This is a genomic window from Eubacterium sp. 14-2 (assembly GCF_000403845.2).
Taxonomy (GTDB): Bacteria; Bacillota; Clostridia; order Lachnospirales; family Lachnospiraceae; genus Petralouisia.
In genome coordinates this window covers 1,316,283-1,978,885 of sequence record NZ_KE159567.1, presented here as the reverse complement: position 1 = coordinate 1,978,885, position 662,603 = coordinate 1,316,283, and the positions used below count along the sequence as shown (strand labels likewise).

Sequence of the window (662,603 nt, the reverse complement as noted above, 5' to 3'; positions counted from 1 at the left end):
GGAACACTGAAAACAGAAGTGAAAGAACTGAGAAAAGACGTAGATATATTAAAAGAAGATGTGGGAACACTGAAAACAGAAGTGAAAGAACTGAGAAAAGATGTGGATACATTAAAAGGAGACGTGAACACATTAAAAGAAGACGTAGATACATTAAAAGAGGATGTAGGTACACTGAAGGAAGACGTGGAAACGCTGAATACGGAATCCCGGATTCTGAAAAAGGGCATCCGGATTTTAAACCTGAAAATGGAGAATGACCTTTCACCACGTCTGCAGAATATCGAAGAATGCTATATTTCCACTTTTTATCGTTACAGAGACGGTATTGTACAGACAGAACAGATGCAGGCTGACATAGAGGTATTGAAAAGTGTGGTAAAAGACCACAGCAAAACGATACAGAGATTTTTAATTCCATAAAGCAACTCTAAGTAATATTATCAGAAAATCAACCGTTCATATTCCCGAAATAACCACATAGTCTGATACGCTGGCAGTCAGCAGATTTTTCCAGTATACTGAACTCCCAATAGAATTCACAGAGAACGTGAGTTTATGGAAGTGGAAAATCGAATTCTGAATAATATTCTTCATAAAAGTCAATAAAGTGTTCCAGAGATTTCGAAATTCGAGTATCTTTTCTGTAGGCAAAACCTATGTACCGTTTGGGAATGGAAGAACCACAGGGAATTTCCAGAAGAGTTCCGGTTTTCAGTTCGTTTTGTACAAAGTCCCGGATGACACAGCCTATACCAAGACTGATTTTTGACATTTCAATCAGGAGATCCATATTGGAGACTTCAATAATATCCTGAACTGGCAAATGACTGGTCTGAAAATAATTATCAATATATTGGCGTGTCATATTTTCACGGTCCAGAAGGAGAAGGGTGGAACTCTGCAGAAGAAAAGATCTTTCCACACCTCGGATTTTAAGGTTGTGCAGATAATCTCTGGTGGCTACAAAAATGTCTTCAATCTCCCGGATTGGATAGAAATCCATATTTTTCAGAAGTTCCGGTTTACCGACAAGGCCGATGTCCAGTTTTCCGTCTTCCAGAAGTTTCAGCGTCTGGTTGGTGGAATGGCAGGTAATGGAAATATTGATATGAGGATATTTTTTTATAAATTCCTTAAGGCAGGGAAGCAGAATATATTTACAGAGGGTAGAACTCACCCCAATAGCCAGATTTCCCACTCCAAGAGCAATGGAGCGGCGCAGCTTATCTTCTCCGAGGGTAAGGGTTTCAAAAGCAGATTTTACATGGGTATACAAAAGTTCTCCCTCTGAAGTCAGGACAACTCCTCTGGAGCTGCGCTCAAACAGTTTCACCCCGATATTTTCCTCCAGTTTCTGGACAGACTTGCTGATGGCCGGCTGACTGATATACAGTTCTTTTGCCGCTTTGGAAATATTTCCAGTATTGGCAACTGCATAAAAAATACGATAAGATGAAAGATTCTGTTCCATAATTATCAGTCCTTTCTTTTTTCTGCTGCAAGGGCTTTCCTACACTGTGTATATTCTGACATAACGTAAACAAAGTGAATGTGTCTGCCTGTTCTTTCAGGAAATGGTACTATAACTGTACATTATAATGATTATACTTAATATGTATTTCTATTATACTATGGAATATGTTAAAATAGCAAGCAGAAAGAAAGGAACAGGAGGATTGAAACATGGGAATGACGATGACACAGAAAATTCTTGCGGCAGCAGCAGGCCTTCCGGAAGTAAAGGCCGGACAGCTGATAGAAGCGAATCTGGATCTGGTGTTGGGGAATGACATTACTGCACCGGTTGCGATTAACGAAATGGATAAGTTTACAACGGAAGGTGTATTTCATAAAGACAAAATTGCTCTGGTTATGGACCATTTTGTGCCCAATAAGGATATAAAATCTGCGCAGCACTGTAAATGTGTCCGGGAATTTGCCTGCAGACATGAAATTACCAATTATTTTGACGTGGGAGAAATGGGGATTGAACATGCCCTTCTTCCGGAACAGGGGCTTACTGTGGCAGGAGATGTGATTATCGGTGCAGATTCTCACACCTGTACATATGGAGCATTGGGCGCTTTTTCCACAGGAGTGGGAAGTACAGATATGGCGGCAGGAATGGCCACCGGAAAAGCATGGTTCAAGGTCCCTTCCGCCATCAGGTTTAATCTTACAGGAAAACTGTCCCGATGGGTTAGCGGAAAAGATGTGATATTGCATATCATCGGAATGATTGGCGTGGATGGAGCATTGTATAAATCCATGGAATTTACAGGGGAAGGCATCAGCAGTCTGTCCATGGATGACCGCTTTACCATTGCAAATATGGCTATTGAAGCAGGCGGAAAGAATGGTATTTTCCCTGTGGATGAGAAAGCAATTCAATATATGAAAGAACATTCTGACCGGGAATTTAAGATATATGAGGCAGATGAAGATGCGGAATATGAAGAAGAATATACCATTGATTTAAGCACTCTTAAACCTACCGTGGCATTTCCCCATTTACCGGAGAATACAAAGACCATTGACCAGGTTGGTGAAATAGCCATTGACCAGGTAGTAATCGGATCCTGTACCAACGGGCGCCTTGATGACCTGCGCACAGCAGCAGAAATATTAAAGGGAAAGAAAGTGGCAAAGGGAGTGCGCTGTATTGTAATTCCGGCCACCCAGCAGATTTATCTGAAAGCAATGGAAGAAGGGCTCCTTAAGGCTTTTATAGAGGCAGGAGCAATTGTAAGCACACCAACCTGCGGTCCGTGTCTGGGAGGGTACATGGGTATTCTGGCAGAAGGAGAGCGCTGTGTATCCACCACAAACCGCAATTTTGTGGGACGTATGGGACATGTGGAATCAGAAATATACCTTGCAAGTCCGGCAGTAGCTGCAGCCAGTGCAGTGACCGGTAAAATTTCGGCACCAGAGGAACAGGAGGGAAAATAAAATGAAAGCCAGTGGAACAGTATTTAAATATGGAGACAATGTGGATACAGACGTGATTATTCCGGCAAGATACCTGAATTCTTCAGACCCCAAGGAACTGGCCACACACTGTATGGAAGATATTGACAAAGACTTTGTAAACAGAGTACAGGCAGGGGACCTGATTGTGGCAGATAAGAATTTCGGATGCGGTTCCTCCAGAGAACATGCCCCCATTGCCATCAAAGCAGCAGGTGTGAGCTGCGTAATTGCAGAGACATTTGCAAGGATCTTTTATCGGAATGCCATCAATATCGGCCTGCCTATTATTGAATGTCCGCAGGCAGCGAAGGGAATTGAAGCCGGAGATAAGGTGGAGGTTGATTTTGACAGCGGAATCATCACCAACAAGACAAAAGGGACTACCTTCCAGGGGCAGGCTTTTCCTGAATTTATGCAGAAGATTATCAAAGCGGAAGGGCTGATTAACTATATCAATCAGAAAGCATAAAAATAAATATGCCAGGCACAGGCAGAACATAACTGCATAAGTGCACTGGCGCGTCAAAGTGTGCAATTCCTTAAAATCCGGGGGATTGCACATTTTGTTCCAGATATTGTATATATTTTTCAGAAATTTTTGTCTGACTGTAAATTTCAGCATATTCACGGGGAGAGTAATGCTCCAGATAATTGGTCTGGAAATTTTTGGAGATTCCGTATTTTTTTGCCAGATCTGCAGCTTTATTGTAAGCAATTGCAGCCTCTTCTTCCTTGTGGTAGATTCCTACCATATAATTTCCATTGATATGTATCTGTACTTTATAACATTCTTCACCGGATGTGGCAATTCTTGTCACACCATAATATTTATTAACTACAATAATATTGGAATAGCGGTAATCTGTGGCATCTTCATTGGCAAAATAATAATCCCGTCCGGCCACGGCATAATTTTTAATGCCGTATCGGGAAAGAATATTAACCTGCATTCCATAGTCGCTCACAAAAAGATGGCCCTGCCGGCGCATGATTTTATGACTGGAATAGTAAAACAAATCATCAATATCAAATTTTAATTCGTCCCTTCTGGAAATATAGTAAATAAAATAATTATTCCTCAAATAAATAGGATTTTTAAAATAAATGAGATTATCCCGAAAATTCAACAAAGAAATCACTTTACCAAAACTTAAAATAGTTGGTAGTGAGAAGGCGTCTTCAAAGGAGACAGAAGTGTCCTGAAGAAGCTCGGAGGCTTCACAGTAGGCAAGATTAGCTTTCTCCTCGGTATCAAAGCTGCCCAGAGATATATGCTTACCATGATAAGTGATACTGGCGCGATAGTAAGCAGTTCCGTTTTTTTTGTAAGCAATATAGACACCTGGCAGCATAATACCCTCCATAAATCATATTTCCATGTATTTTTTCGGTAAAAAAATACAAAATAAGTATATCACAAAAATGCAGAAACGCAAGTTTTTGGGATACTGGAAAAGATATGGTAAATTATGGAAAAGTCAAATGGAAAAGAGGAACGATTATGTTGACAATTCAAAACTTACTAAAGAACGTATATTGTTGTATTCGAAATATATCCAAAAAGTCCTATCGGAATTGTGCAGTTCTTGTTTCCGGATTTTCGGTATTTGCAATGATTTCTCTGAATGCCCATGGATTTGGCGGTGCAGGAAAAAGCAGGAGTGCAGTGGAATGCAGCAGTATGAAGGGGCCCGAAGAGGAGATTCAGACAGAAAATTTTCAGGAACCGGAACTTCTGCTGCAGACTGAAAATACAGAAGAGACCGGGGTGCCTGCAGGAAATGGAAACTCCAAAGGAGCAGAGCCTGTGACAGCAGGAAATTTTGCGGCTTCCTGTAAACAGGCAATGGAATCAGAACAAAGCAAAATAAAGGAGGCACAGAAGGCCCGTATTGAAAAACGGGAAGTAGTGGCTGTATGTGCCAGTATTCAGCCGGTTCACAATGAAGTACAGCAGGTTCCGGTGAATCCCTATGGAGATATTATTCTTACAGAAGAGGACTATGACGCCCTCCTTCGCATTGTACAGGCAGAGGCAGGAGGAGAAGATGAACAGGGAAGAATTCTGGTGGCAGAAGTAATTCTGAACCGGGTTCTTGCAGAAGAATTTGAATCATCTGTCTATGAAGTGATTTTTGAGCGAAGCGGCGGCAGTCCTCAGTTTGCGCCTACTGCTGACGGAAGATACTATTCCGTGGAAGTGACCCAGACAACGGTGGATGCTGTGGACAAAGCCATATACGGAGAAGATTTTTCCCAGGGAGCATTGTTTTTTTCTGCCCGCAGGAAAGCCAATCCTTACGATATGGCCTGGTTTGACAACAATCTGACCTGGCTGTTTCAGTATGGCGGACATGAATTTTATACACTTCCCTGAACTTTCAGGCAGAGATTGACAGAGCAAAGGAAAACTTTTATAATGAGGGGTGTCCCGGAGAATTGCCGGGGCACCCCTGAACTGTTAATGACAATCAATAATGATAAAGGATGGAACAGAATATGTTATATGTAAGTACAAGAAATGACAATGAAAAAGCATCCCCTTCTCAGGCGATTTTAAAAGGGTTGGCAGAAGATGGAGGACTGTTTGTTCCGGAGCAGATTCCGGTATTGGATATACCGGTGGAAAAACTGGCAGAGATGACTTATCAGGAGACTGCATATGAAGTGATGAAGCTGTTTCTGACAGATTTTACGGAAGAAGAACTGAAAACCTGTATCAGAAACGCCTATGATGAGAAGTTTGACACAGAAGAAATTGCACCGCTGGTAAAAGCTCAGGATGTAAACTATCTGGAATTGTTCCACGGAGCCACCATTGCTTTTAAAGATATGGCTCTTTCCATTCTGCCCCATCTGATGATAACATCAGCCAGAAAGAATCAGGTGAAAAATGATATTGTGATTCTGACCGCAACTTCCGGCGATACAGGAAAAGCGGCTCTGGCCGGATTTGCAGATGTAGAAGGAACAAAAATCATTGTATTTTATCCCAAAGACGGCGTCAGTCCGGTACAGCAGAAACAGATGGTGACTCAGAAAGGGGATAACACCCTGGTAGTTGGCATTAATGGGAACTTTGACCAGGCTCAGACCGGCGTGAAACAGATGTTTTCTGATAAAGAGCTGGGAAAACTCATGAAAGAATCCGGATATCAGTTTTCTTCTGCCAATTCCATTAATATCGGGCGGCTGGTGCCACAGATTGTTTACTATGTGTATGCCTGTGCCAGAATGATAAAATCAGGAGAAATTAAAAACGGAGAGAGTATGAACGTGGTGGTTCCCACCGGAAATTTTGGAAATATTCTGGCGGCATTCTATGCAAAAAATATGGGGATCCCTGTTGGAAAGCTGATTTGTGCTTCCAATGAAAATAAAGTATTGTACGATTTTTTCCGTACCGGTACATATGACAGAAATCGGGAATTTATCCTGACTTCTTCTCCTTCCATGGATATCCTGATATCCAGTAATCTGGAGCGTCTGATTTATCGTATTGCAGGGAATGATGCAGAAAAAAACTCTTCCCTGATGAAAGAACTGCAGGAATCCGGAACATATGAGATAACAGAGGAAATGAAGGAAAGGCTTTCTGTATTTTACGGAAATTATGCCAGTGAGCCGGAGACAGCAGCAGTAATTCGGGAAATTTATCAGGAAACAGGATATATCATTGATACCCATACGGCGGTGGCAGCGGCCGTATATCAGAAATATAAATCAGAAACAGGAGATGACACAAAGGCAGTAATTGCTTCCACTGCAAGCCCCTATAAATTTGCCAGAAGCGTTATGACAGCCATTGACAGAAAATATGAAAACAGGCCGGATTTTGAATTAATTGATGAACTGGAAACAATATCCGGAGTAAAGGTACCTCAGGCCATTGAGGATATCCGGACAGCCCCGGTCAGACATAAAACAGTCTGTGAAGTGGAAGAAATGCAGTCCGTGGTAAAAAAATTCCTGAATATATAATTTGCCCAGGGGGCCGGTTGTAAAACAATCCATGCCATCTCTGCGAGATTCGTATGGGCTGTTTTATGCCACAGGAAAATCTTTCAGCTGAAAGATTTTTCCATACACAAAAAAGAATCCTGCAGTGCAGGATTCTTTTTTGTGTAATTTTATGATGTTATAGAGAAAATAAAATTAACAGTTCCAAAGGAATAAATTATCGGAAGCAGATAACAGGGAGATTCTGTTGCCAGCACCGTATTCTCATGAGCAGCAGGGGGCTGTAAATGTAATTCCAGTGTATAATCGTTTGACATATTTACAGAAAAAAGACCGTTATGTAAATTCAGAAAATCTTCCATGGAAGCACTGACATATTCGTCGAATTCTTCAAATTCTTCGTCCACATATCTGCTGGCAAAAGCGATTGACGTTTCTGTGTCCATGTCCAGTGCAGACATAAAAGCAAATGAACCGTCTACCATCTGTGAAACACAGAAGCTGGTGGGAACTTCAGGTAAAGTCATAATATTCAAAGGTGTGAAATCTTCCCCGATAAAGCGTACCAGATTATTAAAAAGGAGCGTAAGATAAGAAATAATATTCTGTGTGTTTGGCAGCTCCTCAGGAAGATAAAGGCTGGAAAGAAGTTTATCCACCAGGTTTTTCTGTTCTTCCATCATATCCAGTTCATAAATTTCATATTCAGATTTATACTCTGTAATCAGATTTTCCAGTTCAATATGTGTCAGGATTTTCTGATCTACCAGAATCTGTCCCAGCAACATATAGTTCGGGAGTTGAATGGTCAGCAGTTTGTCCACCTGTTCCGGAGTAAGATAACCCAGTTCCATGGCAAGTTCTCCAAAACGTTTATCGTAATGGGTCTGTGTAATATAGACGTCTGCGACTTCACTTGCTGACATATATCCGGAATGAATTGCCAGTGTACCGAATTTTTTGTGAGTAGAGGACTGAATTTTCAAAGCCTCTATCAGCTGTTCAGGAGTGATAACCCCTTTATTAAGCAAAAAATTACCAAAAAACTGCGTATGCATAACTCTTATCTCCCTTCAAAACGCCCTTTTAAAATTTCTGCAATCGCAGAAGAAGAGAAAGGCTTCTGTACAAAATCACGTGCTCCTTCTAAAATAGCATTTTTCAGCTGGGTCTGAGTACCTACAGAGGAAACAACCACAATATAGGCTTTGGGATCAAAACCGCGAATGTCGCGAATCGCTTCCACGCCGTCTTTTACAGGCATAACAATATCCAGAAATGCCAGATCCGGCTGTTCTTCCTTATACCGGTCAAATGCCTCCTGTCCGTTAGAAGCCTCTATAAAATTGTCATAGCCGCATTTTTTGATGATATCCTTTAACTGTTTTCGTGCCAGAACGGAATCATCGCAGATTAATATTTTTACATTTTCCATTCGAATCGCTCCTTGCTGATTGATTTATATATTATGATTCTACACCAACTGATGGTAAGTTTCAATCTTTTCTTTTAATAAATACCGTTTGCAATCCTTTTCGACAGCGTATATAATATTTTATTATTACCATTATATACTGATAAGAAGAGAAAAGCAACAATAAAGAAAGGAATTATACCATGTTGGTACTATTTGATGCAGTCATTTTCATTTATGGAGTTTATACGGTTTATTCTGCTGTCAATATGAAACAGACAGGGAAACTCAGCAGCTGGTTTACCGGCGGAACGGCTGTTTCCGCCATTCGGGACGAAAAGGGATACATAGATTATATTTACGGAAGAACCATCGTTATGGGGGCAATGGCGTCACTGTTTGGTCTTGCAGGATTCGTAAATGACTGTGTAACACCTGTTCCCGCTGTAATGCGTGCCATGATTCTGCTGTTTCTGACAGTATGTATCTGGTTTTATATTTCCATAAACCGGGCAAAACGCAGATTCTGGTAATCAGCGTTCCTTCATGGGAATGTAATCCCGGTGTTCCTGTACGTTTTTATAGGCAGGACGCATGATTTTACCATTGTAATTCAGTTCTTCCAGACGGTGGGCGCTCCAGCCGGAAATTCTTGCGATGGCAAAAATAGGGGTGTAGAGTTCCAGAGGAAGATTCAGCATACTGTAAGCAAATCCGGAGAAAAAGTCCACATTGGGGCTCACCCCTTTGTATATTTTCCGTTCTCTTGCAATGATCCGGGGAGCCAGACGTTCCACGGTAGAGTAAAGGGCAAATTCTTCCTCCCGTCCCTTTTCTCTGGAAAGACGTTCCACAAAAGTACGGAACAGTTCCGCACGGGGATCTGACAGAGAATATACCGCATGGCCCATACCATAAATCAGGCCCGCACGGTCAAATGCTTCTTTGTGAAGGAGTGCTGTCAGATAAGCGCCGATTTCTTCTTCATCATTCCAGTCATGAATATGTTCTTTCATATCTTCAAACATTTTTACCACCTTGATATTGGCACCTCCGTGTTTTGGGCCTTTCAGAGAACCAAGAGAAGCAGCAATGGCAGAATAGGTATCCGTACCTGAGGAAGATACCAGATGGGTGGTAAACGTGGAATTGTTTCCGCCGCCATGTTCCATATGAAGAATCAGTGAAATATCCAGAAGTTTTGCCTCCAGGGGCGTATAGTTACTGTCCGGCCGCAGAATATGCAGAATGGTTTCCGCTGTGGACAGCTCCGGTCCCGGTGTATGAATGAAAAGGCTGGCACCGTCGTGATAGTGGCGATAGGCCTGATATCCGTACACGGAAAGGAGCGGGAACAGACTGATCAGTTCCAGACACTGGCGCAGAACATTGGGAATTGAGATGTCATCTGCCCTGTCATCATAGGAATACAGAGTCAGGACGCTTCGGGCAAGAGTATTCATCATATCCTGGCTGGGAGCTTTCATAATAATGTCTCTGACAAAACTGGTGGGAAGAGAACGGTATGTTGCAAGCAATGTGCAGAAATCTGTCAGTTCCTGCTGAGACGGAAGTTTTCCGAACAAAAGGAGATATGTACTTTCCTCAAAACCGAAATGAGCGTTGTCAGAAAGGCCCCGGATAATGTCCTTCACATTATATCCGCGATAATACAGTTCTCCAGGTGCAGGAACAGATTTCCCGTTTTCCATTCTGGTGGAACATACGTCTGAAATTTCCGTAAGTCCTACCAGAACACCTTTTCCGTTTAAATCCCGCAGACCTCTCTTTACGTCATATTCTGAAAAAAGATCCGGATTGATGGTGGCGGCCTGCTGACTTAATTCTGCCAGACGGGCGATTTCCGGTGTGATTTCGCAAAAATTGTTTGTGTTCATAAAAGCCCCCTTTAAATGGTTTGTTAAAAAGTATTTTATTATCATATCATATATTTTTGTATTGAGACAAGAAAAATCCTGTAATTTACGAAAAATTCATAGTTTATTTAAAAAATTTATTTATTTTTGCGATTTTTTTTATGGATTTTACGGTAAAAATAGTTTAGAATAGGGATAGTCCGGCATGGACGGAAAGGAGAGCAGAATGGAGTATCGGGAACTGATTATTCAGGCAGTCGCAGCAAAGGAATCTGCCTATGCGCCCTACTCAAAATTCCGTGTGGGAGCTGCACTTCTGACAAAAAGCGGCAGGATCTTTACAGGCTGCAATATTGAAAATGTAAGTTTTTCAGCTACAAACTGTGCGGAACGCACTGCCGTATTCAAAGCGGTATCCGAAGGTGAGCGGGAATTTGAGGCCATAGTTATCACCGGGGACAATTATGATTATCTGGCCCCCTGCGGAATCTGCAGACAGGTACTGGCAGAATTCTGCGATTTTGACACATTTTCGGTAATTCTGGCCAATGACCAGGAAGATTACCGTGTCATGACCCTGGGAGAACTGCTTCCAGGTCCTTTTCGGAAGGAAAACCTGAAGCCGGGCAGATTCTGACAGCAGAAGCTGAGACTTTGCCTGTCTGTGAAACGGAACGGGAAAGGAACCCCAATGTAAACAACATTTTTTTACACAGAAAGACAAAAAAAGATTGACAGGGAATTGACAAAAGGATATGCTATATAGTAGTGAAGTTTAAATTTAAGGAGGAAATGAAACAATGGCAACAAAGGCATATTATCCAAGAACAGAGATCGGGCCCAATAAAGTTGGTTTTTCCAAGACCCGTTCTATTATTGAAGCCGCTTTTTACGGTAACAATGTAGTGAAGGTAAATACCCTGAAAGAAGCATATGAACTTGCAAAGAATTCTCCGGGAACTGTTGTAACAGACATGCCTGTATACAGAGGCGAGGAATTTGGTCTGGAGCCGGATGCAAAAGTATTGCTGCTTAATGACGGTTCTATCACAGGACGTTATGCGCCTGCAAGAAGAATCACCGGAAAACCGGGTGTTAATACCGCAGAACTGGATAAGATTCTGATGGATGCAGTTTATGATACCAGATGGAAAACCATGTATCATGCAGAAGTATATATCGGTCTTGATCCGGAATTTATGGTAAAAGCACATCTGCTGATTCCGGAAGGAGAAGAGAACCTCCTTTACTCCTGGATGCTGAACTTCCAGTACATGTCTGACAATTATGTTAAGATGTACAAATCATCCAAACTGTATGAAAATGAGCCGGATATTTACATTTTCTCTGATCCTCAGTGGGTTGGAACAGACAAGACCGACATTTCAGACCCGAACTGCCTGTGCTATTTCAATACAGATACCAACTGTGCAGGAATTCTTGGTATGAGATATTTCGGAGAACATAAAAAAGGAACTCTGACTCTGGCATGGGCACTTGCTAACAGAAACGGTTATGCTTCCTGCCATGGCGGACAGAAAGAATACACTCTGGAAGACGGTTCCAAATATGTTGCTGCTGTATTCGGATTATCCGGATCCGGTAAGTCTACTCTGACACATGCAAAACATAACAATAAATATCCGTCCATCAAAGTGCTTCACGACGATGCATTTATTATCAATGCAGAGACATGTTCTTCCGTGGCATTAGAGCCTACTTACTTTGATAAGACTGCAGATTATCCGACTGCATGTGAGGACAATAAATTCCTTCTGACAGCTCAGAACTGTTCCGCAACTCTGGATGAGGATGGAAAGGTAGTTCTGGTAACAGAAGATGTGCGTAACGGTAACGGACGTGCTATCAAGTCCAAATTATGGTCACCAAACCGTGTGGATAAGATTGAAGCTCCGGTAAATGCCATTTTCTGGATTATGAAAGACCCCACCATTCCGCCGGTAGTAAAATTAAAAGGAGCTTCCCTTGCTTCTGTTATGGGTGCAACCCTTGCAACCAAACGTTCCACCGCTGAAAGACTTGCAGCAGGTGTAGATCCCAACGCACTGGTTGTGGAGCCTTATGCAAATCCGTTCCGTACTTATCCGCTGGTGAATGATTATGAGAAATTCAAATCTCTGGTGGAAACCAAGAACGTAGACTGCTATATCATCAATACCGGTGAATTTATGGGCAAGAAAGTTCAGCCGAAGGATACTCTGGGCGTTCTGGAAGCTATCGTTGAGAAAAAAGCAGATTTCAAACCCTGGGGACCGTTCTCCGATATTGAAATCTTCGAATGGGAAGGATTTGTTCCGGATCTGTCTGACAAAGAGTATATTGAGCAGCTGAAAGCACGTATGCAGGACAGACTGAATTATGTGACAAACCTTGATGAAGCAGAAGGCGGATTTAACAAACTGCCGGAAGATGCTGCTGCCGCAATTAAGAAAGTGGTAGATGAGGCAAATACTTTATAAAAATCAGGATGTTTTTATAACTCCCACAGGATATTTATATCCTGTGGGAGAATGTGTATTAGAAGAAATGTATGTAAACTGTAAAGAAAATGTAACGATTCAGAAATGTGTTGGAGATTAAGAATGAAAAAAAGTAAGAGAATCATTTCGCTTATGCTTTGCTTTCTGCTGGCCGCTTCTCTTTTTACTGTGAATACCGGTGAGGTACAGGCAGCAGGAGCAGGAAATTACATATTACAGGTGAATAAAGGAACAAATGTGGTAACCGTTTATCGAAAAGACGGAACAGCAGAGCGGGCATTTATATGTTCCGTTGGAACTGCAACGCCCCTTGGAACCTTTTATACTCCTAATAAGTACAGATGGCATGAACTGGACGGACCTTCTTACGGACAGTATTGTACCCGTATAGTGAACGGTATTCTGTTCCATTCCGTATGGTATTACCGGAATGGAGATTATGCATCCCAGTCTTATGTACAGTACAATAAACTGGGTTCCACAGCATCCCACGGGTGTGTTCGTCTGACAGTAGCAGATGCAAAATGGATTTATGATAACTGCCCGCTGGGAACAGAAGTCAGGATAATCTATGGTTCTTCTGCCAATGACCCCCTTGGGAAGCCGGCATCCATTAAAGTACCAAATACCGGAACAGGCTGGGATCCCACAGATCCCATGTCAGGCAATCCTTACAGTTCGGCAATGCCTTCCATTGATACCAGCGGGGCCTCCAGAACAGTGTCCTATGGGAGTGATTTCAATCCTCTGACAGGAATTGTGGCAAGAGATTCCCTTGGAAATGATATCAGCGGCAATCTGGCCTATGCCGGAAAAGTAAATACAAAAAAACTGGGCGATTATAAAATCACCTATCGAATTACGGACGCTCTGGGAAGAACTGCCTATGCAGATGTGGTATATACCGTTGCTGATACCGGAAAGGCCAAAATCACCGGCGTGAAGAAAAATCAGACCAAAGAGTATAAATCAACACTTAAATTAAAGAAAAATATAAAAGCATCCACTGCATCCGGTAAGAATCTGACCAAACAGATTAAAATTAAAGTTATTTATCCGGGAAGCAAAAAAGAGAAGACGTATAAGAAGAGTACCCTGAAGCTGACGAAGCTGGGAACCTACAAGATTAATTACTATGTAACCCACCCGGATAACAAACAGGTGACGAAAGTAACTTCCACAGTTAAGGTAAGAGACACAAAGAAACCGAAATTCAGCGGTATTTCTTCACAGAAGACAATAGAATACGGTTCTGTGCTGAATCTGAAATCCGGCATCAGGGCGAAACTGGTGTCCGGCAAGAATATGACTTCAAAGATTGAAGTCAGAATCAAGGCGCCGAACAAAGAGAAGTTTAAGAAACTGAGCAGCAGCCAGTATAAAAATTACAGATTTATTCAGACAGGAGTTTATACGGTACGATATACCGTAAAGAATCCAAATAATAAGAAAGCCGCCGCTGTAAAAGAAATGACGGTAACCGTAGTTGATACAGCCGCTCCTGTAATTTCCGGAGTTACTGACCTGAGTGCGGAAATTGGAACTGCTCTGAATCTGAGAGCAGGTGTGACTGCCGCCCTGGTATCCGGTCAGGATGTAACGGCAGGTATCAGAGTGACAGTAACTGCTCCGGCAGGAAATTCCAGTGAATTTACCGGAACTGACTATACCTTTGACCAGCCCGGCATTTACACCGTAATGTATACAGCGGTAAATCCGGCTAACAGTCAGGCAGCCGTACAGGCCATAAGACGTGTTACAGTAACAGATAACCGGATTCCTGTGATCAGTATTGATGCCAATAAGCTCAAAGCTGTTGAAACAAATGTGCCGTATAATGTTTATGAAGGTGTCAGCGCTTTGGTTGGACAGACGACTGTTTCCGGTGTAACTGCTCAGATCACCAATGAAAGCGGACAGGTGCTTAATATCGTAAACGGGGCAGGAATGGCAGTATTTGCAGCACCTGGAACATATACCATCACATATACTGCAGCAAATCCCAATAATCCTGCAAAGACAGGAACTGCACAGTTTACACTTACGGTAACCAGTCCTGTAAACCCGGCAGGTGCTCCGGCAGCACCAGTCAGCGTGGAACCTGAAGCAGAAGGAGAAGTTCAGCCTGAACCTGAACAGCCGGAAGAGGAAACCGGTAATATTCAGACTCCAGACAATTCTTCAACAGGCGCGGATCCTTCCCGGTCACCCCTTGAAAATGAAAAACAGGGGCAGCCGGAGGCAGATTCTGAAAGGAATGACACGGAAGAAACAGAAGGATTTGGAGCTGAAATTTAACTTCATGGAAAATTTTGTGAAGGAAACATGAAATTAACATTAATTTTTAGTTGCGAATCAGGACATAATAAGGTATAATCAGTTTAGGTTTGAGAGTATTTCCTGGAATGTTCGATACCCTGCTATTTTGAACCTACATTTACTTTTATGGGATTCTTATATTGCCAATTGGATGCCAGGCCGTCATTGAGCAGCGGAAGGCAGAAGAGAGGTTGCGGTTACCCACCTGGCTTTGCTAGGAGTCAAAATTGCAGGAAACGGCATTTTGGGGTACTTTCAGAAAAAAATTTGAATGTACAAAAGAATTTTACAAAAGCGGATAAGCGCATAAGTTTCAAAAGAAAACAGTGCTCACTTTTACGGAAGTGGCTGTTACAAAGTACGAAGGACAGAAAATAACAAAAGATTCCTGGGGTACGAAAGATAAAAGTACAAAAGAGGAAGGGCTGCTTTGGAGAAAGGCAGCCTTTTCGCTTGAAGGCAGTTATTTTTGAATGAAAAAAGGGACAGGAAATGTTACATGGAAAAAAGATATTCTGTAAATAAAAAGAGTCTCAGGAAAGCAGTTCTGGCGCTGCTGATGCTGATTCTGGCAATTATTTTTATCCGGTTTGCAGCCAGAGAAAGAGTCATTCTGGAATACAGCAGTGAATATGTGGCAATGGCGGAACTGCCTTCTCAGCTGAGTTTTACATATTATGAAGAAGCAGAATGGAAAGATAAAATAACAGAGATAAACGGAGGAAAGAATCTGAATGGGAAACTCACTGTGGGAAAGCTGGAAAAGCTGTTGAAGCAGCTTTCTGTTCAGGAGTATGTGACCTGCCCGAAAGGATTTTTCTGGAAACAGGTCTCACGTTCCGAGTGGAACGACGTTTACGAACAGATACTGGATTTGCTGGATACGGAAGGACGCGTATCTGCAACGAACCTGATATTTCTCATGGATGAAAAAGAAGAACCGAATGAAAACGGAAGTTCCAAAAGACTGACTCAGAAGGGCTATTATGAGGTGGCCCAGGGCATTAATTATTTTCATGTCTGTGACATGTATCAGGTCTATGTTATGGAAAACCGGATGATAGGAATCAGCAGCAAATGCAAAGGCCCTCTGATGCTGAAAAATGTATTTGTACATACCACCAGCGAAGGAAAAGCAGAGCTTTTGTTTGAACGACAGAAAATTTCTCTGGACATTGCCGGACTGAAGGAAAAAATAACAAATACGATCTGCGACCTGGAATGGACAGAAGGACGGGTAACAGCAATCTATAAAAAAGAAGATATGATTTCTGGCAAAGTTCTCAGTTTTAATGAAGAACAGATTGAAATATCCGGATATGGGACACTGGAGCATACCGGAGCATTGAAAATATATAAGACTTATGGTACGGTGGAAGAACTGGATGAATCCAAGCTGGTAATTGGAAATCTGCAGGCAGATTTTGTGGTGGCTGAAAAACAGGTGTGCGGTATTATTCTGAAAGAGCCCGCCTCCATTGAAATTGTCCGGGTTCTTCTGCTGAATGAAGGCGGAACACCTTACCATGAAGACCCGGTATTTGTGACAGATTTCAATGGAACACTGACGATTGGGGAGAACACGCAGCCGGTAGAAGCCGGGCAGCCTGTGAAAGCAGCAGAATTTTTTAAAAAGGATTCTGATTATCTGAAAATTGCGCTGGATGATGAAAAGGGAAATATATATTTTTCTGATACAGCAGGAGCTTATACTTCTCTGGGATATAAGGGAACCATGGAAATTCGGAAATACCCGGAAGGATACGGAGTGGTCAATGAACTGTCCCTGGAACAGTATCTGTACGGAGTGGTACCCAGTGAAATGCCATCTTCCTATGAGCGGGAGGCATTATGCGTTCAGGCAGTCTGTGCCAGAAGTTATGCATGTATACAGCTGATGAAAGGTGATTATGCCGCACTGGGAGCTCATGTGGATGACAGTACCAGTTATCAGGTATATAATAAGCAGGAAGGAAACGAACAGACAAAACTCGCAGTGGACGATACCGTAGGGGAAGTGATAAAATATCAGGGAGAAGTTGCAGAAGCCTACTTTTTTTCCACTTCCTGCGGTCACACAGGAAATATGGGCCTGTGGAATACGGAGGAAGGCGGAAAATACGGATATCTGCAGGGAATATCTCTGCTGACAGACGGCAGTGAACCCGTTCTGGAAGGAGAGGAAGCATTTTCAGAATTTATCCGGGACGGAGCGGTGAATTCCTACGATAAAGACAGTCCCTATTTTCGCTGGCAGGCGGAAATATCTTTAAGCAAAAGTGAGGAAGCCATAAGTAAGGCAGTGGCAGAACGGGTTCAGGCCAGTTCAGGAAATGTACAGATTCTGAAACAGGACGGTTCTCAGGGAACCGGTTCGGATCTTGCAGCTTTCGGCAAAGTAAAAGGGTTTTCCGTAGGAGAACGGGGAGCCGGAGGAGGAATTCGGACCCTTTGCGTGTCTTTTGAAAAAGGGACTGTAAATCTGCTGACGGAGTATAACGTACGCTGCGTACTTGGAGCCGCCGCCGGAAGTTTAAAAAACCAGAACGGGGAAAACCTGGATATGCAGCTTCTGCCCAGTGCTTACTGTACCCTCACTCCCACCGAAGACGGATATACGCTGTATGGAGGAGGATATGGCCATGGGATCGGTATGAGCCAGAACGGTGCCAACGGAATGGCAAAAGAAGGTATGAGTTATATTGAAATTTTAATGAAGTTCTATCAGGATATTACCATAGAAAACATATATAATGAGGAATAGACATGTTTTGGAAGATAATAGCAGGAATAAAAGCCTTTCTGGAGGAATGCAGAAAAGATAATATCAGTGCATATGCGGCTCAGTCGGCATTTTTTATTATTATGTCCCTGATTCCCTTTGTGATGCTGTTCATATCCCTGATACAGTATACGCCGGTGACAGAAAGTATGGTGATGGAAACCATAAACCGGCTGATGCCTGATTATATTGCTCCCTTTCTGATTGGAATTATCCATGAAGTATACAGTAATTCTGTGGGAATTGTATCTGCAGCGGCAGTGATGGCAGTCTGGTCTGCAGCCAAAGGACTCCAGTGCCTGACCAACGGGCTGAACAGCGTATATGATATTGAAGAAACCAGAAACTGGCTGTTACTGCGGCTCCGTGCGATACTTTATACTTTAATGCTGGTGGTTGCCATTGTAGTATCACTGACACTGATGGTATTTGGAAACAGCCTGCAGCATCTGATTGTGAAATATCTGCCTATTGTGGCAGACATTACGCAGGGAATTTTAAAACTCCGCTCCCTGATTCTGCTGGCTGTTCTGATGCTGTTTTTTGCAATGCTGTTCAAGATGCTTCCCAACCGGAAAGCAGAAGTGAAAAATCAGCTTCCAGGCAGCCTGATTGGAGCAGTGGGCTGGTCCCTGCTGTCTTTCGGCATCTCGGTGTATGTGGACTATTTTAACGGATTTTCCATGTACGGCAGTCTGACCACCATTATTCTGTTAATGCTGTGGCTCTATTTTGGTGTATACATTCTGCTTGTATGTGCAGAACTCAACAAAGTCTATGAAGAATATCAGATACAAAAGAGGTAATGACATTTCATTCCAGATGTGATAGACTATAAAGAACGACAGTTTGGGAGGAAGTCATATGGCGTCAAAACCAAAAAATACGACAAAAAGAAAATCAGACGGAGGAAAGACCGCATCGGGAAAGAAAAACAGCAGCCAGGAGGTATCATTTGGAAGTGAAGTGGTCCTTCTGGTTCTGTTGGCTGTCTGTATCATATTGTTTATCAGCAATTTTGGAATCGGCGGTTTCATTGGAGAAAAAGTAAGCGCTTTCTGTTTCGGTCTGTTCGGAATGATGGCCTATCTGTTCCCGGTATGTTTTTTTATGGGAGCAGCCTTTTTTGTGTCCAACCGAAATAACAGAATTGCTGTCATAAAACTTACGGCAGGTGTGATATTTGTACTGTTTTTATGCCTGTTTATGGAACTGGTTGCAGGAGAATCCGGTGAATACCAGATTGGTGCGTCTTTCCAGTATGCGGCAGAACATAAAAGCGGCGGAGGGGCACTGGGCGGACTTCTGGCTGTACTGCTCTGTCCTGCCATCGGCAAACCGGGAGCTTATATTGTGGATGTCATTGCTCTGATTATCGCTCTGGTGCTGCTTACAGAACGCTCTTTTCTGAGCGGTGTAAAAAAAGGAAGCAGGAAAGTATATGATACTGCAAGAGAGGATGCTGCAAGGCGCAGGGAACAGAAAGAACTGCGCCGGGAGGAAGAGAACCGGAGACGGACGGACCGGAAAGTGGAAGGGGTCGCTCTGGATACCAGGATTCTTCCGGTGTCCCCGGAGCGTTCTGATAATATCAGCGAACTGAAGCTGCCAGTGGAAACCGAAGCCTTTTCCAGAGAATTAAAGGAGAAGCTGTTTTCTGACAGGGGAAAGGAAAAACAGGGAAAAACCACATCTTATTCCGTTTTGCCAGGAAACAGTTTTTCGGACCATACATCTTTGGATGAAGAAGTTCACAGTAATCCCGTCAGAAATGTGGTGGGATGGGATTCACAGGAAGCGCCTTCTTCAGCTTCTGTTCTGGAAATGCCTGTAAAAAGAGAAACGAAACAGCCCCAGGAGCTTTTTTCAGAACCAGTGGTGGTGGAAAAAATTCACCGAAGTCCCAGAAGAAGCAGAAAAGTATCTGAAATACCGGAATCACCTGAAATTATGAAAATCATGGAACAGAACGACCAGACAGATACAGGAGCCGGAGAAATACTGTATACAGGCGAAGAACCTCTGGTGATTAATTCTGAGCCATCTTTCACAGATGAAATATTTGCAGGACTGGAGTCTGCTATTATATCAGAGGCTTCTCAGGAAGCAGAAGACAGTATGATTTCTAAATCACCTGTTTTAGAAAAAGAACAGGAACCGGAAGAAACCATACCGGAACTGAAAGATATGGCAGAATTGCTGCAGGCAGATTCCATGGCTGAAAACCTGGCGTCCCCGGAACCGGAACATATACCGGAATCCGTCACAGCTGCAAAGCCTGTAACGGAAGCACCTGCGGCAGTAACGATACCGCCCAGGGAAACGGTTCCTCCGGTCAGAGCAACTGTTCCGGCGCCTCCTGCTCCCCCGAAACCGGAATATGTGTTTCCTCCGGTTTCTCTGCTGAAAAAAGGGACCGGAAGCCAGGGAGATTCCCGCAAACATTTACAGGAAACGGCCCTGAAATTACAGCAGACCCTGAAAAATTTCGGCGTCAATGTAACCATCACCGATGTAAGCTGCGGTCCCAGTGTGACCCGATATGAAATGCAGCCGGAAATGGGTGTAAAAGTCAGCAAGATTGTAAATCTGGCGGACGATATCAAATTAAATCTGGCAGCTGCGGATATCCGTATTGAAGCACCCATTCCCGGAAAAGCGGCAGTGGGCATAGAGGTACCCAACAAGGAAAATGTCATGGTACGGTTCCGGGATATGATAGAGACGCAGGAGTTTCAGAATCATACTTCCAGTATCTGCTTCACTGCCGGAAAAGATATCGGCGGACAGGCTGTGGTGGCGGATATCGCAAAAATGCCCCATCTGCTCATTGCCGGGGCAACCGGTTCCGGAAAATCTGTGTGTATCAATACCATAATTATGAGTATTCTTTACAAAGCAGACCCGGAGGATGTAAAACTGATTCTGATTGACCCGAAAGTGGTGGAATTAAGTGTGTATAATGGAATACCTCATCTGCTGATTCCTGTGGTTACAGATCCGAAAAAAGCTGCCGGCGCCCTTCACTGGGCAGTGGCGGAGATGATGGACCGATATCAGAAATTTGCAGACTGTCAGGTCAGGGATCTGAAAGGCTATAACCAGAAAATCGCCGCCATAGAGCATGTGGAAGATGAGACAAAACCCACAAAACTGCCCCAGATAGTGGTGATTGTAGACGAGCTTGCAGACCTGATGATGGTGGCCCCTGGGGATGTGGAAGATGCTATCTGCCGGCTGGCACAGCTTGCCAGAGCCGCGGGTATCCATCTGATTATCGCCACTCAGCGGCCTTCCGTGGACGTTATTACCGGACTGATTAAGGCAAATATGCCTTCCCGGATTGCTTTTTCCGTATCTTCCGGTGTGGATTCCAGAACCATACTGGATATGAACGGAGCGGAAAAGCTGCTGGGCAACGGCGATATGCTGTTTTATCCACAGGGTTATCAGAAGCCCCTGCGTGTCCAGGGCCCTTTTGTGTCGGACTCTGAAGTGGAAGAAGTGGTGGATTTTCTGAAAAAACAGGGTACCGTAGTATATAATCCTGAAGTGGAGGCAAAAATGAATACAGTTTCTGCGGGCTCCGGAACCGGATCCGGCAGCGGAAATGAAAGAGACGCCTATTTCCTGGAAGCAGGAAAATTTGTAATCGAAAAAGAAAAAGGTTCCATCGGAATGCTGCAGAGAATGTTCAAAATCGGCTTTAACCGGGCGGCAAGAATTATGGACCAGCTGGAAGAAGCCGGCGTGGTAGGGCCGGAAGAAGGCACAAAACCGCGGAAAGTACAGATGACTATGTCAGAATTTGAAACATATGCAGAAGAACACATATAGAAATTACGGGAGGAAAACATGAAAACAGATATTCAGATTGCACAGGAAGCAGAAATGATTCACATCAGAAATGTGGCAGCCACACTGGACATTCCGGAAGATGACCTGGAGCTGTATGGAAAGTATAAGGCAAAGCTGTCGAATGAATTAACAGAAAAAGTAAAAAATAACAAAGACGGAAAATTAATTCTTGTGACGGCCATCAATCCCACTCCGGCAGGAGAAGGCAAAACCACCACCAGTATAGGTCTGGGCCAGGCATTTGGAAAAATGGGAAAAAAAGCGGTTCTTGCACTGCGGGAGCCTTCCCTTGGGCCCTGTTTTGGCATTAAAGGAGGAGCAGCGGGAGGCGGATATGCCCAGGTAGTTCCCATGGAGGACTTAAACCTTCATTTTACCGGGGATTTTCATGCCATTACCTCTGCCAATAACCTTCTTGCAGCTTTGCTGGACAACCATATTCAGCAGGGAAATCCTCTGAACATAGACCCCCGGCAGGTAGTATGGAAACGCTGTCTGGATATGAATGACCGCGTACTGCGCAACATTGTGGTAGGCCTTGGAACGAAAATGGACGGAATGGTGCGGGAAGACCATTTTGTCATTACCGTGGCTTCCGAAATTATGGCCGTATTATGTCTGGCAGAAGATATGGCAGATCTGAAAAAGCGTCTGGGCAGAATGATTGTGGCCTATACATTTGAAGGAAAACCTGTGACAGCAGATGATATTCAGGCCACCGGCTCCATGGCGGCTCTGTTGAAAGACGCTTTAAAACCCAATCTCATTCAGACACTGGAACATACCCCGGCCATCGTGCATGGAGGACCCTTTGCCAATATTGCTCATGGCTGCAACAGTGTCCGTGCTACAAAGACAGCCCTGAAACTGGCCGACTATGTGGTAACGGAAGCAGGATTCGGCGCTGATCTTGGCGCAGAAAAGTTTCTGGACATCAAATGCCGTATGGCAGGTCTGAAACCGGATGCTGTGGTACTGGTGGCAACGGTCCGGGCCCTGAAATATAATGGCGGTGTTCCAAAATCCTGTCTTTCCGAAGAAAATCTGGAAGCACTGAAAAAAGGAATCGTAAACCTGGAAAAACATATTGAAAATCTGCAGAAATATCATGTACCCGTAGTGGTAACCTTAAATTCCTTTGTTACGGATACCCCGGCAGAGACAGAATATGTGGAACAGTTCTGCAAAGAACGGGGATGTGAGTTCGCCCTGTCAGAAGTATGGGAAAAGGGCGGAGAAGGCGGAATCGCTCTGGCGGAAAAAGTGCTGGAAACACTGGAAACAAAAGAAAGCAGTTTCCGGCCTCTGTACGAGGACAGCCTTTCACTGAAAGAAAAAATAGAAACCGTTGCAGGAGAAATTTACGGTGCTGCGGGAGTTACTTACTCCCCGGCGGCAGAAAAAGAATTAAAACGAATTGAAGAACTGGGGATGGGAAATTTCCCGGTATGTATGGCAAAGACCCAGTATTCCCTGTCGGATGACCAGACAAAACTGGGAAGGCCCACAGGATTTACCGTAAATGTCCGTGAAGTATATGTGTCTGCCGGAGCCGGATTCGTAGTGGCAGTTACGGGAGCTATTATGACCATGCCGGGACTCGGAAAAACCCCGGCGGCATATCAGATTGATGTGGACAATCAGGGAGTAATCACCGGATTATTCTGAGGCAGTCCCGTCCGGAGAGAATTTATACGTCAGTAAAAGAAAGGAAGAAGCATGGCAGTAATTATAGATGGAAAAAAGATTTCTCAGCAGATAAAGGATGAATTAAAAGAAAAAGTACAAAAACTGCGGGCGGAGGGGAAACACGGAGCCCTTGCAGTGATTCAGGTGGGAACAGACCCTGCTTCCGGTGTCTATGTACGAAACAAGAAAAATGCCTGTGCCTATATCGGTATTGATTCTCTGGCTTATGAACTTCCGGAGGAAACCGGAGAAGAAGAACTGCTGGGGTTAATTGAAGAATTGAATCAGAAAGAAGAAGTAAAAGGCATTCTGGTACAGCTTCCCCTTCCTGAACATATCTGTGAAGACAGAGTGATACAGGCCATCAGCCCTGAAAAAGATGTAGATGGTTTTCATCCCTGGAATACAGGAAAACTTACAATCGGAGAGCCGGGATTCGTGTCCTGTACCCCGGCGGGCATTATACAGCTTTTGAAACGCTCCGGTGTGGAAACAGAAGGGAAAAACTGCGTGGTCATCGGACGAAGCAATATTGTGGGAAAACCCATGGCCCTTCTGATGCTGCGGGAAAATGCCACTGTAACCATTGCCCATTCCAGAACCAGGAATCTTCCAGAAATCTGCAGGCAGGCAGATATTCTGATTGTGGCAGTTGGAAAACCTCAGCTGATTGGCGCGGAATATGTGAAAAAAGGCGCTGTGGTAATCGACGTGGGAATTCACCGGGATGAAAATAACAGATTGTGCGGAGATGTAAAATTTGATGAAGTGGAGCCTCTTGCTTCTGCCATTACCCCTGTTCCGGGAGGCGTAGGGCCCATGACCATTGCAATGCTGATGAATAACTGCGTACAGAGCATAGAAACGGGGCAGGAAGGATGAAATGTGCAAATTGCGGTGCAGAACTGAGAACCGGTTGTGTATACTGTTCTGTATGCGGGGCAGAGGCTCAGATTGTGTCAGATTACAATCTTCTGGAAGATGACTTTCTGCGGGGATTGCTGCAGGAGAAAAAGAAAAAAATACAGAGCCATAAAGCAGCGGGAAACGGAAAACAGAAAACAGCAGGAAAAAGCAAATCCGCCCCTTCCGGAAAAACAAAATCCGGACGAAAAAAGAAATATCCCACCTGGGCAGTCCTCGCCCTGGTAATTCTGGCAGTTTTACTGGCAGGAATTGTGCTGCTTGTAACGTATGCCCGGAGTAATTCCTACGAATATCAGATGAAAAAGGCGGATGATTACCAGAGCAGAAATGACTACCGGAAAGCGGAAAAATATCTGCGGCGGGCATTAAAGCTCCAGACAGACAGCCTGGATGCCCGTATGCGTCTGGCAGAAATTTTCCTGGCACAGGAACAGAATGACAGTGCACGGAAATTTCTGTTAGAGGTACTGAAACTGGATGAAGATTATTCTGCGGCCTACGAACAGCTGATTCAGATTTACGCAGAACAGCAGAATTATGGAGCCATTCAGAAATTAAGCGGACAGGTAACGGATGAAGATATCCTGGAACTGTTTGATGAATATCTTCCAAAGCCTCCCCGTTCTGATCCCAAAGGCGGCATTTACCAGGGAGAAACCTTTGTGGAACTTACCGGAGAAGGGGATTGTGAAATCTATTATACCACCGATGGCACAGACCCGGTACAGGGAAGAAAATATCATACTCCCATTCTGATGGAACCGGGAAAAAACACCAGGCTTCGGGCAGTTGCCCGCAATCAGTTCGGCCTGTACAGCCAGGAAACGGAAGAAGTTTTTCAGATAAAAAAGCAGAAGCCCAATCCTCCTCAGGTAGCTCCTTACGGCGGGAATTTTTACACCCCGGAAACCATTGTGGTCCATATTCCGGAGGGATGTACGGTATATTATACCTGGGATGACACGGTGCCCACGCAGGAATCTCAGCAATACAAAGAGCCCATACCAATACCGGAGGGCAATAATGTGCTGTCTCTGATCCTGGTAGATAAATATGACATGGTTTCTGACGTACTGCGGTGCAACTATATTTACATGCCGGAATAAACCCTGTAAAAGCCATGGCTCTTTTTCAGAAAGAGCCATGGCTTTTTCCATGAAAATACAGATACAAACTTGCCTTTAAGGCTCAGTTGTTATATGATAATTATATACTTTGATGAGGAAGTGGCATATGAAAGATTTAAGTGAAATTCGGGAAGAAATAGATAAAATTGACCGTCAGATCGTGGCATTGTACGAAGCACGGATGAAGCTGACCACAGAGGTTGCAGAATATAAAATATCCACGGGAAAACCGGTGCTGGACAAAATACGGGAACAGGAGAAACTGACAAAGATAAAGGAGCTGGTTCATACAGAAGAGAACCGTTACGATGCAGGGGAGCTGTTTGAACAGATTATGGCTCTCAGCCGGAAACGTCAGTATCAGAGGATGATTCAGCACGGACAGGGACTGGAAACTGGCTTTGTCCAGGTGGACAGGCTGCCCTTTACCAGCCATAAAGTGGTATATCAGGGAACAGAGGGTGCCTACAGCCAGATTGCCATGAAGGCCTATTTCGGAGAAGATACGGACAGTTACCATGTGGAGACCTGGCGGGACGCCATGGAGGCCATCCGCAGCGGAGAAGCAGACTATGCAGTCCTTCCCATAGAAAATTCCTCTGCCGGAATTGTGGGAGAAAACTTTGATTTGCTGGTGGAATACGGAAACTACATTGTGGCAGAGCAGACCATCAAAGTGGAACACGCACTGCTTGGGCTTCCGGGCAGCAGCCTTTCTGATATTACCCATGTGTATTCCCACCCTCAGGCCCTTATGCAGAGCGTGGACTTTCTGGACGAGCACAGGGACTGGAAACGGGTAAAGGCAAAGAATACCGCTATGGCTGCCAAAAAGATTCTGGAAGATGGCCGAAAAGAACAGGCTGCCATAGCAAGCACTGTGACTGCGGACATTTACGGACTTAAAATTCTGAAAGATCATATCAATTACAGTGATGAAAACAGCACCAGATTTATTATTGTTTCCGGCAGAAAAATCTGTCAGAAGGGAGCAGATAAAATCAGTATCTGTTTTGAAATATCTCATGAAAGCGGCTCCCTGTATCACATGCTTTCCCATATGATCTTCAACAACCTGAACATGGTAAAAATTGAATCCAGGCCTGTTAAGGACAGGAGCTTCGAGTACCGCTTTTTTGTGGATATGGAAGGAAATCTCAGAGACGGCGCTGTGCAGAATGCCCTGAAAGGGCTGCAGGAAGGAGCCCTTTCCATTAAAATACTGGGGAATTATTAGCAGCAGGAGGAAGAAAAATGACAAATACGGAAAAACTGATTTTATACCGGGAATTTGAACAGGGGAAAATTCTTGCAGATTTTACCTGGATCATGGAGCATTACAGAGATAAGGACTGTTCCAGGACAGAACTTCTTTCTCTGAGCTATGAATGCATCCATCATCTCACAGAACTTTCCGTCAGTCATGGGTTTGAAGGAAATCTCTGGCAAAATTATCTGACATTCCTTCTGGTGAATCATGAAAATGCCTACAGCACATCCTGCGAAATCAAAGGCAGAATTACCGGGAGCATTAACGAACTGGCGCTCCATGATTTCGCCATCTTCAAGGAACTGTTCGACTTCGACTTACTGGAACTTCAGAAAGAACTGGAACTTCCGGAATTTGCCATCCTGAAAGATTATAAGAGGGCCCACCGGGGAGGAAAAGTCTTCAACCATCGGATCCGGGACAGAATCTGTGCCTTAAGCGTCCGCCTGGAGCAGACAGAAACAGTAGAAGAGTTTAAGGATGAAGTGACAGAATTTTACCGGGAATTCGGTGTGGGCAAACTGGGTTTACATAAAGCATTTCGCGTGGAACATGAAGATCGTCAGGTGAAAATTGTACCCATTGCCAACATTGCCCATGTACATCTGGACGATCTGGTAGGCTATGAGACTGCAAAGCAGAAACTGATTGATAATACCGAGGCCTTTGTTAAAGGCAGACGGGCCAATAACTGTCTGCTGTTCGGGGATGCTGGTACGGGCAAGTCAACCAGTATAAAAGCAATCATCAACCAGTATTATGAACAGGGTCTTCGAATGATTGAGATTTACAAACACCAGTTCCAGGATTTGAATGATGTAATCGGAAGGATTAAGAATCGAAATTATAAATTCATCATATATATGGATGACCTGTCTTTTGAAGAATTTGAAATTGAATACAAATATCTGAAAGCAGTCATCGAAGGAGGGCTGGAGAAAAAACCGGACAACGTGCTGATTTACGCTACTTCCAACCGACGACACCTGGTACGGGAAAAATTCAGTGATAAAGCAGAACGCGACGATGAACTTCATACAAACGATACGGTGCAGGAAAAGCTGTCTCTGGCTTCCAGGTTTGGCGTTACCATTTATTTTGGAAAACCGGATAAAAAAGAATTCCAGGAGATTGTGCAAAGGCTGGCCCGGAAACATCAGATCCCCATGGCAGCGGAAGAACTGCTGGCAGAGGCGAATAAGTGGGAACTGAGCCACGGAGGGCTTTCCGGCAGAACCGCCCGGCAGTTTATTGATTACCTGCTGGGAAAGCAGTGAGTCAGAAGCCGGGACCAGAGAGATCCGGCAGAAAGGAACAGGTATGAAAATTACGACATTTGCAGCAATTTACATCGGCTCTTATGAAGTGAGCCTGAAAATATTTGAAATTTCCGCAAACCGGAAAATACGTCCCATTGATTATATACGCAGCCATGTGGAACTGGGCCGGGACGCTTTTGGCAAAGGCGTGATCGGATATGAACTGGTGGAAGAACTCTGTCAGATTTTAAAAGAATTCCGCTCCATTATGGATGGGTATAAGGTTGACGATTATGAGGCCTGTGCGGGAAATGTATTTCGGAATGTAAGCAACGCCCCCTTTATTCTGGATCAGATCCGCCTCCGCACCAGAATCGAAGTAATGGTACTCAGCAATTCCGAACATCGGCTGATGGATTATAAATCCCTGGCAATCCTGCCGAAATTTGAAAAAATGATTCAGAAAGGAGCAGCGGTAGTCAACGTTGGAGGGGGCAGTATGCAGATTACTCTGTTTCGGAAGGGGACAGCCATTACCACCCAGCATATTGAACTGGGTATTATGCGCATTCGGGAAAAACTGTCTAAAATTGAAAATCTGGTTTCCCACTACGAAACCCAGATACAGGAGCTGATTGACAAGGAGCTGGAAATTTTCAAACGTATTTACCTGCAGGAGCGGGAAATGAAATATGTAATTATCATGGGAGATTACATTGAGGAAATGACGAAGGGATTTTCCAAAAAAGAAGAGGATGGAACCATAGAAACCGAGCGTTTTATCAAAATGCTGAATAAATGGTACCGGAAATCTGCGGAAGAAATTTCTCTGGAATTAAATCTGGCCAACGAACACGATCCTCTGATTCTTCCGTCGGTGGTGCTGTACAAACGTCTCAGCGAGGAGCTGAATGCAAAATATATCTGGGTGCCCGGGGTAAATATCAGCGACGGCATTGTCTGCGCCTATGCGGAAAAAAAGCGCATGATTTATTTTGAGCACGATTTTGAGGAAGACGTACTGGCCGCCGCCCGGAATCTGGCAGAACGCTATCAGGGCTATTCCAGCCATACGGAAGCCGTCCTCAATATGACAGTCTCGATCTTTGACGCCATGAAGAAAGTTCATGGTATGGGCAAACGGGAACGTCTGCTGCTGCAGGTGGCTGCCATCCTTCACGACTGCGGCCGCTATATCAGCCTGGTAAATCAGGCGGAATGTTCTTACCAGATTATCATGGCCACTGAGATTATCGGCATGACCCACATAGAGCGGGAAATTGTGGCAAACGCCGTAAAATACAATTCTCAGCCTCTGCAGCCTTACAGCAGCGTCAGCGATAAAATGGATCAGAAAGGCTATATGACGGTATCAAAGCTCACAGCTATTCTCAAAATTGCCAATGCCATGGATCGAAGCCACAGGCAGAAGTTCCGGAATATCAAAGCGGCTCTGCAGGACCGGGAACTGGTGATTACCGTGGAATCCTCAGAGAGCATTGTACTGGAAAAAGGACTTTTTTCCGCTTATGCCAATTCCTTTGAAGAGGTTTTCAGTGTAAAACCAAGAATCAGAGAAAAGAAAGTGTTTTAAGGGAGGATATAAAATGGACAAAGAAAAGGATTATCTGAAACCGGAATATTATGAAAACCGGGAACTGAGCTGGCTGAAGTTTAATTACCGGGTGTTAAATGAAGCCAGAGATAAAAATATTCCCCTGCTGGAACGGTTAAAGTTTGTAAGTATTACCTCATCGAACCTGGATGAATTTTTTATGGTGCGGGTAGCTTCCCTGAAAGACATGGTCCATGCGGGATATAAAAAGACAGATATTGCAGGAATGACGGCAAAAGAGCAGCTTGAAGCCATCAATAAAGATACCAGAGCTCTGGTGGAGATGCAGTACAGTACCTATAACCGTTCTCTGGTACCCCTGCTTCACAACCACGGAATTGAAATTATTTCCGCCTATGAAGAACTGGATGAGGTCCAGGGTGAATATGTGGACCGTTATTTTGAGGAAACCGTATACCCGGTACTGACTCCCATGGCTGTAGACGCTTCCCGGCCTTTTCCGCTGATTCGGAACAAGTCTTTAAATATTGCAGCTCTGCTGAATAAAAAGGGAGACAGGAAAGAAGAACTGGAATTTGCCACAGTGCAGGTGCCCTCGGTACTTTCCAGAATTGTGCAGATTCCCTCTCAGGATGAAGGCAGCAAAACCTTTATTCTGCTGGAACAGATTATTGAACGCAACATTCACCGGCTGTTTCTGAATTACCATGTGGTATGTGCCTGGCCATACCGGATTATGCGGAATGCAGACCTGACCATCGACGAGGACGAGGCAGAAGACCTGCTGCAGGAAATCCAGAAACAGTTAAAGAAGCGTCAATGGGGAGAGGTTATCCGGCTGGAAGTGGAAGATAAAATGGATAAGCGGCTTCTGGGAATTCTGAAAGAAGACCTTCATATTGCACAGGAGGATATCTTTAAGATTAACGGGCCTCTTGATCTGACCTTTTTGATGAAAATGTATGGAACAGAAGGGGCAGACGACCTGCGCTACGAGCCTTATCAGCCCCAGCGTGTGCCTCAGATTGTACCGGGAGAAGATATTTTTGCCGCGATCCGAAAAGGGGACATTCTGCTGCACCATCCTTACCAGACCTTTGACCCGGTGGTGGATTTTATCCGACAGGCTTCCCTGGATCCGGACGTGCTGGCCATCAAACAGACCCTTTACCGTGTCAGCGGCAATTCCCCCATTATTGCCTCTCTGGCTCAGGCTGCTGAGAATGGAAAACAGGTATCCGTACTGGTGGAACTGAAAGCACGGTTTGATGAGGAAAATAACATTGTATGGGCAAAAAAACTGGAAAAAGCAGGCTGCCATGTGATTTACGGACTGGTAGGGCTGAAAACCCACAGTAAAATTGCACTGGTGGTCCGGAAAGAGGAAGACGGAATCCGCAGATATGTTCACCTTGGAACGGGAAACTACAACGATTCCACAGCTAAATTGTATACGGATCTTGGGATGTTTACCTGTTCCGAAGCCATTGGGGAAGATGCCACCGCCGTATTCAACATGCTGTCGGGATATTCCGAGCCCCCTTCCTGGAACAGGCTGGCAGTAGCTCCCATCTGGCTGCGCAAACGGTTTCTGAAACTGATTAAACGGGAAATAAAACATGCGCAGGCGGGCAGAGAAGCATTTATCAGGGCAAAAATGAACTCTCTCTGCGACCGGGACATAATCGGGGCGCTGTATGAAGCCTCTGCAGCCGGGGTGAAAATAGATCTGGTGGTGCGGGGAATCTGCTGTCTGAAGGTGGGAATTCCCGGAATCAGCGATAATATCACTGTGCGTTCCATTGTGGGAAATTTCCTGGAACACAGCCGCATTTTCTGGTTCCACAACGATGGGCAGGAAGAAATCTACATGGGAAGCGCAGACTGGATGCCCCGGAATCTGGACCGCAGAGTGGAGATCCTCTTCCCGGTGGAAAATGAAGCGCTGATGGACCAGGTACGACATATTCTGGGAACCCAGCTTGCGGACAATATGAAATCTCATGTTCTGCAGCCTGACGGCAGATACGAAAAAATAGATAAAAGAGGGAAAAAACTGGTAAATTCACAGCAGCAGTTTTGCGAAGAAGCGAGAAACGCGCTTCCCAAAACAGTCAATGTTTATCAGGAAAGGGTATTTATTCCGGCTGAACCGGTGGTATAAAAAAACAATATAACGTTTTATTCCCGGCTTATTGTCTGCGGGAATAATTTCAAGGAGAGAGTGGAGGAGATCTTATGAAACATAAAATTTTGTTTACAGATCTGGATGAAACATTATTAAATCATGACAAAAGTATTTCAAAAGAAAATCGAGCGGCCATTGCCAGAATGCTGGAACTGGGCCATGATTTTGTACTGATGACAGGACGCCCCATTGCCACAGGGCGCCTTGCAGTAAAAGAGCTGAATCTGTCTTTTCCCAGATGCTATATGGTAGCTTATAATGGAGCGGTGGTTTACGACTGTGTGGCAGACCGGGTACTGGCGGAGCGTACTCTTCCCATGGAAGTGGCAAAGGAAATCATTCTGGAGGCGAAGAACGCTGATATTTATGTGCAGACTTATGAACAGGATACCATTCTGGCAGAACGCCATAGCAAGGAACTTGATTTTTACCTGCGCAATGCCAGGATGAAATACCGGCTGGTAGATAATGTCTTTGTAAGGCTGGAACAGGAACCCCATAAAGTAATGCTGATTAATGTGGATCAGCCGGAAAGGCTTCTGCAGTTTCAGGAAGAACATCCGGAACTCAGAGAACGAAGCAACTGCTTTTTCTCCTACAATGAATATCTGGAATACTGTCCAAAAGATACAGATAAGGGCAGCGGCCTGAAATATATCAGCAAATTCCTGAATGTTCCCATTGAAAATACCGTTGCCGTGGGAGATGAACGCAACGATATCCCCATGATTCAGGCGGCCCATGTGGGAGTAGCTGTGAAAAACGGCCATGAAGACCTTAAAGATGCGGCAGATTATGTGACAGAACATGATAATGAACATGGAGCAATAGCGGAAATCATTGAGAAATTCATCTTAAGCGAATCAGCTTAATCCCAAAAGGGGGTTTTTGGATGAGGTATTTGAAAAAGAACATGCTATGCTTTGCGGGGTTTTTCCTGTTTTTTTGCGCGCTGTTTCTGAATATGGGGATTCTGACACACGCAGCGGGAAGCAAAACCATAAGGGCAGGCGAACAGCTTACCTTAAGAGCCGGCAGCAGCAGTTCTTCCTACCGGTGGCAGGTCAGTGATACATCCGTACTTTCGCCGGGAGAAAACGGAAAACAGTTTTGTAAAATTTCAGGATTACGGGCCGGAACAGCCACGGTTACAGTAACTTATTCCAAAATGGAATGGGACAGCAGCAAAGCGGATATATGGGGTAATATTACAGGAGACTTTGTAACCAGGCGAAAAACCGAAAGCTGGAACGTTACCGTACTTGCTGCAGGCAGCGGTGGAAGCAGTGACGCAGCACCGGTCAAAGACTGGCCGGACCCTGTCACCAGTCCGATGGGGACTGTGGGTGAACATGTGGCCGGAACCCTTGAGGACAGCTCTCTGAACCGAAGGACAAACTGGAATAATCAGGGCCTGCTGGCGGTAAAACGAAACGGCCTGTGGGGATATGCAGACAGGAACCTGAATCTGGTCATTCCGTTCCAGTTTACAGACGCATATGATTTTGAAGGCAGTCATTTTGGAAAAGTGAAGGCAGGAGGCCAGTTCTATTACATCAATGAAAAGGGAGAATACATTATCCGCCTTACACCAGGAGTATTTTACAATACGGAAGTAAAAGATACGGTAATCCGCCTTGCAGCTCCTGCCGGTATGAATTCCGGGGCCAGTATCCCTACGGAATACTATGACTGTACGGGCCAGAGGATTACAGAAGAAGAATATAACAGCGCAGCATATGCCTGCAGTGAGAAACTGGCTACAGCCGGCGGCCTGACCCGCTACCGTGAAGGGGACACAGCCGGAACCTGGGCTTTTACCAGAAGCAACGGAGACGGAACTGCGGTAAAATGGACCATGCCGGCCCCTGCAGGCATGGATGCCTCCGATAATTCCTCCCGTAATTTTCGGGAGGGCCTGCTGGTAGTGGAAAATTCCGAAGGCCTGAAAGGTGCGGTAGACAAAAAGGGAAACTTTGTGCTGAACTGTGAGTACCTTTTACTGTGTGATTCTTCCGGAGGCTGGCTGGTGGGCCGAAAAGAGGGACAGACCAGAGCAGAATTTACTGTTGTGAGAAACCCTCTGTATCCCAGGGTTACCGTAAGAGGCATGGAAGCCGCATCCCCTTCCGGCAATGCAGATACCAATTTCTCCATATCCCGGCTTATGTCAGCAGCTTCTCTGCCCGCAGCAGCGGAAATTCAGATTTATGCAGACAGAGCAGAAGGACTCACTTTCTCTTCTCCTGTTTCTGCAGACGGCGGAAGAACCTGGTCTTTCATTGCCGCAGACTCTGCAGCAATGCAGACCACATACCTTATTGAAATGACAGAGGTACTGGAAGGAGTTACACTGGACAACACCAGTCTTACACTGGAAAAGGGGACAGGCCATACGCTTCATGCAGCATGTTCTCCGGCGGAAATTACCGGGACAGCATTTACATGGACCTCCTCCGCACCCCAGGTGGCGTCTGTATCCCCGGAAGGTACCGTCAGTGCAGTGAGCAAAGGAACAGCTGTGATTACTGTGAACTGTATGGGACTGACTGCTTCCTGTGAAGTGACGGTTGCAGAACCGGAACCTGGAGAAACCGGTGACAGCAGGCAGGAAACAGAGCCGGAGGAAGAAACAGAAGAGAATGATTCTCCCGTTCAGAAAAAGCCAAAAGACGGAGACCTGGTAACCACAGGGAAGATAACCTGCAGGATTATCAGCACGAAAAAGAAAACCGCAGAATACAGAAAAACCTCTGTTACCTCCGGCAGCATCTCCATTCCAAAGACAGTTACCATTGACGGAATGAAATATAAAATCATAAAAATCGGGGACAACGCTCTGAAAGGGAAAAAGAAAATCACGAAAGTCAGTATCGGAAGTAATGTGGAAATCATCGGAAAACAGGCCTTTTATAACTGTACCGGATTAAAATCCGTCACACTCCCGGCAAAACTTACCGCCATAGGGGACAAAGGATTTTATAAGTGTACGTCTCTTGGCAGCATTGTGATCCCTTCCAAAGTAAATAAAATCGGAAAATCAGCCTTTTACGGAAACAGGAAACTGAAGAAGATTACTGTAAAGTCCACAAAACTTACAAATAAAAATGTGGGTGCCAATGCATTTAAAGGGACAGACAGCAAAGCCACTGTCCGGGTTCCGGGGAAAAAACTGTCTTCCTACCGGAAACTGTTCAAATCAAAGGGAATGAGTGGAAAAGCAGTATATCGGAAAAACTGAAAATTTTTATCCAAAACAGCAGGCTGTACAAAACATGTACAGCCTGTCTGCAGATACCTTACATTCAACTGAAAGCCTGTTTTATTTTTTCAAGCAGTTCATAAGGAATCTGAAGGTTTCCTTTTCCGGTACCCAGATGAATGTATGGCTTGTTACTGCCATGGAAATCAGAACCGCCGCTGATTAAAAGGCCGAATTCCTCCGCAAGTTTCAGAAGAGCCCGTTCATCCCCCGGTTCATTCATGGAATAAACTGCCTCGATCCCGGACAGACCGGACGCTTTCAGCTCCCCGATAAAAAACCGCAGCCTGTCCCGGTTCATATGGCACAGAATCGGATGGGCAAAAAACGCAAGTCCTCCGCCTGTCTGAATCAGACGGACAGCCTCAAAAGGAGTGATTTTTTCACGAGGCACATAGCAGCGGCAGTTATCCCCCAGATATTTACGAAATACCGTTTCCCGGTCTCTGACGAACCCGTGTTCCACCAGATATCTGGCAAAATGAGCCCTTGTGATCACGCTGTTTGGATTTTCACGATAAAGATCTTCCATGGTAATGTCAAATCCCTCTTTCTGAAGGAGCGCGGTCATTTTTTCATTCCGACTGTCCCGGCTGTCTACGAATTCCTGCAGTTTTGCAGCGAATTCCGGATTATTTTCGTCAATGTAATAGCCCAGAATATGAACCTCCGTACCGGAGTAATCGGTGGAGAGTTCTATGCCGGGAACCAGCTCTATACCAAGATCCTCTGCCAGCGGACGGGCCTTTTTTATACCGCCTGTGGTATCGTGGTCCGTAAGGGCAATGGCAGAAAGCCCCGTTTCTTTCGCGAGTTTCATCAATTCTTCCGGTGTAAGGGTCCCGTCTGATTCTGTGGAATGGGTATGCAGGTCAATCCTGTCTGTACGATAATCAGCCATAATAATGTTTTCCTCCAAAAAATATACTGCAGAATGCTTTTATTGATTGTAACAGAGAAGCGGAATTTTTAAAAGAGCTGATTTGCGTATTGATTCGGAAAAATTTGAAAAACCCCTTGACGGAATTGCCGAAACGTGATAAAGTTACAGAGTTGTAAGAAGAAAGTAGAGTATCCGCTCTCACCTTAGCACAATTGGGTGACTAATGGTCTATATTTGAAATCAGTCATATAATTTCCATGGCTGTGGTGTTTGAATATAATTGAAGTGGATAGTCTGTCCACTTTTTTAGTATGTAAATTAATTTTTGGAGGTGCGCGGCCATTAGTGAATTAATGATTAATGAACAAATCAAGGATAAGGAGATTCGTCTAATCGGAGAAGACGGAGAACAGCTTGGCATTATGCCGGTCAGGGAAGCCATGAAGATTGCTCAGGAAGCAGAGCTTGATCTGGTGAAAATTGCCCCGACTGCAAAGCCGCCCGTATGTAAGATTATCGACTATGGTAAGTATAAATACGAGCTGGTAAGAAAAGAAAAAGAAGCCCGGAAGAAGCAGAAGACTGTTGAGATAAAGGAAATCCGTCTGTCACCCAATATTGAGGCAAACGATCTGAATACAAAAATTAATGCAGCCAGAAAATTTATTTCAAAAGGTAATAAAGTAAAAATCACTCTGCGGTTCCGCGGCAGGGAGATGGCACATATGCAGAGCAGCAGACATATCCTTGATGACTTTGCAGAACATTTAGCAGAAATTGCTACAGTGGAAAAAGCACCAAAACTGGAAGGACGCAGCATTAGCATGGTACTGACAGAAAAGAAATAACCGGATATTAAGGAGGAAGTTAAAATGCCAAAAATGAAAACAAGCAGAGCAGCAGCAAAACGTTTTAAAAAGACAGGAACCGGAAAATTAAAAAGAAATAAAGCCTATAAGAGCCATATCTTAACAAAGAAATCTCCCAAGAGAAAGAGAAATCTGAGAAAATCAGCTATCACAGACGCTACCAATGTTAAGAATATGAAAAAGATTTTACCGTATTTGTAAGAATGAGTTAAGGAGGAAGCAGACATGGCAAGAATTAAAGGCGGCTTAAACGCCAGAAAAAAACATAACAGAGTATTAAAACTGGCAAAAGGATACAGAGGAGCACGTTCCAAACAGTATCGTATAGCAAAACAGTCTGTCATGAGAGCCCTGGCAAGTTCTTATGCAGGAAGAAAAGAGAGAAAAAGACAGTTCCGTCGTCTCTGGATTGCACGAATCAATGCTGCAGCCAGAATTAATGGAATTTCCTACAGTCAGTTTATGCACGGACTGAAACTGGCAGGGGTGGATGTAAACCGCAAAATGCTGGCAGAGCTGGCAGTAAATGACGCAGAAGGATTTAAAACTCTGGCAGAACTGGCAAAAAGCAAAGTAGCATAGTGTTATTCATACTGTGAAAGTTATCACTTTTCTGTTCTGTGTGCCTGTCAGGAATGCAGAACAGAAATTTACTTTACAGGCACAGCTGCCTGTGATATAATGTTTCCCGGTGGGTTCAGAAAGCCTGCCGGAATTTTGAGAGAGCCCATATTCAGTAACCGGATGACTCCGACCCTTACTTAATATCTCACAGACGGACTTTTTGAATGTTCAGAACCGGAAAGGGCGATAATAATATTTGAGGAGGTTATCATAAGATGATAGCAAAAGAAAAGAAACAGGCAATCATTGCAGAATACGCAAGAACACCGGGAGATACCGGTTCACCTGAAGTTCAGGTTGCAATCCTGACCGCAAGAATTCAGGAATTAACAGAGCATCTGAAAGAGAATCCCAAAGATCATCATTCCAGACGCGGACTGTTAAAAATGGTAGGTCAGAGACGTGGTATGCTCAGCTATCTGAAAAAGACAGATATTGAAAGATACCGTAATTTAATTGAACGTTTAGGAATCAGAAAATAATTCCTTTTTCGAGATAGAGCGGTTATCCGCTCTATTTTGTCTTACAGGAAGACCTTTACACACTAAAGTGTGAAAGCGTCTTCCTGTAAGACAGTAAACAGGGATGCGCACGCAAATGCAGAAAACCATGCCCCTTTGGGACGCATTTGCAGCGCAGAATCTCGCATTGCGAAATTCTTTTTTATCTGAATTAAAGGAGAAAAATATGTTTAAACAGTTTACCATGGATTTGGCAGGAAGAACCCTGCGTGTAGATATTGGACGAGTTGCGGCCCAGGCAAACGGTGCGGCATTTATGCATTACGGTGATACCGTTGTATTGTGTACTGCCACCGCATCGGACAAACCCAGAGAAGGAATAGATTTCTTCCCGTTAAGTGTGGAATATGAAGAGAAGCTGTATTCCGTTGGGAAAATTCCCGGAGGATTTAACAAGCGGGAAGGCAAGGCTTCTGAAAATGCAATCCTGACTTCCCGTGTGATTGACCGTCCCATGCGTCCCTTATTCCCGAAGGATTACCGGAATGATGTGACACTGAACAATCTTGTTATGAGCGTGGATCCCCAGTGTCGTCCGGAACTGGTGGCTATGCTGGGTTCAGCCATCGCTACCAGTATTTCCGATATACCTTTTGCAGGCCCCTGTGCAACTACCCAGATAGGCATGATTGACGGAGAATTTGTGGTAAATCCTTCTCAGGAACAGTGGAAAAACGGCGATCTGAATCTGACGGTTGCCTCCACCAGCGAAAAGGTTATTATGATTGAAGCCGGAGCCAATGAAATTCCGGAAGATAAAATGCTTGAGGCAATCTACAAAGCCCATGACATTAACCAAACTATCATTGCTTTTATCAATGAGATTGTGGCGGAAATTGGAAAAACAAAGCACGAATATACAAGCTGTGCCGTACCGGAAGAACTGTTTTCCGCTATCCGGGAACTGGTGCCGCCGGAAAAAATGGAAGAAGCGGTATTTACGGATGAAAAGCAGGCACGGGAAGAAAATATCCGGAAAATAACCGAACAGCTGGAAGAAGCATTTGCAGAAAAAGAAGAATGGCTGGAGGTTCTGGGAGAGGCAATTTACCAGTACCAGAAAAAGACAGTCCGCAAGATGATTTTAAAAGATCACAAAAGACCGGACGGTCGTGCCATTGATCAGATTCGTCCTCTGGCAGCAGAAATAGATCTGATTCCCAGAGTCCATGGTTCCGCCATGTTTACCAGAGGTCAGACTCAGATCTGCGATGTGGTAACTCTTGCACCTCTGTCTGATGTTCAGCGTATTGACGGTCTGGATGAAAATGAAGTAAACAAGCGTTACATGCATCACTATAACTTCCCTTCCTATTCCGTAGGGGAGACAAAACCCAGCAGAGGTCCGGGACGACGGGAAATCGGCCATGGCGCACTGGCAGAACGTGCACTGATACCAGTGCTTCCCACAGAAGAAGAATTTCCCTATGCAATCCGCGCAGTTTCAGAAACCTTTGAATCCAACGGTTCCACTTCCATGGCCTCCACCTGCGCTTCCTGTATGGCGTTGATGGCTGCAGGCGTACCCATCAAAAAAATGGTGGCTGGTATTTCCTGCGGTCTGGTAACCGGCGATACCGATGATGATTATATTGTACTGACAGATATTCAGGGCCTGGAAGATTTCTTCGGCGATATGGACTTTAAGGTGACCGGTACGCACGAAGGTATCACAGCCATCCAGATGGATATTAAGATTCACGGACTGACCAGACCTGTTGTGGAGGAAGCCATCCGCAGAACAAAAGAAGCCAGACTCTACATTATGGATGAAGTAATGTCCAAAGCCATTTCCGAACCCCGGAAAGAGGTGGGAGAATACGCACCCAAAATTGTTCAGGTTCAGATTGACCCGGCGAAAATCGGTGACGTGGTGGGCCAGAGAGGCAAAACCATCAATGCCATTATTGAGCAGACCGGCGTAAAAATTGACATCAGCGATGAAGGCGCTGTATCCATCTGCGGCACAGACCGGGAGATGATGGATAAGGCAGTAAAACTGATTGAGATTATTACCACAGACTTTGAAGCCGGACAGATTTTCGTGGGAAAAGTAATCAGTATCAAGGAATTCGGAGCATTTCTGGAATTCGCCCCAGGAAAAGAAGGAATGGTTCACATTTCCAAAATTTCCAGAGAGCGGATTAATCGGGTAGAGGATGTGCTGACCCTGGGCGACATGGTGAAAGTAGTCTGCCTTGGCAAGGATAAAATGGGAAGAATCAGTTTTTCCATGAAGGATGTACCGAAAAATAAATAAGTATTTTCAGAGCAGTCATTTTTCATATTTGTGAAAGGTGGCTGCTTTTTTATCTTATAGGAAAGACCTTGTCACGCTAATGCGTGAAAGTATCTTTCCTATAAGATAAAAATAATATGCGCACTCGCACAAGAGGTAAAATATTGCTTCGCAATTGTGCTCGGCGCAGCAAACCGTCCAGGTCCCTCATGAGTGAGGGATTCAGGGATTTGAAGCGGACCTGTCCGCTTTGTTCTTATTGCCGGAATACTATCCCATATGCCCCGAAGAAATGTTCAAAAAGAACGTAGATTATCCTGGTAATCTGTGGTAATATATAGCCGAATGAAAACAGAAAGAAAGAGAAAACATAACAATGACTGTAAGTATGAAATTTACAGCACAATACAAGCATGGGAGGACATTATGGGAAAAGAAGATTACAGAAAAGCACTGAAAGCAGGAAAGAGAGACTATCAGGCCAGGCTGCTTCGGGGAGAAAAGCCGATTTTAAAGGTGCTGGATGATTTTCTTCCGGAACGGGGGTCTTATTCGGAAACACCTCTTGGTCTTGTACAGGTTCCCATAGATCAGATTGAAGGGACAAAAACATTTGGAAGAAGCAGCTCTTTTGCGGGAAACTTTATGCCTATTCTGCGAGAGGACACCGAATTTGCCGCAAAATGGATAAAGTTACTTGATTCTCATGTGGAAGAAGGCATACGTGAGCCAATCAAAGTTTACGAATACATGTATAAATTTTATGTGGTGGAGGGAAACAAACGGGTCAGCGTCATGAAATATTCCGGCGCTGTCTCCATTCTGGGAAACGTGACCAGAATTATCCCAAAACGCAGTGAAGAAAAAGAAAATAAGATTTATTATGAATTTCTGGATTTCTACCGTCTGGCTCCTGTGAATTATATCTGGTTTACCCAGGAAGGCGGATATGCAAAACTGCAGGAAGCGGTGGGGAAGGAACCGGATGAAGTCTGGACCGAAGAAGACCTTTTGAAATTCAGCTCCATTTATACCAGATTTACAGCTGAATACCGGGCAAAAGGCGGAAATAAACTGAAGAATTCACCAGGAGATGCATTTCTTTCTTTTATTATGCTCTACGGCTATGATGTAATAGAGGACAAAACAACCAGTGAAATGCAGGAACTGGTGGCAAAGAGCTGGGAAGAATTTGTACTTCTGGGAGAAGAATCAGAGATTGACCTTAAGATGAAACCCAATCAGAAGAAAAAGTCATTGCTTGATATTCTGCACCTGCCGGCCCTTGCTCCGGGAATATTGAAAATAGCCTTTATCTATGAAAAAACACCGGGAACTTCTGCATGGACCTATGCCCATGAACTGGGCAGGCTGCATCTGGAACAGACATTTCCGGAAGAAGTACAGACCATCTGTTACGAAAACGGAACCACGGAAAATATTGATGCGCTGCTTGACGAGGCCATTCAGTCAGAATGCGACCTGATTTTCACCACCACGCCTCCATTCGCTCAGGCCAGTGTAAAAGCAGCAATTAACAATCCTAAAGTCCGGATTTTGAACTGTTCTCTGAATACATCCCACCGATATATCCGGACTTATTATGCCCGGATGTATGAGGCAAAATTTCTGATGGGTGCCATTGCCGGAGCCATGGCGGAGAACAATCGGCTGATGTATATTGCAGATTACCCCATTTATGGATCTATCGCAAATATCAATGCCTTTGCCACAGGGGCAAAAATGACCAATCCCTGGGCTAAAGTATACCTGGAATGGTCTGCCAAAAAAGATATGGACATTGAAGAACGTATCCGGGAGAGCGGTTCTTCCTGTGTTTCCGGACGGGATATGGTAATACCGGAGGAGGCCTCCAGATTTTTTGGACTTTATCATATTAATAATGGCAGTCCAAGAAATTTTGCCATGCCTCTGTGGCACTGGGGCAATTTCTATGAACAGCTGATCTGGGCAATTATGGACGGAACCTGGAAATACGATGATGACCCTTCCACAAAAAAAGCCATCAATTACTGGTGGGGAATGGAAGAAGGGGTGGTAGATGTGGTATTTTCCAAATATCTGCCAAATGAACTGAGACGTCTGGCAGGACTGTTAAAATCTGCTATCTGTTCAGAAGTATTCAATCCCTTTTCCGGCATTTTATACTCTCAGACAGGCACCGTGCTGAATGATCCTGACGGAAGCCTTTCTCCGGAGGAAATTATGACCATGGACTGGCTGGCGGATAATGTAATCGGCTCTATTCCCAAAAAAGAAGAACTGAAGGAACAGGCTGAGCCGGTAATGAAACAACAGGGTGTAAAAAAGAAAGAAGGTTAATCTCAGAATGAAAATACTGGCAATTGCAGATGAGGAGTCAAAAAGTTTATGGGAATTTTACGACAGAAGTAAACTGGAGGATGTGGAGCTGATTATTTCCTGCGGAGATCTGGACCCGCACTATCTGTCTTTTCTGACTACGCTTTCTTCTGTGCCGGTGCTGTATGTACATGGGAACCACGATGGAAAATACGACAGAGTTCCTCCGGATGGCTGTATCTGTATTGAAGATCAGATTTATGTTCACAATGGCATACGGATTCTGGGACTGGGAGGCTCCATGCGTTACAATGCGGGAAAACATCAGTATACGGAATGGCAGATGAAACAGCGGGTGGCAAAGCTCCGGTTTCAGATTTTCCGGAAGCGGGGCTTTGACATCCTGGTAACCCATGCCCCGGCCTACCAGCTCAATGACGGACGGGATCTTACCCATCAGGGATTCCAGGTGTTTCGGAATCTGATAGAAAAATATAAGCCGAAATACTTTCTCCATGGCCATGTACATTTGTCTTACGGGGGAAATCATAAGCGTTACGACAAATATCAGAACACCCATATCATCAATGCATTTGAGAAGTGTATGTTTGAATTTGAGGCAGAGAATCCAAAGGATTCTCTGTCCGGATTTTGAAAAAGTTAATTCAATCTCTTGAATATGAAAAAACAGAAGGCGTAAAATCAGCAACAGCTTATGCAGAATAAAGCAGCAGGACCATATCCCGGTAAGATGATCCTGCTGCTTTATTCTGTCTTCCGTACAGATAAGATTCCTCTTGCAATATACCCCCATAGGGTATATAATGATTCTGAAAGGAGGGAATGATGATATGGAAGAAGAAAAAGAACCATGCAGCTGTCACAAAACAAAAAAACGTTCCGGAAAAGAATATAAAGATTTAATCAACCGCTTAAACCGGATAGAGGGCCAGATCAGGGGAATCAGAGGGATGGTGGAAAAAGACGCTTACTGTCCTGACATTCTGATTCAGGTGGCAGCTGCCAATGCAGCTTTAAACAGTTTCAATAAAGTTCTGCTGGCGAATCATATCAGAACCTGCGTCATAGATGATATTCGAGAAGGCCGGGAGGAAACTGTGGATGAACTGCTGGTTACCCTGCAAAAACTTATGAAATAAGGTGATAAATATGGAACAGTATACAGTAACAGGTATGAGCTGCGCAGCCTGCAGCACCCGTGTGGAAAAGGCAGTTTCCAAAGTACCAGGCGTCAGTTCCTGTGCAGTCAGCCTTTTGACCAACTCCATGGGTGTGGAGGGAACAGCTTCAGAACAGGACATTGTAAAAGCAGTGGCAGAAGCCGGATACGGCGCCGCTCGTAAGGGAACAGCATCCGAAAAGGGACAGACCGGACAGAGTTTTTCAGGAGAAGAACTGCTGAAAGACCGGGAAACACCTCTGTTAAAACAGCGGCTTCTGGCTTCTCTTGGATTTTTGCTGATACTGATGTATCTGTCCATGGGACATATGATGTGGAACTGGCCTTTGCCGGCAGTTCTGGCGGAAAATCATGTGGCAGCAGGACTTATGCAGCTTTTGCTCACTGTGATTATAATGGTAATCAATCAGAAATTTTTTATCAGCGGATTTAAAAGTCTCCTCCACAAATCTCCAAACATGGATACCCTGGTTGCCCTTGGGGCTACGGCAGCCTTTGGCTACAGTACCTGGGCCCTGTTTGCCATGACCGCTGCCCAGCAGAAGGGAGACATGGCAGGTGTAATGGCATATATGCATGAATTTTATTTTGAATCTGCAGCCATGATTCTGACATTGATTACCGTGGGTAAAATGCTTGAGGCCCGCTCCAAAGGAAAAACAACAGACGCATTAAAAAGCCTGATGAAACTGGCGCCCAAAACAGCCACCATCCTTCTGGATGGGAAGGAGACAGAGGTTTCCATTGAACAGGTAAAAAAAGGTGATATTTTTGTGGTACGTCCCGGTGAAAATATCCCGGTGGACGGCATAATACTGGAAGGCAGCAGCGCTGTAAATGAAGCGGCATTAACGGGAGAAAGCATTCCATGTGACAAAACAGCCGGAGACAGCGTATCGGCCGCCACCTCCAATCAGTCCGGATTTCTGAAGTGCCAGGCTTCCAGGGTGGGCGAAGATACTACCCTGTCTCAGATTATCCAGATGGTAAGCGACGCGGCAGCCACAAAAGCTCCCATTGCCAAAATAGCAGACAACGTATCTTATATATTTGTACCGACGGTAATCGGAATTTCCCTGCTGACCCTGCTGGTATGGCTGCTGACCGGCGAATCCCTGGGATTTGCACTGGCCAGAAGTATTTCCGTGCTGGTAATCAGCTGTCCCTGTGCCCTGGGACTTGCAACACCGGTGGCCATTATGGCCGGCAGCGGGATGGGTGCAAAAAACGGTATCATGTTTAAAACAGCCGTATCTCTGGAAGAAACCGGAAAAATGGAAATTGTGGCTCTGGACAAAACAGGCACCATTACCAATGGAGAACCGAAAGTTACAGATTTGATACCTGCCAGGGGGATTTCAGAACATGAACTTCTTACCGCTGCCTGCGGACTGGAACAGAAAAGCGAACATCCTCTGGCCAGAGCTGTGCTGGAATATGGAAAGGAACAGAACATTCAGGCTCCGGAAATATCCGATTTCCAGGCACTGCCGGGAAACGGTCTTTCAGGCACCTGGAACGAAGATTTTATCTGCGGCGGAAATTACAGTTTTATCAGCAGTCAGGCTGAAATTCCTGATACATTAAAGCAGCAGTCCGAAGAACTGGCAGAAAGTGGAAAAACACCCCTCTTTTTTACCGGAAACGGACGGATAATCGGTATGATTGCCGTTGCAGATGTGATGAAAGAAGACAGCGCTCAGGCTATCCGGGAACTGAAAAATATGGGCATACACGTGGTAATGCTCACCGGGGATAATCAGCGCACCGCTCAGGCAATTGGCCGGCAGGCAGGAGTGGACGAAGTAATTGCAGGCGTTCTTCCTGACGGAAAAGAAGCTGCCATCCGCAGTCTTCAGAAAAAAGGAAAAGTTGCCATGGTGGGAGACGGCATTAACGATGCCCCGGCCCTGACCAGAGCAGATATGGGAATTGCCATCGGCGCAGGAACGGATATTGCCATTGACGCGGCAGATATTGTACTGATGAAAAGCCGCCTCAGAGATGTTCCCGCCGCCATACGTTTAAGTCGGGCAACTCTGAAAAACATCCGGGAAAATCTTTTCTGGGCATTTATCTATAATATAATTGGTATTCCTCTTGCAGCAGGCATATGGATTCCGGTATTTGGGTGGCAGCTCAACCCCATGTTTGGAGCAGCTGCCATGAGCCTGTCCAGTTTCTGTGTGGTAACAAATGCACTGCGCCTGAACATGCTGCGGATTCATGATTCCCGAAAAGACAGGCCTCTCAGGAAAAAAGGGTCAAAAAAGTCTGAAAACCACACCCCGGTTACAGACCTGAAAGAAACGGAACATCTTAACACAACCAGAAATATAAAGGAGGAACAGAACATGGAAAAGACAATGAAAATCGAGGGAATGATGTGCGGACACTGCGAAGCAGCCGTAAAGAAATGTCTGGAAGCATTTCCGGAAGTATCAGAGGCAAAAGTAAGTCATGAGTCTGGTACGGCAGTCATAATACTGACCGGAACCGTTTCAGACGAAGCGCTGATAAAAGCAGTGGAAGAAAAAGATTATAAAGTAATTTCCTTACAGTAATCAGCAGCTTTTCCTGCTAATCTGGTGCCATGGGGCCTGTCTTCTGACAGGTCCCATGATTGCCTTATTGCAAAATCCGGAGATTTATCGTTAAAAATGCACAAAAACAGTCTATCTGTCCCTTGTACTTTTTACTGAAAATAAATTTTTTCCATAAAATTCCTGACAAAAACCGAAAAAAATGGTAAAATAGTACCATAAAATCTGCTGTAACAGATGACTAAAATCAGACAAGGGGTGATCAGGATGAAATCATTAGTCAACGAAACCGTTTCCCATGACAAATTTGGCACAGGAAAAATTGTGGAAGAAACTGCCCTCAAAATACGGGTGCAGTTTTTCGGGACAGAGCAGCCCAAAATTTTCGCTTTTCCCATTGCTTTTGAAAAATTCCTTGTACTGGAAGATACAAACCTGCAGGAGGAATGCCGGAAGCTGGCTCAGAAAAAACGGGAAGAACTGGAACAGGCAGAAGCTGAGCGTCTCGCCAAAATCAGGCGTATTGTGGATGAAAACCACAGGGAGCGGATGGAAGCGCTGAAAAAGAAACGACAGCCGGGCAGAGGCAGACCTAAAACCATCGGAACCGCCGCAGCTGAACCGAAGAGCGATACGAAAAAGTAAAATATGCACATAACATCGGAAAGAGAATCCTGCTTTTCAGGATTCTTTTTTTATTGCTTTTCTGCCGCTGAAAGGGTTATAATAAAGGAAATGTTAAAAATCAATACAGGCAGTAAAAGAAAATGCCGCAGTTTCAGCCGAACAGAGGAGCAGTTTTATGGATGACAGGGCGCGTGAGAACAAAATCCGGGAACAGGAGATGTTACTGGAAAGTATTTATGATACTATTGAATTCGGAATTATCCGCTACGTGGTAAAAAATGGGAACGATTGTGAAATATTGTCCATGAATCAGGCAGCATTGCATATGCTGGACTATGAGACAGTACAGGAGTGTGTAAATGATGGTTTTTACGGAGTGGCAAGCCATGTGTCAGATGAGGACAAACCCAAAATCCTGTCTCTGACAAATTCTCTGGGAAAACCTGGGGATATGGTAAAATTTGAGTATCAGGCCAAAAGTAAATCCGGAGACAGCCGTTGGATATCTGCCAGTTCAAAGCTGCTGAAACTGGATCAAAATCAGAATCCGGTGATTCAGCGTACCATGACGGACATTACAGAAAAAAAAGAACTGGAACTGCAGCTTCGGCAGGAGCGGGAAGTCTACCAGCTTGCTCTGGAAAGCAGCGCGGATATTCTGTATGAATACGATATGACAAAAGACTGTCTGATTATGTATATGCCTTATACAGATAGTTATGGCAATAAACATACCAGACAGGAAATTATTGCAGATTACCGGAACAAGGTAATCGCCGGGGAATCTGTCCGGGCAGAAGACGTTTCCAAACTGAAAAAACTCTTCACAGGCAGTATGGAAGACAATATGGAGATTCAGCTCAAAACAGAGGAAGGCGTCCGCTGGTACCGGGTATTCGGAAAGAAAGTATTTGAAAATGGCCGTGCCATCAGAATTGTAGGCACCATGCACGATATTCATGAAGTCAAAGAAGTTCAGCGGGAAAACCAGAATAATCTGGAAGAACTGAGAATCAACCGTCTGGCTATCAATTCTCTGAGTAATTCCTATACGGGCATTCATTATGTAAATCTCCGTTCAAACACTTACTATGCAGTCCGGATACCCGGACATTTAAAAAGCATGATTCCCAAACGAGGCGATTACACGGATGTGATTTATCACTATATCGAAACACAGGTGGCGTTTGAAGACAGAGGAAAAGTGAGCAAATTTGTAGATCCCGAATATCTGATCAGGCAGTTAAGTCCCAGAAACAGCCATATTGAGACAGAATTTCGCTGTGTCAGAAAAGAACAGAACCATCCTGTATGGAACCGCCTGGAAATCAATCTGGTTTCCTGCAAAAACAATATACCGGAATATGTCACCATCAATTTTCTGGATATTACCGGCGAAAAGCGCCGCGCCCTGAAACGTCAGTACGATAATGCCCTGCTGGGATATGCAATTTCCGATTCCTATGATTCCATTTTTGAAATCGGTCTAGAGCACGATACTGTTTACCGGGTAATTTTTGACGGAAAAGAAGTTTCAAGAAAAAAATACGCCCGGCATTTCACTGATATGGTACAGGAAAATCTTCAGCATCTTATACATCCGGATTCCAGAGAAGAATATCTCCTGATGATGAATCTGGAACGTCTGCGTACTCAGACCGGGGAAAATTACAGTGAACTGCTGATTCAGAACGAAGAAGGCAGTTACGAATGGATTTCCCTCACTCTGCGTACGGTCGTCAGAGACAACAGTAAAAGAATGCTTCTGTTTACCAAAAATGTGGATGCCCGGAAACGGAAAGAACTGGAAACCCTGGAACGGGAACAGAAAAGCCGGGAAGCCATTATGGAGGCCTGTGAAGCAGCCAATCGTGCCAATGAAGCCAAAAGCCAGTTTTTATCCAGAATGTCCCATGATATCCGAACGCCTCTGAATGCCATTATTGGAATGACAGCCATTGCGGGAACCCATCTGGACGACAGGGACAGGATTCAGGACTGTCTGGGAAAAATTTCCTCTTCCGGAAAACTCCTTCTGAATCTGATTAATGAAGTTCTGGATATGTCAAAAGTGGAAAACGGAAATATTTCACTGAATGAAGAAGAATTTAATCTTTCCGATATTATTCAGAATATCCTGGAAGTGATAAAACCCAACCTGACAGAAAAATCTCAGGAAATCAAAGTGGATATCAGGTCTCTGCAGCACGAAGAAGTTGTGGGAGACACCCTGCGGCTGCAGCAGGTATTTATGAACCTTCTTTCCAACGCCATCAAATATACACCGGAAGGGGGCAGGGTAACGCTTCATATCCGTGAGCGGAAATCCACTGTGAGCAGCGCAGGCTGTTATGAATTTATTTTTGAGGATACCGGAATCGGTATGGCTCCGGAATTTATTCCGAAGCTGTTTGAGCCCTTTGAACGGGCAGAAGACTCCAGAGTCAGCAAAATACAGGGTACCGGCCTTGGAATGGCAATTACCCAGAGTATTGTACATATGATGAACGGCACTATTCATGTGGAAAGTGAACTGAATCAGGGCACCCGCATTACCGTCACCATTTTTCTCAGACTTCAGGACAGGGAACTGGAATCTGTGGCAGAACTGGAAGACTTATCCATACTGGTGGTAGATGATGATCCGGACATCTGCGAACATACCTGCGTCATGCTGAAAAATATCGGTATGCGGGGAGAAAGTGTCTGCTCCGGTGCCGATGCAGTGTTAAGAGTGGAAAATGCCCATCAGCGGGATGATGATTATTTTGCAGTGATTATGGACTGGAAAATGCCGGGGATGGACGGAATTGAAACCACACGGGCTATCCGGAGTCTGGTGGGACCGGAAGTACCGGTCATTATTCTTTCCTCCTACGACTGGTCTGAAATCGAAGCAGAAGCAAAGGAAGCAGGGGTAAACGGATTTATTTCAAAGCCCCTGTTCCGTTCCAGACTGGTATATGCCCTGAAAAAATTCCTTCCAGGCAGCGAAACGGAACATACTGTTGAAACAGAACAGATTCATTTTGAGGAAAAACGGATTCTGCTGGTAGAAGACAATGAACTGAACCGTGAAATCGCAGAAGAAATCATCGGAGCAACAGGTGTGACAATTGAATGCGCTGAAAACGGAAAAGAAGCGACAGATCTGGTAAGTTCCAGACCGGAAGGATATTATGACCTGATATTTATGGATATTCAGATGCCGGTTATGGATGGATATGAGGCCACAAAGGCCATACGTGAGCTGGAAAAACAGCGGCAGCAAAGTGTTCCTGTCATAGCCATGACTGCCAATGCCTTTATGGAAGATATCCAGAACGCCAGGAAAGCGGGCATGAATGCACACCTGGCAAAACCCCTGGACATCCGCCAGTTAATGGAAACATTGAAAAAATGGCTGGCTCCAAAGGAAAATGGACGCAATTAAAAAAGGAATTTTAATATTTCAGAAAAAGATTCTGTTTTTTTCTGAAAATGCATAGAATATAAGTTGTATATTCTGGATATTATATCAAATATACAAAAAAAAACTTCTATTTTTTCGCATATTTTTAATGTAATTTTTGAAAAATGTGTTACAATAACTTATAGCGATGCTTAAAATACCGGGGAGGTCCGTACATGGAAGAGAATGCAGCCAGTGGATTGCGTGAGCAGCAGTTAAGACGAAAACGAATTAAAAAAATAAAGTCGACGATTGTTACAGGAATCGTAATCTGGATTTTAACAACGAGCATATTGACGGTTACCCTGTTTGTTAAACTGCTTCATATGGAAGACAGACTGGACGAGCTTGCAAAGTCCGTGATTTCCGTGGAGCAGGTTATGGAAAACCAGCAGGAAAAAAGCGCAGCTTCTCCAAAAGAAAATGCGGAAACTCTGGACACGGTAAAGAACGGGGCGGAAGAAGATAATCTGCTGAAGGAAGGTCAGACACAGAAGGTTTACCTGACTTTTGACGACGGCCCAAGCGAAAGTACCGCCCGGATACTGGATATCCTGAAAGAGAAAAATGTCAAGGCAACTTTTTTTGTAATTGGACAGGAAGACGGGGAATCAAAAGAACTGTACCAGCGGATTGTAGCTGAGGGGCATACGCTGGGAATGCATTCTTTTTCACATAAATATAATGTAATTTACGAATCTCTGGAAGCATTTTCAGAAGATATGGCACATCTGCAGTCCTATCTGGCAGAAGTTACGGGAGTCACACCGGAGATTCTGCGCTTTCCGGGAGGAAGCAGCAATCAGGTGAGCAATACGGATATGAAAGAATTTATCCGTTTCCTGAAAGAAAAAGGGATTACCTATTATGACTGGAATGTGGCCAGCGGAGACGCTACCAGTCATGCCTATACACCGGAAGAACTGGTGCAGAATGTTATGAATGATGTGGGAAGATATGAGACATCCATCGTGCTGATGCATGATTCATCTGCAAAATCCGGTACCGTGGAGGCGCTGGCGCCGATGATCGACCAGCTGAAGGAAATGGGTGCAGAACTGCTCCCCATTGACGAAAATACAACGCCCATACAGCAGATACCTGCTGACAGCGTTGATTAACAATAATTTATGGAGGTACATATATGAGCTTTTTTAAGGAATTTAAAGATGACTTATCTCAGGCAGTAAACGAACTGCTTCCGGGAGAAGAAGAGTTAAAAGCAACGGTTCCTGAACAGCCGGATCTGGTGGTGAATACTCTGGAACAGGAAGTGGACGTACAGTCTGAATTAAAAAAATTAGAGGGCCTGTTTGAAAAAGTAGATGAAACTGCAGCCAGACGGTCAGAAAAGCCTGTTGTTCCCCCGGTGGAAAAACCTGCCGAGGTACCAGCCCCCGCCATACAGGAAGCAATTCAGGAAAAACAGAAAGAAACAGTAAAGCAGAAACCTGCAGTAGCAGAGAAGCCGGAACATAAGGAGGAAACGATTGTGAGTACAGAAGCTGTGAAAGAAGAAAATGTAGTAAATGCTGTAAACGGAGCAGAAGAATTAATTGCAGAATCAAAAGGCATTGGTTCTCTGTCAGATGAGATATCAGATGAAGTAACGGTAATCACAGAGGGAACATCTCTGAAAGGTGATCTGGAATCTATCGGTTCCTTTGAACTGAGAGGAAAAATTGACGGAAATGTCCGCTGCAACGGCAAAGTAACAATTACCGGAAGCCTCAAAGGAAATGCAGAAGCATCTGAATTTTTCGCAGACGCTGCAAAAGTGGAGGGAGAGATTTCCACCAGCGGAACTGTTAAGATTGGCCTTGGCTCCGTAGTAGTTGGAAATATTACAGCAAGCAGCGCTGTAATTGCAGGCGCTATTAAAGGTGATATTGACGTACAGGGACCCGTTGTTGTAGATACCTCTGCAGTTGTAATGGGCAATATCAAATCACGTTCCGTACAGATTAACAACGGTGCGGTAATCGAAGGTTTCTGCTCTCAGTGTTATGCAGATGTGGATATGGAGACTTTTTTTGAAAAAAAATAAGGAAGGCATCCGATGAAGAGAATATTATTAAAGTTAAGCGGGGAAGCACTGGCCGGTGACAAACATACCGGATTTGATGAAGCTACTGTTATGGTAGTGGCAAAACAGGTAAAACAACTGGTGGATTGCGGCACAGAAGTGGGAATCGTGATTGGCGGCGGCAATTTCTGGCGGGGAAGAACCAGTGAAAATATCGACCGCACCAAAGCAGATCAGATCGGTATGCTGGCCACAGTGATGAACTGTATTTACGTGTCTGAAATTTTCCGCTCTGTGGGAATTATGACACAGGTTCTGACACCTTTTACCTGCGGCGCTTTTACGAAACTGTTTTCCAAAGACAGAGCCGGTAAATATTTTTCAAAAGGAATGGTCTGCTTTTTTGCAGGCGGAACCGGGCATCCTTATTTTTCAACGGATACCGCTACCGTACTGCGTGCCGTTGAAATTGAGGCAGAGGGAATTTTCCTTGCAAAGGCCATTGACGGTGTATATGACAGCGACCCGAAGATCAATCCTGCTGCTGTAAAATATGATGAAATTTCTATTCAGGAAGTGATTGACCGGCAGCTTGCTGTGATAGATCTGACAGCATCCATCATGTGTATGGAAAATAAAATGCCTATGTATATTTTCAGTTTAAATGAGGAAAACAGCATTGTAAAAGCAATCAGTGGGGAGTTTTCCGGTACAAAAGTTACAGTATAGCATAAAATTGGGAGGGTTCTTATATGGATGAAAGGTTACAGCAGTACAACAATAAAATGCAGAAATCTTTTGATAATCTGCTGAAGGAATTTGGTTCTGTTCGTGCAGGCCGCGCCAATCCTCATGTGCTGGATAAGCTGAAGGTGGATTATTACGGAACGCCTACCGGTCTTCAGCAGGTGGCAAATATTTCAGTTCCGGAGCCAAGAATGCTTCTGATTCAGCCCTGGGAAGCAAATATGGTGCGTGTAATTGAAAAAGCGATTCTTACGTCTGACCTGGGAATCAACCCTTCCAATGACGGTAAGGTGATTCGTCTTACATTTCCTGAACTGACAGAGGAACGAAGAAAAGAACTGGCAAAAGATGTGAAGAAAAAAGGTGAGGCCGCAAAAGTTGCTGTTCGCAATATCCGCAGAGATGCTAATGATTTTCTGAAAAAATCAGGCAAATCCAGCGATATTTCAGAAGATGAAATCAAAGAACTGGAAGAAAAAGTTCAGAAACTGACAGACAAATATGTGGCTGATATTGATAAAGCAGTAGAAGAAAAATCAAAAGAAATTCTTACAGTATAAATCCGCCTGCGAGAGAGTTCGCAGGCGAACTCTTTTTTCTGTGAAGTGTAAAGTACATGACTTTCCTGTAAGGATAAAGCGTATAGGAGGTAATTATGGAGGTTCCACAACATGTAGCAATTATTCTGGACGGAAATGGAAGATGGGCAAAGCAGCATGGCATGCCCAGAAATTACGGACACACTCAGGGAGCCAAAAATGTGGAAACCATCTGCCGGGAAGCCTGGAATATGGGTATCAAATATCTGACTGTTTATGCATTTTCAACAGAAAACTGGAGCCGTCCCAAAGATGAAGTAGGTGCCCTGATGAAGCTGCTGCGAAATTATATGAAAAACTGCATGAAAACTGCAGAAAAAAATCACATGCGTGTAAGAGTTATCGGAGATATTTCCAGACTGGAACCGGATTTGCAGGAGAGTATTCACAGACTGGAAGAATTTTCTGCAAATCAGGACGGACTGAATTTTCAGATTGCCATCAATTACGGCAGCCGGGATGAAATGCTGCGGGGAATGAAGCAGATGCTGTCAGATTATGGAGAGGGAAAATTTGACTTAAAGGATCTGGATGAAAAAATGTTTGAAAATTATCTGGATACCAGAGGCATTCCCGCTCCGGATTTACTGATTCGCACCAGCGGGGAACTGCGGCTTTCGAATTATCTCCTCTGGCAGCTTGCATACAGTGAACTCTATTTCACAGATGTGGCCTGGCCTGATTTTACAAAAAAGGAATTAGAAAAAGCTGTTCAGGACTATAATAAAAGAGACAGACGTTTCGGCGGTGTGACAGATCCTGTATCCAAACCTGCAAAAACAGATAAAGGAGGAACAGAAGGTGTTTAAAACACGGTTGTTGAGTGGAATCATTCTGGTAATTGCCGCACTTGGCCTTATTATTACAGGGGGAACCGTATTGCTTCTGGGACTTACAGCTGTTTCACTGATTGGATTATATGAGCTTTACCGGGTATTTCATATGGAAAAATCCCTTCTGGGGCTGGTGGGATACGCAGCAGTGCTTCTCTATTACCTGGATTTGTATTTCCCCTTTATTCCGGAATTGGACGTATTTGTCCTGGGGCTTCTGATTCTGCTGATGGCAGTTTATGTTTTTTCATTTCCAAAATACCAGGCCAGTCAGGTGTTTGCCGGATTTATCGGGGTATTTTACGTCGCGGTAATGTTATCCTGTATTTACCAGACCAGGGAACTTCCGGCAGGGGCCTATATTGTCTGGCTGATTTTCCTCTGTTCCTGGGGATGCGACACCTGTGCTTACTGTGTGGGAGTGCTGATTGGAACACATAAAATGGCGCCGAAACTGAGTCCGAAGAAATCCATAGAAGGGGCAGCAGGCGGCATTGTGGGAACCATCCTGCTTACCCTCCTGTACGGCAAAGTATTTCAGGAGCAGATGCAGCTTTCCTCGGCACATATTTTTATTCTGGCCGGAATTACCGCTGTGGGCGGCCTGATTTCCATGATTGGAGACCTGGCAGCTTCTGCTGTGAAACGCAATTATGAGATTAAAGACTATGGAAAGCTGATTCCGGGACATGGAGGTATTCTGGACCGTTTTGACAGCGTTATTTTTACCGCTCCCATTATTTATTATATGGCGCGGTTTCTGATATAAAGATTGCCAGGTGAAAGAGGTAGTTTATGAAAAAAATTGCAATATTAGGCTCCACCGGTTCCATAGGGACGCAGACCCTTGACATTGTCCGGGAGCAGAAAGATATTCAGGTGACAGCACTGGCCGCCGGGAAAAATATCCGGTGTCTGGAAGCACAGATTCGGGAATTTTCTCCGGAAGTAGCCGCTCTCTGGGGGGAAGCAGACGCCCGTTCCTTAAGAGAACTGGTGAAAGACCTTCCCGTCAGAATTGTATCCGGTATGGAGGGGCTTCTGGAAATAGCCACAATGCCCGGAACAGAAATTTTGGTCACAGCCATTGTGGGAATGCTGGGAATCCGGCCCACCATTGCGGCTATTGAAGCCGGAAAAATAATTGCCCTTGCCAATAAAGAGACACTGGTGACAGCCGGCCATATTATCATGCCCCTGGCCAGGGAAAAACATGTCTCCATTCTTCCGGTGGACAGTGAACACAGTGCCATTTTTCAGTCCATGAACGGAGAACGGGAACATGGAAATGAAATTCACAAAATTCTTCTGACAGCCTCCGGCGGACCATTCCGGGGAAAAAAGCGTGAAGAACTGAAACAGATGCGGGTGGAGGATGCATTGAAGCATCCCAACTGGTCCATGGGGAAAAAGATTACCATTGACTCTGCCACCATGGTAAACAAAGGACTGGAGGTTATGGAGGCAAAATGGCTCTTTGATGTGGAACCGGAACAGATTCAGGTAGTGGTACACCCCCAGAGTATTATTCATTCCATGGTGGAATATAAAGATGGTGCAGTGCTGGCACAGCTTGGAACTCCGGATATGCATCTGCCCATCCAGTACGCTTTATATTATCCCCAACGCAGAAATTTATCCGGAAAACGTCTTGATTTTTATCAGCTTTCCGGCCTCACCTTTGAAAAGCCGGATATGGAGACATTTCCCGGCCTGAAACTGGCTTTTCAGGCCATGGAGCGCGGAGGAAATCTGCCCACCGCCTACAACGCGGCAAATGAAAAGGCAGTGGCTCTGTTTTTAGAGCGAAAAATTTCTTTTCCGGAAATTCCGGAACTCATAGGTATCTGTATGGAACAATGTAGATTTGCAGAGAATCCTTCCGTGGAAGAAATTCTCGCAACGGAAGCAGAAGCGTATGCGCTGATAGAGAGCAGGTGGTAATATGAATATCATAATCGCAATTATCATTTTCAGTATTATTATTTTATTCCATGAACTGGGCCATTTCCTGCTGGCTAAATGGAACGGAATCAGAGTCAACGAATTCTGTCTTGGCATGGGGCCCACACTGGCAGGATTTACCAGAGGAGAAACGAAATATTCCCTGAAACTGCTGCCTTTTGGTGGAGCCTGTATGATGGAGGGGGAAGACGGAGAAAGCCAGGATGAAAAATCTTTCAACAGCAAATCCGTTCTGGCCCGAATCAGCGTAGTGGCGGCAGGACCTGTTTTTAACTTTATCATGGCATGGATATTCGCATTGATCGTAGTGGGAATCATAGGATATGACCGGCCGGTACTGTCCGGCGTTATGGAAGGATTTCCCGCAGAAGAGGCAGGCCTCCAGGCAGGAGATGAAATCATTTCCATGAACGGCCACCGCACCCATTTTTACCGGGAAGTCAGCCTGTATTCCGGATTCCATCCGGGAGAAGAAGTAGATCTGGTCTATGAGCGGGACGGAAAACGTTATGAGGTAACTTTATCTCCCAAACTGGACGAAGAATCCGGCAGAGAACTGATTGGTCTCAGCGGCCGGCCCCTGGACCGGGAAAAAGGAACGGTATTCCAGGTAGTGCAGAACAGTTTTTACGAAGTACGGTACTGGATCTGGAATACACTGGAAAGTCTCCGTATGCTGTTTACCGGCAAAGTGGGAATGAAAGATCTGTCCGGCCCGGTGGGACTTGTAAAAATGATGGGAGATACCTATGATAACAACCAGACTTACGGGGGAACCGGGCAGGCCATACTGAGCATGGTGAACTTTTCCATTTTCCTGTCTGCAAACCTTGGAATCATGAATCTTCTGCCCATTCCCGCACTGGATGGAGGCCGGCTGGTATTTCTGGTAATTGAGGCCATCCGCAGAAAGAAAATTTCGCCGGAAAAAGAAGGCATGGTGCATTTTGTGGGGCTTATGGCATTGATGGCGTTGATGATATTTGTTATGTTCAACGACATTAAAAATCTGCTGTAATACAGAAATTTTTCTGAGATTCCTGTACGAACAGACATCAGAGGAGAGCAATTATGAACGAAACTGTCATTCGAAAACAGACCAGAGAAATCACCATTGGAAATAAGGCAATCGGTGGAAAGAATCCCATTCTGATTCAGTCCATGACAAATACCAGAACAGAAGATATCAAAGGAACCATTGCACAGATTCAGCGTCTCACAGCCGCAGGATGTGAAATAATCAGATGTGCGGTGCCCACCATGGAAGCCGCAGAAGCTCTGGCAGAAATCAAAAAGGGAATCACCATTCCTCTGGTGGCCGACATTCACTTTGATTATCGTCTGGCCATTGCAGCCATGGAACACGGGGCTGACAAAATCCGTATCAATCCCGGAAATATCGGTTCCGGAGAACGGATTCGGGCAGTAATTGATGTGGCGAAAGAACGGAATATTCCTATCCGTATCGGTGTCAACAGCGGTTCTCTGGAAAAAGAGCTGGTGGAAAAATATCACGGTGTAACAGCGGAAGGCATTGTGGAAAGCGCACTGGATAAAGTGCATATGGTGGAAAATCTGGGATATGACAACCTGGTAATCAGCATCAAATCTTCCGATGTACTGATGTGCGTCCGTGCCCACGAACTGATTGCAGAACGGACGGATTATCCCCTTCATGTGGGAATTACGGAATCCGGTACCATAACCAGCGGAAATATCAAATCTGCCCTGGGGCTGGGCCTGATACTTAGCCAGGGCATCGGCGATACCATTCGGGTATCTCTTACCGGCGATCCACTGGAAGAAATCAAATCCGCTAAAATTATTCTGCGGACCCTTGGATTGCGAAAAGGCGGCATTGAAGTAGTTTCCTGCCCCACCTGCGGAAGGACCCAGATTGATTTGATTTCACTGGCAAATCAGGTGGAAAACATGGTCAGCGACATTCCTCTGGACCTGAAAGTGGCTGTGATGGGCTGCGTGGTAAATGGGCCCGGAGAGGCCAGAGAAGCAGATATCGGAATCGCCGGAGGGATTGGAGAAGGCCTCATCATCAAACATGGAGAAATCATAAAAAAAGTAAAAGAAGAGGAGCTGCTTTTGGCTCTCCGGGATGAATTACTGCATTGGAGTGAATAAATATGAGCAAGCTGTTTTTTGATGTGTTTCCGGATTTAAAGGTTCCCTCAGAAATGGAAAAACTCATGACAGGAGTGGAAGTCACAAAAGTTTCTTCCAACCACCGGAGAGACCGGCTTCGGGTTTATCTTCTCAGCAGCAGGCTCATTGGAAAATCCAATATTTACCGCCTGGAATCAGACATTCGCAAACAGCTTTTTCCAAACCATGAGCTTACCATAAAAATCATTGAGACATTCCGGCTTTCCGGTCAGTACAGTCCCAGAAAGCTGATGGATGTTTACCGTGAAAGTATTCTGGAAGAATTCCGCTCTTACAGCCTGTTAGAATACAATATACTGCGCATGGCCAGAATGGAATTTCCGGAAGAACAGAAGATGCATCTTGTTTTTGAAGATTCCGTCATTGCAAGACAGAAATCAGAAGAAATCGTGGAAATTCTGGAAAAAATCATCTGTGAGCGCTGCGGGCTGAGCGTGGATATCCAGGTGGATTATCGGAATCCGGAAGCGAAAAAACACCGGAAAAACAGTGATTTACAGATTCAAAACCAGGTGGAACATATCCTTAACCATGCTGCCCGGGAATCTGCAGCCCTGTCCCATTCCCCGGAAACAAACCTGCCGGAGTCTGTACCGGAATCCCGGCAGAAACCTGCCGAACCCGGCGTAAAAAAATCTTCTGTCCTAAAGAAAAAAGAAAGTTTTTCCGGAAATGTTCCATCAGGAAGAAAAGGAAATTCCTATGGCGGATTTAAGAAATCGGACAACCCGGATGTAATATACGGACGTGATTTTGAAGATGAAATAATTACCATTGAACAGATTGCGGGAGAGATGGGTGAAGTAGTTGTCCGGGGAAAGGTGCTGAGTCTGGATACCAGGGAAATCCGTAATGAAAAGACCATTATTCTCTTTTCCATTACAGATTTTACCGATACCATCATGGTAAAAATGTTTTCAAAAAATGAAGCGGTGCCCGATATTACCTCAGAGGTGAAAAAGGGAGCTTTCCTGAAAATCAAAGGTATTACCACCATTGACAGATTTGACGGTGAACTGACCATTGGCTCCGTTGTGGGAATCAAAAAAATACCGGATTTCACTTCAATTCGTATGGACACCAGCCCTCAGAAACGGGTGGAACTCCACTGCCATACAAAAATGAGTGATATGGACGGCGTCTCTGAAGTGAAAGATATTATCAGACGAGCCATGAAATGGGGCCATAAAGCCATTGCCATTACAGATCACGGTGATGTGCAGTCTTTCCCGGATGCCAACCATGCCGTTTCTCCGGAAGATGATTTCAAAATAATTTACGGCGTGGAAGCCTATCTGGTGGATGATTTAAAGCAGATTGTGGAAAATCCAAAAGGCCAGGACCTGGACGATACCTATGTGGTATTTGATCTGGAGACCACCGGATTTTCTCCCATAAACAATCGAATTATAGAAATCGGCGCTGTAAAGGTATCCGGCGGGAAGATTGCGGAACGGTTTTCCACTTTCGTAAATCCACAGGTACCCATTCCCTTTAAAATTGAGGAACTGACCGGAATCAGAGACGACATGGTATTAAATGCGCCTGTCATAGAAAAAGCATTGCCGGAATTTCTGGAATTCTGCCGGGGTGCCATTATGGTTGCCCACAACGCCGGATTCGATATGAGTTTTATCAGTAAAAACTGCCAGCGCCAGAAACTTCCCTGTGAATATACGGTAATTGATACGGTGGCACTGGCGCGGGTACTGCTGCCTCATCTGAATCGTTTCAAGCTGGATACCGTGGCAAAGGCTCTGAAAATTTCTCTGGAAAATCACCATCGGGCCGTGGATGATGCAGCCTGTACTGCTGAAATTTTTGTAAAATTTGCAGAAATGCTGAAAGAGCGGGGAATTTCCACGTTAGAAGATGTAAACGCACTGGGCAGTACCTCTGTGGAAAACATCAGAAAGCTCCCCAGCCATCATGCCATTATTCTGGCCGCCAATGATACCGGAAGGATTAACCTGTATCGTCTGGTATCGGCAGCCCACCTGACTTATTTCCACCGGCAGCCAAGGATTCCCAAAAGCGAATTTCTCAAATACCGGGAAGGACTTCTGATTGGCTCCGCCTGTGAAGCGGGAGAACTGTATCAGGCCATACTGCGGGGACGTTCTGAAGAAGAAATCGCAAGGCTTGTGCGCTTTTACGATTATCTGGAAATCCAGCCTCTGGGAAATAATGAATTTATGCTGCGCGGAGAAGAACCGGCAGTTGCTTCTGAAGAGGAATTAAGAGATATCAACCGCAGAATTGTAACGCTGGGCGAAGAATTTCACAAACCGGTGGTGGCAACCTGCGATGTACATTTTCTGGACCCGGAGGACGAGGTATACCGCCGGATTATTATGGCAGGCAAGGGCTTTAAAGACGCAGACAATCAGGCGCCCCTGTACCTGCGCACCACAGAGGAAATGTTGGCGGAATTCGATTATCTGGGCAGTGAAAAAGCGGAAGAAGTTGTCATTACCAATCCAAACCGTATTGCCGACATGTGCGAAAAAATTTCTCCGGTGCGTCCGGACAAATGCCCCCCTGTGATTGAAAATTCTGACCAGATGCTCCGGGATATCTGTTACAATAAGGCCCATGAAATTTACGGGGAAGAGCTTCCGCCCATTGTACAGGAACGTCTGGAGCGTGAATTAAATTCCATCATATCCAATGGATATGCGGTGATGTATATCATTGCCCAGAAACTGGTGTGGAAGTCCAATGAGGACGGCTATCTTGTGGGTTCCCGTGGCTCCGTGGGATCGTCTTTTGTGGCAACCATGGCGGGAATTACCGAGGTAAACCCACTTGCTCCCCACTATTACTGCAAAAAATGCCATTACTGTGATTTTGAATCAGAAGAAGTCAGAACATATGCCGATGCCGGACGGGCCGGCTGCGACATGCCGGACAAAAACTGCCCGGTATGCAATGAACCTCTGATGAAAGAAGGGTTCGATATTCCTTTTGAAACATTTCTGGGATTTAAGGGAAATAAAGAACCGGATATTGACCTGAATTTCTCCGGAGAGTACCAGAGCAAGGCCCATGCCTACTGTGAAGTGATTTTCGGGTATGGCCAGACTTACCGGGCCGGAACCATTGGAACACTGGCTGACAAAACGGCATTCGGATATATCCGAAATTATTACGAAGAACGCGGCGTGCGGAAGCGAAACTGTGAAATCGACCGGATTGTCCAGGGATGTGTGGGCATCCGGCGTACCACCGGACAGCATCCTGGAGGAATTATTGTGCTTCCTCTGGGGGAAGAAATTCATTCCTTTACCCCGATACAGCATCCTGCCAATGATATGTCCACCGATATTGTGACCACCCATTTTGATTACCATTCCATTGACCACAACCTGCTGAAACTTGATATACTGGGACACGACGATCCTACCATGATTCGTATGCTGGAGGATCTGACCGGCATTGACGCCAGGAAAATTCCTCTGGATGACAAAAATGTCATGTCTCTGTTTCAGAATACTCAGGCCCTTGGCATTACACCGGAGGATATCGGCGGCTGCCAGCTGGGTTCCCTTGGAATTCCGGAATTTGGTACGGAATTTGTTATCCAGATGCTGATTGACACTAACCCCCAGTCTTTTTCCGACCTGGTACGGATTTCCGGCCTGTCCCACGGAACAGACGTATGGCTTGGAAACGCCCAGACCTTAATCCAGGAAAAAAAGGCAACCATTTCCACAGCAATCTGTACCCGTGACGATATTATGACCTACCTGATTGGTATGGGAATGGAAAGCGAGCTGAGTTTCACCATTATGGAAAGTGTCCGCAAAGGCAAAGGCCTGAAACCGGACTGGGAACAGGCCATGACAGAACATAATGTGCCGGACTGGTATATCTGGTCCTGTAAGAAAATCAAGTACATGTTCCCCAAAGCCCATGCAGCAGCTTATGTTATGATGGCATGGAGGATTGCCTACTGCAAGATTTTTTATCCCCTGGCCTATTACGCAGCGTTTTTCAGTATCCGGGCCACTTCTTTCAGCTATGAACTGATGTGTCAGGGAAAAGAAAAACTGGAATATTTTATGGCGGATTTTGAGCGCAGAAAAGATTCTCTGACCAAAAAGGAACAGGACACCGTAAAAGATATGAAGATTGTACAGGAAATGTATGCCAGAGGTTTTGAATTCCTGCCTCTGGATCTGTTTTCCGCACAGGCCCACATTTTCCAGATTGTAGACGGAAAGCTGATGCCTGCTCTGGACAGTATTGAAGGGCTGGGTGACAAGGCGGCGGAAGCAGTGGTGGAAGCAGCCAAAGACGGGCCTTTCCTGTCGAAAGATGACTTCCGCCAGCGCACCAAAGTATCCAAAACAGTGATTGATCTGATGGGAGATCTGGGAATTCTTGGAAATCTGCCGGAATCCAATCAGCTTTCATTATTTGATCATTTCTCATAAGGAGGTAAATTATGACGTATGAAGAATTTTTTTCAAAGGTAAAAGAAACTTTTATGGATGCAGATGTAAGCAATATCACGGAACATCTGGCTTATCAGTTTAACATCACAGGAGAAGCAGAAGGGATTTTTTATGTGGAGGTAAAAGAAGGTAAATTGTACGTGGAGCCTTATGACTACCATGACAGAGATGCCATGTTTACCTGTTCAGCGGAAAATCTGATTAAAATTGCACAGGGAAAACTGGACCCTATTCTTGCAGTGACCTTAAAAAAACTGAAAGTAGATGGAAATATTGACAAGGCCCTGAAGCTGAAAAGCCTGATTGGCGGAAAAAAGAAATAGCCGGCTCAGAACTCTGTGACAAATTCAGAACAGGCAGAAACAGAACACATGAGATTTTTCCTAAAGGAAAGAAAACCGGCTGATCTGTATAAAAAAGAATGCGCTATGCGCATTCTCCGCGCGAGCGGATTGCGCAGCAATAAACATCAACCCCGCGAGCTGCGCATCATTGTTTTTCAAACCGGTAAAGATTACGCTTTAAATTCAATATAATTTTCTGCCATTTTTGCAATGCGGGCCAGCGCATGGACTTCAATTCCCTGTGCTGTGAGTTTTTCCCGGCCAGGCTGGAAAGATTTCTCGATCAGAACGCCCAGTCCGGCAATGGTGGCATGGGACATGCGTATCAGCCGGATTGCAGCGGTAGCCGCTTCTCCGTTTGCCAGAAAATCATCCACAAGGAGCACATGGTCGTCAGCTGTAATATATTTTTTGGAGAGAGTCAGTTCATAATTCGTCTCTTTGGTAAATGAAGTCACCACAGTCTGGTATAAATCCTGATTCAGAATCTTGGAAGGCTGTTTTTTCAGGATTACCATGGGAACCCCCAGAGCAAGGGAAGTCATAATGGCCGGAGCAATTCCGGAACTTTCGATGGTGGCAACTTTGGTAATGCCTCTGTCCTTAAAATGTTCTGCGATTTCTTTTCCCATTTCCTGCATTAACGCCGGATCTACCTGATGATTGATAAAACTGTCCACTTTTAAAATATGTTCATTTACGGCAATACCGTCCTGTCTGATTTTTTCTTCCAATAATTTCATAATAAGTTCACCTCTGAAAATTAGTATCTGTATGTACTGGGTAATTTATATGGATTCTTTGAAAATTCGAAGCTCAGAATATATTATAAAGGAAAAAGCGCTATATTACAACAAAAAGGAGAGCATAACGTGAAAATAACTCTGATAGCAGTAGGAAAAATTAAGGAAAATTTTTACCGGCAGGCCATTCTGGAATTTCAGAAACGCCTTGGCCGGTACTGCAAGCTGGAAATCATTGAAGTGGCTGATGAGAAAACGCCGGACCATGCCAGTGCCGCTGAAGAAATCCAGATAAAAGAAAAAGAAGGCCAGAGACTTATGAAGCATTTCCGTGAGGACGCCTGGATCTGTGCACTGGCAATCGAAGGAAAGATGCTGGATTCTGTGGAACTTTCTGAAAAACTGGAAAGTCTGGGAGTATCCGGAACCAGTCACATCATATTTGTCATCGGCGGTTCCCTGGGACTGGCAGACCAGGTTCTGAAACGAGCGGATTACCTGCTGAGCTTTTCAAAAATGACATTTCCTCATCAGCTGATGCGGGTGATTCTGCTGGAACAGATTTATCGGAGCTATCGTATTCTTATGAAGCAGCCATATCACAAGTAGGTAAAAAAGAACGTATGTTAGTAAAAATTAAAAAATAAGAATCGTATTTAACCCCATGGAAGTGTGTGCTTCCATGGGGTGTGTTGTCTGATGGAATATATTTTAACAGGGAAAGATGGATATGAAGCGGTGCAGTGTGCGTGCAGAATGCTTCCCCAACAAGCTGGTTATTTTGGAAGAATAAAACCACAAAAGCAACGTGTGGAATGATTGTAATTTGGCGGGGGAGTGTGTATAATAATATATGACGTTGTCAATGCGTGACCAGGAGGATATCCCAATGAAAAAGACAAGTATTTTTAAGCAGCTTCTTTTGCCTATGATACTGATTGTATGTGTACTGGCATTATGTTTAACAGGAATTGTTGTAACTATTTTTGTAAAATCCTATGAAAGGCAGATATACGGCAGGAGCCAGGACAAGTCTCAGCTGGTATCCGGAGAGATTGCCATGTTTTTGGACGGTGCCTATGGAATTACAGAAGAATTATCTGTTAATCCCAGTATTCTCACCATGGAAACTGATATACAGACACCGATTCTTGAAGATTGCGTCAGACGTAATTCTTATCTGGAACTTCTTTACATACAGGGAACAGACGGCATGCAGACAGGCCGATCTTCAGGTGAACTGGCAGACCGTTCCGGCAGATGGTGGTTTCAGCAGACTGTGGAAGAACAGAAACCGTTTATCTCGAAATCTTATTATTCCGTAAATACCGGAATGCCATGCGCTTCCATCTTTTTTCCCATGTATCGGGAAAATATGTTTACCGGAATTTTTGCAGTGGATTTAAAACTGGATTACCTGCAGAGTCTGACAGAAGAATTTTCCGATACGGAACATGGAGAGTATTCCTTTGTTATTGACGGAGAAGGCGTTGTGGTGGCCCATCCGGACAGCACCCAGACAAAAGAACTTTACAATTATAAACAGATGACGAAAACTGTTTCCGGTAAAGATAAGAACGGACAGCCCATGGTTGACCCGGAAGGCAATATTGTAACCGAGGAACAGGCCATAACGATTTCCGAGGATTATCAGAAAATCATCACAGAGGTTATGGCAGGAAATACCGGAAGCGGCAAAATTACAAATGAAGGCGAAGATTACATTGTAAGCTATGCATCTGTCCCGCTCAAAGGGGCATCTGATACCTGGTCTGTGATAACTCTTTATAAAGAAAAATCAGTAATGGCTCCGGTATATCGAATGATTGCAGTTGCGGCAGCAGTGGCTCTTTTTATTATCGCAGCCGCAATTTTGGTGACTGCATTGCTGGCACGCAGACTGACCAGTCCGATTGTGTCTGTTACTGAACTGATTCAAAACGCTTCGGATGGTGATTTTACTGTTCAGGCAGAAGAAAACAATAAGAATGAAATCGGCGTATTGTCAAAAATTTTTAATAAAATGACAGAAAAAATATCGGGGATTCTGAGGAAAAATGCGGTGATTGCCGGAGAAGTTGTGGAAAGTGCCGGACATTTAAAACAAATTGAAACAGATATAGAGAAAACCAGCCAGGCAGTCCGGGAAATACTGGACGGCTCACAGGCACAGGATGAAGATGTGAAGGAAGTCCTCATACAGGAAGAACTGTTAGGCGCGAATTTTGAGCATTTACGGGAAAAGAGCAGACTCCTTCTGGAAAATGCACACAATACCATTGTTTCCAGTGAAAAGGGAATTGAAGATGTTGCAAAACTTCAGAAACAGAACAGGGAGGCTTCCAGGGGAATGGCGGATGCCTATGATAAGATTATGGCACTGGAAGACCAGTCTCAGAAGATTTCAGGAATCTTAAATACAATCAACCATATCTCTTCTCAGACAGAACTGCTTGCCCTGAATGCCTCTGTGGAAGCTGCACGTGCAGGAGAGCATGGCAAAGGCTTTTCCGTAGTGGCAGAATCCATCGGAAGACTTGCGGCAGATTCGTCGGAAGACTTGCGGCAGATTCGTCGGCAGCAACTGATGACATAGAAAAAATCATTGCAGAACTGTGCAGTGAAATCTCTGATGTTGTTGCAAATATCGACTCTATCCGTGCAGGTGTGGATGGACAGACTCAGGCGGCAAAACAGGTACAGGGAACCTTTGCAGATTTCCGTATGCTGGCAGAACAGACAAAAGAATCCGTCAGCAGCATGGAAGAACTTGTGGAAAAAATGCATCAGTGTGACCGTACAGTGGTGTGTGCTGTAGAAAGAATACAGAATATCTCCGCAAACACAGCAGGATTTACCGAACAGGTGGCAGAATCCATAGAGGAGCAGGTAAAAGGCATTGCCAAAGTAGCCATGTGTATTGAAAATTTATCAGAAGTTTCTCAGGAAATGAAACAGGAAATGACAAAGTTTAAAATATAGAAGAAATCTTTGCAATACCATATTTTTCGTTCATACAGACAATGGGGCCATCATTGTCTGTATGAATCAGGCCTGCATTTTAAACGGAAATAAACTTTCCCGTTGCTACCTGAAAGATTTTCCTGTATAATAGTTTACTGAGAAATATCGTCAACAAAAGTAGTCGTTACAGACAGGAGGAACAAGAATGTCTCAGAGAAAAGATATCCACAAAGTGCTGATTATCGGTTCCGGTCCCATTGTCATTGGACAGGCATGTGAATTTGACTATTCCGGTACACAGGCGTGTAAGGCACTGAGAAGTTTGGGTTATGAAATCGTATTGGTAAATTCCAATCCTGCCACCATTATGACAGACCCGGAAACTGCCGATGTTACTTATATTGAACCTTTGAATGCAGAACGAATGGAACAGATTATTGCAAAAGAGAGACCGGATGCATTGCTGCCAAACCTTGGCGGGCAGTCGGGTCTTAATTTATGTTCAGAACTTGCCAAAACAGGAGTTCTGGACAAATACAATGTGCAGGTGATCGGCGTACAGGTGGATGCCATTGAACGAGGCGAAGACCGGATAGAATTTAAAAAAACCATGGACAGCCTTGGCATTGAGATGGCAAGAAGCGAAGTAGCCTACTCTGTGGAAGAAGCCATGGAAATTGCAGACAAACTGGGATATCCGGTGGTCCTGCGTCCGGCCTATACCATGGGCGGCGCAGGAGGCGGTCTTGTATACAATGTGGAAGAACTGAAAACCGTCTGTGCAAGAGGACTTCAGGCCAGTCTTGTTGGACAGGTACTGGTGGAAGAATCCATTCTGGGCTGGGAAGAACTGGAACTGGAAGTAGTCCGGGATGCGGACAACAACATGATTACCGTATGCTTTATTGAAAATATTGACCCCCTTGGCGTGCATACGGGAGATTCTTTCTGTTCCGCCCCCATGCTCACCATATCCGAAGAAGTACAGAAACGGCTGCAGGAAAAATCCTATAAAATTGTGGAATCCATTCAGGTTATCGGCGGCACCAATGTACAATGGGCCCATGATCCCAAAACAGACCGGGATATTGTAATTGAAATCAATCCCAGAACCTCCCGGTCCTCCGCACTGGCCTCCAAAGCCACCGGATTCCCCATCGCACTGGTATCTGCCATGCTGGCCACGGGGCTGACCCTTTCGGATATTCCCTGCGGAAAATACGGCACACTGGATAAATACGTGCCGGACGGAGATTATGTGGTAATCAAATTTGCCCGCTGGGCTTTTGAAAAATTCAAGGGCGTGGAAGATAAGCTGGGCACCCAGATGCGTGCAGTGGGAGAAGTCATGAGCATTGGAAAGACTTTTAAAGAAGCCTTCCAGAAAGCCATCCGCAGTCTGGAAACCGGCCGCTACGGCCTGGGACACGCCAGAGACTTTGACAAAAAATCAAAAGAAGATTTATTAAAACTCCTGATTACTCCCTCCAGCGAGCGGTATTTCATTATTTATGAAGCATTGCGGAAAGGAGCCACACCCGAGGAAATTCACGAAATCACCAAAGTAAAACATTATTTTCTGGAGCAGATGAAAGAACTGGCAGAGGAAGAAGAAGCCCTGGCAGCAGAAAAAGGCTGTCTTCCTTCTGACCACGCTTTGATTAATGCCAAAAAACATGGATTTTCAGATAAATATTTAAGCCAGATTTTAGAAATACCGGAGGCGGACATCCGGGAAAAACGAATTTCCCTGGGTGTGGAAGAAGCATGGGAAGGCGTACATGTCAGCGGAACCAAAGACAACGCCTACTATTACTCCACCTACAACGCAGAAGATAAAAACCCCGTTTCAGAAGGGAAACCCAAAATCATGATACTGGGCGGCGGCCCCAACCGGATTGGACAGGGGATCGAATTTGATTACTGTTGTGTCCATGCCTCTCTGGCATTGAAAAAACTGGGATTTGAAACCATTATTGTAAACTGTAACCCGGAAACTGTTTCTACCGATTACGACACCTCCGACAAACTCTATTTTGAACCGCTGACTCTGGAGGATGTGCTGAGTATCTACAAAAAAGAAAAACCGGCAGGCGTAATTGCCCAGTTTGGCGGCCAGACTCCTCTGAACCTGGCGGCAGATCTGGAGAAAAACGGTGTGAAGATTCTGGGCACCGCCCCCTCTGTGATAGATCTGGCAGAAGACCGGGATCTGTTCCGGGCCATGATGGATAAACTGGAAATTCCCATGCCGGAATCCGGAATGGCAGTCAATGTGGAGGAAGCGCTGCACATTGCAGAAAAAATCGGTTATCCTGTTATGGTGCGTCCTTCTTATGTGCTGGGCGGACGCGGTATGGAAGTGGTATACGATGCCGACAGCATGGAAGGCTATATGAACGCCGCTGTGGGCGTAACTCCCGACAGGCCCATTCTGATTGACCGTTTTCTGGGACATGCAACGGAATGCGAAGCAGACGCCATCAGTGACGGAACACACGCCTTTGTACCGGCAGTAATGGAACATATCGAGCTGGCCGGGGTACATTCCGGTGACTCCGCCTGCATTATTCCATCCAGACATATTTCAGAAGAAAATGTGGCAACCATTAAGGAATATACACGGAAAATCGCAGAAGAAATGCATGTACAGGGACTGATGAACATGCAGTACGCCATTGAAAACGGAAAAGTGTTCGTACTGGAGGCCAACCCAAGAGCATCCCGAACCGTACCTCTGGTGTCCAAGGTATGCAATATCCGCATGGTACCCCTGGCCATCGACATAGTAACTGCAGAACTGACCGGAAATTCCTCTCCGGTACCGGAACTGAAAGAAACAAAAACCGGCTATTACGGTGTAAAGGAATCGGTTTTCCCCTTTAACATGTTCCAGGAAGTGGACCCGGTATTAGGACCGGAAATGCGTTCTACAGGAGAAGTCCTGGGGCTTTCCGAATCCTACGGAGAAGCATTTTTCAAAGCTCAGGAAGCTGCTCAGATGAAACTCCCCCTGGAAGGAACCGTGCTGATTTCCGTCAGTGACCGGGATAAGCCGGAGGTAGTGGACATCGCAGGAAAATTTGCAGAAGCAGGATTTCATATTATCGCCTCCAAAAATACCTGCAGGCTCATTCGGGAAGCAGGCATTGAAGCAGATATGGTTCATAAACTTCAGGAGGGCAGACCAAATATGCTGGATCTGATTACCAACGGCAAAATTGATTTAATTATCAACACGCCCATTGGCCAGGAGCGGAAAACGGATGACAGTTACCTGAGAAAAGCCGCCATTAAGAAAAAAATTCCCTACATGACTACCATGGCAGCAGCAAAAGCCACCGTCAGCGGAATTCTTTCTCTGAAAAAACATGGCAGCAGTGAGGTACGGTCCCTGCAGCAGCTCCATGGAAATATGAAATAAAAAGAATCCTGATTGACTAATTATGGGAATTGTTTTATAATACATTCATCTATGCATACAGGAGGCTCTTATGATAAAAAGCATGACCGGCTTTGGACGCTGCGAGCTTGCAGACGAGGCCCACAGGGTTACGGTAGAGATAAAGTCGGTAAATCACCGGTATCTGGATCTTACTGTCAAGATGCCGCGGAAAATGAATTTTTTTGAAAATAATATCCGCAATCTCCTGAAAAAACATATCCAGCGGGGAAAAGTGGATGTTTATGTTACCTGTGAAGACTGCACGGAAAACCAGATTTCTCTAAAATATAACCAGGAGCTGGCAGAAAAGTACGTGGAATACATCCGGCAGATGGGAGATGCTTTCTCTCTGCCCTGTGATCTGAGTGCCGGAGAACTTTCCCGATACCCGGAAGTCCTCACCATGGAAGCTCAGGCAATGGATGAAGAAGAACTGTGGAAACTGCTGGAACAGGCCGTCACAGAAGCTGCCCGGCAGTTTGTGGCAGCCCGCGTTCGGGAGGGAGAACTGTTAAAAGAAGATTTACTCAGGAAGCTGGAACTGATGTCTGAATATGTGGAACAGATTGAACAGCGTTCCCCGGAAATTCTCACCGAACACCGGCAGAAACTGACGGATAAAATCCGAGAGCTGATGTCTGATGCTCAGATAGACGAAAACAGAATTCTTACGGAAGTCACCATTTTTGCAGACCGAATCTGTACGGATGAAGAAACAGTTCGTCTGAAAAGCCATATCAGCAGCACCAGAGATACACTGACAGAAGGCGGAAGCGTGGGAAGAAAACTGGATTTTATTGCCCAGGAAATGAACCGGGAAGCGAATACCATTCTTTCCAAAGCCAACGACCTGACTGTTTCCGACATCGCCATCAATCTGAAAACAGATATTGAAAAAGTACGGGAGCAGATTCAGAACATAGAATAAAAGGAATTGCATGTAATGAAAAGAAGCAGGAAAACAGGCATTTTGACTGTGGTATCCGGATTCTCCGGCTCCGGAAAAGGAACTATTATGAAGCAGCTTCTGGAAAAGTATCCGGATACCTACGCACTGAGTATTTCAGCCACTACCAGGACTCCCAGACCGGGAGAAAGCCATGGAAAAGAGTATTTCTTCGTGTCAGAAGAAGAATTTCTGGCCATGATAGAAAATCACGCACTGTTAGAATACGCACAGTATGTAAACCATTATTACGGAACACCTGAAGCATATGTGAGGCAGCAGCTTGACCAGGGGAAAGACGTCATTCTCGAAATCGAGATTCAGGGCGCCCTGAAAGTCAGAGAAGCCCATCCCGACACGTTACTGCTGTTTGTAACGCCTCCAAACGGGGAAGAACTGAAGAACAGGCTGACAGAAAGAGGAACGGAGACAGAAGAAGTAATCCGTTCCCGTTTAAGCCGTGCCTGGCAGGAAGCCCAGGGAGTGGAAGCATACGACTACCTGGTAATCAACGATAATCTGGATGAATGTGTGGAACAGGTACACACCATCATACAGAACGAACATGCCCGTGTGGCCGGAAACCATGAATTGATTGAAAAAATCAGGGCTGAGTTAAAAGGCTTTGCGAAAGGAGAATGATATTATGATGCTGCATCCGTCTTACACAGACTTAATGAAAGTGGTAAACAGCAACGTTGAGATTGGAGAGGAACCGGTAGTAAACAGTCGTTACTCCATTGTACTTGCAACCGCAAAAAGAGCAAGGCAGATTATCGGAGGGGAAGACCCGCTGATTGACAACCCTTCCAATAAAAAACCTTTTTCCATTGCGGTGGAGGAATTATACAGCAGTAAGGTGAAAATTGTGGGCGAAGAAGACAGTGAGGATTCAGAAGTCTGAATACGCTCCGGCAAAGTTACCACATTGTTCTGTCAGACGACAGAATGGTGTGGTAATCTTTATAAAGGAAATGGAGAAGAACATGAGAATTTTATTTGTTTCTCTGGGATGTGATAAAAACCTGGTAGATACAGAGTATATGATAGGAACGCTGAGAGAAGCCGGCCATACTTTTACTGATGAGGAAGAACAGGCAGAAGTGATTATCATTAACAGCTGCTGCTTTATCAATGACGCAAAAGAAGAAAGTATCAATACCATTCTGGAACTGGCGGAATATAAAGACGCGGGAACCTGTCAGGCCCTGCTGGTAACAGGCTGCCTGGCAGAACGGTACCGGAAGGAAATTATGCACGAAATTCCCCAGGTGGACGCAGTGCTGGGCACCGGTTCCGGCGAAAAAATTGCAGCGGCTGTGGAAGAGGTGCTGAAAGGGAAAAAATACGAGTCTTACCAGCCTCTGGAAAATCCCCCTTTCTCTTCCGGAAAACGTTTTCTGACCACCGGCGGGCATTATGCCCATCTGAAAATCGCAGAAGGCTGCAATAAAAACTGCACTTACTGTATTATTCCAAAGATCCGGGGCCGCTATCGCAGCGTACCCATGGAAGAACTGCTGACCCAGGCCAGGGAACTTGCCGCTCAGGGAGTAAAGGAACTGATTCTGGTGGCCCAGGAAACCACTTTATACGGCCTGGATTTATATGGAAAAAAATCATTGCACATCCTTCTGGATGAACTGAACAGGATTTCAGGTATCCAGTGGATTCGTATTATGTACTGTTATCCGGAAGAAATTTACGAAGAACTGATTCAGTCCATAAAGAGAAATAAAAAGGTCTGCCATTATCTGGATATGCCCATCCAGCATATCAGCAATGCAGTCCTGAAACGAATGGGTCGGAAAACCACCAGAGAAGAACTTACGGAAAAACTGGCACATCTGAGAGCGGAAATTCCTGACATTACACTCCGCACTACCCTGATTGCCGGATTTCCGGGTGAAACCCAGGAAATGCACGAAGAACTCATGTATTTTCTCAATGAAATGGAATTTGACCGGCTGGGTGCATTTTCCTATTCCCAGGAAGAGAATACACCAGCGGCAGAATTTCCGGATCAGGTAGAAGAATATCAGAAATCCATCTGGAAAGAAGATATTATGGAACTGCAGGAAGAAATCATTTTTGACAAAAATGAAGAAATGAAAGGGCAGGAACTGTGGGTCATGATCGAGGGAAAAGTGGAGGGAGAAAACGTCTGCATCGGCAGGACTTACCGGGACGCACCGGAGATTGACGGCTACATCTTTATCAATACGGAGGAAACACTGATGACCGGAGACTTTGTGAAAGTAAAGGTGACCGGAGCACATGAATATGATTTAACAGGAGAGGTGATTGTATGAACTTACCAAACAAATTAACGATTTTACGAATGATTCTGATTGTGCCTTTTGTAATCTGCATGCTGGTTCCCGGTCTGGGCGAGGCAGGCATGTATGCATCCGTTGTACTGTTTATCATTGCCAGTCTGACAGACCTGATGGATGGAAAAATTGCAAGAAAATATGATTTGGTGACAAATTTCGGGAAATTTATGGACCCTCTGGCTGATAAACTTCTGGTAGCGTCTGCATTGATCTGCCTGACTGCAAACGGAAGCCTTGCAGCCTGGATTTCCATTATCATTATCAGCCGGGAATTTATCATCAGCGGATTCCGTCTGGTAGCCTCCGACAACGGAATCGTAATTGCGGCAAGTTACTGGGGAAAATTCAAAACCACCTTTCAGATGATTATGATCGTAATGCTGATTTTAAATTATGACAATGATATTTACCGGATTTGCGCAGCCATCATCACTTATATTGCGCTGATTCTGACCCTTGTGTCCTTAATTGATTATATTGTCAAGAATAAAGACGTTCTGAAAGAGCAAAAATAATGTTACTGTTTACGAAACGTATGTATCGTAACAAAACAATAACTGTTTACAGCCAATGATTTTTATTTGCTGTGATTTTCAGAGAAAAGGATGAAGGACAATGACAGTAGAATTAATATGCGTGGGAACAGAATTACTTCTGGGAAATATCGTAAATACCAACGGCGCTTTCCTTTCGGAACAGTGCGCCATGCTGGGGCTTTCCATGTATTATCAGAGCGTGGTGGGCGATAATGCCGGACGTCTGGAACAGCTGCTTCACACAGCAAAAGAACGTTCCGATGTGATTATCCTGTGCGGAGGGCTCGGCCCTACCAGAGATGACCTGACCAAAGAGACCGCTGCAGAAGTTATGGGCAAAAAACTGGTGGAGGATGCAAGAGCCAGACAGGAAATCCGGGAATTTCTGGAAAAAAGAGGACATGAAATTACGGAAAACAACTGGAAACAGGCATTGGTACCGGAAGGCTGCAAGGTGCTGTATAACAGCAACGGTACCGCCCCCGGCATCATTATGGAAGATGAAAATACCTGCATGATTCTTCTTCCGGGACCGCCAAACGAGCTGATCCCCATGTTTGAAGAACAGGTATATCCCTGGCTGCGCAGCCTGCAGCCGGAAGTGATCTGCTCCAGAATGGTCAAGTTCTGCGGCATAGGAGAAAGCGCGGCAGAGACAAAGATACTGGATTTAATTGACGCACAGAAAAATCCCACAGTGGCACCTTACGCCAAAACGGGAGAAGTACATCTGCGTATTACTGCAAAAGCAGTGACAGAAGAAGCGGCCTTTGACCTGATTGCGCCGGTGGAAGACGCCCTGAAACAGCGGTTCGGAGATCTGATTTACACAGACGATCCCCAGGTAACCCTGGAACAGGCCATAGCAGAACTGCTGAAGGAACACCACCTCACCATTACCACAGCAGAATCCTGTACCGGGGGACTGCTGGCAGGAAGGCTGGTGAATGTTTCCGGCATCTCGGAAAACTTCAAAGAAGGCTATATTACCTATTCCAATGAGGCCAAGGAAAAACTGCTGGGTGTTTCCCATAATACGTTAAAGAACCACGGGGCTGTCAGCCCTGAAACTGCAGAGGAAATGGCCAGAGGCGGACGGAAAGCGGCAGGGGCAGATATCTGCGTGGCCGTAACCGGTATTGCAGGACCGGAAGGCGGTACTGCTGAAAAACCGGCAGGACTGGTCTATATCAGCTGCTGCTGTAAGGGAACAGTTTATACCGAAAAAAATCTGTTCAGCGGAAGCCGCAGCAAAATCAGGGAATATTCTGTGGCAAGCGCACTGACCCTTCTTCGAAAAGCAATTTTAAACGAGGTGAAAAAATGAGAATCATAGCAGGAAGCGCCCGGAGCCTTCCCCTGAAAACCCTTTCCGGCATGGAGACAAGGCCCACATCAGACCGAATCAAGGAAACCTTATTTAATATGCTGAACCCGGAACTTCCGGGCAGCAGGTTTCTGGATCTGTTTGCCGGAAGCGGACAGATGGGCCTGGAAGCCGTCAGCCGGGGAGCTCAGGCGGCGGTTTTCGTGGAAAACAATAAAAAGGCAGCCTCCTGTATTGAGGAAAATATACGGTTTACCAGATTTACAGACCAGTGCACGCTGTTGGTAAAGGATGTCATTTCAGCAATCCGATGGCTGGAGGGCAGAGAACATTTTGACCTTGTATTCCTGGACCCGCCATACAGAAAACATCTGGAAAAAGACGTTTTGCAGGCTCTGGGAGAATCATCGCTGATTACTGAGTCATCACTGATTGTAGTGGAAGCAGCTCTGGATACGGACTTTTCCTGGGCAGAATCCATGGGCTATACCATTACAAAGGAAAAAACTTACAAAACCAACAAACATGTATTTCTGCGGTTGATGTAAGAAGCTACGGGGGAAACAGATGAAAAGAGCAATTTATCCGGGCAGTTTTGACCCGGCAACCTTTGGACACATTGATATGATAGAACGTTCTGCGCAGATTGTGGATGAGCTGGTGGTGGCAGTTTTAATCAATAGTGCAAAAAATCCATTGTTTTCTGTACAGGAACGTGTTAGTATGTTAGAAGAGATTACAGGCCATATTCCAAATATCAGAATTACATCCTTTAACGGTCTTCTGATTGATTACGCCAGGGAAGCAGATGCTTCCATTATTGTCCGAGGTCTCAGGGCTGTCACTGATTTTGAATATGAACTTCAGATTGCCCAGACCAACCGTATTGTAAATTCCCGGATTGACACGGTATTTTTAACTACCAGTCTGGAATATGCCTATCTGAGCTCTACCATCGTGAAGGAAGTTGCTTCTTACGGGGGAGATATTTCTCATTTTGTACCGGAGCAGCTTATAGACAGAATTTATGCAAAATATAGCTGAATGTAAGGAGCGTTACATATATGAGTAACAAAATTGAGCAGATTATCGACGAAATAGAAGACTATATCGAAAACTGTAAATACCAGCCTTTTTCCAACAGCAGAATTGTGGTGGACAAAGATGAAATCGAAGATTTGTTATCAGAACTCCGCAGAAGAATGCCCGATGAGATTAAACGTTATCAGAGAATGATCAGTAATAAAGAAGCGATTCTGGCAGACGCACAGGCCAAGGCTGATGCCATTATCGCTCAGGCAGAAGTACATACCACGGAACTGGTCAGTGAACACGAAATTATGCAGCAGGCATATGCCCAGGCCAATGAGGTGGTATTAATTGCCACCAACCAGGCACAGGAAATTCTGGATAACGCCACAAATGATGCAAATAATATCCGTATGGGAGCCATCCAGTACACGGACGATATTTTAAAAGGCCTGGAAAGCATTATCGGACACGCCATAGACAGTACCAGAGCCCGGACAGACAACCTTTTAAATTCCCTGCAGGAATGCTACACTGTGGTGAATACCAACCGTATCGAGCTGTCGCCGGCAGGTGGAGATCCGGATTCCGGAACCAGTGAAAACGAATCTGTTCCGGAACTTCAGGTTACAGAAATATAACCCTTAGCGGACAAACAGGAAGGCCAGAATAAATGCAGTAACTGTTCCGAAAAGTTTCATCCGGACATAGGGAACCATGGAAAATCCGGTTCCTTTTACCATGGAAGCCGTCTGGGCAAAGCCGGAAAGACCGCCGAACGCGGTAAATGCCATCATCAGAGGATATGCTGTCTGAATCGTCATATTCTGTTCTGCTGTACAGGAAATTCCGTTGGTAATTTCCGTAAATCCAATGAAGATGCATTTTAAAACCGGATTTGACAGGGGCAGCAGCATGGTCATCTGTGCCAGGATGGCAAAGAGCATAATGTAGCCTCCCAGTTTTGCCAATGTTTCAAATCCGTTCATAATGCCGGCATCTATGATTTGAAAGCTCATGGATGTCGTTTTTTTTGGAAAATTACCATTCACAGGAGAGGTAAAACTGCGGCGGCTGTTCATAAGCATATAGAGAATCAGCGGCGGCCCGTACAGAATCAGATAACTCGTCGTTCTTAAATCCGGTCTTCCCAGACAGTCATTTAAGATAAAGCTGCTGATAAACATGGGACTGATGTTGTTGCAGACACAGAAGAGACGCTGTCCCTCCTCCCTGGTTATTTTTCCTGCAAGAACCAGCTCCGAGGTGATTTTGCTGCCCATGGGAAATCCAAACAGCAGTCCGGCCACCAGCGGATAAATACCGGCGCTGCTTACCGGAAACAGATGTTTCAGAACTCTGTGCAGCATAAGCGTAAATCCGTCCAGTATGCCGGAATGAATCACCAGATAGGACAGAATGGAAAAGGGCAGCAGAGTCGGCAGCATCTTTTCATACCACAGGTTCAACCCCAGCGCCGCAGCGCTTACCGATTCCTGGGGAAATATTAAAATGTAAAATAAAAATCCGGTCAGAATAATAATGTACATGATTTTTTTCATAGTTTATTCTATGAACCAATAAAATAAATATACCAAAGCAGGAGGCGAATATGAGAGTTTGTGAAAAGCTGAAACCAGAAAGAGTTTTTGCATATTTTGAAGAAATCTGCCAGATTCCCCATGGCTCCGGAAATACAAAAGCCATCAGTGATTACTGTGTATCTTTTGCCAGAGAGCATGGTCTGAGATGGATACAGGATGACAGCAATAACGTGATTATGTTCAAAGACGGTTCCGAAGGTTATGAAACGTCCGATCCCATTATCATACAGGGCCATATGGATATGGTATGTGAAAAAGAAAACCATGTGGACATTGATTTTGAAAAAGAAGGCCTGCGGCTGTATGTGGAGGGAGATTTCCTGAAAGCAGAGGGAACCACCCTGGGCGGAGACGACGGAATCGCTCTGGCTTATGCCTTTGCCATTCTGGAAGATGATACGCTGCCCCATCCGCCTCTGGAAATCGTCATTACCGTAGACGAAGAAGTGGGTATGCTGGGTGCAGAAGCCATTGATCTTTCCATGCTGAAAGGAAAAAAACTTCTGAATATTGACTCCGATGAAGAAGGCATCTTTCTTACCGGATGTGCAGGAGGCCTTCAGGCAGACTGCATACTTCCCATATCCCGGCAGCAGGTACAGGGAACCCTTTATGAAATCAGAGTAACAGGACTGCAGGGCGGACATTCCGGCAGTGAAATCCACAAAGAGCGGGGAAATGCCGCTGTGCTCCTTGGGAGAATTTTAAAGGGAATACGGGAAGAACTTCCCTTTTATCTGGAAACACTGGAAGGCGGGTTAAAAGACAATGCCATTCCGCGGGAGGCTGTATGTACCATTCTTATACCGGAAGACTGGAAAGGGCCCAACCCGGAATCACTGGTTTCCTCCTGGCAGGAAGTGCTTCGTCATGAATACCGCAGTTCTGACCGACAGGTCAGCGTTCTTTGCAGCGAGCCGGTAAAAAAACAGACAGAAGTTCTGGACGCCGCTTCTCTGACCAAAGTGCTGTTTTTCCTCCGTACCATGCCCTGGGGCGTACAGCATATGAGCCCGGAACTGGAAGGACTGGTGGAAACTTCCCTGAATCCCGGTATTATGAAACTGGAAAAAGACACTTTTTCTCTGTGCTTTTCTGTGCGAAGCAGCGTTACCAGCAGAAAATATGAAGTCACAGACCGGCTGACCTTTTTAACAGAATTTCTGGGAGGAGAAGTCACCATAAGCGGTGATTACCCGGCCTGGGAATATCGGGCAGACTCTCCCATGCGTGAACGGATGGCAGACGTCTACCGGGAATTATTTCAGAAAGAACCAAAGATTCAGGCTATCCATGCAGGACTGGAATGCGGTATTTTTTCCGGTAAAATAGAGAACCTGGACTGTATTTCCTTTGGCCCCGACAATTTTGATATCCACACGCCAAAAGAAAGGTTAAGCATTTCCTCCACGGAAAAAGTGTGGAAACTGCTCCTGGAATTCCTGAAACGCTCCAAATAATACCCATAAAGGAAGATTATGAAAAAGCAGGTATGTATATGGTTACTGATTCTTACAGCAATGGTCTGCCTGATTACGGTCCTGACCGAACAGATCCGGCAGGTTGCGAAGATTACCCACCTCCTGGTGGCAGAAGATACCAGAGAACTCCTGCGGCAGCAGAAGGTTCCCCCGGAACAGTACGAGGCCTTCTGCAAGTTTGAGAAAGATACGGATTACACCCGTTACGATTATCTGCTGGGTTATCTTTTTACAGAAAAAAAGAAACAGAGTGAACTGGAAGATTATTTAAACCTTCTGTATGAATATCAGCCTCAGAAAATCCAGGCGCTGAAACAGGCCGAACAGGCTGTCTGGGAAGATGTAAAATATTTTCCTGTTCCTCTGTCAGCACAGGACAGTTCCCTGACCACCTCCTTTGAAAATTCCTGGATGTTTGACCGGAATTTCGGCGGAGACCGGGGCCACGAAGGAACGGACATTATGGCCTCCTGTAATCAGCGGGGACACTATCCCATAATCAGCATGACAGACGGAGTAGTGGAAAAAATCGGATGGCTGAAACTTGGAGGGTACCGGATTGGAATCCGTTCTCCCCACGGCGGTTATTTCTATTATGCACATCTCCATGATTATGCCAGAGACTTTCAGGAAGGGGACGAAATAAAAGCCGGAGAACTTCTGGGCTTTATGGGAGACAGCGGCTATGGGGAAGAAGAGGGCACCGTGGGCAAATTCCCGGTCCATCTTCACATGGGTATTTACATTGACGGGGAGACAGGCACGGAACTCAGCATTAACCCCTACTGGATTTTAAAGTGGTTAGAGGAAAAACGTCTGAATTATCAGTTTTCATGATAATTTCTGCTCCCTGACTGTAATAAAACCTGTTCTTTTACCGGAATTTAAAAGTTCTTCATCAGAGAAACAGAAAGGAACCGCCATGGAGATCAGACTGGACAAATATCTTGCCGACATGGGAATCGGATCCCGCAACCAGGTAAAACAATACATACGAAAAAAACAGATTCTGGTAAACGGAAACCGTCCCACAGGACCGGAACAGAAGATAACACCGGACACGGATACGGTATCATTTCAGGGACAGGACATCGGTTACACCAGATATGAATATTACCTGTTTTACAAGCCAGGCGGCTGTGTCAGCGCAGTGACAGACAGGATCCACAAAACAGTTCTGGACTATTTTCCAAAAAATCGCAGAAAAGGCCTGTTTCCTGTGGGCAGGCTGGATCTTGACACGGAAGGGCTGCTTCTGATTACCAACGATGGCACACTGGCCCATAACCTGCTCGCACCTGGAAAACATGTGCCGAAAACCTACTACGCCGAAGTTTCAGGCCATGTGACAGAAGACGATGTAGAGCAGTTTTCTCAGGGCCTGGACATAGGAGAAGCCAGGCTTACCCGGCCGGCAGAGCTGAATCTTCTGCCTGAAAATCACCCGGAAATTTCCAGGATTACCCTGACCATCACCGAAGGGAAATTTCATCAGGTCAAACGCATGTTTGAAGCAGTAGGAAAAAAGGTGCTGTATTTAAAACGTATTTCCATGGGCAGCCTGGAACTGGACGATTCTCTGCTGCCTGGGGAATATCGTCTGCTGACCCCGGAAGAATTGCAGACAATCACCGAACACACAGGACCATCCCGGAAAGGATGATCCGGAAACAGGAGGAAGTCATGAAAAAAATTGGAGTAATCACAGACAGCCACAGCGGAATTACGCAAAAACAGGCAGAAGAACTTGGTATTATGGTACTGCCCATGCCTTTTTATTTTGACGATACATGCTATTACGAGGATGTGAACCTGTCCAGAGAAGAATTTTTTCGGAAACTGGACTCCGGCAGTGAAGTTTCCACTTCTCAGCCTTCCCCGGCGGAAGTTATGAAATTATGGGATAAAGGCCTTGAACGATACGAACAGATTCTGTACATTCCCATCAGCAGCGGACTGAGCGGCTCCTGCGGAGCAGCCCTTGGACTGGCTCAGGAAGAACCCTATAACGGAAAAATCTTTGTGGTAGACAACGGAAGGGTTTCCACAGCCCTGCACCGCTCCGTACTTGATGCACTGGAACTTATTGAAGAGGGCTATACCCCGCCGGAAATCAAAGAAATTCTGGAAGCATCCAGAGATAAAATGGTTATCTATGTGGGTGTGGAGACACTGGAGCACTTAAAGAGGGGCGGAAGGATTTCTCCGGCCACAGCGGCCCTTGGCACTGTGCTGAACATCAAACCGGTACTGAAATTTGACGTGGGAACCCTGGATACCTTTAAGAAATGCCACGGGACAGCCAGAGCAAAAAAAGCCATGATTGAGGCCATGCAGCATGATCTGGAAACCACATTCCGGGAGTGGCAGGAAAAAGGCGAAGTATATCTGCTGGCAGCCTCCAGCGCCTCAGAAGAAGCTACGGAAGAATGGCTGAAAGAAATCCGGGAAGCCTTTCCGGGTATGGAAGTATTGTGCGATAACCTTTCCATGGGCGTTTCCTGCCATATCGGTCAGGGAGGCCTTGGAATCGGATGTTCCTGCCGGCCCGGACGACCTTAAGGAGAACAACACTATGTTAAAAAATATACGATCCGTAATATTCGACCTGGACGGAACCCTGGTGGATTCCATGTGGCTGTGGCACGATATAGACGTGGAATTTTTAGAACAGCGCGGACTTACTCTGCCGGAAACCTACCAGCACGATATTGAAGGAATGAGTTTTACGGAGACCGCTGTTTACACCAGAGAATTATTTCATCTCTCCGAGAGTGTGGAGGAATTAAAGGAAATATGGAACCGGATGGCCATTGAGAAATATACATATGAGGTACCCTTCAAACCCGGCGCGGAAGAATTTCTGAAACACTGTAAAAAGCAGGGAATTTCTGCCGGTATCGCCACCAGCAATTCCAGAGAACTGGTGGCTGCAGTAGCAAAATCCCTCCATCTTGACCGTTATATTCAGGAGATCGTCACAGCCTGCGAGGTAAAACACGGAAAACCTGCGCCGGACGTGTATCTGGAAGCGGCAGAACGTCTGGGAGTAAAACCGGAGCACTGTCTGGTATTTGAAGACGTACCCATGGGAATTATGGCAGGAAAAAATGCCGGAATGCGGGTATGTGCCGTAGAAGATAAATTTTCATCTGCCCAGAGACAGGAAAAACAGGCTCTGGCAGATTATTATATCCACAGTTATTATGACATTTTTTCACCATCCCAGGAAGCAGAACCGGGCATTTTCATGGCTGCACTGGATGCATAGAACAGGAGACAGCATGGAACGGGACTTTTTACCAGTTTGCAGAGAAGATATGCAAAAGCGGGGAATTGCACAGTTTGATTTTGTATATGTAATCGGAGACGCCTATGTGGATCATCCCTCTTTTGGACATGCTATTATCAGCCGTCTGCTGGAAGCCCACGGATACACCGTGGGCATAATTTCCCAGCCGGACTGGAAAAAGAAAGACAGCATTGCCATCTACGGAGAACCGAGACTGGCTTTCCTTATAAGCGGCGGAAACATGGATTCCATGGTAAACCATTACAGTGTCTCCAGGCACCGCCGTAACCAGGATGCCTTTACCCCTGGCGGAATTATGGGAAAGCGGCCGGATTATGCCACCATTGTCTATGGAAATCTGATCCGCCAGACTTATAAAAAAACACCTGTTTTAATCGGCGGCGTGGAAGCCAGCCTGCGCAGGCTGGCCCACTACGATTATTGGAGCAATAAAATCAGACGTTCCATTCTTCTGGACAGCGGCGCAGACATTCTGATGTACGGCATGGGAGAACACAGTATCCTGGCGCTGGCAGAAGCACTGGACAGCGGACTGCCCCCGGAACAGATTACCTTTGTAAATGGTACGGTATACAAAACCAGGAAAAAAGAAGACATCTACGACGCGGTATTCCTGCCGGAATTTGAAAAAACCGCACAGGATAAAAAGGTTTATGCCAGGAGTTTTTACCTGCAGTATTCCAATACAGATCCCTTTTCGGGCAGACGTCTGGTGGAAGAATACCCCAATCAGGTATACGTGGTACAGAATCCTCCGGCCCTTCCTCTGAGCAGACAGGAAATGGACGACGTCTATGCGCTGCCCTATATGCGCACATACCATCCCTCTTATGAGAAAGCAGGGGGAGTACCTGCCATCGCAGAAGTAAAATTCAGCCTTACCAGCAACCGCGGCTGTTTTGGCGGCTGTAATTTCTGTGCCCTGACGTTCCATCAGGGACGGATTATCCAGTCCAGAAGCCAAGAATCACTGCTCAGTGAGGCAGAACTTCTGATAAAAGACAGAGATTTTAAGGGATATATCCATGATGTGGGCGGACCCACCGCCAATTTCCGTTTTCCCGCCTGCGAAAAGCAGCTGACAAAAGGGGTATGTACCGGCAGACAATGCCTGTTCCCGGAACCCTGCAGGAACCTGAAAGCAGACCACAGAGATTACCTTTCTCTGCTTCGGAAACTCCGGAATCTTCCCGGTGTGAAAAAGGTATTCATCCGTTCCGGAATCCGTTTTGACTATCTGCTGGCAGATTCTGACCGTACTTTTCTGAAAGAACTGTGTCAGTATCACGTAAGCGGACAGCTGAAGGTGGCGCCGGAACATATTTCTGACCAGGTACTGCAGTATATGGGAAAACCCAAAGCAGCTGTGTACCGCAGGTTTGTCCGGGAATACGAGAATATGAACCGGAACCTGAAAAAAGACCAGTATCTGGTACCTTATCTTATGTCTTCCCATCCTGGTTCCACCCTGAAGGAGGCTGTGGAGCTGGCAGAATTTCTCCGGGAACTTAACTATATGCCGGAACAGGTACAGGACTTCTACCCGACGCCCTCCACCATTTCCACCTGCATGTATTACACAGGACTGAATCCCTGTACCATGGAACCGGTGTATGTCGCCCGTAATCCTCATGAAAAAGCCATGCAGCGGGCGCTGATACAGTACCGGGACCCGAAAAACCATGATCTGGTCAGAGAAGCACTGGTAAAAACCGGCAGGCAGGATTTGATTGGTTTCGCAAAAAACTGCCTGATAAAACCCCGGAAACTGTCAGAACACAAAGATGGAAAGCAGGGCAAATCCAAAAAGAGAACACACAAGAATACCGGAACCATCCGAACGATACACAAAAGCAGAAAGCAGGAGAAAAAAACATGAAAGAATTTCAGATCGGAAACAACGAGAAAAATCAGCGTCTGGATAAATACCTGAAAAAACTCCTGTCTCAGGCCCCTGGAAGTTTTATTTATAAAATGCTCCGGAAAAAAAATATTACCCTCAACGGCAAAAAAGCAGACGGCTCCGAGAAACTCCAACTGGGAGATGAGGTTAAATTATTTCTGTCTGAGGAAACCTGGACAAAATTTTCAAAAGCCCCGGCCAGAACCTATCCCCGGATTTCGCTGGACATTATTTATGAAGATGAAAATATCCTGGCCATCAACAAACCGGCGGGAATGCTTTCCCAGAAAGGAAAACACTCGGATATTTCCGCCAATGAATATATCATTGGCTATCTGCTGGGAAAACAGGAGCTGACAGAAGAGGAGTTAAAAACCTTCCGGCCTTCTGTCTGCAACCGTCTGGACCGAAATACTTCCGGCCTCCTGATTGCCGGAAAGAGCCTGAAAGGCCTGCAGGAACTGGGAGCACAGTTACAGAGCCGCTCTGCGGAAAAATATTATCTCTGCCTTGTGAAGGGAAAAATTTCCGAATCACGTTTGCTGGAAGGATGGCTGTCAAAAGATGAAATCCGAAACCAGGTAAAAGTAACCCAAACAGAAGTTCCCGGCAGCAAACATATCCAGACAGCCTGTATGCCGGTGGAAACTTTTACCGTGGAACAGCAGGGAGATTTTACCCTCCTGAACGTACGCCTGATTACCGGACGTTCCCATCAGATCCGGGCCCATCTGGCCGCCCTGGGGTATCCGGTACTGGGAGATCACAAATACGGAGATAAACATATCAATACCTGGGGATATCGGGAACTTGGCATCCAGTCCCAGCTGCTCCATGCCTCCCTGATAAAACTGGCGGACGGCAGAACACTGGAAGCACCGGTCAGCGGAATTTTCCAAAAAACACTCGACTTCCTCAGAACACACAGATAAGGGAGAAGCTATTATGGCAACATGGAACTCCAGGGGCCTGCGCGGTTCCACTCTGGAAGAATTTATCAATCTTACCAATGAAAAATATGCGGAACACGGACTGGCCCTTATCCAGAAAGTCCCCACCCCGATCACACCTGTTCGGATTGACAAAGACAGCCGGCACATTACCCTGGCCTATTTTGATCAGAAAAGTACCGTGGACTATATCGGAGCAGTACAGGGAATCCCGGTATGCTTTGACGCAAAGGAATGCCATACCGATACCTTTCCCCTGCAGAACATCCATTCCCATCAGATTCGGTTTATGGAAGAGTTTGAGGGCCAGAAAGGAATTTCCTTTCTGCTGATTTTTTACTCACACAGAAATGAATTTTATTATCTGCGCCACAAAAAACTCATGGAATTCTGGAATCGGGCCGAAGCAGGAGGAAGAAAAAGTTTTCGCTACGAGGAACTGGAACCGGATTTTTTCCTCTCTTCCAAAGGCGGAATCCTGGTGCCTTATCTGGAGCTGATGCAGCAGGACCTGGAAAAACGAAGTTGACAAAAATACAGATTTCTTATATAATATTATTGTTTTATCGTGGTAGCATGGTAGCATACTAAAGTGCCGGTATATCATGGAATCTGCTGAATCAGCTTCAGAAACAGGAAGATTTCCATATACAGATGAAAGGACAGATTATGAGACAGAAATTATTACATACCCCGGAAGGAGTGCGGGATATTTACAGCAGTGAATGCGCACGAAAACAGGTTTTACAGAATAACCTCCATGAACTGCTGAAAAAGTACGGATATCATACCATAGAAACTCCGACTTTTGAATTTTTTGATATTTTCAGCCAGGAAATCGGAACAACACCTTCCAGAGATTTATATAAATTTTTTGACCGGGAGGGCAATACACTGGTGCTCCGTCCGGATATTACCCCCTCTGTCGCAAGATGTGCGGCAAAATACTACGGAGACGAAGAATTTCCGGTCCGCCTCTGTTATATGGGAAATACCTTTATCAACAACAGCAGCTATCAGGGCAGGCTGAAAGAAACCACCCAGTCCGGAGCAGAGTTAATCGGCGATAATTCCGTAGCTGCCGACGGAGAAATTCTTGCCCTTGTGGTAAACGCGCTGAAAGTGGCAGGTCTGCAGGAATTTCAGATTGGAGTGGGCCATGTGGACTTTTTCCGGGGACTGGCCGAGGCCGCAGGCCTGGAAGAAGAAACCGAACAGGAACTGGTGGAACTCATATCCAATAAGAATTTTTTCGGTGTGGAAGAACTTCTGGACGCCCTTCATTTACCGGAAGATTTGCGGGAACTGTTTTCCATGCTGGGAAATACCTGTATGTCAGAAGAACTGCTGCTGCGGGCAAAAAAACTGTCTGCCCCTTATCCGGTGATTCTCCATGCACTGGAACATCTGGAAGAACTGACCCAGGTATTAAAGTATTACGACGTGGAAAAATATGTTTCCATTGAGCCCGGTATGCTGAGTACCTATCACTATTATACCGGAATCATTTTTTCCGGCTACACGTTCGGAAGCGGGGAACCGGTGGCAAAGGGCGGACGTTATGACAAACTGCTCACCTTTTTCGGAAAAAATGCCCCAGCCATCGGATTTGCAGTGGCAGTGGACCAGCTTCTGGCCGCATTATCCCGTCAGAAAACAGAGATTCCTGTCAGCCACAATGGAATTCTCCTGGTGTATCAGGAACAGAAACAGGAAGAAGCCATCCGGCAGGCAATTATTATGCGGGAACAGGGACATCAGGTTTCCCTTGTCAAATGGCAGGAAACAAAAACACAAAAAGATTATCAGTCCTATGCCAGACGCATGAATATGACAAAGATTCAGTTTCTGTGTTAAGGGGCCCGTTTCCATATTGACTGAAATGTAAAGAGAAAGGATATAACATGGATACCATAGAGGAACAGAGATATTTAACCTTTGCACTGGGAAAAGGCAGACTGGCAAAGCAGGCGCTGGCCGCCTTTGAAAAAACAGGGATTACCTGCCAGGAAATGAAAGACAAAGATACCCGGAAACTGATTTTTGTCAATGAAGAACTGAAACTGAAATTCTTTCTGGCCAAAGGCCCCGATGTGCCCACCTATGTGGAATACGGAGCGGCAGATATTGGAATTGTGGGAAAAGACACCATTCTGGAAGAAGCCCGAAACATTTATGAAGTGCTGGACCTTGGATTTGGCAAATGCAGGATGTGCGTCTGCGGACCAAAAGAAGCAGAAGAACTTCTGAAACATCATGAGCTGATTCGCGTTGCCACCAAATATCCCAGAATTGCCAAAAATTATTTTTACAACAGAAAACACCAGACGGTGGAAATTATCAAGCTAAACGGTTCCATTGAACTTGCCCCGATCGTAGGACTGTCCGAAGTTATTGTAGACATTGTGGAGACGGGTTCCACCCTGCGGGAAAATGGCCTGCATGTGCTGGAGGAGGTATGTCCTCTCTCTGCGAGAATGGTGGTAAATCAGGTCAGCATGAAAATGGAACATGAACGAATCACACGATTAATTCAGGATTTAAAAGAGGTTTTATAATATCAATTTATATTTTAACATGAAGTTCATAATATTAATTTATGTTTTAACATGAAATTCATAATATTAATCCATATTTTAACAGTATATATAGAATACAGACTTGATTTTTTATTTTTACCGCAGATTGTTTTTTATATAATTCAGAATTAACTTTTATAAGATTGCTTCTGTACAGGGTGTCAGGGAGGAATATTAATGAGAATATTAAAATTAACAGATGATACAAAAACAAATCTTCTGGAAGATTTGTTAAAGCGAAGTCCCAACAACTATCAGCAATACGAAGCAAAAGTCAGTGAGATTATTGCTCAGGTGCGTGAGAAAAAGGATGAAGCGCTGTTTGCATATACAAAACAGTTTGACGGCGCAGATCTTACTCCGGAAAATATCCGGGTAACAAAAGAAGAAATTGAAGAAGCCTATGGTCTCACAGATGCAAAACTTCTGGACGTAATGAAAAAAGCGTTGGAAAATATCCGGGCCTATCACGAAAAACAGAAACAGTACAGCTGGTTTGACAGCCGGCCGGACGGGGTACTGCTGGGACAGAAAGTAACAGCCATCTCCCGTGTGGGCGTATATGTACCGGGAGGAAAAGCAGCCTATCCCTCTTCTGTTCTTATGAATATCATTCCGGCAAAAGTAGCAGGAGTGGAAAAAATTGTGATGACAACCCCCTGTAACCGGGACGGAAAGGTCAATCCTGCCACCCTGGCAGCCGCAGACCTGGCAGGTGCGGATGAAATATACAAAACAGGCGGAGCCCAGGCTGTGGCGGCCCTGGCCTTTGGTACAGAATCCATACCAAAAGTGGACAAAATTGTGGGACCTGGCAATATTTATGTGGCTCTGGCCAAAAAAGCAGTATTCGGCCATGTAAGCATTGATTCCATCGCCGGCCCCAGCGAAATCCTTGTTCTGGCAGACGAAACGGCCAATCCCCGGTATGTGGCTGCTGATTTGTTATCTCAGGCAGAGCACGACGAACTGGCCAGCGCCATCCTGATTACCACCAGTGAAGCACTGGCCAAACAGGTTTCCCGTGAAGTGGACAGCTTTACCGCCGTTCTTTCCAGAAAAGAAATTATTGAAAAATCCCTGGAAAATTATGGATATATCCTGGTTGCGGAAACCATGGAAGATGCTGTGGAAACCGCCAGTGAGATAGCTTCCGAACACCTGGAAATTTTAACAGCCAATCCCTTTGAAACCATGATGAAGATCAAAAACGCCGGAGCCATTTTCCTGGGCGACTACGCCAGCGAACCTCTGGGCGACTATTTTGCCGGGCCCAATCACGTGCTGCCCACCAATGGCACAGCAAAATTTTTCTCTCCTCTGGGTGTGGATGATTTTATCAAAAAATCCAGTATTATCTCATATTCCAGAGAGGCGCTGGAACCGATTTACAGAGATATTGTACAATTTGCTGCCTCGGAACAGTTGACGGCGCACGCAAATTCGATTAAAGTAAGGTTTGAGGATTAAAATAAATTCATTTCTGATGAATACAAAAAGGAGAATGTTATGCCTGGAGACAGAACTGCCAAACAGCACCGGAAAACAAAAGAAACAGATATCAGTCTGAACCTGAACCTGGATGGCAGCGGAACTACCCAGCTGAACACGGGAATCGGTTTTTTCGACCACATGCTGGATGGATTTGCCCGCCATGGTTTTTTTGACCTGAGAGTTCAGGTTACCGGCGATCTGATTGTGGATACCCACCATACCATTGAGGACACGGGGATTGTGCTGGGAAACGCCATACGGATTGCACTGAGGGACAAAAGGGGAATCAGACGCTACGGAAGCTGCATCCTGCCCATGGACGAAACGCTGGTACTCTGCGCCATAGATTTAAGCGGAAGACCGTATTTTTCTTTTGAAGGCGAATTTACCGCAGAACGGGTAGGCTATATGGAAACAGAAATGGTCCGGGAATTCTTTTATGCCATTTCCTACAGCGCAGGCATGAACCTGCACATGAAGCTCTTAAACGGCTCCAACAACCATCACATGATCGAAGGGCTGTTTAAGTCTTTCGGAAGAGCGCTGGATGAAGCCACCTCAAGAGACCCAAGAATTAAAGATATTATGTCAACGAAAGGTAGTTTATAGGTGAAGATATGGAACATAAGAACCTGATTGCCACCATGTACCTGAAAAACGGCATGGCAGTCAAAGGGAAAAAAAATCCGGAATGTGCCGGGGACTGGAAAAAACTGGCCAGAATATATAACGACAGCGGTGTGGATAAACTTTACATCTTTGATTTGTCAGAAACAGACGAAGAGCATGATACCAACCTCCACACCATAAAAGAGCTGAGCCGGCTTGTGGAAATTCCCATTTACGGAGCCGGAACCATTACAAGACTGGAAGACATTAAGAAATTACTTTATGCTGGCTGCAGAGGAACTATTTTAGACAGTTCCAGATATGAAACAGTCCAGCTTGCAGAGGACGCCGCTCAGCGGTTTGGCCGGGAAAAACTGCTGATTTCCATGGAAAACGTGGATTTAATGTTTAAACATAAAAAAGAAGTAGAAGAACATGTTCACAAACTGGTTGTACTGAATGAAAACATTATTGAATCTCTGGAAAATATTACAGACCTTCCTTTCAGTGTCCTTGTGGAAGGTTACAACAAAGACCACTGGGTGGAAATTCTGAAAAAAGACTGTGTCACAGGAATCGGCGGAGATTATATCAGCAATCCCGACACCTATATCACAGAACTGAAACAGACCCTGGCTGCAGAGGGAATCGAAACCAAAAAATTTGAATCCTCCATGGACTGGTCTGAATTTAAGCTGAACAGCGACGGGCTCCTTCCGGTAATCGTCCAGGACTACCGGACAGCGGAAGTGCTGATGATGGCCTATATGAATGAGGAATCTTTTAATACCACCCTGTCTCTTGGCAAAATGACCTACTACAGCAGAAGCAGGAAAGAACTCTGGATTAAAGGAGAAACTTCCGGCCATTATCAGTATGTAAAATCCCTGACCATTGACTGTGACAAAGACACTCTTCTGGCGAAGGTCTCTCAGGTAGGAGCAGCCTGCCATACAGGTAATACGACCTGCTTTTTCCAGGAACTTGTCAAAAAGGAGTTTACCACCAAAAATCCTCTGAGAATATTTGAAGAGGTCTATGAGGTCATTCAGGACCGTAAAGCTCATCCTAAAGAGGGTTCCTATACCAATTACCTGTTCGACAAGGGGATTGACAAGATCCTGAAAAAAGTGGGAGAGGAAGCTACAGAAATTGTCATTGCAGCAAAAAATCCGGAAAAAGAAGAGATTAAATACGAAATTTCAGATTTACTGTATCACATGATGGTACTGATGGTGGAAAAAGAAGTAACCTGGGAAGATATTGTAGAAGAGCTGAACCAGCGCTAGAAGTCCGAAACCATGGAACCTGACTGACTTAAAGAAAATTATGCACACTTGTGCATGGAAAATATCACTGCGTAACCGCACCCGGCGCAGCAAAGTGGCCGGTTCCCTCCAGACTGAGGGAACCGGCCACTTTGGATTATCGTTTTTTCTCTCCTGTTCATTGCCTCTTTCTTTGCTTTATTATACCACAAAAATACGTTTTTTTCCAGACTTGAGATGACAAAATATCCATGTTATATTATACCACGTTACTGTTCACAGGGCACTTGTGAACATATTACCCATCAGCTGACAAGGAGGAACTGCCATGGATCATAACAGTAAACGGAACCTGATGGAATATTTCATGGAATCAGGCAGAAAAATGCAGATATCACAGGTACTGGAAACCAATCAGTATACGGAAAAATTTGGCCTTACACTGACACAGGAAGAGGTGGAACTGCTAGTCACGGAACAGAAACAGACCCTGAAAGAGCAGAAACGCGTGGAATTATCCGGCAGCATCCTTCCGAAAATCATTTATGAATTCTGTGACTCCGACTATATTACAGCAGATAATTACACCGACACACTCATTCACCTGCAGGAAATCTTTTATCAGTGTAAAAACGAAATGCTGGATGAGATTACTGACACAGAACTTCTCCATTTCATGAAAGAACAGTTTGAAACTGTCTGTTCCGGGGATCTGGAGTACCTGGAAGGCACCTGCCTGAATGTCTTTGCTCAGGCTGTCCGGGCAGGTTACCATGGATACGAAAAAAGCGACGGTTATGGAGAGTATCAGCAGTTCGACGAAGTACAGCGCTGGGACAGAGAAGTATATCTGGACACACTGTACAGTCTTCTTTCCTGATATTTTATCTTATAGGAAATACCTTGCCACGCCAAAGCGTGAAAGTGTCTTTCCTATAAGACAAAAAATAATATGCGCACTCGCACAAGAGGTAAAATATTGCTTCGCAATTGTGCTCGGCGCGGCAAAATGTGCAAGCCCCTCATGAGTGAGGGGTTAGGGGAGTTGAAGTGGGCTTGCCCACTTTGTTCTCGAATCAGAATATAAAAACTATCTGTTTAACTGTTTTATCAATGAATGGAGAAAAATTATGTGCAGATTAAATTTTGAAATGGAAGAGCTGATTCCAATTGTGGCAGAACTGGCAGGACAGTATACAGGCTTTGAGAGTACCTCTGTCACCTATGAAAGAGCAGAGCAGCTGATGGAAGCTGTGCTGTACTGTATCCGGGAATACGAAACTGCCGGAACCGGAACGCTTATGGCAAACCATATCACAGCCAGAGAGGCTTATGAGCATGGCTGTCGTCTCGTGAGAGAAAAAGCAGAAGCTCTGCGAAAGCTCTATAATTCCCTGACACCTTTCTTCCGGTGGTACGGAAATATCTGCCTGCAGGATACCATATTAAAGGGAATCCCGGAATTTCTGAAATGGTATGATATGAAATATGCCCCCATGGATACGATTATCATGCTGGATTATCCCGTTCCTGCAGATCTCAGCGCATATTCAGGTGTGGATGCGGTATACAAATATCTGAAAATCCTTTATCAGGAACAGCGCTTTTTACAGGAGCTGGAGCCCTCCTATATCAGAACGGTACTGGAAGATTCTTTCGGAAACTCCGAAGACAGCATGGAAAATCTGGGGAATCCCATATTTTTAAACCTGATGGTCCATATTATGCTGAAAAAACCCCTGGATACAGCAGGATTTACCGAATCCGAACGTCGTCAGACGAAAGCCATGTGCGAATCCCTGACTTACGATGAACTGGCGGCACAACTGGAAAAAGTCACGGTAAAATTTGCAGAAACATACTGGCAGAATGATTCAGATATTGTGGAATATCTGAAATGCCATGTGAGAGACGCAGCTGTACGGATAAAAAACGGACAATTCTGAAAAAACATGTATTTTTCCAGTGGTTTTCAACTAAACTGTAACAAAGAGTTTTTCAGGAGAAGCCATGACAAAATCTATGAATGAAACTGTTGCAGAACGAAGAGACTATGTGAACCGAATCCGGGAATCTTTTTACCGGGAGGATTCGGACAGGAGAAAAGGCGCCCCAGCGGGAGAAGAACGGCAGGAAGAAATTCATTTTTCCAGTCTTGGCCTGCGGACCATGATAGCTGTCCTGATTTTTGCGGCTTTTGTCTATTGCGACCGGAAACAGATTACTTTTCAGCAATATAAGACTCAGGATGTCTGGAAACAGCTGGAATGGAACCCCCTTCCGCTGGAGGAACTGGAAGAGGTTTTCCATGTCGGTATGGAAAAAATGCCTTCCGAATCCAGATAAAAAGCAGATAATATCGCTAAGCCCCCGGACTTTTCTGTTGCGAAAAGGAAAGGGGATTGCTATAATGGTCTGAGTGACATACTCTGAAAAGGAATGAAAAAATATGAGACAATTAGCACTGAGCGATGAAATACTGATGAACATTGACAAACCTGCCCGATACATCGGCAACGAAGTCAATATGGTCAGAAAAAATCCAAAAGCCGCGGCCATCCGTTTTGCCATGTGTTTTCCGGATGTATACGAAATCGGCATGTCCCACCTGGGCATCCAGATTTTGTACGATATGTTTAACAGACGGGAGGACGTATACTGCGAGCGGGTCTATTCTCCCTGGAGCGATCTGCACAAAATCATGAAAGAACAGCAGATTCCGCTGTTTACACTGGAAACCCAGTCACCGGTCCGAAACATGGATTTTCTTGGTATTACCATACAGTATGAAATGTGTTACACCAATATTCTGCAGATTCTGGATTTAAGCCAGATTCCCTTTCTGGCAGAAAACCGTACCGGAGAACATCCCATTGTAATCGGCGGCGGCCCCTGCACGTATAATCCGGAACCGCTGGCAGATTTCTTTGACCTGTTTTACATTGGAGAAGGGGAAACACGTTACGACGACCTGTTTGATTTATACAAATCCATCAAATCCCAGGGCAAAGGCCGCCGGGAATTTTTGCGCGCCGCCAGCCGTCTGCCGGGAATCTATGTGCCTTCCCTTTATCAGACAGAATACGGAGCGGACGGAACCATTTCAAAATTCTGTCCAAAATATGAAGATGTTCCCGCCACTGTGAAAAAAGAAATTCAGATGGATTTAAGCCACACCCATTATCCCCGTAAGCCTCTGGTTCCTTTCTTAAAAGCAACCCAGGACCGGGTGGTACTGGAAATCCAGCGGGGCTGTATCCGGGGCTGCCGGTTCTGTCAGGCAGGTATGATTTACCGTCCCACCAGAGAACGGGACGTGAATATGTTAAAGGAATGCGCCCGTGAAATGCTTCAAAGCACCGGACATGAAGAAATCTCTTTAAGTTCGTTAAGTTCCAGTGACTACAGCCATCTCCCTGAACTGATCCGTTATCTGATGGACGTCAGAGAACAGGGCGTCAATATTTCCCTGCCTTCCCTGCGGATTGACGCATTTTCTCTGGAAGTTATGAATAAGGTTCAGGATATTCGAAAAAGCAGCCTGACCTTTGCACCGGAAGCAGGCTCTCAGAGGCTGAGAAATGTAATTAACAAAGGCCTCACCGAAGAAGTGATTCTGGAAGGGGCAGGTCTTGCTTTTACTGGAGGATGGCAGAAGGTGAAATTATACTTCATGCTGGGTCTGCCCACCGAAACGGAAGAAGACCGAAAGGAAATCCCCAGACTTGCAGATAAAATTGCCCGGCAATATTATGAAATACCAAAAGACCGGCGCAAAGGCAAATGCCAGATTACCATCAGCACTTCCTTTTTTGTGCCGAAGCCCTTTACGCCTTTTCAATGGGCGCCCATGCTGAAACAGGAAGATTATCTGGCCTGTGCCAGAACAGTCAATGACGAGGTAAAGGAACAGCTGAACCGGAAGAGCTTAAAGTACAACTGGCATGAAGCTGACGTTACTGTGCTGGAAGGGGTATTTGCCAGAGGAGACCGGAGAGTGGGACAGGTTCTGTTAAAGGCCTATGAGAAAGGCTGTATTTTCGATGCCTGGAGTGAATTTTTTGACAGTCAGAAATGGATGGAAGCCTTTGAGGAATGCGGCATTTCCATTGATTTTTATAACCTGCGCACCAGAAATACCGAAGAAATCCTGCCCTGGGATTTTATCGACTGCGGCGTTTCAAAGGAATTTTTGAAAAAAGAGTGGGAACGGGCGCAGACAGGGGAAGTGACGCCAAACTGCAGACAGCAGTGCAGCGGCTGCGGCGCTGCCGCATGGAAAGGAGGTGTCTGCTTTGAACATCAGAATTAAGTTTCAGAAATACGGAGTCATGAAATTTGTGGGACATCTGGATATGATGCGTTATTTCCAGAAAGCCATCCGGCGGGCAGGGATTGACATTGCCTATTCCGAAGGCTACAGCCCTCATCAGATTATGTCCTTTGCAGCGCCCCTGGGCCTGGGAGTTACCAGCGACGGTGAATATTTTGATATCGCAGTAAAGTCCTCCAAATCCAGCCGGGAATCCCTGGAAAATTTAAACCGTGCAATGGTGGAAGGCATCTCTGTTCTGGAATACAGAAAACTGCCGGATACAGCCAAAACCTCCATGTCCCTTGTGGCGGCCGCCGATTATCTGGTATACGCCAGAGAGGAACATAACGCTCTTTTTTCCTCCCTGGAAAACTTAAAATCACAGATTCATGATTTCTATGAAAAGCAGCCGGAAATCCTGATTACCAAACAGACAAAAAAAAGCCGGATGGAGTTAAACTTAAAGCCCTTAATCTATGAGATGAAGGGGGTAAACCTCAGAGAAGAATACCCGGATCTGAAAGAGTCTCCCGCCGGCCACCTGGGAATTTTCCTGAAGGTATGCACCGGAAGCAGCGACAATATCAAACCGGAACTTGTACTGGAAGCCTTCTGCAGATTCTGCGGCCTGGATTACGAACCTCTGAGCTTTCAGGTACACCGCCTTGAAGTTTATGCAAAATCGGAGGAAATTCCTGTAAAAGGGGAACAGGAGCGGAAAGCATATGAAAATTACCTGAAACAGTTAAAGCAGTCCCATGCGGAAAAAAAGACAGCATTTCCGGAATTTTTAACGCTGGGAGAACTGGGCGAGGACATTATTTATGGGAACGACATTACTGATAACCCGACTGCAGTGGAATAGCAGAACTTATATTGCAACTGCACTTTATCAGGATAAAAAAATACTGGAGCTTCATCTGGAACCGGATGGGCAGCAGAGTATTCTGGGAAATATTTATGTGGGACGAGTGAAAAATATCGTAAAAAATCTGAATGCCGCTTTCATCGAGATTGCACCGGGCATTCCCTGTTACTATCCGCTGGAAGAACTGAAACAGCCCCTTTATGTAAAGAAAATCAACAGCCCAAGGCTGGTACAGGGGGATGAACTTGTGGTTCAGATAGCTCAGGAAAGCAGCAAATCCAAACCACCCAAAGTTACCACCAACCTGAATCTCACCGGAAATTATCTTGTTCTGACCAGCGAGAATACCACCCTCGGAATTTCCAGAAAACTGGACGAAAAAAAGAGGCAGGAATTAAAGCAGGATTTGACTTTTGAGGAAAACAGTGATTATGGTATTATTGTACGCACAAATGCAGCATTTGCTTCCAGACAGGAGATTTTAAAAGAGTATCAAAAATTAAAGGAAGAATTTATACATCTTAAGAAAACTGCCCCCTGCCGCACCACTTTTTCCTGTCTGAAAGAGAGTACGCCGGAATATCTCCATGTCCTTCAGGGACTGAACCGCTCCTTACTGGAAAAGGTAATTACCGATGATCCGGAACTCTTTGAAAAAACAGCCCTTTATCTTAAACATATGCAGCCGGAAGAAAAAGAGAAACTTACCTTTTATGAAGATAACCTGTTAAGCCTGAACAAACTTTATCATCTTGATATCCGGCTGAAAGAGGCCCTTCAGGAAAAAGTGTGGCTGAAGTCCGGAGGCTACCTGATTATCCAGCCCACAGAGGCCTTAACGGTAGTAGACGTAAATTCCGGAAAAAGTATTTCCGGAAAACAGGCGCAGGAACATTACCTTAAAATTAATCTGGAAGCTGCCGAAGAACTTGCACATCAGCTCAGGCTCCGCAACCTTTCCGGTATTATTATTATTGATTTCATTGATATGAAGTCCACCCAATCTCAGGAACTGCTGATGCAGACTCTGCGCAGCGCTGTCCGCTCAGATTCCGTTCCCGTTCAGGTAGTGGACCGGACAAAACTGAACCTTGTGGAAATAACACGGAAAAAAGTGAAAAAATCTCTGGCAGAACAGGTAAAAAGCCATTGACTTGTCATCGTTTTTATGCTATTCTCTATGAGTATGCCGCACAGTGAGGTTTAAAAGACTGCAATTGCAGCACCATAACTGGCGAGTAATGATAAATAGGAGGTGCCATATGTACGCAATTATAGCAACAGGTGGTAAACAGTACAAAGTATCCGAAGGCGATATCATTACCATTGAAAAACTTGGTCTGGAAGCTGGTGAGAAAGTTACTTTTGACGATGTACTGGCAGTAAACGACGGTTCTTTAAAAGTTGGAACAGACGCAGCAAATGCAACAGTTGAGGCTTCTGTAGTGGAAAACGGAAGAGGAAAAAAAGTCATCGTTTACAAGTATAAGAGAAAAACCGGCTATCACAAGAAGAACGGTCACAGACAGTCCTTCACCAAAGTAAAGATTGAAAAGATTAATGGTTAAGTGACAGGAATATTATGATCTGTATCACGGTTTATAAAAACAGAGAACAGGATTACACAGCATTTCGCTGTATGGGGCATGCGGGATACGCTGTCTCAGGAGAGGATATTGTCTGCGCCGCAGTTTCAGTTCTGGTAATAAATACCATCAACTCTGTGGAACAGCTTGTATCAGACAGGTTCCGGCTGGTAACAGACGCCGATACGGGACTGATTGATTTTTCCCTGAAAGAGGGATATTCCGAACACTCCCTGCTGTTGCTCCGTTCACTGGTTTTGGGTTTACAGGGAATACAGAAAAATTACGGCAAAAAGTATGTTTCGCTTACATTCGAGGAGGTGTAGAACATGTTGAATATGAATCTTCAGTTTTTCGCTCATAAAAAGGGAGTTGGTTCTACCAAGAACGGCAGAGATTCCGAATCTAAACGGTTAGGTGCAAAAAGAGCTGACGGACAGTTTGTTAAGGCTGGAAATATTTTATACAGACAGCGCGGAACCAGAATTCACCCTGGAGTGAATGTTGGAAAGGGCGGAGATGATACATTATTCGCCAAGGTTGACGGCGTTCTGAGATTTGAAAGAAAAGGAAGAGACAAAAAGCAGGCTTCCGTATATCCAGTAGCAGGCAACGAACAGTAGATTGCATGATACGACTGATAGACTCGACTGAATAGCCGGGTCTATTCTTTTCATTCGGCCAAAATTTTTCTTAAAAATGAAAAGTTGTTTATCACAATTATGAGGTATAAATCATGTTTGCAGACAGTGCAAAAATAATAATAAAATCAGGGAAAGGCGGCGATGGACACGTCTCTTTCCGGCGGGAAAAATACGTTCCCAACGGCGGGCCTGACGGAGGCGACGGGGGCCACGGAGGAAACCTGATTTTTCAGGTGGATGAAGGTCTGAATACCCTTACCGATTTCAGACACAGACGAAAATATGCGGCTGAAAACGGAGAAGACGGTAAGAAACGCAACTGCCATGGAAAAAACGGAGAGGATCTTATTGTAAAAGTACCTGCCGGAACCATTATCCGTGACGCGGAAAGCGACAGGGTAATTGCAGATATGTCCGGAGAGAACAAACATCAGATTATTCTAAAAGGCGGAAGAGGGGGGCTTGGAAACCAGCATTTTGCCACTGCCACCATGCAGGCGCCGAAATACGCCCAGCCCGGACAGCCCGGCATAGAGTTGGAAGTTCGTCTGGAACTGAAAGTAATTGCAGATGTGGGACTGGTAGGATTTCCAAATGTGGGGAAATCCACGCTGCTGTCAAGAGTAACCAATGCCCGGCCCAAAATTGCAAATTATCATTTCACCACATTAAATCCCAATCTGGGCGTGGTAGACCTGGAAGGCACCGGAGGATTTGTGATTGCAGATATTCCCGGATTAATTGAAGGTGCTTCAAAAGGAGTGGGGCTTGGTCATGCTTTCCTGAAGCATATTGAACGTACCAGAGTTATGATTCACATGGTAGATGCCGCTTCTGTCGAAGGAAGAGATCCTGTGGCAGATATTTATGCCATCAACCAGGAGCTGGAAAACTACAATCCGGAACTGTTAAAAAAGCCCCAGGTCATTGCCGCAAATAAAACAGACGCCATCTATGATGAATCAGAAAGTGCCATTCCCATATTAAAAGAAGAATTTGAATCCCAGGGAATCCGGGTTTTTCCCATATCTGCTGTCAGCGGGCAGGGATTAAAGGAACTGCTGTACTATGTAAATGAACTTCTTTCCGGTATGGATGATACTCCCATCGTCTATGAGCAGGAGTTCTTCCCTGAGACCGTCATGCTGCAGGAAGAAGCATATACGGTGGAATACAGTGAAGAAGACGATGTCTATGTGGTAGAAGGTCCGAAAATCGAAAAAATGCTTGGATATACCAACATTGATTCAGAAAAAGGATTTCTGTTTTTCCAGAAATTTCTGCGGGAACAGGGAATTCTGGAAGATCTGGAGAAAGCCGGAATTTCAGAAGGAGATACCGTACGGATGTACGGACTGGAATTTGATTACTACAAATAAGACCTCAGAAAGGATATGTCATGAATATTACAAGTAAGCAGCGCGCGTATTTAAAAGGCCTGGCCAACAGCAGAGATGCTATTTTTCAGGTGGGCAAATCAAGTCTGACGCCGGAAATGGTGACTGCGGTGGACGAAGCACTGGAAAAAAGAGAACTGATAAAGCTCTCCGTATTAAAAAACTGTTTCGACAATCCCAATGAAATTGCTGACACCCTGGCAGAACGCACCCACGCTCTGGTGGTCCAGGTTATCGGAAAGAAAATTATATTATACCGTCCCGCAAAAAAGGAGCCGAAAATTCAACTGCCGAAATAGCAGGGGTGTATTATGAAAAAAAACACAGTACAAAGAATCGGGATTATGGGCGGAACCTTTGACCCCATCCATTACGGCCACCTGATGATTGCAGAAAATGCCAGAGAACAGTTCAATCTTGAAAAAGTATTATTTCTGCCTACAGGCCATTCCCCCCACAAGCAGGAACAGTATGTGACCGATTCCCTTCACCGCTGCCGGATGGTCTCTCTGGCTATTGCCGACAACCCTGTATTTTCACTGAATAAGATGGAAGTGGAATCTCAGGAAACCAGTTACACCTATGTTACCATGCAGAAATTAAAGGAAGCTTATACAAATGCGGAATTATTTTTCATTCTGGGTGCAGATTCACTCTTTGATTTTGAGCTTTGGCGGAAACCAGAGGAAATCCTGAAAAGCTGCCGTATTCTGGCGGCCTGCCGCAAACACAGGCAGGAAGAAGGATTTTTCCGGCAAATTGCATACCTGAATGAAAAATACCAGGACAGATTTTTTCCGCTGGATACTCCCAATCTGGAAGTATCTTCTCAGGATATCCGCAGGAGACTGCAGTATGGCCGAACCATCCGATATCTTGTTCCGGAAACAGTAGAATCTTATATCAGAAAACATCATTTATATGAAGGGGAGGAAGCAGAAGTTGAAACGAACGGAAATCGAGAAGAAACTGAAAAAGGAACTGGATAAGGAACGGTTCACACACACCCTTGGCGTGATGTATACCGCCGCAGCACTGGCAATGGCATACCATGCCGATCTGGAGCAGGCCATGTATGCAGGACTGTTGCACGACTGTGCAAAATGCGTTTCCAACCGGGACAAATTTAAACTGTGCAAAAAATATGATATCCCCATTTCCCCTTCTGAGGAGAGAAGTCCTTTTCTGCTTCATGCAAAGCTGGGAGCTCTTTTTGCGCAAAAATACTACGAAACAGAAGACGCAGATATCCTTCATGCCATTCAGGTGCATACAACCGGAGCGCCGGAAATGAACATGCTGGACAAAATTATTTATATTGCTGATTATATTGAACCAAACCGGGACAAAGCGCCGCATCTGGAAGAAGTACGGAAAATGGCATTTGAAGATCTGGACCGGACCATGCTGAAAATCCTTTCCGATACGCTGGACTATCTGAAAAGAAAAGGCGGTGAACTTGATCCCATGACCATAGAGGCTTATCAGTATTTTAAAAATCAGGCAAAACAGGAGGACATATAATGGATATTTCCCGTGAAATGGCAAAGGCTGCCTGCCATGCATTAAGTGAAAAAAAGGCAGAAGAAGTACGCGTAATTGACATCAGCGAAATTTCTCCGCTGGCTGATTACTTTGTAATCGCAACCGGAGGAAATGTCAACCAGATTCAGGCTATGGTGGATGCTGTAGAGGAAGAGTTGGGCAAAGCCGGCCATACACCGAAACAAATCGAAGGCAACCGCAGCTCCAGCTGGGTTCTCATGGATTACCGCGATATTATCGTTCATGTATTTTCCAAAGAGGATCGTCTGTTTTATGACCTGGAACGAATCTGGACAGACGGCAAAAAGATTGCAGCAGAAGATTTATAAAATATAGAAGGAACTGTCCTTGCAGCAGCAGGACAGTTTTGTCTTACGGGAAATACTTTCACACATTAGCGTGACAGGGTCTTTCCTGTAAGATAAAAAGAATGCGCCATGCGCATTCTTTTTTATTCAAAAAAACGAAATACTCCAAATACCTTTCCAAGAATAGAGCATTCTTCTACAATAATTGGCTCCATGGAATCATTCTCCGGCTGAAGGCGGTAATAACCGTCCTCTTTATAAAAGGTTTTCACAGTGGCAGAATCATCCACCAGTGCAACTACCATATCCCCGTTGGATGCAGTGGACTGACGCTGGACCAGAATATTATCACCGTCAAAAATGCCTGCATTTATCATGCTTTCTCCCTTTACACGAAGCATAAAACTTTCCTCATTGGGCATATATTCCGAAGGTACGGGAAAATAGGCTTCAATATTCTCCACTGCCAACAGCGGCTGTCCGGCAGCAACACGTCCCAGAAGGGGCACATTCACCACTTCACGGCGCACCAGATTAAAGGTATCATCTATAATTTCAATCGCTCTTGGCTTGGTGGGATCTCTCCGGATATAACCATTCTTCTCCAGTGTTTCCAGATGAGAATGAACAGAAGATGTGGACTTCAGATGAACAGCTTCACAGATATCACGCACTGCGGGCGGATAGCCCCGATTCAGAATTTCGCTCTTGATATATTCCAGGATTTCTTTCTGTTTCTCACTTATTTTACCATATGCCATAATCGTACCTCCCAAACTTTAACTGTTTTTATCTTAACACACATTTCTCTGAAATGCAAACACATATTCCGAAAATTTGTTCTCAAATTCTCTTGACAAATGTATGTTCGCAATTTATAATCAGTGTAAACAAACGTTCTGAAAATATGTTCGCCCGGAGGAAAATACAATGAGATACCATAATACAGATAAAGGGATATCAGAAAGATTTGATCTGTACATCAGAATTTGTCAGTTCATGAAAATTTATCAGTATAAGAAGGCTCTGTTTCTGACAGGAATGATTCTTATCTGCTGTATTTTTGCAGGAATTCTTCTGTTTCACCGGAAAACGCCGGCAGCAGCAGAAGCAGACACCGGTTTCAAATCCTATACAAGTATTGAAATTAAATCCGGTGACAGTCTCTGGAGCATTGCTTCAGAATATATGACGGAAGATTATGACAGCGTTCAGGAATATGTGAGAGAGATTAAGTCATTAAACGGCCTTGGCGGCGACGAGATTCATGCGGGAAAGTTTTTGCTTATACCATATTATCTCCAGCCATAAAAAAGTACCGGCATTCAGCTTTTTCTTTCCGGAACAGAATAAAATTCAATGTAATTTCTTGTGTTTTTCATTTAACAGGACTATAATAAAAAGGATATATACACACTGAAATTTTTGGAGGCATTTATGCGATTTATGATTCAGCGCGTCACAGAAGCGCAGGTAACCGTAGAACAGGAAATAATTGGAAAAATTGGGAACGGATTTCTGGTATTTATCGGAATCAGCCATCAGGATACCCGTGAAATTGCAGATAAGATGATTCGGAAACTGATCGGAATGCGGATTTTCAGCGATGAAAACGGGAAAACAAATCTGTCCCTCCAGGATATTTCCGGAGAATTATTATTAATTTCACAGTTTACATTGTATGCTGACTGTAAAAAAGGCAATCGTCCTTCCTTTACAAAAGCCGGTCATCCAAAACTGGCAGAAGATTTATACGAATACATTATTTCTGAATGCAGAAAACAGATTCCCGCAGTGGAAACCGGGGCCTTCGGCGCTGATATGAAAATTTCTCTGCTAAACGACGGACCCTTTACCATATTACTGGATTCAGAAGAAATAGTACACAGCGCTTCCCGACATATCAGTTCGCGAAATGTTGATTTTACGAACTGATATGTTAGAAAAGCAAACTGCTCACAGGATTCCCCAGCTTTTGAAGGAACGGAAAAGAAAGGATTTTTTTCATGGATTATGTTGAAAAAATTAATCTGGAAAACAAACGAAAATTACAGGGCCTGTTAAAGGAACTTCCAAAATTCTGCGGAGATTTTTTCCGGTACCTGGATACCAGAAATACAGCATCCAGAACCAGATTATCTTATGGATATGATATTCGTATTTTTTTTGAATTTATACAGGAAAATAATCCCGTATATGCCAGAATGCCCATGCATGACATTCCCATATCCGTACTGGATGAAATGACTCCGGTAGATATTGAGGAATATCTGGCCTACCTGTCCTATTACGAAAAAAGAGACGGACAGGCTGTTACCAATGGTGAAAAAGGGAAGTCCCGAAAACTTTCGGCCATCCGTACCATGTATAATTACTATTTTAAAAAGGAATTTATCAAAACAAATGCTCCTTCCATGATAGAAACCCCGAAAAAGCATAAAGAAAATATTATCCGTCTCGACAAGGATGAAGTTGCAGAACTGATTTCCACAGTGGAAAACGGAAGTTCTCTCACTGCGAAGCAGCTTGCCTCCCACCAGAAAACAAAATATCGGGATATTGCCATTCTGACTCTGCTGCTTGGAACAGGCATTCGGGTATCGGAATGCGTGGGACTGGATATCAATGATGTGAGTTTCAAACATTATGGTATGCGGGTTGTACGAAAAGGCGGAAATGAGTCCATGGTTTACTTTGGAGAGGAAGTAAGCAATGCATTACTGGATTATCTGGAACTGGAACGTCCCATTTTAGCAGAAAAAGCCTTGCCGGAACATGAAAATGCACTGTTTCTCTCTCTGAAATACAGCCGGCTTACTACCCGTGCTGTGGAAAAACTGGTAAAGAAATATACGGACGCTGCAAAAATCAATAAAAAAATTACGCCCCACAAGCTGCGAAGCACTTATGGGACGAATCTTTATAAAGAAACAGGCGACATTTATCTGGTAGCCGATGCACTGGGCCATAAAAGCGTCGAAACAACACGCCAGCACTACGCAGCCATTGACGATGAACGCCGCAAACTTGCAGGAAAATTTTCCGGAAGTATCTTTCAGGAAGATAACTGAATTGCCCCTCCTCTTCGTCGGCGGCATGACGTCGCCTGCATTTTAATTCGGCTTCGCCGATGCAGCTTCCTTTTTTGTATTGCCCCCTCCCTTCGTCGGCGGCATATCAGTCGCTGCATTTTAATTCGGCTTCGCCGATGCAGCTTCCTTCTGGTATTTTTTTCGAATATCCATATAGTTCAGAATTATCTCACCGCAACCCTGAAGTCCAAGCTGGCTGCTGTCCAGTGTTAAATGATAGCTTCTGGAATCGCCCCATCTTTTACTGGAATAATAGTTATAGTAACTTGCACGTTTCTTATCCGTTTTATGAATCATATCCGTGGCCTTTTCTCTTGAAAGGTCGAAAGTTTTCATAATATGGTCAATGCGGAATTCCATATCTGCATGGATGAAAACATTAATGCAGTTTGGATGCTCAGCCAGTGCATAATCTGCACAGCGGCCCACAATAATGCAGGATTCCTTTTTTGCAAGGTTCTTAATGGTTTCAAACTGCGCCAGAAAAACTTTATGATTCAGGGGCATATCCAGAAAAGGTGCAGAGGCATACCCGCTGACAGAATAAGTATCCATAACCAGCGAATAGAGAAAACTGCTGGTTGGCTTTTCATCATGATTTTCAAAAATTTCCTGACATAATCCGCTTTCTTTTGCAGCCATGGAAAGTAATTCCTTGTCATAGCACTTTACCTTTAATTTATCCGAGAGCATCCGTCCTACGTCAAGACCGCCGCTGCCAAATTCCCGTCCAATGGTAATTACAAATTGTTCCATACATATACCACCTTTCCATCTGTTCTGTCATCAGTCTGATATGTCATTTTTCCTGAGCAGAAGCCTTCCCATAACTCGGATGATTCGTTAAAGAAAGGACTCTCCTTAAAAATATTATACCACAGTCCCTTCAAAATGTATATACGGTTTCAAAGAGGGTTCTTCTCCAGAAGCTGCCTGAAATACTCAGGCAGCGGAGCTGTTACTTCAAGATATGCTCCGGTGGTGGGATGAATGAATCCTATGACTGCAGCATGCAGTGTCTGGCCCTGCAGGTGCCAGGGGTTCTTTCCGTTTCCATAGAGACTGTCTCCCAGAAGAGGATGCCCCATGCCCGCCATATGAACACGAATCTGATGGGTACGTCCTGTTTCCAGCTTAAATTCCATATAAGTGTGTTTTGAAAAGCGCTGCAGGACCTGATAATGGGTCACTGCTCTCCTGCCATTTGCCACATTAACTGCCATTTTTTTGCGTTCAACGGGATGCCGGCCAATGGTGGTTTCAATGGTACCCGTATCCTGTTTCACAATTCCTTTTACGATTCCAAGGTAACGCCTCGTAACAGAATGCTCCTTAATCTGTTCTGCAATCCTGATATGGGCATTGTCATTTTTGCAGACAATCAGAGCTCCGGTGGTATCCATGTCAATCCGGTGTACAATACCAGGCCGTATATGGCCGTTGATCCCGGAAAGGCTGTCCCTGCAGTGATACATCACTGCATTTACCAGAGTGCCGGAGCTATGACCTGCCGATGGATGTACCACCATGCCTTTGGGCTTGTTTACCACCAGAAGGTCAGCGTCCTCATAAAGAATATCCAGAGGAATCGGTTCCGGAAGAATTTCCGGCTCCTGCGCCGGAGGAACTGTAAGCTGTATCAGATCTTTTTCAGACACCCGGTAATTGGATTTCTGAGATTTCTGATTAACAAGAACCTGGCCTTCTCTTATCAGTTTCTGAAGAAAGGAACGGGAGGAATCTTTACAGACTTCAGAGAGAAATTTGTCCAGACGCTCTCCGCTCTGCTCCGGATTTACCTGATATTCCTGTATGCTGCTCTGTTCCTGTTCCCGGAACGGATCTGAGTCCTGCGCCTGATTCTCCTGCAAATCCCCTTCGAATTCCTCTTCCCATATTGCATCCGTATTTTCAGAAAAAAAGTCCTCCACTGCTCTGCCTCCTGTTACTCCTGTCCTTCTTCTGGCTCATGTTTCCTTTTGCGGAAAGGCCAGAGCACCTCCAGTTCTTCTTCCTTATAATAAAAGAGAACCAGTATCAGCAAAAGCGCCATTCCCACAGTGACATAGATGTCAGCCACATTAAAAATCGGAAAGTTAATCAGTTCAAAATAAAAGAAATCTATTACATAATTCAGCCGCAGCCGGTCAATCAGATTTCCCAGTGCCCCTGCGGTTAAAAGAACCAGTATAAACCGGAGCCAGCGATACTTTTTATCCATGGGAATCCGGAAATATACCAGAACCATCAGCATAAGCATAAGCAGCGTACTGATTACAAACCACAGCTTCTGACCCTGCATAAGGCCAAATGCCGCACCCTGGTTTTCCAGATAATGAAGCTGGAAAACATCCGGAATCAGTATAAGAGAACTGCTGTCCTTCAAATGGATGACTGCCAGATATTTTGTAATCTGATCCAGCATCAGCAGCAAAATGGTACTGACTGCATAGATGATACAACTGTTTCGCTTTTTTATATTCATAAAATATATCTTATCCCTTCTAAAATTTCAGAATCTGTCAGTTCCTTCGTGATATAAGATTCTCCCAGGGCGTTCAGCAGGATGAATTTTATTTTTCCGGACTCCATCTTTTTATCCAGTTTTGTAGCTGCCAGAATTTCTTCCGGGCTGTGAGAAAAACCCTCAAGAGATGTGGGTAATCCACAGCTTTGCAGAATTGTTTTCAGTTCTTCCAGCTGTTCCTGGGAAACAGTTCCTTTCAGACAGGAGATATAACCGGCGCTTACCATGCCAAGGGCCACACATTCTCCATGGCACAGGGAAAAATCCGACAATTTTTCAATGGCATGTCCAATGGTATGTCCAAAATTCAGCAAAGCGCGTTCTCCCTGTTCCTTTGGATCGCGTTCCACCACAGCTCCTTTAATCCGGCAGCTTCTGTAAATCATTTCCTCCATAACAGAATAATCCTGTGCCAGGATTTCCCGGCTGCGGCTGCGGATAAAATCCGTATAATTGCGGTCTTTGATAAATCCATGTTTGATTATTTCCGCCATACCTGCAGTGAACTGACGTTCCGGTAATGTTTTCAGGGTAGAAATATTCATATAGACCAGTTTCGGCATGTAAAAGGCCCCTACCATATTTTTATACTGCTGAAAATTCACTCCGGTTTTTCCTCCAATACTGCTGTCCGTCTGTGCCAGCAGAGAAGTGGGAACCTGTACAAAATCAATGCCCCGCAGGTATGTGGCTGCCGCAAACCCGGTTAAATCTCCCACCACTCCGCCGCCCAGAGCGATTAACACATCTTTACGATCAAAGGAATTCTGAATCAGATGACGGTAAACTGCTCCTACGGTATCTGTATTCTTGCTGGCCTCTCCTGCCGGAAAACAAAAAGAAGTACAGCAGGAAAAAACTGGCTCCAGAAGTGATTTCAGCTCTTCCAGATACCATTTTTCCACATTGGATTCGGTGATGATACATGCCCGGTTCCTGCCGTATCCAAGTCCCTTTAACTGTTCCGCAAGCATACTGAAGTCCGGCTGAATTTCAATATTGTAACATGGTTTTCCCTCATAAGAAACTGTTATTGTTTTTCCCATAATCATTCCTCAATTCAGATATATTTTTCATACTGTATTTTCATACGTCCTTTCCGTGTCTCTCCCCTGCAGCCCAGAAACCGGAACCGCCCCAGGGAACGCACGGAAATCAGTTCCTGCTCTTTACATTCATAAGTGGTCTGAAGAATTTCCCTGTTATTGATGAACACCCGCCCGCCCCGAATCCACTGGCTGGCCTGAGAACGTGATATTTTACAGAGACATGCAATGATACTGTCCAGACGGTTGGAAGTTATAATTCCCTCCCCGGATTCTTTTTTCGGCTCCAGGGAAATTTCCCCTGGTTCAGCCAGTTTAGTACAAACTGTGGTATGACGTATTCTGGTAAGTTCTTCCATAATGTATTTTGCATTCTTTTCATGGCAGAATACATAAATCGCATGTTCATCCACCAGAATATCCCCCAGCCTGGAACGCTCAAGTCCCAGATTCATCAGGCTTCCAAGCACATCCCGGTGACTCAGTTCCTCTGCAAATTTTTTATTTACAGGTGTGACTTTCAAACAGGAAACCGGAAATTTCCAGGTATAACAAAGAGCATCAGGTAAAAATGCAATCATCTGACGCTCACTTAATTCATATCCGCCGGATAATACAAAGTCGCAGCAGAGTTCAGGACCCTGGCGGCGGAAAATATTCAATTCGTTTAAATTTAAAAATTCACTGAATACAACGATGTTTTTCTGCTGTGCCTGTCTGGATAAATCAATAAAACGTTTCGCCAGTAATTTTTCGTCCCTTGTCATCTCTGCCATTTTCTAAAAATCCCTCTGAATGGCAGGTACGTCAAAGGCATCCATAATATTGGCAAAATCACCGGAAATATCCACGCTGGGCGGAGTAATGATAAATATGTAATTGGAAATTTTCTGAAGATTGCCGCTGATGGCAAAACAGGAACCGGAAGTGAAATCTATGATACGCTGGGCGATATCCACGTCCAGACCCTCCACATTTAATACAACTGTCCGGTTCAGCAGCAATGTCTCTGTGATTTCCCGTGCATCTTCCACTGTGGTGGGCTTTATTACACATACTTCCATACCGTTTGCCTGTCTTTTGGAAGGGCGCATGGGCGTCACTTTCGGCGTTTTTACCGGACGAGGACGCTTTTCTTCAAAATCATCTTCTTCGTCTTCTGCTTCTTTTTCTTTCAGAAAACTCTTCCGTTTGGGCTTTTCTTCTTCATAATCATCATCATAGAAGTCGTCGTCATAAAAATCGTCATCATCTGAATTCAGCCTCATAACATCTAAAAATTTATCCAGCATTCCCATAATAGTCTCCCTTTAATCAGTTTCACAGGTCTTCTGATAATTCCGTTCACCAAAAATACCTGTGCCAACGCGAACCATGGTGGCTCCTTCTTCTATGGCTACCATGTAGTCACCTGTCATGCCCATGGAGAGCACAGACATACTTACATTATCAATGTTTTTCCGCATTATGTCAACAGATAATTGCCGGATTTGGCGAAAATATTCCCGATTATCTTCCGGATTCTCCACAAAAGGAGCAATTGTCATAAGGCCTTTGATGTGAATATGGGGAAGCCTGGCAATTTCTTCCACAAGACAAAAAGCCTCTTCCCTGGAAGTACCAAACTTACTTTCTTCCTGAGCAATATTGACTTCCACCAGAATATCCGCTTCCACCCGTTTCTTCTTTGCCTGTGCACTGATTTCCTCTGCCAGACGAAAGGAATCCACAGAATGAATCAGACATACTTTATCCACAATATATTTTACTTTATTTCTCTGGAGATGTCCAATCATATGCCAGTGGATGTCAGGTGGCAGAACCGGATATTTATCCATAATTTCCTGTACTTTATTTTCTCCGAATTCCCGGCTTCCGTCTTCATATGCTTCTTTCAGCATGGGAACGGGCTTGGTTTTACTGACGGCAATCAGCGTTACCTCCTTCGGATTCCTTCCGGATTTTTCACATGCCTTCCGGATATTTTCCTGTACCTGCAATAAATTTTCTTTTACCATAATATATCATCCTCCTGAGGTAACTTATCGAATAATTTCATTTTCTTTAATTAACGAGGCATCCAGCGCAATGTGGTCATAAAGAGAAATGCCGTAACTGGTTCCCGTATCCACAATGGTATATTCCTGATTCTGAAACAGAATCTCCACTTTGCGGAATACCGCATACCCTCTGTTAATATTGAACACTCCCGGCAGAGATTCCGTTTCCGACAGAGTAAATTTGTCACTGGAATCTGATTTTATCAGAATATCCCCCTTACTCAGAGCAGAATTTGCAATATAGTATCTGTCTTCTGTTTCTTCCGCAACCGTAACTTCCGTAAATTCCATAACAGTTTTGCCCTCGTCGTCCTTATACTGGCGTGTAACACCGCTGTTCCCGTCATCCCCGCCTTTGGTGAGAAAATCTTTTGGTATGAGAAAGAAATCTTTTTTCGTCAGGGCCTTATTTGGTATTTTCAGTCCATTCGTATCTGACAGCAGCAGTTTCACGTCCAGATAGCGGTCTGCAGCAAACCGGACAGCGGAATTCTGGAAGGTCAGTATCAGATACCAGTCATCCTCCTGATTTAAAATCCGGGAAACTCCCCAGGCAGTGGAATTGTCTTTTTTGAACTCCACCTGGATATTAGACTCCCTGGCCAGATCGTTAGCCAGTTCCTGTTCCACCGGAACGACCAGATTCCAGATTTCACTGGTAATCATCTTATATGCAGGTTCTCCGGCAGTTACCTGCTCTCTGGAAATCAGATTTTTTTTCTGATGGGCAGAGGCGTCAAAAATATCTTTTGTAAAATTTTCCGTCGTCACATTTTCCAGACCGTCTGTATTATATACCACTATGCCAGGCTCTGAAGCCTGATGGATATGGAATCCGGAAGTCCCCTCCTGGTAATGGTCCAGACTGGACAAAGCATTGGCGCTTATGGCTTCCATCAGCTCCGCTTCCATATCATACTGAAACGTGTATACCTTATAAAAGTCCTCGTTGGAATAATCCAGCACAAAATTTGATGCTGTTTTCTCCAGTTCATCATAGGAACCTTTTTCGGAAAAAAGCTGCCCGTCGTTCTGACTGGTAATTTCCTTATAAAAATCTCCGCTTTCATCCACAGAATACACATAGGTATTAACACTGACCTTCGCAGCATCCCGGTTATAATAATTGATATAACCGGAATTCTCCGCCTGAAACACTTTTTCTTCCCGCAGAATAACGCCGGTATACGTGTGATTCTGAGTAATGGTTCCCTGCGTTACCTCATAGACTGCCACCTGTCCTGCAGTAAAATACTGGAAAATATTGTAAACCATATATACAAAAATAATAAGAAAAACAACAACACCTATATTGAAATGAGATGCTCTGTGAAATTTTACAACTTTTTTGCTATTTTTTTTTGCCATAAATGTTAAGTCCTGTTTCTGTGGTTGTACCTAATGGAAAGTTACAGATATTCTATCATTTTGAAAGCACAAACTCAAGTACCATGAATTTCCAACATGATTTTTTTTCGTCTGGAAATACTAAATTCATGTAAAAGGAGGAATGCATATGAATACCAAAGGTTTGGATTACACACTGCTGGCGCTTGTGATTATAGGCGCAGTCAATTGGGGACTGATCGGTTTATTCCGTTTTGACCTGGTATCATTTCTGTTCGGCGATATGAGCTGGCTCACCCGGATTATCTATGGAATCGTAGGAATCGGCGGTCTGTATCTCTGCAGCGTTTTTGGACGTATCCGTTCCATCAACGAAGCCTGACATCAGGCAGAATTTTCTGCAGGAAACGAATATATTTTCAATCAAAGGGGTTATCGCTGCGTACTCGATAACCCCTTTTGTATATGTTCTTCATGTGGATGCGGACCTGTCCGCTTTTTCTGATCGTTCTACAGAGACACGATTACCTTACCTTTGGTACATTCAGGCAGGTCTCTCTCATTCATGGAAATGCTTAAAACAAAATTAACACGGAATTTATCGCTGATAGAGTCCAGCTTTGCGATAGCATGGCTGATATCGCTGCCCTCTAACATTGCAATGGTAAGGAAACTGTCTAAATACATTTCTTCCAGATCGTGATCCTGAGAGATAATCCCACAGAGGAATCCCAGAAATTCATCACAATTTGAAATCATATAATCCGAAACATTAATCAGACGAACTTTATTACTCAGCTCATACATATGCTTCTGGCTTTTATCCAGATACACGATATTACCGGTGGCAGATTTTACCGATTCGTTTACCCTCTCCAATAAATGTTTTGTCTTACCTTTTCCCTTTTCGCCAGCTATAATTTGTACCATGACAATCTCCTCCTAGTCTCAGCCGAATTTATGCAAAATAGATAACTCCCTCCCCAAAATTTCAAAGTTCATTCTCAATTTTGCATGACAATAATGCTTTTAATATGGTAATTATAGTATATATTTACAGGAAATTCAACTGCTAATTCAAATTTCTTTTAGTAATTCTGTCATTTCTTCATAAAGGCCGTCTGCATTATCCGCCTTGAAAACAATGGAAATAACAGGAATCTCTCCTTTCCTGCTGAAGAGCACCAGACAGGAGCCTGCATCACTGGTGGTCCCTGTTTTTCCTCCGACAATCTGAATCCCTTCCGGTACCTCTTTTTCTCCGTTCAGAAACTTGTTGGTACTCTTCCATTCTTTTGTAACAGCCTGACCGGAAGCGTCAGTCAGCTCTCCGGTATGGGAAGAAGCGCTGATAATTTTTACAAATTCTTCCTTTTGCATGGCCCCCTGAAAAATCAGATACATATCGTACACGGTGGTATAATGTTCTTCATTCTGCAGACCATGGGCATTTACAAAATGGGAATTGGTGGCGCCCAGAGCCTTTGCCTCTTCATTCATCAGCTTTGCAAATTCTTCCGTGCTTCCGGAAACCAGATCTGCTATGACATTTGCAGCGTCATTTCCGCTGCAAAGAATCAGGCCATACAGTAAATGCTCCAGTGTGGTGGTTTCTCCCACCTTCAGCCCGCAGACAGATGATCCCGGCTCCAGCTGAAGTTCCGCTTCCGTCACCGTGGCAGTATCTGTCAGGTTCCCATGCTTTATAGCCACATAAGCAGTCAGAATCTTGGTGGTACTTGCCGGATACAGCCGCTCATGCACATTTTTTCCAAAAACCATTTTATTTTCTTCTAAATTAAACAGCCCGGCAGCCTGAGAAAGAGAATCTGTCACGTTTTCACTTAAAATATTCTCATTGCCTGCCACACAGAGTTCTTCTGCAAAAAAGGTACTGGATGATACGGCGCCGCTGTCACTTTCCACAGTAAGTCCGTATATTCCGGGACTTTCCGCAATGTCATAGGCATGTTCAACCGTTACCTTTTCCCCGCAGCCGCAAAGCAGTGCCAGGGACAGCATAAACCCCGCAATTCTGACTGATTTTTTTCTATTTATACATTTCACGCCACTCTAAATCTCCTCTGTCCAGTGATTTGATTAACAGTTCTGCTGTGGCAAGGTTGGTTGCCAGTGGAATATTATGGGTATCACACAGATGAACCACATTATTGACATCCGGCTCATGTGATTTCGGCGTCAGAGGGTCTCGCAGAAAAATTACAAGATCAACCTGGTTATGCTCTATCTGGGCACCAAGCTGCTGGGCACCTCCCAGATGTCCTGCCAGATATTTGTGTATCGAAAGATTCGTTACTTCTTCAATAAGCCTTCCGGTGGTTCCTGTTGCATACAGCTCATTTTTACAGAGTATCCCCCGATACGCAATGCAAAAATTCTGCATTAATTTTTTCTTCGAGTCATGTGCGATTAATCCAATATTCATTCTAAAAACCCTCCATTCTGTATTTTAGAGGCTGAAGCCCTACATTCAATACAAGTCCAATCCCAATAAACAGGCTCACCAGTGAGGTAAGTCCGTAGCTGACAAAGGGCAGCGGCAAACCGGTATTCGGCATCAGTCCGGTTACCACACAAATATTAACGAACGTCTGAAATCCAACCCAGGCAGCGACTCCGCCGCAGATCAGCCGGCCGGACAAGTCTTTTGCCTTTCTCCCAATTAAAATGCATTCGATTACGATTAACAGCAGCAGCAGCAATATGGCGGCTCCTCCCACAAATCCCAGTTCTTCTCCGGCAACTGCAAAAATAAAATCTGTCTGAGGCTCCGGAATATAATTTCCATTTTTTACCGAAAAGGCCGTATCATTGTTCAGTCCCTTCCCCCACAGCTGTCCGGAACCGATAGCCATAATGGAATTCTGCTGCTGATATGCGTCTTTCGCGTATTTTTCCGGCTGCAGCCAGGCCATAATACGCCGCCACTGATAATTATCAAGAATTTGCTGATTCGGCTGCAGAATCAGGTAAATGAACAGCGTTCCGGCCGGAACCAGCACCGCCAGCACGCCTGCTATTATTTTATAACTTAATCCGCCCAAAAACAAGAGTGCAATAAAAATTATTGCCACAACAATACTGGTTGACAAATCCGGCTGCTGCTCAATCATGACCCAGGGAATAAAAATCAGAACTCCGGAAATCAGAATCACAGGCAGTGTATTGAGTTTCTCCTGATACTTCGAAAAAAACCAGGAAAAAAACAGAATCAACAGGATTTTTGACAGTTCAGAAGGCTGGAATCGAAAACCTGCTATCTCAATCCAGCGTCCTGCTCCTCCGGCCTGATGTCCGAATACATGAAAGGTAATCAGCGAAAGAAGCCCTATATTGAAAAAATAAATCAGCCAGTTGAAACGCAGAATAAAGGAATAATCAATCATGGAGACAATCACCATCACAAACAGTCCCAGCAGAAGTCCGAACACCTGTTTCGACTGCACCGCTTTCTGGGCGCTTCCAATTACACTGATTCCAAGCATGGTAAGCGCCACCACATAAATTACCAAACGAAAATTGTAGTTTTTAATCTGATATTGTTTCAACATAATTCCGGTCCTTTATCCAAATTTCTGCATTCTATTACTGGGAATTATTGGGATGCTTCATATCCTTAATAGGAATATTGGCATACAGTGCAGGTACATTCCCGTTGTTCCCCTCTGATTCTGTCTGGGTGATCTGAATATCCAGTCCGTCTGCATCAATCTCCATATACTTTGAGATTACCTGGATAATATCATTTTTTATCATTTCCATCACATCCGGAGAACAGTTTGCGCGGTCGGAAACCAACAGTAATTTTAATCGGTCTTTGGCAATATCCCCGGAGGTTTTCTTCTTAAATAAATCCATTAAACCCATACTGGTTTCCTCCTAATTTTTTTTGAAAATTTCTTTCAGTTTCCCCCATACGCTGGATTTAATTTCCAAATCCAGAAATGGTACTTCCTCTCCCAGAATCCTGTGGCAGATATTGGCAAATGCTTTTCCTGCCAGACAGTCTGAACCCACCAGCGGTTCTCCCTGGTTTGTGGAAATAACAATCTGTTCGTCATCCGGCACTGCGCCAATCAGATCTATGGCGAGGATATCCGTCACATCATTGATATTCATCATATCCCCCCGTTTTACCATATCCATACGCAGACGGTTGACAATCAGCTCTGTTTTCTTCACCTCATTGGCTCCCAGAAGGCCGATAATGCGGTCTGCATCGCGAATGGCGGAAACCTCAGGCGTGGTAACCACCAGCGCCCGGTCTGCCCCTGCAATGGCATTTTTAAATCCCTGTTCAATTCCCGCCGGGCAGTCCAGCAGAATATAGTCAAATTCCTCTCTCAGTTCTTCAATCAGCTTAATCATCTGTTCCGGCGACACGGCAGATTTGTCTCTGGTCTGGGCAGAAGGCAGCAGAGAAAGATTGGGATAACGCTTATCCTTAATCAGAGCCTGCTTCATACGGCAGTTTCCTTCCACCACATCCACCAGATTGTAAACAATGCGGTTTTCCAGCCCCATAACCACATCCAGATTCCGAAGTCCGATATCGGTGTCAATCAGCACTACTTTTTTGTCCAGCTGTGCCAGACCTGTTCCCACATTCGCTGTAGTGGTGGTTTTTCCAACTCCGCCCTTGCCTGATGTTATAACAATTACTTCACTCATCCTACTATATCCTCCTGCTTTTTATATATTATTCAAAAGACCCTTTGTAATCGGCTCGATGTAGATATTGCCGTCTTTTACGATGGCTACCTGAGGTTCCGACACAACTTTCTGCTTTTTCAGACGTCTTTTTCCGGTTACCTTATCGGCGCTCCTTCCCATTACATCCCCGATCTTAATCTGAATGGGGTCCATATCCAGAGCGGCCACAAAGGCCTGTTCATTGCCGTTCGCCCCCGCGTAGGCATTGCCTTTCAGCGCCCCCAGCACCACAATATTTCCTTTGGAAATCACTTTTGCCCCCGGATTGATATCCCCAAGGATAACAATACTGGTCTCACAGTCCAGAACCTGGCCGGAACGAAGGGTTCCCTTGTAAAATTCTCCGGTTTTTCCCGCCTGTTCATCCTCAAAACGCTCAATTTTCTGGCGAATCAGTTCCTCTTTCAGCGCATCGTTGTCCAGAATACAGATAATATTGATGGATGTATGATCCGTAATGGTTTCCACAATGCGAAACTCTTCCTCCTGCGTCAGTTTTCTTCCCTCAAAAGAAATGGCCATTTTGGCATTTTTAAAAAATCCTTCGGAATCTTTAAACCGTTCCCGAATACAGTCCAGCAGCGACTCAAAATCCATGCTGTCATCCAGAATCAGATTGATTCCGTACTTGTTACTCTTCAATACCACTGGCTTTGACAAATTCATCCCTCCAAACTCTAATCTGCAAATCCGTTTGCTGTACTTTCGATGTCTTCCGCCTGTCCGTTCAGCAATGTGTCTTTATCTGCAAGTTTAAAATAATATTTCAGGATATTGCTGGACACTTCCACTGCATTGGCGGAAGAATATCCGTAAGCTATCCTTGTAGTGATGGCGATTTCAGGATTTTCAAAAGGCGCATATCCAATAAACAGCGCATGATTGGGCCTGGTTTCAATCTGCTGGGCAGTACCTGTTTTTCCGGCCACTGCAATGGGGAAATCTTTGAAAACGTCATTTTTTTCCGCTACCATCCGCATACCGTTCTGGATAGCGCTCCAGGAAGACGCGGATACCTCCGTAATATTCCGTATAATTTCCGGCTTAAATTCTTTCACCAGTGTTCCGTCTGAAGTGGTCTCCTTATCCAGAAGGGTCAGCTTATAAATATTTCCGCTGCTGGCCACTGCAGCCAGATATCTGGCAATCTGAGTGGTGGTAAAGTTGTGATTACTCTGTCCGATAGACGCAGTAATCGGATATTCATCTGCAATATGAGGCTTATTTTCCGGTATTTCAATCCCTGTATTTTCATCCAGCCCAAAAAGCGCCGCATATTTTTCTATGGTGGAAATTCCGCGGTTTTCATTGTAAGTGCCACCGGCAGAACTCATACGATAACCCAGCTCATAGAAAAAGTAGTTGCAGGAATCGCGGATTGCCTCGGAAATATTGATGGAACCGTGGGTGTTTCCCGGATAAATCCAGCATTTTGGAGAAGGATTGATTTCCGTGTATTCTCCTTTTGTAGCAATCTGTTCGCCTGTGCTGACCGCCCCCTCCGCCAGCGCTGCCGCTGCAGTAATGGGCTTGAAGGTAGACCCCGGCGCTGTCTGCTGCTGCGTGGCATTATTGTACTGAGGAATGGACAAATCACTCTGAAGGCTTGAAAAATATTCCGAATCCACCGTATTGGCAAGCCGGTTGGTATCATAGCCCGGATAAGTCACACAGGCCAGAAGCTCTCCCGTTTTCGGATTGATCAGGACACAGCTGGCAGTACAGGGGTCCAGAGCAAGCTGCGCAGGTGTGAGTTCCAGATTTTTAATCTTATCCCGTATAAAATTATAGGCGCTGAGACTGCCGTTCTGAAGGCCGCTTAAATCCCCCTCATTCTCCTGCAGTACCCCCTGCTCAAACAGCAGCAGACAAATCTGTGTACCCGAAATTAATTCCTGATTTATCATAAATTTGTATATTTTCTTGTTAAATTCCCGGTCTTCTTTTAAAGATTCCATAATATAATTTACAAGAGCATTATAGATTTCCGTGGAATCTGAGTACCTGGACTCCGTATCAAATTTCGTAATATCAATCCAGTTCATGGAAATGGCACGCCGCAGATATTCACAGAGACTGACCGTATCATTCTTCCATCCCTTGTAGACCTCATCCTCCGTATCTACCTCTTCGGACAGAAAAATATCATCTTCCTCCAGCATGGCGAGTATATAACTCATGTAATTCTTCTGTTCCCGGTCCAGTTCCTCGAAAGGTATGGGGGAAGCAGATGCAAACTGCTGGCGCAGGCCTTCAATCACAGCATTCTGTTTGTTCAGAAATGCGCTGTACACCTGCTGTTCCGTCTCTCTGGCGTCTTTTTCACTTAAATGGTCGATATTGATAATATTATTGTTAATCAGTGCAAAAAACACGTCATCTATCGGTATCTTAATGTCAGAAGCTGTACCGGAACTGGTATCATACTCCTTGATATTTTCAATATTGGCGTAAATAATACCGGCCAGTTCCTGTTCCAGCATACCGTAAACTGCTTTCTGCAGCTCCCAGTCTATGGACAGATAAATATCATTTCCGGAAGAAGCGTCTATCTTCTCTATCATTTCCGTAATCCGGCCCACACTGTCTGCATAGAACTTTTCCGTTCCCTTTGTCCCCTGCAGTTCCTGGTCCATGACCTGTTCAATACCGGATTTGCCAATCACGTCATTTGGCGTATAGGAATCGCTTTTTTTGGAAAGTTCATCGTATTCCGCCTGAGAAATTTTACCGGTATAGCCAATAATATGGGAAAAGTAAATACTGTCCTCATATTTGCGGATACTGTCTTCCATCACGTCAATTCCCTGAAGAATTTCAGAATTCTCCTTAATGACGGCAACGGTCTCATCACTGACATTCTGAGCAATGGTGGTCTGAACATACCGCTGATAGCTGTTCTGAGAAATGGCATACCGCAGAAGGGTAATTTTGTATGCATCGTCTTCCTCATAAAATACCGTATCCTTCGGCGCTTCATCCTTATATTCCCTGCCCTCCACATAGATGCCGAATCCCTTCTGCAGGTATTCCATTACCTGCTCCGGTGTGGCGGACCCTTCATTATAGCCTAACTTTTTATTGTATTTTAAATCGTCTGTCTTTGTATGTCCGTAGACGTCTGCAAGAAAACGTTTCAGCGCTTTCCCCGTCAGTCCAAATTCATATTCTCCTCTGTCGTTTTTCAGAATACTGAAGGTATTGGTAATGGTATCCCCCTTATCTTCTATCATATGGATAACCGTATGCAGTTCCTCGTTCATCTTCCTGTTCTTTTCATCGGTAGTGCTGTAAACTCCATTGTCCTCTATGGTAACCGAATAGGAAAGCTCATTGTAAGCCAGAAGTTTGCCGTTGCGGTCAAAAATACTCCCTCTGGTTCCGGAAGTAATCCGCTCTTTCTGAATGCGCAGGGTATAATTGTCCAGATATTCCTCTCCGTTGATAATCTGAAGTACAAAAATCCGCTGAAACAGCACAGCAAACAGCCCAATCATAACCACGCTGAGCACAAATAATCTGGAATTTATCAATTTTTTCATGAACTTTTTTAAAAACTCAAACAAATTTACCTGCACTCCTTCTTTCACTGACTTCCAGTTTCTGATTTATTTTCAGAATCACAAAATAGAGAATAATGGTTACCAGAATCGTATATACCAGCTCCGGCAGCATAATATGAATCAGATAATAGGGAAACCGAAACTTTCCTCTTAAGAAAAACAAAAACAGATACACCAGTATGTTATAGGAAAAGTCACTCATTGAAATCAAAATCAACGGCAGCTTAATATCGTCCGGGAAAAATATTTTGCGGAAAAATCCGTTAATGTAACCCAGATATGCATAGATCAGCGCATAAAATCCAATCACGCTCCCAAAAAATATGTCCAGCAAAAGGCCGCAGATCAGGCCAATCCACATGCCTTCTTTCCGGCCCCGCATAAAACCAAAGGAGGAAGTGACCACAATCAGCAGATTGGGCGAAATGGAGGCAAAGGCCAGCGCCTGAAACAGCGTGCACTGCAGCAGGAAACATATGCCGATTATTACAAATACCACCAGCTTGCGTCTCAGTCTCAGCTTCATGTTATGACTCCTCCTGGTCTTTTTGGATATTTTTCTTATCCAGAATCACCAGCACTTCCTGCAAATGCTGAAAATCCACGGCCGGCGTAATCGTACCGGAATACGTCAGGTTATTGGAATCACGCTCAATGGTGCTGACATAACCAATCAATATCCCTTCCAGATATTTATCGCTGATGTGGGAAGTTACAATCTGTTCTCCGATTGCCACCGCATTGTCTTCACATTTTAAATCCGAAAATTCAATGACCTGATTTTCATTCATGGTAGCCAGATTTCCATTGATGATACACCGGTCTGCCGTTGACAGAGCCATGCCGCTCACATTGCTGGCGTCGTCAATAACAGAACGGACCTTGGCATAATTTGGCCCCGTATCAATTACGATTCCAACCAGACCGCTTCCTGCAATCACATTCATGTCCTTTTCAATGCCGTCCCTGGTTCCCTTGTCAATCAGGAAAATATTAAACCAGTTTCCCCCGTCAACTCCAATTACCCTGGCAGCCACCTTTTCATAACTGGGATACTTCTGATCCAGGTCCATCAGTTCCCGGAGGTTGTCCAGCTCATACTGCTCCAGCTTTATGGTATTCAGTTCCTGGGTGAGCTGATCCACCTGTTCCTGCAGTTCCCTGTTTTCCTGCATCACATCCCGCAGGGATTTCAGATCATCCGCTCTGGACATAAACCAGGTACCCACAGAGTTGATTCCTTTCTGCATGGGCACAAATATATATCCCGCCACTGTGTTCAGAGGGCCTCCGGACAGATTCAGGGTAAAACTCACAAACATGACGATAACACAGACGCATGTGAGAATCAGAAGTGTGTATTTGGTTGGTATCGAATGTTTTGTTGATTTACGTCTCATAAACAATTACACCTTTATTTGTAAATTCTGGTCTTCATGCTGAATGCCAGTTTCCGCAGTTTCTCCTCGGAAACAATCTTGTTCAGCCCCCGTACAGCGCTCTCTTCCGGCAGTTCACAGGTGTTTACCCGAATATTGGTAATCTGAGTAAACAGCTCGTCCAGACGTTTGATTTTGGAAGATCCTCCGGTAATATAGATACCGGAATGAATAATGTCCCGTGCCAGTTCCGGCGGCGTCTTCTCCAGAATCATTTTGATGGAGTTGCAGATGGAATTCAGGTTGTCCTTAATGGCCTCATACACTACGGAGGAAGATACTTCCATCTCTATGGGCAGTCCGCTCACCACGTCCCGTCCCACAATTACCGCACTCTGCTCCTCTTCTTCCGGCAGGGCGCAGCCCAGGGTTTCTTTTAAATACATGGCTGTCTTCTGTCCAATCACCAGGCTGAAATTCCGTTTCAGGTGGTTGATAATGGATTCATCAATTCGCTTTCCGCCAAATAAAAGGAGATCGCTCAGTACCAGTCCTCCCAGAGAAATCACGGAAATCTCTGTGGTATCCGCACCGATATTTACAATCATAAATCCGGTGGGAGAACTTACGTCCAGTTCCAGTCCCACTGCGTCCGCAATGGGTTTTTCGCAGAGAAGCACGCTCTTGGGCTTGAATCTGCTCTTGTAAAACAGGTCAAAAAAGGCTTTTTTCTCCACTTCCGTAATATCTGTGGGCACAGCCACGATAAATTCTGCTCCTTTGATATGGTTTTTCACATGCTTGTCCAGAACCTCGCCGATCATGGTCTGCATATTGTTATAATCTGCAATCACTCCGTTTACTACCGGAAATGACACCTGAATGGAGTCCGGCGCTTTCTCATACATGGCATATGCATCGTCTCCAAATGCATACAGCTGGTTCTTGTTTACTATGGCAATGGTATTTTTCTCATTGATCACCTTACCGGTTCCCTTACAGAATATTTTCAGATTGTAAGTACCCAGATCAATTCCATAAACATTTGCTGACATAATTACGTTCCTTTCCTCAGCCTAACAGGCCATTTTCTCTCAGGCTTATATATCTGTTATCACCAATAATAATATGATCCGCAAGTGCAATCCCCAGAAGATTTCCGCTGTCCTGCACCCGCCTGGTCACTTTAACATCGGCCTCCCCCGGAGTGGGGTCTCCGCTTGGATGGTTATGGAGCAGTACAATGTGAACTGCCCGGTACTCCAGCGCTTTCAGAAAAATTTCCCTTGGAGAGGCCAGTGAGCAGGTCACGGTACCCACTGAAATTATCTCATCCCCTAAAAGATTGCTTTTGGCGTCAAACATGGCCAGTAACAGTTTTTCTTTTGTTTCATGCCGAAGGGGCTCCATGTAATAGGCCGCAATGCTGGCAGGCTCACTCAGCCTCACATTTTTAATCCTGCTGGTCTTTGCAATGCGTCCGGCGAGTTCGGCCACACATTTTAACTGGGCCGCCTTCACCTGTCCGATTCCTGGAATCTCCTGCATTTCCTCCATCTGCATACTGTTCAGATTCAGAAGATTTCTGTCCTTTCGTGCCAGAAGAAGCTGGGCAAGCTGCAGCGCGGTCATATGTTTCGTGCCGCTCCTTAAAATCACTGCCAGTAATTCAGCATCAGACAGTACCTGTGCTCCATAACGGAAACATTTCTCCAGAGGCTGCTCGGACTCCGGCATTTCTTTCATGGTAATATGTGTATTCATACTTTTCCTTTCCCTCTCTCAGACAGGGGAAAAAGTTTTACATTTTATTTTAGCACAAAAGGGCACCCATGTATACTAATATATTGTTAAAACTTCATAAAAATATCATAATATTACCAGTCCGGCTTCATACAGTTTCTGCAGAGACATTAAAATCCCCAGTTTTCCGTGATACCAGGTCAGACCTCCCTGAAAATAGGCGGTATAGGGTTCCCGGAGGGGCCCGTCCGCGCTCAGTTCAATGGAAGAACCCTGTACAAAGGCGCCGGCGGCCATAATCACTTCATCATCATAGCCTGGCATTACCCAGGGCTCCGGCGTTACGTGGCTGTCCACCGGCGCTGCCGCCTGGATGCCTTTGCAGAAAGCAATCAGCCCTTCCGGAGATTTTAAGGTCACTGCCTGAATAATGTCATGGCGGCTTTCCCTGCTGTCAGGAATCACCGGAAATCCCAGGCTTTCGTAAATATTTGCGGCAAAAATGGCGCTTTTTAATGCAGAAGCTGTCACTGTGGGCGCCAGAAACAGTCCCTGGTAAAAAGACTGAATCACGCCGAGGGAAGCCCCCACTTCTTTGCCCAGCCCCGGAGAGGTCAGCCGGTAAGCGGCGTTATCCACACATGCTTTTTTTCCCACAATATAACCGCCGATGGGCGCAAGGCCTCCTCCCGGATTTTTAATCAGGGAGCCCACTATCATGTCTGCTCCCACCTCCAGAGGCTCTCTTTGTTCCACAAACTCTCCGTAACAGTTATCTACCATGCAGATGACATCCGGCTTTATCTTTTTTACATAAGCAATCAGTTCTCCAATCTGAGCCACTGACAGGGTGGGCCTGGTCTGATAGCCTTTGGAACGCTGAATGGTAATCAGTTTTGTCCTTTCATGAATGGCTTTCCGTATTCCTTCCAGGTCAAAAGTTCCGTCTGAAAGCAAATCCACCTGCCGGTAAGTGATTCCGTACTCTGCCAGAGAACCTTTCGAAGGCCGGATTCCGATTACTTCCTCCAGGGTATCGTAAGGCTTTCCCACCGGAGAGAGAACTTCATCTCCCGGACGCAGATTTGACATAAGGGCAAGGGCCAGCGCATGGGTCCCGCAGGTAATCTGAGGGCGCACCAGTGCGGCCTCTCCGTGAAAACATGCGGCGTACACTTCTTCCAGCGTATCTCTTCCCATATCATTATACCCATATCCGCTGCTGCCCATAAAACATTCTGCGCTTACTCTGTGGCTCTGCATGGCATGAATCACCTTTAACTGGTTATATTCGGCCGTCCTGTCAATTTCTTCAAACCGTTCTTTTAATTCCCGTTCAAACTTCTGGCCATAGAGAAAAACTTTTTCGTCAATCCCCAGTTTCTGATAGATGGCTTCCATAACTTCCTCTCTTTCTGCCGGAACACTTAAATAATCTGTTTCTTTTTCAGTTCTTCTGTCATAAATGTTAAAATTTTATCATTGTCACAGTCAAAATCCTGTTTCTGAATCCAGGTGACTTCCCGCTCCCGGCGAAACCAGGTAAGCTGGCGTTTGGCAAAATGCCGGGTATCGCGTTTTATCCGGTATATGGCTTCCTCCAGAGTACAGCCTCCTTCCAGATAATCCAGGATTTCCTTGTAGCCAAGGCCCTGCATGGACACCATGCGCCTGTTGTATCCCATCTGCTTCAGGCTGCGGACTTCTTCCACCAGTCCTTCTTCCACCATCCGGTCCACCCGCAGGTCAATCCTCCTGTACAGTTTTTCCCTGTCGTCGTTTAAAACGAAATAGCAGAACTGGTAGGGAGATTCTCGCCGGCGTTCTTCTTCGTTGTGTTCTGATATTTTTTTCCCGGACAGATGGTAAAATTCCAGTGCCCGGATGACACGTTTTACATTATTTTCATGAATGGCTTCGGCAGATTCCGGATCTGCTTCCGCCAGCATTTCATGGAGCACATGGGCCCCCTGCTCTCTGGCTGTCTGCTCTAACCAGCTGCGGTAACTTTTATCCTCCGGTTCGTCTCTGAACTCAATATCATAAAGCAGCGCCTGAATATAAAACCCTGTACCGCCCGCCACAATGGGCAGCCTTCCCTCTGCCTGAATTTCTTCCATACACCGTCTGGCATATTCCTGAAACCGGACCACATGAAATTCCTCGTCCGGTTCCAGAATATCCACCAGATAATGGGGAATCCCCTGCATTTCTTCTTTTCTGATTTTGGCAGAACCAATATCCATACGGCGGTATACCTGCATGGAATCGGCAGAAATTACAGAGCCGCCAATCTTTTGTGCCAGGGCAATGGAAAGTTCCGTTTTCCCCACCGCTGTGGGACCTGTTAAGATAATCAATGGCTTTTTCATTACAACACCCGCTTAAATTTCTTTTCCAGTTCATGTTTTGACATGGAAATCACCGTAGGTCTTCCATGGGGACAGTGATATGGATTTTCCAGTGTCAGCAGTTCCCCGATCAATGCTTTCATTTCTTCCTCTGACAGCTTCTGATTTCCCTTCACCGCACCTTTGCAGGACATGGAAGCTATTTTTTCCGTAATCATCCGGGGCGTCTCCTTCCCCTGAAACCCGGCCAGACTGTCCAGAATCTCGATCATCAGTTCTTTTCCATTCAGGCTGAACAGGTTGGCCGGAACAGCAGTTACCGCATATTCCTTTCCGCCGAAATGTTCTATTTCATAGCCCAGCTGCTGAAAATAGCTCAGATATTTTTTCAGCAGCCCTTCTTCCTGCATACTCAGTGTGAGAAGTACAGGCGGATAGACAGACTGAGAGGTAAAATCTCTGGTTTCCAGAGAGGCCAGCATACGCTCATACAGCACCTTTTCATGGGCGGCATGCTGGTCAATAATATAAAGCTGACTGTCAAACTCCACCAGCCAGTAAGTGTCAAAAAGCTGCCCGATTATCTTATGTTCTTTCCGGGAAGATATATCCAGAAGTTTCCGTCCCCCGGCTGTTTCTTCTTCCTGTTTCAGGGGAAATGCTGCGGTCTCCTCCGGCTTCCCTGCGGCAAATGTCAGGGTTTCCTGTACCTGCTCCGGCTGTTCTTTCACAGATTCTGTTTTCTGTACCTGTTTCGGCTCTTCCCTGGCAGATTCTGCTTTCTGTGCCTGTTTCGGCTCTTCTTTCGCAGATTCTGTCTTCTGTACCTGTTTCGGCTCTTCTGCAGCAGGCGCCGTTTCCTGTATCTGCCTGTCCCTGTTCTGATATCTGGCCTCATACGGGCTGTCTTTCCGGATGGCACGCTTCACCGCTTCCAGGCGTTTCGTCTCAAAGGGTTCCGGCGCCTGTCTGCCTGACTGGAGATATTTTTGTTTTTCCTGTTCCCGGCGGGCCTTTTCTTCCCGCTCCTGCTCCAGATTTACCTGATACACCAGTTCGCTCTGGTTGATGGCATTTCGAAGCAGTTCTGTCAGAAACCGAAAGATGGCTTCTCCTTCCCGAAACCGCAGTTCCATTTTGGAGGGATGGACGTTTACGTCCAGAAGGTTGCCTTTTACAGAAATCTGAAGGACGGTAAAAGGGTATTTATGCTGCATTACAAAGGACTGATAGGCTTCCTCAATACTTCGGGCAATCAGGCTGCTTCTGATATACCTGCCGTTGATAAAATAATTTTCAAAATTCCGGTTCCCTCTGGATATCAGCGGTTTGCCGATAAATCCGTCAACGGAAATCAGCTCATTTTCTCCGTGCACCTCTATCAGATTAGAGGCAATATCCCGTCCGTACACATGGTAAATAATTTCCTTCAGACTGGAATTGCCGGAGGTGTGGAGTTTCGGCTGATTATTTACGATCAGCTTAAAAGAAATCTCCGGATGGGACAGGGCCAGCCGCTCCATCAGATCTCCGATATAGCTGGCTTCCGTATGGGGCGTTTTCAGGAATTTTCTGCGGGCAGGGGTGTTGTAAAAGAGATTACGCACCAGAAACGTGGTTCCCTCCGGCGCTCCGATTTCTTCCAGAGACTTTTCTTTTCCCCCTTCAATCACATAACGTATGCCGCTCAGACCGGAAAGGGGTTTGGTAATCAGTTCCACCTGAGACACCGCGGCAATACTGGACAATGCCTCTCCCCTGAATCCCAGGGAAGATACCGTAAGTAAATCCTCCACATCCCGGATTTTACTGGTGGAATGGCGCAAAAATGCCAGATTTACCTGGTCCTTTTCAATTCCGCATCCGTTATCTGTAATGCGGATAAAGGAAATCCCTCCCTCTTTAATTTCCACGGTAACAGCGCTGGCTTTGGCGTCTATGGCATTTTCCACCAGTTCTTTTACCACGGAAGAAGGGCGTTCCACCACTTCTCCGGCTGCAATTTTATCAATGGTCTGCTGATCTAAGATTTCTATTTTGGGCATGTCCGCTCCTTTGTTTATAATTCTGATTAGGGTGTCAAAAGGGTGCGTAGCACCAAAGGTGCTTTTGACACCCTAATCTGATTCTGCAAATACTTTATGGAGTTCTATAAAGCAACCGTCCAGAACATTGACTTTGGCCACATCATTCTGTCCGTAACAGCCGGTTCCTGTCGCACACCACAGTAATATCCGGCTCCACCACGGTTTTCACGTCTTCCGGCCTGTCCTCTTTTCCTGCAAACAGACGAACCGCAAAAGGAGCCGCATAGACCCTGCACTTGCGAGATAATCTGCAAATGTAGCGCAGTTTTTTCTTCAGGCAATGCCATAATGCTTCTTCCTTTTCTCTTTGCTTTTCTTTTTTTAGTTTACATAATAATATTATGTAAACTACCAGCGGTTTCTGATTTTATTCTGAAGCTGATACAGTTTATTCAGAGCGTCAATGGGCGTCAGATTTCCCAGATCCAGGTCTGTCAGCTCCTGTATAATATCATCGTCTTTTACTGTATCAAAGAGAGACATCTGTGTCAAATCCACTTCATCCAGTTTTTCCGGTTTTTTCCGGTGTACGTTCCGTTCTGTAATGATGGAACCGGTCAGCTCTGCAATGTCATGGGCGCTTAATTCTTCAGAAATGGCTTTCGCCCGCTCAATCACGCTTTCCGGCACACCGGCCAGTTTTGCCACCTGAATCCCGTAACTTTTATCTGCGCCGCCGGGAACAATTTTCCGCAGAAATACCACATCATCCCCCTTTTCCTTTACAGCGATACAGTAATTGTTTACATTGTTCAGCTTTCCTTCCAGTTCTGTCAGTTCATGATAATGGGTGGCAAACAGTGTTCTGGCTCCCAGCAGTTTTGGATTACTGATATGCTCCACCACCGCCCAGGCAATGCTAAGTCCGTCAAAGGTGCTGGTTCCCCTTCCGATTTCGTCCAGTACCAGAAGGCTTTTGCTGGTGGCATTTCTCAGGATATTGGCCACTTCTGTCATTTCCACCATAAAGGTGCTCTGTCCGCTGGCCAGGTCGTCGGAAGCTCCCACTCTGGTGAAAATCCGGTCCACAATTCCGATTCTGGCATGTTCCGCCGGAACAAAGCTGCCAATCTGGGCCATCAGCACAATCAGCGCTGTCTGACGCATATAAGTAGATTTTCCTGCCATATTTGGGCCGGTAATAATGGAAATACGTTTTTTACTGTTATCAAGGTAAGTATCATTTGCAATAAACATATCGTTGTTTATCATCTGTTCCACCACCGGATGACGGCCGTTTCTGATATCTATCACACCATTTTCGTTGATGGAGGGACGACAGTAATGGTTCCGTTCCGCCACCAGGGAAAGGGAGGCCAGCACATCGGTTTTTGCCACAGCTTTGGCAGTCTGCTGAATCCGCAGTACCTCTCCGGCAATCTTATCCCGAATGTTCCGGAATATTTCGTATTCCAGCATCACCAGCTTATCTTCCGCCCCTAAAATAATATCTTCCAGTTCTTTGAGTTCCGTTGTAATATAGCGCTCCGCATTGGCCAGAGTCTGTTTTCTGGTATAATAGTCGGGCACCAGATTCTGATAGGAATTGGTAACTTCCAGATAGTAACCGAAAATTTTATTGTATTTGATACGGAGATTTCGAATCCCTGTCTTCTCCCGCTCCCTGGCCTCCAGTTCCATAAGCCAGGTCTTTCCTTCCGTCTTGGCCTGACGCAGTTTGTCAATTTCCTCATCATATCCTTCTTTGATGATACCTCCGTCCCGGATGGAAATGGGCGGATCATCCAGAATGGAAGATTCTATCAGCTGGCAGATATCCTCCAGGCTGTCCAGTTCCCCACGAATTTCCTGAATCAGAGGCGCCTGAAATTCCCGGAGCAGTCCCTGAATATGAGGCAGCATTTCCAGTGAAATTTTAAATGCTGTCAGGTCCCGCGGATTGGCCGTCTGATAGGTCACCCGGCTGATTAACCGCTCCATATCATAAATGGGATTCAGGTATTCCCTGATTTCTTCCCGCACCATGGCATTTCGGTTAAAGTCTTCCACCGCATCCAGACGCCGCTCCATTTCCTGTTTGTCAATCAGAGGCTGTTCCACATATTTTCGGAGCATTCTGGCTCCCATGGCTGTTTTTGTTTTGTCCAGCACCCACAGCAGAGAACCACGTTTCTGCTTTTCCCGCAATGTTTCCACCAGCTCCAGATTTCTTCTGGTGGAACTGTCAATAATCATATATTTTCCGGTAATGTATAACTGCAGGGACGTCATGTTGGCCAGGCTATTTTTCTGGGTTTCGTACAGGTATTTCAGCAATGCTCCCGCCGCAATGGTTCCCCATTCATAATCTTTAATGCCAAGTCCCTGAATATCTGACATTTTAAAATGTTCCAGCAGTGTGGTTCTGGCAGTTTCATCACTGAAATACCAGGAATCCAGGTCGTAGACAGCAATGCCGAGCCTCTGTTTTAAGTCCTCGAAATCCATCCCTGTCATGTAAAAGGCCTCGTTGCAGATAATTTCCGAGGGTACGAATTTATGTATTTCATCCAGCAGCTTCTGTTCCTGGTCCACCTCTGTTACATAATAATCACCGGTGGTAACATCCGCAATGGAAACACCATAGCGGTCCTCCATATATACCACGCACATAATATAATTATTTTTCGTTTCATCCAGCGCCTGGGTATCCAGATTGGTTCCCGGCGTCACAATCCGCACAACCTCCCGGCGCACCAGCCCTCTGGACATTTTTGGTTCTTCCACCTGCTCGCAGATGGCCACTTTATATCCTCTGGAAACCAGCTTGTTCAGATAACTTTCCACAGAATGATAAGGCACGCCGCACATGGGCGCCTTTTCCTCCTGGCCGCAGTTTTTCCCTGTCAGAGTAATTTCCAGCTCTTTTGAGGCGGTTTTTGCATCCTCAAAGAACATTTCATAGAAATCACCCAGACGGTAAAAAAGAATACAGTCCGGGTAATCCTTCTTTGTTTCCATATATTGCTGCATCATTGGTGTAAATTCTGACACGTTGTTACTTCCCTCCTGTTTTTCCTCTGTATTTTCGGGCGATGGCTTCCGCAATCTTCATCCCGTCCATGGCGGCGGACATAATGCCGCCTGCATATCCTGCCCCTTCTCCGCAGGGATATACCCCCTGTTTATTGCTCTCAAATCCCTCATTTCTCGTAATTCTCACCGGAGAAGAAGTTCTGCTCTCCACCCCGGATAAAATGGCGTCCTCCCGGTCAAATCCTGGTATATACTCTGCAAACCGGTGAAATCCCGCACAGAAAGATGCTCTGAGTTCTTCCGGAAAAAGCTGATGCAGGGGGCCGAATGCATGATGACCTTTTATGGCTGATGAAAAAGCCCCGTAAGAAGCAGACATTTTTCCTTTCTCAAAATCACCGAACAGCTGCTGGGGCACTGCCCCATTGCCCATATTATAAGCTGTCTCTTCCAGCCTGCGCTGAAATTCCACCCCGGCCAGAGGACCGGAATCTGGAAAATCCTCCGGGGTTACTGTTACAATAATGGCGCTGTTGGCATTTTCTCCGCTCCGGCCGCTGTAGCTCATACCGTTTACTGCAATCCGTCCCGGTTCGGAAGATGCATTTACCACATAACCACCAGGACACATACAGAAAGAATACACACCCCGGCCATTTTCCAGATTTGCCGTAAGTTTATAGGAGGCTGCAGGCAGAACCTTTGCAGCTTCAGCCCCATACTGGATTTCGTTGATTACTGACTGGGGATGCTCTGCCCGAAGCCCCACGGCAAAAGATTTTGCTTCCATCTGCAGCCCGCGTTTCTGCAATACCTCAAAGGTATCTCTGGCGCTGTGGCCAATGGCCAGCACTGCAAGCTCCGTCTCCAGGGAAAAGCTCTTTCCTTCTCTGACACACTCCAGTGAAGTAAGGCTGTCCTGCCAAAAATGCAAATCTGTCACACAGGTTTCAAACAGAAAAACAGCGCCCCATTCCTCCATCTGCCTGCGCATATTTACAATAACCTTCCTGAGTACATCGGTTCCAATATGAGGTTTGCTCTGATAACCAACCGATTCCGGCGCTCCGTTTTGAATAAAAATATCCAGTACAGCCTGATTTCTCCCTTTTATATCTTTCACCAGTGTATTCAGTTTCCCGTCGGAAAAAGTACCGGCCCCGCCTTCTCCAAACTGTACGTTGGATTCCGGCTGAAGACGGTTTTCCTGCCAGAACAGTTCCACATCTTTTGTCCGCGCTTCCATCTGCCTGCCCCGTTCCAGGATAATGGGTTCATATCCATGCCGGGCCAGCAGCCAGCCGCAGAACAGTCCTGCCGGGCCGCTTCCGATAATCACCGGAGGATGGGCCAGCGCCTCTGTTCCGCTGACGGAAAATTCATAGGAAATGTCTCCTGCTGAAGAAATCTGACTGCTTTTTGCTTTTTTCAGAACAGCAGCCTCTTTCTGTACTTTCACATCTGCCGTATAGACATAGGACACCTGTTTTTTCCTGCGGGCGTCCACAGACTGTTTTCGAATCCGGTATTCCAGAACTGCCTGGGGCCTGATACCCAGCATTTTTGCTATTTTCTGTATCAGTTCTTCCTCTGTATGGGAAACGGGAAGTTTTAACTGTTGAATTCTTATCATTTTTTCACCCTGTTTCGGCTTTTATGCCCTCCCTGTATGCTTTTTCTTTTACGGTATTCTGCGGCGGATTTTCCTGCCACGTATCCGCTGGACCATGCCCACTGAAGATTGTAACCGCCGCACATGCCGTCAATGTCCATCACTTCTCCTGCAAAAAAAAGTCCGGGCACCAGTCTGGATTCCATGGTTTTTGGACAGATCTCCCCGGTATCCACTCCGCCTGCCGTCACCTGTGCCTGTTCAAATCCCCTGGTTCCGGTAATATCCACTCTGAGATGACGAATAAGAAAAGCCAGACGGTCCAGCTTCTGCTTCCTGCACTCAGAGGCTTTTTCATCCGGTGAAATACCGCTTTCTTTCAGCAGTACCCGGTTGAGTTTGGCAGGAAACAGGCCGATTAAGGATTCTTCTGCCGTTTTCCCCTCTCCATAGATGACAAAGCGCTCCCGTAGCAGTTCTTTTGTCTGTTTATCCGAATAATCCGGAAGGAAATTCAGACTGACCATGACCTGCTTTCCCTGTAGAAGTCCATATGCGGCATAACGGCTGATCTGAAACACGGGAATTCCGGACACCCCTGTTTCGGTCAGCTGAAGTTCTCCCAGATCTTCTGCAATTTTCTCGTGATTTATGTAAAGTTCTGCCAGAGCTTCTGCACGAATTCCTGCAATTTCTCTCAAAAATGACTGTTTACCCTGCAACTGAACCAAAGCAGGAACAATATCTGTCAATTTATGTCCAAATCCCACAATATATGGAAATCCGCTTCCGTCACTCCCTGTTTTTCGGGCAGCTTTTCCTCCGGTGGCAATGATACAGGCTCTGCCTGTGTATTCTCCCTGTTTCGTCCGGAACAGAAAAAATTCTCCCTGTTTTTGGATGGACCGGATTCCCACGTCACAGGCAATGGTAACGTTCCGTCTCCGGCATTCCATCAGCAGCACTTCCCGGACAGAAGCAGCCTGCCCGCTGGCCGGATAGTAATAACCATCCCGTCTGCTTTTCGGTAAAATCCCCAGTTTCCGGAAAAAATCCAGGGTTTCTCTCAGGCCGAACTGTTCCAGCGCAGGCAATACAAAGGCAGGGTCCTTGCCTCTGTAATATGCAATCCCCTGCTTTTCATTGGTAAAATTACATTTTCCGTTTCCTGTTGCCAGAAGTTTTTTCCCGGCCCTGTCCATATGTTCCAGAATCAGAACTTCCGCACCATGTTCTGCTCCATGAATTCCGGCAGCAAGCCCTGCTGCGCCGGCGCCCACAATAATGATGTCAAATTGTCTGTTCATGAATATCTGTGGTCTCCTCCTGTATCTTCTCCCTTTCAGGGCTCCTCAAAACAGATTATACCACGCAAAATTCGGGGTTTCAAGGGCTCTAACTGGAGTAACTTTCCAGAAAATTATAGAGCTGCGCCTCCGTTTCAATGCCTTTTCCTTCCCGGATTTCTTCCTGCAGTTCTTCCGGCAGATCTGAAATACGGATATCTGTAGAAGAAAACAATGTCTCCCGGTCTCCCCGGTACACTGCCACATAGCCGTCCTCTTCCACCAGTATATAGGCCCAGGGTTCCACCATTTTCAGGCTTTCTGCCAGATTCTGTTCCTTTCTGTCCGCAGTCTGCCTGGCAAGCAGATCTTCGTTCTGCTGTTGTAAAAGCACAATGCGTTCTTCATATGTTTCCCAGCTTTTATGGGTTCCGGCGAAAAATCCGGCGCTGAGGCTGAAAGCTGCGCTTATGATAATTCCAAACAAAAACAGGCGGATACTACATTTCTTTTCCATTTCAATCTCCTTTTTCTGGTAGTATCTGCTGTTTTTGGTATTTTATACATTTCTGAACTGCCGATGTTTCTGAAAAATACAGAGCAAAAGGCTGCTTTCCGCAAACATATCAATCGGTTACGACAATAAACGCATTTTTTTTGCAATCCGGATAATCAGGTTCCCCATGGGAAAACTGCGCAGCTCCTGTTCCCGCAGCCCCCGCAGGAGAAGCAGCACCATTCCATACACCAGAACGCCCACCACAATGGAAAGAATGGTGGAGACACTGTTGATTTTTATGGTCTTCATCATAAAATAATAGCTTCCGTAAACTGCCGCCCCCATTACCCCGGCGGAAATTCCGGGAATAATAAAAGTCCGCGCTATCTCCTGACGATACCGCAGATATTTGCGGATTGCCATTCCATTCAGAATACACATCAGAAAAGAGAAAAAGGTGTTGGCCCATACCACTGCATAAATATTCAAATCCAGCCCGTACATCAGGGCCGCCAGAACTCCGATATGTAAAAACAGCGCCAGCAGCGCATTTTTCACCGGCACATTCATACGATTAATGCCCTGCAGAATCCCGTTACTTAAAGTAGACAGGGAATAAAATACAATGGAAACCGCTCCAATCTGCATCATTCTGGCAGGCAGCTCCCTGCTGTCACCGAACAAAAGCTGCAGAATCGGAGACGCCAGCACTCCCATTCCCACTGCACAGGGAATGGCAATTACCATAATAAAGCGGATGGAATATGCCACTTTTCGTTTCACCTGCGGAATATCTCTGGCTGCAAAAGCCGTGGACAGACTGGGAACACTGGAAGCAGATACGGAAGACGCTATGGCAATGGGAACATTGATTAACACCTTATATTCTCCCACATATACGCCCCACATGGTACTGTAGTCTTTTGCCTTATATCCCTGGAATGCCGCAATCTGTTTGAAGACGCCCAGATCCAGAAAAGAAGTAATATTGTAAATCGTGGTGCTCAGCAATACCGGGATAATGGTCATAATCAGTACATAAAATATGGTACGGTAGCTTTCCACATTTCTGCTCCGGTCACGATCTGTCATTTTCCGGAACACCGGGCGGTAAATCATAAACACAAATATGGTAAACAGCAGAGCTGCCAGAGCTCCTGCTCCGGTTCCGATGGTTCCCCCGGCAGCCCCGTATGCCTCTGCGTAAGTGGCAGGATTTCCCAGTACCGCGCCAATTTTCGTACCGTACTGAAACAGCATGTAAGCGCTCCAGACACTGATTACCGCATTGATGACCTGTTCAATGAGCTGAGATACCGCGCTGGGCATCATGGTACCCATCCCCTGGAAAAATCCGCGGATGACCCCCAGCACAGCCACCACAAAAAGTGTGGGCGCCAGTACCTTCAAGGCAAAAATACTCAAAGGAGTCCGCACAATATAAGTTGTGATAAAATCTGCACCAAAATAGACAATAAGGCTGGCAGCGGCACCGGACACAAAGGCAAACAGCAGCGCGCCCCGGAAAATCCGGTATGCATTTTTCCGCTGCCCCTTTGCCATTCTGGTGGAAACCAGTTTGGAAACGGCCAGAGGAAGGCTGTAGGAAGAAATCAGCAGCAAAATGCTGTAAATTTCCATAGCCGTTCCATAATAGTCGTTTCCAATATCTCCAATGATGGATTTTAACGGAATCCGGTAAATCAGACCTATGATACGGCTGATAATGGAAGCGACTGCCAGAATAGAGCCCTGTACCAGAAAATTCGATTCATTTTTCTTTCTTTTACTCATATGCTTTCCTCAATACTTCCCTTCCATCTGCAGCGTATCATCCAGTAAATGCACTCTGTCCGCAGCGCCTACTGTTCTGTGGCTCTTGCCGCTGACAGTTCCTCCTGAGTTGCATAGACGCCGAAACGGTCCATATAATCTTTTCTTGCAATGCAAACCCATGTTTTTCCCTGATTCAGGGTAATTTCATCTCCTGATTCACTGTAATAACGTGCCGGAGAATCTTCGTTGTCTTTTGTCCAGGTTACTTTTTCCATTTTTCCGTTGGTGATATAGATTCCTTCGCCTCCGGATGTGGTATTGATGTCCATGTAACCGTTTTCATCCAGTTTTGACCAGTCACAATACTGAATCAGAATATTTTTTACCGCAAGCTGACTGTCGGTGGCAGCATCAATCTGTCTGTCTTTAAATTCATAGCGATAATAAAGGCCGTCTTCGCTGTTGTATACAAACCAGGGCTTGTTGACAAAATATCCGGGGCTGACCACCAGAGCGTCCTCTCCCGTCAGCATTACCGGCGCATCATCTTCTGCAAACTGATAATGTCCGCTGTAAGATTCGGAAAGTTCGGTGCGGTATCCCTTTTTCTCAATGCCCGCATTGATGCCCTCTTCACTGATAAATGCATTGTGAGGCGCTTTGCGGTTGGTATCACGGTAGAACATAATCGTTTCAATGGAAGAATCCATACCGCTCAGATTGTGTACGTCTTCTCTGTCCAGAACCGGCTCCGCATAAACTGCCTGTCCGTAATGGGTGTAAATAGCGTCAAATTCCCTTGCAAAATAAATAAAATAGTGACGGCAGCTGCGCACGGAACCAATTTTTTCAAGTCCGGCATAATTCTGGAAAATCGCCATCAGACGTGTGTAGGAACCCTCCACCGGAACTTCATAGATAATGTCCGCAGATGAGATCCCGTACTGAGGCAGAGCATCGGAAGTATTGCCGATCATCACAGCCAGAGGCCGCTTCCTGGCCAGCTCCTGGTCAATCCATTCACCGGTCAGATAACTTCTTGCCATTCCTTCTGGCGTGGCAGGCGCTTCCGGCACTTCCTCCGGTTCCTCTTCCGGTTCCTTTTCCACCGGTTCTTCCACCACCGGTTCCTCTTCCACAGGTTCTTCCTCTTTCTTGCCGCAGCCGGCAGATATGCTCAATATCATTGCCGCCAGCAACAGCCATACCATACGTTTCTTCATGATTCATTCCTCCAGGTTTTCTGTGATATGCAGCCCTTCGGGACTGCTGAAATAAATTTATCTTAAAATATCCATCTGATTCAGGAGCTGTCTCTGCTTCTCTTCCATTACCGCAGCTTCCTCCTTCGTCATATGGTCATATCCAAATAAATGCAGCATACTGTGCAGAATCAGGAATGCATATTCCCGCCTTTCACTGTGGCCGAATTCCTGAGCCTGTTCCGTGACCCGGTCCACACACAGCACAATATCACCCAGCAGCGCCTCTCCCGTATCCGGATTGAAATTATCCTCATCCTGCTCCAATTCGGAAAAATCTCCCGGTCTCTCATACTGTATCATGGGAAAGGAAAGTACATCTGTGGGCGCGTCAATCTGACGGAATTCCCGGTTCACCCTGCGGATTTCCTCCGCAGAAACAAGAAGCAGGTTTACTTCCGCCTCAAAGGGAAATGCTTCCGCCTCTGCTGCCTTTCGTATCACTGCCTCTGCCAGTGTCCTGTAATCAAAAGGGAAGTTCACTTCCACTTCTTCTTCGATACTCACAGTCAAAACAGATTAGCCTCCTTTATAAGATAATCCCTGATTTTCAAAAACATATTCATGCTGAATCCGGATTTGTCATAAAGTCCGGAAGCTGAATTTTCATTCAATGTCTGATACACCAGAATATCCTGATTCCAGGAGCTGGAAAGGGTGGTTTTATCCAGCACGTCAAACTTTGCCACCACACTGTCCACAATATGCACGATGGCAGATTCCAGTGTGGAAGGCAATGCCTGTTCTCCATTATATTCCCGCAGTATTTCAATGACTTCCATGGGCAGACGGTTGCTTTTCGCAAGGGCCACTCCATTTTCCACATAAGGCTCCCCGGCCATCCTGCCCAGCCGGTAATAAAATCCCGCTGCCGCTGCCAGATCCGGGTCGGCCCCTGCAATTTTAGCACAGTTCTCTGAAATGATGGAGACTTTAATGGCATGGTTATAATCCATTTTGGAAAATTTCTGTACTTCCTGCACCAGACCAAAATCATCCCGCACAATCCGCTCCAGTTCCTGTTTTCTGGAATTCTGAGGATAGGAATATACTTTCCGGTATAAAATGCCAGCGCCCACAGAGGAAAAAATACCGTTGCACACTCCATAGATTAACACATCCCACTCCAGTTGGCCAGTCCGTGCAAAGGAAAAAATCAAAACACTGCCAAAAGTGTAGAGAAACAGAAATACAATTTCATGGCTCTGTTCTTTGATGTCCTGCAAAACAGAGGCCGCCATACAGCCTGCAATCAGCAGAAAAATGTCGCACAGAAGCACATGGACATTTGCCTGTCCGCACAGACAGAATACCGCCGCATGAAAAATACCCGCTGCCAGTCCGAAAAAATTGCTGGTAACAACTGTCATACCCAGGGACAAAAGCAGCACCGGCCTGGCAAATTCCGGAAGAAATCCAAACAATACTCCGGCTCCGCAGAAAATCCAGTACCATCGGGCAATACTTCTGTAATTCGCCGCTTTTTCATAAAACCAGTCTTTCTGCAGGCGATAGAGTTCCATTCCCGCAAAAAACACCACCGAATACAGAATGCCAAAAAGGACCAGTATCACCATCCGGTCTGTTTTCTGATGGCTCAGAATCCCGGACAGCACACATTCCAGAATACCGGCTCCTGCCATACTGCCCAGCATAAAATTCCTGCCTGACCGCTCAGTGTCTTTCAGGACGCCGAACTTTTTTACTTCTGCTCCGTTCTCTGCTGTTGTTTCCGCTTCCTTTTCTCTCATGTTTCTCATACTCTTCATAAGCCTTTACTATTTTTTGTACCAGCGGATGGCGCACCACATCACTGCTGGTCAGTGTACAGATTCCTATGTCCTCCACCGGCTTCAGTACCCGCAGCGCCACATCCAGTCCGGATACCGCTCCCGGCGCCAGGTCTTTCTGGGTAGCGTCCCCCGTAACCACCACTTTGGAGCCAAACCCGATACGGGTCAGGAACATTTTCATCTGGGCCGGCGTGGTATTCTGGGCTTCATCCAGAATGATAAAGGCATTGTCCAGCGTTCTTCCTCTCATATAGGCCAGCGGCGCCACTTCAATCAGGCCCTTTTCCATATTCCTCTGGAAACTGTCCGCTCCCATAATCTGATACAGGGCATCATACAAAGGCCGCAGATACGGATCTATCTTGCTCTGCAGATCTCCTGGCAGAAACCCCAGCTTCTCTCCTGCTTCAATAGCAGGCCGGGTCAGGATAATCCGGTTCACTTCCTCTTTCTTAAAAGCTGTGACTGCCATGGCCATGGCAAGATAGGTTTTCCCGGTTCCTGCAGGCCCTGTGCCGAACACAATCATTTTATCGCGGATTTCATCCACATACTTTTTCTGCCCCAGGGTTTTGGGCTTCACCGGTTTCCCGTTCACCGTATGGCAGATTAATTCCTTATCAATTTCCAGGATTGTGGATTCCTTTTCCTCAAAAGTCAGAGAAATGGCATAATCCACGTTCTGCTCTGTAATCTGACTGCCCCGTCTGGACAGTTCAAAAAGCTGCGTAAAAACTCTGGAGGCTTTCTTCACGTCACCCTCGTTCCCCAGAAGTTTCATTTTATTATCCCGCATTACCACCGTAACACCAAACGCACGCTCTATTTTTTTCATATATGCATCAAACTGCCCGAAAACATTGGACATGTGTTCTGCGGGAATATCAATTACTGTTTCCATCAGACTCATCTTCTATCAGCCCTTCCTGCGGTATGTCTGTTAATACAGTTTCCTTTGGCGTACCAATGGGTTCTATTACTTTTATGGTACCGGAAGCTGTACAGTTTTTCCCATCCGTTACTATCATAACATTATTTTCTATAATTTGAACCCCTTTTTGTGTTAATTCTTCACAAAATTCGTTCAATTTCTCTTTTGCCGTCTGTTCGGCCTTCGGCTTTGTATATTGCTTTTTCTCCCTCTGATACTCCCGGTAAACCTCTTTCGTAACACTAAACGGCAGATAAAAACTTTCTCCCAGCTTTACATCATATTCATCGGTAACAGTGTCGTAATCTGAAAATTTCCGGGAAATATGGGGCAGTTTCATCCGCAGTCCAAACAGCCGCAGTCCATATGACTGACTGGTTCTGCCTGTAAAATGCTTCTCCTCGTACCACATGGAAAAATGATCTTCGTAAGGGTATTCCGTAACTCCCAGAATATCCGCGTCGGAAACGCAATACTGATAGGAAACAATTTCTTCACTGTCATTCATAACAGGATTTTTTCCTTCCACCAGAATGTCGCCGGGATGAACCTCTGCTCCTTTTTCCACCTTCGGCGTTCCCTGACGGGTCAGTATGCTGTAAATAACAGCCTCTTTCTCCGCCACCAGATCCCTGGGCGTTCCGTCTTCCTGCGTCCGGTCCTGTGCCTGCTGGTTGGTGGCCAGGTTTTCCTGCACGTCAATAATCAGCATGGTGCCTTCCAGCTTTGCGGAAGCCCAGATAATATCCCCGTAACCTGCCCGGAGCTTTTCCTCGATTTCCTCACAGTTTATTTTGCTTTTTAACAGTCCGTGATATACCTGATTTTCTTCCAGAAATTTCAGAATATTGCTGTCTGTCTCATGGAGGTTTCCATGCACCTCAATTTTCCACACAAACAGGGACATGGTATACAAAATCCCAAAACAGAGGAAAATTCCCGCAAAAAACAGTTTTCGTTTCCGGTAGCGGCGCATCAGAAAGGGAAGTCCGGTGCGTTCCAGTATCACAAACTTTGTCCCCGTTTTTTTCAGTATGGGTTTCAGCCTTTTTAAACCCTGAACACTGATGCAGAATACATAGTGGTCCTCCTCATACTCCAGATTCCATATCAGAATATTGTGATTGCTGCACAGATTCAGAAAACGCTCCGGTGCATACCCTGAAAGTTTAATTTTAACATACCCCTGCAAATATTTCAATTTATCAATCAACAATTTTTTACCCCTTATGAGTCATATAATATTCCCTGAATGTAACCGGTAATTTTCATTTCCTCATTGGTGTAATATTCTACCAGCAGACGCTTTCCCTGAATGGTCACCTGGCAGGTTTTGGTCTGCAGACGGATTTTTTCCTGGGTATATTCAATGATTCCCTTATAATTTTCCACCAGAACCTGATTGCGGCCCATGGCGGTAAGAATCACTGCCCCATACATAATATCCACAGGCAGTTCCAGAGACTCCACAATATTTGATTTTACATTTTCCTTTACCCGGCTTAATTTCGTTCGTTTTTCTCTTCCCATACTGCAATATATGAAGAACACCGCCGGTTTATTCCCGCAGGCGCCGGGTAAAACAGCCTTATTATCATGCTGTCTGACGAACACCCGGATTTTTGCACCTCCGGCAGCCGCAGGACTGGCTTGCCTGTATCTTTCTATCGGATAATTCCCTTTATCATGGGAACTGTTTCCGGCCGGTCAGGCTGTATCCGGTAAGCCCGTACAATTTTCCCATAGGCCTCTTTGGCCTGTTCCATATCAGCGGCATATACCGTTGCCAGGATTTCACCAGGCATAAGAGCATCCCCGCGTTTTTTATGAAGCAGAATTCCCACGGACAAATCAATCACGCTGTCTTTCGCCGTCCGGCCTCCGCCCAGAATCAGATTGGCCAGACCAATTTCCTCCGCCTGGATTCCGCCCACAAATCCGTGTTCCGTATTCATTACCTGAAGCTGAATTCCGGCAGCAGGCAGAAGTTCCGGCTGGTATACAAAACGCTTTTCCCCTCCCTGGGCTTCCACAAATTCTGCAAATTTATCCAGTGCGGTTTTCTTCCGGATGGTTTCTTTCAGCATGGCTTCTGCCTCTAAAGGATCGTCTGCTTTTCCTGCCGCCAGCACCATTTCTGTGCCAAGGGCATACACCACTTCCATAAAATCAGCGGGGCCGAGACCATTCAGTGAAAGAACTGCTTCCTTCACTTCCAGAGAATTGCCCACTGCATTGCCCAGAGGCTGGTCCATATCCGTCACCACAGCGGAAATCTTCTTTCCGGCATTTTTTCCAATCTGCACCATTTCCCGTGCAAGGGCAAACGCATCATTTTCTGTTTTCATAAACGCACCGCTGCCTGTTTTCACATCCAGTACAATGGCGTCTGCTCCCGACGCCAGTTTCTTGCTCATAATGCTGGAAGCAATCAGGGAAAGCTGGTCCACGGTAGCGGTCACATCCCGCAATGCGTACAGCTTCTTATCGGCCGGAGCAAGCTCTGCGGTCTGTCCCATAATGGCCATTTTAACCTGATTTACATTCTGGTAAAACTGTTCTCTGGAAAGCCCTGTGGTAAATCCCGGAAAGCACTCCAGCTTGTCGATGGTTCCTCCCGTATGTCCCAGCCCCCGGCCTGACATTTTGGCAACAGGTATCCCAAGAGCAGCCACCATGGGAGCCAGCACCAGGGAAGTTTTATCACCAACGCCGCCGGTACTGTGTTTATCTGCCTTTATTCCGTCAATCCGGGATAAATCCAGCACTTCCCCGCTGTCCCGCATGGACAGGGTCAAAGCCAGGGTTTCTTCCTCATTCATGCCCTGAAAACAGATTGCCATCATCATGGCAGACATCTGGTAGTCGGGAATTGCTCCTTTCGTATAGCCTTCCACCATAAACCGGATTTCTTCCGGTGACAGAGCATTTCCCCTTTTCTTCTGATTGATGAGATCATACATCCTCATGCAGGCTATCCTCCAACTTCTTTATATAATAATCGGTTCCGTTGCGACGGTCAAACTTTTGGGCAGTCTGTTTCGCTCTTGCATAATAAAATTCATACAGATCCATAATTTTGTACTGGCAGTCCTCCCGGTACAGAGGAAATGCAGGGTCATAGCTGATTTTTACCGTATCTCCCTTCCTGGCTTTTTTCAGCTGTTTCAGAAAAATGCAGATACTTTTTTCCGTATCGCAGATATCCATGGGACAGCGGAGATTCAGCCATTCCTTCCAGTGCTCCTTATAGATTTTCAGGGCTTTGCCTATATTGGTATGTGCATGGCACACCAGAAAATCACTCCAGCATTCATACTCTGTCTCCCCGTTCATATAACGTTCCACCAGCCTGGCATAACTCTGAGCCTTTTCATACTCTCCATGATCCATATAATAATTCATATATGCAATTTTCATCCGAAGCCAGGCGCTCCGCTTCTCATTGCTGCCGCAGGTCAGCCGGAAATTCTCAATATCCTTTGACAGCTGTTCTGCTTTTTCCAGATTATCCCTGTCCAGATAAAACCGGATTTCCATATTCCGCTCACAGGCTTTGCAGTCGCTGTGTGCGTCCCTGGGCTGTTTTTCATATTTATGAAAACATTCCTCTGCAAATTCCTCGTCAATCTGCCAGTAAAATCCATACATGGCAGCATAGTAATTCCGCAGGCTCAGTCCCATACTGACGCAGCGGTTCCGGTAATCCTCAAAGAATTTCCGGCAGTCCTCCATGGAAATCTGATAGAAATCCTCGCAGTTGTCCAGAATCCATTTATAGACCCACATCACATGTTCTGCTTCGGTATCAAAGACAAAGCGAAAATTTCCCGGCTGCTGCGGATATTTATCTGAAAGGGCCAGAAGTTCCGGAAAAGTCACCAGAAGTTCCAGACCGTCTCCGTAAAAAGTGGATTCCCGGCAGAACTGAATACGGAACAGAAACATCCAGGGTACATCCTGATGGCGGTCTGCTTCCTGAATGGCCTGGCGCAGCACTTCCATGGCGGGTTTTCCATGTTCTGTTTTTTCCAGAAGCTCATCCATAATCCATTCCGGATCATAATTTTCCAGCCAGTCAGCCATCGGACAGCCCCCTCTCCATCAAAGCCAGAATATTGCGGTTCTGCATGGCCATTTCGTTGTTGTGAAGGGGAAACCCTCCAATCTGCAGAGCCTGCACATATAAAATTTCTATAAATATCTTCAGCACAGACTCTTCTTCGATTTCCACCATTTTTTTCACAATGGGATTTTGGTAATTAAAATACAGTGTGGCTGCCGTATCATTGGGAAGTTCCGCCGCAAAAGCGTCCAGCATATTAAAAAACATAGAGTCCGCCTGAGCTCTGGAAGCTGCAATCTGCCTGCTTAACATGGTATTTTCATCTATCAGGTAAAAAGTGGGCTGATGAACCGGAGAAAAATATTTCAGTTCCGCCCGGCAGTCGTGATTTTTCAGAATACGGTTTGCCGCTTTCAGGAAATCAAAGCCTTCGTCCTGATCTGCCAGAGACAGCTCTTCCATCAAATCCTCAATATCCCATTCTTCCACAGGGCTGACTTTTTTCTCAAATACCCTGCCAAGCTGTACCAGAAGATCCAGCGCATGTACATAGGAAACATTAATCAGCAGCTGATCCTGGGAGAAAAACAGCTGAGACAGCTGCTTGTATTTCTCTCTGGTAGGGGCATAGACCAGAGGCTCCGGACACATCCGCAAATCATATCCGGTCATGGTTCCTCTGGTTGTCTCAAATTCAAAATAATCAATCAGGCGCACAAACAGTTTTGGCGTTGTCAGCGCCAGCGACATCAGCGTAAGGTGATGAATCTGGAAAAACCGCACAAACCGCTCCGGTTCTTCTTCTGCCAGCGTGTCAATATAACGAATCAGGCTGTCCTCGATAACTTCCCTGGCAGATTCCAGTGTTTCATCCACATAAAACCCTTCTCTGGAGGCGGTAGGCCTCAGATCTGTGGCATGGACAATGCATTTGGTAAACACTGCCCAGTCCGGTATCAGATTATCTCCTTTTTCTGTCAGCATCATATGCTTTAAATAAATCCGGTGAAAGGATTTTGCAGAAGGCAATACGGTATAATTCACGATATAGGCCACCCCTGACACATTCCCCTCTTCTGAGCGAAACGTCACACAGTCAAAAAACGGTTCTCCGAACAGCATCTGCCCAAACAGCAGAAGTTCCTGTTTGTTGGTGGTACGCCCTTCCCAGGGCAGGTAGGTGGGATTGATCTGTTTTTCCTCTCCCTGCCGGCGGACCAGAATGGGAAAAGGCAGCAACAGGCCATAATAAGTCAGAAGTTCCTCAATGGTTTCTCCGGTAAAATATTGCTCCATCCCTTCTTTTGCATTCAGTATTACTTTTGTTCCGGGAGACGTCATCTGTTTTACCTGGGACTCTTTTCTCCCCTGTCCCGCTTCTTCCTCCTTAAGATTTTGTATGGTATAAGTTCCATCCGGCTTTCCGTTCCACTCAAGCACTGGGGCGTCCTCACTCCGGCAGGATTTTGTCACCATACAGATTTCATCGGAAACCATAAAACAGGAAAGGAGGCCGATACCGAATCGTCCGATATAATCTGTACGCAAATCCTTATTTTCCAGTTCCCGTTTGGAAGATTCTCCGATAATGGCCAGAAACTGATGAATTTCTGCTTCTGTCAGCCCCTGTCCGTTATCGGTAAATATCAGCTGCTTTCCTTCTGTGATTTCCAGGGTGATTTCCCCTTCCGTCTCTGTCCCCTGCAGTTTCCGCCTTCCCGTAATGGCGTCGGCAGCATTCTGCAGCAGCTCCCGGATATAGACATCCGGGCTGCTGTAAAGATGGTCGGATAAAATTTCAATCATTCCGCCCAGATTCACTTTAAAACGAAAATCTTCCATGATTTGTAACCTCCTGTTCACGAAACAGCGATTGAACCACTGTTTCATACTTCCGCAGAGATTCTGCTTTTCTGATTTGTTTTGCATAGGGCTCATAGCCGGAAAAAGACTGTATCATATAAGACCAGAATTCTTTCATTTTATAAAGTACGCTGCGTTCGCCGCTTAAAATTTCCTGATAATCCTCATAAACCAGTGCATGGAACTGCTGAAACTGCTGTTTCTTCTTTTTCTCCGGTTCCCGTTCCGTTTTCCCGTCCTGTCCGGTGTCTCCCTGCCGGGCAGGAACCCTTTCCTTACATTCACCCAGCAGGTTCGGATTTGCAATGATTCCGCGCCCTAACATTACAGCGGAAAGATTCGGAAATTTTTCCTTCAATCCTTCAAAATCCTGCGGACTGAATATATTCCCGTTATAACAGACCGGATTCCGGCTCTCTTTCATGGCTGCGGCAAATGCTGAAAGACGGAGCGGATTTCTGTAATAATCCTCCCGAACCCTTGGATGGATAATCAGTTCTTCCAGCGGGTACTGATTAAATATTTCCAGAAGCTCTCCAAATTCCTCCGGTTCTTCCATCCCGATTCTTGTCTTAATGGAAATACGCAGAGAAAGATTTGCGAACACTTCTTCCAGAAACCGGTTCAGTTCCTGAGGATGCGCCAGAAATCCGGCGCCTTTTCCTTTGGAAACCACAGTACCGGAAGGACAGCCCAGATTCAGATTGATTTCTTCATATCCATATTCCGTCAGTGTCCTGGCTGCCCGGATAAAATCTTCTGCCCGGCTGGTCAGAAGCTGAGGTACCGTATAAAGCCCCGGATTGTGCTCCGGCAGAATATCATTTCGTTCCCGGCTGCTGAAACTCTTTTTCTGCCTGGGCACAAGAAAAGGGGTGAAATATTTATCTGCCGGAGTAAAAATACGGTGATATGCATTACGGTAAATATAAGTGGTAATGCCCTCCAGAGGGGCAAGATAATATTTCATAAGGCTGCTCCTTGCTTCTTCTGTCATACAGGATTCAGTATTTTTTCAATTTCTGCAATCAGTTTGTCTTTTACCGCCGGTTTCAGAAAATATCCTGCCGGCTTTAATTTCAGCACCGCCTCAATGTTTGCCCGGTCGTTCACCGCAGTCAGAAAAACCACGGGGATATCTTTCATTTCCTCATCGGCCCGTATCATTTCCAGCGTCATTCTGCCGTCGCAGACCGGCATTTCATAATCCAGAAGAATCAGATCCGGACGTTTTTTGCCGATGGAAGTCATAGCCTGGGCGCCGGATATGGCAATGGCCACCTCATAATGGTCTTCCAGCATGGCTTTCATGGTTCGAAGTGTGGTCCCATTGTCATCCACCACCAGAATCCTTTTTTTATTGCCGATTTCTGTTTTCTTCTCTGCTGCCGCTTCCTGTTCCACTTTCAGTTTATCCAGACCCAGCCTGCGGCAGACCGCATTCATAATCACTGTATTTTCCACCGGACGGACAAGATTTTCAAACTGGCTTTCTTCATAATATTTCAGAAATGAACTGCACTCTTCCTTTGTGCCGATGGTCAGAACCGGAATATGGGCGTACTGGTCGCTTAACAGGAAAAACATGGACGTGTCAATATCGTATGCGCCAATCAGGCTGACAATCACCAGATCCGGGTTTACGATTTTCATCATCCCTTCCAGAACGCCTGCATTTTCTGAACAAAGCTGTACATGGAAAAACTGTGACAAAAAGGCATTTGTCTCTTTTACCACACTATTCAGTTTCCCAATCAGTAATATTTTTCTCATTTCTCTGTTTCTCCTCCAATCTGCCTTCCCATCTGTTCAATCAGCAATGCCCCAAAACGGTCTGCTTCCTCTCCATCCAGATTTGTCACTGCCTCCGCCAGTTTCCGGATATTCCGGTTCAGCTCTTCCGGATAATCATAGGACTGCAACTGACCCATGAACTGATCCGCCTGGTCAATATCCATTTCCTGCATACTTACCCGCACCATTTCCACCAGAGCCTGCAGCACAGAATAATCTGTTACTTCCATTCCGGGACCATCTTCCAGACCGAACACTCCCTGCAGCTTCTGACGATAACTGCGCCATTCTTCCAGAAAGGGTTCCGTCATGTTTTTTATTAAATCTGTTCTGCCGTCTCTGGCCGCATATTCCAGCAGTTTTGCCAGTCCCGCAAGGGGTACGATTCCAATAGTTGCCGCAAGGCTCTTCATGGCATGTACCTGTATCCGGTAAGCATCTGACTGGCCGGGGCTGTCAATCTGGCTGTAAGATGCTTCCAGCGTGTCCGCAGCAGTATCAATCTGGCTGTAAAATTCCTTAACCGTATATTCCAGCAGTTCCTCGTCCGGCAGATGAAGCCATGCATAATTCCAGTCCAGCCCGTCCACCTGAGGAAGTTCTTCCAGGGAATACTCCGTCTGCCGGGGAGAAGAATCTCCTGCATGATCCGCTGCTTCCCGAACCAGTTCCTCCGGCAGCATTCTTCTTATCATATCCTCCAGTTTTTCCGGTACAATGGGCTTGGACAGAAAATCATCAAACCCTTCCGCCAGATACTTTTCCTTTGCTCCTGATACCGCATTGGCGGTCAGTACAATAATCGGTGTATCCTGACAGGGATAATCTGACAGGCCTTTCATGCGCCGGAACGTTTCCATTCCATCCATTTCCGGCATCATGTGGTCAAGAAATATCAAATCATAATGTTCTTTCTGAACCAGTTCCAGACATTCTGCCCCGCCACCGGCGTCCGTTACCAGTATCTGTGTCTCTTTCAGAAGATTACGGAATACTTTGCGGTTGACCGCATTATCATCCACCACCAGCACCTTTGCCTCCGGCGCCAGAAATCCGGTGCCGTGGCTGTAATTCTCCGAAATCTGACGTACCCTGGATTCAAAATCTCCAATGGGAGTGGCGTCCACAATTTCCTGCTCCAGCTGAAAATAGAATTTTGATCCCTTCCCGTAATCACTTTTCATCTGCAGTTTGCTGCCCATCAGATTAAGAAGCTGGATCGTAATGCTCATGCCAAGTCCGGTTCCCTCAATATTGCGGTTCCGGTCCTCCTCAATCCGTTCAAATTCCGCGGAAAGTTTGGGCAAATCTTCTTCTTTTATTCCTATCCCTGTATCTTCCACTTCTACCCACAGCACTGCCGGGCCTTCCGATTCCAGACTCCGCATCCGCAGCCAGACCGTCCCTTCCGGCGTGTATTTTACCGCATTGGTAAGAATATTGGTAATTACCTGCCGGATTCTAACGTCATCTCCCCACAGCCGGGAAGGAATTCCCTGGTCCACTTCCACCTCAAACCGGATTCCCTTCTCTCTGGCCCTCTGGGAAGCCATATTGGTCAGGTCATGAATCAGACTGCTTACATCATATTCTACCGGCACAATTTCCATTTTTCCGGAGTCAATTTTGGAAAAATCCAGAATATCATTGATCAGGGACAGCAATGTCTGGCCTGCCATATAGATATCCATGGCATAATCCCGAATCTGGGGCTCTGTGGATTCCCGCAGTATCATTTCATCCATACCCAGCACCGCATTGATAGGTGTCCGTATTTCATGGGACATGTGGGCCAGAAACTTGCCTTTTGCCTCATTTGCCGCCAGAGCCTCCTGTCTGGCAGCCTCCGCATCCTGTTTTGCCTGGGCCAGCTGTATATTCTGCTGCTCTGCCGCCTTCACTTCTTCACTCAGAAGACGTGCACTTTCCTCTGCATTTGCCCGGTATTCCCTTGATATCTGCAGTGTGTGCATGGCTGCCATCATTATGCTGAACAGTACCATACTGTACTGACCGGCCGTATTTCCATACAACTCCTGAAAAAAAGTATTGATCATCACATTTGCAATGCCTCCGGACAACAGCACCAGCATGGACAGCACGGAAAGCAGGGCCTGATAATGTCTGTTTCTGAAGTCAAACTGTATCAGACTCACAATGGCAATTATACAGACAGCCCCGATAATGGCTGCGGTAATATTGACCATTTCCGCAAGATTTTGGATACCCAGAAGTTCCAGGGAAATCTGTATCACCGCATTGATAACGGTGAACAAAATCAGTATGGAAAACCGGTAAGGATATATGCTGTGCAGGTTCCATTCAAAGTACATCGCCAGAAACAGAGGCATCAGCAGCACCAGATATTCCTGCATCTCGTAGGCTTCCTGCACATTATAAAAAATACTCAGCGTATCTGTTCTGATAAAACAGTAAATTCCGGCCGCCAGTCCGGTCAGTCCAAGAAACAGTTCTCCACGGGCAGGCTGCCGGGTATAGAGACGTATCATTGCCAGAACAAACATGATAATGGACATCAGTATAATCAGCAGACAGCAGCCGATATCTGCAATATTATTTCCCACCAGGCCAATAACCACGGTACTTCGTGTTTCCACCTTCATGCTTCTGAGCTCTGCCGCTGTATCCGGATCAGGAGAAGTAAGTACAACCCAGAGTTCTCCCGCATGAAAAGCATTCGGAACATCCGCATAGTGCTCCATGGTTCCAGACACATCATCCTCTTTTTCTCCACCGTACTGATATATTAACTCATCGTCCAGGAATACTTCCACAGCGGCGCCCGCAGTGGAAAAATTTACAGTCATTCCCGCGTAATCCTCCGGCAGTGTATTTTTTAATACAACAGTATTTCCGTCACGGCTGTTTCCTGTAAAGGGCAAAGTCACTTTCTGCCACTTCTTCTCTGCCAGATCTTTTCTGAGCATTTCCAGCCTGTCCTCTCCGGCTGCCGCCTGGCTGTTCAGCACAGCCGCCTCCCAGTCTTCATCAAAATTATATTTAAACTGATAGGGCAGCGCTGATGACTCTCCATCACTCTGGAATCGAAACAACGCAAGTACCATAAAAAAAAGTATTAATAAAATGGAAATCCCTGCTATTTTTCGTAAATTCTTCATTTTCTTCCTTTCTGTCTGTAAAACAGGAGAAGTGAAGGAAAAAGACAGTATTGTACAGCTTTTTCACTCTCTTCATTACTGCCAATATATAACAGAAGTATAACATTTCCTGTATCATAAAGCAATATTCCAATCACTGCACCATTTCCCCTCTTTTTCATATTGTATTAAAAAGCAATTTTGTAAAAAAGAAAGGATTACCATTATGGCTAATTATCATACAGCACCCGACTGCGGCTGCAGTCAGAACCGTACCAGACAGCCTGTGCCGGAAAAACCGTGTCCGGCTGACATGAGCGGACGCCAGATGATGCACAGACCATGCCCAGCGGATATGTCCGGACGCCAGATGATGCCAAAACCATGTCCGGCAAACATGAATGGACGCCCTATGGTGCCAAAACCATGTCCGGCGGATATGTCCGGACGCCAGATGATGCACCGGCCATGCCCAGCTGATATGCCTGGACGCCCCATGATGCCAAAACCATGTCCGGCGGACGTACCTGCCTGCCCGAACACAGACTGCCCGCCCATGACCGGAATCTGCCCTCATAAAGCTGATCCGCTGGCTGGCATGCCTGTTGCCATGGCCTATGTTCCCTGGCAGTTTTTCCATGAGACCTTTGAACCTGACAAAGCCCTGCAGTGCGGGACCATTTTCCCTGAACTGAGCAAACCATTCTGCGGGAAAGGAGGCTGCCCGAAATGAAAGGAAATCAGATGGAACAGATGAAGTTATTTCAGTGGATTAATATGGTAAGTTTCGCGGTAAACGATATTGTCCTCTACCTTGACACTCATCCAATGGACCAGGAGGCAATCGCTTACTTTAACCATTTCCGTGAAGTGCGTATGAACGCGCTGAAAGAATATGAAGACTGTTATGGGCCTCTTACCATCGACACTGCAAAACCAGATCAGAAATGGCTGTGGGCAATGCAGCCCATGCCCTGGGAAGGAGGCTGTTGTTAAATGTGGAATTATGAAAAAAGATTACAGTATCCGGTAAACATCACTCAGACCAATCCCCAGATTGCTCAGGTAATCATCAGCCAGTTCGGCGGACCTGACGGGGAACTTTCCGCCTCCATGCGGTATCTGTCTCAGCGGTATACCATGCCTTACCGGGAGGTTGCAGGGCTTCTGACCGATATCGGTACAAAAGCCCCTGAAATGTTCCCAGGGAGCCGCCAGACCACCTTCCGGTATTTATCATTGGAATGCCAAACCTTCCTATAGAATAAAAAAGCCTTACGGCACTTTATGAGCCGCAGGCTTGTCTTGATTCGATATTTAACTGTTAATACAAATTAAAACCGTTTATACTGTACCGCTTAATCTTGTTTTTTATTTCTTCTGTTCTTCTCTTATTGATATCCTGCTTTTCATAAATATCATCCAGCAGTAAGTCAATATTTTTCTGCATCAGCATATTGCTATGTACCATATTCTCCATAATATCAATTGCATTTCTGGGATTACTTCTGATGAACTCTTCCAGGGAATCCTTTGTAATACGCATCAATAATACATCGTCATAAGCAACAACTGTATAAATACCGGGCTGGCTGGAAAGCACATTTGACTCACCGAAACATTTTGGGCTGGAATAAATCCCAATCAAATACTCTTCTTTTTCTCCATACCGAATATATACCGCCACAGAGCCAGATATAATTTTGTACATTTCCTCATAAATTTCGTTCTCTTTCATAATAATATCGTCTGCATGAAATTTCAGCATTGTTGCCTTCTCCATTTAATTTCTGCTCCTTTTTTATATACTTATCATAAAATGATTTACCCCATCCTCAAACTTGTGCTCCATCCCTTTAGATACCCCTTTTATCATCCTGCAGGACAAATCTTCCTCACTGTCAAAAGGATAAAAGGAAGGCCCGCTATAAGAAAACCGCATCTGTACCAGATTCTCCCGCTCGTTGTATTCCACATCCAGAGAAATATCCGCTTTGCCTTCTTTTTCTGTTGCAGGCAGGAGTTTCATCATCAGCAATTCCTCTGCCACCAGCTGCATAGCATAAATCTGTTTCTGGGAAAGCTGCTGTTTCCGCCCAAATTCCTCAAGCTGAGTGATAAAGGCCGGAAAGTCAAAATCGCATGAGATTTTATCCACATGGAGCACTTTAAGCTGCCGGACAAATATTCGGGTCCTCTCCCTCTTCGGATGTTCAAAAATCTGTTCCGGCGTCCCATCCTCGTAGATTTCCCCCTGATCCATATAAAATATCCTTGTGGATACGTCCTTTGCAAACTTCATTTCATGAGTCACAATCATCATGGTCATGCCCTGGCTGGCCAGCCTGCGGATAACCGAAAGAACTTCTCCTACCATGGTAGGGTCTAACGCAGACGTTGGTTCATCAAAGAGAATGATTTCCGGCTCCATGGCCACCGTCCTGGCAATGGCCGCACGCTGTTTCTGTCCCCCTGAAAGTTCATCCGGGTAAGCAAGGGCTTTATCTGCAAGCCCTATGGTACGAAGCAGTTCCATTCCTCTGTCATAGGCTTCCTGGCGGCTTCTTCCAAGAAGGTCAGTCTGTCCCATCATGATATTTTCAATAATGGTTTTATGGGCAAACAGGTTAAAAGACTGAAACACCATGCCCATCTTCTGCCTTACCAGATTTACCTTACATTTCTTATCTGTTATTACCACCCCGTCAACTGTAATCTCGCCTTTTGTCGGTTTCTCCAAAAGGTTCATGCAGCGCAGCAAAGTTGATTTCCCAGTACCGGAAGGCCCTATAATGGAAATCACCTCACCTCTTTTAATCTCCACACTTACATCCCGCAGGGGGACTACATTTGGATACTCCTTGCACAGGTGCCGGATAGATATCATACTTGTTTCCATACCATCTCCAGGATAAACCTTCTGATTCTCATACATATCTGCCATTACATGCACACCCCCTTTATCCTGCGTTTATTCCGCTTTGGCGCTGCTTTTCTCTCTGCCAGGGACAGAGCCATCGTCATTATATTTGCAACGGCAAAATATATCACTGCCGTCATTATTAACGGGAAGAACGCCTCCATAGTCCGTGAACGGATAATATCTGATACTTTCGTCAAATCCTGTACGGCAATATACCCTACCACAGAAGTCATTTTTACCATGGAAATAAATTCACCTTTCAGTACAGGTATAAAATTCCTGGCCGCCTGTGGAAATACAATCTTAAAAAATGTCTGGCTTTTCGTATAACCCATGGCAAGAGCTGCCTCGCTCTGTCCTTTATCCACCGTTTCTATTCCCGTCCGCATCATTTCTGATGAATAAGCTGCAAAATTAATAGAAAAACCAATCACTGCAACCAGAATTTCGGAAATGTCCACCGAACCGAAAATCCCATAATATAAAATCATCAGAAAAACTACAATGGGCATCCCCTGAACCACACGGACAAAAACCGCCCCGGCTAACTGAACTGACTTATAACCTGTCCTCCGCAGCATACATATTAAAAAGCCAAGGCACAGGCCGAAAATTCCCGACAAAACAGAAATCAGTATGGTGACGCCAAGCCCCTGTAAAATCAGCCGCCATCGTCCCTCCACGATAAAGGTGCTTCGGAAGCTGTCCTTCAAACCCGACCAGAAACCTTCCTTTTGCACTTCACCATCCAGGTCACGTACCAAAAGCACCATAGCTGACTCATAGTGGGTATCCGCAAAATCTATCCGCTTCTTTCTCTCTTCCGTAATAGACATACTTCCGCTGGCCACATCTGCCTTCCCGCTCTCCAGGGCAGCAATTAACGAAGCAAATTCACATGTTGTCATCTCTACCTTCATATCCAGCTCACGGGCAATCAAAAGCATCAGATCTATCTCAAGCCCCAAAGGCTCACCGCCGCTTCCAACATACGTCATAGGTTCATGGGTACTGTCATAGTAATATCGGATGGTTCCTTTCTCCCCTGGCCAGTCCTGCCCTGTTAATTCTTTCACGCTCTCATCTGCCCCAAGCCATTTTTCCTTCAAAGATGCAATGGTCCCATCTTCTTTAAACTTTTTGATGGCTGCATTAAACTGTTCCCGCAAAGGGCTTCCTTTCGGCAAAGCATATCCATATTCATCCAGGACAACCGGTTCCTCAAAGATTTTCAAACCCTCATTCTTCGCCACCGCAAGCTGTGCCAGCGGCTCATCCAGCGTCCCTGCATCCACACGGCCTGCTTTGAGAGCCGCAACGATATCAGGAACCGAATTGTAATAAGAAAAATCCTCTGCATCTGCAATCACTTCCTGCAGGAGCTTATCGTAAACCCCTCCGCTTAATGCGGCAAACCTCGCCCCGGCAAAATCAGAAAGTTCCTTATATGTTTCTCTGTTCTGCCCTTCCTGACCTGACCGTACCATAACGGCAGTTTCTGAAGGATACACGCAATCTGAAAATTCAATATGCTTCCGTCTTTCTTCGGTGGCGTTTAAGTTCGCCATAATACAGTCTATGTCACCAGCCTCGGCTGCCGCAATAATCCCATCATAGTCATAAATTTTAATTTCTACTTCCGCATTTAACCATACGCCAAAACGGTAGATCAGCTCCACATCATATCCCGTAAGCTCCGTCCCCTCATAGTAACTAAAAGGCTGAACCGTCCCTGTAGTTCCAACTTTAATCTTACAATCCGGCGCCTGGGGCACAGGTATTTCCGGCATGGTTTTCTCCGCCTTGCTTACCCAGCGATCGTACATATCATCCAAAGTCCCCTCTGCCTTTGCATCTGCAAGAAACAGGTTCACCTTATCCTTTAAATTACTAATCTGGCTCTTGGGTGAAATCCCCACAGCCACATCCATACTTTCTCCCAGGTTTTCCTCTAAAAGCTCCACATTCTCAAGACCGCTGGCAATGGCAAATTCCATCATTACCCGGTCATAAACAAACCCGTCCAGTTTTCCCTGGGAAATGGCAAGATATCCCGATGTGTTGCCGGAAAATGTTTTGTGCTCCGCTTCCGGAAGATATTTCTCCGCCATATACATCCCTGCCCCGCCTTCCGGAACACCAATGGTACAGGCAGGTTCATTAAGCTGCTCTATCGAGGTGATTTTTTCATCCTCCTGCTTTTTGCACCCTCCGCAACAAAATATTACAAAGAGGATAACTGTCAAAAACAATGTTCTTTTTTGCAATACCATTTTTTCCTCCCTTTCCGTCCGCCATAATTTCTCTGTCCTTTAACAGAGCTTCCATGTCCCTGTTCTATTATTTCATTCCCCTACAGCCAGATTATTATAACAAATATTATTTTTGATTTGAGTCGTATGTCATGGTTCGTATTTTTTCCAGTACAATTTGCTGTTTTTTCTCCGGGTCAATGTCCATCTGCTTCGTTGCCTTCAAAAGGCGTATGTCCACTTTGGAAGGGGTGTACGGACTTCGCATCCCACTCGAACCCCAATGATCTGTAAAAACAGAAAATCAGGCTCCCAAAGTGGATTTTCCCACCTGAAAAGCCTGTTTTTTTGTTTTTTCACCCTGTTAAATTGTATTAATCCATGGTCCTACACATCCGCAAAGATCCCGTAAAGCTCCCAGTCAGGATTATGCTCAATATACTGCCTGAAATAACGCTGCTGGTTTTCAAAAGAATTCGCCTGATCTTCAGCAACAGGCACCTCCTTCATCCTCAATGTATGAGCCAGTGTCTGTACCATATAACCTGAATATCTGCAGTAACCTTCTTTCTGTTATTGATTCTTTATCTTAACATAAATTCCTGTAAAACAGGTATACGGTTTAATAATTGTTTCAAAATACTGCCTGTCATCCAGTGCAAATTTATTCTCTGTTTCAAGCCAGTCATTCCACGCTTCCCTGAAACAATCCATTTCCCATGTTTTTACCAACTGGATTCTGTCACTGCTGCCAATCAGTTCTTTCCAGAGTTTCGGACTTTTAAACATGGCGGCATCCTCTCCGACCCAGTCAGAAAGAAGTTCTTTGGCATGACCCGCATATTCATCTTTCAGACCGGGAATTCCAATCAAAACTTCTCCATTCTCTTTCACAAACGGCAAAATTTTTTCCTGAAAAAAAACTTTGCTTCCTGCAAAATAATGATAAGAATCAATACTGATCACAGCACGGAACTGCTTTTTTTCAAAATGAAGCATGCTGGCATCTTCACAGACAGGCGTTACCTGCTCTCCAACACCCCATTCAGCGAACCGTTTTCCGTTTTCTTCTGCACTTATCCATAAATCATTTGCAAAAACTCTCGCTCCCGTTTCTTTTGCAATGATAAGACTTGTCAGTCCCGTCCCACAGCCCAAATCGAGGATCATGTCATCGGAATCGGTCTGTAACGGGTATTTTTCAAGCAGCTCTGCCAGTATCCTTACGCTATTGGGCCCCATCATGGTCTCTGCCGAAACATATTTTTTATAGTCAATGATATTCATATACTCTCCTTCCTTCTGATTTGATTATTTTTCCCTTTCCTGCTCTCTGTACCTTCCGTACAGCACAGATGTTTCAAAAATTGTACCTCATAGTATAACACAAACCCGCAGAAGCTGTGAACTGATTTTTATACAGGATAGTTACTTTATTACTTCCATCAGACTTTCATTTTATTCCACTGAAAATCTTTTAAAAATATTCCCTGCGTTAATGGCAATGATAAGCGATACGACACCTGAAAATAAAACAACCGCATACTCATATCCTCTGCAGATTTCAAACAGGATACCATAAAAGGCATTGCCCAATGGCTGTGCACACATGGAAACGGTAAGAACCACCGCTATCACCTTTCCGATTAAATATTGCGGGGTTTCTGTTTGTATAAAGGACATCATCTGCACGGCAAAAAGTGTTGAAAATACCATAATAACGAAACAGCATATGGTCAGGACCATGTAATTAATAATTGCAGAGGAAAACAGGATCAGTGAAGCACTCACAGGAAACACACATACCGCACAGGCGATTATCAGATTACCTGATTTATGAATTGCCAGTTTATCTGCAAATATGCCTGCTCCGATACCTCCTGTCAGTCCGCCTGCCGCCAATGCTCCCTGCGCAAATCCATACAACCTGTTTGCCTGTGAGGCTTCCAGGTCTAATACTTCCGTTATCAGATAGGGAAGCGCAACAATAATCATTGTAGAAAGGAACAGATTTACTCCGCAGACTACAAGGACAGCTTTTCCAATCACAGGCTTCTCCTTTCGGATAAAGCGGATACTCTCCGTAAAATCATTTTTTGCTGTCTTTAAAATGCCGCCCTCTGAAACCTGTTTCTGAAAGGGTATTTTAATGAAAATTTCCATAACTGCCGAAATCACAAAGCATAAAAGGCAGGCCCACAGTACAGGCTTCAATCCATATGCACTGTATAAAATACCTCCAAGTACAGGACCTGTCAAAGACGAAAAAGAACTGACTGTATTGATCACAGAATTTGCCGCCATAAAATTATCCTGACTGGTAAGCGCGGGGATACTTGCCTGCACTGATGGCTGATACGCTCCCGCAATACCATATAAAAGCATCAGTGTAACCGTCAGAAGAAGAATGAGATTCCCCTCATTCATAAGCAGAGAAAAAGCCAGGATAACTGCCGCCGTAAAAAAATCCAGAATTACCATAATATTTCTTTTATTCACTCTGTCTGCAACAATACCCCCAACAGGTGACAGCAAAATGGCAGGAATAAACGCACACGCGGTAACCGTTCCGTAAAGTGCAGATGAGCCTGTCAGATTCAGCAGATACAGCGGCAATGCGAACCTTATTGCTGCATTGCCAAACAAAGAGATAATCTGGCCGATGACAACTAACGTAAAATCCTTTGAAAACAGTTTTTGATTCATTTTTTAACCTCCGTTTTTTCTATGATCTCTGCAAAACACGATACGCAAAATCAATTTCAGCAGAATTTATATGAATTCTGTTATATGATAATACCGCATGACGGTATGTATAAATGTTAGCATACCACTGGTATGTTTGTCAAGAAGTTTATATATGTAAAAGGTGTAAACCGTTGTAAAACAGTCAGCTGTTCAAATTATTTTTTTAAGCAGAATTCCCATTCACATATGGTATATAAACAGCACTGAATTTTCTGATTACCTGCCTGGATAATCCTGCAACTGATATAAGTAATATTCTATCTGTAAGTTATCTGCCTGTCAAACATCAATATGAAAAATCTGACAAAAATACTGACTTTACAGCAACCGACCAATCTGAAGAACGTTCATCCGTTCAGTGGAATATTTCAGGGGCCCTCGCTTTTTTTCACCCAGTGTGCGGGGAATCTTCCAGTGGATGCTTTCCCGTGAGCGGTCTGCCCTGCGGACAGTTTACGCTTTTTGCAACCGTGTAGCTCCATTTGAGAGGGAGCAGGTTCAAATACACATCAATATGGTCTTTATCATTCACAACCATTTTATCTAAGATTTCTTTGTAAAAATCAGCTTCATATTCTACACCATTTATAAGCTCATTCATCACTTCTGTAATTTCAGCAACAAGTTCCTTCTGTTTTGAGGGTCTTTCCCTTTGTTTGTCTATGCTGTCTATAACGGATTGCAGTTCAGCAATCTCATTCTCACATTTTGCCCTTGCTGCTGAAAATTCATCTCTGGTAATGTCACCAGATGTATAAAGGTCAATAAGGTTTGTGCGTTTTTGCAGGGTGGCTTTCATCTGTGATTTTAGTTTCTCACTGTCTGTACCTGCAGTATCCATTGCCGCGCCTTGGGGGCATACCTTTATGCCATACGGCAAATCAGAAGAAATAACAGACTTGATAATAGCAAGCAAATTGTCAGTAATTTTCTCCTTATTATATTTTAAACTACTCGTGACAAGATACATGATGTGAGTTGCATCTTCGTTGCGTATGCTAAGTCCCCTGCATCCAACTTGATTCCCTGCTTTGTCCACATGGGGACTTCCATGCCTTGCAGCTTCAAGACACCGCCACGCCTTATAGCGGCTTCCATTTTTTCGGGTTTTATATCTCGCCACATAACCCCTGCCGCAGCATCCGCATTTGATTTTCCCGGAAAACGGATAACGGTTGCTGTGTTTTGCTTTGCCCTCCTGTGAAAGCGATTTTTCATCCAAAATGCGGTTTGCCTTTTCAAACAACTCACGAGAAATAATCGGTTCATGATGGTCTTTGATAATCACAAATTCCTCTTGTCCGAGGTTTACTTTCTTTTCATGGGATAAAAAGTCTGGCGTATAGGTTTTTTTCTGCACCAAATCACCGCAGTATTTTTCATTGCGGATAACACGAAGAATAACTGTGTTTTGCCATTCTTTTCCCCGCATGGGCTTAATGCCCTCCTCCCGAAGCTCACGGGCAATCACATGAGTTCCTTTCCCCTCATTTACAAATTTGTGAAAGATAAGACGGACAACTTTTGCCCCATCCTCATTAATATACATTTTGCCGTCTTTCACATCGTAGCCAAGCATACTCCGTCCGAACACAACTCCCTGCTCCATCTGGCGTTTCTGCCCCCATTTCACACGCTCGGAAGTCTTACGGCTTTCCTCCTGTGCAATCGAGGACATAATGGCAAGGCGAAGTTCCGCATCGCCTTCTAAAGTATTGATGTTATCATTCATAAAGATAACACCCACGCCGTGCTTCTTGAGGTCACGGGTATAGAATATACTATCAAGGGTATTTCTCGCAAAACGGGAGATTTCTTTTGTTACAATCAAATCAAAATCACCGTTTTTCGCACACGCAATCATGCGATTAAATTCTTTACGTTTTTTCGTATTCGTACCAGAGATACCTTCATCTATGTAAACGCTGTCTTTGATACAATTCGATTTTGCCTTTAACCTTTTGATTTTGGCATACTTTTTGATTTTGCCTCGTAGGGGGAGGGTTCAAATTGGCTGAGATAGCACAGTAGAAATGTTCATATTTATATGATATAATAAATTGGGTAAGTTAGAATTTGGGAGAATCCAGAAAATAAATCTGCTTATATAATGCCGACAGGAACTGGCTGACCAACGAAATCAAATCAACTTCGGAAGATATAAATTTGTGGGTTACGGTTATATGCCAATTATAAATGCTTTAACGAACAATAGAAACCATGTAGAAATGAAACATACAATTCAAAAATTTTATATGTAGGAGAGCGAATTTATGCGAATAGAAAAGTGGGGATTTTTGCTATCATATGCAGTATATTTAGTTTTTTGTATCGTTTTTTCATTTGTTAGCGAAGATATAGATGCCATTAATTCAATGATTTTTGCTATTACCATTGCCAGTACAGCTTTCTCGATATCAGATCTTTTATTTACAAAAATTGATATTGACAAAAAGGAAAGGGAATCCTTATTTGGGCTATATTACTTAACTGGTCGAGCAAAAGAGTTTTATCTTAATAAGATTGAAGTCAAATATGGTCAGAAAGCAGAGAAAATGGTTTCGATGCTAATGGAATTATTTGATAAAAACGAAGATGAAATCGTAAAATTTTTTGAGGGAAACCTCTCACCACAAGAAAAAGAGCTTTTTCTGAACAAAGTAAAAGCATATTCTAATGATGAACTCACAAAATTTGTAATAAGTTTCTCACAAACAGATAATTCTGACATTAAAGAAATGGTTTCTGAACACGAAAATAAAGATATAAATATTTATAAGTTATTAAATAATCAGAAAACAAAAGAACTAATTTATTACAAAATAGCTTCAATTATTGCAGTTTTGGGACTTGTTTCTTTGTTAATAATATTGACTCTTCGGATTAGTGCAATGTCTTATATAAATAATACGCTCACAGTAATCGCATTCCTGTCTGTGATTATTAACCTACTCTTAAAGGATTATTACAAGGCAAACTCATTAAAAAAGATTGAACATCAAAAGAAGCAGCTAATTAAAAATTTGGAAACACATAATAATAGCTAAATTATTGTATGCTTAAAAAATCCCCTACGGACACAGGGGATTTTTTACACTTTGAGCTCCGTCCCATCCTTAAAGGTGAAGCGGACATCTTCTTTATTAAAAACTGTGACAAAGTCAACCAGGCTGTACCATTGCTCTTCATCAAACTCCGTGGCCACGCCATCCTGCCGTTCCAGTTCTGCAAGGAACCTTTCTATCTGTTCCTTTTTCGCCTGCTTCTCCGTGATGGCATTGCCGACCTCGTTCAGCCGTGCCTTCGTCCGGTCGAACCGCTCCGCCAGCCCATCATACCTTGCCTGGTATTCCGTCTGGTCAAGGGCGACATGGGCGTTCTCCCTCACGCACTGCTGTATCAGCTCCGCCACCACATTCAGTTCTTCCTGAAGCCGTGACTGCTCGGCTTCCAGTTCCGCCGTACTGAAAAGCTGCCCTTTGATGGCCTGGAAGTTTGCGGCAATCTCATCCTTTTCTGTGGTCAGGATATTCACCGCTTTTATGAAAAGTCCCTTAATGGTTTCCTCATCCAAATGTGGTGTGCTGCACTTCTCGCCGCCGTCAAATTTGTGGTTGCACTGCCAGATTACCCGGCGGTATTTATCGTTGGAATGCCACACCTTCGAGCCGTACCAGCTTCCGCAGTCGCCGCATTTTATTTTGCTGGAAAAGATGCATACGCTGCTCTGTCGGTTCGTTCCCGTCTGCCGGACGGCCATCTGTTTCTGCACCGCCTCGAACACGGCAGGCTCTATGATGGCATCGTGGTTATGCTCCACATAATACTGCGGGACCTCGCCCTCATTGACCTTTTTCTTTTTGGAGAGGAAATCCACCGTGTAGACTTTCTGTAGAAGCGCGTCCCCTTTGTATTTTTCGTTCGTGAGGATGCTCCTGATCGTGCTTCCCGACCAGTTTATCTTGCCGCCCGGAGTCGGGATGCCTTCCTCCGTCAGTGCCTTTGCGATTGCAAATGGAGACCGCCCCTGCAGGAACATCCCATAAATCCTCCGAACAGTCTTCGCCTGTTCTTCGTTAATGACAAGGTTTCCATCCTCGCCTCGGTCATAGCCAAGGAAACGCTTGAACGGAACCGTGACCTTGCCGTCTGCAAACCGCTTCCTCTGCCCCCATGTGACGTTCTCCGAAATGGAGCGGCTCTCTTCCTGCGCCAGCGAGGACATGATGGTCAGGAGCAGCTCGCCCTTGCTGTCAAAGGTCCAGATATTTTCCTTTTCAAAATAACACTCCACTTTGTGTTCTTTCAATTTACGGATAGTGGTCAGGCTGTCTACCGTGTTCCTTGCGAAACGGCTCACCGACTTCGTGATGATGAGGTCAATGCGGCCGTCCAGGGCATCCGCCACCATTTTGTTAAAACCGTCGCGCTTTGTCGTGGAAGTCGCACTGATCCCTTCGTCCGTATATACAGAAACGAACTCCCAATCTTCGCGCCCCTTTATATAGTTTGTGTAATAATCCACCTGCGCCTCGTAGCTGGTCTGCTGCTCCTCATGGTCGGTGCTGACGCGGGCATAGCCTGCAACCTTCCTCTTATCCCTGCTGTTGATTGGAGCCGCTGTATATCTGCTCCGTGTAGCAGGTATCGTGATCACCTTTGCCATCGCTCTGCCCTCCCGTCATAAAAGTGGATTTCCAGGCTGCCGTCCGGAAACGCCGTGACATAATCTACCGTTCCATTGAACGCTTCCGCGTCAAATTCCTCCATGCCCATCATGTAGGCGGAAACCTTACGGATGTCCGAATCCTGAAAATCCCGGCCGCTGCATTCCGTCCTGACCTTTGACTTGCCGCTGCACCGCCAGTATGTGTATTTTCCATAGCAGCAGTATCTGTGGTAAAGGTTGCCGCAGGAGGCGCATCTGATTTTTCCGGTAAATTCATCCGTTGATGTGTTCTCATGCCTGTTACTCCGGAGTTTCAATGTTTCGTAAGCCTTAACCGTGCCGTCCTTCAGATGGAAATCAATGCTCCCTGTCTTCTGCACCACCATCCGCTCCACGGTTTCCGTGAAAAAGCCTTCATCGAATGCTTCCAGCCCCATGACCATGCAGAAGATTTCCTTCATCTCCGAATCCGGATAATTCACGCTGTCGCAGGTTACCCCATGATGGCTTTTTGCCCTGCAGTACCAGTAAAGGTGCCTGTCTTTGCTTTCACTGACTGCCCTGCCGTACCGTCTGCCGCACTGCCCACAGAATATCTTCCCATCAAAGAGATGCGCAGGTCTTTTCTTCATCGGCTTGTCAGGCACTTTCGCGGGCTTCGGAGGCATCTCCCACCGCTTTATCTGTCCGTCAAAAAACTGCACCTCAAGGCTGCCGTCCGGCAGTGCCGAAATGAGCCTGACTGAGCTTTCAAAAGCCGTCCCGTCAAAACTGTCCGTCCCCATCAGCTTTGCGCATATCTCCATGAGGTTCTGCTCTGAATAATTGCGGCTTGTGCAGGTCATCCCGACTTCCTTTTTCGCCCTGCAGAACCAACTGACATATTCTTTCCCTTTGGTGGTTCCTTTCCTGCGGGTAAAGCTCTGGCCGCATATGCCGCATTTTATCTTTCCCGTAAAAGGGTAGGTAGGATTGACAAGCCCTGCCCGCCGTTCCATCTCCGCCTGGACCTTTGCATAAGTCTCACGGTCAATGATGGCTTCATGGCAGTCTGCCATGTAATACTGCGGCAGCTCCCCGCAGTTTTTCACCTTCGTTTTTGTGATCGGGTCTGCCATGTAGCATTTCTGCCGCCGGATATCCCCGGCATAGACCTCGTTGAAGATAAGCTGCCGCACCGATGCTTCCTGAAAGTCATTCCCAAGCGTGGTGCGGATGCCTGCACTGTTCATGCTCTCCGCAATCCCCCGCAGGGGAACCCCGTCAATGTACATCTTGAACATCCAGCGGACTGCTTCCGCCTCTTCCGGTATGATGACATATTTTTTCTCATCCTCATCATACTGGTACCCAAGGATGTGCTTGTTTGCCGCCCCGATTTCCCCGGACTGGAACCGCTTCCTGACTCCCCATTTCACGTTTTCCGAAATGCTCCGGCTCTCCTCCTGTGCAAAGGATGCGAGGAGGGTGAGCATCAGCTCGCCGTCTTCCGAGAGCGAATGGATATGCTCTTTTTCAAACCGCACCTCGATGCCGAGGTTCTTCAAATGCCTCACCGTCTCCAACAGGTCAACCGTGTTTCTTGCGAAACGGCTGATGGATTTTGTCAGGATGATGTCAATTTTCCCTTCCTCACAGTCTGCCAGCATTCTTAAGAATTCACCGCGCCTGGATGTGTCCGTGCCGGATATACCCATGTCCGCATATACCCCTGCATACTCCCATTCGGGGTTTTTCTGTATCAGAGTACTGTAATAGCTCACTTGCGCGGAAACGGAATGCATCAGCCGCTCGGTGTCCTTGGAAACACGGGCATAGGCGGCGACCTTCTTCCGTGCCTGGATAACCGGCAGCTTTGGCTCTATCTTGCTGATTTTCCGCATGAAATCAACTCCTTTCCGCTACTATACATCACTCTAAAACGCAATTATATCAAGGGTTTTCCGGCTAATAATGTACCCAAAGTTGGCCGGTATTTTTTAAGCAGGATTGTATCAATTTCCGCAAATTCCTTCTCTGAAATGACGCCCTTCTGCAACATGGATTTTGCCACGGAAAGAGACATAAGATAGAGCCGTTCAGCCCTGAACTGTTCTTTACTCACCTCCATCACCGCCTTTGAAACGGTTCCTGACATAGCATTCGTGGGAGCAGTATTTCCGTTTGGAATTGCCGTAAGCCGTGAATGCTTTTCCGCAGCCGGCACAGGTAAAAGAATAGACCGCCCGCTGTTTTATTTTCTCCGGATGCTCATGCCACCACTTCACCCTGCATTCACCGCAGCAGAACACGCGGGGCTTCATCCCTGACCTCTGCTGCAGGGGCTTTCCGCACTCCCTGCATCCCGGAACCTGCGTTTCCGCAGACACCGCCATTTCCCCCGCCAGCCCGTTCCTCCTGCAGAAGCTCTTGACCGTGTCTTTTGAAATCCCGACTTTGTTTGCAACCGCCGTATATCCACAGCCTTTCTTCCGAAGGCGTATGATCTGCTTTTTCTGTTCCTCCGTCATGGAAAGCACCTCCTCACTATACGGAGATTTGGAGGGCTTTTTGATGGGGTGTTTTTTGAAAAAAATACAGAAAGCCGTCCATGGCATTTTATGAAATACCGGCTTGTCACTATTCCCCATCCATTTTTAAGTTGATAACCTGCAGATTCAGAGTTAATATGCACCACTGAGGAAAGGAGGGATTCTGCCATGGATAAGGATTCCGTATTGTACCTGCTGATGGATATGCGGGTAAACGGCATACTGGACCGCATCCTGGAAAAGGATGAAGAATACCAGGAAATTGCCCGGAAGTCAGGGGAATATTTAGACCGGCTGGAGGCTATGGACCTGCCGCAGGAGGCACGGTCGCTGATTGACCTGCACTCCTGCGAACAGAACGCACTTGGCGCACGTTACGGCGCTCTTGCTTATCTGCTCGGCTTTTCGGACTGCGTGGAGCTGATGACGAAGCCGATGCACCTGTCAGCCGCACCAAGGAAAACAGATTAAAACCGCAGAACGCAAAACAAGCCCGCAGCATCGTTTCAAATGCCGCGGGCTTGTTTTTCTGTCCTCCAATATTCAGTTACACTCTCTGTGCATAATCCAGACTCACCCATCCATTTCGTCCGCTCTGATAGGATTTCAGCAGCCCCCACCTGGATGCGCCTTTTCCGTCTGCCTCTTCCACAATCGTAAAAGTGCCGGCTCCCGTATATTTCCCGGTCTTTGCATGGTCAGTGCCTGGGCCTTTCCGGATGTTAAGGTCGGGGATGGACACCCGCACCAGATACGGCTTGAACGCTGCCGCCTTGGTGTACACCGCTTTCCCGGATTCATCAAAAACGGAATAGCCGGGGTTCTCATCCACACATTTCTTTGCGTTCTCTAATACTTTAAATGCCCCTTTCTGTGAGGATGCATCTGCCCAGGTCTTCCGGACGCGGTACCAGACTTCCGTTTCTGCAGGCGCGGAGGCAGATGCCCCTCCCACCGTGCCGAGGATGCCTTTTAGGATCGTGAGGATCTTCTCCCCATAGCCAGCGCCTGTCGCCCATCCCTTTCCAGCAGGGTTTTCCTTCTGCCCAAGCCACTCCACATATTCCGCACAGCCCCTCGTAACATACTTGAACCGCGGGTCAATGCAGGCATTCTTCAGTGCCTCCGTGGAAGCATAGGCTTTCAAATGCTGCACCTGCGCCTGGATGCCGAGCTGCGGCGTGTCAAAGGAATTCCCCTTTACCCCGTTAGAAGTCACGCCCATGCCGCAGAAGTTATTCTGTGAAAGCGTGACCGCAGAGCCGGAAAAGGTGAAATTCCCTGTCTCAAGGCAGGACTGCGCAAAAGCAATGTCACCCCGCACCCCTTCCTCTTTTCCTTCCGAAAGGTACAGCGGAACCATGTCGAGGACAGGCTGTGCCACGGATGGGTTCTTTGCTTTAAGGTATACCTTCATCTGCTCCGCCGTTGCCATGGCATTCCCCATGATCTTCGTGTATCCGCCTGTGCCGGAGGATGCGCCACCCATCGCCGCCTTGACCGCCCTGCGGAACCCGTCCATGGTGTACCCCATGCCAAGCTGCGTCCATAAATGCTCCGGGTCGCCGTGGTTACTGGCAATACCCCGGCTACACCCTTCCTTATGGCTGATGATGACGCCATCCGCAAGCGGATCAAGGCTGTACTTTTCACAGAGCATGGCGAACAGCTCCACCGCCGTCTCATAAGTCCGTTTCGCCACTGCTTTTGCCGTAGCCGTGTCGGAGCAGGTGAAATTGCTGCCCGATGTGTATTTGATACACGCCGGTTCGCACATCTCCACCCCGATGTGGGTATTGTTGCCGCTGCCCTTGCTGCCGGAGCCACAGTGCCATCCCCTGTGGTTCCACGGAAGCGTCTGGTACGCCGTACCGTCGTTGCCGTCAATGAAGCCATGGACACAGGCGCTGTCATAGGACGCGCTGTTCCAGCTATTGATGAAAGCGGATGCCTTCGGCTGCGGACAGCCCACGGAATGGAGCATCAGCCCCTTTACCGTGATCTTTCTCCCTGCCGTATAGCAGGGATTCCTTGTCAGAATACTTTCTACCAGCTTCATGCTTATTCATCCTCCTTCCCGTTTTCTGCCCTGTCATGGAGCTGTTCCAGAATCTCACGCAGCTTCTCCGGGATGGGCAGCCCCAGGTGTCCGGCATTCTCCAAAAGGCTCACGCCCTCGTTGGAGATATAGAAAAAAATGATCGCCGTGCGTAACACACTGCCCGTGCCGATGACCTGCACATCGAGGATGTTGGCAATCCCCACAAGCAGGAAGATCAGCACCTTCTTTGCAATGCCTTTAAAGCCCACCTCGCTGGACAGCTTCTTATCCGCTGCGGCACACATCACTCCTGTGATATAATCCACCACGACAAAAGCAATCAGCGCATACAGCAGGCCGTCACAGCCGCCGAGGAAATAGCCGAGCCACCCTCCGGTGGCAGTGAAAATGAGTTGGATCGTGTTCCAGAATTCCTTCATAGTGAAACCCTCCTTTAAATGATTTTTGTGTATGAAAAAAGCGGCTGCCCGCTGTGGACATCCGCCAGTTTCCAATAGGAAATATTAAGTTTTTATATCTGCTTTGGAAGCCACTCCCAAAGCCTCATGTCCTCCTGCCCAAGCGACCACATACACATCCCCCGCAGCTTCCAGCGGTACGCCGCCTGGTTCGCCCAATAGACGAGGGAGTCCACGTCCTGGTAATAGAGGATGGAGAAGCCGTCCGCGTCCCCTAAAAACAGCCGGGAAATCCAGATATTGATGTCCCTCGGAGTGACCTCTGCCGTGTAGTTGTTCCCGCAGGATATCTTCATCAGCTCCGAATGGAAAAAATCATAATCCATCGAAATGTCCTCATTTCGTGTGGCGCTTTCCTCCACATCGGCGGTCAGCGTGAACACCTGGAATTCCTCATCCCATGCCGCATTGCTTCTGCTGATCCGGCCGAAGGATTTAAAACTGCCGTCCGGCATCCTCACGTCAAACCGCTCGTAAGGCTCATACGTCCATGCGTCCCCAAGCCTCATCAGTTCGCAGACGGTGCGGTTATCGGAGCGGTACCCTGCATAACCGCCGGAAAATCCACTGATTGTCGCCGTGAAACGCAGCGTGTAGGATGCGCCGGAATAGACGCGCACCCTGTTCCCCCGGATACGCATTTCAATAGTGTACATGGTTGGATTCCCACGCAGGTCTGCATTCGCCGTCCGGCTGATCGTCTGGCTGTAACTGCCAAGGAGGGCGGAGCCCTTGTAAAGCTCCACCCTCTGTGTATCATAATTTAAGCAGCAGAATACATCCCCGCAGAACACCCCTGCCTTCCCGCTGCCGTCTGCCGGGAACGCCAGCCTTGCCCGCAGGTGCAGTTCCTTAAATCCGCTGTACTTCCATGCAAGCTGCCCGCTCCCCTCAAGCTGGGAGTACGGCCGGTTCTCGTAGCCCTCCCGCCACACCTCCCATTTGCCGGAGAGCGTCGTCCAGTAGCTTTCCGGCAGGGGGTTCTCATCCCGGAAGTCCTCGTACCAGATGAGTGCCGAGTCCGGCTTCCTGCGGAGCATCTCCAGCGTCAGCTTGAAGCCTTTGTCCGGCTGCGCCATGTTGCCGTCCACGTCCTTGAATTTCCGCGGCGCAAGCGTATAGACCGCTTTCCCCGCAGACGGATATTCGAAAAAAGAGCCGCAGACACGGAAACCATAAAACTGCACGCCCTTCATGTCCACGGATATTTTGATGGTATGCGTCCCCGCCGAAAGCGATATTCCCTTTGCAAGCATCGTCCAGAAGGAAGTCCTCCAGTACGGCCACCACAGGCGGCTTTCCGTGAAATGCGATGTCGTCCCATCAAGCGAAATGTAGATGCTATTCTTATCCCAAAACGGATAACAGATACGCACCGCCACATCATAGGTTCCCGCCGAAGATACACTAAATTGGTACGTTGCCGAACCTTCATCCCCAAGCACCGCCACGCCGTTTTCAATGGAAATAATGCCTGCCGCATTTGACGGATTATCTGCGCTCCGGTCAACAAGGATATTTTCAAATTCCGTCTTCTGCTCCTTGCCATAAGCGGTAAGGTAATGCCTGCGGTTGTATGTGCCGGAAAGCAGCGGGTATTCATAGGAAACTGCATCCCGCCCCTCCATGTAGTCGTACACATGGGGAAGCGCCCACGGCACTTTGTCGTAGTCGTCCCAATAGGCCACGATGGGGATGAAGGGCTGCGGCGGCTTGTCATCCGTGAAGTTATAACCGCCCGTCATCCAAAGCTGTGCGGCATAGTAGGTGTTGGAAGTCCCCCGGTAGGTCACGCCCATATTTTTTTGTGTATCGTGTATCCTCCAGTTCCACCCGTAGGCGGGCATCCCCAAAAACACCTTATCCGGGTTCATCACTTTTACGGCGTAATCATAGATGCCCTCCAGCCATGAGCGGGGAGATACCGGCCCCGGCGCGCTGCCCGCCCATGCCATGCCGTAGCTCATGATGGAGGCCGTATCGCAGTATTGATTAAGGTCGCCGTAGACGCACCAGTTCTCTCCTCCAACAGATCCGTTGATGCTGTCCATCCCCGGCAGGCAGATGTTCATCAGCTTTGCGGGGTTGTAGGACTTCACAGTGTTGTAAATATTGCGGAACATGGCGGTTGATTTTGCCGCCGTGGAATAATCGTCCCCTTTCTCCAGGTCGATGTCCACGCCGTCACACCACGGGTACTTTTCCATGATCCGCACAAGCTCCGAGAGGAACTTATCCTGCGCCCCGTCCGTGTTCTCCCGCAGTGCCTTGAAGATGCTGTTCGTGCCGTCATTCGCCACGGTCAGCAGCCACTTGATGTGCGGCCATTTGCTGATATACGTCCGCATGGTGGAGCCTGCCGCAATGGAAACGCCGCTCTCATAAATTTCCCCGGTCGCCCTGACCTTGAAGGAAAAAAGCCCGATCTGGCTGATGCGGTCGCCGTAGTCCCGGAGCGCCTGGTACATCCTCGTATTGCCCATGAATGTCCATACCATGATCTGCTTTCCTTTGAGTGCGTCCATCAGAATGTCCCGCCCCCTTCCTGCATCTCCTGCATCGTAAATAACAGCCTCGCCGTTTTCCCGCCCTCCAGCATCACCTTATGCTTGGAATCCCATGCGGCGCTGTACTGGTAGAACCCTTCCTTTTTCTCCGGAACCCCGTTCTTCGTGCATTCCCTCGTACTGGCAAGCAGCGCGATATCATCCTCCGCATTCACGGAATTTGGGAACACCATCCTCTGGCCGCCCACGCCCTGGGCGAGCCGCACCGTCCCCGCCGCCATATCGGATTTCGGGTAGATGTGGATATCTAACGGCGCGGAGGTCTTTCCCAGGTTGAAGAGGATGACCGTCTCCTCCGAGCGCACCACGCCGTTGAACCACACGGGAGCCTTTATCCCGCCATCCTCCCGGAACTTCTGCAGGCAGGTTTCCGTGTGCGGGGCATATCCCGTAAGACCCGGCCCTTCCTGCAGTTGGAGGTCGGTAAACCAGATGCGCCCGGAGCAGTCGGCAATGGTGGGGACCACCGTCACGCTCACGACGCGCATATCCTTTTTCTTATTGACCACTTCCGCAAGCCTAACAAACTCAGCCATCCAGCGTCCACCTCAGTTCCGAGGGATGCCCCACCCATCCCATTGCCACCGGCCCTCCCTGCAGGAGGATATCCGTGATATAGAAATCACCCGTGCAGTCTGTGATACAGACGCGGACGGTGACGGATTTCAGTCTTTCGGATGAGAAGTTTTCCGGAGTGATTTTTGCTATTGTCCTTGAAAAATATGCCATGCTGACCTCCCATCAATACAGGTCGATAAACCTTGACTCCGTGCTGCCGTCCTCATATTCCAGCACAATCTCAATGCCGACCTGCGAATTCCCGCTCAGTTTCTTAAGGTTCTCGGACGCGATCTGCGCCGAGATGGTGTAGCTGTCACGGTTGGCGGGATATACCGTCTGCGACAGGCTCTTGGTCATGCCTGCTACTCCTTCCGCCTTAAAAGAGGCTGTGCCGCTCGCCCCGTTTTCCCCGTCTGCTTCGAATCCGGAGGACACCCAATACGCAAGCCCGTCATCGGCACGGGAATTTCTAAGGAGGTTGAACGGCACCAGCTCTGCGATGTCCTCGCTGGACACCACGCTGACGCCCTCTAAGGAATCGGCGGCATTGTCCCACTTGCTCGTGGAGCTGCCCAAGTTCTTAAGCACCGTGGAAAGCTCCAGCACCGTGTTCCACGGTTCCTGCAGGTTGTATTCCCTTCTTACAATCCTCGTGGTGACCGAAAGCCCCAGATCCTTATCCTCCACCCGCACATAATCCCCAAGCTCCCACGCCTCATGCTCATATCCCGTCAGCACAGATAAATCCATGGCGTTCAGCACATAGGACACGGTCGCTTTACAGTAATCCGCAAGCCTCATGCGGGTAAATTCAAGCATCTGGTAAGGATTGGTGAATGCGGAGCAGTCCAGGGAGGAAACACGGATTTCTTTGGAATAAGTAAAATCCTCCACATAAGGCTTCCCGCCGTTGATGCTGGCAAAGGTCATGCCGTCCGCACCGACCGCATAAAGTCTCGTGACAAGTCCCGTGGTGTCCACCGTCCGCTCGATGTCCTTCATGTTCTTCCCGTACATGAACAGCGCGCCGCTGTCCTTTCCGTTTAAGATGAGCAGATGCACCAGCCGGTTCGGGCAGTCAAACACCAGGTCGCCGCCGTGTAAATCCGCAACATTGCGGAGGATGGAAAGCGCATTCTTCTCCGTGGAGGTCCATGTGCGTTTCGTGGTGACCGTGACCGTGCCGACTTTCCATTCCGTGCCGGAAAGGGCATAAGCCATGGCCGCATCCGCCGTCTCCGCGTCAAAGGCTTTCTCCTCCTTCCGGACGGAATAGGCAAGGTTGTAAAACTCCGCCTCGGCATACACCTCTGTCACGGCGTTGCCGGAGGCGTCCTTGCTGTCCGTGACCGTTCGGATGATGTACACGTCATCCACGATCTGGATTTTCTTCTCGTTGTCGATATATCCCCGCTTGGCATCGGCAAAGGGAATTTTGAAATTAAGCGTATCCTCGCCATTGATCTCCCCCGTCACAATGATATCATAGGCGTTTTCCAGCACCGCCTCCCATGTGCCATTAGAATCCAAAACCACGGGGCGGGCATAGCCGATTTTCTCGTAGGGGGATTTCGGTACGTCATAAATCCGGATGTCCGTCAGCTTCGGTGTCCTTGCCGTGTCCGCTGTCGTGAGCGTTACCCGGAAACGGATGTATGTGCGGGCAGGGGACGGCATTTTTCCATCCGCGCCCACCGCCACCCAATCGCTCCAGCTAATGAGGTCATTGCTTGTGGAGGTTTCCACAAGGGAAATGTCCGTCACGCCGGGTACGCACTCGCTTGAGACAGATATTTTTCCTGCGCTGGACAGCCCGTATTCCACGGCACGGGTATACAGCACACCGCTTTCCGGGTACGCACCGTTACTTCCCTTCCGCAGCGTCACGCCATCTGTGACAGAGAGGGCATCCACATCCCCTACAGTATCGCCGCCGTTGGCAAAGGCCGTGGCGCGGAAATAGTCTGCAAGGTCATCTGCGGTCAGTTCTGAATCGCAGTCCAGAAACCAGTCATCAAAACCTCCCGCAAACCAGTAGGAACCGGCGTGCATCCCCATGATGAGGTCTGCCGTGCAGGAGCGGTTCAGCTCCCCCGTAAAGGAGAGCGCCGCCGAAACCCACACCGCCCCGCTTTCTTGGTCGCCTATGACATACTGTACCTTTTTATTATCAGGCTCTATCACGCAGGCAATGAAGTACCACCTGTTATTCGCAAAAGCAAAAGGCGGCGTCACCGACTCATCCAGTATCAGGGTACCGGAGGAATTATAGAGCATGATCCTCGGTTTCCCCCGGATAAGGGAAAGATAAAAAATCGGTTGCCCCGGCCCCTGCCTGGTATTGAAAATCGGCGTGTAGGTGTTGCCCACGGAATAGGTGGTGGGGTTCATCCAGCCGCCCACAACAATCCGCTCCCCAAGGCTCTGGAAAATGGAGCCGTCATTCGTTACCTTCAGATAGGTTTTCTCCGAAGCGGGATTCGTGATGTTCATGCGGAAATGCCGCCCTTTCTGCCCGTTGCGGAAACCGGCGCTCGTACCCGACCAGCCAGAAATAAACATCTTCCTGCCTTTGCCGGACGAATCGATTAGCATGGTGTCCGCATCCGGGGCGGAATCATTGAAACGCCACAATCCGTCCTTTGCATACTCCGCAGGGAATTCCCCCGTGAAATCCGTCTGTGTATTCAAAATTACCTGCAAGCCCATAAAACATCACCTCCAGCGGCTCTTTGCCTGTATTTCAAGTTCCGTAAAGGTGGCGTTCGATACTGCCACCTCCACCGTGTTCAACCCCGCGTCAAGCGTGGGGAAGTTCAGTTCGCTGATATACGGCAGGGCGTTGCGGAGCGTGTTCCCCTCCACGTCCTCCACCCATGCCGTCATTTTCGCTGTATCGATTACCAGTGTTTCCGATGCGGATAAAACCGCATTTGATATTTTCAGTTCCATGCCATTTGTGGTGATGCTGATATACCTGCCTGCCCCGGAAGCCAGGATGCCTTTCAGCCGATAGACGGGATTGGAGTACAGATTCCCAAGCCTCCGCCTCACCGTGTGGCTCCCCACTGCCGTGACGGTAAAAACCTCATCCTCCGCAGCATAGCCGAATGGGTCAGGGCAGAAAAAAGTGAGGTCAAATGTCGCCGCCAGCCTCACCACCCGCTCAAAAGTCACACCCTCCTGGAGCCTTGCGTAATACACCCGCCCCGGCTCCGTATCCAGTTTCAGTCCGCACACGCCTTTGTCCGGGCTCAGCCAGCTTACGATTTCATCCTTGCACTCAAGCAGCTCCGCCGCCGTCCGCTTTGGAGGGATGAAGCAGGATATCTCTATCACCCGTTCGGAAAGGGACGCACCCAGGTCAACAAGGCCGTCCCTGCCCGCCATGGAAATGGTGCGGTTTTTCAGTTCCGGCACCCGGTTCTCCGTGGCCATGCGGCTTGCAATCCCCATGCTTTTTGATGTGACGCCGTCAAAAGAAAAACCCATCTGCCTGCCTCCTTTCCTACGAATATCCGTTTGCCCGCCGTCCCTGCTGGAGCTGCCGGTAAAGCTGCTGTGAGATTTTGCGGATGTCCTCCTCGCTCCTCACGTTCATTTCCTTCACCTCGATCAGCGGCCCGTTTATGGAGCCGCCCTGTGACGGTCCGTCCCCGCCATTTCCAGATACAGAAATCTCCTGCACGGCTGCGGAAGGGTTCAGCACCATATCCGCCGCCACGCCGTCCACTGCCTTTGCCACCATGCTCTTGCTGTCCTCGATGCCCTTTGCCAGCCCCTTCATGAAGTCCGGCATCCAGCTCTCGTAATCGGTCAGCGGCCCTTCGTCCGGCACGGAGAAGTGCAGGAAGGACTTGATCTTGTTTGCCACGCTGCTCACAGCATCTCCCACAGCCCCGATACAGCTCTTAATGCCGTTCACGATACCCATGATCATGTCCTTGCCCCACTGCAGGGCTTTGGACGGTAGGCTCGTGATGAAGCTGATGGCGTTGTTAAAGCCGCTCTTTATCACAGATACGATATTGCCCATCGTGCCGCTGATGGAGGACTTGATGTTATTGAACACTGTTGAAACTGTATTTTTTATCCCGTTTACCACGGTGCTGACCGTGCTTTTTATCCCATTCCAAACGGTAGAAATTACAGTCTTTATGGCATTTACCACAGTCGTGACAGCAGTTTTTATTCCATTCCAAACCGTGGTGATGACCGTCTTTATCGCATTCAGGACTGTAGTGACTGTATTTTTGGTGGCGTTCCATGCCGTGGTGATAAAGGTCTGGATTGCCGTCACTACCGTGGTAACCACGGTTTTTATCCCATTCCAAATGGTTGTGAATACCGTCTTTATCGCATTTAAGACCGTAGTGATAATGGTCTTGTAAATATTGAAATAAGTGGTGATGATGGTTTTAATCACTTCCACCACTGTGCTGAATATCGTTTTTATCCCTTCCCACAGCCCGGAAAAAAAATCCTTTATCCCGTTCCAAACAGCCTGCGCTGTGGACGAGATGGCCTCCCATGCCGCCGCAAAGAAGTTTTTGATTGCCTCCCATACGGCAATGGCGACTTCTTTCACATTCTCCCAAAGGTTAATCCAGAACTGCCGGAAATCCTCATTCGTGTTCCACAGATAAATAAAGGCCGCCACCAGTGCCGTGATTGCCGCTATGATTAAGAAGATGGGGTTCGCCAGCATGGTGGTGTTTAAGGCAGCAAAGGCAGTCTTTACGGTATTGATGACGCCTGCCACTTTCGGGACAATCGTCATGATTGTGCCGACCGCAGACACCACTTTCCCAACGACAATCAGCACCGGCCTCAAAGCCGCCGCCAATAGTGCGACCGTGGTTATGACTTTCTTCGTCCCCTCGTCCATGCCGTTCAGCCAGTCTACGAACTGCTGCACCCACCCCACAATCATTTTGATGGCGGGCATCAAAAGCTCCCCAAAAGAAATAGCCAGCCCCTCTAAGGCTGACTTTAAAATAGTGATCTGCCCCTGCAGGTTGTCAAGCTGTGTGTCCGCCATCTGCTGCGCCGCACCGCCGCTGTCGATGATGGACTGCTGCAGGTCATCCCAGGTAGTCCCTGTATTGGCAAGCAGGGCGTTCACGGAAGACAGGTCGGTCTTGTTGAAAATCTGCCCGATGATATTGGACTTCTCCGCCGCCGTCATGCCGTCCATGCTCATGTTCAGGTCACCCAGGATGTCGTTTAAGGAGCGCATATTCCCCTCGGAATCGTAAACATCCAGGCCAAGCTGCTCCATACAGGCAGCCGCCTTGTCGGTCGGGTTCTGTAATGACAGGATGACATTTCGGAGGTGTGTGCCGCCCTCCGCGCCCTTGATGCCGTTGTTGGCGAGGATGCCGAGGGCCGTGTTCAGCTCCGCCGTGCCGCCTTTCACGGTCTTGGCAGTCGCACCGATGGTGAGGATGCCCTCGCCAAGCTGCGCCACAGATGTGTTGGTGGTGGAGGCGGTCTTCGCCATCTGGTCAACCATCGTCCCCGCCTCATCCACGCCCATGCCCAGGGCGGACATGGCGTCCGTCACCATGTCCGATGCCGCCGCAAGGTCGATGCCTCCCGCCGCCGCAAGATTTAGGACGGTGGGGAGCGTGTCGCACATCTGCTGTGTGTCATAACCGGCAAGGGCGAGGTAGTTCAAAGCCTCCGCACACTCGCTTGCGGAGAATGCTGTCTCGCTGCCCATCTTCTTTGCCAGTGCGGAAAGCGTATCCATCGTGTTGACGCTCTCGCCGTTGACCGTGGACATGGCATCCTTCGTGATTCCCATCGTTGCCTGCACCTGCGACATGGAGCTTTCAAAGTTTGCCGCCGTGCTGACCGCCGCCGTGCCGAGGGCAGTCACGCCTGCCGTGACGGGGAGCAGCTTCTGCCCGGCGGAGGAAATGTTATCCCCGACAGTCTTCAGCTTTTCACCCGTGGCGGCGATTTTCTGTAATGCCACAGCGGACTGCCCTGCCTGCCGCTCCAGGTCACGCAGATTGTTTTCCGTTTCGATGATCTCCCTCTGGAGGGCATCGTACTGGTCCTGTGAGATTTCCCCATTGGCAAGGGCCGTGTTTGCCTGCTCTGCGGCGGTCTTTAGGGTCTCCAGCTTTTCCTTCGTCCCCGCCACCGCCTCGCCCAAAAGCCTGTGCTTCTGTGCCAGCAGCTCCGTGTTGCCGGGATCTAATTTTAAGAGCTTCTCCACATCCCGTAGCTGCGACTGCGTATCCCGGATGGAGGAATTGACTCCCTTTAATGCGGTCTGTAACTTGGTGGTATCCCCGCCGATCTCAACAGTGATACCCTTGATTCTGTTCGCCACGGCGGACACCCCTTCCTGTTAAAATGCAAAAATATGCCCAGGGGGACGCCGCCTAAAAGCGGTCGAAATCCTCCTGGGTAGCGATTTCCTTATAGCCCTTGTATTCGTCATTCCTGCTCTCCGCGAACATATCGTTGACCATCCCGATGGTGAGAAGGTCAAGGTCACGGATGGAGAGCCCAAGCTGTACGCACCGGAGCAGGAACAGCGGCGTTGTCATTTCCCGGTCAGTCGGGCGAAGTTTTTTTTAGACTGGACATCCGTCTGCACGTTCAGCCCCCAAAGCTGTATCAGCTTGGGCAGCACCTGATAGATGGAGAAGGTGTTGAATTCATCCAGCCACTCCTCCGGGCTGTCCGGGATATCCGGGTCTGCGTGTTTCGCCATTACATAGGCGATATTCTCAAACATCTCCAAAGAGAATAAATCCAGATTGGAACTCTCCTCGTCCCCGTCACCGATGGATTTCTCAAGGCTCCTTAAATCCTTATAGATGTCCCGGTGGAATTTCATCCGGTAAATGCGCGGTATGGCTGCGGATGCCCTGAAAGGCACCTGCTTCCCGTCAATCTCGATATTCTGCTTCATGCTCATAGGTTATCCCTCCCCTTCCGTATCAACAGTGCCGCCGGTATCTGTATCTGTATTCCCGCCCGCTGCCGCATCCGGCAGGTACACGCTCTTGTACCAGTTCTGGTAAACTTCATCCGTGGTGGCGTCCCCGGTCTTCGCCTTCACATAGCCGCTCGCCAGGGGCGCAGCCGTGATGGACAGCGTCTCGGTCTGCACCTCGATCTCCTCCTCGTTGGTCTGGGACTCAATGGTCGGGCGCGCTGCCGAGCAGTTGTACAGCACATGGCGGATTTTCCGCACATCGCCGTCAAACTCGAACAGCAGGGCGAAGTTCTCCGTCTCCGCGTTGGCGTTCTCTAAAAGCACTTTATTCTCATCCAGCGACTCCTTCAGCACGTCGGTGCGGAAGCTCTCCGGCACCATGGCAAGCTCCAGGTCGCCCTCGTAGCCCATGTTGTTGCTGACCGTGTAATAGGCGTACCCGTCAGCGTAAAAGTTGCTCGGCTCGCCGTTGGGGTCGAGGGAAAGGGAGACGGCGCCGGGCATCGCAACGGGCGTGCCAAAGGACACCGCCCCGTCCGTCCCCAGCGTCAGCAGCGCGTAATGCACGTTGCAGATATTGAATTTCACTTTATTCTTCTTCGGCATCGTAAACCACCTCCATGTCAAACTGGTAGAGGACCTCGTACAGCTTCTCGCTGTCAATCCAGACCTCCGACTTGTTGTAGAAGATGCGCCGCTTATCCAACGCGTCCTCCAGTTTCTTCTCCACCGACGGGTCCTTGGTGTCGGTGTACAGCTCTATCTTCACGCCGCTCGCCTTGAAGTACACCATGCCGTCAGCGGCGAAATTGTCGCTCTGCGGCAGGAGGTAGCAGACAAACGGCGGTTCCGGCGACTCGCCCTCCGCAAAATGGTCATAGGCGAAGGGGATGCCGGTTTCCTTCAAAAGCGCCAGTAATGTTTTCACAATTTATCCCTCCAATGCTTTCTGTATCTCTTTTTCAAGCTGCTCTATGCCGGCCTCTTCCGCCGCCGCGATATGCGGCTTTGCCGGGACGCGCCCGCCGCCCCGCTTGGCGTGGCCGTGTTCCAGAAGGTGCGTCAGTTGGTAGCGGTTCCTGGAATGCACCGTCACTTCCAGTGAATTGGACGTTTCCTTTGTGGCCTTCACCGCCCATGACTTTGCATACTTCCCGGTGTCTTTCGGCGCGTTGGCTTCAATGTCCTTCCGCACCGCAGTCCCGGCTTTCTTCACCGCCTTTTTCACATCCTCCGTGGCAAGGTCCGCATATTCGGTTAGCCCCTTCATGATCTCCTCTGCCATCTGGTCAATTGATACGCCGTTTGCCATTATCACCGCCTCGCTTTCCTGCACTTGAATTTCAGGCATTTCTTTTTATAGTTCATGTGGTCGATGGCGAGGATGTCGTATAGTTCCCCGCCAAAAACCACCCGGTATCCTGTGGAATCAATCACGGACGCCTTCCTGCACCAGCGGACAGTAAACGAAACATCCGATTCATCCGCCACAGTCCCGGCCACATCTGTCTCACTGGTCTGATTCCCGGCCTCACCGCTTACTGTAGCATGGCAGGAATAATAATCTGCCCATGTGTTTGTGTGGTTGCCGATGCCGTCCACCTCCACGGCATTCTTCTGAAAGGTGATGTGGACATTCAAAAGGGAAACCTCCATCAGAACGCCTCCTTCCGGCTGCCGGAAAGAAGCGCACGGAGCGTCAGCATCATGGCATGGTGGTCGGCATCCTCCCGGTGTTCATACAGATAGGCGGCCGTATACTGTACTGCTATTTCTGCATTTTCCACTGCGTAAAATTCCTGCGTGTCATCCATCCTCGCCACATCCATGCAGATTTTTTCCGATGCCCGGATAATGCTTTCAATCAGGGTATCATCGTCATCGTAATCCACACGGAGATAATTTTTCATTTCTTCCAGCGTCACCACCATGCCCGCCGCCCCCTTCCATTAGCCTGCGGATGCCGCTTTCTGCACCAGCACCTTCACCGCTTCCGCAAGGATCATCTTCCCGTCCACACGCTGCGAAGCGAGGAATCCCACCTGCCCGGTGGCCGCGAACAGCTCGTTCAGGCGCTTGAAGCTGCGCCCCTGCCGGTCGGCAATCCAATAGTAGCTGAAATCACCGAAGGCGATGGTCTTTGCACCCGCGGCAATGGCCGGCATATAGGCAGAAGTCTTGATGGGACGGCCCAGGATCATGTCCGGCGCCCCTGCCGTCAGGGAAGGCTGCCATAAATACTGCCCGTTATTGTCCTTCAGCTTGCGGATGGCCTTGATGGTGGAATCATTCAGCACCCACACGGATTTCTTGCGGTACGGGGATTTCAGCGAGTAATATAAATCCATCAGCTCATCCGCCGTCACTGCCGTGGCGGACGCTGCGGTCACGCCCGTTTCTGCACCGCCGGTTGCCGCCAATACACCTAACGGCTTGCCCTTGCCGTCCCCCGTGAAGAACGCCTCCTCTTCCTTCGCCCCGATGCGGCGGGCAAACTCGCGGGAGATATAGGACTGTAGGTCAAAGACGCTGTCGTTTAACAGCTCTTCGGAAACCTTGATCATGGTGCCCAGCTTATACGCCCCGATGGAAACCTGCCCGAAGGAGTCGTCACTCTCCGGGTATGCGCCCTCCTCGTCAATCCAGGATGCCGTACCCTTGGACGCAACAACGGGAATCTTGCGGTCGCCGCTGGAGGTCTTTATCACCTTCGCCATCTGCCGGAAGATGTTCTCCTCCTCCAGAGCCTCCACCAGCGTCCTCTCGTATTCATCCGGCACCAGGTAGCCGCCCTCGGAGTCCGTGCCAATCTGCAGGGCATTGGTGACCGCGGGCATCGGAACCTTGGAGCGCATGGCGTTCCAGAAGTTCTTCCGGTAATCATCGGAGGCGCGCCCCGTCTTATCCTCCCCATCGTCCGCGTCCGCCCTGCCGCCCGGCTTCCCCGTGAGGGGCTTGTTTACCGGGCGGTTCAGCTCTGCGTCCAATGCCTCCTGCCGCTCCAGCCTTGCGATCTCTTTCCCAAGGTCGGTGATCTCCTGCTCCATCTTCGTGTATGCGGCGTCATCCTCTGCGGAAAGGACTCCGTTCTCCTTCCTGTGGGAATCCAGAAATGCCTTTGCCGCCTCCCATGCCTTTGCGCGTTTCTCGCGCAGTTCCAGAATCGTCATAATGAAATCCTCCTTCTTATCGCTTTAATAAATTAAGCCGCTCCATGAGTGCGTCCACGGAACGGCCGGTTTCTGTATCCGCAGCAGGGATTTTTGCCTGCGCCTGGATATCCGCCTTCGGTTTTTCCCCGCCATATTTGGCGGCCAGTTTATTTAAAAGGGCGTTGTTTGCCGCCCTGCGGGAGAACAGCATGGAGCTTGGAGCGGGAGGGAATTTCTTTTCTTCTTCCTCCCCGTCCGTATCCCCCTCGCCTTCCTCCTGCTCCTTTTCCGGCTCTGCCTTTGCCCGCGTCATGATCTCATCCGCAAAGCCAAGCTCCACCGCCTTGTTTGCATCCATCCATGTTTCCGCATCCATCAGGTGCGACAGCTTCGGCCGGGACAGCCCCGTCTTTAGCACATAGGCATTGATGATGGATTCCTTCACTTCGGAAAGCATATCGATGGCCTTCTGCATCTCCGCATGGTCGCCCCAGGCGATGGTGGCGGGATTGTGGATCATCAGCATGGAGACCGGGGATACCAGGACCGTGTCGCCCGCCATGGCAATCACACTGGCGGCGCTTGCGGCGATGCCGTCTATTTTTACAGTCACTTTGCCCTTGTAATTGGTGAGCATATTGTAAATCTGTGCCGCCGCCACGCAGTCGCCGCCCGGCGAGTTGATCCACACGGTAATGTCACCCGTGCCGCTGTTCAGTTCATCTTTGAAAAGCTGCGGCGTGACATCATCGTCAAACCAGCTTTCCTCTGCGATGGTGCCGTTCAGAAACAGAGTCCTCTCCTCCGGAGCCGTCCCCGCCTCCGCCTGGTTCCTCCACTTCCAGAACTTCTTCGTTTTCATTGGATTCCTCCTTCCCTTTCTGGTATGCCGCCCCTGACATTGAAAGCGGCATCATGTTCCCATTGATAAGGTATAAGTCGCCGCCCAGTTCCTCCGGGATGCGGTCAAGGTTCTCCAACTCCCGGATGTCGTTTGCGGACATCCACCCGTTCTGCCGCCCCACGGCGTACCCGTTCATGCGGCTCTGGTAGTCGCCCCGGAGCAGGCCGTCCACGTTGAACTTCACAAAATACTGCTTCTTTTCCTCCGGTGTCAGCAGGGACCTCGCCATGGACTGCTCCCACCTCGACACCCACGGGTCGAGAGTGTATTTTACAAATTCCAAAGACTGCTGCTCGATGTTGGAGAAGCTGCTCTTTTCCAGGTCGCCCACCATGTGGGGAGGCACACGGAAAATCCTTGCTATCTCATTGATCTGGAACTTCCGCGTCTCAAGGAACTGCGCCTGTTCCGGGGAAATGGAAATCGGTGTATATTTCATCCCCTCCTCCAAAACAGCCACCTTGTTGGCATTGTGGCTGCCGCCGAAGGTGGACTGCCAGCTCTCCCTTACCCTTGAAGGGTCTTTCAGCGTCCCCGGATGCTCCAGCACGCCGCTCGGCTGCGCGCCGTTGGCGAAGAACTTCGCCCCGTATTCCTCGCAGGCTATCGCCATGCCGATGGCGTTCTTTGCCATGGCAATGGGGGAATAGCCCACCAGCCCGTCAAAGCCGAGTCCGGGGATGTGCAGCACCTCCGTGGGCGGCAGGATGACCGTGCTGCCCTTCACCGTGGGTGCGTCATCCATGCTCACCGTGTATTCGTAATAAAGCTGCCCCTTGGAATTCCGCTCCACATTCATCCTGTCTGGCATCAATGGGTACAGCGCGATAACTTCCCCCTTGCCGTTGCGGATGATCTGTGCGTAGGCGTTGCCCCAGAGGAGCAGGTGCGTCATCAGCGTTTCCCGGAACACAAAGGAAGTCATCTCCGGGTTCGGCTCGTCATGGAGTAAAAAATACAGCGGGTGGTCTGCCGCCTTTTCCTTCCCGCCGTTATCCGTATATCTGTAGAAATGCAGCGGAAGCCCCGCCACCGCCTCGGAAAGAATCCGGACGCAGGAGTACACCGCCGTCATCTGCATGGAGGAACGCTCATTTACCCTTTTCCCGCTCGTGCTGCCGCCCATGAAAAAACTGTAGGCGCTGCCGGAAGTCCTGTTCTGAGGGGCATCCCTCGCCCTGAACAATCCGCTGAATAATCCCATAGGAACCACTCTCCTTTCTGAAAACGGACAGCAGAAAGGCACCGCAAAAGCGATGCCCGTCTTAATCCCTGTCTTATGTTTTTATTTATTATTTTCCCTGATCTGCTTTATCAGCCTGTCAAGGCTCACCCCGTCCCGGAACCCTGCACGGTAGTAATATTCGGTTTCCCGTGTGGCTTCCGAATTTGTTACATCCTCGCACAGCTCCATCATTTCCCGCTGCTCCGCACTTAACTGCTGGAACAGCAGCTCGTGTGCCCGGCCTGCCTTTTCTGCTTCCGCGGCCTGCTCCTCCGTAGGGGGATGCTCTTTCTTAAAGTTATCATGGTGCATCCCCATCCGTTCCGAAATGATAAGCTCAAGGAAATCCTTATCGTCCATCCTTCCACCTCCTTCGCCAGACAGCATAAAGGAATGCGGGAAAAATAGCCATACAAGGAACCACCAAAGATTCCGCACACAACCCTGTAAAATGTTAAAATACCAACAAGCCGCGGGAATCATAGACGCTCTCCGAAGTTTCATTCCCGCAGCGGATGGCACGGTCAAGCCCCATGATGGCGGCCACTGCCCCGTCAATCTTCTCCGTGGACTTCTCCTTATCTGCCTTTATATTTCCTGCAGGGTCGGTGCGGATGAAGATGTTATCCATCATCCACCGCAGGACCGGATGCCCGCCGTGGGCAATCATCTGCTCCAGCACCAGCTTCATCAGCTCCTTGGTGGGCGGGGACATATCCTTGAAGCCCTGCCCGAACGGGACCACCGTGAATCCCATCCCCTCAAGGTTCTGCACCATCTGCACAGCGCCCCACCGGTCAAAGGCGATCTCCCGGATGTTGAACCGCTCACCGAGCCTCTCAATGTATTTCTCAATAAAGCCGTAATGCACCACGTTCCCCTCCGTGGTCATCAGCTTCCCCTGCCGCTCCCACACATCATAGGGGACATGGTCGCGCCGCACCCGCAGCTCCAGCGTCTCCTCCGGCACCCAGAAGTACGGCAGGATGCAGTATTTGTCCTCCTCATCCAGCGGCGGGAACACCAGCACGAATGCCGTGATATCCGTGGTGGAGGATAAGTCCAGCCCGCCGTAGCAGACACGCCCCTCCAGCCCATCCTCCGAAACCGTGAAGGCACAGGCATCCCATTTGTCCATGGGCATCCACCGCACCGCCTGTTTCACCCACTGGTTCAGGCGGAGCTGCCGGAAACTGTTCTCTTCCCCCGGATTCTGCTTTGCCGACTCGCAGGCAGCCTCCACCTTATCAATGTCCACCGTGATGTTCAGTGAGGGGTTCGCCTTTTTCCACACCTTCGGGTCCGTCCAGTCATCCGCTTCATCCGCACCATAAATCACCGGGTAAAATGTAGGGTCAATCTTCCTGCCCTCTAAAATATCCGTCGCCTTCTGGTGCGTCTCATAGCAGATGGAATGGGTGTCCGTCCCCGCCGTGGTGATGAGGAAATACAGCGGCTGCATCCTGGCGTCCCCGGAACCCTTGGTCATGACATCAAACAATTTCCGGTTCGGCTGCGTGTGCAGCTCGTCAAACACCACGTCGTGGATGTTGAAGCCGTGCTTGGAATACGCCTCCGCCGAAAGCACCTGGTAGAAGGAATTGGTCGGCGTGTATATGATCCGCTTCTGCGAGGCGAGTATCTTCACCCTCTTGGAAAGCGCCGGACACATCCGCACCATGTCCGCCGCCACGTCAAAGACGATAGTGGCCTGCTGACGGTCAGCGGCACAGCCGTACACCTCGGCGCGTTCCTCCCCGTCCCCGCAGGTCAAAAGCAGCGCCACGGCCGCCGCCAGCTCTGACTTGCCCTGCTTCTTCGGAATCTCAACGTATGCTGTGTTGAACTGGCGGTATCCGTTCGGCTTTAACGTGCCGAAAATATCACGGATGATCTGCTCCTGCCAGTCGATCAGTTCAAAAGGCTTCCCCGCCCATGTCCCTTTGGTGTGGCACAGGCTTTCTATGAACATCACGGCAAAATCGGCGGCATCCTTATCATAGCGGCTGTCCTTTGCCTTGAACTTTGTCGGCTTATACTTTTTCAGTTTCCGCATTGCCATAGGCATCACCTCCAGAAGATGGCATGAAAAATAGCCTGCCAGTGGCAAGCCGTAATCTATCGGTACAAGATACAGAGCCTTCCGGCTCCGTTCTTGGATTTTCAGATTCACATTTTAGAAAAGTGCGTCAATTTTATCATACTCAGCTTTCAGCCTTGTGTATTCCTGTGCTATGCACTGCCTTCTAAATCCGTTTTTGCAGGCTTTCCCCTCTTTCCAAAGACGGTCAAGTTCTGCTTTCCTTCCTGCCAGAATCTCAATCCCGTTTCCTTCCTTTGCAGCTTTCAAATCCCGTTCAAATCTTGTCATGTCCATGCCCTCCGTTTTCTGTGTTTTCCCTTTCGGTAGTACACATATTCGCTCTTTCTGCCGGTAATAGCAAGCGGATTCAGAACATATCCTGCACAAATATCTGTAGGAAAATTTGTGTAGTTTACTCCCCGGATTCATCCCCGCCGTAATATTCTTCAATGTACTGCGAGCCGTCCTCATTGGTCACTACTGCGGGGAAACGCACCCTGATGCCGTGCCGCCCAAGGATGGATGCGGCACAGTCCGCAATCTCCCCGATAAAACTCATGTCCCATTCCAGTTCCGGGTTCTCCGACAGCATCCTGCAGAGGTCAAATACCCCGCTGTAAACCTCATCGTTCCTCGCCGCCTGCTCATCGTTCAGCTCCAGCTCTTCTTCCTGATTTATCTTTTTTGCATCCATAAAATTTTCCTCCTATTCGTTGGTTTCCGCATAATCCTGCGGGCGTATTTTATTGTGCTTCCTCGCTTTCCGCTTAAGGTTTCGTTTCCACCGGCGGATGGTCTCCGCCCGGTGGTGGTTCCTCGACCATGTGTAGTCCTCAAGGATGTATTTTCCCTGATGTTCCCGTTCACCATATGCTTTCATGGCCTTACGCCTCCTTTAGTTCTATCCGGATTGCCGGAATGACTGCCCGCTCCTGTGTCTGAAAGTCCGTATAGTTTGCCTTTACCTCGGTCAGCCCCGCCATCTGGAAGCCGTGCTTTGCAAATTCCGCAAGGGTCGGAATCAGGCTTGAAAAGGTGCTGCTGATGGTAAACTCACTGATGCCGTTCTCCTTCAGCGTCTTTGTAATCTCCTCAATGTCGCTGTCCCATATGGTCTCGCTGAAATCAATCTGACTGTTGCCCGCCGTGATACTGTTGCGGTACGCCCAGAACAGTGTCAGGTTGATGTCCCAATCCTTAAGGCTTGCTGCCTGCTCCGCAATAGCTCTTTCAAAAAGTTCAATTTTTTTCATGGTGTGTACCTCCGCTTTCTTTGTATTTTCCCTTTCGGTAGTACACATATTCGCTCTAAAAGGGGATAATAGCAAGTCAATTACAGGCATAAATTAAACAAATATCCACGGTGGGAATTGTGTAGTTTATGGCAGCTCACTCCCCGTCCAGTTCCTTCCGGATTTCATTTTTGGAATGCTGCCGCTCCGACTTTTTGAAAGGGCGCTCATACCGCTTCCGCCGCTGTCCCCGTTTTTTGCCGGAGGACGTCAGGGGAATCCCCGTGTGCATCTCATCCCCGTACTGGTGGTTCTCTATCCAGCGGAGGTTCCTCCCATATGCTTTCACGGCTCCTGCCTCCTTCCGTAGCATCTGTGGATGGCTTCCAGAATCTGTTCCTGCTCCTCCCCGTCCACTCCAATGCTCTCTAGCGCCTCCCTGGTGCCGCAGTCCGGGCAGAGCTGCGTTCTGTTGTCCGCCCGTGAGACTGCCGGCCTGCCGTGGTAGGTCTGCCCGCACCTGGGGCAGACCGAAATCCTCGCAATATTATCTGTTTCCTTCATCGTGTTTTCCTCCTGGTTCCGTGTTTTCCTTCCGAGGGGCGAGCGCCGCCTCCCTGCTGCGGAATATCCGTCCTGCGGATGCGCGGCAGCAGCTTCCCCTGCGGTTCTGGAGGGTGAAATACCTCCCGTCAAATCCCAGCACGGTGTAGCTGCCCGTGCAGCCGTTCTTCCGGTTAGTCACCAGGAAGCAGGCATCCCCCGTTTTCCACCCGCCCGGAAATTCCTCCGCGCTGTCGGCATACGCCTGTTCCAGAAATGCCTCGTCGAATCCGAACCTCCGGTATCCCTCCATGCAGGTCGCCATGTAGGATGCGCTTGGCAGACCAAGCGGGCGGTCCTCATGCATGATGTAGACGAAAACCTTCCGCCTGCGGACCTTGCCGGTCCTGATGCCCTTGATGGGCAGTTCCATCTCCTTTTTGTAGTAAAAGTGGGGGAAGCCCTCGTAGCGGTCGAGCGCCGCCTCGTTCTCCACATTTACCTCCCATGCCGCCACGGGGACGCTTGCACCCTCCTGCGGCTCGATGGTGAGGTAGGAGCCGGTTCTGCTCCCCTTGAACAGCAGCCGGTAGCCTTCCACCACCGAAGTGCCGATAATCCTCGCCCCAGGGCAGCGCATCCGCATCTGCCCGACATTCAGGTTCGAGCCGTAAGCAATGTAGTATCTCTTTTCCATTTTGAAATCCATCCTTTCCGAAGGGGGCACCCTTCTACCACCTTAAGACCGCCGTAGCGGTCCGCTGCCGTTTCCGCGGCAGGAAAGGTGGCAGGAGGCTACCTCCCGCGTTCCCTTCAAGCAGCCCTTCCGTTGCGGAAGGATGCGTCCCCTGCAAGCCTCCTTGTGAGGATGTCCCTTGCGGTCTTGAATTCGTCCCCGATGAAGCCGAGCCGGAGGAGCCAGGTCCTCATGGCGTATTTCGGGTTTTCATTCTGCTGCGGCTTCGGGCTTGCCGTTTTCACTTCCTTCGCCATCTGGCTCAGTGCGAGGCAGAGCTGGATGTAGCTTTTTAGCTGCCCTGCATGGAGGCCGCCCCTGCGCCCGTCTCCCGGCTCGTCGAACTGAAAGAGGCGGAACTCGACCGTGCCTTTGGTGAAAGTCGCGTGGTAGTTGAGCATATGGTAGCGGCTGTCGTTGTAGTGCTGGCTTCTACCGTAATTTGCGCCGTGGCTCGTGTACCAGATGTCCGCAAGGGCTGCCATCGTGGAAGGCTTCTTTCTGTTGACCTCCTCTAAGAACCGCGGGTCAACCGTGCGGCAGTAGCGGTTCATCCTCCAGCGGTCAAGGTTTAAGGCATCCGCGATAAGGCTCTCGTGGCCTGCCATGATGTTGGCAAGGTTGCGGAGCGTCTGCGGCGTGTGGCCCTTTGCCCCGATGTGGATGTGTACCCCGCAGCCCCTTCCCGCGTCGCTCTTCGCTCCGGCGTGCCGCAGCTGCCGGATGAGTTCCTGCAGGGTTTCCATGTCCGCGTAGGTAAGGATCGGTGTCACCATCTCGCATTTTTCGCTGTCCGGCCCCGCGATGCTCACGTCCTTCTGGAATTTCCACTCCCTGCCGTCTGCGTCCCATGCGCTCCAAGTGCTGTAGCCGTTCCGTGCCGCCGTGTTTTCGTACCTTCCTGTGCCGAAGAACTTAGCCGCAATCCTCGCCGCCCTGTCCCTTGCGATGCTGTTCATCTCCACCTCAACCCCGATGGTCTGCTTTTTCATTTCCTCAACCTGTCTTGCTAATTTTTCGTTCATGCTGAAATCCTCCGTTTTTGTTGTGTGTTTTCCCTTTCGGTAGTACACATATTCGCTCTAAAAGGGGATAATAGCAAGTCAATTCGGAGCATAATCTACACAATGTTCTGCCCTGTTTTTTGTGTATTTTATGGCTTTTTTACACTGCCCAGGGATGCCGCCGTAATCTGTGCGCCGAGCCGGAATCCGTCCTTGAACCCTTCGCAGATGGTCTTGCACTCAAGGTCGGAAGCATCGTCCAGAAGTTTCTCCAGCAGCGCCTTCCCCTCACTGTCCAACAGCCCTTTCAGGCGTTCAATCTCCCCGTCAATGCGGTCGGCGATCTCCACCATTTCCGGCGTCTTGTCGTTCCGGTTCTCCCACGGCACGATCTCCCCAAAATAAATCTGTTTCAGAATGTCCTGTTCCATCTAATCGTCCCCCTTGATTTTTCTCACTTCATCCTCTCCATAAATTACATGGAGGCGGCTGCCGTTGTCCCACGCCACCATGATGCTCGCCGTGTCATCCACGCCCGTCACGGTTCCCTTCGTTCCGATGGGCGGAGCCTGCACATCCTCCATCCGCACAAGCTCCACCCGTGTGCCTGCAGGGTACTCCCTGCGGACACGCTCCACAATCTCCCTACTCGGAAACTTCATTGCTGCCCGCCTCCTTCCTTTCGCCGTTTTTGAAGGCCGAGCTGCCGGAAAGGTTCTTCAGCAGGATTTTCCGCTCGCCCTTGTATTCCGCCCCGATGAATCCGAGCCGGAGCAGGAAACACCGGAAAGCGTATTTTTCATTCTCCACCTTTTTCTCGGTCGCCGTGATGCGCTTCTGGTTCCTCGCCATGTCGCAGAGGGCGGCAATGAAGTGGGTGTAGGCCGCTGCCGATTCGCTGTCCGTTTTGGAAAACCAGGGGAAAGAAACCTTCTCCCCGTCCGCCTCAATCTGGAGGCTTTCAACCGCCAGTGCCTTTTTGATGAGGCTGCCCTTGGCGTCCACCAGCTTCCGCAGGTTATCCAGTGCGGCATCCGTGAAAGAATCCCTCGGCATTGCCACCGTAAGCCGCACGTTCGCCTCCTGCGGCGCTGTTTCCGGCTCCTCCGCATGGTTTTCCGGCTCTGCGGTTTCTTCCGCCGTGCCGCCTTCCTGTGCCGTTTCCGCCGGGGCTGCAATGATCCCCCTCTCGGCAAGCCGCTCCATCAGGTTTTCAATCTCCTTGCTGTCCGCCCGGTCGTCGAACTCCATCGCACCAGTCTTGTCGATGTGGAAGTAATCCACCTCATAAGCCGCCGTGGGCATCCCAAGGTATCTCGGCTTCACCCCTAAAATCTCTCCCATCGCCTGCACCAGCGCTTTCCGCTCTGCCCCTGTCCTGTTGAATTCAAACCTCATTTTTTTGTACCTCCTTCGTTTTTCGGTACTACATTAATCACTCTGAACCGCAGAAATAGCAAGCGTTATGTGAGAAAAAATGTCACAATAAAAAGTCCGGGAACTGTGCATAGTACACGATCCCCGAAAGCACGAAATATACGTTCGGCAGTGCGACGCCGTTGCCCCACATTTTATACTCGGCACTATCGGAATGCGGATTCTTCAGCCATTTAATGATCTGCTTATCCGTCTTTGGCTTTGTGGAAGTCCCCACAATCTTCCGGTGGGTCTCAAAGACTTCCCGCCAGAACAACAGCTCATCCTCCGTGGGTTTCTCCGTCCCAAGCCCGCCGCACCACCAGTCCGGAAAGCCCTGCAGCCTCGCACACTCGGTCGGCGTCAGCCTGCGGACGATATACTCCGGCTCCACGATATGGTAATCCCCGCTGAACGCCTCCTGGTTCCCAAGCCACTGCTTGGAGCCCATGCTTGCCGAGAGTGTTCCGAACACCTCCTTGCCGGATGCAGTCTGCACATCATTGATGACGGGAGGGTCCTTATAATCCGTAGCCACCAGCGTGTTCGCCAGCTCCTTCTCTGCTCTCGTAAAATGGGAATTCTTGCTCGTGCAGTAGGTCGGCTGTGCCACGGCATGGCGGTCGGCTGCCGTGAGTGAAAAAGCTACATCCTCATTAATGCCGCTGCCCTGCGGACCGTTCCTGTCATCCCGCCCGATCATGGAGCCCTGCAAGACAAAGGTCTGCATCTGCATATTCCGGGTAGCCATCAGCGCCCCGGACTTCCCCTGCAGGTCGATGACTTCATCCCTCTGGTTGATATGGAATGCCGACATTCCCTCCGGCTCCACCACGGCAATGCCGCCCTGGTTGCAGGACGGATTCCCGCCGTTTCCATCCAGCGTCCGGGAGGTTTCCGCCTCATAGAATCCGCTGTGGGGATTGTCAGACTTCATGGCGTTACTGTCCTTGGAGCAGATGCCGTAAGCCTGCACCACCAGCTCATTGCAGCGGCTTTCCCCCACATCAAAAGTGTTCAGGGTGTTTGCCACCTTCCCGTCCTTCCAGGTCGGCGCATCCCCTTTGTAGTGGGCGCGGTATCCCTTGCAGAACGGCACGAACACCGTCTGGTCATTGTTGCAGGAGAGCGTCGCGGACTTGTCATCTTGTATGATCGCCCCTTTCCCGCCGCCTTCACAGCCGGAGCGGATTTTCAGCGTCTTGGGCGTTTCCACCACGAACGGCTGGTTGTTTCCGCCCATCCCATAAGTGGCATTGACGGTGGGTGCGGTATCCAGCGGCCCCGTGTATCTGGTATCCTGCGAATGGTTCTCATAGAGTGCCACCGCCGCCGGCACTGTTCCGGCACGGAGTGTGGGCGAGGTTTCCTCTTCATAGCCAATGCCCCGTGCCTTTGCAGAATGCTCCGTGCAGAAACCGGCCGATTCCAGCACACATGGGGGATGGTGCGCCTCTGCTCGCAGAGTGCAGGTCACCTCATCCGTCACATCCATCCGCTGCCCGCCCTGGTCGTTCAGGCAGATGCCGCTTGGCGCTCCAGAGCCTTCCGAAGCACCTCCGGCAGCTCCTTGCCACGCACGGAAGCCCTCCGCAGAATACCCAGACACGCCTTCGGACTCAAATAATACCTTTCCGGCACTCCCGCCTGCAAAATCTGCGACAAGGTAGATGCGTTTCCTTCGCTGGGGGACTCCCCAAAATTGCGCGTCAAGCACCCGCCATGCGAGGGAAAATCCGTCCCCCACGACAGTCCCGGCGTTTGCCCATTTCCCCTTTGGAGCTCCAGGTACAGAAACACTTTCGTCTTTGACGGAGCAGACCGCTTCGAGGACTGCCTTGAAGTCCTCCCCTTTGTTGGAGGAGAAGGCGCCGGGGACGTTCTCCCATACGATAAACCTTGGGTATTTTCCATCTGTTGCACACCTCATTTCCTTTATGATTCTTACTGCCTGGTAGAACAGGCACGACTGCCGCCCGTCCAGCCCCGCCCGCTTGCCGGCCACCGACATATCGGTGCAGGGCGAGCCGAAGGTGATGATGTCCACGGGGGCGATCTTTGCACCGTCCACCGTGGAAATGTCGCCCAAGTGCTTCACAAAGGGCAGCCGCTTTGTGGTCACCCGGATGGGGAAAGGCTCAATTTCTGATGCCCATAAAGGCGTGATGCCCGCAAGCAGCCCGCCGAGCGGGAATCCCCCGCTTCCGTCAAAAAGGCTTCCGAGTGTCAGCCGTGAATCCGCACTCTGCGGATTCGGTGTGTCTCCGCCGCCAGTGCCGGACTCCCTACTATGGATATATATAGCGTCCGCATTCATGCCGTCTCCACCTCCTTTACCAGTGCGGAGTACGAGATTTTTTCCCCGCTACGCACCACATACACATTTTCCGAATCCCCGGTGTCCTCCACATACCTCCGCAGGATGACGGATGCATACTTCTCATCCAGCTCCATCATGCAGCAGATACGGTTCGTCTGCTCACACGCCATCATCGTGGAGCCGCTGCCGCCGAAGGTGTCCAAAACGATGGCGTTCTCCTGAGAGGAATTGCAGATCGGGTATCCGAGCAGGTCGAGCGGTTTGGAGGTCGGATGGTTCTTGTTCCGCTTCGGCTTGTCGTAGTTCCAGATGGTAGTCTGCTTCCGGTCGGAATACCACGGGTGCTTGCCGTTCTTCAGAAAGCCGTACAGCACAGGCTCATGCCGCCACTGGTAGTCCGAACGTCCAAGCACGAGGGAATTCTTCACCCAGATACACACCCCGGCAAGGTGGAACCCTGCGTCCACGAAAGCCTTACGGAAATTCAGCCCCTCGGTGTCCGCATGGAACACATAAGCCGCGCCGCCACTTTCCAGATGCTCCACCATGCATGAGAACGAATTGTACAGAAATGTGTAGAATTCATCCCCCTTCATACTGTCGTTCTGGATGGTCAGCCCGCCGGAACTCTTGAAAGAAACTCCATAGGGAGGGTCTGTCACGATGAGGTTTGCTTTCTTCCCATCCATGAGCGCCGCCACATCTTCCGCACTTGTGGCATCGCCGCACATCAGCCTGTGCCTGCCCACCGTCCAGATGTCGCCCCGCTCCACGAACGCCGCTTTTTCCAATGCGGCGGAAAGGTCGAAATCATCATCCTTTACATCTTTTTCCCCATCCCCAGCAAAGAGGTCTGCAATCTCATCTTCGCCGAAGCCTGTCAGGGATACATCAAAATCCGCACCCTGCAAACTTTCAATCTCGATGCGGAGCAGTTCCTCATCCCATCCCGCATCAAGAGCCATGCGGTTGTCCGCAAGGATATAGGCTTTCTTCTGCGCCTCCGTCAAGAAGTCTGCAAACACACACGGCACTTCCTCCATGCCTTCCTCTTTCGCGGCGGCAATCCTGCCATGCCCCGCGATGACATTGAAATCCCGGTCGATGATGACCGGGTTGATGAAACCGAACTCCCGCAGGGATGAGCGGAGCTTCGTGAGCTGCTCCGGCGAGTGCGTCCGCGCATTGTTCACATACGGCACTAATTTGGAGAGTGGCACAAGCTGCATCTCGGTTGTCGTCTTTCCCATTTTTTATCTACACTCCTTTCCTCGCACGGAGCAGACGCTCCATCACGTCATCCTGGGGCGTGTTGCCCTGGAACTCTACCGAACAGTTCTCCTTCACGATCTGGTAAATCTGCATCCAGCAGTAATTGGTCTGTTTCATATAGGACTGGCTCATGGAAACATAAGGCGAAGCGATGGCGGCTCCTGTGGTCGGGTGTTTCGCTAAAAATCCAGTGGAGGAAACAATCTCCTCGCACTGAATCCAACGGGACACACTCATGGCATACTGCTCCACCATCTGCACAGTGACCAGCTTCTCGCAGCCCCTCGCTTTCAGCCATGCATACGTTTCGTTGTACACTTCCTCCGCCACCAGCTCCCGCCCGCTCTTCTGCGGGGACTTGAGGAAGTCCTTCACGGGCGGCACATCCATGCCCTCCAGCTCGGCAGGCTCCATCAGCACCTCTGCCGTCTTCCCCTCGCTGATCTTCTCTGTGAGCGCCTTGGGCTTGCGCCCTGCCCCCGGCCTTGCGCCGCCCCGGTTGCTGCCGTCTTTTGCCACCGTTTTCACCCCGTTTCTTTGATTTCGTTTGAAAAAATGCTGCGGAATCAAACACCGCAGCACCTAAAAATGCCCATGAAATATGGAAAATCAGAGCGGGGCAATCCCCCGTTTGATTTTCGGTTTTTATGCGTGACACCCCACGCCCGTTCCACAGAAAATATGCTGTAGAGATTCCGACCGCCCCTCCGGGTCAGCAGAAACCTCCACAGCATAAATCAACACAGCACTGATTCCCATAAAATAAATTAATGCTTATTCCACCTGTCACCGCGCTCCGCATGAATCCTCGCATGGCACGGCTGGCACAGCGACACAAGGTTTCCCTCGTCATGCGTCCCGCCCTCTGCCAGCGGCAGCTTGTGGTGTACCTCCTCAACAGGACGCAGCACGCCCTTCTTGTAGCACTCCTCACAGAACGGGTGCTTTGCGGCGTAGCGGTCACGGATTCGTTTCCATGCCCGCCCATACCTACGGCGTACAGCCGGGTCACGGTCGTACTTCTCGTAGCGGCGGTTCTCCTGCTTCCCATGCTCCTCACAAAAGCGCCCCTCTGTCAACTTGGGACAGCCGGGGAAGGAACACGGCCTCTTCGGTTTCCTTGGCATTGCTCTCACCTCCTCATGGCATAAAGAAAGCCCCCGCAGGAGAAGTTTCCCACGAAGGCCGTCTGTCTTTATGCAGTTTTCGATAATGTCAGTATACCACGCCATATGGCAAACATTTTACACGGAATTACTCATGTGCGTCCCCGCCCGTTTTTTCCCGCCAAATTTCATGTCTTTACAGACATTTGCAAATGACCGGTATGTGCCTGCCACAAGTTCCGACCAGTGTTCCAACTGCCCCGTCATGATCTCCATCTGCCGAAGCAGCTTGTAGATGTGGAAGTCCGGGTCGTAACTGCCGACATTCTCGTTGATGTCCAGGTTTTCAAACATCTTCTGCGTGTTCTCCAACGCCACGGCATTGAAGGTCTCCATGTTCTCCGCCATTGTCCCGATGATCAGCTTCTCCAGTTCCTCCGCCGTGCTGAATTCCTCAAACACCTCAAAGTAACGGTACTGGTCGTTGTACACATAGAAAAAGTTCGGACCTTTCCTGCCAATGGCGATGTCCGAATGCCACTCGTTAAAGTAATCGCTGTATTTCTCCGCCACCGCCATGATTTTTGAAACTTCATCCTCTTCTGCCATCCTGCACCTCCTCTCGTTTTGGTATGGTGCATATTACCGTCAATGGGGAAATATATCCACTCCTATTTTCATGAATTTCAGCTTTTCCCAAAAAGCAGGATGGTGAGGTGGTGCAGCGCGCGGTTCTTTTTGTTATAGGCGGAACTCTGCTCAATGTGGAAATGGTCTGCGATTTTATAAATGACGCTGCTGCCATATTCGTTGCCGTCGCCATAAAAGGCTTCCAGCACATACCGCTCATCCTCCGAAAGCTCCTCCCATGCCGGGAGGAACCACGCCATATATTCCACTGCCTGACGGTAACGCTCCTTCAGCACATCGATCTCCTCAATGCCCTTTATCATCCTGTCCTCCACAGCATGGGGATTGTGTGTGCGGGGCATCCCGTCAGACTGCGGGCTGCTGACACCGCCCATCTTCTCATATGCCGCCTTTATCTCATCATCCGTGTGTTCGATGATGAATTTCATGCTGCTGTAATCCTTCAGCGCATCCACGGCCGCTGACCGCTTGTCAAGATACTTCCAGATAATGCTCATAAGCCATGCCTCCAATCAAAATAGATTTGCTTCCCCCGGATTTTCAAAGATTGTCGTTGATTTTCATTGATTGGCTCAGATTTGCAATTTTGACTGGCGGCTTTTCTACTTACAGCCTCAAGTCTGCCTTCACCGCATCGATCAGTGCGGCCTGCGTGGTGTCCTTTTCGGAAAGCGCCTTCATGATCCGCTCGTCTATGGTGCCTTTCGTGATGATGTGCTGCACCACCACGGTCTCGGATGCCTGCCCCTGCCGCCACAGCCTCGCCACCGTCTGCTGGTATAATTCCAGTGACCAGGTAAGGCCGAACCACACCAGCGTGTTCCCACCGCTTTGGAGGTTGAGGCCGTGTCCGGCGGATGCCGGGTGGATCAGCGCCACCGGGATTTCCCCGGCGTTCCATTTCCGGATGCTGCTGTCGGTATCCAGCCGGGAACATGGGATTTTCAGTTTGTACAGCCGTTCCGTGATGCGTTCCAGGTCATGCCGGAACCAGTATGCCACAAGCACCGGCTTGCCGTTTGCCGCCTCGATGATGTCCTCCAGTGCGTCCAGCTTCCGCTCATGGATGGCGACCGTCTCCCCGGCATCCGTGTAGACTGCGCCGTTCGCCATCTGCGACAGCTTCCCGGAAAGGGATGCGGCATTGGCGGCTGTGATGTCGCCGTCCGGAAGCTGAAGGACGAGGTCTTTCTTCAAATCCGCATAGTGCGAATCCTCTTTCTCAGAAAGATACACCGTGTATCTGGAATTTATCAGTTCCGGCATCTGCAGGTGGTCGGTGGACTTCATGGAAATGGTGATGTCGGATATTTTGCCGTATATCTGTTTCTCCGCCCCAGGCAGCGGCTTGTAAGAAAACACCACCTGCCCGTTCTGCTTATCCGGCCGGAAGTAGGAAGTGCGGTACTGCCCGATGAACCTGCCGAGCCGCTCCCCCATGTCCAGCAGCCGGAACTCCGCCCATAAGTCCATCAGTCCATTGCTGCTCGGCGTTCCTGTCAGCCCCACGATGCGTTTCACCTTTGGTCGTACTTTCATCAGCGCCTTGAACCGCTTCGTCTGGTGGTTCTTGAAAGAGGACAGCTCATCGATCACCACCATGTCGAAGTCAAAAGGGATGCCGCTCTCAGTAATCAGCCACTGTACGTTCTCACGGTTGATGAGGTAAATGTCTGCCGGCTTTTTTAATGCCGCAAGCCTCTCTGCCGCCGTTCCGACCGCCACGCTGTATTTCAGACCTTCAAGGTGGTCCCATTTTTCAATTTCCGCCGGCCAACTGTAAGAAGCTACACGGATTGGTGCTACCACAAGCACCCTGTGGATTTCAAAGCTGTCAAACATCAGGTCATTGACTGCCGTCAGCGTGATGCTCGTTTTCCCTAATCCGCAGTCCAGGAAGATTGCGGATACCGGATGCGCCTCAATGTATTCTGCTGTAAATTTCTGGTATTCATGTGGACTGTATCTCATCAATGATCCCTCCAATCTGCGATTCGTCATCTAGCACATACACCTTAAACCCAAGCCGCCGCAGGAGCCGGTGCCGGGAAAGCTGCAGGGGGCGTGGCTTTTCCCCCGGAGCCTTGACCTCCACGAATGCCATCCTCCCGCTAGGGAGAAGTGCCAGTCTGTCAGGCACCCCATCAAAACCGGGCGATGCGAACTTAAGTGCCAAGCCCCCGGCGACCTTGACTGCCGCCCTGAATTTCTGCTCTATGGTTTTCTCTCTCATGCAAATGCCTCCAATCCCTTATTTTTCAATCATTCCAGCCTTTAGGGTGCAGGTCGGTGCAAGTCGTACCTAAAACTCCTCTATAAGTGATTTTTTGCTGAAAAAACTGCCCTAAAGGGGGTTTATACCAAGACCTGCACCGACCTGCACCTTTCCCCAAAGCATGGGCTTTCTCAGTCCTCTAAATCTTCCTCCTTTATCCGCAGCCCATACACGATAATGCCGGCCTTCGCCTTCCTTCGGGAAAAGCCGGCAGACTCCAGCGCGTTATAAAAATCGGCCGTGCTTCTGGTGTACTCGCCCGTCCGCATACAGTAGCTGCGGTATTCCTGGTACAGAACGCCGGACTTCTCCCGGTACGTTTTATCGGCCTCGCAGCACTCATGCAGGAAATGCCCAAGCCAGTCATTGTCCTCCCGGTATGATTTGATGGCTTCCTCCACGCAGGCAGGGGAAGGGATGTGGAAGTTCCGGCTGATTGCCTTTTGCGCGCCCTCAATGATCCACTTCATGACAGCCGGAGCCGCCTCCGAAACGAGGAAATCAGCATAATTCTTCACATCCCCTGCGCCCTCTATCCTGGCATGGAAGGGGATCACGATTAAGCGCCGCCACGTCCCAGGGTCATTTGCGCCCACCCTTGGTAGGTGGTTGGTATAAAGCACGAGGGTATGGCTTGGCGTGAAGGAGAACGGGTCCTTATACTTTTTCTCCGCAAAAATCTCATCCGTGGAACACATCTGCTTCACAACGGAAGTGTTCAGGCGCATCCCTTCCTCCAGCTCTGCGGCAATAATGAGCCGCTTGCCCTTCGCCTCGGCAAGTTCCGGCTTCACTCACGTTCCTCTTGCACCCGACCGTAAGTGTGTCGGCGGACATATTCCCGCTGTAGGTGCCAAGCACACGGGCTATCGTGTTCCAGAAGGTGGACTTGCCGTTCCTCCCCTCCCCGTAGGCAATGACCAGCGATTCCATGTAGACGCGCCCCACCGCAGCCATGCCCACGATCTGCTGCACATAATCAATCAGCTCCTGGTCTTTGCAGAAAATAGTGTTTAAAGAATCCTGCCACAGTTTCTCCCCTTTGTCACCGGGAGCTGCCGCCGTTATTTTTGTGATATAGTCCTCCGGGCTGTGGTCACGCTTCCCTTCCAGCCCATCCGGGAGGTAATAGGTGCCGTCCGGCGTGTTCAGCAGAAAGCCGTCTTTATCCAGGTCAGACACGCTGATCTCCAGCATCGGCTTTGCCGCCTGCAGTGCGGAAACCACATACTTCATGTCCCTGCGTTTCATCACGAACGCCTTATATGCCTGGGCAGACAGATACGCAAGGTAGGCGTCCATCTGCCCGCCGCTGATCTTCTTTTCCAGCGACTTGCCGCCGGAGGTGATGGCATCCTCCGAAATGCCGGTGTCCATGAGCGCCTGTTTCGTCCGGGCGATCTCATCCTTCGCGTCCGCAAGCTGGAGGTCTAAAAATTCCTCTGCAGCTCCCACTGCCTGCTGCTTGGACTCCACCCAATACTGCCCGCAGAAACGCAGGTAATCCGTGGCTGCCGTATAGCGCAGCTCCACGCCGTACTCCCTGGTCAGCACCTTCGCCTGCCCGATGTCGGAGTAATCGCCTGGTTTTAAAGACTCTCGCCCGAACTCGTCATTGTACGCATCCGGTGCCACATATCCCTCCTGCCCCTGCACTTTCTCCGCAAACCGGCAGGCGCTCTGCCAGATCATTGCAAGCTCCGCATCTTCCAGGGGCGGATTGCACTTTGCCGCCTCCTCCATGAAAATCTCCTGCGCCCGTTCCGTAGCCCCGTACCGCTTCACCACGCGCCCGGCAAAATGGGACATGGTGGCGTTGCGCTGCCCCTGCGGTATCTCCCTGCCGCCCTGGTGCTTCACGATGCAGTCAATGGTGATCTCGCCCTCGTGCCAAAAGATGGAGTCCGCAGGATGCCCAAAAATGAAACGGGCAGAATCCAGCGCCTTGGCATCGAAGAAAGGGAATTTCTGCTGTATGGCTTTCTTCAAAGCCGCACACGCCTCCCCATCTGTGATTGGATCATGCGGGAAGTACACATGGAACCTCGGCCTTGCGGACTTCCCCTCCTTCGGCTTCATATTGTTCCGGCTCGGCACCACAACAAACGCCACATCCTTCCCGATTTTTTCTTCCAAATCTTCCGGATGAATCCAGTCTGCCGGATTGTCGGAATGGGAATTGTCGCAGTCCATCACGTCCACATCGCAGGAGAGGAAATTGTCCCCGCTCCTGCGGCAGCCCTTGAATTCCGCGCACACATGGTCGAACGCTGCCACCTCCATGCAGTCATCCTCATTGTCAATGACACGCCTGTTGGGATAAAGGCTGTTCTTTGCGTTCCCCCTGCAGTTCGCCGTGTAAAATGTCATTTTCATAATTTACAGACCTCCTCGCAGTTTTCCGTAAAATAGCGGATTGGCATATCCCGCTTCTCCGCTTTCTCAATCTCCGCCGCCATCCCCGTGGATATGGTGCTGCCGAACACCCATAGCTGCTCGCACTTTCCAAGCAGCACCATCCCCATAAACATACCGATTGCCCGCTCCGCAGATTTCCCGTCATCCAAAAACTGCGGAAAGAGCAGGTGCGGGGCGAACGGAATCGCGCCGTTCTTTACCGCAAACCTGCTGTACCGCCTCGCCTTCTGCGTGTTGCCTGACCTGTCCCCGGCAAACGGGGAGCATATATAGACAAGCGGCCGGTATGCCCGCTTTGCCGCCCTTTCCTCCTTCCTGATCCCCGACAGCGCCACATGGCTTGTCGGGTCGCTGTATCCCTCACTGTTGTATCTGCTGATTCCCATAAAATCTACCTCCATCCTGCCTGCGCCGGCCTTCCCGGACTGTGTCCGCAGGCTTGTAAAACGGGCAGTCCCTCCCGCCAAAGTCATTGTCCTTTAAGCAGGTGCAGACGCCTCCCCTGTTTGCGAAACAGTCATTATGCGCCCTGCACCCCTGCATTGCCGCCCTGCTCATCCCTTTCCTCCTCCTGAAATCAATCTGATATTCCCCTCCATCCTTCTGCGGAGGGCTTCCGTCTTGTTGAACTGCGCCCTCCAGTGCCTCCGCTCCGGGGAATCCGCAGGAAGCGCCTCTTCTGTTTCTCTGTACATATCGCAGAGTGCCTTGTACCCGTCCGCCATCTCCCGCAGTTCCGAGAGCAGCTCCGCCCTTGCCTCATCGGTACAGTATGAATTGATGAGCCTTGCGGCCTTCCTCATCGCCGGCATCTTGCAGGGGAAGAACGCCTCCACGTTCAGCTCCATGTATCCCGTCCCGTATTCAATCCGCAGCCGTTCCATCGCACACCCCCTAATCTTTCTGATACCACTCACAAGAATATCCATCTGCCCGGAGCAGCAGCCCCTTTGCCCAGGACGGCGTTCTGCCCATCTGTTCACACACAGCCTCCACGGACATCCTCCTGTCCGCCTCGATGATGATCTCATCGTGGATGTGTCCGACAATCGCACAGTTTTTCAGTGTCTGCATGGCATGGCATAAGATGTCGCGGGCAATACCCTGCACAAGGTTCTCCACAAACTTTGCACCATAGCTTTCCAGACGTTCCCATTTCTTTGTGCCGCCCACACCCATGTAGGTGACGGACTCCCCGCCGAAACGGTTCGCCCCGATACGCGGCTTCACATAGGCGAGCCGTCTGCCCGATGGGAGCGTGGTGAACATCATGCCGCTCTGGTAATCAAACCTGATACCGTGTGTCTCTGTGGGCATCCTCTTTTTGATGCATTCCTTCGCGGCACGATCCACATCCCACCATAGCTGCACGATATTGGGGTTCGCCTCCCGCCAGCTATCCACGAGCGGCTGCAGCTCATCCTCCGTCATCCCTGCTTCCAGTGCGCCCATTGCTTTCAAAGCACCGACTGATCCGCCGTATCCACAGGACAGCGTAGCCTGCTTGCCTTTCTGCCTTAGTTCCGCATTTTCACCATGCTTCTCCACCCTGCAGTGGAACATACGGGCAGCAGTTTCACAGTAAATGTCACCGCCTTTTTCAAACACTTCTGACACCCACCGCTCCCCGGCAAGCCACGCAAGCACCCTCGCCTCAATAGCGGAAAAATCCGCCACGATGAACTTCCTGCCGTTCTGCGGCACAAAAGCCGTGCGGATGAGCTGCGAGAGCGTATCCGGGACATCCTCATACAGCATGGCAAGGGCATCAAAGTCCCCTGCTTTCACAAGCTCCCTTGCCTGGGCCAAATCGGGGATATGGTTCTGAGGCAGATTTTGCAATTGAATAATTCGTCCGCTATACCGGCCGGTCCTATTAGCACCGTAGAAAGCAAACATCCCGTGCGCCCGGCTGTCCGCACACACCGCATTCTCCATCGCCTGGTATTTCTTCACAGAGGACTTGGCAAGCTGCTGCCGGAGCGTCAGCACAGTTTTCAAAGGCTCCGGCGCACCCTCCAGCATTGCGGCCACCGCCTTTTTGTCCAGCGAATCCGTTTCCACCCCGTTCTCCAAAAGCCACCGCTTCATCTGCTGCACGGAATTCGGGTTTTCCAGTTCCGTCAGTTCCTTCATTGCAACCGACAGTTCCGCCTTGGATCGCCCATCCATGGCGATTGCCTGTTTGACCATCTCCATGTCCACCCCGATGCCCCGGTCGTTTATTTCCTGATCCTGCCGGTATTCCTCCCATATGAACTCCGGCACGGGGAATTTGGCAAGCCTCTGCTGTATCTGCATCTCTGCCTCTACATCACGGAGGTTGTATGCCTTGAACCGCTCCCACTTCTCCCTGTCGTGTTCGGGCAGGTTCCGCATCCGGCCGCCGTTTGCCTTGGTCGGCTTGCAGGGTACGCAGAAATACCGGATCAGCTCTTTCCCTTCGGACAGCTTCTGTTTCTCCAGCCCAAGCACCGCGCCCACATCCTCCAGCGACCGCGGGAGGCCGAGGTAAGCCGCCCACACCATCGTGCAGCGCCAGCTCCCAGGCTCGAACCATGTGCCGAAATAATTTGACAGACAGACGCGCTCGAAATTGTTATTGTAACTCCACTTAATGACGGAGTCATCCGAGAGCGCCGCCACGATATCTGCAGGAATTTCCTCACCACAGGCAAGGTCAACCACCCGTACTTCGCCGCTGTCCACGCTGTATCCGAATAAGAGGATGTCAAAATCCGGCGAAGAAGCATACCGGTAAACGCCGCATTTGGTCAGATCCACAGACGAAAATGTTTCCAAGTCGATTCCTAAAGACTTCAATTCCACCAGCTCCTTTCACCGCCTTAAGGGCGGCAGGGAAAAGGAAGATGCCCTCTCCCCGCCACCCGGCAGTGTGTTCCTGTTATGCCGTTAAGACAGGAAATCCTCATCATCCCCGGCATCATCCGCAAAGTCATCCTCCGCACGGGAACGCCCGCCCAAAGGCTCCCCGTCACGGATTTTCTGTAAATTGTTCAGGCCGCAGGCGATTCCCTTATTGCCATTGCTGTTGAAAGCATAGAAATTGATGCTCGCCCTGCCGTACACGCCGCTGTACACCTCGGAATGGTCTAAAATCGGCTGCCGGTCCGCATCCACAATCCCCGGAGCCGTGGAGCTGTTGGCGTTGACGAAATAGGAATCCGCATAGGCTTCATCATCCGGACGCTCCACATCCCCGTCACGCAGCGGGGTCTTCAGCACGGAAAGCGCAGGAACGCTCCTGCCGTTCCCCTTCAGCTTCGCCTCGCCCTCACGGTATGCCGCCTTGATTGCTTCCTCAATCTTGGCAATGGTCTTTTTATCCGACTTCGGGATGATGAGGGAAACAGAAAATTTCGGCGTGCCGCCCTGGATTGCCTTCGCTTCCCATGCGTTGCAGTAGCTCCACCGTGTGTTCGGGCCGGTGATTACCTTTGTTGGATTATTGGCTGTGTTTGACATATGATTTTCCTCCTGACTAATCTTCCTTGAAATCTTCCTGCGCCGTGTTCATCTCCGGGCGCTTGTCGCTCTCCGGGACTAACGCAGGCTTGCCCTGCGGCTTCTCCACAAGGCTCTTTAAAATCTCCGCAAACTTCTTCTTTCCGAGCAGTTTCTCCATGGCGGTAATTCCAAGCAGCTTTGGCTCATACGGGTCGAAGCCCGCCTTCTTCACGGTATCCGCCACAGCGTCCTCATCCGTGTACTTCCGGTTGGAACGGCCCTCAACAATTTTAAATCCGGCATACTTCACGCCGCTTAACGCCTGCTGCAAAGCGAACTCCTTCACGTCTGCCGCCCATGCCGCCAGCTCATCCGCCTTCACGAGGATCGCCGCGATTTCGTCATCCTCCAGCGTGGCGGGCATCTCGAAGTCATACTTTGCAAGCTCCAGGTTGTACTCGGCCCGCTTCCTGCAGGCTGCCTTCGCCTTGCAGAACCTGCAGTGTTCCCCGGCGCAGAACTCGCCCTCCCCGGCATAGGCCAGCTTTGCTTTTTCGGCAAGCTCACCCACCGCCCATATAAGAAGGTCATCCTTCGCCATGGCATACACGCTGACATTCTCCCGGCGCGGCTGGTAAATCGCCATGCGGACGGTGTCAATGTCATAGATGCCGTCGAACAGCTCCAATGCACCCAGGGCATACAGCATCATCTGCGGATTTCCCTCTGCGTAAACCTCCACGCCCTTGCCGTGCTTGTAGTCAATGATATACAAAGTCCCATCTGCGATGATGACGCAGTCGCCGGTGCCGAAGCCTTCCTCCACATACCGGGAGAAGTCCAGCCGCTGCTCAATCAGCACCACCGGGTCTTTGCAGTTTTTCTTGGCCTCCTCCACAAGGGAAAGGACATACTCCGCATAGCCGCAGGCACATTCCTCCATCTCTTCATCGTAGAAGGCAAGCCCCTCTGTAGGGTCTTTCGTTTCCATGCCCAGGGACAGCTTCAGCTTGTGTTCACACAGGCTGTGGGCATCGGTGCCTTGCTGCGCGTATTCGCTGCCCGTATCCTCGTAATTTTCACAGAGCCTTGCCGACGGCGGGCAGGCAAGCCACCGGTGGCTGGAGGATGCGGACAGTAATGCGTGTCTCCCCATCACAACACCTCCGCTTCCGCAAGCAGCGCAGGGTATTCCGCCGGGTCGATCTCTGACAGCTTATCCGCACCGTGCTTATTCAGCAACGCCCTCACTTCCTCCGTGTGTCCGGAGCGGGACTTCTCCGCCAGTACCGCCCGCACTTCCTCCAGCGTCAGCGGCTTCTCCTCCGGCTCCTGCTTTGCCGCCTTCGCATCCTTCTTCGCCATGTTCTTTGCGGATTTCACTGTCTTGCCCGCTTTCCCGGTCTCCTCCGGCTCCTTCGTGGTCGTCATCTCCGCCTCTGCCGCATCGTTGTCCGCCACCGCATCCGCAACGGCCTGCAGGCTGTCTGCAAGGGAACGTAAATCCCCGATGACGTCAAGCAGTAACTTCACTTTTCCCATGTACATTTCCTCCTTCCATGACTTCACTGACTGCCAGCTCCCGGACGGAACCGCCCGGAACGATGATGGTCAGCCTCTGTTTCTCCCCAAAGAGGAAGCGCAGGAAACGCTCCCTCACGGAGACATTGCGGCAGCTCACGATCCCTTCCGCCGCCGGTTCTTTTGAAACACTGATCCTCAATGTGTGCCTCACCTTTCCACCTCCGATTTCTAAAGGGCGGGATTTTATGCCCTTCACTATACGGAGATTTGGAGGCTGTTTTGATGGGGTGTTTTTCAGAAAAATTTTTTAAATTTTTTCCTTCCAGCCTCAACCGACTCATGCACGGTCCTGAAATTCGTGCCTTCCTGCCGTGCGATCTCCCGGATTGACATACCGCCCGCCAGCTTTAACAGCCTCCTCTGCTGCACCTTAGAGAGCTTATGGAAAGCCTCATATACACGTCTGTCCTCTTCCATGGCGGCAAGCATCGCTTCCGGCGTTTCTTCCGTGCCGTACTCCACACCCTCAAACTCCACGGCATCCAGCGAATGGCAGTGATAGCGTTCCTTCCTTGCAAGGTTGTCCTCCAGCCGCCTGTCCTCAATGATGACGGCACCGATGGATTCCTCCACCTTGATTTCCGACACTGTCCCATCTGCAAATTCATATTTAATTTTCACTTTGATTTCCTCCAGTCCTGAAATTTTTGAAAACAGAAAATTCAAGACTGGAAGGCGGCGCACGGGATTGATAAAATGTCAGAAAGAGCCTTTTTCCGACAACGAAAAAACGCACCCGCCGTAAGGCAGGTGCGCTCGTCTTAAAAAAGGTGGTGCATATTGGTGGACTTATGGGGATTGGCAGGGAATATGTCGAATGAAAAAATACCGCAATCCCCTCAAGGACTGCGGTATGTACAGAAAGCATATATTGTTTTGGTATGTAAGGCATGAAGCCTGTCCCTGCCCGTGGTAGATTCATGGCATCCCCTTTCCGGGGATACACAGCATATAATTCAGCCTTTCCCCAACAGCTTGTCAATGGGGAAATTATATAAAATGAAATAGTAGCGAAACGGTAATGAAACGATATCGAAACGATAAAAAAACGCAAGTTACGACACGAAAAATTAACAGAATGTAATCTGACATAAGATGTTATGAAAAGATAAAATATTCTCTCTGAAATAACATAGCAAGTACAAAGAAACAGTCTGATTTTCAGGTTTGGCAGAATAATTTGTGTAAGCAATATTCAACACAACGGCACAATCGCACAAAAAAAGTCCTTAAATTCTCTTGAGTACAAAAATTCCCCCGTGGAATAGCCATATGCACATATACAAATGTGAATATAGTTATTCCACGGGGAAACACTAAAAACAGTAAATTTTATGCGGTTCCAATTCTCAAACCGTCCTATGTAACACTTATTATAATTTTGTTTCAAGGCAATATCCAATACTACGAAAACATCGAATTATAAATGGAGTGTTCGGATATTCCTTATACAATTTTCTCCGCAGACTACGAACATGACAGCCCACTGAATTGTTTTCATTGCCAAGAGAATCTTGCCCCCATAGCTTTTCATAAATTTGTGTATAAGTAAGAACATATCCTTTATTAACTACCAAAAGGCAAAGAAGATCAAATTCCTTTGCCTTTAGTTCAATTTCCTTTCCATAGCAGTAAACCTTTCTACGGCCAGGATAAATTTCCAACTCCGAAAGACACAGAACCTCATCATTGCTTAACCACAGTTCCTCAAAAGCAGGATGGCGATTCACCGCACACACTATTTTTTCAACAGCATCTGAATCCTGCTCATTAAATTCTATTACTATGCGTCCGATGTCATCAACCTCCCTCACACTTTCCTATCTGGTTCATAAAGCCTGTAAAAACCTTGATTATATTACTTTATAATGATTACGCTCTTTACAAACGCGTTATCTATTAACATGATATCGAATCAGCCTCCTTACTTCGCCGGATGCACTTGGGAATACCCATTCCATGCAAACAGGGCTTCCTCCACTTCATTGCCATAAACCTGTTCTACATCACAAATATACAGGTAATGGTCACCAACCTCGTGATATTCTTTCATGCTACATACAATTGCCACACGGCTATGGACAGGAATCTTAATGTCACTGCCCTCTACTTCTGTAAGTTCAATACCAAATTGGGCAACTTTATCCGTATCGCGGCCTGTAGTACTTCCACAGCCCATCACTGCTTCGGCTATTTCTGTACCGGGAATTGTAAGGATAACTTTCTTATTATTCCGTACCATTTCTCCGCTGTAAGAAGTCTTTGCCATAGCATACCCGATCATGTTCGGATTGAAAGAAAGATATGTCCACCAGGACACTGTAGCAAGATTCGTGGAGCCATCCGGCTTTTGTGTGCATACAAGGCTTACCGGATTCGGAGAAGTCAGCTTTGCCGCCTGCGGTAAATTGATTTTATTCATAATTAGCATTTCCTTTCATTGAGTTATCAAATTGATTTTCCAAGCTCGTAGGCTTTTTGAAGTTCTGGTTTCCCTTCAATCTCACCCACATGCCCATTCCCTCCGGCAAGTACAGCCCCAAGGTTTTCCCATTTCAAATGTTCCATCAAATGGTCATAGTAAAGAAGCACATCATCGAAACCATTTCCTTCCGCAGCCATCAGCAGTGCCGAAGCCCTGCCATACCCTCTCAGGAGATTCCCATCGCCTTCCTCTAATGCAAACAGGCGGTCAATGGCAGTCCTAATCTGACCGCTCATATTCCAGTAATACAACGGTGTGGCAAGTACGACCACATCGCATTCTTTTACCGCAGGATAAATTTTATCCATATCATCTCTTTGGACACAAGGGCATTCCCTGCTGCTATGACCGCCAAAGCAGCCCTTGCAGCCATGGATATCCATACCGTCAAGGAAAAATTCTGTAACTGTATTTCCTGCTTCTTTTGCGCCTTTCGTAAATTCTGCTGTCAAAGCTGCTGTATTCCCCGCTTTCCTGGGGCTTCCATTTAGAATCACAATCTTCTTGCCCATATTCCCCTCCTTAAATCTCATCTGCTAAAGCCGCTGCCTTTTTGCAGCCATCCGTCTTGTCAATGTCACCCACATTCAGAACCCCAGGGATCAGAACCTCGCCAACCATTTTCCATTTGTTCAAAGCACACATACGCTCCATGGGGATACGGACTCCATCCATGACCGACATATCCTCTTCCTCGCAACAGGTGATCAGCGCACACTCCTTGCCAGAAATGTCTTTACCGCTTACTACGAAAGAGAATATCCGGTCTATGACACCCTTGATCTGTGCCGGGATAGAGTACCAGTAGACCGGCATCGTGAATACAATAACGTCTGCCTCCAAAATAGCTGGCGCTATCGTATTGAAGTCATCATCAAAGGTACATGCTTTCCCTGTGGAATAGCATGTTTCACAGGCACGGCATCCACCTACCTTTTTCAAGGCGGCATCAAAACGGGTAACTGTATGCCCTTTCTCCTCGGCGGCCTTGATAAACGCATCCGTCATGGCAAAACTGTTACCATTTTTGCGCGGGCTTCCTGTAATAACAACAATTTTCTTACTCATACAACGATTCCTCCTTTTTTCGTCCTTCTTGTTTTTTATAATAAGCCATACCAAAACCTATTCTTTAATCCGGCTTTCATAATCCTTTCAGCCATTCTGTCACCTGCTCCCTGCAATATGGTATATCGCCGCAGTATATCTCCAATGGTTCTTCCACAACTGTCCCGCTGCACACTGCTTTTATGTCCTCTATGCTTCTGCCTGCACCGCCTCCGCCATGGGTCACCACAGGTATGACAGATTTCCCTGAAAAGTCATAACGATTCAGGAACGCCTCTACAGGTTTCGGTATCGTATCCCACCATAATGGGAACACAAGGAATACCAAATCATACCCATCAATATTTTCCGGCATATCCACAAGCTCCGGCAGTTCCTGACGCCCCATTTCCTCACTTGCCGCCGATACAGTATCGGAATAGGAAGACGGGTAATGTTCTTTCGTGTTGATGGAAACAATATCCCCGCCTGCAGCATCCTGTATCATCTGCCCGATCACCTGGCTGTTCCCCAGGAATTCCTTTTTCTCATTGAGCAGCAGGGATGCCCCGGAGACTGCGTCCACACCATCAGCAAAGTCCGTATTGCCAACCCTCGTAAAATATACGGTCAGAATCTTTCTGCCGTTAAAATCTACGCTTTCACCTGAGATAGCCGTTTCCTGATCAACCTCAACTGTCAGAAAATGTCTCTTAACATAGGGCAGCAGCCATACATCCATAAGCACCGCCAGAAGGGAGATCAGTATTACCAGAGCAGCCGGAAGTACCTTATATTTCTTTTGTACGCGGCCAAATGTATGAACCAGTACATGGAACGCAATAAGCACAAATCCGGCCAAAGCTAAAACAGCATGTATCCGTCCAATACCCGCCATATGGATGCCTGTATGGAACAAGTATCTGGAATTGATAATGCCTGTCAACAAAATAGATGCCATATCTGCCGCTAAGGCAAAATTTACAGCAACCGCAATCTTTCTTTTCCTGTTATAAATACCTTTCTTTATCGCTTTATACCACTTTATGTTGATGATATTATGAATTATGGTCATTGCAATAAATACAATGCCAGCCACCTCATGGAAGGGAGCGCCTGTAAAGGAATACCCCAATAATGCTATAAACAGCAATCCCAATATGATATCAATGGCTTTTTTTACCCTGCCTGTGGCATTATATTTATCCATGTCTGACCATCCTTTCTTTACTCAATTCACGCCTTATTCTGGGATTGATTGCACCCCAAAACAATATCAGGCTGAATAAAGCACCCACCGCATCTGATATCGTCCCTGCATAAAAAACATATCGTATATCCAGAAACAACGGCAGAATGCAAAGGCATATCATATATACAATTTTACGAAACAGCGACAACGGAAGCGCATATTTGACCTTTCCCATTGCAGTCAGACCATCTACCAAGGCATACTGTACTGCAATACCAAGCAATGCAAACGTATACATACGGATACTGCCCGCGGTCAACTGTATTGTGCCTGACTCCTTCAAGAAAAATCCTGCAAACACCTCCGGTAATACCTGCACTGCAATTCCCAATGTTCCGATGTATACTCCGCATAATAAAAACACATAAAGGAAAGCCTGCCGGATCTTTGTATCATTTCCTGCCCCATAGTGAAAACTGAATATCGTTCCGCATCCTGTCGTGATCCCCTGTGCAGGACAGGCTACTATCGTCATAAAACTCTGGATAACCGTAGCACAGGTAATCAATAAATCCCCCTGCGAATCTCCGCCGTATTTCCGTAACGAAGTATTTAGAAAAATAATGATCAGGTTATCCAATATCGTAATCATGAATGACATGCATCCTATGGACAAGATTCTAAGTACAATCTTCTTTTGCAGCCTGCTTGGGCACAGGCGTACCGGAATAATCCTGCTGCGCAGAAAACAGATTACATAAACACAAGTACAGCATTGTGCAATAACAGTTCCCCATGCTGCACCCGCAATCCCCATACTGCACCCAAAAATCAGGATAGGGTCAAGAACCACATTTACCACAGCTCCAAGTGCCACTGAAAACATGCCCTGCCTTGCAAACCCCTGTGCCAGAATAAACTGGTTCATCCCACATCCAAGAAGCGATGCAAAAGTCCCGCAGACATATATTGTAAAATAAGTTTCTGCGTAAGGGTACATATCTTTGCTGCTGCCCAGCAAGTATAGTATTTTTTCCCGGTTCAGTAAAAGCAGGGGAGTTACTGCCGCCGATATAACTAAAATCATAAAAAAGGCATTTCCAATGATCTCCCGCGCCCTGCGCTCCTCTTTCCGCCCAAGGCTGATGCTCATATAAGAAGCCCCGCCAATCCCTACCATAAATGCAAAAGCCGTCAGGGCTGTCAATGCCGGCGCACAAACACCGATACTCGCAAGGCAGAGGCTTCCTGTTTCCGGTATTTTACCAATAAAAATGCGGTCTACAATGTTATATAAAATATTAAAAAGCTGACCGAACATTGCAGGAATCCCTAAACGGATGACCAAACGGCTTACGGGCGTCTCCTCCAACAATTCCTGCGTGGTTTTAAATCCAGACATATACAGCCACCTATAAAAGAACAGGCAAGGCTGCATTTCCGGCATACCCGCCTGTTCTCCACTTTCTCCACTGTTCTACTTGTGACGGTTATTTCTGAATGGTATCGGAATTCTGGTTATATGCCTTTGCAACGCATTTCCATTCGCCATCCATCTTCAACAGAAGCAGCACATCCGTAAAGTCAATGCGGTTGCCCCAGCCTTCTTCCAGCACACGTACAACAGCCAGGGATTCCTCAACCATCAGGACGTCCACACGAGCCTTGAAATTATCGCCGCCGGGTACGGTATCCACATTGTGGTAGAACTGATCAATAGAGCCATGCTCCAGCTTACCGTCCAGATAGCCGAACAAAACAGCTTCATCCGTGAACAGCTCCTTTGCATATGTGCTGTTTCCCTCGGCAACACTCTTGACAAACTTCATTGCAGCAGCCTCTACTGCCTGATATTCCTTTAATTCTGCTCTCATTGTAATAGCCTCCTTAAATTTTTTTGACATTATATAAAGCATTCTGCCTCATACCATAATGAATAGATTAAATATTGTTCCCTACTTCATAGCCGTCCCATACAGCATGAAGGATCGTGCTGACCTTCTGACCATCGCCAATCTCATAAACGGCAGCACCGCATCCTTGGAGCTCCTGCGCCATGGATGGAACTGGACGGAAACCGACTGCGATCACAACCGAATCTGCATCAAATGCCTTTTTCTGACCATCGCTCTCCAGAATAACCCTGCCATCTTCCACAGCAGAAAGACGGTGGTTCTCCAATACAGCCACATGATGATGTTCAAACAGATCCGGGATCATCTGGCCATTTGGAATCGGGGATGGGATACCTGCCGACAAAATCTTAGGCAGGGCTTCCACAACCGTAACCTCTTTGCCGTCCTGTGCATATTCTAATGCCATTTCACAGCCAACCAGACCGCCTCCGATTACCATGACTTTTTGCCCGACTTTTTCCGGATGTGCAAATGCTTCCATACAGTCAATTACCTTTTTATCATCTATTCCCGGCACTTTCGGCGTGACAGGGACGGAACCTGCTGCCACAATGATCACATCTGCATCCATATTGCGGAGCTGGTCAGCAGTAACAGCTTCCCCGGTATGGATCTCCACAGGCAGTACCTTTAATTCATTCTGATACCACGCATTTAATTCCCGTACCTCTTTTTTGAAGCTGTGGGAGCCGCCAGGAATCAGATTGCCGCCCAGAGACTCATTCTTTTCATACAAAGAAACTTTATGTCCACGCATGGCTGCGGTTCTGGCAGCCTCCATACCGGCAACACCGCCGCCCACGACCACAACCTTTTTCGGCTGTACGCAGGGACGGAGTGCATACCTCACTTCCCGCATTGCTGCCGGGTTTACTGCACAGGTAGGCTGTTTTCCCTGCTGGAGCCTTGTGATACACCCCTGATTGCAGGCAATGCAGGGACGGATCTTCTCCGTATGTCCGGTCAGCACCTTGTTTGGATACTCCGGATCTGCTAAAGCAGCACGCCCAAGGACAACTGCATCAATCTTACCATCCCGTATCGCCTTTTCCGCAATATCTGCTTCATTCATGCGGCCGCCTGCCAGAATCGGGATATTAACGGCTTCTTTTGCCTTCGCTGCCAGTTCCACCAGATACCCTTTCGGCATATACATAGGCGGGCAGGCATAGTAGAAGGAATCGTAAATACCTGTATCTACATTCAGACAGTCATAGCCATAGGATTCCAGCAGCTTCGCTATCTCAATCCCTTCTTCCAGTGTACGGCCAATTTCCTCCTCACCAGTCAAACTTGCCTGCTCAAATCCTTTTACAAAGGTTTTCAGTCCAAGACGCATACTGACTGGAAAATCACTGCCGCATTCCTGCTTAATACCTTCCAGAATTTCCTTTGCCGCCCGTAAACGGTTTTCCAGGCTGCCGCCATATTCATCAGTGCGGTGGTTCATCATGGACAGGGCAAACTGGTCAAGCAAATACCCCCAGTGGATGGAATGAACCTCTACGCCAGAGAAACCCGAATCCTTTGCAATTTTAGATGCCTTTACAACGGACTCAATTTTAGATTTGATCTGGTCACGGGTCAGTTCCGGTGAAACTTCCCCCGGATGCCGGAAAACATGTACAGAAGACGGTGCCGGAAGATTGGGGTAATTCCGCCCAAGTCCCATAGTAATCTGAGCAAACACCTTCGTACCGTAAGCACCGACCCGCTCATTTAGTTCTGTTGCTGTCATCTTAAATGCATCTGGATTCTGCAAGATTGTGGGCCCAACCCCGGTATACGGGTCAACGGTTCCATCGGCTGCGATTGCCCCGGTAAAAATCAGGCCAAAGCCACCTTTCGCCCTCTCTACAAGATATTGTATCGTTTCGTCTTTCAGACCACCTCCCGGAAGATGGTGCTGTCCGCCGCCAATTGGCGCCATACAAAACCTATTCTTAATGGTCAGTCTGCCAATCTGAAGCGGCTTTCCTAAATACTCATAGTTCTGCATGTCTGTGCCTCCTTTACCTGCAGGATTGACTTTTCCTGCTGTTGATATTATAATTATAGCAAGAATAAAACAGAAAACAAGTACGCACCTTTAAGTGCGATACTAACACGAAAGTTATATACTTACCTAAAGGAGAGTGTAAAAATGGGCGAACGCTGCATATCACAAGAATGCCTGGAAACAACAGGTTTTAGCTACACATTATCCCTCATCAATGGGAAATACAAAATGACAATTCTTTATACGCTTATGGAATTTGGTATTGTCCGGTTTAATGAAATGAAAAAATATATTGGGGAAATTTCTTATAAGACGCTTAGTTCTACCTTAAAGGAATTGGAAGCAGATCAGTTAGTACACAGAAAAGAATATCCCCAGATTCCCCCAAAGGTAGAATACAGCCTTACAGAGCGCGGAAAATCTTTAATACCAATTCTTGATGGAATGTGCGAATGGGGAGACAAAAATAGACTATAACCGCACTTAAACTTATACCCAATCCTACATTAAAATGACTGGGATTCAAATTCAATAGTAGGAAGGATTTATTCACCTACACCACGTTTCTTCTGAACAGTCCTAAATTAGTAAGGCTTTCGTTTTCATCTGATATAGCGAAAGCCTTTATTGCCGCTTTTTTCTTTCAAATATCCTATGCCTACTAATCAAAATAACGTACCTACATATCATTCTGCTTTTCTAAAAGTCTGATTCTATTTCTTTTTTTATTCACACTATAAGATACAAATAAAACATTTTGATTTTGCCTTTAGGGGGTTCAAATTTTTAGAAACAGAGGGTTCAAATTTCTGTGGGGAGGGTTCATTTACACCCTTACTTCCACACAACCATAAGATTATGCAAAAAAATAAAGAGCCTTCGGTCACATCCAATGTGCCGAAAGCCCTTTATTTCTGCGGTTTATCCGATATTCTGTTCTTTCCCTTTGTATCAATTAAGCGAGTTTTATTTCTGCGAACACTTCATAAAGCTCCCAGTCGGGATTACGCTCTATATATTGTCTGAAATAACGCTGTTGGCTTTCAAACGAATTTGCCTGGTCTTCGTTGTCCGTAGATACTCGGCAATATGCGGCAACCTTTCTTTTTGTGTGCTGTATTTTTCTTTCCTGATTTAGTGTTTCGTATTTATCTATTGACATAAGAATATCTCCTTTCCTTAATTTTTCCCGTTTTTACAGGGCATAAAGGTATACCCTTGCGGTGTATGTCGAACCGCACTGCTTCTATTATTTCATTTGACTATGTAAAAACGTCAAGCGGTTATGCCTGACGTTGCTTTTTCTGATTTATACGATATTGTTTTTCAAGCTCAAGCAAACAGCGTTCTCTCTGTGAAGCGGTCAATAAATTCCGTTTTTCCAATGATAAAAGGATTGACTTTTGAAAATTCATAAGAAATGCTGCGTGTTCCTGCTCATTCAATTCCGGAACAGGCTCGCCGACATAAATAAATTCTCTATGTTTCAATACAGGCAACACCTCCCTCATTCACAATGTATGAGAGAATGATTGTACCATATAACTTCATATCACAAAATTCTGGCGTATGTGGTGATTTAGCCATAAAAACACCTCCCAGGCAGATTTTGGTTATTTCCATTGTCTGCTTAAGAGGTATTATATCAGCTAAGACTGCCTGAATTATCAATAGCATGTTTGTCAGGATGTTTCATCATATATTATTTCGCGCAGAACTTTCAAAGCCTTTGTGTGAAGCAGCTTTACATAACTGTATGAAATATCCATTATTTCTGCGATACTTTTCAATGTTTTCCCGCTATAATAGTGCAGGATAATAATATCGCGCTCCCGCCGGGAGAGTTGTTCGAGGGCGTCCGCAAGACTATTGAGCGTTTCCTCGTTAAGCATTTCCTCATCAATGTTTCCCTCAAAGCAAAGTTCCTCCGGCAGCCCGCAAACAGACTTCGCCGTCCGATAATAGTCGATAACGGTATTCTGCGTTATCCTGTAGATCCATGTTGACAGGGAAGCCTTTGTCTCATCAAATCCCGAAAACCCCTTAAATACTTTGACGAACACGTCCGAGATCAAATCCTCTGCGTCGTGTTCGTTCGGTATTTTCCCATATATATATCGCGCCACCTTATCCTTAAACCTGGCATAAATCTGCTCAAATTCGGTGTTTTTGTGCAGTTCAATCATCGGAATTATCCTCCCGGCTTTCAAACGGGACAAATTCGCCCGCGGCATTCACCTGTTCCAGTTCTTCATCTGAAAGCGTCTCGCCGTAACGTTTCTCAGTTTCATCCTTCATTTCGGCAAGACGCAGATTTTCCGAAAATTTCTGAAAGTCAAACAGCCGCCGTAATTCCTCTTCCATCATTCGCCCTCCATAGGCGCCACATTTTTCCACCCCCGCAGCGTTTCCTCGATTTTCCTGTGCCAACCTTTTTGGAAAAACAGACATTTTGCAGGATCAATGCCAAATTTATCACCTGTAATCGCCAGTGCCAGCGCGCGGCAGCCACCCCCGCAGTGTTTGAAATAAGGACACACCGCGCAGGTTTCATTGTGCTCTGACAACTGCCCCAGTGTAGTGCAGACCTCCCTCAGATATCTCCCTTCTTGCAGAATTGTCTGCAATCCCTCTTTTTTAACATTGCCCAGGAAATTATTCTTCGCGCTAAAATACCCTGACATCTGCATACAAGGGTAAACATTTCCGTCTGCCGCAACCGCAACCATCCCTCTGTTCCCACGGCATACGGGCATACTGTCCCGGTACTCTCCTGCAGTGTATTCAACGGGGCGCAGGCGGTAAGATTCTGTTCGTGGAAACACTGTAAGAAACTGCCATATATCTATGATCATATTGTGTTTCTTTTTAACATATCTGTCGGCAAATTCCAACATACTTTCGTAATATTCCTCAACCTCCAGGCAGGAACCATCTGCATTTTCCTTCCAGCGCGGCGATTCTGAAGTGCGGATCACCCTCATTTCGTCCACACCCATTTCGTCTAACATTTCCGCTGTAGGCAACATGGATTCGATATTGAGCCGATGAACGTTCGTCTGCACTTTTACACGAAAACCCTTCTCCACGCACAGGCGAATTGCCAAAAGCGCGTCCGTCTCCGCCCCCTTGCGGTTTCTGAGCCAGTCGTGATGCCCGATTCCATCAAAGGATATTTTAATCAGCGGATTACAGCCGATTTTCCTGAATTGCTCCAATGCTGTCCCGTCAAGGAAAGAACCATTCGTGTTCAGATCCTCAAGGTGCATTCCGTGTGCATAAATACTCTCCACAATCTCAAAAAAATTCTTATGGAGCATAGGCTCGCCGCCTGTAATCGTAAAAGCATTGATTCCACACTTTTGCGCCTGCTCAATCAGCCTGTTTGCTTCCTCAGGCGTCCACTCATTCATTATGGGAGCGTTATCGGCAGCGTTGAAGCAGTGCAGGCAGTTATAATTACATTTCCCTGTTATCATCCAGCTGATTGCAGGAAAATAGCGGTTGTCACAGTCGAGGTGTTTTTGCCATTCAGACAGGTTACTCTCATCCTTTGCAGGAGCAATAAATCCCATATCCAAAAATTTTTCCGCAAGCGGCAGTTCTCCCTCAAGCTCCGTTTTACCGTCGCACTTCAAAAGGAATTCAAACTCTTCCTTTTTCAATCCTTTCGCGTAACGGACGCCCTTTCTGTAATATGCGTACGGCACCAGCCGCCATGAGCGCAGGGCGATGTCTGGATTTAATATGTACCGGCTCATCTCAATTCACTCCTTAACATTATTTGCGGAAACTGCCGCAAAATACGGATATTATCCTTAGTACTCCCACTGACCGCAGTATGGGCAAGTCAAATTTGGAGGATAAGTGTGTGATTCGACGGCGTTAAGGTCACCTCCGCAGAATTTACAACGATTGGGACGGCATCCGCCTCCTGCTACATTATCAAGCTCATCATCCGATAACTCGCCCGTCTTGTGAATCTTTCCAAAATAAAACTCTGCCTCCTTCTCGTCCACCGGATAACCATTTTCCTTTGCGAGAGCCATAAGCTCTTCGACAGAGTTTACCTGTTTTGCCTTTGCAATAAGTTCTTCGTCAATTTTTGTCTGTGTTGCCTTTGCAATAAGGTCTTTTTTTTCCATAGTGCCTTCCTCCTGAGATTAAGTTACCTTTACATTTTGTTACAGATTACAGTATAAAAACTGATAATCACAGACGTAATTCGCGCCTCTGTTCTTTTATACGAATCAAAACCGCCGAGAGCCAATAAATTTCCAAAAAATTTTCATGCCTTCAATTCTGCGGTATCGTCAACCCTTTGCCTGGCCACCAGTTCTGCGAAAAAACCTCCCCTTTGTATCAACTGGTCATATGTCCCGTCTTCGATAATCTTTCCCTGATCAAGCACCAGGATCCTGTCGCACTGTTTAATGGTAGAGAGCCTGTGCGCGATAACAATCCTCGTGCATTTCAGACTGTCCAGCGATTCCGAAACCGTTTTCTGCGTAAGATTATCAAGGGCTGAAGTCGCCTCGTCAAACATCAGTACTTTTGGTTTCGGCGCGATGGCACGGGCAATCATCAGCCGCTGCCGCTGCCCGCCCGAAATTCCGCCGCTGCCCTCGGAAATCATTGTGTGCATCCCCATCGGCATACGGCGAATATCCTCTGCAATGCCTGACAATTCGGCGGCATGCCAGGCATCATCCATAGTAAGCCACGGTGCAGATATGATAATATTCGAGAAAATATCTCCCGTAAACAACTTGCCATTTTGCATTACCACGCCGATCTTGCGCCTGAAAGACTTTAAGTCCACCGCCGCAATATCCTTGCCATCTACATAAACAGCACCCTTCTGCGGCGATTCAAAGCCCAGCATAAGCCGCAAAAGCGTAGACTTCCCGCACCCGGTTGCACCCACGATTGCCACATACTGCCCCGGACGGATTTTCAGCGAAAGATCGTCAATCACAAGGGGCATATTTTCGTTGTAACGGAAGGACACGTTATTCAGCTCAATGCTGCCCGAAAGCCGCGTAATCATCTGCTTTCCCTCGGAAATTTCGGGAACTGCCTTCAAAATCGGCTCTACCATATCCATAATTGGCTTAATCTGCGCCACAGTCAACGCAATTCCCGCAAGCGAGATAAATGCCCCGGAAACCATTCCGTAAGCAGTATTGAATGCATAGTAGTCCGCTACGGACACTCCTGACGATACTGCAATCCAATACATCATAAGCGTTCCTGCAAGGGAGATAGCGCTTGAAATAACGCTGTTTATTTTCAGAAACATCGGAGGGTTATAGGCAAGCCGCGCTTCTTCGGCATAAAGGTTTCCCCACCGTGCGAACGCACGCATTTCCGCTCCCGAAAGTTTAATCTTCTGCACGCCCGATATCAGCCCATAGGACATTCCGCTCTCTTTTGAGGACAGCTCCATCTTTTTTTGCTGACTTTCATCTGTACCAATGCCGATACCCCTGTAAACGCCACTGTAGCAAGCGTAATGATAAGGGACGGTATCACCAGCGCGGGCGCGTACACAAAGATCTGCGATATGTATACAAGTGAAAATACAGACGTAAGCCCGGTCGTCAGCGCTACAGACACCAGCATCTCGCACAGCGAATTGCTGCATTGCGCCCGCGCAGATAATTCTCCTGAACTGTAATTCTTGAAAAACCCTGCGGGCAGCGACATTAAGCGGGACATGATTGCAGCCTGAACCGAAATACTCATTTTAGTGTTTATCCGCGCTGTAATCAGCGACTTTACGCCGTTTATCAGCAGGGAACTGAGTGTCACGCAAATCATAAACACCGTAATCGCAAGCAAAATCTGTGTGCTGCCGTCCTCGATAACACGTGAAAACAGCAGATTATTAAGTTTCGGCGATAACATTCCGATCAACGCCACCGCCAGCGCTGATGCGCCTGTCATCACAAAATCAGCGGGGGAAAGCGTTCCCAGAATATACCGCATCAAATCCGAAATTCCAAGTGCTTTCAGCGGCAGCGGCCTGTAAAAAGCTATCGCTTCTTCCTCGAAAAGCTCCTGGTTTTTGCCGTTTATTTTCACCTGTTTTCCTGTTTCCATATCCCTGTAACGATAACCTGAAAATCCCGTGGGGATAAGCGCCACAACCATACCATCGCTTTTACGGATTCCCAGCATTGCTCCGATTGCATCTTTGTACCAGCCTTTCGAGAGCGTTACCGTGCGGCGCATGATTCCATGGGGGCGAAGCAAGTATTCAAGCTGTTCATTTCTGTCCGTGATATTGTCGGGAATATCTTTCGTATTTATATGATAAAATCTTAATATCTCGTCAAAGGCGTTTTTCATCTGCTGCCGCTCGTCATTGAGCGCGGCTGAAACATGACTGCCCATCACTGCGCCGGCAATGTTGATAAAAGCATCTGCAAAAACGTCCTGATCGTTTTGTTTCCGCTGTTTTATCTGTTCGTCAAACCATCCCATTATCTTATTTTCACCACCTTTATTCGTTTGTTACAAGCTGTGTGTAGATGCCGCCTCTTTCGTACAGATCATCATGTGTTCCGCGCTCTGCAACCTCTCCATTGTCAAGCACGATGATTTCATCGCAGTCACGTATGGTTGATAACCTGTGGGCCACAACAATACAGGTAATTCCACGGTCTTTTATGGATCTTACAACCTCAAATTCCGTTTTTGCATCCAGCGCAGAAGTGGCCTCGTCAAGAATGATGATGGTCGGATCCTGGGCTAACACACGGGCAATCTCCATTCGCTGCCGCTGGCCGCCCGAAAAGTCCTTGCCACCCTCGGTGATTTTGTAACTGTAGCCGCCGTCACGCTGCATAATATCCTCATGGAGCTGCGCATCCCGGGCTGCCATGATTACCTCAAAATCCTCTATCGAATCATCCCACATTTTGATATTGTTTGCGATTGTATCCTCAAACAAAATGATATCCTGATCCACCACCGCCAACGATCCGGTAAAAACACTTCTGTCAATTTTTTCTATGGGCTTTCCATCAAATAAGATTTCGCCTTCCCAGGGCTGGTAAAGTCCCGAAATCAACTTTGACAGCGTGGATTTTCCGCAGCCTGATGTGCCCACAAAGGCCACGCGGCTGCCAGTTTTGAGCGTTAAATTAAAGTCCCTGATCAGAGGCTTGGCAAGACGCGAATAGCCGAACGTGACGTTTTTAAGTTCCACGCTGCCCGATAATTTGCTGTACTCCGCATCCTCTAAAATCCCATCTCTGCTGCAATTCACATCCGTCGGGTATTCCATCACATCTTCAACGCGCTCCATCTGCGTGCGCATTTCCTGGAGCGTCTGTCCCGCCGAAATCAACGTCTGCGCAGGTTCGGTAAAAGAACCTAAAAAGCCCTGAAATGCCATGATCATGCCCACTGTAAATTTCCCATCTATTGTAAAATAAACTCCGAGTATCAGTACAGCGATATTAGCCAGTGACGCCACAAGCTCAGGAATCATGCCAAGATACTGATTCAGACGTTCAAAACGCACCTGTTGGGTATTCACGCTGGCCTGATAGCCCGCCCACTTCTCAAAAAATCCATTCTCTGCTCCGCTGGCCTTGATGGTTTCCACCATTTCAATCCCCGCCACGGTAGCTCCTGCGAGTTTTCCCGCATCACGCATCTGTACTCGGGTAATGTTCATGCGCTTATTGGATATAATCTTTGAGACCACAAGATTGATTACGACAGAGGCCACCCCCACCAGCGTCAGAATCGGGTTGTAGCGGAGCATTACAGCAAAATAAAACACCAGCATAACCGTGTTTAACGCCAACGGCGCGAAAGTCTCTGCCAATGACCGGGCAACCGAAGCATTCATTCCCTGCCTCTGCTGAATATCCCCCGCCATACGCTGGGAGAAAAATTCCATCGGCATCCGAAGAACCTTCCACATATAATCGGTGCTTCCCACCGCCGAAAGCTGACCGTTTATTTTCAGCGAATACACAGCTTTGATCTATTCCACAATAAGCTGTATCACGCTTATTCCTCCAAGTGCAAAAATAAACGGCAAAAACCATTCCGGGTTTTCACCGGTAAGCAGCCTATCCAGGAAAACCCGTGAGAATGCCGGGGTGATAATCCCCAACAGAGCGGTAATCAGCGTTGTCAGCGCCACAAATACCATTGCTGTTTTGGCCTCTTTCAGCCGTTTTTTCGCAAACTTCAGTATGCTTTTGGGGGCTCCGCCCGGCTCAAAGCTCTCTGAAGGCTCGAACATCAGGTAAATCCCCGTAAAAGACTTGTCAAATAGTTCCATGGGCACGGAATAACTCCCTTTTGCAGGGTCGTTCAGATATGCCTTGCTGCCCTTGAAGCCGTCCAGCACTACAAAATGATTGAAATTCCAATGAATGATACAGGGAAATTTTCCATTCTCTTTTAAACCCTCCGGCTCATAGCGATAGCCCTTTGCGACCAACCCATAGCTGCGTGCTGCTTTCAGGATATTTTTTGCGTTGGAACCGTCGCGCGATACGCCGCAGTCGGCGCGTACCTGCTCAAGAGGTATCCATTTCCCGTAATATGCAAGGATCATCGTGAGAGAAGCCGCGCCGCACTCCAGCGCTTCCATTTGCATTACCACAGGAACTTTCACCTTGCCGTTTCTGACAGGCTGCTTTATCTTTGTCGTACCCATCTTCAGACTCTCCTCTCAATTCAGTATAAACGACATCGGCGATACGCTTTCTGTCACGATTTCAGTCTTGTATGTACCGTCTGGAATATCCACATCTGCAATTATCTCATACATCCACGCACCCTCAGAAAAACCTCCGAGATGCATCAAATAAGGATCCATATCCGCGTCTACGGCGATGGGACTTTCGGCAATTTCAGAAACAGCGAAATCATTCCCATTTACCTTTACCAGCATTCCCGTTTTAATCTTAGCGGCTTCTTCCTCTGTAACATAACAGATAAAAATGCCGTTTTCACTCGTCCCCGCAGAAAGGATCTTACTTTCAAGACGCCCAAAAATCCCCCAGACGCATACCCCCGCCAGCAAAACAATCACCGCCGCCAGCATCATCCATACGCTCGGATTGGATACGCGGATATAATCGTTTAGCTGTTCAGGAGAAGAAACACGTTCAATACTTGATTTCCGAAAAATTTGTTTTTCATTGTACTTCATGTAAACCTCCAGCTTTTTATATTTTGGTATGATTGTATGCTTTTCTATAATATATCCGATTTTTCCCAAAAAGGCGACTTCGTAAAGCACACATGATTGAAATTGATGATGGTGTGATTTCTTACATAGCTTACAAAGCTATATATAGATAAGCTGAAGGTACCAGGCTTGTCCGCATAAGACTTAACCTGGAACATTTCTGAGCACAATGCAGGTACCGAAGAACTGGCCCACATGGAAATGATCTGCACCATTGTTTATCAGCTGACCAAAGACCTGACCCCGGAAGAAATCAAGGCTTCCGGCTTTGACAAATATTATGTGGATCACACGCTGGCACTGTGGCCTCAGGCCGCAGGAGGAATTCCTTTCAATGCCTGTGAATTCCAGTCCAAAGGGGATCCCATTACTGATCTGACCGAGAACCTGGCTGCAGAACAGAAAGCCCGCAGCACTTACGACAACATTCTGCGTCTGGTAAAAGACCAGGAAGTGGCAGATCCCATCCGGTTCCTGCGCGCCCGCGAAATTGTCCATTTCCAGAGATTCGGTGAAGCAAACCGGGAAGATTACAGTTTGCTGTCATTGTCAGTACGGTCTTCTGTATCATTGGCATTGTATTTAGAAAACCGATTTTACACGCAATGGGCGCAGATGAAATGCTGTATTCTCTTTGTGAAGCCTATGCCGTACCCATTTTTCTTCTGATACCGTTTGCAATGCTCAGTATTATTTTTGAGATTTTCCTTGTTGCAGCGGGAAAACCCGGTCCTGGCTTTGGGCTTTCCCTTACAGGCGGCATAACGAACATTATTTTGGATTATGTGCTGATTAAGGTAATCCCCTGCGGGGTGGCGGGCGCAGCCTACTGACTCTCGCGGCAGTCGCCAAATGTACGTGCAAGCACGTCCGCCTGGCTCGTTGCCCGCGGAATTTACGCTATTCCCGTATAGTGTACTTGCCACTTCTCATAAAATTCAGGGAAACCGTCAAAGGAGAAAGTTTAATATAAAAACTAATAACTCTTCTACACCCGATACCCAGATACGCAAAGATAAAATGAGGCTGACCGTTACCAACATCTACCCCGCCTTTCAGAAAAAATCAGAGCAGGAAACCCGACAGGAAATCGGGGCACGGCTCTATCAGATTTTTAAAAAATATGCGTAAGTCCTTTGCAAAACAATCATGGAAACGATATGATCGTTTTGTGGATATACTTCTTACGTTTTAGGAGGTAGATAAAATGTACGACGCATTATATGCAAGACAGTCAATCGAAAAAAAGGACAGCATATCCGTGGAAAGCCAGCTTGAGTATTGCAGATACGAAACCCACGGAGAAGCCTGCATTGAATATACGGACAAAGGTTTTTCGGGCAAGGACACCAACCGTCCCGGCTTTGAAAAAATGATGAATGATATTCGCGCAGGAAAAATCAAACGGGTTATTGTCTACAAACTCGACCGTATCAGCCGTTCCATTTTGGATTTTGCAAACATGATGGAGATATTTCAGAAATATCATGTGGAGTTTGTTTCTTCCACGGAAAAGTTTGACACGTCCACACCAATCGGCAGGGCGATGTTAAATATCTGTATTGTGTTCGCCCAACTGGAACGGGAAACGATACAGAAACGTGTAACGGACGCTTACTATGCACGGTGCAGGCGCGGCCTTTATATGGGCGGGCGTATTCCCTATGGCTACCGTCTGACAGGCACGGTCGTTGACAATGTGCGCACTTCCATGTATGAGGAAGTCCCGGAGGAAAGCGAACAGCTAAAGCTGATTTACTCCATGTATGCGGACACGGACAATTCACTTGGGGATATTGTGCGGTACCTGAATGAACATCAGATTAAAAACCTGCGCGGCACAAACTGGAATACCGCCCGTATCAGTGAAATGCTCCGTAATCCCGTGTATGTGCAAGCCGATATTGACGTGTATCAGTTTTTCCAGAGTCAAGGCGCAAACATCTATAATCCGGCAAGTGATTTTACGAGTTATAATGCCTGCTATCTCTATAAGGGTACAGTTTCCACTTCAAGAAAACAGAGCGACTTATCCGACAAAGAGATTGTGCTTGCACCGCATAAGGGTTTTATTCCCTCTAAGACGTGGCTTGCCTGCCGCATACGGTGTCTGAACAACAGACAGTCAACAAAAACCTGTAAACCAAAAAATTCATGGCTTGCAGGCAAGGTAAAATGCGGCAAATGTGGTTATGCGCTGACAATCCGTAAGGCGAAAACAAAGTGGGGACGTTACTTTGTTTGCAGCCAGTCGGGAAGCCGCGGAAGCAACTGCACCGGGGCAGGCTGTACGATTTACGCGGACGTTTTGGAAGAATATATGCTTGGTGCAATCAGGGAAAGACTGTCAGAATTTCAAAAACTCTCCTGCCTGTCTGACGCAGGAGAAGAACAATCACACATGACGAAAAAAATCCGTCTGACACAGATTGAGGAAGAAATCGAAGAACTTCTCTCCAAAGTATCCGGGGCAAGCGGCGTTCTGATGAAGTACATAGACGAAAAAGTATCAGAACTGGACGCAGAGCGGAAAGCCTTGCAGGAAGAAATCGTTACGGCTAATGTCACAGATACAGAGGGCAGATTGAAGCAGATAACCAATCATGTGAAAGCATGGGAAACGCTTTCTTTCGAGGACAGACAGGCGGTAGTCGATACGCTTATCAAAGTCATTCGGATTGCAGACGGAAACATTGAAATTACCTGGAACATTTAACAATTAATCACAAAAGTCTAAGACACACAGTTTTGAGGAAAATTTAATAAAAATCTGTTGATAAGCCAATACTATATACCGTATAATGTATAATAAAGAAAACAACCGAAAGGAAGTGATACTATGGCACCTGCAGCACAGGCAATCAGAAATCAGGAAATCCTTAAAACTGAATATTCCGAAAAAGCAGCCATAGGCGCATTATATGACGAACTCTCCAAGGGAATAGACAGCATGAAAAAAGGCGATGTCTATACGATTGATGAAGCATGGGAGGAAATTGACAAAATATAATGCCGGATATACCTAAAAAATACAAAATTGTGATTTCCAAAGATGCTCTCCTGGATATTAAGTCAACAAAAAAGTATATTCTTGACACCTTCAAATATCGGGAATATGCGGAAAATTTTTCAAAGAAGATAAAGAAGGCAATCAAAGAACTGGATTCCTTCCCCAAAGGCTATGAAGCTACGGGATATGTGATCGAAGGATTAAGCGTTTATTTCAAGCCTTACAGTACATATTTAATTTTCTTTGTTGTGGAGGATTCCACCATTACGGTAATCCGGGTCTTAAAAGACCGCATGTATTGGCAATCTATTATCAAGAAAATGCAAAAAATCAACAGATAATTTTACTTCAATCCTCCCGTTTCGGTGAAGGACTGCGCATTGTACAGGATAACCTGGATTCCAAAAACTTTTATGCGGCAAATCCGGCATTTGACTGCAGATAGCCGTATATTACCTGCTGCATGACCTGCTGCTCACAAAAGCAAACACTTTCTCACAAAACAGAGAGGCCTGCGCTACGCACAGCCTCTCTGTTTTATCTGTTTCTATTAATTTTTCCGGTTCCACAACCGGGCCAGAATATCTTTCAGCACCAGAAACGCATTTTCATCGCTGTACCCATACTCTGCTTTTAAAGCATTTCACATCTCCTGCAATACCGCATAGCAGTTCCTGACCAGTTCCACATGTTCAGCCAATGCCGCATATTTCATCCAGAGAATCCAGAATTTCCTTAATTTCCCGGCTGCCTCCCGGACGCCCTTTAACCAGACTTTCAATTTCTTTCCGGACATTGCGCATGTCTGCCACCTGATGTTCAATTCCGCCCCGCAGTTTCTGGCGTCGTACCAGAAGCTCATGTTTTACTTCCACCATTTCTTTCGGCTCCAACAGGGCTCTGGCCTGGTGAATCCAGATTTTGGCGTCATACAGTTTATATCGTTTCAGCTGGCGGATGAGCTTATCATTGAAATACTCCAGATCATCATTGGTGCGCTGGTATTTTTCCCGCTCTTTTACCGCCTCCAGATACTGATCCCAGAGATAACCCAGCTCATAAGCGTTTTTCACATGGTACTTCTCGCAGGCATAATCCACCGCATTGGTAACATTCACATATTTGAACTTCACTTTATTCATCAGTACAATGGCCCGGTTGATATTTGCCTGGGATTTCTTTTTTTCCATTCCGTCGTTCTGAAGCCGCCAGACCATAAGGCCCCCCACCGCTCCCGCAATCAGGGCTGCTGCAAAAAACGGCATGATAATGTCAAATTTCATAACGGTTCCCAGTATTACAATAACTGTTGCGGCCACTACAAACAGTCCCAGCAGCCCAAACAGCAGCCTGCGCAGAACCTTTTCCTCCTGCTCCAGAGATTCCTGGTAATAACGCCATTCCTCCCGTTCGCCTTCCAGATACTGCATATCCCGCTTCACTACAGTCTGATAAGACTCATTCTCCTGAAGGCGCCGGATAATTTCCGGCATTTCTGCTTCCAGCTGTTCCATCTGGGCAAACTGGCTGTCAGAAATAGTTTTGGCCTTATTCAGATATGCGTCTCTGGCCTCGTTCAGGTTCACAACATTCTGTGCTGTCTCCTGAATCTTTGCAAATTCCGGCTCCGGAAGATTCTCAATCATCTGAATATCTGTAAGATAATCGGTGACAATTTTATATTCCCGCTTGGTTTCCTCCAGGTTTTTTGCCGCGTCCTTAATCTGCTCACAGTAATCTGTGGCAATATTTTTCTTCGGCCCTTTTTGCTCTTTTGTCTTCTTTTGCGCTTCCTGTCTCCCTCTGGCAGGAATCTCCCCCTCAAATTCCAGTATTTCCTCTACATATTTTGGTTTTTTCTTTTTTCTGAATAATCCCATTTTTACTCACTTTTCCTGTATTCTAATCTAAAATTCTGCAGCAGGCGCTCTAACTGCTTCTCATACCCGGCCCGGTTTCCCGCCTGTTTCAGTTCCCTTAACTGCTGTCTGGCCTCTGCCAGGCTGTCCGCCTCACCGGTTATTGCTTTCCCATCCCTGCAGGCCAGCGCCAGAAGATAAGCCTCCCTGCTCTCTTCTCTTTTGCTTATTCCATAAGCAGTTTCATAACATTCTGCTGCCGGTGCAAACAACATCTGACGCACATATGCAGTACCCATATTGTGCCATATAAGCCCCGGCACCGGATCATCATCTGAATCTGCCTGTTCCAGGATTCTGCGGTACTCTGAAATGGCGTCCCGGTACTTTTCTGCCCTCAGCAGGCGGTCTCCCCGGAGTTTTGCCCGCTCCAGAGGCGTTTTCTGTTCCATACGCTCCGCTGTTTTAAGAACCTGTTTCAATTCTTCTGAACTGTAAAATCCTCCGGCCTTTAAAATCTGTTCCATACACCAGCAGCCGCTTCGTTCCTGCTCAATGCCCTGTCTGAGCTGGCGGGAAAGCTCTGTCTGCCCCACATCCTGCGCCAGCCAGAAGCAAAGCCTTTCATTAAAGAAGCTCTCTTCCAGCACTCCGGTATTCTGATACAGATAATAACACAATTCTTCAAAAGAGTACAGGTTCACCTTTTCTTCTTCCAGATAAAACGGATGTTCTGCCGTCACTTCCTCACATAACCATACTCGGCCCATAACGTTCCCTTTCCTGCTGTTTCACTGTTCTGCTGATTTGACGCCGCACCCTGGCACCTGTATGGGCGCTTCCGGGCACATATCCCCCATTATCCTATCTCATATTCCCATTCCCTGCCGCTTCCGGGCAAAAGTTCTCCCCATCCCATATCCCTTATATTCAAAAGGAGCTTTCCTTCCTCACCGGAAAAAAGAGACAGAGACAGACGAAACCGCTCCATATCTGATGAGGCAAGTTCCGGCAGTTCCAGACTCTCAATTTTTGCTTCCCGGCTTCCGGGTTTCTGCATCCATAAATCCAGAGTTCCTTCCCCCTCCAGAAGTATCCGCAGTTTCTTTTCAATCTGATGACGGTTGCAGCCTGCCTCCAACAAAGGATAAAATCCTGTGTCATCTCCGCTGGTCACTTTCAGAAATACATGTTCCTGTACTTTGTATTCACAGAAATAAACGGTGTCTGCCTCTTCCTGATGTACCTCCAGCATCCCGGCATAACAGGCTCCTTTGGTATAGAGGTTTTTCCCCTGAAAAGCCCGTTTGCCCCGGCAGATAACCTGCAGGGATTCTTTCATCCAGTTTCCTTCAAATCCGCTTCCAATCAGATAGACCGAAGATACAATTCTGCCGGACATGGCATTCTGCACCATATGGGCAAAGGTAATATCCCATTCCCGCACGTCTTCCGGCAGTCTGCCCAGACATACTTCTTCCACTTCCGCAATTTTAGGCCTGGTCTTTTTACCTAAAACCAGATGTTTCATCCAGATTTCCTCTCCGCTGCAGGAAAACAGCACCACATCATACTGCCACAACTCCGGTTCCTGGCAGACTGCATAGGCATAAAAACTTTCCCGCTGGTCCTGAATAACCAGCTGCCGGCTGGAGAGCCCCAGTGATTTTCCCATGTGGCGCAGCAGCGTTACCAGTTCGTCGGTTACCTCTTTTACCGAAAAGACACATCTGGTTACAGCCTCCACCCCCTTTGCAGGAAGTGCAATCCGAAGCACTTTTCTCAGAAACACCAGCAGCAAATCCTCCGCCCGATACTCCTTATCCAGAAGAATTGTTTCTTTTTTTAAAGCACGATTTAACAAATCATCCACATAAATACCCTCGCCGGTTTCCGCCATCCGGCTGGCTTCCTCACCAAAACACCATTTTCCGCTGATTTTACGCTTACAGATGGCTGTGGGAATCCGATACAGCTCCGTTCCCGCCAGGGTACTCCTGGTCTCCGGCTCCGTCAGGTTCCCATGGTAACAGCTTATCTGTGTCCATCTGCTTCCTGCGTCTATTCCTATGTACCATTCTCCTGCTGCCGGCTTCATCTCACGTACCTGCCTTTCATAAAATACCGAACTGTTCCCGTATCATTCCATCCAGTCGTCCATAAGTGTCCAGTCGCTCCAGAAGGGTTGCCTCGTCTTTTATCTGCCAGCTTACCATCATATCATTTAAAAGGTCATAACGGCTGCCCTCTGCATTCACGCAAAGCTCCTGTGTCTGCACCTGTCCGCTTTCCGTCACCATCCAGGTATCTTCTTTTTCTTCCTTTATATAGTAGGGAATCTTTTCCCCGTAAAACACCAGAAATTCCTTAACGAAAATTCCATCATACATTTCCTTCATCTGCAGTTCCGTATATTCTTCGCTTCCCACAGGAAGATAATAAAGCATCACCTTCCTGCCCGGAATGGTGCGATATTCCAGAAATACCCTGTCATGATACAGATATTTTCCGGCAAATTCCGTGGGGAGAGACTGGAAAAAAGCAAAACAGCGTTTCTGAGAAATGCACTCCTTCAGTATGTTTTCTGCACACTGCTTTTCTTCTAAAGACAGCTCCCGGCCAAACGCACACCATTTCAGAAATCCGATTCTGCACACCGGATTCAGTTCCTGCTTTTCCTGCAAAAGACAAAAAATCTTCTGAAAGACATAATCTGCCACCACTGCGTCTTTTGTGACATACTGGTGAGACATCCAGGAAAGATATGCAAGCACCACCGTTTCCCGGCCCAGGTTTTCCCCATAACTTTCAAATATTTTTTCCACACTCAGAGAAAAATCCTCTGTATAAAGGAACTGTACAATACAGCGCTCCTCCAGCCTGTAAGTGTCCAGTTCAAAGTCACAGGAAGCCTGCCAGAGCTGAATCATCTCATCCAAAGTCCCATGGAAAAACCTGCACATGTAATTCAAAATCCGCTCATTATATTTGCCCCGCAGAAAAACGCTCCGGCACAGTCCCAGCAAAAACTCATCTGCTTCGTCTTCCGATTCCAGATTCTCCATCAGATGGCAGATAACATGTACCAGTTTTGCAGCCGAAAGGTTATCGCAGCCATAAGACAGCAGAAGTTCATAGGCCCGCTGGTAATGGCGCCTGGCCACCAGCAATTCCATGATTTTCTCTCTGGCCAGCTTCTGCATTCCTTCAAAGGACAGAGACAGCAGAAATTCATCCAGTTCCGTACCGGTATAATTATAGTAATACCAGGAAATCATCTGAGGCCGCAGTTCTTCCCGGTACTCTTCACTGATTACTTCGGAATCTATCAGCATCTGAAGATATGGAAGGTCTTTTTTTTCATAAGTCTGCCATATTTTTTTCCCGTCAAAATATTTTAAAAGCCAGGGCAGCTTTTCCTCCGCACCGGAAATTCCCTTTTCCAGAAATTTCTCGCAGTTCAAAAGAGGAACTACTGTTAATTCCTCTTTCGGCAAAAAACGTACGCCCCTGGAATCCTCCAGCAGAATCTGGTATGAACTGCTGTACAGGTTCACATACCCGGTTCCATGATTCAGCGGAACCGTCAGTTCTTTTTTCAGGGGATGCTGACGCACCACCAGACGCAGTGCACCGTCATCTTTGCATTTGACTTTATGCACAAACAGAATTCTGGCCAGAGGTTCCACCAGTTCTTCCGTTATCAGTTCCGGGGTGAGAACCTCCTGGTAAATCACTGCCATATCCTGATCTATTCTTCCCGCACAAATCTGCTTTTTCACAAATTCTTCCATCATTTTCAGATAGTGCGGATAATTGTTTTTCCAGGACGTTTTATTCTCAATGATTGTCCGAAAAAGCATGGCCTGAGGATGATAAGCCAGATGGTTGTGGTACTGAAAATAGAGAACCGCAGATTTTGGTATTCTCTTTAACTGCTGTTTTCCTGCTGACAGGATCCATGCCTCATAAATTCCGGCAATACGCAGTTCCTCAATAATCCCCTGATGATACCATCTCCAGTAAGATTTCCCATAACAGTTCCATTTCATACAATAACTGCAGATGGCATGGAGCATATCCTTTTCCGGAAATACCCTGTAACATTCACAGAGAATCTGATACCAGACGGGATGATACTCCGGAATCTCCGGCGCAATCCTGCATACCTGTTCCGCCATTCCTCTGGTCAGGACTTCGTGTTTCACAGCCCAGCGCAGTACCTTCCGTTCAAATTCATCTGCCCGGTACATCAGAAAAGGCTCCCTTGCCAGAATCCGGTAAGCCTCCAGATAAAGCACAGGACTTTCCCCTCCCGCCTCAATCTGCTTCTCAATTACCTCCAGTTTTCTGCCCTTGCTGTAATTTAATTCTTCGTCCAGAAACAAAAGCATCCACAACAACAGGTTATTTTCCTGATTCCTGTGGTAAATTCTGCGGATTTTTCCTGTTAATTTATTCACATATACCGGCTCCGGTTCCCGCAGCGTGCACAGATACATATAGTAGGCATACAGCGGAGATTCCTTATCCACCTTATTCCTGGGAAATGCATCCAGCGCCCATTCTCCCTCCTGCCGCTGCCGGTTCACCAGAAATGCCTGCGCCTTCGTCAGCAGATACCAGAGATTGTCAGGCTCCAGCTCCATAAGTTCCTCTGTCTTCTTCACCGTCTGTTTCGCCCATTCTCCGGTTACGATTTTCTTTATCCCCATGTTAATATAAAGGCTGACCAGCTCCGACTGCTTTCTGCGGATTATCTGACGGGATGATTCCTGGTCTTTGGCTCCCTGGTCCACCACAAGTTCCACCTTCCTGGTCTGAAAAGGAGTCTGCAGAGTGATTCTTCCGAAATTCTTTCCTGCATGCAGGTATTCCGGTTCAATCATATATTCCACCAGTCCATGGTCTCCCACAAAATCTGCCGCAGTAATCATATTTTTCACCGGCAGCAGCCATGGGGCATCGCTTATCACCTCAATGGCAATGTAGCCCCATTCCTCCTTTTTCAGGGTAATATGCTCCCTTACTGTCTCATGGATACCGGAAAAATCCCGCCGGGCTTCCTCAATCCGAAATGTAACCCGGTTCTTTTTCCTGACAGCTATTAAAAATTCTTCCACCTGAGCCATGGTACATGGTTTACGTCTGAGCATCTGATAAATCAGCCGTTCTTCCGTCTCCTGAGGCTTAAAAACATGGATAAATTCCGGATGTCCGAAAACCTTCACGGCCTCTTCATAAGAATTTCCTGCCAGATTGGCAAATTCAAACAGGCTTTTTATTTTTCCCATGGAGCTGCCCGCATAATTACCGGAAACAGACACGGAAAAAGGAAGGTCATATTCCCCCTGATCACTGACAATATGAAAACTGCCCTTCTGAATATCCCCTTCTGTCAGACCTTCGCTGTGAAATTCAAATGTCTGCGTAATTTTTTCTCCCTGAAACTTTGGATTATGACACTCCATCCTTGGACTGGAGGAATAGATAATGCCGTTTACCGGCATCTCACTGGTGCTTTCCATGGTAAATTCACCTGTATAATTGGTTTCCTCCACCACTTCAAATTCCAGCTTTTCCACGGAAAACTTAAGGATGGAAGAATTGCTGCCGCAGTTCCCGGCTGCCAGTTCCTCTAATTTCTTCTGCAAATCGTCACCTGCTTTGTGGTTGCTTTTTTGTGAGTATTCGTTATAATATCAATTGTATTGATTATAAACCATTCAAACATTTGTGTAAATATTTTTGGAGGAAATTTATGTTACAGCATAAGGATCATTTTCACGGAAGTGATTTGGAAAAAATTGAACAGATTTACGGTATCCGCAGGGAAGAAATTACCAGTTTCAGCGCCAATGTGAATCCTCTGGGAATTTCACCTCTGCTGCGTGAAACTCTGGCCAGCCACATCGACGCCATCAGCACCTACCCGGATCGGGAATATCTCTCTCTGCGCAAATGCATCGGAGAATATCTGGATACCGATTACGAATCCATTATTATGGGAAATGGTTCCACCGAGCTGATTTCTCTGTTTATTCAGATTGAGCATCCCAAAAAGGCCCTGATTATCGGCCCCACTTATTCCGAATATGAGCGTGAAATTGCACTGGGCGGCGGCACCTGCCTCTATTATCCCCTGAAGGAAGAACTGGATTTCAAACTGGATGTGGAACATTTCACATCACAGCTCAACGAAAGCATTGATTTTCTGGTGATCTGTAATCCAAACAACCCCACTTCCGGGGCTGTTCCCCGCAAAATCATGCGTCAGATTCTGGATGTGTGCAAGCAGAATGATATTTTTGTGATGGTAGATGAGACCTATGTGGAATTTGCAGACAACTACGAAGAGATCACCTCTGTTCCCCTCACCGCGTTTTACAATAATATCGTCATTCTGCGGGGAACCTCCAAATTTTTTGCTGCCCCCGGCCTGCGGCTGGGCTATGCAGTTACCGGAAACCGTGACTTTATCAAAGCTGTCAATACCCGCAAAAACCCCTGGACCATCAATTCTCTGGCTGTCATTGCCGGGGAACTTATGTTTCGCGACAATGATTACATCCGGGAAACCAGAAGCCTGATTTCCACGGAACGGGCCCGGATTCACGGGATTTTTTCCGAAGATCCGCGATTCAGAACTTATCCTTCCAGCGGCAATTTCATGCTGGTGCGCCTTTTGTCGGACTCCATGACCTCCGGGGAACTGTTTGACCGGGCCATCCGGGAGAAAATGATGATTCGGGACTGCTCCACCTTCCCCTTTCTGGACAACCGGTATATCCGCTTCTGCTTTATGAGCCGTGAAATGAATGACAGGCTGGTGGAATGTCTGACAAGGTAACAACGGTTGGGTATCGGCTTTTTCCTCTCAGTTTTCTTTTGGTGCATGACAAATAAGCAACATGAGCTTTTATCCCTGCAGGTCATCCCATCTCCTTCGAGTTTTGTAAAAGCTGGATTGAGGAGTAATTGACTGTAAATTCATATTGCAACTGACAAAATAGCAGAATCATGCTATAATTTGAGAAAGAAAGGTATATTTATGCCAAACACAAACAGAACCATCCATCAATTAAACCTGGAGGACGATTTCCTTTTTGCTAAAGTAATGAGCGATAAGGAGATCTGCAGAAAAGTATTAGAAAAAATACTGGGCGTTTCCATACGGGAAGTTTCCGTACCTGCCACGCAGAAAACAATTGACATGCTCTATGACGGAAAAGGCATCCGGCTCGACGTATATCTGAATGACAACGAAGGCACTGTATATAATGTGGAAATGGAACGCGGAAAGCATAAAAAAGCCATTCTCCCCAAGAGATCGAGGTACTATCAGGGAAACATCGACCTTGACATCATTTCCACAGGGGAAGATTACAGGAAATTGAAAAAATCTTTTGTCATTTTCATCTGCACTTTTGATCCGTTCGGAGAACGTCGTCATTTATATACTTTTGAAAACAGGTGCGTGGAAAACCTCTCCCTTACGCTGGGAGATGAAACCACTAAGATTTTCCTGAATACCAAAGGTAACATGCACGATGTCGAGCCGGAAATGCAGGAATTCCTTTTCTATGTGGAAAACACAACGGATGACTTCGCATTGCAGGCAAGAAGCCCGCTCATAAAAGAGATCCATAAAAAGGTGATCGAAGTAAAAGAAAGCAAGGAAATGGAGGTTGAGTATATGACTTTATTACAAAGAGACCGGGAAAATATCGAATTAGGGCGCGAAGAAGGCAGCAACCAGATGGCTTCCTTAATCAAAATCCTTCTTTCTGAAAACCGCACGGATGAATTAAATCGTGCTTTAGAAGATCCTGATTTCAGGAACCATCTTTATGAGGAATATGACATTTTATAATAGCAGACATATTAACAGGGGAGGTATGCGCTTCCCCTGATTTTGCATATTGGAGATCAAATATATGACTTTATTACAAAGAGTTCGGGAAAATATTGAATCAGGGCGCAAAAGAAGGCAGTATTTCTGCCACTAAAATCCTCCTGCAAAATACGCCCTTGCAATCACATAGGATGGCTCAAAATATGCACTGCAGTTATAGTTATCTATCACATCACAGATTTCATGATTATAAACTCTGAAAATCCCTTCCACATAATCCTCATCCTGCATATATTATAATCACTTTTCCCCAAAACCACAATCAAAAACAGAATGAAACAGGAACCTCTCCCGACAGGCTCGCCATTTCATTCTGCTCTGTAAAATCATCTTAATTATAGTAAAGCGGTGATATTCTCTAATCCAACAACATTCCCAGATAGTTCAAAAGTATGATTCCGAAAAAGTTAATCAGCAATATCCCCATTCCTTTTAAAAGATCTTTTACAGTTTCTTCAATTACCCCTTTCATAAATTTCCCCCTTAATATGTTTTACTTGCACTTGCACAGGATATTTCTTCTCCGCCCACAGTAAAGATGGCATAAACACGGTAAGTCCCTCTGGTACTTAAAGCAAAAGATTTACTTAAAACTTTGGAACCTGCATTGGCTGATTCCACCCAGGAAGATACTGTATGCCAGGAAGTCCCTTCCTTCCGCTGCAGACGCATAACCACATTGATAAAACATACTTTTTTTGCTACCACATCAGAATAACAATAAGCTGTATTCCCTTCAATTATTAACCCGGCGCTGATTTTTGCAGTGTTTATATAATAAGGCTCTGCTGTTCCTCCTCCCCCTATGGCTGTGGGCTGCGCACCTGCAACTTCTGCTGCATAGCTGACAGTAGACAGATTCAGCAGTAAACACATCACTGCCAGCACCATTGATATTCTTCGCTTCATGACACCTCTCCTTTCATTTTTTCTTTTGTACAGTCGGCAGCAGGCATACTACCACCACTTACTATAACAATCGAAAATGGAGAAATATGACACTTTTTGTCAATTTTTTATACTTTTTTAATATCCGTCCTATCTACAAAAATTTTATCCAAGCCATTTCAACTTATTCTCTTATGGTTCATCTGCAAGTTCCAGATTTCCAGCCAATTCAATCAATTCATCTTTTGAATATGTGCCAAGTAATACCAATGTATAGACGCCATTGGAAAGAATCAGCGAGCCATTTTCTTTATCTTCTGCATAATATCCGGTAAATCCATTTACCTGCACATCTTCTAATGGTTCTGTATCAGACGTTATATTTTCTGGAAGTTCATCTTCCTGCCAAGTTTGCTGCAAATATAATACTTCCCCATTTTCTCCAACATAAGTAACATTATATCTTTGAAATTTTTCATCAAAATTTTCTGATTCCACAGAATATTTCTCTGATATCTCCGTCAACCGATACTTCCGAAACGTTCCTCTTTCTTTATCTTCCGATTCCTCGGTATTATCTCTCTGAATTTTCACATGGTCGTCATACTGGTTCACATAGTAATTGCACAACCAGCGGATGACTGGCTCTGTGGCAAAAGCGGTTCCCCCAAGCACCATAATAACCAGCAGAAGAATGACCATCCTCCGTTTTCTGGAATGAACGGAGCGATACAGTCCCATAAGAGAATGACCCTTTCCGTCTTCACGGGTTTCTTTCCCTGTTTTCATCTTCCGTAAAATCCGATGCATTTTCCAACGGAACTTCAGAGAAAACTTATGCTCCGGTATTACCTCCGGACGGTTTTCATATTCCTCTTTTGCAATTTCATCAAATGCCTGCCTTAATAGCTTATCCATATCAGCCATTTTTCCCCTCCTTAAATGTTTGATGGTAATTTATCTGTTTCTGGAATCTATTTTACCATATAATATAATAACAATCCACAATATCCTTTTATGACATATTACGATTAAATATACAAAAATAGTAACATAGTAGTATCTGACTACAGATTTTTCATAAAACATTGCCGCAGGCAAATTCCGGATACTGGAACTCTCCGAACTTTACCTGCAAAAAAAGGCTCCCGACACCAGTGGTATCGGGAGCAAGCTGATATATCAACTGAGGGGAAAGAGTGCTGATATATCGTAGCTATGGATATATAGTATCACTAATATACAGATTCGTCAAGATGTTGTGTATAATTTTTATTTTTCTTTTTTTACAAAATATGTTCCGGCACAAACTGAATATCTGCCCACCGGTGATTCAGCAGTTCAAAGGCGCAGCTTTTCGAAAAGAACTGCTCAGATAATGCCGAAAAGAGAACCTGCGTTTCTTTCCTCTCAGCATTTCCTGAAGCTGCCGGATCATCCGTTCCTTTTCCTCTGGGGAAATACACTCTTTCTCATACTCAAAAATATCTGTATCAACCCGGTTCAGCAAATCATACATGTTGCGGCAGGATATATTCCGGTTTTTCTTCCTGGTCTGTTCCGGTTCCTCCCCCACATAGAACCGATAAAACAGTTCCTGCTCCTGCTCATTCAGGCAGCTCACCATCATCTCTTTCTCTTCCAGAATTTCTTTTTCGATCAGCCATGCAATGGTGGCCTCATTCTGATGGGCGGCCAGATATTTCAGGCAGCGATACCGGGCCACAGAGCCAATCCAGTTTTCAAACTCATTTTCCCTGTCAAAACTGTCGATATGATTCCAGACAGTCACGAAAGTGTCAGTCAGACATTCTTCCTGCAGGTGCGGCAGGGTGAACAGATGTTTTCGGATGATGGATATCAGGCGTTCTCCATGTTCCATAACCAGAAATTCCAACGCCTTTTCATTATGAAGCTGTAGCTGTACGATAAAGTTTTCTTTTCCAATCCTCATAAAAACACCTGCCTTTCTCCATACCGTAATTCTCTTTTATTGTATTTTGATTCTATCACAATTATTTTCAATATTTCTTTCTCTAATTCTTAAGTTTTTCTTAGGATAATGAAGATTATTCCAGGCAAAAAGGCAGTTCCATTCCTTTTGAATGAAACCGCCCCTGATCTGAAATATGCTGCAAATCGGCCCAGCCTGCCGCACTTGCGGTCAGAATCCCGGCAGACCTGCCTTCGCCCTGCTGTAATCTGCCAGAGACTCCGGCCCTTCCAGCACATCACGTCCAATATAGACCATATTATCTTCCCGCACTTTCACACTCCATTTCACCAGAGAAATTGATCCGCGCTCCAGTTCCAGAGCGGTAATACAGCGGGGATGTACACAGCTTCCGTCATTAAAATAATACCCTTCTCCTGGTTTTGGAAATACCGGCCTGTGGGTATGGCCGGCCACCAGAAGAGTCTCATGCTTCTGGGCCCAGGCTGCCAGCCGCATTTCGATTCTCTCTTTTTTCTGGTAGTTTTTGGCTGCGCTGGTGGGATCATTGCCTCCGGCCAGCTCCAGCGGCCGCCAGAGATACCGCACAAGAAAGCGGGTGAACTTCCAGAGTGTATCGTTCCACAGATCTCCCTGATGTCCGTGAACCAGAAATAATTCCATTCCGCTGCAGGCATCCTGTAAACGGATGGCTTCATGGACTTTCATACCCGGAAACAGGGCCACCTCCTCATTTTCAGCCTCGCAGTAGTAGGAATTGCATTTATTCTTAAAATATTTTTCTTTCTCTTTTTTCCGGTCATGATTGCCATACAGCATATACATGCGATGATCCTGATAAAATTTTCCCATCATCCAGAACTGATTGCTGTGTATCCGTACAATTTCCTGTAAGTTGCGGTTTTCCCACAGTTCATCGCCGTCTCCCAGTTCAATATAAATAAATTTTCTGCGGTTGTAATACTGCAGCGCTGCAAAGTACAGGTTCTGGTTGGCCTGAAAATTATCTCCCCAGTTCCCCACGCCCCGATGGCAGTCACTCATAAGCACAATGCGGCTTCCCATGTGAACGGGAACGCACAAAGCCTCCCCATAGGCCTTATCCAGCCGCCTGGCAGTACGTTTCATGAGCCTTTTTTCTCCCAGGCAATTCTTCCGACGTTTGTTATCATGGCAAATATTCGGGGATATGCCAGCATCAGATAGTCCAGTTTATCCAGTGTTCTGGTAAAGTCCCTGGTTACCCGATGGTAAATTTTACAGTTATGACGGTTCTGCCATTGAATCAGTCTGCGAAACAGCCTGCCATAACGGAAATTCTGCAAATTTTTGGGCTGATAGAAAGAAAATGCCACCCGCTGGGCCCAGACATGAAGATCCTCCGGCTGATAACCTGCCTGATAACAGCCTTTCAGAAATGCTTCCAGCATTTCATGATTCCGGAATGTGATGGCAGTTTTCATCATCAGTTCTCCCGGCCAGGAGAATTCTCCAAGTTCAAATCCCGTCAGCCACCAGTGGTTTTCCTGTCTCTGGAATACCTTTCTGCCATTTTTGTAGAGGGTCATTTCCATGGGAAGTTCTTCTTCCTCTGATACGCATTCATAAAATACATCTTCCGGGTTTTTCTGATCGTCCCGTTCCCCCTCCACATAAATCCCGATCTCTGCCCCGGTGGTAATTCCGTACTGGCCTTTCCAGCACTCAATCATCCATCTTCTGTTATCATATTCAAAATAAATGGGCTCACAGTCAATAATCATATTCATAACGGGAGCCATTTCATCATATATTTTTCCATATCCAAATTTTCGCTGCCAGGCGTCTTTACGGGAATAAAAAATATTTTTCTGCTGGTCATAGACAAAGCCAAAAGGCGCCAGGGCCTGATTCAGCTCTGTAAGTTTTTCATAGTCGCTTCTGGTGTACACCAGGCGTTTTGCTTTCCGGCAACACTGGTATCTGTAACATATCCACAGACATAAAAGCAGTAAAAGGACTGCAATAATACCAATAATAATCCAATTAATACTCAAAACTCTCCAAATCCTTTCTTTTTTACTAATATATGTCAGAAAGGTTTGGAGAGTTCTTTTCATTCTGTCTGCTTTGTTCTTACTTCTTACCGGTTTCTGTCTCAAACAGCCTGTTTGCGTATCTTACGGAGCCCATGGCATCTCCGGAATAAAAATCTGCCCCGATCATATCTGCATAGGTCTGGGTCAGTACCGCGCCTCCCACCATGATTTTGCAGTCGGGCAGTTCTTTTTTCAGCATCCGTACCGTCAGTTCCATATTTGCCACTGTGGTGGTCATCAGAGCGCTTAATCCCACCAGTTTCACCTTCTGTTCTCTGGCTGCTTTTACCACCAGTTCCGGTGCAACATCTTTTCCCAGGTCTGTCACCTGAAAACCATAATTTTCCAGAAGCACTTTCACAATATTTTTTCCTATATCGTGAATATCCCCTTTTACCGTTGCAATCACAATGGTGCCTTTGGAGCCGGAATTGCCGCCCTGGGCTTTCAGGCGTTCCTTTACAGCGTCAAATCCTGCCTTTGCCGCCTCCGCACTCATGAGAAGCTGCGGCAGAAACACTGTCTTTTTCTCAAATCCCTGGCCCACCACGTCCAGAGCCGGTATCAGTTCTCTGTCAATAACTTCCAGAGGTTCTCTGGTTTCCAGTTCCCTGCGGGCCGCCTGTCCCGCGCTTTCTGAAAGGCCTTTTACCACTGCGTCAAACAGGGAAAGTTCTCTGGTTCCTGAGGGCTGTACCGGAGGCTGCTGCGCCTGTCCGGAATAACGTCTGATATAAGCCTCACACTGGCTGTCGCTGCCGTTCAGCGCACAGAAAGCATCATAGGCGCACATCATGGCCTCACTGCCCGGATTGATAATTCCGGCGCTGAGTCCCTGTGATAAAGCCATGGTGAAAAATGCTGTATTGACTTTTTCCCGCTGAGGCAGTCCAAAGGAAATGTTGGAAACCCCCAGTGTGGTATGAACGCCCAGCACATAGCGTACATGCCGCAGGGCTTCCAGGGTAATCCTGGCGTTGTCCTGTCCGGTACTGATGGTCAGGGTCAGCGTATCAATCAGAAGGTCTTTCTTGCGGATACCGTATTTTGCCGCCTCCCGGATGATTTTTTCAGCAATTTCAATTCTGCCCTGTACCGTGTCAGGAATTCCGGATTCATCCAGTGTCAGGCATACCACCATGCCGCCATATCTGGCCGCCAGAGGAAAGACGGTATCCATAGATTCCTGTTTGCCGTTGACGGAGTTCAGCAGAGGCCTGCCATTATAAAGGCGCAGCGCTGTTTCCATGGCTTCCGGGTCGGAAGTATCAATCTGCAGGGGAAGATCTGTGATTCCCTGGAGTCCGGTTACCACTTCTTTCATCAGTTCCACTTCATTGATTTCCGGAAGCCCCACATTCACATCCAGAATATGTGCGCCCCGTTCCTGCTGGTTCAATGCCTCTTTATAGATATATTCCAGATCCCGTTCCCGCAGTGCCTGCTTAAAACGGGATTTTCCGGTGGGATTGATACGTTCTCCAATGATTTTGGGATGATTTCCAAACACCACCGCATGGCTGTAGGACGAAACCACCGAGCGGTTTTTATCTGTGATTTTCAGAGGTTTCATTCCTCTGCAGGTTGTTACCAGCGCCCGGATATGTTCCGGCGTGGTACCGCAGCAGCCTCCCAGGGCAGAAACTCCGTCCTGGGCAATTTCTTTCATGACAGCGGCAAATTCTTTCGGCCCTACATGATAGGAAGTTTTACCGTCCACCACCACAGGAAGTCCTGCATTGGGATTCACCACAATGGGAACAGAGCATATTTCCCGCAGTTTTGGGAGAAATTTTTTCATTACATCCGGACCAAATCCGCAGTTCAGTCCCACTGCGTCCACCCGCAGCCCTTCCAGCATGGCTACTGCCGCCTCTATATCCGCTCCTGTCAGCAATTTCCCGTTTTCATCAAATACCATGGTGACCACCACCGGCAGGCTGGTATTTTCTTTGGCTGCCAGCACCGCAGCTTTCATTTCATAAGTGTCATTCATGGTCTCAATCAGGCACAGATCCGCTCCTGCCTGTTCTCCGGCCAGGCATACTGTCCGAAATGCTTCGTATGCCTCCTCAAAAGGCAGATCTCCCAGCGGTTCCAGCAATTTGCCAAGAGAACCTATGTCCAGTGCCGCATAAGCATCCGTTCTGGTCTCTGTAATCGCCCGCCTGGCCAGACGGACTCCCTTTTCCGTCAGTTCTTCGCAGGTATATCCGCTGTCTTTCATCTTAAAAGGATTGATACCAAAAGTATTGGCCTTTACTATGTTGCAGCCGGCCCTCAGATAGCTTTTATGAATATTCAGTATCACGTCTTCTCTGGTTACATTCCAGATTTCCGGCAGTTCCCCGGACTGCAGGCCCTGGGCCTGCAGCATGGTTCCCATGGCACCGTCAAAAAACAGCAGTTCCGTTTTCAACCGTTCCGTAAAATTCATGGTTTTCCCCCTTCCTTCTTTCCGTTATCGGGCACTGTGCTGTCGCCCTGGCTTACAATATTTTCTTCTGTCTTATTTTCCGACGTCCGGCGGAATTCGCAGTCTGTTTTCCCACACTGGCTGCAGTCCGCCCTGTGACAGGATTCTCTTTCTTTTGCAGTCAGTCCGATAATCGCTGTTACAGATTTGGAGGGCAGCATCAGATTGTCCTGTGTCAGCGTAATACCCACCCGCTTCTCACATTCCAGCATGGCAAAAATATCTTTCTGATACTCCAGTGAAAAATCTCCGTATCCCGGACTGAATCTGGGCCTCAGGTACAGTCCGCGCTTTTCCGCCTCCTGACGTATGGAATCTTCCACTTCATCCACATAGCTCTCCATACAGGCTGCCCCCGCTGCCTGCACAATTACAGCCCCTGCCAGATTTGTCACCGAATACTGCCGAATCATCAAATCTGCAGCCCGTCCAATGGTGGCTGCCAGAAGCACTGCTTTTTCACATCCTCTGAGATTTCCTGCCAGATTCCTGCTTGTGACGGTAAGCCCTCCAATAGAAACGGTACTGTCTGTAACCCTGCAGTCATACTCCCGGTATACGCTTCTGGGAGCACTGTTCTGCTCCAGTTTTGCACTTACTTTTTCCAGAAGTTCCTGTGTCTGACTGTCGATTTTCTGGCCCCGATACCCCAGGTAGCGCAAAGTTTCCGCTCTGTCTGCTTTCATATCTTCTGATTCCTTCCATCTTCCGGTTCCTGTCCCGGTATGTAAATTTCAGAAAGATTTTGAAATATAGCCCCCGCTACATCCGGTTTGTTCATGGTATAAATGTGTATGTTATTGACTCCGTTTGCGATTAAGTCAATAATCTGGTCTGTGGCATAGGCAATTCCTGCCTGCTTCAAAGCCGCCGGTTTGTCAGCAAACCGCTCCACAATAGCCCTGAACCGGGCAGGCAGTGCAGTGCCGGACAGAGAAGTAATCCGTTTAATCTGATTTGCATTGGTTACCGGCATAATGCCTGCAATCACCGGTACTTCGATTCCTTTTTTCAAAGCTCTGTACAGGAAATTGTAGAGAATATTGTTGTCAAAAAACATCTGGGTGGTGAGGAATTCGCAGCCTGCGTCCACCTTCTGTTTCAGATATTCAATATCCGCCTCCACAGAGTCCGCTTCCGGATGGCCTTCCGGGTAGCAGGCTCCGCCAATGCAGAAATCTCCGAATGCTTTGATTTCCTCTATCAGTTCGCTGGCATGATGATACTGGTTGGGCAGAGGAAAATCCAGATCCGCAGGAATATCACCCCGCAGCGCCAGAATATTTTCAATTTTCCGATTCTGCAATTCCCCCAGAACCTCCTGAATCTTGTCCCGGCCGGAAGACGCACAGGTCAGATGCGCCAGAGCCAGCACACCGTTTACATTCTGCACTTCATTTGCCAGATCTACCGTATGCTCGCTGATGCCGCCGCTGGCCCCATAGGTCACACTCATGAAAGCCGGCTTTACCCTGGCCATTTCCCGGACCACCTCATGGGCTTTCGCCAGCTCGGAACCCTTTTTTGGCGGAAACAGCTCACAGCTGATGGTTACTTCTTTTGTTCTTAATAATTCTGAAATTTTCATATTTTATGCCTCTGAATCCTTATAATTTTAAAACTGTTATTCTGAACAGCTGTTAATTTTTTATATTATAAGGATTTATCCTGTAAAAGTCAAATTGCAGGCTGCATAAAAATTGCTTTTTTCGTCATACTGTTACTGTAAGGAGGGATTTTATGAGTGAAATGGACAGAAAAAAAGACACCCATCCGGTGCCTGACCTGCATGATGAAAACTATGATTATTTAAAAGCAAGTTCTGCCATGGACTGTACCGGCGCAGTGCCCAGACCGCCCCAGACCAGTGCAGAGCTGGATTCTTATCTGGATGTTTATAACTTTCTTCCCCAGTGTGCCTTTGCCCACCCAAATGACGTGAAAATCGACATGCTGAACAATAACAAAACGGAGAAAGAACAGGTAAAATAAACAGGTCTTTTTATGGACGCTCTTTATCCGGCCACCCCATGTCATTTATATTCTGCAGGAAATTCAGAAAAATTTCCTGCAGAATATAAGCTGTTATGGCAGGGGCTCCCCGGCAAAGGGAAGGTATTACAGTTCACAAAACGCCCGTCCCAGGCAAAAACTCCTGCCATTTCTGCTGTTAAATACTGTAATCAAACCGGCTGCCCGCCCATGTTTCTTCTTCTGTTCTTATCTTATCTCCACAGGAAGACACAGCAGCATTAATTTTCCGAAGCAGCTCCTCCCAGGAAGAAGCTGTCACCGTAACGGTATCGTCATCTTTCTCTCTGAGCCCGTCAGCATATTTTTCTTCTGTCCGTTCCTGTTTCTCTTTTGCCTCAGTTTTCTTTCTGTCTTCTCTTCTCTGTTCCGCTTTTTCCTCAATCCTCTTTTTCTGGGCTGCCAGAGACTTGTCGACTACTGCAAAGAAAGAAGCGGTCCCATCATCGTTTACTTTCATACCGAAAGATTTCACAATATCAGCATTGCTTCCCAAATCGCTTTTCATCTGGGCAAACTGAGTGGTTGCGCCCCGCAGTACCTTTTCATATTTTTCCCGGTATGCCGGGTCTTCAGCCATTTTTTCGATTTTTTCCTCATCAATCAGCACCACAAGGCTCTTATTGTTTCCATACTTGCTGAGATTTGCCTGGGCTTCCTCTTTCTTATCTGCACTGACCAGAATAAAATCCATATTGGAAAATTTCTTCTGTAACTGCTCGTAATATTTCTGTGCTTTCTCGCTTAACTGCGGATTGCCAATCTCTTTCTGTCCGGCTTTTCCCGTCCTTCCGGTTTCCTTCGGCTTTGCTGCGGCTGCTGCCTGTGCATACGCATTTCCTATCCCATTGGTGATCATATCCATTTCCTCCCTGAAATATAACTTTGTACTCCATGTTACTGTTTATATCGGATAAATATGGAAAATGGTAACAGGATTTCCTAATTCTTCAGTTTAAATTTGTATACCAGTTCATGCAGACGTTTTGAGTGCTGTGACAGTTCCGTACTTGTGCCGGCGCTTTCCTGGGAAACGGTGGTATTATGCTGAACGACTTCCTCAATCATGTCCACACTTTTTGTCAGATCCTGAAGAATCATCTTCTGATTCTGGGAGGCAACGTTTATCTTGTTTGCCACATCAGTAATCTTTTCCGCACCGTCCACAACTGCGGAAAGGGATTTTGCCGTATCATCTGCGATGGCAGCCCCATTGCGCACTGCCCTGAAGGAATGCTCAATCAGCTCTGTGGTCTGTTTCACAGATTCTGCGCTCCTGGTTGCCAGATCCCTTATTTCATGGGCAACCACCACAAATCCTTTTCCTGTTTCTCCTGCCCGTTCCGCCTCCACGGAAGCATTCAGGGACAGCAGGTTTGTCTGTCTGGCAATGTCTTCGATTGTCCTGATTACCTTTTCAATGCCTGCAGATGAATTACGGATTTCTGTCATTGCCTCAATTAATTTTTTCATTTCATCGTTGCATTTTCCAATCCGCTCACTTACTTCTGTAACTGTTATATTCATTTCCTGAGCATCATCTGCATTGGCTGTAACATCTTCGGCCAGACTGTCAATGGAAGCCGCCAGCTCATTGACTGCCGCCTCCTGTTCCGTTGCGCCTTTTGAAAGGGTCTGGGCACCGGAAGATACCTGTTCCGAGCCGGATGCCACCTGGTCCGCGGAAATAATAATCTGTCCCAGGGTACGGTTGAGAGAATCTGTAATCTTCTCAATAGACGCCTGAATGGGAATGAAATCTCCAATATATTTCTGGTCTATTTTCACATCCATATTATTTTCAGCCATTCTGGATAACTGTCTGGAAATGTCATTGACATAATTATCCATAATAACGCTGATATGGTTGATGGCTTTTGCCAGACGCCCAAGTTCGTCATTTGTATTCACATCAATTTTGATTTTCAGATTTCCTTCTTCAAGCTGAGCGGCGCCTTTCATGATCTTTTTCACGGGAGCCAGGGAACTCCTGACAACGAAATAAATAATTGTCAGCAGTAGAACGCCGAAAAAGATTACCACCAGGGACAGCCGGAATGTGTCTTCCTTAATATTTCCGTCAAATTCACTTTTGTCAATGGCAATGTACAAAGACCAGATGTTTCCGCTGTTTAACTTCATAGGTACCAGGATGGAAAGCCCTGTTTTCCCGGTGGCAAAATTAACGGTTTTCTCATGCAGTATGTAATTGCTGTTGGAATATTTCCCTTCTTTCATGTTTTTCAGCTTCTCCGCGTCAGCCTGTACAGCGTCATACCCGGATTCTGAAGCTGATTTTCCCACACGGGAAGCATCGCTGCTGTCCAGCAGGATTGTTCCATCCTCTGAAAAAGCCATCATATGGGTGGATTTATAGCCTGTGGCCGCATACTGCCGGCTCTGCATATCCTGAAGCGCCACATCACAGCCGGCTACGCCCAGAAATTCTCCTTCTGCATCATAGATGGGAGCAATTACGCTTATCATCATGATATCTTTTCCCTGAAGCTGATAAACGTAAGGCTCCATAACATAGACTTCACCGGTTTCCCTGATGCTCACATAATAATCTTTTTCAAAATTGTCAAAAGCATCCTCATGCTTTTCAAATATAACGTTTTCTCCGTTCTCGTCCAGATAAGCTACCGCCTCATATGCAATGTCCTTTTTATGTACGCTGTAGGGCTGTCCGTTGGCGTCTGCAATGGCATTCTGCTCAAAATATGCAAATACCGTAGTAAAACTGTCGTCTCCTGTCAGAACCCCTGCCAGTGCGTAATCAATGGCGTCTCTCTGTTCTTCCGGAGGAAGGGCGGAAATGTTTTTCAGGGAATTGGCAAATCCTCTGGCCTGTCCATAGGCATTTTCAATCTCTTTCTCAATAATAAAAGCATTTTCATATGCAACCGATATCAGCTTATCATTGGTAATGGCCATCAGGGATTTCATGGAAATCCATCCGGATATCATTACAATCAGCAGGAACATAAATGCAACGATCAGGACAAGTTTTGCAATAATTTTCCCGCTCAGACTTTTAGCGGATGTTCTTCTGTTCTTTTTCTTTTCTGATGACATAAAACTAAAGTCCTCCTGTTAAAATTATTAAGTATAAATTTTAATCTTATATCATATTTCAGGGCAGTTTGCAAGAAAATATGCTTCTGCTTCTGCATTCCACAGGCCGTCATGTTTCTCCACCAGCGCTTTTAAAGCTGCTCCCAGCTCATCCTGCTCTGAAAATGCTCCCACATCGGTAATGGGATAATTTTTCTGTGAATACACAATCTTCTTTCCGCCGGGCAGTTCAGGAATCTGAAGAATGGACCGGCACACATCATTCAGGCCCATGATATGAGTGGCGATTTTGGCCAGATTGACTGTTTTCTGCTCTATACAGGCAATGGCGTCCTTCATATCCTGCGTATTGCTTCCGCTGGTACCCACAAAATGGGTGGCATTGTAGTGCAGATTATAAAAATTCATCCGTGCGGAAAATCCGGAATCCGCCGGACCTGCAAAGAAGTTCAGGCAGCCATCCGGCGCCAGAAGAGCTTCCGCAGCGGTAACCATGGATTCCTGGGCCACCATCAGGAAAATATCATCAAATCCCTGATTTCCAGGGGTCAGGGATTTTAATTCTTCCACAAAGTCACTTTCCCCCGGCGTACATACATAGTGAAGTGAAACACCGTATTTTTCTGCTTCTTTTGGAGGGTACAGTGCTTTGCTGCGCTCTAACTTCTCCTGAGTCCTTCCGGTTACCACCAGCACAGAAGGTTTCTTTTCTCCGTGAATGGCGTAATCCACAGCCAGAGAACCCATTGGGCCTGTTCCGCCCAGAATAACCATGGCTCCGCCCTCCCGGATTCCCATGGTGTGGTCGTATTCGTTCCGGTCTCTCAGATGGAAATTGGCTTTAAAGCCTGCAATCACGCAGGACAGGGGCTCTACCAGGGCCCCTTCAAAAAAACTCTCTCCCCGGTAGGGAAGCAGGCAGCCTTTCTCCATGGCCTCATTCATAAAAATAACCTTTGTTGCCTCACCGCCCACATAAGGGAAGGAATACCCCAGAGAGAACGTATCTGCCCGTCCCAGATTGGGCTGAGCCACAAATTTATCCCCCGGTTTGTAAAGATGCTGCCATTTCTTTCCCACAGCCTCAATTACACCGCAGAATTCATGGCCCATAATTACCGGATTCTCTGCCAGATTATCCGGCAGTTTTTTATGTCTGGCTCCCTGATTTGCCACTTTATATGTGGACATACAGAGGCTGTCCGTTATGATACGGGCCTGTATCTCATCTTCCCCCATAACCGGAAGCTCGAATTCTTCCAGCCTTAAATCTTTCACTCCATAAATACGCACTGCTTTTGTCTGCAAACGACTCACCTTTCCTTTCCGGTTTTCTATAACTGTCATAAAGACATTTACACCATTATACAGTATAATAAAAATACCGGATTCTGGCAAGTCGTTCTCCGTTAATTTAACAGTTCCAGCAAATCTTCCAGCCTCCGTCTGACGCATTCTTTTGTTACCTTGAAAATATCAGACAGATACTCCACTTTCCGGTCGTAATCTTCTTCCTCTTCAGACCTTGAAATGCTTCCTGCCAGCATTCTGCAGACGATCTGAAAAATATCCAGCGGCATTAAAATACTTCTGGCAAAATAATCTGCCTCCAGATCCTCCAGGCTGCTGCTTTCCCCGGTGTCCTTATGGGCAAATTTCTTTAAATCTTTTCTGTGCAGCATATAATGGCCATATTCATGGGCTGTAATAAACCGGCTCTTTTTCAGCTCCAGCCCCGCCTCATTTTCCGCACTCACAAATCCCCGATTAATCACAATCCATTTATGGCTTTCTGTCCCTTCAATAAATTCTTCTTCGTTGACTGCCAGAAAGCCCACGGTTTCCGGCGGAAGGTATACCTTCTGTACCAGAAATCCTTCCCATTTTGCTATGGAGACAATATCCACACCTCCGGACGCCTCCACGCCTTTCTCCTCCAGAAGCTCGCTTACCACTGCTTCTATCTTCTTTTTTCGTACTCTGGAAATATCTTTTCTTTTCACTCTTTTTGTATATTTCACGCCCGGAGGGCATTTTCTCTGGTAGTTCTGAAATTCAATAATATTGCTTTTCATACCTTACCTCGTCATTTTTTTCTGATAAATCCGGAAATTACCAATAATATGACATACTTTGCATATCTGCATTTGTAAAACGCTGTCGACAAAGCGGCCGATTTGCCGCTGGCCAGAGGCCGGAAGCCCTCTCCTGCTGATTTCAGACAAAAAAGAATGCGTCAAACGCATTCTTTTTTGTCTGAAATCAGCAGTTCTCCCCGTCATAAAGAAGGATACACTCGTCTATAATACTCTCCACCAGCCTTACCTGCCGGGGTGTGAGCCTGTCCAGCTTGTCTGACAACAACAGTTTATCCTTGTCAATAATGTCCCCGGTAAGGAGGTAATCCGTGCTGACACCCAACGCCTCTGCCATCTTCATCAGATTTTCAGGTCTCATGCCTCTCTTTCCGCTCTCTGCATAAGAAACAAACTGAGTAGTCAGATCACTTTTCTCAGCAAGGGCCTCCTGGGTCAGTCCCATGCCTTTCCTCCTTTCCATAATTCTCCTCCCCATTTCCTTCAGGCACAGTTCCACATCCATTATTCTCTCCACCTTTCTTTTTGATGTTAAATTATATCAACAATGTGCCTTGCTTGTAATCCTGCGTTGTTGACAAGTTACAACAGTATGATATACTTTATTAAGAAACCTGTCCCCCAGACTGTCTGTAAAATAAGCAGCCCCGTCAAAAATGTTATGATTTTCTCACAATAGAAAAAGGAGGTTTGTTTATTATGCCAGACACAATTCTGAAACCCATAAGTTCATGGAAATACCAGTTTGATTTTGGAAGTGATGAAATGCTGTATTCTCTTTCTTTTGAGGGCAATATCCTGCCGGAAGAAATCCGAAACATGCTGGAAACCGTGCAGATTCATTCATATCAGAGTATGGCCGGCGCCATCCGGGCATATCTTCTGCAGCATCGTCTGAAGCATTCAGGCTTCATTTCCTCAGAAATTCCCGCGGACCCCCATAAGACAACAGCGTCAGTCGATTCCATTCTGCATGACGGCTCATGCCAGATTCTGGAAAGGCTGTCTCAGAATGCGGATTTCTACTATGCGGCCGCAGACTGCCGGCAATATGGCCCGGATAATCAATGCAGCGGCTGCTATCTTGCAGCCAGGAAACTCCCGTCCGGAACCGGGCTGTACGAATACAATATCATTGGCCAGACATTTTTTTCTGATATGCCTGCTTTGGGCGAACATGGATGTTTTGCCATCCGAAAAGGCAGAAACGGCCGGCTGTACGATGTGGAACGCTCAGAAGGAGAATCTGTACTTCCATCCCTTGGCTGTGTGGATGTGGTGGGCCTGCTGCTGCATATCGAAACGGTCAGAAACAGCGAACAGGCAAAAAGGACTGCGGAAAAATAATTGTTTTTGTCTTACAGGAAAACATTTTCACGCGTTAGCGTGACAAGATTTTTCCTATAGAAGAACAAACCGGACAGGTCCGCAGGGGCTCCCTGAATCCCTCTCTCATGAGGGACCTGGACGGTTTGCTGCGCCGAGTGCGGTCACGCAGTGACATCTTCTATTCGCACGAGCGTGCATATTCTTTTTTATTCTACAGGAAAGATACTTTCGCGCTTTAGCGTGACAAGGTATTTCCTGTAGAATAAAAAAAAGATGCAGCGCCGCCGACTTTTCAGCCGCCGGTGCTGCACCTCATACTGTTTCAGAATTCCTGATATTCCACACTTCCGTCTGAATATGTTATCTCATAATATCCATGTCCGGAACCATCACAGTCATAGAAGGCCTTTTTCGATACCACCCCTCTCCCGGAACCGCCGGAGGAAAATTCTGCCTTTGTTCCCACTTTCACAACTTTATTTACCGGTTCTTTTGTGACCTTTTCGCTTACCACCTCTCTGGACTCTTCCGTTCCGTCCAGGTAAGTAACTTTATAAGTCACTTCTTTTTCACCGTTTTCTCCTTTCACGCTGACTTCTTCTTTCCCTTTTGCCAGGGAGCCGTCATCTTCATATACCGTTTCGTATTCCATTTCCTCTGTTTCCACAACAGTATCAAAAGTCACGCGGTTTACCACAATTTTCATACCTTCCGTCACTGCTTCTGTGGCTAAAGGAGTTACCCGGTCGTCTTCTCCCAGGGTGATTTTCAGCTCCTCCAGTACGTCGCCCACGGTTTCCGCCTCCATTTCCTGACTGTAAGTTTTCCCGTCGCACTGAACTTCCAGACTGAAAGAATAAGAAATTTTTACTTCCATTCCATCTTTCAGATATTCATCCAGATCATAATTCACATGCTGCTTTTCTCCCAGGGTGATTTCTTCCTGTTCTAATAAATCGCCCACCGTTCCTCCCACCATCACCACTTCCCTGGCAGTTCCGTCCATGGAAAGGCTGACGGTATTTTTTCTGGAAACCACAATCTCCTGTGCGTCAGATACTTTTGTATCTGATTTCGGACTGACTTCATCTCCCTCATTTAACGTAATCTCCGCTTCCTCCAGGGCCTGTTCCACTGTCTTTGAGGAAGAAACCTCCATCTCTGTCATAACGCCGCCATCGTTAATCTTAACGGTCACCTTCCCGCAGGCACACAGCCCCATCAGAAAAAAGATGGCCAGACCGGACATTATTATCTTTTTCATCATCTTCATGGCAGCAGTTCTCCTTCTTTTACTTTTTTCACCTGAACCGACCTGTAAATTCCCTGGTCCTCTGTCAGTACCTCAAGTTCCGCAGGCCAGGTCTGTATCTTTTCCTTTTTCACATAAAGTTCATAACCATTACATCCAATATGGTACGCCTTGTAATAAGTGTCGTTGATTCGTACCAGAATATCCGTCTCATCCCCCAGAAGTTCTTCATCCACTTTCCCGCTGATTTTGTAATAATTAAAATCGTAATCCAGGGATTTCACAGAAATTTCAGCATGGGATTCCACAGATTCCTCAATCCGGGAAATTTCCGTTTCCACCCCGGAGATAATCGGCGGCATACTGATATATTCCGAGAGATTACGCTCCACTTTTTCAAATATTACGGTGTCGGGATGATACTGTTCCATCAGGCTTTCCAGCCCATAGGGAACCTCTTTTGTAAACCATGCTTTTTCAAACTGATCTGCAATCAGAGGCAGCAGCGTGTTTCCAAAAGAGTCACGAAACATAAGCAGGGTACCGTTTCCGGTTCCGCCCTCTGTTTCAATCCATGGGTCTTCCACGCTTTCTGCCCCATTGGTACAGGTATATTTTTGCTCCATATCATATCTGTAATTCAGTTCTTTTTCCCCATACAGAGTATAGAGCATCCGATTCAAATCGCCGTCCTCGTCTTTTACCCGGCTCACAGGGGTGTCCCCATAATCTTCATGGACATAGCCCAGAGCGTCCATGATGCAGTTGTATGCCAGAACAGCTCCCTTCATATTCCAGTGGGAATCCCGTTTTAAATACAGTACCTCATTTTCACTGCGAAACAGCTCTGGCAAATCTGCACAGGGAATGCCCAGTTCCTGCAGCCTTACTGCCAGCAGATCCACATTGTGCGCCGGATCCACAATCCAGGAATCATAGTATGGCATATGTTCTCCGTACAATGTATTTTTATTGGGCGGAACTGCCAGAAGAAAATCACTTCCTGCTTCCTCCACATACTGCCAGACCAGTGAAAGATTATGGGCAAGGCTGTAAATCTGACGGTCCGTCATTCTGCCGGTTCCCAGATAGTCATCCAGCGTGGATGTATAATACAGCCATCCGTCTTTCCCATACGTTACGGTGTCCACACTGGAAACCTGGAAAAGGGAGGTCTGAATCACAGCATCTGCATAAACCAGTTCATTTCGGAATGCAAAATGCTCATTGAAATATTTCTCAAATTCCCGGAAAAACTCCTGATTCCATCCTCCATCCTCTCTCTTCAAATCCGGAAAATCAGACATTGCCCTGTTTTCTGTGCTCACCGTTGTGGGCCGCACAGCCATACCTGCCAGCGGCAGCAGACAGACCGCCATACAGGCCAGGATGAATATTAAACTTTTCTTCATATACATTCTCCTCTTTGCACAGACATTCCCCTGCTGATTATCCTAAAATCTGAAATAGATAAAAGGATTATAGGAACCTCCTGACAGTCTGATGATACACCACAAAAGCAGCACAAATGCAGCCAGGTACAAAATGGCCTGCACCGCGTTTTCTTTCGAAGTCATTTCCTCTTTCCCGGATACTTCTCTCAGTTTCAGGGTAAGACGCCGGACCGGAGCACATCCGATGACAGCTGCCAGTAATATGACGAGGAAAAATGGCGTCATTTGCCGGTATACAAAGGACATGGAAGATGCTGTAAATTCAAATCCTGTAAACATTTTTCCAATAAAGCCAAAAGCAAGGCCCAGGGTATCTGCCCGAAAAATCACAAACCCCAAGGTCACCACGGTCATGGTATATACATGCAGCAGCACGCGAGGCAGTTTTTTCAGGGATGGAACAAATTCTTCCAGAAAACTGAAGGCTCCATGAAACAGTCCCCATACCACAAAGGTCCAGTTGGCGCCATGCCAGAGTCCGGTCAGGAAGAATACCGTCATCTTATTGATTCCTGTCCGCACTCTGCCTTTTTGGTTGCCGCCAAGGGGAATATACACATACTCCTTAAACCAGGAGGACAGGGAAATATGCCAGCGGCGCCAGAATTCCTTAATGGTAAGGGAACCGTATGGATATTCAAAGTTTTCCCTGAAATGAAAACCGAACATCCGCCCCAGTCCGATGGCCATGTCACTGTATCCGCTGAAATCAAAGTAAATCTGCATGGTATAGGCAGCTGCGCCAAGCCAGGCTCCCAGGATATTCAGAGAATCCATCTCCAGGGCAAATACACGGTCGGCAGTCAGGGCCATGGTATTGGCAATCAGTATCTTTTTCGCCAGACCACAGATAAAACGCCTCAGACCGGCAGCCGCTTCCCTCAGATCCACCCTGCGGCTGTCTATTTCACAGGCAATGTCCCTGTATTTTACAATAGGCCCTGCAATCAACTGAGGAAAGAACGATATGTACAGCAGCACTTTGCTGAATTTCCTCTGAACCTCTACCTGCCCCCGCCAGACATCAATCACATAGGACAGCGCCTGAAAGGTAAAAAAGGAGATACCGATGGGCAGTGCAATCTGAGGGACTTCTATGTGTAAGTGCAGTGCACTGTTTATGGTGGTGATAAAAAATCCGGTATATTTGAATACGCTCAGCATACCGATATTGAGCGCCACTGCCCCGGCCAGCACAGCTTTCCGGTTTATTTTTTCCATAAGCATTGCGCACAGGTAATTGAGAAATGCACTTATCACCATTACAACCACATAAACCGGCTCGCCAAAAGCATAAAAAATCAGGCTCGCCAGAATCAAAAGCGCATTTCTCACCTTTATGGAAGGTATCACGCTGTGCAGACAAAATACAACCGGAAAAAATATGCATAAAAATACCAATGAACTGAAAACCATTTTTTCTCCTCTGTTCCAAAAATATTACGTTATTTCATCAGATTTTCACCCGCATCCAGGGCTTTCCGGCTCCAATGGCTCCCTTATATCCCTGGTCTGTGGGAGTATCATAGCTGAGCGCAAAATAGTTATAGACATGGTGCCATTTGCTCCACTCCGGATCATAAATCAGCCCGTCAATTTCAGCCCATCCATGGCCGCCGCTGTTGCAGCAGTACACTTCCTCGTACCCAATGGCTTTTGCCATATATGCAAATGCTGCCGCATAACTGCAGCAATTTCCGGCTCCGTTTACAAACATGTCATTTGCATAAATCACCGGCCAGTCCATTCCCAGATAATGGGGGATTCTTGGCTTGATTTCCGGATAAGCCGCTTTCACATAATCAAAGCATACTCTCAGTTTTTCTTCCCTGGTCATACTGTCATTTGTAATACCTGCCACAACTGCCTGGGCCCTCTGAAGGGTTGCCAGTGATTCGGGACTCATGCCCTCCATTGATTTTCCATTGATATACACGGTGGTTGCGGAAAGTGTCTGCATTTTCTTTGCATTCTGGCTGTAATAACCGGTTCCGGCGTTCAGGGTTGCAGTAATCAGAGAACAGGTTCCCTTATTTACACTGTACATAAGATTTCCGCTGTCCTGATAATATCCCGTGTACACTTTTCCATCCACATACAGTGTATCCTTTGACAGCTCCTGTGTTTTTCCCGCTTTATATCCATAATACTTAGTTCCTGACGGAAGGATTCCGGTTTCCGGTGTACCGGCTCCCTTTTTTACGCTGTACATCTTCTTTTTACTGTTCAGGTAATATCCCGTATAGACTGTTCCCTTCACATATACGGTTTCCTTTGACAGTTTCCGGGTCTTTCCTTCATTATAACTGTAATATCCGGTACCTTTTTTCATAATTCCGGTTTTCAGTGTACGGGTACCCTTTTTCACTCCGTACATTCTTTTTTTACTGTCCAGATAATTACCGGTATAGATTTTTCCTTTGACATACAAAGTTTCTTTTGACAGCTTCTGTTTCTTTTTTTCATTATAACTGTAATATCTGGTACCTTTTTTCACAATTCCGGTTTTCAGTGTGGGGGTACCCTTTTTCACCTGGTACATCTTCTTTTTGCTGTTATAATAATACCCGGTATATACTTTACCGTCCACATACACCGTCTGCTTCGGCAGGGTCATCATCCCATTGTCCGGTATACTGTAATATGCGGTTCCTGCACTGATGATTTTGCTTTCCGGCGCTGCCGCTCCATTGGTTACCGCATACAGAATTCCATCTGCCTCCAGATAATATCCGGTATAGATTTTTCCTGCAACATACACGGTACGGGCAGGGAGCGTTATCATCCCATTGTCCGGTATGCTGTAATACACGGTTCCAGCGTCCACAGTTCCTGTTTTTATTTCCGCTGCTCCATTAGTTACCAGATACAGAATGCCATCCGCTTCCAGATAATATCCGGTATAGACTTTTCCTGCAACATACACGGTCTGGACAGGGAGCGTTATCATCCCATTGTCCGGTATGCTGTAATATACAGTTCCTGCGCCCACAGTTCCTGTTTTCGCTTCTGCCCCTCCGTTGGTTACCAGATATAGAATGCCTGCGCTGTCCATATAGTAGCCGTTATAGAGCACACCATCCAGATAAATCAGTCCGTCGCTGCCTGTCTGTATTCCGGCTGCCGCTTCCTGGCTTTCCCCTGTTCCCGGCTCAGAAACTGCTTCCGGCTCCGCTCCCATTTCGGTTTCACCAACTGCTTTCTCTTCTGCTTCTGTTATATCAGAAGTTTCCACTTCTGATTCCGGTTCCATTTTGTCCGATTCAGCAGCTGTTTCTGTATCCTCTTCGGAAACGATTTTTTCATCAGCATTTTCTTCCATCTGCTGTTTATCCGTTACCGGTTCCTTCGATACTGAGGCCGCATATACAGGCAATGTATCAGCAACGCTGAGACTTGCTGCCAGTAAAAACGCGCAGAAACGAGCTGGAAATTTCCTTCTCTCCATAAATTTTTTCCTTCCTTCTTTTATTTTTTATATCTTGCATGTAAAATTATAACATATTGATGATATAAATCAACAATAAATGATGAAAAAGAGTCAGATATTATTCTGACATGATGTGTAACTAAAAGATGCAGGCGCCAGGCCTGCATCTTTTCATCTGCTTTATGGAAAATCAAATCCTCCGCCATTGATATTGCATCGTTTCAGACGGCTGATTCCTTTTTGCAATCCTTTCCTTAAACCGTATTTCTCAATGACAAGAAGCATGTACTCGGAACAGGATGGTTCAAACCGACATTTATTTCGAACGGAAGCCGGTGTATATCTTTGATAAATCTTTATCAGACAAATGGTGATTCGCTTCAAAGCGAAGATGACATCTGCCGCCAGAACAATTATTGTGAAAACAACAGATACGGCCACAGACAGGCCCAGGTATCTTAAGCCTGCCATAAATATTCCCAATCCAAAGAAATGGCTGATAAGGCGTATCATAATTCTGCTCCAGCTAACGGGCGGACGCTTCAGTTTTCTGACATACGCTGAACTCCGCGGGTCCTGTTCGTCCTGAAACAGAGCCCTGCCAATCTCTTCCGGACTGAGCAGCTGTTCTTCTGTAAAAATTACAGTTTTCAAACTATTCCCTCCAGACTGTATAAAATCTCACACACAAGTTCTGTCTTTTGTATTTTAGATATCTCTTACAAAGATCAACATATAATAGTTTATGGTGAAAGGCTTCTGCGTACAGCCTGGGTTTTCGGTGACACTGATGTTTTCCATGGAATGATATTCCCACCCTTCTGTTGCCTCACGATTGATGATTTCTGCAAACGTATCAAATGCGGCCTGAGAATCGCCTTTGGCAACACTGAAATTTTTTGGTCCTGCTACTGCTTTATACTGTTTCATATTATCCTTCGTCCTTTCCTGACATGCTTATGTGTGAGTTTTCATGTTACCGCAGAAAAACATCCCTTATACACACCCCTCCGAAACATTTCCTGCAGTTTCTCTGTGCCTGCCATGTTTCGCTTTCTTTTTATTTTAGCACGGTTCCTTCTTTCTTACAATAAAAATCAAAATAACTCTGTTACCGACAGTTTATTTTGATATTTTAATGCCGCTTCTGTCATAATACTGCTGCACAAAATGACAATGATCCCGTAAAAAACAGCAATACCATACGGAAACTGATAATTCAGATAACTCATCAGGCTGCTTTTCAGAAAACTGCAAACAGCATATCCAATGCCGCCGCCAATGGAAAGTGACAGGACAAGCCCCACAGATACCACAATCAGACTTTCGTAATGTACCATGGAGGAAAGCTGCTTTTCTGACATTCCCACAGAGCGCATAAGTGCAAACTCTTTACGTCTTGTTATAATACCCGTCAATATCGTATTCAGTAAATTCATCACTGAAAAACAACCTATGAATATGACTGCAGCTGCAAGCGCAAATTCTGTTCCCTGCAGGAAATTTTCGTTTTGGGCAACAGCAGACGAAAGGGTGACAGCATCCAAACGGGGATGTTCTGCCAAAATCTGTTCTATTTCTTTTTCCGCCTGCTGTTCAAACTCATCTCCCACACGGATTACATATTGATACGTTAAGTTACTGTCTGCAATCTTTTTCATGGAATCAACTGACAGTAATAACATATCAATTTTATCCCCATTGTTTCCCCTTTTAGTTTCATCAAGAACTGCCGCTATCTCAAATTGCATATTCTCACTGTGATTTCCGTCAAAAACCTTCAATGTAACAGATACGCCCACCTCTGGCTGTATACGGAAAGTTTCCTCAAAATCATCAGGCCTGCCGATAATAAGCTGATTCTGCGATACCAGATTCTCATAATCAGGAATTATCCCGTCTGAAATACAACTCTGCAGTAATTCCATATCATCCTGTACAAACCCCACAATTTCTGCATCCGACTCCGCTGCCTGTAAATCAACGGACACAGGAAGATGCCAGTCATCTGCAATTTCTTTTACACCGGAAACGCTGGCCAGGGCATGGTATATTTCATCCGTAAAGGGGCTTTCCGTCTGAACCTTCTCCAAAGGATTTTCCCGCAGTTCCTGACTGGTAAATCCTATCACAAACTGCCCTCTTGTAAAACCGGACAGAGACATCTCTCTGGCATCTATTGAAGAAAGGACAGATGACAGCCCCAGCAGCAATACTCCTGTCAGGATAAGGGAACTTATGGTCAGCATATTCTTTTTCCTGTAACGCAAAATTTGGATTTTTGCCAGTCATCCCCTCATTCCGGAAAACCGCCACATCATCCAGCCGTTTCCCTTTGGGAAGGATCCCTTCCTGCTCCAGCATCTGGTTGATCCCGTCTGTCCACTCCTTCAGATCCCCGCCGCAGCCCTGGAGGACCAGCCCCTCACGGCCATGCATCGTTCGGAGTTCCTCTTTTTCGATCTGTCTGATCATGTTATGCTACGCTCCTTTTCTTTCTGATCCGCTTTTGTCCGCCATGATGGACGGAATTTTTCAATCGTTCTGACATTCACTGACTCTGTACACCGCTACGCATGCGAGTCCGGCTATTCCGGCCAAAAGAATCCCTACTGCTGCTGTAATACCCAGTATCCATCCCATATCGCTTTCCCCTTTCGTTTTTTCCAATCCTTTACTGCATCCGGCACTCTGCCAGGATGGCTGCCTCCTCTTCCGCTACGTCCCTGCTTATAACCAGAATTTTCCCTGCTTCTCATATGTTCATCCTCTGATTTCATGTACCTCGTCTCCTTCTGGTCATTTTTTTCTATACGGCTTTTGTTCAAGCAATAAAAAAAGAAGGATACCTCCGATTATGGAAGTTCCTTCTATCTCATATACAAATATCTTTTTTCTAACCCAACTTCATTGATCCGCTCTGCACTTCTTCCCTATTTTTGACCTGTGTTGTCTTCAGGTTTTCTGACATAGGCTGTTTCTTAATCTGTATACTAAATAAGAATTTCGGAGAAAACATATTCCACATGTTCTAATGCTTTTTCTCCATCATTACCATTTAAAATCCCTTGTTCTTATATATTAATCATCTTACCCTCTCCACCAAAAACTCCCCCGCCTCATTCACCTTCCCCTCCATCCAATCATCCACCAGATAAGACAGACACAGCTCATCCCCTTCCTTCAGCCCCATTACTTTCACTTCCTCTTCCGGCAGCTGGATCATCCGGTTCTTCCCCATCACCACCATCATCTCAATCAATTCCATGCACTTCGTCCTCTCTTTCATCATTTTTTTCATTGCTTCCTTCGTAAAAAATCCCACTCGTTCCTTCTCTATAAAAAACCTGCAAACTTCGCCCCTTAAAAGTTGGTAAAAGATTTTACCAATTCCCGTACCAGTTTTTTACCAACTTTTCCGCAAAATCCTCTAATTTCCATCATCCCCAAATGACACCCCAGAAACGCAAAAAACGCTGGAACCTTGCGGGTTTCCAGCGTTTTGCTTCATCTTATGAAATTGGAATTACATTCCCATCTCTTTTGCTGCAGAATCAATCCTTATAGTGCCCTTACAGGATTTCACAATAATTTGGTTATCTGAAACCTCATAAACTAAACGATTGGCTTCATCGATTCGCCTGCTGAATGAACCGGATTTTCCATATTTCAGCGGCTCAGGCTTTCCAATTCCATGTAATACTCCATCTCTCTCTATGCTTTGCAATAACTGATTGATCCTTTTTAATATCTTTTTATCCTGTGTCTGCCAATAAAGATATTCACTCCATCCTTCTTCTGCAAAAGTGATTTTCATAAACTATTCCTCCATGGCCAGAAGTTCATCCATGGTTTTTGTTACCACCTGCCCGTTTTTGACCTGTTCATCTGCCCTGTTTAATTTTGCCAAATACTCAACATTCTTTTTGGCCTTTTCTAATTCATTGTACTCTGATTCTGATATAATAACCACATTCTTATTCTCTTTACGAGATACGATTACCGTCTCCCCGCTAAAAGCCATATCAAAATATTTTTTTATATTTGCTCTTACATCCATCTGTTTTGTCGCGATCATAGCGCACCCCTTCCAGTACTTAAAACCGTACTATTTATTGTACTAAATATTATATGTTAATTGGTACATATTAGTCAATAAAATATATATTTTTCTTTATTCCCCCATTTGCTTCAACTTTCTTCTGGCTGTTCTCCGATTTCTCCTCTTATATTTTCTATCAAATTTATCTTCGTAGAATAACTGTTTCCAAAATCCCTTCCGCATGATAATTGCCTCTTTCCAATTCTCATTCCTCTTTCAGAGCTATCTCCAATAATTCTGCCGCTATCTGAGCCGACCTAACCCTTATCAAATTGTCCCATACATCTTCCTTGCCAAGAAGGTTCATTCCGCCATGCCAGACAAGTTCATCATCCAGGACAGAAAAGTGCTCTTCCACATTTTCTTTTATGATAACATGAATACCACTTTCCCGCATAGTATCAATAAGTCTTTGGCAAAATTCCGGACTGCCATAGGCAATATTCTGCGGCTCTGTCGTAATTACCATAACTTTGCAGCCTGCTTCCTGCCTTGCTTTCACAAGACATAAAAAACGATCCACCTTGTCTTCGGTAATCTCCGGGCTGGACACGATAATCTTCTTCTCAGATTCTACAATATCCTGTTCGAATACATCCATATAGCTGCCGCTGTCATAAATTGCGTTCACGTTCTGCTTTGCCAAAACACCATTTGCAATCAGTTCAAAGCCTGTTCTCTTATAGGTACGAAGCCTTTTTACATACATATTGTCAAAAACCCGGATATGGGAATCAATATAATCGTAGACAATCACTTCCTTCTTTCCCTCATAATCCCGGTTTAGTCTGCCAATGTACTGCTCCAGCCTTCCCTCAAATGATACTGGAGCCGCCAACATCAGGGTATCAAGTCTTGGGTAATCGAATCCCTCGCCAATCTTCTGTCCCGTTGCCACCAAGATCAGGCTCTCATCCTCTGAAACTTCTTTAAGGCGCTGCCTTATGGATGAATTCTCTTTATCACTGTTATCTCCATAAAAGAGAAACACATGGTCTGCACCTTTTTGTAAATTCTCATACAAATATTTCGCCTGTTCCTTATATCTGGTCAAAATAACCGGAGTCCTTCCATCCTTAACACAAGCCCTGGTATCTTCAAGAATCATGTCATTTCTTACCGTGCTATTGCCAATCAATGCATAGGCTCCATTGATATCTCCCCTATCCTCTCTTGTATCTATTACCCTCGTATATCTCGGATACACATAATGACCGATCCCCTGCTCTATAGCCCGTTCTTTTGCCGTGTAGCTGTGCCGGACCGGCCCAAGCAGCATATGGATGATCTTCTCCAGATTATCGCCCCGCTTTGGAGTTGCAGTTACTCCATAAACATATCTGGCGTTTACCTTTTGCAGAACTTGGGTTGCAGTTGCGGAGCCTGCGTGATGGCACTCATCCATAATGACCATTCCATAGGAATTGATTCTTTTATTGAATTTTCCTTTGCTGTACATGGAGCCAATCATGGCTACATCAATAATACCCGTGAGAGTATTCTTGTTTCCATGCAGGATGCCGATCACACTGTCTCTTCGTTTCTCACGCCCTGTTTTCGTTTTATAAAAAGGCGGTTCCTCATCTATGGTCAGAAACTTATTCAGTTCTTCCACCCACTGTTCCAGCAGATCTTTACTTTGAAGCAGAATGAGCGTATTCACTTTTTTCTCCGATATAAGATAACTGCACACCACCGTTTTACCAAATGCGGTAGCCGCGCTTAAAACACCGTGGTCATAGGCAAGAAGCCTATGCGCTGCCAAATCCTGCTGTGTTTTCAAGTCTCCCTGGAAAGATACCCGGATTGGTCTTCCCTTTTCTCTCTGATCTTCTATCTCACATTCAATCCCCGCTTCTTTTGCGGACAAAATCAGATTGTCTCTCAAGCCCCGGGGAATGGCGATGTAGCCATCCACATCTTTTCCCATATACACAGCGCTGAAATTATTATAGTTGGAATAGCCTAACCGCTTATTTTTATAAAATATAGGATTATCGAAAGCCGCCATGCTCCTGATCTGGTTCTGAAGCCTGGGCATCAGATTCAGAGTGTCAACATAGATCCCGTCGCCCAGTACAATGTGCATTTTCCCTACAACATCGGACTTTATAAAACCGACTTTTTTCTTCCAGGGTTTCGGTCTGTTCTGTATCGTTACAGCAGCCGATATCCCCGTAGTTTGTGACAGTTCTCCCTGCCACTTTGCCATAAGACGCTCTATCTCATCATTTCCAAGCTTCTCTGTCCGATTTAACAGAACGTCCCATTGATCCGGATATGCATTCCAGTTCTTATCCACAAAAGCGCTGTTGCCGTTTTTAAGCGCCCCTCCCTGCAATGGCAGCGCGATCAGATTTCCAATACCACTTGCTGCGTCCTGAGAGGGATACATTCGGTCATAATAATGGAAAGACTTTAAATTGATGGAAGCAGAACCTTTGTCCAGTAACAAAAATCCAAAGTTTCTTGCCAAAGACGCAGATATGGGTTTCTTAAAAAAAATCCACACATGGGCCCCTCTCCCTGACCGGGATCTCTCTACCAATGGTGTAATGCCGTTAAGTTCACACATCATCCTGATGGCATCCACTTCCTCATGCCACTCCTCATCCATGTTTGCGAAATCTGTCTGCTCCGCGTCTTTTTCATGGTTGTCAAAATCAAATACAAGAAACCGGCATGTGCCATCTGCAAGAAGAGGATATACCCCTAACACATCAGAACCATCTTCTTTCATCCCAAGTAAATGGTTCATGAGTTTCTCCGGTGTAAGCTTTGTCCACTCCCTATGTTCACATACCTCGCAGCTTTGCTTCTCACCCTGCTGCTTTGGACAAAGGCGGTTATCCCAGCGATTATTACACTGCGGAAAATACCCGCCTTTCGCTCCTCTTTTTGCATATACATCGGTTCTGCCCCAGAACATGGAAAAATACCGGTTTGCCAGTTCCCGCGTGATAAATTGGTTCTGAATACGCCCTCCCTGATCCGGATCGTATTCCTGGGTGTTTTCTATTTTTCCCGCAAACATATTTTCCGTTTCATAGGGAATATTGGCTTTATCCAGCTGTTGTTTCAGTCTTTTATTTTCATCCTGAAGACTCCGTACTAATCTCCGAAGAGAATCCAGATTATATGCTTCTATATTCATGAAATCTACACCCCTGCAATGTGTATTTCTGTATTTTATCCCCAATCCTCTACTATTAATCCGTTCACTTTGACAAAGTCATCTATATGATTGCTCATCAATATTAACGTCTGATTTTTCACACACTGTAATCAATGCTTCCTATAGACTTATAGGTATCCTCTCTTCCTCAGCGGCTCTGCCTTCTCCCTGCCCAAACCTATGCTGTCAGGCTTCTGCCATTTTCAAATATTGGGGCTGTTGCCATAATGATCTGCTCCTTATGACTGCAATTATCAAAAATCGGAGAGAATTGCACTTAAGTTCTCCTCTCCGATTGCTTCCAACATGTCCCATATATTGACTACTCTGTATTCTTTCATTTTATCGAACCCTCTTGGACATCAAGCTCCGTATCTCGTCTATATTTGTCATCTGGCGACTCACCGGTGCGGATGGCTCTCTTTTGGGAGCATCTGCCAAAGCATCAAAATCTTTGATAAAAGATTCAATTTTTTCGAATCAGTAATCTTTACATTGGTCAGTATACTGGATGTAGCCATTCTATCGCCTCTTCTTCAACAAAACACTTGTTTTTCTACTTTTATTTTTATCTTATCATCTCAGGTCCCTTTTTTCAATCGGGTTATGCAATTTTCAGATTCTCAATCATTTGTTGTCACTTTGCGATTATTTCCTATTTTAATATATACACCTCACTGAAGCATCTACGCCATCCCCAAGTTGTCCAATTCTCCCAATTCAGCAACCTCCATAGCCTTTCCAAACTTTCCACTTTCTTCCTACTTCTCATCCGCCATATAAGTATAAATGTCAATTGTTGTATTGTAATGCTGATATTCTATGATACCCTGCACCACCTTTGGCTGCATATCTGCCTCAAAGCATCAGCGGCAGAATATGTGACATATGGCATGGAAATATAAATCCTCAGAATACAATGTTTTCATAGGATTGATTTACATATTCCGTCGTGAATACTGGATATTTTTAATTTCATACTGCTTCACTGTTTATTTTTCGGTCAAAATAATTTGTTTTTGAACTATTTTTCACAAATATTTTCTTGTGCTACAATCCAAATTCCAGTTTCATAAAAGAAAAGAGCCCCAGATCTCTCTGAAGCCCTTCAATCTTTACTATTAGATCCAAACAGACTATCTTACATAGCCCCCATCTGCTTTGCGAACTTTTTGATGGAATGTTGGATTTATGCGGGGTTGAGAGGGGTTCTGTTTTGAGTTTACCAGTTTTCGAGATGGTAAAGAATTTTTGCCTCTTATTTTCTTCCCTAAATCCAATGGTTTTAAAAATTGGTAAATCTGTTTTGGAAGTTGGTAAAATGCTGTTTCTTCTATATACAGAAGAAACAAGCGAAGTTTTCATCCCATCTGTCGTATACTATCCAATATCATCTATTCTGCTTCTTTCTATTCAAATTAAATTCTTCTTCTGCTAATTCAATACGCCTTTGGATCTCTTTCTCTGTAGGCAGTTGCTTTTTAATCTCCTCTAATCTGATATTATCAATAAGAGGCAACATCCATAGGTGTCTGGATTCCCTGAAATGCTTACTGTACCTCAGTTTAATTCTTTCGACTTTTCGTTTAATGGAGATGAAGGTAATCGGAGAGAAGACTCTGTAGTTCCTTCTCTCCGATTACCTTCATCCTATCCATTCCCAATCTGCAGATCAAAAGGCTCTAATCGTATCGAAAGACAGCTAAAAATCCTCCCATACCCTAGCTGCTTCCATATGATTCTAAATTTTACCTCATTTATAATTCCATCATCTTTCTAGTCAATTCCTGTGTCTCTCCAATCTGCTTCTCAAACATCAAATCCCAAATATCCAAACACCTTGAGGAAATATCTTCATCCTTATCCTCTTCAGAATTAGCTTCATCATAAAGCCCCCAGACTAATTTTATCAAATCTCTTTCAATCAACCACCTGTCCTGCCTGGTTATATCTGCATCTTCTAAAATATAGTAAGCCATTTTAAGGATTATGTCTGAATAATCCAATAAACTGCCATGCTTACTTATGTATTTTTCAAATGCAAACATCATCTTAGCCCCCAGTTCTGATGTCATTAGTTGCATCAGAAAATCTCTGTCCTGCGATAGGCATATCCTGCTTATATAGAATAAACCAGACCATGAATCGATTAGTTTCTCGTCATTATATTCAAGAATATGGCTTAATTCTTTTTTCGCTTTTTCATGATATTTATCAATTCCAAGATATACTATAAGCATTCCGACCATGGCTTTTTTCTGTTGTTCATCCAATAATGGAAAGGAATCAAATATATCATCAAAATCATCATAAATGAGATACATTTCAGCAATGGATTCACCACATCTTTCTTTTAGGACACCATCATCAGAACAGAATCCATTCCTTAACACATTCTGGACAATTTCTTTATCTTCGTTATACAGGGCAAAATGGATTCCCCTATCTGAAATACCTGCCAACCGAAAGTTTGAAAGAAACATTCTCCTAATCCTAGCTATCGCCCAGCCCCTGTCAATATGGTAAGCTGTCCATAAGGCATAGACACATGCATATCTCGATACAAAATCAACATCATCCACCAATTCATCAAATGGTGCCTTAAATTGTTCCAGTGCACTTCTATTTCCGAACAATATGCCTCCTATTGCCTGAACAGCAACCCCTACAACAGAATATAGCATTTTACTTTCCGCTTTTTCTACGGTCTCTTTCGAAGCCTCGGCATCCTCTGCTGATTTATCCTGAATAAACTCTCTACGCCTATGGATGATGCTGCACAGCATGTCCAAAGTAGATTCAGACCAAAGAATATCCTGTTTCCTTTCTATAATCTCGCAGTATTCCAATGCTACCCCTGTCCCATAATCATAAGGGTACTTCAAAAACAGTTCTTCTATGCTGCCATTGTCAACTTCATCATGTTTATTGCTATAAGCAATCCCTCTGGCCAATGCTCTGACAAAAACTGCATTTATCTCTTCCTCCATTTTCAGAATATTTTGTAAAAATTCAACTGGGGCGTCTGAAACTGCCTTTTGAAATTCTAATGCAAATGCTTCAAGGGAATTATCTATATACCTCCCGTTCTTTTCTTTAAATTCCCCGAATTTCCTTGAGGGCAGTTCATTATTCAAAAGTATTCTTTTCCAGTCATTAAAGTTCAGTTTTTTTCCGGCAATTGGGGAATTGACACCCCTGCCCTTACAATCTGCATTATATTGATATATTGAATCATTTTCGTATGATCTACCAAAAACCGTTTTTAATTCTTTAGCCTCTTTTCCCATACGGTCTAATGGTAGAATTCCCAGCAAATCATTTTGCAGATCCCCACAGAACTTGCAGTATGCTCTCAAATCCCCTTTCTTTTTTGTTTTGTTATATTCTATCCTGCGATATAATCGTTCTTTTGCATCCGGTGTCTTATAATGGATGATACAAAACTCCAATTCAGAATATGCTTCATCTGAACAAATCACGGCATTTTTTTCAAGCACTGCCTTTGCAAGCAGCAGTTTATCCCCATTTCCGCTTGTACATTCAAATATTCTCTCTTCAAAATCACCACACATATATTCCAAAATATAATCTGCATATAAATCCGGCAGATACTGAAAGGAATCCAGTATCAATTCATTATGCAGAGGAACCCCTGTACCTATATAGCACGAAACCTTTGACAGAAATAACTCAGGCTCATTTTGGGCAAAATGCCTATTCGCACTTTTTATAATCTGAATACATACCCTTTCCAAACTGTGTTTGCCGGAATATCTTGCAGACCACCTAGAAAAAACACCCTGATCCTCCATCGGTATAAAGGGCATCAATATTTCAAGGATATTTTTATATTGTGTTTTGAAGATATTTGCATCTTCTGATACACAGACTTCATCATAACGATAAAGGCTATCGTACCCTTCGTTCACGTGTTGTTCCAGCATCAATGCCACTAATTGAACTGAACGCAAATCCTTTATTTTTTCTCCCAGCAGAATATTCTTATATTGCTTAAAGGACTGAGGGAATTGTCTGTAATAGCTTAATTTTAGTTCAAAAAAGGCCTCACTGCCTTCATGGATATCCCTTACCAGACATTTTATCCATTCATCTGCTTTATCTGGATCTAATACATACTTCTGTAAAAATGCTATATCTTCCACGTTGCAGTTCGGAATAATACTGCGAAACAGCCCTGTTACATAGCTATATTTATCTTCATACTGCATCCATATATCCAGGTCACCACACTCACGAAGTTTTCTTACATATGCCTGCTTCCCTAAAACCACTATGCTCCTAAAGTGTTTTCCCCATCTATCATCCCACAGGAATCTTCGGACAAACTTGAACACTTTCTTATCCGGTTCTGTTATCTGGGAGAGGATTTCTATAAACACATATTTCACATTGTACCGCACATCCGTTAATTCTAATAGTCTTTCCCCGACAGCTAAAAAATCCTCTTCTGAATCTTCCAGCAAAAGCTGCAAGAACATCTGTACCTGATATCGCCTGCCCGGAGTCTGTCTGTCCTTTTCGCCTATAATATCTGAAAGGCTGACATCATCATAAAACTGATCCAACATATGCTCCGCAAAAAAACAATCCAAAATGGATTGATGCACCAATGACACCTTATCACCCATTAGTACAAAAAATCCATTCGACTGCAGAAAATTCCTGTAATCCTCTGGCATGTTCAGCCGGGAACAGCTTGCATACATCTTCCCGCTTCTGTCACAGTACTTTATGAAGTTGTCCTTTATCTTTTCCAATTTATCTGAATCGAAGCCATTCCTATCAGCCTTGCTCTTTAGCTGTCCCCACCATTCTCGCACAAGCTGCTGTTTTGTACATATTTCAACTTCCCGGTTGACATCCAGGTGCTCCCATATATACAGGTTGCTTGCCGTTGACAACAAATCCCTTGTCTTTGGGGATAGGGATTTATAAACAGAACCAACAACCTTTTCCACCTCTTCCTGGCTCAATTTATCCACCCGGATCCTTGCCCACTCTACCATGCAGCCCCGTCTCGCCGAATCTTTAAATAACCCTTGTATGTTATTGTCATTTTCCAAATCGTATGTGCGACATACCATAACAATTGAGATCTTATGCCTGCGCTCCTGATTCATCTGCTCAACTTCCCGTATTATTTTTCTGCATATGGCAAGAGACTCGCTCGAATGTGCCTGCGTCCATCGCAAAGCATCCAACTGATCGAAAATAAGGACTGCCCTTTTATCACACGACACAGCATTCAAGCAATGCGAAACAGATGCTGGCAATCCCATGCTTTGTCCCCATCTTTCTGCAGTTTCATGTGGTATTCTTTTGTCCAGCTTGACAGCCAGATACAAGGTCTCCGATTCCTTACAGAATTGAATAATGTTTTCTATACATCCACTTTTTCCCATACCTGCATGTCCATGGATGATTACTGACTTTCCATCCAATATCCACTGCCAGCAGCTTTTTGCCTCATTCCGGATAATATAGCCACTCTGAAACTTTATGAATACGGATTGATATTCTTCGTTTAAGTTCAATATAACTGGAAGTATTCTCTCATCCCTTGCCAAATCCCGAAAGACAATACCCGTATCCTTACAGTAATCTGTAATCATCAATGCATCTATCTTCTTTCCCCAAATGTCCTCTAGGAGAACAAATTTGAGGAGCTTTGAAAAAATCTCTTCCGCATCGCCAACAAATAATAGTTCAATTCTTTGTAGAAGAATTTCTCTCAATCCAAAGTTGCCAGGGTTTCGATAAAACGTTCTTGACATATAGTCAATCGTCGTTGCTATGCCCCTCTCTTCAGCAGGATTTATACCCATTGCATCACAGTAGTGATGAAAAAACTTTACCGTCTTTTTTCCTGACTTCCTTATCTGATATTCGTAAAAATTCCTCGGCTTTGCGGCGTCTGTATTCCTCGCCATCTGGGTTATGTCTTCCAATACATTAAATGCAAGCGGCGAAACTAGAGAAACCATATTTGCTTTGCTATTCTCAAGCTGAACCTTCCAGTTATCCCAGATTCCTTTTTCGTTCACCTCCCCATATGTCCAATATTCATTATTGCGGCACCGCCCTTTGCATTGCTGCCCTTCACGAGTCCCATCCTTATTTCCAATCCATAAATCCACTCCCCGCTCGTCGTCTCCGACTGCTTCTATGGTAAGATACTGTATTTTTTCATTCAGGACATCCAACATTTTGTTGATTGTCCAATTATACTCAAAACGATTTCCTGATTTATCTGCCCGTCCGCCTGCTTCGTATGCCATACTAGTCCCCTTTTATAAATCTGATTTACAGTATTAATTACGCACCATACAGGTTTTCCAAATTCTCTCTTTTCCAAAATCTTACCATATATAAGTTAACATATCAATGAAAGCTCACTCAAATGATATTACCGTATTCACATTCACATATTGTTTTAGTATTTTGTTTCGGACTTTCAAGTTCTCCATCCATCTGTCACATTTATCATGCATGACTCCGTGTAGTTATTGAGCTTCAACTTGTCCTACAGTCTTACCCTTATGCTTAATCTCTTATATGATTTCTGTTTGTCAAATCAGAGATTTGCCCGTAGGTTAGTGTATTCCCCACATCAGCTTCTTTCAGATCCCATCCCACAGTGGACACCCTTACTTTCGGCTATAGCCTTCCCACTACCGGGCGGATTCGAGAAATTTATTTGCATCAGCACTCTATTCTCCACTGCATATCTGACAATCATTTCAAACAATTCAAAATTACAGTAATCATCATCTCCATTTCCTCCGGCCTAGATTCAGCTACCATGATTGTTAAGGCTACTAATGTATGATCATCAATTAATTTCTTCCCATCAATAAACAAAACATCATTTTTATCCAGGAAATAGAGAAATATGGTTGCTGCAATACGTTTATTTCCGTCAGCTTATGTCAAGCATGGGACAAAATTTTTTTATTTCAATTAAATTGATTATCACAGCCAAACTCCTTTAACCTTAAACCTATTTGCTCTTGAAGTTCTTTATTATTTACACAATTTTTATAAGCTTTATTGTACCAATATAAAGTTTGCTCATTTGTCTGCATGCTTTCTGCTATCATAATATATATATTGGTTTCTACATTATTAGGCAACTTAATATGATTCTTTTTGAATTTATTCTTATTATACTTATTTATCTCTTTTATCATATCATCAACAGTCCAATCAATCTCTAAATAATCAAATTGTGTTATAGCGAAAATAAGTATATTGTATATGTTACATTCTGATATCATTTCCAAATACAATTTCAATTTACTTACCATTTTTTCTTTATACGCTTCGTCAAGACTACTTATTGATAATATGTATATCCAACATAACGCTAAAACGGCCGCTTTATTATTTCTTTTAATTTCACTAAAATGTGTTAAGTACCTTTCCACACACTCATTTATATTGGGTACATTTTTAGGATCCGATTGTATACATTGTAGTAACCCTTCAAGATTAGCAATACCTCTACTTCCGTCATTGTCTTTCGCTATTCCCAACCAAATTGTAGGTGATAACTTTATATTAACTGTCCCTGGCAATTCTGAATGCCAAGGATAATCCTCTTTCTCTACTTTTTCACACTTCTCAACAAAATTTATAATAATATGTCTGACTAACCTTATTAGCCCACCATATGTAAAAAAAATAGCATGCTCCCATTCAAACACATCACATTTGTCTGAAAAACTTCCAATTTGCAATTGCTTCATTATTGGTTTTAATTCATGGGCATATTGGGATCTGATACTATAAGCATTCTGCAAAGCATTTTCAAGTTCATCATAAGTAATACCTTTTCTACCCGTTACTTCAAAAAAATCATTTGTAACATTAGACAAAACAAAATTAACAAAACGTTTTGAAAGTTTTAAGTGTTTATCCTTAATAAGAATTTTTTTAATTTCATCAAACAAGTCATTATCATATCCAGACAAAATTTTTTCTAATTTCATCTTTATATCATAGTCATAATCATCCCATGTAGGAATATATTTATCATAATTTGACGATAAGGATTCTATGCAATATACTAACATGCTGTACGAAAGACTAATATCTTCATATAAAACTCTTATTGCTGAATAATATGCGCTTAAACATTGCATGATGATTTTATAATCTTCCCTTTTTAATCCTATCATTTGATTATAAAAAGAAATGCTATATTGAAGCTCATCATCGCTAATAAATTTATTATTACGAACTATTTCACCCAGAAATTGTTCTGATGTATCTCCTTGTGTAATATTCGTCCTAATTATTTTTTCAACAGCACTTTCATTTTCATCAAATATTCCATTCAGACTAAACGTCAAAATATATTTCATCTGACGAATAATTTCATCATCTCCTACTTTTACCAATATTTTAGTTGAATCAACTACCTCTAAATTATTATCAAAGTTTAATACATATGCAGGCATTCCTCTCTTCCAATCAATAGTATTCAATTCAATATTTTTATATTTAACACTTCCAAAATATTCCAAGTTAGAATAAAGCACTCCATAGCAGTCATTATGTCTTATTTCACCATTATCGCTAAAAAACTTACCTGATATAATTTGCAACATACTAAAACCTCACAAACAATCTTAAAAATTCTTTTGCTATCTCGGCTCTTATCAAACCACCCCAAAATTCTCAAACATAATTTGCAGGCTATCTATTCTCTTCTCCGTATGATAATGCCCGCAATACCACTTCCCATAATCCTGCCTATCCTCAATTCCGTCCAGCCATTCCTCCGTAGACTTATCCACCTTATTCTGATCCACCCCGGCCATAAACACCTCCGCCAGCTCATACTTCAACGGCGTAGTATGACTCAACACCACATCCACCCCAGCCTGTCCAGCCGGCTCTCCACATACCTCTTAACCTCATCCGAAAGCTGCTCATCCGGCCACCACCCATACATAAGCCGGACCATCTTATTTTTCTTTCCTGGCACTACACTCCGCATATTGGCATTGGCCCGGTCAAATTCCTCCTGGGTCACGATTCCCTCATGGGTATTCCTGAACGCTACGTCAATACCGCCCGTCTGCCCCATCCAGCATGGCGCTGTCGTACCCGTCATTCACAGAAATAACCCTTACCCCCCAGAAAGGGGAAATCCTGCTCCAGCAGGTTCCCCACCTCCACATAATTCCTCCCAAGCCGGGAAAGGTCCTTCACCACGATACACCTCACCTTCCCGGCACTGCCAATCAGCTCCTGAAAGCCCGGACGGTCCAGATTCCTTCCTGTGTATCCGTCATCCAGAAACTCCGCCACGCCAAACCCGACCAGATCCTCTCTACCGGAAATATACTTCCCTCTAAGAATACTCAGGAACACTCACGCCACAAAACCGTTCCATACGCATGGAACCGGCACCCTGGTATCACTCATTCGCCACACACCAGAACCTTACGCTCCGGCAGAACCAGCTTCCTGTCTACCCTGTCTATTCATCCAGCAAATTCCTGCCTTTTTCGGAAAGTAATGCCGCTCCTAGATTTTATACAACATCCAGATTATAGTATTCCATCATATGTGTTTGAGTTTTTCCGACTATAGCACCATACTGAGTGGTAGTTGCAAAATTTGCAACTACCACTTGCCCCCTCAAAATCTTCACACCTGGTATTTACAACAGGTTTCACTTTGCCGGATTTTCTCCAATATGATTTCCGCACCCTTACGGATATCCTCAATGATTTCTTCCGGATCCATCTGAACATGACGCAGAGAATTATACTCTCGTATCTTCCGAATGTCCTCCAGATTAAAAGACTTACTGACTACTGGTTTCATCATCGCTTCGTCATCCTTTCCCATCATTGCAGAATAGATTCTTAAAAAGATAAAAAGCAAATCTTTCCACTATTTCAAAATAATATCAAAAAATTAATTCTTCAGCATCCCCGCATACTTAACCTTATCCTCCTCTGGTACTTTCAACGCTTCCATTGCCTGTTCAGCAGTTAGCTTCAAAGTTTCCATCAAATTTCGGATTGCATTTAATGTTCCTATCTCCAAACCACGTTCTATGCCGCGCTCCAAACCCTGCTCCAGCCCAATCGCAATCCCTTTCTCTTCCACACCTTTACTCAGGTTACACATAGCCGTATATTAACTAATGTGTATTCTTTCATCTCATCAGAACCTTCTTTGCCATGAGTCTTCGTATCTCATCAATATTCGTCATCTGGCGGCTTACCGGAGTGGATGGCTCTCTTTTGGGATCATCTGCCGAAGCGTCAAGTGCTTTGATGAAGGATTCAATTTTTTTAGGATCAACAATCTTTACATTGGTCAGTATACTTGACATAGCCATTTTCTCGCCTCCTTTACAAACAAATATCCGTATCTTAGTTTCTAGTCATATTTTACCACCGCATACAGCGTTTTCAATTAATTTGTGCATAACGCCAGGACACAAAACCGAAAAAAAAGGGAAATGATATTTCTGCACCAACTTGGTGCAGTCTTTCTGCCTCATTATGTTCTTGAATTTTGCACCAATCTGCTATAGTTTTATACTGTCAGTCTTTAGTTTATCATCCATTGCATGAATCCCAATAATCTATCAGTTTTGAATAATCCCCAAAAGCAATCCATCTCCCTATCCTCATCCAAATGTCTGCCCCATTCCGAAACGCAACTCCTGTTCCGCCTCTTCATTCCCCATTTCTTCCGGTTCCATCGCCCTCCCAATTTTCCCAGCTTCTTCCTGATATTTGCTCTCCGACACATGGGTATAGATATCAATGGTTGTGCTGTAATGCTGGTGCCCCATAATGCTCTGCACCACTTTGGGGGCTGCATCCCTGCCTCAAAGCAGTGGCTGCAAAAAGTATGCCGGATCGTATGTGGATACATGAGTCACAAGTACAGATAGCATTCCGCAAAATCTATCCTTTCAACATCCCTGCATACTTAACCTTTTCCTCTTTTGGTACCTTCAATGCCTCCATTGCCTGCTCTGCCGTCAGCTTCAAAGTCTCCATCAAATTCCGGATCGCATTTAATGTTGTTGTTTCTATACCTCGCTCTAGGCCAATCGCAATTCCTCTCTCCTCTACCCCTTTACTCGGATTACACATAACTACTGCTTTCTCGCTTTCCAATTAGCTCTTCAACATCCCTGTATACTTAACCTTTTCCTCTTCCGGTACCTTCAACGCCTCCATCGCCTGCTCTGCTGTCAGCTTCAAAGTCTCCATCAAATTCCGGATCGCATTTAATGTTGCTGCCTCCAAACCACGTTCCAAACCACGTTCCATACCACGCTCCAAGCCAATTGCAATTCCTCTTTCCTCTACCCCTTTACTCAGGTTACACATAGCCGACACCTCACTCTCCAATGTCTTTGTCATCGCAATATCAAAATCTTCCTGCAGGATTTTCTTCTTCTCTTCCGCTTCTTTATCTGAAGATAAAAGCACATCCAGCAGCTTTAATATCCCTGTATAATTATCATCTCCTGCATGACCCAGGCAGATCATGACCACAGTTAACAGATCATAATTTTCTTTCTGTTCTAACACCTGGCCTACCAGATTTTCTTCCTGAACACAGTATCTGGTGATCGTATTCTCTCTCTTCTTCGGCGGATTGGGACATAGCCATATGGAATATACCTTCCTTATCTTCTCATAATGGGTTTCCGTAAATTCCGAACCGTACTGGGAAGAGATCATCCGGCTGCAATAATACAATGCTCTCTTAATGATCGGATATCCTGGATAAAAATCATTTTGCGCTTCTACGTTGATGATCAGACGGATCATCTCTCCGGTTCCCGGAACGATTGCCAGAAAACGGATATCATAAGTGATCGTTCCTTCCTGTATTGTACTGTCCTCGTTCTTCGCTCCCCGGATCTGTTCACTGCCCTCATATCCATCTTCATCCGGATTGACAGCTGCCTCTGCAATCTGAGGGATTCCCTCTATATATCTTTCCGCTATCTCATTGATACTATGGGCCTTATACTCTTCCATACAGCTTTTCATGATCCACGCCAGAATGACCTTATTGGCCAGGAGCCGTTTACATGCTGCATCATAAGCGGCCTTTTCACCTGCCGCTGTAATATTTTTTGCCAGTATATTCTCAATCTCCATAAAACAGGCTCCTTTCTGCTATCCCTATTTTAACATATGTATCTCTGATAAGCTATATTTTTCAATAAAACAGCTCATAAAAGAAAAAGGGAGATGGTTTCCCGTATAGTCCACCTGTCAGCATTTACGTTTCCACCCTTCTTCTTTTGCTGTTACATCCAATCATAGCTTATTACAGATTATTATTTTCTTAAATTATATGCAGTCAGCCCCCGAAAATCAATACATCCCCCTTAACCGAATGTCTGCATCATTCCAGGATCTGTGGTCTCCTCTGGTTCTTCCCCACTGCTACTTTCTTCCAGTTCCATTGCCCTCCCAAATTTCCCAACTTCTTCCTGATATTTGCTCTCCGACACATGGGTATAGATATCAATGGTTGTGCTGTAATGCTGGTGCCCCATGATACTCTGCACCACTTTTGGCTGCAGCCCCACTTCAAAACATCGGCTGCAGAAGGTATGACGAATCGCATGCGGGTACATGTCCTCAAAATAATGGGGTTCTCTCTGTTCCTGCACGGATTCAAATGCCTCCTGCTCATTGTTCTCCTTCACCACCTTTTTGATTTCCTTTTCCGCATGATAGCGGAGCACCGGGCTTCCCATGGTGGTGACAAATACCAGATCCGCATATTCACCGGTTGCCCTAAAACGGTTTCCCAGCGCTTTTTTCAGGCAGTCAGTCTTTGCTTTCTGCTGCAGGAGCATTTCCTCCGCCTCCCCGAAAAACGGAATCTTCCTGTAGGAATTATGGGTCTTGGGAGACAGGAGGCGCAGCATCTTTTTTCCATATTCGTACTGGCAGGAAAGGGATCGATTGATACGGAGACATTTTTCATTAAAATCTACATCTTTCCACATCAGGCCTCCTACCTCTCCGATCCTCATCCCTGTCAGAAACATCAAATAAAACATTTCCTTATACCAGCTATGCTCTACCGTCTTTAAAAATGTATTCTGTTCCTCCCTGGACAGAAAGCGGCGTGTCACCTGCCTGTTTTCCCAAGGAACACTGATCTCAAAGCAGGGATTGATCGAAAGGATCTGGTTATTCCTGGCAGATTCCATACATTCCCGCATTCTTCCAAGCGCCTCCCGCATGGACGAAACCGCCCGTCCATCGCTGCTCATTTGGTTAATGACACTCTGAATGTCAATATTGGTGATATCACACAGCTTTCTTTCTCCCAGATATTTGCCGAATGAACCGTAAAATTTATTTTTCATGGGATAAACACTGGTTTCTTTAACTACCGGAAGCTTATATGTCTGAAACCATTCTTCAAACCATTCATTCAGTGTTATATGTTTCCTTCTAAAATCAATGCTGTTCTGTGCCTCTTCCTTTAATTCCTGAAATTCTTTTTTCAGTTCCCGCAGATTGAATCCATAGATGCTGACATCACTTCCATTTATCTTTGTTCTGGCCTCATATCTTCCATCCTTTCGCTGATACAGACCCTTTCCCAGTTCTCTTCCCTTTAAATCTTTTCCCATTTTTGCACCCGCTCCATATAAACGCAGTTGACTTTACATCGTCATCTGCATTCCCATGCTGGATTCTTCCCTTTTTATTCTTCTATGAATTGTCCGCTTTTTCTCCACCTTATTGCCGCTGTTATGAGCGATCCACTTATCCAACTGAATTTTATTGGCATATACACGATTCCCGATTCGTACTGTAAAATTATTGTTTGTTTTTGTCAAAAGCTCTCTTGCCTTGGTCTCTCCTATCCCTAAATATGCACACACCTCTTTTACACTCAATAATGCCTTATCTACCTCTATTTTCTCCATATCCTTCTCCTTATCTGTCTTACATTAAGTTTCTTTTTAACTACTTTTAAAATTAATGCTTCATACCTGTCATCCCCTGGGATATATACGGATTTCTTCCTGATCCATCCTGCCTTTAGGAAGCAGTTTTTCACATCATCTGAAAGTCATTCCCTCTCATTTGCCGGCTGTCCCCTGGAGCCTCCAGAAGTTCCGATTTCTGAGCTAAGGATATCCATCCATAGTTCGTTTTCCTCATCCCCGCAGCGTCAAACCGGTTCATGCCGTATTCAGCAAAATCAAAATTCCGGAAAGCCGGGTCCGAGCAGTCCACCCCCCCCCAGATCCTCCAGGCATTTCCTGCCATAGTGTTCATAGCTGATCTGGCTGGGATCAAACACATAACAGTCCAGCCGCTCTGTCAGCAGCAGCGCCTCCTCTATATTTTTCCAGTTCTCAAACTGCAGCACAGCCTTATATTTTATCAGCTCTTTCTGTGGCATCTGCTGCAGCCTTTCAGCCAGTTCATTTAGCATCTCTACATCATCATAAAACTGGATCTTCTTTTCCAGGATGGGGACTGCGCTGCGGACCTCCCAGATCCTGCACTGTTCCAGGCTTTCCACATGAAGAGAAGCATATGTAGAAGCCATTCCCTCTGTGCTGCAGGGAAGAGAGAGCCAGACCTTTCCATGTTCCGAGTGCTTCCGGTTTTCAAGCCTGACGGACAGAATTGCATCCGACCCTGTTTCCTGCTCCGGCAGGTTCTGGCCATTATAGATTTCCTGCCATCCCTCCTTTACCCGGTAACAGTAGCCTTCTTTCGTAAAGACACCCTTTTCTGTTTCCCGCAGACAGGCTCCTACCTTTTCCTTATCCAAAAACGCCAGGACCTCATCCGGCAGCCCCTGTAACATTTGTACAGATCCCCCATTCACCGCGCTCTCTCCCAGATCCATATCACTCACAATCCATGGCAGAAATCCGAAATATTCCAGGTTGCCGGCAACATTGATCAGATCCTTTACCGAACACTCCCGGCCCCCGCGCTCAGACTCCACACAGCCAATCACTCCCTCATACCAGGGAATGCTCTCCCTGCCTATCTGATTGATCTTACCTGCCAGAACATTCACCCATCCTCCCAGTTTTCTCTTTTTACAAATATCCGCAATGCATTCCCTCCTCCCTACTGTAGCTGGATCCCCTGAGTATGTTCTTCTTCCATCTCCGGCGCTTCCTCTTTCCGCACCACAAGACCGGTCTGTGTATAAACGCAGCTGTGGGACGCATAGTATTCTTCCCCAATGCCATGATAATCCAGATAAGGCCACACCTTCCTGGGGAACTCCATGATGCCGTTCTCCACCACATATCCTCCCAGCTCCCGGCTGCAGGTCACACCGGGGATACACTCATACAGCTGCAGGCTGTCCGCCGCTTCCAGGACATCCCCGATGGTGGAGATGGATCGGCAGTCCAGGATCCCGGAAAACTTCATCTGCTCTTCCCTGTCCATCCTCCCGATCTTTTCTGCCAGGCAGCTGATCTCCTGGAACCAGCCATCCGCAGGCAGATACTGTTCAAGGCCGGGGATGGGGGACTCCACTTTAGTGATCCGGAAGGGAATGCTGCTCTTTCCCTCATGCCCTCTGGTCAGAGAGAGCATCTTCTGCTCCGGCTTCTCCCTGCCGGAAAGCGGAAAGGTGAGTAAGACCCGATTGACCGGCCTTATGGTATTTTCATACAGGATCTTTATGACGGGTTCTCTTTCTTCCACGATTGACTCCTCTCCATCCTGCCACTGTCAGGCAGCTATTCCATCTCCATCCCGCCCATCTCAGGTTCTTCTTTTCCTGTGATGGTGACGTACTGGTCGATGATGTTCAGTGCCTCATAATAGTCCTGGCATCCGCCTTCGGTGATGCGCTTCTCCATTTCCTCCGCCTTATCCTTCATCCCGTTTTCCCGCAGGGTCCGGGCTGCGATTCCCATCAGGTTGAAGATGTTCCCGTCCTCACCGATCAGCGCACAGTCCGGCTTCTCTGCCACGGCTTCATGTAGAAATCCTCCCAGCCGGTTATTTACATAGTCGGACATCCATGTGCCGCCGAACTGCAAATGTGTTTTAAGCCTCCAGACCGCCAGCTTTCCGATGTCCGGCTTTTCTTCCCCAAAGAAAAAGAGCAGGTTGGTCATCCCCTCATTCCGGAAAACCGCCACATCATCCAGCCGTTTCCCTTTGGGAAGGATCCCTTCCTGCTCCAGCATCTGGTTGATCCCGTCTGTCCACTCCTTCAGATCCCCGCCGCAGCCCTGGAGGACCAGCCCCTCACGGCCATGCATCGTTCGGAGTTCCTCTTTTTCGATCTGTCTGATCATGTTATGCTACGCTCCTTTTCTTTCTGATCCGCTTTTGTCCGCCATGATGGACGGAATTTTTCAATCGTTCTGACATTCACTGACTCTGTACACCGCTACGCATGCGAGTCCGGCTATTCCGGCCAAAAGAATCCCTACTGCTGCTGTAATACCCAGTATCCATCCCATATCGCTTTCCCCTTTCGTTTTTTCCAATCCTTTACTGCATCCGGCACTCTGCCAGGATGGCTGCCTCCTCTTCCGCTGCAAAGTATTCGTCCGCCGCCTCCCTGCTCACGGCCAGGATCTCCCCTGCCTCTTTTTCTCCCCTCTGGATCGGTGCCAGGAACTGGTTGATCTTCCTGCACAGTCTCTGATCCGGGCAGTTGTCCAGCGTCCCCTTTCTGCTGTCTGCCACCAGGCGGTCCAGAACATCGGTCACGGTGATCTGCCGGGTCTCCCCGCCCTTTCTGCCGATGAGACTGGCAAGGTTCTCTGCAGTCAGCGCAACCAGGTATTCTTCTCTTTTACCGCTGCCGCTGTCGTACACACTGGCATAACCCATGGTGTCGGTGTCCATGATCCGCTGGATCATCTGTTCATCTTCTGATTTCATGCATCCTCTCTCCCTTCTGCTAAAGTCTCTTCCTATATGGCTTTTGTTCAGGCAGTAAAAAAGAAGGATCCATCCGGTTATGGAAGTCCCTTCTGCCTCATATACAGATATCCTTTTTTCTAACTCAGCGTCATCCCTCCGCTCTGTTCCTCTTCCGGCGCATCTTCCCTGCCTTCGTCCTGCACACTCTTCAGGCTTTCTGATATCGCCGGTTTCTTTTCTGTATACTGGATAACGATCCCGGAAAAGTCATAGCCCACAGGCTCCAGTACTTTTTTCTCCATCATTGTCAGTAATGCCTCCGTATCAAACTTGGCCTCAAAATACAGATCCTTATCGATCTGGATCGGTACATCCATGCCTGCCGGATCCTTCCCCAGTATCGTCCGCTGCCTGCCGAATACCTTTCCCCTCAGCTGCATCAATCTTTCATGCATGTCCGGCTGCCCGTTGCAGTGCTTCAGGATGGTCTGGACTGCCTTTTTCCATGTGGGTGTTTCTATGGTCTCACCAGAAGCAAATGTAACAGAGACCGGCCTCTTCCCTTTGAGCATGGACGGGGAAGTACTCCCCAGGCGGCATTCCCTGCTCCTGATCTCTGAACGATTGTATGGTTCCCCATTCTGATACATCCGGATCATGTCATCGCATCTCTGATTCACAACCTGCAGCAGTTCTGCTCTTATTTCTTCAATCAGTTCTATATAATCCATCGAAACATCCCCTTCCTTAAGGCATAAAAAAAGAACCAGAACCTATCCCTGACTTAAGGATTTTTCTAATTCTCTTCCATGTAACGTCATATACATTTTTCTTTCTGTTTGTGTATGTAGTTCCTATTTTCAGCTTTTCCCTTACTCTATACACACCATACACAATTAAAACTATACTGTACTTAACATCTGCCAATACGATAGCCGGCTTTGTCACAAGGGCACGGGCAATGGCTACCCTCTGCTGCTGACCTCCGGAAAAGTTCCGGAAGATAAAACCAATGTTGCGGCGGCGGAAAACAGTAAGCTGTTCATCATTCATTTCTGCAAGTTCTTTCCCCCTGATGCAGACAGAACCGGAGGTGGGAATATCAAGACCTCCCATCATATGCAGCAAAGTGGATTTTCCGCTGCCGGAAGTGCCCACCACCGCCACAAATTCCCCCTGTTCCACCGAAAAATCCACCCCGTCAAGGGCTCTGGTAATGCCTGGCCCGGCTCCATAATATTTTTTCAAACCTGTTGTCTGTAAGATACTCACGCGAATACCTCCTTTCTTTTTCTGACAGACATATCATAAAATTAAAATGTAACAGAAATGTCCCAAATGCTATGGAAATATGATTTGAATTCTTTCAATTTCAGGACATTTTATTTTCGCGGCAGAAAAACGGAAAAAACAGAGCCATATCCAACACTGGAAGTAACCTGGATATAACCGCCCTGCATGGTAATAATCTCACGGGCAAGAAAAAGGCCGATGCTTATACCATCTATATCATGTACCGCTTCCTCCCGGTAGAAGCGTTTGAAAATTGCTGCCTGCTCTTTTTCAGGAATCCCCCTGCCTGTATCTGCAATATCAATCTTAAAATACATTTCCCATTCCTGCACGTTCACACTGATACTGCCATAAGCCGGGGTATATTTCACCGCATTATCCAAAATATTATATAACGCTTCTGCTGTCCAGCGGCTGTCATGAAAAAAAGTCAGATGATCCGGACAATGCACAGACAACGTAATCTGCTTTTTTTCAAGGAGTGCAAGAACACTGTTTAATGCAGCAGTGAGCGTATCTGTGAAAGGAACTGATTTCTTTTCCAGTGTAATAACGCCCGTTTCAAGCCGGGAAGTTTTTACCATTGCCTGAATCAGAAAATCCAGTTTATCCAGCTGGCTTCCTGCAGCCTGCAGAAACTCTTTCTGCTTTTCTTCCGTCATTCTCCTTGTCAGCAGAGTATCGTTTATCATTTTGAGATTTGAAATGGGTGTTTTTGTCTGATGTGAAATGTCTGACAACAGGGACTGCAGCTCTGCCTTTTCATCTTCTGCCTTATGACGGTTTATCTGCATGATATTGTAGAGCCGTTCCAGCCGGTGTGAAATGCGGGCAAACAAGGTTTCTGCCTCCAGGTCTGTAAATGTTCTTTCGTTTCCGCTTACCATATCGTCAAGCGTCCTGCATAAGCTGTCTGTAAATTCCGAAAGTCTTTTCTGAAAAAATTTCAGGAAAAAAATTCCCCACGCAAAAAAATAATGGTAAGAAACAATCCACAAAGTGTAAGAACGCCGCTGCCAGTAAAGAAATAAAAAATGAAAAGTAAAAAAACTGAAGTAGAAGCTACCCCCACGATCACTAACCGCAGAAATGCCCGGACTGATAAATTCTGAGAAAACCGTCCTCGTATACGTCATGACCTGGCCGATGCTGTTCTATGGTTTCAAATACAGCGGCTATTTTCTTACAAAGTACCGCTACCGAAAAAGGCTTTGTTATATAGTCAGCTCCACCTGCCTCATACCCCTTTAGCATATCGCTTTCCTTATCGTTGGCGGTTAAAAAAATAATGTAAGTTTCCGGATATTTTTCTTTTAAGATGCTGCAATAATCAAGCCCGCTTCCATCAGGCAGCCTGACGTCCAGCAAAGCAAGATGATACTCTTCCTTTAATAAACTGACCGCCATAGAATATGAATATGCAGAAACAACCTTATAACCATCTATATAAGATTATAAGCAAGGGTTTTATTTAACAAAGTATCATCTTCAACAATAATGATTTTTTTCATACATTTATGTCCTCTCCGTTGTTTTAAATGTATCATACTGTCCAAATGTTGCAGAATTGTCCTGAAATTTTTTTTCTTCTACAGGAAAGACCCTGTCACGCGAAAGTATCTTCCTGTTTGTATTCACGCCCTGCTTTTGGGGAGTGTTTTTGTAAGGATAAGAGCGCAGGCAACAGCAATTACAATCAGTTTAATTGTCTGCGCCTGTTTTTAAGCTGTCTGTCTGAAACTGTCAGCTTTCCATGATCCATCTCGTACACTTCATCGCACAGCACTTCTATATCCTCTTTGTTATGACTTGCCAGAATAATAGCTTTCCCTTCTTCCTTTAAATTTAAAAGGATTTCCCTGACATCTTCCACGCCCTGATTGTCCAGACCGTTCATTGGCTCATCTAAAATCAGAATATCCGGATTTTCCATAATAGCCTGTGCAATCCCAAGCCTTTGACGCATCCCCAGAGAATATTTTCCAACTTTCTTTTTACTGTCCGCATCAAGCCCAACTCGTTCCATGCTTTTCTTTATTTCTTTTTTCCCAATTATATTTTTAATACTGGCAAGATACTCAAGATTCTTATATCCACTATAAGAGCTGAGAAAACCTGGGGTTTCAATGATAATTCCTATATTATCAGCAAAATCTGTATCCTTGCCGATTTCTTTACCATCAACAATGACTCTGCCGCTGGAAGGTTTTAAAAATCCTGTGATTGTCTTAAATAAAACAGTTTTTCCAGAACCGTTCCTTCCAACGATCCCATAAATTTTTCCTCTTTCAAATTCTACGGAAACATTGCCAAGAGCAATATCTGAACCAAATTTTTTTATTACTTTATCAACTTTTATAATGCTTTCCATCATCTTAAACTCCTTCCATTTCTTTGCCTTTCAGCAAATAGCCGCCCAGCCGGTAACAAACAATCATGATTATGGCTTGCACAATAATTACGCTTATCACAGAGAAGCCATACATATCTTCATATAAATTACTTTGCACATACATCCCCCATGAGCCAAACATAAACCTTGCGCTCTTTCTAAAATGGAAACCGCTCAGAAATGTGAAGCCTTCTAATAACAACAACGCTGCCGGTATCATTTTTTTTATCCTTAAAGTTTCCAAAAAAAGAAATAATGATGACAAAGCCATGGCATGAACGGTCCATAAAACAAAAATCACTGATATTTCTTTCAGGTTTCCCGTAAACGCCTGGAATGCAAACAAATCAACCATCTGAAATAACGCCAATAAACTAACCGCTGCAAACGCCCCATTCCACAAGGCCCTCAGGAAATAATGCTTCCACCATTTCTGTATCCACCCACACCGGACAATAACAAAACGTCTATTTTGCTTATCCATGCCAAGCCTGTAACCAATTGCCAATAAATAAATCCCCATCGGAAATAGCCAGCATCCCAGAGGAACTAACGGAAACGTATCCATTTCATCCACAGGCACGCCTGCAAATAACCGAAAAAACAAAGTCATTCCCATTTATCCCTCCACCTCATCCTTAAAATCTACCCAGCCAATCAGCCAGAAAGAAATCAATGCCAAAATCAATATAATTGCACAAAACAAAACCAGGGCTTTCCATTGTCCGCCATTTCCATCTATGGCATATCCGGGAATTGCTTTTGCCATAAAAGATAAATGTGTAAACCCCTCCTGTTGTAATAGATATCCTGAAATCTGTATACTAAATACAATCAATATTCCATAAATTTCTTTTAACAAAAGATTGCACACATAAAGCAAAAACCCAACCAATACCAAATACAGGAACAGAAAGGCGAAAGTAACCATAAATGCCTGCGGCACTGTCATTGCCTGCATAACATTCGCCCATGGAAATGAAATATTATATTTCACTCCCAGATCATTCCCTGTATCCATTGCCAGATCATAAACCGGGCTGCTCCACATATTTCCAAAAAAACCATACAACAAACTGGCAGCTACCGATACAACAGCTATGCTGGCAACATATAGAAACGCCTGGGCCATAATATATTGCAGCATAGCTGATTCCCATTTTTTCCGGCTGCTCCTGTATAATGACAGATATGTGTTTCTTTTTATAAAAGGAGCATCTGATATAATCAATAACCAGCCAACGACAAGGAACAAAATACTTTTGTGATGATGCTCCACTACAATGAAGGCTTCCAGGATATTAACGGGTTCCCCCATATCTGATGCATACCGTAAAAATAAATTCAGCCAGTATCCAAACAATGCCATTCCCAGCAGGAAGCCCATGATTACCCGCTTATTGTGCCATTCTTCCAGAAAAGTAGTTTTCGTCATGTAAAAGATTTGTTTTAACCTACCCATTTTGGCACCTCCTTTTCAATCCCCACACGACCACAAATGATACCAGCAAAATATACATACCTTCGATAAACCCAGACAATGGATAACTGCCCAAATCATCCCCGCGCATAAGATAAATCGGATTCAGCGCCGAAGTTTCCCCTAATGCCAGCCACATAGCCTCATACAGTACAAACGGCGCAATCAACGCCACATATTTATTGGAAATCCATACTGCAAATGCAAGGCCTGCCAGCGCCCATAGACATCCAAACAGAAAACCTAATATTACTTTCCATAGAAAAACATACCACTCTCCATAGTTTTCTATATAAAAAAGCAATACTGCACCTTTTAGAAGCCCCTCGTCACTTCCCGCTGGTATACCAGGAATCCCGAAGCAATATGCCATACTTAAAACAATGATAAATGGAACCGCCAGCATCGTTCCGCCGGAAAGCGCGACTGTAACAATACGGGTAAGAGCAAATTTTCCCGGTAACATTCTGGAATAAATCATGTTTAAGTACCCACTGTTATACTCTTCACAAAAGACGGAGGCATAAGCAAGGCTCGGAAATATCGCCGCAAACGGTCCAAATCCTGACGCTGCAAATACTTCCGTTAGAATAAAATAACTGCTTCTGCTCCTGTTAAGCGGCGCATGGAATGCTGCCGACACTAAAATCCATGTGACTATTATAAGGCCTGCAAAGAAACCTCTGTTTAAGAAACTTCTTTTCAAATCATGTAAAAAGAACCCTTGCATATTACTCACTCCTTACGATTTCTCCCGATACTGCATTTATGCAAATACTCCATGTGGCGTTATTTTCCGCAACTGCTTCTGCGAATTCCTTCTTCTCCATCCATGCAGACATTGGCGTATAAATATGCCATACAGGAACCAGTTCTAATTTATTTTCATCTTCTTTAAAAACCGGATAATATAAAAACGCGGCTTCCGTCAGAACCGTCTGATTGCTTCCATTAATTTTTCCACTGTTCAGATACGTTTCCAAAATCTTTTCAATCTGCCCCCATGACAACACTGTCCCGCATTTTTCCTGTGTCTCCGCTTTTCCCAGGCAGGCGTCCAGACTTAAGGACGCAATACTTTCTTCACATATCCATGCTGTTCCTAACGGGAAAATTTCTCCTGACGCTACAGAGCCAAATTCATGGACAACCCCCATCCCCCCATAAGACGGGGTAAACTCAATTTCATAAAATGTAACGCTTTCGTGTTGATACTGCGTAATTTTATAAATATCAATTTCTGTCATACCAATTACGGAAATCTTTGCTAACAGTATTTTTTCTGCTTCCATATAAATAGTTTCACTGTCTGCTTCTTCTAACACAGTTTCATCTGCAGTTTTATAAACAGACGCACACTTTTCATATAAGAGTTCATCCTGATAATATGCACCTGTCCCATATGAAAAACCTGCTGTCTTTTGTCCATCCGACATCTTATAAACAGGAGCATTGCCAAAGATCGAAAATACTGCCCGTTCTTCTCCCTGTTGGTTTTCTGCCTCAGACTGTTCTGTTTCCTTTTGTGCTTCCTCTGATAAATCCTTAATATTCCCTGTTTCGCTTCCCAAAAATTCTGTCAAAACGTCTTTTGTAAGCGCCTCATTTTCACCAAGCACTATGGTTTTAACATTTTGTGGAACGTCCGGCATCTGTGCCTGAATTCTGATGGCATGATCTTTTGTACCAATAACACTGTTAATTTCCTGCATACCATGTTCCGTTTCACTCCCAGGCCCATCCACGATTGCGGCCACTTCATCTTCTGCGGAATCTTTTGCATGAAGAATATCCCCATGGATTGAACTTTCCGGAGCTTCCTGGCAGCCGCAAATGTCAGCCGCCATCAACATTGTTATCACTGCCAGTCTGAAAATTTTATTTCTCATAATTGCCTCCTGTACGATTTATTACTCACAGCATAGCTGTTCGTTCGCTTATGAAATCCATCTTTGCAGGCAGGTGAATTTCTTATAAGCCATATTATAAATACAATTTTTTTCATTTTCTTCTGTTTTGCGAAATCCGACTACATAATTGCCGAAATTAACCTAAAAGAACTGTTGCAAAATCATATCGCATCTTTCAGCATGAATTCGCAACAGCCCTCTTCTACATTTCTTTTATATACATCATAACATCTGTTTCCATAGAATCATTTTCATATAAAAACACCATATCTCCATGATACTTTTTCACAATACGACGGACGTTTTTAAGCCCTGTCCCATGATTTACTTTATCTTCTTTTGTGGTTTCCAAAAAACCCTTTCTTCCGTCTGCAATCCTCTGGCAGCTATTGCAAATATTTAAAAATAAAATTCCCTTATCCAGTTTTAATGTTATTTTCAGTTTCTTATCTTCTGTCTGCAAAGCAGCATCTGTTGCATTATCCAGCAGGTTTCCCAAAAGTACGTTCAAGTCAAAGGAACGCAGGTGCAGCTGTTCTGGTATGCTGATTTTTGTTTCTACCACGTTTAAAACCTCATTCGCCTTTTGTATCTTATAGTTCAGCAAACTGTCGACCATATCATTTCCTGTCTTCACATATTCCTCCGGATTGGTCATAAAATTCTTCATAGAATCTAAATATTGCTTCGTTTCCTCTGTCTCTTTCCTTTGTATTAAGGCCTGCAACGCTAACATGTGGTTTTGCATATCATGTCTTAAAGCACGAACTCGATTCCCGGATTCCATAATGACTTCTAACTGGTTTTGATATGCATATGTTTGTTGTTTATAGATGTCATTTTCCCTTAAATTTATATAATTTTCTATCATGATATTATATAGATAAAATACACTGATATTGATAATTAACATACAGCCGCTAATCAGGATCGCAAACATTTTCGGGAGGTCTTCTAGCATGAGCACGCTCAGGACAATCACACTCATTGCAGGGATCACCAGCAGCAATAATGTCTGCTTTCTGTCAAAAGCTGCCTCTTTTGCTTCGGGTGGATAAGAAATATGGCTGATAACCGTTGTACAAATCAGCATCAGCAGGGCCTGAATTGCTGGCTGCTGAAATTTTGCAGCGTCCCCAAAAACAAAAAGGACGATCAGGGAATTTGCCATATCCAAACTAAATAATACCAGTGATACCCATAATCTTTTTTTCCACAGTTCCTGATAAAAACAGGTAAGCCCTATGACCCCTAAACAATTACAAATCTCATACGGGGCAGATACCCCAAATATGCTATACACTGTTGTAGTCAGCAGGCAATATATCCCCAAACCAGCTTTTAATGATTTTTCCTCTATCTCATCTGCTGAAAAAAATACATCCATGGCTTTCTTTAACAGCAAAACTCTGAGAACATTTACAATTAACACAATGACAGGGCTATACGGTACCATCACTCATATTCGCTTTCTGATGCTGTATTATTTTACTTCTGGTTTCTTTTCTATATGGCTTACTGATATTTAAATTTTCTCCATCTGTCATTTTTACCATTTCATAGGAATATTCCCTTACATATGCCTGATTAATAATATATGACTGATGAATCATCAAAAAATCAGCAGGAAGAGTCTTTGCTATGTCTTTCAACTTTCCATAAAATTCTTCCTTTCCATCTTTTTTTACAATTATTATTTTCTTATCCATGCTCATAAAATAAGCAATGTCCCTTACCGGAACTCTGAAAACAGATTTTCCTTTCCGGTATTCAAAACAGGCATCCGCACTGCTTTTTTGCTTTACGCTCCTTATTAGCACTTCTCTTATATTTTCGGCAGAAATGGGTTTAATCAGAAAATCTAATGGCTGAACTTTAAACAGCTGCATGGCATAACTTTCCTTTGAAGAAATATATACGATATGCGTCTGCATATTCTCCATTTCGCCGCGAATAAAATTTCCTACTGCAATGCCATTCTTCCGGACTAATTCTATGTCAAGGAAAAGCAGGTCTAATTCTGTTCCCTTTTTCAAATCATTTTGTATGCTTTCCCCGGAATACCATACCTCAACCTCAGCTTTTATCCCTGTTTCTTTTGAAAGTTCGCAGATCTGTTCTTCCAAAACAGAGCATAAAATCTTATCGTCATCACAAATTCCAATCTTATACATGGCCATTTCCTTTCAGCAGACGCAGCGCCAGTCATTTCATTCATGGAAAAATCCCCTTTTCTTTTCTCCTGCCAGAAAAAAGGATTTTGTTCACAATTTATTTATTCGTGGGTTTGCCATGGGGCCTAATTCCCCTGATTATATACCCAATCCCGGAGAATGGGGTGTCAACTTTTTTATACCACATCATCTGTATGGTACCGTTGAAGCTCATGAAAAGGAAAGGTATAACAAAAATTGTTCGTTCTGCCTGCAATGGCTCATCCATCTGAATATCCATTCTCCTTATCATGTCTGAACATCAAGATATCTTCACCTGTCTTTTCTGTGTTTATCATAACATCAGAAAACCTATTCCGCAATATGAATCTTTCTCTGTCTGCCTTCTGTCAGCTATTTGTTAAAATTGGTTAAAAAAGAATGCGCTATGCGCATTCTCCGCGTTCGAGCGAATTGCGCAGCAATAAACATCACCCCCGCGAGCAGGTCCGCTTCAGCTCCCTGAATCCCTCCTCATGAGGGGCCTGGACGATTTGTGCGCCATTTGCGGTGCGTCAGAGCATACGCATATTATTTTTTCTTTTATAGGAAGACACTTTCGCGCTTTAGTGTGACAAGGTCTTTCCTGTAGAATAAAAAAATCCCCTGCTACTTTTTTATAAAGTAACAGGAGATTTCTATTTACAAATCCTGTGAAATAGTCAATAACCTGCAACAGATAGCCGCCTGCGCAGTGTTTATCGGTCAATGGTATACCATATACTGGTAATTTATTTTGCCATGCTGAAATGATTATAAGTCTTTCATTTTTTCCAGTTTCTTCTGAACTTCCCGCCCTCTTCTATTATAGTAATCCATTCTTTCCTTATCTGACATATGCTTTGTTATTTCATAATTGTATTCCCGCAATTCACACTTATTGAACTGCTAATGTTCAATAAGGTATGAATATCTTCGATTGTAAAATCAGGGCTTAAAACGGGTTTTTCCATAATCATCCCTTACTTTTTATCAAAAACAGACTAAAAATCTCTGACTATTTCTATATTTCCCGACTCTGTCTGTGATTCATAACTTTCTACAGATGAAAAACTAAAAATCTTCTCTGTAAATTCTGAATTCTTCTGATTTAGTATTAACTGGGTGTAGTATAGATCCCTGTCATACTTTATTTCCAAAACAGATGTATTTCTTTTTCTATTTAAAATTGAGTAGTCCATATGTTTAAACATTGTCGCGCTTAAAATCAGGTCACATCCAAAATTCCTGCCAAAAGAAGAAGCTATATACAAATTTTGAAATGTCAGAATCCCCTTTTCATCCTTAATAAAAAATTCAGGAATTTTATAAATATCAACAACTTCCGGTTTCCTTCCAAAACCGCTTAACAGAAATTTTTTGTCTGCTTTTTCTGTTTCAGGAAATACTATTTTTAACAGCCCTTCGCTTCCACACCATACAGGCATATCCGCACCTGTATCAAGCATACATTTAATCTGCTTATTCGCTGGCGTTATCGTTGTAAAAACAGGTTTTGCACTTTTATTGCTTAACTGCATACATAAAATTTTCGACATTTACAATTCCAACCCCGCTTTCTTCTGTAGTTCTTTCATAACTGATATTTTTGTTATCTCTATAACAGGAAATTACATATTCATCAATCTCTGTATCATTACACACACCAATCAACTTGCCTGACTTAATAAATCCGGCATCTGTTAATTCTGGATTTTCAACAACAATCCATTTATCTGGAAATTGTTCCACAAGCTCCTGCCAAGTGTAAACCCTTTCATCTACCATTAACATATGGAAACCTCCCTTTTATATATTTTCACTCAATCTGCAAATTATTTTCTATACTCTTTTTTATTGCCGCTTTTCTCCATGCGTCCTTTTCCTGCTTATTCAAATCCGGATATGCGTATTCAGGAAATCTTCCTGTTACTGATTCCCTGCTATCTGTTTCATTCTCTGAAAAACGATTCTTACAAACTTCTATATCTAACAAAACATTCGCCTACGAACATAATTCCATTTGTCTTACTCATCTTAATCATAACATTAGATATTTTTTCCCGCAATAAAATTTTCTGGTTAAATTCTTCCTCGCTTATGAGTCCTTTCTCTTTCAGGGACGCCAGTTTTTCAATCTGTGCAAAGACATCATCATACGAATGCTTTATGCCTTTCTTTTCCTATCCACGGAATTTATTCAGTATCTTTTTCTCCCTTAATAAATCTATCAGTTCATGGCATTTTTCAGCCTGCTTATAAATATTGAACCCTGTCAGCATTTCTATCCTTACCATCTGCTCCGTGCCTTCTCCATCCAGTGGCAAACAGGAATTTCTTTCTGCTGCATTACAACATAAAAAAATCCCCTGCTACTTTTTTATAAAGTAACAGGAGATTTCTATTTACAATTCCTGTGAAATAGTCAACAACCTGCAACAAACAGCAGTTGTTGACCCTCGCGGCGTTCGTCAAATATCCATGTAAACACGGCTATTTTCCTCATGCTCGCGGGAATAACCAATATCCTGTTTACGCAGCTTCCATTGTATTACTTCCGGGCGATAGCCGCCTGTGCGGTATATCGCGGTCAGTAAGATACCGTATTCTGGTAATTTATTCTGTAACACAAAAATCATTCCCACGCTATTTTACTTCAATCAGAGAGCTTCCTGAACTTGCCTCTTCTATTTCACGCTGAAATGCTCTTCCCGCCTTATTATAGCAATCCATTCTTTCCTCGTCTGCCATATGCTTTGTTATTTCATAATCATATTCCCTGAATGTATGAATATCATCTATCGTAAAATTTGGACTCAAAACAGGTTTTTCCATCATTATCCTTTTCTACAGGCTCAGAACACGTTCCTGAAACTTTTCCTTACTTTCGATAATTTCATAAGGTTCATATTCTCCATAGGCACTGGGGCGGCTGATCGTCACCAGCTGTACACCGTTCTCTCCTATCTGTTTTTGTAACTTTTCAGTAAAATCCGCCAATGCTTTACCATGCCTGGTTTTTACTGCAATGCAGCCCTTTTTATTAAATTCTTTCGCAATGAGATAACACATAACTTAGCACCTCCTCAAACTGCTGCTCGCTTAAAATTTTACCAATTTCATACTCACCCCGCAATATCCTGCCTGCAGAATCAGGATATTCCCTTTTATACAGATATTTATGCAGCCAATTATTCAACTGTCTGTCATAGTAAGTATTTGCTTGAATTTCTATCGGATAATGGAAGTGATAGGCTGAAAATAAATATGCACTCCTCGATAGCCGTCATCTTTCGCTTTTCCATGACTTATATCGACAATCCGTACTTCTTCCGGCATTTCCCCCTCTAACAAACTTGCATAACTGTCTGTCAGCATACGAAACCCTAAAATATCATTAAAAACTTTTTCCAATCGCATATCAGGATAGAATTTATTGTACTTGCGTATACAGGAATCCACACTTTTTATCCGGTAATCCAAATCCACTATATCCAAAATATCTGCTTCCTGATAAAATCTTATCATTTCAGAAACCTCCTGAAATAAGGTTTCTTTATCGAATTTCCGCAGGCTATTGACAAGACTTCTTTCCATTTTGCTTTTGTAAGACAATTCTCGAAGAATTTGAACAGATAAGCTATTTTTCTCTAATTCACTTAACAAACGATATCCTCCAAATGATTTTAGTATTTATCATTACAAATACATATACTGCTTTTATTCCATCACAGACATATTACCTTCAGCTTTCTTATGCTAATCATAACATCAGATATCATATCCTTCCAGAAGAACAACCTTCTTCTGGTTAAATATTCCTCCATGATAATGCTGCTTTCTTTCAATACTGCAAGTTTTTTAATCCACTTAAATAAATCCTCCCCGCCAGAAACATTATTTGACTGCTTAAGTTTAGTTCCCTTAAACTGCAAAGACCATTTCTCCTATTCCTGGATTCCTCTTTCAATAGCTGCTGCCAATGCTCTTAACCAATTAATTGTCTTTTCTACGCCTCTTAACATGTATCTCATATTTTCAGGAGATTCTTTTCCATCAGCCTTTTGCAAAATACCAATTTCCTCTCCGGCAAGGGTTTCAAATACATTGATTAACTCATCTAAGGATTGGGACTCATTTGAACTTCTTAATAACAAAAATATTACGAACAATATCACATTCATTGGCTTTCATCATCTCTCCAACAAACTGCATATTTGCATGAAGAATCCTGATAAAATCTAAATCGCTCCCCGTTTCCAACCATGCTTTTGCTGCTGGAGTTGCTACATATCTTATTCTCGTCAAACACTAAGGGTTAAAACCACGCCATCTTTCAATGGCATATTTGCCTGCATTCGTCTGGAAACTTCTCTGACCACAGCAAAAGGTCGCCAGTTTTGCCTCACTCCACCACCATCAAAAAAGAAAAACCTTTCTCTCCTCCAAAAAAGAAAAGAAGAGGACCTTGAAAGTACAGTCTGTCAAGGTCCTCGTTTTGATTCATTTCTATTGAGCTCTGGGTTCCGTCTCAGCAAAAAATAAATTTTGCGATGAAGAAAAAATTATTTTGCAAACTCATCAGCTTCCAGTGTATTACTTGCTGTTAATAGCCGCCTGTGCTGCTGCCAGTCTTGCAATCGGCACACGGAACGGTGAACAGGAAACGTAATCCAGACCAATCTTATGGCAGAATTCTACGGAAGAAGGATCTCCGCCATGCTCGCCGCAGATACCGATATGGAGTTTCGGATTAACCGGCTTGCCCAGTTTGATAGCTGTTTCCATTAACTTACCAACACCAGTCTGGTCAAGTTTTGCAAATGGGTCGTTCTCAAAAATCTTAGCGTCATAGTATGCTTCCAGGAATTTACCGGAATCATCACGGGAGAATCCGAAAGTCATCTGTGTCAGGTCATTGGTACCGAAGCAGAAGAAATCAGCTTCTTTTGCAATCTCGTCTGCAGTAAGTGCAGCTCTCGGAATCTCAATCATGGTACCAACTTCATACTCTAATTCAACACCTGCAGCAGCGATTTCTGCATCAGCAGTTTCCACTACTACTTTCTTCACATATTTTAACTCTTTGATATCGCCGATTAACGGAATCATGATTTCCGGTTTCAGCGCCCAGTCAGCATGTGCTTTCTTTACATTGATTGCCGCACGGATAACAGCGCTTGTCTGCATTTTTGCAATTTCCGGATAGGTAACTGCAAGACGGCATCCGCGGTGTCCCATCATCGGGTTGAACTCATGGAGAGAATCAATCAATGCTTTGATATCTTCTACAGATTTACCCTGAGCATCTGCAAGTTTCTTAATGTCTTCTTCCTCTGTGGGAACAAACTCATGCAATGGCGGATCCAGGAAACGGATGGTAACCGGGTTGCCTTCCAGAGCTTCGTATAATTTTTCAAAGTCTCCCTGCTGATACGGAAGGATTTTAGCCAGAGCAGCTTCTCTCTCTTCTACAGTATCTGCACAGATCATTTCACGGAATGCAGCAATTCTGTCTTCTTCAAAGAACATATGCTCGGTACGACAGAGACCGATACCTTCTGCACCCAGTTCACGGGCTTTCTTAGCGTCAGCAGGTGTATCTGCGTTGGTACGAACTTTTAAAGTTCTGTATTTGTCTGCCCATGCCATAATTCTTCCGAATTCGCCTGCGATGGTTGCGTCAACGGTAGGGATCAGACCATCATAAATATTACCTGTGGTACCGTCGATGGAGATAGGATCTCCTTCATGGTATTCTTTGCCTGCCAGAGTAAATTTCTTATTTTCCTCATCCATGGCAATGTCACCGCATCCGGATACACAGCAGGTTCCCATACCACGTGCAACAACAGCTGCATGGCTGGTCATACCGCCGCGGACAGTCAGGATACCCTGAGCGGCTTTCATACCTGTGATATCTTCCGGAGAGGTCTCAAGACGTACCAATACCACTTTCTCACCCTTATCTGCCCATGCTACAGCATCGTCAGCAGAGAATACGATTTTACCGCATGCAGCTCCCGGAGAAGCGCCAAGACCCTTGCCGGCCGGTGTTGCAGCTTTCAGTGCAGCAGCGTCGAACTGAGGATGCAGTAATGTATCCAGGTTACGGGGATCAATCATGGCAACTGCTTCTTCTTCTGTTCTCATGCCTTCATCTACCAGATCACAGGCAATCTTCAGAGCCGCCTGAGCAGTTCTCTTACCATTACGTGTCTGAAGCATATAGAGTTTTTCATTTTCAACAGTAAACTCCATATCCTGCATATCTCTGTAATGATTTTCCAGTTTATCACAAACTTCTGTAAACTGTTTGTATGCTGCCGGGAATTTTTCTTCCATCTGAGCAATCGGCATTGGAGTACGAACTCCTGCAACCACGTCTTCACCCTGAGCATTGGTCAGGAATTCGCCCATCAGTTTCTTCTCACCAGTTGCCGGGTCACGGGTAAATGCAACACCGGTACCGCAGTCGTCACCCATGTTACCAAATGCCATACTCTGTACGTTTACAGCAGTACCCCAGGAATATGGAATATCGTTGTCACGACGGTATACATTTGCACGCGGGTTGTCCCAGGAACGGAATACAGCTTTTACTGCTCCCATTAACTGTTCCTTCGGATCATCCGGGAAATCTTCACCGATTTTCTCTTTATATTCAGCCTTAAACTGAGATGCAAGTTCTTTCAGGTCTTCTGCTGTCAGGTCAACGTCCTGTGTTACGCCCTTGTCAGCTTTCATTTTATCAATCAGCTCTTCAAAATATTTCTTGCCGACTTCCATAACCACGTCAGAATACATCTGGATAAATCTTCTGTAGCAGTCCCATGCCCAACGGGCATTTCCTGATTTCTCAGCAATTACATTTACAACAGTCTCATTCAGACCCAGATTCAGGATGGTGTCCATCATACCAGGCATGGAAGCTCTTGCACCGGAACGTACGGATACCAGAAGGGGGTTCTCTTTATCGCCGAATTTCTTTCCTGTAATCTCTTCCATTTTGCCAATGTACTCGTTAATCTGTGCCTGGATCTCATCATTAATCTGACGTCCGTCTTCATAATACTGAGTACATGCTTCTGTTGTGATTGTAAAACCCTGTGGTACCGGAAGACCTAAGCTGGTCATTTCAGCAAGGTTCGCGCCTTTTCCTCCAAGAAGTTCACGCATACCTGCATTTCCCTCTTTGAAGAGATAAACCCATTTGTTTGCCATTTGAATTCCTCCTAATATTTACTTTGGTTTATTGTTATGCGAACATGGATTGCAGACCGGAACCTGTCCCATCTCCCACCATATTCTGCCATTACACAAATACGACTGTACACTTCACAAAGCGCACATATATATTCTAACATATTTTGGAATAATAGCAAGTCTGTTTTTTTGTTTTTTCACGAATTTCACGCCGCCTGATTTCTGCAAAAGCCGGGCCGGGAATTCTGTACTGACGTACAGAAACGGGAAGCAGAGAATCCGCAGTCATTCTCTGTTTCCCGTTTTTATGTTAAGAAACCGCGCAGGATCTGTCTCCGGCCAAAGGCTGATGACCTGCCCGCTCCTCCATCTTTTGAGTATTAAAAATCAAATTTGTCAGCAAAATATGCATCCAGTTCTTCAATCTTCACCCGCTCCTGTTCCATACTGTCGCGGAACCTTACGGTCACTGCATTGTCATTTTCCGATTCAAAATCGTATGTAATGCAGAAAGGTGTTCCGATTTCATCCTGTCTTCTGTATCGCTTTCCGATATTTCCTCTGTCATCAAATTCACAGTTATATTTTCCGGACAACTGTGTGAAAATCTTCTCCGCTCCCTCATTTAACTTTTTGGAGAGGGGAAGCACACCGATTTTTACAGGCGCCAGAGCCGGATGGAAATGAAGCACGGTCCGCATATCCGGTTTTTCTTCTGTACCCAGGTTTTCCTCATCGTAAGCGGCGCAGAGGAATGCAAGTACCACCCGGTCTGCACCCAGAGAAGGCTCAATGACATAAGGAATGTATTTTTCTTTTTTCTCATCATCAAAATAGCTCATATCCTGACCGGAAGTTTCCTGATGGCGGGTCAGGTCGTAATCGGTACGATCTGCAATCCCCCAGAGTTCTCCCCATCCAAAGGGAAACAGGAATTCAAAGTCTGTGGTGGCTTTGCTGTAGAAGGACAATTCCTCCGGGTCGTGATCTCTGAGACGAAGTTCCTCTTCTTTCATGCCAAGGCTCAGCAGCCAGTCACGACAGAAGCCTCTCCAGTACTGGAACCATTCCAGATCCGTACCTGGTTCACAGAAAAATTCCAGCTCCATCTGCTCAAATTCTCTGGTACGGAACGTAAAGTTTCCAGGTGTAATCTCATTCCGGAAAGATTTTCCTATCTGGCAGATTCCAAAAGGAACTTTTTTCCGGGAAGTCCGCTGTACGTTTTTAAAGTTTACAAAAATACCCTGGGCAGTCTCCGGCCTTAAATAAACGGTATTTTTCGCATCTTCCGTAACCCCCTGGAAAGTCTTAAACATCAGGTTAAACTGACGGATATCAGTAAAGTTATGCTTTCCGCAGGTGGGACATGGAATCTGATGCTCTTCGATAAAACTCATCATCTGCTCCTGACTCCACCCGTCTACGGTACCTTCCAGTTCAATTCCCTTTTCTTCCGCAAAATCTTCAATCAGTTTATCTGCCCGGAAACGCTCATGACATTCCCGGCAGTCCATCAGAGGATCGGAAAATCCGCCCAGATGTCCGGAAGCCACCCAGGTCTGGGGGTTCATCAGAATGGCACAGTCCACACCTACATTATAGGGATTTTCCATCACGAATTTCTTCCACCATGCCTGCTTCACGTTATTTTTCAGTTCCACACCCAGATTACCGTAATCCCAGGTATTTGCAAGGCCTCCGTAAATCTCAGAACCGGGATAAACAAAGCCTCTTGCCTTGGCCAGCGCCACGATTTTTTCCATGGTTTTTTCCATACTGTTACCTCTTTCTTTTCTATTTCTTTTACTGATAAATCACATACACAAGAGACGATTCCTCTCCGTCCTCCACTTCCTCCGGAAGCTGTACGGACACGGTATCCTTTTCTTTCATGGTGGTATATTCAGAAGAAACATACTGAATGGTTCCGTCCACCTTCACGTCCACCTTCTCGCTTAAAATAATGACCTTCGCGTCCAGATCCGTTACCGTTTTGCTGTCAGCTGTTCCGGCTGCTTTTCCGTCTTCAATCTCTGTAAATTCTCCGTCAAATCCATAACCTTCCGCCAGTGCCTGGGGAATGGTACCGGAAAATAAAGTCACACCGTTAAAATCCTCATAATCCTCACATCCTGCATATTTAATCAGCAGTTTTGCAACGCCTTCCTCCACAGAAAATTCTTCCACGCTGACGCTCTTTTTTCCATGTTCTCCCTGATAATCCTCCACACGCTCATCAATATACTTCTTCAGTTCTTCCTCATCATAATAATCTTTGTCAAAATCTGCGATAGCCGCACTGACTACTGTGCCTTTTTTCTGTACGTATACGGTATCACGATCCGCCTCCAAAGATTTTCCACATCCTGTCAACAGCCCGGCCAGTGCCAAACATACCAGACCGATGGAAAATATTTTTTTCATGCTCAACCTCCTCAAAGTCTTATACGTGAATCCCACATATTATACTCTTTTCCGGCGGTTATTGCAACTGTTGATTTTCATCCGGGTGTTCACCGGTCTTTCGGGAAACAGGGACAGAAGCCATCAGGCTGTCATTTTCCTCCAGAATCTGAAGGGCATGAAAGTTCCGCTCCACATATACTGCAAGATATTCATCCATGATTTTTTCAAGATTTTCAAGAATCTCCGGAGAAAGGATAAAAGTATAGAGTTTTTCAATGTCAGAGGTAATGATATACTGCATGGCATAAAGAGTGGAAGCATTCAGAGGCACCGCCGCTCCCTGCTGTCCGCAGCGGCCGCAGAGGGTGCCTCCCCGCCTGGTGGAAAACCAGTGCAGTTCTTCTTCCCTGCCGCAGTTCAGGCAGGAAAACACATTGGGATATTCCCCGTTTATCACCAGAGTTTTCAGTTCAAAAATCCGACGTACCAGCCGATTCTCCAGACTCTCTTTTTCCAGAGCCCTCAGGGACTGGTACAAAAGTTTTAACATATGTATTTCATCGGTATTTTCTCTGGCATAGTAATCTGCCAGTTCCAGAAAATAAAAACCATAACAGGCGTTGTCAAGATTCCTGGCCAGCTCCCGGAAATAGTTGGATATTTCCCCTTTTATCACCGTATAGGAGCTTCGGCCCTCATACACCTCAAACTGACCAAAAGAAAAGGGGCTGCAGGCCGCCATCATCTGGCTGCCTGGCCGTCTTGCCCTTCTGACAAAGGCTGATATCTTTCCTCTCTCCTTTGTCAGAAGGGTTATACGCTTATCATATTCTCCCACCGGGACTGCTGATAACACCATGCCCGTCAGCACTATGGTTTGCCCCATATTCTTTCACGCTCCCGCTAATATGTTCCCTGTCTGCCGCCATAAAACCCGTTGCATCCCCTGAGACGCCCGCCGGATTCCAGCAGCCTTTGTAGTTTAAGTAATCCTGAATACTTCCTGTACTTGCAAATTTCATCCATTCCTGTTCCACCATCCGGATTCCCCCTTTGTTCTTCTGTTCCTTTCCGCAGCAGTCAGTCATCCTGTGCGGATTCCATCGGGCCTTTCGGCCATCTTTCATTCATTAGGGTATCCTGTCAGCAGCACAGATATACTATATAAATTCTGGCAGAAAATCAGCTTTCCTCATCCTTCCGGTACCCGAAATTCTTAATCAGAAATTCACTGTCTCTCCAGTCTTTCTTTACTTTCACCCAGAGCTTTAAGTTCACCTGATGTTCCAGCATTTTCTCAATCTCAAACCGGGCGTTGCTGCCTATTTTCTTCAGCATGGCGCCTCTTTTTCCAATGATAATTCCTTTGTGAGAATCACGCTCGCAGATAATGGTTGCTTCAATATCAATGATTCCGCCTTTTTTCCGCTCCTTCATCTGTTCAATGGTCACAGCGATTCCATGAGGAATTTCCTCGTCCAGGGCATGCAGGGACTTCTCCCGGACAATTTCTGCCACAATCTGACGTTCCGGCTGGTCTGTCACCGTATCCTCGTCATAAAACATGGGCCCATACGGGAGATATTTGAAAATCAGATCCGGCAGAATCTCCGTATTTTCTCCCCGCAGGGCAGAAAGGGGCACAATTTCCGCAAAATCGTATTCTTTCCGGTAAGTATCAATATACAAAAAGACGTCTTCTCTTTTCACCGTATCCGTTTTATTGATAATGAGTATCACCGGCGTATTTACCTTTTTCAGCTTCTCCAGAATATGACGCTCTCCAGCTCCGATAAACGTGGTCGGCTCCACCAGCCACAGAATTACATCCACATCATGGAGTGTCTGTTCCGCCACATTTACCATATATTCTCCCAGCCTGTTTTTGGCCTTGTGGATTCCAGGGGTATCCACAAATACAATCTGCCCTTTCTCCTCATCTGTGTACACAGTCTGAATCCGGTTTCTGGTAGTCTGGGGCTTTTTGGACGTAATGGCGATTTTCTGTCCGATGAGATGGTTCATCAATGTGGATTTCCCTACATTCGGCCTGCCGATTAAAGTAACAAATCCTGATTTAATTTTTGAATTCATATCCTCTCCTTGCTGCTGATTCTTCTGTGATTTAATATAGATTTCTTTTCCAGGGAACATTTCATCTCTAATACAGATTTTTCAGTTCCATGAACAGTTCCTTTTCCTCTTTCAGCTTTTCCTCATTGCCAATGACACAGAAAGCATGTTCCTCCAGCACTGCTTTTACCAGACCGGAAAGATTTCGGATATCTTCCTGTCCTGCATTCAGGATTTCTTCCCGCTCTTTCTGCAGCATTTCTTCTGTAACGCCAGTAAGATATGCAGTGGCGCTGCGCCCGGTTTTCCCGGCCGGAGTCAGAGGTGCATCCACGCTGCTGAATGTTCCGATAATATATCTGGTCATTTCCTGTTCATCTGCCTGAAAATGCTCCAGGTATTCCGGGATTTTCTCATAAATCTCATTGGTTTTTCCCAGATTCGGATCCCGGTAAGAAGCAAAATAACCGTCGCCGCTTCGGGTAAATCCACTCATGCAGCCATAGGCGCCGCCTTTTACCCGCACATTTATCCAGAGATAATCATAACCCAGCAGGACCTTCAGAATCCGCAGAGCTCCTGTATACCGGTAGCCTGCTCCCTTATAATTTCCGGCCCGGGCCACATACTGAACCTGAGAAGCATCCAGAAATCCCTCGTTTTTCTTTTCCAGAGAAATGTCCGCATTCTTCTTTTCCGGAATTTCGGAGGAAAGGATTTCTTTTATGGACGGAATTTTCCGTTCCACCAGCTTCATGCCTTCCGGCTCTGCCCCCACGCTGAACATCAGATTATCAACGCGGAAAATCCTGTCTGTCAGTTCTTCCAGCCTTCTGCTCAGCTCATCCTTCTTTTCCTCAAAATGCTCTTCCAGATCTTTTACCACCTGATAGAACTCAATGCCCTGAGTCATATCCGTATACCTGGCGCTCTCTGAAAAATAGGACATGGCCCGCATGGCGGAGGTGGAATGGCCGGCGCTGTTTAAAGTCATCTGAAGCCTTGATTTTAACTGAGCCAGAATTTCATAAAGCCGCTCCTGTTTCCGGAAGTTGCTGCCGGAAAGGATTTCCCGTACAAGCTCCATGGTTTTTGGAATCTCATGGTACAATGTTTTGACTTTTATCTCATATTTCAGAAGAATGCTGTCCTGCTCTGCATGGGGATAAATGCCGAAATTACTGAAAATCCCTCCCGTATGCAGGTTGATTTCATTGGCAAGCTCCTGAAAACTGTAATGTTCTGTATCCACATAGCCCAGCACGGACTTCAGAATTCCAAGAAAAGGAAAATCTTCCGCCGGCAAATCCCCTGTATCAAACATCAGGCTGAAATATGCAATTCCGTTGGTATCAATATCATGGCAGAGCATCAGGGTGCCGTCCACCTGTTCCGGACGGATATACAGTTTTTCTCCCGTCTTTTTGATATCTTCTCTGGAAAGCATGGGGATTTTGGCCAGATCCTCCGGCGCAGAAGGCTCCTCCTGATATTTTTTCAGATGATGGGTAAAATCCACAATTTCCTGTCGTTCCGTGGTACTCAGCGATTCTCTGTATTTCGCAAGCTGTTCCTTTAACGCTTCTTCTTTTTCTCCATTCAGTCCGTATTTTGGCTCTGCAATTACCAGGGTACTGTGAGGATTATCCAACAGATATTTCCGAATCAGTTCCTCAAAATATCCCGTTTCTACCTGACTCTTTAAATACTCAATAACTTCCAGTTCCTCCAGGTGCAGGAATGGCTGGCTGTCATCATAAAGCCAGCTGTCCAGACATTTGATGCCCAATAGCAGTCCTTTGGGAAACTGGCCGTAATCTGCCTCCCGGTACCGGAATTCATAACTGTTGATGCCTGCACGCAGGGATTTTTGGTTAATTCCCCTGTCTGCCTGCTCTTTCAATACCGTTCGGATAATATGCAGAAATTCTTCTTTTTTCTCCGGATTGCTGTTTTTTGCCATAATGGTAAAGAAAGGCTGCAGGCTGTTGCAGTCAAAGGAAGCCAGAATATCCTTTCCGATTCCCCCATCCAGCAGAGCCTGTTTTAACGGTGCTCCCGGTGCGCTGAGCAGGGCATAATCCAGTATATCAAAAGCCACATACAAAGTTTTATCCAGTATGGTTCCGATACTTACATTATAAGTCAGATATGTGTTGTCCCTGGTACTTTCGCCTCCTGCTATATTGTAGAAAATCGTTTTTTCTCTGCAGGCTGCAAATGGCTCCTGTTGTCTGACTTCGGAATCCACAGAAATTTTCCCGTAAGCGCTGAGATATTCCCGGTCCATCCACTCCAGCTTTTCTTCCATATCCATATTTCCATAGAGATAGATATAGGAATTACAGGGATGATAGTATTTCTGATGAAATTCCAGAAACCGTTCACAGGTCAGTTCCGGAATATTTTCAGGATTTCCGCCGGACTCGAACGCATAGGAAGTGTCCGGATAGAGGCTGTTTAAGATTTCCCGCTCCAGAACCCCGTCCGGGGAGGAAAAAGCTCCTTTCATCTCATTATAGACCACTCCATTAATTGTAAGAGGGCTGTCCATATCTTCCATTTCATAATGCCAGCCTTCCTGGCAGAAAATTTCCTTATGTTTATAAATATCCGGATGGAATACAGCATCCATATATACTTCCATCAGATTCTGAAAATCTCTGTCATTGCAGCTTGCCACCGGATAAATGGTTTTGTCCGGATAGGTCATGGCATTTAAAAATGTATTCAGAGAACTTTTTTCCAGTTCTATAAAAGGGTCTTTTACCGGAAATTTCTCGGAACCGCAGAGTACGGAATGCTCCAGGATATGGGCGGCTCCTGTACTGTCCAGAGACGGTGTCCGAAATCCGATATAAAATACCTTGTTTTCATCTTCATTGGATATGAGGCTGATTCTTGCGCCGCTTTTTCTGTGTTTCAGCAGATAGCCCGTAGATTTAATGTCTTCCAGTTTCTTTTCTTCCAGTAATTCATATGCTTTACAGTTTTCCAGATTCATAATTTACCATTTCCTTCCCTTTCTGTCTTACAGTTTTCCCATACAGGAGTATCATAATTTTCCATAATTGTCAACATGTCCTGGTTACGGCCTGAGGGATACCGTCAGCTGATTATAAGGAATTTCGATCTGATGTTCATCAAAGATTTCCTTAATCTGTTCATTCAGACGCCATTTCACTTTCCAGTAGTCTTCTGCCGCCACCCAGATACGACAGCCCAGTTTTACACTGCTGTCCTCCAGGGCATCCACAAAAACAGACAGTTCCTCGTCCTCCAGCCTGGCTTTTTCAGAAAGAAGCAGCTCCATAAGAAGTTCCTTCGCTTTTCTGATATCTGCCTCATAGGAAATTCCCACAAATACATCCACCCGTCGTTTATCCTGCCAGGTTACATTTGTCAGACTGGAGTTGGCCAGCATTCCGTTGGGAATCACCACTGTCCGGTTATCCGTGGTAACCAGTCTTGTATAAAAAATCATAATTTCAGACACAGTTCCTTCATTCTGATGTGTATCTTCCATTATATAGTCTCCAACTTTAAAAGGTTTAAACAATAAAATCAATACGCCTCCTGCGAAGTTAGAAAGGCTTCCCTGTAATGCAAGTCCCAGTGTAAGTCCGGCTGAACCAAGGACTGCCATCACAGAAGTGGTTTCCACGCCAAGCTGGTTGACCACTGCTATAGCCAGGATAAAATACAGGATAATTTTGAAAAAGGAATCCAGAAACTGCTTCACTCCCTCATCCACACCGGAACGCTCCAGCGCCCGGCCCAGTACCTTTCGCAGCCATTTTATCATCCTTTTTCCAATAAAATAAATAACCAGAGCAATCAATACCCGCACTGCAAAACTTACCAGATAAGGAACCATGTCTTCCAGGTAGCTTTTCAGTACCCCCGGTTTTGCAACTTTCTGCAGTTCCTGCAGTTCTGCCAGATTATCTGTCCTGTTTTCTGCCAGAACGTTTCCACATATCAGATTTCTTTCCACATTCATAAAGCTGTTTTCCCTCTCATTGTTTTGTTCCCGCATATGGCAAACCAGTCATCCGCAGTGGGATTTTGATTGACACCCGGCTTTAAATTCACTATAATTATAGTATAATATTTACAATAGAAAGGCAAACAATTTTTCAAAATTGTACAATTAATTCAAAACTTTCAGTCCGGCTGCTCTTTTCCGGGCATGAAAATCTGAACCGTTTATTTACCGGAAATGGAGGTGTATATATGAACAGTTCCCAACTCATTAACATTGTGGATGTGATACGTCATTCCTTCTGCCATCTGGACCCGCGGCTGATCAATCACGGAGAACGGGTTTCATATATTCTTATGAAAATGCTGACAGATACCAGCTATTATACGAAACAGGAGAAACAGGACATTTTCATGCTTGGCCTGCTCCATGATATTGGTGCGTACAGAGAGGATGAGATTGACTCCATGCTCAGCTTTGACATGGACGACCCCATGGCCCATTCTGTTTTCGGTTATCTGCTGTTTCAGAATTTTTCGCCCCTTCCGGAATATGCCGATGTTATTTTATATCATCATCATTGTAATGCCCAGTATTACCCGGTTCCTGTCAGCAATTACCACAGGGATATTGCAAGGCTGATTTATCTGGCAGACCGCATTGATATTTTCTGTGTCTTAAATGACGCCCAGGAACTGAATTCTTTTCTGGACACAGACAACTACGCTGTATTTTCTGATTCCAATATCCGCTGGTTTCGAAATGCAGATGAAAAATACCATATTCTGGAACATATCCGTACCGGAGAATATCGGGAAGAGCTTACGGAATATATCAGAAGCCAGATTACGCTGTCTGAGCCACAGGTTCATGATTACCTTATGATGTTTATTTTCTCTGTGGATTTTCGGAATGAGTATACTGCGCTTCATACCAGCTATGCAGTACATCTGAGTGAACAGTTTGCCGATACGCTGCACCTGTCATCTATTTCCGGCAGGACTGTTCAGCTGGCGGCCATACTCCACAATATCGGCAAAATTTCTCTGTCTGCTCACGTTACAAATGTAAATGACTATGACCGTTATCTGAAAGAACTGTACCAAAATTCCACATTAGATGTGACCAGAAAAATTCTGAAAGATGCAGTGGACCCTCAGATTATAAAGATTATTGATGAATCTTTTCTGCTTCTGGAATACTGGTCGGAAGACAGAACTGTAACTTTTACACCTGCTCCTGCTGCTGAGATTGTGGCCCTCTCCTATCTCATCAGTAATATTCTGACACACAGTGCAGATTTTACCTATCATGCAAAATTATTTGTATTTTTGAAGAAAAAATACCAGAGTTGTCATATGGACGATGCCATTCTGCTGGCGCTGGAAAAATATTTCCAGCAGATTATGGAAAAAACCTTTTCTTCCTGTTCTTCCGTATACCGCAGCTACCACCATATGATGGATGAGAAGCATTTTCTGAATAATATTCTGCTTCATTATAATTCAAAATATCAGTAATTCTCCGCCTGCAGCGGACTGCCTTAACAATTATTCCTTTTTCCCTGCAGTGCGATAATTATTTTAATTTACAGGAAATACTCTCACACATCAGTGTGACAGGGTGTTTCCTGTAGAATGAAAAGCTGTTACACCTGTGGTTTTTCAACCACTGATGTAACAGCCTTTATTTTCTTCTATAGGAAATTCCGCTGGATTTCCTATAGAAGAACAAAACAATGATGCGCAGCTCGCGGGGTTGATGTTTATTGCTGCGCAATCCGCTCGCGCGCGGAGAATGCGCTATGCGCATTCTTTTTTATTTAATTACTCTTACTCTCAGAACACTTTCAATCTTCTTCAGCTGCTCAATGGCCGCTTCTGTAACAGGTGAATCAATATCCAGAAGAGAATAAGCAAAATTTCCCCGGCTCTTGTTGGTCATATCGGAAATATTGATGTTATTGTCTCCCATTACAGCGGTGTATTTTCCGATGATTCCCTTTTGATTTCTGTGAAGAATGGCCACACGTCCGGCTCCGGCACAGACACCCATGTCACATCTGGGAAAATTCACGGAATTACGAATATTTCCATTTTCCAGATAATCCATAACTTCTTCTACCGCCATCACTGCACAGTTGTCTTCCGACTCTTCTGTGGAAGCGCCCAGATGCGGAATCACAATACAGCCTTCTTTTCCTGCAGTGGTGCTGTTTGGGAAATCAGACACGTATTTTTTCACTTTTCCCTCTTTGATGGCTTCCAGGATATCTTCCTCATCCACCAGAAGATCCCGTGCAAAATTCAGAATTACCACGCCCTCTTTCATCTTTGCAAATGCTTCTTTATTCAGCATTTTTCTGGTGTCATCCAGAAGGGGCACATGGATGGTAATATAATCGCATTCCTGATAAATGTCTTCCACGTTATTGATATGTTTTACGTTTCGTGACAGATTCCATGCGGCATTGACCGAAATAAAAGGATCGTATCCATACACTTCCATACCCATATGGGTGGCTGCATTTGCCACTTTCACACCGATGGCTCCAAGGCCGATAACGCCTAATTTTTTACCGGCAATTTCACAGCCTGCAAATGCTTTTTTAGCCTTTTCCACATCTTTGCTGATGGTCTCGCTGTCCTGATTTTCCAATACCCAGCCGATTCCTCCGGTAATGTCGCGGGAAGCCAGCAGCATTCCTGCAAATACCAGTTCTTTCACACCGTTGGCATTGGCTCCCGGCGTATTAAATACCACAATTCCCTGCTCTGCGCATTTTTCCAGGGGAATGTTATTCACTCCGGCTCCGGCTCTGGCAACCGCGCAGAGGTTTTCCGGCAGTTCCATGTCATGCATGGCTGCACTTCTCACCAGAACTGCCTGTGCCTCGTTGATGTCGTCTGTCTTTTTATATTCCTGGCCGAACAGGTCCAGGCCCACATTTGCAATGGGATTTAAACAATGATACTGGAACATTTTAATTCTCCTCTTCAAATTTTTTCATAAACGCCACTAACTTCTCCACGCCTTCTTTGGGCATCGCATTATAAATGCTGGCACGCATTCCGCCTACGGTACGGTGGCCTTTCAGATTCACAAATCCTGCTGCCTCTGCCTCTTTGACAAATTTTGCATCCAAATCCTTATTTCCTGTTACAAAAGGAACGTTCATCAGAGAACGGTCTTCTTTCCTTACGGTTCCTTTGAACATGGTGCTGGAATCCAGAAAATCATAAAGGATTTTCGCTTTTTCTTCATTGCGTGCTTTCATGGCATCAAGACCGCCCTGCTTTTTCAGCCACTGGAATACTTTTCCACAGATATAAATGCCATAGGCAGGGGGTGTATTATAGAGAGACTCTGCATCTGCATGGGTCTTATATTTCAGCATGGTGGGCGTGCCAGGCAGGGTGTCTTCTGTAATCAGGTCTTCCCTGATAATCACAATGACTACTCCTGCAGGCCCGATATTTTTCTGAACTCCACCATAAATAATGCCGTATTTCGACACATCCACCGGCTCGGATAAAAAGCAGGAGGACACATCTGCTACCAGCGTATGGCCTTTGGTGTTGGGCAGTGTCTTATATTTTGTACCGTAAATGGTATTGTTTTCACAGATATATACATAATCTGCGTCTTCCGGGATATCCAGATTGGAGCAGTCCGGAATGTAGGAAAAGGTCTCATCCTCGGAGGAAGCCACTTTTACTGCCTCTCCGTAATTCTGCCCTTCCTGAAATGCCTTTTTTGCCCACTGGCCTGTTACAATGTAAGCGGCTTTCTTATTCTTCATAAGATTCATGGGAATCATGGCAAACTGCTGGGAAGCTCCTCCCTGTAAAAACAGCACCTTATAATTATCGGGAATCTTCATCAGCTCCCGCAAGTCTGCTTCTGCTGTCTTGATAATTTTTTCATATACTTTGGAACGGTGGCTCATCTCCATAACGGACATTCCGCTTCCCTGATAATCCAGCATTTCCTCTGCTGCTTCACGCAAAACTTCCTCCGGCAAAACGGCTGGTCCTGCTGAAAAATTATAAACTCTGCTCATTTTTTTCCTCCTTCATGTCTTCCTCACTGAATACTTCGCTGATGGCTGCTCCAGGAGCTACCATGGGCCACACTTTATCATCACTGTCAATCACACAGTCAATTACCACCGGCCCGCTGCTTTCCAGGGCCTGGGCAAAAGCCTGGCTGAATTCTTCCCTGGTGGCGGCACGAATTCCCCTGGCCCCAAGGGCTTCTGCCAGTTTTACAAAATCCACACTGTCTTTTAATACAGTTGCGGAATAATGCTGTTCATAAAATAAGGTCTGCCACTGGCGTACCATTCCCAGTACATGGTTGTTGACCACCACCTGAATCAGCGGCAGATTCTGACGCACTGCTGTGGCAATTTCATTCATATTCATACGGAAACATCCGTCTCCGGCAATATTAATCACCTGTTTCTCCGGATTGGCCATCTGCACTCCTATGGCGGCTCCCAGTCCATATCCCATGGTGCCAAGGCCTCCTGACGTAATCAGTGTACGCGGCTTTTTGTATTTATAGAACTGGGCCGCCCACATCTGATGCTGGCCCACTTCCGTCACTATTATGGCATCTCCCTTTGTCTGGCGGTATATTTCTTCCACAAGACAGGGGCCGTTTAATCCCGTATCATGATATTTCAGAGGATATTTATCCTTGTATTCCATGATTTTCTGAATCCATGCTTCATGATTCTGCTGTTCGACTCTCCCATTCAGACGCAGGAGAATTTCTCTGATATCTCCGATAATGTGAGCATCTGTCACAATGTTTTTGTTGATTTCCGCAGGATCCACATCAAATTGCAGGATTCTGGCATTGGGAGCAAATTTTTTCGCATTGCCTGTGACCCGGTCGCTGAACCGGACGCCCACCGCGATCAGCAGATCACACTCACTTACCCCGTAATTGGAGGTTTTGGTTCCGTGCATTCCCAGCATTCCGGTATAAAGACGGTGGCCTCCGTCAAAGGCCCCTTTTCCCATCAGAGAATCGGCCACCGGAGCATGCACTTTTTCCACAAATTCCAGCAGTTCCCGGCTGGCTTCTGAGATAACTGCTCCGCCTCCCACAAAGAAATATGGTTTCTCAGATTTCTGAATCATTTTCACTGCCTGTTCCAGAGCTTCTTCCGTAATTGTCTCATAACATCGTTTTTCCGGCTCTATGGCAACAGGCTGAAATTCTGTCCGGTTGGCTGTCACATCCTTTGGAATGTCCACCAGTACCGGTCCCGGCCTGCCTTTCCTGGCAATTCGAAAGGCTCGTCGTATGGTTTCTGCCAGTTTTTCCACTTCTTTTACAATAAAATTATGCTTGGTAATGGGAGTTGTGATTCCCGCAATATCAATTTCCTGAAAACTGTCTTTTCCCAGAAGGGAAACACCCACATTACAGGTAAGGGCCACCATGGGAACGGAATCCATATAGGCAGTGGCAATTCCTGTAACCAGATTGGTGGCTCCCGGACCGGAAGTGGCCAGACATACCCCCACCTTTCCGGTGGATCGGGCATAACCGTCTGCCGCATGGCTGGCTCCCTGCTCATGGGAAGTCAGCACATGCTTTATCTCATTACTGTGCTTATATAATTCATCATATACATTTAAAATGGCTCCTCCCGGATAACCAAAGACAGTATCCACGCCTTGCTCTTTCAGACATTCAATAACAATTTGCGCTCCTGTCAGCTGCATATTTTCTCCTCCTGTCAGTTTCGAATCTTTTCTGCAATCAGGTCGCCCATTTCCACGGTTCCCACCTGAGTCACAGATGTTTTTCGTTCTTCTTCCTGAGGCATAATATCTATGGTACGATAGCCTTCCTGCAGCACCTGTTTTACTGCAAGTTCCACTGCGTCTGCTTCTTTATCCAGATCCAGAGAGTACCGCAGAAGCATTGCAGCACTCAGAATGGTTGCAATGGGGTTGGCAATTCCTTTTCCTGCAATATCCGGCGCAGAACCTCCGCTGGGCTCATACAGACCGAATTTCGTATCATTCAGGCTTGCTGACGACAGCATTCCGATGGAACCCGTCACCATACTTGCCTCGTCTGATAATATATCACCAAACATGTTCTCTGTCAAAATCACATCAAACTGTTTCGGATCCTTTACCAGCTGCATGGCACAGTTGTCTACCAGCATATGTTCCAGTGTTACCTCCGGATATCCTTCTGCCACTTCTTCCACAACTTTCCTCCAGAGTCTGGAGGAATCCAGCACATTGGCCTTATCCACGCTGGTAACTTTTTTCCTGCGCTTCATGGCAATATCAAAGCCCCGTCTGGCAATTCTGCGGATTTCCTTTTCATTATATGTAAGGGTGTCTTCCGCAGTCATTACACCGTCGCGTTCTTCCGTTACCCGCTTTCCAAAATAGAGCCCTCCGGTCAGCTCCCGCATAATCATCATGTCAAATCCGTCCCCGATAATATCCTCCCGCAGCGGACAGGCTTCCTTCAGTTCCTCATAGAGATAAGCCGGCCTTAAATTTGCAAAAAGATTCAGGGATTTGCGCAGTTTTAAAAGTCCTGCTTCCGGTCTTAAATCCGGCGGAAGCTGATACCAGGGCGAGGTGCTGGTATTTCCTCCGATGGAACCCATCAACACTGCATCTGCTGCCTTTGCCTGTTCAATGGCTCCCTCGGTCAGAGGCACTCCTGTGGCGTCAATGGACACGCCCCCCATCAGTATTTCATCAAAGGAAAAAGTATGTCCGTATACTTCTCCCACTTTTTCCAGTATTTTTCTTGCTTCTCTTACGATTTCCGGCCCGATTCCATCCCCGGAAATCACTCCAATACGATAATCCATGCTCACTGTTCCTCCCTGCATTTCTATGATAACTGGCCGATTCCTGTAAATGGAAACCAGACTTTCTGACTTTCGTTACAGGCTTCGGATTCTTCTGGATTGACAAAAATTTATCAATACTACTATAGTATATTTATTCCTGAATTTCAACCGGAAAAGACATTTTTCTTTTTCATGGGTTCCATAATTCCAGGTTATGGCAGGATTGGTATATCATTATATTTTGGTATGGTTCTCACTCCCTCCAAAGCAGTATTTCATTTTTCCGCCTGGCAGGATAATTGTTTTTATCTTACCGGTAAGCCGAAAGAATTTCCGGTAAGACAAAAAGACACTCCCCGACTTCCGCCTGAGAATGCCCTCATTTTACTTACTTTCTTTTTCCACCGCTTCTTCCGGTTTCTCTACCATTGCAATGGCTGATTTCTGCATGGGAATACGGCAGTTCTTATTATTTCCAAACTCCATAATAACCGTATCTGCTGTAATATCAATGACCATTCCGTAAAAACCGCTGGTGGTCAGCACAGTGTCGCCTACTGCCAGTTCAGCCAGCATTGCATTCTTTCTCTTGTTCTCTTTCTGCTGCGGACGTATCATCATGAAATAAAGAGCTACCAGCATGACTAAAATCCAGATAATGGAAAATCCGGCCGCTGCCTCTGTTTGCGCTAAAATAGACATTTCTTTTCCTCCTAATTGTCCATGTTCCCGAAACCTGTAAATCTGTTCCAGGGTATTTTTCCTGCTATGCCTGTGCAGACACAGGCCTTTTCTCTGCGACAAAATTTTACGCATTTATACTATTGTACACAAAATGCCAGCCGAAAGCAAGCTATTTCTGCGGATTAATAAAAATTGCAGTTACAGTCCGTACCACCATCTATTGTAAATCACGGGATAATCTTCTTTAAAACTTCCTCTGCTCCCATTTTCCGTATTCCTTCTTTATCTGTAAGCAGCCCGGAATCCCAGCGCATTTGCCCGGAACCTGTCAGATAAGAAGCAGCTCTTGCACAGTCCGGATATTTTTTATACCAGTCCGGATAGTAAGTACGCATATAATGTTCTGCCAGTTCTGTGGCACGGCTGCTCCTTCCATCCGGAAGACGCGTTCCGCACAAAAGAACCCCCGGCGGACTTGCATGTAACAGCACCACGCTTCCATCCTCACACATACCCAGTGAAATCCATACATGTCCGCTCATACTCATAATATCCCCTGGTTTCCAGTTTTTCACATTACGGGCAGGCGTATAGCCTCCAAATCCTTTCATTGCCAGGCTTTCCGCCATACCGGAGGCTTTTTCCACATAACCGGTTCTTCCGCCGGCAGTTTCCATTACGTTGTATATCACCCAGCCCACATAGCCGGAGCAGTCCAGTCCGTCATGAATCTGGTATCTTGTATTTCTGTAATTGTATGAACTGTCCTGCATCTCATAAAATGCCCTCCAGCGGGGGCTTTCCCCAATACTTACCGCCTCTTCTCCCGCACCTGTATCTGCTTCGTTCCATCCGCCGCCCCAGACATACATCGTGTGGCCCAAAGGTATTTTTGCGGTGAGCAGCAGATTCAGCAGCGTCCGCTTTCCTGGCCGGGCTGTGGTCTGCAGCGGTTCTTTTTTCACCTTTCTGGCTATAACCTTACTGGCCTTTCCACAGACTTTTCTGTGATTGATGATTTTATATGCCTTTATCCTGATGTAATACTTCCTGCCTTCCGTAAGGCCTTTCAGGGTGGTTCCGGTAACGCTGTTTTTCCCGATTCTGATTTTTCCAACATGCTTTTTGAAATTTTTATCCGGGGCATATTCCACGATATATCCGTCTGCTTCTTTCTGTCTGACCCAGGATATGCCAAGCTGTCCGGGGGTTTTGTTATTTAAAGATTTCATCCGTGGTTTTCCCGGCAAAACTTTTATTGTAATTTTCTTTGAAGCAGATCTGTAATTACGATCCCCGGCAGTTACCGTTATCACTGCCTCACCGCATTTTTTCACAGATACCCTGCCCTTACTGTTCACGTCTGCAACCCTGGAATTGCTGCTTTTGTATCTGACCGGACTTCTGGCAGATGCCCCGATGGAAAAGGCCCGGTCTTTATATGTTTTCGTATAAGAACGTTCCGGTACCTTCAGCTTCGCATCGCCCTTCTTCACCCTTAACTGAATGGTCCTGACAGCCTCTTCATATTCCTCCGTAGCCGATGCGCGGATTGCAATCTGTGTAATCCCCACTCCGGTCAGTTCCACCTCTCCGGTCATCTCATTTATTTTAGCAGCCTCTTCATTACTGCTGGCGTAACTTAAACTGCCGTTCCCGTCTGTCTTTGCATCCAGAAAAAAATTCGGCCTTCCCATTTCTTCTGACAGGTCTGAAGCGGTAATTGTCTGAATCTTTTTTGTCAGTATTTCCGGTACCGGCTGGGCAGATACGGTCCGTAGAAAACGCGTTTCCAGCAGAAGTACGGACAAAACAAACAGAATCGTCATAAATTTTACATGTTTCCTTTTCATAATCCCGGATACTCTCCTGCAAACTGTTTTACGTTTCCGTCCCTGTATTGTCATTCCTGAAATCTCACTTCTGGCCCATTCCGTATAATTTCTCTTCTTTATAAGAATGAAACCGTTCCTGGTCCAGGGCCTCTCTGATTTCTTCCATCATGGTATTATAAAAGTACAGGTTATGAAGGACGCACAGCCGCATTCCCAGCATTTCTTTTGCTTTCAGAAGATGGCGGATATAAGCCCGGCTGTAGTGGCGGCAGGCCGGACACTGGCACCCTTCTTCTATGGGTCTGGAATCTCTTTCATATTTCTGATTGAACAGATTCATTTTTCCCTGATTCGTATACAGATGGCCATGGCGCCCGTTCCGGCTGGGATATACACAGTCAAAAAAGTCCACGCCCCGCTCCACCCCTTCCAGAATATTGGCGGGAGTTCCCACGCCCATGAGATAAGTTGGCTTTTCCAGAGGCAGGTGAGGCACCGTCACATCCAGAATATGATACATTTCCTCATGGCTTTCTCCCACTGCCAGCCCGCCGATGGCATATCCGTCCAGATCCAGTTCTGCAATCTGTTTCGCATGTTCCACGCGGATATCGTCAAAAATTGCGCCCTGATTGATACCAAACAGCATTTGCTTTCTGTTAATGGTGGTTTCCATTCCATTTAACCGTTTCATTTCCTTTTTACAGCGTTTCAGCCAGCGGGTGGTTCTGGCCACGGAATGTTCCACATAAGAGCGTTCTGCCACGCTGGAAGGACATTCATCAAAAGCCATGGCAATGGTGGAGGCCAGATTGGACTGAATCTGCATACTTTCCTCCGGCCCCATGAAAATCCTCCTGCCATCTATATGGGACTGAAAATATACGCCTTCTTCTTTGATTTTCCGCAGTCCCGCCAGAGAAAATACCTGAAATCCGCCGGAATCTGTGAGAATGGGCCTGTCCCATACCATAAATTTATGCAGGCCCCCCAGCTCCTTTACCACTTCATCCCCCGGACGTACATGGAGATGATAGGTATTAGACAGCTGCACCTGCGTTTTTATCTCCTGTAAATCCTGAGTAGACACCGCTCCTTTAATAGCTGCAACCGTGCCCACATTCATAAATACAGGCGTCTGAATAACACCGTGTACCGTATGAAATTCTCCCCGTTTGGCCCGGCCTTCCTGCTTTAACAGTTTATACATAAATATTTCCTTTCTTTGTACCGTTCAGTGATTTTGCTTTCCACAGATTTAATAACAGAAATCAGTATACCAGAATTCCATGTCTTTCTCAATAAAATACTTTCTTTTTTCTGAAAGATTGGATATAATGAAGCAAACGCCTCCCGCAGGGTGGGAGGCGTTTACAGGATTATCAACTCAGGAGGTTTTTATGGCAGGCTCAACATTCGGCACTCATTTTAAAATCACCACCTGGGGGGAATCTCACGGAAAAGGCATCGGTGTGGTAGTGGATGGCTGTCCCGCAGGACTCCCTCTGAAGGAAGCAGATATACAGACATTTCTGGACAGAAGAAAGCCGGGACAGTCCCGGTTTTCCACACAGCGGCAGGAAAATGACAAAGTGGAAATCCTTTCCGGCGTATTTGAAGGAAAAACCACCGGAACTCCCATCAGCCTTATGGTATTTAACCAGGATCAGCGTTCCAGGGATTACGGTGATATTGCCTCTTACTACCGTCCGGGACATGCAGACTATACGTTTGACATGAAATACGGATTCCGGGACTATCGGGGCGGCGGACGTTCTTCCGGTCGGGAAACCATTGGCAGAGTGGCCGCCGGGGCAATCGCAGCTAAAATCCTGGACCGGCTGGGCGTTTCCTTTCTGACTTACACCAGAACTGTGGGCCCGGTCTCCATATCCAAAACTCCAAAAGAGCTGCTCTTTGAAAATCCCAAACAGGTGATTTCCCGTATTCTCTCCAATCCGCTGTATATGCCGGAAGAAAACGCCTGTACAAAAGCTCAGGAATTTCTGGAAACATGTATGGAACGGAAAGATTCTGCCGGAGGCATTATTGAATGTATCATTACCGGTGTTCCTGCCGGGATAGGAGAACCTGTTTTTGACAAGCTGGACGCAAATCTGGCCAAAGCCATTTTTTCCATTGGAGCGGTAAAAGGCTTTGAAATCGGCGACGGTTTCGCTTCCGCCTCTGTCATGGGCTCTGAAAATAATGACAGTTTTGAAATAAGAAATGGCAGTCCCGCCCTTTCCAGTAACCATGCCGGAGGAATTCTAGGCGGTATCAGCAATGGGGCCCCCATTATTTTCCGGGCTGCTGTCAAACCCACCCCCTCCATTTCCACGCCTCAGAATACCATCAACAAAAATGGGGAACCTGTGGAAATTTCCATTCACGGCAGACACGACCCGGTTATTGTTCCAAGAGCCGTGGTAGTTGTGGAAGCAATGGCCGCACTGGCCATTCTGGATCTGATGTTAGAACACACAGGCAGTCAGATGGAAAGTCCGGAACAGTTCTACCGGAAGGACTGATTTCAGATACATCTGTATCTGCACGCTTTCTCATATTATTTATGATATGGCAGTACATACAAATAACCCCCATGAAACGAACTGTTTTCATGGGGGTTAAAATTACTGGGAAAGTTTGTGAATATGAATACAGTTGGGCTGGTCAATGGCAATGGGCCTGCCTTTCATAAGGAAATATTTCTTCTCATAATCCACATGGAATGTCATAATTTCGTTGGTGTCATGATTCAGACTTACAAAATGCTGTCCATCCGGGAAAACTGCAATGGACTTGGGGTAATCCCCGCTGATTTTGGAATCGCATATCATGGTCAGTTCACCATTTTCCTGATTGATGGCATAAATAATAACAGAATTGGCACCTGCGTTGGAACAGAACAGATATCTGCCGTCCTGGCTTACTTCCATACCGGAAGCGCCGCAGTTTATTTTCTCTTCTTCATCTACCGTGGGAACACTCTGGATTCGTTCAAATTCCGGCCCCTGAGGCGTACATGCATAAGTATAAACATCCACCTCATTGCTTTCCTCGCACAGTACATAAGCATAATTTCCATCTGGAGTAAACCGTATCATTCTCGGAGAAGATTCCAGATGTTCCCTCAGAATATCCGCAATTTTCATTTTACCTTTTTCATAGTCAATCTGATAAATCTTCACCTGATCCAAACCACCATCTACTGCACAGAGATAATACTGTTTCGGCGTCAGTTTTACACAGTTTACATGGGGACGGTAATTGCGTTCCGCAATACTTCTTCCCATACCCGTATGGAAAATTCCGTCTGCAATCTCACCGATGCTTCCGTCTTCGTTCAGTCTCATCATGGTGACCCGGCCGTCGTGATAGCCTCCCACAAACAGATAACGGTTTTCTCTGTCCACATCCACATAGCACCCGCGCATACCGCCAATCCATTTCTCATTTATGGCCTCCAGATCCCCGTCCGGAAGGACTTTAAATGCGGCAACACCTTCGTCTGCAATGGAATACAGGAATTTTCCATCTGCTGAAACGGTCAGGTGGGAAGGATTGTTAATGGGAATTACTTTTCGCTCCGTCATACTTCCCTCTTCCACGTCCACATCATAAATATGGATTCCTACGCTGGTTCCATGGGTATAAGTCCCCACATATGCTACATATCTGTCTTTATTCATCTGCCTGTTCCTCCTTTTCCTGTCTGCGCAGAATATCAAATTCTGCCAATGGCTGTCCTAAATCAATATATAACACCTGTCTGGGATGGGGTGCTGACTCCATCTCGTTTCCTTCTTCATCCTGAATAGATTTCACCGTTACCGGTATGTTATCTCCATTCGGCTTCATCACCTCAATCTGTTCTCCAACTGAAAACTTGTTTCTCTGTTCTATCCGGTATAATCCGTCCTGATTTCTTTCCCCGACGATTCCAAGATAGGTATATTCCTTCGTATAAGTATTGCTGTCATAAATCTGTGTCTGTTCATTCGGTTTTCCAAAGAAAAATCCCGTAGTAAAATGCCGGAAAGTACAATTGGAAATCTGCCCTGTATACCAGGGCATGTGCTTCCGGTAGGTTTCTTCCGAAATAAAATAGTCGTCAATGGCTTTCCGGTAGGTTCTTGCCGCTGAAGCCACATAAAGAGCTGTTTTCATTCGGCCTTCAATTTTGAAACTGTCAATTCCGGCCTCCACCAGCTCCGGAATGTGTTCAATCATACACAGATCTTTGGAATTAAAAATATAGGTTCCCCTCTCATTTTCATAAACCGGCAGATATTCTCCCGGCCTTGTCTCCTCCACCACCGCATATTTCCAGCGGCAGGGATGGGTACAGGCTCCCTGATTGGCGTCCCGACCGGTAAAATAATTGCTGAGCAGACATCTTCCGGAATAGGAGATACACATGGCGCCGTGAATAAACGTTTCTATCTCCATATCCTCCGGTATTTTTTCCCGGATTTCCAAAATTTCCTGCAAAGACAGTTCTCTGGCAGAAACCACACGTTTGGCTCCAAGTTTATGCCAGAACCGAAAGGTCTCATAATTGGTATTATTAGCCTGAGTGGAAATATGAAGTTCCATTTCCGGCAGCAGTTCTCTGGCAATGGTAAAAACACCGGGATCAGAAATGATCAGGGCGTCCGGACTCAGCCTTTTAAGTTCAGCAAAATACTCCCTGATTCCCTCCAAATCATAATTGTGGGCCAGGATATTCGCTGTCACATACACCTTCACACCATGTTCATGGGCAAACTGAATGCCCCGCTCCATATCCTCCATGGAAAAGTTTCTGGCTTTTGCACGCAGACCGAACATTTCTCCACCGATATACACCGCATCCGCACCAAAAATTACAGCCACTTTTAAAACTTCAAGGCTGCTGGCCGGCACCAGCAGTTCCGGTTTTTTCCTGTTCATTGCTCTCCTCCTTTACGCTGACTGTCACCCCGTCGCCAATGGGCAGTATGGAAGTCCTCAGACCTTCCATATGCGTCAGCTCATAAAGATAATCCCGCATCCGTTTATGTATGGTGCGGTTTCTTCTGGTAACTGCAAAACGGGACTGAATAATATCTCCGTCCTGCAGCACATTATCGGATACCAGCACGCCTCCTGTTCTCAGCAGGCGCATTACTTCCGGGAGAAAATGAATATACTGTCCCTTTGCAGCATCCATAAAAATAAAATCATAACTGCCGGTGAGTTCTTTCAGAACCTGGGCGGCATCCCCCTCTGACAATTTTATCACATTCTGCTTCCCTGCGCGCAAAAAATTTGCCTTTGCAACGGGAATTCTTTTTTCATAGTTTTCTATGGTGGTAATTTCACAGGGCACCGGATTGCTGTCTTCCATCAGCAAAGCGGAAAATCCCACCGCTGTCCCCACTTCCAGAATACGTTCCGGCCGGTTCATGGCCAGCAGCAGTTTTAAAAGGTTCTGTGTTTCCTTTCGGATCACAGGCACAAAGGTACGACGGGCCTCCTCTTCTATCTCTGCCAGCAGCCCGTCAGTTCCTCTGTCCAGAGAATTGATATAAGTAACAAGACGTTCTTCCACTATCATTCTTCTGTTTCCTCCAGGTCCTCACCTGCCAGAACCTGTATCAGTTCTTCCGGCGTCCAGGAAGTGTTCAGCGTATATTTCCCCTGCCTGATTTTATCTCCGCCGGCGAAAAGGCGAAGCTGTATGGCAAACACGATTCCGCTGTCCACCAGCCCTTTTTCCTCCAGCAGGCTCCCAAGTTCTGTAAGGGACATTCCATCATAGTACCGTACTGAAATATCTCTCCCCGGTTCCCGGTCCACGGCCGGCTCGGTAAAGATCCGATATCCCAGGTCATAGGCGGCATTTCCCGCCTTTAACACCACAAACAGAATCAGTACCAGGAGCAGGATGCTTAATACACTGTTTACTATATTCAGTACCACCTTGCTGCTTCTCATAACATTCCCCTTTTTTCCGGATGAACTTACTCAAATCCAAGATCAAACTCAATTTCTTCCATAAGACGGTAATTGATATGCTGCACCATGCGGCATACTGCGAGTTCTGCCGCAAGATATTCATTTACATAAGGTTCTGCCCGCAATGGAGCAAATTCCCGCTCCAGACGGTCCGTTTCCGTAAATAAATCCACATCTCTGCGCATATGCAGTTCAAAATTCCTTCTGCGGAATTCATGGATTGCCTTTTCTTTTTCCGGATCTGCATGAACCAGTTCCCGTATCCTTTGATATTCCGCATATTCCTGACTGTTTTTCACTGCATATACCAGTGCTTCCAGATTTTTCTCTATTATCCGATCCATACTGAACCTCCAACATGAACCTTCAGACTTCCATAATAATCGGCATGATCATGGGTCTGCGTTTGGTCTTTTTCCAGACAAATTCTCCCAGCTCATCCTTGATTTCCGTTTTAATCTTGCCCCAGTCCGTAATATTACGCTCCATGCAGTATTCCATGGCGCCGTCCAGCACTTTTTTGGCCTCGTCCATCAGACTTTCCGCACCTCGTACATACACAAAGCCCCGGCTGACAATATCCGGTCCTGCCAGCACCTGGCCGCTGCCGGATTCCAGTGTCATTACCACAATAATAATTCCGTCTTCTGCCAGATGCTGCCTGTCTCTGAGCACGATATTTCCCACGTCGCCCACGCCAAGGCCATCCACCAGTATAGATCCCACCGGAACCTGCCCGGTAACTTCCGCACCGTTTTCATCCAGCTCCAGCACATTTCCGGAGGAAAGGATGAAAATATCTTCCTTCTTAAAGCCAAGTTCTTCCGCGATCGTAGCCTGTGCACGCAGATGTTTGTATTCTCCGTGAACAGGAACTGCATACTTTGGCTTCACCAGAGAATAAATCAGCTTGATTTCCTCCCGACAGGCATGTCCGGATACATGGGCATCCTGGAAAATCACTTCCGCCCCTTTCATAAACAGTTCATTGATTACATTGGACACGGCTTTTTCATTTCCCGGTATGGGATTGGAACTGAAAATTATGGTATCTCCAGGTTTAATCGTTACTTTTTTGTGCAGGCTTGCCGCCATCCGTGACAAAGCTGCCATGGACTCTCCCTGACTTCCGGTGGTGATAAGCACCGTCTGTTCATCGGGATAATTTTTCAGCTGCTCTATATCAATCAGGGTATTTTCCGGTATCTGCAGATACCCCAGTTCTGTGGCCGTGGTAATAATATTTACCATACTGCGGCCCTCCACCACAACCTTGCGGCCGAATTTATAAGCAGAATTGATAATCTGCTGTACACGGTCCACATTAGAAGCAAAGGTTGCAATGATAATTCTGGTATTGGAATGATCTGCAAAAATATTGTCAAAGGTCTTTCCCACGGTACGTTCCGAGTTGGTAAATCCCGGCCGCTCTGCATTGGTACTGTCGCACATCAGCGCCAGTACGCCCTTTTTGCCGATTTCTCCAAACCGCTGCAAGTCAATGGCGTCACCGAATACCGGTGTATAGTCCACCTTAAAGTCTCCCGTATGCACTACAATTCCCGCCGGCGAATAGATTGCCAGCGCCGCAGCATCCTGAATACTGTGATTTGTCTTGATAAATTCCACCCGAAAACAGCCCAGATTGATATGCTGCCCGTATTTTACCACCTTGCGCTTTACTTTGGAAAGCATATTGTGCTCCCGCAGTTTGTTATCTATAATACCGATGGTCAGCTTTGTTGCATAAATTGGTACATTGATATCCCTCAGAATATAGGGAATGGCTCCGATATGGTCCTCATGGCCATGGGTAATAAAAAATCCTTTTACTTTCTCGATATTATTCCTCAGATAGGTAACATCCGGAATTACCAGGTCAATACCCAGCATATCATTTTCCGGAAAAGACAGACCGCAGTCCACCACAATAATACTGTCTTCGTATTCAAAGGCAGTAATGTTCATTCCAATCTGCTCCAGTCCGCCTAAAGGAATGATTTTCAATTTTGAATTATGTTCTTTTTTCAACTTGCACCTCCAAATGCTGTGCAGGTTCCCTCGCTTTTCACTGACATTCCTGTCCCTGTTTCAGACATGATTCACAATAGCCGTAAAACTTTACCTCATGGTTGATAACCTGAAAAGAAGCTGACTCTCTGATACGTTCCTCCAGCTCCTCTAACAGGTCGTCCCAAAAAGATATTACTTTTCCACATTCCAGACATATTAAATGATGGTGGCGGTGCGCCTCTTTTTCACCAATTTTTCCAATTTCATAACGCACGCATCCATCTCCAAGCTGCACACTTTCCACCAGGTCCAGCTCCGATAGCAATTGTATGGTCCGATAGACAGTCGCCAGCCCGATTTCCGGGAACTCTGCCTTCACTGTTTCATATATTTCTTCCGCAGTCAGGTGTTTATCCTCACAGGATGACAGTGCTTCCAGTACCAGAATTCTCTGCCTGGTCTTTTTCAATCCATGTTCCTTCAAAATCTTTTCAAAATCTTCCCGGAGCATCGCAACACCTTTCTGTAAAATTCATATTTTCAGATTCCTTCGTACTACATGGTCAGCTCCACGTCTTCCAGAATTTCGCCAAAAATTCTGGACATATATTCCAGTTCTTCCTCAGATTCCACCATTTCATACACGATATCTTCATTTTCTTCCTGTGATATTTCCTTTAAAATAAAGGCGTCACAGTCGCCGTCTTCCTCTTCTGTAACAAGCAGATAATTCACCCCATTAATTCTGGTCTGCTCTACCACATAAAACTCCATAGACTCCCCGCTGTGAGGAGCCTGAAATACTACTTTTTCCATTGATTCTGTCCTTTTATTCCAACTTTGCTGTTTCGTCTTTCCCTATTCTGAATTTCCTGATTTTTCCGCCTGAAATGCCCGCGCATCCAGATACCCCTGTAAAATCAGTACAGCGGCAATCCTGTCCACATGGCTCTTCCGGTGTTCTCTGCGCACGCCGCCCTCCATCAGGCTCCGCTCTGCTTCCACGGTAGTAAGCCTTTCATCCCACAGCACCACCGGCAGATTACAGCGCTTTTTCAGCAGTTCCTGAAATTCCAGTGTACTGCGGCAGCGTTCCCCTTCCGTATTATTCATATTCTTCGGAAATCCCAGTACGATTTCCTCCACCTGATATTCCTCTGTCAGTTCCTGAATCCTTGCAAGTGTCTGCCGGAGTTTTCCCGGCGATTTCCGCTGAATGGTTTCGATTCCCTGGGCAGTAACCAGTAATGCATCACTTATGGCAACACCCACGGTCCTGGAACCAAAATCAAGCCCCATAATGCGCATCCTGACCTCCTATCCCCAGGAGTTGCTCTGGATATACCGGCGCAGAATCTCTTCCACCAGCTCGTCCCGCTCTACTTTCATAATCAGGCTTCTTGCATTCCGATGGCTGGTAATGTAAGTAGGGTCTCCGGACATAATGTATCCCACAATCTGGTTCACCGGATTGTAGCCCTTCTCCCGCAAAGCACTATATACAATTTCCAGCACATCGTCAACCCTTATCTGCTGTTCCTTCTCCACTTTAAAATATTGAGTATTGTTTTTATCCTGCATCTTTTCACGCCCTTGTTGAATGTAATTACCTTTGTCCAAAACAATTGTCTGCTGTATCCACTTTTGTATTTGAACAAATGTAATTCCTTTCTGCTCTTTCGTTCTTAGAATATTTCTTTTATCTATTCTAATACAAATGTTCGGAAAATTCAATCCATATTTTTTTTTATTCCATTTTTCAGAAATTTGAGCTATACTGTTATAGTCTCGTATTTTCATGAAAAGGTTCAGGTACCGGCACATATGCGGCATAAAAGGCGCCTTTTGCACCTGAATGATAAAAAAGGAGAACTATCATGGCTTTTGACGGAATTGTTATTGCAAATTTAGTAAAAGAACTGAATGAAACAGTCAGAAACGGAAGGATCAGCAAAATTGCCCAGCCGGAAAATGACGAACTTCTGCTCACGATAAAAACTTCCAGAACAGAAGCGGCTGCAAAAAGCGGACAGGTGCGGCTGCTGTTATCCGCAAGTCCTTCCCTGCCCCTGATTTACCTGACCCAGGCCAACAAAACCAGTCCCCTGACAGCACCGAATTTCTGTATGCTGCTCAGAAAACATATTGCAAACGGAAAAATAACGGGCATTCACCAGCCCAATATGGAGCGTATCATCAATTTTGAAATTGAACATCTCAATGAACTGGGAGATCTCTGTCACAAAGTTCTCATTGTTGAGCTGATGGGAAAACACAGCAACATTATTTTCTGCGATGAAAACAAAAACATTATCGACAGTATCAAACATATTTCCGCCCAGGTCAGCTCTGTCCGTGAAGTGCTCCCTGGAAGAACTTATTTTATCCCGGAAACACAGGAAAAATCCAATCCTCTGACGGAAACACAGGATTCTTTCTATAAGAATGTATACGGCAGGCCCCTTCCGGTGCAGAAGGCAATTTACACCGCCTGCACGGGCATCAGCCCTGTGATTGCTTCTGAGCTCTGTTTCCGCGCTTCTGTAGACGGAGACCGGCCTGCGCAAGCGCTGTCAGAAGAAGAAAAATTCCATCTTTTCCACCACTTTTCCTGGATGATGGAGGATATACGGGAAGGAAACTTCCATCCAAACCTGATTAATAATGGAAAAGAACCGGTGGATTTTTCAGCAGTGGAACTGAAACAGTACGGAGATTTCACAAAAACAGACTGTACTTCCATCTCAGAAGTGCTGGAGACTTTTTACGCTGCCAGAAACGTATACACCAGAATCCGGCAAAAATCTGCAGATCTTCGCAAAATCGTGAACACTCTGTCAGAGCGGAGCCGAAAAAAATACGATTTACAGCAAAAACAGTTAAAAGATACGGAAAAACGGGAAAAATATAAAGTATACGGAGAACTCATCAACACTTACGGATACAATCTGGATGAAAATGCCCAAAAACTGGAAGCTCTCAATTACTACACAAATGAAATGATTTCCATTCCTCTGGACAATCAGCTTACACCTCAGGAAAATGCCCGGAAATACTTTGACCGCTATAACAAATTAAAGCGCACTTATGAGGCGCTGACGGAACTGCTAAAGGAAACGCAGGAAGAAATGCTTCATCTGGAATCCATTTCCACCTCCCTGGACATTGCCGTTTCCGAGGAGGATCTGACCCAGATAAAAGAAGAACTTGTACAGTTTGGCTATATCAAAAAGAAACACACCGGCAAAAAAGAAAAAATAAAAAGCCGGCCTTTCCACTATCTTTCCTCTGACGGTTATCATATGTATGTGGGAAAAAATAATTTTCAGAATGAAGAGCTTACCTTTAAATTTGCCCTGGGAAATGACTGGTGGTTCCATGCAAAGGGAATGCCGGGCTCCCATGTGGTGGTTAAAACCAACGGTGACGAACTGCCGGACCGCACCTTTGAGGAGGCGGGACGCCTGGCTGCCTACTATTCTGACGGACGCGGAACAGACAAGGTGGAAATTGACTACATTGAAAAAAAACATGTGAAAAAACCCAACGGAAGCAAGCCGGGATTCGTTGTGTATTACACCAATTATTCTCTGGTTGCCTCTCCTGACATTACTGATATCCAGCTGGTTGCCGACTGACGTTTCGTGGAATTTTCTGTTAAAATCGGAAAGAACTGCATGTCTAATCCTGATTTCTGTGCATATACTATCCTCGTAACCAACGGGTTACATTTTATCATCTGCGGATGATTCACACATGAAAAAACAGAAAATATTTCAGAAACAAAAGACAACAGGAGGTAACGATATGTCTAATTCATCTAACAGAGCGGTAGTACCGGAAGCAAAAAGTGCATTGGATAAGTTTAAATTCGAAGTTGCGAATGAAATCGGCGTGCCTTTAAAAGAGGGTTACAACGGAGACTTAACCTCTAAACAGAATGGTTCTGTCGGCGGTTATATGGTGAAGAAAATGATCGAAGCCCAGGAAAAACAGATGTCTGGCAGATAACAGGAAACTTCCGTTTATACTCAGACAATCAGAAAACAGGTGTCAGAATAATCTGGCGCCTGTTTTTCTCTTTACAAATTTACTGTTTCGGCCTGACGGAACAGATACCCCTGTATCTGTTCCCGGATTCTCTCATGTCCTGGCTGCATAAGCTGCCGGTCTTCTGCCAACAGCAGATTTGCCTCCTCCGATGCCTGTTTTAACAGATCGGCATTCTGATAAATATCACCCAGACGGAATTCCAGAAGCCCGCTCTGGCGGATTCCAAAGAAATCCCCCGGTCCCCGCAGTTTCAGATCTTCTCCCGCTATGAAAAATCCATCGTTGGATTTATTCAGGATTTCCAGACGTTTTTTTGCCTTCCCGGAGTCAGTAGTATTAATCATAATGCAGTAGGACTGTGCCTCTCCTCTGCCCACCCGGCCCCGAAGCTGATGAAGCTGGGCCAGACCGAACCGCTGAGCATCCTCTATCATCATCACTGTGGCATTGGGCACATTAACGCCCACCTCAATCACCGTGGTGGACACCAGCACCTGTATCTCATTACGGGCAAACTGCTCCATAATCAGATTCTTCCTGCCGGATTTCATTTTTCCATGCAGGGATTCCACCACAATCCCGGAGGGAAGCTGTTCCTGCAGAATTCTGGCGTAATCCGTCACATTTTCGGCCTCCAGGCCTTCACTTTCTTCCACCAGCGGACAGATAACATAAGCCTGATGCCCCATGGCAATTTCTTTTTTCAGAAAATCATAAGAAGTATTGCGGGAATTTTTTCCCACAACGCAGCTTTTTACCGGAAGCCTTCTGGCCGGTACTTCATCTATCACGGATATGTCCAGATCTCCATATAAAATAATAGCAAGGGTTCTTGGAATAGGGGTGGCGCTCATAACCAGAACATGGGGCTGGGAACCTTTGAGAAACAATGTTTCCCGCTGTTTTACTCCAAACCGGTGCTGCTCGTCTGTGATAACCAGCGCAAGATTGTCATAAAGAGCCTGCTCCTGTATCAGGGCATGGGTTCCGATAATCATGGCGTTGGCATACAGCTGCATCCGCTCATAAGCGTGGCGTTTTTCCTTTTTTGTCAGGGAACCGGTCAAAAGAATAACAGGAATCCGCAGCCCATGCTGTTCACAGAGTTCTGTAAAGGTCTGATAATGCTGCATGGCCAGCACTTCCGTAGGAGCCATCAGCGCCGACTGATAACCTGCCTGAGCCGCATCCAGCATGGCCAGAAAGGCAATAATGGTTTTTCCGGAGCCCACATCTCCCTGTACCAGACGCTGCATAACCTTCCTGCCTCGTAAATCCTGACGGATTTCCAGCAGAGTACGTTTCTGGGCTTCCGTCAGCTGGTAAGGAAGCTGCTCCATTACAGAATCAGCCCACAGCCTCTGTGACTCCACGGAAGATTCCGAAGCCTGCTTCTCTGACTCTGTACCTGATTCAGACAGTTCCAGCGGAAGAAAGGAAAATTCATTCAGCACTTCTTCCATCTGCTCTTTCTGTATACCTGCCGAAAGGATAAACTGGAAAAATTCATCAAAAATCAGTCGTTTTCTTGCCTGTTCCAACGCCTCTTCACTTTCCGGAAAATGAATATTCTCCAGGGCAAAATTATATTCTGCCAGATGACGCCGCATTCTGATATCCTCTGGCAGATAATCCCGCGACAAATCCAGTTCTTCCAGAGCTTTCCGGATGGTCTGTGAGAGCTTGTTTTTGCCAAGTCCCGCTGTCAGGGGATAGCAGGGCCACAGGCATTCCTGCATAGATTCGTATTTCTCCGGTAAAAGCACCTGCGGCTGTTCCATATGAAACTGACTGCCTTTTCTGGAAATTTTCCCCAGAAATACAAACCATGCTCCAGGTTTCAGGGTATTTTTCAGATAAGGCATACGAAACCATACCAGATCTGCTTTCACGTCCTGCTCCTGAAGAATCAGGGAGGTCACCTGCATACTGCGGGCTGCCCGCACTACAGGAGTTTTATCAATACGTGCCGCCACTGCGGCAGTTATCTCAGTTTCTTTTACAAGTTCCGGCAGTTCCGACAGGGGGGTAATGGGCGGCAGCTTCTCATAATCTCTGGGATAATGAAGGAGTATATCACCAATGGTGTATACTCCCAGATTATGAAATAACTGTTCTGTTTTCGCTCCAATCCCTTTCAGCGTGCCGATACCCGATGTTTTCTCCATGGGATTGCTCCTTTGCTGTTATTCTACGGAAATCACATAATAATAAACGGGCTGTCCACCGAAATGTACCTCCACTTCACAGTCAGGATATGTTTCCTCCAGTTCGGAGCCTAACTGCCTGGCAGTTTCTTCCTTGATTTCCTCTCCATAATAGATACTGATAATTGCTGACTCTTCATCCACAAGCTGAGCCACCAGCTCTCTGATTACCGCATCCATGTCTTTGCCCACAGAGAGGATGGAACTGTCGCCCATACCCATATAGTCTCCCTGTCGGATGGATTTATCATCAATCAGAGTGTCACGCACCGCATAGGTCACCTGTCCGGTTTTTACAGTGGAAAGTTCTTCTGTCATCCGCGCCGCATTTTCTTCCGGGCTGCTGTCCGGCATGAAATTAATCAGGGCTGTAATTCCCTGAGGTACCGTTTTGGTTGGAATCACAAATATATTTTTCTCTTCAATCAGAGATGCTGCCTGATTTGCCGCAAGTATGATATTTTTATTGTTTGGCAGGATAAAAATATTATCCGCATTCACATCCTCGATGGCATTGAGCATATCCTCGGTGCTGGGGTTCATGGTCTGGCCGCCGGCAATAATATAATCTACCCCCAGTCCTTTAAAAATCTCATTGATTCCCTCACCAATGGATACGGAAATAAAGCCCATGTCTTTTTTGGGCGCCTTCTGAGCCTCTGCAAGGGCGTCTTTCTCCGAACGTTTCTTCTCATCTGCCATTTTCTGTTCTGCTGCGGCTTTTTCTGCATCCTTAATCAGTTTCTCCTGATGCTCTTCCCGCATATTATCAATCTTCATCTTACTCAAAGAGCCATATTCCAATGCCCGCTGAATGGCAAGTCCCGGGTCATTGGTATGTACATGGACCTTTGTAATCTCATCATCTGCAACCACTACAATGGAATCTCCGATAGATTCCAGATACGCCTTGAAATCCATCTCTTCTTTCTCTTCCATGGGATGGTTTAATACAATGATAAATTCTGTACAGTAACCAAATTTAATATCCTGCTCTGTCTGCTGAGAAATTTTCACCACACCGCTTCCGGCAGATGGCGTCTCAATCGTATAGTCAATTTCTTTTCCCATCAATGCGTCATAAGCGCCTTTTAATACGGTAACCAGACCCTGTCCGCCGGAGTCCACCACGCCTGCCTGTTTCAGAACCGGGAGCATCTCCGGGGTCTGGCTCAGCACATAATCTGCATGTCTGATAACCTCATCCATAAACACTGCAAGGTCATCGGTTTCCCCAATCAGTTCCAGCGCCCTGTCCGCGCCTCCTTTGGCCACCGTAAGAATGGTGCCTTCCTTTGGCTTCATAACTGCCTTGTAGGCTGTCTCCACCGCCTTCTGCAGCGCGTCGCATAAAATAACCACGTCAATAACTTCATATTTGCTGATTCCTTTGGTAAATCCACGGAACAGCTGAGACAGAATAACACCGGAATTACCTCTTGCCCCCCGCAGAGAGCCGGAAGAAATTGCTTTGGCCAGAGAAGCCATATCCGGTGATTCTCCCAGATTGCTCACCTCTGTGGCTGCCGACATAATCGTCATGGTCATATTAGTTCCCGTATCTCCGTCCGGTACGGGAAATACATTCAGTTCGTTAATCCATTCTTTTTTCGCTTCCAGATTTTTGGCCCCGGCCAAAAACATTTTTGCAAGTAACGGTGCATCTACTGTAGTTATCGCCACTTTTCTTTCCTCCTTAATCAATCACTCTGACGCCTTCAACAAAGATGTTGATTTTCTCGATTTCCATACCGGTAAACTCTTCTACGCGATACTTCACCGTACTGATCAGATTATCAGAAACAGTAGAAATACTTACTCCATAAGAAACAATTACATGAAAATCCAGGGTAATCCTGTTATCTTTCAAAGTAACATTTATTCCATGATTCAGGTAATCCTTTTTCAGAAGTCTCACCAGACCATCTTTCATATTCACAGCAGCCATGCCTACAATCCCAAAACATTCCACTGCCACAGAACCTGCGTAAATTGCAATTACATCTGTATCAATCAACACTTTTCCGTATTGTGTGTCCACTTGTCCTTTCATAACATAACCTCCAACATTATTGAGTAACCGGAAATACCCTTTCAGGCTTAATTACCACGTATTTTTCCTCGTTAAACCATCAGAACCTCTTTCAGATTTTCATACTTCTGACTCGAAAAAACACTCCGTATTTTTCCTCGTTAAACCATAAAAAACTGTTTCACAGTTTTTTATGGTTTATATTATAACCGTTTTTACAGGAAAATGAAACAATATTTTCTCTTTTTATAAAAAATTCATTTTTCCCTTGCATTCTGTCCATCTTTCTGTTAGAATGACTTTGTTGTGAGTTCATACAGGATATGGCTTAATATAGCGCAGGGAGGTGCAATTATGGCAAAATGCAGTGTTTGCGGAAAAGCTGCACATTTTGGAAAAAATGTCAGCCATTCTCATAGAAGATCCAACAGAATGTGGAAATCCAATATTAAATCCGTAAGATGTAAAGTAAACGGAGCCTCTAAGAAGATGTATGTTTGTACTTCTTGCTTAAGAAGCGGAAAAGTTGAAAGAGCTTAGTTGTTCTTGCCTTCAGAAAGAATCTCACAAGTGGGATTCTTTTTTTATCTTACAGGAAAGACCTTGTCACGCTAACGCGTGAAAGGGTCTTTCCTGTAAGATAAAAATAATATGCGCACTCGCACAAGAGGTAAAATATTGCTTCGCAATTGTGCTCGGCGCGCCAAAGTGAACACTCTGCAATCTTTCAGCAGCAGAAAAGATTATATCCCAGCAACAGCAGTACAAGGATAATCAGTATTCCAAGCACTTCATTTGGCAGAAAAATCATAATTGCCATTCCCACCGCTATCCAGAACAGAATAAAACCAATCAGACGTTTCATGCCATCACCAAAAAGAGCATATATTACTTCTAATATATGCTCTCCGGTCAAAACAATTCCGGTGAAATTCACACGTTTATGCTTCTGTTTTCTCATCTTTTGGAATATTTAACTTTTCTGCCAGATCCTGAGCTGCTGCTTCCCTGGCCTCTTCTTCTGCTTTGGATTTTTTCCTGGCAGAATTTTTTTCCGTAAATTTATTTACCAGTTCCGGTACCATATCCAGAATTTTGGTAATGCTGTCCTGATTTTTAACATTTACCAGTTTGGTTACACCGTTCTGGATTACCAGTACAGCGCTTGGGGTAATTCTTCCGCCCAGTCCTCCGGCAGCATTATTCTTCTTATCATGGCAGAATGCCCCTGCTCCCACGCCGAACGAAACTTCTATCAGGGGAAGAATAATCGTATCTCCAATGTGCACTGCCTCTCCCACCACTGTTTTCGTGGTAATGAAACTGTCCATTCCTTTAAATAACGACTGTACCGTTGTGTTAAAATTATTTTCCTGCATGGTATAAAACCTCCTGTTATCCTCTTAGATTTGTTATTAGTTGTCGTATATTTTTATCTTTAATCATCCGGAATCCGGAAACCAGTACATGCAATGCCCGGACATGGCCTTTGACCGTGAGATTTCCTTTCAGATAAAAAACCTCTGACGCAAAATCCGGCGTCACAACAATTCTATATCTGCTCCATCCGGGAAAAAGGCTTATGGCGCCCAGCACTTTTCCTGTCTGATCCGGATTCCCCATGGCAAATCTTACCGTACCATATACCTTTTTGGGGGAATAATGGCGCAGCAGATATCGAAATTCACCCAGCAGAAGCCGGAAAGCATTTTGATTAGTTTCTTCCAAAATCATGTTTTTTATGTTCTCAATCTGCTCTTTCACCGTGGCGGCACCGGTTTTCACACCCTCTGCCCTCTGTCCTGGCCCCCGAAATCTTTTTTTCGCGCCTGAAGTTCCTGTCTTCCGTTTGCCGCGGGAACCTTTTTTCCGGCTCCATCCCTTTCTGGTCTGTTTTTTCTTTTCCTCTGTATCTGTTTCTTCTGACAAAAGCATGTCCGAATCCGGCAAAAGCTCCGTCTGTTCTGTCCGGACAGAATCGTTCGTATCCTTCTGTATTTCTTCCGGCAGAGAAAGAACTTCTGTTTTTTCGGAAAAAGATTCTCCTGTTTCTTCGGAAAAAGGTTCTTCTGTTTCCCTGTCACCGGATTCTTCCGATTTTTTCTTTTTCCTGTTATCTGATTTTTCTTTTTTCTTTTTATCTGGCTTTTCCTTATCAGTTGAAATGGGAATTCCCAGAATACGCAGCCGGAAAGAAATATCCTTCTGCCTGTAAAAAACCCGTATATCCACCAGATGAAACAGCCAGTGAATGACAGCTTTCCCTTCCGCCTCATCCTGCACTTTTATATTGAAACCATACCGGACCGGAACCGACAGGAATACAATAATCATCAGCAGCAGGAGAGCCAGAATAATTCCCAGTATCTTAAGAATCAGGAACAGGATTTCCATTTATGCCCTTTCCTGAGCTGCTCTCTGTGCTTTTCCAGAAAGTATTCTCTTACTTTGAAATCTCCGGTCTTCTGGTATACGTCCATTACAATCATTCCTGCCAGCTCCATGGCATTTTCATACCCCTTATCCACCCCTACAATCAAAAGCTCTGATTTGGGATAATATTTCTGCATCAGCTCCCAGGACGGAATAATATCCAGCAGGTTTCCGGGACTGCTGCTGACTGCAATCACATAAATCTCAATCTGACCTGCATGGTGGAGGATTTTCCATTTTATTCTTTCCTTTTTCCCTGCGATACTTTCTCCCGCATAATATTCCTTATACCAAGTCATGAATCTCTCCTAAAAAAGGCGCCCCGTTTCATGAGCACCTTTTCCTGTGTGTAACTGTCCGGCACATCATCACAAATGATGTACTAGAAATATTTTCTGTTGCCCCAAAGATTACTTTTTTTCAAATCCAGATATTCATTATATGCTTTTTCCAGTATCTGCTTCTCATTGGCAAACCGAAGCAGATGATAGGCTTCATGGAATTTATAGTATCCCGAATCAACAAAATATTCTTCCCGTTGTGGTTTGCTGTAATAACTGTCTGCCATCATAAGATACCAGTGGACATCCTTCTCCACCGTGTCGTCCGGAACAGTAAACGTGTACTGACTCTTTCCCACATATTTAATAATTGAGGCGTCCACCCCGGTTTCTTCCAGCACCTCTCTGGCCGCCGTCTCCCGGTATTCTTCTCCTGGCTCCACAGTTCCTTTTGGAAGTACCCATCCTTCATATTTGTTCCTGTAATTTTTATACAAAAGCAGAATCTTTCCGCGAAATATTACCACACCACCACAACTCGTTGCTTCAATCATTGCAATACCTCCTGATGTGGTTTATAGAACTTTGCAATTAGTATACCCCTTTTTCCAGTATCTTGCAAGATTTTTCTGCTATTCTCTCCTATTGGCCGAAATATCGGTCAAACACCTGTTTTGCTATGGGTACTGCCGTACTGCTTCCTGCGCCGCCTTTTTCCACAATTACCGTAACTGCAATGGTTCCCTTTTCCTCTGTGGAAGCATACCCGGTAAACCAGGCATGGCTCTCGGATTTATTGCTGCTGAACTCAGCGGAACCTGTTTTTCCGGCCGCCTGATAACTCTGTCCGCTTAATTTTGAACCGGTTCCCTCCTGAACCACCAGAGACATGAATTCCTGCAGCTTCGCCGCCTCTTCTTCCGATACAAGGGCGCCGTACCGGGAAGGTTTATATTCTTTTACCGTAATCCCCTTATAATTTTCCGTATGGTCAATCACATAGGGCCGCATCAGAACTCCCTCATTGGCTATGGCAGAAGTAATCATGGCCATATGTATGGGAGTAACCAGGGTTTTTCCCTGTCCAATGGCAGTCTGCGTTACTTCATCCGAATTGGAATCCTCCTTCAGCACAAAGCTGCTCTTGTTAAAAGGATAGGAAATGGGAAGGTTTTTCTGAAACAGCACGCTTTCACAGAGCTGCTGAAATGACTTTTTGTTCAGTCCCAGTCCGATATTGGCATAAGAGGTATTACAGGATTTCGCAAAGGAAGTCTCCAGATTCTCCGTTCCGTGAACTGCATGGTTATAGCAGTGAATTTCCGTATTTTCCATGGAAATACTTCCGGTGCATTCGTAAGTATAATCCTGATAATTCTCATGTTCCCGGAGGTATTCCAGCGTGGTGAGTATCTTAAAAGTGGAGCCTGGAGGATACAGGCCCTGCGTTACCCGGTTCACCAGTACGGAATTATCATCGTCCGTATCGGAAATAATGCTCTCCCATTCTGCCTCTATGGTATTCGGATCAAAATCCGGTCTGGAAACCATGGCCAGGATTTTCCCGGTGGCAGGCTCCAGCACCACAACAGCGCCGCGGTTACTTCCCAGAGCCTGATAAGCTGTTTCCTGCAGGCCAAAATCCAGTGTGGTAACAATATTGTCGCCTGGATTTTTCTGATTCTGAATACCGTTGAACACCTGCTCCAGGGCAAATGCATGGGAACGCAGCAGGCTGAAATTGCCAAAAGACTCAATTCCTGATTTTCCGTTGCTGTCATATCCCACCGCATGGGCAAACATGCTGCCGTAAGGATACTGTCTGGTTTCCTTTCCGTCTTCTCCCACTGCTGTCTGCGCCAGCACTTTTCCGTCTGCCGAAAGGATTTCTCCCCGCACCACATGCTCTGAAAATGTATTCTGTCTGGCATTATAAGGGCTGTTGATGAAATCCTCACTTCGAAACACCTGGAACCAGACGAAATACCCCATCATCATGATAAACATTCCCACAAACAGATAGGTGATAACAGCAAATTCTCTGTTTTTTTCCCGGTTAGTCGAAGTCCTGGATTTTCGTTCCGTGGATGGTTTCTTCATGGGATGAAATTCCTCCTTTCCTGCCAGGTCGTTTCTTCCCCTGTTTCTTCTTTTCTTTCCCGGTCTCCTCCAGTTCTGTTTCCTGCTCCGGCCGGGATTTCTTCTTTCCTTTCTTCCGCTCTGCCGGATTTCCTGAAGCCTCCCATTCATCCTGATCCCGTTCTCTCATAAGATACAGGCCCTGAATAATGGCAAAAATAATCAGGGTACTGAGCAGCGAACTGCCGCCGTAGCTGACCAGCGGGAGTGTTACTCCGGTGGAGGGAATAAATTTGATATCTCCGCCAATGGAAAGGAAAATCTGGAACCCGTAAATAGTCCCCAGTCCCAGAGCCACCAGTTTATAGAAGAAATCTTTCATCTGCATGGCAATATTTAAAAACATCAGAAAACAGCTTACGCATACCAGAATCAGGCAGATGGCAAAAATCCCGCCCAGTTCTTCCGCAATGGCTGAAAAAATAAAATCCTGTTTTACTTCCGGTATCTTATAGGGCATCCCCTGGTTCAGCCCCATGCCGAACCAGCCTCCTGTTCCGATGGCAAACAGGGAATTGGATATCTGATTTCCTTCTTTCTCAAACACTGCCAGAGGATCCTGCCAGGCCACCACACGCACCCGCACATGGTTAAACAGAAAATAGGCCACTACGGAAGCCGCGGCGCCGCAGAGCAGTCCTCCTGCAAAATAATACAGTTTTCTGGTAGCCACATACAGCATGACCATATAAGCGATAAAGAAAATCAACGCCGCCCCCAAATCTCTGGAGAGAACCAGAATTACCACATGCAGCGCCGCCACTACAGTGGCTTTCACAACCTGTATAAACTCCGTAGACTCATAAAACATGGAAGCCACAAAAAAAACAAATATAATTTTAATAAATTCCGAAGGCTGGACGGTAATGCCTGCCACAGAAAAGGACAGTTTTGCCCCTTTGGAAACAGCACCCAGCACAGCCACCACTCCCAGCATGGTAATGCCTGCCAGCGCATACATCCAGGTAAGGCTCCGGACAAATTTCCACCGGCTGATAAAATATGGAATCAGCATGGTAACAGCCATGGAAATAACAGCGATGGTAAACTGCTTCACCGCATGTTTACAGGACAGTCTGGTCAGAATTACAAATCCAATGCACATCAGCATACACATGTTATTTACCACAAGTCTGGAAACGCGCTTATAGAAAATGCCATAACAAATCTGCACCGCTGCAAAAAATACCACCTGTTCTAAATAGAATTTCAGCAGTTCCCGGTTTTCCGTGGACAGAAACAGAACTGCACAGGCATTCAGATGAAACAGGTACATGTAAATAACCTGCCTGCGAAACTTCCAGCTCTGTTCCTCTGCGTCCACATTCCGCTTTAATACGGAAAAGCACTGATAAGTATACAGTGCAAACAATATAATCATGGTATACCTGGATAATTCCGTAATTAAATGTACCATAAACTATTCGACTCCTCGTTTAAAATGACCGTTTGTATAATCCGCCGGACAGAGCTGTCTGCCGGAGTTTCCGGAACATGCCTGCCGAAAGAGGGCAAAAATATGTTCTGTTTCTTCCTGATCTTCTATTGTGAAAGACAGCCTCAATCCTGCCGGCCCCAGGGAAGAAATTTCTTTCATATGATGAAACAGCGCCAGCGGGCTGATATTGTAAATGACATTATAACAGTCCTGACACCGGTTTTTCACCGGAAACAGTTTTCCATACCGGTCTTTCAGATAAGAAATGGTTTCTTTTTTGCTGCATCCGGCAGTATTTTTATGTACACACTGGCTGCTCACCATCAGAGGCTGATGCCCATAGAGAATCATCTCGCCTCTGCTGCAGTCATTCTCCCTTAACTCCTGAAAGTTCAGTTCTGCAGGCAGGGTAAAATAATGTAAAGGAAGTTCTGAAACTCCCCGTAAGGCCTCGTTGGAATACACATACAGGCTGTAATCTCCCTGTATCCGCTCCGGCCCCACGCCCCGTTCTTTCAGAAACCGGATTTCTTCATAATTTCTTACCAGATACCCGTCTGCACCCGATGCCTCCAGCTCCCTCCAGCAGCTTTCAAACCGCCGGGCTGTTTCCATGCGGAAAATATAAGGCAGTGCAGGCCAGCATTCTTTTCCTGCTTTATGAGCCTGCGCCGCCAATACGGACACCTGCTCTGCTATTGCCTGTCCTGTCCGTCCCGGAAGTTCCGGATAAATTCTGGAAACCTCCCGCTGCTTCAGGGCAGCCTGAAACTGTTCCGGTGTTTCGGTCAATACACGGATTTCCGGAATCTGACGCCGGGGCTTTTTCTTCTGAACCGACACAGAAACCGCTGACTCTTCCTGTTCCGGTGCGGAGCTCGGAAAATCTGCAGGCACGGTTTCTCCCGGTTTTCGGGCAGATCTGCGGTATTTTTTCAGGATTTCCTCCTGCAGCTTCAACAGGCCTTCTCTCCGAATCTGGTTTAAGGCGCTTATGGTGACAAAGGCCTGTCCTTCCAGTTCCACCTGAAGCTCTTCAAAAACAAAAGGTGTATTTCCGGTCTTTTTCATTTTATCCAGTACGGTTTCCCTGGTCAGAGGCTGCTTTTGTGCCGGCTGTACCTGCTCTCCTGTCACTTCTGCCTGTATATCTTTATATCTTAACATAAGATAAAGGGGAGTTCCTGCAGAAACTCTTAAAAATCCCTTTATTTTTTCTTTATTTTCCTGCCGGAAAAGTTCCTGTCCCTGTTCTCTGTTCTTTTCATGAGAAGGTTTTAAAAATGTTATCATGTCTTTTCCGTTATGTCTGGTATAATATCCGTCTGTGAATCCGCAGCGGCTGCCCAGATTCCGCAGAATTGTTTTGTCCTCTCCGGACACCTCATACAGGTTTTTTGGATCATTTTCACAAATATCCAGATATTTCCGATACATTCCGGTGACGCCTGCGGCATACTCCGCCTGTTTCATCCGCCCTTCAATTTTAAAGGAATGTACTCCGCTCTGAATCAGTCTGGGAATCAGCTCCACCGCGCATAAATCCCTGGGACTGAGCAGATAGGTATCCTTCCGGTTCTTTCGGGATGATTCCCTGTTCCCGTCAGAATTCCGGTTCAGAATTTCTCCTCTGCTGCAGAGTTCCCAGGGCAGTCGGCAGGGCTGGGCACACCTGCCCCGGTTTCCGCTTCTTCCGCCGATCATACTGCTCAGGAGACATTGTCCGGAATAACTGTAACAGAGGGCCCCGTGAACAAAGCTCTCAATCTCTGCCCCTGTGGTTTCATAGATATGGGAAATTTCTTCCAGGGACAGTTCCCTGGCAGTGACAATCCGGCTGCACCCTGCTTCCAGCAGCAGTTTTGCTCCGTAAGCTCCTGTAATATTCATCTGTGTGCTGGCATGAATAGGAAGACCTGGAAAATGTTCCCGCACAAAATGCAGCACTCCCATATCCTGCACAATGACTCCGTCCAGACCTGCTTCATAAAGGGGATAAAGATAATCGTAAAGTCTTTCCAGTTCCCTGTTCTTTAACAGGGTATTAACGGTAAGATACAGGCGTTTTTCCTTAAGGTGAAGGTAATCCAGCCCTTCCAGCAGCTCCTTTTTTGTAAGATTATCTGCATAGGCTCTGGCTCCGAACTGCTGTCCTGCCGCATATACCGCATCTGCTCCTGCCAGAGCCACTGCTTTTAAGATGTCAAAGGAGCCTGCCGGGGATAAAAGCTCTGTCTTTTTTCCGGTTCTGTTCATCATATTTTTCTCCTTAAAAAGTTCACCTGCGATAAAAAGTGACTCAAACGACTTTGCCTGTCATGAGCCACCTTTTTTCAGACGGAATGATTTTCATTTTCTGTCTCTTCTTTATCCTCTGGTCCATCAGGCAGTTTTTCTTCTCCCCGATGTTTTTTTCTGTCTCTATGTACAGGTTCCGGCCCTTTCCTCTGTCCCCCTGACTCTCCTGTGCCGGGCGTCTTTTTCTGTCCCTCGGCCTCCCCTTCACCGGATGTTTTCTTCTGTCTGCCTGCTTCCCCTTCGCCGGAGGTCTTTTTCTGTCTGCCTGCTTCCCCCTCACCGGAGGTTTTCTTCTGTCCTCCCGGCTCTCCTTCCCCGGAGGTTTTCTTCTGCTTTCCTCTTTCTCCTGTGTCGGCCTGCGGTTCCGGAACAACCTGTCCCTTTACCTTGCCAAGGAGGGCGTCTTCCAGTGCAGATTCCAGCTTTGCCTTGTTCAAAAGGAGTCTGCGGTTTTCCTTTTCCAGTTCCGTGGTTGCCTTTTCACTGCTCTCGGCTTTGATTCTGAGAGAAATTAATTCATGTTTTAACTCATACAGTTCTTTTTCTTTCTCTCTCACATCCCGGTCCAGCTTTTCTGCCTGTTCTCTGGCTTTAAAATAATCGTCTGCAATATTCAGCTGTACCAGTGTGGATTTAGTTTCTCCTGGAAAACGCCGGAACTGTTCCATCTCATCAAATTCATTTATTTTATTATTGATATAATTTGCCACCCTCTGCAAATAGTCTTCGCTCTCGTAACCGCTTAAAGTGTAAATTTTTCCTCCAATTAAAACATCTGCACTTGTTTTTGCTGACATACATTCATCCTTTCCTCGCAACCCAAATATCATCCCGGTTCTTTCTTAATTATACCTGATTTCCGGAGAAAAACAATATTATTTTACAATTCCAAAGTGCCCGTAGGCAAAATCCGTCACCATTCGTCCTTTGGGCGTACGGTTAATAAAACCGTTTTTCACCAGATAAGGTTCGTACACGTCTTCAATGGTTCCGGAATCTTCTCCCAGAGAGGCCGCAAGGGTTTCAAGACCCACCGGACCTCCCTGAAATTTTTCTATCATGGTCATCAGAATATTCCGGTCGTTCTGGTCCAGACCAAATTTGTCCACTTCCAGCAAATCCAGTGCAAATACTGCCACTTCCATGGTAATTTTCCCATCGTACTTCACCTGGGCAAAATCACGCACCCGCTTTAACAGGCGGTTGGCCAGCCGGGGCGTACCTCTGGAGCGTCTTGCCAGCTCAAACGCCCCTTCTTCGTCAATTTCCACATCCAGCTTCCGGGCAGAATGGAGAATAATTGTTTTTAATTCCTCCGGATTGTAAAATTCCAGATGATGTACCACCCCAAACCGATCCCTTAAAGGCGCGGAAAGGAGTCCGGCCCGTGTGGTTGCCCCTACCAGGGTAAAATGGGGCAGATCCAGACGGATAGAACGGGCGCTGGCTCCTTTTCCAATCATTATGTCTATTACATAATCTTCCATGGCGGGATAAAGCACTTCTTCCACCTGCCGGTTCAGGCGGTGGATTTCATCCACAAACAGAATGTCCCCTTCCTGCAGGCCGCTTAAAATAGCGGCCATTTCTCCAGGCTTTCCAATGGCCGGCCCGGAAGTGATTTTCATATGTACTCCCATTTCATTGGCAATAATCCCGGCCAGTGTGGTCTTTCCCAGCCCCGGAGGCCCGTAGAAAAGTACATGGTCCAGAGATTCTTTCCTCTGTCTGGCCGCTTCGATATAAATTTTCAGCGTTTTCCTGGCTTTTTCCTGTCCAATATACTCCTCCAGCCACTGGGGCCGCAGACTGGTCTCTATTTTCAGGTCTTCTTCCTGAATCTGGGTGGAAATCACACGTTTTTCCATGAAAGATGTTCCTTTCTTATCAAACTGTCTTTATGTTCAACCGTCCATTCAGCAAACACAAAACAGGTGTTACTGTCAACATTCTTAAAAGATTTCCCGCTGAACCGCTACAGCAGCACCATTTGCTTTAAGGCAGACTTTAACACTTCTTCTACGGTAATGTCCGGCGTAAGTTCCACACTGTTCACTGACTTTAAGGCTTCTGATGAAGAATATCCCAGTGCAGTTAATGCCTGAACGGCTTCGCTCTTTACTCCGGAAAGGGACTCTGCCCGCTCCGGTTCCCTGTGAAGAGTTTTCAGTTCCAGGGCATCCTCTAACTTTAACCGGTCCTTTAATTCAAGAATTACCCTCTGTGCTGTCTTGCTGCCGATTCCAGGAGCCTTTGCAATAGCCTTTGCGTCCTCTCCCAGCACTGCAAAGCGCAAATCATCCGGCGTCATCACCGACAATACTGCCAACGCGCCTTTGGGACCTATCCCGCTGACTCCCAGCAGCAGGCGGAAGATGCTAAGGTCATCTCTGGTGAGAAACCCGTACAGCTCCATTAAGTCTTCTTTTACATGAAGGTAAGTATAAATTTTAACCCTCTGGCCGGTTCCGGTAAAATGGTCTGTCATACTGGCAGGAATATGGATCTCATAACCGATATCATGTACTTCTACCACAATAACATCATCCAGAATCTCAACCAGTTCACCTTTCAAATAAGAATACATAACCTTTTCTCCTCATTCAAACTGCGGGCTCCGAAAAGGATTCCACCATTTCTCCGTAAAAATAAAATCCTTTACACTCCTTTAATTTCACGTTTACGATTCTGCCCACCAGTTCACCGGTTCCAGGGAGATGTACCACAAAATTATTACTCAGCCTTCCGGTTACCAGTGTCTGATCCTGTTCATTCACTTCTTCCACCAGAACAGGCTCCGTGGCTCCGGTAAGAGCTCCCGCCTTTTGGGCGGCAGTTTCCTGCACTTCTTTCAGCAAACGTTCAAACCTGTCCTTTACCACCGCTTCCGGTACCTGCCGTTCCATGGACGCCGCAGGAGTACCGGTCCGTCTGGAATAAATAAAGGTAAAAGCACTCTCATATCCCACTCTGCGTACCACATCCAGAGTTTCCTGAAAATCTTCTTCCGTTTCTCCCGGAAATCCCACGATAATATCTGTGGTAAGGGCAAGATCCGGCACTGCGCTGCGCAGTTTATCCACCAGCGCAAGATATTTCTCCTTATCATAATGACGGTTCATTTCCTTTAAAATACGGCTGCTGCCGGACTGGAGAGGCAGATGAAGGTGTTTGCAGATCTTTTTCGATTTCCCCATCACCTCAATCAGTTCATCTGACAGATCCTTTGGGTGAGAAGTCATAAACCGAATACGTTTAATTTTTTCTATCTGCTCTATTTTTCTCAGCAATTCTGCAAAAGTTAAAGGTTCCTTCAAGTTCTTCCCATAGGAGTTTACATTCTGTCCCAGCAGCATTACCTCCACTACCCCGTCTTCTGCAAGCTGTTCAATCTCCCGCAGAATATCTTCCGGTTTCCGGCTCCGCTCCCGGCCGCGCACATAAGGCACTATGCAGTAACTGCAGAAATTATTGCAGCCAAACATAATATTAACTCCTGATTTAAAAAAGTATTTCCGTTCTACCGGCAAGTCCTCCACAATTTTATCTGTATCTTTCCAGATATCAATCAGCATTCCCTGCTGCTCAAAGGAAGCTGACAGCAGTTCCGCAAATTTATAAATGTTGTGGGTTCCAAAGACCAGATTCACAAAGGGATAACTCTTTTTTAACTTTTCAATCACTTCCGGTTCCTGCATCATACAGCCGCAAAGTACAATTTTTTTGTAAGGATTGCGTTTTCGTGAACCGTTCAGATAGCCCAGACGCCCCCAGACCTTATTGTTGGCATTTTCCCGCACCGTACAGGTATTGTAAAGCACCAGATCTGCTTCCTCGCTGTCTGCCCTCACATAACCTACAGTCTCCAGAATCCCCGCCAGTTTTTCTGAATCCCTGGCGTTCATCTGACAGCCGAAAGTCTGAACAGAAAACGTAAAGGAACGTCCCGCTCTTTCCTCCAGTTCCCGGAGGCTGCGGCGGCATTTCGCCATAAAATAATACTGCCTGTCCGGTTCTCCTGCAGGCGGCTCCATATCTAAATTTATCTTATCCAAATCTGTCTCGTTATACATTTTTCCTGTTCCTTCCTGTAAGATAAAAGAAAACCCCCGAATGTACCGCAAAATACTTCGGGGGTTCGATTCTCATATCTTACAGCTGCTCCTGAAATCCCGGTTTGTACAGGTGACGCGGTATTCCGTCTACCATAACCGGTGACACATCGCCCTGTATCAGCGGCTTTACATAAGTTACAAATTCATCTGTCACATAAGTGCCGTCTTTTGTCACCCAGTTTCTGGGCACCAGTTTTTCATCATTTGCAATCTTATGTACATCTTTTACGGCTGTGGTACTCTGGTAAGGATCGTCTGAAATACGCTCCAGCACTACCATTTTGCCTGTATCGCCTTCATCTGCCGCTTTCACAGCAGCACCGCCTACCTGGAATGCCTCAAGAATATCAATTCGGGAAGCAGAATGGGAAGCAGAACGCTGCAGAGTGCTCAGCTCAATGGCACGGGTCTTGCAGCCAATCTCTCCTGCTACAAAATTAGCCAGATATGCCGCTGTTCCGGAAAGCTGCTTGTGCCCGAAAGCATCTACAAAATCAACGCTGTTTCCCAGCTCACACACATATTTTCCATCTGCAACTTTAATACCCTCAGAAACTGCCACCACAACAGAAGATTTCTTTTCCAGCAGCTTGCGGATTTTGGCAATGAATTTTTCAAGGTCAAACTGCAGTTCCGGAAGATAAATCAGATCCGGGCCGGTACTGTCCTCTCCTTTTGCCAGGGCTGCTGATCCTGTCAGCCATCCGGCATTCCGTCCCATAATCTCGATAATGGTAACCAGTCCCTTATCATACTCCAGACAGAAACTGTCGCAGATAATTTCTTTTACGGAGGTACCGATATATTTTGCAGCGCTTCCGTAACCGGGCGTATGGTCTGTCAGCGCCAGATCGTTGTCAATGGTCTTGGGACATCCGATAAACCGTACGGTCTGTCCGGTAATGATGGCATAATCGGATAATTTCTTAATGGTATCCATGGAATCATTTCCGCCAATATAAATAAATGCCTCTATATCAAGTTTATTTAAAATCTCAAATATTTTCTCATAAACTCCCATATCCTCATGGATTTCCGGCAGTTTATAACGACAGGAGCCCAGATAGGCAGCCGGCGTGCGCTTGAGAAGCTCTGCATCCAGTTCATTTGTGATATGCTCGGAAAGATCAATATAGCGTTCCTGAAGAAGTCCCTGGATTCCGTGCAGCATTCCGTATACTTTCTTTGCCCCACGATCCTTTGCTGTTCTGTATACCCCTGCAAGGCTTGAATTAATGGCCGCAGTAGGACCGCCTGACTGTCCCACGATAACATTTTTTTTCATACTAACACCTCCGCGTTTATTTGTGCTTTTCGCAAACTCATAGATTATATTATACCAAAGAATCAGGGCCTGTACAAGTTCTATTTGGGAAAATTTTTAAAATCAAAAATGAAATGTAATATTGAATAAGTTAGATTTTCTTTCCGAACTGTGATAAAATAAAATCATCATTTAAAGTAGAGTTTGAAGGAGGCAGTCGTATGAATTTTAATACAGACAAATTAAAATGGACAGGAAAACCTGCGGATTACACCATCTCCCATGATAAAATTGAGATTACAACAAATCCTCACACAGATTTATGGCAGAGAACATATTATCATTTCAGAAACGACAATGCACCTGTTTTGCAGATGGAAACAGATGAAAAATTCTTTTCCTTTACTGTGAAAACAGAATTTGAAAGTAAGCACAGATTTGACCAATGTGGGATTGTGATGTACCTTGACAGTGAAAACTGGCTGAAAGGCTCGATAGAATACGAGAACGAAGCATTTCAGCACCTTGGAAGCGTTGTCACAAACAATGGCTATTCCGACTGGGCAACAACAGAAATAAACGCTTCTGTAAAGTCAATGTGGTACAGATTCAGCCGCAGGGAAGATGACTATTGTATTGAGTGTTCTGAAGATGGTGTTACCTTCCGGCAGATGCGTATCTGCCATATGTGGAATGGTAATGGAACAATACAGTTTGGAATTTATGCGTGCAGTCCCGAAGAATCATCTTTTAAGGCTGTGTTTACCCACATGGAAATAACGGAATGTAAATGGCCTGCCCATAACGGGCAACAGCCGGACTAAGAAAACATATCGTTGCCGGAGAATTGCGAGACGTTGCCTGACATAGTTGTGAAGAGCAGGCATGAAAGGAATGTTATGGAACTGAAATTCAGCGCAGTGATACTTCAAAATAAAGATACGGATACTGCTTATGTAGAAGTCCCTTATGATATCAAAAAACTTTTTGGTAAAGACCGCCTGCCGGTAAACGCTGCTTTTGACGGCATCCCATACAGGGGGCAGGTAATAAAAACGTGCACACCCTGTTACATTATTCGTGTTACCGGACAGATTCGCAGGCAGACCGGCAAAAATTTTGGCGATATTGTTGAAGTTGTTTTACAGGAAAGGGACAGTGAGAAGCCATCCATGTGGAAATGTCCAAAATGCGGAAGGGAATTTAAGAAAAACGGGCAGAGCCATTTTTGTGGTGAAAAGCCCAAAACGATTGATGAATATATCCTGGGCCAGGATGAGGATAAACAGGAAGAACTGCAGCATATCCGCCAGATCCTGCACAGGGCACTGCCGGAAGCGGAAGAACGTATTTCGTGGAGTATGCCAACTTATTGGAAAAAGCATAATATTCTCCATTTTGCCGCTTCAAAGAAACACATTGGACTGTATCCGGGACCTGAGGCCGTAATACATTTTTCGGAAGAACTTCAGGGTTACAAAACCGAAAAGGGAACTATCCGTATCCCTTATGGCAACATTGATGATGCATTGATTGAGAAAATCGCAAAGTGGTGCTGGCAAACCGGAAATCATGCGTGACCTGGAAGTCTGCTTATATTTCTCCTGAGGGTGTAAGTCTTAATCCGCTGGCATTATACAGATTGGCACTTTGATAAATATGCAAACATAGTACTATATAAGAAGGGAGATAATTACAGTGCCAAACGAAAAAAAATAATTGAAAAAATGAAGCAACAGCCAAATGGAATACGGCCCGAAGAAATAGACAAAGTTTTAGCCGCATATGGCTATATTCCGGCAAGGCAAAAAGGAAGCCACAAGCATTATCTGAATAAAGAAACCGGGGATTTGATAACAATAAAACAAGAAAATCCATTAAAAAAGGCTTATGTTGTGGATGTGCTGGGCAGGATAGGGGAATAATCCCCTTATCCTGGCATAACATAGCAAGCGGAAAGGAGCATGAAGGCATGGAAGTTAAAGATTATATGGGATTGCCCTATATAAGATTAGTGCAGGAAATAAACGATGAAAGCGGGCACTATTTCTATGGCAGAATTTTGGAACTTGACGGATGCCAGAGTACCAGTGATACACTGGAAGGATTATATGAAAACCTTAATGAAGCACTGGAAGGATATATTGAAATAAAGATTGAAAATAATCTCCCTATACCAATTCCTGAAACACCAAACAATTACAGCGGTAAATTTGTTGTAAGGCTTCCAAAATCTCTTCATCAAAGATTAGCCATTGAAGCGGAAAAAGAGGGGTAAGTCTTAATCAGTTAGCGTTATACAAATTGGCACTTTAATAAATATGCATATAAGGCAGGGGGATTCACGCCCTGCCTTTTCAAAAAATATTTATGCTGCCTGTGTGCTACGCGGCAAAATTTAAGGCTATCACTGACAACTCACATCAGCGATAGCCCTTAATTTTACGCCATTTCTTAGAACTTACCAGCCTTCGCTGCTTCCTCGATGGAAACTGCAACTGCAACGGTTGCTCCTACCATCGGGTTATTACCCATTCCGATTAAGCCCATCATTTCAACGTGAGCCGGTACGGAAGAAGAACCTGCAAACTGTGCGTCAGAATGCATACGACCCATGGTATCTGTCATACCGTAAGAAGCCGGTCCTGCTGCCATATTATCCGGATGAAGGGTACGTCCGGTACCGCCGCCGGATGCAACAGAGAAATATTTCTTGCCCTGTTCATTACATTCTTTCTTATATGTACCTGCTACCGGATGCTGGAAACGTGTGGGATTGGTGGAGTTACCGGTAATGGAAACACCAACATTTTCATGATGCATAATTGCAACACCTTCCTGAACGTCATCTGCACCATAACATTTTACAGTAGCGCGAAGTCCGTCAGAATATGGTTTTTCATAAACCACGTCTAATTTAGCTTCTTTGTAATCGTATTTTGTCTCAACAAAAGTAAATCCGTTGATACGGGAAATAATCTGTGCTGCGTCTTTTCCAAGACCATTTAAGATAACGCGAAGAGGTTTCTGGCGAACTTTGTTGGCCTTTTCAGCGATACCGATGGCACCTTCTGCTGCTGCAAAAGATTCATGGCCTGCCAGGAAACAGAAGCACTCTGTTTCTTCTTCCAGTAACATTTTACCAAGATTTCCATGGCCAAGACCTACTTTTCTGTGGTCTGCAACGGAACCCGGAATGCAGAATGCCTGAAGGCCTTCACCGATTGCTGCTGCTGCATCTGCCGCTCTTTTCGCACCTTTTTTGATTGCTATTGCTGCGCCTACCGTATATGCCCAGCATGCATTTTCAAAACAGATGGGCTGGATTTTCTTTACCTGCTCGTAAACGTCAAGCCCAGCATCTTTTGTAATTTTCTCAGCTTCTTCCACGGAGCTGATTCCATAATTATTTAACACAGAATTGATCTGGTCAATTCTTCTTTCATATGATTCAAATAAAGCCATTTGAAATGTCCTCCTATCTTTTTGAACAATGGTACTTAACTCTAAACAAACCGAAAGGGGTCTGTTTATTCATGACTACTCTGCTCGTGGGTCGATAATCTTAGCTGCATCTGCCACACGGCCATACTGGCCTTTTGCTTTCTCCCATGCGGTGTTAGGATCATCACCTTTTTTGATAAAGTCGGTCATTTTGCCAAGGCTTACGAACTGATATCCGATTACTTCGTTGTCAGCATCCAGAGCAATACCGGTTACATAGCCTTCTGCCATTTCAAGATAACGAACACCCTTTTCTTTTGTTGCATACATAGTACCAACCTGGGAACGAAGTCCTTTTCCCAGATCTTCCAGACCAGCGCCTACTGCCAGTCCATCGTCAGAAAATGCACTCTGGGTACGTCCGTATACAATCTGCAAAAACAGTTCTCTCATGGCTGTGTTAATTGCATCACATACAAGGTCCGTATTCAGTGCTTCCAGAATGGTCTTACCCTGTAAAATCTCTGCTGCCATAGCTGCGGAGTGGGTCATGCCGGAACATCCGATGGTCTCTACCAGAGCTTCCTCAATTACACCATTTTTTACATTCAATGAGAGCTTACATGCACCCTGCTGGGGAGCACACCAGCCGATTCCGTGTGTAAAACCGGAAATATCCTCAATTTTTTTGGAATGCACCCATTTTCCTTCTTCCGGAATTGGAGCTGGTTCATGTTTTGCGCCCTTGGCTACCGGACACATGTTTTCAACTTCCTTCGTGTAAATCATTTTAAGACTCCTTTCAATGTATACATTTATTATATGAAAGCTGCTGCTTCCATAGCTGGATGGCCGTGCACCCCGCGAAACGGGGGAAATCCACGGCACATGCTAACCATGTTAAATCATCTTTATGTATTTAACATTCTTATTCATATTTAATCATATTTTGCGAAAATAGTCCAGTATTTTCCTTACAAATTTTGCAATTATCCTTCGGTAAATCTGCCTGAAATTCCAGGTATTTCCCCTATATTTATACCCTGTGCATCGGCTGACTGATTATCTGCGGTTTTAATCCAGCACTTCCATTTTCGTAAAGGAAACAGAAGATACCGCGGCTCCTGCAAATGTTAAAAGACCCATTACCACAATCATAACCAGAAATCCTGCTTCCGCGGAAACCACAAGCCCTGCCACAACGGCAGCTGAAATTCCAATCATAATGGCAATTCCCTGAAACAGAACTTTAACCAGGGTGCGTCCTGTATTTCCAAGGATATTTCCAATCAGGGCGTCTGCCAGCATTCCATAGTAAAGACGATTGGCCTGCAGACAGACATACAGAAGTATGGTGAGAACCGTCAGCACCGGACCGATTCCAAATACCACCGCTCCCGGCAGAGTAATGAGAATGCCATCCACAACAGCACGGATATGCTCAATTTTTGTGGCATACCATACCTTTTTCAGAGGTGCATCCGGAATCAGGTAAGTATAGGGATTCTCCAGTTCCCTGGACCATTTGGTGGCGTATCCGCTGAAAATAAACACCACATAGCTGGCTACACCGGGAATAATAAAGATTTTTGCAGGCCCGAATTCACTTACCGCGTCGTTGAAATACCCTGCCACTCCAATCAGGATTCCAAGGCCCAGGCATAACAGTGTATTCCACCCGAAAATAAAGGTGGAATTTTTCTTATATTCCAGCATCTGCCGGAAATAAATGGCTTTGGCCCCGGTCCCTTTGTACTCCACGGAGGCCTGTCTGAACTTCCGGTGTTTCTCCAGCCAGGGAATCGAGGCAATGCCTTTTTTCTGCTTTGCCCGGCGTTCCTGATACTCATCTGCAAATTTCATGGCGTCCTCATAATAGGCTCCCGTACACCGCATCCGCCAGGCAGCGGCAAACATCAGTACGGCAGATACCAGAAACAGAACTGTTCCGGCGATATTTACCCCATCCGGCCCCAGAAAAATAAGTCTGGTCACTGCAACGTTCCATCCCACCACCGGAACCATCTGAATCATGGGCATGGAAAAAAAGTTCTGCAGCAGTCCAAAAGAGGGTTCTCTGGTAATCAGCAGAACAGCTGCAATACCCACCACAAACCCCATAAAGGCATACGCTGCAACCACAAGCCCTGTAAAAAATTTCTTCGGCAGTTTTTCATTTCCATAGCAGAAAATAATACAGGAAGCCTCCAGAATACTTTCAAATACCACAAAAAACAGGAAATACACCACTACCTGCAGCAGGCTGGTCTCAAACCACATGATACCTGCCAGTACAATGGCCAGCCCCACCAGGACATTTACTGCAAAAGATTTTATCCCGGCAAACATCAGCACCATTTTGGGACTGACCGGAGCGGAAAATACAAAATGTACCTCGCTGGGACGAAACAGCAGGCCTTTCCGCTTTGCATAGCTGATCAGATTTCCCGGAATCAGAAAGAAAATAATCATGGATAACATTGTTACCAGATTCTGGGGGCTGTTAAAATTCTCATCCCTCATCATGACATCAAAACTGTTGTAAATCATGAAAAGATAGAGCAGAATAAATACCGCCATAAAATAAGTAACCGGACGTTTCAGTGCCTTTCTGATTCGATTGATAATGGTTCTTTTATAAAGATATATCAGACCTTTCATTATGATTCACCGCCTCCCGTAATCTGGAAGAACAGTTCTTCGATGTCCGTATCTTCTGCCTGTTCTCTGGTAAAGGTTCCGACAATTTTCCCTTTTTCCATAATAAACATCACATCCCACAGTTCCTTCACCATTTCCAGCATATGGGTACTGATTAAAATGGTAACTCCCTGCTCTTTCAGTTCCAGCACCACTTCTTTCAGTTCCTTGATCGCCGCCGGGTCAAGGCCCACCATGGGCTCATCCAGAAGGATTACTCTGGGCTTTACAGCAAGGGCACAGCAGATACTTACCTTCTGCATCATACCTTTGGACAGCTCGTTTCCCAGCTTATCCTGTTTATCCTCCAGTTCAAACCGAACCAGAAGGTGTTCAATTTCTTCCTCAGTAACAGGGGAATCGTACGCTCTCCGCACATATTCAATGTGCTCCCGTACCGTCAGTGCGTCAAACATGGCCGGCAGTTCCGGTACATAGCCAAAAATCCGTTTGGCCTCCAGAGTCCTTGCCGGCATCTGATTAATTCCAACACCGCCCTGATAACGCAAAAGCCCGGCAATGCTTTTGATAATCGTAGATTTTCCTGCTCCGTTAGGCCCCAGCAAAATTCCCACTTTTCCACTGGGTACCGTAAAGCTCACGTGGTCTACCGCCAGATAATGTCCGTATTTTTTCGTCAGATCCTGAATTTCTAACATAACCCACTCTCCTTTTTGATATTCCGGACAGTTGTTTTTCATAATCCGAAAAACCTGTCCGTAAAACGCCATATGTTGCTCTGTATTACTTGTATAATACAATAGTACATATGGCGCTTTTTGTCAACTATACTTCATTCTGTTTTTCCACAATATCATTTTTCTGTTTGTAAATGGATTTTGCAGGTACCACGCCTCTTACCATGGAAAGGGGATAGATATTGCTGTTTCTTCCTGCCACGGTTCCAGGATTCAGTACGCTGTTGCAGCCTACTTCCACTTCGTCTCCCAGCATGGCTCCGAATTTTTTTAAGCCCGTGGCCATTTCCTGCCCTCTGTCTTTCACCACCACCAGGGTTTTGTCTGACTTCACATTGGAAGTAATGGAGCCTGCGCCCATATGAGATTTATAGCCCAGAATGGAATCTCCCACATAATTATAATGGGGCACCTGTACTTTATTGAATAATACCACATTTTTCAGCTCTGTGGAATTGCCCACAACGGCTCCTTTTCCCACAATGGCATTTCCGCGGATAAAGGCACAGTGACGGATTTCCGCCTCCTCGTCAATAATAGCAGGCCCGTTGATACTGGCTGTGGGGGCAACCTTTGCATTTCTGGCAATCCAGATCTGTTCCCCCCGCCGCTCATATTTTTCCGGGTCCAGGGATTCACCCAGCCTGCAGATAAACGCGCTGATTTTCGGCAGTGCCTCCCAGGGATAAGTAAGACCCTGAAATAATTCTGCCGCCAGGGTTTCTGACAGGTTATAAAGACTGCTGATTTTACATGTTTCCATTTTTCTTTTTTCCTCCTTTTTGGGCCGATGGCTTTTCTGATGATTTCTCAGATGATTTATAAAAAGCCGAAGCATACTGAAAATATTCCCGCAGAGCATACTGGTTATTCAGGCCCAGTACGCCGTTGGTCCGGCTTCGGATAAAATGCTCCAGTTTTTCCATGTATTCCTGAGGCGTAATACTTCCTTCCGCCACATAGGTGAGCCCCTTTTCCCAGCTGGCTGTTAATTCGGGATTTAACAAAGAGCGGATAGAGGCATTTACCACGTCGTATATCATTTCTCCCAGCAGAGTGGGCGTAATAATCTGACTCTTTTTGTTCAGCGCAAGATATTTGTTGTTCACCAGTTTTTTCAGAATTTCAGCCCTGGTGGCGCTGGTGCCGATGCCGCTCCCTTTTATCTGGGCCCGGAGCTCCTCGTCCTCAATCAGCTGGCCTGCATTTTCCATGGCCAGGATCATGGAACCGGAATTGTAGCGTTTGGGAGGGGAGGTCTCCCCCTCTTTGATATCCAGAGACTTTACCGGAAGTTCCATTCCCTTTTTCAGGGAAGACAGAAGTTCCATAAAAGGAAGATCACAGGCGGTATCTCCCACGCTGTCCCCTTCTGCGCCCTTTTCTTCCGGCTGCTTATCTTCTTTCTTTTTTCGGAATGAATATTCCATGACTTTCAGATATCCCGGCTCTGCCAGCACTTTAAAAGAAGCAAAGAATTTTTCCGTCCCCTTTGGACTGCCTTCCCTGTCCATGGAAGTTACCAGACTGATTTTCTGGTAGACTGCCGGCGGAAAGAAAATGCCAAGAAACCGCCGCACAATGATTTCGTACACGTGCAAAGATGTTTTGTTCAGGCTGCGGATCGCTGAAAACCCCTGACCTGTGGGTATAATGGCATAGTGGTCCGTAATCTGTTTATCATTGACATAACGGCTTTTTACTATCTTTTTATAACTGCCCTGGTTCAGGATTTCTTCTGCGAATTCCTTTACGGAAGGAACAGCCTTTAAACCTCCGATATTTTTCTGTATTTCCCTGGCCACCGCAGAGGACAGCACACGGGCGTCTGTTCTGGGGTAAGTAACCAGTTTCTTTTCGTACAGTTCCTGTACCACCTTAAGGGTCTGGTCCGGGCTGATTTTAAAGAATCTGGAGCATTCGTTCTGCAGTTCCGCCAGATTATAAAGAAGCGGCGGATGCCTGTTTTCCTTTTTCTTCTCCAGCGAAAAAACGGATGCTGCTGCCTCAGCTTCTGCATGAGAATTTTCCGGATGCCGCTCTTTTGCTCCGGATGCAGAAATTAAATCTGCAATTAACTGTTCTGCCTCTTTCTTTTCTTTAAATCCGTTTTCTTTGTACAGTTTGGGTGACTGAAAATAACCGGAGCCTTCCACCGCCCGCCATTCGCCTTCAATGGCTGTTCCCCGGATGTCCAGCATACTGACCACCCGGTAAAAAGGCGTCTTTACAAATTCCCGGATTTCCCGTTCCCGGCGTACCACCATGCCCTGTACACAGGTCATCACCCGGCCCACGCTGACCACCGTATATCTGGTTTTCAGGAAACCGGATATGGCATTGCCGTATTTCAGTGTCAGCAGCCGTGAAAAATTAATTCCCATCAGGTAGTCCTCTTTTGCCCGCAGATAGGCGGATTCACAGAGATTGTCATATGCTGACAGCTCTTTCGCCTCCCGGATGCCCCGCAGAATTTCCTCTTCTGTCTGAGAATCAATCCAGACCCTGCGCCGGTCCTTACCCCGGACTTTCGCCTGCCGCTCCACCAGACGGTAAATATATTCTCCTTCCCGCCCGGAGTCTGTGCATACATAAATGGTACTTACATCCGAACGGTTCAAAAGCTCCGCCACAATCCGGTACTGCTTCTCCACTGCCGGAATTACCTCATACTTAAATTCCTCCGGCAGAAAAGGCAGGGTGGCCAGACTCCATTTTTTCAGTTTTTCGTCATAGGCCTCCGGATAACTCATGGTTACCAGATGGCCCACGCACCAGGTAACAACCCCTTCCCCTGATTCCATGTAACCGTCATGATTTTTAAAATCCTGTTTTAATGCTTTGGCAAATTCCCTTGCCACACTTGGTTTTTCTGCTATGTATAAAGCCTTCGCCATAAATTTCTGTCCTGTTTTCCCTTTCCGTTCCGTTTTGCCGTTTTCCGTAAACAAGGTATCCGGATTACATCCTGTTCATATTTACCAGCACAATACGGCTGTCCTGTTCTACCACCCGCAGCAGCTGTTTGTCAAAGGATTTGGCGGTAAAGAGATAGTAATAATTTGCGGTAATTCTGGCCTGCTCCATGCTCTGGAATAACTGCTGGCACATTTCAAAAGTCATTGCCGGTTCTGACCAGTTGCAGAGACATATAATATTTTCCCGTATACTGTTCTGGGCAATAATGTCAATATGACCTTTTTTCCCGATCCAGGTGCCCATTTTATGAATTTTCAAAGGCAGTTTTCCAACCAGATCCTGCAGTTCCAGATATTCCATGCACACATTTACAAAGTATCGCTTCAGATAGCCTTCCAGTCCTGGGGCTATGTGCTTCTCATAAAAGTCTTCCGGCGTCATCTGCCGCAAATCCGACAAATGGGGGTATACAAATTTAAACCAGAAGTTAATAAAGGTATCTTTAATCTGATACAGCCCTTTCTGAGCGTTCTGCCAGCCTCCGGTCTCAAAGGAATACACTTTCTCCACCACGTCAAACTCCATCAGATTTTTCAGATATACACTGATTTTCGCTCTGGAAAATCCCGTAGTCTGATAGATATCGTTCAGTTTATGCTTTCCGGAAGCCAGAACCTCCAGAATCGTATTGTATACGGAAAGCTCCCTTAACTGGGTCCGGATAATTTCTTCCGCCTTTCCGTGAAGAAACCCTGTTTCTGCCAGAATATGGGTGCAGATATTGGTGCGGATATCTTTCGTGTCGTCCCAGCCCTTCATATATTCCGTTACGCCGCCGATTACCCCAAATGCTTCCACACTCTCTCTGACACTGTAATTCGGGAAATTTCGCACCAGATCCAGAAATTTCAGTTCTTCAAATTTTACAGTTCCGTCCAGCTTCCTGGCTGCGGCCCCCAGAACCTGGGGCAGTTCCTGCTCCACCCAGAATATGGATGAACTGCACAGCAGAATCATCACCGGCCCCGGATACAGTTTCTTCCCTTTCAGCTTCAGAATACTTTCCAGAAACTGACTGTCTTTTTTCATAATATACTGGACTTCGTCTATTACCAGTACCAGCTTGCTGCTGTCCCCGCTTTTTACCCGTCTGAAAAAGGTATCATAGGAATCCTCGGAAACTGTCACCTGATAATGCTCTGCAATTTCCCTTCCCATCCGCTGTTTCTGTGACTGAGGGGAAATCTCCGGTGCACAGTAATAAAAGAATTTTTTGTTTCTCAAAAATTCCTGCACCAGTTTCCTGCCCTCATGCTCTTTTCTCCCGTACAGTACCAGAAGCTGATTTCCGGTCTGATGGTACATCTGTTCCAGATACTGCAATTCTGTTTTTCTCCCTGCCATAGCCAAACTCCCATTCCTGCTCATCCATAAGGTATACTGTGATTCCTTTGTGATATTTCACCTGTATCATATCACGATTTAACTTTTTTTACAATAATGTTTCATTTTTTTCAGATGGAACTTCCTGCAGCAGGAACAGGCAGCAGCAGGGCTGCCTCATCAGAATCATGAGACAGCCCTGTGTGCCTTTAGCTTTACCGCTCTTTCAATTTTTGATGCAGATCTTCCTGTGTGCCTTTCATTTTTTCATGGCCCAGTCGTAGTGACTGGAGTTAACGCTGACAAAGTAAGATCCTAACGTGCTTCCTCCCACCCATGAAAAAACGCCTTTGGAAAACAGTTCTTTTCCGTTTCTGGCATTATCAAGTTTAAACATCTCCTTATAATTTTCCGCAAGCTGCTCCACTGCTTCTTTTTCCATGTCAGCGTCACTCGTTTCTCTGGCTGCCATAAATTTCTTGTAAATTTCAGCATTTTTGTCCCGCTCCTGCTTCCATTCCCTGACATCGCCAGTTGACTGCATCATAGCTTCCATTGCCTTTTCTTTACTGCCATACCATTTAAAAACATCCGCAATCGCCTGTTCATTGGAAAAGCCTGCTGCCAGATGCTCCCGGTATTTTTCCTCGCTCCCATATTTTTCTATCTGTTGTTTCAGTGATTCTTCTGACATACTATTATAAGCAGATCTGCACCCGTTCCTATATCATTACTGCAAATCTTTCTCTGTCTTATTACTTCGCTGTAATATATCCCTGGGCTTTCAAAAGCTCTGCACAGAGCACTGCGCCTCCTGCAGCTCCCCGCACGGTATTATGGGAAAGCCCGATAAATTTCCAGTCATAAACGGTATCTTCCCGCAGACGTCCCACACTGACTCCCATACCATTTTCGTAATTCACGTCTTCCGTTACCTGAGGACGGTTATCCTCTTCCAGATACTGGATAAAATGCTCCGGCGCGCTGGGAAGGTTCAACTCCTGAGGCGCTCCGCTGAAAGTTCTCAGCTTTTCAATCAGCTGTTCTCTGGTGGGTTTCTTGCGGAACTTCACAAACACTGCCGCAGTATGTCCGTTCAGCACCGGAACACGGATACACTGGCAGGTAATCACCGGACTCTCCGCCGGGACAATCACACCGTCTTTTATTTCGCCCCAGATACGGAGGGGTTCTTTTTCTGATTTTTCTTCCTCGCCGCCGATATAGGGAATAATATTTCCTTCCATTTCCGGCCAGTCCTGGAATGTCTTGCCTGCGCCGGAAATCGCCTGATAAGTGGTGGCTACCACCTCAAAGGGTTCAAACTCTTTCCATGCGGTAAGCACAGGAGCATAGGACTGAATGGAACAGTTTGGTTTTACTGCCACAAATCCCCGTTCTGTTCCCAGACGTTTTTTCTGAAAATCAATCACCTTCATATGTTCCGGATTAATCTCCGGCACCACCATGGGCACGTCAGGCGTCCACCGATGAGCACTGTTATTGGATACTACCGGAGTTTCCGTTTTTGCATAGGCTTCCTCAATCGCTTTAATCTCCTCTTTGGACATATCCACGGCGCTGAACACAAAATCCACTCTGGAAGCCACTGCCTCCACTTCATTTACATTCATAACCACAATATCTTTCACTGCCTCCGGCATGGGGGTATCCATTTTCCAGCGGTTTCCCACTGCTTCCTTATATGTTTTTCCCGCGGAACGGGGGCTCGCCGCAATGGTAGTCACCTCAAACCAGGGATGATTTTCCAGAAGGGCGATAAAGCGCTGCCCAACCATCCCGGTTCCACCAAGTATTCCTGCTTTTAATTTCTGACTCATTTCATGTCTCCTCACTTTTCCCTGTTTCAATTTTTTGTCCGCATGTCGCGAACAACTGTATTTTCACAATATACTAATACATTTCTTCTGAAAAAACAATTCGTATATTATACAAATTTCACAAATTATCCTGCTCTGATTTATACAAATCAGACAGACTGCTGTGTGGCAGGGGCCTGGTTCAGAAGTTCCTGTTCCCAGTCTTTCAGCTGGCTCTTCCAGTCGCTGCTTAAATATTCCCGCTCCAGGTCCAGAACTTTTTTCATGGCCTCCTGTCCGGGAGCTCCCAGTGTCAGCCGCTTTTCCACACAGGTTTTCATGGAAACCGCCTCAAAAATATCTTCTTCAAATACAGGGCTTACAGCTTTTAACTCTTCCAGGGTCATCTCATCAATGGCCCTGTTTTTCTCAATACAGTACAGTACAAGCTGCCCCACAATACCATGGGCATCACGGAAGGGCACCCCATGACCCACCAGATAATCCGCCGCGTCTGTGGCATTGGTAAAGCCGTTTCTGGCGCTGGCCTCCATCTGCTCCTTTCGGAATTTCATGGTGGAAAGCATTCCGGTAAAGAGGGCCAGACAGCCTTTTACGGTATCCATGGCGTCAAAGGTAAGTTCCTTGTCCTCCTGCATGTCTTTATTATAGGCCAGCGGAATTCCTTTCATGGTGGTGAGCAGAGAAATCAGGGCGCCATAGACCCGGCCTGTTTTTCCCCGGACAAGCTCTGCAATATCAGGATTTTTCTTCTGAGGCATAATGCTGCTCCCGGTGCTGTAGGCGTCGTCAATTTCAATAAACTGATATTCATTGCTGTTCCAGATAATCACTTCTTCTGAAAAACGGCTTAAATGCATCATAATCGTAGACAGGGCGGACAGAAATTCTATCAGATAATCCCGGTCAGACACACCATCCATACTGTTTAAAGTGGGCCCGGCAAAGCCCATCAGTTCTGAAGTGTGGTACCGGTCCAGGTCATAAGTGGTTCCTGCCAGTGCTCCGCTGCCAAGGGGACAGTAATTCATTCTCCGGTAAATATCCTCCATACGCTGACGGTCCCGTTTAAACATTTCAAAGTAAGCGCCCAGATGATGGGCCAGCGTTACCGGCTGCGCTTTCTGCAGGTGGGTAAATCCCGGCATATAAGTATCCAGATTATTTTCCATCACTGTAAAAAGTACCTGCAGTAATTCTTTCAGCAGTTCGTCAGTTTCCAGTACCTCCTGTCTGGTATAGAGACGCATATCCAGAGCCACCTGGTCATTCCTGCTTCTTCCCGTGTGCAGCTTTTTCCCGGTATCCCCCAGACGGTCAATCAGCGTGGCCTCCACAAAACTGTGAATATCCTCATATTCCTGAGAAATCTCCAGTGTACCATCCTCCACTTCCTGCAGAATTTCTTTTATCGCCCTTACAATTTCCTCTGTCTCAGATTCCGTCAGAATTCCCTGCTTTCCCAGCATTTTTACATGAGCAATGCTTCCCTCCATGTCCTGTCTGTAAAATTTCCGGTCAAAGGATATGGATGCATTGAACTGATAAACCAACTGATCTGTTTCTTTTGTGAAGCGTCCGCCCCATAACTGTGCCATAGTATTTCCCTCTTTCTCTGTTTTGTTAAATCTTCATTTATTATAGTTCCGGACTGCCGCTGCTTCCTGCCTTCTGTTTCCTGTCCTGTCGTTCTCTCATGGAAAACACGCAGCCGCAGTAATCCTGCCGATACATATCATACATTCCGGAAAGTTCCGTGGAACGTTTGAAACCGTTTTTCTTCTTAAAATCAGAAACCAGATAAGACACGCCGTACTCTTCTGCCAGCCCTTCCCCGATTTCATTTAATTTCTCCGCATTTTTCAGGGGACTGATGGACAGTGTTGTGGTAAAATAATCCATTTCCAGCTTTTTTGCCTGTCGGGCTGCTTCCCGCAGCCGCAGTTCATAACAGCGAAAGCAGCGTTCTCTGCCTTCCGGAAGTTCTTCCATCCCCCTGGCCATCTGATAAAACCTTTCTTTCTCATAAGCTCCTTCCAGAAATTCCATGGGATGGCAGAGCTTTTCTGTCTCCTGCATATCCCGCTGAAATCTGAACATAAACTGTTTCTGTTCTTCCACCCGTTTATGGTATTCCTCTTCCGGATAAATATTGGGATTGTAATAGAACAGGGTAATCTGAAAGTACCGGGATAAATATTCCAGTACATAACTGCTGCAGGGGGCGCAGCAGCTGTGAAGAAATAATTTCGGCACCCGGCCCTGTTGTTCCTGTTCTTCCAGAATCTGATCCAGCTCTTTCTGATAATTACGCTTCCTCATTGTTATGATTCACTCCGTTTTTCCATACTGTGACCGCCCAAATTCAGCATAACGGTCAGCAAAAACATTCCGTCCTTTGTTTCAATGTCAATGGCCCCATAATATTTTTCCGCTGCCCTGCGGATATTTTTCAGCCCCAGACCATGATGCTGCCTGTCCTCTTTGGCAGACAGAGGAAGACCGCTTTCCCTGTCCCAGTCCAGGGAACCTGTAAAGGTATTTTTTATTTCAATCAGGAATACCTGTTTCCTGCAGCGGGAATGGAGCATAATCTGCCGGTTTTCTTCCGGTTCCCTGCTTACCGCTTCCAGTGCGTTTTCCAGTGCGTTATTTAAAATAATGCTGATGTCAAATACATCCGGCCCTTCCTGCTCCGGGAAGAAAAATCCCGTTTCAAACCGAACCTTTTCTTCTTTTGCCCGGCTGTATTTTTCATTGATGATTACATCCGTAACGGGATTTCCCGTTCTGTGCTCATATTCCATCTGCTCCACTGCCCGTTCCACGGAACCCAGCCAGGCCCGGGCCTCCTCATAGTTCTGCTGATCCATCAGGGATTCCATTACAGTAATGTGATTTTTCACGTCATGCTTCATCCCCCGGATCCCGGCGTAAAGCTGTTCGATTTCCCGGATATGAGACTGCATCTCCCGCATCTGATTTTCCAGCAGTTCCTGATACTTTTCTTCTTCCTGCTTCCGTTCCAGTTCATGAAACAGCTTCCACACCGCAAATATGGACGCCAGACTCAGAATATTAATCATAAGAACGGTCAGCCAGATAGAGAAATACTGCCAGGGGCTGAACCATGCCGCATTCTGTCCCGGTCCTGATTCCACGTGAATCCAGTGAATCATAAAATAGCAGAGAGCTCCCAGAATTCCCGGCATCAGCAGAATCAGAATTTCTTTTCCGTCAGGCCTGCGATTCCGAAAAGGCACATTGCGGGCCGCAAATTTCGCCATGATAACAAAACTCCCCAAAAGCCACAGCAAACCCAGTGCGGCAGACAGAGCAATATGCACCATGGAAATCTGTCCTGTATTGATATAACGGTTTTCTGTAGCTTTGTTGAACAGAACAGTTCCCAGTTCATACAGGGACATATTAATCTGATTGATGGCTGACATCACATGAAATCGTATGGAAAAAAAGGTGACGCACAGAAAAACCTTAATCCATATATCCTCCCGGCTTCCCGGCAGCAGTACAGCAAATACCGCCAGAACCCCCAGAATATATGCCGCAAAACTGTCCAGAACCATCGGTATTTCTCCCAGAAAAATCATGGTGACAGCATAAACTGCCGTTACATACCATCTGCGCCTGCCTTTTGAATCTGCTTCCAGAAGAATTTCTGTCAGTTGTCCAAAAAAGAATGCGCCAGTAAGATGCCCCAGATTCATTTCCAGAAAGGTCAGGATTTCAAATATCTCTTCCGGCGATAAACTGCTCATATGGCTTCCTCTGTCCTTTTTATATAGTTCAGATACCGCTGCACAAATTCCCTGTACTTCTGTTTAGCCAGCAGAATCACTGTTCCGTCTTCCAGTGTAATATCCGTGGCGCAGTATCCGGAAACATACCGAAGATGAACCAGATAACTCCGGTGGGAGCGCACAAAATCTTCTCCCAGCTCCTGTTCCAGATCCATCAGCTTTGCATAAAATTCCATGCTTTCTCTGGTGGTATGCAGCGTTACTTTACGGTTTCTCACCTCTGCATACATAATATCACACACGGGAATTTTCCTGGAAAACGCCCCGGATTTCACAAGAATTGCACGCTCCTCCTCCATTGCCTGAGGGGAAACTGCAGAATCTTTCACCCGGTTCACCGCTGCCTCTAACACCTGATAAAACTTCTCTTTTTTCAGAGGTTTTACCAGATAGTGAAAGGCGTCCACATCAAAGGCCTGGAATACATATTCCTCCCAGGCAGTGAGAAAAATCAGGACTGCCCGCCGGTTCTTTTTCCGGATTCTGCGGGCTGTTTCCATACCGTCGATTCCCTCCATCTGAATATCCAGAAAAATAATATCCAGCTCCTGACTGTGAGGCAGAAGCTGTTCGCCCCTTTCATATTCCAGAATCTGACAGGACGGATACAGCTGGCGGATTCGCTCCCCAATGGCGGCTCTTATCACCTTTTCATCATCACATACTGCAATTTTCAAGTCTTTTCCCTCCATCTGCGCATATTTTATGTTATATCGTGTGATTCTGCCGGAAAAAACTTTTTTTGTTGTGAAGCGCCCTTTTTCTGATGTAAAACCTGTAATTATCCATCCTGTTCCACCAGGAATCCGCTCAGTACATAATTGCTCACTCCGATTCCCGCCTCTGTCAGGAAAATCCTGCCTTCTTTCTGTTCCACCAGCCCCTGGCTCTGAAACTTCTGCAGCCTGGCCCCGTAAATGCCTTCCGGCTCCATTCCAAACTGCCGGCGGAATTCTGCTCTGGAAATGCCTTCTGTCATGCGAAGGCCCAGAAACATAAATTCCTCCATCTGCTGTGTTTTGTCCAGCACTGTCACTTCCGCCGGCAGATTTTGCTGCTCCCCTGGCCCATTCCCGGATTCTCTCCCTGGGTTTTCCGGACCTTTCTGAAGAATCCGGGACAGATCCACATACTGTCCCTTCAGGTACGTCTCCAGATCCCTGGGATTGGAAAACCGCTTCTCTTCCATCAGGGAAGCGCTTCCCAGACCCAGACCCAGATAGGGAACTCTTTGCCAGTAGCCGGTATTGTGGCGGCATTCTCTGCCTGTCCTGGCATAATTGGAAATCTCGTAACGATGATATCCCTTTTCCTCCAGCAGATTACGGGTCAGCTCATACATCTCCCGCTCTGTTTCTTCTTCCGGCAGGATTTCGGGATGTTCCCCCTGTTCCCGGCGCAGCTCGTCCGCCCCGTACTGTTCAAAAAAAAGCGTCCCTTCTTCCACCATCAGGCTGTAGGCAGAAATATGATCCGGCCGCAGGGCCAGCACCTTTTCCAGTGTATCTCTCCAGTCTTCTACGGTCTGCCTGGGAAGTCCGGATATTAAATCCAGATTTATATTTTCAAATCCCATTTTCCGGGCCAGTGCAAAATTTTCCAGAAATTCCTCAAAGGTATGGATACGCCCCAGAAGCTCCAGCTCCCTGTTGCTGGCAGACTGCAGCCCCATGCTCAGCCGGTTGATTCCGGAATTTCTGCAGAATAAAAGTTTCTGTCTGTCCAGAGTACCGGGATTGCATTCCAGCGTAATCTCCGCCTCCGGCTCCAGGCTGAAGCTGTTCCTTACTTCCTCCATCAGTTCCGCAATCTGCACACCTGACAGGAGGGAAGGTGTGCCGCCTCCGAAAAACACAGTGGAAACCTGATATCCTCTGCAAAATCGCCCCTTTTCTCTGAGTTCTGTCAACAGCATGTCCACATACTGTCTGCGGAGTGTTTCTTCTGCCGGCATGGACAGAAAATCGCAGTAACTGCATTTTCGCACACAAAAGGGAATATGCAGATACAGCTCCAGATTCCTTCTGTTTTCTTTTTCGGAAAAAGGTTTCATAAATCGGCTCCAGTGTCTATTTGTCATCCAGTTTCAGCACGCTCATAAAGGCTTTCTGGGGAATTTCCACGTTACCTATCTGGCGCATCCGTTTCTTTCCCTCTTTCTGCTTCTCCAGCAGCTTCCGCTTTCTGGAAATATCCCCGCCATAACATTTTGCAAGCACATCCTTGCGCATGGCTTTCACCGTTTCCCTGGCGATAACCTTGCTTCCAATGGCCGCCTGAACCGGAATTTCAAACAGATGCCTTGGTATCTCTTCTTTTAATTTTTCACACATTTTTCTTCCCCGCTCATAAGCGGTTCCGCTGTGGACAATGAAAGACAGGGCATCCACTTCTTCCTTATTAATCAGGATATCCAGTTTCACCAGTTCCGAACGAGCATAGCCTTTCATCTCATAGTCAAAGGAGGCATAGCCTCTGGACCGTGATTTCAGGGCGTCAAAAAAGTCATAGATAATTTCATTTAAGGGCAGTTCATATTTCAGCAGGGCTCTGGTTTCTTCCATATATTCCATGCTTACATAAATTCCCCGGCGCTCCTGGCACAAATCCATAATGGCCCCGATATAATCACTGGTCACCATGATTTCCGCACTGACTACCGGTTCTTCCATATATTCAATCTCCGCCGGATCCGGCAGGTTGGAAGGATTGGTCAGTTCAATCACTTCCCCGTTGGTCTTATGGACTTTATAAATAACACCGGGCGCCGTAGTCACCAGGTCCAGATTATATTCCCGCTCCAGACGCTCCTGAATAATTTCCAGGTGCAGCAGTCCCAGAAAACCGCAGCGGAATCCAAAGCCCAGCGCAATGGATGTTTCCGGCTCAAACTGCAGAGCCGCATCGTTTAACTGAAGTTTTTCCAGCGCATCCCGCAGATCCGGGTATCTGGCGCCGTCTGCCGGGTACATGCCGCAGTAGACCATGGAGTTTACCTTTTTATATCCCGGAAGGGGTTCCCCGCAGGGATGGTCCGCATCTGTAATGGTGTCTCCCACCTGTGTGTCCCTGACATTTTTCAGGCTGGCAGTCAGATAACCCACCATTCCGGCGCTGAGTTCCTCACAGGGAATAAACTGTCCTGCACCGAAATAGCCCACCTCCACCACGTCGGCTCTGGCTCCTGTGGCCATCATTTTAATGGTGGTACCCGGTTTTACCCGGCCTTCCTTGATACGGCAGAACACAATAACCCCTTTGTAGGAATCATACAGGGAGTCAAAAATCAATGCCTGTAAAGGGTTGTCCGGATTTCCTCCCGGCGCCGGAATTTTTGCCACAATCTGTTCTAACACTTCTTCGATGTTCTGTCCGGTTTTTGCGGAAATCCTGGGTGCATCCTGAGCTTCCAGGCCTATAACGTCTTCGATTTCCTCAATTACCCGCTCCGGCTGGGCACTGGGCAGATCTATTTTATTGATGACAGGAAGAATATCCAGGTCATGATCCAGTGCAAGGTATACGTTTGCCAGCGTCTGGGCTTCGATTCCCTGAGCTGCATCCACCACCAGCACCGCCCCGTCGCATGCTGCCAGGCTTCTGGATACCTCATAATTAAAATCCACATGTCCCGGCGTGTCAATCAGATTGAATATGTATTCTTCTCCATTCTGCGCCTGATATACAATTCGTACCGTCTGAGCCTTGATGGTAATGCCCCGTTCCCGTTCCAGTTCCATATTGTCAAGGACCTGGGCCTGCATTTCCCGGCTGGTGAGAAGGCCGGTTTTCTCGATAATGCGGTCCGCCAGTGTGGATTTTCCGTGGTCTATATGTGCAATAATGCAAAAATTCCTGATTTTACTTTGGTCCGTTGCTGCCATGATCTTTCAAAATCCTCCTGTTATCTCTGTTTCGTTACGTTTCAGACTATAGTATATACTCTCGCCTGTATCTTCGCAATCTTTTTTTCCTAAAACAATTTTTTCTTCCGGAAAAACCAGATACATACCAGTACCACCAGCACGCTTAAAACACCTGCAAAGGGATAGCCGTATTTCCAGCCCAGCTCCGGCATTCCGGCAAAATTCATTCCGTACCAGCCTGCAATCAAAGAAAGGGGCATGAAAACCGTAGTGACTGTGGTGAACACCTTCATGATGTGATTCTGTTCATAGGACAGCGCCGCATCCAGCGCTTCCCGGATATGCACCAGTTCTTCGTACAGAAACTGGGTCTCCTCGGTGAGGCGCCGCAGCTTATTTTCATAGACACGAAAAAAACAGGCAGATTCCTCATTTAAAATCTGCCCCCGTCCTTCTTTCTTTTTCTGTTCCAGTCCGTTGATCCCCTCCACCACATTCAGAAACTGCACATAATCATTTTTCCACACCGCCAGAGAACGTTTACACTCAAAAATATTCTGATTTCGGTTCCGGTTGATTTTTCCTTTCACAATTTCCTGTTCCATGTCAATCAGATATTTTTCCATCCGTTCCACTTTCTGCTGGCCCCGCTTTAAAACAGCCTCAAAAAGCTCTTCCAGCCCTTCCTCCATGGGAGGGTTTTCAGACCGCAGCAGAATCTCTTTTTCTTCTTTCCCGGTTACCAGAATGAAATCCTGCTCATTCAGCAAAAAGGCAGCGCTGACGGTTCCCTGTGCTCCCTCATGAATCCGGAAGGCTCCATACAGGGAATCTTCCACCAGTTTCACACCGCTCCAGTATTCCGGCTCCAGTTTGTACAGGGACTGCAGCAGCAGTTCTTCCTGCTGATTTCTCTCTTTCTGTTCCAGATTCTCCCGGTTCATCCACCGGATTCTGCCTGCTTCTTCCATCACTGTTTCCTCCATTGGTATTGAACATCATTCTGACAGCACTTTATGTAAAATATCCGCCAGGGGCTCCATGGCATTCATGGCCTCTTCCAGCGTATTGGTCTGGGCGCCCACCTCCACCAGCAGGCTTTTGGGCCGGTAATGCAGGTTATAGCGGTAACCTTTCAGGTAATTTGCCCTGGCAAAACCGGGATAATATTCCTCCGCCGCCAGCTTAAGCTGAAAAGAAAAGGCCAGATTGTCTGCCAGAAACGGATTTGCCAGATAAGCGATATCACCGTTGGAAGTGGTTCGGCTCAGCCCGTTGAAAAACATAATCTGGGCAGTCTGTTTTCCGTTTACCTCCGACACCAGGCGAGTCGTGTCCGCAACCCCGTCCCGGTGCAGATCAATCACCACTTCAATCTCCGGATTTTCCGCAAGAATCTGTTCCAGGGCCGGTCCTGCATAAGAATAGGCATTATCTCTGTCTTTTACATCATATTCTCCGGTGTGGTGCATAACATTATATCCTTTTTCCCTCAAAAGTGTTGTGAGATATTCCGCCACGCCCACCACACCGGTACCTGTATCCCCCGGTGTGGAATCCGCGTATCCTTCCTGGGAATGGGTATGGTAAATCAGAATCTGTACATTTTCAGCTCCCTTTTCCAGCTTCATACTCTTTCCAAGAAGCGCGTCTGCATTCAGCTGGCTGCTGTCAATGGTGGTGGTACGGTCAATCTGATAAAAATTCTGCACCAGATAGTCAAAATCATTTAATTTTTCTCTGGAAATCTCCAGGGCTTTTCCCTCTGCATCCACAGAAGTTTCCGCCTGTTCCTGTTCGTCTTTCTTTTTCTGTTCCGTTTTGCTTTCTTCTGTCTTCTGTTCCTCCGGAGTTTCCTGGCTTTCCTGTTCCTCCGGAGTTTCCTGGCCTCCCTGTTCCTCCGGAGATTTTTCCCCTTCCCGCTCATTTTCTGCCAGCAGCGCTCCGGCCAGGTCGCTTTCCACCCTGGTATTATACTCCGTCATGGTTTCGCTGAACTGGCAGACCGGATAAGTCTGTTCCAGTTTTTCCAGAAACCAGGCCCCCAGTGTGGGAGACTGTTCCTGGTCTTTTTCTGTTATCATAATCATCATGCAGTTTTTAAAGGCTCCCACCGCAATCTCTTCTTTTATCCAGGAGATAACCTGTTTTACTGCAGGCGCTTTTCCCGTTTCCGACATGTTCTGATAACATACAAATACAAACAGGAGGCTTACAAGCAGCAGAACCCCTCCTGTATAACTCCTGACTTTCCTTCTTCTCTCTTTTCCTGAAAAATTCCCCATTCCCGTCTTCCTTATCCGTCGTCTGCAAAAAGGCAGTTATATTTATATTGAATAATTAAATATATGCCTGTACGAAAATATTTATGCAAATGCAATATTCAATCCTTCGGAAAGGGTAAAACTCAGACGTCTGACGGATTCGTCAATATCCTTCGGGGTTACAAACATGGTATTCAGCTGGGGAGACAGAAGTTCCCGAATCAGTTCATATTTTTCCATGTCATTCAATGCATTCAGCCCGGTGGTAAGGGTCTCAAGGTGGCTGTTCTCCTCCATGGCCTGAATCAGGGTATGCATGGTATCATTTACGATGGTGGCCGCATCCACAACCGTAGGCACCCCGATGGCTATTACGGGAATTCCCATGGTTTTTTCTGACAGGCCATGGCGGTGGTTCCCCACGCCGGAACCGGGATTAATACCGGTATCTGTAATCTGTATGGTTCGGCTTAACCTTCTGGTACTTCTGGCTGCCAGCGCATCAATGGCAATCATCACATCGGGTTTCGTTTCATCCACAACACCGCGGATAATTTCCTGGCTTTCCATTCCGGTCTGGGCCATCACCCCGGGCACAATTCCGCTGACCGCATTTACCTCTTCTTCTCCGAATGCATATTTTCCAAATTCTTTCAGTACATGACGGGTAATCAACATGTTGTCCACCACCCTGGGCCCAAGAGCATCGGGCGTTACTTCCCGGTTTCCCAGCCCCGCCACCAGTACCGACAGCGTTTCTTTTTTCGGAGGCAGGAGCTTCCGGATGATTTTTGCCAGCTCAAGGGAAATTTCCCGATGGTAGTCCTCGTCCTGGCAGTCCATATTGGCTGCTTCCAGTGTAATATAGGTCCCTTTGGGTTTTCCCATGGCTTTTGCCCCGTTTTCTGTCTCGATTACCATGGTGGTAATTTTAATTTCTGATTTTTCCCGATATTCTTCTTCTACCCGCACTCCTTTGATTTCCACATTGTCCTCTTCAAATTTCTCACGGGTTTCCAATGCCAGATCTGTACGCACCTGAAACTGTTCCATAACAATCCCTCCAAGAATATTTCCAGTTTTCATTTCATCTTATGCAGCAATAACTATTTTTTACAAAAAGTGTTGGAATATGTATTGACAGACTGAAAATTTGGGACTAGAATATATGAGTATGTTTACATTAGAACGTCCGTGTCCGGATTTAATGAAACAACTGTAGAATACAGTACAATCCTTTTTCCGCATAACAGTCAACTGGATTGTCATACTTTTATAAAATTGGAGGTGTACGGATTGGCTAACATCAAATCAGCAAAAAAGAGAATTTTAGTAACTGCAACAAGAACAGCCCGCAACAAATCTATCAGATCTGCTGTTAAAACTTCTGTTAAAAAGGTAGAAGCTGCTATTACAGCAAATGATAAGGAGGCTGCACAGGCAGCATTAACCGCTGCTATTTCTCAGATCAGCAGAGCTGCTTCCAAAGGTGTTTATCACAAAAACAATGCAGCCAGAAAAGTTTCTCAGCTTACCAAAGCTGTAAACAACATTGCTTAGTTTTTATAAAAAGGAAATCATAAAAAGAAGCCGATACCGTCAGTCGGCTTCTTTTTTCTGTGTATCATTTTCTGTTTGTCATTTTCTGCAAATTGTATTGCCAGGAATTATTATTATGACAACGTCAGCAACGATAACTCCAGGAAAACCTGCGACTTTTCAGTCCATTCTTCTTACCCTGAGTTACAGTTCTTACTGCTCAGACGGACAATCAGCACCTCCACTGCCATCCGGTCATTCATAGTTCCGGTTTTGACATCCTCTTCTGCCTGCACACAGTCTGAGACAGCCTTTTTCAGCTGTTCCGGCGTAAAATGCCCTGACTGGGCAAGATGTTTCCGGGCCGCAAATTCAGGAATCCCCAGCCTGGAAGAAATGGCTTTTGAATCATACCCCTGATTGCGCAGTTCCTTCACAAGGAGTAAACTCTGAAACTGCCGGGCCACCAGAAACAGAATCCGCATAGATGGTTCTTTCAGTGCGAGAAGGTCATAGTAAAGCTCCAGGGCCTGTCTCTGCCTCTGCTCTGCAATATAATTTACCATGTCAAAAATTCTCCCGGTGGTCTGTCCCACACATACGGCTTCCACATCTTCCGCTGTAATGACTTCCCGCCCCAGGGTATAGCAAAACAGCTTTTCCAGTTCCCTGTCTATATTCTCCATGTCGTTTCCTGCTGTTTCCAGAAAAAGCTCCATAACCGGCTGGGTAATTTTTTTATTTTCCCGTCTGAGACGGGTGAGAATCCACTTTGTCAGAAGCCCCTCCTTCTGTCTGGCAAACTCCACCACTCTCCCTGCATTTTTTACAGCCTTATACATTTTACTGCGCTTATCCACCTCATCTTCCACAAACACAAAACAGGCAGCCGGTGCAATCTGTTTCATATAATCTGCCAGTTTATCGCAGGAAGATTTGAAAAAACCGCTATTCTCCACCAGAATCAACCGGTGCTCTGCCAAAAAGGGAAGTGTTTCCGCCAAATCAATCAGTTCTTCCGGATTGATTTGTTTTCCCTCATAAATTCCTGTATTCATGGTATCACCCTCAGAAGATAAAGCAAGTTTTAACTTCTGTCTGTACTGCTTTTTCAGATAGGCTTCCTCTCCGTACAGCAGGTACACTGACTGAAAACTGCCCTTTTTTATATCCTCATCTATGCTTTTCATAAATGCCTGCTCCTTTTTATGCTGAATGCTCTGATTATTGTGATTCCCATCTTATTTTCTTTCTATACTACCATAATTCTGCTCCTTTTTCAATCTCAGGAAGCTGAACTGTTCTGTCATCGGTCATAAATCGGACAGCAATTTCATCTCCCTTCGGCCAAAGGGTAATCTGACCTTTTTCCATAGTACAGAATATCCTGCTTCCGGCCTCTCTTATCCGCTCCAGAGCCTCCCTGCCCGGATGTCCATAGGAATTTCCCTTTCCGCAGGAAACAGTCGTCACCTTTGGAGAAAAAATCTCCAGCAGTTCCCGGCTGTTGGAACCATTTGAACCGTGATGGGAAGATTTGTAGAAATCCACATGATTTATTCCCCGCTCTTTCATCCATGTTTTCACCTGCTGCCGGGCGATCTGCTGTTCCTGCTCCGCGCCGATGTCTCCGGTAAACATTCCGGTAAAACCCTGATGTTCCAGGGCAACCACAAGAGAATTGCCATTTCGGTCTTCTTTTCCCCTTTTATGTACATCAGGTTCCGGATGAAAAACCGTAAATTTCGTATTTTCTGTGCCAAACTTCATGCCGGGAACTGCCAAAACCACCTGGCAGCCTGCCTTTTTTGCCAGTTCCAGTAATGATTCCGCGTTCTCATCTTCCGCCATACCTCTGGCAGCAATCAGATATTCCACCCGGTATCCCTTTTCCAGCAGTTCTTTCAGTCCGCTGATATGATCCGCATCTGCATGGGACACAATCCATCCTCTGACAGATGTAATTCCTCTGGATTTCAGAAAGGGCAGAATCCGTCGGGTACCCACCTGCTTCACATCACTGCTGCCTCCATCCACAAAAAAATGTTCCCCTTCTTCTGTCTGAATAAAAATTCCGTCTCCCTGCCCCACATCCAGCACAGCAATTTCAAACTGAGGCCCTTCCCGCAAAAACAGGAGCATCCCAAGAGCTGCCGTAATTCCTGCCCCCGCGGCAATTTTTCCCACTCTGTACCACGGAGACTGTACTGATTCAGAAGAGGAATTATCGGTGTGTTTAAAGGGACGTCCGGACAGTTTACTGCTGAAATGGCACAGGTACCATACCAGTCCCAGAATTCCATAATAAGCAAATACCAGTCTGATATCCGGCTTCCCCGCCAGAAATACTGCTCCCGGCAGATTTAAAGCGCTGCGGCAGATTATCTCATTTCCTGTAAGCATCCATCCCACAGGGCCCAGAATCACATTTCCCACAGCAGGAAAAATGCTTCCTGCTGCGGCGCCCAGAAATCCCAGCCCCAGCAAAAGACCCAGAAAGGGCAATACGCACCCGTTTACCAGTATACTGTAACAGGAGATTTCGTAATAGAAATACAGGGATAAAGGCAGAGTGGCAAGCTGAATATAAAAACTCATACTTATGGTATCTTTCCACTGCTTAAGCAGCTTTCCTGCTTTTCTGAAAAATCCCTTTCTGGTTTCATCTGTTTTTTCTTTCCTGTTTTCCTGTTCTCTGTCTTTTCTCAGAATCCGGGCCGCCGCTGTTACCCCCAGAACTGCTCCGTAAGAAAACAGAAATCCTGTATTGTCCGGCAGAAAGGGATTTTCCCAGAGCTGAAGGGCTCCGCTGACTCCAAGGGCTGTCAGAGAATCATAACTGCAGCCCAGAATCCGGGCCGTCAGAGACAGACAGAACATACAGACTGCCCGAAAGGTGGAAATTTCCATACCGGACATTGTGGCAAAACTGCATACTGCTCCTGCTGACAGCAGAATCCGCACAGTAAAGGGACAGGAACACTTTTGCAGCAGCCGGTACACACCCATACCGGCCAGAGACACATGCAGGCCGGAAATGGCCAGAATATGTCCGATGCCTGCCGCCTGATAAAGGTCCCTGCTCTCCGGCTCCAGCAAAGATTTATCCCCCAGTGTCATATCGGCCATCAGTCCGGCATTTTTTTCAGACATGCACCTCTGGTAGGTTTCCCTGAGTTTTCGTCGTATTTTTTCCAGAACCCGGATAAATTCTCTGCCCTCTTTGGACACCACCATTTCCTGTTGTGCATACAGGCGAAATTCCGTTTTTCTGCTCTGGTAATATTGTTTTTCGTTGAAATTCCCTTCATTCAGGGCTGTTTGAAATGGTTCATATTCTCCGGTCACTTTCAGAATATCTCCCCGTTGAATATGACGTTCAGAACTGTATACAAGAATCCCGCTGCCGGGATAAATCCTGCCATCTGCCAGTATCCTGGTATCTGTCAGGTAATAAAGACACTGCTCCTGTTTCTCTTCTTTTCTGCTGACTTCTCCCTGAACGGTAAGCCTGTCTCCTTCTTTTAACACTCCTTCCAGTCTGTCCCGCAGACTCTGTTCCTCCTGGAACCGGGACAGACCGAAACAAAACATCAGAACACAGGCAGCGCTCCGAATCAGTATCACCCGCCAGGGATGCTCCTGACATCGGACAATTACCAGTCCGGTGTACAGAAGAAGAGCCAGCAATCCGCCTGCCGGCCACAGGCTCCCGTACTTTTCAGCAAGAATTCCCATAAGAAGTGAAAATGTCAGGCAGCAAATTACACGATCAGTCACCTGATTCCCCCTCTTCAATTACTACATTTTCCACGCCATCTTCCTCCCGGTCCTTCTGGGAACGAACGCTCTCATCCAGATAATCCAGATTACGCTCGTAGACTGTGTTCAGCTCCAGTTTTTCCCGATAAACTCCCTGGCTGTCTCCGTTTACGGAAATCTGCACTTTATTGATGTTTGCCAGCTCCGCCAGAGAATTCACAATGGAATAAATTACCACCGGCTCCGCAACCTCATAATTCTGATTGAGAAATCCCTCATTCAGGTTCACAAATCCCACCCCGTCCAGCACAGATACATTTACCAGTTTGGTTCCTTCCGGAATGGCAGAACGCTTTCCTTTTCCTTTCGGCCCTTTTAGCAGCTGCTCCATCACCAGTTTTTCCAGGGAAATGTTGCTGCTGTAATGGACCTCCTGCACTTCCGGTATCAGCGCTGTCCCTTCGGGATTGGAAAAATACAGCGTGATGCTGGCTGTCTGAATGGTATTAATCTGTTCGCCCGGATTCTCGATAAAACTCTCTGCTGTCATCAGACCAATCAGATTCCCGCCATCATCTGTCAAAGGTGAATCCATTACATAAAAGGAAATGCATTCCACCCCTTCCACCTGAATCAGGGTTCTTACAATGGCAGCTCTGCACAGTACTTCCCGGACATTATCCATCTCCATATAGGCACTGTTAAAATACAGATATAACTGGGAATTATCCAGTTTCCAGGATTCCAGCTTCACCTGCGCCGGAAGGGCCCTGTGATAATCAGAATGCTTTTTATCCTGAACCAGCTTCCGCAGAAGTTCCCGTATCAGTTCTCTGTCTTCTTCCGCTTCCGGCTCATACCCAACTGCAACTGTTTTTGTATTTTCTTTGTTGACATAATAAATCTTATATTCTGACGCGTCTTCCCGTCCTCCTTCACATCCCGCAAGACCTGCAATGGAGAGAAACAGGAACAGCAGACACAGACTTTCCTTCGCTTTTCTCATTCCAGCCTCCTACACAATATACATCAATGGAATACGGACTGTAAAAATCGTGCCTTCTCCTTCTTTGCTGTGGGCCTTTATGGCGCCGCGGTGCATGAGAACTGCATTTCTTGTGATAGCAAGGCCAAGACCCGTTCCCCCGATTTCTCTGGAATGAGATTTATCCGCCCGGAAAAACCGTTCATAAATGTGTTCCAGTGCTTCTTCCGGTATCCCAATTCCGGAATCCTCCACCCGGACAAAGAAATATTTGTGATCTGCATTTAAAGAGACATGCACCCACCCCTCCGGTTTATTGTATTTGACAGCGTTTTCCACCAGATTGTTAAGGGCAAGGGAGAGTTTCACCTCATCCACTTCCGCGCTCACGGGGCGAAAACTTTCCAGTACCAGTTCAATATTCTTCTTCTCTGCAATGGGGCGCAGACGTTTCATAATCATCTCCAGCAAATCATTGATATTTACCACAGAAACGTTCAGGGTTCCCGCTGCCTTATCCATTTTTACCAGTGAAAGCAGATCATTGATTATTTTATTCTCCCGTTCGATTTCCTCCGCAATGTCCCCCATGAATTCCCTGTACAGCTCCACAGGGGCGTCCCCCTGAGACAGCAGAGAATCTGCCAGCACTTTCATGGAAGTAAGAGGCGTTTTCAGCTCATGGGACACATTCGAAACAAACTCCTGTCTGGAATCGTCAATTACCCGCATCCTGCTCCATATTTCATTAAAGGCGTTGGAAATAGCCTCTGTTTCCGTATAGTCGGAAATCATCAGATTTTCCTCGTCCTCTGTCTGCACTTCTTCCAGATATTTGGTCAGTCTGCCAAAAGGACGCACCAGACGACCGGACCAGAACAGAGCAAGCCCCAGGATCACCACCAGATTTGCCAGCTCTATAATCATGGCATTGTCCTTCAGATAATCATAATTCAGCAGAATGCTGTCTGTGGACACGCTCACAAGCATGACTCCCTGGTTCTTTTCAGATTCTGCTTTTTTCAGCGGAATGGCCAGTTCAATATAACGGTTTCGAGAATCATATTTGGTGATTTCCTCTCCCTGAAAACTCTTTACCACTTCCTCGGATATAATGGTTTTCCCGGTATCAAGCCCATAGGTGTCCTTTACAATCTGAAAACCACTGTTGATAATCAGAATTCTGCCATCATAGATATTAGACAGCATCTCAAGCTGTGCATTGATGATTTCCACAGAAGTATCTTTTATATAATCGTATGTAACCACCTGATTACTCAGCATCCTGGCCTGACCCAGTACGTCAATGCTGCGGTTGGATACCGCCCGATTCTCATAGCTGGCAAGAATTCCCGCCCGCAGCACCACATTGGGAATAATGCCAGTCAATGCCATCAGCAAAAACAGCCGAAATTTCAGACTGTGTAAAAATTTCAGTTTTTTCATCTCTGTTCCTTATGATTACGCAGCAAAATCAACTTTTACTGTGCTAACCCTGATAATAATATCCCACGCCCCATTTTGTGTGTACATATTTCGGTTCACTGGGATTACTCTCTATTTTTTCCCGCAGCCGCCGCACATGAACGTCCACGGTGCGCACATCTCCCGGATAATCGCTGCCCCATACCAGGTTCAGCAGTTTCTCCCGGCTGTACACTTTATTGGGATTCAGTACCAGCAGTTCCAGTAAATCAAATTCTCTGGCTGTCACGTTGATTTCTTTTCCCAGAATAAACAGCCGCCTGCTTTCCCCGTCCAGCTTCAAATCCCCATGCTCCACCAGCCTGGAATCTGCTTTTTCTGACTGATGAGGAGAAGTCCTTCTCATAATAGCCTTAATCCTGGCTTTTACTTCCAGGATATTGAAGGGCTTTGTTATGTAGTCATCAGCTCCATATTCCAGCCCCAGAATTTTATCCATATCGTCGCCTTTGGCTGTGAGCATCACAATGGGCACAGAAGAAAATTCCCGTATGTGCTGACATACCTCGAATCCATCCATTTTCGGCAGCATAAGATCCAGTAAAATCATATCATAACTGTTTTCCGTAGCCAGCTTCAGCGCTTCCTCGCCATCGTAAGCACAGTCCACTTCCATGCCGTCCTGCTCCAGACTGAAACGGATTCCTTTTACGATTAACTTTTCATCATCCACTACAAGAACTTTCTTTGCCATATTTTACACCTCAATCAACCCTGATGCTGTCCTTTATCCTGGAAAATACACCATCTTTGATTCCTTCTATTTTCATCAAATCTTCTGTACACTGAAAACTGCCGTTGGCTTCCCTGAAGGCCAGAATACTTCTGGCCTTTGCCGCACCGATTCCCGGCAGCGTCATCAGCTCTGTCTCTGTGGCAGTATTCAGATTAATTCTGCCATCCTCCTGCCCAGGTTCCACAGGCAGGCCCTGAGCCGCTTCCTCTGCGTCCGGAATATACACCATCTGTCCGTCTTCCAGAATCCCGGCCTGATTCAGGTTTTTCGTATCTGCCTCTTCCGTAATTCCTCCTGCCAGTTCTACGGCCTGAAAGATGCGGCTGCCCGCTTTCAGTTCATAGACGCCGGGCTTTGCCACCGCACCGCTTACCTGCACATAAATCACCGGATTTTCCTGTACTGCTTCTTCGGATGTTTCTTCCGGTCCGGAAATTCCCTCCGAAAACGCTTCCTCCTGCCCGGTCAGCAAAAGTTCTTCTTCCTGCCTGCCCTGGCAGCCCCCTGCTCCGGTCAGCAGAAACAGTATAGTTACAGCATAAATGATTTTCTGTTTCATACTTTTCTCCATTCTCTTCTGATTTCACAGTTACAGATGTCTTTCACTGCAGCGGCCTGTCTGCCCCTGCCGAATAAAAAATACAGAGAAAAGTCTTATTCACGAATCTTTTATATTGTAACGAAATTTACGAATTATTACAAGAGTATTTCAAAAATATTGAATTTTTTTCAACAGCTCACCATTGCCCGGAACTGAAAAATCCTGTCTATATGAATGAACCTTTCTCAGGATTCCCACTTAAACAGAATAATTCCTCCAATGCAGACTGCCATGCCTATCACTCTGCGCCATGCAAAAGGCTGTTTATCCACACCAAACAGCCCGAACAGTTCAATCAGATATGCCACAGCCAGCTGTGCTGCCACAATTAACATCACTGCCTGAGCCGGTCCCAGAGTATCCATACTTTTAATTACCGTATAGGTAATGAATGCACCGATAACTCCTCCCAGAAGCATATATTTCGGCTGTATCTGCAAAATCCCCCCGAAGCTGCTCCTGTCTGTAAAGAACCAGCCCACCAGGCAGATCATCAGGGCTGAAAACTGTACCCAGCTGTTGCTGACCCACATGCTGGTTCCTTTCGTTACTCCTGTATTAAATACTCCCTGAACACTCATCAATGCTCCTGACAACAGGGCAATAAAAATTCCAATCATGGTTTTTCCTCCTGACACCTCTGTTTTTATGTAGGATATACCATAACTGGAATTTTTATACCGAATCACAGGTAAAACATTCCGGCCCGACTTCTGATTTCCAGATATCCGACACTCTGTTACCTGCTTTTCTTTCTGAAATAATCATCAATTTCTTTTTTTATCTTCTCAGGGGGCAGCGTTTTTAAAAGATAGCCCGATGGTTTCAGAGGGATTACCTTCTGAACGCTTTCTTTATCCACTCTGCTGGTTAAAAACATAACCGGGATGTCTGCAAATTCCTTCTCAGAACGAATCATTTCCAGCACCTGGCTGCCATCACAGACAGGCATCTCATAATCCAGAATAACCAGATCCGGCCGGCTTAATGTAATGCCTCTGATTGCCCCCAGCCCGGAATTGCTCTCTGTAACCTCATAATCATTCCCCAGAAGTTCTTTCAGGGTCTGCCGCATAAAATCTGAATCATCCACCACCAGAATTTTCTTCTTACTGCTGGCCTGTTTCTGATTCTCGTGGCTCTTATCCAGATACTTTTTCACCTCTGTCATTGCATTCTCTGCTTTAATGGCAGTTTCATTTTTTTCGGAACCCTTATTCTGTTCCGGAACCAGATGAGGTGCAATGGCACAGAACGCAAAATATCCTTCCCCTGTATCAAACAGCAGGCTGAACTGAGGTTTCTGACCTTCAAACCTTTTCTGAAACTGTTCAAAACTCAGCAGATTTTCTTCTCTCATCTCATATCCGTCCGAAGATATAAACATCTCTCCGATACGGCTGGCAAACCGCTGAGCTGTAAATCTGGCAGCGTTCACCATCATAACGTTCAGTTCTTCCGACTGGTCTCCCAACATGCGTCCGATGGTATTAACAAGAAGTTTTTCTTCAAACACCAGAATGATTTCCCATTTTTCCTGCTGGCTGGCACCATAAACCATTCGGTAATAAATCCCTTTTCCAAACTTTTCTCCACCGTAACATTCGCTGACCACCCGTGCTTTCAGCTGGAACATATCTTCCAGAAGCTGAAGAATCATCTGCCGCATGGCTGCCTGTTCTTCTTCCGGCAAAAGACTGCCCCACCTGCTCACAACTTTTCCTGTAATGGCCCGATCCTCCGTCAGTGTGTGGCCAATCAGCCAGCCGGCGCAGACGCCGAGAAAATGATTCATTGCCTCCGGAGAATAATCCGACTGATTCAGCTCTTTCTCCAAAGCCGGAAGCGTTTTTTTCCGAAAATTATCGTGCACCCGTCTGTGTGTATCGAACCCCGCGTAGCTGATGGATGCCATATAAACCTCTTCCTCTGCAAAATGCTTCATGGCATGTTCCTTAAAATATTTGATTCCCTCCTGACAGACCCACTTACTTCTCTCATCTTTATTTCTGTCAGCAAGGAGTTTTCGCAAAATACTGAACAGCTTCCTGTGTTCCCTGTCAATAACTTCCACTCCTATATTAAACCGATCCTGCCATTCTAACTGATTCCCCATTACTATCCTCCTTTTGTATCATGTTATCTTTCAGTTTTTACTGTTAGCAAAACCATATGTTTGCATTATACAAAATGTTTCCATATATGTCACTACCTTTTCCTGATTTTTCGGGAAATTTTTTCCCCTTTTTTTCACAGACCAGATCCAAATCTGATTGAAAAACCATCTGATATACATTATACTGAAAAAAACATTCCACTGAAACATCTGAGGCATATGGTTATTTTTATACGTGAACTGCCCGGCCTGGCTGTCCGAAACTGTCTGAACCAGAAACAGGAGGTTAAACTATGGAAAAACAGTAACAGCACGTTTACATTCAGTCCGCGTATGAATCAAAAATCCCTCTCAGAATCTCTTTCATCTCATCCACATGTTTTCTTTCAATCACAAGCGGCGGCACAAACCGCAGCACATTATTTCCTGCGGTAATGAGAATCAGGCCCTGTTCCAGAGCTTTTTTGCTGACTTCTCCTGCCGGCACCCGGGGCTCCAGCTCCAGGCCCTGCAGCAGGCCCAGCCCCCGTCTTGCCTTCACAAATCCGTAATCTTTTTTCACCTGTTCCAGCTGTTCTTCCAGATAACCGGAAATTTTCTGCACATGGCCGGTAATATTCTGCTCCTTAAAAATATCCAGCACTTTACTGACAGCCGCGCCTGCAAAGGGGTTGCCTCCATAGGTGGTGCCATGGTCTCCCGGTTTCAGGGAAGCACAGGCCACTTTTTCCGTCACCAGAAAAGCTCCCACCGGAACACCGCAGCCCAGTGCCTTTGCACATGTCATAATGTCCGGCTTAACGCCGTAATTCTGCCACGCAAACATCTGGCCGCTTCTTCCCATACCGCACTGAATTTCATCCAGAATCAGCAGAATATCACGGGCTTCACAAATCTCTTTTACTCCCGCTAAAAATTCCTTTGCCGCAGGATAAATACCGCCCTCCCCCTGTACCGTTTCCATAATCACAGCACAGGTTTTCTCATTTATCAGCGCAGCCACGCTGTCCGGATTATTATATTCTGCAAATTTTACAATGCCGGGCAGAGGCTCAAAAGGCTCCCGGTAATGAGCATTTCCTGTTACAGCCAACGCCCCGAGGCTCCTTCCATGGAACGAATGCTCCATGGCAATAATCTCATGGTCTGTAGTACCGTCTTTTTCGTAAGCATATTTTTTGGCCGCTTTTATGGCTCCTTCTATTGCCTCAGTTCCGCTGTTGGTAAAAAATACCCGCTCCATGCCGGAAACCTCACAGAGTTTTTCTGCCGCTTCTATGATGGGCTGGTTATAATACAGGTTTGAAGTGTGGAGCAGCCTGTCTATCTGCTTTTTCAGGGCAGCATTGTATTCACTGTTCCCATATCCCAGGGCCTGCACTCCGATTCCTGCCGCAAAGTCCAGATATTTTTTTCCTTCTGTGTCATAGAGATAAAGTCCTTCTCCCCGCTCCAGTATAATCTGATAACGGTTATAGGTATGTAAAATTGCATGTTCCGCCTGGTCTATCCATGCATTTGCTTCCATCTTATTTTCTCCTTTTCCATTTCCATACACTGGCAGCATATTTTGCCTGCCCTGTCACAGATTCCCGACTGCTTCTCAGCCTTTACAGTAAAACCGTTCCTCACTGTCTCCCAGAATGGCAGTTCCGATTCCACGGTTTGTAAAGATTTCCAGCAGCAGGCAATGGGGAATCCGTCCATCCAGAATATGCACTCTTGACACTCCGTTTTCAATAGCGTCAATACAGTTATTCAGTTTGGGCAGCATTCCGCCTCCAATAAATCCGTCGCCAATCAGTTCCCGGGCCTCGGAAACAGATAACTCGGAAATCAGGGTAGATTTGTCTTCGGGATCTCTATATACCCCTTCAATATCCGTCAGAAATGCCAGTTTTTCCGCATTTACCGCTCTTGCAATGGCGCAGGCTGCATCGTCCGCATTGATATTATAGGTGTCAAAGGCGTCTCCCAGGCCAATGGGGCACACAATAGGGAGAAAATCTTTTTCCAGCAGATCAGACAGCACTTTGGGATTTACCTCTTTCACGTCGCCCACAAAACCGATATCCTGGCCCTGGGAATATTTTTTATCCACTTTCAGGAGCCCTCCGTCCTTTCCGCTGATGCCAATGGCGTTGACGCCCAGCTCCTGTACCATCTGCACCAGTGATTTATTGACCCTTCCCAGAACCATTTCCGCAATTTCCATGGTGGCTGCGTCGGTTTTGCGCAGGCCATTTACAAATTCCGGCTCCATACCGGATTTTTCCACCCATTTGCTGATTTCCTTTCCGCCCCCATGGACAATGATGGGTTTAAATCCCACCAGCTTTAACAGTGTTACATCCTGAATTACACTTTTTTTCAATTCCTCATCCACCATGGCGCTGCCACCGTATTTTACCACAATAATTTTGCGGTTAAACCTCTGGATATAGGGCAGAGCCTCAATCAGTACCTCTGCTTTCTGCAGGATTTCCTGCATATTTTTATCTTCCATTCTTTCTTCCTCCTACGACAGTTTCCAAATCTTTTCTGCCGCTTTGTTCTCTTATCCCTTTTACGAGACTGTTATTTTATCATTCTCTTTCACCTGGCATTCTCATAACATTGCCAAACGTCCTCTGCCAACACTTTCCAGGAATCGTATTCCAGTTCTTCCATCAGATCATCCCAGCCGCCTTTTACTTCCATGGGTATCCTCCGGCTGCCCAGTTCCCGTCCAAGCCATCGGGCATAATCATACACCTCCTCCGGAAACTGTTGTTCAAACCCACTGCTGAAATACTCCATACACCACAACATTCCCCCATTGAATGAATGTTTTGCACCATCCTCCATTTGAAACTCAAACATCAAAACACCGTGGGAATCTGATTTCAGGATAAAAGATTTCACATCCTGCCAGGTATATTCTTTCTGATGGAAAAAACAATGGTATTCTACGCCTTCCAGTGTAAAACGCTGAAACCAGCACATACTTCCAATAATTCCGGCTATGGTGAGAAAGACCGCCAGCAGTCCGGCCGCGCATTTCTTCTTTCCGGAAAAATCAGCTTTGATTCCTTCTCCGTTTTCTTCTTCAAAATATCCTTTCAGCCCTGCCTGGCTAAACAGCCAGAGAAACACTGCAAACAGAATCAACGATAATGCAACAGGAAGCCCGGTTCCGGTAAGCAGATAAATGCTGTCTGCACCGTAATACCACTGATATCCTGCCTCTACCACAGGCAGTACCACAAAAAAGATGAGCAGAATGCATAAAACTGCTGCCAGTACGCGAAGGATTCCTCTTAATACTCTCATAATGATTTCCTGTCAGGAACGGTAATCCGCATTGATCTTTACATAATCATAAGTCAGATCGCAGCCCCAGGCGCAGGCTTCTGCTTCTCCCATCTTCATATCTGCCAGAACCGTCACTTCTTCCTCAGACAGAATTTTTGTAGCTTCTTCCTCACTGTAATCCGTCGCCACGCCATTTTTGTAAATCTGAATGCGGCCGGATTTACTCTCAAAAAACAGCTCTATGGTTTCCGGGTCAAATTTCACTCCGGAATAGCCCAGAGCACACAGAATTCTGCCCCAGTTGGCGTCATGGCCATAAATAGCCGCTTTTGTCAGAGAAGAACAGATAACGGACTTTGCAAGGATTTTTGCATGTTCCTTTGTATCTGCATGTATGACCCTGGTTTCAAATAAGGCAGTTGCACCCTCCCCGTCTCCTGCCATTTTTTTTGCAAGGGTGGTATTGATATAATTCAGCGCCTCTTTAAATTTCCGGTAATTTTCATCTTTTTCGGTGATTTCAGAATTTCCGGCCATACCGTTGGCAAGAAGGAGTACCGTGTCGTTGGTAGAGGTGTCTCCGTCTACAGAAACCATGTTATAGGTATCCTGCACATCTTCCTTCAGTGCTTCCTGCAGCAGTTCTCTGGAAATAGCCAGGTCTGTGGTCACAAAACTCAGCATGGTGCACATATTGGGATGAATCATTCCGGAGCCTTTACACATGCCTCCCATGGTTACTGTTTTTCCATTCACTTCAAAGGTCACCGCCGCTTCCTTGGCTCTGGTATCGGTGGTCATAATGGCACAGGACGCCTGATGGCCGTTTTCCGCGGAACCATTTAATTTCGTCGCCATTGCCTCCACTCCGGCTGACAGCTTATCCATGGGAAGCTGCATTCCGATCACTCCGGTGGAAGCCACCAGAACCTGGCTGGCGGGAATATTAAGAACCTGTTCCACAGCTTCTGCTGTCTTCCGGCAGTATTCCATACCTTCTGCCCCGGTACATGCATTGGCAATCCCCGCATTGATTACCACTGCTCTGGCACATGCTTTCTCCGCAACGATTTTTCTGTCCCATTTTACCGGAGCCGCCTGTACCACATTTGTGGTAAAAGTTCCTGCAGCCACTGCGTCCGTTTCACTGACAATCATGGCCATATCCATTCTGTCCTGGTACCTGATTCCCGCCGCTGCGGCCGCCGCCTGAAATCCTTTTGGTGCGGTTACTCCGCCTGTGATTATTTCCATACGCTTTCCTCCCTGCCCCGGACTCCCGGCAGCCTGCCGGTCTGAGTCCTTATTGAAATGTGGTAATATTTTCGTCGTTCAGTACAAAATCATAGTAATTCAAATCTTCCCGGAAAGTCCAGCCCACACTTTTCCAGAAAGAATTTCCCACCTCATTTTTCTTAAATGCAATCAGACAGACTTTGTTAATCTGTTCTTCCTGCAATGCCTTCATGGCCTGCACAGCCATGGATTTTCCTATGCCCCGCTTCCGGCAGTCTTCCCGGACGCATACATGATAGAAACAGCCCCGTCTGCCGTCGTGGCCGCAGAGAATGGCTCCCACAATTTCCCCCTCTGCTTCTGCCACCATGCTGGTAGAGGGATTCCTGCGGATAAACCGTCCTACCCCTTCTCTGGAGTCGTCCATACTGCGGATACCGAATCCTCTGATGGTTTTCCACAGCTCGTATACCTTTGTATAGTCATCCTCCGTCATGGGCCGGATAACGATTTTCTGATTATTTTTTTCCATTTTTCTTCCTGTTTTTCCCCGTTCTGACTGTAAACTGCAAAATTATGCTGTCCGCTGCACTGATTTTCACTCCATGCAACGCGCTTTTCTTTACGGGAACATGGGTACCAGTTCAAGTCCTTCCTGTTCCGGAAATCCAAACATCAGGTTCATATTCTGCACTGCCTGTCCCGCCGCGCCTTTCACCAGATTGTCAATGGCTCCCATCATAATAATCCTTCCGGTTCGCTCATCAATCTGAAAGCTGATATCCACAAAGTTGCTTCCTTCCACCCATCTGGTTTCCGGATACACCCCTTTTTCCAGTACCCGGACAAAATATTCATGCTTATAATATCTGTCATATACTTCTTTTATCTGTTCATAATCGGGCAGCCCCATGCTTCCGTCTTTCTGTCTGACTTTTTTCAGAGATGCATACTCCGTTGCCAGGATTCCCCGGTTCATGGGAATCAGATGGGGAGTAAAATTGATGGTGACCTGACTGCCTGCCCCATAGCCAAGCTGCTCTTCGATTTCCGGCGTATGGCGGTGGGTGGACACTCCGTATGCTTTGATATTTTCATTTACCTCGCAGAACAGATTTGGCAGCTTCGCACCGCGCCCGGCTCCGGAAGTTCCCGATTTGGCGTCCACAATCAGGGTATTCGGAGCTATCAGCCCTTCTTTTACCAGCGGCCATGCTGTCAGAATGGAGCAGGTGGTATAACAGCCGGGATTTGCCACCAGTCTTGCCTGTTTTACCTTTTCCCGGTTGATTTCACACAGGCCGTACACCGCTTCCTCCAGAAATTCAGGACTTTTATGCTGTATTTTATACCATTTTTCGTATACTGACACATCCTTCAGGCGGTAATCTGCACTTAAATCCACCACTTTTGTGTTCTGCAGAATTTCTTCTGTCAGAACCCCTGCCAGAAATCCCTGGGGAGTGGCAGTAAAAATCACGTCAACCTCCTTCGCCAGCGTCTCTATATTGTCATCCAGGCAGGTGTCTTCCACCAACTGAAACATATTTCCGTACACTCTGGCATATTTTTCATCTATGTAGCTTCTGGAGCCATACCATTTGATTTCCACTTCTTTATGTCCAAGGAGAATTCGTACCAGTTCTGCCCCGGCATACCCTGTGGCTCCGATAATTCCTGCTTTTATCATTGATTTGTTCCTCTCTTTCCCTGTAAACTCCATTCTGACAGATGGAGACGTCAGCTTTCATAATAATATATCTTTTCCGATTCGTAAAGCCCTTTTTTCTGATATTGCATAATTATACATATATTTCATGTTTTATGCAATACTTTTTTATAATAATGAATATCTTTCCCTTATCAACGTATCCTCAGATCATTTTCCGTAACATTATTGCATTTTTATAATTTAATTATGCATATTTTTTCACTTGCTATTTTGTCCCTGTTAGTATATAATGTCCGGGAAAGCAATAAGCAATTTAATACAATGGAGGACAGGTAATGAAAGAAAAAGTAATTTTAGCCTATTCCGGTGGACTTGACACCACCGCCATCATTCCATGGTTAAAGGAAAATTATGATTATGAGGTAATCTGCTGCTGTATCGACTGCGGACAGGAAGAAGAGCTGGACGGGCTGGAAGAACGGGCAAAATTGTCCGGCGCTTCCAGATTATATATTGAAGACATCACAGACGAATTTGCAGAAGAATACATTATTCCCTGTGTACAGGCAGGCGCAGTTTATGAGAACAAATATCTGCTGGGAACTTCCATGGCGCGCCCGGGTATCGCAAAGCGTCTGGTGGAAATTGCCAGAAAAGAAGGCGCTACCGCAATCTGCCACGGAGCTACCGGAAAAGGAAACGACCAGATTCGTTTTGAGCTGGGTATCAAAGCACTGGCTCCCGATTTGAAAATCATTGCCGCATGGAGAAGCGACAAATGGGATATGCAGTCTCGTGAAGAAGAGATTGCATACTGCAAGGCCCACGGCATCGACCTGCCTTTCTCTGCAGACAGCAGTTACAGCAGGGACCGGAACCTGTGGCATATCAGCCATGAAGGACTGGAACTGGAAGATCCTGCCTGCGAGCCGAATTATGACCATCTTCTGGTTCTTGGCGTATCTCCGGAACAGGCTCCTGACGAAGGGGAGTATGTTACCATGACTTTTGAGTCCGGTATTCCCAAAACCATCAACGGAAAAGAAATGAAAGTGGCTGACATTATCCGTGAATTAAACCGTCTGGGCGGAAAACATGGTATTGGTATTATTGACATTGTGGAAAACCGCGTGGTGGGCATGAAATCCCGCGGCGTTTATGAAACCCCCGGCGGAACCATTCTGATGGAAGCGCAGCAACAGTTAGAGGAACTGGTACTGGATCGTGCCACCATGGAAGTAAAGAAAGACATGGGCAACCGGATGGCTCAGATTGTATATGAAGGAAAATGGTTCACCCCGCTCAGGGAAGCAGTACAGGCTTTTGTAACCTCTACCCAGAAATATGTAACAGGTGAAGTAAAATTCAGGCTTTACAAAGGAAATATCATCAAAGCCGGAACCACTTCCCCCTACTCTCTGTACAGTGAATCTCTGGCCAGCTTTACCACCGGTGATCTGTACGACCACCATGACGCAGAAGGCTTTATCACATTATTCGGCCTGCCCCTGAAAGTCCGTGCCATGAAGATGGCGGAACTGGAAAAACAGTAAGAAAACAAAAATGTACAGCAATAAAAATCCCCTTTTCCCGGTTGTACGGGAAAAGGGGATTCTTTTTTACTCATGAAAGGCCCTGCCGGGCACTGATTAAATTTAATAAAAATGTTTCACACCTCTGGTTGTATCTTCCGTATACACCATGGTGCAGCTCTTAATTTCTCCTGCCTCATTGTAGAGAAAAGCAATGGCAAGATGGGGTTCTTCCGGCACCACGAAATTATTTGCCTCAAGTTCTTCGTCAGAAATGGTTACATATTTTCCATTCTGCAGCTCGTATTTCCCGGTAACCTCCGTTCCATCCTCCAGCGTATCCTTAACATCATAGGTACCATAAAATAATCCGTTTTCCACATCAAAATCCTGGTCTGTATCTACAGTATCTCCCAGTGCTATCAGCTGATGGCCTTTTCCGTTGGGTGCATCCTGGCTCCACTGGCCATTGTACACCTCTTTATAAAGGCTTCCGTCTTCTGTCCGGCTGCTGGCATAATACCAGATGCCGTTTCCTTCCCGTCTGCCTTCCTGATAATCTCCGTAATACCACTGGTCACAGTCACAGTCGTCAAACGTATAGAATCCGATTCCGGTTCCGCTGGTACCTCCCTCCGGCAGATAGATATAACTCCCGGTATCTTTTGCCATCTTCACAAGAGCCTGTCCTGCCTCGCTCTCCTGCAGTGCATCCAGCGCTGCGGCATCATCTGCCTCCATAGCAGCTCTGGCAGCCTCCATGGTCTCATTGTAACCCTTCATCTCTTCTGCTTTTTTGTTTATTTCCTCTGCAGCCGCCTGTAACTCTTCATCTTCAGGTATCTGCTCCAGAGCTTTTTCCATTGCTTCCTGCGCTTTCGTGTAGTTATTTCCCTCCAGCCAGGTTTCCGCTTCTGATCTGTATTTTTCTGCAGCCTGTTTCTGCTCTTCTGTAGGACCACCACAGCCGGTCAGACAAAAAACTGTCAGCATTGCCGCCGTCATTCCCGCTGTTACAAATTTTGTGTGTCTCTTCATATTCCGCCTCCGATGATTTGTGAATGCTCCATTGTGATGTTCTTCCAGATTTTCAGTTTTTAATGTTTCAGCTGGGCAACAATATCCTCCTTAAGTTCCAGCGCCATATCTTTCAGACGCCTGCTTGCATTGGAGGAAGTCAGGACTCTTGCCAGACATTTGGATGCCATTTCATATTTTTCAAAATGATAGGACATGCAGGCCAGAAGATAGTCCATGGTGTTTTCATCCATTCCGCAGATCGGATACATTTCCTCTGAAATTGCCTTGTTGAATCCCTCATATGCCTGCTGATAAAAGACTTCTTCTTCTTCCTGACATTTTTTCTTTGCTTCCTTCTCTTCCGGTATATCCTCTGACAGGGTATCTGCTTTTCCCCGCAGAATCCATGCCAGTTTCAGGCAGGTGTATGCTTTTTCGCTTTCCTTTCCCTTTTTCACCGTGGTGTTCAAAAGCGCCAGCTTATAACGGGCGATTGCCATATCATAAGTATAGAAATCTGCTTCCGGCTCCTCCTGAGGGGTGAATTTGGAAGAAATCTGTTCCCGAATTAATTTTGTCCGTGCGGGAATTATGTTGTCAAAGTCACGGGCCAGAGCTGAATATCCGCAGTGGGGACAGGAGAACACATCATATTTCAGCGTATCTATATACTGAAACCGCGGGCGCAAATCCCGGTCTGGCTGCAGTCTCCTGGTTTTCCCGCTCTTTACCACCTTTGTCCTGAAATCCTTTTCACACACTTTGCAGTGTACGGTTTTTGGCAGCAGAAAATCCTTCTCCGGAGGAATCTCCTTTTTCACTGGTTCCTTTTTCTGCTCTTCCTTATGTTCTTCTTTTTTTTCACTTTTAAGAATCTCTTTGGAATCCTCTGGTTTGAAACCGAATTTTTCCAGCCCTGAAAACAAACTCATAATATTTCTCCTCCTGTATGCCGCTACTTCTGTACCGGCAGCTTATAAGAACTTTTTAAAGATACAATTCGGTTAAACACCAGTGCATCCGGCCTGGAATCTTTTACATCTGTACAGAAAAATCCCTGTCGTACAAACTGATAACTGTCATATGGCCTGGTATCCGCCAGCGCAGGTTCCACATAACACTCTTTTAAAACAGTCAGTGAGTCCGGATTCAGATTCAGGCTTCCGTCTTCTTTGTTGTAGACGCCCTTTTCCTCATCCACCAGATTTTCGTATAACCGTATTTCACATGTTTTTGCAAAAGGCACCGGAACCCAGTGAATGGTTCCCTTTACTTTCCGCCCGGTAAAGCCGCTCCCCGCTTTCGTCTCCGGGTCATAGGTACAGTGCACCTCTGTCACATTTCCATGTTCATCCTTCACGAAACTTTCACATTTTACAAAATATGCGTGCATCAGCCGTACTTCATTTCCCGGAAACAGCCGGAAATATTTTTTCGGCGGCTCCACCATGAAATCCTCCCGTTCAATATACAGCTCTCTGCAGAAAGGAATCTGACGGGTGCCAAGTTCCTCATTTTCCAGATTATTGGCTGCGTTAAGATACTCCACCTGCCCCTCCGGATAGTTGTCAATCACCAGCTTAATGGGATTCAGCACCGCCATCATACGCGGGCGTTTCAGCTTCAGGTCCTCGCGGATACAGTATTCCAGCATGGCATAATCCACGGAACTGTTTGCTTTGGACACTCCGCACAGTTCCACAAATTTCTGAATGGATTCCGGAGTAAACCCTCTCCGGCGCAGCGCTGCAATGGATACCATTCTGGGATCATCCCAGCCATCCACAATCTCATCTTCCACCAGTTTCTTCATATAACGTTTCCCTGTTACCACATTTGTCAGGTACAGCTTGGCAAATTCAATCTGCCTGGGAGGATTTTCATACTCCAGTTCCCGTACCACCCAGTCATACAGGGGTCTGTGGTCCTCAAACTCCAGGGTACAGATGGAATGGGTGATTCCTTCTATGGCGTCTTCAATGGGATGGGCAAAATCGTACATGGGATAAATACACCATTTGTCCCCGGTATTGTGATGGGTCATATGGGCCACCCGGTAGAGAATGGGATCCCGCATATTAATATTCGGGGAAGCCATATCAATTCTTGCCCGAAGAACCAGAGCTCCGTCTTCGTATTTGCCGTTTTTCATGTCTTCAAAAAGCTGAAGATTTTCCTCAATGCTTCTTCCTGCATTGGGATCTTCTCTGCCCGGCTCTGTCAGAGTTCCCCGGTACTCACGCATCTGTTCCGGCGTCAGATCCGACACATAGGCTTTGCCCTTTTTAATCAGCTTCACTGCCCCTTCATACATCTGTTCAAAATAGTCGGAAGCAAAAAACAGGTTATCCTCCCAGTCTGCTCCCAGCCACTGGATATCCTCTTTGATGGACTCCACAAATTCCGTTTTTTCTTTGGTAGGATTCGTGTCGTCGAAACGCATATGAAATTTGCCATGATATTTCTGTGCCAGACCATAGTTCAGCAGAACAGATTTGGCATGTCCTATATGAAGACAACCATTCGGTTCCGGTGGAAAACGTGTCCTTACCGTCTCACAATTTCCTTCCTTTAAATCCTCTTCAATTTCCTGTTCAATAAAATTCCTGGAAACGATTTCATTTTCCATCTGTATTCCTCCTGAGTTCAATGTGATATAGCAAACCCGTCAGCTGCGTCTGATGTGCTGATGGGTAAACAGGTGATCCTGACAGTATTCATAATTTCCGTCGCATTTGGAGCAGAACCGGAATTCAAGGTCAGCTCCGTCCCGCTCCGTTCTGCCGCAGATGGCACACTTATGCCGGGTAATATTTTCTGCCTGCCGCATCTGCTGACGGTAGACCTGTTTTCGATGTATTTCTTTGGGCGATACCCGTTTGTAATTTCTTGTACTGAAAAAGAAAATCAGAAAATTCAGCAGAGAGGCAAGAATCGCTGTCCGCCCTGCCGCATTGGATGACAGGAACATAAATGACATCCAGACTGCGTCCACAATGCCCATCCATTTTGCCTTAATGGGGATGATAAAATACAACCGAAATTCCACATTGGGATATATCACTGCAAATGCCATAAACAGAGACATGGTAATATATTCGGTACTGAAATAATATCCGATACCGGCAACAGCCATTCCCTTTACAAAATAGTAAAACCCGTACAGCAGAAATGCACCCAGAATGGAACACAGCATACCGCCGATTAAATACACATTGTAACGAAAGGTCCCAATGGCCTGTTCAATAGAAATTCCAATAAAATAGTAACAGGACAGAAAAAAGATTAAAAACAGAATATTTACCGGAGGCGGAACCAGCAGCCAGGAAACAATTCTCCATATCTGCCCCCTCAGAATCATGGCAGGTTCCAAAATCAACATTTTCTGAACCTCCGGCATTGTGTACTGAATAATAAATCCCAATATCCAGGCTCCAATCAACCAGAAAGTCAGATTAGGAATTGCATACTTTCCAAATTTCCGTTCCATTTTATTCAGAAAACCCATAATATCCTCCTCTGCAAATATATGGTACTCAAGTATTCATTATAGATTTTCCTTTCCGGTTTGTCAACGAAAGGGGCCATAGTTTCATAAAAAGTTTATATTTCTTCCGGAGCCTTCATCTGTTCCGGCTCCATTTCTTCCATGGATTCCGGATATTCCGCTGTTTCCCGGAATTCGGGCTCCTGAAACATTCGGTCAGACTCCATCCCTCCCGGTGCCATGTTCATTCCCTCATTTTCCATCAGTTCTCCCTGCATTCTGCTCTCCGGAGTTCTGGGCTGAATACTGATTGGAATGCAGAGTTCATCTCCAATCTGCAGATTGTATACATTTACAAAGGGATTGGCAAACATTAACTGTCCAACACTTACGTGATATCGTTTTCCCAGTCGGTACAGAGTATCTCCTTTTTCGATTACATGTACCATTCCCCGGCAGGGACCCTCACTGTAAATTGGCCCAATTGGAATCGGAATAATTTTCGCCATAGGTTTATTTCCTCCATTTTGGTTCAGTCATCTCTTTACTATTATATTCCATCGGAGAAAATGGGTGCTTTGCATATCACAGGAATCTGTTCTTCTGCCTCTCACAGGGCGGTTTCGGCAGAGGCCTCCTGAAATTACATGGAAACAGCGCTAAATCTCTGATATAATAAAACTGCCATACAAAGAAAGTGCTGGCGTTAAAGTATACCAAAATGAAACAATTGAAAACGGGAAAGGAATTTCAATTACTGTAATTTGTAATTGGAAAGTGTGAAAATGAACAGTTATAGCAGGTTAAACAGCAATTTTAAACGTATTTTTCTTAGCGACAATCTGTCTTTTATCATGAACAGAGTGATACTGTTTGCAATGCCCTTATGGATTATGGAAGTCACCGGGTCTGCAGTCGTATTATCTGTATATAATTCAATCATTGTGTCAGCCAGTGTACTCATATCCCCGGTGATGGGAATCCTTTCAGACAGACTGAATAAAGTAAAAATTATAAAATCAGGGAATGTTCTGAAGTTGTTTTCTGTACTTATCATCTTTCTGCTGTTTCAGGAACCGGAAAAAAACGTATACCTGATTATCGGTGCCTTCCTGCTCCGGCATCTGTGTATTTCTATTATCAATCCGAGTACCAGTTCTCTGATTGTACATATTGTCGATAAGAATGATCTGGAGAATGCTGTGTATCTTCAGCAGCTGACTACACAGATTCTGCAGATTTTATCGCCGACCATTGCCGGAATTCTCATTTCCGTACTGAATTACAGAAACATTTATCTGGCAGATATGGGCGTGGTACTCATTGTCCTCCTTCTGCTGTCCGGACTCAGCTACGAGAAGGAAAGCCCGGAAAATCAGAAAAAGAAAGAAAAAGATTCTTCACCGGAAGTGCTGAAAAAACATCCTGCCAGAAACAGCTTTCTTGTCTTTCTGCTGTGTGCCTCTGTTATCAATGTATTAGGAGCAGCCCTGATTTTATCCATGCAGGTTTATGTGATTAATCATGAAGTTGATAAGATTCTGGCAGGAATCTTATTCGCCGCTTCCCCTCTGGGCGGAGTTATTGGAAGCCTTCTGGCAAAAAAGACCGGCCTTCAGAAATTTCAGATATACCATTCCATGATTTTTGTATCACTCATGGGCGTTTTCAATGTTATTATGGGAATATTGGCCTATTATCAGCAGACCGGATATTTTATTGCAGCCTATTTTATTTCCGGAATCTTTTTCGGACTGAGCAATACCCAGTTTGGAATTTTTTACAAAAAATACATTCCCCAGGAAGTGCAGGGACGGTTTTTCGGATTTTTGAACTCAATTTTGTTAATGGCCACACCTGTGGGAACTCTCGTCAACGGCTTTTTCATAGAAACTACAAGCGCAGCCCTTTCCATTTTTATACTGGGCCTTACGACCTGTACCTCCGGTATGATTTTCGCTGGAATTACCCGGAAAATATTTCAGAAAACAGGAGGGAAATTTTATGATGAAACCAGGGAACACACCTGATAAAGCCACACAGAAAACACTTTAAATCATGATATGAATTCTTTTCCTTTTCCGCTGTTCTTCATTTTTATTTCAGACATATATTTGAATATGGCAGCCGCAAAAACCGGTACAGCAATTCTAAACATTCCATTAAAAAATAAAAAAACAGATTGTTTTTTGTAATTTCCTGTCGTATAATAAGCGGTGTTCGATTTCGGAACACTTATATAATAGGAAGAAATAGAAATTTTTACCATTTTTACTCTGTCTGAAACATGGAGGAAATGATATGGAACATCATACATTGCACAGGCTGGGCATTGATATTGGCTCAACTACCGTAAAAATTACAATATTAGACCCTCAAAATCATATTGTGTTTGCAGATTACCAGAGACACTTTGCAAATATCCGGGAGACACTCTCTGACCTGCTGGCAAGGGCACAGGATGAACTTGGAAATCTTCTGCTGTCTCCCGTAATCACCGGCTCCGGAGGACTGACTCTTGCAAAACATCTGGAAATCCCCTTTGTACAGGAAGTAATTGCGGTGGCTTCCGCTCTGCAGGACTACGCACCTCAGACCGATGTGGCTATTGAGCTGGGCGGTGAAGACGCCAAAATCATTTATTTTGAGGGCGGCAATGTGGAACAGCGCATGAATGGAATCTGTGCCGGAGGAACCGGCTCTTTCATCGACCAGATGGCTTCCCTGCTCCAGACTGACGCCACAGGACTTAACACCTATGCCAGGGACTATAAGGCAATTTACCCCATTGCCGCCCGCTGCGGTGTATTTGCAAAATCTGACATACAGCCCTTAATCAATGAGGGGGCATCCAAAGAAGATCTGTCTGCTTCCATTTTCCAGGCAGTGGTCAATCAGACCATTTCCGGACTGGCATGCGGTAAGCCCATCCGGGGCCATGTGGCCTTTCTGGGCGGTCCTCTGCATTTCCTGCCGGAACTGAAAGAGGCCTTTATCCGGACTCTGAAACTGGATCAGGATCATATTATCGCTCCCCATCACTCCCACCTGTTTGCAGCCATGGGTTCTGCTTTAAACTGCAAACCGGAAGTTACCATGGAGCTGAAAAACATTTTAAAGAAACTGTCTTCTGACATCCATATGGAATTTGAAGTGGAACGGATGGAGCCTCTGTTTGCCACACAGGCAGAATATGACCAGTTCCGGAAACGTCACAGCAGACATCATGTAGCTGCAGGAGATCTGTCCACCTGCCAGGGAAACTGCTATCTCGGCATTGACGCAGGTTCTACCACCACAAAGGTGGCTCTGGTGGGAGAAGACGGCTCTCTTTTGTACTCTTTTTACAGCAGCAACAACGGAAATCCTCTGGCTACCGCCACTTCCGCCATTCAGGAAATCTACTCTCTGCTGCCAGAAGGCGCGCGGATTGTCCATTCCTGTTCCACCGGATATGGAGAAGCTCTGCTGAAATCTGCCTTTATGCTGGATGAAGGGGAAGTGGAAACGGTGGCTCACTATTATGCAGCAGCTTTCTTCAACCCGGAAGTGGACTGTATTCTGGACATTGGCGGCCAGGACATGAAATGCATTAAAATCAAAAACCAGACCGTGGACAGCGTGCAGCTCAACGAAGCCTGTTCCTCCGGCTGCGGTTCTTTTATCGAAACCTTTGCAAAATCCCTGAATTATTCTGTGGAAGATTTTGCACAGGCCGCTTTATTTGCCCGAAATCCCATTGACCTTGGCACCCGCTGTACCGTTTTTATGAATTCCAAAGTAAAACAGGCCCAGAAGGAAGGAGCGGAAGTTTCCGACATTTCTGCCGGACTCGCCTACTCTGTCATTAAAAATGCTCTGTTCAAGGTCATTAAGGTATCGGATGCCAGTGACCTTGGGAAGCATATTGTGGTACAGGGAGGAACATTCTACAACGACGCGGTTCTCAGAAGTTTTGAAAAAATATCCGGCTGTGAAGCTGTCCGGCCGGACATCGCCGGAATTATGGGTGCTTTCGGCGCCGCATTAATCGCAAGGGAACGCTATGAAGAAAATCCATCCACCACCATGCTCTCTCTGGAGGAAATTAATCATCTTGAAGTTGATACCAGACTGACAAGATGCCAGGGCTGTACCAACCACTGCCTTTTAACCATCAACCTTTTTTCCGGAAACCGCCGGTTCGTCACCGGAAACCGCTGTGAAAAAGGCCTTGGAAAAGAAAAAAACGAAGAACAGATTCCCAATCTGTACGCATACAAAAACAAACGGATTTTTGATTACGAGCCCCTTTCGGAAAAAGAAGCAGTCCGGGGCACCGTGGGCATTCCACGAGTGCTGAATCTGTACGAAAACTATCCTTTCTGGGCGGTATTTTTCCGTACTTTGAAATTCCGTACCATGCTGTCCCCCCAGTCCACCCGGAAAATTTATGAACTCGGAATTGAATCCATCCCCAGCGAATCGGAATGTTATCCTGCAAAGCTGGCCCATGGCCATGTGGCATGGCTGATAAAGCACCAGGCTGACTTTATTTTCTACCCCTGCATTCCCTATGAGCGTGACGAATTTCCCGATTCCAACAATCATTTTAACTGTCCCATTGTCACCTCCTATGCGGAAAATATTAAAAATAATGTGGACGAAATCACCTCCGGAAAAGTACGGTTTTTAAATCCCTTTATGTCCTTTGCTTCCAGAGAAGCCCTGGCAGAACAGCTCAAGCTGGTATTTGGACAGGAATTTTCCATCAGCCCAGGGGAAGTTCAGACTGCCGTGGACGCCGGCTGGCAGGAACTTAACGCCATTAGAGAAGATATCCGCCGCAAAGGGGAAGAAACCCTGAAATATATGGAAGAAACCGGGCGCAGAGGCATTGTTCTGGCTGGACGCCCCTATCACACAGACCCGGAAATCAATCACGGTATACCGGAACTGATCAACTCCTACGGTATTGCCGTACTGACGGAAGACTCCGTCTCACACCTCCAGGAACTGGAGCGTCCTCTCCTGGTGATGGATCAGTGGATGTACCATTCCCGCCTCTACGCCGCCGCGAATTTCGTGAAAACCAGAGAAGACCTGGATTTAATCCAGCTGAACTCTTTCGGCTGCGGACTGGACGCCGTCACCACTGACCAGGTAAATGACATCCTTTCAAAATCAGGAAAAATCTACACCTGCCTGAAGATTGACGAGGTAAACAATTTAGGAGCCGCCCGCATCCGCATCCGCTCTCTGATTTCCGCTCTGCGGGTACGGGAAAAACAGAAAACATGCCGCAATATTCAGCCCTGTCGTTACAATCGAGTGGTATTTACAGAGGAAATGCGCAAAAACTATACCATCCTCTGTCCCCAGATGTCTCCCATCCATTTCGAGCTGCTGCAGCCTGCTTTCCGCTCTGCCGGATACAATATGGCAGTTCTGGGAAATAACGGAAAATCCGCAGTGGACATGGGACTGAAATATGTAAACAACGACGCCTGTTACCCATCCCTGATTGTGGTGGGACAGATTATGGATGCCGTTTTATCCGGAAATTACGATCTGACCAGAACCGCTGTGGTCATCACCCAGACCGGAGGCGGCTGCCGGGCCTCCAATTATATCGGATTTATCCGCCGGGCGCTGGAAAAAGCCGGATATCCTGACATTCCGGTTATTTCCCTGAACTTAAGCGGACTTGAAGCCAATCCCGGTTTCAAACTTACCCTGCCTCTGCTGCAGAAAGGCCTGTATGCCCTGATTTTCGGCGATATTTTCATGCGCTGCCTGTACCGTACCAGACCTTACGAGCAGGTGCCCGGCGCAGCAAATGCCCTCCATGAAAAATGGAAACAGAAATGCATGGACTTTGTTTCCGGCTCCAAAATAGTTTCTCATGGAAAATTCAAACGCTACTGCCGGGAAATTATCCGGGATTTCGACCAGCTTCCCCTTACGGAAGAACGCAAACCAAGGGTAGGCGTAGTTGGAGAAATTCTGGTAAAATTCCTGCCCGCCGCCAACAATTATCTGGTTGAACTTCTGGAAGCAGAAGGGGCAGAGGCTGTGGTGCCTGATTTAACAGACTTTTTGCTTTACTGCTTCTACAACCAGAATTTCCGGGTGGAAAAGCTGGGACAGAAAAAATCTGCTGCCCGCAACGCCAACCTGGGTATCCGGTTCCTGGAATGGCTCCGGAGCGCTGCAAGAAAGGAATTTGAAAGAAGCCGGCATTTTGAGCCGCCGGCGCGGATTGAAACTCTGGCAAAATATGCTTCTCCTGTTGTTTCTACCGGAAATCAGACAGGAGAAGGATGGTTTCTTACCGGAGAAATGCTGGAACTGATTCACTCCGGCACCAACAACATCGTATGTGCCCAGCCCTTTGGCTGTCTGCCCAACCATGTGGTGGGCAAAGGGGTGATTAAGGAAATCCGCCACCGCTATCCCCTTTCCAACATTGTGGCCATTGACTATGATCCCGGAGCTTCCGAGGTCAACCAGCTCAACCGGATTAAACTGATGCTTTCCACCGCCCAGAAAAATCTGGATCAGGGGAATGCAGTATAAACCTGCCTTTTTATGCCATGGAAAACTCCTTCGGATTTTCCATGGCATAATATATAAAATGCACACTTACACAAAGGAGTTTCCCATGAATATCCGTAAAGCAAAACCAGACGACCTTAACTCTGTTCTCTCCCTCTATGCTCATGCAAGACAACAGATGGCCGTCAGCGGAAATCCCACTCAGTGGGGAAGCGACAAACCGGCCCTGGAAACTGTTTTGCAGGATATCCGGCAGGGCTGCCTGTTTCTGATAGAGTCCGGCGGGGAAATTGTGGGCGTATTTGCTTTCCTGCTGGGGGAAGAACCCACTTACCGGACAATTGAAGGAAAATGGCAGAATGACCTCCCCTACGGCGTTATACACCGGATTGCCGGCAACGGCAGACAAAAAGGCATTCTGGAACAATGTCTGAATTTCTGTGACACTTTTACCCATAATCTCCGCATCGACACCCACAGGCAAAACGCCATCATGCGCCATCTGCTGCAAAAAAACGGATTTCTGGAATGCGGCATTATTTATGTGGAAGACAAAACGCCCCGCATTGCCTTTCAGCGCTGTACCGATGACCCCAAAACCCGCAGGGAACACAGAAAAAATTTTCCATAATGTGAAGTCATCCTTCTTTCGGTATCGTTATAATAAACAGAAGCTCTGAATTACCCGGTTATAACCATACACGTCTGCAAAGGAGGATATTCCATGAAACGCAACAAATTTTTAACTATTATTCTTGTGATTGCCATCTGTTCCGGTGTTCTCTGTTCCGGTATTATCATTGCCTCCGGTATCCAAAAAGGCTCCTCTGCTTCTGCCCGGACCGGTTCTCACGAACGTGAGAAATACCCGAATCCCCATATACTGGAAAAAACCAGGCTGGATTCATTTTCCCAGGCTTCCATTCATTTAGATCAGGCCAATGTGTCCATTCTTCCCGCAGATGATTTTTACCTGGAATACAGACTGGACGGCACCTGTCAGGAACCGGATTATGAAGTCAGCGGCCAGACATTTTATTTTCAGGAGGGCTCCACTCAGCATCCCTACACAATTTCCTTTCATCTGTTCGGAAATCCTGTGAATCAGGAACCTTTCTATCTGAATCTCTATGTTCCTGCCGACCAGTATTTTGAACTGCTGACCATGGATGTGGAATCCGGGAACGTGAAACTGAAACAGATAAATGCCAGAGAGGCTGACTTAACTCTGGCATACGGCGACCTGGATCTGGACACTTTTACCGGAACCACACTGAACCTTACCAGTGAATCCGGCAATATCAGATCTGAAACCATAACCTGCGAGGATTTGACGGTTTCCGCGGCCTATGGAAATTTTACAGGAGATACGGTATCTGTTTCCGGTAACAGTAATTTTGATCTGGAATCCGGAGATCTTAAGATTTCCAGCCTGACCACAGGTGATTTTAAAGCAGACAGTACATACGGAAACTGCAGCCTGGAACATATTACGACAAAAGCTCTGTCATGTTCCCTTGATTCCGGCAACCTGACTCTGAAAAACGCCGTTCTGGAACATGGAGAAATAAACGCGGAATACGGAGATGTTACAATAGAACTGGCAGACCAGGCTTCTGATTACAGCTATGATCTGAAAGCAGAATACGGAACTGTCACAATAGACGAAAAAAACATAAGGGAAGACGAAGACGGAACTGTTGTGTACCTGAGCAAAGACGGGAAAAAAGAAAAATCCATTCAAATCTGGTGCAGCAGCGGAAATGTGGATATCCGATAAAATCTGGTGCAGCAGCGGAAATGTGGATATCCGATAATTTCATTTTTACAGACAATGGCCGTACATCTGCGGAACTATCCCCAAGTTTGTGTAAACCTCCAGACTGATGTAAGACAGAATTACTCAGTCTGGAGGTTTTATTATGGCAGGAAAAAGCGAAAGCCCGCAAAAGCAGCAATGCGGGACATGATGCACAGCTATCTCAAAGACAATGACATCCGCATTAAAAATGGAGCTTCTGAAAAGTTCCCATTAAGCATTTTCCCCGTAAAATCATAATCTTCCAAAAATGTCCAGATAATCGCAGGCGCAGTATACCACCATATTGCGTGTCCGGATTGATACAATTTTTTAAATTCAGGGGTGTAATTTTGCGGCATAATAAGTACCTCTTTTCCTTGTAGATTGATTATATCTTATTAGCCACTGCTGTTACAACTTTACTTTATCACAACAACCTGCCCTGCCTTTCCTTTCCTATGGTGCTTTATTTACACACTGTTCTTTGAACGCTTGTCAAGCTCCTTTATATATTCATCAAATGTGTATATCTTATCTTCTCCCGCAAAACGGAATTGTGCCCTTGTCCCTTCTATACAGGTTGCCTTTATCATATCGGAAACGGACATTTTCTTGCTCTGGTTGCTCTGCACCTGCTTATCAACCGACTGCATAATTTCCTCTTTCGTCCATACCTTTCCTACAAAAGAGGGCGTCTGCGATGCCATTCCCATAAACTCCCGGTCAAAACTCTGTGTGCCGTCCTGTGCCTGGCGCACCTTTGCTTTTCCTGCTGCCAGGTATCCTGCTGCTCCTATTCCATTAACATTCATTTCCTTTCATCCTCCATTATCTTTAATATTGCGGCTCCTCTGTCGGTCAGAGCCGCCCCTGCTCTCTCGTGATAAGTCCGAGCATTTTATTGCTTCATGCAAAAAACTTTATTTACGTTCCACGGTCAAATTCCATACCGACTTTCACCTCCTCTCACTGCTCTCTGATTCCCCAATCTGCCAGAACACCGGGGGGGGATGCCTGTCTTGTCAGGCCGTGGCTTATCAGGAATAATTCTCCACTACGCCCTGGCATCAAAGCTACTCTGCATATCTTCCACATTTACCGTTTCTTTGCCTGACAGCGGAATGCCCCTCTTTGCATTTCCCCATGCCTCGTTATAGATCATGCACATTTCCGTCTGTCTGGAAGCCTCCGCATTGGTGGTATACATCGTCCACCCATTGTTGGAATAAGTCGCCACCATCTCACCGTTCTTATCGTAAAACTCTATGTAATCGCTGTTTCCTGACGGCAGTTTCTGATATTTCACTTTCCCTTCCAGCAGCGTTGCCACAAAATCTATGGGCTTAATCACAGTCTGCCTGTTGCCTGAAACAGCTTTCAGCCCGGAAGTGATAATCCCTTTTCTGTCCGGGGATACTTCTGATGTATAGCTTTTCATCAGCCTGTTAAATCCTTCGGATTTGTTCTGGAACTGACCTTTCGCAAAATCTTCATATGCCTGTTCCCTAATTTTCTTCCGATATTCCTCATCACTGACACCGCTTTTCTTTTTGGAGAAAACATATTTGTCATTGAAGTCCGGCAGATGGATACCACCTGTGCTTCCTGTTCCTGAAAAATATCTGTTCTGCAATGAACCATTAGACGAACTTACCTGCATTATTCCACCCTCTCCTGTAAATCTATTATTCTGTTTCTGCGGAGCCTATAAAACCTTCTTGAACTGATATTTATACATATCGGAATACATATTGCCGGAGGACTGTGGTGTAAACCGGCCATCCAGTGCACCCATATCCACCGCAAAACCGCTGTCCGCCACGGAGAACGCCCCATCCTTGAACTGGAACTGTGAAGTGAAATCGGGAATTCCCAAGTCTCCGCTTATCCTGAACTTCCCTATGATATCCACTAGCGCATCCTTCATCCGTTCTATCCTGGCATTGTCCTTCGTCTTGTTGATCAGATCAGCCGCCTTGTCCGGCAGCCCTCCAATCTTCCCGTCTGGCGTCAGATAAAGATTTTCTAAGGAAATGTCCTCCCCTGTAACCCCTTTCAGGCAGCGCCGGACTTCCTGTATGTCCGTGGCATACCGGTATGTATTGGAGGACAGGTTCCCCACGCTGTCCGCAATCCCTATGTAATACTGGTACATCTGGTCACCGTACTTTTCATCTGTCATTTTCATGCTCCTTATTTTCGGAAACACGGAAACTGATCTTATAATAATCATCCGGGGAAACTTCCTCCCCGTTTCCGTTTTCTACCTTGAGGCAGTATTGATTGGTATTGATATCCCAGTTAGGAATAGTCAGTTTTTTTCGTCCCTCACCATCCCACTCGGCCTTCCCCACCTGGTTGCCGTATTCGTCATACAGGGTAAGATCGTAATCACATCCCTCCGGCATATCTATATAGGCTTCGACGCCAAAGTAATTGCGCTGAAAGTTCCTAAACGGGATGGAGAAGTTATAGAAATCCACATCCTCTTTATCACTGAGGCTTCCTTTCAGGTTGCTGGTCTCATCCCTGATCAGAAAATTCAAATCCAGGAATGTGCTGCCTTTGTCCTTATCGGAAACCTCATAAGTGGTATGTTGTCTGCGGTAAGTGTTATTGCTGCTGAGGGTACAGGTGTCCTCCCGCAGTTCCATGTTCCTGCGCATCTTCCCGTCAAAAAATGCCTCCGTCTCTTTTCCCGTCATGAAGTATACCGGCCTGTTCCTGAAAGCCGCTCCATATACGGAACCTTGTTCATTTACATTAGTTATTCCCATTGTCCACCTTCCTTTCTGTCATTTATGCCTTGATGTCAACAGGCTTATGGTACGCATCCGATATGACGGTCGCCGGCTGCGCTGAAACCTGAATCTTTTCCAGCAGTTCTTCTTCCTGTTCCTTCTGCTCTTTTCTCTTTTCCTCGGCGCGTTCCTGCTCCTTCTGCTCTTTTAATTTTTCTTTCCGTTCCTCTGCCAGCTCCTTCCAGCCTTTTACCCCGCTGTCGGAAGTTACCGTGGTAGATGCCATCATAGTTATGTTCCCTGTGCTGTCGATGCTCCAGCTTTCCGAATAGTTCACCACCCTTGCCCCGATAGCCCTTGCATTGGCCTGGGCGCTCTTAAGGCCGCTTTCATAACCTTCTTTGAAGTAAGCAAGGCTTTCTTCCAGTTCTTTCGCCTTTTCCGGGTTCTTTGCACACTCCTTCAGGTAAGAGCCCGAAATTGCCACGCTGCCATTCTTTACACAGTTATAATTCTTCTGCAGGCAGGAATAATAATCCGATACGCTGTCTGTCCCTGTGTTCTTCGCCTGTGCAGGCGCAGCTTCCTTTGTTTCTGTTTTCTTCACTGTCTCATTTTTCTGTGCCGTGTATGTACTCCCATACACATTGCTGTAGTTGTTTCCAATTCCTGAAATTGCCATGATTCCGTTCTCCTCGATAAAATTTTTATTGTTAATGTCAGCCCCTCTGTCATTCGGAGCCGCCCATGTCCCCTTATGGTAAGTCCGGGCATAATGTCCTTATTCAGCCAGGCTGCGAATCTTCACCCGTTACAGTTCCCATCATGACATTTGCATCATAAGCATTGGATGCCGCTGCCATCTGCTGCTTACTGCTCCACGCCTTTGCCAGCCTGCTTCTTTCCCGCTCTGCTTTCGCAATCTTTTCATCCAGCAGTTCCTGCTGCTGTCTCTTAGCCCGCGCCCGTTTTTCCAGATATTCTTCCAGCAGTTCCTTATTCCGGTCTTTCTGCTCGCCTGTTTTCTTATAAAAACTATCCTGTGAACGTGCAAAAAACTCTGAATCATTGTTGGGACCAGACCATGAATCTCCCCTGTAATCTTTCTCGGTTGCGCCTACCGTTATAAGTAATGACGCCTTTAACGGGGCAAAAGATGAAGTCAGATCACGTTGAAGCACCGACATTATCTTTGCCCTGTATTCCGGATCATCTTTCATATTTTTAAACGCTTCCTCCGATATATTGACCGCCAGATTGGTGATGGTTCTATTCTTTGGTATCCTCTCAAGTTCTGCGTAAAATTCCTTCTTAAACAGTTCCATTTCTTCCGCTTCGGATAATTCCTGTGTACTTCCCGTTTTTTCCAGTGCAAATTTTTCTGCACTGTTCACATTTTTTGCTGTTTCCACATTGTTCCGATAAAAATTTTGTCCTACTCCACCGATAGCCATTTTTTAATCCTCCACTTTAATTTATTTTCGAGTTTCATTTCATGCATAGCCATTTACTTATCTTCTCCCACCTCCCCCTGCTGTAACATGACTGTCACATGGAATACATCCCCTTTCACTTTTATGTTTACGCCCCCAAAATACCTCTCTGCCACATCACGCACATTTTCAGGCCCAATCCCATGTTCTGTGATAATCTCCGGCAGGTACTCTGTTTTGTTGTGGGTGAAATAAACTTTCCGTCCGCCGCTTCATATGTTGCAATCGAAACTGCCTTTTGGGTTATGCTGGTCTGGTAATACCTCTCATCTGCTTCCTGCTCCATCAGCCTGTGTTTCAGGGCGCTTTCCTCATTCAGACGGGCATATTCCTCACGCCTTTTCCTCTTTGCCACCTGCTCCGCTTCAAACTGGCGCTGCTGCTCTTCTGTCGGCCCAGATATATTACCTCCGCCCCCTGTCACACGATATTTTTCTATTTCTTCATTTTCATCAAGCGAGATCAGCCATGAACATACCCTCCCCGGTCTGACAGAGGTTGCCGCATATGTGGTAATAAAGTTTTCAACATTCGCCATTACCTTCTTAGCCAGTTCCGGATCATTCTTCATCTTTTCTTCCAATTCCGGCGGTACAATAATCGACTTCTGCCCTAATGCAGAATTCCACCGGGACTGTACCTGCGGACTGGTTGCTTCCGGCTCGGCTCCTGCCGGCTTCCAGTTTACCGCGGATGTATCGGTATCATCCCGGAAGACCCGCACAATCTTCCTCATGGTAAAATACAGCAATACTGCTCCAATGACATGAAATAAAATCCGGTTTCCTATGAGAGTAATATTAACAACAAAATCATAGCTTTCCAGTACCGAAATATATCCTTCTTCCCAACACCAATCCCATAACGAAAAAAGATGATCGCTTAATTCAAAGAATATATGTGCAGGGAAAAAGCTCATTTCACCCACAGCCATAAAGGTAACTATAAGAAATAAGGCCATCTTTCCTAACGCTCTGTAAAAAAACAATGCCGTCACTGATATGATGCACAGGATCACTGCCAGCCTTACAAAAACCCAAAAACTCGTGCAGCCCTTTGGCAGAAAACTTCCAGCAGACTGCTCACTACTTCATACACAGGACACCCCTCCATTCTGCAAATACCACATATACGCCTTTACAAACTCATTGTGCCTCTTCCTTGTCAGGCAGACCTTTTCTCCGCTGGAAAGGAAGATGCTGTCAGCATCATATTCCTTAATTCATCACCTCGGATTTCAGTTTCTGCCGTCACTTAATTTATCGGCAGATCTTCTGTTATTTTGGGATGCGGGGAGCGAAAGGCATATAAAATGGAGCGAAAGGCATAAATGCAATTCAGGAATTCCAAAATAAGTCTAAAGTTTTTCGCCATTCATCCGATATGGTGGAAATGCAAGGCCTGCCTTTTGTAGAATTCATAAATACCTATTTTCACATACGCTGCTGATTATGTAAGGAATTTCCCGCATATGGGAACAATGGCTCGGCCAGCCGGAAACTGAAACTCTCCCTGTCTACCAGCCCCACCACGTTTTCGCTGTCGTACAATTCAAGCAGAAATCCCGCCATCTGTTTGCCCGTATGGTATGTTCCGAAAGATTTATCATAATCATATTCACTGACATTATTCGCTACCATTCCGAATTCTGTCTTTGTTGCCGCAGGTGCCAGTACCTTTGCCTTCATTTTCACCCCTGTCTCTTTCAGTTCCCATGCCAGCCCCTCTGTAAAAGTGCTGACATAAAACTTTGCCGCACAGTATGTTACAGCCGCAGGCACAATGGTATAGCCTCCGCATGAAGATACATTGATAAGCTGTGTCCCGTCTGCATCCTTATAGTCACGGACAAACAGGGAGGACAGTATTGTCAGCGCCTCAATATTCAAATGCAGCATTGCCCCGATTTTCCCCAAGTCCTGATCTGCTACGCTGTCATAATTTCCAAAACCCGCATTATTCACCCATGTCTCAATCTCATAGTCCCTCAAACCCTCGTAAAGCTGGTATACGTTTTCCGGGACGGATAAATCCGTACTTCGTATAACAACATCCACGTCCGGGCGTTCTTCCAATATCTCCTTTTTCAGCATCTCTAAGTTATCCCTGCGCCTTGCTGCTATGACCAGATTTTTTCCCCGCCCTGCAAATGCCTTCGCCGTTTCATAGCCAATGCCGGAGCTTGCCCCGGTGATGACCGTATATTTTCCTTTTTCCTGAACCATTTGATAATCCTCCTTCGATTTGGTATAATCCAACCATACAATGTAGAGTGAACTCTATGTCAAGAGGATTGGAGTGATTTTTTATGGAATATTCTATCGGGGAATTTTCAAAGCTGACGGGGTTTAGCATCCATACCCTGCGCTATTATGAACAGGAAGGGCTGATTGCCCCGGAGCGCAATTCCGGCAACCGCCGCTGCTATTCCGATAAAGACCTCACATGGATTGCATTTATCAAACGACTGAAAGATACGGGGATGCCTGTCAGGGAAATCAAACACTATGCCGAACTCCGGGCAGCGGGTGATTCCACCCTTTCTGACAGGATGGAAATGCTGGTGCAGCATCGGCAGGCGCTCAATGAGCAGATTGCGCGGCTACAGGAGCATAAGATAAAACTGGATGAAAAAATTGAGTTTTACAGAAATGAGATTGAATGTGTAAATACCAAAGGGGCAGGATACCCCGCCCCTCCATATTAGCCAATCAGTCTAATTTCTTTATTTCCCGGTTGAAACAGGATGCCATGCTCACTGTAAAGCCGCATATCCCGGTACACAGGAACATTGCCGCCATGCCGCTTCCGGCACTGTCCCCTACTATTATTTCCAGCATTTCTGCCATCCTGCTCCCAGAAGACATAAAAGGTTCAAAGACATAATCTGCCAGATAACCTCCCAGGATAATCCCAACCGGAATCGTGCTGTACTGGATAGCGTTCCTGACCGCAAATACCCTCCCCTGCATAGCGGCGGGAATCTTACGGTACAGTATCGTATTCTGGTTTGCCTGTATAAAAGGAATCGGCAGACTGGCAGCAACCGCAGCCACTGACCACCAGAATACATTTTGACTGGATGCCATCATCAGGTCACCGAACATAAATGACAATGCCGCCGGAACATAAATTGCCACAGCCTTATGGCGGCTTTCTTTCTTTATGGAAACAATGATGCCCCCGGCAATCCCGCCAATGCCCATACAGGCATTTACAGTTCCAGGCACGATACTGTTCCCGGAGCTTCTTGCCAGGATCATCGGCGATAAAATATTCTCATAGGTCAGCCTTGAACAGAAATTGATCAGTGCCATTGTAACCATGATATAAAATATGCCTTTTTCCTTTTTCAGAAAATCAAATCCTTCCACTATTCCGGCAAATGGGGAACCGTACCTCTTTTCCTTCTCCTGTTCCGGGATAGTGATAAAGAACAGCAATACACAAAAGGCAAAGACAAAGCTCGCCAGATCTATCAGCAGGATAAGAGAAAGCCCGCCTGCCGCAAACAGGAATGCCGCCAGCATAGGGCTGAATACCACGATAAGGTTATTGGAAAAAGAATTCATCCCGCTGACATTTGAAATCTTCTCCTTTGGTACAAGCCTTCCCGTTGCCACTGCGGACGCAGGCTGCTGAAAGGCATTCGTTATACCAATCACCGCATTTATGGCATAGATATTCCAGACATCCAGACATCCTGCAAACAGAAATGCCAATACTGCCAGTGAACCAGCCGCCGCAATGCTGTCCGAGACCAGCATGATCGTTTTCTTCTTATGTCTGTCTGTAAAACTGCCGACAAACAGGCTTAAAAACACATACGGCACATAATTGCAAAAGGACATCAGCGAGACGGACATTGCAGAATGGCTCTGTCCATACGCCCACAAAACAAGCGCAAACCCGGTCATGGAACTTCCAAGTCCTGATACGCTCTGGCTTAACCACAAAATAATATATTTTTTAAATGATTTTTCTTCCATTGAATTTTCTCCATTCTATTCTTTATTTTTTCAGAATAAAAGTACAAAATCCAATGTGGACGATAGTTTTTACCTCTGTACAAATTTCGTCCAGACACCAGACTTTGTACAGAGTCCTTTGTTTAAGTCAATCACCAAATGGCAGAGCATATTTCCCACCTCCCTCAGTTATCTTTTCGCTGGACATTATAGCACGGTAACTTCTTTAAATCAATTTATCCATAAACCTGAAACACTCTCACATCTGCCGCTGAATGATGTACGGCCATTGTCGCAAGATTCTCTGTATAAGGCTGCGGATTTCTTCCGGATAAAGCAATGAATCTCCGGTCCGGATATCTTCAGCTTTTATGTTAAAGCTGCAATTTTGTAAATTGTAAAAGAACTGCCTGAAAATGCATCTCTGTATCTTTTACTGGCCCCAAAAGAATACCAGGCTTCGAATCCTTCCATCGGATCATAGATACAAAAGAGATTGGGATCATCCACACCCACAATCACAACGGAATGACCGGAACCGGAATAATCCAGACATGCATACAGGAGATGATTCTGCATAATTTTGTTCTGAATTTCCTGAAAAGTCATTGATACATCCAAGAGGCTTCTGTTTGTGGCCAGCTCAATTGCCGTTTCCGCAACAGCAGGTACATTTTCTCCGGGAGGCCCAATCAGGTAATCCTCCCCTCTGTAAAATCTGCTGAAAATATTAGTCACCGCCTGCCAGCATAACTGTGTATCCTGCTGCCTTAACTGCGCATACTCCAATTTATACATACGATTCTTTCTCCATCCCTTCCCATAATGGTTTTCTTGAAAACCCCACATGATAAGTTACCTTTTCCATGGTCAGCTCATGCTCTCCAATCATGTAACGCCCCACTGCAATATCCTTTCCAATAATCATCCCTCTGGGATAATCATTCAGACACCGGTTCAGCAATGCAGTCTGCGCTTCCCTTGCCTGCTCTGACAGAGGATGGTTGGGATTCACACTTCCGACCGTAACCATTTTTACATATCTGATGTCTGATAACTGACATTTTCTGTTTTCCTTCATAGTATCACTTATTTACTGCTTTTTCCGGAGGTTCCGGAAGTTCCCGTTCCCCCGCCTGCCGGCTGCTGCTGTACCGGCTGCTGCGGAATTTCTTTCCCGCTCTGTACTGCTGCCGGTGAAATACCTGAGACAGCATTATTGTATTCCACACGTTTTGCCAGCAGGTCTGCTTCTGTTCTGTCATAATTTTTTCGGGATTCAAGCGCTGCTTTCTGAACCATTTCCATTGCGCCATACTGTGACTCTGCTTTTGTATAGGGCACAGCTTCTCCTTTTCTGGCGTCAAAGGCTTTCAGTCCGAACAGCTCCGAAACTCCGGCTTTATTTTCTCCGCTGTCAGCCGCCAGTTTAACAAGATCTGATACCTGATTGCGGAATATCGTCCATGTCTGATTCACTTCCTCCATTGCATGGCTGTAGCTGTCCGCCTTCTCCTCTTCTTCCGCTTTGCTGCGGTCAAGGCCTCCCAGCAGCTTCACAAGGGCTGACTGATATACGTTCTGCTGGCTCATTGCAAGATTTTTCATCCTCTGGATATTACTTTCCAGTCCGTTTTTCGCTGCATCCATCTGCTGCTCCAGCATAACAATTTCCCCTCTGAGCTGTTTCAGTTTCTCTGCTCTGACTCTTCCCGCATCGGTGAGGTTCTGTCCGTCCCCGCCTTTTAATTCTGAACTTACAAGCACCGGAGAAATACAGGAAGCCATCATATCCAGTACACGGGAAAGCCCTTCCGGCATCCCATGATTGGTTGCTCTGACATCCACATGATATTTGGCTGAATTATCTGAGCTTCTGGTATTGGAACTGTGGGAACTGACGCTTCCTGTAATACTTACTTTTATGGGCCCAAATTTTGCCGAACCGGATAATGAAGCCCCCAGATCCGTTGACTTTTCAGATCTTTCACTCTGTTTGACTTCCATATCAAACAGTACATTTACCTCATCAATCTGAAGATTTGGAATGGGTACAATGGCAAGCATGGGCACCGCCACCTTCATTTCTTCCAGATTACTCGTTCCATCCTCATTGGCGCTCCTTCTTTCATACCCGAATGCTGCCGTACGGATTTTCCCCCTGGCGTCAAAACCAACATCATTTATAAACTCTGCGGTTGAACGGGCCAGCAATATACTTGCATCTGCCGCCGCTGTCAGCGGCCCTCCGATCAGGCTTTTCATATCCAGTCCTGCAAATTGTTCTGCTACTGACATAACTGCCTCCTTTCCCCTGTTTCCACTATATTTTCATAATAAACGGTTGTTTTTACACTCTCCACCCACAGCATGGAATCCTGAACATGAAGCGGTACTCCAAATTCCCGCAGCAGCCGAAAATTAAGGCTGTCCTGCTGTCCTGCCAGATACAGCTCCAGTTCTTCCTTAAAAAGATTACTGTTTTCCATTTTCTGTACCGTCCAGTCCGCTGGCTAATTCCAGAGTCACAATCTTTTCCTGCGCCTCCATAATACGGTTCATAATATCCGACTGCGCTCTCTGATATTTACTGCGGTCAAACTCATAGGTATCTTCTGCATAAGCATCTTTACTGATCTGGTAAAGTTTTTCCTGTTCTGTCAGGGTATCTGTCACTTTCTGATAAAGCAGTTTCAGTTTCTTAATTCCTGCCCGCAATTCAGATATTTCCTGCCATGTAGTTTTCTGAGCTTCTGTACTTAAATTGCCATCCACAGTCACAGGCGTGGTATCCAGCTTCTTTGCCATCTGACTGGAACTTAACATGTCTGTCAGCCGCATAATTCCCTCCGTTGCCGGAATGGACCTGATTTCCATATGATAGGAAACCCTCGGAAGAAAGTTGCTGTCCCGCTGTCCCGGCGAACATATCCTGCCATTAATTTTTACTTTTCCATCTTTATCCACATCCGAGCGAACTTCTGTCGCAAATTCAATCTCAGCTCTTTTAACCGCCAGGCTGGTCATGGGCACAATAGACAGAAGAGGAATCTGTAATTGCAGATTATCCACACTATACCCTTCCTCTCCCTCCTGTCTCACCTGATCATAGGCAATATTAATATTGTCAAGATGAATTACCTCTTCCTGTCCGTTTTGTTTTAAAGACCCCATAATTTTTACTGCATTCACCACCTGGGCACGAAGCCGCTGATCTGACTCTGCCAGCGCATGAAGCGGGGCATACACCAGCTCATCCAGAAGAATAAAATCACTTTCCATAATATTGGAATCATTATTCTTCTTGTCTCTTCTGTCTTCTGTACGGTTTCCCTGAGGCGGTCTGTTTCTTCCGTCCGGCGGTTCTGAACCTCTGGATGCCATTGTCTGATTCCTCCTGTTATTATTTTTTAATACAGTTTACCAGGACATGACCCTGCATGGCCTTAATACCATCATACAGCTTTTTTCCCGGCCTGAAACAGGCCGGGAAAAAAGCTGTATGGCTTTTTTCCCGGCCTGTCAATATATTTTCATAATTAATTCCACTATCTGTTTCCTGCTCAGTCTCCGATATCAGTATGCCCCTGCTCAAACTCCCACTGCAGACCATATCTGTCAATAAAATAGAAATATTTTGTATTGCCAAGTATATCAGCAGACTGCTGTTTCAGTACCGGATCTTTTTCCTTTTTCTCATCGAAAAAATAAAACTCGGAAGGCTCTGTTTTACTGATCTGGAATACCCTGTAATCCTCGGAGGTATTAATCAGTGTTACGTCCGGCTGAGCTTTGATGTATTCAAAGGCCTCTTCAATATTGACAATCTTAAGAGCTACATGTCTTGCTCCGCTGATATCATTTGCCTTGAAAATCATCGGCTCCTGCCGCCCCTTTGGATTGTGGTAACACATCAGTTCAAGAGTGAGCTTTGTTCCGGGCACATCCATAAACCCGATGGAAACCTCCGCTCCCTCTGCCTCTTTGATAAATCCTCCCGCCTCAAAAAAGCCTTTGTTTTTCCAGTGAGGAATATGCTGGTTAGGCACCGCTCCCAGTATTCTCTCATAATAGTGAAATGCTTCCATTACATCATCCACAAAAATGCAGACATGTGACAGTCCTGTAAATTCTGGTTTTTTCATTTTTATTCTCTCCTTTTTCTTTTTTATGCTCTAACTCCCGAATTTTCCGGGAGAGCTTTTCCAGTTCTTCTTCTGACGGTTCCGGCAGACATTCCAGCTTTTATTTCCCCCTCTGCTTCAGATAAACAATTCCTTTAAAACTTCTTTTTAATTTTCAGTATGTTCTGTCCGTCCCGATACTCATAGGAAATCTCATCCATTGTCTTCTTCACCATGAAAATACCAAGCCCCCCTGCCTCCCGCTCCTCCAGAGACAGATTCACGTCCGGATCTGCCTTTGCCAGAGGGTCATAGGGAACCCCCTGATCGATAAACGTAATAATCACTGCCAGGGGTTCTTCCGTCACCTCCACCTGTACCGTAGCCGGCCCCACATCCGGATTGTATGCATAGTGGGCAATATTCCCAAACAGCTCGTCAATGGCAATATCAATCTGCATCTGCGCTTTCACAGGGCAGTCATATGCTTCTAACTGACTGTCCACAAACTCTGTTACCTTCCCAATATTCTCTATGACTGCATCCACATGAAACTCCTGCCTGTTTCTTTCTCCCATCATCTACGCCTCCTGTATATTCTCTTTCCTGTCAGCTCTGCTCAGAAATATCCGGCTCTTTTTCCATTGGTTGTCTGTACTCCAGACACAACATGGTAATATCGTCAAACTGCGGTGCATCTTTTACAAACAGCTCCACATCTCTTTTTATTTCCGGCAGCAGTTCTTCCGGTGTTTTTTCCCTGTGGCAGTTCAGAGCTTCCTCCAGCCGGGAACTTCCATACATTTCGTTTTTCCCGTCTGTGGCCTCCGGTATCCCGTCGGTATACAGAAAAATCCTGTCTCCCGGTTCAAGCTGCAGGTTTCCCTCACGATATCGTATATCTTCCATTCCGGCCAGGACAAATCCCGGACGCACCCGGTATGGTACAAAATTCTCTCCCTTCCGGCAGATATAAGGAACCTCATGACCGGCATTGACATAACAGAATTCCCCGGTCACCAGATCCAGTACCCCTTCAAATGCTGTGATAAACATTCCCTCGCTGTTAGAGCCGCAGAGCAGATTGTTCACATCAGAAAAAACCTTCCCAGGAGGCACCCCCGGCCGGGTATGGTCTTTGAGCAGTGTTTTGCCGATTACCATAAACAATGCAGCAGGAACACCTTTTCCTGACACATCTGCCACCACCACAGCAACATGCCGCTCATCCACCATAAAGAAATCGTAAAAATCTCCTCCCACTTCCTTCGCAGGATCCATGCTGGCATAAATGTCAAATTCCTTCCGTTCCGGAAATGCCGGGAAAATACAGGGCAGCATGGAAGACTGAATGTGACTGGCAACGGAAAGCTCCGCTCCAATCCGCTCTTTTTCCGACGTCACTTTTGCCAGGTTATCAATATAGCGGTCCAGTTCTTCCAGCATATAGTTAAAGGAATTCGCCAGATCTTCAATTTCATCTCCGGTGGACATCTCGATGGCCTGTTGATGAAAATTTCCGCTGGATGTAATCTGGTCAGTAAATTTCACCAGTTTTCCCACAGGAGCCAGCAGATTTCTCTGAACAAATACAATATAACAGAGAATTGCCGCCAGCATAATCCCCGCAGAAATTCCAAACATGGTTACCAGGATGGAATTCAGATGATCCCGAACCGCCTGCATGTCAAGAATATACTGAATCTGCGCTATGGCATTTCCGCTTTCATCCAGAACGGGCCAGGCTGCCGTATAATTGTAACCATACTGATTATCTGTCACCTGAGGTTCCAGGGTACCTGTATTCTGGCTGTACAGTTCCCAGTTCTGATAATATTTCTGCAGATCTTTTGCATCTTTCGCCGCATCTTCATATAAGATATCCGTTCCCCAGGGAATCTGATTTGCCTTATCATCTCCCATGCTTTCCACACAGGTATCTATGTAAAAAGTCACGCTGTTTTCATGGGGGACTACCAGGGATAAAAAAGTAATCCCACCGTCTTTTTTCAGCTCATTCAGAATATCATACATTTTCTGATACGATCCGGTCTGCTCGCCGCCTGCTGCAAGTACGTCTTTCACCTCTTCCGGCCCAAGCATTTTCGCAATGGTTCTGCTCCCGTTCACCACCCGGTAAGCATACATTTCCTCAAAATAGCTTTTTGAGACAAAATAACTGAACAGAGAAATACTGACTGCCAGAACACTTCCCATAATAATCAGTGAAATCATAAATTTGGGCAAAAGTTTTAATTGTTTCATCCTGACATTCCTTTCCTTACCGAACACCTGTAACCATCACCAGCCCGCAGGATACTTCAGTAGATTTCTCTGTAAAATCAATCCGGAATTTCTCATAATTTTCTGCAATCTCAGTTTTTATGCGGGCATATTCCTGATTTTCAGGATAAATCCTGCACATCTGTTCAAAATCTTCCAGAAGCCAGGAAAAGGCAATTTCAAACATCTGTTCTTTTCTGTTTTTTTCTGATGCTGAAGCACTGATACATCTGCTGTGTACCAGAACATCCTGATAGCCGCAAAGCTCCAGCATATCCGGAACATCTCCGCCTAACCGGCGTCTGCCGGACAGCATATCTTTCCTGCAGAATTCCAGGAACTGCTTCATCCTTCCTTCTTTGTCCGGAAGCATGCGGCTGAACCTGTCATCCGTCTCAACAGAAGTCAGAGTTCCACCGGGTTTTAAAAAATTTTTCATCCTGGAAAGGAGCTTTCCGGGGTCTTTCAAATGCATCAGTACAAAGGAAATATTGATGATATCAAATCCCTCGATGCCGAAAATTTCCATAATGTTCTCAAGAGAATCTTCAAACCCGCTGCTTTCCGCATCTGCCTGATAAAAATGGAATTTCCCGCCTCCATGATTACTGTTGGCCCGGTCAGCCAGTTCTCTGTGATATTCCACTCCAATCACTTTGGAAACCCTGTCGGTACCGAACCGGTCAACGGTTCTGGTTCCGTCATTGCAGCCAATATCCAGCACCGCCCCATGCTCCATTCCTTCCAGAACTCTGTTATATATGGGCTCTTCCTCTTCTTTCAGAAAACTCTGCTGCATGGCCAGCCGCAAAAGTTCCTTTTCCTGTTTATACACATCCCTGATTTTATCCATTTTCCTCACCTGATATCATCCGAAGCAGATGTCTGGTCTGCTCAGAACTGAAAAATATATGGGGTTTTCTGTGAACATTTTCCCCGGTTTTCCGAAAAAATTCTTCCATCAGCACTCCTGCTTTCACTCTGTAAACCTCCGGGAATCCAAGCATTCCCAGATTCCTGACATCATCATAATCCGGAGAAAAATCCCGCAGTTTCCTGTCAAAACAGAAAGTCTGCCACGTCCCTGCCTGCTCTATGGTCTCCACAAACAGACAGTAACGGTATGGCAGGGTTCTGACATCCACACCCAGGACAAAATCAGAAATCCGTAATCTCTGTTCTTCTGCCCAGGCCGACACTGCCTCCTGAACCACAGCCCCGGACAGTTTCTCTCCGGCAATATCGGACACCTGATTTCTTCTGCCCATTACTTCAAATACCGGCGTCTCATCCAGGAAAGCCACCGGCTTTATCAGATCTCCGGTCTGATAGCGGTAAAGACCGGAAAAAGTGGTGACCACCAGTTCATAAATCTCACCTTTCCGGACACAGCCGGGAGAAACCACATTTCCCTCTTTATTTAAAAATTCATAATATCCGCTCTCCGGCAGCAATGCATATTCTGCCCGATTCAGCTCTGCTGCAACACCTGCCATACACTCAGAAGAAGCATAGGCAAAATAAGAAACAGGAACATCTCCTGTATAATGTTTTAAGGCATCCCCCTGAAACTGGTACAATTTTCCCCCAATTCCGCTGATAAAGCGAAGTTCTTTCCAGATCTTTCGGGCAACGGGCTCCTCAAATCCCTCCGAAAAAATATGCTCAAGCTCCTGAATCCTTTCCTGTGAGGGGCTTAATGCCAGCAGTCTTTCTCTTACTCCTTTTTCCGGACAGCCCCGGACTTCCCCATTTTTCATATCGGAAAGAAGCTGTTTCCAATTTTCCTCCAGATAGCCGAACAGCAGAAGGATATCATACAGAAAAATTGCCTGTATGGATACAAGGTTCGGACAGCTCAGTGCAAGCCAGGCTTTCACATAGGGTACATTTTTTATGTTATCTGAAAACAGCAGTTCTTTTCCGCCCACAAAAACATCACAGTCAAAGGCTCCGTTATCTGCCAGATACCGATAGTAAACGGCTGACAGCAGATTTTTTCCATCGGTATCCGACCGAAACACACTCATATGCAGATGCGGTCCCCAGGGGCCCTTGGACAGTTCATAGAGCATTTCGTAAATATAAGAACCATACCGCTGCAATGCTTCCTCTGTAATGCAAAACTCTTTCTGCACGCCGGTGGTTCCTGAGGTAACCAGTGTACATGACACCGGATATACCGTATATAATTCCGGCTTCTGTCCCATGTTTTCGTAAGCGGAATATTCTGTAAGAGGAACATACCTGCGATAATCTTCCTCTGACCGGATTTCTGAAAAGCCATATGTTTTCCCATATTCCGTATTCCGATTATCTCTCAGAATCTTAAAAAGATTCTCCCTGTTTTTTTTCTCTGCCTCCCGGAACTCCTCAAAAAGCTGTAAAATCACAGGATTCCGGGGAATTCTTACAACCCTCATTTCCTGTTTACTCAATTGTAAGAATATCTGCAAATCCGGTAACTTCAAATATTTCCATAATCGTTTCATTCACATGAGTCACCTTCATGCTGCCCTGCTTTTTCATGGTTTTCTGCGCTCCCAGAAGGATACGCAGACCTGCAGATGAAAGATAGTCCAGTCCTTTCATGTCAAAAGTCAGCTCTGTTATCCCATCCAGACCGGACTGAAGCACCTTTTCCAGTTCCGGTGCAGTAGTAGTATCCAGTCTTCCTTCCAGTCCAAGACATAATGCTGTTCCATTTACGTTTTCTGTAATTTTCATATGCTTCACCTCATTTTTTTCTATTCTGCCAGCTGTAATCCCCGGTCGCGGCACAATGCTTCTATACTTCTGTCATATGTAGCTTCCGCCTCTTCTGAAAAAAAGCAGCCCGGTACTCCTTCATTATGATCTCGGTGGTACGCCACACATTCACAACATTTTCCGTGCCTTGGACAGTCAAATGTACAGGGACACGCTCTTTTATTATCACAATCAGCCATATATCATTCTCTCCTTTCGTAAAAACACACCGCAGCCTGGTATTCACCAAACCGGTATTCTTCAAACTGATAAGTTCCACTGTCCACCTGCTGGCAAACCCTGACCTTTCCGTCTGCATCAGTCTGTATCTCAAATGCATCCAGCTCCAGTGAAAGCCCCAGCCCCGCTGCTTTCAGAAAACTCTCCTTCAATGTCCAGATACGGTAAAAGGCTTCGTTCTGTCTCTGCTCATTTTCCTGACCGGCCACATACCGGTATTCACCAGGACAGAAATATTTTTCTGCCAGAGCCAGATCTGCCTGCTGCACCATTTCCACATCGCACCCTAATTTCACCTCATACCCCGCCTCAGACTCTGCGAACACGGCCAGCGCCATCTCCCCGGAATGGGACAGATTAAAGTGAATCCGGGGATATTCCGGTAAGTACGGTTTTCCATTGGGCCCGCAGGCAATCAGAACATCCTGTTCCCTCAGTCCGTAGCGGGAAAGGCCGTAATCCAGAAGCAGCCCTGCCCCCAGGGAAAGATTTTTATCTCTTCGGAAACGATAAGCGTCAATTTTTCGCTGACGCATGGAAGAAAGCCTTTCATAGCTTTTCCGGAAAGATATGTCATTTTCAAATATTCTGGTATTCAGCCGGTAAAGTTCTGCCTTACCGGCCCCTGCCCTGATGAATTCCATTTTCCGTATCTCCTTTTCAGCGGCAGAACGGGCCCTCTTTCTGGCGGCAGAACGGACAGTTTCCTATCTGTCCAGCTCCACAATGGTGTTATTCATATTCAGTACCCGCATGTACTGGAAATCCGACATGATTTTTTTCAGCAGGCTGATGCCGCCCACAATAATTTCTTTTTCTTCCTGCTCATCCTCCATCGGATTAAAGGGAATTCCGTCATCCCGAATTCTCAGCATATATTTGTCATCCTGAATGGTGAAACCGATATCCATATAGTTCTTTTTTCCGCCCCGGTATCCATACTGCACAATATTGGCCGCAAGTTCCTCCACTGCAAGGCCAAGAATATTGGCGTCCCGCTCATCAATCTGATTTTCCGTACAGAATACAAACAGCTTCTCCCGAAACTCCATAACCTTACTCAGATCATCTTCCAGGGAACATTCCAGAAACTTTTCCTCCCGGACCTGAGGAAGCATATAGACGCCTCCCGTTTCAAATCTCCCTGTCCTCTGCCCCCGGAACCGGTACAGGAATCCCAGCAATATGGTAACCGCCTCGCTGACCAGGGCCATTATACATACGCCGAAAAGGCCCTGCAGGAGAAGTCCCGCCAGCGTAAGAGGCACAATCACCACAAACCCCTGCAGTACCGTAATCACAGTGGACAGTCCCGTCTGGAGAATCGTCTGATAATAAGACATCAGAAATTTATTGTATACATAAAACGGAAAGCTGCATGCAAAGATACGCAGAGCCATCTTACACTGCTCCAGCATATCCCCTTCTCCAATTCCGAACAGACCTGCAATCACCTGCGGCGCTCCCAGGAAAATCACCAGCAGCACTCCAATAGCAAAGTAGCTGTAAATGAGCACCCGTTTACAGAGAGTACGGATTCCGCAGTAATCCCGCTCTCTGTAAAGAATGCCTGCAATATTTTGGACAAGGCCGATAATTCCTCCCACACACAGTTCTGCAATCAGCACTGCATTGGCACAGACAGAATAAACTGCCATGGAATCATTTCCCAGAATCCGCACAATAGCTGAATTGACCATCACAGATTTCAGGGCAGATATCAGGGTAAAAGCGGCGCCGGGAATTCCGGCCCTGGCCGCCGGTTTTGCATATTGCAACAGTTTCCTGTCCGGTCTCTGTAAATGCAGCATCCGCTGTGGGGAGCGCAGATAAAACGCTACCGTCACCATACCCGCCAGATAACCAATCACTGTAGAAAGAGCGCTTCCTGCCATCCCCATATGAAATTCCTGCAGAAACAGAACATCCAGTGCAAGATTTACTGCATTTGCAATGATAAACAGAGCACTTCCCAGCTGGGGATGGTTATCCGCATTCATAAAATAGCTGAAAATAATGGCAGCAGTCAGAACAGGGATTCCGGCAAAATTTACCATAATATAAGGCTTTACCAAAGCTGCCATCGTCTCATTTCCGGAAAGGGCCATGGCCAGCGGCCCCGGCAAAACAGGTGTAAACAGTGCAAAAACCAGTGAAACCGCCAGTCCTGCTCCAAGAGAGGCTGTAAACACACTGCCTGCCTTCTGGGTTTCCCGCTTTCCCAGCAGTACCGCAGCCTCCGCAGCACCGCCCATAGCCAGCATCATAGCAGACATCTGCAGCAGCAGTAATACCGGCATGGAAATCTCAATGGCAGCCATGGCATCCGGTCCCAGGATATTTCCCACAATCATACCATCCACCACATTGCCAAGCTGCACGGCAACGGTCATCAGGATACCGGGCAGAATGTACTGATGAATCTTTCTGTTAATCAAAAAGTTATTTCTTTCCATACGGATTACATCCTTCCGTCGAAAAATCCAGGGGGCTCCAGGGCTTCAGGGAATTCTCCCCATTTGCCTGTTCCGTCCGCCGATACAGACCTGGTTCTGACGTGTCCTTCCTGTGATCCCTTCCAGAAAGAAAATCTGTATCACAGCCTTTGAATATGGAATCATAATATTCTTTTGCCAGAGAATACTCCGGCCCCTCCAGCAGCATCTGTGGGCTGATAAAGCTGCAGACAATATCATGTTCCGCTTCCTGATATTCGGCAGGCTCAAACTGCCTGATACTATGGCAATCCGCAATGGCTGTTTTTTCCGGATATTCATGTACCATACGCTCAAAATCATCCAAAAAGCTCATATTTTCCTCCCTTTATACCAGATTATCTGTGGTGCGTCAAAGCATACCCGGTATGCTGAATGCGCCGTGTTCCGGGTTCAGTCAGGGTTCTGTTTCAGCCAGGCCTCCACTCTTGTTTTTACATTTTCCCGCAGATTTTCATAATAAAAGTCATAATCATGGCCATGCAGACTTTCCGGCCCGAATAACTCTGCCGGAGCATACTCCACATCCTTTGCTGTGCAGATTACCACGCCGCGGTCCGTATCCACCTGCGCGTCTGCAACTCCATCTATGATTTCATATTCTCCTGTTTCCTCATTCATAACACGGCTTCCCAGATTTTCCTCAAATCCGGCACAGGTATCGTCCCGCTTCCAGTTAATGGGGTTTATACTGATGGCCCCCGGTTCCACAACCAGATTAAACTGTCCTTTGTTTCCCTCTCCTTCCGTATTCCAGGATATAATTACACCCGTATCGTCGGCATCTTCAGCAAATTTCAGATACGGATGTTCCTCCAGAAACGTTTCGGTAATGGAAAATCCGATGGGATATGCCGCAACCATACGCTCATAGTATTCCGGATGTGCCTGCATATACTCTCCAAGGATAATTTTTGTCATTATGGAACCCTGAGAGTGCCCTGCAAGAATAAAAGGCCTGCCTTCGTTATAATGTTCAAAATAATAATCCAAAGCGGCATATACGTCTGTGCGCTGTTCCCGTTCCTGATACTCTTCCAGTTCTTTATGGTTAAAATCTGCTACCTGATAAATATTACTCTGTCGGTAGAAAGGAGCAAACACATTGGTGGATGCCTCATAGACCGTTCCCTGATTCTCGTAAACATCCCTGGCCCTGTCCCGCATCTGCTGATTATCAATATCACAGATTGGTTTTGCATTTTCCGAATCATCCAGATAGCTGGTGGGATAAAAATAAATGGTATCCACCTCATGGGTGATTTCCGGAATTTCCATCCAGTTTTCTCTGTTGGAATAATCCGACGGCGTCCCTCTCAGATCTGTAATTTCAAAAGAAGCCGGCTTCTCCTTTGCTTCCACTCCCGTTTCTTTTTCCACATCCGCAGGCCGGTTCCCGCTTCCGCAGGCTGCGGCACCGCACAGCAAAAAACAGGCCGCCAGGACAAATATCCGATTTCGAAATACTGAAATCCTCATATTTTTTTTCATAACTGTGTTCCTCCTGATGATGTAATAATTCAGAGATCCCCGGCATAAAAAACAAAGCCATGGAACCTCAAAATCATCATAATTTAGAGTTACTATAGCATTTTCAAATCCGAAATTCTATAAAGTGGGATATTTCATAAATGTTCAGGGACAAAAATTCGCCGGTATCCTGCAGAGGGCAGCTGCCATACAGGCGGAGAATTGTTTGTTATTCTACAGGAAAGAATGCGCTATGCGCATGCTCCGCGCGAGCGGATTGCGCAGCAATAAACATCGACCCCGCCAGCTGCGCATCATTGTTTTGTTCTTCTATAGGAAATCCAGAAGAATTTCCTATAGAAGAACAAAAGAAAGGCCAGAACAGTCTGCTGTTCTGGCCTTTCCGGCTGCTTCATGCCTCCTTTTCACATTCAGCAGCAATCCTGTTTTTGTGCTGAATATGTATACCTGTATGACCGATCCCCAAAATAAGGGCTGATATTAACATCCATACAACTTTTCCATACATTCCCAACATAAAGAACGCAATAACCGGCAGTGTTGCTCCGACAAGAGGTATCCCCGGAAAAGCTGCCGTAAAAGTCTGATAATCTGCGTTCGCTCCGAAAATAACGTACCCACCACATTTCATACATTACCAAACATACTATTGTCCTCCAGCTAACTTTCCGTCTCCATTACACCATTCCGGATACGTCTGATTTTCGTTCCGGTTATCAAAATAATAGGAAAAATAATTTTTCTTAAATTCTGCCACTTTGTTTCTGGAAATATAAATAATACTTCCGTTATCCATTACAATTTTCTCTCGTTCTGCCAGAGAAATATGATCCATATTCAGAATATAGGAACGTCCGCATCTGCCAAACTGCGGAAACCCCTCCAACAGTTCCCATAGTCTTCCTGTTGTCATACGGACTTTACATTTTTCTCCTGTCAGATACAGAATCTGATAATTTTTCTGGGATTCACAGTATACAAGGTCTTTGGGCTGTATCTGCCGGATTCCGCCTGAAATCTTTATCACAATCTGTCTCTCTTTTTTCTGAAAAATCTGCCGCATTGCAGCATCCATGGCATGAAAAAACTGCTGCTGTTTCAACGGTTTCACAAGATACTGAACAGCATCCACCCCGTAAGCCTCCAGTGCATGTTCCGTTGAGGTAGTAAGAAAAACTACAGGCAGTTCCCAGTCCAGCTGCCGCAGTTCCCTGGCCACTTCTATTCCGGTTCTTTCCGGCATAAAAATATCCAGAAGCAGCAAATCCGGTATACAGCTTCCCTCCCTGATTTTTCTCAGCAATGCCTCCCCATTCGTAAAACGCCAGGTTTTGTATTCCAGTTCCCGCTTTTCTTTTCCATATTCTTCCAGCAGTGTTTCAATCTGGTTAAGTTCCCTTTCTTCATCGTCACATATCCCTATCAGGTACAATTTTTCCATATCCTCCGTAAGTCCAGCTGATGTCGTTCCATATCATAATACTGCTGTTTTCTGATTTCGTCCAGGCTATTTTACAGGAAATATTCCGGCTCCCTGCGGACAGATTTCAATGGTCCCAGTTTCTGCTCCATGGCTTCCTGCATGGAAGGCGGCAGCACACGTGCGCGCTCCGGGCAGTTGTAAACACAGGCCATACACAATATGCAGGATTTCAGTTCTGTAACTGTCACTCCCTGTTCTAACCGGACTGCACCTGTGGGACAGACTGAACTGCATTTGCCGCACCGGCTGCAGGAATCCAGGGAAATGGGTGCTGCTGCCACAGTCATCTCTTTTTTGTACGGATAATTTCCGGGAACTTTCACAGAACCTTCCGGATGTTCTTCTGCTTTTTTCAGCACTTTCCTGGCAAATTCCAGAATTTCTTCTCTGTCCTGCCCATCGGGCCTGCCCGCTCCCACTTCCGGAACAATGGAATGCCTTGCCACAAGAGCCGCTGACCCTGTCACCTGGAACTCTCTCTGTTCCACAATATGATTCAGTTCCAGAAGGGCGTCCTCATAGGCCCGTGTCCCATAAACAACCAGGGTAACTGCCCTGGTTCCCTTTCCCTCCAGTTTTTCCAGTTTTTTCGCTGCAACTGACGGAATTCTGCCGCCATACACCGGCACCGCAATCACTGCCAGTTCTCCCTGGGGCTGCTTTATCTCTTGGTCTCTGCTGCCCAGATTTACAGCCTCCACATGTTCCGAAACTCCTGCGCAGAAAATTTCTCCTGTTTCTTTTGTTCCCCCTGCAGGACTGAAATAATAGAAATCTGCATTATGAAACATATTCCGTTCCTCCTTTTTATGATGTTCGCAAAAATCCGCATCTGTATTTTTTATTATACAGGTGGATTTCAAGATGGACAAGTATAATTTATCTGTCTGTGCAGCTGTATATTTTTCATACAGGCTGTCTGTCCGAAAGGCGGTTAAAGGTCTTTCCTGCAGAAGAACAGAGCGCATCTTCTGAGGATACGCTCTGTCTGTATTTCTCTTTGTTCTGTTATATCTTCTGCTTATAGTGAACATGAAGAAGTTCATGCTCCCGGTTTTTCAGCAAATCACTGTAAAGTGTTTCCACCACCGGATTTTCTTCGCTTCGCTTAATCTGCATTGCCTTATCGTTTTTATAAAGTCCTTCCGCACGCATCCGCTTTTCGGTGGAACGGGCAAAGGGCTGGCCTGCTCCGGCCACACATCCTCCAGGACATGCCATCACTTCCACAAAGTCAAAGCGTTCCTCTCCGTTCTCAATTTTCTGCAGCAGATTGTCCGCATTTCCAAGACCGCTGACAACGCCGATACGCACTGTGCTTTCACCCAGGGGCAGTTCGCAGACTTTGACGCCTTCCATACCGCGCAGACCGATAAATTCGATTTCTTTCAGTGCCTTTGGGCTCTTATCTTCCACCACCCGGCGCACTGCCGCTTCCGTAACGCCGCCGGTGGCTCCGAAAATCACACCGGCTCCGGAATAAATGGAGAAGGGCATGTCATAGGCTTCCGGCTCCAGACGGTCAAACCGGATTCCGATTTCCTGTAACATTACAATTACTTCCTCGGAAGTCAGTACATAATCCACATCGGGAATTCCGTTCCGTTTAAATTCCTCCCTGGAGGCCTCGAATTTCTTGGCCGTACATGGCATAACTGCCACAGATACTGTTTCTTTTCCTTCCTTTTTATCCTGTTTCTTATAGTATTCCTTTACCACTGCTCCAAACATTTCCATGGGGGATTTGGAAGTGGACACATACTTCATCAGATGGGGATACTGAGTCTCCACAAACCGAATCCATCCGGGACAGCAGGAAGTAAACAGGGGATATTTCCGGTCTTTTTCTTCCAGGGCCTCAATCAGCTCCTGGGATTCTTCCATAATGGTCAGGTCAGCCCCTACGGAAGTGTCAAAAATCGCGTCCACGCCCAGCTTCCGCAGAGAAGCCACCAGTTTTCCAATGGTATTTTCTCCCGGTTCATATCCATAGGCTTCTCCGATTGCCACCCGGACCGCCGGAGCAATCTGTACCACCACCCGCTTGTTGGGATTGTGAATTGCCTCCCACACGTCATGGCTGTCCCGTTTGATGGTAATGGCTCCGGTGGGGCATACTGCCGCACACTGTCCGCAGTTCACGCAGTTGGTATCTGCAATGTCTCTGCCAAACGCAGTGGAAATTTCCATTCTGGAACCGCGGTGGGCAAAATCAATAGCTCCCACATGCTGAATTTCACTGCAGACACGCACACAGTCGCCGCAGAGAATACATTTGTTGGGATTTCGCACAATTGCTTTTGAGGATGTGTCAATGGGACGGATGGGATTGGTATTTTCAAACCGCACACCGGGTATTCCAAATCTGGTTGCCAGCTCCTGCAGCTTGCATTTTCCATTTTTCTCACAGGTGGTACAGTCCCGGCAGTGAGCCGCTAACAGCAGTTCCAGAATACGTTTTCTGTGATAGTAAAGCTGAGGTGTGTTGGTGCGGATTTCCATCCCGTGTTTCGGCGGTGTGGAACAGGATGCGATAATGCCGCCCCACTGGTCCTCCACCACACACATACGACAGGCTCCGTAAATGGACAAATCCGAATAATAACAAAAAGTCGGTAAAATAATCCCTGCTTTCCGAATGACTGCAAGAATGTTTTTTTCATCGGTAAACGCCACGCGCTCGCCATCAATTATCATATATTTTTCCATGTCAGCCACCCTCCTACACTTCTTTTACCGCGTGGAAATTACAGCCGTCCCGGCAGGCTCCACACTTAATGCATTTCGTCGTATCTATGGTAAATGGTTTCTTAATTTCACCGGAAATTGCTCCCACCGGACAGACTCTTGCACATTTGCTGCAGCCTTTGCAGAGTTCCGGATCTATCCGGAAGTTTACCAGCGCTCTGCACTGACCGGAAGGACATTTTTTATCCACCACATGGGCAAGGTATTCTTCCCGGAAATATTTCATGGTGCTTACCACCGGAGAAGCCGCTGTTTTTCCAAGACCGCAGAGCGCTGTTGCAGAAATGGTTTCCGCCAGTTCTTCCAGCAGAGTGATATGCTTCATGGTTCCCCGGCCTTCACAGATATCGTTTAACAGTTCCAGCATCCGTTTGGTTCCTTCCCGGCAGGGGATACATTTGCCGCAGGATTCATTCTGGGTAAAGTTCATGAAAAATCTTGCCACTTCCACCATGCAGCTCTTATCATTCATAACCACAAGTCCGCCGCTTCCAATCATGGCTCCCACTTTTTTCAGAGAATCAAAATCCAGATGTAAATCCAGATGGTCCTCGCTGGGATTAATGCAGAGACAGCCGCCGGAAGGTCCTCCGATCTGTACTGCTTTAAATTCCCCGCCTTTGACACCGCCGCCAATGTCAAAAATAACTTCCCGCAGTGTGGTTCCCATGGGAACTTCAATCAGCCCGGTGTTCATAACATTTCCTGTGAGGGCAAATGCCTTGGTTCCATGGTTTTTATCGGGACCTATGGTTTTGTACCAGGAAGCGCCTTTGTTAATAATGGGCGGTACATTGCAGTAGGTCTCCACATTATTCAATACTGTCGGTTTTTCAAATAATCCTTTTTCCACGGTACGGGGCGGTTTTACCCTGGGCATACCCCGGTTTCCTTCAATGGAGGCTGTCAGGGCAGAGCCCTCTCCGCAGACAAACGCTCCTGCGCCCTGACTGATTTTCAGTTCGAAATCAAAGCCGGAATTCAGGATATTTTTGCCCAGCAATCCTTTTTCTTCTGCCTTGTTGATGGCAGTCTGAAGACGCTCCACTGCCAGCGGATATTCCGCACGCACATAAATATATCCGTAATGAGCCCCTGTGGCGATTCCTGCGATCACCATGCCTTCAATTACACGGTGGGGGTCTCCTTCCATCATACTGCGGTCCATAAATGCCCCCGGATCTCCTTCATCACCGTTGCAGACCACATATTTTACTTCTTCTTTCTGAGCCAGCACCTGAGACCATTTCCGCCCTGTGGGGAATCCGCCGCCGCCCCGTCCCCGCAGGGAAGCCTCAGATACTTCGTCCACCAGCTGCTGGGGCGTCATATCAAACAGCGCTTTTGCCACTGCGCTGTAACCGCCCACTGCTATGTATTCTTTGATGGATTCCGCATTGATACGTCCGCAGTCTTCCAGCGCCACACGGGTCTGCTGTTTGTAGAAAGGAATATCTTCCTGTTTTTCATAGGATTTCCCTTCCTGGTCATGATAAACCAGACGGTCGATCACGCGGTCATTGACAATGCTTTCCTCAATAATTTCTTCACAGTCTTCTGCTTTTACCTTAATGTATAAAAGGCCTGCCGGTTCAATCCGAAGCAGAGGCCCCATTTCACAGAACCCATGACAGCCGGATTTTTTCAGTCCCACACTTTCATCATGGGGTTCTTTTTCCAGTTTCAGGGCACATTTGATTCCCCGCTCCATCAGGATTTCCTGCAGCCTTGCATAAATATTCAGAGAGCCGCCGGCCACACATCCGGTTCCGGCACAGATTAAAATCTGCTTTTTCTGAGTTTTCAAAGAAGCTGCATATTCTTTTCTTCTGGCTTCCAGTTCTTCTCTTGTATTAATTCTCATCTGCAGCCTCCTCTCCGGCCTCCGGGCCCTCTTTTAATTCTTTGATCAGTTCTCTTGCTTTTTCCGGAGTCATAGCCGGATGTACCACATCATTTACCGTACACACCGGTGCAAGCCCGCAGGCTCCCAGACAGGATACTGTCTCAACGGTAAACATCATGTCTTCCGTGGTGGGTTTTTCCTCCGTTACCCCCAACAGGCTGCGGATTTCATTTAAAATGGCCGTGGACTGGCGCACATGGCAGGCAGTCCCGTCACAGATTTTGATAACATATTTTCCCTTTGGCTCCAATGAGAAATTCTCATAAAAAGTTGCCACCCCATATACTTTCGCTTCACTCAGATGCAGTTTTTTTGCAATATAGCAGAGCATTTCTTCCGGAAGATAGCGGTAAACCTTCTGAATATCCTGCATAATGGCAATTACTGCTGTCTGGTTATAATCATGAGATTCCAGAATCTCATCCAGTACCCTTTGATCCTTTGTTTCCAATCCTTCTCCTCCTTGTTATACCTGTCAAAACAAAATGGGCGGGCCCACTTCAATTTTACGGATTTTTCCCGTTTCAAAAATCCGATTTTGTCTGTTTCTCTAACAGTATAACATTGTTAAATAATTAACTCAATCACTTTGTACAGGTTTCTTCCGGTTTTTCTCATGTTTTTTGTCATATTTTCCCTGTTGTACAATTTTTTTCAGAAAAATCAGGGGCAGCCCTTTTTACATTCCTGTGATCTACACATTCATATCAAACCCAGGATAATACGCATCCTTCGGATTCTCTTTCTGCAGCATCGCCATTGCCTCCTGTTCGGATTCTGCTTCCACATGCCTGACTGTAATTTCCTTTCCCGGCGCTTCCGGCACGGAAATCTTTTCTGTTTCTCCATCCGGCTTTTTGGCCTGTTCTGTTTTTTCCTTCTTCTCCCTGACCTTTTCTTCTTCCTCTTTCTTTTCCTTCTGCTTCTCCAGGCGGTCATCCATATTCTTCTTCATTCTTTCCGCATTGGTCATCCCTGTTTCTGTTACGGAGTAGACGGTACTCTGTATGCTGCCGTCCTTATTGATCATCCATGTCTGCTGATAACAGGTCACTGTCCCGCCCATTGCTTTGTTCCGGGCGGAAAGCTGTTCATATCCCTGCTTTTCAAGTTCCGGTATCTTTTTCAGAAAATCTTCCAGTTCCTTTGCCTTCCGGGGATCTTTCGAACATTTCTTCAGATATTCACCGGATATGGCCACATTGCCCCTGGAAATACAGTCAAAATTCTTCTGTAAATGGGAATAATAATCTGATACCGTTTTTTCCCCGGTATCCTTTGCTTTTTCTGTCTGTGCCGGCACCGCTTCTTTCGTTTCTGCTTTCTTTCCCGCCTCATTTTTCCGGGTTGCGTATGCACCCTCGTACACATTGTTGTAGTTGCTTCCAATTCCTGAAATTGCCATAATATTATCCTCCTTCTGTCCTGAAGTCCATGCTGCGACTGCCTGGTTCTCTTTCTTTCATGTCTTAGGTAACTGTTTTTACACGGCCCGTTTTTCCCGGATTCTTCCGTTACTGTTCCGCCAGACAGTACCCTCCCCATTTACCTGTCACTCCAAAATCCATCTTCCTCTCTCCTTTCATTTTTCATCATCACCGACAGGATGAATATTCTGCCGTTTACCCTGAAATCCACTGCCCCCTGATACTTTTCCACCGTACTTTTCATATTGGCAAGCCCGATCCCGTGGGCTTTCCTGTCCGCCTTATCCGTTACCGGGAACTCATCCTTCACCTTCAGTACCAGCCGCCCGTCAAAGCTGTTCTCCACTTTCAGTATAAGCAGGTTTCCTTTCAGCAGGGAACTTATGCGGATAAAGACATCCGCCCCTGCTTCTTTCGCTTTCAGCTTCCGGCAGGCTTCGATTGCATTATCCATCGCATTCCCCAGGACAACGCCTATGTCATAGCTGTGTATCTCAATCCCCTGGGGGAACAGCAGCTGATCCGCATCCATCCTCAGATCAGGCATATCCCGCACCGCCTCATGGTATTTCATGTTAAGCAAAGTATCCACCACCGTATTTCCCGTCCCAAACCGCACTTCCAGCTTCTCAAGCCCTCTGTTCAGCTCCGACAGGTACTCCTGCAGCTCCCCGTTCCCTTCTCCTGCGGAAAGTCTCCGGATAATGGCAAGGGTGTTTTTCATGTCATGCTTCATGCCCCGTATGCCGGAATAGATGCGTTCCATCTCATCCATATGTTCCTGCAGGCTGCATATCTGCTTTTCCAGGACAATCCTGCTGCTTTTTTCCCTGTTCCGGTAAATCATATCCTGAAACAGCTTCACACTGTACAGGATGGAAAGCAATGACAGGAGCAGGATTGCGGGAATCACCACAGCCAGAACAGGATATCTGTCATACAGCATTTCAGGGACACTGTCCTCCACCGAGACTATGATGATGCGAAGCAGCATACAGAGCATCAGCCCCACCGCCGCCGGGATAAGGATAAAAAGCAGTTCCGTCCTGTTGATGCCATAGTTCTTTTCCCGGAAATTCCACACAATCTTTTTCAGTGAACAATACAGCAGAAGGACAATAACCAGATACTGGAGAAGTAACACAACTGCTGTTCCGGTCCGGACTGCCAGAGCAAGGATCTTTTCTGATGTGATAATCCCCTCCCTGACACACCAGTTCCACAGTTCCGGCAATCTGTTTCCCGGTTCACCAATCAAAATTACTGCCACGTAAGAACTGATATCCATCACTGCCTGAAAAGAAACTACAAGAAAAACCGTAACAGGGCGCAGTGCTTTATAAAAGCATAAAGCAGTGAATGATAAAATGCAGAGTGACAATGCCAGTGTCCCCACTGCCGCCTTATAATCTTCATATCCCGGCGGGGAACACCACATCACGGCAATCTTCAGAAGCGAATACAGTCCCGCCGCATACAGACCATTCCATCTGCTTTTCATCCTGCTTTCCAGAAAACTCCCCAAAAAATACTGCAGGCAGTACCCCTGGGACACTGTCAGCACCATATATAACACATCTGCAGCCTTAAACACCGGACACACCCCCGTTCTGCAGGTGCCACATATAGGTTTTTACAAATTCACCATACTTCTTTTTCGTCAGATGCACTCTGTCACCGTTCGTAAGGGTTATGCTCTCATTGTCATATTCTGTGATGCAGTCCATGTTCACAATATACGCCCGGTGGCAGCGGTAAAATTCCTCTCCAAGCTGCCCCTCCAGCTCATCCATCGCAGCATAGATCTCTACGGTCTGCCTTACGGTGTGTATCTCCACTTTCTTTGCCCTGCTCTCGATATACAGGATTTCTGACTGGTCAAGGGTAAGGTTCCGTGATTTGATGAACAGCACACGTCGTTCCTTTTTCCGCCTGCCCTCCCGCACTGCCCTTTCCAGTACCTCCGCAAATTTGTCCTCGTCTATGGGCTTTAGCAGGTACTGGAACGCATAAAGGTCAAGGGCGTCAAACACATGGTCTTTTCTGCCCGTAATGAATACCAGTACGGTATCTTCCTGCTGCTCCCGCAGTTTTTTTGCCGCCTCTATGCCGTTCATTCCCTCCATTTGTATGTCAAGGAAAACAATGTCAAACCGCTTCCCCGATGCAAGGAGAGCCTCACCCGTGACACAGGCCTCTATATGGTTCCCTGGCTGCTGTTCTTCAATCAGGTCACATATATGCTCCCTGATCATTTTTTCATCATCTACAACTGCAATTTCCAAAATATATCACCTCAAATCCATACAGGTATTCCCTTCTTATATCGACAGAAATTTTCCGTTTATCGGGCGGAGGGAACGAAATCACCACTTTTCGGGAACGAAAGGCTAAAACCCGGTGCAGAAATTTCAAAATCGGTCTGAAATTTTTCGCCATTGGCCCGATACGGGAACAAAGGTCTTTCCTAAAGACAAAACAGAAAAAGAGCTATCAACCAGCTCTTTTCCTCCTGTTATCATTTTTCAATTTACTTTTGCAATGGATGCCTTATTAAGGAAAAATCAACGTTTCTCTATAATTTTATCAATCAGGCCAAAATCCATTGCTTCTCCTGCAGTCATATAATTATCATGTTCCGTTGCAATAATTCTTTGATAAAACTCCTTGGGATAAATGTCGCGGAATTTTGCATAATCTAAAGAAGTTTTCCCCTGTCTATTTCTCTGTTAGTTATCTTCATATCATGCCTTTCTCAATTCCGATTTCCAACGGTCAGGTGATATTGATTGCCGACAAAAGTAAAGTCCCCGTCCATCTCTATCAAGAATGCCCGGATATTGTTTACTAACTGCATTTCCAACTCATGCTCAGAATATTCCGGCGACAGTTCCGCAAAATCAAAAGTATATTCATCTTTTACTGCCAGCTTTGCCTGTGCCCTGCGTTCTTCCGGCAGTGTCAAATCAAAATTCGTCTGATTTAATAAATACTTCTCATAAGTCTGTGCCTCAATAAAATTTGCCAAAATACGTTTTGTCCACCCATACCGCTTTGCCATATGGATGTAAAATTCCCTCTGCAAATCATCTTTACATTTTTCCATAATGACGATATTATTGCTCCAGCTAATTTCTCGCACCAGTGGTGCGAGTTTTTCAGAATTGCGATAACTCAGGTAAAAGTTGCGCATTCTCCAGAGGTTTGCCGAAGAATATCCCTTTGCTTCCGGAAATTCTTTCTGCAACTCTTTTGACAAAATTTTTACAATGGATTTGCCCCATCCATTGATTTCCTGCTGTCTGTATATCTCCTCGCCAATCTCCCAATAAAGGTTGATGGTCTCCGTATTCATTATTTTCAGGACATGATACTGCTTTTTATGTATCAGTTTCTTCACGTCATTTACCAAAGGCTCATAGCCTGCAATTTCCACTCCGCCCATTCTTTCTCCAATTCTCGCACCACTGGTGCGAGTTTTATAAATTCAACCATCTCACAAATATTTTCAATAACGACCTGCCTGTTCTTCCCCCGGCGGGTGGAATACCAGCAAATCTTGTATCTCACACCCTGACACCGTACACAATTTACACAGCACATACACATCCAGCCGGGTTATGCTGTTCGTGCAGTAATTATCTATCTGTTTCCGGTTCATTTCTGCTTTGTACGACAGCTTATTCTTGCTCAGTCCCTTTTTCTTTAACAGCTCATTCAACCGAATTTCCAAATATCCACAATCTTCCTCCACGTCCCCATCTCTGTATATTCCACATTCATTTCATGCCTACAGTTGCATTCCACAGTTATTACAGATACTTGTTTATCACAAGTGACTGAAAAATCACAGACAGAAACTTTTGTCCTTTTTCCTGTCATTTTAATACACTATACGCAAAAATACAAAAACTCTTTCAGCTAAATTTTCAAATTTTGATTAAGCCTTTTATGTTTTAACTTTACTTTTGATAGTTAAATATCCCCTTCAAAATTCATCTCATACACGCTATAAATATTTATGAGAAAATATCCGTATCTGGAAAAAGAGCCAACTGACACATAAAATATCAGCTAACTCTTTTGATTATCTTTTTTCTATGATAAATTATACCAAATATGCTATTTTGCCATTTTAACAATTTCCGACAGGTATTTGTTTGTTTCTTCTTCCGAAAAAATCTCCAAATCCCTCATATATATTACACCAAGGGCAATTGTCACTAATTGGGAATTCTTCTTTTCCCACAGCTCTGTGAGTGATTCGTCTTCTGTCATTGGGCTAACAGTAGCAATAAACCTTTTCCCAGCAACAGTCATAATAAAAAGTGTGTCTGTTTCATCATCCAGTGATACATCAGAAAACAACTCATCATTTTCGTTCAAGATTTCAAACAAATAATCTTTCAGCTTATCTTTGTCCATAATGTTTCCCGTCTTATATTCCACAATCCTTTTCAAAGTTGCCGCTTTCTTAACCACTTTTGATTGATACTTCCTATACTCATATTCGGCAAGTTCAGGTTACTTCTTAATCTATTTTGTTTAATTCCTTATGCTTTATTGCCGGGTTTATACTTCAATTATGCATTATATTTAGGCTTACTGATTTTCTGTTGCCAAAATGTTGCCATGCTTATATTATACATTTTCAAACCATTTTGCAAATACTTATATCGTCTTTTATTTAATATATCATGCACCTCTTACAATTTAATCACACTAATTAATGACCTCTTTTGTTTTTCCATATATAGCCCCCATAATCATTTTTTCATTAAACGAATCTGTCCATCAATCACTTTAATATTTTAACAACTATAATTTGGAAATGCATTTGCAAAACTAATAAAACAACTTCGTATAATCTGTCCGGGTATCCGCGATATGGTAAATATAAACTACTGTACCAATCTGCTTATAAATAGCAACATGCTTTTCACATATAACCATTCTGTATCCCTGCTGATTCAGCCATTCATCTGGTGTTAAAGAACCTGAATCCGGAAACTCCCCCAAACGTTCTATCACGTTCAATGTATGGTCACTTATTTTCAAAGCTGTTTCTACACCAAACTGAACCAGATACCAATCCTCAATACGTTTTAAATCCTCCCACGCAACAGGAAGGATTTCAACCTTATATGCCATCTGCCCTCTCCCTTAACCGCTTTCTCGCCTCTGAAACGCTGACTGTCTCGGCTCCATCCAGCCGCTCCTGTTCTGCCTGAAGTACCTTCGCACGAAGCTGTAAAATCTGTTCCCGCCTTTCAAAAGCCTCTATACTCATGAGAACCAGATCACCCTCACCATTTTTAGTGATATATATTGGCTCTTTCGTCTCTTTTGCCATATTGGAAATCGTTGTATAATCATTTCTTAATGATGCTGATGCTTTTATAATCATCCATACCACCTCATATCGTTTTTTTGATATAATTATATCTCTATTATTACCTTTCGTAAAGTATTTTCACAAATTTTTCAGAACACCAGATTTTGCCTGTGCAAATGCGAAGTTCGAGTAAACATCCCATACCGTAAATCTGCCTTTTTCATTTCAGACAAATTGAAATTGGCATATCCTGCAACCGGAATACCCTGCTCTGACGATATTGTTACCGGCGTCCTGATAAAAACAAAAACAGACTTGAACAAAAACGGCCGCCCCTCCATATCATTCATTTCCAAACTCGCATTAAAAAACCATTCCAGCCATTTCTTTCCACTGACAACATATGGTTCATAAATATGGCTGTATATTTGCACGATACATTTCAATACATTTATATTTTCCTGAAAACTTTCAGTTTTAATACATCCACAAATTGGGGCCTTGTTATTATGATAATATGATGTTCTGAGAAGCCTCTGATGTTCTCACTCAAAACCTGCTCCGCATAATCCGTCATCCCGTCAATCATACACAATTCATCAAACCCCTCTATGAATAAAACCGACTTTCCTGCCGTTTCTACAAACATTTTATATGTCTAAATCCCATCTCTTCCAAAATACTCTTAACCGGTATTTCTATAAACCTTTTACTCATCGTCAGATTCCGCAAACGAACACAAAACATGGTGCATTCTCCAAATATGCCGTTTCCGGTTTCCAGCAGGGCCTTCTCATTACTGAAAGCAAGATGTGAAATCAAACTGCTTTTTCCTGCCCCAGCATCACCTTCTATCACCATAACACGATTTTTCGTATCCGCTGATAACTCAACCAGAAACTTTTCAATATCAGACTGGCTTTTTCATAATCTCATTGCACTGCGAGCCGTAATATCATAGTCCGGCCTGACATAAGTATCCTTTAAAGTAATGGCTCTTTTATCTTCCGCTTTGTGCAGAAACAGCACACCGCCATAGCTTTTGACATAACCATAGCAGTCATCCGGCGTAACGATACTCTCCGCCTTTTCACCGTGCGGGATTGGAATAGATGCATCCTTTCTTGGCAAGAATCCTTCCAATAGCCACTGCGTATAAAACGCAATGTTCTTCTGCCATATAAACAGGCTGTTATTTCTGCATTGATATTCCTTTTCATATATCTCCTGTGCAGTTTCAATCACATTTATAATCCGATCCTGCAGGGTTTCTTTTGTAATATAATCAAATATCTCCTGTATTTCATTCGTGACAGGACCAGTTACAATAACTGCTTATACAGGCACATAACTGTTCATTCATCTCTCTTTCCTCTTATCGGGATGTTTTCTGTTAATTTGATATACATGTTATCATGCAGATATGGAAAAAGCAATTAAACAAGGTAACTTTTCTCAACACTTGAACAATAACATTTCATTCCACACTAAGCGAACGTCCCCTGGCCGTTAGCATGTCTTGTTGCAAAGACTTTCTGCATAGCCGACAGAGAAAATCACTATCTGCCAGGAAACCGTCTCTATGACAAAATGGAGTAATATGCCGAAATGCATCCACTTCCGAATGCAGATTCCTTTATTACCAGGACAAACACAACAAAGTGCCTTTATTCCAGATACATGGCAAAAAAGATGTAAATATTGACATTATCCCCAAAAAGTGATAGTATTACTATCATAAAATAGAAAAGACAGGAGATGTTCCTTATGAGCGAATCCAGGATTCGAAAACAGCAGATGGAGCAACGTACACAGCAGATACTCCATACTGCCCTGAAACTATTCTGTGAAAAAGGGATTGAAGATACATCGGTGGAGGAGATTGCCAAAGCAGCCGGCGTCGGCCCTGCCACAATCTACCGTTATTTTGAAACCAAAGCAGAGCTTGCGATCTCGGCAGGAATTGCCTACTGGCAGATGATCGCCGGAAAATATCTGGATTCCCTGTCCCAGGAAGCATATCAAAAGCTGAATGGCATCCGGCAGATAAAATATATTTTCCAGATCTTTAAAAAGATTTTCCAAGAAGAATTCCTGTTTCTAAAATTTCTCCAGGAATTCGATATCTTTGTCCAAAGATACCATATTTCAAAGGAACGGCTGGAAGAATATGAAGAATATATCCTGAATCTGAAACCTTATATGACAAATGCTCTGGAAAAAGGCCTTAAGGACGGAAGCCTGTCCTTTTCATATACCATAGATGAAGTATACTTTTCCGTAACACACACACTTCTAAGTCTGATGCAGAAACTGGCCTGCAATGGACACATCCTTTCATCAGATGAACGAGTCGGTCTGGCCTTACAGGTAGAGATTGCAGGCGATCTTCTCCTTAACGGACTCAGCAGTAAAGAATCAAAAAGATCATAACAGAAAAGAAACAGCAACGAGGAGGATGCATATGAAATCACTATCTACAGGTAAAATATGGTTATTTGCGACCGGGCAGTTCGGATGGTCCTTATTGTCAGGTCTGATTTCTAACTGGCTCGTATACTTCTATCAGCCGGATGAAGCCTCTGTCGCACAGGGGCAGGCACTGTTTATTCCCCAGGGACTGGTTATTCTCGGAATCTTTACGGTCATCGGCGGAATTACTGCTTTTGGACGGCTTTTTGACGCATTCACAGATCCCTTAATCGCCTCCCTGTCAGACCGCTGTACCTCTGAAACTGGCCGACGTATCCCGTTTTTAAAATGGGCCGCCCTGCCTCTTTCTCTGTCTACCGTGCTTATATTCTGGTCTCCGGTCAATCAGAACAGCTGGATCAATGCCGTTTTCCTGTTCGCGATGGTAATGGTATACTATCTGTCAATCACTGCTTACTGTACGCCCTATAATGCCCTGATTCCGGAATTAGGTCACAACCAGCAGGAACGCCTGAATATTTCCACAGTCATTTCCTTTACTTTTATTGCCGGAACCGCAGTTGCCTATCTGGCACCGGTAATCTGGGGAGCTTTCATCCCGGTATTGGGACGTGTAGGCGCGATCCGCGCGACGTTCACGCTTATGGCTGTCGTCGCATTTTTCTGTATGCAGGTGCCGGTCTGGTCGATCCGTGAAAAAGAATATGTGGATACTGTCCCCTCGCAGGATACCGCGTTTTCCTCCCTCGCTTCCACATTCCGAAATCGGGAATTCCTGAAATTCGTTGGGTCGGACATCTTGTACTGGATCGCCATTACGATGTTCCAGACAGGTCTTCCATTCTTCGTCACCAGCCTGCTGAAACTTCCGGAAACAATGACCACACTTTATTTTGTCGGTATGACTGCTTTGTCACTGGTATTTTATATTCCGATCAATAAGCTGGCGCCGAAACTTGGCAAGAAAAAGCTGATATTGACAGCCTTCGTGATCTTTTCGTTCTCTTATCTCTATACCGGCTTCCTTGGAAGGATCTCTGTGATCTCTGCAAATGTACAGGGTCTGATCCTTATGGTTACGGCTTCCCTGCCTATGGCGGTCTTTGGGATACTTCCCCAGGCAGTGGTTGCCGATATTGCCCAGAGCGATGCAAAGCACACCGGAAGCAACCGGGAGGGGATGTTCTATGCTGCAAGGACTTTTGCCTTTAAGCTGGGCCAGAGTCTCTCCATGCTCCTGTTTACAGCGGTCTCCACGGTTGGGGATTCCTCGGGAACGGGTTACCGCATTGCAGCGTTTTCGGCGGCATGCTTCTGCTTTTTAGGCGGGATTATCTTCCTGTTTTATGACGAACACAAAATCATCCGGGATATACAGTAGGAACTTGCCATACATGGACATGGCTGCTGTAACCTGTTATGGGCCGCCATGTCCCGTCATGGAAATGAAAGGAGAACCCTTACATGGATAGAAGAACAATTCACAATCTGATCATACCTGCAGAAGGATATGCAGAAATAATGGAGTCATCCGTTCTGCCTTATCTTGCAGAGAGGAAAACTGAAAGATACTGTGAGCGGGAAAAAGGAAAAAAGATCTTCTATCTGCGCTGCCTTGCAGACCAGCCTCAGGGCATTGTCATCCTGTCCCACGGCTATACGGAAACGGTCGACAAGCATCTGGAAAATATCTATTATTTTCTTCGCGGGGGATACCATGTCTTCCTGCCGGAACACTGCGGACACGGCCGCAGCTACAGGCTGTGCAAGGATACCGGGGATCTCTCTCTGGTACATATTGATGATTATCAAAGATATGTAGATGACCTGCTGTTTGTAAGCCGCCTTGCGGCACAGGAATTCCCGGAGCTTCCCATATGCCTGTATGGCCATTCTATGGGCGGTGGGATTGCAGCCTGTGCAGCGGCACAAAAGCCCCGGATCTATTCGAGGCTGATCCTCTCTTCCCCCATGATACGCCCAAACAGCGCCCCCATTCCCTGGCCGCTGGCATATCTTGCTGCAAAGACTTTCTGCATATCAGGCAGGGAAGAACACTATCTGCCGGGAAACCATCCCTATGACGGAATGGAACAATATGCCGACAGTGCGTCTGCTTCCGAATGTCGATTCCTATATTATCAGGATAAACGCAACAAAGAGCCCTTATTTCAGATGAACGCAGCCTCCTATGGATGGCTTTGGCAGACGCATCGGTTAAACCATGCTCTCCAAAAGAAAGCGTGGCGCCAGATTTCCTGTCCTACCCGGATTTTTCAGGCAGAATACGAGACATATGTTTCCAAAAAGGAACAGGAACGATTTGCGAAGAAATTATGCAGGAGGAAAAATATAGACGCAAAGCTTATCCGGGTAAAAGGGAGTAAACACGAAATCTTCAATTCCGATAATAAAATATTAGAATCCTATTGGCAAAAAATCTTATCATAGGACAAAGCAGAACAAACCGCCCCGTTTTTGCAGAATGAGGGGCGGTTTTTGCATGGCAATTATTACACCGAATTTCAATTTTATGAAAACTTATTTGTGGTCTGATGGGAAATGTGAAGAAGCAATATATCTTTACCAAAAAGCATTCGAAGCAGAAATCAACTGCCTGCTTCGGTACAGCGATGCAAAATGGGAAGATTTTCATAGAGAACTGTCAGAAGAACAGAAAGAATATATCTATCATGCGGAACTCCTTATCGGAAATCAACGGATCATGGTGGAGGATAATCCGAGACCGTTTCAAGTTTCCTGCAAATCCAAAATGTCACAAAAATGTCCGAGGTATTTCATGGTTCGACAGAAAAATAGGCTGAATTGTTACAAAGCGCGGACATTTCAAAAATTCCTTTGAGAAATGGTGAAAAAGGCGGGGTAGCACACGCCACCCCGCCGATTCCATACAATTATTCCATTGCTCTGATTTGCTCAACAAGAGATTGCTTTTTCAAGTTTCCAGTTGTATAAGAAATCAAGATAAACTGCACAATCAGCAGGATCGCTAAATATATCAATACGATCAGCCACGGAAATGAATAAGAAAAGTATGGATTCATCGTTTTCACAACTACCTGTACGGATAGGAAGCCAAGTCCAGTTCCCAAAGTCAATGTTACAAGCGTGGCAAAAACTGAATAAATCACCCCCTCATAACTCAGCATTTTGATAAGCTGTTTTTTACTCAAACCAATCGCCTGTAACATTCCGATTTCCTGTCTCCGGGACAGAAAGTTCGTGATTGTCGTATTGACAAGGTTAATTAAGGAAAAGCACACAACAATAACAGCCACGATCAGCAACACCCCGAAAGAAAGCTGTTGAAGCCCGCTATAATAAGTAATACTTTCTTTTATGGTTTCCATAACCAAATCGCTATTTCCGTCTATCAGTTGATATAATGCAGCCTCAACCAAATCGAATTTTTCCATGTCGGTAATTACGGAAATTGTGCCTGTGCAATCTATCCCGACCGCTTCATTCATAAGCTGCTCCGGGAGCGCAAAGCATTTTGAGAAGCCGGAGTAAGGATAGCCGTTTACAATGCCCATAACTGTATAGGTCTTTGTGCGAATTTGTCCAGATTCGGTTTCATAGTTCACTCCGACGGTATCGCCCAACGCGGCCTCTATATCATAAAAATTGGCACGCTCTTGAAGCAAAATAATTCCATTGCCTGCAACCAGTTCATCATAATCAATCGTTCCCGTAATTCGCTCTTTCTCCAAATTTTGCTGCTCATCTTGGCAAAAGCCTTGAATCCATTTTCCAGAATTGCCATTTACACGATATTCTGCGTCCGTGTAATACCAGCGTTTGATTCCTGTAACGCCATCAATAGATTCTACTGCATTTACAAAATTTGCACTTAGCAAATTCTTTTGCTGTAATCCAGGCAAAGAAATATCGGCGGTGTCCCACGATTGATTTGCATTGAGCTGAATATTAAATTCACCGACAGGGAAATCCCTGCCCCGCGCCTCTGCAACGCCATCATAGGAAACTAACATTGTCGAAATCAATACAATCAATACTCCGCCGAGTGAAAGAGAAAGTATTGTCAAAGTGGATTTTGCCTTTTGTCTGGACAGATTCATTTTAGCAAGTGAAGCAGGCGTTATCTTGCGGTGCAGCACGGAACTTTCTTTCATCTTCCCTTGATAATCGGAATATCGCAATGCTTCCAGCGGAGATACTGCCGCAGCTCTTTTTACAGGAGTGCGAATGGCAATCATCACAATCATAAAAGCAAAAAGGCCAACCCCAACCGTCACATATAAAGTAGTCAGCCAGTACCAACCGGCAGGAACCAAAAAGTACCCAATCGCATTTCCAACCATCAAACCAATCGGAATAGCAATGGCAGCAAGCAATTTTCCCTCGCAGTAAACCATCTTTTTGATCTGTCGCTTTGTTGTTCCGATTGTACGAAGCTGTCCATAGTTACGAATACTGCTTGCTACTGAAATATAAAAAATGGAATAGATCACAATGCCGGAACCAATGAAAGTGATAAAGCCAATCAAAAGATAGAACAGCATATCGCTTCCGCGATTTTCGTCCTTTAAGTTAAAATATGTGGAACGGACGATAACATTATCATCGAGAATGTTTAATTGCTGTGCCAGAGTGTTTGCATAGCTGGTGGCTTCTTCTTCGCTCATATTTTGAGCGTCTTTCAGCCCAATATAATAATCAATCATGTCTACGTCGCCATACTGCTGTCTTACCAATTCTTTCGATATGATAGCTGTATAGCGTCCAATATCGCCAGTTTTCACATTTAAGATTCCGGTCAATTTGAAGTCATGGGTAGTGCCGTCAGAAAAGGAGATTTGGATTGTCTGCCCCAATTCATTTGAATAGCCCAAACTATCTAAAAAGGATTCTTGTACTACAATTTCATTTTCCGAAGCTGGCAAATCTCCCGAATAGGGCATACCCTGCGATTTCAACATATCCGCGTTTGCATAAGTAAAATTAACGGTTGAATGATTTATCTGTTCAGAAAATGCGTTAAAAAATTCCCCAACCCACGCAATTTCTTCCTGCGGGTATAGTTCCTGTCCCTGCTGTTCAGAAATCGCATGATACATAATCTGTGCTGTTTTTTGGTTGTGGTTCTGCGTTTCCTGCATAACCCCAAAACCATAGAGGACAATAGCAGATAATAATGCGCTGGCAAGTGCAATCGTCAAAACAATAAAGATATTTCTTTTTCGATTTGCCGATATACTGCGATTTGATATGCGCTTTACTATGCCGCTGGTATCATTTTCAAAAGGCCATGTCATAGTCTGCCACCTCCTTATTCCACAATCTTGCCGTCCTCAATTCGCACAATGCGGTCGGCAAGCTGGGCGATTTCATTATTGTGGGTAATCATTACGATAGTTTGATGAAACTCCATGCTGGTACGTTTCAGCAGACCCAGCACATCGGCACTTGTCTTGCTATCCAGGTTGCCCGTAGGCTCGTCTGCCAGAACGATAGCGGGTTTGGTAATCAGGGCGCGGGCGATAGCCACACGCTGCTGTTGTCCCCCGGAGAGGTTGTTAGGCATATTTTTTAACTTGTCCTCTAAGGCCAGCGTACCCACGATTTCGTCCATGAATCGCTGATCTACCGTGTCGCCGTCCAGTTCCACAGGCAGGGCAATGTTTTCATAGACGTTCAGAATGGGGACAAGATTATAGTTCTGGAAGATAAAGCCGATATTGCGGCGGCGAAAAATTGTCAGTTCCTCGTCGTTCTTTTTGGCCAATTCCTGCCCCCGAACAATGACGCTGCCAGACGTGGGGGTGTCCAGCCCGCCCATCATGTTAAGCAAGGTGGATTTCCCGCTGCCGGACGTTCCTACTATCGCCACAAACTCCCCCTGCTCCACAGAGAGGTTGACACCATCCAGGGCGCGGGTGATGTTTGGCTCGGTGCCGTAATACTTTTTTAGGTCAATGGTTTGTAAAATACTCACGCTTAGAAGCTCCTTTCAAGGCTGTCTGCCTGTTGATAGGGTTATTGTAAACTCCAAATGTCACAGAAATGTCCGCGCCGGAGAAAGTTATTTCTTAAAATCAGGGCGAATTGTTACAAAACGCGGACATTTCAAAAAATTATCGGATAGGCAGGAAAACAGAAAAGACAGACCCTTTTCCAACTTCTGATGACACCTTGATTTAGCCGCCTTGCATGGTGATGATTTCCCGCGCAAGGTATAGCCCGATACCGACACCCGTTTTATCGTGTACCCCATTTTCCCGATAGAAACGCCGGAAAATTGCGGCTTGATTGCTTTCAGAAATGCCTTTGCCTGTATCTGCAACATTCACTTTTACATACATTTCCCATTGCTCAACGGTTACAACAATTTTGCTGCTAACAGGAGTGTATTTCACAGCGTTGTCCAACAGGTTAAAGAGTGCTTCCGCTGTCCACTTGCTATCGTGGTTCAGGCGCAAATCTTCGGGGCAGTCCACCGATACGGAAATATCCTTTTTTTCTGCGTCATAGACAATCTCGCTGCAATCCATCGCAAGCGTATCAAATAATAAGCTGTCTTTCTTTTCAAGTCGAATTGTTCCCGTTTCTAACCGGAAAGTTTTGACGAGGGCCCCAAAAAGGAAATCCGGCTTGTCCGTCTGGCTGCGGATACCCTGCAAGAAGTCTGACCGTTCCGCTTCAGTTACGGGCTTTGAAAGCAGCGTATCCGTTACCATTTTCAGATTTGCCACAGGAGTTTTGACCTGATGTGAAATATCTGAAATCAGCATTTGAAGCTCGGTACGCTCCGCGTCCACTTTTTGTCTGTTCTCCTGCATGATACTATATAGCTGGGAAAGTCTGTGATTGATACGGGCAAAAAGTGTTTCGCTGTCCTGTAATTCTTCGTTCCCGCTTATCATGCGTCCAGTATCCGGCACAAGTCATTTGTAAACAAGGATAGCCTTTTCCCGAACAGCAGCACAAGGAAAGCCAGCCCTATGAGCGCACAGGCTGTCAGTCCAGCTCCGCACAGCAATATCATTTTGTTGCCTGTCAGAGCAAAGAACAGGCCAGTAAGCAGGAGCATGAGAAAGAGCGTCCCCGCCCCTATGAGCAGACACAGGATTTTCACAGAAAGACGATTTAACTTCATTTCTTCTCGCCCCCTGTCCATTGATAGCCCATACCATAAACGGTCTTGATATATGTGCCGCCGCCCGCTTCAATTTTGGAGCGTATGCGGCTAACAGTCGTCGTCAGGGTATGCTCGTCAACAAAGTTTTCGTCCGCATCCCACAGCTTTTCTAAAAGCTGTCTGCGGGTAAGCACCTGTTTAGGATTCCTGCGCAACAGGTTCAACATTTTGTACTCCATCGTGGAGAGTGTCAGCGATACGCCGTTCAGCTTTGCCGTCTGCTCCGAAAAGTCAAGGAACAGCCTGCCGTCGTCGTAAATATCCTTTGACACCCCCTGATGTTCCAGCATGGCAAACATGGCGCTAATTTTTCGTTGTAAAGCCCCAATGGAAAAGGGCTTTGTGATGTAGTCTACTGCCCCCACTTCATAACCGCGTATCTGGTCGCTCTCCTGATCGTTAGCGGTCAGGAAAATTACCATCGTGTCAGGGTGTTCCGGCTTTATGAGCTTGCATAGGTCATAACCGTTGCCGTCCGGCAGGTTAATGTCCAGCAGTACAAGATCATATTCCGTTTCGAACAGCAGATTAGCGGCAGTTTTGGCGTTTAAGGACGAAGTGACATTGTAGCCGTCAGAAATCAGATTATAAGTCAGCGTTTTATTCAAAAGAGCGTCGTCCTCGACAATCAATATTTGTTTCATGGCTCGTCCTCCTTTATGTGTTGAAGATAGTATAACAGGGAAATGTCCGCGAAATGTTACAACAGGCAACTTTTTCAATGTAATTTCATTATAAGAAGCTGGCTGCTGGAAATCAAGGAAGAATTGATGAACTATAAAAGAAAGTAGTGTGCATATCAAATCATTCCCAAGCCATACTATGAACTATACCATGTATATGGGTGATGTAGTATGGCGAAAGTCGAGGATTGCCCCGGCTTTGAAACCTTTGGAGCAGACGTAAGGGCCGGACGGGAAGCACAGGGAATTACCCGCAAGGCGTTAGCGGAAGAAGTGAATATTGCGCCCCGTTATCTTGCCAGCATTGAGTTAGGGGAAGCAATACCCAGCATACCCGTGATACTGCAACTTGTGAAGATATGCCGCCTGCCAGTGGAACGCTATTTTAATCCCGGCCTTATCCGAGGGGACAGCGAACAGCGCAGACGCATAGACCACAAATTGCACCTATGCCCGGAAAAGTATCTGCCTATTGTGGAAGCCACTTTAGACGGGGCAATCAGTATGAAAGAATAAAGGCCGCTTGATTGGAAAATCAGCGGTCTTTATTTTATGCGCTGCCCGTTGATACGGGCATTTTTGCTGCTAAGAAACGCCTTATAGACGAGGGAAAAAGATTCGTAGCAAGCATAGGAAAAGAGTACCCTTTTCCGTATTTCTGCCCGCCCGGTCGGTCAGAAATTGCTTGTTGGGAAGTGTCCCAAACCCTCTATGAGAACGGAAAGGAGCGAAAACCCATGAACGGACGCAAAAGGACGGTACAGGTCAAATTCTATGTGACAGAGGAAGAAAGGAAACTGATTGAGGAAAAAATGAAGCTCGTCCCCACAAGCAACATGGCGGCGTATCTGCGCAAGATTGCCATTGACGGGTACATTATCCAAGTAGACCACACGGACATAAAGGCAATGACAGCGGAGATACAGAAAATCGGGGTCAATGTCAATCAGATTGCACGTCGCGTAAACGCGACGGGGAACGCCTATAAAGAGGACATAGACGAAATCAAGGGGGTGCTTGCGGAGATATGGCGGTTACAAAGATTAAGCCTGTTAAAAGCACTTTGAGCAAAGCCCTTGACTATATCGAAAACCCGGACAAGACGGACGAAAAAATGCTGGTGTCCTCTTTTGGGTGCAGCTATGAAACGGCAGATATTGAGTTTGGCTATACCCTCTCTCAAGCGCGGGATAAGGGAAACAATTTAGCTTTTCACTTGATACAGTCCTTTGCGCCGGGGGAAGTGGACTATGAGAAAGCCCATGAGATCGGGCGGCAGCTTGCCGACGCGGTAACAAAGGGGCAGCATGAATATGTACTCACGACGCACATTGACAAGGGGCATATCCATAATCACATTATTTTCTGCGCGGTCAACTTCGTAGATCATCACAAGTATGTTTCCAACAAGCGGACGTATTACGGCATACGGAATATGAGCGACAAGCTGTGCCGGGACAACGGGCTTTCCGTGGTCGTCCCCGGCAAGGGAAGCAAAGGAAAGAGCTATGCGGAGTACCAAGCGGAGAAAACCGGGACAAGCTGGAAAGGCAAGTTAAAAATTGCTGTGGACGCGCTCATTCCCCAAGTTTCCAGTTTTGAGGAATTATTGCAGCGGTTACAGGCGGCGGGCTATGAGATAAAGCCGGGAAAATATATCTCATGCCGCGCACCGGGGCAGGAACGCTTTACCCGCCTTAAAGCTCTCGGCGCAGATTATACAGAGGAAGCCATAAGGGAACGGATAGCGGGCAAGCGCACCCGTGCCGCCAAAGCTCCAAAAGCAGAGCGCAGGGGCGTTAATCTTCTCATTGATATTGAGAACAGTATCAAGGCGCAGCAGAGCCGGGGCTATGAACAGTGGGCGAAAATCCACAATCTGAAACAGGCGGCAAAGACTATGAACTTCCTTACCGAAAACAAGATTGAACAGTACGCCGATCTGCTCACCCGGATAGAGGAAATCACCACGGCAAGCGAAAAGGCGGGGGAGAGCTTAAAGGAAGTGGAAAAGCGTCCTTCGGATATGGCGTTGCTCATTAAGAACGTCACTACCTACCAAAAGACAAAGCCCCTCTATGAAGCCTACCGAAAAGCCCGGAACAAGGAGAAATACCGGGCAGAGCATGAGCGCGGTATTATCCTCCATGAAGCGGCGGCAAAGGCACTAAAGGCGGCGCAGATCAGCGGCAAGCTCCCCAGCGTCCCCGCCCTGCAAGCGGAGTATGAAAAGCTCCAAGAGCAGAAAGAAAGCCTTTATGCCGATTATGGCAAGCTGAAAAAACAGGTACAGGAGTATGACGTTATCAAGCGGAACATAGACAGCATTTTACAGACAGAGAAGCAGCCGGAACGGTAACGGCAGACAGAGCGCGGATAAAAGCGCAAAAAAAGAGCCGGGACGCGGCAGCTTTTCAGTAGCCACCGCGCCCCGGTTTTCTTATGGGTGCAGAGATTGATTTGTTACGCAATAGAACGGCATTTCCGGGGGTAAAGGTATAAATCCCTTGCTGACTTATTTTTCTGCCCGGAAAGCCGCATACATCAAGGCTCATTTCGCCCCTATCGCGTCACATTCGCCCGTAGCTTCCTCATGCGCTCGGCGGTCTGTCTGCGGGTGATACGCTTCCGGCAGTCCGGGCAGTAAATAGCCCGGTTAGAGCTGGACGCAAAAGGTGAGCCGCACACGCTACACCGCCGCATATCCTCCGCATGGTAAAGCTCGGCGTACAGCTCCTTATCTGCGGGCAGTACGGCGATACGGAACCACTTACAGAGCAGCGAATAAGAAATGAGCTGCGGGCATATGCACTCGTCCCCGTCGTCCAGCAAGATACAGTTTCCATTGTCGCAGTTACAGCACGTCCGGCGCACAAGGGCGTTGACTTTCCGGCTTTGGGGCGGCGTGAGCCGCTTGATCCCGTTCATACCTCGTCGGCGGGGTAAAGAGCAAGCCCCGTAAATTCCGCTTCGGTCATGCGCCCTACTTTGGCAAGGGTACGGGCGGCAAAGTCCCGCATTTCCCCCTCCATAAAGGGCAGCGCGGCGTTCATAGCTACCAAAAGCCCCTCCTTGCTGCCTGTCATGTAGATACTCAAAAGGTTGGTTTCCTTAACCGTAAAATTATTATATGTGTTCATGCTCATACCTCCAATCCGTGATTTTTTGTTTTCGCCGCCGCTTTCTTCGGGGCGGTTCTCTTTTTGTCCTGTGCAAGCTGCGCCCGGACAGAGGGGCGGGGCTTCCTTATCTGTCTGTCCCGGTTCTCGTCCTTGCCGATCAGCGCGTATGTACCGTAGCTGTTCTTGATTTGTGAGAAAGCAAGGGTCTTATAGGGCAGCATGGAGAAAAGGCGTTCCGTGTCCTTTGTGGAAGCAAGCCGCATAAAGGACGGGGACAGCTCCACCATAAAATGATATTGTCAATATTGGTTGACAATATCAAACTCTATATCTATCTCTTTCTCTATCTCTGGTGGACAAACGTCCGCCACGGCTTCCGGCAAGGCTTTCTGTTCCTGTAAAGCCAGCCTTGCACGGCGTTTCCTCTCCCCCTCGGTAGAGGACTGACCGATTAGAGTTCTATGTTGCTCATGTACAAAGCCCCGTTCTGCAAGGGTTCTACAAGCCCCAGTTTCATAAAAATCTGCAAAGCCCTCTCCACTGTGCCGACTTGCTGGCGGGTGATGGTGGCTATCATCTGTGCGGTGTAGGGGATATTCTCGGCAAGCTGGAGCTTTCCCCCGTTTTTCAGCGATTTTAGGTACATCTTCAAGAGAATGTTTGAGTAGAGCATACCGTCCTGCATACTTTCCAGCAGCACGATAGCGTCCTCGTCAAAATAGCTCTCTTTCAGCTTTAGGTAGTAATATTTGCGGTTGTCTGCCATTTGTTCCTCCTTTGGTCTGTTTTGGGCTTCTGTTACGCTTTAGAACGCCGTTTTCGGGGGTAAAGGATATAAATATCGTCTACCCGTTGAGGGCGGTCTGAAAAGCCTTGATTTACGGGTGTTTGGAATATCCTAAAGCGTGACATAGTAGCCTTTGTTTCCGCTTGCGCTGTGCGGCTTTGATTCTTTTCATGCGTCCGGCGCAATCCGGGCAGTATTTCCCACGGTTGGACTTTGGGAGAAAATACCCGCCGCACTCGGTACAGCGTTTCCTGTCTGCCCGGTGCAAAAGGGCGGCTTCCAGCTTCCCGTCCAGCGGCAGAACGGCGGTAATGAACCATCGGCATATAAGCGAATAGCTGATACTCTGGACGCATACGCAAGGCTCGCCGTTATCCAGCAAGATACAGTTGCCGTTATCGTAGTTGCAGCACTCATGTACAAGGCGGCGGGCGGCTCTGTACTGTGGGTAGTCCATGTAGGGGCGTTTACCGTTCATTTTCCCGCCCCTTTCCCCGTTCCGGCTCACGGCGTAATATCTTGTCAAGATTGCTTTTCACGGTCTGCAATTCCCGGACACTTGCTTTCTTCTCCCGGTACTCGTTATAAAGGGCGTTTTTCTCTTTGGTAAGCTGCTCAATCTCCGTTTGTAGGGCTTTGGACGCTGGCAGCTTGGAGATTCCCTGTGCCTTGAAATACCGGGCGGCAGATTCGGAAATGATAAACTCGCTTTCGTGCTGCTCCCGGTAGCTCTTACGGGCTTTCTCTGTTTTCTGTGCTTTTAGCCCGTCACGGGCTGGCTTGGTCTTGATATACGCCAATAGCTGTTTCTGCAAGTCCTTTTTCTCCCGTAAAGTGCTTTCCACGGCTTTCAGTTTCCCGGTGGTTTCATGCAAGCCCGCATTGGCGGCGGCAAGGGCAGCTTCCAGTTCTTCCGGGGAAGAAAAGCCGGATTCCTCATAAACGCTCACGGTAGCCGCCATTTGCTTCAAGTTGTGCAAGGTCGCCCATTTCTCATAGCCTTTCCCCTTGCCCTCGGCTTTCCTGGCGGCTATGTCTACCATGCGCTGTACGCTGTCCTGTTTCGGGGCGTTTATGGCGGCTTTGTTGCGCTGTAAGCGGTCTTTTATGCTGCGGGGATATTCCTGTTGGGGTAGGGGCGTTTCGGCGGCTTTGGCGGCGTTCTGTGCGTTTATGGTGAGTGCTTCCAGTACGGCGGCTCGGTCAAAATCATCACCCAGTTTCCGGGCGGTAATGGCCTTCGTCCTGTCCGGCGTGAGATATGACAATCTCCCCCGGCTCTCCTTGACGGTCACGCCCTGTTGTAGCAGTTTCCCGGAAAAATCCTCAAAGGAAACGGCAGAGGACAGGGCGGCTCGGATTGTGCGCCGTAGCTTCTCCTTGTCGGTTTCAAACTTGGTCTGTTTGGGCGGCTCTCCCGTGGCGGCTTGGGAAGCGTTCTCCTTATCCAGTGCGGCTTGTCCTTTCCGCTTCGCCCAATACTCACGCTCGGTAATGCGGTTCTTGCTCCCGTTCAGCAAGTCAATCTGATAGAGGTTTTCCCGGTGGCACATCTCCATGACTTCCGCTTTGAAGTATTCCATAGCTGCGTCCGTACAGCGGTGCTTGCAGCCCTCCCTTGTGTCCGCTGGTCTTTCCATGTACGGCAAAAGTGGCACTTCCGCAATCCGCAAAGAATTGATTACGATATGCACATGAATGTTGCCGCTGTGGTTATGCCCGTCCGGGTGGGTGCATACCAACGCTTGATGTCCGGGGAAATGCTCTTTACAGAACTGCTCGCCCAACGCTTGCGCCCGGTCTACGGTCAAGCCGTTGTCTGGTGCGTCACGGGGGTCAAAACTGATAATGTAATGGTGCTCTTTACGTCCTCCCGTTTTTGGTTCTTGCCATATCGGAGATTGGAACGCATACAGGCGATTGCAAAATCTTCATCACCGCAATTCAGAGAGGAAATGCGGTAATCGTCACGGGGGATAAGCCGCCCGTTTCCGTCCAGTGTGGGCTTCATGGTAAACTCGTCATGCTCAAAGGTTAGGTATTGCTCGGCAGCTCCATAGTCGGCATTTTTAGAGCTGATATATTTGAACGTTGCCAACGGCTTCACCTACTTTCTGCAAGACTTCAAACTTCAAGGCGGCAAGCTCCGCTGTGGCGGCTCGTACCTCTTGGGAGAGGGCGTTATAGGGTGCGCGTACTCGTTCAGACAGCGGGCAATCTGGTTCAAGTTGCCGCCGATTTTCCCGTATTCGGCTGTGAGTTTCCCAACGGCAGAAAGCAGTTCATCATTGACCGGGGAAACAGTGATAACCGGGCGTATGCTTGACTTAATGAGGGCTTGCCGGATAAACTCGGCTTGGCTCATTTTGCAGAGGGTAACACGCTCGGAAAACTCGGCGTATTCTTCCTCGGTCAAGCGTGTTTTGATTACCCGGTGGCGGTGGGGCGTGTTGTATCTTTTCATGGCTGTGAACCTCCTTTCGTGGGTGGATTTTTTCAAGCGGCGCAAGCCGCAAAAAGGCGGGCTTGGGGTGGCAACCCCAACAAGATTCCCATAGGACAAAATGAGCCGGTAGGCGAAATTTGGTACTGTGGTAGAATCTTGCTCTAAGAAAGTGGCGGCTTCCTCTGTGTGGGCTTCCGTCAATACCTTTAGTGCCGCAAACGGGGATTTTGCCAAAGCTGCGGAAACATTTCTCCCTCTGATACCTACAAACCTGCAAAATGCAAAATGGACGTTGATTTGCGGAAATTTCCCCTTATTCCTTACAACACCACACAAGCCGGAATAGGCGGAGATTTACGGAAATTTCTCTTTGCCTGCCCTCCACGGACAGCTTGCGGATTTGCCAAATGGGAGAGGAAATTTCTTTCTATCCCCTTTGCACGGCATAATACTGGCGATTTTTCAAAATGCCAAAAATGGGCGCAAAAAAACAGGAAACCTTTTCTTGATTTCCTGTCTTGGTGTGCCGTTCCATGTAGCGGCGGTTATTCAGTTTACAAATAAGCCGGATTTAATTTGCCCCAGTGTTGTTCCTTTTCGCAATTACAGCAAGTAATTATTTTCCCGGTTTGCAATCTGCAAACCAACCAATTTGTAGGTTGCATATCCTCCCATAACCAGCGGCTCTGCTTTGCAAATTTCTTCTGCTTCTTCACGGCTCTCTGTTTTTAGGATATACATACCTGCCATTCCCGGATAGCCTTTAAAGACACCGCAGATTTCCAGCTTTCCCTCATCGTCCAGCTTTCTTATGTTCTCAACGTGTTCCATAACTACCTGTTTTGTCATTTTATTATAGGTCTTGCTTTTCTCAATCATCATCATATACATCAATTTTTCCATACGATTTTCTCCTTTACATTCTATGGGGATTCACTGAGGGTATTATATTATATTTATCCGGCAATAGCAATCTGTCTGTCATCACGACAAACGCATGAACGTTTCTACCATTCAAATTTTTCCAACTGTAATTTTTTAAAAGTCCAGTACTTCCTCCAAATATTTGATTGGTGACAGACTTATTACAAACCTTTTTTTCTTCATTGATAATTTCTTTTTTGTAAGCTCCATCAGCTTTAATATGCTTAAGCTCCATTTCCTGATTATATTCAGATTCTGCGCTGACATTTTATCCAGTGTTGCGTTTGCGTCTTCTCGAAATGTTACATCCAGATGCCAGTGCATGCTCTCTATGCTCCAATGCCCTCTTACTGCCCGGCTTATGGTTTCTATGTCTCCTTTTAGGCTGCTGATAAAATAGCGGTATTCCGTTTTCTTTCTCCCATTCTTTTCTATACTTTTTCTTTCCATCGCTATGCTTTTCAGCCCTTTCCAATCCTTTTTCTGTGTCATCCATCGGATATCTTCTGTCTGGTAATATTCCCGTGTCTCTATCTGCCCGTGGGCTTTTTCTTTCGTTTTCTTATAATTTCCTGATTTTTCTATCTCTCTGGTTAGTTCTTCATCTGCAAAATACTCTTTTACTTCTTCATATAAGCTCCCCTGGTTTCCTTTTAATGCCAACACATAATCTGCCCTTTTTCCCCGGATTTTTTCTACGATCGCTGTCTGCGTTCCCATTGCATCTATCGTAATGATCTGTCCCTTTATCTGTAACCTTTCTGTTAGTTCCGGAATTGCTGTAATCTCATTGCTCTTTTCACTCACTGCTTTCTGTCCCAGGCTGAAACCGTCTTCACGTCTCCATGCGGTTACAATATGAGACGGCTTCTCTTTTCCCTGTTTGTTAGAACGCATTGTTTTTCCATCTATACAGATGATCTTTTTCAGTGCTTCGCCTTCTTCCCTGTTCAGCAGGTCTTGCCATTTTCCATAAAGCTGTTGGAGAATATCCGGCGAAATCATCCCCATTACTCGCTGTATCGTATCATGAGACGGTGGGCCATTCTTTAACTCGATATATTTTTTAAGATACTCTTCATACACCTGAGCAAACAGCGCAATCTCTGCCCAGTCATCTGCATTTGCGAGTGTGGCAAACAAAACAATCACAAGAATATCCTTTAGCAAATGCCGGACTTTCTTTTTTTGACGCACATCTTCAATATATTCCATCCAATTTAATAATTCTTCCATAAACAACGCCCCTTTTCTTTTATTTTACCAGAAAAGAGGCATGTTCACAATTTATTTACTCATGCGTTTGTCGTGTTCCACCAAATACGATAAAATCAGACAAACTGCAAAATATCGAAACTTACCTGACATCAAATGTCATTCTTAAAATCTCAGAGCAGTCCCTTTGGCATCTGATATGTTTTCTGTCATTCATATTGTTTAATGTTTTCTCCGCTGATATGATAAATATCATCAAAAGCTATTTTCGTATTTACAACCTGGAGCAGTCTGGCAGATTTGTCAATCCTGGATACCATGCCGGTTACTTTCAGGTACTCATTTTTATGAAAATATGTGACCGATATAATATCATTGATTCTCACCTGAAGAAGGCTGCGGTTCAGTTCCTCCTGATATTCTTCTGACAGTTCTGCCTTTGGGACGACGATTTTTTCCTTCTTTCGCAGAGCCTCCGGATAGCCTTTTAAGGCGGCAAAGGGCATAAACTGTTTTGCACGTTCTTCCCAGTTCATTTTAGTTCGTACCACTTTTATGTCCTCCAATCTGTTGGTTCCGTTCCATGGTGGTGGCATTTTTCTGCAGATTCATTCCTTTCAGAATAGCATTTTTCCCATACTTTTCCTTAATGTCAAGCATGACTTTCTGGAGCTGGTGTTCCCGTTCCAGAGCTGCCGGGTCTGTAAACAGGTCATACTGCTGATACAGCTCGTCCATAACATGGTTAAAACTCAGATTTACCCGATGGACAGGGGTATACTGGTCAACAATCTGTTCATACAGGTTCAGAGCGCAGGAAATAATTGCTCTGGCAGAACTGGTTGTCAGCGTCATGGCAGTTGTTCCATGGGCGGATTTTCTGCCGGAACGCGGGGAATATCCCACATGCAGGGTGATGGAGCTGGTAACCAGCCCTTTATCCACCAGTTCCAGGCAGAGAAGGTCTGCCATTTCTTCTACAATCAGTTTCCCGTCTTCAAAACTGTAATCACAACTCAGCACCTGTCCGCTGGAAATGGAAGTATCTTTTGACTTATAATTTTTAATGTCCGCCATGGTAGTGGATTCCCTGCCCCATGCATGGTCAGTCAGGAGTTCTGCGTCAACACCGAAAAGATGGTACAGCATAGTTTCGTCGGCCTCTGTAATTTCTTTCATGGTATGGATGCCCACCCGTTCCAGCCGCCTGGCGGTTCCGGGTCCGATTCTCCAGAAGTCTGTCAGTGGTTTGTGGTCCCACAGGGTTTTCTGATAGGATTCCTCGTCTAACGTACCAATGGGGATGGCTGTCCCCTTTCGGAAACCAGAAGACAGTTCCACGTGTTTGGCGGTGATATCCAGGGCAATTTTTGCCAGATACAGATTTGTCCCGATTCCTGCAGCGGCGGTTATACCGGTGGTTTCCAGCACATCCAGTATCATTTTTCGGCACAGCTCTTCAGCTGTCAGACGGTACATGGACAGATAATTTGTTATGTCCATAAAAACTTCATCAATAGAATAGGGATGGATGTCTTCTTTTGCAATATATTTCAGGTAAATACCATAAATTTCTGCAGAATAATCAATATAAAGCTGCATTCTGGGAGGCGCCATAATATATTTTATATTTGGCAGGATTTCAAATACCCGGCACCTTCCAGGTACGCCTGCCTTTTTCATGGAAGGGGAAACTGCAAGACAGATGGTTTTTTCTGTACGTTCCGGGTCTGCCACCACCAGATTGGTGGTCAGTGGGTCCAGCCCCCGTTCCACGCATTCCACAGACGCATAGAAAGATTTTAAATCAATGCATACGCAGGTTTTCTGGCACATGTCTGTTTCCTCCTGTTTTACAGAATTCAGGCAGAACACGGTAATGTTCTGCCTGCGAGAATCAGGTATGATTCCGGTTTTTCTCTTATAGGAAATACCGTGTTACTGTGAAATACTAAAGTATATAGATTTCCTATAAGAGAAATCCCTCCGGGCAGGATGCGCAGCTCGCGGAGCGGAAATCAATTGCTGTGCAATCCGCTCGCGCGCGGCAAAGCGCCCAGGTCACTCAAGAATGAGAGATTCAGGAAGTTGAAGCGGACCTGTCCGCTTTTTTACAGCGTAAAATGGTTTCCCGTTGTTTTTTATGTTTCCACATGCCATCCATTTTATGCTGATAATTCTTTCGTCTCCAGTCTTTTTTACGGATTGCGCTGTCAGCTTCTGTGTCAATGATGTTATATGCCTCCAGCGGTGTGGGAGGTCTGCTACTGCAAAACGGGCAGTCAGGATCGTCACAGGTGTCGTCCAGCCACAGATTACATGCGGTACAGCACCATGAATCATATCTGTAAATATGGAAAATTGTTTTCTGCCCGCACAGAGAGCATTCAGAATCAGAATGCCACCCTATTAATTTCCATAATTGGGAATTCTTCTTTTCCCACAGCTCTGTGAGTGATTTATCCTCTGTCATAGGGCTGACAGTGACAATGAACCTTTTCCCATCAACAGTCGTAATAAAGAATGTGTCCGTTTCGTCATTCAGAGACACATCAGAAAACAGCTCATCATTTTCGTTCTATTTTCTGTTCGGTTTCCTTTTAATCCTCAGCAGTCTGATAAAATCATCAAACAAAGTGGTGTCAGCCGGCTCAAACATCATCCATTTCCCGTCATGATACGTCTGAGTTTTATCATAGATTCTCTGAACTTCCTCTGAGTAATTTTCTCTGTCTTTTTCAAACTTCAAACGTTCCTCTTTCCCTAAAATAACCAGAAAACCCACACAGTTTTCTCTTGCATATAATGCACAAAGAGTTCTGCCGCCCCGGCGGTATTTATATTCATATGTCCATGCTTTGCCGCCTTTATTCCATAAACGGTCCATATCGTATTTTTCATCAATTAAAGCGCATAGTTCGTTCCAGATTTCATATAACGATTTTCCGATTAACGTTGTCATTTGTTCTGCGTCGGGTATGATATCCGGCATGGTATCCTCCTTTGTAACCTCAATTTGCTGTTTCTGTTTCGCGCCTGTCTCTATTTGTTCCCATGCCTGCCCCTGTTCATTTCTTTACCGGATGGCGAATCACCGTCTTCTGGTTCTGAGGCCTGCACCTTCTTGCGTCACTGAGATAAATTTCATGATGAAAACGTCCCTCTCCAAAATCCGGCTGATACCCCTGTGCCTCTGTAAAAACATCCATTCTCTCAACGGTGGCGGGCTCCTCATCGTACGGGCCGATATGCATACACTGTACACATAATCCTTCTTCATACGTCAAAAATTCCACTTTGGAAAAATCTGTTTTTTTCTTCGCCGAGGCCTCTGCCACAGCCCAGTCAAACTCTTCTTCTGTCACAAATTCCGGCAGGCGAATCATGGAAATCCACTGAAAATCCTCTTTGCGGGAATAATCAACGCCCTTCACTCCATCCTGCCACCAGAGGCCTTCCAGAGGCGGCACCACATAATCAAAGTATCCTTCCATCTGATGAGACCCTTTTTACTCATCTTAATGGTAAAGGCAATTCCGTAAAGCAGCCCGATGGCCTGTTTATATGGGCCGCCTTCCTCATTCGGGTCGCCTGCGCCCCGGACTGCCACGAAATTCATGGAAGGAACCGTTACCAGTTCCGGCCTGTTTTTGGGCAGATAAAATTCTTTATACTCTTTCTTATAATCAAAAGCCATTTTTATCCCTTCCAGAGACGGCACTGTTCTATCCGCTTTCCGCCATCTCCCTGTTTTTCATCATATGCAAACTGATTCAGTACCTCACAGGGGAATTTTTCACACTGTCCGCAATGTTCCTGTTTCTGCTCCTGGCAGCAGGATTTCACAGGACAGCTTTCCCCCCAGAAAGGTTTTTCCATATGTACGCAGCCTGCACAGTTCATCTGCTCCCGGTAAGCGCATTGGCTGCACAGAAGACCGCAGCGAGATTCCGCCTTCTCCTTTTTGTCCTCTTTCATTCCCACATAAATATGTATTTCCGCATCCTCCATACGGTCGTCCTGATATTCCTCAAAATCATACAGAAATGTTCTGGGCAGATTCATCTTCCAGATTTCCTGCCAGGCTGCGGCCACTGCCTGTACCATATCTCCGTGAATCACAAATCTGGCATACCGCCCTGCCGGAATCCTGCGAATCTCAAACTGAGTTCCCTGCGGTTCTTCTGCAGTCTCACAGGCAACCATGGCTGTATAATCTGCCTTTTCATCTCCATCATAATCTGTATAAATCCCAAGAGCTTTCTGAGTTACCTTTCCGGGAATCCCGGCATATATCCCCTCATTGTAAAAACGGTTCCAGAGTCCCCCGATCACAGCTCCCATGTCAGGGGAAGTATTGTTAGTCCTGGCAGAAATACCTGTAACAATTTTTTCTTTCAGTGTTATGATTTCATACTCCATAAAATAAGACCATCCTTTCTTTTGAATACTCTTATTTTACCAGAACAAACACGACATCAGTATGTCATGTTTACAGATATTTTTTCCGGATCCCTTCAGCAAACTCCAGCACCTCCTGCCGCAATTCTTCCGGTTCCAGAAGTTCCGCACCGTCTCCAAAAGAAGATATCCACCTGATGACACTGGTTTTATCTGCAAAACCAGCGGAAAACAAAAGAGTTCCATCGGGCTGTTCCACAAAGCTCTCATGCCCATATTCCTCCACAAGCCTCCATTTATAAGAAGGACTGATTTTCGCCCTGACCTGAAAGGCAGAAGGAAATACCCGCTCCGAAGATAAATCCGGAAGGGGAACCTCGCGCTTTTCAAAAGGGCTTCCCATCTGCACTTCTGTCATTCTTCCCAGTTTAAAAAGGCGGAAATCTTCTCTGGCCTCACACCAGCCCCAGAGATACCAGCCAGCCCACTGGAAAATCAGGTCATATGGCTCCACAGTTCTGCATGATTCTCCCTTTGGCGCAAAATAGGAGAAAGAAACTTTCCTTCCGGAAAGAATGGCATCATGTAAAAGTTCAATTTTAGGCGGCAGCGTGTCTTTGTACCAGGATGAAAGGTCTATTAAAATATGGGTATCTCCCGCCAGCAGGCTGGAAGCTCCCGCTGACAGTTTTTCCATCAGCCGGGCATAACGGCTGGTACCGCTTACACTGTCCAGACTGCGCAGGCCCGCCAGAATCGCCTGCATATCCGACGTACTGAGCAATGTCCGGTCTATTTTATAACCCTCCATAATGGACACCCCGCCATTTTTCCCCGGCTCTGTCACCAGGGGGATTCCCGCCATGCAAAGGGCCTCAATATCCCGGTTGATGGTACGCCGGGATACCTCAAATGTTTCTGCAAGGAAAGGCGCCGTTACTTTTTCCTGCTGCAGCAGAATGGAGAGAATCCCAATCATCCGATCCAGTTTCATACAGGTACCTCCATTCCTGTCATACTATCCGTTTCGTCTTCCATCCTCCCTGGAAATACCGGAACACAGCCAGTCCAAGTCCCACTGCCCAGCCTGCCGGATTGGCCCACATGATAATCATTCCATGGGTTGCGTCAGCCAGTGCATAAGTCAGCCCCACCCGGACCCCAAGGTTACACAGGCTGCAGGTCAGAAACCATCCCATATCTGCCGCACCGCGCAGCACACCGTTGCTGACATTCATAAGCCCCATCATAAAATAAAACAGTGAAACAATACTCAGATACCGGGCTCCGATGGCAATGGCTTCCCGGCTGGAATCAGAATCCAGAAACAGCCCCACAAAATCATTTCCGGCAAAATGCAGAATCACCGCAATGGTAAGGCCGATTCCTGCTGCCATCATCAGGCAGATCCGGTAGCCCTGCCCGATCCGTTCCGGTTTCCGGGCACCCATATTCTGAGCCACATAGGTGGAAGTGGCATTTCCCACAGCCACCATGGGCACAATGGCAATCCCGTCTATTTTTGTGGCGGCCGTATAGCCTGCCAGAAACGTGGAGCCGAACCGGTTGACCACCGACTGAACCAGCACCATGCCCACCGACACAATGGATTGCTGCACAATGGTGGGAACAGCCACTTTCACCATATTTTTTAAGAGAGCCGGATCGAAGCGGCGGTAACGTTCCGTCTCAATCCCCTTTAACTTCCACATGAGAAATCCAAAAGACAGCAGAGCGGAAATCCCCTGGGCAATCAGGGTGGCCCAGGCCACTCCTGCCACTCCCATATGCAGCTCTGCCACAAAATACAAATCCAGCCCGATATTTAAAAGGGACGAAAAAATCAGAAACATCAGAGGCTTTCCGGAATCCCCCAGGGCATTGAAAATGGCTGAAAATGCATTATACAAAAACAGAAATACAAAACCGAAAAAGTAAATCTGCATATACTCCGCCGCATCCTCAAAAATATTTTCCGGCGTGCCCATCAGGTCCATCAGGCCTCTGTTAATCACCAGTCCCAGCATACTCAGAAAAATACTGAATCCCAGAATGGACAGCAATGCAGTGGAAATGGCTGTTTTCATTTCTTCCAGCTTTTTTGCCCCGAACAACTGGGAAATCACCACGGAACAACCAATTCCCGTTCCCATGGCCACCATAACAAACATCATGGTAATGGCAGTGGAGGCCCCAACTGCCGCCAGCGCCTCCTCGCCCACCACATTTCCCACAATCACGGAATCCATAATATTATAAAACTGCTGGAACAGGTTTCCCGCCACCATGGGCAGCGTAAACCCAATTAAGGCCCTGGTGGGATTTCCCGTTACCATACTGCCCTTTATCTGCTCTGACATAACCGGTACACTCCTGTCTTTTTCACACTTTAACGTGACAATGTATTTCAAGAACAAAGTGGGCAGGCCCACTTCAGCTCCCCTACCCCCTCACTCATGAGGGACCTGGACGGTTTGCTGCGCCGAGTGCAGTCGCTTTAGCGACATCTTCTATTCGCACGAGCTGCGCATCATTGTTTTTTATCTTACAGGAAATACTTTCACACGTCAGCATGACAAGGTCTTTCCTGTAAGATAAAAAGAAAACATATGTTTTAACTGCTATTTTACCTTTCCTTTTTCTCCCGGTCAACCCTTTAACCGGAAATTATTAAGGATCACACGGCAGGTAAAAACACCTTCCGAAACAGAAAAATCCACATTCCCCCCATACTGCCTGGCAGAGTTCAGGATACTTTCCACGCCTACTCCATCACGCTCCCTGTTCCTGGGCAGCCCGTCTTCAAATATAACCTCCCCGGTACAGGTATTTTCGCACGCCAGCACCAGCTTTTTCCCCTTCTGCTCTGCAAAAATGTGAATCCATCGCTCGTGTTCTGTTTTTGTACAGGCTATCAGAGCATTTTCCAGGATATTTGCAAAAATGGATACCAGATCATAATCAGAAATTTCTTTCAGCTCTCCTAGCCGGATATCCGTGTCCACTTCAATATGATTCTGCTCTGCCCGGTCCACATAAGAGGAAACCACATTGTTGACTGCATGGTTTTCACAGAAAATATTGGCATAGGTTTCCATTTCCCTGTCATCATATTCCTGCAGATAATTCAGGATTCCCTGGTAATCCCTGTTTCTGGCATATTCCGCCACCACAAGATTATGATGTCTGAAATCATGTCTCGTCCTTTTCATGCTCTGTTTCATCTCTTCATAGGAATCAATCTGGGCCATCAGAAATTTTTCATGAAACTGCATCTGTTTTAAATGATAAGCCTGATCTGACCGGGCAATGAAAAGAAACAGCAGAATATATACTGACGCCATAAAGCCGCACAGTAAAATCAGAATTACCAGATAAAGATTATCCCGGTTTTTCATATTGTCATTATAGATAATCAAAAGTGTCATAATAACAAACGCCATCAGGGAAATAGCCGCAACCGTCCCGTACCCGCTCCTTACGCCCTGATAAACACGCAGGAGACGCTTCCTGAACATCCCGTAATACAGTGCCATGAAAAATATATTCAGCCCGATGCGAAGCAGCCAGATTTCCAGAGTTCCCGCACCGGAAGTGGTTCTTGTAACAATGGAAATCGTGATATAAAGCAGGGTCCAGAAACATAAATAAGCAGAAACCAGAAACAGGGATTTTACCGGATGGGAGGCGGAAAGACAAAAAATATACACGCCGCCAAAGATAAAAGTTGCAAGAAAATATCCTGCCAGATACCGCAGCATGATGCCGGTGCCTCCATAAGGCATATCTGCCAGAAAATACCGCATTGCCAGCACTACAGCCTGAAAAAACAGCGTTGTACCTGCCAAAGTTGCCACTGACCTTCTTCTGCTGTATTTCGGCTCCAGCAGAATACAGTAGAACCAGATCCCGTGAAACACATTGTTTATAATATTTGTTATCAGCGCATTCATAATAATCTCCTGTCAGTTTTCCTGTATATCAATCACCACATACTCTGCCCTGCACCCGGTTCTGAACTTAACAGCCCAGTCAGAAATCCCGGAAGTTACAATAAAATCTGTCTGTTTACGCCTTTCCAGACCATAGGTTTTATCATCAATCCCTGTCCACTCCCCCATATGGTTAAATGGAAACAGCTGTCCCCCATGGGTATGGCCTGACAGCACCAGATCCACTCCCGCGGCCGCCTGATTTTCATAATCATGGGGCTGATGGTCCAGAACAATACTGTATTTCTCCGAATCCAGCCCTTCGGTCAGTTCTTCCATGGAAGCTCTTCCTCCTCCCTGACTGTCCCCGGAACGGTCCTGCCTTCCAATCAGGTAAAAACGGCTGTCCAACACAACCACTTCATCCTCAAGTACCGTTACGTTATTTTTTTCCAGTTCGGCCACCAGATCCTCTCCGCTGTAACCCCGGTACTCCGGACCATAATAACCTCTGTCATGATTTCCGAAAACATAATACACCCCATAAGTGGTTTTCAGGGTACCAAGGGCCTCACATGCGGCAATCATATCCTCTTTTGAAGTGTCGTCATCTATATAATCTCCCGTTATCACCACAATATCCGGCTTTTCAGACTGTATGGCCTTTATCTGCTCTGTGAATTTTTCTCCGTAAAGGATATTGCCCACATGGGAATCTGCAAACTGTACCACCCGCAGTCTTCCCACCTGCTTTTCTGTTGCAATCCCATACGCTTTCCGCCAGACATGATTTGCCTGATACCAGCCCCAGGAAAGATAAAGGGCCGTAATGGCCAGTGCGCACATGCCGGCATAGTACCGCATAAAGGTTTTTCCCCGCTTCTTTTCTACAAGATAACTGACCCCGTCACATAACAGCCAGATTACCACCATGTGTAAAATACAGATTTCCCCGTTGATGGGCCCAAAAACCACCCCTGTAACCGCAAAAATAAGCAGAACAGGAAGAAGCCCCGTCAGAAACCGGAAAAATTTCCGTCCTTTTTCCTGCCTTCCTGCCATATAAAATCCGGAAAACCGATTTCCCAGATACACAATGCCCAGCAATGTTCCCAGAAGCAGAGCTCCCAAAATCAACATCCACATTTCTTTTCTCCTTTGCATTCATGAAAATCTTCTTCTGTCTGATTACAGTATAAACAAAACAGAACTGTCAGGAAAGACTTATTTTGTTTATAAACTTTTAATAATTTCCCAAACCCCTGATTTCTCTGGATTTTCCGCATTTTGTTAGCACTCATTTAAAAAGAGTGCTAATTTTCTGTTGACTTTTTAAAAATCAGGGATTACAATCTATTTCAGGTTATAATTTTGTATAGAAAATAATAAAGGAGTGTAATCATTATGAGCAACAGACATGGAAACCTTTCCATCAACAGTGACAACATTTTTCCTATTATAAAAAAATGGCTGTATTCCGACCATGACATTTTCTACCGGGAACTGATTTCCAACGGATGCGACGCCATTACCAAATTAAAGAAACTGGATCTGATGGGGGAATATGACCTGCCGCAGGATTTTGAGCCGAAAATCCGGATCGTGGTAAACCCGGAAGAAAAAACGCTGAAATTCATTGATAACGGTCTTGGCATGACTGCCGACGAAGTGGAAGAATACATCAATCAGATTGCTTTCTCCGGCGCTACGGATTTTCTGGAAAAATATAAGGACAAAGCCAGCGAGGAACAGATTATCGGTCATTTCGGACTGGGCTTCTACTCCGCTTTTATGGTGGCGGATGCCGTGCACATTGATACCCTTTCCTGGCAGAAAGACGCAGTTCCCGTTCACTGGGAATGCGACGGAGGCACAGAATTCGACATGTCCGACGGCTCTAAAGATACCGTTGGAACAGAAATTACTTTATTCCTGAATGAGGACTGTCTGGAGTTCGCCAATGAATACCGGGCAAGAGAAGTGATTGAGAAATACTGCTCTTTCATGCCTACACCGATTTTCCTGGAAAAAGAAAACGCCGAGCCTGAATATGAGACAATCCCTGCCGATGAAGTAACAGAAAAAGATACTGTCATCGAGACTATTGTGGAAGAAGCCAAATTTGAAGAAAAAGAAAATGAAGACGGAACCAAAGAACAGGTGGAAGTATCTCCCCGAACAGAAAAAGCCAAAATCGTGAAACGTCCGGTGGCTTTGAACGATACCCATCCCCTCTGGAGCAAACATCCCAACGAATGTACCGATGAGGAATACAAAACCTTCTACCGGAAAGTATTCCAGGATTACAAAGAGCCCCTGTTCTGGATTCACCTTAACATGGACTATCCCTTTAACTTAAAAGGTATCCTGTATTTCCCGAAAATCAACACGGAATATGATTCCATCGATGGAACCATCAAGCTGTACAACAACCAGGTATTTATTGCAGACAATATCAAAGAAGTGATTCCTGAATTTCTGATGCTGTTAAAAGGCGTTATCGACTGCCCGGATCTGCCTCTGAATGTATCCAGAAGTGCACTGCAGAACGACGGATTTGTTCAGAAAATTTCAGATTATATCACGAAAAAAGTGGCAGACAAATTAAGTGGCATGTGCAAAACCGACAAGGAATCCTATGAGAAATACTGGGACGACATCAGCCCCTTTATCAAATTCGGCTGCCTGAAAGATGAGAAATTCTGCGACAAAATGAATGATTACATCCTCTTTAAGAACCTGGAGGACAAATATCTGACCCTTCCGGAATGTCTGAAGGTGGAAGAACCGGAAGCTGACGCTTCTTCTGAAACAGAACAGACGGAATCTTCTGCTGAATCTGAACAGGCAGAAAATGAAGAAGATACGGAAAAAGATACCCGCAAACCCGTTTACTATGTAACGGATGTTCAGCAGCAGGGACAGTACATTAACATGTTCAAAGAGCAGGGCATGGACGCGGTAATTCTGGATCATAACATTGATACCTCTTTCATCACTCAGTTAGAGCGCAGAAATGAAAAAGTCAGATTTGTCCGCATTGACGCTGACCTGACAGAATCTCTGAAAGAAGAAGTTTCCGAGGAAGAACTGAAGGAAGCCAGAGAGACCCTTACGGAAACCTTCCGCAAAGCTCTGGGAAATGAAAAGCTGAACGTTTCTGTGGAAAAACTGAAAAATGCAGATATTGCTTCTGTCCTCACCCTCTCAGAAGAAGGACGGAGAATGCAGGATATGATGAAAATGTATGGTATGGCAGGCATGGATCCTTCCATGTTCGGCGGAGACCAGACCCTGGTATTAAATACCGGAAATGCACTGGTTCAGTATATTCTGAACAACAGAGATTCCGAACATGTACCTGTATTCTGCGAACAGCTTTATGACCTGGCTGTACTGAGCAACCACCCCCTGTCCACAGAAGCCATGAGCAAATTTATATTAAGAAGCAATCAGATTATGATGCTTCTGACAAAATAATAGTATACCGTCCATGCAGTATTGCATGTAAAAATCCCGTCGCTTTGCGATGGGATTTTTACATGCCGGAACCACTCCTTTCCCAGACAGCAGATTTTTTTGTACAATCTGCTGTTTACAACCCGGTTTTGTGCGTAAATAGCTGTTGCATTCCACAAAAATATAAAATATAATAAAGATAACTGTTTTGTATTGAACGAAAAGAAAAAATTTTTACAGGAGGAATGAGAATTGGAGCAAAATTTTCAGGAAATTACCGTTGAACAGCTCTGTAAAGTAATTGATCTGCTGCACCCCTGCATGGACGATTACCTGTATGTCTATGATTTTATCAATGACTTTTACTATATATCTCCTCATGCCAGACAGCGTTTTTCCATTCCGGACAACACCTTTCGGGACGTGGTCCGCACCCATGGACTGTTTGTTTATCCTCCGGACCTGGAGCCATTGCAGGAGGATCTGAACGAACTCCTGGCCGGGGAACGCAGTTTTCACAACCTGGAATACCGCTGGCTGGATCTGGATGGACAACCTGTATGGATTAACTGCAGGGGCTATGTGGTCCGGAATAAGGAACAGGCTCTGTACATGATTGGCTGTATCAATGAAATCGGCGCCAGACAAAAAGCAGACAACGTAAGCGGCCTGTTGGGTTCTTCCAGCCTCCAGGCTTATCTGCACAAGACTCCCGCTCCTTTTCCGGAAGGATTTTTACTGCGTCTTGGCATGGACGACTTTAAGGAAATCAACGAAAAACTGGGCATTGAATATGGGGACATGGTTCTGCGTCAGACTGCAGAATGCATTGCCAGATGTATCACTCCCTCCCAGAAGCTCTACCGTGTGGTGGCAGATGAATTTCTGGTTCTGGATTTTCAGGGAGGAACTTATCAGGAAGCGGGAAAATTGTACAGACAGATTCAGCATAATATTGTACGTTTTGTGGAAGAAAATCACTACGAAGCAGTCTTTACCATATCCGGAGGTATTCTGGAAATCTCCAATATCAAAGATTTTGCCTACACCAATGTAATGAAGCTCTCGGAATTTTCTCTGAATGAGGCCAAACGTCAGGGCAAAAACCGCTGCTATCGTTTCCAGGAAGAAGATTATGAACAGTTTCTGAAACGCAAAAAACTGACCCAGTTTCTCCGTCAGGCAGTTTACGACGACTGTAAGGGCTTTGAGGCTTATTTCCAGCCTCTGTTCCATGCCGACTCCAATACTTTATACGGAGCAGAAGCCCTGATGCGCTTTCACTCTCCCGATGGCAATATGATTTCTCCGGGAGAATTTATTCCGATTCTGGAGGAAACAGGGCTGATTATTCCGGTAGGCCGCTGGATGTTAGAACAGGCCCTTGCCGCCTGCAAAAAGATTGCGTCCCGGATTCCCGATTTCCGTATCAGTATCAATGTATCTTATGTGCAGGTGATTAAAAGCGACATTATCAACGATATCGTGGCTGCTGCTGCAAGACAGGAGGTTTCTCCCTCCAATGTAATTGTGGAGCTGACTGAAAGCGGCCTGCTGGAATCCAATCCTCATTTTACCAGGCTTCTGGCAAAATTAAAAGAAAAAGGCATCCGCCTTGCTCTGGACGATTTTGGAACCGGATATTCCAACTTCCACTACCTTCACGACCTGCGGCCGGATATTATCAAAATTGACCGTTCTTTCACAGCCAAAGCCCTGGCCAACGACTATGAATACAATCTGCTGGATTTAATCAGCGGTATGGTACATACGCTGAACCTGAATGTCTGCGTGGAAGGAATCGAAACCGAGGATGAACGGAACCGGATTCAGCATCTTTCTCCTGACTATATCCAGGGTTTTTACTTTGGAAAACCCTGCCCTTATCAGCAGTTTACAGAGCAGTTTGTGACGGTTTCACATTAAAGGTATTTCCTGTAAGAGAAAAAAGAATGCGCATAGCGCATTCTCTGCGCGCGAGCGGATTGCGTAGCAATAAACATCGCCCCCGCGAGCTGCGCATCATTGTTTTTAATTCTACAGGAAATCCAGAGGAATTTCCTGTAGAATTAAAAACAGGCAGTCCTCTCCGTTTCTGAGGGGACTGCCTGTTCTGATACGCTTTGCAAATTCGCACAATATATTGATATCTGACATTTCACCAGTTACAGTGTTTTTCATACACATCAAAAAACTGATCTGTCTTTACTTCTTTCTTTATTTCCACTTTCACTTCTTTCCAGACTTTTTCGTTAAATTCCGAAGAAAGAGTGGTAAGAAATTCACTGTATACGTCGTCAAAGGCCTCTTTTCTCCGTTTCTCCAGAATCACAGATTTGTGGTCGTCCGTCTTTTCCTGATTATAATGATTGATACATTTCAGGAAATAGCTTCCTTTTTCTGTTGTTATCCTGTCGCTGACCTGGTCATTTTCCAGAGAAAAGGCCACTTCCTCCACTTCCGGCGGTACATCTGTTCTTCCGAAAGTAACCTCTGTTTCCGGAGCTTCATTGTAAATATTGGCAACAGAAAGAAAATCCGAACCTTCCTTCAGCTGTTTTTCCACAGTTTTTGCTTTCTCATCGTCTGTCACAAATATCTGCTGGGCCTCCATAATTCTGGCCTCGTCGTCGCTGACCTCATCGTCCACTCCCTGAGTCAGATGGGTATAGAGCTTGTTGGCAAGTCCATAGCGGGTATAAAGAGCCTCTATATCGCCCTGTTTCACATGCATATACTCCAGTTCCGCATCATTCAGAGAGTCAAAATATTCCTTTGCAGCCTCTTTGATTTTTCCTTCTTCTTCTTCTGACAGCTTAATTCCTTTCTCTTCTGCCAGAAAATCCATGGCCATAATCTGAGCCAGCCTGGAAATGGTCAGATCTTTCACATATTTTTCCAGATCATTGTCGGGAAATTCATGGTTCCACAAATCAATGCCATACATGGTGGCATACATGTTCTGATAATTGGTCAGCACAACTCTGGCCTCCGGCAGAGTGCAGACGATATCTTTCATTTTAAACACTTCGTTGTCACTGAAATCGCCGCCCACCATTACCTGTGTATTTCCCAGTTTACATCCTGACAGATTTAAAACAAGTATCATACAGCCTGCCAGCATTCCATATTTCCTGATACAGGTAAGAAACCTGTGCTTTAACATTCCTGTCCACGATACAGCCCGTCCTGTGACAGACTGATTCCTCTGTGTATCTACATATCTTTTCATTGGTAATTTCACCTGCTAATTTACATTTTCTCCAGAATACTGCGGGCCACGCTTAACCCGTTGGCAGAAGCCTGCTGCAGGCCTCTGGTTACAGAAGCTCCGTCACCGATAGCTCTCAGACCAGGAACGTTTGTTTCAAACTCCCGGTTTACAACCACTTTATTGGAATAAAATTTCACTTCTACTCCATAAAGCAGTGTCTCGTCGCTGGCAATCCCTGGGGTCACTTTGTCCAGTGCAAAAATCATTTCCTCAATATCCACCATGATACGATGGGGAAATACCAGTGACAGGTCCCCCGGTACCGCATCTTTCAGGGTGGGTATGAGATTATTTCTGCAGAGTCGTTCTTCTGTGGTACGTCTCCCCCGGCGGAAATCACCGAAAGTCTGCACCAGAATTCTTCCGTCGCAGAGCATATTGGACAGCTGAGCAATCTGCTTTCCATATTCAATAGGCGTCTTAAAGGGTTTTGTAAAATTCTTGGAAACCAGCAGTGCAAAATTTGTATTGCTGGTTTTCAAATCCTGAGATTTATAGGCATGGCCGTTTACTACTGCCAGACCGTTATCGTAGTATTCCGTGGCTACCTCTCCGGAAGGATTGGTACAGAAAGTTCTCACTTTATCATCAAAGGTAGGCGTATGGTATACCAGCTTGGCCTCATAGAGATTCTGATTCAGAAATTCCATCACCTCATCCCGGACTTCCACCCGGACTCCGATATCCACCGTACCTACTTTCGTCTCGATATTCTGTTCCCGGCACACATGGCTGAACCAGTCTGCTCCTTCTCTTCCGATGGCGCAGACAATCTCTGTCCCGTAAAATGTTTCCCCCGTGTCGGTAACCACGCCTGTGGCTCTGCCGTTTTCCACAAGAATATGTTCTACCATGGTACGGAATTTCATTTCAATTCCCTGCTCCAGCAGATGTTCCTGCAGGCGCATGTAAATCTTATACCCCTCTTCTGTGCCCAGATGGCGGATGGGACATTCTACCAGTTTCAGATTGGCATTGATGGCTTTACGGCGTATTTCCCGGATTTCTTTTTCTTTTCCCACACCGTAAACACTGGTATCCGCACCGAATTTCAGATAAATCTCGTCGGATTCCCGTATCAGTTCCACCGCTCTGTCATATCCCAGAATTTCCGGCAGATTCCCGCCCACATCCGGAGAAAGAGACAGTTTCCCGTCGGAAAAAGCCCCTGCTCCTGCAAATCCTGTGGTAATGGCACAGGGCTTACATCCCACACAGACTTTTGTCTGGCGTTTGGGACACTGGCGTTCTTCAATCCTTCTTCCCTTTTCCAGCATCAGCACCCGGATATCGGGCTTTTGGTGAATCAGTTCATATGCACAGAAAATACCGGAAGGCCCGGCTCCCACAATAATTACATCATAGTTTTTCATTCCATTCTCCTGTCTTACGCTTCCACCACCAGGTATCTTCCGTCCGGCAGTACAAACACTTCCGATGCTTCTTCCAGATCCTCATCGCTCATCTGACCGATATCCGCACCTTCCTCTTCAAAATATTCCCTTACTTCCCGGATGTTTCCGCATACTACCGCCATGCAGTCTTCTAAAAATTCTTCTGCTTCCTCCGGGTTCTCTGCTACTTTTTCATCAAACAGCTGAAGCTGATGTTTTAAAAAATATTCCAGACAGATTTCATCATACTCACTCATATTAATTCCTCCTTCTGCTGATTCTATGATAGTATGATTTTTATAAAATTTCAATGCCTGATTTTGTTAATTTCTGATAAAGGGCCGCTACAGGAAGTCCTACCACATTGTTGTAGTCTCCTTCAATTTTTTCGATATAAATGGCGCATTTTCCCTGAATTCCATAGGCCCCTGCCTTGTCCATGGGTTCTTTTGTTTCCACATAAGCCTGAATCTGTTCTTCGGTCATGGGATACATGGTAACTTTTGTTTCCTCTGCAAATGAAATGATTCTTTTCTCCCGGCCGTTTCCTGCAATCACAGTCACTCCGGTAAATACACTGTGAGTATTACCGGAAAGCATACGGAGCATACGGAGAGCATCGGCCTCGTTTTCGGGTTTTCCCAGTATCTGTCCCTCAAAGGCCACCACCGTATCCGCCCCAAGAATCGCCGCATATTCTGCCTCTCCGTTTTCTGTCCCTCCTTTCACAGCCTCCGGCTCCCCTCCATAAGATGGGCAGCCAAACAGCCTTCCTGCCACTTCTTCCGCCTTCTGGCCGGACAGCTCCAGCACTGCCTGCTCCGGGCTGGTGCCGGTAAAAACTTCTTCACCCCTGGCCGGAATCACTTCAAATTCTGCCCCTGTCTGCTCCAACAGCTTTTTCCGCCGGGGCGAAGCGGAAGCCAGAATCAGTCTGTATTTCATAATGCATCAGAACCTTTCAACCGTATGTACTTTCTGTTTTTCCGCTACCTGATTCCAGATATTCTTTACTGAGGAATAGCTTGCCCAGACTGCAAGAAGATATCCCACGCCCAGATCCTTTGCCACTGCCAGAGCCAGTTCTGACTCCTGCATCAGTTCCGGAATCCAGCTGAATGCCGCCCAGATGGTAGGTGCAAACATGCTGCCCCATTCCTTATAAATGGTAATGGCTAAAGACGTCATTTCCGCTCCTACAATCATCAGAATCGAAAGAATGATACAGAGTACAATTCCTGTTTTTGACAGTTTTTTTCCGAGAAATTCATAGCCTTTTATTCCGCAGAACACAATCACATACCCCGCAATTCCGGCAATAAATCCCACCTGTCCCAGTACCACCCAGAGAACAGAGCCCAGCAGAGTCCCAATCACTGCACCGATTACGCCCAGCAGCAGATTTTCCTTTTTCCCCTCTGTGTGACCGGATAACTGCTGCTCACATTCTCCGCAGATAACAGACGGAACGCCGTCTACCACTGCCCCGTGTACCGGAAGGGTTCTTCTGCAGTAAGAACAGCAGTTATGTATGCCGCATTCTTCACATTTTGACCCAAGGCCGGAAACTACAAGGGTCAGATTCTCCTTATCTGCCTGTTCCTCTGATGATACATGGACAGAAATCATATCCACACCGTTAAAACCTGCAAACTGCACATAAGGATAGTTCTGCTGTAATTCAGACAGGTATCCCAGTAATTTTTCCTTTTCACTGCTGCTGTTCACATCTGCATAAAGCTGTACCCGGAACTGTTCTTCCGCCGGCATGGGCAGAATCAGCAATTCCATACCATTCCTTGTTCCGTGTGCCACATTCTGTTCTTTTTCGAACACGAATCCGTCCGGCACAATTTTTTCAATCTGTACGTTCATTTTTTTCCTCCTTCAAAAACTCTAAGGGCAAAGGCCTTCCGGTCTCATCCTCAAAGCAAATTATACTATCTTTTTCATCATCCAGCAACAGTCTTCGTATGTTCCGTCTTTATATTTCATATTGTCGGGAAAGGTTCCAAACGTATGAAAGCCCAGTTTTTCATACATATGAATGGCTCTTTTATTAGATACCGCCACCTCCAGTTCCGCCTGTTCATACCCCATCTGTTTTGCTGCCAGAAGGGCTGTTTCCATCATGGCTGTTCCAATCCCTCTGCCTGTATACTTCTGATACAGTGCAATGGCCATGCTACACCGATGGGCATAGCGGGAATAAGGACCCATGGCCGATACGGAGCAGTTGCCTGTATGTTCTCCCTGTACAAAAGCCAGAAGCATTAATTCCCGTTCCGACTGCTGTTTTTCCCGGATAAACTGTCTTTCCCGCTCAGGGGTAATGGTAACTTCTTCCGGCTCACGGATAAGAAAGGGCGTCTCTGCAGATACAGATTTCAGACAGGTAATCAAATGTTCTGCATCTTCCGGACGTGCACTGCGGAAAGTTACGATTTCATGGTTTATTTCCATTTTCTGCGGTTCAAAAATCATAATCTGTTCCTCCCATATTTAAAAAACCCAAATTCCTGTAAAATCAGCTCATTGCATTTAACCTATACCGGAACCGTTTCTCCCAGACAGAAGGAATACAGCAGTTTCTCTTTTACTTTCTTTCCCACTGCCCGCTCAATGGCCTCCTGGTACAGTTCCAGCTGAAGACGGTAACGGTCTGCCAGCTGCCGCCCGTTTTTCACATGGTCTGTCTTATAATCCAGCAGAACGATTCCGTCCGCTTCCTCAAAAAATACGTCAATGATCCCCTGTATCAGCAGCATCTCCTCACTGTTGCTTTCTTTCAGCACTTCACAGGCTTTCTTTCCCATCACAAAGGGTTTTTCCCGGTACAGTTTCTTTTGTTCAGCCGCCCGTTTCATCCGGGCGCCCAGACTGGAACGAAGAAATTTCTTCAGAGAGGGAATGGAAATCAGATCCCGCAGTTCCCGGTGGATTTTCTGTTCTTCTTCCAGTTCCTGCAGCTGTTTTTCCAGTTCTTGCGGATTTCTGGTAAAATCATAACATTCCAGCACCCGGTGCATGGCGGTTCCCCGCCTGGCTCCTGTGTTCTCTTCCTGTACCCCTTCCATAAAGGCCGGTACACAGCGCTCTTTCTCCTGTACTGCCCCTTCCCCCGGCGCTGTCTCCTTTTCAGGCGGTTCGGCTGACTGTTTGCTTATGGCCGCGGGAATTTCCGGTTCCCCCTCTTCCTCTGCCAGAATTCGGTCCAGAATCCGGTGCTTCAGTTCCGATACAGACACTTTGGTCTTCATGGTGACCTCTTCCTCAAAAGGATAGCAAAAGGTCAGACGCTGCGCCACCTTTTCCTCCCATTCAGTTTCCGCCTCCTGCAGGCTGGCCAGAAGCTGAATGCCTGTCAGGCCTTCCTCCGCCGCCTGCTGCACTTCTTTTTCTTCCAGTTCTGCCTGTTTTATAATGGAAACAGGGCAGGATTCCGGACTGCAGGCCCCTGCCAGCAATAAAAACTGCAGGAACGTATTGCTGTTTAACCGGCTCAGAAAAGTGAGAAATCCATCTTCAGAAGTGATGGGATTCACAGCAGCAATTTTTTCTTCTGCCTTTTTCAGAACTCCTGTCAGAATCAGCTTTTCTCTGGCTCTGGTCAGGGCCACATACAGAACACGCAGTTCCTCTCCCACATTTTCCATGGTGATTTTTCTGGCAAGGAACTGTCTGGTAAGGCCCGGCGTCCGCAGACGTCGTCTGCTGTCCACCAGGTCCATGCCAAGGCCAAGGCGGGGATGGAGTATTACCCGCTCCCGCACATCCTGGCTGTTAAACATTTTTCCAAGCCCTGATACAAAAACCACCGGGAATTCCAGTCCTTTGCTTTTATGAATGCTCATTATCCGCACCACATCCTCGGCTTCTTCTCCTTCCGCCAGAGGAAAGTCCATCTCGTATTTCTGAAGCTGCTCCATATAGCGGATAAAATGAAAAAGTCCCCGGTAACTGGTGGTTTCATAGGCGATAGCTTTTTCCACCAGCATTTCCAGATTGGCCTGTTTTACCTGGCCGCCGGGAAGGGCGTACACATAGGCCTGATACCCCGTTTCTTCCAGTACCTGATACAGCAGTTCATGAATGGGGGTGTAACTGACTTTCCTCCGGAATTTATCCAGTAATTTCAAAAAAGTTTTCAGCTTTTTCTGCTGTGTCCGGGATAATTTGCCTTCCTTTGCTTCCTGGTTTTCCGTTTCCGGCAGGCTTTCCCTGTCTGCCGGCAGTGGGGATTCTGCTTCTTCCTGATCTTTTCCGAAAAAATCCAAGACTGCCTGATAAAATTTCTTTCCGGGACAACTGGTTCGAATCAGCGCCAGATCTTCTCCGGTCAGCCCTACAATGGGAGAGGCCAGCACCGAAGCCATGGGAATATCCTGTCTGGGATTGTCCAGAATCCGCAGCAGGTTCAAAGCAGTCTGCACCTCCACTGCTGAAAAATATCCCGTTCCGGAAGCTGCCCGCACGGGAATTCCCATTTCACCCAGCACTTTTCCAAAAGTATCTGCCCATCCGGCCATGGAGCGAAGCAGAATAACCATATCAGAATACCGGACGGGACGAAACCTTCCAGGCTGTTCCGGACTTTTCATCTGTTCTGTCACCTGCTGCTCTTTCATCAGTCTCTGTATCTCCAGGCCCACAGCTCTGGCCTCCAGTTCCTGTACGCTTTTCTCTTTATTGTCCTCCTCCGGCTCTACAATCAGCAGCCTGGAATCAAACATTCCCTCCTTCCCTTCCGGGAAAGAGGCGCCGGGATAAAGGGCCGCCTGTTTGTTATATGTGATATCTCCGATATCTTCTTTCATAATCCGGTAAAAAATATCATTTACGGTCTGAAGCACCTGAGTCCTGCTGCGGAAATTCATATACAAATCAATCCGTTGTTTCTGACTGTCTTCCTGGGTATAGGAATTGTACTTTTCCATAAAAAGCTCCGGCCTTGCCATACGGAAGCGGTAAATGCTCTGTTTCACATCTCCCACCATAAAAATATTGTTGATATGTTCTGCTTCCTTTGATACTGCTTTCAAAATAGTTTCCTGCACATAATTGGAATCCTGATATTCATCAATCATGATTTCCTCATAATTTTTCCGCAGTTCCGCCGCGGTACGGGAAGGCTCGCGGGTGGTTTCATCCACCAGTATTTTCAGTGCAAAATGCTCAAGATCATTAAAATCAAGGATACTTTTCTCCCGTTTTTTCTCTGCAAATCCACGGAGAAATCCAATGGTAACTTCAACAAGCATATCAGCCACCGGCCGGTTTTTTTCAAGATCTGCAATCATCTCTTCCGGGCTCTGGAAAAAAAACTGTTCGGTTACTTTTTTCACGGAACTTTTTACTTCATTCCGCAGTTTCTGCACCTGTTCTTTCTTATGGACATCACCGCTGTATTTTCTGGCAGCCGGCAGCCGTCCGAAGGAAAATCCGCGGATTCTCTCATAATACTGCTGAAAGGTTTCACTGCTTTCTGTCCGTTCCATGGCTTCCGCTTCTTCTGACAGCAGTTCTGCGTACATCTGAGGCCCGTCCTCTTCCAGGCTGAGTTCCCGGCAGATTCTCATCTGCAGAGCCCACTGGCCGGTGATGCTTCCAAGATAAGACAGCAATTCCTCCGCCAGAGGAAGCTGTTCAAATTCTTCCATCGTCCTGACGTGAAAGGTCTTTATGCAGCCCTCCAGCCATTCTTCTGCCCAGGGATAGCTCATGGCAAAATCAAACAGTTTTAAAATGGTCTCTTTCAGAGGCTCATCGGTTTTGCCTGTGGCGATGGTTTCCGACAATGCCAGAAATTCCGGTTTTGCCTCCTGATAATACTGCTCCAGCACACGGTCCAGTACATCGCTTTTCAGCAGTTTCAGTTCTCCTTCTTCCGCCACCCGAAATTCCGGGTCCAGCTCAATCCGGTGAAAAAAATTGCGGATTACATACAGACAGAAGCTGTGTATGGTGGTAATCTGTGCATTGTGCAGCAGGGTCTGCTGCCGCTGCAGATGGGTATTTTCCGGCTGTTTTTCCAACGCCTGTTCAATGGCTGCTCCAATCCGCTCCCGCATTTCCGCCGCTGCCGCATTGGTGAAGGTTACAATCAGAAGACGGTCAATATCGGTGGGATGGTCCCTGTCTGTAATTTTCTGTATAATCCGTTCCACCAGCACAGCTGTCTTGCCGCTTCCAGCCGCCGCCGATACCAGCAGATTCCGGTTTCTCAAATCAATGACCTGCCGCTGCTGCGGACTCCAGTCTGGCTTCATTTCTGTCTCTCCTTTCCTTTTTCCATGTGCCGGCAGCTATCCTTCTTCCAGACTGCGGCGCATTTTCTCCAGAATTTCTTCTTCCTCCCGGATATTTTCCAGTTTCCGGTAATCACAGCCGAAAGATGCGCTGTCAAATCCGCAGATTCCGTGATAAGGACAGTAATCGCAGCCGGTCTGGTCACCAAGCTGGTAGGGTTGCGCTCCGATTTCCCCATCAAAAATCTTCCTTCCGATATCCTGGATTTTATGGTTCACATACCGGGATAATATCTGAAATTCCTCTTTTCCGGCTTTTTTTACTTTTCTGCTGACGCTTCCATCCTCTTCTTCCCCGGCAACTCCTTTCAGTTTCAGTTCTTCCAGTATTTTTTCCCGGATTTCCCCGTCCGTCATGGTTCCTGTTCCGTCTATCATGGGATCGTCCAGATGGTAGTAATACATTCCGGCCGGAACCACTTCTTTCCCGGGATATTTTCGTTTCATCAGCTCCACTGCCGAATTCATATATACCACAAGCTGTAACTGCAGTCCGTGATACAGAGACAATAACTGAAATTCCCGGTTTCCGGATTTGTAGTCTACCACCTTCACATACACCTGCTGTTCTGTCTTTTTCGTGTCAATCCGGTCAATCCGTCCCCGCAGACGCATTTTTTCTTCCTCGCTCAGGACAAAATTCACCGCATCCAGATGTTGGGCAAAGGAAAAGGATATCTCATAGCCTTCCGGTGAAAAATGGCTGGTTTTTATCTGTTCTGCAATGGCCTGGACGGTACGCTTCAGAATCCTTTTCATCCGCTCCACCAGATACGCAGTCCTGGCTTCCTGGAACAGCATACTGTCAAATCCTGCTCCCAGTGTTTCTTCGATGGACTGATTCATCAGTTCTTCTTCCACTTCCTCCGGCACGTCAAACCAGTGGTAACCGGCCTGCTCCATGTGATGAGAATACCGCTCCAGCGCTTCATGAAACATGGTTCCCATATCCACAGGGGCAAATTCTCCCAGCCTGCGCTCCTCCAGCTTCAGTCCGTACTGGAGAAAATGCCGGAAAGCACAGGCACTGAACTGTTCCAGACGTGTTACGCTGTTTTCCAGCACCGTACCATACAGGGCCCTTGTAATTTCCGGAGCCATGGGCCTGGACTGATACTGATAAAACACCGCATCCAGAAAGGGAAGCAGCTTTTCCCTCCAGGCCTCCTGCCTCATATACCACTGATACAGCCCTTTCCATTCCGGATAAATCTTTCCCTTTCTGGCCAGTTTCAGCCCTTCCACAAAGAATTTCAGGCTGCTTCCCGGCGTGACAATCTGCTGCAGGCCAAAGGTTTCCTCCACCCGCACAGGATTCTGCTCCGGAAACATTTTCAGAATTGCGCTGACCAGATAGGATTTTCTGGTTTCTTTACCGTCCTGGCTGACCCGAAACCAGGTGATATAGAGTTTTTCCGAAGGCTTGGTGAGATTCAGATATAAATAAAATTTCTGAATAAAGCTCCGTTCCCGGTCTGTGGGAGCCAGTTCCATGCCGTGGGCTGCAAACCATTCCCGGTCCGCCTGGGAAATAATCCCCCCATGCTCCGCTGCTTTTGGAATCAGCCCGTCATTGACGCCTGCAAAAAACAGCACTTTAATATTTGAAAGCCTGGTCCGCTCAATGTCACCGAACACCACTCTGTCATATCCCGGCGGAATAATGCCTACCGCGGCAGCCTCCAGTCCTGCCTCCAGTATCTCCCGGTACTCCCGGACACTCATTCGCTCGTCTCCCAGAAGTTCCACCATTTTATCCAGCAAATCCATGACAATCTTATAAATCTGAGCATATTCTTTTGCCAGGGCGGTTTCTCCTTCTGCCTGAAAACGCTCCTCATACTCTTTTAACTGCTCCTCCACCTCCAGTTGGCACAGCAGCAGATACAGGGCTCTGGATGATTCCAGAACGGTGTGATATTTCCCCTCTTTTTTATGAAAAACCTCCCATAAAGGTTCAAATTCTTCCACCAGTCTGGCCCGCAGTCCATTGATACGTTCCAGTTCTTCCTGACACTGCACCGGCCCCCGCCGCACCCAGGATTTCTGCCATTTTTTCAATCCGCGGATATTCTCTGCCAGCAGATAATTTTCCAGTAAATCCACGTCCTCCACATCCCAGCCGCAAAGGCCGCACCGCAGATAGCCCAATACCGCCTCATAGGAAAAATCCTGCTCTATGAGACTCAGAGACTGTTTTAAAAATTCTGTCATGGGATGAAATACTATATTTTTTCTGGCATCCAGAAACAGGGGAATTTCGTATATATCAAAAATTTCTCCGGCATAATTCCCGTACATTTCCACGTCTCCGCACACGATGGCAATATCTTTGTAACGATATTCATGTTCCCGCACCAGCCGATGGATTTCCCTGGCAATAAACTGCAGCTCCTGTCTGGGATTTGCCAGAGAATACAGTTTTATTTCCTGACTCACATCCCGGCAGCAGGCGCCTGGCTTAGGCCGGAACAGGTTCTGCTCTAACCACAAAAGCGCCGGAGAGCCGGAAAAACGGCTCCTTTGTGTATGGCGTATCCAGCAGGGTTCCTTCACTTCAATCCGGTTGTCCTCTGCAATTTTCAGAAGCGTTCCGACTGTTTTTTTGCTCATGTAAAATAATTCCTGAATGCCTTCGCAGCGGAAAGGGTCTTCCCGCTCATCCAGTGTTATGGTCACCTGAATTTCCTTTGTAAGTCTCAGCAGCGTTTCCAGTAAGTGATACTGTACCGGCGTAAATCCGGTGAAACCGTCCAGAACCAGTACGGAATCCTTCAGAATCCAGGATTTTCCTGCTTCCCGCGCCAGCACTTCCAGAAGTTCCTCTGCTGTGATGAACCGTCCTTCCAGATAATCCACAAATCCCTGATACATGGTCTGGATATCCTGAATTTTATAGCGGAACAGTGGAGACTGTTCCTCATCCTGCACAAAAATGTCAAGCTGCTCCGGCAGGATTCGGTACTGGGTCAGCTCAGAAATCACTGATTTCACCTCGCTGATATATCCCGTTTTCTTCATGCTGGCTTTGATCAGCTGCAGATTTTCCTGCTGTTCCTCCGCCACCCGGCGCAGCAGCAGGTTTTTCCCGGTCTCTTCCAGAATATTTACATGATCCATTCCCAGCTCGTCAAAAATCCGCCAGGCCAGCCTTGGAAAACTTACCACGTCCACATTCATAATGCTGTGGTTTTCCTGGCGCCTTACCAACTCCCTCTGGGTCTGCATGGTAAACTGCTCCGGCACCAGAACAAAAAAGGTTCGGTCCTGTTCCCGCCCGGACTGCTCTAAAATTTTTTCATATACATAATCGGATTTTCCGCTGCCGGAGCCTCCGAAAATCAACTGCAGGGACATAGGTATTCTCCTTTGTAATGGGTTGACTTTGTAATCTGATACTCCTGATTCAGGAGAAAACAGAAATTTATATTCTAACTTTCTATTTCTACATATTGCTGCAACTCCGGATATTCTGCAGCATGTTCCCGTACATAACATCTTTTAAATGCTGCAAACGCAGATTCTCGTCTCAGCAAACTGCGTATGGTTCTTCCTGCTATTTTGGATTCAGGATTATTATGTATTTTTTCCAGCTGTCTGTATAAAACATTCATTTCCTTTTGGAGCAGTTTCAGTCTCATATCACTGGTGTACGTCCTCATCCCGGTATTTTTCAGTGAAAAAACCTCCTCTGTTAATGAAGCTGTTCTTCTTTGCAGCTCATCCTCAAAATTTTTCACACTAATTTCCACATCTTCACTTTCAATCCGAAAATTCAGACACTTCTCCGGATCCTGTTTACAGCAATCTATAATTCCTGTATCATATTTTTCGTTATTTTTCACACTGTTGCAATGTGCACATGACCAGAAAAGATTTTCCCAGTCAAATTTCCGCTCCGGATATTTCCCGTTTTTATGGGGAAGCAGGTGTTCTACATTTGGATCCTGTAATTCTTTCATCTCACAAATGTAACATTTATTATGAAAATCCTTTTTCAGACGTTCTATCACATCCGGCTTATCATATCTTCCTGTTTTTTTCCTGGCTTCTTCTGCCAGAGATTCCGGTGCAGGAAAAGAACGCCTCACTTTAACCATCTGTTTCCTCCCGACTGTTAAATTCCAGCTTCCGTCTCCTGTATTCTGTTGCAATCCCAATGGCAAGATAATCAGGAATTTCATCCAGATATACCTCTGCTTCTGCAATTTCACACAATTCATCGTCCGTCAGATTCTTTTTTCCTGTAAGAGTTTTATACCGCTCAAATTTTTCTTTTAAAATACCGGACATTTTTTCGGCGCCAAAATATCCTTCCACAATACCATCATATGGTACATCATCCAGTCCGTTTTCAACCAGAAAATGATTCTCCAAATCATAAATCACAACCTTTTCCAGACTGTTTAATATAAAAGGTGAATGAGTCGTCATAATAAACTGAATGTTTGGAAAAACGGTTGTCAGTAACGGAACAATATTTCTCTGCAATTCCAGATGCAGATGTGTTTCAATTTCATCAATCAGTACAATTCCAGGAAGATTAAAATCAAAAGAACGTTTCGTCTGATGTTGCATTCGCATTATGATATCCAGCACAATATCCAATACTGCCTGATATCCACTGGATAAGGTGTTAAAATCAAAAGGCTCTTTTCCCTGCTGTAAAATGTGAAATTCAAAAGTATCTTCATCAAATATTATTCGTACTGTCTCATCATCAAATATCTGTTTCAAAAGCTGTTCTAACTTTTCAAACCACACCCCAATCTCATCTGCTTTTTCCGCCTTTTTATTACTTCGCGCCAGTGCCTCTGTCATTTTTAAGTCTAATAAATATTTCACAAATTCATTACGGGGAAATTCCTGCAACTCATAGTAATCTTTAAACTGTACCTTTTCAACATGCTTCGGCTGTTCTGCCTGAAATATTCTGTCTGCCGGATAATATGCTAAAATATAATGATATTTTTCTGAGAGCGCAATAATACTTTCTGATTTATGATTAAATTGTACTTCCAGTCCCTTTCTGCTGTCCTCCAAAAATTTTGTCTGCTGTTTGACACTTCTCTCCAGTTGTAAAAGTTTATCCCTGTCTTCCCCGTTCTGAACAGCCTTACTTCTTAACTCCTCTGCTGCACGTAGCCCTGCTTCTCTCAGTCCAAAGTTCTGATCTGTAAAGACATGATTCAAATGTTCTGCCAGCGCTTCCACTACGCTTGTTTTCCCACTTCCATTTTTGCCTGTCATAATCAGATGCTTTCTCTGCTCTGATGATAATGGAATAGAAACATCTTTTAAATGCCTGACATTCCTGATTGTCAGATTTGTTATAAACAGCTGTTCCATACTAACTCTCCCATTCTGTTTTTACGCTCTTTGCCCAACATCATTTATTATACCATAACCATCGGGCGATACATCGTTTTCCTCAAATATTATACAACAAAATCCGGACAAACAGCCGAATCTGACGAAACTGCTCCATTTGCCCGGAATGTTACAAAACAGATATATTTACTCCGGCGGTCAGATCTTCTCATGAACCGCCGGAGTAATATATGAAACTATGCTTCTTCTATCGGGAGGAACCGTTTAAAAAACTTATCCTTTCCGCACACATGACGCTCCATATCCTTTTCCTGTATAATATAGTCTCCCTCTCTCAGGAAAATAAGGCCTCTCCGGTTCTGAACAAAGGGACACACCACCACACCGTCTTCACGGGTAATTTTGATTAATTTTTCTGTTGAAATCCAACCGATGGTTACCACAGAAGTCCATGGCATAAAGCCATCCTCCATCCCTTTCCCCAGCTCATACTCCACGGCTTCAATTTCCAGAGAAGCTCTTTTATACTTCTTCATATGCGTCACCTGTCCTTTACTCTCTTCTGCGTTTTATCACGCAGGTTCACTGTTCTCTTTCTTTTCATCAATCATCTGATGCAGTTTTCGCATGGCTTCGTCAATACCGCCCACCTCGTTGATTATGCCCTCTGCCACTGCCTGGCTGCCCACCAGTATGGTTCCCAGATCTTTGGTGAGCATACTGGTATTCATCATCATTTTTTCCAGCTGTTCCTGAGTGGCAAAACAATGACTGGCCACAAAACCTGTAATTCTGTCCTGCATCTGCTGAAAATAATCATAAGTCTGAGGCGCTCCAATTACCAGACCGTTCAGACGTACCGGATGTATCACCATAGTTCCTGTGGGAACAATATAGGAATAATCGGTGGAAACTGCCAGAGGAACTCCGATAGAATGACTGCCGCCCAGTACCAGGGAAACGGAAGGCTTGCTCAGAGAAGCAATCATCTCTGCAATGGCAAGGCCCGATTCCACATCTCCGCCTACGGTATTGATAATCACCAGCACTCCGTCCACACTGCTGTCATCCTCGATGGATGCCAGCTTCGGCAGCACATGTTCGTATTTGGTAGTTTTGGCATTGGGTGAAAGAGTCTCATGACCCTCAATCTCTCCTATTATGGAAAGCAGATGAATCCTGTGTCTGGATTCTCCCTGTTCCAGGGTAAGCTGCCCCATATCTTTGATTTCTTCATTTTCATTTTTTTCTTTTTCCTGTTTTTTTAAATTCTCTTCCATACAAATTCCCTTTCCTGTATGCAGATGGCATAATTTTCTTATTCTGCATTAGTATGGGAATTTGCATGGAAATTTATACAGGAAACTGTATGCCTTTCAGAGGCAATGATTTTTTTATGAAATTCCTAACACTCGCCCATCAGATATTTGTACAGTCCCTCATAGCGGAACTTGGAAGCATTCCAGGAATAATCATTTGCCATGGCACGGTCTATCATCTGATTCCACTGACGTTTCTTATCAAAGAAAATATGTTTGGAATAGTTGATGATGTTCAGCATCTCCTCGCCGTTATAGTTGGTAAAGGAGAATCCGTCTCCCACATTATCATATTCATTATAAGGCTGAACCGTATCTTTAAGTCCGCCGGTCTCACGTACAATGGGGATAGTTCCATAACGGAAAGAAATCATCTGGGTCAGTCCGCAGGGTTCAAATCTGGAGGGCATCAGGAAAGCATCTGCCGCGCCGTACAGCTTGTGGGCCAGATCATCGGAATAACAGATATTAGCTGAAATCTTATCCGGATACTTCCAGGCAAAATGACGGAACATATTTTCATACTGTGCGTCTCCTGTTCCAATCACAACAAGCTGAGTATAATCGTCAATAATACGCTCAATCACATAATTAATCAAATCCAGGCCCTTCTGGTCCGTAAGCCGGGAAATCAGTCCGATCATGTAACGTTTCTTATCCACTGCAAGTCCCAGCTCCTGCTGCAGCCGCTCTTTATTCAGTGCTTTCTTCTTCCTGTGGCTCTCAGCATCATAATTTACATAAAGTTTTCCGTCCGTTGCCGGATTATAAACATCATAGTCAATTCCATTGACAATGCCCTGCATATCCATATGTCTTGCGGAAAGCAGGCCGTTCAGCCCTTCTCCATAGTAATTGGTCTGTATTTCCTGTGCATAGGTATCGCTTACTGTGGTAATATAATCTGCGTATACCAGTCCGCCTTTTAACATATTGGCATCTTTTTTGAACTCCAGCTTATCCGGCACAAACAAATCCGTGGGGAACCCGGTCAGACCCTTCATGGTTTTGGTATCCCAGATTCCCTGGAATTTCAGATTGTGAATGGTCATAATGGACTTCATGCCCCAGAAGAACATGTCTCCCTGAAATTCTGTTCTCAGGTAAACCGGAATGAAACCGGTCTCCCAGTCATGACAGTGGATAATCTGCGGCTGAAAATTAATCAGCGGAAGCATGGAAAGTACCGCTTTATCGAAAAATACAAATTTTTCCACATCAAACCGGATATCACCATAAGGCAGGAAGCAGTCAAAATATTCCTGGTTGTCAATGAAATAATAGGTGATTCCATCCAGTTTATACCGCAGGACCCCCACATATTTATTCTGAATATAACTTCCGCAGCTCATATAGAAATGAGTCACATACTCGAACTGATTCCGCCATTTTTCCGGTATACAGGTATAATTCGGGATTACCACTCTGATATCCCAGTCATTTTTGTCAAATTCTTTCGGAAGTGCACCGCAAACGTCGGCCAGTCCTCCTGTTTTGATAAAAGGTACGCACTCTGATGCTGCAAACAGAATTTTTCTCATAGCTACTCCTCCAAAATCGGTTATTTTCTGTATCTTTCAAACATTTCCTGCTCAGCAGGATATTGTCTCCAGTGCCTGTGCCAGATCTTCAATGATATCTTTTGCACTCTCAATTCCGACAGACAGACGAATCAGATCCGGCGCCACACCAGCTTCCACAAGCTGCTCATCTGTCATCTGCCTGTGGGTATGGCTGGCCGGATGGAGCACGCAGGTTCTGGCATCCGCCACATGGGTGACAATAGCAATCATATTCAGCTTATCCATAAATTCCACCGATACGTCCCTGCCGCCTTTTAATCCAAAGGAAATCACACCGCAGGTACCATTCGGCATATATTTCTGAGCCAGTTCATAATATTTGTTGTCTTTCAGCCCTGCAAAGTTTACCCATGCCACTTTCTCATGGCTGTTTAAAAATTCCGCCACTTTTGCGGCATTCTCACAGTGTCTGGGCATCCTAAGATGCAGGGTCTCCAGACCCACGTTCAGCAAAAATGCATTCTGAGGAGACTGGATGGAGCCCAGATCTCTCATAATCTGGGCAGTCGCCTTGGTAATATAGGCCCCTTTCCCAAATTTCTCCGTATAAACAATTCCGTGATAAGTGGGGTCCGGCTGAGTCAGCCCCGGAAATTTATCTTTGTACTGATTCCAGTCAAAATTCCCGCTGTCCACAATACATCCGCCCACACACATGGCATGGCCGTCCATATATTTGGTGGTGGAATGCGTAACAATATCCGCACCCCATTCAAAAGGCCGGCAATTGATGGGAGTCGCAAAGGTATTATCCACAATCAGGGGAACCCCGTGTTCGTGAGCCGCCTTTGCAAATTTCTCAATATCCAGAACCACCAGTGCAGGATTCGCAATGGTCTCTGCAAACAGCAGCTTTGTATTGGGCCGGAACGCCTGTGCAAGCTCTTCCTCTCCTGCATCCGGATCTATAAAAGTACATTCTATCCCCTGCTTCTTCAGAGTTGCTCCAAACAGGTTAAAGGTTCCCCCATAAACTGTGGAAGAACACACCATATGGTCTCCTGATTCGCAGATATTAAATACTGCATAATAATTTGCAGCCTGTCCGGAAGATGTAAGCATAGCTGCCACACCCCCTTCCAGTTCACAGATTTTCTCTGCAACCGCATCGTTGGTAGGATTCTGCAATCTGGTATAAAAATATCCGCTGTCCTCCAAATCAAACAGTCTGCCCATCTGATCGCTGGTATCATACTTAAAGGTGGTACTCTGATAAATGGGAAGCACCCTGGGTTCCCCCCGTTTCGGATGCCAGCCGGACTGAATGCATTTTGTCTCTGTCTGGTAATTACTCATGTGCCGCTTCCTCCTGCATATGTACAGCCATCTTTTCCAATTGCAGATGGCTGCCAGAAATTTCTTTTATACAATTTTAGCACATTTGTCAAATATATGCCATACTTTCTTCCCTTTTCCTGTAAATTTCCTTGTAGGATTACAGCAAAAGAATTTGCTAAATACTGATTTTGTTAATGCCGTAGAATCTGTTGATGGCGTTACAGGAACTAAACGCTGGTATTACACGGACGCAAATATCGTGTAAATGATTATGATGACAACTGGATTTACGGATTTGCCAAAGAAGATGTTTCTGTATTAGAGGAAAACTTGATCGCCGGAACAGTTGATTACAATGAAGGGTGCGGAATGGATTACGCAGCAATAAACATCGCCCCCGCGAGCTGCACATCATTGTTTTCAATTCTATAGGAAATCCAGAGGAATTTCCTATAGAATTAAAAAAGACTGCCACACCATCAGGTGTAACAGCCCCTTTTCTGCTTTTAATCCAAATCTATATGACTGACAGATGATGGAGCATTCCCATATCCGTCTGTATTGGAAGATCCCATGGCATATTCTGCACGCAAAATGAATTTTGCCACCAGTTCCTTGAGCATCTCTGCCTGATTGGAAAGCTCCTGGCTGGCTGCCGCACTCTCTTCTGCAGTTGCAGAGTTTGTCTGTACCACGCTGGAAATCTGGTCTACACCCAGTGTTACCTGTTCGATAGCGCTTGCCTGGTCTTCGGCTGCATCTGCAATCTGATCTACCTTGGTGGAAGCTGTGCGGACTTCTTCCACTACCTTCACCAGAGACTGAGCGGTAGAATCTGCAATTTCCGTACCGCGGGCCACAGCCTTGATAGAACTTTCAATCAGCTCTGCTGTATCCTTGGAAGCCGCAGAACTCTTGCTGGCCAGATTACGAACCTCATCTGCCACAACTGCAAAGCCTTTTCCTGCAATTCCGGCACGGGACGCCTCCACAGCAGCATTAAGTGCCAGTATATTGGTCTGAAAAGCAATATCTTCAATGGTTTTGATAATCTTACCGATTTCATTGGAAGTACGGGTAATTTCTTCCATGGCATTCATCATATCCTGCATCTGATTATTGCATACTTCCACTTCATCACCGGCAGCACTTGACTGGTCTCTGGCCAGTAAAGCATTATCTGCAGTATCTTTTACCTGATGGGAAATACCTGCAATGGTAGTTGCAAGTTCTTCCACTGCAGCCGCCTGCTCCGTAGCACCCTGAGAAAGAGCCTGAGCACCGATGGATACCTGGTCAGAACCGGATGCCACCTGATCCGCACTGCGGTTGATCTGTCCCAGTGTGGAACTCAGATCACGGTTTAATTTACGAATAGATAACAGAAGCCCCTGGAATTCTCCCACATAACGTTCTTCCGCATGTGTACGCACGTCAAAGTTACCATTCGCCATTTCACTTAACAGTCTGGAAGCATCTGAAATAACATCCTCCAGAATATCAGTCATATTTTTAAACGTTTTTACGAGACTGCCCAGTTCATCTTTTGACTTATATGTAACATCAATATCAAAATGACCTTCCACAATCTGTTCCGCTGCCTTTTCCACCTCACGAAGGGGTTTCGTAATAGCTCTTGTCAGATAGAAAGAAAGAATCAGAGTAATGACCAGTGCTCCTGCTGCCAGCCCCAGCTGAAGGTTAATCAGCGTTTTCTGCATTTCTGTGGTCTCCTGATAGTCTTTCTCCGCGTTTTCTTCTGCAATCGTACTGATCTGTATCAGCGTATCCACAGCACCGTCCACCAGAGGCTGATATTCATCAAACAGCATGGTTCTGGCCGCATCCATATTCACCTTGCTGGTACTGATTACAGATTCCTGCAACTCCACCGCTTCTGTAATCTGATCAGCAAAGGTATTCAGCAGTTCCGCATCACCGGTAAAATGGCTGAAAAGCCAGTCCCCGTTCTCCTGCAGCAGAGCCATTTCCTTATCCATGTCTGCCAGATAAGACTCAATTTTCTCTTCATCATCCGCAATGGTAACAAAAGAAAGGTCTTTAACAATAATCTGCAGTCCGCGGCGCATACTCATAACTTTATGGGTAATCTGATACCCTACTTTATAAAATTCAGAATACTTTTCCTCATTTTCCCGCAGACCTGAGATGGCTGTGGCCACTGTCGTACAGAACATAACGATAATGATCATAAATGTTACTAAAAGTTTTGTGCCGATCTTTAAATTTCGCATCTTTATCCCCCTATACTTCATCATAACAACCATCTGCTGCCTCTGCACCGCATGGCAGATGGGCTGTTCATGATTCTATAGTTTTGTTATTTTATTTCATGTATTAAATTATAATAGATTAATTGTAATCTGTCTACCAAAATTCTTAAAATTGCTTCCGGAAACAGGTCCCTGTAAAAAAATACCAGCATATCATATCCTTTTTACAGAAACCGGCGTCCCCCTTACAGAAGCTGTCGCTTCTGTAAGCAGGTCCTCGTAAAGTATCATTCCCAGGCAACGTCCCCCTTACAGAAGCTGTCGCTTCTGTAAGCAGGTCCTCGTAAAAAATCACTCCCAGGCGGCGTCCCCCTTACAGAAGCTATCGCTTCTGTAAGCAGGTCCTCGTAAAAAATCACTCGCGAGCGGTGATTTTTTACTCGTCCCAGTTATGATATACTGCCTGTACATCATCGTCTTCTTCCAGAAGGTCCAGGGTTTTCTGAAGATTCTTAATGGCTGTCTCGTCTGTCAGCTCCACCCAGGTCTGGGGTATCATGGTAACTTCTGCGGAGGCCATGGCAATTCCCGCCTCTTCCAGTTTCTGACGTACCTCACTGAAAACATCCGGATCAGTGATAACTTCAAAACTGTCTTCCTCTTCGGAAAAATCTTCTGCTCCCGCATCCAGGGCTGTCATCATCAGATCATCGGCGTCCATGTCACACTCTTCCTTATCTATGATAATCTGTCCCTTTTTGTCAAACATGTAAGATACGCATCCCGGCGTTCCCACGTTTCCGTATCCTTTGGTAAATGCGCTTCTTACATTGGCAGCAGTACGGTTTTTATTATCAGTCAGAGCATCTACGATAATAGCCGTTCCGTTGGGTCCGTACCCTTCGTAAGATACAAATTCATAATTGACAGACCCGGCATCCCCGGCCGCCTTTTTAATACCTCGGTCAATGGTATCATTGGGCATGTTATTTGCCTTGGCTTTCGCAATCACATCCCGGAGTCTGCTGTTATTGGCCGGATCAGGTCCGCCTTCTTTTACCGCAACTGCAAGTTCCCTTCCGATAATTGTAAAAATCTTTCCTTTTGCCGCATCATTTTTCTCTTTTTTGTGCTTGATATTGGCAAATTTAGAATGTCCTGACATATGGTTTCCTCTTTTCTGTTTCTTTTTCTGCTGTTTCCTGCTGTCAGTGTATCACTGCCCGCTCCGGGTACAGCAACGTCACTCTGGGGCATAACTGCCTGACATCCGCATACCTGCTGAAAATCCTGTCTGTTTCAGCAAAATACACACGTTCACTTTATATTTTGCTATTTTACCACGTTCCCGCCGTTCTGGCAAGATTCTGCTGACTGCTTTTCTTCCGCCTCCGGACATTTTGTGACTTTCACCGTGTGAATAATCTTGTCCCTTACGGAAAATACCTGAAAACGCCATCCCTGGCTGTCCAGTTCAAACTGTTCATTTTCTCCCGGTATTTTTCCAATCAGTGAAATCAGAAATCCGTTCAGCGTCTCATATTCCGCTCCTTCCAGCGTTATCTCCAGAATTGCACATACCTCGTCAAAGGGGGCCATACCATTCATCAGAAAGCTGCCGTCTGGCTGGCTGACAATCATGGTTTCCTCTTCGTCATATTCGTCAAAAATATTTCCCACAATTTCTTCCAGAATATCCTCCATAGCCACAATTCCGGCTGTCTGTCCGTATTCATCCACCACGATTACCATGTGATTTTTTCTGGACTGCATCCCCTTAAACAAATCGTTGATATTTCTCGTCTCCGGAATGAAAACCGCTTCCCGCACCAGGCCTGGAATATCTTCCACCGCCCAGTCCAGACGTTCTCCCTTCCGGCTCTCTATCATAACATCCTTCATATGTATGATACCGATAATATTATCAATATCCTCCCGATATACCGGAAATCTGGAATTGCTTCCCTCCAGAATAAATTCCAGCACATCCTTAAGCTGCATTCTTCCCTCAATGGCGGCCACATGCTTCCGATGGGTCATAATATCCCTGGCTTCCTTATCGTCAAAAGCAAAAATATTGTGAATCATCTCTGCTTCGCTGGCCTGCAGTACCCCCTGCTCATGCCCTTCTTTTACCATGGAAATAATTTCTTCCTCCGTCACATCATCAAAGCTGGCATTGGGGTCCATGCCTGCAAGCCTTACCACCAGATTGGACAGCTTTTCTGCCGGATACATATATACTTTCAGGATATCTGTAATTCCATGAATGATGCCTGCCAGGGCAAACAGCCATCGTTCCGGTCGTCTGGCAGCAATTTTCTGTGGAGCGATAATTCCCATCACCGCAAAAAGGAAAATTCCGGCCACCGCCGCCAGTCCAAAACACAGAACCCTGAGCACCGGCTCTGTTCCCTGTTTCAGAAAGCTGTGAATCAGAATATTTCCCAGAAGGCGAATCTGATAAATTCCAAACACACCGCTGACAAAAGTTACCATGATCTGTATGGTATGTCTGGTCTTATACGGCGAATCCATTACCTTCAGCAGCCAGACAGCCTGTTTACTGCCTTCCTCCGCCCGTTTTGCCACCCGGCTCTCCGAAATTTCCTCCAGAGCCGTCAGAAATCCGTACAGACCTCCGTTTACTGCCACCAACAAAAAAAATACTATCAGTCCTATGACCGGACTCCCGCCATCGTCCATTCCTTTCTACTCCTTTTGCATTTGTATTCTCAAACACTTGAAATATACCATTTTAAGGTATATTAGTCAAGATTTATGTATACAATTCCAAACTGATTTCAAGTGCTCTGTCTACTTTTTTCAAAATATCGCTGTCCAGCCGGCAGACTCTGTCCTTCAGACGCTGTTTGTCAATTGTGCGGAGCTGTTCTAACAGCACCACGGAATCTTTCATCAGATCATATTTTCCTGCTTCCAGCTCCACATGGGTGGGAAGTTTTGCCTTGTTCATCTTAGAGGTAATTGCCGCACAGATTACCGTGGGACTGTGCCGGTTTCCCACATCATTCTGGATAATCAGGACCGGACGGATTCCTCCCTGCTCAGACCCTACCACCGGACGCAGATCCGCATAATAAATATCTCCTCTATGAATAATCACTTTTCTCACACTCCAAAACTTTATAGGTTATTTCCACTGCCGAAACATCCGGCTGTGATTTCATTTCCTATTCTTCCCAATTTTTTCGTGTGTATACAGTTTATTCCAAAAGTATTCTATTCTCCGAAACAGTCTCTGGTCTCGGTAATTTTCCCTTCTTTCCGGTATACTCTGGGAATGCGTCTGCCCAGATCACAGGCAAATTCATAATTGAACCGGCCGGACAAATCCCCGATTTCCTCCATGGTAATGCTCTCTTCTCCGTCAGTACCCACCAGAGTTACCACATCTCCTTCCTGTACCTGCGGAATCCCGGTTACATCCACCATAAACTGATCCATACAGATACGTCCGCAGATGGGAGCCTTCCTGCCGCGAATCAGAACATACCCCCGGTTAGAAAGGCTTCTGGGATATCCGTCCCCATACCCTACCGGAACAGTGGCTATTTTCTGACTGCCCTTCGTCTTATAGGTTGCTCCGTAACTGATGGTTCTGCCTTCCTCCAGCTCTTTCAGAAACACAATCCTGCTCTTTAAAGACAGAACCGGCTGCAGATCCAGATGTTTTTTCTCCACTTCATCGGAAGGCCACATACCGTACAGGCTGATTCCTGCCCGGACCAGGTTCATATTGGCCTGCGGCAGATCAATAATAGCCGCACTGTTAGAACAGTGATGAACCGGAACCGATACCTTCCGCTCAGCCAGCATTTCCGTCATTTTCCGAAACTGATTCATCTGTTCCTGTGCCATGGTCTTGTCTCTGGCGTCCGATGTGGCAAAATGTGTAAATACCCCTTCTGCTATCATATGCGGCATACCTGCAATCTGTGCTATTTCATCTGCCGCTTCCGCTGTGACCTGAAATCCAAGGCGGCTCAGTCCTGTGTCAATTTTTATGTGAAAGGTAATATCTTTTCCAGTCTTTGCTGCAAATGCAAAAAGCTCCCGCGCCTGTTTCAGAGAGTAAACCGCAGGGCGGATATTCAAATCCGCCAGGGACTGATACTGCTCCGGAAACACTGCTCCCAGCACCAGTATGGGCTTTTTCAGGCTGTGCCTGCGCAGAATTTCCCCTTCTTCCACCGTTGCAACAGCATATCCCCAGATTACCTCCAGTTCTTCCAGCTCTTTTCCGATGGGAACCGCTCCGTGGCCGTATCCATCTGTTTTGATGACTGCCATAATCCTGGTGTCCGGCCCGATTATTTTCTGCATGCCGGCCACATTATGGAGCACTGCATCCAGATTAACGTCTGCATGGACCCTGCTGTATGATTTCATATTTTTACCTTCTTTCATTCTGTCTGTATTCCGGAACCTTTTCTGCCTGCTGCTCTGAATCGTATTCCCGGAGTACAGCGGCTGTTCCTTCTATAATATCCTGCGCCATCATGGCCCTGGCTCCTGTTTCTGATACCTGCCTGTCCGCCGCCGCTCCATGGAGATACACCCCCAGGGCCGCAGCTTTCTGTGGTGACATTCCCTGGGCAATCAGTCCTGCCAGAATACCCGTAAGTACATCACCGGAACCTGCTGTGGCCATACCGTTATTTCCGCTGGTATTAATCCATGCTGTCCCGTCAGGCAGTGCAGTTACAGTTCCTGCATCTTTCAGCACACATATTACATTATATTCTCTGGCGAAATCACGCGCAACCTGTAAAATCTGTTTCTGAATATCTGAAATGCTTTTTCCCGTCAGCCTGGCCATTTCGCCCGGATGGGGTGTTACTATAATCGGAACTTTCGCCGTTTTCAGCCATTCCGGATGCTCTGCTGTCACATTCAGCCCGTCGGCATCCAGAATCACCGGAGCCTCTGCATACTTTAAGACCAGCCTGACCAGCTTTCTGGCTGTTTTTCCGGTGCCAAGCCCCGGCCCTGCCACAATCACAGAAGGCCAGTGCAGCGCCTCCGGCAAAAGCTCCGGCAGAAATTTTGTGCCCTCAAAGGTAGTGAGAATGGCTTCCGGCAGAAGCTGCTGCAAAATTATCCGGTTGGATTCTTCCGTAAACACCCGCACAAGGCCTGCGCCTGTCACATAAGCGGCCTTTGCACTCAGAAAAGCCGCCCCGGCCATATTTTTATGGCCTGCCACCGTCAGTACCTTTCCATAAGTCCCCTTATTGGAATCAGGCCTGCGCCTGGGAAGCCTGCTTAAATCTTTCTTTTCCATACAATACAGGGAAGGTTTTTCTTCCAGAAAACTCTGTTTCCCGATGCCGATATCTTTCACCAGAACGGTTCCGGCACAGGCGGCGCCCGGATACAGCAAAAGTCCCGGTTTGGCAAAGGCAAAGGTAATGGTTTTGTCTGCCCGAAAAGCTGTCCCCATCACTGCGCCGGTATCTGCATGCACACCGGAGGGAATATCCACAGCAATTTTCAGCCCCTTTAATCCGTTCATTTCCGTGATGTATTCCCTGTAAATCCCCTCCGGATTTCTGCTGAGCCCAATGCCAAACAGCGCGTCCACAATCACGTCAAAATCCCGTTTCGGCAGTTCATGGCCGACTGCAATTCCAAAAGCATCCAGAATTTCCAGCTGGGCTGCGGTTTCCTGGGACGGACGCCCTTCCTCCGGCATTACTGCTGCAACATCATACCCTTTCTGCCAGAGCATACGCACAATGGCCAGCCCGTCCCCGCCATTATTGCCGTATCCGCAGACCACCAGAACAGAAACCTGCTCTTTCCCTGGAAAACAGGATATAATTTCTTCCGTGGTTTCCAGTGCCGCCCGCTCCATCAGTACCAGCGACGGAATTTTGAAATGTTCCATGGTGTTTTTGTCACACTGTTTCATCTGTTTTCCATCAACCAGAATTTTCATACCTTTCCTCCTGTAATGCTGCCCGTTTTACGGGCCTGCCAAATCGCAAAACAAATTTTCCCCGTTGATAAAAAGACACCCCTGGCCGGCTCTGCCAGGACTGTCTTCTATTTCTTCGCTTTTTTATATTCATCTCCATACTTCAAATCAAAGGCCCCGATTACCTGGCCTCCGAATACATCATGGAGATAAGTATAGATTTCCCGGTTCTTATCTTCAATGATGTCCTTGCGTATGATCTTTTTCTTCAGTTCCACACGGGTTCTCACAATCCAGTCAGCAAGTTCTTCCCGTTCCGCCTCGTTGCTGCTCATAATACCGTAACAGTATTCCATGGTCTCAATCATAAGCTGCTCGTTGTCCGTCTGCATCAGGTCCTGCAAATCCTCCAGTTCCTGCCGGCAGGCCTCCATGCGCTGATTGATTTCCGTAATCAGCCTTCTGTTCTCCTGCAGCCTTGGGGTTTCCTGCCCCTCTTCCCCGATTTCATCCATATTTGCCACAATATTTTTCATCAGTTTGTTTTTCAGCGCTTTTAAATCCTTCTTTTCCTGATTCAAATGACCCTGCCTCGACAGATGGCCGCTGACTTTCTGTTCCAGTCTGGCAATTTTTGCAGGTTTTCCGTCTTCTGAAAACAGCTGATGCCATTTCTGATCCAGTACCAGCGGAGGAAGATTTTTCTCCTGTACGATCACGTCAAATCCATGGTCCGTTTTTTTTCTTTTCCCCATTCTATCACTTCTTATCTTTTGGTTTTCGTTGTTTGGCAATGTTGTAAGATAACTGCATCAGACTGTCAGAAAGATGCACATTCTCCACTACCACATGTTCCGGCAGTTCCAGATCCAGATGCGCGAAATTCCAGATGGCGTTGATTCCAAGGCGCACCAGCATATTTGCCACCTGGTCGGCTTTTTCCTTGGGCAGGGTAAGGGCGGCAATATCCACCTGGTTTTCCTTAAGAAATTCCTCCAGTTCTTCCATCATCCGCACTTTAATCCCTCTGACGGAAATCCCTTTCAGGGCGGGATTCACATCAAACAGGCCGATAATCACAAAGCCTCTTTTTTCAAACCTGATATAATTGGCAAGCGCCTGGCCCAGATTTCCGGCCCCCACCACAATGATATTATGCTGATGGTTGATTCCCAGAATTTTGCCGATTTCATCATAGAGGTATTTTACATTATAGCCATATCCCTGCTGGCCAAAGCCGCCGAAATTATTCAGATCCTGTCGAATCTGGGAAGCAGTGACACGCATTCTCGTACTAAGTTCATTGGAGGAAATCCGCTCCACCCCATCGTCCAGAAGTTCTCCCAGATATCGGTAATACCTGGGCATTCTGCGGACAACCGCCTGTGATATTTCTTTTTCCATTTATTTTCCTCCTGCTCTGCGCCGGCTTCTCTCCTGTTTTATTATAATAAATGGGATAACAGATGTCAATGTGTGAAAATTTTAACGCACCTGTGCCTGCCGCCTCAGTACGAACCACGGAGCGATTCTTTCTGCCTCCGCCTTACATCAGAGCCTCCCACTGTTCATATAAGTGTTCCAGCTCTTTCTGTTTTTCCTGATATTCCTGATGGAGTTCCTGCAGTCTGGCCGAATTGGTAGCAATTTCGCTGTCCGAAAAAGCCTCTTCCAGCTCCTGAATCCGCTGTTCCGTCTCTTCAATCTGTTCCTCTGTGCGTTTTCTGTCATTTTCCAGCTTCCGCTGCCTGGCCTGTTCTTCTTTCATCTGTTTCCAGTCTGCTTTGCTGCTGCTTACAGGCTCCGCTTTCTGCTGTGCTTCCTTTTCCGGTGCATAAATCCTGGTCAGCTCCCTGCATTTTTCCAGATAATAGTCGTAATTGCCGATGTAATTTACCAGGGTTTCCCCCGTCAGGTCCAGAATTCTGGTTGCTGTTTTATTAATAAAATATCGGTCATGAGACACAAAAAGTACAGTCCCGGTATAATGGTTTAACGCCTGCTCCAGGATTTCTTTTGAAGTAATATCCAGATGGTTGGTGGGCTCGTCCAGTATCAGAAAATTAGCCTCCGAAAGCATCAGCTTCGCCAGAGATACCCGTCCCCGCTCTCCGCCGCTCAGTTCCGAAATCCGCTTAAACACCTCATCCCCGGTAAAAAGAAAGGCTGCCAGTACGTTCCGGATTTCCGTGTTGGTCAAGTCCGGATAAGCATCTGAGATTTCCTCCACCAGTGTTTTTTCCGGATGAAGTACCTGATGTTCCTGGTCGTAATACCCGATATGCACGTTGGTTCCCAGCTTCACTGTGCCCTGGTCCGCCTCCACCATCTCGTTGATGATTTTCAGGATTGTGGTTTTTCCCGTTCCGTTATCGCCAATCAGGGCCACCCGTTCGCCTCGTTTCAATTCAAAAAACAAATCCTTAAAAAGTCTCTGTCCGGGATAGGATTTGGCAAGGTGTTCCACGGAAAGAACATCATTTCCGCTAACTGTCCTGGGCTCCAGATTCAGATGGATATCTGTGTTTTCTTCCACAGGCTTCTCCAGCCGCTCTATTTTATCCAGCATTTTTTCCCGGCTCTCCGCCCGCCGGATGGATTTCTCCCGGTTGAAAGATTTCAGTTTTGCAATGACTTCCTCCTGATGCCTGATTTCCCGCTGCTGATTGTAATACTGTTTCAGCTGAGCTTCCCGCACCTGAGCTTTTTTTACGGCATAATCGCTGTAATTACCGGAAAAGACCGATACCTGGCTGCGGTCCAGTTCCACCACTTTGCGCACCACCCTGTCCAGAAAATAGCGGTCATGGCTTACAATAACCACCGCTCCTCTGTAATTCAAAAGAAAGGTTTCCAGCCAGGTAATAGAACCGATATCCAGATGGTTGGTGGGCTCATCCAGCAGAATCACATCCGGCCTTGTCACCAGCAGTTTTCCCAGACACACTCTGGTGCGCTGGCCGCCGGACAGAGTCTGCATATGTTTCCCGAATTCCTCTTCCGTAAATCCCAGCCCTTTCAGCACGCCGGTAATTTCACTTTTATAGGAAGCTCCGCCTCTCTGTTCAAATTCCAGATTCCGGCGGTTATAAGTATCCATCAGCTTTTCCAGTTCTTCTCCCTGCAGGCTGCTCATACTTTGCTCCATTTCAATCAGTTCCTGCTGCATGGCAGTCAGATCGTCTCTGGCAGAAAGAACCTCCTCATAAACAGTACGGTTTCCGGCAATATCCGGGTTCTGGGGCAGATAGCCGATGGTCCTGTTTTTTGCAAGTATCACTTCTCCCTGGTCCGCCTCCAGTTCTCCCATAATGATACGAAGCAGGGTGGTCTTTCCTGCTCCGTTAATGCCTACAATTGCCGCCTTCTCATTTTCTTCTATATGAAAGGACGCATGTTGTATGATTTCATCGGTGCCAAAGGCTTTGCTGATATTCTGGCAGGCTAAAATCATCGTTCTCTCTCCTTTACAGCAACCCCTCCAGCGTCTCCCGGATTGCTTTGATAAATCCCTCGCTGTTTAATACTGTGGGATGTTCCAGTGTTGTAATCAGAGCCAGGTCTTTCGTCATTTTTCCAGATTCAATGGTGGAAAGGCAGGCCTGTTCCAGCTTGTCCGCAAATGCGGAAAGTTCCGGCAGGCTGTCCAGTTCTCCACGTTTGCGAAGAGCGCCTGTCCATGCAAAAATCGTAGCCACTGAGTTGGTGGAGGTTTCTTCTCCCTTTAAATGTTTATAGTAATGACGCTGCACCGTACCATGGGCCGCCTCATACTCATAGTAGCCTTCCGGAGATACCAGTACGGAAGTCATCATGGCAAGGGAACCGAAAGCAGAGCTTACCATATCGCTCATAACGTCTCCGTCATAATTTTTGCATGCCCAGATAAAACCGCCTTCCGCTTTCATGATACGCGCCACAGCATCGTCAATCAGGGTATAGAAATACTCTATGCCTGCTGCCTTGAATTTTTCATCGTATTCCTTATCGTAGATATCCTGGAAAATATCTTTAAAGGTATGGTCATACTTCTTGGAAATAGTGTCTTTTGTGGCAAACCACAAATCCTGTTTCGTATCCAGTGCAAAATTAAAGCAGCTTCTTGCAAAGCTCTCAATGGACTCGTTCAGGTTATGCTGTCCCTGTACAATACCAGCTCCGGCAAACTCATGGATTAATTCTCTGGTTTCCCTTCCATCTTCCCCGGTGTATACCAGCTCGCACTTTCCAGGCCCCGGAATTTTCATTTCACTGGCTTTGTACACATCCCCGTAGGCATGACGGGCAATGGTGATTGGTTTTTTCCAGTTCCTTACACAGGGCTCAATGCCCTTAACTGTAATGGGAGCCCGAAATACCGTTCCGTCCAGAATGGCACGGATAGTTCCGTTGGGACTCTTCCACATCTGCTTTAGGTTATATTCCGTCATACGGGCCGCGTTTGGAGTAATTGTGGCACATTTCACTGCCACACCGTATTTTTTTGTGGCGCTGGCAGAATCAAAGGTCACCTGGTCGTCCGTCTCATTCCGGTGTTCCAGACCCAGATCATAATATTCTGTCTTTAAATCCACAAAAGGGCAAATCAGTTCATCTTTAATCATTTTCCAGAGAATACGGGTCATTTCGTCTCCGTCCATCTCTACCAGAGGTGTTGTCATATTAATTTTTTCCATAGTGGTTCCTCCTGTCTTTGTCCTGCTGCAGCCTGAAATGCTGCTTCCGGCCATATATAAAATCTTTGATAATTGTACACATTTATGGGTTTTTCTGTCAAGGAAAATTTTCTCTCCGTCAACTGGCAGTCTTATGTCAGAAACCACTTCCAGAGTCTTCCTTTTTCCTCCAGAACCTTCTGCACCAGATTCCCATACAGTTTTTCCACTTCCTGAAATTCCACATCCGTAATTCCCTGTCGGGAAAATGCTGATTTCTGAAGCAGGAACATCCCCCGGCGCCAGCCCATGCCCGGCAGCTTCTCTTCCAGAAATGCAGCGTATTCCAGTTCTCCCGGCAGCTTCTGTTCCAGTCCCAGACTTTTCAGCATAGGTTTCATGGCCTTTCCCATGGCAAGTGCCCCCTGGGCGCGGTCTTCCTGAAAGAAAGCTGCCTGTCGTTTCCTGCGTCTGCTCTTTTTCAGACACCACAGCAGAAAAAACAGAGTTCCTCCTCCCGCCAGAGAAGCTGAGGCAGCCATTGCAGTCCTTCCCTTTTCTGCATCTGTCAGACCTGATTTTTCCGGTATTTTGGTATTTTTGGCAGTATCCTCAGGTTTTGGATTCTGTCTTTGATTCTGAGGTTCTTCCTGCTGCTGATTTTTGGCAGGCTGCTCTTTTGGAATATCCATCTCCTTTTTCCGTTCTTCTTCCTGCTTTTTAACAGATTCCTCCTGCCGGTCCAGCTGCTGCAGCGTCTCTTTCATATCTTCTTCTGATCTCACCTCTGCCAGCAGATCCGTATAGGCAGGCGGCGTCATTTCCACGGGAAGAAACCCCAGTCCCTTCTGAAAAATTTCTGTCCAGGCATGGCCCCGCCGGTCTGTCACTCTGGCGGTCCAGGTGCCGTCTTTATTCTTTTGAAAATCCTCCGGAAACACAATATATCCGCTCACATACCGGGCCGGAATGCCGCACATCCGAAGCAGCAGCGTTCCGGCTGTGGCGTAATGCACACAGTATCCCTTTTTCTGTTCCAGCAGAAAATATTCTGCGAAATCCTTTCCTTCCGGCACAGGCTCCAGATCCCAGCTGTAATAAGTATCCTTCCACATCCGGTTTTGTACCTGCCAGGCCGCCCTCATCAGCCCTCCTGAAAAATCTTCCTGGGAAAGGGACGCTCCGTAATCATCAGATTCCGGATAAAGAACGCGAAAAGATTCTCTGTCAAAACCATCCGCCAGAGCTCTCAGCCGTTTCAGCCCCTGTTCCGGAAGACGGGTATAAGTCTTCTGTACATAGGACTGATACTGTTCCCAGATTTCCCCTGATGGATTTTTCTCCTGGAAAGCCGCCGCCCCATCCCGCTGCCAGCTTGTCAAAGTCAGAAAACTCTCCCACTGAAGTTCCTTCTGTTTCCTGGGAGCCAGAGAACCATCTCCTTCCACATACCGTTCCCCTGAAATTCTGGTATAATAGGGAATCAGCATATAACTCTCTGCCGGCTCTTTCAATTTTATGGTCACGTTCTGAGATTTCAGCCCTGTCTCCTCCGACATTTTTTTTAACTGTTCACAGGAAAAATTCTGAACTGCCTCCTGGCAGTCCTGCACCGGCTTTCCAAAACTCCCCGCCCAGTCAGAGAATTCCTGCCGGGATACCTTTTCCCAGCTTTTTCCGCTGTAATCTCCCCCGATAAATCCCCGGATATAAGCGGGCTGTTCCGGGACCCTGTCCACTGTTATATGAAAGATCTCTGCCCCGGTCTGCCTGGGTTCTTCGTTATCCAGGGTGTATTCCGGCTGCTCCTGGTTCCTGAAAAAAAACTCCCCGGCTCCCAGTTGCCTGACCCTCTCCAGCATCTGATTTTCCAGTCGAAGCTGACGTTCCAGCCAGGATTTATGATATCTGGCTAAAATCTGGTCTCCTTTACCGCTGACGGAAAATGCAGCGGCAATTCCAATGAGCACTCCCATGCCTGCAGCCATTGGCATTGTACCTTTTTTCCCTGGCTCTGGCTGTAAAGCCAGAAATCCTGCCAGTATCAGCACCATGCCTTCCTGAGAAGGAGATTTTCCTGCCAGAAATCCCACTGCCCCCGTCAGCACGGGAAGACACAGAACTGACAGGTTCCGGCTCCATTTTTTTCCGGCACAGGATACCAGCAGCACTTCCAAAAATCCCAGGAAAATACACAGCAACAGAAACGCCTGCTCTGCTCCGCTGCTTTTTCCTTCCACATACCACAGCAGAAAATCCGTTCTCTGATATAGATTAATCAGCTCCAGAAAACGATTGGCCAGTTCTTTTACCCCTTCCGCCAACGCGAAACCCTCACGGATAACCACAAAGCCAAAAAGAAGGAAAAACACCAGACTGAGAAAAATTTTCTGTTTTTTTCCCAGATATAAAATTTCCAGGCAGAGAGAAAGGCCTCCAGCCGTCAGCACCAGAACCATCGGCGTTACCTCTGCAGCCAGAAGTTTCTTCCCCCACAGAAACGCTCCAGACAGCACAAAAAACAGACAGATTGCCGTATAAATCCCACGGACTGCCGGTATCTTCTCACGTTTGTTTTCTGTCAAAACCTTTGCCATTTCTTCTGCCTTTCCTGCATGACATCCATACAGCCGGCTTTTGAGGCCGACCTGAAACAGTGCTGTCATACTCTGCCCTGTTACACTATCAGTTCCAGCTCCAGCAGCTGCCTTTTCACCTGTTCCGGTATGATCTGAATCAGAAATCTGTCATTCACATATAATTCCAGCTCCTGCTTCCACAATATCACTGATGCAAAGGATTCTCCCCGAAACTCCTGTTCGTATTCCTGTAAAAACAGACAGCGTCCTGTTTCATGCTGCAGGATTTCATTCCAGAATTCCGTTAAGTCCTCCTGCTCCCGGATGGCTCTGCGCCGCAGTCTGCCGGTTTCTTTTTCATACCACACCAGAAAATGAAAGCACTCCTGATTCACCATTTCCTGAGAAAGGGTGTGCAGCACCTCCCAGCAGGCAATTCCTGTTTTTCTGTCCATTTTCCCCGTATCCACATCCAGAAAAACCACCACATTACAACCCATGGGCATACTTGTTTCCGCCACAATCAATTCTTCATTTTTGGCTGACAGCTTCCAGTGAATCTGGTTCATCCGGTCGCCTCTGCGGTATTCCCGCAGTTTCAGAACTTCTGCGGGATCATCTCCTCCGGTTCGGGGATGATACCAGGAACTGTCTGACTGAAATAATCTGGTGCGGATTCCCACTTTGAGATTTGTCTCATAACAGGAAGGAAACACCATAAACTGCAGCGTTTCCTTCCATTCTTTTTTCAGACGGAACAGCCCCAGGCAGTCATAGCAGAAACATTTCCTGCACTCTGCCTGCCACAGACCGAACTCCGGGCTCTGAAATATTCCCGTCAGTTCTGCTTTTTGTCCTGGGCAGACATCACCGGCAAGCCTGATCTTATGCTTCTTCCCATTCCCTTTATTTTTCAGTAAGATTTTCATACGGATATCCGGCAGATAAAAAGGACTTTTATTTTCAAGGCAAAATCGGATGCGGTAATCTCCTGTCCCAGGCAAGAGAGAGACAGTAATTCTGCCCTCCAGATGCCTCCGCACAGACCACAGCATACATAAGAAAAAAGGCGGCAGCAGCATTGCCGCCCCGGCCAGTGTCAGAAGTCCTCTGCTGTTATAAAGAATTGCCGCGTAAACCATACCTGCCCCCACAGGTACATACAGAAAAAAGTTTCTCATTGTATCACCTTATTTCACTGCTTTCGGCGGAGAGATTTCTTTCAGTATTTCCCCTAAAATCTGTTCTTCATCCATATGGGCCGCTCTTGCCTTTGCATTCAGAATAATTCTGTGAACGCAGACACAGGGAAACACATCTTTCACGTCCTCCGGCACCGCATAATCTCTCTGTCTTAAAAATGCAAGGGATTTGGCCATCTGCAGAATATGAATGGCGCCTCTTGGGCTAATACCCAGATCTATCATGGCATGGGTACGGGTACGGTGTACCAGTTCCCCCACATAGCGGTAAATTTCCTCCTGAACAAATACTTCATCTGCTTTTTTGCGCATCCGAAGCAGTTCTTCTCCGGAAATCACCGCCTGTACTTCTTCTTTTAACTGTCTGCCTTTCAGAATTCTGATTTCATCTTCCATATCAGGATATCCAGGCCGAAGGCAGATCATAAAACGGTCAAGCTGAGCTTCCGGCAGCATCCAGGTTCCGGCGCTTCCAAAGGGATTCTGGGTGGCTATCACAATAAACGGACTGGGAACCTCCCGGCTGACCCCGTCTACCGTAACTTTCTGTTCCTCCATCACCTCCAGAAGGGCAGACTGGGTCTTTGGAGACGTCCGGTTGATTTCATCCGCTAGAAGCAGGTTGCACATAACGCTGCCCGGCTGATAGACAAATTTCCCCGTCTCCTTCTGATAAATGGAAAATCCCACCAGATCCGAGGGCAGCACATCGGGTGTAAACTGTACCCGGTTCTGCTTAAGGGACATGGATTTTGACAGAGCCATGGCAAGGGTGGTTTTCCCTACTCCCGGAATGTCGTTCAACAGAATATGGCCCCCTGCCAGAACAGCCGTCACCGTTTTTACAATACAGTCGTCTTTTCCGATAATCGCTTTCTTTATTTCATGAATCACTTCAAATGCAGGAATCTGCTCCGTATAAGTCTCTCTTTCCATCTTTCCGCCCTTTCTTCCCGCAGGAAAAATCATACCTGGCCATCAGCGGCTTTTCATCCGTTTGATGACTTTGAGCCTGGTAAATTCTTCCCTCTCTTTTTCCTCCAGAGCGCTCTGGATACTTTTGGAAAGCATTTCATATTTGGGAATAGTAATATTCTGCAGTGCATTGGCCCGTTTCTGGGTTTTCTTGATGTTGTAGGCAAGACGGTAGGCGGCAGTCTCGATCTGGGCCAGACGTATGGTAAGCTCCTTCACTTTCTGGAATTGCTCACAGGCTTCATCCAGAGACATCTTCGTACCGTAAAACGGATAGGTGGGTTTCATCTCCTGTTTCTCGTATTCCACTTTGGGAATCTCTGCTCCCATAACGCTCCGGCGCTTAATGGAAATGGAATTTTCCACCGGTACGCTCTGGCTTAAGGCCTCCACCTCATGGATTCCCATCTGAATATTTGCTTTCTGCAGAGCCTGATAGGCACTGGTAAAGGTCACGTCAATTTCCCGCTGAATATCCGTGGCCTGTTCAATCAGATCCATCAGCTCGCGAATCAGGATATTCCGTTTCTTATCCATCAGTTCATAGCCCTGACGGGACAGGGCCAGAGAATTTTTGGCAAGTATTAAATTACCTTTGGTTGGAAATGTATTCGGATCCATTCAGGTCACCTCACCAGTGTTTTTCTAATATTTTCGTATCAATACGATCCAATTCTTCTTTGGGCAGAATGTGCAGCAGGCGCCAGCCGATATCCAGTGTTTCTTCAATGGTACGGTTCTCGCTGTCTCCCTGAGCCACAAACTCCTGTTCAAATTTCACGCCGAACTGAAGGTATTTCTTATCTGTTTCTGAAAGCTCATCCTCTCCGATTACGCTTGCCAGATCTCTTGCCTCTCCCACGCGGGCATAGGAAGAAAAAAGCTGGTTTGCCACATCCTGATGGTCTTCCCTGGTATATTCCGCACCAATTCCATCCTTCATCAGACGTGACAGGGAAGGCAGTACATTGATGGGGGGATAGACGTTTTTCTGGTGAAGGGATCGCTCCAGCACAATCTGTCCCTCAGTAATATATCCGGTCAGATCCGGAATCGGGTGGGTGATGTCGTCGTTTGGCATGGTGAGAATGGGAATCTGCGTTACGCTTCCCTTCCGGCCCTGCACAATCCCGGCCCGTTCATAAAGAGTGGCCAGTTCACTGTAGAGGTACCCAGGATAGCCTTTCCTGCTGGGGATTTCTCCTTTGGAAGCGGATACCTCCCGCATGGCCTCCGCATAGGAAGTCATATCTGTGAGAATCACCAGAATATGCATATCCTTCTCAAAGGCCAGATATTCCGCTGCTGTCAGTGCCACCTTCGGCGTAATCAGACGTTCTGCCACCGGGTCATTAGACAGATTCAGAAACATGGTCACATGAGAACTTACGCCGCTGTCCTCAAACTTCCGGCGGAAAAATTCTGCCACATCGTATTTCACTCCCATGGCGGCAAACACAATACCGAATTCTTCGTCCGATCCTTCTCCCAGAGAAGCCTGCTCCACAATCTGTGCCGCAAGCTGGTCATGGGGCAGTCCGTTTCCTGAGAAAATAGGGAGTTTCTGTCCCCGGATTAACGTAGTCAGACAGTCAATAGCGGAAACTCCGGTCTGGATATAATTTCTGGGATATTCTCTGACACAGGGATTTAAGGGCAGTCCGTTTACATCCAGTGTCACTTCCGGATTGATTTTTCCAAGACCGTCAATGGGCTCTCCCAGCCCGTTAAAGGTACGTCCCAGAATGTCCAGAGACAGACCGATTTCCATGGGATGTCCGCTTAATCTGGTGTGGGTGTTTTTCAGAGACATTTCATCCGTATTGTCAAATACCTGGATAACTGCCTTGTCTTCGTCCACCGCAATAATTCTTCCCTTTTTCCGGCGGCCGCCTTCCACCACAAATTCCACCATCTCTTCGTAAAACGCATCGCGTACCCCTTCCAGTGCAATCAGGGGGCCGTTGATTTCACTTAATCCTAAATATTCAATTGACATATCCACCCTCCTATGCATTGGTTTCCAGCAGGCGACGGTAGAATCTGTCAATCATCTGCCGGTATTCTTCGAATTTATATAAATCCTTATTTGCCACATCATATTTCACGGCAATAATTTTTTCAAAAATCCGGTCCTCCCGAAGCAGCGCCATGGGCATTCCCATTTCAATCAGTTCTCTGCACTTTTCATAGAGGTACAGAATAACTTTCATCATCTGGAGCTGTTTTTCCAGCGGTACAAAAGTATCTTCCGCATGAAAGGCATTCTGCTGCAGAAATCCCAGACGTATCACCCTTGCAATCTCCAGAATCAGCTTCTGATCGTCGGGCAGCACGTCGCTTCCAATCAGTTTTACAATCTCATTCAGCCGGCTTTCCGTGGTGAGGATATTCAGCATTTCATTCCGACAGGGAATGTAGTCTGCCCCCACGTTGGTCACATACCAGTCCTCCAGGTCATTGAGATACTCCGTATAGCTGGTGAGCCAGTTAATGGCAGGATAATGTCTCGCATAAGCCAGAGATTTGTCCAACGCCAGAAAACAGCGGACAAACCGTTTGGTATTCTGGGTGACAGGTTCGGAAAAATCCCCGCCCTGGGGAGAAACCGCACCGATAATCGTTACGCTTCCGTCAGTTCCATTCAGGTTTTCCACATATCCCGCCCGCTCATAGAATGCAGACAGCCTGGAAGCCAGATAAGCCGGAAATCCTTCTTCTGCCGGCATTTCTTCCAGTCGTCCGGAAAGCTCGCGCAGAGCCTCCGCCCACCGGGAGGTGGAATCTGCCATAATAGCCACATGATACCCCATATCACGGTAATATTCTGCCAGAGTCAGTCCGGTGTAGATACTTGCCTCACGGGCCGCCACCGGCATATTGGAGGTATTGGCAATCAGCGTGGTCCGGTCCATCAGAAGATTTCCTGTTTTCGGATCCACCAGATGAGAAAATTCCTCCAGCACGTTGGTCATCTCGTTTCCCCGCTCCCCGCAGCCAATGTAGATAATAATATCTGCATCCGACCACTTGGCAAGCTGATGCTGGGTCATGGTTTTGCCTGTTCCGAATCCCCCCGGAATGGCCGCAGTTCCCCCCTTTGCTATGGGAAACAGCGTGTCCAGAATACGCTGCCCCGTCACCAGAAGCCTGTCCGCAGGATAACGTTTCTGAACAGGCCTTGGAATACGGATGGGCCACTGCTGGGTCATGGTAAGCTCTTTCTCTTCTCCGTCCTGGCGACGGATAACCACCAGTGTTTCTTCTATGGTGTAAGTTCCGTTTTCCACAGTCCTTACCACTGTGCCTTCCAGATCCGGCGGCACCATCACCTTATGCACAATGGCCGGCGTTTCCGGCACTTCGGCAATGACCGTTCCTCCGATAACCACGTCTCCCGGTTTTACAGTGATTTTCGTCTCCCATTTTTTCTCCCGGTCCAGTAAATCCACACTGACGCCTCTGGGGATATAGGCACCGGCCTGCTGTCCGATTAATTGCAGGGGACGTTCTATTCCATCAAAAATATTGGTGATAATGCCTGGTGCAAGGGTAACGCACAGGGCCCTTCCGGCCCCTTCCACCAGTTCTCCGGGCCGCAGTCCCGTAGTTTCTTCAAATACCTGAATGGTAGTCTGCTCTTTGGTCAGTCCAATCACTTCTCCTACCAGACGGTGTTCTCCCACATAGACCATCTCTGACATTTTAAATCCCAGGTTGCCTTTTATGGTAATAATCGGCCCGTTGATTCCATATATTTTACCTGTTATATTCATAGATAAGTCTCCTCCTGCTCTAATTTCGTCACAAAGGATTCATCAATCAGAATATTTCTGGAACGAATGACCGCACGGATTCCTCCGCCGAAATCCAGCGTGCTGACAGTCAGCTGCGCCCCTGTCTGCTTTTCCAGTTCTTCCTTCTTGTCTGCATCGGAGGGATTGATATAGATAATGACCTCTTCCGTACCGGCCACTTTTTTTGCCATTCTGATCTTAGCTGTCAGATAATTCTGATAGTCTTCTGTCTGCTGATACTCTGTCAGCAGTTCCTGTACCCGCTCCATCAGCTTTTTCTTCCACTCCTGCCTGCAGTTATCCAGAAGCCTTTTCTGGCGTATGGATTCCTCCGATACTTTTTTCCTTACCTGCCTGCGAATTTTGATTTCTTCTATCTGGAATCTGTGTTCCATCTCTGCCTGTCTGCTTTTCCGGTATTCCTCCAGTTCTTTCTCACAGGATTCCCGGTATTCCTGAATCATGGCCTCGCTTTCACTGTTTGCCACGTTGATGGTAAACTTCTGAAACACCTCCAGCTTTTCCTTTATCTGCATTCCTCTGCCTCCTGCCTAAAGTTTCAGCCCAATGGCCTCACTGACATAATCTGTAATGAAATTTTCATTCCGTCCGGTTCCATGACGGTCCGGAATTTCAATCAGAAGCGGCAGCCGCCGGTTCAGCTTCACGTCGTCGATCAGATCCGGAAATTCCCTGCCGAACTTTTCTGTCAGCAGTACAATTCCGATTTCTTTATCCTGAAATACCGCATCCAGCGCATCTTTCAGTTCCTGGCGCTCGTGCACCACAACGCCTTCCACACCGGCCAGCCGCATACCCGTCCAGGTATCCTTATTGTCACTGATCAAATACATTTTCATGGCCTGTCTCCTGTTTATCCAAGAATGGAAAAAGAAATCAGCAGACCGTAGAGAGCAATGGATTCTGCCAGCGCCACAAAAATCAGCGCTTTACCCATAATACCGGAGTCCTCGCTCAAAGCACCCAGAGCCGCGCTTGCCGCACTTGCCACCGCAATACCCGCACCGATACAGGAAAGGCCTGTGGACAATGCCGCTGCCAGATAGCGCCATCCTTCCACATTTGCCGCTGCCTGCGCAGCCTCTCCGGCAGCCTGTACATTCCCGTTAAACAAAAGCACATCTGCCACCAGAACCGTGCCAAAGAAAAAGAAAATGTTGCTGGCCAGAGCCGCTTTAAAACCTCCCTCTTTCCGTTTGCTGAGTAAAAATCCGCCTACGGGAATAATCATGCTGCAAAGTAAAATCACCACTAATATAATTTTTGTTATCATTATCATTTCCTCCTACTGTTCTCTTTTTTTGAATGAAACAAAGGGTTTTCCATTTCCTGTATAAAAACGGCTGAACATCTCGTAATATTCCAGACGAAGCACCTGAATTCCCACAACCAGTCCTTCCAGACAGGCCACCAGGATATTGCCCAGTACAATAATAATCCAGTTGGGATTTCCCTTTTCCAGACCGGCAAGGGTCATAACCACACCCATCATGCCTGCATGGCTCAGGGCAAAAGCGCCCACGCGCACAAAGGAAATGGTGTTGGTGGCATAACTCAGTACCACGTCAAATCCTTCCACCAGCGCTTCCACAAAAAACATTACCTTGCTGCCCTCCGGGAAAATCCGGCTCTTTTTCTCCACCAGATGGCTCAGAGGCTCTTTCATCAGAATGGCAATCAGCGGAATTCCCACTGCCGCTCCAATCAGGATGGTGGCCGGAAGGCCGTTTCCCGTTGCAAACAACAGTACACAGATTACCACAAACCCATAGCAGATTAATCCGGCCAGACCGCTCTGGTTAAACAAAAGCCTTCCGTATTCCCTGGCACGGACTGCATTAATCATATTCAGAACCATGGCAATCAGAATTAATCCGGCGCCGAATCCGATGGCCAGCATCAGAGTGGTCATAATATTATCCATGGGCTTCATCCAGAGTGCAGGTATGGTTTCCTCAAATCCAAAGAAACTTCCATACAGAAATCCGAAGATTACAGACCAGACTCCTGCCACTGCCACAATACCTGCAAGGCGCATATTTTTAAATTTATAGAGAAGTATTCCTGCCACGACCAGACAGGCTCCCTGTCCCACATCTCCGAACATAACGCCAAACATAAAGGTATAGGTCAGGGCAATAAACAGGGTGGGGTCCATTTCATTGTAGCCGGGAAGCCCGTACATTTCCACAAACATCTCAAAAGGTTTCAGAATTCCAGGATTTTTCAGCCTGGTGGGCGGTTTGCTGCCAGGATCATCTCCCGGTTCTTCCTCCACACAGTTGATTTTCTCATCCATGGCAATTTCACGCTGAAGTTTCTCCGCATCCCCTTTTGACATCCAGCCATAAAGTATGTAGCGTTCCTCTCCTCCGCCCCCTGAGCCGGTACATGCCGCAAATTTACGAATTTCAAAATTCCTGCAATAGCAGTCCAGGCATTCACAGGCTGCCAGCAGTTCCTGTTCTCTGGCTTTTACCAGTTCCACTGCCTGCATCTGAAGGCTTTCCAGCTCCTGTTCCCGTTCTCTCAGGTGTTTTTCCGCCTGTTCAAAGGCATGCAGCGGGGTATCCTCCAGATCTTCCGGAACCTGAAAATCTTCAAACTGGAAAGAAGCATAGACTGCTTCAATTTCCTCCAGATGGGTATGGGGTACAAAATAAACTCCCCACACGTATTCACTGTCATTATTGCATTCATAAAACAGGGTATAGGGATTGTGAAATACATACTGCTCCAGCTTGTGATAATTATCCACCTTAATCCGACCAAACCGGAAATCAATAAAGTGGAAATCCCGCAGCTTGCAGAGTTCAAAATCCAGGCCGATAAAAGGAGCGGTCTGGGCCATCCATTCTCTGAGCTGACGTATTTTTCCGTTCAGCTCCTCCCTGCTGCGGACCACCTCTTCTAACTGCCCGTATACTTCAAGGACAATTTCCTCCGCCTGTTTTGGAGTCACCTCCAGATCCGTTCTCCTGGAAACTTCCAGATACTGTTTCAGTTCTTCCCCTTTTCGGTCTGTCTCTTTGTAGAGATTCGTTTCCACAAAGGGACGTACATTTTTCAGGTTATTCAGACTTGTCATTGCATTTTCAAAGTGAATGTCGTACTTATCAAGATACAGCTTCACCACCCGGTCAATATCATTTCTTGGCCCGGTAATATGCAACAACTTCATTTTCTCAATCAAAGCGTCTCCTCCGTTCCTTATGTTTTATGTTACCGTACGCTGCCTGATGGCTAAGCGCCCGTACCAGGTAAAATCAGCTGACGTATATCCCGCGCCGGAACCTGATAGCGTATCCCCTCCAGCGCAGTGGTCAGGTGTTCAATTTCCTGTTCCTTTTCGTAAAAATAACAGAATACCGGAGCCATGGAGGCGGGATATTTCCGACAGATTCTCTGATACATTTTCTCCATCACCTGATGAAAGGAAACCTCATCCTGCATCCTAACCAGCGCATCTTTTCCTTTAAAATATACCGTATCTGCCAGTATCCGGCAGAATTCCTCTCCCTGCTCTGCCTCCAGCAGCTTCTTCCACTCTCTTTTCTTCAGCTTATACTGTACCGGTATCAGCATTTGTTCCAGCTCTTCCGGTCTCTGATGGAAAAACTGTTTGCCCCGGTACATCCACATGATATTCAGCCAGTCAATCTGAGTTCCGAACACTTCCCGGAGAACTTTTTTCATCTGGCTGCCGGAAAATTTATCAATCTGTTTCCAGGCGTTTACAAAATAGGATATTTCCACATTCGGAACAGAATCTCCGTACTGGAGCTGAGCCTGATAGAGTTCCAGCGCTTTTCGCTGCTGGCTGTTTCCAAACAGGTACAGCTTCCGGTAATCTTCCAGAATGGAATTATGGATCAGCTCTTCTACCTGTCCACGGTGCCTGATTTCTTCCCGTCCTCCATATATCCTGCCGTAGCTTTCCTGTTCTCTGAGAAATGCTATGGTTTCCTCCACCGTCAGAAATTCCGTAATCCGTTCAAAATCTTCTCTTTTTAACAGCCGGCTGCGCATTGCCCTGGTTTTCGTAATCAGCCCGCTGTACTGCAGCAATTCTCCCGCCATGGCTACACCTCTGTTATTTTCTCTACGATTTCCTGTGCAAACCGGTCCAGGTTTTTCTCATAATTTTCATTCAGGCGGGTAATTTCTTCCTGATTTCCGGCCGCAAGCTGCTTTGCCTCCTGGGCACTCTGTTCCTCCAGCTGAGACCTGAGAATGGCAAGCCGCCCCTCCAGTTCCTTTTCCATCTCCATGGCAGAATCTTCCATTTTCTTTCGATTCTCTTCCTGCAGTTCCTGCCGGCGCACAGCTGCTTTCTCCATCATTTTTCCCGCCTGTTCTTCTATCTCGTAGAGGCCCATAATAATCTCATTCACTTAGTCCATCCTCCCTCCGGAAATACAGTTTCAGCGCGAACTGCTGATCCCTGCTGCCTCTGACCATATCGGTGGCCAGAGCCTTTGCTATTTCTTCTATGACTTCCCTGACTGCCTGCCGTGTTTTTACGTCCGGAATCCGGTACATTTCCCCTTTTCCGGAAAACTGACAGAACATGCGCAGCACATAATCTGACTTTTCTGTCTCTATGAGCATAATGGCCCGATACGAGATAAGTAACTGCTGACAGAGATATCCTCCCAGAAACATGCCGTAGGCAATCTGAGGCATAAGTTCTCTGGGCACCGGACGTTCTGTTTTATTCTGTATCTGAAATACACAGCCCTCTCTGGGAAGGTGAAACAGTTTCTGCAGATGTTCCGTATAAAACTGGTATCCATGCTCCTCATACATATAATAACGCATGAATTCCTGCAGCAGTTCTTCGCAGGCAGCCGCCGCATAACCGCTTGCCGCCGCGTCCATTCCTTTCATTTCTGAATTCAGATTTCCCTTGATAACTCCCACAGCCACATTATAGATTCCTGTATGCTTCCATTTCTTTTCTTCCAGCCTTTGGGAAAGTTCCCGGATAATTCCGTTCAGCCGCTGCAGCTCATCTTCCATTTTCTTCCGCTGACTTTCTTCTTTCTCCAGCGCTTCATGATACTTCAATGCTTCCTTTATGGGATTCACAATATCTTCTGCCAGAAAAAAGGGCTTTAAAATCAGCTTAAACAACCTGGCATGATTGAAAATCTCCAGTGTCCGGGTTACATCCTTTATCTGGGTCATGGCAATCCTGACCGTTAAAGGCGAAAGCATCTCCACCATGTCAAACACTTCTTTTCCCGACATGACAGGCATATCCAGTTCACTGATTAATACTGCCACCGGATAACTTCTCACATATTCCATAGCCTGTTCCGGCATCTGAAAAAATTTGCATTCAAACTGACCCTGAACAGAATTCAGCATCCGTTTGTAGCCTTCCATACTTTTGCTGTCGTAATCTAAAATCACCACTGTCTTCATAACTATTCTCCCTTCAGGGGAATTCAGATTGCTTCCCTTCTTTATTCTGTTACCCTTTTCGCTTTACCTTAGATTATAACACGCTCCGGGCCATTTTACAAAATTTTTTTCAAAACAATGCGAAACACATACAAGCTGCCCACATATGATACATTGTAATCAAAATATTGGAGGATTTGAACATGAGTGATTTAGCTGCAACAAACTGTGGATGTGGATGCGAAGGAAATAACAACGGAGGATGTTCCTCTATTATCTGGTTAATTATCCTGCTTTGCTGCTGCGGCGGCGGATGTGGTAACGGATTCTTCGGCGGAAACGACGGATGCGGATGCGGCGGTAACAGCTGTCTGTGGATTATCCTTCTGCTTTTCTGCTGCGGCGGTAACAGCAATGGATTCGGCGGCGGCTTCTGCTGCTAATTAAAAAAGAATGCGCATAGCGCATTCTCCGCCTGCGGCGGATCGCCTCAGTGCGATAAAACAGAATGCGGCGGCTTCTCGAATCAAATTCGGGAAGCCGCCGCATTCTGCCTGATTATTTATTAATATCTGCTGATATAAAGTTTTACTCCGACAGTACAAACTGGCCCACAAGCTCGTCCAGTATACTGGCCTGTGCTGACAGCTCTTCGCTGGTAGCAGAAGCCTCTTCTGCAGTGGCTGCATTGCTCTGTACCACTTCAGAAATCTGATTTACTCCTGACTCCGCCTGACGCATGGCTTCTGTCTGGTCTTCCACCATCACTTTGAGACTTCTGGAAAAATCCGCAATTTCTTTAATCCCTGCCACAACAGATTCAATAGCTTTTGACGCCCGTTCTGCCGCACGGTTTCCTTCGGTAACTTCCTGAACAGACCCCTCAATCAGTTCTCTGGTATCTACTGCCGCCTGAGCACTCTGGTCCGCCAGTTCCCGTATCTGATCTGCCACAACAGCAAATCCTCTTCCGGACTCTCCTGCCCTTGCCGCTTCTATGGAAGCATTCAGGGAAAGCAGATTTGTCTGAGCCGCAATGGCTTCAATTTCGGAAATAATATTTCCAATCCTTGTGGAGGCCTCATTAATTCTCTCCATGGCCGCCATCATATATTTCATTTCTTCCCGGCTGTTATCTGCCTGGTCAGCATACTGCTGTGCTTTCAGATAAGATTCATCTGCGCGTTCCGCACTCTTTTCCATGGTAACCGTAATATCAGAAATCGTAACATGGAGTTCCTGCACTGCCTGCGCCTGTTCCGTAGCACCTTCCGCAAGGCACTGGGAAGCAGTTGCCAGGTCTCCGGAACCAACCGATACATGTTCGGAGGCTTCTCCGATAGACACCAGTGTCTCTGTCATCTGATCCCGCAATCCGCGCATGGATTCATATAATTTCCCAAAATCTCCGGTATACTTATCGGAAGCATTGGAGTGAACTGCGTAATTTCCTCCTGCCATCTCACCCAGCATTTCCCCGATATCATGAATAATGGTATTCAGGTTAGCAGCCATCTCTGTTGCGTCTTTTTCCATATGCTCCACCTCATCCCCGGTTTCCACCATGGGGAACGGAGAAGAAAGGTCTCCCTCTGCGAATGTTTTGAGACGTTCCCCCAGTTTTCCCAGAGGGCTTGAAATTCCTTTTGCAATATTACGTCCTATTCTGGTGGAAAACATAATCGCCGCCGCAACAACTGCCACGATCACAACCGCCAGAATCCATCCTGTCACTTTAAGAACCGTGGACAGCTGATTTCCCTCATTTACCTTTACAGTCAGAAGGCTTTCCAGTTTCGTATATATGCTGTTATAAACACCGGCAAGCTCGCCAAGGGCAATATCCTGCGCCTGTCTGCACAGCTCCCGGTCCGTAGTAGCTCCGATATCCATAATCTCCTGGTCCAGTTCCCAGTATGTATCCAGCTCAGCTTTAATCTCTTCGTAGGTTTTTCTGCCCTCTTCCGAAACGATACTTTTCTCCACATCCGCAAAAGATTTTTCAAATGCTGTTTTACTTTCTTCGTGCTGTTCTACCACTGCGGCAATGGCATCCGGATCATCATAACCGATGGCCGCCCGCAGAGACGATCTCACATCTGCAAATGCAAACATGGTCTTTCCAATATCCCCCTGTGCAAATCCATAATTATGCAATGCATAGGAATACCTGTTGGATACCACCAATAATGCAAGCAATCCCAGTGCTGCAACCGCCACCGTAATGGCTGACACCTTAAAAAAAGAGCTGGTGAGTCTTTTTTCTATACTCTCCTGTTGTCCATTCATCACTCAATCAATCCTTTCTCCCTGTGCTTTTGCAATATTCCTGACGTTATCTGTTCTCCCTGTCCGTCAGTATTTTAATTGCTTTATCAAACAATAAATATTATAGCATACATAGCAAAACATTCAATAGAAAACCTCCTCTTTTCGCTTTAAATTTTCTATCATTTTACCCCCCCCCGGTAAATTTCTGACTTTTCAATATATGATTCCCGTCCCGGTACTCTGGGAGCTGTCACAGGCGGCCCTGTTCCGCCGCCTTTCCTGTCTTCTGCAGCAGAACAGACACATCAATAGGTTTGGCCAGAAAATCATCCATGCCGCTTTTTAACGCCAGCTCTCTGTCTTCCTGAAAGGTATTGGCTGTGCAGGCATAAATAAGAACCGATTTCGCATCTTTTCTGTCCAGCTTTCGAATTAACCGGGAAGCCTCGCATCCATCCATCACGGGCATTTTCATATCCATCAGAATAACGTTGAACTCTCCCTCCTCCGATGACTGAAACAGTTCCAGAGCCTCTTTCCCGTTTCGGGCATGAACCGCCTCAAATCCTTCCAGGGCCAGAATTTCCATCAGCACTTCCGCATTCAGCTCCACATCTTCCGCCACCAGAACTCTGACCTTCCTGTCTGATGTTACGGAACTGTCACCGGCCTTTCCAGCCGTGCTATTTTCCTGCGGGTTCCGGCTCAGTTCTTCGGGAATCTTCTGTACAATAACAGAAGGAATGGATACGGTAAAGGTACTGCCCACGCCGGGCTCGCTCTCCACTCTGATATCACCTTTCATGGCATCGGTCAGAAGTTTGCTGATTGCCATGCCAAGACCAGTCCCTTTGGTGCTCCCGGTAAACCGGTTTTTTTCCTGACTGAAAGAATCGAAAATTTTCTCCAGATATTCCCTGGACATCCCGATTCCGCCATCTTCACATCGATAAACTGTTATCACATGAGCATCATCCGCCTTTTCCTGATTTACCGTCAGCCTGATGTATTTTCCCGTGGGTGTAAATTTTGCAGCATTGCCCAGAATATTCATCAGCACCTGCTTCACACGGGTCACATCCCCTTCCACGCAGGGTACCGTAATATTCTTTTCCACTGTAAATTCCACACCCCGGCTCTTTATGTTGTCCGCCTGCATGTCAGCAATTTCATCAATCATGGTTTCCACCAGAAACGGCTCGCTGAGAATGTCCATTTTCCCTGCCTGAATTCTGGACATATCCAGAATATCGTTGACCAGAGACAGCAGATAACCGGCTGTACTGTTGGATTTCTTAAGCCATTCCTTTATCTGGGGTTTCCGTTCCTCCTCGTCAATATGAACCATCATCAGATGATTCATCCCAATCAGGCCGTTTAAAGGTGTGCGGATTTCATGGCTCATATTAGAAAGAAATTCTTTCTGGGACCGGGCCTTTTCTCTGGCAGCTATGGTTTTAATCTGATGTACCATAACAATCATCAGCATACCGATTACAGTCAGCATACTGAATACCAGCATGGTCATGCTCAGAGTCGTAAATGTCCTGCTCTGTTCCAGAAAAACTTCCTCGTTTACCGACATGATAAAGTACAGGCCCATTTCATTTTCGAAGGGCATAAAGTAAAAGAGCTCCCTGTTTTCCTCCTCTTTGTGAGAATGGTAAAAACCAAAGGTTTCTTTATCCGACAGCTTCTGTGCAACTTCTTCATTCGTAAACTCCGAGTACTGAGCCTGTGTCAGATGCTCATACAGATTGTTTCTTTTATTCCTGTAAATCTCCTTATTGATATCTACGATATAATTGCCGTTCCGGTCAATCAGAGCGCTGTGGCCGCGGCTTTTCCCGTTTTTAATAAAACTGTCAATCACCATATGGTGTTTGATGGAAGAAATATCGCTGACTCCCGCCAGTGCAGACATTTCAGTTCCGCCCACACTGAAATCTTTCAGCCTGATGCCGTAAAAAATACTCTCTCTGTTCAGCCATCCCGTTTCCGTATCGTCATCCAGCCGGGCAAACACTTCTTTCTCTCCATCTGAAAAATAAGGCCGAAAATCCAGAGCTCCTGTTTCATCTTCCATACTGTCGGTCAGGTATTTGTCTGTGTAGACTGTGCCATCCTCTCCCACCAGACAAATCCGTGTAAATCCGCTTGTAGCGCATTCCAGATTCAGATATTCCTCGATTTCTCCGATAGTCTTACAGTCATAATGTCTGAGACGCTCTTCCATCTCATATAAATCTTTCCAGCAGACCTCAATATGGTTCTGAATGGTAGCCCTGTCATGTTCCGCCATCTCACTGACTGAGCTGATCACATTATCTGAAATATTCCGGTTCAGCTCCTTCACAAAGAAAACTGTCACTGCAGTCACCATAAGGAGTGCCGCAATAATTGTCACCAGACAAATAATTTTACGTTTCTTCTCCACATCTCACACAACCTTTATCTGTTCCATCAAAATCCTCTGCTGAGGTTTATACAATATTTACCATTTACTATTTTATCACCCTGAAAATACAATGTCCATATGCTTTTATTTTCTGTCTCTTCTCAGCCAGGGAACTTCCGGCCTTTTTCCTCTCCTGCTTTCCCGCTTTTTTTCCTGATTTTCCTTTCTCCTGACACATTCCTCGTCTATTTCATATACGCTGTTGCCATCTATCACTAATCTTCCCATAACTTTCATCTCCTGATATAAATCATTCTTAAATATTATATACCCCTTGAACTGCTAATGTTCAAGGGGGTTCCTCTTTTTCTTCTGAACTGCCGGAAAGTGCAAAACTGTCATATCCTGCTTCCGTCTCTCATAAATTAAAATAAAAAAGGTGAACACAATGGAAGCAATTGATACACTGATTCAGGATAGGCACCTTGAAATGATAAAAGCCGCCATTCCCTACCTGGATAATTCCCGGCAGAAAAATATGGCAATGCTGGTGAAATTTATGGAATTGCAGCGCACCATGGCACTGTTCCAGAACCCCGGAAATGATTTGAAAATGTGTTCGGAAGAAGAACGGGAAGACCCGGTACAGATGCTCTCCGCCATACGGGAATACTGCACAGACAGGGAAAAAGAAGTAATAGACAATATTATAGGCTTTGTCCAGATGTTTTCCACCTATGGAACTCTGTTTTCCGCCACCTGAATCTCACACAGAAAGGAACGATATGAACCCACAGGATTTATTAAACAACCCGGAACTCCAGAAAAATATTTCTCCCGACAAGCTGCAGTTTCTTCTGGAGCTTGCCAGAAACAATTCTTCCAGCACTTCCAATCCTCAGGATATGGCAGAATCTCTGAAAAATGCCTCGGAAAGTGTGAAAAATCAGGGCATGAACTTCTCCTCTGCCGAACGTGACCTGATTATCGAAGTATTAAAGCAGGGGATGCCCCCTCAGGAACAGAAAAAAGTGGAATTGCTGATGCAGATGATGAAAAATATGCGGAAATAAATTTCCTCCGGCTGAAACAAAATACATACCCCGCAGTATGACCGAAACAGAAGTTTCCGCCATACTGCGGGGCATTACTTTTATTTTCCCTTATTTCATAACAATATTGATAATCCGGCCGGGTACATAAATTTCTTTTACCACAGTTCCCGTCAGTTTCTCTTTCACTGCCTCTTTTCCGGCTGCAATGGCTGTATCTTTATCCACATCCACCGGAAGGGTCACAGTTGCTCTGGTTCTTCCATTAATCTGAACCGCCAGCTCTGCCGTGTTTTCCACCGTTTTAGCCTCGTCATATTCCGGCCAGGTACACTGGTACACCTTTCCTTCGTATCCGCAGGTTTCCCAGATTTCCTCTGTAATATGAGGCGCCACGGGATTCAGAAGAATCAGGAATGTCCGGAATTCTCCCCGGCTGATGCTGCCTGCTTTTGAAAAATCATTCAAAATGGACATCATGGCTGCAATGGCTGTATTATATTTGAGATTCTCATAATCTGAACTTACTTTCTTAATGAGCTGATGCATTCTGGTCTCAAACTCAGAGCGGTATCCATCTCCTTCCACCAGAATCTCCTGCAGCTTCCAGACACGCTCCAGAAATCTGCGGCAGCCTTTTACACCATTTTCTGACCAGGAAGCACTCAGATCAAAGGCCCCGATAAACATTTCATAAGTACGCAGCGTATCTGCACCGTATTCCATGACAATATCGTCGGGGTTTACCACATTCCCGCGGGATTTGGACATTTTTTCCCCGTTTTCTCCCAGAATCATGCCATGGGAGGTACGCTTTTTATAAGGCTCTGATGTAGGCACAATCCCCTGGTCATAGAGGAATTTATGCCAGAATCTGGAATACAGAAGGTGAAGGGTGGTATGCTCCATTCCACCATTGTACCAGTCCACCGGAAGCCAGTATTTCAGAGCCTCCTCACTGGCCAGAGCTTCTGTATTCTTCGGGTCTGTATAACGCAGGAAATACCAGGAAGAGCCTGCCCACTGAGGCATGGTGTCCGTCTCTCTTTTTGCCGGGCCGCCGCAGCAGGGGCATGTGGTATTCACCCAGTCTGTTATGGCAGCCAGGGGGGATTCTCCGGTATCGGTAGGCATATAGCTGTCCACTTCCGGCAGCTGCAGAGGAAGTTCACTTTCCGGCAGCGCCACATAACCGCATTTTTCGCAGTTTACAATGGGAATCGGCTCTCCCCAGTAACGCTGACGGGAAAATACCCAGTCTCTCAGCTTGAAATTCGTCTTGCCTTTTCCTATCTTTTTTTCTTCCAGAAATTCAATTATTTTCTTTTTGGCTTCTGCCACTTCCAGTCCGTCCAGAAATCCGGAATTCACCAGCTTCCCTGTGGCAACGTCCGTGTAGGCTTCTTTCTGTACGTCCTCGCCGCCTGCCACTACTTCAATAATGGGAAGGCCGAACTTCTTTGCAAATTCCCAGTCACGGGTATCATGAGCCGGAACTGCCATGATGGCACCTGTACCATAACTCATCAGCACATAATCTGACACCCAGATTGGGATCTCCGTATCATTTACCGGATCAATGGCCCTCAGACCGTCAATTTCCACTCCGGTTTTCTCTTTTGCCAGCTCGGAACGCTCAAAATCTGATTTTCTGGCAGCCTGTTCCTGATATGCGGCAATTTCTTCCCGGTTTTTAATTTCATCTTTATATTTTTCCAGAATGGGATGTTCCGGAGATACTACCATATAGGTGGCGCCAAACAGAGTATCCGGTCTTGTGGTATATACGGTAAGTTTATCTTCCTTTCCTGCAATCCGGAAATCCACTTCCGCCCCCTGGCTCTTTCCAATCCAGTTCCGCTGAGACACTTTTACACGCTCAATATAGTCCACATCCTTCAGGCCTTCTAACAGCTTTTCCGCATACTCGGTGATTTTCAGCATCCACTGGCTCTTCACTTTACGAACCACCGGAGCGCCGCATCGCTCGCAGACACCGTTCACCACTTCCTCATTGGCAAGCCCCACTTTACAGGAGGTACACCAGTTAATGGGCATTTCCGTTTTGTAGGCAAGTCCTTCCTGAAATAACTTCAGGAAAATCCACTGGGTCCAGTGATAATATTCCGGATCTGTGGTATTTACTTCCCGCTCCCAGTCAAAAGAGTATCCCAGAGCATGAAGCTGGCTTTTAAATCGTTCCACATTGTTCTCCGTAACCACCCTGGGATGGATCTTATTCTTAATCGCATAATTTTCCGTGGGAAGCCCAAATGCATCCCAGCCCATGGGATAAAGCACGTTATACCCCTGCATTCTGCGCTTTCTCGCCACAATGTCAAGGGCTGTGTAAGGCCGGGGATGTCCCACATGAAGGCCCTGCCCTGACGGATAAGGAAATTCTACCAGTGCGTAATATTTCGGTCTGGAATAATCTTCCGTAGCCGCAAAGGCCCTTTCCTCATCCCAAATCTTCTGCCATTTTTCTTCCAAAGCTCTGTGATTATATGGTACTGCCATTTTATATCCTCCTGAATTCAGCGCTGTCACTAAATATTTGTCATTTACTATAGAATTTTATCACACCACCGCTATTTGTCAAGAATTTATAAATCCGAATGCTTCATTTTGCATGGCAGTTCACCCCCAGTGTGGACTGAACCCTGTGGTTTGCCGGTTTCCTCACTCCCGTTCTTTTATCCTGACTTCTATCACATCTCCCGGCTGTTTTCCAATGGCCTCCCGGATATCTTTGCGAATGCCGATGATATGGCCCGGCGTCTTCATTCGCACCAGGCTCCCATCATAGGGGTAACCGTCAAATTCCGCGTGAACTTTCACCCTTCCTTTTCCAAATTCCTCCCGCACATCATAGGGAAACTCAATATAAGCTCCATTGATATCCGGTACTTTTCTGATTTTTGCCTGGAAAACATATACTTTTTCGTTCATAATCTCCTCCATTCTGTGAATTTTTCATCACAACAGATGGTCAGTGAAAAATTAACAAAGTCCTTCTCTGCATTCTTCCGAAAGAAAACCGGAAAATCACTTTTCCTTTCTTTCCATCATATTATAATCATAACATTACAATAAAAACCATTTTCAGGAGAATTTTAATGACAGATCATCATACAGACAATTCCTACGAAAACCCCGGCAGACTTTACCTTGAAACAGCCCTCTCACAGATGCCTGCCGCCTATGCAGAGCTTATGGGAAATCCCGGAACCGGGGAAATCAACGGCATGGTCCGGTTTTATCCCATCGGCGCCGGAGTCCTGGTAAACGCGGAAATTTACGGTCTCCCTGTGAGCACAGTGCCCTGCGGCTCTGAAATTTTTGGCTTCCATATTCACGAAGGCCACTCCTGTACCGGAGACAGCAGTGATCCTTACGCCAATGCAGGAGCCCATTACAATCCCGCCCTCTGTCCGCACCCGGCCCATGAGGGAGATCTTCCGCCCCTGTTCGGAAACAATGGTTCCGCCTGGATGATGTATTACACTGACCGCTTCAGAGTCCCGGATATTATCGGCAAAACCGTTATTATCCACAGCAGCCCGGACGATTTTTCTACCCAGCCTGCCGGCCATTCCGGCACAAAAATTGCCTGCGGCACCATCCATTCCGTATAAAAACGGGATAAAAAGAATCCTGCAAAGCAGGATTCTTTTTACATATCTGCCAGACGGAACTGGTCAATCATATCATTCAGCTCTATGGCCTGTGCTGATAATTCCTGACTGGTTGCAGAACTTTCTTCTGCTGCGGCAGAATTGGACTGGACCACCTGCGAAATCTGCTCAATGGCCATGTTTATCTGCTGCATGGAGCCATTCTGCTCATTGGAATTCTCTGCCACTTCCTCCACTGCACTGACAATCTCTGACATTCCGTCAATTACACTCTGCAATGCCTGAGCCATATCATCAGCAATCCGGTTACCGCTTCTTACTTCGCTCAGAGCGGCTTCTATCAGCTGTCTGGTGTTTACCACAGCTTCCGAGCTCTGGTTTGCAAGATGACCGATTTCACCGGCAACTACTGCAAATCCCCTTCCCACTTCTCCCGCTCTCGCAGCTTCAATGGAAGCGTTCAGAGAAAGCAGGTTGGTCTGGTCTGCAATTTCCTCTATGGTCTGAATAATATTTGAAATTTCCATGGAGGCATCGTTGATTTTCTTCATGGCCTCTGTCATCTCTGCAATGCGCTCACTGCTGGTACGGGCCTGTCTTCCGATATCATCTGCTTTCCGGCTGGTGGAAACAGCGTTCTTCGTGTTGCGGTCCACCTGCTCAGTCACATCATTTACCGTAGCCAGAAGTTCTTCCACGGAAGCCGCCTGGTCCGTGGCACCTTCTGCAAGGGACTGGCCGCTCTCCGCAAGCTGGGAGGAACCAAGGCCTACCTGTTCTGCCGATTCCCGGATATGTCCCAGGGCATCCGACAGGGAATGGTTGATTCTGCGCACTGCCAGCAGAATTTCTTCAAAATCTCCCACATAATATTCCCTTGCCTGAGAAAGAACATTAAAATTATTCTCTGACATTTCTCCCAGAAGATATTTGATATCTCCGATGATTTTGCCCATACCTTCCACAATGGTTCCGGTGGCATCTGCCAGCATAAGGGTTTCATCCTCTGAGTCAATCCGGGGAATTTCTGAATGCAGGTCCCCTCCGGCCAGAGCTTCCAGACGTTCCGCACACTGCCTGATGGGCGTTCCGATATTGTCTGCCAGCTTCCTGACCATGACCACCGCAATGGCAATGGATACCACAACGATTCCAATGGTCAGGATAATTCCCACAATGGTTTCAACATTGAAATCAGAAAGGGGAGCTGTAATGGCAATACTCCATCCGTTGCTGTTTTCCACCGGCGCATATGCCATAATCTTTTTTACGCCCCCGTACCGGTAGGTTCCAAATCCCGTTTTCCCCGCTGTCATCTTTTCTTCCAGCTTTGCCAGCGCTTTCAGCTTCGAATCCGTTTTCGCTGATTCGATGGTATTGTCCTTCTGTTCCACCAGCTTTATATCTTTATGGGCAATCACGGTTCCCTGGCTGTCCACCATATAAGCGGAACCGTTTTTGCTCACATTTGTAGCTACCATAATATCATTCAGAAAGTTTTCATCCGGAACAAGATATACGACCCCTGTTACTTCTGTGCCCATAATCCCGTCTTTCCACATGGGTGCGGCAATGATGATGCTTATTTTCCCCGTCACCTTGCTTACCACAGGCTCTGAAACACAGGACTCCCCTGTCATGGCTTTCTGAAAATAATTTCTGTCACTGAAATCTTCTCCGGAAAAGATACTGATTCCATTCCTGTCCAGGATATTTCCTCTGGTCAGCTCATTGGCCTTCACACGTTCGTCAATGATTTCCTGCTTTTCTTCCAGAGGAACATCTTCTCTGGAAAGCCGCGTCATAAGACCCAGATCCGCTGCCAGATTCCGGTAGGACGTCATTTCCCATTCCACCCGCTCTGACGCCACTCTCGCTGTGGCCTTCATATTCCGCTCCAGCGTGGAATTGGTACTGTGATTATTCAGCACACTGGTGACAATTCCCAGAACCGTCAGGGAAATAATTACCAGCGCCAGTACAGAAATGGTAATTTTTCCCTTAATCGTCTCATGGTACAACCGCTTTAACTCATTGATACTTAAATTTCCTTTTTTCCTGTCCGTATGTGCTTTTATCTTTTTCATACGGTCCCACCTTCTTTTCCTGAAACCAAAACAACGTTACCGGACTGCCATCTTAATCTTCACCGTTTTCCAGCTTGCTTGCCCTTGCGGCAACTTCTTTTTCCTGAATATCGGAAGGAGCCTGCTCATAACGGGCAAATTCATAGGAAAACAGGCCGCTTCCTCCGGTCATGGAACGAAGGTCTGTCATATATCCGTAAATCTCCATGTACGGTACGTCTGCAGCAATTTCCGTTTTGCCTGTCTCTGCAGGATTCATGCCCAGTACACGTCCCCGACGTTTGTTCAGATCTCCCATAACGTCTCCGGTATATTTGTCCGGAACCACCACTTTCATGCTGGCAATGGGCTCTAAAAGAACCGGAGAAGCCTCCATCATGCCCTTCTTAAATGCCTGAATCGTTGCCATCTTAAATGCCATTTCAGATGAATCCACCGGATGGTAGGAGCCATCGTAAAGCACCGCTTTCACTCCTACTACGGGATAAGCTGCCATGGGCCCTTTCAGTACCGATTCCTGCAGTCCCTTTTCCACTGCCGGGAAATAGTTCTTGGGCACAGCTCCGCCCACCACCTGCTGTTCAAAGGTATAAGCGGTTTCCAGGTCTCCGCTGGGCTCAAAGGTCATCTTAACATGTCCATACTGTCCGTGTCCGCCGGACTGTTTCTTATACTTGTATTCCACATCTGATTTTTTGCGGATGGTCTCCCGGAAGGCAATCTTCGGCCTGCTCAGTTCAATTTCCACCTTATAGCGCTCTGCCAGCTTGCTGACTACCACTTCCAGATGCTGGTCGCCGATACCGTAAATCAGTGTCTGTCCATTGGCGCTGTCATTTTCCGTCCGCAGTGTCAGATCTTCCTGCATCAGTTTCTGCAATGCCTGGGAAACCTTATCTTCATCTCCCTTGTTCTTTGCTTTATAACGCATATATGTATAAGGAGTGGAAATCTGAGTTTTTCCATATACCACCGGCACTGCCTTGGTAGACAGTGTATCTCTGGTAACAACCTTGTTCAGTTTTGCCAGCGCTCCGATATCTCCTGCATGAAGCTCTTTTACTTCCTCCGGTTTATTTCCCCGCATTACATAGATTTTGCCGATCTTGTCATCCATATTCTTTTCAGAATTAAACAGCACATCATCTGTTTTCAGAACGCCGGAATTCACTTTAACCAGCGAATATTTTCCGATAAACGGGTCTGCAATGGTTTTGAAAATATATGCGCTCTTTGGTTTCGCAATATCATAATCTCCGTCAAACACTTCGTTCGTCTTCATATTCACACCTTTGCAGGGGCGTTTTTCCGGACTTGGAAGATATTTGAGAATGTCATCCAGCAGTGTATATACACCCTGTACCAGCGTACTGGAACCCATGGAAACAGGAACGATGCTTCCGTCTGCCACATTGGTACGCAGAGCGGAACGGATTTCAAATTCAGAAAATTCCTCACCTGCAAAATAGCGGTCCATGAATTCTTCACTGGTCTCTGCCACAGCTTCCATCAGCGCTTCCCGGCAGATATCCAGATTGGCCTGAGAATAATCCGGAATTTCTGTTTCCACAACCTTACCCTTGTCATCCCAGCGGTTTCCGGTCTGAGCCACTACATTGACGTAACCCACAAATTTCTCATTTTCACGAATGGGAAGATGGAACGGCGCAATCCGCTTTCCATACATTTCCTGTAAATCTGCCACTACCTGGCGGAAACTTGCATTGTCATCATCCATTTCTGTTACAAATACCATTCTCGGAATCTTGTATTTCTCACAGATATCCCATGATTTCTGTGTTCCCACTTCAATTCCATTCTTACCGGATACCACAATAACCGCAGCGTCAGCCACACTCACTGCCTCTTCCACTTCTCCCACAAATCCAAAATAACCAGGTGTATCCAGTATATTAATCTTGGTATCTTCCCAGGGAATCGGAACCACAGAGGTATTAACAGAAAAAAGACGTCTGGTTTCTTCTTTATCATAATCGCTGATGGTATTCCCGTCGCTGATCTTCCCCATACGCTTTGTCAGACCGGACAGATAAGCCATCGCTTCCACCAGAGTCGTCTTCCCACTGCCACCATGTCCCAGAAGGACCACGTTCCTTATCTTGTCAGTTGTATAAACGTTCATATGAATTCCTCCAATACAAGTATATTTTGTGATGTATATATTCTACTAAAATTTTTGTGATTTTACAACCCTTTTTATTCATTTTTTACAAATCCCCTGCAATCAGGCACTTTTGTGCTTCGACGCGCCAAAGTATTGACTTTTTCGACTCTTTCTACTATGATAATAGGCAGGAAAGAATCCTGCCCGGCCGGACCTGACCCCTGAGCCCGGTCCCTCTGAGGTATTTTTTCATATCTGTCCCGGTCCCTCCCTTCAAAAAGCAGGCCCTGCAATAAAAAAAGAATTTCGCAGTCTTGTCATAAACTGCTGTATACAGATAAAGAAAGGAACAGTTACATATGAAACCTGAAAAAATCGGTTTTGTCGGTCTCGGTCTGATCGGCGGTTCCATCGCCAAAACCATCCACCGGATTCACCCGGATATCACCTTAATTGCATATGATGTAGAACAGCAGTCTCTGGCTCTTGCCCTGGAAGAACAGGTAATTACCGCTGCCTGCGAAACTCTGACGGAAGATTTTGCAGACTGCCGCTATATCTTTCTCTGTGCCCCGGTGCAGAAAAATGCAGATTTTCTCTGCAGATTATCTTCTTTTGCGGGAAAAAACTGTATAATCACAGACGTGGGAAGTGTTAAATCCTCCATTCATCAGAAAATTGCCGGTACGTCTCTCTCTCCTTTTTTTATCGGCGGACATCCCATGGCCGGTTCGGAAAAAAGCGGATACAAAAACGCAACCCCATATCTTCTGGAAAATGTTTACTACATTCTGACCCCTTCTCCGGAAGCAGACCCGGAACTGGCAGAAGAATTTCAGCAGTTTATCCAGTCTCTGGGAGCCATTCCCATTCTGCTGGATTACCGGGAACACGATTTTATCACCGCTGCTGTCAGCCATCTGCCCCATATACTGGCTTCCAGCCTGGTAAATCTTATCAAAGATCTGGACAACAGAGAGGAAATCATGAAGCGTGTAGCCGCCGGAGGTTTTAAGGATATCACCAGAATCGCTTCCTCTTCCCCCATTATGTGGCAGCAGATCTGCCTGACCAACCGGGAACAGATTTTAAATCTCCTGGACGCCTTTCTGGCTTCTCTGGAACAGGTACGGACTGAAATTGCTTCCTCACAGGAAGACAGCCTGTTTGACTTTTTCCAGTCCGCCAAAGACTACCGGGATTCCCTTCCCCTCACAGGCTCCGGCCCCCTTCCCCAGATTTACGAAATCTACTGCGACATGGTGGACGAAGCCGGGGGAATTGCAGCCCTGGCCACTATTCTGGCCACTAACCAGATCAGCATCAAAAATATCGGAATTATCCACAACCGGGAATTTCAGGAGGGTGTGCTTCACATAGAATTTTATGAAGAAAAAGCTCTGCAGCAGGCTCTTGTTTTATTACGAAAATACCATTACACAGTACATGAGAGGTGATTGATATGGAATTCACAAAAAAACATTCTTTTCATGGGGAACTTTCTGTTCCCGGCGATAAGTCCATTTCCCACAGAGGAATTATGTTCGGCGCCATATCCGGCGGCCTGACGGAAATAACAGGTTTTCTGCAGGGTGCAGACTGTCTTTCCACCATTTCCTGTTTCCGCCAGCTTGGCATTTCCATTGAAAATGATGGTTCCAGAGTTCTGGTACATGGCAGAGGGCTCCATGGTCTGACCCCTCCAAAGCAGATTCTGGATGTGGGCAACAGCGGCACCACCCTGCGGTTGATTTCCGGTATTCTGGCAGGCCAGTCTTTCCAGAGTACCTTAAACGGAGACGTTTCCATCCGCAAACGCCCCATGAAACGTATTTTTATCCCTCTCACAGAAATGGGGGCCCGGTTTCAGTGCTGGGACGCCGGTTCCTTTCCTGATTACCGGACAAAAACCAGTTCCGGCTGTGCACCTTTCACCATCCAGGGCGGCAGTCTGAAGCATATCCACTACCAGTCACCGGTATCCTCTGCCCAGGTGAAATCCGCCGTCCTTCTGGCCGGTCTTTACGGAGACGGAATTACCAGAGTAACGGAACCTGTACTGTCCAGAAACCATACGGAACTGATGCTGGCCGGCTTCGGCGCTGATATCCTCTCCACAGATACCACCGCTGCTATCTGGCCGGAGCCAAAACTGGAGGGACAGGCGATTCATGTACCAGGAGACATCTCCTCCGCCGCCTATTTTATCGCCCTTGGGCTTATCTGCCCCCATGCTGAAATTCTGATTCAGAATGTGGGGATAAACCCCACCAGAAGCGGCATGCTTAAGGCAGTCCATGCCATGGGAGGAAAACTGAGCCTCTTAAATGAGCGCACCGTTTCCGGAGAGCCTGTGGCTGATATTCTGGTTACCTCCAGCAGCCTTCACGGTACCACAATAGAGGGAAGTATCATTCCCACCTTAATCGACGAGCTTCCCATTATTGCAGTTATGGCAGCATTTGCAAAAGGTACCACTGTAATTCGGGATGCCAGGGAATTAAAAGTAAAGGAATCTGACCGGATTGCCACTGTAACGGAGAATCTGAAAGCCATGGGCGCTGATATCACCCCCACAGAGGACGGAATGATTATCCGCGGAGGCAGCCCCCTCCAGGGCGCCCGGATTAAAACCTACGGCGACCACCGGATTGCCATGTCTTTTGCCATAGCAGCCCTGAATGCGGAGGGAGCCACCACCTTTGACGATGAAGCCTGTGTAACCGTTTCCTATCCTTCTTTTTATCAGGATCTGGAAAAACTGTTAGATTAGGTTTCATATCTCTCTGAAAGCAGTCTTTTTTCTTTCTTTCAGATACCATCCTGTTCCCAGAACTGCCACCAGCAGTTCCGTAATGGGAAAGGTAAGCCACAGGCCCGTCATCTGCCACAGTGCAGACAGCAGAAAGGCCAGCGGAATAATCACAAAAAATCCCCGGAGAAGGGAAATCATGCCTGCCGGGCCCGCACAGTCCCTGGAAGTGAAATACATGGACAGCACAATATTTATTCCTGCAAACAACCCGCCGGTAAAATAGTATTTCATTCCCCGGACTGCAATCTCCTGCAGTTTTTCATTCCCTTCTCCGTTAAAAGCCGCCACAATGCTGTCTGCCTGTACAAATACCAGTCCGTAAATCAGAACCGACAGAACAGCCACCATAATCACCCCATATCGGAATATAACCTGTACTTCTTCTTTTTTCCCTGTTCCATAGTATCTGCTCAGCAAAGGCTGAATCCCCTGGGCAATTCCTGTATATAAGGCAATCACCACCAGCGCCAGATTGGCAATTACCCCATAGGCAGCCACACCGGTGTTTCCCTGCAGTTCAAGAATAATCATATTAAAAATAATCATTACAATCCCGGAAGACAGCTCTGCCACCAGAGATGGTATCCCTCCGGCCAGAATGAATCTGCTCTCGAACACAGACATTTTTCCCTTTCGGAAATGAAATCCATGTTTTTTCCGTATAAAATGGCGGGACAGCAGAAGCATACTTATCAGAGGAGACGTTCCGGTTGCAAGAACCGCACCGAACATTCCCATGTCCAGCGGAAAAATCAGAATATAGTCCATTATAATATTGGAAAAACTTCCTCCCACCATGGCCGCCATGGACAGCTGAGGCGCCCCGTCATTGCGCACAAAGCAGATAAGAATTTCATTTATCAGAAATGCCGGCGTAAACAGCATCAGAACTTTCAGATACATTCCGCACATTTCATGGATCACCCCTTCTGCTCCCATGAGCCCGGCAATTTCCTGGGCGCCAAAAAGTCCTGCCCCCTGGAACATCACTGCCAGAATCACTCCCATAAGCATTGTCCGGGTGAAAACAAGATCTCCCTCTTTTGTTTTTCCCTGGCTTTTCAGAATGGAGTATCTGGTGGCCCCTCCCATGCCAAGCATCAGACCGCTGCCATGGATAAAACTGTAAATGGGAATTGCCAGATTCAGGGCCGTCAGCCCATCTGCTCCCAGCCCTCCTGCCACAAAAAAAGTATCTGCCAGGATATAACATGACAGGGCTGTCATTCCCAGCATATTCAGAACAGCATATCTTATAAATTCCTTCAGGCATCCTGCATGTCTCATTGTTCTCCTCCTTTTCCATCCGTATTTTTTGAAAAAACTGTCAGGAACACTCTTATATTTTAACCGGAAAACGAATCAGATAAGAGAAAAAGTGCCAGAACTTTCTGTCTTCTCTGGCCTGACGACAGAAAGTCTGGCACTTAACTCTTACCCGGCGGCAAAAATCAGCCTGTTTTTATATTACGTTTTCACTTAAATTATCATGCATACTGTTTCTCAAATCACCAGGACCAGCTGATATAACCGTCCGGCATACCTGTAAATGTTTTTCCCTCAACCTTTTTATTTGCCACTACTTTGCAGTAAACCTTTCCTTTTGAAGCAGCGGAAGCATATTTCACCGTGTACCTTGTCTTTGACGTGGTTCCCACTTTCTTCCATTTTGAGTTTGGACTTTTCGCAGTATAAATCGTGTAGCTGTTCGCACCTTTCACCGGAGACCAGCTCAGCTTTCTTTGCCGGGTGCCTGCCTCTGACTTCACCTTCTGAGGCCCTTCGGCAAAATAACAGTAATCTGACCATTTACCGGCTTTCTTCTTACCATCAATTTCGATATAACCTCGTATCCGGACCTTCATAAACTGGCCTTTTTTTATTTTACCGGCAGATATCAGCACTTCTTTTTTCGAGGTGGCTTTGCCATTTTTATCATACACTGACTGTAAATCTCTCACAGCCACGCTTTTCTTCAGAACCCGTTTCCCGTTGCTTCCGAAAAGTTCGTATTCACACCCTTCAGCCCCATCGCTCAGATTCATGGAAAAACCCCAGAATGTTTTGCCGGAAGCACTGTAAATCACTTTCGTTTCCGTCTTAACTGACGTCACTTTGCCAGGAAGTACAGACATGGTGACTGTCTCTGACTCTCCCCACGCCACATAACCGGTACTGCATTCTCTGATGGGATACACTGCAATTTCGTAACTCCCCGCTGCATTGGAAAGACTTAAGGAATTCTCATTCGCTTTAGCAAAAGCATACTTTTCTCTGTCCAGCTTTTTCCCCTGTCCATCCACTTTCTGATATATAATTCTATATCCGGTAGCGCCGGCAATATTCTCCCAGGAAAATGAAATTTCCTTTTCTGATGCCCCTGTCTGCCAGATTCCTTCCATGGCTTCTGGTGCTGTTACCACTTCAATAACCGGAGATGGTTCCCCTTCCTTTCCGTCTTTATCAACCGCAAACACCCTTACATAATAAGTGCTGCCAGGTGTAAGATCTGTAATCATACAGGCGCTGTTCCCACACTGTATGGACGAAGCACCCACAAAATCCTGCCGGTCGCACCACTCCAGCCTGTACTCATATTCTTCCGAAATGTAATCCCACTGCACCACCGCAATGGTATCATTCCCATCTTCCTGACGGAATCCGGTAACCTTTTCCGGCGCAGCTTCCGCCCGGATTCCCACGCCCAGAAACAGGATACACATCAGTGTCAGCATACATAATTTCATATGTTCTTTGAAACACTTCATACACCTTCTCCTTTCTTTCCTTCGTGCATATTGTACAATACTACTTTAACATCCGCCCCATTTTCTGTCAATTATTTTCCCGCATTTATGACATATTATGAAAAAGAATCAACATCCCCATCTCCCCGTTCCACCGGCTTCCAGGCCTGTCCGAAATTCACATCGCGAAACAGAGCTGCCAGTCCGGTAATCTGTTTCAGACGCAGAATTTCATCTTTGCTCATTCCCATGTGCTTTGCAATCCAGTCGTCAGACCGGCCGATTTCATGAAGTTCTCTGATAATATTGCTCATCAGATCCACATCATGGCTGCCCCTGGCCCGGTTATGCCTTATGGTGCTGGCCATCCGGTTGGAGATGGACTTGTCAATGACCGTTACAGGAAGCATACCATTTTCCCGCTCATAAATATCCTTATGTTCCTTCATAATCCGGTAACGGTGAAATCCATCCACAATCACATAGACATCATCCTTTTTGGAATAGTAACATACGATTGGCATGGTATAACCGTCCTCTTTGATGCTGTCGTAAAGAAGCCGCATTTCCGGCGGAGCAACCGCATTCGGGTTATAGGAATTGGGTATGATTTTTTCTATGGGCACCGGTATTACTTCATACGCCGGACTTTTGTATGTACTGTTCATTCTGAAAATCCTCCGTGTCTTCTATTTCACTTATTTATCTGCAAATTCACCATATTTTTTCCGTATGGCTTCAATCTGTTCTTTTTCCCTGCTGGTCAGTCCGAATCCCATAAATCTGCAGATATGGTCATTTCTCAGGATACAGTAGCACATGCGTTTCCAGCTCGGAATATCTTTGGTGGTTTTAATGTCATCTGTATCATCCGGTATCTTTCCGGTAAACACAATTCTGGAACTTTTGTTCACCGTATAATTGGAAATCCCGTTCCTGCGGATCTGATAGCCGTGGTCTGTCAGTTCCTGGATGGTTTCTTCTGACAGTCCGCCGCCGGTCTCATGCCAGAACCGCATGGAGGTACGGAATTTTTTTACATAATTATTGCGGATTCTCACCGGAAGGGTATCCAGCAGAAACTTTGTATAGGATTCCCAGGTATGTCCTTCCGGAAGGCTGATGTTCCGATAAGCCATGGCTTTGGTTCTGGCATAAACCGCGCTGAAATTGGCGCCCCGTACCCGGCCCACCAGTCTGGTCCAGATTTCCGGGTCAATCACCCGGTACAGGTTCAGACTGTCTCTGGCATAATCATTAAAGGGAGACGCCACCCGCATCTGGCTGGGTTTTAATCCGGCCATATAGTATAAATCATACAGCCTGTTATAATCATATCCAAATCTGGAATTGGCAGCCCACACATCATTGTTGGTCCAGTCGTAAAGAGGGGATGCACACCAGACATCCTTAAACTGTTTGGATATCCAGCACTCTCCTTTGTATCCGTATTTCCGGTTCATAAAACCACTGTACCGCTGCAGAGATTCTTCTGCCCGTATACCCAGAAGACAGACGGTTTTTTTCTTCCCATGCTGTTCTTTGTAAAATCTTCCGAACTGCTTCGCCAGATTTTCCTGGGGCATCCGGTAACGATAATGGTTAAAAGGATGCTCCATATTTACCACATAAGGATGCCGGGGCATGGGCCGCACCCAGAGTTCCTCTTTGGTATCATCCCATGGATACCAGTACATTTCATAGCTGCTGAGCGCCGTTCGGGTCGCCATGGGAAGGCAGATCCAGTAAAGCTCCAGCTCATCCTCAAGCTGCTGAAAGGTCCGTTCCACATATTCTGTGGTCACCGTATACTGCGCTTCAAAATCCTGATGAAACAGCCCCACAGTCCGGGCCGGATAATGCTGGCGTTTGAAATCCAAAAACAGATTCAAAAGCACACCGCTGTCTTTTCCTCCACTGAAGGAAACATAAATATTGTCAAATTCCTGAAACAGAAAATGAAATCTCTGCTGCAATGCTTCGTACACATTTTCTTTCTGGTATTCCCGAATCATCATCCGTTTTATCCTCTGTATTTTCCCAATTTTTTTCCATTTTTTTCCAGTTATACTTCCATATCATACTTCATGTAAATTTTTTTTGCAACCTTTTTCCCTTTCTCCGTTGACAGGCCTCTGAACAGAGCATACAATAAGTACATGCAGCAAATAACAAAGCAGACTCAACCAAAGGAGGTACTTTTACATGGCAAACATTTTAATCAGCCCGAACAAATATGTACAGGGCGCAGGGGAAATGAAAAAACTGGGGGAATACGCTGAAAAATACGGCAAAAAAGCGCTGATTCTGATTACAGCATCAGGCTTTAAAAGAATTGGGGATATTGTGGAAGGCAGCTTTGCGGGAAAGGAAATCAGCACTGTCTTCGACTATTTTAACGGGGAATGCAGCAAAACAGAAATCAATCGATTAATTAAAGTTGCGGAGGACAATCAGTGCGATATGATTATCGGTATCGGCGGCGGCAAGATTCTGGATACTGCCAAGGCTGTGGCTTACCATAAATCACTTCCGGTTCTGATCTGCCCTACCATCGCCTCCACTGACGCTCCCTGCAGCGCACTGTCTGTTATTTATACGGACGAAGGAGTGTTTGAAGAATACCTGTTCCTTCCGGCCAATCCAAATCTGGTTCTGATGGATACAGAAATTGTCACAAAATCTCCGGTTCGTCTGACTGTGTCCGGTATGGGAGACGCACTGGCTACTTATTTTGAGGCAAGAGCCTGCAAAAACAACGGAGCAGCCACCTGTGCCGGAGGTCTTGCAACCTCTGCCGCAATGTCTCTGGCTGAACTGTGTTTCAACACACTGATGGAAGAAGGCATTAAGGCCAGACTGGCCCTGGAGGCAGGCGCATGTACTCCCGCAGTGGAAAAAGTCATCGAAGCAAACACTCTCTTAAGCGGTATCGGTTTTGAAAGCGGCGGTCTGGCAGGGGCACATGCCATTCACAACGGACTGACTGTGCTGGAAGAATGCCATCACATGTATCACGGTGAAAAAGTAGCGTTTGGAACCATCACTCAGCTTGTACTGGAAAATATTCCTGCAGATGAACTGGAAGACATCATTACCTGGTGTATTGATCTGGGACTCCCTGTTACCCTGAAGGAATTAGGTGTGGAAGAAATAACGGACGAAAAAATTATGGCAGTAGCTGCCGCTGCGTGTGCCGAAACTGACACCTTACATAACATGCCTTTTGAAGTTACTCCGGAAACCGTATGTGCAGCAATCAAGGCTGCTGATGCATATGGACATTACTATCTGGGAAAATAATTATTTCCATTTTGTGAAAATTTTGCAAGGATTTCGGCCGCCGCGTCGTATTATAAGTAAAAGATTATAATATTGGGAGGAATTGGAAATGAATTTTTTTAAGAACTGCAAAAAAGCCCTGGCCGCTGTAATGGCTGCTGTAATATTCACGGGCAGTTTTTCCATGCCTGTAATGGCCCACGGACATCATGGCGGAGGACATCACAACTACAATGGCGGAGGAACGAATTCCGGCTTCAACTGCCCTTACCATCATACGAATCATAACAGTCAGGAAAGCTGCCAGAATTACTGCTCCTACCATCACGAAATCCACAGCAACCTTAAGAACTGTAATCACTACTGCTCTTATCACAAAACGGTTCACAATAACCTCAAGAGCTGCAACCATTACTGTTCTTATCACAAAACGGTTCATAAGAACCTCAAGAGCTGCAACCATTACTGTTCTTACCACAAATCGGTTCATAAGAACCTCAAAAGCTGCAGCCACTACTGCTCTTATCACAAAACGATTCATAAGAATCTCAAGAGCTGCAAAAAATACTGTAAAGTGCATAAAACGACTCATGCAAACGGGAGAATACATTCTGTTGCATAGTCACTGACAAAGAAGGATTTGAAAAGGCTCCGGCTGCTGAAACATTTTTGTGTTTTCAGCAGCCGGAGTTTTCGCCGTAAAATCTGAAACAGATTTTTTATTTGCCTTCCTGATTGTTAAATGGAATCTGTATCGGTGATTCAGGCGAACAGATAATCTGTTTCTTATTGCTGTATCTTCCCGATTTTGTCACTTTTACATAATGGACCAAATCCCAGGTCGTCCTGGATTTCTTTTGTGGCTGTACAAGATTTTTCCAGAGCTGCCTTTCACCCGTCTCTACTCCCCTTGGAATTTTCTGTCTCCCCGGAGAAACGATAAATGCATGTTTTTCCACATCACCGCTGACCAGATTGTTCAATCTTTTTTCGTTCTTCAAAAATTTTATGGTATCAATAATCTGGTCATAGGGATTATATTCTTTTTTTGCTGAAATATTTTCTCCCTTGAGTTCAATAAAACAGGTCTGCGGCTGATTCTGGCAGTATATCAGAAAATCGCATTTCTGCTGATTTACCATATTGGGAATCAGTTTTCCGTCCGGTTCTGCAACATATACGCTTTCATCATTAACCTTAATCGGTATGAAAGCATTTTTACAGGATTTCATATCTCTGATATTTCTTTTCTCTCCTTTTTTAAGAAGCGTAAATTCTCCATTATATGTTCCAAACGGCAGTGTACAGGAAATCTTCTCACTGCTCCTCTTCATCTCCTTCTTTTTTCCCATCCGTGCCTTCTCTCCCCCTGTCTGCTTCCGATACAAGATAAAACAATTCTGTATATTTTTCATTTACACTATCTGAAATTTCATCAATCATTTCCGTGTTTATTTCTTCAAATTCCTCATTTATCAGATTCTGAACTTCTGAAACTCTGTTTATCTTAAAAGCCGTAACTTTTTCCGGAAAAATCTCACATCTGTTTCCCGTTATCTCGTATACTTTCTTTGACAGACCAGGAAATTCCTGAATAGTCTTTCCCGCACAGTAAAGTGTATTCACCGAAGTCAGAATATAGGGGCTGTGCGTCGTAATCAAAACAGAACTGTGGTTGATATTTGCAAAATAAGCAATAAATTCCATCAGTTTATTCTGCAGAGACGGATATAAATGAGCCTCAGGTTCTTCAATAATTACAAATGCTTCTTCTTTTTTTAACATCAGAATGTACAGTTGATTCAACAACCATAACACTTCCTGCTGCCCGGACGATGCAAAATTGATGGGTATCCTTTCGTCCGGAGATTCACCGCCCTGTACAACAATATATTCTTTTCCTTCCGAATACTGATAATCTCCTTTTAAATCAGAAATTATCATTTCTGATGTTTTTTCAACATCAAATTCTCGCTGTCCATCCGGATAGCGCTTATGAACATTTCGAATTCCATCTGAAAATGCTCCATGAATATTATCGATTATCTGCATGAACTGTCTGGTTATTAAATCCAGATTTTCATTTTCAATCAGGGAACGGTTATTGACCAGCAATGCAATCATACTGCGCCCTGCCGGTATATAATAGGTTTCTTTATGATCATCAAATATCTGATTCACACTGTATCTGAAATTATCGTAATTCCGCAATCGTTCCTTACTGGCATAGGCAAGGCTGATAATGGTAGTATCCTGCTTCTGCTGATACAACTCCAGCGCCTCTTTCTCTAATTTCTCTATCTCATAATTCAGTTTGGGAGAATAAATAACATTAAAAAATTTTTTATCTCCTTTTTTCAATTTTACCTCAATCCAGATAACATCTGTATATTTATACTTTAAATACAGACGTTTATCCAAATCCCAGCCATACCCAAACAGTGAAATCAGAACTGACTTCAGTTCTCTTTTTAAAACCTTATGAAATCCGCCGCTGGCATCTTTTCCATTGTAAAGGGATGTATCATACAGCTGGCAAAGATAATCTGCCAGCGTGGTTTTTATAATCCTGAAAAAATATACTGCCTTTGCCACGGTACTTTTCCCTGTTGCCTGTTCCCCAATAAGCAAGTTAAAATCTTTTACTTCCAGTTCCAGTTCTTTCACAGGTCCCAGATACTTTATCTGAATTTTATGCAACTATCTCACTCCCTGATGCTTTTATTTGCTTCATTTTCCTGCATGATAATTTACTTTATCACACTGACCATTCACCTGTCAAATACTGAAAAATTCACATATCCTTCCTCCAGGGCCTTTTTCTTCCCGTCCATCCCTTCGCTTTCCAGTATTCTGCATCCGCCCCGTTAAAACCCTTTTTCTGAGCCAGACGCATAATATTGAAAAAGATTCTGGTTTTTATGGAAGGTTTCACATGCCCGTAATTCTTTCTGATTTTCCTCGCCAGCCTGGTGGTTTTTATGTCAATGCGCCGTTTAATTCCTGGTCTGACCTTTTTCCAGGACGTCTCCATCACCGCCACGCCATACCGCCAGGTCCTGGCAACTCCCCAGAAAAACATACTGTCAGCCATGTCCTTATTGGTACTTCTCATGCCGGCACCTGCCGCTGTGGAAATACAGACTGCCTGCTTGCGGAACATTTTTTCCTCCGGACGATGTACCATCCAGCGATACCCGTAATGATCCAGCAGATTTTTCATGGCTCCCGTGGCATGATAAACGTAAACGGGACTTGCCAGAATGATCACATCTGCCTGGTCCAGGGCTTCTGTTATGGGCCTTAACATTTTGTAATGAGGACACAGGGTTTCCGATTTTTCAAAACAGCCGGTACAGCCCACACAAAAAGATGAAAAATCCTCTGGCAGGAAAAATTCCGTAACCTTTCCTCCCAGTTTTCCGGCCAGCAGTCTGGCCACATGGTAAGTGGAGCCTTTGTGGCTCTGACCATGTATGATTGTAATCTGCATATTCTTCCCTCCCTGAACAGAACAAAGTGAGCGACATAATACGATTTACACAAATGCGATAATATCTTTCTGTATTCCTTGACAAAATAAACTTCCTCTGCTAAAATGAACATTGTTCAGAAAGGAAGCATACCGATATTTCTGGAACTTTTTTTGATTTAAAGGCATTTATCATTATGGTAGTTATGATGTCCGGCGGAATTTATCTTCGGGTATCCGGACTTGCCCCGGAACGTTTCATTGCCGTATTCTATTCCGGCCCTGGCGTATCCTTACTGCTGGCAGGAATACTTTTTGGCCGGAATTATATAAAAACTTTCCATTCCGAACCGAAATGATTCCATCAAAAAATTACTTCTCCCAAATATTTATCATGGGGAACTGTCAAACACTTTTTCATGGACTTCCAATAGCTTCCGTAAAGGTTTTTCTGGGCTGCTCCATAATTTTCTTTCGTCTCAAATTCCCAGTAAAGCATGTATTTGACACTTTTTACAATGCGGGTGAGTTTAAGAGGCGGAAGTCCTTCCCCAATCTGTTCCATATCTGTGCGATACCCTCTTTTGACAAGCCGGAGCCTAAGAAGTCCCTCCTGTTCCTCCAGAAAACTTTTCGCTTCCATCTTCAGTGCTTCAAATTCCCCTGTCTTTTGCGGTTTAACCTGATAAATACATATTTCTGTAAATGGCATATTTCATTCCTCCACGAATGAGTCTTTTCCGGGATGCTTTCATTTCAGATATTTCTTCGTGTTTTTAACAGTCTGCTGCAATGGAATCATACCGTATGGAATTCCAACAGGTATACCCACAAAATTAAAATTCCAAAAATGCATCGTACTGTCTGTAATAATTTAACGAGTCAATAAATTCTTTTACAGAAGGCCGGGGTTTCTGATCAAACGCAACTTCTATCACCGACTCAAAGTTCTCTCCTGAATATAAAAATTTCAGTCCTTCTTTCACAACAAATTCCGGAAATATTTCTTCATCTTCCTCTGTAACCTCCGGCGGCTCCTCCAGATAACAGATCAGATCTTCAAAAACAGCGTCCTGAAAATTCTCTGTATAGATATAAAGATCATATATACCTGTATCCGGGCATTGATGGCCGGATTCCATACCATCTTTATTTACTGCCCAATAATCTTTTGCCGCCATTTCTATTAAGTCACTGATTTTATATGGTCTTCTTAATTCTGCCTGAGTCACTCTTATCTTCTCCTCCCTCAATTTCATTTATGATTTTGTCTTCCGACAGGTGTGTACGTTCCCCTGAGGGGCACACAGAAAAGCAGAGTTATATGCATGTTTTTTATCCCCGTTTATTTTTTCGGCGCGCCGTACACAATCCACATCTGGTTGGGAACAGCCAGAGAAGACACCGCTTTGGCTGTCTTGCCCCCTGTCGTCTCCACCTGTTCTGCATTGTTCTGGCTGGCCTCCGACACCGGCGTATGCTCTTCTTCATGCTCTGACAGGAAAATTTCTTCTGACTACATAGCATAAGTATACCACACCATCCAATCCCCCGGCAACAAAAAAGACAGTCCATGAACCTGTCCATGACCGTCTTTTTCCCATACTTATTCAATTCCCGTTATAGCACGATATCCCCGGAAACCCGGCAAAATTAAGGTTTTCAGGCCTTATCCTCAAAGCTGCTCAGCTTCGCCGCCTGATCGGCTGCACGGAACAAACGTTGCTAAAATAACAGGCGCAGAGCAAACACTGCTATGCCCAAAAGGGCTGTGTACAAACGTTGCTATACAAAAGGATCGGAGCAAACACAGCCATACCCCAGCAGCAGACATCCGGAAAATTCAGCTTACATGTCAAAATTATGTTGAAAATATGCACGTTCCAGAATAACCTCACACTTTTCATTGCCAAATACAAACTGTCTTACCTGACTCATTGAAAACCTTATTTTCCTGCTGCTATTCCTATAAACCAGGCTTTTTTTCAGGCAGAATGGCACAGAATATGCAATCTTCCATTTGCATCTTCAATTCTAAGATTCCTTACATTGCTTTCATCATCCGGTATTGTGACATTGAACCTATGGTTTTTATCATCAATTTCGTAAATCAGGTTTTGGAACATTGTCGCGCTTAAAATTAGCTGAAAAGGAACGTCCTGCAAATCTTTACAGGCTATAATATGTGTATTAGGGAAAATCAAATCACCGATCACCATACTTTGCAGCTTATATAAATTTCCTTTCGTCCTTCCTCCAAAACCACTAAAAGTAATATCCTTCCTTAAAAATGTGCCGCCCAGCATTTCAAGTATCGTTTCATCAACTGTCCAAACAGGAAAAAATGCACCCGTATCCAGCAACGCCTCAAAATTATGCCATGACTTCAGTTCAACAATTGGTCTTTGGTATTTTATGTTCATATTCAATGTAAATTGCCTCATCCGAAATACCCCACTACTCCCAGCTGAAAAACATGATCCGGCGTTGTGTATCTTCCCAAAATTTCTCCATTTGTCTGAATCTGCATCCTTGTCAGCTCATTTTTCGACTTATCCGTATATTTCACAATTGCAGTCTTTATCGTTGCATCATTATCTGGTTCATATTCTACCTCTGCTAATCCTACCCACTGGTCCGGGTATCTTTCCTGAATCTCTTCCCATGTTAATCTTTCAGACATACAAAAACCTCCCTGCATTTTTCTATATTTTACGTTCGAATTTCTTACCATGCAGCCAATACTTTATCGCCTGCCATATCCCTAATGCTTCCTTTTCCCAAACTTCCAAAATTCCTCCAATGTCTCCCTTGAAATTTTATCGGCTGCCCCTCTCGACAATTTTATTAATAAATTCCACTTCTTTGTTTCTCCTGTCCCCAGGCAGATACTCATCAATGCCAAGTACCATCTGATTTTTATCAATACACTTATCCATATTAAATGTATATGGTATGCTTTGTGCTTTTCCATGGATAAAACTATATTTTACATTCCCCCTGTTATATTCATATATCCTCTTCCACGTATCGGAATAATTAAAAGAAAGAATTGCATCTGGATGGATTGCGTCTATATCAGGATTATAATATTCAATCCTTCTCCAGTTGTCTATGTAATCAAAAATATAGATCTCTAAAGCCCCAATCAACCTGTTTAAATCTTTCATCATAATCGAAATAAGATTTCCAATTCCCTGTTCATGTGGCAGATAATTCAAAAAACTTCCTGGCAATTTTTCCTTACAACGCTTTATCTTTGCTTCATAAAAATTTCCATCTTTCTCCATATACGCATGGTATAATTCATCCACATTCTGAATTACCTGTGAAATTTCACTCTCAAAATCAATCCAATTTTCTTTATTTTTTAAATGCTCTTTATATGCCAATTTAAAATGTTGAATCCAAATATTATCCTTCAAATATTCATATAACGCTTCATCAGCATTCGTCTCAGGACTCTCAAATATAAATTTTAAATATTCGTCTTCTATTTTACTTTTTGTATTGGGTTTTATTTGCACCATCATATATGTTTATATACAATTTTTTATATTGTCATAAGTATATCACACAGCCCAATACCACCGCAACCAAAAAGAACCACCGCTTTTTCCGTCAGAGGCTATACATACATCCATACCGCCCAAATAGAGGTGTACAGTGGTAAGCGCTCAATAAATGAGTGCCTTATATCCGATTAAGATCCATGAGATAATGATTCCGAACAACTGTATAGTGTTACCAGTTATAGTTGTGCATAGTAATGCCAGTCGGAGGTGTCTATGGATCAAGTTACTAAAGTTCGTAAATATCTAAAACGAGAGCAATGGAAATCTCTCATTAAGGAATGCCAGTCCAGCGGCATGACGGTTACGGCCTGGTGTGAGCTGAAAGGCATTTGTGAGCAAACATACTACCGAAATCTAAAGAAGCTTCGAGAAGAACTCTGTCAGAATCTTCCCGTTCCGGCAACTGCTCCTGAGAAAACAGTTGCTTTCAAAAAGTTAGAGGTAATGTCTCCATTTCCAGATACAAAAGCAGCCGTTATCATTCGTCTTCCAAATGCAACTGTGGAAGTGAATGAAGGCGCAGGTCAACAGACAGTTCAGGCAGTTCTTCTTGCACTGCAAAGTATATGTTAGGCGATATCACTGTTGCGGAAAACATTTACATTGCTTGTGGATATACAGATATGCGTAAATCCATCGATGGACTTGCTGCTGTTGTGCAAGAGCAGTTCCATTTGGATCCATTCTCCCGGAATTTGTTCCTGTTCTGTGGGAAACGCCGGGATCGAATCAAAGTTCTCTTATGGGAAGGAGATGGATTCCTTCTCTTGTATAAGCGATTGGAAAACGGAAACTTCCAATGGCCACGCAGGGAAGGTGATGTAAAACCGATTTCCTGGCAACAGTTCAGATGGCTGATGGAAGGTTTGGAAATCGAGCAAAAATCTCGTATCCTGCCCGCCGAAAAAGCTGATTTTTGTTAATTGCAAAAGTGTCGTAAACACTTGATTTTACTGGCTTTGTGTCACCTTTTGTGGTATAATTATCTTATCAAAAAATGATAAGGGAATCGTGCCAAATGACTACAAAAGATGCTTATATCCAGCGCCTTGAAAACACCATAAAGGACTTACAGAATCAGGTCAGCAATCTTACAGAGATGGTTATGCTCCTTCGCAAAGAAAAGTTTGGTTCTTCCAGTGAGAAGACTCCGAAACAGATCGAGGGACAACTGTCTCTTTTTAATGAAGCTGAACTTGAGGCCGATGGTTCTGTTATGGAACCAATCAAAAAAGATGTCCGTAGTTATACCAGAGTCAATGCAAGGGCCAAACGCGAAGAACTTATTAAAAACCTTCCCGTTCGTGAGATCCTCTGCCAATCAGCACCAGAAGATCAAATCTGTCCTGACTGTCATTCTTCGCTGAGACCGCTGGGAAAGGAAACTGTCCGTGAAGAACTGGAATACATTCCTGCAAAGCTTCAGATTGTTCGGTATGTCCGTATGTCTTATGAATGTCCTAAGTGCAAACACACAGATCATCCATACATTCAGAAAGCCCTGACACCGACATCTTTACTGAATCATTCGCTTGCGTCTCCAAGTTCAGTAGCCAATGTCATGTATCAGAAGTATGGGAACAGCGTTCCTCTCTATCGTCAGGAAAAAGACTGGGAGCAGCTTGGAATCTCCTTATCAAGAGCAACCATGGCCAACTGGGTCATCCGATGTTCTCAGGATTATCTCATGCCGATAGTTGAACACCTGAGAAAAGAACTGCTTTCCAGAGATATCGTCCATTGTGATGAAACGCCAGTCCAGGTGCTAAAGGAAGAAGGTAAAAAGCCACAGACCAAGTCTTATATGTGGCTTTACCGAACAGGGAACGATGAAAGAGCCCCTATTGTCCTGTATGATTACCAATCTTCCAGAAATGGTGAGCATGCTGCCACATATCTGAAAGGTTTCCGAGGATATGTGCATTCCGATGGATTCTCCGGCTACAACAAGCTGAAAGATATCACCCGTTGCGGCTGCTGGGCTCATCTAAGAAGGAAGTTCGTTGAAGCTATACCGGCTAAGAAAAGCAAAGATGCTTCCCTGACCAGTGCTGAAATCGGAAGAGATTACTGCAACCAGCTGTTTAAAATCGAAGACAGTCTGAAGGATTTATCCCCGGATGAACGATTTCACAAACGTCTCGAACTGGAAAAACCAGTCCTTGAGGCTTTTTGGCGTTGGCTCGAAAATCTTACCTTCCTCAAAAGTTCTGCCCTGGGAAAAGCTGTGGTCTATGCCAGAAACCAGAAAACATACATGGAGAATTACCTTTTGGATGGACGACTTGCGATTTCAAACAACGCTGCTGAAAATGCCATCCGACCGTTTACTGTTGGAAGAATGAACTGGCTGTTTGCTGATACTCCCAAAGGAGCTGCTGCATCAGCTGCAGTGTATAGTCTCATTGAGACAGCCAAAGCAAACGATCTCAATGTTTATACTTACCTCGAATACTTACTCCTGTATATGCCAGACACAGACTGGCTCAACGATCCGGCTCAATTGGACTACCTGATGCCATGGTCAGAATCTGTACGAGCCGAATGCAAACGCTAACGATTGGACTGGTGAGAACCAATCCTTTCTTTTTGGCAAGGCACTGTTTTATTTATCGCTTACGTACAGTGCGTCCATAAAGCCCAGAAAACAAAAAAGACAGTCAGAGAAGCTGCCTGTGACCGTCTTTTTCCATTTTTATTCGATTCTCATCTATGCTGACTTTTCCAAAACCACCGCCCAAACACAACTCTCAGGCGCTCTCACCCATATTCGCCAGCTTCGCCGCCTGATCGGCTGCACGGAACAAACGTTGCTAAAATAACAAGCTCGGAACAAATGCTGCTATGCACAAATGGGCTGTGTACAAACGCCTCTTTGTAAAAGGCTCGGAACAAACACAGCTATCCCTGTCAGCATACATATGCAAAATCCAGATTACTCAGCAAGGCTCCTACAAAATATACATTATACATAATAACCTCACACTTTACCAACAAAGCACTACCAGAAATAGCATTGTAAACTTTCTCATGATAGTATCTATCATCTTCTTAACTCAGATACATCTCTACCTTAATTTCTTATCAAATAAATGTTTCTGATTCTTATCATTCTAACATTTTTACTCTATTTCTTCCTCTAAATCCTCCTCGTCAAGCAATTCTTCTATTTCCGTATAATCCCTATCTTCACTTAACCTTCCATTATCCTCCTCATACCTTTCTATGTCTAATTCAATACTTTGCATTACCTTCTTTATTTTTTCAGACATCTCATTCCCAACTGCCTTTAGAAAAACACGCTTAATATAAATAGACCATTCCTGCTTATCACAACTATCTTTGTATCCTTTTTTTATATTTGGTAAAATATACTTACATACAAGTATTACTAAATCTATATCTAACTTTAAATTATCTGCTTCTTCTGAATATGGTCCAATATACTTATTGGGATATATCTTTCCGCTATTTCCAATAAATAGCTCTATATTTAATTCATGTTCTCCAAATTGTATTATCGGTCGAAGCGCACGCAAACTCTCTTCTCCTAAAAGCATACCTAATGTACCTAACAATGCTGACACTCTAATACCTATTCCTCTAACAGCATTAATTTTATCGTTTGTACGCCCTAAATAACTTATTATTCCATTTAGGAACATTTTGGGTTCCTGAACAATCAATTCATCTTGCATTTCTCGTAAACGATAAAACAACCAATACAGCATATCCTCCGAAACATATTCATCCGCTGTAATTTCTCCCCAAATTAATTCATTACTAAAAATCCTTTTGATAACTACTTCTGCGTTTCTTTGTGATGCCAATATAACAACTTTTAAGATACCATTTTTCTCAAATGCAATGATTCTTTGTATAATATCTCTTACTTCATATTCATCTATTTCCTGATTTTTTCTGCATATTGGACAGTTTGTCCCAACTGCAACAAATTCTATCGTCTCACCCATACATTCCATTGTAGCAATTGAAAAATCTCCAAAACCTTCAAAAATCCCTATTTCATTTTTCAATTCACAGTTTCTATATGGTTTTCTGGGTTTCTGAACCACAATCCGATTTTCTCCAATAACTTCCAGAAATTTCTTAAGAGAATGAAAACCATGAAAATTCCATATCGAAAAATTAATCATAAACTCTCCTCCCTATGTGCTATTTTAATAATGCTTCCCTTTATGTGCCAAAATAATGAACTTATTATCAACTTATTCCTTTTCCAAATATAAAACTCTGTTTTTATCACATCATCCCATTTTATAGTCTTATTTGATTGAATTGCTAAGGTAAAATATACTTTTTCAGATTCTGGAAAATTGAATAGATTAACATCTATATATTTTGATGCATTAGAACAATCTATAACATTTTCGTATTCTTCTTCTCTATCAACCACCATACTTGTATTTTTAGAGTTCTTAATTCGCACAACAGGCTTTCCATGCTTTTTATACCATCTTAAAAGCCATTTATATTTAGAAATCACTTTTACTGAATACTCTATCTTAGAACTTCGGTTACAAGAAATCAAAAGTTGTTCTACGTCTTGCCAACTTCTTGCTTCTACCTCTACTTTTATTGGAAAACTCAAAAATGACAATAATGTATTGACAAATAATGTTACTATAGCCGAGTCAACTGCCACCCGTATTGAATCGCTGGATAAAATCACATTATCTTTAACCTGAAATTTCTCTAAAATCGGAACAATAATACTCACATCTGACAAATAAAACAAAATAATACAAATAGGCGATAAAATCTTCATCGCCCATGATAATGTCACTTCACGTCCTATTTTCTTTATGCTCACATATAATGCTATGCAAATGAAAAAAACTATAGATACTATTACAGAATTCCCTTTCATAAAACATCCTTAAGCAATCTAAATAACTGTGCAACAATTTTTTCTGAATCAATTGCTAATACACCATTATTATAAAAATAGAATCTACAAATTCTGTCATCTTGCTTCATTCCAAAAGTCATATGACTGATATCTATTCCCTCATCATAATTGTACCACTTAAGCATATCTAGCAATGATTTCATTATGCTTTCATCATCTTTATTTTGATTTATATCTTTAATATACTTATAAAGACAATCATTATCTTCTTCAAATAATGCATTCAATTTTACTTCGTATATATCTATTCCATTTTTTACGAAATATAATAAAATCTTATAAAAAACACTAGCAGTAATAATATATTGGGTTGTTGGCATTTCTGACATATCTTCCAATAATTTTTTATATCCATTGTTTAAATAATCATATTCGATAGCAACAACATACTCGCTGACTTTTTCATACATATAATTATCTAGTAATGGCATGACATCATCAACTACATCTCTATCAATTCTATATAATTTATATTGTTTTTGCATTGTCATACCTCCTCTCAAAGCAAGTATATTAATCTTAATAATAATTATAACCCATTTTTTTATTTTTTCAACTGTTCTGAACAACTTTCCTTATACATCTATGCAACTCTAGCAAAAATAAACAATGCATCAATGCCCCACTAAAACAAAAAACAATCAATAGGGCTGTTAACAACTATTTTTCCCATAATTATTCTATTCTCAACAATCCAAACTGCCTTTAGAATATGTATTACACAAAATATGCAGTCAATGCATTTTTCAAAAGCACGACAGGCCTCTGCTGTTTCTTATCAAGCCTTAATATAAACTATTTCATCGCAATACCCCCAACATGCACAACTGGAAAATATTATCTGGCGTTGTATATCTCGAAACAATCTCACCATTTAATGCCTTTTTCGTTAATTCACTCTTTGATTTGTCCAGATATTTTATAACTGCGGACTCAATGGATATCCCATCGTCGTCTACATATTTTACATCAACAAGCCCAACCCATTTATCTGGATATTTTTCCTGAATTTCTTCCCACGTCATTCTCTTTCCAAACATAATTATCCTATCCTCTCTTTCAATTCCGTAACATAAATCCCAATAAAAATAATAAATTGCTCTATCTAAAATATACCATAGTGCCCAACTAAAAAATATTATTTGGTATTGTATTACAGTTAAAAATTTCGATTTCTATCTGAATAATAAGCAGCTCTTCTTTCAATTTATCCATATACAATATTTCAGTAATTTAATAAAATCTAATCATTCTTTTAATGTACTTCCCCTCATTCTGTACCACTGCCAATATATGCCAAAAACTAAAATTTTATAAAATCAATTTACCTATTGCTAAAAATAGCATCTTCTAATGGAACCCATTTATCATCATACAAATCAGATACATATTCTGTATTATTAAAATAAAGATCTTTATTCATATCTCTCACAAACCCCCAATGCAGGTTATACTGATCAGCATATCTCTTGAAGGTTTCAAACTTATTACCAACCTGTTTATCAATATTGTTATCACGTTTACCCTTCTGGCCACCTTTTGCCTCTATAACCCAAACAATATCATCATCTTTTACCTTTATAACATAATCTGGATAAAATAATTTCTGAATCCCAGTTATAAAATTACAATAAACGATAGATAAATACTGCTGACCACTGTCACCATTTTTGTATACCCAATCAATCTTATCTTTATGAACTTCGCAGAATTTCTCAAATAAAATTTCTGAGTCAGATTTGCCACAATTAGAAGTCACATACTCCATTGTATAATCTTTATATGCATTGCTTTCAATAACAGTATGGTTTTTCTCCATTGGATCAAAATGATATAATTCTTCCATAGGAATCTTAAATATACTAGTTTTGGGTTCTAACATCCTATTCTGTACATTTACTTCTGATACTAAATCTTTGAAAGCCTCATTTATTTCATGACTATTATTAATAATAAAGGCATAAAAGTCTTTAATACTTAACTCTAATAATTTATCCCTATTACCATGTTTAAAACAAAAAAGTTTCTCAAGAATATTTCTAATGCTCTCAGCCTGTATTCCTAAAACATTTTTAAATTTATCAATAGTGTGACGCATCAAAATGCCATGTTCACTTGTGTTAACTGGTGTCGATGTATCCACATAGCAATGTCCTTCTCCAATAGTATCTGTTAAAACAAATATCCCATTTGTTACCTGTCCTAACAAATTCTTATCAAATTTATAATCCTTAGACAACTTTCCCTTATTTAATTCTTTATTAAAATTGAGATCATACTTTTTTACATAGTAATTCCTTACCTTCTTATACACTTCTCTTAAATCTACTGTACCACCATCCATATCTCGTAATTCTTTTGGTAATTCTAAAACTCTACACTTCTCTTTCAAGAATAATCTCTTAGGGATATATGCCTTATCTAATCCAGCAAGGAGGCCTGTTTTAAATTCTTTATCAAAAGTATATACATAACACAAATCAAGAACTGGTATATCATAATGCATCTGTTCAGGCATTCTTCTTATCCTACCAATGGTTTGTACCTGAAATGCTTCTCCACTACCTTCTCTTAATTTAACAAGAATCTTAGCTCTTGGACAATCCCAACCTGTATTAATAGCTTGTTTTATGAACAAAAAAGCTAACTCACTATTGTTTTCAGTAAGATTATCTGGGATATCATCTTTGTCACCACTTAACCAAGCTGCTACCGTTCTATTCTTTCTCGAATACCCCATTTGTTCTAATTTAGTTTCTACTGTTTCAATCTTCTCAGGCTCACCGTTTGGAAACTGAATCAATACTAACGGTCTAATATCTTTTCCTAAATTTTTATACTCATCATAAATTTCTTTCCTCTTTGTATTAGCTAATTCCAATAATAAACTATCATCTTCAGCCGTACCAGACTCAATCCCTTCATTAACACTAATTGCAGAAGTTATTAAACCCTCATCAATTACAGCCTGCTCATCAATTTCCTTATATTCAACATCTTTATTTGCAATTGTAGTAGCTGAAACACGAATAATATGCTCTGCCATAAAGTAATCAATAATATCACGAGCCTTCGTAGTATTATTGCTATGTTCCTCGTCAACAATCAGCACAAAAGACATTCCATCTTTATGAGCTTGTAAAATACGCTCATAAAGATTTTTTCTCTCACCATCCGTAATAGCTCTATTCCCTTTCTTTGTTACTTTTTCCCAATTAATAAAGGTCGTTGAACCAGCCTCAAAACCATTTATTAAAACATCAAACAAGTCATTTGTTTGTCTTGCAGGCAAAAACTCCCGCATTTTCTGTCTGCTTTGTTCCTCAAGGTCACCCTTGCCAGGACATAACCACACAAAAGCAGTATGTTTACATTGAAAAACACAATAAAAATCTGATTATCCGCTAAAACACAGTATCTATCAGCATTTTCAAGGAAACAAACACATCAATTTACTACTTATTTACTACTAACGAATGAGCCTTGATACGCAAGTTTTCCTAGATATGCAAAGATATGGTACAGCACATCAGTATTGAAACAAGAAAAAATTGAATAACTTATAGACTATGGAACGCCTAAAATGACGTTCCTTTTCTATTTCCAGCCGTTCTTATTGGACGGCTATTTTATTACCAAAAATGAAAGGAGCATTAAACTATGAAAAAGACATGGAAACGATTGTGTACGGGCTTCTTAGCTCTTGCGACTGTCGTTACTGCTTTACCGACTACACCCGTTCATGCAGAAAGTAAGCAATACTGGACGGAGTCAAAAGAGCGTGTCGGTATCGTTGAAAAAGTAATGAATGACGGTTCGATTGGTTCTACCTTTAATGAGGGACATTTGACCGTTGAGGGCGAGGACGCTTACTGTATTGACATTAACACAGACTTTAAGAACGGTTACAAGACCAGAGCTGACGCAAGCTCACGCATGAGTGCCGACCAGATAAGCGACGTTGCCTTATCTATCGAATATGTAAAACAGTACACAGACAACCACAGCGGAATAAGCAAAAATCACGCTTACCTTTTAAGACAGCTTGTAGTCTGGCAGAGATTGAGCGTACATCTTGGCTGGCAATGTGATAACGTGCGAGCTTCTTATGATGAAATTCCAAAGGCAACGCAGGACGAAGTTTTCTCTGGTGCAAAAGCCTTTGTCAAAGAAAATAAAGGACGCTATGAATGTGGCGGTTATATCTACTCTGGCGAGGGGCAGGAATTAGGACAATTCTGGGCGAAGCTGAATGTCGGAAATGCGAAACTGCAAAAGACTTCCAGTAATACCAACATTACAGTCGATAACGGGAATTACTCTATTGCAGGTGCAACCTATGGTGTCTTTTCTGATAAGGACAGCACGAAACAGCTTGCCACCCTTACAACTGATGATAACGGAAATACAGACGTTGTAGAAGTTAAAGCTGGCACAGTCTATATCAAGGAACTATCTGCACCAGCAGGATATAAAGTAGATAAAACTGTATATTCCTTAAAGATTGAAGCTGGAAAGACAGCGACATTGAACGTATCTGATACGCCAAAAGTAACGGACACTTTGATTGAGCTTTTCAAGATTGATATGGAAACACAGAAAGACAATCCGCAGGGAAACGCTTCTCTAGCAGGTGCGGAATTTACATGGAAGTATTATGCTGGCTACTACAATAAAGATAATCTCCCTGCCGAAGCTACTCGTACATGGGTTACAAAGACAATCGCTGAAACTGACAGCGACGGGACAACCCACTACATCACAAAATTAGCGGACGCATACAAAGTATCTGGCGACAGCTTCTATATGCAGGACGGCAAAGCGGTTCTTCCACTTGGGACGCTAACCGTAGAAGAAACGAAAGCTCCAAACGGTTACTTGTTGGACGGTGCATATATGCAGGCTGGCGATAAGTCCGAACAGATTAAGGGCTTATATGTAACACAGATTACCGAGGACGGCGACCTTGCCGTACTATCTGGAAGTAACCAGTTTTCCGTATCAGACAAGGTTATCCGTGGCGGTGTGAAAATTCAGAAACGAGATTTAGAAACGGGCGATACAAAGCCACAAGGAAGTGCCACTTTGAAAGATACTGCTTTTGACATCATTTCCTTAAATGATAATTCTGTTTTGGTTGAGGGCAAGTTATACAAGAAAAATGAAGTGGTAAAGACTATTCATACAGACCTTGAGGGTGTCGCTTCTACTTCTGCTGACCTTTTACCTTATGGAAACTTCCGTATCGTTGAAAGTGAAGCTCCCGACGGTTACTTAACTGACGGTGCGAAACCGATTGATTTTACAATCACAGAAAACGGAAAAATCGTGGACTTAACCGACGAAGCCCATTCTATCTACAATCAGATTAAGCGTGGAGATATTGAGGGCGTGAAAATCGGTGCAGGCACATACAAGCGTCTTGCTGATGTTCCCTTTAGGATCACAAGCAAGACGACGGGAGAAAGTCATGTTGTAGTAACTGATGATAACGGGCAATTCTCCACTTCTGCTGACTGGGCTTCCCATAAGCACAATACCAACGCAGGCAAGACCAGTGAGGACGGTGTATGGTTTGGGACTTCTGAACCAGACGACAGCAAAGGTGCGTTACCTTATGATACCTACATCATTGAAGAATTACGCTCTGACAGCAACAAAGGCTTTGAGCTTATCCCACCTTTTGAAATCGTGGTATCAAGAAATAACCTTGTGATTGATTTAGGAACACTGACTGATGAATACGAAAAAGAAATCTCTATCCATACCACAGCGACCAGCAAGGACGGCGAAAAGACTATCCTTGCAGGAAAAGAGGTAACAATCGTTGATACAGTCAAATTAGACGGACTTACAAAAGGCACAAAATATCAGCTTGTAGGCTGGCAAATGCTGAAAGAAGAAAATGCCGAGCTTATCATTGACGGAAAGCGTGTAGAAAACGACTATACCTTTGTCGCTGATGATGAGGAAATGAAAATAGAAATTACCTATACATTCAATGCGTCTGCTTTAGGTGGCAAGAACCTTGTTACCTTTGAAGAATTGTATGATTTAAGCAATCCAGACGAACCTGTGAAAGTTGCGGAACACAAGGACATTGAGGACGACGGGCAGACGGTACTTATCACAGAGCGTATCATCAAAATTCATACGACTGCTACCGATAAGGACGGCAACAAAGAGCTTGAAGCTGGAAAAGACGTTACAATCATTGATACCGTAACCTTAGAGGGCTTAGAAATCGGTACACAGTACAAACTTGTGGGCTGGCAGATGTTGAAAGAAGAAAATGCAGAACTTCTTATCAATGGAAAACGTGTGGAAAGTGATTACACTTTTACTGCTGACAGCGAAACTATGAAAGTGGAAGTTGCCTTTACCTTTGACGCTACTTCCCTTGACGGCAAACAGCTTGTAACTTTTGAGGAATTGTACGATTTCAGCAATCCAAACGAGCCGAAGAAAGTTACCGAGCATAAGGACATTGAGGACGAGGGACAGACGATTACCTTTAAGGAAAAACCAGAAGAACCAGAGAAACCCGAAACACCACAGACACCAGAAAAGCCTAGCAGACCGAGCGACAGTCCCAAAACGGGCGATAACACAAACCTTTACGGACTGCTTGCACTTCTTATGACTTCTGGTGCTGGACTCGCAGGTATCTTCTTCTACAAACGCCGTAAAATGAAGAAATCATAAGGTGGTAACGGTATGAGGAAAGAAAAATCACGTTCTCCGCCGAAGCTGTCAAACGGCAGACTTCCGCTTATTCTGGCTTGTCTGCCAACAACCTGCAAGAACACGGATAGTCAAGGGTGCGAAGCATTTATTTTACCCTTTACTATCGGTGGGATTGCTGGTACTTCCCAAACTGCCAGAATAAGAAATCACAATCAATTTATCAAAAATAGAAAGAAACGAGGTAAAACAATATGGAAATGAAATATGTCGTGCCAGATATGGCACAGTCTTTTGGAACTCTTGAATTTGCAGGCGAAAGCGACCATGTTTTTGACAGAGATAAAGATAACCGTAGAGTTTTCGCAAGAAGAAGCTACAACCTTTATTCAGATGTGCAGAGAGGGGAAAATGTTGTCGTGGAAATTCCCGTGCAGGCTGGCGAAAAGCATTTCAAGTATGAGCAGAAAGTAAAACTTGTTAATCCGAAGTTATACGGCAGAGGTTACGCAATCGGGGATATGGGACATACCGATTATGTGTTGCTTGCTGATGATATTGTAGCAGTTGAAGAAAAGTAAAGGAGTGAAGCATTTATGAGATTATCAAACGGATTTGTTATTGACAAAGAGAAAACATTTGGAGAATTAAAATTTACAGCGGTGCGTGATGTGTTCTTGCAGAATGAGGACGGGACACCGAGTACCCAGCTTAAAAAGCGTATCTATGATTTGAAGTGCAGTCTGCATGGTGGAATTATCCCCGTGTCTGTACCGCCAGAAGTACCGTTAAGGGAATTTCCGTACAATGCAGTCGTGGAGCTTGTCAATCCCGTAGCCGATACCGTACACGACATACGCATGAATCTTTTTTCCTTCCCTGCTTCTGAAAATTATCTTTTTAAAAATTCAGAACCTGCTCTATAAACTCTGCCGGATTCATACTTATCACAAAACGTTTCTTTTTCATGGACAAATCTGGCCGGAATATCTCCACCATTTTCGTATGATATTCAGGTTTTCAGCAGCCTGTTTATCCAGTGTCGTATTTGCATCTTCTTTCAATGTCACGTCTAAATGCCAGTGCATACTTTCCACACTCCAATGCCCCCTTACTGCTCGACGAAACAATTCCACATCTTCCTTTAGACTACTGATATAATACCGCCACTCTTTTCTTTCCCTGCCTTCTTTTTGGATTGTTTTTTCTTCCATCCCGATGCTTTTTAGCCCTTTCCACTCTTTTTTCTGTGCCAGCCATCGGATTTCTTCTGTTTGATAATACTCCCGGATCTCGATCTGTCCATGTGCCTTTTCCACTGTTTTTTTATACTTCCCATTTTTGCGGAGTTTCTTTTTTTCAGATTCTTCATTCAAAAACATTCTTACATCTTCATACAGATTTTTCCGGTTCTCTTTCAGGGCGAGTACATAATCTCCACGTTTTGAACGGATTTTTTCTGCGATTGCAGTCTGTGTCCCCATTGCATCGATTGTCACAACCTGACCTTTTATACGGATCTTCCCAACAATTCCGGGATGGCTGTGATTTCATTACTTTTCGTATTCACAACTTTTTACCCGAGGCTGAATCCATCTTCCCTGCTTCATGCTGTGATGATATGATTTGGCTTTCCGTTTTTTCTTTTATTGGAACGCATTGTTTTTCCATCCACACAGATCAGTTTTCTTAATGTTTCCCCTTCATTTTTATTCAGCAATTCCTGCCATTTTTGATAAAGTTGCTGTAAAACTTCCGGAGACAGCAGACCAAATACACGACATAGTGAATCATGAGAAGGGATACCATTTTTCAGTTCAATATATTTTTTGAAATACTCCTCATGATAGTGAGCAAAATACTCCATTTCCACCCAGTCATCCACATTTGCGAGTGTTGCAAAACGCAATCACAATAATATCTTTTAGTTTATGCCTTACTTTTGTCTGCTGACGGTTATCTTCAATGTATTCCATCCACTCTAATAATTCATTCATGACAAATCCCCTTTTCTTTTATTATACCAGAAAAAAGAATTTGTTCACAATTTATTTACTCATGCGTTTGTCGTGCGATACCGTATCAAGAAAGACGTTTGGTGGTGCAGATGTGGACTGGTATGTAAAGGCAGAGGATATTGTGTTGAAGAATAAAGGTAATCTGAACGCAGGCAATCCACAGAATAATAACACGCAGGGACAGCTTAAAAAATAGAGAAAATTATTTTTGAAGTAAATAATTTTCTCCCCAGTTACATAGTTCATCAAGAATTGGTGTTAAGGTTTTTCCAAATTCAGTTAAGGAATACTCTGTTTTTGGTGGGACGACTGGATAAACCTTACGGTTAATCAATCCGTCTTTTTCCAGCTCACGAAGCTGTTGTGCTAACATTTTGTCTGTTGCTTTTGGAATGAGCTTATGAATTTCGCTATACCGTAATGTTTTATTCATTAAGTGCCATAAAATGACTGCTTTATATTTTCCGCCGATTAGTTGAATGGTTGCTTCAACGGGACAACTAAAACCACAGCAATTATTTTCCATGATGTTCTCTCACTTTCTTTTTAGGTAGTATATTACAAAATAGTGCGTTCTTGTCTAACAGACTATTACGAATATAATTATAGTATAGGTTGACCTAATTCACAAGAACAAAGGAGAATAACAAAATGAATGTATTAGATATTGCAAAAAAGAGATATTCCGTTAGAACATACGAAGATAAGCCCGTAGAAAAAGAAAAGCTGGATAAAATCCTTGCTTCTGCTCATGTTGCACCAACTGCGGCGAACTTACAGCCAGTTAAATTGTTAGTGGTGCAGGACAAAGAACGATTGAAAAGCATTGCAAAAGCTGGAAATATATATAATGCTCCATTGGCAATTATTGTTTGTGCAGACCATTCAAAAGCGTGGAAACGACCTTTTGACAACAAACAGACAACAGATATTGACGCTACTATTTTGACAGACCACATGATGTTGCAGGCAACAGAATTGGGGTTAGGCACAGTCTGGGTATGTTTTTTCAAACCAGATGTAATCAAACGGGAATTTTCATTACCAGACAACTTAGAACCAGTCAATATATTAGCCATTGGTTACGGAAATGAAACACCAGCAGACCCAGAACGTCATTCTGCTATTCGTATTTCAATAGATGAATTAGTTTCGTATGACTGTTTGTAAATATTCTTCCATTTGAATAATAGCAGAATTGACTTTTTAAGCAGTTAGTCTTAGGATTGACTGCTTTTTTCATACTCAGAAAGGAGTGATTGATTTATGCGTAAGATTTGGAACAAAGGACACCGTATCAGAGCCAGCGACAAGCACCTTGTCTACCACTTTTCCATAGGAACGCTTCTGTTTGTATTTGTGGCGGTTCTCCTGCTACTGAATATGAAACAGCTCATGCGTACCGATTGGGAGCATTTCAGCTTGTTGGAAAACGGCTTGACACTTTCCCCATACAACTTCATAACCATACTGATAGCGACTGGTGTTTGTGCATTGGTCGCTTTTCTGTATTACCGCTTCTGTTACGACAGTTTCAAGAAGCTCCTGCACCGTCAAAAGCTGGCACGAATGATACTGGAAAATAAGTGGTATGAAGCCGATACCGCACAAGACAGCGGTTTTTTTACTGACCTGCAAAGCAGATCAAGGGAAAAAATCGTCTGGTTTCCGAAGATTTATTATCAAATGGAAAAGGGACTGCTTCATATCCGCTGTGAAATTACGCTGGGAAAATATCAAGACCAGCTTTTACGGTTAGAGGATAAATTGGAAAGTGGCTTGTATTGCGAACTGACCGACAAGACCCTGCATGACGGCTATATCGAATATACCCTGCTTTATGATATGATAGCGAAACGCATTACCATTGATGAAGTACAGGCAGAGAATGGCTGTCTTAGACTGATGAAAAATCTTGTCTGGGAATATGACGCACTCCCTCACGCACTTATCGCTGGTGGAACGGGTGGCGGTAAAACTTATTTTCTGCTGACACTCATTGAAGCCTTACTGCATACCAACGCCGTCCTTTACATCTTAGACCCGAAGAACGCTGACCTTGCAGACTTAGGGACAGTTATGGGAAATGTGTATCACACCAAAGAAGAAATGATTGATTGCGTCAATGCCTTTTATGAGGGCATGGTACAGCGAAGTGAGGAAATGAAGCGACACCCGAACTATAAGACGGGCGAAAACTACGCCTATCTGGGACTGCCACCCTGCTTTCTTATCTTTGATGAATATGTGGCGTTTTTTGAAATGCTGGGGACGAAAGAAAGCGTGAGCTTACTTAGCCAACTAAAGAAAATCGTTATGTTAGGACGACAAGCAGGTTATTTCCTTATCGTTGCCTGCCAGCGTCCAGACGCAAAATATTTCTCGGACGGTATCAGAGATAACTTCAATTTCCGTGTGGGATTGGGGCGTATCAGCGAATTAGGCTATGGTATGCTGTTCGGTTCTGATGTGAAAAAGCAGTTTTTCCAGAAGCGTATCAAAGGGCGTGGCTACTGTGATGTGGGAACAAGTGTCATAAGTGAATTTTACACGCCTTTAGTCCCAAAAGGACATGATTTTTTACAAACTATCGGCACACTTGCCCTTAAACACGGGGACGTGCCACACCAACAAGAAAAGGAGAATGACACATTATGAGTTATATGGAAATGCAATTAAAAAATGAAATGTGCGAAGCAATCACAAAAGGAATTTGTTTAAATTTTGGTAACTTCATTGATGACTTGGATTTTTCCAGCGATATGGACTGTTACCAGCTAGAAGAATACCCGATTGAGCGTTACCATGCAAAAATGAGTGAATTGTTGGAAAATACAGAACAAAGACAGCAGAAATTACCGTTGCTGTTCTCAATTCCTCTTGAAGAAGAAATGACGTTCTTAAACTGTACGTTTTGTTATCAGTTTATCGTCATGGAAAAGTCTATGTTCATGCTTACACAACATGAATACGAGTTTGACAAAGAAGCCCTAGAGCTGTGCAAAAACGAAGATATAGACTTCATTGTTGTGTATATGGGTATGAATGTATGCAAGTAAGCAACCGAAACGGCAGGAACGGTCAGCGAAGCGAACCAGACCGTGTATGCCGTTGCTGGTGTGGCGAAGCCACGCCAGCAGGTAAAACCCCTCGGTATCTAACAGAGGGGTACGTTTGCAAATAGACAATAGACAAAAACCATAGGAAACATAAGGCTTCTGGCATGGTTTCCTAGTAAAAATCGGCTGTGAAGTCGCCTTAAAAAACTTCACACTTTACAGATTGGGGGTATGGTTCTGAATGAAGAACAATGGATAAAAGAATTACGGGAGAAACGGATTGCTTACGGTATCTCACAAGGCAGGCTGGCGGTGGCTTCTGGTATCACAAGGGAATATCTCAACAAGATAGAAAGCGGAAAAATGAAGCCGTCAAAGGAACTTCTGGAAACTCTGCATAAAGAACTGGCAAGGTTCAATCCAGAAGCACCGCTTACCATGCTGTTTGATTATGTGAAAATTCGTTTTCCCACGCTGGATATACAGCACATCATCAAAGATATATTAAAATTGAATATCAATTATATGCTCCATGAAGATTACGGACATTACAGTTATACGGAGCATTATTCATTAGGGGACATCTTTATCTATACGTCGGCTGACGAAGAAAAAGGTGTCCTTTTAGAATTAAAGGGGCGTGGTTGCAGACAGTTTGAAAGTTACCTGCTGGCACAGCAAAGAAGCTGGTATGACTTTCTCATGGACGCACTCATAGACGGTGGCGTGATGAAGCGTATCGACCTTGCTATCAACGACCATACGGGCATTTTGGATATTCCAGAGCTTGCGGAAAAATGCAGGAAACGGGAATATATCGGAAAGTCCAGAAGCTATAAGTTTTACCAGTCGGGCGAGCTTATCAAGCACAGAGAGGACGACAGAGAATATATGGGACGTACCCTTTATCTTGGTTCTCTGAAATCAGATGTGTATTTCTGTATTTATGAAAAGGACTATGAACAGTACGTCAAGTTAGGGACACCTCTGGAAGAAGCCGACATTATCAATCGTTTTGAGATACGGCTTCGCAATGAACGAGCCTATTATGCAGTACGAGATTTGCTGACCTATTATGACGCAGAGCAGACCGCCTTTTCTATCATCAATCAGTATGTGCGGTTTGTTGATGAAGAACCAGACAAGCGAAAAAATGACTGGAAACTCAATGACCGCTGGGCTTGGTTTATCGGATATAACAGACAGAGCTTGAAGCTGACGACAAAGCCAGAGCCTTACACCTTAGACCGTACATTGCGGTGGGTACAAAGGCAGGTAGCACCGACCTTGAAAATGCTGAAAAAGATTGATAAGGGAAACGGTACAGACTACATGGAAACAATCGAACAGCAGGCAAAGCTCACAGAAAAGCATGAAATGATAATCAAACAGCAGACGACCCCTGCAAAAGATTTGGTGGAAAGTTAGGAGTGATAAAAAATGTGGGTATTATTAAAAGACTTCCTGCTGGTATCTATGGGAATGGGTATCGGCGTAGTCTTGATGTGTATTTTGAATGTCGGCAAAGAAGCTGACTATGAAATGAAACAATTAAAAGAAAGCGAGGACAATTAAATGAATTTCGGACAAAATTTGTATCAATGGTTTTTATCAAATGCACAGAGCTTAGTGCTTATGGCGATTGTGGTTATCGGTATCTACTTAGGTTTCAAGCGTGAGTTTTCCAAACTTATCGGCTTCTTGGTAGTTGCCTTAATTGCTGTCGGTTTGGTATTCAACGCTGGCGGTGTGAAAGATGTACTGTTAGAGCTGTTCAATAAGATTATCGGTGCATAAAATTTTATTGTGGTGCTGATATGAGAATGGTATAATTTAGAATATGAAATAAAACGAATACGATTTGAGGTTGAAAATATGATTATTTATAGCAAATTGGAAATCAATAGAATAAAAGATTTTTGGGAGTTATTAAATCGTTTAGATACTGAAACAGATTATATGATGTACGAACCAAATGAAAGAAAAGCGAAAACTACTGTTCAAGAATTAAAATTAGATATTCAAGACAATGTAATTCAAGGTTTTGATTTTTTGCAGGTGGCAACAGAAAATGACAAAATAGTTGGTTATATTAGAGCAGAAAGAGGAAAATTTGAAAGAAATTTTCATACGGCATATATTGTTATAGGTATCTTAAAAAAATATAGAGGAAAAGGTATTGGAACTACTTTTTTTAATAATTTAGATTTATGGGCTAAAACAAATAATATTGTCCGTTTGGAACTGACAGTTGAATGTTGTAATAATACTGCAAAAAACTTGTATGAAAAAAATGGTTTTAAAATTGAAGGAATAAGAAAAAAATCAATGTTTGTTGCTGGTTCTTTTGTTGATGAGTTTTATATGGCAAAAATTCTATAAAATAAATTTTCAACTTCATTATTTACAAAGTAATTGGTCTTAGGATTGACTGCTTTTTTCTTACCAAAGTTTCAGATTGGAGTGATGAAATAATGTACTGTTAGAACTGTTCAATAAGATTATCGGTGCATAAAATTTTATTGTTGTGCTGATATGAGAATGGTATAATATGGATATGAAGAAACGGACAAATTAGAAGTTGTGGAGGTGTAGTAATGCACAAAACTATATTGATTGAAGAAATTACCATTGAGAATGTAACAGAAAAAATAAATGAAAAAGTACAAGAAATGGAAAAAGACGGTTATCAGATTAAAACCATGTCCTTTTGGGGAACAGATAAAGCTGTGTTGATTTTCAAAAAAGGGCTAAAAGGAAGTTTGCTATAACTTACAGTTTGACAATTTCATATCCATACACACAAAGCAGTTAGTCTTAGGATTGACTGCTTTTTTCATACCTAAATTTCAGATTGGAGTGATGAAATGAACGATATTTTTAAGGATATGCAGGCAAATGTCGGTTGTGAATATCTTTCTGACCTTCCCTCTTACAAGCGTAAGGTGTGGCAGGAAATGAAACGACTGAACCCTGCCAATTATGAAGAAAGACAGTTAGAAGATTTTTCTAAATATGTGTTTGGTATGTCGTACCAGACCTTAAAAGATGTGATGAAACAACAGAAAGGACGTGAGGAACAATGCAGGAAACAAGGGTGCTGGTGGAAACGAGAGGAACAACTGGCGAAGAAACAACATCATACTGGTTCGACTTGCCGATAGATGTTGCCGAGTTTGAAGAAAAGTTAGGTATCGGTGCAGAAAGTGGGGATTACCGCATTATCGAAAAGGTGTTGCCTTATGCTGATGAAGTCCACGAACATACAAGCGTGTATCAGCTCAACGAATTAGATTTTATGTACCGCCAGCTTTCAAGTGATATGCAGGAAGAATATGTATCACTACTTACGGTGTTTGAGAATTTAGAAGCACTTTATATTTGCAGGAACGTGATTACGGTTTATCCCGACTGCAAAAGCATGATAGATGTTGCAAGGCAAAAGCTGATGAACGACCCGACGTTCAAACATCTGTCCGAGGACTGTCAAGAATACTACTTTGACTTTGAAGCCTACGCTTCTCACTTGCAGGAACACGGGAAATTTTTAGTAACGGAACACGGTATCTTTGAACTGCCAGAGTAGGAAATGAGGTGGTGCTTATGATTGATGATATGGCGGTTTATATTGCTAATCTTGGTAAATACAATGAGGGTTATTTAGTCGGTGCTTGGTTCACGTTTCCCATTGACGAAGAAGATGTGAAAGAAAAAATCGGCTTGAATGAACAGTATGAGGAATACGCAATCCATGATACCGACAACTTCCCCATTGCGATTGGCGAGTATGTTTCCATTGAAGAACTCAATGAGATGTATGAAATGATAGAGGAACTTCCCGACTATATCGTAGAGTGTCTGGACGAATTTATCAGCCACTACGGGACGCTGGAAGAAGTCGTGGAACACAAGGACGATATTTATTATTATCCCGACTGTGAAACCATGACAGACGTTGCCTACTACTACATAGACGAATTGCAGGCACTTGGGGATATTCCACCCAGCTTACAGAACTACATTGACTATGAAGCCTACGGGCGAGATTTGGATATGGGCGGTTGCTTTATTGAAACAAGCCGAGGTATGTGCGAGATACCATATTAACGCTGAAAGATCAGCGACAAGCATTGTTGCTACTGACAGCGTATTTCTCTTTTAAGGGACAGTCTGAAACATGGCTGTCCTTTTCTATTTAGAAACTTACGAAAGGAGCTGAAAGAACTTGAAAAAGATTAAAAGCTACACGGGTATCTGGAACGTGGAAAAAGTCTTGTATGCAATCAATGACTTTAACTTGCCCTTTCCCGTTACCTTTACACAGATTACATGGTTTGTGATTACAGAATTTATCATCATTCTGTTTGGGGATATTCCCCCACTTTCCATGATTGAGGGAGCATTTCTCAAATATTTAGGTATTCCCGTTGCTCTCACTTGGTTTATGTCGCAGAAAACCTTTGACGGAAAGAAGCCGTACAGCTTTTTGAAATCACAGATAACCTATGCCCTGCGACCTAAAATCACTTATGCAGGAAAAGCCGTAAAACTGCATAAGCAGATACTCAATGAAACAATCACGGCAGTAAGGAGTGTGAACTATGTTCCCGATAAAATATATTGACAATAACCTTGTCTGGAACAAGGACAATGAGGTGTTCGCCTACTATGAGCTGATACCATACAATTATTCTTTCCTATCCGCAGAGCAGAAATTTATCGTACATGACAGTTTCCGACAGCTAATCGCACAGTCCCGTGAGGGTAAAATTCATGCCTTGCAGATTGCCACAGAAAGCTCAATCCGCAGTCAGCAGGAGCAGTCAAAGAAGCTGGTAACTGGAAAATTAAAGGAAGTTGCCTATCAGAAGATAAACGAACAGACCGAAGCGTTAGTATCTATGATTGGGGACAATCAAGTGGACTACCGCTTTTTTCTTGGCTTTAAGCTCATGGTTACAGAAGAACAGCTCAATCTGAAGAACATCAAAAAATCGGCGTGGCTGACGTTCACGGAATTTCTCCATGAAGTGAACCACACGCTGATGAATGATTTTGTTTCCATGCCGAATGATGAAATCAACCGTTACATGAAAATGGAAAAGTTACTGGAAAATAAAATCTCCCGTCGCTTTAAGGTGCGTCGCTTGGAAATCAATGATTTTGGGTATCTCATGGAACATCTTTACGGCAGGGACGGTATCGCCTATGAAGATTATGAGTACCAGCTACCAAAGAAAAAATTACAGAAAGAAACGCTGATAAAATACTACGACCTTATCCGTCCGACAAGGTGTGTGATTGAGGAAAGCCAGCGGTATTTAAGATTGGAACATGAGGACAAGGAAAGCTATGTGTCCTATTTTACTGTCAATGCGATTGTCGGGGAGCTTGATTTTCCGTCGTCTGAAATCTTCTATTTCCAGCAACAGCAATTTACCTTTCCCGTTGATACTTCTATGAATGTAGAAATCGTGGAAAATCGCAAAGCATTAACAACCGTCCGCAACAAGAAAAAGGAATTGAAAGACCTTGACAATCACGCCTATCAAGCTGGAAGTGAAACCAGTTCAAATGTGGTGGACGCTTTAGACAGCGTGGACGAGCTGGAAACTGATTTAGACCAGACAAAAGAAAGTATGTATAAGTTAAGCTACGTGATACGGGTGTCTGCACCCGATCTTGACGAGCTGAAACGCCGTTGTGATGAAGTCAAGGACTTTTACGACGACCTCAATGTAAAGCTGGTGCGTCCTGCTGGGGATATGCTGGGGCTTCATTCTGAATTTCTTCCAGCCAGCAAGCGATATATCAATGACTATGTGCAGTATGTAAAATCAGATTTTTTAGCTGGTCTGGGCTTTGGTGCGACCCAGCAGTTAGGGGAAACTACGGGTATCTATATGGGATATTCCGTTGATACGGGAAGAAATGTGTACCTGCAACCGTCTTTAGCTTCGCAGGGCGTAAAAGGCACAGTTACAAATGCCCTTGCTTCTGCTTTTGTCGGTTCGCTTGGCGGTGGGAAGTCGTTCTGCAACAATCTTCTGGTGTATTATTCGGTTCTCTTTGGGGGACAAGCGGTTATCTTAGACCCAAAATCCGAGCGTGGCAACTGGAAAGAAACGCTCCCAGAAATCGCCCATGAAATCAATATCGTAAATCTTACCAGCGATAAAGACAATGCAGGACTTCTTGACCCATTTGTGATTATGAAGAATGTAAAAGACGCTGAAAGTCTGGCAATCGACATCTTGACATTCCTTACGGGTATTTCCTCTAGGGACGGCGAAAAATTCCCCGTGTTACGTAAAGCGGTGCGTTCCGTTACCCAGAGCGACAGTCGGGGCTTGCTCCATGTGATAGACGAGCTACGCCGTGAAGATACGCCCATATCAAGAAATATCGCAGACCATATCGACAGCTTCACGGACTACGATTTTGCACACCTGCTGTTTTCAGACGGTACGGTGGAAAATGCTATCAGTCTGGATAATCAGCTCAATATCATTCAAGTAGCAGACCTTGTGTTGCCAGATAAAGATACCACTTTTGAGGAATACACGACCATTGAATTGTTGTCGGTGTCTATGCTGATTGTGATTAGTACCTTTGCCCTTGATTTTATCCATTCGGACAGAAGTATTTTTAAGATTGTAGATTTGGACGAAGCATGGGCGTTCTTAAATGTGGCACAAGGCGAAACCTTATCAAATAAGCTGGTTCGTGCTGGACGAGCTATGCAGGCAGGCGTTTATTTCGTTACACAATCCTCTGGCGACGTGTCAAAGGAAAGTCTGAAAAACAATATCGGCTTGAAGTTTGCCTTTAGAAGTACTGACATCAACGAGATAAAGCAGACCTTAGAATTTTTCGGTATCGACAAGGACGACGAAAATAACCAGAAACGCTTGCGTGATTTGGAGAACGGACAATGCTTATTGCAGGACTTATACGGGCGTGTCGGTGTGGTGCAGATACACCCAGTCTTTGAAGAACTGCTACACGCCTTTGATACCAGACCGCCCGTACAGAGAAATGAGGTGGAGTGATGAAAGAAAGGATAAAAGGTGCGTTCACAAAAAAGAAGATTTTCCACTTTCTCAAAATGGCTCTGTTCGTGGTGGCACTCTCCCTTATCCTGCTTTCACTTTTGGGGACGGTGGCTCATGCGACGGGGCTTGTGGACGATACCATAAACGCAGAAAATCTTTATTCAAAATATCCCCTTTCCAACTACCAGCTTGACTTTTATGTAGATAATAGCTGGTCGTGGCTTCCGTGGAACTGGCTGGACGGGATTGGAAAATCGGTGCAGTACGGGCTTTACTGCATTACCAACTTTGTCTGGACGATAAGCCTTTATTTAAGCAATGCTACGGGCTATGTGGTGCAGGAAGCCTATAAGCTGGACTTCATCAATGATATGGCAGACAGTATCGGAAAAAGCATACAGACCTTAGCAGGTGTTACCGAGAATGGCTTCGGGAGTACGGGATTTTATGTAGGTTCTCTATTACTGATAATTTTAATCATTGGTATTTATGTTGCCTATACGGGACTGATAAAAAGAGAAACCAGCAAAGCGGTTCAAGCGGTTATCAATTTTCTTGTGGTGTTCGTATTGTCCGCTTCATTTATTGCTTACGCTCCCGACTACATCAAGAAGATAAATGAATTTTCATCAGACATCAGTACCGCTTCACTTGACTTGGGAACAAAAATCATGCTCCCCAACTCTGAAAGTGAGGGCAAGGACAGCGTGGACTTGATACGGGACAGCTTATTTTCTATTCAAGTGGAACAGCCGTGGCTACTCTTACAATTCGGGAACAGTAACGCAGAAGAAATCGGGGCAGACCGTGTTGAAGCTCTCGTATCGGCAAGCCCAGAGGACGAGGACGGAAAAACCAGAGAAGAAGTCGTGAAAACAGAAATCGAGGACAACGACAACAACAATCTGACGATACCGCAGGTCGTAAACCGTTTAGGCATGGTGTTCTTCCTATTCATTTTTAATATAGGTATCACAATCTTTGTATTCTTACTGACGGGGATAATGATGTTAAGCCAGATACTTTTTATTATCTTTGCAATGTTTTTACCTATCAGTTTTCTTCTTTCCATGATACCTAGTCAAGAAAATCTGGCAAAGCAGGCAATCGTGAGGGTGTTTAATACCATAATGACACGGGCAGGAATAACGCTCATTGTAACGGTGGCGTTCAGTATTTCTAGTATGTTTTATAACATCTCCAAAGAGTACCCGTTTTTTATGGTGGCGTTCTTACAGATAGTGTGTTTTGCAGGTATCTTTATCAAGCTGGGCGACTTAATGAGTATGTTCTCACTTAATGCTGGCGACAGTCAAAATATGGGACGCAGGATATTCCGCAGACCATATCTGTTTATGCGACATAGAGCTAGGCGTATGGAAAGACGGCTTGCTGGTGCGGTTACTGCTGGCGGTGTTGCTGGTGCGGTGGCAGGTAGCACGATTTCAAACAGAAAACCGACAAGGAACACAGCCACAAAAGACAGTCGGGGCAATACCTCTACTTCCAGCATGGGACAACGTGCAGGCTCAAAGGTGGGTGCTGTCTTAGATACGAAAAATAAAGTGAAAGACAAGGCAAATGCTGTCAAAGAAAATATCAAGGATATGCCGACACAGACCGCTTATGCGGTGTATTCCGCAAAGGAAAAGGCAAAGTCCAGCGTGTCCGACTTCAAGCGTGGCATGGTGCAGGAACAGCAATCCAGACAGACGGGACGTTTGGAAAAGCAGGAACAGCATAGACAGAATATTGCTGATAAGCGTATGGAGCTTCAAAAGGCACAAGAAGCAAGGCAGGCACAGCGAAAGGCTGACGGATCAGCAACAACGGGAGCTACCCGTCCCCATGAGCGACCAGCCACAGCTTCAAAGCCGAGTGCGGAAAAAATGCAGGAAGTGAAACGCCCTGCCACAGCTCCAACTCCGAAAGCAAGTGAGCCAGTCAAGACAAATGTTATCAAAGAGCGTCCGTTATCTTCTGGTGCTTCTGATAAGAAAGCGACCCAGTCTGCACAGCCAGCACATAGGCAGAATGTAGAAAAAGTGGTATCGCAGGAAACACGCCAGAATTACACAAAAGACCGCAGGACAAAGGGTCAGCAGACGCAAACCGTCCAAAAGAACCAGCAGACAACAGAGAAAACTCGTAACCTTGTAATGAAGAAAGGACAGAAGAAAAAATGAAACTGAAACATATCGCTCTTATCGGCAGTCTGTTTCCTATCCTCTTTTCTCTGGTGCTTTTCTTTGGTGTCCTTATTAGTGCGGACAGCGACGACGAGAACAGCAACTTTTCTTCTGGCATTACGGGTATGAATTTATCCGCAGAAGTCTTGAAACATCAGCCTATGGTGGAAAAGTACGCCAGAGAATACGGCATTTCCGAGTATGTCAATGTGCTACTGGCTATCATTCAAGTAGAAAGTGGCGGTACGGCAGAAGATGTTATGCAGAGTTCGGAAAGTCTTGGTTTACCGCCTAATTCCTTAGATACGGAAAGCTCAATCAAGCAGGGGTGTAAGTATTTTGCGTCCCTGCTTTCTTCCTGCAAAAATCAAGGTATCGACGATTTGAATGTAGCGATACAGTCTTATAACTATGGCGGTAGTTATGTGGGATATGTGGCAGGAAAAGGAAAGAAACACACTTTTAATCTTGCAGAGAGCTTCGCCCGTGAAAAGTCGGGTGGAAAGAAAGTAACCTATACTAACCCGATAGCCGTTGCGAAGAACGGGGGCTGGCGATATGGTTACGGAAATATGTTCTACGTGGAATTAGTCAATCAATATCTGACCGTGGCACATTTTGATAATGCGACGGCACAAGCGATTATGAATGAAGCGTTGAAATATCAAGGCTGGAAGTATGTGTATGGTGGCAGTAACCCGAACACTTCCTTTGATTGTAGCGGACTTGTGCAATGGTGCTATGGAAAAGCTGGTATCTCTTTACCGAGAACCGCACAAGCACAGTATGACGCAACCCAACATCTTCCACTCTCGCAGGCAAAGGCTGGGGACTTGGTATTTTTCCATTCTACCTATAATGCTGGTTCGTATGTAACCCATGTGGGAATATATGTGGGAAATAACCAGATGTACCATGCAGGCGACCCGATAGGATATGCAGACCTAAATAGTAGTTACTGGCAACAGCATTTAATCGGTGCAGGACGAGTAAAACAATAGAAAGGACTTGAAAATATGTTTAAGAAGAATAAGAAGCAGACAGAAAATGTCAAAGAAAAAAAGGTGCGTACTGTTAAGGTAGGCACACATAAGAAAACCGTGATTGCGTTGTGGGTGGTGCTTATCGCAAGCGTGAGCTTTGGGGTATATAAGAATTTTACCGCTATCGACCAGCACACGACCCACGAAAAAGAAATCATTGAGCTTCGCTTGCAGGACACCAACGGGATAGAAAATTTCGTGAAGAACTTCGCAAAGTCCTATTACACATGGAATAACAGCAAAGAAGCGATTGAAGCAAGGACGCAGGCAATCAGCGGTTATCTGACAAAAAAATTGCAGGACTTGAATGTTGATACAATCAGAACGGATATACCGACCAGCTCCACAGTTACAAATGTGATTGTGTGGAGTATCGAACAGTTGGGAACGGACACTTTTTCTGCTACCTACGAAGTAGATCAGCAGATAAAAGAGGGAGAACAGACAAGTATCGTCAAGGCAACCTATACCGTAAAAGTCCATGTGGACGCTGACGGGGATATGGTAATCGTTCAGAACCCTACCCTTGCACCAGCAATCGAAAAATCAGACTATGAGCCTAAGACACCAGAAGCAGACGCAAGCGTAGACGCTGATACCGTAAGCGACGCTACCGCATTTCTGGAAACATTTTTTAAGCTCTATCCAACAGCCACAGAAAAAGAACTTGCCTATTATGTATCGGGGAATGTGATTGAACCTATCGGCAGGGACTATCTGTATTCTGAATTGGTAAACCCTATCTTTACAAAGGACGGGGACAATGTAAAAGTTAAAGTTGCTGTAAAATTCCTTGATAATCAGACAAAGGCAACACAAGTATCGCAGTATGAACTTGTGCTATATAAGGATAGCAACTGGAAGATTGTAGGATAAACAGATATAGCGTGCATTTCTTAAGTGAGATTTGCACGCTTCATTTTCTGTGCAAACACCATATAACACTTGACAACAGCATTGCTCTGTTATATACTGTTTATACAGAAAGGAGCTGTGAGATGAAAATTATTATAAACCATTCTTCAATGATACCTATTTACGAGCAAATAGTAGAACAAGTTAAAGCTTTAATTCGGAATGGAAAATTAAAAGAAAATGATAATCTTCCGTCTGTTCGTTCTCTTGCAAAAGAATTAAAAATAAGTGCTCTAACTGTAAAAAAAGCATATGATAACTTGGAAAACGAGGGGTTTACGGTAACAATTCATGGAAAAGGAACATATGTTACTGCTACAAATACAGAGCTTTTATTAGAGGAACAGAAAAAGGAATTAGAAAGTGATTTAGAACGAGTTATTCAAAAAGGCAGATGTTACGGTATCAGTGATGAAGATATAAAAAAACTATTTGAGTTAATTTTGGAGGGTTAGATATGTTAAAAATTGAGCATTTGAAAAAAAGTTATGAAAGCTTTTCGCTTGATTGTTCTCTTGAAGTAAAGAAAGGTCATGTAACTGGTTTGATTGGTCAAAATGGTGCAGGAAAAAGCACAACATTTAAAGCTATTTTAGGGCTAATTTCCTTTGATAGTGGAACTATCAATATTCTTGGAAAGTCATTACAAGATTTTACTGCAAAAGACAAGCAAGATTTGGGAGTAGTTCTTTCGGACTCTGGCTTTAGTGGATATTTAACAATCAATGATATTATTCCTATTATTGATAATTTATATCAAAATTTTGATAAATCATTTTTTATAGAACAAGTTAAAAAGTTTCAGCTTCCACGAAATAAAAGAATAAAAGATTTTTCAACTGGTATGAAAGCGAAAGTAAAAGTCTTAGTTGCTGTTTCACACAATGCAAAGTTGTTAATTCTTGATGAACCAACGGCGGGATTAGATGTAATAGCTAGAGATGAATTGCTAGAAATGCTAAGAGATTTTATAGAAAAAGACGAAGAACGCTCTATTTTAATTAGTTCTCACATTTCCAGTGATTTAGAAACTTTATGTGATGACCTTTATATGATACATCAAGGAAAAGTAATTATGCACGAAGATACTGATGTTTTACTAAGCGATTATGCACTACTTAAAGTTGATGAAGAAGAATATTCCAAATTAGATAGACAATATATTTTACGTACCAAAAAAGAAAGCTATGGATATAGTTGTTTAACTAATCAAAAACAATATTATGCTGAAAATTATCCTCAAATGGCGATTGAAAAAGGAAATATAGACGAAGTAATAACAATGATGATTAGAGGTGTTGAATAATGAAAGGTTTATTGATTAAAGATTTTAAATTGCTGAAAGGACAGAAAAACTTCTTTATGGCTATTACTGCTATATCTATAATAATGATAATAGTATCTCCGGGGACTTCGTTTCCGATTGGTTTCTTAGGTTTTGTGGGGGCATTATTCTCATTGAGTTCAATTAGCTATGATGAATTTGATAATGGAAATGCTTTTTTATTTTCTTTACCGATAACACGAAAAGATTATGTACTGGAAAAATATATTTTTGGATTGATTTCAGGAATAATGTCTTTGTTGTTGGGAACTGTTATTAGTTTAGTTGCTATTGGTATTACAAAAACAGGCAGTTTTAATGAAATTTTTTTAACAGCAGGTTCTTTATTTCCTACTATTTTATTGATTTTATCAATCATGCTTCCTTTTATCTTGAAATTTGGTGGAGAAAAAGGAAGAATTGCTATCATAGGTGTAATGGGACTTATATTTGTTATAGGACTGCTTCTTATAAAAACTACTGAATATTTAGGAATAGATTTATATGTCTTAATAAATAAATTACCTAAATTTGAGCCACTAGTATATATAATATTATTTTTATTGTTTTCAGTTGTTATTTTAGGTATCTCCTATCTTATTAGCTTAACAATACTAAAGAAAAAAGAGTTTTAGAAAAGAGAGGTGTGCTTATGGACTTGACTATTTTGGTAGTAGGATTGATATTGGGTGTTGGTATTCCTTTAAGAAATAAGGCAATCAAAAAGCGTAGAGAAAATATGAAAGAGAAAGGAAATGAGGAAAAATGAAAAAATATGAATATTTAGAAATTGATTATACTGCGAAAGGTGTTGTGTTCCTTTGCACCGATAAACATAAGGAAGTTATAAATAGCTATGCAGAAAATGGGTATCGCTATGTTGGTTTTATACCTACAGAAATTGACGCAAAAGGTTGTATGCGAAAGATTGATTTAATTTTTGAAAAAGAAGATTAACTCATTTTAGGGAGTTGGTTCGAATGATAGGGTTAAAAAAACGAGATATTAAAAAAGCATTAAAGGCAGGTGCAAAGGCTGGCGGTATGTCATTAGCTGATGTTCGGGAAAATATTGAAGCAACGATTGATGAAGCTATGAATAGCACCGACCCAGAGGTGCAGGCAAATTTCAAAAAGTATTTTGGAAAAAAACGCCCTACGCCAGAGGAATACATTTATACCATTACGAAAAAGACAACGGTAAAATTATAATAAAAGGGTCGTGGAAATGCTTCACAGAATTGTGATCTGCATTATCACGGCTCTTTTGCTATCTGTTTACTTTCAAAACTGTAAGTGTAATTGAACACTGCCCTTGCTATAATTTAATTGTATTCCAAAACAAATAAATGTGGCAGGAAGAAAGGAGCGATTTTTAATGGAACACATTTTAAATTTAGAGCAAGTAAAAAAATACTACGGGGATAACTCTGGAAATATCACAAAGGCAGTAGACGGTATTTCTATGTATGTAGACAAGGGCGAATTTGTCGCAATAATGGGAGCTAGTGGTTCTGGAAAGACTACCCTATTAAACTGTATCTCTACGATTGATACTGTAACCAGCGGACACATTACAGTCAACAATCAAGATATTACCAAAATCAAAGATAAAGATTTTGCTGATTTTAGACGTGAAAATCTAGGGTTCATTTTTCAAGATTTCAACCTTTTAGATACCTTAACGATTGAAGAAAACATTTCTTTGTCATTGGTAATCAACAAACAGAACCCTGCTGATATTGACAAACGAGTTCATGCTATCGCTGATAAATTGGGTATTCGTGATATTTTATCGAAATTTCCTTATGAAGTTTCTGGCGGACAAAAACAGCGTTGTGCTTGTGCAAGAGCCTTAATCAATGAACCGAAACTGATATTAGCTGATGAACCGACGGGAGCTTTGGACTCAAAATCTTCCAGATTGTTACTGGAAACAATGTCTGACATCAACAAGAAAATGCAGGCTACTATTTTAATGGTAACACATGACCCGTTTAGTGCGTCTTTTTGTAAACGTATTTTGTTCTTGAAGGACGGTAAAATATTCAATGAAATTTTCAGAGGGGAAAAAAGCAGAAAAGATTTCTTCAATGAAATACTGGATATATTAACCTTGCTCGGAGGTGAAGTGGGAAATGTTAGGTAAATTAGCGGTTAGAAATACAAAAAGAAGCATTAAAGATTATTTGATTTATTTAATAACTGTTACTATCGCATTTTCTCTTATATTTGCTTTTAACTTAGTGGCAAGTTCTGAAGAAGTAATAGAATTATCGACAGGCATGGATACGTTTAAGTATATTCTAGCTTTTGTGAATGTTGTTATTATATTTGTTATCTGTTTTTTGATTAACTACACCACAAAATTTATGTTTGAAAAGCGAAGCAAAGAGCTTGGAACATATATGCTTCTTGGAATTAGAAAAAAAGAAATTGCTCGATTGCTTGTAATTGAAAATGTGTTATTAGCGATATGTGCTTTGGTTTTGGCTATTCCTCTTGGGTTCATATTTAGTCAATTTGTATCATTGGTAATTGTAAACTTATTAGGTATTCCAGAAGTAATCTTTATTTCAATAAATTTTGTTTCCATAGGATTGCTTGCTATTTACTTTTTGGCAATATACGTATTGGTTTTGCTTAATCTTTTACGAAGAATTAGAAAAATGACAGTACATGATTTTCTCTATTTTGACAAGCAGAATGAAAAGAAAATGTTCCGTAGCAATAAAAAAAGAAATATTATTTTCATTGTTAGTGTTATATTAGGAATTACTGCTATTTTGCTTTGGGCTTCACGTTGGACAATGGAAAACAGCGGTAAACAAGAAACTCTTACGTATTTGATGATTAGCATGATGATGTTGATTATCAGTATTTATGGTGTATCAGCCACTTGTGCAGATATGTTGTTGTCGGTTTTATTGAAAAATAAAAAACTTAAATATCAAAAAGATAACCTTTTTGTAACAAGAACTTTTGCGTCAAAAGCAAGAACAATGAGTTTTACGTTCGGGACACTTTCCATGTTGATATTACTTTCTTTGTTATGTTTAAATTTTTCAAGTATCAATAAAGGAGTGTATAAAGCAAGCATAGAAATGACAGCTCCGTTTGATGTTCATGTGTTTGAAGAAAAACAACCATTTAAAGATTTTGAAGAATATGTGAATGTTGTTGATGAAGATTATACAATAAATGAAGCAATCGAATTTGATGTTTATAAAGAACCGAAACATCAAATGCAGAATTATTTTGACGTGCAATTTTATGATTATGACCCAGTAATGAAATTAAGTGATTACAACGAAATACTGAAATTAAAGAATATGGACACCATAGAATTAAGTAATGACGAGTATTTTCTTGTAACTAGCAAAGATTTGTTATATAAAGTTGAAAACAACAAGGATATTGAAAAAATTCAGTTGACAAGTGGAAAAGAATTAAAACTAAAGGGCATTGATACAAAAACGTATTGGTATCAAATAAATAATACTGGAAGATTTGCTGTTATTGTGCCTGATGAATATGTTCAAGGCTTGGAAGTATCTGAGCAACATCTGATTATAGATACCGTAGAAGAAACAGATACAAAACTTAGAGAAAAAATCAAACAAGATTTGAAACACCGATTAGTAATAGTAAATGATGATGGAGAAACAGTCGTACAATATTATAGACTTTCTGTAAGAGGTTCTGCTATTGAAGAACAAAATACGATGACCGCTATGATTGCAAGCATTTGTCTTTATATTGCCTTTATTTTGATTTCGGCAGTTGGAACAGTTCTTGCTATTCAATCACTAAGTGACTCTACAAAGTACAAATATCGCTATCAAACATTAAAAAGATTGGGAGTGAATGATAAATCATTATTTAAAACAATCAGAAAGCAATTACTAATATTATTTGGTGTTCCAGTTATTTATTCAATTCTTGCAAGTTTCTTTATGCTGGTATCAGTCAATAATGTTTATAAAATTTATTTAGAAAGTGAGTATAGTTATTTAATTTACTTCGTAGTAGGTTTGGCGATTTTCTTCTTTATCTATGGAATTTATTGGATAGCAACGTATATCGGTTTCAAGCGAAATATCAATGAGGAGAGTTAGATTTTTCTAGCTCTCCTGCTGTGAAATTATTATAATGGTAAATCAAGGGGGTGTGGAAATGAGAATAGCAATTATCGAAGATGATGAAATCACTCGTCTGGAGCTTTCTAAACTATTGAACACACAAGGATATGAAACAGTTTTATTGACTGACTTTGAAAATCTGACAGAGGAATTAAAGCAATATTCCATAGAACTGGTTCTGCTTGATATTAACCTGCCGTATGAGAATGGCTATGAAGTATGCAGGAAAATAAAACAAGTCATGCCAGTACCTATTATCTTTGTAACAAGCAGAGATACAAATGCTGACGAATTGAAAAGTATTCAAGTGGGTGGGATTGACTTCATCACAAAGCCGTATGACACGCTTATTCTTCTTGAGAAGATCAAGCGTGCATTGCAGTTGTCAAACCCGAATAATTTCCGTGAGCTTGTCAAAAAAGATTGTACCCTTGATTTACATTTATCCATTTTGAAGTATCAAGAGAAAAACATTGAACTGACAAGAAATGAATTTCGTATTTTATACTACTTCTTTATGAACGAAGATAAAGTTATTAGCAAAGAAGAACTATTGGAAAAGCTGTGGAACGACAAATATTATTTAGACGAAAATGTATTACTGGTTAATATGACCCGTCTAAAAAAGAAAATGAAAGAAATCGGTATTGTTCATTTATTGGAAAATATACGAGGAAAGGGTTGGAAACTGTGAGCTTTTTTGCATTCTTAGAAGAAAAAATAACAGAGATATTGTTTCAACTTTTCTTTCTTGCCTTAGTAGCATTTCTCTTGATTTTCTACGGTGTAGATACGCTATTTGTTGTATTGCTGGTAATTCTGTTCATCAGCATACAAGGGCTTTTTCAATGGTGTTTGTATCGGAAGAAACGTAACGCTTCACAACATATTATTGATTTAGTAGACGGACTGGAAGAAACCTATTATATTGCAGACGTTTTACCAAAGCCAAAAGAATTTCAAAATGAAGCCTATTACTACGCACTAAAAAAAGCCTGCAAATCTATGAATGATGAAATCGGCAAAATCACAGAGGAAAAGCAAGACTATCAAGAATATGTGGAAAGTTTCGCCCATGAAATAAAAATACCGATAGGAGCATTGTCTTTGACGTTTGACAATACAAAAAATTACACATTAAAAAAAGAAACAGACAAAATATTTCAGTTAGTGGAACAAATGCTCTACTATGCAAGAAGCGAAAATACGGAAAAAGACTATTTTGTAAAACAGTTGCAGTTAGAGGAAGTGATACATAATGTCATTCTGAAATTCCGTCATTCGCTTATGGAAAGGAAAGCAATTATCAATATCCATAATATAGAAAATGTCGTTTATACTGATGAAAAATGGCTGACATTCATTCTATCTCAAATCGTGCAAAATGCGATTAAGTATTTTGATAAGCAGGAAAACAAACTGACAATATACAGTCAAGACAACGAAACAAATATACTGCTTGTGATAGAAGATAATGGCTGTGGAATAAAAACGTCTGATTTATCCCGTGTATTTGAAAAAGGTTTTACGGGTTCAAATAGAAACAAGGCAAATGCAACGGGTATGGGACTGTATCTATCGAAAAAATTATGCGATAGGTTGGGCTTGAAATTGGATATTGCTTCTACAGAAAAAGAATATACAAGACTGACCATTACATTTCCAAAAGGAACAGTTCATAATTTTTCAGAGTAATTTGAAAACCATGCCAACATTGATACGGTGCTTTAAGGGGGCTTGCATTATGGAAAGCTTTAAGTACAATTCTTTGCAATCAAATTCCACCTAATAGCACACTATTAAAAATTGAATATGTTTTAGCTTTAAAGGCTCGTACAGACTATATGTTTTGTGCGGGCTTTTTTCATACCCGAAAAAAATTTAAAAATTTTTCAAAAGAGGTCATTAAATCACACCTAGCTGTCCTTATATGGTGCGGAAAGAGGGATAAACACTTTTCAAATCATAAAGGAAAGGAGGTGAGATTGATGAAACCGTCTGACTTCCAAAAAACAGTTCAATGTCGTTTTGAAAGTTGTTTAAAGAAAGTTGTCCGTAGTGTCGTGAAAGATTATTACAAGGAATTAAACCGTCGTAAGAATAAAGAAATATCTTTCAGCGAATTGCCAGATGTCCTTATTGATAAAATGGCTGTTTGGGACGACTACGAAACAGATTATACAATCTTTTCAGTATGTGGCATTGATATTCGTGTCCTTGATGATGAATTGGCAGAAGCCTTGAAGAAGCTTCCAGAAAGAAAGAGAAATACTCTGTTGATGTATTACTTCTTGGAAATGACAGAAAGTGAAATTGCTAACTTGCAGAAAATCACGCAAAGCGGTGTATTTAGAAATCGACATCACGCTTTGGAAACTATGAAAAAGATACTCAAGGAGGAACATTAGAAAATGAAACAGTTATTTAAGAAGCCGTCCTATTACTTGATTTCATCAGCTATGGACGGAAACGAAAAAGCGATTGAGAAATTGCTGGCATTTTATGACCCGTACATATCAAAATGCTGTTTACGTTCACTCTATGATGAATATGGAAATGTTTATATCGTTGTAGATATGGAATTAAAAGGACGTATCAGAGAAGCACTTATCAAAATGATTTTAGGATTTGATATTGAAGATATGAACTTAGAACCAGAAGAATAAGCAGTTTTTAGCGGAGCATGATTTAATGTCCCCCCCTCTTTCCTGCTCCACTACTGTTTTTACACATGAAAGCAACACGCTTTCGCCACAGCTCTTTGACAACTGAATAAAGCAGACAGATACGTTTGTGAGATAGCGAGCCACGGGGACTGTACGCCACGACCTTTTCAAAAGAAAGCGAGCGACCCACGCAGTGATCCGAGAGCGACTGTTGGAAAAGTCGTTTTGCCACGACCTATCCTCACAGAATAATGATACGTCCGCATGGTGCGGTTCTGCCCACAAGAATGGGAATAGTTGAGATACTAACGGAGTTTTCCAAAGCCGTCTGCCTGCTTGTAAAAAATAACACACAGTAAAGGGGGTGCATAGATTATGAACAATACTGATGTGCCTATCTGGGAAAAATATACGCTGACGATTGAAGAAGCGTCTAAATACTTCCGCATTGGCGAAAAGAAATTGCGTAAATTAGCTGAAGAAAATCTTGACGCTGGCTGGGTTATCGTGAACGGCAACCGTATTCAGATTAAGCGAAAACAATTTGAAAAAATCATAGATACATTGGACGAAATCTAATGTCATTGAGCCGTAGATATGGTATAATAAGGTATAGCGTATCACGGCTCATTCCATGACGGAAAGGAGCTTTACACTATGTCTAATGTAAAACGAAAAGACAGTAAAAATCGCAATTTGCGTAATGGAGAGAGCCAACGAAAAGACGGAAGATACGTTTATAAATATACCGATATATACGGAAAGCCACAATTTATCTATTCTTGGAAACTTGTACCGACAGACAAGACACCTGCTGGAAAGCGTGATGATATATCGTTGAGGGAAAAAGAAGCACAGATAAAAAAAGACCTTAACGACGGTATCGACACAGTCGGCGGTAAAATAACAGTTTGCCAGCTTTACGAGAAGAAGAACAGCCAAAGAAAGAACATCAAGAGGGCTACTGAAAAGGGACGACAGTATCTTATGAACGCTCTGAAAAATGACCCGTTGGGTATGAGGGCGATTGATACTGTCAAGCAGTCGGACGCTAAAGAATGGGCTATCAGAATGAGTGAAAAAGGATATGCCTATAAAACGATTGATAACTACAAGCGTTCCTTGAAAGCGTCATTTTACATGGCGATACAAGACGACTGTATCAGAAAGAACCCGTTTGAATTTAAGCTAAGTGATGTTCTGGAAGATGATACGGAGCAGAAAGTTATCCTTACACCAGAGCAGGAAGAACGCCTGCTTGCCTTTATGGAAAAGGATAAGATTTACAGCAAGTATTATGATGAGGTTGTGCTTCTGCTGGAAACGGGACTTCGTATTTCTGAATTTTGCGGACTAACGACGCATATTGATATGCAGAACAGAATACTCAATATAGACCACCAGTTATTGAAAGACAGCGAAATCGGCTACTATATTGAAACGCCTAAGACCAAAAACGGAAAACGGGAACTTCCATTGACAGAACGGGCTTATCAAGCAATCCAAAGAATACTAAAGAGCAGAGGAAAAGCACAACCGCTGATTGTAGGTGGTTACAGCAATTTCCTATTCTTAAACCGTGAGGGCTTGCCTAAAGTTGCAGGAAACTATGAAGGCATGGTGCGAGGACTAATTAAGAAGTATAACAAGTATCACACGGACAAGTTACCGAACATCACACCACATTCATTCCGACATACTTACTGTACGAATATGGCAAACAGAGGAATGAACCCAAACACCCTGCAATATCTCATGGGACACGCTAACATAACCATGACACTTGGCTATTATGCACACGGTACATTTCAATCTGCAAAAGCAGAACTGGAAAGACTGGCTTGTTAATATCAAAGCTTATATTTACTACTCATTTACTACTTTTGGTTGCATTTTCATGCTGGTAAATGCCAGCTTATGCAAGGTATCTTCCAAAAAGAAAATACCGATAAAGCCCTAAAATACGGGATATATCGGCATTTACCAACTTATGAAAAGATAATCAGAAATTTAGTAAGTTTTTATTTCAAAATTCAAATATTTATCAATATATTTTATCAAAATAACAGTTTTTCCAGATCCTGTTGGTGCTTTTAAAACAATTGTTTGTTTTGAAGCTGGGTTAGTTGATACCCCACAAAGCCAATCAACGGCCTCATTCTGAAAATCATACTGTTTCATCATAACTCTCCACTCTCCCTTAATTCATCTTCAAAATAATAATCTGGTATGGTTATGAGAGCTTTACCACTGAATAACCTTTCTTGTTTTGCTGTAAGGAATACTGAACTTGAAATATAAATACCTTTACATTTATATAACTTCTCCGCATTATGTTCAAGTTCGTCAGCCTGATCATCCGTTAAAATTAAAAGATATTGCTCCTTATTTAAAGTGGTGCTATGCTCTAATTGCACCATTTCTCCTATATGCCCCATTAATTTCTCTCCTACGGAATAAAACTCATCATCAGATGACTTTGGTATAAAATCAGTCTTATAATATTTTAGATTGGCAGGAATGTTATTATCATAAATTGATCCATCTAATCTTAAACCATTAATTACAATTGATAATCTTGGATATGTAACATTATCACATATTCCCCCTTCATTATTTGTGCATAAAATAAATTTTCTATTACCTCCTAATTTCTTATTTAATAGCCATGAGCAAAACTCCACACATTCAGTATTTATGCGGATTTGCGAGGCATGGCAACCTCTTTTATCACTCCCAGAACCTTTGGTTCTGTATTTATAGTAACAACCAGCTCCAGATGGTATAATTAAGTTGCCAAAACAAATTCACCGAAAGGAGCTGATTGCTATCTACCGTCAACAAATCATTCAAGACATCCGTCTTTTTACCTCTCAACCTGTTGCTAAATTTTATGATTCCCTTTTCCTGAATCTTGATCTGTCTTTCGTTCAGGAATACCCAAAAACGGGACGTAAAGGTTTTTCCAACCACGCCATGATTTGTGCCTTCATTGTCATGAAATGTGAAGGCTTCCCCATGATTACTGACCTTGTCGATTATCTCAACAACAATCTTCTCATTGCCCATTACTGCGGCTTTGATATTTCCCTGCCGCTTCCTTCATACTGGACTTTTGACCGCTTCCTGAAAGATTTTGACCATTCCATTCTTTCCTACATTATGCAGTCACAGGTTCTTTCCCTTGCTGCAGATGGCATCATAGATACCTCCTTCATAGGACTGGATTCCACCCCTGTTTCTGCCAATACATCACAGAACAATCCCAAGTCTTTCCTCTCTAACAAATTCCAGCCTGACAACCAGCCAAAAGCAGATAAGCACTGTAAACTCGGTGTACACACAGCTTCCAACCAGACTAACGAAAAGAAATATGAATTCTACTGGGGTTACAAAAACCATGTCCTCGTAGACTGCATCTCCGGTCTCCCTATTTATGAAATGACCACAACTGCTGAAGTGGCAGATTCCACAGTCGCTCTTGATATCCTTGCTGGCACTCATGCTTTCCTTCCTGTTACAGAGTGTACCTTTCTTGCTGACAAAGGCTATGATGTAAAAAAGATTTACAACCAGGTCAAAGAGCTCTATGACGGGGAATGCATCATACCATTAAACAAACGTAATACGAAAAATCCCAAACTTCTTCCTCAGGGAAATCCCATCTGTGAAGCAGGACTTGCCATGTGGAAGGATGGTAAATTTTCTGATAGAAATCGCACCCGCCAAAAGTTCTGCTGTCCATTAAAGTCATCCAAAGATGCTGACTGCCCATGCCATCACAAAAACTTTTATAATGGCAAAAAGCATCGTGGCTGTACCAGATACATTACAATTGCGGACGACCTGCGGCTTTCCATCGACAGGAACAGCAGGTATTTTAAAAGCAGCTATTTTCTCCGCACGGAATGTGAACGTTACAATTCCCGCTTCAAAAACACGGGGCAGGAACGGATGTGGGTAAGAAACAAATCCTCCGTTGCAAACCTAAACACACTTGCCCATATCAGTCTTTTGGCTGTTGCCATTGCTGCAGTTACTGGCAATTCCGGTCAATCCTACCGCAAGCTAAAATCTTTAAAACGGACTGCCTGACTTTTGTAACTGAATACTCCCTGATTTTCGTAGGTTTTGGACTTACGTTAGCTTTGTTATGCCTAAAAAGCGTCTTCCCTCAACATTAAAAGTCTAACAGTCAAATCTCATCTTAAAATCAATGCGTTTTGCTCTTCTCTAATTATATCAAAGAACTATTTCTTTTTCCATTCCCTTCCAAAAAATGCGGGAAATTCTTTTTTCTCTATACACCAAGGAACTATTACCTATTTATTTACATGGCATACCACCCTGTCCCAACATATGCCAAGATTTTCTTCCTCGCTACACGTTAAAGAAATGTTACCTGTTATACCGTAAGGAATGTACCTCTTCTTCTCTTAAACTTCCTTTCCCCTTATAATTCAGGGAACTATTACCTGTTCAGCTTAAAATCGCTCCAATTCAATCGTAAGGCTCGAAGTACCTCCATAAAACCGCACCTACATCTTGAAAATATCCCTCAACTCAGCATAAAATAGGCATTTCTAAGCAAAAAAGAACATATATTTTTACAAGGCTATGCATACATCCATACTACCAAAATAGGGGTAGACAGTGCATCCATGCAACCGGAAAAACAAAAAAGACGGTCGATGAAGCTGTCCATGACCGTCTTTTACCCATATTTATTCAATTCCCGTTTTAGCCGGATATCCCCAGAAACCCAGAAAAATCAAGGCCTTCAGCCCTTATCCTCAAAGCTGCTTAACTTCGCCGCCTGGTCGGCTGCCATACAGGCGTCCAGAATCTCCTGTATATCCCCGTTCATTACTTTATCCAGCTTGTACAATGTCAGATTTATCCGGTGATCTGTCACTCGTCCCTGCGGGAAGTTGTAAGTTCTGATTTTCTCAGAACGGTCTCCGGTACCAATCTGGCTCCTTCTGGCTTCTGCTTCTGCGTCATGCTGTTTCTGGCATTCCAAATCGTAAAGTTTTGCACGAAGCAAGGCAAACGCCTTGTCTTTATTCTGGAGCTGAGATTTTTCTGTCTGGCTGTATATCACGATTCCCGTGGGATAATGGGTCAGGCGCACTGCAGAATCTGTAGTATTGACACACTGCCCGCCATTTCCCGACGCACGCATAACGTCAATCCGGATATCCTTTTCATCAATAACCACGTCCACTTCTTCTGCTTCCGGCATAACCGCAACGGTAATGGTAGAGGTATGAATCCGTCCGCCCGATTCCGTTTCCGGCACCCTCTGCACCCGGTGTACACCAGATTCATATTTCATCACAGAATAAGCTCCCTGCCCGGCAATCATAAAGGTCACATTCTTCATACCGCCGATGCCGATTTCCTCACATTCCACTGTTTCCACTTTCCAGCGTCTTCCTTCTGCGTAATGGACATACATACGGTAAATTTCTGCCGCAAACAATGCTGCTTCATCTCCTCCTGCTCCCGCACGGATTTCCACAATCACGTTTTTGTCATCGTTAGGGTCTTTGGGCAGCAGCAGGATTTTCAGTTTCTTTTCCAGTTCTTCTATTTTCTTTTTGGAATCGTTTAATTCTTCTCTGGCCAGTTCCCGCAGTTCCTCGTCACTTTCATCCTCTAACATGGCAAGAGAATCCTCTGCATTCTGCTTCGCCTGTTTGTACTCTTTATAAGTTTCCACTATGGGCGTCAGGTCACTCTGTTCCTTCATCAGTTTGCGGAAACGGCCGGTATCATTCGCCACATCCGGCTCGCTTAACTGATTCATAATCTCTTCAAACCGCAGAAGAATATCCTCTAATTTATCAAACATTTTTCTCTTCCTTTCTATTTTACTCCCGGCAGATTACCGCAGACCACCCGGTCATTGCCTGCAAGGTCCTGAATTACCTTTACATTTCGAAATCCGTGTTTTTCCATCAGAACGGCTACCCGTGCTCCCTGGTCATACCCCACTTCAAAATACAGATATCCATTGGATTTTAAAAACTCTCTTCCTCTGCACACAATTTTCCGATAAAAGGCAAGACCGTCTTCTTCACCGTCCAGCGCCTCCGCAGGCTCAAAATCCCGGACTTCCGGCATCAGCTCCGAAATCACTCCTGTAGGAATATAAGGAGGATTGGAAATAATCATATCAAAGGTCCCGCTAATATTCTGAAACAGATCGCTGCGCACCAGTTCCACCTCTGCCTGATGATTTCTGGCATTCTCCTTTGCAACCAGGAGGGCCTGTTTGGAAATATCACTGGCTGTTCCTCTGATTTCCTTTCCCCCATGTTTCAGAAGACTTATGATAATGCACCCGGAACCGGTACATAAATCCAACACTTCCATACCGGGCTCCAGAATTTTCAGCGCCTCTTCCACCAGAGTTTCCGTATCCTGCCGCGGTATCAGCACATGGGAATTTACTTTAAATTCCAGCCCCATAAATTCCTGTACTCCGGTAATATACTGCAAAGGTACATGCTCTGCCCTCTTTTTCAGCAAAAACTCATATTCCTGAAAGGCTTCACCCTGCATTTCCTCCGGAGCACGGAGATAATACTCGCTTTTATTCATTTTACAGACATATTCCATCAGATACCAGGCATCCGGCTTATAGTCTGAAACTCCTGCCTTTTTCAGCAGTTCTCTGCCATAACGCAACGCTTCTCTCAGTATCATGGCCCTTCCCCTTTTATGGATTCCAGGTATTCTTTCCAGTCAAATACCGCCTCCACAGAGGCAATCCCCACTTCAATCATTTCTTCATCCGGTTCTTTCGTGGTCAGCTTCTGCATCCACAGCCCCGGCTTGCTCAGAATATTAATCAGGACATTTTCACTTCTTCCTGCCAGCCGGATAATTTCATAGGAAATCCCCGCAATCAGAGGCACTATGGCCAGCCTTAACACAAGGCGGAGCACTCTGGAATCCACCCGGATAAACATTGTGGCAATAATTGTAATAAGCACAACAAAAAACAGAAAACTGGTTCCGCAGCGCTTATGTTCCCTGGAACTTTTTCTGACATTTTCCACAGTCAGTTCCATCCCGTGTTCAATACAGTTAATACATTTATGTTCTGCACCGTGATACATAAAAACACGTTTTATATCTTCCATTCTGGAAATCAGCAGAATGTATGCCAGAAAGATAATAAGACGCATGGCGCCTTCTATCAGAATCACCACTGTTTCCGAAGAAATAAATTTCTGAAACAGTAAAGAAAGATAAAAGGGAAGCACCATGAAAATTGCCAGCGCAAGCACAATGGACAGGCCAATGGTCATTCCCATTTCCAACCGTTCTTTTTTACTGTTCTTTTCCTTTTCTTCTGTTCCCGTTTCTTCTGCTTCCTCCTCAAAAAAAGAAGCTGAAAACGTAAGACAGGACATGCCAAGTATCATGGATTCCAGAAAATTTATAATTCCTCTTATAAAAACCAGATTCCGAATCACATTGTTTTTGCATATTCCCGCATACTCTCTTTTTTCTACAATAATCTCATGATCCGGCTTACGGACTGCCACAGCATAATGGTCCTTGTTTTTCATCATAACGCCTTCCATGACAGCCTGCCCGCCAATTCCGGAATAAGCCAATATTTTCACCCCTTCGCATTATTTTTTATTCTACAGGAAGACACTTTCACACTTTAGTATGACAAGGTCTTTCCTGTTAGAAGAACAAAGCGGACAGGTCCGCTTCAACTCCCTGAATCCCTCACTCATGAGAGACCTGGACGGTTTGCTGCGCCGAGTGCGGTCGCTTTAGCGTGACAAGGTCTTTCCTATAAGATAAAAACAGAGGATGTCCCATAAAAAGACATCCTCCCTTTACCGCTCATACATAACTGCTCACGGTCCCTGTCAGTGATTTTACTGATTATTTATGCCATATTTCTTATTGAACTTATCAATACGTCCACGAGCCTGAGCCGCTTTCTGCTGTCCGGTATAGAATGGATGGCATTTGGAACAAATTTCCACATGAATATCCTTTTTGGTAGAACCTGTAACAAATGTATTTCCGCAGTTACATGTCACCGTTGCCTGATAATACTCTGGATGGATTCCTTCTCTCATGATTTTCACCTCTTCACACTGTATTTTAAATCTGATTCATGGATTCTTCACATTTAATACTGCTTACACAACAGCTTTGTCATTATATCATAATTTTTCCATATATGCAAGTTCTTTTGAGAAATTCCTGTAAAATTAATGACAGTTCTGTCTGCCCCCTGATAAAACGTATTATCATAAAAGTTTCGTTTTCTTTATCATCTGGCAGAATTCCCGGTTATTACCGGTACGCACAAACAGATTCAGTATACTTTCCACCGCTTCGTCCGCCTTCATGCCATTGATTGCCCGGCGCATGATTTCCACTGCTTCCTGTTCTTCCCGGTTCAACAGCAAATCCTCTCTCCGGGTACCGGATTTTGTGATGTCCACCGCCGGAAAAATCCTTCGCTCTGACAGTTTCCGGTCCAGAATCAGTTCCATATTGCCGGTTCCTTTAAATTCTTCGTAAATCACATCGTCCATCCGGCTTCCCGTATCCACCAGCGCCGTTGCCAGAATCGTAATACTTCCGCCCTCACGCATATTACGGGCTGCTCCAAAAAAGCGCTTCGGCATATGTAAGGCCGCCGGATCTATACCGCCGGACAGAGTTCTTCCGCTGGGCGGAACAATCAGGTTATATGCCCTGGCCAGACGTGTAATGCTGTCCAGAAGAATCATCACATCTTTCCTGTGCTCTACCAGACGCCTGGCCCGCTCAATTACCATTTCAGATACCCGTTTGTGGTGTTCCGGCAATTCATCAAAAGTAGAATAGATAACTTCCACATTTCTCCCTTCAATGGCTTCCTTGATATCTGTCACTTCCTCCGGGCGTTCATCAATCAGAAGAATGATCAAATGCATATTGGGATTGTTTCGGGTCACAGCCTTGGCCACCTGTTTTAAAAGTGTTGTTTTTCCTGCCTTCGGCGGAGATACAATCATACCGCGCTGGCCTTTTCCAATGGGAGAAACCACATCCATAATCCGCATGGCCACAGCGCTCCTGTCTGTTTCCAGACGGATTCTCTCATTGGGGAAAATGGGTGTTAAATCTTCAAAATTGGGACGCTTCAGGATTTCCGACGGATGATTTCCGTTGATACTTTTAATATACAAAAGGGCGCTGAATTTTTCCTGCTGAGTCTTTACCCTGGTATTACCATGAATAATATCTCCGGTTTTCAGTCCGAATTTACGAATCTGAGAGGGAGAAACGTAAACGTCATGATCTCCGGGAAGATAATTTTCACAGCGGATAAATCCATATCCGTCAGGCATAACTTCCAGAATTCCATGAGCGCTGACTCCGCTGTCCAGCTCAGGATTGTCAATCTCAATCCCATCCACAGTAATAATCCTGGAAGGCCGGCGCTCTGTCTCCCTGGGCTGCATTCTCCGTTCTTCCGATGGCTGCCTTCGTTCCTCCGGAGCCTGTATTCTCCGTTCTTCCGATGGCTGTCTTCGTTCCTCCGGAGCCTGCAATCTCTGTTCTTCGGGCGGCTGAACCCTGCGTTCTTCCGGAGGCTGCTCTTTCCGTTCTTCGGAACTCCTCGTTTTCCGTTCCCCGGCAGCCTGCACTTTTTTATCCTCTTTCTTCTTCTCTCTTCCGCCCTCTGATATATGTTTTTCTTTCCCGACCTCTGTTGTCTGTGTCTGCTTCTCTTTCCCGTCCTCTGATTCCGGTATCTGTTTTTCTTTCCCGTCTTCTGTTGTCTGTATCTGCTTTTCTTCCGTATTATCCTCCTGATTTTCACTGGCAGCCTTCTCATCTTCTCTGAGCATTAACTCCACCAGTTCTTTTTTCTTCAATCCGGAAAGATGCCTCAGGCCTCTCGCTTTCGCTACCTCCCGCAACACCGTTACTGATAAACTCTCATACTTTTCTCTCATTTCCTTCTCCTTTTGACTGCCGTTATTTGGGAATCTCTGTCAGACCAGACAACGATTTTACTTTGCTTAAGAACTCGCAAAGCAAATTTCAATAAGCTACATTATACACTATCTTTTTGCAAATAGGAAGTCCTTTTTTCTTGATTTGTATTTTTTTTCATGCTATGCTAAAAGGACCGGATAAAATGGAAATTTTAACAGAAAGAAAAGGAGCGGTTCATTATGACAACCAGTGAAAAAGCAGTTTTTCTGCATAAAGAATGGAACGGTAAAATCGAGACCACTTCCAAATCTCCCGTGAAAAATCGGGAAGATTTGTCCATTGCCTATACCCCTGGGGTGGCGGAACCATGCAAACTGATTGCGGAACATCCCGAAGACGCCTATGTATACACCATGAAGGCCAACACCGTGGCTGTAGTTTCAGATGGAAGCGCCGTTCTCGGCCTTGGCAATATCGGCCCTTATGCCGCCATGCCTGTTATGGAAGGGAAATGCGTTCTGTTCAAAGAATTTGGCGGCATCAATGCAGTTCCAATCTGTCTGGACACCCAGGACACGGAAGAAATTATCAAAACTGTCACTTATCTTGCTCCCGGTTTCGGCGGCATTAATCTGGAGGATATTTCTGCCCCCCGTTGTTTTGAAATAGAAGAACGTCTGAAACAGACATTGTCTATCCCGGTATTTCATGATGACCAGCATGGTACAGCCATCGTGGTCCTTGCAGGCATTATCAACGCCCTGAAAGTAACAGGAAAGGACAAAGAGCACTGCCGGGTGGTGGTAAATGGTGCAGGTTCCGCAGGAATCGCCATTTCCAGACTGCTTCTGACTTATGGTTTCAGACATCTGACCATGTGCGACCGCCACGGTATCATTCACAAAGATTATCCTGATTTAAACTGGATGCAGCAGAAAATGACAGAACTCACCAATCTGGAAGGAAAAACCGGCACACTGGCAGACGCTCTGGCAGGCGCAGATATTTTTGTGGGAGTTTCCGCTCCTGGCATTGTGACTTCGGAAATGGTGGCTTCCATGAATCAGGACGCTATTTTATTCGCCATGGCCAACCCGGTGCCGGAAATTATGCCGGACCTGGCAAAAGCTGCCGGGGCAAAAGTTGTGGGCACAGGCCGCAGTGATTTTCCCAATCAGGTCAACAATGTGGTAGCTTTCCCAGGCATTTTCAAAGGAGCGTTGGAAGGACGGGCTTCTCAGATTACGGAAGAAATGAAACTGGCTGCTGCCAGAGCAATTGCAGATCTTGTACCGGAAGATCAGCTCAGTGAAGATTTCATTATGCCGGAAGCCTTTGACCCCCGGGTTGCCCAGGCAGTCAGTCAGGCAGTGAAATCCCATATTTCCAGGTAACGCTATGTTCTGGGACGAAAAACGCTACTATTCCGTGGACTGCTATCTCAAACGTACTTTTGGCGAAAAAGTATATCGTCTGTCCTTAAACGGAGGCATGACCTGTCCTAACCGGGACGGCACACTGGGCGGCCGGGGCTGCATTTTCTGCAGTTCTGCGGGAAGCGGTGATTTCGCCCAGAAAGGCTGTCTTCCCATAAGGGAACAGCTGGCCCTTGCCAGAAAACAGATGCAGGAAAAACGGAACTGCCGGAAATTCATTGCCTATTTTCAGGCTTACACCAACACCTATGCCCCGGTGGAATACCTGCGGCAGATTTTTACAGAAGCCATTGCCGACCCGGATGTGGTAATCCTGTCCATTGCCACCCGGCCGGACTGCCTTTCGGATGAGGTTTTAAATCTGCTGGATGAATTAAACCGCCGGAAACCTGTCTGGATTGAACTGGGACTCCAGACCATCCATCCTCGGACCAGCTGCTTTATCCGCAGCGAATTTACACTGGAATGTTTTCATAATGCTTTACAGCGCCTTGCCCGGCGGAAAATTCCCGTCATCGTCCATATCATTCTGGGGCTTCCAACTGAAACCAGAGCACAGATGCTGGAGACTGTTTCCCATGTGGCTCACCTGCCTGTATTCGGAATCAAACTGCAGCTTTTGCATGTATTGTCTGATACCGACCTTGGTATATTATATCAGAAACATCCGTTTCCGCTTTTTTCTCAGGATGAATACTGTGAACTGATTGCAGACTGTCTGGAAATTCTGCCGGAAACCATGACCATACACCGGCTTACCGGAGACGGACCAAAAAACCTGCTGATTGCTCCTGAATGGAGCAGCGCCAAACGCAGCGTTCTGAATCAGATTCAGAAAACTTTAAAATGCCGGGATACCTGGCAGGGAAAATATTACGTTCCAATTCATAAGGAGTGAAAAAAATGGCAGAAGCCCTGACTCAATACAAACTGATTGTATTATATATGCTGGACCATGTGGATTTTCCACTGACCAACACACAGATTTCCAATTTTGTCCTGGAAAATGAATATACCACCTATTTTACCATTCAGCAGGCTATCAGTGAACTGACCAGCGCCGAACTGGTTCAGCCGGAATCCACCCACAACAACACCTGTTATCATATTACCCCTGCGGGAAGAGAAACTCTTTCCTATTTTCCGGACAAAATATCTGATGCCATTAAGACAGATGTGCTCTCCTATTTCGCACAGAATAAAATACAGCTAAAACAGGAAATTTCTGTTCTGGCAGATTATGATAAAACCACTTTTCAGGAATATGCTGTCCGCTGCCGTATCAAAGAAAAAGAACGCTCTCTGATAGATCTGACTATCACGGTCAGAACGAAAGAGCAGGCGGAAGCCGTCTGCTCCAACTGGAAAAAACAGAATGAAGAAGTGTATGGTTATCTGATGGATTTGCTTATGAAATAAAAAAAGGCCCTGTCACGTTTCAGCGTGACAGGGTATTTCCTATAGAAGAACAAAGTGGGCAGGCCCACTTCAGCTCCCCTAACCCCTCACTCATGAGGGGCCTGGACACTTTGCTGCGCCATTTGCGGTGCGTCAGAGCATACGCAGTATGCTGAACGTATCGCGTTTTAGCACAATTGCGAAGCAATATTTTACCTCTTGTGCGAGTACCCTCGCTTCGCTGAGGCAGACCCTGCGCATATTATTTTTCTCTTATAGGAAAGATACTTTCACGCGTTAGTGTGACAAGGTCTTTCCTATAAGAGAACAAAAAGCCCCGCAGAACTCCGCGGGACTTTTGTATAAAAATCATTCTTCCTCATTATCCAGAAACCGCATTCTGTGATCGTCTGCACCTTCCTGGAAGGCTGCAAAACCTGCTCTCTCCAGATTATTCAGCTCACGATAACATTTCTGGCAAAGATGTCCGAACGTGATTGGTGTTCCACAGTGTGCACAATGAAGGGCATCGAGCTTTTCTTCCTCTTCCTTATACTCAATTCTTCCCTCTGTAATCCACTTCTTAACCAATCTCCGCGGAATATTAAAATATTCCGCCACCTGATATTCCGTTACATCCCCGGCACGGATATACTCCTTCACCTCAGAAAACAACTGATTTTCTTTACAGGCGGGACACAGTTCGTCTTCATAATCCAGTGGAAGGGCGCCACGGCATATTGAACAAAATTTCACATTTTCAAATAATAATGCTCGTTCCAAAAAAACCACTTCCTTTACTTTTACTTCTTATACTTCCGGTCTGCCATTCCGCCAATGGCAGCCATATCCTTCCTGTTATGCTGCTATGCACACTATAACAGCATCCATCTGTATTATATCATTTTTCGTATGATTCTTCTACTGTTTTCTGATATTTTTCGGTAACAGTAAAGCCCTGAATATATGCAGATTTCCCGGAACCTGCATAATGCGGATGCTATGGTTCCTGCTCCCCTGGAATGTTCCGTTCAGATATTATCAGCGCTTTCGAATGCTGTAACCAAAGGTTCCAAGTACATGGTTCAGATCAAAATATTTTCCATGGGAATATACCATGGGCTCCGCCTGTTCCAGATGGAATGCTCCTTTTTTGTCCATATAAATTTCCGACACATGAACTGCCACAACTTCTGCCAGAAACATATGATGGGAACCAAGGGGCACACATTCTGTTATTCTGCACTCAATATTTACCGGACTTTCCCCTATCAGAGGCGGAGCAACTTCTGCCCCTTTCTGTCTCGTCAGATGCAGTTCCTGAAATTTGTCCACTTCCCTGCCGGACTTCACCCCGCAGTAATCTGTGGCAAAAGCCAGTTCTCTGGTGGTCAGATTCATTACAAACTCCCCGGTTTCCTGAAGCATATGGTAAGAATAACGCTCCGGGCGCACAGAAATGTATACCATAGGCGGGTTGGTACATACCGTTCCCGTCCAGGCCACGGTAATGATATTGTCCCTTCCCTGCTTATCTGCTACCGTCACCATCACTGCCGGAACCGGATAAACCATATTGCCAGGTTTCCACTGCTGTTTTTTCTGAACAGCCTTATGTACTGCGGAGCCATGGCCTTTCGGAAATTGCTTTGCTGCTGATTTCCGGCCGGTTTTTGATTGATTTTTCATCACAGGTTTCCTGTTATTCATACTGCTATTTCTCCTGCAGAGTAAGCATCAGGGCCGGAATCAGCTGTTTCTTCCTGGATACCACGCCTTTCAGCCACAGACTGTCTCCCCGATCAACCGCATGGCCATGAAAAGCCTTCTGAGCAGTTTCTTTTGCCGATTCTCCCACAAATATAATTTCCGAGCTCTCCTCCAGAATATTGGTGAGCATCACATAAATCATATCCAGTTTCCGCTCATGGCGCACCTGTTGGATATATGGCATCAGTTTTTCCTTCACTTCCTGCAGTTCTTCATCACTCATGGCGTTGAGCTGGCCTACGCCAAACTCCATTTCCTCCGTGGAAAAAGTTTTAAAATCCTGATTTAAAATCTCTTCGGCAGTTTTCGCCTTGAAATTACTTCCTGCCTGGAACATTCCTCTGGCGTGTTCTTCAATTCCAATTCCTGCCAGCTCCGCCAACGCTTCCGCGGCCATTTTGTCCACACTGGTACAGGTAGGAGAACGGAACATCAACGTATCAGAAATAATCGCAGAGCACAAAAGCCCCGCAATATGCTTCGGAACCTCAACTCCCTGTTCCTGATACATCTGATAAATAATCGTGGAGGTACATCCCAGAGGCTGATTTCGGAAAAACACCGGTGAAATGGTTTCCAGGCTTCCCAGTCTGTGATGGTCGATGATTTCCAGTATTTCTGCCTCATCCACCCCTTCCACCGCCTGGGTTTTCTCATTGTGATCCACCAGAATAATCTGCTTCCGCTTCATGTTCAGCAAATTTCTGCGGGAAATCATACCCATATATCTTCCTTCTTCGTCCAGTACCGGAAAATCCCTGTGACGTTCCCTGGACATGATTTCTCTCACATCATCCACATATTCTTCCATTTCAAAAGTAACCAGATTTTCCCGGCGCATGAAATATTTCACCGGCATACTCTGATTGATCAGTCTTGCCACAGTATAAGTATCGTATGGGGTGGTGATAATCACACAGCCTCTGTCCTCCGCCAGTTTCTGTATGGTTTTGGAGACTTTGGCATCAGAACAGACAATGAGACAGCTTGCATTCATTTCAATGGCGCAGAGCTGAACCTCATACCGATTCCCCAGAATTACCATGTCATCATCCTCGATATACTCTTCCATCCGTTCAGGACTTTCCGTAGCTGCCACTACTTTTCCTCTGATGAAATATCCGTGGGCATTTCCCACAAATACTTCCCCTTCAAGGGTTTCCGCAATATTTTTATACTGAGTTCTGGCTTTGGCCAGTATCCGGTTATCGTACACATCCATATAGGACGTGGCAATATCTCCTGTAATAATCAGTCCCTCCAGCAATCCGCTCTGGCTTGTAATGGGAAGGGTTACCACATTCTGCGCTTTCATGGTCTCCCAGGCCGTTTTCAGGGAAATATGGCTGCTGATACCGGATGTTTTGCGGATTTCGATATCCTGTACCTGGGCTCCCACATCCGACACATATTCCGGTACGGGAACCTGAAAATATTCCAGCACATACCTGCTTTCTTCATTAATCTGTCCGGCACGCCTGGCTTCATATCTGGCATTTCCAGTTTTATTTTTCAGATCTGCATAGGCAATGGCTGCGCAGACAGAATCAGTATCCGGGTTTTTATGCCCGATGACCCATATGCTTTTTTCCTGTTCCATTCAGTTCCCTCACTCTGCTGTTTATTAAAAAACTCCAAGCAGATGCGCCGCAATTCCGGCAACTCCCGCAAGATTTACTGCTGTCAGAATCAGTATTGCCTTAAAATATCCTTTTACAGCATTCATACTGCTCTGTCCAAGTTCCACCGTTTCTGTTTTCTTCTCCAGTTCTTCAATTAATGTCTGAACATTACGGTAGCATTTCACATTCTCATTATGAACCTTTTCACTGAGTTCCGCCTTTACCTCATCCAGTTTATCTGCAACTTCGCTCCGGGTAAGTTCTGTGATTTTTGCAACCTCTCCGCCAATTTCTTCCAGTTTTTTGGCAAGCTCTTTTTGAGTGGTATCTGCAAAACCGGAAAAATCTGCCTTTGTGTCCTCCAGCCTGCCTGTAAGATCTGCTTTCGTGTCCTCCAGCCTGCCTGTAAGGTCTGTTTTCGTATCCTCCAGTCTGCCTGTAAGGTCTGCCTTTGTATCTTCCAGTCTGCCCGTAAGGTCTGCCATCAGTGTTTTCAGCATTCCTGTCTGGTCATCAAATTTCCGCTCCATCTGGTCCGGAATATTCTGAAGCCTCTTATCCACTGCTGCTGACATGTTTTCCATTCTCAGGTCAACCACTGCGGACATATCATGCATTTTCTGACCCACCAGTTCTGATATGTTCTTCATTTTTCTGTCTACTACACCGGACATATCCTGTGCTTTCCGGTCCACTGCAGCAGCAATTTCTTCCAGTCTGTAATCCGTGATTCCGGCTGCCTCCTGCATTTTCTGGTCCACTGTCCCGGCAACTTCTTCCAGTTTCCGGTCCACCGTTCCCGCAACTTCTTCCATCCTGCGGTCCGTGGTCCCTGCAATCTCTCTCAGTTTGCTGTCTGTGGTTCCCGATACTTCTCCCAGTTTCCGGTCTACCGCAGCGGTAACTTCCTCCAGTTTCCGGTCTACCGTTGCAGTGACTTCCTCCAGCTTCTGGCTCGTAATTTCGGCATTCTGCCTCATATTCTGTTCCATAGCTGCAATTCCCTGTCCGGAAACCCTGCTCAGTTCTTCTGTCTGACCGGAAATTTTCTCGTCCAGCGTTCTGATTTCCGAATGGACCGTTTCATCCATCACTTTAATCTGTGCGTCAATTCTGGTAATCAGAGTATCAATCTGTCTTTGTACTGCCTGTACCAGCAGATCTGCTTCCTGCTGCTGTTCTTCCAGTACCTGCTGAAACTGCCTGGCCTGCTCCTCCCGTTCTTCCAGTACCTCCTGAAGTTCGTCCACTTTATTTTCCTTGGTTACCAGAATATTCTGGAGCTGCTTTGCTTTTTCTTTAAATTCATCAATCTGTTTCAGCAGAAAATCATCCTGCTGCATTCTGCTCAATATCTTCTCCCGTTCCGCATCCTGATCTTTGACTCGCATCTGTTTCTGTAACTTATCCATAATATTTCCTATTTTTCCTCCCGTATTTAAATTCCATATGCCGGACGGACAGCACCCATATCTCAGGCATATAATCCTGCGGTGCAGAATTCTTTTTACATTGTAGCATTTCGCATACTCTTTTGCAAGGAATTGATTTTTCAGGACGTCATTTATATTTTATGGTATGTAATTCTGTATCTGATCCTTATATTTGTCATACAGTCCCTGCAGCTTTTGCTTATCTTCTTCACTTATCTGGCCTTCCGCCAGATTTTTCAGTCCCTCCGTGTCGCCGCCTGCCGCCAGATTCGCAGCCTGCCTGATATTTTCCGGCGAAATATACTTTTCCGCAATTTCCGTTATCTTCTGTACATCCTCTTCATCCATCTGCTGTTCTATCTGAGCTGCGATGTCGGAAACATCTGTTTCCTGTCCATTAATCCGAACCGTCTGTCCGATCTGCGCTTCCAGCATTTTCCTGCCGATTTCCACAGCTGCTTTCGTCTTTATCTCCTGCACAATCACATGGCGTCCTGCAAACAGCGCCCCTGCCGCCACTACCAGAACGGTCGTGACAGCCAGCAGTGCCATGTGTTTTCTCCGCTTTTTCTGCTTTCTCATTAAAAATACCTCCTGACAGTCAAAAACCCCGCAGCAATCTGAAGAATATCAAACCTGACATGCTTCAGGCTGCAGGGGTTCTCAGCGTGTTCTGATTTCTATTTTGCTGCACGATATCCGGCAAACAACGCTCCTGCCGCTGCCAGAACCACCATAATCAAAATAAGACCTTTTTTCTTTCGCATAAAAACACCTCCTGAACTGATATTATAATAAAACTTATGCATGTTTATCATAACATAATTTCAGAAGGCGTGTCTTACGACTTTCTTAATATTTTATAAACTTTATATGTCCCGCTGGCCAGAACAGCTCTTCCCGCAGCCGCTGCAGCCGCTGCAGCCTCCGCTGCATTTTCCCGCTTTTTTATCTCTGTATATCACAGCCACTGCCCCTGCTGCAATGATTAATACGATTCCGCCCACAATAAAGGTTCCCATTGCAATTCCTCCTGTTCTTTCTGAGAATGGTTTTCATTTACAGTTAGTATATGCTAACCAAAGGGAAATGTCAAGAAGATAAGCGGATAACTTTCCTGAGAGGCCCAGGGGGGCCTCTGTTGATTTTTAAAGTGTCAAACATTTGTTACACTGGTCGCAAATAATTTCCAGGTACCTCATCTGGTGATTTCCAGACTGACGGCCTCATGGGAAAGCTGTTGTAGTCCCTGCGGTTGTATTTCTTTGCTATATTTCTCCTATGTATGTGAAAATTTTTGTTATAACCTGCCGTGTTTATGTTTGTTCCCAGACGTTTTAGTAATCTGCTCCTTTAAAGATATTTGACCTGCAAAATGATTACTCGTTATTTTTCATTCCCATCATCTTTACTTTTTTCCTTCCTGATCAATCCATGATAAAACAGCATGGCACAAACTGCTGATATTGTACCTGTCGCTGTCTGGTCTAAGTGAATGTCGTGCATGTTACAAAACATATTGATTATCATTAAAGCAACCAATACCACCGCTGCTACAGCAGCCCCTTTTAATAAATGCTTCATATCTTCCTGTTTCCTTTCCAAAATAAATTTATTTACTGCAAAATAGTATACCAGAGAAAACAGCAATTCTTTCAAAACAGTCATGAAATGCCCCAATTCATGAATAAATGCGTTTTTTCTTTTACAGAACACGCACTTATTCGTCATTTTTGCAGAGGGTAGTTGATATAAAGAATGGTATAAAGTATAATCAGGGAAGTAAATATCGAAAGAAGGAATATATTGAAATGTTACTATCTTTTTTTCGGCTTTCCCTTGCTATCCGCAATGTATGGCCTCAGCATATGAACTTCAAAGCATTTAGCGTTCTTTATATACTGCTGTTGGCTGCTGGAATGCCTGTAACGCTCCTCGCCTGTGTTCCATACGGTTTGTTCGGTATTCTGGTGGCAGTATGTATTTATGGGTTGATAGCCTGCCGTGACACTGCACCACAGAATGTTTTTATGGGTATGACTGGATGTATGCTTGCCGTTGTGACAGAGAATCTGCTGGCAAATTTTCTTTATATACTGATTCCCTCACCTTTATCAAATCAGTGGTATTTTTTTACGGCATTGATTTGATTTATACTTTGCTGTTTTATTGGATTACGCTGGTTTGCGGCAAGCTGCTGAAAAAAGTATTCCTGTCTGGCAAAGGCATTTTGCGTCTTCCGCAGACATGGTATGTGATAGATGCTGCATTACTGCTCCTTATAACCATCTATCTGTTTGATAATCTGATTCCAGGACAAAACGGCTCTGTCGGCAAAATGATATATAATAATGTCTTACACATTTCAGGGTATCTGCTTGTGATGTGTTGTTTACTTCTGGCTATGCGCCGCTCTTATCTGGAACAGGTACAGACTGAAGCAAAGCAGAAAGCCATGCAGGACTTACAGGACTACACACGGAATTTAGAAGCCATGTATAACAGCCTGCGCTCCTTTAAGCATGATTATGTTAATATTCTGCTCTCTCTATCTGGTTATATTGAAAATGGTGATATGGACAGGTTAAAGGATTTTTTTGAAAGCAGAATCTTCCCAACGAAGAATCTGATTACAGGGGAAGATTACAAGTTGAACCAGCTTAGCAACATCAGTGTGCTGGAAATCAAAAGCCTGCTCTCAGCAAAAATGATTTACGCCCATGAATCAGGGATTGACATCACCATTGATATTCCCGACAAAGTGGAAAGTTTTCTGATAGACACAGTAGACCTTGCCAGAATACTGGGAATCTTTTTAGACAATGCGATTGAAGCCACATTGGAGACAGAACAGCCGCAAATAGGCTTAAATATCATCCAGAATAAAACTGGTGTATCAATCATCATAAGCAACCGCTTTCAGAATAACGGTGTAATGCTGCATAAATTAAAACAAAATGGTTTTAGCACAAAAATCGGGCATCAGGGAATCGGGCTTGGGAACGCCCGGAAAATTATCAGTTCTTATGACAACGTGCTATTAGAAACAACAATGAAATGCGGCTATTTTACACAACACGTAGAACTTACTGACAGAAAGGAATGACATCATATGTTAGATATCTTTGTATGCGAAGACAACGCCGCACAGCGGCAGACTGTTGTAAATATCATTCAAAATATTGTTCTGATAGAAGAATTAGATATGCAGCTTACTTTAGATACAGGAGACCCTTATATGTTGTTGGAAAAAGTCAGGACCAGCCAGAACACAGGCATTTATTTCCTTGATATTGATTTGAACAGCAACATGAATGGAATGAAGCTGGCACAGCAAATCAGATTATATGATCCTCGTGGTTTCATCATATTCATAACAGCACATTCAGAACTGAGCTATATGACTTTTCAGTATCGGGTAGAGGCGATGGACTTTGTATTAAAAGACAACCCTGCCGAAGTAAAAGTGAAACTCAGAGAATGTCTGTTAAATGCAATGGAGCGGCATACGCTCCAAACCAACAAGACACATAAAGTCTATACCCTTGAAGCTGGCGGACGAAAAATCAGCGTAGATTATGATGATATTTTATTTTTTGAAACCTCCAGCAATATCCATAAAGTCATTCTCCATGCAAAAGACCGCCAGATTGAATTTCCCGGCACCTTAAAAGAACTAACAGGCGCATTGGACAGCAATTTTGTGCGTTGCCACCGGGCATTTATAAGAAACAAAAATAATATAAAAGAAGTTGACACTAAAAATCGAATCATCCATTTTACCAATGGAGAAACTTGCCTGATGTCCACACGCATGATGAAAGGGCTTTAAAGAAATTGTCAATACTGTCATCTTCACATTAAAATTGCATTGTTTGATGAAAATAAGGGTGAGGTTTTCCCCACCCTTATCTTTTACATTTGAATCATTTCCTCGTCTGCAATCTCTCCTGCACAAGCCCTTATGTTATTAAGACGTTGCAAAATCCAAACTTTTGGATTTTCTGAAGCCAGCACAGCCAGTCCTCGGATTTCAATTGTTCAGTCACACCTTTTACACCCGGCGTGCTGTTTCCAGCGCAATCTCAATCATTTTTCCAAATCCTGTCTGCCTCTGTTCCGAGGTAAGCTGCTCCGGCCTGTAAATATGGTCGGAAATGGTCAGAATACACAATGCCCGTTTCCCTGCTCTGGCCGCATTCAGGTAAAGGGCGCCGCTCTCCATCTCCACCGCCAGCACGCCCATTTTTCGGAAACAGTCTTTGCTGTTCGGCCGGTCTGTATAAAATGCATCTTCTGACAGAATATTCCCAACTCTTACCGGGGTCCCCAGCTCTTTTGCACTTTCTACTGCTGTGCTCAGCAAATCATAATCTGCCAGAGGGGCCAGATGTCCGGGGCAGTCAAACTGATCCGGATAATCTGAAACAATGGAAGCCCCCATCCCGATTACCACGTCCAGCACATTTACATCATCCAGAATGGCTCCCGCCGAGCCTACCCGGATAATATTGTCCACATCATAAAAATTATACAGCTCATAGGAATAAATTCCTATGGAAGGCATTCCCATGCCGGAACCCATCACAGACAGCTCTTTTCCTTTGTAAAGCCCTGTATAGCCCAGCATTCCCCGTACCCGGCTGACACATCTCACCTGCTCCAGATACGTCTCGGCGATATATTTTGCCCGCAGGGGGTCTCCCGGCATTAACACCGTTTTTGCAAAATCTCCGGCTTTTGCCTCAATATGGGGTGTTGGTATATTTGACATGATTTTTCCTCCCTTCCCGTAAATCATGGTTTTATTGTAACACGGTTTCCGGTCACTGTCACTTCGATTTATCGTGGAAGTTTTCACTTCCCCGGTAAAAACAGCCATATGGCCCGCCATCCGCTGCTCCTTCGGCTGTACATAATGGAAATTTACAGGCCGGGAATCAGTCCCACCGCAAAAGCTGTTACGCTGGCGCAGGCCGCCACAGTAAACAGTCCTTTTCCCCGCCAGGCCGCCGCAAAAGCTGCTGCCACTCCGGCAAGGGCTGTCACCAGGGAACCGGTGGCATACAGTACCGCCGGAAATGTCATTGCTCCCAACACTGTATAGGGAATATAAGCCAGAAAGGAACGTACATACCGGTTCTCAATCTTTTTGCGAAATGCCACAAAGGGAAGCACCCGGATGAGATAGGTGACCCCGAACATTACCAGCAGATATATCCAGAAATTTCCTGATTTCATTGGGTTTCCTCCTGTCCGTTATTTTCTGTTTCCTCTTCCATGGGAAAACATATGGCTCCCACTGCCGAGGCGGCCACTGCGCAGATAATAATGGCAAAACCCTGGGAAATCCCCCCAAACAGAGGGATATAGCAGATACAGCAGCTCAAAACCACTGCCAGTATCACCATTTTCAGAATTTTTCCATTCTTTTTCATGGCCGGCACAATAATAGCAATAAACATTCCGTATATGGCAAGGCCAAGGGCGTCGCTGACCTGTTTCGGCAGTATGTTCCCGCAGACTGCCCCAACCAGTGTCCCCACTGTCCAGCCCAGATAAGGCAAAGATGCAAGACCTGCAAAATAACGGCTGCTGACCTCTCCCTCCCGGCTCATGGCCACTGCAAAAATTTCATCTGTATTCGCAAAACCCAGGATCAGCTTTTTGCCGGCCCCGAACCGGCTTTCCACTTTCTGGGATAAGGAAATGCTCATCAGTGCATATCTTAAGTTAATTACAAACTGGGACACCGCCATTTCCAGGTAAGAACCTGCGGCGGCCATCACTGTAATTCCTGCAAACTGTCCGGCGGAAGTCATGTTCATCATGGAAACCAGCAGAGCCTCCCACCAGCCCAGGCCAGAGGAGGCGGCCGCCAGCCCGAAGGTAAAGGAAACGGAAAAGTATCCAATTCCAATGGGGCTTCCATCTTTTATTCCCTGTAAAAACTGTTTCATTCTATTATCCTCTCATTTGTTATACTGAACAGTTCCCATTATATTACGCCGGCTGTTAATTATCAATATTTTCCCTGGCTGATTTTCCTCTGAAAAATTTTCTTGCCAAACCTCTCTGTTCAGGCTATGATAAGAATGAAATATAAGCCATATGTATGATTTGTTTGCGCAACTGGCGCAGAAATGGAGGAAATCATGAAAAAAGTACAGCGTATCCTGGCGGTGCTCGGCGTTATCCTGCTCCTGGGCCTCTACCTTATCACCCTGATTTTCGCCCTGCTGGGGAAAGATTTCTTTCCCATGTTCATGGCGTCTCTTTTTTCCAACTTTGTGCTCCCGGTACTCATCTGGACCTACGGGTTTGTCTACCGTCTGATTAAGAAAAATTCTTCCTCCAGAACCGAAAGGGATCAGGTTCCGACTTCCGAAAGCAGCAAAGACACCTCTTCCGTATAGACAATATGCAGTTCATCCTGTCTGTCTGATGAACTGCAAAAAGGCATCACAGACCTGCCATGATGCCCCTTACATTATAAACTGTCTTCTGCAGTCTCTATGTCACTGCCCGAACAGCAGAATTATTCTGTCCTGTGTATTTATTCCACACCCAGGCTCCGCAGTTCTTCTTCTGCCTGAGATTTTGTGTGAAAATGAATGGTAGCCATGCCAAGCTGGTTTGCTGCAATAATATTGCCCCGGTTATCATCCAGAAACACGCATTCCGTGGGGTCCAGATGATACTTTTTCAGCAGCGCTTCATAAATCTCCGGTTCCGGCTTGACAGCCTGTACCTCATAGGAGAAGATGGCACCGTCCACCTCCTCCACAAAAGAAAGCTCTTCTATGCTCTGAGAATAAATCCTCCTGGGATAATTGGAAAGAAGGTATACTTTATAGCCCTGGGCCTGCAGGCTCTGAATCCAGTCATGAGCATACTCATACCGTCTGATACAGCTGCCAAGATTATCCCAGAACTGCATAATTTCTTTCTCACAGTCCGGCGCTTTCTCCAGAAAACCTTTCAGTATCTCCTCGTCTGACATTTTGCTCCGGTCAAATTCATTCCACAGCTCCGACAATACGGTGGCACCGGCCACTTTCTCATAAATTTCCGGCGGAAAATTCAGGGCAGACATAAATCCCTGCCAGTCAAAATCCACCAGCACCTTTCCCACATCAAACACAATATTCTTTATCATACTTTTCCCTTTATTTTCCATTGCGGTAAATAATATCCTCCCTGCCTGGTCCATTGGAAATCATGGTTATGGGGAATCCGATTTTTTCCTCCACAAACTCAATGTATTTCCGGCAGTTTTCCGGCAGTTCTTCATACTTTCGAATGCCCCGGATATCGCACTTCCATCCCGGAAGGGTTTCCAGTACCGGTTTTGCCTTTTCCAGTTTGGCAGTGGCAGGAAATTCCGTGGTGATTTTCCCGTCAATCTCATATGCCGTACACACCGGAATTTCATCCAGATACCCCAGTACATCCAATACCGTAAAAGCCACGTCGGTGGTTCCCTGAATCCGGCAGCCATATCTGCTGGCCACAACGTCGAACCAGCCCATGCGTCTCGGCCGGCCTGTGGTTGCTCCGTACTCTCCGCCGTCGCCGCCCCGGCGCCGCAGTTCGTCTGCTTCCTCTCCGAATATCTCGCTGACAAAGGCTCCTGCCCCCACTGCGGAGGAATATGCCTTGCATACGGTAATAATCTTTTTAATTTCATAAGGCGCAATTCCGGCCCCGATTGCCCCGTAAGCTGCCAGTGTGGAGGATGAAGTTACCATGGGATAAATTCCGTGATCCGGATCTTTTAAGGAACCCAGCTGACCCTCCAGCAGAATATTTTTCCCTGCATTTACTGCCTCCCACAGGTATGCAGAGGTATCGCATACATATGGCTCCACCATGGTTCTGTACTCTTTCAGCTCTTTCAGTAAATCTTCCGGTTTCAGCAGAGGTTTGTGGTACAGGTGCTCTAACAACACATTTTTCGTCTCACAGATACGCTCTGCTTTTTCTTTCAGGGCCTCTTCTTCAAACAGTTCGCTGACCTGGAATCCGATTTTCGTATATTTATCTGAATAAAAGGGCGCAATTCCTGATTTGGTGGAACCGAAAGATTTTCCTCCCAGACGTTCCTCCTCATACTGGTCGAACAAAATGTGATAGGACATTACCATCTGAGCCCGGTCAGACACCAGAATCTTCGGCCGGGGTACGCCTCTGTCCACAATGGACTGAATTTCTTCAAAGAGTACCGGAATATTCAATGCCACTCCGTTTCCGATAATGCTTGTGGTATGATCATAAAATACTCCGCTTGGAAGGGTGTGCAGTGCAAATTTCCCATAGTCGTTGACAATGGTGTGGCCCGCGTTCGCTCCTCCCTGGAACCGCACAATAATGTCCGCCTCTTTTGCCAGCATATCGGTAATTTTCCCTTTTCCCTCGTCTCCCCAGTTTGCACCAACAATTGCATTTACCATTTAAAGCTCCTCCTTATTTCCCTTCTGTTAAAGGGAATCTTTTGCTCTCTGTTCGTTACTTCCTGGACTATACCGGAAATTTTCCCGGCACCAGTTTAGTATACCTCAATTTTTTATATAAGTAAAATCAATGTTTATTATATTCAATATAAAATTCACTTATGTTTTTTATTTCTTTTCAGAAAGAACCATACTTTTCCGGCAGAGCTTCTGTCATTTCCAGCAGCTTTCCCACAGCAGGAGGTACTGAAATCCGCTCATCTGTTACCACGCAGAATTCCCTGGAAGGAATCTTCTCATCAAATTCCAGTAAAAACAGCTCTCCTGTTCTCAGAAATTCTTCTGCAAAATCTTTCACCACACTGGCAATTCCCATTCCTTTTCTGGCAAACTGGATTAACATATTGCTGGTGGCCAGTTCAAATTCCGGAGAAAGTACCACATGGTTTTTCTCCAGAAATCCATCTACATAATTCCTGGTGGAGGTATTTTTTTCCAGACAGAGCACCGGCAGATTTTCCAGTTCCCGGTAAGCAAGAACCCGCTGCTGCAGCCGGCTGAATTTCTTTCCTGCCACAAATACGTCTTCAATCCGGCGCACTTTTTTCACATTCCAGCCCCGGCGGCTGTTTAAGGGGGTGCTCACCACGCCGAAATCAATTTTTCCGTCCTGAAGATGCTTCAGTGTCTCCGGCGTGGGTGCGTTGGTCACCGCCACCTTAATGCCAGGATATTTTTCATGAAACTGTTCCAGCACCTCCAGAAGATAAAACTGCAGTGTCATATCACTGGCTCCGATTCGGATTTCTCCCGTTTCCAGATTCAGCATTTCCCGGAATTTCCGCTCTCCCTGCCGGATATACTCATATCCCCGCTGCACAAAGGAATAGAGCATTTCTCCTTCCGGAGTGAACCGGACCCCTCTGGGATTTCGGACAAACAGGGGACTTCCCAGAGAATCCTCCAGATGCCGGATTGCCTGGCTTACCGCAGGCTGTGAAACGGACAGTTCTTCTGCTGCCATCGTAATGCTTCTGGCTTTTCCCACGTAATAAAAAATTTTATAATATTCCAGATTGATATCTACCATAAAATAACGCCTCTGTCCCTGTAGACTGGACTCTGTATCTGTTCTGTTTTCCTGTTGCTGTGGTATCTTTTCATTATACAGGAGGTCTGACCAAAAAGCGATACTTTTCCGTCTGTTATTCTGTTATTTTTCCATTGTATTTTACTCCTGCATTCTGTATAATGATAGAATTCAGATATTCAAAGGAGTGTTTTATGTCTTATTCAGAATTTTTTATTTTCCTTCTGGAAATCATCGGCACCATTGCCTTTGCTTCCTCCGGCGCCATGCTGGGCATCCGGAAAAACATGGATATTTTCGGCGTCAACGTACTTGGAATTACCACTGCAGTGGGAGGCGGCTGTGTCCGGGATCTGCTTCTGGGCATCCATCCGCCTAAAATGTTCCAGAATTTCGCCTATGTGGGAACGGCCATTCTGACTTCCTGCCTGCTGTTTTTCCTGTTCTACCTGAAAAAGGAACTGCTGGAAAGCACTTTTCTGGAGCGTTACGAACGTCTGATGAGCACGCTGGATGCGGTGGGTCTTGGGATTTTTACCATAATGGGTATCCGTACTGCCATGGAGCTGGAAAGCGGCCACAGCCAGAATCTGTTTCTTCTGATTTTTGTAGGCGTAACAACCGGTATCGGCGGCGGCATGATGCGGGATATTATGGCGGGAAATACACCTTTTGTTTTTATCAAACATGTATATGCCTGTGCGGCACTGACTGGAGCTTTTCTGTATATTTTTCTGTATTCGCTGATTCCGGATATTGCCGCCATGCTCATCAGTTCTGCCGCTGTTGTAATTATCCGGCTGCTGGCAGCCCGTTACCGCTGGAATCTGCCCCGTATTCGATAAGGAGGATTTAATATGACAAAAGATATGACAACGGGAAATCCCTGGAAAATCATTATTTTCTTTTCCATCCCCGTACTGCTGGGCAATTTGTTCCAGCAGTTTTACAATATGGCTGACGCTGTGATTGTGGGACAGTTTCTGGGAGAGGATGCCCTTGCGGCAGTTGGCTCCACCGGCTCCATTATGTTTCTGGTGCTGGGTTTTGCCATGGGAATTGCACAGGGATTCGGGGTTCTGATTTCTCATGCATTTGGAGCAGGAGATGAAAACCGCCTGAAGCATTATGTGGCTGTTTCCCTGGTTCTGGGCCTTGTGGTATCAGTTCTTATCACTGCCCTGACCATTACGGAATCCAGAAATCTGCTGCTGTTTATGAAAACCCCGGATAATATTCTGGACATGGCAAATGATTATATTACCATTATTTACGGCGGAATTATCGCCACCATGGCTTTCAATATTTCCGCTTCCATATTAAGAGGCGTGGGGGACAGCAAAACCCCTCTGTATTTCCTGATACTGGCCTCTTTTTTAAATATCCTGCTGGATTTATTCTACATTGTGGTGCTCCGTTCCGGACCGGAAGGAGCTGCCTGGGCAACGGTAATCGCTCAGGGGTTATCTGCCCTGCTTTGTTTTCTCTACATGTTTGCCCGAATAGACCTGCTGAAACTGCACCGTAAGGATTTTTATTTTGACTGGAAAAGTATCCGGGATCTTTTATCTGTTGGTATCCCCATGTCCATCAATTACTCTGTCACTGCGGTAGGTGTTATGATTTTACAGGGAGCTGTGAATGTATTCGGCTCCAGTGTGGTGGCTTCCTACACTGCCGCCTCCAAAGTAGAGAATCTGGCCACTCAGACCATGCCTGCACTGGGAACCACCATGTCCACTTACTGCGGACAGAACCTGGGCGCCAGAAAATATGAGCGTATTTTTGACGGTATGCGAAAGGGCTTTCTCCTGGTACTGGTGATTTCTCTATTGGGGACTGTCATCACTGCAGGCTTTGGAAAATATATTGTATGTCTTTTCCTGAAAAATCCTTCCGAAACAGTTCTGGGATACGCGGTCACTTATCTGAACATTGTTTCCTGCTTTTTTGTACCCCTGGCCATGATTTTTCTCTACCGCAGTTCTCTGCAGGGACTGGATCAGAACTTTGTTCCTGTTATGAGCGGCGTTCTGGAACTGATCTGCCGGGTATTTGTCATTGCACTGTTTCTGGAACCTTTCGGTTATCAGGCCGTATGCTATACCAATCCTGCTGCATGGGCTGCAACCGGTATTCTTCTGCTGATCACCTATCTGTTCTGGAAGCGGAAGGTCCGCAGGCTGCTGTAATTTAAAGTGACAGGGTCTTTCCTGTAGAAGAACAAAGTGGCAGGCCCACTTCAGCTCCCCTGCCCCTCAATCATGAGGGGATTAGGGGTTTCTTTTTGTGCCTCTTTCCCTCATAATAATCTTATGAATGTATGACAGAAAATTTTTACTGACTATTATGAAGAAATTAAATATACTCTTCATCCCAGAAATACTGAGATGGAAAATATCGATAGGATGATCAACTGTGGTGATCCTTCTTTTGGAGGGGGCATGTACGCCTGCACTCATTGCGGAAAACTCAAATTCGTTCCTTTTCGATGTCACAGCCGTTTTTGCCCTTCCTGTGGAAACAAATATTCCATGGAACGCACCACCAGTATGTCCTTTAAACTGGTTAATCTCCATCATCGTCATTGCGTCTTTACTATTGATGAAAATCTTCGTGATTTCTTTTTGTATGACCGTTCCATGCTCAACTGTCTCTTCCATTCTGTCATCAGTGTTGTTTCTCGTATGTTTTTTTAATTAAGATAAACCCAATCTGTGTGACCCCAAAACAGCAATCAAATATATCGAACGTTATCCTGGCCGGCCACCCATTGCCACCTCCGGAATCGACAGCTACGATGGCAGTATGGTTACTTTCCACTACAACCGTCACGAAGATGAAAAATATGTGCAGGAAACCATCCCGGCTATGGATTTCATCAAACGTCTGATCCGCCATATCCCGGAAAAACACTTTAAAATGATCCGCTATGGCGGACTCTATGCAAGACACCGGGCGATTGATTCAAAACTCTATCGGGCTATATCCAAAAGCAAACATCACATATACCGAAGTTTTAACCAATGGCGCACCGCCATTCTTTCTTCCTTCGGCTATGATCCTCTGGAATGCCCTGACTGCAAACACAAAATGACGGTTCTTGAACTCTATTATAACCACAAGCGCGTATCCCTCAAAGAATTATACGAGAAAGCAATGTCCAAATCTCGTGGGTAGCGTTCCTCTGCATGATTTTTTTCTGCAATCTGTGATATAATCCCCTAAAAGGAGGGTTGCATACCATAAAACCAGATGTTGAGGAATTGCGCAAAAAATACATCGAAAATCCTCCAGAAGGAATGACATCTACGGACATTCGCCGCATGAGCGAAGATGATCTTCTGGATATGGATTATTTCTTAAATGAAGACGACTTGTTTGCTGACGAAGCTGGTGTAGAAGATTTTTATATCTTCTAAATCGTGTCGTCTTATTGCCATTCCCTTGCAAGAATTTATCTGACATACGTTCGGTAAACTCTTGTTTTTTCGAAGCATGAAAAATCGAATTTTCCTATTATAGAACAAAGTGCAGTCACACCGTGACTCTTCTACTCGCACGAATGCCATAAGAGCTTTTGATAGCTCGGACACTACTGCAGCATGATTCCCTCTGCGTCGGTACATACCTTAATTTTTGTCAGAATACTAAAATTCTACACTTTCATCCCGCAATCTGTTCTTTCAGTCGGAAGAAAGTTTTCTGGTACATGCAAGCGCCAGAGATCCCGGTCCGATATGGCATGCTACGCTCAGAGACAGAGGATCCACCATCTTTATATCCCCTTTGGGAAATACTTCCTGTACCTGAGCCTTAAATTCCAGAGCTGCCTCCCGGTCTTTGGTATAAGCAATAAAAAGATTCATATTTTCCCCTGTTTCGTCTCCGAAACGTTTGGTAAAATCATTTCTGACTGCCTCTGTCATAATATTCTTTGCCTGCTTCAAAGTTCTGGCTTTGGCAAAAGCATCCAGTTTATCTCCCTGAATCTGAAGCACCGGTTTGAGCTTCAGCAAAGTGCCCAGCGCTGCTGCTGCCGGTGTGACTCTTCCTCCTTTTTTCAGATAATACAGCGTATCTACCATAATATAAATACTGGAATCAAACTTTGTTTTTTCCAGATAATTTTTAATTTCTTCTGCGTTTAATCCTCGTTTTACCAGCTCTGCCGCATCCAGTACGGATTGTTTCTGGGTAACGGAAATACGCTGGTTATTCACCACCTGGACCCGTCCCTCGTATTCCTGGGACAACATGATGGCTGTCTCGCAGGAGCTGCTCAACCCGCTGGACATGGGAATATGCACAATTTCCTCATACTCTTTCAGCAGACTGTCCCACAAATCTGTCACAGACCCTACTGCCGGCATGGAAGTGGAAATTTCCGCATCATTTTCCAGTTTTTCATAAAATTGTTCCTGTGTTAAATCAATATCTTCAAAATATGTCTCTCCATTTATAAAAAATGGCATGGGCAGCACATTTACTCCATATTCTTTCGCCTGTTCCTGGGTAATTCCGCTGTTACTGTCCGTTACAACTGCAATTTTTCCCACCTGAGTAGTCCTCCTTTGATTTTTCTACCCATCATTGTATCACAATCTTTCTTCTGGTACAATGGTACATATTTCTTTTAGCCTATTTTCTGAATCACGTCCATTACGCTGGTATAGGCGTTCCTCACTGCCTCCATGTCTGTTTCAATGCCATCGTAATTCTGGCTGCGCAGTTTTTCCACCACAACAATATCTGCTTCCATCAGTTTTTCCATTCCCAGATTACCTGCTACTCCTTTCAGGGTGTGAGCACAATGAAAGGCCTCTTCATATTTCTGTTCTCCCAGCGCTTTTTCCAGTCCTTCAAAATTCTTATCTGCCTTAAACTTAATCAGCAGCCTTTCTAACAGCATTTCATTGTTCATCAGACGCTCCAGCGCCTCTTTCATATTTACACCTGCCGCGCTTAATTCTTCTTTTATCTCCTGATTCATACCTTTTCCTCCCTTTCTTCTGCATCAATTGTTTCAATTTCTTTTCTGGACATACGGAAACATTCCATAATCTTCGGTGAAAAAATTCCGCATTCGCCGCCCAGAACCATGTAATATGCTTCTTCCCTGGAATATGCCCGTTTGTAAATACGTTCACTGATCAGCGCATGATAGGCATCCACCACAGATACAATCTGGGCGGAAATCGGTATTTCATCTCCTTTCAGTCCTTCCGGATATCCTTTTCCATCGTAACGCTCATGGTGATACCGACAGATTTCCATACTTTTCCTGTGATCATCAGAAGTCTGAATATCCTTCATCATTTTCATGATTTCACACCCTTTGGTGGTGTGGGATTTCATATATTCTTTTTCTTCTCTGGTGAGTTTTGCCGGTTTAAACAGTACATGGTCCGATATCAGAAGTTTTCCGATATCCCGCAGGGACGCCAGTTCTGCAATGGCTTCCACATCTGCGTCTGTCAGTTTATATTCCGGATAATGAGCCTGCACTTTCCTGCCGATAATTCTGCTGATTTCCCTTACGATTTGTGTATTTTCATCAAATTCCGGATAATGGTGCTCCAGAATATTACATACAATATCTATCATCTTCTGGCTGGATTTTTTCAGTTTTTCTGTCTGCAGTTTCATTACCGCATACTGTTTGCGCAGAAGATGATTCTGCTCCTGTACTTTTTCTTCCATATGATTCTTATGCTGGTACAGAGAAATATTATTTTCCACGCGTTTTCGGACCACATCTGCATCAAAGGGCTTGCGTATCATGTCAGAGGCTCCCATGCCAATACATTTTTTCTCTGTTTCTGTGGACTGTTCGGCAGTAACCACCAGTACCGGAATATGGTTCATCCATCTCTTCCGTATCATTTCTTCCAGAACCCTGCTTCCATCCTCATCGGATAGGTGCCAGTCCAGTAACACAGCGGCGATCTCTCCGGAACTTTTTTCCAGTATCCGGAGTGTGTTCTTTACATCTGCTGCTTCCAGAATCTCATATTCCCTGCGGAAAATTTCTGCCAGAATTAAACGGTTGCTTTCCACATCATCCACAATCAACATTTTATGACGGTTCATACTGTTTCCTCCTTAATTCCGGAATACACCGATTTCTTTGTTAGACAGGCGGACTGTGACATTTCTCACGGAGCTGGCCGCAGTCCACTGCATTCCGTTCATCTGCACCACAGTTCCGGCGTTCAGGATACCGTATACCATCATCTTTGCTTCATTTGCTTTGTTCCGCTTTTCCTCCAGTTCTTTTGTACGTTCCACCTGCTGTTCCATCTGTTTGCGTTTGATATAAGTGGCCTGTTCTACCTTCAGATACAGTTCCATCTCGTTGCGTACTTCCGGCGGATACTGTTTCTGGAGCTTTCTGTATGCTTCCTCAAATATTTCCAGCTCAGACTGAAACTTTTTCAGTTTCATTTCCGCTTCTTCTTCTTTTTCAATCATTGCTTTGCTGACGCCAAGAGAGATGTTCGTCAAAAGTCCGGCCCGGTTTCCGATATGGTGGGCTTTTATTCCATTTACTGCCGCTGCATTACCGCCGATAATAGCCCCTTTGCTTCCGGAAATCACAATCTCTTTTCCTGCTATCATGTTGCTGCTCATCACATAATTGGCATAAATTCCCCCGTTGGCTGTCAGTGTTGCACTTTCAAAAAATTTACCATGGATATCTTCGGCTGACTCTATCACAGCCAGACCGCCGCCGGATACACCGTTTTTAATTACAATCCGTTTCCCGCCCTGCAGATGTGCTGCTTCCACATTTCCTTCTATAATGAGTTCATCCTTTGACTGGATTACCACGCCGCTTCCCACATTTCCTTTTACCCAGATACTCCCATTGAAACGCAGATTCCCTGTGGATATGGTCACTTCTGTTACCACCAGCAGCGGCTGAATGGTAATTTCATTATTTTTCAGTTCAATTTTTCCGGATTCCCTTGCAATATAAGTCTTTTTATCCTGAGAAAGAAGAAATCCTCTTCCTTTCAGCATTTGCTTTTCCTGACCGCCCTGGGCAGGAAGTTCGGTTCCGTCTACCATCCTTCCTCCGATTCCGGGCTGAGCTTCATGATACACCGCTATTACCTGTCCGGCTTTCACCTGTTCAAAATACACCGTATTCTGGTAATCGATGGAGCCATCCTGACGAATTGCCGGAATCTGCGGAATTCCTGTCCGGAAAAAGAATTCATAATATCCATCCCGTCCCCGTTCCGGCCGCACTCCCTCTGCCGCCAGAAATCTTACGGTACCCTGTTCTGCTTCTTTCAGTTTCTTTTCTATTTCATCCTGACGAATTCCAAATACCACATTTTCTTTTGCCAGAAGCCGCATAATTTCATTTTTACTTTTGACTGTTCCTTTCTCCAGCGTAATGTAGGCTTCCATTTTATCCTGACTGACCGTTACCACACATTCTGACGCCTGGCGTGCCTGTTCCTCCAACATTTCCAACTGGAAATCTCTGTGTTCGGCCTGTTTTACCTGTTCCAGCATTTTCATACGCATCTGTTTCATTTCTCTGGCAGAATACATCAGGCTCTCATAGGCAGATACATCCAGTCCTTCTTCCAGCCCCAGACGGATTTCACGCATCTGCTGCCAGCGGTACAGTTCTTTTGCATAATGAGATACATCCACACGTCGTTCCAGTCCCAGTCGGATTTCGCGCATCTGCTGCCAGCCAAAATGTATCCTGGCATAAACAGACACATCCAGTCCTTCTTCCACACCCAGACGGATTTCACGCAGAGATTCTCCCAGAAATTCTTTAATCAAATGCCTGCTGATATCTGCCTTGTGTTCCAGCCCCAGACGGATTTCCTCCAGCTGGTCCGGCTCATATCCCTGCTCAATATAAGAAAAAATATCCACGTGCCCCAGTTTTGCCTTACGAATCTGGCGCAGATATCCTGCTTCCAGTTCCTGATGTCTGGACAAATCCAGTCCTTCTTTCAGCCCCTTGCGAATCTGGCGCATACGGTCATAGGAAATTTCAGGTTTGGCATAAGAGGATACATCCAGTCCCCGTTCCAGCCCTTTTTTGATTTCTTCCATCTGAAACCAGTCATAATTTACTGAAGTATACCAGGATACATCCAGTCCTTTCTCCAGCCCCTGTCGGATTTCTTCCATCTGCCCCTTATCAAATCCCATAGATTCATATTTTCTGATCAGCTGACTGTTCACTTTTTCCCATTCTCCTCCATAATTATTCTCCTGTTCCTTAATTTTATGGTAAAATCACCGGACTGTCAATAAAAAAGAATATACTGCACTTATCAGACCGCAGTAAAACAGACATTCCTGTATGACAAAAAGAACTGCGGAAGTACAATACTTCTACAGTCCTTTTTATCTCTCATGGTATCCGGGAAATTACATCATTCCCATTCCGCCTGCGCCGCCTGCCGGCATTGCCGGTACATCTTCTTTGATGTTTGCCACTACTGACTCTGTGGTCAGCAGAGTGGAAGCTACGGAGGTAGCGTTCTGCAGTGCGCTTCTGGTCACCTTCACCGGATCCAGAATTCCTGCTTCTACCATATTTACATATTCTTCTTTTGTTGCGTCAAAGCCTACGCCCGGCTCAGATTCTTTTACTTTGTTAATAATTACCGCACCTTCCAGTCCTGCATTTGCGGCAATGTAGAACAGCGGGGATTCCAGCGCTTTCAAAATTACTTTTGCTCCGGTTTTCTCATCTCCGTCCATGCCCTCTGCCAGTGCTGCCACTTCTTTTGCTGCATGAATGTATGCGGAACCGCCGCCTGCGATAATTCCTTCTTCTACTGCTGCTCTGGTGGAATTCAGAGCGTCTTCCATGCGGAGTTTGCTTTCTTTCATTTCAGTCTCAGTTGCTGCTCCTACCCGGATAACTGCTACGCCGCCTGCCAGTTTTGCCAGTCTTTCCTGCAGTTTTTCTTTATCAAATTCAGAGGTAGTCTCTTCAATCTGTGTTCTGATCTGTGCAATTCTTGCGGAAATAGCATCTTTATTGCCCTCTCCGTCTACAATAATGGTGTTTTCTTTCTGTACTTTTACAGATTTTGCACGTCCCAGCTGATCCATGGTGGTTTCTTTTAACTCAAGGCCTACTTCCTCGGAAATCACCTGGCCGCCTGTAAGGATTGCAATATCCTCCAGCATTGCTTTTCTTCTGTCGCCATATCCCGGTGCTTTTACAGCCACTACGTTAAAAGTGCCGCGGAGTTTATTTACAATCAATGTGGTAAGAGCTTCGCCCTCAATATCTTCAGCGATAATCAGCAGTCTTGCTCCGGACTGTACCACCTGCTCCAGCAAAGGCAGGATTTCCTGAATATTGCTGATTTTCTTATCAGTAATCAGGATATAGGGATCATCCAGAACTGCTTCCATTTTATCCATGTCAGTTGCCATATATGCGGAAATATATCCACGGTCAAACTGCATACCTTCTACCAGATCCAGCTCTGTCTGCATGGTTTTGGATTCTTCAATGGTGATAACACCGTCGTTAGACACTTTTTCCATAGCGTCTGCCACCAGATTTCCTACTTCTTCATCTCCTGCAGAGATAGCTGCCACTTTTGCAATCTGGTCTTTGCCGTTTACTTTCTGGCTCATGGCTGCAATGGATTCAATGGCTTTCTCGGTAGCTTTCTTCATGCCCCGGCGCAGAACGATTGGATTTGCACCTGCTTCCAGGTTCTTCATACCTTCTTTAATCATTGCCTGTGCCAGAACAGTAGCTGTGGTGGTTCCGTCTCCGGCAACGTCGTTAGTCTTTGTCGCCACTTCTTTTACAAGCTGTGCGCCCATATTCTCAAATGCGTCTTCCAGCTCAATTTCTTTTGCAATGGTCACACCGTCATTGGTAATCAGAGGTGCGCCGAAAGATTTATCCAGTACCACATTTCTTCCTTTTGGTCCCAGGGTTACTCTTACGGTATCTGCCAGTTTATCCACACCGGCTTCTAATGCTGCTCTGGCTTCTGTGCCATATTTTAATTCTTTTGCCATGATAGTTCGTCTCCTTCTATATATGTTATGTGATTTTTACCTGTTCTGTTAAGGAAGCTCTGTCTGCCAGCCTGAGCCCATGGCTTCGCCAGCCTTACAGAACTACCCCGCAGCGGGCTCTGCCTTCCTTTCCGGCCCGTTGGCTGTTTTAATTTTCTACAATTGCAAGAATATCATTCTGTTTTACAATAATGAACTCTTCCCCTTCAATTTTCACTTCATTTCCTGCATATTTGGAGTAGATAACTTTATCGCCTTCTTTTACCTGCATGGTTACTTCTTTACCATCTACCATTCCGCCAGGGCCTACTGCCACAACTTCTGCTTCCTGAGGTTTCTCCTGTGCACTTCCTGCCAGAATAATACCGGACTTGGTGGTTTCCTCTGCTTCGCACTGTTTTAATACAACTCTGTCGCCTAACGGTACTAATTTCATTACAATTCCTCCTTAAACTGCGTCTCTGTTCTATACTTTTCTTTTAGTTATTAGCACTCATTTATATCGAGTGCTAATCGCTTATGTACATAATTTAGCACTCCCTATTTTCTTTGTCAATATCCATTTTCAGATTTTATAAAAAGTTTAGATTTTGAAATTATTCAGAACCCCATGGAAATCGAAACTCAGGCTATTCAAATTTATTTGACAAAGACTGAGTTTCGATTTCCATGAGGGGGCTTAGCCCACAGCCGCAGGCAGAAGCCTCTCCTGAGGCGTATGGCAGCTCTGCTGACATGGCTGCGGCAGGGGTTCTGAATAATAACAGTTCAGCCATAGAAAAACAGAACATGCAGATTTATCTGCAATGAGCTGTTTTTCTGCTTTCCTATGGGCGGGACGCACATACAGCCTCAGACAGAAGCAGCAAAGCTGCGACTGACTGCCACGCAGGCAGGTCTGAGGCCTGTATGGCTGAACTGTGGTCAGCTGAAATTATTCAGAATATCCTTCCAGCGGATGTTCCTCTATATATTGCTCCATAATGGCTGCCGCCATACGCACTAATTTCCCGCAGGGGCGTTTTTTATAGTATTCTTCCGTTCTTTCAGCCGGCGCCGGTACATCTTTTTTACGGTTCAGCCCCAGCAGGTCCCGGCAGACAATGGAACCATTTTCTTTCTCGAATGCTGCAGCAAGCTGCTGAATCCTCTCATAATGTTCTTTTTTCCCCCGAGCATCTCCGGGCGTATCGTACCCGTACAAAACTCCGGCCACCAGAAACATGCCGCTGACGGAGCCGCAGACCTCTCTCAGCCTGCCCATCCCGCCGCCAAAAGAAGAACTGAGTCTGGCTGCGGTCTTCTCATCCATACCGTGCAAATCTGAGAAGGCCAGAAAAACTGCCTGACTGCAGTTATATCCTTTTTTGAAATTATCTTCTGCTCTCTGTCCATATCTGCTCTCTTCAAAATTCATTTTTCTTCTCCTGATTCCCAATCACTTTATCAGCTGAAATAAATCAGCTCATCTTCCGGCTTTTCTGCCGGCTGTATCTCCAGTGCATACAGAACAGGGCCCTTTCCCCTGTATTCCAGTGCAAATTCATTCTTCATTTCCGCGGTAATGGTAATCCATGATTTGTGGGAAATCTCTGAGGCTTTGTCATATTTGCATTTGAATCCCACAAAGGTAATATCATCCGCGCAGCAGGTCATGGCAAACCTGCCCGGAATAAACACGCCCTTTTTCAGTTTCTCCGGACGATACACCAGCGCCAGAAACCGTACCTTTTTTCCTTCATATTTCTTCGGATTGTCCAGTGCGTCCATATACCAGATACCGTAATCCATGTCAGTAATCTCAATCACTTCCTGATTCAGGTCGTAGGGCAGCTCTTCCATATCATTTTCATCTATGGTTCCGTCCTCCCGCTCATAGGCAATCTGAGCTTTCCGGTTCAGCACCTTAATGGCCCGGCGGAATTTTCCTTTTGGAGTATCCTCTGTACAGCGGTTGATAATCACCACGTCTGCTGCAAAAAGCTGCTCCATAATCATGGCCCGCATATTGGCCAGATACATTTCAAAAGTGGAAGCGTCCACTGTAGCCAGGGACTGTACCAGCACCCAGTTTTTGGGAAGGTCCATTTCCAGAAATGTGGACATCTGCCAGGTTCCGTTGTATTCGATGAATACCTGATCCGGATGGTACGCTGTGCCAAGCTCCGTCAGTTTTTCTTTGGTAAATTCCGTTTCTTCTTCTATCATTACCAGCCTGGTGTTGACTTTCTGTAATTCCTCTTCTTCAAATTCCACTTCTCCGTCTTCGCAGAGAATCAGCAGCGTTTTTCCATTTTCACTGAAGTCCCCGTCAATCAGCGTTTCCCGTATCAGAGAACTTTTTCCGCTGTCCATAAAGCCGGAAAACAAATATACCGGAATTTCCATCTTTTCACACCCTTCCTATATTCCAAACAGTTCCGCCAGCTTCTCTTCTTCCATATCTGTTCCTATAACACAGAGTCTTCCGGTGTAATCCGGTTCTCCGGTACGCAGCTCATATTCACCGTCCACCATGTCAAAATAAATCCAGGTTCCATCTTCTGCAGGAACCATGCCCTTTGCCCTGAGAATGGTACCGTAATCTTCTGTATCGCAAAACGCTTTCATGGCATGTTCAATGGTATCTCTGGTAAATACATGGGGCGTCTCTCTGCCCCAGCTTGTGAACACTTCGTCTGCATGGTGATGTCCATGATGATGCCCATGCTCGTGGTCATGACAGCCGCAGGTACGGTCCGCTCCATGCTCGTGGTTATGCTCATGGTGGTGTTCATGCCCGTGGTCGTGTTCATGATGGTGCTCGTGGTCATGTCCATGCTGATGATGGTGTTCATGCTCATGATGGTGTTCATGCTCGTGATCATGACAGCCGCAGGTACAGTCCGCTCCATGCTCATGATGATGCTCATGTTCTTCCATCAGTTCTTCTTCCAGAGACTTCTGCTGTTCAATGACTTTATAAATCTGTTTTCCGTCAATTTCACTCCAGGGCGTTGTAATCACAGCCCCATCCGGATTTTTTTCCCGTATGGCTTTTACCACCAGTTCCGTCTGCTCCGGTTTCACATTCTGAGTACGGCTTAACACAATTACCGTGGCATATTCAATCTGATTGTTAAAAAATTCACCAAAGGCTTTCATCTGTTTTGTGGCTTTGGCTGTATTTACCACAGTAATGCGCCCGTTCAGTTTTACTTCGTTTTCTTCTTCCACTTCCCGCACAGATTTCATTACATCGGAAAGTTTTCCCACGCCGGAAGGCTCAATGAGAATCCGGTCCGGATGGAACCGCTCCATAACCTCCCGCAAATTTTTTCCAAAATCCCCCACCAGGGAACAGCAGATACAGCCGGAATTCAGCTCACTGATTTCAATACCGGAATCCTTAAGAAATCCACCGTCAATGCCGATTTCTCCGAATTCATTTTCAATCAGAACAATTTTTTCTCCCTGAAATACATCTTCCAGCATTTTTTTGATAAAAGTTGTCTTTCCTGCCCCCAGAAATCCTGAGATAATATCAATTTTTGTCATTATTTTCCCTCCATTTACTCACAATACGTTACCATGCCTTTTTCCACCAGAAATACCGGACGGTAGGACAGCTTCGCTTTCCGCAGCCCTTCTGCCCCTGTATCTTCTTCCCGGTTCACATACTGGTAATCCTGAGCTTCATGAGCCACAAACTGCTGATTTATCATGGGATATGCCCCCTGAATCTCTGCAAATGCTTTCTCAATGTGCACAACAAAGGTGTCGGGATTCAAAGGTTCCCCGATGGTAAATGCAATAATCTCCCCTTCCTGCTCTGTCCGCAGCAGACCGCCCTTCAGATGAAGCTCCTCCAGCAGGCGCAGCGCATTCAGAGTCACGCACATTTCCGCCCGTTTTTCCTCGTCCTGATCGCATTCTGCTTCCTCACGCCATTTCAGGGCCATCTGGAAACACTCTTCCACATTTTCCCCGGTTATGGGTTCGTACACCCAGTCCGGATAGTTTTCCTTAAACTTGTTGATATGGTTTCGCTTTCCATGCAGCTTTTTGCCTGCCAGGGTGGTAAGTTTCTCCGTTTCATACACATAATCGGCGGAATCCCTGTCATATTCAATCTGAAATTTTCCCGGATACCACTGTTCCAGCAATTCAAATTCCTGTTCCTGTACCAGATGCATATGGAATTCTTTCTGCTGCTTCAAAAACCAGTTCATCATCACATCCATTGCCTTATGAATCTGTTCCGGCTCTCCCGCCGGAAATGTAATGCTGGGTTCTCCATCATCCATAGTCCCCCGGAATACCAGCGTATCTTCCACTACCGCAAAATCTGTGGGATATTTCCGGCTCCAGAGGTAAATATTCGGAAAAATCAGTTCACAGCTCCGATACGTTTTCCGATTCAGGTAGCTTTCAATTAATTCCCGGTCTTCCAGTCCGATTTTCTTAAATTCGATATCCATAAATCTCCTGTCCGGCGGCTGTATGCCGCCTTCTTCTCTCTTATCCGGCAAACTGCATACTGTAGAGTTTTGCATAAATGCCGTCTTTTTCCAGTAATTCCCTGTGACTTCCTTCTTCCTCAATTCCGCTGTCCGTCAGCACCAGTATTTTCTGAGCATTCCGTATGGTGGACAGACGGTGGGCAATCACAAAGGTAGTGCGGTTTTTCGCCAGTTTTTCCAGAGATTCCTGCACCACTTTTTCACTTTCGTTATCCAGCGCCGATGTTGCCTCGTCAAATATCAGTATGGGCGGATTTTTCAAAAATACCCTTGCAATGGACAATCTCTGCTTCTGTCCACCGGAAAGTTTCACGCCCCGCTGTCCGATATCCGTATCATATCCGTCCGGCAGAGCCATAATAAATTCATGGGCATTGGCGCTTTTGGCTGCTTCCACCACCTCTTCTCTGGTGGCGCCGGGCCTGCCGTAACGGATATTGTCCATTACTGTTCCCACAAACAGGTACACATCCTGCTGCACAATGCCGATCTGACTGCGCAGGCTCTTTAACGTCACATCCCGGATGTCCTGCCCGTCAATTTTCACCGCGCCTCCCGTTACATCATAAAACCGCGGAATCAGGCTGCACAGGGTACTTTTTCCCGCACCGGAAGAACCCACCAGAGCCATATAGGCTCCTGCCTCCACGTCCAGGTTAATGTGATTCAGCACCGTTTCCGTATTTTCTTCATAATGGAAAGATACATTGTCAAAAGAAATATCTCCTCTGACATTTTTCAGTTCTACAGCATCCGGCCTGTCCGCAATATCGGGTGCAACAGCCATCATTTCCATAAAACGCTCATACCCGGTATAACCGTTCTGGAACTGCTCGGTAAAGTTAATCAGCTTTTTCACCGGCTCGGTAAAGGTATTAATATACAGAAGAAACGTAATCAGATCCGTCACGCTGACCTGCCCTTTCGTAATCAGCACTGCCCCCGCCACCAGCACCACAATGGTTATCAGCGTGGTCAGAGCCCCAAGACCGGAATGATAACCGGCCATATAATGATAACTGTTCTTTTTGGCAGCCAGAAATCCCTGATTTCCCTCTTCGAATTTGTCCAGTTCCACGTCCTCGTTTGCAAAAGATTTTACCACCCGGATACCTGAGAGATTGTCCTCAATCTGACTGTTGATCTCTGCAATTTTTACCCGATTGCGTTTAAAGGCCCGTTTCATCCTGGTATTAAAATACATGGCATATACCAGCATCACCGGCACAAAGGCAAAGGCTATCACAGTGAGCTTTACATCAATATTCAGTAAAATAATAAAGGAGCCCGCAATCTTAATGACAGAAATCACCAGATCCTCCGGCCCATGATGCAAAAGTTCGCTGATATCAAACAGATCACTGGTAATTCTGGACATAAGCTGTCCGACTTTCTGATTGTTGAAAAAAGAGAATGACAGCTTCTGATAGTGTCCGAAAATCTCCGCCCGCATGTCATACTCAATCTTTGCTCCCATTACATGTCCGTAATTGGATATAAAATAATTACAGAAACATTCCACTGCCACAAGCGCCAGCATCAGAACTGCCATACCTGCAATTTTATGCAGCGCCGCCCCTGCTTCCATGGTAATCACATGATTTGTAATATAACGTACAATCAAAGGAATTACTAATGTCACCCCTGCACCCAGAATTGCAAAAAACATATCTGCAAGAAACAGAGACAGGTAGGGCCTGTAATAAGATGCCAGCTTTTTTAATTTTCGTTCCATTAAAATCCCCTTTCTCATAAAAATTTCACTGCGGCTCTTTCTGCACAGTCACAAAACACCTGTTATACCATGCAGTTTTCCGCCTACAGGGCATATTATAACACAACTGGTATTTTTTTCAAATCTTTTCAGAGAGCCTTCCTTTTACAGCACCCATGTTCCCGCTTCTGTTTCCCGTCAAAAGAAAAAATAATTTTCTGCCTTATCCATACCTGCCTCCTGTTTCCAGCTCAGGCCAGACGTACTGCCAGCCCTGATACCTTCCATTTTTTCCTTATTATATTCTTTTGTCTCCGTATTCTCAAGATAATTTCCACAATAAAATTGACGACCGGAATCCGATATTTTATAATGAAGAAGAACAGAATCTGTCTTTACATAACAGCGCCTGTGTAAAATATAACAAATTTATCATCGAAAGGAGAAACTCATGACCCCTTCTGAAACCTATTACGAAAATCTTGCAAAAACCACCATGAAAAATCTGGAAAAACGTCATTTTGAGTGCCACTACTGCAAAACTGCCCAGGAGGCAGTAAAGCTGGCTTCTGAGCTGGTGCCCTCTGACAGCACAGTTTCCTTTGGAGGCTCCATGACTCTGGCAGAATCCGGCATGGCTGATATTTTAAAACAGCGCAGCGATATTACACTGCTGGATCGAAGCAAAGCCGGATCCCCGGAAGAAGTAAAGGAAATTTACCACAAATCCCTGAATGCCGACTATTATTTTATGAGCAGCAATGCCATCACGGTGGAGGGAGAACTGGTAAATATCGACGGCACCGGAAACCGGGTGGGCGCCCTGATTTACGGACCGGAACATGTGATTATTCTTGCTGGCATGAATAAAGTAAGCCCCTCCCTGGAAGAGGCAGTTTCCCGTGTGAAAAACGTGGCTTCTCCCCTCAATGCCAACCGGCTGAGCCGGAACACTCCCTGCGCCGCTACCGGACTCTGTTCCGACTGTTTAAGTCCGGACTGTATCTGCTCCCATACCGTCATTACCAGAAAAAGTGCTCCGGAAAAACGGATTAAGATTATTTTAATCGGAGAGCCTCTCGGATATTAAATTTTGCTGCGCAGCATTGTTTTTTTCTTCTATAGGAAATCCAGAGGAATTTCCTATAGAAGAAAAAAATGCGGTCTTCTCTCAGTCGCCAGAGAAGACCGCACCCTTTACCGGATGTTGGAATATATCCGGCACAAAAAAATATTTTACGGCAGATTAACCGTTCCTTCCTGAATCTTTTAAACATTCAGCTTCAGATTCATTTCTTCTTCCGCCTGCTGTTTAAACTCCTCCAGCTGATCCTGGTCCAACACCGGAAGTTCTTCAATAGACTGAACTCCGAAGCTCCTTAAAAATTCCTCTGTGGTGCCAAACAGCAGAGGCCTTCCCGGCGCATCCAGCCTGCCCAGTTCGCAGACCAGATTATATTCCACCAGTTTATTGACTGCATGGGCACAGCTCACTCCGCGTATCTTTTCTATTTCCAGCCTGGTAATGGGCTGCTTGTAGGCAATAATGGAAAGCGTTTCCAAAAGCACATCCGTCAGCACATGGCGTCTGGGCTGTCCGGCAATTTTTATCAGATATTCGTACATCTCTTTTTTGGTACACATCTGGACAGCATTTTCAATTTCCATAATCTCAATTCCGCGGTTTTCCATTTCATACCGCTTCATCATTCCATGTAAAATATCCTGGATTTCTTCCTGGCTGACCTCCAGAACCTCCGCCAGTCTGGACAGTTCCACTGATTCACCCATGGCGAATAAAATCCCCTCAATAATTGCTTCCTGTTTCTCCAAATTCATACTGACCTGACTCCTTATGCCGGCACCTGGCTCTCCTCGCTGTTTGCATAAATAATAATATCATCAAAAATATGTTCCTGAGAAATATGTATCTTTCCTGTTTTCATCAACTCCAGAACAGACAAAAATGTGACGATAATTTCCATTTTACTGCTCTGGGTTTCCAGCAGTCCCCGAAAGCTGAACCGCCTGTGATGCAGTATATACTGTTCCAGATACCCCATACGTTCCTCCAGAGACACTTCTTCCCGCTCAATCTTCCCAAATCGGGAACGGATGGGGTCAACTCTGTCCTCCTGCCTGCGCATCACGGACCTGAAAATCCCGTTGAGTCTCTTTAAAGTCACATCCGTCAGCAGTTCCTGTAAGTCCACCGGCTCCTCATACTGTCTGACTTCCTCCGGAATGGTAGGCATCTTAAACAGCACTTTTTCCGCGTCGATCTGCCTGTCCTTTAATTCGTAAGCCATACACCTGTACATTTTATATTCCAGCAGCTTCTGCACCAGCTCCGCCCTTGGGTCCTCCTCTTCTTCCTCTGTTTCCTCCCTGGGAAGCAGCATTCGGGATTTAATATCAAGAAGCGTGGCAGCCATCACCAGAAATTCACTGACAACATTCAGATCCTGCCGCTGCATTTCACTGATATATTCCATATACTGGCTGGTAATTTCCACAATGGGAATATCATAAATATTTACTTTGTTTTTTTCCAGCAGATGTAAAAGCAGATCCAGAGGACCTTCAAACACCTGCAGCTTTACCGTCAAATCCATACAATCCCTTTCTCAAAACAGCGCTATCACATATTCTACCTGTATCTGCTGCTTTTTTCAAGGGAATTTTTGTCATCTCTTCCCGTTTTCCGGCAAAAATTTTACCGCCAGCAGTTCCGCCCGGTTGAAAATCCGGATGTGAAAAGTATGTGTCCCCAGCCCCCGGCTTACAATCACACTCCTGTCCCCCACCTGAAAACGTCCCGCATCATACTTCGGAAACCAGGTGAGCTGGGGAGAAATCACGCTCCCAATCCCCGGAATCCGAACCAGCCCCCCGTGGTTATGGCCGCAAAAGGTCACATCTGCCCCCCATCGGATATATTCCTCTGCATAAGCCGGATTATGGGCAAGCAGAATCCGGAACAAGTCTTCCCTCCGGTCTGGCAGACGTTCTTTCAGATAATTCTCTTCCAGCGGGACAATCCGCCCCTTCTCATAATAATCCAGTTCCAGTTCCAGGGCGGACAGCTGTACTCTGTTCCCACCCATGAAAATTTCCCGGCTCCCGGTTTCCATTACAGTAACCCCCGCTTCCTTCACCTGAGACATATATTTCTGAAACAGGGGATGATTGATTCTTTCCGGGTCCCGCAGACGGCTCTCATGGTTTCCGTAACTGTAATATACGGGAGCTATCTTTACAAACTCCTTCAGGGTTTTCAGTGCGGTTTCATAGGTCTCACTGTACTTCGATACCAGCATATCTCCCGGAATAAAAATTATATCAGGATTTAATCTTCTCATTTTTTCAAGCAGTCTCTTATTTTCTTTTCCATAGGTAAATCCATGCAGATCCGCAATTACAAGTCCCAGCGCCTGCTCCCTGATTTTGGATGAGGAAATCTGATATTCCGTCACCCGAAATCTGGTGAGTTCCCATCTCTGCCACAGAATACAACACAAAACAGCCGCGGCTGCCAAAAATAAAACCTTCATTTATTTCACCTTTCCTGGAATAACATACAGGCCTTCCGCTTAAACTATTATATAACATTTGGAGGTTCTGATATGCATTGTATATTGTCTTTTTTCCTGTCTGCGTGTTTGCTGATATCCTCCCTGCTTCCCACTTCAGAAGTAACCCCGGAACAGCCGCCTGCAGAGGAAGTCACCGTTTCTGCTCCTTCCCTGGTACTGATGGAAGCCTCCACCGGCCAGGTCATTTATGAAAAAGAGGCTCATACTTCTCTTCATCCGGCCAGTATTACAAAAATCATGACCATGATTCTGATTTTTGACGCTCTGGAGGAAGGAAAAATATCACTGGAAGATACCGTAACCGTATCCGAATATGCAGCCAGCATGGGCGGTTCACAGGTTTTTCTGGAACCTGGAGAAACCCAGACCGTGGAAACCATGTTAAAATGTATTTCGGTGGCCAGCGCCAATGACGCCTGTGTGGCCATGGCAGAGCATATCTGGGGAAGTGAACAGGAATTTGTCTCCAGAATGAACCAGCGTGCAAAAGACCTGGGCATGAAAAATACCACCTTCGTAAACTGCTGCGGCCTGGATGTGGAAGGGCACATGACCACCGCCTACGATGTGGCGCTGATGTCGCGGGAACTGATTACCCGCTACCCGCAAATACATAATTACTGTACCATCTGGATGGAAAACATCACCCACGTCACCCGGAGAGGTTCCTCAGAATTCGGCCTTACCAATACCAACAAACTCATTCGCCAGTATCCCTATGCCACCGGATTAAAAACCGGTTCCACTTCCCAGGCAAAATACTGCGTTTCCGCCACCGCGGAAAAAGACGGCATGAAGCTGATCGCAGTCATTATGGCGGCTCCGGACCACAAAGTCCGTTTTCAGGACGCCACCACCCTGTTGAATTACGGATTTGGGAAATGTCAGGTATACAGAGACGAAAATCAGGATAAACTGCCCGGCCTGGCCGTTCAGGGCGGCGTGGAAGACCAGGTTCCTCTGGTCTATGAATCCGGCTTTTCCTGGCTGGATGTAACCGGCTCGGATTTATCTGCCATAACCAAAGAACTGGTTCTTCCGGAAGCTGCAGATGCTCCCGTCAAAAAGGGCCAGACTGCCGGAAAAGTTGTCTACAAACTGAATAAAAAGGAAATCGGCTCTGTCAATATCCTGTTTCAGAAAGGAGTAAAAAAAGCGCTGTTCAAAGACTATTTTCTGAAAACACTGGAACAGTTCCTGTTCTGTTAGCCGCCATCTGCCACATGGTCCGTTCCCCGCTGCTTTACAGCAGCGGGGCAAACAGACGCATCACACCCTGTAACGTCCGGATGGCTGCCGGGCGTTTCCGGCAGAACTCCAGATTGATTTCTTCTGATTGTTCCATGGTTCTTTGTATATCCTCTTTTACCTGTATGACTGCCCTGGTCCGATACATCCAGACGCCGCACTCAAAATGCAGGTACAGGCTGCGGTAATCCAGATTTACGCTTCCCACAACAGCCACTTCATCGTCACACACAAAACATTTTGCATGGAGAAATCCCGGATTAAACTGATAAATCCTTACACCGCATTCCAGAAGAGGCTCATAATAGGACTGGCTGATCCAGTATACAATCTGTTTATCGGGGATTCCAGGCATCAGAATCCTGACATCCACGCCGCTTTTTGCCGTATTCTGCAGAGCCTTTAATATTTCGTCATCGGGAATCAGATAAGGCGTAAAAATATAGACATATTTTCTGGCCCGGTTAATAATATTCATATAAATATTTTCCCCCACATTTTCATGGTCCAGGGGACTGTCCGTGTAGGGCTGCACATATCCGTCTGTTTTCCAGGTCCTGGTCTGATAACTGGAGGGCCGGAACTGTTCCAGGTTCTGTTCCCGGCTCCTGGTAATATAATCCCACATTTCCAGGAACATCACCGTAAAGCTCCAGACTCCTTCCCCCTCCAGACGAAGCCCCGTATCTTTCCAGTAACCAAATCTTTTTACTTTATTCACATATTCATCTGCCAGATTGATGCCTCCTGTAAAGCCCACCTTGCCGTCCGCCACCAGAATTTTCCGATGGTCCCGGTTGTTCATAACCACAGACATTATGGGATACAGCGGATTAAACCGGACGCACTTTATGCCCCATTCCTGCATCTGCTGATAGTATTTTTCCGGAAGGGTGGTCACACACCCGAAATCATCATAAATAAAACGTACATCCAGTCCCTGAGCTGCCTTCTCCTTTAAAATATCCAGAATTTTTCCGAACATATAGCCCTCTTCCACAATGAAGTATTCCATGAAAATAAAATGCTTTGCCTCCTCCAGGGCTTTCAGCATATCCGGAAACATTTCCTCACCGGAGGAATAATATTTTGTCTCCGTATTTTTATAAACAGGATACCCTGCCCATTCACTGACATATTTTGACTGCCGGTAAACAGACAAATCCTGTTCTTTCAGTTCTTCCAGCAAATCCTGATGCTTCGGCAGACTCTGTTCAATTTCAAAATTAACGGCTTCCATACGCTTTCTGGTGGGCCTAGTCAGCTCTGACCGCCCAAAAATAAAATAGACCAGCAGACCTACGATGGGTACCGCCAGAATTACAACTGTCCAGGCAATTTTATAGGACAGATTACTTCTTTTATTTACAATGACCAGCACCACAAACACGGCGCCAATATCCAGAATTGTATTTAAAAAGGTATAACGCATCCGGAAACCATACAGAAATGACAGCAGCCAGCACAGCTGAAGTAAAATGGCTATGGCTACTATGGTTGCTCTCCCCAGCAAAAATTTCTTAACTTTCTTCATTCAATCACCTCTCGTCACGGCCCCTTCCGGAAAGTCTGTAAAAAACGCCTTTCCCGCCATGATACACTGGTGACATTTTAACACAATAATTTCCCAATGTCTACCATTCCCCAGCCCTGTTTCGACAGAGGCAGGCCCAGGTCCACGGTCCGCTGGTACAGGCGCAGCTTCACATCTGCGGGAGAAAAATGGGGATATTTGCCAAGAAGCAGCGCGATACTTCCGCTTACCATGGGCGCCGCCATGGAAGTGCCGCTCTTTTGGGTATACATGGCAGGATAAACCCCGCAGCTTGTGACATTTGTACCCGGAAGCACCAGTTCCGGTTTCACCACACAATGGTCCGTGGGGCCCTGGCCGGAATAGTCAGGCTTTAAAGGAGATTTTCCTATCTGCTCCCTGGTATCATCAAAACAGCCCGCTGTAATAATTTTCCGGCAGATACCCGGCACGGTAATGCTGTTTTCGCCGGGACCGTTATTTCCGGCAGCGGCCACTACCACCAGATCGTTATCCCAGGCATATTCCACTGCCTGCAGAAGACGAATCCGCTCCCTGCTCTCCGCATGAAGTACCATGCCAATGGAAATATTCACAATCCGGATGCGGTAAGTCCTTCTGTTCTCCACCAGCCAGTCAATGGCCCGTACCACATGCTCTGTATTTCCATTTCCTCTGTAATCCAGTATTTTCAGAATAATAAAGTGACAGCGGGGCGCAAGCCCCATATATTTTCCATTGGAAATCCCACCGTCGCCGCCGATAATCCCGGCTATGTGGGTGCCATGACCATTATCATCATAAAGAGAGTTCCTTCCTCTGACGTAATCCCGAAAACAGACGATTCTGTGTTCAAAATCCGGGTGGGGATAAATTCCGGTATCCAGAACTGCAACGCCGACTTCTTCTCCGTAATAGCCTTTTTCCCAGGCCTGCCCGGCATTGATAATCTTTCTTACTCTGTCCATATGCTTCTCTTTTTCTATTAATATATGCGTCTCTGATTATTTTGCTTTAGCAGGCGGCATTATGAAAATTCCGTCCACCCGGATATCCTCTCCACGCCTGTTATTTTTCCTGCGTCTTGTATTTCTGAAACTCTCGTGATAGAATACTGGAAAAGTGTCAGATTTCATCCTGAAATCAGGACAGGGATTTTGAACAGACATTCAGAAAGGTGAGATGACTATGAATACGACTGTTACTCTTGGAAAAACAGGAATTACCGTAAACAAAAACGGATTCGGCGCCCTTCCCATTCAGCGCATTTCCATGGAAGAATCCGGAAAGCTGCTGAAAAAAGCATACGATGCAGGTATTCGATTTTTTGATACCGCCCGGTTCTATACGGACAGTGAGGCCAAAATCGGAAAAGCCCTTTCTTCCGTCCGGAGCAGCATTTATATTGCCACTAAGACCGGGGCGCAGAATGCAGAAGAATTCCGGAAAGATCTGCACACCAGCCTGACACTGCTGAAAACAGATTACATTGATATTTATCAGTTTCACAACCCTTCTTTCTGTCCGAAACCAGGAGACGGTTCCGGACTGTACGAAGCCATGGAAGAAGCCAGGAATCAGGGGAAAATCCGCCACATCGGTATCAGCAACCACCGTCTGAAAGTTGCCCATGAGGCCATTGACAGCGGCCTGTACGAAACACTGCAGTTTCCTTTCTCCTATCTTTCCACCGAGAAAGAAAAGGAAATCGTAAACCGCTGCCGGAAGGAAAACATCGGATTTATTTCCATGAAAGCACTGTCCGGAGGCCTGATTACCAACTCCGCTGCCGCTTACGCCTTTCAGGCCCAATACGATAATGTACTTCCCATCTGGGGTATCCAGCGGGAATCCGAACTGGATGAATTTATCCGTTATATGGACCAGCCTCCTGTGCTCACACCGGAGCTCTCCGAACTGATGGTCCGGGACCGGGAACAGCTTGCCGGAAACTTCTGCCGGGGCTGCGGCTACTGTGTTCCCACCTGCCCTGCCGGAATTGAAATCAACAACTGTGCCAGAATGTCCCTGCTGCTCAGACGTTCTCCCTCCCAACTGCAGCTTATTCCGGAAGTTCAGGAAAAAATGAAAAAAATCGAAGACTGTATTCACTGCAACCAGTGCAGCGCTCACTGTCCGTACGGGCTGGACACTCCGGCACTTCTGGCCGAAAATTACCGGGACTACCAGGAGGTACTGGCAGGAAAATCACTATAAAAAACTGAATAACCGTTACAGTCCATATTCCAGCTGGCAGTCACAGGGCTCCGCTTCAAACAGCTTCTGATTATACTCTTTTGCCTCCACACAGCCCAGGGCATGGTAAAATGCCTGGGTTTCTTCTGATGAATGGGCCGATATGTACAGTTTTTCCGCACCCAGCTTCTTTCCTGCCTGAGCTGCATACTGAAACAGTTTTTTTCCATACCCCCTGCCTCTGGCCTCACAGGAAATGTGAATGCAGGAAAGCTGTACATACTGTTCCCGGGCGCCAAACCGCTCATGCTCCACCGAAGCAAATCCCGTCAGTTTTCCGTCTTCAAAACATCCAATTACAAATCCGCCTGTGTTGGCGGTATTCTTCAGGCATTTCACCAGAAATTCATATTCCTCTTCGTTCCACTGTTCCACAAAGGCAATCTCTTTCAGTTTCCAGCCGTCCTCTTCTTTCCGCCAGCAACGTTTCACTTCCTGATAACGGTTAAAATGCCGGAACAGTTCCCGGTTAATCTGAGGTTCTGATATCAGTTCAAATGTCACTTTCATTTTTTCTTCCTTTACGTTAATGGAACACAGATACCGGATTGCAGTACCTCTGTTTCCTGTTTGCTTTTACGGCCTTATCTGACCGTTTCCATAAATAATATATTTCGTACCTGTCAGTTCTTTCAGGCCCATGGGCCCTCTTGCATGGAGCTTCTGGGTGCTGATACCGATTTCGCCCCCAAAGCCAAATTCAAAACCGTCTGTAAACCGTGTGGAGGCGTTGACATACACTGCCGCTGCGTCCACCTCTTCCAGAAATTTCCGGGAATGATCATAGTCTCTGGTAATGATAGCCTCAGAATGTCCGGTATTGTACTGATTGATATGGGCAATGGCCTCATCTATGGAAGATACGGTTTTTACAGAAAGAATATAATCCAGATATTCCATGCCCCAGTCTTCCTCCTTTGCAGGCAGGATACTGCTGCAGGTTTTCCGGCTCTCTTCATCCCCCCGCAGTTCCACCTGCTTTTCTTCCAACCGCTTCACCAGTTCAGGGAGCAAGACATCCTTTATCTTCTCATGTATCACCAGGGATTCGCAGGCGTTGCATACACCGATTCTCTGGGTTTTTGCATTATAAATAATATCCACCGCCATGGCAATATCAGCAAATTCATCCACATAAATGTGGCAATTGCCGGTTCCGGTTTCAATAACAGGTACCGTTGCCTGCTCCACCACGGTCCGAATCAGTCCGGCCCCGCCCCGGGGAATCAGTACATCCACATACCGGTTCAGTTTCATAAACTCTGCCGCTGTTTCGTGGCTGGTATCTGTAATAAGCTGAATGGCATCTGAGGGAAGCTCGCATTTTGTCAGAGCCTCCTGCAACGTCATGGTAATTGCATTGTTGGAATGCAGCGCATCTTTCCCGCCCCGGAGAATTACCACATTCCCCGCCTTAAAGCACAGGCCGAACGCATCTGCTGTCACATTGGGCCTGGATTCATAAATAATGCCGATTACCCCCAGAGGCACCCGCTTCTGGCCAATCAGCAGCCCGTTAGGGCGCTGTTTCATGGACAGCACTTCTCCCACAGGGTCCTCCAGGCCTGCAATCTGCCGCAGCCCTTCTGCCATCTGGGCAATCCTGGCCTCTGTCAGAAGCAGGCGATCCACAAGGCCAGGGGCCATTCCGTTTTCTCTGGCCCGCTCCACATCTGCATGGTTGGCCTCCAGAAGTATTTTCATATTTGCCATCAGATAATCTGCCCCCGTGGTCAGAGCTTTATTTTTCCGGCCGACAGACAGTGTGCGCAGCACTGCCTCCGCCTTTTTTGCATTTTTTCCAACCTGTTCCAGTGTAAGATTCATATTATTCCTCCGTTCTGTCACCTTTTTCACTGCCTTATTACTCCGCCTGCTGAAATAATTTCCTTTTTCCCTTTCGTCCTCCGGAATATTTCCTTTCACTTCAGGCCTTTCTCTGTTATTCTGCTGAAAAGAACAGATAAATTTTCCATTTACCATAACAGTATAACAAGTTCCGCTCCTTTTGTCATTCCTGACAGAAGAAATTTTTATACTTTCTGAAATTCTGCATCAGAAAAATAATCGGGACTGTTATGAAACTTTCCATGGCCCCGCCCCGTCTAATCTATAACAACCGGAAAGGAGAATACAACATGAATACACCAAAGATGCAGCAGCTGGTAGAACAGGAGCTGCTGACCTCTTACAATTCCCTGTACCGCCTGGCTTTCACTTATGTAAAAAACGAATCCGACGCCATGGATATTGTGCAGGAAAGCGCTTACAAAGCCATACGGAATGCCTCTTCCGTTCGGAATGAATCTTATATCCGGACCTGGCTCTGGCGCATCGTCATCAATACTTCCCTGGAAGTCCTCCGGGAAAGACAGCGGGAAACCTTTTCTGAATTTCCGCAGGAACAGGGAAAAGAAGACATATATCCCGACTTCGACACCATCGACGCCCTGGATGTACTGAACGAAAAGGAACGGGCAGTGGTGGTTCTGCGCTATTTTGAGGACCGAAAACTCCAGGAAATCGCCGACGTGCTGGAAGAAAACGTAAATACCGTCAAAAGCATGTTATACCGCAGCCTGAAAAAAATGAAAATCAAACTCACGGAAGGAGAACTCTGCCATGAATCATAATTTAGACCAGATCAGACAGGATTATCAGAACATTAAAGTTCCGGACACGTTAAAGAATCAGGTGGAAGCCGCCATTGCACAGGCCAAAAAAGATGCCGCAGACAATCTGCCAGAACAGACGGATACCTGCCGGAAGAAATCCTCCATTTTCCGGTTTCCTTTTGCCAGAGCAGCCACAGGAATTGCTGCAGCAGCCCTTATTCTGGTTGTACTGGCCAATTCCGGTCCCACCATTGCCCACGCCATGGAACAGATTCCAATCCTTGGAGCCATTGTGAAAATCGTTACCTTCCGGGAATATGAGCATCAGGAAAACCGGATGGAAGCCAATATCAAAGTGCCGGAAGTCCAGGTGGAAAACAAAGACGGAGAAATACTGAAAGACGCCACACAGGAACTGAATGACAATATTCAGGCTTATACCGATGCGATCATTGCGGCTTATGAGGCAGACCTGAAAGCCGCCGGCGGGGAAGGCACTCAGGCTGTAAATCTGGACTATGAAGTGGCAACTGACAATGACAGGCTCTTCTCTCTGCGGTTCCACCAGACCATTACCATGGCAGGCGCCGCTCAGATGGAAAAAATCTATCATATTGACAAACAGACCGGTAACATGATTACCCTGAAAGATCTGTTTCAGGACGGTGCCGATTATAAAACTCCCATCACTGAAAATATCAGACAGCAGATGAAAGACCAGATGGCTCAGGACGAAACAAAAACCTACTGGGTGGACAGTGATGTGCCGGAATGGAACTTCACAGAATTATCCGATACTGCCAGCTTTTATATCAGTGAATCCGGAAAACTGATGATTGTCTTTGACGAATATCAGGTAGCCCCCGGTTATATGGGCGTGGTTACTTTTGAAATTCCCACAGAAACTGTGAAAGATATTGTAAAAGACGGATATCTGCAGTAAAAATCCCCGTTTTTTCACTGCCTGCAAAAATAAACGCCCCGCTCCGTCACTACTGCATCCATGGATATGTCATGGGGTTCCGGTTCCAGCCCTTCCACAAGCTGAACCTCATATGCAATTCCGATTTTAAAGCATTCCGGATATCTGGCAAAATAACGGTCATAATATCCTCCCCCGTACCCCATGCGGTTTCCCCTGCGGTCAAATCCCAGACCCGGCACCAGCACTGTCCTCCCCGGCTCTGCTGCAGGGATTTCGCTCACCGGTTCCATTACATGAAAGCTGCCTTCCTGAAACTCTTCCAGTGAGGCAGCTTTGTAAAATTCCATTTCTTTTCCTTCCACCCTGGGAAATGCGGCTGTTTTTCCCAGAGCCAGCGCTTTTTCTGCCAGGGGCAGCAGGTTCGTCTCAGTTCCCAGGGGATAATAAAAGCAGATGGTTTCCGCCTGGAAAAACCATGGCTGTTCCTCCAGTTTCCGGCAGATTTCTGCTGACAGACTCCCCATCTGCTCCAAAGACAGCCTCTCCCGGCGCTGCCGGAGCCTGCTTCTAATTTGCTTCTTTGTTTCCATATTTCTCACCCAGATTTTCTGTGGTTCCATCCGGATTTACCACGTCAATGCTGTCCAGCTGGGCACGCAGGTTCCGCCTGATATTTGCAATATATTCTTTCCGCAGCAGATCCTGCTCTTTCTTTTCCGCCTCTGTCAGGCCCTCCGCCTTTGATTTTTGGGCCAGCACATTGATCCGGTCTATTTTGCTCTGTTCCATGGTATTCTCCTTTCTGACGTAAAATCTGGAATCACCATAACCTGATTCCGTTTCCTGATCCCATGATTCTCACACTACTCCAGACTCTTTTCAATAAAATCCGCTATATAAAAATCTTCGTCCCGATGCTCCCGGAACAGGGTGCCCACAAAATCCCCCTCAAAAATCCGATGAAGTACGCCTACATCCGCTCCATTGGCAATAATCATATCTGCTCCGGAACATGTGGCAATCTTTGCCGCAGTCAGTTTTGTCTCCATGCCTCCGGTGCCCACATCGCTCCCTGTGGTTCCCTTTGCCATGGAAATGATATTCTCATCCAGCCGGTCCACTACGGAAATCAGCTCTGCAGAAGGATTTTTATGAGGATCATCGGTAAACAGTCCGTCAATATCAGACAGCAGAATCAGTAAATCCGCTCCCACCAGAGAAGCTACCAGTGCAGACAGGGTATCATTATCGCCAAACTGCATTTCATAGGTGGAAATCGTGTCGTTTTCATTGACCACGGGGATAATACCGAGACGAAACAGTTCTTCAAAGGTATTCTGGGCATTTTTCCGGGAAACATTGTCCTGCATGGTGCCTTTTGTCATAAGTATCTGCCCGGCAGTCTGATGATATTCAGAAAATAATTTCTGGTAGGTCATCATAAGCCTGGCCTGCCCCACCGCCGCACAGGCCTGCTTGGTGGAAATATTGTCCGGCCGCTCTGCAAGGCCTATGGCAGTGCGCCCCACTGCAATGGCCCCGGAGCTCACCAGACACACATCCATCCCGCAGTTGCGGATATCGCAGAGTTCCCGCACCAGGCGCTCCACCTTCCCCAGATTCAGCCTGCCCGTAGCCTCATGGTGCAGAGAGGCCGAACCAATTTTCACAACCACTCTTTTTTTCTTACTGAAATACTCTTTTGCTTCCATATTCCGTCTCCATTCATCCTTCGTTTTTCTGTGAAACAGACTTCTGTCTGCTACTGTCCCAGCTCATCCGTTGTTTTCGCGCTGGGATATATCTGATTCATCCGCTCATCGGGAAATTCCTGATCCAGCCACACAGCCAGTTCACCGGCCGGAGGAATCCCCTGCGCCCGTTCTCCATAGCGGGCCAGCGCCAGTGCGGAAATGCTCACATCCCAGGCCATAAACAACAGAAACACCCAGGTCAGCACCTTTCCGGCTTTTTGCGGAATCTTTTCAATACAGCGTGATATCACAGGATACAGACGTTTCATCCATACCCATGCCGCAATTCCCCAGAAAAAGCAGTACAGAAGATTGATTCTGCCGCCCAGATTAAAGGGAATATCGCTGTAGTCCCAGAATACCGTTCCAAAAGCCAGTTCGGTAAACACGCTGCAGATATATTCATAAGCGCCGCCCAGCAGAGTCCCCGCCAGAAAAATATGGCTGTCCTCCTGATTTCGGTAACGATACAGCACAATGGTAGCTCCGGCAACGCCAATCCCCCAAACCAGGCTGAACGTTCCGTAAACAAGGCTGCTTCTGCTCATCCACCAGCCCATGGTAAACCGGCAGAAAACCATTTCCACCAGCGCGCCCAGAAAAGCCCCCAGGAAAAAAATCCACACCACCTTATAAAAACTGCAGCCATAGGCAAATATGGTCTTCTGACGTATTAATTCCTGCTTTTCCTCCTCAGTCTCCGCCTTTTTCTGTTCCATTCCGGGAAAGGCCCGGTTCATACGCCTGTCCACCAGTCTTACAATTGCAGCCTGCAGAGAACGGGAAGCCTGATTCAGCCCTTCTGCAATCTCTGACATGGCATGATTCTGGCTTTTTATCTTAAGCAGCGCCCCAACGGTCATACTGATATCCACCGCCAGAATCAGCCAGAGACATGACAGTACCAGGATTCCCGGCAGATATGATATGGTTTTCAGCAGTCCCATCAGCAGGGGATTGAGAAATTTTATCACAAATATACCCAGACCGCCCCAAAGTGCTGCTGCCGCAAGGCAGATATATCCGCCGGCCTGAAACCTGCGTCCGGAATAATCCCAGAGCCGCAGATGAAATACTTTTTCCAGCAGCAGCCCCGTCAGCAACTCCGTGACAGTTCCCACAATCATGCAGCCCAGAAACAGATAAAACCACTCTTCTCTCAGAGAATCCATAAACACCAGCATAAATACCATAGAGAAGCCATACACCGGGCACAGCATTCCGTTCAGAAATCCTCTGTTTACAAATTCTTTCCTGCCCACAGCCGCATAGACCACTTCCAGGCACCAGCCCATAAAGCTGTAGAAAAAGAACAGGTACGCCAGTTCAAATCCTGTGTAAATCATAATAGATTCCTCTTTCTGTAATCTGCCCTCAATTTCAGGCAGCAACAATATTCTGCAGCCAGATTCCTTTTTTCACCAGTATGTAACCCAGAATACATTTCAGCGTCTCTATCAGCTGGCAGCTCAGATACACCACCACAATGGGAAGTCCGGTAAAATTCGCCAGCACAAACGCAAGGGGAATATCCACTGCCCACACATACACGCTGTCGAACAATACGGTAATCCAGGTCTTTCCGCCGGAACGCAGGGTAAAATAGCAGCCGTGCATAAACGCATACAGAGGCATACATCCTGCGGCAATCAGGATAAACCCTGTGGCAAGACTCTGCACTTCCCCGGAGGTATTGTAAATCAGCGGGAAGAAAGGTGAAATCAATGCCAGCAGACTTCCGCACACCAGACAGGTGGAAACTGTAAAAAACAGCAGTTTCCGGTCTGTATCTCTGGCTTCTTCCATTTTTCCGGCTCCCAGAAGCTGTCCCACAATAATTGCAATGGCCCCTCCGATGGAGAGAAAGACCACATTAAACAGGTTGGATACGGTACTGGAAATATTCAGTCCAGCCACCACAGACAGGCCCCGTACCGAATAGCACTGCATCAGAAACGCCTGCCCGGTAGACCAGGCAATTTCATTGAGCATAATGGGAATTCCTTTTCGGATAATATTGACCGTCAGCTCCTTCGGTATACGCAAACTGCGAAATGCCCCTTCAATAAAGGGATGCTCCTGCCGGTGGCTGTAAGTCCAGCACATCAGTATCACACATTCCACCACTCTGGCAATATCCGTCGCGAGAGCCGCACCCACAGCCCCCAGGGCCGGAAACCCGAAATTTCCGAAAATCAGCAGGAAATTTCCCAGAAGATTTACCAGAACCGCAATAATTCCGGCCTTCATAGGCAGCACGGTCTCCCCTGTCTCACGCAACGTACTGGCGTAAGTCTGGGAAACGGCATAGGGCGCAATCCCGAAAATAATCACCGCCAGATATTCTTTTCCGTATTCCAGCGTCCGGGCAATGTCCCCGGTCTGAGCGCCTTCATGAAGATACAGCATAATCAGCTCTTCTCCGGCTGTGAGAAACAGCACAATGGCAAAAACCGTCATCAGAAGACAGATGATAAACTTAAACCGGAAGGTATTGCGTACTCCTTCCTGGCTCCCCTGCCCATAATACTGGGCGGTAAAAATTCCGGCGCTGGAAACACCGCCGAAAATGCAGATATTGAACACCGTCATAAACTGGTTTACAATGGCAACGCCGCTCATCTGCTCTGTCCCTACCTGCCCCACCATAATATTATCCAGAAGACTCACAAAGTTGGTAATTCCATTCTGGATAATAATGGGCACCACAATCATCAGAACCATCCGGTAAAACGCCTTATCCCCTGTATATCTTTTCCAAAAATTCTGTTTCATCCCTGTTCCCTTCTGTCATCTTCTCTGTTTTTCCCGTTTCCGTTTTTCAGTGATTTTTCTATTCTAGCACATATGACGTCCGGTTACAACATGATTTCCCTGGAATCACAGACCCTGCTGCAAAGTCTGTCTCAGACTGGCCTGTCTCCCCTGGCAGGACTGATCCAGCAGGAAAATAACCCCACTGATATCAATCATGGTATAGACTGCAATGCACGCCGGCAACAGCAGCAATGCCAGGACTGTCACCGGGTTCAGCAAAAAAGAACCAATATTCTCCAGTGTCAGATAATCATAGCTGCTTTTTTCCATAACTTTTCCGAGTTTTTTCATTGGTTTTTCTTTCTCTGTATCTCCAGAACATGAAAGCAGAAAGCCCAAGGGCCATCAGTTCCGCAGCCGGAGTGGCCAGCCAGATGCCATTTACACCCAGAAGGGCCGGAAGCACCAGCATGGCAGCCATCATAAACACAAAGGAGCGGGAAAATGCCAGAACCGCAGAAACCACCCCATTGGACAGCGCGGTAAACATTCCGCTGGCAAAAATATTAAATCCGATAAAAAGCAGAGCCGCTGTGCAGATTCGGTTTCCTGTTACTGCCAGGTCATACACCGGATTATCCGGCCGGGCGAATACTGATACCAGAGGCCTGGTCACTGCCAGAGAGAATGCCACCGTGGTCAGGGACAATACGCCGATTATTTTCAGACTGAGCACAGTCAGTTTCCGCAGCTTTTCCCGGTTTTTTTCTCCATAATAAAAGCTGATCATGGGAGCCACCCCATAAGAGTAGCCTGTATAAAGGGAACTTGCAAACATCAGCACATACATAATAATGGTAATGGCTGCAACTCCATCTTCCCCCACATATTTTAACATAGTCCAGTTAAACATCAAAGTAACAATTCCCGTAACCATGGCGGTGGCCATTTCCGAACAGCCGTTGGAAGCAGCATTTTTCAGCACCTGGAAGCGGAATACCGGCTTCTTAAAGTGCAGCAGATTCTTTCTCCGGCTAAATACCATAAGCCCCACCACTGCAGTGACAGAATATCCCAGGCCAGTGGCAATGGCCGCTCCTCGGATTCCCATGTGGAATACTGCAATAAAGCAGAAATCCAGCGCCATGTTCAGCAGTCCCCCGGCCACGGAGCACACCAGTGAAAGCGTTGCCTTCCCACATGCAATCATGTAAAGGGTAAAATTGTTCATCAGCAGAATGGGCACGGTAAACATCAGATAATGTTTCAGGTATACCGTACAGTATTCTGCCACTTCTGCCGACAGATTCATGCCTCCGAATATACGTCCCATGGCCAGATAGCCCAGGGCCCACATTGTCAGGCCAACGGCCACGTTTACCAGAATCAGCGAAGTAAAATCCTCCTTTGCCTCTTCTCCTTTCTGCTCTCCCATCTTCTTCATAATCACCGCACTGCCTCCTGTGGCCAGCATGGTGGAAACAGCAGTGACAAACTGAATCACCGGCGCGGTAAGATTGATGGCCGACAATGCGGCAGTACCGATGAGATTGGACACAAACAACCCGTCCACCATGGTATAAAAGGACATAAACAAAGTCATAACAATGGTGGGGACGGCAAACTTCAGAATGTTCTTCAGTGTTACCGGTTTCTGATACGCATTTTGATTTTCCATAGATTCTTCTCCTGTTCTCTTGTAATTGTTTTCCATATGTTGTATCATAAACCGTACAGTAACTGTACAGTCAAGGAGAATTTACATGAAATATGAAAAAAATAAAATGCTCACTATCGGGCAGTTTGCAGCCATGCATGGCATTAACAAAAAAACACTGATGTGGTATGACGAAATCGGCCTGTTTTCTCCTGCAGCAGTCAGTCCTCATAATGGTTACCGCTATTACAGCTACCATCAGAGTTCTGTTCTGGAAACCATTCTGCTGCTGCGGGAACTGGATGTGTCCGTAAGCGAAATTCAGGATTTTATGAAAAACCGTTCTGCCCGCAGCCTGAAACATCTTCTGGATGAGAAAATCACGGAACTTGACCGCCATATCTCCCATCTGCAGGAACTTCGAAACACAATGTCCCATCACCGGCAGAACATGGCAACGCTGCTGCAGATGGATTTGTCTGAAATCACATTTGTGGAAAAGGAACCATGTCCCCTGATTACCGTAGACATCAGCAGACAGGTTTCCTTTGAAGAAGAAGTGGAACTGATTACTGCCGAAACGCAAAAATACCACCTCCGCCGTCTTCATGACGCTTCCTATGGCTCCATGCTCCCTGCAGAGCATCTGTATCAGGGGAAATTTGAGGAATATTCCAGCCTGTTTGTGGAGCTTCCCTTTCCTCTGCCGGAAGAAGGGTTCCACATCCGTCCTGGCGGAAAGTATCTCCGGGCTTTTTTTCGGGGAAACTGGGAGCATCTTCCGGAAAAATACGGGGAAATTCTGGATTTTGCCCGTGAAAAAGGACTGACCCTTCTGGGCCACTCCTATGAGACAGGCATCAATGAAACGGTCATTGACCGCATGGAAGATTATATTGTTCAGATTGAAATTCCGGTTCAGCATACAGCCTTATTACAGGAAAAACAGACGAACTTTCAACCGCCTTTTCGGCCATATGATTCTTGAAAAACAGCGGCAGTCATGATAAAATTATTGGTGGAAAATCGATACACTCCGAACATACAGGAGAAATTTGATAATTGCTAATCTATTTTTTACAGGGAGAATGTTATGAAATTTCTGGCTAATCGAAAACTCGCTACACGTATCAGCATTATTACTACCATGATCACTTTCTCAGGAATGCTTCTGCTCTGGTTCATTGTATCCGGCCGAGTCGCCTCCATGGTGAAAAGCAACATTACCAATCAGATGACTGACGCTGTGGAATCAAGAGCTGCTATCATAAATGACTATGTAACTTCCGCAGAAGAATACATGTCTGCTTTCGCTCTGAGCAGTGAAGTCCGAGGCCTTCTTGAACATCCGGAAGATCCCGAACTGTTACAGAAGGCACAGAAGTACACGGAAGACTTTGCTTCTGTCAAAGGGATTTTCGAAGGATTATACATTGCAACACCATCCACATATGTCCTGACTCATACCTCTCAGGATGCCATCGGCATAACCACCCGAACCGGCGAATCTCTGGAGACCTTCCAGAATACCATTCTGGCTGATCCTCAGCTCACGAACCTGGGCATCATGAAATCTCCGGGAACCGGCAGCATGATTCTTTCCATGTATTATCCTCTTTTTAATGAACAGGACTGTATCGGCTATGTGGGCGCCGGCGTTTACGCCAGCCGGCTGATGGATTCCCTGCTGAATCTGGACATCGAAGGGCTGCCCCACAGTGAATATGCATTTTTAAACGTGGACACCGGCACATATCTGTATCATCCGGATGAAACGCTTCTGAACACGGAAACAACTGACAAAGGATATCAGGAAATTCTCCGGCGAATTGAAAAGAACAGCGACACACAGGCAGGTACCTACTCTTATAAAGATGAAAAAGGCGTCAGCCAGCTGGTTGTCTACAAATATCTGAAAGACCGGAACTGGGTTTTCATGGTCCGGGACAATGCATCGGAAGTCTACGGTGAAGTATCTGATGTACGCACAACTGTGGGTATCCTGTGCGGTGTTGTGGCGGCAGTTGTTATACTTGTCACACTGCTGATTCTGTACCGGGAGGGCCGGGAACTTATGGTAATGGAACATGCCATCCGGCACCTTGGCTGCCTGGAACTTACCGCCGACCAGGAACTGGAGCCTTTCTTCGGCAGAACCGACGAAATCGGACTGATTGCCCAGACCATACATCAGCTCTGTGACTGTCTGCGCAAAACCATAGACGATATAGGCCGGATTCTGGGTGAAATGGCAGATGGAAACATTGCTGTGGACGTCTCTCTGAACGAGTCTTACTATATCGGTGACTTCAGGGTCCTGGCCGAAAGCCTGAAAAGTATCCGCACCCATCTTACCAATGTTATGCGCGATATTACCAATATTGCAAAAAAGGTAGACAACGGTGCAAATCAGGTGTCCGCAGGCGCTCAGGCCCTGTCTCAGGGCAGTATGGAACAGAAACTTTCCATTGACGGCCTTGTATCAAACGTCACAGATATTACCGCACAGATTCAAAGCAGCACTGCCCGCTGTGAAAATGCCAGTGATCTGGTAGACAGGGCTACAGGATATGCTGCCGAAGCAGATACAAAGATGGAGCAGCTTATTGAGGCCACCAAAAATATTGACCAGTCCTCAACTCAGATCGGCACCATCATAAAAACCATTGAAGATATTGCTCTCCAGACCAATATTCTTGCACTGAACGCTTCTGTGGAAGCTGCCCGTGCAGGTACTGCCGGAAAAGGATTTTCCGTGGTGTCCGGTGAAGTCAGAAGCCTTGCATCCAAATCTGCCGAAGCTGCAAGAGATACCAACACTCTGATCGGCCAGTCCATTCACGATGTAAAAACAGGTACGGAATCCACAAATGTGGCCATTTCCGCAATGCAGATTATCAGCGAATGTATCCAGTCTATCAAGACTCTGATGGATGATATTTCCCTTGCCAGCGTCCAGCAGGCAGAAATGATGTCTTCCATGGAAAACAGGATCAAAGAAGTTTCCAGAGTTGTACAGACTAATTCTGACGCTGCCGAAGAAAGCGCTGCTATCTCAACGGAACTGTCCGACCAGGCTAAAACCTTAAATCATCTTCTCAGCCAGTTCCGCATACAGTAAAAAAGGAGCGTTGCAAAGGAACCCTCCGCCTGCAGCGGGTCCCTTTGAGGCATATAAAAACCCCATGGAATCAGGTTTTATCATATCCTGATTCCATGGGGCTTTATTAAAATACGGAAGATCACAGACCCTTCTGTTATCCTGCCCTGCTGATAATCTTCTTCGGGCATTTCTCTGCACAGGTTCCGCAGCCGGTACACTTCTCATAATCAATATGCGCAATATTACCTGTTACGGTTACTGCTCCTTCCGGACAGTTCTTTTCACAGAGTTTACATCCGATACAACCTACAGAGCAGGCTGCCATCACATCTTTGCCCTTGTCTTTGGAATTGCACCGTACCTTGTTCTTTGCATCATAAGGCACCAGTTCAATCAGGTTCTTCGGACAGGCTGCCACGCATTTTCCGCAGGCCTTGCAGGCATCTTTATCCACCACTGCAATACCGTTGATAATATGTACCGCATCAAAAGGACATGCTTTCACACAGCTTCCATACCCCAGACATCCGTAACTGCAGGATTTCGGCCCGCCGCCGGGAATAAATGCCATGGCTGCACAGTCTTCCACGCCGGTATATTCATAATCCTGTTTTGCTTTCTCGCAGTCACCGGCACATTTTACAAAAGCCGCCATTTTGACGCCGCCTTCTGCAGAAACGCCCATAATATCACCAATCTGAGCTGCCACCGGATCTCCGCCCACAGGACACTGATTTACCGGAGCCTCGCCTTTGACAATGGCTGCCGCAAGACCGGAACATCCTGCATAGCCGCAGCCGCCGCAGTTATTTCCCGGCAGAACACCCAGAATTGCTTCTTCTCTCTCATCTACTTCCACTTTGAATTTTTCCCCGAAGATTCCAAGGAAAAAGCCAAGGAAGATACCGGTTCCGCCCACTACCAGGGCGGCAATGACAATTGCTGTAATATTCATTTCTTTTCCTCCTATTTTTATCAACCACAGCTCAGACGCGCCATTCGCAAAACCACATGTTCCATGTGTTGCTGCTGCCGCAGCTCTCCGTTTTGCTCATAGAAAGGCGCTCACTCCATCCCCGGCATTATGTGCTCATCTGTGGGAGCATAGTCCGCCCGTAATGCCGGGGATGGCTGAACTGTGGGATTAAATCATTCCTGAGAATCCCATAAAGGCGATTGACATTAAGCTGGCTGTAATCAGCACAATAGCTGTCCCCTGAAACCGTTTGGGAATATCATTATATTCAATCTTCTCACGGATACCTGCCATAATAACAATGGCAATAAAGAATCCAACGGAGGTTGCGAGACCGTTTACCACGCCCTGAAGTAAATCATAACCCTTGCTTACATTGTTCAGAGCAACACCCAGTACCGCACAGTTGGTAGTAATCAGCGGAAGAAACACACCCAGGGATTCATACAGCGGAGGCATATTTTTCTTCAGGAACATTTCCACAAACTGTACCAGTGACGCAATGACCAGAATAAATACAATGGTCTGCAGATATTCCACATGGCAGGGCGTCAGAATAAACTTGTAAATCAGTCCCGTTACAAAGGAGGCCAGCGTAATAACAAAGATAACTGCGCCGCCCATTCCGGCTGCTGTCTCTGTTTTTTTGGAAACACCCAGGAACGGACAGATTCCGAGGAACTGGCTTAACACTACATTATTTACAATGGCAGAGCCGATTGCTATAATCAATAATTCTTTCATCTGTTATTTCGCCTCCTGTTCTGCTGATTTTTTTGCTGCATCCTGCAGTTTTCCGGTACACATGGCTGACTGGGAACAGCTTGCGCAGTCTCCGGTTATACAGCCGGAAGGAGCTGCCAGCGGTTTGCCTTTCTTTTCCATTTTGTCACGGACCACATTCATGCCGGCAACCAGGAATGCAAGGACCAGAAATGCGCCGGGCGCCATGATAAATACAGTAATTCCAAGGTTTGCTCCCAGTATCTGGCGGATTAAACCGATACAGGTCAGGCCGATGGTAAATCCAAGGCCCATGCCCAGTCCGTCAAAAATGGAAGGCGTAATGGGATTTTTGGAAGCATAGCTTTCCGCTCTTCCCAGAATGATACAGTTTACCACAATCAGAGGGATATACACACCTAAGGATGCGGAAAGAGCCGGCGTATAAGCCTGCATGATAAACTGTACAATGGTAACCAGAGAAGCTACCACCACGATATAGGCCGGCATACGCACTCCGTTGGGAATCACTTTACGGAACATGGAAATCAGAAGGTTGGACATAACAAGCACCACTGTGGTGGAAAGGCCCATACCGATTCCGTTGACTGCGGAGGATGTTACCGCCAATGTGGGACACATACCTAACATCAGCACAAAGGTAGGATTTTCCTTAATAATACCGTTATACAAACGTTCTACATATTTATTCATACTTAGTTACCTCCCTGCAAAGCACTTCTGAAATACAACAGACATGCGTTGACGCCGTTGGTGACTGCTCTGGAAGAAATGGTTGCGCCGGTTACCGCCTGAATCTCACTGTCAGACGCCGGAGCTGTCTTCACTACCGTATAGGTCTCTTCTGTCTTTCCCTCAAACTGGGAATAAAAAGGTTCTTCCTGTACCAGTACGCCAAGACCCGGTGTTTCACTGATGGATGTAATGGAATATCCGTTTAAGGTTCCATCATTCTGAATCCCTACGGAAAAGGAAATATCCGCCTGGCTTCCTTCATGGGAAGTTACATTGATTACATATCCCAGCACATTGCCGGAACCGTCCAGGGCTTTGTTCACTGCTGTAATCTCATCTTTGGAAAATTCACTTGCCCCAATCAGTTCCGCAGCTGCTGCCGCGTCAAAAGTTTCATCTTCCTCAAAGGTCTGTGCATCTGCAAACACTACTTTGTAGGCCTCATCCAATGCAGCTTTCTGAGCTGCCGCAATGGGTTCCTTTGTAATATCATATACCACGCCCAGCAAAAATCCCAGTACCAGGGTAAAGGCGGTTAAAATCAACGCGTCATGTACGATCTTCTTATTCATGCTGTTTTACCTCCTTTTTCTGACCAAATGCCCTCGGAATGGTAAATTTCTCAATAATCGGCACCAGAAGGTTTCCAAGGATAATGGCGAAGGAAACACCTTCTGCATTGGCTCCGAACAGACGGAATAATCCTGTCAGGATACCAAGAACAATTCCGTATACCACTCTTCCCATGGGGGTAATGGGAGAAGTCACATAATCCGTAGCCATGAAAAATGCACCCAGCATCAGACCGCCGCCGCAGAGATGGGCTGTCAGATAAGTCATATCGAATCCATGGCCGCCGAACAGCAGTACAAAAACACCAAAAGAAAGAATGTAGCTTGCAGGAATGGTCAGATCAATCACACCCATCAGGATCAGAAAAACCGCTCCCAGCAAAACTGCGATAACACTTGTCTCACCAATGGTTCCCGCAGTGGTTCCCAGCAGCATTTTCATGGTATCCACTGCTTCTCCGTTCTTTAACAGAGCCAGCGGAGTAGCTCCCGTCACACCGTCATAGGTAAAGCTGGTCATGGTTCCCGCAAATGATACCAGCAAAAAGCATCTTGCTCCCAGAGCCGGATTCATGAAATTCTGTCCCAGACCGCCGAACAGCATTTTTACAATGACAATGGCAAATACGCTGCCCAGAACTGCCTGCCAGACGGGCAGGGTGTGAGGCAGGTTCAGCGCCAGCAGAAGCCCTGTTACCACAGCGCTGAAATCATTGATGGTACTCTTTTTATGTATCAGTTTCTCAAAAACCCATTCGGAAGCCACGCAGGTTGCAACACATACTAAAATCAGGATCAGAGCCTTCAGGCCAAAATTCCAGATACCGAAAAGGCTGGCCGGCAGCAGTGCAATCGCCACATAAAGCATAATTTTTGCGGATGTATCTTTGGCACGAATGTGGGATGAGGATGATACGTTATACAAATCACTCACAATAAGACACCTCTTTCTATTTTTTTCTTCTCTCTGCAAGAATCTGTTTTTTCATGGTACGAATGGACTGGGCCAGAGGTATTTTGGCCGGGCAGATGTAACTGCAGCTTCCGCATTCAATACATTCCATCCCGTTCCACTTTTCAAACCCTGCCATATCCCCGTGGCCTGCCATTTTTGCCAGCCTGGTGGGAATAATCTGTTCCGGACAGGCAGACACGCACCGGCCGCAGTTAATACATGCGGTAGTCTCGCTGGCTGCCACATCATCTTTTGCAAGACAGAGCAGGGATGAGGAGGTTTTGGTGGTGGGAATGTCCAGACCAAACATGGAGAATCCCATCATGGGGCCGCCGGAAATAATTTTCTCAGGCTGCACTTTGAAACCGCCTGCGGCTTCCAGCACTTCTCTGTAACTCATGCCCAGGCAGATATCAAAATTGCCCGGCTCAGCCACAGCATCTCCCGTTACCGTAAAAATACGATTCATTACAGGTTTGCCCAGTTTTACTGCCCTGTAAATGGAAATCAGTGTTTCCACATTGTCCACAATACATCCTGCATCTGCGGGAAGCATGGTGGAATTGATTTCCCGGTGGGTGGTAGCGTAAATGAGCTGACGCTCTCCGCCCTGTGGGTATTTTGTCTTCAGCGGACAGACTTCCATCCGCGGTTCGTTTCTGGTAAGTTCCTGCATTTTTGCGATGCAGTCCGGCTTGTTGTCCTCAATGCCGAACAGGCCTTTCGCATGGTCAAACAGCTGCAGGACAATGCGCATTCCGGCAATCAGTTCTTCCGGATTTTCCAGCATACGCCGGTAGTCCGCAGTCAGATAAGGCTCGCACTCCGCGCAGTTTGCAATAATATATTCGATCTTATCCGGTTCTTTGGGAGATAATTTCACATGGGTCGGAAAACCGGCTCCACCCATTCCCACAACGCCTGCTTCCTTCACCTTTCCAATGATTTCCTCTTTGGAAAGAGCAGTCACATCCTCTGTTTCGGAATATTCCACTTCTTTCATTTCTCCATCATTTTCAATAATGATGGCATTCACCATATCTCCTGTTGCTCCTCTGCGCGGCTGGATTGCCTTCACTTTACCGGATACGGAGGAATAAACCGGCGCGGATACAAAACCGCCGGCTTCTGCAATCTTCTGTCCCCGCAGCACGGTATCGCCCACAGCTACCACAGGCCCCGCCGGTGCTCCGATATGCTGAGAAACCGGAAATACCAGCTCTTCTTTGGGCAGTAACTCGCGAATTGGCTTATCCTTGGAAAATTCTTTTCCATCGTGCGGATGAACGCCGCCCTTAAATGTCATGAAACCCATTTTTCGTGCCCCACTTTCTTTAAAATATTTTAAGTACAACAGCCCGAACCTCTGAAAATACAGGCTGCTGCCCATAACAGTTCCGTTTCCTTCCCTGTTACGCTGTTCATCTTAAATGATATATTTTATGCCTGGAAATGCGGCATAAGTCAGTAACTTTAATTATAGCACATTTTATATTTCATAACACATCTTTTTTCGATAAATTTGTACTTTTTTCAGCACAAAACCGGATACATAAAATGCCAGTCCTGATATAGCCTGGAAAACTGCCGGAATATGTAAATTCCGAACTCCTTTTATTTCTGTTCCCGGCATTATTTCATTTTAGCGGAATGTTTCCTGTCACCAGTGCAAAATCTCTTTTTATTCTCCTCCATTTCCTTGCCAAATCCCGGAAATCCCGGTATAATCTGAAGTAACAGCTACGAAATATGACAAATCTGATATAACAGGAAAGAAGGAGTGTTTTTATGAAAAGAACAGGAAAAATCATCAGCCTTCTGCTGACGTTTGTACTTGTGCTGGATTTATTCTTTCCCGCATCTTTCAGCCCTGACGGGCTCACAGACGTACAGGCAGCGCTGGAACCGCCAACAGGAGAGACTTCCGGTGAATGCGGAACCGACATCAGATGGAAACTGGAAGTAGACGAAAACGGAAATTTATACCCGGATGGGGACACATCCGCTTCCCCAACCTGCTACACACTGATTCTGGAAGGAACCGGAGAGATGAACGAGAGCCTGTTCGACCGTACCACAAGCCCCTGGTACGGCTACCGGGAAGTAATTACCTCCGTTTCCATCAGCGAGGGTATCACCGGTATCTGCCGCTATGGACTGGCAAACCTCTGCAGCCTGACATCCATTGAACTGCCGAACAGCATTACCTCCATTGGTACTCTGGCTTTCGATGAGGACATTTCCCTGCAGACTGTCACCTGCGGCGCAGGACTGGAAACCATTGGGCAAAATGCTTTTTACGGTCTGAAATCCCTTACAGCTGTCTCCCTGCCGGAAGGGCTGACTACGATCGGAGAGGGCGCTTTTGCCGGTTGCCAGAAACTGGCATCCGTTACCCTGCCGGACAGCCTGACTGCCATAAACACAGACGCTTTCAGCATGACAAAGCTGAACAGTATTACCATCCCTCAGAATGTATCCTCCATTGGAGCCGGGGCTTTTTCCGCCACATACCTGAACAATATTCAGGTGGATGCCGGCAATACTCATTTCCAGGTACAGGATAAGATCCTTTATGAAAAAAGAGAAGACGGTACCCTCTGGCGGGCGCTTGCCTATGCCACATTGAATCCGGTTTCTTCCGTCACCCTTGCAGAGGGAACCGAACTGATTGACGCCTATACATTTTTTACAGCAAATAAAATTACTTCCCTGACACTGCCGGATACCCTTACGGAAATCGGACAGATGGCATTTGCCCATTGTTATAATCTGGAAAGCCTGCTGCTCCCGGAAAGCCTTAAAAGCATCAACAAAGGTGGTTTTATGGGCTGTGAAAAAATTCAGGAAGTGGTCATTCCCGACAGCGTGGAAACATTGGGTGAAGAAGTATTCTCCAGCTGCCTTGCCCTGACCACTGTTCACATTGGCAAAGGAGTCCGGGAACTGGACGCCCCTTTCAAATCCAGTAAGAAGGTAGAAACCGTCACGGTATCTTCCGAAAATCCCCATCTGGAAGCGCTGGATAACGTAATTTACAGCAAAGACCATACGGTTTTCTATTACTATGCCCCTATGAAACCAGATACAGAGTACCATCTCCCGGACCAGGTAACCACACCGAAACCATATGCTGTAAACTATGCGGATTCACTGGAAAAGCTGTATTTGCCCGGAACACTGGAAACCCTGACAGAATGCTGCTTTTCTTTTAATAAGAATCTGAAATCCATATATTTTGCAGGAGACGCTCCCTCAGACCGGTTAAGTGCGGTCAGTATAACCAAAAATTCTGAAAACCTGATTCTCTATAAAACAGCGGATTCCACTAAATGGGACTGGAATCCCGGATTCTGGAAAGGATTTACCTTCGGCATATGGGATCCGGAAAACGACGCCATGGAAGGAGGCAGCTTCGGCAGCGTATCCTGGACTTACAACGCAGGCGATGGCAGCCTGGTGTTTACCGGAACAGGCCCCATTCCGGACTTTACGGAAGCGGCTCCTCCTCTCTGGAACGATTATATGGGATCTGTCCAGACCATTGAGGCAGATAATATTACCAGTATTGGAAACCGCAGTTTTTACGGAGCCGGCAGCCTGATTCGTCTGGACGCAGGCTCTGGCCTGAACCGTATCGGAGACTACGCCTTTTCAGACTGTACCGCCATGAAATTTCCGGATATATCTGCAGCCGGCATTATCGGCACAGCTGCTTTCCGAAATAATTCTTCTATTACAGGCAATCTCATACTGGAGAAAGTTTCTTCCCTGGGCGCAGGGGCATTTCAGGGCTGCAGTTCCATTCCTTTTGTCACCCTGGGCACCCACCTGACCGTACTGGAAGAAGACGTATTTTCGGACTGCACCAGCCTGACCACTTTCCTGATTCCGGAACAGATATCTGCTATCCAAAACCGGGCTCTGAAAGGCTGCACCAGTCTGCGCTCTGTCAATATTCCGGCTGGGGTCACCGCTATCGGAACTCAGGCATTTGCCGGAAACACCGCTCTGGAAAAAGCATACTTTTACGGTGGAATCCCCTCTGACTGGGCTGCAGACAGTTTCAGCGGCTGCCACAGCGCGCTGAACCTCTGCTACCGGACTTCCCAGACCGTCTGGAACAGCCTGAACGGAAGCTGGAACAATATCCCCCTGCTGGGACAGGACAGATTCTACACGGAACGCGAGGACCACTACTCTTTCCTCAATACTGCCTCCTCCTTTGGATATCCTGCCAATTACCGGTTTTCGAAACAGAGGTTTGTGGAAACACTGAGCAGTATTTCTCTGGGCACCTATTATTACATCACAGACAGAGGATGGGGCGGCTCCTGCTATGGTATGGCCGGTAGCACACTGGAATTCTACGAAAACCCGGAAGAATTCTCTGTGTCAGACTATGGCTCTTCTGATGGTACCCTTTATGGCGTCAGAGCTCCCGGAAATAAAAATGCAGCCCTGACAAAATTGATAGAAACCTGTCAGATTTCCCAGTTCCATCCTGTGATTGCCGGAAATACCGGCAGTATCAGACAGAATATGAACCATTACGGGGAACTGATCCGGAAAATTGAAGAATTTGAGCGGGCAGGCGGACTGCGGATTGATTCAGAAGCGGAACCCATCGTGCTCCTGCTCTACTCCACTTACAGCGGTCACGCAGTGATTCCTGTCTCTGTGGACCAGAGCGATACCGGAGATTTTCTGGTCAGAGTATATGACCCCAACAATACCGGCGGACTGAACACCCTGACCATTCACAGAGATCTCAGCGGAATTTCCTACTCCTGTTACAAAACAGCTTCCTATGTGCCTTACAGCGCCCTCAGCGCCTCTCTGAACGGTGTGACAGCTTACAGTGAAGAAGACAAATCCCTGTACCTGTCCATCGACAAGGAACATGGAATGGCAACAGACACCCAGGGCAGAGATATCAGTGAAATCGAAGGAGCCTATGAACAGAAACCTCTGTCCGACGGAGAAGACGACACCTTCTGCGGCATTCGCAGCTTTGTTCTGCCAAAGGGAAATTACCGGCTTACCGCAGACGTACCGGAAGGACAGACCGAAACTGCCAATCCTGATTCTGTTACCTTCTATACGGGAACCTCAGACTATTTTGCTGAAATCCATTCCACTGATGAAAATGCTGTACTTGAAATAAGTGAAGCCGGAGCCACCGGCCAGGAACTTGTAATAGAACTCAAATCAGAGGCCCAGACCGGAGAAACGGCAGATTTTACACTGGTAAATGCTTCCGGCATGGAACGGACTGTGGAACTGGACAGCAGTAATGCAGTCATTGCCCTGAAAGATAACAACGAACTTTCCATACAGGCGGCGGGACAGGATTCCATTGTTCTGGACGGTAAGGAAACCCCTCTGCAGAACGGAACATTGGACACTTCCTTTATTGCAGCTTCTGATGAGAACCCGCTGAAAGCCTCCGAACTGGAAGCAGAGATTACCTGCGATAAGAACAACAGACTGAACGGAACGCTAAACGCAGAAGTAGTTTCCAATACTTCCGGCAGCAAAGCAGTGACAATTACAGCAGAATTTTTTGAGCATGAAAACGATACCCAGGCAGCCGCAGATGTCTCCTGGGAAAAGACCCTGAATCCGGGCCGCAACGTGGTTTCCCTGACTCTGGAAGAACTGGAAACCGCGTTCCAAAACACCTCCGGAACCGCCTCCTTATCCTGCAGATTTACCGTTACGGACGAGATGGACAATTCCTTTGTTCTGACAGAAAGCGGAATCTCCGTTTCTCTGACCGGGCAGGAGAATCCTCCGGATTCCGGAGAAAACAGACCGGGAACCTCAGAACCCGGACCCTCAAAACCGGAAACGCCCGGCAGTTCCGGCGGTTCTTCCGGTTCTGAAAACAGAAGGCCGATTATCACCGATACCGACACAGACGACCCGGAGGACGGTCAGAATCCGGCTCCCATCCGCAGGAACCGCGTTGTTACGGATATCAAAGTAAATGTGAAGAACCTGACCCTTGGCGTAGGAGAAACTTTCAGTCTGAAAGCCTCTGTCCTCCCGGAAAATGCTTCGGATAAGACTCTCCGCTACACTGCCTCCAACAAAAATGTCACCATAAGCGCAGGAGGCAAAATCAGCGCCAAAAAGACCGGTTCCTCCAAAATTACCATCACTTCTTCCAATGGAAAGAAGACCACGGTAAAAATCTCCGTTAAGAAGAAGCCTGGCAAATTCAAACTGAATGCAACCACGAAAACCATAAAAGTCGGATGGAAATTCCAGATAAAGGCAAAATTTCCCAAAGGTACTGCCAGCCACAGGCTCACCTATTCTTCCAGTAAGAAGTCAGTTGCAACCGTTTCCTCCACCGGAAAAATAACTGCCCGTAAGAAGGGAACTGCCATTATCACGGTAAAGACTTTCAATGGGAAGAAAGCGAAAATGAAAGTAATTGTAAGAAAATAATCCGACTTCAGACGGTGATAGCCGGTCAGCTTTATGGCTGAACCGGCTATCACCGTAAATAATGAATGGAGACACCCATGAAAACATGGAATGCAGAACTTCCCCCTGCTGCAGACAACCCCTGTATGGAAAAATATATCACACCGTCTTCTGTTTTCCTTGATTTGGAAACCTCGGGCTTTTCTTCGGCCCGCAATCAGATTTATATGATTGGATATGCCTTTCAGACAGACCGGAAAATATGCATTACCCAGCTGTTTGCAGAAACCCTTTCGGAAGAAAAACAGGTGATTTCAGCTTTTCTGGAATTCCTGACCCGGTATGACACCCTGATTACCTTCAACGGAACGGGATTTGACATACCTTTCCTGAAAAGCAGATGCGCCCTCTTTCACCTGCCGGAAAATCTGGATACCTTCCGTCACATTGATATTTACAAACAGATTTCCATCTGCAGGAATATTCTGAAACTGCCCAATCTGAAACAGAAAACTCTGGAAAAGTTTCTGGATATTTCACGGGATGATGTCTGTTCCGGCAAAGATTTAATCTCTGTCTGGTCAGAATATACAAAACAGCCTTCCGAAGAAAGCTGTAAATTTCTGAAACTCCACAACTATGAAGATGTGGCAGGAATGATACCGTTACTTTCTCTGCTGTCCTATCCCTGTTTTTTGGAAGGAAACTTTCAGGTTTCTTCCTGGCAGCAGCAGGACTGGGAAAGCTGGGAGGGTACTGCCGGAAAAGAGCTGATTCTGACCCTGAACCTGGAACTTCCTGTTCCAAAACCATTTTCCTGCACAGAGGGAGAAATTTATCTAAAGGGAGACCGCAATCAGATAAAACTGCGGGTCCCTCTTTATACAGGAGAACTGAAATATTTTTATCCCAATTTCAAAGATTATTATTACCTTCCTGTAGAGGATATGGCAGTTCACAAAAGCCTGGCTTCCTTTGTGGACAGAAATTACCGTACCCAGGCTTCCGCCGCTACCTGCTACAGTAAAAAATCCGGCCGGTTTCTGCCACAGTACCGGGAACTGTTCAGTCCCGCACTGAAAAAGTCGTATCAGGACAAAGTTTCCTGGTTTGAACTGACAGAAGAATTCACAGATTCTGAAGAAAACCTCAGACAGTATGCCTTGCATCTTCTGGAATCTCTGGTATAATCTGTCCTGTATTCCGAAAGGAGGAAGGAAACAGGCGCACAGAAATACTGTGCGCCTGTTTTTTCAGCCTTACACTTTCTGGAAAAAGAAAGACTGTTTCCGCTGATAATTCAGTTCTTTGTAATTCATAATCTGTTCCGTGCTTCCGATGAAAAGAATTCCATCCTTTGTCAGCGCAGAATTAAATTTCCTGTAAATTTCTTCTTTTGCATCTTCTGTGAAATAAATCAGCACATTTCTGCATACAATCAGATGACATCCTGTGGGATAGGCATCTTTCAGCAAATTATGCTCCTTAAATTCCACCTGACGCTTAATCTCATCCGCAACCTTCCAGGAATTTCCTACCTGAGTAAAGTATTTCTTCTTAAATTCCGGCGGTACAGCCGCAATACTTTTCTCATTGTAAAGGCCCATTCTGGCTTTATCCAGCACCTGTTTGTCAATATCGGTTGCCAGTATCTTAATCTGATTCAAAGGCATATGCTTTGACAGAGCCATCACCAGAGAATAAGGCTCATCACCTGTGGAACAGGCCGCACTCCAGATTTTCAGGTTCTTGCCGAATTTCTGGATTAATGCGGGGAAAACCTCCTTGTCCAGAATGCCCCACTGCTCCGGATTCCGGTAAAATTCCGACACATTGATGGTCAGGAAATTCACAAACTGCTCAAACTTGTCTTCATCCTTCTTAATCAGTGCCACATAATCTTTGTAGCTGGTAATGCTGTTCTTGGATATCAGTGTATCAATCCTGCGTTTCATCTGCTTTTCTTTATAAGCATTCAGATCTATTTTGGTTAATGCAAATATATCTTTTTTGAAATCCTCATATCCATTCATACCGGTTCCCCTATTCTTCTGCAGATTCTTCTGCGTCCTCCTGCGCTTCTTCTGAGGGAGCAAGGAGCGCTTTGATGCTCAGGCTGATTTTTCTGTCTTCCTCATTGAAGTCCACAATCTTAGCTTCAATTTCCTGGCCGATATTCAGTACATCTGCCGGTTTTTCCACATGCTCTCTGGAAATCTGGGAAACATGCAGCAATGCATCCACGCCGGGAGCAAGTTCCACGAATGCGCCGAAATCTGTCATTCTGGCAACCACACCTGTTACGATATTGCCTGCTGCGTATCTGGAAGCTGCATCTTTCCAGGGATTCTCATCTTCAAATTTCATGCTCAGCGCAATCTTGTTCTCGTTGATGTCCTTGATGAAAACTTTTACTTCATCACCGACTTTGAACACTTTTCTGGGATTCTCCACTCTTCCCCAGGACATTTCGGATATGTGAAGCAGTCCGTCAGCACCGCCCAGATCAATAAATGCACCGAAATCTGTTACATTCTTAACAGTTCCTTCCAGAACGTCTCCTACGTTAATACGCTCAAACAGCGCTTTCTGCAGTTCTGCCTTTTTCGCAAGAAGAAGCTGTTTTCTGTCTCCGATAATTCTTCTTCTGCGGGGATTGAATTCTGTAATTACAAATTCAATTTCCTGGTCTTTGTATTTGCCCAGATCCTTCTCGTATGTATCGGATACCAGGCTGGCGGGAATAAAGATTCTCGCCTCATCGATTACCACGCCAAGGCCGCCTTCCAGCACCTGCGCCACCTTTGCAGTAAGCACTTCCTGCGTGTTGAATGCTTCTTCCAGACGTTTGCTGCCTTTTTCAGCTGCAAGGCGCTTGTAGGTCAGCATCACCTGGCCTTCGCCGTCATTAACTTTCAGAACCTTTGCTTCCATGGTATCTCCCACGGATACAACGGTAGTCAGGTCGACATTTGGTTCGTTTGTATACTCATTACGGGTAATAATTCCATCGGATTTGTAACCAATATTTAAGATGATCTCGTCTGGTTTCACATCAATAACGGTACCTTCGACTACCTCTCCATTCCTTATTGTTTTAAATGATTCTTCCAGCATTTGTTCAAAACTCATTTCTGACATTTTTTTGAACCTCCTCAATAATTTTGTTTGGGGTAGAAGCCCCTGCGGTAATACCTACGCTATTAAAGGACCGTAATTCAGAGAAATCCAAATCTTTCATTGTCTGTATATAGCAAGTATTTTCACATTCTTTTTTACATATTTCAAATAGCTTTTGCGTATTGGAACTGGTCTTTCCTCCAATTACAATCATTGCCTCCACCTGACCGGCAATCTTCCTGGCTTCCGCCTGCCGCTCCTGGGTCGCATTGCAAATCGTATTTAAAACAATTATATCATAACCTTTTTTCCCGATAATTTCAACTAGTTCTTTAAATTTCTTGTTGTTAAATGTCGTCTGAGAGACAATACATACCCTTTTTTTTCCTTTCAGAGTAAAATTTTCTGCCTCTTCCTCTGTGGAAATCACAGTTGTTTCTTCCATGTTATGACTCCAGCCCTGAATTCCTTCCACCTCCGGATGGCTGCTGTTGCCAATAATTACCACATGGCAGCCTTCCCGGCTGTACTGTTCCACAATCCGGTGTATTTTCAGCACAAAGGGACAGGTAGCGTCCACACAGGGGATATTCTCGGATTCCAGCAGCTCATAAACCTTCCTGCCCACTCCATGGGAACGGATGATTACCGTTCCGTCTCTGCAGTTTTTCAGATTTTCCAGACTTTCCACCACCTGGACGCCTTTCTGCTCCAGGTCATTCACTACTTCTTCGTTGTGTATAATGGGTCCATAGGTATATATTCTGCCTCCGTTCTGTTCTGCCTGTTCATAAACCGTGTCCACCGCACGTTTCACGCCAAAACAGAAACCGGCAGTTTCTGCCAGAATCACCTTCATGTTTCAGATTCCTTTCTCAAAAATCCTGCGTCCGCCACAGCTTATTTTACTTTCTGACAAGGGCTAAAATTTCTGCAACCACTTCTTCAATGGTCATATCCGAACTGTCAATCAGCACTGCGTCCTCCGCCTGTCTTAAGGGGGAAATTTCCCGGTTCATATCCTGCATGTCCCGCTGTCTGATATCCTGGCAGATTTTTTCCAGTTCACATTCCTGTCCTTTCTCCTGCAATTCCAGAAACCTTCGTTTTCCTCTGGTTTCCACACTGGCGGTCAGATAAACCTTCACCTGGGCTTCCGGAAGCACACAGGTACCGATATCCCGCCCGTCCATAATCAGATCCGTGGTGCGGGCCATTTCCCGCTGAAGCTGGGTGAGTTTTTCCCGTACCCTGCCATAAACACTGGTCCGGGACGCCATGATTCCCACTTCCTCCGTACGGATCAGCCCGTTTACATTTTCCCCGTTCAGAAATACCTGCTGCTCTCCTTCCCTGCTGGAAAGAGTCACCGTAATCCTGTCACAGGCTTCACTGATGGCCTTTTCATCTTCCGGTAAAATCCCTTCCCGAAGAAAAAACAGTGCCATTGCACGGTACATGGCTCCTGTGTCCACATAAATACAGGATAACGCTTCTGCCACCTTTCTGGCAATGGTACTTTTGCCCGCCCCGGCAGGCCCGTCAACTGCTATGTTAAATGCCATATTTTTCTCCATTCTCTTATCTCACACTGTCTCCTGCCAGATACCCGGTAGACCAGGCAATCTGCAGATTAAAGCCTCCGGTCAGGGCGTCCAGATCCAACACTTCCCCTGCAAAATACAGGCCCTGCACCAGCCTGGATTCCATGGTGGAAGGGTTGATTTCCTTTACGGAAACGCCGCCTCTGGTGATAATTGCTTCTTTAAAATCCCGTAACCCTGTCAGGGTCATGGGCAGTGACTTGATTAATGCTGCAAAATTCCGCCGCTCTTCCCTGGTGATTTCATTGATTTTTTTGTCCGGATGGATACCGCTTAAGGCTACCATCACCGGAAGCAGCTTTCCGGGAAACAGCTTCTGTATCCCGTTTTTAAACTGTCGGTTTCTGTTTTCTTCAAAATCCCGCAGAATACGTCTGTCGAGCTGTTCCGGCGTCAGTGCCGGCTTTAAATCAATCTCCATGGACAGAGGCAGCTGCTCCATACAGTCAGTAACCAGGCTGCTGGCGCTGAGTATAAGAGGCCCGCTGACTCCGTAATGGGTAAACAGCATTTCCCCGAATTCTTCGTAGAAAATCTTTTTTTCCTTTCGGATGCGCACGCGGACATTGCGCAAAGACAGGCCCTGCAGTTCTGTTACCCAGGATTCTCCGGCCTCAAAGGGCACCAGCGCCGGTCTCAGTTCTGTTACCTGATGGCCGCATGCTCTGGCAAACCGGTAACCGTCACCGGTGGAGCCTGTGGAGGGATAGGAGCAGCCTCCTGTGGCTGCAATCACTGCGTCGGCTTTCAGAATCTCTCCATCTGATAACCGGACGCCTGCTATCCTGTTTTCCGGTTCCACCAGCAGCTCCTGCACTCTGGTACAAAGACGCAGTTTCACACCCCTGTCTTCCATAACCTTCTGCAGGGTCCGTATCACATCCGAAGCGTGATCTGACGCCGGAAATACCCGTTCTCCCCGCTCTGTTTTGGTGGCAAGGCCATGGGATTCAAAAAAATCAATTACCTGGGCGTTGCTGAAGCTGTAAAATGCACTGTACAGAAATTTTCCGTTGTGCAGTACGGATTTGAATAAATCCTCCGTATCACAGGCGTTGGTCAGGTTGCAGCGGCCTTTTCCGGTAATATAGATTTTTTTTCCCAGTTTCTCATTTTGTTCCAGCAGCAGGACGTTGTGCCCGCAGGCAGCGGACTGAATGGCTGCCATCATCCCGGCTGCCCCGCCGCCGATTACAATTATTTTACTCATAACTTCTGTCTTTCCACATATAGTTCTGTTCCTGTCTCAGGCAGAACCTGCAGGACCTCCCTGTTTCATATCGGATATATAGTTAATCTCATCATTCCCGTTTACCTGATATTCTTCCCAGACCTGTTCCAGTAATTCCAGTCTCTGAATTACTTCTCCCTGCTTTTTCATACACACAGCCAGAAGAAGGGCATTAATCACGCTCATAGGCGCTGTCAGGGAATCCAGAACAGAAGACATATCGCTTTTTGCAATCAGATTACAGGAAGAATACAGGTTCATGGGCGAATGTACGCTGTCTGTCAGAGTGATGACCCTTGCGCTGCGGTTGTTGGCCAGCTCCATGGCTTTCAGCGTCCGTATGGAATATCTTGGAAAACTAATGCCGATCATCACATCTTCTCTTCCAATACGCACCATCTGTTCTAACAGTTCACTGGAACTGCTGGTGTGGAGCAGCCGTACATCGTCAAACATCATGTTCAGATAAAAAGCCAGAAATTCCGCCAGAGGCGCACAGTTCCGTATGCCCAGCACATAAATATGCCTGGCATTTAACAGAATATCCACCGCCAGGTCAAAGGCCTGCTCGTCAATGTGCTCCAGTGTATTCTTAATCCGTTCCATATCGGATTTCAGTACCGTTTCCAGAATTTCAGACTGACT

At 45.6% G+C, this 662,603-nt stretch carries 638 protein-coding genes, 1 other RNA gene and 15 pseudogenes (1 of these 654 only partly in view); 192 read left to right on the top strand and 462 right to left on the bottom strand.

Annotated features, from left to right (window positions below):
• Window positions 1-423, top strand: a 423-nt coding sequence (locus C805_RS16205) for a DUF948 domain-containing protein (RefSeq protein ID WP_016214990.1), incomplete at its 5' end; no start/stop codon positions are given.
• A gap of 133 nt (window positions 424-556) precedes the next feature.
• Here the strand turns inward: C805_RS16205 and C805_RS16200 are convergent.
• Complete coding sequence (locus C805_RS16200) at window positions 557-1,474, bottom strand: LysR family transcriptional regulator (protein ID WP_016214989.1); 918 nt, start codon at window positions 1,472-1,474, stop codon at window positions 557-559.
• Between the two features lie 212 nt (window positions 1,475-1,686).
• On the opposite strand from C805_RS16200, the gene leuC reads away from it, so the two are divergent.
• Together leuC and leuD are read left to right on the top strand one after the other, a co-directional pair.
• Complete coding sequence (leuC, locus tag C805_RS16195; protein WP_016214988.1) at window positions 1,687-2,955, top strand: 3-isopropylmalate dehydratase large subunit; 1,269 nt, start codon at window positions 1,687-1,689, stop codon at window positions 2,953-2,955.
• 1 nt (window position 2,956) lies between these two features.
• Window positions 2,957-3,445, top strand: a complete 489-nt coding sequence (gene leuD / locus C805_RS16190) for a 3-isopropylmalate dehydratase small subunit (protein WP_016214987.1) — start codon at window positions 2,957-2,959, stop codon at window positions 3,443-3,445.
• 70 nt (window positions 3,446-3,515) lie between these two features.
• Here leuD and C805_RS16185 read toward each other — a convergent pair whose 3' ends face one another.
• The gene (locus tag C805_RS16185) at window positions 3,516-4,340 is read right to left on the bottom strand and encodes a hypothetical protein (protein WP_371197633.1); all 825 of its coding nucleotides are present in this window, start codon (window positions 4,338-4,340) and stop codon (window positions 3,516-3,518) included.
• Between the two features lie 137 nt (window positions 4,341-4,477).
• On the opposite strand from C805_RS16185, the gene C805_RS25325 reads away from it, so the two are divergent.
• Both C805_RS25325 and thrC read left to right on the top strand, forming a co-directional pair.
• Window positions 4,478-5,353 carry a cell wall hydrolase gene (locus C805_RS25325; protein WP_016214985.1) on the top strand — a complete coding sequence of 292 codons (876 nt, stop codon included), beginning with the start codon at window positions 4,478-4,480 and terminating at the stop codon, window positions 5,351-5,353.
• Window positions 5,354-5,475: 122 nt separating this feature from the next.
• Complete coding sequence (gene thrC / locus C805_RS16180) at window positions 5,476-6,957, top strand: threonine synthase (RefSeq protein ID WP_016214984.1); 1,482 nt, start codon at window positions 5,476-5,478, stop codon at window positions 6,955-6,957.
• Window positions 6,958-7,106: 149 nt separating this feature from the next.
• Here thrC and C805_RS16175 read toward each other — a convergent pair whose 3' ends face one another.
• Window positions 7,107-7,994, bottom strand: a complete 888-nt coding sequence (locus C805_RS16175; RefSeq protein WP_016214983.1) for a cyclic di-GMP-binding domain-containing protein, MshE-related — start codon at window positions 7,992-7,994, stop codon at window positions 7,107-7,109.
• A gap of 5 nt (window positions 7,995-7,999) precedes the next feature.
• The gene (locus tag C805_RS16170; protein ID WP_016214982.1) at window positions 8,000-8,371 is read right to left on the bottom strand and encodes a response regulator; all 372 of its coding nucleotides are present in this window, start codon (window positions 8,369-8,371) and stop codon (window positions 8,000-8,002) included.
• Window positions 8,372-8,553: 182 nt separating this feature from the next.
• Between C805_RS16170 and C805_RS16165 the strand changes: the two genes are divergently transcribed.
• Window positions 8,554-8,883: a hypothetical protein gene (locus tag C805_RS16165; protein WP_016214981.1), complete on the top strand. Its 330-nt coding sequence runs from the start codon at window positions 8,554-8,556 to the stop codon at window positions 8,881-8,883.
• Here the strand turns inward: C805_RS16165 and C805_RS16160 are convergent, their stop codons facing one another.
• Complete coding sequence (locus tag C805_RS16160; protein ID WP_016214980.1) at window positions 8,884-10,248, bottom strand: citrate/2-methylcitrate synthase; 1,365 nt, start codon at window positions 10,246-10,248, stop codon at window positions 8,884-8,886.
• Between the two features lie 205 nt (window positions 10,249-10,453).
• On the opposite strand from C805_RS16160, the gene C805_RS16155 reads away from it, so the two are divergent.
• The 16 genes from C805_RS16155 (at window position 10,454) to C805_RS25315 (ending at window position 34,964) form a co-directional block, all read left to right on the top strand.
• The gene (locus tag C805_RS16155) at window positions 10,454-10,864 is read left to right on the top strand and encodes a cytidine deaminase (RefSeq protein ID WP_016214979.1); all 411 of its coding nucleotides are present in this window, start codon (window positions 10,454-10,456) and stop codon (window positions 10,862-10,864) included.
• Window positions 10,865-11,027: 163 nt separating this feature from the next.
• Window positions 11,028-12,707: a phosphoenolpyruvate carboxykinase (ATP) gene (locus tag C805_RS16150; RefSeq protein ID WP_016214978.1), complete on the top strand. Its 1,680-nt coding sequence runs from the start codon at window positions 11,028-11,030 to the stop codon at window positions 12,705-12,707.
• Between the two features lie 123 nt (window positions 12,708-12,830).
• Window positions 12,831-15,026: a L,D-transpeptidase family protein gene (locus tag C805_RS25320; protein ID WP_016214977.1), complete on the top strand. Its 2,196-nt coding sequence runs from the start codon at window positions 12,831-12,833 to the stop codon at window positions 15,024-15,026.
• A 96-nt stretch (window positions 15,027-15,122) separates the two neighbouring features.
• Window positions 15,123-15,302: non-coding RNA, 6S RNA (gene ssrS / locus C805_RS25925), on the top strand.
• A 244-nt stretch (window positions 15,303-15,546) separates the two neighbouring features.
• Window positions 15,547-17,811: a SpoIID/LytB domain-containing protein gene (locus tag C805_RS16145; protein ID WP_016214976.1), complete on the top strand. Its 2,265-nt coding sequence runs from the start codon at window positions 15,547-15,549 to the stop codon at window positions 17,809-17,811.
• Window positions 17,812-17,813: 2 nt separating this feature from the next.
• Window positions 17,814-18,635, top strand: coding sequence for a YihY/virulence factor BrkB family protein (locus tag C805_RS16140; RefSeq protein WP_016214975.1), 822 nt, complete (start codon window positions 17,814-17,816; stop codon window positions 18,633-18,635).
• Between the two features lie 58 nt (window positions 18,636-18,693).
• A complete protein-coding gene (locus C805_RS16135; protein WP_016214974.1) occupies window positions 18,694-21,666 on the top strand; it encodes an FtsK/SpoIIIE family DNA translocase in 2,973 nt (990 codons plus the stop codon).
• 18 nt (window positions 21,667-21,684) lie between these two features.
• Complete coding sequence (locus C805_RS16130) at window positions 21,685-23,355, top strand: formate--tetrahydrofolate ligase (RefSeq protein WP_016214973.1); 1,671 nt, start codon at window positions 21,685-21,687, stop codon at window positions 23,353-23,355.
• Between the two features lie 51 nt (window positions 23,356-23,406).
• Entirely contained in the window at window positions 23,407-24,258 is an 852-nt protein-coding gene (gene folD / locus C805_RS16125; protein ID WP_016214972.1) for a bifunctional methylenetetrahydrofolate dehydrogenase/methenyltetrahydrofolate cyclohydrolase FolD, read from the top strand.
• Window positions 24,255-25,409 (top strand): chitobiase/beta-hexosaminidase C-terminal domain-containing protein, encoded by a 1,155-nt coding sequence (locus C805_RS16120; RefSeq protein WP_016214971.1) that lies wholly within the window; start codon window positions 24,255-24,257, stop codon window positions 25,407-25,409. The genes folD and C805_RS16120 overlap by 4 nt, the downstream gene beginning before the upstream one ends.
• 127 nt (window positions 25,410-25,536) lie before the next feature.
• Window positions 25,537-26,667, top strand: coding sequence for a prephenate dehydratase (gene pheA / locus C805_RS16115; RefSeq protein ID WP_016214970.1), 1,131 nt, complete (start codon window positions 25,537-25,539; stop codon window positions 26,665-26,667).
• 17 nt (window positions 26,668-26,684) lie between these two features.
• Window positions 26,685-27,977 carry an ATP-binding protein gene (locus C805_RS16110; protein ID WP_016214969.1) on the top strand — a complete coding sequence of 431 codons (1,293 nt, stop codon included), beginning with the start codon at window positions 26,685-26,687 and terminating at the stop codon, window positions 27,975-27,977.
• A gap of 43 nt (window positions 27,978-28,020) precedes the next feature.
• Entirely contained in the window at window positions 28,021-29,553 is a 1,533-nt protein-coding gene (locus tag C805_RS16105; protein WP_016214968.1) for a Ppx/GppA phosphatase family protein, read from the top strand.
• Between the two features lie 13 nt (window positions 29,554-29,566).
• Window positions 29,567-31,699, top strand: a complete 2,133-nt coding sequence (locus tag C805_RS16100) for an RNA degradosome polyphosphate kinase (protein ID WP_016214967.1) — start codon at window positions 29,567-29,569, stop codon at window positions 31,697-31,699.
• A 74-nt stretch (window positions 31,700-31,773) separates the two neighbouring features.
• Window positions 31,774-32,595: a Cof-type HAD-IIB family hydrolase gene (locus tag C805_RS16095; protein ID WP_016214966.1), complete on the top strand. Its 822-nt coding sequence runs from the start codon at window positions 31,774-31,776 to the stop codon at window positions 32,593-32,595.
• Window positions 32,596-32,615: 20 nt separating this feature from the next.
• Complete coding sequence (locus C805_RS25315; RefSeq protein WP_016214965.1) at window positions 32,616-34,964, top strand: leucine-rich repeat protein; 2,349 nt, start codon at window positions 32,616-32,618, stop codon at window positions 34,962-34,964.
• Between the two features lie 64 nt (window positions 34,965-35,028).
• On the opposite strand, the gene C805_RS16085 is transcribed toward C805_RS25315, so the two are convergent.
• The gene (locus C805_RS16085; protein ID WP_016214964.1) at window positions 35,029-35,886 is read right to left on the bottom strand and encodes a PHP domain-containing protein; all 858 of its coding nucleotides are present in this window, start codon (window positions 35,884-35,886) and stop codon (window positions 35,029-35,031) included.
• A 335-nt stretch (window positions 35,887-36,221) separates the two neighbouring features.
• On the opposite strand from C805_RS16085, the gene infC reads away from it, so the two are divergent.
• The 22 genes from infC to C805_RS15980 all read left to right on the top strand — a co-directional run bounded on the left by infC (window position 36,222) and on the right by C805_RS15980 (window position 63,399).
• Window positions 36,222-36,716 (top strand): translation initiation factor IF-3, encoded by a 495-nt coding sequence (gene infC / locus C805_RS16080; protein ID WP_016214963.1) that lies wholly within the window; start codon window positions 36,222-36,224, stop codon window positions 36,714-36,716.
• Window positions 36,717-36,740: 24 nt separating this feature from the next.
• Window positions 36,741-36,938: a 50S ribosomal protein L35 gene (gene rpmI, locus C805_RS16075; RefSeq protein WP_016214962.1), complete on the top strand. Its 198-nt coding sequence runs from the start codon at window positions 36,741-36,743 to the stop codon at window positions 36,936-36,938.
• 24 nt (window positions 36,939-36,962) lie between these two features.
• A complete protein-coding gene (gene rplT / locus C805_RS16070; RefSeq protein ID WP_016214961.1) occupies window positions 36,963-37,319 on the top strand; it encodes a 50S ribosomal protein L20 in 357 nt (118 codons plus the stop codon).
• A gap of 257 nt (window positions 37,320-37,576) precedes the next feature.
• Window positions 37,577-37,843, top strand: coding sequence for a 30S ribosomal protein S15 (gene rpsO, locus C805_RS16065; RefSeq protein WP_016214960.1), 267 nt, complete (start codon window positions 37,577-37,579; stop codon window positions 37,841-37,843).
• Window positions 37,844-38,048: 205 nt separating this feature from the next.
• Window positions 38,049-40,142, top strand: coding sequence for a polyribonucleotide nucleotidyltransferase (locus tag C805_RS16060; RefSeq protein WP_016214959.1), 2,094 nt, complete (start codon window positions 38,049-38,051; stop codon window positions 40,140-40,142).
• 405 nt (window positions 40,143-40,547) lie between these two features.
• The gene (locus C805_RS16055; RefSeq protein WP_016214958.1) at window positions 40,548-42,464 is read left to right on the top strand and encodes a BMP family ABC transporter substrate-binding protein; all 1,917 of its coding nucleotides are present in this window, start codon (window positions 40,548-40,550) and stop codon (window positions 42,462-42,464) included.
• Window positions 42,465-42,471: 7 nt separating this feature from the next.
• On the top strand, window positions 42,472-43,098 hold the full coding sequence (locus C805_RS16050) for a metallophosphoesterase family protein (RefSeq protein ID WP_016214957.1): 627 nt from the start codon (window positions 42,472-42,474) through the stop codon (window positions 43,096-43,098).
• Window positions 43,099-43,294: 196 nt separating this feature from the next.
• The gene (locus C805_RS16045; protein ID WP_016214956.1) at window positions 43,295-43,603 is read left to right on the top strand and encodes a metal-sensing transcriptional repressor; all 309 of its coding nucleotides are present in this window, start codon (window positions 43,295-43,297) and stop codon (window positions 43,601-43,603) included.
• Window positions 43,604-43,613: 10 nt separating this feature from the next.
• Window positions 43,614-46,208, top strand: a complete 2,595-nt coding sequence (locus C805_RS16040) for a heavy metal translocating P-type ATPase (protein WP_016214955.1) — start codon at window positions 43,614-43,616, stop codon at window positions 46,206-46,208.
• Window positions 46,209-46,454: 246 nt separating this feature from the next.
• Window positions 46,455-46,832, top strand: coding sequence for a hypothetical protein (locus C805_RS25310; protein WP_016214954.1), 378 nt, complete (start codon window positions 46,455-46,457; stop codon window positions 46,830-46,832).
• Between the two features lie 157 nt (window positions 46,833-46,989).
• The gene (locus C805_RS25305) at window positions 46,990-50,247 is read left to right on the top strand and encodes a response regulator (protein WP_016214953.1); all 3,258 of its coding nucleotides are present in this window, start codon (window positions 46,990-46,992) and stop codon (window positions 50,245-50,247) included.
• 194 nt (window positions 50,248-50,441) lie between these two features.
• Window positions 50,442-51,386: a polysaccharide deacetylase family protein gene (locus C805_RS16030; protein WP_016214952.1), complete on the top strand. Its 945-nt coding sequence runs from the start codon at window positions 50,442-50,444 to the stop codon at window positions 51,384-51,386.
• A 23-nt stretch (window positions 51,387-51,409) separates the two neighbouring features.
• Window positions 51,410-52,312: a polymer-forming cytoskeletal protein gene (locus C805_RS16025; RefSeq protein WP_016214951.1), complete on the top strand. Its 903-nt coding sequence runs from the start codon at window positions 51,410-51,412 to the stop codon at window positions 52,310-52,312.
• A gap of 12 nt (window positions 52,313-52,324) precedes the next feature.
• Window positions 52,325-53,020 (top strand): UMP kinase, encoded by a 696-nt coding sequence (gene pyrH / locus C805_RS16020; RefSeq protein ID WP_016214950.1) that lies wholly within the window; start codon window positions 52,325-52,327, stop codon window positions 53,018-53,020.
• A gap of 23 nt (window positions 53,021-53,043) precedes the next feature.
• A complete protein-coding gene (gene frr / locus C805_RS16015) occupies window positions 53,044-53,598 on the top strand; it encodes a ribosome recycling factor (protein WP_016214949.1) in 555 nt (184 codons plus the stop codon).
• Window positions 53,599-53,693: 95 nt separating this feature from the next.
• Entirely contained in the window at window positions 53,694-54,446 is a 753-nt protein-coding gene (locus C805_RS16010) for an isoprenyl transferase (protein WP_016214948.1), read from the top strand.
• Window positions 54,439-55,239, top strand: a complete 801-nt coding sequence (locus tag C805_RS16005) for a phosphatidate cytidylyltransferase (protein ID WP_016214947.1) — start codon at window positions 54,439-54,441, stop codon at window positions 55,237-55,239. Before C805_RS16010 ends, C805_RS16005 begins: the two co-directional genes overlap by 8 nt.
• Window positions 55,240-55,265: 26 nt before the next feature.
• The gene (gene dxr / locus C805_RS16000; protein ID WP_016214946.1) at window positions 55,266-56,414 is read left to right on the top strand and encodes a 1-deoxy-D-xylulose-5-phosphate reductoisomerase; all 1,149 of its coding nucleotides are present in this window, start codon (window positions 55,266-55,268) and stop codon (window positions 56,412-56,414) included.
• Window position 56,415: 1 nt separating this feature from the next.
• Window positions 56,416-57,453, top strand: coding sequence for an RIP metalloprotease RseP (gene rseP / locus C805_RS15995; protein WP_016214945.1), 1,038 nt, complete (start codon window positions 56,416-56,418; stop codon window positions 57,451-57,453).
• 53 nt (window positions 57,454-57,506) lie between these two features.
• The gene (ispG, locus tag C805_RS15990) at window positions 57,507-58,574 is read left to right on the top strand and encodes a flavodoxin-dependent (E)-4-hydroxy-3-methylbut-2-enyl-diphosphate synthase (protein WP_016214944.1); all 1,068 of its coding nucleotides are present in this window, start codon (window positions 57,507-57,509) and stop codon (window positions 58,572-58,574) included.
• Window positions 58,575-58,576: 2 nt separating this feature from the next.
• Window positions 58,577-63,055 carry a PolC-type DNA polymerase III gene (locus C805_RS15985; protein ID WP_016214943.1) on the top strand — a complete coding sequence of 1,493 codons (4,479 nt, stop codon included), beginning with the start codon at window positions 58,577-58,579 and terminating at the stop codon, window positions 63,053-63,055.
• An 11-nt stretch (window positions 63,056-63,066) separates the two neighbouring features.
• Window positions 63,067-63,399, top strand: coding sequence for an SCP2 sterol-binding domain-containing protein (locus C805_RS15980; protein WP_016214942.1), 333 nt, complete (start codon window positions 63,067-63,069; stop codon window positions 63,397-63,399).
• A gap of 191 nt (window positions 63,400-63,590) precedes the next feature.
• Here C805_RS15980 and C805_RS15975 read toward each other — a convergent pair whose 3' ends face one another.
• Complete coding sequence (locus tag C805_RS15975) at window positions 63,591-64,163, bottom strand: xanthine phosphoribosyltransferase (protein ID WP_016214941.1); 573 nt, start codon at window positions 64,161-64,163, stop codon at window positions 63,591-63,593.
• Window positions 64,164-64,292: 129 nt separating this feature from the next.
• On the opposite strand from C805_RS15975, the gene rlmH reads away from it, so the two are divergent.
• The 13 genes from rlmH to C805_RS15910 all read left to right on the top strand — a co-directional run bounded on the left by rlmH (window position 64,293) and on the right by C805_RS15910 (window position 77,387).
• The gene (rlmH, locus tag C805_RS15970) at window positions 64,293-64,772 is read left to right on the top strand and encodes a 23S rRNA (pseudouridine(1915)-N(3))-methyltransferase RlmH (protein WP_016214940.1); all 480 of its coding nucleotides are present in this window, start codon (window positions 64,293-64,295) and stop codon (window positions 64,770-64,772) included.
• A 280-nt stretch (window positions 64,773-65,052) separates the two neighbouring features.
• Window positions 65,053-66,759 carry a methyl-accepting chemotaxis protein gene (locus tag C805_RS15965; RefSeq protein ID WP_016214939.1) on the top strand — a complete coding sequence of 569 codons (1,707 nt, stop codon included), beginning with the start codon at window positions 65,053-65,055 and terminating at the stop codon, window positions 66,757-66,759.
• Window positions 66,760-66,830: 71 nt separating this feature from the next.
• Window positions 66,831-67,145: a hypothetical protein gene (locus C805_RS15960; RefSeq protein WP_016214938.1), complete on the top strand. Its 315-nt coding sequence runs from the start codon at window positions 66,831-66,833 to the stop codon at window positions 67,143-67,145.
• A gap of 187 nt (window positions 67,146-67,332) precedes the next feature.
• The gene (gene carB, locus C805_RS15955; RefSeq protein ID WP_016214937.1) at window positions 67,333-70,551 is read left to right on the top strand and encodes a carbamoyl-phosphate synthase large subunit; all 3,219 of its coding nucleotides are present in this window, start codon (window positions 67,333-67,335) and stop codon (window positions 70,549-70,551) included.
• A 70-nt stretch (window positions 70,552-70,621) separates the two neighbouring features.
• The gene (locus C805_RS15950) at window positions 70,622-71,500 is read left to right on the top strand and encodes a YicC/YloC family endoribonuclease (protein WP_016214936.1); all 879 of its coding nucleotides are present in this window, start codon (window positions 70,622-70,624) and stop codon (window positions 71,498-71,500) included.
• 15 nt (window positions 71,501-71,515) lie between these two features.
• Window positions 71,516-72,160 (top strand): guanylate kinase, encoded by a 645-nt coding sequence (gmk, locus tag C805_RS15945; RefSeq protein ID WP_016214935.1) that lies wholly within the window; start codon window positions 71,516-71,518, stop codon window positions 72,158-72,160.
• Window positions 72,161-72,164: 4 nt separating this feature from the next.
• The gene (gene rpoZ / locus C805_RS15940) at window positions 72,165-72,422 is read left to right on the top strand and encodes a DNA-directed RNA polymerase subunit omega (protein ID WP_016214934.1); all 258 of its coding nucleotides are present in this window, start codon (window positions 72,165-72,167) and stop codon (window positions 72,420-72,422) included.
• Window positions 72,423-72,504: 82 nt separating this feature from the next.
• A complete protein-coding gene (rimO, locus tag C805_RS15935; protein ID WP_016214933.1) occupies window positions 72,505-73,830 on the top strand; it encodes a 30S ribosomal protein S12 methylthiotransferase RimO in 1,326 nt (441 codons plus the stop codon).
• Window positions 73,827-74,369 (top strand): CDP-diacylglycerol--glycerol-3-phosphate 3-phosphatidyltransferase, encoded by a 543-nt coding sequence (gene pgsA, locus C805_RS15930; RefSeq protein WP_016214932.1) that lies wholly within the window; start codon window positions 73,827-73,829, stop codon window positions 74,367-74,369. Before rimO ends, pgsA begins: the two co-directional genes overlap by 4 nt.
• A 100-nt stretch (window positions 74,370-74,469) precedes the next feature.
• Window positions 74,470-75,717, top strand: a complete 1,248-nt coding sequence (locus C805_RS15925) for a competence/damage-inducible protein A (RefSeq protein ID WP_016214931.1) — start codon at window positions 74,470-74,472, stop codon at window positions 75,715-75,717.
• On the top strand, window positions 75,714-76,265 hold the full coding sequence (gene rsmD / locus C805_RS15920; protein WP_016214930.1) for a 16S rRNA (guanine(966)-N(2))-methyltransferase RsmD: 552 nt from the start codon (window positions 75,714-75,716) through the stop codon (window positions 76,263-76,265). The genes C805_RS15925 and rsmD overlap by 4 nt, the downstream gene beginning before the upstream one ends.
• A 19-nt stretch (window positions 76,266-76,284) precedes the next feature.
• Window positions 76,285-76,761 (top strand): pantetheine-phosphate adenylyltransferase, encoded by a 477-nt coding sequence (gene coaD, locus C805_RS15915; RefSeq protein ID WP_016214929.1) that lies wholly within the window; start codon window positions 76,285-76,287, stop codon window positions 76,759-76,761.
• A 20-nt stretch (window positions 76,762-76,781) separates the two neighbouring features.
• Window positions 76,782-77,387 carry a hypothetical protein gene (locus tag C805_RS15910; protein WP_016214928.1) on the top strand — a complete coding sequence of 202 codons (606 nt, stop codon included), beginning with the start codon at window positions 76,782-76,784 and terminating at the stop codon, window positions 77,385-77,387.
• 3 nt (window positions 77,388-77,390) lie between these two features.
• Here the strand turns inward: C805_RS15910 and C805_RS15905 are convergent, their stop codons facing one another.
• Entirely contained in the window at window positions 77,391-78,308 is a 918-nt protein-coding gene (locus C805_RS15905; protein ID WP_022751178.1) for a membrane protein, read from the bottom strand.
• A gap of 50 nt (window positions 78,309-78,358) precedes the next feature.
• Between C805_RS15905 and C805_RS15900 the strand changes: the two genes are divergently transcribed.
• From C805_RS15900 to rsfS, 27 genes are all read left to right on the top strand, one after another.
• Window positions 78,359-79,810 carry an aminoacyl-histidine dipeptidase gene (locus C805_RS15900; protein WP_016214926.1) on the top strand — a complete coding sequence of 484 codons (1,452 nt, stop codon included), beginning with the start codon at window positions 78,359-78,361 and terminating at the stop codon, window positions 79,808-79,810.
• 18 nt (window positions 79,811-79,828) lie between these two features.
• Window positions 79,829-80,668, top strand: a complete 840-nt coding sequence (locus C805_RS15895; RefSeq protein WP_016214925.1) for a M23 family metallopeptidase — start codon at window positions 79,829-79,831, stop codon at window positions 80,666-80,668.
• Window positions 80,669-80,753: 85 nt separating this feature from the next.
• Window positions 80,754-81,494, top strand: a complete 741-nt coding sequence (locus C805_RS15890) for a pseudouridine synthase (protein ID WP_016214924.1) — start codon at window positions 80,754-80,756, stop codon at window positions 81,492-81,494.
• 20 nt (window positions 81,495-81,514) lie between these two features.
• Window positions 81,515-82,393, top strand: a complete 879-nt coding sequence (locus C805_RS15885; protein WP_016214923.1) for a DegV family protein — start codon at window positions 81,515-81,517, stop codon at window positions 82,391-82,393.
• 13 nt (window positions 82,394-82,406) lie between these two features.
• Complete coding sequence (locus C805_RS15880) at window positions 82,407-83,102, top strand: HAD family hydrolase (RefSeq protein WP_016214922.1); 696 nt, start codon at window positions 82,407-82,409, stop codon at window positions 83,100-83,102.
• A 13-nt stretch (window positions 83,103-83,115) separates the two neighbouring features.
• Window positions 83,116-85,023: a YgiQ family radical SAM protein gene (locus C805_RS15875; RefSeq protein ID WP_016214921.1), complete on the top strand. Its 1,908-nt coding sequence runs from the start codon at window positions 83,116-83,118 to the stop codon at window positions 85,021-85,023.
• Entirely contained in the window at window positions 85,020-85,979 is a 960-nt protein-coding gene (locus tag C805_RS15870) for an RluA family pseudouridine synthase (RefSeq protein ID WP_016214920.1), read from the top strand. Before C805_RS15875 ends, C805_RS15870 begins: the two co-directional genes overlap by 4 nt.
• Before the next feature lie 13 nt (window positions 85,980-85,992).
• On the top strand, window positions 85,993-86,526 hold the full coding sequence (locus C805_RS15865; RefSeq protein WP_016214919.1) for a Holliday junction resolvase RecU: 534 nt from the start codon (window positions 85,993-85,995) through the stop codon (window positions 86,524-86,526).
• 140 nt (window positions 86,527-86,666) lie between these two features.
• A complete protein-coding gene (gene hisZ / locus C805_RS15860; protein ID WP_016214918.1) occupies window positions 86,667-87,854 on the top strand; it encodes an ATP phosphoribosyltransferase regulatory subunit in 1,188 nt (395 codons plus the stop codon).
• A 47-nt stretch (window positions 87,855-87,901) separates the two neighbouring features.
• Window positions 87,902-88,555, top strand: coding sequence for an ATP phosphoribosyltransferase (gene hisG, locus C805_RS15855; RefSeq protein ID WP_016214917.1), 654 nt, complete (start codon window positions 87,902-87,904; stop codon window positions 88,553-88,555).
• A gap of 198 nt (window positions 88,556-88,753) precedes the next feature.
• Entirely contained in the window at window positions 88,754-90,046 is a 1,293-nt protein-coding gene (gene hisD / locus C805_RS15850; protein ID WP_016214916.1) for a histidinol dehydrogenase, read from the top strand.
• Window positions 90,047-90,085: 39 nt separating this feature from the next.
• Window positions 90,086-90,679, top strand: a complete 594-nt coding sequence (hisB, locus tag C805_RS15845; RefSeq protein WP_016214915.1) for an imidazoleglycerol-phosphate dehydratase HisB — start codon at window positions 90,086-90,088, stop codon at window positions 90,677-90,679.
• Between the two features lie 8 nt (window positions 90,680-90,687).
• The gene (gene hisIE, locus C805_RS25920) at window positions 90,688-91,968 is read left to right on the top strand and encodes a bifunctional phosphoribosyl-AMP cyclohydrolase/phosphoribosyl-ATP diphosphatase HisIE (RefSeq protein WP_016214914.1); all 1,281 of its coding nucleotides are present in this window, start codon (window positions 90,688-90,690) and stop codon (window positions 91,966-91,968) included.
• Window positions 91,969-92,275: 307 nt separating this feature from the next.
• Window positions 92,276-92,827 carry a DUF6323 family protein gene (locus C805_RS15835; protein ID WP_016214913.1) on the top strand — a complete coding sequence of 184 codons (552 nt, stop codon included), beginning with the start codon at window positions 92,276-92,278 and terminating at the stop codon, window positions 92,825-92,827.
• A 250-nt stretch (window positions 92,828-93,077) separates the two neighbouring features.
• Window positions 93,078-93,893 (top strand): DUF6179 domain-containing protein, encoded by an 816-nt coding sequence (locus C805_RS25295; RefSeq protein ID WP_016214912.1) that lies wholly within the window; start codon window positions 93,078-93,080, stop codon window positions 93,891-93,893.
• A 64-nt stretch (window positions 93,894-93,957) separates the two neighbouring features.
• Window positions 93,958-94,293 (top strand): hypothetical protein, encoded by a 336-nt coding sequence (locus C805_RS15825; protein ID WP_016214911.1) that lies wholly within the window; start codon window positions 93,958-93,960, stop codon window positions 94,291-94,293.
• Window positions 94,294-94,396: 103 nt separating this feature from the next.
• Window positions 94,397-96,259 carry a TIGR03960 family B12-binding radical SAM protein gene (locus C805_RS15820; RefSeq protein ID WP_016214910.1) on the top strand — a complete coding sequence of 621 codons (1,863 nt, stop codon included), beginning with the start codon at window positions 94,397-94,399 and terminating at the stop codon, window positions 96,257-96,259.
• Window positions 96,243-97,127, top strand: a complete 885-nt coding sequence (locus C805_RS15815) for a TIGR03936 family radical SAM-associated protein (protein WP_016214909.1) — start codon at window positions 96,243-96,245, stop codon at window positions 97,125-97,127. The genes C805_RS15820 and C805_RS15815 overlap by 17 nt, the downstream gene beginning before the upstream one ends.
• Window positions 97,087-98,283 carry a ribonuclease E/G gene (locus C805_RS15810; protein ID WP_016214908.1) on the top strand — a complete coding sequence of 399 codons (1,197 nt, stop codon included), beginning with the start codon at window positions 97,087-97,089 and terminating at the stop codon, window positions 98,281-98,283. The genes C805_RS15815 and C805_RS15810 overlap by 41 nt, the downstream gene beginning before the upstream one ends.
• 109 nt (window positions 98,284-98,392) lie before the next feature.
• Window positions 98,393-98,698: a 50S ribosomal protein L21 gene (rplU, locus tag C805_RS15805; RefSeq protein WP_016214907.1), complete on the top strand. Its 306-nt coding sequence runs from the start codon at window positions 98,393-98,395 to the stop codon at window positions 98,696-98,698.
• A 14-nt stretch (window positions 98,699-98,712) separates the two neighbouring features.
• On the top strand, window positions 98,713-99,042 hold the full coding sequence (locus C805_RS15800; protein WP_016214906.1) for a ribosomal-processing cysteine protease Prp: 330 nt from the start codon (window positions 98,713-98,715) through the stop codon (window positions 99,040-99,042).
• A gap of 3 nt (window positions 99,043-99,045) precedes the next feature.
• Window positions 99,046-99,339, top strand: a complete 294-nt coding sequence (rpmA, locus tag C805_RS15795; protein WP_016214905.1) for a 50S ribosomal protein L27 — start codon at window positions 99,046-99,048, stop codon at window positions 99,337-99,339.
• Between the two features lie 113 nt (window positions 99,340-99,452).
• Window positions 99,453-100,739, top strand: coding sequence for a GTPase ObgE (gene obgE / locus C805_RS15790; protein WP_016214904.1), 1,287 nt, complete (start codon window positions 99,453-99,455; stop codon window positions 100,737-100,739).
• A 26-nt stretch (window positions 100,740-100,765) separates the two neighbouring features.
• Window positions 100,766-101,056: a ribosome assembly RNA-binding protein YhbY gene (gene yhbY / locus C805_RS15785; RefSeq protein ID WP_034775639.1), complete on the top strand. Its 291-nt coding sequence runs from the start codon at window positions 100,766-100,768 to the stop codon at window positions 101,054-101,056.
• Window positions 101,057-101,068: 12 nt separating this feature from the next.
• Window positions 101,069-101,746, top strand: coding sequence for a nicotinate-nucleotide adenylyltransferase (gene nadD, locus C805_RS15780; RefSeq protein ID WP_016214902.1), 678 nt, complete (start codon window positions 101,069-101,071; stop codon window positions 101,744-101,746).
• The gene (gene yqeK, locus C805_RS15775) at window positions 101,700-102,281 is read left to right on the top strand and encodes a bis(5'-nucleosyl)-tetraphosphatase (symmetrical) YqeK (RefSeq protein ID WP_016214901.1); all 582 of its coding nucleotides are present in this window, start codon (window positions 101,700-101,702) and stop codon (window positions 102,279-102,281) included. Before nadD ends, yqeK begins: the two co-directional genes overlap by 47 nt.
• On the top strand, window positions 102,281-102,631 hold the full coding sequence (rsfS, locus tag C805_RS15770) for a ribosome silencing factor (RefSeq protein ID WP_016214900.1): 351 nt from the start codon (window positions 102,281-102,283) through the stop codon (window positions 102,629-102,631). Before yqeK ends, rsfS begins: the two co-directional genes overlap by 1 nt.
• Window positions 102,632-102,753: 122 nt before the next feature.
• Here the strand turns inward: rsfS and lexA are convergent, their stop codons facing one another.
• Window positions 102,754-103,371 carry a transcriptional repressor LexA gene (gene lexA, locus C805_RS15765; protein ID WP_016214899.1) on the bottom strand — a complete coding sequence of 206 codons (618 nt, stop codon included), beginning with the start codon at window positions 103,369-103,371 and terminating at the stop codon, window positions 102,754-102,756.
• A gap of 169 nt (window positions 103,372-103,540) precedes the next feature.
• Between lexA and C805_RS15760 the strand changes: the two genes are divergently transcribed.
• The 3 genes from C805_RS15760 (at window position 103,541) to C805_RS15750 (ending at window position 105,681) form a co-directional block, all read left to right on the top strand.
• Entirely contained in the window at window positions 103,541-103,921 is a 381-nt protein-coding gene (locus tag C805_RS15760) for a LysM peptidoglycan-binding domain-containing protein (RefSeq protein ID WP_016214898.1), read from the top strand.
• Window positions 103,922-104,047: 126 nt separating this feature from the next.
• Window positions 104,048-104,545 carry a D-aminoacyl-tRNA deacylase gene (gene dtd / locus C805_RS15755; RefSeq protein WP_016214897.1) on the top strand — a complete coding sequence of 166 codons (498 nt, stop codon included), beginning with the start codon at window positions 104,048-104,050 and terminating at the stop codon, window positions 104,543-104,545.
• A 71-nt stretch (window positions 104,546-104,616) separates the two neighbouring features.
• Window positions 104,617-105,681 (top strand): tyrosine-type recombinase/integrase, encoded by a 1,065-nt coding sequence (locus tag C805_RS15750; protein ID WP_016214896.1) that lies wholly within the window; start codon window positions 104,617-104,619, stop codon window positions 105,679-105,681.
• A gap of 120 nt (window positions 105,682-105,801) precedes the next feature.
• Here C805_RS15750 and C805_RS15745 read toward each other — a convergent pair whose 3' ends face one another.
• The 8 genes from C805_RS15745 to C805_RS15710 form a co-directional block, all read right to left on the bottom strand.
• Window positions 105,802-106,458, bottom strand: a complete 657-nt coding sequence (locus tag C805_RS15745; protein ID WP_016214895.1) for a cytidylate kinase-like family protein — start codon at window positions 106,456-106,458, stop codon at window positions 105,802-105,804.
• 149 nt (window positions 106,459-106,607) lie between these two features.
• Window positions 106,608-107,516, bottom strand: coding sequence for an RluA family pseudouridine synthase (locus tag C805_RS15740; RefSeq protein WP_031201122.1), 909 nt, complete (start codon window positions 107,514-107,516; stop codon window positions 106,608-106,610).
• Window positions 107,517-107,647: 131 nt separating this feature from the next.
• Window positions 107,648-108,187: a signal peptidase II gene (gene lspA / locus C805_RS15735; protein WP_016214893.1), complete on the bottom strand. Its 540-nt coding sequence runs from the start codon at window positions 108,185-108,187 to the stop codon at window positions 107,648-107,650.
• Window positions 108,184-109,275: a 3-dehydroquinate synthase gene (aroB, locus tag C805_RS15730; protein ID WP_016214892.1), complete on the bottom strand. Its 1,092-nt coding sequence runs from the start codon at window positions 109,273-109,275 to the stop codon at window positions 108,184-108,186. Before aroB ends, lspA begins: the two co-directional genes overlap by 4 nt.
• Before the next feature lie 14 nt (window positions 109,276-109,289).
• Window positions 109,290-110,051 (bottom strand): YlmH family RNA-binding protein, encoded by a 762-nt coding sequence (locus tag C805_RS15725; RefSeq protein ID WP_016214891.1) that lies wholly within the window; start codon window positions 110,049-110,051, stop codon window positions 109,290-109,292.
• Between the two features lie 3 nt (window positions 110,052-110,054).
• Complete coding sequence (locus tag C805_RS15720) at window positions 110,055-110,573, bottom strand: cell division protein SepF (RefSeq protein WP_016214890.1); 519 nt, start codon at window positions 110,571-110,573, stop codon at window positions 110,055-110,057.
• 12 nt (window positions 110,574-110,585) lie between these two features.
• Window positions 110,586-111,293 carry a YggS family pyridoxal phosphate-dependent enzyme gene (locus C805_RS15715; RefSeq protein WP_016214889.1) on the bottom strand — a complete coding sequence of 236 codons (708 nt, stop codon included), beginning with the start codon at window positions 111,291-111,293 and terminating at the stop codon, window positions 110,586-110,588.
• A gap of 24 nt (window positions 111,294-111,317) precedes the next feature.
• Window positions 111,318-112,703 (bottom strand): biotin/lipoyl attachment domain-containing protein, encoded by a 1,386-nt coding sequence (locus C805_RS15710; protein WP_016214888.1) that lies wholly within the window; start codon window positions 112,701-112,703, stop codon window positions 111,318-111,320.
• 148 nt (window positions 112,704-112,851) lie between these two features.
• Between C805_RS15710 and C805_RS15705 the strand changes: the two genes are divergently transcribed.
• The gene (locus C805_RS15705) at window positions 112,852-113,064 is read left to right on the top strand and encodes a DUF378 domain-containing protein (protein ID WP_016214887.1); all 213 of its coding nucleotides are present in this window, start codon (window positions 112,852-112,854) and stop codon (window positions 113,062-113,064) included.
• A gap of 128 nt (window positions 113,065-113,192) precedes the next feature.
• Here C805_RS15705 and C805_RS15700 read toward each other — a convergent pair whose 3' ends face one another.
• From C805_RS15700 to C805_RS15545, 32 genes are all read right to left on the bottom strand, one after another.
• The gene (locus tag C805_RS15700; protein WP_016214886.1) at window positions 113,193-113,612 is read right to left on the bottom strand and encodes a hypothetical protein; all 420 of its coding nucleotides are present in this window, start codon (window positions 113,610-113,612) and stop codon (window positions 113,193-113,195) included.
• Window positions 113,613-113,759: 147 nt separating this feature from the next.
• Window positions 113,760-114,749, bottom strand: coding sequence for a D-alanyl-D-alanine carboxypeptidase family protein (locus C805_RS15695; RefSeq protein ID WP_016214885.1), 990 nt, complete (start codon window positions 114,747-114,749; stop codon window positions 113,760-113,762).
• Window positions 114,733-115,128 carry a methylglyoxal synthase gene (locus C805_RS15690; protein WP_016214884.1) on the bottom strand — a complete coding sequence of 132 codons (396 nt, stop codon included), beginning with the start codon at window positions 115,126-115,128 and terminating at the stop codon, window positions 114,733-114,735. The genes C805_RS15695 and C805_RS15690 overlap by 17 nt, the downstream gene beginning before the upstream one ends.
• A 1-nt stretch (window position 115,129) precedes the next feature.
• The gene (locus C805_RS15685; protein ID WP_016214883.1) at window positions 115,130-116,254 is read right to left on the bottom strand and encodes an FtsW/RodA/SpoVE family cell cycle protein; all 1,125 of its coding nucleotides are present in this window, start codon (window positions 116,252-116,254) and stop codon (window positions 115,130-115,132) included.
• Window positions 116,255-116,288: 34 nt separating this feature from the next.
• The gene (gene minE, locus C805_RS15680; RefSeq protein WP_016214882.1) at window positions 116,289-116,570 is read right to left on the bottom strand and encodes a cell division topological specificity factor MinE; all 282 of its coding nucleotides are present in this window, start codon (window positions 116,568-116,570) and stop codon (window positions 116,289-116,291) included.
• Window positions 116,571-116,582: 12 nt separating this feature from the next.
• Complete coding sequence (minD, locus tag C805_RS15675) at window positions 116,583-117,374, bottom strand: septum site-determining protein MinD (RefSeq protein ID WP_016214881.1); 792 nt, start codon at window positions 117,372-117,374, stop codon at window positions 116,583-116,585.
• A 21-nt stretch (window positions 117,375-117,395) separates the two neighbouring features.
• The gene (gene minC, locus C805_RS15670) at window positions 117,396-118,082 is read right to left on the bottom strand and encodes a septum site-determining protein MinC (protein ID WP_371197632.1); all 687 of its coding nucleotides are present in this window, start codon (window positions 118,080-118,082) and stop codon (window positions 117,396-117,398) included.
• Window positions 118,083-118,093: 11 nt separating this feature from the next.
• A complete protein-coding gene (locus C805_RS15665; protein ID WP_016214879.1) occupies window positions 118,094-120,982 on the bottom strand; it encodes a penicillin-binding transpeptidase domain-containing protein in 2,889 nt (962 codons plus the stop codon).
• Entirely contained in the window at window positions 120,975-121,505 is a 531-nt protein-coding gene (gene mreD, locus C805_RS15660) for a rod shape-determining protein MreD (protein WP_016214878.1), read from the bottom strand. Before mreD ends, C805_RS15665 begins: the two co-directional genes overlap by 8 nt.
• A 1-nt stretch (window position 121,506) precedes the next feature.
• Window positions 121,507-122,379: a rod shape-determining protein MreC gene (gene mreC, locus C805_RS15655; protein ID WP_016214877.1), complete on the bottom strand. Its 873-nt coding sequence runs from the start codon at window positions 122,377-122,379 to the stop codon at window positions 121,507-121,509.
• A 14-nt stretch (window positions 122,380-122,393) separates the two neighbouring features.
• Complete coding sequence (locus tag C805_RS15650; protein ID WP_016214876.1) at window positions 122,394-123,413, bottom strand: rod shape-determining protein; 1,020 nt, start codon at window positions 123,411-123,413, stop codon at window positions 122,394-122,396.
• A 16-nt stretch (window positions 123,414-123,429) separates the two neighbouring features.
• Window positions 123,430-124,122 (bottom strand): RadC family protein, encoded by a 693-nt coding sequence (gene radC / locus C805_RS15645; protein ID WP_016214875.1) that lies wholly within the window; start codon window positions 124,120-124,122, stop codon window positions 123,430-123,432.
• A gap of 105 nt (window positions 124,123-124,227) precedes the next feature.
• A complete protein-coding gene (locus tag C805_RS15640) occupies window positions 124,228-125,502 on the bottom strand; it encodes a methionine gamma-lyase family protein (protein ID WP_016214874.1) in 1,275 nt (424 codons plus the stop codon).
• Window positions 125,503-125,528: 26 nt separating this feature from the next.
• A complete protein-coding gene (miaA, locus tag C805_RS15635) occupies window positions 125,529-126,473 on the bottom strand; it encodes a tRNA (adenosine(37)-N6)-dimethylallyltransferase MiaA (RefSeq protein ID WP_016214873.1) in 945 nt (314 codons plus the stop codon).
• Window positions 126,473-128,497: a DNA mismatch repair endonuclease MutL gene (gene mutL, locus C805_RS15630; protein WP_016214872.1), complete on the bottom strand. Its 2,025-nt coding sequence runs from the start codon at window positions 128,495-128,497 to the stop codon at window positions 126,473-126,475. Before mutL ends, miaA begins: the two co-directional genes overlap by 1 nt.
• Window positions 128,498-128,887: 390 nt before the next feature.
• Window positions 128,888-131,515: a DNA mismatch repair protein MutS gene (mutS, locus tag C805_RS15620; RefSeq protein ID WP_022751175.1), complete on the bottom strand. Its 2,628-nt coding sequence runs from the start codon at window positions 131,513-131,515 to the stop codon at window positions 128,888-128,890.
• Window positions 131,516-131,537: 22 nt separating this feature from the next.
• Window positions 131,538-133,148 (bottom strand): NAD(P)/FAD-dependent oxidoreductase, encoded by a 1,611-nt coding sequence (locus C805_RS15615; RefSeq protein ID WP_016214869.1) that lies wholly within the window; start codon window positions 133,146-133,148, stop codon window positions 131,538-131,540.
• The gene (locus tag C805_RS15610; RefSeq protein ID WP_016214868.1) at window positions 133,145-134,434 is read right to left on the bottom strand and encodes a BaiN/RdsA family NAD(P)/FAD-dependent oxidoreductase; all 1,290 of its coding nucleotides are present in this window, start codon (window positions 134,432-134,434) and stop codon (window positions 133,145-133,147) included. The genes C805_RS15615 and C805_RS15610 overlap by 4 nt, the downstream gene beginning before the upstream one ends.
• 88 nt (window positions 134,435-134,522) lie before the next feature.
• Window positions 134,523-134,930: a BofC C-terminal domain-containing protein gene (locus tag C805_RS25290; RefSeq protein ID WP_016214867.1), complete on the bottom strand. Its 408-nt coding sequence runs from the start codon at window positions 134,928-134,930 to the stop codon at window positions 134,523-134,525.
• Between the two features lie 117 nt (window positions 134,931-135,047).
• Window positions 135,048-136,706, bottom strand: coding sequence for a putative polysaccharide biosynthesis protein (locus C805_RS15605; RefSeq protein WP_016214866.1), 1,659 nt, complete (start codon window positions 136,704-136,706; stop codon window positions 135,048-135,050).
• 68 nt (window positions 136,707-136,774) lie between these two features.
• Window positions 136,775-137,911: a DUF3048 domain-containing protein gene (locus C805_RS15600; protein WP_016214865.1), complete on the bottom strand. Its 1,137-nt coding sequence runs from the start codon at window positions 137,909-137,911 to the stop codon at window positions 136,775-136,777.
• A 57-nt stretch (window positions 137,912-137,968) separates the two neighbouring features.
• Window positions 137,969-138,457 carry an rRNA maturation RNase YbeY gene (ybeY, locus tag C805_RS15595; protein WP_371197652.1) on the bottom strand — a complete coding sequence of 163 codons (489 nt, stop codon included), beginning with the start codon at window positions 138,455-138,457 and terminating at the stop codon, window positions 137,969-137,971.
• 2 nt (window positions 138,458-138,459) lie between these two features.
• Complete coding sequence (locus tag C805_RS15590) at window positions 138,460-139,701, bottom strand: hypothetical protein (protein WP_022751174.1); 1,242 nt, start codon at window positions 139,699-139,701, stop codon at window positions 138,460-138,462.
• Window positions 139,625-140,653 carry a PhoH family protein gene (locus C805_RS15585; protein ID WP_016214862.1) on the bottom strand — a complete coding sequence of 343 codons (1,029 nt, stop codon included), beginning with the start codon at window positions 140,651-140,653 and terminating at the stop codon, window positions 139,625-139,627. Before C805_RS15585 ends, C805_RS15590 begins: the two co-directional genes overlap by 77 nt.
• Window positions 140,628-141,890: a sporulation protein YqfD gene (gene yqfD, locus C805_RS15580; protein WP_016214861.1), complete on the bottom strand. Its 1,263-nt coding sequence runs from the start codon at window positions 141,888-141,890 to the stop codon at window positions 140,628-140,630. The genes C805_RS15585 and yqfD overlap by 26 nt, the downstream gene beginning before the upstream one ends.
• Before the next feature lie 11 nt (window positions 141,891-141,901).
• Entirely contained in the window at window positions 141,902-142,204 is a 303-nt protein-coding gene (locus tag C805_RS15575) for a YabP/YqfC family sporulation protein (protein WP_016214860.1), read from the bottom strand.
• A 134-nt stretch (window positions 142,205-142,338) separates the two neighbouring features.
• Window positions 142,339-143,643, bottom strand: a complete 1,305-nt coding sequence (locus C805_RS15570) for a pyrimidine-nucleoside phosphorylase (protein ID WP_016214859.1) — start codon at window positions 143,641-143,643, stop codon at window positions 142,339-142,341.
• A complete protein-coding gene (locus C805_RS15565; RefSeq protein ID WP_016214858.1) occupies window positions 143,630-144,760 on the bottom strand; it encodes a hypothetical protein in 1,131 nt (376 codons plus the stop codon). Before C805_RS15565 ends, C805_RS15570 begins: the two co-directional genes overlap by 14 nt.
• A complete protein-coding gene (locus tag C805_RS15560) occupies window positions 144,753-146,582 on the bottom strand; it encodes an HSP90 family protein (RefSeq protein ID WP_016214857.1) in 1,830 nt (609 codons plus the stop codon). The genes C805_RS15565 and C805_RS15560 overlap by 8 nt, the downstream gene beginning before the upstream one ends.
• Window positions 146,563-147,573 (bottom strand): tRNA dihydrouridine synthase, encoded by a 1,011-nt coding sequence (locus C805_RS15555; protein WP_016214856.1) that lies wholly within the window; start codon window positions 147,571-147,573, stop codon window positions 146,563-146,565. The genes C805_RS15560 and C805_RS15555 overlap by 20 nt, the downstream gene beginning before the upstream one ends.
• Window positions 147,574-147,596: 23 nt before the next feature.
• Complete coding sequence (locus C805_RS15550; protein WP_016214855.1) at window positions 147,597-148,376, bottom strand: response regulator; 780 nt, start codon at window positions 148,374-148,376, stop codon at window positions 147,597-147,599.
• Window positions 148,373-151,537 (bottom strand): response regulator, encoded by a 3,165-nt coding sequence (locus C805_RS15545; RefSeq protein WP_016214854.1) that lies wholly within the window; start codon window positions 151,535-151,537, stop codon window positions 148,373-148,375. The genes C805_RS15550 and C805_RS15545 overlap by 4 nt, the downstream gene beginning before the upstream one ends.
• 205 nt (window positions 151,538-151,742) lie before the next feature.
• Between C805_RS15545 and C805_RS27560 the strand changes: the two genes are divergently transcribed.
• The 3 genes and pseudogenes from C805_RS27560 to C805_RS15530 all read left to right on the top strand — a co-directional run.
• Complete coding sequence (locus C805_RS27560; RefSeq protein ID WP_016214853.1) at window positions 151,743-152,249, top strand: spore coat associated protein CotJA; 507 nt, start codon at window positions 151,743-151,745, stop codon at window positions 152,247-152,249.
• Window positions 152,246-152,512, top strand: a complete 267-nt coding sequence (locus C805_RS15535) for a spore coat protein CotJB (RefSeq protein ID WP_016214852.1) — start codon at window positions 152,246-152,248, stop codon at window positions 152,510-152,512. Before C805_RS27560 ends, C805_RS15535 begins: the two co-directional genes overlap by 4 nt.
• Window positions 152,513-152,704, top strand: a pseudogene (locus C805_RS15530) (manganese catalase family protein); the annotation flags it as partial.
• Between the two features lie 136 nt (window positions 152,705-152,840).
• On the opposite strand, the gene C805_RS15525 reads toward C805_RS15530, so the two are convergent.
• From C805_RS15525 to C805_RS15500, 6 genes and pseudogenes are all read right to left on the bottom strand, one after another.
• Window positions 152,841-153,299: a cyclic nucleotide-binding domain-containing protein gene (locus tag C805_RS15525; protein ID WP_016214850.1), complete on the bottom strand. Its 459-nt coding sequence runs from the start codon at window positions 153,297-153,299 to the stop codon at window positions 152,841-152,843.
• A 387-nt stretch (window positions 153,300-153,686) separates the two neighbouring features.
• A pseudogene (locus C805_RS27555) lies at window positions 153,687-154,403 on the bottom strand (amino acid ABC transporter ATP-binding protein); the annotation flags it as partial.
• 56 nt (window positions 154,404-154,459) lie between these two features.
• Entirely contained in the window at window positions 154,460-156,712 is a 2,253-nt protein-coding gene (locus C805_RS15515) for an ABC transporter permease subunit (RefSeq protein ID WP_016214848.1), read from the bottom strand.
• A gap of 552 nt (window positions 156,713-157,264) precedes the next feature.
• Window positions 157,265-157,978: an SAM-dependent methyltransferase gene (locus C805_RS15510; RefSeq protein ID WP_016214847.1), complete on the bottom strand. Its 714-nt coding sequence runs from the start codon at window positions 157,976-157,978 to the stop codon at window positions 157,265-157,267.
• Between the two features lie 171 nt (window positions 157,979-158,149).
• Window positions 158,150-159,397: an MFS transporter gene (locus C805_RS15505; protein ID WP_016214846.1), complete on the bottom strand. Its 1,248-nt coding sequence runs from the start codon at window positions 159,395-159,397 to the stop codon at window positions 158,150-158,152.
• 430 nt (window positions 159,398-159,827) lie between these two features.
• Window positions 159,828-161,345 (bottom strand): recombinase family protein, encoded by a 1,518-nt coding sequence (locus C805_RS15500; RefSeq protein ID WP_242832693.1) that lies wholly within the window; start codon window positions 161,343-161,345, stop codon window positions 159,828-159,830.
• 367 nt (window positions 161,346-161,712) lie between these two features.
• On the opposite strand from C805_RS15500, the gene C805_RS15495 reads away from it, so the two are divergent.
• On the top strand, window positions 161,713-162,486 hold the full coding sequence (locus C805_RS15495; RefSeq protein ID WP_016214844.1) for a hypothetical protein: 774 nt from the start codon (window positions 161,713-161,715) through the stop codon (window positions 162,484-162,486).
• 44 nt (window positions 162,487-162,530) lie between these two features.
• Here C805_RS15495 and C805_RS15490 read toward each other — a convergent pair whose 3' ends face one another.
• The 4 genes from C805_RS15490 to C805_RS15480 are packed head-to-tail and all read right to left on the bottom strand — an operon-like array spanning window position 162,531 to window position 166,618.
• Window positions 162,531-164,105, bottom strand: a complete 1,575-nt coding sequence (locus tag C805_RS15490; protein ID WP_016214843.1) for a recombinase family protein — start codon at window positions 164,103-164,105, stop codon at window positions 162,531-162,533.
• The gene (locus tag C805_RS15485; RefSeq protein WP_016214842.1) at window positions 164,093-165,991 is read right to left on the bottom strand and encodes a recombinase family protein; all 1,899 of its coding nucleotides are present in this window, start codon (window positions 165,989-165,991) and stop codon (window positions 164,093-164,095) included. The genes C805_RS15490 and C805_RS15485 overlap by 13 nt, the downstream gene beginning before the upstream one ends.
• A 44-nt stretch (window positions 165,992-166,035) precedes the next feature.
• A complete protein-coding gene (locus tag C805_RS27550; RefSeq protein ID WP_371197651.1) occupies window positions 166,036-166,149 on the bottom strand; it encodes an SHOCT domain-containing protein in 114 nt (37 codons plus the stop codon).
• A 55-nt stretch (window positions 166,150-166,204) separates the two neighbouring features.
• Window positions 166,205-166,618: a hypothetical protein gene (locus C805_RS15480; protein WP_016214841.1), complete on the bottom strand. Its 414-nt coding sequence runs from the start codon at window positions 166,616-166,618 to the stop codon at window positions 166,205-166,207.
• A 189-nt stretch (window positions 166,619-166,807) separates the two neighbouring features.
• Between C805_RS15480 and C805_RS15475 the strand changes: the two genes are divergently transcribed.
• Window positions 166,808-167,110: a hypothetical protein gene (locus C805_RS15475; RefSeq protein WP_016214840.1), complete on the top strand. Its 303-nt coding sequence runs from the start codon at window positions 166,808-166,810 to the stop codon at window positions 167,108-167,110.
• Window positions 167,111-167,186: 76 nt separating this feature from the next.
• On the opposite strand, the gene C805_RS15470 is transcribed toward C805_RS15475, so the two are convergent.
• The 57 genes and pseudogenes from C805_RS15470 to C805_RS15210 form a co-directional block, all read right to left on the bottom strand.
• Complete coding sequence (locus C805_RS15470; protein ID WP_016214839.1) at window positions 167,187-168,698, bottom strand: N-acetylmuramoyl-L-alanine amidase; 1,512 nt, start codon at window positions 168,696-168,698, stop codon at window positions 167,187-167,189.
• A 2-nt stretch (window positions 168,699-168,700) separates the two neighbouring features.
• Window positions 168,701-169,120 carry a phage holin family protein gene (locus C805_RS15465; protein ID WP_016214838.1) on the bottom strand — a complete coding sequence of 140 codons (420 nt, stop codon included), beginning with the start codon at window positions 169,118-169,120 and terminating at the stop codon, window positions 168,701-168,703.
• Between the two features lie 92 nt (window positions 169,121-169,212).
• Window positions 169,213-171,687: a glycosyl hydrolase family 18 protein gene (locus C805_RS15460; protein ID WP_371197650.1), complete on the bottom strand. Its 2,475-nt coding sequence runs from the start codon at window positions 171,685-171,687 to the stop codon at window positions 169,213-169,215.
• Window positions 171,684-172,262 carry a hypothetical protein gene (locus tag C805_RS15455; RefSeq protein ID WP_016214836.1) on the bottom strand — a complete coding sequence of 193 codons (579 nt, stop codon included), beginning with the start codon at window positions 172,260-172,262 and terminating at the stop codon, window positions 171,684-171,686. Before C805_RS15455 ends, C805_RS15460 begins: the two co-directional genes overlap by 4 nt.
• A complete protein-coding gene (locus C805_RS15450; RefSeq protein WP_016214835.1) occupies window positions 172,255-172,455 on the bottom strand; it encodes a hypothetical protein in 201 nt (66 codons plus the stop codon). The genes C805_RS15455 and C805_RS15450 overlap by 8 nt, the downstream gene beginning before the upstream one ends.
• A gap of 12 nt (window positions 172,456-172,467) precedes the next feature.
• The gene (locus C805_RS15445; RefSeq protein ID WP_016214834.1) at window positions 172,468-174,996 is read right to left on the bottom strand and encodes a phage tail spike protein; all 2,529 of its coding nucleotides are present in this window, start codon (window positions 174,994-174,996) and stop codon (window positions 172,468-172,470) included.
• A gap of 6 nt (window positions 174,997-175,002) precedes the next feature.
• A complete protein-coding gene (locus tag C805_RS15440) occupies window positions 175,003-175,779 on the bottom strand; it encodes a distal tail protein Dit (protein WP_016214833.1) in 777 nt (258 codons plus the stop codon).
• A 16-nt stretch (window positions 175,780-175,795) separates the two neighbouring features.
• Window positions 175,796-178,633: a phage tail tape measure protein gene (locus C805_RS15435; protein ID WP_016214832.1), complete on the bottom strand. Its 2,838-nt coding sequence runs from the start codon at window positions 178,631-178,633 to the stop codon at window positions 175,796-175,798.
• A gap of 52 nt (window positions 178,634-178,685) precedes the next feature.
• Complete coding sequence (locus C805_RS26730; protein ID WP_016214831.1) at window positions 178,686-178,853, bottom strand: hypothetical protein; 168 nt, start codon at window positions 178,851-178,853, stop codon at window positions 178,686-178,688.
• Complete coding sequence (locus C805_RS15430; protein ID WP_016214830.1) at window positions 178,850-179,227, bottom strand: hypothetical protein; 378 nt, start codon at window positions 179,225-179,227, stop codon at window positions 178,850-178,852. Before C805_RS15430 ends, C805_RS26730 begins: the two co-directional genes overlap by 4 nt.
• A gap of 3 nt (window positions 179,228-179,230) precedes the next feature.
• Complete coding sequence (locus C805_RS15425; RefSeq protein WP_016214829.1) at window positions 179,231-179,854, bottom strand: major tail protein; 624 nt, start codon at window positions 179,852-179,854, stop codon at window positions 179,231-179,233.
• On the bottom strand, window positions 179,838-180,176 hold the full coding sequence (locus C805_RS15420) for a hypothetical protein (RefSeq protein ID WP_016214828.1): 339 nt from the start codon (window positions 180,174-180,176) through the stop codon (window positions 179,838-179,840). Before C805_RS15420 ends, C805_RS15425 begins: the two co-directional genes overlap by 17 nt.
• A gap of 3 nt (window positions 180,177-180,179) precedes the next feature.
• Entirely contained in the window at window positions 180,180-180,560 is a 381-nt protein-coding gene (locus tag C805_RS15415; RefSeq protein ID WP_016214827.1) for an HK97 gp10 family phage protein, read from the bottom strand.
• A 2-nt stretch (window positions 180,561-180,562) separates the two neighbouring features.
• Window positions 180,563-180,904: a phage head closure protein gene (locus C805_RS15410; RefSeq protein ID WP_016214826.1), complete on the bottom strand. Its 342-nt coding sequence runs from the start codon at window positions 180,902-180,904 to the stop codon at window positions 180,563-180,565.
• On the bottom strand, window positions 180,904-181,179 hold the full coding sequence (locus tag C805_RS15405) for a head-tail connector protein (RefSeq protein WP_016214825.1): 276 nt from the start codon (window positions 181,177-181,179) through the stop codon (window positions 180,904-180,906). Before C805_RS15405 ends, C805_RS15410 begins: the two co-directional genes overlap by 1 nt.
• 18 nt (window positions 181,180-181,197) lie before the next feature.
• On the bottom strand, window positions 181,198-182,418 hold the full coding sequence (locus tag C805_RS15400; RefSeq protein ID WP_016214824.1) for a phage major capsid protein: 1,221 nt from the start codon (window positions 182,416-182,418) through the stop codon (window positions 181,198-181,200).
• A 16-nt stretch (window positions 182,419-182,434) separates the two neighbouring features.
• Window positions 182,435-183,262: a head maturation protease, ClpP-related gene (locus tag C805_RS15395; protein ID WP_022751167.1), complete on the bottom strand. Its 828-nt coding sequence runs from the start codon at window positions 183,260-183,262 to the stop codon at window positions 182,435-182,437.
• Window positions 183,153-184,508 (bottom strand): phage portal protein, encoded by a 1,356-nt coding sequence (locus tag C805_RS15390; protein WP_016214822.1) that lies wholly within the window; start codon window positions 184,506-184,508, stop codon window positions 183,153-183,155. The genes C805_RS15395 and C805_RS15390 overlap by 110 nt, the downstream gene beginning before the upstream one ends.
• A gap of 81 nt (window positions 184,509-184,589) precedes the next feature.
• Window positions 184,590-184,889, bottom strand: coding sequence for a hypothetical protein (locus C805_RS15385; RefSeq protein WP_016214821.1), 300 nt, complete (start codon window positions 184,887-184,889; stop codon window positions 184,590-184,592).
• Between the two features lie 94 nt (window positions 184,890-184,983).
• The gene (locus tag C805_RS15380) at window positions 184,984-186,585 is read right to left on the bottom strand and encodes a terminase large subunit (protein WP_031201099.1); all 1,602 of its coding nucleotides are present in this window, start codon (window positions 186,583-186,585) and stop codon (window positions 184,984-184,986) included.
• A 120-nt stretch (window positions 186,586-186,705) separates the two neighbouring features.
• Window positions 186,706-186,900 (bottom strand): BAR domain-containing protein, encoded by a 195-nt coding sequence (locus C805_RS15375; RefSeq protein ID WP_016214819.1) that lies wholly within the window; start codon window positions 186,898-186,900, stop codon window positions 186,706-186,708.
• Between the two features lie 124 nt (window positions 186,901-187,024).
• Window positions 187,025-187,306, bottom strand: a complete 282-nt coding sequence (locus C805_RS15370) for a hypothetical protein (RefSeq protein ID WP_016214818.1) — start codon at window positions 187,304-187,306, stop codon at window positions 187,025-187,027.
• 12 nt (window positions 187,307-187,318) lie between these two features.
• Window positions 187,319-187,492 (bottom strand): hypothetical protein, encoded by a 174-nt coding sequence (locus C805_RS26725; RefSeq protein ID WP_016214817.1) that lies wholly within the window; start codon window positions 187,490-187,492, stop codon window positions 187,319-187,321.
• A 4-nt stretch (window positions 187,493-187,496) separates the two neighbouring features.
• Complete coding sequence (locus tag C805_RS15365) at window positions 187,497-187,865, bottom strand: DUF7698 family protein (protein WP_016214816.1); 369 nt, start codon at window positions 187,863-187,865, stop codon at window positions 187,497-187,499.
• Between the two features lie 136 nt (window positions 187,866-188,001).
• A complete protein-coding gene (locus tag C805_RS15360; protein ID WP_016214815.1) occupies window positions 188,002-188,193 on the bottom strand; it encodes a hypothetical protein in 192 nt (63 codons plus the stop codon).
• A complete protein-coding gene (locus tag C805_RS15355) occupies window positions 188,190-188,408 on the bottom strand; it encodes a hypothetical protein (RefSeq protein ID WP_016214814.1) in 219 nt (72 codons plus the stop codon). Before C805_RS15355 ends, C805_RS15360 begins: the two co-directional genes overlap by 4 nt.
• A gap of 211 nt (window positions 188,409-188,619) precedes the next feature.
• Window positions 188,620-189,084, bottom strand: a pseudogene (locus C805_RS27110) (gamma-glutamylcyclotransferase family protein); the annotation flags it as partial.
• A gap of 116 nt (window positions 189,085-189,200) precedes the next feature.
• Complete coding sequence (locus C805_RS15350; RefSeq protein ID WP_016214812.1) at window positions 189,201-190,148, bottom strand: amidoligase family protein; 948 nt, start codon at window positions 190,146-190,148, stop codon at window positions 189,201-189,203.
• 128 nt (window positions 190,149-190,276) lie between these two features.
• A complete protein-coding gene (locus C805_RS15345; RefSeq protein ID WP_016214811.1) occupies window positions 190,277-190,558 on the bottom strand; it encodes a DUF6809 family protein in 282 nt (93 codons plus the stop codon).
• Window positions 190,559-190,789, bottom strand: a complete 231-nt coding sequence (locus C805_RS15340; RefSeq protein WP_016214810.1) for a DUF4314 domain-containing protein — start codon at window positions 190,787-190,789, stop codon at window positions 190,559-190,561.
• On the bottom strand, window positions 190,773-191,525 hold the full coding sequence (locus C805_RS15335) for a hypothetical protein (RefSeq protein ID WP_016214809.1): 753 nt from the start codon (window positions 191,523-191,525) through the stop codon (window positions 190,773-190,775). The genes C805_RS15340 and C805_RS15335 overlap by 17 nt, the downstream gene beginning before the upstream one ends.
• A gap of 82 nt (window positions 191,526-191,607) precedes the next feature.
• Window positions 191,608-193,860, bottom strand: a complete 2,253-nt coding sequence (locus C805_RS15330; protein WP_016214808.1) for a DNA cytosine methyltransferase — start codon at window positions 193,858-193,860, stop codon at window positions 191,608-191,610.
• Window positions 193,857-195,113 (bottom strand): site-specific DNA-methyltransferase, encoded by a 1,257-nt coding sequence (locus tag C805_RS15325; protein ID WP_016214807.1) that lies wholly within the window; start codon window positions 195,111-195,113, stop codon window positions 193,857-193,859. The genes C805_RS15330 and C805_RS15325 overlap by 4 nt, the downstream gene beginning before the upstream one ends.
• A gap of 7 nt (window positions 195,114-195,120) precedes the next feature.
• Window positions 195,121-195,654 carry a P27 family phage terminase small subunit gene (locus C805_RS15320; RefSeq protein ID WP_031201095.1) on the bottom strand — a complete coding sequence of 178 codons (534 nt, stop codon included), beginning with the start codon at window positions 195,652-195,654 and terminating at the stop codon, window positions 195,121-195,123.
• A gap of 248 nt (window positions 195,655-195,902) precedes the next feature.
• Window positions 195,903-196,262 (bottom strand): HNH endonuclease, encoded by a 360-nt coding sequence (locus tag C805_RS15315; protein ID WP_016214805.1) that lies wholly within the window; start codon window positions 196,260-196,262, stop codon window positions 195,903-195,905.
• A gap of 117 nt (window positions 196,263-196,379) precedes the next feature.
• Window positions 196,380-196,850, bottom strand: a complete 471-nt coding sequence (locus C805_RS15310; protein WP_016214804.1) for a hypothetical protein — start codon at window positions 196,848-196,850, stop codon at window positions 196,380-196,382.
• A 77-nt stretch (window positions 196,851-196,927) separates the two neighbouring features.
• Window positions 196,928-197,389, bottom strand: a complete 462-nt coding sequence (locus C805_RS15305) for a hypothetical protein (protein ID WP_016214803.1) — start codon at window positions 197,387-197,389, stop codon at window positions 196,928-196,930.
• A gap of 109 nt (window positions 197,390-197,498) precedes the next feature.
• Window positions 197,499-198,863: a DEAD/DEAH box helicase gene (locus C805_RS15300; protein ID WP_016214802.1), complete on the bottom strand. Its 1,365-nt coding sequence runs from the start codon at window positions 198,861-198,863 to the stop codon at window positions 197,499-197,501.
• Window positions 198,844-199,125, bottom strand: coding sequence for a VRR-NUC domain-containing protein (locus C805_RS15295; protein ID WP_016214801.1), 282 nt, complete (start codon window positions 199,123-199,125; stop codon window positions 198,844-198,846). Before C805_RS15295 ends, C805_RS15300 begins: the two co-directional genes overlap by 20 nt.
• Window positions 199,126-199,298: 173 nt before the next feature.
• Window positions 199,299-201,543, bottom strand: a pseudogene (locus C805_RS15290) (phage/plasmid primase, P4 family).
• Window positions 201,540-201,971 carry a DUF7768 domain-containing protein gene (locus C805_RS15285; RefSeq protein ID WP_016214798.1) on the bottom strand — a complete coding sequence of 144 codons (432 nt, stop codon included), beginning with the start codon at window positions 201,969-201,971 and terminating at the stop codon, window positions 201,540-201,542. Before C805_RS15285 ends, C805_RS15290 begins: the two are co-directional and overlap by 4 nt.
• The gene (locus C805_RS15280; protein WP_016214797.1) at window positions 201,946-202,143 is read right to left on the bottom strand and encodes a hypothetical protein; all 198 of its coding nucleotides are present in this window, start codon (window positions 202,141-202,143) and stop codon (window positions 201,946-201,948) included. Before C805_RS15280 ends, C805_RS15285 begins: the two co-directional genes overlap by 26 nt.
• Window positions 202,140-202,469, bottom strand: a complete 330-nt coding sequence (locus C805_RS15275; RefSeq protein ID WP_016214796.1) for a hypothetical protein — start codon at window positions 202,467-202,469, stop codon at window positions 202,140-202,142. The genes C805_RS15280 and C805_RS15275 overlap by 4 nt, the downstream gene beginning before the upstream one ends.
• Window positions 202,470-202,479: 10 nt before the next feature.
• Entirely contained in the window at window positions 202,480-204,408 is a 1,929-nt protein-coding gene (locus C805_RS15270) for a DNA polymerase (RefSeq protein ID WP_016214795.1), read from the bottom strand.
• 90 nt (window positions 204,409-204,498) lie between these two features.
• Window positions 204,499-205,071 carry a DUF2815 family protein gene (locus C805_RS15265; protein ID WP_016214794.1) on the bottom strand — a complete coding sequence of 191 codons (573 nt, stop codon included), beginning with the start codon at window positions 205,069-205,071 and terminating at the stop codon, window positions 204,499-204,501.
• 16 nt (window positions 205,072-205,087) lie between these two features.
• Window positions 205,088-206,209 (bottom strand): DUF2800 domain-containing protein, encoded by a 1,122-nt coding sequence (locus tag C805_RS15260; protein ID WP_016214793.1) that lies wholly within the window; start codon window positions 206,207-206,209, stop codon window positions 205,088-205,090.
• Window positions 206,209-206,595 carry a hypothetical protein gene (locus C805_RS15255; protein WP_016214792.1) on the bottom strand — a complete coding sequence of 129 codons (387 nt, stop codon included), beginning with the start codon at window positions 206,593-206,595 and terminating at the stop codon, window positions 206,209-206,211. Before C805_RS15255 ends, C805_RS15260 begins: the two co-directional genes overlap by 1 nt.
• Entirely contained in the window at window positions 206,570-206,788 is a 219-nt protein-coding gene (locus tag C805_RS15250) for a hypothetical protein (protein ID WP_016214791.1), read from the bottom strand. Before C805_RS15250 ends, C805_RS15255 begins: the two co-directional genes overlap by 26 nt.
• Window positions 206,789-206,871: 83 nt before the next feature.
• A complete protein-coding gene (locus C805_RS15245) occupies window positions 206,872-207,258 on the bottom strand; it encodes an RNA polymerase sigma factor (RefSeq protein WP_016214790.1) in 387 nt (128 codons plus the stop codon).
• Window positions 207,259-208,010: 752 nt separating this feature from the next.
• Complete coding sequence (locus C805_RS15240; protein ID WP_016214789.1) at window positions 208,011-208,451, bottom strand: winged helix-turn-helix domain-containing protein; 441 nt, start codon at window positions 208,449-208,451, stop codon at window positions 208,011-208,013.
• Window positions 208,452-208,561: 110 nt separating this feature from the next.
• Window positions 208,562-209,059: a flavin reductase family protein gene (locus tag C805_RS15235; protein WP_016214788.1), complete on the bottom strand. Its 498-nt coding sequence runs from the start codon at window positions 209,057-209,059 to the stop codon at window positions 208,562-208,564.
• 26 nt (window positions 209,060-209,085) lie between these two features.
• The gene (locus tag C805_RS15230) at window positions 209,086-209,634 is read right to left on the bottom strand and encodes a flavodoxin family protein (RefSeq protein WP_016214787.1); all 549 of its coding nucleotides are present in this window, start codon (window positions 209,632-209,634) and stop codon (window positions 209,086-209,088) included.
• 10 nt (window positions 209,635-209,644) lie between these two features.
• Window positions 209,645-210,190: a flavodoxin family protein gene (locus tag C805_RS15225; protein WP_016214786.1), complete on the bottom strand. Its 546-nt coding sequence runs from the start codon at window positions 210,188-210,190 to the stop codon at window positions 209,645-209,647.
• A gap of 76 nt (window positions 210,191-210,266) precedes the next feature.
• Complete coding sequence (locus tag C805_RS25280; RefSeq protein WP_016214785.1) at window positions 210,267-211,379, bottom strand: flavodoxin; 1,113 nt, start codon at window positions 211,377-211,379, stop codon at window positions 210,267-210,269.
• Window positions 211,372-212,763: an MATE family efflux transporter gene (locus C805_RS15220; RefSeq protein WP_031201090.1), complete on the bottom strand. Its 1,392-nt coding sequence runs from the start codon at window positions 212,761-212,763 to the stop codon at window positions 211,372-211,374. The genes C805_RS25280 and C805_RS15220 overlap by 8 nt, the downstream gene beginning before the upstream one ends.
• Window positions 212,764-212,851: 88 nt before the next feature.
• Window positions 212,852-213,235 (bottom strand): nuclear transport factor 2 family protein, encoded by a 384-nt coding sequence (locus tag C805_RS15215; protein ID WP_016214783.1) that lies wholly within the window; start codon window positions 213,233-213,235, stop codon window positions 212,852-212,854.
• A gap of 67 nt (window positions 213,236-213,302) precedes the next feature.
• Window positions 213,303-215,276: an oxidoreductase gene (locus C805_RS15210; protein ID WP_016214782.1), complete on the bottom strand. Its 1,974-nt coding sequence runs from the start codon at window positions 215,274-215,276 to the stop codon at window positions 213,303-213,305.
• A 144-nt stretch (window positions 215,277-215,420) separates the two neighbouring features.
• On the opposite strand from C805_RS15210, the gene C805_RS15205 reads away from it, so the two are divergent.
• Window positions 215,421-215,753 carry a winged helix-turn-helix transcriptional regulator gene (locus tag C805_RS15205; protein ID WP_016214781.1) on the top strand — a complete coding sequence of 111 codons (333 nt, stop codon included), beginning with the start codon at window positions 215,421-215,423 and terminating at the stop codon, window positions 215,751-215,753.
• 478 nt (window positions 215,754-216,231) lie between these two features.
• Here C805_RS15205 and C805_RS15200 read toward each other — a convergent pair whose 3' ends face one another.
• The 11 genes from C805_RS15200 to C805_RS15165 all read right to left on the bottom strand — a co-directional run bounded on the left by C805_RS15200 (window position 216,232) and on the right by C805_RS15165 (window position 224,463).
• On the bottom strand, window positions 216,232-216,438 hold the full coding sequence (locus tag C805_RS15200) for a recombinase family protein (protein WP_016214780.1): 207 nt from the start codon (window positions 216,436-216,438) through the stop codon (window positions 216,232-216,234).
• A gap of 121 nt (window positions 216,439-216,559) precedes the next feature.
• The gene (locus tag C805_RS0105545; RefSeq protein WP_022751164.1) at window positions 216,560-216,766 is read right to left on the bottom strand and encodes a hypothetical protein; all 207 of its coding nucleotides are present in this window, start codon (window positions 216,764-216,766) and stop codon (window positions 216,560-216,562) included.
• A 192-nt stretch (window positions 216,767-216,958) separates the two neighbouring features.
• Window positions 216,959-217,462 (bottom strand): RNA polymerase sigma factor, encoded by a 504-nt coding sequence (locus C805_RS15195; RefSeq protein ID WP_016214779.1) that lies wholly within the window; start codon window positions 217,460-217,462, stop codon window positions 216,959-216,961.
• Window positions 217,455-217,640, bottom strand: coding sequence for a hypothetical protein (locus tag C805_RS15190; RefSeq protein WP_016214778.1), 186 nt, complete (start codon window positions 217,638-217,640; stop codon window positions 217,455-217,457). The genes C805_RS15195 and C805_RS15190 overlap by 8 nt, the downstream gene beginning before the upstream one ends.
• Window positions 217,640-219,037: a radical SAM/SPASM domain-containing protein gene (locus C805_RS15185; protein WP_016214777.1), complete on the bottom strand. Its 1,398-nt coding sequence runs from the start codon at window positions 219,035-219,037 to the stop codon at window positions 217,640-217,642. The genes C805_RS15190 and C805_RS15185 overlap by 1 nt, the downstream gene beginning before the upstream one ends.
• Window positions 219,038-219,094: 57 nt before the next feature.
• The gene (locus tag C805_RS15180; RefSeq protein ID WP_016214776.1) at window positions 219,095-219,421 is read right to left on the bottom strand and encodes a Nif11-like leader peptide family RiPP precursor; all 327 of its coding nucleotides are present in this window, start codon (window positions 219,419-219,421) and stop codon (window positions 219,095-219,097) included.
• Window positions 219,422-219,564: 143 nt separating this feature from the next.
• Entirely contained in the window at window positions 219,565-220,698 is a 1,134-nt protein-coding gene (locus tag C805_RS27105; RefSeq protein ID WP_016214775.1) for an ATP-binding cassette domain-containing protein, read from the bottom strand.
• On the bottom strand, window positions 220,683-221,765 hold the full coding sequence (locus C805_RS27100) for an ABC transporter transmembrane domain-containing protein (protein ID WP_016214774.1): 1,083 nt from the start codon (window positions 221,763-221,765) through the stop codon (window positions 220,683-220,685). Before C805_RS27100 ends, C805_RS27105 begins: the two co-directional genes overlap by 16 nt.
• Window positions 221,766-221,784: 19 nt before the next feature.
• Window positions 221,785-223,218 (bottom strand): ATP-binding cassette domain-containing protein, encoded by a 1,434-nt coding sequence (locus C805_RS15170; RefSeq protein WP_371197649.1) that lies wholly within the window; start codon window positions 223,216-223,218, stop codon window positions 221,785-221,787.
• 63 nt (window positions 223,219-223,281) lie between these two features.
• Complete coding sequence (locus tag C805_RS27545; RefSeq protein ID WP_016214772.1) at window positions 223,282-223,965, bottom strand: cysteine peptidase family C39 domain-containing protein; 684 nt, start codon at window positions 223,963-223,965, stop codon at window positions 223,282-223,284.
• 15 nt (window positions 223,966-223,980) lie between these two features.
• On the bottom strand, window positions 223,981-224,463 hold the full coding sequence (locus C805_RS15165; RefSeq protein ID WP_016214771.1) for a hypothetical protein: 483 nt from the start codon (window positions 224,461-224,463) through the stop codon (window positions 223,981-223,983).
• A gap of 213 nt (window positions 224,464-224,676) precedes the next feature.
• Between C805_RS15165 and C805_RS0105525 the strand changes: the two are divergent.
• The 5 genes and pseudogenes from C805_RS0105525 to C805_RS15150 form a co-directional block, all read left to right on the top strand.
• Window positions 224,677-225,171: pseudogene (locus tag C805_RS0105525) on the top strand (manganese catalase family protein); the annotation flags it as partial.
• A complete protein-coding gene (locus tag C805_RS27540; protein WP_371197648.1) occupies window positions 225,069-225,335 on the top strand; it encodes an MATE family efflux transporter in 267 nt (88 codons plus the stop codon). The pseudogene C805_RS0105525 and the gene C805_RS27540, both read left to right, overlap by 103 nt.
• A 374-nt stretch (window positions 225,336-225,709) precedes the next feature.
• Entirely contained in the window at window positions 225,710-227,218 is a 1,509-nt protein-coding gene (locus C805_RS15155) for a recombinase family protein (RefSeq protein WP_016214769.1), read from the top strand.
• A 123-nt stretch (window positions 227,219-227,341) separates the two neighbouring features.
• A complete protein-coding gene (locus C805_RS26720) occupies window positions 227,342-227,512 on the top strand; it encodes a hypothetical protein (protein ID WP_016214768.1) in 171 nt (56 codons plus the stop codon).
• A complete protein-coding gene (locus C805_RS15150) occupies window positions 227,512-227,853 on the top strand; it encodes a type II toxin-antitoxin system RelE/ParE family toxin (RefSeq protein ID WP_016214767.1) in 342 nt (113 codons plus the stop codon). The genes C805_RS26720 and C805_RS15150 overlap by 1 nt, the downstream gene beginning before the upstream one ends.
• Window positions 227,854-228,204: 351 nt before the next feature.
• On the opposite strand, the gene C805_RS0105510 is transcribed toward C805_RS15150, so the two are convergent.
• The 4 genes from C805_RS0105510 to C805_RS25275 form a co-directional block, all read right to left on the bottom strand.
• Entirely contained in the window at window positions 228,205-229,392 is a 1,188-nt protein-coding gene (locus C805_RS0105510; RefSeq protein WP_016214766.1) for a hypothetical protein, read from the bottom strand.
• Between the two features lie 2 nt (window positions 229,393-229,394).
• The gene (locus C805_RS15145) at window positions 229,395-230,141 is read right to left on the bottom strand and encodes a hypothetical protein (RefSeq protein ID WP_016214765.1); all 747 of its coding nucleotides are present in this window, start codon (window positions 230,139-230,141) and stop codon (window positions 229,395-229,397) included.
• Window positions 230,142-230,230: 89 nt separating this feature from the next.
• Window positions 230,231-231,469, bottom strand: a complete 1,239-nt coding sequence (locus tag C805_RS15140) for a DUF5716 family protein (protein WP_016214764.1) — start codon at window positions 231,467-231,469, stop codon at window positions 230,231-230,233.
• Between the two features lie 16 nt (window positions 231,470-231,485).
• Window positions 231,486-235,025 carry a DUF5717 family protein gene (locus tag C805_RS25275; protein WP_016214763.1) on the bottom strand — a complete coding sequence of 1,180 codons (3,540 nt, stop codon included), beginning with the start codon at window positions 235,023-235,025 and terminating at the stop codon, window positions 231,486-231,488.
• Window positions 235,026-235,132: 107 nt separating this feature from the next.
• Here C805_RS25275 and C805_RS15135 point away from each other — a divergent pair, with 107 nt between their 5' ends.
• Complete coding sequence (locus C805_RS15135) at window positions 235,133-236,221, top strand: pyridoxal phosphate-dependent aminotransferase (protein WP_016214762.1); 1,089 nt, start codon at window positions 235,133-235,135, stop codon at window positions 236,219-236,221.
• 201 nt (window positions 236,222-236,422) lie between these two features.
• The gene (locus tag C805_RS15130; protein ID WP_016214761.1) at window positions 236,423-237,244 is read left to right on the top strand and encodes an Rpn family recombination-promoting nuclease/putative transposase; all 822 of its coding nucleotides are present in this window, start codon (window positions 236,423-236,425) and stop codon (window positions 237,242-237,244) included.
• Between the two features lie 132 nt (window positions 237,245-237,376).
• On the opposite strand, the gene C805_RS26405 is transcribed toward C805_RS15130, so the two are convergent.
• The 9 genes from C805_RS26405 to metF all read right to left on the bottom strand — a co-directional run bounded on the left by C805_RS26405 (window position 237,377) and on the right by metF (window position 246,270).
• On the bottom strand, window positions 237,377-237,517 hold the full coding sequence (locus C805_RS26405) for a hypothetical protein (protein WP_022751159.1): 141 nt from the start codon (window positions 237,515-237,517) through the stop codon (window positions 237,377-237,379).
• A gap of 252 nt (window positions 237,518-237,769) precedes the next feature.
• A complete protein-coding gene (locus C805_RS15125; RefSeq protein WP_016214759.1) occupies window positions 237,770-238,195 on the bottom strand; it encodes a hypothetical protein in 426 nt (141 codons plus the stop codon).
• A 171-nt stretch (window positions 238,196-238,366) separates the two neighbouring features.
• On the bottom strand, window positions 238,367-239,101 hold the full coding sequence (locus C805_RS15120) for a DUF4367 domain-containing protein (RefSeq protein ID WP_016214758.1): 735 nt from the start codon (window positions 239,099-239,101) through the stop codon (window positions 238,367-238,369).
• Window positions 239,102-239,507: 406 nt separating this feature from the next.
• Window positions 239,508-240,128 (bottom strand): sigma factor, encoded by a 621-nt coding sequence (locus C805_RS25270; protein WP_016214757.1) that lies wholly within the window; start codon window positions 240,126-240,128, stop codon window positions 239,508-239,510.
• Window positions 240,129-240,338: 210 nt separating this feature from the next.
• Window positions 240,339-241,256 carry a metallophosphoesterase gene (locus tag C805_RS15115; protein ID WP_016214756.1) on the bottom strand — a complete coding sequence of 306 codons (918 nt, stop codon included), beginning with the start codon at window positions 241,254-241,256 and terminating at the stop codon, window positions 240,339-240,341.
• Entirely contained in the window at window positions 241,253-242,164 is a 912-nt protein-coding gene (locus C805_RS15110) for a DUF4474 domain-containing protein (protein ID WP_016214755.1), read from the bottom strand. The genes C805_RS15115 and C805_RS15110 overlap by 4 nt, the downstream gene beginning before the upstream one ends.
• Window positions 242,165-242,243: 79 nt before the next feature.
• Window positions 242,244-244,643, bottom strand: coding sequence for a homocysteine S-methyltransferase family protein (locus C805_RS15105; RefSeq protein ID WP_016214754.1), 2,400 nt, complete (start codon window positions 244,641-244,643; stop codon window positions 242,244-242,246).
• Window positions 244,640-245,368: a vitamin B12 dependent-methionine synthase activation domain-containing protein gene (locus C805_RS15100; protein WP_016214753.1), complete on the bottom strand. Its 729-nt coding sequence runs from the start codon at window positions 245,366-245,368 to the stop codon at window positions 244,640-244,642. Before C805_RS15100 ends, C805_RS15105 begins: the two co-directional genes overlap by 4 nt.
• Window positions 245,365-246,270, bottom strand: a complete 906-nt coding sequence (metF, locus tag C805_RS15095; protein WP_016214752.1) for a methylenetetrahydrofolate reductase [NAD(P)H] — start codon at window positions 246,268-246,270, stop codon at window positions 245,365-245,367. The genes C805_RS15100 and metF overlap by 4 nt, the downstream gene beginning before the upstream one ends.
• 152 nt (window positions 246,271-246,422) lie before the next feature.
• Here metF and C805_RS15090 point away from each other — a divergent pair, with 152 nt between their 5' ends.
• The gene (locus C805_RS15090) at window positions 246,423-246,674 is read left to right on the top strand and encodes a hypothetical protein (RefSeq protein ID WP_016214751.1); all 252 of its coding nucleotides are present in this window, start codon (window positions 246,423-246,425) and stop codon (window positions 246,672-246,674) included.
• Window positions 246,675-246,852: 178 nt separating this feature from the next.
• Here C805_RS15090 and C805_RS15085 read toward each other — a convergent pair whose 3' ends face one another.
• The 5 genes from C805_RS15085 to C805_RS15065 form a co-directional block, all read right to left on the bottom strand.
• A complete protein-coding gene (locus C805_RS15085; protein ID WP_016214750.1) occupies window positions 246,853-247,572 on the bottom strand; it encodes a DUF6033 family protein in 720 nt (239 codons plus the stop codon).
• Window positions 247,573-247,655: 83 nt separating this feature from the next.
• Window positions 247,656-249,791, bottom strand: a complete 2,136-nt coding sequence (locus C805_RS15080; protein ID WP_016214749.1) for a methyl-accepting chemotaxis protein — start codon at window positions 249,789-249,791, stop codon at window positions 247,656-247,658.
• Between the two features lie 51 nt (window positions 249,792-249,842).
• On the bottom strand, window positions 249,843-251,138 hold the full coding sequence (locus C805_RS15075; RefSeq protein WP_196811071.1) for a zinc-binding dehydrogenase: 1,296 nt from the start codon (window positions 251,136-251,138) through the stop codon (window positions 249,843-249,845).
• A 62-nt stretch (window positions 251,139-251,200) separates the two neighbouring features.
• Window positions 251,201-251,866 (bottom strand): ImmA/IrrE family metallo-endopeptidase, encoded by a 666-nt coding sequence (locus C805_RS15070; RefSeq protein ID WP_016214747.1) that lies wholly within the window; start codon window positions 251,864-251,866, stop codon window positions 251,201-251,203.
• A 187-nt stretch (window positions 251,867-252,053) separates the two neighbouring features.
• The gene (locus C805_RS15065; RefSeq protein ID WP_371197647.1) at window positions 252,054-252,365 is read right to left on the bottom strand and encodes a helix-turn-helix domain-containing protein; all 312 of its coding nucleotides are present in this window, start codon (window positions 252,363-252,365) and stop codon (window positions 252,054-252,056) included.
• 221 nt (window positions 252,366-252,586) lie between these two features.
• On the opposite strand from C805_RS15065, the gene C805_RS15060 reads away from it, so the two are divergent.
• Window positions 252,587-253,234 (top strand): hypothetical protein, encoded by a 648-nt coding sequence (locus C805_RS15060; RefSeq protein WP_016214745.1) that lies wholly within the window; start codon window positions 252,587-252,589, stop codon window positions 253,232-253,234.
• 304 nt (window positions 253,235-253,538) lie between these two features.
• On the opposite strand, the gene C805_RS15055 is transcribed toward C805_RS15060, so the two are convergent.
• From C805_RS15055 to C805_RS14825, 60 genes and pseudogenes are all read right to left on the bottom strand, one after another.
• Window positions 253,539-254,489, bottom strand: a complete 951-nt coding sequence (locus C805_RS15055; RefSeq protein ID WP_016214744.1) for a ubiquitin-like domain-containing protein — start codon at window positions 254,487-254,489, stop codon at window positions 253,539-253,541.
• Complete coding sequence (locus C805_RS15050) at window positions 254,486-255,880, bottom strand: alginate O-acetyltransferase AlgX-related protein (protein ID WP_016214743.1); 1,395 nt, start codon at window positions 255,878-255,880, stop codon at window positions 254,486-254,488. The genes C805_RS15055 and C805_RS15050 overlap by 4 nt, the downstream gene beginning before the upstream one ends.
• A 42-nt stretch (window positions 255,881-255,922) precedes the next feature.
• Window positions 255,923-257,338 (bottom strand): MBOAT family O-acyltransferase, encoded by a 1,416-nt coding sequence (locus tag C805_RS15045; protein ID WP_016214742.1) that lies wholly within the window; start codon window positions 257,336-257,338, stop codon window positions 255,923-255,925.
• A gap of 37 nt (window positions 257,339-257,375) precedes the next feature.
• Entirely contained in the window at window positions 257,376-259,370 is a 1,995-nt protein-coding gene (locus C805_RS25265; RefSeq protein WP_016214741.1) for a hypothetical protein, read from the bottom strand.
• Window positions 259,371-259,532: 162 nt separating this feature from the next.
• Window positions 259,533-260,006 carry a membrane protein insertion efficiency factor YidD gene (gene yidD, locus C805_RS27095; RefSeq protein WP_016214740.1) on the bottom strand — a complete coding sequence of 158 codons (474 nt, stop codon included), beginning with the start codon at window positions 260,004-260,006 and terminating at the stop codon, window positions 259,533-259,535.
• 54 nt (window positions 260,007-260,060) lie between these two features.
• Window positions 260,061-260,282: a DUF4177 domain-containing protein gene (locus C805_RS15035; protein ID WP_016214739.1), complete on the bottom strand. Its 222-nt coding sequence runs from the start codon at window positions 260,280-260,282 to the stop codon at window positions 260,061-260,063.
• 167 nt (window positions 260,283-260,449) lie between these two features.
• The gene (locus C805_RS15030) at window positions 260,450-261,484 is read right to left on the bottom strand and encodes an ABC transporter permease (RefSeq protein WP_242832671.1); all 1,035 of its coding nucleotides are present in this window, start codon (window positions 261,482-261,484) and stop codon (window positions 260,450-260,452) included.
• Window positions 261,408-261,827 carry a hypothetical protein gene (locus tag C805_RS27090; protein WP_022751155.1) on the bottom strand — a complete coding sequence of 140 codons (420 nt, stop codon included), beginning with the start codon at window positions 261,825-261,827 and terminating at the stop codon, window positions 261,408-261,410. The genes C805_RS15030 and C805_RS27090 overlap by 77 nt, the downstream gene beginning before the upstream one ends.
• A gap of 134 nt (window positions 261,828-261,961) precedes the next feature.
• Window positions 261,962-262,132 carry a hypothetical protein gene (locus C805_RS26400; protein WP_016214737.1) on the bottom strand — a complete coding sequence of 57 codons (171 nt, stop codon included), beginning with the start codon at window positions 262,130-262,132 and terminating at the stop codon, window positions 261,962-261,964.
• A 305-nt stretch (window positions 262,133-262,437) separates the two neighbouring features.
• Window positions 262,438-262,653 (bottom strand): hypothetical protein, encoded by a 216-nt coding sequence (locus C805_RS0105470; RefSeq protein WP_155957624.1) that lies wholly within the window; start codon window positions 262,651-262,653, stop codon window positions 262,438-262,440.
• A gap of 225 nt (window positions 262,654-262,878) precedes the next feature.
• The gene (locus C805_RS15025) at window positions 262,879-263,169 is read right to left on the bottom strand and encodes a Txe/YoeB family addiction module toxin (RefSeq protein WP_016214735.1); all 291 of its coding nucleotides are present in this window, start codon (window positions 263,167-263,169) and stop codon (window positions 262,879-262,881) included.
• Window positions 263,170-263,172: 3 nt separating this feature from the next.
• Window positions 263,173-263,430, bottom strand: coding sequence for a type II toxin-antitoxin system Phd/YefM family antitoxin (locus tag C805_RS15020; protein ID WP_016214734.1), 258 nt, complete (start codon window positions 263,428-263,430; stop codon window positions 263,173-263,175).
• A gap of 229 nt (window positions 263,431-263,659) precedes the next feature.
• Complete coding sequence (locus tag C805_RS15015; protein WP_016214733.1) at window positions 263,660-266,608, bottom strand: TOTE conflict system archaeo-eukaryotic primase domain-containing protein; 2,949 nt, start codon at window positions 266,606-266,608, stop codon at window positions 263,660-263,662.
• Between the two features lie 1,778 nt (window positions 266,609-268,386).
• Window positions 268,387-272,931, bottom strand: coding sequence for a hypothetical protein (locus C805_RS15010; protein ID WP_016214732.1), 4,545 nt, complete (start codon window positions 272,929-272,931; stop codon window positions 268,387-268,389).
• 678 nt (window positions 272,932-273,609) lie between these two features.
• Window positions 273,610-275,265, bottom strand: coding sequence for a hypothetical protein (locus C805_RS15005; protein ID WP_016214731.1), 1,656 nt, complete (start codon window positions 275,263-275,265; stop codon window positions 273,610-273,612).
• Window positions 275,266-275,316: 51 nt separating this feature from the next.
• Window positions 275,317-275,523: a hypothetical protein gene (locus C805_RS25900; RefSeq protein ID WP_196811070.1), complete on the bottom strand. Its 207-nt coding sequence runs from the start codon at window positions 275,521-275,523 to the stop codon at window positions 275,317-275,319.
• On the bottom strand, window positions 275,520-275,774 hold the full coding sequence (locus C805_RS26715) for a hypothetical protein (protein WP_016214729.1): 255 nt from the start codon (window positions 275,772-275,774) through the stop codon (window positions 275,520-275,522). The genes C805_RS25900 and C805_RS26715 overlap by 4 nt, the downstream gene beginning before the upstream one ends.
• Entirely contained in the window at window positions 275,771-276,034 is a 264-nt protein-coding gene (locus C805_RS0105435) for a recombinase family protein (protein WP_022751147.1), read from the bottom strand. Before C805_RS0105435 ends, C805_RS26715 begins: the two co-directional genes overlap by 4 nt.
• Before the next feature lie 279 nt (window positions 276,035-276,313).
• Entirely contained in the window at window positions 276,314-276,496 is a 183-nt protein-coding gene (locus tag C805_RS14995) for a hypothetical protein (protein WP_016214728.1), read from the bottom strand.
• Window positions 276,497-276,586: 90 nt separating this feature from the next.
• On the bottom strand, window positions 276,587-276,781 hold the full coding sequence (locus C805_RS14990) for a hypothetical protein (protein WP_155957623.1): 195 nt from the start codon (window positions 276,779-276,781) through the stop codon (window positions 276,587-276,589).
• A 49-nt stretch (window positions 276,782-276,830) separates the two neighbouring features.
• Window positions 276,831-277,016, bottom strand: coding sequence for a hypothetical protein (locus C805_RS14985; RefSeq protein ID WP_016214726.1), 186 nt, complete (start codon window positions 277,014-277,016; stop codon window positions 276,831-276,833).
• Window positions 277,017-277,310: 294 nt separating this feature from the next.
• Window positions 277,311-277,493 carry a hypothetical protein gene (locus C805_RS27085; protein WP_242832670.1) on the bottom strand — a complete coding sequence of 61 codons (183 nt, stop codon included), beginning with the start codon at window positions 277,491-277,493 and terminating at the stop codon, window positions 277,311-277,313.
• A gap of 100 nt (window positions 277,494-277,593) precedes the next feature.
• Window positions 277,594-277,809 carry a hypothetical protein gene (locus tag C805_RS14980; protein ID WP_022751144.1) on the bottom strand — a complete coding sequence of 72 codons (216 nt, stop codon included), beginning with the start codon at window positions 277,807-277,809 and terminating at the stop codon, window positions 277,594-277,596.
• The gene (locus C805_RS14975; RefSeq protein WP_016214724.1) at window positions 277,810-278,808 is read right to left on the bottom strand and encodes a hypothetical protein; all 999 of its coding nucleotides are present in this window, start codon (window positions 278,806-278,808) and stop codon (window positions 277,810-277,812) included.
• Between the two features lie 233 nt (window positions 278,809-279,041).
• Window positions 279,042-280,307, bottom strand: a complete 1,266-nt coding sequence (locus C805_RS14970) for a tyrosine-type recombinase/integrase (RefSeq protein ID WP_016214723.1) — start codon at window positions 280,305-280,307, stop codon at window positions 279,042-279,044.
• 33 nt (window positions 280,308-280,340) lie between these two features.
• Window positions 280,341-280,607, bottom strand: a complete 267-nt coding sequence (locus C805_RS27350) for a helix-turn-helix domain-containing protein (protein WP_016214722.1) — start codon at window positions 280,605-280,607, stop codon at window positions 280,341-280,343.
• Between the two features lie 278 nt (window positions 280,608-280,885).
• On the bottom strand, window positions 280,886-281,722 hold the full coding sequence (locus C805_RS14960) for a hypothetical protein (protein WP_016214721.1): 837 nt from the start codon (window positions 281,720-281,722) through the stop codon (window positions 280,886-280,888).
• A gap of 53 nt (window positions 281,723-281,775) precedes the next feature.
• Window positions 281,776-282,366, bottom strand: a complete 591-nt coding sequence (locus tag C805_RS14955) for a hypothetical protein (protein ID WP_016214720.1) — start codon at window positions 282,364-282,366, stop codon at window positions 281,776-281,778.
• Window positions 282,367-282,401: 35 nt separating this feature from the next.
• On the bottom strand, window positions 282,402-282,968 hold the full coding sequence (locus C805_RS14950) for a hypothetical protein (protein ID WP_016214719.1): 567 nt from the start codon (window positions 282,966-282,968) through the stop codon (window positions 282,402-282,404).
• A gap of 60 nt (window positions 282,969-283,028) precedes the next feature.
• On the bottom strand, window positions 283,029-283,163 hold the full coding sequence (locus C805_RS27345) for a hypothetical protein (RefSeq protein WP_256379636.1): 135 nt from the start codon (window positions 283,161-283,163) through the stop codon (window positions 283,029-283,031).
• A gap of 4 nt (window positions 283,164-283,167) precedes the next feature.
• A complete protein-coding gene (locus tag C805_RS14945) occupies window positions 283,168-283,563 on the bottom strand; it encodes a hypothetical protein (RefSeq protein WP_016214718.1) in 396 nt (131 codons plus the stop codon).
• A gap of 119 nt (window positions 283,564-283,682) precedes the next feature.
• Window positions 283,683-284,276: a hypothetical protein gene (locus C805_RS14940; protein WP_016214717.1), complete on the bottom strand. Its 594-nt coding sequence runs from the start codon at window positions 284,274-284,276 to the stop codon at window positions 283,683-283,685.
• Window positions 284,277-284,463: 187 nt separating this feature from the next.
• Window positions 284,464-284,817, bottom strand: a pseudogene (locus tag C805_RS0105410) (ABC transporter ATP-binding protein); the annotation flags it as partial.
• Between the two features lie 110 nt (window positions 284,818-284,927).
• Window positions 284,928-285,967, bottom strand: a pseudogene (locus tag C805_RS14935) (sensor histidine kinase).
• Window positions 285,916-286,245 (bottom strand): response regulator transcription factor, encoded by a 330-nt coding sequence (locus C805_RS14930; RefSeq protein WP_016214714.1) that lies wholly within the window; start codon window positions 286,243-286,245, stop codon window positions 285,916-285,918. The pseudogene C805_RS14935 and the gene C805_RS14930 overlap by 52 nt, the downstream one beginning before the upstream one ends.
• Before the next feature lie 289 nt (window positions 286,246-286,534).
• On the bottom strand, window positions 286,535-287,212 hold the full coding sequence (locus C805_RS14925; RefSeq protein ID WP_016214713.1) for an ABC transporter ATP-binding protein: 678 nt from the start codon (window positions 287,210-287,212) through the stop codon (window positions 286,535-286,537).
• A 1-nt stretch (window position 287,213) separates the two neighbouring features.
• Window positions 287,214-287,849: a hypothetical protein gene (locus C805_RS14920; RefSeq protein WP_016214712.1), complete on the bottom strand. Its 636-nt coding sequence runs from the start codon at window positions 287,847-287,849 to the stop codon at window positions 287,214-287,216.
• Complete coding sequence (locus tag C805_RS14915) at window positions 287,850-288,692, bottom strand: hypothetical protein (protein ID WP_016214711.1); 843 nt, start codon at window positions 288,690-288,692, stop codon at window positions 287,850-287,852.
• Window positions 288,685-289,440: a hypothetical protein gene (locus C805_RS14910; RefSeq protein ID WP_016214710.1), complete on the bottom strand. Its 756-nt coding sequence runs from the start codon at window positions 289,438-289,440 to the stop codon at window positions 288,685-288,687. Before C805_RS14910 ends, C805_RS14915 begins: the two co-directional genes overlap by 8 nt.
• 1 nt (window position 289,441) lies before the next feature.
• Window positions 289,442-290,599, bottom strand: a complete 1,158-nt coding sequence (locus tag C805_RS14905; protein ID WP_016214709.1) for a hypothetical protein — start codon at window positions 290,597-290,599, stop codon at window positions 289,442-289,444.
• 223 nt (window positions 290,600-290,822) lie between these two features.
• Complete coding sequence (locus tag C805_RS26710; RefSeq protein WP_242832691.1) at window positions 290,823-291,620, bottom strand: sensor histidine kinase; 798 nt, start codon at window positions 291,618-291,620, stop codon at window positions 290,823-290,825.
• Window positions 291,621-292,062: 442 nt separating this feature from the next.
• Window positions 292,063-292,794 carry a LytR/AlgR family response regulator transcription factor gene (locus tag C805_RS14895; RefSeq protein WP_016214707.1) on the bottom strand — a complete coding sequence of 244 codons (732 nt, stop codon included), beginning with the start codon at window positions 292,792-292,794 and terminating at the stop codon, window positions 292,063-292,065.
• Window positions 292,795-292,891: 97 nt separating this feature from the next.
• Window positions 292,892-293,074, bottom strand: a complete 183-nt coding sequence (locus C805_RS26870; protein WP_155957621.1) for a hypothetical protein — start codon at window positions 293,072-293,074, stop codon at window positions 292,892-292,894.
• A 742-nt stretch (window positions 293,075-293,816) separates the two neighbouring features.
• A complete protein-coding gene (locus C805_RS14890) occupies window positions 293,817-294,281 on the bottom strand; it encodes a hypothetical protein (RefSeq protein WP_022751137.1) in 465 nt (154 codons plus the stop codon).
• A gap of 55 nt (window positions 294,282-294,336) precedes the next feature.
• Window positions 294,337-294,606, bottom strand: coding sequence for a hypothetical protein (locus tag C805_RS14885; protein ID WP_016214705.1), 270 nt, complete (start codon window positions 294,604-294,606; stop codon window positions 294,337-294,339).
• Between the two features lie 179 nt (window positions 294,607-294,785).
• Window positions 294,786-294,950 (bottom strand): SHOCT domain-containing protein, encoded by a 165-nt coding sequence (locus tag C805_RS27535; protein ID WP_371197646.1) that lies wholly within the window; start codon window positions 294,948-294,950, stop codon window positions 294,786-294,788.
• 45 nt (window positions 294,951-294,995) lie between these two features.
• Window positions 294,996-295,139, bottom strand: a complete 144-nt coding sequence (locus C805_RS26385) for a hypothetical protein (protein ID WP_022751135.1) — start codon at window positions 295,137-295,139, stop codon at window positions 294,996-294,998.
• Between the two features lie 319 nt (window positions 295,140-295,458).
• Entirely contained in the window at window positions 295,459-295,632 is a 174-nt protein-coding gene (locus C805_RS14880) for a hypothetical protein (RefSeq protein WP_242832669.1), read from the bottom strand.
• A 27-nt stretch (window positions 295,633-295,659) separates the two neighbouring features.
• On the bottom strand, window positions 295,660-295,884 hold the full coding sequence (locus C805_RS14875) for a DUF6718 family protein (protein WP_016214702.1): 225 nt from the start codon (window positions 295,882-295,884) through the stop codon (window positions 295,660-295,662).
• Between the two features lie 159 nt (window positions 295,885-296,043).
• The gene (locus C805_RS25250) at window positions 296,044-296,478 is read right to left on the bottom strand and encodes a nucleotidyltransferase family protein (protein WP_016214701.1); all 435 of its coding nucleotides are present in this window, start codon (window positions 296,476-296,478) and stop codon (window positions 296,044-296,046) included.
• Between the two features lie 62 nt (window positions 296,479-296,540).
• A complete protein-coding gene (locus C805_RS14865; protein WP_016214700.1) occupies window positions 296,541-296,747 on the bottom strand; it encodes a hypothetical protein in 207 nt (68 codons plus the stop codon).
• Window positions 296,748-296,759: 12 nt separating this feature from the next.
• Window positions 296,760-296,996: a hypothetical protein gene (locus C805_RS14860; protein WP_016214699.1), complete on the bottom strand. Its 237-nt coding sequence runs from the start codon at window positions 296,994-296,996 to the stop codon at window positions 296,760-296,762.
• Between the two features lie 412 nt (window positions 296,997-297,408).
• Window positions 297,409-300,036: a pyruvate, phosphate dikinase gene (gene ppdK, locus C805_RS14855; RefSeq protein WP_016214698.1), complete on the bottom strand. Its 2,628-nt coding sequence runs from the start codon at window positions 300,034-300,036 to the stop codon at window positions 297,409-297,411.
• 362 nt (window positions 300,037-300,398) lie between these two features.
• Window positions 300,399-301,796, bottom strand: coding sequence for a glycine--tRNA ligase (locus tag C805_RS14850; RefSeq protein WP_016214697.1), 1,398 nt, complete (start codon window positions 301,794-301,796; stop codon window positions 300,399-300,401).
• 28 nt (window positions 301,797-301,824) lie between these two features.
• Window positions 301,825-302,445 carry a hypothetical protein gene (locus C805_RS14845; RefSeq protein WP_016214696.1) on the bottom strand — a complete coding sequence of 207 codons (621 nt, stop codon included), beginning with the start codon at window positions 302,443-302,445 and terminating at the stop codon, window positions 301,825-301,827.
• A 58-nt stretch (window positions 302,446-302,503) separates the two neighbouring features.
• Complete coding sequence (gene recO, locus C805_RS14840; protein ID WP_016214695.1) at window positions 302,504-303,313, bottom strand: DNA repair protein RecO; 810 nt, start codon at window positions 303,311-303,313, stop codon at window positions 302,504-302,506.
• Entirely contained in the window at window positions 303,252-303,554 is a 303-nt protein-coding gene (locus C805_RS0105365; protein WP_022751130.1) for a hypothetical protein, read from the bottom strand. The genes recO and C805_RS0105365 overlap by 62 nt, the downstream gene beginning before the upstream one ends.
• Before the next feature lie 55 nt (window positions 303,555-303,609).
• Window positions 303,610-304,581 (bottom strand): GTPase Era, encoded by a 972-nt coding sequence (era, locus tag C805_RS14835; protein WP_022751129.1) that lies wholly within the window; start codon window positions 304,579-304,581, stop codon window positions 303,610-303,612.
• A 7-nt stretch (window positions 304,582-304,588) separates the two neighbouring features.
• Entirely contained in the window at window positions 304,589-307,504 is a 2,916-nt protein-coding gene (locus C805_RS14830) for an insulinase family protein (protein ID WP_016214692.1), read from the bottom strand.
• Window positions 307,505-307,588: 84 nt separating this feature from the next.
• The gene (locus C805_RS14825; RefSeq protein ID WP_016214691.1) at window positions 307,589-308,503 is read right to left on the bottom strand and encodes a mechanosensitive ion channel family protein; all 915 of its coding nucleotides are present in this window, start codon (window positions 308,501-308,503) and stop codon (window positions 307,589-307,591) included.
• A gap of 233 nt (window positions 308,504-308,736) precedes the next feature.
• Here C805_RS14825 and C805_RS14820 point away from each other — a divergent pair, with 233 nt between their 5' ends.
• On the top strand, window positions 308,737-310,005 hold the full coding sequence (locus C805_RS14820) for an HD domain-containing protein (protein WP_016214690.1): 1,269 nt from the start codon (window positions 308,737-308,739) through the stop codon (window positions 310,003-310,005).
• Between the two features lie 298 nt (window positions 310,006-310,303).
• On the opposite strand, the gene C805_RS14815 is transcribed toward C805_RS14820, so the two are convergent.
• The 7 genes from C805_RS14815 to tgt form a co-directional block, all read right to left on the bottom strand.
• A complete protein-coding gene (locus C805_RS14815; protein ID WP_016214689.1) occupies window positions 310,304-311,467 on the bottom strand; it encodes a phosphoglycerate dehydrogenase in 1,164 nt (387 codons plus the stop codon).
• 1 nt (window position 311,468) lies between these two features.
• Window positions 311,469-312,548: a 3-phosphoserine/phosphohydroxythreonine transaminase gene (gene serC, locus C805_RS14810; protein WP_016214688.1), complete on the bottom strand. Its 1,080-nt coding sequence runs from the start codon at window positions 312,546-312,548 to the stop codon at window positions 311,469-311,471.
• Window positions 312,532-314,229, bottom strand: a complete 1,698-nt coding sequence (gene ilvB, locus C805_RS14805; RefSeq protein ID WP_016214687.1) for a biosynthetic-type acetolactate synthase large subunit — start codon at window positions 314,227-314,229, stop codon at window positions 312,532-312,534. The genes serC and ilvB overlap by 17 nt, the downstream gene beginning before the upstream one ends.
• 14 nt (window positions 314,230-314,243) lie before the next feature.
• Window positions 314,244-315,350, bottom strand: a complete 1,107-nt coding sequence (leuB, locus tag C805_RS14800) for a 3-isopropylmalate dehydrogenase (protein ID WP_016214686.1) — start codon at window positions 315,348-315,350, stop codon at window positions 314,244-314,246.
• 366 nt (window positions 315,351-315,716) lie between these two features.
• The gene (yajC, locus tag C805_RS14795) at window positions 315,717-316,034 is read right to left on the bottom strand and encodes a preprotein translocase subunit YajC (protein WP_016214685.1); all 318 of its coding nucleotides are present in this window, start codon (window positions 316,032-316,034) and stop codon (window positions 315,717-315,719) included.
• Between the two features lie 209 nt (window positions 316,035-316,243).
• A complete protein-coding gene (locus C805_RS25245) occupies window positions 316,244-317,869 on the bottom strand; it encodes an Ig-like domain-containing protein (RefSeq protein WP_022751127.1) in 1,626 nt (541 codons plus the stop codon).
• A gap of 64 nt (window positions 317,870-317,933) precedes the next feature.
• Window positions 317,934-319,061 carry a tRNA guanosine(34) transglycosylase Tgt gene (tgt, locus tag C805_RS14785; protein ID WP_016214683.1) on the bottom strand — a complete coding sequence of 376 codons (1,128 nt, stop codon included), beginning with the start codon at window positions 319,059-319,061 and terminating at the stop codon, window positions 317,934-317,936.
• Window positions 319,062-319,251: 190 nt separating this feature from the next.
• On the opposite strand from tgt, the gene aroC reads away from it, so the two are divergent.
• A complete protein-coding gene (gene aroC / locus C805_RS14780; RefSeq protein ID WP_016214682.1) occupies window positions 319,252-320,382 on the top strand; it encodes a chorismate synthase in 1,131 nt (376 codons plus the stop codon).
• Window positions 320,383-320,484: 102 nt separating this feature from the next.
• Here the strand turns inward: aroC and C805_RS14775 are convergent, their stop codons facing one another.
• Genes C805_RS14775 through C805_RS14730 form a run of 10 tightly spaced genes read right to left on the bottom strand, consistent with a single transcriptional unit; the run spans window position 320,485 to window position 327,427 of the window.
• Window positions 320,485-321,543 (bottom strand): lactonase family protein, encoded by a 1,059-nt coding sequence (locus C805_RS14775; protein WP_016214681.1) that lies wholly within the window; start codon window positions 321,541-321,543, stop codon window positions 320,485-320,487.
• A complete protein-coding gene (locus tag C805_RS14770; protein ID WP_016214680.1) occupies window positions 321,536-322,786 on the bottom strand; it encodes a peptidase U32 family protein in 1,251 nt (416 codons plus the stop codon). Before C805_RS14770 ends, C805_RS14775 begins: the two co-directional genes overlap by 8 nt.
• Window positions 322,740-323,432: an O-methyltransferase gene (locus C805_RS14765; RefSeq protein ID WP_016214679.1), complete on the bottom strand. Its 693-nt coding sequence runs from the start codon at window positions 323,430-323,432 to the stop codon at window positions 322,740-322,742. The genes C805_RS14770 and C805_RS14765 overlap by 47 nt, the downstream gene beginning before the upstream one ends.
• Window positions 323,429-323,812, bottom strand: coding sequence for a hypothetical protein (locus tag C805_RS14760; RefSeq protein ID WP_016214678.1), 384 nt, complete (start codon window positions 323,810-323,812; stop codon window positions 323,429-323,431). The genes C805_RS14765 and C805_RS14760 overlap by 4 nt, the downstream gene beginning before the upstream one ends.
• 26 nt (window positions 323,813-323,838) lie before the next feature.
• The gene (locus C805_RS14755; RefSeq protein ID WP_016214677.1) at window positions 323,839-324,177 is read right to left on the bottom strand and encodes a YlbF/YmcA family competence regulator; all 339 of its coding nucleotides are present in this window, start codon (window positions 324,175-324,177) and stop codon (window positions 323,839-323,841) included.
• Window positions 324,178-324,199: 22 nt separating this feature from the next.
• Window positions 324,200-325,864: a ribonuclease J gene (locus tag C805_RS14750; RefSeq protein ID WP_016214676.1), complete on the bottom strand. Its 1,665-nt coding sequence runs from the start codon at window positions 325,862-325,864 to the stop codon at window positions 324,200-324,202.
• A 37-nt stretch (window positions 325,865-325,901) separates the two neighbouring features.
• Complete coding sequence (locus C805_RS14745) at window positions 325,902-326,357, bottom strand: Fur family transcriptional regulator (RefSeq protein ID WP_016214675.1); 456 nt, start codon at window positions 326,355-326,357, stop codon at window positions 325,902-325,904.
• 44 nt (window positions 326,358-326,401) lie between these two features.
• Complete coding sequence (locus tag C805_RS14740; RefSeq protein WP_016214674.1) at window positions 326,402-326,662, bottom strand: DUF1292 domain-containing protein; 261 nt, start codon at window positions 326,660-326,662, stop codon at window positions 326,402-326,404.
• Window positions 326,663-326,704: 42 nt separating this feature from the next.
• A complete protein-coding gene (gene ruvX, locus C805_RS14735) occupies window positions 326,705-327,154 on the bottom strand; it encodes a Holliday junction resolvase RuvX (RefSeq protein WP_016214673.1) in 450 nt (149 codons plus the stop codon).
• A gap of 9 nt (window positions 327,155-327,163) precedes the next feature.
• On the bottom strand, window positions 327,164-327,427 hold the full coding sequence (locus C805_RS14730; RefSeq protein ID WP_016214672.1) for an IreB family regulatory phosphoprotein: 264 nt from the start codon (window positions 327,425-327,427) through the stop codon (window positions 327,164-327,166).
• 296 nt (window positions 327,428-327,723) lie between these two features.
• Here C805_RS14730 and C805_RS14725 point away from each other — a divergent pair, with 296 nt between their 5' ends.
• Both C805_RS14725 and C805_RS14720 read left to right on the top strand, forming a co-directional pair.
• Window positions 327,724-329,484, top strand: coding sequence for an Rqc2 family fibronectin-binding protein (locus tag C805_RS14725; protein WP_016214671.1), 1,761 nt, complete (start codon window positions 327,724-327,726; stop codon window positions 329,482-329,484).
• A 169-nt stretch (window positions 329,485-329,653) separates the two neighbouring features.
• Window positions 329,654-329,857 carry an alpha/beta-type small acid-soluble spore protein gene (locus tag C805_RS14720; RefSeq protein ID WP_016214670.1) on the top strand — a complete coding sequence of 68 codons (204 nt, stop codon included), beginning with the start codon at window positions 329,654-329,656 and terminating at the stop codon, window positions 329,855-329,857.
• Between the two features lie 71 nt (window positions 329,858-329,928).
• Here C805_RS14720 and recG read toward each other — a convergent pair whose 3' ends face one another.
• From recG to C805_RS14705, 3 genes are read right to left on the bottom strand one after another with little or no spacing between them, the layout of a single operon-like run.
• Window positions 329,929-332,067 carry an ATP-dependent DNA helicase RecG gene (recG, locus tag C805_RS14715; RefSeq protein WP_016214669.1) on the bottom strand — a complete coding sequence of 713 codons (2,139 nt, stop codon included), beginning with the start codon at window positions 332,065-332,067 and terminating at the stop codon, window positions 329,929-329,931.
• 18 nt (window positions 332,068-332,085) lie between these two features.
• Window positions 332,086-333,789, bottom strand: a complete 1,704-nt coding sequence (locus tag C805_RS14710) for a DAK2 domain-containing protein (RefSeq protein WP_016214668.1) — start codon at window positions 333,787-333,789, stop codon at window positions 332,086-332,088.
• 13 nt (window positions 333,790-333,802) lie between these two features.
• Window positions 333,803-334,159 carry an Asp23/Gls24 family envelope stress response protein gene (locus tag C805_RS14705; RefSeq protein WP_016214667.1) on the bottom strand — a complete coding sequence of 119 codons (357 nt, stop codon included), beginning with the start codon at window positions 334,157-334,159 and terminating at the stop codon, window positions 333,803-333,805.
• Window positions 334,160-334,492: 333 nt separating this feature from the next.
• Between C805_RS14705 and rpmB the strand changes: the two genes are divergently transcribed.
• Entirely contained in the window at window positions 334,493-334,678 is a 186-nt protein-coding gene (gene rpmB / locus C805_RS0105345; RefSeq protein WP_022751123.1) for a 50S ribosomal protein L28, read from the top strand.
• A 187-nt stretch (window positions 334,679-334,865) separates the two neighbouring features.
• On the opposite strand, the gene C805_RS14700 is transcribed toward rpmB, so the two are convergent.
• From C805_RS14700 to C805_RS14645, 13 genes are all read right to left on the bottom strand, one after another.
• A complete protein-coding gene (locus C805_RS14700) occupies window positions 334,866-335,075 on the bottom strand; it encodes a hypothetical protein (protein ID WP_155957620.1) in 210 nt (69 codons plus the stop codon).
• Window positions 335,076-335,079: 4 nt separating this feature from the next.
• A complete protein-coding gene (locus C805_RS14695; RefSeq protein WP_016214665.1) occupies window positions 335,080-335,517 on the bottom strand; it encodes a GerW family sporulation protein in 438 nt (145 codons plus the stop codon).
• A gap of 16 nt (window positions 335,518-335,533) precedes the next feature.
• On the bottom strand, window positions 335,534-336,532 hold the full coding sequence (locus C805_RS14690) for a hypothetical protein (protein WP_016214664.1): 999 nt from the start codon (window positions 336,530-336,532) through the stop codon (window positions 335,534-335,536).
• Window positions 336,514-336,870 (bottom strand): hypothetical protein, encoded by a 357-nt coding sequence (locus C805_RS14685; protein ID WP_016214663.1) that lies wholly within the window; start codon window positions 336,868-336,870, stop codon window positions 336,514-336,516. The genes C805_RS14690 and C805_RS14685 overlap by 19 nt, the downstream gene beginning before the upstream one ends.
• A gap of 83 nt (window positions 336,871-336,953) precedes the next feature.
• Window positions 336,954-337,406: an NUDIX hydrolase gene (locus C805_RS14680; RefSeq protein ID WP_016214662.1), complete on the bottom strand. Its 453-nt coding sequence runs from the start codon at window positions 337,404-337,406 to the stop codon at window positions 336,954-336,956.
• A gap of 88 nt (window positions 337,407-337,494) precedes the next feature.
• Window positions 337,495-338,952 (bottom strand): peptidoglycan D,D-transpeptidase FtsI family protein, encoded by a 1,458-nt coding sequence (locus C805_RS14675; protein ID WP_016214661.1) that lies wholly within the window; start codon window positions 338,950-338,952, stop codon window positions 337,495-337,497.
• Window positions 338,909-340,408: an FtsW/RodA/SpoVE family cell cycle protein gene (locus tag C805_RS14670; RefSeq protein WP_016214660.1), complete on the bottom strand. Its 1,500-nt coding sequence runs from the start codon at window positions 340,406-340,408 to the stop codon at window positions 338,909-338,911. The genes C805_RS14675 and C805_RS14670 overlap by 44 nt, the downstream gene beginning before the upstream one ends.
• A gap of 3 nt (window positions 340,409-340,411) precedes the next feature.
• Window positions 340,412-342,688: a peptidase U32 family protein gene (locus C805_RS14665; protein WP_016214659.1), complete on the bottom strand. Its 2,277-nt coding sequence runs from the start codon at window positions 342,686-342,688 to the stop codon at window positions 340,412-340,414.
• A gap of 74 nt (window positions 342,689-342,762) precedes the next feature.
• Entirely contained in the window at window positions 342,763-343,524 is a 762-nt protein-coding gene (zapA, locus tag C805_RS27530; RefSeq protein WP_016214658.1) for a cell division protein ZapA, read from the bottom strand.
• 78 nt (window positions 343,525-343,602) lie between these two features.
• On the bottom strand, window positions 343,603-344,595 hold the full coding sequence (gene ruvB / locus C805_RS14660; RefSeq protein ID WP_016214657.1) for a Holliday junction branch migration DNA helicase RuvB: 993 nt from the start codon (window positions 344,593-344,595) through the stop codon (window positions 343,603-343,605).
• Between the two features lie 107 nt (window positions 344,596-344,702).
• Window positions 344,703-345,314, bottom strand: a complete 612-nt coding sequence (ruvA, locus tag C805_RS14655; RefSeq protein WP_016214656.1) for a Holliday junction branch migration protein RuvA — start codon at window positions 345,312-345,314, stop codon at window positions 344,703-344,705.
• A gap of 16 nt (window positions 345,315-345,330) precedes the next feature.
• Window positions 345,331-346,800: a tRNA (N6-isopentenyl adenosine(37)-C2)-methylthiotransferase MiaB gene (miaB, locus tag C805_RS14650; protein WP_016214655.1), complete on the bottom strand. Its 1,470-nt coding sequence runs from the start codon at window positions 346,798-346,800 to the stop codon at window positions 345,331-345,333.
• Window positions 346,801-346,879: 79 nt separating this feature from the next.
• A complete protein-coding gene (locus C805_RS14645; protein WP_016214654.1) occupies window positions 346,880-348,127 on the bottom strand; it encodes a 6-phosphofructokinase in 1,248 nt (415 codons plus the stop codon).
• A 200-nt stretch (window positions 348,128-348,327) separates the two neighbouring features.
• On the opposite strand from C805_RS14645, the gene C805_RS14640 reads away from it, so the two are divergent.
• The 4 genes from C805_RS14640 (at window position 348,328) to C805_RS14635 (ending at window position 350,384) form a co-directional block, all read left to right on the top strand.
• A complete protein-coding gene (locus tag C805_RS14640) occupies window positions 348,328-348,930 on the top strand; it encodes a DUF1349 domain-containing protein (protein ID WP_016214653.1) in 603 nt (200 codons plus the stop codon).
• 75 nt (window positions 348,931-349,005) lie between these two features.
• Window positions 349,006-349,686, top strand: a complete 681-nt coding sequence (locus tag C805_RS27525) for a DUF1801 domain-containing protein (RefSeq protein ID WP_016214652.1) — start codon at window positions 349,006-349,008, stop codon at window positions 349,684-349,686.
• A gap of 147 nt (window positions 349,687-349,833) precedes the next feature.
• Complete coding sequence (locus C805_RS0105325) at window positions 349,834-350,031, top strand: type II toxin-antitoxin system HicA family toxin (protein WP_022751121.1); 198 nt, start codon at window positions 349,834-349,836, stop codon at window positions 350,029-350,031.
• 47 nt (window positions 350,032-350,078) lie between these two features.
• Window positions 350,079-350,384, top strand: a complete 306-nt coding sequence (locus tag C805_RS14635; RefSeq protein ID WP_016214651.1) for a toxin-antitoxin system HicB family antitoxin — start codon at window positions 350,079-350,081, stop codon at window positions 350,382-350,384.
• A gap of 176 nt (window positions 350,385-350,560) precedes the next feature.
• Here C805_RS14635 and C805_RS14630 read toward each other — a convergent pair whose 3' ends face one another.
• From C805_RS14630 to gpr, 18 genes are all read right to left on the bottom strand, one after another.
• The gene (locus C805_RS14630) at window positions 350,561-351,571 is read right to left on the bottom strand and encodes a GGGtGRT protein (RefSeq protein WP_016214650.1); all 1,011 of its coding nucleotides are present in this window, start codon (window positions 351,569-351,571) and stop codon (window positions 350,561-350,563) included.
• Window positions 351,572-351,646: 75 nt separating this feature from the next.
• Window positions 351,647-352,339, bottom strand: a complete 693-nt coding sequence (locus tag C805_RS14625; protein WP_016214649.1) for an iron-sulfur cluster assembly scaffold protein — start codon at window positions 352,337-352,339, stop codon at window positions 351,647-351,649.
• A gap of 285 nt (window positions 352,340-352,624) precedes the next feature.
• Complete coding sequence (locus tag C805_RS14620; protein WP_016214648.1) at window positions 352,625-354,211, bottom strand: putative ABC exporter domain-containing protein; 1,587 nt, start codon at window positions 354,209-354,211, stop codon at window positions 352,625-352,627.
• The gene (locus tag C805_RS14615; RefSeq protein ID WP_016214647.1) at window positions 354,211-354,909 is read right to left on the bottom strand and encodes an ABC transporter ATP-binding protein; all 699 of its coding nucleotides are present in this window, start codon (window positions 354,907-354,909) and stop codon (window positions 354,211-354,213) included. The genes C805_RS14620 and C805_RS14615 overlap by 1 nt, the downstream gene beginning before the upstream one ends.
• A 127-nt stretch (window positions 354,910-355,036) precedes the next feature.
• The gene (locus C805_RS14610) at window positions 355,037-355,711 is read right to left on the bottom strand and encodes an LbetaH domain-containing protein (RefSeq protein WP_016214646.1); all 675 of its coding nucleotides are present in this window, start codon (window positions 355,709-355,711) and stop codon (window positions 355,037-355,039) included.
• Entirely contained in the window at window positions 355,698-357,845 is a 2,148-nt protein-coding gene (locus C805_RS14605) for a DNA topoisomerase (protein WP_016214645.1), read from the bottom strand. Before C805_RS14605 ends, C805_RS14610 begins: the two co-directional genes overlap by 14 nt.
• Window positions 357,846-357,909: 64 nt before the next feature.
• Window positions 357,910-359,271: an ATP-binding protein gene (locus C805_RS14600; protein ID WP_016214644.1), complete on the bottom strand. Its 1,362-nt coding sequence runs from the start codon at window positions 359,269-359,271 to the stop codon at window positions 357,910-357,912.
• 238 nt (window positions 359,272-359,509) lie between these two features.
• Window positions 359,510-359,944 carry a ClbS/DfsB family four-helix bundle protein gene (locus tag C805_RS25240; protein WP_016214643.1) on the bottom strand — a complete coding sequence of 145 codons (435 nt, stop codon included), beginning with the start codon at window positions 359,942-359,944 and terminating at the stop codon, window positions 359,510-359,512.
• Window positions 359,945-360,005: 61 nt separating this feature from the next.
• Window positions 360,006-361,091 carry an aspartate-semialdehyde dehydrogenase gene (gene asd, locus C805_RS14590; RefSeq protein ID WP_016214642.1) on the bottom strand — a complete coding sequence of 362 codons (1,086 nt, stop codon included), beginning with the start codon at window positions 361,089-361,091 and terminating at the stop codon, window positions 360,006-360,008.
• 149 nt (window positions 361,092-361,240) lie between these two features.
• On the bottom strand, window positions 361,241-362,689 hold the full coding sequence (argH, locus tag C805_RS14585) for an argininosuccinate lyase (RefSeq protein WP_016214641.1): 1,449 nt from the start codon (window positions 362,687-362,689) through the stop codon (window positions 361,241-361,243).
• Window positions 362,690-362,729: 40 nt separating this feature from the next.
• Window positions 362,730-363,413, bottom strand: a complete 684-nt coding sequence (locus C805_RS14580; protein ID WP_016214640.1) for an epoxyqueuosine reductase QueH — start codon at window positions 363,411-363,413, stop codon at window positions 362,730-362,732.
• A 2-nt stretch (window positions 363,414-363,415) separates the two neighbouring features.
• Window positions 363,416-364,870: an ATP-binding protein gene (locus C805_RS14575; RefSeq protein WP_016214639.1), complete on the bottom strand. Its 1,455-nt coding sequence runs from the start codon at window positions 364,868-364,870 to the stop codon at window positions 363,416-363,418.
• Window positions 364,867-365,589: a LytR/AlgR family response regulator transcription factor gene (locus C805_RS14570; protein WP_016214638.1), complete on the bottom strand. Its 723-nt coding sequence runs from the start codon at window positions 365,587-365,589 to the stop codon at window positions 364,867-364,869. Before C805_RS14570 ends, C805_RS14575 begins: the two co-directional genes overlap by 4 nt.
• A 104-nt stretch (window positions 365,590-365,693) precedes the next feature.
• Entirely contained in the window at window positions 365,694-366,965 is a 1,272-nt protein-coding gene (gene hemW / locus C805_RS14565; RefSeq protein WP_016214637.1) for a radical SAM family heme chaperone HemW, read from the bottom strand.
• A 16-nt stretch (window positions 366,966-366,981) separates the two neighbouring features.
• On the bottom strand, window positions 366,982-368,796 hold the full coding sequence (gene lepA, locus C805_RS14560; protein ID WP_016214636.1) for a translation elongation factor 4: 1,815 nt from the start codon (window positions 368,794-368,796) through the stop codon (window positions 366,982-366,984).
• Between the two features lie 89 nt (window positions 368,797-368,885).
• Window positions 368,886-369,749, bottom strand: a complete 864-nt coding sequence (locus C805_RS25235) for a CorA family divalent cation transporter (RefSeq protein ID WP_016214634.1) — start codon at window positions 369,747-369,749, stop codon at window positions 368,886-368,888.
• Window positions 369,750-369,776: 27 nt separating this feature from the next.
• Window positions 369,777-371,063: a stage II sporulation protein P gene (gene spoIIP, locus C805_RS14550; protein WP_016214633.1), complete on the bottom strand. Its 1,287-nt coding sequence runs from the start codon at window positions 371,061-371,063 to the stop codon at window positions 369,777-369,779.
• An 81-nt stretch (window positions 371,064-371,144) separates the two neighbouring features.
• Complete coding sequence (gpr, locus tag C805_RS14545; RefSeq protein ID WP_016214632.1) at window positions 371,145-372,095, bottom strand: GPR endopeptidase; 951 nt, start codon at window positions 372,093-372,095, stop codon at window positions 371,145-371,147.
• Window positions 372,096-372,338: 243 nt separating this feature from the next.
• Between gpr and rpsT the strand changes: the two genes are divergently transcribed.
• Window positions 372,339-372,602: a 30S ribosomal protein S20 gene (rpsT, locus tag C805_RS14540; protein ID WP_016214631.1), complete on the top strand. Its 264-nt coding sequence runs from the start codon at window positions 372,339-372,341 to the stop codon at window positions 372,600-372,602.
• 173 nt (window positions 372,603-372,775) lie between these two features.
• Here rpsT and holA read toward each other — a convergent pair whose 3' ends face one another.
• The 14 genes from holA to argC all read right to left on the bottom strand — a co-directional run bounded on the left by holA (window position 372,776) and on the right by argC (window position 388,486).
• Complete coding sequence (holA, locus tag C805_RS14535) at window positions 372,776-373,771, bottom strand: DNA polymerase III subunit delta (RefSeq protein ID WP_016214630.1); 996 nt, start codon at window positions 373,769-373,771, stop codon at window positions 372,776-372,778.
• Window positions 373,772-373,838: 67 nt separating this feature from the next.
• Window positions 373,839-376,361 (bottom strand): DNA internalization-related competence protein ComEC/Rec2, encoded by a 2,523-nt coding sequence (locus C805_RS14530; protein ID WP_016214629.1) that lies wholly within the window; start codon window positions 376,359-376,361, stop codon window positions 373,839-373,841.
• Entirely contained in the window at window positions 376,354-377,349 is a 996-nt protein-coding gene (locus C805_RS14525) for a GerMN domain-containing protein (RefSeq protein ID WP_016214628.1), read from the bottom strand. Before C805_RS14525 ends, C805_RS14530 begins: the two co-directional genes overlap by 8 nt.
• 9 nt (window positions 377,350-377,358) lie before the next feature.
• Window positions 377,359-378,774 carry a sensor histidine kinase gene (locus C805_RS14520; protein WP_016214627.1) on the bottom strand — a complete coding sequence of 472 codons (1,416 nt, stop codon included), beginning with the start codon at window positions 378,772-378,774 and terminating at the stop codon, window positions 377,359-377,361.
• A 43-nt stretch (window positions 378,775-378,817) separates the two neighbouring features.
• Window positions 378,818-379,507: a response regulator transcription factor gene (locus C805_RS14515; protein WP_016214626.1), complete on the bottom strand. Its 690-nt coding sequence runs from the start codon at window positions 379,505-379,507 to the stop codon at window positions 378,818-378,820.
• Between the two features lie 10 nt (window positions 379,508-379,517).
• Entirely contained in the window at window positions 379,518-380,108 is a 591-nt protein-coding gene (locus tag C805_RS14510) for a helix-hairpin-helix domain-containing protein (protein WP_016214625.1), read from the bottom strand.
• Window positions 380,109-380,335: 227 nt separating this feature from the next.
• Window positions 380,336-380,770, bottom strand: a complete 435-nt coding sequence (locus tag C805_RS14505; RefSeq protein WP_016214624.1) for a DMT family transporter — start codon at window positions 380,768-380,770, stop codon at window positions 380,336-380,338.
• A 119-nt stretch (window positions 380,771-380,889) separates the two neighbouring features.
• The gene (locus tag C805_RS14500; protein ID WP_016214623.1) at window positions 380,890-382,266 is read right to left on the bottom strand and encodes a hemerythrin domain-containing protein; all 1,377 of its coding nucleotides are present in this window, start codon (window positions 382,264-382,266) and stop codon (window positions 380,890-380,892) included.
• A 322-nt stretch (window positions 382,267-382,588) separates the two neighbouring features.
• Window positions 382,589-383,794, bottom strand: a complete 1,206-nt coding sequence (locus tag C805_RS14495; protein WP_016214622.1) for an aspartate aminotransferase family protein — start codon at window positions 383,792-383,794, stop codon at window positions 382,589-382,591.
• Between the two features lie 75 nt (window positions 383,795-383,869).
• Window positions 383,870-384,772, bottom strand: coding sequence for an acetylglutamate kinase (argB, locus tag C805_RS14490; RefSeq protein ID WP_016214621.1), 903 nt, complete (start codon window positions 384,770-384,772; stop codon window positions 383,870-383,872).
• A gap of 89 nt (window positions 384,773-384,861) precedes the next feature.
• Window positions 384,862-385,578, bottom strand: coding sequence for an Asp23/Gls24 family envelope stress response protein (locus tag C805_RS14485; RefSeq protein WP_016214620.1), 717 nt, complete (start codon window positions 385,576-385,578; stop codon window positions 384,862-384,864).
• Between the two features lie 12 nt (window positions 385,579-385,590).
• A complete protein-coding gene (argJ, locus tag C805_RS14480) occupies window positions 385,591-386,814 on the bottom strand; it encodes a bifunctional glutamate N-acetyltransferase/amino-acid acetyltransferase ArgJ (RefSeq protein WP_016214619.1) in 1,224 nt (407 codons plus the stop codon).
• 49 nt (window positions 386,815-386,863) lie between these two features.
• Window positions 386,864-387,328, bottom strand: a complete 465-nt coding sequence (locus tag C805_RS14475) for a GNAT family N-acetyltransferase (protein WP_016214618.1) — start codon at window positions 387,326-387,328, stop codon at window positions 386,864-386,866.
• Window positions 387,329-387,418: 90 nt separating this feature from the next.
• A complete protein-coding gene (gene argC / locus C805_RS14470) occupies window positions 387,419-388,486 on the bottom strand; it encodes an N-acetyl-gamma-glutamyl-phosphate reductase (protein WP_016214617.1) in 1,068 nt (355 codons plus the stop codon).
• Between the two features lie 317 nt (window positions 388,487-388,803).
• Between argC and C805_RS14465 the strand changes: the two genes are divergently transcribed.
• Window positions 388,804-390,021, top strand: a complete 1,218-nt coding sequence (locus tag C805_RS14465) for an argininosuccinate synthase (RefSeq protein WP_016214616.1) — start codon at window positions 388,804-388,806, stop codon at window positions 390,019-390,021.
• A 102-nt stretch (window positions 390,022-390,123) separates the two neighbouring features.
• Here C805_RS14465 and C805_RS14460 read toward each other — a convergent pair whose 3' ends face one another.
• The 5 genes from C805_RS14460 to C805_RS14440 all read right to left on the bottom strand — a co-directional run bounded on the left by C805_RS14460 (window position 390,124) and on the right by C805_RS14440 (window position 395,016).
• The gene (locus C805_RS14460) at window positions 390,124-391,038 is read right to left on the bottom strand and encodes a hypothetical protein (protein WP_016214615.1); all 915 of its coding nucleotides are present in this window, start codon (window positions 391,036-391,038) and stop codon (window positions 390,124-390,126) included.
• A gap of 59 nt (window positions 391,039-391,097) precedes the next feature.
• Entirely contained in the window at window positions 391,098-391,952 is an 855-nt protein-coding gene (locus tag C805_RS14455) for a DUF2225 domain-containing protein (RefSeq protein WP_016214614.1), read from the bottom strand.
• 23 nt (window positions 391,953-391,975) lie between these two features.
• The gene (locus tag C805_RS14450) at window positions 391,976-393,649 is read right to left on the bottom strand and encodes a glutamine--tRNA ligase/YqeY domain fusion protein (protein WP_016214613.1); all 1,674 of its coding nucleotides are present in this window, start codon (window positions 393,647-393,649) and stop codon (window positions 391,976-391,978) included.
• A gap of 39 nt (window positions 393,650-393,688) precedes the next feature.
• Window positions 393,689-394,528 (bottom strand): hypothetical protein, encoded by an 840-nt coding sequence (locus tag C805_RS14445; RefSeq protein ID WP_016214612.1) that lies wholly within the window; start codon window positions 394,526-394,528, stop codon window positions 393,689-393,691.
• 95 nt (window positions 394,529-394,623) lie between these two features.
• On the bottom strand, window positions 394,624-395,016 hold the full coding sequence (locus C805_RS14440; protein WP_016214611.1) for a LysM peptidoglycan-binding domain-containing protein: 393 nt from the start codon (window positions 395,014-395,016) through the stop codon (window positions 394,624-394,626).
• 276 nt (window positions 395,017-395,292) lie between these two features.
• Here C805_RS14440 and C805_RS14435 point away from each other — a divergent pair, with 276 nt between their 5' ends.
• The 4 genes from C805_RS14435 (at window position 395,293) to C805_RS14420 (ending at window position 402,824) form a co-directional block, all read left to right on the top strand.
• Window positions 395,293-396,537, top strand: coding sequence for an MFS transporter (locus C805_RS14435; RefSeq protein WP_016214610.1), 1,245 nt, complete (start codon window positions 395,293-395,295; stop codon window positions 396,535-396,537).
• Between the two features lie 271 nt (window positions 396,538-396,808).
• Window positions 396,809-401,065, top strand: coding sequence for a 2-hydroxyacyl-CoA dehydratase (locus C805_RS14430; protein WP_016214609.1), 4,257 nt, complete (start codon window positions 396,809-396,811; stop codon window positions 401,063-401,065).
• Window positions 401,066-401,150: 85 nt separating this feature from the next.
• Window positions 401,151-401,675: a GNAT family N-acetyltransferase gene (locus tag C805_RS14425; RefSeq protein WP_016214608.1), complete on the top strand. Its 525-nt coding sequence runs from the start codon at window positions 401,151-401,153 to the stop codon at window positions 401,673-401,675.
• A gap of 93 nt (window positions 401,676-401,768) precedes the next feature.
• Entirely contained in the window at window positions 401,769-402,824 is a 1,056-nt protein-coding gene (locus tag C805_RS14420) for a DUF4097 family beta strand repeat-containing protein (protein WP_016214607.1), read from the top strand.
• A gap of 197 nt (window positions 402,825-403,021) precedes the next feature.
• On the opposite strand, the gene C805_RS27520 is transcribed toward C805_RS14420, so the two are convergent.
• The 10 genes from C805_RS27520 to C805_RS14390 form a co-directional block, all read right to left on the bottom strand.
• On the bottom strand, window positions 403,022-403,204 hold the full coding sequence (locus C805_RS27520; protein ID WP_022751115.1) for a flavodoxin: 183 nt from the start codon (window positions 403,202-403,204) through the stop codon (window positions 403,022-403,024).
• 111 nt (window positions 403,205-403,315) lie between these two features.
• Entirely contained in the window at window positions 403,316-403,657 is a 342-nt protein-coding gene (locus C805_RS14415; protein WP_016214606.1) for a hypothetical protein, read from the bottom strand.
• Window positions 403,658-403,899: 242 nt separating this feature from the next.
• On the bottom strand, window positions 403,900-404,505 hold the full coding sequence (locus tag C805_RS14410) for a hypothetical protein (RefSeq protein ID WP_016214605.1): 606 nt from the start codon (window positions 404,503-404,505) through the stop codon (window positions 403,900-403,902).
• A gap of 45 nt (window positions 404,506-404,550) precedes the next feature.
• The gene (locus C805_RS27060) at window positions 404,551-405,027 is read right to left on the bottom strand and encodes a hypothetical protein (protein ID WP_016214604.1); all 477 of its coding nucleotides are present in this window, start codon (window positions 405,025-405,027) and stop codon (window positions 404,551-404,553) included.
• A complete protein-coding gene (locus C805_RS27055) occupies window positions 405,017-405,622 on the bottom strand; it encodes a hypothetical protein (protein ID WP_016214603.1) in 606 nt (201 codons plus the stop codon). Before C805_RS27055 ends, C805_RS27060 begins: the two co-directional genes overlap by 11 nt.
• 22 nt (window positions 405,623-405,644) lie before the next feature.
• The gene (locus C805_RS14400; protein WP_016214602.1) at window positions 405,645-406,268 is read right to left on the bottom strand and encodes a DUF6033 family protein; all 624 of its coding nucleotides are present in this window, start codon (window positions 406,266-406,268) and stop codon (window positions 405,645-405,647) included.
• A 103-nt stretch (window positions 406,269-406,371) separates the two neighbouring features.
• Complete coding sequence (locus C805_RS14395) at window positions 406,372-407,040, bottom strand: hypothetical protein (protein WP_016214601.1); 669 nt, start codon at window positions 407,038-407,040, stop codon at window positions 406,372-406,374.
• Window positions 407,041-407,093: 53 nt separating this feature from the next.
• Complete coding sequence (locus tag C805_RS27050; protein WP_242832668.1) at window positions 407,094-407,195, bottom strand: hypothetical protein; 102 nt, start codon at window positions 407,193-407,195, stop codon at window positions 407,094-407,096.
• Window positions 407,168-408,040 (bottom strand): hypothetical protein, encoded by an 873-nt coding sequence (locus C805_RS27045; protein ID WP_016214600.1) that lies wholly within the window; start codon window positions 408,038-408,040, stop codon window positions 407,168-407,170. Before C805_RS27045 ends, C805_RS27050 begins: the two co-directional genes overlap by 28 nt.
• A gap of 472 nt (window positions 408,041-408,512) precedes the next feature.
• Window positions 408,513-409,304: an SDR family NAD(P)-dependent oxidoreductase gene (locus tag C805_RS14390; RefSeq protein ID WP_016214599.1), complete on the bottom strand. Its 792-nt coding sequence runs from the start codon at window positions 409,302-409,304 to the stop codon at window positions 408,513-408,515.
• Between the two features lie 83 nt (window positions 409,305-409,387).
• Between C805_RS14390 and C805_RS14385 the strand changes: the two genes are divergently transcribed.
• The gene (locus tag C805_RS14385) at window positions 409,388-409,786 is read left to right on the top strand and encodes a MerR family transcriptional regulator (protein WP_016214598.1); all 399 of its coding nucleotides are present in this window, start codon (window positions 409,388-409,390) and stop codon (window positions 409,784-409,786) included.
• A gap of 4 nt (window positions 409,787-409,790) precedes the next feature.
• Here the strand turns inward: C805_RS14385 and C805_RS14380 are convergent, their stop codons facing one another.
• The 32 genes from C805_RS14380 to C805_RS26375 all read right to left on the bottom strand — a co-directional run bounded on the left by C805_RS14380 (window position 409,791) and on the right by C805_RS26375 (window position 438,458).
• Window positions 409,791-411,068, bottom strand: coding sequence for an MFS transporter (locus tag C805_RS14380; RefSeq protein WP_016214597.1), 1,278 nt, complete (start codon window positions 411,066-411,068; stop codon window positions 409,791-409,793).
• A 348-nt stretch (window positions 411,069-411,416) separates the two neighbouring features.
• Window positions 411,417-411,845, bottom strand: coding sequence for a hypothetical protein (locus tag C805_RS14375; protein WP_016214596.1), 429 nt, complete (start codon window positions 411,843-411,845; stop codon window positions 411,417-411,419).
• Entirely contained in the window at window positions 411,838-412,128 is a 291-nt protein-coding gene (locus tag C805_RS14370) for a hypothetical protein (protein ID WP_016214595.1), read from the bottom strand. The genes C805_RS14375 and C805_RS14370 overlap by 8 nt, the downstream gene beginning before the upstream one ends.
• Window positions 412,129-412,136: 8 nt before the next feature.
• Entirely contained in the window at window positions 412,137-413,345 is a 1,209-nt protein-coding gene (locus C805_RS25870) for a DUF2589 domain-containing protein (protein WP_016214594.1), read from the bottom strand.
• The gene (locus C805_RS14365; RefSeq protein WP_016214593.1) at window positions 413,336-413,536 is read right to left on the bottom strand and encodes a hypothetical protein; all 201 of its coding nucleotides are present in this window, start codon (window positions 413,534-413,536) and stop codon (window positions 413,336-413,338) included. The genes C805_RS25870 and C805_RS14365 overlap by 10 nt, the downstream gene beginning before the upstream one ends.
• Window positions 413,523-414,431 (bottom strand): DUF2589 domain-containing protein, encoded by a 909-nt coding sequence (locus C805_RS14360; protein WP_016214592.1) that lies wholly within the window; start codon window positions 414,429-414,431, stop codon window positions 413,523-413,525. The genes C805_RS14365 and C805_RS14360 overlap by 14 nt, the downstream gene beginning before the upstream one ends.
• 179 nt (window positions 414,432-414,610) lie before the next feature.
• Window positions 414,611-415,192: a VOC family protein gene (locus C805_RS14355; RefSeq protein ID WP_016214591.1), complete on the bottom strand. Its 582-nt coding sequence runs from the start codon at window positions 415,190-415,192 to the stop codon at window positions 414,611-414,613.
• A gap of 134 nt (window positions 415,193-415,326) precedes the next feature.
• Window positions 415,327-415,752, bottom strand: a complete 426-nt coding sequence (locus C805_RS14350; protein WP_016214590.1) for an ATP-binding protein — start codon at window positions 415,750-415,752, stop codon at window positions 415,327-415,329.
• Between the two features lie 28 nt (window positions 415,753-415,780).
• Window positions 415,781-417,436 (bottom strand): SpoIIE family protein phosphatase, encoded by a 1,656-nt coding sequence (locus C805_RS14345; RefSeq protein ID WP_016214589.1) that lies wholly within the window; start codon window positions 417,434-417,436, stop codon window positions 415,781-415,783.
• 16 nt (window positions 417,437-417,452) lie between these two features.
• A complete protein-coding gene (locus C805_RS14340) occupies window positions 417,453-418,307 on the bottom strand; it encodes a class I SAM-dependent methyltransferase (RefSeq protein WP_016214588.1) in 855 nt (284 codons plus the stop codon).
• Window positions 418,300-419,877: a GH3 auxin-responsive promoter family protein gene (locus C805_RS14335; protein ID WP_196811068.1), complete on the bottom strand. Its 1,578-nt coding sequence runs from the start codon at window positions 419,875-419,877 to the stop codon at window positions 418,300-418,302. The genes C805_RS14340 and C805_RS14335 overlap by 8 nt, the downstream gene beginning before the upstream one ends.
• Window positions 419,878-419,884: 7 nt before the next feature.
• Window positions 419,885-420,181: an STAS domain-containing protein gene (locus tag C805_RS14330; protein WP_016214586.1), complete on the bottom strand. Its 297-nt coding sequence runs from the start codon at window positions 420,179-420,181 to the stop codon at window positions 419,885-419,887.
• 20 nt (window positions 420,182-420,201) lie between these two features.
• A complete protein-coding gene (locus tag C805_RS27040; RefSeq protein ID WP_016214585.1) occupies window positions 420,202-420,402 on the bottom strand; it encodes a hypothetical protein in 201 nt (66 codons plus the stop codon).
• A gap of 3 nt (window positions 420,403-420,405) precedes the next feature.
• On the bottom strand, window positions 420,406-421,086 hold the full coding sequence (locus C805_RS0105265) for a 4'-phosphopantetheinyl transferase family protein (protein ID WP_016214584.1): 681 nt from the start codon (window positions 421,084-421,086) through the stop codon (window positions 420,406-420,408).
• 63 nt (window positions 421,087-421,149) lie between these two features.
• Window positions 421,150-422,898 carry an MATE family efflux transporter gene (locus tag C805_RS14320; protein WP_016214583.1) on the bottom strand — a complete coding sequence of 583 codons (1,749 nt, stop codon included), beginning with the start codon at window positions 422,896-422,898 and terminating at the stop codon, window positions 421,150-421,152.
• Entirely contained in the window at window positions 422,885-423,253 is a 369-nt protein-coding gene (locus C805_RS14315; protein ID WP_016214582.1) for a hypothetical protein, read from the bottom strand. The genes C805_RS14320 and C805_RS14315 overlap by 14 nt, the downstream gene beginning before the upstream one ends.
• Before the next feature lie 77 nt (window positions 423,254-423,330).
• Entirely contained in the window at window positions 423,331-424,428 is a 1,098-nt protein-coding gene (locus C805_RS14310; protein WP_016214581.1) for a DUF3089 domain-containing protein, read from the bottom strand.
• Window positions 424,429-425,074: 646 nt separating this feature from the next.
• Window positions 425,075-425,869: a LytR/AlgR family response regulator transcription factor gene (locus C805_RS14300; protein WP_022751109.1), complete on the bottom strand. Its 795-nt coding sequence runs from the start codon at window positions 425,867-425,869 to the stop codon at window positions 425,075-425,077.
• Between the two features lie 71 nt (window positions 425,870-425,940).
• Complete coding sequence (locus C805_RS14295) at window positions 425,941-426,702, bottom strand: EFR1 family ferrodoxin (RefSeq protein ID WP_016214579.1); 762 nt, start codon at window positions 426,700-426,702, stop codon at window positions 425,941-425,943.
• 217 nt (window positions 426,703-426,919) lie between these two features.
• Window positions 426,920-428,620: a [FeFe] hydrogenase, group A gene (locus tag C805_RS14290; protein ID WP_016214578.1), complete on the bottom strand. Its 1,701-nt coding sequence runs from the start codon at window positions 428,618-428,620 to the stop codon at window positions 426,920-426,922.
• 13 nt (window positions 428,621-428,633) lie between these two features.
• A complete protein-coding gene (locus C805_RS14285; protein ID WP_016214577.1) occupies window positions 428,634-430,523 on the bottom strand; it encodes an NADH-quinone oxidoreductase subunit NuoF in 1,890 nt (629 codons plus the stop codon).
• Complete coding sequence (locus tag C805_RS14280; RefSeq protein ID WP_016214576.1) at window positions 430,513-431,016, bottom strand: NADH-quinone oxidoreductase subunit NuoE family protein; 504 nt, start codon at window positions 431,014-431,016, stop codon at window positions 430,513-430,515. The genes C805_RS14285 and C805_RS14280 overlap by 11 nt, the downstream gene beginning before the upstream one ends.
• A 243-nt stretch (window positions 431,017-431,259) precedes the next feature.
• Complete coding sequence (locus C805_RS14275; protein WP_016214575.1) at window positions 431,260-431,970, bottom strand: hypothetical protein; 711 nt, start codon at window positions 431,968-431,970, stop codon at window positions 431,260-431,262.
• A 140-nt stretch (window positions 431,971-432,110) separates the two neighbouring features.
• On the bottom strand, window positions 432,111-433,586 hold the full coding sequence (locus C805_RS14270) for a sensor histidine kinase (RefSeq protein WP_016214574.1): 1,476 nt from the start codon (window positions 433,584-433,586) through the stop codon (window positions 432,111-432,113).
• A complete protein-coding gene (locus C805_RS14265) occupies window positions 433,579-434,277 on the bottom strand; it encodes a LytR/AlgR family response regulator transcription factor (protein ID WP_016214573.1) in 699 nt (232 codons plus the stop codon). The genes C805_RS14270 and C805_RS14265 overlap by 8 nt, the downstream gene beginning before the upstream one ends.
• Before the next feature lie 279 nt (window positions 434,278-434,556).
• Complete coding sequence (locus tag C805_RS26705; protein ID WP_371197645.1) at window positions 434,557-434,640, bottom strand: ATP-dependent Clp protease proteolytic subunit; 84 nt, start codon at window positions 434,638-434,640, stop codon at window positions 434,557-434,559.
• Between the two features lie 107 nt (window positions 434,641-434,747).
• Complete coding sequence (locus tag C805_RS14260; RefSeq protein ID WP_016214572.1) at window positions 434,748-435,437, bottom strand: PDDEXK nuclease domain-containing protein; 690 nt, start codon at window positions 435,435-435,437, stop codon at window positions 434,748-434,750.
• Window positions 435,438-435,500: 63 nt separating this feature from the next.
• Entirely contained in the window at window positions 435,501-435,725 is a 225-nt protein-coding gene (locus tag C805_RS14255) for a helix-turn-helix domain-containing protein (protein WP_242832667.1), read from the bottom strand.
• A 389-nt stretch (window positions 435,726-436,114) separates the two neighbouring features.
• Window positions 436,115-436,474, bottom strand: coding sequence for a hypothetical protein (locus C805_RS14250; protein WP_016214570.1), 360 nt, complete (start codon window positions 436,472-436,474; stop codon window positions 436,115-436,117).
• Window positions 436,475-436,837: 363 nt separating this feature from the next.
• On the bottom strand, window positions 436,838-437,143 hold the full coding sequence (locus C805_RS14245; RefSeq protein ID WP_016214569.1) for a type II toxin-antitoxin system RelE/ParE family toxin: 306 nt from the start codon (window positions 437,141-437,143) through the stop codon (window positions 436,838-436,840).
• Window positions 437,133-437,399: a type II toxin-antitoxin system prevent-host-death family antitoxin gene (locus C805_RS14240; RefSeq protein ID WP_016214568.1), complete on the bottom strand. Its 267-nt coding sequence runs from the start codon at window positions 437,397-437,399 to the stop codon at window positions 437,133-437,135. Before C805_RS14240 ends, C805_RS14245 begins: the two co-directional genes overlap by 11 nt.
• An 852-nt stretch (window positions 437,400-438,251) precedes the next feature.
• Window positions 438,252-438,458 carry a hypothetical protein gene (locus tag C805_RS26375; RefSeq protein ID WP_155957619.1) on the bottom strand — a complete coding sequence of 69 codons (207 nt, stop codon included), beginning with the start codon at window positions 438,456-438,458 and terminating at the stop codon, window positions 438,252-438,254.
• Window positions 438,459-439,094: 636 nt separating this feature from the next.
• Here C805_RS26375 and C805_RS14230 point away from each other — a divergent pair.
• From C805_RS14230 to C805_RS14220, 3 genes are all read left to right on the top strand, one after another.
• Window positions 439,095-439,760, top strand: a complete 666-nt coding sequence (locus C805_RS14230) for a TetR/AcrR family transcriptional regulator (protein WP_016214566.1) — start codon at window positions 439,095-439,097, stop codon at window positions 439,758-439,760.
• 31 nt (window positions 439,761-439,791) lie between these two features.
• Window positions 439,792-441,141, top strand: a complete 1,350-nt coding sequence (locus C805_RS14225; protein WP_016214565.1) for an MFS transporter — start codon at window positions 439,792-439,794, stop codon at window positions 441,139-441,141.
• Window positions 441,142-441,224: 83 nt separating this feature from the next.
• Window positions 441,225-442,211, top strand: a complete 987-nt coding sequence (locus C805_RS14220) for an alpha/beta fold hydrolase (RefSeq protein WP_016214564.1) — start codon at window positions 441,225-441,227, stop codon at window positions 442,209-442,211.
• 464 nt (window positions 442,212-442,675) lie between these two features.
• On the opposite strand, the gene C805_RS14215 is transcribed toward C805_RS14220, so the two are convergent.
• The 4 genes and pseudogenes from C805_RS14215 to C805_RS14200 form a co-directional block, all read right to left on the bottom strand.
• The gene (locus C805_RS14215; RefSeq protein WP_016214562.1) at window positions 442,676-445,060 is read right to left on the bottom strand and encodes an ABC transporter permease; all 2,385 of its coding nucleotides are present in this window, start codon (window positions 445,058-445,060) and stop codon (window positions 442,676-442,678) included.
• Between the two features lie 14 nt (window positions 445,061-445,074).
• The gene (locus tag C805_RS14210) at window positions 445,075-445,740 is read right to left on the bottom strand and encodes an ABC transporter ATP-binding protein (protein ID WP_016214561.1); all 666 of its coding nucleotides are present in this window, start codon (window positions 445,738-445,740) and stop codon (window positions 445,075-445,077) included.
• Window positions 445,741-445,879: 139 nt separating this feature from the next.
• Window positions 445,880-446,901: pseudogene (locus C805_RS14205) on the bottom strand (sensor histidine kinase).
• Complete coding sequence (locus tag C805_RS14200) at window positions 446,898-447,587, bottom strand: response regulator transcription factor (RefSeq protein WP_016214558.1); 690 nt, start codon at window positions 447,585-447,587, stop codon at window positions 446,898-446,900. The pseudogene C805_RS14205 and the gene C805_RS14200 overlap by 4 nt, the downstream one beginning before the upstream one ends.
• Window positions 447,588-447,797: 210 nt before the next feature.
• On the opposite strand from C805_RS14200, the gene C805_RS14195 reads away from it, so the two are divergent.
• The 3 genes from C805_RS14195 to C805_RS14185 all read left to right on the top strand — a co-directional run bounded on the left by C805_RS14195 (window position 447,798) and on the right by C805_RS14185 (window position 449,985).
• Window positions 447,798-448,142, top strand: a complete 345-nt coding sequence (locus C805_RS14195; protein ID WP_016214557.1) for a helix-turn-helix domain-containing protein — start codon at window positions 447,798-447,800, stop codon at window positions 448,140-448,142.
• 221 nt (window positions 448,143-448,363) lie between these two features.
• Window positions 448,364-448,693 carry a plasmid mobilization protein gene (gene mobC / locus C805_RS14190; RefSeq protein ID WP_004081453.1) on the top strand — a complete coding sequence of 110 codons (330 nt, stop codon included), beginning with the start codon at window positions 448,364-448,366 and terminating at the stop codon, window positions 448,691-448,693.
• Window positions 448,654-449,985, top strand: a complete 1,332-nt coding sequence (locus C805_RS14185; protein ID WP_016214556.1) for a relaxase/mobilization nuclease domain-containing protein — start codon at window positions 448,654-448,656, stop codon at window positions 449,983-449,985. The genes mobC and C805_RS14185 overlap by 40 nt, the downstream gene beginning before the upstream one ends.
• A 203-nt stretch (window positions 449,986-450,188) precedes the next feature.
• On the opposite strand, the gene C805_RS25865 is transcribed toward C805_RS14185, so the two are convergent.
• From C805_RS25865 to C805_RS14110, 18 genes and pseudogenes are all read right to left on the bottom strand, one after another.
• Window positions 450,189-450,554 (bottom strand): cysteine-rich VLP domain-containing protein, encoded by a 366-nt coding sequence (locus tag C805_RS25865; RefSeq protein WP_016214555.1) that lies wholly within the window; start codon window positions 450,552-450,554, stop codon window positions 450,189-450,191.
• Window positions 450,551-450,766: a transposon-transfer assisting family protein gene (locus C805_RS14180; protein WP_016214554.1), complete on the bottom strand. Its 216-nt coding sequence runs from the start codon at window positions 450,764-450,766 to the stop codon at window positions 450,551-450,553. The genes C805_RS25865 and C805_RS14180 overlap by 4 nt, the downstream gene beginning before the upstream one ends.
• A 2-nt stretch (window positions 450,767-450,768) precedes the next feature.
• Window positions 450,769-451,041: pseudogene (locus C805_RS26370) on the bottom strand (hypothetical protein); the annotation flags it as partial.
• A 21-nt stretch (window positions 451,042-451,062) separates the two neighbouring features.
• Window positions 451,063-451,514: pseudogene (locus tag C805_RS14170) on the bottom strand (phage replisome organizer N-terminal domain-containing protein); the annotation flags it as partial.
• A gap of 112 nt (window positions 451,515-451,626) precedes the next feature.
• Window positions 451,627-452,013, bottom strand: a complete 387-nt coding sequence (locus C805_RS25860) for a cysteine-rich VLP domain-containing protein (RefSeq protein ID WP_022751102.1) — start codon at window positions 452,011-452,013, stop codon at window positions 451,627-451,629.
• Window positions 452,003-453,633: pseudogene (locus C805_RS14165) on the bottom strand (relaxase/mobilization nuclease domain-containing protein). Before C805_RS14165 ends, C805_RS25860 begins: the two are co-directional and overlap by 11 nt.
• Window positions 453,605-453,999: pseudogene (locus C805_RS14160) on the bottom strand (mobilization protein). The pseudogenes C805_RS14165 and C805_RS14160 overlap by 29 nt, the downstream one beginning before the upstream one ends.
• 585 nt (window positions 454,000-454,584) lie before the next feature.
• Window positions 454,585-454,884 (bottom strand): YciI family protein, encoded by a 300-nt coding sequence (locus C805_RS14155; RefSeq protein WP_016214548.1) that lies wholly within the window; start codon window positions 454,882-454,884, stop codon window positions 454,585-454,587.
• Window positions 454,885-455,019: 135 nt separating this feature from the next.
• Entirely contained in the window at window positions 455,020-456,141 is a 1,122-nt protein-coding gene (locus C805_RS14150) for an ISAs1 family transposase (RefSeq protein WP_016214547.1), read from the bottom strand.
• A 188-nt stretch (window positions 456,142-456,329) separates the two neighbouring features.
• On the bottom strand, window positions 456,330-456,671 hold the full coding sequence (locus C805_RS14145; RefSeq protein ID WP_016214546.1) for a YolD-like family protein: 342 nt from the start codon (window positions 456,669-456,671) through the stop codon (window positions 456,330-456,332).
• A complete protein-coding gene (locus tag C805_RS14140; RefSeq protein ID WP_016214545.1) occupies window positions 456,658-457,956 on the bottom strand; it encodes a Y-family DNA polymerase in 1,299 nt (432 codons plus the stop codon). The genes C805_RS14145 and C805_RS14140 overlap by 14 nt, the downstream gene beginning before the upstream one ends.
• Before the next feature lie 742 nt (window positions 457,957-458,698).
• Entirely contained in the window at window positions 458,699-459,112 is a 414-nt protein-coding gene (locus tag C805_RS14135; RefSeq protein WP_016214543.1) for a DUF3788 domain-containing protein, read from the bottom strand.
• A 76-nt stretch (window positions 459,113-459,188) separates the two neighbouring features.
• Window positions 459,189-459,817, bottom strand: a pseudogene (locus C805_RS14130) (GyrI-like domain-containing protein).
• Between the two features lie 2 nt (window positions 459,818-459,819).
• Entirely contained in the window at window positions 459,820-460,542 is a 723-nt protein-coding gene (locus tag C805_RS27515) for an effector binding domain-containing protein (protein ID WP_016214541.1), read from the bottom strand.
• 70 nt (window positions 460,543-460,612) lie between these two features.
• The gene (locus C805_RS14125; RefSeq protein WP_016214540.1) at window positions 460,613-461,515 is read right to left on the bottom strand and encodes a helix-turn-helix transcriptional regulator; all 903 of its coding nucleotides are present in this window, start codon (window positions 461,513-461,515) and stop codon (window positions 460,613-460,615) included.
• Window positions 461,516-461,534: 19 nt separating this feature from the next.
• Window positions 461,535-462,881 carry an MATE family efflux transporter gene (locus C805_RS14120; protein WP_016214539.1) on the bottom strand — a complete coding sequence of 449 codons (1,347 nt, stop codon included), beginning with the start codon at window positions 462,879-462,881 and terminating at the stop codon, window positions 461,535-461,537.
• A 288-nt stretch (window positions 462,882-463,169) separates the two neighbouring features.
• Window positions 463,170-464,474 (bottom strand): GHKL domain-containing protein, encoded by a 1,305-nt coding sequence (locus C805_RS14115; RefSeq protein WP_016214538.1) that lies wholly within the window; start codon window positions 464,472-464,474, stop codon window positions 463,170-463,172.
• A 12-nt stretch (window positions 464,475-464,486) separates the two neighbouring features.
• Window positions 464,487-465,599 carry a metallophosphoesterase gene (locus C805_RS14110; protein WP_016214537.1) on the bottom strand — a complete coding sequence of 371 codons (1,113 nt, stop codon included), beginning with the start codon at window positions 465,597-465,599 and terminating at the stop codon, window positions 464,487-464,489.
• A 258-nt stretch (window positions 465,600-465,857) separates the two neighbouring features.
• Here C805_RS14110 and htpG point away from each other — a divergent pair, with 258 nt between their 5' ends.
• Window positions 465,858-467,933, top strand: a complete 2,076-nt coding sequence (htpG, locus tag C805_RS14105; RefSeq protein ID WP_016214536.1) for a molecular chaperone HtpG — start codon at window positions 465,858-465,860, stop codon at window positions 467,931-467,933.
• A 231-nt stretch (window positions 467,934-468,164) separates the two neighbouring features.
• Window positions 468,165-469,838, top strand: coding sequence for a bifunctional diguanylate cyclase/phosphodiesterase (locus C805_RS14100; protein WP_016214535.1), 1,674 nt, complete (start codon window positions 468,165-468,167; stop codon window positions 469,836-469,838).
• Between the two features lie 232 nt (window positions 469,839-470,070).
• Here C805_RS14100 and C805_RS14095 read toward each other — a convergent pair whose 3' ends face one another.
• From C805_RS14095 to C805_RS13915, 37 genes are all read right to left on the bottom strand, one after another.
• Window positions 470,071-471,144, bottom strand: coding sequence for a peptidylprolyl isomerase (locus C805_RS14095; RefSeq protein ID WP_022751096.1), 1,074 nt, complete (start codon window positions 471,142-471,144; stop codon window positions 470,071-470,073).
• Window positions 471,145-471,164: 20 nt separating this feature from the next.
• Window positions 471,165-472,559, bottom strand: coding sequence for an NAD(P)/FAD-dependent oxidoreductase (locus C805_RS14090; protein ID WP_016214533.1), 1,395 nt, complete (start codon window positions 472,557-472,559; stop codon window positions 471,165-471,167).
• A gap of 14 nt (window positions 472,560-472,573) precedes the next feature.
• Window positions 472,574-472,837: a hypothetical protein gene (locus C805_RS14085; RefSeq protein WP_016214532.1), complete on the bottom strand. Its 264-nt coding sequence runs from the start codon at window positions 472,835-472,837 to the stop codon at window positions 472,574-472,576.
• Between the two features lie 40 nt (window positions 472,838-472,877).
• Entirely contained in the window at window positions 472,878-473,525 is a 648-nt protein-coding gene (locus tag C805_RS14080) for a Maf family protein (protein ID WP_016214531.1), read from the bottom strand.
• A gap of 6 nt (window positions 473,526-473,531) precedes the next feature.
• On the bottom strand, window positions 473,532-474,455 hold the full coding sequence (locus tag C805_RS14075) for a GlsB/YeaQ/YmgE family stress response membrane protein (RefSeq protein ID WP_016214530.1): 924 nt from the start codon (window positions 474,453-474,455) through the stop codon (window positions 473,532-473,534).
• Window positions 474,456-474,515: 60 nt separating this feature from the next.
• Complete coding sequence (locus C805_RS14070; protein WP_016214529.1) at window positions 474,516-475,064, bottom strand: GNAT family N-acetyltransferase; 549 nt, start codon at window positions 475,062-475,064, stop codon at window positions 474,516-474,518.
• Between the two features lie 62 nt (window positions 475,065-475,126).
• Entirely contained in the window at window positions 475,127-478,849 is a 3,723-nt protein-coding gene (gene addA, locus C805_RS14065) for a helicase-exonuclease AddAB subunit AddA (RefSeq protein ID WP_016214528.1), read from the bottom strand.
• A gap of 36 nt (window positions 478,850-478,885) precedes the next feature.
• On the bottom strand, window positions 478,886-482,245 hold the full coding sequence (locus tag C805_RS14060; RefSeq protein WP_016214527.1) for a PD-(D/E)XK nuclease family protein: 3,360 nt from the start codon (window positions 482,243-482,245) through the stop codon (window positions 478,886-478,888).
• A gap of 74 nt (window positions 482,246-482,319) precedes the next feature.
• Window positions 482,320-482,988, bottom strand: coding sequence for an HNH endonuclease family protein (locus tag C805_RS27020; protein WP_016214526.1), 669 nt, complete (start codon window positions 482,986-482,988; stop codon window positions 482,320-482,322).
• On the bottom strand, window positions 482,981-484,237 hold the full coding sequence (locus tag C805_RS14050) for an AAA family ATPase (RefSeq protein ID WP_016214525.1): 1,257 nt from the start codon (window positions 484,235-484,237) through the stop codon (window positions 482,981-482,983). Before C805_RS14050 ends, C805_RS27020 begins: the two co-directional genes overlap by 8 nt.
• 218 nt (window positions 484,238-484,455) lie before the next feature.
• Complete coding sequence (locus C805_RS14045; protein WP_016214524.1) at window positions 484,456-484,755, bottom strand: hypothetical protein; 300 nt, start codon at window positions 484,753-484,755, stop codon at window positions 484,456-484,458.
• 36 nt (window positions 484,756-484,791) lie between these two features.
• On the bottom strand, window positions 484,792-485,499 hold the full coding sequence (locus C805_RS14040) for a ClpP family protease (RefSeq protein ID WP_016214523.1): 708 nt from the start codon (window positions 485,497-485,499) through the stop codon (window positions 484,792-484,794).
• A gap of 125 nt (window positions 485,500-485,624) precedes the next feature.
• Window positions 485,625-487,079: a glycogen synthase GlgA gene (gene glgA / locus C805_RS14035; protein WP_016214522.1), complete on the bottom strand. Its 1,455-nt coding sequence runs from the start codon at window positions 487,077-487,079 to the stop codon at window positions 485,625-485,627.
• A gap of 51 nt (window positions 487,080-487,130) precedes the next feature.
• A complete protein-coding gene (locus C805_RS14030) occupies window positions 487,131-488,417 on the bottom strand; it encodes an O-acetylhomoserine aminocarboxypropyltransferase/cysteine synthase family protein (RefSeq protein ID WP_016214521.1) in 1,287 nt (428 codons plus the stop codon).
• Between the two features lie 488 nt (window positions 488,418-488,905).
• Window positions 488,906-490,654 (bottom strand): methyl-accepting chemotaxis protein, encoded by a 1,749-nt coding sequence (locus C805_RS14025; RefSeq protein WP_016214520.1) that lies wholly within the window; start codon window positions 490,652-490,654, stop codon window positions 488,906-488,908.
• A gap of 415 nt (window positions 490,655-491,069) precedes the next feature.
• Window positions 491,070-491,798: a YebC/PmpR family DNA-binding transcriptional regulator gene (locus tag C805_RS14020; RefSeq protein ID WP_016214519.1), complete on the bottom strand. Its 729-nt coding sequence runs from the start codon at window positions 491,796-491,798 to the stop codon at window positions 491,070-491,072.
• 167 nt (window positions 491,799-491,965) lie between these two features.
• Window positions 491,966-493,339, bottom strand: a complete 1,374-nt coding sequence (locus tag C805_RS14015; protein WP_016214518.1) for a hemolysin family protein — start codon at window positions 493,337-493,339, stop codon at window positions 491,966-491,968.
• Window positions 493,340-493,412: 73 nt separating this feature from the next.
• On the bottom strand, window positions 493,413-493,760 hold the full coding sequence (locus C805_RS14010) for a type II toxin-antitoxin system PemK/MazF family toxin (protein ID WP_016214517.1): 348 nt from the start codon (window positions 493,758-493,760) through the stop codon (window positions 493,413-493,415).
• Between the two features lie 116 nt (window positions 493,761-493,876).
• Window positions 493,877-495,046 (bottom strand): alanine racemase, encoded by a 1,170-nt coding sequence (gene alr / locus C805_RS14005; protein WP_016214516.1) that lies wholly within the window; start codon window positions 495,044-495,046, stop codon window positions 493,877-493,879.
• Window positions 495,047-495,050: 4 nt separating this feature from the next.
• Window positions 495,051-496,598: a bifunctional ADP-dependent NAD(P)H-hydrate dehydratase/NAD(P)H-hydrate epimerase gene (locus C805_RS14000; RefSeq protein ID WP_016214515.1), complete on the bottom strand. Its 1,548-nt coding sequence runs from the start codon at window positions 496,596-496,598 to the stop codon at window positions 495,051-495,053.
• Window positions 496,599-496,705: 107 nt separating this feature from the next.
• Window positions 496,706-497,332 carry a hypothetical protein gene (locus tag C805_RS13995; RefSeq protein ID WP_016214514.1) on the bottom strand — a complete coding sequence of 209 codons (627 nt, stop codon included), beginning with the start codon at window positions 497,330-497,332 and terminating at the stop codon, window positions 496,706-496,708.
• Between the two features lie 4 nt (window positions 497,333-497,336).
• On the bottom strand, window positions 497,337-497,981 hold the full coding sequence (locus tag C805_RS13990) for a redox-sensing transcriptional repressor Rex (RefSeq protein ID WP_016214513.1): 645 nt from the start codon (window positions 497,979-497,981) through the stop codon (window positions 497,337-497,339).
• Between the two features lie 142 nt (window positions 497,982-498,123).
• Window positions 498,124-500,031 (bottom strand): ribosomal protection-like ABC-F family protein, encoded by a 1,908-nt coding sequence (gene abc-f, locus C805_RS13985; protein ID WP_016214512.1) that lies wholly within the window; start codon window positions 500,029-500,031, stop codon window positions 498,124-498,126.
• Window positions 500,032-500,044: 13 nt separating this feature from the next.
• On the bottom strand, window positions 500,045-501,253 hold the full coding sequence (locus C805_RS13980) for an NADP-dependent isocitrate dehydrogenase (RefSeq protein WP_016214511.1): 1,209 nt from the start codon (window positions 501,251-501,253) through the stop codon (window positions 500,045-500,047).
• 131 nt (window positions 501,254-501,384) lie between these two features.
• The gene (locus tag C805_RS13975; protein ID WP_016214510.1) at window positions 501,385-503,898 is read right to left on the bottom strand and encodes a transglutaminase-like domain-containing protein; all 2,514 of its coding nucleotides are present in this window, start codon (window positions 503,896-503,898) and stop codon (window positions 501,385-501,387) included.
• Window positions 503,899-503,909: 11 nt separating this feature from the next.
• Complete coding sequence (locus C805_RS13970) at window positions 503,910-504,992, bottom strand: DUF58 domain-containing protein (RefSeq protein ID WP_016214509.1); 1,083 nt, start codon at window positions 504,990-504,992, stop codon at window positions 503,910-503,912.
• 9 nt (window positions 504,993-505,001) lie between these two features.
• The gene (locus tag C805_RS13965; protein WP_016214508.1) at window positions 505,002-505,949 is read right to left on the bottom strand and encodes an AAA family ATPase; all 948 of its coding nucleotides are present in this window, start codon (window positions 505,947-505,949) and stop codon (window positions 505,002-505,004) included.
• A 42-nt stretch (window positions 505,950-505,991) separates the two neighbouring features.
• Window positions 505,992-506,609 (bottom strand): V-type ATP synthase subunit D, encoded by a 618-nt coding sequence (locus C805_RS13960; RefSeq protein ID WP_016214507.1) that lies wholly within the window; start codon window positions 506,607-506,609, stop codon window positions 505,992-505,994.
• Window positions 506,610-506,619: 10 nt separating this feature from the next.
• A complete protein-coding gene (locus C805_RS13955; protein ID WP_016214506.1) occupies window positions 506,620-507,987 on the bottom strand; it encodes a V-type ATP synthase subunit B in 1,368 nt (455 codons plus the stop codon).
• A 10-nt stretch (window positions 507,988-507,997) separates the two neighbouring features.
• Window positions 507,998-509,764: a V-type ATP synthase subunit A gene (locus tag C805_RS13950; RefSeq protein WP_016214505.1), complete on the bottom strand. Its 1,767-nt coding sequence runs from the start codon at window positions 509,762-509,764 to the stop codon at window positions 507,998-508,000.
• The gene (locus tag C805_RS13945; protein ID WP_016214504.1) at window positions 509,761-510,321 is read right to left on the bottom strand and encodes a V-type ATP synthase subunit E; all 561 of its coding nucleotides are present in this window, start codon (window positions 510,319-510,321) and stop codon (window positions 509,761-509,763) included. The genes C805_RS13950 and C805_RS13945 overlap by 4 nt, the downstream gene beginning before the upstream one ends.
• A gap of 15 nt (window positions 510,322-510,336) precedes the next feature.
• Window positions 510,337-510,645 (bottom strand): V-type ATP synthase subunit F, encoded by a 309-nt coding sequence (locus C805_RS13940; RefSeq protein ID WP_016214503.1) that lies wholly within the window; start codon window positions 510,643-510,645, stop codon window positions 510,337-510,339.
• Window positions 510,646-510,659: 14 nt separating this feature from the next.
• Window positions 510,660-511,079 (bottom strand): ATP synthase subunit C, encoded by a 420-nt coding sequence (locus C805_RS13935; protein ID WP_016214502.1) that lies wholly within the window; start codon window positions 511,077-511,079, stop codon window positions 510,660-510,662.
• A gap of 12 nt (window positions 511,080-511,091) precedes the next feature.
• Window positions 511,092-512,999 carry a V-type ATP synthase subunit I gene (locus tag C805_RS13930; protein WP_016214501.1) on the bottom strand — a complete coding sequence of 636 codons (1,908 nt, stop codon included), beginning with the start codon at window positions 512,997-512,999 and terminating at the stop codon, window positions 511,092-511,094.
• A gap of 50 nt (window positions 513,000-513,049) precedes the next feature.
• Window positions 513,050-513,886, bottom strand: a complete 837-nt coding sequence (locus C805_RS13925; RefSeq protein WP_016214500.1) for a V-type ATPase subunit — start codon at window positions 513,884-513,886, stop codon at window positions 513,050-513,052.
• Between the two features lie 2 nt (window positions 513,887-513,888).
• The gene (locus C805_RS13920) at window positions 513,889-514,200 is read right to left on the bottom strand and encodes a hypothetical protein (protein WP_016214499.1); all 312 of its coding nucleotides are present in this window, start codon (window positions 514,198-514,200) and stop codon (window positions 513,889-513,891) included.
• Window positions 514,193-515,236 carry a response regulator gene (locus C805_RS13915; RefSeq protein ID WP_016214498.1) on the bottom strand — a complete coding sequence of 348 codons (1,044 nt, stop codon included), beginning with the start codon at window positions 515,234-515,236 and terminating at the stop codon, window positions 514,193-514,195. Before C805_RS13915 ends, C805_RS13920 begins: the two co-directional genes overlap by 8 nt.
• Before the next feature lie 182 nt (window positions 515,237-515,418).
• Between C805_RS13915 and C805_RS13910 the strand changes: the two genes are divergently transcribed.
• Window positions 515,419-515,658: a hypothetical protein gene (locus C805_RS13910; RefSeq protein WP_016214497.1), complete on the top strand. Its 240-nt coding sequence runs from the start codon at window positions 515,419-515,421 to the stop codon at window positions 515,656-515,658.
• Window positions 515,659-515,803: 145 nt separating this feature from the next.
• On the opposite strand, the gene C805_RS13905 is transcribed toward C805_RS13910, so the two are convergent.
• The 3 genes from C805_RS13905 to C805_RS26700 form a co-directional block, all read right to left on the bottom strand.
• On the bottom strand, window positions 515,804-517,504 hold the full coding sequence (locus C805_RS13905) for a methyl-accepting chemotaxis protein (protein ID WP_016214496.1): 1,701 nt from the start codon (window positions 517,502-517,504) through the stop codon (window positions 515,804-515,806).
• Window positions 517,505-517,736: 232 nt separating this feature from the next.
• Window positions 517,737-519,923, bottom strand: coding sequence for a hybrid sensor histidine kinase/response regulator (locus tag C805_RS13900; protein WP_016214495.1), 2,187 nt, complete (start codon window positions 519,921-519,923; stop codon window positions 517,737-517,739).
• Window positions 519,924-520,028: 105 nt separating this feature from the next.
• Window positions 520,029-520,172: a hypothetical protein gene (locus C805_RS26700; RefSeq protein ID WP_016214494.1), complete on the bottom strand. Its 144-nt coding sequence runs from the start codon at window positions 520,170-520,172 to the stop codon at window positions 520,029-520,031.
• A 160-nt stretch (window positions 520,173-520,332) separates the two neighbouring features.
• Here C805_RS26700 and C805_RS13895 point away from each other — a divergent pair, with 160 nt between their 5' ends.
• Together C805_RS13895 and C805_RS25215 are read left to right on the top strand one after the other, a co-directional pair.
• Entirely contained in the window at window positions 520,333-520,647 is a 315-nt protein-coding gene (locus C805_RS13895; protein ID WP_016214493.1) for a hypothetical protein, read from the top strand.
• Between the two features lie 22 nt (window positions 520,648-520,669).
• Entirely contained in the window at window positions 520,670-520,957 is a 288-nt protein-coding gene (locus C805_RS25215; protein ID WP_016214492.1) for a hypothetical protein, read from the top strand.
• A 90-nt stretch (window positions 520,958-521,047) separates the two neighbouring features.
• Here C805_RS25215 and leuS read toward each other — a convergent pair whose 3' ends face one another.
• Both leuS and C805_RS13885 read right to left on the bottom strand, forming a co-directional pair.
• Window positions 521,048-523,456, bottom strand: a complete 2,409-nt coding sequence (gene leuS / locus C805_RS13890; protein WP_016214491.1) for a leucine--tRNA ligase — start codon at window positions 523,454-523,456, stop codon at window positions 521,048-521,050.
• 162 nt (window positions 523,457-523,618) lie between these two features.
• Entirely contained in the window at window positions 523,619-523,888 is a 270-nt protein-coding gene (locus C805_RS13885) for a DUF1905 domain-containing protein (protein WP_016214490.1), read from the bottom strand.
• Between the two features lie 167 nt (window positions 523,889-524,055).
• On the opposite strand from C805_RS13885, the gene C805_RS13880 reads away from it, so the two are divergent.
• Complete coding sequence (locus C805_RS13880) at window positions 524,056-524,574, top strand: superoxide dismutase family protein (RefSeq protein WP_016214489.1); 519 nt, start codon at window positions 524,056-524,058, stop codon at window positions 524,572-524,574.
• Window positions 524,575-524,612: 38 nt separating this feature from the next.
• Here C805_RS13880 and C805_RS13875 read toward each other — a convergent pair whose 3' ends face one another.
• Window positions 524,613-526,661 (bottom strand): methyl-accepting chemotaxis protein, encoded by a 2,049-nt coding sequence (locus tag C805_RS13875; RefSeq protein ID WP_016214488.1) that lies wholly within the window; start codon window positions 526,659-526,661, stop codon window positions 524,613-524,615.
• Between the two features lie 52 nt (window positions 526,662-526,713).
• On the bottom strand, window positions 526,714-528,804 hold the full coding sequence (locus tag C805_RS13870) for an elongation factor G (protein WP_016214487.1): 2,091 nt from the start codon (window positions 528,802-528,804) through the stop codon (window positions 526,714-526,716).
• A gap of 341 nt (window positions 528,805-529,145) precedes the next feature.
• Here C805_RS13870 and C805_RS13865 point away from each other — a divergent pair, with 341 nt between their 5' ends.
• Window positions 529,146-530,243, top strand: coding sequence for a prephenate dehydrogenase (locus C805_RS13865; RefSeq protein ID WP_016214486.1), 1,098 nt, complete (start codon window positions 529,146-529,148; stop codon window positions 530,241-530,243).
• A gap of 5 nt (window positions 530,244-530,248) precedes the next feature.
• Window positions 530,249-531,559, top strand: a complete 1,311-nt coding sequence (aroA, locus tag C805_RS13860; RefSeq protein WP_016214485.1) for a 3-phosphoshikimate 1-carboxyvinyltransferase — start codon at window positions 530,249-530,251, stop codon at window positions 531,557-531,559.
• Between the two features lie 3 nt (window positions 531,560-531,562).
• On the opposite strand, the gene C805_RS13855 is transcribed toward aroA, so the two are convergent.
• From C805_RS13855 to C805_RS13840, 4 genes are all read right to left on the bottom strand, one after another.
• The gene (locus tag C805_RS13855) at window positions 531,563-532,888 is read right to left on the bottom strand and encodes an MATE family efflux transporter (RefSeq protein ID WP_016214484.1); all 1,326 of its coding nucleotides are present in this window, start codon (window positions 532,886-532,888) and stop codon (window positions 531,563-531,565) included.
• A gap of 221 nt (window positions 532,889-533,109) precedes the next feature.
• The gene (locus C805_RS13850) at window positions 533,110-534,369 is read right to left on the bottom strand and encodes a fibronectin type III domain-containing protein (protein WP_016214483.1); all 1,260 of its coding nucleotides are present in this window, start codon (window positions 534,367-534,369) and stop codon (window positions 533,110-533,112) included.
• A gap of 95 nt (window positions 534,370-534,464) precedes the next feature.
• Complete coding sequence (locus C805_RS13845; RefSeq protein WP_016214482.1) at window positions 534,465-535,016, bottom strand: IbrB-like domain-containing protein; 552 nt, start codon at window positions 535,014-535,016, stop codon at window positions 534,465-534,467.
• Between the two features lie 30 nt (window positions 535,017-535,046).
• Window positions 535,047-536,363: a phosphoadenosine phosphosulfate reductase gene (locus C805_RS13840; protein ID WP_031201034.1), complete on the bottom strand. Its 1,317-nt coding sequence runs from the start codon at window positions 536,361-536,363 to the stop codon at window positions 535,047-535,049.
• A 190-nt stretch (window positions 536,364-536,553) separates the two neighbouring features.
• Here C805_RS13840 and C805_RS13835 point away from each other — a divergent pair, with 190 nt between their 5' ends.
• Window positions 536,554-537,651, top strand: coding sequence for a glycerol dehydrogenase (locus C805_RS13835; RefSeq protein ID WP_016214480.1), 1,098 nt, complete (start codon window positions 536,554-536,556; stop codon window positions 537,649-537,651).
• 64 nt (window positions 537,652-537,715) lie between these two features.
• Here C805_RS13835 and C805_RS13830 read toward each other — a convergent pair whose 3' ends face one another.
• The 10 genes from C805_RS13830 to C805_RS13795 all read right to left on the bottom strand — a co-directional run bounded on the left by C805_RS13830 (window position 537,716) and on the right by C805_RS13795 (window position 544,635).
• Window positions 537,716-538,210 carry a hypothetical protein gene (locus tag C805_RS13830; RefSeq protein WP_016214479.1) on the bottom strand — a complete coding sequence of 165 codons (495 nt, stop codon included), beginning with the start codon at window positions 538,208-538,210 and terminating at the stop codon, window positions 537,716-537,718.
• A 139-nt stretch (window positions 538,211-538,349) separates the two neighbouring features.
• The gene (locus C805_RS13825; protein ID WP_016214478.1) at window positions 538,350-538,982 is read right to left on the bottom strand and encodes a hypothetical protein; all 633 of its coding nucleotides are present in this window, start codon (window positions 538,980-538,982) and stop codon (window positions 538,350-538,352) included.
• Window positions 538,948-540,330 carry an AAA family ATPase gene (locus tag C805_RS13820; RefSeq protein ID WP_016214477.1) on the bottom strand — a complete coding sequence of 461 codons (1,383 nt, stop codon included), beginning with the start codon at window positions 540,328-540,330 and terminating at the stop codon, window positions 538,948-538,950. Before C805_RS13820 ends, C805_RS13825 begins: the two co-directional genes overlap by 35 nt.
• Before the next feature lie 94 nt (window positions 540,331-540,424).
• Complete coding sequence (locus C805_RS13815) at window positions 540,425-541,123, bottom strand: flavodoxin family protein (protein WP_016214476.1); 699 nt, start codon at window positions 541,121-541,123, stop codon at window positions 540,425-540,427.
• A 343-nt stretch (window positions 541,124-541,466) separates the two neighbouring features.
• On the bottom strand, window positions 541,467-541,814 hold the full coding sequence (locus C805_RS13810; protein ID WP_016214475.1) for a hypothetical protein: 348 nt from the start codon (window positions 541,812-541,814) through the stop codon (window positions 541,467-541,469).
• Between the two features lie 124 nt (window positions 541,815-541,938).
• Window positions 541,939-542,334: a DUF7716 domain-containing protein gene (locus C805_RS25210; protein WP_016214474.1), complete on the bottom strand. Its 396-nt coding sequence runs from the start codon at window positions 542,332-542,334 to the stop codon at window positions 541,939-541,941.
• Between the two features lie 113 nt (window positions 542,335-542,447).
• Complete coding sequence (locus tag C805_RS27340; protein ID WP_022751089.1) at window positions 542,448-542,573, bottom strand: hypothetical protein; 126 nt, start codon at window positions 542,571-542,573, stop codon at window positions 542,448-542,450.
• 514 nt (window positions 542,574-543,087) lie between these two features.
• Window positions 543,088-543,531, bottom strand: a complete 444-nt coding sequence (locus C805_RS13805; RefSeq protein WP_196811067.1) for a pepsin/retropepsin-like aspartic protease family protein — start codon at window positions 543,529-543,531, stop codon at window positions 543,088-543,090.
• 11 nt (window positions 543,532-543,542) lie between these two features.
• Window positions 543,543-543,785 carry a hypothetical protein gene (locus tag C805_RS13800; protein WP_016214472.1) on the bottom strand — a complete coding sequence of 81 codons (243 nt, stop codon included), beginning with the start codon at window positions 543,783-543,785 and terminating at the stop codon, window positions 543,543-543,545.
• 136 nt (window positions 543,786-543,921) lie between these two features.
• A complete protein-coding gene (locus tag C805_RS13795) occupies window positions 543,922-544,635 on the bottom strand; it encodes an AbiH family protein (protein ID WP_016214471.1) in 714 nt (237 codons plus the stop codon).
• Between the two features lie 255 nt (window positions 544,636-544,890).
• Here C805_RS13795 and C805_RS13790 point away from each other — a divergent pair, with 255 nt between their 5' ends.
• From C805_RS13790 to C805_RS13785, 3 genes are all read left to right on the top strand, one after another.
• Window positions 544,891-545,250: an IS66 family insertion sequence element accessory protein TnpA gene (locus tag C805_RS13790; protein WP_016214470.1), complete on the top strand. Its 360-nt coding sequence runs from the start codon at window positions 544,891-544,893 to the stop codon at window positions 545,248-545,250.
• Entirely contained in the window at window positions 545,244-545,600 is a 357-nt protein-coding gene (tnpB, locus tag C805_RS0105135) for an IS66 family insertion sequence element accessory protein TnpB (RefSeq protein WP_022751087.1), read from the top strand. Before C805_RS13790 ends, tnpB begins: the two co-directional genes overlap by 7 nt.
• 95 nt (window positions 545,601-545,695) lie before the next feature.
• Entirely contained in the window at window positions 545,696-547,234 is a 1,539-nt protein-coding gene (locus tag C805_RS13785) for an IS66 family transposase (protein ID WP_016214469.1), read from the top strand.
• 565 nt (window positions 547,235-547,799) lie between these two features.
• On the opposite strand, the gene C805_RS13780 is transcribed toward C805_RS13785, so the two are convergent.
• The 5 genes from C805_RS13780 to C805_RS13760 form a co-directional block, all read right to left on the bottom strand.
• On the bottom strand, window positions 547,800-548,834 hold the full coding sequence (locus C805_RS13780; protein WP_016214468.1) for a hypothetical protein: 1,035 nt from the start codon (window positions 548,832-548,834) through the stop codon (window positions 547,800-547,802).
• Window positions 548,831-549,568, bottom strand: a complete 738-nt coding sequence (locus tag C805_RS13775) for a hypothetical protein (RefSeq protein WP_016214467.1) — start codon at window positions 549,566-549,568, stop codon at window positions 548,831-548,833. Before C805_RS13775 ends, C805_RS13780 begins: the two co-directional genes overlap by 4 nt.
• On the bottom strand, window positions 549,565-550,095 hold the full coding sequence (locus C805_RS13770) for a hypothetical protein (RefSeq protein WP_016214466.1): 531 nt from the start codon (window positions 550,093-550,095) through the stop codon (window positions 549,565-549,567). The genes C805_RS13775 and C805_RS13770 overlap by 4 nt, the downstream gene beginning before the upstream one ends.
• 315 nt (window positions 550,096-550,410) lie before the next feature.
• Complete coding sequence (locus C805_RS13765) at window positions 550,411-550,650, bottom strand: hypothetical protein (RefSeq protein ID WP_016214465.1); 240 nt, start codon at window positions 550,648-550,650, stop codon at window positions 550,411-550,413.
• A 284-nt stretch (window positions 550,651-550,934) separates the two neighbouring features.
• Window positions 550,935-552,965 (bottom strand): DEAD/DEAH box helicase family protein, encoded by a 2,031-nt coding sequence (locus C805_RS13760; protein ID WP_022751086.1) that lies wholly within the window; start codon window positions 552,963-552,965, stop codon window positions 550,935-550,937.
• Window positions 552,966-553,270: 305 nt separating this feature from the next.
• Here C805_RS13760 and C805_RS13755 point away from each other — a divergent pair, with 305 nt between their 5' ends.
• From C805_RS13755 to C805_RS0105125, 4 genes and pseudogenes are all read left to right on the top strand, one after another.
• Window positions 553,271-556,315 (top strand): SrtB-anchored collagen-binding adhesin, encoded by a 3,045-nt coding sequence (locus C805_RS13755; protein ID WP_009269738.1) that lies wholly within the window; start codon window positions 553,271-553,273, stop codon window positions 556,313-556,315.
• A gap of 12 nt (window positions 556,316-556,327) precedes the next feature.
• On the top strand, window positions 556,328-556,558 hold the full coding sequence (locus tag C805_RS13750) for a hypothetical protein (protein WP_242832666.1): 231 nt from the start codon (window positions 556,328-556,330) through the stop codon (window positions 556,556-556,558).
• Window positions 556,549-556,875, top strand: coding sequence for a YdcP family protein (locus C805_RS13745; RefSeq protein WP_016214463.1), 327 nt, complete (start codon window positions 556,549-556,551; stop codon window positions 556,873-556,875). The genes C805_RS13750 and C805_RS13745 overlap by 10 nt, the downstream gene beginning before the upstream one ends.
• Before the next feature lie 15 nt (window positions 556,876-556,890).
• Window positions 556,891-557,142 (top strand): annotated as a pseudogene (locus C805_RS0105125) (YdcP family protein); the annotation flags it as partial.
• A 117-nt stretch (window positions 557,143-557,259) separates the two neighbouring features.
• On the opposite strand, the gene C805_RS27335 reads toward C805_RS0105125, so the two are convergent.
• From C805_RS27335 to C805_RS13735, 3 genes are all read right to left on the bottom strand, one after another.
• Window positions 557,260-557,793 carry an ISAs1 family transposase gene (locus C805_RS27335; protein WP_016214461.1) on the bottom strand — a complete coding sequence of 178 codons (534 nt, stop codon included), beginning with the start codon at window positions 557,791-557,793 and terminating at the stop codon, window positions 557,260-557,262.
• Between the two features lie 107 nt (window positions 557,794-557,900).
• The gene (locus C805_RS27330; RefSeq protein ID WP_016214460.1) at window positions 557,901-558,203 is read right to left on the bottom strand and encodes an ISAs1 family transposase; all 303 of its coding nucleotides are present in this window, start codon (window positions 558,201-558,203) and stop codon (window positions 557,901-557,903) included.
• Between the two features lie 311 nt (window positions 558,204-558,514).
• Window positions 558,515-558,838, bottom strand: coding sequence for a winged helix-turn-helix transcriptional regulator (locus C805_RS13735; RefSeq protein ID WP_016214458.1), 324 nt, complete (start codon window positions 558,836-558,838; stop codon window positions 558,515-558,517).
• Between the two features lie 125 nt (window positions 558,839-558,963).
• Between C805_RS13735 and C805_RS13730 the strand changes: the two genes are divergently transcribed.
• The 29 genes and pseudogenes from C805_RS13730 (at window position 558,964) to C805_RS13600 (ending at window position 582,552) form a co-directional block, all read left to right on the top strand.
• A complete protein-coding gene (locus C805_RS13730) occupies window positions 558,964-559,482 on the top strand; it encodes a nitroreductase family protein (RefSeq protein WP_016214457.1) in 519 nt (172 codons plus the stop codon).
• Between the two features lie 96 nt (window positions 559,483-559,578).
• Window positions 559,579-560,970, top strand: coding sequence for an FtsK/SpoIIIE domain-containing protein (locus C805_RS13725; protein WP_016214456.1), 1,392 nt, complete (start codon window positions 559,579-559,581; stop codon window positions 560,968-560,970).
• A complete protein-coding gene (locus C805_RS13720) occupies window positions 560,967-561,371 on the top strand; it encodes a hypothetical protein (RefSeq protein WP_009269732.1) in 405 nt (134 codons plus the stop codon). The genes C805_RS13725 and C805_RS13720 overlap by 4 nt, the downstream gene beginning before the upstream one ends.
• Window positions 561,372-561,602: 231 nt before the next feature.
• Complete coding sequence (mobT, locus tag C805_RS13715) at window positions 561,603-562,799, top strand: MobT family relaxase (protein WP_016214455.1); 1,197 nt, start codon at window positions 561,603-561,605, stop codon at window positions 562,797-562,799.
• A 33-nt stretch (window positions 562,800-562,832) separates the two neighbouring features.
• Window positions 562,833-562,946: pseudogene (locus tag C805_RS13710) on the top strand (DUF3789 domain-containing protein); the annotation flags it as partial.
• Window positions 562,947-563,168 (top strand): hypothetical protein, encoded by a 222-nt coding sequence (locus tag C805_RS13705; protein WP_002323342.1) that lies wholly within the window; start codon window positions 562,947-562,949, stop codon window positions 563,166-563,168.
• A gap of 78 nt (window positions 563,169-563,246) precedes the next feature.
• Window positions 563,247-563,753: a GNAT family N-acetyltransferase gene (locus tag C805_RS13700; protein ID WP_009269729.1), complete on the top strand. Its 507-nt coding sequence runs from the start codon at window positions 563,247-563,249 to the stop codon at window positions 563,751-563,753.
• Between the two features lie 215 nt (window positions 563,754-563,968).
• The gene (locus C805_RS26690) at window positions 563,969-564,142 is read left to right on the top strand and encodes a hypothetical protein (RefSeq protein ID WP_009269728.1); all 174 of its coding nucleotides are present in this window, start codon (window positions 563,969-563,971) and stop codon (window positions 564,140-564,142) included.
• 96 nt (window positions 564,143-564,238) lie between these two features.
• Entirely contained in the window at window positions 564,239-564,535 is a 297-nt protein-coding gene (locus C805_RS0105110; protein ID WP_031201029.1) for a hypothetical protein, read from the top strand.
• Complete coding sequence (locus tag C805_RS13695; protein WP_016214454.1) at window positions 564,454-564,957, top strand: antirestriction protein ArdA; 504 nt, start codon at window positions 564,454-564,456, stop codon at window positions 564,955-564,957. Before C805_RS0105110 ends, C805_RS13695 begins: the two co-directional genes overlap by 82 nt.
• A gap of 17 nt (window positions 564,958-564,974) precedes the next feature.
• Complete coding sequence (locus C805_RS13690) at window positions 564,975-565,478, top strand: antirestriction protein ArdA (RefSeq protein ID WP_002323345.1); 504 nt, start codon at window positions 564,975-564,977, stop codon at window positions 565,476-565,478.
• A 118-nt stretch (window positions 565,479-565,596) separates the two neighbouring features.
• Complete coding sequence (locus C805_RS13685) at window positions 565,597-565,995, top strand: conjugal transfer protein (protein ID WP_009269726.1); 399 nt, start codon at window positions 565,597-565,599, stop codon at window positions 565,993-565,995.
• On the top strand, window positions 565,973-568,423 hold the full coding sequence (locus C805_RS13680) for a conjugal transfer ATPase TcpF (RefSeq protein WP_016214453.1): 2,451 nt from the start codon (window positions 565,973-565,975) through the stop codon (window positions 568,421-568,423). Before C805_RS13685 ends, C805_RS13680 begins: the two co-directional genes overlap by 23 nt.
• Window positions 568,423-570,612, top strand: a complete 2,190-nt coding sequence (locus C805_RS13675; RefSeq protein ID WP_016214452.1) for a CD3337/EF1877 family mobilome membrane protein — start codon at window positions 568,423-568,425, stop codon at window positions 570,610-570,612. The genes C805_RS13680 and C805_RS13675 overlap by 1 nt, the downstream gene beginning before the upstream one ends.
• The gene (locus C805_RS13670) at window positions 570,609-571,616 is read left to right on the top strand and encodes a bifunctional lytic transglycosylase/C40 family peptidase (RefSeq protein ID WP_016214451.1); all 1,008 of its coding nucleotides are present in this window, start codon (window positions 570,609-570,611) and stop codon (window positions 571,614-571,616) included. The genes C805_RS13675 and C805_RS13670 overlap by 4 nt, the downstream gene beginning before the upstream one ends.
• Window positions 571,617-571,631: 15 nt before the next feature.
• Window positions 571,632-572,534, top strand: coding sequence for a conjugal transfer protein (locus tag C805_RS13665; RefSeq protein ID WP_016214450.1), 903 nt, complete (start codon window positions 571,632-571,634; stop codon window positions 572,532-572,534).
• A gap of 122 nt (window positions 572,535-572,656) precedes the next feature.
• Window positions 572,657-573,028: a GntR family transcriptional regulator gene (locus C805_RS13660; protein ID WP_009269721.1), complete on the top strand. Its 372-nt coding sequence runs from the start codon at window positions 572,657-572,659 to the stop codon at window positions 573,026-573,028.
• A 2-nt stretch (window positions 573,029-573,030) separates the two neighbouring features.
• Window positions 573,031-573,879 (top strand): ATP-binding cassette domain-containing protein, encoded by an 849-nt coding sequence (locus tag C805_RS13655; protein WP_009269720.1) that lies wholly within the window; start codon window positions 573,031-573,033, stop codon window positions 573,877-573,879.
• A complete protein-coding gene (locus tag C805_RS13650; protein ID WP_009269719.1) occupies window positions 573,879-574,532 on the top strand; it encodes an ABC-2 transporter permease in 654 nt (217 codons plus the stop codon). The genes C805_RS13655 and C805_RS13650 overlap by 1 nt, the downstream gene beginning before the upstream one ends.
• 130 nt (window positions 574,533-574,662) lie before the next feature.
• On the top strand, window positions 574,663-574,854 hold the full coding sequence (locus C805_RS13645) for a DUF4177 domain-containing protein (RefSeq protein WP_008370354.1): 192 nt from the start codon (window positions 574,663-574,665) through the stop codon (window positions 574,852-574,854).
• 23 nt (window positions 574,855-574,877) lie between these two features.
• Entirely contained in the window at window positions 574,878-575,108 is a 231-nt protein-coding gene (locus tag C805_RS13640) for a hypothetical protein (protein WP_009269717.1), read from the top strand.
• A 166-nt stretch (window positions 575,109-575,274) separates the two neighbouring features.
• Window positions 575,275-576,045: an ABC transporter ATP-binding protein gene (locus C805_RS13635; protein WP_016214449.1), complete on the top strand. Its 771-nt coding sequence runs from the start codon at window positions 575,275-575,277 to the stop codon at window positions 576,043-576,045.
• A complete protein-coding gene (locus C805_RS13630) occupies window positions 576,035-578,014 on the top strand; it encodes an ABC transporter permease (RefSeq protein WP_009269715.1) in 1,980 nt (659 codons plus the stop codon). Before C805_RS13635 ends, C805_RS13630 begins: the two co-directional genes overlap by 11 nt.
• Before the next feature lie 58 nt (window positions 578,015-578,072).
• Window positions 578,073-578,732: a response regulator transcription factor gene (locus tag C805_RS13625; RefSeq protein WP_009269714.1), complete on the top strand. Its 660-nt coding sequence runs from the start codon at window positions 578,073-578,075 to the stop codon at window positions 578,730-578,732.
• Entirely contained in the window at window positions 578,729-579,733 is a 1,005-nt protein-coding gene (locus C805_RS13620; protein WP_022751084.1) for a HAMP domain-containing histidine kinase, read from the top strand. Before C805_RS13625 ends, C805_RS13620 begins: the two co-directional genes overlap by 4 nt.
• A gap of 293 nt (window positions 579,734-580,026) precedes the next feature.
• Entirely contained in the window at window positions 580,027-580,446 is a 420-nt protein-coding gene (locus tag C805_RS13615) for an RNA polymerase sigma factor (RefSeq protein WP_009269712.1), read from the top strand.
• 3 nt (window positions 580,447-580,449) lie between these two features.
• Window positions 580,450-580,704: a helix-turn-helix domain-containing protein gene (locus tag C805_RS13610; RefSeq protein ID WP_009264382.1), complete on the top strand. Its 255-nt coding sequence runs from the start codon at window positions 580,450-580,452 to the stop codon at window positions 580,702-580,704.
• Window positions 580,705-581,079: 375 nt separating this feature from the next.
• A complete protein-coding gene (locus C805_RS13605; RefSeq protein WP_002347229.1) occupies window positions 581,080-581,283 on the top strand; it encodes an excisionase in 204 nt (67 codons plus the stop codon).
• A gap of 78 nt (window positions 581,284-581,361) precedes the next feature.
• Window positions 581,362-582,552 carry a site-specific integrase gene (locus tag C805_RS13600; protein ID WP_009269711.1) on the top strand — a complete coding sequence of 397 codons (1,191 nt, stop codon included), beginning with the start codon at window positions 581,362-581,364 and terminating at the stop codon, window positions 582,550-582,552.
• A gap of 162 nt (window positions 582,553-582,714) precedes the next feature.
• Here the strand turns inward: C805_RS13600 and C805_RS26355 are convergent, their stop codons facing one another.
• Complete coding sequence (locus C805_RS26355; RefSeq protein WP_155957617.1) at window positions 582,715-582,888, bottom strand: DEAD/DEAH box helicase family protein; 174 nt, start codon at window positions 582,886-582,888, stop codon at window positions 582,715-582,717.
• Window positions 582,885-583,388 (bottom strand): hypothetical protein, encoded by a 504-nt coding sequence (locus C805_RS26350; protein WP_031201028.1) that lies wholly within the window; start codon window positions 583,386-583,388, stop codon window positions 582,885-582,887. Before C805_RS26350 ends, C805_RS26355 begins: the two co-directional genes overlap by 4 nt.
• 109 nt (window positions 583,389-583,497) lie before the next feature.
• On the opposite strand from C805_RS26350, the gene C805_RS0105100 reads away from it, so the two are divergent.
• The gene (locus C805_RS0105100; RefSeq protein ID WP_022750937.1) at window positions 583,498-584,799 is read left to right on the top strand and encodes a transposase; all 1,302 of its coding nucleotides are present in this window, start codon (window positions 583,498-583,500) and stop codon (window positions 584,797-584,799) included.
• A gap of 685 nt (window positions 584,800-585,484) precedes the next feature.
• On the opposite strand, the gene prfA is transcribed toward C805_RS0105100, so the two are convergent.
• The 5 genes from prfA to rho all read right to left on the bottom strand — a co-directional run bounded on the left by prfA (window position 585,485) and on the right by rho (window position 590,699).
• Window positions 585,485-586,561: a peptide chain release factor 1 gene (gene prfA / locus C805_RS13590; protein WP_016214446.1), complete on the bottom strand. Its 1,077-nt coding sequence runs from the start codon at window positions 586,559-586,561 to the stop codon at window positions 585,485-585,487.
• Between the two features lie 14 nt (window positions 586,562-586,575).
• The gene (prmC, locus tag C805_RS13585; RefSeq protein WP_016214445.1) at window positions 586,576-587,418 is read right to left on the bottom strand and encodes a peptide chain release factor N(5)-glutamine methyltransferase; all 843 of its coding nucleotides are present in this window, start codon (window positions 587,416-587,418) and stop codon (window positions 586,576-586,578) included.
• Window positions 587,415-588,347, bottom strand: a complete 933-nt coding sequence (locus tag C805_RS13580; protein WP_371197621.1) for a DUF1385 domain-containing protein — start codon at window positions 588,345-588,347, stop codon at window positions 587,415-587,417. Before C805_RS13580 ends, prmC begins: the two co-directional genes overlap by 4 nt.
• A gap of 267 nt (window positions 588,348-588,614) precedes the next feature.
• The gene (rpmE, locus tag C805_RS13575) at window positions 588,615-588,821 is read right to left on the bottom strand and encodes a 50S ribosomal protein L31 (protein WP_016214443.1); all 207 of its coding nucleotides are present in this window, start codon (window positions 588,819-588,821) and stop codon (window positions 588,615-588,617) included.
• 174 nt (window positions 588,822-588,995) lie between these two features.
• On the bottom strand, window positions 588,996-590,699 hold the full coding sequence (gene rho, locus C805_RS13570; RefSeq protein WP_016214442.1) for a transcription termination factor Rho: 1,704 nt from the start codon (window positions 590,697-590,699) through the stop codon (window positions 588,996-588,998).
• A gap of 222 nt (window positions 590,700-590,921) precedes the next feature.
• Between rho and C805_RS13565 the strand changes: the two genes are divergently transcribed.
• From C805_RS13565 to C805_RS13555, 3 genes are read left to right on the top strand one after another with little or no spacing between them, the layout of a single operon-like run.
• Complete coding sequence (locus C805_RS13565; protein WP_016214441.1) at window positions 590,922-592,076, top strand: NAD(P)-dependent malic enzyme; 1,155 nt, start codon at window positions 590,922-590,924, stop codon at window positions 592,074-592,076.
• A 4-nt stretch (window positions 592,077-592,080) separates the two neighbouring features.
• Window positions 592,081-593,016, top strand: a complete 936-nt coding sequence (locus tag C805_RS13560) for a tRNA modification radical SAM protein MnmL/YtqA (protein ID WP_016214440.1) — start codon at window positions 592,081-592,083, stop codon at window positions 593,014-593,016.
• Window positions 593,017-593,021: 5 nt separating this feature from the next.
• Window positions 593,022-593,537, top strand: coding sequence for a DUF4364 family protein (locus C805_RS13555; RefSeq protein ID WP_016214439.1), 516 nt, complete (start codon window positions 593,022-593,024; stop codon window positions 593,535-593,537).
• A 348-nt stretch (window positions 593,538-593,885) separates the two neighbouring features.
• On the opposite strand, the gene C805_RS13550 is transcribed toward C805_RS13555, so the two are convergent.
• The 7 genes from C805_RS13550 to C805_RS13530 form a co-directional block, all read right to left on the bottom strand.
• Window positions 593,886-594,299, bottom strand: coding sequence for a hypothetical protein (locus C805_RS13550; RefSeq protein WP_016214438.1), 414 nt, complete (start codon window positions 594,297-594,299; stop codon window positions 593,886-593,888).
• Between the two features lie 258 nt (window positions 594,300-594,557).
• On the bottom strand, window positions 594,558-595,226 hold the full coding sequence (locus tag C805_RS0105090) for a flavin reductase family protein (protein WP_016214437.1): 669 nt from the start codon (window positions 595,224-595,226) through the stop codon (window positions 594,558-594,560).
• Between the two features lie 4 nt (window positions 595,227-595,230).
• Window positions 595,231-596,886: a putative manganese-dependent inorganic diphosphatase gene (locus tag C805_RS13545; protein WP_016214436.1), complete on the bottom strand. Its 1,656-nt coding sequence runs from the start codon at window positions 596,884-596,886 to the stop codon at window positions 595,231-595,233.
• Window positions 596,887-596,910: 24 nt separating this feature from the next.
• The gene (locus C805_RS13540) at window positions 596,911-598,320 is read right to left on the bottom strand and encodes a hypothetical protein (RefSeq protein WP_016214435.1); all 1,410 of its coding nucleotides are present in this window, start codon (window positions 598,318-598,320) and stop codon (window positions 596,911-596,913) included.
• Window positions 598,321-598,479: 159 nt separating this feature from the next.
• Complete coding sequence (locus tag C805_RS13535; protein WP_022751080.1) at window positions 598,480-598,923, bottom strand: hypothetical protein; 444 nt, start codon at window positions 598,921-598,923, stop codon at window positions 598,480-598,482.
• 287 nt (window positions 598,924-599,210) lie between these two features.
• Window positions 599,211-599,363: a FeoB-associated Cys-rich membrane protein gene (locus C805_RS25810; protein ID WP_016214433.1), complete on the bottom strand. Its 153-nt coding sequence runs from the start codon at window positions 599,361-599,363 to the stop codon at window positions 599,211-599,213.
• A gap of 364 nt (window positions 599,364-599,727) precedes the next feature.
• On the bottom strand, window positions 599,728-600,009 hold the full coding sequence (locus tag C805_RS13530; RefSeq protein WP_016214432.1) for a hypothetical protein: 282 nt from the start codon (window positions 600,007-600,009) through the stop codon (window positions 599,728-599,730).
• Window positions 600,010-600,209: 200 nt separating this feature from the next.
• Here C805_RS13530 and C805_RS26685 point away from each other — a divergent pair, with 200 nt between their 5' ends.
• From C805_RS26685 to C805_RS13520, 3 genes are all read left to right on the top strand, one after another.
• Window positions 600,210-600,491, top strand: coding sequence for a hypothetical protein (locus C805_RS26685; RefSeq protein ID WP_196811065.1), 282 nt, complete (start codon window positions 600,210-600,212; stop codon window positions 600,489-600,491).
• A 233-nt stretch (window positions 600,492-600,724) separates the two neighbouring features.
• Window positions 600,725-601,447 (top strand): sensor histidine kinase, encoded by a 723-nt coding sequence (locus C805_RS13525; RefSeq protein WP_242832687.1) that lies wholly within the window; start codon window positions 600,725-600,727, stop codon window positions 601,445-601,447.
• Window positions 601,448-601,453: 6 nt separating this feature from the next.
• Entirely contained in the window at window positions 601,454-602,173 is a 720-nt protein-coding gene (locus C805_RS13520; RefSeq protein ID WP_016214429.1) for a LytR/AlgR family response regulator transcription factor, read from the top strand.
• 222 nt (window positions 602,174-602,395) lie between these two features.
• On the opposite strand, the gene deoD is transcribed toward C805_RS13520, so the two are convergent.
• The 3 genes from deoD to C805_RS13505 all read right to left on the bottom strand — a co-directional run bounded on the left by deoD (window position 602,396) and on the right by C805_RS13505 (window position 604,301).
• Complete coding sequence (gene deoD / locus C805_RS13515; RefSeq protein ID WP_031201026.1) at window positions 602,396-603,115, bottom strand: purine-nucleoside phosphorylase; 720 nt, start codon at window positions 603,113-603,115, stop codon at window positions 602,396-602,398.
• 152 nt (window positions 603,116-603,267) lie between these two features.
• Window positions 603,268-603,582: an AzlD domain-containing protein gene (locus C805_RS13510; RefSeq protein ID WP_016214427.1), complete on the bottom strand. Its 315-nt coding sequence runs from the start codon at window positions 603,580-603,582 to the stop codon at window positions 603,268-603,270.
• On the bottom strand, window positions 603,579-604,301 hold the full coding sequence (locus C805_RS13505) for an AzlC family ABC transporter permease (RefSeq protein ID WP_016214426.1): 723 nt from the start codon (window positions 604,299-604,301) through the stop codon (window positions 603,579-603,581). Before C805_RS13505 ends, C805_RS13510 begins: the two co-directional genes overlap by 4 nt.
• A 195-nt stretch (window positions 604,302-604,496) precedes the next feature.
• Between C805_RS13505 and C805_RS13500 the strand changes: the two genes are divergently transcribed.
• Window positions 604,497-604,757 carry a hypothetical protein gene (locus C805_RS13500; RefSeq protein WP_016214425.1) on the top strand — a complete coding sequence of 87 codons (261 nt, stop codon included), beginning with the start codon at window positions 604,497-604,499 and terminating at the stop codon, window positions 604,755-604,757.
• 140 nt (window positions 604,758-604,897) lie between these two features.
• On the opposite strand, the gene C805_RS13495 is transcribed toward C805_RS13500, so the two are convergent.
• The 3 genes from C805_RS13495 to C805_RS13485 all read right to left on the bottom strand — a co-directional run bounded on the left by C805_RS13495 (window position 604,898) and on the right by C805_RS13485 (window position 607,884).
• Complete coding sequence (locus tag C805_RS13495) at window positions 604,898-605,500, bottom strand: HAD family hydrolase (RefSeq protein WP_016214424.1); 603 nt, start codon at window positions 605,498-605,500, stop codon at window positions 604,898-604,900.
• A gap of 10 nt (window positions 605,501-605,510) precedes the next feature.
• A complete protein-coding gene (locus C805_RS13490) occupies window positions 605,511-606,794 on the bottom strand; it encodes an adenylosuccinate synthase (RefSeq protein WP_016214423.1) in 1,284 nt (427 codons plus the stop codon).
• Window positions 606,795-606,972: 178 nt separating this feature from the next.
• The gene (locus C805_RS13485) at window positions 606,973-607,884 is read right to left on the bottom strand and encodes a LysR family transcriptional regulator (RefSeq protein ID WP_016214422.1); all 912 of its coding nucleotides are present in this window, start codon (window positions 607,882-607,884) and stop codon (window positions 606,973-606,975) included.
• Between the two features lie 194 nt (window positions 607,885-608,078).
• On the opposite strand from C805_RS13485, the gene C805_RS13480 reads away from it, so the two are divergent.
• The 5 genes from C805_RS13480 to C805_RS13465 all read left to right on the top strand — a co-directional run bounded on the left by C805_RS13480 (window position 608,079) and on the right by C805_RS13465 (window position 611,306).
• The gene (locus C805_RS13480) at window positions 608,079-608,729 is read left to right on the top strand and encodes a trimeric intracellular cation channel family protein (protein WP_016214421.1); all 651 of its coding nucleotides are present in this window, start codon (window positions 608,079-608,081) and stop codon (window positions 608,727-608,729) included.
• A gap of 12 nt (window positions 608,730-608,741) precedes the next feature.
• Window positions 608,742-610,076 carry an MATE family efflux transporter gene (locus C805_RS13475; protein WP_016214420.1) on the top strand — a complete coding sequence of 445 codons (1,335 nt, stop codon included), beginning with the start codon at window positions 608,742-608,744 and terminating at the stop codon, window positions 610,074-610,076.
• 198 nt (window positions 610,077-610,274) lie between these two features.
• Entirely contained in the window at window positions 610,275-610,583 is a 309-nt protein-coding gene (locus C805_RS27005) for a transposase zinc-binding domain-containing protein (protein WP_242832665.1), read from the top strand.
• A 16-nt stretch (window positions 610,584-610,599) separates the two neighbouring features.
• Window positions 610,600-611,064: a transposase gene (locus C805_RS27000; protein ID WP_371197644.1), complete on the top strand. Its 465-nt coding sequence runs from the start codon at window positions 610,600-610,602 to the stop codon at window positions 611,062-611,064.
• Between the two features lie 56 nt (window positions 611,065-611,120).
• On the top strand, window positions 611,121-611,306 hold the full coding sequence (locus tag C805_RS13465) for a hypothetical protein (RefSeq protein WP_022751076.1): 186 nt from the start codon (window positions 611,121-611,123) through the stop codon (window positions 611,304-611,306).
• Window positions 611,307-611,570: 264 nt separating this feature from the next.
• Here the strand turns inward: C805_RS13465 and C805_RS13460 are convergent, their stop codons facing one another.
• From C805_RS13460 to C805_RS13415, 11 genes are all read right to left on the bottom strand, one after another.
• On the bottom strand, window positions 611,571-612,443 hold the full coding sequence (locus C805_RS13460) for a DegV family protein (protein WP_016214419.1): 873 nt from the start codon (window positions 612,441-612,443) through the stop codon (window positions 611,571-611,573).
• Between the two features lie 77 nt (window positions 612,444-612,520).
• Window positions 612,521-612,877 carry an Hpt domain-containing protein gene (locus C805_RS25195; protein ID WP_016214418.1) on the bottom strand — a complete coding sequence of 119 codons (357 nt, stop codon included), beginning with the start codon at window positions 612,875-612,877 and terminating at the stop codon, window positions 612,521-612,523.
• The gene (locus tag C805_RS13455; RefSeq protein ID WP_016214417.1) at window positions 612,874-613,977 is read right to left on the bottom strand and encodes an HD domain-containing phosphohydrolase; all 1,104 of its coding nucleotides are present in this window, start codon (window positions 613,975-613,977) and stop codon (window positions 612,874-612,876) included. Before C805_RS13455 ends, C805_RS25195 begins: the two co-directional genes overlap by 4 nt.
• Window positions 613,978-613,989: 12 nt before the next feature.
• Entirely contained in the window at window positions 613,990-616,107 is a 2,118-nt protein-coding gene (locus C805_RS13450) for a DUF342 domain-containing protein (RefSeq protein ID WP_016214416.1), read from the bottom strand.
• Window positions 616,108-616,296: 189 nt separating this feature from the next.
• Window positions 616,297-617,922 carry a chaperonin GroEL gene (groL, locus tag C805_RS13445; RefSeq protein ID WP_016214415.1) on the bottom strand — a complete coding sequence of 542 codons (1,626 nt, stop codon included), beginning with the start codon at window positions 617,920-617,922 and terminating at the stop codon, window positions 616,297-616,299.
• 148 nt (window positions 617,923-618,070) lie between these two features.
• The gene (groES, locus tag C805_RS13440; protein WP_016214414.1) at window positions 618,071-618,358 is read right to left on the bottom strand and encodes a co-chaperone GroES; all 288 of its coding nucleotides are present in this window, start codon (window positions 618,356-618,358) and stop codon (window positions 618,071-618,073) included.
• Between the two features lie 498 nt (window positions 618,359-618,856).
• Complete coding sequence (locus C805_RS13435; RefSeq protein ID WP_016214413.1) at window positions 618,857-619,339, bottom strand: C-GCAxxG-C-C family protein; 483 nt, start codon at window positions 619,337-619,339, stop codon at window positions 618,857-618,859.
• 29 nt (window positions 619,340-619,368) lie between these two features.
• The gene (locus C805_RS13430; protein ID WP_016214412.1) at window positions 619,369-620,310 is read right to left on the bottom strand and encodes a TIGR03943 family putative permease subunit; all 942 of its coding nucleotides are present in this window, start codon (window positions 620,308-620,310) and stop codon (window positions 619,369-619,371) included.
• Window positions 620,311-620,325: 15 nt separating this feature from the next.
• Window positions 620,326-621,459, bottom strand: a complete 1,134-nt coding sequence (locus C805_RS13425) for a CobW family GTP-binding protein (protein ID WP_016214411.1) — start codon at window positions 621,457-621,459, stop codon at window positions 620,326-620,328.
• A gap of 14 nt (window positions 621,460-621,473) precedes the next feature.
• Window positions 621,474-622,382: a DUF2156 domain-containing protein gene (locus C805_RS13420; RefSeq protein WP_016214410.1), complete on the bottom strand. Its 909-nt coding sequence runs from the start codon at window positions 622,380-622,382 to the stop codon at window positions 621,474-621,476.
• Window positions 622,383-622,422: 40 nt separating this feature from the next.
• Window positions 622,423-624,159: an ABC transporter ATP-binding protein gene (locus C805_RS13415; protein WP_016214409.1), complete on the bottom strand. Its 1,737-nt coding sequence runs from the start codon at window positions 624,157-624,159 to the stop codon at window positions 622,423-622,425.
• A 430-nt stretch (window positions 624,160-624,589) separates the two neighbouring features.
• Between C805_RS13415 and C805_RS13410 the strand changes: the two genes are divergently transcribed.
• A complete protein-coding gene (locus tag C805_RS13410; RefSeq protein WP_016214408.1) occupies window positions 624,590-625,228 on the top strand; it encodes a lactate utilization protein in 639 nt (212 codons plus the stop codon).
• Window positions 625,229-625,407: 179 nt separating this feature from the next.
• Here the strand turns inward: C805_RS13410 and scpB are convergent, their stop codons facing one another.
• From scpB to C805_RS13395, 3 genes are all read right to left on the bottom strand, one after another.
• Window positions 625,408-625,977 (bottom strand): SMC-Scp complex subunit ScpB, encoded by a 570-nt coding sequence (scpB, locus tag C805_RS13405; RefSeq protein ID WP_016214407.1) that lies wholly within the window; start codon window positions 625,975-625,977, stop codon window positions 625,408-625,410.
• 14 nt (window positions 625,978-625,991) lie between these two features.
• A complete protein-coding gene (locus C805_RS13400; RefSeq protein ID WP_016214406.1) occupies window positions 625,992-626,753 on the bottom strand; it encodes a segregation and condensation protein A in 762 nt (253 codons plus the stop codon).
• A gap of 72 nt (window positions 626,754-626,825) precedes the next feature.
• Window positions 626,826-627,692 carry a metallophosphoesterase gene (locus C805_RS13395; RefSeq protein ID WP_016214405.1) on the bottom strand — a complete coding sequence of 289 codons (867 nt, stop codon included), beginning with the start codon at window positions 627,690-627,692 and terminating at the stop codon, window positions 626,826-626,828.
• Window positions 627,693-627,764: 72 nt separating this feature from the next.
• Between C805_RS13395 and C805_RS13390 the strand changes: the two genes are divergently transcribed.
• On the top strand, window positions 627,765-628,943 hold the full coding sequence (locus tag C805_RS13390; protein ID WP_016214404.1) for a D-alanyl-D-alanine carboxypeptidase family protein: 1,179 nt from the start codon (window positions 627,765-627,767) through the stop codon (window positions 628,941-628,943).
• A 34-nt stretch (window positions 628,944-628,977) separates the two neighbouring features.
• Here the strand turns inward: C805_RS13390 and cls are convergent, their stop codons facing one another.
• Together cls and C805_RS13380 are read right to left on the bottom strand one after the other, a co-directional pair.
• Window positions 628,978-630,516 carry a cardiolipin synthase gene (gene cls, locus C805_RS13385; RefSeq protein WP_016214403.1) on the bottom strand — a complete coding sequence of 513 codons (1,539 nt, stop codon included), beginning with the start codon at window positions 630,514-630,516 and terminating at the stop codon, window positions 628,978-628,980.
• Window positions 630,517-630,593: 77 nt separating this feature from the next.
• Window positions 630,594-631,484: a S8 family peptidase gene (locus C805_RS13380; RefSeq protein ID WP_016214402.1), complete on the bottom strand. Its 891-nt coding sequence runs from the start codon at window positions 631,482-631,484 to the stop codon at window positions 630,594-630,596.
• Window positions 631,485-631,704: 220 nt separating this feature from the next.
• On the opposite strand from C805_RS13380, the gene C805_RS13375 reads away from it, so the two are divergent.
• Window positions 631,705-632,733, top strand: a complete 1,029-nt coding sequence (locus C805_RS13375; RefSeq protein WP_016214401.1) for an aldo/keto reductase — start codon at window positions 631,705-631,707, stop codon at window positions 632,731-632,733.
• 15 nt (window positions 632,734-632,748) lie between these two features.
• Here the strand turns inward: C805_RS13375 and C805_RS13370 are convergent, their stop codons facing one another.
• Complete coding sequence (locus C805_RS13370; RefSeq protein ID WP_016214400.1) at window positions 632,749-633,282, bottom strand: GNAT family N-acetyltransferase; 534 nt, start codon at window positions 633,280-633,282, stop codon at window positions 632,749-632,751.
• Between the two features lie 66 nt (window positions 633,283-633,348).
• Window positions 633,349-634,599: a glutamate-5-semialdehyde dehydrogenase gene (locus C805_RS13365; protein WP_031201023.1), complete on the bottom strand. Its 1,251-nt coding sequence runs from the start codon at window positions 634,597-634,599 to the stop codon at window positions 633,349-633,351.
• A 311-nt stretch (window positions 634,600-634,910) separates the two neighbouring features.
• Here C805_RS13365 and C805_RS13360 point away from each other — a divergent pair, with 311 nt between their 5' ends.
• Both C805_RS13360 and C805_RS13355 read left to right on the top strand, forming a co-directional pair.
• The gene (locus C805_RS13360; RefSeq protein WP_016214398.1) at window positions 634,911-635,405 is read left to right on the top strand and encodes a sigma-70 family RNA polymerase sigma factor; all 495 of its coding nucleotides are present in this window, start codon (window positions 634,911-634,913) and stop codon (window positions 635,403-635,405) included.
• Entirely contained in the window at window positions 635,395-636,330 is a 936-nt protein-coding gene (locus tag C805_RS13355) for an anti-sigma-V factor RsiV (RefSeq protein ID WP_016214397.1), read from the top strand. Before C805_RS13360 ends, C805_RS13355 begins: the two co-directional genes overlap by 11 nt.
• Window positions 636,331-636,344: 14 nt before the next feature.
• Here the strand turns inward: C805_RS13355 and C805_RS13350 are convergent, their stop codons facing one another.
• The 7 genes from C805_RS13350 to C805_RS13320 form a co-directional block, all read right to left on the bottom strand.
• Complete coding sequence (locus tag C805_RS13350) at window positions 636,345-636,902, bottom strand: 5-formyltetrahydrofolate cyclo-ligase (RefSeq protein ID WP_196811063.1); 558 nt, start codon at window positions 636,900-636,902, stop codon at window positions 636,345-636,347.
• Window positions 636,880-637,101: a DUF896 domain-containing protein gene (locus tag C805_RS13345; protein ID WP_016214395.1), complete on the bottom strand. Its 222-nt coding sequence runs from the start codon at window positions 637,099-637,101 to the stop codon at window positions 636,880-636,882. Before C805_RS13345 ends, C805_RS13350 begins: the two co-directional genes overlap by 23 nt.
• A gap of 74 nt (window positions 637,102-637,175) precedes the next feature.
• A complete protein-coding gene (gene proB, locus C805_RS13340; RefSeq protein WP_016214394.1) occupies window positions 637,176-638,024 on the bottom strand; it encodes a glutamate 5-kinase in 849 nt (282 codons plus the stop codon).
• A gap of 50 nt (window positions 638,025-638,074) precedes the next feature.
• Window positions 638,075-639,412 carry a putative ABC transporter permease gene (locus C805_RS13335; protein WP_016214393.1) on the bottom strand — a complete coding sequence of 446 codons (1,338 nt, stop codon included), beginning with the start codon at window positions 639,410-639,412 and terminating at the stop codon, window positions 638,075-638,077.
• A 34-nt stretch (window positions 639,413-639,446) separates the two neighbouring features.
• Window positions 639,447-640,841 (bottom strand): MATE family efflux transporter, encoded by a 1,395-nt coding sequence (locus C805_RS13330; protein WP_016214392.1) that lies wholly within the window; start codon window positions 640,839-640,841, stop codon window positions 639,447-639,449.
• Between the two features lie 105 nt (window positions 640,842-640,946).
• Window positions 640,947-641,174: a glycerophosphoryl diester phosphodiesterase membrane domain-containing protein gene (locus tag C805_RS13325; RefSeq protein WP_022751070.1), complete on the bottom strand. Its 228-nt coding sequence runs from the start codon at window positions 641,172-641,174 to the stop codon at window positions 640,947-640,949.
• On the bottom strand, window positions 641,134-642,501 hold the full coding sequence (locus C805_RS13320) for an MATE family efflux transporter (protein ID WP_016214390.1): 1,368 nt from the start codon (window positions 642,499-642,501) through the stop codon (window positions 641,134-641,136). The genes C805_RS13325 and C805_RS13320 overlap by 41 nt, the downstream gene beginning before the upstream one ends.
• 85 nt (window positions 642,502-642,586) lie before the next feature.
• Here C805_RS13320 and C805_RS13315 point away from each other — a divergent pair, with 85 nt between their 5' ends.
• Complete coding sequence (locus tag C805_RS13315) at window positions 642,587-643,468, top strand: MerR family transcriptional regulator (RefSeq protein ID WP_016214389.1); 882 nt, start codon at window positions 642,587-642,589, stop codon at window positions 643,466-643,468.
• A 105-nt stretch (window positions 643,469-643,573) separates the two neighbouring features.
• On the top strand, window positions 643,574-645,601 hold the full coding sequence (locus C805_RS13310; protein WP_016214388.1) for a methyl-accepting chemotaxis protein: 2,028 nt from the start codon (window positions 643,574-643,576) through the stop codon (window positions 645,599-645,601).
• A gap of 136 nt (window positions 645,602-645,737) precedes the next feature.
• Here C805_RS13310 and C805_RS13305 read toward each other — a convergent pair whose 3' ends face one another.
• From C805_RS13305 to rsxC, 6 genes are all read right to left on the bottom strand, one after another.
• Window positions 645,738-646,538 carry an RnfABCDGE type electron transport complex subunit B gene (locus tag C805_RS13305; protein ID WP_016214387.1) on the bottom strand — a complete coding sequence of 267 codons (801 nt, stop codon included), beginning with the start codon at window positions 646,536-646,538 and terminating at the stop codon, window positions 645,738-645,740.
• 189 nt (window positions 646,539-646,727) lie between these two features.
• Complete coding sequence (gene rsxA, locus C805_RS13300) at window positions 646,728-647,303, bottom strand: electron transport complex subunit RsxA (protein ID WP_016214386.1); 576 nt, start codon at window positions 647,301-647,303, stop codon at window positions 646,728-646,730.
• 3 nt (window positions 647,304-647,306) lie between these two features.
• On the bottom strand, window positions 647,307-647,996 hold the full coding sequence (gene rsxE / locus C805_RS13295; RefSeq protein WP_016214385.1) for an electron transport complex subunit RsxE: 690 nt from the start codon (window positions 647,994-647,996) through the stop codon (window positions 647,307-647,309).
• A 2-nt stretch (window positions 647,997-647,998) separates the two neighbouring features.
• Entirely contained in the window at window positions 647,999-648,610 is a 612-nt protein-coding gene (locus C805_RS13290) for an RnfABCDGE type electron transport complex subunit G (protein ID WP_016214384.1), read from the bottom strand.
• Entirely contained in the window at window positions 648,603-649,544 is a 942-nt protein-coding gene (locus C805_RS13285; RefSeq protein WP_016214383.1) for an RnfABCDGE type electron transport complex subunit D, read from the bottom strand. Before C805_RS13285 ends, C805_RS13290 begins: the two co-directional genes overlap by 8 nt.
• Before the next feature lie 16 nt (window positions 649,545-649,560).
• Window positions 649,561-650,880, bottom strand: coding sequence for an electron transport complex subunit RsxC (gene rsxC, locus C805_RS13280; protein ID WP_031201018.1), 1,320 nt, complete (start codon window positions 650,878-650,880; stop codon window positions 649,561-649,563).
• A gap of 473 nt (window positions 650,881-651,353) precedes the next feature.
• Here rsxC and C805_RS13275 point away from each other — a divergent pair, with 473 nt between their 5' ends.
• On the top strand, window positions 651,354-656,024 hold the full coding sequence (locus C805_RS13275; protein ID WP_016214381.1) for a leucine-rich repeat protein: 4,671 nt from the start codon (window positions 651,354-651,356) through the stop codon (window positions 656,022-656,024).
• 77 nt (window positions 656,025-656,101) lie between these two features.
• Window positions 656,102-657,193, top strand: coding sequence for a ribonuclease H-like domain-containing protein (locus C805_RS13270; RefSeq protein WP_016214380.1), 1,092 nt, complete (start codon window positions 656,102-656,104; stop codon window positions 657,191-657,193).
• A gap of 69 nt (window positions 657,194-657,262) precedes the next feature.
• On the opposite strand, the gene C805_RS13265 is transcribed toward C805_RS13270, so the two are convergent.
• The 6 genes in view from C805_RS13265 to C805_RS13240 are tightly spaced (at most 46 nt apart) and all read right to left on the bottom strand, a layout consistent with a single transcriptional unit that may run on beyond the window.
• Entirely contained in the window at window positions 657,263-658,036 is a 774-nt protein-coding gene (locus tag C805_RS13265; RefSeq protein ID WP_016214379.1) for a CheR family methyltransferase, read from the bottom strand.
• 10 nt (window positions 658,037-658,046) lie between these two features.
• The gene (gene rpsA / locus C805_RS13260; RefSeq protein WP_016214378.1) at window positions 658,047-659,144 is read right to left on the bottom strand and encodes a 30S ribosomal protein S1; all 1,098 of its coding nucleotides are present in this window, start codon (window positions 659,142-659,144) and stop codon (window positions 658,047-658,049) included.
• On the bottom strand, window positions 659,125-659,982 hold the full coding sequence (ispH, locus tag C805_RS13255) for a 4-hydroxy-3-methylbut-2-enyl diphosphate reductase (protein WP_016214377.1): 858 nt from the start codon (window positions 659,980-659,982) through the stop codon (window positions 659,125-659,127). Before ispH ends, rpsA begins: the two co-directional genes overlap by 20 nt.
• 46 nt (window positions 659,983-660,028) lie before the next feature.
• The gene (cmk, locus tag C805_RS13250) at window positions 660,029-660,688 is read right to left on the bottom strand and encodes a (d)CMP kinase (RefSeq protein WP_016214376.1); all 660 of its coding nucleotides are present in this window, start codon (window positions 660,686-660,688) and stop codon (window positions 660,029-660,031) included.
• A gap of 16 nt (window positions 660,689-660,704) precedes the next feature.
• Entirely contained in the window at window positions 660,705-661,937 is a 1,233-nt protein-coding gene (locus C805_RS13245; protein WP_016214375.1) for a BaiN/RdsA family NAD(P)/FAD-dependent oxidoreductase, read from the bottom strand.
• Between the two features lie 36 nt (window positions 661,938-661,973).
• Window positions 661,974-662,603, bottom strand: partial view of a MurR/RpiR family transcriptional regulator gene (locus tag C805_RS13240; RefSeq protein WP_016214374.1) — the 3' portion only. Its footprint extends 285 nt past the window's final position; 630 of the gene's 915 nt are visible here — the last part of the coding sequence; the start codon falls outside the window, past its right edge; its stop codon occupies window positions 661,974-661,976.

Bases quoted from the DNA above. Each gene is read 5' to 3' on its own strand.
- C805_RS16200 (WP_016214989.1), bottom strand. From the start codon at position 1,474: ATGGAACAGAATCTTTCATCTTATCGTATTTTTTATGCAGTTGCCAAT.
- leuC (WP_016214988.1), top strand. From the start codon at position 1,687: ATGGGAATGACGATGACACAGAAAATTCTTGCGGCAGCAGCAGGCCTT.
- leuD (WP_016214987.1), top strand. From the start codon at position 2,957: ATGAAAGCCAGTGGAACAGTATTTAAATATGGAGACAATGTGGATACA.
- C805_RS16185 (WP_371197633.1), bottom strand. From the start codon at position 4,340: ATGGAGGGTATTATGCTGCCAGGTGTCTATATTGCTTACAAAAAAAAC.
- C805_RS25325 (WP_016214985.1), top strand. From the start codon at position 4,478: ATGTTGACAATTCAAAACTTACTAAAGAACGTATATTGTTGTATTCGA.
- thrC (WP_016214984.1), top strand. From the start codon at position 5,476: ATGTTATATGTAAGTACAAGAAATGACAATGAAAAAGCATCCCCTTCT.
- C805_RS16175 (WP_016214983.1), bottom strand. From the start codon at position 7,994: ATGCATACGCAGTTTTTTGGTAATTTTTTGCTTAATAAAGGGGTTATC.
- C805_RS16170 (WP_016214982.1), bottom strand. From the start codon at position 8,371: ATGGAAAATGTAAAAATATTAATCTGCGATGATTCCGTTCTGGCACGA.
- C805_RS16165 (WP_016214981.1), top strand. From the start codon at position 8,554: ATGTTGGTACTATTTGATGCAGTCATTTTCATTTATGGAGTTTATACG.
- C805_RS16160 (WP_016214980.1), bottom strand. From the start codon at position 10,248: ATGAACACAAACAATTTTTGCGAAATCACACCGGAAATCGCCCGTCTG.
- C805_RS16155 (WP_016214979.1), top strand. From the start codon at position 10,454: ATGGAGTATCGGGAACTGATTATTCAGGCAGTCGCAGCAAAGGAATCT.
- C805_RS16150 (WP_016214978.1), top strand. From the start codon at position 11,028: ATGGCAACAAAGGCATATTATCCAAGAACAGAGATCGGGCCCAATAAA.
- C805_RS25320 (WP_016214977.1), top strand. From the start codon at position 12,831: ATGAAAAAAAGTAAGAGAATCATTTCGCTTATGCTTTGCTTTCTGCTG.
- C805_RS16145 (WP_016214976.1), top strand. From the start codon at position 15,547: ATGGAAAAAAGATATTCTGTAAATAAAAAGAGTCTCAGGAAAGCAGTT.
- C805_RS16140 (WP_016214975.1), top strand. From the start codon at position 17,814: ATGTTTTGGAAGATAATAGCAGGAATAAAAGCCTTTCTGGAGGAATGC.
- C805_RS16135 (WP_016214974.1), top strand. From the start codon at position 18,694: ATGGCGTCAAAACCAAAAAATACGACAAAAAGAAAATCAGACGGAGGA.
- C805_RS16130 (WP_016214973.1), top strand. From the start codon at position 21,685: ATGAAAACAGATATTCAGATTGCACAGGAAGCAGAAATGATTCACATC.
- folD (WP_016214972.1), top strand. From the start codon at position 23,407: ATGGCAGTAATTATAGATGGAAAAAAGATTTCTCAGCAGATAAAGGAT.
- C805_RS16120 (WP_016214971.1), top strand. From the start codon at position 24,255: ATGAAATGTGCAAATTGCGGTGCAGAACTGAGAACCGGTTGTGTATAC.
- pheA (WP_016214970.1), top strand. From the start codon at position 25,537: ATGAAAGATTTAAGTGAAATTCGGGAAGAAATAGATAAAATTGACCGT.
- C805_RS16110 (WP_016214969.1), top strand. From the start codon at position 26,685: ATGACAAATACGGAAAAACTGATTTTATACCGGGAATTTGAACAGGGG.
- C805_RS16105 (WP_016214968.1), top strand. From the start codon at position 28,021: ATGAAAATTACGACATTTGCAGCAATTTACATCGGCTCTTATGAAGTG.
- C805_RS16100 (WP_016214967.1), top strand. From the start codon at position 29,567: ATGGACAAAGAAAAGGATTATCTGAAACCGGAATATTATGAAAACCGG.
- C805_RS16095 (WP_016214966.1), top strand. From the start codon at position 31,774: ATGAAACATAAAATTTTGTTTACAGATCTGGATGAAACATTATTAAAT.
- C805_RS25315 (WP_016214965.1), top strand. From the start codon at position 32,616: ATGAGGTATTTGAAAAAGAACATGCTATGCTTTGCGGGGTTTTTCCTG.
- C805_RS16085 (WP_016214964.1), bottom strand. From the start codon at position 35,886: ATGGCTGATTATCGTACAGACAGGATTGACCTGCATACCCATTCCACA.
- infC (WP_016214963.1), top strand. From the start codon at position 36,222: ATGATTAATGAACAAATCAAGGATAAGGAGATTCGTCTAATCGGAGAA.
- rpmI (WP_016214962.1), top strand. From the start codon at position 36,741: ATGCCAAAAATGAAAACAAGCAGAGCAGCAGCAAAACGTTTTAAAAAG.
- rplT (WP_016214961.1), top strand. From the start codon at position 36,963: ATGGCAAGAATTAAAGGCGGCTTAAACGCCAGAAAAAAACATAACAGA.
- rpsO (WP_016214960.1), top strand. From the start codon at position 37,577: ATGATAGCAAAAGAAAAGAAACAGGCAATCATTGCAGAATACGCAAGA.
- C805_RS16060 (WP_016214959.1), top strand. From the start codon at position 38,049: ATGTTTAAACAGTTTACCATGGATTTGGCAGGAAGAACCCTGCGTGTA.
- C805_RS16055 (WP_016214958.1), top strand. From the start codon at position 40,548: ATGGGAAAAGAAGATTACAGAAAAGCACTGAAAGCAGGAAAGAGAGAC.
- C805_RS16050 (WP_016214957.1), top strand. From the start codon at position 42,472: ATGAAAATACTGGCAATTGCAGATGAGGAGTCAAAAAGTTTATGGGAA.
- C805_RS16045 (WP_016214956.1), top strand. From the start codon at position 43,295: ATGGAAGAAGAAAAAGAACCATGCAGCTGTCACAAAACAAAAAAACGT.
- C805_RS16040 (WP_016214955.1), top strand. From the start codon at position 43,614: ATGGAACAGTATACAGTAACAGGTATGAGCTGCGCAGCCTGCAGCACC.
- C805_RS25310 (WP_016214954.1), top strand. From the start codon at position 46,455: ATGAAATCATTAGTCAACGAAACCGTTTCCCATGACAAATTTGGCACA.
- C805_RS25305 (WP_016214953.1), top strand. From the start codon at position 46,990: ATGGATGACAGGGCGCGTGAGAACAAAATCCGGGAACAGGAGATGTTA.
- C805_RS16030 (WP_016214952.1), top strand. From the start codon at position 50,442: ATGGAAGAGAATGCAGCCAGTGGATTGCGTGAGCAGCAGTTAAGACGA.
- C805_RS16025 (WP_016214951.1), top strand. From the start codon at position 51,410: ATGAGCTTTTTTAAGGAATTTAAAGATGACTTATCTCAGGCAGTAAAC.
- pyrH (WP_016214950.1), top strand. From the start codon at position 52,325: ATGAAGAGAATATTATTAAAGTTAAGCGGGGAAGCACTGGCCGGTGAC.
- frr (WP_016214949.1), top strand. From the start codon at position 53,044: ATGGATGAAAGGTTACAGCAGTACAACAATAAAATGCAGAAATCTTTT.
- C805_RS16010 (WP_016214948.1), top strand. From the start codon at position 53,694: ATGGAGGTTCCACAACATGTAGCAATTATTCTGGACGGAAATGGAAGA.
- dxr (WP_016214946.1), top strand. From the start codon at position 55,266: ATGAAAAAAATTGCAATATTAGGCTCCACCGGTTCCATAGGGACGCAG.
- rseP (WP_016214945.1), top strand. From the start codon at position 56,416: ATGAATATCATAATCGCAATTATCATTTTCAGTATTATTATTTTATTC.
- ispG (WP_016214944.1), top strand. From the start codon at position 57,507: ATGAACGAAACTGTCATTCGAAAACAGACCAGAGAAATCACCATTGGA.
- C805_RS15985 (WP_016214943.1), top strand. From the start codon at position 58,577: ATGAGCAAGCTGTTTTTTGATGTGTTTCCGGATTTAAAGGTTCCCTCA.
- C805_RS15980 (WP_016214942.1), top strand. From the start codon at position 63,067: ATGACGTATGAAGAATTTTTTTCAAAGGTAAAAGAAACTTTTATGGAT.
- C805_RS15975 (WP_016214941.1), bottom strand. From the start codon at position 64,163: ATGAAATTATTGGAAGAAAAAATCAGACAGGACGGTATTGCCGTAAAT.
- C805_RS15965 (WP_016214939.1), top strand. From the start codon at position 65,053: ATGAAAAAGACAAGTATTTTTAAGCAGCTTCTTTTGCCTATGATACTG.
- carB (WP_016214937.1), top strand. From the start codon at position 67,333: ATGTCTCAGAGAAAAGATATCCACAAAGTGCTGATTATCGGTTCCGGT.
- C805_RS15950 (WP_016214936.1), top strand. From the start codon at position 70,622: ATGATAAAAAGCATGACCGGCTTTGGACGCTGCGAGCTTGCAGACGAG.
- gmk (WP_016214935.1), top strand. From the start codon at position 71,516: ATGAAAAGAAGCAGGAAAACAGGCATTTTGACTGTGGTATCCGGATTC.
- rpoZ (WP_016214934.1), top strand. From the start codon at position 72,165: ATGATGCTGCATCCGTCTTACACAGACTTAATGAAAGTGGTAAACAGC.
- rimO (WP_016214933.1), top strand. From the start codon at position 72,505: ATGAGAATTTTATTTGTTTCTCTGGGATGTGATAAAAACCTGGTAGAT.
- pgsA (WP_016214932.1), top strand. From the start codon at position 73,827: ATGAACTTACCAAACAAATTAACGATTTTACGAATGATTCTGATTGTG.
- C805_RS15925 (WP_016214931.1), top strand. From the start codon at position 74,470: ATGACAGTAGAATTAATATGCGTGGGAACAGAATTACTTCTGGGAAAT.
- rsmD (WP_016214930.1), top strand. From the start codon at position 75,714: ATGAGAATCATAGCAGGAAGCGCCCGGAGCCTTCCCCTGAAAACCCTT.
- coaD (WP_016214929.1), top strand. From the start codon at position 76,285: ATGAAAAGAGCAATTTATCCGGGCAGTTTTGACCCGGCAACCTTTGGA.
- C805_RS15910 (WP_016214928.1), top strand. From the start codon at position 76,782: ATGAGTAACAAAATTGAGCAGATTATCGACGAAATAGAAGACTATATC.
- C805_RS15905 (WP_022751178.1), bottom strand. From the start codon at position 78,308: ATGAAAAAAATCATGTACATTATTATTCTGACCGGATTTTTATTTTAC.
- C805_RS15900 (WP_016214926.1), top strand. From the start codon at position 78,359: ATGAGAGTTTGTGAAAAGCTGAAACCAGAAAGAGTTTTTGCATATTTT.
- C805_RS15895 (WP_016214925.1), top strand. From the start codon at position 79,829: ATGAAAAAGCAGGTATGTATATGGTTACTGATTCTTACAGCAATGGTC.
- C805_RS15890 (WP_016214924.1), top strand. From the start codon at position 80,754: ATGGAGATCAGACTGGACAAATATCTTGCCGACATGGGAATCGGATCC.
- C805_RS15885 (WP_016214923.1), top strand. From the start codon at position 81,515: ATGAAAAAAATTGGAGTAATCACAGACAGCCACAGCGGAATTACGCAA.
- C805_RS15880 (WP_016214922.1), top strand. From the start codon at position 82,407: ATGTTAAAAAATATACGATCCGTAATATTCGACCTGGACGGAACCCTG.
- C805_RS15875 (WP_016214921.1), top strand. From the start codon at position 83,116: ATGGAACGGGACTTTTTACCAGTTTGCAGAGAAGATATGCAAAAGCGG.
- C805_RS15870 (WP_016214920.1), top strand. From the start codon at position 85,020: ATGAAAGAATTTCAGATCGGAAACAACGAGAAAAATCAGCGTCTGGAT.
- C805_RS15865 (WP_016214919.1), top strand. From the start codon at position 85,993: ATGGCAACATGGAACTCCAGGGGCCTGCGCGGTTCCACTCTGGAAGAA.
- hisZ (WP_016214918.1), top strand. From the start codon at position 86,667: ATGAGACAGAAATTATTACATACCCCGGAAGGAGTGCGGGATATTTAC.
- hisG (WP_016214917.1), top strand. From the start codon at position 87,902: ATGGATACCATAGAGGAACAGAGATATTTAACCTTTGCACTGGGAAAA.
- hisD (WP_016214916.1), top strand. From the start codon at position 88,754: ATGAGAATATTAAAATTAACAGATGATACAAAAACAAATCTTCTGGAA.
- hisB (WP_016214915.1), top strand. From the start codon at position 90,086: ATGCCTGGAGACAGAACTGCCAAACAGCACCGGAAAACAAAAGAAACA.
- hisIE (WP_016214914.1), top strand. From the start codon at position 90,688: ATGGAACATAAGAACCTGATTGCCACCATGTACCTGAAAAACGGCATG.
- C805_RS15835 (WP_016214913.1), top strand. From the start codon at position 92,276: ATGGATCATAACAGTAAACGGAACCTGATGGAATATTTCATGGAATCA.
- C805_RS25295 (WP_016214912.1), top strand. From the start codon at position 93,078: ATGTGCAGATTAAATTTTGAAATGGAAGAGCTGATTCCAATTGTGGCA.
- C805_RS15825 (WP_016214911.1), top strand. From the start codon at position 93,958: ATGACAAAATCTATGAATGAAACTGTTGCAGAACGAAGAGACTATGTG.
- C805_RS15820 (WP_016214910.1), top strand. From the start codon at position 94,397: ATGAGACAATTAGCACTGAGCGATGAAATACTGATGAACATTGACAAA.
- C805_RS15810 (WP_016214908.1), top strand. From the start codon at position 97,087: ATGGGAACGACATTACTGATAACCCGACTGCAGTGGAATAGCAGAACT.
- rplU (WP_016214907.1), top strand. From the start codon at position 98,393: ATGTACGCAATTATAGCAACAGGTGGTAAACAGTACAAAGTATCCGAA.
- C805_RS15800 (WP_016214906.1), top strand. From the start codon at position 98,713: ATGATCTGTATCACGGTTTATAAAAACAGAGAACAGGATTACACAGCA.
- rpmA (WP_016214905.1), top strand. From the start codon at position 99,046: ATGTTGAATATGAATCTTCAGTTTTTCGCTCATAAAAAGGGAGTTGGT.
- obgE (WP_016214904.1), top strand. From the start codon at position 99,453: ATGTTTGCAGACAGTGCAAAAATAATAATAAAATCAGGGAAAGGCGGC.
- nadD (WP_016214902.1), top strand. From the start codon at position 101,069: ATGAAAAAAAACACAGTACAAAGAATCGGGATTATGGGCGGAACCTTT.
- rsfS (WP_016214900.1), top strand. From the start codon at position 102,281: ATGGATATTTCCCGTGAAATGGCAAAGGCTGCCTGCCATGCATTAAGT.
- lexA (WP_016214899.1), bottom strand. From the start codon at position 103,371: ATGGCATATGGTAAAATAAGTGAGAAACAGAAAGAAATCCTGGAATAT.
- C805_RS15760 (WP_016214898.1), top strand. From the start codon at position 103,541: ATGAGATACCATAATACAGATAAAGGGATATCAGAAAGATTTGATCTG.
- dtd (WP_016214897.1), top strand. From the start codon at position 104,048: ATGCGATTTATGATTCAGCGCGTCACAGAAGCGCAGGTAACCGTAGAA.
- C805_RS15750 (WP_016214896.1), top strand. From the start codon at position 104,617: ATGGATTATGTTGAAAAAATTAATCTGGAAAACAAACGAAAATTACAG.
- C805_RS15745 (WP_016214895.1), bottom strand. From the start codon at position 106,458: ATGGAACAATTTGTAATTACCATTGGACGGGAATTTGGCAGCGGCGGT.
- lspA (WP_016214893.1), bottom strand. From the start codon at position 108,187: ATGAATATAAAAAAGCGAAACAGTTGTATCATCTATGCAGTCAGTACC.
- aroB (WP_016214892.1), bottom strand. From the start codon at position 109,275: ATGGGAAAAACAATAACAGTTTCTTATGAGGGAAAACCATGTTACAAT.
- C805_RS15725 (WP_016214891.1), bottom strand. From the start codon at position 110,051: ATGGCAGAGATGACAAGGGACGAAAAATTACTGGCGAAACGTTTTATT.
- C805_RS15720 (WP_016214890.1), bottom strand. From the start codon at position 110,573: ATGGGAATGCTGGATAAATTTTTAGATGTTATGAGGCTGAATTCAGAT.
- C805_RS15715 (WP_016214889.1), bottom strand. From the start codon at position 111,293: ATGGTAAAAGAAAATTTATTGCAGGTACAGGAAAATATCCGGAAGGCA.
- C805_RS15710 (WP_016214888.1), bottom strand. From the start codon at position 112,703: ATGGCAAAAAAAAATAGCAAAAAAGTTGTAAAATTTCACAGAGCATCT.
- C805_RS15705 (WP_016214887.1), top strand. From the start codon at position 112,852: ATGAATACCAAAGGTTTGGATTACACACTGCTGGCGCTTGTGATTATA.
- C805_RS15700 (WP_016214886.1), bottom strand. From the start codon at position 113,612: ATGGTACAAATTATAGCTGGCGAAAAGGGAAAAGGTAAGACAAAACAT.
- C805_RS15690 (WP_016214884.1), bottom strand. From the start codon at position 115,128: ATGAATATTGGATTAATCGCACATGACTCGAAGAAAAAATTAATGCAG.
- C805_RS15685 (WP_016214883.1), bottom strand. From the start codon at position 116,254: ATGTTGAAACAATATCAGATTAAAAACTACAATTTTCGTTTGGTAATT.
- minE (WP_016214882.1), bottom strand. From the start codon at position 116,570: ATGGGTTTAATGGATTTATTTAAGAAGAAAACCTCCGGGGATATTGCC.
- minD (WP_016214881.1), bottom strand. From the start codon at position 117,374: ATGAGTGAAGTAATTGTTATAACATCAGGCAAGGGCGGAGTTGGAAAA.
- minC (WP_371197632.1), bottom strand. From the start codon at position 118,082: ATGAATTTGTCAAAGCCAGTGGTATTGAAGAGTAACAAGTACGGAATC.
- mreD (WP_016214878.1), bottom strand. From the start codon at position 121,505: ATGAAGCTGAGACTGAGACGCAAGCTGGTGGTATTTGTAATAATCGGC.
- mreC (WP_016214877.1), bottom strand. From the start codon at position 122,379: ATGAGACGTAAATCAACAAAACATTCGATACCAACCAAATACACACTT.
- C805_RS15650 (WP_016214876.1), bottom strand. From the start codon at position 123,413: ATGTCAGCAAATGTTTATGGAATTGATCTGGGTACTTACAATCTGAAA.
- radC (WP_016214875.1), bottom strand. From the start codon at position 124,122: ATGAATACACATATTACCATGAAAGAAATGCCGGAGTCCGAGCAGCCT.
- C805_RS15640 (WP_016214874.1), bottom strand. From the start codon at position 125,502: ATGGAAGCCATCTATCAGAAACTGGGGATTGACGAAAAAGTTTTTCTC.
- miaA (WP_016214873.1), bottom strand. From the start codon at position 126,473: ATGAAAAAGCCATTGATTATCTTAACAGGTCCCACAGCGGTGGGGAAA.
- mutL (WP_016214872.1), bottom strand. From the start codon at position 128,497: ATGCCCAAAATAGAAATCTTAGATCAGCAGACCATTGATAAAATTGCA.
- mutS (WP_022751175.1), bottom strand. From the start codon at position 131,515: ATGATGCAGCAATATATGGAAACAAAGAAGGATTACCCGGACTGTATT.
- C805_RS15615 (WP_016214869.1), bottom strand. From the start codon at position 133,148: ATGATAAGAATTCAACAGTTAAAACTTCCCGTTTCCCATACAGAGGAA.
- C805_RS15610 (WP_016214868.1), bottom strand. From the start codon at position 134,434: ATGAACAGACAATTTGACATCATTATTGTGGGCGCCGGCGCAGCAGGG.
- C805_RS25290 (WP_016214867.1), bottom strand. From the start codon at position 134,930: ATGGAAAAGAAATGTAGTATCCGCCTGTTTTTGTTTGGAATTATCATA.
- C805_RS15605 (WP_016214866.1), bottom strand. From the start codon at position 136,706: ATGAGTAAAAGAAAGAAAAATGAATCGAATTTTCTGGTACAGGGCTCT.
- C805_RS15600 (WP_016214865.1), bottom strand. From the start codon at position 137,911: ATGAAGAAACGTATGGTATGGCTGTTGCTGGCGGCAATGATATTGAGC.
- C805_RS15590 (WP_022751174.1), bottom strand. From the start codon at position 139,701: ATGAGAGAAAAGGAAGCGGAAACAACAGCAGAGAACGGAGCAGAAGTA.
- C805_RS15585 (WP_016214862.1), bottom strand. From the start codon at position 140,653: ATGAGTCTGATGGAAACAGTAATTGATATTCCCGCAGAACACATGTCC.
- C805_RS15575 (WP_016214860.1), bottom strand. From the start codon at position 142,204: ATGGGAAGAGAAAAACGAACGAAATTAAGCCGGGTAAAGGAAAATGTA.
- C805_RS15570 (WP_016214859.1), bottom strand. From the start codon at position 143,643: ATGAGGATGTATGATCTCATCAATCAGAAGAAAAGGGGAAATGCTCTG.
- C805_RS15565 (WP_016214858.1), bottom strand. From the start codon at position 144,760: ATGGCTGACTGGCTGGAAAATTATGATCCGGAATGGATTATGGATGAG.
- C805_RS15560 (WP_016214857.1), bottom strand. From the start codon at position 146,582: ATGGAAGATTTTCGTTTTAAAGTGAATCTGGGCGGAATGATTGAAATT.
- C805_RS15555 (WP_016214856.1), bottom strand. From the start codon at position 147,573: ATGAAATATTATCTTGCCCCTCTGGAGGGCATTACCACTTATATTTAC.
- C805_RS15550 (WP_016214855.1), bottom strand. From the start codon at position 148,376: ATGAGAAAAATATTACTGATTGGGAAACTGAATAGTGTGGTAAAAGAG.
- C805_RS15545 (WP_016214854.1), bottom strand. From the start codon at position 151,537: ATGAAGAATTTACGAAAAATAGCAGGGATTTCCATTTTATTAATACTT.
- C805_RS27560 (WP_016214853.1), top strand. From the start codon at position 151,743: ATGGCTAATTATCATACAGCACCCGACTGCGGCTGCAGTCAGAACCGT.
- C805_RS15535 (WP_016214852.1), top strand. From the start codon at position 152,246: ATGAAAGGAAATCAGATGGAACAGATGAAGTTATTTCAGTGGATTAAT.
- C805_RS15525 (WP_016214850.1), bottom strand. From the start codon at position 153,299: ATGGAGAAGGCAACAATGCTGAAATTTCATGCAGACGATATTATTATG.
- C805_RS15515 (WP_016214848.1), bottom strand. From the start codon at position 156,712: ATGGTATTGCAAAAAAGAACATTGTTTTTGACAGTTATCCTCTTTGTA.
- C805_RS15510 (WP_016214847.1), bottom strand. From the start codon at position 157,978: ATGAATATCATTGACTATAAAAAATATGTTTCGGCAGAGACCATGATG.
- C805_RS15505 (WP_016214846.1), bottom strand. From the start codon at position 159,397: ATGAATCAAAAACTGTTTTCAAAGGATTTTACGTTAGTTGTCATCGGC.
- C805_RS15495 (WP_016214844.1), top strand. From the start codon at position 161,713: ATGCGAATAGAAAAGTGGGGATTTTTGCTATCATATGCAGTATATTTA.
- C805_RS15490 (WP_016214843.1), bottom strand. From the start codon at position 164,105: ATGGCAAAGGTGATCACGATACCTGCTACACGGAGCAGATATACAGCG.
- C805_RS15485 (WP_016214842.1), bottom strand. From the start codon at position 165,991: ATGCGGAAAATCAGCAAGATAGAGCCAAAGCTGCCGGTTATCCAGGCA.
- C805_RS27550 (WP_371197651.1), bottom strand. From the start codon at position 166,149: ATGTTGCAGAAGGGCGTCATTTCAGAGAAGGAATTTGCGGAAATTGAT.
- C805_RS15480 (WP_016214841.1), bottom strand. From the start codon at position 166,618: ATGACGGAGGAACAGAAAAAGCAGATCATACGCCTTCGGAAGAAAGGC.
- C805_RS15475 (WP_016214840.1), top strand. From the start codon at position 166,808: ATGGATAAGGATTCCGTATTGTACCTGCTGATGGATATGCGGGTAAAC.
- C805_RS15470 (WP_016214839.1), bottom strand. From the start codon at position 168,698: ATGAAGCTGGTAGAAAGTATTCTGACAAGGAATCCCTGCTATACGGCA.
- C805_RS15465 (WP_016214838.1), bottom strand. From the start codon at position 169,120: ATGAAGGAATTCTGGAACACGATCCAACTCATTTTCACTGCCACCGGA.
- C805_RS15455 (WP_016214836.1), bottom strand. From the start codon at position 172,262: ATGGCTGAGTTTGTTAGGCTTGCGGAAGTGGTCAATAAGAAAAAGGAT.
- C805_RS15450 (WP_016214835.1), bottom strand. From the start codon at position 172,455: ATGGCATATTTTTCAAGGACAATAGCAAAAATCACTCCGGAAAACTTC.
- C805_RS15445 (WP_016214834.1), bottom strand. From the start codon at position 174,996: ATGGGCTTGCAGGTAATTTTGAATACACAGACGGATTTCACGGGGGAA.
- C805_RS15440 (WP_016214833.1), bottom strand. From the start codon at position 175,779: ATGGGTTTTTCTTTTGACGGCGTCACATCAAAAAGCATGGGGATTGCA.
- C805_RS26730 (WP_016214831.1), bottom strand. From the start codon at position 178,853: ATGACAACGCCGCTGTTCCTGCTCCGGTGCGTACAGCTTGGGCTCTCC.
- C805_RS15430 (WP_016214830.1), bottom strand. From the start codon at position 179,227: ATGAGCATGAAGCAGAATATCGAGATTGACGGGAAGCAGGTGCCTTTC.
- C805_RS15425 (WP_016214829.1), bottom strand. From the start codon at position 179,854: ATGCCGAAGAAGAATAAAGTGAAATTCAATATCTGCAACGTGCATTAC.
- C805_RS15415 (WP_016214827.1), bottom strand. From the start codon at position 180,560: ATGGCAAACGGCGTATCAATTGACCAGATGGCAGAGGAGATCATGAAG.
- C805_RS15410 (WP_016214826.1), bottom strand. From the start codon at position 180,904: ATGGAGGTTTCCCTTTTGAATGTCCACATCACCTTTCAGAAGAATGCC.
- C805_RS15405 (WP_016214825.1), bottom strand. From the start codon at position 181,179: ATGGTGGTGACGCTGGAAGAAATGAAAAATTATCTCCGTGTGGATTAC.
- C805_RS15400 (WP_016214824.1), bottom strand. From the start codon at position 182,418: ATGACGATTCTGGAACTGCGCGAGAAACGCGCAAAGGCATGGGAGGCG.
- C805_RS15395 (WP_022751167.1), bottom strand. From the start codon at position 183,262: ATGAAAACGAAGAAGTTCTGGAAGTGGAGGAACCAGGCGGAGGCGGGG.
- C805_RS15390 (WP_016214822.1), bottom strand. From the start codon at position 184,508: ATGGGATTATTCAGCGGATTGTTCAGGGCGAGGGATGCCCCTCAGAAC.
- C805_RS15385 (WP_016214821.1), bottom strand. From the start codon at position 184,889: ATGGACGATAAGGATTTCCTTGAGCTTATCATTTCGGAACGGATGGGG.
- C805_RS15380 (WP_031201099.1), bottom strand. From the start codon at position 186,585: ATGCGGAAACTGAAAAAGTATAAGCCGACAAAGTTCAAGGCAAAGGAC.
- C805_RS15375 (WP_016214819.1), bottom strand. From the start codon at position 186,900: ATGACAAGATTTGAACGGGATTTGAAAGCTGCAAAGGAAGGAAACGGG.
- C805_RS15370 (WP_016214818.1), bottom strand. From the start codon at position 187,306: ATGGATGCAAAAAAGATAAATCAGGAAGAAGAGCTGGAGCTGAACGAT.
- C805_RS26725 (WP_016214817.1), bottom strand. From the start codon at position 187,492: ATGAAAGCATATGGTGAACGGGAACATCAGGGAAAATACATCCTTGAG.
- C805_RS15365 (WP_016214816.1), bottom strand. From the start codon at position 187,865: ATGAAAAAAATTGAACTTTTTGAAAGAGCTATTGCGGAGCAGGCAGCA.
- C805_RS15355 (WP_016214814.1), bottom strand. From the start codon at position 188,408: ATGAAGGAAACAGATAATATTGCGAGGATTTCGGTCTGCCCCAGGTGC.
- C805_RS15350 (WP_016214812.1), bottom strand. From the start codon at position 190,148: ATGAACGAAAAATTAGCAAGACAGGTTGAGGAAATGAAAAAGCAGACC.
- C805_RS15345 (WP_016214811.1), bottom strand. From the start codon at position 190,558: ATGGAACAGGACATTCTGAAACAGATTTATTTTGGGGAGATCGTGCCG.
- C805_RS15340 (WP_016214810.1), bottom strand. From the start codon at position 190,789: ATGAAGTTTCCGAGTAGGGAGATTGTGGAGCGTGTCCGCAGGGAGTAC.
- C805_RS15335 (WP_016214809.1), bottom strand. From the start codon at position 191,525: ATGAGGTTTGAATTCAACAGGACAGGGGCAGAGCGGAAAGCGCTGGTG.
- C805_RS15330 (WP_016214808.1), bottom strand. From the start codon at position 193,860: ATGAATGCGGACGCTATATATATCCATAGTAGGGAGTCCGGCACTGGC.
- C805_RS15325 (WP_016214807.1), bottom strand. From the start codon at position 195,113: ATGGGAAAGACGACAACCGAGATGCAGCTTGTGCCACTCTCCAAATTA.
- C805_RS15315 (WP_016214805.1), bottom strand. From the start codon at position 196,262: ATGCCAAGGAAACCGAAGAGGCCGTGTTCCTTCCCCGGCTGTCCCAAG.
- C805_RS15310 (WP_016214804.1), bottom strand. From the start codon at position 196,850: ATGGCAGAAGAGGATGAAGTTTCAAAAATCATGGCGGTGGCGGAGAAA.
- C805_RS15305 (WP_016214803.1), bottom strand. From the start codon at position 197,389: ATGAGCATTATCTGGAAGTATCTTGACAAGCGGTCAGCGGCCGTGGAT.
- C805_RS15300 (WP_016214802.1), bottom strand. From the start codon at position 198,863: ATGAGATACAGTCCACATGAATACCAGAAATTTACAGCAGAATACATT.
- C805_RS15295 (WP_016214801.1), bottom strand. From the start codon at position 199,125: ATGAGAGAGAAAACCATAGAGCAGAAATTCAGGGCGGCAGTCAAGGTC.
- C805_RS15285 (WP_016214798.1), bottom strand. From the start codon at position 201,971: ATGGGAATCAGCAGATACAACAGTGAGGGATACAGCGACCCGACAAGC.
- C805_RS15280 (WP_016214797.1), bottom strand. From the start codon at position 202,143: ATGAGCAGGGCGGCAATGCAGGGGTGCAGGGCGCATAATGACTGTTTC.
- C805_RS15275 (WP_016214796.1), bottom strand. From the start codon at position 202,469: ATGGAACGGCTGCGGATTGAATACGGGACGGGATACATGGAGCTGAAC.
- C805_RS15265 (WP_016214794.1), bottom strand. From the start codon at position 205,071: ATGTCAAACACAGCCAATAATCCAACAAAGGTAATCACCGGCCCGAAC.
- C805_RS15260 (WP_016214793.1), bottom strand. From the start codon at position 206,209: ATGGGGAGACACGCATTACTGTCCGCATCCTCCAGCCACCGGTGGCTT.
- C805_RS15255 (WP_016214792.1), bottom strand. From the start codon at position 206,595: ATGGGAAAAGTGAAGTTACTGCTTGACGTCATCGGGGATTTACGTTCC.
- C805_RS15235 (WP_016214788.1), bottom strand. From the start codon at position 209,059: ATGAATAAAATCAATTTACCGCAGGCGGCAAAGCTGACTTCTCCGAAT.
- C805_RS15230 (WP_016214787.1), bottom strand. From the start codon at position 209,634: ATGGGCAAGAAGATTGTGATTCTAAATGGAAGCCCCAGGAAAGCGGGG.
- C805_RS15225 (WP_016214786.1), bottom strand. From the start codon at position 210,190: ATGAGTAAGAAAATTGTTGTTATTACAGGAAGCCCGCGCAAAAATGGT.
- C805_RS25280 (WP_016214785.1), bottom strand. From the start codon at position 211,379: ATGGATAAATATAATGCCACAGGCAGGGTAAAAAAAGCCATTGATATC.
- C805_RS15220 (WP_031201090.1), bottom strand. From the start codon at position 212,763: ATGTCTGGATTTAAAACCACGCAGGAATTGTTGGAGGAGACGCCCGTA.
- C805_RS15215 (WP_016214783.1), bottom strand. From the start codon at position 213,235: ATGAGAGCAGAATTAAAGGAATATCAGGCAGTAGAGGCTGCTGCAATG.
- C805_RS15210 (WP_016214782.1), bottom strand. From the start codon at position 215,276: ATGCAGAACTATGAGTATTTAGGAAAGCCGCTTCAGATTGGCAGACTG.
- C805_RS15205 (WP_016214781.1), top strand. From the start codon at position 215,421: ATGGGCGAACGCTGCATATCACAAGAATGCCTGGAAACAACAGGTTTT.
- C805_RS15200 (WP_016214780.1), bottom strand. From the start codon at position 216,438: ATGTCAATAGATAAATACGAAACACTAAATCAGGAAAGAAAAATACAG.
- C805_RS15195 (WP_016214779.1), bottom strand. From the start codon at position 217,462: ATGATTGAACTGCACAAAAACACCGAATTTGAGCAGATTTATGCCAGG.
- C805_RS15190 (WP_016214778.1), bottom strand. From the start codon at position 217,640: ATGGAAGAGGAATTACGGCGGCTGTTTGACTTTCAGAAATTTTCGGAA.
- C805_RS15185 (WP_016214777.1), bottom strand. From the start codon at position 219,037: ATGAGCCGGTACATATTAAATCCAGACATCGCCCTGCGCTCATGGCGG.
- C805_RS15180 (WP_016214776.1), bottom strand. From the start codon at position 219,421: ATGGAAAAAAAAGACCTTATTGCAAAGGCAACACAGACAAAAATTGAC.
- C805_RS27105 (WP_016214775.1), bottom strand. From the start codon at position 220,698: ATGTCCTATGGGCTGATATCGGGCGTGCAGAAGATTAAACTTTCGGGA.
- C805_RS27100 (WP_016214774.1), bottom strand. From the start codon at position 221,765: ATGGGATGGTTTGACGAACAGATAAAACAGCGGAAACAAAACGATCAG.
- C805_RS15170 (WP_371197649.1), bottom strand. From the start codon at position 223,218: ATGTGGAAGGTTCTTCGGATGCCGATGGAATTTTTCTCCCAGCGTATG.
- C805_RS27545 (WP_016214772.1), bottom strand. From the start codon at position 223,965: ATGGGTACGACAAAGATAAAGCAGCCTGTCAGAAACGGCAAGGTGAAA.
- C805_RS15165 (WP_016214771.1), bottom strand. From the start codon at position 224,463: ATGAAGTACAATGAAAAACAAATTTTTCGGAAATCAAGTATTGAACGT.
- C805_RS15155 (WP_016214769.1), top strand. From the start codon at position 225,710: ATGTACGACGCATTATATGCAAGACAGTCAATCGAAAAAAAGGACAGC.
- C805_RS26720 (WP_016214768.1), top strand. From the start codon at position 227,342: ATGGCACCTGCAGCACAGGCAATCAGAAATCAGGAAATCCTTAAAACT.
- C805_RS15150 (WP_016214767.1), top strand. From the start codon at position 227,512: ATGCCGGATATACCTAAAAAATACAAAATTGTGATTTCCAAAGATGCT.
- C805_RS0105510 (WP_016214766.1), bottom strand. From the start codon at position 229,392: ATGGGATTATTCAGAAAAAAGAAAAAACCAAAATATGTAGAGGAAATA.
- C805_RS15145 (WP_016214765.1), bottom strand. From the start codon at position 230,141: ATGGGCCGAGTATGGTTATGTGAGGAAGTGACGGCAGAACATCCGTTT.
- C805_RS15140 (WP_016214764.1), bottom strand. From the start codon at position 231,469: ATGAAGCCGGCAGCAGGAGAATGGTACATAGGAATAGACGCAGGAAGC.
- C805_RS15135 (WP_016214762.1), top strand. From the start codon at position 235,133: ATGTTACAGCATAAGGATCATTTTCACGGAAGTGATTTGGAAAAAATT.
- C805_RS15130 (WP_016214761.1), top strand. From the start codon at position 236,423: ATGCCAAACACAAACAGAACCATCCATCAATTAAACCTGGAGGACGAT.
- C805_RS26405 (WP_022751159.1), bottom strand. From the start codon at position 237,517: ATGCAGGATGAGGATTATGTGGAAGGGATTTTCAGAGTTTATAATCAT.
- C805_RS15125 (WP_016214759.1), bottom strand. From the start codon at position 238,195: ATGAAGCGAAGAATATCAATGGTGCTGGCAGTGATGTGTTTACTGCTG.
- C805_RS15120 (WP_016214758.1), bottom strand. From the start codon at position 239,101: ATGGCTGATATGGATAAGCTATTAAGGCAGGCATTTGATGAAATTGCA.
- C805_RS25270 (WP_016214757.1), bottom strand. From the start codon at position 240,128: ATGAGGATTGGAAAAGAAAACTTTATCGTACAGCTACAGCTTCATAAT.
- C805_RS15115 (WP_016214756.1), bottom strand. From the start codon at position 241,256: ATGAAACGTACTGCCAGGCGGCTGGATAAGGCCTATGGGGAGGCTTTG.
- C805_RS15105 (WP_016214754.1), bottom strand. From the start codon at position 244,643: ATGAATTTTACGGAACGGTTGAAAACGGAACTGCTGTTTTTTGACGGT.
- C805_RS15100 (WP_016214753.1), bottom strand. From the start codon at position 245,368: ATGAAAGCAGACAGAGCGGAAACTTTGCGCTACCTGGGGTATCGGGGC.
- metF (WP_016214752.1), bottom strand. From the start codon at position 246,270: ATGAAAATTTCAGAATTATTAAGAACAAAAGAAGTAACCATCAGCTGT.
- C805_RS15090 (WP_016214751.1), top strand. From the start codon at position 246,423: ATGAGTGAAATGGACAGAAAAAAAGACACCCATCCGGTGCCTGACCTG.
- C805_RS15085 (WP_016214750.1), bottom strand. From the start codon at position 247,572: ATGATCACCAATGGGATAGGAAATGCGTATGCACAGGCAGCAGCCGCA.
- C805_RS15080 (WP_016214749.1), bottom strand. From the start codon at position 249,791: ATGTCATCAGAAAAGAAAAAGAACAGAAGAACATCCGCTAAAAGTCTG.
- C805_RS15075 (WP_196811071.1), bottom strand. From the start codon at position 251,138: ATGACAGTTATAGAAAACCGGAAAGGAAAGGTGAGTCGTTTGCAGACA.
- C805_RS15070 (WP_016214747.1), bottom strand. From the start codon at position 251,866: ATGAAAAGCAATATTATTGAATTTCAGAACTACCAGAGAAAATGCCCT.
- C805_RS15065 (WP_371197647.1), bottom strand. From the start codon at position 252,365: ATGGGGAGGAGAATTATGGAAAGGAGGAAAGGCATGGGACTGACCCAG.
- C805_RS15060 (WP_016214745.1), top strand. From the start codon at position 252,587: ATGCCAGACACAATTCTGAAACCCATAAGTTCATGGAAATACCAGTTT.
- C805_RS15055 (WP_016214744.1), bottom strand. From the start codon at position 254,489: ATGAAGATGATGAAAAAGATAATAATGTCCGGTCTGGCCATCTTTTTT.
- C805_RS15050 (WP_016214743.1), bottom strand. From the start codon at position 255,880: ATGAAGAAAAGTTTAATATTCATCCTGGCCTGTATGGCGGTCTGTCTG.
- C805_RS15045 (WP_016214742.1), bottom strand. From the start codon at position 257,338: ATGGTTTTCAGTTCATTGGTATTTTTATGCATATTTTTTCCGGTTGTA.
- C805_RS25265 (WP_016214741.1), bottom strand. From the start codon at position 259,370: ATGGAGAGAAGGAAATTTCCAGCTCGTTTCTGCGCGTTTTTACTGGCA.
- C805_RS15035 (WP_016214739.1), bottom strand. From the start codon at position 260,282: ATGAAACAGTATAAAGCAGTAGCAGGACCAAAAAATTTCAGTGTTGCC.
- C805_RS27090 (WP_022751155.1), bottom strand. From the start codon at position 261,827: ATGATCAGACAGATCGAAAAAGAGGAACTCCGAACGATGCATGGCCGT.
- C805_RS26400 (WP_016214737.1), bottom strand. From the start codon at position 262,132: ATGAAATCAGAGGATGAACATATGAGAAGCAGGGAAAATTCTGGTTAT.
- C805_RS0105470 (WP_155957624.1), bottom strand. From the start codon at position 262,653: ATGAAAAAAATGATGAAAGAGAGGACGAAGTGCATGGAATTGATTGAG.
- C805_RS15025 (WP_016214735.1), bottom strand. From the start codon at position 263,169: ATGAAAATCACTTTTGCAGAAGAAGGATGGAGTGAATATCTTTATTGG.
- C805_RS15020 (WP_016214734.1), bottom strand. From the start codon at position 263,430: ATGATCGCGACAAAACAGATGGATGTAAGAGCAAATATAAAAAAATAT.
- C805_RS15015 (WP_016214733.1), bottom strand. From the start codon at position 266,608: ATGAATATAGAAGCATATAATCTGGATTCTCTTCGGAGATTAGTACGG.
- C805_RS15010 (WP_016214732.1), bottom strand. From the start codon at position 272,931: ATGGCATACGAAGCAGGCGGACGGGCAGATAAATCAGGAAATCGTTTT.
- C805_RS15005 (WP_016214731.1), bottom strand. From the start codon at position 275,265: ATGTTGCAAATTATATCAGGTAAGTTTTTTAGCGATAATGGTGAAATA.
- C805_RS26715 (WP_016214729.1), bottom strand. From the start codon at position 275,774: ATGACGGGTACGACAGCGCCATGCTGGATGGGGCAGACGGGCGGTATT.
- C805_RS14995 (WP_016214728.1), bottom strand. From the start codon at position 276,496: ATGATGAAACCAGTAGTCAGTAAGTCTTTTAATCTGGAGGACATTCGG.
- C805_RS14985 (WP_016214726.1), bottom strand. From the start codon at position 277,016: ATGGCTATGTCAAGTATACTGACCAATGTAAAGATTGTTGATCCTAAA.
- C805_RS14975 (WP_016214724.1), bottom strand. From the start codon at position 278,808: ATGGAGATTGAGAATATACTGGCAAAAAATATTACAGCGGCAGGTGAA.
- C805_RS14970 (WP_016214723.1), bottom strand. From the start codon at position 280,307: ATGGGAAAAGATTTAAAGGGAAGAGAACTGGGAAAGGGTCTGTATCAG.
- C805_RS27350 (WP_016214722.1), bottom strand. From the start codon at position 280,607: ATGGAGAAAATAGAGGTAGATAAGGCATTATTGAGTGTAAAAGAGGTG.
- C805_RS14950 (WP_016214719.1), bottom strand. From the start codon at position 282,968: ATGATCAGACAGATCGAAAAAGAGGAACTCCGAACGATGCATGGCCGT.
- C805_RS14945 (WP_016214718.1), bottom strand. From the start codon at position 283,563: ATGAAATCAGAAGATGAACAGATGATCCAGCGGATCATGGACACCGAC.
- C805_RS14940 (WP_016214717.1), bottom strand. From the start codon at position 284,276: ATGGATTATATAGAACTGATTGAAGAAATAAGAGCAGAACTGCTGCAG.
- C805_RS14930 (WP_016214714.1), bottom strand. From the start codon at position 286,245: ATGGCGGTCAGTTTATTAAAGGAAGAGTATCATCTTGCTTTGCTGGAC.
- C805_RS14925 (WP_016214713.1), bottom strand. From the start codon at position 287,212: ATGATGGAAAGCATTATAAAAGTTGATAAAGTAATAAAAAAATTTGGT.
- C805_RS14920 (WP_016214712.1), bottom strand. From the start codon at position 287,849: ATGGGAATGACTTTGTTTTTTCGGTTATTTGCAGGCGTGCCTGTGGAT.
- C805_RS14915 (WP_016214711.1), bottom strand. From the start codon at position 288,692: ATGGGTAGGTTAAAACAAATCTTTTACATGACGAAAACTACTTTTCTG.
- C805_RS14910 (WP_016214710.1), bottom strand. From the start codon at position 289,440: ATGCAAGGGTTCTTTTTACATGATTTGAAAAGAAGTTTCTTAAACAGA.
- C805_RS14905 (WP_016214709.1), bottom strand. From the start codon at position 290,599: ATGAGAAATAAAATTTTCAGACTGGCAGTGATAACAATGTTGATGGCG.
- C805_RS14895 (WP_016214707.1), bottom strand. From the start codon at position 292,794: ATGTATAAGATTGGAATTTGTGATGACGATAAGATTTTATGCTCTGTT.
- C805_RS26870 (WP_155957621.1), bottom strand. From the start codon at position 293,074: ATGGATATTCAGATGGATGAGCCATTGCAGGCAGAACGAACAATTTTT.
- C805_RS14890 (WP_022751137.1), bottom strand. From the start codon at position 294,281: ATGCTTGATACAGGTGCGGATATGCCTGTATGGTGTGGAAGCGAAGGG.
- C805_RS14885 (WP_016214705.1), bottom strand. From the start codon at position 294,606: ATGTTAATGGTAGATGAAAGGGTTTACACTTGGCAGGAGCTTGTGGAA.
- C805_RS14875 (WP_016214702.1), bottom strand. From the start codon at position 295,884: ATGTGTTATCTCATTGCGAAAGAATTTAATAAAAAGGGCTGCATTGCA.
- C805_RS14860 (WP_016214699.1), bottom strand. From the start codon at position 296,996: ATGAATGTGATATTGTTCGTAATATTTTTGTTATTAAGAAGTTCAAAT.
- ppdK (WP_016214698.1), bottom strand. From the start codon at position 300,036: ATGGCAAACAAATGGGTTTATCTCTTCAAAGAGGGAAATGCAGGTATG.
- C805_RS14850 (WP_016214697.1), bottom strand. From the start codon at position 301,796: ATGGAAAAAACCATGGAAAAAATCGTGGCGCTGGCCAAGGCAAGAGGC.
- C805_RS14845 (WP_016214696.1), bottom strand. From the start codon at position 302,445: ATGAAAAAAATATTTTCCATCGGTCTGGTATGTTTGGCACTGGCCGGG.
- recO (WP_016214695.1), bottom strand. From the start codon at position 303,313: ATGGGGCAAACCATAGTGCTGACGGGCATGGTGTTATCAGCAGTCCCG.
- C805_RS0105365 (WP_022751130.1), bottom strand. From the start codon at position 303,554: ATGAAAGATGGCCGAAAGGCCCGATGGAATCCGCACAGGATGACTGAC.
- era (WP_022751129.1), bottom strand. From the start codon at position 304,581: ATGTTCCCTGGAAAAGAAATCTATATTAAATCACAGAAGAATCAGCAG.
- C805_RS14830 (WP_016214692.1), bottom strand. From the start codon at position 307,504: ATGAATCTGGAAAACTGTAAAGCATATGAATTACTGGAAGAAAAGAAA.
- C805_RS14825 (WP_016214691.1), bottom strand. From the start codon at position 308,503: ATGAATGTGGAAAGAAATCTGATATGTGGAAACGTTCTGGCAGAAAAC.
- C805_RS14820 (WP_016214690.1), top strand. From the start codon at position 308,737: ATGAACAGTTCCCAACTCATTAACATTGTGGATGTGATACGTCATTCC.
- C805_RS14815 (WP_016214689.1), bottom strand. From the start codon at position 311,467: ATGTTCCAGTATCATTGTTTAAATCCCATTGCAAATGTGGGCCTGGAC.
- serC (WP_016214688.1), bottom strand. From the start codon at position 312,548: ATGAGCAGAGTTTATAATTTTTCAGCAGGACCAGCCGTTTTGCCGGAG.
- ilvB (WP_016214687.1), bottom strand. From the start codon at position 314,229: ATGCAGCTGACAGGAGCGCAAATTGTTATTGAATGTCTGAAAGAGCAA.
- leuB (WP_016214686.1), bottom strand. From the start codon at position 315,350: ATGGATTATCGTATTGGAGTGATTTCCGGGGATGGAATCGGGCCGGAA.
- yajC (WP_016214685.1), bottom strand. From the start codon at position 316,034: ATGTCTATTTTAGCGCAAACAGAGGCAGCGGCCGGATTTTCCATTATC.
- C805_RS25245 (WP_022751127.1), bottom strand. From the start codon at position 317,869: ATGAAAAGGAAACATGTAAAATTTATGACGATTCTGTTTGTTTTGTCC.
- tgt (WP_016214683.1), bottom strand. From the start codon at position 319,061: ATGTATAAACTGTTAAAGCAGGAAGGCCGGGCCAAACGGGGAGAATTT.
- aroC (WP_016214682.1), top strand. From the start codon at position 319,252: ATGGCAGGCTCAACATTCGGCACTCATTTTAAAATCACCACCTGGGGG.
- C805_RS14775 (WP_016214681.1), bottom strand. From the start codon at position 321,543: ATGAATAAAGACAGATATGTAGCATATGTGGGGACTTATACCCATGGA.
- C805_RS14770 (WP_016214680.1), bottom strand. From the start codon at position 322,786: ATGAACAGGAAAAAACCGGAACTGCTGGTGCCGGCCAGCAGCCTTGAA.
- C805_RS14765 (WP_016214679.1), bottom strand. From the start codon at position 323,432: ATGATAGTGGAAGAACGTCTTGTTACTTATATCAATTCTCTGGACAGA.
- C805_RS14760 (WP_016214678.1), bottom strand. From the start codon at position 323,812: ATGAGAAGCAGCAAGGTGGTACTGAATATAGTAAACAGTGTATTAAGC.
- C805_RS14755 (WP_016214677.1), bottom strand. From the start codon at position 324,177: ATGGATCGGATAATAGAGAAAAATCTGGAAGCACTGGTATATGCAGTG.
- C805_RS14745 (WP_016214675.1), bottom strand. From the start codon at position 326,357: ATGCTCCGGGAAGATTTTGAAAAGATTTTGAAGGAACATGGATTGAAA.
- C805_RS14740 (WP_016214674.1), bottom strand. From the start codon at position 326,662: ATGGAAAAAGTAGTATTTCAGGCTCCTCACAGCGGGGAGTCTATGGAG.
- ruvX (WP_016214673.1), bottom strand. From the start codon at position 327,154: ATGCGCATTATGGGGCTTGATTTTGGTTCCAGGACCGTGGGTGTTGCC.
- C805_RS14730 (WP_016214672.1), bottom strand. From the start codon at position 327,427: ATGCAGGATAAAAACAATACTCAATATTTTAAAGTGGAGAAGGAACAG.
- C805_RS14725 (WP_016214671.1), top strand. From the start codon at position 327,724: ATGGCTTTTGACGGAATTGTTATTGCAAATTTAGTAAAAGAACTGAAT.
- C805_RS14720 (WP_016214670.1), top strand. From the start codon at position 329,654: ATGTCTAATTCATCTAACAGAGCGGTAGTACCGGAAGCAAAAAGTGCA.
- recG (WP_016214669.1), bottom strand. From the start codon at position 332,067: ATGGAGAAAACATCGGGTATCGGCACGCTGAAAGGGATTGGAGCGAAA.
- C805_RS14705 (WP_016214667.1), bottom strand. From the start codon at position 334,159: ATGAAAGGACAAGTGGACACACAATACGGAAAAGTGTTGATTGATACA.
- rpmB (WP_022751123.1), top strand. From the start codon at position 334,493: ATGGCAAAATGCAGTGTTTGCGGAAAAGCTGCACATTTTGGAAAAAAT.
- C805_RS14695 (WP_016214665.1), bottom strand. From the start codon at position 335,517: ATGCAGGAAAATAATTTTAACACAACGGTACAGTCGTTATTTAAAGGA.
- C805_RS14690 (WP_016214664.1), bottom strand. From the start codon at position 336,532: ATGGAAATCCTGTTCCTGATTCTTAAGATACTGGGAATTATTCTGGCT.
- C805_RS14685 (WP_016214663.1), bottom strand. From the start codon at position 336,870: ATGACTTGGTATAAGGAATATTATGCGGGAGAAAGTATCGCAGGGAAA.
- C805_RS14680 (WP_016214662.1), bottom strand. From the start codon at position 337,406: ATGATTGAAGCAACGAGTTGTGGTGGTGTGGTAATATTTCGCGGAAAG.
- C805_RS14675 (WP_016214661.1), bottom strand. From the start codon at position 338,952: ATGAAGAAACCATCCACGGAACGAAAATCCAGGACTTCGACTAACCGG.
- C805_RS14670 (WP_016214660.1), bottom strand. From the start codon at position 340,408: ATGGTACATTTAATTACGGAATTATCCAGGTATACCATGATTATATTG.
- C805_RS14665 (WP_016214659.1), bottom strand. From the start codon at position 342,688: ATGATGAACAGAACCGGAAAAAAGACAGAGCTTTTATCCCCGGCAGGC.
- zapA (WP_016214658.1), bottom strand. From the start codon at position 343,524: ATGTCAGCAAAAACAAGTGCAGATGTTTTAATTGGAGGAAAAATTTAC.
- ruvB (WP_016214657.1), bottom strand. From the start codon at position 344,595: ATGGAAAAACGTGTGATTTCCACCCAGATTCAGGAAGAAGACCTGAAA.
- ruvA (WP_016214656.1), bottom strand. From the start codon at position 345,314: ATGTATTCTTATTTGAAAGGTGAACTGGTTGAGATTCTGGATGATGTT.
- miaB (WP_016214655.1), bottom strand. From the start codon at position 346,800: ATGTATAACGAGACAGATTTGGATAAGATAAATTTAGATATGGAGCCG.
- C805_RS14645 (WP_016214654.1), bottom strand. From the start codon at position 348,127: ATGAAAAAAAATGTTATCGTGGGACAGTCAGGCGGTCCTACTGCGGCC.
- C805_RS14640 (WP_016214653.1), top strand. From the start codon at position 348,328: ATGAATTTTAATACAGACAAATTAAAATGGACAGGAAAACCTGCGGAT.
- C805_RS27525 (WP_016214652.1), top strand. From the start codon at position 349,006: ATGGAACTGAAATTCAGCGCAGTGATACTTCAAAATAAAGATACGGAT.
- C805_RS0105325 (WP_022751121.1), top strand. From the start codon at position 349,834: ATGAAGCAACAGCCAAATGGAATACGGCCCGAAGAAATAGACAAAGTT.
- C805_RS14635 (WP_016214651.1), top strand. From the start codon at position 350,079: ATGGAAGTTAAAGATTATATGGGATTGCCCTATATAAGATTAGTGCAG.
- C805_RS14630 (WP_016214650.1), bottom strand. From the start codon at position 351,571: ATGGCTTTATTTGAATCATATGAAAGAAGAATTGACCAGATCAATTCT.
- C805_RS14625 (WP_016214649.1), bottom strand. From the start codon at position 352,339: ATGATTTACACGAAGGAAGTTGAAAACATGTGTCCGGTAGCCAAGGGC.
- C805_RS14620 (WP_016214648.1), bottom strand. From the start codon at position 354,211: ATGAAAGGTCTGATATATCTTTATAAAAGAACCATTATCAATCGAATC.
- C805_RS14615 (WP_016214647.1), bottom strand. From the start codon at position 354,909: ATGTTAGAAATTCAGGATCTGACGAAAAAATACGGACATTATCTGGCG.
- C805_RS14610 (WP_016214646.1), bottom strand. From the start codon at position 355,711: ATGGAAACATGTAAAATCAGCAGTCTTTATAACCTGTCAGAAACCCTG.
- C805_RS14605 (WP_016214645.1), bottom strand. From the start codon at position 357,845: ATGGCGAAGGCTTTATACATAGCAGAAAAACCAAGTGTGGCAAGGGAA.
- C805_RS14600 (WP_016214644.1), bottom strand. From the start codon at position 359,271: ATGGCAGGGAGAAAAACAGAATTGCAGTATCTGGAACAGATGTACCAT.
- C805_RS25240 (WP_016214643.1), bottom strand. From the start codon at position 359,944: ATGTCAGAAGAATCACTGAAACAACAGATAGAAAAATATGGGAGCGAG.
- asd (WP_016214642.1), bottom strand. From the start codon at position 361,091: ATGAGTCAGAAATTAAAAGCAGGAATACTTGGTGGAACCGGGATGGTT.
- argH (WP_016214641.1), bottom strand. From the start codon at position 362,689: ATGGCACAGTTATGGGGCGGACGCTTCACAAAAGAAACAGATCAGTTG.
- C805_RS14580 (WP_016214640.1), bottom strand. From the start codon at position 363,413: ATGAGGAAGCGTAATTATCAGAAAGAGCTGGATCAGATTCTGGAAGAA.
- C805_RS14575 (WP_016214639.1), bottom strand. From the start codon at position 364,870: ATGAGCAGTTTATCGCCGGAAGAGATATTTGAAATCCTGACCTTTCTG.
- hemW (WP_016214637.1), bottom strand. From the start codon at position 366,965: ATGAAACCTTTTTCCGAAAAAGAAAACAGAAGGAATCTGGAGCTGTAT.
- lepA (WP_016214636.1), bottom strand. From the start codon at position 368,796: ATGGCAGCAACGGACCAAAGTAAAATCAGGAATTTTTGCATTATTGCA.
- C805_RS25235 (WP_016214634.1), bottom strand. From the start codon at position 369,749: ATGGAAGAAGCAGGCAGAATCCGGTGGATGAACCGGGAGAATCTGGAA.
- spoIIP (WP_016214633.1), bottom strand. From the start codon at position 371,063: ATGGGGAATTTTTCAGGAAAAGAGAGAAGAAGGAAAGTCAGGAGTTAT.
- gpr (WP_016214632.1), bottom strand. From the start codon at position 372,095: ATGGAACAGTTTCAGGTGCGTACAGATCTGGCATTGGAAACCCGTGAG.
- holA (WP_016214630.1), bottom strand. From the start codon at position 373,771: ATGAAAAGCATAGATGAGGATATAAAAAAGGGCAGTTTTCAGTCAGTG.
- C805_RS14525 (WP_016214628.1), bottom strand. From the start codon at position 377,349: ATGAGAAAAGCGAAGGAAAGTCTGTGTCTGCTGTTCCTGTTTCTCTCC.
- C805_RS14520 (WP_016214627.1), bottom strand. From the start codon at position 378,774: ATGAAAAAACTGAAATTTTTACACAGTCTGAAATTTCGGCTGTTTTTG.
- C805_RS14515 (WP_016214626.1), bottom strand. From the start codon at position 379,507: ATGGCAAAGAAAGTTCTTGTAGTGGATGATGAAAAGTTAATCGTAAAA.
- C805_RS14510 (WP_016214625.1), bottom strand. From the start codon at position 380,108: ATGAAACAGAAAATCATTTATGCTGTAACTATACTGTTTCTGCTGACC.
- C805_RS14505 (WP_016214624.1), bottom strand. From the start codon at position 380,770: ATGATTGGAATTTTTATTGCCCTGTTGTCAGGAGCATTGATGAGTGTT.
- C805_RS14500 (WP_016214623.1), bottom strand. From the start codon at position 382,266: ATGGGGAATCAGTTAGAATGGCAGGATCGGTTTAATATAGGAGTGGAA.
- C805_RS14495 (WP_016214622.1), bottom strand. From the start codon at position 383,794: ATGGAAGCAAATGCATGGATAGACCAGGCGGAACATGCAATTTTACAT.
- argB (WP_016214621.1), bottom strand. From the start codon at position 384,772: ATGGAAGATAAAAATATGCAGGAAATCCTGCAGAAAGCAGAGGTACTG.
- C805_RS14485 (WP_016214620.1), bottom strand. From the start codon at position 385,578: ATGAGAGTATTAAGAGGAATCCTTCGCGTACTGGCAGCAGTTTTATGC.
- argJ (WP_016214619.1), bottom strand. From the start codon at position 386,814: ATGGAAATAATCACAGGCGGAGTAACCGCACCAAAAGGATTTCAGGCG.
- C805_RS14475 (WP_016214618.1), bottom strand. From the start codon at position 387,328: ATGGAAAAAAATAATCAGAAAATCGTTATCCGGCCCATGACGGAGGAT.
- argC (WP_016214617.1), bottom strand. From the start codon at position 388,486: ATGATAAAAGCAGGAATTATCGGAGCCACAGGGTATGCCGGGGCAGAA.
- C805_RS14465 (WP_016214616.1), top strand. From the start codon at position 388,804: ATGAAAGAAAAAGTAATTTTAGCCTATTCCGGTGGACTTGACACCACC.
- C805_RS14460 (WP_016214615.1), bottom strand. From the start codon at position 391,038: ATGAAGAGACACACAAAATTTGTAACAGCGGGAATGACGGCGGCAATG.
- C805_RS14455 (WP_016214614.1), bottom strand. From the start codon at position 391,952: ATGAGTTTGTTTTCAGGGCTGGAAAAATTCGGTTTCAAACCAGAGGAT.
- C805_RS14450 (WP_016214613.1), bottom strand. From the start codon at position 393,649: ATGGAAAATGAAATCGTTTCCAGGAATTTTATTGAACAGGAAATTGAA.
- C805_RS14445 (WP_016214612.1), bottom strand. From the start codon at position 394,528: ATGGGTTTTCTGAATAAAATGGAACGGAAATTTGGAAAGTATGCAATT.
- C805_RS14440 (WP_016214611.1), bottom strand. From the start codon at position 395,016: ATGGCGAAAATTATTCCGATTCCAATTGGGCCAATTTACAGTGAGGGT.
- C805_RS14435 (WP_016214610.1), top strand. From the start codon at position 395,293: ATGAACAGTTATAGCAGGTTAAACAGCAATTTTAAACGTATTTTTCTT.
- C805_RS14430 (WP_016214609.1), top strand. From the start codon at position 396,809: ATGGAACATCATACATTGCACAGGCTGGGCATTGATATTGGCTCAACT.
- C805_RS14425 (WP_016214608.1), top strand. From the start codon at position 401,151: ATGAATATCCGTAAAGCAAAACCAGACGACCTTAACTCTGTTCTCTCC.
- C805_RS14420 (WP_016214607.1), top strand. From the start codon at position 401,769: ATGAAACGCAACAAATTTTTAACTATTATTCTTGTGATTGCCATCTGT.
- C805_RS27520 (WP_022751115.1), bottom strand. From the start codon at position 403,204: ATGCCGCAAAATTACACCCCTGAATTTAAAAAATTGTATCAATCCGGA.
- C805_RS14415 (WP_016214606.1), bottom strand. From the start codon at position 403,657: ATGAATGTTAATGGAATAGGAGCAGCAGGATACCTGGCAGCAGGAAAA.
- C805_RS14410 (WP_016214605.1), bottom strand. From the start codon at position 404,505: ATGCAGGTAAGTTCGTCTAATGGTTCATTGCAGAACAGATATTTTTCA.
- C805_RS27060 (WP_016214604.1), bottom strand. From the start codon at position 405,027: ATGACAGATGAAAAGTACGGTGACCAGATGTACCAGTATTACATAGGG.
- C805_RS27055 (WP_016214603.1), bottom strand. From the start codon at position 405,622: ATGGGAATAACTAATGTAAATGAACAAGGTTCCGTATATGGAGCGGCT.
- C805_RS14400 (WP_016214602.1), bottom strand. From the start codon at position 406,268: ATGGCAATTTCAGGAATTGGAAACAACTACAGCAATGTGTATGGGAGT.
- C805_RS14395 (WP_016214601.1), bottom strand. From the start codon at position 407,040: ATGGCTATCGGTGGAGTAGGACAAAATTTTTATCGGAACAATGTGGAA.
- C805_RS27045 (WP_016214600.1), bottom strand. From the start codon at position 408,040: ATGGCCTTATTTCTTATAGTTACCTTTATGGCTGTGGGTGAAATGAGC.
- C805_RS14390 (WP_016214599.1), bottom strand. From the start codon at position 409,304: ATGGTTCAGGAAAAAGGAAAATATACGGTCATCACCGGGGCAAGCTCC.
- C805_RS14385 (WP_016214598.1), top strand. From the start codon at position 409,388: ATGGAATATTCTATCGGGGAATTTTCAAAGCTGACGGGGTTTAGCATC.
- C805_RS14380 (WP_016214597.1), bottom strand. From the start codon at position 411,068: ATGGAAGAAAAATCATTTAAAAAATATATTATTTTGTGGTTAAGCCAG.
- C805_RS14375 (WP_016214596.1), bottom strand. From the start codon at position 411,845: ATGTATAAATTGGAGTATGCGCAGTTAAGGCAGCAGGATACACAGTTA.
- C805_RS14370 (WP_016214595.1), bottom strand. From the start codon at position 412,128: ATGAAGGAAAACAGAAAATGTCAGTTATCAGACATCAGATATGTAAAA.
- C805_RS25870 (WP_016214594.1), bottom strand. From the start codon at position 413,345: ATGTCAGTAGCAGAACAATTTGCAGGACTGGATATGAAAAGCCTGATC.
- C805_RS14365 (WP_016214593.1), bottom strand. From the start codon at position 413,536: ATGGAAAACAGTAATCTTTTTAAGGAAGAACTGGAGCTGTATCTGGCA.
- C805_RS14360 (WP_016214592.1), bottom strand. From the start codon at position 414,431: ATGGCATCCAGAGGTTCAGAACCGCCGGACGGAAGAAACAGACCGCCT.
- C805_RS14355 (WP_016214591.1), bottom strand. From the start codon at position 415,192: ATGAAAAAACCAGAATTTACAGGACTGTCACATGTCTGCATTTTTGTG.
- C805_RS14350 (WP_016214590.1), bottom strand. From the start codon at position 415,752: ATGATGGGAGAAAGAAACAGGCAGGAGTTTCATGTGGATGCAGTCATA.
- C805_RS14345 (WP_016214589.1), bottom strand. From the start codon at position 417,436: ATGAAACAATTAAAACTTTTGCCCAAATTTATGATTTCACTGATTATT.
- C805_RS14340 (WP_016214588.1), bottom strand. From the start codon at position 418,307: ATGGATAAAATCAGGGATGTGTATAAACAGGAAAAGGAACTTTTGCGG.
- C805_RS14335 (WP_196811068.1), bottom strand. From the start codon at position 419,877: ATGAGGGTTGTAAGAATTCCCCGGAATCCTGTGATTTTACAGCTTTTT.
- C805_RS14330 (WP_016214586.1), bottom strand. From the start codon at position 420,181: ATGAAAATTACAGAAAACGTAAATGGAACAGCATTATGTCTTGGACTG.
- C805_RS27040 (WP_016214585.1), bottom strand. From the start codon at position 420,402: ATGGCTGATTGTGATAATAAAAGAGCGTGTCCCTGTACATTTGACTGT.
- C805_RS0105265 (WP_016214584.1), bottom strand. From the start codon at position 421,086: ATGGAATTCATCAGGGCAGGGGCCGGTAAGGCAGAACTTTACCGGCTG.
- C805_RS14320 (WP_016214583.1), bottom strand. From the start codon at position 422,898: ATGGAAAGAAATAACTTTTTGATTAACAGAAAGATTCATCAGTACATT.
- C805_RS14315 (WP_016214582.1), bottom strand. From the start codon at position 423,253: ATGAGCTTTTTGGATGATTTTGAGCGTATGGTACATGAATATCCGGAA.
- C805_RS14310 (WP_016214581.1), bottom strand. From the start codon at position 424,428: ATGAAAAAAAATATGAGGATTTCAGTATTTCGAAATCGGATATTTGTC.
- C805_RS14300 (WP_022751109.1), bottom strand. From the start codon at position 425,869: ATGGAAAAATTGTACCTGATAGGGATATGTGACGATGAAGAAAGGGAA.
- C805_RS14295 (WP_016214579.1), bottom strand. From the start codon at position 426,702: ATGTTTCATAATGCAGATTTCTATTATTTCAGTCCTGCAGGGGGAACA.
- C805_RS14290 (WP_016214578.1), bottom strand. From the start codon at position 428,620: ATGGAAAAATATATGATAATTGATGGCGAGCGCGTGGCGTTTACCGAT.
- C805_RS14285 (WP_016214577.1), bottom strand. From the start codon at position 430,523: ATGAGAATTAATACAAGAGAAGAACTGGAAGCCAGAAGAAAAGAATAT.
- C805_RS14275 (WP_016214575.1), bottom strand. From the start codon at position 431,970: ATGGCAATTTCAGGAATTGGAAGCAACTACAACAATGTGTACGAGGGT.
- C805_RS14260 (WP_016214572.1), bottom strand. From the start codon at position 435,437: ATGGGCGGAGTGGAAATTGCAGGCTATGAGCCTTTGGTAAATGACGTG.
- C805_RS14245 (WP_016214569.1), bottom strand. From the start codon at position 437,143: ATGGCATATAAGGTTGAAATCCTTCCTGTTGCGTGGGAGGATTTAAAA.
- C805_RS14240 (WP_016214568.1), bottom strand. From the start codon at position 437,399: ATGATTATAAAAGCATCAGCATCATTAAGAAATGATTATACAACGATT.
- C805_RS14230 (WP_016214566.1), top strand. From the start codon at position 439,095: ATGAGCGAATCCAGGATTCGAAAACAGCAGATGGAGCAACGTACACAG.
- C805_RS14225 (WP_016214565.1), top strand. From the start codon at position 439,792: ATGAAATCACTATCTACAGGTAAAATATGGTTATTTGCGACCGGGCAG.
- C805_RS14220 (WP_016214564.1), top strand. From the start codon at position 441,225: ATGGATAGAAGAACAATTCACAATCTGATCATACCTGCAGAAGGATAT.
- C805_RS14215 (WP_016214562.1), bottom strand. From the start codon at position 445,060: ATGACATGGCCTTTTGAAAATGATACCAGCGGCATAGTAAAGCGCATA.
- C805_RS14200 (WP_016214558.1), bottom strand. From the start codon at position 447,587: ATGAAACAAATATTGATTGTCGAGGACGACGCTCTTTTGAATAAAACG.
- C805_RS14195 (WP_016214557.1), top strand. From the start codon at position 447,798: ATGGCGAAAGTCGAGGATTGCCCCGGCTTTGAAACCTTTGGAGCAGAC.
- mobC (WP_004081453.1), top strand. From the start codon at position 448,364: ATGAACGGACGCAAAAGGACGGTACAGGTCAAATTCTATGTGACAGAG.
- C805_RS14185 (WP_016214556.1), top strand. From the start codon at position 448,654: ATGGCGGTTACAAAGATTAAGCCTGTTAAAAGCACTTTGAGCAAAGCC.
- C805_RS25865 (WP_016214555.1), bottom strand. From the start codon at position 450,554: ATGAACGGGATCAAGCGGCTCACGCCGCCCCAAAGCCGGAAAGTCAAC.
- C805_RS14180 (WP_016214554.1), bottom strand. From the start codon at position 450,766: ATGAACACATATAATAATTTTACGGTTAAGGAAACCAACCTTTTGAGT.
- C805_RS25860 (WP_022751102.1), bottom strand. From the start codon at position 452,013: ATGAACGGTAAACGCCCCTACATGGACTACCCACAGTACAGAGCCGCC.
- C805_RS14155 (WP_016214548.1), bottom strand. From the start codon at position 454,884: ATGGAAAAATTGATGTATATGATGATGATTGAGAAAAGCAAGACCTAT.
- C805_RS14150 (WP_016214547.1), bottom strand. From the start codon at position 456,141: ATGGAAGAATTATTAAATTGGATGGAATATATTGAAGATGTGCGTCAA.
- C805_RS14140 (WP_016214545.1), bottom strand. From the start codon at position 457,956: ATGTGCCAGAAAACCTGCGTATGCATTGATTTAAAATCTTTCTATGCG.
- C805_RS14135 (WP_016214543.1), bottom strand. From the start codon at position 459,112: ATGCCGGATATCATACCCGACGCAGAACAAATGACAACGTTAATCGGA.
- C805_RS27515 (WP_016214541.1), bottom strand. From the start codon at position 460,542: ATGGAGTATGAAATCATAACACTGAAAGAAAAAATTGTTACAGGTATT.
- C805_RS14125 (WP_016214540.1), bottom strand. From the start codon at position 461,515: ATGAAACTGGATCGGATGATTGGGATTCTCTCCATTCTGCTGCAGCAG.
- C805_RS14120 (WP_016214539.1), bottom strand. From the start codon at position 462,881: ATGTCAGAGCAGATAAAGGGCAGTATGGTAACGGGAAATCCCACCAGG.
- C805_RS14115 (WP_016214538.1), bottom strand. From the start codon at position 464,474: ATGAATGCGCTGATAACAAATATTATAAACAATGTGTTTCACGGGATC.
- C805_RS14110 (WP_016214537.1), bottom strand. From the start codon at position 465,599: ATGTGGATGTTGATTTTGGGAGCTCTGCTTCTGGGAACATTGCTGGGC.
- htpG (WP_016214536.1), top strand. From the start codon at position 465,858: ATGAGCAACAGACATGGAAACCTTTCCATCAACAGTGACAACATTTTT.
- C805_RS14095 (WP_022751096.1), bottom strand. From the start codon at position 471,144: ATGAAAAGATATGTAGATACACAGAGGAATCAGTCTGTCACAGGACGG.
- C805_RS14090 (WP_016214533.1), bottom strand. From the start codon at position 472,559: ATGAAAAACTATGATGTAATTATTGTGGGAGCCGGGCCTTCCGGTATT.
- C805_RS14085 (WP_016214532.1), bottom strand. From the start codon at position 472,837: ATGAGTGAGTATGATGAAATCTGTCTGGAATATTTTTTAAAACATCAG.
- C805_RS14080 (WP_016214531.1), bottom strand. From the start codon at position 473,525: ATGAAATACAGACTGATTCTGGCTTCCGCTTCGCCCCGGCGGAAAAAG.
- C805_RS14075 (WP_016214530.1), bottom strand. From the start codon at position 474,455: ATGAACGTACAGATTGAAAAAATTGTGCCGGACGGATTCGTGTTCGAA.
- C805_RS14070 (WP_016214529.1), bottom strand. From the start codon at position 475,064: ATGATTTTTGAACCGCAGAAAATGGAAATAAACCATGAAATCGTAACT.
- addA (WP_016214528.1), bottom strand. From the start codon at position 478,849: ATGAAGCCAGACTGGAGTCCGCAGCAGCGGCAGGTCATTGATTTGAGA.
- C805_RS14060 (WP_016214527.1), bottom strand. From the start codon at position 482,245: ATGTCCCTGCAGTTGATTTTCGGAGGCTCCGGCAGCGGAAAATCCGAT.
- C805_RS27020 (WP_016214526.1), bottom strand. From the start codon at position 482,988: ATGGTTAAAGTGAGGCGTTCTTTTCCTGCACCGGAATCTCTGGCAGAA.
- C805_RS14050 (WP_016214525.1), bottom strand. From the start codon at position 484,237: ATGGAACAGCTGTTTATAACAAATCTGACAATCAGGAATGTCAGGCAT.
- C805_RS14045 (WP_016214524.1), bottom strand. From the start codon at position 484,755: ATGAAGAAGTATAAAAGAGCTTCTCTGGAAATTGAAGCCGTGGAGTAT.
- C805_RS14040 (WP_016214523.1), bottom strand. From the start codon at position 485,499: ATGGAAGAGAATTTAAAAAAACAGGAAAAAGAAAAAAATGAAAATGAA.
- glgA (WP_016214522.1), bottom strand. From the start codon at position 487,079: ATGAGAAAAATTCTGTTTGCAGCATCAGAGTGCGTACCTTTTATCAAA.
- C805_RS14030 (WP_016214521.1), bottom strand. From the start codon at position 488,417: ATGAGTAATTACCAGACAGAGACAAAATGCATTCAGTCCGGCTGGCAT.
- C805_RS14025 (WP_016214520.1), bottom strand. From the start codon at position 490,654: ATGCGAAATTTAAAGATCGGCACAAAACTTTTAGTAACATTTATGATC.
- C805_RS14020 (WP_016214519.1), bottom strand. From the start codon at position 491,798: ATGTCAGGACATTCTAAATTTGCCAATATCAAGCACAAAAAAGAGAAA.
- C805_RS14015 (WP_016214518.1), bottom strand. From the start codon at position 493,339: ATGGACGATGGCGGGAGTCCGGTCATAGGACTGATAGTATTTTTTTTG.
- alr (WP_016214516.1), bottom strand. From the start codon at position 495,046: ATGAAATCATACAGCAGGGTCCATGCAGACGTTAATCTGGATGCAGTG.
- C805_RS14000 (WP_016214515.1), bottom strand. From the start codon at position 496,598: ATGAAAATTCTGGTTGATGGAAAACAGATGAAACAGTGTGACAAAAAC.
- C805_RS13995 (WP_016214514.1), bottom strand. From the start codon at position 497,332: ATGGGGAAAAGAAAAAAAACGGACCATGGATTTGACGTGATCGTACAG.
- C805_RS13990 (WP_016214513.1), bottom strand. From the start codon at position 497,981: ATGGAAAAAGAAATATCACAGGCGGTTGTCCGCAGAATGCCCAGGTAT.
- abc-f (WP_016214512.1), bottom strand. From the start codon at position 500,031: ATGATTTTAGCCTGCCAGAATATCAGCAAAGCCTTTGGCACCGATGAA.
- C805_RS13980 (WP_016214511.1), bottom strand. From the start codon at position 501,253: ATGGAAAAAATTAATATGACAACACCTCTGGTAGAGATGGACGGAGAC.
- C805_RS13975 (WP_016214510.1), bottom strand. From the start codon at position 503,898: ATGACAGCACTGTTTCAGGTCGGCCTCAAAAGCCGGCTGTATGGATGT.
- C805_RS13970 (WP_016214509.1), bottom strand. From the start codon at position 504,992: ATGAGAAACTTTTTTCTGTATGTACCTGTGGGGGCAGGTATGGTTTAC.
- C805_RS13965 (WP_016214508.1), bottom strand. From the start codon at position 505,949: ATGGAAAGAGAGACTTATACGGAGCAGATTCCTGCATTTGAAGTGATT.
- C805_RS13960 (WP_016214507.1), bottom strand. From the start codon at position 506,609: ATGGATCCGAATACATTTCCAACCAAAGGTAATTTAATACTTGCCAAA.
- C805_RS13955 (WP_016214506.1), bottom strand. From the start codon at position 507,987: ATGTCAATTGAATATTTAGGATTAAGTGAAATCAACGGCCCCCTGATT.
- C805_RS13950 (WP_016214505.1), bottom strand. From the start codon at position 509,764: ATGAATATAACAGGTAAAATATATGGAATCAACGGGCCGATTATTACC.
- C805_RS13945 (WP_016214504.1), bottom strand. From the start codon at position 510,321: ATGCAGATAAAGGAAAAGCTGGAGGTGTTTCAGAAGTTTACCATCAAC.
- C805_RS13940 (WP_016214503.1), bottom strand. From the start codon at position 510,645: ATGAAAATGTATTTGATCAGTGACAATAAGGATACCTGGACGGGTATG.
- C805_RS13935 (WP_016214502.1), bottom strand. From the start codon at position 511,079: ATGATAACAAAAATTATATTAGTGGTGATTTTACTTTGCAGCATGATT.
- C805_RS13925 (WP_016214500.1), bottom strand. From the start codon at position 513,886: ATGGCGGGAGAATTGCTGCAGTACAGCGGGCTGATTACGAAAACCAGG.
- C805_RS13915 (WP_016214498.1), bottom strand. From the start codon at position 515,236: ATGAAGACAGTGGTGATTTTAGATTACGACAGCAAAAGTATGGAAGGC.
- C805_RS13910 (WP_016214497.1), top strand. From the start codon at position 515,419: ATGAGTGATTTAGCTGCAACAAACTGTGGATGTGGATGCGAAGGAAAT.
- C805_RS13905 (WP_016214496.1), bottom strand. From the start codon at position 517,504: ATGAATGGACAACAGGAGAGTATAGAAAAAAGACTCACCAGCTCTTTT.
- C805_RS26700 (WP_016214494.1), bottom strand. From the start codon at position 520,172: ATGGGAAGATTAGTGATAGATGGCAACAGCGTATATGAAATAGACGAG.
- C805_RS13895 (WP_016214493.1), top strand. From the start codon at position 520,333: ATGGAAGCAATTGATACACTGATTCAGGATAGGCACCTTGAAATGATA.
- C805_RS25215 (WP_016214492.1), top strand. From the start codon at position 520,670: ATGAACCCACAGGATTTATTAAACAACCCGGAACTCCAGAAAAATATT.
- leuS (WP_016214491.1), bottom strand. From the start codon at position 523,456: ATGGCAGTACCATATAATCACAGAGCTTTGGAAGAAAAATGGCAGAAG.
- C805_RS13885 (WP_016214490.1), bottom strand. From the start codon at position 523,888: ATGAACGAAAAAGTATATGTTTTCCAGGCAAAAATCAGAAAAGTACCG.
- C805_RS13880 (WP_016214489.1), top strand. From the start codon at position 524,056: ATGACAGATCATCATACAGACAATTCCTACGAAAACCCCGGCAGACTT.
- C805_RS13875 (WP_016214488.1), bottom strand. From the start codon at position 526,661: ATGAAAAAGATAAAAGCACATACGGACAGGAAAAAAGGAAATTTAAGT.
- C805_RS13870 (WP_016214487.1), bottom strand. From the start codon at position 528,804: ATGAACGTTTATACAACTGACAAGATAAGGAACGTGGTCCTTCTGGGA.
- C805_RS13865 (WP_016214486.1), top strand. From the start codon at position 529,146: ATGAAACCTGAAAAAATCGGTTTTGTCGGTCTCGGTCTGATCGGCGGT.
- aroA (WP_016214485.1), top strand. From the start codon at position 530,249: ATGGAATTCACAAAAAAACATTCTTTTCATGGGGAACTTTCTGTTCCC.
- C805_RS13855 (WP_016214484.1), bottom strand. From the start codon at position 532,888: ATGAGACATGCAGGATGCCTGAAGGAATTTATAAGATATGCTGTTCTG.
- C805_RS13850 (WP_016214483.1), bottom strand. From the start codon at position 534,369: ATGAAGTGTTTCAAAGAACATATGAAATTATGTATGCTGACACTGATG.
- C805_RS13845 (WP_016214482.1), bottom strand. From the start codon at position 535,016: ATGAACAGTACATACAAAAGTCCGGCGTATGAAGTAATACCGGTGCCC.
- C805_RS13840 (WP_031201034.1), bottom strand. From the start codon at position 536,363: ATGATTCGGGAATACCAGAAAGAAAATGTGTACGAAGCATTGCAGCAG.
- C805_RS13835 (WP_016214480.1), top strand. From the start codon at position 536,554: ATGGCAAACATTTTAATCAGCCCGAACAAATATGTACAGGGCGCAGGG.
- C805_RS13830 (WP_016214479.1), bottom strand. From the start codon at position 538,210: ATGCACTTTACAGTATTTTTTGCAGCTCTTGAGATTCTTATGAATCGT.
- C805_RS13825 (WP_016214478.1), bottom strand. From the start codon at position 538,982: ATGGGAAAAAAGAAGGAGATGAAGAGGAGCAGTGAGAAGATTTCCTGT.
- C805_RS13815 (WP_016214476.1), bottom strand. From the start codon at position 541,123: ATGCAGATTACAATCATACATGGTCAGAGCCACAAAGGCTCCACTTAC.
- C805_RS13810 (WP_016214475.1), bottom strand. From the start codon at position 541,814: ATGCCATTTACAGAAATATGTATTTATCAGGTTAAACCGCAAAAGACA.
- C805_RS13800 (WP_016214472.1), bottom strand. From the start codon at position 543,785: ATGTCTGAAAGATTAACATGGGAAGAGATTCAGGAAAGATACCCGGAC.
- C805_RS13795 (WP_016214471.1), bottom strand. From the start codon at position 544,635: ATGATGGTGCAAATAAAACCCAATACAAAAAGTAAAATAGAAGACGAA.
- C805_RS13790 (WP_016214470.1), top strand. From the start codon at position 544,891: ATGGATCAAGTTACTAAAGTTCGTAAATATCTAAAACGAGAGCAATGG.
- tnpB (WP_022751087.1), top strand. From the start codon at position 545,244: ATGTTAGGCGATATCACTGTTGCGGAAAACATTTACATTGCTTGTGGA.
- C805_RS13785 (WP_016214469.1), top strand. From the start codon at position 545,696: ATGACTACAAAAGATGCTTATATCCAGCGCCTTGAAAACACCATAAAG.
- C805_RS13780 (WP_016214468.1), bottom strand. From the start codon at position 548,834: ATGATTAATTTTTCGATATGGAATTTTCATGGTTTTCATTCTCTTAAG.
- C805_RS13775 (WP_016214467.1), bottom strand. From the start codon at position 549,568: ATGAAAGGGAATTCTGTAATAGTATCTATAGTTTTTTTCATTTGCATA.
- C805_RS13770 (WP_016214466.1), bottom strand. From the start codon at position 550,095: ATGCAAAAACAATATAAATTATATAGAATTGATAGAGATGTAGTTGAT.
- C805_RS13765 (WP_016214465.1), bottom strand. From the start codon at position 550,650: ATGTTTGGAAAGAGAATGACGTGGGAAGAAATTCAGGAAAAATATCCA.
- C805_RS13755 (WP_009269738.1), top strand. From the start codon at position 553,271: ATGAAAAAGACATGGAAACGATTGTGTACGGGCTTCTTAGCTCTTGCG.
- C805_RS13750 (WP_242832666.1), top strand. From the start codon at position 556,328: ATGAGGAAAGAAAAATCACGTTCTCCGCCGAAGCTGTCAAACGGCAGA.
- C805_RS13745 (WP_016214463.1), top strand. From the start codon at position 556,549: ATGGAAATGAAATATGTCGTGCCAGATATGGCACAGTCTTTTGGAACT.
- C805_RS13735 (WP_016214458.1), bottom strand. From the start codon at position 558,838: ATGGAAAATAATTGCTGTGGTTTTAGTTGTCCCGTTGAAGCAACCATT.
- C805_RS13730 (WP_016214457.1), top strand. From the start codon at position 558,964: ATGAATGTATTAGATATTGCAAAAAAGAGATATTCCGTTAGAACATAC.
- C805_RS13725 (WP_016214456.1), top strand. From the start codon at position 559,579: ATGCGTAAGATTTGGAACAAAGGACACCGTATCAGAGCCAGCGACAAG.
- C805_RS13720 (WP_009269732.1), top strand. From the start codon at position 560,967: ATGAGTTATATGGAAATGCAATTAAAAAATGAAATGTGCGAAGCAATC.
- mobT (WP_016214455.1), top strand. From the start codon at position 561,603: ATGGTTCTGAATGAAGAACAATGGATAAAAGAATTACGGGAGAAACGG.
- C805_RS13705 (WP_002323342.1), top strand. From the start codon at position 562,947: ATGAATTTCGGACAAAATTTGTATCAATGGTTTTTATCAAATGCACAG.
- C805_RS13700 (WP_009269729.1), top strand. From the start codon at position 563,247: ATGATTATTTATAGCAAATTGGAAATCAATAGAATAAAAGATTTTTGG.
- C805_RS26690 (WP_009269728.1), top strand. From the start codon at position 563,969: ATGCACAAAACTATATTGATTGAAGAAATTACCATTGAGAATGTAACA.
- C805_RS0105110 (WP_031201029.1), top strand. From the start codon at position 564,239: ATGAACGATATTTTTAAGGATATGCAGGCAAATGTCGGTTGTGAATAT.
- C805_RS13695 (WP_016214454.1), top strand. From the start codon at position 564,454: ATGCAGGAAACAAGGGTGCTGGTGGAAACGAGAGGAACAACTGGCGAA.
- C805_RS13690 (WP_002323345.1), top strand. From the start codon at position 564,975: ATGATTGATGATATGGCGGTTTATATTGCTAATCTTGGTAAATACAAT.
- C805_RS13680 (WP_016214453.1), top strand. From the start codon at position 565,973: ATGTTCCCGATAAAATATATTGACAATAACCTTGTCTGGAACAAGGAC.
- C805_RS13675 (WP_016214452.1), top strand. From the start codon at position 568,423: ATGAAAGAAAGGATAAAAGGTGCGTTCACAAAAAAGAAGATTTTCCAC.
- C805_RS13670 (WP_016214451.1), top strand. From the start codon at position 570,609: ATGAAACTGAAACATATCGCTCTTATCGGCAGTCTGTTTCCTATCCTC.
- C805_RS13665 (WP_016214450.1), top strand. From the start codon at position 571,632: ATGTTTAAGAAGAATAAGAAGCAGACAGAAAATGTCAAAGAAAAAAAG.
- C805_RS13660 (WP_009269721.1), top strand. From the start codon at position 572,657: ATGAAAATTATTATAAACCATTCTTCAATGATACCTATTTACGAGCAA.
- C805_RS13655 (WP_009269720.1), top strand. From the start codon at position 573,031: ATGTTAAAAATTGAGCATTTGAAAAAAAGTTATGAAAGCTTTTCGCTT.
- C805_RS13650 (WP_009269719.1), top strand. From the start codon at position 573,879: ATGAAAGGTTTATTGATTAAAGATTTTAAATTGCTGAAAGGACAGAAA.
- C805_RS13645 (WP_008370354.1), top strand. From the start codon at position 574,663: ATGAAAAAATATGAATATTTAGAAATTGATTATACTGCGAAAGGTGTT.
- C805_RS13640 (WP_009269717.1), top strand. From the start codon at position 574,878: ATGATAGGGTTAAAAAAACGAGATATTAAAAAAGCATTAAAGGCAGGT.
- C805_RS13635 (WP_016214449.1), top strand. From the start codon at position 575,275: ATGGAACACATTTTAAATTTAGAGCAAGTAAAAAAATACTACGGGGAT.
- C805_RS13630 (WP_009269715.1), top strand. From the start codon at position 576,035: ATGTTAGGTAAATTAGCGGTTAGAAATACAAAAAGAAGCATTAAAGAT.
- C805_RS13625 (WP_009269714.1), top strand. From the start codon at position 578,073: ATGAGAATAGCAATTATCGAAGATGATGAAATCACTCGTCTGGAGCTT.
- C805_RS13615 (WP_009269712.1), top strand. From the start codon at position 580,027: ATGAAACCGTCTGACTTCCAAAAAACAGTTCAATGTCGTTTTGAAAGT.
- C805_RS13610 (WP_009264382.1), top strand. From the start codon at position 580,450: ATGAAACAGTTATTTAAGAAGCCGTCCTATTACTTGATTTCATCAGCT.
- C805_RS13605 (WP_002347229.1), top strand. From the start codon at position 581,080: ATGAACAATACTGATGTGCCTATCTGGGAAAAATATACGCTGACGATT.
- C805_RS13600 (WP_009269711.1), top strand. From the start codon at position 581,362: ATGTCTAATGTAAAACGAAAAGACAGTAAAAATCGCAATTTGCGTAAT.
- C805_RS26355 (WP_155957617.1), bottom strand. From the start codon at position 582,888: ATGATGAAACAGTATGATTTTCAGAATGAGGCCGTTGATTGGCTTTGT.
- prfA (WP_016214446.1), bottom strand. From the start codon at position 586,561: ATGTTTGATAAATTAGAGGATATTCTTCTGCGGTTTGAAGAGATTATG.
- prmC (WP_016214445.1), bottom strand. From the start codon at position 587,418: ATGATACTGAGAGAAGCGTTGCGTTATGGCAGAGAACTGCTGAAAAAG.
- rpmE (WP_016214443.1), bottom strand. From the start codon at position 588,821: ATGAGAGAAGGAATCCATCCAGAGTATTATCAGGCAACGGTGACATGT.
- rho (WP_016214442.1), bottom strand. From the start codon at position 590,699: ATGAGAGAAAAGTATGAGAGTTTATCAGTAACGGTGTTGCGGGAGGTA.
- C805_RS13565 (WP_016214441.1), top strand. From the start codon at position 590,922: ATGACAACCAGTGAAAAAGCAGTTTTTCTGCATAAAGAATGGAACGGT.
- C805_RS13560 (WP_016214440.1), top strand. From the start codon at position 592,081: ATGTTCTGGGACGAAAAACGCTACTATTCCGTGGACTGCTATCTCAAA.
- C805_RS13555 (WP_016214439.1), top strand. From the start codon at position 593,022: ATGGCAGAAGCCCTGACTCAATACAAACTGATTGTATTATATATGCTG.
- C805_RS0105090 (WP_016214437.1), bottom strand. From the start codon at position 595,226: ATGAATAACAGGAAACCTGTGATGAAAAATCAATCAAAAACCGGCCGG.
- C805_RS13545 (WP_016214436.1), bottom strand. From the start codon at position 596,886: ATGGAACAGGAAAAAAGCATATGGGTCATCGGGCATAAAAACCCGGAT.
- C805_RS13540 (WP_016214435.1), bottom strand. From the start codon at position 598,320: ATGGATAAGTTACAGAAACAGATGCGAGTCAAAGATCAGGATGCGGAA.
- C805_RS13535 (WP_022751080.1), bottom strand. From the start codon at position 598,923: ATGAGAAAGCAGAAAAAGCGGAGAAAACACATGGCACTGCTGGCTGTC.
- C805_RS25810 (WP_016214433.1), bottom strand. From the start codon at position 599,363: ATGGGAACCTTTATTGTGGGCGGAATCGTATTAATCATTGCAGCAGGG.
- C805_RS13530 (WP_016214432.1), bottom strand. From the start codon at position 600,009: ATGACTGTTTTGAAAGAATTGCTGTTTTCTCTGGTATACTATTTTGCA.
- C805_RS26685 (WP_196811065.1), top strand. From the start codon at position 600,210: ATGAACTTCAAAGCATTTAGCGTTCTTTATATACTGCTGTTGGCTGCT.
- C805_RS13525 (WP_242832687.1), top strand. From the start codon at position 600,725: ATGTGTTGTTTACTTCTGGCTATGCGCCGCTCTTATCTGGAACAGGTA.
- C805_RS13520 (WP_016214429.1), top strand. From the start codon at position 601,454: ATGTTAGATATCTTTGTATGCGAAGACAACGCCGCACAGCGGCAGACT.
- deoD (WP_031201026.1), bottom strand. From the start codon at position 603,115: ATGTCAAATATACCAACACCCCATATTGAGGCAAAAGCCGGAGATTTT.
- C805_RS13510 (WP_016214427.1), bottom strand. From the start codon at position 603,582: ATGAAATCAGGAAATTTCTGGATATATCTGCTGGTAATGTTCGGGGTC.
- C805_RS13505 (WP_016214426.1), bottom strand. From the start codon at position 604,301: ATGAAACAGTTTTTACAGGGAATAAAAGATGGAAGCCCCATTGGAATT.
- C805_RS13500 (WP_016214425.1), top strand. From the start codon at position 604,497: ATGAAAAAAGTACAGCGTATCCTGGCGGTGCTCGGCGTTATCCTGCTC.
- C805_RS13495 (WP_016214424.1), bottom strand. From the start codon at position 605,500: ATGATAAAGAATATTGTGTTTGATGTGGGAAAGGTGCTGGTGGATTTT.
- C805_RS13490 (WP_016214423.1), bottom strand. From the start codon at position 606,794: ATGGTAAATGCAATTGTTGGTGCAAACTGGGGAGACGAGGGAAAAGGG.
- C805_RS13485 (WP_016214422.1), bottom strand. From the start codon at position 607,884: ATGGTAGATATCAATCTGGAATATTATAAAATTTTTTATTACGTGGGA.
- C805_RS13480 (WP_016214421.1), top strand. From the start codon at position 608,079: ATGTCTTATTCAGAATTTTTTATTTTCCTTCTGGAAATCATCGGCACC.
- C805_RS13475 (WP_016214420.1), top strand. From the start codon at position 608,742: ATGACAAAAGATATGACAACGGGAAATCCCTGGAAAATCATTATTTTC.
- C805_RS27005 (WP_242832665.1), top strand. From the start codon at position 610,275: ATGGAAAATATCGATAGGATGATCAACTGTGGTGATCCTTCTTTTGGA.
- C805_RS25195 (WP_016214418.1), bottom strand. From the start codon at position 612,877: ATGAATCAGGAGATAAAAGAAGAATTAAGCGCGGCAGGTGTAAATATG.
- C805_RS13455 (WP_016214417.1), bottom strand. From the start codon at position 613,977: ATGAACCGTCATAAAATGTTGATTGTGGATGATGTGGAAAGCAACCGT.
- groL (WP_016214415.1), bottom strand. From the start codon at position 617,922: ATGGCAAAAGAATTAAAATATGGCACAGAAGCCAGAGCAGCATTAGAA.
- groES (WP_016214414.1), bottom strand. From the start codon at position 618,358: ATGAAATTAGTACCGTTAGGCGACAGAGTTGTATTAAAACAGTGCGAA.
- C805_RS13435 (WP_016214413.1), bottom strand. From the start codon at position 619,339: ATGAATTTTGAAGAGAGCAGATATGGACAGAGAGCAGAAGATAATTTC.
- C805_RS13430 (WP_016214412.1), bottom strand. From the start codon at position 620,310: ATGGAAATTCCGGTATATTTGTTTTCCGGCTTTATGGACAGCGGAAAA.
- C805_RS13425 (WP_016214411.1), bottom strand. From the start codon at position 621,459: ATGACAAAAATTGATATTATCTCAGGATTTCTGGGGGCAGGAAAGACA.
- C805_RS13420 (WP_016214410.1), bottom strand. From the start codon at position 622,382: ATGGATATCGAATTTAAGAAAATCGGACTGGAAGACCGGGAATTAATT.
- C805_RS13415 (WP_016214409.1), bottom strand. From the start codon at position 624,159: ATGGAACGAAAATTAAAAAAGCTGGCATCTTATTACAGGCCCTACCTG.
- C805_RS13410 (WP_016214408.1), top strand. From the start codon at position 624,590: ATGACCCCTTCTGAAACCTATTACGAAAATCTTGCAAAAACCACCATG.
- scpB (WP_016214407.1), bottom strand. From the start codon at position 625,977: ATGAATTTGGAGAAACAGGAAGCAATTATTGAGGGGATTTTATTCGCC.
- C805_RS13400 (WP_016214406.1), bottom strand. From the start codon at position 626,753: ATGGATTTGACGGTAAAGCTGCAGGTGTTTGAAGGTCCTCTGGATCTG.
- C805_RS13395 (WP_016214405.1), bottom strand. From the start codon at position 627,692: ATGAAGGTTTTATTTTTGGCAGCCGCGGCTGTTTTGTGTTGTATTCTG.
- C805_RS13390 (WP_016214404.1), top strand. From the start codon at position 627,765: ATGCATTGTATATTGTCTTTTTTCCTGTCTGCGTGTTTGCTGATATCC.
- cls (WP_016214403.1), bottom strand. From the start codon at position 630,516: ATGAAGAAAGTTAAGAAATTTTTGCTGGGGAGAGCAACCATAGTAGCC.
- C805_RS13380 (WP_016214402.1), bottom strand. From the start codon at position 631,484: ATGGACAGAGTAAGAAAGATTATCAATGCCGGGCAGGCCTGGGAAAAA.
- C805_RS13375 (WP_016214401.1), top strand. From the start codon at position 631,705: ATGAATACGACTGTTACTCTTGGAAAAACAGGAATTACCGTAAACAAA.
- C805_RS13370 (WP_016214400.1), bottom strand. From the start codon at position 633,282: ATGAAAGTGACATTTGAACTGATATCAGAACCTCAGATTAACCGGGAA.
- C805_RS13365 (WP_031201023.1), bottom strand. From the start codon at position 634,599: ATGAATCTTACACTGGAACAGGTTGGAAAAAATGCAAAAAAGGCGGAG.
- C805_RS13360 (WP_016214398.1), top strand. From the start codon at position 634,911: ATGAATACACCAAAGATGCAGCAGCTGGTAGAACAGGAGCTGCTGACC.
- C805_RS13355 (WP_016214397.1), top strand. From the start codon at position 635,395: ATGAATCATAATTTAGACCAGATCAGACAGGATTATCAGAACATTAAA.
- C805_RS13350 (WP_196811063.1), bottom strand. From the start codon at position 636,902: ATGGAAACAAAGAAGCAAATTAGAAGCAGGCTCCGGCAGCGCCGGGAG.
- C805_RS13345 (WP_016214395.1), bottom strand. From the start codon at position 637,101: ATGGAACAGAGCAAAATAGACCGGATCAATGTGCTGGCCCAAAAATCA.
- proB (WP_016214394.1), bottom strand. From the start codon at position 638,024: ATGGAAGCAAAAGAGTATTTCAGTAAGAAAAAAAGAGTGGTTGTGAAA.
- C805_RS13335 (WP_016214393.1), bottom strand. From the start codon at position 639,412: ATGATTTACACAGGATTTGAACTGGCGTACCTGTTCTTTTTCTACAGC.
- C805_RS13330 (WP_016214392.1), bottom strand. From the start codon at position 640,841: ATGAAACAGAATTTTTGGAAAAGATATACAGGGGATAAGGCGTTTTAC.
- C805_RS13325 (WP_022751070.1), bottom strand. From the start codon at position 641,174: ATGAAAAAACTCGGAAAAGTTATGGAAAAAAGCAGCTATGATTATCTG.
- C805_RS13320 (WP_016214390.1), bottom strand. From the start codon at position 642,501: ATGGAAAATCAAAATGCGTATCAGAAACCGGTAACACTGAAGAACATT.
- C805_RS13315 (WP_016214389.1), top strand. From the start codon at position 642,587: ATGAAATATGAAAAAAATAAAATGCTCACTATCGGGCAGTTTGCAGCC.
- C805_RS13310 (WP_016214388.1), top strand. From the start codon at position 643,574: ATGAAATTTCTGGCTAATCGAAAACTCGCTACACGTATCAGCATTATT.
- C805_RS13305 (WP_016214387.1), bottom strand. From the start codon at position 646,538: ATGAATATTACAGCAATTGTCATTGCCGCCCTGGTAGTGGGCGGAACC.
- rsxA (WP_016214386.1), bottom strand. From the start codon at position 647,303: ATGAAAGAATTATTGATTATAGCAATCGGCTCTGCCATTGTAAATAAT.
- rsxE (WP_016214385.1), bottom strand. From the start codon at position 647,996: ATGAATAAATATGTAGAACGTTTGTATAACGGTATTATTAAGGAAAAT.
- C805_RS13290 (WP_016214384.1), bottom strand. From the start codon at position 648,610: ATGAATAAGAAGATCGTACATGACGCGTTGATTTTAACCGCCTTTACC.
- rsxC (WP_031201018.1), bottom strand. From the start codon at position 650,880: ATGGGTTTCATGACATTTAAGGGCGGCGTTCATCCGCACGATGGAAAA.
- C805_RS13275 (WP_016214381.1), top strand. From the start codon at position 651,354: ATGAAAAGAACAGGAAAAATCATCAGCCTTCTGCTGACGTTTGTACTT.
- C805_RS13270 (WP_016214380.1), top strand. From the start codon at position 656,102: ATGAAAACATGGAATGCAGAACTTCCCCCTGCTGCAGACAACCCCTGT.
- C805_RS13265 (WP_016214379.1), bottom strand. From the start codon at position 658,036: ATGAATGGATATGAGGATTTCAAAAAAGATATATTTGCATTAACCAAA.
- rpsA (WP_016214378.1), bottom strand. From the start codon at position 659,144: ATGTCAGAAATGAGTTTTGAACAAATGCTGGAAGAATCATTTAAAACA.
- ispH (WP_016214377.1), bottom strand. From the start codon at position 659,982: ATGAAGGTGATTCTGGCAGAAACTGCCGGTTTCTGTTTTGGCGTGAAA.
- cmk (WP_016214376.1), bottom strand. From the start codon at position 660,688: ATGGCATTTAACATAGCAGTTGACGGGCCTGCCGGGGCGGGCAAAAGT.
- C805_RS13245 (WP_016214375.1), bottom strand. From the start codon at position 661,937: ATGAGTAAAATAATTGTAATCGGCGGCGGGGCAGCCGGGATGATGGCA.